Origin of the sequence: Pseudomonas sp. DTU12.1 (assembly GCF_009873475.1) — a bacterium.
Taxonomy (GTDB): Bacteria; Pseudomonadota; Gammaproteobacteria; order Pseudomonadales; family Pseudomonadaceae; genus Aquipseudomonas; species Aquipseudomonas proteolytica.
Window position 1 is genome coordinate 3,644,208 of sequence record NZ_CP045254.1, and the last position, 907,880, is coordinate 4,552,087.

General features: G+C 60.1%; 828 protein-coding genes, 17 tRNA genes, 1 other RNA gene and 20 pseudogenes (2 of these 866 cut by a window edge). 400 read left to right on the forward strand and 466 right to left on the reverse strand.

Translation table 11 applies throughout. From position 1 onward, the window contains the following. A protein-coding gene (locus GDV60_RS15735; protein WP_256679308.1) for a TauD/TfdA family dioxygenase crosses the window boundary here: on the reverse strand, positions 1-1,039 show its 5' portion. 170 nt of this gene lie to the left of the window's left edge; only the first 1,039 of its 1,209 coding nucleotides appear in the window; its start codon is at positions 1,037-1,039; its stop codon lies off the left edge, out of view. Between GDV60_RS15735 and GDV60_RS15740 the strand changes: the two genes are divergently transcribed. Then, complete coding sequence (locus tag GDV60_RS15740) at positions 1,026-1,958, forward strand: LysR family transcriptional regulator (protein ID WP_133714816.1); 933 nt, start codon at positions 1,026-1,028, stop codon at positions 1,956-1,958. The two genes, GDV60_RS15735 and GDV60_RS15740, sit on opposite strands and share 14 nt — an antisense overlap. Positions 1,959-2,059: 101 nt before the next feature. On the opposite strand, the pseudogene GDV60_RS15745 reads toward GDV60_RS15740, so the two are convergent. From GDV60_RS15745 to GDV60_RS15760, 4 genes and pseudogenes are all read right to left on the reverse strand, one after another. After that, positions 2,060-2,179 (reverse strand): annotated as a pseudogene (locus tag GDV60_RS15745) (DUF4113 domain-containing protein); the annotation flags it as partial. Between the two features lie 86 nt (positions 2,180-2,265). Beyond that, complete coding sequence (locus GDV60_RS27110) at positions 2,266-2,562, reverse strand: DUF1330 domain-containing protein (RefSeq protein ID WP_092239221.1); 297 nt, start codon at positions 2,560-2,562, stop codon at positions 2,266-2,268. Between the two features lie 146 nt (positions 2,563-2,708). Further along, positions 2,709-3,188: a cupin domain-containing protein gene (locus GDV60_RS27115; RefSeq protein ID WP_371923829.1), complete on the reverse strand. Its 480-nt coding sequence runs from the start codon at positions 3,186-3,188 to the stop codon at positions 2,709-2,711. A 270-nt stretch (positions 3,189-3,458) separates the two neighbouring features. Continuing rightward, entirely contained in the window at positions 3,459-4,802 is a 1,344-nt protein-coding gene (locus GDV60_RS15760) for an MFS transporter (RefSeq protein ID WP_159908061.1), read from the reverse strand. A 171-nt stretch (positions 4,803-4,973) separates the two neighbouring features. Here GDV60_RS15760 and GDV60_RS15765 point away from each other — a divergent pair, with 171 nt between their 5' ends. Beyond that, on the forward strand, positions 4,974-5,546 hold the full coding sequence (locus GDV60_RS15765) for a PAS and helix-turn-helix domain-containing protein (protein WP_092239215.1): 573 nt from the start codon (positions 4,974-4,976) through the stop codon (positions 5,544-5,546). Between the two features lie 210 nt (positions 5,547-5,756). On the opposite strand, the gene GDV60_RS15770 is transcribed toward GDV60_RS15765, so the two are convergent. Next, the gene (locus tag GDV60_RS15770) at positions 5,757-6,146 is read right to left on the reverse strand and encodes a hypothetical protein (protein WP_092239213.1); all 390 of its coding nucleotides are present in this window, start codon (positions 6,144-6,146) and stop codon (positions 5,757-5,759) included. Beyond that, positions 6,143-6,658 (reverse strand): hypothetical protein, encoded by a 516-nt coding sequence (locus GDV60_RS15775; RefSeq protein WP_092239211.1) that lies wholly within the window; start codon positions 6,656-6,658, stop codon positions 6,143-6,145. Before GDV60_RS15775 ends, GDV60_RS15770 begins: the two co-directional genes overlap by 4 nt. Before the next feature lie 327 nt (positions 6,659-6,985). Here GDV60_RS15775 and GDV60_RS26855 point away from each other — a divergent pair. Further along, positions 6,986-7,336: pseudogene (locus GDV60_RS26855) on the forward strand (hypothetical protein). A 536-nt stretch (positions 7,337-7,872) separates the two neighbouring features. Continuing rightward, positions 7,873-8,172: a hypothetical protein gene (locus GDV60_RS15780; protein ID WP_133714819.1), complete on the forward strand. Its 300-nt coding sequence runs from the start codon at positions 7,873-7,875 to the stop codon at positions 8,170-8,172. A gap of 260 nt (positions 8,173-8,432) precedes the next feature. On the opposite strand, the gene GDV60_RS15785 is transcribed toward GDV60_RS15780, so the two are convergent. Then, complete coding sequence (locus GDV60_RS15785) at positions 8,433-8,597, reverse strand: hypothetical protein (RefSeq protein ID WP_159908063.1); 165 nt, start codon at positions 8,595-8,597, stop codon at positions 8,433-8,435. A 287-nt stretch (positions 8,598-8,884) separates the two neighbouring features. Continuing rightward, a tRNA-Ser gene (locus GDV60_RS15790) sits at positions 8,885-8,988 on the reverse strand. A gap of 425 nt (positions 8,989-9,413) precedes the next feature. On the opposite strand from GDV60_RS15790, the gene GDV60_RS15795 reads away from it, so the two are divergent. Genes GDV60_RS15795 through GDV60_RS15815 form a run of 5 tightly spaced genes read left to right on the forward strand, consistent with a single transcriptional unit; the run spans position 9,414 to position 12,829 of the window. After that, entirely contained in the window at positions 9,414-9,761 is a 348-nt protein-coding gene (locus GDV60_RS15795; protein WP_070996066.1) for a metalloregulator ArsR/SmtB family transcription factor, read from the forward strand. Between the two features lie 22 nt (positions 9,762-9,783). After that, positions 9,784-11,067, forward strand: a complete 1,284-nt coding sequence (locus GDV60_RS15800; RefSeq protein WP_070996065.1) for an arsenic transporter — start codon at positions 9,784-9,786, stop codon at positions 11,065-11,067. Positions 11,068-11,095: 28 nt separating this feature from the next. Beyond that, a complete protein-coding gene (locus GDV60_RS15805) occupies positions 11,096-11,566 on the forward strand; it encodes an arsenate reductase ArsC (protein WP_070996064.1) in 471 nt (156 codons plus the stop codon). Positions 11,567-11,575: 9 nt separating this feature from the next. Beyond that, entirely contained in the window at positions 11,576-12,274 is a 699-nt protein-coding gene (gene arsH, locus GDV60_RS15810) for an arsenical resistance protein ArsH (protein WP_070996063.1), read from the forward strand. Between the two features lie 9 nt (positions 12,275-12,283). Beyond that, positions 12,284-12,829, forward strand: coding sequence for an arsinothricin resistance N-acetyltransferase ArsN1 family B (locus GDV60_RS15815; RefSeq protein ID WP_070996062.1), 546 nt, complete (start codon positions 12,284-12,286; stop codon positions 12,827-12,829). 386 nt (positions 12,830-13,215) lie between these two features. Here GDV60_RS15815 and GDV60_RS15820 read toward each other — a convergent pair whose 3' ends face one another. Continuing rightward, positions 13,216-14,331: an HD-GYP domain-containing protein gene (locus GDV60_RS15820; protein WP_070996061.1), complete on the reverse strand. Its 1,116-nt coding sequence runs from the start codon at positions 14,329-14,331 to the stop codon at positions 13,216-13,218. Next, a complete protein-coding gene (locus GDV60_RS15825) occupies positions 14,324-18,265 on the reverse strand; it encodes a response regulator (RefSeq protein WP_070996060.1) in 3,942 nt (1,313 codons plus the stop codon). The genes GDV60_RS15820 and GDV60_RS15825 overlap by 8 nt, the downstream gene beginning before the upstream one ends. 472 nt (positions 18,266-18,737) lie before the next feature. Between GDV60_RS15825 and GDV60_RS15830 the strand changes: the two genes are divergently transcribed. The 3 genes from GDV60_RS15830 (at position 18,738) to GDV60_RS15840 (ending at position 20,091) form a co-directional block, all read left to right on the forward strand. Next, the gene (locus GDV60_RS15830) at positions 18,738-18,944 is read left to right on the forward strand and encodes a hypothetical protein (protein ID WP_070996059.1); all 207 of its coding nucleotides are present in this window, start codon (positions 18,738-18,740) and stop codon (positions 18,942-18,944) included. Between the two features lie 96 nt (positions 18,945-19,040). Further along, positions 19,041-19,388, forward strand: a complete 348-nt coding sequence (locus tag GDV60_RS15835; RefSeq protein WP_070996058.1) for a hypothetical protein — start codon at positions 19,041-19,043, stop codon at positions 19,386-19,388. A 22-nt stretch (positions 19,389-19,410) separates the two neighbouring features. Then, positions 19,411-20,091, forward strand: coding sequence for an SOS response-associated peptidase family protein (locus GDV60_RS15840; RefSeq protein ID WP_070996057.1), 681 nt, complete (start codon positions 19,411-19,413; stop codon positions 20,089-20,091). Here the strand turns inward: GDV60_RS15840 and GDV60_RS15845 are convergent. The 22 genes from GDV60_RS15845 to GDV60_RS15950 all read right to left on the reverse strand — a co-directional run bounded on the left by GDV60_RS15845 (position 20,088) and on the right by GDV60_RS15950 (position 38,479). Further along, entirely contained in the window at positions 20,088-20,882 is a 795-nt protein-coding gene (locus GDV60_RS15845) for a DNA adenine methylase (RefSeq protein WP_070996056.1), read from the reverse strand. The genes GDV60_RS15840 and GDV60_RS15845 overlap by 4 nt on opposite strands. A 67-nt stretch (positions 20,883-20,949) precedes the next feature. Next, the gene (locus GDV60_RS15850; RefSeq protein ID WP_070996055.1) at positions 20,950-21,468 is read right to left on the reverse strand and encodes a lysis system i-spanin subunit Rz; all 519 of its coding nucleotides are present in this window, start codon (positions 21,466-21,468) and stop codon (positions 20,950-20,952) included. Next, complete coding sequence (locus GDV60_RS15855; protein WP_070996054.1) at positions 21,468-21,893, reverse strand: cell wall hydrolase; 426 nt, start codon at positions 21,891-21,893, stop codon at positions 21,468-21,470. Before GDV60_RS15855 ends, GDV60_RS15850 begins: the two co-directional genes overlap by 1 nt. 60 nt (positions 21,894-21,953) lie before the next feature. Continuing rightward, complete coding sequence (locus GDV60_RS15860; protein ID WP_070996053.1) at positions 21,954-22,169, reverse strand: hypothetical protein; 216 nt, start codon at positions 22,167-22,169, stop codon at positions 21,954-21,956. 68 nt (positions 22,170-22,237) lie between these two features. Then, positions 22,238-22,492, reverse strand: coding sequence for a hypothetical protein (locus GDV60_RS15865; RefSeq protein WP_070996052.1), 255 nt, complete (start codon positions 22,490-22,492; stop codon positions 22,238-22,240). After that, on the reverse strand, positions 22,489-22,788 hold the full coding sequence (locus tag GDV60_RS15870) for a hypothetical protein (RefSeq protein ID WP_070996051.1): 300 nt from the start codon (positions 22,786-22,788) through the stop codon (positions 22,489-22,491). Before GDV60_RS15870 ends, GDV60_RS15865 begins: the two co-directional genes overlap by 4 nt. Beyond that, the gene (locus GDV60_RS15875) at positions 22,788-23,225 is read right to left on the reverse strand and encodes a hypothetical protein (protein WP_159908066.1); all 438 of its coding nucleotides are present in this window, start codon (positions 23,223-23,225) and stop codon (positions 22,788-22,790) included. Before GDV60_RS15875 ends, GDV60_RS15870 begins: the two co-directional genes overlap by 1 nt. 22 nt (positions 23,226-23,247) lie before the next feature. Beyond that, positions 23,248-23,901, reverse strand: a complete 654-nt coding sequence (locus GDV60_RS15880) for a hypothetical protein (RefSeq protein WP_070996050.1) — start codon at positions 23,899-23,901, stop codon at positions 23,248-23,250. Positions 23,902-24,226: 325 nt separating this feature from the next. Then, complete coding sequence (locus GDV60_RS26860; protein WP_083335468.1) at positions 24,227-28,792, reverse strand: phage tail protein; 4,566 nt, start codon at positions 28,790-28,792, stop codon at positions 24,227-24,229. 57 nt (positions 28,793-28,849) lie between these two features. After that, the gene (locus tag GDV60_RS15890; RefSeq protein ID WP_070996048.1) at positions 28,850-29,428 is read right to left on the reverse strand and encodes a tail assembly protein; all 579 of its coding nucleotides are present in this window, start codon (positions 29,426-29,428) and stop codon (positions 28,850-28,852) included. After that, positions 29,425-30,180, reverse strand: a complete 756-nt coding sequence (locus GDV60_RS15895) for a C40 family peptidase (protein ID WP_070996047.1) — start codon at positions 30,178-30,180, stop codon at positions 29,425-29,427. Before GDV60_RS15895 ends, GDV60_RS15890 begins: the two co-directional genes overlap by 4 nt. 3 nt (positions 30,181-30,183) lie before the next feature. Beyond that, a complete protein-coding gene (locus GDV60_RS15900; protein ID WP_159908068.1) occupies positions 30,184-30,933 on the reverse strand; it encodes a phage minor tail protein L in 750 nt (249 codons plus the stop codon). Positions 30,934-30,943: 10 nt separating this feature from the next. Further along, positions 30,944-31,282, reverse strand: a complete 339-nt coding sequence (locus GDV60_RS15905; RefSeq protein WP_070996045.1) for a phage tail protein — start codon at positions 31,280-31,282, stop codon at positions 30,944-30,946. A gap of 2 nt (positions 31,283-31,284) precedes the next feature. After that, positions 31,285-34,578 carry a phage tail tape measure protein gene (locus GDV60_RS15910; RefSeq protein ID WP_070996044.1) on the reverse strand — a complete coding sequence of 1,098 codons (3,294 nt, stop codon included), beginning with the start codon at positions 34,576-34,578 and terminating at the stop codon, positions 31,285-31,287. Between the two features lie 52 nt (positions 34,579-34,630). After that, complete coding sequence (locus GDV60_RS15915; RefSeq protein ID WP_070996043.1) at positions 34,631-35,041, reverse strand: hypothetical protein; 411 nt, start codon at positions 35,039-35,041, stop codon at positions 34,631-34,633. Between the two features lie 20 nt (positions 35,042-35,061). After that, positions 35,062-35,484, reverse strand: coding sequence for a hypothetical protein (locus tag GDV60_RS15920; RefSeq protein WP_070996042.1), 423 nt, complete (start codon positions 35,482-35,484; stop codon positions 35,062-35,064). Positions 35,485-35,602: 118 nt separating this feature from the next. Continuing rightward, the gene (locus tag GDV60_RS15925) at positions 35,603-35,881 is read right to left on the reverse strand and encodes a DUF1799 domain-containing protein (RefSeq protein WP_070996041.1); all 279 of its coding nucleotides are present in this window, start codon (positions 35,879-35,881) and stop codon (positions 35,603-35,605) included. 47 nt (positions 35,882-35,928) lie between these two features. Beyond that, a complete protein-coding gene (locus tag GDV60_RS15930) occupies positions 35,929-36,309 on the reverse strand; it encodes a phage tail assembly chaperone (protein WP_032877397.1) in 381 nt (126 codons plus the stop codon). Between the two features lie 3 nt (positions 36,310-36,312). Then, positions 36,313-36,969, reverse strand: a complete 657-nt coding sequence (locus GDV60_RS15935; protein WP_070996040.1) for a phage tail protein — start codon at positions 36,967-36,969, stop codon at positions 36,313-36,315. Positions 36,970-37,041: 72 nt separating this feature from the next. Next, a complete protein-coding gene (locus GDV60_RS15940) occupies positions 37,042-37,461 on the reverse strand; it encodes a phage tail terminator-like protein (protein WP_070996039.1) in 420 nt (139 codons plus the stop codon). Further along, a complete protein-coding gene (locus GDV60_RS15945) occupies positions 37,458-38,114 on the reverse strand; it encodes a hypothetical protein (protein WP_070996038.1) in 657 nt (218 codons plus the stop codon). Before GDV60_RS15945 ends, GDV60_RS15940 begins: the two co-directional genes overlap by 4 nt. Next, a complete protein-coding gene (locus GDV60_RS15950) occupies positions 38,111-38,479 on the reverse strand; it encodes a hypothetical protein (protein WP_070996037.1) in 369 nt (122 codons plus the stop codon). The genes GDV60_RS15945 and GDV60_RS15950 overlap by 4 nt, the downstream gene beginning before the upstream one ends. Positions 38,480-38,503: 24 nt before the next feature. Here GDV60_RS15950 and GDV60_RS15955 point away from each other — a divergent pair, with 24 nt between their 5' ends. Beyond that, the gene (locus tag GDV60_RS15955; RefSeq protein WP_070996036.1) at positions 38,504-38,812 is read left to right on the forward strand and encodes a hypothetical protein; all 309 of its coding nucleotides are present in this window, start codon (positions 38,504-38,506) and stop codon (positions 38,810-38,812) included. Between the two features lies 1 nt (position 38,813). On the opposite strand, the gene GDV60_RS15960 is transcribed toward GDV60_RS15955, so the two are convergent. The 11 genes from GDV60_RS15960 to GDV60_RS16010 all read right to left on the reverse strand — a co-directional run bounded on the left by GDV60_RS15960 (position 38,814) and on the right by GDV60_RS16010 (position 47,609). Continuing rightward, positions 38,814-39,317: a DnaT-like ssDNA-binding protein gene (locus GDV60_RS15960; RefSeq protein WP_070996035.1), complete on the reverse strand. Its 504-nt coding sequence runs from the start codon at positions 39,315-39,317 to the stop codon at positions 38,814-38,816. Positions 39,318-39,376: 59 nt separating this feature from the next. Beyond that, positions 39,377-39,961 (reverse strand): hypothetical protein, encoded by a 585-nt coding sequence (locus GDV60_RS15965; RefSeq protein WP_070996034.1) that lies wholly within the window; start codon positions 39,959-39,961, stop codon positions 39,377-39,379. A gap of 47 nt (positions 39,962-40,008) precedes the next feature. Further along, complete coding sequence (locus GDV60_RS15970; protein ID WP_070996033.1) at positions 40,009-40,974, reverse strand: major capsid protein; 966 nt, start codon at positions 40,972-40,974, stop codon at positions 40,009-40,011. A 12-nt stretch (positions 40,975-40,986) separates the two neighbouring features. Continuing rightward, positions 40,987-41,715 (reverse strand): hypothetical protein, encoded by a 729-nt coding sequence (locus tag GDV60_RS15975; protein ID WP_029295015.1) that lies wholly within the window; start codon positions 41,713-41,715, stop codon positions 40,987-40,989. A gap of 80 nt (positions 41,716-41,795) precedes the next feature. Then, positions 41,796-42,164 (reverse strand): hypothetical protein, encoded by a 369-nt coding sequence (locus GDV60_RS15980; RefSeq protein ID WP_070996032.1) that lies wholly within the window; start codon positions 42,162-42,164, stop codon positions 41,796-41,798. A 32-nt stretch (positions 42,165-42,196) separates the two neighbouring features. After that, positions 42,197-43,288 (reverse strand): minor capsid protein, encoded by a 1,092-nt coding sequence (locus tag GDV60_RS15985; RefSeq protein ID WP_070996133.1) that lies wholly within the window; start codon positions 43,286-43,288, stop codon positions 42,197-42,199. Next, on the reverse strand, positions 43,263-44,681 hold the full coding sequence (locus GDV60_RS15990) for a DUF4055 domain-containing protein (RefSeq protein ID WP_070996031.1): 1,419 nt from the start codon (positions 44,679-44,681) through the stop codon (positions 43,263-43,265). The genes GDV60_RS15985 and GDV60_RS15990 overlap by 26 nt, the downstream gene beginning before the upstream one ends. Continuing rightward, a complete protein-coding gene (locus GDV60_RS15995; protein WP_070996030.1) occupies positions 44,678-46,000 on the reverse strand; it encodes a terminase in 1,323 nt (440 codons plus the stop codon). The genes GDV60_RS15990 and GDV60_RS15995 overlap by 4 nt, the downstream gene beginning before the upstream one ends. After that, positions 45,975-46,451 (reverse strand): DUF2280 domain-containing protein, encoded by a 477-nt coding sequence (locus GDV60_RS16000; protein WP_057959957.1) that lies wholly within the window; start codon positions 46,449-46,451, stop codon positions 45,975-45,977. The genes GDV60_RS15995 and GDV60_RS16000 overlap by 26 nt, the downstream gene beginning before the upstream one ends. 31 nt (positions 46,452-46,482) lie before the next feature. Then, positions 46,483-47,097: a putative metallopeptidase gene (locus GDV60_RS16005; RefSeq protein ID WP_154907500.1), complete on the reverse strand. Its 615-nt coding sequence runs from the start codon at positions 47,095-47,097 to the stop codon at positions 46,483-46,485. Between the two features lie 74 nt (positions 47,098-47,171). Continuing rightward, positions 47,172-47,609: a GNAT family N-acetyltransferase gene (locus GDV60_RS16010; protein WP_154907498.1), complete on the reverse strand. Its 438-nt coding sequence runs from the start codon at positions 47,607-47,609 to the stop codon at positions 47,172-47,174. Between the two features lie 331 nt (positions 47,610-47,940). Between GDV60_RS16010 and GDV60_RS16015 the strand changes: the two genes are divergently transcribed. Together GDV60_RS16015 and GDV60_RS16020 are read left to right on the forward strand one after the other, a co-directional pair. After that, positions 47,941-48,273 carry a hypothetical protein gene (locus GDV60_RS16015; protein WP_143007571.1) on the forward strand — a complete coding sequence of 111 codons (333 nt, stop codon included), beginning with the start codon at positions 47,941-47,943 and terminating at the stop codon, positions 48,271-48,273. 104 nt (positions 48,274-48,377) lie between these two features. After that, entirely contained in the window at positions 48,378-48,824 is a 447-nt protein-coding gene (locus GDV60_RS16020) for a lipoprotein (RefSeq protein WP_029294999.1), read from the forward strand. A 52-nt stretch (positions 48,825-48,876) separates the two neighbouring features. Here the strand turns inward: GDV60_RS16020 and GDV60_RS16025 are convergent, their stop codons facing one another. Then, the gene (locus GDV60_RS16025) at positions 48,877-49,212 is read right to left on the reverse strand and encodes a phage holin, lambda family (RefSeq protein ID WP_029294997.1); all 336 of its coding nucleotides are present in this window, start codon (positions 49,210-49,212) and stop codon (positions 48,877-48,879) included. 796 nt (positions 49,213-50,008) lie between these two features. Between GDV60_RS16025 and GDV60_RS16030 the strand changes: the two genes are divergently transcribed. Next, positions 50,009-51,778: a GGDEF and EAL domain-containing protein gene (locus GDV60_RS16030; protein ID WP_070996027.1), complete on the forward strand. Its 1,770-nt coding sequence runs from the start codon at positions 50,009-50,011 to the stop codon at positions 51,776-51,778. A 68-nt stretch (positions 51,779-51,846) separates the two neighbouring features. Here GDV60_RS16030 and GDV60_RS16035 read toward each other — a convergent pair whose 3' ends face one another. From GDV60_RS16035 to GDV60_RS16060, 6 genes are all read right to left on the reverse strand, one after another. Next, positions 51,847-52,392 carry a hypothetical protein gene (locus GDV60_RS16035; protein WP_070996026.1) on the reverse strand — a complete coding sequence of 182 codons (546 nt, stop codon included), beginning with the start codon at positions 52,390-52,392 and terminating at the stop codon, positions 51,847-51,849. Then, the gene (locus GDV60_RS16040; RefSeq protein WP_070996025.1) at positions 52,389-53,021 is read right to left on the reverse strand and encodes a recombination protein NinG; all 633 of its coding nucleotides are present in this window, start codon (positions 53,019-53,021) and stop codon (positions 52,389-52,391) included. Before GDV60_RS16040 ends, GDV60_RS16035 begins: the two co-directional genes overlap by 4 nt. Beyond that, the gene (locus GDV60_RS16045) at positions 53,018-53,533 is read right to left on the reverse strand and encodes a hypothetical protein (protein ID WP_070996024.1); all 516 of its coding nucleotides are present in this window, start codon (positions 53,531-53,533) and stop codon (positions 53,018-53,020) included. The genes GDV60_RS16040 and GDV60_RS16045 overlap by 4 nt, the downstream gene beginning before the upstream one ends. Next, on the reverse strand, positions 53,530-54,327 hold the full coding sequence (locus GDV60_RS16050; RefSeq protein ID WP_070996023.1) for a hypothetical protein: 798 nt from the start codon (positions 54,325-54,327) through the stop codon (positions 53,530-53,532). The genes GDV60_RS16045 and GDV60_RS16050 overlap by 4 nt, the downstream gene beginning before the upstream one ends. Then, positions 54,314-55,294 (reverse strand): phage replication protein, encoded by a 981-nt coding sequence (locus tag GDV60_RS16055; RefSeq protein WP_070996022.1) that lies wholly within the window; start codon positions 55,292-55,294, stop codon positions 54,314-54,316. Before GDV60_RS16055 ends, GDV60_RS16050 begins: the two co-directional genes overlap by 14 nt. 324 nt (positions 55,295-55,618) lie before the next feature. Continuing rightward, positions 55,619-55,819 carry a Cro/CI family transcriptional regulator gene (locus GDV60_RS16060; protein WP_070996021.1) on the reverse strand — a complete coding sequence of 67 codons (201 nt, stop codon included), beginning with the start codon at positions 55,817-55,819 and terminating at the stop codon, positions 55,619-55,621. Positions 55,820-55,923: 104 nt separating this feature from the next. Between GDV60_RS16060 and GDV60_RS16065 the strand changes: the two genes are divergently transcribed. The 11 genes from GDV60_RS16065 (at position 55,924) to GDV60_RS16110 (ending at position 61,564) form a co-directional block, all read left to right on the forward strand. Continuing rightward, positions 55,924-56,661 (forward strand): S24 family peptidase, encoded by a 738-nt coding sequence (locus GDV60_RS16065; protein ID WP_070996020.1) that lies wholly within the window; start codon positions 55,924-55,926, stop codon positions 56,659-56,661. A 55-nt stretch (positions 56,662-56,716) separates the two neighbouring features. Further along, entirely contained in the window at positions 56,717-57,016 is a 300-nt protein-coding gene (locus tag GDV60_RS16070) for a hypothetical protein (RefSeq protein ID WP_070996019.1), read from the forward strand. A 2-nt stretch (positions 57,017-57,018) separates the two neighbouring features. After that, positions 57,019-57,252 carry a hypothetical protein gene (locus tag GDV60_RS16075; RefSeq protein WP_070996018.1) on the forward strand — a complete coding sequence of 78 codons (234 nt, stop codon included), beginning with the start codon at positions 57,019-57,021 and terminating at the stop codon, positions 57,250-57,252. After that, the gene (locus GDV60_RS26865; RefSeq protein ID WP_071610056.1) at positions 57,249-57,467 is read left to right on the forward strand and encodes a hypothetical protein; all 219 of its coding nucleotides are present in this window, start codon (positions 57,249-57,251) and stop codon (positions 57,465-57,467) included. The genes GDV60_RS16075 and GDV60_RS26865 overlap by 4 nt, the downstream gene beginning before the upstream one ends. Positions 57,468-57,602: 135 nt before the next feature. Further along, positions 57,603-57,875, forward strand: a complete 273-nt coding sequence (locus GDV60_RS16080) for a hypothetical protein (protein ID WP_070996017.1) — start codon at positions 57,603-57,605, stop codon at positions 57,873-57,875. Beyond that, positions 57,868-58,251 (forward strand): hypothetical protein, encoded by a 384-nt coding sequence (locus GDV60_RS16085; RefSeq protein ID WP_070996016.1) that lies wholly within the window; start codon positions 57,868-57,870, stop codon positions 58,249-58,251. The genes GDV60_RS16080 and GDV60_RS16085 overlap by 8 nt, the downstream gene beginning before the upstream one ends. A 108-nt stretch (positions 58,252-58,359) precedes the next feature. Next, positions 58,360-58,686 carry a DUF2388 domain-containing protein gene (locus GDV60_RS16090; RefSeq protein ID WP_070996015.1) on the forward strand — a complete coding sequence of 109 codons (327 nt, stop codon included), beginning with the start codon at positions 58,360-58,362 and terminating at the stop codon, positions 58,684-58,686. A 456-nt stretch (positions 58,687-59,142) separates the two neighbouring features. Continuing rightward, on the forward strand, positions 59,143-59,574 hold the full coding sequence (locus GDV60_RS16095) for a hypothetical protein (protein ID WP_071610055.1): 432 nt from the start codon (positions 59,143-59,145) through the stop codon (positions 59,572-59,574). A gap of 99 nt (positions 59,575-59,673) precedes the next feature. After that, complete coding sequence (locus tag GDV60_RS16100; protein ID WP_070996014.1) at positions 59,674-59,907, forward strand: hypothetical protein; 234 nt, start codon at positions 59,674-59,676, stop codon at positions 59,905-59,907. 361 nt (positions 59,908-60,268) lie between these two features. Continuing rightward, positions 60,269-60,520, forward strand: a complete 252-nt coding sequence (locus GDV60_RS16105; protein WP_070996013.1) for a DUF1654 domain-containing protein — start codon at positions 60,269-60,271, stop codon at positions 60,518-60,520. A gap of 660 nt (positions 60,521-61,180) precedes the next feature. Then, positions 61,181-61,564 carry a response regulator transcription factor gene (locus tag GDV60_RS16110; RefSeq protein WP_070996012.1) on the forward strand — a complete coding sequence of 128 codons (384 nt, stop codon included), beginning with the start codon at positions 61,181-61,183 and terminating at the stop codon, positions 61,562-61,564. A gap of 75 nt (positions 61,565-61,639) precedes the next feature. On the opposite strand, the gene GDV60_RS16115 is transcribed toward GDV60_RS16110, so the two are convergent. Continuing rightward, on the reverse strand, positions 61,640-61,936 hold the full coding sequence (locus GDV60_RS16115; protein ID WP_070996011.1) for a cupin domain-containing protein: 297 nt from the start codon (positions 61,934-61,936) through the stop codon (positions 61,640-61,642). A 143-nt stretch (positions 61,937-62,079) separates the two neighbouring features. Between GDV60_RS16115 and GDV60_RS16120 the strand changes: the two genes are divergently transcribed. The 8 genes from GDV60_RS16120 to GDV60_RS16155 all read left to right on the forward strand — a co-directional run bounded on the left by GDV60_RS16120 (position 62,080) and on the right by GDV60_RS16155 (position 66,703). Next, complete coding sequence (locus tag GDV60_RS16120) at positions 62,080-62,502, forward strand: hypothetical protein (protein ID WP_070996010.1); 423 nt, start codon at positions 62,080-62,082, stop codon at positions 62,500-62,502. Then, positions 62,499-62,690, forward strand: coding sequence for a hypothetical protein (locus tag GDV60_RS16125; RefSeq protein ID WP_070996009.1), 192 nt, complete (start codon positions 62,499-62,501; stop codon positions 62,688-62,690). The genes GDV60_RS16120 and GDV60_RS16125 overlap by 4 nt, the downstream gene beginning before the upstream one ends. Continuing rightward, positions 62,687-62,878, forward strand: a complete 192-nt coding sequence (locus GDV60_RS16130) for a hypothetical protein (RefSeq protein ID WP_057959986.1) — start codon at positions 62,687-62,689, stop codon at positions 62,876-62,878. Before GDV60_RS16125 ends, GDV60_RS16130 begins: the two co-directional genes overlap by 4 nt. Before the next feature lie 81 nt (positions 62,879-62,959). Continuing rightward, on the forward strand, positions 62,960-63,817 hold the full coding sequence (locus tag GDV60_RS16135; RefSeq protein ID WP_070996008.1) for an ERF family protein: 858 nt from the start codon (positions 62,960-62,962) through the stop codon (positions 63,815-63,817). Next, complete coding sequence (locus tag GDV60_RS16140; RefSeq protein ID WP_070996007.1) at positions 63,814-65,442, forward strand: YqaJ viral recombinase family protein; 1,629 nt, start codon at positions 63,814-63,816, stop codon at positions 65,440-65,442. The genes GDV60_RS16135 and GDV60_RS16140 overlap by 4 nt, the downstream gene beginning before the upstream one ends. Continuing rightward, on the forward strand, positions 65,439-65,681 hold the full coding sequence (locus GDV60_RS16145; protein WP_070996006.1) for a hypothetical protein: 243 nt from the start codon (positions 65,439-65,441) through the stop codon (positions 65,679-65,681). Before GDV60_RS16140 ends, GDV60_RS16145 begins: the two co-directional genes overlap by 4 nt. Further along, positions 65,678-66,148, forward strand: coding sequence for a hypothetical protein (locus tag GDV60_RS16150; RefSeq protein ID WP_070996005.1), 471 nt, complete (start codon positions 65,678-65,680; stop codon positions 66,146-66,148). The genes GDV60_RS16145 and GDV60_RS16150 overlap by 4 nt, the downstream gene beginning before the upstream one ends. Before the next feature lie 69 nt (positions 66,149-66,217). Then, a complete protein-coding gene (locus tag GDV60_RS16155; protein ID WP_070996004.1) occupies positions 66,218-66,703 on the forward strand; it encodes a hypothetical protein in 486 nt (161 codons plus the stop codon). Positions 66,704-66,726: 23 nt separating this feature from the next. On the opposite strand, the gene GDV60_RS16160 is transcribed toward GDV60_RS16155, so the two are convergent. Further along, on the reverse strand, positions 66,727-66,948 hold the full coding sequence (locus tag GDV60_RS16160) for a hypothetical protein (protein ID WP_070996003.1): 222 nt from the start codon (positions 66,946-66,948) through the stop codon (positions 66,727-66,729). 105 nt (positions 66,949-67,053) lie between these two features. On the opposite strand from GDV60_RS16160, the gene GDV60_RS16165 reads away from it, so the two are divergent. Next, entirely contained in the window at positions 67,054-67,767 is a 714-nt protein-coding gene (locus tag GDV60_RS16165) for a hypothetical protein (protein WP_159908070.1), read from the forward strand. A 32-nt stretch (positions 67,768-67,799) separates the two neighbouring features. On the opposite strand, the gene GDV60_RS16170 is transcribed toward GDV60_RS16165, so the two are convergent. The 3 genes from GDV60_RS16170 to GDV60_RS16180 all read right to left on the reverse strand — a co-directional run bounded on the left by GDV60_RS16170 (position 67,800) and on the right by GDV60_RS16180 (position 69,628). Beyond that, positions 67,800-68,360 carry a hypothetical protein gene (locus tag GDV60_RS16170; protein ID WP_159908072.1) on the reverse strand — a complete coding sequence of 187 codons (561 nt, stop codon included), beginning with the start codon at positions 68,358-68,360 and terminating at the stop codon, positions 67,800-67,802. 123 nt (positions 68,361-68,483) lie between these two features. Next, entirely contained in the window at positions 68,484-69,038 is a 555-nt protein-coding gene (locus GDV60_RS16175; RefSeq protein WP_159908074.1) for a hypothetical protein, read from the reverse strand. A 68-nt stretch (positions 69,039-69,106) separates the two neighbouring features. Then, entirely contained in the window at positions 69,107-69,628 is a 522-nt protein-coding gene (locus GDV60_RS16180; RefSeq protein WP_159908076.1) for a hypothetical protein, read from the reverse strand. Between the two features lie 48 nt (positions 69,629-69,676). Here GDV60_RS16180 and GDV60_RS16185 point away from each other — a divergent pair. Next, positions 69,677-70,535, forward strand: a pseudogene (locus GDV60_RS16185) (phosphoadenosine phosphosulfate reductase family protein). Positions 70,536-70,538: 3 nt separating this feature from the next. Here the strand turns inward: GDV60_RS16185 and GDV60_RS16190 are convergent. Further along, positions 70,539-71,279, reverse strand: a complete 741-nt coding sequence (locus GDV60_RS16190; RefSeq protein WP_218585572.1) for a hypothetical protein — start codon at positions 71,277-71,279, stop codon at positions 70,539-70,541. Between GDV60_RS16190 and GDV60_RS16195 the strand changes: the two genes are divergently transcribed. The 9 genes from GDV60_RS16195 to GDV60_RS16235 all read left to right on the forward strand — a co-directional run bounded on the left by GDV60_RS16195 (position 71,278) and on the right by GDV60_RS16235 (position 76,296). After that, complete coding sequence (locus GDV60_RS16195; protein ID WP_159908080.1) at positions 71,278-71,430, forward strand: hypothetical protein; 153 nt, start codon at positions 71,278-71,280, stop codon at positions 71,428-71,430. The two genes, GDV60_RS16190 and GDV60_RS16195, sit on opposite strands and share 2 nt — an antisense overlap. Next, positions 71,430-72,560: an HNH endonuclease signature motif containing protein gene (locus GDV60_RS16200; RefSeq protein ID WP_256679309.1), complete on the forward strand. Its 1,131-nt coding sequence runs from the start codon at positions 71,430-71,432 to the stop codon at positions 72,558-72,560. The genes GDV60_RS16195 and GDV60_RS16200 overlap by 1 nt, the downstream gene beginning before the upstream one ends. An 82-nt stretch (positions 72,561-72,642) precedes the next feature. Then, positions 72,643-72,777, forward strand: a complete 135-nt coding sequence (locus tag GDV60_RS16205) for a DUF4406 domain-containing protein (RefSeq protein WP_256679387.1) — start codon at positions 72,643-72,645, stop codon at positions 72,775-72,777. 292 nt (positions 72,778-73,069) lie between these two features. Further along, entirely contained in the window at positions 73,070-73,384 is a 315-nt protein-coding gene (locus GDV60_RS16210) for a hypothetical protein (protein WP_159908084.1), read from the forward strand. After that, positions 73,381-74,091 carry a morphogenetic protein gene (locus GDV60_RS16215; protein ID WP_159908086.1) on the forward strand — a complete coding sequence of 237 codons (711 nt, stop codon included), beginning with the start codon at positions 73,381-73,383 and terminating at the stop codon, positions 74,089-74,091. The genes GDV60_RS16210 and GDV60_RS16215 overlap by 4 nt, the downstream gene beginning before the upstream one ends. Beyond that, complete coding sequence (locus GDV60_RS16220) at positions 74,088-74,354, forward strand: hypothetical protein (protein WP_143007568.1); 267 nt, start codon at positions 74,088-74,090, stop codon at positions 74,352-74,354. Before GDV60_RS16215 ends, GDV60_RS16220 begins: the two co-directional genes overlap by 4 nt. Before the next feature lie 394 nt (positions 74,355-74,748). Further along, entirely contained in the window at positions 74,749-74,979 is a 231-nt protein-coding gene (locus GDV60_RS16225) for a hypothetical protein (RefSeq protein ID WP_070995992.1), read from the forward strand. A gap of 11 nt (positions 74,980-74,990) precedes the next feature. Further along, the gene (locus GDV60_RS16230; RefSeq protein WP_159908088.1) at positions 74,991-75,227 is read left to right on the forward strand and encodes a DUF4224 domain-containing protein; all 237 of its coding nucleotides are present in this window, start codon (positions 74,991-74,993) and stop codon (positions 75,225-75,227) included. A gap of 4 nt (positions 75,228-75,231) precedes the next feature. Further along, on the forward strand, positions 75,232-76,296 hold the full coding sequence (locus GDV60_RS16235; protein ID WP_159908090.1) for a tyrosine-type recombinase/integrase: 1,065 nt from the start codon (positions 75,232-75,234) through the stop codon (positions 76,294-76,296). A 128-nt stretch (positions 76,297-76,424) separates the two neighbouring features. Here GDV60_RS16235 and GDV60_RS16240 read toward each other — a convergent pair. Continuing rightward, positions 76,425-76,515 (reverse strand) — tRNA-Ser (locus GDV60_RS16240). A gap of 152 nt (positions 76,516-76,667) precedes the next feature. Here GDV60_RS16240 and GDV60_RS16245 point away from each other — a divergent pair. The 7 genes from GDV60_RS16245 to GDV60_RS16275 all read left to right on the forward strand — a co-directional run bounded on the left by GDV60_RS16245 (position 76,668) and on the right by GDV60_RS16275 (position 80,878). Beyond that, entirely contained in the window at positions 76,668-77,339 is a 672-nt protein-coding gene (locus GDV60_RS16245) for a Bax inhibitor-1/YccA family protein (RefSeq protein WP_029293588.1), read from the forward strand. An 87-nt stretch (positions 77,340-77,426) separates the two neighbouring features. Further along, positions 77,427-77,819, forward strand: coding sequence for a sulfurtransferase complex subunit TusD (tusD, locus tag GDV60_RS16250; protein WP_133714899.1), 393 nt, complete (start codon positions 77,427-77,429; stop codon positions 77,817-77,819). Between the two features lies 1 nt (position 77,820). Further along, positions 77,821-78,171: a sulfurtransferase complex subunit TusC gene (gene tusC / locus GDV60_RS16255; protein ID WP_070995989.1), complete on the forward strand. Its 351-nt coding sequence runs from the start codon at positions 77,821-77,823 to the stop codon at positions 78,169-78,171. Further along, complete coding sequence (gene tusB, locus GDV60_RS16260) at positions 78,171-78,464, forward strand: sulfurtransferase complex subunit TusB (protein ID WP_092239110.1); 294 nt, start codon at positions 78,171-78,173, stop codon at positions 78,462-78,464. The genes tusC and tusB overlap by 1 nt, the downstream gene beginning before the upstream one ends. Then, positions 78,461-78,796: a TusE/DsrC/DsvC family sulfur relay protein gene (locus GDV60_RS16265; RefSeq protein WP_029293579.1), complete on the forward strand. Its 336-nt coding sequence runs from the start codon at positions 78,461-78,463 to the stop codon at positions 78,794-78,796. Before tusB ends, GDV60_RS16265 begins: the two co-directional genes overlap by 4 nt. Next, the gene (locus tag GDV60_RS16270; RefSeq protein ID WP_104910383.1) at positions 78,793-79,794 is read left to right on the forward strand and encodes a glycosyl transferase family protein; all 1,002 of its coding nucleotides are present in this window, start codon (positions 78,793-78,795) and stop codon (positions 79,792-79,794) included. The genes GDV60_RS16265 and GDV60_RS16270 overlap by 4 nt, the downstream gene beginning before the upstream one ends. Before the next feature lie 88 nt (positions 79,795-79,882). Further along, positions 79,883-80,878: a glutathione S-transferase family protein gene (locus GDV60_RS16275; protein ID WP_159908092.1), complete on the forward strand. Its 996-nt coding sequence runs from the start codon at positions 79,883-79,885 to the stop codon at positions 80,876-80,878. A 129-nt stretch (positions 80,879-81,007) separates the two neighbouring features. Here GDV60_RS16275 and cysG read toward each other — a convergent pair whose 3' ends face one another. The 6 genes from cysG to GDV60_RS16305 are packed head-to-tail and all read right to left on the reverse strand — an operon-like array spanning position 81,008 to position 88,496. After that, the gene (gene cysG / locus GDV60_RS16280; RefSeq protein ID WP_029293572.1) at positions 81,008-82,402 is read right to left on the reverse strand and encodes a siroheme synthase CysG; all 1,395 of its coding nucleotides are present in this window, start codon (positions 82,400-82,402) and stop codon (positions 81,008-81,010) included. Then, positions 82,403-83,683 carry a serine--tRNA ligase gene (serS, locus tag GDV60_RS16285; RefSeq protein ID WP_029293570.1) on the reverse strand — a complete coding sequence of 427 codons (1,281 nt, stop codon included), beginning with the start codon at positions 83,681-83,683 and terminating at the stop codon, positions 82,403-82,405. A gap of 16 nt (positions 83,684-83,699) precedes the next feature. Beyond that, the gene (gene crcB, locus GDV60_RS16290) at positions 83,700-84,074 is read right to left on the reverse strand and encodes a fluoride efflux transporter CrcB (RefSeq protein WP_029293568.1); all 375 of its coding nucleotides are present in this window, start codon (positions 84,072-84,074) and stop codon (positions 83,700-83,702) included. After that, complete coding sequence (locus GDV60_RS16295; protein WP_159908094.1) at positions 84,071-85,396, reverse strand: replication-associated recombination protein A; 1,326 nt, start codon at positions 85,394-85,396, stop codon at positions 84,071-84,073. Before GDV60_RS16295 ends, crcB begins: the two co-directional genes overlap by 4 nt. A 10-nt stretch (positions 85,397-85,406) precedes the next feature. Further along, positions 85,407-86,030: an outer membrane lipoprotein chaperone LolA gene (gene lolA / locus GDV60_RS16300; protein ID WP_159908096.1), complete on the reverse strand. Its 624-nt coding sequence runs from the start codon at positions 86,028-86,030 to the stop codon at positions 85,407-85,409. Between the two features lie 57 nt (positions 86,031-86,087). Continuing rightward, a complete protein-coding gene (locus GDV60_RS16305) occupies positions 86,088-88,496 on the reverse strand; it encodes a DNA translocase FtsK (RefSeq protein WP_029293562.1) in 2,409 nt (802 codons plus the stop codon). 521 nt (positions 88,497-89,017) lie between these two features. On the opposite strand from GDV60_RS16305, the gene aat reads away from it, so the two are divergent. From aat to infA, 3 genes are all read left to right on the forward strand, one after another. Further along, positions 89,018-89,698, forward strand: coding sequence for a leucyl/phenylalanyl-tRNA--protein transferase (gene aat / locus GDV60_RS16310; protein WP_029293560.1), 681 nt, complete (start codon positions 89,018-89,020; stop codon positions 89,696-89,698). Between the two features lie 55 nt (positions 89,699-89,753). Continuing rightward, on the forward strand, positions 89,754-90,461 hold the full coding sequence (locus tag GDV60_RS16315; RefSeq protein WP_029293558.1) for an arginyltransferase: 708 nt from the start codon (positions 89,754-89,756) through the stop codon (positions 90,459-90,461). Positions 90,462-90,561: 100 nt separating this feature from the next. Then, positions 90,562-90,780, forward strand: coding sequence for a translation initiation factor IF-1 (gene infA, locus GDV60_RS16320; RefSeq protein ID WP_002553999.1), 219 nt, complete (start codon positions 90,562-90,564; stop codon positions 90,778-90,780). 188 nt (positions 90,781-90,968) lie between these two features. On the opposite strand, the gene clpA is transcribed toward infA, so the two are convergent. Together clpA and clpS are read right to left on the reverse strand one after the other, a co-directional pair. Further along, the gene (gene clpA, locus GDV60_RS16325) at positions 90,969-93,239 is read right to left on the reverse strand and encodes an ATP-dependent Clp protease ATP-binding subunit ClpA (RefSeq protein ID WP_070995983.1); all 2,271 of its coding nucleotides are present in this window, start codon (positions 93,237-93,239) and stop codon (positions 90,969-90,971) included. Positions 93,240-93,268: 29 nt separating this feature from the next. Continuing rightward, on the reverse strand, positions 93,269-93,637 hold the full coding sequence (gene clpS, locus GDV60_RS16330) for an ATP-dependent Clp protease adapter ClpS (protein ID WP_029293391.1): 369 nt from the start codon (positions 93,635-93,637) through the stop codon (positions 93,269-93,271). A gap of 224 nt (positions 93,638-93,861) precedes the next feature. Here clpS and cspD point away from each other — a divergent pair, with 224 nt between their 5' ends. Next, positions 93,862-94,149 carry a cold shock domain-containing protein CspD gene (cspD, locus tag GDV60_RS16335; protein WP_032866679.1) on the forward strand — a complete coding sequence of 96 codons (288 nt, stop codon included), beginning with the start codon at positions 93,862-93,864 and terminating at the stop codon, positions 94,147-94,149. 82 nt (positions 94,150-94,231) lie between these two features. On the opposite strand, the gene icd is transcribed toward cspD, so the two are convergent. Further along, positions 94,232-95,488 carry an NADP-dependent isocitrate dehydrogenase gene (gene icd, locus GDV60_RS16340; RefSeq protein ID WP_029293387.1) on the reverse strand — a complete coding sequence of 419 codons (1,257 nt, stop codon included), beginning with the start codon at positions 95,486-95,488 and terminating at the stop codon, positions 94,232-94,234. 495 nt (positions 95,489-95,983) lie between these two features. On the opposite strand from icd, the gene GDV60_RS16345 reads away from it, so the two are divergent. Next, positions 95,984-98,209: an NADP-dependent isocitrate dehydrogenase gene (locus GDV60_RS16345; protein ID WP_092239097.1), complete on the forward strand. Its 2,226-nt coding sequence runs from the start codon at positions 95,984-95,986 to the stop codon at positions 98,207-98,209. 52 nt (positions 98,210-98,261) lie between these two features. Here GDV60_RS16345 and GDV60_RS16350 read toward each other — a convergent pair whose 3' ends face one another. Both GDV60_RS16350 and GDV60_RS16355 read right to left on the reverse strand, forming a co-directional pair. Then, positions 98,262-99,116: a LysR family transcriptional regulator gene (locus GDV60_RS16350; protein ID WP_158682844.1), complete on the reverse strand. Its 855-nt coding sequence runs from the start codon at positions 99,114-99,116 to the stop codon at positions 98,262-98,264. 89 nt (positions 99,117-99,205) lie between these two features. Continuing rightward, a complete protein-coding gene (locus tag GDV60_RS16355) occupies positions 99,206-100,120 on the reverse strand; it encodes a DMT family transporter (RefSeq protein ID WP_159908098.1) in 915 nt (304 codons plus the stop codon). Between the two features lie 213 nt (positions 100,121-100,333). Here GDV60_RS16355 and GDV60_RS16360 point away from each other — a divergent pair, with 213 nt between their 5' ends. The 23 genes from GDV60_RS16360 to GDV60_RS16470 all read left to right on the forward strand — a co-directional run bounded on the left by GDV60_RS16360 (position 100,334) and on the right by GDV60_RS16470 (position 125,189). Next, a complete protein-coding gene (locus GDV60_RS16360) occupies positions 100,334-100,780 on the forward strand; it encodes an NUDIX hydrolase (protein WP_159908100.1) in 447 nt (148 codons plus the stop codon). A gap of 59 nt (positions 100,781-100,839) precedes the next feature. Continuing rightward, on the forward strand, positions 100,840-101,964 hold the full coding sequence (mnmA, locus tag GDV60_RS16365; RefSeq protein ID WP_090291412.1) for a tRNA 2-thiouridine(34) synthase MnmA: 1,125 nt from the start codon (positions 100,840-100,842) through the stop codon (positions 101,962-101,964). Further along, complete coding sequence (gene hflD, locus GDV60_RS16370; protein ID WP_005789104.1) at positions 101,961-102,584, forward strand: high frequency lysogenization protein HflD; 624 nt, start codon at positions 101,961-101,963, stop codon at positions 102,582-102,584. The genes mnmA and hflD overlap by 4 nt, the downstream gene beginning before the upstream one ends. Before the next feature lie 125 nt (positions 102,585-102,709). Next, positions 102,710-104,080, forward strand: coding sequence for an adenylosuccinate lyase (gene purB, locus GDV60_RS16375; RefSeq protein WP_029293372.1), 1,371 nt, complete (start codon positions 102,710-102,712; stop codon positions 104,078-104,080). Between the two features lie 84 nt (positions 104,081-104,164). Further along, complete coding sequence (locus tag GDV60_RS16380) at positions 104,165-105,334, forward strand: cupin domain-containing protein (protein WP_029293370.1); 1,170 nt, start codon at positions 104,165-104,167, stop codon at positions 105,332-105,334. Next, positions 105,327-105,749: a GNAT family N-acetyltransferase gene (locus GDV60_RS16385; protein ID WP_029293368.1), complete on the forward strand. Its 423-nt coding sequence runs from the start codon at positions 105,327-105,329 to the stop codon at positions 105,747-105,749. The genes GDV60_RS16380 and GDV60_RS16385 overlap by 8 nt, the downstream gene beginning before the upstream one ends. A 391-nt stretch (positions 105,750-106,140) precedes the next feature. Continuing rightward, complete coding sequence (locus tag GDV60_RS16390) at positions 106,141-106,866, forward strand: secretin N-terminal domain-containing protein (RefSeq protein WP_092239091.1); 726 nt, start codon at positions 106,141-106,143, stop codon at positions 106,864-106,866. A 508-nt stretch (positions 106,867-107,374) separates the two neighbouring features. Then, entirely contained in the window at positions 107,375-108,700 is a 1,326-nt protein-coding gene (gene aceA, locus GDV60_RS16395) for an isocitrate lyase (RefSeq protein WP_003219577.1), read from the forward strand. Between the two features lie 658 nt (positions 108,701-109,358). Beyond that, positions 109,359-109,772, forward strand: a complete 414-nt coding sequence (locus GDV60_RS16400) for an NADH-quinone oxidoreductase subunit A (protein WP_003219575.1) — start codon at positions 109,359-109,361, stop codon at positions 109,770-109,772. A gap of 10 nt (positions 109,773-109,782) precedes the next feature. Beyond that, positions 109,783-110,457 carry an NADH-quinone oxidoreductase subunit B family protein gene (locus tag GDV60_RS16405; protein WP_012724951.1) on the forward strand — a complete coding sequence of 225 codons (675 nt, stop codon included), beginning with the start codon at positions 109,783-109,785 and terminating at the stop codon, positions 110,455-110,457. A gap of 72 nt (positions 110,458-110,529) precedes the next feature. Next, the gene (gene nuoC, locus GDV60_RS16410) at positions 110,530-112,314 is read left to right on the forward strand and encodes an NADH-quinone oxidoreductase subunit C/D (protein WP_029293360.1); all 1,785 of its coding nucleotides are present in this window, start codon (positions 110,530-110,532) and stop codon (positions 112,312-112,314) included. Between the two features lie 2 nt (positions 112,315-112,316). Then, a complete protein-coding gene (gene nuoE / locus GDV60_RS16415; protein ID WP_029293358.1) occupies positions 112,317-112,814 on the forward strand; it encodes an NADH-quinone oxidoreductase subunit NuoE in 498 nt (165 codons plus the stop codon). Further along, positions 112,811-114,166: an NADH-quinone oxidoreductase subunit NuoF gene (gene nuoF / locus GDV60_RS16420; protein WP_029293356.1), complete on the forward strand. Its 1,356-nt coding sequence runs from the start codon at positions 112,811-112,813 to the stop codon at positions 114,164-114,166. The genes nuoE and nuoF overlap by 4 nt, the downstream gene beginning before the upstream one ends. A gap of 135 nt (positions 114,167-114,301) precedes the next feature. Then, the gene (nuoG, locus tag GDV60_RS16425; RefSeq protein ID WP_159908102.1) at positions 114,302-117,016 is read left to right on the forward strand and encodes an NADH-quinone oxidoreductase subunit NuoG; all 2,715 of its coding nucleotides are present in this window, start codon (positions 114,302-114,304) and stop codon (positions 117,014-117,016) included. Next, positions 117,013-118,020, forward strand: a complete 1,008-nt coding sequence (nuoH, locus tag GDV60_RS16430) for an NADH-quinone oxidoreductase subunit NuoH (RefSeq protein WP_017737147.1) — start codon at positions 117,013-117,015, stop codon at positions 118,018-118,020. The genes nuoG and nuoH overlap by 4 nt, the downstream gene beginning before the upstream one ends. Positions 118,021-118,031: 11 nt before the next feature. Beyond that, entirely contained in the window at positions 118,032-118,580 is a 549-nt protein-coding gene (nuoI, locus tag GDV60_RS16435; protein WP_003174725.1) for an NADH-quinone oxidoreductase subunit NuoI, read from the forward strand. A 9-nt stretch (positions 118,581-118,589) separates the two neighbouring features. Continuing rightward, positions 118,590-119,093 (forward strand): NADH-quinone oxidoreductase subunit J, encoded by a 504-nt coding sequence (nuoJ, locus tag GDV60_RS16440; protein WP_017476146.1) that lies wholly within the window; start codon positions 118,590-118,592, stop codon positions 119,091-119,093. A gap of 2 nt (positions 119,094-119,095) precedes the next feature. Beyond that, positions 119,096-119,404: an NADH-quinone oxidoreductase subunit NuoK gene (gene nuoK, locus GDV60_RS16445; RefSeq protein WP_003174727.1), complete on the forward strand. Its 309-nt coding sequence runs from the start codon at positions 119,096-119,098 to the stop codon at positions 119,402-119,404. After that, on the forward strand, positions 119,401-121,254 hold the full coding sequence (gene nuoL / locus GDV60_RS16450; protein ID WP_029293339.1) for an NADH-quinone oxidoreductase subunit L: 1,854 nt from the start codon (positions 119,401-119,403) through the stop codon (positions 121,252-121,254). The genes nuoK and nuoL overlap by 4 nt, the downstream gene beginning before the upstream one ends. Before the next feature lie 39 nt (positions 121,255-121,293). Next, positions 121,294-122,826, forward strand: a complete 1,533-nt coding sequence (gene nuoM / locus GDV60_RS16455) for an NADH-quinone oxidoreductase subunit M (RefSeq protein WP_029293337.1) — start codon at positions 121,294-121,296, stop codon at positions 122,824-122,826. 7 nt (positions 122,827-122,833) lie between these two features. Beyond that, entirely contained in the window at positions 122,834-124,297 is a 1,464-nt protein-coding gene (nuoN, locus tag GDV60_RS16460) for an NADH-quinone oxidoreductase subunit NuoN (protein ID WP_029293335.1), read from the forward strand. A gap of 236 nt (positions 124,298-124,533) precedes the next feature. After that, positions 124,534-124,878: a toxin gene (locus GDV60_RS16465; RefSeq protein ID WP_070995472.1), complete on the forward strand. Its 345-nt coding sequence runs from the start codon at positions 124,534-124,536 to the stop codon at positions 124,876-124,878. Then, positions 124,875-125,189, forward strand: a complete 315-nt coding sequence (locus tag GDV60_RS16470; RefSeq protein ID WP_070995473.1) for a DNA-binding transcriptional regulator — start codon at positions 124,875-124,877, stop codon at positions 125,187-125,189. Before GDV60_RS16465 ends, GDV60_RS16470 begins: the two co-directional genes overlap by 4 nt. Before the next feature lie 73 nt (positions 125,190-125,262). Here GDV60_RS16470 and GDV60_RS16475 read toward each other — a convergent pair whose 3' ends face one another. The 6 genes from GDV60_RS16475 to GDV60_RS16500 all read right to left on the reverse strand — a co-directional run bounded on the left by GDV60_RS16475 (position 125,263) and on the right by GDV60_RS16500 (position 131,320). After that, positions 125,263-127,005: an ABC transporter substrate-binding protein gene (locus GDV60_RS16475; protein ID WP_092239087.1), complete on the reverse strand. Its 1,743-nt coding sequence runs from the start codon at positions 127,003-127,005 to the stop codon at positions 125,263-125,265. A gap of 166 nt (positions 127,006-127,171) precedes the next feature. Next, positions 127,172-127,444, reverse strand: coding sequence for a DUF2160 domain-containing protein (locus GDV60_RS16480; protein ID WP_029293327.1), 273 nt, complete (start codon positions 127,442-127,444; stop codon positions 127,172-127,174). A gap of 10 nt (positions 127,445-127,454) precedes the next feature. Then, positions 127,455-128,255 (reverse strand): carbohydrate ABC transporter permease, encoded by an 801-nt coding sequence (locus GDV60_RS16485; protein WP_017735079.1) that lies wholly within the window; start codon positions 128,253-128,255, stop codon positions 127,455-127,457. Between the two features lie 10 nt (positions 128,256-128,265). Further along, complete coding sequence (locus GDV60_RS16490; RefSeq protein WP_029293322.1) at positions 128,266-129,132, reverse strand: carbohydrate ABC transporter permease; 867 nt, start codon at positions 129,130-129,132, stop codon at positions 128,266-128,268. Then, positions 129,129-130,226, reverse strand: a complete 1,098-nt coding sequence (locus tag GDV60_RS16495; protein WP_133714906.1) for an ABC transporter ATP-binding protein — start codon at positions 130,224-130,226, stop codon at positions 129,129-129,131. Before GDV60_RS16495 ends, GDV60_RS16490 begins: the two co-directional genes overlap by 4 nt. Beyond that, complete coding sequence (locus tag GDV60_RS16500; RefSeq protein ID WP_029293318.1) at positions 130,226-131,320, reverse strand: ABC transporter ATP-binding protein; 1,095 nt, start codon at positions 131,318-131,320, stop codon at positions 130,226-130,228. The genes GDV60_RS16495 and GDV60_RS16500 overlap by 1 nt, the downstream gene beginning before the upstream one ends. 566 nt (positions 131,321-131,886) lie before the next feature. On the opposite strand from GDV60_RS16500, the pseudogene GDV60_RS16505 reads away from it, so the two are divergent. The 4 genes and pseudogenes from GDV60_RS16505 to GDV60_RS16545 all read left to right on the forward strand — a co-directional run bounded on the left by GDV60_RS16505 (position 131,887) and on the right by GDV60_RS16545 (position 140,213). Next, a pseudogene (locus GDV60_RS16505) lies at positions 131,887-133,705 on the forward strand (sigma-54-dependent Fis family transcriptional regulator). A gap of 176 nt (positions 133,706-133,881) precedes the next feature. Continuing rightward, positions 133,882-138,496 (forward strand): annotated as a pseudogene (locus tag GDV60_RS26585) (RHS repeat-associated core domain-containing protein). Then, positions 138,493-138,903: a hypothetical protein gene (locus GDV60_RS16540; protein WP_104910393.1), complete on the forward strand. Its 411-nt coding sequence runs from the start codon at positions 138,493-138,495 to the stop codon at positions 138,901-138,903. The pseudogene GDV60_RS26585 and the gene GDV60_RS16540 overlap by 4 nt, the downstream one beginning before the upstream one ends. 761 nt (positions 138,904-139,664) lie before the next feature. Further along, entirely contained in the window at positions 139,665-140,213 is a 549-nt protein-coding gene (locus GDV60_RS16545) for a dihydrofolate reductase family protein (RefSeq protein ID WP_159908112.1), read from the forward strand. A 74-nt stretch (positions 140,214-140,287) separates the two neighbouring features. Here GDV60_RS16545 and cysS read toward each other — a convergent pair whose 3' ends face one another. Continuing rightward, the gene (gene cysS, locus GDV60_RS16550; protein ID WP_029299468.1) at positions 140,288-141,670 is read right to left on the reverse strand and encodes a cysteine--tRNA ligase; all 1,383 of its coding nucleotides are present in this window, start codon (positions 141,668-141,670) and stop codon (positions 140,288-140,290) included. 21 nt (positions 141,671-141,691) lie between these two features. Next, positions 141,692-143,392 carry a glutamine--tRNA ligase/YqeY domain fusion protein gene (locus tag GDV60_RS16555; RefSeq protein ID WP_029299467.1) on the reverse strand — a complete coding sequence of 567 codons (1,701 nt, stop codon included), beginning with the start codon at positions 143,390-143,392 and terminating at the stop codon, positions 141,692-141,694. Between the two features lie 247 nt (positions 143,393-143,639). On the opposite strand from GDV60_RS16555, the gene GDV60_RS16560 reads away from it, so the two are divergent. Together GDV60_RS16560 and lpxH are read left to right on the forward strand one after the other, a co-directional pair. Next, complete coding sequence (locus GDV60_RS16560) at positions 143,640-144,143, forward strand: peptidylprolyl isomerase (protein ID WP_159908113.1); 504 nt, start codon at positions 143,640-143,642, stop codon at positions 144,141-144,143. Next, on the forward strand, positions 144,140-144,889 hold the full coding sequence (lpxH, locus tag GDV60_RS16565) for a UDP-2,3-diacylglucosamine diphosphatase (protein ID WP_159908115.1): 750 nt from the start codon (positions 144,140-144,142) through the stop codon (positions 144,887-144,889). Before GDV60_RS16560 ends, lpxH begins: the two co-directional genes overlap by 4 nt. Positions 144,890-145,025: 136 nt before the next feature. Here the strand turns inward: lpxH and GDV60_RS16570 are convergent, their stop codons facing one another. The 6 genes from GDV60_RS16570 to GDV60_RS16595 form a co-directional block, all read right to left on the reverse strand. Continuing rightward, positions 145,026-146,555 carry a DHA2 family efflux MFS transporter permease subunit gene (locus tag GDV60_RS16570; RefSeq protein ID WP_159908117.1) on the reverse strand — a complete coding sequence of 510 codons (1,530 nt, stop codon included), beginning with the start codon at positions 146,553-146,555 and terminating at the stop codon, positions 145,026-145,028. Further along, positions 146,555-147,757, reverse strand: coding sequence for an efflux RND transporter periplasmic adaptor subunit (locus tag GDV60_RS16575; protein ID WP_159908119.1), 1,203 nt, complete (start codon positions 147,755-147,757; stop codon positions 146,555-146,557). Before GDV60_RS16575 ends, GDV60_RS16570 begins: the two co-directional genes overlap by 1 nt. Positions 147,758-147,798: 41 nt before the next feature. Next, the gene (locus tag GDV60_RS16580; protein ID WP_029298330.1) at positions 147,799-148,272 is read right to left on the reverse strand and encodes a MarR family winged helix-turn-helix transcriptional regulator; all 474 of its coding nucleotides are present in this window, start codon (positions 148,270-148,272) and stop codon (positions 147,799-147,801) included. Between the two features lie 257 nt (positions 148,273-148,529). Next, the gene (locus tag GDV60_RS16585; protein ID WP_159908121.1) at positions 148,530-152,204 is read right to left on the reverse strand and encodes a translocation/assembly module TamB domain-containing protein; all 3,675 of its coding nucleotides are present in this window, start codon (positions 152,202-152,204) and stop codon (positions 148,530-148,532) included. Beyond that, positions 152,201-153,928 (reverse strand): autotransporter assembly complex family protein, encoded by a 1,728-nt coding sequence (locus GDV60_RS16590; protein ID WP_070995480.1) that lies wholly within the window; start codon positions 153,926-153,928, stop codon positions 152,201-152,203. The genes GDV60_RS16585 and GDV60_RS16590 overlap by 4 nt, the downstream gene beginning before the upstream one ends. A gap of 64 nt (positions 153,929-153,992) precedes the next feature. Continuing rightward, positions 153,993-154,643, reverse strand: a complete 651-nt coding sequence (locus GDV60_RS16595) for a GNAT family N-acetyltransferase (RefSeq protein ID WP_029298336.1) — start codon at positions 154,641-154,643, stop codon at positions 153,993-153,995. 187 nt (positions 154,644-154,830) lie between these two features. On the opposite strand from GDV60_RS16595, the gene xthA reads away from it, so the two are divergent. Both xthA and GDV60_RS16605 read left to right on the forward strand, forming a co-directional pair. After that, a complete protein-coding gene (gene xthA / locus GDV60_RS16600; protein WP_104910396.1) occupies positions 154,831-155,643 on the forward strand; it encodes an exodeoxyribonuclease III in 813 nt (270 codons plus the stop codon). Between the two features lie 217 nt (positions 155,644-155,860). Then, on the forward strand, positions 155,861-157,201 hold the full coding sequence (locus GDV60_RS16605; RefSeq protein WP_159908123.1) for a substrate-binding domain-containing protein: 1,341 nt from the start codon (positions 155,861-155,863) through the stop codon (positions 157,199-157,201). A 101-nt stretch (positions 157,202-157,302) separates the two neighbouring features. On the opposite strand, the gene GDV60_RS16610 is transcribed toward GDV60_RS16605, so the two are convergent. Next, positions 157,303-158,532 carry an acyl-CoA dehydrogenase gene (locus GDV60_RS16610; protein ID WP_029298342.1) on the reverse strand — a complete coding sequence of 410 codons (1,230 nt, stop codon included), beginning with the start codon at positions 158,530-158,532 and terminating at the stop codon, positions 157,303-157,305. A 151-nt stretch (positions 158,533-158,683) separates the two neighbouring features. Here GDV60_RS16610 and GDV60_RS16615 point away from each other — a divergent pair, with 151 nt between their 5' ends. The 3 genes from GDV60_RS16615 to GDV60_RS16625 all read left to right on the forward strand — a co-directional run bounded on the left by GDV60_RS16615 (position 158,684) and on the right by GDV60_RS16625 (position 161,024). Next, on the forward strand, positions 158,684-159,619 hold the full coding sequence (locus GDV60_RS16615; RefSeq protein WP_029298344.1) for a LysR family transcriptional regulator: 936 nt from the start codon (positions 158,684-158,686) through the stop codon (positions 159,617-159,619). A gap of 90 nt (positions 159,620-159,709) precedes the next feature. After that, positions 159,710-160,111: a MerR family DNA-binding transcriptional regulator gene (locus GDV60_RS16620; RefSeq protein ID WP_029298346.1), complete on the forward strand. Its 402-nt coding sequence runs from the start codon at positions 159,710-159,712 to the stop codon at positions 160,109-160,111. Positions 160,112-160,124: 13 nt separating this feature from the next. Next, a complete protein-coding gene (locus tag GDV60_RS16625) occupies positions 160,125-161,024 on the forward strand; it encodes a hydroxymethylglutaryl-CoA lyase (protein WP_070995483.1) in 900 nt (299 codons plus the stop codon). 699 nt (positions 161,025-161,723) lie between these two features. On the opposite strand, the gene GDV60_RS16630 is transcribed toward GDV60_RS16625, so the two are convergent. Continuing rightward, positions 161,724-163,406: an AMP-binding protein gene (locus GDV60_RS16630; RefSeq protein WP_159908125.1), complete on the reverse strand. Its 1,683-nt coding sequence runs from the start codon at positions 163,404-163,406 to the stop codon at positions 161,724-161,726. Between the two features lie 171 nt (positions 163,407-163,577). On the opposite strand from GDV60_RS16630, the gene GDV60_RS16635 reads away from it, so the two are divergent. The 4 genes from GDV60_RS16635 to GDV60_RS16650 are packed head-to-tail and all read left to right on the forward strand — an operon-like array spanning position 163,578 to position 169,130. Then, on the forward strand, positions 163,578-164,741 hold the full coding sequence (locus GDV60_RS16635; RefSeq protein ID WP_159908127.1) for an isovaleryl-CoA dehydrogenase: 1,164 nt from the start codon (positions 163,578-163,580) through the stop codon (positions 164,739-164,741). Between the two features lie 11 nt (positions 164,742-164,752). Continuing rightward, entirely contained in the window at positions 164,753-166,360 is a 1,608-nt protein-coding gene (locus tag GDV60_RS16640; RefSeq protein ID WP_092239058.1) for a carboxyl transferase domain-containing protein, read from the forward strand. A gap of 14 nt (positions 166,361-166,374) precedes the next feature. After that, positions 166,375-167,181, forward strand: coding sequence for a gamma-carboxygeranoyl-CoA hydratase (locus GDV60_RS16645; protein ID WP_092239056.1), 807 nt, complete (start codon positions 166,375-166,377; stop codon positions 167,179-167,181). Then, a complete protein-coding gene (locus GDV60_RS16650) occupies positions 167,178-169,130 on the forward strand; it encodes an acetyl/propionyl/methylcrotonyl-CoA carboxylase subunit alpha (RefSeq protein WP_159908129.1) in 1,953 nt (650 codons plus the stop codon). Before GDV60_RS16645 ends, GDV60_RS16650 begins: the two co-directional genes overlap by 4 nt. Here the strand turns inward: GDV60_RS16650 and GDV60_RS16655 are convergent. After that, the gene (locus GDV60_RS16655; RefSeq protein ID WP_154906152.1) at positions 169,127-169,774 is read right to left on the reverse strand and encodes a LexA family transcriptional regulator; all 648 of its coding nucleotides are present in this window, start codon (positions 169,772-169,774) and stop codon (positions 169,127-169,129) included. The genes GDV60_RS16650 and GDV60_RS16655 overlap by 4 nt on opposite strands. Before the next feature lie 129 nt (positions 169,775-169,903). Here GDV60_RS16655 and GDV60_RS16660 point away from each other — a divergent pair, with 129 nt between their 5' ends. Further along, positions 169,904-170,251 (forward strand): DUF6124 family protein, encoded by a 348-nt coding sequence (locus tag GDV60_RS16660; protein ID WP_029298363.1) that lies wholly within the window; start codon positions 169,904-169,906, stop codon positions 170,249-170,251. 166 nt (positions 170,252-170,417) lie between these two features. On the opposite strand, the gene GDV60_RS16665 is transcribed toward GDV60_RS16660, so the two are convergent. Next, complete coding sequence (locus GDV60_RS16665) at positions 170,418-170,630, reverse strand: hypothetical protein (protein ID WP_133714916.1); 213 nt, start codon at positions 170,628-170,630, stop codon at positions 170,418-170,420. A gap of 101 nt (positions 170,631-170,731) precedes the next feature. Between GDV60_RS16665 and GDV60_RS16670 the strand changes: the two genes are divergently transcribed. Beyond that, complete coding sequence (locus tag GDV60_RS16670; protein ID WP_092239052.1) at positions 170,732-171,883, forward strand: M14-type cytosolic carboxypeptidase; 1,152 nt, start codon at positions 170,732-170,734, stop codon at positions 171,881-171,883. A 23-nt stretch (positions 171,884-171,906) separates the two neighbouring features. Here the strand turns inward: GDV60_RS16670 and GDV60_RS16675 are convergent, their stop codons facing one another. Further along, the gene (locus tag GDV60_RS16675) at positions 171,907-172,362 is read right to left on the reverse strand and encodes a helix-turn-helix domain-containing protein (RefSeq protein WP_159908131.1); all 456 of its coding nucleotides are present in this window, start codon (positions 172,360-172,362) and stop codon (positions 171,907-171,909) included. Positions 172,363-172,459: 97 nt separating this feature from the next. On the opposite strand from GDV60_RS16675, the gene GDV60_RS16680 reads away from it, so the two are divergent. Beyond that, entirely contained in the window at positions 172,460-173,677 is a 1,218-nt protein-coding gene (locus GDV60_RS16680) for an MFS transporter (protein WP_159908133.1), read from the forward strand. On the opposite strand, the gene GDV60_RS16685 is transcribed toward GDV60_RS16680, so the two are convergent. The 4 genes from GDV60_RS16685 to GDV60_RS16700 form a co-directional block, all read right to left on the reverse strand. Then, complete coding sequence (locus tag GDV60_RS16685) at positions 173,623-174,159, reverse strand: cytochrome b (RefSeq protein ID WP_159908135.1); 537 nt, start codon at positions 174,157-174,159, stop codon at positions 173,623-173,625. The genes GDV60_RS16680 and GDV60_RS16685 overlap by 55 nt on opposite strands. Further along, positions 174,156-175,238, reverse strand: coding sequence for a catalase family peroxidase (locus GDV60_RS16690; RefSeq protein WP_159908137.1), 1,083 nt, complete (start codon positions 175,236-175,238; stop codon positions 174,156-174,158). Before GDV60_RS16690 ends, GDV60_RS16685 begins: the two co-directional genes overlap by 4 nt. Before the next feature lie 163 nt (positions 175,239-175,401). After that, entirely contained in the window at positions 175,402-176,694 is a 1,293-nt protein-coding gene (locus tag GDV60_RS16695) for a hypothetical protein (RefSeq protein WP_169872095.1), read from the reverse strand. Further along, complete coding sequence (locus tag GDV60_RS16700) at positions 176,691-178,295, reverse strand: amino acid adenylation domain-containing protein (RefSeq protein WP_159909255.1); 1,605 nt, start codon at positions 178,293-178,295, stop codon at positions 176,691-176,693. The genes GDV60_RS16695 and GDV60_RS16700 overlap by 4 nt, the downstream gene beginning before the upstream one ends. Before the next feature lie 218 nt (positions 178,296-178,513). Between GDV60_RS16700 and GDV60_RS16705 the strand changes: the two genes are divergently transcribed. Genes GDV60_RS16705 through GDV60_RS16720 form a run of 4 tightly spaced genes read left to right on the forward strand, consistent with a single transcriptional unit; the run spans position 178,514 to position 182,228 of the window. Then, positions 178,514-179,020 (forward strand): sigma-70 family RNA polymerase sigma factor, encoded by a 507-nt coding sequence (locus GDV60_RS16705; protein ID WP_029298379.1) that lies wholly within the window; start codon positions 178,514-178,516, stop codon positions 179,018-179,020. Continuing rightward, entirely contained in the window at positions 179,017-179,763 is a 747-nt protein-coding gene (locus GDV60_RS16710) for an anti-sigma factor (protein WP_104910410.1), read from the forward strand. Before GDV60_RS16705 ends, GDV60_RS16710 begins: the two co-directional genes overlap by 4 nt. Before the next feature lie 12 nt (positions 179,764-179,775). Further along, entirely contained in the window at positions 179,776-180,888 is a 1,113-nt protein-coding gene (zapE, locus tag GDV60_RS16715) for a cell division protein ZapE (protein ID WP_159908141.1), read from the forward strand. 35 nt (positions 180,889-180,923) lie between these two features. Continuing rightward, positions 180,924-182,228: a leucine-rich repeat-containing protein kinase family protein gene (locus GDV60_RS16720; protein WP_159908143.1), complete on the forward strand. Its 1,305-nt coding sequence runs from the start codon at positions 180,924-180,926 to the stop codon at positions 182,226-182,228. Positions 182,229-182,342: 114 nt separating this feature from the next. Here GDV60_RS16720 and GDV60_RS16725 read toward each other — a convergent pair whose 3' ends face one another. Together GDV60_RS16725 and GDV60_RS16730 are read right to left on the reverse strand one after the other, a co-directional pair. Next, positions 182,343-183,050, reverse strand: coding sequence for a YebC/PmpR family DNA-binding transcriptional regulator (locus tag GDV60_RS16725; RefSeq protein WP_092239038.1), 708 nt, complete (start codon positions 183,048-183,050; stop codon positions 182,343-182,345). Between the two features lie 118 nt (positions 183,051-183,168). Then, complete coding sequence (locus GDV60_RS16730) at positions 183,169-184,494, reverse strand: MFS transporter (RefSeq protein WP_029298389.1); 1,326 nt, start codon at positions 184,492-184,494, stop codon at positions 183,169-183,171. Positions 184,495-184,759: 265 nt separating this feature from the next. Here GDV60_RS16730 and GDV60_RS16735 point away from each other — a divergent pair, with 265 nt between their 5' ends. After that, a complete protein-coding gene (locus tag GDV60_RS16735) occupies positions 184,760-185,635 on the forward strand; it encodes a LysR substrate-binding domain-containing protein (RefSeq protein WP_070995494.1) in 876 nt (291 codons plus the stop codon). 115 nt (positions 185,636-185,750) lie between these two features. Beyond that, a pseudogene (locus GDV60_RS16740) lies at positions 185,751-186,898 on the forward strand (integrase core domain-containing protein). A gap of 205 nt (positions 186,899-187,103) precedes the next feature. On the opposite strand, the gene GDV60_RS16745 reads toward GDV60_RS16740, so the two are convergent. Beyond that, a complete protein-coding gene (locus tag GDV60_RS16745; protein WP_070995839.1) occupies positions 187,104-187,964 on the reverse strand; it encodes a LysR substrate-binding domain-containing protein in 861 nt (286 codons plus the stop codon). 112 nt (positions 187,965-188,076) lie between these two features. Here GDV60_RS16745 and GDV60_RS16750 point away from each other — a divergent pair, with 112 nt between their 5' ends. The 3 genes from GDV60_RS16750 (at position 188,077) to GDV60_RS16760 (ending at position 190,788) form a co-directional block, all read left to right on the forward strand. Further along, on the forward strand, positions 188,077-189,201 hold the full coding sequence (locus GDV60_RS16750) for a 2-aminoethylphosphonate--pyruvate transaminase (RefSeq protein ID WP_133714925.1): 1,125 nt from the start codon (positions 188,077-188,079) through the stop codon (positions 189,199-189,201). Positions 189,202-189,300: 99 nt separating this feature from the next. Continuing rightward, the gene (phnX, locus tag GDV60_RS16755; RefSeq protein WP_029298397.1) at positions 189,301-190,128 is read left to right on the forward strand and encodes a phosphonoacetaldehyde hydrolase; all 828 of its coding nucleotides are present in this window, start codon (positions 189,301-189,303) and stop codon (positions 190,126-190,128) included. A 114-nt stretch (positions 190,129-190,242) separates the two neighbouring features. Continuing rightward, positions 190,243-190,788: a cytochrome b gene (locus tag GDV60_RS16760; RefSeq protein WP_029298399.1), complete on the forward strand. Its 546-nt coding sequence runs from the start codon at positions 190,243-190,245 to the stop codon at positions 190,786-190,788. On the opposite strand, the gene GDV60_RS16765 is transcribed toward GDV60_RS16760, so the two are convergent. Together GDV60_RS16765 and GDV60_RS16770 are read right to left on the reverse strand one after the other, a co-directional pair. Continuing rightward, positions 190,785-191,675 (reverse strand): 1-aminocyclopropane-1-carboxylate deaminase/D-cysteine desulfhydrase, encoded by an 891-nt coding sequence (locus tag GDV60_RS16765; protein ID WP_159908147.1) that lies wholly within the window; start codon positions 191,673-191,675, stop codon positions 190,785-190,787. The genes GDV60_RS16760 and GDV60_RS16765 overlap by 4 nt on opposite strands. 57 nt (positions 191,676-191,732) lie before the next feature. Then, on the reverse strand, positions 191,733-193,772 hold the full coding sequence (locus GDV60_RS16770) for an NADPH-dependent 2,4-dienoyl-CoA reductase (protein WP_133714927.1): 2,040 nt from the start codon (positions 193,770-193,772) through the stop codon (positions 191,733-191,735). Positions 193,773-193,983: 211 nt separating this feature from the next. On the opposite strand from GDV60_RS16770, the gene GDV60_RS16775 reads away from it, so the two are divergent. Together GDV60_RS16775 and GDV60_RS16780 are read left to right on the forward strand one after the other, a co-directional pair. Beyond that, positions 193,984-195,114, forward strand: a complete 1,131-nt coding sequence (locus tag GDV60_RS16775; RefSeq protein WP_092239028.1) for a carbon-nitrogen hydrolase family protein — start codon at positions 193,984-193,986, stop codon at positions 195,112-195,114. A 4-nt stretch (positions 195,115-195,118) separates the two neighbouring features. Then, entirely contained in the window at positions 195,119-196,159 is a 1,041-nt protein-coding gene (locus tag GDV60_RS16780; protein ID WP_092239026.1) for an AraC family transcriptional regulator, read from the forward strand. A 257-nt stretch (positions 196,160-196,416) separates the two neighbouring features. Here the strand turns inward: GDV60_RS16780 and GDV60_RS16785 are convergent, their stop codons facing one another. Both GDV60_RS16785 and GDV60_RS16790 read right to left on the reverse strand, forming a co-directional pair. Next, on the reverse strand, positions 196,417-197,214 hold the full coding sequence (locus tag GDV60_RS16785) for a DUF2242 domain-containing protein (RefSeq protein ID WP_159908149.1): 798 nt from the start codon (positions 197,212-197,214) through the stop codon (positions 196,417-196,419). A 44-nt stretch (positions 197,215-197,258) separates the two neighbouring features. Further along, a complete protein-coding gene (locus tag GDV60_RS16790) occupies positions 197,259-198,203 on the reverse strand; it encodes a LysR family transcriptional regulator (protein ID WP_159908151.1) in 945 nt (314 codons plus the stop codon). Between the two features lie 126 nt (positions 198,204-198,329). Here GDV60_RS16790 and GDV60_RS16795 point away from each other — a divergent pair, with 126 nt between their 5' ends. Beyond that, the gene (locus GDV60_RS16795) at positions 198,330-199,514 is read left to right on the forward strand and encodes an MFS transporter (protein WP_159908153.1); all 1,185 of its coding nucleotides are present in this window, start codon (positions 198,330-198,332) and stop codon (positions 199,512-199,514) included. Between the two features lie 177 nt (positions 199,515-199,691). On the opposite strand, the gene GDV60_RS16800 is transcribed toward GDV60_RS16795, so the two are convergent. The 10 genes from GDV60_RS16800 to GDV60_RS16845 form a co-directional block, all read right to left on the reverse strand. Further along, the gene (locus GDV60_RS16800; RefSeq protein ID WP_159908155.1) at positions 199,692-201,563 is read right to left on the reverse strand and encodes a SurA N-terminal domain-containing protein; all 1,872 of its coding nucleotides are present in this window, start codon (positions 201,561-201,563) and stop codon (positions 199,692-199,694) included. A gap of 229 nt (positions 201,564-201,792) precedes the next feature. Beyond that, entirely contained in the window at positions 201,793-202,065 is a 273-nt protein-coding gene (locus GDV60_RS16805; RefSeq protein WP_003174819.1) for an HU family DNA-binding protein, read from the reverse strand. A 148-nt stretch (positions 202,066-202,213) separates the two neighbouring features. Then, a complete protein-coding gene (gene lon / locus GDV60_RS16810; RefSeq protein ID WP_029298416.1) occupies positions 202,214-204,610 on the reverse strand; it encodes an endopeptidase La in 2,397 nt (798 codons plus the stop codon). A gap of 160 nt (positions 204,611-204,770) precedes the next feature. After that, entirely contained in the window at positions 204,771-206,054 is a 1,284-nt protein-coding gene (clpX, locus tag GDV60_RS16815; protein WP_029298419.1) for an ATP-dependent Clp protease ATP-binding subunit ClpX, read from the reverse strand. A 112-nt stretch (positions 206,055-206,166) separates the two neighbouring features. Beyond that, positions 206,167-206,802, reverse strand: coding sequence for an ATP-dependent Clp endopeptidase proteolytic subunit ClpP (gene clpP / locus GDV60_RS16820; RefSeq protein WP_029298421.1), 636 nt, complete (start codon positions 206,800-206,802; stop codon positions 206,167-206,169). Positions 206,803-206,894: 92 nt separating this feature from the next. Further along, the gene (gene tig, locus GDV60_RS16825) at positions 206,895-208,205 is read right to left on the reverse strand and encodes a trigger factor (RefSeq protein WP_029298423.1); all 1,311 of its coding nucleotides are present in this window, start codon (positions 208,203-208,205) and stop codon (positions 206,895-206,897) included. A 402-nt stretch (positions 208,206-208,607) separates the two neighbouring features. After that, positions 208,608-208,683, reverse strand: a tRNA-His gene (locus GDV60_RS16830). Between the two features lie 77 nt (positions 208,684-208,760). Then, positions 208,761-208,845: transfer RNA gene (locus GDV60_RS16835), tRNA-Leu, on the reverse strand. Positions 208,846-208,904: 59 nt separating this feature from the next. After that, a tRNA-His gene (locus GDV60_RS16840) sits at positions 208,905-208,980 on the reverse strand. A 32-nt stretch (positions 208,981-209,012) separates the two neighbouring features. Beyond that, positions 209,013-209,089, reverse strand: a tRNA-Arg gene (locus GDV60_RS16845). A 280-nt stretch (positions 209,090-209,369) separates the two neighbouring features. On the opposite strand from GDV60_RS16845, the gene folD reads away from it, so the two are divergent. Then, on the forward strand, positions 209,370-210,224 hold the full coding sequence (gene folD / locus GDV60_RS16850; protein ID WP_159908157.1) for a bifunctional methylenetetrahydrofolate dehydrogenase/methenyltetrahydrofolate cyclohydrolase FolD: 855 nt from the start codon (positions 209,370-209,372) through the stop codon (positions 210,222-210,224). 207 nt (positions 210,225-210,431) lie between these two features. Next, positions 210,432-211,355, forward strand: coding sequence for a D-alanyl-D-alanine endopeptidase (pbpG, locus tag GDV60_RS16855; protein WP_159908159.1), 924 nt, complete (start codon positions 210,432-210,434; stop codon positions 211,353-211,355). Positions 211,356-211,401: 46 nt separating this feature from the next. Here the strand turns inward: pbpG and GDV60_RS16860 are convergent, their stop codons facing one another. Next, positions 211,402-212,088, reverse strand: a complete 687-nt coding sequence (locus GDV60_RS16860; RefSeq protein ID WP_159909257.1) for a peptidase C39 family protein — start codon at positions 212,086-212,088, stop codon at positions 211,402-211,404. Positions 212,089-212,300: 212 nt separating this feature from the next. Here GDV60_RS16860 and GDV60_RS26590 point away from each other — a divergent pair, with 212 nt between their 5' ends. Continuing rightward, positions 212,301-212,462, forward strand: a complete 162-nt coding sequence (locus GDV60_RS26590; protein ID WP_166647870.1) for a hypothetical protein — start codon at positions 212,301-212,303, stop codon at positions 212,460-212,462. 36 nt (positions 212,463-212,498) lie between these two features. On the opposite strand, the gene GDV60_RS16865 is transcribed toward GDV60_RS26590, so the two are convergent. Then, positions 212,499-213,779, reverse strand: coding sequence for a Zn-dependent hydrolase (locus GDV60_RS16865; RefSeq protein ID WP_104910421.1), 1,281 nt, complete (start codon positions 213,777-213,779; stop codon positions 212,499-212,501). Between the two features lie 127 nt (positions 213,780-213,906). After that, positions 213,907-215,394 (reverse strand): NCS1 family nucleobase:cation symporter-1, encoded by a 1,488-nt coding sequence (locus GDV60_RS16870; RefSeq protein WP_159908161.1) that lies wholly within the window; start codon positions 215,392-215,394, stop codon positions 213,907-213,909. Between the two features lie 599 nt (positions 215,395-215,993). On the opposite strand from GDV60_RS16870, the gene hydA reads away from it, so the two are divergent. The 3 genes from hydA (at position 215,994) to preA (ending at position 220,224) form a co-directional block, all read left to right on the forward strand. Beyond that, positions 215,994-217,433: a dihydropyrimidinase gene (hydA, locus tag GDV60_RS16875; protein WP_029298434.1), complete on the forward strand. Its 1,440-nt coding sequence runs from the start codon at positions 215,994-215,996 to the stop codon at positions 217,431-217,433. A gap of 148 nt (positions 217,434-217,581) precedes the next feature. After that, positions 217,582-218,949 (forward strand): NAD(P)-dependent oxidoreductase, encoded by a 1,368-nt coding sequence (locus GDV60_RS16880; RefSeq protein ID WP_159908163.1) that lies wholly within the window; start codon positions 217,582-217,584, stop codon positions 218,947-218,949. Continuing rightward, a complete protein-coding gene (gene preA / locus GDV60_RS16885) occupies positions 218,950-220,224 on the forward strand; it encodes an NAD-dependent dihydropyrimidine dehydrogenase subunit PreA (protein ID WP_029298438.1) in 1,275 nt (424 codons plus the stop codon). A gap of 256 nt (positions 220,225-220,480) precedes the next feature. On the opposite strand, the gene GDV60_RS16890 is transcribed toward preA, so the two are convergent. Beyond that, on the reverse strand, positions 220,481-221,101 hold the full coding sequence (locus tag GDV60_RS16890) for a TetR/AcrR family transcriptional regulator (protein WP_029298440.1): 621 nt from the start codon (positions 221,099-221,101) through the stop codon (positions 220,481-220,483). A 116-nt stretch (positions 221,102-221,217) separates the two neighbouring features. Here GDV60_RS16890 and copC point away from each other — a divergent pair, with 116 nt between their 5' ends. After that, positions 221,218-221,583, forward strand: coding sequence for a copper homeostasis periplasmic binding protein CopC (gene copC / locus GDV60_RS16895; RefSeq protein ID WP_159908165.1), 366 nt, complete (start codon positions 221,218-221,220; stop codon positions 221,581-221,583). Positions 221,584-221,586: 3 nt separating this feature from the next. Beyond that, positions 221,587-222,435 (forward strand): copper homeostasis membrane protein CopD, encoded by an 849-nt coding sequence (copD, locus tag GDV60_RS16900; RefSeq protein ID WP_159908166.1) that lies wholly within the window; start codon positions 221,587-221,589, stop codon positions 222,433-222,435. A 111-nt stretch (positions 222,436-222,546) separates the two neighbouring features. On the opposite strand, the gene GDV60_RS16905 is transcribed toward copD, so the two are convergent. The 10 genes from GDV60_RS16905 to pedF all read right to left on the reverse strand — a co-directional run bounded on the left by GDV60_RS16905 (position 222,547) and on the right by pedF (position 235,001). Next, on the reverse strand, positions 222,547-223,698 hold the full coding sequence (locus GDV60_RS16905; protein WP_029298446.1) for an HlyD family secretion protein: 1,152 nt from the start codon (positions 223,696-223,698) through the stop codon (positions 222,547-222,549). Beyond that, positions 223,695-225,356, reverse strand: coding sequence for an MFS transporter (locus GDV60_RS16910; protein WP_092239002.1), 1,662 nt, complete (start codon positions 225,354-225,356; stop codon positions 223,695-223,697). Before GDV60_RS16910 ends, GDV60_RS16905 begins: the two co-directional genes overlap by 4 nt. A gap of 629 nt (positions 225,357-225,985) precedes the next feature. Then, the gene (locus GDV60_RS16915; RefSeq protein ID WP_159908167.1) at positions 225,986-227,464 is read right to left on the reverse strand and encodes a DASS family sodium-coupled anion symporter; all 1,479 of its coding nucleotides are present in this window, start codon (positions 227,462-227,464) and stop codon (positions 225,986-225,988) included. A 209-nt stretch (positions 227,465-227,673) separates the two neighbouring features. After that, positions 227,674-229,065, reverse strand: a complete 1,392-nt coding sequence (locus GDV60_RS16920; RefSeq protein ID WP_070996384.1) for a hybrid sensor histidine kinase/response regulator — start codon at positions 229,063-229,065, stop codon at positions 227,674-227,676. Then, positions 229,049-230,212: an alcohol dehydrogenase-like regulatory protein ErcA gene (gene ercA, locus GDV60_RS16925; RefSeq protein WP_029298454.1), complete on the reverse strand. Its 1,164-nt coding sequence runs from the start codon at positions 230,210-230,212 to the stop codon at positions 229,049-229,051. Before ercA ends, GDV60_RS16920 begins: the two co-directional genes overlap by 17 nt. A gap of 172 nt (positions 230,213-230,384) precedes the next feature. Further along, positions 230,385-230,456 carry a pyrroloquinoline quinone precursor peptide PqqA gene (gene pqqA, locus GDV60_RS16930; protein ID WP_003243383.1) on the reverse strand — a complete coding sequence of 24 codons (72 nt, stop codon included), beginning with the start codon at positions 230,454-230,456 and terminating at the stop codon, positions 230,385-230,387. An 852-nt stretch (positions 230,457-231,308) separates the two neighbouring features. Next, on the reverse strand, positions 231,309-232,829 hold the full coding sequence (locus GDV60_RS16935) for an aldehyde dehydrogenase family protein (RefSeq protein WP_029298457.1): 1,521 nt from the start codon (positions 232,827-232,829) through the stop codon (positions 231,309-231,311). Between the two features lie 28 nt (positions 232,830-232,857). Continuing rightward, entirely contained in the window at positions 232,858-233,784 is a 927-nt protein-coding gene (locus GDV60_RS16940; protein WP_159908168.1) for a quinoprotein relay system zinc metallohydrolase 1, read from the reverse strand. Beyond that, the gene (locus GDV60_RS16945) at positions 233,781-234,536 is read right to left on the reverse strand and encodes a quinoprotein dehydrogenase-associated SoxYZ-like carrier (RefSeq protein WP_133714939.1); all 756 of its coding nucleotides are present in this window, start codon (positions 234,534-234,536) and stop codon (positions 233,781-233,783) included. Before GDV60_RS16945 ends, GDV60_RS16940 begins: the two co-directional genes overlap by 4 nt. Before the next feature lie 3 nt (positions 234,537-234,539). Beyond that, entirely contained in the window at positions 234,540-235,001 is a 462-nt protein-coding gene (gene pedF / locus GDV60_RS16950; RefSeq protein ID WP_029298463.1) for a cytochrome c-550 PedF, read from the reverse strand. Between the two features lie 254 nt (positions 235,002-235,255). On the opposite strand from pedF, the gene exaA reads away from it, so the two are divergent. Both exaA and GDV60_RS16960 read left to right on the forward strand, forming a co-directional pair. Then, positions 235,256-237,148, forward strand: a complete 1,893-nt coding sequence (gene exaA, locus GDV60_RS16955) for a quinoprotein ethanol dehydrogenase (RefSeq protein WP_029298465.1) — start codon at positions 235,256-235,258, stop codon at positions 237,146-237,148. Between the two features lie 104 nt (positions 237,149-237,252). Beyond that, positions 237,253-237,900: a pentapeptide repeat-containing protein gene (locus GDV60_RS16960; RefSeq protein WP_159908169.1), complete on the forward strand. Its 648-nt coding sequence runs from the start codon at positions 237,253-237,255 to the stop codon at positions 237,898-237,900. Between the two features lie 110 nt (positions 237,901-238,010). Here GDV60_RS16960 and GDV60_RS16965 read toward each other — a convergent pair whose 3' ends face one another. From GDV60_RS16965 to GDV60_RS16975, 3 genes are all read right to left on the reverse strand, one after another. After that, the gene (locus tag GDV60_RS16965; RefSeq protein ID WP_029298469.1) at positions 238,011-239,669 is read right to left on the reverse strand and encodes a ShlB/FhaC/HecB family hemolysin secretion/activation protein; all 1,659 of its coding nucleotides are present in this window, start codon (positions 239,667-239,669) and stop codon (positions 238,011-238,013) included. Between the two features lie 3 nt (positions 239,670-239,672). Then, positions 239,673-247,133, reverse strand: coding sequence for a YDG domain-containing protein (locus GDV60_RS16970; protein ID WP_159908170.1), 7,461 nt, complete (start codon positions 247,131-247,133; stop codon positions 239,673-239,675). A gap of 217 nt (positions 247,134-247,350) precedes the next feature. Next, positions 247,351-247,977, reverse strand: a complete 627-nt coding sequence (locus tag GDV60_RS16975; protein ID WP_029296507.1) for a response regulator transcription factor — start codon at positions 247,975-247,977, stop codon at positions 247,351-247,353. Between the two features lie 274 nt (positions 247,978-248,251). On the opposite strand from GDV60_RS16975, the gene GDV60_RS16980 reads away from it, so the two are divergent. Further along, positions 248,252-248,818, forward strand: a complete 567-nt coding sequence (locus GDV60_RS16980; protein ID WP_092238988.1) for a PQQ-dependent catabolism-associated CXXCW motif protein — start codon at positions 248,252-248,254, stop codon at positions 248,816-248,818. Positions 248,819-248,832: 14 nt separating this feature from the next. Next, entirely contained in the window at positions 248,833-249,498 is a 666-nt protein-coding gene (locus tag GDV60_RS16985) for a response regulator transcription factor (protein WP_029296512.1), read from the forward strand. 113 nt (positions 249,499-249,611) lie between these two features. Here GDV60_RS16985 and GDV60_RS16990 read toward each other — a convergent pair whose 3' ends face one another. From GDV60_RS16990 to GDV60_RS17010, 5 genes are all read right to left on the reverse strand, one after another. After that, entirely contained in the window at positions 249,612-251,873 is a 2,262-nt protein-coding gene (locus tag GDV60_RS16990) for a PAS domain-containing hybrid sensor histidine kinase/response regulator (protein ID WP_169871633.1), read from the reverse strand. Next, a complete protein-coding gene (nosP, locus tag GDV60_RS16995; protein ID WP_159908172.1) occupies positions 251,842-253,005 on the reverse strand; it encodes a nitric oxide-sensing protein NosP in 1,164 nt (387 codons plus the stop codon). Before nosP ends, GDV60_RS16990 begins: the two co-directional genes overlap by 32 nt. 240 nt (positions 253,006-253,245) lie before the next feature. After that, positions 253,246-254,421 (reverse strand): porin, encoded by a 1,176-nt coding sequence (locus GDV60_RS17000; RefSeq protein ID WP_029296517.1) that lies wholly within the window; start codon positions 254,419-254,421, stop codon positions 253,246-253,248. 684 nt (positions 254,422-255,105) lie between these two features. After that, positions 255,106-255,909, reverse strand: coding sequence for a sulfite exporter TauE/SafE family protein (locus GDV60_RS17005; RefSeq protein WP_159908173.1), 804 nt, complete (start codon positions 255,907-255,909; stop codon positions 255,106-255,108). Positions 255,910-255,918: 9 nt separating this feature from the next. Continuing rightward, positions 255,919-257,163 (reverse strand): FAD/NAD(P)-binding oxidoreductase, encoded by a 1,245-nt coding sequence (locus GDV60_RS17010; RefSeq protein ID WP_159908174.1) that lies wholly within the window; start codon positions 257,161-257,163, stop codon positions 255,919-255,921. Positions 257,164-257,333: 170 nt separating this feature from the next. Between GDV60_RS17010 and GDV60_RS17015 the strand changes: the two genes are divergently transcribed. Continuing rightward, positions 257,334-258,197, forward strand: coding sequence for an MBL fold metallo-hydrolase (locus GDV60_RS17015; protein ID WP_159908175.1), 864 nt, complete (start codon positions 257,334-257,336; stop codon positions 258,195-258,197). Between the two features lie 376 nt (positions 258,198-258,573). On the opposite strand, the gene bkdR is transcribed toward GDV60_RS17015, so the two are convergent. After that, positions 258,574-259,059 carry a Bkd operon transcriptional regulator BkdR gene (gene bkdR, locus GDV60_RS17020; protein ID WP_032860173.1) on the reverse strand — a complete coding sequence of 162 codons (486 nt, stop codon included), beginning with the start codon at positions 259,057-259,059 and terminating at the stop codon, positions 258,574-258,576. Positions 259,060-259,255: 196 nt separating this feature from the next. Between bkdR and GDV60_RS17025 the strand changes: the two genes are divergently transcribed. From GDV60_RS17025 to GDV60_RS17045, 5 genes are all read left to right on the forward strand, one after another. Further along, entirely contained in the window at positions 259,256-260,491 is a 1,236-nt protein-coding gene (locus GDV60_RS17025; protein WP_029296528.1) for a 3-methyl-2-oxobutanoate dehydrogenase (2-methylpropanoyl-transferring) subunit alpha, read from the forward strand. A 1-nt stretch (position 260,492) separates the two neighbouring features. Beyond that, a complete protein-coding gene (locus GDV60_RS17030) occupies positions 260,493-261,551 on the forward strand; it encodes an alpha-ketoacid dehydrogenase subunit beta (protein WP_029296529.1) in 1,059 nt (352 codons plus the stop codon). After that, positions 261,552-262,820 carry a dihydrolipoamide acetyltransferase family protein gene (locus GDV60_RS17035; RefSeq protein WP_092238976.1) on the forward strand — a complete coding sequence of 423 codons (1,269 nt, stop codon included), beginning with the start codon at positions 261,552-261,554 and terminating at the stop codon, positions 262,818-262,820. Positions 262,821-262,824: 4 nt separating this feature from the next. After that, complete coding sequence (gene lpdA, locus GDV60_RS17040; protein ID WP_029296533.1) at positions 262,825-264,204, forward strand: dihydrolipoyl dehydrogenase; 1,380 nt, start codon at positions 262,825-262,827, stop codon at positions 264,202-264,204. 196 nt (positions 264,205-264,400) lie between these two features. After that, the gene (locus GDV60_RS17045; protein WP_159908178.1) at positions 264,401-265,420 is read left to right on the forward strand and encodes a branched-chain amino acid aminotransferase; all 1,020 of its coding nucleotides are present in this window, start codon (positions 264,401-264,403) and stop codon (positions 265,418-265,420) included. A gap of 125 nt (positions 265,421-265,545) precedes the next feature. On the opposite strand, the gene GDV60_RS17050 is transcribed toward GDV60_RS17045, so the two are convergent. After that, a complete protein-coding gene (locus GDV60_RS17050) occupies positions 265,546-266,436 on the reverse strand; it encodes a GNAT family acetyltransferase (RefSeq protein ID WP_159908180.1) in 891 nt (296 codons plus the stop codon). Positions 266,437-266,721: 285 nt separating this feature from the next. Between GDV60_RS17050 and ctlX the strand changes: the two genes are divergently transcribed. The 7 genes from ctlX (at position 266,722) to GDV60_RS17085 (ending at position 272,684) form a co-directional block, all read left to right on the forward strand. Then, positions 266,722-267,648 carry a citrulline utilization hydrolase CtlX gene (gene ctlX / locus GDV60_RS17055; protein WP_159908182.1) on the forward strand — a complete coding sequence of 309 codons (927 nt, stop codon included), beginning with the start codon at positions 266,722-266,724 and terminating at the stop codon, positions 267,646-267,648. 11 nt (positions 267,649-267,659) lie between these two features. Then, on the forward strand, positions 267,660-268,706 hold the full coding sequence (locus GDV60_RS17060) for an ornithine cyclodeaminase (protein ID WP_159908184.1): 1,047 nt from the start codon (positions 267,660-267,662) through the stop codon (positions 268,704-268,706). Between the two features lie 257 nt (positions 268,707-268,963). Continuing rightward, positions 268,964-269,743, forward strand: a complete 780-nt coding sequence (locus GDV60_RS17065; protein WP_029296539.1) for an ABC transporter substrate-binding protein — start codon at positions 268,964-268,966, stop codon at positions 269,741-269,743. Positions 269,744-269,914: 171 nt separating this feature from the next. After that, entirely contained in the window at positions 269,915-270,616 is a 702-nt protein-coding gene (locus GDV60_RS17070; protein WP_159908186.1) for an ABC transporter permease, read from the forward strand. Then, complete coding sequence (locus GDV60_RS17075; RefSeq protein ID WP_029296541.1) at positions 270,613-271,326, forward strand: ABC transporter permease; 714 nt, start codon at positions 270,613-270,615, stop codon at positions 271,324-271,326. The genes GDV60_RS17070 and GDV60_RS17075 overlap by 4 nt, the downstream gene beginning before the upstream one ends. Before the next feature lie 3 nt (positions 271,327-271,329). Then, a complete protein-coding gene (locus tag GDV60_RS17080; protein WP_224791191.1) occupies positions 271,330-272,172 on the forward strand; it encodes an ABC transporter ATP-binding protein in 843 nt (280 codons plus the stop codon). 14 nt (positions 272,173-272,186) lie between these two features. After that, on the forward strand, positions 272,187-272,684 hold the full coding sequence (locus GDV60_RS17085; protein ID WP_029296543.1) for an Lrp/AsnC family transcriptional regulator: 498 nt from the start codon (positions 272,187-272,189) through the stop codon (positions 272,682-272,684). A gap of 234 nt (positions 272,685-272,918) precedes the next feature. On the opposite strand, the gene GDV60_RS17090 is transcribed toward GDV60_RS17085, so the two are convergent. From GDV60_RS17090 to GDV60_RS17100, 3 genes and pseudogenes are all read right to left on the reverse strand, one after another. After that, a complete protein-coding gene (locus GDV60_RS17090) occupies positions 272,919-273,752 on the reverse strand; it encodes a TIGR03915 family putative DNA repair protein (RefSeq protein ID WP_159908188.1) in 834 nt (277 codons plus the stop codon). Continuing rightward, positions 273,749-274,969 (reverse strand): putative DNA modification/repair radical SAM protein, encoded by a 1,221-nt coding sequence (locus tag GDV60_RS17095; RefSeq protein WP_159908190.1) that lies wholly within the window; start codon positions 274,967-274,969, stop codon positions 273,749-273,751. The genes GDV60_RS17090 and GDV60_RS17095 overlap by 4 nt, the downstream gene beginning before the upstream one ends. Positions 274,970-275,160: 191 nt before the next feature. Beyond that, positions 275,161-275,319 (reverse strand): annotated as a pseudogene (locus GDV60_RS17100) (FKBP-type peptidyl-prolyl cis-trans isomerase); the annotation flags it as partial. Between the two features lie 395 nt (positions 275,320-275,714). On the opposite strand from GDV60_RS17100, the gene GDV60_RS17105 reads away from it, so the two are divergent. The 6 genes from GDV60_RS17105 (at position 275,715) to GDV60_RS27120 (ending at position 280,173) form a co-directional block, all read left to right on the forward strand. After that, on the forward strand, positions 275,715-276,587 hold the full coding sequence (locus GDV60_RS17105; RefSeq protein ID WP_256679310.1) for a DUF2971 domain-containing protein: 873 nt from the start codon (positions 275,715-275,717) through the stop codon (positions 276,585-276,587). Continuing rightward, positions 276,559-276,939: a tyrosine-type recombinase/integrase gene (locus GDV60_RS17110; RefSeq protein ID WP_256679311.1), complete on the forward strand. Its 381-nt coding sequence runs from the start codon at positions 276,559-276,561 to the stop codon at positions 276,937-276,939. The genes GDV60_RS17105 and GDV60_RS17110 overlap by 29 nt, the downstream gene beginning before the upstream one ends. Before the next feature lie 216 nt (positions 276,940-277,155). Next, entirely contained in the window at positions 277,156-277,815 is a 660-nt protein-coding gene (locus tag GDV60_RS17115; protein ID WP_159908192.1) for a hypothetical protein, read from the forward strand. Positions 277,816-277,875: 60 nt separating this feature from the next. Continuing rightward, the gene (locus tag GDV60_RS17120) at positions 277,876-278,748 is read left to right on the forward strand and encodes a DUF2971 domain-containing protein (RefSeq protein ID WP_159908194.1); all 873 of its coding nucleotides are present in this window, start codon (positions 277,876-277,878) and stop codon (positions 278,746-278,748) included. A 211-nt stretch (positions 278,749-278,959) separates the two neighbouring features. Further along, positions 278,960-279,562, forward strand: a complete 603-nt coding sequence (locus GDV60_RS17125) for a hypothetical protein (protein ID WP_159908196.1) — start codon at positions 278,960-278,962, stop codon at positions 279,560-279,562. Continuing rightward, positions 279,484-280,173: a transglycosylase domain-containing protein gene (locus GDV60_RS27120; RefSeq protein ID WP_371923787.1), complete on the forward strand. Its 690-nt coding sequence runs from the start codon at positions 279,484-279,486 to the stop codon at positions 280,171-280,173. The genes GDV60_RS17125 and GDV60_RS27120 overlap by 79 nt, the downstream gene beginning before the upstream one ends. A 438-nt stretch (positions 280,174-280,611) precedes the next feature. On the opposite strand, the pseudogene GDV60_RS26880 reads toward GDV60_RS27120, so the two are convergent. Next, positions 280,612-280,824: pseudogene (locus GDV60_RS26880) on the reverse strand (helix-turn-helix domain-containing protein); the annotation flags it as partial. A 5-nt stretch (positions 280,825-280,829) separates the two neighbouring features. Here GDV60_RS26880 and GDV60_RS17135 point away from each other — a divergent pair. Beyond that, positions 280,830-281,117: pseudogene (locus tag GDV60_RS17135) on the forward strand (hypothetical protein); the annotation flags it as partial. Between the two features lie 40 nt (positions 281,118-281,157). On the opposite strand, the gene GDV60_RS17140 reads toward GDV60_RS17135, so the two are convergent. Continuing rightward, positions 281,158-281,784 carry a hypothetical protein gene (locus GDV60_RS17140; RefSeq protein ID WP_070995667.1) on the reverse strand — a complete coding sequence of 209 codons (627 nt, stop codon included), beginning with the start codon at positions 281,782-281,784 and terminating at the stop codon, positions 281,158-281,160. 80 nt (positions 281,785-281,864) lie between these two features. Continuing rightward, complete coding sequence (locus GDV60_RS17145; protein WP_159908200.1) at positions 281,865-282,833, reverse strand: hypothetical protein; 969 nt, start codon at positions 282,831-282,833, stop codon at positions 281,865-281,867. 312 nt (positions 282,834-283,145) lie between these two features. Here GDV60_RS17145 and GDV60_RS17150 point away from each other — a divergent pair, with 312 nt between their 5' ends. From GDV60_RS17150 to GDV60_RS17160, 3 genes are all read left to right on the forward strand, one after another. Beyond that, a complete protein-coding gene (locus GDV60_RS17150; RefSeq protein ID WP_159908202.1) occupies positions 283,146-284,639 on the forward strand; it encodes a PAS domain S-box protein in 1,494 nt (497 codons plus the stop codon). A gap of 134 nt (positions 284,640-284,773) precedes the next feature. Next, a complete protein-coding gene (locus tag GDV60_RS17155) occupies positions 284,774-285,025 on the forward strand; it encodes a CsbD family protein (RefSeq protein ID WP_029296551.1) in 252 nt (83 codons plus the stop codon). A gap of 11 nt (positions 285,026-285,036) precedes the next feature. Next, a complete protein-coding gene (locus GDV60_RS17160; protein ID WP_029296553.1) occupies positions 285,037-285,285 on the forward strand; it encodes a DUF1652 domain-containing protein in 249 nt (82 codons plus the stop codon). Between the two features lie 366 nt (positions 285,286-285,651). Here GDV60_RS17160 and GDV60_RS17165 read toward each other — a convergent pair whose 3' ends face one another. Together GDV60_RS17165 and GDV60_RS17170 are read right to left on the reverse strand one after the other, a co-directional pair. After that, complete coding sequence (locus tag GDV60_RS17165; RefSeq protein ID WP_159908204.1) at positions 285,652-286,857, reverse strand: MFS transporter; 1,206 nt, start codon at positions 286,855-286,857, stop codon at positions 285,652-285,654. A gap of 172 nt (positions 286,858-287,029) precedes the next feature. Then, complete coding sequence (locus GDV60_RS17170; protein WP_070995670.1) at positions 287,030-287,335, reverse strand: RcnB family protein; 306 nt, start codon at positions 287,333-287,335, stop codon at positions 287,030-287,032. A 130-nt stretch (positions 287,336-287,465) separates the two neighbouring features. Here GDV60_RS17170 and GDV60_RS17175 point away from each other — a divergent pair, with 130 nt between their 5' ends. From GDV60_RS17175 to GDV60_RS17195, 5 genes are all read left to right on the forward strand, one after another. Beyond that, positions 287,466-289,625 carry a WG repeat-containing protein gene (locus GDV60_RS17175; RefSeq protein WP_159908206.1) on the forward strand — a complete coding sequence of 720 codons (2,160 nt, stop codon included), beginning with the start codon at positions 287,466-287,468 and terminating at the stop codon, positions 289,623-289,625. 120 nt (positions 289,626-289,745) lie between these two features. Continuing rightward, a complete protein-coding gene (locus tag GDV60_RS17180; protein ID WP_029296561.1) occupies positions 289,746-290,303 on the forward strand; it encodes a helix-turn-helix domain-containing protein in 558 nt (185 codons plus the stop codon). Between the two features lie 22 nt (positions 290,304-290,325). Continuing rightward, positions 290,326-291,672 (forward strand): glutamine synthetase family protein, encoded by a 1,347-nt coding sequence (locus GDV60_RS17185; protein WP_159908208.1) that lies wholly within the window; start codon positions 290,326-290,328, stop codon positions 291,670-291,672. A 298-nt stretch (positions 291,673-291,970) separates the two neighbouring features. Further along, positions 291,971-293,068 carry a DNA alkylation repair protein gene (locus GDV60_RS17190; RefSeq protein WP_159908210.1) on the forward strand — a complete coding sequence of 366 codons (1,098 nt, stop codon included), beginning with the start codon at positions 291,971-291,973 and terminating at the stop codon, positions 293,066-293,068. 150 nt (positions 293,069-293,218) lie between these two features. Continuing rightward, on the forward strand, positions 293,219-295,078 hold the full coding sequence (locus GDV60_RS17195; protein WP_159908212.1) for a DUF3857 domain-containing transglutaminase family protein: 1,860 nt from the start codon (positions 293,219-293,221) through the stop codon (positions 295,076-295,078). Between the two features lie 141 nt (positions 295,079-295,219). Here the strand turns inward: GDV60_RS17195 and GDV60_RS17200 are convergent, their stop codons facing one another. Then, positions 295,220-296,107 carry a LysR family transcriptional regulator gene (locus tag GDV60_RS17200; protein ID WP_070995673.1) on the reverse strand — a complete coding sequence of 296 codons (888 nt, stop codon included), beginning with the start codon at positions 296,105-296,107 and terminating at the stop codon, positions 295,220-295,222. A gap of 130 nt (positions 296,108-296,237) precedes the next feature. Here GDV60_RS17200 and GDV60_RS17205 point away from each other — a divergent pair, with 130 nt between their 5' ends. The 5 genes from GDV60_RS17205 to GDV60_RS17225 all read left to right on the forward strand — a co-directional run bounded on the left by GDV60_RS17205 (position 296,238) and on the right by GDV60_RS17225 (position 303,320). Next, entirely contained in the window at positions 296,238-297,884 is a 1,647-nt protein-coding gene (locus GDV60_RS17205; protein ID WP_159908214.1) for a GMC family oxidoreductase, read from the forward strand. Between the two features lie 172 nt (positions 297,885-298,056). Continuing rightward, the gene (locus GDV60_RS17210) at positions 298,057-299,682 is read left to right on the forward strand and encodes an MFS transporter (protein ID WP_029296574.1); all 1,626 of its coding nucleotides are present in this window, start codon (positions 298,057-298,059) and stop codon (positions 299,680-299,682) included. Between the two features lie 210 nt (positions 299,683-299,892). Next, positions 299,893-301,842, forward strand: coding sequence for a DNA topoisomerase III (locus tag GDV60_RS17215; protein ID WP_159908216.1), 1,950 nt, complete (start codon positions 299,893-299,895; stop codon positions 301,840-301,842). Positions 301,843-301,965: 123 nt separating this feature from the next. After that, the gene (locus GDV60_RS17220; protein ID WP_159908218.1) at positions 301,966-302,406 is read left to right on the forward strand and encodes a CBS domain-containing protein; all 441 of its coding nucleotides are present in this window, start codon (positions 301,966-301,968) and stop codon (positions 302,404-302,406) included. 584 nt (positions 302,407-302,990) lie between these two features. Beyond that, positions 302,991-303,320, forward strand: coding sequence for a hypothetical protein (locus tag GDV60_RS17225; protein WP_029296579.1), 330 nt, complete (start codon positions 302,991-302,993; stop codon positions 303,318-303,320). A 117-nt stretch (positions 303,321-303,437) separates the two neighbouring features. On the opposite strand, the gene GDV60_RS17230 is transcribed toward GDV60_RS17225, so the two are convergent. Then, the gene (locus GDV60_RS17230) at positions 303,438-304,340 is read right to left on the reverse strand and encodes a LysR family transcriptional regulator (protein WP_029296581.1); all 903 of its coding nucleotides are present in this window, start codon (positions 304,338-304,340) and stop codon (positions 303,438-303,440) included. Between the two features lie 132 nt (positions 304,341-304,472). Between GDV60_RS17230 and GDV60_RS17235 the strand changes: the two genes are divergently transcribed. From GDV60_RS17235 to GDV60_RS17245, 3 genes are read left to right on the forward strand one after another with little or no spacing between them, the layout of a single operon-like run. Further along, a complete protein-coding gene (locus GDV60_RS17235) occupies positions 304,473-305,171 on the forward strand; it encodes a CoA transferase subunit A (protein WP_010211319.1) in 699 nt (232 codons plus the stop codon). 34 nt (positions 305,172-305,205) lie between these two features. Continuing rightward, a complete protein-coding gene (locus tag GDV60_RS17240) occupies positions 305,206-305,865 on the forward strand; it encodes a CoA transferase subunit B (RefSeq protein ID WP_027603173.1) in 660 nt (219 codons plus the stop codon). Between the two features lie 11 nt (positions 305,866-305,876). After that, positions 305,877-307,058: an acetyl-CoA C-acetyltransferase gene (locus GDV60_RS17245; protein WP_092238938.1), complete on the forward strand. Its 1,182-nt coding sequence runs from the start codon at positions 305,877-305,879 to the stop codon at positions 307,056-307,058. 267 nt (positions 307,059-307,325) lie between these two features. Here GDV60_RS17245 and GDV60_RS17250 read toward each other — a convergent pair whose 3' ends face one another. Further along, entirely contained in the window at positions 307,326-307,739 is a 414-nt protein-coding gene (locus GDV60_RS17250) for a PaaI family thioesterase (protein ID WP_133715882.1), read from the reverse strand. A 168-nt stretch (positions 307,740-307,907) separates the two neighbouring features. Between GDV60_RS17250 and GDV60_RS17255 the strand changes: the two genes are divergently transcribed. After that, entirely contained in the window at positions 307,908-308,687 is a 780-nt protein-coding gene (locus GDV60_RS17255; RefSeq protein WP_029296591.1) for a DUF4349 domain-containing protein, read from the forward strand. Between the two features lie 2 nt (positions 308,688-308,689). Here the strand turns inward: GDV60_RS17255 and GDV60_RS17260 are convergent, their stop codons facing one another. The 4 genes from GDV60_RS17260 to GDV60_RS17275 all read right to left on the reverse strand — a co-directional run bounded on the left by GDV60_RS17260 (position 308,690) and on the right by GDV60_RS17275 (position 312,546). Beyond that, complete coding sequence (locus GDV60_RS17260) at positions 308,690-309,775, reverse strand: DUF1615 domain-containing protein (protein ID WP_159908219.1); 1,086 nt, start codon at positions 309,773-309,775, stop codon at positions 308,690-308,692. A 73-nt stretch (positions 309,776-309,848) separates the two neighbouring features. Beyond that, positions 309,849-310,823, reverse strand: coding sequence for a porphobilinogen synthase (hemB, locus tag GDV60_RS17265; RefSeq protein WP_029296595.1), 975 nt, complete (start codon positions 310,821-310,823; stop codon positions 309,849-309,851). A gap of 178 nt (positions 310,824-311,001) precedes the next feature. Beyond that, entirely contained in the window at positions 311,002-311,844 is an 843-nt protein-coding gene (locus GDV60_RS17270) for a PhzF family phenazine biosynthesis protein (RefSeq protein ID WP_159908220.1), read from the reverse strand. 3 nt (positions 311,845-311,847) lie between these two features. Continuing rightward, positions 311,848-312,546 (reverse strand): glutathione S-transferase N-terminal domain-containing protein, encoded by a 699-nt coding sequence (locus GDV60_RS17275; protein ID WP_029296598.1) that lies wholly within the window; start codon positions 312,544-312,546, stop codon positions 311,848-311,850. 250 nt (positions 312,547-312,796) lie between these two features. On the opposite strand from GDV60_RS17275, the gene GDV60_RS17280 reads away from it, so the two are divergent. Further along, positions 312,797-313,498, forward strand: coding sequence for a hypothetical protein (locus GDV60_RS17280; protein WP_029296600.1), 702 nt, complete (start codon positions 312,797-312,799; stop codon positions 313,496-313,498). 114 nt (positions 313,499-313,612) lie between these two features. Continuing rightward, on the forward strand, positions 313,613-314,668 hold the full coding sequence (locus tag GDV60_RS17285) for a permease (RefSeq protein ID WP_029296602.1): 1,056 nt from the start codon (positions 313,613-313,615) through the stop codon (positions 314,666-314,668). A gap of 73 nt (positions 314,669-314,741) precedes the next feature. Here GDV60_RS17285 and mnmH read toward each other — a convergent pair whose 3' ends face one another. The 4 genes from mnmH to GDV60_RS17305 all read right to left on the reverse strand — a co-directional run bounded on the left by mnmH (position 314,742) and on the right by GDV60_RS17305 (position 318,002). Beyond that, on the reverse strand, positions 314,742-315,845 hold the full coding sequence (mnmH, locus tag GDV60_RS17290; RefSeq protein ID WP_159908221.1) for a tRNA 2-selenouridine(34) synthase MnmH: 1,104 nt from the start codon (positions 315,843-315,845) through the stop codon (positions 314,742-314,744). Then, positions 315,845-316,879 (reverse strand): selenide, water dikinase SelD, encoded by a 1,035-nt coding sequence (gene selD / locus GDV60_RS17295; protein WP_070995680.1) that lies wholly within the window; start codon positions 316,877-316,879, stop codon positions 315,845-315,847. The genes mnmH and selD overlap by 1 nt, the downstream gene beginning before the upstream one ends. A gap of 93 nt (positions 316,880-316,972) precedes the next feature. Then, a complete protein-coding gene (locus GDV60_RS17300; protein WP_029296609.1) occupies positions 316,973-317,722 on the reverse strand; it encodes a TerC family protein in 750 nt (249 codons plus the stop codon). A 28-nt stretch (positions 317,723-317,750) separates the two neighbouring features. Then, entirely contained in the window at positions 317,751-318,002 is a 252-nt protein-coding gene (locus tag GDV60_RS17305; protein ID WP_029296611.1) for a hypothetical protein, read from the reverse strand. Positions 318,003-318,136: 134 nt separating this feature from the next. Between GDV60_RS17305 and nhaR the strand changes: the two genes are divergently transcribed. Then, positions 318,137-319,042 carry a transcriptional activator NhaR gene (gene nhaR / locus GDV60_RS17310; protein WP_029296613.1) on the forward strand — a complete coding sequence of 302 codons (906 nt, stop codon included), beginning with the start codon at positions 318,137-318,139 and terminating at the stop codon, positions 319,040-319,042. Here nhaR and GDV60_RS17315 read toward each other — a convergent pair. Next, on the reverse strand, positions 319,039-320,193 hold the full coding sequence (locus tag GDV60_RS17315) for an MFS transporter (RefSeq protein WP_029296615.1): 1,155 nt from the start codon (positions 320,191-320,193) through the stop codon (positions 319,039-319,041). The genes nhaR and GDV60_RS17315 overlap by 4 nt on opposite strands. Positions 320,194-320,404: 211 nt before the next feature. Between GDV60_RS17315 and sstT the strand changes: the two genes are divergently transcribed. After that, positions 320,405-321,628 carry a serine/threonine transporter SstT gene (gene sstT, locus GDV60_RS17320; protein ID WP_104910460.1) on the forward strand — a complete coding sequence of 408 codons (1,224 nt, stop codon included), beginning with the start codon at positions 320,405-320,407 and terminating at the stop codon, positions 321,626-321,628. 922 nt (positions 321,629-322,550) lie between these two features. Here the strand turns inward: sstT and GDV60_RS17325 are convergent. Further along, positions 322,551-323,060 (reverse strand): DUF1993 family protein, encoded by a 510-nt coding sequence (locus GDV60_RS17325; protein ID WP_029296619.1) that lies wholly within the window; start codon positions 323,058-323,060, stop codon positions 322,551-322,553. A 115-nt stretch (positions 323,061-323,175) separates the two neighbouring features. Here GDV60_RS17325 and GDV60_RS17330 point away from each other — a divergent pair, with 115 nt between their 5' ends. Further along, a complete protein-coding gene (locus GDV60_RS17330) occupies positions 323,176-323,826 on the forward strand; it encodes a YceH family protein (RefSeq protein ID WP_029296621.1) in 651 nt (216 codons plus the stop codon). Between the two features lie 81 nt (positions 323,827-323,907). Here GDV60_RS17330 and GDV60_RS17335 read toward each other — a convergent pair whose 3' ends face one another. Beyond that, a complete protein-coding gene (locus tag GDV60_RS17335; protein ID WP_159908222.1) occupies positions 323,908-324,729 on the reverse strand; it encodes a shikimate 5-dehydrogenase in 822 nt (273 codons plus the stop codon). A gap of 156 nt (positions 324,730-324,885) precedes the next feature. Between GDV60_RS17335 and GDV60_RS17340 the strand changes: the two genes are divergently transcribed. The 3 genes from GDV60_RS17340 to GDV60_RS17350 all read left to right on the forward strand — a co-directional run bounded on the left by GDV60_RS17340 (position 324,886) and on the right by GDV60_RS17350 (position 325,946). Further along, entirely contained in the window at positions 324,886-325,233 is a 348-nt protein-coding gene (locus GDV60_RS17340) for a hypothetical protein (protein ID WP_029296625.1), read from the forward strand. Between the two features lie 230 nt (positions 325,234-325,463). Next, the gene (locus GDV60_RS17345) at positions 325,464-325,658 is read left to right on the forward strand and encodes a hypothetical protein (protein ID WP_029296627.1); all 195 of its coding nucleotides are present in this window, start codon (positions 325,464-325,466) and stop codon (positions 325,656-325,658) included. A 108-nt stretch (positions 325,659-325,766) separates the two neighbouring features. Beyond that, a complete protein-coding gene (locus GDV60_RS17350; protein WP_029296629.1) occupies positions 325,767-325,946 on the forward strand; it encodes a hypothetical protein in 180 nt (59 codons plus the stop codon). Here GDV60_RS17350 and GDV60_RS17355 read toward each other — a convergent pair. After that, positions 325,943-327,010, reverse strand: coding sequence for an AI-2E family transporter (locus GDV60_RS17355; RefSeq protein WP_133715037.1), 1,068 nt, complete (start codon positions 327,008-327,010; stop codon positions 325,943-325,945). The genes GDV60_RS17350 and GDV60_RS17355 overlap by 4 nt on opposite strands. Positions 327,011-327,172: 162 nt before the next feature. On the opposite strand from GDV60_RS17355, the gene yegQ reads away from it, so the two are divergent. Beyond that, entirely contained in the window at positions 327,173-328,492 is a 1,320-nt protein-coding gene (gene yegQ, locus GDV60_RS17360; RefSeq protein ID WP_029296634.1) for a tRNA 5-hydroxyuridine modification protein YegQ, read from the forward strand. Positions 328,493-328,604: 112 nt separating this feature from the next. Here yegQ and GDV60_RS27125 read toward each other — a convergent pair whose 3' ends face one another. The 3 genes and pseudogenes from GDV60_RS27125 to GDV60_RS17370 form a co-directional block, all read right to left on the reverse strand. Further along, positions 328,605-329,426: a methyl-accepting chemotaxis protein gene (locus GDV60_RS27125; RefSeq protein WP_371923830.1), complete on the reverse strand. Its 822-nt coding sequence runs from the start codon at positions 329,424-329,426 to the stop codon at positions 328,605-328,607. 36 nt (positions 329,427-329,462) lie between these two features. Next, a pseudogene (locus tag GDV60_RS27130) lies at positions 329,463-330,284 on the reverse strand (cache domain-containing protein); the annotation flags it as partial. Positions 330,285-330,447: 163 nt separating this feature from the next. Beyond that, on the reverse strand, positions 330,448-331,767 hold the full coding sequence (locus GDV60_RS17370; RefSeq protein ID WP_166647879.1) for a Na+/H+ antiporter family protein: 1,320 nt from the start codon (positions 331,765-331,767) through the stop codon (positions 330,448-330,450). A 238-nt stretch (positions 331,768-332,005) separates the two neighbouring features. On the opposite strand from GDV60_RS17370, the gene GDV60_RS17375 reads away from it, so the two are divergent. After that, the gene (locus tag GDV60_RS17375) at positions 332,006-334,153 is read left to right on the forward strand and encodes a methyl-accepting chemotaxis protein (protein WP_159908223.1); all 2,148 of its coding nucleotides are present in this window, start codon (positions 332,006-332,008) and stop codon (positions 334,151-334,153) included. 34 nt (positions 334,154-334,187) lie between these two features. Here GDV60_RS17375 and GDV60_RS17380 read toward each other — a convergent pair. From GDV60_RS17380 to GDV60_RS17410, 7 genes and pseudogenes are all read right to left on the reverse strand, one after another. Continuing rightward, positions 334,188-334,574 (reverse strand): annotated as a pseudogene (locus GDV60_RS17380) (DUF1850 domain-containing protein); the annotation flags it as partial. Further along, positions 334,571-336,598 (reverse strand): TRAP transporter permease, encoded by a 2,028-nt coding sequence (locus tag GDV60_RS17385; protein ID WP_159908225.1) that lies wholly within the window; start codon positions 336,596-336,598, stop codon positions 334,571-334,573. The gene GDV60_RS17385 and the pseudogene GDV60_RS17380, both read right to left, overlap by 4 nt. A 126-nt stretch (positions 336,599-336,724) precedes the next feature. Further along, a complete protein-coding gene (locus GDV60_RS17390) occupies positions 336,725-337,678 on the reverse strand; it encodes a TAXI family TRAP transporter solute-binding subunit (RefSeq protein WP_133715041.1) in 954 nt (317 codons plus the stop codon). A gap of 201 nt (positions 337,679-337,879) precedes the next feature. Further along, positions 337,880-339,199 carry a sensor histidine kinase gene (locus GDV60_RS17395; protein ID WP_070995558.1) on the reverse strand — a complete coding sequence of 440 codons (1,320 nt, stop codon included), beginning with the start codon at positions 339,197-339,199 and terminating at the stop codon, positions 337,880-337,882. After that, positions 339,196-339,864: a response regulator transcription factor gene (locus tag GDV60_RS17400; RefSeq protein WP_029296647.1), complete on the reverse strand. Its 669-nt coding sequence runs from the start codon at positions 339,862-339,864 to the stop codon at positions 339,196-339,198. The genes GDV60_RS17395 and GDV60_RS17400 overlap by 4 nt, the downstream gene beginning before the upstream one ends. Further along, entirely contained in the window at positions 339,864-340,178 is a 315-nt protein-coding gene (locus GDV60_RS17405) for a PepSY domain-containing protein (protein ID WP_029296649.1), read from the reverse strand. Before GDV60_RS17405 ends, GDV60_RS17400 begins: the two co-directional genes overlap by 1 nt. Continuing rightward, a complete protein-coding gene (locus GDV60_RS17410; protein ID WP_029296650.1) occupies positions 340,178-340,486 on the reverse strand; it encodes a PepSY domain-containing protein in 309 nt (102 codons plus the stop codon). The genes GDV60_RS17405 and GDV60_RS17410 overlap by 1 nt, the downstream gene beginning before the upstream one ends. Positions 340,487-340,645: 159 nt before the next feature. Between GDV60_RS17410 and GDV60_RS17415 the strand changes: the two genes are divergently transcribed. From GDV60_RS17415 to codA, 11 genes are all read left to right on the forward strand, one after another. Next, positions 340,646-341,725, forward strand: coding sequence for a patatin-like phospholipase family protein (locus GDV60_RS17415; protein ID WP_159908226.1), 1,080 nt, complete (start codon positions 340,646-340,648; stop codon positions 341,723-341,725). Positions 341,726-341,852: 127 nt separating this feature from the next. After that, a complete protein-coding gene (locus GDV60_RS17420) occupies positions 341,853-342,434 on the forward strand; it encodes a hypothetical protein (protein ID WP_133715042.1) in 582 nt (193 codons plus the stop codon). Between the two features lie 3 nt (positions 342,435-342,437). Further along, the gene (locus tag GDV60_RS17425) at positions 342,438-342,650 is read left to right on the forward strand and encodes a helix-turn-helix transcriptional regulator (RefSeq protein ID WP_029296656.1); all 213 of its coding nucleotides are present in this window, start codon (positions 342,438-342,440) and stop codon (positions 342,648-342,650) included. Between the two features lie 382 nt (positions 342,651-343,032). Next, positions 343,033-343,350, forward strand: a complete 318-nt coding sequence (locus GDV60_RS17430; RefSeq protein ID WP_159908227.1) for a hypothetical protein — start codon at positions 343,033-343,035, stop codon at positions 343,348-343,350. A gap of 141 nt (positions 343,351-343,491) precedes the next feature. Continuing rightward, positions 343,492-343,848: a 6-carboxytetrahydropterin synthase QueD gene (queD, locus tag GDV60_RS17435; protein WP_003190259.1), complete on the forward strand. Its 357-nt coding sequence runs from the start codon at positions 343,492-343,494 to the stop codon at positions 343,846-343,848. 105 nt (positions 343,849-343,953) lie between these two features. After that, positions 343,954-344,328, forward strand: coding sequence for a hypothetical protein (locus GDV60_RS17440; protein ID WP_133715043.1), 375 nt, complete (start codon positions 343,954-343,956; stop codon positions 344,326-344,328). Beyond that, positions 344,325-344,522 (forward strand): helix-turn-helix transcriptional regulator, encoded by a 198-nt coding sequence (locus GDV60_RS17445; RefSeq protein ID WP_092238715.1) that lies wholly within the window; start codon positions 344,325-344,327, stop codon positions 344,520-344,522. The genes GDV60_RS17440 and GDV60_RS17445 overlap by 4 nt, the downstream gene beginning before the upstream one ends. Positions 344,523-344,586: 64 nt before the next feature. After that, positions 344,587-345,210: an NUDIX hydrolase gene (locus GDV60_RS17450; protein WP_029296670.1), complete on the forward strand. Its 624-nt coding sequence runs from the start codon at positions 344,587-344,589 to the stop codon at positions 345,208-345,210. A 206-nt stretch (positions 345,211-345,416) separates the two neighbouring features. Further along, entirely contained in the window at positions 345,417-346,685 is a 1,269-nt protein-coding gene (codB, locus tag GDV60_RS17455) for a cytosine permease (RefSeq protein WP_104910542.1), read from the forward strand. Further along, complete coding sequence (locus GDV60_RS17460; RefSeq protein ID WP_159908229.1) at positions 346,682-347,884, forward strand: PucR family transcriptional regulator; 1,203 nt, start codon at positions 346,682-346,684, stop codon at positions 347,882-347,884. The genes codB and GDV60_RS17460 overlap by 4 nt, the downstream gene beginning before the upstream one ends. Before the next feature lie 28 nt (positions 347,885-347,912). Then, the gene (gene codA / locus GDV60_RS17465; protein ID WP_159908231.1) at positions 347,913-349,148 is read left to right on the forward strand and encodes a cytosine deaminase; all 1,236 of its coding nucleotides are present in this window, start codon (positions 347,913-347,915) and stop codon (positions 349,146-349,148) included. A 9-nt stretch (positions 349,149-349,157) separates the two neighbouring features. Here the strand turns inward: codA and GDV60_RS17470 are convergent, their stop codons facing one another. The 5 genes from GDV60_RS17470 to GDV60_RS17490 all read right to left on the reverse strand — a co-directional run bounded on the left by GDV60_RS17470 (position 349,158) and on the right by GDV60_RS17490 (position 356,228). Beyond that, positions 349,158-351,311, reverse strand: coding sequence for a lipase family protein (locus GDV60_RS17470; RefSeq protein WP_159908233.1), 2,154 nt, complete (start codon positions 351,309-351,311; stop codon positions 349,158-349,160). Positions 351,312-351,323: 12 nt separating this feature from the next. Next, positions 351,324-352,058 carry a hypothetical protein gene (locus GDV60_RS17475; protein WP_224791149.1) on the reverse strand — a complete coding sequence of 245 codons (735 nt, stop codon included), beginning with the start codon at positions 352,056-352,058 and terminating at the stop codon, positions 351,324-351,326. Between the two features lie 31 nt (positions 352,059-352,089). Then, positions 352,090-352,920: a DUF4123 domain-containing protein gene (locus tag GDV60_RS17480; protein ID WP_159908235.1), complete on the reverse strand. Its 831-nt coding sequence runs from the start codon at positions 352,918-352,920 to the stop codon at positions 352,090-352,092. Next, positions 352,920-354,959: a type VI secretion system tip protein VgrG gene (locus tag GDV60_RS17485; protein ID WP_159908237.1), complete on the reverse strand. Its 2,040-nt coding sequence runs from the start codon at positions 354,957-354,959 to the stop codon at positions 352,920-352,922. The genes GDV60_RS17480 and GDV60_RS17485 overlap by 1 nt, the downstream gene beginning before the upstream one ends. A gap of 297 nt (positions 354,960-355,256) precedes the next feature. Then, on the reverse strand, positions 355,257-356,228 hold the full coding sequence (locus tag GDV60_RS17490) for a diaminopimelate epimerase (protein WP_133715051.1): 972 nt from the start codon (positions 356,226-356,228) through the stop codon (positions 355,257-355,259). 320 nt (positions 356,229-356,548) lie between these two features. On the opposite strand from GDV60_RS17490, the gene GDV60_RS17495 reads away from it, so the two are divergent. After that, positions 356,549-357,703 (forward strand): MFS transporter, encoded by a 1,155-nt coding sequence (locus GDV60_RS17495; protein WP_029296682.1) that lies wholly within the window; start codon positions 356,549-356,551, stop codon positions 357,701-357,703. 10 nt (positions 357,704-357,713) lie between these two features. On the opposite strand, the gene GDV60_RS17500 is transcribed toward GDV60_RS17495, so the two are convergent. From GDV60_RS17500 to GDV60_RS17560, 13 genes are all read right to left on the reverse strand, one after another. Beyond that, complete coding sequence (locus GDV60_RS17500; RefSeq protein WP_070995545.1) at positions 357,714-358,328, reverse strand: type III secretion effector protein; 615 nt, start codon at positions 358,326-358,328, stop codon at positions 357,714-357,716. Next, positions 358,318-358,665, reverse strand: a complete 348-nt coding sequence (locus GDV60_RS17505; RefSeq protein WP_159908239.1) for a hypothetical protein — start codon at positions 358,663-358,665, stop codon at positions 358,318-358,320. Before GDV60_RS17505 ends, GDV60_RS17500 begins: the two co-directional genes overlap by 11 nt. A 203-nt stretch (positions 358,666-358,868) precedes the next feature. Next, a complete protein-coding gene (locus tag GDV60_RS17510; protein WP_159908241.1) occupies positions 358,869-359,186 on the reverse strand; it encodes a hypothetical protein in 318 nt (105 codons plus the stop codon). Between the two features lie 180 nt (positions 359,187-359,366). After that, positions 359,367-360,413 (reverse strand): type III secretion effector protein, encoded by a 1,047-nt coding sequence (locus GDV60_RS26885; protein WP_256679313.1) that lies wholly within the window; start codon positions 360,411-360,413, stop codon positions 359,367-359,369. Between the two features lie 319 nt (positions 360,414-360,732). Then, the gene (locus GDV60_RS17520; RefSeq protein ID WP_159908243.1) at positions 360,733-363,138 is read right to left on the reverse strand and encodes a TonB-dependent receptor; all 2,406 of its coding nucleotides are present in this window, start codon (positions 363,136-363,138) and stop codon (positions 360,733-360,735) included. Between the two features lie 96 nt (positions 363,139-363,234). Then, positions 363,235-364,203 (reverse strand): FecR family protein, encoded by a 969-nt coding sequence (locus tag GDV60_RS17525; protein ID WP_159909263.1) that lies wholly within the window; start codon positions 364,201-364,203, stop codon positions 363,235-363,237. 32 nt (positions 364,204-364,235) lie between these two features. After that, the gene (locus GDV60_RS17530) at positions 364,236-364,736 is read right to left on the reverse strand and encodes a sigma-70 family RNA polymerase sigma factor (protein WP_159908245.1); all 501 of its coding nucleotides are present in this window, start codon (positions 364,734-364,736) and stop codon (positions 364,236-364,238) included. A 330-nt stretch (positions 364,737-365,066) separates the two neighbouring features. Beyond that, positions 365,067-365,933, reverse strand: coding sequence for a hypothetical protein (locus GDV60_RS17535; RefSeq protein ID WP_159908247.1), 867 nt, complete (start codon positions 365,931-365,933; stop codon positions 365,067-365,069). After that, positions 365,930-367,612 (reverse strand): caspase family protein, encoded by a 1,683-nt coding sequence (locus GDV60_RS17540; protein WP_159908249.1) that lies wholly within the window; start codon positions 367,610-367,612, stop codon positions 365,930-365,932. Before GDV60_RS17540 ends, GDV60_RS17535 begins: the two co-directional genes overlap by 4 nt. Before the next feature lie 51 nt (positions 367,613-367,663). Then, positions 367,664-369,019 (reverse strand): MATE family efflux transporter, encoded by a 1,356-nt coding sequence (locus GDV60_RS17545; RefSeq protein WP_029296693.1) that lies wholly within the window; start codon positions 369,017-369,019, stop codon positions 367,664-367,666. A 93-nt stretch (positions 369,020-369,112) separates the two neighbouring features. Beyond that, positions 369,113-370,408, reverse strand: a complete 1,296-nt coding sequence (locus GDV60_RS17550; protein ID WP_159908251.1) for an FAD-binding oxidoreductase — start codon at positions 370,406-370,408, stop codon at positions 369,113-369,115. Then, positions 370,405-371,493: a polyamine ABC transporter substrate-binding protein gene (locus tag GDV60_RS17555; protein WP_159908253.1), complete on the reverse strand. Its 1,089-nt coding sequence runs from the start codon at positions 371,491-371,493 to the stop codon at positions 370,405-370,407. The genes GDV60_RS17550 and GDV60_RS17555 overlap by 4 nt, the downstream gene beginning before the upstream one ends. Positions 371,494-371,524: 31 nt before the next feature. Next, positions 371,525-372,883: a glutamine synthetase family protein gene (locus tag GDV60_RS17560; protein ID WP_159908255.1), complete on the reverse strand. Its 1,359-nt coding sequence runs from the start codon at positions 372,881-372,883 to the stop codon at positions 371,525-371,527. Between the two features lie 138 nt (positions 372,884-373,021). On the opposite strand from GDV60_RS17560, the gene GDV60_RS17565 reads away from it, so the two are divergent. Next, positions 373,022-373,918, forward strand: a complete 897-nt coding sequence (locus tag GDV60_RS17565) for a helix-turn-helix domain-containing protein (protein WP_159908257.1) — start codon at positions 373,022-373,024, stop codon at positions 373,916-373,918. A gap of 114 nt (positions 373,919-374,032) precedes the next feature. Here the strand turns inward: GDV60_RS17565 and GDV60_RS17570 are convergent, their stop codons facing one another. From GDV60_RS17570 to GDV60_RS17580, 3 genes are read right to left on the reverse strand one after another with little or no spacing between them, the layout of a single operon-like run. Beyond that, positions 374,033-375,136: an acetoin dehydrogenase dihydrolipoyllysine-residue acetyltransferase subunit gene (locus GDV60_RS17570; protein WP_159908259.1), complete on the reverse strand. Its 1,104-nt coding sequence runs from the start codon at positions 375,134-375,136 to the stop codon at positions 374,033-374,035. Then, on the reverse strand, positions 375,133-376,152 hold the full coding sequence (locus tag GDV60_RS17575; RefSeq protein ID WP_159908261.1) for an alpha-ketoacid dehydrogenase subunit beta: 1,020 nt from the start codon (positions 376,150-376,152) through the stop codon (positions 375,133-375,135). Before GDV60_RS17575 ends, GDV60_RS17570 begins: the two co-directional genes overlap by 4 nt. A gap of 26 nt (positions 376,153-376,178) precedes the next feature. Next, positions 376,179-377,156 carry a thiamine pyrophosphate-dependent dehydrogenase E1 component subunit alpha gene (locus GDV60_RS17580; protein WP_159908263.1) on the reverse strand — a complete coding sequence of 326 codons (978 nt, stop codon included), beginning with the start codon at positions 377,154-377,156 and terminating at the stop codon, positions 376,179-376,181. A gap of 309 nt (positions 377,157-377,465) precedes the next feature. Between GDV60_RS17580 and GDV60_RS17585 the strand changes: the two genes are divergently transcribed. After that, positions 377,466-379,325, forward strand: coding sequence for a sigma-54-dependent Fis family transcriptional regulator (locus GDV60_RS17585; protein ID WP_159908265.1), 1,860 nt, complete (start codon positions 377,466-377,468; stop codon positions 379,323-379,325). A 121-nt stretch (positions 379,326-379,446) separates the two neighbouring features. Here the strand turns inward: GDV60_RS17585 and GDV60_RS17590 are convergent, their stop codons facing one another. After that, on the reverse strand, positions 379,447-380,226 hold the full coding sequence (locus GDV60_RS17590) for an acetoin reductase (RefSeq protein WP_159908267.1): 780 nt from the start codon (positions 380,224-380,226) through the stop codon (positions 379,447-379,449). Between the two features lie 192 nt (positions 380,227-380,418). Here GDV60_RS17590 and GDV60_RS17595 point away from each other — a divergent pair, with 192 nt between their 5' ends. Then, positions 380,419-382,581 (forward strand): TonB-dependent siderophore receptor, encoded by a 2,163-nt coding sequence (locus GDV60_RS17595; RefSeq protein WP_159908269.1) that lies wholly within the window; start codon positions 380,419-380,421, stop codon positions 382,579-382,581. 180 nt (positions 382,582-382,761) lie between these two features. Here the strand turns inward: GDV60_RS17595 and GDV60_RS17600 are convergent, their stop codons facing one another. The 3 genes from GDV60_RS17600 to GDV60_RS17610 all read right to left on the reverse strand — a co-directional run bounded on the left by GDV60_RS17600 (position 382,762) and on the right by GDV60_RS17610 (position 385,692). Then, positions 382,762-383,199, reverse strand: coding sequence for a carboxymuconolactone decarboxylase family protein (locus tag GDV60_RS17600; protein ID WP_159908271.1), 438 nt, complete (start codon positions 383,197-383,199; stop codon positions 382,762-382,764). 104 nt (positions 383,200-383,303) lie between these two features. After that, the gene (locus GDV60_RS17605) at positions 383,304-384,746 is read right to left on the reverse strand and encodes a mechanosensitive ion channel domain-containing protein (RefSeq protein WP_092238657.1); all 1,443 of its coding nucleotides are present in this window, start codon (positions 384,744-384,746) and stop codon (positions 383,304-383,306) included. A 70-nt stretch (positions 384,747-384,816) separates the two neighbouring features. Then, positions 384,817-385,692 carry a pirin family protein gene (locus tag GDV60_RS17610; protein WP_133715066.1) on the reverse strand — a complete coding sequence of 292 codons (876 nt, stop codon included), beginning with the start codon at positions 385,690-385,692 and terminating at the stop codon, positions 384,817-384,819. Positions 385,693-385,870: 178 nt separating this feature from the next. Here GDV60_RS17610 and GDV60_RS17615 point away from each other — a divergent pair, with 178 nt between their 5' ends. After that, on the forward strand, positions 385,871-386,608 hold the full coding sequence (locus GDV60_RS17615) for a response regulator transcription factor (protein WP_092238651.1): 738 nt from the start codon (positions 385,871-385,873) through the stop codon (positions 386,606-386,608). A gap of 29 nt (positions 386,609-386,637) precedes the next feature. Next, a complete protein-coding gene (locus GDV60_RS17620) occupies positions 386,638-387,957 on the forward strand; it encodes a HAMP domain-containing sensor histidine kinase (RefSeq protein ID WP_133715157.1) in 1,320 nt (439 codons plus the stop codon). A 220-nt stretch (positions 387,958-388,177) separates the two neighbouring features. On the opposite strand, the gene GDV60_RS17625 is transcribed toward GDV60_RS17620, so the two are convergent. Beyond that, positions 388,178-390,118 carry a TonB-dependent receptor domain-containing protein gene (locus GDV60_RS17625; RefSeq protein ID WP_159908273.1) on the reverse strand — a complete coding sequence of 647 codons (1,941 nt, stop codon included), beginning with the start codon at positions 390,116-390,118 and terminating at the stop codon, positions 388,178-388,180. 578 nt (positions 390,119-390,696) lie between these two features. On the opposite strand from GDV60_RS17625, the gene GDV60_RS17630 reads away from it, so the two are divergent. The 8 genes from GDV60_RS17630 to GDV60_RS26890 all read left to right on the forward strand — a co-directional run bounded on the left by GDV60_RS17630 (position 390,697) and on the right by GDV60_RS26890 (position 402,922). Further along, entirely contained in the window at positions 390,697-391,809 is a 1,113-nt protein-coding gene (locus tag GDV60_RS17630) for an efflux RND transporter periplasmic adaptor subunit (protein ID WP_159908275.1), read from the forward strand. 2 nt (positions 391,810-391,811) lie between these two features. Further along, positions 391,812-394,910 (forward strand): efflux RND transporter permease subunit, encoded by a 3,099-nt coding sequence (locus GDV60_RS17635; RefSeq protein WP_159908277.1) that lies wholly within the window; start codon positions 391,812-391,814, stop codon positions 394,908-394,910. 290 nt (positions 394,911-395,200) lie between these two features. Beyond that, positions 395,201-399,928, forward strand: a complete 4,728-nt coding sequence (locus tag GDV60_RS17640; RefSeq protein ID WP_159909265.1) for an RHS repeat-associated core domain-containing protein — start codon at positions 395,201-395,203, stop codon at positions 399,926-399,928. 2 nt (positions 399,929-399,930) lie between these two features. Beyond that, positions 399,931-400,320: a hypothetical protein gene (locus GDV60_RS17645; RefSeq protein WP_029293314.1), complete on the forward strand. Its 390-nt coding sequence runs from the start codon at positions 399,931-399,933 to the stop codon at positions 400,318-400,320. Positions 400,321-400,699: 379 nt separating this feature from the next. Beyond that, positions 400,700-401,026 carry a contact-dependent growth inhibition system immunity protein gene (locus tag GDV60_RS17650; RefSeq protein WP_070996190.1) on the forward strand — a complete coding sequence of 109 codons (327 nt, stop codon included), beginning with the start codon at positions 400,700-400,702 and terminating at the stop codon, positions 401,024-401,026. A 308-nt stretch (positions 401,027-401,334) separates the two neighbouring features. After that, entirely contained in the window at positions 401,335-401,661 is a 327-nt protein-coding gene (locus GDV60_RS17655; RefSeq protein WP_159908279.1) for a hypothetical protein, read from the forward strand. A 7-nt stretch (positions 401,662-401,668) separates the two neighbouring features. Continuing rightward, positions 401,669-402,085: a hypothetical protein gene (locus GDV60_RS17660; RefSeq protein WP_159908281.1), complete on the forward strand. Its 417-nt coding sequence runs from the start codon at positions 401,669-401,671 to the stop codon at positions 402,083-402,085. Between the two features lie 27 nt (positions 402,086-402,112). Beyond that, on the forward strand, positions 402,113-402,922 hold the full coding sequence (locus GDV60_RS26890; protein WP_256679314.1) for a hypothetical protein: 810 nt from the start codon (positions 402,113-402,115) through the stop codon (positions 402,920-402,922). A 103-nt stretch (positions 402,923-403,025) separates the two neighbouring features. Here the strand turns inward: GDV60_RS26890 and GDV60_RS17675 are convergent, their stop codons facing one another. After that, on the reverse strand, positions 403,026-404,084 hold the full coding sequence (locus tag GDV60_RS17675; protein WP_159908283.1) for a diguanylate cyclase: 1,059 nt from the start codon (positions 404,082-404,084) through the stop codon (positions 403,026-403,028). Positions 404,085-404,191: 107 nt separating this feature from the next. Then, positions 404,192-404,827: a LysE family translocator gene (locus GDV60_RS17680; protein WP_070996187.1), complete on the reverse strand. Its 636-nt coding sequence runs from the start codon at positions 404,825-404,827 to the stop codon at positions 404,192-404,194. Between the two features lie 131 nt (positions 404,828-404,958). Between GDV60_RS17680 and GDV60_RS17685 the strand changes: the two genes are divergently transcribed. The 5 genes from GDV60_RS17685 (at position 404,959) to GDV60_RS17705 (ending at position 412,039) form a co-directional block, all read left to right on the forward strand. Then, on the forward strand, positions 404,959-406,353 hold the full coding sequence (locus tag GDV60_RS17685) for a PLP-dependent aminotransferase family protein (protein ID WP_159909267.1): 1,395 nt from the start codon (positions 404,959-404,961) through the stop codon (positions 406,351-406,353). A 465-nt stretch (positions 406,354-406,818) separates the two neighbouring features. Beyond that, positions 406,819-408,207, forward strand: a complete 1,389-nt coding sequence (locus GDV60_RS17690) for an amidase (RefSeq protein ID WP_159908285.1) — start codon at positions 406,819-406,821, stop codon at positions 408,205-408,207. A gap of 95 nt (positions 408,208-408,302) precedes the next feature. Then, positions 408,303-409,655, forward strand: a complete 1,353-nt coding sequence (locus GDV60_RS17695) for a citrate-proton symporter (protein ID WP_029293300.1) — start codon at positions 408,303-408,305, stop codon at positions 409,653-409,655. A 147-nt stretch (positions 409,656-409,802) separates the two neighbouring features. Continuing rightward, positions 409,803-411,149 (forward strand): OprD family outer membrane porin, encoded by a 1,347-nt coding sequence (locus GDV60_RS17700; RefSeq protein WP_092238642.1) that lies wholly within the window; start codon positions 409,803-409,805, stop codon positions 411,147-411,149. Between the two features lie 137 nt (positions 411,150-411,286). Then, complete coding sequence (locus tag GDV60_RS17705) at positions 411,287-412,039, forward strand: alpha/beta fold hydrolase (RefSeq protein WP_159908287.1); 753 nt, start codon at positions 411,287-411,289, stop codon at positions 412,037-412,039. 4 nt (positions 412,040-412,043) lie between these two features. On the opposite strand, the gene GDV60_RS17710 is transcribed toward GDV60_RS17705, so the two are convergent. Continuing rightward, complete coding sequence (locus tag GDV60_RS17710) at positions 412,044-412,949, reverse strand: LysR family transcriptional regulator (RefSeq protein ID WP_032863678.1); 906 nt, start codon at positions 412,947-412,949, stop codon at positions 412,044-412,046. Between the two features lie 309 nt (positions 412,950-413,258). On the opposite strand from GDV60_RS17710, the gene GDV60_RS17715 reads away from it, so the two are divergent. From GDV60_RS17715 to GDV60_RS17760, 10 genes are all read left to right on the forward strand, one after another. Beyond that, entirely contained in the window at positions 413,259-414,026 is a 768-nt protein-coding gene (locus GDV60_RS17715) for a FadR/GntR family transcriptional regulator (protein WP_029293293.1), read from the forward strand. Positions 414,027-414,235: 209 nt separating this feature from the next. Next, a complete protein-coding gene (locus GDV60_RS17720; protein ID WP_154906993.1) occupies positions 414,236-415,438 on the forward strand; it encodes an ABC transporter substrate-binding protein in 1,203 nt (400 codons plus the stop codon). A gap of 68 nt (positions 415,439-415,506) precedes the next feature. Then, positions 415,507-416,367 carry a branched-chain amino acid ABC transporter permease gene (locus GDV60_RS17725; protein WP_029293289.1) on the forward strand — a complete coding sequence of 287 codons (861 nt, stop codon included), beginning with the start codon at positions 415,507-415,509 and terminating at the stop codon, positions 416,365-416,367. Position 416,368: 1 nt separating this feature from the next. Then, positions 416,369-417,379, forward strand: coding sequence for a branched-chain amino acid ABC transporter permease (locus tag GDV60_RS17730; RefSeq protein ID WP_070996181.1), 1,011 nt, complete (start codon positions 416,369-416,371; stop codon positions 417,377-417,379). Beyond that, positions 417,376-418,125 (forward strand): ABC transporter ATP-binding protein, encoded by a 750-nt coding sequence (locus tag GDV60_RS17735; RefSeq protein ID WP_029293285.1) that lies wholly within the window; start codon positions 417,376-417,378, stop codon positions 418,123-418,125. The genes GDV60_RS17730 and GDV60_RS17735 overlap by 4 nt, the downstream gene beginning before the upstream one ends. Next, positions 418,125-418,820 carry an ABC transporter ATP-binding protein gene (locus tag GDV60_RS17740; RefSeq protein ID WP_029293283.1) on the forward strand — a complete coding sequence of 232 codons (696 nt, stop codon included), beginning with the start codon at positions 418,125-418,127 and terminating at the stop codon, positions 418,818-418,820. The genes GDV60_RS17735 and GDV60_RS17740 overlap by 1 nt, the downstream gene beginning before the upstream one ends. A gap of 13 nt (positions 418,821-418,833) precedes the next feature. Then, positions 418,834-420,105, forward strand: coding sequence for a Zn-dependent hydrolase (locus GDV60_RS17745; RefSeq protein WP_029293281.1), 1,272 nt, complete (start codon positions 418,834-418,836; stop codon positions 420,103-420,105). Continuing rightward, on the forward strand, positions 420,102-421,505 hold the full coding sequence (locus tag GDV60_RS17750; protein ID WP_104910570.1) for an amidase: 1,404 nt from the start codon (positions 420,102-420,104) through the stop codon (positions 421,503-421,505). Before GDV60_RS17745 ends, GDV60_RS17750 begins: the two co-directional genes overlap by 4 nt. 911 nt (positions 421,506-422,416) lie before the next feature. Then, positions 422,417-423,280, forward strand: coding sequence for a LysR family transcriptional regulator (locus GDV60_RS17755; RefSeq protein WP_029293277.1), 864 nt, complete (start codon positions 422,417-422,419; stop codon positions 423,278-423,280). A 50-nt stretch (positions 423,281-423,330) separates the two neighbouring features. Beyond that, positions 423,331-424,335: a LacI family DNA-binding transcriptional regulator gene (locus GDV60_RS17760; RefSeq protein WP_159908289.1), complete on the forward strand. Its 1,005-nt coding sequence runs from the start codon at positions 423,331-423,333 to the stop codon at positions 424,333-424,335. Here GDV60_RS17760 and GDV60_RS17765 read toward each other — a convergent pair. The 6 genes from GDV60_RS17765 to GDV60_RS17790 all read right to left on the reverse strand — a co-directional run bounded on the left by GDV60_RS17765 (position 424,332) and on the right by GDV60_RS17790 (position 431,328). Continuing rightward, complete coding sequence (locus GDV60_RS17765) at positions 424,332-425,057, reverse strand: SDR family oxidoreductase (protein WP_092238626.1); 726 nt, start codon at positions 425,055-425,057, stop codon at positions 424,332-424,334. The two genes, GDV60_RS17760 and GDV60_RS17765, sit on opposite strands and share 4 nt — an antisense overlap. 138 nt (positions 425,058-425,195) lie before the next feature. Beyond that, complete coding sequence (locus GDV60_RS17770; protein WP_159908291.1) at positions 425,196-426,728, reverse strand: FGGY-family carbohydrate kinase; 1,533 nt, start codon at positions 426,726-426,728, stop codon at positions 425,196-425,198. A 2-nt stretch (positions 426,729-426,730) separates the two neighbouring features. Continuing rightward, positions 426,731-427,810: an alcohol dehydrogenase catalytic domain-containing protein gene (locus GDV60_RS17775; RefSeq protein ID WP_070996393.1), complete on the reverse strand. Its 1,080-nt coding sequence runs from the start codon at positions 427,808-427,810 to the stop codon at positions 426,731-426,733. Positions 427,811-427,883: 73 nt separating this feature from the next. Next, positions 427,884-428,876, reverse strand: coding sequence for an ABC transporter permease (locus tag GDV60_RS17780; RefSeq protein ID WP_029293819.1), 993 nt, complete (start codon positions 428,874-428,876; stop codon positions 427,884-427,886). Beyond that, a complete protein-coding gene (locus tag GDV60_RS17785) occupies positions 428,842-430,350 on the reverse strand; it encodes a sugar ABC transporter ATP-binding protein (RefSeq protein ID WP_070996394.1) in 1,509 nt (502 codons plus the stop codon). Before GDV60_RS17785 ends, GDV60_RS17780 begins: the two co-directional genes overlap by 35 nt. A gap of 63 nt (positions 430,351-430,413) precedes the next feature. Then, positions 430,414-431,328 carry a substrate-binding domain-containing protein gene (locus GDV60_RS17790; RefSeq protein ID WP_029293268.1) on the reverse strand — a complete coding sequence of 305 codons (915 nt, stop codon included), beginning with the start codon at positions 431,326-431,328 and terminating at the stop codon, positions 430,414-430,416. Positions 431,329-431,509: 181 nt separating this feature from the next. On the opposite strand from GDV60_RS17790, the gene GDV60_RS17795 reads away from it, so the two are divergent. Both GDV60_RS17795 and GDV60_RS17800 read left to right on the forward strand, forming a co-directional pair. Beyond that, positions 431,510-432,196, forward strand: a complete 687-nt coding sequence (locus GDV60_RS17795; RefSeq protein WP_070996395.1) for a sterol desaturase family protein — start codon at positions 431,510-431,512, stop codon at positions 432,194-432,196. Continuing rightward, a complete protein-coding gene (locus GDV60_RS17800) occupies positions 432,193-433,281 on the forward strand; it encodes an SMP-30/gluconolactonase/LRE family protein (protein WP_159908293.1) in 1,089 nt (362 codons plus the stop codon). Before GDV60_RS17795 ends, GDV60_RS17800 begins: the two co-directional genes overlap by 4 nt. Positions 433,282-433,352: 71 nt before the next feature. Here GDV60_RS17800 and GDV60_RS17805 read toward each other — a convergent pair whose 3' ends face one another. The 3 genes from GDV60_RS17805 to GDV60_RS17815 form a co-directional block, all read right to left on the reverse strand. Then, positions 433,353-434,816 (reverse strand): hypothetical protein, encoded by a 1,464-nt coding sequence (locus tag GDV60_RS17805; protein ID WP_159908295.1) that lies wholly within the window; start codon positions 434,814-434,816, stop codon positions 433,353-433,355. A gap of 188 nt (positions 434,817-435,004) precedes the next feature. Continuing rightward, positions 435,005-435,367, reverse strand: coding sequence for a hypothetical protein (locus GDV60_RS17810; RefSeq protein ID WP_092238612.1), 363 nt, complete (start codon positions 435,365-435,367; stop codon positions 435,005-435,007). Positions 435,368-435,369: 2 nt separating this feature from the next. Then, positions 435,370-436,338 (reverse strand): hypothetical protein, encoded by a 969-nt coding sequence (locus GDV60_RS17815; protein ID WP_159908297.1) that lies wholly within the window; start codon positions 436,336-436,338, stop codon positions 435,370-435,372. 259 nt (positions 436,339-436,597) lie between these two features. On the opposite strand from GDV60_RS17815, the gene GDV60_RS17820 reads away from it, so the two are divergent. After that, positions 436,598-437,278 carry a histidine phosphatase family protein gene (locus GDV60_RS17820; RefSeq protein WP_256679315.1) on the forward strand — a complete coding sequence of 227 codons (681 nt, stop codon included), beginning with the start codon at positions 436,598-436,600 and terminating at the stop codon, positions 437,276-437,278. A gap of 12 nt (positions 437,279-437,290) precedes the next feature. Here GDV60_RS17820 and GDV60_RS17825 read toward each other — a convergent pair whose 3' ends face one another. Continuing rightward, on the reverse strand, positions 437,291-437,761 hold the full coding sequence (locus GDV60_RS17825; RefSeq protein ID WP_159908299.1) for an Lrp/AsnC family transcriptional regulator: 471 nt from the start codon (positions 437,759-437,761) through the stop codon (positions 437,291-437,293). Between the two features lie 123 nt (positions 437,762-437,884). Here GDV60_RS17825 and GDV60_RS17830 point away from each other — a divergent pair, with 123 nt between their 5' ends. Beyond that, positions 437,885-439,123, forward strand: coding sequence for a methionine gamma-lyase (locus GDV60_RS17830; protein ID WP_070995050.1), 1,239 nt, complete (start codon positions 437,885-437,887; stop codon positions 439,121-439,123). A 7-nt stretch (positions 439,124-439,130) separates the two neighbouring features. Here the strand turns inward: GDV60_RS17830 and GDV60_RS17835 are convergent, their stop codons facing one another. Both GDV60_RS17835 and hpaR (GDV60_RS17840) read right to left on the reverse strand, forming a co-directional pair. After that, positions 439,131-440,141 carry a GlxA family transcriptional regulator gene (locus GDV60_RS17835; RefSeq protein WP_032866764.1) on the reverse strand — a complete coding sequence of 337 codons (1,011 nt, stop codon included), beginning with the start codon at positions 440,139-440,141 and terminating at the stop codon, positions 439,131-439,133. 49 nt (positions 440,142-440,190) lie between these two features. After that, positions 440,191-440,613: a homoprotocatechuate degradation operon regulator HpaR gene (gene hpaR, locus GDV60_RS17840; RefSeq protein WP_029294359.1), complete on the reverse strand. Its 423-nt coding sequence runs from the start codon at positions 440,611-440,613 to the stop codon at positions 440,191-440,193. A 213-nt stretch (positions 440,614-440,826) separates the two neighbouring features. Here hpaR (GDV60_RS17840) and GDV60_RS17845 point away from each other — a divergent pair, with 213 nt between their 5' ends. Further along, positions 440,827-442,083 (forward strand): OprD family porin, encoded by a 1,257-nt coding sequence (locus GDV60_RS17845; protein WP_070995051.1) that lies wholly within the window; start codon positions 440,827-440,829, stop codon positions 442,081-442,083. Here the strand turns inward: GDV60_RS17845 and hpaA are convergent, their stop codons facing one another. Further along, on the reverse strand, positions 442,084-442,983 hold the full coding sequence (gene hpaA, locus GDV60_RS17850) for a 4-hydroxyphenylacetate catabolism regulatory protein HpaA (RefSeq protein WP_029294355.1): 900 nt from the start codon (positions 442,981-442,983) through the stop codon (positions 442,084-442,086). 121 nt (positions 442,984-443,104) lie between these two features. Here hpaA and GDV60_RS17855 point away from each other — a divergent pair, with 121 nt between their 5' ends. The 8 genes from GDV60_RS17855 to hpaI all read left to right on the forward strand — a co-directional run bounded on the left by GDV60_RS17855 (position 443,105) and on the right by hpaI (position 450,575). Next, positions 443,105-443,770: a fumarylacetoacetate hydrolase family protein gene (locus GDV60_RS17855; RefSeq protein WP_029294354.1), complete on the forward strand. Its 666-nt coding sequence runs from the start codon at positions 443,105-443,107 to the stop codon at positions 443,768-443,770. Next, positions 443,767-444,537: a fumarylacetoacetate hydrolase family protein gene (locus GDV60_RS17860; RefSeq protein ID WP_070995052.1), complete on the forward strand. Its 771-nt coding sequence runs from the start codon at positions 443,767-443,769 to the stop codon at positions 444,535-444,537. The genes GDV60_RS17855 and GDV60_RS17860 overlap by 4 nt, the downstream gene beginning before the upstream one ends. 5 nt (positions 444,538-444,542) lie before the next feature. Further along, positions 444,543-446,003 (forward strand): 5-carboxymethyl-2-hydroxymuconate semialdehyde dehydrogenase, encoded by a 1,461-nt coding sequence (gene hpaE, locus GDV60_RS17865; RefSeq protein ID WP_159908301.1) that lies wholly within the window; start codon positions 444,543-444,545, stop codon positions 446,001-446,003. 117 nt (positions 446,004-446,120) lie between these two features. Continuing rightward, positions 446,121-446,978, forward strand: coding sequence for a 3,4-dihydroxyphenylacetate 2,3-dioxygenase (gene hpaD, locus GDV60_RS17870; RefSeq protein WP_029294348.1), 858 nt, complete (start codon positions 446,121-446,123; stop codon positions 446,976-446,978). A 70-nt stretch (positions 446,979-447,048) separates the two neighbouring features. After that, complete coding sequence (locus tag GDV60_RS17875) at positions 447,049-447,441, forward strand: 5-carboxymethyl-2-hydroxymuconate Delta-isomerase (protein ID WP_070995053.1); 393 nt, start codon at positions 447,049-447,051, stop codon at positions 447,439-447,441. A 194-nt stretch (positions 447,442-447,635) separates the two neighbouring features. Then, the gene (locus GDV60_RS17880) at positions 447,636-448,940 is read left to right on the forward strand and encodes an MFS transporter (protein WP_159908303.1); all 1,305 of its coding nucleotides are present in this window, start codon (positions 447,636-447,638) and stop codon (positions 448,938-448,940) included. A 12-nt stretch (positions 448,941-448,952) separates the two neighbouring features. Then, the gene (gene hpaH / locus GDV60_RS17885) at positions 448,953-449,756 is read left to right on the forward strand and encodes a 2-oxo-hept-4-ene-1,7-dioate hydratase (protein ID WP_029294342.1); all 804 of its coding nucleotides are present in this window, start codon (positions 448,953-448,955) and stop codon (positions 449,754-449,756) included. 18 nt (positions 449,757-449,774) lie between these two features. Next, positions 449,775-450,575, forward strand: a complete 801-nt coding sequence (hpaI, locus tag GDV60_RS17890) for a 4-hydroxy-2-oxoheptanedioate aldolase (RefSeq protein WP_092238588.1) — start codon at positions 449,775-449,777, stop codon at positions 450,573-450,575. Between the two features lie 135 nt (positions 450,576-450,710). On the opposite strand, the gene hpaR (GDV60_RS17895) is transcribed toward hpaI, so the two are convergent. Further along, on the reverse strand, positions 450,711-451,133 hold the full coding sequence (gene hpaR / locus GDV60_RS17895; RefSeq protein ID WP_029294338.1) for a homoprotocatechuate degradation operon regulator HpaR: 423 nt from the start codon (positions 451,131-451,133) through the stop codon (positions 450,711-450,713). A 206-nt stretch (positions 451,134-451,339) separates the two neighbouring features. Here hpaR (GDV60_RS17895) and GDV60_RS17900 point away from each other — a divergent pair, with 206 nt between their 5' ends. Next, complete coding sequence (locus GDV60_RS17900) at positions 451,340-452,638, forward strand: FAD-binding oxidoreductase (RefSeq protein ID WP_029294335.1); 1,299 nt, start codon at positions 451,340-451,342, stop codon at positions 452,636-452,638. A 30-nt stretch (positions 452,639-452,668) separates the two neighbouring features. Beyond that, the gene (locus GDV60_RS17905; protein ID WP_029294333.1) at positions 452,669-453,034 is read left to right on the forward strand and encodes a cupin domain-containing protein; all 366 of its coding nucleotides are present in this window, start codon (positions 452,669-452,671) and stop codon (positions 453,032-453,034) included. A gap of 140 nt (positions 453,035-453,174) precedes the next feature. Here the strand turns inward: GDV60_RS17905 and feaR are convergent, their stop codons facing one another. From feaR to GDV60_RS17920, 3 genes are all read right to left on the reverse strand, one after another. After that, positions 453,175-454,110 carry a transcriptional regulator FeaR gene (gene feaR / locus GDV60_RS17910; protein WP_070995056.1) on the reverse strand — a complete coding sequence of 312 codons (936 nt, stop codon included), beginning with the start codon at positions 454,108-454,110 and terminating at the stop codon, positions 453,175-453,177. A 108-nt stretch (positions 454,111-454,218) separates the two neighbouring features. Continuing rightward, positions 454,219-454,839, reverse strand: coding sequence for a DUF3156 family protein (locus GDV60_RS17915; protein WP_178121310.1), 621 nt, complete (start codon positions 454,837-454,839; stop codon positions 454,219-454,221). Next, on the reverse strand, positions 454,784-456,283 hold the full coding sequence (locus GDV60_RS17920; RefSeq protein ID WP_159908305.1) for an APC family permease: 1,500 nt from the start codon (positions 456,281-456,283) through the stop codon (positions 454,784-454,786). Before GDV60_RS17920 ends, GDV60_RS17915 begins: the two co-directional genes overlap by 56 nt. Positions 456,284-456,314: 31 nt before the next feature. Between GDV60_RS17920 and GDV60_RS26635 the strand changes: the two genes are divergently transcribed. The 3 genes from GDV60_RS26635 to GDV60_RS17930 all read left to right on the forward strand — a co-directional run bounded on the left by GDV60_RS26635 (position 456,315) and on the right by GDV60_RS17930 (position 459,660). Continuing rightward, entirely contained in the window at positions 456,315-456,464 is a 150-nt protein-coding gene (locus GDV60_RS26635; RefSeq protein WP_235861125.1) for a hypothetical protein, read from the forward strand. A 36-nt stretch (positions 456,465-456,500) separates the two neighbouring features. Then, positions 456,501-457,829, forward strand: a complete 1,329-nt coding sequence (locus tag GDV60_RS17925; RefSeq protein WP_159908307.1) for a hypothetical protein — start codon at positions 456,501-456,503, stop codon at positions 457,827-457,829. Between the two features lie 343 nt (positions 457,830-458,172). Continuing rightward, the gene (locus GDV60_RS17930; RefSeq protein WP_159908309.1) at positions 458,173-459,660 is read left to right on the forward strand and encodes an aldehyde dehydrogenase family protein; all 1,488 of its coding nucleotides are present in this window, start codon (positions 458,173-458,175) and stop codon (positions 459,658-459,660) included. Here GDV60_RS17930 and GDV60_RS17935 read toward each other — a convergent pair whose 3' ends face one another. Further along, the gene (locus tag GDV60_RS17935; protein ID WP_159908311.1) at positions 459,661-460,062 is read right to left on the reverse strand and encodes a RidA family protein; all 402 of its coding nucleotides are present in this window, start codon (positions 460,060-460,062) and stop codon (positions 459,661-459,663) included. Between the two features lie 244 nt (positions 460,063-460,306). On the opposite strand from GDV60_RS17935, the gene GDV60_RS17940 reads away from it, so the two are divergent. Continuing rightward, a complete protein-coding gene (locus GDV60_RS17940; RefSeq protein ID WP_159908313.1) occupies positions 460,307-461,554 on the forward strand; it encodes a DUF1835 domain-containing protein in 1,248 nt (415 codons plus the stop codon). On the opposite strand, the gene GDV60_RS17945 is transcribed toward GDV60_RS17940, so the two are convergent. The 4 genes from GDV60_RS17945 to GDV60_RS17960 form a co-directional block, all read right to left on the reverse strand. Further along, positions 461,538-462,425 (reverse strand): alpha/beta hydrolase, encoded by an 888-nt coding sequence (locus tag GDV60_RS17945; RefSeq protein ID WP_159908315.1) that lies wholly within the window; start codon positions 462,423-462,425, stop codon positions 461,538-461,540. The two genes, GDV60_RS17940 and GDV60_RS17945, sit on opposite strands and share 17 nt — an antisense overlap. Continuing rightward, on the reverse strand, positions 462,425-464,656 hold the full coding sequence (locus GDV60_RS17950; protein WP_159908317.1) for a TonB-dependent siderophore receptor: 2,232 nt from the start codon (positions 464,654-464,656) through the stop codon (positions 462,425-462,427). The genes GDV60_RS17945 and GDV60_RS17950 overlap by 1 nt, the downstream gene beginning before the upstream one ends. A 98-nt stretch (positions 464,657-464,754) precedes the next feature. Then, positions 464,755-466,098, reverse strand: a complete 1,344-nt coding sequence (locus GDV60_RS17955) for a sensor histidine kinase (protein ID WP_092238564.1) — start codon at positions 466,096-466,098, stop codon at positions 464,755-464,757. Beyond that, positions 466,098-466,796: a response regulator transcription factor gene (locus GDV60_RS17960; protein WP_070995065.1), complete on the reverse strand. Its 699-nt coding sequence runs from the start codon at positions 466,794-466,796 to the stop codon at positions 466,098-466,100. The genes GDV60_RS17955 and GDV60_RS17960 overlap by 1 nt, the downstream gene beginning before the upstream one ends. A gap of 302 nt (positions 466,797-467,098) precedes the next feature. Here GDV60_RS17960 and GDV60_RS17965 point away from each other — a divergent pair, with 302 nt between their 5' ends. Next, positions 467,099-468,172 (forward strand): major royal jelly family protein, encoded by a 1,074-nt coding sequence (locus GDV60_RS17965; protein ID WP_256679316.1) that lies wholly within the window; start codon positions 467,099-467,101, stop codon positions 468,170-468,172. 332 nt (positions 468,173-468,504) lie between these two features. Then, positions 468,505-470,130 (forward strand): hypothetical protein, encoded by a 1,626-nt coding sequence (locus GDV60_RS17970; RefSeq protein ID WP_159908321.1) that lies wholly within the window; start codon positions 468,505-468,507, stop codon positions 470,128-470,130. 245 nt (positions 470,131-470,375) lie between these two features. Here GDV60_RS17970 and GDV60_RS17975 read toward each other — a convergent pair whose 3' ends face one another. The 4 genes from GDV60_RS17975 to GDV60_RS17985 all read right to left on the reverse strand — a co-directional run bounded on the left by GDV60_RS17975 (position 470,376) and on the right by GDV60_RS17985 (position 471,552). Next, on the reverse strand, positions 470,376-470,693 hold the full coding sequence (locus tag GDV60_RS17975; protein ID WP_167362660.1) for a hypothetical protein: 318 nt from the start codon (positions 470,691-470,693) through the stop codon (positions 470,376-470,378). Positions 470,694-470,698: 5 nt separating this feature from the next. Then, positions 470,699-470,860 (reverse strand): hypothetical protein, encoded by a 162-nt coding sequence (locus tag GDV60_RS26595; RefSeq protein ID WP_167362655.1) that lies wholly within the window; start codon positions 470,858-470,860, stop codon positions 470,699-470,701. A 67-nt stretch (positions 470,861-470,927) separates the two neighbouring features. Then, the gene (locus GDV60_RS17980) at positions 470,928-471,200 is read right to left on the reverse strand and encodes a hypothetical protein (protein ID WP_159908323.1); all 273 of its coding nucleotides are present in this window, start codon (positions 471,198-471,200) and stop codon (positions 470,928-470,930) included. Positions 471,201-471,225: 25 nt separating this feature from the next. Then, the gene (locus tag GDV60_RS17985) at positions 471,226-471,552 is read right to left on the reverse strand and encodes a DUF2388 domain-containing protein (RefSeq protein WP_092238552.1); all 327 of its coding nucleotides are present in this window, start codon (positions 471,550-471,552) and stop codon (positions 471,226-471,228) included. 514 nt (positions 471,553-472,066) lie between these two features. On the opposite strand from GDV60_RS17985, the gene GDV60_RS17990 reads away from it, so the two are divergent. The 3 genes from GDV60_RS17990 to GDV60_RS27135 all read left to right on the forward strand — a co-directional run bounded on the left by GDV60_RS17990 (position 472,067) and on the right by GDV60_RS27135 (position 473,184). Continuing rightward, positions 472,067-472,525, forward strand: coding sequence for a hypothetical protein (locus tag GDV60_RS17990; protein ID WP_092238543.1), 459 nt, complete (start codon positions 472,067-472,069; stop codon positions 472,523-472,525). Between the two features lie 152 nt (positions 472,526-472,677). Continuing rightward, a complete protein-coding gene (locus tag GDV60_RS17995; protein ID WP_092238540.1) occupies positions 472,678-472,974 on the forward strand; it encodes an antitoxin in 297 nt (98 codons plus the stop codon). A gap of 12 nt (positions 472,975-472,986) precedes the next feature. After that, entirely contained in the window at positions 472,987-473,184 is a 198-nt protein-coding gene (locus GDV60_RS27135; protein ID WP_371923366.1) for a type II toxin-antitoxin system RelE/ParE family toxin, read from the forward strand. A gap of 186 nt (positions 473,185-473,370) precedes the next feature. Here GDV60_RS27135 and GDV60_RS18005 read toward each other — a convergent pair. The 9 genes from GDV60_RS18005 to thrS all read right to left on the reverse strand — a co-directional run bounded on the left by GDV60_RS18005 (position 473,371) and on the right by thrS (position 480,825). After that, a tRNA-Pro gene (locus GDV60_RS18005) sits at positions 473,371-473,447 on the reverse strand. 90 nt (positions 473,448-473,537) lie between these two features. After that, on the reverse strand, positions 473,538-473,894 hold the full coding sequence (locus GDV60_RS18010; RefSeq protein ID WP_003174972.1) for a MerR family transcriptional regulator: 357 nt from the start codon (positions 473,892-473,894) through the stop codon (positions 473,538-473,540). Beyond that, positions 473,875-474,177 (reverse strand): integration host factor subunit alpha, encoded by a 303-nt coding sequence (gene ihfA, locus GDV60_RS18015; RefSeq protein WP_002553164.1) that lies wholly within the window; start codon positions 474,175-474,177, stop codon positions 473,875-473,877. The genes GDV60_RS18010 and ihfA overlap by 20 nt, the downstream gene beginning before the upstream one ends. A gap of 3 nt (positions 474,178-474,180) precedes the next feature. Then, positions 474,181-476,559, reverse strand: coding sequence for a phenylalanine--tRNA ligase subunit beta (pheT, locus tag GDV60_RS18020; protein ID WP_070995067.1), 2,379 nt, complete (start codon positions 476,557-476,559; stop codon positions 474,181-474,183). A 26-nt stretch (positions 476,560-476,585) separates the two neighbouring features. After that, positions 476,586-477,602, reverse strand: coding sequence for a phenylalanine--tRNA ligase subunit alpha (gene pheS / locus GDV60_RS18025; RefSeq protein ID WP_003203624.1), 1,017 nt, complete (start codon positions 477,600-477,602; stop codon positions 476,586-476,588). Positions 477,603-477,710: 108 nt separating this feature from the next. After that, on the reverse strand, positions 477,711-478,067 hold the full coding sequence (rplT, locus tag GDV60_RS18030; protein ID WP_003174975.1) for a 50S ribosomal protein L20: 357 nt from the start codon (positions 478,065-478,067) through the stop codon (positions 477,711-477,713). 29 nt (positions 478,068-478,096) lie between these two features. Then, a complete protein-coding gene (gene rpmI / locus GDV60_RS18035) occupies positions 478,097-478,291 on the reverse strand; it encodes a 50S ribosomal protein L35 (RefSeq protein ID WP_002553160.1) in 195 nt (64 codons plus the stop codon). A 60-nt stretch (positions 478,292-478,351) separates the two neighbouring features. After that, positions 478,352-478,903, reverse strand: coding sequence for a translation initiation factor IF-3 (gene infC, locus GDV60_RS18040; protein ID WP_169851780.1), 552 nt, complete (start codon positions 478,901-478,903; stop codon positions 478,352-478,354). Further along, positions 478,903-480,825, reverse strand: coding sequence for a threonine--tRNA ligase (gene thrS / locus GDV60_RS18045; RefSeq protein ID WP_092231360.1), 1,923 nt, complete (start codon positions 480,823-480,825; stop codon positions 478,903-478,905). Before thrS ends, infC begins: the two co-directional genes overlap by 1 nt. A gap of 351 nt (positions 480,826-481,176) precedes the next feature. On the opposite strand from thrS, the gene GDV60_RS18050 reads away from it, so the two are divergent. Both GDV60_RS18050 and GDV60_RS18055 read left to right on the forward strand, forming a co-directional pair. Then, complete coding sequence (locus GDV60_RS18050) at positions 481,177-481,488, forward strand: hypothetical protein (protein WP_092231363.1); 312 nt, start codon at positions 481,177-481,179, stop codon at positions 481,486-481,488. Positions 481,489-481,777: 289 nt separating this feature from the next. Next, positions 481,778-481,990, forward strand: a complete 213-nt coding sequence (locus GDV60_RS18055) for a cold-shock protein (RefSeq protein ID WP_007905882.1) — start codon at positions 481,778-481,780, stop codon at positions 481,988-481,990. Positions 481,991-482,057: 67 nt separating this feature from the next. Here the strand turns inward: GDV60_RS18055 and GDV60_RS18060 are convergent, their stop codons facing one another. Continuing rightward, entirely contained in the window at positions 482,058-482,378 is a 321-nt protein-coding gene (locus GDV60_RS18060; RefSeq protein WP_029294237.1) for an I78 family peptidase inhibitor, read from the reverse strand. Positions 482,379-482,526: 148 nt separating this feature from the next. Beyond that, positions 482,527-482,832 (reverse strand): hypothetical protein, encoded by a 306-nt coding sequence (locus GDV60_RS18065; protein ID WP_029294235.1) that lies wholly within the window; start codon positions 482,830-482,832, stop codon positions 482,527-482,529. Positions 482,833-482,967: 135 nt separating this feature from the next. Here GDV60_RS18065 and GDV60_RS18070 point away from each other — a divergent pair, with 135 nt between their 5' ends. Beyond that, on the forward strand, positions 482,968-483,180 hold the full coding sequence (locus GDV60_RS18070; RefSeq protein ID WP_029294233.1) for a hypothetical protein: 213 nt from the start codon (positions 482,968-482,970) through the stop codon (positions 483,178-483,180). A 19-nt stretch (positions 483,181-483,199) separates the two neighbouring features. Here the strand turns inward: GDV60_RS18070 and GDV60_RS18075 are convergent, their stop codons facing one another. The 7 genes from GDV60_RS18075 to GDV60_RS18105 are packed head-to-tail and all read right to left on the reverse strand — an operon-like array spanning position 483,200 to position 490,166. Continuing rightward, positions 483,200-484,228 carry a nucleoside hydrolase gene (locus GDV60_RS18075; protein WP_029294232.1) on the reverse strand — a complete coding sequence of 343 codons (1,029 nt, stop codon included), beginning with the start codon at positions 484,226-484,228 and terminating at the stop codon, positions 483,200-483,202. A 28-nt stretch (positions 484,229-484,256) separates the two neighbouring features. Beyond that, a complete protein-coding gene (gene rbsD, locus GDV60_RS18080; RefSeq protein ID WP_092231366.1) occupies positions 484,257-484,658 on the reverse strand; it encodes a D-ribose pyranase in 402 nt (133 codons plus the stop codon). After that, positions 484,655-485,572 (reverse strand): ribokinase, encoded by a 918-nt coding sequence (rbsK, locus tag GDV60_RS18085; RefSeq protein ID WP_029294229.1) that lies wholly within the window; start codon positions 485,570-485,572, stop codon positions 484,655-484,657. Before rbsK ends, rbsD begins: the two co-directional genes overlap by 4 nt. 22 nt (positions 485,573-485,594) lie before the next feature. Continuing rightward, positions 485,595-486,617 carry a LacI family DNA-binding transcriptional regulator gene (locus tag GDV60_RS18090; RefSeq protein ID WP_159908325.1) on the reverse strand — a complete coding sequence of 341 codons (1,023 nt, stop codon included), beginning with the start codon at positions 486,615-486,617 and terminating at the stop codon, positions 485,595-485,597. A 3-nt stretch (positions 486,618-486,620) separates the two neighbouring features. After that, positions 486,621-487,598: an ABC transporter permease gene (locus GDV60_RS18095; protein WP_070995071.1), complete on the reverse strand. Its 978-nt coding sequence runs from the start codon at positions 487,596-487,598 to the stop codon at positions 486,621-486,623. Beyond that, positions 487,595-489,148 carry a sugar ABC transporter ATP-binding protein gene (locus GDV60_RS18100; protein ID WP_029294223.1) on the reverse strand — a complete coding sequence of 518 codons (1,554 nt, stop codon included), beginning with the start codon at positions 489,146-489,148 and terminating at the stop codon, positions 487,595-487,597. Before GDV60_RS18100 ends, GDV60_RS18095 begins: the two co-directional genes overlap by 4 nt. Positions 489,149-489,206: 58 nt before the next feature. Continuing rightward, on the reverse strand, positions 489,207-490,166 hold the full coding sequence (locus GDV60_RS18105) for a sugar ABC transporter substrate-binding protein (RefSeq protein WP_092231376.1): 960 nt from the start codon (positions 490,164-490,166) through the stop codon (positions 489,207-489,209). A gap of 516 nt (positions 490,167-490,682) precedes the next feature. On the opposite strand from GDV60_RS18105, the gene GDV60_RS18110 reads away from it, so the two are divergent. The 3 genes from GDV60_RS18110 to GDV60_RS18120 all read left to right on the forward strand — a co-directional run bounded on the left by GDV60_RS18110 (position 490,683) and on the right by GDV60_RS18120 (position 492,955). Further along, positions 490,683-491,771, forward strand: coding sequence for an asparaginase (locus GDV60_RS18110; protein WP_029294218.1), 1,089 nt, complete (start codon positions 490,683-490,685; stop codon positions 491,769-491,771). 238 nt (positions 491,772-492,009) lie between these two features. Further along, entirely contained in the window at positions 492,010-492,261 is a 252-nt protein-coding gene (locus GDV60_RS18115; RefSeq protein WP_029294216.1) for a DUF1654 domain-containing protein, read from the forward strand. 4 nt (positions 492,262-492,265) lie between these two features. Then, complete coding sequence (locus tag GDV60_RS18120; RefSeq protein ID WP_092231378.1) at positions 492,266-492,955, forward strand: endonuclease; 690 nt, start codon at positions 492,266-492,268, stop codon at positions 492,953-492,955. Positions 492,956-492,992: 37 nt separating this feature from the next. Here GDV60_RS18120 and GDV60_RS18125 read toward each other — a convergent pair whose 3' ends face one another. Beyond that, the gene (locus GDV60_RS18125; protein WP_104910600.1) at positions 492,993-493,367 is read right to left on the reverse strand and encodes a penicillin-binding protein activator LpoB; all 375 of its coding nucleotides are present in this window, start codon (positions 493,365-493,367) and stop codon (positions 492,993-492,995) included. A 247-nt stretch (positions 493,368-493,614) separates the two neighbouring features. Here GDV60_RS18125 and csrA point away from each other — a divergent pair, with 247 nt between their 5' ends. The 3 genes from csrA (at position 493,615) to GDV60_RS18140 (ending at position 494,631) form a co-directional block, all read left to right on the forward strand. Then, positions 493,615-493,809 carry a carbon storage regulator CsrA gene (csrA, locus tag GDV60_RS18130; protein WP_007920550.1) on the forward strand — a complete coding sequence of 65 codons (195 nt, stop codon included), beginning with the start codon at positions 493,615-493,617 and terminating at the stop codon, positions 493,807-493,809. 213 nt (positions 493,810-494,022) lie between these two features. Continuing rightward, complete coding sequence (locus tag GDV60_RS18135) at positions 494,023-494,289, forward strand: hypothetical protein (RefSeq protein ID WP_029294203.1); 267 nt, start codon at positions 494,023-494,025, stop codon at positions 494,287-494,289. Between the two features lie 90 nt (positions 494,290-494,379). Further along, positions 494,380-494,631: a hypothetical protein gene (locus GDV60_RS18140; RefSeq protein ID WP_159908327.1), complete on the forward strand. Its 252-nt coding sequence runs from the start codon at positions 494,380-494,382 to the stop codon at positions 494,629-494,631. On the opposite strand, the gene GDV60_RS18145 is transcribed toward GDV60_RS18140, so the two are convergent. From GDV60_RS18145 to GDV60_RS18180, 8 genes and pseudogenes are all read right to left on the reverse strand, one after another. Continuing rightward, entirely contained in the window at positions 494,618-495,298 is a 681-nt protein-coding gene (locus tag GDV60_RS18145) for an HAD family hydrolase (protein ID WP_159908329.1), read from the reverse strand. The genes GDV60_RS18140 and GDV60_RS18145 overlap by 14 nt on opposite strands. A gap of 96 nt (positions 495,299-495,394) precedes the next feature. After that, on the reverse strand, positions 495,395-496,033 hold the full coding sequence (gene pcp / locus GDV60_RS18150) for a pyroglutamyl-peptidase I (protein ID WP_029294197.1): 639 nt from the start codon (positions 496,031-496,033) through the stop codon (positions 495,395-495,397). A 7-nt stretch (positions 496,034-496,040) separates the two neighbouring features. Beyond that, positions 496,041-496,991, reverse strand: coding sequence for a DUF979 domain-containing protein (locus GDV60_RS18155; RefSeq protein ID WP_092231387.1), 951 nt, complete (start codon positions 496,989-496,991; stop codon positions 496,041-496,043). Beyond that, positions 496,988-497,713 (reverse strand): DUF969 domain-containing protein, encoded by a 726-nt coding sequence (locus tag GDV60_RS18160; protein ID WP_029294194.1) that lies wholly within the window; start codon positions 497,711-497,713, stop codon positions 496,988-496,990. The genes GDV60_RS18155 and GDV60_RS18160 overlap by 4 nt, the downstream gene beginning before the upstream one ends. Before the next feature lie 262 nt (positions 497,714-497,975). Further along, the gene (locus tag GDV60_RS18165; RefSeq protein WP_092237214.1) at positions 497,976-498,812 is read right to left on the reverse strand and encodes a 5'-nucleotidase, lipoprotein e(P4) family; all 837 of its coding nucleotides are present in this window, start codon (positions 498,810-498,812) and stop codon (positions 497,976-497,978) included. A gap of 104 nt (positions 498,813-498,916) precedes the next feature. Next, positions 498,917-499,312 (reverse strand): annotated as a pseudogene (locus tag GDV60_RS18170) (TonB-dependent receptor domain-containing protein); the annotation flags it as partial. Positions 499,313-499,462: 150 nt separating this feature from the next. Further along, the gene (locus tag GDV60_RS18175; RefSeq protein ID WP_092231389.1) at positions 499,463-499,666 is read right to left on the reverse strand and encodes a hypothetical protein; all 204 of its coding nucleotides are present in this window, start codon (positions 499,664-499,666) and stop codon (positions 499,463-499,465) included. Positions 499,667-499,886: 220 nt separating this feature from the next. Further along, a tRNA-Val gene (locus GDV60_RS18180) sits at positions 499,887-499,963 on the reverse strand. 184 nt (positions 499,964-500,147) lie between these two features. Here GDV60_RS18180 and GDV60_RS18185 point away from each other — a divergent pair. Then, positions 500,148-501,431 carry an FAD-binding oxidoreductase gene (locus GDV60_RS18185; protein ID WP_092231401.1) on the forward strand — a complete coding sequence of 428 codons (1,284 nt, stop codon included), beginning with the start codon at positions 500,148-500,150 and terminating at the stop codon, positions 501,429-501,431. Positions 501,432-501,633: 202 nt separating this feature from the next. On the opposite strand, the gene GDV60_RS18190 is transcribed toward GDV60_RS18185, so the two are convergent. The 19 genes from GDV60_RS18190 to leuC all read right to left on the reverse strand — a co-directional run bounded on the left by GDV60_RS18190 (position 501,634) and on the right by leuC (position 520,658). Continuing rightward, a tRNA-Asp gene (locus GDV60_RS18190) sits at positions 501,634-501,710 on the reverse strand. 105 nt (positions 501,711-501,815) lie between these two features. After that, positions 501,816-501,892: transfer RNA gene (locus tag GDV60_RS18195), tRNA-Asp, on the reverse strand. A gap of 55 nt (positions 501,893-501,947) precedes the next feature. Continuing rightward, a tRNA-Val gene (locus GDV60_RS18200) sits at positions 501,948-502,023 on the reverse strand. A 107-nt stretch (positions 502,024-502,130) separates the two neighbouring features. Then, entirely contained in the window at positions 502,131-502,910 is a 780-nt protein-coding gene (locus GDV60_RS18205; RefSeq protein ID WP_070995078.1) for an SDR family oxidoreductase, read from the reverse strand. Continuing rightward, positions 502,907-504,118: an O-succinylhomoserine sulfhydrylase gene (locus GDV60_RS18210; protein WP_070995079.1), complete on the reverse strand. Its 1,212-nt coding sequence runs from the start codon at positions 504,116-504,118 to the stop codon at positions 502,907-502,909. The genes GDV60_RS18205 and GDV60_RS18210 overlap by 4 nt, the downstream gene beginning before the upstream one ends. A gap of 66 nt (positions 504,119-504,184) precedes the next feature. Then, the gene (purF, locus tag GDV60_RS18215; protein WP_029294156.1) at positions 504,185-505,690 is read right to left on the reverse strand and encodes an amidophosphoribosyltransferase; all 1,506 of its coding nucleotides are present in this window, start codon (positions 505,688-505,690) and stop codon (positions 504,185-504,187) included. Positions 505,691-505,731: 41 nt separating this feature from the next. Next, positions 505,732-506,289 (reverse strand): CvpA family protein, encoded by a 558-nt coding sequence (locus tag GDV60_RS18220; RefSeq protein WP_029294153.1) that lies wholly within the window; start codon positions 506,287-506,289, stop codon positions 505,732-505,734. Between the two features lie 251 nt (positions 506,290-506,540). Further along, the gene (locus GDV60_RS18225; RefSeq protein WP_159908331.1) at positions 506,541-507,194 is read right to left on the reverse strand and encodes an SPOR domain-containing protein; all 654 of its coding nucleotides are present in this window, start codon (positions 507,192-507,194) and stop codon (positions 506,541-506,543) included. After that, positions 507,178-508,485 (reverse strand): bifunctional tetrahydrofolate synthase/dihydrofolate synthase, encoded by a 1,308-nt coding sequence (gene folC / locus GDV60_RS18230; RefSeq protein ID WP_159908333.1) that lies wholly within the window; start codon positions 508,483-508,485, stop codon positions 507,178-507,180. The genes GDV60_RS18225 and folC overlap by 17 nt, the downstream gene beginning before the upstream one ends. After that, complete coding sequence (accD, locus tag GDV60_RS18235; RefSeq protein WP_029294146.1) at positions 508,482-509,402, reverse strand: acetyl-CoA carboxylase, carboxyltransferase subunit beta; 921 nt, start codon at positions 509,400-509,402, stop codon at positions 508,482-508,484. The genes folC and accD overlap by 4 nt, the downstream gene beginning before the upstream one ends. Positions 509,403-509,646: 244 nt before the next feature. After that, positions 509,647-510,279: a phosphoribosylanthranilate isomerase gene (locus tag GDV60_RS18240; protein WP_029294144.1), complete on the reverse strand. Its 633-nt coding sequence runs from the start codon at positions 510,277-510,279 to the stop codon at positions 509,647-509,649. A gap of 64 nt (positions 510,280-510,343) precedes the next feature. Then, positions 510,344-511,168, reverse strand: a complete 825-nt coding sequence (truA, locus tag GDV60_RS18245; RefSeq protein ID WP_029294142.1) for a tRNA pseudouridine(38-40) synthase TruA — start codon at positions 511,166-511,168, stop codon at positions 510,344-510,346. 205 nt (positions 511,169-511,373) lie between these two features. Beyond that, positions 511,374-513,950 (reverse strand): FimV/HubP family polar landmark protein, encoded by a 2,577-nt coding sequence (locus GDV60_RS18250; RefSeq protein WP_159908335.1) that lies wholly within the window; start codon positions 513,948-513,950, stop codon positions 511,374-511,376. A gap of 162 nt (positions 513,951-514,112) precedes the next feature. Continuing rightward, entirely contained in the window at positions 514,113-515,123 is a 1,011-nt protein-coding gene (locus GDV60_RS18255; protein WP_092231414.1) for an aspartate-semialdehyde dehydrogenase, read from the reverse strand. A gap of 239 nt (positions 515,124-515,362) precedes the next feature. Beyond that, positions 515,363-516,475, reverse strand: a complete 1,113-nt coding sequence (asd, locus tag GDV60_RS18260) for an aspartate-semialdehyde dehydrogenase (protein ID WP_029294136.1) — start codon at positions 516,473-516,475, stop codon at positions 515,363-515,365. Between the two features lie 64 nt (positions 516,476-516,539). Next, complete coding sequence (gene leuB / locus GDV60_RS18265; RefSeq protein WP_029294134.1) at positions 516,540-517,622, reverse strand: 3-isopropylmalate dehydrogenase; 1,083 nt, start codon at positions 517,620-517,622, stop codon at positions 516,540-516,542. A gap of 51 nt (positions 517,623-517,673) precedes the next feature. Next, positions 517,674-518,438: a class I SAM-dependent methyltransferase gene (locus GDV60_RS18270; protein ID WP_092231417.1), complete on the reverse strand. Its 765-nt coding sequence runs from the start codon at positions 518,436-518,438 to the stop codon at positions 517,674-517,676. A gap of 146 nt (positions 518,439-518,584) precedes the next feature. Next, on the reverse strand, positions 518,585-519,229 hold the full coding sequence (gene leuD, locus GDV60_RS18275; RefSeq protein WP_003192559.1) for a 3-isopropylmalate dehydratase small subunit: 645 nt from the start codon (positions 519,227-519,229) through the stop codon (positions 518,585-518,587). Positions 519,230-519,239: 10 nt separating this feature from the next. Continuing rightward, the gene (gene leuC, locus GDV60_RS18280) at positions 519,240-520,658 is read right to left on the reverse strand and encodes a 3-isopropylmalate dehydratase large subunit (protein WP_029294130.1); all 1,419 of its coding nucleotides are present in this window, start codon (positions 520,656-520,658) and stop codon (positions 519,240-519,242) included. A 146-nt stretch (positions 520,659-520,804) separates the two neighbouring features. Between leuC and GDV60_RS18285 the strand changes: the two genes are divergently transcribed. Both GDV60_RS18285 and GDV60_RS18290 read left to right on the forward strand, forming a co-directional pair. Then, positions 520,805-521,695, forward strand: coding sequence for a LysR family transcriptional regulator (locus GDV60_RS18285; RefSeq protein WP_029294128.1), 891 nt, complete (start codon positions 520,805-520,807; stop codon positions 521,693-521,695). A 63-nt stretch (positions 521,696-521,758) separates the two neighbouring features. Beyond that, entirely contained in the window at positions 521,759-525,052 is a 3,294-nt protein-coding gene (locus GDV60_RS18290) for an EAL domain-containing protein (protein WP_159908337.1), read from the forward strand. A 41-nt stretch (positions 525,053-525,093) separates the two neighbouring features. Here the strand turns inward: GDV60_RS18290 and GDV60_RS18295 are convergent, their stop codons facing one another. The 13 genes from GDV60_RS18295 to gltX form a co-directional block, all read right to left on the reverse strand. Then, a complete protein-coding gene (locus GDV60_RS18295) occupies positions 525,094-526,413 on the reverse strand; it encodes a hypothetical protein (protein WP_256679317.1) in 1,320 nt (439 codons plus the stop codon). A gap of 182 nt (positions 526,414-526,595) precedes the next feature. Then, positions 526,596-527,321 carry a hypothetical protein gene (locus GDV60_RS18300; RefSeq protein ID WP_256679318.1) on the reverse strand — a complete coding sequence of 242 codons (726 nt, stop codon included), beginning with the start codon at positions 527,319-527,321 and terminating at the stop codon, positions 526,596-526,598. Between the two features lie 301 nt (positions 527,322-527,622). Further along, positions 527,623-528,567: a hypothetical protein gene (locus tag GDV60_RS18305; protein ID WP_159908339.1), complete on the reverse strand. Its 945-nt coding sequence runs from the start codon at positions 528,565-528,567 to the stop codon at positions 527,623-527,625. 566 nt (positions 528,568-529,133) lie between these two features. Beyond that, positions 529,134-529,583, reverse strand: coding sequence for an Hsp20 family protein (locus tag GDV60_RS18310; RefSeq protein WP_029294118.1), 450 nt, complete (start codon positions 529,581-529,583; stop codon positions 529,134-529,136). A 117-nt stretch (positions 529,584-529,700) separates the two neighbouring features. After that, a complete protein-coding gene (locus GDV60_RS18315; protein WP_092231428.1) occupies positions 529,701-530,660 on the reverse strand; it encodes a tRNA-dihydrouridine synthase in 960 nt (319 codons plus the stop codon). A gap of 166 nt (positions 530,661-530,826) precedes the next feature. Next, positions 530,827-531,267: a thioesterase family protein gene (locus tag GDV60_RS18320; RefSeq protein ID WP_159908341.1), complete on the reverse strand. Its 441-nt coding sequence runs from the start codon at positions 531,265-531,267 to the stop codon at positions 530,827-530,829. A 55-nt stretch (positions 531,268-531,322) separates the two neighbouring features. Next, a complete protein-coding gene (locus tag GDV60_RS18325; RefSeq protein ID WP_029294112.1) occupies positions 531,323-532,156 on the reverse strand; it encodes an alpha/beta hydrolase in 834 nt (277 codons plus the stop codon). Positions 532,157-532,186: 30 nt separating this feature from the next. Further along, a complete protein-coding gene (locus GDV60_RS18330) occupies positions 532,187-532,726 on the reverse strand; it encodes a TetR/AcrR family transcriptional regulator (protein ID WP_092231432.1) in 540 nt (179 codons plus the stop codon). A 182-nt stretch (positions 532,727-532,908) separates the two neighbouring features. Next, positions 532,909-532,984: transfer RNA gene (locus GDV60_RS18335), tRNA-Glu, on the reverse strand. 79 nt (positions 532,985-533,063) lie between these two features. Further along, positions 533,064-533,139, reverse strand: a tRNA-Ala gene (locus GDV60_RS18340). A 50-nt stretch (positions 533,140-533,189) separates the two neighbouring features. After that, a tRNA-Glu gene (locus tag GDV60_RS18345) sits at positions 533,190-533,265 on the reverse strand. Positions 533,266-533,343: 78 nt separating this feature from the next. Next, positions 533,344-533,419 (reverse strand) — tRNA-Ala (locus GDV60_RS18350). A 147-nt stretch (positions 533,420-533,566) separates the two neighbouring features. After that, positions 533,567-535,048, reverse strand: coding sequence for a glutamate--tRNA ligase (gltX, locus tag GDV60_RS18355; RefSeq protein WP_133715111.1), 1,482 nt, complete (start codon positions 535,046-535,048; stop codon positions 533,567-533,569). A 198-nt stretch (positions 535,049-535,246) separates the two neighbouring features. Here gltX and GDV60_RS18360 point away from each other — a divergent pair, with 198 nt between their 5' ends. Further along, the gene (locus GDV60_RS18360; protein WP_092231437.1) at positions 535,247-536,293 is read left to right on the forward strand and encodes an HlyD family secretion protein; all 1,047 of its coding nucleotides are present in this window, start codon (positions 535,247-535,249) and stop codon (positions 536,291-536,293) included. 49 nt (positions 536,294-536,342) lie between these two features. Continuing rightward, positions 536,343-537,833: an MDR family MFS transporter gene (locus GDV60_RS18365; RefSeq protein ID WP_169851778.1), complete on the forward strand. Its 1,491-nt coding sequence runs from the start codon at positions 536,343-536,345 to the stop codon at positions 537,831-537,833. Positions 537,834-538,182: 349 nt separating this feature from the next. On the opposite strand, the gene uvrB is transcribed toward GDV60_RS18365, so the two are convergent. Then, positions 538,183-540,198, reverse strand: coding sequence for an excinuclease ABC subunit UvrB (uvrB, locus tag GDV60_RS18370; protein ID WP_029294101.1), 2,016 nt, complete (start codon positions 540,196-540,198; stop codon positions 538,183-538,185). Between the two features lie 343 nt (positions 540,199-540,541). Between uvrB and GDV60_RS18375 the strand changes: the two genes are divergently transcribed. Together GDV60_RS18375 and GDV60_RS18380 are read left to right on the forward strand one after the other, a co-directional pair. Next, positions 540,542-541,738, forward strand: a complete 1,197-nt coding sequence (locus GDV60_RS18375) for an amino acid aminotransferase (protein ID WP_029294100.1) — start codon at positions 540,542-540,544, stop codon at positions 541,736-541,738. Between the two features lie 242 nt (positions 541,739-541,980). Beyond that, a complete protein-coding gene (locus tag GDV60_RS18380; RefSeq protein ID WP_029294097.1) occupies positions 541,981-542,190 on the forward strand; it encodes a hypothetical protein in 210 nt (69 codons plus the stop codon). Positions 542,191-544,149: 1,959 nt separating this feature from the next. Here the strand turns inward: GDV60_RS18380 and GDV60_RS18385 are convergent. After that, positions 544,150-545,064, reverse strand: a complete 915-nt coding sequence (locus GDV60_RS18385; RefSeq protein ID WP_159908343.1) for a LysR family transcriptional regulator — start codon at positions 545,062-545,064, stop codon at positions 544,150-544,152. Positions 545,065-545,168: 104 nt separating this feature from the next. Between GDV60_RS18385 and GDV60_RS18390 the strand changes: the two genes are divergently transcribed. Then, a complete protein-coding gene (locus tag GDV60_RS18390) occupies positions 545,169-546,560 on the forward strand; it encodes an aldehyde dehydrogenase family protein (RefSeq protein ID WP_159908345.1) in 1,392 nt (463 codons plus the stop codon). Positions 546,561-546,642: 82 nt separating this feature from the next. Then, a complete protein-coding gene (locus GDV60_RS18395) occupies positions 546,643-547,506 on the forward strand; it encodes a sensor domain-containing diguanylate cyclase (protein WP_159908347.1) in 864 nt (287 codons plus the stop codon). A gap of 46 nt (positions 547,507-547,552) precedes the next feature. Here the strand turns inward: GDV60_RS18395 and GDV60_RS18400 are convergent, their stop codons facing one another. The 13 genes from GDV60_RS18400 to GDV60_RS18460 form a co-directional block, all read right to left on the reverse strand. Continuing rightward, the gene (locus GDV60_RS18400; protein ID WP_159908349.1) at positions 547,553-548,500 is read right to left on the reverse strand and encodes an alpha/beta hydrolase fold domain-containing protein; all 948 of its coding nucleotides are present in this window, start codon (positions 548,498-548,500) and stop codon (positions 547,553-547,555) included. Next, positions 548,500-548,940, reverse strand: coding sequence for a TspO/MBR family protein (locus GDV60_RS18405; protein ID WP_029294087.1), 441 nt, complete (start codon positions 548,938-548,940; stop codon positions 548,500-548,502). Before GDV60_RS18405 ends, GDV60_RS18400 begins: the two co-directional genes overlap by 1 nt. Before the next feature lie 262 nt (positions 548,941-549,202). Continuing rightward, complete coding sequence (locus GDV60_RS18410; RefSeq protein WP_029294085.1) at positions 549,203-549,436, reverse strand: hypothetical protein; 234 nt, start codon at positions 549,434-549,436, stop codon at positions 549,203-549,205. Between the two features lie 247 nt (positions 549,437-549,683). Then, on the reverse strand, positions 549,684-550,037 hold the full coding sequence (locus tag GDV60_RS18415; RefSeq protein ID WP_092231450.1) for a CPCC family cysteine-rich protein: 354 nt from the start codon (positions 550,035-550,037) through the stop codon (positions 549,684-549,686). Between the two features lie 223 nt (positions 550,038-550,260). Next, entirely contained in the window at positions 550,261-551,466 is a 1,206-nt protein-coding gene (locus GDV60_RS18420) for an EAL domain-containing protein (RefSeq protein WP_032866732.1), read from the reverse strand. 64 nt (positions 551,467-551,530) lie between these two features. After that, the gene (locus tag GDV60_RS18425; protein ID WP_159908351.1) at positions 551,531-552,217 is read right to left on the reverse strand and encodes a cysteine hydrolase family protein; all 687 of its coding nucleotides are present in this window, start codon (positions 552,215-552,217) and stop codon (positions 551,531-551,533) included. Positions 552,218-552,227: 10 nt separating this feature from the next. Continuing rightward, complete coding sequence (locus GDV60_RS18430; RefSeq protein WP_159908353.1) at positions 552,228-553,334, reverse strand: fimbrial protein; 1,107 nt, start codon at positions 553,332-553,334, stop codon at positions 552,228-552,230. Next, positions 553,331-555,829: a fimbria/pilus outer membrane usher protein gene (locus tag GDV60_RS18435; RefSeq protein ID WP_159908355.1), complete on the reverse strand. Its 2,499-nt coding sequence runs from the start codon at positions 555,827-555,829 to the stop codon at positions 553,331-553,333. Before GDV60_RS18435 ends, GDV60_RS18430 begins: the two co-directional genes overlap by 4 nt. Positions 555,830-555,892: 63 nt before the next feature. Beyond that, positions 555,893-556,621 (reverse strand): molecular chaperone, encoded by a 729-nt coding sequence (locus GDV60_RS18440; RefSeq protein ID WP_029294073.1) that lies wholly within the window; start codon positions 556,619-556,621, stop codon positions 555,893-555,895. Positions 556,622-556,696: 75 nt separating this feature from the next. Next, entirely contained in the window at positions 556,697-557,245 is a 549-nt protein-coding gene (locus GDV60_RS18445; RefSeq protein ID WP_029294072.1) for a fimbrial protein, read from the reverse strand. A 173-nt stretch (positions 557,246-557,418) separates the two neighbouring features. Continuing rightward, positions 557,419-561,012 (reverse strand): transporter substrate-binding domain-containing protein, encoded by a 3,594-nt coding sequence (locus GDV60_RS18450; protein ID WP_159908357.1) that lies wholly within the window; start codon positions 561,010-561,012, stop codon positions 557,419-557,421. Then, a complete protein-coding gene (locus GDV60_RS18455; RefSeq protein ID WP_029294068.1) occupies positions 561,013-561,639 on the reverse strand; it encodes a response regulator transcription factor in 627 nt (208 codons plus the stop codon). It lies immediately after the preceding gene. A 127-nt stretch (positions 561,640-561,766) separates the two neighbouring features. Next, positions 561,767-562,882, reverse strand: a complete 1,116-nt coding sequence (locus GDV60_RS18460) for an EAL domain-containing protein (RefSeq protein WP_256679319.1) — start codon at positions 562,880-562,882, stop codon at positions 561,767-561,769. A gap of 749 nt (positions 562,883-563,631) precedes the next feature. Here GDV60_RS18460 and GDV60_RS18465 point away from each other — a divergent pair. Continuing rightward, positions 563,632-564,156, forward strand: a complete 525-nt coding sequence (locus GDV60_RS18465; protein WP_104910623.1) for a GNAT family N-acetyltransferase — start codon at positions 563,632-563,634, stop codon at positions 564,154-564,156. Positions 564,157-564,382: 226 nt separating this feature from the next. Here the strand turns inward: GDV60_RS18465 and GDV60_RS18470 are convergent, their stop codons facing one another. From GDV60_RS18470 to argC, 3 genes are all read right to left on the reverse strand, one after another. Beyond that, entirely contained in the window at positions 564,383-565,159 is a 777-nt protein-coding gene (locus GDV60_RS18470; RefSeq protein ID WP_218585574.1) for a phytanoyl-CoA dioxygenase family protein, read from the reverse strand. 226 nt (positions 565,160-565,385) lie between these two features. Further along, on the reverse strand, positions 565,386-566,201 hold the full coding sequence (gene dapF, locus GDV60_RS18475) for a diaminopimelate epimerase (RefSeq protein ID WP_159908361.1): 816 nt from the start codon (positions 566,199-566,201) through the stop codon (positions 565,386-565,388). A gap of 114 nt (positions 566,202-566,315) precedes the next feature. Beyond that, on the reverse strand, positions 566,316-567,245 hold the full coding sequence (gene argC, locus GDV60_RS18480) for an N-acetyl-gamma-glutamyl-phosphate reductase (protein WP_159909277.1): 930 nt from the start codon (positions 567,243-567,245) through the stop codon (positions 566,316-566,318). Between the two features lie 114 nt (positions 567,246-567,359). On the opposite strand from argC, the gene GDV60_RS18485 reads away from it, so the two are divergent. Next, positions 567,360-568,244, forward strand: a complete 885-nt coding sequence (locus GDV60_RS18485) for a LysR family transcriptional regulator (RefSeq protein WP_159908363.1) — start codon at positions 567,360-567,362, stop codon at positions 568,242-568,244. Between the two features lie 114 nt (positions 568,245-568,358). On the opposite strand, the gene GDV60_RS18490 is transcribed toward GDV60_RS18485, so the two are convergent. Then, entirely contained in the window at positions 568,359-568,844 is a 486-nt protein-coding gene (locus tag GDV60_RS18490) for an ATP-binding protein (RefSeq protein ID WP_159908365.1), read from the reverse strand. A gap of 201 nt (positions 568,845-569,045) precedes the next feature. Here GDV60_RS18490 and GDV60_RS18495 point away from each other — a divergent pair, with 201 nt between their 5' ends. The 5 genes from GDV60_RS18495 (at position 569,046) to GDV60_RS18515 (ending at position 573,416) form a co-directional block, all read left to right on the forward strand. Then, on the forward strand, positions 569,046-570,101 hold the full coding sequence (locus GDV60_RS18495) for an FAD-binding oxidoreductase (protein ID WP_159908367.1): 1,056 nt from the start codon (positions 569,046-569,048) through the stop codon (positions 570,099-570,101). Between the two features lie 128 nt (positions 570,102-570,229). Then, entirely contained in the window at positions 570,230-570,916 is a 687-nt protein-coding gene (locus tag GDV60_RS18500) for an MOSC domain-containing protein (RefSeq protein ID WP_070994543.1), read from the forward strand. 90 nt (positions 570,917-571,006) lie between these two features. After that, positions 571,007-572,266 carry a hypothetical protein gene (locus GDV60_RS18505; RefSeq protein ID WP_159908369.1) on the forward strand — a complete coding sequence of 420 codons (1,260 nt, stop codon included), beginning with the start codon at positions 571,007-571,009 and terminating at the stop codon, positions 572,264-572,266. 286 nt (positions 572,267-572,552) lie between these two features. Next, the gene (locus GDV60_RS18510; protein WP_159908370.1) at positions 572,553-572,720 is read left to right on the forward strand and encodes a DUF2986 domain-containing protein; all 168 of its coding nucleotides are present in this window, start codon (positions 572,553-572,555) and stop codon (positions 572,718-572,720) included. 69 nt (positions 572,721-572,789) lie between these two features. Then, positions 572,790-573,416 (forward strand): glutathione S-transferase family protein, encoded by a 627-nt coding sequence (locus GDV60_RS18515; protein ID WP_159908372.1) that lies wholly within the window; start codon positions 572,790-572,792, stop codon positions 573,414-573,416. A gap of 40 nt (positions 573,417-573,456) precedes the next feature. On the opposite strand, the gene GDV60_RS18520 is transcribed toward GDV60_RS18515, so the two are convergent. Genes GDV60_RS18520 through GDV60_RS18540 form a run of 5 tightly spaced genes read right to left on the reverse strand, consistent with a single transcriptional unit; the run spans position 573,457 to position 580,146 of the window. Beyond that, on the reverse strand, positions 573,457-573,753 hold the full coding sequence (locus GDV60_RS18520; RefSeq protein WP_029294046.1) for a DUF3144 domain-containing protein: 297 nt from the start codon (positions 573,751-573,753) through the stop codon (positions 573,457-573,459). Between the two features lie 54 nt (positions 573,754-573,807). Continuing rightward, the gene (locus tag GDV60_RS18525; RefSeq protein WP_238353734.1) at positions 573,808-574,503 is read right to left on the reverse strand and encodes a tRNA (adenine(22)-N(1))-methyltransferase TrmK; all 696 of its coding nucleotides are present in this window, start codon (positions 574,501-574,503) and stop codon (positions 573,808-573,810) included. Next, positions 574,500-575,957, reverse strand: a complete 1,458-nt coding sequence (locus GDV60_RS18530; RefSeq protein ID WP_159908374.1) for an efflux transporter outer membrane subunit — start codon at positions 575,955-575,957, stop codon at positions 574,500-574,502. Before GDV60_RS18530 ends, GDV60_RS18525 begins: the two co-directional genes overlap by 4 nt. Then, complete coding sequence (locus GDV60_RS18535; RefSeq protein WP_159908376.1) at positions 575,954-579,055, reverse strand: MexW/MexI family multidrug efflux RND transporter permease subunit; 3,102 nt, start codon at positions 579,053-579,055, stop codon at positions 575,954-575,956. The genes GDV60_RS18530 and GDV60_RS18535 overlap by 4 nt, the downstream gene beginning before the upstream one ends. Continuing rightward, the gene (locus GDV60_RS18540) at positions 579,052-580,146 is read right to left on the reverse strand and encodes an efflux RND transporter periplasmic adaptor subunit (protein ID WP_159908378.1); all 1,095 of its coding nucleotides are present in this window, start codon (positions 580,144-580,146) and stop codon (positions 579,052-579,054) included. Before GDV60_RS18540 ends, GDV60_RS18535 begins: the two co-directional genes overlap by 4 nt. 122 nt (positions 580,147-580,268) lie before the next feature. Here GDV60_RS18540 and soxR point away from each other — a divergent pair, with 122 nt between their 5' ends. The 4 genes from soxR (at position 580,269) to GDV60_RS18560 (ending at position 585,455) form a co-directional block, all read left to right on the forward strand. After that, complete coding sequence (soxR, locus tag GDV60_RS18545) at positions 580,269-580,742, forward strand: redox-sensitive transcriptional activator SoxR (protein ID WP_029294036.1); 474 nt, start codon at positions 580,269-580,271, stop codon at positions 580,740-580,742. A 248-nt stretch (positions 580,743-580,990) separates the two neighbouring features. Next, positions 580,991-582,289 (forward strand): MFS transporter, encoded by a 1,299-nt coding sequence (locus GDV60_RS18550; RefSeq protein ID WP_159908380.1) that lies wholly within the window; start codon positions 580,991-580,993, stop codon positions 582,287-582,289. Positions 582,290-582,567: 278 nt separating this feature from the next. Beyond that, positions 582,568-583,458 carry a bestrophin family protein gene (locus GDV60_RS18555; RefSeq protein WP_029294032.1) on the forward strand — a complete coding sequence of 297 codons (891 nt, stop codon included), beginning with the start codon at positions 582,568-582,570 and terminating at the stop codon, positions 583,456-583,458. Between the two features lie 137 nt (positions 583,459-583,595). Next, positions 583,596-585,455 (forward strand): DUF3857 and transglutaminase domain-containing protein, encoded by a 1,860-nt coding sequence (locus tag GDV60_RS18560; RefSeq protein ID WP_159908382.1) that lies wholly within the window; start codon positions 583,596-583,598, stop codon positions 585,453-585,455. Here GDV60_RS18560 and GDV60_RS18565 read toward each other — a convergent pair. Continuing rightward, positions 585,436-585,936, reverse strand: coding sequence for a DUF2938 domain-containing protein (locus tag GDV60_RS18565; RefSeq protein WP_029294028.1), 501 nt, complete (start codon positions 585,934-585,936; stop codon positions 585,436-585,438). The two genes, GDV60_RS18560 and GDV60_RS18565, sit on opposite strands and share 20 nt — an antisense overlap. A 111-nt stretch (positions 585,937-586,047) precedes the next feature. On the opposite strand from GDV60_RS18565, the gene GDV60_RS18570 reads away from it, so the two are divergent. Together GDV60_RS18570 and GDV60_RS18575 are read left to right on the forward strand one after the other, a co-directional pair. After that, positions 586,048-586,710 carry a metalloregulator ArsR/SmtB family transcription factor gene (locus GDV60_RS18570; protein WP_133715133.1) on the forward strand — a complete coding sequence of 221 codons (663 nt, stop codon included), beginning with the start codon at positions 586,048-586,050 and terminating at the stop codon, positions 586,708-586,710. Positions 586,711-586,730: 20 nt separating this feature from the next. Then, positions 586,731-587,168: an N-acetyltransferase gene (locus GDV60_RS18575; RefSeq protein ID WP_159908384.1), complete on the forward strand. Its 438-nt coding sequence runs from the start codon at positions 586,731-586,733 to the stop codon at positions 587,166-587,168. On the opposite strand, the gene GDV60_RS18580 is transcribed toward GDV60_RS18575, so the two are convergent. Continuing rightward, positions 587,162-587,779, reverse strand: coding sequence for a helix-turn-helix domain-containing protein (locus GDV60_RS18580; RefSeq protein ID WP_029294022.1), 618 nt, complete (start codon positions 587,777-587,779; stop codon positions 587,162-587,164). The genes GDV60_RS18575 and GDV60_RS18580 overlap by 7 nt on opposite strands. A 159-nt stretch (positions 587,780-587,938) precedes the next feature. Between GDV60_RS18580 and GDV60_RS18585 the strand changes: the two genes are divergently transcribed. From GDV60_RS18585 to GDV60_RS18595, 3 genes are all read left to right on the forward strand, one after another. After that, complete coding sequence (locus GDV60_RS18585) at positions 587,939-589,075, forward strand: FAD-binding oxidoreductase (RefSeq protein WP_154906883.1); 1,137 nt, start codon at positions 587,939-587,941, stop codon at positions 589,073-589,075. A 27-nt stretch (positions 589,076-589,102) separates the two neighbouring features. After that, on the forward strand, positions 589,103-589,486 hold the full coding sequence (locus GDV60_RS18590) for a RidA family protein (RefSeq protein ID WP_104910636.1): 384 nt from the start codon (positions 589,103-589,105) through the stop codon (positions 589,484-589,486). Positions 589,487-589,574: 88 nt separating this feature from the next. Continuing rightward, positions 589,575-590,636 (forward strand): hypothetical protein, encoded by a 1,062-nt coding sequence (locus GDV60_RS18595; protein WP_092231512.1) that lies wholly within the window; start codon positions 589,575-589,577, stop codon positions 590,634-590,636. On the opposite strand, the gene GDV60_RS26905 is transcribed toward GDV60_RS18595, so the two are convergent. Then, positions 590,633-590,758 (reverse strand): hypothetical protein, encoded by a 126-nt coding sequence (locus GDV60_RS26905; protein ID WP_256679388.1) that lies wholly within the window; start codon positions 590,756-590,758, stop codon positions 590,633-590,635. The genes GDV60_RS18595 and GDV60_RS26905 overlap by 4 nt on opposite strands. Positions 590,759-590,847: 89 nt before the next feature. Here GDV60_RS26905 and GDV60_RS18600 point away from each other — a divergent pair, with 89 nt between their 5' ends. Next, on the forward strand, positions 590,848-591,306 hold the full coding sequence (locus tag GDV60_RS18600; protein ID WP_029294013.1) for a GNAT family N-acetyltransferase: 459 nt from the start codon (positions 590,848-590,850) through the stop codon (positions 591,304-591,306). Positions 591,307-591,398: 92 nt separating this feature from the next. Here the strand turns inward: GDV60_RS18600 and GDV60_RS27140 are convergent. Both GDV60_RS27140 and GDV60_RS27145 read right to left on the reverse strand, forming a co-directional pair. Further along, a pseudogene (locus tag GDV60_RS27140) lies at positions 591,399-591,482 on the reverse strand (integrase); the annotation flags it as partial. A 30-nt stretch (positions 591,483-591,512) separates the two neighbouring features. Further along, positions 591,513-591,629: pseudogene (locus tag GDV60_RS27145) on the reverse strand (integrase); the annotation flags it as partial. Positions 591,630-591,708: 79 nt separating this feature from the next. Between GDV60_RS27145 and GDV60_RS18610 the strand changes: the two are divergent. Then, complete coding sequence (locus GDV60_RS18610) at positions 591,709-592,341, forward strand: hypothetical protein (RefSeq protein WP_159908386.1); 633 nt, start codon at positions 591,709-591,711, stop codon at positions 592,339-592,341. 16 nt (positions 592,342-592,357) lie between these two features. Here GDV60_RS18610 and GDV60_RS18615 read toward each other — a convergent pair whose 3' ends face one another. Then, positions 592,358-592,936 carry a DJ-1/PfpI family protein gene (locus tag GDV60_RS18615; RefSeq protein ID WP_159908388.1) on the reverse strand — a complete coding sequence of 193 codons (579 nt, stop codon included), beginning with the start codon at positions 592,934-592,936 and terminating at the stop codon, positions 592,358-592,360. A 15-nt stretch (positions 592,937-592,951) separates the two neighbouring features. Here GDV60_RS18615 and GDV60_RS18620 point away from each other — a divergent pair, with 15 nt between their 5' ends. Then, positions 592,952-593,212, forward strand: a complete 261-nt coding sequence (locus tag GDV60_RS18620) for a hypothetical protein (protein ID WP_159908390.1) — start codon at positions 592,952-592,954, stop codon at positions 593,210-593,212. 73 nt (positions 593,213-593,285) lie between these two features. On the opposite strand, the gene GDV60_RS18625 is transcribed toward GDV60_RS18620, so the two are convergent. Beyond that, complete coding sequence (locus GDV60_RS18625; protein ID WP_154906879.1) at positions 593,286-593,771, reverse strand: Lrp/AsnC family transcriptional regulator; 486 nt, start codon at positions 593,769-593,771, stop codon at positions 593,286-593,288. A gap of 324 nt (positions 593,772-594,095) precedes the next feature. Here GDV60_RS18625 and GDV60_RS18630 point away from each other — a divergent pair, with 324 nt between their 5' ends. Beyond that, positions 594,096-594,518, forward strand: a complete 423-nt coding sequence (locus tag GDV60_RS18630) for a DUF2000 domain-containing protein (protein ID WP_159908392.1) — start codon at positions 594,096-594,098, stop codon at positions 594,516-594,518. Between the two features lie 197 nt (positions 594,519-594,715). Next, complete coding sequence (locus tag GDV60_RS18635) at positions 594,716-595,336, forward strand: LysE family translocator (protein ID WP_029294003.1); 621 nt, start codon at positions 594,716-594,718, stop codon at positions 595,334-595,336. Between the two features lie 32 nt (positions 595,337-595,368). Here GDV60_RS18635 and GDV60_RS18640 read toward each other — a convergent pair whose 3' ends face one another. Then, entirely contained in the window at positions 595,369-596,313 is a 945-nt protein-coding gene (locus tag GDV60_RS18640; protein ID WP_159908394.1) for a LysR family transcriptional regulator, read from the reverse strand. A gap of 97 nt (positions 596,314-596,410) precedes the next feature. On the opposite strand from GDV60_RS18640, the gene GDV60_RS18645 reads away from it, so the two are divergent. Continuing rightward, complete coding sequence (locus GDV60_RS18645) at positions 596,411-597,409, forward strand: cyclase family protein (RefSeq protein ID WP_159908396.1); 999 nt, start codon at positions 596,411-596,413, stop codon at positions 597,407-597,409. Between the two features lie 31 nt (positions 597,410-597,440). Beyond that, positions 597,441-597,860 (forward strand): RidA family protein, encoded by a 420-nt coding sequence (locus tag GDV60_RS18650; protein WP_159908398.1) that lies wholly within the window; start codon positions 597,441-597,443, stop codon positions 597,858-597,860. A 39-nt stretch (positions 597,861-597,899) separates the two neighbouring features. On the opposite strand, the gene GDV60_RS18655 is transcribed toward GDV60_RS18650, so the two are convergent. The 8 genes and pseudogenes from GDV60_RS18655 to GDV60_RS18690 all read right to left on the reverse strand — a co-directional run bounded on the left by GDV60_RS18655 (position 597,900) and on the right by GDV60_RS18690 (position 607,481). Continuing rightward, positions 597,900-600,035: a TonB-dependent siderophore receptor gene (locus GDV60_RS18655; RefSeq protein ID WP_159908400.1), complete on the reverse strand. Its 2,136-nt coding sequence runs from the start codon at positions 600,033-600,035 to the stop codon at positions 597,900-597,902. Between the two features lie 112 nt (positions 600,036-600,147). After that, a pseudogene (locus GDV60_RS26910) lies at positions 600,148-600,228 on the reverse strand (ParA family protein); the annotation flags it as partial. Positions 600,229-600,694: 466 nt separating this feature from the next. Beyond that, complete coding sequence (locus GDV60_RS18660) at positions 600,695-601,090, reverse strand: hypothetical protein (protein ID WP_123359945.1); 396 nt, start codon at positions 601,088-601,090, stop codon at positions 600,695-600,697. Between the two features lie 100 nt (positions 601,091-601,190). Then, positions 601,191-603,563, reverse strand: coding sequence for a DEAD/DEAH box helicase family protein (locus GDV60_RS18665; RefSeq protein ID WP_159908402.1), 2,373 nt, complete (start codon positions 603,561-603,563; stop codon positions 601,191-601,193). Between the two features lie 196 nt (positions 603,564-603,759). Further along, complete coding sequence (locus GDV60_RS18670) at positions 603,760-604,035, reverse strand: hypothetical protein (RefSeq protein ID WP_083235917.1); 276 nt, start codon at positions 604,033-604,035, stop codon at positions 603,760-603,762. Further along, positions 604,032-605,009 (reverse strand): integrase domain-containing protein, encoded by a 978-nt coding sequence (locus GDV60_RS18675; RefSeq protein WP_159908404.1) that lies wholly within the window; start codon positions 605,007-605,009, stop codon positions 604,032-604,034. Before GDV60_RS18675 ends, GDV60_RS18670 begins: the two co-directional genes overlap by 4 nt. 911 nt (positions 605,010-605,920) lie before the next feature. Beyond that, positions 605,921-607,243 (reverse strand): integrase arm-type DNA-binding domain-containing protein, encoded by a 1,323-nt coding sequence (locus GDV60_RS18685; RefSeq protein ID WP_159908406.1) that lies wholly within the window; start codon positions 607,241-607,243, stop codon positions 605,921-605,923. A gap of 162 nt (positions 607,244-607,405) precedes the next feature. Next, positions 607,406-607,481, reverse strand: a tRNA-Asn gene (locus GDV60_RS18690). A 174-nt stretch (positions 607,482-607,655) separates the two neighbouring features. Here GDV60_RS18690 and GDV60_RS18695 point away from each other — a divergent pair. Further along, complete coding sequence (locus GDV60_RS18695; protein WP_159908408.1) at positions 607,656-608,282, forward strand: hypothetical protein; 627 nt, start codon at positions 607,656-607,658, stop codon at positions 608,280-608,282. A gap of 15 nt (positions 608,283-608,297) precedes the next feature. Here GDV60_RS18695 and GDV60_RS18700 read toward each other — a convergent pair whose 3' ends face one another. Then, positions 608,298-609,530 carry a CaiB/BaiF CoA-transferase family protein gene (locus GDV60_RS18700; protein WP_133715141.1) on the reverse strand — a complete coding sequence of 411 codons (1,233 nt, stop codon included), beginning with the start codon at positions 609,528-609,530 and terminating at the stop codon, positions 608,298-608,300. Positions 609,531-609,810: 280 nt separating this feature from the next. Between GDV60_RS18700 and GDV60_RS18705 the strand changes: the two genes are divergently transcribed. From GDV60_RS18705 to GDV60_RS18720, 4 genes are all read left to right on the forward strand, one after another. Continuing rightward, on the forward strand, positions 609,811-610,668 hold the full coding sequence (locus GDV60_RS18705; RefSeq protein WP_092231542.1) for an IclR family transcriptional regulator: 858 nt from the start codon (positions 609,811-609,813) through the stop codon (positions 610,666-610,668). 68 nt (positions 610,669-610,736) lie between these two features. Further along, positions 610,737-611,891 (forward strand): acyl-CoA dehydrogenase family protein, encoded by a 1,155-nt coding sequence (locus tag GDV60_RS18710; RefSeq protein WP_159908410.1) that lies wholly within the window; start codon positions 610,737-610,739, stop codon positions 611,889-611,891. A 445-nt stretch (positions 611,892-612,336) separates the two neighbouring features. Continuing rightward, positions 612,337-613,611 carry an MFS transporter gene (locus GDV60_RS18715; protein ID WP_133715143.1) on the forward strand — a complete coding sequence of 425 codons (1,275 nt, stop codon included), beginning with the start codon at positions 612,337-612,339 and terminating at the stop codon, positions 613,609-613,611. Positions 613,612-613,753: 142 nt separating this feature from the next. Then, on the forward strand, positions 613,754-614,482 hold the full coding sequence (locus tag GDV60_RS18720; RefSeq protein ID WP_159908412.1) for an alpha/beta fold hydrolase: 729 nt from the start codon (positions 613,754-613,756) through the stop codon (positions 614,480-614,482). Positions 614,483-614,608: 126 nt separating this feature from the next. Here the strand turns inward: GDV60_RS18720 and GDV60_RS18725 are convergent, their stop codons facing one another. After that, positions 614,609-616,120, reverse strand: coding sequence for a nucleobase:cation symporter-2 family protein (locus GDV60_RS18725; RefSeq protein ID WP_029293981.1), 1,512 nt, complete (start codon positions 616,118-616,120; stop codon positions 614,609-614,611). Positions 616,121-616,292: 172 nt separating this feature from the next. On the opposite strand from GDV60_RS18725, the gene GDV60_RS18730 reads away from it, so the two are divergent. Both GDV60_RS18730 and GDV60_RS18735 read left to right on the forward strand, forming a co-directional pair. Next, positions 616,293-617,243 (forward strand): LysR family transcriptional regulator, encoded by a 951-nt coding sequence (locus GDV60_RS18730; protein ID WP_159908414.1) that lies wholly within the window; start codon positions 616,293-616,295, stop codon positions 617,241-617,243. Between the two features lie 142 nt (positions 617,244-617,385). Further along, the gene (locus tag GDV60_RS18735; protein WP_104910656.1) at positions 617,386-618,219 is read left to right on the forward strand and encodes a nucleoside-binding protein; all 834 of its coding nucleotides are present in this window, start codon (positions 617,386-617,388) and stop codon (positions 618,217-618,219) included. Here the strand turns inward: GDV60_RS18735 and punC are convergent. After that, positions 618,216-619,400 (reverse strand): purine nucleoside transporter PunC, encoded by a 1,185-nt coding sequence (gene punC, locus GDV60_RS18740; protein WP_029293975.1) that lies wholly within the window; start codon positions 619,398-619,400, stop codon positions 618,216-618,218. The genes GDV60_RS18735 and punC overlap by 4 nt on opposite strands. A 122-nt stretch (positions 619,401-619,522) precedes the next feature. Between punC and punR the strand changes: the two genes are divergently transcribed. After that, positions 619,523-620,440, forward strand: coding sequence for a DNA-binding transcriptional activator PunR (gene punR, locus GDV60_RS18745; RefSeq protein ID WP_029293973.1), 918 nt, complete (start codon positions 619,523-619,525; stop codon positions 620,438-620,440). Here the strand turns inward: punR and GDV60_RS18750 are convergent. After that, positions 620,432-621,598: an aspartate aminotransferase family protein gene (locus GDV60_RS18750; protein ID WP_159908416.1), complete on the reverse strand. Its 1,167-nt coding sequence runs from the start codon at positions 621,596-621,598 to the stop codon at positions 620,432-620,434. The two genes, punR and GDV60_RS18750, sit on opposite strands and share 9 nt — an antisense overlap. A 98-nt stretch (positions 621,599-621,696) precedes the next feature. Here GDV60_RS18750 and GDV60_RS18755 point away from each other — a divergent pair, with 98 nt between their 5' ends. Continuing rightward, positions 621,697-622,602, forward strand: coding sequence for a LysR family transcriptional regulator (locus GDV60_RS18755; RefSeq protein ID WP_029293968.1), 906 nt, complete (start codon positions 621,697-621,699; stop codon positions 622,600-622,602). Here the strand turns inward: GDV60_RS18755 and GDV60_RS18760 are convergent. Both GDV60_RS18760 and fabV read right to left on the reverse strand, forming a co-directional pair. Then, positions 622,599-623,222, reverse strand: coding sequence for an HAD family phosphatase (locus GDV60_RS18760; RefSeq protein ID WP_029293966.1), 624 nt, complete (start codon positions 623,220-623,222; stop codon positions 622,599-622,601). The two genes, GDV60_RS18755 and GDV60_RS18760, sit on opposite strands and share 4 nt — an antisense overlap. A gap of 209 nt (positions 623,223-623,431) precedes the next feature. Further along, complete coding sequence (gene fabV, locus GDV60_RS18765; protein WP_159908418.1) at positions 623,432-624,625, reverse strand: enoyl-ACP reductase FabV; 1,194 nt, start codon at positions 624,623-624,625, stop codon at positions 623,432-623,434. 328 nt (positions 624,626-624,953) lie between these two features. Between fabV and ppnN the strand changes: the two genes are divergently transcribed. From ppnN to GDV60_RS18785, 4 genes are all read left to right on the forward strand, one after another. Next, positions 624,954-626,327 carry a nucleotide 5'-monophosphate nucleosidase PpnN gene (gene ppnN / locus GDV60_RS18770; RefSeq protein ID WP_029293962.1) on the forward strand — a complete coding sequence of 458 codons (1,374 nt, stop codon included), beginning with the start codon at positions 624,954-624,956 and terminating at the stop codon, positions 626,325-626,327. A 174-nt stretch (positions 626,328-626,501) separates the two neighbouring features. Continuing rightward, complete coding sequence (locus tag GDV60_RS18775; RefSeq protein ID WP_029293960.1) at positions 626,502-626,759, forward strand: AbrB/MazE/SpoVT family DNA-binding domain-containing protein; 258 nt, start codon at positions 626,502-626,504, stop codon at positions 626,757-626,759. Continuing rightward, on the forward strand, positions 626,756-627,151 hold the full coding sequence (locus GDV60_RS18780; protein WP_070994575.1) for a PIN domain-containing protein: 396 nt from the start codon (positions 626,756-626,758) through the stop codon (positions 627,149-627,151). Before GDV60_RS18775 ends, GDV60_RS18780 begins: the two co-directional genes overlap by 4 nt. A 72-nt stretch (positions 627,152-627,223) precedes the next feature. After that, positions 627,224-627,598: a hypothetical protein gene (locus GDV60_RS18785; protein WP_159908420.1), complete on the forward strand. Its 375-nt coding sequence runs from the start codon at positions 627,224-627,226 to the stop codon at positions 627,596-627,598. Between the two features lie 23 nt (positions 627,599-627,621). Here the strand turns inward: GDV60_RS18785 and GDV60_RS18790 are convergent, their stop codons facing one another. The 3 genes from GDV60_RS18790 to GDV60_RS18800 are packed head-to-tail and all read right to left on the reverse strand — an operon-like array spanning position 627,622 to position 630,508. Then, complete coding sequence (locus GDV60_RS18790; RefSeq protein ID WP_159908422.1) at positions 627,622-628,527, reverse strand: DMT family transporter; 906 nt, start codon at positions 628,525-628,527, stop codon at positions 627,622-627,624. Between the two features lie 14 nt (positions 628,528-628,541). Next, a complete protein-coding gene (locus tag GDV60_RS18795) occupies positions 628,542-629,513 on the reverse strand; it encodes a hypothetical protein (RefSeq protein WP_159908424.1) in 972 nt (323 codons plus the stop codon). Positions 629,514-629,515: 2 nt separating this feature from the next. Further along, positions 629,516-630,508, reverse strand: a complete 993-nt coding sequence (locus GDV60_RS18800; RefSeq protein WP_159908426.1) for a hypothetical protein — start codon at positions 630,506-630,508, stop codon at positions 629,516-629,518. Between the two features lie 123 nt (positions 630,509-630,631). Between GDV60_RS18800 and GDV60_RS18805 the strand changes: the two genes are divergently transcribed. After that, the gene (locus GDV60_RS18805; protein WP_029293949.1) at positions 630,632-631,480 is read left to right on the forward strand and encodes a LysR family transcriptional regulator; all 849 of its coding nucleotides are present in this window, start codon (positions 630,632-630,634) and stop codon (positions 631,478-631,480) included. Positions 631,481-631,588: 108 nt separating this feature from the next. On the opposite strand, the gene mqo is transcribed toward GDV60_RS18805, so the two are convergent. Then, a complete protein-coding gene (mqo, locus tag GDV60_RS18810; RefSeq protein ID WP_154906866.1) occupies positions 631,589-633,235 on the reverse strand; it encodes a malate dehydrogenase (quinone) in 1,647 nt (548 codons plus the stop codon). Positions 633,236-633,725: 490 nt separating this feature from the next. Between mqo and GDV60_RS18815 the strand changes: the two genes are divergently transcribed. The 3 genes from GDV60_RS18815 to tal all read left to right on the forward strand — a co-directional run bounded on the left by GDV60_RS18815 (position 633,726) and on the right by tal (position 637,332). Beyond that, positions 633,726-634,913: an MFS transporter gene (locus tag GDV60_RS18815; protein ID WP_092231583.1), complete on the forward strand. Its 1,188-nt coding sequence runs from the start codon at positions 633,726-633,728 to the stop codon at positions 634,911-634,913. Positions 634,914-635,162: 249 nt separating this feature from the next. After that, entirely contained in the window at positions 635,163-636,149 is a 987-nt protein-coding gene (gene dusA / locus GDV60_RS18820; RefSeq protein ID WP_159908428.1) for a tRNA dihydrouridine(20/20a) synthase DusA, read from the forward strand. A gap of 256 nt (positions 636,150-636,405) precedes the next feature. Further along, entirely contained in the window at positions 636,406-637,332 is a 927-nt protein-coding gene (gene tal, locus GDV60_RS18825) for a transaldolase (protein WP_092231713.1), read from the forward strand. Between the two features lie 371 nt (positions 637,333-637,703). On the opposite strand, the gene rssC is transcribed toward tal, so the two are convergent. Together rssC and rssB are read right to left on the reverse strand one after the other, a co-directional pair. After that, positions 637,704-638,186, reverse strand: a complete 483-nt coding sequence (gene rssC / locus GDV60_RS18830) for an anti-sigma factor antagonist RssC (protein ID WP_029293846.1) — start codon at positions 638,184-638,186, stop codon at positions 637,704-637,706. After that, positions 638,186-639,367 carry a two-component system response regulator RssB gene (gene rssB / locus GDV60_RS18835; RefSeq protein WP_159908430.1) on the reverse strand — a complete coding sequence of 394 codons (1,182 nt, stop codon included), beginning with the start codon at positions 639,365-639,367 and terminating at the stop codon, positions 638,186-638,188. The genes rssC and rssB overlap by 1 nt, the downstream gene beginning before the upstream one ends. 277 nt (positions 639,368-639,644) lie before the next feature. Between rssB and GDV60_RS18840 the strand changes: the two genes are divergently transcribed. Then, entirely contained in the window at positions 639,645-639,941 is a 297-nt protein-coding gene (locus GDV60_RS18840; protein WP_159908432.1) for a PilZ domain-containing protein, read from the forward strand. 43 nt (positions 639,942-639,984) lie between these two features. Here GDV60_RS18840 and GDV60_RS18845 read toward each other — a convergent pair. Continuing rightward, positions 639,985-641,315 (reverse strand): annotated as a pseudogene (locus GDV60_RS18845) (IS4 family transposase). A 121-nt stretch (positions 641,316-641,436) separates the two neighbouring features. Then, positions 641,437-642,123: a VacJ family lipoprotein gene (locus GDV60_RS18850; protein WP_029293840.1), complete on the reverse strand. Its 687-nt coding sequence runs from the start codon at positions 642,121-642,123 to the stop codon at positions 641,437-641,439. 195 nt (positions 642,124-642,318) lie between these two features. Here GDV60_RS18850 and GDV60_RS18855 point away from each other — a divergent pair, with 195 nt between their 5' ends. Together GDV60_RS18855 and GDV60_RS18860 are read left to right on the forward strand one after the other, a co-directional pair. Continuing rightward, positions 642,319-642,930: a phosphatase gene (locus tag GDV60_RS18855; RefSeq protein WP_104910671.1), complete on the forward strand. Its 612-nt coding sequence runs from the start codon at positions 642,319-642,321 to the stop codon at positions 642,928-642,930. A 110-nt stretch (positions 642,931-643,040) separates the two neighbouring features. Next, the gene (locus GDV60_RS18860) at positions 643,041-643,307 is read left to right on the forward strand and encodes a DUF4404 family protein (RefSeq protein ID WP_029300769.1); all 267 of its coding nucleotides are present in this window, start codon (positions 643,041-643,043) and stop codon (positions 643,305-643,307) included. Between the two features lie 75 nt (positions 643,308-643,382). Here GDV60_RS18860 and queF read toward each other — a convergent pair whose 3' ends face one another. Next, the gene (queF, locus tag GDV60_RS18865) at positions 643,383-644,213 is read right to left on the reverse strand and encodes an NADPH-dependent 7-cyano-7-deazaguanine reductase QueF (protein WP_029300772.1); all 831 of its coding nucleotides are present in this window, start codon (positions 644,211-644,213) and stop codon (positions 643,383-643,385) included. Positions 644,214-644,280: 67 nt separating this feature from the next. Beyond that, positions 644,281-644,805 carry a plastocyanin/azurin family copper-binding protein gene (locus tag GDV60_RS18870; RefSeq protein ID WP_070994627.1) on the reverse strand — a complete coding sequence of 175 codons (525 nt, stop codon included), beginning with the start codon at positions 644,803-644,805 and terminating at the stop codon, positions 644,281-644,283. A 156-nt stretch (positions 644,806-644,961) separates the two neighbouring features. On the opposite strand from GDV60_RS18870, the gene GDV60_RS18875 reads away from it, so the two are divergent. The 3 genes from GDV60_RS18875 (at position 644,962) to GDV60_RS18885 (ending at position 648,530) form a co-directional block, all read left to right on the forward strand. Then, entirely contained in the window at positions 644,962-645,642 is a 681-nt protein-coding gene (locus tag GDV60_RS18875; protein WP_159908434.1) for a heavy metal response regulator transcription factor, read from the forward strand. Beyond that, complete coding sequence (locus GDV60_RS18880; RefSeq protein ID WP_159908436.1) at positions 645,642-647,003, forward strand: heavy metal sensor histidine kinase; 1,362 nt, start codon at positions 645,642-645,644, stop codon at positions 647,001-647,003. The genes GDV60_RS18875 and GDV60_RS18880 overlap by 1 nt, the downstream gene beginning before the upstream one ends. A gap of 246 nt (positions 647,004-647,249) precedes the next feature. After that, a complete protein-coding gene (locus tag GDV60_RS18885) occupies positions 647,250-648,530 on the forward strand; it encodes an IS4 family transposase (protein ID WP_159909281.1) in 1,281 nt (426 codons plus the stop codon). 249 nt (positions 648,531-648,779) lie between these two features. Here GDV60_RS18885 and GDV60_RS18890 read toward each other — a convergent pair whose 3' ends face one another. Genes GDV60_RS18890 through GDV60_RS18900 form a run of 3 tightly spaced genes read right to left on the reverse strand, consistent with a single transcriptional unit; the run spans position 648,780 to position 652,025 of the window. Beyond that, entirely contained in the window at positions 648,780-650,024 is a 1,245-nt protein-coding gene (locus tag GDV60_RS18890; RefSeq protein ID WP_029300111.1) for a lipoprotein-releasing ABC transporter permease subunit, read from the reverse strand. Between the two features lie 59 nt (positions 650,025-650,083). Next, the gene (gene lolD, locus GDV60_RS18895; RefSeq protein WP_166647875.1) at positions 650,084-650,767 is read right to left on the reverse strand and encodes a lipoprotein-releasing ABC transporter ATP-binding protein LolD; all 684 of its coding nucleotides are present in this window, start codon (positions 650,765-650,767) and stop codon (positions 650,084-650,086) included. Between the two features lie 7 nt (positions 650,768-650,774). Further along, positions 650,775-652,025: a lipoprotein-releasing ABC transporter permease subunit gene (locus tag GDV60_RS18900; protein ID WP_029300109.1), complete on the reverse strand. Its 1,251-nt coding sequence runs from the start codon at positions 652,023-652,025 to the stop codon at positions 650,775-650,777. Positions 652,026-652,119: 94 nt separating this feature from the next. Here GDV60_RS18900 and GDV60_RS18905 point away from each other — a divergent pair, with 94 nt between their 5' ends. Together GDV60_RS18905 and GDV60_RS18910 are read left to right on the forward strand one after the other, a co-directional pair. Then, on the forward strand, positions 652,120-652,704 hold the full coding sequence (locus GDV60_RS18905; RefSeq protein WP_029300107.1) for a PilZ domain-containing protein: 585 nt from the start codon (positions 652,120-652,122) through the stop codon (positions 652,702-652,704). Between the two features lie 42 nt (positions 652,705-652,746). Further along, positions 652,747-653,469: a glycerophosphodiester phosphodiesterase gene (locus tag GDV60_RS18910; RefSeq protein WP_029300106.1), complete on the forward strand. Its 723-nt coding sequence runs from the start codon at positions 652,747-652,749 to the stop codon at positions 653,467-653,469. Between the two features lie 42 nt (positions 653,470-653,511). On the opposite strand, the gene sthA is transcribed toward GDV60_RS18910, so the two are convergent. Both sthA and GDV60_RS18920 read right to left on the reverse strand, forming a co-directional pair. Continuing rightward, positions 653,512-654,906: a Si-specific NAD(P)(+) transhydrogenase gene (gene sthA / locus GDV60_RS18915; protein ID WP_024074093.1), complete on the reverse strand. Its 1,395-nt coding sequence runs from the start codon at positions 654,904-654,906 to the stop codon at positions 653,512-653,514. A gap of 190 nt (positions 654,907-655,096) precedes the next feature. Beyond that, positions 655,097-656,110: an FAD:protein FMN transferase gene (locus GDV60_RS18920; RefSeq protein WP_178121313.1), complete on the reverse strand. Its 1,014-nt coding sequence runs from the start codon at positions 656,108-656,110 to the stop codon at positions 655,097-655,099. Between the two features lie 262 nt (positions 656,111-656,372). Between GDV60_RS18920 and GDV60_RS18925 the strand changes: the two genes are divergently transcribed. Continuing rightward, a complete protein-coding gene (locus GDV60_RS18925) occupies positions 656,373-657,671 on the forward strand; it encodes an MFS transporter (protein WP_159908438.1) in 1,299 nt (432 codons plus the stop codon). Positions 657,672-658,051: 380 nt separating this feature from the next. Here GDV60_RS18925 and GDV60_RS18930 read toward each other — a convergent pair whose 3' ends face one another. Beyond that, entirely contained in the window at positions 658,052-659,515 is a 1,464-nt protein-coding gene (locus GDV60_RS18930) for a glyceraldehyde-3-phosphate dehydrogenase (RefSeq protein ID WP_029300102.1), read from the reverse strand. A 338-nt stretch (positions 659,516-659,853) separates the two neighbouring features. Here GDV60_RS18930 and mfd point away from each other — a divergent pair, with 338 nt between their 5' ends. Genes mfd through GDV60_RS18945 form a run of 3 tightly spaced genes read left to right on the forward strand, consistent with a single transcriptional unit; the run spans position 659,854 to position 666,586 of the window. After that, on the forward strand, positions 659,854-663,303 hold the full coding sequence (mfd, locus tag GDV60_RS18935; RefSeq protein WP_159908440.1) for a transcription-repair coupling factor: 3,450 nt from the start codon (positions 659,854-659,856) through the stop codon (positions 663,301-663,303). A gap of 10 nt (positions 663,304-663,313) precedes the next feature. Further along, positions 663,314-663,883 carry a CsiV family protein gene (locus tag GDV60_RS18940; RefSeq protein ID WP_029300100.1) on the forward strand — a complete coding sequence of 190 codons (570 nt, stop codon included), beginning with the start codon at positions 663,314-663,316 and terminating at the stop codon, positions 663,881-663,883. 9 nt (positions 663,884-663,892) lie between these two features. Then, entirely contained in the window at positions 663,893-666,586 is a 2,694-nt protein-coding gene (locus tag GDV60_RS18945; RefSeq protein WP_070994691.1) for a DEAD/DEAH box helicase, read from the forward strand. A gap of 95 nt (positions 666,587-666,681) precedes the next feature. Here the strand turns inward: GDV60_RS18945 and nagZ are convergent, their stop codons facing one another. After that, positions 666,682-667,680, reverse strand: coding sequence for a beta-N-acetylhexosaminidase (nagZ, locus tag GDV60_RS18950; RefSeq protein ID WP_169851773.1), 999 nt, complete (start codon positions 667,678-667,680; stop codon positions 666,682-666,684). A gap of 152 nt (positions 667,681-667,832) precedes the next feature. Next, entirely contained in the window at positions 667,833-668,540 is a 708-nt protein-coding gene (locus tag GDV60_RS18955; RefSeq protein ID WP_029300097.1) for a TetR/AcrR family transcriptional regulator, read from the reverse strand. A gap of 263 nt (positions 668,541-668,803) precedes the next feature. Here GDV60_RS18955 and lexA point away from each other — a divergent pair, with 263 nt between their 5' ends. Further along, positions 668,804-669,412: a transcriptional repressor LexA gene (lexA, locus tag GDV60_RS18960; protein WP_029300096.1), complete on the forward strand. Its 609-nt coding sequence runs from the start codon at positions 668,804-668,806 to the stop codon at positions 669,410-669,412. A 10-nt stretch (positions 669,413-669,422) separates the two neighbouring features. Then, on the forward strand, positions 669,423-669,902 hold the full coding sequence (gene sulA / locus GDV60_RS18965) for an SOS-induced cell division inhibitor SulA (protein WP_029300094.1): 480 nt from the start codon (positions 669,423-669,425) through the stop codon (positions 669,900-669,902). A gap of 149 nt (positions 669,903-670,051) precedes the next feature. Here sulA and GDV60_RS18970 read toward each other — a convergent pair whose 3' ends face one another. The 7 genes from GDV60_RS18970 to GDV60_RS19000 form a co-directional block, all read right to left on the reverse strand. Then, entirely contained in the window at positions 670,052-670,285 is a 234-nt protein-coding gene (locus GDV60_RS18970; RefSeq protein WP_029300092.1) for a hypothetical protein, read from the reverse strand. A gap of 468 nt (positions 670,286-670,753) precedes the next feature. Further along, positions 670,754-671,275, reverse strand: coding sequence for a DUF6586 family protein (locus GDV60_RS18975; protein ID WP_029300090.1), 522 nt, complete (start codon positions 671,273-671,275; stop codon positions 670,754-670,756). 142 nt (positions 671,276-671,417) lie between these two features. Next, positions 671,418-674,039: a type I DNA topoisomerase gene (topA, locus tag GDV60_RS18980; RefSeq protein WP_092231741.1), complete on the reverse strand. Its 2,622-nt coding sequence runs from the start codon at positions 674,037-674,039 to the stop codon at positions 671,418-671,420. 114 nt (positions 674,040-674,153) lie between these two features. Next, positions 674,154-674,390, reverse strand: a complete 237-nt coding sequence (locus GDV60_RS18985; protein WP_029300088.1) for a DUF1653 domain-containing protein — start codon at positions 674,388-674,390, stop codon at positions 674,154-674,156. A gap of 95 nt (positions 674,391-674,485) precedes the next feature. Then, on the reverse strand, positions 674,486-675,661 hold the full coding sequence (gene fadA / locus GDV60_RS18990) for an acetyl-CoA C-acyltransferase FadA (RefSeq protein WP_029300086.1): 1,176 nt from the start codon (positions 675,659-675,661) through the stop codon (positions 674,486-674,488). 29 nt (positions 675,662-675,690) lie between these two features. Beyond that, complete coding sequence (fadB, locus tag GDV60_RS18995) at positions 675,691-677,838, reverse strand: fatty acid oxidation complex subunit alpha FadB (protein WP_029300084.1); 2,148 nt, start codon at positions 677,836-677,838, stop codon at positions 675,691-675,693. Between the two features lie 570 nt (positions 677,839-678,408). Beyond that, positions 678,409-678,846, reverse strand: coding sequence for a hypothetical protein (locus tag GDV60_RS19000; RefSeq protein WP_070994694.1), 438 nt, complete (start codon positions 678,844-678,846; stop codon positions 678,409-678,411). 95 nt (positions 678,847-678,941) lie between these two features. Here GDV60_RS19000 and GDV60_RS19005 point away from each other — a divergent pair, with 95 nt between their 5' ends. Further along, positions 678,942-679,379: a universal stress protein gene (locus tag GDV60_RS19005; RefSeq protein WP_029300080.1), complete on the forward strand. Its 438-nt coding sequence runs from the start codon at positions 678,942-678,944 to the stop codon at positions 679,377-679,379. Positions 679,380-679,494: 115 nt separating this feature from the next. Here GDV60_RS19005 and GDV60_RS19010 read toward each other — a convergent pair whose 3' ends face one another. Beyond that, the gene (locus GDV60_RS19010) at positions 679,495-681,411 is read right to left on the reverse strand and encodes an ATP-binding cassette domain-containing protein (RefSeq protein WP_159908442.1); all 1,917 of its coding nucleotides are present in this window, start codon (positions 681,409-681,411) and stop codon (positions 679,495-679,497) included. A 212-nt stretch (positions 681,412-681,623) separates the two neighbouring features. On the opposite strand from GDV60_RS19010, the gene GDV60_RS19015 reads away from it, so the two are divergent. Next, complete coding sequence (locus tag GDV60_RS19015; protein ID WP_092231743.1) at positions 681,624-683,552, forward strand: transglycosylase SLT domain-containing protein; 1,929 nt, start codon at positions 681,624-681,626, stop codon at positions 683,550-683,552. 64 nt (positions 683,553-683,616) lie between these two features. Here the strand turns inward: GDV60_RS19015 and GDV60_RS19020 are convergent, their stop codons facing one another. Further along, complete coding sequence (locus GDV60_RS19020; protein WP_167362639.1) at positions 683,617-685,392, reverse strand: ABC transporter transmembrane domain-containing protein; 1,776 nt, start codon at positions 685,390-685,392, stop codon at positions 683,617-683,619. Between the two features lie 245 nt (positions 685,393-685,637). Here GDV60_RS19020 and GDV60_RS26600 point away from each other — a divergent pair, with 245 nt between their 5' ends. Further along, on the forward strand, positions 685,638-685,811 hold the full coding sequence (locus GDV60_RS26600) for a PA1571 family protein (protein ID WP_029300072.1): 174 nt from the start codon (positions 685,638-685,640) through the stop codon (positions 685,809-685,811). A gap of 55 nt (positions 685,812-685,866) precedes the next feature. Here GDV60_RS26600 and pdxB read toward each other — a convergent pair whose 3' ends face one another. Then, the gene (gene pdxB, locus GDV60_RS19025) at positions 685,867-687,000 is read right to left on the reverse strand and encodes a 4-phosphoerythronate dehydrogenase PdxB (RefSeq protein ID WP_159908444.1); all 1,134 of its coding nucleotides are present in this window, start codon (positions 686,998-687,000) and stop codon (positions 685,867-685,869) included. 142 nt (positions 687,001-687,142) lie between these two features. Between pdxB and GDV60_RS19030 the strand changes: the two genes are divergently transcribed. Continuing rightward, complete coding sequence (locus GDV60_RS19030) at positions 687,143-688,525, forward strand: MATE family efflux transporter (RefSeq protein ID WP_159908446.1); 1,383 nt, start codon at positions 687,143-687,145, stop codon at positions 688,523-688,525. Between the two features lie 28 nt (positions 688,526-688,553). Here the strand turns inward: GDV60_RS19030 and tusA are convergent, their stop codons facing one another. Continuing rightward, positions 688,554-688,805 carry a sulfurtransferase TusA gene (gene tusA, locus GDV60_RS19035; RefSeq protein ID WP_070994698.1) on the reverse strand — a complete coding sequence of 84 codons (252 nt, stop codon included), beginning with the start codon at positions 688,803-688,805 and terminating at the stop codon, positions 688,554-688,556. Between the two features lie 34 nt (positions 688,806-688,839). Further along, the gene (rlmM, locus tag GDV60_RS19040) at positions 688,840-689,913 is read right to left on the reverse strand and encodes a 23S rRNA (cytidine(2498)-2'-O)-methyltransferase RlmM (RefSeq protein WP_159908448.1); all 1,074 of its coding nucleotides are present in this window, start codon (positions 689,911-689,913) and stop codon (positions 688,840-688,842) included. Positions 689,914-690,103: 190 nt separating this feature from the next. Between rlmM and acnA the strand changes: the two genes are divergently transcribed. The 3 genes from acnA to GDV60_RS19055 all read left to right on the forward strand — a co-directional run bounded on the left by acnA (position 690,104) and on the right by GDV60_RS19055 (position 695,472). After that, positions 690,104-692,845: an aconitate hydratase AcnA gene (gene acnA, locus GDV60_RS19045; RefSeq protein WP_029300063.1), complete on the forward strand. Its 2,742-nt coding sequence runs from the start codon at positions 690,104-690,106 to the stop codon at positions 692,843-692,845. A gap of 153 nt (positions 692,846-692,998) precedes the next feature. Beyond that, positions 692,999-693,787 carry a CPBP family intramembrane glutamic endopeptidase gene (locus GDV60_RS19050; protein ID WP_029300061.1) on the forward strand — a complete coding sequence of 263 codons (789 nt, stop codon included), beginning with the start codon at positions 692,999-693,001 and terminating at the stop codon, positions 693,785-693,787. Positions 693,788-693,906: 119 nt separating this feature from the next. Next, entirely contained in the window at positions 693,907-695,472 is a 1,566-nt protein-coding gene (locus GDV60_RS19055) for a PAS domain-containing methyl-accepting chemotaxis protein (protein WP_070994707.1), read from the forward strand. Positions 695,473-695,797: 325 nt separating this feature from the next. Here the strand turns inward: GDV60_RS19055 and GDV60_RS19060 are convergent, their stop codons facing one another. After that, positions 695,798-696,490: an alpha/beta family hydrolase gene (locus GDV60_RS19060; RefSeq protein ID WP_159908450.1), complete on the reverse strand. Its 693-nt coding sequence runs from the start codon at positions 696,488-696,490 to the stop codon at positions 695,798-695,800. 79 nt (positions 696,491-696,569) lie between these two features. Here GDV60_RS19060 and ccoN (GDV60_RS19065) point away from each other — a divergent pair, with 79 nt between their 5' ends. The 16 genes from ccoN (GDV60_RS19065) (at position 696,570) to hemN (ending at position 711,489) form a co-directional block, all read left to right on the forward strand. Continuing rightward, on the forward strand, positions 696,570-697,994 hold the full coding sequence (gene ccoN / locus GDV60_RS19065) for a cytochrome-c oxidase, cbb3-type subunit I (protein ID WP_029300057.1): 1,425 nt from the start codon (positions 696,570-696,572) through the stop codon (positions 697,992-697,994). A gap of 10 nt (positions 697,995-698,004) precedes the next feature. Next, positions 698,005-698,613, forward strand: a complete 609-nt coding sequence (gene ccoO / locus GDV60_RS19070) for a cytochrome-c oxidase, cbb3-type subunit II (protein WP_029300055.1) — start codon at positions 698,005-698,007, stop codon at positions 698,611-698,613. Between the two features lie 3 nt (positions 698,614-698,616). Beyond that, positions 698,617-698,835, forward strand: a complete 219-nt coding sequence (locus GDV60_RS19075; RefSeq protein WP_029300053.1) for a cbb3-type cytochrome c oxidase subunit 3 — start codon at positions 698,617-698,619, stop codon at positions 698,833-698,835. Further along, entirely contained in the window at positions 698,832-699,755 is a 924-nt protein-coding gene (ccoP, locus tag GDV60_RS19080; RefSeq protein ID WP_029300050.1) for a cytochrome-c oxidase, cbb3-type subunit III, read from the forward strand. The genes GDV60_RS19075 and ccoP (GDV60_RS19080) overlap by 4 nt, the downstream gene beginning before the upstream one ends. 545 nt (positions 699,756-700,300) lie before the next feature. Next, positions 700,301-701,743: a cytochrome-c oxidase, cbb3-type subunit I gene (ccoN, locus tag GDV60_RS19085; protein WP_057439486.1), complete on the forward strand. Its 1,443-nt coding sequence runs from the start codon at positions 700,301-700,303 to the stop codon at positions 701,741-701,743. Further along, entirely contained in the window at positions 701,743-702,351 is a 609-nt protein-coding gene (gene ccoO, locus GDV60_RS19090) for a cytochrome-c oxidase, cbb3-type subunit II (RefSeq protein WP_029300047.1), read from the forward strand. Before ccoN (GDV60_RS19085) ends, ccoO (GDV60_RS19090) begins: the two co-directional genes overlap by 1 nt. 5 nt (positions 702,352-702,356) lie before the next feature. After that, on the forward strand, positions 702,357-702,542 hold the full coding sequence (locus GDV60_RS19095; RefSeq protein ID WP_003175465.1) for a CcoQ/FixQ family Cbb3-type cytochrome c oxidase assembly chaperone: 186 nt from the start codon (positions 702,357-702,359) through the stop codon (positions 702,540-702,542). Next, a complete protein-coding gene (gene ccoP / locus GDV60_RS19100; RefSeq protein ID WP_159908452.1) occupies positions 702,539-703,513 on the forward strand; it encodes a cytochrome-c oxidase, cbb3-type subunit III in 975 nt (324 codons plus the stop codon). Before GDV60_RS19095 ends, ccoP (GDV60_RS19100) begins: the two co-directional genes overlap by 4 nt. 157 nt (positions 703,514-703,670) lie before the next feature. Then, positions 703,671-703,925, forward strand: a complete 255-nt coding sequence (locus GDV60_RS19105) for a type II toxin-antitoxin system Phd/YefM family antitoxin (RefSeq protein WP_029300038.1) — start codon at positions 703,671-703,673, stop codon at positions 703,923-703,925. Then, positions 703,925-704,335 (forward strand): type II toxin-antitoxin system VapC family toxin, encoded by a 411-nt coding sequence (locus GDV60_RS19110; RefSeq protein ID WP_092231764.1) that lies wholly within the window; start codon positions 703,925-703,927, stop codon positions 704,333-704,335. Before GDV60_RS19105 ends, GDV60_RS19110 begins: the two co-directional genes overlap by 1 nt. Before the next feature lie 207 nt (positions 704,336-704,542). Further along, positions 704,543-705,958, forward strand: coding sequence for a cytochrome c oxidase accessory protein CcoG (gene ccoG / locus GDV60_RS19115; protein WP_029300034.1), 1,416 nt, complete (start codon positions 704,543-704,545; stop codon positions 705,956-705,958). Between the two features lie 14 nt (positions 705,959-705,972). Next, positions 705,973-706,512 carry a FixH family protein gene (locus GDV60_RS19120; protein ID WP_029300032.1) on the forward strand — a complete coding sequence of 180 codons (540 nt, stop codon included), beginning with the start codon at positions 705,973-705,975 and terminating at the stop codon, positions 706,510-706,512. A 115-nt stretch (positions 706,513-706,627) separates the two neighbouring features. Beyond that, positions 706,628-709,078 (forward strand): heavy metal translocating P-type ATPase, encoded by a 2,451-nt coding sequence (locus GDV60_RS19125; protein ID WP_092231770.1) that lies wholly within the window; start codon positions 706,628-706,630, stop codon positions 709,076-709,078. A 22-nt stretch (positions 709,079-709,100) separates the two neighbouring features. Next, positions 709,101-709,328 carry a cbb3-type cytochrome oxidase assembly protein CcoS gene (gene ccoS, locus GDV60_RS19130; protein WP_029298166.1) on the forward strand — a complete coding sequence of 76 codons (228 nt, stop codon included), beginning with the start codon at positions 709,101-709,103 and terminating at the stop codon, positions 709,326-709,328. Beyond that, positions 709,321-710,004, forward strand: coding sequence for a sulfite exporter TauE/SafE family protein (locus GDV60_RS19135; RefSeq protein WP_092231773.1), 684 nt, complete (start codon positions 709,321-709,323; stop codon positions 710,002-710,004). Before ccoS ends, GDV60_RS19135 begins: the two co-directional genes overlap by 8 nt. A 102-nt stretch (positions 710,005-710,106) precedes the next feature. Then, positions 710,107-711,489 carry an oxygen-independent coproporphyrinogen III oxidase gene (gene hemN, locus GDV60_RS19140; protein ID WP_133715025.1) on the forward strand — a complete coding sequence of 461 codons (1,383 nt, stop codon included), beginning with the start codon at positions 710,107-710,109 and terminating at the stop codon, positions 711,487-711,489. A gap of 6 nt (positions 711,490-711,495) precedes the next feature. On the opposite strand, the gene GDV60_RS19145 is transcribed toward hemN, so the two are convergent. Continuing rightward, positions 711,496-711,966, reverse strand: coding sequence for a hypothetical protein (locus tag GDV60_RS19145; protein ID WP_159908454.1), 471 nt, complete (start codon positions 711,964-711,966; stop codon positions 711,496-711,498). A 154-nt stretch (positions 711,967-712,120) separates the two neighbouring features. Between GDV60_RS19145 and fnr the strand changes: the two genes are divergently transcribed. Then, entirely contained in the window at positions 712,121-712,855 is a 735-nt protein-coding gene (gene fnr, locus GDV60_RS19150) for a fumarate/nitrate reduction transcriptional regulator Fnr (protein ID WP_029298173.1), read from the forward strand. A gap of 90 nt (positions 712,856-712,945) precedes the next feature. Further along, complete coding sequence (locus GDV60_RS19155; protein WP_133715024.1) at positions 712,946-713,494, forward strand: adenine phosphoribosyltransferase; 549 nt, start codon at positions 712,946-712,948, stop codon at positions 713,492-713,494. A 104-nt stretch (positions 713,495-713,598) separates the two neighbouring features. Here GDV60_RS19155 and GDV60_RS19160 read toward each other — a convergent pair whose 3' ends face one another. The 5 genes from GDV60_RS19160 to dnaX all read right to left on the reverse strand — a co-directional run bounded on the left by GDV60_RS19160 (position 713,599) and on the right by dnaX (position 719,217). Then, positions 713,599-714,747 carry an acyl-CoA dehydrogenase family protein gene (locus GDV60_RS19160; RefSeq protein ID WP_159908456.1) on the reverse strand — a complete coding sequence of 383 codons (1,149 nt, stop codon included), beginning with the start codon at positions 714,745-714,747 and terminating at the stop codon, positions 713,599-713,601. Between the two features lie 199 nt (positions 714,748-714,946). After that, the gene (gene recR / locus GDV60_RS19165) at positions 714,947-715,549 is read right to left on the reverse strand and encodes a recombination mediator RecR (protein ID WP_070994718.1); all 603 of its coding nucleotides are present in this window, start codon (positions 715,547-715,549) and stop codon (positions 714,947-714,949) included. A 58-nt stretch (positions 715,550-715,607) separates the two neighbouring features. Then, a complete protein-coding gene (locus GDV60_RS19170; protein ID WP_070994719.1) occupies positions 715,608-716,633 on the reverse strand; it encodes an NADP-dependent oxidoreductase in 1,026 nt (341 codons plus the stop codon). Positions 716,634-716,772: 139 nt separating this feature from the next. Continuing rightward, positions 716,773-717,111 carry a YbaB/EbfC family nucleoid-associated protein gene (locus tag GDV60_RS19175; RefSeq protein WP_003193199.1) on the reverse strand — a complete coding sequence of 113 codons (339 nt, stop codon included), beginning with the start codon at positions 717,109-717,111 and terminating at the stop codon, positions 716,773-716,775. Positions 717,112-717,177: 66 nt separating this feature from the next. Then, entirely contained in the window at positions 717,178-719,217 is a 2,040-nt protein-coding gene (gene dnaX / locus GDV60_RS19180; protein WP_070994720.1) for a DNA polymerase III subunit gamma/tau, read from the reverse strand. A 134-nt stretch (positions 719,218-719,351) separates the two neighbouring features. Here dnaX and GDV60_RS19185 point away from each other — a divergent pair, with 134 nt between their 5' ends. Continuing rightward, entirely contained in the window at positions 719,352-720,119 is a 768-nt protein-coding gene (locus GDV60_RS19185) for an ABC transporter substrate-binding protein (RefSeq protein ID WP_092231789.1), read from the forward strand. On the opposite strand, the gene GDV60_RS19190 is transcribed toward GDV60_RS19185, so the two are convergent. The 3 genes and pseudogenes from GDV60_RS19190 to GDV60_RS27155 form a co-directional block, all read right to left on the reverse strand. After that, positions 720,092-721,789, reverse strand: coding sequence for a bifunctional diguanylate cyclase/phosphodiesterase (locus GDV60_RS19190; protein ID WP_159908458.1), 1,698 nt, complete (start codon positions 721,787-721,789; stop codon positions 720,092-720,094). The two genes, GDV60_RS19185 and GDV60_RS19190, sit on opposite strands and share 28 nt — an antisense overlap. A gap of 18 nt (positions 721,790-721,807) precedes the next feature. Then, a pseudogene (locus tag GDV60_RS27150) lies at positions 721,808-722,299 on the reverse strand (methyl-accepting chemotaxis protein); the annotation flags it as partial. A 792-nt stretch (positions 722,300-723,091) separates the two neighbouring features. Further along, positions 723,092-723,373, reverse strand: a pseudogene (locus tag GDV60_RS27155) (PAS domain-containing protein); the annotation flags it as partial. 458 nt (positions 723,374-723,831) lie between these two features. On the opposite strand from GDV60_RS27155, the gene GDV60_RS19200 reads away from it, so the two are divergent. After that, the gene (locus GDV60_RS19200; RefSeq protein ID WP_029298195.1) at positions 723,832-724,146 is read left to right on the forward strand and encodes a helix-turn-helix domain-containing protein; all 315 of its coding nucleotides are present in this window, start codon (positions 723,832-723,834) and stop codon (positions 724,144-724,146) included. A 190-nt stretch (positions 724,147-724,336) separates the two neighbouring features. After that, on the forward strand, positions 724,337-725,239 hold the full coding sequence (locus GDV60_RS19205; protein WP_092231798.1) for a DUF2167 domain-containing protein: 903 nt from the start codon (positions 724,337-724,339) through the stop codon (positions 725,237-725,239). A 131-nt stretch (positions 725,240-725,370) separates the two neighbouring features. Here GDV60_RS19205 and ffs read toward each other — a convergent pair. The 6 genes from ffs to GDV60_RS19235 all read right to left on the reverse strand — a co-directional run bounded on the left by ffs (position 725,371) and on the right by GDV60_RS19235 (position 734,765). Next, positions 725,371-725,467, reverse strand: an RNA gene (ffs, locus tag GDV60_RS19210) — signal recognition particle sRNA small type. Between the two features lie 228 nt (positions 725,468-725,695). Then, positions 725,696-726,859 (reverse strand): putative zinc-binding metallopeptidase, encoded by a 1,164-nt coding sequence (locus GDV60_RS19215; protein ID WP_159908462.1) that lies wholly within the window; start codon positions 726,857-726,859, stop codon positions 725,696-725,698. Between the two features lie 192 nt (positions 726,860-727,051). Then, positions 727,052-729,409 carry an NAD-dependent DNA ligase LigA gene (ligA, locus tag GDV60_RS19220; RefSeq protein WP_159908464.1) on the reverse strand — a complete coding sequence of 786 codons (2,358 nt, stop codon included), beginning with the start codon at positions 729,407-729,409 and terminating at the stop codon, positions 727,052-727,054. An 88-nt stretch (positions 729,410-729,497) separates the two neighbouring features. Next, entirely contained in the window at positions 729,498-730,361 is an 864-nt protein-coding gene (zipA, locus tag GDV60_RS19225) for a cell division protein ZipA (protein WP_029298204.1), read from the reverse strand. A gap of 253 nt (positions 730,362-730,614) precedes the next feature. After that, positions 730,615-734,103: a chromosome segregation protein SMC gene (gene smc, locus GDV60_RS19230; RefSeq protein ID WP_133715017.1), complete on the reverse strand. Its 3,489-nt coding sequence runs from the start codon at positions 734,101-734,103 to the stop codon at positions 730,615-730,617. 2 nt (positions 734,104-734,105) lie between these two features. Continuing rightward, the gene (locus tag GDV60_RS19235) at positions 734,106-734,765 is read right to left on the reverse strand and encodes a GntR family transcriptional regulator (RefSeq protein ID WP_029298208.1); all 660 of its coding nucleotides are present in this window, start codon (positions 734,763-734,765) and stop codon (positions 734,106-734,108) included. 267 nt (positions 734,766-735,032) lie between these two features. On the opposite strand from GDV60_RS19235, the gene xdhA reads away from it, so the two are divergent. From xdhA to guaD, 4 genes are all read left to right on the forward strand, one after another. Then, positions 735,033-736,481: a xanthine dehydrogenase small subunit gene (gene xdhA / locus GDV60_RS19240; protein ID WP_159908466.1), complete on the forward strand. Its 1,449-nt coding sequence runs from the start codon at positions 735,033-735,035 to the stop codon at positions 736,479-736,481. Continuing rightward, a complete protein-coding gene (gene xdhB / locus GDV60_RS19245; RefSeq protein ID WP_070994726.1) occupies positions 736,474-738,873 on the forward strand; it encodes a xanthine dehydrogenase molybdopterin binding subunit in 2,400 nt (799 codons plus the stop codon). The genes xdhA and xdhB overlap by 8 nt, the downstream gene beginning before the upstream one ends. A gap of 115 nt (positions 738,874-738,988) precedes the next feature. Then, a complete protein-coding gene (gene xdhC / locus GDV60_RS19250) occupies positions 738,989-739,831 on the forward strand; it encodes a xanthine dehydrogenase accessory protein XdhC (protein ID WP_159908468.1) in 843 nt (280 codons plus the stop codon). 7 nt (positions 739,832-739,838) lie between these two features. Further along, the gene (gene guaD / locus GDV60_RS19255; protein WP_159908470.1) at positions 739,839-741,143 is read left to right on the forward strand and encodes a guanine deaminase; all 1,305 of its coding nucleotides are present in this window, start codon (positions 739,839-739,841) and stop codon (positions 741,141-741,143) included. Positions 741,144-741,230: 87 nt separating this feature from the next. Here the strand turns inward: guaD and GDV60_RS19260 are convergent, their stop codons facing one another. Continuing rightward, positions 741,231-741,995, reverse strand: coding sequence for a GntR family transcriptional regulator (locus GDV60_RS19260; protein ID WP_029298219.1), 765 nt, complete (start codon positions 741,993-741,995; stop codon positions 741,231-741,233). Positions 741,996-742,349: 354 nt separating this feature from the next. Between GDV60_RS19260 and GDV60_RS19265 the strand changes: the two genes are divergently transcribed. Further along, positions 742,350-743,540: a benzoate/H(+) symporter BenE family transporter gene (locus GDV60_RS19265; protein ID WP_029298221.1), complete on the forward strand. Its 1,191-nt coding sequence runs from the start codon at positions 742,350-742,352 to the stop codon at positions 743,538-743,540. A gap of 51 nt (positions 743,541-743,591) precedes the next feature. On the opposite strand, the gene GDV60_RS19270 is transcribed toward GDV60_RS19265, so the two are convergent. Next, positions 743,592-743,936 carry a YggL family protein gene (locus tag GDV60_RS19270; protein ID WP_003219101.1) on the reverse strand — a complete coding sequence of 115 codons (345 nt, stop codon included), beginning with the start codon at positions 743,934-743,936 and terminating at the stop codon, positions 743,592-743,594. A 237-nt stretch (positions 743,937-744,173) separates the two neighbouring features. Between GDV60_RS19270 and dacB the strand changes: the two genes are divergently transcribed. Continuing rightward, complete coding sequence (gene dacB, locus GDV60_RS19275; protein WP_159908472.1) at positions 744,174-745,634, forward strand: D-alanyl-D-alanine carboxypeptidase/D-alanyl-D-alanine-endopeptidase; 1,461 nt, start codon at positions 744,174-744,176, stop codon at positions 745,632-745,634. Positions 745,635-745,868: 234 nt separating this feature from the next. Here the strand turns inward: dacB and GDV60_RS19280 are convergent, their stop codons facing one another. Together GDV60_RS19280 and rlmKL are read right to left on the reverse strand one after the other, a co-directional pair. After that, positions 745,869-748,268 (reverse strand): GGDEF domain-containing protein, encoded by a 2,400-nt coding sequence (locus tag GDV60_RS19280; protein ID WP_092231823.1) that lies wholly within the window; start codon positions 748,266-748,268, stop codon positions 745,869-745,871. A gap of 135 nt (positions 748,269-748,403) precedes the next feature. Beyond that, positions 748,404-750,674: a bifunctional 23S rRNA (guanine(2069)-N(7))-methyltransferase RlmK/23S rRNA (guanine(2445)-N(2))-methyltransferase RlmL gene (rlmKL, locus tag GDV60_RS19285; protein WP_029298230.1), complete on the reverse strand. Its 2,271-nt coding sequence runs from the start codon at positions 750,672-750,674 to the stop codon at positions 748,404-748,406. A gap of 534 nt (positions 750,675-751,208) precedes the next feature. On the opposite strand from rlmKL, the gene rmf reads away from it, so the two are divergent. Further along, a complete protein-coding gene (gene rmf, locus GDV60_RS19290; protein WP_002553055.1) occupies positions 751,209-751,424 on the forward strand; it encodes a ribosome modulation factor in 216 nt (71 codons plus the stop codon). A 128-nt stretch (positions 751,425-751,552) separates the two neighbouring features. Here the strand turns inward: rmf and GDV60_RS19295 are convergent, their stop codons facing one another. The 4 genes from GDV60_RS19295 to GDV60_RS19310 all read right to left on the reverse strand — a co-directional run bounded on the left by GDV60_RS19295 (position 751,553) and on the right by GDV60_RS19310 (position 754,581). Then, on the reverse strand, positions 751,553-752,578 hold the full coding sequence (locus GDV60_RS19295; protein ID WP_159908473.1) for a quinone-dependent dihydroorotate dehydrogenase: 1,026 nt from the start codon (positions 752,576-752,578) through the stop codon (positions 751,553-751,555). Positions 752,579-752,668: 90 nt separating this feature from the next. Beyond that, positions 752,669-753,133 (reverse strand): transglycosylase SLT domain-containing protein, encoded by a 465-nt coding sequence (locus GDV60_RS19300; protein ID WP_159908475.1) that lies wholly within the window; start codon positions 753,131-753,133, stop codon positions 752,669-752,671. After that, complete coding sequence (locus tag GDV60_RS19305) at positions 753,130-753,537, reverse strand: winged helix-turn-helix domain-containing protein (protein ID WP_159908477.1); 408 nt, start codon at positions 753,535-753,537, stop codon at positions 753,130-753,132. The genes GDV60_RS19300 and GDV60_RS19305 overlap by 4 nt, the downstream gene beginning before the upstream one ends. A gap of 168 nt (positions 753,538-753,705) precedes the next feature. After that, a complete protein-coding gene (locus GDV60_RS19310; RefSeq protein WP_256679320.1) occupies positions 753,706-754,581 on the reverse strand; it encodes a secretin N-terminal domain-containing protein in 876 nt (291 codons plus the stop codon). A gap of 245 nt (positions 754,582-754,826) precedes the next feature. Between GDV60_RS19310 and GDV60_RS19315 the strand changes: the two genes are divergently transcribed. The 8 genes from GDV60_RS19315 (at position 754,827) to cobA (ending at position 766,455) form a co-directional block, all read left to right on the forward strand. Further along, on the forward strand, positions 754,827-756,053 hold the full coding sequence (locus tag GDV60_RS19315) for a CmpA/NrtA family ABC transporter substrate-binding protein (RefSeq protein WP_159908481.1): 1,227 nt from the start codon (positions 754,827-754,829) through the stop codon (positions 756,051-756,053). A gap of 13 nt (positions 756,054-756,066) precedes the next feature. Next, complete coding sequence (locus GDV60_RS19320) at positions 756,067-756,642, forward strand: ANTAR domain-containing response regulator (protein ID WP_029298254.1); 576 nt, start codon at positions 756,067-756,069, stop codon at positions 756,640-756,642. A gap of 437 nt (positions 756,643-757,079) precedes the next feature. Then, complete coding sequence (locus GDV60_RS19325; protein ID WP_070995172.1) at positions 757,080-758,291, forward strand: NarK/NasA family nitrate transporter; 1,212 nt, start codon at positions 757,080-757,082, stop codon at positions 758,289-758,291. Next, a complete protein-coding gene (locus GDV60_RS19330; protein ID WP_029298258.1) occupies positions 758,291-759,958 on the forward strand; it encodes a bifunctional protein-serine/threonine kinase/phosphatase in 1,668 nt (555 codons plus the stop codon). Before GDV60_RS19325 ends, GDV60_RS19330 begins: the two co-directional genes overlap by 1 nt. Positions 759,959-760,230: 272 nt before the next feature. Beyond that, positions 760,231-762,684, forward strand: a complete 2,454-nt coding sequence (gene nirB / locus GDV60_RS19335) for a nitrite reductase large subunit NirB (protein ID WP_070995170.1) — start codon at positions 760,231-760,233, stop codon at positions 762,682-762,684. After that, positions 762,681-762,998 carry a nitrite reductase small subunit NirD gene (gene nirD, locus GDV60_RS19340; RefSeq protein WP_029298262.1) on the forward strand — a complete coding sequence of 106 codons (318 nt, stop codon included), beginning with the start codon at positions 762,681-762,683 and terminating at the stop codon, positions 762,996-762,998. Before nirB ends, nirD begins: the two co-directional genes overlap by 4 nt. Next, complete coding sequence (locus tag GDV60_RS19345) at positions 762,998-765,706, forward strand: nitrate reductase (RefSeq protein WP_159908483.1); 2,709 nt, start codon at positions 762,998-763,000, stop codon at positions 765,704-765,706. Before nirD ends, GDV60_RS19345 begins: the two co-directional genes overlap by 1 nt. A gap of 11 nt (positions 765,707-765,717) precedes the next feature. After that, positions 765,718-766,455, forward strand: a complete 738-nt coding sequence (gene cobA, locus GDV60_RS19350; RefSeq protein ID WP_029298265.1) for a uroporphyrinogen-III C-methyltransferase — start codon at positions 765,718-765,720, stop codon at positions 766,453-766,455. A gap of 62 nt (positions 766,456-766,517) precedes the next feature. Here cobA and GDV60_RS19355 read toward each other — a convergent pair whose 3' ends face one another. The 8 genes from GDV60_RS19355 to ppsA form a co-directional block, all read right to left on the reverse strand. After that, the gene (locus GDV60_RS19355; RefSeq protein ID WP_029298268.1) at positions 766,518-767,498 is read right to left on the reverse strand and encodes an OmpA family protein; all 981 of its coding nucleotides are present in this window, start codon (positions 767,496-767,498) and stop codon (positions 766,518-766,520) included. 107 nt (positions 767,499-767,605) lie between these two features. Beyond that, positions 767,606-768,196 (reverse strand): RNA polymerase sigma factor SigX, encoded by a 591-nt coding sequence (gene sigX / locus GDV60_RS19360; protein WP_029298270.1) that lies wholly within the window; start codon positions 768,194-768,196, stop codon positions 767,606-767,608. Between the two features lie 87 nt (positions 768,197-768,283). Next, positions 768,284-769,108: a mechanosensitive ion channel domain-containing protein gene (locus GDV60_RS19365; protein ID WP_029298273.1), complete on the reverse strand. Its 825-nt coding sequence runs from the start codon at positions 769,106-769,108 to the stop codon at positions 768,284-768,286. Positions 769,109-769,110: 2 nt separating this feature from the next. Continuing rightward, a complete protein-coding gene (locus tag GDV60_RS19370) occupies positions 769,111-769,356 on the reverse strand; it encodes a hypothetical protein (RefSeq protein WP_038442312.1) in 246 nt (81 codons plus the stop codon). 85 nt (positions 769,357-769,441) lie between these two features. Continuing rightward, on the reverse strand, positions 769,442-770,437 hold the full coding sequence (locus GDV60_RS19375; protein ID WP_029298277.1) for a zinc transporter ZntB: 996 nt from the start codon (positions 770,435-770,437) through the stop codon (positions 769,442-769,444). A 24-nt stretch (positions 770,438-770,461) separates the two neighbouring features. Next, a complete protein-coding gene (gene rraA, locus GDV60_RS19380) occupies positions 770,462-770,953 on the reverse strand; it encodes a ribonuclease E activity regulator RraA (RefSeq protein ID WP_029298280.1) in 492 nt (163 codons plus the stop codon). A 229-nt stretch (positions 770,954-771,182) separates the two neighbouring features. Then, on the reverse strand, positions 771,183-772,172 hold the full coding sequence (locus tag GDV60_RS19385) for an alpha/beta fold hydrolase (RefSeq protein ID WP_092231846.1): 990 nt from the start codon (positions 772,170-772,172) through the stop codon (positions 771,183-771,185). 99 nt (positions 772,173-772,271) lie between these two features. After that, a complete protein-coding gene (gene ppsA / locus GDV60_RS19390) occupies positions 772,272-774,647 on the reverse strand; it encodes a phosphoenolpyruvate synthase (protein ID WP_029298284.1) in 2,376 nt (791 codons plus the stop codon). Between the two features lie 178 nt (positions 774,648-774,825). On the opposite strand from ppsA, the gene GDV60_RS19395 reads away from it, so the two are divergent. Continuing rightward, positions 774,826-775,644, forward strand: coding sequence for a pyruvate, water dikinase regulatory protein (locus tag GDV60_RS19395; RefSeq protein WP_029298286.1), 819 nt, complete (start codon positions 774,826-774,828; stop codon positions 775,642-775,644). A 1,117-nt stretch (positions 775,645-776,761) separates the two neighbouring features. Here the strand turns inward: GDV60_RS19395 and GDV60_RS19400 are convergent. After that, the gene (locus GDV60_RS19400) at positions 776,762-778,186 is read right to left on the reverse strand and encodes a PLP-dependent aminotransferase family protein (protein ID WP_029298288.1); all 1,425 of its coding nucleotides are present in this window, start codon (positions 778,184-778,186) and stop codon (positions 776,762-776,764) included. Positions 778,187-778,346: 160 nt separating this feature from the next. Here GDV60_RS19400 and GDV60_RS19405 point away from each other — a divergent pair, with 160 nt between their 5' ends. The 5 genes from GDV60_RS19405 to GDV60_RS19425 are packed head-to-tail and all read left to right on the forward strand — an operon-like array spanning position 778,347 to position 783,816. After that, positions 778,347-779,240, forward strand: coding sequence for a DMT family transporter (locus GDV60_RS19405; RefSeq protein ID WP_178121361.1), 894 nt, complete (start codon positions 778,347-778,349; stop codon positions 779,238-779,240). Between the two features lie 26 nt (positions 779,241-779,266). Beyond that, entirely contained in the window at positions 779,267-781,126 is a 1,860-nt protein-coding gene (moeB, locus tag GDV60_RS19410; RefSeq protein ID WP_159908487.1) for a molybdopterin-synthase adenylyltransferase MoeB, read from the forward strand. A 25-nt stretch (positions 781,127-781,151) separates the two neighbouring features. Further along, a complete protein-coding gene (locus tag GDV60_RS19415; RefSeq protein WP_029298292.1) occupies positions 781,152-782,066 on the forward strand; it encodes a PLP-dependent cysteine synthase family protein in 915 nt (304 codons plus the stop codon). Between the two features lie 23 nt (positions 782,067-782,089). Further along, the gene (locus GDV60_RS19420; protein WP_029298293.1) at positions 782,090-783,082 is read left to right on the forward strand and encodes a serine O-acetyltransferase; all 993 of its coding nucleotides are present in this window, start codon (positions 782,090-782,092) and stop codon (positions 783,080-783,082) included. A 2-nt stretch (positions 783,083-783,084) separates the two neighbouring features. Then, complete coding sequence (locus GDV60_RS19425; RefSeq protein WP_159908489.1) at positions 783,085-783,816, forward strand: alanyl-tRNA editing protein; 732 nt, start codon at positions 783,085-783,087, stop codon at positions 783,814-783,816. A 116-nt stretch (positions 783,817-783,932) separates the two neighbouring features. Here the strand turns inward: GDV60_RS19425 and prpD are convergent, their stop codons facing one another. From prpD to GDV60_RS19455, 6 genes are all read right to left on the reverse strand, one after another. Beyond that, complete coding sequence (gene prpD, locus GDV60_RS19430; RefSeq protein ID WP_159908491.1) at positions 783,933-785,417, reverse strand: 2-methylcitrate dehydratase; 1,485 nt, start codon at positions 785,415-785,417, stop codon at positions 783,933-783,935. 239 nt (positions 785,418-785,656) lie between these two features. Then, positions 785,657-786,847: a 2-methylaconitate cis-trans isomerase PrpF gene (prpF, locus tag GDV60_RS19435; protein ID WP_070995176.1), complete on the reverse strand. Its 1,191-nt coding sequence runs from the start codon at positions 786,845-786,847 to the stop codon at positions 785,657-785,659. Positions 786,848-786,858: 11 nt separating this feature from the next. Continuing rightward, on the reverse strand, positions 786,859-789,453 hold the full coding sequence (acnD, locus tag GDV60_RS19440; protein WP_070995164.1) for a Fe/S-dependent 2-methylisocitrate dehydratase AcnD: 2,595 nt from the start codon (positions 789,451-789,453) through the stop codon (positions 786,859-786,861). Between the two features lie 187 nt (positions 789,454-789,640). Further along, positions 789,641-790,768, reverse strand: a complete 1,128-nt coding sequence (gene prpC, locus GDV60_RS19445; RefSeq protein WP_029298298.1) for a 2-methylcitrate synthase — start codon at positions 790,766-790,768, stop codon at positions 789,641-789,643. Between the two features lie 41 nt (positions 790,769-790,809). Continuing rightward, a complete protein-coding gene (gene prpB / locus GDV60_RS19450) occupies positions 790,810-791,703 on the reverse strand; it encodes a methylisocitrate lyase (protein WP_029298299.1) in 894 nt (297 codons plus the stop codon). Next, entirely contained in the window at positions 791,700-792,410 is a 711-nt protein-coding gene (locus GDV60_RS19455; protein ID WP_029298300.1) for a GntR family transcriptional regulator, read from the reverse strand. Before GDV60_RS19455 ends, prpB begins: the two co-directional genes overlap by 4 nt. A 273-nt stretch (positions 792,411-792,683) precedes the next feature. Between GDV60_RS19455 and GDV60_RS19460 the strand changes: the two genes are divergently transcribed. The 6 genes from GDV60_RS19460 (at position 792,684) to GDV60_RS19485 (ending at position 798,108) form a co-directional block, all read left to right on the forward strand. After that, positions 792,684-793,220, forward strand: a complete 537-nt coding sequence (locus GDV60_RS19460) for an ATP-dependent zinc protease (protein WP_029298301.1) — start codon at positions 792,684-792,686, stop codon at positions 793,218-793,220. A 5-nt stretch (positions 793,221-793,225) separates the two neighbouring features. Beyond that, a complete protein-coding gene (locus tag GDV60_RS19465) occupies positions 793,226-794,758 on the forward strand; it encodes an inactive transglutaminase family protein (RefSeq protein WP_029298302.1) in 1,533 nt (510 codons plus the stop codon). Beyond that, complete coding sequence (locus GDV60_RS19470; protein WP_029298303.1) at positions 794,758-795,744, forward strand: alpha-L-glutamate ligase-like protein; 987 nt, start codon at positions 794,758-794,760, stop codon at positions 795,742-795,744. Before GDV60_RS19465 ends, GDV60_RS19470 begins: the two co-directional genes overlap by 1 nt. 112 nt (positions 795,745-795,856) lie before the next feature. Then, positions 795,857-797,200 (forward strand): aminodeoxychorismate synthase component I, encoded by a 1,344-nt coding sequence (gene pabB, locus GDV60_RS19475; protein ID WP_070995161.1) that lies wholly within the window; start codon positions 795,857-795,859, stop codon positions 797,198-797,200. A gap of 249 nt (positions 797,201-797,449) precedes the next feature. Next, the gene (locus tag GDV60_RS19480; RefSeq protein ID WP_159908493.1) at positions 797,450-797,752 is read left to right on the forward strand and encodes a type II toxin-antitoxin system HigB family toxin; all 303 of its coding nucleotides are present in this window, start codon (positions 797,450-797,452) and stop codon (positions 797,750-797,752) included. Beyond that, positions 797,752-798,108 carry a type II toxin-antitoxin system HigA family antitoxin gene (locus tag GDV60_RS19485; RefSeq protein ID WP_029298306.1) on the forward strand — a complete coding sequence of 119 codons (357 nt, stop codon included), beginning with the start codon at positions 797,752-797,754 and terminating at the stop codon, positions 798,106-798,108. The genes GDV60_RS19480 and GDV60_RS19485 overlap by 1 nt, the downstream gene beginning before the upstream one ends. 360 nt (positions 798,109-798,468) lie before the next feature. Here the strand turns inward: GDV60_RS19485 and thrH are convergent, their stop codons facing one another. Beyond that, positions 798,469-799,086, reverse strand: coding sequence for a bifunctional phosphoserine phosphatase/homoserine phosphotransferase ThrH (gene thrH / locus GDV60_RS19490; RefSeq protein ID WP_029298307.1), 618 nt, complete (start codon positions 799,084-799,086; stop codon positions 798,469-798,471). Positions 799,087-799,240: 154 nt separating this feature from the next. On the opposite strand from thrH, the gene GDV60_RS19495 reads away from it, so the two are divergent. From GDV60_RS19495 to GDV60_RS19505, 3 genes are all read left to right on the forward strand, one after another. After that, positions 799,241-799,975: a phosphoadenylyl-sulfate reductase gene (locus tag GDV60_RS19495; protein ID WP_070995159.1), complete on the forward strand. Its 735-nt coding sequence runs from the start codon at positions 799,241-799,243 to the stop codon at positions 799,973-799,975. 442 nt (positions 799,976-800,417) lie between these two features. Then, complete coding sequence (locus GDV60_RS19500; RefSeq protein WP_133715002.1) at positions 800,418-801,947, forward strand: NCS1 family nucleobase:cation symporter-1; 1,530 nt, start codon at positions 800,418-800,420, stop codon at positions 801,945-801,947. A 14-nt stretch (positions 801,948-801,961) separates the two neighbouring features. Next, positions 801,962-802,690 carry an aspartate/glutamate racemase family protein gene (locus GDV60_RS19505; RefSeq protein WP_104910719.1) on the forward strand — a complete coding sequence of 243 codons (729 nt, stop codon included), beginning with the start codon at positions 801,962-801,964 and terminating at the stop codon, positions 802,688-802,690. A gap of 14 nt (positions 802,691-802,704) precedes the next feature. On the opposite strand, the gene GDV60_RS19510 is transcribed toward GDV60_RS19505, so the two are convergent. Together GDV60_RS19510 and GDV60_RS19515 are read right to left on the reverse strand one after the other, a co-directional pair. Continuing rightward, positions 802,705-803,160 (reverse strand): anti-virulence regulator CigR family protein, encoded by a 456-nt coding sequence (locus tag GDV60_RS19510; protein ID WP_159908495.1) that lies wholly within the window; start codon positions 803,158-803,160, stop codon positions 802,705-802,707. Positions 803,161-803,239: 79 nt separating this feature from the next. Next, complete coding sequence (locus GDV60_RS19515; protein WP_159908497.1) at positions 803,240-804,163, reverse strand: LysR family transcriptional regulator; 924 nt, start codon at positions 804,161-804,163, stop codon at positions 803,240-803,242. A 127-nt stretch (positions 804,164-804,290) separates the two neighbouring features. On the opposite strand from GDV60_RS19515, the gene GDV60_RS19520 reads away from it, so the two are divergent. After that, complete coding sequence (locus GDV60_RS19520; protein WP_092231883.1) at positions 804,291-805,037, forward strand: 3-oxoacyl-ACP reductase family protein; 747 nt, start codon at positions 804,291-804,293, stop codon at positions 805,035-805,037. Positions 805,038-805,071: 34 nt separating this feature from the next. Here GDV60_RS19520 and GDV60_RS19525 read toward each other — a convergent pair whose 3' ends face one another. Then, the gene (locus GDV60_RS19525) at positions 805,072-805,761 is read right to left on the reverse strand and encodes an HAD-IA family hydrolase (protein WP_029298315.1); all 690 of its coding nucleotides are present in this window, start codon (positions 805,759-805,761) and stop codon (positions 805,072-805,074) included. Positions 805,762-805,876: 115 nt separating this feature from the next. Here GDV60_RS19525 and GDV60_RS19530 point away from each other — a divergent pair, with 115 nt between their 5' ends. Then, positions 805,877-806,233, forward strand: coding sequence for a DUF2784 domain-containing protein (locus GDV60_RS19530; protein WP_029298317.1), 357 nt, complete (start codon positions 805,877-805,879; stop codon positions 806,231-806,233). Between the two features lie 28 nt (positions 806,234-806,261). Here GDV60_RS19530 and GDV60_RS19535 read toward each other — a convergent pair whose 3' ends face one another. Continuing rightward, positions 806,262-807,308 carry an alpha/beta fold hydrolase gene (locus GDV60_RS19535; protein WP_159908499.1) on the reverse strand — a complete coding sequence of 349 codons (1,047 nt, stop codon included), beginning with the start codon at positions 807,306-807,308 and terminating at the stop codon, positions 806,262-806,264. Between the two features lie 235 nt (positions 807,309-807,543). On the opposite strand from GDV60_RS19535, the gene GDV60_RS19540 reads away from it, so the two are divergent. Then, positions 807,544-807,918: a cytochrome c gene (locus GDV60_RS19540; protein ID WP_154906785.1), complete on the forward strand. Its 375-nt coding sequence runs from the start codon at positions 807,544-807,546 to the stop codon at positions 807,916-807,918. A 99-nt stretch (positions 807,919-808,017) separates the two neighbouring features. Here GDV60_RS19540 and GDV60_RS19545 read toward each other — a convergent pair whose 3' ends face one another. Beyond that, positions 808,018-808,656 (reverse strand): hypothetical protein, encoded by a 639-nt coding sequence (locus GDV60_RS19545; protein ID WP_159908501.1) that lies wholly within the window; start codon positions 808,654-808,656, stop codon positions 808,018-808,020. 1,082 nt (positions 808,657-809,738) lie between these two features. On the opposite strand from GDV60_RS19545, the gene GDV60_RS19550 reads away from it, so the two are divergent. From GDV60_RS19550 to GDV60_RS19565, 6 genes and pseudogenes are all read left to right on the forward strand, one after another. Beyond that, complete coding sequence (locus tag GDV60_RS19550) at positions 809,739-812,711, forward strand: TrlF family AAA-like ATPase (protein WP_159908503.1); 2,973 nt, start codon at positions 809,739-809,741, stop codon at positions 812,709-812,711. Between the two features lie 221 nt (positions 812,712-812,932). Beyond that, a complete protein-coding gene (gene tnpB / locus GDV60_RS19555; protein WP_256679321.1) occupies positions 812,933-813,292 on the forward strand; it encodes an IS66 family insertion sequence element accessory protein TnpB in 360 nt (119 codons plus the stop codon). 17 nt (positions 813,293-813,309) lie between these two features. Then, a complete protein-coding gene (locus GDV60_RS26920; RefSeq protein WP_240160268.1) occupies positions 813,310-813,450 on the forward strand; it encodes a hypothetical protein in 141 nt (46 codons plus the stop codon). Positions 813,451-813,474: 24 nt separating this feature from the next. Next, positions 813,475-814,598: pseudogene (locus tag GDV60_RS19560) on the forward strand (IS66 family transposase); the annotation flags it as partial. Between the two features lie 9 nt (positions 814,599-814,607). Beyond that, entirely contained in the window at positions 814,608-814,820 is a 213-nt protein-coding gene (locus tag GDV60_RS27160; protein WP_371923831.1) for a transposase domain-containing protein, read from the forward strand. A gap of 68 nt (positions 814,821-814,888) precedes the next feature. Further along, the gene (locus tag GDV60_RS19565; protein ID WP_159908505.1) at positions 814,889-815,149 is read left to right on the forward strand and encodes a DUF6429 family protein; all 261 of its coding nucleotides are present in this window, start codon (positions 814,889-814,891) and stop codon (positions 815,147-815,149) included. A gap of 15 nt (positions 815,150-815,164) precedes the next feature. Here GDV60_RS19565 and GDV60_RS19570 read toward each other — a convergent pair. Further along, positions 815,165-815,641: pseudogene (locus tag GDV60_RS19570) on the reverse strand (terminase); the annotation flags it as partial. A 124-nt stretch (positions 815,642-815,765) separates the two neighbouring features. Next, positions 815,766-816,935: a hypothetical protein gene (locus GDV60_RS19575; RefSeq protein WP_146012694.1), complete on the reverse strand. Its 1,170-nt coding sequence runs from the start codon at positions 816,933-816,935 to the stop codon at positions 815,766-815,768. Positions 816,936-817,164: 229 nt separating this feature from the next. Between GDV60_RS19575 and GDV60_RS26605 the strand changes: the two genes are divergently transcribed. The 3 genes from GDV60_RS26605 to GDV60_RS19585 all read left to right on the forward strand — a co-directional run bounded on the left by GDV60_RS26605 (position 817,165) and on the right by GDV60_RS19585 (position 820,009). Further along, positions 817,165-817,338 (forward strand): hypothetical protein, encoded by a 174-nt coding sequence (locus GDV60_RS26605; protein WP_178121315.1) that lies wholly within the window; start codon positions 817,165-817,167, stop codon positions 817,336-817,338. Positions 817,339-817,444: 106 nt separating this feature from the next. After that, entirely contained in the window at positions 817,445-818,608 is a 1,164-nt protein-coding gene (locus GDV60_RS19580) for an Arm DNA-binding domain-containing protein (protein ID WP_159908507.1), read from the forward strand. A gap of 222 nt (positions 818,609-818,830) precedes the next feature. Next, on the forward strand, positions 818,831-820,009 hold the full coding sequence (locus GDV60_RS19585) for a hypothetical protein (protein WP_159908509.1): 1,179 nt from the start codon (positions 818,831-818,833) through the stop codon (positions 820,007-820,009). A 195-nt stretch (positions 820,010-820,204) separates the two neighbouring features. Here GDV60_RS19585 and GDV60_RS19590 read toward each other — a convergent pair. Continuing rightward, positions 820,205-820,294, reverse strand: a tRNA-Ser gene (locus tag GDV60_RS19590). A 333-nt stretch (positions 820,295-820,627) separates the two neighbouring features. Between GDV60_RS19590 and GDV60_RS19595 the strand changes: the two genes are divergently transcribed. From GDV60_RS19595 to GDV60_RS19605, 3 genes are all read left to right on the forward strand, one after another. Beyond that, positions 820,628-821,317 carry a crotonase/enoyl-CoA hydratase family protein gene (locus GDV60_RS19595; RefSeq protein ID WP_029299621.1) on the forward strand — a complete coding sequence of 230 codons (690 nt, stop codon included), beginning with the start codon at positions 820,628-820,630 and terminating at the stop codon, positions 821,315-821,317. A gap of 216 nt (positions 821,318-821,533) precedes the next feature. Continuing rightward, the gene (locus GDV60_RS19600) at positions 821,534-822,256 is read left to right on the forward strand and encodes a 1-acylglycerol-3-phosphate O-acyltransferase (RefSeq protein WP_029299623.1); all 723 of its coding nucleotides are present in this window, start codon (positions 821,534-821,536) and stop codon (positions 822,254-822,256) included. A 90-nt stretch (positions 822,257-822,346) separates the two neighbouring features. Further along, complete coding sequence (locus tag GDV60_RS19605; protein WP_029299625.1) at positions 822,347-823,318, forward strand: magnesium and cobalt transport protein CorA; 972 nt, start codon at positions 822,347-822,349, stop codon at positions 823,316-823,318. Positions 823,319-823,342: 24 nt separating this feature from the next. On the opposite strand, the gene GDV60_RS19610 is transcribed toward GDV60_RS19605, so the two are convergent. From GDV60_RS19610 to GDV60_RS19620, 3 genes are all read right to left on the reverse strand, one after another. Next, positions 823,343-824,065 carry an amidotransferase gene (locus GDV60_RS19610; RefSeq protein WP_029299627.1) on the reverse strand — a complete coding sequence of 241 codons (723 nt, stop codon included), beginning with the start codon at positions 824,063-824,065 and terminating at the stop codon, positions 823,343-823,345. Between the two features lie 186 nt (positions 824,066-824,251). After that, a complete protein-coding gene (locus GDV60_RS19615) occupies positions 824,252-826,396 on the reverse strand; it encodes a 3-hydroxyacyl-CoA dehydrogenase NAD-binding domain-containing protein (RefSeq protein ID WP_159908511.1) in 2,145 nt (714 codons plus the stop codon). Between the two features lie 16 nt (positions 826,397-826,412). Then, a complete protein-coding gene (locus GDV60_RS19620; protein WP_159908513.1) occupies positions 826,413-827,618 on the reverse strand; it encodes an acetyl-CoA C-acetyltransferase in 1,206 nt (401 codons plus the stop codon). A gap of 687 nt (positions 827,619-828,305) precedes the next feature. Between GDV60_RS19620 and GDV60_RS19625 the strand changes: the two genes are divergently transcribed. Then, entirely contained in the window at positions 828,306-829,115 is an 810-nt protein-coding gene (locus GDV60_RS19625; protein ID WP_159908515.1) for a cytochrome c, read from the forward strand. 212 nt (positions 829,116-829,327) lie between these two features. Here GDV60_RS19625 and GDV60_RS19630 read toward each other — a convergent pair whose 3' ends face one another. The 14 genes from GDV60_RS19630 to GDV60_RS19695 form a co-directional block, all read right to left on the reverse strand. After that, positions 829,328-830,131, reverse strand: a complete 804-nt coding sequence (locus GDV60_RS19630) for a transglutaminase family protein (RefSeq protein WP_029299635.1) — start codon at positions 830,129-830,131, stop codon at positions 829,328-829,330. Then, positions 830,128-831,078 carry an alpha-E domain-containing protein gene (locus GDV60_RS19635; RefSeq protein WP_029299637.1) on the reverse strand — a complete coding sequence of 317 codons (951 nt, stop codon included), beginning with the start codon at positions 831,076-831,078 and terminating at the stop codon, positions 830,128-830,130. The genes GDV60_RS19630 and GDV60_RS19635 overlap by 4 nt, the downstream gene beginning before the upstream one ends. Before the next feature lie 4 nt (positions 831,079-831,082). Then, positions 831,083-832,492 (reverse strand): circularly permuted type 2 ATP-grasp protein, encoded by a 1,410-nt coding sequence (locus GDV60_RS19640; RefSeq protein ID WP_159908517.1) that lies wholly within the window; start codon positions 832,490-832,492, stop codon positions 831,083-831,085. Between the two features lie 461 nt (positions 832,493-832,953). Further along, a complete protein-coding gene (locus GDV60_RS19645) occupies positions 832,954-833,295 on the reverse strand; it encodes a ribonuclease E inhibitor RraB (RefSeq protein ID WP_029299641.1) in 342 nt (113 codons plus the stop codon). A 211-nt stretch (positions 833,296-833,506) separates the two neighbouring features. Then, positions 833,507-833,743, reverse strand: coding sequence for a hypothetical protein (locus tag GDV60_RS19650; RefSeq protein ID WP_256588115.1), 237 nt, complete (start codon positions 833,741-833,743; stop codon positions 833,507-833,509). 102 nt (positions 833,744-833,845) lie between these two features. Continuing rightward, positions 833,846-834,454, reverse strand: a complete 609-nt coding sequence (locus GDV60_RS19655; RefSeq protein WP_092237549.1) for an START domain-containing protein — start codon at positions 834,452-834,454, stop codon at positions 833,846-833,848. Between the two features lie 41 nt (positions 834,455-834,495). Continuing rightward, positions 834,496-834,750, reverse strand: a complete 255-nt coding sequence (locus GDV60_RS19660; RefSeq protein ID WP_029299645.1) for a YkgJ family cysteine cluster protein — start codon at positions 834,748-834,750, stop codon at positions 834,496-834,498. A 161-nt stretch (positions 834,751-834,911) separates the two neighbouring features. Then, a complete protein-coding gene (locus tag GDV60_RS19665) occupies positions 834,912-835,400 on the reverse strand; it encodes a translation initiation factor 2 (protein ID WP_159908519.1) in 489 nt (162 codons plus the stop codon). A gap of 104 nt (positions 835,401-835,504) precedes the next feature. Beyond that, complete coding sequence (locus GDV60_RS19670) at positions 835,505-836,944, reverse strand: PLP-dependent aminotransferase family protein (RefSeq protein WP_029299649.1); 1,440 nt, start codon at positions 836,942-836,944, stop codon at positions 835,505-835,507. A 305-nt stretch (positions 836,945-837,249) separates the two neighbouring features. Next, positions 837,250-838,053 (reverse strand): OmpA family protein, encoded by an 804-nt coding sequence (locus GDV60_RS19675; RefSeq protein WP_159908521.1) that lies wholly within the window; start codon positions 838,051-838,053, stop codon positions 837,250-837,252. Continuing rightward, on the reverse strand, positions 838,050-838,406 hold the full coding sequence (locus GDV60_RS19680; protein ID WP_029299652.1) for a DUF4398 domain-containing protein: 357 nt from the start codon (positions 838,404-838,406) through the stop codon (positions 838,050-838,052). The genes GDV60_RS19675 and GDV60_RS19680 overlap by 4 nt, the downstream gene beginning before the upstream one ends. A 9-nt stretch (positions 838,407-838,415) precedes the next feature. After that, entirely contained in the window at positions 838,416-839,231 is an 816-nt protein-coding gene (locus GDV60_RS19685; protein ID WP_092237555.1) for an ABC transporter substrate-binding protein, read from the reverse strand. Between the two features lie 80 nt (positions 839,232-839,311). Then, on the reverse strand, positions 839,312-840,241 hold the full coding sequence (locus GDV60_RS19690; RefSeq protein WP_159908523.1) for an electron transfer flavoprotein subunit alpha/FixB family protein: 930 nt from the start codon (positions 840,239-840,241) through the stop codon (positions 839,312-839,314). 16 nt (positions 840,242-840,257) lie between these two features. Next, a complete protein-coding gene (locus tag GDV60_RS19695) occupies positions 840,258-841,007 on the reverse strand; it encodes an electron transfer flavoprotein subunit beta/FixA family protein (protein ID WP_159908525.1) in 750 nt (249 codons plus the stop codon). Positions 841,008-841,563: 556 nt separating this feature from the next. Here GDV60_RS19695 and GDV60_RS19700 point away from each other — a divergent pair. Next, complete coding sequence (locus GDV60_RS19700) at positions 841,564-843,228, forward strand: electron transfer flavoprotein-ubiquinone oxidoreductase (RefSeq protein ID WP_070994632.1); 1,665 nt, start codon at positions 841,564-841,566, stop codon at positions 843,226-843,228. Between the two features lie 115 nt (positions 843,229-843,343). Here the strand turns inward: GDV60_RS19700 and GDV60_RS19705 are convergent, their stop codons facing one another. Then, positions 843,344-844,237: an AraC family transcriptional regulator gene (locus GDV60_RS19705; protein WP_029299660.1), complete on the reverse strand. Its 894-nt coding sequence runs from the start codon at positions 844,235-844,237 to the stop codon at positions 843,344-843,346. Between the two features lie 181 nt (positions 844,238-844,418). Between GDV60_RS19705 and GDV60_RS19710 the strand changes: the two genes are divergently transcribed. Then, on the forward strand, positions 844,419-845,471 hold the full coding sequence (locus GDV60_RS19710) for an NAD(P)-dependent alcohol dehydrogenase (RefSeq protein ID WP_029299662.1): 1,053 nt from the start codon (positions 844,419-844,421) through the stop codon (positions 845,469-845,471). Here GDV60_RS19710 and GDV60_RS19715 read toward each other — a convergent pair whose 3' ends face one another. Then, entirely contained in the window at positions 845,472-846,275 is an 804-nt protein-coding gene (locus GDV60_RS19715; RefSeq protein ID WP_029299664.1) for an IclR family transcriptional regulator, read from the reverse strand. It lies immediately after the preceding gene. A 72-nt stretch (positions 846,276-846,347) separates the two neighbouring features. After that, positions 846,348-846,827: a GNAT family N-acetyltransferase gene (locus GDV60_RS19720; RefSeq protein WP_029299666.1), complete on the reverse strand. Its 480-nt coding sequence runs from the start codon at positions 846,825-846,827 to the stop codon at positions 846,348-846,350. Between the two features lie 184 nt (positions 846,828-847,011). Between GDV60_RS19720 and GDV60_RS19725 the strand changes: the two genes are divergently transcribed. The 3 genes from GDV60_RS19725 (at position 847,012) to GDV60_RS19735 (ending at position 848,958) form a co-directional block, all read left to right on the forward strand. After that, on the forward strand, positions 847,012-848,220 hold the full coding sequence (locus tag GDV60_RS19725) for an MFS transporter (protein ID WP_029299668.1): 1,209 nt from the start codon (positions 847,012-847,014) through the stop codon (positions 848,218-848,220). A gap of 85 nt (positions 848,221-848,305) precedes the next feature. After that, entirely contained in the window at positions 848,306-848,644 is a 339-nt protein-coding gene (locus GDV60_RS19730) for a hypothetical protein (protein ID WP_070994635.1), read from the forward strand. Positions 848,645-848,697: 53 nt separating this feature from the next. Next, positions 848,698-848,958, forward strand: coding sequence for a hypothetical protein (locus GDV60_RS19735; RefSeq protein ID WP_159908527.1), 261 nt, complete (start codon positions 848,698-848,700; stop codon positions 848,956-848,958). Between the two features lie 118 nt (positions 848,959-849,076). Here GDV60_RS19735 and GDV60_RS19740 read toward each other — a convergent pair whose 3' ends face one another. The 16 genes from GDV60_RS19740 to GDV60_RS19815 all read right to left on the reverse strand — a co-directional run bounded on the left by GDV60_RS19740 (position 849,077) and on the right by GDV60_RS19815 (position 862,280). Continuing rightward, positions 849,077-849,643, reverse strand: coding sequence for a DUF1285 domain-containing protein (locus tag GDV60_RS19740; RefSeq protein WP_159908529.1), 567 nt, complete (start codon positions 849,641-849,643; stop codon positions 849,077-849,079). Between the two features lie 16 nt (positions 849,644-849,659). After that, positions 849,660-850,265, reverse strand: a complete 606-nt coding sequence (locus GDV60_RS19745) for a DUF4823 domain-containing protein (protein ID WP_029299675.1) — start codon at positions 850,263-850,265, stop codon at positions 849,660-849,662. Positions 850,266-850,339: 74 nt separating this feature from the next. Next, entirely contained in the window at positions 850,340-851,308 is a 969-nt protein-coding gene (locus GDV60_RS19750; protein WP_104910730.1) for a GTP 3',8-cyclase MoaA, read from the reverse strand. 139 nt (positions 851,309-851,447) lie between these two features. Next, on the reverse strand, positions 851,448-852,101 hold the full coding sequence (locus GDV60_RS19755) for a TetR/AcrR family transcriptional regulator (protein ID WP_029299679.1): 654 nt from the start codon (positions 852,099-852,101) through the stop codon (positions 851,448-851,450). Positions 852,102-852,527: 426 nt separating this feature from the next. Next, the gene (locus GDV60_RS19760; RefSeq protein ID WP_092237570.1) at positions 852,528-853,310 is read right to left on the reverse strand and encodes a TatD family hydrolase; all 783 of its coding nucleotides are present in this window, start codon (positions 853,308-853,310) and stop codon (positions 852,528-852,530) included. Positions 853,311-853,375: 65 nt separating this feature from the next. Further along, positions 853,376-854,362, reverse strand: coding sequence for a DNA polymerase III subunit delta' (locus GDV60_RS19765; protein WP_133714976.1), 987 nt, complete (start codon positions 854,360-854,362; stop codon positions 853,376-853,378). Next, complete coding sequence (gene tmk, locus GDV60_RS19770) at positions 854,355-854,987, reverse strand: dTMP kinase (RefSeq protein ID WP_092237575.1); 633 nt, start codon at positions 854,985-854,987, stop codon at positions 854,355-854,357. Before tmk ends, GDV60_RS19765 begins: the two co-directional genes overlap by 8 nt. A gap of 19 nt (positions 854,988-855,006) precedes the next feature. Next, entirely contained in the window at positions 855,007-856,101 is a 1,095-nt protein-coding gene (mltG, locus tag GDV60_RS19775; RefSeq protein WP_029299684.1) for an endolytic transglycosylase MltG, read from the reverse strand. Position 856,102: 1 nt separating this feature from the next. After that, positions 856,103-856,918 (reverse strand): aminodeoxychorismate lyase, encoded by an 816-nt coding sequence (gene pabC, locus GDV60_RS19780; protein WP_159908531.1) that lies wholly within the window; start codon positions 856,916-856,918, stop codon positions 856,103-856,105. After that, complete coding sequence (gene fabF / locus GDV60_RS19785; protein WP_029299686.1) at positions 856,918-858,162, reverse strand: beta-ketoacyl-ACP synthase II; 1,245 nt, start codon at positions 858,160-858,162, stop codon at positions 856,918-856,920. The genes pabC and fabF overlap by 1 nt, the downstream gene beginning before the upstream one ends. Before the next feature lie 121 nt (positions 858,163-858,283). After that, positions 858,284-858,520 carry an acyl carrier protein gene (acpP, locus tag GDV60_RS19790; protein ID WP_010165887.1) on the reverse strand — a complete coding sequence of 79 codons (237 nt, stop codon included), beginning with the start codon at positions 858,518-858,520 and terminating at the stop codon, positions 858,284-858,286. A 191-nt stretch (positions 858,521-858,711) separates the two neighbouring features. Further along, positions 858,712-859,455, reverse strand: coding sequence for a 3-oxoacyl-ACP reductase FabG (gene fabG / locus GDV60_RS19795; protein WP_029299688.1), 744 nt, complete (start codon positions 859,453-859,455; stop codon positions 858,712-858,714). A 17-nt stretch (positions 859,456-859,472) separates the two neighbouring features. Then, positions 859,473-860,411, reverse strand: a complete 939-nt coding sequence (gene fabD, locus GDV60_RS19800) for an ACP S-malonyltransferase (protein WP_159908533.1) — start codon at positions 860,409-860,411, stop codon at positions 859,473-859,475. 127 nt (positions 860,412-860,538) lie between these two features. Beyond that, positions 860,539-861,549 carry a phosphate acyltransferase PlsX gene (gene plsX, locus GDV60_RS19805; RefSeq protein ID WP_071610008.1) on the reverse strand — a complete coding sequence of 337 codons (1,011 nt, stop codon included), beginning with the start codon at positions 861,547-861,549 and terminating at the stop codon, positions 860,539-860,541. A gap of 4 nt (positions 861,550-861,553) precedes the next feature. Next, the gene (rpmF, locus tag GDV60_RS19810) at positions 861,554-861,736 is read right to left on the reverse strand and encodes a 50S ribosomal protein L32 (RefSeq protein WP_008152339.1); all 183 of its coding nucleotides are present in this window, start codon (positions 861,734-861,736) and stop codon (positions 861,554-861,556) included. Positions 861,737-861,749: 13 nt separating this feature from the next. Continuing rightward, a complete protein-coding gene (locus GDV60_RS19815) occupies positions 861,750-862,280 on the reverse strand; it encodes a YceD family protein (RefSeq protein ID WP_029299696.1) in 531 nt (176 codons plus the stop codon). Between the two features lie 105 nt (positions 862,281-862,385). Between GDV60_RS19815 and GDV60_RS19820 the strand changes: the two genes are divergently transcribed. Beyond that, positions 862,386-862,964 carry a nucleoside triphosphate pyrophosphatase gene (locus GDV60_RS19820; RefSeq protein WP_092237586.1) on the forward strand — a complete coding sequence of 193 codons (579 nt, stop codon included), beginning with the start codon at positions 862,386-862,388 and terminating at the stop codon, positions 862,962-862,964. Positions 862,965-863,091: 127 nt separating this feature from the next. Here GDV60_RS19820 and GDV60_RS19825 read toward each other — a convergent pair whose 3' ends face one another. Genes GDV60_RS19825 through rluC form a run of 3 tightly spaced genes read right to left on the reverse strand, consistent with a single transcriptional unit; the run spans position 863,092 to position 865,711 of the window. Next, positions 863,092-864,081: a S49 family peptidase gene (locus GDV60_RS19825; RefSeq protein ID WP_092237589.1), complete on the reverse strand. Its 990-nt coding sequence runs from the start codon at positions 864,079-864,081 to the stop codon at positions 863,092-863,094. 21 nt (positions 864,082-864,102) lie between these two features. Then, entirely contained in the window at positions 864,103-864,765 is a 663-nt protein-coding gene (locus tag GDV60_RS19830) for an HAD-IIIA family hydrolase (RefSeq protein WP_092237592.1), read from the reverse strand. Next, the gene (gene rluC / locus GDV60_RS19835) at positions 864,752-865,711 is read right to left on the reverse strand and encodes a 23S rRNA pseudouridine(955/2504/2580) synthase RluC (protein ID WP_005790558.1); all 960 of its coding nucleotides are present in this window, start codon (positions 865,709-865,711) and stop codon (positions 864,752-864,754) included. Before rluC ends, GDV60_RS19830 begins: the two co-directional genes overlap by 14 nt. Before the next feature lie 701 nt (positions 865,712-866,412). On the opposite strand from rluC, the gene rne reads away from it, so the two are divergent. Continuing rightward, positions 866,413-869,643, forward strand: a complete 3,231-nt coding sequence (rne, locus tag GDV60_RS19840) for a ribonuclease E (protein ID WP_178121318.1) — start codon at positions 866,413-866,415, stop codon at positions 869,641-869,643. Positions 869,644-870,054: 411 nt separating this feature from the next. Here rne and GDV60_RS19845 read toward each other — a convergent pair whose 3' ends face one another. The 12 genes from GDV60_RS19845 to GDV60_RS19900 all read right to left on the reverse strand — a co-directional run bounded on the left by GDV60_RS19845 (position 870,055) and on the right by GDV60_RS19900 (position 881,650). Next, positions 870,055-870,633: an NTP transferase domain-containing protein gene (locus tag GDV60_RS19845; RefSeq protein WP_178121321.1), complete on the reverse strand. Its 579-nt coding sequence runs from the start codon at positions 870,631-870,633 to the stop codon at positions 870,055-870,057. Then, the gene (locus tag GDV60_RS19850; RefSeq protein WP_070994647.1) at positions 870,630-871,616 is read right to left on the reverse strand and encodes an XdhC family protein; all 987 of its coding nucleotides are present in this window, start codon (positions 871,614-871,616) and stop codon (positions 870,630-870,632) included. Before GDV60_RS19850 ends, GDV60_RS19845 begins: the two co-directional genes overlap by 4 nt. After that, complete coding sequence (locus tag GDV60_RS19855) at positions 871,616-873,937, reverse strand: xanthine dehydrogenase family protein molybdopterin-binding subunit (RefSeq protein ID WP_070994648.1); 2,322 nt, start codon at positions 873,935-873,937, stop codon at positions 871,616-871,618. Before GDV60_RS19855 ends, GDV60_RS19850 begins: the two co-directional genes overlap by 1 nt. Then, positions 873,934-874,404 carry a (2Fe-2S)-binding protein gene (locus GDV60_RS19860; protein WP_159908537.1) on the reverse strand — a complete coding sequence of 157 codons (471 nt, stop codon included), beginning with the start codon at positions 874,402-874,404 and terminating at the stop codon, positions 873,934-873,936. The genes GDV60_RS19855 and GDV60_RS19860 overlap by 4 nt, the downstream gene beginning before the upstream one ends. 393 nt (positions 874,405-874,797) lie before the next feature. Then, on the reverse strand, positions 874,798-875,817 hold the full coding sequence (murB, locus tag GDV60_RS19865; protein ID WP_159908539.1) for a UDP-N-acetylmuramate dehydrogenase: 1,020 nt from the start codon (positions 875,815-875,817) through the stop codon (positions 874,798-874,800). Further along, on the reverse strand, positions 875,814-876,278 hold the full coding sequence (locus tag GDV60_RS19870) for a low molecular weight protein-tyrosine-phosphatase (protein ID WP_029299713.1): 465 nt from the start codon (positions 876,276-876,278) through the stop codon (positions 875,814-875,816). Before GDV60_RS19870 ends, murB begins: the two co-directional genes overlap by 4 nt. Then, entirely contained in the window at positions 876,278-877,042 is a 765-nt protein-coding gene (kdsB, locus tag GDV60_RS19875; RefSeq protein WP_159908541.1) for a 3-deoxy-manno-octulosonate cytidylyltransferase, read from the reverse strand. The genes GDV60_RS19870 and kdsB overlap by 1 nt, the downstream gene beginning before the upstream one ends. Then, positions 877,039-877,224 carry a Trm112 family protein gene (locus GDV60_RS19880; protein WP_003174668.1) on the reverse strand — a complete coding sequence of 62 codons (186 nt, stop codon included), beginning with the start codon at positions 877,222-877,224 and terminating at the stop codon, positions 877,039-877,041. Before GDV60_RS19880 ends, kdsB begins: the two co-directional genes overlap by 4 nt. Before the next feature lie 24 nt (positions 877,225-877,248). Next, the gene (gene lpxK / locus GDV60_RS19885) at positions 877,249-878,259 is read right to left on the reverse strand and encodes a tetraacyldisaccharide 4'-kinase (protein ID WP_104910739.1); all 1,011 of its coding nucleotides are present in this window, start codon (positions 878,257-878,259) and stop codon (positions 877,249-877,251) included. Further along, positions 878,259-878,687: a biopolymer transporter ExbD gene (locus tag GDV60_RS19890; protein WP_029299722.1), complete on the reverse strand. Its 429-nt coding sequence runs from the start codon at positions 878,685-878,687 to the stop codon at positions 878,259-878,261. Before GDV60_RS19890 ends, lpxK begins: the two co-directional genes overlap by 1 nt. Continuing rightward, positions 878,684-879,319: a MotA/TolQ/ExbB proton channel family protein gene (locus tag GDV60_RS19895; RefSeq protein WP_029299724.1), complete on the reverse strand. Its 636-nt coding sequence runs from the start codon at positions 879,317-879,319 to the stop codon at positions 878,684-878,686. Before GDV60_RS19895 ends, GDV60_RS19890 begins: the two co-directional genes overlap by 4 nt. A 75-nt stretch (positions 879,320-879,394) precedes the next feature. Further along, positions 879,395-881,650 (reverse strand): DNA internalization-related competence protein ComEC/Rec2, encoded by a 2,256-nt coding sequence (locus tag GDV60_RS19900; RefSeq protein WP_256679322.1) that lies wholly within the window; start codon positions 881,648-881,650, stop codon positions 879,395-879,397. Positions 881,651-881,786: 136 nt separating this feature from the next. Between GDV60_RS19900 and GDV60_RS19905 the strand changes: the two genes are divergently transcribed. The 5 genes from GDV60_RS19905 (at position 881,787) to GDV60_RS19925 (ending at position 887,591) form a co-directional block, all read left to right on the forward strand. Further along, positions 881,787-882,302 (forward strand): DUF2062 domain-containing protein, encoded by a 516-nt coding sequence (locus tag GDV60_RS19905; RefSeq protein ID WP_029299728.1) that lies wholly within the window; start codon positions 881,787-881,789, stop codon positions 882,300-882,302. Positions 882,303-882,832: 530 nt separating this feature from the next. Continuing rightward, entirely contained in the window at positions 882,833-885,586 is a 2,754-nt protein-coding gene (locus GDV60_RS19910) for a response regulator (protein ID WP_029299730.1), read from the forward strand. 102 nt (positions 885,587-885,688) lie between these two features. After that, positions 885,689-886,678, forward strand: a complete 990-nt coding sequence (locus GDV60_RS19915; RefSeq protein WP_104910740.1) for a 2-hydroxyacid dehydrogenase — start codon at positions 885,689-885,691, stop codon at positions 886,676-886,678. A gap of 71 nt (positions 886,679-886,749) precedes the next feature. Further along, positions 886,750-887,190 (forward strand): hypothetical protein, encoded by a 441-nt coding sequence (locus GDV60_RS19920; RefSeq protein WP_029299734.1) that lies wholly within the window; start codon positions 886,750-886,752, stop codon positions 887,188-887,190. Then, entirely contained in the window at positions 887,187-887,591 is a 405-nt protein-coding gene (locus GDV60_RS19925) for an META domain-containing protein (protein WP_029299736.1), read from the forward strand. Before GDV60_RS19920 ends, GDV60_RS19925 begins: the two co-directional genes overlap by 4 nt. 123 nt (positions 887,592-887,714) lie before the next feature. Here GDV60_RS19925 and GDV60_RS19930 read toward each other — a convergent pair whose 3' ends face one another. Beyond that, complete coding sequence (locus GDV60_RS19930) at positions 887,715-888,176, reverse strand: TlpA disulfide reductase family protein (RefSeq protein WP_159908543.1); 462 nt, start codon at positions 888,174-888,176, stop codon at positions 887,715-887,717. Between the two features lie 115 nt (positions 888,177-888,291). Here GDV60_RS19930 and arsC point away from each other — a divergent pair, with 115 nt between their 5' ends. Genes arsC through GDV60_RS19945 form a run of 3 tightly spaced genes read left to right on the forward strand, consistent with a single transcriptional unit; the run spans position 888,292 to position 889,644 of the window. Next, positions 888,292-888,645 carry an arsenate reductase (glutaredoxin) gene (gene arsC, locus GDV60_RS19935; RefSeq protein ID WP_092237613.1) on the forward strand — a complete coding sequence of 118 codons (354 nt, stop codon included), beginning with the start codon at positions 888,292-888,294 and terminating at the stop codon, positions 888,643-888,645. Beyond that, positions 888,642-889,256 (forward strand): NAD(P)H:quinone oxidoreductase, encoded by a 615-nt coding sequence (gene wrbA / locus GDV60_RS19940; protein WP_029299742.1) that lies wholly within the window; start codon positions 888,642-888,644, stop codon positions 889,254-889,256. Before arsC ends, wrbA begins: the two co-directional genes overlap by 4 nt. Continuing rightward, positions 889,240-889,644 carry a DUF2069 domain-containing protein gene (locus GDV60_RS19945; RefSeq protein ID WP_029299744.1) on the forward strand — a complete coding sequence of 135 codons (405 nt, stop codon included), beginning with the start codon at positions 889,240-889,242 and terminating at the stop codon, positions 889,642-889,644. The genes wrbA and GDV60_RS19945 overlap by 17 nt, the downstream gene beginning before the upstream one ends. Positions 889,645-889,741: 97 nt before the next feature. Here GDV60_RS19945 and GDV60_RS19950 read toward each other — a convergent pair whose 3' ends face one another. Together GDV60_RS19950 and ttcA are read right to left on the reverse strand one after the other, a co-directional pair. Beyond that, positions 889,742-890,413, reverse strand: coding sequence for a DNA-3-methyladenine glycosylase I (locus tag GDV60_RS19950; RefSeq protein WP_159908545.1), 672 nt, complete (start codon positions 890,411-890,413; stop codon positions 889,742-889,744). Positions 890,414-890,480: 67 nt separating this feature from the next. Then, positions 890,481-891,305 carry a tRNA 2-thiocytidine(32) synthetase TtcA gene (gene ttcA / locus GDV60_RS19955; protein WP_029299748.1) on the reverse strand — a complete coding sequence of 275 codons (825 nt, stop codon included), beginning with the start codon at positions 891,303-891,305 and terminating at the stop codon, positions 890,481-890,483. 365 nt (positions 891,306-891,670) lie between these two features. Between ttcA and GDV60_RS19960 the strand changes: the two genes are divergently transcribed. Further along, positions 891,671-892,273, forward strand: coding sequence for a Yip1 family protein (locus GDV60_RS19960; RefSeq protein WP_029299750.1), 603 nt, complete (start codon positions 891,671-891,673; stop codon positions 892,271-892,273). 129 nt (positions 892,274-892,402) lie between these two features. Then, positions 892,403-892,897, forward strand: a complete 495-nt coding sequence (locus GDV60_RS19965) for a SprT family zinc-dependent metalloprotease (protein ID WP_029299752.1) — start codon at positions 892,403-892,405, stop codon at positions 892,895-892,897. Between the two features lie 115 nt (positions 892,898-893,012). Here GDV60_RS19965 and GDV60_RS19970 read toward each other — a convergent pair whose 3' ends face one another. After that, positions 893,013-894,194 carry a CaiB/BaiF CoA-transferase family protein gene (locus tag GDV60_RS19970; protein WP_092237619.1) on the reverse strand — a complete coding sequence of 394 codons (1,182 nt, stop codon included), beginning with the start codon at positions 894,192-894,194 and terminating at the stop codon, positions 893,013-893,015. Between the two features lie 150 nt (positions 894,195-894,344). Then, a complete protein-coding gene (locus tag GDV60_RS19975) occupies positions 894,345-895,676 on the reverse strand; it encodes a dicarboxylate/amino acid:cation symporter (RefSeq protein WP_092237622.1) in 1,332 nt (443 codons plus the stop codon). 334 nt (positions 895,677-896,010) lie between these two features. Here GDV60_RS19975 and GDV60_RS19980 point away from each other — a divergent pair, with 334 nt between their 5' ends. Next, complete coding sequence (locus GDV60_RS19980) at positions 896,011-897,009, forward strand: AraC family transcriptional regulator (RefSeq protein WP_159908547.1); 999 nt, start codon at positions 896,011-896,013, stop codon at positions 897,007-897,009. 304 nt (positions 897,010-897,313) lie between these two features. Here the strand turns inward: GDV60_RS19980 and GDV60_RS19985 are convergent, their stop codons facing one another. Together GDV60_RS19985 and GDV60_RS19990 are read right to left on the reverse strand one after the other, a co-directional pair. Next, positions 897,314-898,660 carry an ATP-binding protein gene (locus tag GDV60_RS19985; RefSeq protein WP_070994657.1) on the reverse strand — a complete coding sequence of 449 codons (1,347 nt, stop codon included), beginning with the start codon at positions 898,658-898,660 and terminating at the stop codon, positions 897,314-897,316. After that, positions 898,657-899,334, reverse strand: coding sequence for a response regulator transcription factor (locus tag GDV60_RS19990; RefSeq protein ID WP_029300720.1), 678 nt, complete (start codon positions 899,332-899,334; stop codon positions 898,657-898,659). The genes GDV60_RS19985 and GDV60_RS19990 overlap by 4 nt, the downstream gene beginning before the upstream one ends. A 148-nt stretch (positions 899,335-899,482) precedes the next feature. On the opposite strand from GDV60_RS19990, the gene GDV60_RS19995 reads away from it, so the two are divergent. Then, positions 899,483-900,199 carry a 4'-phosphopantetheinyl transferase gene (locus GDV60_RS19995; RefSeq protein WP_070994658.1) on the forward strand — a complete coding sequence of 239 codons (717 nt, stop codon included), beginning with the start codon at positions 899,483-899,485 and terminating at the stop codon, positions 900,197-900,199. Positions 900,200-900,285: 86 nt separating this feature from the next. Here the strand turns inward: GDV60_RS19995 and GDV60_RS20000 are convergent, their stop codons facing one another. Together GDV60_RS20000 and GDV60_RS20005 are read right to left on the reverse strand one after the other, a co-directional pair. Next, a complete protein-coding gene (locus GDV60_RS20000) occupies positions 900,286-901,896 on the reverse strand; it encodes an ATP-binding protein (protein ID WP_029300724.1) in 1,611 nt (536 codons plus the stop codon). After that, positions 901,893-902,618: a response regulator gene (locus GDV60_RS20005; RefSeq protein ID WP_029300726.1), complete on the reverse strand. Its 726-nt coding sequence runs from the start codon at positions 902,616-902,618 to the stop codon at positions 901,893-901,895. Before GDV60_RS20005 ends, GDV60_RS20000 begins: the two co-directional genes overlap by 4 nt. 847 nt (positions 902,619-903,465) lie before the next feature. Between GDV60_RS20005 and GDV60_RS20010 the strand changes: the two genes are divergently transcribed. Next, on the forward strand, positions 903,466-906,357 hold the full coding sequence (locus GDV60_RS20010) for a ribonucleoside-diphosphate reductase subunit alpha (RefSeq protein ID WP_029300728.1): 2,892 nt from the start codon (positions 903,466-903,468) through the stop codon (positions 906,355-906,357). 102 nt (positions 906,358-906,459) lie between these two features. On the opposite strand, the gene GDV60_RS20015 is transcribed toward GDV60_RS20010, so the two are convergent. Both GDV60_RS20015 and flgE read right to left on the reverse strand, forming a co-directional pair. Then, positions 906,460-907,464: a hypothetical protein gene (locus tag GDV60_RS20015; protein WP_256679323.1), complete on the reverse strand. Its 1,005-nt coding sequence runs from the start codon at positions 907,462-907,464 to the stop codon at positions 906,460-906,462. 216 nt (positions 907,465-907,680) lie between these two features. After that, positions 907,681-907,880, reverse strand: partial view of a flagellar hook protein FlgE gene (gene flgE / locus GDV60_RS20020; RefSeq protein ID WP_159908551.1) — the 3' portion only. It continues 1,120 nt past the right edge of the window; 200 of the gene's 1,320 nt are visible here — the last part of the coding sequence; its start codon lies off the right edge, out of view; its stop codon occupies positions 907,681-907,683.

Genomic DNA, 907,880 nt, shown 5'->3' on the forward strand with positions numbered 1-907,880 from the left:
GCAGCAATATGTGGTGCACGACATCGGGATGATTGGCGACGGCGGCGAACAATTGGAGGGCAAACTGCGCATTGGCGCAGGTCGCCTCGACACTTGCTTTGTTGTAGCGGCAATACAGGCCATCGGTTGCGTTTCTGTACAGCAAGGGGACGTTTTCCAGCACATTCCCCTGTTTGCCGAAGGAAGCCGGTCGGCGAACGGTGAAGTTCGGGCGTGACAATTCTTCTTCGACGTAGGCCGGCAGAATGGCCAGCACCTCGTCAATGGCGACGATGCGCGTCGGCACATCGAGCTCGCAGCGCAGGCCGGTCAGGGACAGGTACTCCGGACAGGCCGACAGCTGCGAGACGGGTTCGCAGGTCAAAGGCAGGTGGGGGTTGTCGACATGCATGCCCAGATCCGCGCGCGAGCCATAGGAGCTCTTTTCGGTCTCTCGCTTGTGCTTGGGCGATACGTGACGGAACACCGTGTCGTTGCTTTCACCCTCGTACGCCAGCGGACGGGTTTGCAGAGTTTGCAGCACCGACAAAATAGCCCCGGCCAGTGTCGACAAGTCCTCGATACCCGGCTCCCGGTCATAGGGCGTGGCGGGCAGTTGCGGGTCCAGCGGCAGCCCCCTGACGATCATCGCCACTTCACGGGCCTGTGGAAAATTGCGTAGCTGCTGGATTTTCTCGGTGCTCAGGACACTTTCCAGCAACAACCCCAGGTCCGGCATGTGGCGGATACCCGAGGCGCTATCGGTCACCTCCAGCGATGCCAGACCGGCCTGAAGTGCGCGTTGTTCTTCGAGCGACAGATGAATTTGCGGTATCTCCCGTCGGTTCGAACTCACTGACTTTTTTTCCAGCAACTCATGAATTACTTCATCAACACACGCTGCGGCCTTCCCGATTACTTCATCTAACTTCGACACGTCCTTGCGCTCCTGTTTACCCCATCCTTGTGGGTTGAGCAGGAAGATTAACGGAAGGGCCTTTTTTGTGTTGCAATGCCGCGTTGTGAAAAATGCAATGAGGTGGAGAGTGGCGTTGAACATGTTGGGTGAACTTGAAGCCTTCGCGACCGTGGCTCGCAAGCGCAGCTTCGTCGCCGCGGCACGAACTCTGGGGCGCTCCCCTAGCGCACTGACCCGTGCGGTTCAAGCCCTGGAGGAAAGTGTGGGGCTCAAGTTGTTCAATCGCTCCTCCAATGCCGTGAGCTTGACCGAAGCGGGTGAATGCTTATTGCCCCATGCATACAAAATGCTCGAACTGCAACGTGAGGTGGATGAAGACCTGGCCGGCCTCAGCGGCTTGGCCTCCGGCTGGATCCGGTTTTCCGCCCCAGAGTTTCTCGGACACGGGGTATTGCCCCGGTTGATCGCGCAATACTGCGAGCGTTATCCGGACGTTAACATCGATGTGGTTTTCACCGATGAGATCATCGACCCGGCCAAGAGCAAGCTGGATTTCTCGATTCGCGGCGCGTTTCCACAATCCAGCGACTTGATCGGCTTTGCGCTCTGGAGTTACTCGCGTTATCTGTATGCCAGCCCCGGCTACCTGGAGCGCAACGGCATGCCCGACTCCATCGAGGCACTGGAGTCGCATTCGCTGATCCTGCATACGGCGCCGCGGATTCTCAAGGAGTGGAATTTTCGCAGTGAGGAGCAGGCCATCAGCTTTCGGGTTCATCCTAAATTTCGTTTCAGCTCCGGTCTGGCGGTATTCCAGGCAGCCCTGGCGGGCGTCGGAATCGCCCGCTTGGCGGATTGGATGGCGGAGCCCGAAGTGCAAGCTGGGCGCCTGTGCCGGGTTTGTCCTGAGTACAAACTCACCTCCAGCAGCGGTGAGAGCCCACAGATGCACGCGGTGTACCCGGCCGGAAATTTGCCGCTGCGGGTGAAGGCTTTGATGGAGATGATCCGTGGCTTAGGTGAAAGCCTCGAATGTAAACGCGGCTCAGCACTGATATGAGGTTACGGGTCGTTCGGCCCTGGCCGCTCACATTGCGAATGAAGAGTTCATCAAGCTGACGCTGGCTGTCCTCATGACTCCTGCCTGATTACCAGACACCGCTACTTACAAGCAACCGACCACAGTTGATCAAGTCTCGTCGTATAACGACGGCTCATCATCTCCCGACGCATTCCCCCGTCTGGGTTCGTCGGAACACTGGCCGACCGCAGTGTTCCCCTCCATATTGAACGCTAGGTAGAGTGCTGAGCGCCGGGCGTCCACACATGGATATACTTCTTTGCGTCTTGGGCTACAGCACATAGCGCTAAAGACCATCCAAGATGTATAGATGGGCCGACGAAGATCGAAATCTATAATCAATGATGTTTTGGTAGTCAGAAGAATAATAAAAGTCGTGGGCCACATCGACCGAAGGAAACTCAAGCAGTATGACCCGCGGAACGATTCGACTACCTTCAATGACGTGTGGTTGGTTCGTGCCTACCAAGAAAGTGGCTCCGAATTTTTCAAGGACAGGCCTGACACTCACCATATACTCGTTGTAGAACACGTCGGGGTCTGTGATCGTCAGTTCTGCAAACAAATAGCCTTTCTTTTCCATATTTTCCTCGCGTTTTCAGTTTTCTCGGCGACGCTAATCAGTACCACCCTAGAAGATGGATATGAGGTGTACCCGTTCGCACCTTTCAGCATTAGCGGCTCAATGGAATCTACGAATACCATCATGCCGCCTAAGACTGGACGCTCTTATTTACTTCGGCGGGGGAGATGATCCGGAGGGTCACATGCTACCGTCCCCATCTTAGCCGGCACTGACATTTCAAAGAGCTCGAGATCAGGTGAAATTGCAGTCTCGTTATGCTTAAGCCCTGGAGGAATGAACAGAGACTCACCCTGCCCCACACGTATGACCCGACCGTCCTCGAATTCAAGTTCGATCCACCCTCGCAGGGTGTAAATAAAATGAACATCGCAGATATGATAATGCCAGCCGGTCTGTTCCATAATGTCCGTAGCACAAGTGACTTGCGCCCTCGCCACACCTTCAGTAGCGTCTGTAAGCCCCAAGTCGCGATACTTGAAAAATGAGCGCCGGCCTGGCACCAATGGCGCATTCTCCGGCGTAGCGTACGCCAGCCTCTTTAAAAGTTCTGCCACCGCACTTGGCATCTCCGGGTGCGGTAGAGTTTTATTATAAGTTTGCATGTCCACCCTCTTATTCTCCATGAATACCAAACAAAGCTTGTTCGTTTTTTTCAGCACAAACACTTAGACGACAACCCATCTTATGCCTAAAAACATAATTTTCCTTTACGACCCATACTGCCCATTCAAACAGCAATGCGCACAACGCCCATCACCCAATTAATTTGTGAGAGCATCAGTACTCTCTACCGAGAGGCAGTATGACGTCACCGCGACCATTACCGCGAGAACTAACTGACGAGAAACGACAGCCCACTATGGCATTACGGTAATAACGTATTCCTTGAAGACTCAAACGGGAATGGTGTCTTTCTTATTAGCGACTTTGTAATTGTCAGAATTTTGAATTGTGGCATCGCCTCCTACGAAATCTTCTTTGCGTAGCATTAGAAGCGCAATAAGTGAAACGACACCTGTACCTATGTAAAAATACCACGGCGAGGTGATATCCCCTGTTTGCTGGATTAGCCAAGTAGAAATAAATGGAGCGCTTCCGCCAAACACCGCCACCGGAATGTTATACGCTATAGCGATACCTGTTGAACGTACCCGGGTAGGCAACAACTCACTCATCGTAGCGTAGGTGGATGAAGCGTAAAGTCCGAATAGGATGGCGACGGCCATCAAAGGCAGAAAGAAGCTCGTGGGTGTGGCTCCGGGAGCGGATTTAAAGAACCAGAACATCGCTAGGGTTGCCAGACCTCCCACGACCAGTAGAAAGGGCTTACGGCCATAACGGTCGGTGAAAATACCTCCAAATGGCATTACAAACGCTGCGCTCACGCTGGCGATGAACACAAACAACAGCGTTACACCGCTATCGAATTTCAAGATGCGAGACATATAGGTGGAGGCAAACGTTAGTACCAGATAAAAGATCGAGCTATGTAGGGTAATGATGAAGAACACTAGCGTGATCGAGCGCTTCCACTGCCACACCTCTCGTAAAGGGGCCTTCGAAGTCTCGCCAGCTTTCTGCAAAGCCAGAAACTCCGGGCTGTCTTCGAGCTTCAAGCGGATGTACATGGAGACCAGCCCCATTGGTCCCGCAACCAGAAACGGAATTCGCCAACCCAATTCTTGCATCAGCTCAGCCCCCATTAACCAAGTCATACCATTGGCCACCACACCGCCAAGCACCAGTCCTAAGACCGCTGTCACCATAAGCCAGCACGTCGAAAACCCTCTGCGCCCCGGCCCTGCATATTCAGAGATGAAACTTGTGATCGTACCGATCTCGCCACCGGCGGAAAAACCCTGTACGCAACGGATAAGGATCAGAAGAATAGGTGCGGCGATACCAATCGTATGATAAGTGGGTAACAGACCTATGCAGAAAGTAGAACCCGACATGAGCATCAGGACAGTGATTAACGTCCGGCGCCGACCGATCTTATCCGCGAGGGGGCCAAAAAACAGACCTCCAAGTGGGCGAATAAAAAAGCTCAACGCGAATGCAGCGAAGCTGCTCAACAAGCTAGTGGTAGGATCTTCTGACACGAAGAAAGCTTGGCCAATGTATACCGCCAGGAATCCATAAACGCCGTAGTCGTACCACTCAATTAGGTGGCCCGAGGTGGCCCCTATGAAAGCACGCCGGCGTTGCTGGGCCGGATTTTTGTTGTGAGAAGGCATGACGAAAGCCCTGCCTTGTTTTTATAGTAATTACGCTGAGGAATACCCATCAGGTACGCCTAGACTGCCCCAGCATTTAGCCCTCCGCTATTCGTGTAACTACGTACATAGATGTGTAGCTTTGAGTATGTAATTATTCCGGTAGATACCGCTGGTTTAAGGTCGCTCGCCATGATGAATCCTGAGCAACAACTGCATGACCTCAAAAGTTTAGCCTTCCAAGTATCCCCGGCTCCCCAAGTGATAACTGGAAATCGCTGCATACTCGAACTCAACAAAGCGTTCGAAAGGCTATTCGGCTTTGACCGAGAAGTGTTGATAGGCGAGCGACTCCTCAAGCTTTATCCGTCACAGGCCGACTACCAAACAGTGGGCGAACGCAGCCTCAGCTGGCTGCGCCATGCCACCAACGGGGCTTACTCGGATGAGCGCTTCATGCAGCACCGCAGTGGAGAGGTGTTCTGGGCCAGGGCCAATGGCTATACGCTAACACCGGATGACCCCTTTCAACTGATGGTCTGGCACTTTGAACCTGTGGATCAAGTGTTTCGGCCGACCGTCAACCTGACACCTCGAGAGCGGGAAATTTCGGCCCACATCGTCAATGGCCTGACCTGCAAGGAAATCGGGCGCAAGATCGGTATCTCGCATCGTACGGTCGAAGTACACAGAGGGCGATTGATGAAAAAATTGAAGTCGAAGAACAGTGCCGAGCTGGTTTCAAAAATCATCGTGCTCAAATGAAATTCGATAGTTGCTCGCTCATGTTGCGCTCCCGGTACTTGGGTTTGCCGAATAGCTTTGGCCTGGTCGTCGGCGAGGATGCTGCTGACCACAACCTTCATGGGCATACACCGGGGCAGCAGGAAAAAAAGGTTCGCGGTGCCTGACCAGTCGGGGCACTGCAATCGCAGAACAAGCCCGCCCTCCACGAGCCTTTTTTCTCCAGGGCTGCTACGGCGCCAGGTTCACGCCGTTACAGCGGCCCTTGATAGAGAAGTCGCTGATCTGCCGCGCCTTGTCCACCGTCATGAGGATTGTGCAGCCGCCAGGATGGGTCACGTCATCCCAGTAATTGGTGTGGACCATCACATTGCCTTGCCTCTCGGCGGTGCTGCCGACCACCTCCTGGCGCACATAGGTGGTGTCGCGGTACCAGCCCAACTGCACCCCACCTCCGCTGGGCAACGGTTCCATGCGCCCGGGCGGGCCAAAGAAGTCGATGGCCTGCTTGGCGTCGCGCCCCTGCCATTGGTGGCTGGCGCGCAACTCCGGCAGGGTCGGGATACAGCCGACCAGGGTAGGTAGCAGCACACTGAGAAACAGCAAAGAACGTGTGTTCATCGGGCGCTGCTGTCTAGCATGTCATCCAACTCTTGCACCGCCTGGCTGTTGGCTTGAACACCGATCAACTGAATGAACATGGCCTGGATGGTGGCGACCATCCGCGTCGCCGGCATCTTGCCGATCGGCAACATCTGGTTGCGCACACGGTTGTCTGGGGCGCAGACGAAGGCAAAGGTACGCTGCAACCAGTAATCCTTCGGTGCGACCCAGCCTTGGATGTTGGTCTTCACATCCTTCACGGCACCGTCGAAGCGACGTATCGCCCGGGCGCTGTCCAGGCGGATCTGGCGCTGTTTGCATTTGACCTGCACCTCATAGGCGGCGAGGGTTGGGAAGGCCGGATCTTCGAACAGCTGCATGACCTGCACCGATTGCACGCCACCAGGCTTTTGCATGATGCCGGCGGCATCGGCGACGTAGACCTCGTTGTGCAGACGCTCCCCTTTACCGTAGATGATCCAGTAGTCGCCCGAGGCTTGTTCGGCCATGGCCGAGGTACTGCAGGCCATGACCAAGATAGCCAGCCATCGACAAGGGGGTGGAAGTCTGTAGCTCATGGAGGTCCTTTCCCGATTTCTGTAATTTAGGAGGATTAATATGAGCCGTGAGTGGGAAGGATCAAATAGCACGCTTGTGCTAATAGCCAAACGCCTTCATCCCTTAGTTTTTGTACGAAAAATGCCTGTGCGACGACCGTAGAGCGTTGAAAACAGGCTCGGATGTAACCAACCAACTCGTGCGTGACTCCGGCCGTTGTTCCTCGCCTGTTTTCGGGTGGTTCCACTGGAACTACACGCCGAATGTCTTACGGATCACCCCATTCTGTCCCTTGACCTATCAGGTATCGATCGCAGCTCGTCGCCTCAAATCTCAAAGCCCTAGAGGGCATCTACGGCCTGGCAAACTCAGTGGGTGAGGCGCTGCTTGAGCGGTACAACGTAGCCCCCACAACCCAAGCGCCCTGCTCCACCTTCAGGATGAAACCTTGAACGCAGACCTAGTGCGGCTGGCTACACCGGGCAATCACGCCCGTGGACAACTGGTTTGAATGGGTTGATGAAGGCCAGGGCGAGCAAATGGTGTTGCACCAGGGTGAGCCGGCCGAGGCTTTCGAGTGGTTCAAGGTCGACACGGCTAAGGGAAATTTGCAGAACAGAGGGCCTGAGCTGATCCATCGGATTCAATGATGAGTAGCGCCCTCGTCACTTATGGCTTTCTGTTGGCACTCCCGAACCGACTCGGCCAGGGACTCAGCCTCTATCTACAAACGCACCACCTGCTCTGTGGAGATTAGAGAGTTTCGCACTCCTGTTAGTTAGTCAAAGCAGTATAGGTCGCTACGCACAAAGTACCAGTCTTGCAAATTTTATCGACGGCCCGGAATAGGGAATCACGGAACTTTAGAGAAACTCAAAAGCGGTATTTTCACCCTTAAATTTAACGCAAAAAAACAGGAGCCCCCCACGGCGCACGACCTTATTAAAGTGCAAAGCGGAACTTCCTCACCTCATCTAACAGGAAACAAATTGAAACAAAGACCTATTGAAATATTCTAAACACCAAGATATCAACATTTACTGAGCAAAAATGAGAAGCCTTGCCTTTTATAGCTGGATGGAAACCCAGTTCAATAAAAAAACAACCAATGGTAACGTATGCTTTCGCATTGCTCAGAACAAGAAAAAACATGAGCAAACTTGTTGATTGAACAAAGGATTAACGAATGACTATCGAGCGAGAGATTTTCTCGGCCCTTATCGCGCAGAACGCATTTCAAGGTGAAAAGCCGAGCGTACAAAGCTACGCCAAGCTAGCCGTGGACAAGGGGTTTAGAGCGCTTTCGTCAAAGCAGCAGGCGGTGGTAAGCCCCTTCCTGAAAAAACAATGCGTGGGAATGAAAGAACCAAATGAAAAACATAACAACTGCCAAAATAGTATAGTCGGTCGTGATTTGCTTACAGCGCTTGAGAAATCCGAAAGTTATAAGGGATGGCGTTGCGAGAGCTGCCGAAGCGCGTCTTAAAAACAATAAGGCAACACTAGAGAGCAGTAACCTAAAAACCTAAAGGAACAAAAAAACTATTGCTCTCGCTACTCATGAATGTCACTGCAGCAGGCCGCCATGGCCTGCTCGCAGGTCTTGCTTTTCTTTAAGCCTTGATCAGCCCGCCACCAAATCGCCGCTTATTCATCACGCACCTGAGCGCTCCGGAAGAATATTGCACAATGCAACCTGATCCCTCTGCGCGTCTAATTTTTGCTGAGAGAAATAGTGCCCATATATCAGATAGCACTACTGGTTTTTTGGCATCGCCCTACTCCGGTTGGGCTACCAATTGAATAAGAAGAACCGTCAAAAAGTATCGGCACGACAACCTCCCGCAATGCGCAGCCGACGAGCAGAGTCGTCAGCAGCACGGCGCAGCCTTTCATTTTCAGCAAGATCATCCGCTTTCTCCTTGGCAGCCTTAGCGTCGAGGTCGGCCCTGGCCTGCTCGGCGGCCTGTTGCTTCTCCAGTGTCTGGCGGTCTGAGCACTTGCGGCATTGCTGATCGCGGCCAAGTCATCCTGATGCAGGCCGGCCAGCTCAGCGCCACTGCGAAGCCGTCGAAGTAGAAAAGCTCTGGAGCGATCCCATAATAGTTATGGAACGCTGAGCAAGTACAAGCCCGCGGCAGCCAAACCCCAGAAACACAAAAGCCCCGCATAAGCGGGGCTTTTGTTTGAATCTTGGCGGGAAACCAGGGATTCGAACCCTGGGAACGCTATTAACGTTCGCCGGTTTTCAAGACTGGCGATTTTTTCTTTAAATACAGCAAGTTAACCTTTTATCATTTCCGCATCACTCCATTTATCGACGAGCTGAAAGCCCCGTAACTCAAGGGGTGCGCTTCAGGTTGCGGAAATGATTTACTCCCTCCCCGGCGTCCTGCCGACCGCACACAAACTACCAAATTGCCCACGATTCGTGGCGCTTGTCGTATGGCCGCGTTCGGCCGATTGTGTTGAAAAAGTCGACCCGGCCTGGTGACTCATGCATTGAGCGGTGAAAGCGCCTTTTTTGCACGCGGCTACGTCAAATCTGAGTCCTGAACCTTCTGCATTCAACACAGATTTCAATCTCAGGCGCGCACTTTTCTGCCGTGGAAACCAAAGCCGACTTTCTCAACACAATCGGCCAAAAGCAGACAGTCGACATGAAGTTACTTGCTAGATATATATGGATATGCGTATATTCGATTCTTCATATATGCAGAGCGACCCATGATCACTCCTCCCGAAGTCTTTAAGAGACTCGCTGACGAAACCCGCGTCCGCGCCATGCTGCTCATCGCCGATCAAGGTGAACTCTGCGTCTGCGAACTGATGTGTGCGCTTGACGACAACCAGCCGAAAATCAGCCGCCACCTCGCGCAACTGCGCAGCAATGGTTTGCTGCTCGATCGCCGTCAGGGCCAGTGGGTCTATTACCGTCTCAACCCGGATCTGCCAGCGTGGGTGCGCGAAATCCTGCAAGTGACGTCCCTGGCCAATGCTGACTGGCTCAAGGATAACGTCGCCCGCCTGCAGAACATGGACGGACGTCCGGTGAGCGAAGCTGCCTGCTGCTGAATCCGGATTAGAGAGTTTTGAAATGTTGCAGGCTTTCGCTGTTTTCGTCTTCACCCTCGCACTGGTCATCTGGCAACCCAAAGGATTGGGCGTCGGTTGGAGCGCCACGCTCGGTGCCGTGATCGCCCTTGCTGTCGGTGCCGTTTCGCTGCAGGACATTCCCACAGTGTGGGCCATAGTCTGGAACGCCACCGCCACGTTTATCGCGGTGATCATCATCAGCCTTCTGCTGGATGAAGCCGGCTTCTTTGAATGGGCGGCACTCCACGTTGCACGATGGGCAAAGGGCAGTGGTTATCGATTGTTCGCGTTCTGCGTGTTGCTTGGCGCGGCGGTAGCGGCGGTATTTGCTAACGACGGTGCGGCGCTGATCCTTACGCCTATTGTGATGTCGATGTTGCTGGCGCTGCGCTTTTCACCGGCGGCGACGTTGGCATTCGTGATGGCAGCAGGGTTCATTGCCGACACGGCCAGCCTGCCGCTGGTGGTGTCCAATCTGGTCAACATCGTGTCCGCCGACTACTTTGGCTTGGGCTTTGCCGAATACGCATCGGTGATGGTGCCGGTGAGTCTGGTGAGTGTCGCGGCGACCTTACTGGTACTGTTTGTGTACTTCCGGCGCGATGTACCACTGCGCTACCCGGTTGAGGCGCTTCAGGAACCCAAAGCAGCGATTCGCGACCACGCCACCTTCGTGGTCGGTGGCTGGACACTGCTGATATTGCTGGTCGGGCTGTTCGCACTGGAACCACTGGGGATTCCTGTCAGTGCCGTCGCGGCAGTGTGTGCGGCGATCCTTTTTGCGGTCGCTGCCAAGGGCCACAAGATCGCTACCCGGCGGGTTATGCGTGATGCGCCGTGGCAGATTGTGGTGTTCTCGCTGGGCATGTACCTGGTGGTGTATGGCTTGAAGAACGCGGGGTTGACTGACCTACTCGCCGTTGTCCTCGACCGCTTGGCCGAGCAAGGTTTATGGAGTGCCACCCTTGGCACCGGCCTGCTGTCCGCGCTGTTGTCATCGGTGATGAACAACATGCCCAGCGTGCTGATCGGTGCACTGTCGATCCAGGCGAGCGACGCCCAAGGGCTCGTTCGCGAAGCGATGATCTACGCCAACATCATTGGCTGCGACCTCGGCCCGAAAATCACTCCCATCGGTAGCCTCGCCACGTTGCTCTGGCTGCATGTGCTGGAACGCAAAGGTCTGCGCGTCACCTGGGGCTACTACTTCAAGGTCGGCATTCTGCTAACCCTTCCTGTTCTGTTGATCACTCTTTCGGCACTGGCACTGCGCCTGAGCCTTTGATGCCCGCCAAAAGCAATAGGAGCAATCCATGCGAGTTCTGTTCATGTGCACGGCCAACAGTTGCCGCAGCATCCTCTCTGAAGCCATGTTCAATCATCTGGCGCCAGCGGGATTCGAATCGGTGAGTGCCGGCAGTTTTCCCAAAGGTCAGGTGTTGCCGCGCAGTCTGTCGACGCTGCAACAGGCCGGCATCGCCATTGATGGCTTGCACAGCAAAGACAACGATGCCTTCGAAAGTAACCCGCCGGACATCGTCATCACCGTGTGCGACAAAGCCGCTGGCGAGACTTGCCCGGTGTATTTCGGCCCGGCGCTAAAATCCCACTGGGGACTGGAAGATCCATCCGATGTAGATGGTGATGACGAGACGATTGACGCAGCTTTCCGAGCGACATTGGCACGCATCGGACTACGCTGCCAGGCCTTCCTGGATCTGCCCTTTGCAACCCTCAGCCGTGATGAGTTGAAAACCGCACTCGACCGAATCGGCACGCTTTAAGGAGAACCCATGTCCGCCCATCTACCCAACCTCGACCTGACTTTGTTCGATGACGGCAAACCAGCGAAACCGGGCGAGCACAAACCGCGCATCCTGCTGCTTTACGGCTCGACCCGCGAACGCTCGTTCAGCCGTCTGCTGGTAGAGGAAGCCGCGCGCCTGCTCGAACACTTCGGCGCCGAAACGCGAATCTTCAACCCGTCCGGACTGCCCCTGCCCGACGACGTTCCGGTCGACCATCCCAAGGTGCAAGAATTGCGTGACCTGGTGCTGTGGTCGGAAGGTCAGGTCTGGTGTTCACCAGAGCGGCATGGTGCGATGTCCGCCGTGTTTAAGGCGCAGATCGACTGGATCCCGCTGGAACTCGGCGCTGTGCGCCCGACCCAAGGCAAGACCCTGGCCGTGATGCAGGTCTGCGGCGGTTCGCAATCGTTCAACGTGGTCAACCAGTTGCGCGTGTTGGGCCGCTGGATGCGCATGTTCACCATCCCCAATCAATCCTCTGTGCCGAAGGCCTATATGGAATTCGACGACGCCGGGCGGATGAAAGCGTCGCCGTTCTACGATCGTGTGGTGGATGTGATGGAGGAGCTGGTGAAGTTCACCGTTCTGCTACGCGATCAACAGGCACATTTGGTCGACCGCTACTCCGAGCGCAAAGAAAGCTCCGAGCATCTGATGGCGCGTGTTAATCAGCGTTCAATTTGAGAGGGTGGCATGTCTATTGAGTTAAGAATTGCCCATACGGATGACGCAGAAGAAATTCAGGCCATTTACGCGCCAATCGTTCAAAACACTTCCATCTCTTTCGAAGAGGTTACGCCTACGGTCGAAGATATGCGGCAACGCATATTAACCACCCTGAAAACGTACCCTTTTTTGGTGGCTACTCGAGAAGGTCGAGTGATCGGCTATGCCTATGCGAGCCAGCATCGGGCTCGTGCTGCCTATCGCTGGGCAGTCGACGTTACAGTGTATATCGCTCAAAGTGATCGTCGCACTGGCGTTGGACGCAGCCTTTATGCCGCACTGCTTCCCATCCTCACACGACAGGGCTTTCGCTCTGCCTATGCCGGTATTTCGCTACCGAACGCCGAAAGTGTCGGCTTGCACGAGCGAGTTGGCTTCAAGCCCATCGGCATATTTTCCGAGGTTGGTTTCAAACTCGGAGAATGGCACGACGTGGGTTATTGGTGCTATGTATTGGCCGGGGCAACAACTCCGCCGAGTGAAATCCAGCCATTTACCGCTTTCAATGAATGATTAATCGTGAAGTATTGCATGGATTTTTTTATAAAGTTCGCGAAGGACGTGATCATTTATGAATGTCTGCTTTTGGCCGATTGTGTTGAAAAAGTCGGCTTTGGTTTCCACGGCAGAAAAGTGCGCGCCTGAGATTGAAATCTGTGTTGAATGCAGAAGGTTCAGGACTCAGATTTGACGTAGCCGCGTGCAAAAAAGGCGCTTTCACCGCTCAATGCATGGGTCACCAGGCCGGGTCGACTTTTTCAACACAATCGACCCATAACGGACGTTCAAGCAGATGATGCCAAATAATCGATGGAGTTCGCATTGCCTCTAAGGGGCATTTCAAAACCTCAAAAAAATGACCAAAAGCCCTTGACATTGATTTCACGGCGACGCTTTGATTAGCCATCCTGACCGCGATCAGCAAAACGCACCGCGATAGCCCGGAATTGCTCATGGTTGGCCAGGAAAACCTCGCAGATATCTGGATCGAAATGCGTAGCACATCCCTCTCGGATTATATCCAGCGCCTGATCGTGTGACATGCCTTTCTTGTATACGCGTCGGCTAATCAGCGCGTCATACACATCCGCCACCGCCATGAGCCTAGCGCTGATGGGGATGTCATCGGCACTCAGCCCGTCTGGATAACCGGTACCATCCCACTTCTCGTGGTGGCTGTAGGCGATCTCCTTGGCAAGGCGCAAAAAACCCACCGAGATGCCCAACTGCTCTTCGGCATGCCGGATGGCATCGCGTCCCAGTATCGTATGGGTCTTCATCGTCTCGAACTCTTCCGGCGTGAGGCGCCCCGGCTTGAGCAGTATGTCATCGGGTATGCCGATCTTGCCGATGTCATGCAACGGAGCTGACTTAAATAGCAGGCGGATACTTTCGTCATTGAGAAACTGCTGGAACCTCGGATGTTCGCGAAGCATCTCGGCCAGTAGTCTGACGTAGTGCTGAGTTCGTCGAATGTGGTTACCCGTCTCATTGTCGCGGGTTTCGGCCAGCGAGGTCATGGCCTGAATGGTCACATCCTGGATGGCGATGACCTCGGCGGTGCGGCGCTGGACTTCCTGCTCAAGGTAAGCCTTCTGATCACGCAAAAAGTCGGCGGCCGCCTTGATCTTCAATTGGGTTTCCACCCGTGCCAGCACGATGGGTGGGTTGATCGGCTTGGTGATGTAGTCCACGGCGCCCATCTGCAAACCCAGGATCTCGTCTTCCATTGTCGCCATGGCGGTGATGAAGATGATCGGGATATGAGCGGTGCGCGGATCGCGCTTGAGCTGCTCTGCTACCTCATACCCCGACAGATCAGGCATCATGATGTCGAGCAGAATCAGGTCCGGGCGAGGCTCTTGCACCGCTGCCTTCAGCGCGCGCTCACCGCTGATGGCCACCCGCATGCGGTAGATGTCCTTCAGCAGGCCATTGATCAGCGTAATGTTCTCCGGCGTATCATCGACAATGAGGATGATCGGGCGAAGTGAGTAGTTTTGCGTTTCACTCATGATGCTCCCTCCAGCACGTGGTATCGCGGGCCGTCGATGCACGTTTGAGTGTTAGCCGTGCGGCCTCGAAGTCAAAGTTGTTCACCTCATTCATCAACTGCTCGAAACTGTCCTGGCCGAGTGCTCCGCGCAACGAATCCGCATACTGTTCCATATAATCCGGCGCTGCTCCGTCATTGGCCTCCAGTAGGTGGATGAGCGCAATGGCATGCTGTGCCCAGTCGACGCTCGATACCACCGCCGGTGCTGCCTGGCCGCTACCCAGCGCTTGGCGGATTGCATGCACGGCCAGCGAGAGCGCCTCGATCAATTCATTCACCAATGCGTCCGACTCAGCGTGCGCCCTGATCGCGGTTTCCAACTTACCGGCCATGGCTTGCAGGCCGCTGAAGCCGAGGTTGCCTGCAACGCCTTTCACGGTGTGGGCCATTCGCTCGGCCGTCGCCCGATCACCCGCGCGTAGCGCGTTCCCCAGCGCTTGCCCTTCCAAAGCCCTGCGGTCGGCAAATTGACCCAGCAGCTTGATGTATAGCTGGCGATTGCCCGCCACTCGCCTCAGTCCGTCAGCGCTATCTAGCCCTGGAATGTCCGGTAGGCGCTCCTCGCCCGATGCGGCGCTGGACGGCTCCACTGCCGCCGACCGAGGTACGACCCAGCGCAGAACCGTGGCAATGAGTGCTTGCGGATCCACGGGCTTGGTCACATGGTCGACCATGCCCGCCTCGATGCAGCGCTCCCGGTCCTCGATCCTGGCATGTGCGGTCATAGCAATCACCGGGATCTGTGCGCAGTGAGGCCCGACGCGAATACGCCGGGTCGTCTCGAGACCATCCATCTGCGGCATCTGTACGTCCATCAGCACCGCGTCGTATTGCGCTGCAGCCAACATCGACAGCGCCTCGCAGCCGTTGCCGGCAACTTCCACCTGGGCACCGGCAGCCTCGAGAAGCTCCCTGGCAATCTGTTGGTTGATTTCGTTGTCCTCCGCGACGAGCAGGCGCACTCCGGCGAGCACCTTCGCCTGCGCAATGGGTACGGTTAGCGCCACCACGCCCGTTTGCGGCGCGAATAAGTTGACCAGGACCTCTACCAGCGAGGACTGGTTGACCGGCTTGACCAGGAACGCGCGAATGCCGGCCGCTTGCGCAGCGGCGTGCATTTCGTCATGCCCAAATGCACTGACCATGACAGCGTGCAGTGCAGGCTGCAGGCCAAGCGCCCGGCGCGTCGTCTCGATGCCGTCCATCTCTGGCATTTGCCAATCCACCAATAGCACCCGGAACGGGTCGTCGGCCGCAGCACCGCGAAGGCTCTCCAGAGCTGCCTCGCCTGACGCCACCGCGACCGGCGAAAGCCCCGCTACGCGAAGCATGTCGGAAAGGATCTGGCGCGCGTCAGCATTGTCATCGACGACCAGGACGCGCGCTCCGGCGAGCTCCGCAGGGACAATCTGGCGCTGCGTACGCATGTGCTGGTCAAGACCAAGCCAGACGCTGAAAGAGAACGTGCTGCCGTTGCCCGGTTCTGAGTCAACCGCGATCGTTCCGCCCATCAGCTCGACGATGCGCTTCGAGATGGCAAGGCCCAGGCCGGTACCGCCGAATTGTCGCGTGGTGGAGCTATCGGCTTGGGCAAAGGCCTCGAAGAGTCGCCCGGTTTGCTCGGGAGTCATGCCGATACCGGTATCGCGGATACGAACCTGCAGTTGAACTTTGTCGCCGGTGCGGTCCAGGTTGCGAACCACGACCGTAACCTGCCCCTGTTCGGTGAATTTCACTGCGTTGCCTACCAGGTTCAGGATGACCTGGCCCAGACGCAGCGGATCTCCAAGCAGCGTCTCGGGAACGTCCGACGCCCGGTCGAACAGCAGCTCAATGCCCTTGTCGTAGGCCTTTTGCGCAATCAGCGAGGACACGTTGTCGAGCACTGCGTCTATCTCAAATGGCACTGCCTCGACGCTAAGCTTGCCGGCCTCGATCTTGGAGAAGTCGAGGATGTCGTTGATAATGCCAAGCAGCGAAGTGCCCGCGTTGTGGATCTTCGAGACATAATCGCGCTGCCGCTGGTCCAGCGAAGTCTTCAGCGCAAGGTAAGACATGCCGATGATCGCATTCATGGGCGTGCGGATTTCGTGACTCATGTTTGCAAGGAAGTCGCTTTTTGCCCGCGTCGCCTCTTCAGCAATCTCCTTCGCCCGCTGCTGCGCGTGCTCTGCTGCCTTGCGCTCGGTGATATCCTGCAGCCAGCCGAGCAGCCCTTGCTCCCCCTGGATCTGGATTGGCAGGTAAGTGACAAGTATGGTGCGTTCGCGCCCCTGCCGGTCACGCATCGGTACTTCCTGGTCCTTTGCAATGCCGTCGTCCGTGAGGCGTTCGACGATGGCTTCGCGATCATGCTCATTCGCGTAAATCTGCGAAGCAGCGTCACCGACGCCTACGCCGAACGTTTCACAGAAGCGGGGGTTGGCGAAGCGGATCACGCCCTCGGTAGAAAAGGCTATGTTGATTGGACTCGTATCGAGGATTGCCTGCAGCCGCGCGCGTTCTTCGCTAAGCGCCGCTGCTGCCGCATGATGATCCGTGACATCGCGCACCCAGCTGGCGACCAGGGTCTCACCGTGGATTGTCACGAATGATGCACCAACCAGAACCCAGAGAATTGATCCATTTTTGTGCAACAGGCGGGTCTCGAAGTTTTCGACCTTGCCGTTTCGTGTCAGCAGTTCGAGGAAGCGTTCGCGCTCCTCAGGGTCGACATACAGGCTCGTGGCGTCGCGCCCTAGCAGGTCCTCGCTGACATAACCGGTCGCCTGTGAAAAGCGTTGACTTACTTCCCTGACGGCCCCGTTCCGATCTGCAAGCACCAGGCTGGCGGGGCTGGTATCCATGAGCGCGCGAGTGAAAGCCTCGCGCTCGGCTAGCTCTGCGGCAACGCGCTTGCGCTCGTCCACTTCTCGGTTGAGGCGTCGGTTCCAGGCCAGCATGGCGCCGAGCAACAGCAGGACCGCGACCAAGCTCGGGATCGCCCAGCTCATTACGGTTTTGATATCAAGGCTGTCCTCGTTGAGGGACTCCTCGAACAGCCGGTATTCCATGAGCGATACGCGATAGTACCGCCGCCAGCTCGCATCGAGCGGCGAATCAATACGATTGCTGGACTGGAAGAACTGTTCCAGTGCTCGCGCAAGATCCGGGGCGTTGCGCGCAACACCCCACCCAACGCTGGTCGCTTCGCTGACCGGAAACGCAATGGAGAGACGTTCGGGATCTTCACGGGCCCAGCGCAGCGCGCTTTCACTACCCAACACCGTGAAATCCACCTTCGCATCGGCTACCAGTTTCACCGCCTGTTCGGTTGTCGCATAGACCATTCTGACCGGCTTACTGGAGAGAGGACCGCGATTGGCTTCATCGATCCACTGCTCGTAGCCCGTGCCCTTCTGCACTGCCGCCGTCAGACCGAGCAGATCAGACACCTCATTGCCTAGGGACTGGTTGGAGCGATGGGCGATGACCAGGTTGCGTACCCGGTAATAGGGCACGAGCAGCATCTTCGTTTCGCGCCAAGGGACGATCTGCAAGTCATTTGGATAAAGATCACAGCGGCCTTCGGCGAGTAGCTTCGGGTCGTAGCTTGCCTCGCGTACGGTCTCGCCCCGATCGTCGTGAAACTGCGCATCGAAACTCGGCAGTTCCGTTACCTGTGGGCGTAAACCGAGTGACCGCGCGAACGCCTCCGCGTTAGTCCGGTAGAAAGAAGCGCTTGAGCCAGCCACGCATATGCGCAGGACGCCGCTTTCCCGAATCTGGGACAGCGTACGTGCTTCCACGCATGGCATGCCCAACACCAACAAGCTTACCAGTGCAAGCAACGCTCCCAAGCGCGGCTCTGTTTTCAAAATGCTCCTGCTGGTAGGTAATTGCTCACTATCCAACTCCACATATCCTTGTGAACGCCCTTGCACGAGCTTGTACGCCGTTCTGCACTGGTATTATAGGTTTTTGGAGTGTAGGCATACGGTGCAGCAAGCGCCAGCAACAAAAACAGGGCCAGCTAGCAACTTCCCACTGCTACTCACCGTCCGGAGAGTGAGTTTCCGGACGCTTACTTAATACTCGCACACCTAAGTTTCTCCACTATCCGCTATGGGTCAATTCTGTTGAAAAAGTCGGCTTCGAACTCTACGGCAGAAAAGAACGCGCCAGAGATTGAAATCTGAGTTATGGGCTGACGGTTCAAAGCTTTGAATTCACGTAGCAGCGCGCAAAAGAGGTCATTTCACCCATCAGTATTCGAGCGTTTTGGGCAAGCCGACTTTTTCAACACAATCGGTCGAAAGGAGCCCCCCCTAGAACATGCGTGGCGCACACCAACTGCTACGCTGTTCACTCCAAGGAGGAACAACGATGCCGAACTCAGACCTGCTCCCTTCCCTGCTGTCCAAAATCAACGAAAACCAACTCGCCCTTGAGGCGGCCATCATGGAGCTTACGAACTGGGTTGAGCAGCAAGGCGGCACCGAAATCGCCGACAACGTTCGCGGCGCGTTGGACGCCATCGACCGGAACGAAGAGTTCATCAAGCTGACCCTGGCCGTTCTCAATGCTCCCTAACTGATCGTCGGGAACACCTGCAGCTCGTCGCCTCGCAACCTCAGTCCGCACGAATCTCGATTACTGTATAAACATACAGCTTCGGATTACCCCACCATGAAAATCGATGAAGACACCTGCGAGTGGCTTGGATGCCCTACGCCTCTAGAAATGCACAAGCAACACGCCCTGCTCCTGGAAAACGAGATCCAGGAACTGCACCTGCAGCTTCGCAAAGCCCGAGAGGACATCTATGGCCTGGTGCGAATGCACGCTGAGTTATCTACCGAACGCGACAAACTTCGGGCAGAGCTCAAGACCTCCAATTGCGCCCTTGCTAGCTGCAAGACAGACCTGGGTTTTGTCAGAAGCAAACTCAACTCACTTGAATGGGGGCTTGCGCGAGCGACAAATGGGGCCTGGGGAAGCAAACCCTTAGAAATTTTGCCGCGTGATCTAAGCTGAAATTTCTACCGAGGGCTTGCCGATGTGCGGAAGACTTTCACAGTACAGCGGAATTCATGACTTCGTTGCAGCACTGAGCATGCCGAACGCCCTGGTGAATTCCGTGGGTGACGCGCCACTTGAGCGCTACAACGTGGCACCGACAACCCAAGTCGCCCTGCTCCACCTGCAAGATGAAACCTTGCACGCAGACTTGGTGCAGTGGGGTTGGCGGCCGCACTGGGCCAAGGACCGTGCCGCGGCGATAAACGCTCGAGTCGAGAAAGTGGCCTACGGCCCATTCTTCCGGGCGATCTGGCCACACCGAGCAATCACGCCCGTGGACAACTGGTTTGAGTGGATTGATGAAGGCGGGCCAAAGAAACAGCCCTACCTGATCCGCCGGCGGGATGGCGCGCCTGTGCTGTGCGCGGCCATAGGCCAGCTACCCGACGCAGATGAAGGCCAAGGCGAGCATGACGGCTTTGTGATCATCACCGCCGACAGCGCCGGCGGCATGGTGGACATTCACGACCGGCGGCCCGTGGTGCTAACGCCAGAGCTGGCCAGGGAATGGCTGGACCCAGCCACGCCCAAGGAGCGTGCCGAGCAGATGGTGTTGCACCAGGGCGAGCCGGCCGAGGCTTTCGAATGGTTCAAAGTCGATACGGCCGTGGGCAACGTACGGAACAAAGGCCTGGGACTGATAAAGCGACTGGCCTAGAAAAGCCCGCCGAGGTCAGAGGGTTTCCAATTCATTATCACCAACTCCCCGCTGACCTCAGCCTTCCCCTGCCGCTGGTTCGTCGTGGAATATCGAATATCTACAGTTTCAAAGTGAAACCCCTCAAATACCCGCCGTATGTCCGGATGGTCATTGATGCTGACCATCACCTTTCCTTTGCAGCGCCGCATGAAATCAGCCATCCGTTCATAGTTCTCAAACGGAAAGTCCACACCGTAACCAGCGGTCTGCCAGTAAGGCGGGTCCATGTAATGGAAGGTGTGAGGCCGGTCGTAACGTTCGGCACATTCAAGCCAGCCGAGGTTTTCAACATAGGTTCCGGAAAGACGCTGCCACGCTGCAGAAAGGTTTTCCTCGATCCGAAGCAGGTTGATTGCCGGACCAGTGGTCGCAGTACCAAACGTCTGCCCCGTCACCTTGCCGGCGAAGGCATGGTGCTGAAGGTAGAAAAATCGAGCAGCACGCTGAATGTCGGTAAGGGTTTCAGGGCGGGTCATCTTCTGCCACTCGAACACCTGCCGAGAACTGAGCGCCCATTTGAACTGGCGCACGAACTCTTCCAAGTGGTTCTGCACGACGCGGTACAGCGTCACCAGGTCGCCGTTGATGTCATTGAGGACTTCAACTGGCGCGGCCTGAGGGCGCATGAAATATAGCGCAGCACCACCAGCAAACACTTCAACGTAGCATTCGTGCGGTGGGAACAGTGGAATAAGGCGATCAGCCAGACGACGTTTGCCGCCCATCCATGGAACGATTGGGTTTGTCATTTTTGCAATCCTTTGCAAAGTGGGTGTGTATTGGTGTCATGTTAATTTTTGCGACCGGGAATGTAGGTCAGGGCGCGACGGCCCTGACATACGCCTGGCACGCCCGCAGAGCGATCAATCCTTGGTCGCCGGCATCGGTGATGGCGATAATTCGTTGAGCATGCGCTGGGTCAAGTTGGGCTCGACGGGCTCCATGAACCACGCCGACGGCGCCGGAGGTGGCAGACACTCCGCAGCCACTGGCTGAATCCGTGGCGTCGAGAAGGACTGACAGCCGCACATCAGCAGTAGCAAGGCGGTCAAGAAGGCGGGTCTGGTTGCGTTTAGCATCGGAAAGTTCTCGGGTGTGTTGTTGATCGGAGGTGGCCAGCGTCTTCTCCAGGCCCAGGCGCCTGTCCTGCTCGTCGCGCACTTGCTTGATGGCCACCGCGCTGATCCTGTCCAGCTCGTCCTGGTGCAGGCTGGCCTGCTCGGCAAGCGTCTTGCCCGTGCGCCACTCCTGAACCTGCCAGGTGACGCCGGCGGCGCTGGCCATCAGCGCCAGGATCAACACCACCAACCCGGCCAGCTTCTGTACGGGCGTCATCACGGCACATCCTTGAAGAAGACGTGGTGCCCGAGGCGCAGCGTTTGCTTGGCCTTCGCCGCCCAGGCCGGGGCCTTGGGCATCGTGGTTGCATAGTAGTGAGTGGCCCCGCCAGTCGGATCCGGTACAGCGCCGGTCATCACCTGGTCAGCAGCACGCTGGGCCTGGGCGAGCTGCGCGGCCGGTATCGGCTTCGCACCGCTGAGGTAGACGTAGTTCGGGTCGTTCTGGTTCCAGCAGCTGAACTGCCACGGCTTCAGGCACACCTCGGCGTAGCCCTCGCCCCACCAGGACTTGGCCTTGCCGTCGAACACGCGGTTGCGGATGGTCCAGGCCACGGCGATCTGGCCGGCCAAACCTTCACCGCGGGCTTCACCCCAGAGCGTGCGCGCCAGGATGTCCCGGTCTTTATCGGAAGTGGTCATGCTTTTCTCCAGGCAAAAATAAACCCGCACAGGGCGGGTGTCAGGCCGATCGGTACGTAGCTACTCGTCGGCGGCTGGGACGATCTCAGGCACGGCCTCAACCTTCACAGTTACCTTGGCGCTGTAGGTGTTCAGCAGCTGCGCTGTACGGACAACGGCCTGGGGCTGCGAGGCCAGCAGCTCGCGAGCCTTTGAATCCGCTTCATCCGCCGTGGCGAATTCCATAAGGTTGAGGGGATCGAAGGCGTTGCTGGAATTGATGACGATGTAAGGCACGGTGTGCTCCAGGTATTTTTGGCAAAAATAAACCCGCTCGATCGCGGGTGGCGGTGTTCGACAAAAACTCAGTCGCTCAAAGGTTCGGCGGCGGCTGGCAGCGGGAAGCGTTGCTTGATCGCCGCTACGGATGCCAGCCACTCGGTGTAGTCGGGCTCCAGCCCCTGACTCAAGGCATCGTAGTCAGCTTCCAGGCGCAGCGGATCCGACTCGGAGAGATACGCTGCTCGCCGCGAAGCCAGGGCGGCCTCCAGCGCTTCGCGCTCACGCTCTTGCTGCAGCTGTTCGGCAGTCTTCATCATGCTGTAATCGATATTGCTCACTGGGGAAGCCTCACATTGCCGCTGGGTGGATTGAAGATGTCGGCGGGGTAAAGCGCAGACGCAGATGCATCAGGGCCAACAGGTAGTCGAATGCAGATGATCAGCCTCCCGTCGACACGGCTGACAGGCTGAGCAATCCACTCGCTGAGGATCGCCTCCATTGGCAGCGTGGCGCCTTCTGGAACGGGCCCAAAGTCGAAACACTCACCATTAATTACTAACGCTTCACCGCGTCTTTCGAGGGTTATTTTCTGGGCGGGGTCGATGGGGGAAAACGGTGACAACTTGATGATCATTACTTCCACCTCCCAACTGCAATGTAGCCGACCATATAGTTATTATTTTCCGCAGTAGTCAGTTGAATTAAAGCCGCGCTCGGGCCAGTCGCTGTTCCGGTAAAGCGCTTAACCGCGACATTGTTGTTATCGACTACCGTGGGATATTGAAGGGTTGGAACCAAAGTCGGCGTCGCCAAAAACGCGGCAGGAAAATTCAAATTAGTATCCTTCCTTACATTGGCCGTCGCTTGAATCGAAACAAGAGCGGCATGACAAATCATCGTGCCATCGGCGAACCTAATAAATGTGCCGTTGGCATTACTTCCACCCGTAGTAGCGCCCAGCGCATCATAAAGCTCTTGCGTCATATCGTTGATCTTAGTGTTCGCAGAGCGCGGAGTATCGCCCCCTACACCGTTCGGCAATGCGCCGAGGTTAATTGCCTGTCTGGCCATAAGTAGGTTCTCTTTATCTAATTTAAGAAATCGGCTTCGCAAAGACTACCGAGAGATACTGTGCGGTCGGCAGGTCCACCCCAGTGGCCTGGATAACTAACCTGTTCCCGCCGTAATCCCATACCGCTTGGACTACGCCCTGCCTCGACACCGTGCCCGCCATGTCCATGGCAATATTGTTTAGCATCATGTAGTCGCCAGTGTTTATCGGTGAAAAAGCGGACCAGCTGTACCTGAAAACCCCCGGCTGAGTTTGCTCTGCCCCGAGATAGTTCCAGGCGGATATGGTGCGCGTAAATTGTGCACACGGAGTTCCGCTATCAAAAATAATCTTCGAGGTCGCATCCCACAGCCGCAGGCCGTAATCAGCTATTGGCGCGGATTTGAATGCGGCGATAAACCACTTTCCGCTGGAGTGACTTCCTTTCAGTGTGTTGAACCTAAAGGCGTGCCAGTTTCCAGCGCTCCCTTGGACGAGGCAAGCGGCGAAGTAGTCGTCCTGGTCTGGCCTAACAAACACAAGCGGGGGCTCGTCAGTTGTAATTACACTTGAAAAGGCAATGCCTATACCGCCGCTGCCCGCCCACGTTCCGCTATCGAGAATTACAAGTCTTGAAAATTCAGAGTCCAGAGTCACGACGTTGTCATTGTTTGTGAATGTCAGTCCGAACGACACTATCTATTCCTCATTACTATCAGTCTTTGAGTGGTTAACCCGGTCGGCCCAGTAGTGGCCGCCGGACTTCCAAAGAAGACCCGGACATAGCCCTCATAGACGTAGGGGATAAATGCTATCGCGTCGATGCTTTGCCCGTTCGTACTGTAGGGCACGATAGGGATACAGACGCAGGAGTCTGTTGCGGGCGTTACGCCCGCAATAGCTATGTCGATAAAGCGCCCGGCCGTTTTGGGTATAAGCGCCGAATATATAACCCTGACAGTAAAGGATGTTTCATCCAGCTGGAGGGCTCCGTCAGCCCCCCATATCCGCATACCGAAACTCATTCCGATAGGTCTCCTAGCTGCACCCTTTTTTGTCCAGCGGCGTCGTATACGCGCAAAGATCTGTTGGTCATGGTCATGCGCCCTTGCCCTGGAACAGATCCGTTTATTTCAAAAACCCCGGTCTTGCTCAGTCGCCATCCAACGGAACCCGCAACATAGTCATCGGACTGGATGTAAGCCCCGATTTTTGCATTGGTGATCGTGCCATCCTGGATAAACGCGGCTTTAATAAACGTCTGGCCGTCCGTTACGGCAAAAGGAATCGTGCCTCCCTGCCCAAGGGCGAACAAATCCGCATCAATAATGAACTTGGACTGCAAGCCGCCAGGGCCGTCTTCCAGGCCGAGCCCCACACCAGCATATTTATATTCACCTGTAGCCGAGGTGTACTGCAGGCGCACCGACCAGGTAGCCGAAACTTTGTCGCCGACCGTCTGAATAGCCTGGGCGTTCTGTGCGATCGATAGGTTGGCTCCGCTGAGATTGGTTTCTACGGTCGCAATTTGCTGACCCATTACCCCTTCAGCATTAACTCGCGCAGTGGTCTCAGCAGCAATGGCAACCGCGTTACCGTTGACCTTTGCCTCAACCAAGTCAGTTCGTTTACTTTGGGCTGAATCACCCTCGGCAATCGCTGACCACACGGACCACACGCCCGCGCTGACAGTGTTGTCGCCTGCACTGGTCGCGGTGTCGCCTGCATAGGCTGGATTGATCTGAGCGTAAACCCCATCAACCTTTTCAGATGTTGCAACCAGCTTGCCATCGATATCGCTAACCATGGCCGCCAAGCTTGAAGTAGCGGACGCATTTGCAGCGTCTGCTGCCGTAACTCGGCGAGCCGCGATGTTGCACCACAGAGCCCGCCCCGTACTGTTCGCGACCATGATTCGGGTGACGAACCTGGCAGAAACCGCATTCGCCGGCGCAGTGATACGGCCCGAGAACTTTTTGAAACCCGCGCCAGTGGTGGCCGCGAATGAAAAGGCCGTCACATAGCCCAAGTTCACATTGGCGCTGTTGTAGAACTGCATCTGGAAGTTGCCGGTCTGCCCCGGGGTCATCTCATCCCCAGAAATCTCCGCCGTCACATCGAACTGCTCACCCGCCACAGTCAGGATGTTGAAGTTGATCCCGCAAAAGCTGTTGGCATAGAAGGCGATCGCCTTGCTGAATGCCGTCGAACTGGATGCAGTGGCTACGACCGCTGTTGCTGGGGACCCAGTAGATGTGGTCCAAGGATCTGCCAGGCCATCCTCGAAGTTACCTCGAATAAGCAGGTTATCCAGTTGCTGGCCGATAGAAGCCCGGATGCCGGTGATCGCCGTACCCTGCGCCGTGATGGTGTTGCCTTGCTGCGTCACGGTGTTGCCCAGAGCTGTGACGGTCGATGCATCTGCCTTGGTTTGCGCGACCGACAATGCATTGGCAGCTGCCGTCGCTGCATCCGTGGCCACCTTGTCGCTAACAGCCGCCCAGGCGGAACCCGTCCAGCGTTTCGGCGTGTTTGCACCTCCAGTGATATCGATCCAAAGATTCTGCACAAGCTGATCAGCAGCCCCTGGAGCTGCCGCCTGCACCAGCACCTTGCCCTTACCGCCTGCCAGTGTATTGGCCGCGTTTGCAGCGTTTTGCGCCGCAGTGACGTTGCCGTTGGTGGTGGTGAGGCTGGTTTGCAGTCCAGTGATTGCCGTGGATTGAGCGGTGTTCACCCCCTCGATATTGGTGATCTTGGTTTCTGACGTAGTGACACGCGCGGCGACGCCGTTGGCAGTCGTTACAGCCTGCCCCACGTTGAGCCAGTAGTTTGCATCTGGCGGTGCTGCGCCAGCGGGAACACTACCCTTGGCCTGATACAGAATGCCGTCAGTGAACAGCACGCTTTGACCTGCCGTGTAAGGCTTTTCAGGATCGTAAGCCGCCGAGTCTGCAATATCCGCAATCGCATCAATTTGCGCCTGTAGCTGGGCGTCCAGCTCTTGCAAACGCGCATTCATCGAGCCAGGACCATCTCCCGAAATAAGCTCGATCTCTTCGCGCAACTCCTGGTACAGAGCCCCCTTGCCGATCTTGTCCGCGAAGTACTTCTCGTACTCGCTCTGGTCCGAACTGGCCTGGCCATTTACCGCACCTGGGATCGGATAGAACGGCCCGACGTTGCCGGTACGATCCACCAGGCGCGCCCAGAAAAACAGGCTCGCCCCCGCCAGCAGGCTGTGCATCTCATGCTTGGCCTGCGGGTAGCTGAAGTCGCTCAGCTTCTCAGCAGTCTCCAAATCGGGCGCCTCGCTATACCAGAGTTCCGTGCGCTGGGTGTCCTCTGCACCTGGTGGAAAGCCCCACTGGATGCCGATGCCGTAGACCAAGCTGGAGGTGGTCAGGAACGCTACCGCCGGCGGCAGACCCTCTTTACCCTTCAGGTTGGTCAGGTTTGAGCTCTTCCAAATCGAAGAGATCTCGAAGGCACTCACAGACCGTACCCGGGCCAGATAGGCGCCCGAATAGATGCCAGTAACGTCCACGCTCGTCGAGCCAGTGCGCTGCAGCTTGATCCAGTTGCCGCTGTCCTTGCGCCACTCCACGTCATAAGCGACCGCACCAGGTACGGATGGCCAGGAGATGTTCATGGTGCTGATTGCCAGGCCTTGGTCGATCGCGAGGTTCGACGTGATGTCGACGCTCGCAGGTGCCGGTACCACTGTGATCGGCACAACACTGATTGGGCGTTCTTCAAGGCGTGCGCCAGTGTCGATACTTGGAAACTTGCTCGGCTCGAACTGCAGCGCACTGATGTCGTAGTCGCCCTCTGGGGTCCGGGCGGTCCTCATAACCCTATACAGAGGAATAGCCAGATCATCAGCGTCGATTGCCCACTGAAGCTGCGCGGCCGGCGCCTCGCTGTAGGCGACAGTCACAGTTACCTTGCGGCCGTTCACGCTTTCCACTGTGCGCCCTTCCGCCCGCCCGCCGGGAAGGTTAATCACCAGCCGGTCACCGGCCTTGACCAGGGTATCGCGGTCCAAGGTGACGACCTTCCCCGCCGCGGCTGCAATGCGCCCGCCTATCTCCCGGCCCGCCAACAGCGAGTCGGCCACGGGGATAATGAACCCAGGCAGCGGAATACGGCCTTCCATGCCGGTCCTGAAGCTGATGGTGCGGTCCTGGTTGTTGCTCAGCACCAGCCACTTGGCACGGCGCTGGGCCTCAGATGCCCGAGTGCAGCCGATGGCACTGATCTCCGTCGGCTTGTCGCCCAGGCGGCGCTGCAGCGGCAAATCGGAATAGACTGTGACATCGGTATCGTAGTTGTTCAGCGGGTTATCGTAGCTGACAAGGCAGCGCGTGAAGCGAGTCTTCGCCGATGCGCTGCCATAGGAGATCTTGCCGTCGATGACATTCGACCGGGTGAAGACGTAGTCCATGTCCTGTGCCCGAGGCATGTCAGCCTGCATCACCAGTTGGCCCTGAGCCCAGTACGTCATGCCGCGATAGATGCCGGCGATGTCCCGCAGCAATGACCATGCATCGGCCTTTCCCTGCAGGTTCATGTCACACAAGAAGCGCGGCTCAACGCCGCCGGCACCATCGGACACCAACTGATCGCAATATTGTGAGATGCGGTATAGCTCCCACTTGTCCACCATCCACGGCTTGATTCGGCGACCCAGTCCGAAACGATCCTGGGTGCAGATGCCGTAGGTGACCCAAGCCGGGTTATTGGTCCACGCCTCTTTCATTGTGCCATCCCAGGCACCGGTATATGTCCGCGCCACCGGGTCATAGTTGCTCGGAACCTGCCAACGGCGCGCTTTGCATTTCACGGTGACGGCCGGGATGTTGGTGAACTGCTCGGCGTCGAACTCGACGAACAATAGCGCGGTGTTCGGGTAGCGCAGCTTTGCGTCGATCACCTGGGTGTAGCCGGCGATGAACAGGCTGTCGGCAACTTTGTCAGTGCTCTGCGAGTTGGGGGTGATTCGGCGAACACGAATCAGCCAGCCGCTGGCAGCCGGCGGCAGGTCGACGCGTAATGAGCGCTCGTAGCGCGTGGTCGTCTTACCGTCCATGGCACCTAACAGAACCTGCTGGTAGGCGCCGCCATCAGTTGCCACGTCGACCGCATACTCGACGCGATAGCCGTTGATGTTGTTTGCGCCATCCTGGCTCGCCAGTCGCGGTGTGGCCAGGCGAATACGCGCCGCAGAGAGCTGAAGGTTAGTAAACGACTGCACCCACGGCGTGCCACTGCGCAGCTCGATATTCAGGGAGGTCTCGTTGTCGACTGACGGAATACCTGGGATGTAAGTCTGCTCAACCGAGCCTGGTCGCCAGTCCCACTTCACATTGCTGAAGTTATAGTTTCCGCTGGCGTCCTGGATCGGGGTGTTATCGAGAAAAATGTCGCGTGCGGTGGGCACACCATCGAACTCACCCTCGCCCACTGCGATGAGGATCTTGGCCACGTTGGTGGAGCGCAGACTATCGGGTGCCTCTACCGGCGCCTTTGGCTTGCTCTCGCCACCTTTGGCACCGTGAATATCCAGATTCTGTGCTGCGCCCATGCTTTCCTCCAGGCAATAAAAAACCGCCTCTTGGGCGGCTTGCTCGACGTGTCGAGGTTATGTCTTGTCTTCGGCGTAGATAGAGGCCGAAATGATTGCGCCGCCCCACCGGCGCTCACCGATGCAGATGGGGACGGGGTTGCCACTGGCCGTGGTGTTTTTCGCGCTGCCGAATGCGTAGCTGGGCATGTTTTCAGGCGCTGCGCTCTGCTTAAGGCCTGATGCCTGCGGGCTGAGCATCTGAATCACCCCCCCGGCGAGCAACGCGATACCGGCGGGCGCCGTCGGCGCGCCGAAGTAGCTGGCCGCAATCAGCACGACGCCCAGCACAATCTGCAAAATGCCGCCCCGCTTGCGACCTTCTACGACTGGGACAATCCTTATCTCCCTGGCCCCGCCCATGCCGAACTCATCCGGCCCGACGTTTTTACGGTTGCGGAAGATGGCGAAGCGAAGACCCAGGCGGTCAAGGCGGCGAATCTCGGCCTCGAATCCCTCAATGGTGGCCTTAAGCGCCCGGAAAACTTCCCACGTATCACCCGGGCCAACCTGACGCCGGTGCAGCCTGCCGAACTTCTGAGCCAGCGAGCCGGACAGTTTGACGGTGGTCATTGGCGAATAAACGATGGCGCTCATCGTGCCTCCTTGTGTCGAAGAATTAAGCGTGTGCGCTGAAGCCATGGCCCGCCGTAGACAATCAACTCTGATGGCCGGCCATAGAGGTGGTGCAGGACGAAGGGCCCGGGACCAAAGACGCCGGATTCTTCATCGGGCAGCGCCGGGTCAGTTCCCAGGTAGATTCCCGCGTGGTTCGGATGCGCCGTGCGCCCGACCTCCATCACGATCATGTCGCCGCGCTGTGGTTTGTCGACTTGCTCGAAACCGGCAGCGGTATAATTCGCCTCGTACAGACTGGTGCTATCTGCACTCTCCCACCAGCCCTCTGTTCGCTGGAAGGCTTCGAACTCAAGGCTCCACTCACGTCGGTACCAATCGGCGCAGACCTGCCAGCAGTCCCAGGCACCATGCACGAATGGGCGCTTTAGCAGCGGCGTGTTGCCGCTCGGGGTGACAGTGCGCAGGTCGCCCTCGGGCCAGCTCAATATGTGCCAGGGCAAGGCCGTGGCCTCGCACATGGCCAGGTCGCGCGATGACGGGCGGCTGGTGGCGTCCGGATGAGAATGGACGATGCCGATCACCTGGCCCTGGTCTTCCGCCGCGGCGTAGTCCTCTGGATCAAGCCGGAACTCTTCGTTCGGCTCCGTGGCGATGTTCCGGCACGGGAAATACTTCTGTGCCCGGCCCACGGAAATCAAAAGCCCGCAGCACTCTTTCGGGTACTCGGCCGCCGCATGCACCTGGATGGCGGCGATAATGTGTTTGCGCATTTCTCAGCTCCGGGCAATGAGTGACACAGCGGGAAATCCACCGAATGGGTAAGGGTTTCCCTCGCCGAAGCGGGGAATGCAGCAGCGGCCCAGCGTTCCGTCAGGTATGTCATTCTCAGGGTTATCTGTCAGATTCCCATCCTTGTCCCGGTACGGCCCTGTGTAGCCACAGTCGGGCCCCCTGTACCCGCCGGTTAGCGCCCAGTGGCACAGGGTTGTCATCTGTCTGCCGATTGTTTCGCCGCCGACATCACCAGGGCTGGCCAAGTCCCACCTGACCGTCTCGCCGTCCTCGTTGGTCTTCTGGTCGACATACCAGACTTCGATCGATTCCTGGGTGGGATCGGCCGCGGGGTTGCCGTCTTCGAAGTTCACCGCGTCCAGGAACTCGGCCAGCGTGTTGCGAACTGTCACCTTGAACTCGAGCAGATCCTCGAAGGCCAGGCATAGAGCGGTGATTCGTCCATTGACGTTGCCCACCGACAGCTTTGGCCGTACTGCGGTGCCGTCGCCGTTCGCCTCGCTGCCCTCGTACTGCATTGGCCAGGCGCCATACTCTTCGCCCTTCCACCAGATCGACTTGGCCGGCAGCTGGTCAGCGTTGCTGCCGGCGGCCAGCAGTTCGGCAGGCGTATGCGGTATCGCATGGCCGTGGAAGCGCAGCACATCGGCGCCGTAATCGCTGCCATCCAGTTCAAACAGCATGATTTCGTTCCCAGGCTCAAGGGTCTGGATAGCATTGATCAGCGACATGGATTGACCTTTACGGGTGGAAGGCGCGCTCGAACGTCGCCGTCACTTTGAATACGCCCCCGCCCATGGGAGTGGGGGTCGGGTTCTTGCAGGTAAAAAGGCCAAGCTGGCCAAGCGGGGTTGTCCAGAGGAAGGCTTTGGCACCCTTGTGACGATCGAAGAACGCCATAATTTCCAGCGCTCTTGCTTGGCCGCCGGTGTGGGTGATTGGGTAGGCATCGACTTTGTTGTTGATCCCATCCCCGACCTCTTGCTTGTAGCCGTCCCCAAACTGCGAGGTGCGCACCCGATAGGTAATATCGGGTGCCTCCCCGTTCTGGGTGGCCCAGGTGAATGTCTCAATCGCCATCGTTACCTCCCGTTGATAGCTCGCCAGATAGCCCCGCCAGGCTGAACACCGCGTGCGATGGCAGCCTCGGCTTCGGTCTTGGCGACCTGCTGGATATTCCTTCCGGCCTGCGAGGTGTCTTCCTGAGTTGCATTACCGCCGTCGCCAGCCGTTTGCACGGATACCGACACGGGAAAGTTGTAGGTGTTGCCGCCTCCCCCACCCCCTCCGCTGCCAGCTGCAGCCATGATTGAGTTGCCGCCAGTCATCAGCGGAGTGACGCTGCCGCCCTGTGCGCCCGTCATGAGATAAGAGCGGCCGCCCTGACTGAACAGCTCAGGCCCCCTTTCGTTTACCTCATACAGGGTGTTCGGATCGACAGGACCACCTGACGCCCTACCCTCTACTAGAGCGCTGCCGATGCTGGAGCCGAAACTGCCAGCGCCTGCACCCGCCGCTGCACCGCCACCGAACCAGGCACCGATCGCAGTGCCCGCCAGCCCCGACAGCAAACCGGACGCAGCCTGACGAGTAGCGATACGCGCCATGTCAGCGATGATCGACTTGGTAAAGTCGGAAAACGAAAGTTTGCCGGTAATGGCAAAGTCAGCGACCGCGTCCTCCATGCTGGAAAAGGCATTGGTGAACAGGCTTTTGGTTTGCCCGGCAACGTCGTTGGCTGATTGCAGGTAGTTCTGGAAGGCAGAAGAAGCGCCGCTGCGCCAGTCGCCTTGGGCCTCCGACATCTTGTCGTAGTTGTCGACCACTGTGTCGCGGTACTTCCTTTCCGCATCTTCCAGGCTGGCCAGGTCGCGCATGTAGTCTTCCTGGCTGTACTTATCAGGCGCTGTCTTACGGCGATCCAGAAGTTTGGCGCGCTCGTCGTTGAACTTATCAGTGGTTGCGTCGAGGCTCGCCTGCAGTGCTGCTTGCCGGTCGCCCAGACCCAGCCCGTTTGCTGCACGGGAACCGGCCGCTTCCAGTGCGGCGCGCTGGCGCTCCAGCTGATTGACGTAGGCCTCCGAGGCGGCCGTCAGTTGCTCCAGGCGGCCCTTCTCGTTGGTAGCGATGACCGTCAGCTGACTATCGGCATCCTTTTGAGCCTTGACCATCCCTTGCCTTGCATCGGCGATCTTCTGGTCAAGCTGGATGCTCTGCGCCGCCGTTGTGTCTTTCTTGGCCTTGGCCGCTTCCAGGGCATCGATCTCAGCCTGGTACGCGGCCGTCACATCGTCCTTTTCCTGATTGATCAGGGCCGATCGCTGCTTTGCGTAGTCCGACAGCGACACCACGCCGGCCTTCTGCTGGGCCTCCAGTTCCTTTTGGGCGTTTCGGTAGTCCGTGACGATGTCGGACAGGTTGTTTTTAGCGTTATTGAAACTGGTCAGATCGACTTGAGCTGAGGCGGCCTTCGGGCCTTTGTTTTTATCGTTAAGCCCTTTAACCAAGGTATCGTAAGCCCCCCCTGAGAACTTTTTACCGTCAAAATCGACACCCTCCAGAAGCTTAGACTTTTGGCCGATCCTCTCAGCATTCTCGTAAAGCGTTCTGAATTTATCGTTGAGCTTGTCCAGCCCTGCTGTGCGCTTATTTAGAGGGTTAATCTCATCGAGCTGCGCATCCAATTCTTTTTGGATCTTAATAGCTTTCTGGTTTGCGTCGGTGTTCTCGCCAGTGATGATTGCCAGATTGGCGTTGGCTGCTTGCCTGGCTTTCAGGTTCGCGAGCTTCTTCTCCAGCGCCTCAGTAGAGTCGTCATGCTCGCCGGTACCCAAGCCTAACGCAGTATTGAGCGAGCTCAGCCCGCTGGAGACTGCGCCGGCGAATCCGCCACCCTTACGGGTATCCAGCACGCGCTGGGTAATCTCGATCTGCTTTGCGACGTCTGGGAAAGCTTCCGACCTAATATATGAGTAAGCGCGTTTCGTAGCTTCCCCGACGTCGTCCCAGTCTCGCTCAATATCGGATAGAGACCCGCGATAGGCCTTGAGTCGCTCTAACGCCGCCTCATTCAAATTGCCACTCAGGACATCAAGCGCGCGCTGATGATCGCCCTGGTCATCAATCCCCTTGATCACCTGGTACTGCTCGAGGGTCAGCAGCCCATACTGGCTGCTGATTTTGCCCGCAGCCTCCGTAGCTGTATCCCCAGCAGTGGCGAATGACTTTGCGAGCTCTCCGGCACCCTGCCCCGTGATCTCGCTGATCGCTGTCGCAGCCTCAGCCAGATTGCGCATCTGCGTGCCGCTTGTGGCGGCCCCCGACGCAAGCGACACAACCGCTTCGCGCGCGCCAGATAGATTTCCAGTGATGCGCCCGGCACCTTCGGCCATATCCTTCAGGCTGGCGATTGTCTGACCGGCGCCGTTGGTGCCGCCATTGATAGCAGCATTGAACTCGCGAGCCTGCTTCATTGCATCGAAATAGGCGTATCCAAGCGACCCAAGAACGGTCACCAGTAGGCCGGCTGGAATTATCATCCCCGCCAGACTTCGAGCTGATTCGCCGGCACCGGCACCCAATTGCGCAATGGCCCGCGCACCACTCCCCAGATCGCCAGATTGCAGGGCGTTGGCGAGCTGCATCACGTTCTCTTGTGCCTGGCGAGTGCCAAGCTTCAACTTGTCGAACGCGGTTTCCGTAGCTGTCAGCCCTGCACGATCCTTGCCGATTTTTGCCAAAGCTTCGTTGTAGCGGTTGGCGTCAGTCTCGCCTAGCTTATGAAGCTCGTTGAGTGCTCGCTCACGCTCTTCAAGCTTCGCCAGCTTGGAGGTTAAGGGGTCCATTCCATTCACGGTGCGCTTCAGCGCTTCGATCCGTCGGCCCTCAACCTCTATCAGGCGCTGCTTCTGCGCCAGTTCTTTGGCTTCAGCCTTTTCAAGCCTGTCGTGGGCCTTCCCCAACTGATCCTGATACTTGACCTGGTCCTCTATCGTTACCAGTCCACCTTTCTTGGCACGCTCGAGCAATCCCTCAGCCTGGATCAGCGACTCCATGCTGGTGATATTGCCGCTCATCGCCTTGTCTAGCTGGCTGATGACATTGATCTCAGCTACCGCACTGTCGGCGGCTTTGCGACTTGCACCGGACCTGCGATCTATCGCGGCAGTAGACTTGTCGACGCCCTGTGCCACCTCACTTTCAGCTTGAGTGATCTTATTTCCGGTGCTGGCCAGGCCATCGCCGGCTTTTCCCAGATCGACAATCGCCTTCTCCGCGCCTTCTGCCGAGTCGACCAACTTGTCCAAGTCGCCGGCAGCGTTCACCGCCTCCGATGAGTTTACGGCAATGCCCAAGGACGTGAAGTTGGTAGCCATGCTTTCTCCAGGCGTAAAAAAACCCGCTCTAGGCGGGCTTATGGAAATATATTTAGTGCTGGCTAAAGTAGCCGAAAACCGCAACAGCTATTCCTAGCAACAAAACTAGAATCGTTCGGTGGCTTCTCATGGGGCCGTACACAGCCTCGTGCGCAGAGCTTGCTTCAGCGTCAGTAATTGGCGTGATACCACTTCCGCAGTGCTTGCACTTAGACGCCTGCATTTTTACAAGTTCTGAGCAGCTAGGGCAGGCTCTCTCGCCGCTAGAGTTGACGAGAAGACCTTCTTTAATAGTTGAAGTTTTTTGTGGGTTTGGTTTGATTATTAGGTAAATGACCAGTCCGAGAACAGGAAAGAAAATCCCCACCAAAAAGCCTTCGAACGCAGATCTGTTCTTCGCGTTCGCCGCCACGGCTGTGAGTCCGACAACAATAAGCCAGCCCAAAACGACCACCTGTGACATATCAACTTCTCCTTAAATACTTAGAAGCTGCTCGGCTGTACGGCTATCGACCCACCACCCGCAGGAATAAAAACCCTGAATTTCTTTTGCTGGCCCTGCTTCAAAACTACTGACGTTTCCATTCGTTCGGGGTTAGCTGCGCAAAGCGCTGAACCGTCCAGCGCGGCACCTAGCAACCACTCGCCTGAAGGCACCTGGAAGACAGCCTTCTCGCCAGTGTCCAGCTTCGCCACGGGTGCACCATTTAGGAAAATCGTTGCAAAACATCCGCCACCTTGAAACCCAGTGTCTCTCGTCACAATCAGCGAGCTGCCACCAGGTACTGGCTTCTGGTAACCGCTCACCCTTTCAGATGGTGCTGAACGCGCCTTGTCAGAAGGTACTGGCGATGTAGCACAACCAGCCAGCAACGTTAACGCCAGAGCACCTACGAATAATTTCATGTCGTTCCCTCGTTGAGTTATCGCGGAACTTTATCATCAACGAGTGAGCAACACGAAAGCCCCGCATGGGGGGGCTCATCCCTAGGCTGCTAGTCTTCTATAGCAGTACACCGACGCTTTACCCGCCCCTGGCGCTCTCCCTCTGTTCCGCCATCACCTCCAGGGCTTCAGCCTCCATACGGCGGAAGTCGCTGAAAATGGTTTGTCGCTGGCCGATCGGCACGCCGCACATCCGAATCACACCCGGGAGAACGCTGTAGTCCATGCCTGTTGCGCCGCACGAGCCTGTACGCCACTGGGTACTCATGGCCTCAAAGACTTTGAAGACGTCCCAGTTGTCGGGCCAGATCCCAACTTCCTTGTCGGGAATGTCTTGGCGGGACAAGCCGAAGGCCATCAGGTCTGCATCTGATGGCCCAGGCTCATACAGGGCGCGGGAAGCGCTTAGGAGTTTCCCAGGCGGGCCTCGCTGAATGCCTCTGCGTAAGCATTCAGCACCGCCTTCGGGGCGGAGTTGATCGAGTTGACGAGGATGCGCACGTTTTCAGGCGTGAACTCCTCCTCAATATCCCAGCCCACCACCACATCCAATAGCTGGTCGGCTTGCAGGGCGATCTGGGCGGCAGTGAAAGCTTTGAGGTCCATGTCCCCGACCTGCTTTCCCAGCTCGTCGTGCCGCTCGTTCCAGCCGGTATACAGCTCGGCTAGCGCGGTTCGGTCCAGGTACTTGAATTCGAACTCAACCTTTTCAGCGTTGTAGCCCGCGCGCTGGATCATCACCGGAGCCTTGAAGGTTGGCTTTTGGATCAGCTTGAACTTGGCCATGGGTTACACCGTGGCCGCGTAGCGGGTAGGAAGACCAGTCAGGGCAACACTGATAACACGGGTCATCAGGTTGTTGCGCGACATGGTCGGCGTCGCAGTGATCGACACGTAGCCGTTGTAGAGGATGCTGCTACCACCTGGGAGGTTGAGGCGGAGCAAGCGAGGCTGCTTGTCATCGTCCGCCGCCTCGCAGACAGCCACATAGGGCTTGGACGGATCGTCAGCAACGGTGTAAGTCAGCGTGATCGGATTCTTGGTGGTCGGCATCTGGCGGTCGTTGTCGTCGGCCACGAAACCAAACGTAAGGAACTGCTGATCGCCACCGGCCGAGTTCATTTCAGTGACCTGCGAGATCTCAGTGAAGGCCGTCACCTCGCGGACAGAGCCGATACCGGAGCCCGCGGGGTACTGCTGAGCGTTGGTGGTGTTCACGCCAGCCAGGGCGAAGGTGCCGCTGGCAATTACCCCCACACGGACACCGCGGCCGTCGAGGCGAGTCCAGCCGGAACTGACGGCGACTACATCGCCCTCGGCCAAGCCATGGGCTGCAGCAGTTGCGATTGCCGGATTGGCATTGGTCAGCGCAGTGAATGGGATTGCAACGCCGTAAGTCGACGCAATCTCAAGGGTGGCGCCGTTGGGCATTTGGATGCCGGCCATGGGTGTTTCCTCTTATCAGAAATGACAAAACCCGCACAGAGGCGGGTTTCGGGGTTTGCCCAACGGGCGTATTCAGATGGCGATGTCAGCTCGATACTCGAACGACACCGGCACGGTGTATGTGAGCGGGTCAGGAATGCCAGGCCCAAGATCAACCGGCGACATCGTGATGACGGTGACGCCTGCCTTTGTGTCTCGAGCATAAAGCGGGAACAGCACTGCCAGCTCGGCTACAAGCGGATTTGTCTTGGTTTTGCCAGTATTGGCCGGGGCCACAATGCTGACCTGGTAGACGCCGATGAAAGCGCGGTGGTCGCCGGCAAGCGTGCTGCTTGCCGTGTCGCCTGGGAGCATGAACGCCCGCAGATAGGTCTCGGCGTCCGCCGGGTCGTACTGAACGTTCTCGAACACCACCTTGATCGGCTCCGTGCGCGCCTTGCTCCAGGCAATCAGCTTGGCCTCGTAAATGGACGCAATGATGGCGTGGCTCATACCTGGTTGTTCCTTGTGGCTTCGTCGACGATCTGCTGGAAGCGGGCCAGAGTGATTCGGACCATGCCGCCGGGCGCTTGGGTCGAGTGCCCGTACTCAAGCGGGATTGCGTAGGGCAAGTTGTTCACGATATAGGCAGTTTGTCCTGCCGTGAGCGACTCCACCTGCAGCTTAAGCTTGGCCAGCGTCACGCCACCGGCCGGGTCGACCTGATCAAGCGTGCCTTCTGCGGGTGTGCCGATGGAAAACTGCCAGTTCCCGCGGAACCGCCCACCGACGTAGTCCCTGCCGGCGACCAAGCCGTTCACATTGAAGTTCTGGTCGCGCTCGGTCTTTGTCAGGGGTTTGGCATATTTCACGCCGCGCCGCAGCTTGCCGGCCTTCGTGAAATTCGACTCGTTGAGGTTGATGATCGTATTGCGGACCGCGACCTTGAAGTCGTAGTCATCGGCGGCCCGCTTGTTCGCCTGTCGGTGAACGATGTTCGCAGCCCAAATCTCTGGATTGCCCACCGGTGACATGCGGATAACGCTGCTGCCGATCTCGATAACGATCTCTCGGATAGTTGCGTCAATACCAGCCTGGGCGCGCTCAGCGAAGTCGCGAATGTTCTCGGCGAAGCTGCCGTTCATGCTCGCGTATTTGTTTGTCATGACCGTACCTGCAATTCATACAGGATCGGCGTGCCGGCGGGGTTGACCTCTTTCAGCGGAGGGACAATTGACCAGATGCGGCCTTGGGCGATTACCTTGTCGAGCAGGCCGGGCACCCAGGCCAAACCCTGCGCGGCGATCTTGAGCTTCTTGTCGCCCTGCTTGATGAGGCTATTGTTCTGGAATTCTTGGCCGGTGAAGTCGAGCAGGATGCCCTGGGCGACCTGTTCGACGGTTACGCCAGGAGCTTCGCCTCCGATATCAGGGTCGTATTCGCCTGGCTGCGTCTTGCTGATAGTCACGGGCTGGCCGAACTCTGTGATCATCTCCAGAGCCATCACGGCCATTTCTTCGTAGAATGCCATTTAGTTACCCTATAAGGACCTGCGATGACTAACGGCGAAAAAGCATTGTTTTTGATCGACGCCGCTGGCCGTCTAAACAATGCATTGGCAGACTTCACTAGCATCGACAAATGCTCAGCGAGAAAGGATTTCAAAAAGGCAATACGCACCGTCTTAGCTGGAACGCGCGCAGAAGAATTTACCGACGAGCTGATCGCGGAGCATGCTCAACACCATGTCCCGTTCCACTCAAATGAATTTTCTACTTTTACTGAGCTCGTATCTGCTAGCAGCAACGAAGATTTATTCAGTGTTTTTGTCCACTATACAAACCTGAAAATGTTGGATATTTGATTTAGACCCGCACCGAAAACAATCCACGCTTCTGTAAGTAGTCAGCGAACTGAGTGGCACTCGGTCGATCCGGCGCTGCCGGCAACAACCGATTGCTGGTGTTGGGGATCGCCGCGTACTGCCGGGTCACCGCCCCTTCAACACGATCAAGCAGAACCGCGCCCTTGCGCTTCTCCACCGGGTCGATATCGTCCTGATGGATCTCAGCAGCCAGGGCCATCTGCCCGTACTGGATCCGCGCCGGTAGGTAGTTGTTTGGCTTGATCTCATAATCCAACCGCACCTCCCGGCGCGGCCAGGACAAGCCCTGCTCGCTATTCGTCTTGCGCCCTTTCCAGGTCATGCCATCCATCGCCAGTGCGGCCCGTCGCAGCAACGCTTCCTGCTCAGGAACACCTGCAGGAATGACCGTGCCGAATTTCACGGCATACCGGGCCAGATCCTCGGCGCTCGCGTAACTTTCGGCGTCAGGCTTGCCGGTGCCATCCTCGATGATCAGTGTCATGCGTTAACTCGCTGGAATGGTTTGAAGAGTGGCCGCCAGGTAACCGACAGCCAGCAGTATTACTCCTTGGTCAGCTCAGCGACGAGCTTTTCCAGGGATTCTTTCGAAGCATTGGCCCGGTACGGAACCTTGGCCTCATCGAGCTTTGCTTTCAGCGCGGCGATTTCATCGACCTCTCCAGCCGGCGGTGTGATGGCGGCTCTCTTCAGAGCTTCAACATCATCGCGCAGCTCGTCGACAGTAAGAAGCAGGCCGTCACGCTCGGCGGTCAGCTCACCAACTGAGGCATGGATGGTGCCCAGTACTTCATACAAACGCACCGCCAGCTCGCCCGACCCGGGACGGTGAATCTCGCCAGCTTCCAGGCCGTCAACCAGGACCTGGATAGATCCATGTTCAGCCCGTAAAGCTGCGATGAGTTTTTCCAGTTCGCCCTGATTGGCGGCGCCAACAATCTTTACCTGCTTGGCCTCCTTCACCGACACGTCAATGCCGGCCGCTTCGTACGCATCAACAACGCTCGGCCAATGGCCGACTACCAGCACACTGGTTACTCCCGCTTCTGGCTTGTCGAAGTGTTCCGGGTTGCGGTAACGCTTCTCCGGGTCGAAGCCGGAGAGTTGGTTGCTGTAAGTCAATTCCATGTATTTCTCCAAGGCGGCCATCGCTGACCGCGCGTTGAGTTTGAGACTTAGCCGCCAGAGGCAGGAGGCGTCGCAGTGAGCTTGATCATCACGCCGGCGGTGACCTTGTTGCTACCCGCGTGCTTGACCCAGTTGGCAGCGGAGCCGACAGCGGCCAGGGTTGGGTTGGAACCGCCAGTGGTGGCCTTCCAGCTGTAGCCCAGCACATCGATGTTCACGGTGCCCTCCGCACGGTAGCCAATGCTCAGGTTCTCTTCGTCGTTCACTTCGTACGAACGGAAGCCCGGGGCCTGCGACTCGGTGATTGTTACGGCATTCGGCAACAGGCCAAAGATGACATCCGCCGGCGCGGTGTCGGTTACCAGTACAGGCTTGCCCAGGGTGCCAGGCAGGCCGCCGTAGATCACGACGCCCGCTTCTTCGTAGATCTTGTTGGTGATGGCTTCGTCGACGATGTCGAAGTAAGCGCTGGAGTGCATGACCCACAAGGCGATCCGGCCGAACTTGTCGCCGAACTTGCGCATGCCGCGAGTCAGGGTTTTCTTGCCGTCGGTTTCGATGTTGGCCGAGACCACCATGTCAGCGTTGGAGCCAATAGCGGCACGCAGACCAGCCGTTGCGTACTGGATGAAGCCCTCCAGGGTCGCGTCAGCAACGTCGGCACCAACGATCTGGGAGAACTCCTCGACCGGACGACCGCGGCGCTTGAACGCCTCTTCGGTGGTCTGGTATGGGCCGTACTTCCAGGGAGCCTTGACGCCGACAGCTTCGCCGGCGCTGATCTTCTTGGCAGTTACCTTGCCTTCGGAGTTGACGTCACGGTGTTCCAGGGAGCCGTTCAGCTTGTAGAGGGCGCGCTTGCGGAAGTCGCCCTCGATCAGTTCGTTGTCTAGCACCATCGCGCCGTTGGACGATGCGTTGAACACGTCGAGGTTGTCCTGGACTCGCTCCAGGTATGCGGTTTGCGCCTCATCGTTATAGATGATCAGGTCGCTGTTAACGGTTGTAGCCATGGGTTAATCCCCTTACTTGGGCAATGCGAGATATGCGGTTTGGCCGTGCTTGCGCTGGAAGTCGCGCTTCTGCTCGGAGGTCATTTCGGAGCGCTTGAATGCAGCCTTGCCGCCACCCCCGCCCGGGGCAAATGTCCCTGAAGCCCTTGGCCACAGGTGAGGTGCGCTTTCGCGCAGAGATTCCGCCCATTCGAGCGGAGTCAGAGGGGTCTTGCCGTCTTTCCCGAGGATGACCTGGCCGGATTCATCAACGGCGACCGCATCGCCATCTTCGTTAAGGGTGAACACGCCTTTGGCGCGCAGGATGATGTCGTCGGTTGCTTCAGGTAGAGCGCCGGCTTTCAGTGCTGCGCCGCGCACCGAGTCGCCCAGGACTTTGCCCTGGAACTTGGCAGCGAAGGATTCGGCCTTCTCGGCGCGCTCGCTGATGGCCTTCAACTGCTTGTCGTAGTCGCCGCGAAGACGCTCAGTGCGGCGGTTGAAGACCTCGTCCACCTTGCCCTCGGTCAGCAGCTTGGTTTCTTCGTCCTGGCCGGCACGACTGAGCAGGCCTTTGACGGCGTCGATGTCGATGCCTTCAAACTGGGTTTCGAACTGGGTCAGCTTGCCGGAGGTTTCCTTCAGCTTACCCAGCAGTTCCGAGTTTTTAGTTTTCAGACCAGAAACGGATGCTTCAACGGCAGTCGCGATAGCGGCCTTGATTGCCGGGTTTTCCAGGTCAATTTCGTTTTCTTCTGCCACGTTGATGCACCCCTTGGGTATGTTTCGCCCGTTTTGCAGGCATAAAAAAACCCGCCGAAGCGGGTTATATTCATAATCGTTTATTCTAAATACATCTCTAATGTCTCAAGTGTTTCATCATCTTGAGCGAACTCGCATATAAGGTCTGTGATCGCAATTAATCTGCGTCGCGCCTCAACTTCCTCTTTGCTACCAGAGAGGGCAAAAATAAAAGTGTGGGCTTGTTCGCGTACGTGCAATCTTAACCATCTATTATTCCGAATACTTGCCAGCACCAGCAAAATATCATCCTTATACTGGTGGGAATGGGCAAACACTTTAATGCAGAAAATAGCATTGCGTTGATTCCACAGCCGATCACCAAAACTATGAAATCCTGCTAACCCAAAAGCTCGCACAAAATCATTGAGAAGGTCTCCTTGCTCTTGTCCTTGGAGTTTACCCAGCATCCTAAACCTTCCTTGATATAGCGCTAAAACAATCAGATTAGCAGACCAGCCCTTTCAAATGATAACGGTTCTAGAGCGCGCATCTGCACCAGAGTCAACGGGGCGAAGTTGCGATCAAGCTGCATCTCGGCGAAACGCTCCACGGTCAGCCCACCCTCCCGGAAAAGCTTGGCCCGGACTGGGCCGATAGCAACGTCCTGGAACGAAGCTGGCTGCTGCTGGAGCCAGTGGTAGTAATCCAGGCTTGCACTGACCTGCTGGCCGCCATTGGCACCCACTGAAGCTCGGGTAGCGCCCTTGGCGAACATCTCGCTAAGTTTGGTCAGCAGGATGAAGGTGGTGCGGCAGTTCGGGTGAAACGGCGGCCGTGGGCCTGAATCGACTGGAAACCGGCGTTTGTCCATCGAGCGACATAGCTGGCTGGTCTTGCTGTCGAGCGTAGCGACCATCTCGACTTCGGACACGATGTCCTTATTGGCCTTGGCCACCTCCATCCTTGCCTGGGATGACACATGCTGAATGGCGGTGTGCACGACGCTGCTGGCGTTACGGTTGGTGGTCGCCAGGATGCCGTCTTTGTACCCCGCCGCCTTGGTACCGCGAATGTTGCGGATGATCTGGAAATTCGTCTGTCCTTCGAAGAAGCCCTGGCGGATGGTGCCGGTGACGCGCTCATGTTCGGCGCTGGTCCAGCCCTTGATGAAAGCCCTCAGCAGCTTCCCGCCACCGGTACCGCGCACGCTGAGCGGGTTCGTCAGCACTGCGGTGCGGATTGCAGCGGCTGTCGGGGCGACCACATCCAGCGACACGCCAACCGGTGCCGATCGGGCCAAGCTCGTCGCTTCGAACTCAGCCTCGTAGTTGGCGATGTCCACCAGGTCAAGGTTCAATTGCGCGCTGTAGCGGTCGAAAATTCCCAGTAACAGGCTGTCGACCTCTTTCAGCAACGCTTCCAGGCGCTTCACGTTGTATTCGGTCAGGTCCGACTGGGTCAGCCGATCACGGATAGACCGGTCAATCTCCTTGAGGAAGGGAGCGAACTTGCCCACCTCCCCCGCCTTGAGCTTTTCGAGGAACACTGCGTGCCGGATGGTCGCATCAAGTATCGCCTGGTTCACCGCCATCTACTTTGCCCTCGTCGTCCAGTCCCAGGCCGTCGCCCTGCTCTTCCAGCTCGCCATCGATCTGTTGGTCGGTGCGCTCTGGCGCAATCAGCCCAAGCTTGCGCAGATATGCTCGAAGATCCGCTTTCGCAAAGCCTCCGTTCTGCCACAAGCCCACCAAGGCCGTGATCATCTGCGGATCAGCCGTCAGTTCGACGAACTCTTGATTGACCTGGTAGGCGACCTTCTTGTCGGTGATGCCCATGTAGGCGCAGCACCACATGATTGCCTGGGTGTAGGCCTCGCTCACGTTCGCCACGCACCCGGCCAGCACCGATGTTGAGGCTGACTGATCGCCGCGGGACTCCGTAGCGGTCTTGGTAGCAAGTGACGCAACCACCATCCGGGCGCCCAGCTCGATCATCATCTGGTTCTTGTCGGCCATGGCCTCTTTGACCAGGGTGTTCGGTAGCGGCTGCGCATAGGCGAAGGCACCGCCGGCAGGAAGCAGCATTGGCGCCCGGGAACCAACGTAAATGCCGTTTTTCTCCATGTGGTCACGCCATTGCTCATCGAGCCCAGAGATATAGGGCTGAGCCTGCCCACACCAGAAAACGCTATCTTCGTAGTCAGCACTGTTCCGGTAATGGCCTAGGTTGATCATCGCGATGTCGTAGAGCGGCGACTCGTCGATGCTTGGATCGTTGTTCTGTGCGCCGACGAAGGTGAACGGGATCTCCTTGAGACGCCCCGTGACTCCTTCCGGCCTAAATTCCTCGGTGACCGCCAGTGGCCCGCCACCTTTTGGCCCAGACCGGCGCCAAACGCGACAAACGAAACCGTCATCTTCCAGTGCCAGCTCCCGGTACTGCTCAACTGTCTTGAACCCGAAGCCCTCCGGAATCTCGGGAGACTCGTGCAGCACCACCAGGGTCAGCACACTGTGCCCGTTCACCATGCCCGTGCGCCAGTTGATGATGTCCTCGGCGCAGTAGGAAAGGATCACCGAGTGCCCGCCGACACCATTGTCCTGGTGATAGTCGACGTACAGGCCGTGGCGACCAGCCTCAAGCACCTTTTCAAGCGTGCCCTGCGAGTGCTGGTAGATGCTCACGCCCGAACCGTTGGCGTTGTCCTGCAGGTATTCCAGCTTCTTCGACACCGTCAACGTTGGGTCTTTGTGGAACGCCAGGCCGAGCAGCCCGTTACGGGTGTGCCCAGTGGCGTTCTTGAATACCGCACGTTCGCGATAGGCCTTGTTCCGGTCTACGTTCTCAGGCGACTTGTCGTGTGAGTTGATGTACGGCAGTCGGTCGACAACCCGGTGCTGGCCGGCACAAACGTCGCGAACGGTCGCCCAGCGATCCAGCACAGCTATGTATTCCGCCCGCTTGAAGGAGACGTCGTTGCTCATCGGGCGTATCCCATTTTGATGGAGGTGACGATTGCTTTGATCGGGTAACGCTTGGCGATGAAGTAGCCCGCCGCGTCGTTCATGTGGTCATGGCCCTTCTTCGGGTCTTTGTCAGGCTCGCCCTTGTCGGTGTAGGTCTGTCGCTCAAGGCACAAGGTGAGCTGAGGGCACTGGTCGATGTTGACTTTCAGTCGTCGCTCGCCGTAGCCGTTCAGGAACATGGCGTTTACCGAGTTCACGCGGTCTTTCACACCAGGGTTTGTGGAGTCGACGATCACCGTGAATTTTGCTTTCTTCAGCAGTGACAAGTCTGACTCGCTCGCGTTTTTGCTGCTGGTGTTCTGCCCACTGGCGTCGGGATAGACCGCCACCGAGTGACCCGGGAACCGTGACTGGATCTTCTCGATCATCTCAGGCGTGTCACGAACACCATGAAACTCATCCAGGGCCATCGGCAGATCGTTACGCACGACATAGACAACGGCCGCCATCTTCATGACGTTGAAGTCCATGCCGATGTGCAACGCCTCGCCCGGCTTGATTCGCTCGCTGGTTCGGCACTCATCTCGATTGAACGTGTAGTAGACGACGCCCGCGTAGTTCTCAAAGCCGGCTTCGTACTCTTGCCGGAAGGTGCGTGGGTCCATCTTCCGGCGTGCCGCCTCAAGCTCTTCAGGAGGAACGTTGCCGCCTTGTAACGAGGTGTACTGCCAGCTCTTGTGGTCCGGCTCGCCGCCTGGTTTACCGTCCAGATAAGTGTCGTAGCAGTGGTTGAAGCCCTTCGGAGTGCCAATGCGCAGCGCATGGCCTCCCTTTCGCATACCAACGTCTGGAATCTGGTACTGACAAGTCGATAGCATCGGCCGCAGCACTTCTTCCCACGCCGCCCACGGACAGTCTGCCCATTCATCCACCAGGACGAAGAACAGGCCAGAGCCCCGCAGGTTATCGTAGTTGTCGAGCCCCACCACGCGCATGACGTGGCCGGACTTAAGGGTGATCGAGCATTCGGTCTCGTTCGGGCGGTGTGCACGCCATGCTTCGGGGATCGCTTGCTTCAGGCGCCTCCAGAACACGCGCTTGGCCTGTTTGAACGTCGGCGCGCCATACCAGATCTCGTCCTCAACACTCACGCCCCACTCAGCAGCCAGGCGGGCAGCACGGCGCATTTCGGCCTTGCCCAGGAACGTCTTGCCGAACCGGCGGCCACACACCGCATCGCGGAAGCGGGCCTCAGGCTGGAAGCCCCAGCAGTAAATGTTCGCCTGCTTGGGCGTCAGCTTCACCGGCGGGTCAAAGGTACGGGGTAGCGGGGACATTCTCATCAGGCTCCAAGGTGTACTCAGCAACGGCGTGCTGCTGGTCCGCTTGGGAGCCCAGTGGTTTCTCAGGTTCGAGGCGACGATTCACGTAGACGTCGCCCACCTCCTTGGCGGCCTGCTCGTACAACTGAGCGGTCAGCGCCAGGTTGCGCATGCTCTCGGCCTTTTCAGCCATTCGCCCCAGGCCACGAAGCCGGTAGGCGCGGTTGGCGATGGGTATCTCTGCGGTCTCTTCGCGGAATCGCTTGCGAGTATCGTGAAACAGGGTCACCCACTTCACCGCCAGCCCCTTCCCTGCAGACTTGGTTGGGTCGTGCGTCTCCACCTGCTGGCGGCTCACCACAAGCCCGTATTCGTTCTTGACGGCTTCCACCACCTGGGAGGGGGTGTCAAAGCACGCCAGCGCCTGAACGATGAAGCTCTTCACCTCATTTTTCAGGGCTGCCATAAATTCTCATCCGTCTAGAGCCTGTCAAAAATCAGGCCGATCTCAGCAGACAGGTTCCGCAGGCCCTCGCAATGTTCAATTTCCCCACCTCAGCAGGACTGTTTGCAGCATCTACCAACGCTTGAACGTCAGGGCTTGCACCGTAGCGGCGGACCACACCGACGAACTCTTCCACGTCGTGGCCCTGCAGCTTGATCTTCGGTGCGCCATCTTGGGTGAATGCTGGTTGACCGTACTTGTCGGTCGCGTGAGCCAAGTGATACAGCTCGTGTTCGATCAGGGCGCAGAACTCAAGGTCGCTGCACTGGGCGCAGTAGTCAGCAGCCAGAGTGATGATGAAGGCCGGCACATCGCCGAACCAATCACGCATCTGTTGCTCCATCCGGGCTTTCTGCCAGCCGCCAGCGCGGAATGCTACCTGCTCGGCCTGGCCCAGGACTGTGCGGCCCTGCTTCTCGAAGCTCGACGACGCCCACATGATCCGGATGTCTGCATCCAGTAGATGGGCGTGGTCTTCGTTGTGAATGCTGCCGGTGTCGGCAAGGATCTCGGCTTGGAGCCACTCCCACACTTCGGGAGCTGGAGTGAGGCGGACGCCGAAGTCGGACAGTTCAAGCAAAGACGTCGGAGGGTACGGCCTGCACATGAGTCCTCCCCGAGATATGAACATGAATGGCAAGCCACTATCAGTGAAGATGAATCAGAGGAATACAGGGGCTTCTACTCGTCAAGAACCTTCATGAAAATTAACTCCGGATCACCAGGATCAAGATTCTCCACTACGCCGCTAGATTGGTATCCAAGCTGCGCGAGCAATTGCCGCATGGGTGTATTGGAGGTGTTGGTTGAAGTGAAGATCTTTTTGGCAGAGGAACAACGCTCTAAGTGAGCAATGATCTTCCTACCTATTCCGCATCTTCTGTGTGCATCCGAGACGATTACGAGCGGAACAAACCACTCACCGAAAAAACTTCTATCCAAGCATCCGTAACCGACCGGGACAGCGGGATCGTCTTCGTCACAAGCAACCCAGCAGTGGCCCTTGCTTATTGCACTTGCTATTTGCGCCCGACGGCCATCGTCTTTCTCCGCTACAGAATCCACGCACACCAACGATCTAAAGTCGCTGGGGACAGCCTCTCTGATTTGCCAGCTCATGATCGCAATCCTACGGTCAAATTCTGCAGAGTGTACTTCATCATAGTTGCCACAGATGCCATTACACCTGGCTGTGGATTTGATGGAAAGCGAACCAGCCCGGTAGGCGCGTTCGATTGCCTCCCATTCGGGTTGCTTGGCTACCACGAACTCACTGCAATACTTGAAATCGTGGCTGGCTGCCGGTATTGATGATGCAAATTCAAAAGTAAGGAAGCTCAGTTCAATGCCCCGTATTAAGTCAACTTCTCTTATCGCGTTGGCGCTTGCCGCCGCAACTCTCTCAGGATGCGTTACCCCTCCTACCTGGGTTAACAGGGGCCCAGTAGATATGAATGTCTGGAACGGCCTGATGAACTGCTACACCGATGCCAATATCATCGACGGAGAAAGGATGGAGGGTACGCTCTGCGCCACGCAGGAATCTGGTTTCTTCGGAGGCGGCGAACCTGAAGTCTATTTCGGACCATGGAATCGGAAATTCATGAAAGAGTACGCTAGCGCAGCCACTGCTGGGATAGCTCAGGACTGGAACGGTAAAAAAGTGTTTTTGCAATGCGAGCCTACGCTCGCGACTGATAACAAAACAGTTACGAAGCGTTTTTGCAAAGTCACGGTCAACGATCAGTTGCTAGTGAGTGCAACCGTAAAATACGTGAAGTAAAACACGGCGGTGTCCCTACATAAGCCACGGCAACCCTGTTCGCAAGCTCAAGAACCGTGGATTGGACTTGCTCACGACACCTCAGCCAAAGGATGCTGCCCTTTATGAAATCAATGATTCAAGCTGCCGTTCTGATATTTGCGGCTAGCCTTATCACAGCCTGCCAGAGCGGGCCGTACACACCGCCGGCAGTGAAGACAGAAATTCCCACTAATAAAATGAGCGTTGGCAACTTCATCTCACCGAAAGCGTGTACGAGTGGCACCAATACGCTGAATGGCAAATTGGTCGGGGCCAGCCTTTGTATCCGATCGCAGAAATATGAAGTCTTCGGTGGTCCCGATATCACACTGAGTTTCAATCGTGAGCTCGTTGCGGTGCTTACCCCTGAAGAAGCAGTCAAAGGGTTCACAGCTACAAAATACGGCATCACTGTTTCATTCAAATGTGAAGATGCCCCGAAAAAGAACACCGATGATGGGCGCTCGTATCATTGCTCCTACGATGCAAGCAACCTTCCCATGATCAGAGCTGATATCACTTTCCCATAGAAGAACATGCTATCCGCGCCACGATTTGGTGCATTCGAAAACGTGGCGCGGATTACTGCCCTGCACCGCTCCTGGGAAACTTGAATTCGGCGACCCGATCAGCAAAGTCGGCCAGCTTCTTCACGCCCAGGAACCCGATAAACACTCCGGCAGCCGTCGCAAGGTTCTGCGGCAGTCCGAAGTACTCAAGGACCGGAATCAGGCCAATGGTGATCAAGGTGCAGATCGCCGCCTCGAGCAGAGCCTGGCGCCGGGTACCGCCGCCATAGATGATTCTGATACCAGCCATCAAGGCAGATAGGCCTGCGGCATAAAGCGTCGGCGAATGCTGACTCAGCCATGCAAGCACGATGAGCCAGGTGTCTGGTTTGTCTGGCATGTTGGACATCTCGGTTCCTCCCCGTCAGGGAGTTGGGAATAAAAAAGCCCGCTCAGTGGCGGGCACCCGTACGGGCGATAAGTCTTTTGCAGTTACCGCACATGAATTCTTTCAACATTTGCAAATTCCTTTTGCATTGTCTTTTCTGCGAGCAATAAAAAGCCCCGCACTTGGCGAGGCTTAGAAAAATACGTAGCGATTATGTCGATCGAGCGAACGAGTTCCACTCTTCAATGGCGTCATCGGCCGCCGACTTATGCTTACGAATTGCGTCCTGCTGCTCCTCTACGAAGTCAGTTATGCACGTTTCGTATTCCTCAACATCAGCCTGAAATTGGTCACGCTCGTACTGGTCTTGAAACTCGTACGGCACGTCCGGCTGGTTGCAGTCATGCGAGGGCTCGGTTAGGTCGGCGAACGCCAATGGCGAGAGCAACATTCCGAGAAGTAAGAGAGTTCGCATCGTCCTGTGCCTCTCATGAAAAAGCCCGACTTCATGCCGGGCTTTACTGTGCAACCTCAACGCGCAAGATCGACAGGATGGGTAAATACTCTCTCACTTTCTCATTCGGTGCAACCACGCTTTGCAAAAAGATATGTTTTTTCGTCAACCTAACGAATTAGGCCTTCAAAACCCTGAGGTGGAATTTGGGCTACGTAGCGCAAAATACCGGGTGCATCACTTCGCACAGCACCAGTGGGCTCGAAACACTTAATGCTATAGCTTCCATAGATAAATGCAGTCGTAGCAGGCTAGGGCATCTGATACCTTTCGAGTATTTAGACGTTCCACGCGAGGGAGACCATGGACGCTAACGACTCAATCCCAGATTACGAAACGATGCGCCTGAAGCGCGTGACAGAATTTTGCTCGCGCGACGATCAACAAGATGAAGTATTCGAAAAAATGATCGCGATGACTTCGGAGTACTTCAATGCACCGATCGCGCTGATTTCAATCGTGGATGAGCATGAGCAATGGTTCAAGGCGCGGATTGGTATTGAAGATAATTCAACTCCGCGAGATGTTTCTTTCTGCGCTCATTCGCTGCATGACAAAGAACCATTGGAAATCTTAGACGCACGCAAGGATGAGCGCTTCAAAGATAACCCTATGGTGACCGGACCACCATATATCAACTATTACGCTAGCGCCCCGCTCCTTACAAAGGATGGTTTTTCATTAGGTAGCCTTTGTATAATCGATACTAAACCTAGAGATCCAATGAGTGAGCGAGATGCAGTAATGCTCGTTTACTTCTCGCAACTCGTGATAATGCGAATCATGGGGCTACGTTCCCGCAACTACATTGATCAACCTACAGGTCTATTCAATCGACTTCGGTTGGAGGAAGACATCCGACAAGTGAGTTCTAGCGGCAAACGACACAAACTTTACGCAGTAGATGTAATTTCTCCAAAGTTTCTAAACGATGTCGTGAAGGCCCTAGGATATAGCTTCTCGCAAGATTTAATGCTTAACGTAAAGGCTCGACTTCAATCAGTGCTGCCCAAAAATTGCACCTTATATAAAATTAGCCCCACACGATTTGGTTTCCTCCTGAGTGCAGACGAGCCCATCGAAGCTATTTGTTTGAAAATCCTATCAGATTTTAACGACCCAGTTGACTGTCAAGGAATTCCAATACTAATGCAGACAGGCATCGGAGTGTTGCCTATCATCGACTCAGAAGAGAAAGACTGGCTTCGTTTAGTAGTTGGCGCTGCCGATGACGCTAGAGTCCGCAATATCGGCTGGACAATGTATCAGCCCAAACTAGATGCTGCGCAGAAACGGGTATTCGCAGTGCTAAGCTCACTGTTAGATGCCGTCCGATCGACAGACCAACTAAATTTAGTGTTTCACCCAAAAATAAAACTACCAAGCTTTGAATGTGAAAGCGTCGAGGCATTAATACGCTGGAACCACCCCACTCTTGGCCCCATAAGTCCGGCCGAGTTCATACCCCTGGCCGAAAAAACAGCATTGATGCATAGTTTAACTATATGGGTACTTGAAGCCGTTACAGCTCAAGCTAACCAATGGAAGAACCAAGGAATAAAACTGCGCATCGCTATGAATGTGACTGTTAGCGATCTTGAAAACTCAAAATTTGTCGACGCAATTGTTGCCCTCATAGAAAAAGGCGAACTCGATCCAAAAGCTTTAGAGCTCGAATTTACCGAGAGCATGCTTATGACTGACCCCAATACAGTTATAGCCCAGCTAGAGCGAGCTCAAGGATTGGGAATTGAGGTTTCAGTAGATGACTTCGGTACCGGATATAGTAACTGGTCGTACCTGAGACAACTCCCAGTTAACACGGTTAAAATCGACCAATCACTGATCAGCAACCTCCACGCAAATGAAAAAGACAAACGCCTAGTTAGAACTTTAATTGAACTTGCCAAAGGATTGGGATATCGGGTGGTAGCAGAGGGCGTTGAAACGGAAAAGACCCTTTCTCTGATTAGCCGATGGGGCTGCACAGAAGCCCAGGGTTACTTGATCACTAAACCACTGAGCGCAGCGCTACTGACTCAGTGGTTGGAAAAGGGAGGGTTTCACCCTTAATTTTGGCACGGCAAGAGAACCGAATATTGGCAACGGCGAGACACGGGCTTGCGATTTCTAAACCTGCTCTACGCAGCAACGGTGTCAATTAAACCTTCTGCGTCGAGCAGCTCCTGGACGGCAGTCAACGCCTCGTTGACCTGGTCGTCCAGTGCCCTACGAATACATGAGCGCCACCGGTACCGTGTCGACTCCGGCTTACCGTCGTTGCCCCAATTGGTGATGTCATACCAGGCTGCAGGTAGGACGGCCGCGGAACGCTTACCCTCGGCCCCGACAACCTGAGGAATGGCCCAAGTCAACACAGCACATTCACGAAAACGTTTCGGCGCGGGCGTCTTCACCGAATTCAACAGTTCCAGTATGGCGCCGTGCTTGCGCTCTTCGTGGGTAGAGTACTTTGCCACCAGGGCGCGCCAATGCGCAGGGGTCAAAGCTTTGTGCAGCCGCCCAAACACCCAGCAATCCTGAAGAAACGCAGCCTCCTTGCCAACGATCTCCCCCTTCTGCTTCGCACACTGCACCTTGGGCTCAAAGTCGCAGCCGCCGGCGGAAGTGATGGTCTCGGCCGCGAGAGCTCGAACTACTGCTGAAACAACGTTGCGATAGGTCATGCGGCCTTCTCCTTTAGCTTTCTGGTCTTCGCTCGATATTCGGCCTTGATGGCCTTGATCTCATCCACGGTGTACTTGCAGGCCGGGTGCAGCCCCTCCAGCCAGGCGACCTTCTCGGCGCCGATGCGCTGCACCAGGCGGATGCGGTACTCCACAGCGTTGCCGGATAGGTTGCGATTGCACTTCACACACTGGCGGTGGATGTTCAGCGGCTCGAAGCGCAGCTCTGGGCAGGCACCCACGGATCGGTAATGCCCAGCGTCCCACCGGCTGCCGGTCATGAGGTCGTTGTCGTTCGGAGTGGAGTCACAGCTAATGCAGGGCAGGTGCGCGTCACGCAGGCGCACGTACTCATTCACCGCAGCCTGAGCTTCGCGCAGGTGGTCCGCCCTGCTCTTCAGCTTCTCCTTGCGCACCTTGATGTCCCGGCGACCAACATCAGCTAGGGCCTTCTTGGCGCTCGCCTGCCCCTTCTCCGACCTGCCGTAAGCGATAGCGCACTCGATCTCGCCGCACACCGCCTGCGAGCCGCGGGCAGGCGTGAACATCACTCGGCACTCTGGGCAGCGTTTGCGGCGTGGCCCACCGGACGTGAGCGGGGTTTTGCGTTGTAATGGGGTGCGCTTCATGCGGCCTCCTTGAATGCTTCGAACTCTGCCATTTCGGTCAGGCGCTCTTCCGTGAGCGTCGGCCAGTCATGCAGCACCAGGTACGCGCAGCACTGGCGCCAAAAATCTTGGAATGTCTCCTCCCCCATCGAATCGTAGGAAAGGCTGCGGGGTGTCTTACGGGTGAGTTGGCCCAGGCCAGGGATGTCGAACTGCTCCTCGTCGCAGTACACGCCCGACTCCAGTTGCAGGGCCTTAATTGCGTCGTGGGACTGCTTGCCAGAGAACCGATCGATGTTCTGGCTCAGTACCCGACCCAGGCCGTGGACCAAACCGTTGAACCTTGGATTGCGTGGCTGCTTGAGTTCGGCGCGGATCTTGGTATTGATCCGGAAATCACGCTCACGAAGGATCGATCGGTCAGCGTCGGAGGACGGCACGAACGCGGCCACCTCCCTGCCGGTGGCAGGATCAATCAGGCGGCGCAGCACCAGATACACGGGCATTGGGCGAGGCTTAGCTGGCTTGGTCATTGCGCCGCCCTCTTCTCTTCCAGTTCCTGGACCTGTTTGATCAGCAGCGCCCGGCGATCCGCCAACTCGTTGGCCGCTGCAATCCGTATCTCATCCTTTCGCTCTGCGCTGGCCTTGCGCATTTCAAGCATCGAGCTCTTAACGATCTCAAGCTTTGCGCGAATAGCGGGTTCCGGCCGGGTGACGGTACCGGTGAGCAAGCCAGCGATCGCGCGACCGTCTTCGGTGACCGGCTCGACGCTCAGGTCTGCCAGGTACTTTTGGCCGTGCTCGCGGGGAATACGCTTCAGCTCCATGGCCTTGGTTACGGCCTGGATTCGACGGTTGGCGTCGAAACCCACGGACACATGCCAGTTGACCGGCTTCGCATCCTCACGGGCCTGACTCACGAACCGCTGGTAGGCGTCGATGAACGCCATGCGAGCACCGATCTTGTCGCCACCATCCAAGATGGGTTTCGCGGCAGCCAGGGCCAGTTGGATCTCATCGGTCAGCACCACAGTTTCGAATTCATCGTTGGTGGTCATGGCGATTGCCCAGGCCTCGTCCTTGCCCGGGCGCCCGTCAGAGGACTGGACGCGTTGCAGGATGTCAGCCATAGCCAGCTTGCCCTTAACCTCGAAACGGCAGGCCTTCAAGGCGGCTTTGACGACGGGTACCGGGTACGCGCAGAGGTCTTCGGCCATCATCGCGGCAGTGCCTGGGTTCATTTCCTGGCCCATGGCCTCGGCTGTGGCGCAGATGGCGGCGGCCAGCCCGGCAACCTGCTGGTCATTCATTTCAGAGGTATTCATTGCGGTCACCTGCTTGGCGTTTGGCCAGAACCATCTGAGCGGCCTGCTCCGCTGCGGACAGGTTGGCCTCGGTTCGTTCCATCTGGCGGGCGGTAGTGCCGTTGACGCGCTGCCCGGTCACCCACTGGGTGTGGTAGCTCTCGGCGTTGGCCAGCAGCTCGTTGAGGCTGTGGCACTTGCGCAAAACGGCGGCATCGTTGGTTTTCAGGTAATGCGCGGCGACGTGGTGAGCGACATCGGCGCCGAGTCGGTCGACCAATTGGCCGAGCTGACCACCAACCTTGGCGTTCCAAACAGGCCATGCGCCGAGGTAGCGTTTGCGGTAGGCCATTGCGTAGTTCGCCCAGACCTTGAACGTTTTGCAGGTCTGGTCTTTGGGGCCCGGCATGTCGGCAGGGATCTCAACCCGTGGGGCGTCGATACGATCAACCACGAGAACCAAGCCGCGGGATTGAGCCGGCTTGCCGGTGGCGTCCTGCAAGGACTGACTGGTGTCCTGATCTGTATCCTGATGATTGGTATCCTGATTTGTCGGAGATTTTTCCGACCCTTGCCCGGATTTTTTTCCGACCTTGCTCGGAGATTTATCCGAGGTAGATCGGATATTTTTCCGACCCTTGTTATTTGGCGGGGTCGGATATTTTTCCGACCCGTCGAGCTTCTGGTTCCACTCGATGGCCTTCTCTGTCAGCCTGAAAAGCGTGATGTTCGAAGTACTGGAAAGCTCAATCAAACCGGCTTCTTCCAGGGCCTTCAGCATGCGGTAAGCGGTGTCGGGCTTATCAGTGAGTAGCGGCAGCTCCTCAGTGATCTTGGCCTTGCTCAGCGCGAAGAAGATCCCGTCATCGGTCTTGATTGGCTTGGTCCAGCTCGGACAGCCGTAGACGAAAGCGAACAGTAGGGCCTGCTGAGCATTCAGCCCCCACTCCAGCGCCTTCACCTGGTTAATCGTGACGGTGTATTGCATGTCAGGCCGCCAAGGGGTCTGAATGTGAGCTAATACGCGCCACGTTTTCAGATTGCGGAAAACGTGGCGCGAGATCTGTAGCGCTATTGATATTTGGTTGGATTTGCATATAATCGGCCTCACAAAGTGTTATCGAATTAGCCGACCTCGACCGTCGGCTTTTTTGTGCGTGTAATTCAGCGCCGAAGCACCAACCTCCCCACCCTGCTCCCCGCTTCGCCTCTCTTAAAACCCACTGGATAAAACTCCAGCGACTTCAGGTTTCTTACTTCGCAGGCCGTCTGAGCCGATACTGGCAACATGGATTGGCGAATACGGATCTCACTAGCTCGCGAGTCGCTGAACCTGGCCTGGAAATGGCTTGATCTCTTCAGCCTTGTATTTCCCATTCCCTTGCTCGATCACATAAACCTCGCGACCAGCTCGCAGTGCTTTGCTGATTCCGCCTTGGGTCATGCCGAGCTCTTCGGCAGCCTTGATCTGCCCGACCCTTGTCACAAACTCTTTAAGTGGTGTGCGCTGCATACGTTTTCTCCTGCGCGATGCACACGCAAGTATTACTTGCGGTCTTTATTAAGTCAATATCGGCGGTCTTAGAATGTTAATACCTGAAGTCATACAGTTGCTCGATGAAAACAACTGACAAAAAGCCAGGCAAAAAGCGCCCCCTCACAGAAGTAGAGGCGGCGGAGTGCGCGGCGCTGAACGCTATTTACAAGGCAAAGAAGAAGGCCCTTGGCATCAGCCAAGAAAAAATCGCAATGGAAGGATTGAAGGCAAACAGCCAAAGCGCTGCGAGCCACTACCTAACCGGCAGAAACGCATTAAATATCGAGGCAGCAGCAGTCTTCGCCCGCTATTTACAAGTTCCAGTTTCTGATTTCAGTGAGCGCCTGGCGGCGGAAATAAAGGGGATCAGCAGTTCGTCTGACTCCAATGTCCGCGATGCACAACAGCCGACAAAATCATTCCGCTACCCAGTAATCAGCTGGGTTGCCGCCGGCGCCTGGGCGGAGGCCGTTGAGCCCTACCCGGCCGGCTTTTCTGATAGCTATGAGTTCTCGGAGTACGACTCAAAGGGGATGGCGTTCTGGTTGAAGGTGAAAGGCGACTCAATGACGGCGCCCGCCGGCCAGAGCATCACCGAGGGCACGCTGATCCTGGTGGACACAGAGGCTGAGGTTGCACCAGGTAAGCTGGTGGTGGCCAAGCTGCCGGATAGCAATGAGGCGACGTTCAAGAAGCTGGTCAGCGATGGCGGCCGGCTGTTCCTGAAGCCACTGAACCCGAGCTACCCAATTGAGGCGGTAGACGAGAATTGCCGGATCGTGGGCGTGGTTGTGCAGGCGCTGCAGAAGTTTTACTGATCAACGAAGTGTCTTGACTATGCCTCTTGGTATAGCGAGCTGACAGGAGGTCAGCATGGAACAGTTCACGAATACTGTAACAAAGCGCATAGGTATTGTTCTTTTGCTCGTTGGCCTGATTACCCTGTCAGTTGGTCTTTACGATATGGGTGGGCGCTATTTGAGCTCATCGCGTTTTTTCGATCGCTGGTTAGATGTGATCGCTTGGAATAAATATCGCATCAGGGAGTACCCTGCGGTCTTTTACGGTAGCTACCTTGTGATCATTGGACTCTTCTTGTCCGCCCTGTATGACAAGGTCACCGGACGACTAGTAAATTGGATTTTGACTGGCCGAGCTGAACGAGATAATTGATCATGCCTCTCAATAGGCCCAACCAGCATCTGCGCCGCGACCTCAAAGCTATCGCTTCAAACCTTGAGCAGTCCTGCGTAAGCCTGGGTAAGCTGGCGGAAAAGCTCAGCGACGCCGATGCCATAGCACTAATAGGCTTGGTCGGCACGCTCCATGAGGAAGCTGACAGGCTTGTGGGCTACGCAGATGAGGTGAAGGCCGGCCGGATAAGCCGGGCTTCGAAACAGACAAAATGACTGCATGGCGAGAGCAGAGCTTCTGGAGCAAGTTTTGGGTCTGGGCTTGGTTGGCGTTGCTCATGGTGCTTCCTTTTATTTCCGACGCGGGTCCTAGTTGTTGGGGTTCATCAGGTCGAAAGCGAGTCTTCAGCCCTGGCTTCGTTGTGCTCTGCACCATCGTGGCGGTGGTTGAGCTGATAGCGCTGAACCACTTCTATGGCGCGGGCGGATGAGGTGAAGGCGGGACAGATAAATCGCAGCAAGCCCGAGTAAGCGCATGGTTTGGCGCGGAGGGATGCATTGATGCGTAAATTCTCGAACTTTGGATAGCGGCGCCAAGAGGCATTCCTGACTCAAACGGAGTAACGATGAAACAGCTACCACCCGAAATCGCCAGTAAGAATGTCACCCATGGCGAACTGTTCGAGCTTTTCAGCCCATTGGAGGATGCAATCGTTAAGCTAACGAGCGCCGCGTTAGACCTTGCGGTTGTCCATAGGAACCACTCTGATGACGAGCAAATACAAGCCCTGGGCGAGTCCGCGTTTGAGGAGCTTAAGGGTGTCATTGAGTTGCTGAAAACGTACGGGGATACCAAAGGTCGTATACTCTTGAATGCTGGAGCGCAAAAAAATGAGTGACAATATTCACTACCTTGAAGAGCGCTTCAAAAATGCCGAAAAATTTCTTCCCCATCCAGACAGGCATGGCGGGAGCGGCGGCGGAGGCGGCGGTACTGGTGGCGGTGATTTTATGGAAAAGAGAATTGAGTCTATTGAGAAGTCACTCCCTGAAATAAAGGAGCGGTTGGCGCGCGTCGAGACAAAAATTGATTCGATTGAAAAGCATATGGTTACCAAGGCCGACCTTCTGGAAGAGACTGGCGGGCTGAACCAAGCCATAGCCAATTTCAGAACAGACATTCAATCGCTTGAAACCAGGCTTCTTAAGTGGTTTGTAGGCACTGCGGCCGCGCTTTCTGCGGTCGCCTTTGGAGTGGCGCGGCTGATCCACTGATCATTAAGACGCCATAGTAGGCCCGGCCCAGCGCCGGGCTTCTTGTATCTGGCGATCGCCCAGTTCTGCTACGGTGTCGCCCTCTGATAGCAATGGAAGCATCGAAGAATGAATTCATGGAAGGCTCTGGGGATTGCCCTGCTAGCATCGGTCAGCACGCAGGCCGTGTCAGGTGATGGCGCCAACCCTATCGCCGCTGCGATATTTCTCACAATCTCCGCGCCAACCATTTTAATTGGGGCGACGACATCTCTCACGACCGAGCCGCCTAAAATTTTCAAGTCAGCCAAGACTGACGCCCTGGCGTTCATAGGTTCGGACGGCGAAATTCGCGGCGCCCAGTTTGAGCAAGCCTCCAGGTACTACCGCTCGACCAGCCCGCCGCCGCTGATGTCAGACACCCAACTCGCCCGGGCGATCGCAACTTCGTTCTGATACCGACCGCGTCACCAAACCTTTCGTTTCTGCGACATCCTTTTCACCTGGCATTTACAGGGCCTGGGCAAAACTCCCCCTACTCCTTTGAAGAATTCCCTTTAGGTCCGCACACAAGCGGGCCTTTTTTTGCCCGCTGCTACGCTTTCCACGTCATCGAGTGGAGCGAACGCCATGCACTCCCACGAATACTGACTAGCCTGAGTAAACAGATAATCAGGCCCAGCGCCGGGCTTCTTGTTTCTGCCTTTTCACGCTCGGCTCCTCTGGTCATCTCAATTCCTAGTGAAACCGCTTAAGCCCGCCTTCAGCAGCCTGATCCATTACGGCATACCTTGTTACAACCATTCGCCCGTAGGCAGCCCCCGTAGAGAACTTCAAACTTTCACCCTAGTCCTAATGCTAGGCGTGCTTTAAACCGTGAGCGCCTGCTGACAACCCATAGAGGTTCACAAAATGAAAATGACACTACCCGCCCTAGCTTTGGGTGTCCTCATTTCGCAAGGAGCGATCGCAGCCGGAGATGGCACAGCCGCTCTTGGAGGCGGCGTTGGTGGTGCGCTAGGCAACATCGTAGGCCAACAGCTCGGAGGCTCGACAGGCGCAGCGGTAGGCGCAGGCGTAGGTGGTGCTGCCGGTAGTGCTGTTGGTGCTCAAAAAGGCAATAGAGCTGAAGCTGCATTAGGTGGCGGTATCGGCTCGGCTGGTGGCTCACTCATTGGTAATCGCCTGGGCGGCACAACTGGCTCGACTATCGGTGCAGGGCTCGGCGGCGCTGCGGGTGGTGCTCTAGGAAACAACCTGGCGGACGATGAGAGCAATCATCGATCGGATGGTAAGAAGCACAAAGGCAACAACAAGCATAAACACAAGAACAAACATCGTTAGTTTCTGACGCATTACATCGAAGCCCGGCCCAGCGCCGGGCTTCTTGTTTCTGTCCTTACCAGTTAGGATCGGTGATCGCATCCGTATGGAGGGGGCTGCATGAAACCCATCGCAACCAAGCTCGTCAAAATCACCGCACTCATGAGTGTGTGCGTCAGCGTGAGCTATGTGGCCCATGTCGTGAGCCGAGAAGTGGCTTACGTCCATGCGAAGGTGAACAGATCGACTAGCACTGACACGCCACGGCAAGAGCTTCGATGGCCGGAAGCCGTTGCTCTGCCAGAGTTGCGTGTCCCTCCATTGAAAGCTGACCAACTGGGCGCTGATGATTAATTAATCTCGCAGAGTTTGACGTCCGACATTTCACAAACCTTTCACAGCTGAACGCATATGGTTACCCCAGCTCCTAAAGAAAATCCCTTTAAGCCCGCTAATCCCCATCGCGGGCTTTTCTTTGCCTGCGATTTGGATCTAGATTGCGCTCGCCGATCGGGCTAGATCGCCTTCCACCTTTTTGCTTTGAGAAAGCTCAGGCAATTCCTCGCGTGCAGCAATACATGCCCAGCTTTTCCTAGCTCCGGATTTCCTTAGCAAATGGCTTATGCATTTATGCATAAAATCTGTTGCCGTCCTATTGCCAATGCATGCCAGCAGGAATACTGTTTATTTATACAGTTTTCGCAAGGAGCGAAGCATGAGCCAGGCACCCTACCCCGCATCGAAACCACGAAATTCCTACGAGCTTGTTGGCCGCCGCCTGCAAGGCTTGATCGCCTCTCCCCGGGTACAGCGGATTCAATTGGTCGAGGTATCCAGGCGCGACGATGAAAGCCCTGAAGCCTGGCGCCAGGTCATCCAGGATATCGGCGACACAGCCGGTATCAGGATCGATCATTTGGATGACGGTGCCGTCAGAATCGGCTGGCGTGAGTACTGCGATTCATAAATTAGCCCGCCAGTGAGCGGGATTTTTATTACCTGTGAATATTTTTATTACCTGCGGTCTTGACTGATAATATTATCGCTAGTAATGTTTATCTCAAGCCAGCAACGAACATTGCCGGCCAGCAGCGAGAGCTGCGCCGCTCTTTAACAGTCAGCGCAATACAGAAATACCAACAGACCGCATTGCCTCTACCGGCGACCGGCGATCAGACGGGTCAGATAGCCCGCCCACGACAGGAGAACCCTGTACGGCTGATCGAGAGCGAAACGCTCGAACCGTGCGAATGACCTGGCAAGCAATGCGCCCCGCGAATCCCAGCGGAAGAAGGGAGATTCAACTGAACAGAATTAGCGGTCCCGATAGCCTCGGCTGGGAACGCCGGACCTCATGCACCCTGCCCCACTCAACCAGGGCATTCAGAGCTGTAGCGTACATGTTGTAAGGACCTGTGATCCACGGCGAACAGATGCTGTTTGACGCCGTGAGTAGGAAGCTCGAAGCCCACCCACAGATAGCCAGCCCTGCAATCAGCAGCGGGCAACCGGCGCACATCACCGCTGACGCAACAACCCCGGCCTGTCGCCAGTAGCGAGGCCGGGGGTTTCACCGATAGGCCTTGGCAACAGGGCCTAACGGGAAACCAACCCGGGAGTCACGACGATGGAAGCAACAATCATCAACGGTTCATGGAAGGGTCACCTCGGACGTGGCCTGGCGCCGCGAGAACTTCAGTTCCTGCTTTGGATTGCCCAGGGCTTCACCTCGAAAGAGATCGCCCGCGAAGCAGGGATTGAGGCAGGCACCGTCAAGAAGCGCCTGACCAATGCGATGTTCAAGCTGGGCGTGACGAAGCGTACGGCGTTAGTGGCTGAGGCCATGAAGCGCCAGATCATCACGCCGGTTTGCTTTGTACTGGCGGCGCTGCTTGCCATGCACTCAATGATCAGTGACGACTCAATGCGTCGTGATCGCAGGGCACCGGAGAGGCGAATGGCTCAGGTTCGGATGGTGCGCCGGACGGAATGTCCTAGGTTGACCGCTTAACAGAGGCCACCAGGACAGCCTGTCGTTAACTGTCTGGTCAGCTGCGTGCGGGCCAGTTCCGGCACCTGCGGCCTTTCAAACATCAATGATGACAAGTGTCCCGTAGCTCCCAGACAAAACTGCATGCGGAACACCAGCTTCAGCCAGATAGATTTGTCCTTCTCCCACTCGCACGGATTCACCATCGACTCCCAGCAATAACTGCCCGGAGATGACTAACAATCCCTCAGTGTAGTCATGCACCTCTGCTTCAACGGACATTTCATCCATGCGCAGAACTTTGATATTGGAGCCGCCTACCCGTCCTAGAACGGTGGACTTCCAAGCTTGAGGCAAGGCCTTCGAGATCAAATCAAGATCCACCAGGGACATAGAAAACTCCTTATTTCGAACTTCCCTACTTATACCCCTCCCCACCTCTACCCGTCAGCACTTACCCCGCGCCCATCGGCAACCAGCGGAAGGCATGAGTGTTGACGAATACAGGTGAACAACCCGCCACTTTGGAGGCGACCATGTCAGCACTACGCAAGGCTCAGTTTGAGCACGACGAACAACTGCCGCCTCCGGTGAGCGAAACCTCTCAGCAATTGGCTCGCAGCGAATGGCTATACAACGCAGCCGAAGAGCTGGCCAGAGGTGGCAGCGTGGTGTTCAAGCGCCACCTGCACCCGCAGCAAGGCGTCACGGCCTACCAGTTCGCACTGGCTGTCGATGAGTACGCCAACAACCTTCTGGCCGACTGCGGCGTCGACGCTCCAGCCCTGGGCTACTTGCTGATCGCTGGGATGGCGGGCTCAAGGGTGAAGTCGGAAGCACTGGAGCTACTCGGCCGAAGCGACCACCCACTTGGGAAGCTCGGCGAGATTGCCGAACGCCTCCTTCAACCTCTGGCTGATGACGCTCTGATCGCCCAGGCCGAGGACAACGAACTGTGAGCCCCTACGTTGAGATCGATAAAGCGCTGTTTGCGCTTAAAGATCCAGATAAGCCCGCCCTCGACGAGATCTTGGCCGAGGGTTTGATCGTGCGTCACTTCACCTCGGGCGCCATCAACGCAGAAGAATTTCATTGGTATAGCGCACGCCTCCTGGATGTAAGCCGGCGGCGTAAGGAGAAGGCATGACTACCGCACCGGTTAAATCACTGGTCGACGAGCAGCTCGAAGATATCAGCGCTCATAACCTTCGCGAGGCCTACAGCCTGGCCGAACGCCGCGGCTTCTTCGGTGCGCCAGTTGAGCAGTACGCAGAGCCTGGTTATGGCGGTCGAGTGCTTCAGGTGCTCCGCTATAGAGTTCAACAGCAGAGCTAAACCTACGTCCGGCCCGCCCTTCAATATCCCCCAAGCACCCAATAATTTTGAACGCTGCGAACATCGCGGCAAGGAATCCCCATGTCCGCAGAGAGAAAGCCCAGCCCTATTGTGGAAGATGCTGAGTCGAGTGTGGTTACCACTATCGATCCCCGTCGCTCGCAAAGTGTGTCGACTGATATTTCAGCTCAAAGCAGTGATGCCGCCAGCATCATGTCCGTGATCATCCAGGTCGCCACCAATCCAAATGTCGATGTCGGAAACATGGAGCGGCTGATGCAAATGCACGAGCGTCACGTCGATCGACAGGCGTCAGTTGCATTCAGTATTGCGATGGTCAGCGCCCAGAAACGAATCAAGCCGGTGACACGTAATGCTCTCAACAAGCACACGGCCAGCACCTACGCCAGACTTGAAGATATCGACCGAGAGATCAGCCCGATTTTCACGGAGGAAGGCTTTTCGCTTTCCTTCGGAACTGCTGACTCTCGCCTGCCAGGCCATCTTCGCGTCACCTGTGAATGCATGCACGCAGGCGGCCATACGAAGCTATATCAGCTCGACCTTCCAATTGACGCTGCTGGATCAGGCGGAAAGACAAACAAGACCGGAGTGCAGGCGAACGGCTCAACTATCAGCTATGGCCGGCGATACCTGACCCAGATGATTTTCAACGTCACCACAACAGATGACGACGATGACGGGAACTCGGGAGCCCCCCTTCCCAAGGATTCGCCACCAGAGCCTGAGGCCCTTCCACCGTATCCAGCTGAAAAGTTCGCTGAAAACTTCCCTAAGTGGGTTGCCATGATTCTGGGCGGGCAAAAGACAGCGGAGCACATCGTCGTGATGCTTGGACTGAAAGCAACCCTGACCGAACACCAGAAAAAAACCATTCTCGCAATCATCGCCCCATCACAAGAAGGAGACGCGACATGAAAATTCATAACGTAGTTCAAGGCTCTGCCGAGTGGCACGCTCTGCGCGCGCAGCATTTCACAGCCTCTGAAGCTCCCGCCATGATGGGCGCATCGAAGTATCAAACGCGGACCGATCTGCTGGCGATTAAGAAGACCGGGATCACGCCCGACGTCACGCATTCCCAGCAGTTCATCTTCGACAAAGGCCACGCTACTGAAGCCCTGGCCCGCCCACTGACTGAGGCGTTGATCGGCGAAGAGCTGTATCCGATCGTTGCGACCGAGGGCAACCTGCTGGCCTCCATGGATGGCGCCACGATGCTCGGCGAGACACTGTTCGAGCACAAACTGTGGAATGAGTCAGTCGTGGCCCAGTTGAAAGCCGGCGACCTGGCTCCGCACTACTACTGGCAGCTTGAGCAGCAACTGCTGGTAAGCGGCGCTGAACGAGTGATCTTTGTTTGCTCGGACGGCACCCCGGAGAACTTCGTGCACATGGAATACCGGCCCGTCGCCGGGCGCGCGGCCCAGTTGATCGAAGGCTGGAAACAGTTCGAGGCAGACCTGTCCAACTTCGAAATGGCCGACGCTCCTTCAATCGTAGTCGGCAAGGCACCTGATGAACTGCCAGCCCTGCGCATCGAGCTGACCGGCATGGTCACCGCCAGCAACCTGAAGGTGTTTGAAGATTCGGCACTGGCCGTCATCGACTCGGTGAAAACCACGCTCTCCACCGACCAAGACTTCGCCGACGCCAAGAAGGCGGTCAAGTGGTGTGGCGATGTCGAGGAGGCTGTCGCTGTCGCCAAGAAACAGGCTCTGTCGCAGACCCAAAGCATCGACGAGCTGTTTTCGTCGTTGGATCGCATCAGTGCCCATGCTCGCGAGACTCGCCTGAAGGTCGACAAGCTGGTGAAGGCTCAAGAGCTGTTGGTGAAGACCAACATCAAGCAAAAAGCCGAGCTGGCACTGGCGGATCACATTGCCGCAATCAACAAGACCCTTGGCAAAGTCACGCTGCCTCCTGTCGTTTCGGACTTCGCCGGCGCCATGAAGAACAAACGCACAATTGCCAGCCTCCAGGACGCAGTTGATACCGAGCTGGCCCGGGCGAAGATCGATGCAAGTCAGGCAGCGGAAAGTATTCGCTTGAATCTGACCAGCCTGGCGGAGCTCGCCGTTGATTACGCCTTCCTGTTCAGCGACGTGCAGCAACTGGTGACCAAGGCCAATGATGACCTGGTGACGCTGATCAAATTCCGTATCTCGGAACACCAGAAGGCGGAACAGGATAAGGCCGACGCGAAGCGAATCGCCGACGAACAAGAGGCCCAGCGCCTGGCAGCCTTCAAGTCAGATCCGGTCGTGGAGAAAGTTTCGACATCAGAGCCCGTCCGCACCGCTCCTGTCCAGACGGCGGCCCCCGTAGCCCAGGCCACAACGTCAGTAACGAGCCATGCGGTCGAGCAGGTAGCGCTGCAGGCCAACGTGACGGACTTCGAGGTTCTGGTGAAAGCCGTGGCATATGGTCAGGCGCCAATCACCGTCCTCCTGGTCAACTGGGAAGCGCTCGACACGATGGTCGCAGAGCAGGGATCAAGCTTCAGCATGGCCGGGGTGACGCTGGCCAAGGCGGCAGCATGATTAGCAACCACCTCAGCCTGGTTAAGCAGCAGCGTCAGCACGCAGAATCAATATCGGTGCGCACGGCGCAGTTCCTGGCAGCCGGCGGAACGATCTACCTGGGCGAAAGCCCGGCGATCAACCCTCCACCGCCGAAGCGCTCCACCAAGATCGATCCCGAAACCATCCTCAAGCGCCGCAAGCCGCCTATCACAGCGGCAGAACGTAAGGCGCTGCGCAAACTCGCGGAGGCATTGTGAGCAAACGCAAGGCGCATAATCTGCAGGCCCGCATTGCCCGGTCGTGCCGGTCGTTGCTGGCATCCAACCGCGTCGCCGTCGTGAACATCGACCCCTGCGGCCGCCAGGGCATGATCAATTACAAGTCGCTGAAGAACATTGCGCCGGGGAAGATTGGCCAGGCCGTCTGCAGCATTCCCCACCGGTGGACGATCTACCTCAGCGCGCTTTGCATCGACGCCCGCGGCGACCGCTACAGCAAATCGGTGGAGGTGGCGCCCGATGGCGTTTATCTCTCCGACCACCTGGAAGACGTGATCGAGCACTGCTACAAGAAGCTGCGCGACGAGGCGAATCAAAGCCAGATGGTGGCTTCAGGTTGGATTGCCATTCCCGAGGCTTTATCACTGGAAGAGGCGCACGCCGCGCGGATCTTCGAAGCGGTCGGCGCGTGGAATCAGCAGAAGGTCGCTACATGCGCCGAATAGCCTGCACCCAGCAACGCAAACATCAAACCTGGCTCGCACTGCCGGCCAGCGGAATAGAAGAGGCAGGCCATGGCAGCCGAACAGAAGGAGCGCACGGCAAAGCTTGCCGAGAAGCGGCAGGAACTGGGCGAGCAGGAGTTGCGGCACACGGTACCGCACGGCACCCGGCAGATGCTCGACGAGTTGATGCTCTGGCATAAGGTCGAGGAAGTCAGCGAGGCGGTGCAACTGCTGGTGCTGAATGGCCGGGCCGAGGATCTGCCGCCGGCGCCGCCGAAGGTCAAAGGCACCTCCGACATCATTCGCCATTACTTCCGTCAGGGGATGCGCGACCGCCTTGCAGCACTCACCGCAGACCTGGGCGAAAAGAAGGACCGCGCGACGATCTGGCGACTGATCGTGCATGCACACTCACTGGGCGCCGAGAGGTCCGCATCAATGTTCGAGATTAAGCGCCACGGAATCGACATAACTCAAAACGTGGCGCGTAAATTACGGCAGGCTGGCTTTGCCGAATCACTCCAAATGAACGCCGAAGAAGAAGGCGACGAATAGTCCAGCCCGCTCACCGCACAAGGTCATGCATCCTCGGCAAACAAACGATCTTTAATCAGCTGAACGGCCTTGTGAAAGCCCCGTTCCTCTTTGGCCTCATGAAGAGGCACGGTTCGCTCGCTGTGATCGCCCTTACGGGTTATGTATTCGATCACGTAGCTGAACTGATGAGTCTCTTCATCGAACTCCAAATAAAAGAACTGCTCATCACCCATTTTATCCAGATAACCGACCTGCTTTCGCATGTTCACTCCTTGATCCGACCCAGTGCCAGACATCTGTCATACCCCAACCAAAACCAAATTGCCACCACCGGAAGCCGGAGGGCGGCGCCTGACTGGAGATAATCCATGAAAGAGCATGAACGCAACGCAATGACCGCCCGAGTCGCCGAAGATCTAGCCCAACACCAATACACCCAACTGGTTAACGAAAACGGCGTTGAGGTATGGCGTTGCGCACGGCCAGGCAGCAGCTGCTACGGGTTCGACGTCTGCGTTACCCGCTTCGGCATGAGCATGATGGGCGACATCGGCGCGCTCGTGTTCCACGTCGGCGCCAGCTATGGCATCAACTTCTTGCGTCATCAGAGCGATGGCTACCTGCATGAGAAGCTGGACGGCGACATTAAGCAAGTGGTGATCGACTTCGACGCGATCCGTGACACGGTGTGCGAATGCATCGCCGGAAGAATCGATTATGAATTGCCTGGGGATGAGGTCCCAGAATGGATCGCGGACATCCCGAACAAGGGCGCCACCCTGGAGCAGGCTGAACAACTCGTTGAATGGCTGCGCGAGCGTGATGAGGCCGAAGACGAGCGCCTTCCTTTTGCTGACCTGGCTGACGTAGTTGAGGAGGTCGAGACCTTCGCCGATGGGCGCGAAAGCGATGTGGTGCTGGCCTATGACTTCCTGCGCGAACACGAAGAATTGATTGGTGGCAGCGACCTCTGGGAGTCGACGACCAGCAAGCCATGCCCAAACCTGATGGCTCGCCTGTACTACGTGCGCCACGCCGCAAACGCAATCATGGCGATCAAAGAAGCGACCTGCGCAGCATGAATAATCCTTACCAATATCGAGGGGAAAAGTATCTAAGCATGAGAAAGGCCGTTACCCATCATTGTATTTCCGACATGGAAGAAGCCGCTTCCATCATCGATTGAAAACATGATGGTGGTTTCAGCGAGCAGATCACGAAGCACTTGTAGTTCCGATGGATCTGTCGGCATTTTGATCAGGATTGACGTGACCATGTCATCGGCTGCAGGTTTTGACATTTGCAAATACTCATAACCCGAAAGAGATTCGCGAAGAGTTCTATGCCCGCCAATCTCTGTTCCTGAACGAGCTAGCCTCGCGCGAACGGTAAAAGCAAATGCATAACCTAAAATAACCGGATCAGGAAACGGAGTGTCTTTCCATTCGTGACCCTCCTTGCTTTCAATCATGTAAGGGCCTTGGCCTAAGTACTGACCATAGTTCTCGACGAGATACGCCATCTCATAAGTTGATTTAACCGTCGAGGCTATCTCCATTACCGGCGAACTCATGCTCACAACGAGCATAGAGGCAGCAGCTAGGCCTTTCAGGTAACCCGGTAGCTCATGTTTCTGAACAAGCCGTTTCAAAGCGGTCTCCTTGATCCGGCTCAATGCCGGTCACACCTAGTACCCCATGCCACCGGAAATTTCTATGAGACACATAATAATCACTGTGCTGCTTGCATCGGTTTAGCGGTGACGATCAGAAAAACGATCTGTCGTTAGCTTAACGAATCACACGATCCTCAGGTACTCGATCAGTTTTTCGTCAAGCTGACCTCCGAGAGTATTTGCCCTCATCACGCACTCGGACAGATTCTTGCGAGCGCTCTCTAATCTCAATTTGGCTTCATTGCGCTGCTGGTCGGTAGCCCTTTCTCCCGCCGGAACTCCCAAAGGTTGCGAATCAATAATGCTCAGTTCCTCTCGACAAAATCCCATTTGAGAGTGTAGCTCCTGAATTCCATAACATTCTTCATAAAACTCTGCTACCTGCCGGGCTAAACGCCGAGGTAGATATAGTCGAGCGGTCTTAACATGAGAGGAAAATTCATAAATCCCTGCCTGTGTAGTACTCATGCCTTTGGCTTCCAAATGCATGCGAGCAACCACAAACGCTCGATACAGGTCTTTCTGGAGCGTGTGCACGCTGATTTTATTTGCCAGTTTCGCTTCCTTAGCAGACTTCCAAGAGAAAGCAGCGGCTACGACTGAAACAACAAGTGCAAAACAAGCCAAACTATTTGTCCAAAATACTGGACTCGTAGGTATTTCCCAGTTCACCGCCATCTGCACGCCTCCATACGATCCCGTATAAATTAACAACTCAAGCCGACGAAGCGACACTGCAAGCAATGTCACTTGCCTTTGATAAGCCTTAGGTTTTTTCTTAAATCTCTGCCTGAACGATTTAATCGCTCAATAGCGGTGAAGCCAGCATCTCTCTTAGAGCTATCTGAGTCATGAACCCCATGCCAGCCAAGAACAGCAATTTGAAAATCTTTAATTCCATTGCACACACATGCCAGCTCAGTCTTCAGTTCTGCACAAGGCGCGCGCCGCTCCATCTCTCGAATGGCTTCTAGATGTGCACCGGCCCTACCTGCAAGATCTTGTCGCTCATCTCTTCCGGCGCTGTTGGCAGCGTGGGCAATTTCCGATAGTTCCGATGCTGCTAATTCTACCGCGACGGCGCCGTTCAAAACCGCCTCTTTAACTGCGACAAGGTGAGCACGAACAACCTTTCGCTGCTTTGTTCCGAGGCGATACGCTCGAAAGAGCCAACCTAGCGCGGCTACAACTACGCCTCCTCCTAGGGCTAGCCACGCTGCTAGACCTTGGTGCGCTTCAAACCAAGCCAGCAAGACATCCATAGGCATTCTCTTCCCTCCTTGAAATCCGAGACTATATACCGACAAGGCCATCTTATGCGTACCTACAAATTGCTCGGCACAACGGTCGTCAGCTTTTCCGGCGGACGCACCAGCGCCTACATGTTGCGCCAGGTGCTGGACAACAATGAGGACCTGAGCGATCTGGTTGTCACCTTCGCCAATACCGGGAAGGAACACCCTGCCACGCTAGAGTTCGTTAGGGAATGCGCCGAGCGCTGGAAGGTGCCGATTGTCTGGCTTGAGTTTCGCGACAATGACTCAGGGTTTGCGGTCGTGGATTACGCCAACGCGAGCCGCCAGGGCGAACCGTTCGAAGCACTGATCCGCAAACGCAAGTATCTGCCCAACCCGGTGACCAGATTCTGCACCATCGACCTCAAGATCCGAATCATCCACAAGTATCTGCGTAGTCTGGGCCTATCTACCGAGGAGGTGCCGGTCGACATGATGACCGGCATCCGTGCCGACGAACCGCGCCGAGTCGTGAAGATCCGGCACCGCAAAAGCACCAGCGAAAGCAAGTGGGCAACCATGGTAATGCCGTTGGCTGACGCCGGTGTCGGGGTGCAGGACGTGACCGACTTCTGGGGGGGGCCAACCTTTCGACCTGATGCTACCGACGATCAACGGCAGGACGCTGGAAGGCAACTGCGACCTTTGCTTCCTGAAAGGTGCCAAGCAGGTCTATTCAATCATCGCCAGCGACCGGCCCAAGCCCGAGTGGTGGGCTCGCATGGAAAGCTCAGTGGTATCCGGCGGCAAGTTCACCGGCGACGGCGCACGCTTCCGCAGTGACCGCCCCAGCTACCAGCAGATGCTTGATTACTCCGACACCCAACTCGACATGTTCGCCGATCACGACGAGGCAATTGAATGCTTCTGCGGTGATTGATCTTTATAGTAATTGTTTTTGTGTTCCCGGGTATGCCTTATCTAGCGTCAAGTACACATCAAGAATTTTTTCTTTAAGACTTTCTCGAACCTCAGCAACGCTAGAAAAATCTGCAATTGACATATCAAGTGCAACTTTAGATAAAAGATCCACTGACTCTCTAGCACGATCACGATGGTCAATCATACTCTGCAGTTTATCATGACGCTCCTCATTCATATTGTTGAAAAACTCTTCTCGAAACCTGAAAGACATGTCATGTTGCCGATCAAAATCGCGCTCATGCATATTCATTCGCATCTCAACCAAACGTACAGCAGACTCCTGAGCCGAAGCGATTTGGAGGGTTAGAGAGTCTTGATCAGAGCGTGCGATCTGCGCCCGCTGAGTCTCGAACACCTCCAACTGCAGAGAGTTCATCCGATCAAATTCTTCCCGTTGAGAGTCGAGAAGTTCCCGCTGTAAATACACAGTCTTCAATACAGCCAACAATGTCAAAAACGAAACTAACGGGCCAAATACCCCTCCTACATAAGATCCAAAATCGGACCACTCAGATGAACTGGAAGATAGCTCACCTCCAAATTTCACGCGATATAGATAAAGAGTGATAATTAGAGTTAACGCTGCCGCCGCTACTGTGAGAAACCAAAAGCTAAAGAGGCCTCTTCTGAGTCGGCAGAATAAATTCCACATATAAAGCTCTCCTAAAATTTCGCAATCATACCGGCGAGGAGCCAGCATGCCCATTGCTTATGGAAGCGTTTTCAGCGGCATCGAAGCCGCTACACAGGCCTGGCACCCGCTGGGCATGCGCGCCGCCTGGTTCGCTGAGATTGAGCCAGCATTTCGCTATTGCGTCATCCGCCGGGGCGAGCGAGCATTGACCATCTGATGAATGCTGCTGCACACAAGGACGTTTCGTTGAAAATCCCCGCGGTAAAAAAAGAGAAGCTCGACCAAGCTTTGAAGCAGTTTGATGAAAAGTTTCGCCATGCTCCCGAGTGGAAAGGCTGGACTGAAAACCAAGCACATCGTTACGCAATCAGCGCGAACAGCACTTTGTACCCTGCAAAAAAAATAGTATCTCTGGCCACTGGAGTTCCGGTCGGCCTGTTCTCTGGTGGCAAGCCCACAAATGGATATTTGGAGCGGCACGGATTCACAATCGTTGACCTCCCCCGATCAACCATCCCTGAGCTTAGGTTTGTAGTTGGTCAGGTCTACGATCGAAAAACCGAGATTCACGATCTGTTCGGTGGAAGCAGACAAAGCGGGATTTCACCGTCCGCGCAGTCACCAACGATATTCATTTTTACGGGCGAATCTGGCGAGCAATTTGGGTATACGGACAGACGTGAGGCAGATGGTGTTTTCACCTATACCGGTGAAGGTCAGTCTAGCCATATGACCATGACAAAAGGAAATCTCGCCATCCTTCAACACGCGGAGATGGGAAGGTCTCTTCACCTTTTCAAGGCCCTGGGAAAGAGTCAGGGGCAGGAATACCTAGGAGAGTTCACCTGTGCGAGCCACGAGTGGCGCACCGGCCTAGATAAGCACCTTAACGATCGGAAAACATTGATTTTCAAGCTTGTCCCTGTAGGACTTGAGTTGAACTGGCAGTTATTTTCGGATGAAGGTGAAGTAACGAATCCCGAGCTTTCGCTTTCCGAGGCCAGACAAGTAGCCTTGGCTGCCGCAGCAGCGGGCTTGACGAGCGGAGAAAGTTCAGCTCTCAGAACTGTATATCGGCGCAGCAAACGAATTGCCGAATATGTTTTGAGAAGGGCTGCCGGAAATTGTGAAAGCTGCAAAAATCCAGCCCCGTTCATGAAGACCAATGGCTCCCCCTACCTTGAGCCACACCATATCAATCGACTATCAGATGGTGGCCTCGACCATCCACGCTACGTAGGTGCCATTTGCCCGGCATGCCACCGCGAAATACACCACGGACTGCACGGAAAGGCAAAGAACGAAGCGTTGAAAACATACGTCGCCAATATTGAGCCGAAGTCATAAGAATCCCTTGTCGGCAGCCATACCATCACCAACCCCTCCCGGCACCTATAACGACTGTATGCGCCGCGACATTGCCGCCCTGATGGACTGCGACACCGTGGCCACTCTGCCCGGCTGGAAAGAATCGAAGGGTGCTCTGCTCGAAGTCCTGATTACGCTGCACCTCGGCATGAGGATTGTGAATGCACATGAGCTGTTAACTAGGGAGGCGGTATGAGCAACAGGGCGAGGATGTGACCAGCGGACCAAGGCGTTGAGTTACTAGCCCAGAGGAAGGGAGTTGTTTAACTCTCAGCTAACTACTTCGGTCCACTGATTCACTGCCCACTGCTTGAAGAGCGCGCTCCAATGACTTGATAGAGCGCCAGTCGGATAAGCACGTCAACAACACATATCTGAAATACCTGAGCGACAGGTAATTTCTAGCAACGATCCATGGTTTCGTCCAGGGTCGTTTTCAAATATTCCTCACCATCACAGTCAGCCGCTATAGCGGCAAGGACGAAGTCATGCCTGAAGAAAAGTTGATTGGCCCCGTCGAAGTCGTGCGTGAAGAAGGCGGGTATTGGTACCACCCAGATGTACCGGAATTCGATGAGGACGCCGAAGCCTGGAAAGCGTGGCTCAGCGCCCAAGGCCTGAAGGTGATCGGCTGGCACATGGACTCCGATATGGAAACCCACCCTTACTGGGAACATGGCGAGGCTCACTGCCTCGGGTGGGAGCCAGTAACTCCGCCTGCGTACGATTGGTTCCTGCTCGGCATTTTCGATACGGACGACGGCCCTTACGTCCAGTGGGCACGCCGGGAGGTGACACCGTGAGCCAGATCAAAGAACGCCCCATCCTGTTCACGGCGCTGATGGTGCGCGCCATCCTGGAAGGCCGGAAGACGGTGACGCGGCGGGCAATCAAGGTTCAGCCGCATATCGATGCCAGTGGCAATTTCTGCGTAGGCAGCTCCAACTACGGCCAGGACGGTTACGGCAAACCTGTGACCAAGCACTTCGTCAACGGCTGCTGCCCCTATGGCAAGCCCGGCGACCGGCTGTGGGTGCGCGAGACCTTCGCCTTGCTCGGCAACGAAGACGGCTGCTGTATCGACTGGCAAGACAACTTGGTCAAAGGCGACGAGCGCGGCGCGGCACGGATCTACCGGGCAAGCTGTCCGACGGGCGACTACGGGCTTAATCAGATCCCAGCGAAGGCGGAATGGAAGCCAGATACTGAAGCCATGGAGTATGACGGCGCATGGCGCCCCAGCATCCACATGCCCCGCTGGGCCAGCCGCATCCTGCTGGAGATCACCGACGTGCGCGTCGAGCGGTTGCAGGACATCAGTGGGGACCAGGCTGAGGCCGAAGGCGTAGATGCCGCCATGTGTCAGCAGTTCCTCGAGACTTCGCCGAGTCGATACCTATGCAAAGAAGCTGTGATCCATGGCTTCGCAGGGTTATGGAACTCCATCGGCGGCAACTGGGACGCCAACCCGTGGGTCTGGGTGGTCGAGTTCAAGCGGGTGACGCCATGAGCGATTCCCCGAAGAGTCTCGGCTGGATGGACCACGGAAAGACAGATTGCGGCCTCTTGGTAATGAGTCGATGGGATAGCCCGGATCGCGATGACAACGCCAAAGACCTGCAGCGCTTTGTGAAAGATGTGAAGCGAAGCGGGCTCAACCACTCCCGCATTGAGCGCTGCGAAGGCGATCAATTCCCGGAATGGGTTGGCGAGCTCCATTGCGACGATACGCAATGCCAGTGCCGACGTTTCCTTCGCATCAAACAAGCCTAACCCCAATCCCCCTACATGCCTGCCGGTGAGCGAACTCACGGTAACTGGCTGTCGATCCATCGCTCCGCAGCTGCCATCGCATCACCCAGTGCCGACGGATAGTCAGGCCATGGACCCGTCAACTCGGCGGCAACTTCGCCCAATCCTTCAACGGCTGCCGGCTCGATGATTCTCGCAAATGCGGGTACGTCATCGTTTGGTCGCCTCCATTCGAACTTGAGAAACAACGTATGCCCCCGATAGGCGTGAACGACTGGAACATCAAGATTGTGTGGCACGCGCCCTCCCTGACACAGAAACCAAATTGAGCCGTGTTTGTAGCCCTTATCCGTCCCCATTTCCATCGAGGCAATTTGCTATCAACTTCTGCTGCCCAGCGTGGCGAGGACACCCCATGTACGCAACGAAACTCACCCTGCTCATCACGGCCATCGTGTTGTACGTGGCGGGGTCCATCTTCTGGTTTTTCTGGCAGGTGCCGGAGCTGCTCTCCACCGGTACCGACCAACACCTGATCGCAGCATTCGCCGGCACCGTCGCCTGGATGCTACTCACCTTCGGTTTCATCATCCACATCATCAAGACAGCGCGGCCTACTGGCCCGCATGACAGTCCCCGGGCATAGAGGTGCACACCATGGAAATGCAAAGCGAAACGCTTGCCGAGGAAGAGATCGCGGCAATAACGGGCTACATGATCCCGTCCAGGCAGATCGAGTGGCTCAACAAAAACGGCTGGAAATACGTACTGACTCGCTCGCGCCGACCAGTGGTGGGCCGCGTTTACGCCCGGATGAAGTTGGCCGGAGTGAAGCCATCAGCAGAGAACGTTGCGGCCGAAGCCTGGTCGCTAGACTTGTCAAAGGTAGGATAAAAAGATGCGAGCAAAAAAGGCGGCAAACAGGGACCTGCCGCCGCGGATGATACGGCGTGTGCGCACGCTGAAAGGCGGTAAAGAGTGGGTTGGGTACTACTACGACGGGAGGAGTGAAGACGGGAAGCGGGTGGAGATTCCGCTCGGGGGTGACCTGGAAATTGCAAAGGCTGAATGGGCAAAGCTCGACTGCAAGCCGGTACCGAAGAAAGGAGCCCTGCTGGGCCAGGTGTTTGACCGTTACGAGCGCGAGATCATCCCAGGCAAGGCACCCAAGACGCAGAGCGATAATCTCCTGAGCCTGAAGCAACTGCGCAAAGCGTTCAGCGACGCCCCTATTGATGCGGTTACACCACAGATCATCGCGCAGTACAGGGATAGCCGGACCGCCAAGGTAAGAGCCAACCGGGAAATATCACTGTTGTCGCACATCTACAACATTGCGCGGGAGTGGGGGCTCACCGAGAACAACCCTGCCGCCGGCGTGCGCAAGAACAAGGAGGCGCCTCGAGACTTCTACGCAACTGAGGAGATCTGGAGCGCCGTTTACGCAGTCGCAGCCTCGGAGCTTCGCGATGCTATGGACTTGGCCTACCTGACCGGACAGCGCCCCGCAGATGTGCTTTCGATGCGCGAGGCTGATGCGGTAAATGAATTCCTGCAGGTGTCGCAAGGCAAGACGGCCAAGAAGCTCCGGATCCGCCTTACCGCTGCCGGAAACCTTAATGACCTGGGCACACTGGTCGAGCGACTGATAGAGCAGCGGCGCTCGCGTGGAGTACGGACTCCATACCTAATAATCACTGAAGATGGCCGGCAGGTGACCAAGCCGATGCTACGCCTACGCTTTGACGATGCCAGGAACAAGGCAATTGCCATTGCTAACGAGGCGGGAGACGGCGTGCTTGCGGCGAGCATCCGGCAGTTCCAGTTCCGCGACATCCGACCAAAAGCAGCCAGTGAGATATTGGACCTTGGCGATGCCAGTCGCCTGCTTGGGCACACGGATAAGCGGATAACCGAGACGGTTTATAGGCGCGTTGGCGAGATCGTGAAACCGACACGTTGATAGAGCATCTGACAGTAGTTGCGGAAAGCGTCGTAAACGATGCGGAAACTGTTAGTTTAAAACCCAGTCCAATTATCGAACGCCAGAAACACAAAAGCCCCGCATAAGCGGGGCTTTCGTATGAATCTTGGCGGGAAACCAGGGATTCGAACCCTGGGAACGCTATTAACGTTCGCCGGTTTTCAAGACCGGTGCATTCAACCACTCTGCCAATTTCCCTTGTGCAACACAGGATTATAGTAGCCCATCCTGTCTCAGCGGGCGCCATAATACCCGAATGAAACACACTGTCAAACTCTCTGCATAGCTTGTTACAGAGCGTCTGTTATGATCTTTGCGACTGAACGTTTCAAAACTGAAGGAGTGTCGCCATGCGCGAACAGGATTACGCAGTTAATAGCAACGTGCAGGCTGAGCAGCTAGAGGTTAGCCGCGTCCTGCGCAATACATACGGCTTGCTCGCCCTCACCCTCGCATTTAGCGGCGTGATGGCGTATGTGGCGCAGCAGATGCGTGTTGGCTACCCGAATATCTTCGTGGTGTTGATCGGCTTCTACGGCCTGTTTTTCCTCACCAACAAGCTGCGCGACTCGGCCTGGGGCCTGGTGTCGGCGTTTGCCCTGACCGGTTTCATGGGGTTCCTGCTGGGCCCGATCCTTAACCGTTACCTGGGCATGCAGGGCGGCGCGGAAGTGGTCAGCTCGGCGTTTGCCATGACGGCATTGGTGTTTGGTGGCCTGTCGGCCTATGTACTGATCACCCGTAAGGACATGAGCTTCCTCGGCGGTTTCATCACGGCTGGCTTCTTCGTGTTGCTGGCGGCGGTGTTGGCAAGCATGTTCTTCCAGATCAGCGGCCTGCAGTTGGCGATCAGCGCCGGTTTTGTGCTGTTTTCCTCGGTCTGCATCCTGTTCCAGACCAGCGCCATCATCCATGGCGGCGAGCGTAACTACATCATGGCGACCATCAGCCTGTATGTATCGATCTACAACCTGTTTGTCAGCCTGTTGCAGATCTTCGGCATCATGAGCCGCGACGACTGATCCCAGCCCCATCAAAAAGCCCGCTTCGGCGGGCTTTTTGTTGCCTGCGGCTTTATCATTGGCACAGGTTTACCTACAGAGTGTTCCATGAAGTTCGCAATTGCGCTGTTTTCCGCCGCCCATGCGCCCTCCTCGCGCCGTGCCCTGCTGTTTGCCCAGGCTGCACTGGCCGGCGGGCATGAGATTGTGCGGCTGTTTTTCTACCAGGATGGCGTCTACAGCGCCGCCAATTCGGTGGTCACGCCGCAGGATGAGCAGGACATCGCCCAACAATGGCGCGCCCTGGTCGGCGAGCACCAACTCGATGGCGTGGTATGCATCGCTGCCGCGTTACGGCGCGGCGTGCTCAATGCCGAGGAGGCTGCGCGCTACCAGCGCAGTGCGGTGAACCTCGATGCGCCCTGGGCGTTGTCGGGCCTTGGGCAATTGCACGATGCAATCCAGGACGCCGACCGCCTGATTTGCTTTGGAGGGCCATGAAATGTCCAGATCCTTGCTGGTAATCAGTCGCCAGGCGCCGTGGTCCGGGCCCAGTGCGCGGGAAGCGCTGGATGTGGTACTGGCCGGTGGCGCATTCGACTTGCCGATTGGGCTGCTGTTTCTCGATGACGGGGTGTTTCAACTGGCACCTGCACAGAATGCCAAAGCCGTGCAGCAGAAGGATGTGACAGCCAACCTGCAGGCGCTCTCGCTGTTCGGCATCGATGAGGTGTTTGCGTGCAGCCACAGCTTGGCCGAGCGTGGATTGAGCGCCCCTGATAGCGCGCAGCCACTGAGCAGCGAACAGATTTCCCAGATGATTGACCGTTACGATCAGGTGATGACCCTCTGATGTCGACTTTGCATGTATTGTCCCACTCTCCCTTTTCCGACAGCCGACTGGACAGTTGCCTACGGCTGTGTGGTGCACAAGATGCGATCCTACTGTGCGGCGATGCAACCTATGCCCTGCAAGCCGGTAGCGCGCCCTTCAAGGCCCTGGAGGTCAGTGCCGTGGTCATCTTCGTGCTTGCCGAAGACGCCCAGGCCCGGGGCCTGTCATTGCCGGAGTGGGCCAAGAGTGTTGACTACCCAGGTTTTGTGCAGTTGTCGATCGACCATGACAAGGTCAACAGTTGGTTATGAATACGCTGACCGTAGGCGCGCGCGCACTAGAACTGGACAAAGACGGTTACCTGGCTGACCTCAATGACTGGTCAACCGAGGTGGCCAACGCTTTGGCAAGCGCTGAAGAACTGGAATTGACCGACGAACACTGGGAAATCCTCGAGCTGCTCAGGGGCTTTTACCAGGAGTTCCAGTTATCACCGGCCACCCGCCCGCTGATCAAGTACACCGCCTTGAAGCTGGGCCCGGAAAAGGGCAACAGCCTGCACCTCAACCGACTGTTCAAAGGCACTCCCGCCAAACTTGCCGCCAAGCTGGCGGGCCTGCCCAGACCGACGAATTGTTTATGACCGACTTCGCCCCGTTGATCACCGAAACTCCCGCCGAACATCCCTTTGCGCCGTTTGTGCGCATCCTCGGCAAAGGCAAGCGCGGTGCCCGCAGCCTGACGCGCGAAGAAGCGCGGGAAGCCATGGGCATGCTGCTCGACGAGAAGGTCGAGGAGTCCCAGCTCGGCGCGTTCCTGATGCTGCTGCGCCACAAAGAAGAGAGCCCAGAGGAACTCGCCGGCTTCACCGAGGCCCTGCGCGAACGCCTGAACCCGCCGGCACTGCAGGTGGATGTAGATTGGCCTACCTACGCCGGGAAAAAACGCCACCTGCCGTGGTACCTGCTGGCCGCCAAGTGCCTGGCGCAGAACGGCGTGCGAATTTTCATGCATGGCGGCGGCGCCCACACAGCCGGCCGGCTGTACACCGAACAGTTGCTGGGTGAGCTGCAGATTCCACTGTGCCGCAACTGGCAACAGGTCGAGACCGCCCTTGCGCAAGGCAACCTGGCGTTTATGCCGCTGGGCGACTGGGCCCCGCAACTGCAACGCATGATTGACCTGCGCAACATCCTTGGCCTGCGCTCACCTATCCATTCCCTGGCGCGCATCCTCAACCCACTGGGCGCACGCTGCGGCCTGCAAAGCATCTTCCATCCCGGTTACCAGGGTGTACATCGCGATGCCAGTGGCCTGCTGGGTGACAACAGCATTGTGATCAAGGGTGATGGCGGCGAGATCGAGATCAATCCCGACTCCGCCAGCCACTTATATGGCACCACCGGTGGCGCAAGCTGGGATGAGGAGTGGCCTGCCCTCTCCGCCCAGCGCCACGTCAAGCCGGCCAGCCTCGATCCCGAGCATTTGAAGGCCCTGTGGCGCGGCGAAGTGCAGGATAGCTACCCGCAGTTGGCGCTGATTGCCACCATGGCCCTGGCCCTGCGCGGCCTTGGGCACCCACGGGAGCAGGCTTTTGAACTGGCCCAGCAGTACTGGGATGCGCGGGACAAATCGATTTAATCGATCATTAACCCCGAGCCTTTGCGCTATTTGTTCGAACCCAGACGATTAGACTGCACTCCAACGCTTAATAGCCAAGGAGTCAGTCATGGGTTTGCTGATTGAAGGACACTGGCATGACCAGTGGTACGAAAGTAGCGCAGATGGCGCATTCCAACGGGAACAGGCGCAACGCCGGCACTGGGTCACCGCAGATGGCCAAGCTGGCCCAAGCGGCGACAGCGGCTTCAAAGCCGAAGCCGGCCGCTACCACCTCTATGTCTCCCTCGCCTGCCCCTGGGCGCACCGCACCCTGATCCTGCGCAAACTCAAGGGTCTGGAGAGACTGATCGACGTTTCAGTGGTCAGTTGGCTGATGCTGGAAAATGGCTGGACCTTCGACAAGGCCCATGGCTCTACCGGCGACAGGCTCGACGACTTTGCCTTCATGCACCAGCGCTACACCGCCGATACCGCCGACTACACCGGGCGCGTCACGGTGCCGGTGCTGTGGGACAAGAAGCTCAATCGCATCGTCAGCAATGAGTCGGCGGAGATCATCCGCATGTTCAACAGCGCGTTCAACGAGCTGACGGGCAACACCCTGGACTTCTACCCCGAGCCATTGCGCCCGACCATCGACGCGTGGAACGAGCGGATCTATCCCGCCGTGAACAATGGCGTGTATCGCGCAGGCTTTGCCACTTCGCAGCAGGCGTACGAAAGTGCCTTTGATGATGTATTTGCCGAGTTGGATCACCTGGAGCAGCACTTGGGTGGTCACCGCTACCTCGCAGGTGAATACCTGACCGAGGCTGATGTACGCCTGTTTACGACGCTGATCCGGTTTGATGCGGTTTATTACAGCCACTTCAAATGCAACCTACGGCGGATTGCGGATTATCCGAACCTGTCGAATTGGTTGCGCGAGCTGTATCAATGGCCGGGGGTGGCCGAGACGGTGGATTTTGCCCATATCAAGGGGCATTACTACGCCAGCCACCGCACGATCAATCCGACAGGGATTGTGCCGAAGGGACCGTCGCAGGCGTTTGACAGCAAACATGACCGGCAGAAGATGAGCAGCAAGGGCGTCTGGAGCTGAAGCAAAAACTGTAGGAGCGAGCTTGCCCGCGAAGTTCGTCAACGATAACGCGGGCATTCTGGAGGCACGCGGCGCAGTTGAATTTTTCGCGAGCAAGCTCGCTTCTACAATTGATATGAGTGCCGGTGATCACACCTGGGACTGAGCACCTTCGAACCACTTCAGCTTCTCACGCAACACCACTACTTCTCCTACGATCACCAGTGTCGGCGCATGCACTTCATGCTCCGCTACCAGACGTGGCAGGTCAGCCAGGGTGCCCGTAAACACACGCTGGTTGGACGTGGTGCCTTGTTGGATCAGCGCTGCCGGGGTGTCTGCCGACCGACCATGGCGGATCAGTTGCTCGCAGATGATCGGCAAGCCGATCAAGCCCATGTAGAACACCAGGGTCTGCGACGGCCCGACCAAGTCATTCCAAGGCAAATCCGAAGTCCCGTCTTTCAAGTGCCCGGTGATGAAACGCACGGATTGCGCATAATCACGATGGGTCAAGGGAATACCGGCGTAAGCCGCACAACCGCTGGCCGCGGTAATCCCCGGCACCACCTGGAACGGGATGCCATTGGCCGCCAGTTCCTCGATCTCTTCACCGCCACGCCCAAAAATAAACGGGTCGCCGCCTTTGAGGCGCAGCACGCGCTTGCCCTGCTTGGCCAGTTTCACCAATTGCTGGTTGATCTGGTCCTGCGGCACCGCATGATCGGCGCGGCGCTTGCCGACATATACCCGCTCGGCGTCGCGACGGCACAACTCAAGAATCGCTGGCGCCACCAGGCGGTCATATAGCACTACGTCGGCTTGCTGCATCAAGCGCAGGGCGCGAAAGGTCAGGAGGTCCGGATCACCGGGGCCCGCACCGACCAAATACACTTCACCCGGCGCATGGGGCGGCTTGCCATTGACCTTCTCTACCAGCAAACGCTCAGCTTCATCGCCTTGCCCAGCCAGTTGCCGATCGGCAATCGGCCCTTGGAAAACCTCTTCCCAGAAAGCCCGGCGCTGTTGCACATCGGGATACAAACCTTTGACCTGCGCCCGAAAGCGCGCGGCCAGCCCGGCCAATTGGCCGTAGGTGGACGGGATCCAGGTTTCCAGCTTGGCACGGATCAAGCGCGCCAGCACCGGCGCGTCGCCGCCACTGGACACTGCAATCACCAAGGGCGAGCGGTCGACAATCGCCGGGAAGATCACGCTGCACAAGGCCGGCGCATCCACCACATTGACCGGCACACACCGGCGTCGGGCATCGCTGGACACTTGCGCGTTCAGCGGCTCGTCGTCGGTCGCCGCGATGATCAGGGTGCAACCATCAAGGTCCGCCTCCTGATAACCACGCACAATCAGTTCACCGCCACTGCCCTGCACCAATTCCCGTAACTGATCTTCGATCAGGGGAGCAACCACCCGCAACAACGCGCCGGCATCGGCCAGCAGCCGGGATTTGCGCAAGGCAATCTCCCCGCCACCGACGACCAACACACGACTGCCGCGCAGGTTATGAAACAGCGGCAGAAATTCCATTTAGCCGATGACCTCAACGCCCGCCATGTACGGCTTGAGCACTTCAGGCACGCGGATCGAACCGTCAGCCTGTTGGTAGTTTTCCAGCACCGCGACCAGGGTGCGGCCTACGGCCAGACCCGAACCGTTGAGGGTATGGACCAATTCCGGCTTGCCGGTCTCCGGGTTGCGGAAACGCGCCTGCATGCGCCGGGCCTGGAAATCACCGCAGTTGGAGCACGAAGAAATCTCGCGGTATTTGTCCTGGCTCGGCACCCATACTTCCAGGTCGTAGGTCTTCACCGCGCTGAACCCCATATCGCCAGTGCACAGCGCCAATACGCGGTACGGCAGCTCCAGCAGTTGCAGGACGCGCTCGGCGTTGGCGGTCAGGCCTTCCAGGGCTTCCATGGAGGTCGACGGCTCGACCACTTGCACCATCTCGACCTTGTCGAACTGGTGCTGGCGGATCATGCCGCGGGTGTCACGGCCCGATGCGCCGGCTTCACTACGGAAGCACGGGCTGTGGGCGACGAACTTGATCGGCAGTTGCTTGGCGTCGAGGATCTCGCCGGCCACGATATTGGTCAGCGACACTTCGGCGGTCGGGATCAGGTACAGATCGGCTTCGCCATCGCGGCTGATCTTGAACAGGTCTTCCTCGAATTTCGGCAGCTGGCTGGTGCCCATCAGTGCCGGCGCCTGCACCAGGTAAGGGGTGTAAGCCTCTTCGTAACCGTGTTCGCCGGTGTGCAGGTTGATCATGAACTGCGCCAGGGCACGGTGCATGCGCGCAATCGGGCCGCGCAGCAAGGCAAAGCGCGCGCCGGACATTTTGGCGGCGGTTTCAAAATCCAGGCCACCGGTCAATTCGCCCAGGGCGACGTGGTCCTTGATCTCGAAATCAAAGGCTTTTGGCGTACCCCAGCGGCGTACTTCGACGTTACCGTCTTCGTCTTCGCCAACCGGCACCGACTCGTGCGGCAGGTTGGGAATGCCCAGAAGGATCGAATCCAACTCGGACTGAATCTTGTCCAGCTCGACTTTGCCGTCGGACAGCTCGCTGCCCATGCGCTCGACGTCCGCCATCAGCGGCGCGATGTCTTCACCACGCTGCTTGGCCTGACCGATGGATTTGGAACGTGCATTGCGTTCAGCCTGCAGTGCTTCGGTGCGGGTCTGGACGGTCTTGCGCTGTTCTTCCAGCGCTTCGATGCGCGCAACATCCAAGGCAAAGCCGCGGGATGCCAGGCGGTCCGCTACGTCCTGAAGGTTGCTACGTAACAGTTTGGAATCGAGCATGTCGGTCTCTCGTTTATCAAAGTTTGGTCAAGGACAGGCCAGCCCAGGTGGCAAGCAGCCCGCCGAATACACTGATGGCCACATAGCTTAATGCCAGCGGCACTTGCCCGCTTTCCAGCAGGCGCACGGTATCCAGTGAAAAGGATGAAAAGGTAGTCAGGCCGCCAAGGAAGCCCACCATCAACCCGGCGCGCACTTCAACAGGCACCTCCGGGCGTAACAGAAACAGGCCGTATAACACGCCGATCAGCAGGCAGCCCACGATATTAACGGCCAGCGTCGCGCTATAGAAGTGTTTCGGCCAATTGGCGTTGATCCAATTGCCCGTGGCAAAGCGCAACAAGGTCCCGGCTACACCGCCAACGGAGACTGCGACGACCAAGGGAATCATGATTTTCTCCGCTGTTTCGGGCTCAGGCGGTCAAGTTGCGCCAAGTGGTTGAGCTTTTCCCCGATCTTCAGCTCCAGACCACGAGGTACCGGCTGATAGAAGGACTGAGGGTCCAGATCGTCGGGAAAGTAGTCTTCCCCGGCGGCATAGGCATCCGGCTCATCGTGGGCATAGCGATATTCGTCGCCATAACCCAATTGCTTCATCAGCTTGGTGGGCGCGTTGCGCAGATGCAGCGGGACCTCCAGCGAGCCGTGCTCGGCCGCTGCACGCAATGCCGATTTGAAGCCCATGTACACCGCATTGCTTTTCGGCGCACAGGCCAGGTAAGTGATGGCCTGCGCTACCGCCAACTCGCCTTCCGGGCTGCCCAGGCGCTCCTGGACCTCCCATGCCGCCAGGCACAGGCTCAGGGCGCGGGGATCGGCGTTGCCGATGTCCTCGCTGGCCATGCGCACCACGCGCCGGGCCAGGTACAGTGGATCGCAACCGCCGTCGATCATGCGTGCAAACCAATACAACGCGCCGTCCGGGTTGGAGCCGCGTACAGATTTGTGCAAGGCGGAAATCTGGTCGTAAAAGGCTTCGCCGCCCTTGTCGAAGCGCCGCCGGGTATCACCCAACAGGCTTTGCAGCAGGTCGACGCCAATCTCACTGTTGTCTTCGGCCAGGTCAGAGGCGTTCTCCAGCAGGTTGAGGAAACGTCGACCGTCACCGTCAGCCGCCGCCAGCAGAATCTTGAAACCCTCCTCCCCCAGGCTCAAATGGCGTTTGCCCAGCCCCTTGTCCTCGCCCAGCGCCCGCTGCAACAGCTTCTGCATTGCGGCTTCATCGAGGCTCTTGAGCACATACACTCGCGCCCGCGAGAGCAAGGCGTTGTTCAGTTCAAACGAGGGGTTTTCCGTGGTGGCGCCGATGAAAATCAGCGTGCCGTCTTCCACGTAAGGCAGGAATGCATCCTGCTGGGATTTGTTGAAACGATGCACTTCGTCGACAAACAGGATGGTGCGCCGACCGTACTGCCCGGCCTGCTGCTTGGCGACCTCCACTGCCTGGCGGATCTCCTTGACCCCGGCCAACACTGCCGAGACCGTTTCAAAGTGTGCATCCGAGACTTTCGCCAACAGCCGCGCCAGGGTGGTCTTGCCCACGCCCGGCGGCCCCCAGAAAATCATCGAGTGCAGGGCACCCTGCTCCAGGGCCTCGCGCAGGGGCTTGCCGCGGGCCAGCAGGTGCTCTTGCCCGACATACTCATCCAGGTTGGTCGAGCGCAAACGCGCGGCCAAAGGCTGGGCAATCGGGTCACTTCGAAACAGGTCCATGGGCAGCGATTTACTCCTGGATCACATCGGCACCCTTGGGGATGTCGAACTTGAACGTGGAGGCTGGGACCGGTTCATTGGCCTTGACCCCGGTGAACAGGATATTGGTGCGCTGGCCGACACTGTCGACCAACTGCATATCGTTGATCACGCCGTTGCGGAACGACAGGCGCAGGCTGTCGAACAGCGTGTCCCTGGACTTGGGCTTGAGGGTGAAGTCGATCACATTGCTCTGTTGCTTGGAGGTGATCTCGAAACTCTCGCTGATCTGCGACACATCACCGGACAGCAGCAAGGCCGGGGTCTGGCTCAGGCGCGGGTCGAGGGTCTTGATGGTCGCCTGCTCCAGGTCCGGGTCCCACAGCGTGACTTTCTTGCCATCAGAAACGATGGTCTGCTCGTTGGGCGCGTCGGTTTTCCAGAAGAACAGGCCTGGGCGCTGCACCGCCATTTCACCGGCCGTTTCCTGCAACTGCGTGCCGCCGCCGTCCAGGGTCAACTGGGAGAAGCGCGCGGTCAGGGTCTTGGATTTGTCCAGCAGGTTGGTCAGGCTCGCGACGGAGGCCTGGTCAGCGTGGGCCGAAAACGCGGTCAAGGCCAATGCCGGCAACAACAGCATGCGGATAAGACGCATGGGAGTCCTCATAGAATGATGTGAAAGGCGCGCCGCGTGCTGCCACGCGGCACGAGGTCAGTCGCGCATCGGCCCTGGCGCGATCACTTCGCGCGAGCCGTTGGTGTTCATTGCCGTGACGACGCCGGCCATTTCCATGGATTCGATCATACGCGCGGCGCGGTTGTAGCCGATCTTCAGTTTACGTTGCACCGCAGAGATCGAGGCGCGACGGCTTTCCAGCACGAACGCTACCGCTTCGTCATACAGCGCGTCGGTCTCGGCATCATCGTCGCCGCCACCGCTGCCACCGTCGAAGCCGCTGCCGGCCTCCTCGACACCCGCCAGGATATCGTCGTTGTATTCCGGCGCACCGCGCAGTTTCCAGGCCTCGACCACGCGGTGCACCTCGTCATCGGAAACGAAGGCGCCGTGAACGCGGATCGGCAGGCTGGTGCCGGGCGGCATGTAGAGCATGTCACCATGGCCCAGCAGTTGCTCAGCGCCGCCCTGGTCGATGATGGTCCGCGAGTCGATCTTGCTCGACACCTGGAACGCCATACGCGTCGGGATGTTGGCCTTGATCAGACCGGTGATCACATCCACCGATGGCCGCTGGGTAGCAAGGATCAAGTGGATCCCGGCGGCACGGGCCTTCTGCGCGATACGGGCGATCAGTTCTTCGACCTTCTTGCCGACGATCATCATCATGTCGGCAAATTCGTCGACCACGACGACGATGGTCGGCAGCTTGGTCAGCAACGGCGCTTCATCGTGAATGCTTTCACGCTTGTACAGCGGGTCGGTCAGCGGCGTACCGGCGTCTTGGGCTTCCTTGACCTTGGCGTTGAAGCCTGACAGGTTACGCACCCCCATCTTCGCCATCAGCTTGTAGCGTCGCTCCATCTCGGCAACGCTCCAGCGCAAGGCGTTGGCGGCGTCCTTCATGTCGGTCACCACCGGGCACAGCAGGTGCGGAATGCCTTCGTAGATCGACAGCTCCAGCATCTTCGGGTCGATCATGATCAGCTTGGCGTCTTCCGGGCCGGACTTGAACAGGATCGACAGGATCATCGCGTTGACCCCCACCGACTTACCGGAGCCGGTGGTACCGGCCACCAGCAGGTGAGGCATTTTCGCAAGGTCTGTGATCACCGGCTTGCCGCCAATGTCGTGACCCAGGGCCAGGGTGACCGGCGACTTGAAGTTGTCGTATTCCGGGGTCGACAGCACTTCGGAGAAACGCACGATCTGACGATCTTCGTTGGGAATCTCAATGCCCACGGTGGTCTTGCCGGGGATCACTTCCACCACGCGCACGCTGGTCACGGCCAGGGAGCGCGCAAGGTCTTTGGCCAGGTTGGCGATACGGCTGACCTTGACCCCAGCGGCCGGCTGGATCTCGTAACGGGTAATCACCGGGCCTGGGTGAATCGAATCCACCGACACTTCGACACCAAACTCCTTGAGCTTGATTTCCAGCAGATGGCCAACGGCCGCCAGGGATTCCGGGGAATAGTTGAGTTGTTTCTTTTCCGCCGGATCAAGGATCGAGATCGGCGGCAAGGTGCCTTCGACGGCGCTGTCGATAAACAGCGGCGCCTGCTTTTCCTTCTGCACACGATGACTTGGCTCGGGCGCCTTGACCGGTGCGGGAGCGATGACCGGCGGCACTTGTTTCTCGCGATCAGACATGTGCTTGGTCAGCGCCTGCTCACGCTCGATCAAGCGCTCCTTGACCTTGGCCTGCTCACGGCGGTCAGGCGTACTCGGAGCCACCACTTCGTTGACCCGTGTATCGACTTCACGCAGTTGCGCAACCATGCGTTTGCGGTCCACGCGGGCTGCCCACCAGCGGTTGGCAGCGCCTTGGAACAGCTCGAACAGATCGAGGGTGATCTTGCCGGTCACATCCATGACCTTGAACCAGGACAAGTCGGTAAACACCGTCAAGCCAAACAGGAACAGGGCAATGAACATCAGCGTGCTGCCCTGGATATTCAGGGTCTTGCGGGCCAGGTCACCCAGGCTTTCGCCCAGGGCGCCGCCCGCACCCGCCGGCAGGCCGGTCGGTGCATGGAAATGGATATGTGCCAGCGCCGCGCCCGACAACACCAAAAACACCAGGCCGATCAGGCGCCAGGAAAACAGCCAGCCGCTCCACTGCCACGGCTCGTGGCGCTGGCGGAAGATCTGCCATGTCTTGATCGCCAGCAACAGCGGGAAGATATAGGCGAAATAACCGAGGATCATGAACAGGATATCGGCGCTGTAGGAGCCCACAGGCCCGCCGAAGTTCTGCACATCATCGATCTTGCTGTTATGGCTCCAGCCCGGATCGTCCTTGCCATAGGTCAGCAAAGCCATCATCAGGAACAGGCATAAAGCACCGATGGCAATCAGCGCGCCTTCCTTGAGCCGATAGTGCAGGTGCTGGCGCCAGGCCGGTACCACTGCTGTTTTGGGTGCTGCGGCGGATTTCTTCAAAACGGGTCTTTTCCTGCGCCTTAAGCGCGTCCAACAGTTGAATGACTATAAAAATACTGCCCAACCCGGGCAGGTGAAAAGTGAACGAGCGTCGTCAAGCGTCCTATAACACTCCGTGACTGCGTCATGAACAGGCGTTAACACCGGCCCACAAGGACATAGTGCCGCCATTGTACGGGTTTGTGTGCCCGTTGCCACGCTGCCGGCCTCGCTCCTGAAGCATACACAAGCGCATTGCCCATACGTTTCAATTTGAGCATGCATTGTCTTTACTGACAAAGGCTTATGAGCTGTTTTTATCAGACTGGACAAGCTTTACCCTGCATTCCCGCCCAACGGATGGCGGCATGACGCGATTACGACCGCATCACCGCTATAGAGTTGCAGAAACACTCGCTCATGCATCTGGGCACTGATTGCGCGATCGCGCTGGCCGAGTGGCGCCGGGTCGACAATAATCACTGCCTACGCGGCGGGCCTTGGCCTGTCACCGCCCTCCCCTTCCGTAAGCCTGACTACCCATGCTCACCTGGTTGCAACGCAATACCCTGACTTTCCCACCGCTGGCAAAAGCCATGCGTGAACCCAACGGCCTACTCGCCGCCGGTGGCGACCTGTCCGCCGACCGCCTGGTCCAGGCCTATCGCCATGGCTGCTTCCCCTGGTTCTCGGAAGGCCAGCCCATCCTGTGGTGGTCGCCCGACCCGCGCACGGTATTGTTCCCCGCAGAGCTGCACGTATCCCGCAGCCTCGCCAAGCTGCTGCGCCAGCAACGCTACGAGGTGACCTTCGACCAGGACTTCGCCGCCGTCATACAGGCCTGTGCTGCACCTCGCAGCTATGCAGACGGCACCTGGATCACCGACGCCATGCAGAACGCCTACCTGCAACTGCACCAACGGGGCTATGCCCATTCTGTCGAGGTGTGGGACCAGGGCACGCTGGTTGGCGGCCTGTACGGCCTGGCCATGGGCCAGTTGTTCTTTGGCGAATCGATGTTCAGCCGCGCAGACAACGCCTCGAAATTCGGCTTTGCCACGCTCGTCAGGCAATTGCAGGCTTGGGGGTTTGTCCTGATCGACTGCCAGATGCCCACCGATCACCTGCACAGCCTCGGCGCCCGCGCCATCCCCCGCAGCGACTTTGCCGGTTACCTGCGCGACCATCTTGATCAAGCCAGCAGTGGGCCGTGGGTTTCTTAGGCGACATGCGCACACCTGGCTTACACTTATTTCAAAGCTTATCCGAGGGTTGATCATGACCGAGTTGGCGCGCTTGAAGTTTTATGCCACTCAACCCCACTCTTGCAGCTACCTGCCCGAAGAACAGGCGACGACGCTGTTCCTCGACCCCAGCCAGCCGATGGACGTGCACGTGTATGCGGACCTGTCAGAGATGGGCTTTCGGCGCAGTGGCGACCACCTGTATCGGCCGCACTGCCAGAACTGCAACGCGTGTGTGCCGGCGCGCATACCTGTGGCGCAATTTTTGGCGGACCGTAATCAAAAACGCATCCTCAAACGTAATGCCGACCTGATCGTGACCGCAGCCAAGCCCGGTTTCAGCGAGGAATATTTCGATCTTTACCAGCGCTACATCGAACAGCGCCACGCAGACGGCGACATGTTCCCACCCAGTCGCGACCAGTTTTCCACGTTTCTGGTGCGCGACCTGCCGTTCTCGCGCTTCTACGAATTCCGGCTTGAAGGAAGGCTGCTGGCGGTCGCGGTCACCGACCTGCTGCCCAATGGCTTGTCGGCGGTCTACACCTTTTACGAGCCCGCTGAAGAGCGCCGTAGCCTGGGGCGCTTCGCCATCCTGTGGCAGATCAGTGAAGCATCCAGGCAAAATCTGGAAGCGGTGTACCTCGGATACTGGATAAAAAACTGCAAAAAGATGAACTACAAGACCCAATACCGGCCCATAGAGCTGCTAATTAATCAAAGATGGGTCACGCTTAACTAGAACCCCTTGGCTTAAACACCCTTTTTCGGGCACAATGCACGCCGCTTTTGCCTGGCGCAGTTGCACCGGGCCATTCACTGGATACCGAGGGCTTTACTGCATGTCGAAAGAAGACAGCTTCGAAATGGAAGGCACTGTCGTCGACACCCTGCCCAACACCATGTTTCGTGTGGAGTTGGAAAATGGGCACGTCGTAACCGCGCATATCTCCGGCAAGATGCGCAAGAACTACATTCGTATTCTTACCGGTGACAAAGTGCGCGTCGAGCTGACGCCCTATGACTTGAGCAAAGGGCGCATCACTTACCGCGCTCGCTAAACAAGTCAATACAAGACGCCCGGTTATGCCGGGCGTTTTTGTGTGTGTGTGGGATTTATAGAGGTCGCAAAACAACTGTAGGAGCGAGCTTGCTCGCGAAGAACCCCAGGACAACGCACCGAATCAGGAAGCATGCGTTATCGTTGGCGATCTTCGCGAGCAAGCTCGCTCCTACAGGTTTACAGCGGTCAGGCCATTTCGGCCGTGGTCTCGAACTCGAAGGTCAGCTCGCCATCCTTCAGGTCGATATGCACCACGCCACCATGGTCGGACAGCTCGCCAAACAGGATCTCTTCGGCCAGTGGCCGCTTGATCTTGTCCTGGATCAGACGCGCCATTGGGCGAGCACCCATTGCCGCGTCGTAGCCACCCTCGGCGATCCAACTGCGTGCCGCTTCCGTCACTTCCAGCTGCACGCGCTTGTCTTCCAACTGCGCCTGAAGCTCGGTAAGGAACTTGTCCACCACGCTCTTGATAACCTCATGACTGAGGCGACCAAACTGGATAATGGTGTCCAGGCGGTTACGGAATTCCGGCGTGAAGCTCTTCTTGATCACTTCCATGGCGTCGGAAGAGTGATCCTGATGAGTAAAGCCAATGGAAGCCCGCGCGGCCGTCTCGGCACCGGCGTTGGTGGTCATGATCACGATCACGTTGCGGAAGTCCGCCTTGCGCCCGTTGTTGTCGGTCAGGGTCCCGTGGTCCATGACCTGCAGCAGCAGGTTGAAGACTTCCGGGTGGGCCTTTTCGATTTCATCGAGCAACAGTACGCAGTGAGGCTGCTTGGTGATCGCCTCCGTCAACAGGCCGCCCTGGTCGAAGCCGACATAGCCCGGAGGCGCACCGATCAGGCGCGACACGGTGTGCCGTTCCATGTATTCGGACATGTCGAACCGCACCAGCTCAATGCCCATGGCCTTGGCCAACTGCCGTGCTGCTTCGGTCTTGCCGACGCCGGTAGGCCCGGCGAACAGGAACGAACCCACCGGTTTGTCCGGCGACTTGAGACCGGCACGGGACAGCTTGATCGCCGTCGACAGCGAATCAATCGCCGCATCCTGGCCAAACACCGTCAGCTTGAGGTCGCGCTCCAGGTTACGCAGCAGCTCCTTGTCGGAACTGGTGACGTGTTTTGGCGGAATACGCGCGATTTTCGCCACGATATCCTCGACCTGGGCCACTTCGATGCGCTTCACACGTTTCTCTACCGGCTGCAAGCGCTGGTAGGCCCCCGCTTCGTCGATCACATCGATGGCCTTGTCCGGCATGTGCCGGTCATTGATGTAGCGCGACGCCAGCTCAGCGGCCGCACGCAGTGCCTCATCACTGTATTCGATGCCGTGGTGCGCTTCGAAACGGCCTTTGAGCCCACGCAGGATACCAATGGTGTCCTCGACCGAAGGCTCGGACACGTCGACTTTCTGGAAGCGACGCGCCAGGGCACGATCTTTTTCGAAGATCCCGCGAAACTCCTGGAACGTAGTCGAGCCGATGCAGCGGATATCACCCGAAGACAGCAGCGGCTTGAGCAGGTTGGAAGCGTCCATCACCCCACCGGACGCCGCACCGGCGCCAATGATGGTGTGGATTTCATCGATAAACAGGATCGCCTGCGGACGCTTTTTCAGCTCGCCAAGCAACGCCTTGAAACGCTTTTCAAAGTCGCCACGGTACTTGGTCCCGGCGAGCAACGCCCCCAGGTCAAGGGAGTAGACGACACTGTTGGCCAGCAGGTCAGGCACCTGATTGTCCACAATACGCTTGGCCAGGCCTTCGGCAATCGCGGTCTTGCCCACGCCCGCCTCGCCCACCAGCAGCGGGTTGTTCTTGCGACGACGAGCCAGGATCTGCGCAACACGCTCGACTTCCATCTCGCGCCCAACCAGCGGATCGATCCGCCCCTGGCGCGCCAACTCGTTGAGATTGCTGGCATAGGCATCCAGCGGGTTGCTTGAAGAAGAAGACTCGCCGCCCTCGTCGTCCTGCATATCCTGCTCACCCTCGGAGTGATCGCCATGCCCTGGCACTTTCGAGATGCCATGGGCGATGTAGTTGACGACATCAATACGAGCAACGCTCTGCTGCTTGAGCAGGAACACCGCCTGGCTTTCCTGCTCACTGAAGATGGCAACCAATACATTGGCGCCCGTCACTTCACGCTTGCCGGAGCTCTGCACGTGGAAGACAGCACGCTGCAACACCCGCTGGAAGCCCAGGGTTGGCTGGGTCTCACGGTCCTCGTCATGCACGGGGATCAGTGGCGTGGTGGAGTCAATAAACTCTTGCAGGTCATGCTTGAGTTTGTCGAGGTTGGCGCCGCACGCACGCAGAACGGTGGCGGCAGCTTCGTTATCCAAAAGTGCCAGCAGCAGGTGTTCGACGGTCATGAATTCATGACGCTTCGAACGGGCCTCCTTGAAGGCAAGATTGAGGGTGACTTCGAGCTCGCGGTTTAACATAGCTTCACCTCATACCCAAGTGGTCGGAGTTAACCGTCCTTCTCGATTTCACAGAGTAGCGGATGCTGGCTTTCCCTGGCGTACTGGTTGACCTGCATGGCCTTGGTCTCGGCGATGTCGCGGGTAAACACTCCACATACTGCCCGTCCTTCTGTGTGAACGGCCAGCATTACCTTGGTCGCCAACTCGCGGTTCAGATTAAAAAACACCTCGAGTACTTCGACGACGAAATCCATCGGCGTGTAGTCATCATTGAACAAAACCACCTTGTACATCGGCGGCGCCTGTAAAGCAGGCTTGGCCTCCTGAACAGCGATGCCTGCAGAACCGTCATCGTCTTCTAGATGATCCGGGCGATCCTGATTGAATGTTAGTCGAATCTGGCTGAATGCATGCATGGAAAGAAAGGTTCGTCTGTTGTGCATTTACAGTGATGGGGGCGACCTGTCAGAAATTCAACTCCGACCGACTGGTCACCTTGACTATCGGCAAAACGGTGTTACAACCAATAGAACCCACAGTGGGTAAAAAAGGTCCGCGCAGTCAACCTTATTTATTCGGGTTAGGACGGATAAACTGGATGATACTCCAGTGATGGAGTCTGGTGCAGAGGGATATGGGTATGTCTGGCAGCAAGATCAGTGGCAAGGTCAAATGGTTCAACAATGCCAAGGGGTACGGCTTCATTAATGAAGACGGTAAGGATGAAGACCTCTTTGCGCATTACTCGGCGATTACCATGGAGGGTTACAAAACGTTGAAAGCCGGTCAATTGGTGTCCTTTAAGATCATCCAGGGACCTAAAGGCCTGCACGCTGTCGAAATCTGCGCAGCTGCAACTGGCACTCCCCACGAAGACCACGACAACGCAGATAGATCCGCTCAGTCGAAAAAGAAACAAACGGCCTAATCAGCCACTGAGTAGATACCCTGCATAAAAAACGGCCACCCTGATCAGTCAGGATGGCCGTTTTTTTATCGCCTTCGACTTATTACATATGCGAAATCAACGCATCGCCAAAGCCCGACGACGACACCAGCTTGGCGCCATCCATCAAGCGCTCGAAGTCATACGTCACGGTCTTGGCCGAGATTGCCCCATTCGTGCCCTTGATGATCAAGTCGGCAGCCTCGGTCCAGCCCATATGGCGCAACATCATTTCCGCCGACAGAATCAATGAACCCGGGTTGACCTGGTCTTTGCCGGCGTATTTGGGTGCAGTACCGTGAGTGGCTTCGAACATCGCCACGGTATCAGACAGGTTGGCGCCCGGTGCAATACCGATACCGCCCACTTCTGCCGCCAGGGCGTCAGAGAGATAGTCACCGTTGAGGTTCAGGGTGGCGATCACATCATATTCGGCCGGACGCAGCAGGATCTGCTGGAGCATGGCGTCGGCAATCGCATCCTTGACCACCACATTGCGGCCGGTGCGCGGGTTCTTCAATTGCATCCACGGCCCACCGTCGAGCAGGGTCGCGCCGAATTCTTCGGCTGCCACTTCATAGGCCCATTCCTTGAAGGCACCCTCGGTGAACTTCATGATGTTGCCTTTATGCACGATGGTCAGCGACTCACGGTCGTTATCCACTACATATTGCAGGGCCTTGCGCGCCAGGCGCTTGGTGCCCTCCTTGGAAACCGGCTTGACGCCAATCCCGCAATCCTGGTCAAAACGGATCTTGGTGACGCCCATTTCTTCCTTGAGGAACTTGATGACCTTGATGGCTTCCGGCGAACCGGCCTTCCATTCGATGCCGGCGTAAATATCCTCGGAGTTCTCACGGAAGATGGTCATGTCCACATCGCCAGGCTTCTTGACCGGGCTTGGCACACCTTCGAACCAACGCACCGGGCGCAGGCAGACATACAGGTCCAGTTGCTGGCGCAGGGCCACGTTCAGCGAACGGATGCCGCCACCGACCGGCGTGGTCAGCGGGCCCTTGATGGAGACCACGTAGTCTTTGACCGCGTCCAGGGTTTCCTGGGGCAGCCAGGTGTCCTGGTCGTAAACTTGAGTGGCCTTCTCGCCGGCATACACCTCCATCCAGGAGATTTTGCGCTTGCCGCCGTAAGCCTTGTTAACAGCTGCATCGACCACCTTGATCATCACCGGGCTGATGTCGACGCCAATACCGTCACCTTCGATGAAGGGAATGATCGGGTTGTCAGGAACATTGAGAGAATGGTCTGCGTTGACGGTGATTTTGTCGCCGACTGCCGGAACCTGAATCTTCTTGTATCCCATGCTGAACTCCGTTTGTGGATTGAACATCTGGCTGTGCCCGAGCCTACTCCAGTTGAATGTGGACTGGAACCTTGCGCCCGGTACATTTGCTGCGAAAACCGTAGATTCGGTCGCCTACAACCTTGAAACAAAAGGGAAAAACGCCAAACTTGAGCATTACGTGCGACTTTAGGCGCAATCCGGTACCTGCGACCTTTAGACCAATGGACGACCCACCTTTTGTATGAAGGCTCGGCGTAAGCATAGCGACCTATGTATAATGCCGCCGCTGACCAAAGAGTCACGACGGCCGACCGCTCTATATCGAGCACCTGCGCCCGAAAAAGCCGGGTTGCCACAGCAGCCCACCCGCTTGACGCTCGACTGATGCAACCCAACATCACCGCGAAGAAACATCGACATTCGGCTCATGGATGACTTTGAACGAACGCGCTTTACCCGGCGCATCTCGAGTTTCCGCGCACGCTTTTAGCAAAGAAGAGAGTTAATCCGAATATGCCCACCCGCTCGAAGATCATCTATACCTTCACCGACGAAGCTCCAGCCCTCGCCACCTATTCACTGCTGCCTATCGTAGAGGCCTTCACCGCTTCCGCTGATATTGAAGTGGAAACCCGCGACATCTCCCTCGCAGGGCGCATCCTCGCAAGCTTCCCCGAGCAACTGGGCACCAAGGCTGTTGCGGACCACCTCGCCGAACTGGGCGCCCTGGCCGTAACCCCCGAAGCCAATATCATCAAGCTGCCGAACATCAGCGCCTCGACCCCGCAGTTGCAAGCCGCGATCAAGGAACTGCAGGCCCAGGGCTACGCCCTGCCGGACTATCCGGAAACCGTAACCACCGACGCGGAAAAAGAAACCCGTGCACGTTACGACAAGGTCAAGGGCAGCGCCGTGAACCCGGTCCTGCGCGAAGGCAACTCTGACCGCCGCGCCCCACTGTCGGTCAAGAACTACGCCCGCAAGCACCCGCACAAAATGGGCGCCTGGGCCGCTGACTCCAAGTCCCACGTGGCTCACATGAGCAACGGTGACTTCTACGGCAGCGAAAAGGCCGTGCAGATCGAAGCCGCCGATGCTGTCAAAATCGAGCTGGTCGGCAAGGATGGCAGCACCACCGTCCTGAAAGAAAAGACCTCCGCACTGGCTGGCGAGATCCTCGACAGCGCCGTGCTGAGCAAGAACGCACTGCGTGCGTTCATTGCCGCCGAAATCGAAGACGCCAAGAAACAAGGCGTGTTGCTGTCGGTCCACCTAAAAGCCACCATGATGAAGGTCTCCGACCCGATCATGTTCGGCCAGATCGTTGCCGAGTTCTATAAAGATGCCCTGGCCAAGCACGCCACCGTGCTCGAACAGATCGGCTTCAACCTGAACAACGGCATCGGCGACCTGTACGCTCGCATCAAGGCCCTGCCTGGCGACCAGCAAGCGCAGATCGAAGCTGACATCCAGGCGGTCTACGCCGCTCGCCCATCGCTTGCGATGGTCAACTCCGACAAAGGCATCACCAACCTGCACGTGCCGAGCGACGTGATCGTCGACGCCTCGATGCCAGCCATGATCCGTGACTCCGGCAAGATGTGGGGCACCGACGGTCAATTGCACGACACCAAGGCCGTGATTCCGGATCGCTGCTACGCCACCATCTACCAGGCGGTCATTGAAGACTGCAAGGCCAATGGTGCCTTCGACCCAACCACCATGGGCAGCGTGCCAAACGTTGGCCTGATGGCGAAGAAAGCCGAAGAGTACGGCTCCCACGACAAGACTTTCCAGATCAAGGCTGACGGCGTAGTTCGCGTCACCGACAGCAAGGGCAACCTGCTGATGGAACAGTCGGTCGAAGCCGGCGATATCTTCCGCATGTGCCAGACCAAAGACGCGCCGATCCAGGACTGGGTCAAACTGGCCGTCAACCGCGCCCGCGCCAGCAACACCCCAGCCATTTTCTGGCTGGACCCGCTGCGCGCCCACGACGGCGTAGTGGTCGAGAAAGTTCAGGCTTACCTGAAAGACCACAACACCGAAGGCCTGGACATCCGCATCATGTCGCCAGTCGACGCGATGAAGTTCACCCTGGAACGCACCCGCAAGGGCCTGGACACCATCTCGGTGACCGGCAACGTACTGCGCGACTACCTGACTGACTTGTTCCCGATCATGGAACTGGGCACCAGCGCCAAGATGCTGTCGATCGTACCGCTGATGAACGGCGGCGGCCTGTTCGAAACCGGCGCCGGCGGCTCGGCGCCAAAGCACGTGCAGCAACTGCTGGAAGAAAACTTCCTGCGTTGGGACTCCCTGGGCGAGTTCCTGGCCCTGGCCGCCTCCCTTGAGCATTTGGGTGTGAACTACAACAACCCGAAAGCCCTGGTACTGTCCAAGACCCTGGACCAGGCCACCGGCCAGTTCCTCGACAACAACAAGTCGCCATCGCGCAAAGTCGGCAACATCGACAACCGCGGCAGCCACTTCTACCTGGCGCTGTACTGGGCACAAGCCCTGGCCGCCCAGACTGAAGATACCGCGCTGCAGGCGCAGTTCGCTCAACTGGCAAAAACCCTGGCCGAGAACGAAGCAACCATCGTTGCCGAACTCAACGCCGTACAGGGCAAGCCAGTGGACATCGGCGGCTACTACGCGCCGAACCCAGAGCTGACCAGCAAGGCTATGCGTCCGAGCGCTACCCTCAATGCCGCGATTGCTGCATTGAAGTAAGGCTGTAGAGGCAACACCACAAACCCCGGCCATGCGCCGGGGTTTGTGTTTTTCAGCCTTTTAATGGCACACCGTACTCCGCACGCCATGCGTTCTCGATAATCGTCAGCAACTGCGATCGGTACCACGGCTGCCAACCCACCCTCTGCCTGAGTTCGACGCCAAACCTGGGCAGTTCCGGCAAAAAACCGATCGGCTCGAGTTTTTTTAGGCCCTGCCCCTGGGCAAACCAGGGCAACAGCGTTACGCCAACCCCAGCCTGGACCGCAGAACGCAACGACACCAAGTCCTCGGACTCATACACACAACGCCATCTGATACCGCTCTCCTCCAGGCGCCGGATCGCCAGACTGCGGAATAGGCAAGGCGCCTTGAACAAGGCCAGCAAAACCTCCTGGCCCTGCGCAGGCATAACCCCATGCTCACCACCCAGCCATTTCAGCGAAAGCGTATGCAAAGGTTCCCCGGCAACTTTTGGCAGTTCATCAATCATCAGGCCAATATCAATCCCACCCTCATTGAACGCTTGCGCGAGCACCAGAGAGCGCGCCACTTTGACCCCGATCCGCACCGACGGCAATTCAACGGCCAGCGCCGCAATCACGCGCTGCAAGATCTCCTCGGAGAAGTACTCGGGGATGCCGAGCATCACAGATTCCTGGGTGCGACTGACATCAAACAGCCCGCCGACCTTGTCGTTGACCTCCAGGATCTGCTGGGCATAACCAATCAGCCGCTCCCCCTCCAGGGTCAGCAGTACCTGACGGTTATCGCGAACAAAAAGCCCGACACCCAACAACTCCTCCAACCGCCGGACCTGTTGGCTGATCGCAGGCTGCGTCAGGGCTAGCGCCTCCGCGGCCCGGGTAAAACTGCCCAACTGCGCAACCTTGAGGAAGCTGCGCAAGGACTGAATATCAAGATTGACTCTCATGGCACACCGAAGCGAGTGAGTAAATACGCCCGAGCATTAGTGCAAGGCTGCGCCCCTATCTGTCAAGAACGCCAGGCCCCTACGAGGTACGCGCATGATTCATCAGGTAAACGCCAACCCCCCGACACCACAAAACCTGCAACTGCCAGCGCACCTGGAGCCTCACCCAGGGTCACGGAGGCCATGATTTGCGTCACCGCCGGAATGACATGGAACAGATTGGTCGCCTTACTCGCCTCCCCTCGCCGAATCATCAGGTACAGCAGGGTCAGCGCGCCGACTGAGTTCATTACAGTGATCCACGCCACCGAAGCGGCGAAGGGCACCCATTGCGTCACCTGCATGGTCTCGGTGGTATAGGCCAGCAGCAACATGACCAGCGATGCGGTGACCATCTGAATGAAACAGCCCACCCACAGGTTGACGCCGCCGAGGAAACGTTTCTGATACAGCGTGCCAAGGGTGATGCCTATCAGCGCCAGCCCCACCGCGCCATAACCGCCGATTGACGCTTCTGAACCATAAAAACTGCTGCCGACCACAATGGCCACGCCGCCCACGCCCAGGATCGAGCCTGGCAGGTCGCGCCAGCTCAATTGCTCGCCTAAACAGAAGTAGGCACCGATCACCACGAATACCGGCATCAACCCGACAATCAGCGCAGCTTGTCCAGCCGGCACACCCTGGCTTATCCCGGTGTAGAGGCCGCCAAATTGCAGGGCCTGCAAGAGCAAACCCACCGCAGCCGCATGAAGGTAAGGTGTGAGCCGCCTAGGCCACTCGGCCTTGATGGCGAGTGCTACTCCCAGGAACACCAGGGCAGCCAAGGCAAACCGATAGAACGTCATGGTAAAGGGCTCGCCATAACGCACACCGAACGCACCGCCGATATAACCGGAGCTCCACAACAGGATGAAGGCAATAGGCAAGGGCGATGTAAGGCGTACTTCGTAGCTTTTGTGGGCAATCGGCTTCATGACACTCTCCAATAACGACTGTTCTGGAGAGGTAAACTGCGCCCCGGCTTGCAAGCGGTAAAATCATATAATGTGCGGCGCAGCATGCATTTTGCTTATGCACCACATGTTCACTGCAGAAACCGAATCAGAATGTGGGAGCTGGCTTGCCTGCTCCCACATTGATAGCAATCCTGTCCAAAAACAGCACCATCCTTTGAATCGAGGCTTTCCATGACCTGGCAACCCCACATCACCGTCGCCACCATCGTCGAAGACAGCGGTCGCTTCCTGATGGTCGAAGAGCTCAAGGGCGGCCGCGCCGTGCTCAACCAGCCCGCCGGGCACCTCGACCCGCACGAAACCCTGACCGAAGCCGCCGTGCGCGAAACCCTTGAAGAAACCGGCTGGGACGTCGAAGCCACCGGCATCGTCGGTATCTACCTGTACACCGCCCCCAGTAATGGCGTGACTTACCAACGGGTCTGCTTCATTGCCAAAGCCCTGCAACACCACCCGGACTATCAGCTCGACGAAGGCATCGTGCGCGCCCGCTGGCTGACCCGTGACGAGCTGATGGCGGTACGCGACGACTGGCGCAGCGAGCTGATCATCCGCTGTATCGATGACTATTTGGCCGGCCAGTGCCACAGTCTCGACCTGATCCGCCCTTCTCTTTAGCCTTGAGGGCGCGAGCCTGCTAGAATCGCGTCCTTTTTCAAGACACCCGTTGAAATCCTATGCGTGATCCAGCCCCTTCTGACACACAAAAGAAGCGCGTCATCGTCGGCATGTCCGGCGGCGTGGATTCTTCCGTTTCCGCCGTTCTGCTCATGGAGCAGGGTTATGAGGTGGAAGGCCTGTTCATGAAGAACTGGGAAGAAGACGATGGAACGGAATACTGCACTGCCATGGACGACCTGGCCGATGCCCAGGCCGTGTGCGACAAGATTGGCATCAAGCTGCACACCGCCAACTTCGCCGCCGAGTACTGGGACAATGTGTTCGAGCACTTCCTGGCCGAATACAAGGCCGGCCGCACGCCGAACCCGGACATCCTGTGTAACCGTGAAATCAAGTTCAAGGCGTTCCTCGACTACGCCATGATCCTCGGCGCCGACCTGATTGCCACAGGCCACTACGTGCGCCGTCGCGATATCGATGGCCGTACCGAGCTGCTCAAGGGCCTGGACCCGAACAAGGACCAGAGCTACTTCCTGCACGCCGTCGGTGGTGAACAGATCGCCAAGACCCTGTTCCCGGTGGGCGAACTGGAAAAGCCCGAAGTGCGCAAGATCGCCGAGAAACACGGCCTGGCTACCGCGAAGAAGAAGGACTCTACGGGGATCTGCTTTATCGGCGAACGCCGCTTCAGCGACTTCCTCAAGCAGTACCTGCCGGCCCAGCCGGGCGAGATCAAGACAACCGAAGGCGAAGTCATCGGCCGTCACCACGGCCTGATGTACCACACCATCGGCCAGCGCCAGGGCCTGGGCATCGGCGGCCTGAAGGACGCCGGTGAAGAGCCGTGGTACGTGCTGGTCAAGGACCTGGAAAACAACGTGCTGATCGTCGGCCAGGGCAACGAGCATCCGTTGTTGTTCTCCGGTGCACTGCTGGCCTCGGAGATCTATTGGGTCAACCCGATCGACCTGAGCACCCCGCGCCGCCTGACTGCCAAGGTGCGCTATCGCCAGAGCGACCAGCCCTGCACCCTGGAAAAGACCGCCAGCGGCTACCGCGCCACGTTCGATGACCCGCAGCGCGCGGTCACGCCTGGCCAATCCGTGGTGTTCTACGACGGTGAAATCTGCCTGGGGGGCGGCGTGATTGAAGTCGCCGAACCCTGGAGCAACCCGGCATGAGCCCGACCCAGGAGCAATTGACGGCACTGGGCGGGGTCTTCCTCGCGGCCGTGCTGGTGGACAAGATCGCCAAGACCGGCCAGGTGACCGAAGCAGGCCTGACGTGCATGCTCGGCAGCCTGTTGGTGGTGGATCCAAAGGACACCCTGGACGTGTACGGCGGCGACGACTTGAGCCTGCGCGAAGGTTATCGTGCCCTGATCGGCGCCCTCGAACGCGACCCCAGCACCTTGCAGCGCGAGCCATTGCGCTACGCCCTGTCGATGCTCGGCCTGGAGCGGCAGTTGGCCAAACGCGACGACTTGCTGGAAACCATTGGCAAGCGCCTGCCGCAGATCCAGTCCCAGGTCGAGCACTTCGGCCCGGCCCACGAAAACGTGATCGCCGCCTGTGGCGCCTTGTACCAGGACACCTTGAGCACCTTGCGCCAGCGGATCCAGGTCCATGGCGACATGCGCAACCTGCAACAACCCAACAACGCCTCGAAAATCCGCGCTCTGCTTCTGGCCGGCATTCGTTCGGCGCGCTTGTGGCGCCAGTTGGGCGGTCATCGTTGGCAGTTGGTCATCAGCCGTCGCAAATTGCTCAAAGAGCTTTACCCGTTGATGCGCAACGAATAAGTCGCAGCCACGGGCTATTTTCAAGCCGTTACGCGTAATACGCCGGTCAGTTGGCGACGGACCGGCGGATTTTTTCATGTATGATACGCGCCCCATTTCGTTGCCCGACTGTCCGAGAACACCCCATGCAGCTCTCTTCGCTCACTGCGGTTTCCCCTGTTGACGGCCGCTACGCCGGCAAAACCCAGGCCCTGCGCCCTATTTTCAGCGAATACGGCCTGATCCGTGCTCGTGTACTGGTTGAAGTGCGCTGGCTCCAGCGCCTGGCCGCTCACCCTGCCATCAGCGAAGTGCCGGCGTTCTCCGCCGAGGCTAACGCTGTACTGAACACCCTGGCGGAAAACTTCTCCCTGGAGCACGCCGAGCGTGTGAAAGAGATCGAGCGCACCACCAACCACGACGTCAAAGCCATCGAATACCTGCTCAAAGAGCAAGCGGCCAAACTGCCGGAACTGGCCCAGGTCAGCGAATTCATCCACTTTGCCTGCACCAGCGAGGACATCAACAACCTGTCCCACGCCCTGATGCTGCGCGAAGGCCGTGATGACGTGATGCTGCCGTTGATGCGCCAGACCGCCAATGCCATCCGCGAACTGGCCATCCGCTTCGCCGACGTGCCGATGCTGTCGCGCACCCACGGCCAACCGGCTTCGCCGACCACCCTGGGCAAAGAACTGGCCAACGTGGTGTACCGCCTGGAGCGTCAGATCGCTCAAGTGGCCGCCGTGCCTTTGCTGGGCAAGATCAACGGCGCCGTGGGCAACTACAACGCCCACCTGTCGGCCTACCCCGAGATCGACTGGGAAGCCAATGCCCGCGCCTTCATCGAAGACGAACTGGGCCTGGGCTTCAACCCGTACACCACGCAGATCGAACCCCACGACTACATCGCCGAGCTGTTCGACGCCATTGCGCGCTTCAACACCATCCTGATCGACTTCGATCGCGATATCTGGGGCTACATCTCCCTGGGCTACTTCAAGCAGCGCACCATCGCTGGCGAAATCGGCTCCTCGACCATGCCGCACAAGGTCAACCCGATCGACTTCGAAAACTCCGAAGGCAACCTGGGCATCGCCAACGCCTTGTTCCAGCACCTGGCCAGCAAGTTGCCGATCTCCCGCTGGCAGCGCGACCTGACCGACTCCACCGTATTGCGCAACCTCGGCGTGGGCTTTGCCCATAGCGTGATCGCGTACGAAGCCAGCCTCAAAGGCATCAGCAAACTGGAACTCAACGCGCAGAAAATCGCCGCTGACCTGGACGCTTGCTGGGAAGTCCTGGCCGAGCCGATCCAGACCGTAATGCGCCGCTACAACATCGAAAACCCGTACGAAAAGCTGAAAGAGTTGACACGCGGCAAGGGCATCAGCCCCGAGGCGCTGCAAACTTTCATCGACGGCCTGGACATGCCAGCCGCGGCCAAGGCCGAGCTGAAACTGCTGACCCCGGCCAACTACATCGGCAACGCTGTAGACCAAGCCAAACGCATCTGATTGCAGCTTGACCCCTTGAGACGCCCGGCAGCGCCGGGCGTTTTTATTCCCGTCTGAAAAGTGCTTTTTTTCAATAGGTTACACATGAATCCTGATATTCCTCTTCAACTTCTAGGCGGCATCACTGCACGGGAATTCCTGCGCGACTACTGGCAGAAAAAACCGCTGCTGATCCGCCAGGCCATTCCTGATTTCGAAAGCCCGATCGATGCCGACGAACTGGCCGGCCTGGCGCTGGAAGAAGAAGTCGAGTCGCGCCTGGTGATCGAGCACGGCGAGCGCCCTTGGGAGCTGCGTCGCGGCCCGTTTGCCGAAGACGCCTTCAGCACCCTGCCCGAGCGCGAGTGGACCCTGCTGGTGCAGGCGGTCGACCAGTTTGTACCGGAAGTGGCCGAGTTGCTGGAGCAGTTCCGCTTCCTGCCAAGCTGGCGCATCGACGACGTGATGATCAGCTTTGCCGCCCCCGGTGGCAGCGTCGGTCCACATTTCGATAACTACGACGTGTTCCTGCTGCAAGCCCAGGGCAAGCGCAACTGGAAAATTGGCCAGATGTGCAGCTCGGAAAGCCCGCTGCTGCAGCACGCCGACCTGCGCATCCTCGCCGAATTCGAAGAGAGCGCCGAATGGGTGCTGGAACCGGGCGACATGCTTTACCTGCCGCCGCGCCTGGCGCACTTCGGCATCGCTGAAGATGACTGCATGACCTACTCGGTAGGTTTCCGCGCGCCAAGCGCCGCCGAAGTGCTGACCCACTTCACCGACTTCCTCAGCCAGTACCTGACCGATGAAGAGCGCTACACCGACGCTGACGCCCAGCCCGTCAGCGATCCGCACCAGATCCAGAGCGACGCCCTCGACCGCCTGAAAAGCCTGCTGGCCGAGCACATGAGCGACGAGCGTATGCTGCTGACCTGGTTCGGCCAATTCATGACCGAGCCACGCTACCCGGAACTGGTCGCAGGCCCCGAAGAACTGGCGCAGGATGAAGTGATCAGCAGCCTGGAAGACGGCGCAGTACTGATCCGCAACCCAAGCGCGCGCCTGGCCTGGTCGGAAGTGGACGACGACGTATTGCTGTTCGCCAGCGGCCAGAGCCGTTACCTGCCAGGCAAACTGCGCGAACTGCTGAAGTTGATCTGCGCGGCCGACGCCCTGCATGTCGACAACCTGGGTCCATGGCTGGCTGATGAAGACGGCCGCGACCTGCTGTGCGAACTGGTCAAGCAAGGAAGCCTGGGGTTTGCCGATGAATAAAATTCACGTAAGTGTCGCAGACTGGCAAAAGGATATCGCCGAGATCCGGCGCATTCGTGAAGCGGTATTTATCGCTGAGCAATCGGTTCCACCTGAGCTGGAGTGGGACGCAGACGACGCTGGGGCCATGCACTTCCTCGCGTTCGAAGGCGACTTTCCCATTGGTACTGCACGCCTGCTGCCCAGCGGCGAGATCGGTCGCGTGTCGGTCCTCAAGGACTGGCGCGGGCTGAAGGTTGGCGACAAGCTGATGGAAGCGGTGATTGGCGAGGCCGAGAAACGCGGCCAGACCCGGCAGTTCCTCAGCGCGCAGGTGTATGCCGCACCGTTCTATGAGCGGCTAGGGTTCAAGATCGTCAGCGGGGAATTCCTGGAAGTCGGGATTCCTCATGTTGATATGGAGCGCGAGGGCTGATCCGAGTCCGAGTCGCTCCCATCGCAGGCAAGCCAGCTCCAACACTTGGAATGTAGGCTCCTGTGGGAGCTGGCGAGCGAGCCTGGTATTGCAAGCGGGCTTGCCGTGGCGAGCGGGCTTGTCGGAACGCCGCATCGCCCGCGCTGGGCTGCGTAGCAGCCCCCCCCTAACCAAACGCCGAGTTCTTCCTGAAAGAACTCGGCGTTTTTATTGGGGCCGCTACGCAGCCCAGCGCGGGCGATGCGGCGTTCCGACAAGCCCGCTCGCCACAACAAGCCAGCTCCCTACTACATGCCGGCCCACTCCATGCTCGCTCACCACAACAATCTACTGCCAGCCAGGACGATAAACTGGCACCATCAAGCCCAAATGACTCGCAGAGATAACGGACATGTCCCTACGCACCCTGCTCACCGCCCTACTGCTATCTGCCAGTTTCACGGCGATGGCAGCCACTGAAGTCTTGCCCTTGAGCAACCGCACCAGCGCCGACCTGCTGCCGGTCGCACAGAGTTTCATTGGCAAGGATGGCACGGTCAGCGCCTATGGCAATCAACTGATCGTCAATGCCGAGCCGGACAAGATCCAGGGCCTGCGCGCCCTGCTCGCACAACTGGACACGCCGTCCAAGCGCTTGCTGATCACCGTCGACACCAACGAAAACAATCAGCAGAGCAACGGCCAGGTCATCACCTACAGCACCGAAAGCCGAGAGGGTGGAATCCAGCAGATCCAGGCCAGCGAAGGCGTGCCCGCGCTGATCCAGGTCGGTCAGAGCGTGCCACTGACCACCACCCAGCCCGATACCTATGGCCGCCCGCAAAACCAGACTCAATACCGCAACGTCACCCAAGGCTTCTACGTCACCGCCAGCGTCACCGGCGAGACCGTACACCTGAGCATCAGCACCAATCGTGACCGTATGAGCCAGGAGCGTCCCGATGTAGTGAATGTGCAAAGTACCGACACAACTGTCAGCGGGCGCCTGGGCGAATGGATCACCCTGGCCGGTATCAATCGCCAGACCCAGGCCGACAAACAGGGCGCGACCCGCACCTACTCGACCCAGGGCCGGGATGACCTGACACTGCGGGTCAAAGTGGACACCTTGAACTGAAGCACCAAAAACTGACTGATTAGTCGTATTAGACCAAAGATGTAGTGCTATAAAAAAAGCACTACAAAACATTTGACGATCCAAAAAAGCATGGGCATGATGGCCTCGCTCCCGCTAATCAGGGGCCCTGGCAAGGGCCTTCGGATCGTCGCTCTAAGCTACCCACCTGAGCCGATTCGTGTCTGTACCGCCCACAAGGTGTGTTTGACGAGGTTGCGACTGGAACGAAGTTGTCCCGAGGGACGGAAGCTAACCAGGTAACCCGGCAACACACTGATGGATCGTACCAAGGCCCACGACGCCCGAAGACTGTTCTCGGTTCGCCTCTACCTGCTCACTTTCTCCCTTGAGCCTATCGTTCATCCCGTCGCCTTCCCCGCCAAGCCCACTTTGACCGCCTAAGCTTCTGGTCAGCGAGCAGCCAATCCCACGCACTGAATACGTGGCTGGCAAACGGAATTTTCAACCCAGTAGTTTTTCCACAAAAGACGCGACGAGGTTTTTCCCCATGGCACTGACACGCGAACAGCAAATTGCAGCCCTTGAAAAAGACTGGGCTGAAAACCCACGCTGGAAAGGCGTGACTCGCGCTTACTCCGCTGCTGACGTCGTCCGCCTGCGCGGCTCGGTTCAACCTGAGCACACTTTCGCAAAACTGGGCGCCGAGAAGCTGTGGAAGCTGGTTACCCAGGGCGCCAAGCCGTCCTTCCGTCCCGAGAAAGATTTCGTCAACTGCATGGGCGCCCTGACCGGCGGCCAGGCTGTGCAACAAGTCAAGGCCGGCATCCAGGCGATCTACCTGTCCGGCTGGCAAGTGGCCGCGGACAACAACTCCGCCGAGTCCATGTACCCTGACCAATCGCTGTACCCGGTGGATTCCGTGCCAACCGTGGTCAAGCGCATCAACAACTCGTTCCGCCGCGCCGACCAGATCCAATGGAAAGCCGGTAAAGGTCCGGGCGACGAAGGCTACATCGACTACTTCGCGCCAATCGTGGCTGACGCCGAAGCCGGTTTCGGTGGCGTACTGAACGCCTACGAGCTGATGAAGAGCATGATCGAGGCAGGCGCCGCCGGCGTGCACTTCGAAGACCAACTGGCTTCCGTGAAAAAATGCGGCCACATGGGCGGCAAGGTACTGGTTCCGACCCAGGAAGCCGTACAGAAGCTGACCGCTGCTCGCCTGGCTGCTGACGTTGCCGGCACCCCGACCATCATCCTGGCACGTACCGACGCTAACGCGGCAGACCTGCTGACGTCGGACTGCGACCCGTACGACCAGCCGTTCGTGACTGGCGAGCGCACCCAGGAAGGCTTCTACAAGGTTCGTGCAGGCCTGGATCAAGCAATTGCCCGCGGCCTGGCCTACGCGCCGTACGCCGACCTGATCTGGTGCGAAACCGCCAAGCCAGACCTGGACGAAGCCCGTCGCTTCGCCGAGGCGATCAAGAAGGAATACCCGGACCAACTGCTGTCCTACAACTGCTCGCCTTCCTTCAACTGGAAGAAAAACCTGGACGACGCGACCATCGCCAAGTTCCAGCGCGAACTGTCCGCCATGGGCTACAAGCACCAGTTCATCACCCTGGCCGGCATTCACAACATGTGGCACAGCATGTTCAACCTGGCGCACGACTACGCCCGCAACGACATGACTGCCTACGTGAAGCTGCAGGAGCAGGAATTCGCTGACGCCGCCAAAGGCTACACCTTCGTGGCGCACCAGCAGGAAGTGGGCACTGGCTACTTCGACGACATGACCACCGTGATCCAGGGCGGCACCTCGTCCGTAACCGCGCTGACCGGTTCGACCGAAGAAGAACAGTTTCACTAAGTGACCTGAGTACACGGCCATTGCGGGCCCGATAGAAAGCTAACCGCAGTGCCGCACGATCTGACGCCCCGACTGGTTCGGGGCGTTTTTTTTGCCCCGAGAAAACCCTCCCACCCCTGCGAAGATCAAAATGTGGGAGCGGGCTTGCTCGCGAAAGCGGTGTGTCAGTCAAAAAACTGCTGGCTGATGCACCGCTTTCGCGAGCAAGCCCGCTCCCACAATAAAAATGCGGCCAGCCTGATGTTTTTGCGCAAAACCTTGATCCAGAGCGGTATTCGCCCAGGAAAATTCAGTTAAAAGTTGTGCGCTGACAACTTGCGCCTAACGGGCAAGTAACAACAACTTTTCCCGCGACGCACTCAACACCCGCTTAAAACTCCCGCAAACAATATTCATTATCATTTAGAGCATTAAAACTTCGTTACACCCTAAACAAAACACAATTGATTAAAATCAAGCTAATGCCCGCAGCGTCTGGGCTACAGCCCCATAAAGGTGCACTATGTCCTTAATTCAGCGAATAAATTAGCTACAGGAATTTTACTTGCTAGGTGTTTAGCCATAAAATCACCGCGATTGATTGCGCTGCGACATATCGTCACTGCGTCGTTACTTTTTCGAGCTCAGAGACCTTTGCTCTCTGTTAAGGATTTCCAGCATGACCGAAGCGACAGGACTCATGGCCCACAACTGGGGCTTTGCCATTTTCCTCCTCGGTGTTGTCGGCCTTTGCGCCTTCATGCTCGGTGTTTCCAGCCTCCTCGGGTCAAAAGCCTGGGGCCGCAGCAAAAACGAACCGTTCGAGTCCGGCATGCTACCTACAGGTGGCGCCCGCTTGCGGCTCTCAGCCAAATTCTATCTGGTCGCGATGCTGTTCGTGATCTTCGATATCGAAGCCCTCTTTCTCTTTGCCTGGTCTGTGTCCGTCCGCGAAAGCGGCTGGACCGGATTCGTCGAAGCTCTCGTTTTCATAGCAATTCTGTTGGCAGGTCTTGTCTACCTGTTCCGAGTGGGCGCCCTTGACTGGGCTCCGGAAGCTCGTCGCAAGCGGCAAGCGAAGCTGAAACAATGAGGCTTTGGCGATGCAATACAATCTCACCAGGATCGACCCGGATGCTCCTAACGATCAGTACCCCATCGGCGAACGGGAAACCGTCTCCGATCCGTTAGAAGATCAAGTCCACAAAAACATCTACATGGGCAAGCTGGAAGACGTGCTGAGTGGCGCGGTCAACTGGGGGCGCAAGAATTCCCTGTGGCCGTACAACTTCGGCCTTTCGTGCTGCTACGTGGAAATGACCACCGCCTTCACGGCGCCCCATGACATCGCGCGCTTTGGCGCCGAAGTTATCCGGGCATCGCCGCGCCAGGCGGATTTCATGGTTATCGCCGGTACCTGCTTTATCAAGATGGCGCCGATCATCCAGCGTCTCTACGAGCAAATGCTCGAGCCAAAGTGGGTTATCTCCATGGGTTCGTGCGCCAACTCCGGTGGCATGTACGACATCTACTCCGTGGTTCAGGGGGTGGACAAGTTCCTGCCCGTGGACGTCTACGTGCCTGGCTGCCCGCCCCGTCCTGAAGCGTTCCTGCAAGGCTTGATGTTGCTGCAGGAATCGATTGGCAAGGAGCGTCGCCCACTTTCCTGGGTCGTCGGAGATCAAGGCGTGTACCGCGCCGAGATGCCGTCACAAAAGGAACAGCGCCGCGAACAGCGAATCGCAGTCACCAACCTGCGCAGCCCCGACGAAGTCTGATCCAGCACCGCTTCTTTTATAGAACGAAAACCTGGCTTCATTCTTTACGTTGACCGAAAGCGATAAAAAACCATGACTACAGGCAGTGCTCTGTACATCCCGCCTTATAAGGCAGACGACCAGGATGTGGTCGTCGAACTCAACAACCGTTTTGGCCCTGACGCCTTCACCGCCCAGGCCACACGCACCGGTATGCCAGTGCTGTGGGTGGCGCGCGCCAAACTCGTCGAAGTCCTGACCTTCCTGCGCAACCTGCCCAAGCCGTACGTCATGCTCTATGACCTGCATGGCGTGGACGAGCGCCTGCGCACCAAGCGCCAGGGGCTGCCGAGCGGCGCGGACTTCACCGTGTTCTATCACCTGATGTCGCTGGAACGTAACAGCGACGTGATGATCAAGGTCGCACTAAACGAAAGCGACTTGAGCATCCCGACCGTGACCGGTATCTGGCCGAACGCCAGCTGGTACGAGCGTGAAGTCTGGGACATGTTCGGTATCGACTTCCCGGGCCACCCGCACCTGACCCGCATCATGATGCCGCCGACCTGGGAAGGTCACCCGCTGCGCAAGGACTTCCCGGCCCGCGCCACTGAATTCGATCCGTTCAGCCTCAACCTCGCCAAGCAGCAGCTTGAAGAGGAAGCCGCACGTTTCCGCCCGGAAGACTGGGGCATGAAGCGCTCCGGCACCAACGAGGACTACATGTTCCTCAACCTGGGCCCGAACCACCCTTCGGCCCACGGCGCATTCCGTATCATCCTGCAGCTGGACGGCGAAGAAATCGTCGACTGCGTGCCCGACATCGGCTACCACCACCGTGGTGCCGAGAAGATGGCCGAGCGCCAGTCGTGGCACAGCTTCATCCCGTACACCGACCGTATCGACTACCTCGGCGGCGTGATGAACAACCTGCCGTACGTGCTCTCGGTCGAGAAGCTGGCCGGCATCAAGGTCCCGGACCGGGTCGACACCATCCGCATCATGATGGCCGAGTTCTTCCGGATCACCAGCCACCTGCTGTTCCTGGGTACCTATATCCAGGACGTTGGCGCCATGACCCCGGTGTTCTTCACCTTCACCGACCGTCAGCGCGCCTACAAGGTCATCGAAGCCATCACGGGCTTCCGCCTGCACCCGGCCTGGTACCGCATCGGCGGTGTGGCCCACGACCTGCCGAATGGCTGGGAGCGCCTGGTCAAGGAATTCATCGACTGGATGCCCAAGCGTCTGGACGAATACCAGAAAGCCGCCCTGGACAACAGCATCCTCAAGGGTCGGACCATCGGCGTCGCGCAGTACAACACCAAGGAAGCCCTGGAATGGGGCGTCACCGGTGCGGGCTTGCGTTCGACCGGTTGCGATTTCGACCTGCGCAAGGCGCGCCCGTACTCCGGCTACGAGAACTTCGAGTTCGAAGTCCCGCTGGCGGCCAATGGCGATGCCTACGACCGCTGCATCGTGCGCGTCGAAGAAATGCGCCAGAGCCTGAAGATCATCGAGCAGTGCATGCGCAACATGCCGGCAGGCCCGTACAAGGCGGATCACCCGCTGACCACGCCGCCGCCTAAAGAGCGCACCCTGCAACACATCGAAACCCTGATCACGCACTTTCTGCAAGTCTCGTGGGGCCCGGTGATGCCGGCCAACGAGTCCTTCCAGATGATCGAAGCGACCAAGGGTATCAACAGTTATTACCTGACGAGCGATGGCGGCACCATGAGCTACCGCACCCGGATTCGTACCCCAAGCTTCGCGCACTTGCAGCAGATCCCTTCGGTGATCAAAGGCGAGATGGTCGCGGACTTGATTGCGTACCTGGGTAGTATCGATTTCGTTATGGCCGACGTGGACCGCTAAGCATGAACAGCACGCTTATCCAGACAGACCGTTTCACCTTGAGTGAAACCGAGCGCTCGGCCATCGAGCACGAGCTGCATCACTACGAAGATCCGCGCGCAGCGTCGATCGAAGCCTTGAAGATCGTCCAGAAGGAACGTGGCTGGGTGCCCGACGGCGCCCTCTACGCCATCGGCGAGATCCTCGGCATCCCGGCCAGCGACGTTGAAGGCGTGGCCACGTTCTACAGCCAGATCTTCCGCCAGCCGGTTGGCCGCCACATCATCCGCGTGTGCGACAGCATGGTCTGCTACATCGGCGGCCACGAGTCGGTGGTTGACGCGATCCAGAGCAAGCTGGGCATCGGCCTCGGCCAGACCACTGCAGACGGGCGTTTCACCCTGCTGCCGGTGTGCTGCCTGGGTAACTGCGACAAGGCGCCGGCGTTGATGATCGACGACGACACATTCGGCGACGTCCAGGCCTCTGGCGTCACCCAATTGCTCGAGGGCTACCCATGACCCTGACTTCCTTTGGCCCGGCCAACCTGATCAAGCGTTCGGCCGAAACCCACCCGCTGACCTGGCGCCTGCGTGACGACGGCGAGCCTGTATGGCTTGACGAGTATCAGGCCAAGAACGGCTATGCCGCAGCGCGCAAGGCTTTTGCCGACATGGCCCAGGACGATATCGTCCAGACCGTGAAGGACGCTGGCCTTAAAGGTCGCGGCGGTGCTGGCTTCCCCACGGGTGTGAAGTGGGGCCTGATGCCCAAAGACGAATCCATCAACATCCGCTACTTGCTGTGCAACGCGGATGAAATGGAGCCCAACACCTGGAAGGACCGCATGCTGATGGAGCAACTGCCCCATCTGCTGATCGAAGGCATGCTGATCAGCGCCCGTGCGCTGAAAACCTACCGTGGCTACATCTTCCTGCGTGGCGAATACACCACTGCCGCCAAGCACTTGAACCGTGCCGTGGAAGAAGCCAAGGCCGCAGGCCTGTTGGGCAAGAACATCCTCGGTTCGGGGTTCGACTTCGAACTGTTCGTGCACACCGGCGCCGGGCGTTATATCTGCGGTGAAGAAACAGCCCTGATCAACTCCCTCGAAGGCCGCCGCGCCAACCCGCGCTCCAAGCCGCCCTTCCCCGCTGCTGTTGGCGTGTGGGGCAAGCCGACGTGCGTTAACAACGTCGAGACCCTGTGCAACGTGCCGGCGATCATCGCCGACGGCGTGGACTGGTATAAATCCCTGGCCCGCGAAGGCAGCGAAGACATGGGCACCAAGCTCATGGGCTTCTCCGGCAAGGTCAAGAACCCGGGCCTGTGGGAACTGCCATTCGGCGTGACCGCCCGCGAGCTGTTCGAGGACTACGCCGGCGGCATGCGCGACGGCTACACCCTGAAAGCCTGGCAGCCAGGCGGCGCCGGTACCGGCTTCCTGCTCCCTGAGCACCTCGACGCACAGATGTATGCCGGCGGCATCGGCAAGGTGGGCACCCGGATGGGTACCGGCCTGGCGATGGCGGTGGACAACACCGTGAACATGGTCTCGCTGCTGCGCAACATGGAGCAGTTCTTCGCCCGTGAATCCTGTGGTTTCTGCACTCCGTGCCGCGATGGCCTGCCATGGAGCGTCAAGCTCCTGATGGCCATCGAGAAAGGCGAAGGCCAGCCGGGGGATATCGAAACCCTGCTGGGCCTGGTCGGTTTCCTCGGCCCTGGCAAGACCTTCTGTGCTCACGCACCGGGCGCCGTGGAGCCACTGGGCAGCGCAATCAAGTACTTCCGCTCGGAGTTCGAAGCCGGCATCGCGCCCAAAAGCGCCGCCGTCCCGCCTCTGGCAAAGCCGATCGTAGTCGGCGCGTAACGCTTCAATAAGCGAAGGGTCCGTGCCCTTCGCTTTGTCATGTGCTGACGCCTTGATGGCTGTGTTGATGCACATGAATAACAAGATTCCATTAGCCACGCCCGCTGACAACGGGCCAACGAAGAACTTTGAACCATGGCCACTATCCACGTAGACGGCAAAGCGCTCGAAGTCGATGGGGCAGACAACCTGTTACAGGCGTGTCTGTCACTAGGCCTCGACATCCCTTATTTCTGCTGGCACCCCGCGCTCGGTAGCGTCGGTGCCTGTCGCCAGTGTGCGGTCAAGCAGTACACCGACGAAAACGACACCCGTGGTCGTATCGTCATGTCCTGCATGACCCCAGCCACCGACAACACCTGGATCTCCATCGAAGATGAAGAATCCAAGGCGTTCCGCGCCAGCGTTGTCGAATGGCTGATGACCAACCACCCCCACGACTGCCCGGTCTGTGAGGAAGGCGGTCACTGCCACCTGCAAGACATGACGGTGATGACCGGCCACAACGAGCGCCGTTACCGCTTCACCAAGCGTACCCACCAGAACCAGGAACTGGGCCCGTTCATTTCCCATGAAATGAACCGCTGCATCGCCTGCTACCGCTGCGTACGCTTCTATAAAGACTACGCCGGCGGCACCGACCTGGGCGTCTTTGGTGCCCACGACAACGTGTACTTCGGTCGCGTTGAAGACGGCGTGCTCGAAAGCGAGTTCTCCGGCAACCTCACCGAGGTCTGCCCGACCGGTGTGTTCACCGACAAGACTCACTCCGAGCGCTACAACCGCAAGTGGGACATGCAGTTCGCCCCGAGCATCTGCCATGGCTGCTCCAGCGGTTGCAACATTTCCCCGGGCGAGCGCTACGGTGAACTGCGTCGCATCGAAAACCGCTTCAACGGTTCGGTCAACCAGTACTTCCTGTGCGACCGTGGCCGTTTCGGCTATGGCTACGTCAACCGCGAAGACCGTCCGCGCCAGCCGTTGCTGGCCGATGGCGCCAAGCTGAGCCTGGACGACGCACTGGATAAAGCCGCCGACCTGCTGCGCGGCCGTAACATCGTCGGTATCGGTTCGCCACGCGCCAGCCTCGAAAGCAACTACGCGTTGCGCGAGCTGGTCGGTGCCGAGCACTTCTACAGTGGTATCGAAGCCGCTGAGCTGGAGCGCATCCGCCTGGTCCTCCAGGTGCTGAACGACAGCCCGCTGCCAGTGCCAAACATGCGCGACATCGAAGACCACGACGCAATCTTCGTACTCGGTGAAGACCTGACCCAGACCGCTGCGCGTATCGCGCTGTCCCTGCGCCAGTCGGTCAAAGGCAAGGCCGAAGAAATGGCCGACGCCATGCGCGTGCAGCCTTGGCTCGACGCTGCGGTGAAAAACATCGGCCAGCACGCGCTGAACCCGCTGTTTATCGCCAGCATCGCTGAAACCAAGCTCGACGATATCGCCGAAGAGTGCGTGCACGCAGCACCCGACGACCTAGCACGCATCGGTTTCGCCGTGGCCCACGCCCTCGACGCCAGCGCCCCTGCCGTCGAAGGCCTGGACGCAGAAGCCGTGGCCCTGGCCCAGCGCATCGCCGACGCCCTGCTGGCTGCCAAGCGCCCATTGATCATTGCCGGTACCTCCCTGGGTTCCAAAGCATTGATCGAAGCCGCTGCCAACATCGCCAAGGCCCTGAAGCTGCGGGACAAGAACGGCTCCATCAGCCTGGTTGTACCGGAAGCCAACAGCCTTGGCCTGGCCATGCTCGGCGGCGAGTCCGTGGACGCAGCCCTGCAAGCGGTGATCGACGGCAATGCCGACGCCATCGTGGTGCTGGAAAACGACCTGTACACCCGCACCGATGCCGCCAAGGTTGACGCTGCGCTGAATGCCGCCAAAGTCCTGATCGTCGCCGACCACCAGAAGACCGCTACCAGCGACCGTGCCCACCTGGTGCTGCCAGCCGCTACCTTCGCTGAAGGCGACGGTACCCTGGTCAGCCAGGAAGGCCGCGCCCAGCGCTTCTTCCAGGTGTTCGATCCGAAGTACATGGACGCCAGCATCCTGGTTCACGAAGGCTGGCGCTGGCTGCATGCCCTGCGCGCAACCCTGCTGAACCAGCCGATCGACTGGACCCAGCTCGACCACGTCACCGCTGCCGTCGCCTCCAGCGCACCGCAACTGGCGCGTATCGTCGATGCCGCACCGTCCGCCGCGTTCCGCATCAAGGGCATGAAACTGGCCCGTGAGCCGCTGCGTTACTCCGGGCGTACCGCTATGCGCGCTGACATCAGCGTGCACGAACCGCGTACCCCGCAAGACAACGACACCGCGTTTGCCTTCTCCATGGAAGGTTACTCGGGTTCGGTCGAGCCACGTCAACAGGTGCCTTTCGCCTGGTCGCCGGGCTGGAACTCGCCGCAGGCCTGGAACAAGTTCCAGGACGAAGTCGGTGGTCATATCCGCGCTGGCGACCCGGGCACCCGCCTGATCGAAAGCACCGGCGACTCGCTGAACTGGTTCGCGGCCGTACCGCGTCCGTTCAACCCGGCCCAGGGCACCTGGCAGGTTGTGCCGTTTTTCCACCTGTTCGGCAGCGAAGAGAACTCTTCCAAGGCCGCGCCGGTGCAAGAGCGCATCCCGGCTGCCTACGTGGCGCTGGCCAAGTCCGAAGCCGACCGCCTGGGCGTCAACGACGGTGCCCTGCTCAGCTTGAACGTAGGCGGCCAGACCCTGCGCCTGCCGCTGCGCATCAACGATGAGTTGGGTGCTGGCCTGGTTGGCCTGCCAAAAGGTATCGCTGGCATTCCGCCTGCGATCTTCGGCCACACCGTTGACGGTCTGCAGGAGGCAGCGCAATGACTTGGTTCACTCCTGAAGTGATCGACGTGATCATCTCGGTGGTCAAGGCCATCGTGATCCTGCTGGCCGTGGTCGTCGCGGGCGCCCTGCTCAGCTTCGTCGAACGTCGCTTGCTGGGCTGGTGGCAGGACCGTTACGGTCCGAACCGCGTTGGCCCGTTCGGCATGTTCCAGATCGCTGCCGACATGCTGAAAATGTTCTTCAAGGAAGACTGGACCCCGCCGTTTGCCGACAAGGTGATCTTCACCCTGGCACCGGTCGTGGCCATGAGCGCCTTGCTGATTGCCTTCGCGATCATCCCGATCACCCCGACCTGGGGCGTGGCGGACCTGAACATCGGCTTGCTGTTCTTCTTCGCCATGGCCGGCCTGTCGGTCTACGCGGTGCTGTTCGCCGGTTGGGCCAGTAACAACAAGTTCGCCCTGTTGGGCAGCTTGCGGGCCTCGGCCCAGACTGTGTCCTACGAAGTGTTCATGGGCCTGGCGCTGATGGGCATCGTGGTGCAGGTTGGCTCGTTCAACATGCGCGACATCGTTGAGTACCAGGCGCAGAACCTGTGGTTCATCATTCCGCAGTTCTTTGGCTTCTGTACCTTCTTCATCGCTGGCGTGGCCGTGACTCACCGTCACCCCTTCGACCAGCCGGAAGCAGAACAGGAACTGGCCGACGGTTACCACATTGAATACGCCGGCATGAAATGGGGCATGTTCTTCGTCGGTGAGTACATCGGCATCATCTTGATCTCGGCCCTGCTGGTCACGCTGTTCTTTGGCGGCTGGCACGGTCCGTTCGGCATCCTGCCGCAGTTGGCGTTCTTCTGGTTCTTCCTCAAGACCGCGTTCTTCATCATGTTGTTTATCCTGCTGCGCGCTTCCATTCCGCGTCCACGATACGACCAGGTGATGGATTTCAGCTGGCGCTTCTGCCTGCCGCTGACCCTGATCAATTTGCTGGTGACTGCTGCCGTTGTGTTGTTGAACACGCCAGCGGGCGCGGTTCAGTGAGGATTTGACCCATGTTCAAATATATTGGCGACATCGTTAAGGGTACCGGTACCCAGTTGCGAAGCCTGGTGATGGTTTTCGGCCATGGCTTTCGCAAACGCGACACCCTGCAATACCCGGAAGAAGCGGTGTACCTGCCGCCGCGCTATCGCGGCCGCATCGTACTGACCCGCGACCCCGACGGCGAAGAGCGTTGCGTAGCCTGCAACCTGTGCGCCGTGGCGTGCCCGGTGGGCTGTATCTCCCTGCAGAAAGCTGAAACCGAAGACGGTCGCTGGTACCCGGACTTCTTCCGCATCAACTTCTCGCGCTGCATTTTCTGCGGCCTGTGCGAGGAAGCTTGCCCGACCACCGCGATCCAGCTGACACCGGATTTCGAGATGGCCGAGTTCAAACGTCAGGACCTGGTGTACGAGAAAGAAGATCTGCTGATCTCCGGTCCCGGTAAAAACCCTGATTACAACTTCTATCGTGTTGCAGGTATGGCCGTTGCCGGTAAGCCCAAGGGCGCCGCACAAAACGAAGCCGAGCCGATCAACGTGAAGAGCTTGCTGCCTTAAGGAAGAAAGATGGAATTCGCTTTCTATTTCGCATCGGGTATTGCAGTGGTGTCCACGCTTCGCGTGATCACCAACACCAACCCCGTGCACGCCCTGCTCTACCTGATCATTTCGCTGATCGCCGTGGCCATGACCTTTTTCAGCCTCGGCGCACCGTTTGCCGGTGTCCTGGAAGTGATCGCCTACGCTGGCGCCATCATGGTGCTGTTCGTGTTTGTGGTGATGATGCTCAACCTGGGGCCGGCTTCGGTCGCCCAGGAGCGCGTCTGGCTCAAGCCCGGCATCTGGCTTGGCCCGGTGATCCTGGCAGCCCTGCTGCTGGCTGAACTGCTGTATGTGCTGTTCGCTCACCAGAGCGGCCAGGCCATCGGCCACACCACCGTAGACGCCAAGGCCGTGGGCATCAGCCTGTTCGGCCCGTACCTGCTGGTGGTCGAACTGGCTTCGATGCTGCTGCTCGCTGCAGCCATCACTGCCTTCCACTTGGGCCGCAACGAAGCCAAGGAGCAATGACGATGCCTGCTATCCCTTTGGAGCATGGTCTGGCGGTCGCCGGCATCCTGTTCTGCCTTGGCCTGGTCGGCCTGATGGTTCGCCGTAACATCCTGTTCGTGTTGATGAGCCTGGAAATCATGATGAACGCTGCAGCACTGGCCTTCATCGTGGCGGGTGCGCGTTGGGGCCAGCCGGATGGACAAGTCATGTTCATCCTGGTGATCAGCCTGGCAGCCGCCGAGGCCAGTATTGGCCTGGCGATCCTGCTGCAACTGTATCGTCGCTTCCACACGCTTGATATCGACGCTGCCAGTGAGATGCGCGGATGAACATGATCTTTCTGACTTTCGTATTCCCCCTGATCGGTTTCCTGCTGCTGTCGTTCTCCCGTGGACGCTGGTCGGAAAACCTCTCGGCCCTGGTCGGCGTGGGTTCCATTGGCTTGTCGGCGATTGTCGCCGCCTACGTCATCTGGCAATTCAACGTTGCACCACCCGAAGCCGGTCACTACACCCTGGTGCTGTGGCAATGGATGGCGGTCGAGGGCTTCAAGCCTGACTTCGCCCTGTACGTCGACGGCCTGTCGATCACCATGCTCGGCGTGGTGGTAGGCGTGGGTTTCCTGATCCACCTGTTCGCGTCCTGGTACATGCGCGGTGAGGCCGGTTACTCGCGCTTCTTCGCCTACACCAACCTGTTTATCGCCAGCATGCTGTTCCTGGTACTGGGCGATAACCTGTTGTTCCTGTACTTCGGCTGGGAAGGCGTGGGCCTGTGCTCGTACCTGTTGATCGGTTTCTACTACAGCAACCGCAACAACGGTAATGCAGCACTCAAAGCCTTTGTCGTGACCCGGATCGGCGACGTGTTCATGGCCATCGGCCTGTTCATCCTGTTCCAACAGGTAGGCACGCTGAATATCCAGGAACTGCTGGTGCTGGCACCACAGAAATTCCAGGTCGGCGACTTCTGGATCACCCTGGCGACCCTGATGCTGCTGGGTGGCGCTGTCGGTAAATCGGCACAACTGCCACTGCAAACCTGGCTGGCAGACGCCATGGCCGGTCCTACCCCGGTGTCGGCACTGATCCACGCCGCCACCATGGTGACCGCCGGTGTCTACCTGATCGCCCGTACCCACGGCCTGTTCACCCTGGCGCCAGAAATCCTGCACCTGGTGGGCCTGGTAGGTGGCGTGACCCTGGTACTGGCCGGCTTCGCCGCGCTGGTGCAGACCGACATCAAGCGCATCCTCGCCTACTCGACCATGAGCCAGATCGGCTACATGTTCCTGGCCCTGGGCGTCGGCGCCTGGGACGGCGCGATCTTCCACCTGATGACCCACGCCTTCTTCAAGGCCCTGCTGTTCCTGGCTTCCGGTGCGGTGATCGTTGCCTGCCACCACGAGCAGAACATCTTCAAGATGGGTGGCCTGTGGAAGAAACTGCCGTTGGCCTACGCCAGCTTCATCGTCGGTGGTGCCGCACTCGCAGCCCTGCCACTGGTGACCGCAGGTTTCTACTCCAAAGACGAAATCCTCTGGGAAGCCTTTGCCAGCGGTAACCAAGGCCTGCTGTACGCCGGTCTGGTGGGTGCGTTCATGACCTCGCTGTACACCTTCCGCCTGATCTTCATCACCTTCCACGGTGAAGCCAAGACTGAAGCCCACGCAGGCCACGGCATCTCCCACTGGCTGCCGCTGTCGGTGCTGATCATCCTGTCGACCTTCGTCGGCGCCATGATCACCCCGCCACTGGCTGGCGTACTGCCACAAAGTGTTGGACATGCTGGCGGTGACGCCAAGCACAGCCTGGAAATCGCCTCGGGCGCCATCGCCATCGCCGGTATCCTGCTGGCGGCCATGCTGTTCCTCGGCAAGCGTCGCTTCGTCACTGCCGTGGCCAACAGTGGCATTGGCCGCTTCCTTTCGGCCTGGTGGTTCGCCGCCTGGGGCTTCGACTGGATCTACGACAAACTGTTCGTCAAGCCTTACCTTGCGATCAGCCATGTACTGCGCAAAGACCCGCTCGACCAGACCATTGGTTTGATCCCGCGTGCTGCCAAGGCCGGTCACACCGCCCTGAGCCGCACCGAGACCGGCCAATTGCGTTGGTATGCAGCTTCCATGGCGGCTGGTGCCGTGCTGGTGATCGGCGCCATCGTAGTGGTAGCGGTCTGATATGAACTTTGCGAACTTGCGAAAGGAAACGAGCCCGTCATGATTCTGCCCTGGCTAATCCTGATCCCCTTTATCGGCGGCCTGCTCTGCTGGATGGGTGAACGCTTCGGCGCCACCCTGCCCCGCTGGATTGCGTTGCTGACCATGTCCCTGGAACTCGCACTCGGCCTCTGGCTGTGGGCCCATGGCGACTATTCATTTGCTCCGGCACCGGGTGTCGATCCAACCTTCGCGCTTGAGTTCAAGCACGTCTGGATCGAACGCTTCGGCATCAACGTGCACCTGGCCCTCGACGGCCTGTCGCTGTTGATGATCCTGCTGACCGGCCTGCTGGGTATCCTCTCGGTACTCTGCTCCTGGAAAGAAATCGAGCGTCACGTGGGCTTCTTCCACCTGAACCTGATGTGGATCCTGGGCGGCGTGGTCGGCGTGTTCCTCGCCCTCGACCTGTTCATGTTCTTCTTCTTCTGGGAAATGATGCTGGTGCCGATGTACTTCCTCATCGCGCTCTGGGGTCACAGTTCTTCGGACGGCAAGAAAACCCGGATCTACGCGGCGACCAAGTTCTTCATCTTCACCCAGGCTTCCGGCCTGATCATGTTGGTGGCGATCCTGGGCCTGGTACTGGTCAACTTCAACAACACCGGCGTGATTACCTTCAACTACGCCGACCTGTTGAAAACCAAGATGTCGATGACCACCGAGTACATCCTCATGCTCGGGTTCTTCATCGCCTTCGCGGTGAAGCTGCCGGTGGTGCCGTTCCACTCCTGGCTGCCTGACGCTCACGCCCAGGCGCCAACCGCAGGTTCCGTGGACCTGGCCGGTATCCTGTTGAAGACGGCGGCCTACGGCCTGCTGCGTTTCGCCCTGCCGCTGTTCCCGAATGCTTCGGCCGAGTTTGCGCCGATCGCCATGACCCTGGGTCTGATCGGGATCTTCTACGGTGCATTCCTGGCCTTCGCGCAAACCGACATCAAGCGTCTGATTGCCTTCTCGTCCGTTTCCCACATGGGTTTCGTACTGATCGGCATCTACTCCGGCAGCCAGCTGGCGTTGCAAGGCGCAGTGATCCAGATGTTGGCCCACGGTGTTTCAGCCGCCGCACTGTTTATCCTCAGTGGCCAGTTGTACGAGCGCCTGCACACCCGTGACATGCGTGAGATGGGCGGCATCTGGTCGCGTATCGCGTACCTGCCGGCGATCAGCCTGTTCTTTGCCGCCGCGTCCCTGGGCTTGCCGGGTACGGGTAACTTTGTCGGTGAGTTCCTGATCCTGATGGGCAGCTTCGTCAGTGCGCCATGGATCACCGCGATTGCCACTTCCGGCCTGGTGTTCGGTTCGGTCTACTCGCTGATCATGATCCACCGCGCCTACTTCGGCCCGACCAAGTCGGACGCCGTCCTCAAAGGGATGGATGCTCGCGAACTGATCATGGTGCTCGGCCTTGCGGTACTGCTGGTGTACATCGGCGTGTATCCGCAACCGTTCCTCGACACCTCTGCCGCCACGATGCATGGCGTGCAGCAGTGGTTGAGCACCGCCTTCACTCAACTCGCTTCGGCCCGGTAAGAGCGCTATGGAATTCACGATCCAACACTTTATCGCGCTTGCGCCGCTGCTGATTACCAGCCTCACCATTGTGGTGGTGATGCTGGCAATCGCCTGGCGCCGCAATCACTCGCAGACGTTCCTGCTGTCCACCGCAGGCCTGAACCTGGCCTTGCTGTCGATTATCCCGGCACTCAAGGTCGCCCCGCTGGCGGTCACCCCGCTGGTCATGATCGATGACTTCGCGCTGCTGTACACCGCGTTGATCCTCGTTGCGACACTGGCCTGCGTCACCCTCGCCCACGCTTACCTCGGCGAAGGCGGCACCGGCTATCCGGGCAACCGCGAAGAGCTGTACCTGCTGATCCTGCTGGCTGCGGCCGGCGGTATCGTGCTGGTCAGCGCGCAGCACCTGGCCGGTTTGTTCATCGGCCTGGAACTGCTGTCGATCCCGACCTACGGCCTGGTGGCGTACGCCTTCTTCAACAAGCGCTCCCTGGAAGCCGGCATCAAGTACATGGTGCTGTCGGCCGCCGGTTCCGCGTTCCTGTTGTTCGGTATGGCCCTGCTCTACGCCGAAGCCGGCAGCCTGAGCTTCAGCGGTATCGGCCACGCCCTGGCCACCACCAGCATGCCTGCGCCCATCGCCCAACTGGGCCTGGCCATGATGCTGATCGGCCTGGCGTTCAAGCTGTCGCTGGTACCGTTCCACCTCTGGACCCCAGACGTGTACGAAGGCGCCCCGGCGCCGGTAGCCGCGTTCCTGGCAACCGCCTCTAAGGTTGCAGTGTTTGCGGTGATGGTGCGTCTGTTCCAGATCTCCCCTGCCGCCAACACCGGCGTGCTGAGCGACGTGCTGACCGTGATCGCCATTGCGTCGATCCTGTTCGGTAACCTGCTGGCCCTGACTCAGAACAACCTCAAGCGTCTGCTGGGTTACTCGTCCATCGCCCACTTCGGCTACCTGCTGATCGCCCTGGTGGCGAGCAAAGGCCTGGCCGTGGAAGCCATCGGCGTGTACCTGGTCACCTACGTGATCACCAGCCTCGGCGCGTTTGGCGTGATTACCCTGATGTCCTCGCCTTACAAAGGCCGTGACGCCGACGCCCTGTACGAATACCGCGGCCTGTTCTGGCGTCGTCCGTACCTGACCGCCGTGCTGACCGTGATGATGCTGTCCCTGGCCGGCATCCCGCTGACCGCAGGTTTTATCGGCAAGTTCTACATCGTCGCAACCGGTGTCGAAGCGCACGAATGGTGGCTGGTTGCCTCCCTGGTGCTGGGCAGTGCCATCGGCGTGTTCTACTACCTGCGCGTGATGGTCACCCTGTACCTGATCGAGCCAAACCTGCGCCGTGTGGATGCCGAGTTGCACTGGGAACAGAAAGCAGGCGGCGTGATGCTGCTGGCTATCGCCCTGCTGGCATTCTTCCTGGGCGTGTACCCACAACCGTTGCTCACCCTGGTGCAGCATGCGGTGATGGCGGGTTGATCGCTTAAGCTCAAGCAGTAAACAGAACGGCACCTCAGGGTGCCGTTTTGCGTTTCTGGGAAAGGTTCAAGCTCCCTGCCCCTCAAGGAATATTCCTTACTGAAATGCCTCCGTGTCTGGCATATACCTGCCAGAGCCGCTCGTATGGTGTATGCGCTTTAGGAAGAATCCCACGTCAGGCTCACTTGACCCCTGGCAGATGGGCCACCAAACTATACGCAGGCTACGTACAGAACATGGATGCTCTATTTATCGAATTGCCGCCCTTTGAGCGGTACCGCAAGGACTACCTGACTGACGAACTGTTTCACGGCTTTCAACAAGAGCTAATGAAGAACCCCGAAGCGGGAGCCGTGATGGAAGGCACCGGTGGGTTACGCAAGCTGCGCTTCGTCGATGAACGACGAAACAAAGGCAAACGGGGTGGATTACGCGTCATCTACTACTGGTGGTCAGGCGGCACTCAATTTTGGTTGTTCACGCTGTACGGCAAGCACGAGCAAAGCGACTTGAGCCCACAACACAAAAAAGCCCTCAAGCAACTGCTGGACAGGGAAATCAACGCGAGAGGATTCACATGAAACGTGACATTTATTCCGAACTGGTCGAAGGCTTCGATGCCTTGGCCAACGAGCGCCAAGGCAAGGTCACCCTACGCACTCATACCGTGCAGCAAAACAAACTGGCCCCTCTTACCGCTGAAGACGTGATTGCAGTACGACAACAACTCAATCTTTCCCGTGCTGTATTTGCCATGTACCTACGCACCAATACACGCACCCTGGAAAACTGGGAGCAAGGTCGCGCGCGACCCAATGCCCAGGCAGCCACGCTGATTCGTCTGGTATCAAAATTTCCGGATACGGTGGAGCGCCTGGCGTTGCTTAGCTGATCGTAGGTGAAGCGATCTTTCCCACATCAGCAAAAACGGCACCTCACGGTGCCGTTTTGCTATCCGCCCTACCTCACTTGCGCGCCGCCTCCCACGACTTGAGCAAATCGGCATAGTTCACGGTTTCACCCTTGGGTTTCTCGTTCGCCAGTTTCGGCTTCGGTGCGCCCGGCTGGTCGAACCAGTACTGGGCATCGCGCTCGGGGTTCATTTTCGGTCCGCAGATCGGCTGCACCTTGGAGCGCTCCAGGCGCGTCATGATCGCGTCCTGATCCTTGGCCAGGCCATCCAGCGCCTGTTGCGGGGTTTTCTCGCCGCTGGCGGCTTCCGAAATGTGGCTCCACCACAGTTGGGCCAGGCGCGGATAATCCGGCACGTTGGTGCCCGTCGGTGTCCACTGCACCCGCGCCGGGCTGCGGTAGAACTCCACCAGGCCGCCGAGTTTGGGGGCTAGGTCGGTCATGGCCTGGGAGTTGATGTCGGATTCGCGGATGGGCGTCAGGCCGACGATGGTTTTTTTCAGGGAAACGGTTTTCGACGTCACGAACTGCGCGTAGAGCCAAGCCGCGAGTTTTTGTTTCTCAGGCGTGGACTTGAGGAACGTCCAGGAACCCACGTCCTGATACCCCAGCTTCATCCCCTCCTCCCAATACGGCCCGCGTGGCGACGGTGCCATGCGCCACTTCGGCGTGCCGTCGGCGTTCATCACCGGCAAGCCGGGCTTGGTCATGTCAGCGGTAAAGGCGGTATACCAGAAGATCTGCTGCGCGATGTTGCCCTGGGACGGCACCGGCCCGGACTCGGAGAAGGTCATGCCTGCCGCTTCCGGTGGCGCATAGGCACGCATCCAGTCGACATACTTCTGCGTGGCAAATACCGCAGCCGGGCCGTTGGTGTCGCCGCCACGGGTCACGCTAGACCCCACCGGGTGGCAATCCTCGACCCGGATCCCCCACTCGTCCACCGGCAAGCCGTTGGGCAGGCCCTTGTCGCCACCACCGGCCATGGAGAACCAGGCATCGGTAAAGCGCCAACCCAGGGAAGGATCTTTCTTGCCGTAGTCCATATGGCCATACACGCGCTTGCCGTCGATTTCCTTGACGTCTTCACTGAAGAACTTGGCGATGTCCTCATAGGCCGACCAGTTCACTGGCACGCCTAGTTCATAGCCGTACTTTTCCTTGAACTTGGCCTTGAGGTCGGCGCGCTCGAACCAGTCGGCACGGAACCAGTAGAGGTTAGCGAACTGCTGGTCGGGCAACTGATAGATCTTGCCGTCCGGCGCGGTGGTAAACGAGATGCCGATAAAGTCCTTGAGGTCCAGGGTCGGCGAGGTGAAGTCCTTGCCTTCGTTGGCCATCAGGTCGGTGATGGACTCGGTCTTGCCATAGCGAAAGTGCGTGCCAATCAGGTCGGAATCGTTGACCCAACCGTCATAGATATTCTTGTCCGACTGCATCTGGGTTTGCAGTTTCTCCACCACGTCGCCTTCCTGCAGCAGGTCGTGGGTCAGCTTGATCCCGGTGATTTCACTGAAGGCCTTGGCCAGCACCTTGGATTCGTACTCGTGGGTGGTGAGGGTTTCCGACACCACATTGATCTTCATCCCACGAAACGGCTCGGCGGCCTTGATAAACCACTTCAGTTCTTCAAGCTGCTGGGCCTCCGTCAGGGTGGACGGTTTGAACTCGCTGCCGATCCACTTCTTCGCGGCATCTTCGTACGCATCGGCCCAGGCCACAGCACTCAAACCGCTGAGGGCCAAGACGGCGGCCAATGAAATGCTATGTCGCAGCTTATTGTTTTTATCGAACATAGAGACCTCCTGGTTGATTTCAGACGGGTCCGACAGAAGCCCCGCCCCGTGTAGGAGCGAGCTTGCTCGCGAAAAACCCCAAGACACCGCGTTAATCCAGACAACCTGCGTTATCGTTGACGACTTTCGCGAGCAAGCTCGCTCCTACAGGGGTATGGGGACCACCTCAGCCCCAACGCATCACAGACAACAGCCACACCACAGACAGCGCGGACGCCACCCAGATGCTCCAGCCGGTAACGCCGATCACCAGCAGATGCAGGTAGGCGCTCCCGAGAAGACCGATAAACAAGCGATCACCACGTGTCGTGCTGATCGGTAACAAACCGCGCCGGGGAATGCTCGGCGAGCGCAGTTCCCACGTGGTCATGCCTGCCAGCAACAAGGCAATTGCCGCAAAAAACAGCGCAGTCGGGGTGGTCCAGGCCATCCATTCCATCATCGTTTCCTCAGACCCGGCCCAGGGCAAAGCCCTTGGCCACATGGTTGCGAACAAACCAGATCACCAGCATGCCCGGCAGGATGGTCAGCACTCCGGCAGCCGCCAGCACGCCCCAGTCAATGCCCGACGCGGACACGGTGCGGGTCATCACGGCGGCAATCGGCTTGGCATTGACGGACGTCAGGGTGCGCGCCAGCAGCAGTTCGACCCAGGAAAACATAAAGCAGAAAAACGCCGTGACACCGATCCCCGAGCCAATCAGCGGGATAAAGATCTTCACGAAAAACTTCGGAAAGCTATAACCATCAATGTAGGCCGTTTCGTCGATCTCCTTGGGCACCCCTGACATAAAGCCTTCCAGGATCCACACCGCCAGCGGTACGTTGAACAGGCAGTGGGCCAGGGCCACGGCGATATGGGTATCGAACAGGCCAATGGACGAATACAGCTGGAAAAACGGCAACAGGAACACCGCCGGCGGCGCCATGCGATTGGTCAGCAGCCAGAAGAACAGGTGCTTGTCGCCAAGGAAGCGATAGCGCGAAAACGCGTAGGCCGCCGGTAGCGCCACGGTCAGGGAAATAACCGTGTTCAGGCTCACGTAGTACAGCGAGTTGAGATACCCGGTGTACCAACTGGGGTCGGTGAAGATCACCTTGTAGTTGGCCAAGGTGAAATCCTGCGGAAACAGCGTCAGGCCGCCGAGGATTTCGGTGTTGCTCTTGAAGGACATGTTCAGCAGCCAGTAGATCGGCACCAGCAGGAACAGGATGTAGATCAGCAGCGGAATGACCTTGCGCTTGCTCATGTTGGCGGCCTCAGCGGTTGGCGTCGGAGTGGGTCATGGCGGTGTAGAACAGCCAGGACACCAACAGGATGATCAGGAAATACACCAGGGAAAACGCGGCAGCCGGGCCCAGGTCGAATTGACCGACAGCCATCTGGGTCAGGGTCTGACTGAGAAAGGTCGTCGCATTTCCCGGCCCACCGCCGGTCAGTACAAAAGGCTCGGTATAGATCATGAAACTGTCCATAAAACGCAGCATCACCGCGATCAGCAGCACGCTCTTCATCTTCGGCAGTTGGATATGTCGGAATACGGCCCAGGCCGATGCCCGATCAATCCGCGCCGCCTGGTAGTACACATCCGGTATAGCCCGCAGCCCCGAGTAACAGAGCAGCGCCACCAGGGATGTCCAGTGCCATACATCCATCACCAGTACTGTGACCCAGGCATCCATGGTGTTGGCGGCGTAGTTGTAGTTGATGCCCATGGCATTCAGGCTCGAGCCCAGCAGGCCGATATCGGCACGGCCGAAGATCTGCCAGATGGTGCCGACGACGTTCCACGGGATCAGTAGCGGGATGGCCATCACAATCAGCACCAGGGACGACCAGCGGCCTTTGGTGGGCATGGTCAGGGCAATGGCAATGCCCAGGGGGATCTCGATCAGCAACACACATGCCGAATAGATGAACTGGCGCAACAGCGAGTCATGCAGACGTGGGTCCAGCAGCACTTGTTTGTACCAGTCGGCCCCGACGAAATAGCGGCTGGACTGATCGAAAATGTCCTGCACCGAGTAGTTGACCACGGTCATCATCGGGATCACCGCACTGAACGCCACCAGCAGGAACACCGGCAACACCAGCCACCAGGCCTTGTTGTTCTGCACCTTGTTCATGGCCGCGCCTCCAGCAGGTAATCGTCGGCATACACCATCAGCCATTGCGCCGGAAAACTGATCGAGGCCCGGCCCTCGGGCACCGGTTTGTCTTCGGCCAGACGCACTTTCAACGGCGCGCCGTCGAGGTTGAGGGTCAGGATCTTGTAGGTGCCCAGGTCTTCGACATGTATGACGTCGGCTTGCAACGCGTCGGTATTGGGCTCATCCCAGACATGGATAAACTCGGGACGAATACCGACCTGGAGTTTTTTGTAGTCCTTTTCCGCGAGTTGCCGCTGCTGCACCTCGGACAACGCCAGATGTGTTCCGCCAAACCGTACCCCACCTGCATCGGCCTGCACCTCAATCAGATTCATCCCCGGGCTACCGATGAAATAGCCGACAAAGGTATGACTGGGACGCTCGAACAACTCCCGCGGTGTGCCGAACTGCACAATCTGCCCGCCGTACATCACCGCTATCTTGTCGGCAAAGGTCGAGGCCTCCAATTGGTCGTGGGTGACGTAGACCATGGTGATGTTGAACTGCTCGTGGATCTGCTTGAGCTTGCGCCGCAGTTTCCACTTCAGGTGCGGATCGATCACCGTCAGCGGCTCGTCGAACAGAATCGCGGAGACGTCATCGCGCACCAGGCCACGGCCCATTGAGACCTTTTGCTTTTCATCGGCACTGAGGTTGCGGGCTTTTTTGCCCAGCAGGTTCTGCAGGTCGAGCACTTCGGCAATTTCCTGCACCTTGCTGTGCACTTTCGCCTCGGCCATCCCCTGGTTACGCAGGGGGAATGCCAGGTTATCGAACACCGTCATGGTGTCGTAGACCACCGGGAACTGGAACACCTGAGCGATATTGCGCTTTTCCGGGGTGAGGTCATTCACCACCGTGCTGTCGAACAGCACCTGGCCTTCCGAAGGGCTGAGCAAGCCGGAGATGATGTTGAGTAAGGTTGACTTGCCACAGCCCGAAGGACCGAGCAAGGCGTAGGCGCCGCCCTGCTCCCAGATGTGGTTCATTTCGCGAATGGCGTAATCTTCAGGCCCTGCAGGTGTAGGGCTGTAGCTATGCGCCAGGTTCTGCAAATGGATCTCGGCCATCAGGCAACCCTCGCGACACGACGCCCGGGGGCCTGGACCAACCGGCCCTGGCCATCGAACACAAACAGTTTATGGGTCGGAATATAGATCCGGATCGGCGCATCCACGTCGTACTCGTGGACTCCCGGCAGGTGCAGCACCAGCAAGAAATGCTCGCTGCGCACATGCAGGAAGGTTTCCGAGCCGCTGATCTCCGCCACTTCCACGGTTACCGCCAGTTCCAGGTCATCGTCGTTGCTGGGCACCAGGCTGATATGGCTGGGGCGCACGCCGAACCGGAACTCGCCCTCACCAATCGGGCGCAGGTCCACGTTCAACGGAAAGTGCACATCGTTGGCGAAACTCACTTCATTACCGCTGATACGCCCCGGCATCAGGTTGATGGGCGGTTCGGAAAACAGCTCGGCCGCCAATACCGTCTGCGGTTGGTGATAGACCTCGGCGGCCTTGCCGCTCTGGATCACCCGACCTTCGTGGAGGATGGTCGTGGTGCCGCCCAGCGCCAAGGCCTCGTTGGGCTCCGTGGTGGCATAGATGGCAATGGTGTTGCGAGCCTTGAACAGCTCGCGCATTTCCTGACGCAGCTCTTCACGCAGTTTGTAGTCCAGGTTCACCAGCGGCTCGTCGAACAGAATCAATTCGGCGTCCTTCACCAGCGCCCGGGCCATGGCCGTGCGTTGCTGCTGGCCACCGGACAGCTCCAGGGGATGACGTTGCAGGAACTTGTCGATGCGCAGCATCTTCGCGGTTTCCAGCACCTTGCTGCGAATCAGTTCGTTGGACACCCCGGCCTGGCGCAAAGGCGAGGCGATGTTCTCGAACACGGTCATGGTCGGGTAGTTGATGAACTGCTGGTACACCATTGAAACATTGCGCAAGCGCACTGGCTTGTGGGTGACATCGACGCCGTTCATCAGGATGCGCCCGTTGTCAGGCTTGTCCAGGCCGGCCATCAGGCGCATCAGGCTGGTTTTGCCAGACAGCGTACGGCCCAGCAACACATTGAAGGAGCCGGCTTCAAAGCGCAGGTTGGCGTCGTCGATCCAGGTCTGGCCTTCGACAACGCGGGTCACATGTTCCAGGGTCAATGACATGACACGCCCTTTTTCTTATTGGAATTGTTCTTCCAAGGTCAGAGCGAGTTTCGTGCCAATAACAAAAAGCATTTATTTAATAGGGTCTTAGGCATAACTGCTGCTCAGTGCTGAACAGAAATGAACATTCACAACTGAACAATTGAACAACCGCCGGGTTGACAATGAACAGTTCTGAACAACACTGAATAAGCTCAGCAAAACCGTTCAACCTGGGGGAGCTGGCTTGCCTGCGATGGCCATAAGTATCTACACAACTTTCAGAAACTGACGAACTCCCCTGTGGCGAGCGGGCTTGCCCGCGCTGGGCTGCGAAGCAGCCCCAAAACCAGCCGCTGCGGTGTATCTGGTACAACGCATTCGGCTTATTGGGGCTGCTTCGCAGCCCAGCGCGGGCAAGCCCGCTCGCCACAACTGCGCTATCTGCCTGGATCTAGGCGTTGCGGCAAAGTTGTGTAGATACCTATGCTGCGATGGCGTCTGTGAAATCGCCATCGCAGGCAAGCCAGCTCCCACAAGGTGAGCGGTGCACGGTTCATAACAACAATAAAAAGAAGGTCACCGCCATGGCCGCACCTGCCCCGCTTTTGCCCCACGACACCATCATCCAGGACTCCTGGCGCCGCTGCCGTGCCTTTGGCCTGGATCACCAGAGCGCGCCCAGCTTCGACCAACTGCCCGCCGAGGGCATCAGCCAGCTGTTGGAGAGCCAGCACGCACTGGTCCAGACCACCCATCAGGAAGTGCTGCCCTACTACGAGAACATCCTCAGCAATTCCAACTGCCTGATCATGCTTGCCGACAACCAGGGCCAGGTGCTGACCTCCTGGGGCACCCAGCGCTTTATCGAACCCAAGCTGGCCCGTGGTTTCAGCGCAGGGGCCAGTTGGCGGGAGCGCTCTACCGGCACCAACGCCATCGGTACCGCACTGGCCTGCGCCCAGGCGGTGCACATCGAGCATGACGAACACTTCCTCAAGGCCAACCGTTTCATGACCGGTTCAGCGGCGCCGATCTTTGACGCCAACCGCGAAATCATCGCGGTGCTGGATGTGTCCAGCGACAGCTACCTGCCGCCCTCCCACACCCTGGGCATGGTCAAGATGATGAGCCAGACCGTGGAAAACCGGCTGATCCTCAACCTGTTTGGCGGCGAGCACTTCCAGCTGACCTTCAACACCGGCCTGAACAACCTCGACAGCCAATGGGCCGGCCTGCTGATCTTTGATGAAAGCGGCCAGGTGCTGTCAGCCAACCGCCGCGCCGACAACCTGCTGGGCATCAGCCTGTCGCGGGTGATGATCGACAGCCTGTTCAAGGTCTCGCTGCTGGAGCTGCTCAACCAACCCGAAGGCCTGCCCTTCGCCCTACAAGCTGCGGGGCGCAACCGTTTCCAGTGCCTGCTCAAACGCCCCAAGCAGGTGCCGGTGCAAGCCAGGGTCTTCAGCGAGCCGGCCGCCGTGCCCATCGGTCTCAAGACCCTGCACTTTGGCGACAGCCGCTTGGAAAAAAGCCGTGCGCCAGGCCGAACGCCTGCTGGAAAAAGACATCCCGTTGCTGATCCATGGCGAAACAGGCGTGGGCAAGGAAGTCTTCGTCAAAGCCCTGCACCAGGCCAGTTCCCGCAGCCAGCAGGCTTTTATCGCGGTCAACTGTGCGGCAATTCCGGCCGAGTTAGTGGAATCGGAGCTGTTTGGCTACGAAAAAGGCGCGTTCACCGGCGCCAATCAAAAGGGCAGCATCGGCCTGATCCGCAAGGCTGACAAAGGCACGCTGTTTCTCGATGAGATCGGTGACATGCCCCTCCCGACCCAGGCCCGGCTGCTGCGGGTATTGCAGGAGCGCTGCGTGCAACCGGTGGGCAGCAGCGAATTGTTCCCGGTGGACCTACGCATCATCTCGGCCACCAACCGTTCACTGCGCGAACAGGTGCAGATCGGCAGGTTTCGTGAGGATTTGTACTACCGCATCGGCGGCCTGACCTTGAACTGCCGCCCCTGCGCGAACGCAGTGACAAGCAGGCGCTGTTCAAGCAACTGTGGCAACAGCACCGCGAGCCCACGCAGTGGGCCGGGCTCAGTACTGAAGTGCTGGCGTTATTCGAGCGACACCCTTGGCCAGGCAACTTGCGCCAGGTCAGCAGCGTGATGCAGGTGGCGCTGGCCATGGCCGAAGACCAACCGATCCGCCCGGAGCATCTGCCCGATGATTTTTGTCGACCTGGGCCAAGCCTCGCCCAGCACACCGCCGGTTATGGGCGATCTGGACGATAGCCAAAACCTTCAGCAGCGACTGGCAGCGGTCGGCGGCAATATCTCCCACTTGGCGCGCGAGTTGGGGGTCAGCCGCAATACCTTGTACAAGCGATTACGCGACGCGCCATAGCCGTAAATCCTGCGTCTTTCTTTAAGACTGATCGTTAGTTGATGTGAGCTCAAGCGGTGATTCCACCCAGTAAATTCTCCCTGCACGTAAGCCCATTCTGATTTAACAGACCACACCTCCAACCGCCCTTTTCCTGCGGCATTCTCCGACGCCTTTCTTTTGCAGAGACGTCATGGATGCCAGCCCCTGCCCCTGATTCATCGCCCATCGACCTGATCGAATACGAGCTGAATGGCTTTCACCAGAGCCTGGCGGTATATCGCCAGCAAGTCACCAGCTGGTACGCGCAGGCCCTGGACAAGGCCAGCCATGCCGCGGACTTGCCGGCGTTACTGGGCATGGAGCGGGTGCTGCGGGTCGGGGATTCCCAAATGTCGGTGAGCATGACCGACAGCGACTTTGCTTCCAGTGTTGCCGTGTGCCCGGCAGGCGGTGAGCTGAAGATCGAGAGCAAGTTCGAGTCGGTGTATGACGTGCCGCTGGGCAATCTCCAGGTGCAGGTGATTGGCCTGGATGACGGCAGCTCCACGTTTATCCAACTGGATGAACAGGGTCAGGCCTCCCATCACTGCGTGGCCGGCGGGCGCTATCAGGTGCGTGTGCAGGGCGGGGTGTCGCCGGCGCAGGTCGAGGCGCTGTTTGCGTCCTACGACGGTTTGACCGCTGAGCTGGAAGCCTGGCTGCGCAAGGAGTGGAGGGGTTCAAACCGCACTGGCAGGCCTCCAGCGCGAGCGCCATTGGCAGTGGGATATTGGCCGGGACCTGGTCAGCCATTTCCGGGGTGTGGGACAGCGTGTCGTTGGTGCAGGACATCCTCAAGGACCCGGCCAAGCACATCGAACGCCTCGGCACCCAGGCCGCCGAGTTGGCGGCCCTGGCGCGTGAGGCGCCCCAGGTGATGGAACAGGCGATGTTGCTGGCCAGCGACGAGGCGGCGCTGTACCTGATGCTGCGCACGGCGATGATCTGGCTGTCGGCGTTGCCGCCCAGCCAGGTGGCGGGGAAAACCGCCGAGGTGATTGCCGGCTTTGCCGTGTCGCTGCTCATTGATTTGCTGATTGCGCTGGTGCTGACCATTGCCCTGCAAGGTGCCGGGATCGCGTATCTGGGGCTGCGGCTGGCGAAGTATGGAGCGCAGGTGGTTGAGCTTGCGGTGGGCTTCGTCAAAGGCGTGTTCGACATCCTCAAGCGTTTTACGGCGGCGGTGGATCGCTACAAGGCGGTGGCCGTGCGCGGCGTCGTCGGCGGCTTACAAAAAGGTGGCCTGCAGATGCACTGGGGGCGCGGCGCAATACCACACTCAAGCAACTTGAGGCGGTGGACGACGCGCCCTCCTCCGCGAAAAACCCCAACGGCGCAGCCAGCGCCAGCGCCGATAAAACCGCGACCCATGGCTGCCCGGTGTCCATGGTCACCGGCGAAGAACTGCTGACCCTGACCGATGGCGAGTTGCAGGGCGTATTGCCATTTGCCTGGACGCGGTTGTATCGCACCAGTGCCGTGGAGGTGGATAGCGGCTTGGGGCTTGGCTGGAGCCATTCCCTGGCGCAGCGCCTGGAAGTGGCCGGCGAGTCGGTGGTGTGGACTGATCACGAGAACCGCAGCACCACCTTTCCCCTGCCCACGGCTGCCCGACCAGCCATCAGCAATAGCCTGGCTGAAGCAGCGATTTATCTGGGTGCAGCGTCGGATGAGTTGGTGCTGGCTCAAGGGGCAACGTTCTACCACTTTCAAGGCGGTGTGCTGACGGCGATCAGCGATGGGTATGACAACCGCCTGCGTATTTCCCGCGATGTATCGGGGCGGATTCTGCGCCTGGATAACGATGCCGGACGGGCGCTGCTGTTGCGCTACGAGCGCGGGCACATCGTGGCGGTGGACTACCAGGTGTTTCGCGTGGAAAGCGAAGCGGATGACGCCTGGGTGACTGAGCAGAACGTCGTTTCCTACCGCTACGACGAACAGTGGCGACTGGTTGAGGCGACCAATGCTGTAGGCGAAAGCGAGCGCTATCAGTACGACAGCCTTGCGGTAATCACTGAGCGGCAACTGGCCGGTGGGGCGAGTTTCTTCTGGGCGTGGGAACGCTCTGGCAAGGCGGCGCGCTGTGTGCGGCATTGGGCCAGTTTTGCGCAGATGGATACGCGCTACGTCTGGGATGACGACGGCCGCGTCACCCTGCTTAACGCCGATGGCAGCCAGGAAGTCTATGTGCATGACCCGCGCGCACGGCTGGTGCAGCGGGTTGACCCGGACGGCGGCGAGCATTTCAAGTCTTACGACGCACAGGGCCGGCTGACGGTTGAGCAGGATCCCCTCGGCGCGATTACGGCCTATCAGTACGACGAGGCTGGGCGCTTGGTGGCGCTGTTTCCGGGGATGACGAGCCTACCGCCTACGAGTATGAGCATGGTTTCGTACGGGTCATGCGCCGGGGTGCGGCGGTCTGGAAGTACCAGCGTAATGATCAGGGCGATATCACACGCCAGACTGATCCTGATGGCAATGTCACCGAGTACAGCTATGACAAGCGGGGGCAGTTGCTGGCTGTCTGGTATCCGGACCACAGCTGTCAGCGCCTGATCTGGAATGACCTTGGGCAGTTGGTTGGGGAGCAACTGCCCAATGGCGGCGTGCGGCGTTATCGCTATGACGACCTGGGCCGGCAGATTGCCCGTGAAGATGAACATGGCGCCCTGACCCAGTATCAGTGGGACGCGGTAGGCCGACTGCTCAAGGTGGTATTGCCGGACGGCGCCACCCGCGCATTGAGCTACAACCCCTACGGAAAAATCACCGCCGAGCGCGATGAACTGGGGCGTGTGACCCGGTATGAATATGCCGATGGCTTGCACCTGATCAGTCGCCGGATCAACCCCGACGGTTCTCAACTCAAGTACCGCTACGACAACACCCGCCTGCTGCTGACCGAAATCGAAAACGAGTCAGGCGAGCGCTATCAACTGGCGTACCACCCCAACGGCCTGATCCAGCAGGAAACCGGCTTCGACGGCAAACGCACCGCCTACGTCTACGACCTCAACGGCCACCTGCAGGAAAAACCGAGTTCGGCGACGATGACCGTCAGCTGATTACTGCCTACCAGCGCGATAACGCCGGCCGCCTCATCCGAAAAACCCTGCCCGATGGCAGTACGGTGGATTACACCTACGACCGCCTCGGCAATCTCCTAAGCGTCGACGACGGCCACTGGCCGCTGCACTACGAATACGACCGCCAAAACCGCCTGACCGCCGAACACCAGGGCTGGGGCACCTTGCGTTACGGCTACGACAACTGCGGCCAACTCGACCACCTGCGCCTGCCCGACAACAACCACCTGACCTTCAACCACGACAAGGGCGGCCACCTCGCCACCGTTGAGCTCAATGGCCGCACACTCACCTCGCACCTGTTCAAGGCCGGGCGCGAGCAGCAGCGCCAGCAGGGCCAACTGCTCAGCCACTACCACTACAACGACCAGGGCCGCCTGACCCAACACCAACACCGCCACTACACCTACGACAAAAGCGGCAACCTCACCCGCCTGCTCGACACCCGCAAGGGCCAGCACGACTACCACTACGACCCCTCGACCGCCTGACCCGCGCCGACCACTCCCAGGCCCCCACCGAACGCTTCGCCCACGACCCGGCGGGCAACCTACTGATGCAAGACCGCCCAGGCCCCGGCATCGTCGTCGGCAACCGCCTGTTACTACAAGGCGACCGACATTACGACTACGACGCCTTCGGAAACCTCATACGCGAACGCCGTGGCCGCGCGCAGCAACTGGTCACCGAATACCGCTACGACTGCCAGCACCGCCTGATCGGCATCACCCAACCGGACGGCAGCCAGGCCAGCTATCGCTACGACCCGTTTGGCCGGCGCATCAGCAAAACCGTGGCGGGTAAGACCACCGAGTTTTTCTGGCAAGGCGACAAGCTCATCGCCGAACACACCCATGGCCAGCACCGCAGCTACCTCTACGAGCCTGACAGCTTCAGGCCACTAGCCTTGCTGGAGGGATTTGGTCCGGCCAATACACAAGCATTCCACTACCAACTCGACCACCTGGGTACACCGCAGGAACTGACCAGCGCAGACGGCAAAATCGTTTGGTCTGCCCATTACCAGGCCTACGGGAAAATCACCCGGTTGGACGTAAGCGCGGTGGACAATCCACTGCGCTTTCAGGGGCAGTATTTCGACCGGGAAAGCGGGCTGCATTACAACCGGCATCGCTACTACAATCCGGATAACGGACGCTACCTGACCCCCGACCCGGTGAAGTTGGCGGGTGGGGTGAACGGATATTTGTATGTGCCCAACCCTACGGGATGGGTGGATCCGTTGGGGTTGAATGCGTGTCCGGGTGGGGATGGGTGCAAGCCGAAGGGAAGTAGCGCCGACTCCCCCCACAATGCAGCAACAGATGAGGGTTTACCCTCACTGCCTCTAATTCACGAAGTTGATGCCCGAACTCTGAATCGTACGCACAGTATTGAGGGAAAACGGTCAACCAAACGAGTTGAGGAGATTTCTAGTAACATGCGAAGCAATGGGTACAACAAAAACACCCCTATTGACGTAATCGAATATAACGAGCAGCGTTATATTATTGATGGGCACCATCGGGCGTCTGCAGCAAGGCGAACACATACACTTGTCACCATAAGACTGATTGACAATATAGAAAACCACCATACCTCATTTAGCAGCATCAAAGACGTAGTGAGCTCTTCAAAAACCGCTGGACCAGATAGGCTAGAAAGGTCAAGAAAATGAAAACTCAGACGCTAGAAGATCTAATCAGCGAATACTTAGAGGAAGTTGAAAAGGCAACCAACTTACTTGAATTATCGTTTGGTACAAAAAATATCTTAGGACTGTGGCGTTCAAAACAAATCCCGCAGCGCGGAAAGCTCAGCGATGACGCAACGTACGAACTACATGGAATCGGCTGCAGGGTTTATATATCCGAGAAATGTATTGACTTCGATTACGGCCCCGACGGTCGAATTGATGGCTTCGACTCATGGAGACTTTACATTTACGCATGCGAAGTTCAAAAAAAATACAAAAAATACACTAACAAGACGACGATCGAGCGAGAGTTCAGCGAGTACGTAGAAAAAGGAAAAGCAAAGAAAATTCAGGGTTCAATTTCCAACTTATTTTTCCAGAAACCTTGATAAAAAAATCGGAACAAAAGGAACGAACCTATTTAATCGCAAGTAAATTTAGTAATAGGCCCACTATTGCCCACTATGAATCAACACCAAAAACGCGTTGAGCGGCGGCAAACACTTGCGGCCATTGCTCGCGCAGGGTGCTAAATAGATCCGTTCCTTTAACCAACTACTGGAAGGTTTATACATCAATCCCCTCTCAGATATTTCCGACAGCGTTTTAGGGTTACCACTCGGAAGACGCCCCAATAATCTTCGGCAGTCGCTGCAAATTCGGCGACCGGGTTTCGCAGCCCGGTTAAACTCTAGACGCACAGCGTCCCCCACAAGATAGCGGGCGCTTTTTTATGCCTGATGTTATGGCGGCTGTGCGCGGGATACCTTCGGGTATGCCGGGTTCCTAGAGTCCCGGTCTGCGAACCTGCGTACAACTGCCACCCGGTATCGTTTCGCAGCGATGGGTAGTAGCTCCATAACTCTAGGAGCTTTGCCATGATCAAACACAGTCCAAACCCGCCATTAGACTCAACCTCGCTTCACGCAACTGCTCACCGCTGAACCCTCCTACTGAAACAAAGTGGTCTGCTGAAGACCATGGCATCTTCATCGTGCGCAAAGGAACAGATGCAAAGACGTTGTTGATCAACGCTTCGGAGGATCTTGCGTCGGCTCAACCGCCACGTCGTTCCCATTCGCCGCCAACGTGCAGGCGCTAAAGTGATACCTTCTCGATCCCACTTGATAAAAAAGGAGTTTTACCGCCGGTGAGGATCAAATGTTCCGTCTTTATCGCAACAAGCATTGACGGTTTTATTGCCCGGCCAGATGGGGATATTGAGTGGTTGCACCGACCGGAATATGACAGCTCGGGCTTGAACGGCATCACGTATGAACGCTTCATCGCAACGGTTGACGGGTTGGTCATGGGGCGTAAGACCCTGGAAAAAGTACTGTCCTTTCCAGAGTGGCCCTATGAGGGCACACCGGTCATAGCGCTGTCTCACCAGACCTTGCAGATTCCTGCGCATCTACAGGGCAAGGTGGAGGTCTTGGCAGCCGAGGTGAGCACACTTGTCGAGCAACTGGCCGAGCGCGGCATGAAACATCTTTATATCGACGGCGGCCAGACCATCCAGGCATTTCTTGAAGCAGGCCTGCTCAATGAGTTGATCATCACCCGTATTCCGATTCTGCTAGGTCAGGGGATTCCGTTGTTCGGTCAAATCGGGCACGAATGTGAGCTTCGCCACATCGATACCTGGGCCTCGGACAATGGGTTTGTCCAAAGCCGGTATGCGATCGAGCAACGTTGAATCGCAAAACCGCCACACACAAAAACGCCCCGAACCAGTCGGGGCGTTTTTATTCAGCTTGAAGCAATCAGCCGTCAGTCAGCCAAGCGCCAGGTCGTCCCGCCCTTCCCGTCTTCCAACACCACGCCCATGGCGGTGAGTTGGTCGCGGATGCGGTCGGATTCTGCCCAGTCCTTGTTGGCACGGGCATTCAAGCGGGCCTGGATCAGTGCGTCGACTTCGGCTGCGTCCACACGCCCTTCGGCGCCGGCTTGCAGGAAGTCGTCGGCTTCCATTTGCAGCACGCCCAGCACACTGGCCAGCTCTTTCAAACGTGCCGCCAAACCAGCCGCTGCATCCAGATCGCTCTCGCGCAGGCGGTTGATCTCGCGGACCATTTCGAACAGCACGGCGCAGGCTTCGGGGGTGCCGAAGTCGTCGTTCATCACGCTGGTGAAGCGCTCGACAAATGCTTCGCCACCGGCCGGCGCAACAACTGGCAGGCCTTTTAACGCATGGTAGAAACGTTCCAGGGCGCCCTTGGCGTCCTTGAGGTTGTCTTCCGAGTAGTTGATGGCGCTGCGGTAGTGGCTGGACACCAGCAGGTAACGCACAACTTCCGGGTGGTACTTTTCCAGCACGTCACGGATGGTGAAGAAGTTGTTCAAGGACTTGGACATCTTCTCGCCGTTGATGCGAATCATGCCGCAATGCATCCACGCGTTGGCGTAGGTCTTGCCGGTGGCCGCTTCGCTTTGGGCGATTTCGTTTTCGTGGTGCGGGAACTCAAGGTCGCTGCCGCCGCCATGAATGTCGAAGGTCTCGCCCAGGCAGCAGGTGGACATCACCGAGCATTCGATGTGCCAGCCCGGACGCCCGGCGCCCCACGGCGACTCCCAGCTCGGCTCGCCCGGCTTGGTGCCTTTCCACAGCACGAAGTCCAGCGGATCCTGCTTGGCTTCGTCGACTTCGATGCGCGCGCCGATGCGCAGGTCTTCGATTTTCTTGCGCGACAGCTTGCCGTAGCCCATGAACTTGGCGACGCGGTAGTACACGTCGCCATTGCCCGGGGCGTAGGCGTAGCCCTTGTCGATCAAGGTCTGGATCATCGCGTGCATGCCAGGGATGTGGTCCGTGGCACGCGGCTCCATGTCCGGCTTGAGGATGTTGAGGCGCGCCTCGTCCTCGTGCATGGCCGCAATCATGCGCTCGGTCAGCGCGTCGAACGACTCGCCGTTTTCATTGGCGCGATTGATGATCTTGTCGTCGATGTCGGTGATGTTGCGCACGTACGTCAAGTCGTAGCCGCTAAAACGCAACCAGCGGGTCACCAGGTCGAAGGCGACCATGCTGCGGCCATGGCCGATGTGGCAGTAGTCGTACACGGTCATGCCGCACACGTACATGCGCACCTTGTTGCCATCCAGCGGCTTGAAGACTTCTTTGGTCTTGCTGAGCGTGTTGTAGATCGTTAGCACGATGTTTCCCTTAAGACTTGATCACTGGCCCCACGAATCACGCAAGGTCACGGTACGGTTGAATACCGGAGCGCCTGGTTTCGAGTCCTTGATATCTGCGCAGAAGTAGCCTTCGCGCTCGAACTGGAAACGGTCTTCCGGCTGTGCGTCGCCAAGCGATGGCTCGGCACGACAACCCGTAAGTACTTGCAGGGAGTCAGGGTTGATGTTGTCCAGGAAGCTGGCGCTGTCTTCGGCCTTCTCAGGGTTGGCCGAACGGAACAGACGATCGTACAGGCGCACTTCGCACTCGACGCTGGCGGCTGCCGGCACCCAGTGCACCACGCCCTTGACCTTACGGCCTTCAGGGTTCTTGCCCAGGGTGTCGGGATCGTACGAGCAACGCAGTTCGACGATGTTGCCATCGGCGTCCTTGATCGCCTCAAGGGCACGGATCACGTAGCTGCCACGCAGGCGCACTTCGCCGTTGGGCTCCAGGCGCTTGTAGCCTTTTGGCGGCTCTTCCATGAAGTCATCGCGGTCGATGTAGATTTCACGGGCAAACGGCAGCTTGCGCACGCCCAGTTCTTCTTTTTGCGGATGACGCGGCAGTTCGAGGTTCTCGACCTGGCCTTCCGGGTAGTTGGTGATCACGACTTTCAACGGACGCAGCACACACATGGCGCGCGGGGCATTGTGGTCCAGGTCCTGGCGAATGCTGAATTCCAGCATGCCGAAGTCGACCACGCCGTCGGAGCGGTTGGTGCCGACCATCTCGCAGAAGTTGCGGATCGATGCCGGGGTATAGCCGCGACGGCGGAAGCCCGACAGGGTCGACATGCGTGGGTCATCCCAACCGAACACGTGTTTTTCATCGACCAGTTGCTTGAGCTTGCGCTTGCTGGTGATGGTGTAGTTGAGGTTCAGGCGGCTGAATTCATACTGACGCGGATGCGCCGGTACTGGCAGGCTGTCGAGGAACCATTCGTACAGTGGACGGTGGCTTTCGAACTCCAGGGTGCAAATGGAGTGGGTGATGCCTTCGATGGCGTCCGACTGACCGTGGGTGAAGTCGTAGTTGGGGTAGATGCACCACTTGTCACCGGTCTGGTGGTGATGGGCGTGGCGGATGCGGTACATGATCGGGTCGCGCAGGTTCATGTTCGGCGAGGCCATGTCGATCTTGGCGCGCAGTACGCGGGCACCGTCCGGGAACTCACCGTCGCGCATGCGGGTGAACCAGTCCAGGTTCTCTTCTACCGAACGGTCGCGGAACGGGCTGTTCTTGCCCGGCTCGGTCAGGGTGCCACGGTATTGCTTGGCCTGTTCCGGGCTCAGATCGTCAACATAGGCCTTGCCGGCCTTGATCAGTTCCACGGCCCAGTCGAACAACTGGTCGAAATACTTGGAGGCATAGCGCACTTCACCGGACCATTCGAAGCCCAGCCACTTGATGTCGCTTTCGATGGCGTCGATGTATTCCTGGTCTTCCTTGGCCGGGTTGGTGTCGTCGAAACGCAGGTGCGTGACGCCACCGAACTCCTGGGCCAGGCCGAAGTTCACACAGATCGACTTGGCGTGGCCGATGTGCAGGTAACCGTTGGGCTCAGGCGGGAAACGGGTGACGATCTGCGTGTGCTTGCCCGAATCCAGGTCCGCCTGGATGATCGGGCGCAGGAAATTGACCGGGACGGCAGGTCCGGCCTTGGAATTCGAGGTAGGGTCGACAGTGGGCTTGCTCATAGGATCCTTGAACAGACAGGTACGTGGCCGGGTCAGGCCAGACAAACAAAGGGCTTATCATAGCCGATGCTGTCAAGCACCTGACAGGGCATGCTCAAAAACTGCTGCATTTATTGCATGGGCGGTAAAAAACCACCTCGAAATTCCTGCAGGGCACGCTAAACTGCGCGCCTTGGCAATGTCTTGCCAGACAGGTGCTGGCGTGTGACACGCCAGAACCCACGAATTCCTTGAAAGAGTAGTGAACATGACTCAAGTCAAACTGAGCACCAACCACGGTGACATCGTCATCGAACTGAACGCCGAGAAAGCGCCGCTCACCGTCGCCAACTTCATCGAATACGTTAAAGCCGGCCACTACGAAAACACTGTTTTCCACCGTGTCATCGGCAACTTCATGGTCCAGGGCGGCGGTTTCGAGCCTGGCATGAAAGAAAAGAAAGACAAGCGCCCAAGCATCCAGAACGAAGCGGACAACGGTCTTTCCAACGACAAGCACACCGTCGCCATGGCCCGTACCATGGAGCCGCATTCGGCCTCCGCGCAGTTCTTTATCAACGTGGCCGACAACGGCTTCCTGAACCACAGCGCCAAGACCGTACAGGGTTGGGGCTACGCGGTATTCGGTAAAGTCATCGAAGGCACCGAAGTCGTGGACAAGATCAAGGGTGTCTCCACCACCATGAAGTCCGGCCACCAGGACGTACCAGCAGAAGACGTGATCATCGAGAAAGCCGAGATCATTGCGTGATATTGCTGATTTCAGATTTGCATCTGGAAGAGGAGCGCCCGGATATTACCCGGGCGTTTCTGGATTTACTCCACGGCCGCGCCCGTGGCGCGCAAGCGTTGTACATCCTGGGGGACTTTTTCGAAGCCTGGATTGGCGACGATGGCATGACCCCTTTCCAGCGTTCGATTTGCACCGCTCTACGTGAGTTGAGCGACAGTGGCACCCAAGTATTCCTGATGCATGGCAACCGGGATTTCCTGATCGGCAAGGCGTTCTGCAAAGCAGCAGGCGCGACCTTGCTCAAGGACCCCAGCGTAGTGCAGATGTATGGCGAGCCCGTGCTGTTGATGCACGGCGACAGCCTGTGTACCCGCGACCTCGGCTATATGAAGCTGCGGCGCATCCTGCGTAACCCCATTGTGTTGTTTACCCTGCGCCACCTGCCCTTGCGCACTCGCCATAAACTGGCGCGCAAGCTGCGCAGTGAAAGCCGTGCGCAGACGCGCATGAAGGCCAACGATATTGTCGATGTGACGCCCGAGGAAGTGCCACGGGTGATGCAGCAGTTCGGCGTGCGCACCCTGGTCCACGGCCACACCCACCGCCCGGCCATTCACAAATTGCAGATTGGCGAGCAGGCGGCCAAGCGCATTGTGCTGGGGGATTGGGACAAGCAAGGCTGGGCGTTGCAGGTGGATGAGCAAGGGTTTCAATTGGCGGCGTTTGACTTCGTCAACCCGCAGTTGGCGTTGCCTGGCGCCTGACTTACAAACAACACGAATCAAATGTGGGAGCGGGCTTGCTCGCGAATGCGCTGTGTCAGTCGACACCTTAGGTGACTGACACAGTGCATTCGCGAGCAAGCCCGCTCCCACATTTTTGACCGCGTGCGCTGCAAGATCAGTGACCCGACGCCGCCGGCCCTGCCTTCGCGGTAAACGGCGGCTTGGCCAGCCACACCAGCAGGATCAAGCCCATGAACATCCACCCCAGCAACGTGAAATAGTCCACGGTGGACATCATGTATGCCTGGCTGGTGAGCACCTGGTCCAGTTGCGCATAGGCCTTGTGGCCCGCACCGCCCAGGGTGTTCAGCGCCTCGCGGGTGGCCGAGTCGTACACACTCATGCTCTCGCTCATGTAGGCATGATGCTGGTCAGCCCGGCGAATCCAGATCCAGGTAGTCAACGATGCCGCAAAGCTGCCGCCCAGGGTTCGCAGGAAGGTCGCCAGGCCCGCACCGTCGGCGATCTGGTGCGGCGGCAGGTCGGACATCAGGATGCTCAAGGTCGGCATAAAGAACAGCGCCACACCGATGCCCATGAACAGTTGCACCAGAGCGATGTGCTGGAAGTCCACTTCATTGGTGAAACCGGCGCGCATAAAGCAGCTCAGGCCAATCGCCAGGAACGCCAGGCCGGCCAGCAGCCGCAAATCGAACTTGTGTGCGTACTTGCCGACAAAAGGCGACATGAGCACCGGCAGGATGCCGATCGGCGCCACGGCCAAACCGGCCCAAGTGGCGGTGTAGCCCATCTGCGTCTGCAGCCATTGCGGCAGGATCAGGTTGATCCCGAAGAACCCGGCATAGCCCAGCACCAGCACAATGGTGCCGATGCGGAAGTTACGGTGGGCAAACAGGCGTAGGTTGACCACCGGATGTTTGTCGGTCATTTCCCAGATCACGAACACCGCCAGGGCGATCACCGAGATGGCCGCGCCGATGATGATGAAATTGGATTCGAACCAGTCCAGGTCGTTGCCCTTGTCGAGGATGATCTGCAAGGCACCGACCCCGACGATCAGGCTCAATAGGCCGACATAATCCATCGGCTGATGGCTGGTGACCACAGGCCGCTTCCTGAGCTGCGAACGTACCACCATCACCGCAAAAATCCCGATGGGCACGTTGATGAAGAAGATCCACGGCCAGCTGTAGCTGTCGGTGATCCAGCCGCCAAGAATGGGACCTGCAATCGGCGCGACCACCGTGACCATCGCCAGCAGTGCCAGGGCCATGCCGCGCCTGGCAGGTGGATAGACGGCGATCAGCAAGGTCTGGGTCATCGGGTACAGCGGCCCCGCCACCAGGCCTTGCAGCACCCGGAAGCCGATCAGCTCGGGCATCGAAGTGGAGATACCACACAGGAACGAGGCCAGCACAAACAGAAGCGTGGCCCACAAAAACAGCTTCACTTCGCCAAAGCGCCGGCTCAACCAGCCGGTCAAAGGCAGCGCAATGGCATTGCTCACGGCAAATGAGGTGATGACCCAGGTGCCCTGCTCCGAACTCACCCCCAGGTTGCCAGAGATGGTCGGCAGCGCCACGTTGGCGATGGTGGTGTCGAGCACCTGCATAAAGGTCGCCAGGGACAGGCCAATGGTGGCCATCAGCAAGCTGGGCGGCGTGAAGGAGGCGTTATTGCTCATCAGCGTTGTGCTGCCTTGGGCGCGGCCACGCTGTTGTCATGGATCAACTGGGTGATCATCGCGTCGGCCTCGGCCAACTGGCGGTCGTACACATTGGTACTGAACGAGGCCTTTTGCGGCGGTTGTTGCGCGAGCACCGGGCCGCTCTGGTCGTGCAGGTTGACTTCCACCTGGGTCGACAACCCCACCCGCAACGGGTGCTGGGCCAACTCCTGGGCATTGATATGGATGCGCACCGGCACCCGTTGCACAATCTTGATCCAGTTACCCGTGGCGTTCTGTGCCGGCAGCAGGGCAAACGCACTGCCGGTGCCGGCGCCGAGGCTGTCGACGGTGCCGCTGTATTTCACATCACTGCCGTAGATATCGGCCTCGATGTCCACCGGCTGGCCAATGCGCATCTGGCGCAGTTGGGTTTCCTTGAAGTTGGCGTCGATCCACAGTTGGTCCAGGGGAATCACCGCCATCAACGCCGTGCCCGGCTCGACCCGCTGGCCCAGCTGTACGGTGCGCTTGGCCACATAGCCGGTGACCGGGGCGATCAAGGTACTGCGCGCATTGGTCAGGTAGGCCTGGCGCAACTGCGCGGCAGCGGCCTGCACATCCGGGTGGGACGAGATCACCGTGTCATCCACCAGCGCGGTGGAGGTATTGAGTTGCTGTTGCAGGTTGGCCAGTGAGTTGCTCGCCGCGCTCAGGGCATCACGGGCATGGGACAGTTCTTCCAGGGAAATCGCGCCACCCTGGGCGAGGATCCTGCGGCGGTTGAAGTTGTCCTGGGCAGTTTGCACTTGGGCTTTTTGTGCCTGAACCTGGGCTTTCATGCCATCCACATTGCTGTACAGGCCGCGCACCTGGCGTACGGTGCGTGCCAGGTTGGCCTGGGCACTTTGCAAGCCGACGGCCGCGTCGTTGGGGTCGAAGTTGATCAGCACCTGACCTTCGTGGACCAGGTCGCCATCATCGGCGCCAATGCTGACCACGGTGCCGGTGACCAGCGGGGTGATTTCCACCACGTTGCCGTTCACGTAGGCGTCGTCGGTGCTTTCGCTCCAACGGCCATAGAGCTCGTGCCAGCCCCAGACGCCCACGACGCAGAGCACGACGATCAGCGCCAGGCCCAGCAACATGATCTTGCGTTTGCGCGGGTTGCTGTCGTCGGGTTGGGAGGGTGCGGTGTTGTTTGCTTGGGCAGTAGCCATGACAAATACCTTGCGTTATTCAGCGCGCGTGACTGGCGTGTTCATTGAGTCCCGACCCGTTGCAGGGTGATGGGGTCACCCGCAGCGATCAGGATTTTCTTGAGGATGTATTCCAGGGTCTGCAATTCCCCCGGTTCGAGTACGCCAGCCAGCTGGTTCAGGGCCTGGGCGCCGATCTGCGGCAACATGTCCGCCAGGCGCTGGCCGTCGGCGGTCAACACAAGCTGCACCTGGCGCCGGTCCTGCTCGGAACGCTTGCGTGCCAGCAGGTGTTTTTGCTCCAGGCGGTCGAGCATGCGGGTCATCGAGCCACTGTCCAGGGACAGGTTACGGCACAGCTCCGCCGGGGTATCGACACCGAACTGGGCCATGATGATCAACACCTTGAACTGCGCGGCGGTGATGCCGTGGGGTTCCATATGGGTGTCGATGATGCGGTCTTTGAGAATCGCGGCACGCCCCAGCAACAGGCCGAGGTGGCAGTTGTGGAAGTTTTCCGGGGTGAAGTGTTTCATCGAAAGTCACCTTATTACTGCCTAGGCAGTGAATATGTGACCAAATATTACTGCCTAGGCAGCGAATGTCAAATAAATAGTTAGGTTGCTTGGTAATCAGGCGATGACTGGAGCCATGGGAAGGTTCTGAATCCACGACAAAACAAATGTGGGAGCTGGCTTGCCTGCGATAGCGGTGTGTCAGCCACTAGAGATAGTGACTGACACACCGCTATCGCAGGCAAGCCAGCTCCCACAATTTGATTGACGTTTAAGCGTCAGAAATCCCGTTTGTAGAAGATATCCAGGGAGCTTGCCACGCCGCTGGCCACTTCCAGATACACCCGCTTGCTCAGCAGGTAGCGCAAGGCGATGGTGCTGGCCGGTTCAAACACCCCCACGCCGTAACGCAAGCTGAGCTTTTCGGTGATCTTGCCGCTGGCCACCACCGCCGTATTGTTGCCGCTGCCCTGGGTGTCCAGTTCGAAGTCCTGGATTCCCAGGTTCTTGGCAATGTCCGACGTCACCCCGGCACTGCCCATCAACCCCAGGCCCAGCGCCGCTTGCGCCAGCATGTTGTTGTCTTCACCGGTGGTGCTCAACGGACGGCCCAGCACCAGGTAGGACAGCGCCTGCTCCTGGCTCATGGCCGGTTCCGAGAAGATTTGCGTGGTGGGTTGCTCGGCACTGCCGCTCAGGCGGATACCCGCGATCACGTCGTCGGTCTTGCGGATGGCTTCGATATCCAGATACGGCTGGTCGAGCGGCCCGGCGAACAGCAGGCGCGCACGGCGCACATCGAGTCTCTGGCCGTAGGCACGGTAACGGCCGTCGTTGAGCCAGAGTTCGCCACGGGTGTCCATGTTATCGCCGATATGCACCCGGCCCTGGACCTTGGCCGTGAGGCCGAAGCCCGCGAAGTTGAGCTGATCCTCGCCCACCACCACGTTGATATCCATGGCCATGGCCATCGGCGGCTTGCCTTCTTCGGTCTGGCTGCCAACGATCACCGTGTCATCCGAGACCTTGACCGTCGAAGGCGGCAATTCGCGCACGGTGATATCACCGCGCGGGATGTGGACATTACCGGCGATCGCCAACTTGTCGTCCTTGAGGCTGATCTTCAAGTCGGGCGCCACTTCCAGCTTGGCGTAGGGTTCGACCGTAACCGGTAATTGCGAACCCTGCAGGCTGAGGTCAACGATCAGGGCCCGGCCCCAGTCGATCTGGCCCTTGAGGCTGCCCTGCCCGGCCTTGCCGCTGCGCCAGCCGCCGTTGAGCTGTACGCTTTCACCGGCAATCAGTGCCTGCACGTTCAGGCCCTCAAGGCTGATCGGCAGTTCGGGCCCGGAAATCTCGCCCGCGATCAGGTTGATATTGCCGTTGACCTGCGGCGCCAGCAGCCCGCCGGAAATACGCCCGCTGCCGTTGAGTTTGCCGCTGAGTTTTTCCACCATCGGCACAAACGGTCGCGCTACCGCCAGGTCCAGGCCGGTGAGGCTGAAGTTGCCAGAGATCGGCTTGTTTTTCGCCAAGGGGTTGAGCTGTGCCTGCAACAGCAACTCACCGAGTTTGCCACCGCGGAAATTCAGCTGGGTATCGATGCGCGTAGGGTTGAGCGTGGTTTCCAGCTTGAGGGTGTCGTAGGGGAAATCCAGCCACTGGTCCTTGTCTTTGACCCGCAGGGTGCCGCCACTGGCATCCACCGCGATCAGGCCTTTGGGGCCACTGGCCGGCAGGTCGAGCTGGATATCGGCGTTGAGCTTGCCCTGCCAGGCAAAATCCTTGGGCAGCCATTGCGCCAGGCTGTCGATGGGGAATTGCTTGAGGTGGTAGCGCAGCTTGGGATCGGGCATCAGCCGCTGGTCTTCGCCACACAGGCTGGCGGGCCCGGAGACCCAGCAATGGGCAGCGAAGCTCAGCTTGCCGTCGGCCATACGCTCGATTTTTGCCGGGGCCTGCAGTTTCCAGTCCTGGCCACCGGCCTGTACATCACCACTGGCCAGGCGCCCGCGCCAGTTGCCTTTGTCGAGCGTGCCGTCCAGGGCCAGGGCCAGCTTGACCAGGGGGCCCATCAGGTCCAGTTGGACTTTCTGGCTTTTGATATCGCCCTGGGCGCTGGCGGTCAGGGTGCCGAGCTGGGTGTCACCGGCCTGGATGCCGCTGCCCTTGAGGTCGATCTTCGCCCGTTGCGCGCTATCAAGTGTCGCGTCCAGGCTGAGGGCTTGCAGGCGATTGTCTTCAAACACCAGTTGCTGGCCCTTGAGGTCGAGCTTGCCCTGGGGGGCCTTTAAAGTGCCGGCCACATCGAGCCGCCCATTGACCTGCCCACGCAACTGCGGCCAGAGCTGGGCCAGGCGTGCGAGCTTGATGTCGATCTGCCCGGCCAGGCGCTGTTGCAGGCTGCCACTGCCATTGATACGGTTGTCACCCAGGCGGATATCCAGGTTGGCCAGGGTCCATTGCTCACCCGCGCCTTCGGCCTTGGCCGCCAGCACGGCGGGCTGGCCGCGCAAACGCCCCTTCAGATCAAGGTCAGCGGTGAGCTTGAGTTGTTCGTTTTTCATTTCACCCTGGCTGCGCAGCGGCCCGGCGAGCGTGCCCGGCAGTTCCGCGACCCAGTACGCCGGGTTGATCGCCGACAGGTCAAGCGCCGTATCCCAGGCGATGCCATCGGCAAATTGCAGGTTCAGGTGGCCTTCGGCCTTGCCTTGGCCGGCAACCAGTTTCAGTTCTGGCAGGAACACTTGGGTCAGGTCGCCACTGAATGGCGTAACCAGACTGAACTTGCCGGCCGGCCCATCGAGGTCGGCCTTGAGATTGCCCAGGTAATTGCCGTCCTTGTAGGAGACTTCGCCGTTGAAGGTACGCAACACCACTTGCGGCTCGTCAATCAGCGGGTACAGGCGGTGCCAGGGGAAATCCAGCCAGTCGATTTTTGCATCTGCGCTGAAGCCCTGCTGCCAATCCAGTTGGGCACTGAGCTTGAGGCTCTGCTTATCCCCGGCATTCAGGTCAAGGCCGGCGATCTGTGCGCCCTTGGCGTCGACCCGGCCTTGCAGCAACAGGTCAACCGGGCCCTTTTCTGCGGGTAATACGGCCTTGCCCAACAGTTGATAGCCCTTGCCCAGGTCGCCCTTGGCCGTCAGGTCCAGTTGGTTGAGCTGCAGGGTGTCCGGCAAGTCGGCGGCGGGCTTGAAGCCATCGGCGGTGATCTGCAGTTGCGCCGGCAGGTTCTCGACCAGAGGTTGCAGTTCGCCCTTGAGCTTGGCGGGCAGGTAGCCCGTGCTGTCGGCGTCGAGCTTGAGGGTCTTGAGCAAATCACCCGTGACGTTCAGCGCCACGGCCCATGGCGCGCCACCCGGAGCGTAGGGCAGGCTCAGGTTACCGGTCGCCGTCAGCGGCCAGTCACCGGTTGGTTGCAGCATACCGCTGAGGTCCAGCACCAGGCCGTCGCGCTGCAGGTGCACCGCGTCGATCTGCATTCCTTCGGCGGTCCAATGGGCCGCCAGTTGCAGGCCCTGGAGTTCTTCGCTGCCGTTGAACAGCAGGCTGCCTACACGCACGTCGCCCAGTTCGATGGCCAGGGGCAGGTTCAAGTCTGGCAGGGTAATCGGACCGCTGCTTTCTTCGGTGCTGGGTGGGAACTGCAGGCTCACCTGCTCCACGTCCAGTTGCCGGATGCACAAGGTCATGCGCAGCAGGCACGCCGGCGACCAGTCGAATTTCGGCGCATTGAGTTCCACGCGGCTGCTGTCCTGCTGCCACAGCAGATGGTCGGCGCTCCATTGCCCGCCCAGGTGGCCCTGGAAGTTGTCCACGCTCAACCCCGGAACCTGGCCGAGTGCCCAGCGACTGCCGACTTGCGTACCCAGTACGCTCCACACGGCCAGGGGCACCAAGGCGACAAGCGCCACCACACTCAGACCCGCTATTTTCAAACCACGCTTCACAGCTCAGGCCCCATGGAAAAGTGCAAACGAACGCCGCCCGGATCTTCCAGGGCATGGGCCAGGTCAAGGCGAATCGGGCCGACTGGCGACACCCAGCGCACGCCGATGCCGACCCCGGTTTTCAGGCTCGGCAACTCAAGGCTGTTAAAGGAATTGCCCTGGTCGACAAAGGTCGCGATCCGCCATTTTTCGGCGATGGAATATTGATACTCGGCGCTCAAGGCCACCATATAGCGGCCACCGATACGGTCGCCTTTGTTGTTTTCCGGGGACAGGGTCTGGTACTCGTAGCCACGCACGCTCTGGTCGCCACCGGCAAAAAAGCGCAGGGACGGCGGCACCGACTTGTAGCCGTTGGTGGCGCTGCCGCCAAACTGTGCACGGCCGAGGAAGCGGTGCTTGTCCCACACCGTGGTCAAGCCCTTGATCATCGCGGTGCCGTACAGCAGGTTGGTGTCCGAGCCCAGCCCCTCTTTAGCCACCTTGGTATCGAACTGCAGGCGATAGCCGTTATGGGGGTCGATGCGGTTGTCGCTGCGCAGGTAGGAATAGCTGATTCCCGGCATCAGCAAATTGCTCAAGCCGGAGTCATCCCCCAGGCGATATTCTTCGCGCTGCCATTTGAGCGAGATCACCCGTGTCCAGCCGCTGGGCAACTTGCTGTGCCATTCCGGGCCGAGGGTGAGCAGTTTGCTGAGGGTGTCGGTGTTGGCCAGTTCTTCGTTCTGGTAGCCACCGGCAAAGCGCAGCTTGTCGGTCAGTGGCGGGTCGAGGGGGATGTCGTACCACAGGCCGACGTTCTGCCGGGGCGCCGACAGTTCCGCCTCCCAGCCATAGCTATGCCCCTGGGGGTTGACCCAGTGCCGCGTCCAGTTGGCCTTGCCGCGCGGGCCGACGTCGGTGGAAAAACCCAGGCCCAGGCCCATGGTCCGGGGTTTGCGGGTTTCCAGCTGGACTGCCACCGGGATCACATCATTGGCCGCTGCGGCCGGGGCCGCGTCCACCCGCACGCCCTCGAAATAACCGCTCGACTGCAGGGCCTGGTTCAGCTCGGCAATCAGCTCGGAATCGTAAGGGGTGCCACTCTGGAACGGCACCATGCGTTGCAACAGTTCTTCATCAAAGGGGGTATCGCCGGCAAAGTTGACCTTGCCGAGGGTGTAGCGCGGGCCGCTGTCGTAGACCAGCTCGATATCGGCCACGCCCGCCTGGGGATCGACAGACAGTTTCTGCTGGGTAAAACGGCCACTGAAATAGCCGAAGCGCGAGGCCTGGTTCTGGATCAGGCGCTTGGCGTCTTCGTAATGACCATGGTTGAGTACGGCGCCGGACTTGAGGTCTTGGCTATCGGGCACGCGAAAGGATTTGAGCTCTGCCGCCGGGCCGTCCACCCGAATCGTGACATTACGCAAATGCACGGGCTCGCCAGGGTCGATGCTGAGGATCAGGCGCGGGTTCTTGCCGGCCTTTACCTCACTGGCAATCTGCGGCTGATAAAAGCCCAGTGCCTGGGCGGCCTTGCGCGCCTGCTCCTCGGCACCGCGACTGAAGCGCAGCAAGGCCTCCTCATCACGCTCGCCAACCCCGCCGATATAGCCTTCGATATTGGCCTTCAGCGCATCGTTTGAAGGTTTGACCCGCACGTCCAACTCGCTTTGCGCCAAGGCGCCGCAGCTTGTGAACAGCAGAATCAAGCCGCTGGTAAATCTATTGGAAAACTTCATAGGCGCGGATGCTACACGAGCTGGGGAGCACCTTAGAACCGGGAATTGTCTGAATAATTCTGCGTTAAGGCGTTGCAGGTTGTAACACTTGGGGGTTTGGGTGAAAAAACACATGTTCCAGGATAGGTCCTACAGCCACCTCGCCCACTTCGTCATAGCCCTGGCGTTTATAGAATTCCAGGTAGAGCGGATTGCCGGTGTCCAGCACCACCCCTTGAGAATGCGGGTCTTCGGCGCACCAGTTATGCACGGCTTCGAGCAGTTGCTCGCCGTAATGCTTGCCCTGGAATTGCGGGTGAATCCCCAATAGCGGCAACACGTGTACCGACTCGGACGGCAGGCACGCCAACACCGCCTGATGGTATTCGAGGTAACGCCGGGTACACCTCAAGCCAGTGCTCAACCACATGCGTAATTGCCAGGCCCAACTTTCAGTGATGCCCAGGCGCCGTTGCGGAGGGGCAATCAGGGCGATGCCGATCAGGCGGTCATTGACCAGCAGGCCGATCGCCGGCAGCTCCTGGAGAAAATGTTGCTTGACCAGTTCGCGCACCGTAGCCCTGACCCGCTGCTCGTACCCGGAGCGTTCGGCTTCAAACAGGTAGGCGAAGGTCGGCTCATGGCGATAGGCGTGGTACAGCAACGAGCGCGCTTCGCGGGAATAGCCGCTATCGAGCATGTGGACCTGGGCAATGGCGGTGCTAGTGTCAGGCATCAGTTGTATCTCCCCTGGGCGCAACTCAAAAGGCCGCGCTCTTATTGTTACGAGCCCGGGGCAACTGAGTCGTTCCGTGCCATTGGCTCCTTGAGAGACATTAGCAGTGCATCTGTCCTACCGCCACGCTGGCCCCCGTCCGACTTGTCGGCTAGCATCGCCCTTTTGCCAGACTGGACTGCCGACCATGAAAATCGTCTCCTTCAATATCAACGGGCTGCGTGCCCGGCCTCATCAGCTGGCGGCCCTGATCGACAAACATCAACCGGACGTGATCGGCCTGCAGGAAACCAAGGTCCACGACGACCAGTTCCCGCTGGCTGAAGTCCAAGCCCTGGGGTACCACGTGTACTACCACGGGCAGAAAGGCCACTACGGTGTCGCCCTGCTCTCGCGCCAAGAGCCGCTGGCCCTGCACAAGGGTTTTGCCAGCGACGATGAGGATGCCCAGCGCCGTTTTATCTGGGGCACCTTTGCCGATGAACACGGCAACCCGATCACCATCATGAACGGCTATTTCCCACAGGGCGAAAGCCGCGATCACCCCACCAAGTTCCCGGCCAAGCAGCGCTTCTACGAAGACCTGCAACAGTTGCTGGAAACCCAGTTCAGCAATGACCAGGCGTTGGTGGTGATGGGTGATGTGAACATTTCCCCTGAGGATTGCGATATCGGCATCGGTGCCGACAACGCCAAGCGCTGGCTGAAGACCGGCAAATGCAGCTTCCTGCCGGAAGAACGCGAATGGATGGCGCGCCTGAAAAACTGGGGCCTGACCGACAGCTTCCGGCACCTGAACCCGGATGTGGCGGATCGCTTCAGTTGGTTCGATTACCGCAGCCGTGGCTTTGAAGATGAACCCAAGCGTGGCCTGCGCATCGACCTGATCATGGCCTCCAATGGCCTGCTGCCACGGATCAAGGATGCGGGCGTGGACTACGAACTGCGCGGCCTGGAAAAACCGTCGGACCATGCGCCGATCTGGCTGGAACTGAGCTGATTTTTGCGGCAACACCATCAAGAAATGTGGGAGCGGGCTTGCTCGCGAATACGGTATGTCATTCAACACATCCAGCGACTGACCCACCGATTTCGCGAGCAAGCCCGCTCCCACACAAGCCAGCTCCCACATTGGGTTCAATTGGCCGTCAGTCATATTCTGGCAACCTTACTGACTTAATCTGCCCGCACGTCCTTTGGCTTGAGAAGGTGGCGGCATGATGCTGCGCGTTCTGTACCTGCTGGTTCTGTGTAGCACCTTCCCTCTTTCGGTCGTTGCAACGCCCCTGCCCTTTCCCGAACAGGGTCCGGCCCTGCGCCTGCAGGGCTCCAACACCATTGGCGCGGCGCTGGGCCCGGCGCTGATCAAGGGTTTGATGGTGCAACAGGGCCTGAAGGCCGTGCACAGTGAACCGACGAACCACCCCAATGAGCAGCGCCTCGTCGGCACGAGCCCCCAAGGCAAACGGGTCCTGGTAGAAATCGCCGCCCATGGTTCCAGCACCGGCTTTGCCGCGCTGAAAAATGCCGAAGCCGACCTGGCCGCCGCGTCGCGCCCGATCAAGGACCGCGAGTTGGTGGAGCTTGAACCCCTGGGCGACCTGAAAAGCCCCGGCGCCGAACAGGTAATTGCCATCGACGGCCTGGCGATCATCCTGCATCCACGTAACCCCTTGCAGACCTTGACGACCGAACAACTGGCGAAGATTTTCAGTGGTGAAACCAGCACCTGGGAAGCCTTGGGCGGCACCGGCGGGAAGATCCGGCTGTATGCCCGTGATGATCAATCCGGAACCTACGACACCTTCAAGGAGTTGGTGCTCAACCCTCGCGGTAAAACCCTCGACAGCGCGGCCAAACGTTTTGAGTCCAGCGAGCAACTGTCCGATGCGGTGAGCCGCGACCCGCAGGGCATCGGCTTCATCGGCCTGCCCTACGTGCGGCAGGCCAAGGCCGCAGCCATCAGTGATGGTGACTCCCAAGCCATGTTGCCGGCGAACAGCCTGATCGCCACCGAGGACTACCCCCTGTCGCGCCGCTTGTTTTTCTACCTGCCGCCCAGCAACAGCAATGCCTGGGCGCAGGCGCTGGTGGACTTTGCCCAGAGCGCCCAGGGCCAGGCCATCGTTGCCGCCAACGGGTTTATCGCCCAACAGGTCCAGGCTATCAGCGTGCAGCCACGGCCACCGATGCCGGACGCCTACCAGGCCATCGCTCGCGAGGCACAACGCCTGAACGTGAATTTTCGCTTCGAAGAAGGCAGTGCGAGCCTGGACAACAAGGCACGCCAGGACCTGGCACGGGTGGTGGCTTATATAAGCAGCCACGACAAACGGGACAAGCGGGTCACACTGGTGGGGTTTGGTGACGCCAAGGATGACCCGCAGCGCGCCGACCTATTGTCGAAGTTGCGGGCGATGGCGGTGCGTCGCGAGCTGGTCAAGAGTGGCGTGGTGTTGCGCGACATCCGCGGCTTTGGCGCCGAGATGCCGGTGGCAGCGAATACCGTGGATGAGGGGCGGATCAAGAATCGCCGGGTGGAGGTCTGGGTTTACTGACGCCTGAAGACTGGGGTTGACTGGCCCACCGCTATGGCGGGCAAGCCCGCTCCTACACAGAATGTGGGAGCGGGCTTGCCCGCGATAAGGCCGGCGTGGTGTTACTGACCGCTGCGCATCAGCTCTTTAGGCACATATTTGCCAATCTCGAACTTGCCGATCGCCGCCCGATGCACTTCGTCCGGGCCGTCGGCCAGGCGCAGGGTACGCTGCATGGCGTACATGTAGGCCAGCGGGAAGTCATTGGACACCCCGGCACCACCATGGATCTGGATCGCCCGGTCAATCACCTTGAGTGCCACATTCGGTGCCACGACCTTGATCTGGGCGATTTCACTTTTCGCCACTTTGTTGCCCACCGTGTCCATCATGTACGCCGCTTTCAAGGTCAGCAGGCGTGCCATGTCGATTTCCATCCGCGAGTCGGCGATTTTGTCGATATTGCCACCCAGGCGCGCCAGCGGCTTGCCAAAGGCGGTGCGGCTGACAGAACGCTTGCACATCAATTCCAGGGCGCGTTCAGCCATGCCAATGGAGCGCATGCAGTGGTGAATACGTCCTGGGCCAAGGCGCCCCTGGGCAATTTCAAAGCCGCGGCCTTCACCCAGCAGCACGTTTTCGTACGGCACGCGCACGTTGTCGAACAGTACTTCGGCATGCCCATGGGGCGCGTCGTCGTAGCCGAACACCGGCAGCGGCCGGACGATTTTCACCCCGGGCGCATCTACCGGTACCAGGATCATCGAGTGTTGCTGGTGACGCGGCGCATCCGGGTTGCTCAGGCCCATGAAGATGAGGATTTTGCAACGCGGGTCGCACGCGCCGGAGGTCCACCACTTCTTGCCGTTGATGACCCATTCGTCACCCTGGCGTTCGGCGCGGGCGGCCATATTGGTGGCGTCGGAGGACGCCACATCCGGTTCGGTCATGGCAAACGCCGAGCGGATCTCACCGCGCAGCAGCGGCTCCAGCCAGCGCTGTTTCTGCTCTTCGTTGGCGTAGCGCACCAGCACTTCCATATTGCCGGTGTCGGGTGCCGAGCAATTGAACGGCTCCGGGCCGAGCAAGGAGCGGCCCATGATTTCTGCGAGCGGCGCGTATTCCAGGTTGGTCAGGCCCGCGCCCAGCTCGGACTCCGGCAGGAACAGGTTCCACAAGCCTTCGGCCTTAGCCTTGGCTTTGAGCTCTTCCATGATGGCGGTGGGCTGCCAGCGATCACCTTCGCTGACCTGGCGCTCAAACACCGGTTCGGCTGGGTAAACGTAAGCATCCATAAACGCGGTGACGCGTTCACGCAGTTCCTGAACCTTGGGTGAATAGGCAAAATCCATGAGCAGCTCCCTTCTTTGAGAGGTTGTTTAGGTCATGCAATCGATGCTAGAACAGCGCTGATAATTTACCTAGCCTATTCTCGGCGTGTATTAACATTCATCACCGATATATGATCGGCGTATGAAAACCTAACAAGAAGAGCGCAACGAAATGAATCTGAGCAAGGTCGACCTCAATCTTTTCATCGTGTTTGACGCGATCTACACCGAAGCCAACCTGACCCGCGCCGGGCAGATCGTCGGCATTACCCAGCCGGCGGTATCAAACGCCCTGGCGCGCCTGCGCGAGACCTTCAACGACCCGCTGTTCGTGCGGACTGCCCAAGGCATGGTGCCGACACCCATGGCCCAGAACATCATTGGCCCGGTGCGCAATGCGCTGTCGCTGTTGCGGGTGTCGGTGCAAGAGAGTCGGATCTTCAACCCCTTGCAGGCAGCCAAGACCTACCGCATCAGCATGACCGACCTCACTGAAGCGGTGATCCTGCCGTCGCTGTTCCAGCGCCTGCGCCGCCTGGCGCCCACGGTGATCATCGAAAGCTTCCTGTCCAAGCGCCGTGAAACCACCAAGGAACTGGCCGCCGGCCGCCTGGATTTTGCGGTGGACGCGCCCCTGAACACCGACCCGCAAGTGCGCCACGTCAAGCTCATGGAAGACCGCTACGTGTGTGCCATGCGCAAGGGCCACCCGATGGCGGGCAAAGAAAAATTCAGCCTGGATGACTACCTCTCGCTGACCCATATTCATATTTCCAGCCGACGCAATGGCCTGGGCCACGTCGACCTGGCCCTGGGCAAGATGGGGATCCAGCGCAAGATCGCCCTGCGTTCGCAGCATTACCTGATGGCCTCCCAGGTATTGCAGCAGACCGATATGGTGATGACCGTGCCCGAGCGCTTTGCAAGGCGTAACGAGCTGCACTCGTTCAACCTGCCGGTCAATGATGTGCCACCGGTGGAAACCCACCTGTACTGGCATGAAAGCACCGACCAGGACCCGGCCAACCGCTGGATGCGCGAACAGATGATCGAACTGTGCCAGCAGGTCACGGCGCGTGAGAAGAAGCTGGACCAGCAATCGACCTGACCTTGCCGGCTCCTGCAATGGGCTTGATTCGCTTGACGTTTACGTCAAGCAGCCATTAGCGTAGCGCCGAGACCCTCCTTGAGCGCCACCATGAGCACGACCTACAGCATCTCCGACCTGGCCCGCGAGTTGGACATCACCACCCGGGCCATTCGCTTCTATGAAGAACAAGGCCTTTTGAGCCCCGAACGCCGTGGCCAGGAGCGTATCTATTCGCCTCGGGACAAAGTCAGCCTGAAGCTGATCCTGCGTGGCAAGCGCATCGGTTTTTCCCTGGCCGAGTGCCGCGAGCTGATCGAACTCTACGACCCCACCAGCGGCAATCAAAAGCAATTGCACAGCATGCTGGCGAAGATCAGCGAACGCCGTGAGCAGTTGGAACAACAGTTACTGGACATCGAACAGATGAAGCTGGAACTGGACACCGCTGAAGAACGTTGCACCCAGGCCCTGGAACAGACGATCCAGAGCCAGGTCGGCCAACCCCAATAAAAAGGTAGATCCCATGTCTCTCCCCTCCCATGTGCGCCTGGTCGAAGTCGGCCCGCGCGACGGCCTGCAAAACGAAGCACAGCCCATCAGCGTGGCCGACAAGGTGCAACTGGTCGACGCCCTCAGTGCGGCGGGCCTGGGTTACATCGAAGTCGGCAGTTTTGTCTCGCCCAAGTGGGTGCCGCAAATGGCCGGCTCAGCCGAGGTGTTTGCGCAGATCCAGCGCAAGCCGGGCGTGATCTACGGCGCGCTGGCGCCGAACCTGCGCGGGTTCGAGGACGCGCTGGCGGCCGGGGTCAAGGAGGTCGCGGTGTTTGCCGCGGCGTCGGAGGCGTTTTCCCAGCGCAATATCAATTGCTCCATCAGCGAGAGCCTGGAGCGCTTTGCGCCGATCATGGCGGCGGCGCAGCAACAGGGGGTGAGCGTGCGCGGCTATGTGTCCTGCGTGCTGGGTTGCCCTTACGAGGGCCAGGTGGCGCCGGAACAAGTCGCCGCCGTGGCCCGAGAGTTGTATGCCATGGGCTGTTACGAGGTGTCTCTGGGCGACACGATCGGCACCGGCACCGCCGGCGCCACGCGCCGTATGTTTGAGGTGGTGGGCAAGGACGTGCCACGGGCAAAGCTTGCCGGGCATTTCCATGACACCTACGGGCAGGCCATCGCCAACCTGTATGCCAGCCTGCTGGAAGGTATCAACGTGTTCGACAGCTCTATCGCCGGCCTCGGCGGCTGCCCCTATGCCAAGGGCGCCAGCGGTAACGTGGCCACCGAGGACGTGCTGTACCTGCTCAACGGCCTGGGCATCGAGACCGGTATCGACATGGACAAGCTCCTGGTGGCGGGCCAGCAGATCTGTTCGGTACTCGGCCGCCCCACCGGCTCACGCGTGGCCAGGGCCCGTAGCGCCAGTTGAGTAGCGTGCCCGTGGCGATGTGTTACCTCGCGGCTACACATCGGGTAACACGGGAACATATTTTGTCGCATTCTCTGAAGTAAATTTCCTACTAAAAAATTAAATCATTGATTTTAAAGGCTTTTTAAAAGTTGGCACGGCTTCTGCTATCTCTATGGCATAACAAGAATAAAAAGCACCAAACCTAATAAAAATAAGACGTACCGACTCTGACATAACAAAAACAACACGGCAGAGACGCAGCTAACAGATTTTTTTGGAGAAGATGTGCTTCGCAGGGTACGGCGCAAGCCGCCACTCGCAACCGGGCAGAGAACAATAAAACTACCTCAAGGTAGCTACCCACTGGTTGGATCGCGTGCGAAGAAGCAGATCAGCGCTCAAAAAAATACGTTTGCTCTTGACCCCGGATGGGGGTCGCCAAAAACAGCGGTAAAGGGCCACGGTTGCCAAAAACAACAATAGACCGCCCCTCAATAATAAAAAAAGAGCACGTGACAACAAATTAAAGGGGAGCTTCGGCTCCCCTTTGTGCTGCCTGGGTGAAATGAATTTTGTGAGCCACCCTCTACCCCCTGTGGGAGCGGGCTTGCTCGCGAAAGCGGTGGGTCAATTGATAAATACTTGACTGATACTCCGCTATCGCGAGCAAGCCCGCTCCCACACAAGCCGAGCCCCACATCAGGTTTGGGCCAGGCCTCAGGTTTCGCTACGCAGTTGCTCGATCGTAATCTCGCGCATACGAAACTTCTGGATCTTGCCGGTCACCGTCATCGGGAACTCTTCGACAAACCGGAAATGCTTCGGCGTCTTGAAGTGCGCAATGCGCCCCTTGCACCAGGTTTGCAGCTCCAGTTCGTTGGTGACCTGCCCCGGGTGAAACTTGATCCAGGCCACGATCTCTTCGCCGTAGCGCTCATCGGGAATGCCGATGATCTGCACATCGGCCACCGCCGGGTGGGTGAAGAAGAACTCCTCCAGCTCCCGCGGGTACACGTTCTCGCCACCGCGGATGATCATGTCCTTGTTGCGCCCGGCGATGCACACGTAACCCTGCTCATCCATGCTCGCCAGGTCGCCCGTATGCATCCAGCCCGCCTCGTCGATGGCTTCGCGGGTGCCCTCGGGGTTGTTCCAGTAGCCGAGCATCACGCTGTAGCCACGGGTGCACAGCTCGCCGATCTGCCCGCGCGGCACGGTGTTGCCGGCTTCGTCGATGATCTTGCTTTCCAACTGGGGTTGCGTGCGCCCGACCGTGGTCACGCGCCGCTCCAGGTCGTCATCGGCCCCGGTCTGCAGCGACACCGGGCTGGTCTCGGTCATGCCGTAGGCGATTTGTACCTCACTCATATGCAGGTCGCTGATCACCCGGCGCATCACCTCGATCGGGCAGGTGGAGCCGGCCATGATCCCGGTGCGCAGGGTCGACAGGTCGAACGTGCCGCGTTGCGGATGATCGAGCATCGCGATAAACATCGTGGGTACGCCGTAGAGGCCGGTGGCGCGTTCTTCGGCCACGGCGGCCAGGGTCAGCAGCGGGTCGAAGCCGTCATTGGGATAGATCATGGTCGTGCCATGGGTGATGCAGCCCAGGTTGCCCATGACCATCCCGAAGCAATGGTAGAGCGGCACGGGGATCACCAGGCGGTCCTGGGCGCTCAGGCCCAGGCTTTCGCCGACCATGTAGCCGTTGTTGAGGATGTTGTGGTGGCTGAGGGTGGCGCCCTTGGGGAAGCCCGTGGTGCCGGAGGTGTACTGGATGTTGACGGGTTGATCGAAGTGCAGGCTGGCCTCGCGGTGATGCAGCTGTTGCGGGGGGATGCCCGTACCCAGGGCCGACAATTGCGACCAGGGCAGGAACCCCGAGGGCGGTCGCGCATCCAGGCTGATCACCCCGCGCAGTTCAGGTAACAGCTCGCAGCGCAATTGGCCGATGCCCTGCTCCGCCAGTTCCGGTACCAGCGCCTGCAGCATCCCGTGGTAGTCGGAGGATTTGAACGAACCGGCACAGATCAACCACTGGCAGCCCGATTGCTTGAGCACGTATTCCAACTCGCTACTGCGGTAGGCCGGGTTGATGTTGACCAGGATCACCCCGAGCTTGGCACTGGCCACCTGGCTGATGCACCACTGCGCGCAGTTCGGCGCCCAGATGCCAAGACGATCCCCGGCTTGCAACCCCAGGGCCAGCAGAGCGCGGGCGTGCAGGTCCACAGCTTCGGCCAATTGCTGCCAGGTGTAGCGCAACTGCTGATGGCGCACCACCAGGGCCTCGCCCTGCGGGTACTGCGCCACCGTGCGGTCGAATGCCTGGCCAATGGTCATGGCCAGCAGGGCCTTGTCCTGTGGGCCACGGCTGTAGCTCTGATTCGGTTGATCCATGACGACCCCTATTGTCTTTTTTGTAGGTGGACGGTGCGCCGGTCAGGCGCGAGCTTGACGTTAACGTAAGCTACGATTGACAGTCATGCAACGCAAGTTTACGTTAACGTAAAGGTGATCGCCCAATGGCGTCGCCAGCCCCACAACAATAATGTTTATAGGTGCCCTCCCATGAGTTACCCGACCCTGAACTTCGCCCTCGGTGAAACCATCGACATGCTGCGCGACCAGGTGCAGGCCTTCGTGGCCAAGGAGCTGGCGCCCCGGGCAGCACAGATCGATCTCGACAACCTGTTCCCCGTGGATATGTGGCGCAAGTTCGGTGACATGGGCCTGTTGGGCATCACCGTGCCGGAAGAATACGGCGGTGCCGGCCTGGGTTACCTGGCCCACGTGGTGGCCATGGAAGAAATCAGCCGTGGCTCGGCCTCGGTGGCATTGTCCTACGGCGCGCACTCGAACCTGTGCGTCAACCAGATCAACCGCAACGGCAGCCACGAGCAAAAGCTCAAGTACCTGCCCAAACTGATCAGCGGCGAGCACATTGGCGCCCTGGCCATGAGCGAGCCCAATGCCGGTTCTGATGTGGTCTCGATGAAGCTGCGCGCCGATAAGCGCGGCAGCGTGTATGTGCTCAACGGCAGCAAGACCTGGATCACCAACGGTCCCGATGCCCACACCTACGTGATCTATGCCAAGACCGACCTGGAAAAAGGCGCCCATGGCATCACCGCGTTTATCGTTGAGCGCGACTCGAAAGGCTTCAGCCGCAGCAACAAGTTCGACAAGCTGGGCATGCGCGGCTCCAACACCTGCGAGCTGTTTTTCGACGACGTTGAAGTGCCCGAAGAAAACATCCTCGGCGCGCTCAATGGCGGCGTCAAAGTGCTGATGAGCGGCCTGGACTACGAACGCGTGGTGCTCTCCGGCGGCCCTACCGGGATCATGCAGGCCTGCATGGACCTGATCGTGCCGTACATCCACGACCGCAAACAGTTCGGCCAGAGCATCGGCGAGTTCCAACTGATCCAGGGCAAGGTCGCCGACATGTACACCCAGCTCAACGCCAGCCGCGCCTACCTGTATGCCGTCGCCCAAGCCTGCGAACGCGGCGAAACCACACGCAAGGACGCGGCCGGGGTGATTCTGTACAGCGCCGAACGCGCCACGCAGATGGCCCTCGATGCAATCCAGATTCTCGGCGGCAACGGCTATATCAATGAATTCCCGGCCGGCCGCCTGCTGCGCGATGCCAAGCTGTATGAAATCGGCGCGGGCACCAGTGAGATCCGGCGCATGTTGATTGGCCGCGAACTGTTCAACGAAACCCGCTGAGGGAGTGCACCATGGCCACCCTGCACACCCAACTCAACCCACGCTCGGCAGAATTCGCCACCAACAGCGCGGCAATGCTCAAACAGGTCGACGCCCTGCACACCCTGCTCGCCCAGGTCCAGCAAGGCGGCGGCAGCAAGGCCCAGGAGCGCCACACTTCCCGGGGCAAGCTGTTGCCGCGCGAACGCATCAACCGCCTGCTCGACCCGGGCTCGGCATTCCTTGAGCTCAGCCAACTGGCGGCGTATCAGGTCTACGGTGAAGAGGTGCCGGCTGCTGGCGTGATCGCCGGGATCGGCCGGGTCGAAGGCGTGGAATGCATGATCGTCGCCAACGACGCCACGGTAAAAGGTGGCTCCTACTACCCGCTGACCGTGAAAAAACACCTGCGCGCGCAAACCATTGCCGAGCAGAACCGCCTGCCCTGCATCTACCTGGTGGATTCCGGCGGCGCCAACCTGCCGCGCCAGGATGAAGTGTTTCCCGACCGCGAGCACTTTGGGCGGATCTTCTTCAACCAGGCCAACATGAGTGCCCAAGGCATCCCGCAGATTGCCGTGGTCATGGGCTCCTGCACCGCCGGTGGTGCCTATGTGCCAGCGATGGCCGACGAAGCGATCATGGTGCGCCAGCAGGCGACCATCTTCCTCGCCGGCCCGCCGCTGGTGAAGGCTGCCACTGGCGAAGTGGTCAGCGCCGAAGACCTTGGCGGTGCCGATGTGCACTGCAAGATCTCCGGGGTGGCCGACCATTACGCCGACAGCGACGAACACGCCCTGGCCCTGGCCCGCCGTAGCATCGCCAACCTCAACTGGCGCAAACAGGGGCAGTTGCAGCAGCGCACGCCAGTCGCGCCGCTGTATGCCAGCGACGAGTTGTACGGGGTTATCCCGGCCGACGCCAAGCAACCGTTCGATGTGCGCGAAGTGATTGCGCGGCTGGTGGACGGTTCGGTTTTCGATGAGTTCAAGGCGCTGTTCGGCACCACGCTGGTCTGCGGTTTTGCCCATTTGCATGGCTATCCCGTCGCGATCCTCGCCAACAACGGCATCCTCTTTGCCGAAGCGGCGCAAAAAGGCGCGCACTTTATCGAACTGGCCTGCCAGCGCGGGATTCCCCTGCTGTTCTTGCAGAACATCACCGGCTTTATGGTCGGCCAGAAGTACGAAGCCGGTGGCATCGCCAAGCACGGCGCCAAGCTGGTGACGGCGGTGGCCTGCGCCAAGGTGCCGAAATTCACGGTGATCATCGGTGGCAGCTTTGGTGCCGGAAACTACGGGATGTGCGGGCGCGCCTATGACCCGCGCTTTTTGTGGATGTGGCCTAACGCCCGTATTGGCGTAATGGGCGCCGAACAGGCAGCCGGCGTGCTGGTGCAGGTCAAGCGCGAGCAGGCCGAACGCAGTGGCCAGGGGTTCAGCGCCGAGGACGAAGCGCAGATCAAACAGCCGATCCTCGACCAGTACGAGACCCAGGGCCACCCCTATTACTCCAGCGCCCGCCTGTGGGATGACGGTGTCATCGACCCTTTGCAAACCCGTGACGTGCTGGCCCTGGCCCTGTCCGCTGCGCTGAATGCCCCCATCGAGCCGAGCCGCTTCGGCGTGTTCCGCATGTAATTGGAGCTGCACCCATGAGCGATTTCAACACCGTTGAACTGGTGAACGACCCCCGTGGCTTTGCCACGCTGTGGTTGAGCCGGCAAGAGAAGAACAACGCGTTCAACGCCGAAATGATCCGCGAGCTGATCATTGCCCTGGATCAGGTGCAAGCCGACGCAACCCTGCGCTTTTTGCTGATACGCGGGCGCGGCAAGCACTTCAGCGCCGGCGCGGACCTGGCCTGGATGCAACAGTCGGCCGAACTGGATTACCACACCAACCTTGACGACGCCCGCGAGCTGGCGGAGTTGATGTACAACCTGGCCAAGCTGAAAATCCCGACCCTGGCCGTGGTCCAGGGCGCGGCGTATGGCGGCGCCCTGGGCCTGATCAGTTGCTGCGACATGGCCATTGGTGCCGATGATGCGCAGTTCTGCCTGTCGGAAGTACGCATCGGCCTCGCACCGGCGGTCATCAGCCCGTTTGTGGTGCAGGCGATTGGCGAGCGCGCGGCCCGGCGTTATGCCCTCACCGCAGAACGCTTCGACGGCCAGCAGGCACAGGCGATCGGGCTATTGGCGCAAAGCTATCCCTTCGATGAGCTGAATCAGCAGGTCGAACAGTGGACTGCCAACCTGCTACTCAACAGCCCGGCCGCCATGCGCGCCAGCAAGGACTTGCTGCGTGAAGTCGGCAACGGCGCGCTCACCCCGGCGTTGCGCCGTTACTGCGAAAACGCCATCTCACGCATCCGCGTCAGCACCGAGGGCCAGGAAGGCTTGCGCGCGTTTTTGCAAAAGCGTGCACCCAGCTGGCAGTCCCAGGAGCCTCGTTCATGAGTTCACCGTTGATTACCTGCGTGCTGGTGGCCAACCGTGGCGAAATCGCCTGCCGCGTCATGCGCACGGCCAAGGCGATGGGCATGACCACCGTTGCCGTGCATAGCGCCACGGACCGCAATGCGCGCCACAGCCGCGAAGCTGATATCCGCGTGGACCTGGGCGGCAGCAAGGCCGCCGACAGCTACCTGCAGATCGACAAATTGATTGCCGCCGCCAAGGCCAGCGGCGCCCAGGCGATTCATCCTGGCTATGGCTTTCTTTCCGAAAACCCAGGCTTTGCGCGGGCAATTGAAGAGGCGGGGCTGATTTTTCTCGGCCCGCCGGCTTCGGCCATTGATGCCATGGGCAGCAAGTCCGCCGCCAAGGCGCTGATGGAAACCGCCGGTGTGCCGCTGGTGCCGGGTTACCACGGTGCCGGGCAGGACCTGGAAACCTTCCGCCAGGCCGCCGAGCGCATTGGCTACCCGGTGCTGCTCAAGGCCACCGCTGGCGGCGGCGGCAAGGGCATGAAAGTGGTCGAGGACGAAAGCCAACTGGGCGAAGCCCTGGCCTCGGCCCAGCGTGAAGCGCTGTCGTCGTTTGGCAATGGGCAGATGCTGGTGGAGAAGTACCTGCTCAAGCCACGCCACGTGGAGATCCAGGTGTTTGCCGACCAGCATGGCAATTGCCTGTACCTCAATGAGCGCGACTGCTCGATCCAGCGTCGCCACCAAAAGGTCGTCGAGGAAGCACCCGCCCCCGGCCTCAGCCCTGCCCTGCGCCAGGCCATGGGGGAAGCGGCGGTACGTGCGGCCCAGGCGATTGGCTATGTGGGCGCCGGCACTGTGGAGTTCCTGCTGGATGCGCGCGGTGAGTTCTTCTTCATGGAGATGAACACCCGCTTGCAGGTGGAACACCCGGTGACCGAGGCCATCACCGGCCTGGACCTGGTGGCCTGGCAGATTCGCGTGGCTCAAGGCGAGCCGCTGCCAATGACCCAGGAGCAGGTGCCGTTGCGCGGCCACGCCATCGAAGTGCGACTGTATGCCGAAGACCCGACCCATGACTTTTTACCGGCCACCGGGCATCTGGCGCTGTACCGCGAATCGGCGCCAGGCCCGGGGCGCCGGGTAGACAGCGGCGTGGAGCAAGGTGACGACGTGTCGCCCTTCTACGACCCGATGCTCGGCAAGCTGATCGCTTGGGGCGAGGACCGCGAACAGGCGCGCCTGCGCCTTTTGAGCATGCTGGACGAGTTTGCGGTCGGCGGTTTGAAGACCAACCTGGGTTTTCTACGGCGCATCATCGGCCATCCGGCGTTCGCCGCAGCGCAGTTGGATACCGGGTTTATCCCGCGTTATCAGGAACAACTGCTGCCTGTTGCAAGCGCGTTGAGCGATGAGTTCTGGCAGGCGGCTGGCCACGCCTTCATACAAAGCCAACTGCCTCGACTGCGGGACGACGATCCCGCCTCACCGTGGGCTGCGACACAGGGGTTTCGTGCAGGCCTGCCTGCCGAGACATCACTGCACCTGAGCTGCGACGGCCAGGACCGCCTGGTGACGCTGCAAACCACCACTGCGCCGCAACTGCGGGACGAACACCTGCTGATCGAAGACGCAGGGCTTCGCCGCTCGCACCTGGCGGTGCGCCAGGGGCAGACGCTGTTCCTGCGCTGGCAAGGTGAGATGCGCAGTGTGACGCTGTTTGATCCGATCGCCCCGGTCGATGCCGGGCAGGCGCATCAGGGCGGCCTGACTGCGCCAATGAACGGCAGTATCGTGCGGGTGCTGGTGGAGGTCGGCCAAACGGTTGAGACCGGTACGCAATTGGTGGTGCTCGAGGCGATGAAGATGGAGCACAGCATCCGCGCGCCCCATGCAGGTGTGGTCAAGGCGCTGTATTGCCAGGAAGGCGAAATGGTCGGCGAAGGCAGCGCCTTGGTGGAGCTGGAGGCCCAGCCCTAGAACTTCACCGTGGCTTGTACCACCACGCCGATGATCCGGCAGTCATCGGTGAGCAACGCCTTTGGGTAGGTCGGGTTGAGTGGCACCAGGTAACGCTGGCCGCTTTCTTCCAGCAGCTTGCGAAACGTCGCCTGACTGCTGCCTGCCCATTGGGCCACCACCAGTTTGCCAGGCTCGGCGTCGAGGGCCGGATCCACCAGGATCATCATCCCATCGGCGATGCTCGGCCCGCTGGGCGCGGTCATTGCATCGCCGCTCACCTGGAGCCAGAACGCCTCGCCGTCGGCGTCGTAGTCGCTTGCCTGAAATCGCGCGGGTCCGTAGGCCAGACGCTGTTCGTGGACCTGGCAGGGCTGTTTCCAGTCTTTTACCGGGTAGCGAAAGTACGGGTTGTATTGAACGACCGGCGCGACTTTATCGTCTGCCGGGGCGTGGCCCTTCTCGCGAATCACCAGCGCCGCTTCGAGATACCCCAGGCCCAGTTCTTCGAGCACCCGGTTCATGTCGGCGAGGCTCGGTACACGGCGCTTGCCCAGCCAATGGCCAATGCCGCCCTGGGACATGCCCATGCGTGCAGCCAGTTGATTCTGCGTGACCTTGCGGGCCTTCATGTTGGCTTTGACCAACGCTATCCATTTATCCATGGGGCAGACAATACCGGGTGTATTCGCGGCGACAATAAACAGTTTGTAGTAATCAATCAAATGACATAAATACAGATCGTATTATTATCAGTCGTACCTGTTCACCTTCCCACCCAGAGCACCCACCCCATGACCACAACCCCGGATCACCTGGACGGTACACCTGATACCGACGAAATAAAGTTCTTGCAGGGCAGCGACGCAGCTCGACGCGCACTGGATTACTACTTGAAAGAAGATACAGACCCTGCATCGGACGATATGGCCTGGTTCGAGGCCAACCCCACCGTCAGCAGTGAAGAAGCCCTGATCCACGCGTCGGACTTGCTGCGCAGCGCCGCCGCCATCGCGTATGAGCTGGCGAACAACAAGCTGGGAGGCACCCGGGACCTGGCGTTTTCGGTGGTGTATCTAATTGATATGGCCAAGGCCATGCTGGAGCGTCCACTGCAACTGGCAGGCGGGAAAACCTCGTAACCAGATAGGCGTGCAGGAACAGAAGGAAAAATATTTCTATCTGGCAGATAAAAACATTTGACTTGCAAATGATAATGATTATTATTGCAAGCAGCTGGTCGCGAGATCAGTCGATAGACCAAGAGACCTTAGGTCGGACTCTTGGAATATCTCCTCATCAGGCTAATCACGGTTTTTGACCCGGCTCTTTGGCCGGGTCTTTTTTTTGCCAGTTATTCTGGCGTGGCTTCAGGCTAATGAAGACTGTGTGTTGCTTGATGGCGCGCATGGTAGCAAAAGACCATCGCCGAAAGAAAGCCGAGAAAGCGCTCTGGTCCGGTTCTTTCCAAATTAGCACTTGAGAATCAATCTCATAGACTCTAAGCTGCTGCTGCGTCACGGACGACGCCCCCTCCTTTTTCGCAACAATTTGCGTCCCAAACTTTACCCCGCCCCTGTGTAAACTGCCTGTCACATCTCTCATATTCAGGCAACCAGACTATGACCGTGGCCTTGACCTCCCTTAAAATCAGCAGCGATTTCGACAGCGGCAATATCCAGGTGCTCGACACCCGCGATGCCCATCAACCGCTGCTGGCGATCAAACCCGATACCCGCAGCCAGCACTTCCAATGGTTCCACTTCAAGGCCGAAGGTATGCACATCGGTCATACCCATACCTTTCGCCTGAGCAACGCCGGCCAGTCCTCCTACAAACATGCCTGGAGCGGCTACAACGCAGTGGCATCCTACGACCATATCAACTGGTTCCGCGTGCCAACACGCTTTGATGGCGAAACCTTGCACATCGAATTCAAGACCGAGCAAAAACACGCCTGGCTCGCCTACTTCGAACCCTACAGCCGCGAGCGTCACGCCTGGTTGATCGACCGAGCGCTGAACCGCGCTGGCACCCAATTGCTGGCAACGGGCAAAAGCATCGAGGGCCGCGATATCCCCCTGCTGCGCCGTGGCAAGGGCGGTGCGGGGCAACGCAAAGTGTGGATCATCGCCCAGCAGCACCCCGGCGAGCACATGGCTGAATGGTTTATGGAAGGCATCATCGAACGCCTGCAACAGGACGGTGATGATGAGCTGAAAAAACTGCTGGCCGCCGCCGACCTCTACCTGGTGCCGAACATGAACCCGGATGGCGCGTTCCACGGCCATCTGCGCACCAACGCCATGGGCCAGGACCTCAATCGGGCCTGGCAAAGCGCAAGCCAGGAGCAGAGCCCGGAAGTGTTGTTCGTCCAACAGCAAATGGAGAAATACGGCGTCGACCTGTTCCTGGATATCCACGGCGACGAGGAAATCCCCTACGTGTTCACCGCAGGTTGTGAAGGCAACCCCGGCTATACGCCACGTATCGAGGCCCTGGAAAAACACTTTCGCAGCCACTTGAGCGAACTGACCCGCGACTTCCAGACCACCCATGGCTACACCCGCGACTTGCCAGGCCAGGCCAACATGACCCTGGCGTGCAACAGTGTGGGCGAGCGGTTCGATTGCCTGTCCCTGACCCTGGAAATGCCGTTCAAGGACAACGACGATGCACCCGACCCTCACACCGGTTGGTCCGGCAAACGCTCGCTGCAACTGGGCAAGGACGTGCTAAGCAGCGTGGCGGATATCGTCGACGTACTGCGCTGACCCTGGCCAACCCGGGGGGCCATTCAGCCCCCGGATTGCGCCGCCACCCGCAGACATTCCTGCGGCCCGAGGACCCGGCCATCCGCCGCACGCACTTGCAAGGGCTGCAGGGCCTGCCCGTGCTCTCGGTCCAGCATCAACGAATGCGCCTCGCCCTCAGCGTAAAAAAAGCCCTCGCCCCACTGCCGTAACCCAATGATCACGGCAAACAACCCCCTGCCCTTTTCGGTCAACACATACTCCTGATAAGCACTGCCATCGGAGGCTGGGACGATCTCGAAAATCCCATGGGCCACCAGATTGCGCAGGCGCGCCGAGAGAATGTTCTTGGCCATCCCCAGGCTGCGCTGGAACTCGCCAAAACGGCGGATGCCATCGAAGGCATCACGAATGATCAACAGCGCCCACCCATCGCCAATGGCCTCCAGTGAGCGCGCGACCGGGCATTCGGCCCCTTCAAAGCGGGTGAGTTTGACCATGGATGATGCCTGCCTGATAAAAAATGTAGTTGCAATATAAAACCGGAATACCTACCGTACAACTGGTTTCATTTCAAAACCATAACGAGCATCCAACATGCCAAAATCCCCCTTGAGCGGCGCGGTCGTGCTGCTGTTCGCCATTGCCTGTGGGTTATCGGTGGCGAATGTCTATTACGCCCAACCCCTGCTCGATGCCATGGCCAGCACGTTCGCCATGGACCCGGCCACCGTCGGCATCGTCATCAGCCTGACCCAGGTCGGTTATGGCATCGGCCTGTTATTGCTGGTGCCGCTGGGAGACCTGCTCAATCGCCGCCACTTGATTGTCAGCCAGTTGTTGCTCTCGACCTGTGCGGTTCTGCTGGTCGCGTTGTCCAGCAGCGGCCCGTGGTTCCTGGCGGGCCTGCTGCTGACGGGCCTGCTCGCCGTGGTGGCCCAGGTGTTGGTGGCCTATGCCGCCCACCTGGCACAGCCCGAGCAACGGGGGCACGTGGTCGGCCTGGTGACCAGTGGCATCGTGGTCGGCCTGCTGCTGGCGCGCACGGTATCCGGGATCATGGCGGACCTGGCCGGCTGGCGTTCGGTGTACCTGTTGTCGGCCGGCCTGACGCTGCTGATGGCGCTGTTGCTGTGGCGTGTGTTGCCCGCCGCCGAACAGCCTCCTACGCAGGATTCCTACGGACAATTGCTGCGCTCGGTGTTCAGCCTGTTGCGCGAGGAAAAAGTCCTGCGGGATCGTGCAGTGCTGGCGTTGCTGACGTTTGCCGCTGGCACCGTGCTCTGGACGCCTTTGGTGTTGCCGCTGAGCACCCCGCCATTGTCGTTGTCCCACACCCAGATCGGCCTATTCGGCCTTGCCGGTGCCGCCGGCGCGCTGGGTGCGGCCCATGCCGGGCGCCTGGCCGACCGAGGCCGCGCCCAGTGGACCAGCGGTGCAGCCTTGATGCTGATGCTGGCGTCGTGGCTGGCCATCGCCTTCACCCAGTCCTCGTTATGGGCGTTATTGCTCGGTGTGATTACCTTCGACCTCGGCCTGCAAGCTGTGCATGTCACCAGCCAAAGCCTGATCTACAGCGTGCGCCCCGATGCCCAGAGCAGGCTGGTGGCCGCCTACATGCTGTTCTACTCGGCAGGCAGCGCCCTGGGCTCGGTCATGGCCACGATGATGTACGCCTGGGCCGGTTGGCTCGGTGTGTGCGCCCTGGGCGCTGCCATCAACCTGTTGGCCCTGGTTTACTGGCGGTTTACCCTCGGTGCTCAGTCCTTGCCCAGCATGCTTTGCAACACGCCATCACGACGCACCCAGCCATGAAACAACGCCGCCGCCAAATGCAGCAGCACCGTCAGAAACAGTAAATAGGCGAGGTACCCGTGAGCCTTGCGCAACACCGCAAACACCTGGGCATTGGCCGGCACCCACGCCGGCAACTGCACGGTGCTGGAGAGCATCACCGGGTCGCCCGCCGCCGAAATCATCGCCCAACCCAGCAGCGGCAACAACAGCATCAAGCCATACAGCAGCAGATGAGACGCCTTGGCCGCCAGCACCTGCCACAGTGGCAAATCAGAAGGCAGCGGCGGCTGGCGCGTCGAAAAACGCACCACCAGGCGCACGATCACCAACGCCAGAATCGCAATACCCAAAGGCTTGTGCAGGTGCAGCAGCCACTCATGCCGTTGAGAAACCGACGCCACCATGCCGGCACCGATAAACAGCATGGCGATGACCATCAATGCCATCAGCCAGTGCAGCAAGCGCGCCAGCGGGGTAAAAAACCGGGATGGGGCATTCATGGCTTCGACTCCTGAACCGCGTTGTGCAGTTGGCTGACTTCACCGGTACGCCGCAGATACGAACTGGCATAGGCGGCAGAACGCGCCGCCAGCAGCGGATCGTTGGACGCTTCAATGCCACTCGGCAGGATCAGCGGATCAAAATTGATATCACGACAATCGCCGCTCAGTTGCGGCTGGCTGCTGTCGAGCACCAGCGTGCCGGCATTGAGCACCGTATGCTCGCCAGCCCACACTTTGCTGGCGTCATCCACGGGGTCGGCGGGGTTGGCCAGGGTGATCTGCAATTGCCAGCGCACAGGGCCGGCGAGCAAGCGTTGTTCCAGGTCCTGTTGCAAGAAATCCGCCCCCGCAGGCGCCGCCGCCTCCTTTGTGTCCTGGCTAATTGGCACCACGCCCCAGCGCACGGCCTGGCGCTGGCCATTGGCGTTGATCAGGTAAAACCCATTGATGCCGTTGTAGGACTCGGTGGCATAACTGGCCGAAGGCTTGGCGGTCTTGACCCATGCCAGAAACGGCGCAGCCTCGGGATGGCTGGCAAAAAATGCCGGCATGCTGGCCGGGTTCGGCTTGCCGGTCGCCGGGTCCGGAGCGCCCGCCTTGAGCATCTGGTAGAACGCCTCGGGCGTGCCCACCGGGAACACCGGCATGCTGTTCATCCCGGTGCGCCACTGCTGGCCGTTGGCCTGACTGAACTGCAAGGCCAGGCTACGGATCGGCACACTGCTGTCGGGGGCATACGGGTTGCCGCTGGGCAAAGCAAAACGCCCGATCACCGGAGTGCGTGCCTCGTGGAACACTTGCGCACTTGAATACGCACGCGCCGCAGGACCGCTCTCAAAATAGCCCGCGACACACACGCCCTTGGAATGGTTGCGTCGGTACCCGGGGTGAACGCCGTTGTTGGTTTCCAGCGCATTGACCAGAGTCTTGGGCCGCAAACGTTGTGGGTCGAGTGTGCCATTGACGTAGGCAAAGGCTCCCGCCACTGCGCCGACAACCACACCGATAGCGGCCAGGCGCAGCAGCAGGCTTGCACGCCCCAACGGCCGACGTGACGGTGATGAGTGATCTACCATGAAATGCTCCGAGGCCCACGGCCACAGGGGAAGGTGCAATAAGACGCTGCTGACGCAGACTTATTCCCCTGAAGCTGTAGGTATTTTCAGAACAAGTGCCAAGTAGCCCTATTTCTCGGACTCATCCCGCCCCTGTTGGCGGGGCGGCGTGCCAAACCGTTGCTCAGGAATCCCAGATCGCGCCGTAGGCCGGTATGCCCCGGGCTTCCATCTCTTCAACCACCCGGCGGGTCAAGACCTGGTTGGCAATGCAGATCACCGCTTCGGCCCCTGCGGCTTGCACGGCAGCGTAGGCCAACTGCACCAGATCCGGCTTGCCCCGCACATCGGTGTCCCAGATCACCGCATCGGGTTGTGCCCGCATAATTTCCGCGACTAATTGCGCGCCAAAGGTCTTGGCGGGGCTGCGGGTGGACCACACCAGTTGGATCGGTACCTGCGCCGCCAGCAAATGCGGCATCACCGGGCCGATGCCACTCCCTGTGGCGATGTACACCACCGACTTGAATAAGGTCTCGACGTTGGCCACGCCCGCGGTAGTAATCCCCTTGACCCACACATGCGATGGCAAGCGGTCGATATAGCGCCCCGTCCAATCCCCGGCCCGGGAAATAATCAGGCGAAAGCCCGGCTGGCCCGGAGCTGGGATATTGGCAAACGAATGCCACTCCAGCAGCGGCTGGAGACTGATTGCAGTGGACGAGCCGGCAAACGGCGTGGTGTGGCACAGGCGGGTCACTATTGCATGGTCGGACGGTCGGTGATGACTGACCGCCACCCTGCGCAGGCGCAACCAAGGCAGGGCAATACTCAGGCTCAGCAGGAGCAACACCCAGAACTCCATGGCATGCAGCAGCCTGCTCTGGGGTACCGCCATCAGCGTCTGCGCCCAGAACAGCAACAAGGCTGCCCACCCTGCAAACCGATGCACGCGCTCGAATCCGTTATGGAAGCGACCGCGAATCCACGGCTGCGCCATCACCACCATCAGCACCAACATCCCGAACAATGCCCCACTGACCAGCAACCACGCCGCCGAAACGCTGTGGGGCTGTTGCAGGTAACGCCATCCCTGGCTGCCGACCAGCAACGCGAACCACAACGTCGCCGCCACCGCGCCACCGCTGTGCAGCCCCCCCAGGTGATAGACCTTGGCCGCATGGCGACGGATGCACAGCGGCCACGTCACGGGGATCCGCGTCGCCAGCCAGAACAACCCGTTGATCACGTACTGCTGGCGCACCAGAATCGCCAGGGCCAGGTTGAACATCACCAGTTGCGACACCACCTGCACATCCACAACAGGCAGCTGCAGGCAGGCCAGCGCAAACCAACCGTTGGCCACCAGCACCAGCGCTACCAGCCGGTTGTAATGAGAAAACAGCGGCGCACCAGACCAACGTCGCCACCCACCAGGCCGTGCAGGCAATGGTGTTTCCATCAACCTGTCAATCATGGGCGGCCACCTGCTTGCAGGGCGAGTTGCTGCCCCTCGACGCTGTCGCGCGCCCATTGCAGCAGCAAGGTCTTGTCGATCTTGCCGCGCGCCGTCAGCGGCAGATTCTCCACAGCAAAGATCAACGCGGGAACGCAGTAGTAGGCCAACCGCTGCGCGCAGTACTGCCTGGCAGCCGGAACATTCGCACTGGCCGGCGTCACAAACGCCACAAGGTGCTGACTGTCGAACTTCAGCGTCACCGCCCGGCTACACGCCCCACACGCCTCCAAAGTGCTTGAAACCGCATCCAACTCCACGCGAAAACCACGCACCTTGACCTGATCGTCCACTCGCCCCAGATGTTCCAGGGCCCCGCTGTCGGTCCAGCGTCCCAGGTCCCGTGTGCGAAACATCATGCGGCCCGCCCCCAGGAACGGATCTGGGCAATAACGTTGCGCAGTCAATAATGGGTTGTTCAGATAACCCGCCGTCACCCCGTCGCCCCCGGCCCACATCTCACCGACCGCCCCTGGCGCGCAGGCCCGCCCGTGTTCATCCAGCACATACACGGTGTTGTTGGGCGTAGGCGTGCCGATGGTCAAGGGTGCCCCCGGCGTGTGCCGATGCAGGGTGTTGACGATGGTGGTTTCGGTAGGCCCGCAGCCGTTGTAGAACACACAATGGGCCGCCCATCGGTCCGCCAGCGCCTGTGGGCACGGCTCACCCGCCACGGCTACCGTCTCAAGGTCGGGACACTGTCGGGGGTCCAGGGTGCCAAGGATTGACGGCGTTGCGATCAGCACCTGGCAAAGGTGCGCCGTCTGCCCGATATCCTGGGTGCGGATATGCAATGTTGCGCCGTGGGCCAGGCAGCCGAGAATTTCCCAGGCGGCCATGTCGAATGCAATGTTGAGAATCTGCCCGACGATCATGCCCGGCTTCATGCCCAGGTTTCCCGGCGCCGTCAGCAGCACGTTGCACACATTGCGATGGGTCACCTGCACCCCGTTGGGCCGACCCGTGGTACCAGAGGTAAACAATACAAAACACAAGTCGCCGGGACGGGGCACAACGACGTTCTGGTCTGCGTCCTCTGCCGGCCACGGCGCCTGCGCGAGAAATTCATCCAGGCACACGCACGGCTGATCCGCTGCCAGCGGCAGGCGATCCTTGAACCCCGACAATGTCAGCACCACCTGGCTCGACAACGACTCAAGGATCATCGCCAACTGGGCCGGTGGGGTAATTCGGGCGTCCTGGGGCACATACGCAGCGCCGACTTTCAGCACCGCGAGCATCCCCACCAGCATGGGGATCGAGCGTTCGACAAACAGTGCCACACTGTCGCCCGGCACAACCCCCTGTTCGATCAGGTACGCCGCCAGCCGATTGGCTTGGCGATTCAACTGCCGATAGCTGATGCTCTGGTCCAGCCAGCGGGCGGCTATCGCCTCGGGCGCTGCCGCCGCGTGCGCCTCAAAGGCCTGGTGTATAGAGGTGTACGGCAGTGGGCTGACCGCACCGCATCCCCAGGCCTGGAGGGTATCGCGTTGCTGGGCCGGCAAATGGCCTAGCGCGCTGGTACTGACAAACCCACTACTCGTTGCTGTTGCCGACATCATAGGCTTACTCCTCATCTGGCTCCTGCCCCACAGTGACCGGGCAGTCAGGGCGCTTGATTGAGGAACTGACACGACATTACAGACTTGCGAGAGGCTACAAACGATAGGGAACGAGGCCATTCACTGGATTTATCTTTCCTACAAATGGAATATCCATTGCTGGCTGGCGTCTCCCTGAGCACAGCCCATTGCCACACACGCGCCGCAGGCCATCCATGCATGAACTCGACGAACAGTTGCGTGAGCTACTCCCCAGGCTGCGGCGCTTCGCCGTCTCCCTGACACGCAACGCCAGCAGCGCTGACGACCTGGTGCAGGCCAGCCTTGAGCGGGCCATCGTCCATTGGCGCGACAAACGCGTAGACGGTGACTTGCGCGCCTGGCTGTTCTCGATCCTCTACCGGCAATTCCTCGATGCACACCGCCGCTCCCGGCGCTACGCGCGAATGCTGGAGTTCTTTACCGGCCGCGATGACGCGCAGCCGTCCGCCGAACGCACAGTGATCGCCCAGACGACCCTGCAAGCCTTTGACCAATTGACGAGCGAGCAACGCGCCCTGCTGCTGTGGGTTTCGGTGGAAGGCTTGAGCTACAAGGAAGTCGCCCACATTCTTGAGGTGCCCATCGGCACCGTGATGTCTCGCCTGTCCCGTGCGCGCCAGGCCTTGCGCCAACTCAGCGACGGCGACATCACCAGCCCTTCCCTGCGGAGACTCAAATGATCAGCCTGCCCCCCAGCGAGCGCGACCTGCACGCTTACGTCGATCACCAGCTTACGGAGCCTGATCGACGCCAACTGGACATCTGGCTCGCCGCGCACCCCGAGGTCGCGGCCCAGGTCCACGCCTGGCAGCAGGATGCCCAGCACCTGCGCGCGGCCCTTGGCGCCCAGCCTGCGGCCAACGCCGATCTGGACCCGGCGCTGATTCGCCAGCGCCTCAAGCGCCACGCACGCCGTCGATTCGCCAGTGCCGCCGTGCTGTTGCTCGCGGTCGGGCTAGGTGGCCTGGGGGGCTGGCAAGCGCGGCAGGCCACGCTTGTCACCACGGCACTGCCAATGACCGATGCCCTGCAGGCCTATCGCCTGTTCGCCCAGGACCAGATCATGCCCGCCGACTATCAGGTCCACGACAACGGCGATATGCAAGCCTGGCTCGACCGCTACTTCGCCCAGGCCCATCGCCTGCCAGACTTGAGCCGGGCCGGCTTCAACCCAGTCAGCGGGCGCCTGCTCACCACGGACCAGGGCGCAGCGGCGATGGTGCTCTACGAGAACCCACAAGGCCGGCGCATCAGTTTCTATATTCGCCCACCGGGCCCGCAGAACACCTTGCTGCCACGGGGCAGCCGCAGTGCCGACGGGCTCCAGGCCCAATACTGGTCCAGCCCCGGCTACAACTACGCGATGGTCAGCCCAGAGGACGAACCGACCACGCGCTTGCTCAAGCAAACCACACGGTTCTAGGACGCCAACGCCATGCCCTTTCACGATAACCGCCCCCGTCGCCTGACCTTGCTCAAACGGTTGCTGGGCAAAAAGACCGCCACCGATAGCGCGCCAGCCATTCACCGGTTCTTCGCGGACAAGGCGCGGCAGCAGGGCTACACCCTCAGCCCCAGCCAGTTGCGGGTGATCGATGCCATGGCCCGGCAAACCGCACAATTGTTAGTCAACCGCCCGGCCCGCAGCCTGTACCTGCATGGCGCCGTCGGCCGCGGCAAAAGTTGGTTACTCGACGGTTTTTTCCAGGCCTTGGCGCTGCCCGGCAAACAGCGCGTGCATTTCCATGACTTTTTCGCCCGCCTGCACCGGGGCATGTTTGCCCACCGCCAGCAGGCCGATGCCCTGGGCGCGACCTTGGACCAGCTGCTAGACGGCTGCCGGGTGCTGTGTTTCGACGAGTTCCATGTGCATGACATCGGCGATGCGATGTTGATCACCCGGCTGTTCAAGGCGCTGTTCCAACGCGGCATCCTGGTGCTGGTCACCTCCAACTACCCGCCACAAGGCTTGCTGCCCAACCCGCTGTACCACCAGCGCTTCAAGCCGGCGATCGACCTGATCAGCGCGCGCATGGACGTCATGGAAGTCAGCGCGCCCCAGGACTACCGCGGCTTGGCGCAAAACCACCGGCAGCAGCGTTTCACCCACGGCCAATACGTGTGGCCCGGCGCCCCGGCCCAGCGCCGTGAACTGGGGCTGCCCGCGACCGATGGCCCGCCGCTGGCGCTGACGGTCGGCTCGCGGCAACTGCGGGTGCGCTGGCAACAGGCACGCAGCCTGGCCGTGGCCTTCGAGGACCTGTGTGAACAGCCCACCGCCGTAATGGATTACCTGCTGCTGTGCGAGGACTTCGACCACTGGATCATCGACGGCCTGCCCCGGTTGGACGACTGCCCGATTGCCGTGCAACAGCGGTTTATCAACCTGATCGACGTGCTGTACGACCAGGACAAGCACCTCACGCTGCTGGGCCAACAGCCACTGGATACGGCCCTGCAAGGTCAGGCGATTGACCTGGCCCGCACCCGCAGCCGCCTGGGCCAGCTGCAACAAGTCAGCTCGCCGGCGCTCAAGTCGCTATCATGAGCGCCTTTGCCCTTGTCGAGTGACCGAAGCTGTTCATGGATACCCTTGCCCAACTCAAGGCTGGCCAACTGGCCGGCATCAAGCGCCTGGACCTGTCCTGCGGCCTGACGCAGTTCCCCCGGGAAATCTTCGACCTGGCCGACTCCCTGGAAATCCTCAACCTGAGCGGCAACGCCCTGAGCAGCCTGCCGGACGACTTGCACCGCCTGCCCCACCTGCGTGTGCTGTTTTGCTCGGACAACGCCTTCACCGAACTGCCAGGGTGCCTGGGCCAATGCCAGCAATTGAGCATGGTCGGTTTCAAGGCCAACCAGATCGAGCATGTGCCCGCCGCCGCGCTGCCGTCGCAGTTGCGCTGGTTGATCCTCACAGATAACCGCATCAGCCACTTGCCGGACGCACTCGGTGAGCGGCCCCTGCTACAGAAGCTCATGCTGGCGGGCAACCGCCTGGAACAACTGCCGGCGAGCTTGGCCCAGTGCCACAACCTCGAGCTACTGCGCATCGCCTCCAACCGCTTGACGCAATTGCCGCAATGGCTGCTGACGCTGCCGCGCCTGACCTGGCTGGCCTATGCCGGCAACCCGGTGGAAAGCGCGGTGGACCTGGTAAATGATGAGGCGACGCCGAATATTCCCTGGGCTGAACTGCAACTGGGCGAAATATTGGGCGAAGGCGCGTCAGGGGTGATTCGCAAGGCGCTCAGGGGAACATCGGGTGCACCTGTGGCCGTCAAGCTCTATAAGGGCACCATCACCAGCGACGGTTCGCCGCTGCACGAAATGCAGGCCTGCATTGCCGCCGGGCTGCATCCCAACCTGATCAAGGTGCAAGGCCGCGTGATCGGCCACCCCACTGAACAGGCCGCCCTGGTGATGGACCTGATCGACCCGAGCTACCGCAACCTCGCCGACCTGCCCAGCCTGGCGTCCTGCACCCGGGACGTCTACGACCCTGCCACCCGTTTCAGCCTGGAAGTGGCATTGCGCATGGCGCGCGGCATCGCCTGCGTAGCGGCGCATCTGCACCGGCACGGCATTACCCATGGCGACCTGTATGGCCACAATATCCTGTGCAATGCCGAGGGTGATTGCTTGCTCGGGGACTTTGGCGCGGCATCGTTCCACGCCACGGCAGACACCCTGGAAACCAGGGCGTTGCAGCGCATTGAAGTGCGCGCGTTCGGGGTATTGCTGGGGGAGTTGCTGGAGCGCATTAACGAAGGCTTGAGCGATGAACAGCGCCAAGTGCTGAAGGCGCTGCGTGACAGTTGCTGCCAGCCGCAGGTGCTCACGCGTCCGGCGTTCCAAGAGATCGAGACACTGCTGTCCTCCCTCTGAAACGCCATGCACATGTGGGAGCGGACTTGCCCGCGATAGCGGTGTAACTGACCGACCGCTATCGCGGGCAAGCCCGCTCCCACACTAGCCCCCGTCCATGATTAAAGGCCGGTGTCAGCCCGCCAGGCCGACGAACATATCTTGCACGTCGTCATGGTTGTCGAGGCCTTCGAGGAACGCTTCGACTTCCGCCATCTGCTCGTCGCTCAAGCCGCTGACCGGGTTTTTCGACAGGTAGCCCAACTTGGCCGACAACACGGTAAACCCCTGCTCCGGCAAAGCTTTCTGTACCGCATCCAGGTCCGTGGTCTCGGTAATGAACAGGGTCGTACCCTCTTCTTCACCTTCTTCAAAGTCCTGGGCGCCGGCTTCGATGGCGGCCATTTCCGGGTCGGCATCCGGGGTATCCGGCGAGGCCTCGATCAACCCCACATGGTTGAAGTCCCAGGCCACGGAGCCCGAAGCCCCCAGTTGCCCCTTGCGAAATGCCACGCGGATTTCCGCCACGGTGCGGTTGATGTTGTCGGTCACGCATTCGACGATCAACGGTACCTGGTGCGGGGCAAACCCTTCGTAGGTCACGCGATGGTACTGCACGGTCTCGCCCAGCAGGCCCGCGCCTTTCTTGATCGCGCGTTCCAGGGTTTCCTTGGGCATCGAGGCCTTTTTGGCCTGTTCGACCACCAGACGCAGGTGGGCGTTGGTCGCGGTGTCCGCACCATTACGGGCGGCAATGGTGATCTCTTTCACCAGCTTGCCGAAGATCTTGCCCTTGGCATTGGATGCCGCTTCTTTATGTTTAACCTTCCACTGTGCGCCCATGACTCACTCTCTTGATATCCGTGGCGCCGAGACGTCTACTGGCCGGCGCTTTGGCCGCAGAGTTTATAGGGCAAGACCCCATCGTTCCACCAAAAAACCGGCCAGCGTTGCAGGTGCCTCAGGTGCGCAGGGGTTTGATCGCCACTGAGCGATCCGGCACAAAGTCGCCCACTTGCGCCAAAACCGCAGGCCGGGCGTTCCAATAGGGCATCAGCACCAACGCCGAAAACAACGCGGCGCCGGCGAACACGATAAACACCGTCACCGTATCGAAGTAGCCCGGCAACAGGCCTCCGAGAATCGCCCCCACCGAACCGCAACCGTTGACGAAGCCCGCCGCCGTCGCACCTGCCTTGGCCGTGCCGAAGTCGATCGCCGCCGTACTGCTGATCATCGAGTCCGGCCCGTACAGGGTCAGGCCCATGACAAACAGCAGGGCCATCACCAACAGCACGCTACCGGTATGCAATGCCCCCATGAACAGCGCCAGCGACACCGTCAGCGCCAACAGGCTGAGGACACAGGCCGGCATGCGCCGGGCGCCGAACAGTTTGTCGGACGCCAGGCCAATCATGATCGGCCCCAACAGGCCCGCCAGTTCGAACGCCGTGGGCACAATAGCGGCACCGACCTTGCCCACCGAGGGCATCTGCTCGTAGACGATGACCGGGCCCCACAACAGAATCGCGTAGCGCGCCGGTTTCAACAGGAAGTACGCCAGGCCCAAGGTCAGCACCGTGCGGTTGCGCAAGATCTCGCGCAGCGGCTCAAGGATGCTGATTTTCTTGGCCGCCGCCTGCTCGTCGGCGCTCATTGCCGGCTCAGGCTCCACTTCCGGCAGGCCGACGTCCTGGGGCGTATTGCGCTGGAAAATGAAGAACAGCACCGCCACCAACGCCACCACCGCGGCACTGGAGATAAATGCCGCGTGCCAGCTGCCGATCAGGGTATAGGCCCACCAACCGGCAAACGGCGATGCCACCAACCCGCCAAACGCATAGCACGAGCTCCACAAGCCCAACACCCGCCCGCGCTGTTGCGCCGGAAAGAAACTGCCAAGGTTCTTGCACAGCCCCGACCAGCCAGTGGACTGCGCCAGGCCCTGGATCAACATGCACGTGACGAAGATCGGCAACGTGGCGAACGTGCCCATGACCAAAGCGGCGGCCGCAGAAATCACCAACCCTCCCAACACCACCACCCTGGGGCCGAAGCGGTCGGCGAGCATGCCCCAGGTGAACTGGCCAACGGCATACGCCGCCAGGTACAGGCCATCCAGGTTGGCCATCATCATCTTGTCCAGCGGGAAACTCGGGTCGTCGACGATCCCCAACTTGGCCACGGAAAACGCTTTGCGGGTGAAATAGAAGGCGGCATAGGCCAGCCAGGTGATGGCGAAAATCTGCACGCGCCAACGCTTGATACTACCCATAGGGATATTCATGGTGGTTCTGACCTCAGGTGTGAGTGTGCCGGCAGAATCGAAAAGCAATTGCCTGTGTTTTTATTGTTTTGCACTGCAGTACCGGGTCGCTGGGCGCCGGTACTGGTCAGATGAGTCCTGCAAGGTTGCACGCAACGACCCATGATCGCCGAAGTTGTAGGACTCAACCTACGGCGACTGAGGGCTATCAAAGCAATGGCTGACTAATAGGTAAAATCGATTTATCGTATTTCAAATATAAGCCCAGCTTGTAATAGGTCGTGCCATGTCGGTTTCCCACGCGCAACTCAAAGCCTTCCATGCGGTAGCGGTCCACGGCAGCTTTACCCTGGCCGGCGAGCGGCTGTTCCTCACCCAGCCGGCCATTTCCGACCAGGTGCGCAAGCTCGAAGAGCGCTTCGGCGTGCTGTTGTTTCATCGCAACAAGCGCTCCGTGCGCCTGACCGACCTGGGCGAACGCCTGCTGAGTATCACCCAGCGCCTGTTTGTGGTCGCCGCCGAGGCCGAGGAGCTGCTGCAAGACTCCAAGGCCTTGCAGACCGGCAGCCTGACCCTGGCCGTGGATGCGCCGGTGCATGTACTGCCGCAGATCGCGCAGTTTTGCGAACGTTATCCGGGGATCACGGTAAAGATCGAGACAGGTAACACCGATGATGCGCTGTATCGCCTGCACAACTATCAGGCTGACCTGGCGCTGGTGGGGCGCGACGTCGACGATGAACGCCTGCTCTCAATCCCGCTGCGCGATGACCCGATGCTGGCCTTTGTTGCACGCAACCACCCGTGGGCCGGGCGGGAATTCATCGACCTGGCGGACCTGGACGACACGCCCCTGGTTCTGCGGGAAACCGGCTCGGTGACCCGTCAGACCCTGGAACGGGAGATGCACCAGGCCGGGTTGCGCATTCGCCCGGCGATCCAGGTGGAAGGCCGCGAGGCCGCCCGTGAAGCGGTGGTAGTAGGGATTGGCGTGGGCGTAGTCTCGGCCTCGGAATTCGGTGCAGACTCCCGGGTGTATGCCATGCCAATCCGCGACTGCACCCAGCGCATGAAGGAAACACTGGTGTGCCTGAAAGAACAAAGCTCGCGACGGGTGGTGGCGACCTTTCTGGAAATTGTCCGCGAGAGCCTGGATACCTGATCACCGACCTGTGTGGCGAGGGGGCTCGTCCCGGTACAAACCGGGGACATCGTTTACATTTCTAACCGGGGACATGGTTTACAGGTTAATACGCATGGTCAGGAGGTATCTGATCATGCCCTGGAACCAAGAGTCCCCATGAATCAACGAATCAAACTGGTCGCTGACTGGCTTTCTGGCAACTACACGAAAACCCAGTTGGCACACCGATTCAATGTGAGTCGGCCTACGGTCGATAAATGGATTGCCCGGCATGACGGCGATTTGAAGTCGTTGTCCGAGCTCTCCCGACGACCTCATAACAGTCCAAACAAAACCGACGATGAGATCTTGGCCCGCGTGGTGGCCATGAAGGAAGCCCACGATAAATGGGGGCCTAAGAAGCTTCTCGAGCTATTGCGAATCGAGGATCCAACCATCGCCTGGCCTGCCCCCAGCACGGCAGGGCAATGGCTTGATCGGCTTGGATTGGTCAGCAAACGGCGCTTCAAGCGTCGACACGGCACTTCCCACGCCCCAATGCGAGAAGCCAACGAGCCCAACAAGACGTGGTGTGCTGACTACAAAGGGCAATTCAAGATGCTTAACGGGCAGATGTGCTTTCCTTTGACCGTGACTGACCACGCACCGCGCCTGATTCTGGCGTGCAGGGCCCACCCCAAGATCATGACACAGCCTGTAAAACAGGCATTTGAGAGGCTTTTTCAGGAATACGGCATGCCGCAAGTCATTCGTTCTGACAACGGTGTTCCATTCGCCTCTCCTGGTCTGGCAAGAATGTCTACATTGGCGGTTTGGTGGATCCGTCTGGGCATCTACCCCGAGCGAATCATGCCTGGAAGACCCGCGCAGAACGGTCGCCACGAGCGAATGCACCGCAGCTTGAAATTCGAGTTGCCTTTAGGACGCGATTTGCTTGAGCAACAGCTGCTGCTGGAGCATTTCAGGAATGAATTCAATTACATACGACCACACGAAGCGCTCGGTATGAAACGTCCGGGAGAGTTGTATGTGCCATCCACTCGGCCTTACCCCGGATGCTTACCCGCAGTGGAATATCCGGCAGACATGCAGGTTCGAAGTGTCAGGCAGGACGGTTCTATCTTGTGGAAGAACAAGCTGATATTTGTCAGCGAGGCTTTATCTGGAGAACGGATAGGGCTTAAAGAGGCTGAAGAGGATGTTTGGGATCTGTACCTATGTGACTATCCCTTGGGCAGACTTGGACGCGGCAAGAGCCGCATCCAAGCTTCAAATGTGTAAACGATGTCCCCGGTTTCAGATGTAAAGGATGTCTACGGTTCTACACCCCCGCTGGGGTGCGCAGCAGCCCCAATAAGACCGCCGCGTTTTATCAGATAGACCGCAGCGCCAGGGTTTGGGGCTGCTGCGCAGCCCAGCGGGGGACGAGCCCCCTCGCCACAAAAAGCCCCATTGCCACAACACGCGTACCTGACCCATCGTCAGGTCAATGGGAAGCCAGCTCAAAAAACGCCTGAATCAAACGCAACTCCCGGCGCCGCTCCATGCACCCGAGCATATGGTGGTTCAGCAGTCCCTCGCCATGGATGGGAATCGCATGCACACGCGGGTCCCGACTGACTTCCACCGAGGACACCACCCCCACTCCCAGTTCGGCGGCCACCGCTTCTGTCACCGCTTCGCGGCTGTCCAGCTCCAGCAACACCTTGGGCTGTATGCCGGCCTTGGCACAGGCCTCGTCGAAGGTACGGCGGGTGATGGAGCTGGGCTCGCGCAGCACCATGATCACCTGGTCCAACTGCTCCAGGCGGATACCCGCTGGATCCGCCAGCCACGGGTGGCCAGCCGGTACCAAGGCGCAGATACGTGACTCGTTCAAGGGCTGCAGGTGCACGCCCTTGCGTGGCTCCACTTGCGTCAACACCGCCACATCCGCGTGCTCGGACAACAGCGCCGCCAGGGTTTCCTGGGCATTGCCCAGGCGCAGGTTGACGGTAATCCCCGGGTACCGCGCACGCAGCTTTGCCAGCATGGGCATGACCATATGCGGCCCATCCGCCGCCACTTCCAGGCGCCCGGTGAGCAATTGGCGGTTGGCCTCCAGCAGGGCCTGCGCTTCATCCACCTGGCCGAAGATGCTGCGGGTGATGGCCGCCAGCTTGATCCCTTCTTCGGTTAACTCGACCCGCCGTGCGGTACGTCGCAGCAGGGTGATCTGGTAGTGCTCTTCCAGCGCCTTGATATGCCCGGTCACGGCCGGCTGGCTGATAAACAGGCGCGCGGCGGCACGGGTAAAGCTGCCGTCCCGGGCCACGGCGTCAAATGCGCGGAGTTGAAAAAGATTCATAGCTATCGGCCTCACTGATGGCTGGCATAACAACAAACAATTTGATTGATGACAAGCCAAACTGCAATTTATGTCCCGTAGCTTCATCCCACTGCTTTGCGAGGACATGAGAATGAGTACTGCCGCGCCGATCCTGCTCACACCGGGGCCCCTGACCACCTCCGCCCGCACCCGTCAGGCCATGATGGTTGACTGGGGTTCGTGGGATGACCGCTTCAACCAATTGACCGCCAGCCTCTGCGAGCAACTGCTGGCGATCATCAACGGTGGCGACAGCCATCACTGCGTGCCCTTGCAGGGCAGCGGCACCTTCGCCGTCGAAGCCGCCATCGGCACCCTGGTGCCACGGGATGGCAAGGTGCTGGTGCTGATCAACGGAGCCTACGGCAAGCGGCTGGCGAAGATCTGCGAAGTGCTCGGCCGCCCGTTCAGCACCTTCGAGACCGCCGAAGACCAGCCCACCACCGCCGCTGATGTGGATCGGCTGTTGCAGGCTGACAGCACCATCACCCATGTCGCGTTGATCCACTGCGAAACCAGCACCGGCATCCTCAACCCGCTGCCGGAGATCGCCCAGGTCATCCAGCGCCATGGCAAACGCCTGATCATCGACGCCATGAGCTCCTTTGGCGCGCTGCCCATCGACGCGGCCCAGGTGCCGTTTGACGCCCTGATTGCCGCTTCCGGTAAATGCCTGGAAGGCGTGCCGGGCATGGGTTTTGTCTTTGCCAAAAAACAAGCGCTGGCCGCCGCCCAAGGCAACAGCCATTCCCTGGCCATGGACCTGTTCGACCAGCACGCCTACATGGCCAAGACCGGCCAATGGCGCTTTACCCCGCCGACCCACGTAGTGGCCGCCTTGCATGAAGCGCTGCTGCAATACAACGAGGAAGGTGGCTTGCCGGCCCGTCATCAGCGCTATGCCGCCAACTGCCAGACGCTACTGGACGGCATGGCCGAACTGGGCCTGCGCAGCTTCCTGCCCGCCGCGATCCAGGCGCCGATCATCGTCACCTTCCACGCGCCGAGCGATCCGCGCTACCAGTTCAAGGACTTCTACGAGCGGGTCAAGGCCAAGGGTTTCATTCTGTATCCGGGCAAATTGACCCAGGTCGAAACCTTCCGCGTCGGCTGCATCGGCCATGTCAACCAGGCAGAGATGCAAGCGGCAGTGGCGGCGATTGCCCAGGCGCTGCAAGAGATGTGTGGGAGCGAGCTTGCTCGCGAAGTGGGTTAACGATAACGCGGGCGGCCTGGTTCACAGCGGCGCCCTCAGGTTTTTCGCGAGCAAGCTCGCGCCTACAAAAAACGCCCCATTAGCCATAGGATTTTTACCATGAACTATCAGAACCCCAACACCCTGCAGGCCGCCATCCTTGACTGGGCCGGCACCGTGGTCGACTTCGGCTCATTCGCCCCCACGCAGATTTTTGTCGAGGCGTTTGCCGAGTTCGACGTCCAGGTGTCCATCGAAGAAGCCCGTGGCCCGATGGGCATGGGCAAGTGGGACCACATCCGCACCCTGTGTGATCAGCCGCAAGTGGCCGAGCGCTATCGCAAAGCCTTCGGCCGCACGCCGACCGACGCTGACGTGACCGCCATCTACGAGCGCTTCATGCCGCTGCAGATCGAGAAGATCGCCGAGCACTCGGCGCTGATTCCCGGCGCCCTGGAGACCATCGCCGCACTGCGTGCGCAAGGCATCAAGATCGGTTCCTGCTCCGGCTACCCCAAGCAAGTGATGGACAAGGTGGTCGAGCTGGCTGCCACCAACGGCTACATCGCCGACCACGTCGTCGCCACCGACGAAGTACCCAATGGCCGCCCATGGCCCGCCCAGGCCCTGGCCAACGTGATTGCCCTGGGCATCGATGATGTGGCGGCCTGCGTGAAGATCGACGACACCGTGCCGGGCATCCTCGAAGGCCGTCGCGCCGGGATGTGGACGGTGGCGCTGACCTGCTCGGGCAACGCCCTGGGCCTGACCTACGAGCAGTTCCGTGCGCTGGACCCGGCGACACTGGCCAGCGAGCGCAAGCGCATCGAAACGCTGTTCGCCGGCTCGCGCCCGCACTACCTGATCGACACCATCACCGACCTGCCCGGCGTGATCGCCGACATCAATCAGCGCCTGGCCCGCGGTGAAATGCCGCAAGCTGCCTGATCGAGATCAATACATCGCCCCTCACTCGGGCAAACCTTGCACAACAGGGTTAGGCTGAAGGGACTCCGTCGCCAAAGAACGGAGGTTTGCCCCTGATGAGTGAGGAACGACGCAATGCCGTGGAAAAACAGCGAGTCCCGTTACAGTACGATGTCCATCGCCCTGCACTGGCTGATGTTGGTGCTGCTGGTGGTGGTCTACGCCACCATTGAATTTCGCGGGATTTTCCCCAAAGGCAGTGGCGGGCGCACGTTAATCAAAGAACTGCACTTCATGTTCGGCCTGACCATCTTTGTACTGGTCTGGCTGCGCCTGTTTGCCCGCAGCCTGGGCGTGGCGCCGAAAATCCTGCCGGCCCCGCCGCAATGGCAAGCCTTGCTGGCGACGCTGATGCACGTGGCGTTGTATGTGTTCATGATCGGCATGCCGATCTTCGGCTGGCTGATCGTCAGTGCCGCAGGGCATTCAGTGTCGTTCTACGGCCTTGAGTTGCCGCCCCTGATCGGCGAAAACAAAGACTTGGCCAAGCAGATCGAAGGCTGGCACGTGCTGGGTGGCACTATCGGCTACTGGCTGATCGGCCTGCATGCGGCGGCGGGTCTGTACCACCACTATTTCATGCGCGATAACACCGTGTTGCGCATGTTACCCAAGCGTTAATCCGCAAAACCCCGGCGGCCTTGCAGGCCGCCGGTGTGCACAAAGATCAAGCGAGTGCCGGGAGCGAAGCGCCCGGCCTCGATCTGCTGCTTGAGCGCCAGCAGCGCCTTGCCGGTGTACAGCGGCTCCAACGCAAGGCCGCAGGCCTGTTCGGTAGTGGCGATAAATTCAAGCAATGGCTGATCGACCTTGGCAAAACCGCCACGGCTGGCATCCAACAGTTCATACCCGCCCTGCACAATGGCCTGCACGCTCTGCGCGACGCCATGATCATCCGGGACCGCCATTGCCCCAAACACAGGATGGCCGCCCGCCTCCGCCAGGACCAACCCCGCCAGGGTGGTACCGGTGCCGGCCGCCAGCCACCAGGCGTCGTAATCGGCCCAACCCAGAGTGTGCAACTGCGTCCGTACCTGCTCCAGCAACACCCCACAACCCATCGCCCCGGTCATTGCGCCGCCGCCTTCGGGCACAGGATGCAGGTGCGGGTAGCGCTCGCGCCAAGGCAACCAGAAGCCCGGCTCATGGCGCGCGCGGTAGCCGCCATAGCCCAACCAGTGCAGGTGCATGCCGAACGCTTGCAGGTCGAAAACAGTCGGGGTGTCTTGCGGGTGCCCACGCAACAGGCCGACGGTGGCAAAACCGAAGCGTTTGCCGGCCGCCGCCAGGGCATGCAGGTGATTGGAGTAGGCGCCGCCCAGGCTGATGATGCCGCTGGCACCCGCCTGTTGCGCCTGGGCCAGGTGCCCGGTGAGCTTGAACCACTTGTTGCCGCTGATCAGCGGGTCGATGCGGTCCAAGCGCAACACGGCCACCTCGACGCCGTGCAGCCAATCCAGCTGCAAGGGTTCAAGGGGAGCCTGGGGAAGCCAATCGAAAGGACCCATCAGGGCACGTCTGCATGAAAAAAGGGGCGGTAGTCTAACACCGCCCCTTCCCGGGTCTTACAGCTCGGCGGCGAGGCGCGAGCCCTGGTTGATCGCACGCTTGGCATCCAGCTCGGCGGCCACATCGGCACCGCCGATCAGGTGCACGTTCTGGCCAGCGGCGACCAGGCCGTCCTGCAGTTCGCGCAGCGGGTCCTGGCCGGCGCAGATGACGATGTTGTCCACCGCCAGCACTTGGGGCTCGCCCTCGGCGCCAATACGAATGTGCAGGCCTGCGTCGTCGATCTTCAGGTACTCGACGCTATTGAGCATCTGCACCTGCTTGTTCTTCAGGCCGGTACGGTGGATCCAGCCGGTGGTCTTGCCCAGGCCGTCGCCGACCTTGGAAGCCTTGCGCTGCAGCAGGAACACTTCACGGGCCGGCGCATGGCGCTCGGGCTTGATCCCGGCCACGCCGCCACGGGCTTGCAGTTGGGTGTCGATGCCCCATTCTTTCCAGAACGCCTCGCGATCCAGGCTGGTGGACACGCCTTGGTGCACCAGGAATTCCGACACGTCGAAACCGATGCCGCCGGCGCCAATCACCGCTACACGCTTGCCCACCGGCTTGCGTTCGAGGATCACGTCCAGGTAACTCAACACCTTGGGGTTCTCGACGCCCGGGATCGCCGGGGTACGTGGCGCGATACCGGTGGCGAGGATGATCTCGTCATAACCGCCCGCCACCAGTTGCTCGACGTCCACGCGGGTGTTGAGGCACAGCTCGACATGGGTGGTCTGCAACTTGCGTTTGAAATAACGCAGGGTTTCGAAGAACTCTTCCTTGCCCGGCACACGCTTGGCGATATTGAACTGGCCGCCGATCTCGCTGGCAGAATCGAACAAGGTCACCTGATGCCCGCGTTCGGCGGCCACGGTGGCAGCCGCCAGGCCTGCAGGGCCGGCACCGACTACCGCGATCTTCTTGATCTGCTTGACCGGCAAATAATTGAGTTCGGTCTCGTAGCAGGCGCGCGGGTTGACCAGGCAGGTGGTCAACTTGCCACCGAAGGTATGGTCCAGGCACGCCTGGTTGCAGCCGATGCAGGTGTTGATTTCGTCGGCACGGCCAGCGGCGGCCTTGTTGACGAACTCCGGGTCGGCCAGGAACGGCCGGGCCATGGACACCATATCGGCATCGCCCTCGGCAAGGATCTGTTCGGCCACTTCCGGGGTGTTGATACGGTTGGTGGTGATCAACGGAATCTGCACCGCGCCGCGCAGCTTGGCCGTGACCTTACTGAATGCGCCTCGCGGCACTTTGGTGGCGATGGTCGGGATGCGCGCTTCGTGCCAGCCGATGCCGGTATTGATAATCGTCGCGCCCGCCTGCTCGATGGCTTTGGCCAACTGGACAATTTCTTCCCAGGTGCTGCCGCCTTCCACCAGGTCGAGCATCGACAGGCGGAAGATAATGATGAAGTTGGGCCCCACGGCTTCGCGCACCCGACGCACGATTTCCACCGGCAGGCGCATGCGGTTTTCGTAGGCGCCGCCCCAGCGGTCGGTGCGATGGTTGGTGTGGGCGGCGAGGAACTGGTTAATGAAATAACCTTCCGAGCCCATGATTTCCACACCGTCGTACTCGGCGACCTGGGCCAGTACCGAGCACGTCACAAAGTCGCTGATCTGCTTTTCGATGCCTTCCTCGTCCAGCTCCTTGGGCTTGAACGGGTTGATCGGCGCCTGGATCGCGCTCGGCGCGACCTGCTTGGGGCTGTAGGCATAACGGCCGGCATGGAGGATCTGCATGCAGATTTTGCCGCCCGCCTCGTGCACCGCCTGGGTCACGATCTTGTGCTTGAGCGCTTCGGCTTCGGTGGTCAGCTTGGCGGCCCCGGAATACACCCCGCCTTCATCGTTGGGGCCAATGCCGCCGGTTACCATCAGGCCTACGCCGCCACGGGCACGCTCGGCGAAATACGCGGCCATGCGCTCGAAGCCACCTGGCTTCTCTTCAAGACCGGTGTGCATCGACCCCATCAGGGTGCGATTGCGCAAGGTGGTAAAACCCAGGTCCAACGGGGCCAGCAGGTGCGGGTAGGCAGCAGCGGTCATGGTACAGCTCCACAACGGATCATCACGGGACGTGGCAGGCTCGAATGGCCGGCCATCGGTTTATGTCCCACAGACTAAGAGCCATGCCCCCACCGCTCAATGACTGAAACTGACAAGTTATTGATCCAAATGCGCAACGCCCCTTGGCAAGCGTGGCGACGCGCCCTACCCTAGAGGCGAACCCTGCTTACGGCCTGTTGTCTGTTCCCCCATGCGTAAATTATTTGCTTTGACCTTCACCATGGCCTTGGTCGCCGCCGTTTCCGCCTATCTGGTCTGGACCCAGGAGCGCCCCGTGGGGCATTACCTGTCGGACCTGAGAATCAACCTGGCCGTGAACGAGGGCGTTCCCGCCGATCACGGCAATCTGCTGGGCATCCAGCCCGAGTTGTTCCCCGCCGATTACCAGAGCCTGGAGCGCTTGCACCTCAAGCTCTCGGCCTATCTGCGCAATGCCCGGGACATGGGGCTGATCAATGACAAAACCATTGTGGTGCTGCCGGAACATGTCGGCACCTGGTTGATGGTCAGTGGCGAGAAAAACGAGCTGTATCAGGCCACCAGCCTCAAGGAGGCAATGAACTGGTTGTCGGCCAGCAATCCATTGCTGTTTATGCGCGCGCTGATCAGTGCCCAGGGCGATAACCGTATCGACGATGCCTACCTGCGCATGAAGGCACCGGCCATGGCCCGCGATTACCAGGTGTTGTTTGGTGGTCTGGCCAAGGAATTCGGGGTGACGCTGGTGGCCGGTTCCATCGCCCTGCCCAACCCCAGCATCAGCCAGGGTCAACTGCAGGTCGGCCATGGTGCGCTGTACAACACCAGCCTGGTGTTCGACCGCGACGGCCTGCCGCTGGGCCAACCCCAGCGCCAGCTCTACCCGATCTTCGATGAGCGCGGTTTTATCGCCCCGGGCGACGAAAACGCGATCAGCGTGATCGACACCCCGGCCGGGCGCCTGGGCATCCTGATCGGCAGTGACAGCTGGTATCCGGACAATTACCGCAAACTCAACGAATTAGGCGCGCAACTGGTGGCGGTACCGGCCCTGGTGATTGGCCGGGATACCTGGGACAAGCCGTGGCGCGGCTTCAAGAGCGTCTCCACGCCACCGGAAGTCAGCCTCAAGCCTGAAGAACTCAGCGAAGGTGAAGCCTGGCATCGCCTGAGCCTGATCAGCCAGGCCCCCATCAGCCTGGCCGGTGCAGGTATGAGCGTGTTCATGCGCGGACAGTTCTGGGACCAGGGCACCAGCGGCCAGAGTTTTCTCAGTACCCAGGGACAAGTCTTCGCCGACGGCAACGCGCGTGGTGCGCGTTTGCTGAACGTGTGGCTGTAAACCCATGAAACCGGCACCGATGCGCCTCGGTGACTTATCGGTGGGCATCGTGCACACCCTGGCCGACGCGATCCTCAGCCATGGCCTGGACCCGCAGCCACTGCTGTTGCAATACGGCCTGGACCCAGCACGCTTGAGTGAACCCGGTGCACGCCTGTCAATCCCGCGCTATATGCGCCTGGGCCACGCAGCCATCCAGTTGACCGGCGATCCCGGTCTGGGCCTGCGCATGGGCCAACTGAGCCGCATGAATCAACTTGGCCTGGCCGGCGTCACTGCGGCCCAGGCGCCCAACGTGCGCGAAGCCGCGCGTACCTTGACCCGCTTCGAGGCGCTGTACGGTGCCAATTACCGTGGCCAGTCCAGCTTTCATGAAGACGCCGGGGGCGCCTGGCTGCGGTTCTATTCCATCAGCCCCTATAACGCCTATAACCGCTTTGTCGTGGACTCGATTCTCGCCGGTTGGCTACAGCAGATGGCAACCTTGTGCCAGCAGCCGGTCGTGGCCGAACGGATCGAGATCGAATTCGCCACCCCCGACTACAGTGCAAGCTACAGCGTGCTGGGCGATTGCCCAATCCAGTTCGGCGCTGAGCTCAATCAACTGCGCTTGAGCCAACACAGCCTGGCCCAGCGCAACCCGCAGCATTGCCCCAGTACCTGGAACCTGCTGTTACAACTGTGTGAAAGGGAATTGGAGCAACTGACCCGCACCCGCAGCCTGCGCGAGCGCATCACCCGCTTGCTGGGGCCGATGCTCAATGGCGGCCGGGAACCCGACCTGGAAGAAGTGGCGGCGCGCCTGAAACTGCCGACCTGGACCTTACGCCGCAAACTCGCCGAGGAAGGCACGCAGTTTCGCGCCATTCTCAACGACACCCGCCGCGACCTGGCCATGACCTACATTCGCGACACGGAACTGGCGTTTGGGGAAATCGCCTATCTACTGGGTTTTGCCTCAGCGGAAGCCTTTCAACGGGCCTTCAAGCGCTGGAACAGCCAGACCCCAGGGGAATTTCGCCGCAGTCAGCGGCATTCCGCCTGACGCCTGACTACAGCTCGGTGGCGTCGTCGGACGGATCCAGCGGATCAAGTTCGAATGCCTGATACTCCAACAGCTCTTCTTGATAATCGTCCATCGTCGACTCCTTGTGTAATCAAAGCAGGTGGCTTAAGTGACCCGCATCACCAGCCTAAAGTGCCGTCGTGACGAAAAAAAGACAGGGTCATGACGTTCCTGAGCTTGAAGATTAAACGTAGCAGCCATCAATGGATTTAACGCCTCGAGCTAAACGACCTGGGTTATTGGCCGGTGGTCGGCAACGCTGGAATCACCTCTGTTGGCGCGGGCAGCACAGGCGTGGTCGGCGCTGGAGCTTCTTGCGCAGCGGGCTGTGGCGTAATCGGCACCGCCTCCACTGGTGGCGCAAGCGGTTCCGAGACCGCTGGCGCAACAGGCGTAGTCGGCACATCTTGCGGCGCGTCAACCTTGTCCACTGCAGGGGCGGGCTTGGGCTCCGGCACACCGAGGTCAGCCTTGGGCGCTTCTGGAATGTGCTCGGCGGCCTTCACTTCCTGGGGCAGGAACACATCCACCAAGGCAAAGTAGCGCTCATAGAACTTCGGCGAGCTGACCGTCTCGCTGGCCACCTTGACCATCGAGTCGTCGGTGGAGCCGATCGGCATCGATACCGAACCGAGTACACCCACCCCCAGGCTGGCGGAGTTGTTGACCTTCTTCAGCGCATAGCGATCCTGCAGGGCGTTGGCAAACATGGTCGCATGATGCTCGCCGCTGCCGTCTTCGGCACATACCACGTTGAAACTGATCTGCAGATGGGTCTCACCGGTCTGCTGGAAACTTTTGTTACCGCTCACCAGCTTCGGGTCGCTGCTGGTGATGATGTAGCCCTGGCTGAGCAACGCCCGGCGTGCCGCTTCGCAGGCCGCGACATCGCTGACCGGGTAGTTGCGCGAAAACGTACCGGAGTCGTCGAAGTTCTCATGTTCGTAGATAGCGGTCTTGGGCGACGAGCAGCCCGTGGCGCCTGCCAGCACCAGCGCGAGCGCAAGGCCACGCAAGTGAAATGAAGTCGACATTGATGATCCTGAGGAAAACGGTCAGGGCGGTATTGTGCAACAGATCACGGGGTGCGCGCGCGGATTCCTGTCGGTAAAACGCCAGCGACCGGCTCGACGTGCGATACGGGAAAAAGCCTGGCGCTCATATGGTCGATAAACACCCGCAGTTTGGCCGAAGCATGCCGGCTCGACGGCCAGAGCATCCAGAAACTGCCGCTGTGTTCCAGATACTCGTCCAGCACCCGCTGCAAGCGGCCCTGCGCGACGGATTCGCGAACCATGAAGTCCGGCATGCAGGCGATCCCCAGGCCTTCATGGACCACATGGCTAAGGGACTCGATAGTGGTACTGACCAAGGGAGTGCGCAACACCGGTTCGGGTTCACCCGGTAGATAACGCAGTGGCCAGGCTTCCAGCTTACCGGTGGCGCAGAACTTGTGGCGCAGACAGGCGTGGTGGTTCAGATCCGCAGGACAAACCGGCGTGCCGTGCAGGGCGAAGTACTGCGGCGAACCCACCAGCACCAACCGATAATGCCCCAGCAACCGGGCCGTGAGCCGCGAATCCTCAGGCTTGCCGGTGCGCACCACGGCATCGAAGCCTTCCTCGATCACGTCCACCATGCGGTCAGAGAAGTCCACATCCAGCTCAATCTCTGGATAGGCCCGCATGAACTCGCTCAGCACAGGCATCAACAGGCCTCGGACTTGCGGCAAGCTGACGCGCAATTTTCCACGCGGTGTGGCCGCCGCCTCCGTCAACTCCTGCTCCGCCGCTTCAACTTCGGCCAGGATGCGCCGCGAACGCTCGAGAAACAGCGCGCCTTCGGCCGTCAGCGTAATACTGCGGGTGCTGCGGTGAAACAGCCGTACACCCAGGCGCTGCTCCATGCGCGCAATGCTTTTGCCCACGGCCGAGGAAGACACCCCCAGTACGCGACCAGCCTGAGTAAAGCTGCGGGTTTCCGCGACCTGCACAAACACCGAAATACTGCCCAGGCTGTCCATTATCCCTTCCCGCTGATTACGGACATGAACGTCCGATAAGTTCGGAACCTTAGCCTATTTTTCCGAGGGGTTCAGCCCCCTACTCTGCCCCGATGTCCTGATGCCTTGAATACGGAGCCGAGCCACATGAATGATTGCAGTACACCGCAATGCCTGCCCAGCCGACGCGAACGATTACCCCTGGCGGGCTTGCTCGCGCTGGCGACCGCCGGTTTCATCACCATCCTCACCGAGGCGATGCCTGCCGGCCTGCTGCCACAGATGAGCGCCGACCTGGGCGTCAGCGAGGCGCTGGTCGGTCAGCTCGTCACGGTATACGCCCTTGGCTCGTTGCTGGCGGCCATTCCCCTGACCATCGCCACCCGTGGCTGGCGCCGCCGCCCCTTGCTGCTGATAGCGATCGGCGGTTTTGCGCTGGTCAACAGTGTCACGGCGCTATCAGACCTGTATTGGCTGACCCTGGTCGCGCGGCTGCTGGCTGGCATCTTCGCCGGCTTGCTCTGGGCACTGCTGGCCGGATATGCCAGCCGCATGGTCGCGCCGCACCTGCAAGGCCGGGCGATTGCCGTGGCAATGCTGGGCGCGCCGCTGGCGCTGTCCCTTGGCGTACCTGCCGGGACATTTCTGGGCACGGCGGTAGGCTGGCGGTTGAGCTTTGCAATCATGACCGCACTGACCGTGCTGCTACTGGTGTGGGTGCGCTGGCAGGTGCCGGACTTTGCCGGACAAAGGGCGCAACAGCGCCTGGGCTTGCGTCAGGTCCTGCACTTGCGTGGGGTGCGTCCGACGTTGTGGGTGACGTTTACCTATGTGCTGGCACATAACATTCTGTACACCTATATCTCGCCGTTTCTGCTGCCTGCCGGGCTTGCCGCTGACATTGACCAGGTGTTGCTGGTATTTGGCCTGGCTGCGCTGATGGGTATCTGGATCGTCGGCCTGTTGATAGACCGCCTGCTGCCGGCCTTGCTGGTGATCAGTTGCGCGCTGTTTGCGGCTGCGGCGTTGGCCTTGGGCCTCTGGACCGCGTCTACCGAAGTCGTCTACCTGTCAGTGGCCATCTGGGGCCTGGCATTTGGCGGCTTGCCTGCCTTGCTGCAAACCGCCCTGGCCAAGTCGGCAGGTGACTCGGCGGACGCTGCACAGTCGATGCTGGTAACGGTGTGGAACCTGGCGATTGCCGGCGGAGGGCTGCTAGGCGGCGTACTGCTTCAGGGATGGGGCGTGATGTCGTTTCCCTGGGTGGTCGCGGGCTTGGCCATGTTGGCATTGATCGCAACCTTACAGACCCGAAGCGCCCAGCTTATGTAGGAGCGAGCTTGCTCGCGAAAGACGTTAACGATAAAGGGGGCTTGCTGGGTATGCGCGGCGCTCTCAGGTTCTTCGCGAGCAAGCTCGCTCCTACATCAGCTTGGCGGGGCTGATGAGCAGGCAAAAAAAGACCCCGGCTTTCAGGCCGGGGTCTTTTTTTGAAGCGGTATCACACCATCAGAAACGCTTGATGTCAGCCTTGGCTTCCAGTTCCTTGCGGAACGCAGCGAAGTCCTGCTGACCAACCCGCGAAGCGAGGAAGCGACGGTATTGCTCCTTCTCTTCATCGGTCGGCGCAGCCCCTTCGTTGACGCTGTTCAAGCGCACGATCATCAAGCTGCCATCTGGCAGGGTCACGTCGGCAAAGGTCGGCTTGTCTTTCGCCGCGGGCTTGGGCATGCGGAACAGTGCCTGCAACACAGCCGGCTCAACGCCGTCCTGACCGCGGGTAGCGGCTTCGGTGACTTTCCAGGCCTGGCCATCAACCGCCTGGTCCAACGCCAGCTTGCCATCGCGCAGGTTGGCGATCAGCTCATCGGCATGGGTCTTGGCCGCAGCGCTTGCGCGCTCCTTGGTCAGTTGGGCACGGATGGCAGTCGCCACGCTTTCCAGCGGCAGTTGCTCCGGCTTGCGGTGCTCCTTGGCGCGCAGGACGACGATGGTTTCCGGATCCAGCTCGATGGCGGTGCTGTTGGCACCCTCATCCAGCACTTCAGGGCTGAAAGCGGCCTGGATCACAGCACGGTTGGCCGCGATGCCTTCGCCACCTTCACGGCCAAACGGCGCGGAGGTGTGTACGGTCAGCTTCAGGTCCGACGCCGGCTGGGCCAGGTCGGAGGCTTCGAAAGCCGCATCTTCCAATTGCTTGGTCGCCTCGACAAAACGCTGCTCCACTTGCTGGGTCTTCAGCTCACGGGTCAGCTTGTCTTTCAGGCTGGCGAACGAAGGCACTTCTGGCGCTTCAACACCCAGCAGCTTGATCAGGTGCCAGCCGAAGCTGGAACGTACCGGTGCCGAGACCTGGTCCTTGTTCAAGGCATACAGGGCGCTTTCAAACTCAGGATCGTAGACGCCAGGGCCCGCGAAACCCAGATCGCCGCCATTGTTGGCCGAACCTGGATCCTGGGAGAACTCCTTGGCCAGGGCCTCGAAGCTCTCGCCCTTGGCCAGACGCGCCTGGACTTCTTCGATCTTGGCCTTGGCTTGCGCCTCGGTGACCTTGTCGTTGACTTCGATCAGGATGTGCGCGGCACGACGCTGTTCAGCGAGGTTGGCGGTTTCTTTCTCGTACAGGGCCTGCAGTTCATCGTCCTTGACCGTTACCTGGTCAAAGAACGAAGCCTTCTTCAGCTCCAGGTAGTCGATGACGACCTGGTCCGGGGTCATGAACTCCTTGGCGTGCTGGTCGTAGTAAGCCTTGACCTCGTCGTCAGTGAGCTTCACGGCAGCCGGGTCGGCGTTGATACTAACGGTGGCGAAATCACGGGTCTGTTTTTCCAGACGCGCGAAGTTCAGCACTTCCTGGTCGGTAACAAAACCGCTGCCGGCAATGCCTGCGCGCAGTTGGCCGATCAGCATTTCCTGGGTCAGCATCTGACGGAATTGCATACGGCTGTAGCCCAGCTGACGGATCACCTGGTCGAAGCGTTCAGCGCTGAACTTGCCGTCTTCCTGGAACTCCGGGGTCTGCAGGATCACTTGGTCCAGTGCAGCTTCCGAGAAGGAGAACTTCGAATCGGCCGCGCCTTGCAGCAGCAGCTTGCGGTCGATCAGGCCCTTGAGGGCCGCTTCGCGCAGCATTTTTTCATCCAGCAAGGACGCGTCGAAGTCCTTGCCCAGTTGTTGCATCAGCTGCCGACGTTGCATGTCGACGGCCTGGCTCAGCTCGTTTTGACTGATTTCTTCACCATTGACCTTGGCCGCGTCCTGGCTGTTGGTCGTAGCCTGGAAAATGGCCTCGATACCGGTGAAGGCCATCAATACAACGATGAGCCCGATAATGGTCTTGGCAATCCAGCCTTGTGAATTGTCCCTGATATTCTGCAGCATGCGTCCCCCAGAAACGGTTGAACTTCAAAATTAGGCAACCGTGGAGCGTGGGTAGAATCCGGATAGAAGAAAGGCGCATCCGAGGATGCGCCTTCTCGTAACTGGCGGAACGGACGGGTATTGAACCCGCCCCCCGGCTTAGCGACCCAATGGATATTCAGGTCTGTTGCCGCTCCGCTGCCAGGCCAGACCTGCGTCCAGCCCGGATAGGCAAAGGCTTGAGCGAAGCTTAGTTGACGGCTTCTTTCAGGGCTTTACCGGCTTTGAAACCGGGTTTCTTGGCAGCAGCGATTTGCAGTGCTTTGCCAGTCTGTGGGTTACGGCCAGTGCGAGCTGGACGATCGGTCACAGAGAAAGTACCAAAACCTACCAGTACCACGGAGTCGCCGGCCTTGAGAGCGCCAGTGACGGATTCGATTACTGCGTCCAGCGCACGGCCAGCAGCAGCTTTCGGGATATCAGCAGATGCAGCGATAGCATCAATCAGTTCCGACTTGTTCACTCTAAGTCCCCTTATATCTATTGAGTATGATTCTAAGTTTTTTGGTGAAAGCAAAAACCAGTGCTGAATGGCCTACAGGCACTTATAAGAGCCGCTTTATAACAAGGGCTCTAAAAAGCTGTCAAGGAAGCCACCAGGCTTAAACGTATTAATGCGTGCTAATTCTTTCCTTAGAGTCAGTCTCGCGTTTTTCGTCCTTCGCGACTATCTCGGGAGCCACATCCGGCAAGGGCTCCGGCGCGTATTGCAGCGCAATTTGCAGGACCTCGTCAATCCATTTAACCGGTTTAATCTGCAGATCCTGCTTAATATTGTCAGGAATTTCCTTCAAGTCGCGAACATTCTCTTCCGGAATGATCACCGTCTTGATACCACCACGGTGTGCAGCCAGCAGTTTTTCCTTCAGGCCGCCAATGGCCAATACTTGGCCGCGCAGGGTAATTTCCCCGGTCATGGCCACATCGGCACGCACCGGGATGCCGGTCAGCGCTGATACCAGGGCCGTGCACATGCCTACGCCAGCGCTGGGGCCGTCTTTGGGGGTGGCCCCTTCCGGCATGTGGATGTGGGTGTCGTGCTTCTCGTGGAAGTCCAGGGGGATCCCCAGGCTCCGCGCGCGGCTGCGCACCACGGTCTGCGCGGCGGTGATGGATTCGACCATCACGTCACCCAAAGAACCGGTCTTGATCAGTTGCCCCTTGCCCGGGATCACCGCAGCTTCGATAGTCAGCAACTCGCCGCCGACCTGAGTCCACGCCAGGCCAGTCACCTGCCCTACCTGGTCCTGCTGCTCGGCCAGGCCGTAGCGGAATTTACGCACGCCCAGGAAGTGCTCCAAGGCATCGGCCGTGACTTTCACGGAGAAGCGTTTTTCCAGGGCATGTTCCTTGACCGCCTTGCGGCAGATCTTCGCCAACTGGCGCTCCAGGCCCCGTACACCAGCCTCGCGGGTGTAGTAACGAATGATGTCGCGGATCGACTCGACGTCGAATTCGATCTCGCCCTTTTTCAGGCCGTTGGCCGAAATCTGCTTGGGCGCGAGGTACTTGACGGCGATATTGATCTTCTCGTCTTCGGTGTAACCCGGCAGACGAATCACCTCCATCCGGTCCAGCAGGGCTGGAGGGATATTCATGGAGTTGGAGGTGCACAGGAACATTACGTCGGACAGGTCGTAGTCGACTTCCAGGTAATGGTCGTTGAAATTGTGGTTTTGCTCGGGATCGAGCACTTCCAGCAAGGCCGACGCCGGATCGCCACGCATATCGCTGCCCATTTTGTCGATTTCATCGAGCAGGAACAGCGGGTTGCGCACCCCAACCTTTGTCATTTTTTGAATCAATCTTCCCGGCATCGAACCGATGTAAGTCCGGCGATGACCGCGGATTTCCGCTTCATCACGCACACCACCAAGGGCCATGCGCACGAATTTACGGTTTGTGGCATTGGCGATCGACTCAGCCAGCGAGGTTTTACCCACGCCAGGAGGACCTACCAGGCACAACACCGGGCCACGAATCTTCTTCACGCGCTTCTGCACGGCGAGGTATTCGAGGATGCGTTCCTTGACCTCCTCCAGGCCGTAGTGATCGGCGTCGAGGATATCTTCGGCACGCGCCAGGTCCAGGCGCACCTTGGTCTGGGCTTTCCACGGCACCTGCACCAGCCAGTCGATGTAGGAACGAACCACGGTGGCTTCGGCCGACATTGGCGACATCTGCTTGAGCTTGTTCAGCTCGGCGGTGGCTTTGGTCAACGCGTCTTTTGGCAGGCCGGCGGCATCGATGCGCTTTTTCAGCTCTTCGATTTCGTTATGGCCTTCTTCGCTGTCGCCGAGTTCTTTCTGAATGGCCTTCATCTGCTCATTCAGGTAGTACTCGCGCTGGCTGCGCTCCATCTGCTTTTTGACGCGACCGCGAATGCGTTTCTCGACCTGCAACAGATCGATCTCGGCATCCAGCAACGCCAGGACGTGCTCGACCCGGGTAGACAGGTCAATAATTTCGAGGATGTCCTGCTTCTGCTCGATCTTCAGCGCCATGTGCGCGGCCATGGTGTCGACCAGGCGGCTTGGCTCATCAATGCTGTTGAGGGAGGACAGGACTTCTGCCGGGACTTTCTTGCCCAGTTGCACGTATTGCTCGAACTGGGACAGCAGGCTACGCACAAAGACTTCGGATTCGCGCTCAGGCGCTTCGACTTCGTCGATCAACGCCACTTCTGCACGCAGGTGGCCATCCACCTCCATGAAGCGCTCGACCGCACCGCGCTGCTCACCTTCGACCAGCACCTTGACGGTGCCATCCGGCAGCTTGAGCAATTGCAGAACAGTGGCAATGGTGCCGACACGATACAGGGCGTCTTCGCCTGGATCGTCATCAGCCGGATTTCTCTGGGCCAACAGCAGGATCTGCTTGTCGCCCGTCATCGCGGCCTCGAGGGCTTCGATAGACTTCTCGCGCCCCACGAACAGCGGGATAACCATGTGCGGATACACAACCACATCACGCAATGGCAGGAGAGGCAATTCAATGGTTGTCTTCATGATTTCGCCTCTATGACAGATGAAAGTAAGCTTGAAACCAAGATGGGGGCTGCGTGTAAAAAAAACAAGCTCAATGCTGGCAGTTACACACAGTAAAAATTCTTATGAAAAACAAAGGGGCCCCTAGAGGCCCCTTGTTTGTACCGAAACTGCGAAACGCTTACGCGTCTGGCGCAGCCTTGGCAGCCGGCTCACTGTTTTCGTAGATATACAGTGGCTTGGACTTACCTTCTATAACGCTTTCGTCGATCACCACTTTACTCACCTCGGACTGCGAGGGGATTTCGTACATGGTGTCGAGCAACACGCCTTCAAGGATCGAACGCAGACCGCGTGCGCCAGTCTTGCGCTCCAGTGCCCGCTTGGCCACCGATTTAAGCGCGTCGGCACGGAACTCGAGGTCTACACCTTCCATTTCGAAGAGCTTGGCGTATTGCTTGGTCAGGGCGTTCTTCGGCTCGGTGAGGATCTGAATCAGAGCAGCCTCATCCAACTCGTCCAACGTGGCCAGGACCGGCAGACGACCAACGAATTCCGGGATCAGACCGAACTTGACCAGATCGTCAGGCTCGACTTCACGCAGGGACTCGCCCACCTTCTTGCCTTCTTCCTTGCTGCGCACTTCTGCACTGAAACCGATGCCGCCACGGGTGGAACGGTTTTGAATAACCTTTTCCAGGCCGGAGAACGCACCGCCACAGATAAACAGGATGTTACGCGTATCAACCTGCAGGAATTCCTGCTGCGGATGCTTGCGACCACCTTGGGGCGGTACGGAGGCGACCGTGCCTTCAATCAGCTTCAGCAGGGCTTGCTGCACGCCTTCACCGGAAACGTCCCGGGTGATCGACGGGTTGTCGGACTTGCGCGAAATCTTGTCGATTTCATCGATATAGACAATACCCATCTGGGCCTTCTCTACGTCGTAGTCGCACTTCTGCAGCAGTTTCTGAATGATGTTCTCGACATCTTCACCCACGTAGCCAGCCTCGGTGAGGGTGGTGGCGTCGGCGATGGTGAACGGAACGTTCAGCAGGCGAGCGAGGGTTTCTGCAAGCAGGGTTTTACCCGAGCCTGTAGGACCGATCAGCAAGATGTTGCTCTTGCCGAGTTCGACCTCGTCACCTTTCTTGTCACGCTGGTTCAAGCGCTTGTAGTGGTTGTACACCGCTACGGCCAGAACCTTCTTTGCACGCTCTTGACCAATCACGTACTGGTCAAGGATGCCGCTGATTTCTTTAGGCGAAGGCAATTTATGCGCGCTGCTTTCGGCCTGTGCTTCCTGCACCTCCTCACGGATGATGTCATTGCACAGGTCGACGCACTCGTCGCAGATAAAGACCGAGGGGCCGGCAATCAATTTGCGCACTTCATGCTGGCTTTTGCCACAGAAGGAGCAATAGAGCAGCTTGCCGTTGTCCTCGCCGTTGCGGGTGTCAGTCATTCGTTCGATCCAAATCCGATAGGCTTGCAACACAAGATGAAGGCTTATGCGGGCTTTTTCAAGCCCGCCAGTGGTCGGACATGCCGACCAGCCCTATTTTGAGCGGCTTATATTAAGCGGGGCGCTTGTCGATCACGGCGTCGATCAGCCCGTATTCACGCGCGGCCTCGGCACTCATGAAGTTGTCGCGGTTGGTATCACGCTCGATTTCTTCCAGGGTGTGCCCGCTGTGCTTGGCCATCAGCGTGTTGAGACGCTCACGGATAAACAGGATTTCCTTGGCGTGGATTTCGATGTCCGACGCCTGGCCCTGGAAACCGCCCAATGGCTGGTGAATCATCACACGCGAGTTAGGCAGGCAGAAACGCTTGCCTTCGGCACCCGCTGTCAGCAGGAATGCACCCATGCTGCAGGCCTGGCCGATGCAAGTGGTGGATACGTTCGGCTTGATGAACTGCATGGTGTCGTAGATCGACATGCCCGCTGTCACCGAACCGCCTGGGGAGTTGATGTAGAGATGGATGTCCTTGTCCGGGTTTTCCGCTTCAAGGAACAGCAGTTGCGCACAGATCAGGTTGGCCATGTAGTCCTCTACCGGACCAACCAGAAAGATCACTCGCTCCTTGAGCAGGCGCGAGTAGATGTCGTAGGCGCGTTCGCCACGAGCAGATTGCTCGACAACCATCGGGACCAGGCCGCCTGCGGCCTGGATATCAGAGTTCTGCTGAATATACGAATTACGGAACATGCTCTGCAGTTACTCCCAAATAGTCATGTCTTGAATACGCATAAGCCAGCGCGAGGCTGGCTTATGGGTGTATTTTCAAACGAGTTGGACAATCAGTCGGCTTGTGCTGCTTCAGCCGGCTTGACTGCTTCTTCGTAAGAGACCGCTTTGTCGGTCACCTTAGCCTTCTGCAGAACAGTATCCACAACTTGTTCTTCCAGCACAACCGAACGGACTTCGTTCAGTTGCTGGTCATTCTTGTAGTACCAAGCCACGACCTGCTCAGGCTCCTGGTAGGCCGAAGCCATTTCCTGGATCATTTCGCGAACGCGGTCTTCGTCAGGCTTGAGGTCGAATTGCTTGACCACTTCAGCCACGATCAGGCCCAGCACGACGCGGCGCTTGGCTTGCTCTTCGAACAGCTCGGCCGGCAGTTGGTCAGGCTTGATGTTGCCACCAAACTGCTGAACAGCTTGTACGCGCAGGCGATCCACTTCGTTGGACAGCAGAGCCTTAGGCACTTCGATCGGGTTGGCAGCCAGCAGACCGTCCATGACCTGGTTCTTGACCTTGGACTTGATGGCCTGGCGCAGCTCACGCTCCATGTTCTTGCGAACTTCGGCGCGGAAACCTTCGATACCGGTTTCCTTGATACCGAACTGGGCGAAGAACTCTTCGTTCAGCTCTGGCAGCTTAGGCTCGGAAACGCTGTTGACCGTCACGGTGAACTCGGCGGCTTTGCCAGCCAGGTCCAGGTTCTGGTAGTCAGCAGGGAAAGTCAGGTTCAGAACGCGCTCTTCGCCAGCTTTAGCGCCAACCAGACCGTCTTCGAAGCCCGGGATCATGCGGTTGGAGCCCAGAACCAGCTGGGTACCCTTGGCCGAGCCGCCAGCGAAGACTTCGCCGTCAACCTTGCCCACGAAATCGATGTTCAACTGGTCTTCGTTCTGGGCAGCGCGATCGGCCACTTCAAAACGAGTGTTCTGCTTGCGCAGGATTTCCAGCATGTTGTCCAGGTCGGCATCAGCCACTTCGGCGCTCAGGCGCTCGATTTCGATACCTTCGAAACCAGCGACGGTGAACTCTGGGAACACTTCGAATACGGCAACGTATTCCAGGTCCTTGCCAGCTTCCAGGGACTTAGGCTCGATGGAAGGCGAACCAGCCGGGTTCAGCTTTTGCTCGACAACAGCTTCGTAGAAGGAAGCCTGGATCACGTCGCCTACGGCATCTTGACGCGCATCAGCACCAAAACGGCGCTTGATTTCGCTCATTGGCACTTTGCCTGGACGGAAACCAGCGATCTTGGCCTTCTGGGCAGTCTGCTGCAGACGCTTGTTGACCGCAGTCTCGATGCGCTCTGCCGGCACGGTGATGCTCATGCGGCGCTCGATAGCAGTAGTATTTTCAACAGAAACTTGCATGGATATTCCTCGTTGCACAGACGTTAGCCGGCCGTTTCCGACCCAAGAATCAAGGGCATGCATTCTAGTGGGTCAAACTCAAGAAGTCACCCTACTGAAAACGGGTAAAAAAACAGCAGGCATTTTACAGGTACGAATGCACGAATGCTCCTCGCCCCAGTGACAAATACAGCCAATCACGCCAGGGCTCTGTGCCAACCCTTCTATATATAGAAGAAGTCACCAACCATCTCCCTGGCTGCCGACCTTGCACACAAGGCCGACGGGTAGTACGGCATCATCGAGAAACAAAAATACGACGAAACGCCCCACCCCTGCGACCCAAAACCTGCAGTCGCCGAATACGCAAACCGCTAAAACAAAAAAGGCGCCAGACTGTTAAATCTGGCGCCTTTCGGAATATGGGGTGGACGAAGGGGATCGAACCCTCGACAACGGGAGTCACAATCCCGTGCTCTACCAACTGAGCTACGCCCACCATATTGCGTGACAAAGAAGCCAATTGTCTTCTCTGTTAAGCACCAACCCGGCCCATGGCAAGGGTGACGCTGTATTTGGTGCGGATGAAGAGACTCGAACTCTTACGCCTCGCGGCGCTGGAACCTAAATCCAGTGTGTCTACCAATTCCACCACATCCGCGGCTTGAAGCTTTTCAAAACAAAGGCGCCAGACCGTTAAATCTGGCGCCTTTTCAAATATGGGGTGGACGAAGGGGATCGAACCCTCGACAACGGGAGTCACAATCCCGTGCTCTACCAACTGAGCTACGCCCACCATCTTGCGCTACTTGTGCCAAAGCTGCCTAATGGCGCACCCGGCAGGACTCGAACCTGCGACCATCCGCTTAGAAGGCGGATGCTCTATCCAGCTGAGCTACGGGCGCCTGATTAATCTGTACTCTTGGAGGACTACAAACTAAATGCTTCCAGCCTTACACAATAAAACGACTATTGCGCTCGACCTTCTTAACCAGTGCTAGGCTGTGCCCGACAAGTGCGACGAATAGTATAGACGCCCCCAGGGGCCGTCAAATCTTTTTTGAAAAAAATTCATTTTATTTAAGGGGTTAGGGGAATTTGCAGACCAAGCGCCTTTGCCCTCACGTCCTGGCGTGCGAGAATGCGCGCACTTTTCCTCCCCCTCTCGATGGTTAATCACGCGTAATGACTGCACAACTTATCGACGGCAAATCAATCGCCGCCAGCCTGCGCCAGCAGATCGCCAAACGTGTCGCCGAGCGTCGCCAGCAAGGGCTGCGCACGCCGGGGCTCGCGGTGATCCTGGTCGGCAGCGATCCTGCCTCCCAGGTTTATGTCTCGCACAAGCGTAAAGACTGTGAAGAGGTCGGCTTTATTTCCAAGGCCTACGACTTGCCTTGCGATACCACCCAACAGGCCCTCACCGACCTGATCGATGGCCTCAACGACGATCCGAACATCGACGGCATCCTCTTGCAATTGCCGCTGCCGGAGCATCTGGACGCCTCGCTGTTGCTGGAGCGCATCCGCCCCGACAAGGACGTCGATGGCTTCCACCCTTATAACGTTGGCCGCCTGGCCCAGCGCATCCCCCTGCTGCGCCCCTGCACGCCAAAGGGCATCATGACCCTGCTGGAAAGCACCGGCGTCGACCTTTATGGCCTCGATGCAGTGGTCGTGGGTGCGTCCAACATTGTCGGGCGCCCAATGGCCATGGAATTGCTGCTGGCCGGCTGCACCGTGACCGTCACCCACCGCTTCACCAAGGACCTGGCAGGCCACGTCGGGCGTGCGGACCTGGTCGTGGTCGCCGCGGGCAAGCCGGGCCTGGTCAAGGGCGAGTGGATCAAGGAAGGCGCCATCGTGATTGACGTCGGCATCAACCGCCAGGATGACGGCAAACTGGTGGGCGACGTGGTGTATGAAACGGCCCTGCCCCGTGCCGGCTGGATTACCCCGGTGCCAGGTGGTGTGGGCCCGATGACTCGTGCCTGCCTGCTGGAAAACACCCTGTACGCAGCCGAAACCCTGCACAGCTAATAACCCGCCGCACTAAAAAAGCCCTGCCTTATGGCGGGGCTTTTTATTGCCCGCAAAAAAATCGGTTTTTTCTTTGTTTTTAAGAGCTTTCGTCTGGTTTCAGAAGAACATTCGACAGTTTCTGGCCCATACTAATAATATGTAACGTCTTTTTTCATATAGCCGGTCACACCCGGTATTTTTCTACCTTTTAGCGAGTTCATCCGCGTGAATATTCGTCTTTCTCTTATCAGCCTGTTCTTCGCACTCGCAGGCACTGTCGCCAACGCCAGTGAAACCACCCTGGCCCCTCGAGACACCTCGCAGCTGCACATCGCCTCGGGCAGCGCGATGCTGGTGGACTTGCAGACCAACAAGGTGATCTACGCCAGCAACCCCGACGTAGTAGTACCGATCGCGTCCGTCACCAAATTGATGACGGGCATGGTGGTGCTGGACGCCAAGCAGAATATGGACGAGTACATCTCCATCAACATCAGCGACACCCCGGAAATGAAAGGCGTGTTCTCACGGGTCAAGCTCAACAGCGAGATGCCGCGCAAGGAGATGTTGCTGATCACCCTGATGTCCTCGGAAAACCGTGCTGCCGCCAGCCTGGCCCACCACTATCCGGGTGGCTATGCAGCTTTTATTGCCGCGATGAACGCCAAAGCCAAGGCCCTGGGCATGAACAGCACCCGTTACGTCGAGCCCACCGGCCTGTCGATCCATAACGTGTCCACCGCCCGCGACTTGAGCAAGCTGGTGCAGGCCGCGCATAAATACCCGCTGCTCACGCAATTGAGCACCACCAAGGAAAAAACCGTGTCGTTCCGCAAGCCCAGCTACACCCTGGGTTTTTCCAACACCGATCACCTGGTCAACCGCGCCAACTGGGATATCAAGCTGACCAAGACCGGCTTCACCAACCAGGCCGGTCATTGCCTGGTGCTGGTGACGAGCATGGGCAACCGCCCCGTGTCGCTGGTGATCCTCGATGCCTTCGGCAAACTCACGCACTTTGCCGATGCCAGCCGTATTCGCAAGTGGGTCGAAACCGGCAAGAGTGGCTCGGTGCCGGATGTAGCCCTGCAATACAAGGCCGACAAGAACCTCAAGGCCCGCCAGACCGGGGTTGCCCAGTCCCATTGATACGACTGGCAGGCATAAAAAACGGCGCCCTCGGGCGCCGTTTGCTTTATGGCTGCTTCTGCCTTTGGGCCATGACCTTCAGGGCCTGGGCTGCCGCCTGCTCCTGGCCGGCCTGGGCGGTTGCGTTGGCGGCCTGCTGCCAGCGCGCCGCATCCAGATTGGCCGGCAACTGGCTCGGGCGCTGGACCAACACGGCCCACTGCCCGGCGCTCTTCCAGGCGGACTCGAAGTCGCTGAACGCCACTGGGCGTCGCCGGTCCCTTGCGACTCGCAGCAACACCGTACTGTTCTGCTGGTTAAAGCCCACCAGCACCGCATAACGCGGCTCGGCCCATAGCGTCGAGCCCTCGGTAATCCGCACCATCACCGGGTACCCCGCCGCCACCTGCGCCAACAGCGCCGTCAGCTTGGCATCCAGCGGGTACACCAGCATCCCGTACTCACGCGCCAGTACCTGCATGTTGCGCTCAAGGTCGGCTTCCCCACCCGGCAGGTGCAAGGGTTTATCCAGCAAGCCCGGTGTAATCACAATGCCTTGTTGCGACAGCATGCTGGCCAAGGCCGCCGGGCCACCCTGGTAGGTGTCACCACGAAACGCCGGCACACCGTTGAGCTCTACACGCTCGGGCAGGCCCTGGATTTTCGAGGGCGTGGGTTGCACCGCACAGGCGGCCATCCCGAGGAAGCAGGCAGCCAGCAGCAAGGTTTTTTTGAGATTCGACCGTAAACGCAACTTCTTCACTCTCTTGATCATCTGCGGGCTGGGGCGTTGATCATAGGGTGCTCTTGGACGCCGGTATAGCCTTGGACAGCAGTAAAAAGCCCGGGATAGAGCAAACAAGTTGGACGCACACGACCATTGGTCAATAGCACGCAACCGGGAGGCAGCTAGACTGTCCATTGCAAAGACAGTGTGTGCCCTGCACAGGGCAAAAGGAGGCACTCATGAGCCTGACAACGACGATTTTCCTGCTGGTACTTGGCTGGCTGGCCGTAGCCGGCGCCATGTTGTGGGGGGTGTTGCGCGTGACGCGCCGGCATCATCACCCGCAGCCAAAGACTGCTACACGGGCCAAAGCCCACAAGCCTGTCGCGCATCACGCCTGAGCACATGCAGGAGCCGGCTAACCGGCTCCCACCGTTTTACGCCACCTGCTTGCGGGCCACCGCAGCCGAGGCCGCCAGCATCGCCCGCAGCAACACCGCGCATCCTGCCGCCAGGTCATCGGGTGCCGCATTTTCGATTTCGTTATGGCTGATCCCGCCCTCACACGGCACGAATATCATCCCCGCCGGCCCCAACTCAGCGACGAAGATTGCGTCGTGCCCGGCGCCGCTGACGATATCCATATTCGACAGGCCCAGACCCGTGGCCGCCTCACGCACGGCATCGACACAGCCCTTGTCGAAATACAGCGGCGGAAAGTCTGCAGTAGGCACCATCTCGAAGGTCAGGCCGTGCTTGGCGCAGGTGTCGTCAATCACCTTGCGCACCTGGGCAATCATCGAGTCCAGGCGCGCCGGTTCCAGATGCCGGAAGTCCAGGGTCATGCGCACTTCGCCAGGGATCACATTGCGCGAGCCAGGGTAGGCCTGCAGGCAACCCACCGTGCCACAGGCATGGGGCTGATGGCCGAGGGCGGCAGCGTTGACTGCGGCAACCACCGCCGAGGCACCGACCAAGGCGTCCTTGCGCAGGTGCATCGGTGTCGGCCCGGCATGGGCCTCGACGCCGCGCAGGGTCAGGTCGAACCATTTCTGGCCGAGGGCCCCCAGCACCACGCCGATGGTCTTGCGTTCGTCTTCAAGGATCGGGCCTTGTTCGATATGGGCTTCGAAGTAAGCCCCCACCTTATGCCCGCTGACCGGCCGAGTGCCCGCATAGCCAATCGCATTTAACGCCTCGCCCACGCTGACGCCCTCGGCGTCGGTCTTGGCCAGGGTATCTGCCAGGCTGAATTTCTCGGCAAACACCCCGGAGCCCATCATGCATGGCGGGAAGCGCGAGCCTTCTTCGTTGGTCCACACCACCACCTCCAGCGGCGCCTCGGTTTCGATCTTGAGGTCGTTGAGCGTGCGCAACACCTCGACGCCCGCCAATACGCCGAAGCAGCCATCGAACTTGCCACCCGTCGGCTGGGTGTCGATATGGCTGCCCGTCATCACCGGCGGCAATGCCGGATTGCGCCCCGGGCGACGGGCAAAGATATTGCCCACCCCATCCACCGTCACGGTGCAACCCGCCGCCTCGCACCACTGCACAAACAGATCGCGAGCCTGGCGGTCGAGGTCGGTCAGGGCCAGGCGACACACACCGCCCTTGGGCGTGGCGCCAAGCTTTGCGAGGTCCATCAACGACTGCCACAGGCGGTCGCGGTTGATGTGCTGATGGGTGGATTGCAGAACGTCGATGGCAGCGTTCATGGTGATCTCCTCAGGCAATATAGTTATTGGTGTAGGCGCGGTATCTGTGGGAGCTGGCTTGCCTGCGATGGCAGTGGGTCAGCTACCACCGCTATCGCAGGCAAGCCAGCTCCCACATTGAGCGCATTTACAACGGGGATTTCGCGGCGACCGGGCTGGTTTTGCGCTTGCTGCACAGGCCGTAATACAACACCCCGCCCAGCGCCGATCCGGTGAACCAGCCATAGCTGTAGAACCAACTGAACGCATCGCTACCCAGCGACAACAGGGTCAGCACCACCGGCACGCCAAACGCGATAAATCCCGCCACATTCCACGCCGGATACACGTCATCGCGGTACAACCCCGCCAGGTTCAGTTGCTGGCGGCGGATCAGGAAATAATCCACCACCATGATCCCGGCAATCGGCCCCAACAGGCTCGAATAGCCGAGCAACCAGTTGGAATAGACCGTTTCCAGGCTGACATCGGAAACAATCAAGCCAAGCTTTTTCAGCAGTTCATGGGCCATCAGCGCCAGCCCCACCAAGCCAGTCAGAATCACCGCCGTGGTGCGGTTGATCAGCTTGGGCGCGATGTTCTGGAAGTCGTTGGTGGGCGAGACAATATTCGCCGCGGTGTTGGTCGACAGCGTGGCAATGATGATCAGCGCCATCGCCACCGCCACCCACACCGGGCTCTGGATATGCCCGATCAGGGTCACCGGGTCGGAGACGCTGACGCCTACCAGTTTCACCGACGCGGCGGTCATGATCACGCCCAGGGCTGCGAACAGGAACATGGTCAGCGGCAGGCCGAAAATCTGCCCCAGGATCTGGTCCTTCTGGCTTTTGGCATAGCGGCTGAAGTCGGGAATATTCAACGACAAGGTGGCCCAGAAACCGACCATCGCCGTCAGCCCGGCCATAAAGTAACCCGTCAGGTTCGCGCCTTCGGGACGCTTGGGCGGGATCGCCATCAATTCGCTGAGCGACACATTGGGCAACGCCCACACCAGCAAGCCGATGCCCACGGCCACCAGCAGCGGCGCCGACAGGGTTTCCAGCCATTTGATCGACTCGGCACCACGCAGCACCACCCAGAGGTTCAGCACCCAGAAGATCATGAAGCCGATCACCTCACCGGTGCCGCCCAGGCTCTTCCAGCCCTCGAAAATCGAGCCGAGGAACAAATGGATCGCCAGCCCGCCGAACATGGTCTGGATACCGAACCAGCCGCAGGCCACCAGGGCGCGGATCAGGCACGGCACATTGGAGCCCAGAATGCCGAAGGACGAGCGCAACAGCACCGGGAACGGAATGCCGTACTTGGTGCCGGGAAAGGCGTTAAGCGTCAGGGGGATGAGCACCACGATATTGGCCAGCAGGATCGCCATCAGCGCCTCGCCCACCGACAACCCGAAGTACGCGGTGAGCACCCCGCCCAGGGTGTAGGTCGGCACGCAGATCGACATGCCGACCCACAGCGCGGTGATGTGCCACTTGTTCCAGGTTCGCTCGTGCACCTTGGTCGGTGCCATATCGTGGTTGTAACGGGGGCTGTCGAGGACGTCGCTGCCGGCGTCGAGTTCATACAGGCCGTCGCGCTCTATGACTTGCGATCTGTTCTGTTGCATGGCCGCTCCACGGTTTTTTTTAAAATTATTGTTGCTCATCCAGCGCTTGACGCTGGATGGCCGTAGTCCCGCATGAACATGACATCACGGACCCGGCCAACCGGCAGCGCACTCAATTACCGTGCCGCACGCCGTCACCCCGTCCGTACCGCTTATATAACTAGCTGATGTTTCTCAGCTTTATTTTTTCTACCGAAAAGTCCCACGGTACTTTCAACGCTACTCAGGCCAAATAACGCAGAAGTTGCCCGAACAATCAGGACTCAATCTGGTGCAACACAATTATTTTTATTACTGCCCGCCGTCAAGAGGCAACTCTCAAGCGTCTGATTTGCAATAGGAAATGTTGCTCATATTGGGAACCTGTCAAGTGCGTCAAAACGGTGAGAGGGTGCTACATTTTGGTGATTTCCATTTTTTATCGTTATAAATCAACAAGATATAAAATATATAAGCTTATAAAAAATAATCTTGATCAATCCAAAAACTCGGGCTAGTTTCTATTCCTGTCACCCGTGACAAGAATAGATCTTGCACCGTGAGCTGCACTACAACACTTAGAACTGGCATAAGCCGGTCAAGCCTCTGAGGAACTCGGCATGTCTCTGTTGATCCGTGGCGCTACCGTTGTTACCCATGACGAAAGTTATAAAGCCGATGTCTTGTGCGCAGACGCTCTAATCCGCGCCATTGGCACTAACCTGGATGTTCCCGCCGGCACCGAGATACTTGATGGCAGCGGCCAATACTTGATGCCCGGCGGGATCGATCCCCATACCCACATGCAATTGCCCTTCATGGGTACGGTGGCCAGCGAGGACTTCTTCAGCGGCACGGCAGCGGGCCTGGCGGGCGGGACCACATCGATCATCGACTTCGTGATTCCCAACCCGCAGCAGTCGTTGATGGAGGCCTTTCACCAGTGGCGCGGCTGGGCCGAGAAGTCGGCGGCCGACTACGGGTTTCATGTGGCGATTACCTGGTGGAGCGAACAGGTCCGCGAGGAAATGGCCGAGTTGGTGACCCATCACGGCATCAACAGCTTCAAGCACTTCATGGCCTACAAGAACGCGATCATGGCCGCCGACGACACCCTGGTCGCCAGCTTCGAGCGCTGCCTGGAACTGGGCGCGGTGCCCACCGTGCACGCAGAGAACGGCGAACTGGTCTATCACCTGCAACGCAAGCTGCTGGCCCAGGGCATCACCGGCCCCGAGGCCCACCCGCTGTCGCGCCCTTCGCAAGTGGAAGGCGAAGCCGCCAGCCGCGCGATCCGCATTGCCGAAACCATCGGCACGCCGCTGTACCTGGTGCACGTGTCCACCCAGGAAGCCCTCGACGAAATCACCTACGCCCGCGCCAAGGGCCAGGCGGTCTATGGCGAAGTCCTGGCCGGGCACCTGCTGCTGGACGACAGCGTGTACCAACACCCCGACTGGCAAACCGCCGCAGGCTACGTGATGAGCCCGCCCTTCCGCCCGCGCGGGCATCAAGAGGCTCTGTGGCGTGGCCTGCAATCAGGCAACCTGCACACCACCGCCACCGATCACTGCTGCTTCTGCGCCGAACAAAAGGCCGCCGGGCGTGACGACTTCAGCAAGATCCCCAATGGCACCGCCGGCATCGAAGACCGCATGGCGCTGCTGTGGGACGAAGGGGTCAACACCGGGCGCCTGTCGATGCAGGAGTTTGTCGCGCTGACCTCCACCAACACCGCAAAGATCTTCAACCTCTACCCGCGCAAGGGCGCGATCCGTGTCGGTGCCGATGCCGACCTGGTGCTGTGGGATCCCCAGGGCACACGGACCATCTCGGCCAAGACCCACCATCAGCAGGTGGACTTCAACATCTTCGAAGGCAAGACCGTACGTGGCGTACCCAGCCACACCATCAGCCAGGGCAAGCTGGTGTGGGTCGACGGCGATCTGCGCGCCGAGCGTGGTGCCGGGCGCTATGTCGAGCGGCCTGCGTATCCGGCGGTGTTCGAGCAGTTGCGCAAGCGTGCGGAGCATTCCAAGCCAGCCGCGGTGAAACGCTGACATCGCCGATCGCAGGCAAGCCAGCTCCCACACTTGATCGGGTTCACACAGTCAAATGTGGGAGCGGGCTTGCCCGCGATGAGGCCAGTGCAAACCACAAAAAAACCAATGCCCGCCAGAGGCAAAAAAAAACCGTGAGGCCACTACCGTGATCCAGACCCTGACCCACCTTCCCCACCCCCATGAAGACGGCGCAACCCTCGCCCGCCATTTCACCGACCTGGCACCGCCGCTCAACGCCCGCCAGGCGCACCTGGAGGCCTCGCGCTGCCTGTATTGCTACGACGCACCCTGCGTCAATGCATGCCCCAGCGAGATCGATATCCCATCGTTCATCCGCAATATCCACACCGACAACGTGCAGGGCGCGGCGCAGAAGATTCTCTCGGCCAACATCCTGGGCGGCAGTTGTGCCCGGGTCTGCCCGACCGAAATCCTCTGCCAGCAAGCCTGTGTGCGCAACAACAGCGAAGAATGCGCGCCGGTACTGATCGGCCTGCTGCAGCGCTACGCCGTAGACAACGCGCACTTTGAGCAACACCCCTTCCAGCGCGCCGCCCCTACTGGCAAACGCATCGCGGTGGTGGGCGCCGGGCCAGCGGGTTTGTCCTGCGCCCATCGCAGTGCCTTGCACGGGCATGACGTGGTGATTTTCGAAGCCCGGGACAAGGCCGGTGGCCTCAATGAATATGGGATCGCCAAATACAAACTGGTGGGCGACTTCGCCCAGAAGGAGCTGGATTTCCTCCTGCAGATCGGCGGCATCGAAATCCGCCACGGCCAACGCCTGGGCGACAACCTGAGCCTGAGCGACCTGCACCAGCAATTTGATGCGGTATTCCTCGGCCTGGGCCTGGCCGCCAGCAAACACCTGGGCCTGCCCCACGAGGATGCCCCCGGCCTGCTCGCTGCCACTGACTACATCCGCGAACTGCGCCAGGCCGATGACCTCAGCCAACTGCCCCTGGCCGACCGTTGCATCGTGCTGGGTGCCGGCAACACCGCCATCGACATGGCCGTGCAAATGGCCCGCCTGGGCGCGCGCGACGTCAACCTGGTCTACCGCCGTGGCCTCGCCGATATGGGCGCCACCGATCACGAGCAGGATATCGCCAAGGCCAACCAGGTACGCCTGCTGACCTGGGCCCAACCCGAAGCCGTGCTGTTGGACGACCAAGGCCAAGTGCGCGGTATGCGCTTTGCCCGCACGCATCTGGAAAACGGCCGCCTGCACACCACCGGCGAAACCTTCGAGCTGGCGGCAGATGCAATCTTCAAGGCCATCGGCCAAGGCTTCGACGAGCAGGCCTTGCATGACCCACTGGCCCAGCAACTGCAACGCCAGGGCGAGCGGATCTTTGTCGATGCGCAGCTGCAAACCAGTGTCCCCGGGGTGTATGCCGGTGGCGATTGCGTCAGCCTCGGGCAAGACCTCACCGTCCAGGCCGTGCAACACGGCAAGCTGGCCGCCGAGGCCATGCACGCTCAACTCATGCTCAATGTGGAGGCTGCGTAAATGGCCGATCTATCGATTGTGTTCGCCGGCATCAAAGCCCCCAACCCGTTCTGGCTGGCCTCCGCGCCCCCTACCGACAAGGCCTACAACGTGGTGCGCGCCTTCGAGGCCGGCTGGGGTGGCGTGGTCTGGAAAACCCTTGGCGAGGACCCGGCAGCCGTCAACGTCTCGTCCCGTTATTCGGCACACTTTGGCGCCAACCGTGAAGTCTTGGGTATCAACAATATCGAGCTGATCACCGACCGTTCCCTGGAGATCAACCTGCGGGAAATCACCCAGGTGAAGAAGGACTGGCCGGACCGCGCCCTGATCGTGTCGTTGATGGTGCCGTGCGTCGAAGAATCCTGGAAAAACATCCTGCCGTTAGTCGAAGCCACCGGTTGCGATGGCATCGAGCTGAACTTCGGCTGCCCCCACGGCATGCCCGAACGCGGCATGGGCGCAGCAGTGGGCCAGGTACCGGAATATGTGGAACAGGTCACGCGCTGGTGCAAGACCTATTGTTCGCTGCCGGTGATCGTCAAGCTCACGCCCAATATCACCGATATCCGTGTGGCCGCCCGGGCCGCCTATCGCGGCGGCGCCGATGCGGTATCACTGATCAACACCATCAACTCCATCACCAGCGTGGACCTGGAGCGCATGGTCGCCCTGCCGATCGTCGGCACCCAAAGCACCCACGGCGGCTACTGCGGTTCGGCGGTCAAGCCGATTGCGTTGAACATGGTCGCTGAGATCGCCCGCGATCCCCAGACCCAGGGCCTGCCGATCTGCGGGATTGGCGGCATCGGCAACTGGCGCGATGCCGCAGAATTCGTGGCCCTGGGCTGTGGCGCGGTGCAGGTGTGCACGGCGGCGATGCTGCATGGTTTTCGGATTGTCGACGAGATGAAGGATGGCCTGTCGCGATGGATGGACAGCCAGGGCTACAGCAGCTTGCAGGAGTTCTCGGGGCGCGCCGTGGGCAATACCACGGACTGGAAATACCTGGACATCAACTACCAAGTGATCGCCAAGATCGACCAGGCCGCCTGCATTGGCTGCGGACGCTGCCATATTGCCTGCGAGGACACGTCGCACCAGGCGATTGCCAGCCTCAAGCAGGCGGACGGTACCCATGTGTACCAAGTGATCGACGACGAATGCGTGGGCTGCAACCTGTGCCAGATCACCTGCCCGGTGGCGGACTGCATCGAGATGGTGCCGATGGACACGGGCAAACCGTTCTTGAATTGGACGCAGGATCCACGCAACCCCTACCGAGAGGCGGTGTAAACCATCTGTTGCCAGGGGGCTCGTTGTGGCGAGGGGGCTTGTCCCCCGTTGGGCTGCGCAGCAGCCCCAGTCAGTCTCACCTCGGCCTTTCAGACACACCGAGGTGACCGGTTTTGGGGCTGCTGCGCAGCCCAACGGGGGACAAGCCCCCTCGCCACAACAAGCCCCTGACCACAGCGAGCCCTTTCACGGCTACAGCCCACGCAACCGGTTTAGCCTTTTAAATCGCGATGAGGCCCTCAACCACACCCCAAACTCATGGTTCCAACCCGATCCCCCGCAAAATCACACTGGTCACCGTTTGCACCGCCCGTTCGAACTGCATGTCCGACAACGCCTGATGATCGTTGAGGATCATCACCTGGTGATCAAAGTCGGCATAGTGCTGGGTCGAGGCCCAGATCATATACAGCAGGCTCGACGGTTCCACCGCGAGGATGCGTTTGTCTTCCACCCACTGGCGGATTTTCGCTTCCTTCATTTTGGCCCAGTCGTACAGGCTCGCATCCAGCGCTTCGCCGAGGGTCGGCGCGCCGTGGATGATTTCGTTGGCCCAGACCTTCGAGCCATACGGGCGGCTGCGCGAATGCTGCATCTTCGCCCGGATGTAGCTGCTGAGGACCACGCGCGGGTCATCGAACATCTCGAAGCACAGGGCGTCCTGCTTCCACACCTCCAGCAGGTCGAACAACACCGCGCTGTACAACTCGCTTTTGGTGCTGAAGTAGTAATGCAGGTTGGAGCGCGGCAGTTGCGCCTGTTCGGCAATGTCGGCCATGGCGGTGCTGCCATAGCCCTTCTCGGCGAAGACCTTTTCAGCCGCCAGCAGAATCTTTTCGACGTTGACCCGACGGATACCGATCTTGTGATTGCCCATAGGGGCTCCCTGACAACGACATGCCTGGAAGACTACCATCCGCTCTAGATCGGGGCGACAGCCTGAGTGGAAACTTCGTACACTGCCCCCCCTCTCCCATTGATAGGTAGTGCACGATGTTGATCAAGAAAACCCTGACTACGGTGACCTTGCTGGCCTCGCTGCTGGGGGCTTCGGCTGCCTTTGCCCATGCCCACCTGAAAACCACTGCGCCGGCCGCCGACAGCACCGTCGCCGCGGCCGCCGACCTGCGCCTGGTGTTCTCCGAAGGTGTCGAGGCCACGTTCACCAAGGTCTCCCTGAGCAAGGACGGCACCGAAGTGGCGATCAAGGGCCTGGAAACTCCAGACGCCGACAAGAAAACCCTGGTTGTGACCCCTGCCGCACCGTTGGCCGCTGGCACCTATAAGGTCGAGTGGCAAGCCGTCTCGGTCGACACCCACAAAAGCGCAGGCAATTACAGCTTCAAGGTCGGCCAATAACCCATGGCAACCCTGCTGGTGCTGTGCCGTTTCCTGCACTTCGTGGTGGTTTTGCTGATGTTCGGGGCCTGTGTATTCAGGCCCTGGTTATTAGGCACAAGCCCGCGGCCGGCCCTGGATCGGCAGTTGTCACGCATCACCACGCTGCTGGCCTGGCTGGCCCTGGGGTCGGGTGTGAGCTGGTTGCTGTTGATCAGTGCCAGCATGGCCGGCAGTGAACTGGCGGCGCTGGATCTGGCGACGGTGCAGTTGGTGCTGGGCAAGACGTTCTTCGGCAAGGTCTGGAGCCTGCATCTGTTGCTCAATGGCTTGCTGGTGCTGAGCCTGCTGACACCCTGGCATCACGTGCGCCTGCTCCTCAGTGCGCTGCTGCTGGCTACCTTGGCCCCCGTGGGGCACGGCGCGATGCTCAGTGGCCTCAGCGGGCAATTGCTGACTCTCAACCAGATGGTGCACCTGCTATGCGTCGGTGCCTGGCTTGGCGGGTTGCTGCTGCTGGTGTTGATCCTGCGCCAAGCGGCCCTGTACCCGCTGGAGAAAATCCTGCAGCGCTTCAGCGGTGTCGGTTATCTGTTGGTGGCCGGTTTGCTGGTCACCGGGCTGATCAATATCCGTGTGCTCACTGGGCAGTTCTGGCCGACTCCACTGTTCAGCGGGTTTGCCTTGATCCTGTTGATCAAGGTGCTGCTGGTGGCGGGCATGCTGGGCCTGGCATTGCTCAATCGGCTGCGGATCAACAATTGCCAGCAGCGCGTGGGGCAACTGCAGGCCAGTGTGAAGCTCGAATGGTTGTTAGGCGTGGCCGCTGTGGCGGCGGTGTCCCTGCTGGGCACCCTGCCACCGATGCTGTAGGAGCGAGCGTGCTCGCGAAAAACTTACCGACAACGCGTTTACCCAGGCAACCCGCGTTATCGTTGACGACTTTCGCGAGCAAGCTCGCGCCTACACGGGGTGTGTGGAATGTCAGGGCGGGCTGTTTTTCAGGCGGCCTGCCGTGTCGATGCTGACCACCACCGACAACCCCGGTCGCAGGCGTTCGCTCTGCTCCTGATCCGGGTCCACGGTAATCCGCACCGGCACCCGCTGGGCGATTTTGACGAAGTTGCCGGTGGCGTTATCGGCCTGCAACAGGCTGAACTCGGCGCCCGTAGCCGGCGAGATACGCTGTACCGTGCCATGGAATCTACGGTGGTTCAGGGCATCGACGGTGAACGTCACCGGCTGGCCCACCTGCACGTGGTCCATCTGGGTTTCCTTCATATTGGCGATCACCCACAGCTGGTTCGGCACCAGCGCCATCAACTGCGCGCCGGAGTTGACGTAGGCCCCCAAACGCACGCCGATCTGCCCCAACTGGCCGTCCCGGGGCGCCAGCACGCGGGTGTTGGACAGGTCGATGCGCGCCAGCTCCACCGCGGCCTCGGCGCTGGCGACGGCGGCTTCCAGTGAACCGCGATTGACGATCACCGTCTGCAAGTCCTGGCGGGCGATTTCCAGGCTGGCCTGGGCCTGGGCCACGGCGGCGATGGTCTGCGCGTTGGCGGCGCGGGTCACGTCCAGTTCACGGCGCGACACCGAGCCATCGCTGATCAGTTCTTCGTTGCGCCGCAGGTCGGCCGTGCTTTTGCGCGCCTGGGCCTGGCTGTCGGCCAGGGCGGCCTGGCGCAGCTTGATGGTCGCCTCGGCGCTGTTGCGCTGTTGCACCACATTGGCCAGGGACGCCTGCTGCACCGCCAATTGCGCTTGGGCCTGGTCCAGGCGCTGCTTGTAGATGCGGTCGTCGAGCCGCACCAACAGATCCCCGGCCTTGACGTGCTGGAAGTCCTGCACCGGCACCTCGAACACATAACCGCTCAGTTGCGGGCCGATGATCGTCACCTGGCCGCGCACCAGGGCGTTTTCGGTGGTTTCCACGGCGCTGCTGAAGGGCGGCAATTGCCAGGCGTACAACACAATCAATACGCCGACGATAGCAATCGCGGCAAAGCCCAAAGACGAGATGATGCGCACGCGCAGCGAGCGCTGTTCGGTGACCGTGGCTCCGGGCGGCGTGGTGCCCTCCGGGGTGGAAGCAATGGCATTGGTGGTCGTGGTGGTAGCCGTAGGTTCGCTCATGAAGAAAGTGCGCCGCTAGGTTGAACGGAAGGCGCTGCACTGGCGGCAGCTTTTTTGGTGGTGCTCATCAGCCACAGGCTGCGGGTAAAGATCCACAACATGGTCAGTATCGCGATGATCGCGATCAGCATGAACACGTCGTTATAGGCCATCACATTGGCTTCACGGGTGGCCGCCGTAGCCAGGCTGCGGATGCCCAGCAGGTTGCGCAGCTCCGGGTCGGCGATCACCGAGCCATAAGCCGAGCCGCCGCTCTGCACGCGGGCGGCCACGCGCGGGTCCAGCAACGTCAGGTGTTCGACAATCATGCTGGAGTGAAACTTCTCGCGCACGATCTGGAACGTGCCAAGCAACGCCGCGCCCAGCAGCCCGCCAAGGTTCTGGCAGATACCAAACAGCACCGAAAAACTCACCAGGTTGCGCGGGTTGCTCAGCACATTGCGCATGCCCAGCACCATGGTCGGGCCGAGGAAGAAAGTACCGCCAAACCCCAGCAGAAACTGGCTAACGTACATGTTCTGTGGCCGGGTCAGGTTGCTGGAGAAGCTGTCCATCACCGAGCCTGTGGCCATCAGGGCCAGGGAAATCACCAGGGGCATCAGCAAGTGCGCCGGGTTGATGGTCAATGCGCTGATCACCAGGCCACTGATCGCTCCCAGCAGCATCACCAGATACAAGGTGCGCATCTGCTCGCTGCTCATATTCAGCGCCTGCAAAAAGCCCACGGCGCCGGTGGACTGCTCGGACAGCACCATGCGGATCAGGATCACTGCCAGGGCCAGGCGAATCATCACCCCGCCGCCCAGCCAACGGGTCATCAGCAGCGGGTTGGCGCGGTTATGCTCGATGGCCAATCCGGCCATGATCAGCACCAGCGAACAGGCGGAGGCGACGCCGATCCACGGTGCTTCCAGCCACCAGTCGATACGCCCCAGGGACAGCACCGCACACAGCAATGCCACGCCCGAGGCGAGCAAGGCGAAGGTCAGGAAGTCGAGTTTTTCAAAGGTCTTGAAGCGATCACCCGGCGGCAGCTTGAGCAGGAACACACAGCCCAGGCACGTCAGCGCCATGCCCAGCTCAAACAGGTACAGGCCGCGCCACTCGGCAATCTGCAGCAAGTCTTCGGAAAACAGCCGCGCCATTGGCAGGGCCAGTTGTGCGGTACCCAGGCCCAGCACCAGGGCCTTGAGCCGCCACTTTGCGGGGAACGCCTGCACCATGTAATACAGGCCCAGGGAACTGAGGGCCGCGCCAACCATGCCGTGGGCCGCACGCACGGCAATCGCCGAACTGAGGTCGTTGACGAACAAGTGGCCGAAGGTCACCAGCGCGTACAGCACCAGGAACACTTCGGTAAACGCCCGCAGGCCGAACTGCTGGCGAAATTTCACCAGCAGCAGGTTCATCGACACGTTGGTCATGACATAGGCCGCAGGCAACCAGGCCATTTCGGCGGTGGTCGCGCCCAATGCGCCTTGCAGGTACGGCAGGTTGGCGATCACCAGGGCGTTGCCGAGGCCGCCGGTGATTGCTACCAGCACGCCAACCAGGGCAAAGGCCCAGCGCTTGAGCGTGGGGTGATGGGGCGTCGATGGCGACCCCGGCAAGCTTGGACGCTCGTGGGGTTGCCAGGTGTGAGGGGTGTATTTATCCATTCGTGACCTTGATGACCGACGCACGAGGCCGGTAAAACCCTGACTCAGAGCGTAGTAGACCTGAGCGGGGTTGATCTTGTCATCTTTGTAGGGGCTGGCTTTTGTGGGAGCTGGTTTTTGTGGGAGCTGGCTTGCCTGCGATGCAGGCGCCGCGGATTGGGGGGAGGTGTACATATCCGTTGCTGCGGTCACGGCGGCTAATGGTTCCGCCCTGACGGCGGGTCACTTTCGAAGAGCGCGAAAGTAACCAAAGCGCTCTTGCCCCACCACTCGGTGCCTCGCCTAGGCTCGGCATGCCCGCAGTCAGGCATTGCTCCGTGGGCCCGCCGCGATCGGCCATCCATGGCCGTGTCGCGGCTACCCCGGCATCCTGCCGGGGTGCCCACTGCGCAATACCTGCCTGCGGCCATCGTGGTTTGACGGGGCGCCTAAGATCAAAAGCCGGATCAAAAGCCAGATCAAAAGCAGAGCAACAGCATCGCCAGAGCGCGCAGCTGCATTCCCCTGTGGGAGCTGGCTTGCCTGCGATGGCGGCAGGTCAGCCAATAGATTTATCGACTGACACACCGCTATCGCGGCGGTGCAGCGATCCAACAAGCCATCTCCCACAGCGAGTCGGATTCAGATTTTCAGATCCAGCCCAGCCAGCTCCAGTAGGTCGCGGCGAAGACCAGCATCAACAGGTAGCCAATCAAGGTCACCAGCAAGCCCACCTTGGCAAACTGCCGCGCGGTGAAGGTGCCGGTGCCCAGGCACACCATGTTCTGCGGGGCGTTGATCGGCAGGATAAAGCCATAACTGACCACAAACCCCAGCAACATGGTCATGCCCAGCCGGCTGAAATCACCGGGCAGGGTTTGCAGTACGGCAATCAGGATCGGCAGCAACGCCGAGGTCAGCGCGGTGGCGCTGGCAAAGCCCAGGTGGATCACAATCAGGAACGCGCCGAGGATTGCAAACACCCCCAGCGGCCCCAGTAGATCCAGGCCGGTGTGCCCCACCACCTGCGCGCCCAGCCACTGCCCGGCCTGGGTGGTCAGCAGTGCCGTGCCGAGGCTGATGCCCACGCCGAATACAATCACCGTGCCCCAGGGGATGCGCGATTGCACGTCCTTCCAGGTCATCACGCCGATGCCCGGCAGCAGCAGGAACACCAGGCCAGCGTAGGTAGTGGAGGTGGTATCGAAGCTGTGCAGACGCCCTTCGGTGGCCCAGGCCAGCAGCAGCAGGACCGAGACCGTCAGCAAGCGCTTCTGCGGCCCAGTCATGGGGCCGATATCCACCAGGGACTGCGCCACGGCCTCCTTGCCGCCAGGAATGCTGTTGCTTTCCGGTGGCAGCAATTTGAGCACCAGGAACAGCAGCACTGCCGACATGATCAGCGCCCACGGCGCCCCGGCGATCAGCCAGTCGATCCACGACACGCGCTGGCCGAGCATCTTGTCCATAAAGCCCACGGTCAACAGGTTCTGCGCCGCGGCGGTCTGGATCCCAACGTTCCAGATGCTGGTGCCCTGGGCCACGACAATCATGATCCCGGCGGCGATATTCGAGCGTTTGTCCACGCCGAACGCGGCAATCACCCCCATCATGATCGGCACCACGCAAGCGCTGCGGGCCGTGGCGCTGGGCACCACCAGGCTGAGCAGGATGGTCACGGCAATCGCGCCCACCAGGATCCCGCGGGTGCTGGTGCCGACCCGGGTCAGGGTGACCAGGGCGATACGCCGGTCCAGGCCGGTGTGGGTCATGGCCGCAGCAATAAACAACGCACCGGCCACCAGGGCCAGGGCCGGGTTGGCAAACCCGGTGAGCGCCATGCTGATCGCCGGGCTGGAACCGATCAGGTGCGTAGGGTCCTGCAAGGACGGCGCGGTGCCCAGCAGGAACGCCATCAACGAAGTAATCATGATCGCACTGGCTTCGTAGGACACCGCTTCGGTAATCCACACCACCACGGCAAAGGCCAGGATCGCCAGCATCCGATGCCCGGCAACCGGCAAGTCGGCGGGCAGCGGCAAGAGCAGCACGCCGATCATCACCAGCACGGCGATCACCAGGCCCATGGGCAGCTTGAAAGAAACAGCAGGTGTTGCGGGGGCACTCATGGAAATCTCCGTCGGCCATGACAATCAAGGCCTGCAGCATGAGGCAAAGCGTCGCGGCGGGTCTTGACAGGTATCAAGGCACGGGCAGTTTTGAGCCACCCTCATCGCAACATCGGTATCTACACAACTTTGCTGCATCGCATAAATCCAGGCAGATAGCGCAGTTGTGTAGATACCTATGCTCATCGCAGGCAAGCCAGCTCCCAGATTTAGGCTGTCGTGTCGGGCGCGGCGCCTAGTAGTTGGCTCAACACCGCCCGCAGCTTGCCCGGCTTGACCGGTTTGTTGAGCAACGGCGCTTCCAGGCGCTGCAACGAGCGTCGGCACTGGTCGGTGCGGTCGGCCGTGATGATCACTGCAGGGATTTTCCTGCCGAAATGCTCGCGCAATTGCCTGACCACCTCGCAGCCGACCACGCCATGATCAAGGTGGTAATCCGCCAGGATCAGCTCCGGCGCCCTGCCCTGCAGCGCCACCAATGCAGCGGCCTGATCGGTGGCGGTGACCACTTCGCAGCCCCATTGCCCGAGCAGGGCGCGCATGCTCTCCAGGATGCTGGTTTCGTTATCCAGCACCAACAGGCGCCGCCCCGGCAAAGGGTTGCCCGCCCCGGCCTGGGGGGGGGCGAGGCTGATGGGCAGCGGAACTTCCTCCGACAGCGGCACCTCGATGCTGAACATCGAGCCGCGCCCCGGCCACGAGCGCACGACTACCTGGCAGCCGAGAATCTTCGCGATACGTTCGACAATCGCCAGCCCCAGCCCCACGCCCTTGCGGTCTGCCGCACGGCCGACGTCCAGTTGGTTGAACTCCAGAAAGATCGATTGCAGGCTGTCGGCGGCAATCCCCCGCCCGGTGTCCCAGACCTCCAGGCGCAAGCGATCCCCGCGACGCCGCGCGCCCAGGAGGATGCAACCCTGGTCGGTGTAGCGGCAGGCATTGCTGAGGAAGTTACGCAGAATACGCGTCAGCAGGCGCAGGTCGGTGCGCAGCGCATAGCGGCCCATATGCACCCGCAGGTTCAACCCGGCCGCCGCCGCCACCGACTGGAACTCCGAGACCAGCGGCGCCAGCAATTCGTCGAGGCGATACAGGGCAATATCGGGCTTGACCGCCGCCTGGTCGAGCCGGGAAATATCCAGCAAGTCCGCCAGCAGATCTTCTGCCCCTTCCAGGGCCTGGTGGGTGCGCTCCACCAGAACCTTCTCCACACTGGGCAGCTCCCGCTCGCGCAGGGTAGAGATCAGCAGGCGTGCGGCGTTCAGCGGTTGCAGCAGGTCGTGGCTGGCGGCGGCGAGGTATTTATCCTTGCTGCGGTTGGCGGCCTGGGCCGCGTCGCGGGCGTCGCGCAGGTCCTGTTCGATACGCTCGCGCCGGGCGATCTGCTGTTGCAGGTTGTGGTTGGCTTCAAGCAGTTCATCGGTGCGCGCGGCGACCCTTTGCTCCAGTTCGTCGTTGAGGCGGATGTAGCGCTTGCGCTCGGCCTCCAACTCATCCAGCCGCGCCGTCAGCTCGGGGTAGTGACTCTTGCGCGCCGAGTGATCGCCCAATCCCAGCAGCCCGGCCAGGGCCCGTTGTTGATCGTCAGAGAGCTTCGCCATAGACGACCTCGACGTCACGCTGGCTCGACTCCCGGGGGTTGGTCAGGATGCACGGGTCATGCATGGCGTGTTGCGACAGGAACGGAATATCCGCCACGCGCACCCCGTGCAGGCCGAGGGTTTCATGGAAGCCAATGGCATGCTTGAGCGCAATCAGGTGTTCCACCAGCCGCCCGCAGATCTGCCGGTGATTGAGGCCCCGACAGTCGATGCCGAAGGTCTCGGCAATCACCTTGAAGCGCTCCGGCGCCGAGTTGTAGTTGAACGCCACCACATGCTCCACCAGCACCGCGTTGCACAGGCCATGGGGCAGATCGAGAAAGCCACCCAGGCTATGGGACATGGCATGCACCGCACCGAGGATCGCATTGGAGAACGCCAGGCCGGCCTGCATGCTGCCCAGCATGATTTTCTCGCGCAGGGCGATATCACTCGGGTTGGCAATCATCTGCACCAGGTTGCCATTGATCAGGCGCATGGCCTCCAGCGCATGGGGGTCGGTCAGCGGGCCATGCCCGGTGGACACAAAGGCCTCGATGGCATGCACCAGCGCGTCGATACCGGTACAGGCCGAGAGGAACGGGTCCATGCTGGCAGTGGTTTCCGGGTCGATCAACGACACATCCGGCACCACCGCCTTGCTGACGATGGAAAACTTCATGCGTTCCTGCTGATTGGAAATGATCACGAACTGCGACACATCGGCCGAGGTGCCGGCGGTGGTCGGGATCAGGATCAACGGCGGGCTGGGCACGCGGATGGTGTCCACCCCTTCGAACTCGAGGATGCTGCGACCATGGGCAACCACGATGCCGATGGCCTTGCCGCAGTCCATGGGGCTACCGCCGCCGACGGCGACGATCACATCGCAATGGTTCTCGCGGTACACCTCGGCGCCCTGCATCACTTCTTCGACACGCGGGTTGGGTGAGACGGCGGTGTACAGGCAGTACTCGATACCCAGGGCCTGCAGGCTGGCCTCGACATCCGCGACCCAACCGGCAGCGACCACGCCAGGGTCGCTGACCACCAGGACCTTGCGTGCACCAAAGGTCTTGGCGTAATTGCCGACATTGTGCCGGGAGCCGGCGCCGAAGATGATTTCTGGGGAAACGAATTTACGCAGTTGGCTGAGACTCTGGCTCATTGGTAAGCCTGTTTTTATTGTTTTTGGAAGATACGGGCCACACTAACGCATCCGCTGGCGAATGCAATCAGACCAATGGGCTAACCCTTATCCCTTGTGGGCGCTGGTTTGCCGGCGATAGCGCCGAGCCAATCCGGCCGCCATCGCCGGCAAGCCGGCTCCTGCAACGCTTTCAGCGGTTGGCGAAATACATGGTCACTTCAAAGCCGATACGCAGGTCGGTGTAGGCGGGTTTGGTCCACATGGGGGTGATCCTCTTGTTATGCCGGGAGAGTCCGGTGGGTTCATTAATGCATGGGGGGGCTGGCGGGCGAATGCTACTTTCGAACGACTCGGCGGCAGACGTTAGTCTTGGATGTATGTGGAGCAAACGGTGGGGCTTGCTTGCGATGGGCAGGCGTCTTTAGGCAACTCGCGCTTTTGGGTGTGTACATATCCGTTGCTGCGGTCACGGCCACTTAGGGTTCCGCCCTGACGGCGGCTCACTTTGGAAAAGCCCCAAAGTAAGCAAAGGGCTCTTGCCCCACCACTCGGTGCCTCGCCTAGGCTCGGCATGCCCGCAGTCAGGCATTGCTCCGTGGGCCCGCCGCGATCGGCCATCCATGGCCGTGTCGCGGCTACCCCGGCATCCTGCCGGGGTGCCCACTGCGCAATACCTGCCTGCGGCCATCGTGGTTTAACGGGGCGCCCAAGATCAAAAGCCAGATCAAAAGCAGAGCAACAGCAACGCCAGAGCGCGGAGCTGCATTCCCCTGTGGGAGCTGGCTTGCCTGCGATAGCGGTGTATCAGCCGATAAATATATTGACTGATCGACCGCTATCGCAGGCAAGCCAGCTCCCACAGGTATACGCGTAAGCCTCACCGATCAGGCCGGCTGTCAGGCCGCCTCGCTCTGCTTGTGATTTTGATCTTAGGCGCCCCGTTAAAACACGCTGGCCGTAAGGACGGAACCCTAAGCCGCCATGACCAAAGCAACGGATATGTACCCAACCCCAAGAACCATCGCAGGCAAGCCAGCTCCCACACCTGACTGCATTTCAACCAGTCAGGCTGTCTACCCATCAAACGGTGGAAGCTGGCATTTCAATCAGAAGATCAGAAGAAGCCCAACGGATTAATGTCGTAGCTCACCAGCAGGTTCTTGGTCTGCTGGTAATGATCAAGCATCATCTTGTGGTTCTCACGCCCCACGCCGGACTTCTTGTAACCGCCAAACGCAGCATGCGCCGGGTACAGGTGATAACAGTTGGTCCACACACGCCCGGCCTTGATCGCCCGGCCCATACGGTAGGCACGGTTGATATCGCGAGTCCACAGGCCAGCACCCAGGCCGAACTCGCTGTCGTTGGCAATCGCCAGGGCTTCGGCTTCGTCCTTGAAGGTGGTCACGCCCACCACCGGGCCGAAGATTTCTTCCTGGAACACGCGCATTTTGTTGTGGCCCTTGAGCAGGGTCGGCTGGATGTAATAGCCGCTGGACAGGTCGCCCTCCAGATGTTCGGCGGCACCGCCGGCCAGCAGTTCGGCGCCCTCCTCCTGGGCGATGGTCAGGTACGAGAGGATCTTGTCGTACTGCTGCTCGGACGCCTGGGCGCCGACCATGGTCTCGGTGTCCAGCGGGTTGCCACGCTTGATCTTGACGATCTTCTTCATCACTTCGGCCATGAACGGCTCGTAGATCGACTCTTGCACCAGCGCCCGCGATGGGCAGGTGCACACTTCACCCTGGTTGAAGAACGCCAACACCAGGCCCTCGGCGGCTTTCTCGATAAAGGCTGGTTCCGCCTGCATGATGTCTTCAAAGAAGATATTCGGTGACTTGCCGCCCAGTTCGACGGTGGACGGAATAATGTTCTCGGCCGCCGCGTGCATGATGTGCGCGCCCACCGGGGTGGAGCCGGTAAAGGCGATCTTGGCGATGCGCTTGCTGGTAGCCAGGGCCTCACCGGCTTCACGGCCAAAGCCCTGGACGATGTTCAGCACGCCCGCTGGCAGCAGGTCGGCGATCAGCTCGGCAAACACCATGATCGACAGCGGCGTCTGCTCGGCTGGCTTGAGCACGATGCAGTTGCCGGCGGCCAGGGCCGGGGCGAGTTTCCAGGCGGCCATCAGCAGCGGGAAGTTCCACGGGATGATCTGCCCGACCACGCCCAGGGGCTCGTGGAAGTGATAGGCAGTGGTCAGCTCGTTGATCTCGGCGGCGCCGCCTTCCTGGGCGCGGATGCAGCCGGCGAAGTAGCGGAAGTGGTCGGCGGCCAAGGGCACGTCGGCATTCAAGGTCTCGCGTACGGCCTTGCCGTTGTCCCAGGTCTCGGTCACGGCCAGCACTTCCAGGTGCTGCTCGATGCGGTCGGCAATTTTCAACAGCACCAGGGAGCGATCCTGGGGCGAGGTCTTGCCCCAGGCGTCGGCAGCGGCATGTGCAGCGTCCAGGGCTTTGTCGATATCGGCGGCGCTGGAGCGCGGGAATTCAGCGATCACTTCCCCAGTGACGGGCGAGGTGTTGGTGAAGTACTCACCGTTGACCGGGGCCACAAACTCGCCACCGATAAAGTTACCGTAGCGCGGTTTGAAGCTGACGATGGCGCCGGGGGTGCCAGGTTGTGCGTAGATCATGATGAGGCCTCTTTCGGGGGGGATGTTGTTATTGATCTATCCGTTGCATCTGCCCGCGTTCGTAGCGGGGATACAGGTGGCTGACACTGCGGATCAGTTCGTAGCGGCTCAGGCTGATGGCCGCAAAACGTTCGGGGATGGGGCTACGGATCATCTCGCCCATGGCGCTGCCGTTGGCGGCACCGGTGGCCATGAGCTGGTCGAGCCAGCCCAGGTAGTCACGCATTTGCGCGAAGGGTTGGGTGTCGATTGCCACTGGGCCATGACCGGGCACGATCACCTTCCAGGGCAGGCCTTGCAGGGTGGCGATATCCGCCAGCCATACCGACAGGCCCGGGGTGTTGGGGGTGGTCAGGGCGCGCTGGTAAAACACCAGGTCACCGGCAAACAGCACACCGGTTGTTTCATCGAGAATCGCCAGATCGGCCCCCGTGTGCCCACTCAAGGCCAACAGGCGCAAACGATGACTGCCGAAGGTCTGCACGCCGGGCGTGACGGTTTGGCTCGGCAGCAGCACTTCGGTGCCACGCATCCAGTCGCCAACCATGCGGTACATGTTTTGCGCCATGGCGTCACCCTGCTCGCGCAGCAGCGTGGTAGTGCCTTGCAGGGCGCCGATGGGCACGTCCTTGAATGCCTGATTGCCCAACACATGGTCGGGATGGTGATGGGTCAACAGGACCTGGACCACCGGTTTGTCAGTGACCGTGGCAATCGCCTGGCGCAAGGCTTCGCCGTAGCGCCGGGACGGGCCGGTGTCGATCACCACTACCCCGGCCTGGGTGACGATAAACCCGGCATTGACGATATTGCCGCCGTTGTCCCTGGCGAAATTATCGGTACTGCCTTCCAGCAACCAGGTGTCACTGGCGATCTGCCGGGGCTTGAGGGCGTAGTCCAGATCAGCCAGCGCCGGCAGGCTCAGGCCGAGCAATAGCCACAGCAGCAGTTTCATGGGAGCGCCCCTTCGAATTGGCTGCCGCTGGTGTCGCGCAGCACCAGGCGCACTGGCCCTGGGCTTTGCAGGTCAAACGCCAGGTCGGGGTTCTCGCTGACCGCCGCAAACAACTCCAGGCGTGCCAGCACCCGGTCCTGGGCGTCGCGCAATTCGGCATGGTTGATATAGAACTCAGGGATGCCGCTGACCATGCCATTGTCCATCGGGTGCGCTACTTGCAGGCGCAACCGGCTGAAATCGCTGCGTGGGTAACGACCGCCCAACACTTCGCCCAAATGCTCTTCCCAACCCGGCTGGCTGCGCACCACGCTGGGTGCCGTGCAGCCACCGCCGGCGGCGTCGATCAGGGTCGAACCGACGTGCCACAGGCCATCCCTGGTCAATACGGCGGCGCGCAACGGCGTGGCCTGTTCGATACGAATGCGGATCGCCAGCCACGGCAATACACCCTCGCCCGGCTGGAAATCGACGATCTTCGGCAATGGATTGAGTTCGGCCCAGGCGATGATTTTCACCACCTCGTCCTTGAAGGCGCGGGCGTCGATTTCCAGCGGTACCTGGCGTGCATCCTCGGCAAATGGCGGCGCCAGCAACTTGACCCGCTCATCAAAGACGAACGGGGCATTGTCCAGATACTGCTTGTGGTAGTAGCTCCACATCACCGACGGCACCGGGTCTTTGCCGGGGTCCATCCCGTAGGCGGCCAGTGGCAACCAGCAGGCCAACAGCCAATGTGCGCGCCAGCCCATGGCTTACTCCTCGACGTGCACGCTATCAAGATAAGTGCGCACCGCCCACAAGGCTTCCTGGCTCAGGTAGTCGGCCATCTTCGGCATATACACCCGGCCATCGCGCACTGCGCCATGGCGCACCCGCTCCACAAACCATTCGTCCCCGGCATCGCCCTCATCAAGCATGCGCAGGTCAGGCGCGATCCCACCGGACTTGGCTTCCAGGCCGTGGCACGCGGCGCAGTTCTGGTTGTAGGCCGAAGCGCCGACTTCCACGGCCTTGTCGCGCTGCGGCGACTGGCGATACGGGTTCACCGCCGCCCAACCATCGGCATCCAGTGTCACGCCGGCATCCTTGACCGGCGTCAGTCCCTTGGTTTCCACGGCAGTGGGTGTCACGTTGCCATGGGCCCAGACGGAGCCTGTACCGATCACGCCGGCCAAGAGGCCAGCCAGCAGCAAGGCGTTGCGTTTTGTTGTCATTGTTTTTCCCTCAGGATTGCACGCAAAACCCCTTTGCAGAGGCTATGGCAACCATCTTAGGAACGCCTCGCCAAGGGCCGTATGCTGCTTTGGTGGCCGGGGTCTACTCCCTTGGTAGTAAGGCTTGCGAGGCACTGCTAAATCAGATGCGGTTCGGGAAATTGTCCCGGCCACACCGGGACATTTTCCGTATCCGGGCGCCCCGTCCACGCAGCAACCTGTGCAGGCCAAAACCTCCACTGGGAACTGCAACCATGACAATAAGATCGCTACCCGCCCTCTCGCCGCTGAGCCTTGCCGTGCAGGCTTTCCTGCTGGTCGGCAGCCTGTCCTTGAGTGCGGCGAGCTTCGCTGCGACCGAACCTTCGAAGCAGACTCGCAACATCACCTGGGAAGACATTGCCAACGACCACCTGACCACCAAGGACGTGCTGCAATACGGCATGGGCACCAATGCCCAGCGCTGGAGCCCGCTGGCCCAGGTCAACGACAAAAACGTATTCAAGCTGACGCCGGCCTGGTCCTACTCGTTCGGCGATGAGAAGCAGCGCGGCCAGGAATCCCAGGCTATCGTCAGCGACGGCGTGGTCTACGTCACCGGTTCCTACTCCCGGGTCTTCGCCCTCGACGCCAAGACCGGCAAGCGCCTGTGGACCTACAACCACCGCCTGCCCGACAACATTCGCCCGTGCTGTGACGTGGTTAACCGTGGTGCGGCGATCTTTGGCGACAAGATCTACTTCGGCACCCTCGATGCGCGCCTGATCGCCCTCGACAAAAACACCGGCAAAGTGGTGTGGAACAAAAAATTCGGTGACCACGCCGCCGGCTACACCATGACCGGCGCCCCGGTGCTGATCAAAGACAAGGTCACCGGCAAGGTCCTGCTGATCCACGGCAGCTCCGGTGATGAATTCGGCGTGGTCGGCCAGCTGTTTGCCCGCGACCCGGACACCGGCGAAGAGGTGTGGATGCGTCCGTTTGTCGAGGGTCACATGGGCCGTCTCAATGGCAAGGACAGCACCACCACCGGCGACGTGAAAGCGCCTTCGTGGCCGGATGATCCGACCACCGAAACCGGCAAGGTCGAGGCCTGGAGCCACGGCGGCGGTGCCCCTTGGCAGAGCGCCAGTTTCGATGCCGAGACCAACACCATCATCGTCGGCGCCGGCAACCCCGGCCCTTGGAATACCTGGGCGCGGACCTCCAAGGACGGCAATCCCCACGACTTCGATAGCCTCTACACCTCAGGCCAGGTCGGCGTCGACCCAAGCACCGGCGAAGTGAAATGGTTCTACCAGCACACGCCAAACGATGCCTGGGACTTCTCCGGCAACAACGAGCTGGTGCTGTTCGACTACAAGGACAAGGACGGCAAAGTGGTCAAGGCTACCGGCCACGCCGACCGCAACGGGTTCTTCTACGTGGTGGACCGCAACAACGGCAAGCTGCAGAACGCCTTCCCGTTTGTCGACAACATCACCTGGGCCAGCCATATCGACCTGAAGACCGGGCGCCCGGTAGAAAACGAAGGCCAGCGTCCGGCCAAGCCATTGCCTGGTGAAACCAAGGGCAAGTCGGTGGAAGTCTCGCCGCCGTTCCTCGGTGGCAAGAACTGGAACCCCATGGCCTACAGCCAGGACACAGGCCTGTTCTACATCCCGGGCAACCAGTGGAAAGAGGAATACTGGACCGAGGAGGTCAACTACAAAAAAGGCTCGGCGTACCTGGGCATGGGCTTCCGCATCAAGCGCATGTATGACGACCACGTCGGCACCCTGCGGGCGATGAACCCCACCACCGGCAAGGTGGTGTGGGAGCACAAGGAAGCCCTGCCGCTGTGGGCTGGCGTACTGGCGACCAAGGGCAACCTGGTGTTCACCGGCACGGGTGATGGGTTCTTCAAGGCCTTCGACGCGAAAACCGGCAAGGAGCTGTGGAAGTTCCAGACCGGCAGCGGCATCGTCTCCCCGCCGATCACCTGGGAACAGGATGGCGAGCAGTACATCGGCGTGACCGTAGGCTACGGCGGCGCGGTGCCGTTGTGGGGCGGCGACATGGCCGAGCTGACCAAGCCGGTGGCGCAAGGCGGATCGTTCTGGGTGTTCAAGATCCCAAGCTGGGATAACAAGACCGCCCAAAAATAATCCACTCCAGGGCGAGGGGTCGCTGTCCGTGGCGAGGGGGCTGGTCCTCCGTTGGGCCGCGCAGCGGCCCCTCCACCCAAAGCCCCCTCCCTCAAGGTCTTGCCATGAACTACCTACCCCTCGTGCTACTCCTGGCTTTACCCATCGCCCACGCCGACGACCGCGACGACCAACCCCTGGTCATCAACGGCTGCACCATCGCCCCCCACAGCCAATGCCCCGGCGCCAGCCTCAAGGGCGCCAACCTGCGTAACCAGGACTTGAGCAAAATGAACCTGGCCGGCGCCGACCTGCGCGAGGCCGACCTGCGCCACGCCAACCTCGACCTGGCCAACCTGGAAAAAGCCCAACTGCAAGGCGCCAACCTGACCCGCGCCAGCCTGCAACAAGCCAACCTGCGCCTGGCCGACTTCACCGGCGCGACGCTGATGGCCGTACAAGGCTGGGGCATGTTTGCCCAGGGCGCGCAATTTGAAAACGCCAACCTCAGCGCCGCCTATCTGCAATTTGCGCGATTGTCCGGGGCCAAACTGCACAAAGCCAACCTGCGTGCGGCGGACCTGGAAATGACCTGGCTGAGCAAGGCTGACCTGCAAGGTGCCGACCTCAGCGATGCCAACCTGCAAGAAGCCAAGTTCGGTGAAAGCAACCTGGAACAGGCCACCCTCACCGGCACCCGTCAGCACTATGCCAATTTCCAGGATGCCAATATGGAAGGCTGCAAGGACTGCCCCACCACCTGGGACCGCTAACTCCTGCCGGCGATGAGGGCCTTGAGCCCTGCGCAGCCAATTCGGCCGCCATCGCCGGCAAGCCGGCTCCTGCAGGGGGCGATTTATCCTGTGTTCGCCGAGGCTTTGGCCTAGAAGGCTTTACTCACCTGTGCCCACACCCGTGGCGTGCGCGATACGTCACTTTGCGGGTCCGCATTGCCGACCCGCCAGGCCGCAACAGTACTCAGGCGCCAGCCCGAAGCACTCCAGTTGGCGCCCACGCCGGTCGCCGAGAGGCTGCGGTGGTTTTCCCCGTCCGACCATGTGTCTTTGTTCAAGCGCACCGAACCGTGATCGACAAAGGTCAGCAGGTTCCACTGTTCAGTCAACGCATAGCGCAGTTCCAGATTGGCCACATACCCCTGGTCACCCGATGCCTCGCCCTGGGGATAGGCCCGCACGCCATAGGCGCCGCCCAGGCTGATCTTCTCCGATGAGTCGAGGTTGCCGTCCGCCCACTGGCCCTGCACCTGCCCATACAGGCTAAAACGCTCACTCAAGCGTTGCAGGCGCACCACGCTGGGGTTGATCTTCTGGAAGCGCCCGGCGGTCTTGGCGGTCAAGCCATCGAACAGTTTGTCGAAGGCGCCGTCCAGGTTCAGGCTGCCTTCGCTCCAGGCCAGGGAGAACGCACTGACGCCACCGCCCAGCAGGTTGTCGCGCAGATTCCCGTCCACGCTGGCAGTCACTACCCGCGCCTGTTTCTTGCTGCTTGAATCGTAGAGGTCGATGTCGTCGCGCAGGTGTTTGTGGTCGTATTGCAGCTGCGCATTCAGGCTGAAGGCGCGGCTGCGAATCAGCGGCTGCTGGACGAACACGCTGGCAATCCGCGCATTGCCCTTGGCATCCAGTTCGTCGAAGTCCTTGGCCAGTTGGTAGTCCATGTCCGAATAGGCCACGCCCACCTGGGTCGACCACGGGCCGACCGGCAGTTGATAAGCCGCGCGGTAGTAGTGCTGGTCCTCGTCGCTGCCCATCACCCGCACGCTGGCCTGATCGCCCAGGCCCAAGGGGCTGGCCAGGTTCAATGTCCCGCCCAGGCGATACTCGCCGGTGAACCGGTTGCCGTAGTTGTCCAGGTCCACCTGGCCAGAGACCAGCGGCGCATCCTTGACATCCACCACCAGGTCCGTGGCGCCCACCACCGCGCCGGGTTGCAGGGTGGATTGGACGGCCACGCCAGGGGTCTGCTGCAGCAACAGCAAACCGCGCTCCAGCGGCGCAGCACGTACGGCGTCCCCCGGGTCCAGTGCCGACAGCGGCGCCTGCAGCACGCCATCGCGCACACGGGATTGGTTGTTGATCCTGACCTGGCCGTACTGCCCTTCCAGCACGCTGATGCTCACCACGCCCTTGTCGATTTCCTGCGCCGGTAAGTAAGCACGGGCCAGCGGGTAGCCCTGCTGGCGATACAACGCAGTGATACGCGCTGCACCGGCCTGCAATTCACCGAGGCTGACCACACGGTTTTGCAGGTCGACCAGCAGCGCCAGCAATTGATCGTCGGCAATCACCGTGTTGCCGGTAATCGTAAAGCCATTGACCTGCAACGTCGGCCCGGTGACTTTCGCTGTGGTGTCCGGCGCCGCAGGCAGGTTCAATTCCAGGGTCTGTTTGGGCGGCAGGCTCAGTGGCTGGCTCTGGATTTCACGCATCGACTGCCCGGCATCCGGGGCGATTTCAGCGTGGGCCATCCCACCTGTCGCGGTGAGCAAGGCAAGCGCAATCGGGTTTAAACGCAGACGCATGAATCAGAGTCCTTCTGGAAGGCGCAAGCCTTGGTCAACGAGGGTATAGAGGTCATTGGGCAGGTGCAGCCCGCTGGGTACCGGGGCCTGTGTCGGCTTGGGCAGATTGCGCAATGGCTCGACGACTTCGACCACGGTTTGCAGCGGCGCCAACGGCGGTGCATCCACCGTCAGCAGGCCATCGATGTAAGCGATCTGGTAGTTGGTGGCAGACAGGCCCGAAGCACTGACCTGATACTCACCGGCGCTGGCACTCGAAGGTGCGCTGAACAGCAGGCTGCCGCTCAGGTCTGAAGCCACGCTGTCAGTGCCGAGCAGCCCGTCATAGGCCACATCGAACACGGGGGTTTGGCCTTGCGCGACCCTCGTATCGCCCACGGTGACGTTCAGCACCGCCTTGGTGATATCGGCCGTAGTGGCTGCCGTGCGGCTGACCTGATAGTTGCCCAGGTCCACACCGGCCAGGGTGATATCGCTGATATTCACGGTTTTGCCGGTGGCCGCATTTTTGTCGCTGAAATTACCGGTGGCCGAGAGCACAGACACATCGTCACCGCTCACCAAGCCGTTGAAACCGGCACCCGCCAGGTTCAGCACCGCGCCAGTGGCGGCGTCGTAGACCTTGTTGCCCGCGGTGATGCCGGTGACGTTCAGGGTTTTGGCGCTGATATCGGCGCTCAGGCCCATAGGGTTGCTGATGCTGTAGTTGCTGGCCAGGCCGCCGTTGCCGCCATTGACCAGGGTGGCGCCGCTGGCGGTCACGGTCTTGCCGGTGCCGGCGTTTTTATCGCTGAACGTAGCGCTAAGGCCGGTGACGCCAAGGGTTTCGCTGCCCACCAGACCATCCAACGCGCCACCGCTGAGGCTGGCGAGGTTGTTGCCGTCATATACCTTACCGTTGGCCTGCATGCCGCTGATGGTCAGGGCCTTGGCGCTGATATCGGCGCTCAGGCCCATGGGATTGCTGATGCTGTAGTTGCTCGCCAGGCCGCCGTTGCTGCCATTGACCAGGGTGGCGCCGCTGGCGGTTACGGTCTTGCCGATCCCCGCGTTTTTATCGTCGAACGTTGCACCAAGACCTGTCACGCCAAGGCTCTCGGAGCCCACCAGGCCATTCAGGACACCACCGCTGAGGGTCGCCGCGTTAGTGCCGTCATAGACCTTGCCGCCCGCTGTCACGCCAGTGAGCGTCAGGGCCTTGGCGCTGATGTCGGCGCTCAGGCCAGTAGGGTTGCTAAGGCTGTAGTTGCTCGCCAGGCCACCGTTGCTGCCATTGACCAGGGTGGCGCCACTGGCTGTTACGGTCTTGCCGGCGCCGGCGTTTTTATCACTGAATGTCGCGCTAAGGCCGGTGACGCCGAGGGTTTCGCTGCCCACCAGACCATCCAACGCACCACCGCTGAGGCTGGCGAGGTTGTTGCCGTCATACACCTTGCCGTTGGCCTGCATGCCGCTAATGGTCAGGGCCTTGGCGCTGATATCGGCGCTCAGGCCCATGGGGTTGCTAATGCTGTAGTTGCTCGCCAGGCCACCGTTGCTGCCATTGACCAGGGTGGCGCCACTGGCTGTTACGGTCTTGCCGGTGCCGGCGTTTTTATCACTGAATGTCGCGCTAAGGCCGGTGACGCCGAGGGTTTCATTGCCCACCAAACCATCCAACGCACCACCGCTGAGGCTGGCGAGGTTGTTGCCGTCATATACCTTGCCGTTGGCAGTCAGGCCGGTGATGGTCAGGGCCTTGGCGCTGATATCGGCGCTCAGGCCCATGGGGTTGCTAATGCTGTAGTTGCTCGCCAGGCCACCGTTGCTGCCATTGACCAGGGTGGCGCCACTGGCTGTTACGGTCTTGCCGGTGCCGGCGTTTTTATCACTGAATGTCGCGCTAAGGCCGGTGACGCCGAGGGTTTCATTGCCCACCAAACCATCCAACGCACCACCGCTGAGGCTGGCGAGGTTGTTGCCGTCATATACCTTGCCGTTGGCAGTCAGGCCGGTGATGGTCAGGGCCTTGGCGCGGATATCAGCGCTCAAACCCGTGGGGCTGCGCAGGATGTAGTTACTGGCCAGGCCGGTACCATCGGCCAAGCCGCCACCGCTGACGGTGACCGTTTTGGCATTACCGACGTTGGCGTCCAGGAACACCCCGGCCAATGTGCTGAGGCTCAAGGTTTCACCGCTGACCAAACCGCTGAGCACGCCACCGGATAAAGTGGCCGCCGTGGTGCCGTCGTAAATCTTGCTATTGGCGGTGATCCCGGAAACGGTCAGGGTCTTGGCGGTGATATCGGCAGTCCATCCCGTTGGATTGGCAAGGCTGTAGTTACTGGCCAGGCCGCCGTTGCCACCATTGACCAGGGTTGTACCGCTGGCCGTCACGACCTTGTCGGTGCCGACGTTTTTGTCCGCAAAGGTGGCGGTAAGACCTGTCACCCCGAGGGTTTCATTCCCAACCAAACCACTCAGCGAACCGCCGCTCAGCGTGGCCGAGAGGCGACCGTCATAGACTTTGTCGACAACGCTCATGCCGATGATGGCCAGGGCCTTGGGCGTAATACTGGCCGTGGCCGTGGCCGTGTTGTTGACGAAGGTGTAGTTGCCCAGGTCGCTGCCTGACAGGGTGATATTGCTGATCAGGACCGTCTTGTCATTGCCGGCATTCTTGTTGGTGAACTGGCCGGCGGCGCTGGCCAATACCACGTCATCCCCGCTGACTTTTCCGTTGATCGTCGCACCTAGGGAGCTGAGGGCTGCGTCGGTATTACCGTTGTAGACCTTGCTGACGGCAGTCAGGCCGCTGATGCCGCTGATGACGGCCTTGGAAATGTCACCGCTCAGGCCGGCCGGCTGGCTGACCGTGTAGTTTTGCGCAAGCCCCGAGCCGTTACTCAAGGTCACACCGGCAACCGTCACGGCCTTGCCGACACCCGCATGTTTGTCCACAAAGTTGCCGATAGCGTCAAACCCCAGGGTCTGCGTGCCCACCAGGCCATTGAGGGTGCCACCACTCAAGGCCACCGAAGCGCTGCCATCGTAGACCTTGTTCGCCGTCAGGCCACTGATGGTCAGGACCTTTTGGGTGATGTTGGCAAGCACCGGACTGATGTCCAAAGGGTTTATGTTGTAGTTGCGGGCAAGGCCGCCGGCGTCGCCCAGGGCCACGTTGATCTGCACGTTTTTCCCGTTGGCGGCATTGGCGTCGGCGAACTGACCGCTCAAGGTCATGCTCACTGATTCGCCAACCACCAGGCCACTGAGATGAGCAAACGGCTGGAGACTGACGGAGGTCGTGCCGTCATAGACCTTGCTGTCTGCCGTCAGGCCAGTGATGCTCAAGGCTCTGGGGGTAATATTGGCGCTCAGCGGGCTGCTGGTATCGAGGCTGTAGTTACCCGCACCGAGGCCGCCCAGGCCCAGGTCGACCTGGATGCCAGTGCCGGCGTCCTTGCTGGCGAACGCGCCGGTCAATGTGACCCTGCCGATATCTGCGGCCAGGAGCCCGGACAGCGTACTACCGCCCAGGATGGCGAGAGTGGTGCCGTCATACGCTTTGTTGTTCACCGTGGTACCGGCCGTGCTCAGGGTGGCCTTGTTCACCGACAAGGTGCCGTCGATGTAGTTGATCGAATAGCCGAACTGCCCACCTGTCGAGGCAAGTCCGCTCAATTTCAGGCTGTAGTCGCCAGCATTGATCGCACCGACGCCAGTGCCGCCCAACACCAGTGAGCCGGTCAGTCGACTGTCGGCGTCAAGGTTTGGCGTATAGGCGCCGCCGAAGGCAGTGCCGTCGTAGGTTTTCGTGACGTCGCCAGCCACCACGTTCAACTGGGTCATGAAGCTGCGCAGCAGCGGGCCAGAACTACCGTTGTAAACCACCCAGGTCTTGTCCAGGTCCCAGCCGGCGTTGGAAAAGGTGGATAGGGTCTGGATTTGTGTTGTGGTCAGTCCACCGGATTGCGTCGGCAAAACCATCCACTCGCCCTCGGCATAAAGCTGCCCCGTCGCGTTGGTGTCCCAGAAATTGCCGGAAGACACGGTATTACCGAAATTGGAACCCATGATCCCACCAGCGAACCCATTTCCCGAGCTAGCCGTCACCCGGCCACTGACGAAGTTGTTCGATAAGCTGCCGCCGTCCAGTTGCCCAACCAAACCGCCAGCCAAGTCAGCCGTTGCCGTCACAGAGCCGCTGAAATAGGAGTTGGAAATACTGCCCCCTCCTTGCTGCCCAACCAAGCCACCGGCATAGACCTCAGCTGTCACCGTCGCACTGGAGAAAGTGCCCGTCAGCGTCCCGAGGCTGTAGCCGACAATGGAACCGGTGTAAGCCGCGCCGCTGATACTGCCACCGTCAAGCCCCAGGTTACTGACGCGTCCCGTCTCGGAGATCGCACCAAACAGCCCGTTATATTGCTGATTGCCGCGATCAATCTTCAGGTTTTTGATCACGTGCCCTTGGCCGTCAAGGCTGCCCGTGAAATTTATCCCTCGATTGGCCTCGCCCAGTTGCACAAAAGTGCCATTCCACACATCAGTCGTTCCCGCCGTGGCCCCGGCGACGATATCGCGACCCAGGGTGTATGTGGCGTTGCGGTCCATGGCCACCAACTGCAGTTGGTGGGCGTTGGTGATGGTCGTGGAATACTCGCTGGCCAGCATCGGCAGCGTGCCACTGCTGCCGTTGTTGATGCCGCTGCTATCAGCATTGACCATCACCCAGGCATTGCCTGTTGCGCCGGGTGAAGCGCTGAAGTTAAAGCCCTGGAAGCTGGAGGTCTGCTTCATTTGCGCGGAACTCAAGCCCACTGCGGCACCGGTACCTACATCACCGGTACTGACGTCGTTACCCCAGCCTGAAAGCCCTGGGTTGACAGTCATGTTGTAGTAGCCGCTGGTGACCGAACCACCGCTGTGCCGGCCAATCAGGCCACCCGAAGCGGAACCGGTGACCTTGCCCACCGAATAGGCATTGACGATGGTGCCTCCGGCATTCAGACCCACCAGCCCACCATTGTTGGCCGTATTGGTGAGGGCGCCGGTCACCGAGCCGGTACTGTAGACGTTGCTCAAACTGCCCCGATTGGCGCCAACCAAGCCACCGTTGTACGCGCCGCTGCCGACCCCGTTGATACCCACATTGCCGGTGGCGTAGCTGTTGGTGATCTGCCCGCCCAAGAAGTTGTTACCCACCAGCCCACCCGCCGTGCCGCCACCGGTAACGTTACCCGTGGCGTAACTGTTGGTGATGACCCCCGTCGCCCGGTTGGCCGAAACCAGCCCCCCGTTGTACTGCGCGTTGGTCGTACTGGTGACATTCCCCGTCGCACTGCTGTTTTCGATCCGCCCCTCGTTGCGCACCACCAGGCCGCCAAGCCCCGCCCCGCGCAAACCGATCACATTCGCCGTGGAATAGCTGTTGCGCACAATACCTGTGTCGGTGTTCAACGAGACCAGCCCCGCCGCGCCGGCGTAGTTGGTCGACGTCACGGTGCCTGCGGTATGGCTGTTGCTGACGATACCGGTGTTGGTGCCCACCAGGCCGCCCAGTTGTACATAGTCGGTGCCGGTGACCGCACCGCTGGCGTAGCTGTTGTCGACCCACCCACGGTTGTAACCCACCAAGGCGCCAACGGCGTAGATCGACGGGAAGACATCGACCAGCGTGCCCGTCAACGCGATCGACACATTGGTCAACCCCACGTTACGCACCGCGCCGGTGGTACTCACAGCGCCGAACAGGCCGGCATCGGTGGTGCTGCGATTCATGCTCAGGTTGCTGATGCTATGGCCCAGGCCATCAAACGTGCCGGTAAACTCGCCGCCTGCGACCGTGCCCAGGGAATCGAAGCCCTTACCGCCGTTCCAGGTAGCCGTGGCTGCGGCGTTGATATTGCTACCCAGCACAAAGTTGCCGCTCAACGCACCATTGATCCCTTGCAGGTCCAGGCCAGTGACGCTGCCCATCGCGCCGAGGCTGGTGATCACGGTGTAGTCCACACGCGTGCCGTCGCTGCCTTGCCTGGTGCTGAAATTCTGCCCTGCCGCCAGGTTGACCGGAGCCTTGATATTGATGCTGCTGGTACTGCCCGCTGCGACTGCACCCTGGCCATATTCCACGGCCAGTTTGGCGCTGCCGGAGCCGAACATTTCCTTGTTGATATTGACGTTGTTGTGGGCGGTCAGGGTCAGGGTGTTGGCGTTCCAGACCACCGTGTCGTTGACGTTGATATTGCCCGCGCCGGAACCGGTGGCGACGGTCGCAACGGTCATGTTGGTGGTTTTCAACCGGTCGCTGACAGCGGCCCCGGTGATGTCGCCACCGGTCGCGGCGATGGTGTAGTCAGTCGGGTCGATCAGCCAGTTGCCGGTCTTGCCCTTGGCCGCTGCCGTGGTAATTTTTGCGCTGTCGGCCACCTTGACGTGGGCACCGGAGGTCTCGATAAACCCACCATTGCCGCCGCTCGGTGCCGAGGCATCCAGGGTACCGGCCACTTGCACCGTGCCACCGTCAAAACCGCCGAGCAGGACGATCTTGCCGCCCTTCTCGCCCAGGGTATGGGCTTCGATCACCCCGGTGTTGTTGACCACGGTTTGCAGCAAGGCGTCGCTGGCCTTGGCGGTCATGATCACCTGGCCGCCGTCGGCCTGGATCAATTGGCGGTTTTCCACCAGGGCATTCTTGGTGGCTTCATCCACCTGTACGTTGAGCAGGCCGTCGCCGGCAAAGTCCAATGTCACCTTATTGCCGGCGGCCAGAGCCACGCTGCCCAGCTTGGCGGCGATCACCCCCTGGTTGCTCACGGTCCCGCCCAGCAGCGCCACCGCGCCGCCGTCGCCGGCCTTGAGCGTGCCCTGGTTGACCACACTGGCATTGTCGGCACTGCCTTTGCCCTGGAACTTATAGTTGCCGGCGGCAAAGTCGCTGTTGGTTATATCCAGGGTCGAGGCCACCAGGCCACCGACATCCACCGACGAGCCTTTGCCGAATAGCACGCCATTGGGGTTGACCAGGAACACCTGCCCATTGGCGTTCAGTTGGCCCATGATCTTCGAGCCATCACTGCCGACCACGCGGTTCAGGGCCACGGAGTCCTTGCCGGGCTGGACGAAGGTGACTTTCTTGTCGGCACCTATGTTGAAGCTCTGCCAGTCGATGGCGAGTTTTTGCGTGGTTTGGTTGATGACCATCTGCTGCTGGTCGGGCGTAAGAATTTGCCCATTGCCCAACACCACCTGACCACCGGTAGGCAAGCCAGATGCCAGCGCGGAGGCCGGCACCAGGATGGCACCGCCGAGTATCAGCGCAATCGCAAACTGCAGGGTGCGCAACGGGGCGCACAGCTCGCTATCTTCCACGTTATGAACCGCACCAACGCTACCGCGCTTGCCCTGTCGGCTGGCGTTTTCGCTGGCAACCACCCACGCGTTAAGGCTGTGATTCCAGATCACACTGAAAATGCGGTTCATGACTGAGGTCGTCCCTGAGCACTAAATGGCACGGTGCCATTACTTGTAGGACAATTCTGCATAGATACGCTGAATTTGTAAGCGCCTTGGGATGATAAAACTTATTTAATCGAAGTTTTTTTCATATTTTGGATCCATTTTGGCCCGTTCAATTGAGCGCCAACATCAAAAGCATTAAGGCCATAATCTAACGCTATCAACCGCGATCAAATATTGATCATCCCGCGGCCCTGACCAGCCCCATATCAATCCCCACGTGCACCAGTTCGGCATGGGAGGTCACCTGTAATTTGCTCTTGAGCAACGTCAAGTGATTGGACACGGTCTTGCTGCTGATACTCAGCTGATCAGCGATCGAACGGGTGGGTGTGCCCTTGGCCAGCATCAGGAAAATCTCCAGCTCACGCGCTGTCATGCCCTGCAACCGATGATCGCCCGGATGGTAGGCCAGCTCGGTGGCCAGGGCCTGTTCGATATAGGTGTGGCCGTCGAGGATGCGTTGCACCGCTTCAGTCATCACCGCAGGCGTCGCGCCCTTGGTGATATAGCCCGACGCCCCGGTCTCCAGGGCCTGGCGTACCAGGGGCAGCTCATCGTGCTGGCTGAAAAACAACACGCGCAATTGCGGCAAGCGCTGGCGCAGGCGGCGGGTGGTTTCCAGGCCGCTGATGCCTGGCAGGCCGACACCGCTGATCACCAGGTTGGGCACGGCTTCCTGCACCCGCAGCAGCGCCTCTTCACCGCTGCCCGCCTCACGGACTTCGACGCCCGGCAACAGCGGGCGCAATAGGCTGGCGTACCCCAGGCGCACCACCGCATGCTTGTCCACCAGCAGGATATTCATGAGGCATGCACTTGCATCATAGGAATGGGCGACGGTCGCGGGCCGTGGAGCTTGTCGACCCCGATCAGGCTGAGGATCAGCAAAAACGGCAAGAGCAGCGCCTTGAGAATTCGCATGATCGTACAACTCCTGGGATGAGCGTTGCGTTCATGCTAGAGCCCCCAAGCGGCGGGTGATTTACTACTTTGGTACTGGTTTTGCTGTCTATCGTCGCATTCCCAAGGCAGCGCGACTGGCATGTAATGGGCGCATAACTATAAGGATCGTACCTGCCATGCTGCCCGCCCGACTGACCCTGGTTGCCGTGCTGTCACTGACCCCGCTGTTGGCGGCTGCCGAGGCGCCAAGCGCGTTGTTTTCCCGCGACGGCTACCGCATCAACCTCTACCGCAGCCCTACCCCAGACCACTTGCCGGGCGCGACCATCGTCGATACCCAGGCCTTGCAGGCGCTGCTGACACAACAGCCGCGCCCGGTGCTGATTGACGTTTACCGCCGGCAATGGCTGCACGGCCAGTTCATCGAAGACCAGCCCCACGCCAACCTGCCCGGCAGCCATTGGCTGGCCAATACCGGCGACGGCGAGCTGACGCCCGAATGGCAAAGCTACTTCGCCCGCCACCTGTACACCTACAGCGACGGTAACCTGGCGCAACCGTTGGTGTTCTACTGCCGCTCCGATTGCTGGCTGAGTTGGAACGCGGTAAAACGGGCCAAAGCCTTGGGTTATAGCGCTGTGTATTGGTATCGCGATGGCCTGGACGCGTGGGAGGCAGCGAAGCTGCCCGTCGCTGCGGCGCACCCTGAGCCCTTTGAGCTTGCCCCTGAACAACCACAATAAAAAGGTGAACGGCCATGTACAAAATTCTGATTGCCGACGATCACCCGCTGTTTCGCGAAGCGATCCATAACGTCATCAGCGACGGTTTTGCCGGTAGCGAAGTGATGGAAACCGCCGACCTGGACAGCGCCCTGGCCCTGACCCAGGAGCACGACGACCTCGACCTGATCCTGCTGGACCTGAACATGCCCGGCATGCACGGCCTCAATGGCCTGATCAACTTGCGCAACGAAGCGCCGACGATTCCGGTGGTGATTGTCTCGGCCGAGCAGGACAAGCAGATCGTGCTGCAGGCCATTACCTACGGTGCTGTAGGGTTTATCACCAAGTCCTCGCCACGGGCGCAGATGACCGAGGCGATCCAGCAGATCCTCAATGGCAACGTGTACCTGCCGCCGGATATCATCCGCACCCAGAAAAACCCCGGCCAGCGGCGCATGCACGATAACCCGGCCTTCGCCCCGGAACTGCTCCAGGCCCTGACCCGCAAGCAGTTGCTGGTACTCGAGCGCATGACCAAGGGCGAGTCGAACAAACAGATTGCCTACACCCTGGAAATTGCCGAGACGACAGTGAAGGCCCACGTGTCGGCGATCCTGCGCAAGTTGAATGTGCATAACCGGGTGCAGGCGATCCTCAGTGCCGGGGATATCGACTTTGGGTCCTACCTGCGGCGCTAAAGGTCTATGTGGGAGCGGGCTTGCTCGCGAAAGCGGTGTGTCATTCAGCATTTATTTGACTGATCCACCGCTTTCGCGAGCAAGCCCGCTCCCACATTTTGATCGAGGCTGTGTCAGGGGCGGCCCAAGAGGTGGCTCATGGCGGTCTTGAGTTTCATCGGCCGTACCGGCTTGTGCATCAAGGTGTGCCCCAGTTCGCGGATCTGCTGTTTCAACTCGTTGCTGTAGTTGGCGGTGATCATCATCGCCGGGATCGCGCTGGCCCGCCGCGCATTGATCCTGGCCACCGCGTCCACGCCATTGCGCTCGTCGTCCAGGTGATAGTCGGCAATCAGCAGATCCGCCTGGGCATGGTAGTTGTCCACCTGGCGCGCCAGGTCCTGCTCGGACAACGCCGTCACCACCTGGCAGCCCCAGCCTTCAAGCAAGGTGCGCATGCCGGCGCAGATCGCCGCGTCGTTATCCAGCACCCACACCCGTGCGCCCTGCAAGCGCTCCAGCATCGGCTCGCTCATCACCGGCATCGGCAAGGCCTTGGGCGCGCTGCTACTCAACGGCACCTCCACACTGAACATCGAGCCCTTGCCCGGCCACGAGCGCACGCTGATCCGGTGCCCGAGGATCCTGGCGATTTTCTCCACTATCGCAAGGCCCAGGCCCAACCCGCGATCCTGGTCAGGGCGCTGCACATCGCCGCGCTTGAACTCCTGGAAAATCTCCTCCAATCGCTCCTTGGCGATGCCCATGCCGGTGTCCCAGACCTGGATCGACAAGCGCTGATGCTCACGCCGACAGCCCAGCACCACGCGCCCTTCGTAGGTGTAGCGGATGGCGTTGCTCAACAGGTTGCGCAGGATCCGCGCCAGCAACTGGATATCGCTGCGCACCAGAGCCGAGCAGCCAATGAAATGCAGCTGCAAGCCTTCGCTGCGCGCCACTTGGGTGTATTCGGCGGCGAGGTTGTCCAGCAGTTCGCTCAAGGCAAACGGCGCGATATCGGCCTTGATCACCCCCGCATCGAGCTTGGAAATATCCACCAGGGTGCCCAGCAGGTTTTCCACATCCTCCAGGGAGTTGCTGACGTTGCGCACCAGGGTCTCGTTGGCCACCGGGTCGCGCCGTTCCAGCAAGGCGCCGGTAAACAAGCGCGCGGCGTTGAGCGGTTGCAACAGGTCATGGCTGACCGCCGCGAGAAACTTGGTTTTCGACAGGTTGGCCTGCTCGGCTTCCAGCTTGGCTTCACGCAGGCGCGATTCCACGCGACGGCGCTCGTCGATTTCCTGCAGCAGTTGGTCGTTGAGCGAAGTCAGTTCCGCCGTGCGCTCGCGCACCCGCAATTCCAGGTTCTGATAGGCCTGATGCAGGGCCTCGGCGGTGCGCCGGCGCTCGGTGATGTCGCGGATCAGCACAAAGATCCCCACCACCTCGCCACTGGCCAGGCGGTTGGGCACATAGGAGCGCAGCATGTAGCGCTCCTGATGATTGATGTTGGTTTCGGCGAACTCAAACGTCACGCTCTCCCCCGCCAACGCCTGCGCCACGTAGGCCTCCAGGCGTTGGTAATGCTGCTCGCTGTGGGCCTGGCGCAGGCTTTTGCCGAGCATCGCGCCCTGGGCCCAGCAATACCATTGCTCGTACACCTTATTAGTGAACTCGTAGACCAGATCGGCATTGAGGTAGGCAATCAACGCTGGCACATGGTCGGTGATCAACCGGATCCAGCGTTCACTCTCCTGGGACTTCTGCGCGACGGCTTGTTCTCGGCGCAGGGTCTCTGCCAGTTTGACGTCGGTGATATCGGTAAACAGAATCACCCGCCCGCCGTCCTGGGTCGGCCGTTCGCTGACTTGCAGCCAGCGCCCGTTATCCAGGCGATAAAACAGCGTCTCATCGGCGTGCCCGTGGGCTTCTTCGGTGAACAGGCCGTTGACCGTCATCAGCCGCTTGACCTCGCGCAGGCCCATGCCCGCGACAATCTGCACCGGGCTGTTGCTCCAGAATCCCTGGAAACGGCTGTTGAACAACACGATATGTTGGTGCTGGTCGAACAGCACGAAGGCATCGGAAATGCTCTCGATGGCATCGATCAAATGCTGGTGCGCGGTTTCTGCCCGCAGTCGTGCATCACTCAGTAGATGGTTGCTGGCCTTGAGTTCGGCCATGGCCTGGTTCAACGCATCGGTACGTTCGCGCACCTGCTCGGCCAGCACCACTGAATGCTGGAACGCCGCATAGGGGTCGTTGCCACGGGTCGCGCCCGATTCGACACGCTCGATCAGCGCGGCGTTGATCCGCGCCAGCTTGCGATTGTCCTGCTGCAGCGCGCTGATCTGCGCGCGCAGTTCAGCGCTGTCCAGGGGTTCGACCACGGGCAATGGCGACCCCGGTAAAGGTCTGGTTGATGTGCATGCCATTGAACTGCTCTCCGTAGGTGTTGAACCCAATCACCCGCTGCTCGCGCAAAAAGGTGCCGATCGGCTCCAGGGTGCCGTGGTCTTCCAGTTCCAGGCGCCGCAGGAAACAGTCGCAGCCGATGGTCAGCAACAGGTTGCCAAGACGCGCCTGCAGGCCGTCGAACAGGGTCTGCAGGTTGGGCAGGATCGGGCCTGGGGTCATGGCGGTAAGGACGATGCCGTTTTCCACTGCGCAGTAGAAACTCAGGCTCAAGTCATCGTGGACCTGCTGGATTGCGCGTACGTAGTACTGATCGTTGATGCGCACCGCCAACGGGTGGGCGGCGAAGATCCGGTGGTCAAGTTGCGCCACCGCCACGCCGATATGCCGCGCGTATTCTTCGGCGGCAGGTTCGGCATTGAGCTCAAACACCCGCCGCGAGGTGCTGTCGGCCCCCGTCACCACCAGTTTCTGCGCGCGGGGCAGGATGTGGTGGGTGGTAAACACCTCGAAATCCAGCCAGGTATTGACCAGCACCACGACGGCAGCGCCGCTGTGGAAGGCGCCGTCGAAATACACGTGGGTGTGGGTCAAGTGGTTGTCATCACCGGCCGAGCCACCAAAATGCGGGATATCGCCGAGCGCCGCGCTCAAGGCGGCGAGGACCATTTCTTCACGACTGGAAAGGCCATCGAGCAGGGTCAAGGCAAAGCTGTTGCCCTTGATCGGCGCCAGGGTGTTGCTGCGACAACCGCCCACCAGGCGCTCGACCATTTGCTGGGCGTCGATCAGGCTGAAGTGTTCAACCTGGTCGATCAATTCGGTGGCGATGGAAAAGTGCGCATGATCAAACCCCACCGCCGTCACGCAATTGCGCCCGTAGCCCTGGGGCGTGATCTCGCCGGCGCTGGTGCAACCCACCACGCGCACGCCACCAAAGCGCTGTTGCAGGGCCTGGCCGAGGGCCTGCAGATCGTAGGTAGCCGAGCAGAAGAACAGCACAAACCCCAGGTACGGGTGCAACAACTGGCTGGCCAGCTCATCGGCCACCTGCCACGCCTCGCTGGCCTGGGACATGGCTGTGACTACGCCTTCGCTGTGCACCTGTTGCATGGTCACCTCCGCCGTTTAAGCTCAAGTGTACGAACGCGCGGGATGGCGACCTATGCTACTTGGGTACTGGGTCGGGGCTTCGATGGGATGAGAGTCTCCGGGCTGGCTTGTTTGGGAGATGGCTTTTGTGGGAGCTGGCTTGCCTGCGATCGCATCACCGCGGTGTAACTGATCCACCGAGGCGCCTACATCGCAGGCAAGCCAGCTCCCACACAAACCAGCGCCTATCTTTTGCTGGGTTTACCAGGTGAGCACCGCGCCTACGGCAAAGGTATCGGTGTCTTCGTTCTGCGCACTGGTGTCGTGGCCGCTGATCTCGAACTGGTTGTACTCGGCCACCAGCTTCAGGTTGTCGTTGATGTCATGGAACAGGGCAATGCCACGGGTTTCATAATCCGCGCCGCTGCCGACCACGCCGTTGCCGTCGTCCTTGGTCTTGCCGTAGGACAGCGCCAGACGGTTCTTGCCCAGTTTGTAGGAGCCCTGCAACAGGTAGCCGTTGCTGTCGACATTACGCAGCGTGGCCTCACCCGCGTTGTTGGTGAAGAACGGGTTGATGCCCTTGGCCTGGAAGCCGGAACCGGTGAGCGACAAGCCGCCCATCTTCGCCTGCACGCCGTAGCCCAGGCCTTTGGAGGTCACCGATTCGACGGTGGAGTCGGTGTTGTCCGACGTCTGGTAGCTGCCATTGAGCCAGCTGTAGATCTTCGCCCCGCCCACGTCGAACTGGTAGGTGATCTCGCTCTCGGTGCGCGGGTTCTTCTGGTAGGCCTTGCCCAGGGCGCTGCTGTCGTTGGTGTCGACCGGGTCCATGATGCCCACGGCCACCCGCAGGCCTTCCATCACCGGGGTGCGGTAGGTGATTTGCGAGGTGGGGAACGGGTACGGGTAGCCGCTGCCGATATTGCCAAACGACACACCACCGCCGTCCACCAAGCCCAGGCTGTCGCTGACCTGGCCGTAACCGGCGAGGAGTTCATCGAGCAGGATGTTGGAGCGGGCGAACAGGCCGAAGTCCTTGCCGATCAGCACTTCGCCCCACTCGGGGTTGGCCACGGTGCCGTAGAACTGACGGACGTCGATGGCGGTGTCGGTGCCGTTGGTTTCGCTGTCGTTGATGGTCACCCAGAACGAAGCACGGGCGCCGAGCTTGAGGTCATCGACCTGCTTGCCCATGTTGAAGCCCAGGTAGTTGGGCAAAAAGCCCATCTTCACCCGCGACTGGCGCCGGTCGTATTGCTCACCGGCCCGATCCACATCGCTGTTGACGTAGAAGGCGTTGATATAGCCATCGGTGGAGAATGTGGTCTGGTCCTTGTCGTACAGCACGATCTCGGCCTGGGCCAGCGAGCTCAAGCCGAGGCTGGCGATAAAGGCTGGCAACAGACGACGGGGGAAGTTCTTATTGTTATGCATGGCGCGCTCCGCGACGGGGGGTCTGGGTGTCGGAGGCGATTATCGAAAGGCCGGCTGCGCGGTTAAACGCTGCCTTGGAGGGGGATGCGCGGTGCTTTGGACGGCAGCGAGGGCCCGCCACTTAAGGCTTACACCGGTAGGAGCGAGCTTGCTGGCGAAGGTCGTTAACGATGACGTTGGGTATCTGAGACCCCGAGGTGTTCTTGCTGGCGTAATCGCAGGCAAGCCAGCTCCCACAGGGGAATGCAGCTGCGCGCTCTGGCGGTGCTGTTGCTCTGCTTTTGATCTGGCTTTTGATCTCAGGCGCCCCGTCAAACCACGATGGCCGCAGGCAGGTATTGCGCAGTGGGCACCCCGGCAGGATGCCGGGGTAGCCGCGACACGGCCATGGATGGCCGATCGCGGCGGGCCCACGGAGCAATGCCTGACTGCGGGCATGCCGAGCCTAGGCGAGGCACCGAGTGGTGGGGCAAGAGCGCTTTGGTTACTTTCGCGCTCTTCGAAAGTGACCCGCCGTCAGGGCGGAACCCTAAGTGGCCGTGACCGCAGCAACGGATATGTACACAACCCCAAAAACCATCAAAGAGTTGTGTAGATACTCATGCACGCGAGGGCTTGAAAGAACGGGGCGTCCTTGGGTTTTTCGCGAGCAAGCTCGCTCCTACAGGTTGGGCGGTGTGCAGGTTAGAGGGCGTTGAACAGCATCCCGCCGGCTACCACCACACACAGGCTGGCAAAGCCGATCTGCAAGGCCCGCGCCGGGACCCGCGAACCCAGGCGCCGGCCAGCGAGCATGCCGACGATGCTGGCAGCAATAAACACCCAGCCCATGGTGTCGATCACTACCCCGGCATGGAACGCGCCGACCACGCCGATCAGCGAGATCAGGCTGATCACCATCAACGACGTAGCAACGATCCCGCGCATCTGCACATCGGTCAGTTGCTTGAACGCCGGCACAATCAGAAAGCCGCCACCCACGCCGAGCAGGCCCGATACCGCCCCCGTCACCGCACCCAATGCTGCCAGGGTCGCGGTGCATTTGGCGGTCCAGGAAAAGCGCCCGGTCTGTTGATCAAGCATGCAGTTCTTTTGCCCCCAGGAGGCTGCGCCATGGTCGCTGGGGCCGGCCTCGTCCTTCTCGCGCCGCAGCATGCGCCAGGCCACCAGCACCATCAGCGCGCTGAACAGGCCCATCAGGATCTTGTCCGGCAGCTGATGGGCGAAGAACACCCCCAGCGGCGAGAACAGCGCGCCCAGCAATGCGATCAACAGCGCCGCGCGGTAACGCACCAGGCCATGGCGCAGGCCATCAAGCGCACCGACTGCCGCTGCCGCACCGACTGCAAACAACGACACCGGCGCCGCTTCGGTCATGGTCAAGCCCAGCCCCAGCACCAACGCCGGCACCCCGAGAATCCCGCCCCCGGCGCCGGTCAGCCCCATCACCAAACCCATCATCACGCCAAAAAAACTTGCCAGCAGCATAGGGTTCTCTCACTCCACCTTGGCCAGGCGGGTCAGCCATTCGCGACCCTTGAGCATGCCGTTCCAGTAGAACCACGGCAGCACTGTGGCCTTCAAGAACCACGCCGAACGCCGCGCCACGGTAGGGTCGAGGGCAAAGGTCGGCAACAGGCGGCCGCCATAACCAAACTCGGCCAGCACCACCTTGCCCTTCTCCACCGTCAGCGGGCAGGAGCCGTAACCGTCGTACTTGAGCGGCAACGGCGCCTGTTTGCGCAAGGCCAGCAGGTTCTCGGCCACCACCACGATTTGCTTGCGTACGGCGGCGGCCGTCTTGGCATTGCTGGTGGAGCACACATCGCCCAGGGCGAAGATGTGCGGGTAACGCACCTGTTGCAGGCTGTGGGGGTCGACTTCGCACCAGCCGGCGGCGTCGGCCAGTGGGCTGTGGCGGATAAAGTCCGGCGCCACCTGTGGCGGCACGACGTGCAGCATGTCGAAGGACTTTTCTTCGATGCTGAGATTGCCCTCGGCATCCTTGACCTCGAACCAGGCCTTGCGCGCCGGGCCATCAACCTTGATCAAGTTGGAATTGAAGGCCAACCGTGCGCCATATTTCTCGACGTAGTTCATCAACGGCGGGACAAAGGTCGCCACGCCGAACAACGCGGCACCGGCCAGGTTGAATTCAACATCAATAGTGTTCAGGTCACCTTGTTTGAGCCAGTGGTCGCAAGACAGGTACATGGCCTTCTGCGGCGCACCGGCGCATTTGATCGGCATGGCCGGCTGGGTGAAGATCGCCTTGCCGCCCTTGAGCTGCTGCACCAGTCGCCAGGTGTAGGGCGCGTGCTGGTAGCTGTAGTTGGAGGTGACGCCGTTGTGGCCCAGGGTCTGTTCCAGGCCTTCGATTTTCTCCCAGGCCAGGCGCAGGCCGGGGCAGACGATCAAGTTGTTCCAGGTCACACGCTGGCCACTGTCGAGCACCAGGGCCTGTTCGTCGGGCAGCAACTGGCTGACCGCCGCCTGCACCCAGGTCACACCATCGGGCAACACCCGGGCCATGGGGCGCATGGTTTTGCGAATGTCATGGGCGCCGCCGCCCACCAGGGTCCAGGCCGGTTGGTAGTAATGGTCGGCGCTGGGTTCGATCAGGATGAGGTTCAACTGCGGGTCGCGCTTGAGCAGGCTGGCCAGCAGGCCGATGCCCGCCGAGCCGCCGCCGATGACCACGATATCGCCACTGATGGTCGGTCCCCAGTGTTGGTCGTTCATAGTCTTGGCCTTTGTTCTTCGACAATGCACACAAGGGTCGCTGCCGCATGGCGTCACGTCCCACTCACAATCGATCCTTTGCCTCGGATCGTTTGTTTCACTTAAGCTCGCAAGCCTATGTGGAAATCACCTTGAATGTAAGCTGCTATCAGCTACCCAGGACAACCGTCATGCCCGCGTTGATTCAATCCTTTCTGGACGAGGCGTCGTCGACCTACACCTACGTCGTCTATGAAACGGACGCCAGCCCCTGCGCCATCGTCGATTCAGTGCTCAACTACGACCCGGCCTCGGGGCGTACCGACACGGCCCAGGCCGACAAAGTGATTGCCTTCGTCCGTGAACGAGGCCTGCAGGTGCAATGGCTGCTGGAAACCCACGCCCACGCCGATCACCTGTCCGCCGCGCCCTACCTGCGCCGGCAATTGGGCGGCAAGATTGCAATTGGCCAGTCCATCAGCAAAGTCCAGGATGTGTTCAAGAATCTGTTCAACCTGGAGCCGGAGTTCCGGGCCGACGGGTCGCAGTTCGACCATCTGTTTGCTCCCGACGAGATCTTCCACATCGGCAACCTCGAGGCCCAGGCCCTGCACGTGCCTGGGCACACCCCGGCGGACATGGCCTACCTGATCGACGACCAGATGATCCTGGTGGGCGACACCCTGTTCATGCCCGACGTCGGCACCGCCCGCTGCGACTTCCCCGGCGGCGATGCACGCCAGTTATATGCCTCGATGCGCACGTTGCTGGCCTTTCCCGGCGAGACGCGCCTGTATGTGTGCCACGACTATCCGCCTGAAGGCCGCGCGGCCAAATGCCTGACCACCGTGGCCGAACAGCGCGCGGGCAATATTCATGTGCATGACGGGGTGGACGAGGCGGCGTTTGTGCAGATGCGCACCCAGCGCGACGCCGGGCTTGGGATGCCGACGCTGTTGCTGCCGGCGATCCAGGTCAACGTGCGGGCGGGCAATATGCCGCCGGCGGAAGACAATGGCGTGACCTACCTGAAGATCCCCCTCAACCAGCTTTGAAATACCGCCCCCTGTAGGAGCTGGCTTGCCTGCGATAGCGGTGGGCCAGTTAACACAGCTTTGCCTGATCTACCGCTATCGCAGCATAGGTATCTACACAACTTTCAGAAACTGACGAACTTCCCTGTGGCGAGCGGGCTTGTCGGAACGCCGCATCGCCCGCGCTGGGGTGCGAAGCAGCCCAAAAAGCCCTCCACGTTTCTTCAGATAAACCGCGATGGCCGGGTTTAGGGCTGCTTCGCACCCCAGCGCGGGGCAAGCCCGCTCGCCACAACAGCCCTATCCGCTTGGCTTTATGCGATGCGACAAAATTGTGTAGATACCTATGGCTATCGCAGGCAAGCCAGCGCCTACATTTCCAAACGCATTCCAATCATCAACCCAGGTTGATGCCATTGGCCGGCAGCGGCAGCGCCGTCTTGTAACGCACCTGCTTGAGCGCAAAGCTGGAGCGGATGTTCGCCACCCCCGGCACCTTGGTCAGGAAATCCATCATAAAGCGCTCCAGTGACTGGATGGTCGGCACCAGCACCCGGATCAGGTAGTCCGGGTCGCCGGCCATCAGGTAGCACTCCATCACCTCCGGCCGGTCGGAAATCGCCCCCTCGAATTGTTGCAACGCCAGTTCGTTCTGTTTTTCCAGGCTGACGTGGATAAACACGTTGACGTGCAGCCCCAGCAAATCGGCATCCAGCAGCGTGACCTGGTCACGGATCAGACCCAGTTCCTCCATCGCCTTGACCCGGTTGAAACACGGCGTGGGCGACAGGTTGACCGAGCGTGCGAGGTCGGCGTTGGTGATGCGGGCGTTCTCCTGGAGGCTGTTGAGAATCCCGATATCGATACGGTCCAGCTTGCGCATGAGACAAAACCACCTGTTTATTATGTTTATGCAGATTTTTTATCCTCAAATGATCTTATGCGCAACTAAACAGAGATAAATATTCTCCCCGGCCCGGCCTATGATTGTTGTAGGACAAGATTTCCCCTACCCGGGGACTGACTGTCAGCTAAGCGCGCCCACTATAAGAAATCCACAAGATCGAGCGTAGAAAGCCATGACCCAGCAATACGAACCGCTGCGCCTGCACGTTCCCGAGCCTTCTGGCCGTCCAGGTTGCAAGACCGACTTTACCTACCTGCGTCTGACCGACGCCGGTACGGTGCGCAAACCCGCCGTAGACGTAGAACCCGCCGACACCGCCGACCTGGCCAAGGGCCTGATCCGCGTGCTCGACGACCAGGGCCAGGCCCTGGGCCCGTGGGCTGAAGGCGTGCCGGTAGAGATCCTGCGCCGTGGCATGCGTGCCATGCTCAAGACACGGATCTTCGACAACCGCATGGTGGTTGCCCAGCGCCAGAAAAAAATGTCGTTCTACATGCAAAGCCTTGGCGAAGAAGCCATCGGCAGCGCCCAGGCCCTGGCCTTGAACGTTGATGACATGTGCTTCCCCACCTACCGCCAGCAAAGCATCCTGATGGCCCGCGAAGTGCCGCTGGTAGACCTGATCTGCCAACTGCTGTCCAACGAGCGCGACCCGCTCAAGGGCCGTCAGTTGCCGATCATGTACTCGGTCAAGGACTTTGGCTTCTTCACCATTTCCGGCAACCTCGCCACCCAGTTCGTACAGGGCGTGGGCTGGGGCATGGCCTCGGCGATCAAGGGCGATACCAAGATCGCCTCGGCGTGGATCGGCGATGGCGCCACCGCCGAATCGGACTTCCACACCGCCCTGACCTTCGCCCACGTGTACCGCGCGCCGGTGATTCTCAACGTGGTCAACAACCAGTGGGCAATTTCCACCTTCCAGGCAATTGCCGGCGGTGAAGCCACGACCTTTGCCGGACGCGGCGTGGGTTGCGGGATCGCCTCCCTGCGGGTGGACGGCAACGACTTCATTGCCGTGTACGCCGCCTCTGCCTGGGCCGCCGAACGGGCGCGGCGCAACCTCGGCCCGACCCTGATCGAATGGGTCACTTACCGCGCCGGCCCGCACTCCACCTCCGATGACCCGTCCAAATACCGGCCTGCCGACGACTGGAGCCACTTCCCGCTGGGCGACCCGATCGCCCGCCTCAAGCAGCACCTGATCAAGATTGGCCAGTGGTCCGAAGAGGAACACGCCACGGTCACTGCCGAGCTCGAAGCCGAAATACTCAGCGCGCAGAAAGAAGCCGAACAGTACGGCACCCTGGCCGGTGGCCAGATCCCGAGCGCCGCGAGCATGTTCGAAGACGTCTACAAAGAGATGCCGGAGCACTTGAAGCGCCAGCGTCAAGAGTTGGGGATCTGACATGAACGATCACAACAATAAAATCGAGTTGGAAACCGCCATGACCACTACCACCATGACCATGATCCAGGCCCTGCGCTCGGCCATGGATGTGATGCTTGAGCGTGACGATAACGTGGTGGTATTCGGCCAGGACGTCGGTTACTTCGGCGGCGTGTTCCGTTGCACCGAAGGCTTGCAGACCAAGTACGGCACCTCGCGGGTGTTTGACGCACCGATCTCCGAAAGCGGCATCGTCGGCGTGGCCGTGGGCATGGGCGCCTATGGCCTGCGCCCGGTGGCCGAAATCCAGTTCGCCGACTACGTGTACCCGGCCACCGACCAGATCATCTCCGAAGCGGCGCGCCTGCGTTACCGCTCGGCCGGCCAGTTCACCGCGCCCTTGACCATGCGCATGCCCTGCGGCGGCGGCATCTACGGCGGCCAGACCCACAGCCAGAGTATCGAAGCGGTGTTCACCCAGGTCTGCGGCCTGCGCACGGTGATGCCGTCCAACCCTTATGACGCCAAGGGCCTGCTGATCGCCTCCATCGAAAACGATGACCCGGTGATCTTCCTCGAGCCCAAGCGCCTGTACAACGGCCCGTTCGACGGCCACCACGACCGCCCGGTAACGCCATGGTCCAAGCACCCGCAAGCGCAGGTGCCGGACGGTTACTACACCGTACCGCTGGATGTGGCCGCCATCGTGCGCCCAGGTTCGGCCGTCACCGTGCTGACTTACGGCACCACCGTGTATGTGTCGCAAGTGGCCGCCGAAGAAACCGGGATCGACGCTGAAGTCATCGACCTGCGCAGCCTGTGGCCGCTGGACCTGGAAACCATCGTCAAGTCGGTGAAAAAGACCGGCCGTTGCGTGGTGGTGCATGAAGCCACGCGTACCTGCGGTTTTGGCGCCGAACTGGTGTCGTTGGTGCAAGAGCATTGCTTCCACTACCTGGAAGCGCCGATCGAACGCGTGACCGGTTGGGACACCCCCTACCCGCACGCGCAAGAGTGGGCGTATTTCCCTGGCCCGACCCGTGTGGGCGCGGCTTTGCAACGGGTCATGGAGGTCTGAATGGGCACGCACGTTATCAAGATGCCGGACATTGGCGAAGGCATCGCAGAAGTTGAGCTGTCGGTATGGCACGTCAAGGTCGGCGATATGGTCGTGGAAGACCAGGTGCTGGCGGACGTCATGACCGACAAGGCGATGGTGGATATTCCCTCGCCAGTCCACGGCAAGGTGATATCACTGGGCGGTGAGCCGGGTGAGGTCATGGCCGTGGGCAGTATCCTGATCAGCATTGAAGTCGAAGGCGCCGGCAATACCAAGGAGTCGGCGCTGTCGGCAGTGGTTGAGCAAGCCGCGCCGGCGCCCAAGGCCGACATCAAGGCACCGGTGGTTGAAAGCAAGCCGGCCGCCAAGCCGCTGGTGGCTGCGGCGCAAGCCCCGGTGGCCCGCGACGCCGATGAGCGTCCGCTGGCGTCCCCCGCCGTGCGCAAGCATGCGCTGGATGCCGGGATCCAGTTACGCCTGGTTCAGGGCTCGGGCCCGGCCGGGCGCATTCTGCATGACGACCTCGAGGCCTATCTGCAACAGGGCACCACGCGGGCCGCGACGGGCGCCAACCCGTATGCCGAACGCAACGACGAAGAGCAGATCCCGGTGATCGGCATGCGCCGCAAGATCGCCCAGCGCATGCAGGACGCGACCCGTCGCGCTGCGCATTTCAGCTACGTCGAAGAGATCGACGTGACGGCCCTCGACGACTTGCGCGTACACCTCAATGAAAAACACGGCGCCAGCCGCGGCAAGCTGACGTTGTTGCCATTCCTGGTGCGGGCGATGGTCGTGGCGCTGCGCGATTTCCCGCAGATCAACGCGCGTTATGACGACGAAGCCCAGGTCATCACCCGCCTCGGCGCGGTGCATGTGGGCGTCGCCACCCAGAGCGATGTCGGCCTGATGGTGCCGGTGGTGCGGCATGCCGAAGCGCGCAGCCTATGGGGTACCGCCGAGGAAATCACCCGCCTGGCCACCGCCGCCCGCACTGGCAAGGCCAGCCGCGACGAGCTGTCGGGCTCGACCATCACCCTGACCAGCCTCGGCGCGTTGGGCGGGATTGTCAGCACTCCGGTGCTGAACCTGCCGGAAGTGGCGATTGTCGGGGTCAACCGCATCGTTGAGCGGCCGATGGTGATCAAGGGGCAGATCGTGATCCGCAAGATGATGAACCTCTCCAGCTCCTTCGATCACCGGGTGGTCGATGGCATGGACGCGGCGCAATTCATCCAGGCCATCCGTGGCCTGCTCGAACAACCCGCCAGCCTGTTCCTGGAGTAAGGGCATGACTCAGACACTGCATACCACGCTGCTGATTATCGGCGGCGGCCCAGGCGGTTACGTGGCGGCAATCCGCGCCGGCCAACTGGGCATCCCGACCATCCTGGTGGAAGGCCAGGCGCTGGGCGGCACCTGCCTGAACATCGGCTGCATTCCGTCCAAGGCGCTGATTCACGTGGCCGAACAGTTCCAGCAAACCGTGCACCTGAGCCAGGGTTCGGCCCTGGGCATCGACGTGGACGTGCCGACCCTGGATATCCGCAAGAGCGTGGAGTGGAAGGACGGCATCGTCGATCGCCTGACCACCGGGGTTGCCGCGCTGCTGAAAAAACACAAAGTCCAGGTCATCCATGGCTGGGCCAAGATCGTCGACGGCAAGACCGTGGACGTGGGCGACCAACGCATCCAGTGCGAGCACCTGCTGCTGGCCACTGGCTCGAAAAGCGTCAACCTGCCGATGCTGCCGATTGGCGGGCCGATCATCTCGTCCACCGAAGCCCTGGCGCCGACCCGGGTGCCAAAGCGCTTGATCGTGGTCGGTGGCGGTTATATCGGCCTGGAACTGGGGATTGCCTACCGCAAGCTCGGGGCTGAGGTCAGCGTGGTCGAGGCCCAGGACCGCATCCTGCCAGCCTACGACGCCGAACTGACGCAACCGGTGGCCGAATCCCTCAAGCAACTGGGGGTCAAGCTGTACCTCAAGCACAGCGTCACCGGGTTTGAAGGTGGCAGCCTGCAAGTGCGCGATCCGGAGGGCGGCACCCTGGCCCTGGACACCGACCAAGTGCTGGTCGCCGTTGGTCGCAAACCCAACACCCAGGGCTGGAACCTGGAAGCCCTGGACCTGGCGATGAACGGTGCGGCGATCAAGATCGACAACCGCTGCCAGACCAGCATGCGCAACGTGTGGGCCATCGGCGACCTGAGCGGCGAGCCAATGCTGGCGCACCGGGCCATGGCCCAGGGCGAGATGGTGGCCGAGCTGATCAGCGGCAAGTCCCGGGAATTCAACCCGGCGGCGATCCCGGCGGTGTGTTTTACCGACCCGGAACTGGTGGTGGTCGGCAAGACCCCGGACGAAGCCAAGGCCGCGGGCCTGGACTGCATCGTCTCGAGCTTCCCGTTCGCGGCCAATGGCCGGGCCATGACCCTGGAGTCCAAGACTGGCTTCGTGCGGGTGGTGGCGCGGCGTGACAATCACCTGATTGTCGGCTGGCAGGCAGTGGGGGCTGGCGTGTCCGAGCTGTCCACGGCCTTTGGCCTGAGCCTGGAAATGGGCGCGCGCCTGGAAGATGTGGCGGGCACCATCCATGCCCACCCGACCCTGGGTGAAGCGGTGCAGGAAGCAGCCCTGCGGGCGTTGGGGCATGCGTTGCACCTGTAAAGTCAATGCGATCCAAATGTGGGAGCGGGCTTGCTCGCGAATGCGGTGTATCAGTCAACATATCCACCACTGACCCACCGTATTCGCGAGCAAGCCCGCTCCCACACAAGCCAAGAATGAAGTATTGTTGCGCCCATCCAGAAATAAACCGAAAGCCTGCCTTCGACCAGGCGGTTGCGAAGAGATAGAGGGTGTCATGAGTAACGAAAGCATCAATTGGGACAAATTGGGTTTTGACTACATCAAGACCGACAAGCGCTTCCTCCAGACCTGGAAAGACGGCGTCTGGCAAGAAGGCACCCTGACCGACGACAACGTGCTGCACATCAGCGAGGGCTCCACTGCCCTGCACTACGGCCAGCAATGCTTTGAAGGCCTCAAGGCCTATCGCTGCAAGGACGGCTCGATCAACCTGTTCCGCCCGGACCAGAACGCCGCCCGCATGCAACGCAGCTGCGCGCGCCTGCTGATGCCGCAAGTGCCGACCGAAGCCTTTATCCAAGCCTGTAAGGAAGTGGTCCGCGCCAACGAGCGTTTCATCCCGCCGTACGGCACTGGCGGCGCGCTGTACCTGCGCCCGTTCGTGATCGGCACCGGTGACAACATCGGCGTGCGCACCGCGCCCGAGTTCATCTTCTCGATCTTCTGCATCCCGGTTGGCGCTTACTTCAAGGGCGGCCTGACCCCGCACAACTTCCTGATCTCCGGCTACGACCGCGCCGCGCCAAACGGCACCGGCGCCGCCAAGGTCGGTGGCAACTACGCGGCCAGCCTGATGCCCGGCTCCCTGGCGAAAAAAGCCAACTTTGCCGACTGCATCTACCTGGACCCGGCCACCCACTCGAAAATCGAAGAAGTCGGCTCGGCCAACTTCTTCGGGATCACCCACGACAACAAGTTCGTCACCCCGAACTCGCCGTCGGTACTGCCAGGCATCACCCGCCTGTCGCTGATCGAACTGGCCAAGACCCGCCTGGGCCTGGAAGTGGTCGAAGGCGACGTGCTGATCGACAAACTGGCAGACTTCAAGGAAGCCGGCGCCTGCGGTACGGCGGCCGTGATCACGCCTATCGGCGGGATCGAGTACAAAGACAAACTGCACGTGTTCTACAGCGAAAAAGAAGTCGGCCCGGTCACCCAGAAGCTCTACAAAGAGCTGACCGGTGTGCAGTCCGGCGACGTTGAAGCGCCGGCTGGCTGGATCGTCAAGGTCTAAGCCGAGCGCAGAACAAAATGTGGGAGCGGGCTTGCTCGCGAAAGCGGTGTGTCAGTCACTGATGACGTTGACTGACCCACCGCTTTCGCGAGCAAGCCCGCTCCCACATTTGCTTACGGGTGGTTTCAGGATTTGGGCAGGTTCTGCGCAATCTTCTTGCCCATGCTGATCCTCGGTTCCACGCCATACCCCAGCGCTTCATAGAACCCCACGACCGCCTCATTGCCCGAGGTGATCTGCAGGTTGATCTTCAGGCAACCCAAGGCAATCAATGCCTGCTCCCCATGCCGCACCAACGACGCGCCCAGGCCTTGCCGGCGATAGTCGGGATGCACGGCCACCGAATACAACCAGCCACGATGCCCGTCGTAACCTGCCATCAAGGTACCGATCACGGCCGTCTTATCGGTAGCGACAAAGAACAGCCCATCGTCGACCGCCAGCTTTTTATCAATCGCCAACTCCGGCCGGTTATGGGCCGTGTCGTAGCCGAACGCCGCCTGCCATAACGTCGCGACCTGGGCACGATGCAAGCGGTCGCGGTAAGGCCCGATGGGGTGGCGGGACGACAATGCCTTCTCCATCACCAGGGTGCGCTCGTTGCCGTGGTACACGTCGCGCACGGTGTGGAACCCCAGCTTGGTATAGAACGGCTCGGCGGTCAGCGACGACGGTACGCTCAATACCGTAACCCCAGCCTCACGGGCCCGCTGTTCGATATCGACCATCAGTTGGCGGCCGATGCCCTGCCCTTGCAGCGCCGGGTTGACGAACACCGAACGCACGACATTGGCGTCCAGGGCGGCGGTCGCGACGATTTGCTGATCCTGGAGTGCAACCAGCACGGTGCGCCGCGTCAGCAATTGCAGCACCGCCTGCGGTGTGAAGTTGCTCGCCACCCGGGCAATCACGTCCGCCGGGTAGTCGCCGGCGTTACTACTGTGCAGGGCGGCAAGGATGACCTGGCTGATGCCTTCGGCATCCGAGGCTTGTGCGAGGCGAACGGCGGTAGGCATGACTCCTCCTGACGGACAGCGTTATGACGGCACCCACGATAACAATGTGGGAGCGGGCTTGCTCGCGAATGCGGTGTATCAGTCAACATATCCACCACTGACCCACCGTATTCGCGAGCAAGCCCGCTCCCACATTTTGAGCCGCGCTCGACACTACAGCCGATTCGGCTACCATACCCCTCTTTTCAGCTTTCCCGGCTGGGCCACTCCCCTGTTTCAGCCGGGATTCTGCCGCCAGAGCGCACAAAATAGCCTCCATGCCCAACCCCATGGACCCGTGCCCCCATGCAAACCACCAATACTGTCCTGATGATCCGCCCGGCGCACTTTGCCTTTAACCCGGACACCGCGATCAACAACCGTTTCCAGCGCGCGCCCGCAGATCCAGTGGCCGCACAGCACAAAGCGCTGGAAGAGTTCGACGGATACGTCCAGACCCTGCGCCAGCATGGCGTGGAAGTGTTGGTGGTGCAGGACACGCCCGCGCCCCATACCCCGGATTCGATCTTCCCCAATAACTGGTGGAGCAGCCATGCCGACGGCAGCCTGGTGCTGTACCCGATGGAAGGCCAGAACCGCCGCCTGGAGCGCAACAAAGGCGTGTTGCAAGTGCTGGAGCAACGCTTCGCGATCAAACACACCATCGACTTCAGCCACCTGGAACAACAGAACATGTTCCTCGAAGGCACCGGCAGCATGGTCCTCGACCGCCAGCACCGCATCAGCTACGCCTGTCACTCCGGGCGCACCCACCACGATGCCCTGCGCCAGTTCGCCGAGCGCCTGGACTATCAGGTCTGCGCCTTCCACGCCGTCGACCGCCATCACGCACCGATCTACCACAGCAACGTGATGATGAGCGTCGGCCGCGACCTGTCGGTGGTGTGCCTGGACGCGCTACCCCAAGCCCACGAACGCCAGGGCCTGGAACGTTCCCTGCGCGACACCGGCAAAGACATCCTGGCCCTGGACTTCGACCAGTTGGAAGCCTTCGCCGGCAACATGCTGGAGGTCCACGACCGCGACGGCCAGCCGCTGCTGGTGATGTCCGCCAGCGCCTGGCGCTCGCTCAAGCCGGCGCAGCGCCAGCATGTGGAGCGCCACACCCACCCGGTGGTGGTGAATATCGACAATATCGAACGCATCGGCGGCGGCAGTGCCCGCTGCATGTTGGCCGAAGTGCATCTGCCGGCCCGCGCCTCATTCCAATAAGGAGTTTTTCCATGACCCGTTATATCGACGTCAACGACCTCAGCTACCTGGTATCGCAAAAAGGCCTGCAAACCTGCATCACCGAGATGGCCGAGTACATCCGCGCCGACTACCTGCGCTGGAACGACTTTGAGAAATGCGCACGCCTGGCCAACCACTCGCCCGAGGGCGTGATCGAGCTGATGCCGGTCTCGGATGCTTCGCTGTATGCCTTCAAATACGTCAACGGCCACCCGAAAAACACCCAGAGCGGCATGCTCACCGTCATGGCGTTCGGCGCCCTGGGGGATGTGGACACCGGCAAGCCGGTGCTGCTCAGCGAGATGACCCTGACCACCGCGATCCGCACTGCCGCGACTTCGGCCCTGGTCGCCCACTACCTGGCCCGCGACAACAGCCGCAGCATGGCGCTGATCGGCAACGGTTCGCAAAGTGAATTCCAGGCCCTGGCCTTCCATGCGCTGCTGGGCATCAACGAAATCCGCCTGTTCGATATCGATACCCAGGCCATGCACAAGCTGGCGAACAACCTCAAGGCCTTCCCGGCCATCAAGGTGACCCTGGCCGGTAGCGTTGCTGAAGCGGTCAAAGGCGCCGATATCGTCACCACCGTAACCGCCGACAAGGCCTACGCCACGATCCTTACCGACGAGATGATCGAGCCCGGCATGCACCTCAACGCCGTGGGCGGCGACTGCCCTGGCAAGACCGAACTGGACCGCCGTATCGTCGAGCGCGCCCGGGTGATCGTGGAGTACGAACCACAAAGCCGTATCGAGGGCGAAATCCAGCATATGCCCGAGGACTCGCCAGTCACCGAGCTGTGGCAGGTGATCAACGGTCAGAAGCCGGGCCGGGAAAACCCGCGCCAGGTCACCCTGTTCGACTCCGTGGGTTTTGCCCTCGAAGACTATTCGGCCCTGCGCTATGTACTGGATGTGGCCAAGGCCCTGGACGTGGGCAGCGAGTTGGAGTTGGTACCGGACCTGGCCGACCCCAAGGATCTGTTCGCCCGCCTGGCCCAACAACCGGCCGCACAGCACAAAAAGCGCGCCTGAAACCGCTCTGGCCTGCTGCTTTGCGCGAGCGGCGGGCCCCGGAGCCGGGTTTGAAAAGCCGATATGCAGGGTGTTGCAGCCGATTCTGCTGCAACCGGTGTTTTAACAGCGTATTCCGCGTGCCAACGCCTAGGTAAACGACACAAAAAACGCACCACCATGAAGCATTCTGAGCGCGACCAAAGAGTCAGCAAATGAATGCATGCCGCACCCTTTCTACTGCCCTGACATCAATTACAAAATATAGGGAAAACACCATGACTCCGCTCCGATCACTCATCGCCGCGCTGCTCCTGCCTTTGTGCGCCACCGCCGTCCAGGCCCAGGAATGGAAAGAAATCCGTTTCGGCGTGTTCCCCGAGTACCCACCCTTTGAATCCGTGGCCGCCGATGGCAGCCTGCAAGGTTTCGACATTGAGTTGGGCAACGCCATCTGTGCCAAGCTCGAAGTCAAATGCACCTGGGTCAACAACGAGTTCGACGGCATGATCCCGGCGCTGCGTGCGCGCAAGTTCGACGCCATCATGTCCTCCATGGCCGTGACCCCGGCCCGGCAAAAACAGATCGACTTCAGCGACCGCCTGTTCCTCAGCCCCACCTCGGTGATCACCCGCAAGGGCGCCGGCTTCGGTGACACCCCGGAATCGCTCAAAGGCAAGCAGGTCGGTGTACTCCAGGGTTCGCTGCAGGAAGCCTACGCCCGTGCGCACCTGGCCAAGCTCGGCGCGCAGGTCAAGGCGTATCAGTCCCAGGACCAGAACTACGCCGACCTGCAAAACGGCCGCCTCGACGCGACGTTGACCGACAAGCTCGAAGCCCAGCTCAACTTCCTGTCCAAGCCTGAAGGTGCCGACTACCAGTCTGGCCCAGCCTTCAAGGACCCGACCTTGCCCCTGGACATTGCCATGGGCCTGCGCAAGAACGACCAGGAGTTGCGGGCGCTGATCAACAAGGGTATCGCGGCCATCCAGGCTGATGGCACTTACGCGCAGATTCAGAAGAAGTACTTCGGTGACGAAGACATCTATCACGAATAACGTCAGCAGATAGCCTCTCCCCCTGTAGGAGCGAGCTTGTCTCCGGGCGGCGCTCCGACGAAAAACGTCAACGATAACGCGTAAAGCCAGATTAAACGCGGTGCCCTTGAGTTCTTCGCGAGCAAGCTCGCTCCTACAAAAGGGGCACCGTGCCCATCGAGATCTCCCCCCATGAATGAACTTCTCAACCTGCAAGGCTTCGGCCCGCTGTTGGCCCAGGGTGCCTGGATGACCATCAAGCTGGCGCTCCTCGCGCTGGTCCTGAGCCTGACCCTGGGCCTGGTCGCCGCCGGTGCCAAGCTGTCCAGCCATAAGCTGTTGCGCATCCCGGCCACGCTCTACACCACTTTGATCCGCAGTGTGCCGGACCTGGTGCTGATCCTGCTGATCTTCTACAGCCTGCAACTGTGGCTCAATGACCTGACCGAGATGCTCGGCTGGAATTACTTCGAAATCGATCCATTCACCGCAGGCGTCATCACCCTGGGCTTTATCTACGGCGCGTATTTCACCGAAAACTTTCGCGGCGCGATGCTCAGTGTACCCGTGGGCCAACTGGAAGCGGCGACCGCCTACGGCTTGAGTCGCTGGCAGCGCTTTCGGCTGGTGATGTTCCCGCAATTGATGCGCTTTGCGCTGCCGGGGTTGGGCAATAACTGGCTGGTGCTGCTCAAGTCCACGGCGCTGGTGTCGATCATCGGCCTGGCAGACCTGGTCAAGGCCGCGCAGAACGCCGGCAAGACCACCAATGACCCGCTGTATTTTCTGATCCTCGCGGGCCTGGTGTACCTGTTGATCACCACCCTCTCCAACCGCATCTTCAAACGCCTGGAACGGCGCTACAACGTCGGCATCAAGGGGGTCGCGCGATGATTGAACTGATCCAGCAATATGGCCTGGCGTACCTGTGGACCGATGGCTCGGGCTTTTCCGGAGTGGCCATGACCTTGTGGCTGTTTATCGTGTCAGTGATCCTCGGGTTTGTCCTGTCGATCCCGCTGGCAATTGCCCGCGTCAGCGAGCACTTCTGGCTACGCTGGCCGGTGGAGGTGTACACCTACCTGTTTCGTGGCACGCCGCTGTATATCCAGTTGCTGATTTGCTACACCGGCCTGTACAGCCTGCAAGTGGTGCAAGACACCGCCCTGCTCAATCAGTTTTTCCGCGATGCGTTGAACTGCACCCTGCTGGCCTTTGTGCTCAACACCTGTGCCTACACCGTGGAAATCTTCGCCGGGGCCATTCGCAATATTCCCCACGGTGAAATTGAAGCAGCGCGGGCCTATGGTTTGCACGGCTGGCGGATGAACCTGTTCGTGGTGATCCCCGCCGCGCTGCGCCGCGCGTTGCCGGCCTACAGCAACGAAATGATCCTGATGCTGCACGCCACGTCCCTGGCGTTTACCGCAACCATCGCCGACATCCTCAAGGTGGCCCGCGACGCCAACGCCGAAACGTTCCTTACGTTCCAGGCCTTCGGCATTGCCGCGCTGCTGTACATGCTGCTGTCCTTTGCATTGGTGGGCCTGTTCCGACTGGCCGAACGACGCTGGATGCGCTTTCTTGTCCCGACCCGAGGCTAACCCATGAACCAGTCCGCACAGGCCCTGGCCGCCCATCCTGCTGATCTTGCCACCTCCCGCCCGACTGCTGTTGCTGCCAGTGCCAGCGTCAAGCTCAAGGTCGAAGACCTGCACAAAAGCTACGGCGAGCATGAAGTGCTCAAGGGCGTTTCCCTTAACGCCAGCAAGGGCGACGTGATCAGCCTGATCGGCGCCAGCGGCTCCGGCAAGAGCACTATGCTGCGCTGCATCAACTTCCTGGAACAACCCGACGCCGGGGTGATTACCCTGGACGGCATCAGCATTGAAATGCGCCAGGGCCGTGCCGGCGTGCAGGCGCCGCACCAGGCGCAACTGCAGAACCTGCGCACACGCCTGGCCATGGTGTTCCAGCATTTCAACCTGTGGAGCCACATGACGGTGCTGGAGAACATCTGCATGGCACCGCGCCGGGTGTTGGGCGTGAGCGCCGCCGAAGCGGAAAAACGCGCGCGGATGTACCTGGATAAAGTTGGGCTGCCAAGCCGGGTCGCGGATCAATACCCGGCGTTTCTCTCCGGTGGCCAGCAACAGCGGGTGGCCATCGCCCGGGCGCTGGCCATGGAGCCGGAGATTATCCTGTTCGACGAACCGACCTCGGCGCTGGATCCAGAGCTTGTAGGGGAAGTCCTCAAAGTCATACAGACGTTGGCCGAGGAAGGTCGTACCATGCTCATGGTCACCCACGAAATGGGCTTTGCCCGGCAGGTGTCCAGCCAGGTGCTGTTCCTGCACCAGGGCCGTGTCGAAGAACAAGGCAGCGCCGAGATCCTCGACCATCCCAAGAGCGAACGCTTGCAGCAATTTCTCTCCAACCGCTTGAAGTGAATACAGAATCGACCATGGATACCAAGGCCAACGGACCCCATTCCTCCCCTGCGCTGGATCGCATTGATGAAGCCATCATCGATGTATTGCGCCATCAGGGGCGCATCACCTACGAGAAGCTGTCTTCGCTGGTGCACCTGACCCCCCGGCCCTGCCTGGAACGGGTGCGCAAGCTGGAGCGGCGCGGGGTGATACGCGGCTATGGCGCGATCATCGATGTGCAGATGGTCTCGCCGGGGTTGTCGTTGCTGGTGCTGGTGGCCCTGTCCAACCAGAGCGGGCGCTCGGCGCAAAAGGCCTTCGAAGCCTGCGTCAAGGCCTGCCCGCAAGTGTTCGAATGCCAACTGATCAGCGGCCCCTTCGACTACAGCCTGCGCATGCGCTGCCGGGACATGGAGCACTACCGCGTGCTGACGGAAACCTGGTTAAACAATGATGAGCTGCACATTGATAAATTGGTGGCCCATCCGGAGTTGGCGGTGGTGAAAAACACTGCGACTGAGTTGGCCTGACGCCATCCCCTATCGCGATGAAGATCCAATGTGCAAGCTGGCTTGTGTGGGGAGCTGGCTTGTGTGGGAGCTGGCTTGTGTGGGAGCTGGCTTGTGTGGGAGCTGGCTTGTGTGGGAGCTGGCTTGTGTGGGAGCTGGCTTGCCTGCGATAGCATCACCTCGGTACAACTGGATAGACCGAGGCGTCTGCATCGCAGGCAAGCCAGCTCCCACACAAGCCAGCGCCTACAGGTTCTAACCAGGCCCGCTTGAAATCCGCTTGCCGGGGCGCTCACCGATCAGCTTCGCCTGCCCATCCCGCTGCTTCCCCGTTCGCGCCTCGCTGATCAACCCCGGTATCAACTTGCCCTCCGGCAGATTCTTCCAGAACCGGCTCGGCAGGTGCCCTTCCATGACTTTGGGATTCAACCGTGCCGGGTTGAAGATATGGCTGTAGTAGGTCAGCCACATGGCACTGTGTGGATCCTCGACATTCTGCGCCAGTTGCTGCCATTGCTCCGGGCACTGGCGTTGATGGATCAACTGCTCACCGTCGTAATACACCCCATCCAGGGGCGTGGCGATCATCCAGCGATGGCGGCCCATACGCCCGACAAAGTGCTGGCTGGCACTGTGCAAAATGTCGTGGGCCGGCTCGTGCCACGCCACGTACTCCGGCAGCTCCGGGCCCGCCGCTGCCGGCAGGGCGATAAAACGTACAAACGCGTGCAGATGATGCGCTTCGCGCCGCACCTGCTTGATCCGCCGCTGCAGCTCGCTGCCCAGTTGATCCCCTGCCATCATTGCCGTGCGGTCACCATGGCTGACACGCCACAGCACTTCATACAGCAGGCTCCAGCGTTGCTCGCCGTGGTAACAGGCGGCACTTTCCAGCAACTCCAGCAGGGCCTTGGGTATACGCGCCTGGAACGGACCATTGTGCGTGGGGTAATGCTCATCGGTAGCGAACAGGTCCGCCACTTCCACTTCACCCCAACTGACATGGCTGGGGTCGATCTGATGGCTGAGCAGCCAGCGCGCCTGCTCGCGCCAGGTGCTGAACAGGTTGTCGCATTCCAGGCTGATCATCCCCACAACCCCATCTGTTGCGGTTGCGGGCGGTCGCGCAGTTGCTCGCGCAGCAGCACACTGGTGCTTTCCGCCTGCTGGGGGTGGTAGTCGCTGGTGATGAAAAACGGTTTGGCCTTGGTCAATACACAGCGCATTCGCGCCAGGTCCTCAAAGCGGATCTTGCGCTGCCGGCGCAGTTCCACCAGGCGCTCGGTGGTGCGCAGGCCAATCCCCGGGATCCGTGCGATCAACGTCGCCTCGGCACGGTTAAGGTCCAGCGGGAACACCTCGCGATGCTCCAGGGCCCAGGCCAGCTTGGGATCAATATCCAGCGCCAGATCCCCCGGCCCGGCGAACAGTTCATTGGCGCGAAAACCATAACTGCGCAGCAGGAAATCCGCTTGATACAACCGGTGCTCGCGCATCAACGGCGGTGCCGCCAGGGGAACGCTTTTCGGACTATTGGGGATCGGGCTGAACGCCGAGTAATAGACCCGGCGCAACTTGAAGTTGCCATACAACGCTTCGGCACCGTGGAGGATAGTGCTGTCATCCGTGTCATCGGCACCGACAATCATCTGCGTGCTCTGCCCCGCCGGCACAAAACGCGGTGAACGGGGCTCGTTGAGCACGGTTTGCTCGCCGGTGAAAATCGTCTGCATCGCCTGCTTGATCGAACCGATCTGCTTCTCTGGCGCGAGGATCTGCAGGCTCTTATCGGTGGGCAGTTCAATGTTCACACTCAAGCGATCAGCATAACGCCCGGCCTCGGCGATCAATGCAGGATCGGCTTCGGGAATGGTCTTGAGGTGGATGTAACCGCGAAAGTCATGCTCCTCGCGCAACAGCTTGGCGACCCGTACCAACTGCTCCATGGTGTAGTCCGCCGAACGGATGATCCCCGAACTGAGAAACAAGCCACTGACGCAATTGCGCCGGTAGAAGTCCAGGGTCAGGCTCACCACCTCCTCCGGGTTGAAGCGTGCACGGGGCACATCGCTGGAGCGGCGGTTGACGCAGTATTGGCAGTCGTAAAGGCAGAAATTGGTCAGCAACACCTTGAGCAACGACACACAGCGCCCATCGGGCGTGTAGCTGTGGCAAATGCCCATGCCATCGCTCGACCCCAGCCCGGCCTTGCCCTCGGAACTGCGCTTGGGCGCCCCGCTGCTGGCGCAGGACGCGTCATACTTGGCGGCATCGGCGAGGATGCTGAGTTTTTCGATCAACTGCATGGCGGGCTACCAGATACTGTATTTTTGTACAGTATCAGCAGCGACGCGTGCTATTCAAGGACAGATAGGCGAACGGTAGAACAAATCACTGTAGGAGCCAGCTTGTCGGCGCCAAGGCCCGCAGACATGCGGCGTGCCTTGGAACGCCATCGCCGGCAAGCCGGCTCCTGCAGGGGCTCGGTGTCAGGTCTTCAATCGTCGCGTGTCAGCACTTCCAGCAACTCAATCTCGAAATGCAGGTTGCTATGGGGTTGGATATGCTTGCCCATCGTTCGCTCGCCATAGGCCAGATGCGCCGGCACAAACAGCTTGCGCAGCCCGCCGACCTTCATCCCGATCAGGCCCTGGTCACAACTATTTCATTTGTTACACCCTAACTTTCCCTCCAAAAATCCAACCCCCCGTATTGGGAATCTCGATTTCAGAGTCGAATCCGTATATTCAGATGATCGAATCCCTATTCATCTGAATATTGCGGGAGTGGGTTTAACCGGAACCGGTTCTGGCAGACCACCCCCGTCCAGCATTATAAAAATCCGTGAAGGCTGGTGCGCGAATACCGGTGAGAGCTCCTGTGAGCTCGTATTGGCCTGTTTGGGTTAGTGCTATTGAAGTCCCTGGTCGCTTATCAAGGGATACTCCCGACCCAATCAACGGAACTCACGGCTCACGGGATTTCCACTCGTGACACTGCGATTGGTTGCTTATTTGAATGGAGTCTCGGGCTGAGTCCGCAGTACCATCCTTGGCTATCACCATCTCACGCAGCGCCGCCAAGGATGAAAACGTGATTATCAATGTCACCGACCACAACAAGTACCTTTACCACTACACCAGCGCCGCGACCGCGATCAATTGCATCCTCAAATTTCGTACTCTCCGACTTGGCGAGTACAGACGTACCAACGACCCCAAAGAAAGCAAGCAATGGCTATTCGATTTCGTATCGTTCGAGCGGAAAACCGACCGTATAGATTACGACCGCAATGCCATGTCGGCTTGGCTTTCAGATGAGTTGAAGCGAGATACGCGCCTAGTCTGCTTTTCGCGTGATACAGGACCGTTGACCGGTAACCACCTCGCAGACATTTTCAATCGCGGTTTTTGTAAACCTCGGATGTGGGCGCAGTACGCTGCAAACCACACCGGCGTTTGTCTGGTGTTCAACCGCGAGAGTCTGGAAAAAGAAATCACTACTCAACTTGATGCGCACACACCTTTACTCGGTGGCGCGGTGCAGTACAAAGATTGTGGGATCGCCCGCGACCTATTTGAAGAGGTTCTCTTCAGTATCAACACTGACGATCTTGAAAGGTACGGGCGAGAAAGGTATCCGTCGATCCACTTAAGAAAACATTATCGCGAGCTTTTCTTCGAAAAAATGAGCGATTGGAAAGCTGAGAATGAATTTCGCTGGGTGGCGTTTTCGAAAACGACGGAACCTCTGGATGTAAAATACGGAAGTGCTTTGGTGGGTATGATATTTGGTGAGGACACCAGTGAGGAAAACAAAAGGGAAATGTCCTTGCTCACCAGCGGAGCGGGAGTCGAAATGCGAGGGTTAAAATGGAAGAACCACAGCCCTTGGTATGACTTCGAGCGGCAAGGCTACCGTTGACCGACTGAGTATAGACAGCACCGATACCTTTCTCATCCCCACCAGCTCACACGACCATTACGGAAAACGCTCACACGCGATATCCAAAGCGGTTGGCAGATTGCGCACAGCAGCAGGCTTCAGCAAGCTCCACGTCTTCCATAGCTTCCGCCATACCGTAATCACTGAATTGATCAGGGCAGACGTGCCAGATGCGTTGGCAAAAGAGCTGGTAGGACACGAGACAGGTTCTGTCACCCACGATGCGTATTCGAAGGGTGCGAGTTCGGCACAAAAACTGGCAGCAGTCTCGAAAATCCCTTCCCTGAAAACAGCCATGCCAAATGAAGACAAAACCCTAAATGTATGGTGATGAAAATCTGACGATGTTCAGCTAGCTGACTTAACAGGGTAAAGATCTGTAGAACCCCATCGGCGCTATTTCCCTCAAATTCTTTGCGAGGACACACAAACTGTACGCACACACAGCGCTGGGCGTGCTAAGCAGCCAACTCAGATTGTCCGACCGTGAGATACTGATAGCGCTATGCTCAACACCCACCAATTGGAAGAGTCAAGAACGGACGCTATGAATACTGAAGATTTTAGGAAAGCAATAGATGCTGATGAAGGTTTGAAAAGCAAAAGAAGAAACCTATTCTTACTCTCCTTGCTACTCCTTGCTATTGTAGTGAGCGGTGCAAACATCAAAGAAGCCAGCAGTTTAGTTTTTAAAATTGAGTTTACGAATCATGAGAACCTACAGTGGCTTTTGATTGCGGGTATTTTTTACAGCGTCTTACGCTACTATGCATACTCCGAAATTTACCGCGACGAGCTTTTCAACCAGTGGTCCAAGAAACTTATTAATGACCCAACTATATATCACTATGATCAGCAAGAAGAGGAAGTCAAGGGTTTATTGGAAAAGGCTGTGGACGTTTGGGGTGGCGATGAGCCGGGGCTAGTAGAGCCGGAGTATAGGAGAATTGGCTTATTAAAACGAGTCATTGCCTACCCAGCAACACAAGAAGACCCGGACCATGGACTTATGTACTTCAAGAGATATATAAACCTCAACAAGTACGACAGCAAATGGAAACGCAAAGACTTTCTGTTTCTTCTTTGGATTGAACTGAAGTACAGAGCAAATGCCTGGGTGGCACAAAGAGAAACCCTGGATCTCGTGGCCCCGTACCTATTGGCCGTTGCTGCATTAGCTGCCTTCTTCTACAAGAAATTTTCCTAAGAAGAAAAACGCGCCAATAAGGCTAATCGTAATACCTCGAATCGCCTCAGGAGTATTAGCATGGCTAAAGTCAATCTCCAGCAAACACTGACCTGTTTCAAATACCGTAGCGGTATGAACGCCCTCAGGTGCCTTGTAGATGGGACGCTTTACTTCGCTAAACCTAGCGAGCTGAACGACACTCTTGAAGCCAAGTTTGACTACGCTGAACATGATGCTAATAGCGAGGTTTTCTGCGACACCCTGTCTGAAATAAGTCGAAGTCGGGGTGATCCAGATTACTCGTTTGAGAGTTCGTGCCCTCCTGAAGTAGCTCGTGCTATCAACTGCGAAAATGAGCGGCTACGAAAGTTTAGTGAGGGTGTTGGTATCTTTTCCGCTGCTCACCGTCCTAATCATCAGGCTATGTGGGCGTACTACGCGGAAAATAGCCAGGGAGTGTGTTTTGAGCTGGAGTGGTCGCCTTCGGTCTTGCAGGACCATCAGCTGTTTCCTGTGGACGTGACTTATTTCGGTGGCGCCCGATCACACAATTATGCCGATGATTGGCGGCAACTTTTCATCGCCCTAGCGGAAGAGCACCCCGGTGCAACTCTCGCCCAGCTTCAGGAGTTGTCGCTTGGAGAGGACTTTCTTCGTCGAAGAGGCATTCTTTCAGCTGCTCGCGTAACCTCAGTCAAGCACACTGACTGGAGTCACGAAAACGAAATTAGATTGCTCGCACCTAGGGCGGGCGGGCGATTATTGCTATCTAAAGTGTTGAAGAGGATACATTTCATCAGAACTGATGGTCTGCATTGGGGTGACATCATGTTGCATGCTCATCTCCATTATCCTGAGGTACAGTTGGTGCAATGGACCATGCTTCACGGTGTGGTCACTGCCTCTGCACAACGTAAAGCTCTTCGTACGATTCCGATTGAAAGCGCCTGATCTATTGGTGCTTCCTCGTTAATGCTCCCATTACCTTGCCATCTATCAGGCTTAGATCGCAAGGTATCCCCGGTCCAGCGCTGTGCACGCGTGTCTGCAAGCCTGGTTTCGTCAGTGAGGGTTGGTCGATTTGCGTAGAGGCAAAGTAATGCTAAGATAACAGCAGCTTTTAAACTGCTGCTTCAAACTCGGCCGAGTTCAGTGAGGTTTCATGTCTTTCTGCGATACTGTGGTGGCTATTGCTTCTTCGATTCATAGCTTCGGAAGCGTCTCATCTAATTATGGATCATTAGTCGCTGCAATTATTGTGGCGGGCATGCTTTTCATTATTCGGGAATTATCCATAAGGTCAAAAAATTACTCTGGCGTATTTTACACAATGAGTACAGTTGAAAGCTCATCTTACAACCCTTATAAGGGGATGCAGCTTTTTCACACACTCGTTCTTTACTCGGATGGTTATGTCATCTGCGGCACCTCTGAGAAAACTGGCGACATAGATAGTAAGCGTGGATGTGAGTATGAGGGGGCTCAGAAAATCCGGGGAGAGGTAACTGGTAGAGTAGAACGGAATTACCTCTGGAGCACAGTGATGAATCTCCATATTGTGGAACAAGGGGAAAAGCGGGAAAGCACGTCTTTTATGACCGTAAAAGTTAGTCGGTTCAACTTCCGAAAAGCACAGAACGCTGGTGGATTTTATTCAACTGCTGCGAATACCAAGGGTCGTGTACTATGTGGCAGAGAGTTATTCAGCGAGCATCCTACAGGTTGTTCACCGTTCCAATCTACTGCGGGATCGCAGCTGTTATAATATTAAAACACAAGTCGATTCTCGATGACTTTGTGAAGTGCTCGACTATTGTAACGGAGCATGAAGGACAGCGTGCGTGCGCGATAACTGATTCGCTCATTCGTACATTGGTTGTAGGAGAGGATCACCGGAATAGCATGCATTTCGGCGTGGACCCTATCGCTATATTACGATCAGTTAAGGTCAGAATATTTGAGGGAAAGAGACAAGGCGCAAGCACCATCGAACAACAGCTAGTGCGGACTATAACGGGCCGTTATGAAAAAACTTCGAAACGAAAATTCCGAGAGCAGATTCTAGCTGTAATGTTAAGTTCGAAATTTTCCAAGGATGACCTAGCGGCTTGTTATTTAATGGTTGCATATTATGGCGCTTCATTAGTGGGGGCTTCGGGCCTAAAGAAACTTAGCATTGGCAGTACTAGTTGCATCAATGAATTAATTGTCGCGCACTTGAAATACCCCCGCTCGTCAACCCCCACCGAAGCACTAATCCGGAAGCAGCTTTTGCGGGTGGCTCATTTAAAAGGATTGCTGGCAGAAACTAATACTGGTCTGTTTTTAAAGAAACCATCTAAGACTCTATCTGGTTCGCCCTTAAGATTTGATTAGCGTATTTGAGTATGGCTGCTTTCGGCCTTCCATTTGACTGAGTGGAGCTTCTGGTCACTGCTTTATATGGGGATTTGTTATTACTAACGCAGCTGAAAGATGAAAGTGGTGATCTGCTTAGCGTTGTTGATGGCATCACTGCCTCCATGCGCAGAAAGCCATTTCGTCACCCCTCCAGATCAGCGGCTAACTCGTGTTGGTTTTGCATTAACAGGGTAAGGCATCGGCTGTTGCGATCTGTACTTCTTGGTTATGTGTCACGGTTTTCGTCATCTGTTATACGTAGCCGCGCCATGAACACCACAATCAACCAGCCTTGCAATCTGGTCAGCTGACATAGTTGGACGCTTCGACATCAGCGACTTCACCTGCTCCTATTACGTGGCATTCCGCCCCCGGCCGATGGCTCCCAATCCGGCTCAGCAAGCTTTTTATTCTCTAGCCTTTGCTTGATTCGTTCCACACGCTCGCCGAACTGTTATCCGCCGACAGAGATTTTTCAAACTCTGCAATTAGTTCTTGAAGTCCAGCGCCCAGCAAGGTGCATAAGTCACGCAGTTGCACGATGTCCAAACGGCGCGTCCCGCTCTCCACACCGCTCATAAAGGACTGAGGTCGGCCTAGTGCCTTCGAGCACTCAACCTGAGTCAGGTCAGACATCGGCATTGGGCGTGCTGATCTGGCGCAGTCAGTGGATCAAGCGCGGTTGGTATCCCACCTATGTGCCGTTGGTATCGGTGGTGCCGGCGGCGGTGTTGACCCATGGCGGGAGCTGGATGGTGGTCGGTTCAAGTGCGTTGCTTGGCGCATTGGTTGCGCCGCCCCTGGCCTGTGCCATTGCGGGACGACTTGCGCCCCACTTTCATCCGTACATTGGCAATGTGCTTTCGATGGCACTGAGCACCTTGCTGATCGTGCCCCTGGTGGGAAGACTGGTCGCGTAAACGAGCGGGTACGGCTCCCGGGCCTTACCCACTCCACACTTTACAACCACCGCCAAAACCGCCCCCAGAACCCCCGCTCCAGATCCGCCTTGCACCCCGCATACTGGCGCGCATACAGATCGGAACGGGCCTTGACCTTGCCGGCAACCGGCAACAACCAGGCCTTGCTGGCATAGGTGCGGTTGCGGTAGCCGCCCCAGCCTTCGTGGTAGTTCAGGTACTGGCCGTAGGCGTCGTATTTGTATACGCCGTTGATGGTGGCGGTCTTGTCCATGTACCAGCCGACAAAGTCGATGGCATCGTCGAAGTCCTGGCGGCTGGCCCAGTTGCGGCCGGTGCTTTTCTGGTAGTCGCCCCACACTTCATCCTTGGCCTGGGCATAGCCGGCGGCGGTGCTCACGCGGCCCCAGGGGATGATCCACAACAGGTATTTGCGCGGGGTCTTGGCGTTCTGCCGGAAGCCCGATTCCTGGTACATGATGGCGAACGGTATCTGGATCGGCACACCCCAGCGTTTCTGGGTGACTTTGGCCGCGTCGTACCAGTCGTCCTTCTCGCGGAAGATGGCGCAGAGGTCATCGGGGGAGCGCGGCGGTGAGGTACCGCACGCCGCCAATAAGGTGGTGAAGAGCAGGAGGGCTGTGGTTTTTACCGGGGTCAAAAGCATACCTTTGCGTGAGCGCGAAAAAAGCCGACAGTTTACGCGCTCACGCAAGGTGTTGTGGTCATGACATCAATTGGCCTTGATCAAGCCAATGGCACTTTGCGGGTCGAAATGGCCAGGCGACCAATGCCAAAGCTCAATGCCGCGCCCAGTACCAGCATCAACAAGGTGCTCCACGCCGCGCGGGACAGTTGCTTGGCCGCCACTTCACCCGCTTCACGGGCCTGTTGTTCAGCCTGGGCCTTCAGCTCTTGGACTTTCTGCACAGCCTGTTGGTAGGCCTGGGCATAGTTCTCGACAATCTGGCTGGCCTCGACCTGGCTCTTGCCGGTGCGGGCGGCGACGATGTTGACCAGCGCCTCTTTGTCTGCCGCGTTCAACGCAGGTTCACCGGAGGCTTTGACGCGTTCGAACCACTGCTTGAGTTCAGCCGCCGCCTGGGCTGGATGGGTGGCTGCATCAGTGGCTGCTTGCTGGCCGTCTGCCGCTGCCTGGTCGGCTTTTTGCTCGACATTGGCGGGGTCCAGTTCTGCCTTGCCGCTTTGCTTGAGCAAGGTGTCGAGCTCGCCCTGCAGGCTGTCCCAATCCAGGCTGATGCCCTTCTCGTTCAACTGCTGCTTGACGCTATCGCTGATGCCGGGGGCTACCGCAGCAATCCCGCTGCCGGCCGCCGACAGGCCTTTGCCCACCACATTGCCTGCGGCGCCCACCACGCTGGTGGCCAATGCCGCCAGCAGCCAGGTGGTGAGCAAGGTGGTGATGGTCCAGCTCAGGACACCATGCAGGCCTCCACGATCCGGAGCGGTACGGCCGGCGACAAAAGCGCCTACGCCAATCGCCAGCAAGGTAGAGACAAACAGCCAGATCCCGGCGCCCGTGCCAAAACCGCTCAGCGGGTTGCCGGCCGCCATTGGGTCGACCGCACTGGCGCCGATGGCAGTGCCCAGTACGCTCAGCACCAGGTAGGTCACCAGGGCAATTGCACTACCGGCCAGGACTGAGCCCCAGGACACGCGAAACGGCGAGCGGTTGGTTTCATAAAGAGTGGTCATGATCGATCCTTGGACAAATGAGTAGACCTTCAGTGTGTCCAGACCGGTGGCTACGGTCTCGGCACAATTGCACTAGGTACACTGGTGCATTCGCACCCCGCCAGAGTGATTGGCTCTGCACTATGCTCAGGCTCTGTTGTCGTACTCCACATGTGCCAGACACGCCCTGTTTTGTAAGAGCGAGCTTGCTCGCGAAGAACCTTAGGGCGCCGCGTTCTTCCAGGGCGCGCGCGTTACCGTTGGAGACCTTCGCGAGCAAGCTCGCTCCTACAAGAGACACGGTTGTCCTTATCTACCCATTTTGGAGAAAGCATGAGCCAGGCCGTCCTCGCCCAAGAAACCAATCGCCGCCAATTGCAGCAGATCATTTCCGGCCTGTCCGACGGGGTGATTCTCGCCGAACTCGACCAGAGCATTCTGTGGGCCAACGATGCTGCACTGACCATGCATGGCCTGGACGATATTGCCGGGCTTGGCGCCAATACCGCCGAATACGCCGAGCGTTTTGCCCTGCGCTACCGCAACAACCACCCGCTGCCCTTGGAAGCCTATCCACTGAGCCGGGTGGCCAACGGCGAAGCGTTCAGCGATGTGGTAGTGGAAGTCACGCCCACTGCCGACCCCGACCGCACCTGGGTCCATCGCCTGCGCAGCCTGGCGCTCACCGACAGCGCCGGCAAGCCGGAACTGCTGGTGCTGATCCTCAGCGATGCCACCGAATGGGCCAGCGCCGAGCAGCGTTTTGAAAAGACCTTCAACGCCAACCCGGCGCCGGCGGTGATCTGCCGCTTGAGTGATTTGCGCTATATCAAGGTCAACCAGGGCTTCCTCGAAATGACCGGCTACAACCGCGACCAGGTCATCGGCCGTTCGGTGTACGAACTGGACGTGCTGGAACAGGCCGAGCGCAAGGAGTTGGCGATCCAGCGCCTGGGCGAAGGCGCGACCATCCCGCAGATGCAAGCCGAGCTGAAGCTGCCCGAAGGCGGCAGCAAGCTGGTGATTGTCGCCGGCCAGCCGCTGGATATGAACGATGAGGAATGCATGCTGTTTTCCTTCACCGACCTGGAGCCCCGGCGCAAGGCCGAAACCGCCCTGCGCCAGAGCGAGGAGCGGTTTGCCAAGTCGTTCCGCCTGACGCCGGTGCCAACCCTGGTGTGCGATGCGGGCAATCAGCAGGTGGTGGACGTCAACGATGCGTTCATGACCATCACCGGCTACACCAGCGAAGAGTTGATCGGCAAATCCATCAGCGATATCAACTTTATCGACAGCAGCGAGGCCTGCACGCAGTTGTTCGCCACCCTGGAAAAGGCCGGCAGCCTCGAAGGCCAAGACCTGAAGATCCGCAAGAAAGGCCATGAGGTGATTGACTGCGTGGTGTCGGCCGACACCGTGACCATCCAGGACACCGCCTGTTACCTGCTGGTAATGATGAACATCACCGAGCGCAAACGCTCGGAGTTGGAGTTGGTGTCGGCCATCGAGGAAGTGATGAAGGACGCGTCCTGGTTCAGCCAGACGCTGATCGAAAAACTGGCCAACGCCAAGAGCGTCAACAGCCCCAACCAGCCGAACATCGCCTTCACCGACCTGACCGCCCGTGAGCGGGATGTCCTGGGGTTGATCTGTGAAGGCCTGGCCGACAAGGAAATCGCCTCGCGCCTGAAGCTGGCGCCCAATACCGTGCGCAATCATGTGGCCACGGTGTACTCCAAGCTCAACGTACACAGCCGCAGCGCCGCGATTGTATGGGCGCGGGAACGAGGGCTGTTTGCCGGCGAGCGACGGGTAAAAAAACCATGAACCCAGTGCAAATGCACTAGCCCTACCAGTGCAAATTCGCCTTATTGCGAGGGGATGGGCTGCTTAACCTTGAAGGGTAGCCACAGGGTTTGACGCTCTGTGCCATGGCGATTGTTGCCCTTGAAGGAGACATCATGAAAAGTGAACAAATCAAAGGCCGCGTGGAAAAGGCCGTCGGCAAGGCCCAGGACTTTCTTGGCGACATGACCGATGACGAACAACTCCAGGCCCAGGGCGTAGCGCGCCAGGCGGCCGGCCAACTGCAACAGACCTATGGCGATGTGCTGGACAATGTCGGTGACTTTGCCCAACGCAAGCCGCTGGCCACCGTGGCAATCGTCGCGGGCGTGGGTCTGGTCCTGGGCCTGTTGCTGCGTCGTCGTTAATGGGGGCCGGCATGTTTACCTTGTCCCAACTGCGTAACTGCATCGAAGAAGCCTTGTTGCCGCTGACTTGCGAGTTCACCCTGTGCCGCGATTCGTCACTGACGTTGAAGGTATTTGATGCCGAGAGTGGGCGCGTGGACCTGGTGGTCACCGGGATCAGCGTGAACAAGCTCAAGACCCCGCAGGACGTCGCGACGATGGTCGAAGAATTGCGCTACGAATTGCACAGCAACACCGTGGGCGGTGCCATCTCCATCTGACCCCGCCCCTTTGTAGGCACTATCCCCTGTGGGAGCGGACTTGCCCGCGATAGCTTTGCCGCAACGCCTAAATCCAGGCAGGTAGCGCAGTTGTGGCGAGCGGGCTTGCCCCGCGCTGGGCTGCGAAGCAGCCCCAATAAGCCGAATGCGTTGTACCAGATACACCGCAGCGGCTGGTTTTGGGGCTGCTTCGCAGCCCAGCGCGGGCGATGCGGCGTTCCGACAAGCCCGCTCGCCACAGGAGAGTTCGTCAGTTTCTGAAAGTTGTGTAGATGCCTATGCCGCGACAGCGGCGGATCAGTCAAAGATGCATTTACTGACAGGCCGCAATCGCGGGCAAGCCCGCTCCCACAGGGACGCAGTCGTTTACACAGAGGGTGGGATGTCAGGGCGCGGCTTCAACGACGCACCGATAAAGTAGAACAGCCCCCCGGCCACGATAAACCCGGCCAGCATGTAGAACATGTAGTGCGCCGGCAGGCTGGCCAGCACCAACCCGCACAACACCGGCCCCAGCGCGGCGCCGAGGTTGGAGAGGTTTTGCGCGCCGTAGTACATGCCCCGCAGGTGGTCCGGGGCGATGCGGTCGATAAACATGTACTCGGCGGGGAACACGATGATTTCGCCCACGGTAAAGATCGCCATCGACACCACCCACCACCACACGCTGGTGGACAGCGCAAAGCCGATCACCCCTACCATGAACATCGCCAGCCCCAGGAGCAGCCAGCGGCTCAGGTGACGGTGGCTGATCTGCCGGCCAATCACGTATTGCAGGGCGATCACCAGCAGTGCGTTGGTGGTCAGGATGGCGCTGATTACGGTGTAGGTGTATTCGGCGTCCGAGGTGGTCACCAGGTACTGCGACAGGTAGGCGGTAAACTGCCCGAACACCACCGCGCTGAGCAGGCCGCCGAGGGTAAAGCACACCAGGCGATGATCGCGCAGCAATACCCGGCCCACCGCAAGGAAAGGCACCGGTTTTTGCGCGGTGTCGATCGTCGCCAGGCGGCGATCGCCCCAGCGCCAGTAGAGCAGGAAGAACCCCATCCCCAGCAGCACCGACAAGACAAACGGCAGGCTCATGTCGACCTTGGCCACCATCGCGCCCAAGAACGGCCCTACCGCATAGCCGATATTGGTCAGGGTGTATTTGATGGAAAACACTTCGCTGCGGGCGTCGACGGGCAACAGGCTGGCAAAGCCAGCCTTGACCGCGACATCGATCACCGCATACGCCAGGTTGATCAGGATCAGGCAACTGTAGAAAAGCCACAGCTCGCGGGCCAGCAGCGTGCCGACAAACCCCAGGACGAACAGCAGGCTCAGCCCCAGCAACAGCCGGTAGCTATTGATCCGGTCCACAAGGAACCCGCCATACACACTCAGCAGGGATCCGACGATCAGCGAACTGCCGATCACCAGGCCCACCTCGCTGATACCCAGGGCGAAATGGCTGGACAGGTAGATCACCATGTACGGAAAGGTGATCGCCTTGGCCAGGGTCAGTACCAGCGTGGCCGACAGCAGCAGGTTTACGCTGCGGGGGTAGTTTTTTATTGTTTTCAGCATCCTGCTCTCGTTCCCTGAAAGTCGTCGTTGCACAGGCTACGACAGGCGCAACGCGCAGCTACCTTAACTCAGGACGAGCGGCAAAAAATGCCGTTTTTATGCAGTCGTGCATGATTTTTTAAATACCTCGACCCCAAGGGAGGAAGGCATTGGCCCGCCCCCCCACAACAGCTTATTTGGCAGGCGTGATATCGAGGATGGTGCCATTGGTGATTTTCACCAGCACATAACGGTCGTTGACCCGCGCCCACTGGCTGTCGTCATGGGGCGCTTTGAGCCCGCGCTTTTTCCAGTCCGCAAGGGCCGATTCCTTGCGCACCAGGATATCCGGCGCACGGTCTCCCACTTTCAAGTCTCGGGTATTGATGTTTGAAGGCTCCACGGTTTTTTGCGGATTGTCCTCGGCCTGCACGGTAAGGCTGGTGGCGGACAGGCTGGCGGCAACCAGCAGGCTGGCAATCAGGGACGTTGCTTTCATGGGCATTCCTTCAATAAATGATGTGTACCCAGGTTCCGACAGCAGGGCCCTGCAATCATTCAGCGGCAATACAGCCACGGGTATCGGTGCCTGCTAATCTTGCGCCAGCCCTCCATCGAGTCCGAGAACAATGAAAACAGCCCTGACCCGAACCAAACTGCTGGCCAGCGCCCTGATCGTGATCGCCGTGATTGGCGGTGCCACTTATTACTTGCTGGACCGCCGTGCCACCCACGGCCTGCTTGACGGTCCCCAATACAGCGAAGCGCAACTCAATGAGGGCGGTGTGGATGGCATCCGGGATCTGCCGTTGCCAGAAGCAAAAAAACGCCTGAATTACCTGATCCTCGATATGCGCGACGGCATCAACCGCATCGCCATGCTCGAAAGCATGCGCCTGGAAATCGGCCCGGCCACCACCACGCCAGGCGAACAGAAAGAGCTGAACTATGAGGAGCCGTTCGTGCCCTTCCCCGCCGCCGAACTGAAGGCGGCATTGACCGACCTCAAGCGCACACCAGGGCAGTTCCAGCAGTTGTTCTTCGACAATGCGTCCGGGCTGAAGCTGGAAGTCGAGGCGATTCGCGAGGTGCTCAAGCGCGGGGCCCTGCCCGATCAGCAGACCGAAACCAGCTATCGCATCCAGACCCTGTACTTTCGCGACGGCTCGCAGCAGCCGTTCGCCGAAGTGGCGATCAAGGATGAAGACAGTGAGGAGCAAGACCAGGACACCACCCAGGCCGAACTCAAGCTCAACAAGCCCCTGGAACGTATCGGCCTGACCCTGACTTATCAGGCCTACCCCGGCTTCAATAAAATCGTCCTGGACCGGGCCCACCCGAAAGCCACCGCCGAGGGTGGCGAGGTGTACCAACTGACCCACCTGGGCGACGCCAGCGCCTCCTTGCAACTGGCAACGCCGAAGAATAAATCCTATGTAATCCAGGGCCTGACCGCCGATGGCAAGACGCTGTACAGCGCTGGCAACAGCTCCAACACTTCGCCCACCGCCGAACAAAAAGCCAACCTGCGGGCCTACTACAACGAACTGCTGCGCATGGAAGACAACTTCGCCGACTTCAAGACGGCCGCTGCGGTGCAGGATCACCTGGAACAGTTCGCCAGCAACCTGCCCAGCTCCGACAGCGAGCTGAGTAACGTGCAGGCTACCTACCAATTCGAAGACACCCCCGCCAGCATCGTGATTTACGTGCTGGACCCGCTCCAACCCCAAACCCTTGATTGGGACATGCACAACAGCACCGCCCCTCGCGAGCGCTACATCGCCTACGACAGCGCCAGCGAAAGCAGCGGCTTTATCGACAGCAAGGGGCAGTGGGTGGTCAAGCCGCGCTTCAAGCGCATTGATACCACCGAGATGCCCGGCGTGTACCACATCATGGTCGGCGAAAAATCTTCCGGCGAGGGCTGGAGCGAATTGCAGTTCAAGTACTTTGCCTTTGTACCCGGTACGCAGACGTTGAAAGAACTGCCCTTCGAAATCATCGACAGCGCGATCAACGACGACCTGATGATTGTCGAGCGTGAAACCAACGGCCCCTATGGGGTCTACGACGTGAAGAAGCTACAGGTCGTGGTGCCGATGAAGTACGTCAACCCCAGTGTGATCGGCAACGTGTTCATCGCCCGCCCTGGCGAGACCACCTATGGCTCAAACTCGTTGTACGGCGCCTGGAGCCTGAGCGGCAAGGAGCTGTTGGCACCGCGCTACTGCGCAATCAACGGCAGCGGCGAGTTTATCTACGCCACCTCCGCCGACCAGAAACAGACCGACGTCTACAACCTGCAGATGAAGAAACTCAACCCACCCGGCGCGACCGTCTTCGGCCAGTTTGTCCAGGGCCAACCTCTGCTGATCCAGGACCGTGGCAGCCGCAAATACAGCTTTATCAACGAACAGGGCAAGGTGCTGCCTTTTAGCCTGCCCTTTGATGACGTCAACCCGTTTTCCAACGGCATGGCGGTGGTGCAAAAGGGTAGCCGCTATGGCGCCATCGACGTACACGGCAAACTGCGCGTGCCCATGACCTACAGCAAACTCAACCCCTTCCAGAAGAACCTCGCCTCGGCAGAAATGGATAATTTTGAAGGGTTGGTATTGATCGACAAAAACAATCGCGTGGTGAAAAAACTTGGGTCATATACCAGCTACAGCTACCCGTACAACAGCAACGACGCGACCTATAGCATCTGGGATGCGCAGGTGCCAAACCGCGTGAATGTGTTCGACGCCGATGGCAACCAGACCGATAGCTTCGAGCGCGAGTGAATGATGGCATCGTTGTAGGAGCCGGTTTGCCGGCTCTTACAACAGGACCGCTATTGCATCCGTGAAATTAATCCTGTAATTTTTCATGAAATTTTTAGACAAGAATTTCACGAACCTCCCATGGACAAACAAGAAGAACTGGACGCCCTGGCGATCCTGATTCACGACCTGCGCAAATACAAAAAGCTCACCCTGGCCCAACTGGCACAGAAGATCGAGCGTTCCGTGGGGTTCCTGTCCCAGGTCGAGCGTGGGTTGTCGCGCCCCACCGTGGCGGACCTGACCGCCATCAGCCATGCACTCGACGTGCCCACCACCTATTTCTACAGCCTGTCCAAACCCAAGGCAGTGGCCTGGGTCACGCGCCCCAACGAGCGGCGCACGGTGTATTACGCCAATGGCATCACCGACATCCTTGTTTCGCCCAGCATGCAAGGGGCGTTTTCGATCCTCGACAGTCTGCTCGAACCCGGCGCCAACAGTGGCGAACAGACCATGAGCGACCGCGCCGAGCAGGCCGGTTTCGTGCTTGAAGGCCACCTGACCCTGTGGGTCGAGGGCGAAGCCGATGCGGTCACTCTCGGCCCCGGCGACAGCTTTCACCTCGCCAGTTTTGCCCACTGCCGCTACGGCAACCTGACCGACCTGCCGGCCCGCGTGCTGTGGGTCTACAACTAAGGCACACCAAGGAGCGTCACCCGTGAAAAGCCATTCCTCCACGTTACTGGCCGAAGTACGGATCTTTCGCCAGAACCATCCGGATGTACGTTACGTCGACCTGATTTGCCTGGACATCCCAGGGCGTTTCTACGGCAAGCGCTACCCGGTTGAAATGTTGGAAAAAGTCGCCGCCGGCAGCCCCCTGAAGCTGCCGCAGAACGCGGTGCTGCTGGGCGCCCAGGGCGGTTTGTTCAAGATCGGCGACTATTGCTTCCATGACGGCGACCCCGACGCCAACCGCCGCCTGGTACCCGGCACGCTCAAGCCTGTGAGCTGGGAGGCGCAGCCCCTGGGGCAGATGCTGATCACCTCCGACGGCACCGAGGCGCCCATCGAATTCGAGCCCCGGGAAGTACTGGCCAAAGTCCTGGAACGCCTGCACCGCAAGGGCATTCACCCGGTGGTGGCGTTTGAGCTGGAGTTCTACCTGTTCGACAGAAAACTCGCCGACGGCCTGCCGCAATTTGCCCGCGACCCATTGAGCGACGACCCCGACGACCAACCGACCCTGCATATCGAGCGGCTGTCGCGTTTCGCCCCGGTACTCGATGACATGGTGCAGACCGCCCAGGCGCAGGGGATCGACATTACGGTGATCACTGCCGAGTTGGGCCCTGGCCAGTTCGAAATCAATTTCGGTCACCTCGACGACGGCCTGCGCGCCGCGGACTGGGCCGCGCTGTTCTGCCGCAGCACCCGTGGCGTGGCGCTCAAGCATGGCTATCGCGCCAGTTTCATGGCCAAGCCCTACCTGCAACATCCCGGCAGTGGCATGCATGTGCATGTCAGCCTGTACGATGCCGCCGGCAACAACCTACTGGCAGCGCACCAGCAGCAACCACTGCGTCACGCAGTGGCGGGTTGCCTGGAACTGCTGCCCCATTGCATGCCGATTTTCTCGCCCAACCACAACGCCTTCCGCCGCCTGGGCGGTACCGTCAATGCGGCCACCAAGGCCTGCTGGGGCTATGAAGACCGGGATGCCTGCGTACGCATTCCCGAGTCCGACCCGCGCAACCTGCGGATCGAACACCGTCTGGCCAGTGCCGATGCCAATCCGTACCTGGTGCTGGCGGCGATCCTGGTCGGGCTTGAACATGGCCTGGATGCAGCGCGTGAACCCATCGCACCGCTGAACGAGGACCGCGACAGCGGCCACGACTTCCCCCTGGAAATGCTCGAAGCCGTACGCGCCATGCAGCAACAACCGGCCCTGCGCGAAGGCTTGGGCGCGGAGTTTGTCGACGTCTATTGCGAAAACAAACGCCAGGATCACCTGGCTTTCCAGCAGGAAATCAATGCGCGGGAATATCGCTGGTATCTCTAGCGACCGCCCCTTTGTAGGCGCTGGCTTGCCAGCGATGGCCATAGGTATCGACACAACGCTCAGAAACTCACGAACTCCCCTGTGGCGAGCGGGCTTGCCCCGCGCTGGGCTGCGAAGCAGCCCCAAAAAGCCCGCCGTGTTTCTTCAGATAAACTGCGATGGACGGGTTTAGGGCTGCTTCGCAGCCCAGCGCGGGGCAAGCCCGCTCGCCACAGGGGAGTTCTATCGCTTCAAGCCGGCTCCTGCAAAGCTGTTACCTTGCAAAGGTCTTATGACCACCCTCTCCTGCGGACTCCCCATGACCGACCAAAGCCCCCCTGCCCTCAAGGAAATCTTCAACCTCCAGCGCCTGCAGCACATCGCCGATGAGATGAGCGCGGTGTACCCGCCGTTCGATGCCAAGGGGTTTCTCCAGCACGCCAGCCAGGACCTTGCCGGGTTGTCGGTGATGCCGCGCATGGCCCGCGTCAGTGAAAGCCTGCACGCGGTGATCCCCCTGGACTATGCACAGACCCTCAAGCTTCTGTATGCCTTGGCCCCGCGCCTGAACAGTGGTTTTGTCAGCTTGTTCCTCGGGCACTATGTGGCCAGCTACGGCCTGGATGATTTCAAGCGCTCGATGGCGGCGCTCAAGTACTTCACCACCTTTGGCTCTGCCGAGTTTGCCGTGCGGGCTTTTCTGCTCCAGGATTTGCAGCGCACGCTGGCGGTGATGCAACAGTGGTCGCTGGACGATAACGAACACGTGCGCCGCCTCGCCAGCGAAGGCTCGCGGCCCAGGTTGCCGTGGTCATTTCGCCTGGCGCAGGTGCAGGCCGACCCACGCCTGTGCGCATTAATCCTGGACAACCTCAAGGCCGACAGCAGCCTGTATGTGCGCAAGTCCGTGGCCAACCACCTCAACGACATCACCAAGGACCATCCCGACTGGGTGCTGGATGTGATCGAGAGCTGGTCCCTGGACACCCCCCACACCGCCTGGATCGCCCGCCACGCCCTGCGCAGCCTGATCAAGCAAGGCAATACCCGCGCACTGACAATCATGGGCGCAGGCGCCCGGGCCGAGGTGAAGATCCATCAGTTCAAGGTCGAGCCAGCGGCGATTCGCCTGGGCGAGCGGATCAATCTGTCGTTTACCCTCGAATCCACGACCAGCGCCCCACAAAAACTGGTGGTGGACTACGCCATCGAGTACGTAAAAAGCGCCGGCCATAGCGCCGCCAAGGTGTTCAAGCTCAAGGCGTTCACCCTCGGCGCGGGTGAACGACACACCGTGCTGCGTGGCCAACACATCCGCGACATGACCACGCGCAAGCATTACCCCGGCCAGCATACGGTGCACGTACTGGTGAACGGCGAGCGCCTGGCGAGCAGCGGATTTGAGCTGATCGGCTGACCCCTCCTACCGAACAAAAGGCTCTATCTCGGGCCTTTCAGCGATATTTATTGTCCTACAATGCTGGTTTTTGAAGTTGCGATCCATTATCATCTGGCGCCTCTTGGTACCCGCACGGGTATCTGTGTCAACGTTCCACCTGAGGCGCCCATGCACCGTTTCTCGTTTTACCGCCCTTTGATTTGCGCCAGTCTGGGGCTTGTTTCGCACACTGCTCATGCCGCGTTGCAACCCATGGCCGAAGCTGCACTTGCCAACGAATCCGAGCTGCACTGCCACTTCAACCGTGACGCCAGCACCGATTGCACGACCACCTACCGCTACACCATCCTCCAGCCCAGCGGCCGGGAAATACTGTCGCGCATCGACTTCAACTACGCCGAAGGCGATGGGTTTGAAGTGCTGCACGCCGAGTCCACCCAGCCCGGCGGCAAGCCGCAGGCGCTGGCCGAGTCGCAGATCGATACGCGCACCGCGCCCAACCCCGACCAGGGCTTTGCCCGCCTGAAGCAAACCTCCCTGGCCTTCCCCAACCTGCGGGTCGGCACACAGATCCGCTACACCGTGCGCGAACATCACCCAGCCAAGCCGCTGATGACCGAGTTCCACTACGCCCTGCAGTTTGGCCCCAGCAACGCCCGTCGCGACCGGCTCAAGGCGCGCTTTACCGCTGAACGGCCAATCGAGTGGCGCGCGGAGTTGATGGACGGCTTCACCATCACCCCCTCGGTCAATCGCAAGACCCTGGATATCGAGCAAAAAGCGCCGAGCTACCTCAACTACATCAACGAATCGGGTCATGCCTATATGCGGCTGATCCCGCGTATCGAAGTGGGCAGCAGCCTTGATGTGCAAAAGCACTTCGGTGGCTTTGCCCAGCGCTACAACCAGATCCTCGCGGCCAAACTGCCGGCGGGCAGTGCCGCCGCCGTGGCCGCGGTGAAGGGCCTGGCCCCCGCGCAACAAGTGGCGGGGCTGATGCAGCACATCAACGATCACTACCGTTACCTGGGTGACTGGCGTGCCACGGATCGCGGCTATGTACCGTTTAACCTGGCAGAGATCGAGCAGCATGGTTATGGCGACTGCAAGGACCTGGCGATCCTCCTGACCGCCATGCTCAAGGCCAGCGGGATCAAGGCCGAGACCGCCTGGGTCAGCCGGGGGGATGTGGTGGACTCATTGCTGGTTCCGGGCACTGGCGCGCCCAACCATGCCATCGTGCGTGCCGAGGTGGCCGGCCAGGTGTGGTGGCTGGACCCGACCAACCCGGTGTTCGCCCCGGGCCAGACCATGCCCGATATCCAGGATCGCTGGGTACTCGTCAACGATGCGCAGGGCCAGGTGCGCGAGGAACATATCCCCCGGGCGCGCCCTGACACCAGCATCCGCCTGGACAAGCAGGTGCATTACGACAAACAGGGCAACGGCACGACCCGCGCCAGCGTCACCTTCAGCCGCCTGACGCTGATGCAGTTGAGCATGGCTGACCGTGAACAGGGGGCCACTGCCACTGACCAGAACATCTGCGACAACTTCGGCCGCGAGATCAGCGATTGCCAGGTGACCCGCCAACCCACTGGGTTCGTGCAGCCCGATAGCTACACGGTCAAGGCCAGCATGACCGACCTGCGCGCCCTGGAAAAACTCGATGAAGGCTACGTCTACACCGACCAGTCGCTCAAGGAGAAATGGGACGGCCTGCTCAACTACCGCCGCAATGGGCAACGGGGCGACCTGTACCTGGGCAACCCGGACACCGTCGACTACACCTTTACCTTGACCGGCGGGAAGATGGACAAGCCGGTCCAGAGCTGCAAGATCCACTCGCCCTGGTATGACCTGGAGCTCGATGGCGAACAGCTCAAGGATGGCTTGCGCTACCACTACCGGTTGACCCAGAAAGTGCGCTGGTTGGGCCATGACGAAATCGTCAGTGCACCGTTTGAAAAGATGATCAACGATGCTCGTGCATGTGGTGAACAAGTGCACCAGACGGTAAAACTCTAAACCCACGCACAGTCCCATGTGGGAGCTGTCTCGCCCTGCGAGGCAGCTCCCACATTTGATCTCTGTACACCCTCACACCTGATTGGCTCCCCCCGGCTTGAGCGTTGTACATCCTCCTCATTTTGATCATCGCGCCCTTCGCTACTCGCCCAACAGCAGCCCCTGCTCCTTGGCGCACAACTCCACCACGTAATCCCACAACACCCGCAACCGCACCGACTTGTGCAACTCGCGCCGGGAGCTGATCCAGTAGCTGCGCTGGATGCTTTCCTCCGGCAATAACGGCACCAGGTCCGGGTCGCCTGCGGCCATGAAGCACGGCAACACCGCAATTCCCAAGCCCGAACGCGCGGCCTGTTGCTGGGCAATCACGCTGGTGCTGTGGAACACCACCCTGGGGTTGCGACAAAAACTGCTGAGCAGCTTCAACTCCTGACTGAACAGCAGGTCGTCGACGTAGTCGATCCAGGCATGGGCAGCCAGGTCTTCGCGCTTCTCGATGGCGGGCGTGCGCGCCAGGTAGCTGCGGCTGGCATACAGGGCCAGGCGGTAGTCGGTGAGTTTGCGCGTGACCAATTGATCGACGCTGGGCCGCTCCAGGTGGATGCTGATCTCGGCCTCGCGGTTGAGGATGCTGACAAAGCGCGGCACCGCCACCAACTCCACTTCCAGCCCCGGATAACGCTCGAACAGGCCGCCCATGCGGCTGGCCAGGAACATCACCCCCAGCCCTTCGGCCACTCCCAGGCGGATCTTGCCCAGGGGCGCGGCGGAGTGGGTCAGTTCTTCTTCGGCCAGCAGCGCAACGTTCTCCATGGCTTCGGCATGTTTGAGCAGTGCCTCGCCCGACGGCGTCAGTTCATAACCCTGGGCGTGCTGCACAAACAACGCGGTGCCGAGGCTTTTCTCGATGGCCTCGATATGCCGGGCCACGGTCGCATGGGTGGTCTTCAGGCGCTGGGCAGCGGTGAGCAGGCGCCCGCTGCGCTGCAACTCCAGAAAATACCGCAGGTCATTCCAGTCGAACATGTCGCCTCCCCTCCCGGCCATGAGAACAGCGCTGTTTAAAAACGCACAGCAGCTGGGTAAAAACTAACATTTTTAAGACGAAAACTAACAACTAGGATGGAGCCAATAAGAAAAACAAGCGAGACCCCAGATGACTATTGCACCTGCGCAATACGATTACGTGGTAGTAGGCGCCGGCCCTGCGGGCTGCCTGCTGGCCAATCGACTGTCTGCCAACCCCGCCCATCGCGTGCTGCTGCTGGAAGCCGGCGGCCGCGACAATTACCCCTGGATCCACATTCCCGTCGGCTACCTGTTCTGCATCGGCAACCCGCGCACCGACTGGTGCTTCAAGACCGAAGCCCAGGAAGGCCTGCAAGGCCGCGCCTTGAGCTATCCACGGGGCAAGGTGCTGGGCGGCTGCTCGTCGATCAACGGCATGATCTACATGCGTGGCCAGGCCAACGACTACGACGGCTGGGCCGCCGAAGGCAACCCGGGCTGGGCCTGGGACGATGTGCTGCCACTGTTCAAACAAAGCGAAAACCATTTTGCCGGCGCCTCGCCCCTGCATGGCGACAGCGGCGAGTGGCGCGTGGAGCAACAGCGCCTGCACTGGCCGATCCTCGACGCCTTCCGCGAAGCCGCCAAGCAGAGCGGGATTGCCAGCATCGATGACTTCAACCAGGGTGATAACGAAGGGTGTGGCTACTTCCAGGTCAACCAGAAAGGTGGCGTGCGCTGGAATGCGGCCAAGGCGTTTCTCAAGCCCATCCGCCAGCGTGCCAACCTCACCGTGCTGACCGGGGTCGAAGTCGACCGCGTCCTCCTTGAAAACGGCCGTGCCAGTGCAGTAGTGGGCCGCCAACTGGGGCAAGCGGTGACGTGGAAAGCGCACAAGGAAATCATCCTGTGTGCCGGCGCCGTGGGTTCGCCGGGCATTCTGCAACGCTCCGGTATCGGCCCTTCCAGCGTCCTTGGGCCACTGGGCATCGAAGTGCTGCACGAACTGCCCGGGGTCGGTGGCAACTTGCAGGATCACCTGCAACTGCGGCTGATCTACAAGCTGGAAAACGCCCGCACCCTGAACCAGATCGCCGGCTCCGTATGGGGCAAGATGGGCATGGGCCTGCAGTACCTGTATGACCGCAGCGGCCCGCTGTCCATGGCGCCCAGCCAACTCGGCGCCTTCGCCCGCTCGGGGCCGGAACAGACCTCGGCCAACCTCGAATACCACGTGCAGCCGCTATCGCTGGAGCGCTTTGGCGAGCCGCTGCACGCGTTCCCGGCGTTTACCGCATCGGTCTGTGACTTGCGCCCGCAGAGTCGCGGGCGCATCGATATCCGCTCGGCCGATCCGTCTGCGCCGCCGCTGATCCAGCCCAACTACCTGAGTCATCCAGAAGATTTACGCGTGGCCGCCGACGCCATCCGCCTGACCCGGAGGATTGTCGGCGCCCAGGCCCTGCGCCCGTTCAACCCGGTGGAGTACCTGCCTGGCGAAGCGTTGCAGAGCGACGAACAATTGCAGGAAGCCGCGGCGCGGATCGGCACCACGATCTTTCATCCGGTCGGCACCTGCCGCATGGGCCAGGACAAGGACGCCGTGGTCGATGCCCAGTTGCGCGTGCACGGGGTTGCCGGCCTGCGCATCGCCGACGCCTCGATCATGCCGCGCATCACCTCCGGCAACACCTGCTCACCCACGCTGATGATCGCGGAAAAAGCCGCGCAACTGATCCTGTCCCCTTCAACGAGGAACCTCACCCCCCAACGAGAACAGACAACACCGGCATGACCTGTAGGAGCGAGCTTGCTCGCGAGAATCGCCAACGATAACGCGGGCATTCTGGATAAACGCGTTGCTCTCAGGCTTTTCGCGAGCAAGCTCGCTCCAACAGGGTAAGAGCGGCGCTGAAGTTGGCGCCGACAGTGGAACAACAATAAATAATCACTGTGAGGGCTACCCCATGTCAGAACGTGCTCAACCCCTGGACGCCACACCTGGCGCCACTGTTACCAGCAAGGAGTCGCAAAAGGTCATCTTCGCCTCGTCCCTGGGGACGGTGTTCGAGTGGTATGACTTTTTCCTCTATGGCGCCCTCGCGGCGGTGATCAGCAAGCAATTCTTTGCCGGGGTCAACGACACCACGGCCTTTATCTTCGCCTTGATGGCCTTTGCCGCCGGCTTTGTGGTGCGGCCGTTCGGCGCGCTGGTATTCGGGCGCCTGGGCGACATGATCGGGCGCAAATACACCTTCCTCGCCACCATCGTCCTGATGGGCGTGGCGACCTTCTGCGTGGGCCTGTTGCCCACCTACGCCAGCATCGGCATCGCCGCACCAATCATCCTGGTAGTGCTGCGCATGCTCCAGGGCCTGGCCCTGGGCGGTGAATACGGGGGGGCCGCAACCTATGTCGCCGAGCACGCGCCGGCCGGCAAGCGCGGCTTCCATACCAGCTGGATTCAATCCACCGCCACCCTCGGCCTGCTGCTGTCGTTGCTAGTGGTGCTGGCCTGCCGTTACTTCACCGGCGATCAGTTTGAAGTCTGGGGCTGGCGCCTGCCGTTCCTGCTGTCCATCGTGCTGCTGGGGATTTCCACCTGGATCCGCATGAGCCTGCATGAATCCCCCGCGTTCCTGAAAATGAAAGAGGAAGGCAAGGCCAGCAAGGCGCCGATCCGCGAGTCGTTCGGCAACTGGGAAAACCTCAAGGTGGTGTTGATCGCGCTGTTCAGTATCAACGCCGGCCAGGCCGTGACTTTCTATGCGGCGCAGTTCTACGTGCTGTTCTTCCTTACCCAGTTCCTGAAGATGGACCCGGCCCTGGCCAATATGCTGCTGATCATCAGCGTGGTGATTGGCGCGCCGTTCTTCATCTTCTTCGGCTGGCTCTCGGACAAATGGGGGCGCAAGCCCGTACTGATGGTGGGCCTGTTGCTGGCCACTGCACTGTACTTCCCGATCTTCAAGGGCCTGGCCCACTACACCAACCCGGCAATGGACCAGGCCAGCCGCCAGGCTCCGATCACCGTACTGGCAGACCCGGCCACCTGCACTTTCCAGTTCGACCCGGTGGGCAAGGCGCGGTTTGACAGCCCCTGCGACAAGGTCAAGACCTTCCTGGTCAAACAGGGCCTGCCTTACAGCAGCGAAGCCGCACCGGCCGGCAGCGCGGTACAAGTGAGCATCGGCGATGTGCGCATCGACGGCTACGACGAAGACGCCTTGCGCGGCGCCGTGACCCTGGCCGGCTACCCGAAATCGGCGGACGTGGCCCAGGTCAACAAAACCATGGTGGTGGTGCTGATCGTCGCCCTGATCCTGATCGCTGCAATGTGCTACGGCCCCCTGGCCGCGCTGATGGTCGAACTGTTCCCGACGCGCATCCGCTACACCTCCATGTCCCTGCCCTACCACATCGGTAACGGCTGGTTTGGCGGATTCCTGCCGACCGTGTCGTTTGCGTTGGTGGTGTATACCGGCGATATCTTCTACGGGCTGTGGTACCCGGTGGTGATTACCGGGGTGAGCCTGATTGTCGGGCTGGTATGCCTGAAGGAAACCAAGAACGTGGACCTGGATAACAACTGATATCCCCTTGTGGGAGCGGGCTTGCCCGCGATGACGCTGTGTCAGTCACTAGATGTATTGACTGATCCACCGTTATCGCGGGCAAGCCCGCTCCCACATTGGTTTGCGGCGCCCACACAAATTGCTGTATATCCATCCAGATAAAGGTTGCTCAATTCCCTTCTTTTGCCCATCCTTCTCCCATTCAACTGCGTAACGAATGGGCTGACCATGCGGCTGTTCCTCTGTGAAAAACCCTCCCAGGCCAAGGATATCGCGGCCGTGCTCGGTGCCAGGCGCCGGGGCGATGGGTGCTGGCTGGGAACCGACGTCACAGTCACCTGGTGCATCGGCCACCTGCTGGAAACCGCCCCGCCCGATGCCTACGACGCCAAGTACAAGCGCTGGGTGCTGGCCGACCTGCCCATCGTCCCGGAAAAATGGAAGATGACGGTAAAACCCAAGACGGCCAGCCAGTACAAGGCGGTCAAGCGCCTGCTGGGCGAAGCCCGGGAACTGGTGATTGCCACCGACGCCGACCGCGAGGGCGAGATGATCGCCCGGGAGCTGGTGGAGCATTGCCGCTATCGCGGGCCGATCCAGCGTTTGTGGCTGTCTGCACTGGATGACGCCTCGATCCGCAAGGCCCTGGCTTCGTTGAAGCCGGGTGCGGACACCTTCAGCCTCTATCATTCGGCCCTGGGCCGTTCCCGTGCCGATTGGCTGATCGGCATGAACATGAGCCGCCTGTTTACGTTGCTCGGCCGCCAGTCCGGCTATCAAGGCGTGTTGCCGGTGGGCCGCGTACAAACCCCGACCCTGCGCCTGGTGGTGGATCGTGACCGCAGCATTGCCGACTTCGTCCCGGTGGCGTACTGGGCAATCGATGTGCAATTGCTGCATTCGCAGATGAGCTTTATCGCGCAATGGCGCGCCGCCGACGATATCTGTGACGACCAGGGCCGCTGCCTCAACCATGAACGGGCACGGCAGGCGGCGAGCGCCATGGGTAACGCGGCCAGCGCACGCCTGGTGAAGCTGCGCACCGAACGCATGCGCGAAGTGGCGCCCCTGCCCTTTGACCTGGGCACCCTGCAGGAAATCTGCTCGAAGAAACTCGGCCTCGGCGCCCAGGAAACCCTGGACATTGCCCAGTCCCTCTACGAAACCCACAAGGTCATCACCTACCCACGCAGTGACTGCGGCTACCTGCCCGTAAGCCAGCATGGCGACGCGGCAACGATTCTTGCGGCGTTGGGGCGCGCCGATCCAGCAGTGAGCGCGCTGCTGCCGCACCTCGATGCGCAACGCCGCTCCCGGGCCTGGAACGACGCCAAGGTCAGCGCCCACCACGGCATCATCCCCACCGGCGCCGGCAAGGATCTGGCGCAGTTGACCGGCAAGCACCGCGCCGTCTTCACCTTGATCCGCGCCCGGTACCTGGCGCAGTTCCTGCCCAACCACGAATACGATCGCACCCAGGCGGATTTCGACTGTGCCGGAGAAGCCCTGCGCGCGGTGGGCAAGGTCGTGGTGGAAGCCGGTTGGAAGCGCGCCTTGCCCGAAGCCCTGGCTCCGAGCAAAGGCCGCGAAGCACCTGCACCACAGCCTTTGCCAACCCTGGTACAGGGTGAGGATTACGGGGTGGCGCAGGTCAACCTCAAGGACCTGTGGACCCAGCCGCCCAAGCCCTTTACCGAAGGCGACCTGATCAAGGCGATGAAGAACGTCGCCAAACTGGTGCAAGACCCGCTGCTCAAGCAAAAGCTCAAGGACACCACCGGCATCGGCACCGAGGCGACACGGGCCGGGATTATCCAGGGCCTGCTGGACCGTGGTTACCTGGTAAAAAATGGCAAGGCGTTGTCCGCCACACCGGCAGCCTTCAGCCTGATCGACGCGGTGCCCAGGGCGATTGCCGACCCGGGCACCACTGCGATTTGGGAGCAGGCCCTGGACATGGTGCAAAGCGGTGAGATGAGCCTGGAGGAGTTTGTCGCAAAACAGGCCGCGTGGATGAGCAAACAAGTGGCCCGCTGCAATGGCATGCAAATGACCATCAGCGGCCCTGCCAGCCCGGCAGGCCGTGGTGCTACCCCTTGGAAAAACAAACGCAAGCCGGCCAAGCGCAAGACCGGCGCCGGCCCGAAACGGGCGGCAACACCGGCAAACAAGGGCTGAAATACCGAAAAAAGGCGCTAATGACGTTTTTCGAGCGGATATACGCCGCTTTGGCTCTTGCTCTGGCGCCAACGGTCTAGGATTCTGTAGGAACTGCCTAATAACAAAACCGGGGTGGCCACCATGAAGACCGTCGCACAGTTGCTCAAGTCCAAGGACCAGAAGAATCAGGAAGTGCATACCATCCAGTGGAATCACACCGTGTTTGAAGCGCTGGTGGTGATGGCAGCGAAGAACGTCGGCGCTTTGCCGGTGGTCAAGGACAATAAAGTTGTCGGCATCATCAGTGAGCGCGACTACGCGCGCAAACTGATTCTCCATGGACTGTCCTCGACGAGCACACAGGTACACCAAGTTATGAGCTCACCGGCGATCACCGTGGACACCCACAAAAGCGTCGAAGACTGCATGGGCATCATGACTGACGGCCACCTGCGCCACCTACCAGTGGTGGAAGACGGAAAACTCCTGGGCCTGCTGTCCATCGGCGACCTGGTCAAGGAAGCCATTGCTGAACAGGCGGCCCTTATCCAGCAGTTGGAGCAGTACATCCGCGGCGAATGACACTCCCAAGCCCCACAAATCCAATGTAGGAGCCGGCTTGCCGGCGATGGCATCCCCTCGGTTTCAATCACACACCGTAGTCATGCCATCGCTGGCAAGCCAGCGCCTACAGAAGGGCAAACATCCGACCTGCCAGCACAAAAAATGACGCCCAAGTCACTTTTCCCCGCCCCACCCCCCGCACCGGAATATTTATGTAGTGAGCAAAAATAATCACTACATAACCGTTGACGTAACCATTTTGACCTTGCATGATTCAGACGTCTCCCGGATCGGGAGCGTTGGTAACAAGCGTTTTGAACAAGCTCGTCTGACCGCCGAGCTGTTTTTCCGGATGTGCACTGCCCACAAGGCAGATTGATGAAGCTGACCGAACCGAAAGGCACGGTACAAGAAGCTCAAATGCTACTTGTCTTCGTTATGAAACCATTGCGTAGCAGTTCATCAGAAACACTACATGCATCAGGTTCAAGACCCTGCCCGTATTTGGCAGACCGTTTCTGACGCCCGGTTTTTGCAACCGGAGACAACTAACGTGGATTAACGAATCAACTGAAGATCGCCAACTGGTCAAGGGGCTTACAATGAATCTGAACAACCAACCAACTATCGATGAATTGGCTGAGATGTTCGCAGCGCAGAAAGACACACTCGACGACCATATCCTGTGGATTGGCAAATCGGGCGAAGTGCAAATTGACTGCCTGGCGCCCCATACCGAAGAAGCCGAGTTCGACCGCAATAACCGTGAACTGGCGGCGCGTCTGAAGATGTACCGCCGTGGCCAGGGTTATGTCGGCAAAAAAGCTGCTGCCGATCGCAACTTTATCGAGCAAGTGTTCGACACACTTAACAATGCCTGGGAGTCCTTCAAGGACAACTCGCAAGTTAAAGTAATCGACCGCTACTACTAAGAACTACTCACCCTCTGTAGGAGCTGGCTTGCCAGCGATGACGGTTTAACGATCAACACGGTTGATTGTTAAATAGCTATCGCCGGCAAGCCAGCTCCTACAGTTGTTTGTGCAGACTTAAATACCGGGAAACCGTCCCTTCGCCGCTTCGTCCCGGAAGATATCGAACAGGGCCTGCGCCGCCGCCGACAGTTCATGCCCAGGCTTGGTCAGCACGCCAATCGGTCGCTCGATCACCGGGTCACGCAAGGTGATGCAATGGGCGCCCGCCTCTTCCATCTGCGGGGCGCACAACGCGGGCACGGCGCTGACGCCCAGGCCACTGGCTACCATCTTGCCCACCGTTGCCAATTGATGGCTCTCCAACGCCACCGGCAGCTTCATCTGCAATGCACCCAAGTGCTCTTCCAGCATCACCCGTACCGTAGAAGGCCGCTGCAAGGTGATGAAAGGTTGCGCCAGCAGGGTTTTCCAGTCGATTTCGCTCATGTGCGCCAACGCTGAATCACCGGGCACTACCGCAACAAAGCGGTCCAGATACAGCGGGGTAAAGGCCAGCGACGAGCCCGGCGAGGGCTCGAATGCCACGCCCAGTTCAACCTGGCGATCGCGGACCATCTCCAGCACCTGTTCATTGATCAGGTCGTGCACCGTGACATTGACCTGGGGAAACCGTGCCCGAAAAATCTTCAGGATCGGCGGCAGCAGGTTGCCAGCAAACGACGGCATCGCCGCCACCGTCACGCGCCCGCGCTGCAATGTAAAACGCTGGCGCAATTCATCCTCGGCATTGTCCCAGTCGGCAATCAACCGGCGGGCCAGGGGCAACAGGGATTCGCCTTCCGGGGTCAATGCGACGTTGCGCGTATTGCGGCTGAAAAGCCGCCCGCCCAGGCCCTCCTCCAGACCTTTGATCGTCAGGCTCAGGGCCGACTGGGACAAATGCAGGCGCTCACAGGCGGCGGCAAAACTCAGGGTCTGGGCCACGGCCAGAAAGGCCCGCATCTGTTTAACTGTCATGGCTGTGCTCCGCTACCCACTCTATTGTCCCGTTTTTTAAATCAATCAACCTTAAAAAACAACTTAACAAATCAATCCACCGGCGCAACACTCGGTTCACTGGCTGGACCACAAACAATAAAAGAGGTGCATATGGCAGGTTTCGATAAACGCGTGGCGTCCTATGAAGAAGCGCTGGCAGGCCTGGAAGACGGCATGACCGTACTCTCCGGCGGCTTTGGCCTGTGCGGCATCCCGGAAAACCTCATCGCCGAAATCAAGCGCAAAGGCACCCGCGACCTGACGGTCGTCTCCAACAACTGCGGCGTGGATGGCTTTGGCCTGGGCGTACTGCTCGAAGAAAAGCAGATCAGCAAGGTCATCGCCTCCTACGTCGGGGAGAACGCCCTGTTCGAGAAGCAACTGCTCAGCGGCGAAATCGAAGTGGTGTTGACCCCCCAAGGCACCCTCGCAGAAAAAATGCGCGCAGGCGGCGCCGGCATTCCCGCGTTCTTTACCGCCACCGGTGTGGGCACGCCCGTCGCCGAAGGCAAGGAAACCCGCGAGTTCAACGGTCGCCCCTACCTGATGGAAGAGTCCATCACCGGCGACTTCGCCATCGTCAAAGGCTGGAAAGCCGACCATTTCGGCAACGTGATCTACCGCCACACCGCCCAGAACTTCAACCCGCTGGCCGCCACCGCCGGCAAGATCACCGTGGTCGAAGTCGAGGAAATCGTCGAACCGGGCGAGCTGGACCCGGCGCAGATCCACACCCCTGGCATCTACGTCGACCGGATTATCTGCGGCACCTTCGAGAAGCGCATCGAACAGCGCACTGTCCGCAAATAATCTGCCTCCAGCCCGAACAATAAGGACTCATAAAATGGCTCTTACCCGCGAACAAATGGCTCAACGCGTCGCCCGCGAAATGCAGGACGGCTTCTACGTCAACCTCGGCATCGGCATCCCGACTCTGGTGGCCAACTACATTCCCGAAGGCATGGAAGTGATGCTGCAGTCGGAAAACGGCCTGCTGGGCATGGGACCGTTTCCTACCGAAGACACCATTGATGCCGACATGATCAACGCCGGCAAGCAGACCGTCACCGCACGCATCGGTGCGTCGATCTTCTCTTCGGCCGAATCCTTCGCGATGATTCGTGGCGGCCACGTAGACCTCACCGTCCTCGGCGCCTTTGAAGTGGACGTGCACGGCAATATCGCCTCGTGGATGATCCCCGGCAAGCTGGTCAAGGGCATGGGCGGTGCCATGGACCTGGTGGCCGGCGCAGAAAACATCATCGTGATCATGACCCACGCCTCCAAGGACGGTGAGTCCAAGTTGCTCAGCCAGTGCAGCCTGCCACTGACCGGTGCCAACTGCATCAAGCGCGTGCTCACGGACCTGGCCTACCTGGAAATCGAAAATGGCGCTTTTGTCCTCAAGGAACGCGCACCTGGCGTCAGCGTTGAAGAGATTGTGAGCAAGACCGCCGGTAAACTGATCGTCCCGGACCACGTTCCAGAAATGCACTTCCAGTGAGGACAGATTCCATGCAAGACGTCGTGATTGTTGCTGCCACCCGCACCGCCGTGGGCAGCTTTCAAGGGGCCCTGGCCGCCATCCCGGCACCGGAACTGGGAGCCGCGGTAATCCGCCGCCTGCTGGAGCAGACGGGCCTGGACCCAGCGCTTGTAGACGAAGTGATCCTTGGCCAAGTGCTGACCGCAGGCTCAGGCCAGAACCCGGCGCGCCAGGCATCGATCCTCGCCGGCCTGCCGCACGCGGTGCCGAGCCTGACCTTGAACAAAGTCTGTGGCTCGGGCCTCAAGGCCTTGCACCTGGGCGCACAGGCCATCCGCTGCGGTGACGCCGAAGTGATCATCGCCGGCGGCATGGAAAACATGAGCCTGGCGCCCTATGTGTTGCCCGCCGCCCGCACCGGCCTGCGCATGGGCCATGCGAAGATGGTCGACAGCATGATCAGCGACGGCCTGTGGGACGCGTTCAACGACTACCACATGGGCATCACCGCCGAGAACCTGGTGGACAAGTACGGCATCAGCCGTGAAGCCCAGGACGCCTTTGCCGCCGCTTCCCAGCAGAAAGCGGCTGCCGCCATTGAAGCCGGGCGCTTTGCCGACGAAATCACGCCGATCCTGATCCCCCAGCGCAAAGGCGACCCGATTGCCTTTGCCGTGGACGAGCAACCTCGCGCCGGCACCACCGCCCAATCCCTGGGCAAGCTCAAGCCAGCCTTCAAGAAGGACGGCAGCGTCACCGCCGGCAACGCGTCGAGCCTCAACGACGGTGCCGCTGCGGTGCTGCTGATGAGCGCCGATAAGGCCAAGGAACTGGGCCTGCCAGTGCTGGCACGGATCGCCAGCTACGCCAACGCGGGGGTCGATCCGGCGATCATGGGCATCGGCCCGGTGTCCGCGACCCGGCGCTGCCTGGACAAGGCCGGCTGGCAGTTGGCCGAGCTGGACCTGATCGAGGCCAACGAAGCCTTCGCCGCACAGGCGCTGGCAGTGGGCAAGGAACTGGAGTGGGACGCGGCCAAGGTCAACGTCAACGGTGGCGCCATTGCCATCGGCCACCCGATTGGCGCATCAGGCTGCCGCGTACTGGTGACCTTGCTGCATGAAATGATCAAGCGCGATGCAAAAAAAGGCCTGGCCACCTTGTGCATCGGCGGCGGCCAGGGCGTGGCATTGGCCCTTGAGCGCGACTGATTCAACGAGCAACATGGAAAAGGCCCGGCTCCACGAAAAGCCGGGCCTTTTTTTGCCTATCTGATTTGCGCTGTCGCGCAGCAAACTGGCCCCCTTGTGGCGAGCGGGCTTGCCCCGCGCTGGGGTGCGTAGCGGCCCCAATGAAGGACGAATGACCGGTTTGGGGCTGCTGCGCACCCCAGCGCGGGGCAAGCCCGCTCGCCACAAGGGGGACGCGCACGACTCGACAATGTACATAAAACGGCGCTGTAACAGCTTTGCGGGTAGCTACGCAGCGGCCTGGGGCACGGCGAATACCGCATTGGCTCGCACTACGACCTTTTCCCCCACCTGCAGGCTGACCGTGGCAAACGCCATCTGCCGTCCGCGTTTGTGATGTTCCAACCGTACTTCGATCCAATCGCCAACCTGCACCGCCCCCAGATAATCGAGGGTCATGCTCGCGGTGATCAGCGGCAACGGCGGATCGCTGGAGAACGCCATGGCATAGCCCATACCGACATCCGCCAGGGTTGCCAATACGCCACCGTGCACTGTGCCGCGCCCGTTGGCATGGCGGTGGTCGGCACGCAGGCCCAGTTGCAACTGCAGGCCCTCGCCGCGGCAATACACCGGGCCCAGCAAGTCCAGGAGCGGGCTGCTGCGAGATAAGGGGGCAAAACCTTCAGGGGTATCCGTCATGGTGGATGTTCCTTGTGACCAGGCATGAGGTTTAACCCGCGCCGGTCGATGCAGCCAGCATGATCAACCGGGCAAATCTGTGCCGATAAGCCCACGCCCACTTTGCGTTCGCCGGGCAAACCGGCTTTAATCGCCGCGCACTTTATCCCGCACACTGAAGGAGACGTAATGCGCCATCTGGAAGGCAGATCTACTGCGTTGATGTTTTTGGCCGCTTTGCTGCTTGGTGGCTGTTCGCCCAAGGAGTATTCCGAAGCCACACAGATCAATGGCGAACAGGGCCGGGCCGGCGCGCAATTGGCCTATGAACACGAGCTGAGCCTGGCGATGCCGGTTGCCCTGCTGGCACCGCGCATGCAGGCCACGCGCCAAGCCTGTGAGTCGGCGCAGTTCGGCGCCTGCAACATCCTGCGTATCGAAGAAAACAGCGACGGCGGCATGATTGTGTTGCGCATCGCCCCCAGCGGAGTCGAGCCGTTGGTGAGCATGGCGGCCGAGGGCGGGCAGCTGGGCCAGCGCATCACCAGCGCCGAGGACCTGGCCGACGCAGTGGCCGATGTACGCCGCCGCCAGGAGCGTTTGCAGGCCCAGCAGAAACGCTTGGATGAGCTGGCCGCGCGCAAGGACATCACCGTGGGCGACTTGATCACCCTCACCAAGGAACAAGCCGCCATCGAAAACGAGCTGCAGGAACTGGCGCAGATCGCCGCCGGCCAGCAGCGACGCTTGGACACCAACCGCGTGACCCTGAACTTCCGCCCATCCGACGGCGAGCATCAGCAATCACGTTTCGCGCGCATGTTCGGCAACCTGGGCGACAACCTGGTCGACGGCACTGCCGACGCCCTGGAGCGCTCAAGCTACGTGCTGCCGTTCGTGATCCTCGCGTTCCCGGTGTTGTGGCTGTGGGTCTGGCTGTGGCGCAAGCTGGTCAAGCGCCGCCCTTGACCTTAGCGCTTCATGCAGCGCTGGTACCGCTCATCCACGCGCTGGGCGAACCAGGCTGTGGTGAGGTTGCGGGTGATCTTCGGGCTCTTGAGCACAATCCCTGGCAGGATCGCCCGTGGCAAGGGCTTGCCTTCGGCTTTCTCGGCCAGGGCAAAGACCCGCTGGTACAGGGTGGTCTCTTCAAAGTCCAGGCAATCGCCCTGCTCCAACTGGCTGCGAATGCTCGGGTTGCGCATGTCCAGCTTCTTGCCCAGTGAGCGCACCGCCAGTTCGGTGGTGCCGGGCATGATCGAACCGTAGCGGATCAAATCGCCATCCAGCGCCAGGCGGGCCCCGGAAGCACGGCTGACAGCGGCCTGGAACGCCGCATTGCGGCTGGCGTACCAACCAGCATTGAAGTCGGCAAAGCGGTACAGCGGCTGCTCGTAGCTCACCGGATAACCGAGCAAATGGGCAATACCGAAGTACATCCCACCACGCCGGGTGAACACTTCCCGACGAATACTTCCATCTACGGTGTAGGGATAATCCCGGGCCTGTTTCTCGGCGAAGGCAATGCTCACCTGCATCGGGCCTGCGGTATGCACCGGGTTGAAACTGCCAAACAAGGTGCGGCCCAACGGCACGGTGCCGATAAAGTCGTCAAAGATCCCACTCAGGTCCTTCTCGGTACGCGCAGCACTCAGCCGGTCGGCGTAGGACTTGCCCGTGGGCGAACGCAGTTGCAGCGCGGTGCGCACCAGCACGGCCGGCACATGCACCTTGGCCGCACGCTTGAGGATTTCATCCTGGGCGATCTTGCCCATGTTCGGCACTGGCGGATCGACCTGATAGGTGGACTCTTGCTCAGTCACCGCCAGTACCGCACAGATATTCTCGGTGCTGGGGTAGATCTTCTGGCTGTCGAACGCCGTGTAGATATCCTGGGCCCAGCCGGCGCGATCCGCCACCTTGGCCGGCATCAGCCGCACGATCTGCGCCTTGACCTCGGTTTCACTGCGTTCTGGAAGTGGCTGGCTGCGTTGGGTTGAGCAGCCGGCCAGCACCAGCAAGGTGGTCAGGCAGAGAGTCAGCCGGGATGAAAGCATGCGGGGGGGTGTCCTGTGAGTCGGTGGATCTGACCACTATCTCACAACCCCCCACCCCATGTAGGAGCCGGGATCAGATGCCGGCGAGCGCCAGGTCCATCGCAAAGTAGGTGAAGATCAGGTCCGCACCGGCGCGCTTGATCGAACCCAGGGTCTCGCGCACCACACGGGCTTCGTCGATGGCACCGGCTTGGGCGCCGAACTTGATCATCGCGTACTCGCCACTGACCTGGTACGCCGCCACGGGCAAGCGCGAGGCTTCGCGGATGTCGCGAATGATGTCCAGGTACGCACCGGCCGGCTTGACCATCAGCGAGTCGGCACCTTCCTGCTCATCGAGCAGGGATTCGCGTACGGCTTCGCGGCGATTCATCGGGTTCATCTGGTAGCTTTTGCGGTCGCCCTTCAGCGCGCTGCCGCCCGCCTCGCGGAACGGGCCATACAGGGCCGAGGCGAATTTGGTGGAGTACGCCATGATCGGGATATGGGTGAAGCCCGCCGCATCGAGTGCCCGGCGAATGGCCTGGACCTGGCCGTCCATCGCTGCCGAAGGCGCGATCACATCGGCGCCGGCGCGGGCTGCCGCTACGGCTTGCTTGCCCAGGTTGGCGAGGGTGCGGTCGTTGTCCACTTCATTGCCGTGCATCACGCCGCAATGGCCATGGTCGGTGTATTCGCAGAAGCAGGTGTCGGACATCACGATCATCTCCGGCACTGCATCCTTGCAGATCGCCGACATGCGCGAGACCAGACCGCGCTCGTTCCAGGTGTCGCTGCCGCTGGCGTCCAGGTGATGGGACACGCCAAACGTCATCACCGACTTGATCCCGGCGCGGGCGAAGCGCTCGATTTCACTGGCCAGTTTCGATTCGGGGATACGCATCACACCGGGCATGCTGGTAATGGGCACGAAATCGTCGATTTCTTCTTCGACGAAGATCGGCAATACCAGGTCGTTGAGGGTGAATTCGGTTTCCTGGAACAGGCTGCGCAACTCGGGGGAACGGCGCAGGCGGCGGGAGCGGGCTTCGGGGAACTGGCTGGACATGGGTTTTCCTACAATTTCCTACAAAAAGGGCCATGGCACGTGGCAAGGCCGCTAGCTTAAGGGCGAAAGCTTATGCCTGGATTGACCGAGAGCACAAATACCGTGGTCATAACGGTGTTTTGCCATTCCCGTAACAATATGCCTTCGGCTTTGGGATCAAGCTGGCGGCCCATAACCGTTAAAGGCTCAGGCTGCCTTCGATACACACCGAGACGGCGCCGCCAATCCAGATCTCATCCCCTTGCTGCTGCACCCGAATACGCCCGGCGCGGCCCATGGCCGTGCCCTGGCTGACCACGTACTGGCTGGGGGCCAGGCCTTCACCCAACAGCCATTGGGCCACGCCGGCATTCAGGCTGCCGGTGGCCGGGTCCTCAGGCGCCCCGTCGCCGGCAATAAACCCGCGCACTTCAAACTGCGCATCCACATCGTCGCGGCTCGGATCGCACGGGGCAACCACGCCCACTGCCAACCCGAGCAGCTTCGAATAGTCCGGCTGCAGGTCCAGCACCGCCTGCCGGTCCGCCAACATCAGCGCCAACCAGCCGGCACCGTTATCGACCCATTGGCTGCGTACAATCGCCTCGGGTTCAAGGTTGAGGGCCACGCGCACACGCTCCAACAGCTCGGCATCCAGCGACCCTGAGCGCAGCAAGGGTGGTGCGATGAACGCCAGTTCCTGACCCTGGCGGCGGATGCGCACCAGGCCGATCTCGCACTCCTGGACAATCTCGCTGCCCCGGGGCACGCCACCGGCTTGCAGCCACGCATGGCAACTGCCCAGGGTCGGATGGCCGGCGAAGGGCAATTCCTGCGTGGTCGTGAAAATACGCACCCGGTAGTCAGCGCGCGGGTCGCGCGGTTGCAGCAGGAACGTGGTCTCGCTGAGGTTGGTCCACTGGGCGAAGTCCGCCATCTGCTGGTCGCTCAGGCAATCGGCGCCCAGCACCACGGCCAGTGGGTTGCCCTTGAGGGCCACGCTGCTGAATACATCAAGTTGCTTGAAATCGAAGGTCGGCATGGGTCAGCTCGGAATATTCAGGCCACGAATCACCGCCGGTCGGGCAACAAAGCCGTCCAGCGCGCGCAGTACATTGGGGAAATCGCTGATGCCCACCAGATCGCCTGACTCATAAAAACCGATCAGGTTGCGGATCCAGGGGAAGGTCGCGATATCGGCGATGGTGTACTCATCGCCCATGATCCAACTACGGCCCAGCAGGCGTTTTTCCAAAACCTCCAACAGGCGCCGGGCTTCAGCGGCATAGCGGTCGCGAGGGCGCTTGTCTTCGTAGGCCTTGCCGGCAAATTTATTAAAGAACCCCACCTGGCCGAACATCGGCCCGATCCCGGCCATCTGGAACATCAGCCATTGCAGGGTTTCGTAGCGCGCGGCGGGCGCCTGGGGCAGCAGTTGCGCGGTTTTCTCCGCCAGGTAGATCAGGATCGCCCCCGACTCGAACAACGCCAGCGGTTCACCGCCCGGGCCGTTGGGGTCGATGATCGCCGGGATCTTGTTGTTGGGGTTCAACGACAGGAACTCGGGCGAGAACTGGTCCTGGGTGTCAAAGCTGACTTTATGCGCCTCATACGCCAGGCCCAGCTCTTCGAGCATGATCGAGACCTTGACGCCATTGGGGGTGGGCAGCGAGTACAACTGCAGGCGCTCGGGATGCTGGGCTGGCCATTTGGTAATAATCGGAAACGCCGCGAGTGAAATCATCGATATACCCCAAGCTGAGAAAAACCCATGATAGCCATCTGGCAGCCACGCTGCATTGGTCTTCAATCCGCAACATCGGCTCGCTAATCTCGGGTCCCAGCGAACCAAAACGCTATAGCGCACTCTTAGAAACGCTTGAACGGTTGAATGGAGGCACACCGCCACACTCATGGAAACCGCACGATGCTTGGAGCGTCGCTGTGGCTGGGCCTTGCGGTCTTGATCCGAAGCACTGAAGACTCGAAAACTAATGAAAATCAAGCCTTTGTGCCTTGGCAAACGTTTTAAACAATATGCTTATTACGTGTTACCGATGTTCTTCGTAGGCGGCGCCTTGATGCTGGCCTTCGAAGCCCGCGAAAGCAGTGCCGAACCGAAGAACGGCGTACAGACCCTGGTGTTCCTGCGCCATGGCGAAAAACCCGCTGGCGGCCTGGGCCAACTCAATTGCCAGGGCCTCAACCGCGCGATGAACCTGGCCACCGTCCTGCCGGAAAAATTCGGCGCCGCCGATTTTGTATTCGCGGCCAACCCGACGCGTAATGTCGAGGAAGGCGAATTCGATAATTCCTACAGCTACATCCGACCATTGATGACCATCAGCCCCAGCGCGATCAAACTTGGGTTGCCGGTGAACATCGAGTTTTCGGCCAACGATACCAGCGACCTGGCGGACGAGCTGATGGAGGACAAGTACCACAACTCCACCATCTACACGGCCTGGTCCCACGGCTACCTGCCGGAGCTGATCAACAAGGTGGCGAGCGAAGCGGTCGGCGAGAAGTACACCATCACCGAAGACTGGTCCGGCGGCGACTTCGACACCCTGTACGTGTTGACCCTGACCTGGCAGAACGGCAAGGCCAGCCTGCTCAGCCGCAACTACAAGCAAGGGCTGGATAACGGCTTGCAGACCTGCCCGGATGCGACGCACGTAAACGCTGACAGCTGACCTTACCGGCGACTGCGTCCCGCGTGACACACCGCTATCGCCGGCAAGCCGGCTCCTACTGGGGGCGGGACCGCGTATGATGCGTCGCTATCGACTTATCTGCGGATCCTGACCATGTCTAACCTCACCTCTGCCAGCCCTGTACGCGGCTGGTCCTTCTGGTGGAAGCCGGCGCTGTTCCTGTTGGTCGCCTGCGTCGGCCTGTATTACGTGAAGTGGTCGCCCTACTACTTCAAGGCGTTCGTTGCGGCAGACAGCCACAGCATCGGCAACTCGATCCTCAACGATCAGCAAGGCTCGCCATTGGCGGCGGCCCTGGCCTATGCCCAGGTGTATTTCCTGGCAATCTGGAAAGCCGCCGTGCTGGCGGTGATTCTCGGATCGTTGCTGCAAGTGTTGATTCCACGGGACTGGCTGTTACGCCTGTTCGGGCGCGCCGGGCTCGGTTCCACGGTACGCGGCGGGTTGTTCGCCCTGCCGGGCATGATGTGCAGTTGCTGCGCCGCCCCCGTGGCGGCGGGGATGCGTCGTCAGCAAGTGTCGGTGGGCGCCGCCCTGGCGTTCTGGATGGGCAACCCGGTACTCAACCCGGCGACCCTGGTGTTCATGGGCTTTGTCCTGGGCTGGGACTTTGCCGCACTGCGGCTGGTGGCCGGGATCGTGTTGGTGATCGGTGTGGCGCTGATCGCCCAACGCATCGCACGCCCGGAGCAGGTGCCGGAAGTGGCGCTGGAGGCCGTGGCCAACGTCAGCGGCGCCGACAGCCAGCCCTTCCTCACGCGCTGGCTGCGCACCTTGTGGCAGTTGTTCTGGAGCACCATCCCGGTGTACATCCTGGCGGTGTTGCTGCTGGGCGCGGCACGGGTATGGCTGTTCCCCCATGTGGACGGGGCGATGGCCGACAGCCTGGTTTGGCTGGTGCCCCTGGCGATTGTCGGCACCCTGTTTGTGATTCCCACCGCGGCGGAAATCCCGATTGTGCAGACCATGATGGCCTTGGGCCTGGGGACCGGGCCAGCGGTGGCCCTGTTGATGACCCTGCCGAGCGTGAGCCTGCCGTCGCTGTTGATGCTGCGCAAGGATTTCGATACACGGGTGCTGGTGACAGTGGCCGGGCTGACCATGTTGATGGGTGTGGTGTGTGGGTTGGTGGCGGTGGTCGTGCTGTAGGGTTGGGCATCGCCGCATAGGTATGCTGCTGAAAGGGCTACTGTGGCGAGCGGGCTCGCCACGGGGACAGTCGTCAGCACCCGCGCCGGGCACCGCGCTCGCGCAAATACTCCAGCACTGCCGCCTGCTCCCCGGCGAATTCGATGCGGGCGCCCTTCTTCTCACGCTGGAAGGCATACATCGGGTCGTAATATTCGCGCAGTAACCCTTCGATCCACTCACGATGCAGATCCACCGAACCGCTGCGGGCCTGTTCTTCCAGGGCCTGTTGCAGGATGCCCTGCAACCGCTGGAACCGTTCGCCCCCAAGGCGCTTGTGGATATTGCCCAGGCTCTCGGTCAGGCGCTGCGCAAACACCTCCTGGCCCGACTCACCAAACACGCTGACAAACTCGGCGCACAGGTCCACCACATAATCGCGCAGGATTCGCTCGACCCGCCCCGCAAGGCTATCTTCCAACCACACCATCGGGAATGCCTGCATGCCTTTGTGCAAGGCCAGGGGCAGCGCACAACTGCCAATCATGCGGCTTTCATCCTCGACCACGAATTGCTCGATACCCTGGTCGCGCTTTTTCAGCAGATCAACCCCCAGGCGGTTCTCGAAATCGATGTTGGAGGGCTGTGCGGTAGCGCGCTTGCCGAAGCTGGAACCCCGGTGATTGGCGTGTCCTTCCAGATCCAGCGCATTGCGCAACTGGCCGAGGACTTCGGTTTTCCCAGTGCCGGTCATGCCGCCCAACAGGACGAAGTCGCACTCGCGGGTAGCGCGCTCGACCGTATCGAGCAAAAAGCTGCGCATAGCCTTGTAGCCACCACCGACCCGCGGATAGTCGATACCCGCCTCGCGTAGCCATTGCTGGACAATCTGCGAGCGCAAGCCGCCGCGAAAGCAATACAGGTAGCCCTCAGGATGGGCCCGCGCGAACTGTGCCCACTGCTCGACACGTTCAGCCTTTGTCGCCCCGGACACCAACTGATGGCCCATTACAATCGCCGCCTGTTGCCCCTGCTGCTTATAGCAAGTGCCCACCCGCTGGCGTTCGTCATCGTTCATCAACGGTAGATTGACCACCCCGGGGAACGCACCCTTGACGAATTCGACCGGCGCGCGGGTATCCATCATCGGACGGTCGTTGAGAAAGATCTCGCGGTAATCGGTGATGTCGCTGGGCATCAAGACACCTCTACCGCGTTGCTCTGTCGCTCGACCAACTGGCCAATGGGCGCCAGGTTCAAGCCCAGTTCGGCCGCTGCCGCAAGAAACTCGGCTTCGCCCTCTGGCGTGACGGCCACCAGCAGCCCGCCACTGGTCTGCGGGTCGCACAACACACGCTTATGCAACTCATTGATACGGCCCAACTGGCCCGAATAGCTGTCGAAGTTGCGCAACGTACCGCCCGGCACGCAGCCCTGGTCCAGGTAGTACTCGACCCCCGGCAGGCGTGGGACTTTTTCGTAGTCGATCAGGGCAGTCAAACCGCTGCCGTCGGCCATTTCCACCAGGTGCCCGAGCAGGCCGAAACCGGTCACGTCAGTCATGGCGCTGACCCCAGCCAGTTTGCCAAAGCGGCTGCCGGGTTTGTTGAGGGTGCACATCCAGTCCCGCGCCAGCCCGATATCGGCTTCGCGCAATTTGCCCTTCTTCTCGGCGGTGGTGAGGATGCCGATACCCAGGGGTTTGGTCAGGTACAAGCGGCAGCCAGCGGTGGCGGTGTCGTTGCGCTTCATATGGCGCTTGTGCACCAGCCCGGTGACGGCCAGGCCGAAGATCGGCTCCGGGGCGTCGATGGAGTGGCCACCGGCCAGGGGAATGCCGGCCGCGTCGCACACCGAGCGGCCACCGCGGATCACTTCCCGGGCGATTTCCGGGGCCAGTACATTGACCGGCCAACCAAGAATGGCAATGGCCATCAACGGGTCGCCACCCATGGCGTAGATATCGCTGATGGCGTTGGTGGCAGCAATGCGCCCGAAATCGAAGGGATCGTCGACGATAGGCATGAAAAAGTCAGTGGTGGAAACCACGCCGCGCTCGTCGTCGATCGCGTACACCGCGGCGTCGTCACGCGAGGCATTGCCCACCCAAAGGTTGGGGTCGAGGTTCTGCGCGCCGCTGCCGGCGAGGATCACTTCCAGCACCTGCGGCGAAATCTTGCAGCCGCAACCGGCACCGTGGCTGTACTGGGTCAGGCGAATCGGCTCGTTCATGGTGGACCTCAAACTATCAAGTGCGCGAAGTCTAACAGACAGCAAAAAGCCGGCTGGGCTCTTGGAGCACAGCCGGCTTCTGGGTTTGAGCGGTTACTGGCGGGCAGCGAGCAAACGCTTGTGGCGATTGCGCCGCGCGATGTTCAAGCACTCGATGGCAGCCGAGAACGCCATGGCCGCGTACACGTAGCCTTTAGGCACATGGGCACCGAAACCTTCGGCGATCAAGGTCATGCCGATCATGATCAAGAAGCCCAGGGCCAGCATCACCACGGTCGGGTTGTCGTTGATGAACTTGGCCAGGGGTTCAGCCGCAACCAGCATCACGATCACCGAGGTCACCACGGCAATGATCATGATCGGCAAATGCTCGGTCATGCCGACGGCGGTGATGATGCTGTCGATGGAGAACACCAGGTCGAGCAAAAGGATCTGCCCGATAGCCGCAGCAAAGCCGATAGCCACAGTATTGCCCACGCTTGCCTTCTCTTCGGGCTCCGGGTCCATGCTGTGGTGGATCTCGGTCGTCGCCTTCCACACCAGGAACAGGCCACCGGCGATCAGGATCATGTCCTTCCACGAAAACGCCTGGCCGAACACTTCAAACACCGGCGCCGTCAGTTGCACGATAAACGCGATGGTGCTCAACAGGCCCAGGCGCAGGATCAGCGCCATGCTGATGCCGATGCGTCGTGCCTTGGCCCGGTGTTGTTCCGGCAGTTTGTTGGTGAGGATCGAGATGAAGATCAGGTTGTCGATGCCCAGCACGATTTCCATGACGATCAGGGTCGCCAGGGCTACCCAGGCGGTGGGGCTGGCGGCCAGTTGTAAAAGGTATTCCATAGGTCAGTCCTGACGTTGTGCTGGGAAATTAGGTTTCTTTGGTGTTCGATTCAGACTCTTGCTCGGGCTGATCGTCCTTTTTTTCTGGACTGATCAGGCCTTGCGTCGCTTCACTCAATGCCTGCTCGGCGGCCTTGTGGGTGTCATCGATCGCTTGCTTGGCCGATTCGGTGGCTTTGCCCAGGACCTGCTGCGCGCTTTTCTCGACCTGATCGCAGCCGCTGATCATCACCAATGAAAGCGCAAGCAACGAAGCTGCGCCGAGAGAATTGAGTTTCATGATGTATTCCTCGTTAGAACCATTGGGTCCAAGTAGTGGCCCCGCGATAGCGACGCATTCTATGCAGGTGAACACTTCAGTAAAATTCGTATTTTTCTCGTATATACTTCGGTTTTTACGAACTGACGACCACCATGCTCAATTACCGACAACTGCATTACTTCTGGGTGGTGGCCAAGACAGGCAGCATCGTGCGCGCCTGTGAGCAACTGAACCTCACCCCGCAAACCATCAGTGGGCAAATCAGCCTGCTCGAACAGACATTCGGCATTGCCCTGTTTCAACGGGTGGGGCGCCAGTTGGAACTGACCGAGGCCGGGCGCCAGGCCCTGCCCTATGCCGAGCAGATGTTCCAGACCGGCAATGAACTGGAAGCGATGTTGCGCGCCCAGCCCAATGAACAGCAGATCGTGTTTCGCGTCGGCGTGGCGGATGTGGTGCCCAAGTCCATTGTCTACCGGCTGATCGCGCCGACCATGGAGTTGAACGAGCCGCTGCGTATTACCTGCCGTGAAGACAAACTGGAGCGGCTGTTGGCCGACCTGGCGATCCAGCGCCTGGACCTGGTAATTTCCGACAGCCCCATGCCCAGCCACCTCGACATCAAGGGCTACAGCCAGAAACTGGGGGAATGCGGCATCAGTTTTTTCGCCACCCAGGCATTGGCTGACCAGCACCCCGGTGATTTCCCACAGTGCCTGCACGGCGCGCCGCTGTTGATTCCCGGCGCGGAAACCGTAGTGCGCAGCCGTTTGCAGCGCTGGTTTGCCGAGCAAAAGATCCAGCCGAAGATCATCGGCGAGTTCGACGACAGTGCCTTGATGCAGGCGTTTGGCCAATCCGGCAGCGGGATTTTCATCGCCCCCAGCGTGATTGCCGAGGAAGTGCTACGCCAGTACGGCGTGGCACTGGTGGGCCAGACAGATGCAGTCACCGAGTCGTTCTATGCGATTTCGGTGGAGCGCAAGGTCAAGCACCCCGGTATCGTTGCGATTACCGAAGGCGCCCGCCGCGAACTGTTTACCGCGTTGCCGACCTAGGCGCAGGCGACCCGGGTCTTGGCGGTCATCAGCCACAGGGCCAGGAGAATCGACAGCAGGATAAAGCCCGACGCCGCGAACCCCAGGCTGCCCAGGCCGAGGGTGTCGATCACATGCCCGCCGACCATCGCCCCCAGGCCAATGCCCAGGTTGGCCCCGGCAATGTTCAGCGACGCCGCGAATGCCGGCGCATGGGGCGCGGCCTTCATCAGCCGCACATGGCTGACCAAAAACAGCGCCGCCTGGGTCACGCCCCAGATGCCCATGGCCGCGGCCAGGCCGAGGGTGGAGTGGATCGCCGGCACCAGCGCCACCATGCCCGCGATCATAAAGCCACAGAACACCATCGAGGCGATCAGCGGGTGCTTGTCGACCATGCGCCCGCCCAACGAATTGCCGATCAGGCCCACGGCACCAAAGCCCATCAGGCACCAGCCCACCAGCGTGCCATCGAAGCCGGCCAGGCGCTCAAGAATGTCTGCCAGGTAGGTATAGGCGGTGAACATGCCGCTAAATACCAGAATCGACAGCAACACGTGGCCCTGCATCAAGGGGTTGCGCAGGATCTTGAACTGCGAGCGCAACGTCACGGTTTCCTTTTTCACCGTGGTCGCCGGCAGGTAAATCAACAGCAGCAGTGCCTTGAGTAGCGCCACCCCGGCCAGGATGCCAAAGGCAGTGCGCCAGCCGAACATGTCAGAGATCAAGGTGCCCACCGGAATCCCGAAGACCGTCGCGCAGACGATGCCAAAGCCGATCTTGGCAATCGCCCGGCCGGCGTAGTCCGGCCCGACAATATCCACGGCGGTTTCACTGGCCAGGGCCCAGAACACCGGCAACCCGAGGGCCGGAATCAGCCTTGCCACGGCCATCACCCAGATATTCGGCGCCAGGGCCGCCAGGGTATTGGCCGCGCCGAACATCAACAGGATGCTGATAAACAGGCGCTTGCGCTCGAAGCGTGCGAAATACGCGGTAAGGAACGGCCCGAACGCCGCCACGGTGAAGGCAAACAGCGTCACCAGCAAGCCAGCCTGGGACACGCTCACATCCAGGTCACGGGCGATGGAGGGCAACAGGCCCACGATGACAAATTCGGTGGTCAACACCGTAAAACCGGCTGCGGACAGCAGCAGGATGGGCAACAACATGCATAACTCCAGAAACGGCGACGCCAGCGTCGGCCCAAGGGCCCGCTGACAGAGAGGTAAGAAGAGGATGGCCAAGGTTAACAGAATGTAACCGGGGCACGCACGGCTTTGGCGACTGAATGCCGCAGCAAATGGGATGTGTCCTACGGCATGTTAGACTTCGCGCCTTGCACAGTGCTGCACACATTAAAAAAACTAGAGACAACTCTTTATGACTGCTGCCCCTTCGCTGTTTCAACGCCTGCTGCGCGTCAGCCTGGTGACCCAAATTGTCATTGGCCTGGTCGCAGGCATCCTGCTGGCCCTGCTGTCGCCCAGTGCAGCCCTGTCCACCGCGTTTATCGGCAAGGTATTTGTCTCGGCGCTCAAGGCCGTCGCGCCGATCCTGGTGTTTGTGCTGGTGATGGCCTCGATTGCCAACCACAAGCATGGCCAGGAAACCCATATCCGGCCGATCCTGTTCCTGTATCTGCTGGGCACCTTTTCTGCGGCGGTTGTGGCAGTGATTGCCAGCACCCTGTTCCCCTCGAACCTGGTCCTCGCGACCCATGATGTCGCCATCAGCGCCCCGGGCGGGATCGGCGAAGTGATGCAGAGCCTGCTGCTCAGTGTGGTGGACAACCCCGTCAGCGCCCTGATGAATGCGAACTTCATCGGCATCCTGGCCTGGGCCATCGGTATGGGCATCGCAATCCGCCATGCTGGTGAAACCACGCGTACCGTCCTGGACGACCTGTCCAACGGCGTCACGCTGATCGTGCGTGTGGTGATTCGTTTCGCGCCGCTGGGTATTTTCGGCCTGGTGGCCTCGACCCTGGCTGCCTCTGGTTTCGATGCGCTGTTGGGCTATGCGCACCTGTTGCTGGTGCTGATTGGCTGCATGTTGTTCGTGGCGCTGGTGATCAACCCGGCGATCGTGTTCTGGAAACTGCGCCGCAACCCCTACCCGCTGGTGCTGCTGTGCCTGCGTGAGAGCGGGATCACCGCCTTTTTTACCCGCAGTTCGGCGGCCAACATCCCGGTCAACCTGGCATTGAGCGAGCGTCTGGGCCTGCACGAAGACACCTATTCGGTTTCGATCCCACTGGGGGCGACCATCAACATGGCCGGCGCCGCCATCACCATCACCGTGCTGACCCTGGCTGCCGTGCATACCCTGGGCATCGCCGTCGACCTGCCGACCGCGGTGTTGTTGAGTGTGGTTGCCGCGATCTGCGCCTGTGGCGCGTCGGGTGTGGCTGGGGGGTCGTTGTTGCTGATTCCGCTGGCGTGCAGCCTGTTCGGTATTCCGAGTGAAATCGCCATGCAAGTGGTGGCCGTGGGCTTCATTATCGGGGTGCTGCAGGATTCGGCGGAAACCGCGCTCAACTCGTCTACCGACGTGTTGTTCACTGCCGCGGCGTGCCTGGGCCAAGAAGACAAGAACCCGGCCTGATACAACAGTGGGAGCTGGCTTGTGTGGGAGCTGGCTTGCCTGCGATAGCCATGAGTATCTACACAACTCGCTCTTCTGAGTATGTGTACATATCCGTTGCCGCGGTCGCGGCGGGTATGGGTTCCGCCCTTACGGCGGCTCACTTTTGAACAGCGCAAAAGTAAGCAAAACGCTCTTGCCCCACCACTCGGCACCTCGCCTAGGCTCGGTGTGCCCGTAATCCGACATTGATTTGGGGGGCCGCCGCGATGGGCCATCCATGGCCCAGCGCGGCTAAACCGGCGTCCTGCCGGTTTACCCCCCAAATCAATATCGGATGACGGCCAGCGTGGTTCAACGGGGCGCTAAGATCAAAATCACAAGCAAAGCGAGGCGGCCTGACAGCCGACCTGATCGTCGAATCGTGCGCGTACCCCTGTGGGAGCGGGCTTGCTCGCGAATGCGGTGTATCAGTCAATATATCCATCACTGACCCACCGCATTCGCGAGCAAGTCGAATCGTCGCACCGCCGCTCCCACAGGGGAATGCAGCTTCGCGCTCTGGCGTTGCTGTTGATCTGGCTTTTGATCTTAGGCGCCCCGTTAAACCACGATGGCCGCAGGCAGGTATTGCGCAGTGGGCACCCCGGCAGGATGCCGGGGTAGCCGCGACACGGCCATGGATGGCCGATCGCGGCGGGCCCACGGAGCAATGCCTGACTGCGGGCATGCCGAGCCTAGGCGAGGCACCGAGTGGTGGGGCAAGAGCGTTTTGCTTACTTTTGCGCTGTTCAAAAGTGAGCCGCCGTAAGGGCGGAACCCATACCCGCCGCGACCGCGGCAACGGATATGTACACATACCCGGAAGAGCGAGTTGTGTAGATACTCATGGCCATCGCAGGCAAGCCAGCTCCCACATTTGTTTTGCGGTGTTACTCAGTAATTAGAACGCGCCCATATAGTCGCGCTTGCCCACTTCCACACCGTTGTGACGCAGCAAGGCGTAGGCGGTGGTGACGTGGAAGAAGAACTGCGGCAGGCCATAGGTCAGCAGGTAGGACTGGCCGCTGAAGCGCTTCTCTTTAGGGGTGCCCGGACGGGTGACGATCTCGATGCCTTCTTTGCCATCGATCTGCGCCGGGGTTATGGTGTCGATGAACGCCAGCACCTTGGCGATCAGCGCTTGCAGGTCAGCGAAGGTGACTTCATTGTCTTCGTATTTCGGCACTTCAATCTCGGCCAGACGCGCGGAAACGCCCTTGGCAAAATCCACGGCGATCTGCACCTGGCGCACCAGCGGGAACATGTCCGGGAACAGGCGCGCTTGCAGCAAGGCGTTTGGGTCGATGTTCTTGGCGGTGGCGTGGGCCTCGGCCTTGTTCAGCACATCGCTCAAAGCATTGAGCATTTGCTTGAAGACCGGAAGGGAAGCGGCGTACAGGGAAATAGTCATGACAGTCTCGACAGTGGTGGCAGGGTTTTAACAGCCGCGATTATAGACATGAGCGCTGCTTGTCTTTTATTTTTTCGGGATTAGGCTAGTGGGTTCACTGCATAGGGAAAGCGCGATGACCGCCGAGCACGACACCACCTCCTCCGAGCCGCGCCTCAACAGCACGGAAATCCGTGTTCTGGGCTGCCTGATCGAAAAGCAGGCCACCAACCCGGAAACCTACCCGCTGACCCTCAATGCCCTGGTCCTGGCCTGCAACCAGAAAACCAGCCGGGAACCTGTGATGAACCTCAGCCAGGGCCAGGTTGGCCAGAGCCTGCGGGCCCTGGAAGGCCAGGGGTTTACCAAACTGGTGATGGGCAGCCGTGCCGACCGCTGGGAACACCGGGTGGACAAGGCCCTGGAACTGGTGCCGGCGCAGGTGATTCTTACTGGCCTGTTGTTCCTGCGTGGCCCGCAGACGGTCAATGAATTGCTGACCCGCAGCGGGCGCATGCATGACTTTGAAGATGCCGAGCAGGTGGTACACCAACTCGAACGCCTGATCGCCCGCGACCTTGCCGTGCTGGTCCCCAAGCAAGCCGGCCAGCGTGAGGACCGCTACACCCACTCCCTGGGTGACCCGGCGGATATCGAGGCGATCCTGGCCGCCCGTGGCAGCCCGGTGGAGCGCAGCAGCGCTGGCAGCGGGGTTTCTCTGGAGCGCATCGAGGAGCTGGAGGCGCGGATTGCGGCGCTGGAAGAACGCCTCTCACGCCTCGAATAACCGCCCCTTTGTAGGAGCCGGCTTGCCGGCGATGAGGCCCTTGCCGCCATCGCCGGCAAGCCGGCTCCTACAAGGCCTCCCTTAGCCCTGTCGGGCAAACGCTACGGCTTTCTGGAACTGCTCATCCGTCGGGCGGATGCCGGTGTACAGCACGAACTGCTCCAGTGCCTGGATCGCGATCACTTCCAGGCCGGTAATCACCCGCTTGCCCTGGGCCCGACCACGCACGATCAGCGGCGTTTCGGCGGGGATCGCCACCACATCGAATACAGTCTCTGCCGCATCAATGGCGTCGGCCTCGAATGCCAGGTCCTCGGCCTGGGCGCCGCCGGTCATGCCGATGGGCGTTACGTTGACCAGCATCTGCGGCCGCGCGTTACCCAATGTCGCCTGCCACTCATACCCCAGGTTCTGCGCCAGGGCCCGGCCTGCTCCTTCGTTACGAGCAACGATCAGGCCATTGGCGTAGCCACCATCACGCAAGGCACTGGCCACGGCCTTGGCCATGCCGCCACTGCCGTGCAGGGCAAAGGTCGAGTCCTTGGGCACCGCGTGCTTTTGCAGCAGTTGCTCGATGGCGATGTAATCAGTGTTGTAGGCCTTGAGGTGGCCGGCGGTATTGACGATGGTGTTGATTGAGGCGATGGCGCGGGCCGAGTCGTCGAGTTCATCCACCAGTTCGATACAGGCTTCCTTGAACGGCATCGACACCCCACAGCCACGAATGCCCAAGGCGCGGATCCCGGCTACAGCGCCGTTCAAGTCCTGGCTGCTGAAAGCCTTGTAGTAAAAATTCAGCCCCAACTGCTCATACAAATGGTTATGAAAGCGCAGGCCGAAATTACCCGGGCGGGCCGACAACGACATGCACAACTGGGTGTCCTTGTTGGGGTTCATCAGCATCGGTAACTCCTCTTCAAGTAAGCAAATCGGTACAGACCTTACACAACCTTTACCTAGCTGCAGTGCTGTTTTGCTGAAATACGTTGTCTTAAAAGTATCCCCGCGACAATCCTTGAGTCTCAGACCACAAGCGCAGGGGCCAACCGAGGAAAGACCATGATGCGTAAAATCCCCAGGATCGCCTTGCTGATCGGTGCACTTGCTGTAGCCGGCCAAGCCTCCGCCCATGGTGGTGGTTGGGGTGGCCCGGCCGTTTTGGGTGCAGTTGTCGGCGCAGCCGTGGTGGGTTCAGTGATCGCCAGCCATGATCGGCCGGTGTATGTGCAGCAACAACCTGTGTACTACCAGCCGCAGCCGGTGTATGCCGCACCGCCACCGGTCTATTACCAGCCACCACCGGTGTACGTGCAGCAGCCGGTTTATTACCGCCCGGCGCCGGTGTATTACGGGCCACCACGTGGCTACTACGGCCCGCCCCGAGGCTATTACGGGCGCGGCTGGTAAGCCCGGTATATAAAGCCCCGCATTCCAGGCGGGGCTTTTTTGTGGGTGCAGGGTCTGAATAAATCTCGCCGGGGTCGTTATGGAGACATCGCCGACGGTTAAATCCGACATTATTAAGGCCAAAGTGTACTTGCCCAACCGGGGGGCGCGCTGTCATGTTTGTGTCACGCGGCACTCTCACTATCGAAACGGTCCCCCATAACAGGTCATAACAACAAGGACGCCCCAGCATGCCCACACAAAACCCGCACCGCACCGCCGGCCTCTGCACTTCCAGCAAGGTCTACAGCGCCTTGACTGAACTCAAGCACCTTGAAGGCCACCGCAGTGCCAAGTTTCTCTCGTTGCTCGCAGAAAACCTGGTCCACAAGGGCCTGCTCAATGAACAAGAAGTGCTGCACATGCTGGACCAGGTGGTGGACTGAGCCCTGTCGGCGCAGCCTCGATGGCAGTGATGTTGACTATCGAGCAGGGTGATTTTCCCTCGCCGCTCGGCCGCCGTAAGGTGAACTCCATCAGCAATGGAGGTACATATGCCCACTATCCAGATCATGTCCGTCGTTGGCAGTGCCGTCCCCGGCCCCCTGCGCAAACTGGGTTTGCTCGCCTGTTGGTACCTGGTACGCGACGGTGAAGCCATCAGCGGGCCCCTGGCCTCGTTGCCCGACGCCCAGGCCCTGTCCCGCAAGATGGCCCACTGCTTCTCAGCCTAGGGCAATGGCAGCCGCACCCGGGGTTTGGTCTCGACAAACAGCGCCCAGCTGGAGATAAACAGTGCGGCGATCAATGGGCCGATGACAAAGCCATTGAGGCCGAACACCGACAGCCCGCCCAGGGTCGAGATCAGGATCAGGTAATCCGGCATCTTGGTGTCCTTGCCCACCAGGATCGGGCGCAGCACATTGTCCACCAGGCCAATCACAAATACCCCGAACAAGGCCAGCACCACCCCTTGCCAGATTGAACCGCTGAGCAGGAAGTACGCAGCCACCGGCCCCCACACAATCCCCGCCCCCACCGCAGGCAGCAACGACAGGAACGCCATCAATACCGCCCAGAGCAACGCGCTGGGAATGTCCAGGAACCAGAAGATCAGGCCACCCAGTGCGCCCTGAGTCACCGCCACCAGCACATTGCCTTTGACGGTTGCGCGCACCACGCGGTTGAATTTCAGTTGCAGGCGACGCTTCTGCGGCTCGGCCAGCGGCACTGCCGTGCGCACTTTGCGCACCAGTTCGGGACCGTCGCGCAGCAGGAAGAACAGCAAGTACAGCATGATGAAAAAGCTCACCAGGAAATCAAAGGTGCCCTGGCCGAAGCTGAACGCCTGGCTGGCGAAGAACTGGCTGCCCTGCATCGCGCCCTTGACGATTTTCTCGCGCAGGCCCTCCAGGTTGCCCATGCCGAAGCGGTCCAGCAGGTGCTGGAAGTACGGCGGCAGGAAGTTCTTGAATTGTTCGATGTAGCCCGCCACATCCAGCTTGCCGCTCTCGACGTTCTTGTACAGCGTCGCCCCCTCCTGCACCAGCAAGGCGCTGGTGATGATCACCGGTAAAATCGCGATCACCAGGCACACCATCAAGGTGCACAGCGACGTGAGGTTGCGGTTCCAGCCAAACTTGAGCTGCAGGCGCCGCTGCATGGGCGCAAAAATGATCCCGAGGATGATCGCCCAGAACACCGCGCCATAGAACGGCAACAGGATCCAGAAGAAGCCGATAGTCACCACGACCAGCAGCAACAGCAGGGTTTTGAATTGCAGATTCGTTTGGTTCATGTCCGATCCGTACCAGAAAAACGCCGGGCGCCCAGCGCGCCCTGTTGCTTAGTCCACCGCGCATCCGGCGAGTGCCATCTTTATTTCTACAGCGTAGACCCAGATCAATAAGCGCCCGGCCCGGCTCGGCTACCCTGCCGCCCTTTTGCGACCTGAATCCCCATGCCCCCTGTCCTCGCTCCCGAATTGCTCGCCCCCGCTGGCACCCTGAAAAACATGCGCTACGCCTTTGCGTACGGCGCCGATGCGGTCTACGCCGGCCAGCCGCGCTACAGCTTGCGGGTGCGCAACAACGAGTTCGACCACGCCAACCTGGCCCTGGGTATCGCCGAGGCCCAGGCCCAGGGCAAGCGCTTTTATGTCGTGGTCAACATCGCGCCGCACAACGCCAAGCTGAAGACCTTTCTCAAGGACCTGGAACCGGTGATCGCCATGGGCCCGGACGCGCTGATCATGTCTGACCCCGGCTTGATCATGCTGGTGCGCCGGCACTTCCCGCAGATGCCGATCCACCTGTCAGTACAGGCCAACACGGTGAACTGGGCCAGCGTCGAGTTCTGGCAACAGCAAGGCATCTGCCGGATCATCCTGTCGCGGGAACTGTCCCTGGAAGAAATCGCCGAAATCCGCCAACAAGTGCCGGCCATGGAGTTGGAAGTGTTTGTGCATGGAGCACTGTGCATGGCCTATTCCGGGCGCTGCCTGTTGTCGGGGTATATGAACAAGCGCGATGCCAACCAGGGCACCTGCACCAACGCCTGCCGCTGGAAGTACCAGGCCAGCCCCGCCGTCGAAAACAGCGTGGGCGATATCGTCCAGCAGTATCAGCCCGAACCGACCCTGGGCCTTGGCGCGCCCACCGACCAGGTGTTCCTGCTCCAGGAGGCCAACCGCCCCGATGAGCAGATGCCGGCCTTCGAGGACGAGCACGGCACCTACATCATGAACGCCAAGGACCTGCGGGCGGTACAGCACGTCGAGCGCCTGACGCAGATGGGCGTGCACTCGCTGAAGATCGAGGGCCGCACCAAATCCCACTTCTATGTGGCACGCACCACCCAGGTGTACCGCCAGGCCATTGATGACGCCGTGGCCGGGCGCGCGTTCGACCGTGGCTTGATGACCAATCTCGAATCCCTGGCCCAGCGCGGCTACACCGAAGGCTTCCTGCGCCGCCATGTGCATGACGAGTACCAGAACTACCAGAACGGTAGCTCGGTTTCCGAGCGCCAGCAGTTTGTCGGCGAGTTGACCGGCGAGCGGCGCGGGGAACTGGCCGAGGTCAAGGTGAAGAACCGCTTTGCGCTGGGCAACCACCTGGAGTTGATGACCCCGGCGGGGAATTTCCATTTTGACTTGGGGAGGATGCATAACGCCAAGGGCGAGGCGATCGAGGTGGCGCCGGGGGATGGGCACACGGTGTATGTGCCGGTGCCGTTGGAGATGGATATCGGGTTTGGGTTGTTGATGCGGGATGTATAGGTATCTGTGAGGGTCTCATCGCGAGGCCCGCCCCCACACTTGGTCTGTGAACAGGGTCAAATGTGGGAGCGGGCCTCGCGATGAGGCCAGAACAAGCACCGCAATTGCCAGGTCAGATCCTGAACTGCCCCACCAACTGCCCCAATCGCTGCCCCAGATCCGCCAGGCTGCGTGAAGTCTGCGCGCCCTGCTGGGTCTCGTCCGCCACACTGTCCACTGCCACCGCAATCTGATGCACGCTGCGGTTGATCTCTTCCGCCACGGCGGTTTGCTCTTCCGCGGCGCTGGCGATCTGCGCGTTCATCGTGTTGATGGTGCCGATCAACTGCGCCATGGTATCGAGGGACGCCCCGGCCTCATTGGCCTGGGCCGAGGTGCCGTCGCCGGCATCGCTGGAGCGGCGCATGGATTCCACAGCCGCCTCGGTGCCCTTTTGCAGGCGGTCGATCATGCCCTGGATTTCCTGGGTGCTTTGTTGGGTGCGGCTGGCCAGTGCGCGCACTTCATCGGCCACCACCGCAAAGCCACGCCCGGCTTCACCGGCGCGGGCCGCTTCGATGGCGGCGTTGAGGGCCAGCAGGTTGGTCTGCTCGGCAATCGAGCGGATCACCCCGAGCACGCTGACAATCGACGATACGTCCTGTTGCAGGCTGTCCAGGGACACGCCGCTGCTGCGGATGTCATTCACCAGTGCATGAATCTGCGCGATGCTGCCATCCACCACGCGTTTGGCGGCCTGGCCTTCGGCGTCGGTCTGCTGCGCCGCCACCGCGGCGCCCTGGGCACTGCGGGCCACTTCATGGGCGGCAGACGACATTTCGTTGATCGCCGTGGCCACCTGGTCAGTCTCCTGGCGCTGGCGCTCCATGGCCTGTTCCGAACGGTGGGCCTGCTCGGATACCTGGCTGACCAGGCCGGTCAGTTGCGAAGTCATGTCGGTGATCTGGCGCACCAAGCCATGGATCTTGTCGACAAACCGGTTGAACGAACCCGCCAGTTCACCCAACTCGTCCTGGCTGGTGATTGCCAGGCGGCGGGTCAAATCACCCTCGCCGGCAGCGATGTCGTCGAGGTTGGCCTTCATCAGGTGCAAGGGGCGCAGGATGGTATTGGCCAGCACCATGCCCACTGCCGCAATCAGCAACAGCAGGACCACAGCGATACCGACGATGCTCAACAACACCCCTTCCATACGTTCGTTGACCTTGGCTTCCACCTCACTGACCAGCGCATCGATACCGTCGAGGTTGACCGACGTACCGATCACCATGTCCCACTTGGGCAAGTATTCGGTGTAGCCAAGCTTGGGCACCAGTTCGGTTTGCCCCGGCTGGGTCGAGCTGTATTGCAGGTAGTGGGTGCCGTCCTTGCCGACCTTCACCAGGTCGCGGTTGACGTAGACGCCGTTGGGGTCACGGTTGTCCTTGAAGCTTTTGCCCACGCCATCGGGGCTATTGCCCTTGAACAGGCGGATGGTCTCGGAGTCGTAGCCAAAGAAATATCCGTCCTTGCCGTAGGTGGTGTTGGACAACAGCTTGACCACCTGCGCCCGCGCCTGCGTATCGCCAGGAGCGGCGGCGTCGTACAGCGGCTTGATGGTGGTCATCGCCACTTCCACGTAACTCTGCAGGGTGGCCTTGGCATTGTTGAGCAGCCGCTCGCGGGTTTCAGCCACCTCGCTGCGCGCCTGTTCCTTGAGGATCCATACCGTGGTCAGGCTGATGACCACGGCAAACAACAACACCGGCAGTACGGCGAGGGACAGGACTTTGGCCTTCAGACTCAGACGCATGGATCTTCTCTCTTATAGGGCAGCGTTAACAGGTTAACGGCCCTGAGAGAAAAAACTGTAGGAGCGAGCTTGCTCGCGAAAATCGTCGGCAATAACACCGGCATCCTGGATGGACGCGGTGCCCTTGAATCCTTCGCGAGCAAGCTCGCTCCTACAGGAGAGGTCAGAGGGTCATCGCGGCAAACCAGCCGAACACCAGCAGCGGCAGGTTGTAGTGCAGGAAGGTCGGGACCACGGTGTCCCAGATATGGTGGTGCTGGCCGTCGATGTTCAAACCCGAGGTCGGTCCCAGGGTGGAGTCCGACGCTGGCGAACCGGCATCGCCCAGGGCGCCAGCGGTGCCGACGATGCAGACAATGGCCAGGGGGCTGAAGCCCAGTTGCACACACAGCGGCACGAAAATCGCCGCCAGGATCGGTACCGTGGAAAACGACGAGCCGATCCCCATGGTCACCAGCAACCCCACCAGCAACATCAACAGCGCGCCCACGCCACGGCTATGGCCGATAAACGCCGCAGAGGCCTGCACCAGCGTCTGCACCTGGCCGGTGGCCTTGAGCACTTCGGCAAACCCGGAGGACGCGATCATGATGAAGCCGATCATCGCCATCATCTTCATGCCTTCGGTGAACAGGTCATCGGTGTCGCGCCAGCGCACGATGCCCGACACCGAGAAGATCAGGAAACCCGCCAGGGCACCAATGATCATTGAGTCCAGCCACAGTTGGATGATAAACGCCGAGGCAATGGCCAGCCCGGCTACCAGCAGGGTCAGCGGGTTGTATTGCACCGCCACTTGCTCGACCCGCTCGATTTTCTCCAGGTCGTAGACGCGCTTCTTGCGGTAGCTGATAAACACCGCCACCAACAGGCCGAACACCATGCCCAGCGCCGGGATGCCCATGGCGTGGGTCACATTGACCTGGCTGATATCCACCCCACTCTTGGCGACGTTGGCCAGCAGGATCTGGTTGAGGAAGATGTTGCCGAAGCCCACCGGCAGGAACATGTACGGGGTGATCAGGCCAAAGGTCATGACACAGGCGATCAGGCGCCGGTCAATCTGCAACTTGGTCAGCACATACAGAAGAGGCGGCACCAGCAGCGGGATAAAGGCGATATGGATCGGCAGGATGTTCTGCGAGGCAATCGCCACCGCACCCAGCAGGCAGATCAGCAGCCATTTGACATGACTGCCGCCCGTCGCTTCCTGGCGATCCACCAGCAGCAGCGCCTTGTCCGCCAGGGCGTGGGCCAGGCCGGACTTGGCGATCGCCACGGCGAAAGCACCGAGCAATGCGTAAGACAGCGCCACCGTGGCGCCGCCGCCCAGGCCGCTGTTGAATGCGCTGAGCGTCGCGTCGATGCCAAGACCTCCGGTCAAGCCGCCGACCAGGGCGCCGACGATGATCGCGATGACCACATGCACGCGGGACAGGCTCAGCACGAGCATGGTGCCGACCGCGGCGATTACTGCGTTAATCATGGTTACCTCAGGACAGAAACATAAAAACAACACGCGCCGGCACCCTGGCCAAATGGCGACCACGGCACACGCAGAAAAGGAGTTTTATTAGAGGGCGCGCACTTTGCAGCAGCCGACACGCCATGTCAAAGCGCGACGTCGTAAACAGAATTCAATTGATCGTATGAATAAAGAAAAAAACCGGGCGGCCGATACAACGGATCATCTCTGTCGTAACGAAGGTTAAAAGATCTCCATGTCGCTCAGGCAGCTGTCCATTCAATGGAAAATCACCCTCCTCGCCGGCCTTTGTCTGTTGGGGATCGTGACCCTGCTAGTGGGTCTTTCGCTGTATCGCATGGATCAGAGCTCACATAGGGTCCAGACCTCCAGCACGCAGATGCTCAATGTCGCGGCCCAATCGCGCATCGAAGCCCAGGGGGAAGTCCAGGCGCTGGGCATCCGCCAACAGTTTATGGACGCTTACCAGTACGGCCATGGTTTTTCGCGCCAGGTGCTGTTTTTGCGGGAACAGGCCGAGAAGCGCTTCCTTGATGCCTTTGACTTGCGTGAAGACCTGACGCGCCAAGTCAAGGCCGCGCTGCAGGCCAATCCGGACCTGCTGGGCCTTTCCCTGGTGTTCGAAGCCAATGCCCTGGATGGCAAGGATGAGTTGTTTACCGGCCAGGACGAGCTGGGCAGTAACGAGAAGGGCCGCTTCGCCCTGTACTGGTCGCAGCCGACACCCGGCAAGCTGACCTCGATGGCACTGCCGGAAAGCGACATGTCCGACACCAGCGTCGGCCCCAGCGGCGAAAAGGCCAACACCTGGTTCACCTGCCCGCGCACTACCCTCAAACCGTGCGTGATCGAACCGTACTTTTATGTGATCGACGGGCAAAACGTGTTGCTCACCAGCATCGTGTTCCCCCTCACGGTCAATGGCAAAGTCATCGCCTCGCTGTCGGTGGACATCAACCTCAACAGCCTGCAGGCGGTCAGCCAGAATGCCAGCCGCAAGCTGTATGACGGCCAGACCAAGGTCAGCATCATCAGCCCGGTAGGTTTGCTCGCCGGCTACAGCCCGGATGCAAGCAAGCTCAGCCAGCGCCTGGACAGCGTCGACACCACCAGCGGCGCACAACTGATCAGTGCCATGGCCAACAGTACCCAAACCTACAGCCTGCGCACCGGCCAGCAACTCAAGGTGCTGGCGCCGTTCCAGCCAATTCCCGATGGCAAGTCCTGGGGCGTGTTACTGGACGTGCCGGAACAAGTCCTGATCGGCCCCGCCCAAGCCCTCAAGGCCGAACTGGATGCCGACAACACCAAAGGCACCTTGCTGGAACTGGGCCTGGGCTTGCTCGCCGCGATTGTCGGTTTGCTGTTGGTGTGGCTGATGGCCCGTAGCGTCACCCGGCCAATCCTCGGCGTGGCCCGTATGCTGGAGGATATCGCCAGCGGCGAAGGCGACCTGACCAGGCGCCTGGCCTACGACAAGCGCGACGAACTCGGTGAACTGGCCAGTTGGTTCAACCGTTTCCTCGACAAGCTGCAACCGATCATTGCCGAGGTCAAACGCTCGGTGCAGGACGCGCGCAGCACCGCCGACCAATCGGCGGCGATTGCCAGCCAGACCAGTGCCGGCATGGACCAGCAATACCGCCAGGTCGACCAGGTGGCCACCGCCTCCCACGAAATGAGCGCCACCGCCCAGGACGTCGCACGCAGCGCTGCCCAGGCCGCACACGCCGCCCGCGATGCCGATCAGGCCACCCGTGAAGGCCTGACCGTGATCGACCGCACCACCACCAGCATCGGCCACCTTGCCGCCGATATGAGTACGGCGATGGCCCAGGTCGAAGGCCTGGCGGCCAATAGCGAGCAGATCGGCTCTGTGCTGGAAGTGATCCGCGCGATTGCCGAACAGACCAACCTGCTGGCCCTCAACGCCGCCATCGAAGCTGCCCGCGCCGGTGAGGCCGGGCGTGGTTTTGCGGTGGTCGCCGATGAAGTGCGCAACCTCGCGCGGCGCACCCAGGAGTCGGTGGAAGAAACCCGCCAGGTGATCGAACAGTTGCAAAACGGCACCCAGGATGTGGTGAGCTCCATGAGTAACAGCCATCGCCAGGCCCAAGGCAGTGTGGAACAGGTCGGCCAGGCAGTGACGGCATTGCGCCAGATCGGCGATGCGGTGACGGTGATCAGCGACATGAACCTGCAAATCGCCAGCGCTGCCGAACAACAAAGCGCGGTGGCCGAGGAGATCAACAGCAATGTGGCGACGATTCGCGACGTGACCGAGTCGCTGTCGGGTCAGGCCAATGAGTCGGCCCGGGTCAGCCAGACACTCAATAGCCTGGCCAATCAGCAACAAGGCTTGATGGATCAGTTCCGGGTTTGATGGCAATTTGAAATGCACTGGGTTGGGCGCCGTACGTCGCGAGCTCACAACTCCAGAGCTCCAACGCCGGCTGGCTCGCCTGTGGCGGGCCAAGCCAGGTACTCATCCACTGGCAGTGTTGGTTGAAACACAGTTGATAATCCCCGGCCTCAGGGGTTCGCCCCAAGCGCAGGGGTTGCAACGGGGGCAACTGACGCTGGTAATGCCAGCTGCCCTCGCGCAGTTGGGCGCCGTCCGGAATCTCCATACCGGCCCCCGAGCCCTTGACCCGTGCCTCCCCCAGCACCAACCCCGCAGGCGTTACGCGGTAATCCTCTTCCCAGCGCACTTTCTCGATCGTATGCGTCCAGGCCAGGGTGAAGGCCGGCGTGGGAACCTGCGCCCACACCGTCCCCGCCAAGCCCAGGCACAAACCGATCACACCGCGGCCACCTGGGCGCGATGGGCACGCCAGCAGTGCTGCGCAATCAACAGCGCTGCCAGGACGAAGCCGATTTCATCGCTTAACGGCGTTGCCAGAATCAAACTGGCACCGGCGGCAAAGCCCACCACCCGCTCCCACCCACTGAGCCTGGTCAGCAGGTAGCCAGTGAACACCGCGCCCCAGATACCGATGGCCAGCAGCGCCTTGGCCACCACATACAGGGTCGCCAGCAGGCTGTCGCCCTGCAGCATCAATGCCGGCTCGTACACCGCCATGAACGGCACGACAAACCCGGCCACGGCGATGCGGATCGCCCACAGACTGATTTTCAGGCCGCTTGCCCGGGCAATCGGCGCCGCCGCGAAACAGGCCAGCGCTACCGGCGGCGTGAGGTCGGCCATGATGCCGAAATAGAACACGAACATATGCGACACAATCAGCGGCACGCCCAGGTCCAACAGGGCCGGTGCGGCAATCGAGCTGGTGATGATGTAGTTGGGAATGGTCGGTATGCCCATGCCCAGCACCAGGCAGGTAAGCATGGTGAGTACCAGCGAAAGGAACAGATTGTCCTGGCCGATAGCGAGGATGTAGCCGGCAAAGGTCGAGGCCACCCCGGTCAGCGACACCACCCCGATGATCACCCCCACCAGCGCGCAGGCGATGCCCACCGGCACGGCATGGCGTGCGCCTTCAACCAGGGCATGCAGGCAGATTGTCAGGGTGTCGCGGCCGCCCTTGATGAACCAGCACACCGCCACCAACAGCGCCACGACTCCAAACACCATGCCGATACCGAGCCGGAAGAAGCCCGCACACAGCACGCCCAGGACGATCCAGAAAACCAAACGCAGGGCCGTGGACGACACCCGCAGTATGATCGCCGAGCCCAGGATGACGATGGAGGTCAGTGCCAGGCCGACCATGCCGGAGAACAACGGAGTGCGTCCGGAGAACAGCAGGTAGATCAGCACGAATAACGGGATCAGCAGATACCAGCGCTGCTTCACCGCGGCCCAGGGGTTCGGGCATTCGCTCTTGGGCAAGCCGCACAGGTTGGAACGTTTGGCTTCCAGGTGAACCATCCAGAACACCGAGCCAAAGTACAACATGGCCGGAATCAACGCGGCCTTGGCCACTTCGAAGAACGGCACGTTGATCGTCTCGGCCATGATAAAAGCCACCGCGCCCATGATCGGCGGCATGATCTGGCTGCCCATCGACGAGGTCGCTTCCACGCCCCCGGCAAACGCCGATTTGTAGCCAAAGCGCTTCATCAACGGGATGGTGAATTGGCCGGTGGTGACTACGTTGGCCACCCCCGAACCGGTGATGGTACCCATCAGCGCCGACGACACCACCGACACCTTCGCCGGGCCACCGAGCTTATGGCCGAACAGGCCCATGGCGAAGTCGGTGAACAGTTTGATCATCCCAGCTTGCTCGAGGAACGCGCCGAACAGGATAAACAGGAAGATATACGTGGCCGAGACATAGGTCGGCGTGCCGTACAGCCCCTCGGTGCCAAAGGCCAGTTGGTTGACGATCTGGTCAATGGCATAGCCGCGGTGCATCAGGTCGCCCGGCAGGTACTGGCCAAACAGGCCGTAGGCCAGGAACAGCGCACAGATCAGCGGCAAGGCAATCCCCATCACCCGCCGCGCGGCTTCGAACACCAGCACGATCAGCACCAGGCCGACGACCATGTCGCTGCCGGTCAGGTCGCCGGAGCGTTGAATCAGCGCGGCTTCGAAATACCACTGGTAGAACGCCGTAGCCATCCCGGCCAGCCCCAACAGCCAGGCCAGCGGTTGCCAGGGCTGGGCCTTGCCCCGCGCCGGAAAGCACAGAAATACCACCAGCAGCAGAAAGCCCACGTGCACGGCCCGCAGAATCTGGCTGGAGACCGGGTGGAAGGCTGCGGTGATGATTTGGAACACGGAAAACAACAGCGCGACATAAAACAGTGCTCGGGGCCAATCCCTGGGATTGGCGGCGAGGCTTTGGTCTTGCTCACTCATGCGGGTACTCCCACGTTACAACGTCGATAGACCAACAAAACCCGATGCGCGATGTACGAAGGTTTTATTCGCAGCCCAGGCAAATGCGCGCAGCGGTGGGTGCTGCACACAGCACCCACCTGCCGCCTACAGGACGCCTGCCTCCGTATAGAAGCGCTCGGCGCCCGGATGCAGCGGGATCGGCAGGCCCTTCGCTGCGCCTTCCAACTGGATATCCTTGGCGGCCGAGTGGGCATTGCCCAGGCGATCGAGGTTGTCGAACATGAGTTTGGTCATCTGGTAGGCCACGTCATCGGGCACGCCGTCATGGCTGACCAGGAGGTTGGTGATGGCCACTGTGGGTACATCGCTGGCCTGACCGTCGTAGGTGCCTGCCGGGATCGTGCCGGCCTGGTAGGCCGCGTTGTCGATCTTGGCGATGACCTCTGGGGGAATGGCAACGAAGGTGACCGGCATCGTTGCGGCCAGGTCACGGATCGCCGCCATGCCCAGGCCCGAAGACTGCAAGGTAGCGTCCAACTGGCGGTTCTTGATCAATTCGACCGACTCGGCGTAAGGCAGGAACTCGACCTTGCCCAGGTCTTCATAGTTCAGGCCAGCCGCCTTGAAGATCGCGCGGGCGTTGAGCTCGGTGCCGGATTTCGGCGCACCGACGGAGATGCGCTTGTTTTTCAGGTCGGCCAGGGTGGTGATGCCGGACTCCTGGCTGGCAACGATCTGGATGTAGTTCGGATAGGTGCCGGCAATCGCCCGCAGTTTTTGCAACGGGGCCCTGAAGCCCGCCTCTTCGACTCCATTCCACGCATCGGCTACCGAGTCACCCAGGGCAAAGGCCAGCTCGCCGCGACCGGCTTGTAGCAGGTTGAGGTTTTCTACCGACGCCTTGGTGGCCTGCACCGAGGTCTTCGACCCTTCGATGCCATTGCTGTAGAGCTGCGACAGGCCCACGCCGATCGGGTAATACACGCCGCTGGTACCCCCCGTCAGCACGTTGATAAATGTGGGGGCGGCGAGTGCTGCAGTACTTGTGGCAAAGGCTGCGGCAGCAGCAAACACACTGAAACGCTTGGTCATTCGCATGGGAGTCACCTTTTATCTTTCTTATTAGGTACCGAGCAAGCGAGTGCCCGGCTGGCAAGTGCTCTGACAGACACCATGCCTTGAGCGAAAAAAACACTCGGCATGGTCAGCCAGGTGGCTGTTATAAGCGAAATGGTTGTGGCCAGGCGTTACAAGGAAAAGCCTTGTTGCAAATCCCTACAAATCGAAAACAAAGTGCCATCAGCCCTGGCGTCGGGGTAACTCGATCAGCACCTTGAGGCCGCCGAACTCACTCTCATGCAACTGCAAAGTGCCACCCCACACCTCGACGATATCCCGCACGATCCCTAACCCCAGGCCATGGCCATCGGTCTGCTCATCCAGGCGAGTGCCTCGGCTGAACACCTGGCTACGCTGAGCCTCGGGAATCCCCGGCCCGTCATCCTCGACCCGCAGCTGAAAACTATGGGGCGCCTCGTCAATGCTCACGCGCACCTCGGCATCCGCCCATTTGCAGGCGTTGTCCAGCAGGTTGCCCAGCAGCTCCAGCAGGTCTTCACGGTCCCAAGGCAGCTGCAGGCCGGGGCGTACGTGGTAGCTCAGGTCCAGGTGCTCGCCGTGGATCATGTTCAAGGTCGCCAGCAGGCCTGGCAGTTCGCTGTCGCAGTCGAACAGTGCGCCGGGCAGGGTTTCACCGGCCAGGCGCGCGCGGTTGAGTTCGCGGTTGAGCCGTTGCTGCACCTGCTGCAACTGCTCGCGCAACAACTTGGCCAATTGCGGCTGGTCCTTGAGCTGCTCGCTGGACGCCACACTCAACAGCACTGCCAGGGGCGTCTTCAAGGCGTGGCCGAGGTTGCCCAGGGCGTTGCGCGAGCGTTTGAGGCTGTCTTCGGTATGGGCCAGCAGGTGATTGATCTGTGCCACCAGCGGCTCGAGTTCCACCGGCACCTGGGTGTCCAGTTGCGAGCGCTGGCCTTGCTGCAACTGCGCGATCTGCTCGCGGGCGGTCTCCAGCGGGCGCAGGGCCCGACGCACAGTGACCCGTTGCAGCAGCAGGATCAGCAGCAACGCCGCCATCCCCAGGACCAGGCCGACCTGGCGCATCAGGCGAAAACTCTCGCGCACCGGTGTGTAGTCCTGGGCCACGCTGATGGAAATCGCCTGGCCAAACCGTTTGTAGTCCGAGCGCAGTATCAGCAATTGCTGGCCTTCCGGGCCCAACTGCAGATTGCCCTGCAGGCCGGCCTGGGGCAGCTGCGGCAGTTCCTGGTCCCACAGGGAGCGGGAGCGCCAGTGGTTGTCGCTGAAGTCGATACGAAAATAATGCCCGGAGAACGGCCGCTGATAGGCCGGCGACAAGCGCTGTTCATCCAGTTGCACGCCACCGGGGCCACGCACCAGGGCCACCAGCAGGTTTTCACTGTCGTTGCGCAGGCCCGACTCCAGGTAGCGCTGCAAACCCATTTCGAACAGCCACAGGCTGGTTTGCGCCAGCACCAGGCCGACGATCACCATCACGCTGATCAGCCCCAGGCTCAAACGCCGCTGGATCGACCTCACGTGGGGCTGGCGCCAAAGCGATAACCCTGGCCGCGCCGGGTTTCAATCACGCTACGCCCCAGCTTGCGGCGCAGATGATTGACGTGCACTTCGAGGACGTTGGAGTCGCGCTCGGTTTCACCATCGTACAAGTGCTCGGCCAGGTGGCTTTTGGACAGGATCTGCTCGGGATGCAGCATGAAGTAGCGCAGCAGACGGAACTCGGCAGCGGTCAGTTGCACCTCGGCACCGTCGCGCATCACACATTGGCGGCCTTCATCCAGATGCAGGCCGGCGGCCTGCAGCGTCGGCTGGTTGGCCTGGCCATGGGAGCGGCGCAACAACGCCTGGATGCGCAGGTACAACTCTTCGGGGTGAAACGGTTTGCTCAGGTAATCGTCGGCTCCGGCCTTGAGCCCTTCGATGCGTTCGGCCCAGGAGTCACGGGCGGTGAGGATCAACACCGGGGTCGCCAGGGCGGCGGCGCGCCATTGGCTCAACACCTCAAGCCCCGGCAACCCGGGCAAGCCCAGATCGAGGATGATCAGGTCATACGGCTCGCTACGCCCCTGATACACCGCGTCACGACCGTCCGCCAGCCAATCCACGGCGTACCCCTGGGCTTTGAGCCCGGCCAGCAATTCATCGGCCAGGGGCACGTGGTCTTCCACCAGAAGCAGGCGCATCAGTCATCTTCCTCGTCTTTAAGCAGCGCGCCCGTGGTCGCGTCCAGTTTAATTTCCCGAACCACGCCATCGGTGGTCACCAGCTCTACTTCATAGACGTAGCGGTCGTGCTTGCTCTCAAGCTCGGCCTCCAGCAACCGGGACCCGGGATGCCGCGCCATGGCCTGCTGCAGCAGTTGCTCAAGGGACAGGATCACCCCTTGCTGGCGCAGCGCCAGGGCTTCGTCCTGATTGAGGTCTCGGGCAGCCACCACCGAGCAAAAGGCCAGGAGCACCAGCGCCAGTCGACTGCCGGTGCGTAGATTTACCTTCATTACGTATCCTGATGATCCTTGAGAACTTGCCCGGTGACAGCGTCCAATTCCACGTCCCACTCGACGCCCTGGGCATCGCGCAGGTCAACCTGGTAAATGTATTTGCCGTACTCCTGCTCCAACTCGGTCTCATGCACAGTGCCACCGGGATGTTTGGCCAGGGCGGCAGCGTTGAGCTTCTCGAACGACAGGATGGTACCAGCGTCACGCAGTTTCAGCGCTTCATCCGGTCCCAGGTCCCGGGCCTGGGCCAGGCCGGTGGTGAGGGCGATGATACTGGCGGCGATAACGGCTGTGAGGTATTTCATGATGATTCTCCATTTCAGGATGTTTTGCCTACGCTCCCTACAGTACGGATCGCAACTTAACTGAAACTGAATTGCCACCATGGCAATTGTCCCACAACACCTTGCCAGGCCCCCGGGAAGATTTCCTATACTGCCCTGCTCGCCTGCACAGAGATCGGTATGACCGCCATCCACATCAAGTTTCCAGCCCTGACGCTCAAGGCTGGCCAGCGCGCCTTTGCACGCATTCGCGAACAAGGCCTGCAGCCTGCCGACGTAGGAATTTTGCCCGGCGCAGCCGGGGGCCCCAAGGCCTTGGGCATACAGGGCCTGGACCTGGCGTTGTTCGGTGACTGGCTGGCACGCGCGCCCCGCGAGCGCTCGCTGATCGGTGCCTGCATCGGTTCCTGGCGCTTTGCCAGCGCCTGCCTGCCAGACCCTGTACAAGGCCTGCTCGACCTTGGTCGCTTGTACAACGAGCAACGCTTTGCCAAGGGTGTGACCATGGCCGAAGTCAGCCAGAGCTGCCAGCGCATGCTCGATGACCTGTTGGCCGGGCGCGATGCGACGCTGCTGGATAACCCGCACTATCGCCTGAATATCGTGGTCGTCAAAAGCCATGGCCTGCTGGCCGACGATCACCGTGGCCGCCTGGGCCTGGGCCTGTCCTCGGTAATCGCCGACAACCTGCGTGGCCGTGCGCGGCTGTCCCGGCATTTTGAGCGACTGATCATCCACGACCCGCGCCAGGCGCCGCCGCTGCACCCGCTCAAGGATTTCCCTTCGCGCTTCCTCGACCTGGAACTGGGCAACCTGCGCCAGGCACTGCTGGCGTCCGGCTCGATCCCCATGGTCATGCAAGGCGTGCGCGACCTGCCGGGCGCCGGTGCCGGCACCTATCGCGATGGCGGCCTGCTGGACTACCACCTCGACCTGCCCTACCACGGCGATGACATCGTGCTGTACCCGCACTTCACCGACCGGGTCATCCCCGGCTGGTTCGATAAGGGCCTGCCGTGGCGGCGCAGCAATCCCCAGGGTTTGCAGGATGTGTTGCTATTGGCGCCCTCACGGGAGTACCTGGCTCGCCTGCCCTACGGCAAATTGCCAGATCGCAGCGACTTCAAGCGCTTTGTGGGGGATGACGCCCGACGCAATCAGTACTGGCAAACCGCAATGAGTGAAAGCCAGCGGCTGGGTGATGAGTTCCTCGAACTGGCCGATAACGGCCGATTGGGTGAGCGCCTGATTGCCCTGTGACTCGATTTGATTCCTACCCCGAACGTTTAAGGATGCAGAGGGCGCCATTAATTTTTTGGAAAAAATTATTGTAATTCGATAATTATTCATGGATTATTCGCCCCATCAACTGCGCTTGGAACGACACATGGACAACAATCTGGATTCCGTCTCCACCAACAGCCGCCTGCGCTCCATCGGAGCCTTTGCCGCGTTGCTGGCGTGGGCCGTGGCACTTGTCGAGTTCGGCTGTACCCCATTGCTCTGGATCTTCGACTATTCGAATATCCTGGCCAGTCACCTGAGCACCTATGGCAGCCAGATGCCTTTGCTGTTGGCCCCGGACTATCAGCCATCGTCCCTGGCAACCGGCCTGCTTCTGGTATTGGATATGCTGCCTGCCGACCTGATGGTGGTTGCGCTGTTACTGACCGGCATTTTTTTCATGCGTCTTTCCAAAGGACAGATCTGGATCGAATCAAATATAAAGATGCTGTGGTGGATGGGACTTCTTTTTATTATCAGCCCACTGTTGGCACCTGTGATTTACACCCTCCAGGGTTTGGCCCTGGCGATTGATATGCCTTCCGGAGAGCGCGCCATCAGCATCGACATTGGTATTTCATCCACCGCTGTCTATGAAATCATCCAAGGCATATTTCTGTGTGCGTTCTCATTAATAGTGGCTGAGTCCAAGGCTATTAACGATGAAAACAAAAGCATCATATAAACCATGACGATCATTATTCGTTTGGACGTCATGATGGCGAAGAAAAAGATCCGCTCCAATCAGCTTGCAGAAGCCATTGGGATTACGGAAGCCAATCTGTCGCTATTGAAAAACGGAAAAATCAAAGGCTTTAAACTCGAAACCCTGAACAAGCTATGTATCGCTCTGGATTGCCAGCCCGGCGACTTGCTGGAATTCGAGAGTGAAGAGGCCTAGGCCTTGGAACATGCTGCCCGGCTCTTGGGCAGCGCTGTAGAACACTGATCAACTTAAAACGGATTACCCCCTATGACCCCCATAAAGCTCCTGGGCCTCTTTGCTGTTGCCCTGATTACCAGCGGCTGCAGCACCGGTAGTTTCAACCCGTCCTCGTTCAAGGTTTATGAACCAGGCACGCAGTTCGGCAACCGCTACGGCTCTTCATTCTGGTTGGACACTCCATGCCCTAAACGCGGTTGCGATAACAACAAGTTGTTCTTCAATCCAGCCCATCAAGAATCAACCATGGAAAGATACAATCATGGGTTCTGAGCGCCGAATAATGTATGGCCTTGGTTTGTTCCTGCTCCTGGCAGTGGGCCCAACAAGCGCACAAGACTTGCCCAATCTCTCGCTGCTCAAGCGGTATGGTGTTCCCGAAGATCAATTGCCCGCCGCCCCTGCCGACCTGGCACTGAACATCGAGCCGACGAAAAGCCGGTTTGAAATCAAGCCCGAGCGGCCATTGATCCGGGTCGAGAAAAACGGCGACCTTGTGTCTGAAACCACCGGCAACATCAGCATTGATAACGCGGCGGCCCAAGGCCAGGTGCAGTGTGCCCGTGCACTCGCAGAGTTGCAGCGGCGAGGGTCGCAGCACTCACTGCCGTGTGGGGACGGGGTCAAGGTCAGCACAACGTTGTGGTCCCAGGAATAACCGCGCTTGATACACGCCACTAGGTCGGCCCTTAAAACAGGTTAGAATGCGCGCCAAGTCGGTCGCCTGGGCCCATCAAGCGCCCACCCGACACTGACAACCGCACACCGCCCTAGAAACTCCTGCCTTACAGGTCATACCGTGGAAATTTTCAAAGAGTTCACATTCGAGTCCGCCCACCGCTTGCCTCACGTCCCCGAAGGCCATAAGTGCGGGCGCCTGCATGGTCACTCCTTCAAGGTGGCCATCCACCTGAGCGGCGACCTTGACCCGCATACCGGCTGGATCCGTGACTTTTCGGAGATCAAGGCGATTTTCAAGCCGCTCTATGAGCGCCTCGACCACAACTACCTCAACGACATCCCCGGCCTGGAGAACCCGACCAGCGAAGTGCTGGCCAAGTGGATCTGGAACGAGTTGAAGCCCTTGCTGCCGGAACTCAGCGCCATTCGTATCCATGAGACCTGCACCAGTGGCTGTATTTATCGCGGTGAGTAAATCCTGGAATTGATTGCAGGATCGAGCCTGCAAAATGTAAAGCGAGCTTGACACTCGACATTTGCCCTCCTAATGTAAAGCTCCCTTTACTTGCGGAACGCGCGCATGCCAATCAAACGCTATTTGGTGGAATTCTTCATCGCCCTGGCCGCCTATGTGGTTGCCGTGCTTGTCAGTACCCACTTTCTGGCCGACGCCCCCGAGGGCGCAGGGAAAATCTCCCTCGCCCTGGTCCCGGTCATTCCCCTCGTCGCCATGGCCTTGGTGGCGATCCGCCAATTGGGGCGAATGGATGAGATGGGCCGCAAGATTCAATTGGAAGCCCTGGGCATTGCATTTATCTGCACGGCGCTGATCACCTTCAGCTATGGCTTCCTGGAAACCGCCGGCCTGCCCCGCCTGTCGATGTTTTTTGTATGGCCCGTCATGGGCGGTATCTGGGCAATAGCCACGGTGATCGGCGCAAGGCGTTATCGATGAACAACCTGATGCGCCAATTGCGCACTGAGCGAGGCTGGTCCCAGGCGGATCTGGCGGCACAACTTGAAGTGTCGCGCCAGACCGTCAACGCCATCGAAACGGGCCGCTACGACCCCAGCCTGCCGTTGGCCTTCAAAATAGCCAGGCTGTTTGAACGGCCGATCGAGGCGATTTTTGAGGCCCCCTCGGCGTAAGGGTTTGCGTTCGAGGATCACAGCGATTAAAACCAGACTTCGCCGCAACTCAAGGAACCAAACCATGGAATCCACCTGGCTGGCCCAGGCCAAGCGCCTGCAGGCATTGGCATCCACCGGGCTGCACTTTTGCACTGATGACTTCGAGCGCGAACGCCTGGAAGAGATCGCCCATATTGCCCACAGTATGCTTGCGCAGTTGGGACAAGTGCCTCTGGAGCGCATTACCGGCCTGGTCTCGGACTTCGCGCAGCGCTATTCAACACCGATGATCGATGTGCGTGGCGCGCTGATTGAAGACGAGCGGATCCTGCTGGTACGCGAAGCAACGGATGGCTGTTGGGCATTACCGGGGGGTTATGCGGATATCGGATTGTCGGCTGCAGAAAACATCGTCAAGGAACTTCGCGAAGAAGCTGGCTTAAGCGTCACCGCACGCACGTTGTACAGCGTGACCCACAAAGCCAAGGGCCTGTACCGGCCCGACGTGCGTGACTTCTATAAGTTGTACTTTCTCTGCGAGCGCACCGACCAGGCCGCCCCCACCGCGGGGTTTGAAACCACCGACGTCGGCTTCTTCCGCCTCGACGAACTGCCGCCCCTGTCACGCGGCCGCACCATCGAGAGTGACCTTGAAGCAGCCTTCGCCTTTCACCGCGGCGAAATCACCCAGACCCTGTTCGACTGACACCCCGGCACGGTGATCCAATTTGTATCACCGCTGCACCGCTTTCGCGCCTGACTGGGCATAACCAACAAGCAATCCCCTCTATCTTCCCCGCCCGCCCCCTGAATAGTGTGCAACCTGCACAGCGTCCACCGTGCAGCCGTCACTGCCCGGCAGTTGGCACGCCGGCTGCAACGGGCCCTGGGTCACTCACAGGGGAACGGCACATGACGCAGCACGAACCGGGCAACGATTACCCTCTCAGCGAAGTACCCATGCATGCACGCAAGGGCCTTGGCTCCACGGCCATGGTGTTGCTGGGCTTCACCTTTTTTACCGCGACCATGTTCGCCGGCGGCAAGCTTGGGGTGGCCTTCAGTTTTACCCAGATGCTCGGTGTCGTGGCCCTGGGTAACCTGCTGCTGGGTATCTACGCCGCAGGCCTGGGTTACATCGCCTTCAAGAGCGGCTTGAACTCGGTGCTGATGGGGCGGTTCTGCTTTGGCGAAGTGGGTAGCAAGTTGAGTGACCTGATCCTGGGTTTCACCCAGATTGGCTGGTACGCCTGGGGCACCGCCACGGCGGCCGTGGTACTGGGCAAATATTTCGAGCTGGGCCAGGGCAGCGTGCTGGCACTGATGGTGCTGTTCGGCCTGGTGTTCTGCGCCACGGCCTACGTGGGCTATCGCGGCCTGGAAATCCTCTCTTACATCGCAGTCCCGGCCATGGGCCTGCTGCTGTTGCTGTCGATGTGGGTGGCCACGGTGCACATCGGAGGGCTGGAAGGCTTGCTTGCCGTGGTACCCAGCGGTGAGTTGGATTTGTCCACGGCCATTACTCTGGTATTCGGCACCTTTGTCAGTGGCGCAACCCAGGCTACCAACTGGACGCGCTTTTCCCGGTCGGCCAAGGTGGCAGTCATGGCCAGCCTGATCGGCTTTTTTATCGGCAACGGCCTGATGGTGCTGATAGGGGCCTACGGCGCTATCGTCTATCAACAGCCGGATGTGGTGGAGGTGTTGCTGCTGCAAGGTTTCGCCATGGCTGCAATGGCCATGTTGCTGCTCAATATCTGGAGCACCCAGGACAACACCATCTATAACTTCGCCGTCGCCGGCTGCAACCTGCTGCGCACCAAACGCCGCAAGACTGTGACCCTGGTCGGCGCCGTGATCGGCACCCTGCTCGCCTTGCTGGGGATGTACGACATGCTGGTGCCCTATCTGATTTTGCTGGGCACCGTGATTCCACCGATTGGCGGGGTGATCATGGCCGATTTCTTCTATCGCTATCGCGGTCAGTACCCTCGGCTGGCGGAGGTGCGTTTGCCCGCGTTCAATTGGCCGGGGCTGATTGCCTATGGGGTGGGTACGGTGCTGGCGTTCAGTTCGCCATGGGTCGCGCCGCTGGTGGGAATTATCGCCGCGGCCGCCACCTACATCTTGCTCACCGCGGTCCTGCGGGTGCGGGTGCCCTTGGCTGACGCCCAGGCATGAGCCTGACCGTGGCGGATGTGCTGGCCCTGCCCGGGCTGGAGTCCATGACCCTGCGAGCCGGTAGCGCAGGCCTGGACAATGGCGTGCGCTGGCCTTATGTGGCCGAGAACAGCGGCATTGCAGACTGGGTGCTGGGCGGCGAACTGGTGTTCATCACCGGTATCAACCACCCGCGTGATGAGGCCAATCTCCTGCGCCTGCTGGATGAAGCCTGCTCGCGGCGTGTCGCCGGCCTGGTGATCCTGACCGGTGCGGATTACATCCAGGGGATTGCCCCTGGGTTGCTGCAAGCCGCCGACGCCGCCGGGATGCCGCTGATCGAACAACCGTACTCGCTGAAAATGGTCCTGGTGACCCAGGCCATCGGCTCGGCGCTGATCGAGTCCGAGCAGTTGGGGCGTTCACGGCATGAGGTGCTGGAACGCCTATTGGCGGGGGACTACCAATCCCTCGACCTGCTGTTGCATCGCGCCAGCCAACTGGGCATGCCATTGGCCGGACACTGGCAAGTGGCGCAGTTACAACTGGAGGGTAGCGACGCGTTATTTGCGCAAACCGTGGCTGGGGAGGCCGAAGCCCAACTCGCTCGCCAACACGAAGGCATTACCCGCCGATTGCGCCAGTTCGCCGCCGAGCATCCCTCACCCCTGCCCGTACTTGGCAGGGCTGGGCAATGGACCTTGCTGCTGCCGGCCACCGAAGATCACCGGCAACGCCTGGCAAATTGGCTGAGGCCGTTGAACCTGCGCCTGGCCCCGCTGAAGCTATGCATCGGCTTGAGCGCGGCAAAACATCCGCCCGCCGGCCTCGCCCAGGGCCTGGACGAAGCTCGCCAGGCGCTGGTGGTTGCCCGGCGCTTTGGCGAGCATGCCGGCGTCTGTGTCTACGATGAGCTAGGGCTGCTGAAGCTACTGAGCGCGGTACGCGATCGCGGGCTGCTCGAGCAGTTCCTCCATGAACGCCTGGGGCCGCTGCTGCGCCATGACCAGCGCCACGGCCCCAGCCTGATGCCGACCCTGCAAGCCTGGTTCCTGGACAATGGTAACCTTGTGGCTGCGTCCCAGCGGTTGGCGGTCCACCGCAACACCTTGACCCACCGCGTCCAACGTATCGAGGCCCTGTGCGGGCTGTCGCTGGACAATCCCAATGACCGTCTGGACATCGGCGTCGCGCTGATGATCTGGCGGCTGTCTGCCTGATTGCTTTTTGCCCAAGAGGAACTTGCCCATGCATATCATCAATGCCCGCCTGCGCAACCGTGAAGGCCTGCATGATCTGCAGCTGGAACATGGCCGGATCGCCAGTATTACGCCTCAAACTGCCACGCCGCCCATGGGCCCGGACGACCTGGATGCCGCGGGCAACCTGGTGGTACCACCTTTTGTCGAGCCGCATATCCACCTTGATGCCACCCTCACTGCCGGCGAGCCGCGCTGGAATATGAGCGGGACGCTGTTTGAAGGGATCGAGTGCTGGGGCGAACGCAAGGCCACCATCACCCATGAAGACACCAAGACCCGCGCCAAACAGACCATCCAGGCCCTGGCGGCCCATGGTATCCAGCATGTACGCACCCACGTGGACGTCACCGACCCGCAGTTGACGGCGCTCAAGGCCATGCTCGAAGTGCGCCAGGAGAGCGCACACCTGATCGACCTGCAGATCGTGGCATTTCCCCAGGAAGGCATCGAGTCCTACCGCAATGGCCGTGAATTGATGGAAGAAGCCATTCGCCTCGGCGCCGATGTGGTGGGCGGCATTCCCCATTTCGAATACACCCGCGACCAAGGGGTCAGCTCGGTCAAGTTCCTCATGGACCTGGCCGAACGCACGGGCTGCCTGGTCGACGTGCATTGCGATGAAACCGACGACCCGCACTCGCGCTTTCTCGAAGTGCTGGCCGAAGAGGCCCGCAGTCGCGACATGGGCAGCCGGGTCACCGCCAGCCACACCACGGCCATGGGCTCCTACGACAATGCCTACTGCGCAAAACTGTTCCGGCTGTTGGGGCACTCTGGCATCAGCTTTGTTTCCTGCCCCACCGAAAGCATTCACTTGCAGGGCCGCTTCGACAACTTCCCGAAACGCCGGGGCGTAACCCGGGTCAACGAACTGTTGGAGGCCGGCATGAACGTGTGCTTCGGCCAGGACTCCATCGTCGATCCCTGGTACCCACTGGGCAACGGCAATATTCTGCGGGTGCTCGAAGCCGGGCTGCATATCTGCCATATGCTCGGCTACAGCAACCTGCAAAGGGCCCTGGACCTTGTCACCGACAACAGCGCCAAAGCCATGGCCCTGGGCGATCGCTACGGCCTGGAACCGGGGCGGCCGGCCAACCTGCTGATTCTCTCGGCCGACAGCGACTACGAGGTCATTCGCAGCCAGGGCCTGGCGCTGTATTCGATCCGCAACGGCAAGGTGTTGATGAAGCGCCAGCTGGCGCAGGTGGCTTTTTTGTAAAACCCTGGGCTAAACGATCGAGTCGAGGTCCAACGGCTGGCCTTTGCCATGCTCGTCATGCAAGGCCGGCGGGATGCTTGCCACTTGCGATAGCTCACGGTTTTCCCGGTGGCTGAACCAGCGTTTGAGGCTGGCTGGCAAGTTTGCACCCTGAGCATGGCTGCCATAGACATCACGGGCTTGCAGGCGGCGCCAGCGCAAACTTTCCAGGCGCTGGCGACTGATTTGCAAGCGGTCGATTTCAGCGGCCAAGCCGTCGTAGTGCTCATGGCTACGCCCGTTCGCTGGTCGGCGACGGTGCAGTTCCAACTGTTTATCCTGCAATTGGCGGCCCATGGTGCCCAAGGCGTCGTCGATCAGTGCGTACTCCCGCGACGTCACGAGGGCGCCGCGGTTATCCAGGGTTTGTTGCCAACGACGCAAGGTCGCCCAGGCTGCCGGCACGTAGCTGCTGACCATAAAATGCTGGCTGGCCTGGAACAGTTGCTTGAGCAGGTTATCGCGCTCGGGCATATCGCCGCTCAGGTACAAGGCGCGATTGCATCCCGCCTCCTCCAGAGACTCACACCCGGGCTTCCACAGCACCGATGAATGCGCGCCGTCCGGGAGCAGGATCGGCATGAAGTGTTGTTGCTCGCCGTGGTGCCAGTAAGGATTGCCACCGACGCGTACCAGGCCCGCCGCAAACAGCAGGCCTCCGGGCGCGGGGGCGCTGAACAACGTCACCGCGCCGGGAACCCAGAGTTTGGCCGTGGTGTTCATCCAGGGTGCCGGCACGCTGGGAACCGGGTCATTGTGGTTGACGATACGGTGATGGACCAGGTCTGCCGCGCCTCTGATAAATTCCGCGTCAGCGGCACGCGGCGCACCGTAGGTGTAGAGGAGCACGTTGTAGTCGGCATCTTTGACCCGGCGCAGTCCCTCTGCCAGCAGCAGGGCGATTGCCCCTCCCAGGCTATGGCCGCAGATCACGATACGTTGGCCGCTGTAGAACTGATCGAGGTAGCGCAGCACGAAGTCGCGCATGGCTCGATAGGCCTGATAAAAACCTTCGTGGGCCTTGCCGATGCCATCCGCGAACGGCACCTGGTGGGCGTTTGCATCACGCAGGCCATCAGCGGCACTGGCCGTACCCCGTACAGAAATCAGCACGATCTCATCGTGATGACTGATAAAGGCCTGGGTATCAGTACCCAGCTCTTCATCATCGAAAAAATGCAGGTTCGCCGGATGCTCCTGCTCGCCCGCGAGCTTCGGGCTGTTTTGCAGATACAACTGGGGATCGAAGGGCAGGATCTCGAAACGCTGGGAATAGGCGACCTCTTCATACAGCGGGTAAAACCGTTGTACTTGCCCAGCGTCGACCCTCCAGGCTTGCTCATACCCCGAGAGTTTTTCAGCAAACAGATGGCCAATGCTTGGGTCCACGGGAAAACGGACCTCATCTTGCGGTTGGGTGGCCGGCTCCTGGCCAAATGGGCAGTAGCTCAAGGTCGCCATCAATGCCAGTTGGTACAGGTTCAAGGCGCAGAACCCATCCTCGGTGGACAGCATCGGGCGCAACGCCCGCAAGGGCCGGACCTCCAGTACGCTGTGCTGGTTGGGGAATAGCACCACACCCGACAATGCAGGCTGCGGTGGGCCGAATCCAAGGTCGGCCATCATTTTCAGGGCATGCCGTCGGGGGGCGAAAGGCCGGGGCGCAGCAGGCGGCAAATGGGCGGCATGGCGGACGAGGTCGCGGACTTCGACTTGGTAGAAACGATTCGCTTGCTCCTGGGCCGGATTTTGCTCGACCCGCAGGCCGTCATTGCGCACAAATCGAGTATGTTCAGCTCGAAATTGAAGCTCGCTGATAGGTAAGGGGTAGTGATCTCGCGCTTGCAATACTCCGTGATAATCAGCTCCAGATGACTCATGAACCGCCTCGAAAGTCAGAACCAATGGGCCTCTGTATTGGTTGGCCAGCTTCACATAGCCATCACCGTCCAAGCGCCCAATGTGCCGCTGTCCGTTACTATCCAGGACCGAATAAGTAAGCCCTCCATAGGCTTTCCCATTGCCGGTTTCATCAACCAGGGAAAAACTCAGCCAACATCCACGTAACGGGCAAGCCGGCATTTTTTCGCTGAAAAACGGTGCCTTCCATTCTTCGATAGCCATAGCTGAATATCCTTATTCAGTGCAGGTTGGGTAAACATTGCATTCACGCCCGTCAGGCATCTTGAAAGACCTGAAAGGGGGAGCATCCTTCGCGCAAAAACCGTATTGATCGTCCATGTTTTTCCCCAGACAACGCTTCCACCCGTGAGGGAAACGGATCCAGGTATTCCCCATATAAGGCCTCTCTTCGTCCGAAACTTCCATCACCAAGTTAAGTGTATTTCCGGGGAGTTGATCGTGTAGTACTACGCCACCTGCCCGTGTCTTCTGTAGTTGCCCTTCGTTGTCCAGTGAATTGCATTTAAGAATTTTCCTGATGGCATGCTGTGTTCCGAGGGTACGAAACAACCACTGACATCGCCCTTTCAACTCCAAAGTCTCCAACCCAGGCGTTTCCCCTCCTGCCCGGTCCTGAATGTAGATCGCCGCAATATCCCCCCCGATATCCGTGTCCCGCGTTCCCCACCGTGCGTAAAAATCAAACTCCACACTGCGCAACACCAACGGGCAACCTTCTACCGTTTCAGTCAGCGGCAGGTCCTGGGTCACGCGGCTGGCTGCGGTGTTATACGCAACGCTGAAGACCTTGCGCTCTGGCCTCTTGCCTCGGCGCACTGGCAAGGTGCAGCTTTCGCCTGCGGCGGGGCTGTAGTTGGCCGCGCTTTTGAATCGAAAATTGGCCGGCAGGTCTACCTGCAAGGTAAAACGCTCTGCGGGCACGCTTGCACATCCCGCCAACCACGCCATGCCCACGACCAGTAACGCACCGCATGCCCGCCTACTCATGTTTTTCCCTCAAGGTGTGCCACTGCGCAAACACCCGTGCAAAGTGATCTCCCGGCGCCTCACCCGCCAACGGCTGCCACCGGATCACGCTGGCCCCCGTCGCTTCCTCCAACCGGCGCACCACCAAAAACTCCAGTTGTTGCGCCCCGCGCCATTGCCAGGTGCGGGCCTGTTCCAGTACCTGGGCCAGCCATACCTTCGGGTCCTGGAATTCAGCCAATGCCGCGAGGTCTTCACTGTGTTCAGCCAGCAGGTAGCGCAGGATATTGGCGTGCAGAATGGCCGAGGCCTGGGGGTTGGGAATGCTGAGCCATGGGGCGGGATCAGGTACCGGGTAATGGCCGGGCGCAGGGTTGCTGGCGCTGCACCATTGGTCTTCATACCAGTAGCACACACTGATCAGCGGCCCGAGATAGGCTGGCCGTTGCGCTACCGGCAAGCAGGCAAGCGCTCGCGCCAAGGTGCGGTTGTCGTGGAACCGGTACAGGGCCTGCTTGCCCGGCGGCCCCACCAGCATCCGCGCGTGCCAATGCTCGATAACGCCACCCAGGTCTGTGTCGGGCAAGCTGCCCAGCCAGCCCCAGTTCGCCTGCGGGTGCTCCAGCAAGCTCACCAGCGCGGGTTCACCGAATTGCTCCACCAGCAGGATCACCGGCCCTGTAGCCGCTAGCGCCGCCACTGCGCTGCCACCGTACACGCTAAGACATTGCGCCAGGTTGCGGGACGCTATCAACGGCAAGCGCGCATCGCTGCTTCCCTCGAGGACCAGACACAAGCGGCGCCCTGCCTGCTGCTGTTGGGCCATCCATTGGCCGGGCGACATCACGCAACCCTCCCGCGAATGTCACACACACCTTCGCGGCAGCGCTCGCACACTGGGCAAAAATCCGCATCCAGTTGCCTCGCCCTGTGCATGATTGCGCCCTGGATAACTGAAATGGAGGGAACACCCGCGGCGCGCGGAGGCGATGATGGGTTATCGCCCGGGCCCACGGGGTTGGCCGAGCGTGCGACCCCTGGCAAGCCACCCAGGGTGATGGGGCGACTGCTGAAAATTCCGCCAGACTGGATCAGCAGGTGTTCGCCTCCCGCCTTGAAACTCAACTGCGCACCCGCGTCGATCACCAGGCTGGCGCCCGCCTTGAGATGGATCTGTTGCCCCGCCTCGATCACCAGAGCCTGGCCGATGTAGGCCTGGCTGTCGCCCTTTACCTGCAGGTGATCGCCGGCCCCGATCAGGACTTTGCGATTGCCGCGAACGTCGCGGTGTTCCTCGCTTTCCAGGTACGCCGTGCTCAGGCCGCGAATGGTTTCACGTCGATCGCCCCCGACGTCCAGGTGGCAGTCATGCCCCACCTGTTGCTGCAGGTCCCGTTGGGCCCGCAGGTAAATGAGCTCCTTGCCCAGGTGGTCCTCCAGGTGCAGTTCGTTGGCGCCCGCGCCACCGGGGGAACTGCGGCTGCGCAATACACTGCGGGTCTTGTGTTGCGGTAACGGATAAGGGGGCAGATGCCGCGCATTGGGCAGGCAGCCATTGATCAAAGGCCGATCAGGATCGCCGTCCAGGAACGTCACCAGCACCTCCATGCCGACCCGGGGCGTCATGATCGCGCCAAAGCCGTCACCAGCCCACCCGGAGGCCACTCGCACCCAGCAACTGCTTTTATCACTCGTCTTGTCCAACCGATCCCAGTGAAACCGCACCTTCACCCGACCATAGGCATCACAGTGCACCTCCTCGCCCACCGGCCCCGTCACGGTGGCCGTCTGGCTACCAGTGATTGTCGGTTTGGGGTGCTTGAGCGCCGGGCGGTGGACCGCGCGCCAGGGTGTGGCGTTGAAGCGGTTGCGATATCCCTGGAACACTTCACTGCCCGGCATCGCCTCTTCCAGCACCTGTGGTTGATACCCCTCGTGACGCACTGAAGTCAGTAGCCACAAGTCATTGCAGGAGGGCTGCGGGTGATCGCTCAACGGCAGGAAATGGCCACTGCATAACGCCGGTTGATCACTCTTGCCCAAGGCCCGGTGGTGGTCACGCTGATGGCGCTCCAGGCTGCGACGCGCCAGTTGCACGCCGCGTGCCTGCCCCGTAAAACCTGCGGGGTAGTGATAGTCCTCAAGCGGCAGCACCAATGGCGCCCCGGCTTGCACTTGCAGGCACCGCGCAGGGTGCTCGAAGTCATGATCACGACGCACGACCTGGCGGCTGCGGGTGGCCAGGCGCACATCGAAGCGCTGGATGCCCGGCGCCTCGGTGCTGGCCGGGCGATAACGCTGTACAGGCAAGCGGCGAAACACTGTCTGGTCATCACCGAACACCAGCACATGGGCGTGCGGGCTGTGGCGAAAGTGGTAGTGAATCCCCTCTTCTTCACACAGTCGCTGGATAAAGTGCAGGTCGGTTTCTGCGTATTGCACACAGAATGTACGTGGCGGATAGACCACCGGGCCCAATTCGAAGGCATACGCGTCGGCCAGGATACCGTGGCGTTCGAGCACGGCCGCAATGATCTGCGGCACGCTGCGTTGTTGAAAGATGCACAGGTCACGGCGGTGTTCCAGCCACGCCAGGCGCGGTGCCAGGGTCAGACGATAACGGGTGAGCCGGGCCCCGGGGTCATCACGGCCGACTGCATACACCTGCCCATGCAGACCTTCGCCCTCCTCGCCGAAGCCCAGGTAGGCCGGCTGGTGCAGCAATGCTTCCAGATCAAGGCCAGGGTTTTCGCTGACCAACTGCACCTCGATGAAGTAGGGCTGATCAAGGGCTTCGCGGCCTTTGAATGCCAGGACTTGAAAGTCATTTTCCACACTTTGCAGGATAAATTTGAAACGTGACGAAACAAGCGCATTAACCATCCGTTGTTACCCGCCGTCCGCTATCTGATTGAAATACTCTCCCCCGCCAAGCTCAATCGCGCGGCCAAAGAAAGTGCCTGAACGCTCTAAAGATTAGCGAGATCCGCGAACATTCGGCACTTTGAAAATAAAAAAGAAGTTTCGTACGAACAAGGTGGAAGTCTCTTTTACAAAATGAGAAATCCGCAAAACAGATCATGCATTAATAACAAGAAATCACTTACGTAATACACCAGGCGATAACTAAACAATAAGGAAACAACTGACACTTATTTAAGCTACCGAATACTTGCGTCCTCAGCCTTGAAGCGTTGCGGCCCCGAACAGACTGACACTGAGCAACGTCCCGGCCTGAGCATGCAAACGTACCGGCGCCGTGCCACCCGGCATCACCACCGCAACCTCCCCCGCCTCGACCCACCCCGCGCGCCATGCTGCACAGGCCACCGCGCTGGCACTGGTCCCGGAGGATGCCGTGGGGCCTTCGCCGCGCTCAAATACCCGGGCGATCACCCGATTGGCAGAATCGCGCGCGGCCCACTGCAGGTTGATCCCGGCAGCACAAGGCCGGCCATCACCTGCCGGCGGGGCAAAGGCAATCGCTTTCAAGGGCGCGAACACCCCCGGCTGATGCATTTGCCGATTGTCCGGCAAGGCCGATGCGTGCTCGACCAAGGTCACACAATGGGGGTTGCCGATACGCACAAACTCACTGCGTGCCCATTGCGGGTTGATCGCAGCCAGCGCACTCACACGGGCAGGCTCGTTGCTCGCCAACCCCACGGCCCCCACTGCCTGGGGCCCGAATGCTGGCTGGCCCAACGTCAACCAGAACCCCGCAACCTGCTGGTGGACCGCCGGCTCAACCCACGTCGCCACCGTTGAGGGGGCATCCGGTTTGTCATGGTGCACCCGCAGCTCACAGGCCCCAGTCATCAGCCCCGCGTCCGTCAGGGCCTGGGCAAAAATCGTCAAGCCATTGCCGCTGCGCTCGGCCAGGGAGCCATCGGTGTTGATGATCAGCAGGTCATACGGTGGCAATGCCTGAAACGGCCCGACCAGCAAACCATCGCAGCGATAGGCCTTGGCCTGGGCTGGACGCGGCGACGTGCCCCAGCCGCATTCGGACGCTATCGCCGACGCCGCCCACGCCTGGCGAGTGCTGGCGGCCAGGGCGGCGCTATCGGGCACGGCAATGCCCCGGCTGCGTAACAGGGCCGGGCTGGCCACACCGTAGATATTGCCGCGAGCGTCGTAGAACAGGGTCATGGGGTCATCCACCTCGGCATGGGAAAAGCGCCGGGTGATTGTGGGGAATATCGGCCCCGGATACCACCCGCCAAAGTGGCCTGGAAGGTGGTAATCCTCTGCAAGCAGCCTGGGGTTCACCGCCACTCCCAGGGATTACGCACCATCCAGGCCACCTCAAGCGAGCCCGGTAGCCTCTATGTGGCGCTCACCGGCAAAGTGTTCCATGTTGTAAAAAAAAAGTTCGCAGGGGCCACGGGAACCTGGCTCGCTCGATACGGCCTGATGTGCAAGGATGTCGCGCCGGACATCGTTCGCTGAACGCAAAATCAAGGACTTTCATGACTGCCATCCCCACTCCAGCGCCTGTGATTCCGGGACGCCTGGAACAAATGTCGACCCGCATCGCGTTTTTCATTGCCGGCTTTGGCATCGCGGCCTGGGCACCGCTGGTGCCCTACGCCAAGGCCCGTGCCCAACTCAACGAAGGTACGCTGGGCCTGTTGCTGCTGTGCCTGGGGGTGGGGTCCATCATCGCCATGCCGGTAGCGGGCGCGCTCGCGTCACGCTTTGGCTGCCGACGCGTGCTCAGCGCCGGGACCATTCTCCTCTGCGTGGCTTTGCCGATGCTGGCTACCGTCAGCTCGATACCGTTGCTGATGGCCGGGTTGTTTCTGTTTGGTGCCGGCCTTGGCACGGTAGACTCCACCGTCAACCTGCAAGCCGTGATCGTAGAACGGGCCAGTGGCAAGACGATGATGTCGGGCTTCCATGGGCTGTTCAGCCTGGGAGGCATCGTGGGGGCGGCGGGCGTCAGCGCCTTGCTCGGCCTGGGCCTGTCACCGCTGTCGGCGACCCTGGTGGTGATCGTGATTACGCTGGCCGCACTGCTCAAGGCGGCCCCCCATTTGCTGCCCTACGGCAGTGAAAGTTCCGGCCCCGCCTTCGCCATCCCCCACGGCGTGGTGCTGTTTATCGGTTGCCTGTGTTTTATCGTGTTCCTGGCTGAAGGTGCCGTGCTCGACTGGAGCGCCGTGTTCCTCAGTGACGAACGCGGCCTCGACGAGGCCTATGCGGGCCTGGGCTATGCGGCGTTTGCCTTGACCATGACCATCGGCCGCCTGACCGGCGATGCAATTGTTCGTCGCCTGGGGGCCAAACGGGTGATCGTGATCGGTGGCTTGCTGGCCACCGCCGGCATGCTCCTGGCCACGCTGCTCCCGGCGTGGGAAACCGCACTGCTGGGGTATGCGCTGGTAGGCGCCGGCTGTTCGAATATCGTGCCGGTGCTGTACACCGCTGTCGGTAAGCAAACGGTCATGCCGGAGCACATTGCGGTGCCTGCCATCACCACCCTGGGTTATGCGGGCATTCTCGCGGGCCCGGCGCTGATCGGCTTTATCGCCCATGGCAGCAGCTTGAGCGTCGCCTTTGTGTTGATCGCCGTGCTCCTGCTGGGCGTGGCGATCAGCGGGAAAATCCTGCGGGTGTCATGAGTCCGGGGGGCTACTGGCTCTTGTTGTTTTCCAGCCAGCCGTCGAGGTCTTTGCTGCTCAACCACTCCTTCTGGTAGCGACTGCCATAAATGCGTCGCCAGCCTGAATGGATGCGCGCCAGTGAGTTCAATAGCCTGGGACGGTCCACCAGGTTTTTTGACATGTATACCAGCTGTTCGCTGTACATCTTTTTCGGCAGACCCGTGGCGGGGTCCCGGATAACCGTGCCTTGGGTGTCCGTTTCGTCCGGGTCCTTGCTGATTGAGACAAGCCTCTCGATCTGGACGAAGCCGACCTGCTCAAAAAAGTTCATGCGGTCCCGGGACCTGTCCCGAAGTTCATCAAATGCATCCCGGAATGCCTGCACCAGCTCGACATTGGTCTTGGCGTGAAAAGGGTCCGAGCTGAAGGCATTGGGGTCGCTGTTGCCGAACACTGCCTGCACGGCCTTTGACAGGCTTTGCCGCGTGATGACCCCTCGCTCATCGACAATCGCGTCGATCAATCGCGGGCGCTGGACAAGTGCCCTGGCCAGCAGGATGGCGTTGTTGCGTGCGGGTGTGTCAGTCATTTTTTCACTGGCGATTTGCCGCAGCGCCGACAGTTTCAATCCTTCATTTTTCATGAAATCTTTCCAGCACGGAAAAATGCTCACCCAGCGCCGTCACTAGCTGGCTATCGGGCAGTTGGGTAAAGGGGTTTACATCGGTTGCGCGCACCAACGGCGTGTTTCTCAGCTCCTGATGATGCAGCGTGATCTCGTCCGGCGTGGCCCAGCGCAGGGGACGCCGGAAACCCGAAGAACGAATCGTACTGGGCAACGGCTGATTATCATCCTGCCAGCCACGGGGTGTGGTTTCGCTTGAAGCAGCATGAGCTTTTTGTTGTGCGTCATCCGGTATCGCATCATGGCGGCTCGTACTACCGGGCCGCAGGAGAGTTACCCCACCGTCAATTGCCATGTTTCATATCCACCTTTTATAGACACCTACTCAGACCGGCTACCACCCTTGTCACTGCAATAGTGGCGCTCCAACAAACGCAAAGTATGTGGCCTGGCATCCACAATGGTTCCGGGGCGGCCGATCAATTTCGATGACTGCATGTAAACAACTGGCAGGACCTGGGGCAGCCTCAGTCCGTCTTTCGACACCCCCAACGCGACCTATCTGGAAACACCCAGCAAGACCTTCAATGCACTGATCAATCCGGTTGTCGTGCCCGCCGTTTCCGGCATCGGGGCACCAGAGGTGTGGGGGACACGATGAGGAAGCAGGCCTTTGGCGAAATCATCCGCCGCCGGTGCCTTGAACGTGTACTGCCCGGGAAAGAACGTTTCTCGCAGGGCTTCAGCCCCCTCTTCGACAGGCTTGTGCTGAGCCTGGGCACCGAAGCGTCGACCCTGCTCGCCATTGTCACGGGTGGGTGCAAGAAGGGATTGCGGCAGACCGGGAGTTTGAGTTCCAAGTGACGTTGAAGTCATGTCAACACCCTCTCTTTGAGTGAAACCGTCGGCGTCATAAAGGCCGTCGAATACACGTTATGTGGCAAACAGCACAAAACAGTTCCTGCCGATTGATACGGCACAGGCGCACCGGTAAAAGCCGCGCAGAGCCTGCGACCTTTCCCGCTGCTGGAACACCTGCGCAGTACCGATGGTTGACTAGGACATCAGTTGACGTAGCGTTTGTCGGCTAATCCGGCCGTCGTAGTGATGGCCTGCGATGTTGTCCATTTTTTGCAAGAGGCTCGACCGGCTGACGACTTCTTTCGCCAGGAGGACGAGTTGATCCCTTTGCGGGTTACCTGTCAGAGGACGCTGGGCCAGGGCACGCAGATCAGCGATTTGGATGGTCTGGCTCCAGAACCCGCCCTTCAACTTGTTGAAGTTCTCCAGCATCGTGCTGGCCAGTTGCTTGTCATCCTGGAACTTCAACGGATTGCTGGAACGTACAACATCGTTGATGTTCTGCCAGCTGAACCGGTTGTCTTGCACGCCCGTGCGCCCGTCGCGGTCCAGGGCGCCCATGAGCTCCGGCCGCTTCAGGATTTCCCTGGCCAGCCTGATGTTCTGATCCATGCCCGGATTGCCCGTCAACGGTCTTTCCGCCATGTTGCTCAGACTTTGCCGCGTCACGTAGCCCGGGTTTCTCGGGTCCGTGAATGCCTGGAATTTATCCAGCAGCTGTTGGGCCAACTGCTCATGGCTGCGCTTTGAATAGTGCGGATCGGGCTGCTGGGGAAACGGCCTTGGCGGCGGGCCTCCATGGATCGGATGAGGCCTTTGCGGCGGATGCCCGTGGCCCGGATGGGGCCTGTGCGGCGGATGCCCGTGACCCGGATGGGCCATGTGCGGTGGATGCCCATGGCCCGGCTGAGGCCTGTGCGGCATGTGCCCGTAATGGGGCGGCCTGGCGGGGAAGAAAAACCCTTTCAAGCGGCCGAACACTCCCCGAGAGGAGTCGTTCTGCCATGTGGAAGCCTGGCTGGCCCCCTGGTCGCGGGCCCCCGCAGCGGCAGGCGCCAACGGTGGTGCCCCGGCGAACACCGGGCCCGACTTAGCCGCAGGCGCGCTGAAACTCGGGCCACTGGAAGGCGACCCGATAACCGGAGCCTTTGCCTCTTTGGCGCTGGCCCCTTGAGGGGCCCCTTGACGTGTGTCGTCAGTGGGTAGATTGACAACCGGCTGATTGAACGCAGGTACCGACATAAATGTTCTCCAGTACGACTTGTTGACACGGTCCACCTCACGCACCCAAGCACCTCGACAACGCAGTTATCACAAGGCACCCGTGCACGGTGGGTTGATGGTGTGTGGCAGGCCTACGGAGTTCGGTTCCTGAAAGCGATGAAAGCCGCATAAAAAAGGTAGGAAATGCAACCCTCACCTCTTCAAGCTGCACAGAAGAATCGTCAGGTTTATACGCGGCGGTACAAGGAAAAACGCTGAAGTGCGTCAGCAGCCGTCTTGGATCAGCAGGCACATCGCCGCGGCTCGTTCGAGCCGCGGCGACGCAGCCGTCACCTGATCAGAAGCCCACGCTCGCCTGCACAAAGAACGTACGCGGCTCGCCCAGGTAAATCCCGGCGTTGTTGTCGCTGGAACGGGTGTAGTGCTGCTGGTCGAACAGGTTTTTTACCCCCACGCCCAGTTTCAGGTTCGACAGTTGGGCGCCAAAGTCATAGCCACTGCGCACGTTGACCGACACATATCCCGGAATATCACCGTACTGGCCGTCAGCGGTCGGCTGGGTGATATAGGTGCTGGTGGTGCCGGGTGCGCGCTGGCCGGACTGAGCGTAGGCGTCCAGGTTGTGGGTCCAGTGATTGACCGCGTATCGCAGCCCCAGGGTCGCCACCTGGCGCGAATACAACGGCAGGTCACGGCCCTTGAACGCCACATCGCCCTCGGCAGTCGCCCTGGTGTAGGTGAAGCCGGCGTTGGCGCTCAAGCCCTCCAGGCGTGGGTCGAGGTTGGACAGATCGTAGTGGGCCGAGGTTTCGATACCCGTGTGTTTGGTGGCGCCGAGGTTGGTCCAACCCACGTCATTGCTGACGTACTGCAGCTCATCGGAGAAGTCGATATAGAACAGCGTGACTTCGCCACCCCAGACCTCATCGTTGTAGCGGGTGCCGACCTCGTAGGTCTTGGCCTTTTCCGGTTGCAGGCCATTGGCTGTCTGGTCGCCGTTACCGCCCTGGCCCAATTGGAAATACTGCAGGCTGCCGAAGGACGTTTCGTAGTTGGCAAACAGTTTCCAGGCATCGGAGACGTGGTACATCACGCTCAGGGCCGGCAGCGGTTCGTTGTTCTTGATCTCGCGGTGCTTCTCCTGGGTACGCGTGCCGTTCAAGCCCACTACCGGGCGGTCGTGCCATTCGGTGCGGATGCTCTCAAAGCGGATACCTGGGGTGATCGTCCATTTGCCGACATCGATTTTGTCATCAATGTAGAACGCGTTGGCCTCGGTGCCACCGGTACGGTCCTGATAAACGTGGCCGTCATTTTGACCGACCGGGGTGGGGACGTTGTTGACCAGTCTCAGAGTGCTGGCCTGCTCGTGCATGCCTTCTTTCAGGTAGCGGTAGCCGACGCTGACTTCCTGGCTGGTCGGGCCCAGGTCAAACACATGGGACACCCGTGGCTCGATGCCAAAGGTGTAGTAGGTGCGAGGAAACGAACCGAGGGTCTGCTGGTCACGGCTGGCGATGTTGCTGCCACGAAAGCTGTCGGAGTAGTACGTCAGCACTTGCGCCTGGGTACGGTCGTCAACCTGGCGGATGTACTTGAACGACACATCCTTGCGCCGGCCGCTGAAATTGTCCCAGTCGCGCACCGACTGATAAGGGTTGGCGTCGAACTGCTGCTGGGTCAGGCCTCCCGGCATATCGGCACGGGCGTCGTAGTAATGGAAGTTGAGCGTGAAGTCATCCTGATCGGTCGGTGCCCAGTGGGTCTTGAGGATCACATCGTCGATGTCGTTACCGTTGTTGCTGTCGCGATAACCGTTGCCATTGACCCCGGAATACAAGAGCGCCATGCCGATGCCGTTGTCTGCGGTCCCCCCGATAAAGGCATTGTCGACATGTTTCCAGCCGCCATGGGAAGACGTTTGCAGGGTGGTGCCGACTTCGCCGGAAAAGGTCTCGGGGATCGCGCGGGTCACGAAGTTGATCACACCGCCGACGTTCTGCGGTCCATAACGCACGGAACCGGCGCCGCGTACCACATCGATGCTCTCCAGGTTGCCAGCGGAAATCGGCGCCATCGACAACTGCGGCTGGCCGTAGGGGGCGAACGCCGCGGGAATCCCGTCAATCAGCACGGTGGAACGCGGCGACAGGCGGGACGTCAGGCCGCGTACGCCGACGTTGAGGGAAATATCGCTGCCGCCGGTGCCGTTGGCTTCCTGCACCTGCACCCCGGGAACCCGGCGCAGCACGTCGCCGACGTTCATCGCGCCCTGCTCCACCATAGCTTCGCGGCGGATTACGGTACGCGCGCCGGGATGGTTCTGCACCACTTCGGCATTGGCGTCGCCCAGCCAATCACCCACGACCTTGATCGCGGTGGCGCCCAGCTCCAGGGGTGAACCGGCTTCACCGGTGCCCGTGGAGGCTGGATGCAACGTCACCGAGCCCGAGTCGATCTGATAGTCCAGGCCACTGCCTTGCAGCAGCTGGCGCAGGGCCTGTTCCGGCGACAGGTTGCCGTCGACGGCCTGGGCGTGTTTGCCGGCCACCATCTGCGGGCTGAAAAACACTTGCAGCGACGTTTGCTGGCCCAATTGGCTCAGCGCCGCGCCCAGGGCCTGGGCCTTGATATGAATGGCCTCGTCGGCGTAGGCCGCAGGCATGGCGGCAGTGACCGCCAAGGCCAGGGCAAGGGGGGCCCAACGGGAGGTTTTATTGTTGTTCGCAGCGAGTGTTTTCACGTCGTACCTAGTCCAGTGATGCCAAGAGAGCGCGTCGGTTAATGCAAACCAGTTGCAGTTGGACAAGAAGACGAAGAACTCGAAAAAAACCTGAACCTAGCGTGAAATTATTTCCTGGCTACCGTCAGGCAAGGTGCGCAGGGCCACCGGCAGGATGTGCGGCAACGCCTTGAGCAAGGCATCGGTGTCGTTGGACTTGAACACGCTGGTCAGGCGCAACTCGCTGGCCGCAGTGCTGACCCGCAAGGGTTTTTCGCGGTAGCGCGAGACTTCCCGCGCCACCTCGGCCAGGCTGGCGTCGTTGAACACCAGCTTGCCGGTCTGCCAAGCCAGCAGGGCCTGGGCGTTGACCGGGCGGGCCGCCGCGACCGCGCCCTGGTTGTCGATCGATGTACCCAGGCCCGCCGTCAGTGTGACCACCGGCTGCGCGGCATGCCCTTGCACCTTGACCGTTCCGGCCTCGACCACCACGCGGGTCTGGTCATCGTCGCGGCGCACATCAAACCGGGTACCGGTGACCGTCACCTGCCCTGCCCCAGCCTGCACCACGAACGGTCGGCTGCTGTCGTGCTCGACGCTGAACAGCGCTTCGCCTTGCTTGAGCTCAATCCCACGCTGGCCCTTTTCGTAGTGCACCGCCACCACGCTGCGGCTATTGAGGTCCATCAGCGAGCCGTCGGGCAACGCCACCTGGCGACGCTCACCCAACACCGTGCTGAACTGCGCGTCGTACACTGCCGGATGGTCCAGGCCGCTGAACAGCCCCAGGCCCACCGCCACCGCCAGCACACTCGCTGCCATGGCACAGCGCACCAGCGCACGGCGCTTGCGCGGTACAGGTGTCTCGACCAGAGCCTGCAAACGGTGCCTGGGCAGCAGGTCGGCGACGCTCCACAGCCCTTGCAGCACCTCGAATTCATACTGGTGCGCAGGATGCGCCCCACGCCAGGCGTCAAAAAGATGCTGGTCCTCGATGCTCAAGGGTGGGTCCTGCAAACGCACGAACCACTGCGCCGCCTCGTCACGCACCGTTGCGCTGCCACAGGCACACTCACGGGTATCCATCATGGAAGATCCTGTTTCAAAGCGGGCATTGGTCATGGGGCCAGCGCGTCCAGGCGGTCACGCAGATGCCGCAGGGTGCGGATCATATACTTTTCCACCATGTTTTTAGAAAGCCCCAGGCGCTCGGCGATTTCCTGCTGGGTCAGGCCCTCGATCTTTTGCCAGATGAAAATCTTGCGGCAATTGAGGGGCAATTCAGCCAGGGCCCGCTCGATGGAGTCCGCCAACTGCACGGCGTGCATGTAATGCTCCGGGTCGCCACTGTGCGACGCACTCGGTTCAAAGGCCTGCAACGCCACCGCGTCGTGCCGGTCCGCACGGCGATAGGCATCCACCGCAATATTGCGCGCCGTCTGGTGCAAATAGGCACGCGGCTGCTCGACCAGCGCCGACTTGGACTCCAAGACCCGCACAAACGTGTCATGGGCCAGATCCTCGGCCTGTTGGCGATTGCGCAGGCGACGCGTCCAGGTCCCGACCAACTCTTCGTAGTACGCGAAAAAGCCTGATCTGCGGGGCGGCTGGGGAGTCATCGGGGGTGCACTGGATAGGCGGGGCGTGAATAGTAATGCTTCCTATTAAGCAGAGCAATTGCTGTGGCGAGCGGGCTTGCCCCGCGCTGGGCTGCAAAGCAGCCCCAATAAGCCCTCCGTGTTTCTCCAGATAAACCGCGATTGCCGGGTTTAGGGCTGCTTCGCAGCCCAGCGCGGGGCAAGCCCGCTCGCCACAGCAGATCCAGTTTGCTGTGCGCCAGCGCTATGTCGAAAGGGCCTCCACGACGCAATTTTCTGCCCGTATGAAATCCCCTGTAGGAACCGGTAAACCAGCTCTCACCTTTGATTTTCACGAACGTTGAATCGCGTTCACTTAACTAACAGTTGATGCACCCACGTTGCGACGGCGACATCATCCAGATAGCCCGCAATGCCATGCCGATTCGCCATATGGTTACTCACTTTCTTGCAGTTCTCGATGCCTGGTGTGATGTTCCAGCGTGTAGCGTCCAATGGATACAACGCCACCGCGTCGCCTGGATCATAGGCATTGAACCACTGCTGCACGCCCCCAGGCATCGACAATGCAGGGGGCGTGAGCATTTCGCGTACCGTATTCAGGCCTAGGGGCGAGCCAACCGTCACCAACCCCACCACGTTGGCGCGCCCCCCGAGCTGTTGCAACGCGCGGTACGCAACAATCGATCCCAAGGAGTGGGCCACTACCACGCAGGGCTCATCGCCAATGGCCGCCTCTACGATGGCGGTAATGCGGTCCGAGACTACGGGGTAAGCCAGATAGAGATACACATCACGAGTGAAGCGATCAAGAGCGGCTTCACCCAGGGCGGTGCGCTGATCCACTGCACGTAAAAGCGCCTGGATCCAGGGTGAACTGCCAAGGCCTTTCTCGGTGCTGTCCTCATCGAGAAAAGCCTGGATCTGCGCATCGGTCACGCCATTGGCGGTCGCGATGTCCTGCAAAAATTTTCCACGAAAATCATCCTGCGCCTGTTCATCGCCACGCAGGCGCACCCCACGCGCCAGCGGGGTGCTGAGGGCACGCGTCAACTCATCCAGTACATCGGCGTAAAACGCCATCGTCACAGACAGCCCTTCGGGGAGTGGAAGACCGGCCTCCCCCCAGCCGATATACAGCGAGTCCAGCCATAACTTTTCCAGGGTTTCCTGGGTGCTTTCCTGTTGGTCACGCCCGTGGATGAATACCAGCTTCATGGGAAACCCCTACTGAAATATCGTTCTAGAATCGCCGACCCCTTACCGGAGAATGTCGTCCATAGTGACGGCTCCAGATAACGCCCAGCCTCCAGCAACTGCTTGGGCATGGTCTCGGTCAGATTCCCCAGCAACGACCACCCCTGCGCCAGCATGGGCACACCGGGCATGCACTTATGCACGGACTGCTCCTGATCGGTGCCCGCCCACGCGAGCATCGCCACATCAAAAGGAATGGGCAGCAGGTCATCTTTCATATGCTGATAAACACCCCTGACACTCTGCTGATCGCCTGCCTGGTGATAGGCATACGCGGCATAAATGCCCAGCGTTGGGTCCATGCGCCTGAGGAAACGCAGATAACTGGGCAACACAGCTGTTGTATCAGGCAAGTGGAAGCTGCCTTGACGCGCAGCCACCGCGACAAAAGAACGGCGCATATCCATATAGCGATAGTTACGCACGGGGATACCGGCGGCCGACGGCGTGTAATTGACCGTAGCAATACGCCCATCCTCAATAATCACGGTGCCGATAAATCCGGGAATAACCGACAGCAAACTACTGGTGCCGTTTTTGAAACGCAGGTAAAGCGCCCCTGGCTCCAAACCGCTGATCAGGATGCTCGGCCCATTGCCGCGAAAGGTGATCTGGTTCTGTTTGATTACGTAAATAGCTTCGACTTCGTCGCCCTTGATGTGAAACCCCGTGCGCATGTCCGTCTGATGATCATCCATCGCCGCCATCAGTCGCTCCATCTCGGCATCCAAAGCCTCGCGGGGCAGCGGTCGACCAGATTTGGGGATCAGCAGCACCTTCCGATACCACTGCATGCTCCCTCGATCAGGCTCGGGCTCAGTCAGGGCTGTCTTAGCGACATCAATCGCTCGCTCGGCACCGGCATCAATCGTTGCCAGAAACTTGGGCAACGCCGACTCCACCCGCGAGTCCGGGCGCTGGAACAGCGCAACCGACACCGCCTCCGCCGCTCGGGGAATGGCGTCCTCAAGGTGCAACTTGAGCGGACGCGATGCAACCACATGCTTTTGCACGCCGTCGGCGCTTTTCACGGTTTCGATCACAGTTTCAATATCGCCCCGCAAAGCGGTCAGCATGCAATCGGTCAGCAGCCCATAGTGACGCTTGTCCGCATCGTCAGCCGAGACCTCCAATGCCGGATCTCCCGGCAGCGCTGCATAAAACACATCCACTTCGGGTGCTTTGCCGCTCGAGCGATGAGCAGGGAATATCCGATAGCCGTCGACCATGCTCACCTGGAGGGTTCCCGCAAGCGACCGGCATGCATCCGAAATGATCACAACATGTTCGATACCGCACTGACGCGCCAGGCTGATCGAGCCATTGACGTTGATCGCATGATTGGGGTTCTTGCCCACCTTGGACAATAACCACAGCTCACAATCCGGGGCTCTCAACACACCATGACCAGAAAAGAACACCACCAGTTGAGAGTACGTCCGGCTCTCCACGATCTCACTGATCGCGTCGAATATCTCCTCAGGCCCCACGACCTTGCCGCCGGCATCGGAAAAAACCGTGGTTTCAAAACCTTGTGCCCTGCCCCATTCCCCCACCTGCTCAGCGCCAGAGGCCGCCCCACGCAGCGCAGGGAAGTGGCCGGCGCGGTCGACACCGATTGCGATTAATGCTTTTTTCATAGGTCTCTCTCCATGATGACACTATGCCATCCAGCTCCTAACCGTCTCAACTCACACCAACCGCTTAATCTGCTTATGCCGCCACACCAACCGGTAATACGCGGTCTGCAAACCGAGCATCACCAGATAGGTCACCGGGAACGCCATCCACACCCCTTCCAGGCCGAAGCGTGCATTGAGCAGATACGCCACCGGCAGCTCCACGCCCAACACACAGAAGATCGAGATCGCCACCGGCATCAGGACCACGCCGCTGGCGCGCATGATCCCGCCTATTACCGCCTGGAAGCCAAACACCAGAATGCTCCAGAGCATGATGTGCAGCAGGTGTTCGGCCTGGACCCGCGCCTGGTCATCGGTGATGAACAGGCCCAGGAGCCAGTGGGACAAGGCGTAGCCGAGCAGGATCAGGCCACCGGTCAGGCACAGGTTGATCGCAAGCCCGGTGCGCAGGATCGGCCCGATGCGTTCCAGGCGCCCGGCGCCGATGGCCTGGGCGCCGAGGATCGAGGCGGTGATGGCAATCGACAGCGCCGGAAATTGCACGTAGTTGACGATCTGCGTGACCGCGCCATACGCCGCTGTGGCCTGGGAGCCGTGGCCGTTGACCAGTGCCAGGATCACCAGCTCCGACAACGACAGCACCACCATCTGCAAGCCCGTGGGCAGGCCGATGCGCAGGACCTTGCCGAGGATCGCCCGGTCCAGGCGCAAGGCCGCCAACAATAGGCGGTCCGGCGCCATCACGTGGTTTTTGTGGCGCAGGCGCAGCACCAGAAACAACATGGCCACGGCATTCGCCGCCAGGCCGGCATAGGCCGCGCTCTGGATCCCCATGGGCGGCAGCCCGAGCCAGCCGCGGATCAGGGCCGGGGTCAGCAACAGGCCAACCACCGTCGAAACGATCAGCGCCAGCAGCGGTGACACCGTATCGCTCACGCCCCGCAGCAGTTGGGTGTAGAGGATGAACACCAGCAACAACGGCATGATCAGCATCATCACCTGGGCATAGCCGACCGCGTCGTCCAGTACATCCAACGGCGTGCCCAAAGCTTGCATCGCCGGACGCGCGAACAGGCTGCCGAGCACAGCAGCGATCAGCCCGATCAACGCGCCCAGGGTCAGGGTCGCGCCGGTGATGACCTTGACCAACGCCGTTTCCCCCGCGCCCCAGGCCTGGCCGATCAGCACCGAAGCGCCGGCCCCGAGGCCGATCACCAGGGCGATAAAAAAGAACACGATGGGAAACATCCCCGACACCGCCGCCAGCGCCTGGGTGCCGAGCATCTGCCCAACATAGATACCGTTGAGGGTGCCGGAAAAACTCTGCAGGAAGTTGGACAGCACCATCGGCGCAAGAAAGAACAGGTAGACCTGCCACAGCGGGCGTTGCAAAGGGTTCTGCATGAAAAGCGGGGCCTCGGGTTTACACAGCGACCGAGGGTTTATAGCGTATTGGATCCGATCATGCTGTGTTTTAAACCGCCCCCCCGCTAAGCCCTAGCCCAGCATTTCCCGCAGCCGGTACCACAACATGCCCAGCGCCAGTAAAGGCGAGCGCAAGGCCTTGCCGCCCGGGAACGTCATATGTGGCACCCGGCTGAAGGTCTCCAGGCCCTGGCTGTGGCCGGCATGGATCGCTTCGGCCAGCAGCCGCGCGCACCAGTGGGTGACATTAAGCCCATGCCCCGAATAGCCCTGGGCGTAAAACACGTTGGGGTACTGTTGCAACCGACCGACCTGGGGAAAGCGATTGGCGGTAATACCAATCTTGCCGCCCCATTGGAACTCGATGGCGGTAGTGGCCAACTGTGGAAACACCTTGAGCATTTTCGGGCGCATATAAGCGGCGATATCCAGCGGGTCGCGCCCTGAGTAATGACAGGCACCTCCGAACAGCAACCGACGGTCTGCCGACAGCCGGTAATAGTCCAGGCCGACTTTCTGGTCGCACAGCGCCAGGTTCTGCGGGATCAGTTCATCGGCAAGCGCGGCCGGTAATGGCTCGGTAGCGATGATATAGCTGCCGGCCGGCAGTACCTTGCCGCTCAGGCGTGGCTCCAGTTCCTCGAGGTGTGCATTGCACGCCAATACCAGGCTGGCAGCCCGCACAGTGCCGCTGGCGCAGCGCACCCGCACGGTGTCGCCATGGCTCAGTTGCAGCGCCGGGCTCTGCTCGAAAATCCGCACGCCCAGCGCCTCGGCCACGCGGGCCTCGCCCAACACCAGGTTGAGCGGATGCAAGTGGCCCGAGCCCATGTCCACCAAACCACCGGCGTACCGCTCAGAGCCGACCACCAGCGCCATATCCTGCGCCGCCACCAGCCGGGTTTCAGGCTTATAACCCAGAGCGCCCAGGCTTTGCTGCTCGCCCTTGAACGCGGCAAATTGCGCCGGCGTATTGGCCAACTCACAAAAGCCCCAGCGCAGGTCGCAGTCGATCGAATGCTCACGGATACGCTCACCCACCAACGCCACCGAATCGATCCCGGCCCGTTGCAGGTATCGCACGCCTTCCTCGCCCACATGCCGGGCAAAGCCCGAGACATCATGGCCGATCCCCCGGATCAACTGCCCACCATTGCGCCCACTGGCGCCCCAGCCAATACGCCGGGCTTCCAGGAGGATCACCGAAAGGCCGCGCTGGGCCAGTTCGATGGCGGTGTTGACGCCGGTAAAGCCGCCGCCGATCACACACACATCGGCACTCAAGTCCTCGGCCAGCGCTGGGCGTTCGGGCATGGCATTGGCCGAAGCCAGGTAATAGGAGCGGGCGTGGTCGTGGGACTGGTTCATCGGTTGGACTTCACTTTGCTCCAGGCGCGGGTCATCACACGCATGATGGCCGGGCTGGGGGTGGTGGAAATGTACAGTTTGTCGAGCACCTCCTGGGGCGGGTACACCTCGGGGTTATTCACCAGTTCCGGTGCCATGAAGGCCTTCGCCGCCAGGTTGGGATTGGCGTAGCCGACATAGGTGCTGACCTTGGCAATGACCTCGGGGTCCAGCAGATAGTTGATAAACGCATGGGCCTCTTTCGGGTTGGTGGCGTCTGCGGGAATCGCCAGCAGGTCGAACCACAGGTTGCTGCCCTCCTTGGGAATCGAATAGGCGATGTTCACCCCGTTCTTGGCTTCCTTGGCGCGGTTGGCCGCCTGGAACACATCGCCGGAGTAGCCGAAGGCCACGCAGATATCACCATTGGCCAGGTCCGAGATGTACTTGGATGAATGGAAATAGGTGATGTACGGGCGCAGGGTCAGCAACTTGGCTTCGGCCTTTTCATAGTCGCCGACCTTCTCGCTGCGCGGGTCCATGCCCAGGTAGTTGAGGATCGCCGGGAACGCTTCATCCGCCGAATCCAGGAACGCCACGCCGCATTGCTGCAGCTTCTTCAGGTTCTCGGGCTCGAACATCACTGCCCAAGAGTCGATGTGGTCGATGCCCAGCACCTGCTTGACCTTGTCGACGTTGTAGCCGATGCCATTGGTGCCCCACAGGTACGGCACCGCATGCGCATTGCCGGGGTCGTTCTGCTCCAGCAGCTTGAGTAGCTTGGGGTCCAGGTTCGGGTAGTCGGGCAATTGCGCGCGGTCCAGCTTGAGGAACGCCCCGGCCTTTACCTGGCGGCCCAAAAAGTGATTGGACGGCACCACCACGTCATACCCGGTTCGCCCCGCCAGCAGCTTGCCCTCCAGGGTTTCATTGGAGTCGAACACGTCGTAGACCACCTTGATCCCGGTCTTGGCCTGGAAGTCGGCCAGGGTGGTCTCGCCGATGTAATCGGTCCAGTTGTAGACACTGACCGTCGGTGCGGCGTGGCTGGCGCTGCTGAAGACTGCGGCCAGGGCCAACGGGAGAAGCTGTTTGACGAGATGCATATCGACACCTTTTTTATGGTTGGTGGTGGAGTCAGACACTCAGCAGCAGGAACTCACGCTCCCAGGAGCTGATCACCCGTTTGAAATTCTCATGCTCGGCACGTTTCACCGCGACGTAACCCCGCACAAACTTGTCCCCCAGGTACTGCTTGACCGTGTCGCAGGCTTCCATGCGCGCCTGGGCATCTTCGATGGTGATCGGCAGGCGCAGGTTGCGGCGTTCATAGGCACGGCCTTCCACCGGGGCGCTCGGCTGGATCTTCTCGATCATTCCCAGGTAGCCGCACAACAGGCTGGCGGCGATGGCCAGGTAGGGGTTGGCATCGGCCCCCGGCAGGCGGTTTTCGACGCGCATCGCGTCGGGGCTGGAGGTCGGAACACGCAGGCCGACGGTGCGGTTTTCTTCGCCCCACTCCACGTTGACCGGCGCCGAGGTGTCGGGCAGGAAGCGGCGGAACGAGTTGACGTTGGGCGCGAACATCGGCAGCAGCATCGGGATGTATTTCTGCAGCCCGCCAATGTGCTGCAAGAACAGCTGGCTCATCTGCCCGCAAGCGTCGACAAACACCGGTTGGCCGGTGGCGATATCCACCACGCTCTGGTGCAGGTGCATGGCGCTGCCCGGCTCGTCGGCCACAGGCTTGGCCATAAAGGTCGCGGCCACGTTGTGCTTGAGCGCGGCTTCGCGCAGGGTGCGCTTGAACACGGTGATCTGGTCGGCCAGGTCGAGGGCGTCGCCGTGGCGGAAGTTGATTTCCATCTGCGCCGGGCCGTCTTCGTGGATCAGCGTATCGAGGTCCAGGCCCTGGGCTTCGCACCAGTCATAGACATCTTCAAACAGCGGGTCGAACTCGTTGGCCGCGTCGATGGAGAACGACTGGCGCCCGGTCTCGGCACGCCCGGAACGGCCCACCGGGGTTTTCAGCGGCAGGTCCGGGTCTTCGCAGCGCTGGGTCAGGTAAAACTCCATTTCCGGCGCGACAATGGGCTGCCAGCCCTGGTCCGTATACAGCTGCAGGACCTTTTTCAGCACGTTGCGCGGCGACAGTTCGATGGGGTTGCCCTGTTTATCGAAGGTGTCGTGGATCACGATGGCGGTGGGTTCGATGGCCCACGGCACCACATAAGTGGCGTTGGCCACCGGGCGGCAGATCATGTCGATATCGGCCGGGTCCAGCAGGTCGTAATAGATATCGTCGTCGACAAAGTCCCCGGTTACCGTTTGCAGCAACACACTTTCCGGCAGGCGCATGCCGCGCTCATGCAGGAACTTGTTGGTGGGCGCGATCTTGCCGCGGGCAATGCCCGTCAGGTCGCTGATCACGCATTCGACTTCGGTAATCTTGTGTTCTTTCAGCCAGGTGGACAGCTGATCGAAAGGGGCATTCATAAAGACCTCGGCATGGGTTGGATGCGGCGCCCAGTTGTACTCCCGGCGCATTGAGGTCTATCTTGGGCCAGCCTTCGAAGGGCATCTATCCACTTTGCACGAACCACAACGCACCAATAGAGTGCGCACGGATCACCCATGACACAGGCAACAGCTTTGCGCGTACAGGCCTTCACCACCGGTGATGTGGCCGCTCAATGCAGTGCGACACCCGGTTGGGTACAGCAGTACCAGCAGATGTCTCCGGGGCATTTTGCCGGGCAGGTGCGCTACCTCGACCTGCAGGGTGTGCAGGTGTACGAGGAGTGCATGAATACCCGCGTCGAGCAGCACTTCAACGCGCCGCCGGGCTCACTCGCCTTCTGTTTCGACGGCAGCGACAACGCGCTGTATCTGCTCAATGGCGAAAGCCGCAATACCTGGATCACCCCGGAAAACTACCGTGAAGTGGCGGTGGTGTTCGGCCCGCAATTTGTGCAGCGCCATGGCCTGGATGTGGCCAGCCTCGAAAGTTTGTTCATGGCCCCGTTGACCTGCCAGCAAAACGCGCTGTTCAGTCGCTGGCTCAGTGGCACCCTGACGCGCCTGGCCTGTGCGGTCGACCCGATCAGCCGCGACGCCCTCACCCGGCAACTGCTGGACGATTGCCTGTTTATTCTCGACAACGCCTGTGTCTGCCTGGACCGCCACTCATTGCAGCGACGCGGCGCAGAACGCCAGTTGATGGCACGCATTGGCGAGTGGGCGGCTGATGCGCCGGATGAAACGGTCAACCTGCTGCAACTGGCGCAGATTGCCGGTGTGCCGCTGCGGCAGTTGCAGCAGGGCTTCAAGACCTACACCGGGATGAGCCCGGCACAATGGCTGCGCCTACGCCGATTGAACGGCGCGCGGCGCGAGTTGTTGAACTCAGCCACCACCACGGTGGCCGAGGTGGCGATGAATTGGTCGTTCTGGCACCTGGGGCGGTTTTCCAATAGCTACCGGGCGCTGTTCAAGGAACTGCCCAGCGAAACCCTCAAGCGTCATGGTTGATACGCGGTCAACCCTGTGGGAGCGGGCTTGCTCGCGAAAGCGGTGTGTCAGGCAATGAATGTCTGACTGACCCACCGTATTCGCGAGCAAGCCCGCTCCCACATTTGATTGCTATCAGGCTTGAGATTTGAGGAAGAGACTCAGCAACTGATTCACTTGCTCCGCCGCCTCCAACTGCACCATATGCCCCTGCCCCGGCAAGACCTCCACCTGGGCCTGCAACCCCTGGGCATGCCGCACCGGGATGATGGCATCGTCACTGCCCCAGATCACCAGGCTCGGCTGTTGCCCTACCACCGCGCGTAAATCCAGCATCTGCCGCCCGCCGTCGAACAACTTGGCATTGAGTTGACGCAACGCCTGATCAACCCCTTCCAACCGTTTGAACTTGAGCATGTCTTCAAGCATCTGCCGCGTGACCAATGCCGGGTCACTGAACAGTTGCACCAACTGCGGCTTGAGCGCGTTGCGGTTATTGGCCTCGGTGAATCCCTGCAGGTAGTCGCCGTTGATATCCGCGCCCAGGCCGGCGCTGGCGACCAGCACCAACGACGCTACGCGCTCCGGCGCCTGGCTCGCCACCGTCAGCGAAACCAGCCCGCCCATGGAGTGCCCAGCCAGGTGCACGCGTTCGAGGTTGAGGTGATCGAGCAACACCAGCACCGCCTGGCTCAATTCCTCGGCATCGCCATTGTGCAAGTGCTTGCCCGACTCGCCATGCCCCGGCAGGTCCAGGGCGATCACCCGGCGCTCGGCGGCCAGGGCCGGATGGTTGAACAGCCAGTTGTTTAAGTCGCCACCAAAACCATGGATCAGCACCAGCGGCGTGCCGCCCTCGCCGAGGTCGAGATAACGCAGCAGGCGCCCATCCAGCTCGACCTTCTGCGCACTCGGCCCCGACGCCTGTGCCTCGGCGCTGCTGGAGACAAAGCCGGCATTGAAGCTGTCGATCACTGCATCGATCTCTGCCTCCGTGGCTTCGCCTTCCACCACAATGCCCAGCAATGCGCCGACCGCCAATGTCTCATCGCTCTGCGCCAGCACCCGGCGCAACACGCCACTGAACGGCGCCTCGACGCTGCTGGAGATTTTGTCGGTCTCCACGTCGAGCACTTCCTCGCCCTTCTCCACCCGGTCGCCCGGCTGCTTGAGCCAGACATCGACCCGGCCTTCGGTCATCGACAAGCCCCACTTGGGCATGGTCAAGGTATGGATCATGCCGCAGTCCTCTTGTCAGCGATCTTGCGCACAGCGGCCTCGATCTTCGCCGCATTGGGGATGTACAGGTCTTCCAGGGCATCGGAAAACGGCACCGGGGTATGCGGCGCGGTGACCATCTCGATCGGCGCGCGCAGAAACGAAAAACCACGCTGGGCCACCAGGGCGCTGATGTCCGTGGCGATGGAGCAGCGCGGGTTGGACTCGTCGATCACCACCAGGCGCCCGGTTTTCTCCACGCTTTCAAGGATGCTGTCTTCATCCAGTGGGCTGGTGGTGCGCAGGTCCAGCACCTCGCAGTCGATACCCTGGCGGGCCAGGTTGACCGCGGCTTCCAGGGCGATATGCAGCATGCGCCCGTAGGTCACCAGGGTCACGTCGTTGCCTTCGCGTACAAAGTTGGCCTCGCCAAATGGCACGGTGTACAGCTCCTCCGGCACTTCGCCTTGCAAGCTGTAGAGCATCTTGTGTTCGAGGAAGATCACCGGGTCGTTGTCGCGGATCGCCTGGATCAGCATGCCCTTGGCGTCATAGGGCGTGGCCGGGCACACCACCTTCAGGCCAGGGATGTGCGTCCACATCGAGGTGAGCATCTGCGAATGCTGGGCCGCGGCACGCAGGCCGGCGCCGTACATGGCGCGCACCACCAGCGGCGTGGTGGTCTTGCCGCCGAACATGTAGCGGAACTTAGCGGCCTGGTTGAGCAACTGGTCGAGGCAGCAGCCGATAAAGTCGACGAACATCAACTCGCACACCGGGCGCATGCCCCGGGTGGCGGCGCCCACGGCCATGCCCACGTAACCGACTTCAGACAGCGGCGCATCCAGCACGCGCTCGGGGAACTCCGGGTACAGGCCCTTGGTCACCCCCAGCACACCGCCCCAGGCATCCTGCTCACCCGGGGCGCCGGTGCCGCCGGACACGTCCTGGCCGATGATAAAAACGCTCTGGTCGCGGCGCATTTCCTGGGCCAGGGCTTCGTTGATTGCCTGCTGATAACTGATTTTGCGAGCCATAAAATTCTCTCCGGGTCTTGTTGTTATTAGCGGTAGGCGACGTAGACATCGCTGAGCAGGTCGGCGGCCTGGGGCTTGGGATCGGACTTGGCCAGGCGCACGGCGTCGTCGATCAACTGCGCGACTTCCCCGTCGATACGCTCGAACTGCGCCGCGTCCAGCCAGCCTTCGGCGCTGCAGCGCTGGCGAAACAGCGCCAGGCAGTCCTGGGTTTCGCGCAGGTTTTTCACTTCATCGCGGCCGCGATAGGTTTGCGCGTCGCCTTCAAAGTGGCCGTAGAAGCGGTGCAGCTTGACCTCGACCAGGGTCGGCCCCTCGCCCTGGCGCGCCCGCTCCACCGCTACGCCCAGCGCTGCGTGGACGGCAAAGAAGTCATTGCCATCGACGATCACCCCCGGCATGCCAAAACCCACGGCGCGCTCGGCAATGTCCTTGCACGCCACCGACCAGCCGGAGCCGGTCGCTTCCGCGTAGCCGTTGTTCTCGGCGACAAACAGGCACGGCAATTTCATGATCGCGGCCAGGTTCATCGCCTCGAGTACCGCGCCTTCGTTGGAACCGCCGTCGCCAAAAAACGCCACGGCCACGCCCTGGCTGCCCTTGAGCTTGGACGCCAACGCCGCGCCGGCCGCCAGCGGTGCGCCGGCACCGACAATGCCGTTGGCGCCGAGCATGCCCTTCTCCTGGTCGGCGATGTGCATGGAGCCACCCTTGCCGCCACAGACCCCAGTTTTCTTGCCGTAGATCTCGGCCATCATGCCGAACACATCCACGCCCTTGGCGATGCAGTGGCCGTGGCCACGGTGGTTGGAGGCGATGCAATCTTCATCGTTGAGATGGGCCATGACCCCGGCGGCGCAAGCCTCCTGGCCGGCATACAGGTGCACGAAGCCGGGGATCTCGCCGGTGGCGAATTCCACGTGCAGGCGTTCTTCAAAATCACGGATGGTGCGCATCACGGTATAGGCATGCAGCAGTTGATCAGTGGACAGGTGAGTGGACATCTTGTTGTTCTCCAGGTTGTCTCGACACACAAAAGGCTGGCTGCGGCCAGCTGCAACCTGTTCAGCACAGCCTGTGCCAAGGCGCGGTAAAACCTGGCAAAGCCTTGATCCAGAGCAGTGCCGTGCGGTTGTGCCGCTGCGGCATGCCACCGCACAATGAGACGACGCATTGCAGCGTGCAGGCTGCGTCTCAGGCAGGATGAGACGTTGCGTCTCACGGCGGGCAGTTGGTCAGGCCGCCCTTGTCCCCTTGCGCCCCCGGGCGCTTAATGGCGGGCATAACAACAAAGATCGAGAACCGGAGGCCTTATGCTCGCCGCGAACTCCAGGGAGCATGTCGACTGTGTCAGTCGCGTGGTCCGCAATGCCGAGCGCCTGCCCCAGGCGCCAGTGCCGTCGCTGATTTTCGATTCATGGCGCCGTTCCATGGAGCAACACCACCTGGACCCCGGCTCGCTGCAGGGCCCACGGATCCTCACCGAACCGTTGCTCAAGGAATGCCGCGAGCGCGCCGAGCTGTTCATGCGCATTGCCAGCGAGCAAGTCAGCCAACTGCACCACCGCGTGCGCCATGCCGACTACTGCGTGATGCTCACCGACGCCCAGGGCCAGACCATCGACCACCGGGTAGATGCAGCGATCCGCAGCGACTGCCGCAAGGCCGGCCTGTACCTGGGCACCTGCTGGTCGGAAGCCGAAGAAGGCACCTGCGGCGTGGCCACGGTGTTGACCAGCCAAGCGGCGGTGACGGTGCACAAGCGCGATCACTTCCGCGCCGCCTTTATCAACCTGACCTGCTCCGCCGCGCCGATCTTCGACCCCCAGGGCAACCTGCTGGGGGTGATGGACGCTTCGGCGCTGCAATCGCCGGATGACCGACGCAGCCAGCACCTGGTGCGCCAGATGGTGGCGCAGAGCGCCCAGGCCATCGAAAACGCCTTCTTCATGCACAGCGCCGCCCGCCACTGGGTGCTCCAGGCCCACAGCACACCGGGTTATGTGGACAGCCAACCCGATCTGCTGCTGGCCTGGGACCAGGACGGTCGCCTGCAAGCCTTGAACAGCAAGGCACGCCAGGCGTTGCGCCGGCGTTTTGGTCAGGTGCCGGTGCATATCGGCGAGGTGTTCGACCTCGATGCGTTGCGCGCGGTGACCGATCAATCGGTCCAGCAACTGCAGTGGCTGGGAGAAACCGGCGTGCTGCATGTGCGCGTCAACACCCCGCGGCGCCAACCTGCGCGGGCGCTGCCCCATGCCCAGGTCGACCCACGGGTGGAAGAACACCTGCGCCTGGCCGTGCGGGTCAAGGACCGCAACCTGCCGGTGCTGGTGCAAGGCGAAACCGGGGCCGGCAAGGAAGTCTTCGCCCGCCAACTGCACGCCCGCAGTGCGCGCCGCGACGGACCATTCGTGGCGGTGAACTGTGCGGCGATCCCGGAAAACCTGATTGAAAGCGAGCTGTTCGGCTACGTCGCCGGGGCCTTTACCGGGGCCTCCAGCAAGGGCATGACCGGGCTGTTGCAACAGGCCCACGGCGGCACGTTGTTCCTCGATGAAATCGGCGATATGCCCCTGGCCCTGCAGACGCGCTTGCTGCGGGTGATGGCCGAAGGTGAAGTAGCCCCGCTGGGCGCGGCGAAAACCCGCGCGGTGGATATCCAGGTGATCTGCGCCAGCCACCGCGACCTCGCGGCCCTGGTCAATGACGGGCGTTTTCGTGAAGACCTGTACTTTCGCCTGGGCTGCGCCCGCGTCACCCTGCCGCCGCTGCGCGAGCGCACCGACAAACTGGGCTTGATCAACCGGCTGTTGGAGCAGGAAGCACGCAACAGCGGGATCACGGTGGGAATCGGCCAGGCGGCGCTTGAAGCACTGCTGGGCTATGCATGGCCAGGCAACGTGCGGCAACTGCACCATGTGCTGGCGTATGCCTGTGCGGTGTGCGAAGGCGGGACGATCCAACTGGCGGATTTGCCGGTCGAAGTGCGCGGCGAGCGGGTGGAGGCCGAGGTCGAGCACAGTGCGAGCCCAGAGCGGCAGGTGCTGCTCGATGCGCTGGTGCGCCATCGCTGGAAGCCGTTGCCGGCGGCGCAGGCGCTGGGGATTTCCCGCGCGACCCTGTACCGCCGGGTCAAGCAACTGGGCATCGATATGCCCGGTAAACACTAACCCTGTGGGAGCTGGCTTGCCTGCGATAGCGGCGGATCAGCTAGCAAATTTGCTACTGGCACACCGCTATCGCAGGCAAGCCAGCTCCCACATTTGACCGAGTTGAACCAGAGAACGGGGTTTAGCGGTATACAAGGCCGCCGTCGATCAACGGTGCCTGGCCGGTCATGTAGTCCGAATCCGGGCCGGCCAGGTAGGCCACCAGGCCTGCCACGTCCTCCGGCGTTTCTGCACGGCCCAGCGCAATGCCATCCACGTACTTCTTGTAGGTTTCTCCCACTGGCGCACCGGTAATCTCGGCCATGCGCTTGTCGATCTCGACCCACATATCGGTACCCACCACACCCGGGCAATAGGCATTGACCGTCACCCCGGCGCTGGCCAGTTCCTTGGCCGCCGCCTGGGTCAGGGCGCGCACGGCAAACTTGGTCGCCGAATACACGCCCAGCAGTGCAAAGCCTTCATGCCCGGCAATCGAGCAGGCATTGATGATCTTGCCCTTCTGTTTGAGCGCCTTGAACTTGTTGCCGGCGGCCTGGATGCCCCACAACACGCCCTGCACGTTGATGCCCAGGGTGCGTTCGACCTGTTCCGGGGTCACATCCAGCAGCGAATCGATCTGCGCCACTCCAGCGTTGTTGACGATGATGTCGAAGCCACCGAGGGTCTGGTGCGCATGGTCGACCGCCGCGACGACCTGTTCACGCTTGGACACGTCGGCGGTAAACACCGAGGCTTTGCGTCCAAGTGCCACGACCTCGGCTGCCACGGCTTCGAGCTTGGCGCTATTGATGTCGACCAGGGCGATATTCGCCCCGTCCCGCGCCAGGCGCAGGGCGATGGCCCGGCCAATGCCCTGCCCGGCGCCGGTCACCAGTGCAACTTTTCCAGCGATACCCATGACGATCTCCTGCAACGATAAGCGAAGCCTTGTCTATCGCAGGTGCGGGGTCGCGCTGTCGAGGCCCGGATGAACTGGCGTGGGGCTTGAGACGCAACGTCTCAAGCCGACGCGCCACGGCCAGTACTTGTAAAGGCGCGCAGTTATGCCTAGCTTATGCGCCCCCGCCCCGCGCTTTAAGGCCTTGCCCCCATGGTTTTGCGTTTTCGCCCCGAAGTCACTTCACATTTGGCCCTCGGCCTGCTGCTCAGCGGCGGTATCGGCAACAGCCTGGCGGCTGAGCTTGAACTGCCAGCGCTGAACATTCAGGGCCAGGATGAGTCCGGTTATCGCGCACAAAGCGCGTCGGTCGGCGGCTTCGATGAAGCGCCGCTGCTCGACACCCCGGCCTCGATCACCGTGATCAATGCCGCGTTGATCAAGGACCAGCAGGCACGCCTGCTCAGTGAAGTGCTGCGCAACGACGCCTCGGTGGGCGAAAGCTACGCGCCGATCGGCTACTACGAAAACTTCGTGGTCCGGGGTTTTTCCCTGAATGCCGCCAGCAGCTACAAGATCAACGGCCGCACCGTCACCGGCGAGCAGAACGTCGCCCTGGAAAACAAACAGCGGGTGGAATTGCTCAAAGGCCTGGCGGGCCTGCAAAGCGGGATTGCCGAACCCAGCGGCGTGATCAACTACGTGACCAAGCGCCCGGAAGATGTGCGTTCGGTCACGGTGTCCACCGACGATCGCGGCAGCGGCTACATCGCTACCGATGTCGGCGGCTGGTTTGGCAGCGAGCAGCAATTTGGCTTGCGCGCCAACGTCGCCCATGAAGACCTCAACTCTTATGTCGAACACGCCAATGGCCAGCGGGATTTTGTGTCCCTGGCCTTCGACTGGAACATCAGCCCCGACGCCGTGCTGCAACTGGATGCCGAATACCAGGACAAGCAGCAGCGCTCGGTGCCCGGCTACCAACTGCTTGGCGGCACCGAAGTGCCCCATGACGCCTCGCCGAAAAAACTGCTCGGCCATCAGAGCGGCTCCAAACAGGTGGGCATCGACTCGCTGAACCTTAACGGCAAGTTCGAGTACCGCTTCAGTGACCAGTGGAAAGGTAGCGTCAGCGCGGCCCGCAGCAAGGTGGTGATTGATGACTACAGTTCGTTTGCGTGGGGTTGCTACGGCTCCCCGAGTTGCGCCGGCGTCAAAGTGCCGAACTACTTCAGCCCGGAAGGCAACTACGATATTGCTGACTATCGCAGCCCCGACGACACCCGGCGCAATGATGAAATCCAGGCGGCAATGACCGGACTGTTCGACACTGCTGGGATAGGCCATGAACTGACCTTCGGCACCAGCGCGTTCCGCCGGGTGATCGACAAGCGCAAGTCAGTCAACGAGTACATCGGCAGCGGCAATATCGATCAGGACCCGGAAACCTTCCTGCCCACCGACAAGCCCCTGAACGACAGTCACCGGCGCCTCGACAGCCGCCAATACGGGCTGTTCGTCACCGACCGCATCAGTTTCAACGAGCAATGGCAAACCGTGCTCGGTGGCCGTGAAGTGCGCCTGGATGAAAAGTCTTTCGATCAATATGGCGTGCAGGAACGTCACACCCAGCAGTACGAGTTCCTGCCCAACGCTGCGCTGATCTACAAGCCGATGGCCAATCTGTCGCTGTACACCAGCTACAGCAAAGGCTTGTCGCTGGGCGGCGAGGCACCGTGGTACGCGAGCAATGATGGGGAAATCCTCGCGCCGACGGTCTCCCGGCAGATCGAAGCCGGGGTGAAATACGACTGGCGCCGCATCAGCTTCGCCGCCGCCGTGTTCCAGACACGCCAGGCCTACCAGTACGCCAAACCTGATAGCGCCGGTGATTTCACCTACGTGCAACAGGGCCAGCAGAAAAACACCGGCCTGGAGCTGTCGGCCAATGGCTGGGCCACCGAGCGTCTGCAGATCGCCACCAGCGTGGCGGCGATTCGCGCACGGGTGAACGGCAGCGGCACGCCACAGTATGAAGGTCACCAGACGATCAACGTGCCCAAGCTGCGCGCCAGCGTATACGCCGACTACGCCCTGCCTTGGGTCAACGGCCTGGCGGTACTCGGCGGCGTGCAATACAGCGCCAGTAAAAACGCCAATCGCACCGGCAATGTAGAGGTGGGGGATTATGCGCTGGTCAACATTGGCAGCCGCTACACCACCAAGGTCGACGGCTATGAAACGGTGTTTCGCCTGAGCGTCGACAACCTGTTCGACAAGCGCTACTGGCGTGACGCGGGCGAATACATGGGCGATGACTATCTGTTCCAGGGCGCGCCATTGACGGCGCGCTTGAGTGCCTCCGTCAACTTCTGATCCCGCCCCAAGTAACGGGCTGTCGTGGCGAGCGGGCTTGCCCCGCGTTGGGCTGCGAAGCAGCCCCAGTAAGCCGAATGCGGTGTATCAGATACTCCGTAACCGCTGGTTTTGGGGCTGCTTCGCAGCCCAGCGCGGGGCAAGCCCGCTCGCCACAATGGCAAGTCCCGCGATAGGGCGTTACTTGGGCATCTTGCGAAAGCCCACCGCCAGCCGGTTCCAGCTGTTGATGGTGGCGATGGCCACGCTCAGGTCAACCTGTTCGGCGGGGCTGAATTGGTCATTGAGCAACGCGTAGTCTTCGTCCGCGGCGTGGGTCTGGCTGATCAGTGTCAGGCTTTCGGCCCAGGCCAGGGCGGCACGTTCCCGTGGGGTGAAGAACGGTGTTTCACGCCAGGCCGAAAGGGTGCACAGGCGGCGTTCGGTCTCGCCGCCCTTGCGTGCATCGGCGGTGTGCATGTCCAGGCAGAAGGCGCAGCCGTTGATCTGGGACACGCGCAGGCGCACCAGTTCCAGCAGGGGCAGTTCGATGGACAATTTGCCGACGGCCGCTTCCAGGGCAAGCATGGCTTTCATTGCGTCAGGGGAAGCGGTGTAGAAATCGATACGGGCAGACATGTTGTAACTCCAGGGCAGAGGGGATTGGTGCCCAGCTTAAACACCCCACTGCCCTGCACAAATAGCCAATCCGGGCGAAGAACAGGTAGCCAATGCCAGGCGAATCAGGCCCGGCTGCGCAGCCAATGCAGGAAACCCTTTTTCACCGGCACGATGGGCGCATCCTGGGTCAGGTGCTGGGCGGCGTGCAGGCGGAAATCCAGGAGGTTTTGCATGGCTTCGCTGATATCGTGGCGCGCATCCAGGCACGGTTTGAGGTATTCCTTTTCGATGCGGTAGAGGGTGCAGTAGGTCTTCGCCACAAAGTCCGCCGGCACGCCTTGCTCACCGAGGATCCCGGCTTCGCCAATCACTTCTCCCGGCCCCATGCGCCCGCCTTCGAACGTGTGCCCGGCCTTGGCCAGCATCACCGAAACCACCCCGGACTCGATGATAAACAGATGATCGCTGACCTCCCCCGTCGGCAGGATCATCTCGCCGGCGCGGAAGGTGTGCAGGGTCATGTTCTGGCTGAACGTTTCCTTCTCTTCCTGGCGCAGGGTCGAGAAGATATTGGAGCTTTCCAGCAGCGCCCGCGCCGGCGAGGTGGTCGGCGAGGTGGGGCTCTCGGCGCTCGACAGCAGGCTGACGCCAGCCGCCTGCAAATGCCGGTAGGCCAGGTCATAAAGCTGATTGCGCACCTCGCGTTTAAGGCCCATGGCGGGCACAAAGCCGCTGATTTCATATTCCACACCGCCGCCCGTGGAGGTCTTGAACGCCACGCTTGGCGCCGGCTTGGCCAGCAATTGCCGGCAGCCCTGCATGGCACGTTCCAAGGCTTCGAGCACTGTTTGTGGGCGCGCATGGGGGCTGACTTGCAGGCTCACCGCCAGGCCGAACATATCGGCCGGGCGCGAGAAGTTGATGATCTTGGCCTTGGCCGCCAACGAATTGGGGATCACTGCCATGCTGCCCTGGGAGGTTTGCAGGCGCGTGGCACGCCAGTCGATGTCCGTCACCCGGCCTTCGGTACCGTCGATGGAGATCCAGTCATCCAGTTGGTAGGGCTTGGTGGTATTGAGCACGATCCCGGAGAACACGTCGCTCAAGGTGCTTTGCAAGGCCAGGCCGACGATGATCGCCACCGCGCCGGACGTCGCCAGCACGCCCTTGACTGGCAGGTCGAGCACGTAGGCCATGGCCGCGATGATCGCGATCAGGAAGATCACCGCGCCCATCAGGTCTTGCAGCAACCGCCCGGTATGGCCGACCCGTTGCATCATCAAGGCCCCGAGCAAGACCGTCAGGGTGCGCGCGGCGAACAACCACCAGCCGATCTGCAACGCCGTGGCGGCCAGGTGCAGCGGGGTGTTGTCGGCATAGGGTGCCAGTTGCATGGGGTTCATGCCGTCGTTGAACAGCACGGCGCTGAACACGGCGAAAATCCCCAGGCGCGCGATCAGTTTCCAGTTGCCGGGGCTGGCCGAAAACAGACGCCAGACGAAGATATCGATAATGATCAGCGCCAGGGCGCACAGCATCGGGTGATCGGAGATAAAAGACAGCATCCAGGCGACTCCAGGGCGAATGCCCTGAAGATCGCACGAAATGCAGTTGGCGGGTATAGGGCGCCGCCAATCAGCTGGCGGCGCCGTGCAGTTGGCCGAATTGGCCGGACTGGAAGTCGGCAAAGGCCTGGTGGATCTCTTGCTCGGTGTTCATCACGAACGGACCGTGACCGACGATGGGCTCGTCGATGGGTTCACCACTGAGCAACAGCACCATGGCGTCAGCATTGGACTCCAGGCTGATCTGCTCGCCATCACGCTCGAACAGCACCAGTTGCCCTTCGCGTGCCAGTTCACCGCCGTTGACTTGCACGGTGCCTTTGAGCACCACCAGCGCGGTATTGCGCCCGGCGTGCAGGTCAAAGGTCACGGCCTTGCCGCCATTGAGGCGCAGATCCCACACATCAATGGGCGTAAAGGTGCGCGCCGGGCCTGTGTGGCCGGCGAACTCACCGGCGATCAGGCGCAGGCTGCCGGCGCCGTTGGCCAGGGGCAACGCGGGGATATCGCCGTCGAGGATGGTCTGGTAGCCGGCGTCGCTCATTTTGTCCTTGGCCGGCAGGTTGACCCACAGCTGCACCATTTCCAGGGCCCCACCTCGTTTGGCGAAGGCTTGGGAATGGAACTCCTCATGCAGGATGCCCTTGGCTGCCGTCATCCACTGCACGTCGCCGGGGCCGATGGTGCCGCCTGCACCGGTTGAATCGCGGTGCTCGACTTCACCTTCGTAAACGATCGTCACGGTTTCAAAGCCGCGATGGGGATGCTGGCCCACGCCACGTCGCTGCGTGGTGGGGGTGAAATCCGCCGGGCCGGCGTGGTCCAGCAGCAGGAACGGGCTGATGTGCTTGCCCATGGTGTCGTAGGAAAACAGCGTGCGAACCGGGAAACCGTCGCCAACCCAATGGCCACGTGGGCTGGTGTAGATACCGATGATGTTTTTCATGATGGTCCTCCAATGTGCATACACCTTAAATCCAATACCAATAAGGCGGTAGACGGCGGATTTGGCTCGCATCGTTCCATACATGGGACGACCCTGGAACGGTGGCGCATAAAGCGAGTGAATGATAATGACTCGTAGTAATATCCCCACTCTCCCGTTCAACTCCCCGAGGGCCACCATGCCATTTGCTCCTGCGCCGGCAGCGCCGCGCGTCCTGGTGGTGGACGACCACCGCAAGATCCGCGAGCCGCTGGCCATCTATTTGCGTCGCCACAGCTTCGAAGTGCGCACCGCTGAAGATGCAGCGGGCATGTGGCAATTGCTCAAGACCCAGGCCTTCGACGTGATCGTGCTGGATGTGCTGCTGCCCGATGGCGACGGTTTCGAGTTGTGCAACCAATTGCATCGGCGCAGCAACACCCCGGTGATCCTGTTGACCGCCCGCGATGCCGCCGCCGACCGCATCCGGGGCCTGGACCTGGGTGCCGATGACTACATCACCAAGCCCTTCGAACCCCGGGAACTGGTGGCACGCCTCAACAGCGTGCTGCGTCGCCAGGGCCGCACCCATGCCCCCCTGGCACCGACCAGCCGCACCTATGGCTTCGCCGGCTGGCACTTCAGCACCATCAGCGCAGTGCTGACCCGCGAAGGCTGCCCCCCCGTTCAACTGAGCACCGCCGAAAGTCGGTTGCTGCAAGTGTTCCTCAACCACCCCAATACCCTGTTGCCCCGCGAGCGCCTGATCGACCTGACCGCCGCCGCCGACAGCGATGTCAGCGACCGCGCCATCGACCGCCAGGTCAGCCGCCTGCGCCGCAAGCTGGCCCACGACACCGAAGCCGTGGACCTGTTGCGCACCATCTGGGGTGGCGGCTACCTGCTGGCGGCTGATGTGACCCCATGCGTCTCTTGAACCGTTTGCGCCGCCTATGGCCGCGCACGCTGGTGCAGCAATTGAGCCTGTTGCTGCTGTTGGCGCTGCTGGCCTCCAACGCCATCGCCATGCTGTTCCTGCAACGCACCGGCAGCCTGATCCACCCGCTATCGCGCAGTTTCAGCCTGGAACGCCTGGTGATCGCGCACCACGCGGCCGTCGACCTGCACGGCGAAGAACCCGCGCACTTGATGGCCGCCATGAGCAACGAAGGCGCCCGTTTCTGGATCGCCCCCACCGCCGAAGTCGAGCCGTTTGAACTGCGCCCCGAAGAGCGCCGCCTGGCCAACGAATTGCGCCAGCAACTGCAACTGCCACCAGACGTGAGCATCGGCATGCAGTTGGAGCGGGTCAGCGGCGCCAATGCCCGCACCCATGTGTTCAGCCCCGCCGGTTGGGCGCCGTTGCGTTTGCGCAGCAGCATCGCCCTGCCGGACGGCCAGTACCTGAACGCGCTGCAGCATCCCGCGGGGGCGTATGAATGGGGCCGCGTCCTGGCCTACAGCCTGCCGGTGACCACGGTGCCAGTGCTGCTGATCGTGATGTTTTTCATCGCGCGGGTGGTGCGCCCGGTCAAGACCCTGGCCCAGGCCACCGAACGGGTCAGCCGGGGCGAATGGATCGCGCCGCTGCCCTTGAGCGGCCCCCAGGAAGCCCGCGACCTGACCACCGCCTTCAACACCATGCAGGCCAACCTGGCGCGGCATGTCGAAGGGCGCACGCGGATGTTGGCGGCGGTCAGTCACGACCTCAACACCCCGATCACCGAACTGCGCTTGCAGGTGGAGTTGCTGGAACCTGGCCCTGAACGCGACGACATGCTCGACAGCCTCGGCGAACTGAGCGCCATGGTGCGCGAAACCCTGAATTTCGTGCGCGACGATGCCGTGCAGGAAGCCACCCGCCGCACCTCGCTGAGCGCTTTGCTGGATGACTTGGCCAAACGCTACCGGCGCATGCAGCAACCGGTCACCTGGCAAGGCGCCCCACCGCTGCTGCTCGATTGCCGCCCGCTGGCCCTCAAGCGCGCCCTGACCAACCTGATCGACAACGCCGTCAAACACGGTGGCGATGCCTGTATCAGCCTCAAGCGCGAGGACAGCGGTGTGCTGTGCGTGGAGATTCTCGATCATGGCAGCGGCCTGCCCCAGGACTGGCTGAACAAGGTCTTCGAGCCGTTTGTGCAGTTGGGCGCCAGCGACGGTGGCCTGGGGTTGGGCCTGGCGATTGCACGCTCGTGCATCCAGGCCCATGGCGGCGAACTGCTCCTGGAAAACCGCCCACCGGCCGGGCTGTGTGCGGTGGTGCGCCTGCCCCAGGCGGCTTAGATTGATGTGGCTGTAGGGCTTGCTGTGGCGAGGGGGCTTGTCCCCCGCTGGGCTGCGCAGCAGCCCCAAAACATGCCACTTCGGTGTATCTGATAAAGCGCAGTGGATCTTAGGGATTGGGGCTGCTTCGCAGCCCAGCGGGGTGCAAGCCCCCTCGCCACAGCAAGCCCTTTTTCCACAGCAAGCCTCCTAGCCATCACAAAGGCCGTCTGCAACTGACCTAGAAGTTGAGCGTTGCGCCCATCCACAAGGTGCGGCCGTAGTTCACCGTGCCGTAGGTCTCGTCATCCAGGCGCTTGTTGGCCAGGTTGTTGAGTGAGGCATTCAGTACCAGCGAGTCGGTCACATCGAACGAGCCGCCCAGGTCGGCCGTGGTGTAGCCCGGCGCCGGTTTTTCGCTGGTGAGGGTGTTGCCGGTTTCCTCGCCGTAGTAGCTCAGCGACGCCCAGGCCTGGGCGCGGTCGTTGATGCTCCATTCGGTGCGCACATTGGCCTTTTGCTTGGGGGTCAGGGCCAGGGGCGCGCCAGCGTTGGCGCCGGTTTTCTGTTCGGAATCGGTGTAGGTGTAGTTGGCCTTGAGCAGCACGCTGGGGTTGATATCCCATTGGCCGTTAAGCTCCACGCCCTGAATGATTGCCTTGTCGACGTTGACCCGCTCCATGATGGTGTAGCCATTCCAGCGCTGGTCGGTGGTCACGGTGGACAGCTTGTCCTGGAAGTCGTTGTAGAACAGGGTCACGCCCGCCGACAGATCATCACGGTTGCTCCACAGCGCCGAGACTTCATAGTTGGTGCTGGTCTCTGGCTTGAGGTCCGGGTTGCCGAACATCACAAAGCGGTTGCGCCGCAGGTAGGCGTAGTCCGCCACGACTGCACGGATCTCCGGGGCCTTGAAGCCACGGGCGATCCCCCCCTTGAACGTCCACTGCTCGGTGGCGCGCCACACCCCATAGAGCCGTGGGCTGACGTGGGCACCGTACTCTTCGTGATGATCCAGGCGCAGGCCGGTGGTCAGGGCGAAGCTGTCGGTGACCGACCATTCGTTCTCGGCAAACAGGGCTTTTTGCACCACCGAGAACTCGTAGTCCACACGGTCGCCCAGGCCCTGGTTCCAGTCGGTCAGCTGGCTTTCGTTCCACTGCATGCCCACGGTGCTGACGTTATGGGTGGTGGGCACTACCAACTTGGCGTCGAACACGCTGTTCTTGACCTCGGGCTTGCGTCCGAAAATATCGGTTTGGGCTGGCGTGGCACGGCCTTCACGGGTGGAGGTTTCCTGGGAAAAGGCGATGTCCGAGGTGGCCCAGCCCCAGCGGCCCTGGTGCGACAGCGACCAGTGATCGCGGTTGTTCTCCTGCTCGCGGGTGGCCCAGTTGGCGCTGATCCCATCACCGTTTTTCAGGCGCGTGGCCCCGGCTTCGAGGAGGATGTCGTGGTCGATGCTCGGGGTGAAGGCCAGTCGTGCAGTGAGATCGCGGTGATCCGCCTTGCTGAAGCCATTGGTCTGCTCGATATCGTCATCGGCCTGGCGATCGAGGTAACGGCCCCACACCTGCAGGCCGAGCAGGTCTTCCTTGAGCGGGCCGCTGAGGTAGAACTGGGTCTGGCGCGCATTGCCCTGGTCGCTGTGCTGGCGGGCCGAGTAGTCATAGCCAATCGAACCGCCCCATTGTGGCGAGACCTTGCGCGTGATCACGTTGATCACGCCGCCGATGGCGTCGGAACCGTACAGCGACGACATTGGCCCGCGCACCACTTCGATGCGCTCGATGGCGGCGGCTGGCGGTACAAAACTCTGCTCATAACCACTATTGCCATTGACCCGCGATTCACGGGCGCTCTGGCGTTTGCCATCCACCATGATCAGCGTGTAGTCGGCGGGCATGCCACGGATCGAGATGTCGGTTTCATTGGTCCCGCCATTGACCGTAACGCCCTCCACATCCCGCACGGCATCGCCCAGGTCGCGGTACGACTTGCGGCGCAAGGCCTCGCCGTCGATCACGGTGACCGAAGCGGGTGCGTCTTCGACGTTCTGTTCAAAGCCGGAAGCGGTGACCACCACTTCATTGAGTTCCAGTGACGCAGGCTCGTTGGCGTGAGCGTTGAGACTGCCGGCCACCAGCAGGGCCAGCGGCGCAAGACGAAAAGCAGGAAGCATGGCGTAGACCTTCAGGATTATTCTCAAAAGAGAATCGTAATCATCTACACCCCAATAACTTGGACAAAGTGTGACAACTCCACCCACGTCCCTGGCCGCTTGCTTTTGTAGGAGCTGGCTTGCCAGCGATGACCATAAGTATCTACACAACTTTCAGAAACTGACGAACTCCCCTGTGGCGAGCGGGCTTGTCGGAACGCCGCATCGCCCGCGCTGGGCTGCGAAGCAGCCCAAAAAGCCCTCCACGTTTCTTCAGATAAACCGCGATGGCCGGGTTTAGGGCTGCTTCGCAGCCCAGCGCGGGCGATGCGGCGTTCCGACAAGCCCGCTCGCCACAACTGCGCTATCTGCCTGGATTTAGGCGTTGCGGCAAAGTTGTGTAGATACCGATGCAGCGATGACGCCAGCAAGAACACCCCGGAGCGCCAGGTATCTGACCTCATCCTGAACGACCATCGCCGGCGAGCCGACGCCTACAAAACCTGAACAAGGGCTGGCTTAAATTATATTTCGGCCGTAATATTCGGCAAAATATTACGCTTGTAATTTCACCAACCCAGCGCCGCCAGGAGCCTGAAATGAGCCCACGCCCTCCCCTTCACAGCCTTTTCCCGCCCCTGGTGCTGTTGCTCCTGCTCAGCGGCTGCAACAGCCAGGCCGACCCCAGCGCCAACGCTGCCCCGCCGCGCCCGGTGCTGGCGGCCAAGGTCGAAGCCGCCGCCAGCCAGCAGAACGCCTATACCGGCGTGGTGGCGGCCCGTACTGAAAGTGACCTGGGCTTCCGGGTCAGCGGCAAGGTGATCGAACGCAAGGTCGATCCCGGCCAGCATGTGTCCCGGGGCGATACCTTGTTGGTGCTGGATATCGGCGACTTCGAACTGGCGCTGCGTTCGGCGAAAAACCGCGTCAACGCCGCCCAGGCCCAGTTACGCCAGCGCCGCGATGACGCAAACCGCTACCAGCGCCTGGCCAGTACCGGCGCGGTGTCACGGCAGATTTTCGAACAGTCCGCGACTAACCTGCGGGTCGCCGAAGCGGAGCTTGCCGCCGCCCAGTCGGATGCCAGCCAGATCGAAAACCGTCGTACCTACTCGGTGCTCAGGGCCGATGGCGACGGAGTGATCACCGACGTGCGGGTAGAGCGCGGGCAGGTGGTGGCCGAAGGGCAGATCGTCGCGCGCCTGGCCCACGACGGAGCGCGGGAAGCGGTCATCAACCTGCCGGAAAACCAGCGCGACCGCGCCTCGCAAAAAGCCCTGGCCTTACCCTTCGGTGCACCGGACCAAGCCGTCAACGCGACCTTGCGTGAACTGTCCGCCAGCGCCGATCCCGTCACCCGCACCTATCGCGCGCGCTATGTGTTGCACGGTGCGGGTGAGCGTTTCGCCCTCGGCTCCACCATCACCTTGCGCCTGCAAGGCAACGGCCAGCCGCCACAGACCCGCGTGCCGATCGGCGCCCTGCAGGATGCCGGCAGCGGCACCGGGGTGTGGCTGATTGGAACAGATGACAAGGTCAGCTTCGCCCCGGTCACCGTGGCCAGCCTGGGCCAGGAAGAAGCCTTGCTTTCTGGCGGCGTCAGCCCCGGCCAACTGATCGTCGCCCTCGGCGCGCATCTGCTGCACCAGGGTGACAGCGTGCACCTGTTGCCCGCCCAGGCACTGTCCCTCAATCGCCGGCAGGAACCTTGAGCATGCATGGCCTGAACCTCTCCGCACTGGCGGTCAAACACCGCGCCGTCACGCTGTTCCTGATTCTCGCGATACTCGCCGCCGGGATTTTTTCCTTTGGCAAACTGGGGCGCGCCGAAGACCCGTTGTTCACGGTCAAGGTCATGACCATCACCGCCGCCTGGCCCGGCGCCACGGCCCAGGAGATGCAGGAGCAAGTGGCCGACCGCCTGGAAAAGCGCCTGCAGGAACTGGACTACTACGATCGTGTGGAAACCATCGCCCAACCGGGGTTTGTGTCGATGCGCATGACCTTTCTCGAGTCCACGCGCCCCAATGAAATCCAGGACCTGTTCTACCAGACCCGCAAAAAACTCAGCGACGAAGCGGCCAGGCTGCCCAAGGGCGTGATCGGGCCCTTCTTCAACGATGAATATTCCGATGTGTACTTCGCCCTGTACGCCCTGGAAGCCGAACACCTGCCCCATCGCCAACAGGTGCAGATGGCCGAAGCCATGCGCCAGGACTTTCTCAGGCTACCGGGGGTGAAGAAGGTCAATATCCTCGGCGAACAAGCGCAGCGGGTGTTTGTCGAGTTCTCCTACGAGCGCCTGGCCACCCTCGGGATCAAACCCGAACAGATCTTCGCCGCCCTCGCTGCGCAAAACGCCGTGGCCCCGTCGGGGTTTGTCGAAACCGCCGGTGCCCGCGCCTATATCCGTATCGACGGCGCCTTCGACAGCCTGGCGCTGATCGAAAACGTGCCGCTGCCGGTGGACGGCAAAGTGCTGCGCATCGCCGACGTCGCCACCGTCAGCCGTGGCTATGAAGACCCGCCCAGCTACCGCATCCGCCACCAGGGCGACCCCGCGTTGATGCTCGGCATCATCATGGAAAAACACTGGAACGGCCTGGACCTGGACAAGAGCCTCAAGGCCGAGGAAGCCAGGATCCAGGCAGACCTGCCCCTGGGCGTCAACTTCGCGAAAGTCTCCGACCAGGCGAAAAACATCAGCCTGGCAGTCAATGAATTCATGCTCAAATTCTTCGTCGCCCTGGCGGTGGTGATGCTCATCAGCCTGTTGGCCCTGGGCTTTCGCGTCGGTTTGGTGGTGGCGGCCGCGGTGCCGCTGACCCTGTCCATCGTGTTTGTGATCATGCTGCTGACCGGCCGCGAATTTGACCGCATCACCCTCGGCGCGCTGATTATTTCCCTGGGGCTTTTGGTGGACGACGCGATCATCGCCATTGAAATGATGGTGGTGAAGCTCGAAGAAGGTTTCGACCGCATCCACGCCGCCACCTTTGCCTGGAGTTCCACCGCCGCCCCCATGCTGACCGGCACCCTGGTGACGATCATCGGCTTTCTGCCGGTGGGTTTTGCCCGTTCGGGTGCGGGCGAGTATGCCGGCAATATTTTCTGGATCGTTGGCTTTGCCCTGATCGCCTCCTGGTTGGTGGCGGTGGTATTTACCCCGTACCTGGGGGTCAAGCTGCTGCCGCACATCCAGCCGGTGCCCGGCGGCCACGACGCAATCTATGCCGGCCGCTGGTACCAGAAACTGCGCGACCTGGTGCAAACCTGCATGCGCCGACGCTGGCTGGTGACCGGCCTGGTCGTGTCGGCGTTTGTGCTGTGCGGCTTGGGCATGGCTGTGGTGAAGAAGCAGTTCTTCCCTAACTCCGACCGCTCCGAACTGATCCTGGAGGTGTATATGCCGCCGGGCAGTGCCTTCAAAAGCACCGAGGCGGTGGCGGCGCAACTGGAAAAGGCCCTGCTGCAGGAACCGCAGACCCGCATGGTCGACACCTACGTGGGCGGCGGCGCGCCACGCTTTTTCCTGTCGCTCAACCCCGAATTGCCCGACCCGGCGTTCGCCAAACTGATCGTGCAAACCGCCGATGCCCATGCCCGGGACGCCTTGAAACTGCGCATGCGCGAACGTATCGCCGACGGTGAATTCCCCGCAGCGCGGGTACGGGTGACGCAATTGCTGTTCGGCCCGCCGGTGCCCTTCCCGGTGGTGTTTCGCGTGTCCGGCCCGGACGTGAATGTGCTGCGCAGCCTGTCTGAGGAAGTGCGCCAGGTGGTCGCCGCCAACCGCCTGACCAAGGATGCGTTCCTCGATTGGGGCGAGCGCAGCAGCGGTTATCGCCTGGTGCTGGACCAGGATCGCCTGCGCCTGCTGGGCTTCACCCCCGACGAGGTGAAATCCCAACTCAACGCCCTGCTCAGCGGCAACCCCATCACCGAAGTGCGCGAAGGCAACCGTACGGTATCGGTGGTAGCCCGTGCCCAGGGCAGCCAGCGCGAGGACCTCGGCAACCTCGCCAATATGACCCTGACCAACAGCGCCGGGGTATCGGTGCCCCTGGCTCAGGTAGGGCATTTTCAGGCGGTGATGGAAGAACCGATCCTCAAGCGCCGCAACCGCGCGAGCACCGTCGAAGTACGCGCCGATATCGTCGACGGCGTGCAGCCGCCCGATGTGGAAATGGCCGTCTACAAAGACCTGCAACCGCTGATCGCACGATTGCCGACCGGCTATCACCTGGAGATCGGCGGCCCCGTCGAAGAAAGCGCCAAGGCCAACGTGGCCCTCGCGGCACTATTCCCCATCATGATCCTGCTGACCCTGACGGTGATCATGTTCCAGGTGCGCTCGTTCGGCGTGATGTTCATGGTCTTCGCCACCGCGCCGCTGGGCTTGATCGGCGCGGTGCCGACCCTGCTGCTGTTCAACCAGCCGTTCGGCTTCAATGCGATCCTGGGGCTGATCGGGATTGGCGGGATCCTGATGCGTAACACGCTGATCTTCACCGATCAGATCCGCCAGAACCAGGAACACGGCATGGCGACCAGCGAAGCGATTGTCGAAGCCACCGTACGCCGCGCACGGCCGGTGATATTGACCGCACTGGCCGCGGCGTTGGCGTTTATTCCGCTGACCTTGTCAGTGTTCTGGTCGTCGCTGGCCTATGTGCTGATTGGTGGGGTTTTGGTGGGGACGGTGTTGACGCTGCTGTTCTTGCCGGCGTTGTGCAGCTTGGTGCTGGGCCGGGACAAGCAGCAGGCAGCAATCCCCCAAACCCGCCCCCTAAAAACCACCATCCCCCTGTAGGAGCGGGCTTGCCCGCGATAGCGGTGGATCAGTCAATATCTACAGTGACTGACACGCCGCCATCGCGGGCAAGCCCACTCCTACAACGAGGTCAACGCTTGGCCAACGCCATCCACCGAAATATCCCACCCTGCGGCCAGATAAACTCTACTTATACCCGCTGAAAACCTCTGCAAAGTCCCTCGCCTGATCACACAGCGCAAGGGACCGCCGATGTACTTTCCAATTGATGCCCCCGTCCTGGGGGCCACCTCTTGAATGCCGCCATTGGCTTTATGGTCCTGGCGGCCATGGACTTCAAAACACGGGACGTCGAAGCGGTCCTCAGCGACTTCCGGCAATGCCTGAATACCTATGAACAGTGGGCCGAGAGTTTCTGGAGCTTCTCGGCGCTGGAGGTCGAGCAGGTCTTCAAGGTGGGCGATGAGGTGGCGCTGGTGGCGCCCATTTCGTCCAAAGCCCCCAGCAGCACGGTCGCGATGTGCAAGGCCAGTGGCTCGTTGACCCTGGTGCACCTGTTCCAAAGCACACGCTTTGTGCCCATCGGCAACACCCCGGTGATGCTGCAAGCCGTCCCCAAGGACGGTGGCCCGCTGGGCGAACCCATTTACAAAACCATCGGCCCCAGCGGCATTCTCGAAGTCACCGACTGTACCCGCGACCAGTCGTATCGGATCACCTTCTACCCCAATGTTTGCGCGGACCACGTCAAGGCGTTGTATGCCTCTTATCAGTCGCTCATTGCACCGCTGGAAAGCCAGTTGCGCAACGACTGGATCAGCACATTTGAGCCGCTGTGGCAGGACTACTCCGAAGCCAACTTTGTGCAGCGCTACCGCCTGCTGGACCACGCCTATGCCCGTGGATTTGGCGACGCACTGCATGAGCTCTGGGACAACATCGAGCAATTGTATGAATGGCTGGCGGACCTTGGGCCCAACAGCGAGAAACTCCTGCAATACCTCACCCAGGCCGAACTGGATGCCCTGCTGGAACTGAGCCAGGAGGCCATCGCCAATGGCCTGCTGGTGCTCAGCGACGAGCCGCTGCTGTTCATCTACCTGTCGGCGATGGTCAGTTGGCTGCGCATGCTGCCGCCGCCGTACTTGAACGAACTGCTGGGGCAAATCAGCGCCGAAGTGCTGATCAACCTGTTGCTGGTGTGGGTCACTGCCGGCATGGGCGTGACAGTGCGCCTGGGCGCGCAGGTGCTGGGCAAGGTCAAGTCGGGTCGCGTCCGCCAGTGGCTGGAGCAACTGGCCCGACCGTTTGCACAAACCGGGTTGGGGCCCCATGCCGAGGCGCTCAAGCCGTTATTGCTAGGCAGCCCCGCAACACAGATCAAAACGGTGCCCAGCGTGCCACTCAAGGCCGGCGCGATTGAAGTCGCCAATCCGGTGCCACTGGTACGGGAAAAATCCGCGCCCAAGACGGCCTTGATCAAACATGAGGCGGTGGACGACGCGCCCTCCTCCGCGAAAAACCCCAACGGCGCAGCCAGCGCCAGCGCCGATAAAACCGCGACCCATGGCTGCCCGGTGTCCATGGTCACCGGCGAAGAACTGCTGACCCTGACCGATGGCGAGTTGCAGGGCGTATTGCCATTTGCCTGGACGCGGCTGTATCGCACCAGTGCCGTGGAGGTGGATAGCGGCTTGGGCTTTGGCTGGAGCCATTCCCTGGCGCAGCGGCTGGAGGTAACCGGCGAGTCAGTGGTGTGGACCGATCACGAGAACCGCAGCACCACCTTTCCCCTGCCCTCCGTAGAGCGACCAGCCATCAGCAATAGCCTGGCTGAAGCAGCGATTTATCTGGGGGCAGCGTCGGATGAGTTGGTGCTGGCTCAAGGAGCACGGTTCTACCACTTCCAGGGCGGTGTGCTGACGGCGATCAGCGATGGGTATGACAACCGCCTGCGCATTTCCCGCGATGGGTTGGGGCGGATTCTGCGCCTGGATAACGATGCCGGGCGGGCGCTGCTGTTTCGCTACCAGCGCGGGCACATCGTGGCGGTGGACTACCAGGTGTTTCGCGTGGAAAGCGAAGCGGATGACGCCTGGGTGACTGAGCAGAACGTCGTTTCCTACCGCTACGACGAACAGTGGCGACTGGTTGAGGCGACCAATGCTGTAGGCGAAAGCGAGCGTTATCAGTACGACAGCCTTGCGGTGATCACTGAGCGGCAGTTGGCCGGTGGGGCGAGTTTCTTCTGGGCGTGGGAACGGTCTGGCAAGGCAGCGCGCTGTGTGCGGCATTGGGCCAGTTTTGCGCAGATGGATACGCGCTATGTCTGGGATGACGACGGCCGCGTCACCCTGCTCAACGCCGATGGCAGCCAGGAAGTCTATGTGCATGACCCGCGCGCACGGCTGGTGCAGCGGGTTGATCCGGACGGCGGCGAGCATTTTAAGTCTTACGACGCTCAGGGCCGGCTGACGGTTGAGCAGGATCCCCTCGGCGCGATTACGGCCTATCAGTACGACGAGGCTGGGCGCTTGGTGGCGCTGTTTCCGGGGGATGACGAGCCTACCGCCTACGAGTATGAGCACGGCTTCGTACGGGTCATGCGCCGGGGTGCGGCGGTCTGGAAGTACCAGCGTAATGATCAGGGCGATATCACCCGCCAGACTGATCCTGATGGCAACGTTACTGAGTACAGCTATGACAAGCGCGGGCAGCTTTTAGCGGTTTGGCATCCGGACCACAGCTGTCAGCGCCTGACCTGGAATGACCTTGGGCAGTTGGTTGCGGAGCAACTGCCCAATGGCGGCGTGCGGCGTTATCGCTACGACGCTTTGGGCCGGCAAATTGCCCGTGAAGATGAACACGGCGCGCTGACCCACTATCACTGGGACGCGGTAGGCCGCCTGCTCAAGGTGGTATTGCCGGGCGGCGCCACCCGCGAATTGAGCTACAACCCCTACGGAAAAGTCACCGCCGAGCGCGATGAACTGGGGCGTGTGACCCGGTATGAATATGCCGACGGACTGCACCTGATCAGTCGTCGGATCAACCCCGACGGTTCTCAACTCAAGTACCGCTACGACAACACCCGCCTGCTGCTGACCGAAATCGAAAACGAGTCAGGCGAGCGCTATCAACTGGCGTACCACCCCAACGGCCTGATCCAGCAGGAAACCGGCTTCGACGGCAAACGCACCGCCTACGTCTACGACCTCAACGGCCACCTGCAGGAAAAAACCGAGTTCGGCGACGATGACCGTCAGCTGATTACCGCCTACCAGCGCAATAACGCCGGCCGCCTCATCCGAAAAACCCTACCCGATGGCAGCACGGTGGATTACACCTACGACCGCCTCGGCAATCTCCTAAGCGTCGACGACGGCCACTGGCCGCTGCACTACGAATACGACAGCCAGAATCGCCTGACCGCCGAACATCAAGGCTGGGGCACCTTGCGTTACGGCTACGACAGCTGCGGCCAACTCGACCACCTGCGCCTGCCCGACAACAACCACCTGACCTTCAACCACGACAAGGGCGGCCACCTCGCCACCGTTGAGCTCAATGGCCGCACACTCACCTCGCACCTGTTCAAGGCCGGCCGCGAACAGCAGCGCCAGCAGGGCCACCTGCTGAGCCACTACCACTACGACGACCAGGGCCGCCTGGCCCAACACGAACACCGCCACGGCCTTCGCCGCTACACCTACGACCCAGCCGGCAACCTCACCCGCCTGCTCGACACCCGCAAGGGCCAGCACGACTACCACTACGACCCCCTCGACCGCCTGACCTGCGCCGACCACTCGCAAGACGTGCAAGAACGCTTCGCCCACGACCCGGCGGGCAACCTGCTGATGCAAGACCGCCCAGGCCCCGGCATCGTCGTCGGCAACCGCCTGTTACTACAAGGCGACCGGCATTACGACTACGACGCCTTCGGAAACCTCATACGCGAACGCCGCGGCCGCGCGCAGCAACTGGTTACCGAATACCGCTACGACTGCCAGCACCGCCTGATCGGCATCACCCAACCGGACGGCAGCCAGGCCAGCTATCGCTACGACCCGTTTGGCCGGCGCATCAGCAAAACCGTGGCGGGCAAGACCACCGAGTTTTTCTGGCAAGGCGACAAGCTCATCGCCGAACACACCCATGGCCAGCACCGCAGCTACCTCTACGAGCCTGACAGCTTCAGGCCACTGGCCTTGCTCGAAGGTTTCGGGCCGGCCAATACACAGGTCTTCCACTACCAACTCGACCACCTGGGCACGCCGCAAGAGCTAACGAATGCAGACGGCAAAATCGTCTGGTCAGCCCATTACCAGGCCTACGGGAAAATCACCCGGCTGGATGTAGGCGAGGTCGCTAATCCACTGCGTTTTCAGGGGCAGTATTACGACCGGGAAAGCGGGCTGCATTACAACCGGCATCGCTACTACAATCCGGACAACGCACGCTACCTGACCCCCGACCCGGTGAAGTTGGCGGGTGGGGTGAACGGGTATTTGTATGTGCCCAACCCTACGGGGTGGGTGGATCCGTTGGGGTTGAGTAGATGCCCTGGTACGGATGGGTGTAATCCAGAACCAGAGGCAAAAAAGCCAAACGAACACCCGAAAAGCGTTGAGGAGAACGCGCCGAAACTCCCCCAACCCATTGAGGAGAAAAAATATCTTTATAGAGGAGACTCTAGAGAACCCGATGAAATCTTCGAGACGGGTTTCAATAGCAGAGGAAAAAGCACAGATCTGTACTTACACTCCCAAAACAATATGAACCCTCCCAGCAACTTTGTAAGCACATCGACATCTAGAGAGCAAGGAGTGATGTTTGCAACGACCTTTGGATTGGAGGAGGGGTTTCTATATACTTTAAAAATGATACCCGGGCGAGACGTCAACAAAGAACTTGGCAAACGCTCCGACTTTAAAAGGGAGGTTGAAATTGCGATTCCAAACCGTATTGACACCAAAGATATTATAGGTGCAACACCATTGAATGATGACGGCTCCCACAAAGGCTACTCTTTATTAAACCCCAACAGGAGATAAAAATGTCAACACAGGAAATATCAATCATCAATAATGGCCTATGTGAAAAAGCCATAATCACTTACGACAGAAACAAATGCACCCTCGCTATATTATTCTCTTCTGGAGTTGAAAAAAACTACACCGACCTAGACATTTACAGATGTTTTGGCTTGTTGAGAAAAGAATTTAGCCATATCCGATTTTTATGTAAAGGCTCCAAAATAAATGTCTACCCCTCTGCCATGGCATCACAAATGTCATGTGGGGTTGTTGCCTATGAGCTAACACTTGGCGAATCTGACGGGGAGCTCGTACGTATCTTCGACCACGAAGAAAATGACCTAACCAACGATATTGAAGATCAGATAAATTTTCGTAAGCACTGGGCAGCCTCACTGCAACATGGATAACCGAGACTATAAACGGGGCGAATCTATTTGGTCGCGAGTCGACACTGTGATAAATCCGCCACTACTACCCCAGATTCCTTAACTTTTACGTCTCGGTGAATCCATACGCTAACGTTTGATGAACGGCGGCCAACATTTGTATCCATTGCCCGTCCACGATGTGAAATAGATCCGGCCCTTTAGCCAACCAAGAAATAATGAGATTTTTAAATGGACACACGAGCAAGCTTCCGATTAGAGACAGTTCAACCCAACCCGCAGGACGAAATTTGTTAAGGGAAGCTAAAAACTCTGTGCTGCGTATAAGTTTTTTGTTAGTTCCAAAACGATTACCTAACATGCCAGACGGCTATCTATTGCTAACAGGATATCCAGAAAAATGAATCTGCCACTGACAGAACTCCAACAATTCTTTGGAGCCTACTTCAACCAAGACTGGATGGAAGACTACTCTTCGGCCGACGACGTCATTGATGGCTTTCTAAAAGACTCATCTAAAGACATAATTATAACTGTAAAGCAGGAAATCCTAGAGATGATCAATTCATACACAAATGAATTAGACTTCCAAGAAAACCTATTCCAGGAACAATACTGCTATTACTATTATCCACACCAGTGGAAATCAGGATTGTTGTGGCTAACCCATATAGTTAGCAAATTCAATGAGTATCTACTCGCAGAACAGAACACCATAACGAAATAAACGTAGCGAATCTATTTTAAACAATTCCAAAAGGCCAGCCTGGTATGTGCCTAACCCTACGGGGTGGGTGGATCCGTTGGGGTTGAATGCGTGTCCCGGTGGGGATGGGTAAACCGGCGGGCGACGCCAGCCTTACGACGAATGTTAATCACGCAGAGCCTGCCCTTCCCCGGCCGACGCGCTCTGAACGACAAGCAAAGATTGATGAGCAAACAGAGGCAAACGCTAAACGACGGGTCCTCGAATGGGAAAATAAGTACAGAATGCATACGGTAGCGAAACATGGACCCGAGATTCCGGATATAGCGATGAGGCAACGCGCTATTGATGGAACCAACCCCACAACTGGAAGAGGAGGAGTGATTAGTTCAAGTTCAAAATTCACAAGCTGGAAATTACAGATGCATACAATAAATAAAGCCTTATACAAAATGCGAGGAAAACAACCATCACCAACAGGCTTTGACAGTGAAGGAAACCCCGTTGTAAAAATGGAAGTCTCCGGAGCAGGACATGGGTATAAACCTAATAAAAATGACAGACAGAACCCTAGACGAGTTGAAAACCTAAACAATGCGGAAGTGAGATTCGACAAAAATAACCCTACCCGCCCATTCACCGCTTTTCCATATTGAACAGACCATGCTGAAATCACCTTTTGCGGATAAACCTTTTGAGCCAACCCTTTCATACATATTGGCCGCACTTTCCATATACGACAGGGAAGAAACTAAAGGCGAGAAACTTTGGAAATACAACCCTAACAATATAAACGATAGAGAAACGATCATTAAATCATTCATTTTAAAAGATCTCATGTACCTATCCTACCGCCATCGCTACGTGTTAATGATCATACTTAAAGATGCCCTTTCAACCCCTAACTTCGATTTTTCCAAGGAATTTGAAAGTGACCATGATGCGTACATAACCATGGCTTGGGATGAGACGGAAATAGAGAACCCACGAGGATTTTTCATGGAGATTTATCGAATCGCGAATGAAGAATGGAAAGATGAATTCCAAAAGGCCAGCCTTGAAGACCAGAACACTTGGTAAACTCCAAAAGCGACTTTGAAGCCAAATATGAAAAGCCTAGAAATAAAAATAATTAAAAAACACACCCTCGAAACAGCGATTATCGAATACGAAAAAAATACAGGCACCTTACATATAACATTCGCCGACCAAACCAAGAAAAAATATTCCAACCCTAGTATCTTTCACAGTTTTGGATTACTGCGCAAAGACTTTAATGACATTAAATTTTTATGCAAAGGTTCAAAAGTCAACGTATTCCACTCCTCCTACACAGGACTAAGCGGAATCGCGCTCCATGAGTCAACACTAGGCGACCCGAACGAAAGACTGGTACGAATATTCGATTATGAAGAAGACAATCTGACCAACGATATTCAAGAACAGTTTGATTTCCATGCCAAGTGGAATAACTCGCTTCAACCTGACCAACCAACCTCCAATCCCTTTCATCCCCTAGGAAATGTGCGTACAAAAACCATTAAAGCAATCATTTTTGGCCAAGAAACAGACGTAGAAGTAAAATACGACTCTACACGCATGATGTTAGGCTTTTCAGAAGCCGACCATTTCAAAAAAATCTATCGGGACGAAGACATATATAGATGTTTCGCAAAAATGAGAGCCGACTTTCCCCACATAATATTCTGTTGTAAAGGTGCAAAAATAAATGTCAGGCCTTCCAGCATGGCCTCGCAGATGGCCGCCGGCTTGGTTGCATATGAATTGACCTTAGGTAAACGTGCCACCCGCGAAGATATAGTTCATATATTCGACTACGAAGAGCACAACCTGACAAATGATCCACAAGAACAAACAAACTTTTATAAGGAATGGCTCACTTCAATTGGTGCCTGAAACTATAAAAAACTCAACAAATCCCAACCCCAATGGTGATTATCAAATCGCCATCGCGCGTCAAGCCGGCTCCTACAGGTCGCGAGTCGTTTGTGAGGGTCTTTCAGAGCGACCGCACCCACCCCGCCTCCACCGACCGCACCCGATTGCGCCCGCCGCTCTTGGCCTCGTACAACGCCTGGTCGGCGTCGTTCAGCCAGCTGGTTGCATCGCCGTGGGAGGCTTGGTATGGCGCTAGGCCGATGCTCAGGCTGGCGCGCAGTGTCGGGTCTTGGGCGTAGCCCAGGGCGCTGAAGCGGTCGCGCAGGGCGTCCATCACTTCGGTGGCGTGGCCCAGGGGCATGTCCGGCAGGATCACGCAGAATTCGTCGCCGCCGTAACGCCCGGCCAGGTCGGTGGCGCGCAGGTTCTGACGCAGGATCTTGCTCAGTTGGCGCAGCACGATGTCGCCGGTGACGTGGCCGTAGGTGTCGTTGATGATCTTGAAATGGTCGATATCGATCAGTGCAATCGCAGCGCCTTGCTGGCCGCCTCGGCAGCGGGCGAATTCGATTTCCAGGTGGTCTTTCCAGGCGCCGTGGTTGAGCAGCCCGGACAGGCTGTCGGTTCGGCTTAAAGCAAGCAGCTCGCGCTTATGTCGGGCCAGGGTGATGGCCTGGCGATAACAGATCCAGCCCAGCGCCAGCGGATAGAGCATCAGGATCGGCAAGCAGGCGTAGAGTTGGGCAGGCGTGGTCACGGCGATATAGGCCGGGGCGAATAGCAGCACTGCCGCGCCGACCCCCAGCGCTTGGGCCACCCAGCCCATCAGCATGAAGCGGAACCCGCCGATGGCGACGTTGTTCATGGTCATCATCGACAACGTGGTGACGCTGGGCAGCGGGTTGAAGTGCATGGCACCGACCCAGAAGCCACCGCAGAACGAGTCCACCAGGAGATGGCGACGTTCGGCACGCAGGGAGTTTTCGGCGCGGCGCGAGAGTTGGTAAGCCAGGTGCGGCCAGGCGAAGGCGTTGATCAGCATCCAGGCCCAGACCCAGCCTGGTGGGTCCAGTGGGTACATGCCGGCCAATACACAGACGAAGCCGAGCGTCAGCCCCAGGGTCCGCGATTTGTACAGGCGTTTGGCGAGCGGAAGTCCGTTTCCTCCTGCGGCTGGCATGATCTGGCTGATCCTGGATGAATGCTGGAAGTCTATCAGGGCAACGGCAAATAGCCACTACCGCTCAGAGGCTTATCCCCCGCGCCAATCCCCTTGCCACCAGGGGCTTAGCTGGAAAATCCACGGGCCAGTAACATCGCCACCGCCAGTAGCAAGACGGCCGTGACCTTCTGCAACAGCACGCGCTTGCGCGGCGACTCGAGCACATGCTTGATCCGCTGGCCGAAGTAGCAATAAAGGCAGCCGCTGGCGAACTGCAAAACCAGGAAAGTCAGGCCAAGAATCGCGATGTCACCGGCGGCGCTGTCCTGCCCAACAGCGGCGAACTGCGGGAACACCGCACTGAACAGGATGATCGCCTTGGGGTTGGACAGGCCGGTCAGCAACCCCTTGCCGAATAAGCCACGGGGCGTCTCCGGCCCTTGCCCGGTGGTGTTGATCTGCACGCCACTGCTGGTCCACTGTTTGTAGGCCAGGTACAGGATATAGGCCACGCCCACCAGTTGGATGCCTTGGGTAATCAGCGGGTAGCCCTTGATCAGCTCGGAAAAGCCCACGGCAAAGATCAGGATCGAAATCAGGTACGACACGCTGGCGCCAAACTGCGCCGGCAAGGAGTGGCGCAAACCGTCCTTCAAGCCCAGGCTCAGCAGCAGCAGGGTCATGGGGCCGGGGCTGAAAGCCAGGGTGCTGCACAGCACCAGGAAATACAGGAAGGACGACAGCGTAAGGGCAGTGACCATGGTAGGTAATTTCACGGCAGCGAGGAATGTTGCGCAGTCTAGGGCGCGGATTGCGTGTCGGGCAGGTAAACTCGGCGGATATTCACGCAGGCTTTACCGGTAAAGTGACCGGCAAACTTCAGGACGTCGCGATGGCCATTCCGCAGATCCACTTTGATGACCATACCCCCAAGGTCCAACAGATCGTCGAGGCCTTCGCCCGCGCCATCGAGCAAGGCCAATTGGCCGCAGGCAGCAAACTGCCCTCGGTGCGTGAGCTGGGGGCGCAGTTGGGCGTCGGAAAGTTCACCGTCAATGAAGCCCTGGACCGCCTGCGCGGCCAGCATCTGCTGACCTCGCGCCAGGGCCGTGGGCACTTTGTCGCCCAACGCCAGACGCAGCCGTCGTCGAGCAACTGGGTCGACCTGCTGCCCCAGGATTTGCTCAGTGTGCTGCGCCGACCGATGCTCACCGGCCAGGGCGAGTTGCGCCCCGGTGGCGGCCATCTGCCCGAAGACTGGCTGGACTCCGAAGCCTTGCGCCAGGCCATGCGCAGTGTGGTGCGGGCCCCTTCCCTGCGCGTTGCCGGCATGGGCACGCCGGCGGGTTTCCTGCCGCTGCGCCAGGCTCTGCAACAAAAACTGCAGGGCGATGGCCTGGTGGTCTCGGTGGAACAGATCATCACCACGCCCAGCACCCTGCAAGGCCTAGACATGTTGATGCGCCTGCTGGCCCGCCCCGGTGACACGGTGCTGCTGGATGCACCGTGCTATTTCAACTTCCACGCCAACCTGGCGTTGCACGGGGTCAGGGTGCTGACACTGCCACGGGGCCCGGACGGTCTCGACTTCGCGGCTCTGGAGCGCTTGCTCGCCGAGGAGCGGCCCAGCCTGTATGTGACCACCAGCATCCTGCACAACCCCACCGGCCATTCCTTCAGCGCAGCCCAGGCCTTCGGGCTGCTGCAACTGATGCGTCAATACCACTGCCATATCATCGAGGACGACCTCTACGGCGACCTGCACCCCAACCCACCGCCCCGCCTGGCGGCACTCGCCGGCCTGGAGCAAGTGACCTACCTGTCGGGCTTCTCGAAAACCCTCAGCGCCAATACCCGGGTCAGTTATGTGGTGGCCGCGCCGCAACTGGCGGCCAACCTGACCAATATGAAGCTGATGAGCGGCGGCGTGACGTCGGAATTGTTCGAGCATCTGGTCTACCGCCTGCTCAGCGAAGGCAGCTATGCGCGGCACCGCAAGCGCATGGTCCAGCGCTTGCTGGAAGCCGGCGCCCGGGTGGAACAGTGGCTGCGCCGCTGCGGCTGTGAGCTGCCCATGGGGTATGAGGCCGGGATGTTTATCTGGGCGCGCCTGCCAGCCGGGGTCAACGGCGAACAGCTGGCCGAAGCCGGGCTCAAGCGCGGCATGGTGTTGGCGCCGGGGGCGCTGTTTGGGTATGAGCCGGGGATGGGCGAATTTATGCGCTTCAATGTGGCCCATTGTGATGACCCACGGGTGTGGGCCGCGATCGAGCAATTGTTGCGCTGAGCCATTGTGAGAGCGGGCTTGTCTGCGATAGCCATCGGCCCGCAACACCTAAATCCAGGCAGTTAGCGCAGTTGTGGCGAGCGGGCTTGCCCCGCGTTGGGCTGCGAAGCAGCCCCAAAAAGCCCGCCGCATTTCTTCAGATAAACTGCGATGGCCGGGTTTAGGGCTGCTTCGCAGCCCAACGCGGGGCAAGCGCGCTCGCCACGGGAAAGTTCGTCAGTTTCTGAAAGTTGTGTAGATACCTATGCTGCGATAGCAGTAGACCTGCCACCACAGGCAGTGACTGAGCCACCACTATCGCGGCGATCCGACAAGCCCGCTCCCACAGTCACGACCATTGAGTGCACACAAAAACGCAACACTGTAGCGCTTCGAATGTGATGGTCGCTGCTGCCCAGGGTTTATATAGTCCAGAGCAACAGCCACCCGCCATGAGCCCCAAGGCCCATCACCAGGAAGCGCTCAATGACCGATCTTCATGACCTCACGGCCGCCCAGTTGCTGGAGCAATTCTCCAGCCGCCAGCTCTCCCCCCTCGACTACTACGACCACCTGCTGGCCCACATCGACCGCTGGGAGCCGAAGATCCGCGCCCTGTACGCCTTCGATCCTGAGCAGGTGCGCCAGCAAGCCCAGGCCTCCACCGAGCGCTGGAACAAAGGCCAGCCCAATGGCGTGCTCGATGGCGTGCCCGTGACCATCAAGGAACTGGTGGCCACCGAAGGGACGCCGATTCCCCTCGGCAGCGCCGCCACCCGCCTGACCCCTGCCCTCAAGGACGCCCCGCCCGCCGCGCGGATGCGTGAAGCCGGGGCGATTGTGCTGGCCAAGACCACTGTCCCGGATTTCGGCATGCTCTCCTCTGGCCTGTCGAGTTTCCATGGCATCACCCGCAACCCGTGGAACACCGCCAATAACACCGGCGGCTCCAGTTCGGGGGCTGCTGCGGCGGCGGCTGCCGGTTACGGGCCGCTGCATATCGGCACCGATATCGGCGGCTCGGTGCGCTTGCCCGCCGCCTGGTGTGGCCTGGTGGGTTTCAAGCCGACTCTGGGGCGCATCCCGATCGACCCGTACTACACCGGTCGCACCGCCGGGCCCATGACCCGCACGGTCGAAGACTGCGTGCTGATGATGCAACACCTGGCCCGCCCCGACGCCCGCGACGCCACCAGCCTGCCGCCGCTCACCCGCGAGTGGAGCAACCAGCCGCTGTCGGTCAAGGGCCTGCGCATCGGCCTGATGCTCGAGCCCGGCGCCGGCCTGCAACCGGAAGGTTTCGTGTGTGAAGCAGTGGAACAGGCTGCACGCCTGTTCGAAGCCCATGGCGCCAAAGTCACGCTGATCCCGCCGATCATGGACCGCGCCCAACTCGACGGCCTCGACCAGTTCTGGCGCGCCCGGCAATGGGGCGACTTGTCGGCCTTGAGCAGCGAGCAGTTCGATAAAGTCTTGCCGTACATCCGCGACTGGGCCGCGCCCGGTGCCGATATCAGCGGCGTGCAGGCGGTGCAGGGGTTCAACCAGACCTTCGAGATGCGCCGCCGCGCCGCCCAGGCCTTCAGCGACCTCGACCTGATCCTGTCGCCCACCAACCAGGTCAACGCGTTCCCCGCCCAATGGCCGTCACCGAGCAATGATCCGCAGCTGCCGTTCGAACACATCGTGTTCACCGTGCCGTGGAACATGGGCGAACAACCGGCGCTGTCGATCAACTGTGGTTTCGCCGCCGATGGCATGCCCATCGGCCTGCAGATGATCGCGCCCCGTTTTGCCGATATCTGGCTGCTGCAAATCGCAAAAACCTATGAGAGCTGGCGTGGCGCAATCCACCAATGGCCGAACCCGAACTGACCTTGACGCTGTAACTGAACTGCCCACCCACACGCCCGCTCCCCGGCCCCAAGGCCGGGGCCTGGACGACCTATAACTAAAACCGAGGGGCTGGTATGCACACTGAACAATTGACTCGCGAGGGTCCCGAGCACACACCTGAAACGCCATCGCCGGACGCCGGCAGGAAGAGCATCTTCGCCGTGGTGCTGGGCAATGCCGTGGAGTTTTTCGACTTTGGGGTCTATGCGACCTTTGCGGTGATGATCGGCCATACGTTTTTCCCGTCCGACAGCGCCTTCGTCAGCCTGATGCTGTCGGTCACGGCCTTCGGCATCGGCTTTATCGTGCGGCCCCTGGGCGCGGTGCTGATTGGCGCCTACGCCGACCGCGTCGGGCGCAAGCCGGCGATGTTGCTGACCCTGGTGATGATGGCGGTGGGCACCGGCAGTATTGCGATATTGCCCGGCTACGAAACCATCGGGATCGCCGCGCCGATCCTGCTGGTGGTGACGCGCATGATCCAGGGCCTGGCCTGGGGCGGTGAAGCCGGCCCCGCCACCACTTACATCCTCGAAGCCGCGCCGCCGCACAAACGCGGCACCTATGCTTGCTGGCAAGTGGTGGCCCAGGGCGTCGCCGCCATGGCCGCGGGGCTGGTGGGTTATACCCTGACCAAAGTGATGTCCCCCGAAGACCTCAACAGCTGGGGCTGGCGCGTGCCGTTCGTGTTCGGCCTGCTGGTATTGCCGATTGGCATCTATATCCGCCGCAACCTGGCCGAGACCTTCCACGGCCAGGGCGAAACCACCAGCACCGGCGATCTGGTGCGCGAAGTCTGCGGCAAGCATCGGCGTGCCCTGGTCCTGGGTTTGCTGATTCTCTCGGGCAGCACCATCACCCAGTACTTCCTCAACTACATGACCACCTTTGCCCTGACCGAGCTGAAACTGCCCACCAGTATCTCCATGCTCTCGACCCTGGTGGCCGGTGCGGCCATGGCGGTGTGCGCGGTGGCCGGCGGCATGTTGTGCGACCGCTTCGGCCGCCGGGTGATCCTGATGACGCCACGGGTAGTGCTGTTGCTGATCCTGTTCCCGGCGCTGCAGTTGATGACCGAACACCCCAGCCCCTCGACGTTCCTCCTGACCCTGGCGGTGCTGTCCGGCCTGCATGGCATGAGCGGCGCGGCGTTGATCGTGTTGCTGGTGGAGAGCTTCCCCAAATCGGTGCGCTCCACCGGGTTCTCCATCGTCTACGCCTTTGGCGTGGCGGCGTTTGGCGGCACCGCGCAGATCATCATCACCTGGCTGATCGGTACCACAGGCGACCCGATGTCACCGGTGTGGTACCTGCTGATCGCCAACCTGGTGTGCCTCACCGCCGCCTGGTTCGCCAAGGAAACCCGGCCCGTGCTCCCCGGCACGCCGGCCCGCGAAACCCGGCTCAGAGAAGCCTCGGTTCGCTGAACAGCGCGTATGCACCCTTCATGTAGGAGCGAGCTTGCTCGCGAAGACCGTCAACGATAACGCGCGCATTCTGGATGCACGCGGCGGTCTCCGGCTTTTCGCGAGCAAGCTCGCTCCTACAGTTTCTTCTCTGTGTGGGGATTAACCATGTATCCACGTCTTTTCCTGGCCGCCACCCTGGCGGCCGGCACCCAGGCTTATGCGCAAGAAAACGCCCAGGCCAGCGCTCCGGGCTTTATCGAAGGCAGCAGCCTGGACCTGAACCTGCGTCACTACTATTCCAACCAGCACACCCAACGCAGCACCTACCTGAGCATCAAGAAACCCGGCGGCATCCAACCCACCCGCGTGCGCGAAACCTGGGTGCAGACCGCCATGCTCAAGTACAGCTCTGGCTACACCCAGGGTGTGATTGGCGTGGGGGTGGATGTAGGGGTGTTCAGTGCGGTCAACCTGCAGCGCGGGCATGGCAAGGTGGCCAATGGCGGCGACCGCGTGCTGGTGGACAGCGACGGCGATGCGATCCCGACCTGGAGCCGCCTGGGGGTGGGTGATGTGCGGTTTCGCCTGTCCAACACCGAGCTCAAGGCCGGACGCCTGATGACCGAAAACCCGATCCTACGCTACAAGGACAACCGCGCCCTGCCCTCCAGCTTCCAGGGCGTGGGCCTGTACAGCAACGAACTGGACTGGCTGTCGGTCCAGGGCGGCAGCTTCGACCGGGCCATCCCGCGCACCGGTACCGGCGCCGAGCGCCTGACCACCACCTTCGGCAACCGCGCCTACAGCGGCGCACGCATCAGTTACCTGGGGGCCACGCTCAAGCCGGGCTATGGCCTGGAAGCCAGCCTCTACGGCTCACGCTTCGAGGACATGTGGGACCAGTACTACCTGGGGTTGACCCATCGCGTCGGCGACAAAAATGCAGTCGCCCTCAAGACCGCCCTGCACTACTACCGCACCCAGGATTCCGGCCAGCAACGCCTGGGCTACATCGACAACGACGCCGCCAGCCTGGCCGTGACCGCCAACCACCAGGCCCACAGCCTGACCCTGGCCTGGCAACAGGTGTTCGGCAACGAGTACTTCGACTATGTGTGGGAGTCCACCGGCAACTACATGGCCAACTCGCTGTACTCGGACTACAACGGCCCCAACGAAAAATCCTGGCAACTGCGCTACGACCTCGACCTCGCGGCCTACGGCGTGCCCGGCCTGACTGCGAGCCTGTGGCACGCCAAGGGCTGGGGCATCGACGGCACGCACTACGAGGGGGATCGCAACGGCCACAACACCGGCTACAACGTGCGCGGCCTGGACAACGCCAAGCACAATGAAAACGGCTTGATGCTGGCCTATGTGGTGCAATCCGGGAAGCTGAAAAACTCGGTCCTGCGCACCATCGTCTACAACCACCGCGCCAGCGGCGGGCAGATCGATGGCAGCTACGACGAATTCAGGATCGTCGGTAACTTCCCCATCAACCTGTTCTGATCCCGCCCGTCGGCACAAGGCAATGCCGACGGGCAATATTCAGAATTCTTACACCTTGTATGCGACTGCTCCGGCATTGGCTCGCCGCCGCCCTTGGTAAAAAGCCTGTCCCTACGGACGGTTACCCAGGAATGCGGATGAAACCTTTGAAAGCAGCAGCGCTTTGCGTCATCAGTGGATGGATGATGCTCTTGAGTTCACCCGGCCATGCAGCACCGCCGGGTATCGAATGGCTGGTCGATTGCCCGCGCCTGCCCGGGCAGGCCCTTGATCATGAGGTGGTTGCCCGCACCCAATGCGGTATCGTCACCGTGCCACAGGACCATCAGGCAGCGGACGCACGTACATTGCGCCTGACCATCACCCGGGTCGGGGCGCTGCAGCCACTGGAGCGCCGGGGGGTGATCTTCGCCCGCCCGGCCGCTGCCCAGGCGAATTTGCGCGGGGTGTTCGCCGTGCATCTGGCGACAGTCTGGAAGTACGACAACACCGAGGCATACCGCACGCTGACCCGGTTCTACGATGTCATCGAGTTGAGCCCGCGCAACAGCCGTAATGCGCTGGCCAGCGAGCAAGCGGCCTGGGACATGGAGTTCGTGCGCCAGCAATTGGGTGAGCAACGCATCAACTTCGTGGGCATCGCCCAGGGCAACCTGCTCGGTGCGGGATACGCCCAATTGTTTGCCGATCGAGTCGAGCGCATGGTGCTGATCGAGCCCGCCGGGAGCGCCGCCCAGGCCTTCGCGACACAGCCCGCCACCCTGCGGCTCAAGGGGCCGTATCTACAGAGCCCAACCACCGATGCCAGCCAGTGCGTAAGCCGCTGGGTCGGCACCTACCTGGCCCACGGCAGGCAGCCACCCGCGTCGAGCAGTTGCCTGGTCGACTGAAGCCTCAGTCCACCAGCGCGCAACGCTGCATCGCGCTGGCCAGCATCTCCTGGCACTTGAGCACCGCCACTGAGCGCGGTCGATTGCGGTAGCCGCACAGGTCGATGCGAATCCGCCCCAGATGTTCATCGGCAATCGGCACGGCTACCAGGCCATCGCCCAGGTCGCGGGCGTCGGCATCCACCTGGGGCAGGATCAACACCGCCGCCCGTTGTCGGGCCAGGCTTTTTTGTACCTCCAGAGAGCTGGTGGTGAACACCGGCTGGATCGTCACCCCTCGCTTTTTCGCCGCAGCTTCCAGGGCCTGGCGCACGCCGTACGCCGAGTCGGGGATAGCCAGGGGCTGGCCTTCAAGCTCGCGCAGTTCAATGCTGTCGCGCTGGGCAAAGGGGTGTTCGGCACTGACCAGCACCCGGTGCCACAGCTCGCATTGCGCGGTGACTTCAACATCGGCCCGCTCCTGCAGATAGAACGCCAGGCCCAGGTCGGCCTCGCCGCTGCACAGTGCATCGAGGGTGGCTGAAGCGCTGGCGATCACAATATTGAAGGTGACCTTGGGATGGGCGCGGTAGAACGCCGCGAGCACCGGCGCCAACACCGTGGAAACGATACTTTCTGACACATGGATACTGATGTTACCCGCCACCTGGCTTTGCCGGCTGGCGATCACATCGCGCACCTGATCAAGGCCGCGCAGGGTGCTGGTGACCTGCTCGGCCAGGCATTCGCCCTCTACCGTCAGGCGGATGCCACGCGGGCCGCGCTCAATCAGGGCGGCGCCAAAGAAGTGTTCCAGGTGCTCGATCTGCCGGCTGACGGCAGTGGGCGTGACGTACAAACGCTCGGCCGCCTTACGCAACGAGGCGCAACGCGCCACCTCGTGAAAATACCGCAAGGCTCGTAATTGCATGGTCGGTTGCTCCTGCACAAAGACTGGAGCGCTAAGGCACGCAATTACTGCGCCAGGCTCAAAATTTGTGAGCACGACACATCCCCTGTGGGAGCGGCGGTGCGACGATTCGACTTGCTCGCGAATGCAGTGGGTCAGTAATGGATATGTCGGCTGATACACCGCATTCGCGAGCAAGCCCGCTCCCACATGGCGCCCATGGCCGTGGTTTACGACCTGTTTTACCTGAAAACGACCCCTGCCGTTGACGCCTCTGCTCAACCCCTATTAAGTGCTATTTATCCGCATTAATACGATAAATAGAAAACCATGCTCAGCCGACCCCTGCGACGCAAACGCCAGAAGCTTTCCGATGTGATTGTCGAGTCGGTCAAGCGCTCGATCGTCACCGATGCGCTGAAGCCCGGCGACCGCTTGCCCACCGAGCGCGAGCTGATGGAGAGCTTCCAGTGCTCCAAGGGCTCGGCCCGCGAAGCGCTCAAGGCCCTGGAAGTCGAAGGCCTGGTCAGCACCCGCACCGGCCCCACTGGCGGGGCCTACCTGAACCAGGCCGGCACCGAACCGGCCAGCCGCGCCTTGCGCAACTACCTGCACTTCCAGCACCTGGATGGCGAGCAGGTGTATCAACTGCGCAAGGTGATCGAGGTGGAACTGGCGGTGTCGGTGCTGGGGCGCTTGAGCGAAGACGACTATCGCGCCCTGCAAGACAACGTGGATTTTTGCAGCGCCCCGGAAGACAGCGAGGCCGGCCAGCGTGAGCAGCGCCTGGCGGAGCTGGAATTCCACAACCTGCTGGCCAGGGCCTGCCCCAACCCGCTGCTGAGTTTCATGGCGCAGTTCCTCAACGACCTGCTGCGCGACCTGGTGGTGCTGAAAAAGGCCTACAAGCCCAAGCGCAAGCAGTTCGACGCGGCCAACCTGGACTATCACAAGCAACTGCTGAGCGCCTTTCGCGCCGGCGACGAAGCGGCCGTGCGCAGTCTGATGCATGAGCACATGTGCGACGCCGAACACCACATGACCGCGCTGGAAGGCCAGGTCAGCCCACACTTTCTGCTGGAGTTCGATCACTCCTGAACACACCAAACATCCAATGTGGGAGCGGGCTTGCTCGCGAATGCAGTGGGTCAGCGATGGATGTGTCAACTGATACGCCGCATTCGCGAGCAAGCCCGCTCCCACATTTGGACCGCGTTTCACTTCAATAAAAAAGGCCTGCCCACAGGCCGTGCTCCACCGTATCGCCATTGCCACTCCTGCCAATAACTAAACCAGGGAGTCACCCCATGCAGCGTCGTACGTTGTTGAAAGCCAGCCTCACCGCCGCCGCCGCGCTCAGCCTTCCGCTGGGCGTGCGCAGTGCATTCGCCGCCGAACCGTTTACCTTTTACGGCCTCAAGTCCATGTCTGGTGCGTTTGCCAGTTATGGCAAATTTGCCGACATGGGTTCACGCCTGGCCGTGGCGCAGTACCCAGACTTGTTGGGGCGCCCGTTGAACTACAAGGTGATCGACACCGAAGGCAACGCCGGCAAGGCGGTGCGCAAGGTCCAGGAGGCGATTGGCCAGGATGGCGCGCGGTTCTTCCAGGGCTGCACCCTGTCGTCCTCGGCGCTGGCGGTGGCCAAGGAAGTGTCCAAGGTCGGCGGTGTATTCATGACCCCGGTGGGCGCCGATGAAGTCACCGGCAAGGACTGCAACAGTGCGACTTTCCGCTGGTCGGTGCCCACCTATGGCGCGATCCGCGAAACCGTGGTGCCGCTGATCAAGCTGCTGCCGGACGCCAAGCGCTGGTACACCATCACCCCGCAATACGTGTTCGGTGAAGCCCTGCTTGAAGGCGCCAAGGCGGTGCTGGCCGAGAACGGCCTGGAACATGTGGGCAACAGCTATCACTCGTTGCAGGAGCAAGAGTTCTCCGGCTACCTGACCAACGCCATCGCCGCCAAGCCTGACGTGCTGGTATTGCTCAACTTCGGCAGCCAGTCGTCCAACACCCTGCGCCAGGCGGTGAACTTCGGTATCAAGGAGCGCATGAAAGTGCTGCTGGTGTGGTCCGCCGGCCTCGACCAGTTCCAGGAACTGGGCAGCGATGTGCTCGAAGGTGTGTACCTCGGCGCGCAGTATTGGCACCAGGTCGACACCCCGCTCAACCGCGAGCTGGTCAAGCTGACCCAGGCCAAGTACGGGATCAACCCCACCTACCCGCTGGCCGCCGATTACATCAGCACCAAGGTCATGCTCGACACCATCAAGGCCACCGGCAGCTTCGACGGCCCCACGGTGGCCAAGGCCATGCAGGGCCTGAGCTACGACGGCCCGACCGGCAAGGAAACGATCCGCGCCGGCGACCACCAGGTGATCAAGGATTACTACCTGCTGGTGGGCAAGGCCGCAGGCGACATGGCCGACAAGGACGACCTGGCCAAGGTGCTCAGCGCCGGCCAGTCGTTCCCACCGGTAGAAGCCACGGGCTGCACGCTCGGCTGATCCGCCCACTTTCACCGGTAATACACGACAGGGCCGTTGACCACGGCCGCCTGTTGGAGGGTTCCTGCATGCTCAATCTTTATCTGTTCCAGATTCTCAACGGCCTGGGCCTGGGGATGATCTACTTCCTGATCGCGGTCGGGTTGACCATCATTTTCGGCCTGCTGAACTTCGTCAACTTCGCCCACGGCGCGTTTTTTTTGCTGGGGGCGTACATCTGCTACACCGCCGTCAGCCTCACCGGCAGCTTCTGGCTGGCCCTGCTGATCGCGCCCCTGGTGGTGGCCGCACTGGCGTGGCTGATCGAGCGATTATTGATCCAGCGGATCTACCACCTGCCGCATATGTTCCAGATCCTCGTGACCCTGGGTATCGCGCTGATCATCCAGGAAGCCAGCGTGATGATCTGGGGCCCGGTGGGCAAAAGCGTCGCCGTCCCGGAATTGCTGCGCGGGGTGTTGGTGGTCGGCGACTTTGTGTACCCCTACTACCGCCTGTTTTTGATTGTGTTCTCGGGGCTGGTGGGCCTGGGCCTGTGGCTGCTGCTGGAGCGCACACGCTTTGGCGCCCTGGTACGGGCCGGCAGTGAGAGCACCGAGACCGTATCGCTGCTGGGCACCAATATTTTCCGCCTGTTTTCCATGACCTTCGCCCTCGGCGTGGCCTTGGCCGGCATCGCCGGCGTGTTGTTTGCGCCCTTGCGCGGTGCCCAGCCTTTTGTCGGCCCGGAAATCCTCGGCATCGCCTTCGTCGTCGTGGTGATCGGCGGCATGGGCTCGTTCGGCGGCGCACTGGTGGGCGGCCTGCTGGTAGGCGTGGTGCAGAGCCTGATGACCACACTCTGGCCGCAAGGCGCGAGCCTGATGATCTATGGCGCCATGGCCGTGGTGATTCTGGTGCGCCCTTACGGCCTGTTCGGGAGAGTCTGACATGAGCGAGAAAAATCCCCTGCCGTTTGCCAAGACCCAATCCAAGGCTATGTTGCTGTGGGTGTTGGCGGTGCTGATCGGCCTGCCATTGATATTGCCCTCGGCGACCCTGGCCACCGAGATCCTGATCTTTGCCCTCGCCGCCCTGGCCTGCAACCTGTTGCTGGGCTACACCGGGCTGCTGTCGTTCGGTCAGGGCATCTTCTTCGGCGCCGGTGCCTATTGCGCGGCGCTGTTGATGATCCACCTGCAACTGGGCCTGTTCAGCGCGCTGCTCGGCGCGGCGCTGGCCGGTGGGTTCCTGGCGTTCCTGGTGGGCGCCCTGGCGATCCGCCGCACCGGTATCTACTTCGTGATGCTGACCCTGGCCTTCAGCCAGATGGCCTACTTCCTCGCCTACACCCTGAGCGACTGGACCGGTGGCGACAACGGCCTGCTCAGCGTGCCGCGCCCGGAAATCCGTATCGGTGACACGGTACTGCTGTCCCTGGCCGATGCCCGGGTGTTCTACGGTTTTGTCGCGGTGCTGTTCCTGCTGATCTTTATCGGCGCACGCCGGGTGATCGCCTCGCCGTTCGGCAGCACGCTGATGGCGATCCGCGAAAACGAAACCCGCGCCTCGGCCATCGGCTACGACACACGCCACTTCAAGATCCTGGTGTTTGTGCTGTCGGGCGCGGTCACCGGGATTGCCGGGGCGCTGTACGCCATGCTCCTGCACTTTGTGCCGCTGTCCAATATCGACCTGGTGATGTCGGAGAACATCCTGATCATGACCATCGTCGGCGGTACCGGCTCGCTGTTCGGCTCGTTGCTGGGTGCCGGTTCCATCGTGCTGCTGGGGGATTTCCTGTCCGACCTGTGGCCGCGCTGGCTGATGCTGCTGGGGGTGATCCTGATCCTGGTGGTGATCTTTATGCGCGGTGGTTTGTGGGGCGGCCTGTCGTCGCTGTTCGACCGTGTGCGGGGTAGCCGCAAGGCCGCCGTCGTGACCAAGGAGGAGCTGCTATGAGCATCCTGTTGGAAACCAAAGACCTGGAACTGGCCTACGGCGCCTTCCATGCCGTCAACGGCGTCAACCTCAAGGTCGAAGCCGGCACCATCCACACCATTATCGGCCCCAACGGCGCCGGCAAGACCAGCCTGTTTCACTGCCTGACCGGCGAGCGTCAGGCTACGGCCGGCGCGATTCATTTCGACGGCCAGAACCTGATGCGCAAACCGGCCCACGGCCGCGTGGGCCTGGGCATGGCCCGTTCGTTCCAGCTCACCAGCCTGTTCCAGAACCTCAGCGTGCGCGAGAACCTGCGCCTGGCCGCCCAGGGCCGCGACGGCGTGCGCGCCCTGAACTTCTGGCGCCGCGTCGACAGCCAGCGCGAGCACCTGGAAATGGCCGACCAGGTCCTGGAACGCCTGCAACTGACCGCCCGCGCCGAAACCCTGGCCGGTGAGTTGTCCCACGGCCAGCAACGGGTGCTGGAAGTGGGAATGTCGATCTGCTCGCGGCCCAAGCTGTTGATGCTCGACGAACCCACCTCGGGCATGGGCATCGACGATATTCCGATCATGACCCAACTGATCAGCGACCTGGGCCGCGACCACACCGTGCTGTTGATCGAGCACAACATGAGCATCGTCATGTCCATCAGCCAGCGCATCACCGTGATGAGCCACGGGCAGATCCTGGTGGAAGGCACGCCGCAATTCGTACGCGCCGACGAGCGCGTGCGCACTGCTTACCTGGGAGAGGCCGCCTGATGCTGACCGTCGACAATATTCATTCCTACTACGACAAGAGCCACGTCCTCGAGGGCGTGTCCCTGACCGTCAACCCCGGCGAACTGGTGACCCTGCTCGGCCGTAACGGCGCGGGCAAGACCACCACCCTGCGCAGCATCCTGGGGATTATCTGCCCGCGCCAGGGGCAGATTCATTTCAACGGCAAACCGCTGGTGGGGCAGAAGATCTTTGAAATCGCCCGCCAGGGGTTGGCGCTGGTCCCCGAAAACCGCGGGATTTTCCGTTTGCTCACCGTGGAAGAAAACCTGCGCATCGCCGTACGCAAGACCAGCCGCTGGCAGATGGAAGACGTGTACGCGATGTTCCCGCGCCTCAAGGAGCGGCGCAAAAACGCCGGCCATGCATTGTCCGGTGGTGAGCAGCAGATGCTCGCCATCGCCCGCGCACTGCTCAACGACCCCAAGCTGCTGATCCTCGACGAACCCACCGAAGGCCTGGCCCCGGTGATCGTCGATGAACTGGTAAAAATCCTGCGCAAGATCAAGGACGACGGCCTGCCGGTGCTGCTGGTGGAGCAGAACCTGTTGGTCTGCGACAAGCTTGCCGACCGCCACTACGTGCTCGAACAGGGCCGCGTGGTCTACGAAGGCAGCGCCGAGGCCTTTCGCGCCGACCCGACGATCAAGAACCGCTACCTGGCCCTGAGTGCCTGACCGGAGACTGCTGATGAATAGTTTTGCGCAACCGCTCAAGAGCAACGCCCCGCTGATCAACCGCGACCGCCTGTGGCAATCCTTGATGGACCTGGCCCAGCTCGGCGCCACGGCCAAGGGCGGCGTGTGCCGCCTGGCCCTGACCGACCTGGATCGCCAGGCCCGCGACCTGTTTGTGCAGTGGTGCGAGGCCGCCGGGTGCAGCGTCAGCGTGGATGCCATCGGCAATATCTTTGCCCGTCGAGCCGGACGTAACCCTGACCTGCCACCCGTGATGACGGGCAGCCATATCGACACCCAGCCCACGGGCGGCAAGTTCGATGGCTGCTACGGGGTGATGGCCGGCCTGGAAGTGATCCGCACCTTGAATGACTTGGGCGTGCAAACCCAAGCGCCGATTGAAGTGGTGGTGTGGACCAACGAGGAAGGCTCGCGCTTCCCGCCGTGCATGATGGGTTCCGGGGTGTTTGCCGGCAAATTCGACTTGCAGGAGACCCTCGACAAGCAGGACGAGCAAGGCCTGTCGGTGGGCGCCGAGTTGCAGCGCATTGGCTACGCCGGCCCGCGTGCGGTACTTGGGCACCCGGTGGGCGCCTATTTCGAGGCGCATATCGAACAGGGTCCGGTGCTTGAAGATCAGGCCATCACCCTTGGCGTGGTCATGGGCTGCCTGGGGCAGAAGTGGTTCGACCTGACGCTCACCGGCGTCGAGGCCCACGCCGGCCCGACGCCCATGCGCCTGCGCAAGGACGCCCTGGTGGGCGCCGCGCAGGTGGTCAGCGCGGTCAACCGGATTGCCCATGAACAACAACCCCACGCCTGCGGTACCGTCGGCTGCCTGAGCCTGCATCCGGGCTCGCGCAACGTGATTCCCGGCCAGGTGCAGATGACCATCGACCTGCGCCATCTGCACGCCGACAAGCTGCAAGCGATGGTGGATGAAGTACGTGAGGTGATCGAGGCCACGGCCAAGCAGCATGGCCTGAGCTATGAACTGACGCCCACCGCGGACTTCCCGCCGCTGGACTTTCATCCTTCTTGCGTCAACGCCGTGCGCGATGCGGCCAGTGTGCTGGGCTTGAGCCATATGGATATCGTCAGCGGCGCCGGGCACGACGCGATTTTTGTCGCCGAACTGGGCCCGGCCGGGATGATTTTTGTACCGTGCGAAGGCGGCATCAGCCACAACGAAATCGAAAACGCCGCGCCGGATGACCTGGCCGCCGGCTGCGCGGTGTTGCTGCGGGCCATGGTCAATGCAGCCCAGGGAGGTGATGCGGCATGACTGATATCGCCAACCTGACGGCCGTGGAACTGCTGGCGCGCTACCGGGATAAAAGCCTGTCGCCGGTGGACGTGACCGAAGACACCTTGCTGCGCATCGAACGCTACAACCCGGTGGTCAACGCCTACTGCCATGTCGACCCCGAAGGCGCCTTGAACGCCGCGCGGGCCTCGGAACAACGCTGGTTCAAGGGCCAGCCTTGCGGCGCATTGGACGGCGTGCCGGCGTCGATCAAGGACTTGACCCTGACGGCGGGCATGCCCACGCGCAAGGGCTCACGCACCTCATCCGCCAGCGGGCCGTGGGACGTCGACGCACCATTCTCGGGGTTTATGCGCAAGGCCGGCGCGGTGCTGCTGGGCAAGACCACCACCCCGGAATTCGGCTGGAAAGGCGTCACCGACAACCCGCTGTACGGCATCACCCGCAACCCCTGGGACACCCGCACCACAGCGGGCGGTTCATCCGGCGGCGCGGGCGCGGCGGCAGCACTGAACCTCGGCGTGCTGCACCAGGGCAGCGATGCCGGGGGCTCGATCCGCATTCCCTGTGCCTTTACCGGCACCTTCGGCATCAAGCCGACCTTTGGCTACGTGCCGCAATGGCCGGCCAGTTCGATGACGATCCTCTCGCACCTGGGACCGATGACCCGCACCGTGGAAGATGCCGTGCTGATGCTGCAAACCGTGGCGCAACCGGACGCCCGGGACGGCCTGATTGGCGCCCCGCGCAGCACGCCGTGGCTCACACCCGGGACGGACCTGAAGGGACTGCGCATCGCCTACAGCCCTGATTTTGGCTACGTGAACGTCGATCCGCAGGTGGCCAAGGTGGTCGCGCAGGCAGTCGCGGGCCTGGTGCAACTCGGGGCGCATGTGGAACAGATCGACCCGGGGTTCAGCGACCCGCTGGAGGTGTTCAACACCCTGTGGTTCGCCGGCGCGGCGCGCCTGACCGGGCAACTGACCGGCGCCCAGTGCGACCTGCTCGACCCCGGCCTGCTGCGCATTGCGCAACAGGGCGAACGCCTCAGCCTGGACGACTACACCGCCGCCCTGGAAGCACGGGCGGCATTGGTGGCGCGCATGGCGGCGTTCCATGAGCACTACGACATACTGGTCTCGCCGATGCTACCGATCACTGCCTTTGACGCGGGGCACAACGTACCACCGGGCTCGGGGCTGGGCGAATGGATGGAGTGGACGCCGTTCAGCTACCCCTTCAACCTCACCCAACAACCGGCGGCCTCGGTACCGTGCGGGTTGGCGGCCAATGGCTTGCCGGTGGGCTTGCATGTGGTGGGGGCGCGGTTTGCCGATGAGCAGGTGCTGCGGGTGTGCCAGGTATACGCTCGGGCATTTCCGACCCAGCATTTGCAGGTGCCGAAAGACTTGGGGTGAGACCCGGTCTGATGGGGGGGCTGGATTGCCTGCGATGGGCATGGTGGTGTACATATCCGTTGCTGCGGTTACGGCGGCTAATGGTTCCGCCCTGACGGCGGGTCACTTTCGAAGAGCGCGAAAGTAACCAAAGCGCTCTTGCCCCACCACTCGGTGCCTCGCCTAGGCTCGGCATGCCCGCAGTCAGGCATTGCTCCGTGGGCCCGCCGCGATCGGCCATCCATGGCCGTGTCGCGGCTACCCCGGCATCCATGCCGGGGTGCCCACTGCGCAATACCTGCCTGCGGCCATCGTGGTTTAACGGGGCGCCTTAGATCAAAAGCCAGATCAAAAGCAGAGCAATAGCAACGCCAGAGCGCGGAGCTGCATTCCCCTGTGGGAGCGGGCTTGCTCGCGAATGCGGTGGGTCAGTGATGGATATATTGACTGATACACCGCATTCGCGAGCAAGCCCGCTCCCACAAGGGGGACGCGCACGCTTCGACGATCAGGTCGGCTGTCAGGCCGCCTCGCTCTGCTTGTGATTTTGACCTTAGGCGCCCCGTTAAACCACGCTGGCCGTAATCCGATATTGATTTGGGGGGGTAAACCGGCAGGACGCCGGTTTAGCCGCGCTGGGCCATGGATGGCCCATCGCGGCGGCCCCCCAAATCAATGTCGGATTACGGGCACACCGAGCCTAGGCGAGGTGCCGAGTGGTGGGGCAAGAGCGTTTTGCTTACTTTTGCGCTCTTCAAAAGTGAGCCGCCGTAAGGGCGGAACCTTAAGTGGCCATGACCACAGCAAAGGATATGTACACAACCCCAGCCCGCAGCACCAACATCGCAGGCCAGCTCCCACACTCATCGCATTTCACACACCGATTTTCGATTGTCACACTACAATGCCCCTCCCCCCTCTCCGGAGCCGACATGGACATCGAACTGGCACGCACTTTCCTGGAAATCACCCGCTGCGGCAGCCTGGCCGCAGCCGCCGAGAAGTTGCACGTCACCCAGACCGCCATTACCGCACGTGTGCAAAAGCTCGAAAGCCAGCTCGACAGTACGCTGTTTGTGCGCAACCGCGCCGGGGCGCGCTTGACTGCCGATGGCGAGGCGTTCGTGGTGTATGCCAATCAACTGGTGCAAACCTGGGAAGCCGCACGCCGTGACCTGCCGTTGCCCGAGGGCTATCGCAATGTGTTGCATATCGGCGGCGAAGTCAGCCTGTGCAACCCGTTGATGCTCGGCTGGGCCAAGGCCCTGCGCGAGCATATCCCCAGCCATGCACTGCGCACCGAAGTGCGTGACGGTGAATACCTGTTGCGCCAGCTGGAACTGGGCGTGCTGGATGCGGCGCTGGTGTTCCAGCCGCAGTACTGGCCGGGGTTGCAGGTGGAGCAGGTGCTGGAAGAAAAACTGATCCTGGTGCGCCTGGCCGCCCGTCCCGATCCCTATGTGTATATCGATTGGGGCCCGGGCTTTCGCCAGCAACACGACGCCGCCCTGCCCGACAAGGCCCGCGCCGCGGTGAGTTTCAACTTGGGGCCACTGGCCCTGCAATACATTCTGGAGAACGGCGGCAGCGGCTATTTCCGCACGCGGGTGGTGCAGAGTTACCTCGAAAGCGGAGTGATGGAGCGTGTACCCAAGGCTCCGGAGTTCAGTTTCCCGACTTACCTGGTGTACTCGCGCGAGCGCGATTCGGCGATCCTGCAACAGGCCCTGGTGCTGCTGCGCGGGGTGGTGAAGGCCGAAAGCGATTGGTCGCAACGCTGGGATCCGGTGCTTTGAACCCCTGCCCATGTTAGCCTCCTGATGTTTTCTCCTGGTCTGCCCTGTCGATGAACAAGAAAAAATCCGTCACCATCAGCGACATCGCCAAGCGGGTCAATATGACCACCATCACGGTGTCGCGGGCGTTGAGTAAACCCGACCTGGTCAAGCCCGCCACCCTGGCACGCATCCTTGAGGTGGCACGCGAGCTGGACTACGTGCCCAACGCCTTCGCCCGTGGGCTCAAGCGCAGCGAAAGCCTGATCATCGGGGTGATCACCGCATCGGTCGACAACCCGTTCTACAGCGAGATGATCAAGGCGATTTCCCGCGAGGCGAAAAAGCACGGCTACACCATCATGCTGGTGGACACCGACGAGCTGGAAGAACTGGAAAGCAAGGCCGTGGACACCCTGCTGGGTTATCGCGTGGCGGGGATCATCCTGTCGCCGGTCTCCGACGAGCCCGACTACCAACCCGATTACCTGGAGCGCCTGGGCAACGGCAAGACGCCGGTGGTGCTGCTCGACCGCACGATCCACGACAGCCCGTTCAGCCGCGTGGTGCTGGACAACTACCACAGCGGGATCGAAGCCGCGCAATACCTGTTGCGCCACAACCCGGCGCTCAAGCGCCTGCTGGTGCTGACCGGGCCTGAGCATTCGCGCATCACCGTAGAGCGCCTCAAGGGCCTGCGCGAAGTACTGGCCGAGCATCCCCAGGTGCAGGTCCAAGTGTGCGCCGGCGACTACACCTTGATGCCCTCCTACCTGCACACCCTCGACTACCTGGCCACGCACGCTGCGCCGGACGCGATCATGGGGTTCAACCAGTTGATCACCCTCGGCGCCTTGCGCGCCCTGCGCATGCACAACATCCCCCACGACAGCCTGACCATCTGTGGCATCGACCGCTTGCCTTTTGCCGATATCTTCGGCGTACCGATTGCCTGCGTGGCCCACGATGCGTCGCTGGCCGGCAGCAGTGCGGTGCGCCTGTTGCTCGACCGCCTGCAAGACCCGTACAAGCCACGGGACAAGGTGGTGATTGCCGGCACCCTGGAAAACGGCTAGCGGCTGGTGTAGCCGCCATCGATCGGCAGGCTGACCCCGCTGATCATGCTCGCCGCCTCGCTCAACAGGAACAACACCGGTAATGCCACTTCGTGCGGTTGGGCGAAGCGTCCCAAGGGTATCGCCGCCAAGGCCGGGTCGCGCTTGGCCGGATCGGACCAGGCCTGTTGCGCCATCGGCGTCAGGGTCACGGTGGGGTTGACGCTGTTGACCCGGATCCCGAAACGCCCCCATTCAGCACATTGCACGCGGGTGATCGCATCCAGGGCGGCCTTGGACGCGCAATAACCGAGGTGGTCGTCCAGTGCCACCAGTGAAGCCTGGCTGGAGACGTTGACGATGCTGCCAGCAATACCTGCGGCGATCATCGCTGCCGCCACTCGGCTGGCGACTTGCGCGGCGGCGCGGGCGTTTACGTTCATCACCAGGTCAAAGGCTGCGCTGCTGATCGCCGCTGCCGGCTCCAGGCGCGAGATACCGGCGCAATTGACCAGGCCATGCATCGGCGGCAGGTCCTTGAGGGCCGCGTCCAGGGCCGCGCTGTTGGCAATGTCCAGGCACAGGGTTTCGCAACCCAATTGCGCGAGCGCGTTGGCGTCACGGCCGATGGCAAAAACCTGGGCGCCGCTGGCGAGCAGTTGCAGGGCGATTTCCCGGCCGATGCCGCTGCTGGCACCGGTGACGAGGATGCGTTGGTGGGTGAAGTCGAAGGTGGTGGTCATCAATTTCGGTCTCTAATGCAATGGAGAACCCCTGTGGGAGCGGGCTTGCTCGCGATGGCGGTGGGTCAGGTAGCTTATTTGTTACTGACACACCGCTTTCGCGAGCAAGCCCGCTCCCACATTTGGATAGGTGTGCACTTAGTGGCTTTGCAAGCTGTGCATGACGGGTTTGAGCGCGGGATAGAGCTGCAAGTAGTCGGCAAAAGCGCGGTCGTATGCCTGCACATTCTCAGCCCCAGGCTCAGCCCGCAGCTCCAACTGCACCCAGCCTTTTTCCATCTGCGCGGTGTCCACCAGCCCCACCGTATGCGCCGCCAACAACGCCGCACCCAATGCCGCCTCCACTTCCTGGACGATGGTGTACACCGGGTAGCGGGTCACATCCGCAATGATCTGCATCCACAAATCCGAATGGCTCGCCCCGCCCACCACGATCAACCGTGGGTCCAGTGAATGGGCACCACGCATGCCTGCCTCGATGTTGTGCCGCAGGGCAAAACTCACGCCTTCGAGCACCGCGCGGTACAGGTGGATGCGGCTGTGATACAGGTTCAGGCCGACAAAACTGCCGCTGGCCTGGTCATCCCATACCGGGCTGCGCTCACCCATCAGGTACGGCAAAAACAACAGCCCCTCACTGCCCGCCGGGATCTTGCGCGCGCTCTGTTCCAGCAGCCACAGGCTGTCCTGGCCGGTGTCTTTGGCCTGTTGTTCCTCGGCCTGGCAGAACTGCTCGCGAAACCAGCTCACCGAGGCGCCGCCGGTAATCGCGCCGCCGAAGATGTACAGGTCCTGCTGACCGTTGTAGACATGGGGCATGCTCACCAGGCCATGCCGTGCATCCACCTGTTGGTTGAGGTAGCCCCAGCACATGCTGGTGCCGATCATCGCCACGTGGTTGCCCGGCCGGGTGACGCCGGCCGCCAGGGTCGCCATGGCCGCGTCGACGCCACCGGCCAGCACCGGCATGCCCGCCGCCAGTCCCAGGCGTTGCGCCCATTCCGGCAGCAGGCCGCCCACCGCTTCGCCCGAATACAGCAAGCGCTCGGGCATCATCGCCAACGGGATATCCAGCGCCGCCAGCATCTCGGCAGACCAGCCGCGCGCGGCCACATCGTAGATACCGCCGATATTACCGGCGCAGCTGTGATCCACCGCCACCTCACCGGTCAGGCAGTAGTTGATATAGCTGTTGGGCGGCAGCAGGTAGCGGGTGTTGGCCCAGACCTGGGGTTGGTGCTGCTTGAGCCAGAGCATCTTGGTGAAACCGTAGTAGCTGTCCACCGAGTTGCCGGTAATCGCGAACAGGCGCTCCAGGTCGACATGTTCGCGCACCCAGGCCACCTGCTCGCCGGCGCGGCGGTCCATCCAGATCAGGCACGGATGCAGCGGCTTGATAGCGGCATCCACGGCAATTCCCGAGCCGCCGTAAAGGCTGCTGATACACAGCGCCTTGACCGCCTCCTTGTGTACACCGGACTTGGCCATGCAGTGGTTGACGCAACTTTCGACCGCATCCAGCCAGACCTGCGGCCACTGCTCGGCCCAGCGTACTTTCGGGGTATCCACGCGATAGCCCTGGCTGTGCTGGGCGATGATCCGACCCTCGCCATCCACCAACAGCGCCTTGGTGCTTTGGGTGCCTATGTCTACGCCAATCACATAATGCATAGTCATTGTCCTGGCTTGAGCAGCACCTTGATCGACTTCACCGAGTTGGCCAGGTCGAACGCTTCAGCCCAGTTATCCAGCGGGAAGTCATGGGTGACGATGCCCTTGGACGTCACCAGGCCACGTTCGAACAGGTCGATGGCCACCGGGTAGCAATACGGCCCCAGGTGCGCGCCGCGTACGTCCAGCTCCTTGCGGTCACCGATGATCGACCAGTCGGCGCTGGTCTCGGCACCGAATACGCTGAACTCGACAAAGCGCCCCAGCTTGCGGATCAGCTCCAGGCCCTGGGTCACGCCGGCCGGCACGCCGGTGGTCTCGATGTACACGTCGCAGCCGTAGTTGTCGGTCAGGCTATTGATGATCTCGCGGGCGTTGTCCCGGGCGGGGTTGATCACGACATCGGCGCCGTATTTTTTCGCCAGTGCCAGGCGCTCGTCGACCATGTCGATGACCACCAGTTTTTTCGGGGTTTTCAAGGCGGCCACCTGCACCATGCACAGGCCCAGGGTGCCCGCGCCGGCAATCACCACCACGTCGTCGAGCTGCAGGTCGCCACGGTTGACCGTATGAATCGCGCAGGCCATCGGCTCGATCAAGGCCGAATCTTCAAGGGACACCGACTCGGGAATCTTGTGCACGATGGCCGTCTTGGGGATACGCATGTACTGGGCCATGCCGCCTTCGGCCACTTCGCGCTGGAAGCCGAAGATGTTGTGCACCTCGCACATCCAGTACTTGCCGGACTTGCAGAAACGGCACTTGCCACAAGGCACGATCTGCTCGGCGATCACCTTGTCGCCCACCTTGACCTCGAAGTGCTCCTCGGCGCCCTCGCCCACTTGCTCCACATAGCCAAAAAACTCATGCCCCGGCACCACCGGCGCCTTGACCCAGGGGTTGTCGCCGCCCCAGAACATCGCCGCGCCCGAGTGGCATTTGCAGTCACTGGCGCAGATGCCGCAGGCGGCAATGCGGATCACCAATTCATTGGGCCGCGCCTGGGGTTTGCTAATGCGCTCCAGGCGGTAGTCTTTCGGGCCGTGGCAGACGACGGCTTGCATTTGGGTGTGCTTATCCATGGTGTACTGACCTTTATTGAAGATGAGAGAGCCCGTCGCGGCCACGGCGGCCGCGTTGCGGTGATGCGTTTTTTTACTTGTGGCGCTGACGGCTGATAAAGATCGCCAGCAAAATAATTGCGCCCTTGATCACGCTCTGCACATAGGGCGAGACCCCGAGCATGTTCAGGCCGTTGTTCAAGACCCCGAGCAGCATGGCGCCAAGCAACGTGCCGACAATCACCCCGCGCCCACCGGCAATCGAGGCGCCGCCCAGGACCACAGCAGCAATCGCATCCAGTTCAAAACCGATGCCCGCATTGGGCTGGCCACTCATCAGGCGCGAGGTCAGCACCAGCCCCGCAATCGCCGCGGTCAGGCCACTGAGGCCGTATACCAGCAACTTGAAACGCGCCGCCCGCACCCCGGACAAGCGCACCGCTTCTTCATTGCCGCCAATGGCGTAGATATAGCGACCGATGCGCGTGTGTTGCAGCAGCACATAGGCCACCAGATAGGTGACCAGCATGATCAGGATCGGTACCTGGATGCCCAGCAGGCTTTCACGGCCAAAGAACGCGAACCACTCCGGCAGCCCGGAAATCGGATAGCCGTCGGTGTACATCAAGCCAAAGCCACGGGCGATGCCCATGGTCGCCAGGGTGACGATGATCGGTGGCATATGCAGGTAGGCCACGAACAGACCGTTGCCGATACCAAACGCCACGCCGATCAACAACCCGGCGCCAATCGCCAGGCCCGGCGGCAGGCCCGCGACCATCAGGCCGGCGGTCAGGGTGCCGGACAAGGCCATCACCGGCCCCACTGACAAATCGATGCCACCGGTCAGGATCACGCAGGTCATGCCCACCGCGATGATCGCGTTGATCGACACTTGGCGGGCGATATTGGACAGGTTGCTGGCGGTGAGGAAAGTGTCACTGGCGACGATCATCACGGCCGTGACCACCAATAGCCCGATAAATGGATAAAACGCCGGCGAGCGCACCAGCCGCGCCAGGTTCAGGCGCAGCCAGCCGGTCTCGGCGCGGTTAATGGACGTATTCACTTGAGCCCCCTGTTGCATGGCGCATAACCTCTTGTGGGTTGACGGCGGACGCTTCCAGTACCTTGACGATCGCGCCTTTGTGGAACACGGCGACGCGGTCGCACATGCCGATGATTTCCGGCAGCTCCGAAGAAATCATGATGATTGCGTAGCCTTGCTCGGTGAGCTTGCGCATCAGCGCGTAGATCTGTGCCTTGGCGCCGACGTCGATGCCACGGGTGGGTTCGTCGAACACCAGCACGTCGCAGTGATGGTTGATCCAGCGTGCAATCACTACTTTCTGCTGGTTGCCGCCACTGAGGTTGAACACCCGGCTTTCGCCGCTCGGGGCCTTGATCGACAGCTGGCGCATCAGCTCATCGACACTGGCGCACTCCTTGGTCTTATCGATCAGGCCGCAGGCACCCTGGTATTTGCGCAGGTTGTTGATGGAGATGTTTTCGCGAATGCTGAAATCGGTGATCAGGCCTTCGCTCTTGCGGCTTTCCGGCAGCAGGCCGATACCCTGGGCCAAGGCCTGGGCCGGGTCGTCGAGGCTGACTTTTACCCCGCGCAGCCACACATCCTTGGTCACCGACGCCAGCGCGCCCATCATGCCCAGGGCCAGTTCGGTGCGGCCCGAGCCGACCAGCCCGGCAAACCCGAGTATTTCGCCCTGGTGCAGCTGGAACTGGTTGTGCGGGCCGTTGCGCTTGAGCTGGATGTCCTTGACCTCCAGCAGCAACGGCCCGCGCGCGGCGGTGGGTTTGGGGGGGAAGCTGCATTCCAGTTTCCGGCCCACCATCATCTCGACCAGGCGGTCGATATCGCTGTCCGCCACATCCGTCACGCCGGCGTTGCCGCCGTCGCGCAATACGCTGATGCGGTCGCACACCTGGAAAATTTCTTCGAGGTGATGGGAGATAAAAATCACGGCCACGCCCTGGCGCTTGAGCTCACGCATGATCTCGAACAGCAGCTCGGCCTCGCTTGGCGTAAGGGTCGCGGTGGGTTCGTCGAGCACCAACAGCCGCGCATCCAGGGCCAGGGCCTTGGCGATCTCGACAAACTGTTGCTCGGCCACGCTCAGGTGCTTGACCGGGCATTGCAGGTCGATGCTCACGCCCAGGCGTTGGAACAACGCCTGGGACGCTTGATGCATATCGCGCTTGCGCAGCAGGCCGAAGCGGTTGTTCAGCTCGTGGCCGAGGAAAATGTTTTCCACTGCCGTGAGGTAAGGAATCAGGCTGAACTCCTGGAACACAATGCCGATGCCAGCGGCAATCGCGTCACGATAGGTCGCGAACTGCTGCGCCTGGCCGTCGATCAGGATGCGCCCTTCATCCTGGTGCTCGACCCCGCCGAGGATTTTCATCAGGGTCGATTTACCCGCGCCATTTTCCCCGAGCAAGGCATGGATTTCGCCGCGCTCCACCTGCAGGTTGATGGACTTGAGGGCTTGCACCCCCGGGTAGCGTTTACAGATGTTTTCCAGTTGCAAAAGACTGCTCATGCCGCCGACCTCTCGTTCAGAAGGGTGCCCAGGGCCCCACGCTTGACGTGGGGCGCGGACGGTTTACCAGCTGAAGTCCTTGGCCTTGGCCTGATCGATCAGAGTGATATCCACCGGGAGGGTGGCGGGCACTTGCGAGCCCCACTTCTTGGCCAGGGCGATGCCCAGGGCCAGGCGGATCTGGTCGCGCGGGTATTGCGCCGAGGTGGCGATGAACTTGCTGCCAGGCTTGAGGATGGCCTTGATCGCTTCCGGCGCACCGTCGACGCTGACCAGTTTGACGTCCATGCCGCTGGCCTCGATGGCCGACAGTGCGCCAAGGGAGCCGTTGTCATTGACGCTGAAAATGCCCTTGAGGGTGGGTTGGGCCTGGAGCATGTTTTCGGTCACGGTCAGTGCCTGGTCACGCTCTTGCTTGCCGTTCTGGATGCTGACGATCTTGATCTGCGGATGCTTGGCAACAGCCTCCTTGCAACCGCGCACGCGCTCGAGGATCGGCACCACGGCGATGCCGTCGAGGATTGCGATATTGCCGGCGTCACCGATGTTTTTCGCCAGGTATTCACAGGCCTGGAAGCCGGCGTCGAAGTTCTTTGAGCCGACGAAGGAGTCCAGCGGGCCATCGGCCTGGGCGTCTACCGCGACCACCACGACACCGGCGGCATGGGCCGATTTGACGGCGGACTGTACGCCCACCGAATCCGTGGGGTTGATCAGCAGGATATCGATGCCCTTTTGCAGCATGTCTTCGACGTCACTGACCTGCTTGGACACGTCGTGGCGGGCATCGGTGATGATCAATTGCGCGCCGATGGTCGCCGCTGCGTCTTGCAGGGCATCTTTCATGGTGACGAAGTACGGGTTGTTGATTTCCTGGAAGGAAGCGCCAATACGCAGAGGCGCAGGCCGGGTGTCGGCCAGGGCGACGGTGGAGATGCTTAGAGCCAACAAACACAGGGTTTTGCGAAGCATTTTCATGGCATGGGTCTCTGTTTTGTTTTTATTTTTAGAGCAAATGTTATCGTTAACATTTTGGCAGAAGCTAGCAAGTAAATGAGGCAGGTGCAAGCCCCTTGCGCCTGTCGGGGCGAGCTCAGTTCGCAAAATTGGCAGGCCGGACTAAGCTTGGTCCCCAACAAAAAATATAACGAGCGCCGCCATGACCCATCCCACCGAGGCTTTTCGCGAACGCTACCGCGCCGCTGTCCACCCGCGCTATAACCCGTGGCTGCATGCCGGCTTTGTGCTCAGCTACGGTTTGCTCTGCATCATGCTGGCCTGGGGCAGCACCCAACGGATTCAAGCCTGGGAATGGCTGACCGTGCCCCTGACACTGGTGTTCTTCAACCTGTGCATTTACCTCGTCCATCGCCACCTGGGCCATCACAAACATGGGTTTGCCAAGCTGTTTTATGCACGCCACACCGGTGATCACCACAGCTTCTTCACCCCCGGCCACATGACCTATGACAGCCCCAGGGACTGGCGGGTGATTCTGTTTCCGGCCTGGCTGATCGTGCTCCACAGCCTGGCCATCACCCTCCCCGCCTGGTGGCTGCTCAAGCAACTCAACCCGAACGTCGCCGGGCTGTTCGCCGGGTGCATGATCCTCGGTTACCTGCTCTACGAAACCTTCCATGCCTGCGAACACCTGCCTGCCGGGCACCCCTTGGCCCGCTTGCCATGGATCCGCCATATGCACCAACTCCATGCGTTGCACCACCGCCGCGAATTGATGCAAGGACGCAACTTCAACATCGTGCTGCCATTGATGGACTATCTGTTCGGCACGCTGCACTGGGAGCCCGTCTCAACCCCCTCCAAAGACTCTCGGGAAGCACCATGAGCCAAAAAATCCGTCATCTGCTGTTGCTGGTATTGATCGCCATCGTCGCCTTTTTGCTGCTGATGCCCACCGAGGTCCAGCCGGTCAACTGGGCCCCGCCCAAGGCTCCGTCCCTGCAAACGGGGCCCTATAGCGAGAACCAGCGCCTGAAGGATGTCCAGCGCATTGGCGCCCAGGACATCGCCGGGCCCGAGGCATTGCTAGTGGATGCTCAGGGTTTGCTGGTCACCGGCCTGCATGACGGGCGGATCATCCGCACCGCGCCAGACAGCAAGACCCTGGAAGTGCTGGCCAACACCGGTGGCCGCCCACTGGGCCTGGCACTGCACCCCGACGGGCGCCTGATCATTGCCGATGGGATCAAGGGCTTGCTGGCCTTGGACGCCCAGCGCACGTTGAGCACCCTGAGCACCAGCGCCAACGGCGTACCCTTCGGGTTTACCGATGATGTGACGGTGGACGCCGCCGGACGCTTTGGCTATTTCAGCGATGCCTCCAGCCGCTGGGGCTATGGCCAGGATGGTGAAGCGGTGATCGAGCATGGTGGCGACGGTCGGTTGTTGCGTTATGACTTCAGCAACGGCCAGACCGACGTCTTGCTCGATCATCTGCAATTCGCCAACGGCGTGGCCCTGGGGCCAGATGAAAGCTATGTGTTGGTCAATGAAACCGGGGCCTATCGCATCAGTCGCTATTGGCTCAAGGGCGACAAGGCGGGTACCCATGACCTGTTTATCGACAACCTGCCGGGGCTGCCGGACAACCTCACCTTCAATGGCCGGGATCGGTTCTGGGTGGCGCTGTATTCGCCGCGTAACCCACTGCTCGATGGCTTGGCCGGCTACCCCGCGATACGCAAGATGATGGTGCGGGCGCTGATGGTGGTGCCCAAGCCCATCGAGCGCAAAGCCTTTGTGCTGGGGCTGGATGTGAATGGTCAGGTGGTGGCCAACCTGCAGGATGGCAGCGCGGGCAACTATTCACCCATCACCAGCGCCCGCGAAGAGGGTGAGTGGCTGTACCTGGGTTCGCTGAAGAACACCAGCATGGCGCGCTTGCCGCTGAAACTGGCATTGGCTTTGTAGGAAACGACGAAGCCCTCAAGGTCAATGCAACACTTGAGGGCTTCGTCGCCGGCAAGCCGGCGTCTACAGGATCAACGTACGATGGTCTGGCTACAGATATGCCCCAGGCTGACGTACTGCGAAATATTGCCGCCTACGCCAACACCCGGGAACTCCTTGAGCTCAATGCGCCAGCCGCCCATGTTGAACCAGGTGCGCCAGTTGTAAGTCTGGCCGGACGAGCTGTCCGGGTAGACCACATTGAGATCGCCGGAGCAGGTGCCCAGGTCGACGTTGCCGGACGCCGCGCCGGTGACACCGGTCTTGGCCTCGTAGTCGACCCAGTGGTAGTTGATGGTGTTGTCGAAGCGTTTGTCGACCCGCAGCACCGGGGTCACGCCACGCAGCGGCTCACCGGTGCTGTCCGACCACTGGGTGCTCCAGCTCAGGCTGCGAGCAGCCTGGGTGGCCAGTTGCATGATCGAACTGGGGATACGCACCACGTTGTCGCCATTCACATTGCTCTGGTTCAGGCGCGGCGCCGAGCCAAAGGACAAGATGTATCGCGCCTGTGGGTTGAGCGCCACTGCCGGGTTGGCCCGCACCCGCACCTTGACGACGTAGCCCGGGGTAAGGCTTGGGTAGGTGGAGGTGTTGTTGGGCTGGATCACGACCCAGTTGTTGCCATCGAAGCGCTCGAAAATCCACTGCTCGCGTGTGCCCGCGCCGTCATCGCCGAGGAACATGCCCACGCCCTGGCCACGCAGCGAAGTGAAGTCGAAGTAATCGACATCGTTGACGCTGTCGAGGTTACCGGCCACCTGGTTCAGCGCATCCGGCAACGCAAACGCGGTTTGCGCGGTGTCATTGGGCTCGAAGGCGTCGATATTGCTGTCCACCGCCACGCCAAAACTGAACTGCGAGTTGCTCGCGGTGTTGGCCACCATGTACCAGTAATAATCGCCGGCGGGCATTACGCCGTTGAGGTATTCGTCGGCGCTGCCTGCGTTATCAGAAGTGCCCAGCAGCGTCAGGTTGCCTTGGCCGTCGTCATGGAACAGGCTCAACGACATATCGGTGCCGGCGCTCTGGTTCAGCAACTGGACCTGGATGCGCGCGTTTTGCGCTAGGTTGAAGTGATAGGCCACCTCCGCCCCGGTCTCCACGCCGGTCACGTTGTACAGGGTGTTGATATCCAGGGTCGGGAACAGGGGGGCAAAGGCTGCAATCGCTGCGCCTTGCAGTTGTTTCTCGCCAGGTTTTTGCAGCGCATCAACCACCGTATCCACCGGCGCGCTGCTGGCTGCGGCCTTGCTTGCCACCGCCTTGGCCTTGCCGGCCTTGGCCGCCTGGAGTTTTTGCTTGAGTTCGCCCGCAAGCTTGGACGACTCAACCTTGCCCCCCACTTTCAGCGCCTGGTCGACCGCATGCTTGACCGCCTGGGCGGACAGCTTGGCCGGGGCTTGGGAAGGGTACTGCTCGGCCAGGGCAAAGGCCGAAACGAAGCAGGAGGCCGCCATGGCCGCGCCCAGCATAAAGGCTTTTTTCGATTTCATTTTTTATCCATCCATAGTTAAAAAATTTGTGGCTTAGGTGCGCGGTGAAATCCGTTCACCTGGGATGGACTGTAGGATATGACTGTATGGATGTACAGTATTTTTTCAGATAAATGCGGGAAGGAGCCGATGAGCGCAGTAGGAAGAAACGACAAAGCCCAGGCGCTGCTGGGCTTTGGTTTGCTCGGCTACCACTTGCGCCAAACGACCCAGGTCGTCAACGCCATGAAATAGATGACCGAGAAGTAAAAGGGCCACGTTGCCCAGCGCTTGAGTGCCAAAGGGACTGAGTCCAGCTCTTCCCTGGTCGTCTCACCACTTTTCACAAAGTGACCGGGCCACGTGAAGAACTGCACGAACACGCCCATGCGCATGGTTCTATCAATCAGCTTGTTTCTCCCCCAAAACCGCTTGTAGTACTGGACTGTTTCGTTTTCGCTGAAATAGCTTTCCAACTCATCCAGTTTCTTGTACTGACCGTACAAAGTCAGGCCCAGGGAAACATACATTCCAAGTGCCAGCACTATCAGGATCAATGTGTATAACGACATATCTATATTCCTGCTGGCTTGTACAGAAAATCCCCCATCTCTTCTCCCACAACCCCACCCAAAGCCCCCCCGCTATTCCCACCAACAGCACCAGCAACAATCGCGCACATCAATTGCCCCTGCCCTTTCAACGCGACACCTAAAACTATCTTGCAAGCACTCCCACTGATCCGCCCCGCAATCATCCCCCCCATCACAGCCCCCGAAACCCCGCCCACCAACGTCCCCCCCTGTACATACCTCGCCCTGCTACACAACTCCCCCCGATCCTTCGTACACGCCTCCTTGATCTCCAACCCCGCCACCCCCACATCCAGCGCCAGCCCAACATACGTGCCATTGCCCAAAAACTTCGACGTCTGGGCAATGCTCTTGATGCGCTGGGTGTAACCCACAATTTCACTTTTATGCAGATAGCTCTTGGTCGAAATCCCCAGCACCTTTTTCAACGATTGATGGCTCTGCAAACTGGTACCAAACCGCGCCGCGCCTTGCAGTTGCACCTCCAGCTTGTTGAACAACACCTGGCGGTGGCGCACGAAGTTGTTACGGTCCAGCACGCCGTCCTTAAGCTGGCGATGCAACCGTTCGACCTCCTCCAGCGTGTGCCTGACCTCATCCAGGTGCCGGCCCCATGCCGAGGTGGCGCTGCCTACGCCCAGTGAGCTGTAGCCAAGCAGGCTTTGCAGCAAATCATATTGGCCGACCACTGCTGTCCCGAGCGCCGCGTCCTGTTCCAGGCCGCGGCGGATTTGCTCGGCGTGGCGCATCAACCAGGCATCGTTGGCGCTGCAGGCCACGCCGTAGTCGTCGGGAATAATCACCATCTGCCCTGGCGTGACCAGGCCATGGCGCAAGTGCAGGTTCAACGCATCGAACTGCGCCGACAACGGGTGGTGGGAGCCCTTGAGCAAACTGGATTTCAAGCTGTGAAAATCTATGGTCCGGTCATTGATATACGCCTGCGCCATCGCCCGCATCCCTGATGCAATGAATAGGGCGTAGGAATATATGTAAGCAGAACGGGCCTGGCACAAGCCCGGGGATGAAAAACGGCTAGGCGATGAAGTTTGGGAAGTTGCCTACTTTTCAAGCACCGCAGACCTACAGAAACGACCGCGAACATCGCCTTGCGACAACCGCGTTTTTTTCACATTGATTTCACTGCCCGGCCACGCGCCGAACGCTAGATTGCCTGCCGACGTAATCAGCAATGTAGAACTCCCCAGGGTGAACAGTGTGGTTGACATGATCCAGGCCAAACTCCTCGCCGATCGGCGCCTGGCAAAACCCCTCAAACAACTGTGGCTGCGTTTTATCGCACTCATCGCCCTGTGCCTGGCGGTGATGGGCGCGATGCTCTGGCCTGCGTCACCGCAGAACCTTGGCATCGACAATCGCCTGGTCACTTCGGGGGCCCTGGAAGCTTGGCGCAATGGCAACCTGATCGTGCTGGTGCGTCATGCAGAACGCTGCGATCGTTCCAGCAATCCCTGCCTGGGCCCTCCAGATGGCTTGACCCGATCCGGTGGTATGGCGGCGACCGCAGTGGGTGCCGCATTCCAGACCCTGGGCATGTCCCACAGTGATGTGTTGAGCAGCCCTGCCACGCGCACCCTGCAAACGTCGCAGTTCATGTTTGACCACGCCCGCGTGTTACCTGACCGCTTGACCTTGTGTGGCCCCGCCCTCGCCCACGATCTGCCGGCGCGCAAGGCCGCTGGGCGTAACCTGCTGCTGGTCACCCACAGCGAATGCATCGCCGACCTGGAGCGGGTGTTGGGTTATCCCCACGCCGATGGCGCCGAATACAGCAGTTCGCTGTTTGTCCAAGTCGGCAACCACGGCAAGCTCAAGGTGCTCGGGGTACTCAACAGCCAGGACTGGGCATCAGCCTTTGGGCATCTTTAGGAGGTAGCGCGCTCACCCCGGCAGTGGGATCACCCGCAACGGCCTGACGGACTTGTAGGAAAAACTCGAGTAGATTTCCTTCACGCATGGCAACGTCTGCAACACCTCGCGGGCAAATTCGCCAAACGACTCCAGGTCCTTGGCCACCACTTCCAGCAAAAAGTCATAGCGCCCCGACACGTTATGGCAGGCGACGATTTCCGGGATGTCCAGCAGCCGCTGCTCAAACGCCCGGGCGATTTCCTTGGAGTGGGTGTCCATCATGATGCTGACAAACGCCGTGACCCCGTAGCCCAGGGCCTTGGGCGAGAGGATCGCCTGGTAGCCGCTGATCACGCCGCTGTCTTCCAGGTTCTTGACCCGACGCCAGCACGGCGAGGTGGTCAGGGAGACACGTTCGGCCAGTTCGGCAACGGTCAGGCGGGCGTTGCCTTGCAGGGCGTTGAGCAGGGCTTTGTCGGTACGGTCGAGTCCTACAGGCATGTCTTGCCTCGAATAGTTATTTTTATGGGTTTTCATCCTTTGCCGCCGGTTTTTCCCAGCAAAGTAGGCAACGTTCAGCCTCGGTTATGAGCATAGCATTGTAGGAAATAAGGAGAGTCCTACATGAACAACAAACACAGCGGATTCGGCTTTTCTACCCGTGCGATCCACTACGGCTACGATGCGCAAGACCATCATGGTGCCCTGGTGCCGCCGATTTATCTGTCGGCAACGTTTGCCTTTCCTACGGCCGAATACGGCGCGGGCTGTTTTGCCGGCGAAGAAAGCGGGCACTTTTACACGCGTATCTCCAACCCGACCCTGGCCTTGCTCGAATCACGCATGGCCACCCTGGAAGGCGGCGAAGCGGCGGTGGCGTTCAGCTCCGGGATGGGCGCAATTGCAGCAACGTTCTGGACCCTGTTGCGGCCCGGCGATGAGGTGATCGTCAGCCAGACGTTATACGGCTGCACCTTCGCCCTGCTGCACCACGGTATCGGCGAGTTCGGCATCAAGGTGCGTCATGTCGACCTGTCGGACCTCGACGCCCTGCGCGCCGCCCTCTCCCCCGCGACCCGCATGATCTACTGCGAAACCCCGGCCAACCCCAACCTGCAATTGATCGACATTGGCGCGGTGGCCAAGATCGCCCATCAGCAGCCCAACATTACCGTGGTCATTGATAACACCTACTGCACCCCCTACCTGCAACGCCCGCTGGAACTGGGCGCCGATGTGGTGGTGCACTCGGCCACCAAATACCTCAGCGGCCACGGCGATATCACCGCCGGCATCGCCGTCAGTCGCCAGGACCTGGCGCAGCGCATTCGCCTGCAAGGCTTGAAGGATCTGACCGGGGCCGTGCTGTCGCCCCAGGACGCCTTTTTATTGATGCGTGGCCTCAAGACCCTGGCCCTGCGCATGGATCGCCATTGCAGCAATGCCCAGGCCGTGGCCGAGGCGTTGCAGGCCCATCCGGCGGTAGAGTCGGTGACCTACCCCGGCCTGCGCTCCTTCCCACAATACGAGTTGGCGGCACGTCAGATGAAGCTGTCAGGGGGCATGATTGCCTTTGAACTCAAGGGCGGCATCGCCACGGGCAGGCGCTTCATGAACGCGCTCAAACTGTTCAGCCGCGCGGTCAGCCTGGGCGACGCGGAGTCCCTGGCCCAGCACCCGGCGAGCATGACCCACTCCACCTACACCCCAGAGGAGCGGGCCCAGCACGGGATTGCCGAAGGGCTGGTGCGCTTGTCGGTGGGGCTGGAGGACATCGCGGACCTGCTGGCCGATATCGAGCAGGCACTGGCGCATTGCGTCAAGCGCGCGCCGGCAAGCAAACCGGCGACGCACGCTGTGTAGCGGCCCGCTATTTGACCAGCCGGGTTTCCTTCGACGGGCGGTAGCCGAAATAGGCGCTGTAGCATTTGCTGAAGTGGCTGGGGGACACAAACCCGCAGGCCACCAGCACATCGACCTGGGACAGCTCGGTGTGCTGCAGCAGGCGCCGGGCCTCGGTGATCCGCAGCTCCATGTAATAACGCTGCGGCGTGGTCCCCAATTGCTCGCGGAACAGGCGCTCCAACTGGCGCCGCGAGCGCCCGGCATACACCGCCAGTTGTTCCAGGGCCAGGGGCTCTTCGAGGTTGGCATCCATCAGGCGCACCACTTCGCGTAGCGGCGCACTCACGCAGATGTTTTCTGCGGGCTTGATCCGCCGGTAGCGCGACTCCTCAAAGGCCAGGATATCTTCGATCCCTTCCACCAACGCCTTGTCGTGCAGGCTCTTGATCCAGTCCAGGGCCATATGGAACGCACCTGATGGGCTCGATGCACTGAGGCGGTCACGATCGATCACGTACGGCTCGCTACTGACTTGGGTGGCCTTGGCGATTTCCGTCAGGGCCGGGCGGTGTTCCGGGTGGATGGCACAGCGATAGCCATCGAGCACCCCGGCCTTGCCCAGGAACCACGCCCCGTTCCATAAGCCGGCAAGGATCACGCCCTGTTGCGCCGCGGCCTTGAGCAGTTCGATAAAGCTTTCGCTGGCTTTGAGCTGGGTGCGGTAGCCGCCGCAAATCACCAGCAGGTCGAGGTCGGCCAGCGCGCTGTGGTCCAGGCGTGCGTCCGGGCGAATCACCAAGCCCAGGTCGCTGATCACCTCCTGCTCGTCCAGGCCGAAGGTGCGCGAGGTGAACAACCCCGGGCGCAGCAGGTTGGCGGTGATGAGGGTGTCCAGCGCCTGAGTGAATGCGGGCAGGGAAAAATGCTCCAACAACACAAACCCTGCGAGGACCAGGCGCGGTGCCTGGCCCGGGGTTTCATTCAGGTAGCGCAGGTTCTTGCCTTTCATGCCGCCACTGAATTGCCGTCTTTCCATTATTGTTCGACCTGTCTGCGGGCGCCGGCAAGCCGGCTGCTACAAGGGCTTAGGGCTTGATGTTTTTCAGCTGGTTGAGCAGCTCGAGCAGTTGCTGCAACTGCTCTTCGCCGAACTGCTCCTGGATCTTCTGGTAGTTGCTTTCCATCCCCGCGCTCATCTCGACGAAGCACTGTTGCCCCTGCTCGGTGAGGTTCACGAACACGCGGCGCTGGTCTTCGCTGGACTTGCGCCGGCGCACGATGCCATCGCGCTCCAGGCGCGCCAACACCCCGGTCATGCTCGGCTTGAGGATGCAGGCCAGGTGCGCCAGTTGATGGCTTTCCAGTTCACCTTGCTGGCGCAGGATACGAATCACCCGCCACTGCTGTTCGGTCAGTTGGTGTTCGTTGAGCAACGGGCGGAAAAACGCCATGGCGGCTTCGCGGGCCTGCAGCAGCGTCAGCGTCAGGGAAGGTCTGGGAGTGGACATGGTTCACGCGCAAAAGAGATCGAAGCGTCGAAGCTTAGGGTCGCCTCCCCGGGCATGCAAGCCGGCCGCCGCACAAACTCGTTAACCTCGACACGAATTATTTTTCAGGCGCATAAATTACCTACCCATAATAAATATAACATGTTAACAATATGCCACTCCCTTGAGTGATCCGAAGGGCGATACCTACAAAAACAACAAAAGGAATCTGTCATGCATTTGCGCCTCCTTCCCCTGGCGGCCAGCGCCGGCCTGTGCGCTACGTTCAGCCCCTTGAGCGCCTACGCCGAGTTTATCCAGGACAGCAAGGCCAGCCTCGACCTGCGCAACTTCTATATGAACCGCGACTTTCGCCAGACCAACGCCCCACAGAACAAGGCCGATGAATGGGCCCAGGGCTTTGTGCTGCGCCTGGAGTCGGGCTACACCGAAGGTTTGGTGGGCTTTGGCGTGGATGCCTTGGGCGAATTGGGCGTCAAGCTCGACTCCAGCCGCGACCGGCGTGGCACCGGCCTGCTGGCGTATGGCGCCAGCCAGCAGCCTGTCGACAACTACAGCGAACTGGGCTTGACGGCCAAGGTGCGGGTAGCGAAAACCGTGCTCAAGGCCGGCACTCTGCAGCCGCAGTTGCCCGTGGCCGCCTACAACGACACTCGGCTCCTGCCCTCGACCTACACCGGTGAACTGGTCACGTCCCAGGACATTGCCGGCCTGACCCTGAACCTCGGCCGCCTGGAAAAACAGAACCTGCGCGACTCCTCCAGCAACGACCAAATGAGCTACGCCGGCGTCGACAGCAGCCACCTGGACCTGGCCGGTGGCACCTACGCCATCACCCCACAGTTGGCGACCACCTACTACTACGCGCAGATGCAGGATATCTACCGCCAGCACTTTATCGGCCTGGTGCACGACCTGCCGCTGGCCAACGGCATGAGCCTGCGCAGCGACCTGCGTTACTTCGACACCCGCGAGCAAGGCAGCCAAGCACTGCGTAGCGCCTCACGGGTGGACGGTGGGCGGATCGACAACCGTTTCTTCAACGGCATGCTGAGCCTGTCGACGGGGGCCCATAAATTCGGCCTGGGCTACCAGAACCTCTCAGGCGACGGCGATTTCGCCTACCCGGGCCTGGACCCCTACTCCGTCAACCTGGTGACCATCAACGTGTTCACCAAGGCCCAGACCGATGCCTGGCAGGCACGCTACGACTACAACTTCGCGGCCCTCGGCCTGCCGGGCCTGACCTTCATGACCCGCTATGTGGATGGCAGCCATGTGCGGACCGCCAGCGTGCGCAATGGCCGCGAATGGGAGCGCGATACCGACCTGACCTACACCGTGCAGAGCGGGCCGTTGAAAAACGTCAATGTCAGGCTGCGTAACGCGACCCTGCGTTCGAGCAACGGCCTGACCAGCGATATCGACGAAAGCCGCATCATCATCGGCTACAGCCTGGCGTTGTGGTGATCAGCGCAGGCCCGCTTGGCGCAGGCGGTACTCCCCCGGCGTCATCTGTGCATAGCGCTGGAAAAACCGGCTGAAATAGGCCGGGTCCTTGAAGCCCAGTTGATAGCAGATTTCATTCGCGGAACTGCCGGTAAACAGCAGCAGGCGCTTGGCTTCCTGCATCAGCCGTTCAAGCACCAGGCGCTTGGACGGCAGGTCGGCTATGCGCCGGCACACGTCGTTGAGCCGCGCTTCGGTGACGCCGATGGCTTCGGCATAGGCCGACAGCGGCCAGTGCAGCAGATAGTGGTCTTCGATCAGCTCATTGAAGCGATGGAAGATGCGCAGGTCTTCATGGCGCGCCGGGCGTGCTTCCAGGGAATTGGCGCTGAGCCTGAGCAAGCTGATCATGATCAACCGGGTCAGGCTTTCCAGGGCCACTGCGCGACCGGCGCCGGCGCTGTTGATTTCGTTGCACAGCTCGTCAAACAGCCACTCCAGCCGCTTGATTTCGGGCTGGAACTGCGGCGCCAGGCGGGCCAGCGCGACGCAGGCCGGTGGCACGTGCGGGCCGGGGGCAAGGCTTGGGTCGGCATCGATCAGCGCCCGCACCAGTTGCTGGCGTACGGTCAATACGTGGCCGTCGGCATCGGCTTCGGTGACAAACGCATGGGCCACCGTCGGTGGCGTAAGGAAGAACATCGGCCCGGATTCCAGGTACTGCTGGTCGTCGAGGTAGACCCGCACCGCGCCGCTCTTGACGTAATGCACCTGGAAAAACCGGTCATGGCGATGCACGGGCATATTGCGCCCGAAAAAACCCGCCAGGTTGCCGAGCCGGTCGTAATGCACGTCGGCATCGCTGTAGCGCTGGTCGTAGACCTGGCCGATGTTGATGTTGGGGATCGGTTTCACGGGCATCTCTTTATTGTTTTTTGCACCCGATGATTTTGCCATGCTTGACGGTAGTTAACATATTAATTATAACGTTAACACATTAACGAACTGCCTCCAGAGCAGTCGCCATCGCCAGGAGAAATCCATGAGCCGTACCCTGCATGATGTTGCCAGCGGCACCCTGTTCGGCGTCGCGCTGAACTACCAGGGCTTGCTGAACCAGCGTCTCGCTGAATTCGAACAGCCGCCGTACCAGAAGCCGCCGGTCAAGCCGGTGCTGTTTATCAAGACGCCCAATACGCGCAACGGTCATGACGGCGTAGTGCTTCATCCGGCTGGCCAGCGCCTGCAACCTGGCCCGGCGCTGGGCGTGGTGATCGGCAAAAATGCCAGCCGCGTCAGCGTGGAAAACGCTCTGGATTATGTGGCGGGCTACACCATCGTCAATGAATTCAGCCTGCCGGAAGACAGCTACTACCGCCCCGCCGTCAAAGCCAAGTGCCGCGACGGGTTCTGCGCCCTTGGCCCGGAACTGGTGGCCCGCGAGCAGATCGCCAACCCTCATCAGTTGAGCCTCAAGCTGTTCGTCAACGGCGAGCTGCGCCAGCAGAACACCACCGCCAACTTTGTGCGTGATATTCCCCGGTTGATCGCCGAGATCAGCGAATTCATGACCCTGCATGCAGGCGATGTGCTGATCACCGGTACGCCTGAAGGCCGGGTGGATGTGCAACCCGGCGACACCGTCGAAGTCGAGATCAGTGGCCTGGGCCGCCTGGTCAACCACATCCAGGCCGAGGAACAGCCATGAAACACGCGCGCATCCGTTTTGAAGGCCAGGTCCATCAGGCCCACGTCGAAGATTTCAATGCTGTGCGCCTGGCTGACGGCCGGTTGCTGGCCGAAGACCAGGTCGAGTGGCTGCCACCGGCCACCGGTAATATGTTCGCCCTGGGCCTGAACTACGCCGACCATGCCGCCGAACTGGCCTTCGCCCCACCGACCGAGCCGCTGGCGTTCGTCAAGTCGCCGGGCACCTACACCGGGCATAACCAGGTCACCTGGCGCCCCGACAACATCGTCTACATGCACTACGAGTGCGAGTTGGTGGCGGTGATCGGCAAGCCGGCGCGCAACGTCAAGCGCGAAGACGCCCTGGAGTACCTGGCCGGCTACACCGTGTGCAACGACTACGCGATCCGCGACTACCTGGAAAACTACTACCGCCCCAACCTGCGGGTGAAAAACCGCGACGCCACCACCCCGGTCGGCCCGTGGATCGTCGATGTGGCCGATGTGCCAGATCCGAGCAACCTGACCCTGCGCACCTGGATCAACGGTGAACTGCGCCAGGAAGGCAGCACCCGCGACATGATTTTCGATATCCCCTACCTGATCGAATACCTGTCCAGCTTCATGACCCTGCAACCCGGCGACATGATCGCCACCGGCACCCCAGAAGGCCTGGCCGATGTGGTGCCCGGCGATGAAGTGGTGGTGGAAGTCGAAGGCGTCGGCCGCCTGGTCAACCGAATTGTCAGCGAGGCGGACTTTTTTGCCGCCGCCAAAGAGGCTTGAGCACCATGATCAAACATTGGATCAACGGCCGTGAGGTCGAAAGCAAAGACACCTTCATCAACTACAACCCGGCCACCGGCGAGGCGATTGGTGAAGTGGCCAGCGGCGGCGCCGAAGAAGTCGCCCAGGCCGTGGCCGCCGCCAAGGAAGCCTTCCCCAAGTGGGCCAATACCCCCGCCAAGGAGCGTGCGCGCCTGATGCGCAAGCTTGGTGAATTGATCGAACAGAACGTGCCCCACCTGGCCGAACTGGAAACCCTGGACACCGGCCTGCCGATCCACCAGACCAAGAACGTGCTGATCCCACGGGCTTCGCACAACTTTGATTTCTTCGCCGAGGTCTGCACGCGCATGGACGGCCACAGCTACCCGGTGGACGACCAGATGCTCAACTACACCCTGTACCAACCGGTGGGTGTGTGCGCGCTGGTGTCGCCGTGGAACGTGCCGTTCATGACCGCCACCTGGAAGACCGCACCGTGCCTGGCCCTGGGCAACACAGCGGTCCTGAAGATGTCCGAACTGTCGCCGCTGACGGCCAACGAACTGGGACGCCTGGCCCTCGAAGCGGGAATCCCCAAGGGCGTGCTCAACGTGATCCAGGGCTACGGCGCCACCGCCGGCGATGCCCTGGTGCGCCACCCGGATGTGCGGGCGATTTCCTTTACCGGCGGCACCGCCACCGGCAAGAAAATCATGCAGACCGCCGGCCTGAAAAAATACTCCATGGAGTTGGGCGGTAAATCGCCGGTGCTGATTTTTGAAGACGCCGACCTCGAACGCGCCCTGGATGCGGCGCTGTTCACCATCTTCTCGCTCAATGGCGAGCGCTGCACCGCCGGCAGCCGGGTGTTTATCCAGGAAAGCGTGTACCCGCAGTTCGTCGCCGAGTTCGCCGCCCGCGCCAAGCGCCTGATTGTCGGTGACCCGCAAGACCCGAACACCCAGGTGGGCTCGATGATCACGCAAGCCCACTATGACAAAGTCGCCGGCTACATCAAGATTGGCATCGAAGAAGGCGCAAACCTGGTGGCAGGCGGCCTGGAACGGCCGGCCAACCTGCCGGCACACCTGGCACGCGGGCAGTTTATCCAGCCCACCGTATTCGCCGATGTAAGCAACAACATGCGCATCGCCCAGGAAGAAATCTTCGGCCCGGTGGTGTGCCTGATTCCCTTCAAGGACGAAGCCCAGGCCCTGCAACTGGCCAACGACACCGAATATGGCCTGGCGTCGTATATCTGGACCCAGGACATCGGCAAGGCCCATCGCCTGGCCCGTGGCATCGAGGCCGGCATGGTGTTTATCAACAGCCAGAACGTGCGCGACCTGCGTCAGCCGTTCGGCGGGGTCAAGGGTTCGGGTACCGGCCGTGAAGGCGGCCAGTACAGCTTCGAAGTTTTCGCAGAGATCAAGAACGTGTGCATCTCCATGGGCAGCCATCACATCCCGCGCTGGGGCGTGTAACTGCATGAACGCTGTCTGTAGGAGCCAGCTTGCTGGCGATGCAAGCGACGTGTGCATTCGTCGCCGGCAAGCCGGCTCCTACAACCCAACAAGAATAATGAAATCAGGAGAACGATCATGGGTGAAGTAGTCCTGGCGGCGAAAATCTGCCACGTGCCTTCCATGTACCTGTCGGAACTGCCGGGCAAGCATCACGGCTGCCGCGCCGCGGCGATTGCCGGGCACAAGGAAATCGGGCGCCGCGCCCGTGAACTGGGGGCTGACACCGCCGTGGTTTTCGATGTGCACTGGCTGGTCAACAGCGGCTATCACATCAACGGTGGCGAGCGTTTCCAGGGCACTTACACCAGCAATGAGCTGCCGCACTTCATCAAGAACATGGAGTACGCCTACCCCGGCTGCCCGGAGTTGGGCGAGCTGATCGCCGCCGAGGCCAACCTGGCCGGGGTGCGCAGCATGAACCACAACATCCCGAGCCTGGAGCTGGAATACGGCACCCTGGTGCCCATGCGCTACATGCACATGGATGTGCCCGAAGAACAGAAATTCAACGTGGTCTCCATCGCCGCCTGGTGCGCCTGGCATCGCCTGGAAGACAGCTTTGCCTTTGGTGCCGCCGTGCGCCGGGCCATCGAGAAGAGTGATCGCAAGGTACTGGTGCTGGCGTCCGGCTCTCTGTCGCACCGTTTCTCCGACGACCGCGAGGCCGAAGCCAACATCCACAACTGGACTCGCGAGTTCGACAAGCAAGTGGACATGCACGTGGTGCAGATGTGGCGCGAAGGCCGCTTCAAGGAGTTCTGCGCGATGCTCCCGGACTACGCCGAACACTGCTTTGGCGAAGGCAAGATGCACGACACCGCGATGCTCCTGGGTTTGCTCGGCGGGCCTGAGTACAACCGCCCTGCAGAGATTATCACCGAGCCGTTCGGCAGCTCCGGCACCGGCCAGATCAACGCCATTTTCCCGCTCTGAATACATGTGGGAGCGGTCTCGCCCGGCGAGACAGCTCCCACATTGAATCGCGCACAGAAGGAGGCTTTGCATGCCGCATTTCATCGCCGAATACACCGACAACCTCGAATCCCAGGCCGACCTGCCGGGGCTGTTTGCAAAGGTCCACCAGGTGCTGGGAGACAGTGGCGTGTTCCCCCTGGGCGGCATCCGTAGCCGCGCCGTACGCCTGGACACCTGGCGCATGGCCGACGGCAAGCACGACTACGCCTTCGTCCACATGACCCTCAAGGTCGGCCACGGACGTGACCTGGCCACCCGCCAGACCGTGGCCGAGGCGCTGTTCGCGGTGATCACCGAACACTTCGCCGCCCTGCAGGCTCAGCGGCTGCTGGCCCTGTCGTTCGAGATGATCGAGCTGCACCCGCAATTGAACTTCAAACAAAACAACATCCACGCGTTTTTAAGCAACCAGGCGGGCTGACATCCATCGACTGAACGAGATCACCTGTAGGAGCGAGCTTGCTCGCGAAGATCGTCAACGATAACGCGTGCCTGCTGGATAACCGCAATGGCCTCGAGGCCTTGGCAAGCAAGCTCGCGCCTACAGTGGGTTCCATTCGCTTGACGGGGCAGTCTCGCCTCCACAACGGCCTCTCAGACAAAAAGTACAACATCATGAGCACAGCCAATACCACCCACAGCGTCACCCTTGCCGAGCATGATCGCACCCACAGCACCGTCACCTGGCGACTGATGCCGTTGTTGCTGATCTGTTACCTGTTTGCCCACCTGGACCGGATCAACATCGGGTTCGCCAAGATGCAGATGAGCAGCGACCTGCACTTCAGCGACACGGTGTATGGCTTCGGTGCCGGCTTGTTCTTTATCGCCTACGCCCTGTTCGGCGTGCCCAGCAACATCGCCCTGGACCGCGTCGGGCCACGGCGCTGGATCGCCTGCCTGATGGTGGTGTGGGGCATCCTGTCCACCAGCATGCTGTGGATCGAAAGCTCCACCGGCTTCTACGTCCTGCGTTTTTTGCTGGGGGTGGCCGAAGCGGGTTTCTTCCCGGGGATCCTGGTGTTTCTCAACCGCTGGTACCCGGCGCGCCGCCGGGCGCAGATCACCGCCCTGTTCGCCATCGCCGTGCCCATGGCCGGGGTGATTGGCGGGCCGCTCTCGGGGGCGATCCTGGAAAACTTCCACGACTTTGGCGGGATGCGCGGCTGGCAGTGGATGTTCCTGATCGAAGGCGCGCCCGTGGTGCTGCTGGGCCTGGTGGTGCTCAAGTACCTGCCGGACAGCTTTGAAACGGTGAAATGGCTGGAGCCCGCGCAAAAGCAACAATTGCGCGAACAGCTGAGCACCGAAGAAAAGCGCAAGTCCATCACCTCCTTCGGCGGCATCCTTCGCGACCCGCAAGTGTGGTTGCTGGTGGCGATCTATTTTGCCGTGATGCTGGCGGTCAACACCCTGGCGTTCTGGATGCCCACCCTGATCCACGGCGCCGGCATCGGCCGCGACAGCCAGGTCGGCCTGCTGAGCGCCGTGCCGTACCTGGCCGGCTGCTTTTTCATGATCGGCTGCGGACGCTCCTCGGACCGCAACCGCGAACGCCGCTGGCACTTGTGTGTGCCGCTGCTGATGGCCGCCGTCGGGATTGCCGTGGCCGGCCTGGCACCGGGCAATTCGCTGGTGGTGATGGGTGGCCTGATCGTCGCCGGTATGGGCGCCAGCGCCGCGCTGCCGATGTTCTGGCAACTGCCACCGGCCTTCCTGTCCAACTGCACCCAGGCCGCCGGCATCGCCATGATCAGCTCGTTTGGCAGCATCGCCTCGTTCCTCGCGCCGTACCTGATCGGCTGGATGCGCGACACCACCCAAAGCGCCAGCCTCGCCCTGTACGTGCTGGCACTGTTTATCGCCCTTGGCGGCCTGCTGGTGTTGCGCACCAACGCTGCCATCGTCAACCCTCAGTAAGAGACCCTCGTCATGCTCGATCCACAGCTCATCCTCCAAGCCGCCGCCCAGCTGGACCATGCCGAACGCAGCCGCGAACAGGTACGCCAGTTTTCCCTCGATCATCCGGACATCACGATCGAGGACGCCTACGCCATCCAGCGCGCCTGGGTCGCCCAGAAGATCAAGGGCGGGCGCAAGCTGGTCGGGCACAAGATCGGCCTGACCTCGCGGGCCATGCAGGTGTCGTCCAACATCACCGAACCGGACTACGGTGCGCTGCTCGACGACATGCTGTTTGAGGAAGGTACCGACATCCCGTTCGAGCGCTTTATCGTGCCGCGGGTCGAAGTGGAGCTGGCCTTCATCCTCGGCAAGCCGCTCAAGGGCCCCAACTGCACGATTTTCGATGTGCTCGACGCCACCGAGTGGGTGATCCCGGCCCTGGAGATCATCGACGCGCGCATCCAGCAGATCGACCCGCACACCAAGGCCACGCGCAAGGTGTTCGACACCATCTCCGACAACGCGGCGAACGCTGGCGTGGTCATGGGTGGCCGCGCGGTGCGGCCGACCGAGATCGACCTGCGCAAAGTTCCGGCGGTGCTGTACCGCAACGGCGTGATCGAAGAGTCCGGGGTCTCGGCCGCCGTGCTCAACCATCCGGCCAAGGGCGTGGCCTGGCTGGCCAACAAACTGGCGCCCTACGACGTCACGTTGCTGCCGGGGCAGATCATCCTCGGCGGCTCGTTTACCCGGCCGGTGGCGGCAAGCCCAGGCGATACCTTCCATGTCGACTACGACATGCTCGGCTCGATTTCCTGCCGTTTCGTCTGACCCCAGGAGGACTGTTTCATGGACATGCCTATCAACCGCTTCAAGCAGCGGCTCAATAGCGGTGAAGCGCAAATCGGCCTGTGGCTCGGGCTGGCTGACGCGTACTGCGCGGAACTGGCGGCCAATGCCGGTTTCGATTGGCTGTTGATCGACGGCGAGCACGCCCCCAATGACCTGCGCGGCATGCTCGGCCAATTGCAGGCGGTGGCGCCCTACGCCAGCGAAGCGGTGATTCGCCCGGTGATCGGCGATACCGCGCTGATCAAACAGGTGCTGGATATCGGCGCACAGACCTTATTGGTGCCGATGGTCGAAAGCGCCGCCCAGGCCCGGGAGCTGGTGCGCGCCATGCGCTATCCGCCCCAGGGCATACGCGGGGTGGGCAGCGCCCTGGCGCGGGCTTCGCGCTGGAACAGCATCGACGGCTACCTGGACCAGGCCGACGCGCAGATGTGCCTGCTGGTGCAGATCGAAAGCCTGCAAGGCCTGACCAACCTCGATGCGATTGCCGCCGTCGAGGGCGTCGATGGAGTGTTTATCGGCCCGGCGGACTTGAGTGCGTCCATGGGGCACCGAGGCAATCCGGGACACCCTGACGTGCAAGCGGCCATCGAGGACGCCATTGCGCGGATTCGCCAGGCGGGCAAGGCGGCGGGCATTCTCAGTGCCGATGAAAAACTGGCCCGGCGTTATATCGAGCTGGGCGCAGGGTTTGTCGCGGTGGGCGTGGATACCACGGTGCTGATGCGCGGGTTGCAGGGGTTGGTGGAGAAATTCAAAGGTACAGCGTCACCAGTCGGTACTGGTGGCGTGTACTGATCCCTTCCAAACACCCCAGGTGCAAAATGTGGGAGCGGGCTTGCCCGCGAAAGCGGTGGTTCAGCCGGCGAATATATCGACTGACACTACGCATTCGCGAGCAAGCCCGCTCCCACCTTTTGGATGTGTGGTGTTTCAGCGCTTGATGTTTTTCAGTTCATCGAGCAGCCCCAGCAAGGTCTGCAATTTCTGCGCCCCCAACTGCTCCTGCAAGCGCTGGTAGTTGGCCTCCATGCACTGACTCATGGACGCAAAACTCGCCCGGCCCTTGTCCGCCAGGGTCACCAGTACCCGCCGCTGATCCTGCTCGGCCTTGCGCCGATGGATCATCCCCGCCGCTTCCATGCGCACCAGCACGCCAGTCATGCTCGGCTTGAGGATGCAGGCCAGTTCCGCCAGTTGGTAAATCTCCAGTTCGTCGTGTTGATTGAGGATGCGGATCACCCGCCATTGCTGCTCGGTCAGGCCATGTTCGTTCAGCGAGGGGCGGAAAAAACTCATGGCCGCTTCGCGGGCCTGCAACAGGGTGAGGGTCAGGGACTGCCGGGGTTTGAGCATAGAGTCAGGATCACGTGATATTTAGTTAATGTTTTAACGAAACTCTAACATCCCCGCCCCGCGCTCGCGCTATAACTTAGTGGTCGCGCACGTCCATGGCGCGCTGAATCAAAAGCCCCGGCACGCAGGATCAAGACATTGATCCCGCCAAGGCCCCTAATGAAGACATCTGCTTTAGAGCCTCCCTTCACTTTTCAGGCTGCGCCATGATCAATATTGAAACCCCCACGTATTACACCGCTACCAAGAAGTACAACCTGAGCTTTCCCACCCTGGAACAAGACATCGAGGCCGACGTCGTGGTGATTGGCGGCGGGTTTTCCGGGATCAATACCGCCCTGGAGCTGGCGGAAAAGGGCATCACCAATATCGTCGTGCTGGAAGCGCGCTACCTGGGCTTTGGCGGCACCGGGCGCAATGGCGGGCAGATCATGGCCGGCATTGGCCATGACCTGGAGAAGATCAAGAACGACGTCGGCGAGGACGGCCTGCGCCAGGTCTTCGAGATCAGCGACCTGGGCGCCGACATCATCAAGGACCGTATTGCCAAGTACAACATCGACGCCGACTTCTGCCACGGCTACGGCTATATGGGCTTCAACGCCCGCCAGGAAAAGACCCTGCGGGCCTGGGAAAAAGACTTCAAGTCGATCAACAGCAAGCATGAGATCCGCTTCCTCGGCGGCTCCGATGTCCAGCAGATCATCGGCTCCGACGCCTACAGCAGCGCCCTGTTGCACATGGGCGGCGGGCATGTGCATTCGTTGAACCTGCTGCTGGGCGAGGCCACTGCCCTGGCCGGGCATGGCGTGCGGATCTTCGAGAACAGCCCGGCGCTGGAAGTCAGCTACGGCGAGCGCATCACCGTGCGTACCGGGCGCGGCTCGGTCAAGGCCAGCAAACTGCTATGGGCGTGTGACAGCTTCCTCAACAAACTGGAGCCGGAACTGCATCGCTCGACCATCAATACCTACGCGTTCCAGATGATGACCGAGCCGTTGAGCGAAGAGCTGATCCAGCGCATAAGCCCGATTCGCGGGGCCTACAGCGATATCCGCCCGGTGATCGACTACTACCGGGTGACCAATGAAAACCGCCTGTTGTTCGGCGCCGCCACGCCGTTGGTGGAGCACATTCCCGGCGATTTGAAGGCCTGGAACCGCAAGCTGATGCTGAAGATTTTCCCCTACCTCAAGGACGTGAAAATCGACCTGGCCTGGGGCGGCCCGATGGCCTGCAGCCCCAATCTGTTCCCGCAGATCGGCACCCTGCCGGGGCGCAGCAATGCGTTCTTCGTCCAGGGTTATTCCGGTTTCGGCGTCACCCCCAGCCACATCATCTGCAAGGTCCTGGCCGAAGGCATGAGCGAAGGCTCGGCGCGCTATGACCTGGTCAGCTCGATCCACCGCCCGACGATTATCGGCAAGGACGCAATCCGCCCGCTGCTGCTGACGGCTGGCAAATCCTGGCACCAACTGTCCGGTTACTGGAATGGTCGCCGCTAACCCCTTTTTTATCCCTCTGGAGCAACTGCCATGACCCTCGTTACCCTCAAGAAAGATATCCAGCTGTCTGAACTCGACGCCTGGGGCACCGTTGCCGACCTCGGCTCCGAAATCCTCGCCGGCGAACTCAAGGCCTTCGGCAAAATGACCTTCGGTGCGCCGACCGACCCGGTCAGCAGCGCCTATTTCGGCACCACCCAAGGCAAGTTCCGCATGGTCTACCCGTTCAACGAACAGGCCACGGTAGTCACCGGCGAAGTGCGCCTGACCGACGAGGCCAGCGGCCAAACCACCACCTACAAAGCGGGCGACAGCTGGTTCGTGACCCAGGGCACGCCCGTGCTGTGGGAAGTGCTGAGCGAGAGTTTCGTCAAACACTACTTCGCGGTCGTATAACTGCTTTGCTCTAAGTGGGAGCGGGCTTGCTCGCGAATACGGTGGTTCAGTCAGAACATATATTGACTGACCCACCGCATTCACGAGCAAGTCGAATCGTCGCACCGCCACTCCCACATTCGGTGGTTGATGAATGGGGTTCAGGCCATCCGGCTGGAACGGAACGCCTTGGGCGACAGGTCAAACTGCTTCTTGAATGAACGGCTGAAGTGCGCCGAATCGGTAAAGCCCCACTTGTAGGCAATCGAAGTGATCGATTCGCTACGCAGGAACGGGTTGGTCAAGTCATCAGCACTGCGCTTGAGGCGCGCACGTTGGATGTAGCGGCAGACGCTATCGTCCTGCTCCTCGAACAGCCGGTATAAATGACGCACCGAGATGTTCAGCCGGCTGGCCAGGCCAACGGGGCTCAAGCCGGGTTGGCTCAGGGACTCATCAATGATTTTCTGCACGTAGCTGCGCAGGTTGTTGCCTTGCAACGCGCTGGTATCGTCGCGCGCGTCGTCGTCCTGCTCCAGGGCTGAGCCCAGCAGCGACACAAACGCACACTGCAACGCCTCGACCTCATCCTCGGCGCCTTCGCTGCCCTTGCACAGTTGGTCCATCAATACATGCAACATGCGCCCACAGGCTTTGCTGGAGGAAATCTTGCCAAAGGTCTTCGATTGGCTGCCCATCTGCTTGCACACCTGAGCGCGCGGCAACGACAGCGAGGTATGTTCGATCAAGCCGAACGGGGTGATTTCAATGGAGCCCACCGAGTCCATCAGCAGCAGTTCGCCAGGGGCCAGTTGCACCCGCTGGCCGTTCTGCACGATCTGCGAATAGCCGCTGCGCTGGCTGACCAAAAAACAATCCTGGTCATTATCATGGTCGGGATTGGAAACCTGGCGCTTGATCAGGCCGGCATTGGTACGCAGGCTGGCCAAGGGCAACCCGCCGTTTGAAAGCATGGAAAACTCGCCGATAAACAACGAACGGTTGAAAGCCAGTTCGGTGTCGAAGTGGCCGCACATCGCACGCAAGTCGCGGTTCCAGGTGTCGAGCCCCTGTTGTGCACTCTGTTGGATACCCATGGGTGTCTCCACAATGGCTTATTGTTTTTGTCGGGCAATAGTTAACATGTTATCTATATGCGCGCAACAAGTACCTGTCCGCCATTGTGTTTGCACTAATGATGCCAATCAGAGCGTGCGCAATACGCGCTGCAAGCCCACCAGCGCAGCCAGCAAGGCATCGCGCTGCACGCGGCTCAAGGCGATGTAGCGCCGAAAGGCCGGCATGCGGTTGACCACCTCGCTGCCGCCCATATGCTCCAGGCGCACATGCCATTGATGGTCGCGCAGCTCGATGTGCAAGCGTTTGAAATCCAGGGGCATCAATGCCTGGTGCAAGGCGCTGTCGTGTTGCAGACGCGCCTGCAGTTGCCCCAACAAAGCACGTTCGCCCATGCGTTGCCGACAGTGGATCCCGGTCCGTCGAACAGCCCCGCCATGGTGCAGGGCAAAACTCGCCGCGCCCTCTGTCGAGGCAGGCAGGCGCACGCTGAACTCCGTCATGACCAGGTGCATCAACAACTGCGATTCGGTGCGCTCGCGGACTTCCAGGTGCAGGCTGTCGTCGTCCAGGGCAACCCGCGCCAAGGTCGGCGAGACTTGCTCGAAACGCGCCAGCCCAAGGTTGCGCCGCAGTTGCCCAAGGGTGCGCCCCGGCTGATAGCCCGCTGGCGCCCGTTGTGCGCTGAACAGTTCAGACAGCTTTTGCCGCAGCACTGACATAGCCGCTGTGAGCGTGACCCGGTTCATTGGCAAACTCCTTGGCCAGCACGTCTTCCACCGACGCCGGCTTGAATGGATTGACCTTCTGCACCACCAGGGTCCAGAACAGCGCATACACCGCCGTACCGCCCAGCATCACGCCGAACGGGACGTAGATATCCGCCGGGTTCATCCCCGGAGGCGTGATAAACCACATGCCCAAAAGAATGCCGGCGCTGGACAGCAACTGCGGCAGCGGGAACCACGGCGAGCGATAGGCCCGTGGCAAGTCGGGACGACGAATGCGCAGGATCACCACCGACACCGTCACCAGCAGGTAGGCAAAACTCCACGCACACACCGCCGCCAGCACCAGGTGCATGATGTTGTCGGTGTTGCCACCCAGGTACAGCGCGTGCAGGCAGGGAATCAGCATCGCCACCAGGATGCACAGCACCGGAGTCTTGAAGCGTGGGTGCAGGTAGGTGAACACCTTCGGCAGCGCGCCATCCACCGCCATGCCGTAGAGAATCCGTGGCACACCGGCCATCAAGGTATTGATGGTGGCGGCGCCGGCAAACAGAAAACCGACGCCCAGCCACAGCGGCCCGATCTGCCCCATGACCTGTTCGGCAAAGCGTGGGATCGCCATGGGCGTGTCCAGCAGATGCACGCCGCTGGCCGCGTCCAGCACCACGTTTTCGACCTGGCGCTTCATGGCCGCGCCATAGATGAACATGCACGTCGCCACGCCCATCAGGCCGAGCATCATCGCCCGTGGCATGACCTTGGCCGACTGGCGCAAGTCCGGCGCCAGCGGGGTGACGAATTCGCAGCCGACAAACATGAACATCGCCATGCCCACCAGGGACAACACCGTCACCAGGTCGCTGCCCACCAGGGACTCGCCAAACCAGCCGTCCAGTTGCACTGCCGGCGCGGCGATCAAGCCCAGCACGCCAAACACCATCAAGGTGGTCCACATACCGAAGGTCAGGATGATTTCGGCGCGGCCAAAGGCGCTGACGCCAAACACATTGAGCACGCCGAACACCAGCACAAAACCGACGCCAAGCAGCCAGGAGCCCCCGGCGGATTCGGCCAGGGTATTGAGGTGTTCGAAGTTCACCAGGGCCATGACCCCGGCGAGGATGGTCTCGGCGGTGCCGGCAAACACATGCACGATCAAATAGGCCGACAAGGTACCGGTGATCGCAAAAAAACGGCCCATGCCGCAGTTGATGTAGTCGTACACCGAGCCGGTAGTGGGCAGGATCGAGGCGGCCTCGGCGAAGGTTGTCGCCTGGGCCAGCATCATCACCACGGCGATCAGCATGGCCAACGCAAACGCGCTGCCGCCGATGCCAAAACCCATGGTCGCGGTGAGAATCACCGGGCTGGCCATGATCAGGCCAATGGTGCTGGCCAACGCGGTGGGAAAGCCCACCGTGCCCCGGTTCAGGTGCGCGGTAAGTCTGTCATTGATCGACATGGTGCAGATCCTCGAAAGGGATTTTTTAGAAGTGTTTGCACTGTGCGCCCCGCCCAACCTGATCGTCTTGCCCCTGGCTGCCGCCGGTTTTGTTGCTCCCTGCCAGGGCTTGCGGCGTGGCGGCCAGGATCAATTGCCTGGCACGCAGGTGAAAGACTTGTGCCGCCGACGCTCGTCCTAATGCGCCCTCAACTTCATCTTGCTGGGGACTATAACAATGGAGCACACACTCAAAACCCGCCACCTGCACCCGGCCGTCGGCCTGGGGCTGGCGCTGTTGATCGGCCAACCTGCGGCCCAGGCAATCGAACTGTATGCCGACGACGACACCACCGTCACCGGCAACTTCCTGGCCGTGTACGGCATGTTCAACAGCCGCAAGAACTACGAGGGCAGCCCGGGTGGCTCGACGTGGCGGGAAGGCTTTATCAAGTATGGCTTGAGCGTCGACCAGACCCTGGGCGGCCTGGGCAGTGTGTATGGCACCGCCAACCTGGTGAGTTCTGGCACCTGGGGCGATGGCGATGCCTCCCGTGTGACCGACGGCAGCGAGCGCACCACCAAGTTCGACGAAGCCTTTGCTGGCTGGCGCTCGGGGGACCTGTTGCCGGCGTTGGGCAAGGATGGCCTGGACCTGTCGTACGGGCGCCAGATCATCACCGTGGGCGATGGTTTTATCATCAATGACGACGGCCCGAACCTGGGCAATGGCGTGGCCGATGGCGAGTTCGACCGTGGCGGCGCCTATTACATCGCGGCCCGGCATGCTTTCGACAAGGCTGCGGTGGTGCGCCTGGGCGGCAAGGACGGCTTGCACGGCAGCCTGATGTGGATCGAGTCCGACAACCGCGCCCAGGCCCTGACCGAGATGGCCATCGGCACCCTGGAATACAGCGCCGCACCGGGCACCCTGGGCCTGACGTACCTGCATGGCATTGATGTGGACGAACGCTATGCCAGTGACGTGCAAAAGCAGCGCAAGGGCATGAACCTCTACAGCCTGCGCGGCAGCGGGAATGCCGGGATCGACAACGCGCACTTCTCGTTTGAATACGCCTGGCAGGACAAGGACCCCGGCCCGGAAAAAGCCTGGTACACCGAAGCCGGCTATACCTTTGCCGACCTGCCCTGGTCACCGGACCTGACCTACCGTTATGCGCGCTATTCGAAGAATTGGGATGCACTGTTCGCCGGCTTCAACCGCGGTTATGGCACCTGGGTCCAGGGCGAAGTGGCGGGCAACTACTCCGGGCCCTACAACACCAACACTGCGGTGCAGCATGTAGCACTCAAGGTCAAGCCGCTGGACAACCTGACCCTCGGCGCGCTGTTCTTCGACTACACGACCGTGAGCAAACGCAACATGCTCGACCTCGATGGCCGCGAGCTGGACCTGTATGCCGAATGGGCGGTGAATGACCACCTGATCATCACGCCGTTGATTGGCCTGTACCAACCGAACAAGGACCAGGACAACGGCGGCAACCAGGTCGGCGGTAACGGCACCAACGTGTACAGCCAGTTGGTGGTGGCTGTGCCGTTCTGAGGTTTGGTTGTGGTGTGACCGGCCTGTGATGGCGCCTCCTGTGGCGAGCGGGCTTGCCCCGCGCTGGGCTGCGCAGCAGCCCCAAAACCTGCCGCCGCAGTTTGTCTGAAGAACCGCAGCGGGTTTATGGGGGGCTGCTGCGCAGCCCAGCGCGGGCGATGCGGCGTTCCGACAAGCCCGCTCGCCACAAGGAAATCTGCTCCCCTAAAAAAGCCTGCTCAATACAACAACCCTCCCCCCGGCAGATGGCAGCCACAGGCATGCGCCCCGGCAGGCACAGTCAAGCTGTAGCCGCCGGCGTTGGTTAGCCTCGGGTTTTCCTTTTTGATCAGGAACACCCCCCATGAGCGATATCGCGCTGCTGCCCCAGGTCGAAGCCTTCTTGCGTCGAGACCACGGCCTGTTTATCGACGGTGGCTACGTCCCCAGCCAATCCAGCCAGACCCTGGAGGTGATCAACCCCGCCACCGGCCAGGTCATTGCCACGGTCGCCGATGCGCAAGCCAGTGATATTGAACGGGCGGTGACGTCTGCCCGGCACGGTTTCAAACAATGGTCCCAGGCCGCGCCCGCGGTCCGTGGCAACGTCCTGCTCAAACTCGCCGACCTGCTGGAACGCAACCGCGAGGAACTGGCGCAGATCGAGACCTGTCAGTCGGGCAAGATCATCCAGATTTCCCGCGCCTTTGAAGTGGACCAGGCCGCGCATTTCCTGCGTTATTACGCGGGCTGGGCAACCAAGATCAGCGGCCAGACCCTCACCCCATCGCTGCCCTCGTTTGCCGGCGAGCGCTACACCGCCTTCACCCTGCGCGAACCAGTGGGTGTGGTGGTCGGCATCGTCCCGTGGAACTTCTCCACCATGATCGCCATCTGGAAACTCGCCTCGGCCCTGGTGACCGGTTGTAGCATCATCATCAAACCCAGCGAGTTCACCCCGCTGACTCTGCTGCGCATTGCCGAACTGGCCGTGGAAGCCGGCCTGCCCGCGGGCGTGCTGAACGTGCTGACTGGCGGTGGCCAGGTGGGCAAGGGGCTGATCGAACACCCAGGCACTGACAAGGTGTCGTTCACCGGCTCGGTGCCCACCGGCATTGCGGTCGGCCGCGCGGCCATGGGCGCCGGCCTGACGCGGGCGACCCTGGAGCTGGGTGGCAAAAACGCGGCGGCGTTCCTGCGCGATGTGCCGCTGGAAACCGCCGTCAACGGCATTATCGAGGCCGGGTTCCTGCACTCGGGGCAGATCTGTGCGGCGGCCGAGCGCTTCTTCGTCCATCGTTCACAGGTCAACCCCGTCATGGAGGCCCTGGCCCAGCGTTTGAGCGCATTGAACATCGGCTCGCCGCTGGATGAGCGCACCGAATTCGGCCCGGTCACCCATCGCCAACACCAAGCGAAGCTGGAAAGTTTTTTTGCCACCGCCCGCGCCGAAAACAACACGATTATCTACGGCGGCCAACCCATGGATCGCCCCGGTTGCTACGTCGAGCCCACGGTGATCCTCGCCAACAGCATCAACGACACGCTACTCACCGAAGAAACCTTCGGCCCCATCGCCACCTTCCTGCCCTACGACGACGAGGAGGAGTTGCTGGCACTGATGAACCACACTGCCGGCGGCCTCAGCGCCAGCCTGTGGACCAACGATCTGGGCAAGGCCCTGCGTATGGTCCCGGCCATCAACGCCGGCACGGTGTGGGTCAACATGCACACCCTGCTCGACCCGGCCGTGCCATTCGGTGGCAACAAATCCTCGGGGATTGGCCGGGAGTTTGGCAGTGCGTTTATCGAGGACTACACCGAACTCAAGTCGGTGATGATGCGTTATTGATCACCCTGGGATCAGCGCCTCCGCCTCGATCTCGATCAACCATTCGGGCAGCGACAGGCCGCTGACGATGATCCACGACGACGGCGGCGGGTTGCTCGGGAAACGCTCGCGCAAGGCGGCGGCGATAGGCTCCTGCTGATCGCGGGCGGACTCGACGATGTACAGGCGCAGCATGATCACATGGGTCAGATCCCCCGCGGCCGCGGCCAGGACCTTTTCGATATTGTCCAGAGCGGTGGCGGTCTGCTCGGCGATGCCCGGGCCGACGGTGCGTTCGTCAGCGTCCACGCCTACCTGGCCGGACAGTAGAATGCGTCGGCCATCGCGCACTTCCATGGCCTGGCTGAAACCGTATTGCAGGGAGTTGAAGACTGTCGGGGGATTGATGGTTCTTCGTTGCATGACGACTCCTTGTTGTCTGTAGGAAACAAGGCTACCTCAACGGTTTTTCTGGCTCTTGGAGAAGTTGCATATTTCAACATCTGGAAACAGAACGCCTTGCAAACAACCTCTCCCCTGCCTATATTCGCGCCAGGCGCCATCTACGCCACCCTCCGCGGAAAGGGCTGCGCCCAGGACATGACTGCCTATCACATCACTACGACTCCCAACCTTAAAGCGGACAAGGTTTGTGCAAGGAGATCGTATGTCGCAACGCCCCGTCTCACCGTCCACTGACGGCCGTATCAACCTTGAGCAGCAGCGCAAGCGCGCCAAGGAGCTTTTACAGCGTATGAAACAAGGCACGGCGCCCGATGAACTGGCGCAGGTTGCCCACCCGCCGCCGACCCTGTCCGATGCTCAATGGCTGATTGCCCGACAGTTGGGTTTCAGCAGTTGGCCAAAACTCAAGGCCCATGTGGATGCGGTGGACTTCGCCGCCAGCCACCCAGGCTTCGAGGCCAGTGATGAAGCGCGCACCACCCATTGGCGTTGCGGCAATGATATTGCCCACAGCCTTGGCGTGGCCGGGTTCAAGGGGCGCTTCCGGATGCTCAGCGATCCGCTGTGCATGGGCCCGGTCCAAGCCTTGCCCGCCGAGGCCTACCGGGCGACGCGGGCGCGTTTCATCAGCCAGGCGTTTACCCTGGACGTGGCAGATGCCGCGCGCCGCCTGGACGATGAATACACCCATCTCAAGGAACTGGGCAGCGCCGATCACTGCGTGTTGTGGTGCGAAGCCGATGGCTATGACCAGTTGTTTTTGATCCGTGCCCTGGCAGGTCTTGACCATACGCCCGCCAGGCTGGAGCTGATCGAAGTCGACCACATACCCGGCGTACAACGCTTTATCGGTATCGGCCAATTGGCGCCGCAGGTATTGGCGTGGCTGTGGCCCCAACGTCGGCCGGTCGACGAGCCGATGCGCCAGTTGGCGCGGCAGGCGTGGGCGGCCTATTGCGACAACTCGCCCGTGGCCCTCGCGCAACTGGCCCGCGCGCCCCACCCCGCCTTGCCCTTGCTGGCCCCGGCACTGCGTCGGCAGTTGCAGGAGCTGCCCGGCGCGCGTGACGGTTTGTCGCTGACCGAGCGCCTGGCCCTGGAGTATCTGGCCGAAGTCGGCCCCACGGCGTTTGCCCGGGTGTTCGCCGAGCTGATGGCCAAGCGAGACCCCCTGCCCTTTCTTGGCGACATGATGTTCCACGCCCTGATGCGGCCGCTGATCGACGGCGCCGCTCCTTTGCTGACGGAGTCCGACGCCGACCGGCCATGGCCTGAACGTACATTGGCGCTGACACCGCTGGGCGTCAGGGTGCTGAATGGCCGCGCGTACTGGCCCGATCACGCAAGCCACCCGCGTTGGGTCGGTGGCGTGCAGATCGTACCCGGCCAGCCACACTGGACGATTGACGCCGAGGGCGTGCCAGCCTGGCGGGCTAACGCCCCTGGCTGAGCATCTGCAGGGTGTAGCGCAAGGACGCCGGCAACATCGGGCCATGCCCCAGCCCGGTAAAGGTCAGGTGACGCACGTGTAGCCCATCCACCTGATGGAGTGTGCCCAGCAACGCCTTGAACGCCGTGTCACTGGCCTCTTTGGCCGGCGACACGGCTCCCGGGCTGGCCGGTTCCTGGTCGCCACGCATCAGCAGCAAGCGGGGCTGGCTGCCCCGCAGGCGTTGCGCCAGGCCGTTGGCCTCTGCCGTGATCAGCCCCTGGTTCCACCATAACGAAGGACTCGCGGCCGCGTAGTCATCGAAGGCTTGTGGGCGTGTCAGCAAGGCATGCAGCACCAGCAGACCACCGTAGGAGTGCCCCCATAGCAATTGCCGCTGTGGGGTGATGCTCAGGCGCTGATTGATCAGCGGGCGAACGGTCCCGGTCAGCAGGTCAAGAAACACATCCGCACCGCCACTGGGCACGGCAGTCAAAGGGTCCCGCTGTTGCGTGGCGCTGCCGACTTTCGGCGTGTAGTCAAAAGTACGTGCAGTACGCTCGATGCGCAGCGGCGTGGCATAGCCCACGGCGACCAGCACCGGAGGCGCCACACTGTGTGCCAGTCGGTCCAGGCTCTGGCTATCCAGCGCAGCCATCGCGGCGTTGCCATCGAGCAAGTACGCCACTGGGGTGGCGTCACTCACCGTCGACGGCTGCCCCAGCCAGATCCGGTAATGGCGGGCGCCATCGGCCGAATCCAGCTCCAGGCTGCTGAAGCTATAGGCACTGGCTTGGCGCAACACCGACGCATCCATCAACTGATCCGGCGCGGGCCGGGCAACCGCGAGCGGGGTGATCAGCAGCAGCGCCAGGCTGATCCAGCGCCCCATCAAAAGGACGCCGTCAGGCTGGTGTACAAGGTGCGGCCGGACTGGTTATAGGTCGCGGCACCCGCCCCTTCGATATTGGCCACGCCCTGGGCATTGCCTTCGCGCCACAGGCGTTTGTCGAACAGGTTGTCGACGCCGGCTGTCAGGCTCAGGTTCTTGCTCAAAGCGTACGTGCCGCTGACGCCGGCAATGGCATAGGGCGATAATTGGTTGTTGCCCGAACCCGTCACGCGATCGCCGTGGTAATCGTATTTTTTCGGGGTTTGCTTGCCGTACCAGGCCACGCTCATTTGCAGGGACAGGGCATCGCTGGCCTGCCAGTCGAGCATCGAGTTCAAGGTGTACTTGGGCGCGACAGACAGCACATCGCCGGTCTGCTTGTTTTTCGATTGCAGCATGTAGGTGAAGTTGTTGGTCCAGTTCAACTGCTCGGTCAACGGCAGGGCCAGGGTGCCTTCCAGCCCTTCGACCAAGGCCTTGGGCACGTTTTCCCACTGGAAAATGCTTGCGTTGGCCGTGGTGCCGGTACCACCGCTGGCGTTGCCGACCGGGGTCAGGCCCGACTCGATTTTGTTTTTGTAGTCGTTACGGAAGTACGTCAGGCCGGCGACCACCCCCTCGTTGCGGTACTCGATCCCCAGTTCCTTGTTGACGCTGGTTTCGGCGTCCAGTTCGGCATTGCCTTGCAGGTAGCAACTGGTGGTCTGCCCGTAACAACCCTGGCCATTGCTGTACAGCAAATAGTTGGGGTTGAGCTGGTAGAGGTTGGGCGCCTTGTAGGAGCGGGCGATCCCGGCTTTCAGGGTCAGGGTGTCGGTGAGCACCTGGGACAGGTTCAGTGACGGGCTCCAGTTGTCGCCCACGATGTCGTGGTGGTCCATGCGCAGGCCGGGAGTCAGGCGCGTGCCGGGGCGCAGTTCAATGTTGTCTTCAACGAACACCGAGAAAATCCGCGCCGAGGACGAACTGCTGCGGTTGCTCCCGGCCAGCCCCGGCACGCTGCCGCCGGCGGTGGTGGTTTGCACGTTGGAGCTGGGGTCATCCAGTTGCTGCTCGACCCACTCGGTGCCCACGGTCAGTACCTGGTCCACCCCGGCATGCAAGGGCAGGCTGAGTTCACCGTGGGCGGTCAGGTCGCGCAAGACGCTGGTATTGAAGTTGCTGCTGGAGAAGATCCCTTCGGTGCCGCCCGCCAAGCCCTCGCTGATCCGGCTGTTGCGGGTCTTTTCGTATTGCAGGTAGGCCAGGCTGGTGCCCAGGTCCCAGTCGCCGCGATGGGTCACGGCGTAGGTCTCGCGGTACATCACGTTGGTCTCGTGGCCGAGCAGTTTTTTCACATTGGCGTTGCTGTTGGTGTTCTGGGTGTCACCGGTGTAGATGTTGCCCTGGCGGCTGAAGCCGGCTTCCAGGTCCAGGGTTTGCTCAGGCGTCATCTGCCAGCTCAACAGGCCGTTGACGTCCTTGTTGCGCACCCCTTCGCGCCCCGCCGGCAAGGTGCCGACCTGGTTACCGGTACGTTTGGATTCATGGCCGCTGTTGATGTCGGCGTCGTCGGCATTGGTTTTCGCCACGTTGCCGTATACCCGGTAGCTGAGGGTGTCGGTCAGCGGGCCGTTCAGGCCGAAGTTCATGCGCTGGGTCTCGCCTTCGGCGCTGTGCTGGGCGAAGTTGTGGTAAATGGTCGCCGAACCGTGGGTCTCGGTACCGGGTTGTTTGGTGATGATGTTTACCACGCCACCGGCGGCACCGTTGCCGTAACGGGCGGCAGCCGGGCCACGGATGACCTCGATGCGCTCGACCTGGTCGGCCGGCACCCAGTTGCTGTCGCCACGGCTGTCCCGCTCGCCGCGCCAGCCATAGCGCACGGAGTTGCGGCTGCCCACCGGCTTGCCATCGACCAGGATCAGGGTGTTTTCCGGGCCCATGCCACGGATATCGATCTGCCGGTTGTTGCCGCGTTGGCCACTGCTGGAATTGCCTGTGAGGTTGACGCCGGGCATGGTGCGGATGATGTCCGACAGGTCATTGGCCGGTGGGCGCTTCTTGATGTCTTCGGCGGTGATGATCGACACACCGGGCGCCTGCTTGATCTCTTCCTGCGCCGTGCCCAGTACGGTCTGGGTTTGCAGTTCAAGACGCGCGGGCGTCTCGGGCTCGGCGGCAAAGCTGCTGGCGGGCAGCAGGCTGCACATACTCAGGGCTAGCAGGGACAGGGGCGGCAGACGGTGCATGGGAAGATCTCCGGAACGTCAAGCCCACCGATAGCGGTAGGCCAGCAAAGATCGCAGATGATAATCAGATGCAATTGCGAGTAAAGAACATTAACTTTCTAAACATTTGCCGCCGCCACCCGCAGGTGCATGCGCAAACCTTGCGTGCCATGGCTGGCCCACAACTGGCCGCCCTGCAGTTCGATAGCCCGCCGGGCAATGCTCAAGCCCAGGCCAAAGCCGGTACCGGGCGCACCGTCCAGGCGCAGGTAGGGTTCAAAAATCCGCTCCAGGTCGGCTTCGGCAACACCGGGGCCGTGGTCTTCGACGGTCAGCAGCCACGTATCGCCTTCACGCACGCCGCTCAAGCGGATCACTCCGCCTGGGGGTGAATGGCGGATTGCATTGCGCAGGATGTTTTCCAGGGCCTGGGCGAAGCTGTTGAGGTGGACCCTGACTTCGCACGCACCGTCCACCTCGCACACCAGCGCCTGCAATGGCCAGTCGGTCTCGAAATGCGCGTCCTGCACCAGCGCTTCCCACACCGAGGCCACCCGCACATCCTCGGCCCCCAGGCGCGGCTTTTCGGTGTCCAGCCAGGCCAGGTTGAGGGAGTCATCCACCAGGCGCCGCATCTCCTCGACTTCCCGCGTCAGCCGTTGCTCCAACTGTTGGCGCGCCAGGCCGCTTTCGCTGGCGATTTTCAAGCGGGCCAAGGGCGTGCGGATTTCATGGGACAAGGTGCGCAACAGTTGGCGCTGCTGCTGCAGGCTCTGGCGCAGGCGCTCGGCCATATGCTCGTAGGCGCGCGCCAACTCACCCAGTTCATCACCGCGCCGGGTCACGGAACTGCTGGCCAGTGGCGCCAGGTCACCGGCACTCAGGGCGTTCGCGCGCTCGCGCAACTCGTTCAACGGCACCACCAAGTGGCGATACAGCAACAGGCCCAGGCCCAAGGCCAACACGACCGGTACCACACCGTGGGTAAACAGGTGCGTCCATGGCGTGAGCCCCGGTGGCAGCAGGCGCTCGGGCAGTTGCATGACCAGGCGACCACGCTCCGGGTGTTGCGCGAAGGCGATGCTGACATAGGGCAGTTCATCCTCCAGGCGCTTGCTCATGGGCCAACTGGGCTTGCGCATAAAGGTCAGGTGGCTGACCTCGGCCGCCGTCAGCGCTTGTGTGCCGAGGCTTTGCAGAAACGGGTCGAGCACGCCCACCCAAGTGTGCTCACGCTGTTGCAGGGCCTGGCGCCACCGCTCCACGGCCTTGGCGTCGCCGGTGGCCACCACCTCTTCGGCCTGGGCGGCATAGGCGGTCAGGGCCGCGCGGTCGGGCTCTTCAAGAAAGTATGTGCTGCGCTCCACCTGCAAGCCCCAGCCCCAGACCAACCAGACCAGCAGCAAGCAGAAACACACTTGCAACAGTGCCATTTTCCATAGCAGTGGATGCCGGCGCCGCATCAGCCCAAGCCTTCGCACAGCAGCACATAGCCCTGGTGACGCACCGCCTCGATGCGCACGCCCTGCAGGTTGATCGCCGCCAGCTTGCGCCGCACATTGCACACATGCACATCCAGGCCACGATCGAGCCGCGTATAGGCGCGGTGCAATACATGCTGGTACAGGAACGCTTTGGACAGGGGTTCGCCGGCATGCTCATGCAGCGTGCACAGCAAGCGGAATTCCGAACCCGTCAGCCCGGCTGGGCAGCCGTTGAACATTACATCCCGGGCGTCTATATCCAGATCCAGCAATGCTGGCCTGAAGGCTCGAGTGCCGCGATCAAGGGCCACCCGCCGCAGCAGGGCGTCGATCCGCACATCCAGCTCGGCGAGGCTGAAAGGCTTGGGCAGATAGTCGTCCGCGCCCTGGCTGAATCCGGTAATGCGATCCTGCTCGGCGCCCAGGGCCGACATCAGAATCACCGGCGTGCCCCGCTCGCTGCGCAAGCGCGCCAGCACCTTCAGACCGTTTTCGTTGGGCAGCATGATATCCAGCAGGATCAGTTCGACCGCGGGGTCCAGGGCCATGCTCAAGCCCTGATCACCGCAATGCGCACTGCTCATGGCAAATCCACGGCGGCTCAGGTGGGTACAAAGATGGGTGCACAGCTCGACGTCATCCTCAATGACCAGGATGCGCGCGGAAGAAGATGTCATAGGCAGTGGATGATAACTGTTCACAATTAGGCCAGTTTCTCACCCGGAGAAACATTGCGCAACGAATGGTGCGTGTTGTGCTGTTCGAGCGCCGATTATCAATATTTTGAAGAAACTGAATGCATCGAACCTGGGCTTTTTCAGTTAAACACCAGCAATCAAGCTATCTCCTCGTCAGGTCACCTCACCGGATACAGGAGAATCATCATGTCCAAAACCACCGTCAGCCAGTTCATGCAAACCCTCCATCAACGTCTCACTGAGTTATGGGATACCTGCGCCCGCGCAGGGGGCACACGGTCATGACGCGCTTGCTGCTGGGCGCTGCCATGCTGGCACTGCTGGTTGGGTGCAGCGCCGCCAAACAGCCCGAACTGGACGTCGCCGTCCAAAGCTCCGGGCAGATCTGGAATGCCGTGGCGCACTACAGCGGCCGCACATTTCTCTCCGGCCCCCGTTGGACCGGCACCCAGGGGCCGCAACTGACGGCGGTTGACAGCAATGGCCAGCACAGCGCCTATCCAAACGACGCCTGGAACAACTGGGCGCCTGGGTTGGATGCTGCCAACGCCTTTGTGAACATCAATGCCTTGCGCCTGGAAGGCAACAAACTGTGGGTGGTGGATACCGGCTCACCCGAGTTCGGCGGCAACCCCGTCCATCAGGGCGCGAAGCTGGTGTGTATCGATCTGCTTACCAATCAGGTGGTTCGGACCTACTTCTTCGCAGCGGATATCGCCACCGCCGGCAGCTACGTGGATGACGTGCGCTTCAGCGCCGGCATGGCCTTCCTCACCGATGCGGGAAATGCGGGAATTATTGTCGTGGATCTGCAAACCGGCGCTGCCCGCCGCGTGCTGAACCAGCACGCCTCCGTCGTCGCCCGGCCTGACCGGGACTTGATCCTCGACAACCAGGTGGTCAAAGCCCCTGATGGCGACCCCTTGCGCGTCAACGCCGACCCGCTGGAAGTCAGCGTTGACGGCGTCTGGCTGTATTACGGCCCGCTGCAAGGCCCGTGGTCCAAGGTACGTATCCAAGACCTGGCAAACCTGGCCCTGACCCCGGAGCAACTGGCCGCGCGGGTGGAGTTTTTTGCCGATATCCCGGCAACCGGCGGGTCGGTCATGGATGCACAGGGCAACCTGTACTTTTCCGACCTGGCGCACGACGCCATTCGTGTGCGCCGCACTGACGGACAAATCGAGACCCTGATCGAAGACAAGCGCCTGCATTGGGTTGACGCCCCCTTTCTGGACCAGGATGGAACACTGTGGCTACCCACACCACAGATGGACCGGGTCGCGCTGTTCAACAAGGGCCAATCCCTGGTGCAGTGGCCGGTGGGGGTTTATCGCTTGTCGACACGTCACTGATCAGCGCCCATGCAAATTGCTTAGCGCTTTCACATCCCTTTCACAGTCGGGCGCATAGGGTGGTCCCAGCTCCTAGTGAAAACCTTTAAGCCCGCACTCCCCATCGCGGGCTTTTCTTTGTCTGGGGTTTGACCCCGACACCTCTGCGGCCTGCCCTTGCACAGCCCTGGCAGACTTTTCCCCAAAAAGTCCCTGAACTCGGTGCCCGACTGAACAAAACCACCGTATACACCCTGACTTGTACCCGCATTCGCTAGTAGAATCTCGCGCGATGTCATTTCGGCACCACCTTCAAATGAACATAGGGAAACTGTTACTACATGGAGCCACAAATGCACGTCCGCTACAGAGAGTTCTTTTCCAAGACTCGGGCGGGGTCGGTCCTTGGCGTAATTGCCATGCTCGTTTTCGCGGGAGCGATTCTAGCATTCAGAAATCTCGAGCCCCTGACCAACTACTTTACCTTCGCCGAAGATGGGGTTTGGTTAGGTTACGCTATGAGCAAAGGCTGGTGGTACGCGATAGTTGATGCCAAAACAGATTACTTCGTATGGGGAAATCTACTGTTCGTTTATTTGGCGACACTTGTCTCTGATATTTTCTGCGGCGACAAGCTAATTTGTTACCCTCAGGCACTTTCTTTCTGGTCGTATTTTTTTTACTCATCAGTAAGCGTTCTCTGCTATTACGTAACGAAGGATTTACTTCCACAAGCCATTCGATGGATTGTTTTTCTAGCCACCCTCATGATTCCTTTGGGTGACTCTTCGGGCGAGATATTCGGAAGAATAGCCAATATCGGCTACTATTTGGTATTCGTTACCGCCCTTCTAATTTTCGTAAAAAGTAGAAAAACCGCTGCAACCCCATTCACAGATATGATACTGCTAGTATGCGCCGCAACAAATCCAGTCTGTTTAGTACTGACTCTCGTGCTCTCCACTTTCACGTTACTTGAGCAGGACTCCAAGAAGTGGATTAAAAAAAATGGCGCGATCATAATTGGCTGCCTCGTCATTGGCGCACTGATTTTTTTCAGGATAAACGCCTCCCCAGACAAAGGAATGACTGGTAGTTTTAGACTCGAAAGCCTAATCGAAGTAAGCCTTGCAAGAGCCTTTATTTATCCATTTGTCTTTCCTTTTTACAACCAACTCTCCGACACCATAGTCGTAATCCTCTCGCTGGCCCTCCTAACCTTACTAGGAACACTACTGACAAAGGAAAAATCGAAAGAAGTCAAAACACTTATATCAATGTGCGCAATAGCCTATTTTATATACTTACTCCTTACAGTATATATGCGCAAAAGCTTGACAGAGAATCTAGGTGGGTACACCGGTACATTCCCCGACCGCTACTTTATGGGGCTGAACATTATTGTTATTTTCTCGTTCTTGGTGCTTGCTGGCTCAGCTCTGCGTGCAAGCGGGGCAGCTCGTATTGTAGGCGCAGCAACAGTGGCCTCTTTCACAGTACTCTATATCGCCAATGTCGCCTGGCTGATTGAAGGTGAAACAACAAGAATGCAATTTGGCGGAAATTTAACTTTTCAAGACCAGCTCTGCTCGACCACACTACAGCCAGCAGATGCCGAGGGTAATGTCTCTGTTGTCATATACCCAACCGACAGATACGCAACACTCCCTAAGAATGAGGTATCCGCAGCAATCAACAAGATTGAATGTGCACCGGAAGACATCTCATTTTATGTCACCGACTCTAACTGGATAAAAGGCATCGCAATAAAGTGGCCAGGTTTTTATCTGCACAATACTCCAGAAAACTTAGCAGCATTCAAGATCGGAAACACTGTTCAGTTCTCAGATAAAACAACACGAAAAATTGTCGACATCTCCACCAGCAATGAAACAATAAATGTATTTGTGGATGGCGACATACTGATAGCAAAAAAAGTAGGCCTCCCATTTAAATTTATCGTAATAGATCAGCTATAAAACCACGAATAACCCCGGGCATCGCGGCCCCCGTCACCAGGTACGGCTGGGGCGCCTAACCGTTGATGAACACTACCAAGCGCAAGGGTCGAGGCGTAAGCGGTAACGAAAATCAACGGTAGGAGCTTTCGAGCCCCTGTGAGGCTGCGATAGCGGTGAGTCAGCCAACCTCAATGCTGGCAGTACCGCCACCATCGCAGCCTCACTGGGGCTCGATAGCTCCTACAGGGGGATCGGCTCACGCCTTACAGCAATACCGTGGCCAGCATCCCCAGTGCGCCCAGGCAAAAGCCGATCAATGCGCCGCGCCCAGGGGCCTCATGGAACAGGGCCCAGACCACCACAGGCTCCAGCAGTAGCAAGGAGGTGACGGAGACCACGGTGACGACCCAGATATCACCGACCGCCACATACCCCAGCCAATAGGCGCCCAGCAGACAAAACCCGGCAAAGCACATCAGCAGCACCGGCATAACGAATGCCTGCCATGAACCATCGCCAACATGGGCCAGCCGAGCGGTGACTACCTCGCTGTAGATTGCACAAAATTCACCGATCACCATCAACCCTAGAGCAAAAACTCCGAGTAGTTCTTTGGACATATCAAAAACTCCTTCGTATTCAGCGCAATGTTTTTCAGCTCCCAGCGCGCGATGCCGCTCACCAGGGAGTTGTTGCAGTGATACGAAGCAGCTTTGAACAGGCCTGAATTACCGAAGTGCTTTTCCATGCTCATGTCCTCAAACGGGTGTGAGTCGGCGTGGCCCAAAAGGGCGCGAGCCTGATCATACGTGCCGTCAACCGCGCTGGACAACCAACAGTTCGTAGGTCGCCAGCAATGCCTCATGCATGGTTTCAGACAGGGTCGGGGGCGGCGGGATGCTGTCAATCAGTTCGGCATCTGTAGTCTCCAGACCCCGAGCGATGGTGTAGCCCTGGATCATCTCGGTGACTGACTCACCAACCCTATGCGCGCCCAGTAACTCGCCGCTTTGCCCATGGCAATCGCCTCGGTGATCGCACTCCTGCGAAGCAACGGCGCGAGCTGCATCACCGGGGAAGTGCTGCATGTGAATGGAGGATTAAATAACACCGTCAGCCTGCGGCTGCGATTGCCAGGGCCAGTTGCGCGTCAGACATCAGCGCAGGCTTGTAGGTCGAGCGGTAATACCTGCACGCCTGCTCGAACTGCGCACCACGGATCTCGCCATCGGAACCAATGAACGCCAACGCATCACTTTTGGATGATTTGAAAAGCTCTGGAATGTAGGACGTTCCTGCGGTGGCTCCCGAGGTGATTACGAAAGGCGCTACCGAGGTGAGCATGAGCGCCCCCTGGAACGGGTTATTGTTCTCGGCGGCCGAAGCCAGATTGCCAATCGACGCCAGTAAGGCGATTGCCAGGAGTTTGCACAAATCCATTAGTGATTGCTTCCTTGTGTTCAGATGGGTGCCACGATAACAGAGCTGGGTGGTCGTGCTACCCCACTCCTTATACGCGCCTGTTATAAAAATGGTTTAGCACTATCAGCTCGAGTACCGCTACGAAAACACAGAGCATGACGAAGCCAGGACCGCAGACCCGCTTGCGCTTGGATGGGCCATCCCCTGACAAGATCGCACCGGTGTAGCAGGTAAATACTAAGAGAAGCCCCAGCAGGATATAGAATCCTTGTGTTCGCCATTGGGTCATGTGTCCATGCCTGCGGTTATGGCGCGGGTTTTGCGCAGGCACAAAAAAGCCGATCTGGCTGATCGGCTTAAGCCTCTGATTTTAATTGGTAAATATGGTCATAAGGCCAAAATCAACGCCGTTTACGGGGTCGGTAGTACGGGACAGTTCACCGATCAACCTCTACAAATGCCCAAGCGTGTTGTGAGCATTGGCTAGCGATGCCATGGCAGAATGCTCGGCATTAATTTAAGGGAGTCAGGGATGAAAGCTATCGCCATCGCAGCGCTGCTGTTACTCACAGGATGCGCGTCCAAGGCCGTCGAGTACCAACCGGCTACGATCACTGCAGAACAAGCCAGATCGGTGATTGAGCAGGTGTTGATGGAACAACCTGAGAAGACCAGGCCCGAGCAAGTTTTCTTCACCAATGAGTACATCGCCTATGGGGGCGGTGTCGTTTCCTCCAGTAGCGGCTTTGCGAGCGCTGTACCTATCGGAAATGGTGCGATTGCCGCCGGCAACTCGGTAACCTCATCCAAAGCCGTTCAGACCAGGATCTACTTCAACTCGATCGGCTCAGCGACTCTATACACCAAGCGCAACCGCTGGGTCGTGATCACCCGAAACCAAGCTGGGGGCACACTGAACCAATCCCGGGTCGACACCCAGCAAAAGGCACAGCGTTTCATCGATGCGATGATGTACTTCAAGGCCAAATGACAGCTCTGCCAACTGGCTGGTGATACGAAAGTATGGTCTCACACAGGACGTGCAATCACTGAAAGTAGCGGACCAAGAAGCTCGCGCAGATTTGCTAGACACCTGTCACACACAAAAAGACCAGATTAAAGACCTATATAGGAATCTTATCTATACAAAATCTTCTGGCTGATGTGGTTGTCAGCGTTTCCGAACTCAAGAGCAACCCCTCCTCCGTCTTGAGTGGCGCCAACGGTATGCCTAGGGCTGTGAGGGCTGTGCTTAACCACAACCGAGTTATGGGCTACATGGTCCCAGCAAACGTCTACGAGGCAATGGTTGAGCGCCTGGACGAACTGGAACTGGTACAGATCGTTAAAGCTCGGCTCGATGCCAGCGAAACACCTGTTCGAGCATCTCTCGAAGACCTGATTAGCGAGGCCGAGGTAAATATCGCCAATGGCCGCTGACTACGAGGTTGAGTGGGATCCGAAGGCGCAAAGCTCGACGGTACAATCCGCCTACAGTTTCTGAGAAAGCTTCAGGAGCGGCAGTCGGGACCGCTGGTGGCAGGTGATGTGCATCATGGTATGAAGGACTACTACAAGATCAAATTGCCCGGCGCCGGCTACAGGCTTGTATACCGCGTCGAGGAGGAGCGAATTGTCATCCGTCGGTAAGCGCGAGCGAAGCTCAATGTATGAGCATACAGGAAAACGGCAGACCCTCAACGAAAAGCCCGCACATCGGCAGGCTGCCTGGATCGCCGCGCATTAATCTCGGCGTAGCGCCCACCACTCCCCGCAAAAGTCCCTACGCATGAAAAAGCCCAACCTTTTCAGATTGGGCTAAGTCATTGAAAAATATGGTCGGGACGGAGTGATTCGAACACTCGACCCCTAGCACCCCATGCTAGTGCGCTACCGGACTGCGCTACGCCCCGACTAGGCGTGAAACTGGGTTCGCTTCGTAACGAAGCGATCAGGAATATACCGCAAGCATTTGAAATGTGGAAGTATTTTAAAGGCTTGTTTCACTTCTTCAAAACAACCAGTACATCTTCCAGTTCGGAGATCATCTGGCGGATCAGTTGCTTGTATTGGGTGGTGTCGTCTTTGGCTTCATCACCGGACATACGCTGGCGTGCGCCGCTGATGGTGAACCCCTGGTCGTACAGCAACGCACGGATCTGTCGGATCATCAGCACATCCTGGCGCTGATAATACCGACGGTTCCCTGTGCGTTTGACGGGGTTGAGTTGAGGAAACTCCTGCTCCCAATAGCGCAGTACGTGCGGTTTTACCGCACATAGCTCGCTGACTTCACCGATGGTGAAGTAGCGTTTGCCTGGGATGACGGGTAGCTCGTCGTTATGACTTGGTTCCAGCATAAGCCTCAACTCGGGCCTTCAACTTCTGCCCTGGACGAAAGGTGACCACACGGCGAGCCGTGATCGGGATTTCTTCTCCCGTTTTTGGATTGCGGCCAGGCCGCTGGCGTTTGTCCCGCAGGTCAAAATTGCCGAAACCGGACAATTTGACCTGTTCGTTGTCTTCCAGAGCGTGCCTGATTTCTTCAAAAAACAGCTCGACCAATTCCTTGGCCTCGCGCTTGTTCAGACCCAACTCTTCGTACAGACGTTCCGCCATCTCAGCTTTCGTCAAAGCCCCCATACGTCACTTCCTTAACGTGGCGTTCAACCTTTGTTCGAGCGAGGTGAGGATATTTTGCGTCGTGGTATTCACCTCATCGTCATTAAGAGTGCGCGATGGATGCTGCCAGGTCAAGCCAACTGCAAGGCTTTTTCTATGCGGATCAATGCCTTTACCCTGATAAACGTCAAATAGCCTGAGGTCCGTCAGCCATTCGCCTGCATTTTCTCGGATTACTTCCAGCACAGCGCTGGCCGCTACATCACGATCTGCCACTAGGGCCAGGTCACGACGCACTTCCGGGAAACGCGACAGCTCGCTGAATTTAGGCATCTTGCCTGCAGCGACTTCAGCCAATACCAACTCGAAGACGAAGACCGGACGGTCGAGACCGAGGGTTTTCGACAGCTCAGGGTGGATAGCACCAACGAAACCAACCAGGCGACCTTCGCGTTCGATACGCGCAGTCTGGCCCGGATGCAACGCTGGGTGGCTGCCGGGAACAAACGCGAAGGCATCCAGCGCGCCAGCGAAGCCCAGCACCGCTTCCACGTCGGCCTTGACGTCAAAGAAGTCCACTGGGTCGCGACCCTGCGCCCAACCTTCCGGCAGACGGCTGCCGCAGACTACACCGGCCAGCATTGGCTCTTGCTTCAGGCCGTCCAATTGGCCGACAAAGCGCAGGCCGCTTTCAAACATACGTACGCGGTCCTGCTGGCGGTTCAGGTTGTGGGAAAGTGCTTTCACCAGGCCCGGCCACAGGGACGAGCGCATGGCCGCCATGTCGTTGGAGATCGGGTTGGCCAGCAACAATGGCTCGACGCCCGGGTTGAACAGTTCGAATTGCTTGGGATCGATGAAGCTGTAGGTCACGGCTTCCTGATAACCACGGGCGACCAGCAGACGGCGTAGCTCTGGCAGATGCGCACGAGCTTCAGCCTTGGGTTGCGGGGCCAGCCGCGCTTGCGGATAACGAACCGGCAGGCGGTTGTAGCCGTATAGACGGGCCAGCTCTTCGATCAGGTCGACTTCAAGGCTGATATCGAAGCGATGGCTTGGCACTGCTACACGCCACTGCCCTGCCCCATCAGCGCTGATGCCCAGGCCAAGGCCGGTCAGCAGGCGGACGATTTCCGCGTCTTCAATCACCAGGCCGAGCATTTGCTCAACGCGCTGGGCGCGCAGCGTCACGGGTGCAATCGACGGCAAGTGCTGCTCGCTGACGGTCTCAGTGATCGGGCCGGCTTCACCACCAGTGATTTCCAGCAGCAGGCCAGTGGCGCGCTCCATGGCTTCACGGGCCAGTTGCCAGTCCACGCCACGCTCATAGCGGTGCGAGGCATCGGTGTGCAGGCCGTAGGAACGAGCCTTGCCTGCCACGGCGATCTGGTCAAAGAAAGCGCTTTCCAGGAACACATCACGGGTCGTCGCGGATACGCCACTGTGCTCACCACCCATCACACCGGCAATGGCCAGGGCGCGTGAGTGATCAGCGATCACCAGGGTATCGCTGCGCAGGGTGACTTCCTGACCATCGAGCAAGACCAGCTTTTCGCCTTCCTCGGCCATACGCACACGAATCCCACCGTTGATTTCGGCAAGGTCGAAGGCGTGCAGCGGCTGACCCAGCTCCAGCATCACGTAGTTGGTGATGTCGACGGCAGCATCGATGCTGCGTACATCGGCCCGACGCAGGCGCTCGACCATCCACAGGGGGGTCGGCTTGGACAGGTCGACATTGCGGATCACACGCCCCAAGTAGCGCGGGCACGCGCTTGGCGCCAGCACTTCGATCGAGCGCACTTCATCGTGCACCGCAGGCACAGCAGCAACCACTGGACGGGTGACCGGCGCGTTGTACAACGCGCCCACTTCACGGGCCAGGCCTGCCAGGGACAGGCAGTCGCCACGGTTCGGGGTCAGGTCGACTTCGATGCTGGCGTCTTCCAGGTCCAGGTAGACACGAATGTCCTGGCCTACTGGCGCATCGGTCGGCAGCTCCATCAAGCCATCATTGCCTTCGCCAACCTGCAACTCCGCCTGGGAGCACAGCATGCCGTTGGACTCGACACCACGCAGCTTGGCTTTCTTGATCTTGAAATCACCGGGCAGTTCGGCACCGATCATCGCGAACGGAATCTTCAGGCCCGGGCGCACATTTGGCGCTCCGCATACGACCTGGAAGGTTTGCGCGCCATTGCTGACCTGGCACACACGCAGCTTGTCGGCGTCCGGGTGCTGCTCGGTGCTCAGCACCTCGCCCACTACCACACCACTGAAAACACCGGCGGCCGGCGTAACGCTATCGACCTCAAGACCGGCCATCGACAGACGAGCAACCAGCTCATCGCGATTTACCTGCGGGCTTACCCAGCCACGCAGCCATTGTTCACTGAATTTCATCCTGCTCTCCTAAAGGTTCGTTACGACTAGCGAAATTGCGCGAGAAACCGCAAGTCGTTGTCGAAGAACAGGCGCAAGTCGTTCACGCCGTAACGCAGCATGGCCAGACGCTCGACGCCCATACCGAAGGCAAAGCCCGAGAATTCTTCCGGGTCGATCCCGGACATGCGCAGCACGTTGGGGTGAACCATGCCGCAGCCCATGACTTCCAGCCAGCCGGTCTGCTTGCAGACGCGGCAGCCTTTACCGCTGCACATCACGCACTCCATGTCGACTTCAGCGGAAGGCTCGGTGAACGGGAAGTACGACGGGCGGAAACGTACCGCCAGCTCTTTTTCGAAGAACACCCGTAGGAATTCTTCGATGGTGCCTTTGAGGTCGGCGAAATTGATATCGCGATCAACCAGCAGGCCTTCGACCTGGTGGAACATCGGCGAGTGGGTGATATCGGAGTCGCTACGGTACACACGGCCTGGGCAGACGATGCGGATCGGCGGCTGCTGCGATTCCATGGTGCGGACCTGTACCGGCGAGGTATGGGTGCGCAACAACATGTTCGCATTGAAATAGAAGGTGTCGTGCATCGACCGGGCCGGGTGATGGCCTGGGATGTTGAGCGCCTCGAAGTTGTGATAGTCGTCTTCGACCTCAGGGCCTTCGGCAATGCCGTAGCCGATGTGGGTAAAAAACTGCTCGATACGTTCCAGAGTCCGGGTAACCGGATGCAGACCGCCAGAGGTCTGGCCGCGGCCAGGCAGGGTCACGTCAATGGACTCGGCGGCGAGCTTGGCCGCAAGATCGGCCTCCTCGAACAACGCCTTGCGCGCATTGAGAACCTCTGTGACACGCTCCTTGGCAACGTTGATCAGCGCGCCGACTTGCGGGCGCTCTTCTGCCGGCAGATTGCCCAGGGTCTTCATCACCTGAGTCAATTCACCCTTTTTGCCAAGGTAGTGAACCCGGATTTGCTCCAGGGCATTGATATCTTCAGCGCTTTGCACAGCTTCAAGAGCTTGAGCAACCAGCGCGTCCAGGTTTTCCATGTACAGACTCCAGATACAAAATAGGGGAAGAGCTTGAAGGCTCTTCCCCTATTTATGACGTTTACCACCTTGGACTACGGAGTAGCCCAGGGTGACTGTCGGGGGTACTTAAGCCAAGGTGGCTTTAGCTTTCTCGACAATCGCAGCAAACACCGCTTTTTCGTTCACGGCCAGTTCAGCCAGAACCTTACGGTCGATTTCGATGGACGCTTTTTTCAGGCCAGCGATGAAACGGCTGTAGGACAGACCGTTAACACGAGCACCAGCGTTGATACGAGCGATCCACAGAGCGCGGAACTGACGTTTTTTCTGACGACGGTCACGGTAGGCGTATTGGCCTGCCTTGATTACCGCTTGCTTGGCAACACGGAATACGCGTGAACGCGCGCCGTAGTAGCCTTTAGCGAGTTTCAGAATTTTTTTGTGACGCTTACGGGCAATGACGCCACGCTTTACACGAGCCATGAGTTACTTCCTCTATTCTTGATCCAAAATTAACGAAGGCGCAGCATGCGCTCGACTTTTGCCACGTCAGACGGATGCAGCAAGCTGCTACCGCGCAGTTGACGCTTACGCTTGGTCGACATTTTGGTCAGGATGTGGCTCTTGAAAGCGTGCTTGTGCTTGATACCGTTAGCAGTTTTCAGAAACCGCTTAGCAGCACCACTTTTAGTCTTCATCTTTGGCATGTTCGGATACTCCGCATTCAGTTGATAAACATAATCAGAAGGCCTGCCGTGCCCTATTGATTACTTCTTCTTTTTCGGGGCGATGACCATGATCAGCTGGCGTCCTTCCATCTTAGGATGCTGTTCGACGGAACCGTACTCCAGCAGGTCAGCTTCAACCCGCTTGAGGAGTTCCATACCCAGCTCCTGGTGGGCCATCTCACGGCCGCGGAATCGCAAGGATACCTTGGCCCTGTCCCCATCACTCAGGAAACGTACCAGGTTGCGCAGTTTTACCTGGTAATCCCCTTCCTCCGTCCCTGGACGAAACTTGATTTCTTTAACCTGGATCTGCTTCTGGTTTTTCTTGGCTGCGGCAATCTGCTTCTTCTTTTCGAAGATCGATTTGCCGTAGTCCATCAGCTTGCAGACAGGCGGTACAGCATCGGCGGAAATTTCCACCAAATCGAGCTTGGCTTCTTCAGCCTTAAGAAGCGCGTCTTCAATTGACACAATCCCAAGCTGCTCACCCTCAGCCCCAATTAAACGAACCTCGCGTGCCGAGATATTCTCGTTGATCGGGGCTTTCGGTGCAGCTCGTTTATCTTGTCTCATTTCACGCTTAATAATAATTACTCCGAATCTGGGCGACCACGCCGGGAAACCGCTTGCGCGAGGAACTCAGCGAACTGGGCGACGGGCATCGAGCCCAGGTCAGCACCTTCACGAGTACGCACAGCGACAGTCTGCATCTCGACTTCCCGATCTCCGATAACCAAAAGATAGGGAACCTTGAGCAAAGTATGCTCGCGGATTTTAAAGCCGATCTTTTCATTTCTCAAGTCGGACTTGGCACGAAATCCGCTTTCGTTGAGTGTTTTTTCCACTTCAGCGGCAAAATCGGCCTGTTTATCAGTGATATTCATGATCACTGCCTGAGTCGGAGCCAGCCACGCAGGGAACGCGCCCTCGTAGTGCTCGATCAGGATCCCGACGAACCGCTCGAACGAGCCGAGGATCGCCCGGTGCAGCATAACCGGGTGTTTACGGCTGTTGTCTTCGGAGACGTATTCGGCTCCCAGACGGATCGGCAGGTTAAAATCGAGCTGCAAGGTACCACATTGCCAGACACGGCCAAGGCAATCTTTCAGCGAGAACTCGATCTTAGGCCCGTAGAAGGCGCCTTCGCCCGGCTGCAGATCGTACGCAAGCCCCGCACTGTCTAGCGCTGCGGCCAGTGCAGCTTCGGCGCGATCCCACAATTCGTCGGAGCCAACGCGTTTTTCCGGACGAGTGGACAGCTTCATTTCCACTTCGGTAAAGCCGAAATCGCGATAAACGTCCATGGTCAGCTTGATGAAAGCGGCGGATTCGGCCTGCATCTGCTCTTCGGTGCAGAAGATGTGGGCGTCATCCTGGGTGAAGCCGCGCACGCGCATGATGCCGTGCAGCGCACCCGATGGCTCGTTACGGTGGCAGGCACCGAACTCGGCCAGGCGCATCGGCAACTCGCGGTAACTCTTCAGGCCCTGGTTGAACACCTGTACGTGGCACGGGCAGTTCATCGGCTTGATGGCGTAGTCGCGGTTTTCCGACTGGGTGGTGAACATGTTGTCGGCATAGTTGGCCCAGTGCCCGGATTTCTCCCACAGGCTGCGATCGACGACCTGGGGAGTCTTGATCTCCAGGTAGCCGTTTTCGCGCTGAACCTTGCGCATGTACTGCTCAAGCACTTGGTACAGGGTCCAGCCGTTCGGGTGCCAGAACACCATGCCCGGCGCTTCTTCCTGGAGGTGAAACAGGTTCAGGCGCTTACCGATTTTGCGGTGGTCGCGTTTTTCGGCTTCTTCGATGCGCTGGATGTAGGCGGCCAACTGCTTCTTGTCAGCCCAGGCGGTGCCGTAGATGCGCTGCAATTGCTCGTTCTTCGCGTCACCGCGCCAGTAGGCACCGGACAGCTTGGTCAACTTGAACGACTTGAGGAAGCGCGTGTTCGGCACGTGCGGGCCACGGCACATGTCGACATATTCTTCGTGGTAATACAGGCCCATGGCCTGCTCGTCCGGCATGTCTTCCACCAGACGCAACTTGTAGTCCTCGCCACGGGCGGTGAACACGTCGATCACTTCGGCGCGCGGCGTGACTTTCTTGATGACGTCGTAATCTTTCTCGATCAGTGCATGCATGCGCTGTTCGATGGCCGCCAGGTCGTCCGGAGTGAAAGGACGCTCGTAGGCGATGTCGTAATAGAAGCCTTCGTCGATGACCGGGCCGATCACCATCTTCGCGGTTGGATACAGCTGCTTGACCGCATGGCCAATCAAGTGCGCGCAAGAGTGGCGAATGATCTCCAGCCCCTCTTGATCCTTGGGCGTGATGATTTGCAGGCTGGCATCGGTGGAGATCAGGTCGCTGGCGTCAACCAGCTTGCCGTCGACCTTGCCGGCTACGGTGGCCTTGGCCAGGCCTGCACCGATGGATGCGGCGACCTCGGCTACGGAAACCGAATGATCGAATGAACGTTGACTGCCGTCGGGAAGAGTAATAGTTGGCATGGCGCCTCCTCTCCTAGTGGTGACCCCTACCAAAGGTCACGTGGGTTGGGATGAGCCAGTACAAGATCCAACACCAGGCCGCTCATTGCTGAACGCCTGCCTTACAGCGGCAGGAGCCTTTCGGCCAACCGATAATCGAACCAGAGTGACTGGAGTTAAACAAAAAGGAATCTGGCAAGAAAAAAGCCAGGCTGTGGATGCTAGCACAGATGAACGGTCATGGCGCGCCCCTGCAGCCTGGTAGCGACAAACCCCAGGCTTTTGCAGCCAAAAGTGAACTTGGGCTGTACGACAGGCCTCAAACACACTGAAAATCGCCGTCCGTCCTATCGACTCAAGGAGCATCTCACCATGCGCAGCACCTCGATCTTCGCCCTTGCCGCTTCCCTGGCCCTGTTCTCCATTGGCGCTCAGGCCGCCGCCCCCTCCAACTGGCCCGCTGGTGCCCGCGATAGCTTTGTAAAGGACTGCAGCGACGCCGCCAGCCAGAACGTTGATGCCAAAATCGCCAAAGCCCATTGCGAATGCGGCGCGGACAAAATCAACGCGGAATTGAGCACGGCGGAAATCAAGGAACTGATGACTAACCAGAACGCCAGCGAGGAGCTAAAAAACAAAGCAGTCGCGGCTATTTCGTCCTGCAAGGTCGTGAAGAAAAAGTAAGCGTGGCGAGAAATCAGCCCACCAAAATGACCTGAAAACCCTCTGAAAACTGCTATTTCGCACAATTTACACAGCTTTTACGGCTTTTTTTACTAGCTGATATTTCGTGCTAAAGCCCCGTAAACCGGGGCTTACAGCCAGCCATGGCACTGAAGAAGACGCGATTGATTAGCAAACAGTGCCTTGGGGGGGCTCCCAAGCCGAACATTTCGACTATGATAGCCCAGTGTGCCCAGTTGGCCTGAGCAGCACAGCACTACTGAAAATATATGTTTCTTGGAGATACACCATGTCTAATCGCCAAACCGGCACCGTTAAATGGTTCAACGATGAAAAAGGCTTCGGCTTCATCACTCCTCAAGGTGGCGGTGACGACCTGTTCGTACACTTCAAAGCTATCGAAAGCGACGGTTTCAAAAGCCTGAAAGAAGGCCAAACCGTTTCCTTCGTGGCTGAGAAAGGCCAAAAGGGTATGCAAGCTGCACAGGTTCGCGCAGAGTAATCTCTACGCCAATCAAAAAAACCCCGTCCATGTGACGGGGTTTTTTATGGGTGATGCAAAAGCGTTATTAGCCGCAATTGACGCGGGTGATCACCAGGTTGTCATCGGTATTGAGGTTCAGGCGATCGGAGCGGTATTCGAGGGTGATCATATCGTTGGGCTTGAGAATGCGTGCATTCTGCGCACCCGCACGGGTACGGGCCTGCTCCAGCAATTGCGGCGAAGCTTTCTGGCCGACCGCAAACTCTGCAGCCTTCGATTCGCAGCGTGTATGAACAGGCTCAGCCGCAGCCGTGTCTTTGGCCGGCTCAGAGGTACCCGCAGTGCTGCAGCCCGCCAGGACGGCTGCCGCCAACAAGGTACCGAATGATGCGAGCTTCCAAGGCATGAAGCCTCCTTTGATAAAAAATGGACAGAGATCGTGCGACCGTGATTTGGCCAATTGGTTTCAGAATTGTCACAATTGGCCGTAAGCGAGTCTGCCTGACTCAGCGCCACGGCCTGATGAATCAATCGTCACCAGATATGAACAAGTGTCAGTAGATGTCGATGTAGTCAAAGGGCGGGTTTGGCCAGTTCTGTTTCAGCGCGTTATAAATCTGCGTCACCCACACCTCATCACTGGCCGCCACCCTGCCCACGTAGCCAGACCCTGCCGCCCATGTTTCCAGGCGGAACAACAGCCCGTTGACCTCCATCCCTCCCACCACGCAGGAGGAGATATAGGCAATACCGGCCTTGGTCACACGCAATTGGGTGTGCTGGTCGTCGCTGGCACTGGCAATCATTTGGCGAACGGCTTCCAATGTAAGGCTCTTGGGGTTGGTCAAATCGATGTGCACGTGGCTTGTCCTGACAATTAAACAGGGCACCAGTGTCGCACAGCGCTCACTTCATGCCTAAGTAGCAGTGCCAAACGCGGCGCAAAATGGTTAACTCTGCGCGCCAGTCCAGCCTTTGCGAACCGCGAGAACCCGATGACCATCGTTACCATCAATGCCGATATCAAAGCCAAATGGCCTCAAGGGCAAAGCTCCTACAGCCCAGGCAGCCCGGAAGAATTGGCAATCATCGGCATAGACCTGCTGGTCAAGGAACTGGGCACCCAGGCCGCACAGGCCTTCATCGGCCAGATATTCGAGAAATACCCGGCCGACCATATGGGGGTCGAAGACCCGCTACGCGAATAGCAACCAACCGGCAGGCGCCTTACTCAAGGCGCGCCAGGCGTTCGGTGAGCAGGTCGAAAAAGCCCTGGGCATCACCGTTTTCAACCCAGAACACATTCTTGTCGTGCTTGAGGCCGTCGTACCAGTCGACGATGGTCTGGCCAAACGTCGGGCCTTCGCGGCTATCGATCACCATATTGGCCTGGCGTCCGGTGAACAGTTCGGGCTTGAGTAGGTAGCCGATCACGGTCGCGTCGTGCACCGGGCCGCCCGTCATACCGTAGTGCTCCATATCGCCCTTGACGTATTCATTGAGAATATCGCCTACCACCTTGCTGGCGTTGTTGTTCAGGTCGGCGATCTTCTTCAGGCGCGCCTCGCTGGTCAGTATCTTGTGGGTCACGTCCAGCGGCAGATAGGTCAGTTTGACGCCACTTTTAAGGACAATTTCAGCCGCCAGCGGATCGGCAAACAGATTGAATTCGGCCACAGGGGTAATGTTGCCGCCATTGAAGTGCGCGCCGCCCATGACCACCACTTCCTTGATGCCCTGGGTGATTTCCGGCGCCTGGGTCAGCGCCAGAGCCAGGTTAGTCTGCGGGCCGAGCATGGCGATGGTGATGCTATGGGGCTTGGCGGTGCTCAGGGTGCTGATCAAGTAGTCGACCGCATTGCCGTCGGCCAGGCCTTTTTTCGGCTCGTGCACGGTCACACCAGAAATGCCTTCCTTGCCGTGAATATTCTCGGCATAGATCGGCGTGCGCAGCAGCGGCTGCGGCGCGCCGGCATACACAGGGATCTCCTCGCGCCCTGCCCACTCACGGGCGAGTCGCGCATTGCGCGAGGTCTTGTCCAGGCGCACATTGCCGGCCACCGTGGTCAATGCACGAATGTTCAGCTCCTGTGGCGAGGCCATCGCAAACAGCAATGCCACTACATCGTCGGCGCCCGGATCGGTATCAATGATCAGGTCGATTTTTTCCGCCGCCTGGGCGCTTGCAGCAGTTAGCACGGACAAAAGCAGCACACTCCGAAACAGGTGTCGCAGGGTTGGGATTCTATGTTGCATGACGCACTCCTTGTCATTGTGGGAAATGCTAGAAAGTCACGCCAGACACCAGCGCGATATTACAGTAGGGCTGGCACTCGCCAGTACGCACCACCGCGCGCGCCTTGTGGCTGAGCTGCTTGAACGCCTCATGACTGAGCAGGCGGCGCTCACCCAGGTCGCGCGGGTCCAGCGCGTTGAGATCCGCCAGCGCCGGCGGCTGCTTGTGCAGGATTTCCTCAGCCAACACGTGGCTTTCAACCTGCATCTCCGTGAGCACAATGCGCAGGGTGCTGATGAAATCAGGAATGCCCTGGGTCAGCGCCAGATCGATCAACTCCACCCCCGGCGGCACCGGCAGGCCGGCATCGCCGATCACCAGGATGTCGCCATGGCCGAGGGAGGCAATCAACCGCGACAGGGCAATGTTGAGCAATGGAGTCTTCTTCATGGGCGAACAAAGCCTTGAACATCATGCAATGTGGGAATAGAGGGTTGCGCCCCGGCACGGGTGACCGACAGAGCCGCCGCGACCTGGCCAAAACGTATGGCCTCGGCCTCGCCCTGCCCGTTGGCCAGTGCTGCGGCAAAGCCGCCGACAAAGGTATCGCCCGCCGCCGTGGTATCCACCGCCTGGACCTTGGGCGCCGGCAGATGCTCGAAACCCTGGCCATCGGCGAACAGCGCGCCTTGCGAGCCCAGGGTCACAATCACCTTGCCCGCACCGGCATTTAGCAGATGCGTAGCCGCGACCTTGGCCGCGTCCAGCGAATCCACCGGCACACCGCTCAAGGCCGAGGCTTCGCTTTCGTTGGGGATCAGGTAGTCGATCGCCGCGTACCAGTCTGCCGGCAACGGCCCGCTGGCGGGCGCGGGGTTGAGGATCACCGTCTTGCCCAGTGCGCGAGCGCGCTTGAGGGCATACCCCACAGTGTCCATGGGCACTTCGAGCTGGCAGACAATCACCTCGGCCGCCTGCAGCACAGCGTCGAACGCCAGCAGCGACGCGGGTGTCAGTTGGCCGTTGCTGCCAGCCACAATCACGATCGCATTCTGACTGCTGTCATCCACCACAATCAGCGCAACACCGCTGGAGCCCTCTACCTCGTTGACGGCCTGGCAGTCGATCCCCTCCACCAACAACGCGTCACGCAACTGGGCGCCATAGGCATCGCTGCCCACGCAGCCGATCATCGCAACGTCAGCCCCCAGACGCGCCGCAGCGACCGCCTGATTGGCGCCCTTACCGCCCGGCACGGTGGCAAACGACTGGCCGACCAGGGTTTCACCGCCGCGAGGCAGCCGGCTGGCGCGGGTCACCAGGTCCATGTTCAGGCTGCCTACTACCACTACTTTTGCTGGCATACATCAATACTCATCAATTCGTTCAGCGGTTTGAGGCAAACACGCCAGCCAACGGCGCCGTTGACTCACGCAAGACAATGCTCGGCGTGACAATGCGTTGGTCAGCCGGCAATTGCGGTGTCGCAATCCGTCGCAATAACAACTCCGCCGCCATCTCCCCCAATTGCAGGATCGACTGGCCCACGGTGGTCAACGCGGGGTAGACATAGCGGCTCATTTGAATGTCATCAAAACCAATCACCGACAGCTCGGCGGGCACCCGCAGGTTGCGTTCGGCGGCCGCACGCAGCACACCGAAGCCGATCATATCGTTGCCGGCGAATATCGCGCTGGGCGGATTATCCGCCAGCAACTGCACCGCCGCCGCATAGCCACCGGTACTGGTGAAATCACTTTCCAATACGCGGCTGGCAGGAGCCGCCACACCGGCCTCCTGCAACGCCCGCTGGTAGCCGGCCAGGCGCATCTGCGCGACACGCGTGTGCGCCGGTCCGCCGATACAGGCGATATCCCGGTGCCCCAGCTCCAGCAAATGCCGGGTTGCCAGATAAGCGCCCTGCTCATGATCGATGCGCACCAGATCCACATCAACGCCCTCCAGGCCCCGGTCGACAATGACCATGGGCGTGCGCACCGCCTTGAGGCCAGTAGCCAGGCCACGGTCATCGCCACCAACCGAGGTAACGATCAGGCCATCGACGCGCTTCTCCAGCAACACCCGCAAATAGTTGCGCTGTTTATCGGCGTTATCATCGGAATTGCACAGGATCACGCAGTAGCCATTGCGCTCGCAGTAATCCTCGATGCCCCTGGCCAGCTCCGCGAAATACGGGTTCAGGCTGTTGGGCACCAACAGGCCGATGGTCGCGGTGGTCTTGGCCTTCAGCGAACGGGCGACTGCGCTGGGTACATAGTCCAGCTGCTTGATCGCTGCTTCGACCTTGAGCCGCACGGGCTCGCTGACCGGGCGCGTCCTGTTCACCACATGGGAAACCGTGGTGTAGGAAATGCCCGCAAGCGCCGCCACATCCTTGATGGTTGCCATGTCTCAACCCCGCCGGCTTGCGCGTTGACTGCGGTAGGTGTCCAGCACCACTGCAATCACGATAACGGCGCCGGTAATGATGCGCTTGGTCGGCTCGGTCGCGCCGATCTGCGCCAGGCCGGCTGCCAATACAGAAATGATCAGCACCCCGAAGAACGTGCTGATCACCGAACCACGCCCGCCCATCAGGCTGGTGCCACCGATCACCACTGCGGCAATCACCTGCAGCTCCAGGCCGGAGCCGGCATTCGGGTCGGCCGCTTCCAGGCGGGAAATCTGGAACAGTGCCGCCACACCGGCCAACAGTCCCATCAGGCTGAACACCAGGATCTTGTAGGGTTTTGGATTGATCCCCGCCAGACGCACCGCTTCTTCATTGGTGCCGATACCAATCAGGTAGCGACCGAACACAGTGCGCGTCAGCACCGCCTGGGCAACGATAATCACCAGCAAGGCAATGATGAATGATGGCGAGATACCAAATGCCACCGGGTTGGACAGCCAGGCGAAGGAGTCGCCGATATAGGCGGTGCGCGAGCCTGTCATCTGGTAGGCCGCGCCACGGGCCATTTCCAGCACACCGAGGGACACGATGAACGACGGAATACGCCAGGCCACGGTGATGGAACCGGTGATGGTCCCGGCCAGGGCCGCACAGCCCATGCCGAGCAACGCCGCCGGGACTACGCTCCAGCCCCAGCCGAGGATCGCCACGCTGACCGCAGATGCTGCCAGGGCCAGCACCGAACCCACGGACAGGTCGATGCCGCCGATGATCAGGATGAACGTCATGCCGACCGCCAGCACCATCAGGTCGGGAATCTGGTTGGCGATGGTGCTGAAGGTGTCATAGGACCAAAAGTGGCTGCTCAGGGCCGAGAACAGCGCAATCATCGCCATCAAGGCACCTGCCAGGCCCAGGTAAGTGCCCAGGCCGTAGAAATTGCCGCCGGCTTTTGCGGTTGGAGTTGCTGTTTTCATGGGGTTGTCCTGGGCGCTGCTTCGTTGAGCAACGCATCACGTTTCTGATAGCCGGCAAACGCGGCGGCAAGCAATTCGTCCTGGGTCCAGCTGTCACGCGCGAAGGTTTCGATCAAGCGTCCGGCAGACAGCACGCCGATGCGGTCGCAGATCAGCATCAGCTCGCGCAAGTCGCTGGACACCACCACCAGCGCCTTGCCCTGGCGGGTCAAGTCGCCAAGCAGCGCATAGATATCAAATTTGGCGCCGACGTCGATGCCACGGGTCGGTTCGTCGAACAGCATCACCGCGCAATCGCGCTCAAGCCAGCGGCCGATCACCACCTTTTGCTGATTGCCTCCCGACAGCTCGGACACCAATTGCGCGGGGCTGGAGCTGCGGATGCGCATGGCGTCGATCTGCCGCTTGGCCAGCGCCGCTTCATCACGCCCATTGACCAGGCCGGCGCTGGACACCTTGGCCATATTGCCCAGGGCCGTGTTGGCGCTGATGGACTGGCTGAGCAACAGGCCCTCGCCCTTGCGATCCTCGGTGATCAGCGCGATGCCGTGCCCTACCGCATCCACCGGCGAGCGAATGCTCACCACCCGGGCCGGCGAGCCGAGGGCCACCGTGCCACTGTCGGCCAGGTCGGCACCAAAGATCAGGCGCAGCAACTCCGTACGACCGGCACCGATCAGTCCGGAGATGCCGTAGATCTCACCGGCGCGCACCTCAAAGGACACATCCCGGACCTTGTCCGAGCGGGTCAGGCCTGTGACCGTCAAGGCAGGCGCGCCAATGGTGCGCGGGCCGAGGTCGATGTGCTCGCCCAACTCGCGACCGACCATCAGCGTGACCAGTTGCTCGCTGTTGTAGTTGGCCATTGGCTCGACACACACCAGTTGGCCGTCACGCAGCACCGCAATGCGCTGGGCCACGCGGGCCAGCTCTTCCAGGCGATGGGAAATGTAGATAATTGCCACGCCCCGTGCCTGCAGGCGGCTGATTTGCTCAAACAGCATCTCGACTTCACGGGCGGTAAGCATTGCCGTCGGTTCGTCGAGGATCAGCACATGGCAGTCGCCGATCAGGTTGCGGGCGATCTCGACCATCTGCTGATGACCGATGCCCAGGCTGCCGACCAGGGTGTCCGGGTCGATGGCATCCAGCCCCACGTGTGCCATGGCCTCGATCGCGGCCTTGCGCAGTTGCTTGCGGCTGATCCAGCCACCACGACTGGGCAGGTTATCGAGGAACAGGTTTTCGGCGACGGTCAGGGTCGGCAGCAGGTTGAGCTCCTGCATCACCATGCGGATCCCCTGCTTTTCCGCCTGGGTGCGGCTGGCCGGGGCATAGTCCTGGCCGTTGAACTGCATCTGCCCGGTGGTGGGTGTAACCAGGCCACCGATGATCTTCGACAGGGTGCTTTTGCCCGCGCCATTCTCACCGGTCAGTGCCAACACCTCGCCGCGATTGAGCGTCAGGGTGATGTCAGACAAGACGGGCTGGGCATAGGTCTTACCGATACCGCTGACCGAGAGGACAGTGGTCGGTGCGGAAGATGACATAGGAAAATCTCCAGGCGCCCGCTCGACGTGAACGGGCGCTGTAGTGCGCAGCCAGGGATTATTGCTTGAGGACGAGTTCTACCGGCGTTTCGATCACGCCATCCACGGACTCGACCTTTTCACCCTTGACCAGCTTCAGCGCGTTCTGGATACCAAACACTGCTTGCTGCGCAGCCGCCTGGTCGGCGGTGGCCAGGATGCGGCCGTCCTTGAGCATCGGTTTGATCGCGGCGATATTGTCGTAGCCAACCACCTGGACCTTGCCGGCCTTGCCTGCCGCACGTACCGCAGAAACGGCACCCAAGGCCATATTGTCATTACCGGCCAGCAGCGCCTTGAGGTCTGGGTATTCGCTCAACATGGCAGCCGCGACCTTGTTGCCCTGGTCGATCTCCCAGTTACCGGACTGCACGGAGACAATCTTCATACCCGCCCCATCCATCGCATCCTTGAAGCCGGCGGTGCGTTGCTGGGCGTTGGTGGTGGTCGGCACACCTTCGATAATCCCGACCTTGTCGCCGCTCGCCAACTGCTTGGCCAGGTACTCGCCGACCAGGCGCGAACCCTTGCGGTTATCCGGGCCTACGAAGGGAACCTCGAGGTTTTTGCTTTTCAGCACTTCTGGGTCGAGGCGGTTATCGATGTTGACCACCTTGATCCCGGCATCGGAGGCTTTCTTCAGTACGTTGACCAGGGCCTTGGAGTCGGCGGGCGCGATGACGATTGCGTTGACTTTCGCGAGGATCATCTGGTTGACGATATCAATCTGGGCCGAGGTGTCGGTTTCGTTCTTGATCCCGTTGGTGATCATGTCGAAATCGGCGGCATGGGCTTTCTGATAGTCCTTGGCACCGTCTTGCATGGTGACGAAAAACTCATTGGCCAGGGACTTCATCACCAGGCCGACCTTGGGTTTGGCGGCGCTGTCATCAGCGAATGCAGAGGAAAGAGGCAGGGCAGCGGATGCAGCAGCCAGGACAGCGGCAGCAAGCAAACGTCCAGCGAATGGCAGCTTCATGGGTTCACTCCGATCTTATGATTATTTTGAGCAACGCCTGCAGCTTCACCTCACTCACGGAGTGCTCGTGAAACATCTCGCAAACGTTTGCGCTAAACAAACTATGCGAATAAGGCTGAATTTTGTCAACGAAAGAAACGGGCTTTTTCCGTGCACGCTCTACTTCCTGCCCTACAGCCCACCCCCCTCGTGCCTAAACATCCGGGCTAGGCGATCGTTCTCTAAAACGACAGACCTGCGGCCGCATTTCAGAAGCGTCTTGTTGATTTTTCCGGAATGATTTTCGGACAACCGAACGCCGAAGCCGCCAGCGTTCGGAAATTCGGACACGAGCTAAAGCCAAAAACTCACACACCGTTAAAAATTTGTTTTAAATCAGCAGGTTAAAAACAATCCTCAAACAAAATCTCGCTGGTACAAATCCTGCTCTTAATCAGCACCTTGTGGTGCTCAGCGCAGCCCGGGGTGTTCTGGATGAACCTGCACATGCACTCATCAAAACTAGAGAGAAAAATAATGAAATCTGCACTCAAGAACTTTGTTCCGGGCGCCTTAGCCCTGCTGCTGCTCTTCCCGGTTGCCGCCCAGGCCAAGGAAGTTGAATCCAAGACCAAGCTGTCCAACGTGGTGGTACTGGCCACTGGCGGCACCATCGCCGGCGCTGGCGCCAGCGCGGCCAACAGCGCCACCTACCAGGCGGCCAAGGTCGGTATCGAACAATTGATCGCCGGCATTCCCGAGCTCAGCCAGATCGCCAACGTGCGTGGCGAGCAAGTGATGCAGATTGCTTCCGAGAGCATCACCAACGAAAACCTGCTGCAACTGGGTCGTCGTGTCGCCGAACTTGCCGACAGCAAGGACGTGGACGGCATCGTGATCACCCACGGCACCGACACCCTCGAAGAAACCGCCTACTTCCTCAACCTGGTGGAAAAGACCGACAAGCCAATCGTCGTCGTGGGCTCCATGCGCCCGGGCACTGCCATGTCCGCCGACGGCATGCTGAACCTGTACAACGCCGTGGCCGTAGCCGGCAGCAAGGACGCACGCGGCAAAGGCGTACTGGTGACCATGAACGACGAGATCCAGTCGGGTCGCGACGTGAGCAAGATGATCAACATCAAGACTGAGGCCTTCAAAAGCGCCTGGGGCCCACTGGGCATGGTTGTAGAGGGCAAGTCCTACTGGTTCCGCCAGCCAGCCAAGCGTCACACCATGGGCTCGGAGTTCGATATCAAGAACATCAAGAGCCTGCCGGATGTTGAAATTGCCTACGGCTATGGCAACGTCAGCGACACCGCCTACAAAGCCCTGGCCCAGGCTGGCGCCAAAGCCATCATCCATGCCGGCACCGGCAATGGCTCGGTACCGGCCAAGGTAGTGCCTGCCCTGCAGGAACTGCGTAAGGAAGGCGTACAGATCATTCGCTCTTCCCACGTCAATGCCGGCGGTTTCGTTCTGCGCAACGCCGAACAGCCTGACGACAAGTACGACTGGGTCGTGGCCCATGACCTGAACCCGCAGAAAGCCCGCATCCTGGCCATGGTCGCCTTGACCAAGACCCAGGACAGCAAGGAACTGCAGCGCATCTTCTGGGAATACTGAGTTCACTCGGTAACCGATACGCCGCTATCGCTGTAGGCGCAGGCTTACCAGCGATAGCGGTCTACCTGATGTTGCATCATTGACTGACATCCCCCTATCGCCGGTAAGCCGGCCCCTATAAAAAACATTCCTGCCTTTCATAAATTTGCCGCCACACAGACTTCTTGGATTTTAAGCAGTTGCGAATTTTCTCACAGTTAAATACTGTATGTTCGTACAGCTAACTAAGGACTCCTCCGTGGCCAAGCCCTCCGCTGCAACACCTACACCTCCCGACGCCTACCAACGCCTGGCGATCCGCGTGCAAAAAATCATCAATTCCACCAACGCCCAAAAAAACAAAGCCGCGTTGATTTTTCGCCTGCCCGAGGAACCAGAGGACGAATGGGCACGACTACTGGAGGAAATCGCAGAAAACGACAACGTCACCCTCGCCTATCGCGATGATGGTGGGGTGCAGATTTTCTGGGTCGTGCCGAAGGAAGATTGAGTCAATGAGTGTCCGTTTTATCGCCCTGTTCTGTGTTTTTTTTGCCACCGCCGCCCACGCCCAAGCCCCACGCACCTTCAGTGAAGCCAAGAAAATCGCCTGGAAACTCTACGCTCCGCAATCCACGGAGTTTTATTGCGGCTGCAAATACACGGGTAACCGGGTAGACCTGAAAGCCTGCGGCTACATCCCACGTAAGAACGCGAACCGGGCCGCACGCATCGAGTGGGAGCATATTGTCCCGGCTTGGCAGATCGGGCATCAACGCCAGTGCTGGCAAGACGGCGGACGCAAAAACTGCACGCGTACCGATACTGTCTTCAAGCGCGCGGAAGCCGACCTGCACAACCTGGTACCGAGCATCGGCGAGGTCAATGGCGATCGCAACAACTTCAGCTTTGGCTGGTTGCCAGTGCAGAGCGGGCAATACGGTTCATGCCTGACTCAAGTGGACTTCAAGGCCAAGAAGGTCATGCCCAGGCCATCTATCCGCGGCATGATTGCCCGGACTTACTTTTACATGAGTAAACAATACGGTCTGCGCCTGTCGAAACAGGACCGCCAGTTGTATGAAGCCTGGAACCGGACCTATCCCGTGCAGCCTTGGGAGCGCCAGCGCAATCAAACCGTGGCATGCGTGATGGGGCGCGGCAACGAATTCGTCGGCCCGGTGAACCTCAAGGCCTGCGGATAAATGCGAGCGGGATCCGCGGATCCCGCCAACCACCTTGTTACTGGCGGGCCTTGTGCTCGATCACCAGCGACTCGGCATCGGTCTTCTTCTTTTTCACCAGCCTTTCCTGCAACTGGACCTGGCGAGCCTCGGCCTCGGCCTTGCTGGCGAATGGTCCCAACAGCACCAGGTCCTTGCCGTCTTCCTTGGCCAGATAGAAAGTAAAGCCGTTTTCCAGCAACCAGGCGGTCAGGTCGGTCAGCGCCTGCAGTTTGTTGTCGGGCGAGCGCACCAGGATATCCCACTGCACAGCGGCAACCGCAGGCGCCTGGGCTTTGGCGGCTTCAGCTTTGTCTCGGGGGGTGTCGAGATTGGGCCCTTCACCGCATCCGGCCAACGCCAATACCACAATTGCCATCGCTACTTTACGCACTGCCCTGCCCCTTTAATGATCAAAGAGGCAACTTTATCATTCGCTGCCTATTCTGGCCGTCATAAACGTTGGCTTAAACATTGCGAAGGATGTTTCCCAGACCTGTATGATGGCGCCATGGGAATTAATGCCGCCTCCATGCGTCCTAAAAGAGGCAGCCACAGGGAAGCGCTTCACAGTAAGCTACACGCAACCGACATCCGCCCTGTTAGAACATGCGTCCTTCAAAGCAATCAAGGAGAAGTCCATGCTGATACTCACCCGCAAAGTCGGTGAAAGCATAAATATCGGTGATGACATTACGATCACCATTCTGGGCGTTAGCGGCCAGCAAGTAAGAATCGGCATCAATGCTCCCAAAGATGTTGCCGTGCATCGCGAAGAGATTTACCAGCGCATCCAGGCAGGCCTGACTGCACCGGACAAACGCGAAACACCTTGAAGCCCTCCCAGTAGCCAGCCCGCTCGTCCCCTGTAACGGCTGGCGAAAGCCTCTTGGCCTGTCTACGGTATTCCGTGATCAGCGCAGCATTCGCGCCAGGCCCAGCCACTTGCCATCCCCTCCCCCGGCTCACCCGCGGAACTTGCGGGCCGTTTAACAGACAAACCCCTCCAGGAACGTTACAAAACCTTACAGTGCCCTCGGAGCGCGTTAATGAGGCGATCCCGCAAAGAGCCCTATACCCGTAAATCCTGGATAATCGCCCTGGTGATTGCCCTGGCTTTCGTAGCGATCGGGTATGGCCTCAGGTTTTATATGGAAGGCACTACCACCGTCCAGGATGCCAATTCATGGCCAGACCTGGCGTTGTTTCTCGGTGGCTATCTGTTCTGCTTCTGCCTCAAGCCCATCCAGGCTGCGATCCAGCGAAAACTCAGTCGTCGAGCGTTTCGCCAGGCCCGCCAGAAAACCCCCTCTTGAAACAGCGATTGGATCCCATGCTTAAATCAGGAGGAACTATCCACTTCGGTAGCACCCATACCCATACATCCCATAAAAAACGTTATCGATATGGACATAGAACATAACGCCAAGAACCTATTGTTCTTGATCGCACAACTCTCAGCAGATCATCCAAAGTCTTCCGCGCAATTGCACGGCAAGCCCGATGACGTCCTCGCGGGCCTGCGTCAACTTCATCTGCTGCACCTGATCACGGGCACCATTACCCACGGGAGCATCAAAGATCCATTGGGCTACCAGTGGGTTAGCGCTGAAAACATCCTGCTGACCAAGCGTGGCGAGGCGTTCAAGCCGGTGTAGAAGGCCGCAAGCGCAGTGAACCGGCCGCGTCGCACTGGACATGTACGCGGTCATAACTCGCAATCGTCGGATGATCCGTCACCATTGGCTCCCCATGCGCCGAGGTCACCACTAGGACGTCCGCACCCGCCGCCTCACCGGCGCGGATCCCCACCGGGGCATCCTCGAACACCAGGCACTCACCTATCGGCACCCCCAGACGCTGGGCGCCCAACAGGTAACAGGCCGGATCCGGCTTGCCGCTGGTCACATCCTCAGCCGTGATCATGACAGCCGGCGGCACCAGGCCTGCCGCGTGCATACGGCGCAGGGCAAGGGCCTTGGGCGCAGACGTGACCACGACCCAGCGGTGGGCAGGCAAACTCTGCAAAAATGCCACAGCGCCTGGGATTGCCAGCACGCCCTCCACATCCTCGATCTCTGCCTCGGTAATCCCTCGCGCCTCAGCCTGCGCGTCCACCCCCGGCAACGCCTGGCGGTTGATCGTATCGATGGCCCGAACACCGTGGATGGTCCCCAGAAACGCCTCGACATCCAGCCCGTGGCGTCGCGCCCAGGCAGCCCAGACCCGCTCTGCGGCAGCAATGGAGTTGAGTAGGGTACCGTCCATATCAAACAGAAATGCACGGTACGGACGATCAAATACAGCCGATTCTTTGACGGACACTGCTGGGCTCCCTCTTATGCTCGCTGCCCATTATCGGGCCCTGATGCAATCTACGGATCGGCCCAGGCCTTGTAAACGAAGGATGACCCCAGGCCGTCAGCAAACCTGACCGCCGCTCTCCGGGATATCTTGCGGCGTATTCCACGCGGCCAGAACCGCGACCCTAAGCCCTTCGACTGTAGCCCCCAATGCCATTGAGGGCTGAGGCCCGGCCCCCTGCCCTGGCAGAAAAGGAACATGGATAAACCCACTGCGCACGCCAGAACCCGCCAAGGCATGCTGCAAGCTGTAGAACACTTGGTTACACACAAAGGTGCCCGCCGTGTGCGAGACCGAAGCGGCGATGCCAGCGTCGCGCACCGCCTTGACCATGGCCTTGACCGGCAAGGTACTGAAATAGGCCGCTGGCCCTTCAGGGATCACCGCCGTATCGACAGGCTGAGCCCCCAGGTTGTCCGGGATCCGCGCATCGTTGAGGTTGATCGCCACTCGCTCGATAGAAATATCACTGCGCCCTGGCCCCAGGCCGGTGGCAATTACCAGTTGCGGTTGATGCTCGGCCAGTAACTGGTTCAAACAGATAACCGCAGTGGCAAAGGCACAGGGCAATTGGCGGGCGATGATGGTGACGCCTTCCTGCAATTGCACCCCGTCCAGTTGACGCACAGCTTCCCAGGACGGGTTGATCAGGTCTTGATCGAACGGCTCAAACCCCGTCAGTAGCACAGTCCCCATCACCACCTCACATCAACACATAAAGAAGGACGATGTTGACCAGCAACATCATCAACGCCGTGGGCATCTGCGCCTTGATCACCGCGTTTTTGTCAGGCAATTCCAGTAGCGCCGCGGGCACAATATTGAAGTTCGCCGCCATCGGCGTCATCAACGTGCCGCAGTACCCAGAAAACATGCCGATGGCCGCCATTACCGCCGGGTTGCCGCCATAAATCCCCACCAGTACCGGCACACCAACACCGCCGGTCATCACCGGGAAGGCGGCAAAACCGTTGCCCATGATCACCGTGAACAGCGCCATGCCCAACACATAGACCATCACCGCCACCAGCTTGTAATCCAGGTTGATATAGGTGGTGGTGACGTGAGCCACGGCCGTCCCTACGCCAGCCTCGTTAAACAGCAAGCCGAGCATCGCCAGCATCTGCGGCAAGACCATGGCCCAGCCCAGGGCTTCGGTCAGGCGTCGCGACTCCCGCAAGGCCTGCACCGGCGTGTCGCGGGTCAGCCAGCAGGCCAGGCCCAGGGCGATCAGGCAACCGAGGCCGAGGGATACGAACGTGGTGTTTTTCGGGTCCAGCAGTGGCACGCCGCCAATCTCGACGTTCTTGAGCAGCACAGAGCCGATTACGGTGGTCAACGGAATGGCCAGGGCCGGAATAAACAGTTTATGACCCAGCCGGCCGGCGCTGGCACGGGAGGCTTTGTCATGCAGCTCGACATGGGCACCACGCCCCACCCCGCCGAGCCCGGCGATCAACGCCATCAGCACCACGCCGACGCCCACGACCACCGACGGCAAGTGCTCGCCCACCAGGAACGGGATGGCGAACAGTAGCCAGAACAACGCACTTGACCAGCGTTTGGGGTGGGTGCGGTCAGCCAGGATCATGCCCGCGGTAATCAGCAACAAAACCCCGGCGAGCCAATACAGATATTGGATAGAAATGATCATTGCGCGGCCTCCGGCTGAACGCTGGCGGGCGCGGTGGCTGTCAGTTCGCGGGTCAATCTTCGGTCAAAGCGGTGCAAACGTATCGCGTGCACAATGAACGCACAAATCGCCGTGGGGATGCCCCAGACCGCAATATGCAGCGGTTCGACATCAATGCCAGAGCCCAGCAGGAAGGTGTGCATCAAGGCAATCGCACCAAAGGCCACGAAGATGTCTTCACCAAAAAACAGCCCCACGTTGTCCGTGGCGGCGCACATCGCCAGGACCTTGTGGCGCACCTTGTCCGGCAGTTTGCCAAAGCGTTTCTCGGCCGCGCCTTCCGCCATGGGCGCCAGCAATGGGCGCACCATTTGCGGATGCCCGCCAAGACTGGTCAGGCCCATGGCCGCTGTGGATTCGCGAACAAACAGATAAATGATCAACAGACGCCCGACGGTGGCGCGCTCGAAGCGCGCAATCCAGTTCTGCGCGTGCAGGCGCAGGCCATGGCGCTCCAGCAGGCCGATAACGGCCAGGGGCAGCAACAGGATCAGTTGCAAGGCGCGGGTCTGCAGGAAGCCATCGCCCATGGTGGCGAGGATTTTTTCCAAGGGGAAGTGCGCGGCAAATCCGGTGGCAATCGCTGCCGCCGTCACCACCAGCAACGGATTGAAGCGCAACACGAAGCCGACCACGATGACGAGCACGCCAATCAGCGGCCAAAGGTTCACAACAGTTTGCATGGCGTTGAGTCCTTGATTGCGTGCTGCGACGCCTGCCTCGCTGATAAGCAATGGCGGGGAGCCCGACGCGGATTTTTATTATTGACCGGGTAGGTCGAGGGTCATTGGCGGGCATCTTTGCTGCTTGGAGCGGAGGGTGTCCAACAAGAAAAATTGTTGCTGCAAACCAATAAAGTTTGTGAGGGGATGGCAGGCAATTACAGGCATGCCACGATTTGCGTGGTTCAAATCGTGGCATGCCCTGCCGGGTGAACCTGCTTGATCAGGGCTGCCAAGCTCTGGACGCAGCTGCGGCCTTGAATTTGGCGCTGTTTTGCGGTGTGGCTGGTGGCTCGGAATCACCAAAAATAGCTTTAAGCCAGTGCCCATCGGTAGGGTTGGGGAAGAGAACAAACTTGCGACCGAACTGTTGCTTGTCTTCGGTCATCAGCGCCATGCGCTGCTGCACATCGGACACGTAGTACTTGCGCTTGAAGTCATTGAGGTTGTCGCCCAACATCACGACCACTTCATAATCCTTGGCAATTTCCAGTTGCCTGGGCTCTTTATTGGATGTGTCGCGGTAAACCGTCAGGTGCTTTTCATCCGCAAAGGGAAGCTTGCTATTGCGCAGGTTTGCCAAGGCGTATTCATAGGTTTTGTCGCCCTGGTCACGGCTCGTGACGTAGAAAACCTCTACCCCTTTTGATTGCGCATAATTCAAAAACTCCACTGCGCCGGGCGTGGCCACCGGGCCGTTTTCAGCCACCCATTTATCCCAGGCGGCATCATCGAAGAACTCCTTGCCCGAATTGATCATGTAGCCCCAGTAGCTGTTGCTGCTCAAGACGGTGTCGTCGATGTCGCTGATAATCGCCAACGGCCGATCGCCGGCTTTGTGCGCTTGCAGGGCACTGTCCAGGCGCATCTTGGCAATATTGAAACCTTGATAGTAAAGCGCCTCGAACTCGGCAGCCGTCTGCCTCCAGGCGACGGCTGAAGTCAGATCATTGGAAACAACACTTGTGACTTGCCCTGACCATACCGGCGCACACTGAAGCATCAATAACGAGAAGAGAATGGGAGCGGCGAAGATCTTGTTGTTTTTCTCTACTTTCATTTTCAAACCCATAATTAAGGTCCAGACAGCCTCAGAAGGCACTGCAAGGGTGTTGTTCTATAACACCCTGCAGGTCAGCTCAATATGAGTGTCGCGATCGTGGATCAATCAGGCGCAACTCCCGCATTTACCAGCGGTGTGTAACTTGCGGTCAACACCGTGCCTGGCGCCGGCAGGTGGATGGTATTGTTGACTGTAGAGCAGGTAGTACTGCGATTGAACAGGTTCTGAATGCCCGTGCTGACCTGATCATTTTCACTGAGTTGGTATTGGCTGATCATATCGACGGTGGTGTAGCGGTCGACCTTGCGTCGTCCAAAGCTGGCAACGCCATCCAGGCGATAATCAGCGCGTCGAAATAAGTGGCCTGCACGCGGTTGCTCCAGGCTTCACTCGACTTGAACTCAAGGTAGGCGGTCAGTTTGAGCGGTGGGATGCGGTAGCCAGTCACGACCTTCAGGCTGCTCCCGGACCTTCATCCAGGTAAAGCTACCGCCGGCGCAGGAGCGCTCATTGAGCTTATGTTGCAGTTGCGCAAAGCCACCGAGGCTGCGCGCTGTCAGGTCGGGGTTGAAGTAGCGCCCCACAACAGTCCTGTATTGCCTTGATTCCCCAGCGGCGTGCGAAGCGTGACCCCGCTGCCGAACACTTCACTGTTGCTTATCGTGAGCTTGGGGATTCCATGTACTGCCGAGAAGTATGGCGCCGGGACCAATCAAGCAACCCCAATAACCATTTAGGCCTGGATAGAAAAGCGGCCCGAATGCCGCAGTGGCAAGAAAAGTGACCCCAGCCCATAACCGCTTACGCGGGGTGAACCACTCGCGGAACGCTTCAAGCTTTTTACCGGCCATTACCACCTCCTTGTTTGATAAGCAGCAAAGCATATCACCCACTTTAACGAATCACGCCAGCCGGCGAGGCAGGCGCACGCAGGGAGGTAAGCCATGAGCGCTTTCGCAGTGTTTGGTATGAACTTCGCGGTCGCCAAGGCAGAGGCCGGCAAGAAAGCAACAAAAAAGGGCCCACCTTTCGGTGAGCCCTTCTAGACCGCCCAGCAGAGCGGATTTTGTTTGGTAGGCGCGATTGGACTCGAACCAACGACCCCCACCATGTCAAGGTGGTGCTCTAACCAACTGAGCTACGTGCCTGCTGTGAGGCGGCATTCTACGGAATTCCCGAGGGGTGTCAACACCTTTTTTGAAGCTAAGCCTATGAATATGCGAATTTTTTATTTTTCATTAGCCGCGCGGCTTTTTCCGGGTGGCTGGCAGGGTATTTTCAACTGAGGTAGGATCGGCGCACTCGTAAAAAATATAAAACAGAGGTTCCAGTATGGCGAACACCCCCTACCCCCAGTCGTATTACGCAGCGTCCGCCAATGCGGTTCCTCCCCGGCCAGCGCTGCAAGGTGAAGTCGAAACCGATGTGTGCGTGATCGGCGCCGGCTATACCGGGTTGTCGAGCGCGCTGTTCCTGCTGGAGAACGGCTTTCGCGTGACGGTACTGGAAGCCGCCAAGGTAGGTTTCGGTGCATCTGGGCGCAACGGTGGCCAGATCGTCAACAGCTACAGCCGTGATATCGATGTGATCGAACGCAGCGTCGGCCCCCAACAGGCACAGCTATTGGGACAAATGGCATTTGAGGGCGGCAGGATCATTCGTGAGCGGGTAGCCAAATACCAGATTCAGTGCGACTTGAAGGACGGCGGGGTCTTCGCTGCGCTCAATAGCAAGCACATGGGCCACCTGGAATCGCAGAAGCGTTTGTGGGAGCGCTACGGCCATACGCAGCTGGAGTTGCTCGACGAGCGGCGCATCCGCGAGGTAGTGGCCTGTGAGAACTACGTGGGCGGCCTGCTGGACATGAGTGGCGGGCATATCCATCCGCTGAACCTGGCATTGGGTGAAGCGGCGGCAGTGGAGTCCCTGGGCGGCACTATCTACGAACAGTCCGCCGCCGTGCGTATCGAGCGTGGCGCCACCCCTGTGGTCCACACGGCGCAAGGCAAGGTAAAGGCTAAATTCATCATCGTCGCCGGCAACGCGTACCTGGGCAACCTCGTGCCCGAACTGGCAGCCAAGTCGATGCCATGCGGCACACAAGTGATCACCACCGCACCTCTGGGGGATGAACTGGCTAAAACCCTGCTACCCCAGGACTTCTGCGTCGAAGACTGCAACTACTTGCTCGACTACTACCGACTGACCAGCGACAAGCGCCTGATCTTCGGTGGTGGCGTGGTGTATGGCGCGCGGGATCCGGCGAATATCGAAGCAATCATCCGACCGAAGATGCTCAAGGCCTTCCCGCAATTGAAGGATGTAAAAATCGACTACGCCTGGACCGGCAACTTCCTGCTGACCTTGTCTCGCCTGCCCCAGGTTGGCCGCATCGGCGATAACATCTACTACTCCCAGGGCTGTAGTGGGCATGGCGTGACGTATACGCACCTGGCGGGCAAGGTACTGGCCGAAGCCCTCAGAGGCCAAGCGGAGCGTTTTGACGCGTTTGCCGACCTGCCGCACTACCCGTTCCCGGGCGGCCAACTGCTGCGCACTCCATTTGCAGCGATGGGCGCGTGGTATTACGGGCTGCGGGACAAGCTGGGCTTCTGATCGACACCCTGCAGGAACCGGCTTGCCGGCGATGGCGATCTTGACGACGCTATCGCTGGCAAGCCCTCCCCTACAGGTCGCATCATCAAATCGCAGACACAAAAAACCCCGGTCTTTCGACCAGGGTCTTTGCTATCGATCCAATCAAGCATGAAGCTTGCTTTGGCGCTCTCGGGGTGTTCAGTGGACCCCGGAACAGATATGGCGCAGCGGACGGGACTCGAACCCGCGACCCCCGGCGTGACAGGCCGGTATTCTAACCGACTGAACTACCGCTGCGTATCGCTCAGACTGCTGAAGTGTCACCTTCAACCGCCTTCAAACATCTGATTGAGCAGCCTTGGCTGTTCAATCTCAAACCCGACATGTCGGACCTGGAAAATATGGCGCAGCGGACGGGACTCGAACCCGCGACCCCCGGCGTGACAGGCCGGTATTCTAACCGACTGAACTACCGCTGCGCGTCGGTGCAACTTTTAACGTTGCGTCTTACCCGAAGGCAAAACTCTCAAGAAGTGGTGGGTGATGACGGGATCGAACCGCCGACCCTCTGCTTGTAAGGCAGATGCTCTCCCAGCTGAGCTAATCACCCTTTGCTTCGTTGAGGCCGCGAAATTTACGCAGATAGCGGACCTAAGTCAATAGCCTGCTTGAAGTTTTTCTGAAAAAGACAAAATCACGTCAAGACAGCTACCCGCCCTACTCGCTGTAAATCATCTTCTTGCTCATGCCGCCATCCACCACGAACTCTTGCCCCGTCACAAACCCAGCGCTGCGCGACAGCAGCCACGCCACCATGGCGGCCACATCCTCAACCGTCCCAACCCGGCCCGCAGGATGCTGCGCATGATCGGCGTCACTCAACGGCTCTGCGCGGCGCGCGGCGGGATCACGGGCATCGATCCAGCCAGGGCTGACAGCATTGACCCGAACCTCCGGCCCCAGGCTGATGGCCAGCGCATGGGTCAGGGCCAGCAGGCCACCCTTGCTCGCCGCATAGGCCTCGGTGTCCGGCTCCGACTGCCTGGCCCGGGTAGAAGCCAGATTGACGATAGAACCGCCGTGGGCACGCAGATACGGTGCACAGTGCTTGGCCAGCAGCATCGGCCCACTGAGGTTCACCGCCAGCACCCGATTCCAGTAAGCCAGGTCCAGGCTATCCAACGTGATATTGCGCGGGTCGGCCACCGCGGCATTGCACACCAGGGCATCCAGGCGCCCGAACTGGCCCAGCACTTCAGCAACCCCAAGGGCCACCTGCTGCTCATCGGCCACGTCCATGGTGATAAACCAGGCGTTATCGCCCAGCACCTTGGACACTTTGGCGCCCCGCTCGCGATCAAGATCGGCCAACACCACTTGCCAGCCTTCGCTGATCAGCCAGGCAGCGATCCCCAGGCCGATACCCCGTGCAGCGCCCGTTACCAACGCGACCCGGCCATTACTGGCGCCAGCCGCCTCCTGGGACCACTCGATCACAAGGCAGCCAGCCCGCGGGCCAGATCGGCCTGCAAGTCAGCCACGTCTTCCAGCCCCACTGCAACCCGGATCAGGCTGTCGCGGATACCGGCCGCTTCACGCTCCTGCGGGGCCAGGCGCCCATGGGAGGTGGTGCTTGGATGGGTAATGGTGGTTTTGCTGTCACCCAGGTTGGCGGTGATGGAAATCAGGCGCGTGGCGTCGATAAAGCGCCATGCGCCCTCTTTACCGCCCTTGACCTCAAAACTCACCACCGCCCCAAACCCGCGCTGCTGACGCTGGGCCAACTCATGTTGCGGGTGGCTCTTCAAGCCGGCGTAGTGAACTTTTTCGATGCCGTCCTGCTGTTCCAGCCACTCGGCCAGGGCCTGGGCGTTGGCGCAATGGGCTTTCATCCGCAGGCTGAGGGTTTCCAGGCCCTTGAGGAAAATCCAGGCGTTGAACGGGCTCAGGGTCGGGCCTGCGGTGCGCAAGAAACCTACTACTTCTTTCATCTGCTCGCCACGACCAGCCACTACACCGCCCATGCAACGGCCCTGGCCATCGATGAACTTGGTAGCCGAATGCACCACGATATCTGCGCCCAGCTTCAGCGGTTGCTGCAGGGCGGGCGTGCAGAAGCAGTTATCCACTACCAGCATCGCACCTTTGGCGTGCGCTACTTCGGCGAGGGCGGTGATGTCTACGAGCTCTGCCAGCGGGTTGGACGGTGACTCGACGAACAGCAATTTGGTATTGGCCTTGATGGCCCCATCCCAGCCAGAAAGGTCTGCCAGCGGCACGTAGTCGACTTCAATGCCGAAACGCTTGAAGTACTTCTCGAACAGGCTGATGGTCGAACCAAACACGCTACGCGAGACCAATACATGGTCCCCGGCGCTGCACAGGCTCATGACCACCGCGAGGATGGCCGCCATGCCCGTTGCCGTAGCGACGGCCTGCTCTGCACCTTCCAGAGCCGCGATACGCTCTTCGAAGGCACGTACGGTCGGGTTGGTATAACGGGAGTAGACGTTACCCGGCACTTCGCCAGCAAAGCGAGCCGCCGCGTCCGCCGCAGTGCGGAACACGTAGCTGGAGGTGAAGAACATCGGGTCACCGTGTTCACCTTCCGGCGTGCGGTGCTGGCCGGCGCGCACAGCCAGGGTATCGAAAGCCACGCCATCGAGGTCGCTGTCCAACCGACCGGCATCCCATTCCTGACTCATGCTGCCACTCCTTCACTCAATTCTTTATTTAAGATACAAAACCGGCCCCTCAGGGCCGGTAGTCAATCAGTTGTTGTACAGATCGATGATCGCGCTGACCGCCTGGGTCTTGATCTTCGAGGAGTCGTTGCGCGCCTGCTCGATCTTGTTCAGGTAAGCCTCATCGACATCACCGGTCACGTACTTGCCATCGAAGACCGCACAATCAAACTGCTCGATCTTGATCTTGCCGCCGCCAACCGCCTCGATCAAGTCAGGAAGATCCTGATAGATCAGCCAATCAGCGCCAATCAGATCAGCCACATCCTGGGTCGAACGATTGTGCGCAATCAGTTCGTGGGCGCTCGGCATGTCGATACCGTACACGTTCGGGTAACGCACGGCAGGCGCAGCGGAACAGAAGTACACGTTCTTCGCCCCGGCTTCACGGGCCATCTGGATGATCTGCTTGCAGGTGGTGCCACGCACGATGGAGTCATCCACCAACATCACGTTCTTGCCGCGGAACTCCAGCTCGATGGCGTTGAGCTTCTGGCGTACCGACTTCTTGCGAGCCGCCTGGCCCGGCATGATGAAGGTGCGGCCGATGTAGCGGTTCTTGACGAAACCTTCGCGGAACTTGACGCCCAGGCGGGTGGCCAATTCCAGCGCAGCGGTGCGGCTGGTGTCCGGGATCGGGATCACCACGTCGATGTCGTGCTCTGGACGCTCGCGCAGGATCTTCTCGGCAAGCTTCTCGCCCATGCGCAGGCGCGCCTTGTACACCGAGACGCCATCGATGATCGAATCCGGGCGCGCCAGGTACACGTGCTCGAAGATGCACGGGGTGAGCTTGGGGTTGATCGCGCACTGGCGGGTGTGCAGTTTGCCATCTTCAGTGATGTACACCGCTTCGCCCGGGGCCAGGTCGCGCACCAAGGTAAAGCCCAGTACATCCAGGGATACGCTTTCGGAGGCGATCATGTACTCGACGCCTTCGTCGGTGTGACGCTGGCCGAACACGATAGGACGGATGCCATGCGGGTCGCGGAAACCAACGATCCCGTAGCCGGTGATCATTGCCACGACCGCGTAGCCACCCACGCAACGGTTATGCACGTCGGTCACAGCGGCGAACACGTCTTCTTCGGTTGGCTGCAACTTGCCGCGCTGGGCCAGTTCGTGGGCAAACACGTTGAGCAGCACTTCCGAATCGGAACTGGTGTTGACGTGGCGCAGGTCAGATTCGTAAATCTCCTTGGCCAACTGTTCAACATTGGTCAGGTTACCGTTGTGCGCCAAGGTAATGCCGTAGGGCGAGTTGACGTAAAACGGTTGAGCTTCGGCCGAAGTCGAGCTACCGGCAGTCGGATAACGCACATGGCCAATACCCATATGCCCGACCAGGCGCTGCATGTGACGCTGATGAAACACGTCACGTACCAGGCCATTGTCCTTGCGCAGGAATAACCGGCCGTCGTGGCTGGTCACAATACCGGCAGCGTCCTGGCCGCGGTGCTGGAGGACGGTTAGCGCGTCATACAGCGCCTGATTGACGTTCGACTTACCGACGATACCGACGATGCCACACATGCGACGCAACCCCTACTTAATGAATCTTGACTGAACACTACTTACTGCGGCGTGTTGCCCGGCAAGAGGTGCTCCTTGAACGGAATATCAGCGGGTACGCTGATACCGCTGGCCAGCCACTGACTACTCCACCCCAATATGAGGTTCTTGGACCAGTCTGCAACCAATAGAAATTTTGGCACGAGACTCGACTCCTGCCACCAAGCATCCTGCTGTACCGGGCCCAGGCTCAACAGCCCGACCGCAACGACCACCAGCAACGCGCCACGCGCGGCACCGAAGGCCATGCCGAGAAATCGATCGGTCCCGGAGAGGCCGGTGACACGTATCAATTCGCCGATAAGATAATTGACCATTGCTCCCACCAGCAGCGTGGCGATGAACATGATGGCGCAGCCCGCGATGACACGAGCCGAAGGTGTTTCGATGTAGCCGGCCAAGTAAACGGCCAGGGATCCGCCGAACATCCAGGCGACGACTCCTGCAACGATCCAGGTCAGCAGCGATAATGCTTCTTTGACGAAGCCGCGGCTTAGACTGATCAATGCGGAGATGGCGATGATGGCTACGATCGCCCAATCAACCCAGGTAAATGGCACAGTGCAGCCTACAGACGGATAAGGCGGCGCATTTTAGCAGAGCGCTGGGCTATCGGTAAGCGGTGATTGGCGGTCCATTGCAAATCAATGGGTTGTGGCAAGCTGCGGCCATCTCAGACGGGCATAAACCAATGTGGGAGCGGGCTTGCCCGCGATAGCGGCGTGTCAGTCAACTTTAATATCGACTGATGCACCGTCATCGCTGGCAAGCCCGCTCCCACACAAGCCCGCACACACATTTGGAGCCGGAATCAGCCGCGTTCTGGCTGGAAGCGCACCACAAAACCCTTCAGATTCTGCTGACGCCCCAGCAAGTCACGCAGGCGGTCAGCCTCGGCACGCTCAATCAGCGGCCCGACAAACACCCGGTTCTTGCCATCGGCAGTACGGATATAAGCGTTATAGCCCTGGCTGCGCAGGGTCTTCTGCAAGGCTTCGGCACTTTCGCGGTTGGACAGGCTGGCGAGCTGCACCGACCAACTGATCGGCAGGCCATTGGGATCAATACGGCTTTGACCGACATCCGGCTTGCCTGGCGCAGCAGGCTGCGGCGCGACAGGTTTTGGCGCTGGAGCAGGCGCCGCAGGCTTGGCTGCCACGACTGGCGCTGGCTTGACTACGGGAACGCTGGGTTGAATTGGCGCCGTGGGTGCCTGCTGCTGGGCAATTTCTGCATCCGTCGGCACTGGCTCTTCCTCGGGCAGCGCCTGCGGCTCAGGCACCACCACCGGCTCGACCTGAACCTGCGGCATTACCGGGACCTGGGGCGCCGCCGGCGCCTCAACCGTGACCTGGCGCTGCTCGTCCTGACGGGAAAACAGCATCGGCAAGAAAATCACCGCCAATGCCACCAGCACCAGGGCTCCGACCATTCGCTGCTTGTATGCGCTATCCAGTAATGCCATGTGCAGCTTCCTCCGTGGAGCGCCGGGCCAACCACTCAAGCGCCTCGGCAACACAATAAAATGATCCGAACAACAGAATCTCGTCCTCGGCCGTTGCTACCGCGCATTGAGCCTCCAATGCAGCGGTCACGCTTGCATGGGACGTCACCGTCGCACCAAGGTTCTGCAGCAGCACCTGTACATCATCGGCCGAACGGCTGCGAGGTGTATCCAGCGGCGCAACCGCCCACGCCTGCACACTGCTCAGCAAGGGTGCGACCACACCTTCCAGGTCTTTGTCCGACAGCAAGCCGAACACCGCCAGGCGTCGACCCTTCGGCACATGGCTGGCCAAACGGCGCGCCAAGTACTGCGCAGCATGCGGGTTATGACCAACGTCCAGCAACAGGTCAAGGCGCTTGCCTTGCCACTCGAACGCGCGGCGATCCAGACGCCCGACCACCCGTGTACGTTGCAAAGTATCGGCAATCTGCCCGGCATTCCATGGCAGGTCCAGCAACAGGTAGGCTTGCAGGGCGAGTGCGGCGTTTTCCATGGGTAGGTTCAGCAGCGGCAAGCCGTGCAACTCGACGCCCAGACCCCGCGCATCGACACCACGCCACGACCAATGATCGTCTGCCACGTCCAGGGAAAAATCCCGGCCCCGCAGGAAGAAGGGGCAATCCAGTTCGCGCACCTTGTCCAGCAAGGTATGCGGCGGATCCAGGTCACCACACAGTGCCGGCTTGCCTGGGCGCAGGATCCCGGCCTTTTCATAGGCCACCGATTCGCGGGTATCACCCAGATAATCGGTATGATCCACGCCAATGCTTGTGATCAACGCCAGGTCGGCGTCCACCACATTGACAGTATCCAGGCGACCACCCAGGCCCACTTCCAGTACCACGGCATCCAGCTGTTCGCGCTCGAACAACCAGAACGCAGCCAGGGTGCCCATCTCGAAATAGGTCAGGGAGGTATCGCCGCGCCCGGCATCCAGCGCCGCAAAGGCTTCGCACAATTGCTCGTCGGTGGCTTCAACACCGTTGAGTTGCACGCGCTCGTTGTAACGCAGCAAGTGCGGCGAGCTATAAACACCCACCTTCAAGCCCTGGGCCTGCAGCAACGCAGCGACAAAGGCGCAGGTAGAACCCTTGCCGTTGGTGCCCGTGACCGTGATCACTCGCGGCGCGGGCCGACCCAACCCGAGGCGGGCCGCTACCTGTTGCGAGCGCTCCAGGCCCATGTCGATGGCTGACGGATGCAACTGCTCAAGGTAGGCGAGCCACTCGCCCAGGGTTCGTTGGGTCATAGGTTTGCAGGCACCGGCGGAACGACGATAGGTTCGACTTTAGGCGCGACGTATTCTGGTGTCGGCAAGCCCATCATCTGTGCCAGCAGGCTACCCAGGCGTGGACGCAGTTCGGAGCGGGCGATGATCATGTCAATCGCCCCGTGCTCCAGCAGGAACTCGCTGCGCTGGAAGCCTTCCGGCAGCTTTTCGCGCACGGTCTGCTCGATCACACGTGGGCCGGCAAAGCCGATCAGTGCCTTGGGCTCGCCAACGATTACGTCGCCGAGCATCGCCAGGCTGGCGGAAACGCCGCCGTAGACCGGGTCGGTCAGCACGGAGATGAACGGGATGCCTTCCTCGCGCAGACGCGCCAGTACCGCAGAGGTCTTGGCCATTTGCATCAGCGAGATCAACGCTTCCTGCATCCGCGCACCACCCGAGGCGGCGAAGCAGATCATTGGGCAACGGTTTTCCAGGGCGTAGTTGGCGGCACGTACAAAGCGCTCACCGACAATGGCGCCCATCGAGCCACCCATGAAGGAGAATTCAAAGGCCGACACCACCACCGGCATGCCCAGCAGCTTGCCGCTGATCGAGATCAGCGCGTCTTTTTCACCGGTCTGCTTCTGCGCAGCGGTCAGGCGGTCCTTGTACTTCTTGCCGTCGCGGAACTTGAGACGGTCCACCGGCTCCAGGTCAGCGCCCAGCTCGGCACGGCCATCGGCGTCGAGGAAGATGTCGATACGGGCGCGGGCGCCGATACGCATGTGGTGGTTGCACTTGGGGCAAACGTCCAGGGTCTTTTCCAGCTCTGGGCGGTACAACACCGCGTCGCAGGATGGGCACTTGTGCCACAGACCTTCAGGGACCGAGCTTTTCTTCACCTCGGAACGCATGATCGAGGGGATCAGTTTGTCTACTAACCAGTTGCTCATGCTTTCTTTCTCCAGTACCGGTGGCTTGAACACAGCCCCGCGTATGCCCTTGAGCTAAATTCATTGATGTGGCGATAACAGCTGCAGGACGGGGTCAGACGTTCGACCAGCCATTTCCTGCACCTGCCCTCAGCCTTCCAGACAACCCGCCAACGCGTGGCTGCCACTTCATTGGCGCCGCCCGAGGGCAACGCCGGCCTGTTTCACACAGTGGTAGTTACTGACGGCGGCAGACTGCCAGCCGTCACATCGCGCCACTGCTGCTGCGCACTGCCTGCATGAATGCGCGAATCTTGGCAGAATCCTTGATGCCCTTGCCCTGCTCCACCCCGCCGCTGACGTCCACCGCATACGGGCGAACCTGGGCGATGGCCTGCGCCACGTTTTCGGCACACAGGCCGCCGGCCAGGATGATCGGCTTGCTCAAGCCCTGGGGAATCAGCGACCAGTCAAAGGCCTCGCCCGTACCACCAGGAATGCCCTCGACATAGGCATCGAGCAAAATCCCGCTGGCCCCGGCGTAGGCGGCGCAACTGGCGGCGATATCGTCCCCGGCCTTGACCCGCAAGGCCTTGATATAAGGGCGATGGTAGCCGGCGCACTCATCCGGGGTTTCGTCGCCATGGAACTGCAGCAGGTCCAGGGGGACGGCATCCAGGGTTTCGTTGAGCTCACAGGCGCTGGCGTTGACGAACAGCCCCACGGTGGTCACGAACGGCGGCAAGCCGGCAATGATCGCCCGCGCCTGCTGCACCGTCACCGCACGCGGGCTCTTGGCATAAAACACAAAACCAATGGCGTCAGCCCCCGCCTCGACTGCCGCCAGCGCGTCTTCCATGCGGGTAATCCCGCAAATCTTGCTGCGAACGCCTGACATATCGTCGGAACCTCAGGGGGCTGTCCAGGAAAGTCCCGGATGGTAACAAATGCTTTTCCAGGCGTCAGCCGTCAAGTTCAGTGAAACCTGTGAGGAAGTGTGGCCCGATGAAACGCTGCGGCAACTCGAACTCATCGCGGTATTCCACATCCACCAGATACAGGCCGAACGGGTGCGCCGTCACCCCACCGGTACGACGCACCCGACTCTCCAGCACTTCCTTGGCCCATTCCACCGGGCGCTCGCCGGTGCCAATGGTCATCAGTACGCCGGCGATATTGCGCACCATATGGTGCAGGAACGCACCGGCACGGATATCCAGGACAATCATCTTGCCGTGGCGCGTGACGCGCAGGTGGTGGACTTCCTTGATCGGCGACTTGGCCTGGCACTGGCCAGCCCGGAATGCGCTGAAATCATGGATCCCCACCAGGTGCTGGGCCGCCTCCGCCATACGCTCGGCGTCCAACGGGCGGTGGTTCCAGGTGATTTCTTCGTTCAAGTGTGCCGGACGGATCTGATCGTTATAGATCACGTAGCGGTAGCGCCGGGCAATCGCCTTGAACCGCGCATGGAAGTGCGCCGGCATGACCTTGGCCCAACTGACGCTAACATCGTGGGGCAGATTGATATTGGCGCCCATGACCCAGGCTTTCATCGAACGCTCGGCCTGGGTGTCAAAATGCACCACTTGCCCGCAGGCATGCACGCCGGCGTCGGTACGCCCGGCGCACATCAATGAAACCGGCGAGTCGGCGACCTTCGACAGGGCCTTCTCCAGGGTTTCCTGTACGGTCGGCACGCCCGAGGCCTGGCGCTGCCAGCCGCGATAGCGCGAGCCTTTGTATTCAACGCCCAGGGCGATTCTGAAAAAGCCAGCGGCCGCCATTTCGGCGGCCGCGTTATCTATATTTGCCAAGAGCTGAGGGCCTGATGAGTTGCGCAAAGGCAGCCATTATATATGGCTTGAGGATTTTTGTAGGAGCGAGCTTGCTCGCGAAGATCGTCAACGATAACGCGTCCATCCTGGAAGAACGCGGTGCCCTTGAGTTTTTCGCGAGCAAGCTCGCTCCTACAGGAATTGCGTAATGGCTTTAGGCCAGGTTGCTGAGCATTTCCTTGGCTTCATCCCGTTGCTTTTCATCGCCTTCGGTAAGGACTTCGGCGAGGATGTCGCGCGCACCGCCCTCATCCCCCATATCGATATAAGCCTGGGCCAAGTCCAGCTTGGTGGCGACTTCGTCGGTGCCCGACAGGAAGTCGAACTCCGGCTCATCGTCGCCCTTGGCGGCGTCTTCGGCAGTGAAGCTCGGCTCGATCGACGGGCTTTCCAGGCTCTGGGACAGACGCTCCAGTTCGGCGTTGACATCGTCAAGCTCCGAAGCGAATGCGTCCGGCTTGGCTGACGCCGGGGGTTCGTCCGCCAGGGACAGATCAAAGTCTTCCGGCAGGTCAAAATCTTCCAGCGCGGCCGGTGTCAGGGTGGGCGGCTCTACCGGCGGCAGGTCCTTCATCTGTTCTTCCAGACCGGAGAGGAAGTCGTCATCGGACGCAGAGGCTGGCGCATCCAATTGCAAGTCGAGGTCAAAATCCGATAGATCGTCCTCGCTGGCCTTGGCTTCATTCTGCTGCTGCAATACCGACTCGAAGCTCAGATCACCGATCTCGGGCTCTGGTGCAACCACGGCCGGCGAAGCGGCTTCCAGGTCATCCAGGCTCAGGTCGAAGTCGGTGTCGAACCCATCGGCCTCAGGCGTGGCGGCGGGCGCCGGATCTTCCTGGAGCAGATCCTTGACGTACTGTGCATCCAGCGCAGCGGCGGCGACGGCAGCACTGACACCCGCTGCCAGCACGGCCATGGCCGGGTAGCGGTTTTTCAACAGTTCGACCTGGGCGTGATTTTCGCCATTGGCGACCAGTTGGCGCTCCTGGGTTACGAAGCCATCTTTGTCGCCCTGCTGACCATAGACTTCCAGGAGCTTGAGACGCAGATCGCTGCGCTTGGGCTCCAGCTTGATCGCTTCTTCCAGCACGGCGGCCGCCTGGTTCAGGTGACCACGATCCAGGTGGGACTGGGCCAGCGCCAGGGCGTCGGAGGAGCCGGGTTCGATGATCGGCTTGCTCGGCGGCGCCATGCTGGTCACCGGTGCAGGCACAGGCGCCACGGCAACTGGAGCTGGAGCTGGAGCTGGAGCTGGAGCTGGAGCTGGAGCTGGAGCCAGCTTGACGTTTGCCGCAGGGACTTCAAGGCCTTCGAAACTGTCCGACGGCATGTCCTGGTCAAGGCTCGAGGAGAACTCCGGTTCCTCGGCCAGCGCCCGCGCCATGCGCAGGTGTTTTTCCTCTTCCAGGCGCGCATTGCGATGACGCGCCCATAGCAGCAGGAGCAGCAATACCAGCAGGCCAGCGGCACCGCCAATCACCCCGAGAACGATGGGATTGGTCAGCAGGTCATTGAACTTGCCTTCGGTGCTGGCCACGGGCGCGGGCTCAGCCGGGCTTTCCACAGGCGCAACCACGGGCGCTTCGGCGGCTGGCGCCGGGGTAGCAGGTGCTGGTGCAACGGGCGCCGCCGCCAACTCCGCAGGCATGGCCGCCGGCTGCGCCGGTGCGCCACCCTCGGCCTGCAACTTGGCCAATTGGTTGTTCTTCAGTTCAATCAGCCGCTGCAACTTGTCCAACTGACTTTGCAGGTCAGTCATGCGGCTTTTCAGTTCTTCATTTTCGCGGCGGGTCGAATCCAGGCTTTCCTGGGTCACCGCCAGCTTGTTGTTCAAAGCCTTGCTATCCCCTGCGGCGCCTTTGACTCCAGCCTTGGCAGCCTCGGCCGAGACCAGGCTGAGGTTGTCCTTGGCAGCCGTTTGCGACGGCGCGGCACCGGCCTGGGTGCGCTTGGTGGCGTCCAGTTGCTGCCGCCCCGCTGCCTGATTGGTGGCACCGCGACGCCCCTGACGCCAGGCCGCGTTCTGCGCAGTCACTTCGGCAATCGCCTGAGGTTGCGGCAGGCTGGTGCTTTGTACCGGGTCCGGCAGGCGCAGTACCTGGCCGGTTTTCATGCGGTTGATATTGCCGTCGACAAAAGCCCCAGGGTTCAGCGCCTGGATCGCCAGCATCGTCTGCTGGATCGAGCCGCCATTGCGATTTTTAGCGGCGATTTCCCACAGGGTGTCGCGGGAAGTCGTAGTGTGTTCAGCCGCCTTGCTGACGCTGCTGGCCGCAGGCGGGGCAAGGCGCGGTGCCGGGGCAATGGCCTCCGGGGCCTTTTGCTCGAACTTGGCCGGGTCCAGCAAGACGCTGTAGTCGCGCATCAATCGCCCATTGGGCCATTGCACCTGCAACAGGAAGCGCACATAGGAGTCGGGCAAGGGCTTGCTGGAGGTAACGCGAACCACGCTGCGACCGCTGGGGTTGAGCACCGGGGTAAAGCTCAGTTCATCAAGGAACGCCTGGCGATCCACGCCCGCATCCACAAAGGCCTGGGAAGACGCGAGGCTGGGTACGATGTCGGAGGCGCTCAGCCCGCCTACATCGAGCAGCTCGATCTCCACCGACAACGGCTGGTTCAACTTCGACTTGAGTGTCATCTCCCCAAGTTGCAGCGCTTGCGCCATACCGGAGGACAGCGCCGAGGCGGCCGCTATTGCTAACACCAGTTTGCGAACTTGAACCATAGCCTCATCCTTTGTTTGAACACTCCTCGGCCCGCGAGAAGGTTGGGTACCGCTGCCATTCGGCATGGCGAGCCGATAGGTCACCGACGCGCAACTTTTCGTGCATGGGGCCAAGCATAGCGCTTAGCTAGAATCAATCTACAAATTGCCGCCAAGTATCTTTTACGCAAGGTCTTTTATCAACAACTGCGCCAGTTGCACCGCGTTAAGCGCAGCACCTTTGCGTACGTTATCTGACGTCAGCCACAAGTTTAGTTCCGCTGGGTCGTCAATGCCCGCTCGCACCCGGCCCACGTAGACCACATCCTGACCGACCGCATCCCCAACAGCGGTAGGGTAATCGCCCTCTTCCACCAGTTCGATGCCCGGCGCCGACTCCAGCACGCGATTGACTGCGCCAAGGTCCACAGGGCCCGCCAGTTGCAGGGACACGCTCAGGCTATCGCCAAAAAACACCGGAGCTTGAACGCAGGTTGCGGAAATCTTCAGCAACGGTAAATCAAGCAAGACGCGCAGTTCGTGGACCAGGCGTTTTTCCAGGGCCGTGTGGCCCTGGGCGTCCGGCGTACCGACCTGGGCCAGCAGGTTGAAGGCCATTTGCCGATCGAAGAACTTTGGCTCCAGGGGGCGCACATTCAACAATTCGGCGGTTTGCCGGGCCAGCTCACTCACGGCTTCACGGCCCTGGGCAGACACGGCCAGGCTGGCGGTGACACTGACGCGCTGGATGCCCAGCAAGCCTCGCAAAGGCGCCAGGACCACCGCCAGATGAGTGGCGCACGGGCTCGGGCTGCCGACCTGGAAGGGCTTTCTCAAGCCGTCCAGAACGTGGGCATTGGCTTCCGGCACCACCTGAGGTGCCTGCTCGGCCGGCAAGGCCCCAGACAAGTCGATCAGCGAGCACCCCGCCGCAGTGGCGCGCGGGGCAAAACTCAAGGTGACCGCCGGGCCAGCCGCGAAAAAGGCCAGTTGCACCTTGCTGAAATCAAACTCGTCGACTTCCCGCACCCGCACGTTTTTGCCGCGAAATGGCACCGAAGCGCCGGCCGACTCACTGCTGGCCAGCAGGTGCAGGGTGCCGACCGGGAAATCCAGCTCTTCGAGGATCTGTACCAGGGTTTCGCCAACGGTGCCGGTGGCGCCGATCACGGCGATATCAAAGGTCTGGGTCATGGAGGCTGCCTCGGGCATTGCGGGGGGAGCGGCACTTTACCGGGTGGTGGGGGGTGAGGCAATTAACCCAGGCTTTGTGGTGTGATGGGGGCCGTTATCGCGGGCAAGCCCGCTCCTACATTTTGATTTGTGAACACATTCAAGTGTAGGAGCGGGCTTGCCCGCGATGACGGCCCCAGGCGCAATAAAAAACCCGCGCCTGTCACCAGAACGCGGGTTTGTTCAACACCAAAAAGCGATCAACGCTCCAGCAGGATCCGCAACATCCGGCGCAACGGCTCGGCCGCGCCCCACAGCAGTTGGTCACCCACGGTGAAGGCGCCCAGGTACTGGGTGCCCATGTTCAGCTTGCGCAGACGCCCCACCGGAACATTCAGGGTGCCAGTGACCTTGGTCGGGCTCAGCTCCTGCATGCTGATATCGCGGTTGTTCGGCACCAGTTTGACCCATGGGTTGTGCTGGCTGATCAGCCCTTCGATATCGGCGATCGGTACGTCTTTGTTCAGCTTGATGGTCAGCGCCTGGCTGTGGCAGCGCATGGCGCCGATGCGCACGCAGATACCGTCCACCGGGATCGGGTTCTTGAAGCGCCCCAGGATCTTGTTGGTCTCGGCCTGGGCCTTCCACTCTTCGCGGCTCTGGCCGTTCGGCAGTTCTTTGTCGATCCACGGGATCAGGCTACCGGCCAATGGCACACCGAAGTTCTCGGTCGGATAGGCGTCGCTGCGCATGGCCTCGGCCACACGACGGTCGATGTCGAGGATCGCGCTGGCCGGGTCGGCCAGTTGATCGGCGACGGCCGCGTGGGTCGCGCCCATCTGCTTGATCAGCTCACGCATGTTCTGCGCACCGGCACCGGAGGCCGCCTGATAGGTCATGGCGCTCATCCACTCCACCAGCCCGGCTTCGAACAGGCCACCCAGGCCCATCAGCATCAGGCTGACGGTGCAGTTGCCGCCGACATAGTTCTTGGTGCCGGCGTCGAGCTGCTGGTCGATGACCTTGCGGTTGACCGGGTCGAGGATGATCACGGCGTCGTCCTGCATGCGCAGGCTCGAGGCGGCGTCGATCCAGTAACCCTGCCAGCCGGCTTCACGCAGCTTGGGGAAGACTTCGCTGGTGTAGTCGCCGCCCTGGCAGGTCAGAATGACGTCGAGGGTCTTGAGCTCTTCAATGTTGTAGGCGTCCTTGAGCGGGGCGATATCCTTGCCCACGGACGGCCCTTGGCCACCGACATTCGAAGTGGTGAAAAACACCGGCTCAATAAGATCGAAATCCTGCTCTTCCAGCATCCGCTGCATGAGCACGGAACCGACCATACCGCGCCAACCGATCAGACCTACACGTTTCATCGCAACTACACCTTGTTAAAAAGTGGGCCGCCTTGCAGCAACAACTGCAAGCGGGCCCGAGAGATTACAGATTCCGCAGCGCGGCGACTACTGCGTCGCCCATTTCCTGCGTCCCGACCTTGGTGCAACCCTGCGACCAGATGTCGCCGGTACGCAGGCCCTGGTCCAGCACCAGGCTCACCGCCTTCTCGATCGCGTCCGCCGCTTCGCTCAGGTTGAAGCTGTAACGCAGCATCATCGAGACCGACAGGATGGTCGCCAGCGGGTTGGCAATGCCCTGCCCCGCGATATCCGGCGCCGAACCGTGGCACGGCTCGTACATGCCCTTGTTGTGGGTGTCCAGGGACGCCGACGGCAGCATGCCGATGGAACCGGTGAGCATCGAGGCCTGGTCGGACAGGATGTCGCCAAACAGGTTGTCGGTGACGATCACGTCGAACTGCTTGGGTGCACGCACCAGTTGCATGGCGGCGTTATCGACGTACATGTGGCTCAACTCGACGTCCGGGTAGTCCTTGGCCACTTCTTCGACGATCTCGCGCCACAGCTGGCTGGAGGCCAGTACGTTGGCTTTATCGACCGAGCAGACCTTTTTGCCACGCACGCGGGCCATGTCGAAACCGACACGGGCGATACGGCGGATTTCGCTCTCGCTGTACGGCAGGGTGTCATAGGCCTGGCGCTCGCCATTTTCCAGCTCGCGCACACCCCGTGGCGAGCCGAAATAGATACCGCCGGTCAGCTCGCGCACGATCAGGATATCCAGGCCCGCCACCACTTCCGGCTTGAGGCTCGACGCGTCGGCCAGTTGCGGATAGAGGATCGCCGGGCGCAGGTTGCCGAACAGGCCCAGTTGCGCACGGATTTTCAGCAGGCCGCGCTCCGGGCGGATGTCACGTTCGATCTTGTCCCATTTCGGCCCACCCACGGCGCCGAGCAGCACGGCGTCGGCAGCACGGGCACGGTCCAGGGTCTCGTCGGCCAGGGGCACGCCATGCTTGTCGATGGCCGCGCCGCCGATCACGTCGTGGCTCAATTCAAAGCCCAGGCTGTACTTGCTGTTGGCCAATTCCAGGACCTTGACCGCTTCGGCCATGATTTCCGGACCAATGCCGTCGCCAGGGAGAATCAGAATCTGCTTGCTCATGCGTTCCTCATTTCATCAAGCGACCCGCCCTCGGGCAGGTCGGGAAAATTATTAGCGTTCGGCCCAGACCACCAGCACGTCGGTGCTGAAGGTGCCATCGGCTTGAATCTCAAAATAATCGCGCACTTCCTGGCCCATCGCCTTTTGCAGTGCCAGGATCGCTGCGCGCAATACCTCTGGCGTTCGCATGCGCTCGACCCACGAGGTGTATTCCAGGCGCAGGCGCTGGCGACTGCTATTGCGTACATGCAAGCCGGCTTCGCTGAGCTGGCGCATCCACTCGCCAGCGGAGTAGTCGCGCACATGGCTGGTGTCGCGCAGCACTTCGACGGTTTGCAGGTAAGTGTCCAACAGCGGGCTGCCCGGTGACAAGACGTCGACAAATGCCGCCACGCCGCCCGGCTTGAGCACCCGGCGCACTTCGCGCAGCGCCAGGCCCAGGTCGCTCCAGTGATGGGCCGAGTAGCGGCTGAACACGAAGTCGAACTCGCCATCGGCAAACGGCAGGCGCTCGGCGGCCCCGTGCAGGGTGCGGATATTGTCCAGCCCACGGTCGGCGGCAGCGGCGGCGACCACGTCGAGCATTTGCTGCGACAGGTCGTAGGCCACCACTTCCTTGACCAGCGGTGCTACGTGGAAACTCACGTGACCGGCGCCACAACCCAGGTCCAGCAGGCGCGCCGCGCCCTGCCCGGCCAGTTCGGCCTGCAGCAGTGCGAATTCAGTGCCTTGGGCGTGCACGGCACTGCTCAGGTAGGCCGAGGCCTGTTCACCGAATTGTTTTTGCACGACTTGGGTGTGGGCGGTGCTGGTCATGGTGATGCTCCTGGCTTTTGTGTTGTTCATACAGGCCCTTTCGCGAGCAAGCCCGCTCCCACATTCGACCGAGTTCCTTCAGTTGAAATGCGATCGAATGTGGGAGCGGGCTTGCTCGCGAAGGGGCCAGTCCAGCCTACATAGAATCAGGCATCACGAAACAACCAAGGCTGGCTGGCCCGGTGCTTGGCTTCAAACGCCGCAATGGCATCGCCGTCCTGCAAGGTCAGGCCGATATCGTCCAGGCCGTTGATCAGGCAGTGCTTACGGAACGCATCCACTTCAAAGTGGTACACCTTGCCGTCCGGACGGGTCACGGTTTGCGCCGCGAGGTCGACGGTCAATTGGTAGCCGACATTGGCTTCCACTTGCTGGAACAACTCGTCCACTTCGGCATCGCTCAAGATGATCGGCAACAAACCGTTCTTGAAGCTGTTGTTGAAGAAGATATCGGCGTAGCTCGGCGCGATGATGCTGCGAAAGCCATATTCTTCCAGGGCCCAAGGCGCGTGTTCACGGCTGGAACCGCAACCGAAGTTCTCCCGGGCCAGCAACACACTGGCGCCCTGGTAACGCTCGGCATTGAGCACGAAGTCTTTGTTCAGCGGGCGCTTGGAGTTGTCCTGGTAGGCGTAGCCCACGTCCAGGTAGCGCCACTCGTCGAACAGGTTCGGGCCGAAACCGGTGCGTTTGATCGACTTCAAGAACTGCTTGGGGATGATCTGGTCGGTGTCCACGTTGGCACGGTCCAACGGTGCGACAAGACCTGTGTGTTGGGTAAAAGCTCTCATCGGGTATTCCTCAGATCAATTCGCGAACGTCGATGAAACGACCGTTGACGGCAGCCGCAGCGGCCATGGCCGGGCTCACCAGGTGGGTGCGGCCACCGGCGCCCTGACGCCCTTCGAAGTTACGGTTGGAGGTGGACGCGCAATGCTCGCCGGACTCCAAACGGTCCGGGTTCATCGCCAGGCACATGGAGCAACCCGGCTCGCGCCATTCAAAACCGGCTTCGAGGAAGATCTTGTCCAGGCCTTCGGCTTCGGCCTGGGCCTTCACCAGGCCCGAACCTGGCACCACAATGGCTTGCTTGATGGTCGCGGCCACTTTGCGGCCCTTGGCGATCACCGCCGCGGCGCGCAGGTCTTCGATCCGCGAGTTGGTGCAGGAACCGATAAACACCCGGTCCAACTGGATGTCGGTGATCGCCTGGTTGGCTTTCAAGCCCATGTACTTCAAGGCCCGCTCGATGGAACCGCGCTTGACCAGGTCGGCTTCCTTGGCCGGGTCCGGCACGTTCTGGTCGACGGCCAGGACCATTTCCGGCGAAGTGCCCCAGCTGACTTGTGGCTTGATCTGGGCGGCGTCGAGTTCGACCACGGTGTCGAACACTGCATCTTTGTCAGAAACCAGGTCTTTCCAGGCCTCCACGGCGGCATCCCAATCGGCGCCTTGCGGAGCGAATGGACGGCCCTTGACGTACTCCACGGTTTTTTCATCCGCCGCCACCATGCCCACACGGGCACCGGCTTCGATGGACATGTTGCAGATGGTCATGCGGCCTTCGATGGACAAATCACGAATCGCGCTACCGGCGAACTCGATGGCATGGCCGTTACCGCCAGCGGTGCCAATTTTGCCGATCACGGCCAGCACGATGTCCTTGGCGGTGACGCCAAAGGGCAAGGTGCCTTCGACCAGCACCAGCATGTTCTTCATTTTCTTGGCGACCAGGCACTGGGTGGCGAACACATGCTCCACCTCGGAGGTGCCGATACCGTGGGCCAGGGCGCCAAACGCACCATGGGTGGAGGTATGGGAGTCGCCGCAGACCACGGTCATGCCCGGCAAGGTTGCGCCCTGCTCCGGGCCGATAACGTGGACGATGCCCTGGCGCACGTCATTCATCTTGAATTCGGTGATGCCGTACTCGTCGCAATAGTCGTCGAGGGTCTGGACCTGTAAGCGCGAGACCTGGTCGGCAATGGCTTCGATGCCGCCCTTGCGCTCCGGGGTGGTCGGCACGTTGTGGTCCGGGGTCGCGATGATCGAGTCGACGCGCCAAGGCTTGCGCCCGGCCAGTCGCAGGCCTTCGAACGCTTGGGGCGAGGTCACTTCATGGATGATGTGACGGTCGATGTAGATCAGCGATGACCCATCATCGCGCCGTTTCACTTCATGGGAATCCCAGAGTTTGTCGTAAAGCGTTTTGCCGGCCATCAGTCGGTCCTCATCAGCGTCTTTCTATGCCCTGGGCGTTGAACGATTCAATAACCCTTTGGCTTGTGAGGCTGATGCTATGGCGTTACATTAAATAACTCAAATTCATATTTTTCATGCTTTGGATAACTCACTGGAATACCACCATGGACCTGGCCAACCTCAATGCCTTTATTGCTATCGCCGAAACCGGCAGCTTCTCCGGAGCCGGGGAACGCCTGCACCTGACGCAACCGGCAATCAGCAAGCGTATCGCCGGCCTTGAGCAGCAGCTGAAGGTGCGCCTGTTTGATCGACTGGGCCGTGAAGTGGGCCTGACAGAAGCCGGGCGCGCCCTGCTGCCCCGCGCCTATCAGATCCTTAATGTGCTGGATGACACTCGTCGCGCCCTGACCAACCTGACCGGCGAAGTCAGCGGGCGCCTGACCCTGGCCACCAGCCATCACATCGGTCTGCACCGCCTGCCGCCGGTATTGCGCACGTTTACCCGGGAATACCCGAACGTGGCCCTGGATATTCAGTTCCTGGATTCGGAAGTCGCCTACGAGGAAATCCTCCATGGCCGCGCCGAAGTCGCCGTCATCACCCTGGCGCCGGAGCCCCACAGCCTGGTGCGGGCCACCCCGGTATGGGATGACCCCCTGGATTTCGTGGTGGCGCCCGAACACAGCCTGGCCAATAACGGCACTATCAGCCTTGCCGACATTGCCCGCCATCCGGCGGTTTTCCCTGGCGGCAATACCTTTACCCACCATATCGTGCACCGGCTGTTCGAGGCCCAGGGCCTGACGCCGAACATCGCCATGAGCACCAACTACCTGGAAACCATCAAGATGATGGTTTCGATCGGCCTGGCCTGGAGCGTGTTGCCGCGCACTATGCTTGATGATCAAGTGGCCAGCATCGCTTTACCGGGCATACAGCTCAGTCGCCAGCTAGGCTATATCGTGCACACCGAAAGGACGTTGTCGAACGCTGCGCGGGCTTTCATGAGCCTATTGGATGCACAGGTTGATCCGGCGGGGATGCCGGCATGAGGCCGTGCGGCCTGTAGACCCTGCTCCCGCGCCGAATGCCCATCGAGCCAAGGCCCCTTGATAATGCCCAACCCTGTCGATCCCGTGCCGCCGCTGCCTCGCATTCACGCCCTGGACCCCCAGCAGGCGGAACAAAGCTGGGAGAACGCCCCGCAGCTGCTGGCGGCGCTCAATGCCGCACGGCTCGGCGCCTGGAGCTGGGATATCGACAGCGGGCGGATCAGTTGGTCGCGCGGCACCCAGGCGCTGTTTGGTTTCGACCCCCGCCAGCCACTGCCCAAGGACCTGGATTACCTCGACCTGCTGCCCGCCGAGGACCGCGGCCGCGTGATCCGGGCCTTTCACGCCGTCCTGGCGGGCGCGCCCTTCGAACACGCCATGCACCACCGCATCCAGTGGCCGGACGGCACCCTGCACTGGCTGGAAATCAACGGTAGCCTGCTGCCGGACGCGTCCGGGCGGCGGCGCATGATTGGGGTGATTCGCGAAACCACCCAGCAACGCGAGCGCGAACATGCCCTGGGCCACTCGGAAAAACGCTTCGCCACCCTGTTTCACCTGTGCCCGAATATGGTCCTGCTGACGCGCCAGGAAGATGGCCTGATCAGTGAGGCCAACCAGTACTTTGAGAGCCTGTTCGGTTGGCCGGTGGCCGATGCCATTGGCCGCACCACGCTGGACCTGGGGCTGTGGGTGCATCCTGAACAACGGGCCTTGCTGGTCAAGGCGACCCAGCGCAAGGGCGAACCCATCACCATGGAAGTACAGTTTCGCGCCAGCAACGGGCAAATCCATGACGGCACCCTCAGCGCACAAAAGGTCGAACTCGACGGCCAGGCCTACCTGATCAGCACATTCCTCGACACCACCGAGCGCAAGAACGCCGAACAGGCCCTCAAGGACAGCCAGGAACGCCTGGACCTGGCCCTGGATTCGGCCCAACTGGGCACCTGGGACTGGCATATCCCCAGCGGCATGCTCTACGGCTCAGCCCGGGCGGCACAGCTGCACGGCCTGGAGCCGCATCCGTTCCATGAGTCCTTCGATGCGTTTTTTGAAGGTATGCCCGATGAGGAGCGCGCCAGCATGCGCGACGCCTATCGCACCCTGCGTGAAGGCCCGGCAGGCAATTACCAGTTGACCTACCGCGTGCAACTGGAAGATGGCCGCTCGCGCTACCTGGAAAGCCGCGCCCGCCTTTACCGTGACGCCCAGGGCGCGCCCCTGCGCATGGCCGGCACGCTGCTGGATATCACCGACCAGGTGGAACGTGAACAGCGCCTGAGCGCCTCTGAAGAGAAGTTCGCCAGCCTGTTCCTCGCCAGCCCCGACCCGATCTGCGTCACCCGCCTGTCGAGCGGCGAATTCATCGAAATCAATCCCAGCTTCTGCCAGACCTTTGGCTGGACCGCCGCCGAAGTCATCAATCACACCGCCGAGCAGATCGGCTTGTGGGATGAGCCGACCCAACGCCTGCAGCGCATCGAGCAGGTGATCCGCGAGCAAGCGCTGAACAACGTGGCGATCATCGTCCACCACAAGAATGGCCAGCGTCTGACCTGCATGATTTCCAGCCGGCTGATCACGGTCGGCAACCAGCCCTGCGTGGTCACCACCCTGCGCGATATCACCCAGCAACAGCGCTCGGAAGCGGCGCTCAAGGCCAGCGAGGAAAAATTCGCCAAGGCCTTTCACTCTAGCCCCGACGCGGTGTCCATTACCGAGCGTGACACCGGGCGCTACGTGGAGGTCAACGACGGCTTCTGCCGCCTGACCGGCTACCGCGCCGAGGAAGCCATTGGCCTGACCCTGTACCAGATCGGCATCTGGGCCGATGAGAACCAACGCTCGGCATTGCTCGCCGAGCTGCAGATCAAGGGCCGCATCCACCACCTGGACATGCTCTGGCACAACAAGCGCGGCGAGTTGCTGGCAGTGGAAGTGTCGGTCGAGCCCATTACCCTCAATGAAACGCCATGCCTGCTGCTGACCGCACGGGATGTAAGCCTGCTGAAAAGCGCGCAGGCGCAGATCCGCCACCTGGCCTATCACGACCCGCTGACCAACCTGCCAAACCGCGCCTTGCTGATGGACCGCCTGAGCCAGCAGATTGCCCTGCTCAAGCGGCATAACCTGCGAGGCGCGCTGCTGTTTCTGGACCTGGATCATTTCAAGCACATCAACGATTCCCTCGGGCACCCGGTGGGCGATACCGTGCTGAAAATCGTCACCGCGCGCCTGGAAGCCAGCGTGCGCATGGAGGACACCGTGGCGCGCCTGGGTGGCGATGAGTTTGTCGTGCTGCTCAGCGGCCTGGAAGGTTCGCGAATGGAGGTCAGCAAGCAGGTGCAGCTGCTGTCCGACACCCTGCGCGAGCTGCTGTCGGAACCGATGTTCCTCGACGGCCAGCGCTTGCAGGTCACCCCCAGTATTGGTGTTGCGCTGATTCCCGATCACGGCTCGACCCCGGCGGACCTGCTCAAGCGCGCGGATATTGCCCTGTACCGGGCCAAGGACTCCGGGCGCAACACCACGCAGATGTTCCATAACAGCATGCAACGCACCGCCAGCGAGCGCTTGCGCATGGAGACCGACCTGCGCCTGGCGTTGTCGCGGGGCGAGTTCAGCGTGCATTACCAACCCCAGGTCGATGCCCGGGGCAATCGCATTGTCGGCGCCGAAGCCCTGGTGCGCTGGCAGCATCCGCAACTGGGCGCACAATCACCGACAGAGTTCATCAAGGTCCTGGAGGACAGCGGTCTGATCCTCGAGGTGGGCACCTGGATCCTCGATGAAGCGTGCGCCACCTTTGCCAGGCTGATTGCCGAAGGCCTGATTGAGCCCAAAGGTTTCAGCCTGTGCGTGAACATCAGCCCCCGGCAGTTTCGCCAGAACGACTTTGTCGAACGGGTGGAACGCAGCCTCAAGCAGCACCAACTGCCATTTAGCCTGCTGAAGCTGGAAATCACCGAAGGCATCGTGATCCAGAACCTGGACGACACCATCGGCAAAATGCGCCGCCTGAAAAAACTCGGGGTCAGCTTTGCCATGGACGACTTCGGTACCGGGTATTCGTCATTGACCTATCTCAAGCGCCTGCCGGTCGATGCCTTGAAAATCGATCAGTCATTCGTGCGCGATGCCACCCACGACCCCAACGATGCAGAGATCATCCGCGCGATCGTAGCCATGGCGCGCAGCCTCAACCTGGAAGTGATTGCCGAAGGCGTGGAAACCTGCGAGCAACTGGCGTTCCTGCAAGGCTTGGGGTGCCATCTGTATCAGGGCTATTTGCATAGCCGGCCACTGCCGGTGGACGCGTTCACGCAACTTTTGAGGGGCGCTGCCGGAGGCTGAAAACAATCCGCCAGATAAACCGCCAGGCCCAGCACGGGGCATCAGACCAATTTCAACGCTCGCACGAAGTAGCCCTTCCAGTTAGAGGGCGCCAGGCTGCGCTTTTCTCCATACATGTCGAGCATCCCATCAACGACCGTCACTGAATGGTGGGTGTCCGCCAGCGTTCCAATGGCCCCGTCAGCCAGTTCTTGCACCGTGCTTTCCCGGATGTAGGCATACAGCCCCAGCCTGCGCAGCGCCGATCCGGGATACTCACCGTCGTTCAAGGTATCCATGGCGACCTCATAGCTCTGGTTTCCCCGGCCGTCGTTGTTCTCCAATTGCGCCCGTTTGGCACTTACGGCGTACAAAAAATTGGCATCGTCCAAAAGGGATTGATTGCTGCCCTGCAAACCGGAGTGCACCTTGGCCTTGTTCAATTCGTCGCGGGTCAACGTCAGTTTGTAGCCATCGCGCATGACCACTTCATATCCGTCAGCGGTGGCGGAGATTTTTTTATAGATGCCTTGCGGATTCTGCCCAAACTTCATCATGGCGGCCTTGATCGCTGACACGGTGACACAGTTACCTTCTACGCCCTGGTAAAAACCACTCCAGATATTAGCGGGGCGGATACCCACTGGCACACTGGAAAGAGGCGGGGCCTTTTCATCAACTATTTCGGGCGACACATCAGGCGTTTTTTTATCATTGAACAACATGAACCCATAACTTTTATCTACCTTGCGCTGCTCCGAATAAAGATGTTGGGTGTTGTCCATCACAAAAGCCGAGCCGAAGTTATGGGTCTCCACGACACCCAATGCGCCACGCGCCGCCATATAGGTTGCAGGCACAAACTGGGCAAAACCCATCAGGCCCATACCACGCAAGAAGTTTTGGGTAGTTTCACCTTCTAGACTCTTGAGCAGGACGTCTTCGAAACGCTCATGATTGCCGGTCAGTTGCTTGCGCTTGATAAATGCCGCAAGCACTACGTTGGCGTCCGAAACCGCCATGCCATCGTTCCCGGCAAACCGTGATGCCTGCGCGGTCATCCTTAGTTCCTCGGCAGACACATGAACCCTGAACTCATCTTTCATCGTGATCTCATAACCGTCGCCCACCGCCTTGACCTTTTCAAACATATCATGTGGACTTTGACCAAAGGTCATCATCATCAATTTAATGACTGCGGCATGGGTACTATTATCAAAAGACTCACCAAAGTTACGTCGCGTGGCGGCAAACGCATTCAAAATATCGCGGGGTTTGTTCCCCACGGCCGCCGACAATGTAACTGTCGATAAACGCCGGACAGATTCATGAGCCGCATTCAAACCATCAAACAACACCCGACCGAACATACCGATACTCATAGAAGTCTCCTACCTAAAAACATTATTAAAGACACGACAAACAACACAGAGCCGATAAGTGACGAATTCAAACTTAAAAACACAATGACGAATAAAAACCTGCGCAGGATAAAAACAACCACTTTTATTCTTGAATCAACACCCACTGTAAAAACCGCTATTTACCTACCAACCACCCCCCATCAGTCGACTAACGCGACTGCGTGCCCCTGGCTGGGCGTCCTTCCTTTCCGGCCCCACAACTCTTCCTTGCCACCAATCACCGCAACCGAATGCCCGGTGCGGTTGACCATGCCGACTTGCCCCCTGGCCAGCACACTTACCGCCACACGCTTCATGTGCTTCTTCAAGCCCAACCGCAGGAAACCCTCTCCCGCCCCTCTCTCATCCTCACCATCATTCAGGCTGCGGATTGCCGCGCTAAAACTTCTAGCCGCTCGGCCATCGTTGTTTTCCATTTGGGCGCGCTTGGCGCTGACGGCAAACAGAAACTGAGCATCCTTGAGCATTCCCTTGTCTTTTCCAACAAAACGCGCGCCCTGCGCCGCTTGCTTCAACTCCTCATGAGTCAGCGTCAAGCGAAAGCCATCTCGCATCACAACGTGATAACCGCGCTCGGTTTTACTGACTTCTTTATAAATATCAGTAGGGCTCTGTCCGAATTTATGCATCGCCGCCTTGATTGCCGATACCGTTACGCAGTTACCATCCGGGCCCTGACGAAAGCCGCTCCAGATATCATCGGCCTTGGCCCCGTTGCGCTTTTCCGAAAGCCCCTCAATCCTGACCGGGTGTGAATCGGGCGTTGGCACTGCCGGTGTAGGCTTGTCAGGAATCACATCGGTTTGGACGCGTTTCTCTTTATCCCGTCCTGACAACAACGCTGATAGCTGACTCAGCAGATTCATGAACGCTGAAACAAGATTTTTTAGTTCCGCCTCCTTAGTTGCAACGTCACCCCTGAAATCCGTGAAACTGTTAGATAGGTCAACGAAGCCCGCGGTCTGCCTAAGACGCTGTGGCTGCAACGAGTTAAAGTCCCCCTCTACCCTACCCAAACAATCACATGGCACGTTTGTAGCTCTGTTAATAGTTAAGTTAGACATTAGTTTTCCTGCCACAAAGTGCCCCTCCGGCCTAAACTTTGCCGAAGAGGTCACTGATTGAAATCAAGAACTTTAGTGGGTGTTTACTGATGTAGCGGACGCACTAGAACCGGCGAGACAAGCCCCGCGCCCAGCTTCTTTCACCCGGGTGGCAATCAGGGCCAGGCGACGTCAGGTCTGGCTCAGGCTTGGGGTCGTGCGACGGCATCACTGGGGTTGGCCGGGGACGAACAGCAGGCGGCACCTGCGCGTCGGTTTCCGGTACTGCCAAATCAGGCACCCGATCAGGTGTTACCTGGCGGTCGGTCAAGGACACTATTGGCCTGTGAACCAAGTCGGGCCGGGCTTGCGGGTCGATCGTCGGGAGCGGCCTCGGATGCGGCCGCACACGAGTGTCGACCTTTGGCACAGCAGGATGAGAGTCCTCCGGGCAGTGGCAATTGTTCACATTGAGATCGACGTTTACCCGCACAACCGTGTCAGACGATGCCTTGGAATCGGTACCAGGAACCCTCGGTGTAATTGTGATATTGGGTAGCACCACGGGGTGCCTGCCCACATCCGAATTCACTTTCGTATCTGGCATCACGGGCTTGCCATCGGCCTGCGTCTTCTTCTCCTGTGATTTTTCAGCCTCGACCTGCACCTTGGCGTCATTGCCGAGTATCTGGGGCTTGCTGTCGATCTGTGCCTTCTTCTCCGGTTGTTTGCCAGCGTCAACCTGCACTTTGCCGTCCAGGCCGGTAGTTACCGTTTTATCCCCCGGTGTTGGTTCGGGTAAGGGCTTTTTGCCAGACAACAGATCTCGCATTGCCTTGAAAACAAGCTCAAACATGTCGAACAGTTTTGCAAGAGAATCAACACTCACAACAATGTTGTCGCGTCCGGCGCCTGTAGCCCGGTTATATTCCGGCAACACATTCAACTTATTACCCAGCAACTTGCTCGCATCGCTCCCTCCAGGTGGCGTGGGTACCGGTGTCGGCAAATCAAACTGGCGATTAGCGACATTCGCGCTTGGAGGATTGTTTATAGATAGATAAGACATGCGTCATTCCTCTTCTCAAGACAGCACAGGGCGCTCAGGCCCCCATAACGAACAGTGTTTACTTATGACTTGAAACGGCAGCCACCGATTCGAAGTCCCTAGTTTCGTGGAGTAAAAAACATTCGAGTTCCAGAAATCGCGGAAAACATAAGGACATCAAAAGACAATTTCGGACTTTTACCTATAGACTTCTGCAAAGGCCTGCCTTACAAGGCCGTCCTTTGAAAAAAACAGGTCATACTCGCTAATAAACTGCGCCATGGAAAAAGAACGTCACGATTGCTTGAACTGTCTTTGCATCACCCATGATATTTCCCGCGCGTTTAATACTGCTGCCACGCCAAGCAAAATCAAAAAACAAAAAACCGCTGCAACACTCACAGTTGACTAGAACCACAAAAAAGTTACACACACCTACTCTCAAAATGCTCAAAATATACAATCAAACCAAACATGAATTTAACTGACGGCGTCTGAATTACTTGCCCGGCCAACAGAGCCTTAAACAAAAAAAGGGCGCCAGAGGCGCCCTTTTCAGAGGAGGTGAAAAACTTAAATACATGGACTCAATGTTGCAAAGCTGGCTTCTGCGCGCCATTGATGGGAATGCGCTTGGCCTTGGCTTCTTCCGGCACCACCCGCAACAGATCGATACTCAACAAGCCGTTGCTCAGGTCCGCCGCCTTGATTTCAATGTGGTCCGCCAAGCGGAACGACAGTTTGAAGGCGCGCTGGGCAATACCTTGGTGCAGATAGGTAACGCTCTCAGCCTTGGTGTCGCGCTTGCCGCCACTGACGGTCAATACGCCTTTCTCCACCTGTAGCTCCAGATCGTCTTCCTGGAAGCCGGCAGCCGCGATGACAATGCGGTACTCGTCTTCACCATGCTTCTCGACGTTGTAGGGTGGGTAGCTGCTGCCCGGCTCATTGCGCAGTGCGGTCTCGAACAGATCGTTGAAACGATCAAAACCGACGGAGGAGCGGAACAGCGGCGCCAGCGAAAATGCAGTACTCATGGTCAAATCTCCTGAAATATCAGCAAGGTTCTTTATCTCCACGACCCGAATTCGGCATCGTGTAATCCCTAGATAAGGACCGCCAATTACATTTCAAGAGAGGCTGCAGGAAAAATTTCAGGCCCCTTGCGGATGGGGCATTCCGAGTAGCCGGCTAACCTGCTGAAGATCGGTTTCCCTGCGCAACGCGGTGAACAGCTCCACGGCTTGCGGGTAATTTCGCGTCAGCATGGCCAGCCACTGCTTCAGTCGGCCCGGCGCCTGGCGTTCGGTCAATTGCGCCACGGACTGCCTCCAGAATTCCTGGAGCATGGGCTGCATGTCCTCCCAGGTCATCTCCACCACGTCCTGACCAGCGCGCGCGGCGGCGATTTGCCGGGCCAGGTCGGGACGCGCTACCAGGCCGCGACCGAGCATGATGTCTTCGACCCCGCTGATCTCACGGCAGCGCCGCCAATCCTCGACACACCAGATATCACCATTGGCAAATACCGGCACCTTGACCACGTCCTGCACCCGCGGGATCCACTCCCAGTGTGCAGGCGGCTTGTAGCCATCGGCCTTGGTCCGCGCATGCACCACAATATGCGCCGCGCCACCTTCAGCCAGGGCCGTGGCGCACACCAGAGCGCCGTCCGGGCTGTCAAAGCCCAGGCGCATCTTGGCGGTCACTGGGATATGCGCAGGCACGGCACGGCGCACGTGTTCGACGATCTGGTTGAGCAGCTCCGGCTCCTTGAGCAGCACCGCGCCACCGCGGGACTTGTTGACGGTCTTGGCCGGGCAGCCGAAGTTCAGGTCGATAACCTCAGAGCCCAACTCACAGGCCAGTGCGGCGTTTTCCGCCAGGCACACCGGGTCGGAACCGAGCAACTGCACGCGCAACGGCACGCCCGCAGCGGTCTTGGCACCGTGCAGCAGTTCAGGGGCAAGCTTGTGGAAATAGGCCGGGGTCAGCAGGCGGTCGTTGACCCGAATAAATTCGGTCACGCACCAATCGATACCACCCACCTGGGTCAGCACGTCCCGCAGGATGTTGTCGACCAACCCCTCCATGGGCGCCAAAGCAATTTGCATGGAAAACACTCAACGAAAAACGTGGCGCAGTTTACTGGGTTTCCCACAGCAACCGTTAACCCTACCGCCCCCTGTAGGAGCGAGCTTGCTCGCGATGAACGTCAACGATAACGCGGGGAACCTGATACCCGTGGCGTACTCACGTTCTTCGCGAGCAAGCTCGCTCCTACATGGACAATGCCGTAAGCGCGACGCCATAGCCCTCGATAAACTCCGCTGGCATGCGCTTGGGCTTGCCACTGGAGAGCTCGATGCAGACAAAGGTGGTTTGCGCACGCAACAAGGTGGTGCCATCGCAGGGGCGCATCAGTTGGAAACGCCGGGTCATTTTCAGGCGCTGGTCCCAATCGACGATCCAGGTTGCCAGCTGCAGCTCATCGCCTTCGTAGCCGGCCGCCAGGTAATCGATTTCGTGGCGCACCACCGCCATGGCCCGGTCCAGGCGCCGGTACTCGGTGAGGTCCAGGCCCAGGCGCTGGGAATGGCGCCAGGCGCAACGCTCCAGCCAAGACACGTAGACGGCATTGTTGGCATGCCCCAGGCCGTCGATGTCCTCAGGGGCCACCTGCAGATCGATGATAAACGGCTTTGCCAAGTCCCAGCCCATGCCCTGCTCCCGGTCGATTAATGTCGGCGGGGAGCAGTGTAACCTATCGCCTGGCTCAAGCGGTTTGCCGGGCCGGCTCACGGCAGCCGGCGAGCAGCGCCAGCACACCTTCGACCACCCTTGGGTCGGCCAGGACTTTTTGATGGCCGCCCTGCTCCAGGCGTAAAAGGCGGCTGTCGAACCAGGCCTCGTGGATCATCTGCGAAGCTTTGACCGGGACGAAGGTATCATCCTCGGCATGCACGATCAGCCCGGGGATATTCATTTGATAGTGGGCCACATCCAGGTGCTTGAGCGGAATGCCCAGGGAGTACTCGACCTCCTGGATAAACGCCGCACGCGCCCGCGCCGGCATGCCGACTACGCCAGCAAAGCCGCGCAATACATCAAGCAAGCGTGAAGGGGCAGCAATGCTCACCAGCGCATTGGTGCGCAGGCCCAACTGGATGGCCAGCATCGCACTGGCGCCACCCATGGAATGGCCAACCACCGCGTGCAAGGGCGGCAATTCAGCGGCAGCCTCCAGCATCGCTCGGGCAAACAGCACCACATGGGCTTCGCGGCCCGGCGAACGACCATGGGCCGGGCCATCGAGGGCAATCACCGAGTAACCCGCGCCCACCAGTGCGTCGATCAGGCTGGCGAATTGGGTCGGGCGCCCTTCCCAGCCATGCATCATCAGCACCGCCGGGCCCTGGCCCCAGCGCAGGGCCGACAGGCCAAAGCGCAAGGTGACGCGCTCGGCCTGCGCCAGCAATGGCAACTCCCAATCACGCGGCGGCAAGTCTCGTGGCGTCATGAAGGCACGCCGCATCTGGTTGGCGATGGTTTGCGGCGCCAGCCTGCCCACGGTGCCGTTGACTCGACGAATCCAGCTCAAGGTGCTCATCCATTCACTCCCCAGGCTCGCAAGCCTTGTTCAGCGCACAGCCGACTTGGAGGCGCGTAATACACGATCCGATAACTCGCCCGGCCCCAGAGCCCTGGCCAATGCCAGGCCACCAATCATCAAGGCCATGTCGGCCAGGGCCTTGTCGGTGTCTTCCGGGCTGGCGGCCAGTTGTGCGGCCATCAACTCGACATGCTGGTTCAATACATCGCGAAACTCATCCGGCAGCCGGCTCATCTCGCCGACCGTGGCCGGGATCGGGCAGGCCTGGGCGGTAGAATCGCGGTGTTTGCGCGAGAGGTAGAACGCGGCTACCAGGGCTCGGCGCTCTTCGCCTGTCAGGCTGGGGTCCATATCGTCGATAGATGCCCGACGCCGCGCCAAGAGCTGCTCGAACGCCTCCAGCATCAGAGCGTCCTTGCTTTCAAAGTGGGCGTAGAAGCCACCCACGGTCAGCCCCGCGGCGCCCATGACTTCACCCACACTCGGTTCGGCCGGGCCACGCTGGATCAGCGCGGAACTGGCGGCTTGCAGAATACGTTCACGGGTTTGCGCTTTTTTATCGCTCATGACGGCCTCCGAATATTACGGTTAAAATATTATCTGCATAATACTTTTTAGCAAGCGGTGAATTCGACCGCTGGTCAGAAGAGTTTTTTTGAAGAGGGAGGGAGAAAACCCAAACGCCAGACAAACAAAAGGGCCATTCAATAATTGAATGACCCTTAAAAATCCCGCAGAGCGGGTAATCGTGGCGTCCCCTAGGGGACTCGAACCCCTGTTACCGCCGTGAAAGGGCGGTGTCCTAGGCCACTAGACGAAGGGGACACAAACCTTCTATACAACTGATCAGCGCTGAGAACTGATCGATTCAAGGACGGTGTGGCCAGACCTTGAACCTGTAAATTGGTGGAGCTAAACGGGATCGAACCGTTGACCTCTTGCATGCCATGCAAGCGCTCTCCCAGCTGAGCTATAGCCCCGGATTTTTCGTCTCGCGACGCAGCAGACCTTGCGAGCTGCTTGTTGAAACTGGCGTCCCCTAGGGGACTCGAACCCCTGTTACCGCCGTGAAAGGGCGGTGTCCTAGGCCACTAGACGAAGGGGACAAAACCTTCTGTACAACTGATCAGAGCTGAGTTCTGATCGATTCAAGGACGGTGTGGCCAGACCTTGAACCTGTAAATTGGTGGAGCTAAACGGGATCGAACCGTTGACCTCTTGCATGCCATGCAAGCGCTCTCCCAGCTGAGCTATAGCCCCTCATCGGTGAGGACGGGGCGAATCTTAATGGCGCTTTGAAAGGCTGTCAAATTTATTTTCAACAATTTCCAAAGTTTTTTGCCGGGATAACAATCACTTACCATCAAAACCCCGCAAAGCCGGGGTTTTGACCTCACCAACACCTGACTAGGCGATCGCGCCCAGCAGCTTTTCCCATTCCTTGTTTTCTTTCTTCGACACACCACCAAGCAAATCAAGGGCTTGGCGCAGACGGAAACGGGTCAGGTCCGGACCAAGGATTTCCATCGCATCTAGCACCGACACCGAACTGGCTTGCCCGGTAATCGCGGCAAACATCAGTGGCATCGCGTCGCGCAGCTTCAATTCCAGGGATTCGACCACGGCCTGGATAGTCGCGGTGATCGCATCCTTCTCCCACTGGCGCAGGCTTTCGAGCTTCCACAGGATCAACTGCATCAACTGGCGGACCTGGTCCCCCGAGAGTTTCTTGGACTCGAACAGCTTGGCATCCGGGCTCACGCCACCGGCAAAGAAGAAGCTGGCCAGAGGGGCGACCTGGCTGAACGTCTCCACCCTGCCCTGCACCAGCGGCGCGATCTTCATCATGTACTCGGGGTTCAACGCCCACTGCTGCACACGGCTGGCGAACTCTTCTACCGGCAGGTCACGCAACCATTGGCCGTTGAGCCACGACAGCTTCTCGATATCGAAGATCGGCCCGCCCAGCGACACGCGGGACAGGTCGAAGTTATCGACCATTTCCTGCAACGAGAACTTCTCGCGCTCGTCCGGCATCGACCAGCCCATGCGGCCCAAGTAGTTGAGCATCGCTTCAGGCATAAAGCCCATGCGCTCGTAGAACGTCACCGAAGTCGGGTTCTTGCGCTTGGACAGCTTGCTCTTGTCCGGGTTACGCAGCAGCGGCATGTAGCACAACTGCGGTTGTTCCCAGCCGAAGTATTCGTAGAGCAGGATCAGTTTCGGTGCCGACGGCAGCCACTCTTCGCCACGCAGCACGTGGGTGATGCCCATCAGGTGGTCATCGACCACGTTGGCCAGGAAGTACGTCGGCAGGCCGTCGGTCTTCATCAGCACTTGCATGTCCATGCGATCCCACGGGATCTCCACGTCGCCACGCAGCATGTCCGGTACCACGCAAACGCCTTCGCTCGGCACCTTCATGCGGATCACATGAGGCTCGCCAGCGGCCAGGCGCGCGGCCACTTCTTCCTTCGACAGCAGCAGCGCGCGGCCGTCGTAGCGCGGGGTTTCGCCACGGGCCTGTTGCTCGGCGCGCATCTGGTCCAGCTCTTCAGCGGTGCAGAAGCACGGGAAGGCGTGGCCCATGTCGACCAGTTGCTGGGTGTACTTCTTGTAGATGTCGCTGCGTTCGCTCTGGCGATAAGGGCCGTGTGGGCCGCCCACATCCGGGCCTTCTGCCCAGGTAATGCCCAGCCAGCGCAGGGCATCGAAAATCTGCTGTTCCGACTCACGGGTCGAACGCACTTGGTCCGTGTCTTCGATCCGCAGGATGAATTCACCGCCATGCTGCTTGGCAAAGCAGTAGTTGAACAAGGCGATGTAGGCAGTGCCGACGTGGGGATCCCCAGTAGGCGATGGCGCGATGCGCGTGCGGACGGTGGTCATGGCGGGTCTCGAATGGGCAATAAAGCTGAAAATAAAACAAGGGGCGAATGGTAACAGCCCCAAGCCCCCCTGCTCCAGCGTGGGCCGATCAACAAAGGGCATATAAGCCAAGGTTGGGTCTGCAACTACGACATAGCTATTTGCCAGATCGTTAGCTGGCTATATTCCATTACCTTTTGTAACTGACACTGCGCCGCCATGCCTGCCCAACTCAAACGCCGCCTGTTTATCTTCCTGTTTATCGTCGCCCTGATCGCCGCGGGCTTCTTTGCCCATTGGTTCTTCAAGGGGCGCTTTTATGAAAGCACCGACAACGCCTACGTGCAGGGCGAAATCACCCGGGTCTCCAGCCAGCTCGGCGCGCGCATCGCCGAGGTCAAGGTGGGCGATAACGAGCACGTGGAAAAAGGCCAGTTGCTGGTCATTCTGGAACAGGACGACTTCCTGCTGGCCATCGACCGCGCCAACGCGACCCTCGCCACCCGCGAGGCCGAACGCCTGCAGGCCACGAGCAAGCTGACCCAGCAGGCCAGCCTGATCGCCGCCGCCGATGCCCAGGTGTCGTCCAGCCAGGCGACCCTGGGCCGCGCGCAGATCGACTTGTCCCGCGCGCAAACCCTGCGCAAGCCCGGCTATGTCTCGGAAGAACGCGTCACTACCCTGTCTGCCGACAACCACATCGCCCGCTCCCAGGTCGCCAAGGCCCAGGCCGACCTGCAAGGCCAGCGCCAACAGGTCAGCGCCCTGAACGCCGAGATCAAGCGCCTCGACGCGCAGATCGCCAATGCCCGCGCCGACCTGGCCCAAGCCGAGTTGAACCTGACCCGCAGCGAAATCCACGCCCCCATCAGTGGCCTGGTCGGCCAGCGCGCCGCGCGCAACGGCCAATATGTGCAGACCGGCGCGTATCTGCTGTCCATCGTTCCAGACCAAGACATCTGGATCCAGGCCAACTTCAAGGAAACCCAGATCGGCCATATGGCCCCAGGGCAAAAAGCCGAACTGATCTTCGATGCCTATGGCGACACCCCTATCGAAGCCCGCGTCGACAGTTTGTTCGCGGCTTCCGGCGCGCAGTTCAGCCTATTGCCGCCAGACAATGCCACCGGCAACTTCACCAAAGTCGTACAACGGATCCCGGTAAAACTTACGTTTGCCGCCGACAACCCGTTGCAGGGCAAGATCCGCCCCGGCATGTCGGTAACCGTCAAAGTGCAGATCCAAGACCCTGACCATGGCCGGTGATCAACTGCTGCGCCCGGTCGGCGAACCGACCCGGCGCGACTGGATCGCGGTGATGAGCGTGATGCTCGGCGCCTTTATGGCGGTGCTCGACATCCAGATCACCAACTCCTCGCTCAAGGATATCCAGGGCGCGCTGTCGGCCACCCTGGAAGAAGGCTCGTGGATTTCCACCTCCTACCTTGTCGCCGAAATCATCATGATCCCCCTCACCGCCTGGCTGGTGCAGTTGCTGTCGGCACGGCGCCTGGCGGTGTGGGTCTCGGTGGGTTTCCTGATCGCCTCGCTGATGTGCTCCATGGCCTGGAGCCTGGAAAGCATGATTGTATTCCGTGCCCTGCAAGGCTTTACCGGCGGCGCGCTGATCCCCCTGGCCTTCACCCTGACCCTGATCAAACTGCCCGAACACCATCGCGCCAAGGGCATGGCGATGTTCGCCATGACCGCCACCTTTGCGCCGTCCATCGGCCCGACCATCGGCGGCTGGCTCACGGAAAACTGGGGCTGGGAATACATCTTCTATATCAACGTACCGCCAGGGCTGTTGATGATCGCCGGCCTGCTCTACGGCCTGGAGAAAAAGGCCGCGCACTGGGAGTTACTCAAAAGCACCGACTACATGGGCATCCTGACCCTAGCCGTGGGCCTCGGTTGTTTGCAGGTGTTTCTTGAAGAGGGGCATCGCAAGGACTGGCTGGAGTCGAGCCTGATCGTCAGCCTGGGCAGCATCGCGCTGTTGAGCTTGATCACTTTCGTCATCGTGCAACTGTCCAAGCCCAACCCGCTGATCAACCTGGGTATCCTGGCCAACCGCAACTTCGGCCTGTCGAGTATTTCCAGCCTGGGCATGGGCGTGGGGCTGTACGGCTCGATCTACCTGCTGCCGTTGTACCTGGCGCAGATCCAGAACTACAACGCCCTGCAAATCGGCGAAGTGATCATGTGGATGGGCGTGCCGCAGCTGTTCCTGATCCCGCTGGTGCCGAAATTGATGAAATACGTGTCACCGAAATGGCTTTGCGCGGTGGGATTCGGCCTGTTTGGCTTCGCGAGTTTTTCCTCGGGCGTGCTCAATCCAGACTTTGCCGGCAGCCAGTTCAACCAGATCCAGATCATCCGTGCCCTTGGCCAGCCGCTGATCATGGTCACCATTTCGTTGATCGCCACGGCGTACATCCTGCCTCAGGACGCGGGCTCGGCGTCGAGCCTGTTCAACATCCTGCGCAACCTGGGCGGGGCCATCGGCATTGCGCTGCTGGCAACCCTGCTGGATGCGCGAACCAAGACCTACTTTGATTACTTGCGCGAGGCGATTGTCCCGACCAACCCGCAAGTGGCCGAGCGCATGGCGACGCTGACGCAGACGTTTGGCAATGAAACGGCGGCGCTGGCCAAGCTCAGTGAAATCGCCCATCAACAGGCACAGATCATGGCCTATAACGATGCGTTTCACTTTGTCGGGCTGGCGTTGGCGGTGAGTATGCTGGCGATCTTTTTGACCAAGGCGTTGCCGGCGGGGCTCAAGGCTGGGGAAGCCCATTAGACCGAGGCGCCGCCATCGCAGGCAAGCCAGCCCCCACATTTGAATGTATTCACACATCCCAATGTGGGAGCTGGCTTGCCTGCGATGAGCATAAGTATCTACACAACTTTGCCGCAACGCCTAAATCCAGGCAGATAGCGCAGTTGTGGCGAGCGGGCTTGCCCCGCGCTGGGCTGCGAAGCAGCCCCAGTAAGCCGTATGCGGTGTATCAGATACTCCGTAGCGGCTGGTTTTAGGGCTGCTTCGCAGCCCAGCGCGGGGCAAGCCCGCTCGCCACGGGGGAGTTCGTCAGTTTCTGAAAGTTGTGTAGATACCTATGCTGCGATGAGGGCCCAACAGTCAGCGCAAATCAGACCGCCAGCAACCGCTCACGCAACTTGCCAATCTCGTCACGCATCTGCGCTGCCGCTTCAAACTCCAAGTCCCGCGCCAGCTGGTACATTTTCTCTTCCAACTGGCGGATCCGCTTGGTGATTTCACTCGGCGAACGCAGTTCGTTTTCGTACTTGGCGCTTTCTTCGGCAGCCTTGGCCATGCCTTTGCGCTTCTTGCTGCGCGAACCGGGCACGGTGGCGCCTTCCATGATGTCGGCCACGTCCTTGAACACACCTTTAGGGGTGATGCCATTGGCCAGGTTGAAGGCAATCTGCTTTTCGCGACGGCGCTCGGTCTCACCAATGGCGCGCTCCATGGAGCCGGTGATGCGGTCGGCATACAGGATGGCGCGGCCATTGAGGTTACGCGCGGCACGGCCGATGGTCTGGATCAGCGAGCGCTCGGAGCGCAGGAAACCTTCCTTGTCGGCATCGAGAATCGCCACCAGCGACACCTCGGGCATGTCCAGGCCTTCACGCAGCAGGTTGATCCCCACCAGCACATCGAAGGTACCCAGACGCAGGTCGCGGATGATCTCTACACGTTCCACGGTATCGATGTCCGAGTGCAGGTAACGCACACGCACACCGTGGTCGGCCAGGTAATCGGTAAGGTCTTCGGACATGCGCTTGGTCAGCGTGGTGACCAGCACCCGTTCTTCCAGGGCCACGCGCTTGGTGATTTCCGACAGCAGGTCGTCGACCTGGGTCAGGGCCGGGCGGATTTCGATTTGCGGGTCGACCAGGCCGGTGGGGCGCACCAGTTGCTCGATCACCCGCCCAGCATGCTCGGCCTCGTAGTTGCCCGGCGTGGCAGAAACAAAGATGGTCTGCGGGCTGATGCTTTCCCATTCGTCAAAGCGCATCGGCCGGTTATCCAGTGCCGAAGGCAGGCGGAAGCCGTACTCCACCAGGGTTTCCTTGCGCGAGCGGTCGCCTTTATACATGGCGCCGACTTGCGGCACGCTGACGTGGGATTCGTCGATCACCAGCAACGCATCTGCCGGTAGGTAGTCGTAGAGGGTCGGCGGCGGCGCGCCGGACTCACGACCCGACAGGTAGCGCGAGTAGTTTTCGATGCCGTTGCAGTAACCCAGCTCCAGGATCATCTCCAGGTCAAAACGCGTGCGCTGCTCCAACCGCTGGGCTTCCACCAGTTTATTGTTGGCGCGCAGGTATTCGAGGCGCTCGGCAAGCTCGGCCTTGATCCCTTCCATGGCATCCAAAAGGGTTTCACGCGGAGTCACGTAGTGGCTTTTTGGATAGAAGGTGAAGCGCGGCAGTTTGCGGATCACTTCGCCGGTCAACGGGTCGAAGGCCGACAGGCTCTCGACTTCATCATCGAACAACTCGATACGGATCGCTTCCAGGTCCGATTCGGCCGGGTAGATATCGATCACATCACCCCGCACCCGGAAGGTCGCGCGGGCGAAGTCCATGTCGTTGCGGGTGTACTGCAAATCCGCCAGGCGCCGCAGCAAGGCACGCTGGTCGAGTTTGTCGCCGCGATCGACGTGCAGCACCATCTTCAGATAGGTTTCCGGGCTGCCCAGGCCGTAGATGCACGACACCGTGGTGACGATGATCGCATCCTTGCGCTCCAGCAGGGCCTTGGTCGCCGACAGTCGCATCTGCTCGATATGGTCGTTGATCGACGCATCCTTCTCGATAAAGGTATCGGAAGACGGCACATAGGCTTCGGGCTGGTAGTAGTCGTAATAGGAAACGAAATACTCCACCGCGTTGTTCGGGAAGAACGCCTTGAACTCACCGTACAGCTGCGCGGCCAGGGTCTTGTTCGGCGCCAGCACCAGGGTCGGGCGGTTGATCTGTGCAATCACGTTGGCGATGCTGAAGGTCTTGCCCGAACCGGTCACCCCGAGCAGCGTCTGGTGCGCCAGGCCGGCCTCGATGCCTTCGACCATCAGGCGAATAGCTTCGGGCTGGTCGCCAGCAGGTTCAAAGCGGGTGACTAGTTGGAAATCCGACATAACGTACCTCTTGAAGTCACCCCAGACTGTAAACCCGTCGGGGACGACAAAGACCACAGCCCGCAAAACTTCAGAGCAGGCAGTAGGAAAAAACCATGATAGCTGTAGAAGTGGAGGCGAATGTGACGGGTTTCAAGGCAACCGCCCTACATGCCTGAGGCCATCAATGTTGCAATAAGACTAACGGTCGATAAATAAACCGAAAAACTTGGCCGAAAAGCCGTTTCGGCTGTCGCCGCGAGCGGTGTTGGCCTCTATACTAGCTCCCCGTTTGTGCACCGCTCTAGTGCATTCGGCTGGAGCGCGACACGTCCCTCCATTCCCCCATAGAGCTGCCGCAAAAATGAGCCTGTTCTCCGCTGTCGAAATGGCACCACGCGATCCTATCCTGGGCCTCAACGAAGCATTCAACGCCGATACCCGTACTACCAAGGTCAACCTTGGCGTAGGCGTTTACTGCAACGAGGAGGGGAAGATTCCACTCCTGCGTGCCGTTGCCGAAGCGGAAGCCATTCGCGTGGCGCAACACGCCGCCCGTGGCTACTTGCCGATCGATGGCATTGCCGCCTACGACCTGGCCGTGCAAAAGCTGCTGTTCGGCGAGCAATCACCGCTGTTGAGCGCTGGCCGTGTGATCACCGCCCAAGCCGTTGGCGGTACCGGCGCACTGAAAATCGGCGCCGACTTCCTCAAGCAACTGCTGCCCAACGCCGTCGTCGCCATCAGCGACCCAAGCTGGGAAAACCACCAGGCGCTGTTTGAAAAAGCCGGCTTCCCGGTGCAGACCTACCGCTACTACGACGCTGCTACCCACGACGTAAACCGTGCCGGCCTGCTGGAAGACCTCAACGCCCTGCCCGCCCAGTCCATCGTCGTGCTGCACGCCTGCTGCCACAACCCGACCGGCGTCGACCTGAGCCCGGCCGACTGGAAAGACGTACTGGAAGTGGTCAAGGCCAAGAACCTGGTGCCATTCCTCGACATGGCCTACCAGGGCTTTGGCGACGGTATCGACGAAGACGCCGCGGCGGTGCGCTTGTTCGCCGAGTCCGGCCTGACCTTCTTTGTGTCCAGCTCGTTCTCCAAATCGTTCTCGCTGTACGGCGAGCGCGTGGGTGCACTGTCTATCGTCAGCGAATCAAAAGAAGAAAGCGCGCGCATCCTGTCCCAGGTCAAGCGCGTGATCCGCACCAACTACTCCAACCCGCCGACCCACGGCGCGGCGATCGTGGCGGCGGTGCTCAACAACCCGCAACTGCGCGCCCAGTGGGAAGCCGAACTGGCCGAAATGCGCCTGCGCATCCGTGGCATGCGCGAGCAGATGGTCAGCGAACTGGCCAAGGCTGCTCCGGGCCACGACTTCAGCTTCGTCGGTCGCCAGCGCGGGATGTTCTCCTACTCGGGCCTGACCGTAGAGCAAGTCACCCGCCTGCGCAGCGAATTCGGCATCTACGCCCTCGACACCGGCCGCATCTGCGTGGCCGCGTTGAACCAGGCGAACATCGATGCCGTGACCAAGGCGATTGTGCAGGTGCTGTAAGCCTGATCGCGAGGTACAAAGGGGAAGCCAGCGGCTTCCCCTTTTTTGTGCCTTGCCGCTGTAGGAGCGAGCTTGTCTCCGGGCGGCGTTCCGACGAAAAACCTCAACGATAACGCGAGCCCGTTGAAGGAGCCGACGCCCTCGGATCCTTCGCGAGCAAGCTCGCTCCTACAAAAAGCTCAGCGCTGGCAAGGCAAGCCACTTAGACTGAAGCACGACTGCCCTTTGCGATGAGACTTTCTATGAGAAACGACGACCTGGACCTGCGTGCCGACCGCGACGAACTGGACCACTTCACCCCGCGCACGCCTCAAGCCAAGCGGCAAAAAAGCCTGGTCCTGCAAGTAGCCCTGGGCGTCTTCCTCGGCGGCCTGGCCTTGTGGCTCGTGCAATTGGGCGCCACAGCGCTGATGGCCAAATTGGCGATGGGCACCCTGCAGTTCGGTGGCTGACCCCCCCCTGTGGCGAGCGGGCTTGCCCCGCGCTGGGCTGCGCAGCAGCCCCACTACTTAATTCAGGCAAAAACACCCCGCTAGGGATTTAGGGCCGCTTCGCAGCCCAACGCGGGGCAAGCCCGCTCGCCACATGAGGCACCGAGTATTCATCCTCCAACGGCCACACGCCTTTGTCTGGCGCAGTTGGGCGCCACGCCACTGATGGCGAAATTGACGATTCGCTAGCTGACAAAAACCCACCGTGGCGAGCGGGCTTGCCCCGCGTTGGGCTGCGCAGCAGCCCCACTACTTATTCAGGCAAAAACACCGCGCTAGGGGTTTAGGGCCGCTTCGCAGCCCAACGCGGGACAAGCCCGCTCGCCACATGAGGCACCGAGTATTCATCCTCCAACGGCCACACGCCTTTGTCTGGCGCAGTTGGGCGCCACGCCACTGATGGCGAAATTGACGATTCGCTAGCTGACAAAAACCCACCGTGGCGAGCGGGCTTGCCCCGCGTTGGGCTGCGCAGCAGCCCCACTACTTAATTCAGGCAAAAACACCGCGCTAGGGGTTTAGGGCCGCTTCGCAGCCCAGCGCGGGGCAAGCCCGCTCGCCACATGAGGCACCGAGTATTCATCCTCCAACGGCCACACGCCTTTGTCTGGCGCAGTTGGGCGCCACGCCACTGATGGCGAAATTGACGATTCGCTAGCTGACAAAAACCCACCGTGGCGAGCGGGCTTGCCCCGCGCGCTGGGCTGCGCAGCAGCCCCACTACTTATTCAGGCAAAAACACCGCGCTAGGGGTTTAGGGCTGCTTCGCAGCCCAGCGCGGGGCAAGCCCGCTCGCCACATGAGGCACCGAGTATTCATCCTCCAACGGCCACACGCCTTTGTCTGGCGCAGTTGGGCGCCACGCCACTGATGGCGAAATTGACGATTCGCTAGCTGACAAAAACCCACCGTGGCGAGCGGGCTTGCCCCGCGTTGGGCTGCGCAGCAGCCCCACTACTTATTCAGGCAAAAACACAGTGCTAGGGGTTTAGGGCCGCTTCGCAGCCCAACGCGGGGCAAGCCCGCTCGCCACATGAGGCACCGAGTATTCATCCTCCAACGGCCACACGCCTTTGTCTGGCGCAGTTGGGCGCCACGCCACTGATGGCGAAATTGACGATTCGCTAGCTGACAAAAACCCACCGTGGCGAGCGGGCTTGCCCCGCGTTGGGCTGCGCAGCAGCCCCACTACTTAATTCAGGCAAAAACACCGCGCTAGGGGTTTAGGGCCGCTTCGCAGCCCAACGCGGGACAAGCCCGCTCGCCACATGAGGCACCGAGTATTCATCCTCCAACGGCCACACGCCTTTGTCTGGCGCAGTTGGGCGCCACGCCACTGATGGCGAAATTGACGATTCGCTAGCTGACAAAAACCCACCGTGGCGAGCGGGCTTGCCCCGCGCTGGGCTGCGCAGCAGCCCCACTACTTATTCAGGCAAAAACACCGCGCTAGGGGTTTAGGGCCGCTTCGCAGCCCAGCGCGGGGCAAGCCCGCTCGCCACATGAGGCACCGAGTATTCATCCTCCAACGGCCACACACGCCTTTGTCTGACGCAGTTGGGCGCCACGCCACTGATGGCGAAATTGACGATTCGCTAGCTGACAAAACCCACCGTGGCGAGCGGGCTTGCCCCGCGTTGGGCTGCGCAGCAGCCCCACTACTTATTCAGGCAAAAACACCGCGCTAGGGGTTTAGGGCCCGCTTCGCAGCCCAACGCGGGACAAGCCCGCTCGCCACATGAGGCACCGAGTATTCATCCTCCAACGGCCACACGCCTTTGTCTGGCGCAGTTGGGCGCCACGCCACTGATGGCGAAATTGACGATTCGCTAGCTGACAAAAACCCACCGTGGCGAGCGGGCTTGCCCCGCGTTGGGCTGCGCAGCAGCCCCACTACTTAATTCAGGCAAAAACACCGCGCTAGGGGTTTAGGGCCGCTTCGCAGCCCAACGCGGGACAAGCCCGCTCGCCACAATGGGTCCGCTCTTGGAGCAGTTGCACAAAACTGTCCAGGCTCTGTGACACCGTGCCCCGACGCCAGATCAACCAAGTGTTCAGCAGGCGGAACTCGTCCGCCAACGGCCACACGCTCACCGTGGTAAACCCCGGCATGCTCTCCAGCATGCTGCGTGGCATCAGCGCCAAACCCGCGCCGGCGCTGACGCAGGCGAGCATGCCGTGGTACGACTCCATCTCGAAAATCTTCCCCGGCACCGCGCCATCCTGGGAAAACCAGCGCTCAAAGTGGTGCCGATATGAGCAGTTGGAACGGAAGGTGTAGATGCTCTCCCCGTTCACATCCTGCCCACGGGTGATCGGCCCATGATGCAACGGCGCAATCACCACCATCTCCTCTTCAAACACCGCCACTCCCTCCAGGGTCGGATGCAGCACCGGGCCATCGACAAACGCGGCCGCCAGTCGGCCCGATAGCACGCCGTCGATCATCGTCCCCGAGGGCCCGGTGCTCAGGTCCAGTTCGACCTTGGCGTGTTTCTGGTTATAGGCTGCAAGCAACGCCGGGATACGCACGGCGGCGGTGCTCTCCAGCGAACCCAGGGCAAATGGCCCCTGGGGCTCCTCACCCGCCACAGTGGCGCGGGCCTCTTGCACCAGGTCGAGAATGCGCCGCGCGTAGCCCAAAAAATTCCAGCCGGCAGGCGACAGGCGCAGTCGACTTTTCTCACGGATAAACAGCTCGACTCCCAGGTCCTGCTCCAGTTGCTTGATGCGCGTGGTCAGGTTCGACGGCACACGGTGAATCAACTGCGCGGCGGCACTGATGCTGCCTTGCTCGGCTACGGCCTTGAAAATCTCCAGTTGCACCAGATCCAATTCATTCTCCAATCGTGAACGTATTGCTTAATATTATTCAGTTCCCGGAAAAGATACAGCCCCGTACGCTGGGCACCTTCCCCAATGTTGCGCAGGACGGTGCCATGAACGCTATTTCTCACCAGACCCATGCCTTGTCGATCAACCCCGCCAATGGCCAAACCGTGGGCAGTTACCCGTACGAGTCCGCCGCGCAACTGGACGCCGCCCTCACCCGCGCCAGCACCGCCTTTGCCAATGGTCGCAACACGCCCGTGGCGCAACGCGCCCAATTGCTGCTGGCCCTGGCCGGCGCCCTGCGCGAGCAAGCCGAGCAGATGGCGCAAATGATCACCCTGGAAATGGGCAAGCCCATCGCCCAGGCCCGTGGCGAAATCGAGAAATGCGCCTTGCTGGCCGAGTGGTACGCCGCCCATGGCCCCGCCATGCTTGCGCCGGAGCCGACGCTGGTGGACAACGGCAGCGCCCAGATTGAGTACCGCCCACTGGGCCCGATCCTCGCCGTGATGCCGTGGAACTTCCCGGTCTGGCAGGTACTGCGCGGCGCGGTGCCGACCATGCTCAGCGGCAATACCTACGTGCTCAAGCATGCGCCCAACGTGATGGGCAGCGCCTACCTGATGAAACAAGCCTTCCATAAAGCCGGTTTTGCCGAGGGGTTGTTCGAAGTGATCAACGTCACCCCGGACGGCGTATCCAAGGCCATCGCCGACCCACGCATCGCCGCCGTAACCCTTACCGGCAGCGTGCGCGCCGGTATCGCCATTGGTTCCCAGGCCGGCGCCGCGTTGAAAAAGTGTGTGTTGGAACTGGGCGGCTCCGACCCGTTCATCGTCCTCGACGACGCCGACCTCGACGCCGCCGTGCAAGCCGCGGTGATCGGCCGCTTCCAGAACTCCGGCCAGGTCTGCGCCGCCGCCAAGCGCCTGATCATCGAGCAAGGCGTGGTCGAAGCCTTCACCGCCAAGTTCCTCGAAGCTAGCCGCCAACTGGTGATGGGCGACCCGACATCGAGCGACACCTACATCGGCCCCATGGCCCGTTTCGACCTGCGTGACGAACTGCACGACCAGGTCCAGGCCACCCTGGAAGAAGGCGCCACCCTGTTGCTCGGCGGCCATCCCGTCGAAGGAACGGGTAACTACTACGCCCCCACCGTACTGGCCAATGTCACCGACCAAATGACCTCGTTCAAACAGGAACTGTTTGGCCCCGTCGCCTCGATCATCACTGCCCGCGACGCCGACCACGCGGTCGCCCTGGCCAACGACAGCGAGTTCGGCCTGACCGCGAGCATCTTCAGCAAGGATCCGGCCAAAGCGCAGAAAATCGCCAACCAGCTGGAAACCGGCGGCATCTTTATCAACGCGTACAGCGTGTCCGATCCTCGAGTGGCGTTTGGCGGGGTGAAAAAGAGTGGGTTTGGCCGCGAACTGTCACATTTTGGCGTGCGGGAATTCTGCAATGCGCAGACGGTTTGGGTAGATCGGCGGTAGGCCGATCGTCAAGATTCCTCATTGTCAGCTTGCGGGTTCAGGATATGATCAGGCCGGTATTTGAACCGGATTGCACTGACCTATGCCCGTGGACCTGCAAGCGCTCTATCCCAAACTGATCCATCTGATGCTGGATACGGTTTTCGTGGTCGACAGGGACAGCCAGATTGCATTTGTCAGTGACGCCTGCGAGGCGCTGCTCGGCTACCGTGCCGACGAGCTGACCGGGACTGTGATCACCGACTATATGCACCCTGAAGACCTGGCGGCCACCCGAGCCTCGATTATCCGGGTGATGAACGGCCAGCCCCATGTCGACTTCCGCAACCGCTATATCCGCAAGGATGGCGGCATCGTCCATATTCTGTGGGCAGCATTCTGGTCCGAGGACGTCGGCGCGCGAATCGGCGTGGCACGGGATATAACGGCCCTCACCCAGGCCGAGGAGGAACTGCGCTTCCTCGCCCATCACGACCCGCTGACCGCCCTGACCAACCGCTCGCTGTTCAATGATCGGCTGGACTCGGCCTTGCGCAATGCACGCCGACAGAACAGCACCCTGGCCTTGCTGTTCCTGGATATCAATGACTTCAAGGGCATCAACGATGTACACGGGCACGCCGCGGGCGACCGCGTGCTGTGCACCATTGCGCGGCGCCTGGAAAGCTGCGTGCGTGAGACCGACACGGTGGCGCGAATGGGTGGCGATGAGTTCACCGTACTGTTGACCGACCTTCATTCAGAAGACGCCGTGGCCGAGAAGGTGCAGCAGATTCTCGCCATCATGGCCGCCCCCCTTGGCCCTGAATTCGGCCCGGTGAAGATGCCATCCTGCAGTATCGGCGTGGCGCGCTACCCGGCTGATGGGGAAGATGCCGACACCCTGCTCAGCTATGCCGATGGCGATATGTACCGGGTGAAAAAACTCCACCGCGCAGCAGGCTGAAGCCAAACCGGCCCGCCCTGCCAGGTCTCAGGACCGGCGTACATGCTTAACGATCCGACGCCTGGATCCTGGCGGTTATCCACGCACGACCATGCACAAGCACGCGCTCGGCCAAGGCCACCGGAAAATGAATAAAGCCATGTGCCGACTCCGGCAAGAGATACGCCTGCACCTGCGCGGCCGCCCCCCAGCGCTCGGCGATGTCCAGGGTGTCATCCTTGAGCGGGTCCAACTCGCCGACAAACATCAACGCAGCCGGCAAGCCGGTAAAGTCGCCATACAGCGGCGACAACGGCGGCTGCCGACGCGCCTCATCGCTCAAGCCCGGGGTCAGCAGGCGCAGTGCGTCGACCATCCCCGGACCATCGAGTAACAGCGTCTGCGGCCCGGCTGCGTGTACGCTCGGCGTGCCGGCCAAATCGTAGACGCCGTAATACAACAGCGCCCCGCTGACCCGCGCGAGCAGTTGCGGCCACTGCTTCAACGCCAGCAACGTCGCCGCGGCCAAGTGAGCACCGGCCGATTCGCCCACAACAATCACCGGCAGGCCGGCAAACTCGTGCTCAGTGAGCAACCAGCGCGCGGCGCTCAGGCAGTCGTCCATCAGCCCTTCAATCGGCGTGTCCACGGCGAGCCGATAATCCACCGAAACCACCGCCACCTCGCACGCCCGCAGCATGCCCAGGTTCAACTCATCATCCATCTGCGCATTGCCAATTACCCAGCCGCCGCCGTGGATATCCAGGACCACGCCTTTGATTCTGCCGCTGGGCCGCAGAATGCGCACGGGCACTTGAACGCCATCCACACCCACCAACCGAGCCTCAGCCGCGGGCCCCTTCTTGATGTGTTGACTGACGCGCAATAACGCCTGGATTAATCGAGGGGTGACCCGATTGCGGATTTTAAAGCGCGGCAGCCAGGCAAGCTTTTTATTGAAGCGGCGCATTTGTGCCAGTTCAGGCGCACTGGCGGGCCAAGGCTCGTAGGCCATCAACGGTTACTGCGCAGGATCGAGAAATTCAACGCCGCGGCCACACACAGCCACGCCAGGTACGGGAACAGGATCAATCCAGTGATCAGGTCCAGGCGCACCGCCAACACCACCATGGTTGCCACGGTGAGCCAAAGCAGGGTGATAACCACCATCGCGGCGAAGATCCGATGCGCGCCGAAAAACACCGGGGTCCACAGCGTGTTCAATGCAATCTGCGCCGCCCACAAGGCCAGTACCGTTTGACTGCCAGGGATCAGGCTCAAGCGATAGCCGGCCCAGGCCAGCAGCAGGTAGATCAGTGTCCAGGCCACCGGGAACAACCAGTTGGGCGGGGTAAAACGCGGCTTGACCAGGGATTCATACCAGGCACCAGGCTTGAACATGATGCCGGTGCTGGCGGCGGTGGCGCAGGCGAGCAGGAAGATAAAGAAGGTCATTGGCGGTCCCTATGTAGATGGCGCTCGCAAGTGATGCCGAGCCTTTACCAATGACTCAAACCCGCCACCAAAAATTCAATGAACTGTAGAAACTCGTCCACCGTGCGCTCCCGGTTCCCGCTCGTAGGAGCTGACTTGCCAGCGATAACGCAGGACATCAGGTGTTCTGCGTCGCTCTCCGGTTTTTCGCTGGCAAGCCAGCTCCTACAAAAAGCGTCTGCCCACACAGGCGAGTGCGGGGGCTACGCATGCCCTGTAGTGGCTAGCCCTTCAGTTCGCTGGCCCGATGACTCGCGGCGTCGTCATATGCCACATACAACGACTCGGCGATCTGGCTCTTGATGGCTTTGCTGGCCTCCAGCCCCAACACAAAGCCTTCGGCCTTGCCGCCAGCGCGGTTAAGGTCGTCGAGGGTGCTGGCGCCGGTAATCGCGTCCAACAACTTGCTAGCGTGCGGGCCTACGCCCTTGGGCAGGCTGATCTGGTCGATGCTCATTGCGCCGCCTTCGATGAGGTTGAGGATGGGCTGTTACGGGTAAACGAGGTCATTGGCGATACCTTGAGGGCTTGGGGCCGATAGCGCGTTTGGCCACTGTCGGGGTGGCATGGTAGACCGGTATGGGGATGAGGGGGCAGCTTTTGGCCGTTTTCAGTCGGTTGTCACCGGCAGAAATCGGCCAAAAGCAGCCGTTTGGAATAGACTGCTTCCGATCAATTTGGACTTAGTACGCCAATTTGCGCTGCTAGGTCCGCAGCCAATAGTAGAGGTCGTACTTCGACTTCATGTGTTGAGGATGCTGGTTGTCGGAGTCGGGATCTGGAATGGCGACTCGGCGAGTCCAGAGTGGGAACCACTCACCATCCCGCATATCGCTATCGCTAACCATTCGCACATTCTTCAACATGCTTCGCTCGCAGGCACCGAACTGGACGAAATTGACCTGCGCCTCGATCAAGCTACATCTATTCGGTCCACCCACCTGGTGAGGGTAATAGAGTTGGAACACGTCATCCTCCCAGAAGCAAATTGGGCAAATGTCGTATGACCCTGGGTGTTGCTCGAAGACTGCATATCCGCAGCATGGGCAGGTAAACATCAGTTTTCACTTATGGGTGGCAGTCTATTCTTGGTCGATTTTAGCCAAATGCTGAACGGTGGCAATGGGTCGGTGGCTGCCCTTCATGACAGGCCGCAACCAGCCAAAAGCAGACATTCGCATGTGGTCCGCTCCTGGGCTGAGACAACGGCATGACGCTTCAACGAAAACAGGATGGTTCAGTGCGCGGATTTTAGTTCGTACATAGTGGCCGGAGGGAAGATCATAATTGTCCATCAACTCTCGATGCGGCCGGTAGCCATCGCAGCAGATCCACATCATTCATGGGCCGGGCGAACAGGTAGCCCTGTCCTTGAGTGCATCCCATCGCGAGCAACGTCTCGCGCTGTTCCTCAGTCTCGATGCCCTCCACTACCACGGACATCCCCAGGGTCTCCCCCAATGCCAGGGTGCTGCTGACGATTGCCCGACAGCGCGGTTCGTGTAGCAAGGTGCGTATAAACTCACCGTCGAGTTTGATCTCGTTGAACGGCAGCTGGCACAAGCGCTGCAACGACGAGAAGCCGGCGCCGAAGTCGTCGATGGACAATTTGCAGCCCATCATGCGCAGGCGTACCAGGGTTTCCAGGCTGGTGGCCGGGGCTTCCAGCAAGCCGCTTTCGGTGAGTTCGAAGGTCAGGCTGGCGGGCACTGCTTCGTGCAGGGACAGAATGCCTTTGATCACCGCGGTCAGGTTGCTGTTGGTCAGTTGGCTGGTGTGCAGGTTGAACGACAGGTCGAGCTTCAGGCCGGTGTTTTTTGCCAGTCGCTGCAGGCTCAGGGCTTGGTTCATCTGCATGAACAGCAGCGTATCGAGCAAGCCGCAGCGTTCCAGCACGGGCATGAACACCGCCGGTGACAGGATGCCGCGCAACGGGTGCACCCAGCGGGTCAGCACCTCCACGCCGCAGACGTCATCGGTATTCATGTCGACCTTGGGCTGGTACCAGGCTTGCAATTGCTGTTCGTTGAGGGCCCAACGCACTTCTTCATCGCTGGCCAGGCGTACCGGCGCAGCGTCGGGCGGCGCGACACCAGGGCCACTGGAGCGCTTTTTTAGCAAGTTCTCCAGGGTGTGCGCCTGCAACGGCTTTCCGACATCCCCGAGCATTTCCAGGCCCAGCAACGAAACAATCTGCTGCACCGTGCGGCGTACATCGGCCGACAGGGAGCTGCTGATAATCACTGAGCCGACCAGTCCGGAACTTCCCACCTGCTGAAGAAACTCCAGGCCATCCATGCCTTCCATGCACAAGTCGCACAGGGCAATGTCCACTGCGCCCACTTGATCCAACACAGCCAGGGCGTGTAAGCCGTCCACTGCCTCGAAGACCTCGCGGCAACCCAACTGGCGCAACATGCTCACGGCGACCGCACGTTGAAAAGGATGATCCTCGAGAACCAGCACGCGTATGGGAAAACTCGTCATTGAAGTCGGCTCATCTGAAAGGAATAAGGTCGCCCGGGTGTGACGCCGGGCGGGTTGCAGCGACTTAGCGCACGGGCAGCTTGATGATCTGCTCGGTGGTCATCACGTCGCCGAAGGTGTCTTCGACTTCGGCCAGTGCCGATTGATGCAAGGCGTCCTTGTCGACGCTCTGGCCATTGAGGCGGGTGATCGCACGGGTGGCGGACGCATCGGACGCCACGATTACGTTGAAGCCCAGTGGCGCTGCATCACGGGCTGCACCGGCGACACAGGCGTGGGTCATCAGACCGCTGATGATCAGCGTATTGATCCCGGCCTTGCTCAGCTGTGCGGCCAGGTCAGTGCTGGCGAACACGCTGACGGTGTTCTTTTGCACGACGTGATCCTGAGGACGCGGCTGCATATCCTTGTGGAATTTCACGGTCTCGCCATCAATGGCAAATACCGCAGCGCCAGCCGGCGACACGTGTTGCACGTGGTAGACCGGAATCTTGTGGTTATCGGCATACTTGATCAGCTCAAGGGCTTTCGCCAGTGCGCTGGCGCCGTCCGGGATCGGCATGCGCCCAGTGAAGTATTCGTTCTGGAAGTCGATCACGATCAGCGCGGTCTTGGCGGCCGGCAATTGTGTGATTTGCTCGGCACCGGACATGGCGCGGATGGTCGGGTGATCGTTGGCGATTGCTGCACCGCTGGCAACCACGGTGGACAGTACGCATGCAGCCATGAAGCGACGGGTAAAACGTTGCATGGGGTCGTTCCTATTTGTAGGTAATGGTGAAATTGGCAGTGGCGTTGGCGATGCCAGGCTGCGGCCCGGTGGAGTCGCCTGCGGTCTGGATGTAGCGCGCACCAAACTGCAAAGTGGTATTGCCGTCCTGGACCGGCATGATCGGTACGTCGACGCCCAGTGGCAGCGGGGTTCCATCCTGCTTCAGCACTTGCACGGCGACGCCTGTAGCGGTGGCTTCGCTGTTCAGGCCCAGCACACCTTGGCTGGCGTCGACAATCGTCGAGCCCTTGGCGCCGTCCAGACGGATGTTCGCGTTGTTGCCGCGGAAATAGTTCCAGGTAGGATTCCCGGCATAGGTCCCGGCCACGCAGTTGTTGAGCGCGATGTTGAACCCTTCGGTGGGCGTGACGGTGCCCGGGCCGTTGAAGACGCGCTTCTCCCAGTTTTTCATGGGCACGTCGATGATATTGCCCACGGCTGCGGGCATGCTGCAGCCGGCAACGGTCACTGTTCCGGTCAGGCGACCATCAATCCAGTTGAACTGGGTGCCGTTGTTGTTGATATCGACGGTGTACACCTGCAAGTTGCCGAAATCGTTGATTCCCGCCGGGATAGGTCCGGTTTTGATCAGGATCAGGCTATTGTTGGTGTTCGCGCTAAACCCACCGGTATTGCAGCCGTTGAATGCGAGCGGAAAGTACCAGCTACCGGAGGTCAAACACAGATAGCTGGGGCGTGTCTCGTTGACGACCCCTACCCCGATGCCAGGAACGTTAGTCGCATAGAGCTGGCTGCCTTGAGCCGAGCCAATGGCTGCGGTGACCGTAGGTGCCTTGGCAGTCAGCATGGTGGACTGGATTGAAAACGGGGTAGTAGTTGTACAGTTGATGATAGGAAACCGGGTGTACTTGACCAAGCCAATGGTCGATCCCACCGGGGCGTCCTGAGGGATGAACAGGTCGCCCACCGCATGAATGCTCTGGGTCGCATCGGTGGAAGTACAGTCAGCTGCAGCCATCTGCGAAATAGCCACTGGCAGCACTGCCAGCGCACTCAGCATCAAGCGTTTCTTCCAGACATGACGAGTGGGCAAAACCAAGGCTGGGGCCGAGGACGCAACACTAAAAGTTTTCATGGACGAGATTCTCTGCAAATAGCATCCATCAGCCGGTAACCGTCGGTGGCTGGCGTGCTGTTGATATCCAAATTGATTTCACATTGCTGGGCAGCCTTGCCGCCCCACTTCATCGTGTAGGTCGTGCCCTTGCTGGCCGACAGCAGCACTTGCCCGGCCTGGCCGACCACGCCGACGCTGGCGCCCTGGTCGTCCTGCACGGTGGTGCCGAAAGGTAAAAGCGAGCCGTCCTGCAGCCGTACGTTGAGCAGTATTTTTTCCGAACGGCTGGCGGCGAATACCGCCTTGACCACCGCACCGCGACGCGGCACCACGTTGGTCACGCCTTCGGCGATATCGACGTTGGTTTCCAGCTCGCTGGTGTCCACGGCCACGCGGTTCTTGCGATACGGCGTGACGTACGGCACCAGGGCGTAACCCTTGTCGTTGGTCAGGGCGCCCGGGGCATTCAGCAGGCCGACCTTCGGCGTGTCCTTGACCTCCACCAGCGCCACGGTCTCGCCCAGGGTCTGGCCGAACTCGACGCCGTCGGCATGGGCCAGCACCGAGCCCGCCGCGCTGACCGACGTCTGCCGGTAGCCCGAGCCGACGCTCACACCAGCGCCCAACTGGGCAAACGGTGCGCGGTAGCCGAGCAGCGCCGAACCGTTGTTGCCGGTGTTTTCCACGCGGTTGGCGTTGACGTTGTAGTTCAGGTTGCCATCGCGGCCGCTGAGGCCGGCCCGTTGATCCAGGCTGCCGTCGTTGTTGCGGGTAACGCTGAACGTGCCGGTACTGCGGGTTTGTCCCAGGGGCATGGACACGGTAAACACCACCTGGTTGTTCTCGCCGAAGTTGTCAGTGAGGGTCTTGCTGGCGTACACACCATAAGTCACGCCCTTGTACTGGGTGTTGAAACCCAGCTGCATCTGCTTGTCTTCCCGGGAGGAGCCCCAGTAGTTCTGCTTGCTCAGGTTCAAGTACAGCGAGCCGTAGTTGTCCAGGGCCTGGTTGACGCTGGCCTCGACCTTGCTGCGCTTGGAGAACTGGCTGTAGTCGTTGGGTTGCTGCAAATCCACGGCTTCGCTGAAGTCGCGATAGCCTTCGGTGGAATAGCGGTAACCGGCGAAGCGCACCGAGGTACCGCTTTCAAATGCCTTGCCGTAGCGCAGGCCGATGCTCTGGCCTTTTTTGCTTTCGCCTTTGGTTGTGACGGCCTTGGGCACGTCAGTCTGGGCCTGTGTGACGTCGATCGACACGGCGCCGATGCTGCCCAGGCTCTTGCCCACGCCCACCACACCGGCACGGTAAAAATCTGCCCCCAAAAAGCCACCGTACAGCGTCAGGTCGAACGGCAAGCCATAGGCCAGCGACGCCTGGGTAAACATCGGCCGCTCGCCACCGTTGGCCGAGTTGTACTCGCCCACCGTCGCACTGTAGCGCCAGGTATTTTCCCGCAGCATGTTGGCCAGGGTCGCGTATGGCTGGGTGAAGCGGCGTTCGCGGCCATCGGCTTCGGTGATGATCACTTCCAGGTCGCCGCTGCCCGAGGCGGCGTTGAGGTCGTTGATCTCAAAGGCACCCGGCGCCACGTAGGTGGTGTACAGCGAGTAGCCGTTCTGGCGTACTTCCACCTTGGCCTGGGTTTCGGCGATGCCGCGGATCACTGGGGCGTAGCCCTGCATCGAGTCTGGCAACATGCCCATGTCCGACGCCAGTTGCACGCCGCGAAACGGCACGCTGTCGAACACGTCACCGGGTGTGAAGCTCTCGCCCATCGTCAGCGTGGCCTTCAGTGGCGTGATGTCCCTCTGCGCATAGGTATTGCTGCGCTGCCACTTGCGGCCACCTTCATCGTCCTGGCGAAACGATGAGCTGGAGCGAAAACGCCAGTCGCCGAGGTTAAAACCACCCGTTGCATACAGGTTGTATTGGTTGCCGGTGCCGCGGGCGTCGCTGTTGGTTTGCGCGGCGGAAAACTGGTAGTTGAGCATCGCGGCATTGATGCCACGGTCCCATTGCGAGGGCGCCACGTAGCCGGCCGCATCCCGGGTCAGGGCGATCTGCGGCACGCTGATATCCAGGGCCAGATAGTTGGCGTTGAAGGTCACCGAGGCGCCTTCGATCAGCGCCGTCAGGTCGATGCACGCGGGCAGCGTTTCGCCGGGCACTTTAAATGCATCCAGCTTCACACCCAGCTCCCTGAGAAAGGCTTCGGACAGGCATACACGCACATCGCTGCCCTGCTCATCCTTGATGAAGGTCATGTCACGGCGGTCGAAAAAGCTCTGGTTCAAGCGAATCAGTACCGGGTAAGTCCCGGGGCCAATGCTGCCGCTGTTCGCCACCGCATCCAGGTCGAGGTTGGGACCGGCACCGGTGCCGCCAAACGAATGCATGAAGCTGGCATCGAACTTGGCGGGCTCACCGGCCAGGGCCAGCTCACCGGCACAGGCGGCCGCCACGGCGACCCACAAGGGCAAACGACTAAAGCTGAAGGAGTTATCGATTCGCATGGCAATACCCGGCCGCCGCGCCACAGCCGTGGCACGCGCAAACATCTACAGAAAGAAAAGGAATCAGCGGTTCAGTGGCACGGTCTGCGGCTCGCTGTAGCCGCCGTAATCGTTGATGGCCGAGAACACCACCTCACCCGTGGTGCCTTTGAAACCCGGCAGCGGATAACGCTGGCTGCTCATCGGCGCGACCATCGTCGGCTCGTTGACCTCGACGCTCTGCCCTGCGGACTTTGCGGTCACACCAATAAACGAGATGTGGAACGGCGACGGATTGCTGACCACCAGCACTGCCTTACCCTGTTCCTGCGTAAGGCTCCAGGTCAGTTTCGACGGTGCTTGCATCGCATTGCCCTTGAGTCCGGCTGGGCGATAGAACAATTTGACGCGGGTGCGCATGGCGATCTTCAGCGTATTGGCATTGCCTTCGCTGGCGACCGGAATTTCCTGGGCGTTGAAATAGAACACCGATTCACGGTCGGTCGGCAGGTTGCCGGCGACTTTCTGGATACGCACCATTTGCTCTTTGCGCGGGTCCAGGCGGAACAGCGGTGGCGTGGACACAAAGGGCGTGGCGGTGGTCATGTCATCGGCTTCGGTGTTGACCCAGGTCTGCACCATGTACGGCTGCGCCGTGGTGTTGCTGACGGTGATCGCTGCGTCACGCTTGTTGCCGTCAAACACGATCCGCGTGCCGCCGAGCATCACGCCGGCCTGGCTGGCCGTGCTGAGCAGTGCCGCACTGAGCAACAGTGCCAAGGCCGATGCTTTCTTGAAGGGGGAAACGTTCATTTCGATCATCCTCTTGCCGTGAGCGAGGGGATGGCCGCTGCGCGCATCAACGCTGCAGCGGCGCATCAACAGGGCTTACTGGTACTCGACGGTGAACGCAGCCTTGGCGTTGGCCGGGCCGGAAGTCGCAGTGCCGGTGGCGATGTAGTTGGCGGTGAAGCGCAACGGTTGGGTCAGGTCCAGGTACGGAGCCGATTCCAGGCCCAGTTGCACGTCCTTGTCGGTGGCGTCCTTGATCTGTACCGCAACGTTGGTGGCGTGACCGGCGTCCGGGCTGATGCCGATCCACTGGCCGCTGGCACCGGCAGTGCCGCTCAGGGACAGGAACTTGACCACGGCGCTCTTGCCGGTAACGCTGCAACCAGGAGCAGTGGTGTCGATGGTCAGGGTGAACGCGCCGCCACCGGCAATAGCACCGACGGTCGCCAGGGAGGTGGCAGGCACATCGCCCAGGCCCACATCGCCGGCACCGGCCGAACCGTTCAGGTCAGTCACGACCACTGGGCAGGTGTTGTCGGTCACGCTGCCGACGAAGTTGATTTCACCGTCAGCGGCCATGGCAGCTTGGGAAGCAGCAGCGAGGACGACAGCGGCAAACAGACCTTTGAGCGCAAACTTGTTCATAACGTAATCCAGATATTGAGGAAAGTCTGAAGCCCGGTTGGGCTTCAATCAGGTTGCAGGGCCCGGTCCGCTTGGTCGGTAGGGCCGTTCAACGAGGCTCAGTATCGGTGTTGGGGGGAGTGGACTACGTACGAACGGTGCCGCGTTCTTGTAGGAAATTTCCTACCGATAGCTCAGGCCAGATAGCGCTCCAATCGCTCGCCGAGGTGTTCCATCTGTTGATGCAGCGCATCCACCGCCTCGGTCAATTGCGCAGAGTCCAGCCCGTTGCAGGCGGTCTCGAGGTCTTCACAGCAGCGAATCAGCCCCTGGGCCTTGATGATTCGTGCGCCGCCCTTGACCCGGTGAGCCAGGTCGGCAAGGCCTTGCAAGTCGTGTCGAGTAAACAACTGCATCAGGCGCGCCATGTCCTGTTCATTGCTGGCGGCCAGGTCACCCAACAGGCTTTTGATCGAAGCAATGTTGCCGCCGGCCAGATGCTCAACGCTGGTCAGGTCGATATCGTCATCTGTGGAACATCCGGGGGGAGCACTCCCCTGCTCCGTCGCCAGGCCGGCCAAGCGTGCGCTCAAGTCCTTGAGGCTGATGGGCTTGAACAGGCAGTCATCCATGCCGGCGGCCAGGCACCGGCCCTTCTCTTCCGGCTGTGCATTGGCGGTAAACCCCAGAATCAGACTCGGCGGTACGCCGCGGGCAGTTTCTTCGGCCCGGATAGCCCTCGCCAATTCGTAGCCGTTCATCAGCGGCATATTGCAGTCGGTGATCACCACATCGAACTGCCCGTTACGCCAGGCCCGCAGTCCGTGGGCACCATCTTCGGCGTCCTCGACCCGGTGCCCCAGGTAATTGAGTTGCTGGGTGAGCAACTGGCGGTTGGCCGGGTAGTCATCAATAACCAGAATGCTCAAAGCGGGGCTCGTTACTGCCGGCTCATCCTCGACCGGGGTAACGTCGGCCAACGGCTCAAGCGTGGTCAGGTCAAGCCTGACGTCGATGCGAGTGCCTTCCCCCAATGCGCTGTCGAGGGTCAGGTGCCCTCCCATCATTTCGCAGAGAGTGCGGCTGATGACTAAGCCCAGGCCCGAGCCGCTGCGCGCCGACTGGTCATTGTTGCTGGCTTGCGTAAAGGGGCTGAACAGGCGCTTCTGGTCCTCTTCGCCTATGCCGATACCGGAGTCCTCCACCCGTAACCTCAACGCCAACTGTTCCTTGCCTGCCTGGGCTCGAACACTCAAGCGCACGTGGCCCTGGGCGGTGAACTTGATGGCGTTGCTCAGCAGGTTGGACACGATCTGCTTGAAGCGCAGCGGATCGATCAGCACATCGCAATTGACGCCGGCCTCCAGGTCCAGCTGCAGTTGCAGCTGTTTCTGCCGCGCCAGGCCTTCAAAAATGCGCACCACCGATTCCAGCAACTCCCGCAGGTTGGCGCGCTCCGGGTTCAGGGACAAACGCCCGGACTCGATTCGGGCGATGTCAAGAATGTCGCCGATCAGGTCTAGCAAACCACGCGCCGCGCCTGAAGCGACATCAATCGCAAAACGATCCATCACGCCCTGGTCGGCCTTTTTTGTCGCCAGTTCGAGCATGCCGATCACCGCGTTCATCGGCGTACGGATTTCATGGCTCATTGTCGCAAGGAAGGTCGTCTTGGCGCGGTTGGCGGCGTGGACGTCCTCCAGCAGACGCTGGCGCTCGCTGATGTCGATCCAGCCAGCGATCATGCCGCTGACTTCGCCCGTGCTGCTGCGGTACGGCAGCATCCAGTGGTAGATGGTCAGTACTCGGCCATCGGGCATGATCAAGCTGCGATCCTGCAACTGCGCCTCGCCGCTTTCCATCACCTGCAGGTAGTCACGGTGATACGCCGCGGCCTCATCCGGATCGCCCAGTACACCGTCCAATACGGTCTTGCCGATCACCTGCTCGCGCTCGACGTTGAACACTTCCAGGTAACCGCTGTTACAGATCAGCAGCTTGCCCTGGCGGTCGCGCACATAGATCGGGTGCGGTGTGCCGTTGATCAATACCCGCATGAACTCAACCTGGTCGCTCAACGCCTGCTCGGCCTGCTTGCGCTTGCGCATCAGCATCCGCAGGTAAGCGATCCAGCCCAGGGCAATCAACAGCAACACGGCGGCAATCACGAAACCCTGAATGATTGCGCTGCGGTTGCGCAGCCAATAGCTGTCGCCCACCACCACCTCGCTGCGCCAGCGATTAGTCAGTTCGTCCATTTCCTCGGGGGCGATGCTGAGCAGCGCTTTGTCCAGGATAGAGAACAGTTCCAGCGAGCCGCGGGCCGTAGCAAAGGCCATGCGCGAGTTGGTAACGCCCACGGTGCTGGTGATACGCAAGCGATCGCGGTATTGCCGTGAAATCATATAGCGTGCGGTGATCAGCGAGTTGACCGCTGCATCAGCCTCGCCATTGGCGACTTTCTCCATCGCGTCATGGGCGCTGTCGGCATCCACCAGGCGGATGCCCGGGTATTGCTCGGTTAGCATGTCGCGGCTGGAGTCGCCGCTGATGACCGCCAGTCGCTTGCCATGCATATCGTCCAGGGTACTGGGGCTGCCGGCCGTGGTACGACTGACCAGTACAAACGGCGTGGCCAGGTACGGGCGGGTAAAGCGCAGGACCGCTTCGCGCTGTTCGCTTGGGGTAATGGTGATCAGCAGGTCAGCCTCGTTGCTGGTGAGGGAGTCGATCATCTCGCGCACCGAACTCACCCGCTGGATATCAAACTTCAAGCCGGTGCGCAGGGCCACCTTGGCCAGGACGTCGGCGCTGATACCACGAAATTCGCCGTCGGCGCCGTAGAACGACATTGGCAGGAAGCCTTCATCAATCGCCACCCGCAACCGTGGGTTCTTGTCCAACCACCGCTGCTCACTGACGCTGAAATGCAACGGATGCTGACCAGGCATGCTTGCTCCGCCTGCGCTCCAGCGGCGCAGGATGGTCTGGCGCTCGGTAACCGGGACCGCCGCCAGTGCCGCATTGATTATCCGCAGCAGGCGCGTGTTATCACGCTTTACCGAAAACGAAAAGTTGCTGACTTCCAGGCGAGAGAAGTCCGCCAGTTGCACGTTGTTCAGGTAGTTGCGGTTGATCAGATAATTGGCACTGATCGCGTCCCCCAGGTACACATCGGCTTGGCCGAACGCCACGGCGCCTATGGCGCTGAGGGTGGACGGGTACAGCTGCAAGGCGGCCTTGGGATAAAAGTCTTCCACGGTTTTGGGTGGCAGGTAGTGGTAAAGCATTGCCACGCGCTTGCCGGCCAGTTCGGGGTCGAGGCCCTGGCTGTCGCCGACCCGGCTGACCAGGGTCGGCTGGTCCTCTGCATAGGCGTCAGACAGCTGAAGCTCCGGGTCCGCCGCCTCAAAACCGTTGGAACTGCCCAGCATATCGACGTCGCCAGACTTGAGCGCCGCCAGCACCTCATTGCGCGAGGCATACCGCTGCACGCGCACGTTGACGTGCAGCAGCTGCGCCATTAACTGCGCGTAGTCGGCTGTGAAACCTTCATAATCGTGGCGGTTACTGGTGATGCTGAACGGCGAGTAGTCCGGCGCCGAAGACCCCAACACCAGCGTGCCCTTGCTCCGTAGCCAGCCCCAGTCGGCCTCGTCCAGGCCCACGCTGTAGTCGCTGACGTCGGAGCGACCGTGCAGCTTGAGCATTTGCGGCGCCGCCAGGGCATGGCCCAGGGAACCGAGCCACAGGAGGCCCAGCAAGCCGTGTCGAAGAAAAATGTTCATTCAGATGAGGTTATTACGCTTGGCAAAATCGGCCAGGTACACCACCGATTTGACGTTGAGCTTTTCGATCAGGCGAGTCTTGTATGTGCTTACTGTCTTGTTGCTGATCAGCATGGCGTCGCCGATTTCCTTGTTGGTCAGCCCTTGGGACAGTTGTTGCAAAATCGTCAGTTCACGGTCAGAGAGATTCTGGATCAACTCGTGGTCCGTGGCCTCGAGATCACTGCGCCGTACCGAGCTGTGTGCCAGGTTGGGAAAGAAAGTGTAGCCGTCCATCACCGCCTTGATCGCCTTGGTCACTTCCTCCATGTCATTGGTCTTGGAAATAAACCCTGCCGCACCGGCTTTCATGCAGCGCATTGAATAGAACAGCGCCGACTGCGAGGTGAACACCAGGATTTTACTCGGCAGGCGCAGGGACGCGATTCGGTTAAGCACCTCAAGGCCGTCGAGCTTGGGCATGCCGATGTCGAGAATGATCAGGTCGGGCACATGCTCGCGTGCCAATTGCACGGCATCTGCGCCGTTATCCGCTTCGGCCACGACTTCGAACTGAACCTGGCTGAGCAGCATCTTGACGGACGAGCGAATGAAGGGATGGTCATCCACAACCAAAGCGGTATACATGTAACCTCCTGTAAGGCGCGCCGGAAGGCTTCGGTCGACGCAAAACGATGGATAAACGACCAGCCGACGCGTCGCTCAAGTTACACGAACACGACTGAATTGTAGGAAAATTCTGAGGTTTTGCCGCCTAACTCGCCGGCGAAGTTACCGGCTGTACGTCCTCACGCGCCAGCCAATGCAGGAGGTCGTGGCCGGTCATTGGCCGGGCCAGGAAAAACCCCTGGCCCACTTCACAACCGAGGCTGATCAGAGCATCACGAATATGCCGGCTGCTGACGCCTTCAATCACCAGGCTCATGTCCAGCGAACGGGCCAGGGCCAGAGTGCTGCCGACCATGGCTTGGCTACGCGGCTCATTCAAGGTGCGGATAAGGTCGCCATCGAGCTTGATCTGGTTGAACGGCAATTGGCACAGCAACTTGAGTGACGAGAAACCCACGCCGAAATCATCGATCGACAAGCCGCAGCCCATCAAGCGCAGGCGCAGCAGGTTTTCCTGGGTGGGAGATTGCAAGTCCAGCAAGCCGTTTTCAGCCAGCTCGAACACCAACACCGAAGCGCACAGGCCGTAGCGTTGCAGTGCGCCCTGGATATGCTCGATCAGACCATGGCGGGCCAGTTGCGAAGCATGCAGGTTAAACGACATTTCCAGCTCGGAGCCCTGCCGATGCAGCACGGCGAGCAATTTCAGGCCTTGTTCGAGCAACTGCTTGAACATTTCATCGATCAGGTCATAGGCCAGCACCGCTGCGAGGAAATCCTTGGGCAACAATAAACCACGGGCAGGGTGTTCCCAGCGCGCCAAAGCCTCCACGCCAGCGAGACTGCCATCGTTCATCATCCGCTTGGGCTGGAACCAACCGCGGAACTCGCCCAGGGCCAGGCCCAGGCGTATCTCTTCTTCGCTGGGCAGCGGTGCCCCCGCCGGAGGCTTGAGTGGTGCCGGCGGTACCGACCGATAGCGCTTAAGCAAGTGATCCAGCGCTTGTGGCTGCAACGGGGTACTCAGGATGCCAAGTAGTTGTACACCCGAAAAAAAATCCATGTGGCTCAAGGCCCGACATAGCTCCGGACGCATCTCATTGGACAATCCAACGGCCTGCACCAGACCGATTTGGCTGGCATAACGCAGGAACTCCACTTGCTCAGAGCTCTTGCTCCCCAGGTTGCACAGCACAATATCCACGCCGCCGGTGCGCTGCATAAGGATCATCGCCTGTTCGCTGGTGCTGGCTTGCAACACCTGCCTTACTCCGAGCCGACGTAACATATTGACCAGAGCGCTGCGCCGGGGACTGTGGTTTTCCATTACCAGAACACGTGGTGAGACCATCTTCATCAACCGCTTTGCAGACTCGAAGATGGCTATAGTGGCGGGCCAAGCTAACCCTACCCGAAGGAAATAGCCGTTCCGACTGTAGGAAATTTCTCACTGCAATTAATAGCTGATTACAGATGACATTACGCTTTGAGACTTTGTCTGAACGGTATCTCTGTCGGGACACGCACACTCTTCTGCGAAGAAAGAAACTCGGCTCAATGCCCTTTGGTCACTCAACCCGCGAGCAATAAGGCAGTGCTGTCGCGGAGCGTTAAACGGCATAGCGCTGGTGCATTCGAAGCTTGTAACGTAGTCCGTGATCGAACGTGCGCTTATGGCCGTTAGCACGCCATCATGAAAGGCAGCTTAGGGTCGATTACTGCCGGTCAAGCGCAAGGTCAACGGCTTTATCGGTGATGGATTGGAACTACTAATTCTGTAGACCACAAAACACAAGGCATACAGACAACTCCAAAACTTCCCGTACCACTTCCGTACCAACACCAATCCCATACCCTGAAGCCATTCCCCCTTAACCCTGACTGAAAAAACTCAAGCATTGCCACCGCTATGCTTGAGTTTTTCGAGAAGAGTTGCCCACAGATGATCGCTGGCAAGGGCACAGGATCGAGCTAAAATGCTCGCCCCGATTGTTCAGGAAAGGAAATTATATGCGAGCTGGACACAAGCGCGATTGCTCAATAGACGGCACTGAGTTTCTACTTCGCATGGCATTAATTGAGGATGTCGAGTCATTGGCACACCTGCGATGGAACCTCTGCACAGACGACGCCCCCGATGCGGATCCATTCGAAAAGCTGAAATTCATTGAAGCATTCAAAGATGCCTTGCCTAAAATTTCGGAACCCGGCCACATCGTTCAATTTGTCGCTGAAATCGAAAAATCAATTGTCTCCGCCCTGTCGGTTGTTAAAGTCCCAAAGATCCCAAGCCCTGATGATCTAAAAGGGTGCTGGGGATACTTGACCAATGTCTACACACTGCCCGAATTCCGTAACAAAAGAATCGGAACCGCCTTATTGGCTCATGCTCGTCACTGGGCAGAATCTCAACAGATGGAATTGTTAGTCGTCTGGCCAAGTGACCGAAGCTATCCGTTTTACGAGCGCGCCGGGTTTTGCCGTGAACAACGAGAGCAAGACCCACTGGTTCTGATTCTCGGGACACAGGGCTGAATTTCACTATCCGCTTTGGGTCGGTTACTGCCAGGCAGGCGCAATACCAACGGTTTTATCGGCGATGGATTGGAACGACTAAACCAAAGAGCCTTTAAAACAAAGGCCTACAGCTAACCCAGCTTTAGCTCGTACCACTTATGAACCATCGGACTCCTTTCGATCCATACCTCCGCCCTGACTAGCCGCCTTAGGCATCAGGCAGATAACGACCCAAAGCTGACGCTCAGGAATTCACGATCCGTTTCTCTACAGTGCCCCGGTAGAAAGCTAGAAGATCTTCTCTAGTCGATAGGGACAATGTTTCGTCCGCCTGGCAACGAAGAGTCGATGAACACAAACCAAATTGGATGACGATGACGTCCCGTTCCTGCTCACTACGATTGGGTGAGCCGCCGTGCAGAGTTGCGGAGTGCAGTGCCAGACAAGCACCAGGCGCCACATCAGGATAAAGCGCGGTTTCGACAGGTGTGTCGGTTTGAATGTGGGAGCCCGGAACTACCGCTGTGCCGCCATTGCGAGCAGACATGAACTGAAGCGGGATCAATAACCGCAAAGTGCGTCCGTCATGGCTGGCGAAGTATTTATTGTCAGCATCCCGGTGCCACCCGATGGCAGGGCCAACCTCGCTGGGTTTGCGTGTGAGATTGCAGAAATGAAATAGCAGATCGCTAGAAGCGCATTCGAGTAGTTCGGCGACGCAGGTCCAGATGGACTTCAGGGAGAGTAGCCGCGCAAAGCGTGGCTCCAGGGCGATGAGGTCGCCGATAATGAAAGGTTCGTGCATCCACCGATCTGGTTCAATGTCTGGATTGCGCTGTGGGTGTTGCCGGCTAACGTCACCAATGGTGATCCCAGCAGATAACGCAGTCGGATCACCGCCCCGATAGCGATTAACCAATTCGGTGACCAGTTCTCGTGCGAACGCCAGGTCTTGTTCACAAATGAGTCCGGGTATTACTGAATAGCCATGGGAGGCAAATTTCACAGTCCTTGTGTTCAAAGCAGACTCCGGTCGCCAGCTAGTCGATGTTTCAGGTGAGGCGAGCCTACGACCGCACAGGCGGGGAGTCCATCTTTGTCCGCTTCTGGCCGACTGTAGCCGGTCGAAAAAGACCGAAACCAACCAATAACGAACATTTAGAGCAGGGCGCAATAAATCTGTCCCGTCCCGTCTGTGCCTTGGCTTTCCCTCGGTCCCGTTCCCTCAGATAGCGGCCCACCTAAACTCAGATTTTCAACAGCGTATCCGTGATTATTCCTGAAAAGGTCGTCTCCACCGGCCCGGTGAGAAAGACTGGTCCCACGCCATCCCATTGAACCGTTACAGCTCCCCCGTCACATTCAACCTCAACGCAATTGTCTAAAAAGCCACGACGAATTCCATTGACCGCGGCGCCACAACAGCAGGAACCTGACCCCAGCGCAATGCCCCCTCCGCGCTCCCAAATACGCAACCGGATGTGCTTTCGGTCAATGATCTGGACGAAATGCACGTTCGTCCTGAGGGGAAACAAAGGGTTGGTTTCAATTACTGGCCCAATCGTCGCTATCTCAACGGCTGACAGGTCATCCACAAAATAGGTGCAGTGCGGATTTCCCATGCTACAAGCTGCTGGGTCACCGGCAAGTGGCAACACCGAAGTATCCATTTCAAGAGCCAGAGGAATATCCGACCAGTTGAAAAGCGGCTTTCCCATATTGACGGAAATGGCGCCGGTTGAAGTGCGTTCACAAGTCAGCAGGCCACGGTTGGTTCGCAGGGCTACCGACGTAATATCGGATTCGCGCATCAATATATCCGCCGCCCCCCGCGTTGCGCTGCCGCAAGCGTCCAGCGATGAGCCATCCGCATTCCAGAACATCAAGCGCGCATCTGCATCATCGCAATCGAGCATCACCGCGATTTGATTGAAGCCGATTCCTCGATTGCGATCTCCCAATAGCCCAGCCAAATTGCTTGCGATTGGATTGGGGGAAGCTCGCGAGTCTACGACAACGAAATCATCGCCATTGGCGTGCATTTTATGAAAACCCAGCGGCATAAATAGACCTGGCAGCGAGACATGATGCATTGAGGTTTTAGAGCGATCTATCCCTGGAGGAACATCCGCTCGAACATTCCAGCCATAGACTCGAGAGCCCGTGGGTAGTCGCAGTCATGTTGCGGCAAGCATCAGATCCAGATTCTGCACCGCCGCTCCAGCGGCTCCCTTCCCCAGATTGTCAAACACTGCAGCCAACACAACCTGCCCCGTTTCATCATTTGCACACACCACCAATCGCAAACTATCAGTCCCGTTGAGCGCCTGAGGATCAAGGTGGGTCAACCCTTTGGCCTCCTGCATCGACATCACCTGTACATGGTCTGCATCGATGTAGTGCTGCGTAAGGCACGCATGCAACCGCAGCGCATCCACGCCCGGCGCCAATAACCGAAGTTGCAACGGTATGGTCAGCACGATCCCCTGCCGAAAAGCCCCGTAGGCCGGCACAAACATCGGCCGTTCCATCAGACCGCTTTGCTGCTCAATCTCCGGAATATGTTTGTGTGCCAGCCCCAGGCCATAAACCTGAAACGCCGGCGCCTGCGATGCGCCCTCTCCCTCATGCTCTTGCACTCCGGCGCGCCCTTTTCCGGAATAGCCCGACACCGCATGAATGTTCGTCGGGAAGTCCCTGGGCAGTAGCCCGGCCTGCAGCAATGGGCGCAGCAGCCCTATCGCCCCCGTGGGATAGCAACCGGGATTGCTGACCCGCCGCGCCGTGGCGATGCGTTGGGCCTGCTGCGCGTCCATCTCGGCAAAACCATAGGTCCAGTCTGGATGAGTGCGGTGCGCCGAACTCGCATCGATCACCCGAACGGCGGGGTTTTCGATGCTCGCTACAGCGTCGCGGGCGGCTTCGTCGGGCAAGCAGAGAATCGCGATGTCGCAGGCGTTGATGATTTCGGCACGACGTTGCGGATCCTTGCGGTGTTCGGGGCTGAGGCTGATGAGCCGCAGATCGGTCCTGCCGCTTAAACGTTGGTGGATTTGCAACCCGGTGGTGCCTTGGTCGCCGTCGATGAATACAAGGGGGCTTGCCATGGAATGCTCTCGCACATAGGAAATCAGGAGCTGCAATCTTCAATCCGGGGCTAAGATAGGAAAAGTTGAATTTCCAAACGATGAAATTCAGTTTTTCTGAACAAGGAATGACTCATGCGCGAAATCAGCCTGGACCGTCTGCGCACGTTGGTGGCCATTGCCGACCTGGGTTCGTTTGCCGAGGCGGCCCGTGTGCTAAACCTCGCGCCACCCACGGTCAGTTTGCATATCGCCGACCTGGAGTCGCGGGTTGGCGGCAAGCTGTTGTCGCGCACGCGTGGGCGCATTCAGCCGTCGGCGATTGGAGAAACACTGGTGGAGCGCGCGCGGCGCCTGTTGGCGGATGCAGAGCAAGCGCTTGAGGACGTGCAGCGTCAGGTGCAGGGCTTGGCCGGACGTGTGCGACTGGGTGCCTCCACCGGGGCGATCGCACAGTTGATGCCGCAAGCGTTGGAGACATTGAGCCAACGCCATCCCGCTATCGATGTGCAGGTCGCGGTGCTCACGTCGCAGGAAACATTGAAGAAGCTTGCCGAGGGCTCTTTGGAGATCGGTCTGGTCGCGCTGCCACAGACCCCGGTGAAGGGATTGCGCATCGAGCCCTGGCGGCGGGACCCGGTCATGGCTTTCTTGCCGGCACGCTGGGATTGCCCGGATGTGGTGAACCCTGGTTGGCTGGCCGCTCAGCCATTGATTCTGAATGACAACACCACTCGGCTTTCGCGCTTGACCTCGGAGTGGTTCGCCAATGATGGACGACAGCCCACGCCGCGCATTCAACTGAACTACAACGATGCGATCAAAAGCCTGGTAGCGGCCGGTTATGGCGCGACGCTGTTGCCCCATGAAGCCTCAACGCCATTGCCCGATACCAGGATCGTCATGCGGCCATTACAGCCCTTGTTGTGGCGTGAACTCGGTATTGCCCACCGTGGTGGGGACGTCGAGCGGCCGACGCAACATGTGCTGGATGTGTTGTGGGGGTTGAGCGCGGGCTAAAGCAATGTTGTCGCTCTCGAACATTGCAGCCCTGAGATGTCCACGAAAGCCCGGTCGATTCACCCTGGGGCAGAAGCGGACACTTCGGCTGTCATCTCCAGGCGCTGCTGCCCGTCAAAGCCGGTGGGTTTTAATCTGGAGTCCTTCATCCTCGTCCGGCGCCCGAAAGTAGCGAGTGATCAGATCGAACTGCGCATCTGTCGCAGAAAACTCATGTTCGGCGCGGCGGTTGCGCCTATGCAACCGGCCTCGACATATGTCCTCGTCCACCTCAAGGTAGTGGACACAATGGGGAACCTCGGCTGAATCAGCGAGGCTGCGCAACCATCGTCGATCTTCAGGTGTGTTGGCGGGAAAATCCAAGACCACCGTCACGCCCGTATTGAGCATATCGACGACGAGCGGGCCCAGCACCTCTCTAATCTGACGTGAAAGACGCACGTAATCGGTGACTGACTTGATCTGATCAGGGTAAAGCCGCGACAGCCAATTATCCTCACTCAGCAGGATCGCCGACTGTTCGGCTGCCAAGTTTTTGGCGAGCGTTGATTTACCGGATGCAATCTTGCCTGACATCAGATGAAGCACGGGTTTTGGCATAGGGGCGTCTCCTTGTCGAAGCCTGATGATGCTCATACAAAAGCGTCGAAGCAACCGCAGATACCTCACCTTGCGCTCCGGGTCGTTTTCAGCCGGTCGCGCTCGGCATTGCAGGCGCCCTGTGCCCATTGTCAGTCAGTAAGCGTATTCCTCAACCGCCCACTGTCGTACCCTTCCCATGTCGACAAACCCGAGGTTGCCATGGAAAACAGCCCAGCCCACACAATCATCGTCATCGGTGCCGGTATCGTCGGCGCGTCCCTGGCCTATCACCTGGCCACCAAGGGCGCAAAGGTCACCCTGATCGAGGCCCAGGATATCGCCTGCGGCGTAACCAAGACTTCATTCGCCTGGATCAACACCACCCATCCAGCCCCCGACCCGATTGGGCAATTACGCGATGCAGCCATCCAGGAATATCATCGCCTCCAAGCCCAGCTCCCAGGGCTGGAGATCCGTTGGACTGGCGCCCTGACTTACGGCGCAGCACCTGTGCCTTCAGCCGTTCGCGTATGCCGTTCGCAGATTCTCGACCTTGAGCCCAACCTCAAGCATCCACCCGAACAAGCAACCTATGCCGCTGAAGAGGGTGCCCTGGATGCCGTGGCCGCCACCCACGCGTTGGTCAATGGTGCCCAGGCCCATGGGGCCACGGTGCTCACCCAGACTCAGGTGCTGGGCTTTGCCACTCAAGGTGATCAGGTAACAGGGGTCGAGACGCCAAGGGGGTTTATTGCGGCCGATGTGGTCGTGCTGGCCGCGGGCACAGGCACTGCGAAGCTGGCTGAGATGCTCGGCGCCGAGCTCCCAATCAACGCCTCCCCGGCGATTTTCATCCGCTACAAGACCCACACCAGCCTGGTAAAAACCTTGATCTCCAGCCCTGAAATGGAAGTTCGGCACGCTGCGGACGGTACGTTGCTGGCGGCAGAGGATTACCTGGACGACACCCTGGACAACCCGCCAATGGCGATTGCACGACGCACGGCGCAAGCGATCCAGAATGAACTCCAAGGCGTGGTCAGCATTGAGCCTGAACTGGCCTGCGTCGGGCTCAGGCCAATGCCGGCCGACGGTATTCCCATCATCGGTTACCTGCCACAGGTCGGCGGTGTGTACGTGTGCGCCATGCACCCTGGGGTGATGTTGGCGGCGGTGGTGGGACGTCTTGCCAGTGAAGAGATCATCGACGGCAAGGTATCCTCTGCGCTTGCTCCATGCCGTCCTGATCGATTTGTCCGTTGCCCTGCCACCTAGGGCAACACGGCATTCTTGAAGATCGGTTCGCTGTGCAGCACGCGAACGCCTTCCGGACCGCTTTCAAGCAGCCGGCGCTCGCCACCCGCGTTGATCTGTCGTGAACATCAAATACCGGAGGTCCCTGCATGAGTCTGCCAACTATCCGCCTCGACACCTTGCTCACCGGCCGCGTGCAGCCATTCACCCGCCCAGGCACCCAGAGCGCCATCGATAAACAGCCGCAACAGGGCCAACTGAAGGTCTCCACCCTGGGCCTTCACGGCGACGAACAGGGCGACCTGCGCGTGCATGGCGGGGTGGAAAAAGCCATTCACCACTACCCGCTCGAGCACTACGCCCGTTGGGCCGACGAATTGGGCGCTCATCCCTTGCTGACGCAGCCGGGGGCCTTTGGCGAGAACTTCAGTACCACCGGCTGGAGCGAGCATGACGTCTGCCTGGGCGATCGGATTCGGGTCGGGACGGCATTGCTCGAGGTGTCCCAGGGACGCATGCCGTGCTGGAAGCTCAGCGACCGCTTCGCCGTCGCCAACCTGGCCCTGCGCGTGCAGCAGTCGGGCCGCACCGGCTGGTACTACCGGGTGCTGGAGGAAGGCGTGGTGAGCGCGGGCGATAGCCTGCAACGGGTCGAACGGCCCTTTGCCGAGTGGTCACTGGCTCGCTTGTCCGCCGTGCTGTTCGACAAGCAAGTAGAGACCGAGTTGTTGCGCGAATGCCTGGCGCTGCCGCTGGTGCCGTCATGGCGGCGTACCCTGGAACGGCGCCTGGAAAAAGGCATGACCGAGGACTGGGGCCCGCGCCTGCAAGGTTGAAACGCAGCGCAAACACTGAGCTGCGTTGCCCCAGGCCAATAAATGTCTGGATAATGCCCAGCTCCCACGCCGATAAGGACATCCCCGCCAATGAAGTTGCCCACGCCTACGCTGCTGCTCGCCTCTGCCCTGCTGCTGCCGTCCCTGGCCCATGCCAACGACGCCGCCTTGACCGACACGCTCAAGGCGTTCACCCAGTGTGACGCCCGTTTCTTCAACAGCCTGCACGCCCACGGCGATGCCTGGCAGGCCTATGCGCCGCTGGTGCGGGAGAAGAACACCACGTGGATCGCGGTTAAAAATCGCGCCAGCGGCGAGGAAAATTCAGTGCTGGTCAGCGCCCCGCCGATTGCCGGCTTGAAGCTGTTGTCCTACTTCGACGAGAGCACCGACCTCGGCAAATTGGGGCTCTACTATTACTGGGGCTTTGTGGTTGAAGGCGGTGTCGAGGAGGTGGCCAAGCACATCGCGCCGCTGCTGGAACAACCTGGGGCGTTGCAAAAAAACAGCCCAGTGTATGTTCGCAGCGAGCTCAAGGTCGGCGACCAGTGGCAGGCCATGCCGCCCCAGCCCGGCTCAGCGCCTGGCACGCGTCGGGTAGAGCGGGTGCTGCTGGTCGAGCCGGAAGGCAAACAGGGCACGCAGTCGCGGGTCAGTTGTTCGCTGCAGGGTGGCGTGGACGGTGCGTTGCTCGCCCGCTTGCGTCCAGACATTGCGCCGGCTGACTATCCTCGAACCGTGGCCGAAACTCATATCGACGATGTCCAGGTGCCGACCAGCGTGCTCCAGCGCCTTGATTCGCCGCTGCTGCAACCGAAGTTCAAGACGCTGACCTACACGTCCCAGTCCACCAAGGATGACGGCAGCAAGGATAGCCCGGTTTCCGAGACGTTCACCGCCCAGGGTGGCTTGCTGAAGAAGAAGGAGATCTACAGCGAGCGCTTCAACGTCGACCGCCTCACCCAGGCCGACCTGATCCAGTTGAAGTCGAAGATGAATGGCATAGGCGATGGGCGCGTACTGCTGACCCACGAAATCACGCTGGATATTCCGCCAACCTGGACCCCTGGCCAAACGCTGAGCGCACGCATGACCATGGCTGATGTGCCGGCCAAGCCGACCGACACATCCCGCATCACGCCCTTGACCTGCGTGGTGGGCCAACGCTTTCCAGCGCGGCAGGTGTTTGCCAGCTTGACGGGCGACGCGATCAAACTGGAATGCGACCAGGGCGAGTATAAAACCACGCGCGCGTTTATCGAGGACTTGGGGCTCGCCATGACCTTGGAGTCAACGTCGGACAAAATCCATTACGTGTATGAATACACCGCGCTGGATGTAGTGCGTTAACCCAAAGCCCAACCGACCTGTGGCTAGGGTGATGACCTGTGGCGAGCGGGCTTGTCGGAACGCCGCATCGCCCGCGCTGGGCTGCGCAGCAGCCCCAAAATCAGCTACCTCGGATTATCTGGTAAAACTCGGAGTGTTTATTGGGGCTGCTGCGCAGCCCAGCGCGGGCGATGCGGCGTTCCGACAAGCCCGCTCGCCACAGGGGTTGTTCGCGCCTGATAAATGGCAGCGCGAGCCCGCTCGCCATACTGATATCATCCAGGCATTAACGCGCTGAGTAGAAAGCATGAACCGTCGTAAGAAACTCAACCAGATTTTGAAAGCCAACGCCAAGAAGGCCAATGCCAAATTGGCCCCCAAGAGCAAAGACAAGTACATCAGCAAGGCCGACCGGTTGAAACTGGAAGCCGAAGCTGCCCTGGACACGCCAATTGCCTCTGACACGCCCAGCTGATTCAGGGCACTCTAGGCCCGCACAGCAGTCTGTTCCCAGACACCCCACTCTCGCCCGGCGGAGCCTCCCATGATGATTGTTCACCACCTCAACAACTCACGCTCGCAGCGCATTCTCTGGCTGCTCGAAGAACTCGGCCTGCCCTACGCGCTCAAGTGCTATCAGCGCGACCCAAAAACCAACCTCGCGCCACCAGAGCTCAAGGCGATCAATGCGCTGGGCAAATCGCCGGTGCTTGAAGATGGCTCACGTGTGGTGATCGAGTCCGGCGCCATTGTCGACTACCTGATCCGCCGCCATGGCCAGGGCCGCCTGCAACCGGACCCCGCCACAGACGCCTACGACACCTACGTGCAATGGCTGCACTTCGCCGAAGGCTCGGCGATGCTGCCACTGATGCTCAACCTGTATGTCGGCCGCCTGGGTGAAGCCGGCGCGCCATTGCATCCGCGGATCGAGTCGGAACTGGCCAATTACCTGGGTTACCTGAACAACGCCCTGGCGCAGTCAACGTACCTGCTGGGTGAGGAGCTGAGTGGCGCGGATATCCAGATGAGTTTTATTGGCGAAATCGCCAAGGCCCAGGGCAAGTTGCAGGCCTACCCGAACCTCGCCGCGTGGGTCCAGCGGTTCCAGGCCCGGCCGGCCTATCGCAAGGCGCTGGAACAGGGTGGGGAATATGCGTTTGCCAAGTAAACAGCCGGGTATTGAGTAAACGCCCGCCCTTAAATGACGGTCAGTTGCCTGGGGCCGTCATGTACTGGCTGAAATTGTTGATGTGATCATCCAGATTGTCTTCCAGCATCATCCGGTACTGGTCGCAGAAATACTTCAGCATCGCTTCCCGCGACTCGGCCATTTGTGCGCCGGACTTGAAGTTGCGCGCACTCGCCCAGGCATTGAAACGGGTCGTGCCGAACATCATCGAGGCGCTGACCTGGCCAAGGTTCTCGAGGGTTTTCAGTTGCTCGTTCGACAGCTCGATATGCGCATCGGCACGGTCGTAGAAGGCTTGGTCTGTAGCGTCTGGCATGCGGGTCACCTGGGTCGGAGGATGGCGTATTGGAGCATTTCTGAGGGTGGCGATCTACACCAGCAACTCGGTGATCCAGCGCACCTCCTGCGTCAGCTCCGCAACCTTCTGCTCAGGTAGCGCCTGTCGCGCCTCGGCCAATTGGTCCAGGGTCCGTTGCTTGTAGCGCAACAGGCGCTGCCACTTGCCCAGGAACGCCTCGCTGCGGGCCTGCATCTGCAGCGGGCCGAAGTACAGTTGCTCGGCGCTGTAGCTCACCGGCCCGCTGCGCTCGGCGACGATGATTTCATAGTCGAAGCGATTTTCCCGCAGCAGCTCCTCGCAGAGGATGCGGTAACCGTTGTCCATCAGCCACAGGCGCAGCGGTTGTTCGCCGCCGTTGGGTTGCAGGATCAGACGCTCCTGGCCGCTGAGGTACAGCTTGCCGCGCTCAAGAATGTCGCGGATGGTCTCGCCGCCCATGCCGCAGAGGCTGACCGTGTCGATCCGATCTGCCGGCTCGATGGCCGCCAGGCCATCTGCCAGGCGCACGTGGATGTGCGATTCCTGGCCGTTGTCGCACACGGTCCGCTGGGCCGCGCGGAACGGGGTCAGCGCCACCTCGCCGGCCACTGCCGCGACGATGGCGCCCCGGTTCATCAACGCCACCGGCAGGTAGCCGTGATCCGAGCCGATATCAGCCAGGCGCGCACCGGCGGGTACCTGCGCCGCCACGCGTTCCAGGCGCATGGACAATGTGTTTTGGTTCAACTGCTGTTCCTTTTCAAGGCACCGTTGGCCTCGTTGAGGGCCGCAGGGTAAAGCCTCGGCGCCCGCCAGGCCAGCGCCTTGTACAAGTCCACCGCATTGCCATAGGACGCGGCCTGCGCCTGGGCAATGGCCTGGCGCAGGCTGAGCAGGTCGCGCTGGCTCTGCTGCACCGACAAGTAACTGCCGGAACCTGCACTGTAACGCCGCTGCGCGATATCCAGCGCCGTCTCCACATGCCGGGCCGATTGCACCAGGTTGAGCAGGTGCCGCTGGTGTTCGGCCAGTTGGGTAATGGCGCCCTCCACTTCTTCCACGGCCACCAACAGCACCTGTTCGAAGTGTGCGGTCTCCCGTTGCGATAGGGCCTGGGCGCCGCGCAGGCGTGCACGCACGGTGCCCAGGTTGAGTGCCGGCCAGGTCAAGCCCGGGGTCAATTCGAATGCCCGGGACGCGCTGCCCAGATCCCCATCGCGCAAGGCGAAGAAGCCGATAAACCCACCCAGGTTCAAGCGCGGATACAGGTCGCCGGTGGCGGCGCCCACGTCCTCGACGCGCGCCGCCAGCAGCCGTTCGGCCTGCAGCACATCCGGTCGATTGCGGATCAACCGGTCGACATCCCCCAGCGGCAATTGCCGCGCCAGTGGCCCCGGCGCCAAGGGGTCGAGGTCGACGCTGAAACTGCCCGGGCGCTGCCCCGACAACACTTGCAGCCGGTAAAGGCTACGTTGCAGCTGACTCTGCAACGGCGCAATCGTCGCCTGGGCGCGCAGCGCATTGCCCCGGGCACTCTCCAACTCTTCTGGCAGGCCACTCCCGGCCTGGCTTTGCGCCTCGGTCAGGCCGACGGTCACTTGCCAACTGCGCACGGCATCGTGTGCCAGCTGCAGTTGCTGGCGCTGGCCCTGCGCCGCGTAATAGGCATGGGCCACTTGTGCGGCGATGCTCAGTTGCACCTGTTCAAGGTCGGCCTGCGAGGCCTCGGCCCGTGATTGCGCGGCGCGGTTCAAGTGGTCGAGGCGACCGAACAGGTCCAGCTCCCATTGCAGGTCCAGGCCGGCACGCCACGACTCGGACAAGCTGCGGCTCGGCCGCGCGCCCGTCACCGGCTGCTGCTCCAGGCTGCGCTGGTACGCCGCCGTGCTGGTGACGGTCGGCAGGCGCTGCAACGCTTGCTCGTCGACATACGCACGAGCCAACAGCAGGTTTGCCCGCGCCTGGCGCACATCATGGTTGTGCGCCACCGCACTCTCGATCAAGCGCGCCAGTTGGGCGTCGTCGAAGAAGGTCCACCAGGCGGCCAGCGGCTGCGCGGTTCCCTGGGCGAAGTCCTCGGCCTGCGGGCTGGCCAGCTGAATCGGCGCGATCTCGGGGGCGCGGTATTGCGGCCCCACCGAGCAGGCACTCAGGCAGGCCAGCGCCCCCAGCAACAACGGGTAATGGATAAATGTGTTCATGGGCGCACCTCGACATGCCCGGGCGCCAGGTGGCGTTCGGCATCCGCCAGTTGCCGCTGGCGCAGGCCCTGCACCCGATGATCGCGCGCCAACCAGGCATAGATAGTGGGAAGGACAAACAGCGTAAACAGCGTGCCAACCAGCATCCCGCAGACGATCACCACGCCCAGGCCAAAGCGACTATTGGCCCCGGCACCGTCGGCGAACAGCAGCGGCAATACGCCGAAGGTCATCGCCGCCGTGGTCATCAGCACCGGCCGCAAGCGGATCTGCGCGGCACGGATGATTGCGTCGGCGCGGCAGAGGTGCTCGCGCACCTGGATCTCATTGGCGAACTCCACCATCAGGATCCCGTGTTTGCTGATCAGGCCAATCAAGGTCACGAGCCCGATCTGCGTGTAGATATTCAGCGTGGCCCAGCCCAGTGCCAGCGGGATCAGCGCGCCGCAAATGGATAACGGCACGGTGACCAGAATGATCAACGGATCGACCAGGCTTTCGTACTGCGCCGCGAGCACCAGATAGATCACCACCATCGCGGCGAGAAACGCCCATACCAGCGCACTGCCCTCCTGCACGTATTGGCGTGACTCGGACTGCCAGTCATGACTGAACCCCGGCGGCAGTTCGCCGGCCAGTTGCTCCAGCAGAGCCACCGCCTGCCCCTGGGAAACGCCGGGCGCCGGGATGGCCTGCAGGGTGCTGGCGTTCTGCTGATCGAACTGCAACAGGCGGTTCGGCGCCACCGTGATATCCAGATGCACCAGGGCCGACAGCGGGATCAACTGGCCGCCTTCGGTCCGCACATACTGGCGGGCCAGGGCCTGGGGGGTCAGGCGCTGTTCTTCGGTGCTTTGCGTAATCACATCATACGAGCGCCCATACAAGGCGAAGCGGTTGATGTACTGCTCGCCCACCAGCACCGCCAGCGAGTCGCCGATATCGCGCATGCCAATGCCCAGGCTCGCCGCCTTGGCCCGATCGACGCTGACTTTGACTACCGGGTTGTTGTAGTCCAGGTCGCTGTCGACCACGGCAAACAGGCCGCTGTCACGGGCCCGCTGCTTGAGGGTTTCCATGGTCTGGTACAGCACCGGGTAGTCCAGGGCGCTGCGCAGCACCATCTGCACCGGCAGGCCACCGCTGGAGCCGGGCAGCGAGGCGACCTGGAAGGCAAAGATGCTGCTGCCTTCGACCTCGCCCACGGCCTGCTGCAACTGGGCCTGGACCTGCTCGGCCGAACGCTCGCGGGCCTGCCAGGCGCTGAGGTTGATCCCGCCGAAACTGGCCGCGGGCCCGTCGGTGCCATTGATGATCCAGGTGTCGGTGGTTTCCGGCAGGCTCTCCATGATCCGGTTGAGCTTGCTCGCAAAGCGTTCCGCGTAGTCGAGGCTGGCGTATTGCGGGGCCTTGATGGCGGTCAATATCGCCGCCTGGTCCTCGGGAGGCGCCAGCTCGCGCAGGGGCAAGGTGTACAACCACGGCAGGCTCAGGCACACCAGCAAGGCAACGCCGCCGCTGATCCAGCGCCGCGCCAGGGAGTAACCCAGCACCCGGCCATAGGTCGCGGCCAGCCCGCCAAACACCCGTTCGGCCCACTTGGCCATGCGCCCTTCTTGCTGCCCAGGCTTGAGCAGCAGCGAGCTCATCACCGGCGACAAGGTCAAGGCGACCACGCCCGAGACCATCACCGCCCCCGCCAGGGTCAGGGCAAATTCGCGGAACAACGTGCCGGTCAGGCCGCCGATCAGGCCGATGGGCGCGTACACCGCCGCCAGCGTCAGGGTCATGGCAACCACCGGCCCGGCGATTTCGCGGGCGCCAACCAACGCCGCGGCCACCGGGGTCAGGCCTTCTTCGATATGCCGGTGGACGTTTTCCACCACCACAATGGCGTCGTCCACCACCAGGCCGATGGCCAATACCATCGCCAGCAGGGTCAGCAGGTTGAGGCTGAAGCCGAAGAACAGCATCAAGGCCGCCGCCCCGAGCATCGACAACGGAATCGCCAGCACCGGGATCGCCACGCTGCGCAGCGAACCCAGGCACAGCCAGATCACCAGCACCACGATCAGCATGGCCTCCAGCAAGGTGTGCAGCACCTCCTCGATGGACGCCTCGATAAAGCGTGCGGTCTCGTAGGCCAGGGCGACGTTGACCCCAGGTGGCAGCGTCTGCTGGATTTGCGGCAGTAGTTGACGAATTCCATCGACGATCACCAGGGGGTTGCCCGACGGTGTGGGAAACAGCCCCAGATGCACCGCCGGACGGCCATTCATGGTGGCGCTGGTCTGGGTCGCCGCTGCGCCCAATTCCACGGTGCCCACATCGCGCAAGCGGACCAGGGCCGTGCCGTCATTGCGGATCACCAGGTCACGGAAGGCCTCGACACTGGTCAGGTCCGTGTCGATATGGATATCGGCCAGCACGAATTGGCCACGGATCTGCCCCGGCGTGGCCTGGTAGTTGTTGCTGCGCACCGCTTGTGCCACATCGGCGGCGGTCACCCCGCGCCCGGCCATGCGATCGCTGTCCAGCCACAGGCGCATCGCCAGGTTCTGGCCGCCGAAGGTTTGCACCTTGGCGACCCCGTCGATCCCGGACAACTGCGGCTCGACCACCCGCGACAGGTAGTCGCTGAGCTCGGGAATCGACAGCGTGTCACTGGCAAACCCCACGTAAGCCACGGCGGTGGAGTCGCCGGCCGAGAGTTCGACCACCGGGTCGTAGGCATCATCGGGCAAGCGGTAACGCACTTGATTGACCTTGGCCATGGTCTCGGCCAACGCCAGGGTCGAGTCGCGGTTGAGGGTCATGCGCAGGGTGATCACACTACGCCCCTGGACCGACGACGACGCCAGGTAATCGATACCCTCCACCGACGACACGGCCTGGGTCAGCGGTTGGGTGACAAAGCCTTGCATCAATTCGGCCGAGGCACCGGGGTATTCGGTGCTGACGGTGATGGTCGAGCTTTCCAGCAACGGGTACTGGCGCACCGGCAATTTGCCGAGGGCAAACAGGCCGGCGAGGACGATCAGGCTACTGACGACCAGGGCCAATACCGGGCGCCGTACAAAACTGTCGGTGAAGCTCATGAGCTGCGATTCCCTTCAACGTCCAACGTGTTTTGCTCGACCGCTTCGACGGGCATGCCGTCGCTGAGCTTGAGCTGCCCGGAAACCACCACCTGGTCGCCCAGTGCCAGGCCCGAGGTGATTTCCACCAGGCCCTGCCAGCGCTCCCCGGTGGTCACCTGCACGCGGCGCACACTCAAGGCGCCGGCCGGATCGGCGCTGGCGATAAACACGGTCTGCCCGTAGGCGGTGTAGGTGATGGCGGTTTCCGGCACCACCAGCACCGTGGGTGATTGCACCGCCGACAGACGCACGCTGGCGTACATCCCAGCCTGCAACTGCCCGCCCGGATTGGCCAGGGTGGCTTGCACCCGCACCGAGCGCGACTGGCCGATCAGCGGGTCGATGGCATTGATCTGCGCCAGGAAATGCTCGCCCGGCAAGGCATCCACCGTGAGCTGGGCGCTCTGGCCGACGCGCAAGCCAGGGGCCGCCTGTTCAGCCAGGGCAAAATTCACATGCAGGCGCTGGGCATCCACCAGGCTGGCGATGGCTTCCCCGGTCTGCAGGTACTGGCCTTGGTGCACGCGGCGGATCCCCACCTGCCCGGCGAATGGCGCACGGATAGCTTTTTGCGCAATCAGCGCATCGACCTGTTGCAGCTCACCCTTGGCCATGTCGAGGGCGGCGGTGGCGTTGTCCAGTTGTTCCTGGGTCGCAACATTCACGGCCGCAAGCTTTTTAATGCGCAGGAACAGCGTCTGGGCATTGCGCAGTTGGGCGTGCAGGCGCAAACGGTCGGCCTGTTCGGGGGCGTCATTGAGCTGGACCAACAACTGCCCGGCCTTGACCGCTTGCCCGGATTCGAAGGCGATCCGCGTGATACGCCCGGCGGTTTCCGCCGCCACCTCTACCTGGTTGGCCGCCTCCAGTTCCCCGGCGGCAAAGGCCTGGCGAGGGGCCTCACCCTGGCGCACCGTAGCCAGCGCCACCTTGGCCACCGGCCACGCCGCCGCGGCCTGGGTTGAGGGTTGATTACCCCATAACGTGATAACCAGGGCCAGCACCGCTACCGCTGCCACGCCCCCGCCCACTAGCATCCTTCTGCCCATGCCCTGCTCCGCTCATTTGTGGTGTGTTCGCTGCCGCCCCACCCCGCACTGGCGATGGAAAGCGGTTGCAGCAAAGATCGGGCAGGACTATAAAACCTCAACTTAACTTGAGGGCAACACCCATGGCAGCAGAAAAGAACCCCGACGGTGTGCGCTCCCTCACCATCGGCGAGGTTGCCAGGCGCAGCGGCGTACCGATCTCCACCCTGCACTTCTACGAATCCAAGGGCTTGATCGCCAGCACGCGCAACGCTGGCAACCAACGACGCTTCCCGTCGCTGGTGCTGCGCAGCATCGCGATCATCAAGGTGGCGCAGCGCACCGGCATCCCCCTGGAAGAGATCAAGCGCGCCATGGGCCGCTACCCACCGAACAGCAAACTGACGGCCGCGCAATGGGGAGAAATGTCCTCGGCCTGGCGCGACAACCTCAACGAACGCATCCGCACCCTGGAAGCCCTGCGTGACAGCCTGGACAACTGCATCGGTTGCGGCTGCCTGTCACTCAACGACTGCCCCTTGCGCAACCCCGGCGACACCTTGGCCCAGGAAGGCCCGGGCCCAAGGATCCTCGAACGCGCCAGCCAGCGGATCTGAAATGCAATCTTCCAATCCCTGAAGATCAAGCTGGGAGCTGTCTCGCCCTGCGAGGCTGCGATGGCGGCGGCATTGCTGGGATTGATGTTGGCTGACCTGTCGCTATCGCCGGCCAGCCAGCTCCCACATTTGATCTTCATTGCCTTGGCAGGTCGGTGCTGACTACGCCGATGACACTTTTGAAGTAAGTCGCTGCGGGCTCTTTCCTGATAATCGAGCGATCACTGACGAAATGCCGAGGCCCCGCCATGACGCGCGCATCTACTGAACAGGTCCCGCCGCAAACCCTGAGAAAAGTCATCGTCGCCGCCGGTATCGGCAATTTTGTCGAGTGGTTCGACTTTGCCGTGTATGGCTTTCTCGCCACCACCATCGCCCAGCAGTTTTTCCCCAGTGGCGATGCCAGCGCGGCGTTGCTCAAGACGTTCGCGGTATTTGCCGTGGCCTTTGCATTCAGGCCCCTGGGCGGGATCTTTTTCGGCATGCTGGGCGATCGCATCGGCCGCAAGCGCACCCTGGCAATGACGATTTTGCTGATGGCGGGTGCGACTACGTTGATCGGCTTGTTGCCCACCTATGCTGCGATTGGCGTTACGGCGCCGATCCTGTTGTCGCTGATCCGCTGCGCCCAGGGCTTTTCCGCCGGGGGTGAATACGCCGGGGCCTGTGCCTATCTGATGGAGCACGCGCCCAGCGACAAACGGGCGTGGTATGGCAACTTTATCCCGGTGTCGACCTTTGCCGCCTTCGCCTCGGCGGCGGTGGTGGCCTATGCGCTGGAAGCCTCGCTGTCAGCCGAGGCCATGGGCAGTTGGGGCTGGCGCCTGCCGTTCCTGATCGCCGCGCCGCTGGGCCTGGTGGGGCTGTACCTGCGCTGGCGGCTGGATGAAACACCGGCGTTCCAGGCGGTGAAACAAGAGCATGCCGTGGCCCACTCGCCGCTCAAGGAAACCCTGCGCAACCATGGCGCGGCGATCTGCTGCCTGGGCGCGTTTGTGTCGCTGACGGCGCTGTCGTTTTATATGTTCACCACCTACTTTGCGACGTACCTGCAAGTGGCCGGTGGCCTGAGCCGGGCGACGGCGCTGCTGGTGTCGCTGATTGCGCTGATCTTCGCCGCGGCGATGTGCCCGGCGGCGGGCTGGTACTCCGACCGCGTCGGGCGACGCGTCACGGTGATGACCGCCTGCGGGCTGTTGATGGTGGTGGTGTATCCGTCGTTTTTGATGGCCAGCTCCGGCTCGTTCGTTGCGTCGATCGTCGGCGTGATGCTGCTGGCGGTGGGTGCAGTGTTATGCGGTGTGGTCACGGCCGCCCTGCTCTCGGAAACCTTCCCGACCCGCACGCGCTACACCGCTTCGGCGATTACCTACAACATGGCCTACACGATCTTTGGCGGCACTGCGCCACTGGTGGCCACGTGGTTGATCAGCACAACCGGCAGCAACCTGTCGCCAGCGTTTTACTTGATTGCCGTGGCCTTGCTAGCCCTGGCCGGTGGCCTGGCCCTGCCGGAAACCTCGCGTATTTCCCTGCACGACGCCTGAGTTTGGCTGTAGAGAGCAGCGGATAAAGAAGCTGTTAGTGGCGAGGGGGCTTGTCCCGTTGGGCTGCGCAGCAGCCCCATTTCAATAAGACCATTGAGTTTCTTCAGGTGGGCTGAGGGGGTGGTTTTGGGGCTGCTGCGCAGCCCAACGGGGGACAAGCCCCCTCGCCACGGCAACCCTCAGTCTGCTCACTGAGGTAGGCCACCAGCGAACCTTTCTTGCACATATACCGTCCGAGCTAGGGCATTGATGCTTTTCGCCCGCTCGGAGGTTTGTGTTTGAAAGCTGCCATCGTCAAAAAGTACCGCCTGATTATCAAGACCATGGGTTATGTAGGCTGGGCATTGTTCTGGCTGCTGCTTTGGGATATTGCGGTCACCGTGGACTTCATGCTGTTCCTCAACGCCAAGATCAACCTGCCGCTGATGCCCCTGACGCTGCTCGGTTCGGCGCTGGTGGTGCTGATCAGTTTTCGCAACACCAGCGCCTATAACCGCTGGTGGGAAGCACGCACGCTGTGGGGCGCGATGGTGAATAATTCGCGTAGCTTTGCGCGCCAGGTGCTGACGTTGCTGGATGACCCCGACAACGAGGTCAACCCGATCAAGTCGACCCTGCTGCGCCGCCATGTGGCGTATGTGAATTGCCTGGCGGCGCACCTGCGGGGCGAGCCGTGCCCCGAGGAAGTGCGGGCGTTTATTCCCATGGACGAGTTCGCGCGCAACGGTGCCACCAACAACTTTGCCAACGACATCCTCACCGGCTCCGCCGCCCTGCTGGCCCGGGAATACAAGGCCGGGCGCCTGGACAGCATTCGCCTGGCGCGGATCGAATCCACCATGGTCGACCTGTCCAACAGCCAGGGCGGTATGGAACGCATCGCCAATACGCCGTTGCCCTACCCTTATGTGTATTTTCCACGGCTGTTTATTTCGCTGTTCTGCCTGATTGTGCCGGTGGGGTTGGTGGAGTCCCTGGGCTGGTTCACCCCGCTGGCATCGACGGTGGTGGGGTTTATGCTGCTGGCGATCGAACGGATCGGCACCGACCTGCAAAGCCCGTTTCGCTCCAGTGAACACCAGATCCAGACCGAAGCCATCTGCGAAACCATCGAAAAAAACCTGCAGTCGATGCAGCGTGATTCGTTGGGGGATGTGCACAACCGCTGACCCGCTGCCACGTGGTTGCCATTAAAAAGCCTGCATTGTCCGAGCATCTATATAATAATGCGTCGCATTAAACACTTTGTTTATCGCAATGCGCTCGCCCTCGCCGGGTGAGCGTCGCATTAGTCAGAAGGATCTCTATGCAAGGCTTTTACCTGCCCTCCCTGCGCCTGCTGGGCGTACTGTTTTTGGCGGCTTGTTCACTGACGGCCCAGGCCGCCACCGATGAAACCGACCACTCGGCCACCTTCGAAAAAAATCAACAGTCCTACGTGATCAATGCCGATGGCAGTTTCGTCCAGACCATTGAACTGGTTACGCGGATCAATGAAGAGCGGGCGATCAAGAGCAACGCGCAACGTTCATTGAGCTACAACCGCTCTCTGGAAACCCTCGACGTACTTGAAGCCTTCACCCAGAAACCCGATGGCCGCAAGGTCAAGGTGGGCACCGAGCAGATCAAGGAGCAGCAGGAGACAGCCTCTTCAGAGGCGCCAATGTTCCAGGACTCGCGGGTCAAGGTAGTGATTTTCCCGGAGGTGGCGACCGGTGACCGACTGGTCCTGCGTTACCAGCGCCAGCGCACCACGGCGCTGTTCCCCGAGCAATTCGAAGACTTCTTCGTGCCGGACTTCTATGACGCCGAGCAGTTGAGCCTGAGCTACGACTTGCCGGCCGACAAGCCGCTGTTTGTCGACGCCCGGGGCTTCAAGGCCAGTACCCCGGCCGCCGCCGCTGGGCGCAAGGTGTACCGTTGGGACTACGTACCGCAGGCCAAGGCACGCATTGAAAACGGCGCCGTGTCCTATGTCGATTACGGTCAATTCCTCGCGGTCTCGACCTTCGCCAGCTACAAGGACTTTGCCCAGGCCTATGAGGCCAGGGCCCAGGTAGAAGTGACACCGGCCATTGCCGCCCTGGCCAAGCAACTCACGGCCAACCTGACCACCCCGCGCAGCAAAGCCCTGGCCCTGAGCGACTGGGTGCGCAAGAACATTCGTTATGTGGCGGTATATGTTGGCGCGGGCGGCGTAGTGCCGCATCCGGCCCAGGCCGTGCTGGATAACCGCTATGGCGACTGCAAGGACCACGTGGCCCTGCTTGAAGCCATGCTGCGCGCGGTGGCGATCGAAAGCTCACCGGTGCTGGTCAACCAGGGAAACAGCTACACCCTGGCCAAAGTGCCTACCCTGGGTGTGCTCAACCATGCGATCACCTACGTGCCGGCCCTGGATCTGTACCTGGACTCGACTGCCGCGGCCATCGCCGCGGGCTACCTGCCGATTCCGGTGCTGGGCAAACCGGTGCTGTTGACGCAGTCCGGCGAACTGGCCAAGACCCCGGCCGGGCAAACCGGCAAGGTCAGCAACGACCTGCTGTTCAAGGTCGACAGCAACGGTGCGGCGGACTTTGTGCACGCCACCACCGTGGAAGGCTGGGGCTCGGAGTTCAATCGCTACCTGCTCAATGCCATGAAACCAGCAGACCGCGACTCGATGATCCGCAATGTCCTCGGCTGGTACGGGCAAACGGGCCAGGGCACGTTCAAAAGCGACTCGCTGCAAGATGAAGTCAACCCGTTCAAGAACACCCTTGAAGGGCGCACCGACAACCTGGTCAACCTGCCAGGCCCGACCGGTGTACCAGCACTCAGCAGCCTGGTGGGCGGTATTGCGCAGAACGTGTTTGCCTTCGCCTCGGAAAAAGACCGCACCCAAGGCTTCGGTTGCCTCTCGGGAGAAACCCAGGAGCAGGCCCGCTTCGAGTTTCCCAAGGAAGTCACGGTCCTCGCCGTGCCCAAGCCGCAGTCCCTGCAACAGGCCGGCTTTGACTACCAGGCCACCTACGCCAAGGAAGGCAATACGGTCCTGATCACCCGCTACTTCAAGTTTGCCCATGCCAACACGGTGTGCAGCCCCGAGGACTTCAAGGCGATGAAGCCGGTGATCGAAAGCATGGTCAACGACCTCAAGGGCCAGATCATCGTGCAGACCCTGTAAGCAGGACCAGCGCCCAGGCGGCCAGGTACAGACCCACCCCAAACACCCCATGGGCCAGCGTGCTGCGCAACCGCGCAGTATTGGGCCTGGGGGTTCTGGACGCGGCGATGCCGGCGCCCATCGCCGGTTGCAAGACGAAGAACGGCGCGACCACCGATAGCACACCAAAGGCCAGGGCCGGCAGCAACGTCGGCTGTCGTGCCCATTCAAGCCCCACCATCAAAAGCAGCAACGCCGCAAAGAACACCCCGATCAGGTAATGGGTGACCCAACCCAGCAGCCCCTCCCCCGGCACCGGTGATGATTGGGCGATACCGGCATGCATCCAGCGCCCACGGGGCAGGTGGCCGACCCAGCGACCGACCATGGAAAAATCCAGGGACGGCACGCCCAGGCAGCGCTTGAGCAACAACGCCCAAAGATCCATGACCAGGGTCGCACCAGCCCCGATAACCACCGAATACCCAAGAAACTCAAGCACGTCCCTACTCCTTTTGATCGTTGGCGGTGAAAGCAACAGACAGACTTAGATGCCTCCAGACAAACATTCAATTAATTGATTGAATGTTTGGCCGATGCTAGGATCTTTGCCATGAAACCGTCAACCCCCCTATTCCCCGCTGATCACTTCACCGCCCTAGCCGACATCGCCCGGACCTTGGGCCACGCCCATCGTTTGGCGCTGCTGGAACACATTGCCCAGGAAGAGCGCTCTGTCGAACAACTGGCGCAACTGTCCGGCGTGTCTGTTGCCAATGCTTCGCAGCATTTGCAGCAACTCAAGCGCGCGGGCATCGTGCAGACGCGCCGCGATGGCAAACGGGTGCTCTACAGCCTGGGAGCCGGTCCGGTGGCGCCCTTGCTGGAAGCATTGCGTGGCTACCTGGCGTTCCAGCATGCCGAGATACGCGAGGTCGCCCTCGACAGCCTGTCGCGACGTGAGCGCCTGGAGGGTATCTCCATCGAGGAGTTACTGTTGCAGATGCAAAGCCAGAGCGTAGTGCTGCTGGATGTGCGCCCCGAAGATGAGTTCGCATCAGGACACTTGCCCGGCGCGCTGAACATCCCGGCGCAGGCCCTGCAACAGCGTTTGGCAGAGCTGCCAAAAGGCAAGCACGTGGTCGCCTACTGCCGCGGGCCTTATTGCGTGCTGTCCACCGATGCCATCAACACCTTGCACGCCCATGGCTTGCCCGCGCGTCGGCTGCGCGCCGGGTTTGACGAGTGGAAAGCGGCCGGCCTGAGTGTCGAATAACCCATCGCAAGACTGGAAAAATGATCAGACTCCTGCAACCCAAAGACCTCGATAGCGTCCTGCAAATCTGGCTGGATGCCTCGCTCATCGCCCACGACTTTATCGACGCCGCCTTCTGGCAGTCGCAGGTCGAGAACATGCGCAACCTGTATATCCCGGCCTCGGAAACCTACGTCATGGAACGCGACTCAAGGGTCGTGGGGTTCTACTCGCTGCTCGATAACCAGATGGCCGCGCTGTTTGTCGCCCCCGACTGCCAGGGCCAGGGCATCGGTAAACGCTTGATGGCGCACGCCAGGACGCAGCGGCCCGTGCTGACCCTGGCGGTGTATAAAAACAACACCGCCAGTTGCCAGTTCTATCTGTCGCAAGGGTTTGTGGTGACCCATGAACAGGTCGATGAACACAGCGGCCAGGCGGAGTACTGGATGAGCAGTGGCGCCAACGCGCCTCAGTAATCCGTCATCACCACCATCACTTCAGCGTCTGCCTCGCTTTCCGCCAGGTAGATATGGCCGATGCCGCTGTTGAAATAGGCGGTTTCGCGGCAGCCAATGCTGATGGACTCGCCCGTTTCGAATTGAATCCGCACCCGCCCGGACAGCACCACCGCAAACTCCTGGCCGGGGTGGCGGATGTAGTCGTCAAACTGGGTCAGCTCCCGGGCGAAAATGCGCGCGTACATCGGTGTCATGCGCCGCCCGGGGAAATCCCCTGCCATCGGGTGGTAATCGTAATTACCCGTGCTGTAGCCCGCCGCGCTATCAATGGCGGTGCTGACCACCGTGGGCTGGACCAGGTTCAGCGCAGTCTTCACCGGGCTGAATAACTGCGCAATGTCCACGCCCAGCGCCCGCGCCGCCGCCGCCAGCTTTTCGTAGCTGACCGAGACCTGCGCCAACTCCATCTTCGACAGGGTCGAGAGCGCCACGCCCGAACGCTCGGACAACTGCTTGAGCGTCAGCTTCTGGTCTTTGCGAATCCCCCGCAAACGGGCACCTACCTGGCTGCGATCTATCAGCGGATGGGCCGTGGAACACGAAGCGGGCGCTGTCTGATCGGAACTCATACGGACTCTCTGTCGCACAAAAAACGGGGTAAGGACTAGGGCCGGAATATTAACCCACGACGAAGGCTTGACTGGAAAATTCTCATATCCTACATTTCTCTTATGTGAGAATTATCAAAAACGAGAAAAACCTCATTCGCACACAGAAGGGACTTCGGCATGCAGGACAGTGACTGTTTCGATTTCGCCATCATTGGCGGCGGCATTGCGGGGGCGTCCCTGGCCTATCGCCTGGCCGGCGAAGCCAGTGTGGTGGTGCTCGAACGTGAGAGCCAGCCGGGCTACCACGCTACCGGACGCTCTGCCGCCATGTTCATGGAAGCCTACGGCACTGCGCAGATTCAAGCGCTGACCCGCGCCAGTCGGGCCTTCTACGAGCAACCACCGGCAGGTTTTACCGAGCACGCGCTGCTCGAGCCACGCGGCTGCCTGTATGTGGCCAGTCACGAGCAGCAAGCGTTGCTACACAAAACCTTCGACAGCCATCAGGCCAGCGCGGCCAATGTCGCGCTGATTGATCGCGAACAGGCGTTGGCATTGGTGCCTTGCCTGCGCCCGGAAGTCATCGCCGGCGCCATGCTAGAAACCGAGGCCCGCGACCTCGATGTGCATGCGCTGCACCAGGGTTTCCTGCGGGCCATGCGTCGTGCCGGAGGGGTATTGCAGTGTGACGCGCAGTTGAGCAGCGCCACCCGCCAGGGCCGGCATTGGCTGCTGACACTGGCCGACGGCCGACAACTGCGCGCGCGCAACCTGGTCAACGCCGCTGGCGCCTGGGCCGATGAGGTGGCACAGCAATGCGGCGTAGCACCGATCGGCCTGCAACCCTGTCGGCGTACCGCCTTCACCTTCGACGGCCCCGAAGGCCTGGACTTTGCAAACTGGCCCGCCGTTATCGGCATCGACGAAAGTTTTTACTTCAAACCCGACGCCGGCCAACTGCTGGGCTCACCGGCCAACGCCGATCCGGTTCCGCCCCAGGACGTGATGCCCGAAGAACTGGACATCGCCACGGGGATTTATCACATCGAAGCCGCCACCTCCCTGAGCATTCGGCGGCCCCGTCACAGCTGGGCCGGCCTGCGTTCTTTCGTCCCCGATGGCGACCTGGTAGTCGGTTGGGACGAGCGCTGTGAAGGCTTCTTCTGGCTCGCCGCCCAGGGCGGTTATGGCATCCAGTCGGCGGCCGGAGTCTCGCAACTGGCCTGCTCCCTATTGCTCGATCAACCCTTGCCCGAAGCGCTGCGGCGCCAGGGCGTCGAACCACAGCGCATGGCTCCCGCCCGCTTGCGCTGATCATTCACTCTGCAGAGGTTCCCTGTCATGTCAGAAAGTCTCCAGCGTTATCCCAGCCACCTGCCCTACCCATTTTCCAAAGCCATTCGGGTGGGCGATTTGCTGTACCTCTCCGGGCAGGTGCCCATGGACCCGAAAGGCGAAGTGGTACGCGGTGATATCCAGCAGCAAACCGAAGCCGTCATGAGCCGCATCGGCGAAACCCTGGCCGAATGCGGCGTGGGGTTTGATCAAGTGGTCAAGGCCACGGTGTGGCTGTCGGATATGCAGCACTTCGCCGGTTTCAACGAGGTGTATGCGCGCTACTTCAAACAAGGTTTCCCGGTGCGCTCCACCGTCGGGGCGCAACTGGCGCTGGGGGTCGATGTAGAAATCGAAGTCCAGGCCTGGGTCGGCCCGCCAACCCGCTGATACCTGGCGAGGACAGCCCGTTGTCGTCACGGTGTTTCACAAGCACGCTCGCACGCCCCTTAACAACAACAATTCAAGGGAAGTCGTCATGAAAGAAAGTCTGAAGATTGCCGGTGCATTTGTCGGTGTGATCGTTGGTGCGGGGTTCGCCTCGGGCCGGGAACTGTTGCTGATGTTCGTCGATTTCGGCGTATGGGGGTTGCTCGGTGCGGTGCTCAGCGCCGCACTGTTCACCTTCCTCGGCATGGCGCTGGCGGGCATGGGCAACCGCCTGCGTGCCACCTCCCATAAAGACGTGGTGTATGCGTTGTGCGGGCGCCACCTGGGGGTACTGGTCGACCTGATGATCACCTTTTTCATGTTTGCGGTCACCGTGGTCATGCTGGCGGGCGGCGGCGCGTTGCTGGAGCAGCAGTTCGGCATCCCCGCCACATTGGGCAGCGTGGCGGTCACCCTGGTGGTAATCGCTATCGTGTGCCTGGACGTGCATAAAGTCATCGGCCTGATCAGTTCGGTCACGCCGTTTCTGATCCTCACCGCCGTCGGCGTAGCGCTCTACGGCGCGGCGACCCGGGGCCTGAGCTTCGCCGAGCTGGATCAGGTGGCCAGCCGCCAGAGCGCCGGCGCCAGCCATTGGCTGCTGGGGGCATTGTTGTACGTGTCCTACAACATCGTGGCCGGCGTGCCGATCCTGGCGATCATGGGCGGCGCGGCGAAAAGCGAAAAACAGGCGGTGTGGGGCGGGATTCTCGGCGGCGCCATCTTGGGCCTGCTGATGCTGGTGATGAGCCTGGGACTGTTGTCGCGCCTGGACAGCGTGGCAGACCTGCCGATGCCCATGCTGTCCATCGCCAGCGAAGCCTCGCCAGCCCTCGGGCTGCTGATGGCGGTGATTATCTTCCTGATGATCCTCAACACCGCAGTCGGCACCTTGTACTCCTTCTCGGCGCGCCTGCTGCCACCCGGCACCCGTAAATTCCGTGTCGGGTCGGCGGCCTTTGCCGCGCTGGCTTTTGCCGGCAGCCTGATCGGCTTTATCAGCCTCGTCGGCCAGGTGTATCCGCTGTTTGGCTACCTGGGGTTCTTGCTGATCGCCGCCGTATTGATTGGCTGGCTGCGGCTCGGGCGCCTTGCCGGCGCAACGGGCTAAACCCAAGGCGGGTGGCTGGTCACGCAGTGGCCGCCACCGCCGCCGGCGGCGATGGCGTCGATATCCAGTTGCTGCAACTTGCGCCCCTTATGCCTGGCAACCAGATGGTCTTGCAGTACCACTGCGGCCTGACAACAGTTGTGGAACGGCAGACGGCTGTATGATTGTCCCGAACCCTAACGGCGTGACAAATACATAAGGAGCGTTTCAGATGCTGCGAGTGGATTGGCTCGATAAACAAATGGACAAGTGCGGCGTTATGGCCGAATGGCTTTACCGGGAATTCAGTTATGAGTTTACGCAGCAATCTCTTTCGAGCTGGAAACACGAGTTCTCTGAGGGACAGCGTGATGGCAGTTGGAAGTGTCTGATCGCAACGGAACGAGACCAGTTGCTAGGTGGCGCGACGCTTGCCAACAACGACCTATCTGACCGACCGGATCTAGGCCCGTGGCTTGCGTGCGTGTTCATCGCACCTGAAGCTCGCAGGAGAGGGCTCGCGGCGCAGTTAATCGAAGGCATCTGTGTCCATGCAAGAGACGCTGGGTTCACTACCTTGTACTTGCACACCCATAACCAGAGCAACTATTACACCCAGCTTGGCTGGAAAGTGTTGGAGCGCTTTGAGGCTTGGGGGAAGGAGCAATACCTCATGTCACGGAGTTTATAGTCAACGCCGACTTCAAATTTCCGGCGCTTTTTTATAAGTGGCAAAGCTCTGATCTGACGTCTGCGTTTTCACACAGCCTGGGCCGGTTAGCGACGGTCTGACTTCGTCCTGCGATAGATCAGTGATGCCTTCGTACGTCTCATTGTGTGTGTGCCATACATGGCTGGATCAAGACCCCGAGAGCAGATCGTGTTTGCTCAGGCCAGATCGAAGAGAGCCAGATCCCGGGTTCTTTCCGCCATTTGAAACCTTACTCGGCTGGCCCAGGTATCTCTCAGTCGGAGTGGGGTTTTCTGCCCGACTAGTTTTCCTTTGTTCCACGGCTATTAGATAAATTTACAACTCTATCGTGCACTGATTAAAATAAAGTAAAATTTAAAAAACCATGCTTCAGGTGAGCTCATGAAAAATATTAATATTGCATATATCTTGTTCGGTTCCGCGCTTTCTTTAAAGGTGATGGCGAGCGGGCTAGACGTCGAGCACACACTAATTGAGCATCGCTGGTATACTTTCGAAGACGTGATAGAAAAGAGAACAAAATACAACAGGGTGGATATTTCGCGAGGGTACATCGAATACTATTTCGAGGGTGATGAATATACACCCAAGCAGCCAGAAGAGAAATTGTCGCCGCGACAAAAATTCTATTCCAACCATGGTAGCGTTGGAACATACGCGGCTGCTGATTATGAGACCGCGCTAGACAGGGAGTGCATAGATGTTGTCTCTGGTTCTTTAGGATCATTTATGGGCGACTATGAAAACTCCAAAAGACCTGACAGACAAAAATATAAGCGCACCGTTATTGGCATAAAGTCTTTAACGTACAAAGGCCCTGAGTATAACTTCAAGAGCCCTTCATCTTGGTCGCCTGTAGTGTTACCCAAGAACAACAAAAGTCTTCTTTGTGAAATCTATGAAGTCAAGAGTAAAGAAAGTGATGTGAAATACATTGTTTATGCTGCTTCAGTGGCAACCGCTATGTTTGACGAAATTCATACGGCCCCATTGCCAGATAACAAGGTCGAGTAATTAAAAGTCTTCGCACTCATAGGGGGCACCGATGTTCCGCTGCCAACATTGACCGGAACTGAGAAATGATCTCTGAAGATAGCCCGGCACCCTTGAACACTTCGCAGGTGAAGCTAACGGGTGCAGGGCCCGGTGCCGTTATGATGCGGTCTGCAACCACAGCTACTGGGCTGTTTCGATAAAGCCTGCACCCTTCATAACCTACGGCATTTTGCGTTAAGAAGTCAGCGCTGTTCGAGGTATGAGCAACCGTGTCGAGAAGCCCGGCCCTAGCAAGTGCCAGCGTTCCCCCACAAATACCGGCAATTGTCGCTCCACTTGCACGACTGGCATGAAGAAAGTCGCGAATATCCGGTGCATCTGCACTTTCCCAGATCATTCCTCCAATGACGACAACGACGTCCGGTTTCCAGTCCAGACATTGTTGCAAACTGCTATCGACCGTTACAGCCAATCCACCCTGCGAGCAGAACTGCCCCGTAGTAGAAGCGAAAAACCTGGCATCGATCCCGTAAAACGGGGACGCAGTTCCAGCAATCAATGCATATTCCCAATCCGCAAAACCGGGGGTCAGTATCAATCCCACACGTGCCATCAGTCAGAATCCTCCATGAATGCCAATAACGTTTGGCGGCGACAAACATACATCAAAAGTACCCAGGGCTGCGCAGAGCCAGTTGATACCGTGGTATTACCTGGTCCGCCCTTGGTCGACACGATTGCTGCGATTTTCTTACTGCTTGGCTCTGAATCGAAGGGTTGGAGACAGCTTCATAAAAGTCAGGCTAATAAGATGGCGCTCAGGAAAACCGCCCTGAACGAAAAAAGCCTGCATCTCTGCAGGCTTTTCTCAATATTTCTTGGTCTGTAGGAAAAGTGGACAGCAGCAGCCAGCCACCGCGCCTCCTACAGCGCATAACCAACCGAAACCTGGATAGTTGTCCTCAGGCTTCTGGGGAGCGCTTGACCGGGAACGACACAAAGGGCTTGATCTCCTTGAGCACAAACATACTCTGCATCTCTTTGATACCAGGCAACTGTCGGACTACCGACATCGCGAAATCAGAAAAAGAGTCAAGATCGCGCGCCACTACTTGTATTAGGAAGTCAGCGTCGCCACCGATGCTGTAGCACGCCACCACATCCTCAAGCTGCATCACTTCCTGCTCGAACTTCTTGGCCTCGGCCGCGCTGTGATGGTCGATTCTGACCCTTACAAACACCATCACCCCCAACCCGATCTTGCGTCGGTCCAACACCGCCCGGTAGCCCTGAATATAACGATGCTCTTCCAACTGGCGAACTCTGCGCCAGCATGGCGAGGCCGACATGCCGATCTGGTCGGCCAGGGTCTGGTTGGTGATCCTACCGTCCTGCTGCAAGGCTGTAAGGATTTTAACATCTGTCAGACTGAGCATCTGATCGGTCATAACTTCCCACCAATTGTAATAAACTGGTAAATCCTACCAGAACCAATCCTCCCACGGATCAAAGTAGAAAAAAAATACCGCTCTAAAGGGGATAGTATTTCTTCAGTACCTGACATCGGGTTTACAGGGCCTCAGCCTCTCAGGCACAAATCGATAGATAAATCCAAGGCGGACTGAGGTTTAAGCATGAATGCAAGCAACTTAAAGTGCCTTAAGAATGCAATTAATCGGAAAAATGACTGTGGGTAAGTGATCGCGACCTTGGTCTGAAGTCATTGATAAAGTCAACACAACCAAAGCTTTATAGATGGAATCGAGGTGTATATGAATTTCGATGCTGCCGTTCACAAATGTGTAATTGTTGTCGACAACGCGCTGGGGTTGGGACATGCAGTAAATGCCGTAAGCGTCATAGGTGTCAGTCTAGGACGTTCGGTAGAGGGTCTGGTTGGACCTGCCCTGCAAAGCAGTGACGAGGTTGATTACCCCGGAGTTATATACGCACCTTTGCCAGTTTTGCGATCCAACAGTGATTACTTGCGGGAACTTCATAAGAAAGCGCTGCTGGATAATGAAATTCACACCATGCCCTTCAGCGCCCTGGCGCAATCCTGCAAGACGTATCAGGAATATGAGGCACGAATTTCCGAAGCCGATAGTTCAGGCATAGAGTTGGTTGCCATTGGTTTGGTCGGACCACAGAAAAGCATCAGCAAATTGACGGGCAATCTTTCGCTATTTAAATGAACTGCTGATCGTCGTGCGACCTTTATTGAAGTTCGATTTTGCGCTGAGGCAACATTCAGCTTATTGAACTCACGATGCCGTGTTTGTAGAACACTGCCATGGCGTAGATTAAAGACTCAGGCGAACTCGTTTCAATCTTGACTTCCGAGCATGCAAGAAACCAGCAACCGAATAATAAATAATCCGAGAAAAGCCATATGCTCAACTTATCACAAGCACTTACCTATACGGCAGCGCTGGGCATCGCGGCGGCCATTCCCGGTCCCGGCATGGCCGCGCTGGTAGCGCGGAGCGTCAGCGGTGGCACACTGTCGGGCTTTTGCCTGCTATTTGGGTTGATACTCGGCGATCTGACTTACTTGTCATTTGCCATCTTTGGACTGGCGATGGTCGCCGCGCACTTCGATGCATTGTTCCATTTGGTGCGCTGGGCGGCTGCGCTGTACTTGTGCTATCTGGCTTGGCAATTCTGGTTCGCCAACCATCAGGCTATCGAAATGGGGCACCCAGCGAAGAAAAAAGAACTGCTGTCGGCGGCGATATCTGGCCTGACCATTACCTTGGGCAACCCGAAGACCATAGGCTTCTATCTGGCGTTGTTACCGCTCGTGATCAACCTTGAAACAGTCTCGCTACAGACTTGGGGGCTGGTGCTGGTGCCATTGACCATTCTCGTTCTGTTGGGCGTTGGTGCAGTGTTCATTGTCGGCGCGGTGCGCATCCGGCACCTGCTGTCGAGCCTCAGAGCCCAACAGTGGCTGTTCCGCGGCGCGGCGGCGATTATGGTGGCCGCCGCCGCGGCCATGCTGATCACTTGAAACACTCAGAGGTATCCGGTCTCGCCACAGCTTCATTCGCGCCCAAGTCCAGCAGTGCCCGCGGCAACTGTGGGCGCGCTCATCAGCGGTAGCGTTTCCAGTGCATGGGCGAGGAAGTCGACAAACACCCGCACTTTCTGCGGCACATGCCTATGGCTCGTGTAAAGCGCGTAGATCGAGCGCCGAGGCATCGACTGCCCGGGGAGCACCTGCACCAGCTGGCCGCTGTCGAGCAAAGGCTGGGCGATGAACGATGGCAGAGCGCCAATACCCAGGCCAGCCTGCAACATGTCGCTCAGCATTAAGCTATTGTCCACCGCAAGGCGCACCGGCAGTTCCAGGCGGCTACTGCCTTGCGGGCCTTGACGGTGCCAACTGTCGGGGTATTCGGCCAGGCGATAAGCCAGGCAACTGTGTTCACGCAGATCATCAACGTTATGGGGAGTGCCTTTGGCTTGCAGATAAGCCGGAGCGGCGCAGATCATCTGCTGAACTTCGCCCAAGCGTCGGGCGATCAGCGAGGAGTCGGGTAGACGGCTGCGGATCCTCAGCGACACATCGAAGCCCTCGCTGATGACGTCTAGCAGGCGATCGTTGAGGGTGAGTTCGACCTTGAGTTCTGGGTAGCGCTGCATGAACGCCACCAAGATCGGCGACAGCACCTTGAGGCCGAACGACAGCGGCGCGTTGACCCGTAGACGGCCGCTGGGCTCGCTGGCGCCGACCTGGGTCGCACGCTCCAGGGCGTCCAGTTCATCGAGCAGGTGGCAGCATTCACTGAAATACGCCTGGCCAGCCTCCGACAGGCTCATGCGGCGGGTTGTGCGCAGCAGTAGCAGGCTGCCCAGACGCGCCTCCAACTGCCTTACCTGCTTGCTCACTGCGGCTGTAGATTGCCCCAGGTCAACGGCGGCAAGGCTGAAGCTATCGCGCTCAACCACGCGGCGAAAGGTACGCATGGCCACCAACACATCCATATTGTTTCTCCTGGGTTGAATATCAATCAATTAAAGGCCTGATTATCTATGAATTTACAACCCATAACATGGCCGTTCCCCTTACAGGAGTCATGGCATGTTGTTGAGTTCGTGGATCAAAAACCTTAGCGGGCTGGCCGTCTTGTCGGTGCTCAGCTCACTGTGCAGCGCTGGCGCGCCGGTCAAGCCCGAAGTGGGTATCAGCCCCTGGGGCGAGAAGGATGAGATCGGGCGCCTGAATCTGATGACCCCGCAGTCGCAGGCGGCGATCATGGCTCGGGTAAATGGGGCCCAGGCCTACGATCTAGCAGTGGAGTACTTTGTCGGCATGCCCAGTTGGCAAGCGGCGGGTGATCCGCCTTACCAGATGTGGATGACCCACACCCCACACGGCAATGTCATCGCCGACCCGATGCAGGTCGGCGATCCTATGAACAAGCACGTCAGCTACAGCGGCTCGGCGGTGTCGATGTATGCCCATATGGGTACTCATATCGACGCCCTCAATCACTTTGGCCTCGATGGCAAGATCTGGAACGGCTTTCGTGCCGACCAGCACTTGGGCGACCGAGGCTGGAATGTCACGGGAGCAGAAAAGCTGCCACCGATCATCGCCCGCGGAGTCATGATCGATGTCGCCGCAGCCAAGGGCCTGGATCAACTGGCTGATAACTACCGCATCACCCGCAGTGATCTACAGCAAGCGCTGGCCAAGCAGCGAGTGGCGCTGGAACAGGGCGATGTGGTGCTGATTCGCACCGGGCGCATGCGTGACTATGAGCACGCCCAGATCTACATGGCCAACCCGCCGGGCCTGAGCCTGGATGCGGCAAAGTTTCTGGTGGAGGTCAGCGGCGCCATGGTGGTCGGTGCCGACAATCTGAGTTTTGAGACCTTCCCTTCCGAGGTCGAGGGTAATTATCTGCCGCTGCACACCTATCTGTTGGCCATGCAGGGCGCGCCGATCATTGAGTTGGTGGACTTGGAAGGTTTGTCCAAGGATCAAGTTTATCAATTCGCCTTTGTGGGAGCGTCTTTGAAGCTGCGCGGAGCGGATGCGGCGCCGATGCGTCCGATAGCCTTGCCCGTCCACTGAGGATGCGGCACTACTTTTTCAGGAGATCACTATGTCAATACCTTCCCGAACGCTGACCTTGTCCAACCCGCCAGGTTTATATGACCCCAGCGCCAATGGCTACTCCCATGTTGCCGCGGTGGCTGCCGGTGCCCGGCTAATCTTTATCGCCGGCCAAGGCGGTGAGACTGCCGACGGCGAGCTCTCGGCCGACTTCACCGATCAGGTTCGCCAAGCCTTGGCCAACTTGCAGGTGGCCTTGCGTTCAGTCGGCGCCGAGGTCAGCCATGTGGCCAAACTCACGGTATTAATCGTCGATCACAGCCAGGCGCGCCTTGAGATTTTCGGCGCGCAATTGCAGCAACTTTGGAGCGCCTCGCCGACACCGGCCTGTACCTTGATACCTGTGCCGCGTCTGGCGCTGGATGGCATGTTGTTCGAAATCGAGGCAGTGGTTGTGCTGCCCGACTGATATTTCGAGCAAGACACAGCGAGCCGTACTCTGATCAGGCTACAGGGTATAAGAAATGCCCACTTGCACCGTACGCGGCTCACCGGGGTAAGCGTAGAAGTTCAGGAACGAGCCTTCTTCGTACTCGCGATTGAACAGGTTCTTCACGTCGAGGTTGAGCCTGAGCTTTTCGTTGACCTTGTAATAGCTGAGCACGTCGACGACGGTGTAGGCCTCCATCGAGAACGTGTTATTGGCGGTCTGCCCGGCACGCTCGGCTACGTATTTTCCACCTGCGCCGAGGCCCAATCCTTTGAACGCGCCATCCTGAAACTCATACATGTTGAGCAGGCTGAAGCTGTTGCGCGGAATATTCGCCAGACGCGTTCCGGTGCGCACTGAAGTGTCCTTGGTCACAGCGGCATCCACATAGCCATAGCCGCCGATTATCCGCCACTCGGGCGTCAGGTTGCCGGCCACATTCAGATCGAAGCCGCGGCTGCGTACCTGCCCCGTGGCGACACTGAAGGCCGAGTCAACGGGGTCAACCCCCTGAACATTTTTCTTCTCGATCTGATATATCGCCGCGTCAACGCTCAACTGCCGGTCAAGCGCTTCCCACTTCACGCCCACCTCGTAAGACTTGCCCTTCTCCGGATCGAACCCGCCGCCTTGACGACTGGCACCCGTGTTGGGCTTGAAAGAGCGCGCGGCATCCGCGTAGATCGCGACAGTGTCAGTGAGGTCATACATCACACCGACTCGCGGAGTGACGGCGTTGTCGGCGGCGTTCCAGGGTTTCACGCCGGGCACGTAGGATTCGTACTCGTGCTCGAAACGCTCAAAGCGCGCACCGGCGAGCACCTTTAAACGCTCGGTCAGCGCCACTTGATCCTGGACGAAGGCCGCGTAAGTCTTGAGGTTTTCTTTGTCGTGGGTAGGCGTACGAGTCAGCGCCGGACGTGGCTGGCCATACACCGGGTTGAAGATATCAATTGGAAAAACCCCCTCCGTTGCGCTGGAGCGTTGGATGATGGACTTGTAGTCATAGTCTTCGTACTCGACGCCAGTCAACAACGTGTGATCAAAGCCTCCCGTGGAAAAGTGCCCGGTCAGGTTCAGTTGATAGTCTTTGTCGGTCCAGTCCAACTTGCGGTAGTTGAAGTTGCGCTGGAGTGTTCGCCCATCGGCATTCATGCTGGCAGCACCGTTGGCCTCAACAGCATTACCCTTCATCGTACCGTCCAGCCACTGGAAACCACCGCCCAGGCTCCAGTTGTCGTTGAGCATATGCTCGAACCGCAACTGAGCCATGTTGTTATCGTTGTGCAGATTACCGGCGTATTTTTCACCCCAGAAGGTGTCGCGGGATGCCGTACCGCGTTGGTTGGCAAAGCGAGTCAGGCCTCGATCAAGTGGATGATTGTTACGCATGAAGTCGCCTTCGAAAGTCACCTTGGTGTCGTCACTGACCTGCCAGCTCAGTACAGGCGTTACCCCATAGCGCTCGGTTGATACATGGTCGCGGAAGGTGTCGCCGCCCTCTCCTACCACGTTGAGACGATAGGCCAGGCGCCCTTGCTCATCCAGTGGGCCGGAAGCATCAAGGGTGCCACGCTTCATCCACTGATCATCCAGTTGGCTACCCAATATGACCGTCCGCTCAGGCAAAGGCTGCTTGGAAACTATGTTGAAGGTACCGCCGGGATCGCCACGTCCGTAGAGCATCGTCGCTGGTCCGCGAAGCACTTCAAGCCGCTCAATGCTGTTGGCATCCGGCATGTTTGGGTAGCCCCGGTTAATCGGAAAACCGTTGCGGTAGAACTCGGCGGTTGTAAAGCCTCGAACAGTGAAGTTGGTAAGCCCTTGGCCGCCGAAGTTGTTCGCGCGGCCAACACCGCCGGCATAGTCCAGGGCCTCCTGCAAGCGAGTGGCACCAATATCCTCAACCACGTCTTTGGGCACTACGCTGATGGACTGCGGCGTCTCATGAATTGCTGTGTCAGTGCGCGTCGCGCTGGCCGAACGTGTGGCGCGATACCCCCTGACCGGCCCTTGGGCCGTCTCAGTGTCTGATTCGCCCGTGACATTGATGGCTTGCAGTTCAAGGCTGGCATTTTCGGTGCCGGCAACCTGCGCCCAAGCAAAAGGGGAAAACGCCTGAAGCACGCAGAGAGAAAGCAGGGTACGACGCATGGATGTTTGACCTGATGGATGAGCGGACGGGAAGGTGAACCTGCCTGGAAATCGCGAGGCATGATATACCAGTACTTCCCATTTGCCACTCATTCTCATTTGCGTTTTTTTAGGCGCAGAACGCGCCTAGATTGGCGCCCACCGTGGTTTTACCCGGTCCGCCCTTGGTTGAAACGATTGCTGCGATTTTCATACTGCTTGCCTCTGAATCGAAGGATTAGAGACAGCTTCATAAAAGTCGGGCTATAAGATGGCGCTCAGGAAAACCGCCCTGAACGAAAAAAGCCTGCATTTCTGCAGGCTTTTTTCAATGTCTGGCTCCACGACCTGGACTCGAATAAAAAAATAAGTATTTGTTTTACAATGAAATTATGCTGATTTTTAGTATTCATATCCCTACGATTATCCTAATCAAGCCCGTATTTTTATTGGAGTTCTTTCGATACCCCATGAGCACGGCGGCAGCAAGCTTCTGAAGGTGGCGTACGCAGGCCATACTGTGATGGATGAGGAAAACACATCCGAGTGACTGCTTTGGCTGTGGATTCAACCGGTCGATGTGACTTCTGTATAAGTACGCTGTGTCGTCAGTCTGGTCTGAATGCGTGTATGTGCCTCGACAAACAAACAAAGCCACCTGGCCAAAGCTCAGCGGCTACTCAGTCAGAGATCGGATCAAACGAAACTAGCGTGAACGAGGATACGCCGCCTCGTTTCATATTGGCCCTCCACCGAGCTACCAGCGCTGCGGTTGTAGGTACATTTCCTCCGCCATTGACACTGTTTTTACATGTGACCAAACCCTTAGCGGTGAGTCGAAGAAGCTGAATCCTCCCGACATCACGGGCTTTCTCCAGCCATTTCTGAGCGATCCAATAGCTCACGGCAGAAGGGCTCATGAGACGATTAAGTACGTCGCGACGCATTTCAGTAACTTTGGTCAAAAACTCAACGTCACCCTGCGCAAGATGAAACGCTGCGATAGTGCGACCTCGACCGCTGGCTGTTAAAGGGCTGTCATAATCACCAGGCACATAAAACTCAATTGAGGACATAGCTACCTCCAAGTTAGCAATTCTTCGAGCGGCACGGCGGGAACAGGCCTACGAACCACGTCTCACTTAATAGGATGATCAACTGTCAACCACGTTAGAGTTAGAGTAGGTCCATGGTGGCCATGGAATCAGCCATACGGTAGCCCATCGCTTTGTAACCCGCCTGGCGCTTATCCCACATCCTCAGCAGCGCGACATTACCCTCGTCAACGAAGTCAATCACTCGCACGTCGGCCTTATCGGCATGCGATCGATGCAACCGCCCCGCATATTGCTGAAGGATTCCCTTCCATGAGATGGGCATTGCCAGCACCAGCGTGTCCAACGGCGGGTGATCGAAGCCTTCACCTACTAGTTTTCCTGTTGCCAACAGCACCCGTGGAGCATCAGGGGGAAGGGACTCAAGCTCATGCATACGGGAAAGGCGCTGTTTCTTAGGCACTCGCCCATGAAGCGTGAAAAGGTTATGCACACGCTGCTTCAATTCTAATTCAAGGGCATCCACATGTTCCGTCCGCTCCGTTAGCACTAGAATTTTTCTACCCTCGCTGTACGCCAGCTCAATCTCCGAGACGATTTTGGCTGTCCGCTCAGAGTCGTCGGCTAGATGCCGAAAAACGTCCTGAATCCCAAAGCCGTCGGGGACCACTATTGGTTTGGACAGCAATCGAGGCACGACAGATAGGTCATGAGGCGCATTCGCTGGCCGAGCAGCAGAATGTCGGATCGGTCCGCACTGCATGAAAATAATAGGCTGCTGCCCATCTCGGCGCACTGGGGTTGCCGTGAGTCCCAGCACGTACCGCGCGGTCGCGCTCCTCAGTAGTGCCTCGAATGACACTGCTGATAGGTGATGACACTCATCAACGATGATCTGGCCGTAGTTTTTTACCTGATCGCTGATCTCGCCTTTTCGCGATAACGACTGCATTACGGCAATGTCGATGATGCCGGTAAGCTTCGCTTTTCCGCCTCCAAGAGTTCCAACGACACCATTCCCGACTCCCAAGAACACCTGCAAGCGCTCTTGCCACTGCCTTAACAGTTCCGTCCGATGCACAAGCACCAACGTGTTAATGCCACGTGCGGCAATCAACGCAGCAGCACTCACTGTTTTACCGAAAGCAGTCGGTGCGCAGAGGATACCGGTGTCATGACTTAGCATTGCGCTGACAGCAGCCTCTTGGTCAGAACGCAGGGTCCCGAGAAAACTCACGTCGATGGGGTCGCCCGCGAAGCGTTCGTCTTTAAGAATAGCGGTAACCCCGTTTTCCCCTAAAAGCTCCAGCGCAGCATCCAAACAGCCACGTGGTAACGCAACATGTTTGGGGAAGTTCTGGGCACAGCCGATAATCCTTGGCTTGTTCCACACTGACATGCGCATGGCCTGAGCTTTGTAGAACTCAGGATTTTGAAAGGCAGCGAGCCGGACAAGCTGGTTTGCCAATGGCTGTGGCAATTCCGACTTTTCAAAGTAAATTAAGTTAGCCAGCGTGATGTTGACAGCAGCAGGCAACGGGCATGTCAATTTACGTGATCTCGATTCACGATCTTTCCAAGGTTCTGCATCACCTTCGTCATCGACATAGGCGACCCCTAGAGGGTCCCGATTACCCATCGCCTGGATAATAACGGGCTGGATATCTTCTGGACTCATGCGCTGAATCGATGCCAGGAAGGCCCATTGATCAGGATGAGGCTCAAGCGAGTCGTCTACAAAAACGCTATTGTTTTGGGCCCTGGCCCGCTTTTGCAAAGGGAGCGCGATGAGATTTCCAAAGCCGCCTTTGGGCATATAGTCCTGGTTTGGAAACAGTCGATCATAGGAGCTGAGCGCCAACTGGCGGGTGCGCTCACAGGCATGACTGATGATTGCGGCACCGAGGCGGCGCGCATCGCAGGCAGGAACATTACGCTCAAAGAAAATCCAGCCATGAGCCCCTTGGCCTGAGCGCGATATTTCCAGCGCCACCGGGACGTTCAGCTCATGGCATGACTGCACAAAAGCTTTGGAATCATCACGCCATTCGGCCTCATCGAAGTCGACCGCCAAAAAATAACAAGTGTCATCAGAGAGTAGGGGGTAGATACCAACGACCACTTCGCCCGCCAGATGGCGATAGACCACCTCATCGGTCAGCGGAAGCAGCTGGCGGTTACCGCAGTCGCCACATTTAATTCGGGGCTTCTCACAAACGCCAGGCCTCCATTCGTTTGCGCAAGCGGGTGCGTATCCTGATTTGCCTGCCTTGCTTTCCCAGCGGATGGGATAAACGTCCGTCCTACCACGAAACAAGCTTCGGAATAGGGCAAGCTTTCCATCAGTATCGAGTTGCTGTGATTGTTCTGCTTGGACAATCGCTATCTTGACTGGCTCAGCAGGCGGGCGCCATTCGATGCCATGAGCATCCAGCAAGGCAACCAATCTTGCATTCTCAGCCCTTAGCTTCGCCACCAGACTACTGTTTATCACCGCCTTCAGCCTCTACGTCTCAGGTGAAGCCTGTAGCCTCGAGCTACAACCCTCAGTCCATCAGTAATACATAGAGGTTATCAAACAACAGAGGTTAGGTTCAGGGGCTCAAGAGGTCCGCCCTAATCCCCGTCAAGTCGTTGGCTGGCTCAATCTGCCGGTGAGGGATACAGAGCGCGCAGTTGCTGGCATTCGGCTAACGTGGAAAATTCCAGGATTTTCCTAGGCGCAGAGTGATCAGGCTTGTGGTCAGCAGGTAGTAGTAGCGCGTCGATTTCGAGTTTGAGCTCATGTGATGGTTCAAAAACCAAACGAGATGCTTTCTTTGCCATGTCCATGGATTATCTCGGCTCCAGCGTTCAGAAATGGCTGCTTGAATAGTCTTGGCCTGGCGGATGTGACGTTCGCGTGTGGCATGTGCGCCAGTCAGTGCCCCAGCCAAGAAGATCTCCATATCGAATGGTTTATTCATACCCGACCACCGATGTACGCCGATACCACGTCGATTCGACCGTGTCCCAGCTCATAGCTGATTTGTAAGCGGGCCTCTCGATCAAGGCGTGGATCGAGGCGCCTGCACCTGCCACCGTTGATGGGCGCTAGGTGATGGGTGATCTGCTCATAGCGTTCGCACGCATAAGCCGCGCGCAGTTCGTGGAAGCCTTTGAGGTTGTGCGTATGGAGGATATCTCGGGCGGGGCGGACGATTTCCCGTTGGAAATCAAGGTAGCTCTCGTTCGGTGCCAGGAGGTTGCGGCTACCGTCGGGAGAGACCTGTTCGGCGTACATGAGCGCTTCGCGAATATGGTCATCCACCGTGATCCAACGAGGCGCGGTTGCGCCGCCGCGGCCACCTTTGGTGCCGTCCTGGATGTTGATCTTGTCGTAGTGTTCGGCTTCACGCTTGAGTCGCGGTAGGTCGGCCAGAATCGCTTCTCGCAGACGCATGCCAGTGGCACGTGCCAATTGAGCGATGGCGGCGGCACGCGGATGCTGTTCGCGGAGCGCTTCGACGATGCGCATCACGTGTTCGTGATCTTGGCCTTGTGGAGCTGTCGTGCGCACGGTGATGCGCTGTGTTCCCAAAGCCTTGCTCGGACTTGGCACTTTCACATATTGATCACCGCGAAGCGCAGCCATGGTCCGATTCACGCTGGACAGCCGATTTTGTGCGGTAGCGATGGCGAGATCGCTGCGCTCAACCAGGTGACGCAGATGCGCCGCGTAATCCAGCAAGGTCTGCCGATCAATCTGCCGAGCATCGTTAAACCCCGGGCCATCCTCCGACCGACACCAGCGCACAAACGCCTGCCAGCGATCACCGTGCGCCTTCACCGTGCCGTAATGCCCGCCGCCAAACAGATCTTTTAGCGCTTGCGGCCCGGCATAGCTCAGCTGCCGACCATAGCCAAAATTGCGCCCATCCCGTCTACCGACCAACGCCATGATCACATTCCTCTCGAAGCCAAACTCTTAAAACCTTCCCCCACGTCATCCCGCCAAGAATGTTGAGTGTTATCAGGGATCAAGGCCCCTGCGACCTGTGAGGGTTGTCCACTAACGCGGGACTGACGGCTCTTTACGACCGGGAGCTTGGGCATCTCATGATCTGGCCTCCTGAGCACTTCCGAAGAAGTGGGCGGGTGGAGGCTGCACTGGCTGACGAGACCAGCGCCGCGAGATCCTGAGTCAGGTGAAGGCAGTGAAGCGATGACCGGGGCATGCCTGACTGTCAGTCAGGTGCAGTCCATTCCGTGGGCTGCGGCACCATCATCGGCATCGCTGTTGCTGGTGACTTCGGTGTTTGTCACGCCGATTGTCACGAGGGAGAATGCCGCAAAGCCTGGTACGAGGTGGGCTGCAGCAGTGGTAGGTGCGCCCGTCTCTTTCCGGGAGAAAGAGACGGGCGCAGGTTGGCGCAATGAAATGGCCACGCGGATAAGTTGCTGCAGGGCAGATATGAAGGGGTATGAGTTGCCGCAGTGGGCACACTAGTAAAAGTAGGCATCCATCACATCGCTGTGACCGTGCGAGCCGCCGGACGCTAATCGCACTTTGGGAGAACCACCACGGTGTGGCGTAGCCTTAAAGGTTCGGGCTACCTGGGTTGCTGTCAACGACAGCGCTTTGCCCGACCTTTTCTACGCCTGTGGAGAATTAGGGTCAAGGCTCGAATTTTCGGGAGTTCTGCGGCTGTGGATGAAATTATCCACTAATGGAAATCAGTGGTTTTCCACAGACAATTGCGTGGGCTTTAGATTTTTTAAGTGAGGTCCATCCAAACAGGGCGGCTTTGCAGCCCTGTTTGGATGGACCCGCGTGGACAAACGGATCACTGAGATATGAGGACCGAGCGCTTACTCAGTTGCGCCACGTTTTGCTTTTAGGCGAGTGACATTCGCACCCGTCTGATTGGCGAATTCGCGTGGGCTGACATGCTTCTGCTGATTAGCCTCAAGGTAGCGACTCCACCAGTTCATGATCAGCCTGCGCTCCTCGATGAACTCGGCCTTGTGGATGTAGGCGGCGCGGACGTTGTTGCGTTCCTTGTGGCTCATCTGCCGCTCGATGGCTGTGTCCGTCCACAAACTTGACTCGATCAGTGCGCTGCAGGCCATCGAACGAAACCCATGCCCACAGATCTCGGATTTGGTGTCGTACCCCATCTTCCTAAGCGCGCTGTTCACCGTGTTTTCGGACATGGGTTTCCAAGACTTGGTATCGCCTGCGAACACCAAGTCAAATTTGCCTGTGATTGCGTGGATCTGCTCGAGCAGGGCGATCGCTTGCGGCGATAAGGGTACAAGATGGATATCGCCTGCCATCTTCGTACCCCTTGTGGAAAAGGGTACTCCTTCCAACGCTGGTCGCGTGTCGGGTATTTCCCAGACACCACGTTTGAGGTCGAACTCGCTCCAGCGGGCGAAGCGCAGCTCGCTGGAGCGTACAAACACGTGCAGCGACAGCAAGACCGTCAGCCGGGTAAGTGCGCGGCCTTTATAGGTGTCGATCCGTTCCTGCAATTCAGGCAAGCGCGATAAGGATAAGGCGGGGCGGTGGACGACCCGCGAGGCTTTGATCGAGCCTACGAGGTCGTAAGCAGGGTTTACGGTGATAAGCCGGAGGCGCTTTGCCTCGCGCATGATGCTCTGCAGGTAGTTTTGTACCCTTAAAGCAATGTCTATCGTTCCGCGCTTCTTAATCGCGTCCAGGGGCCGCATAAGGTCGTGGGTATCAAGGTCGACAATGGCGCGGGCGCCGATCAGCGGGAAGAGGTGAGTTTTGAGGCGACTCATCACTGTCTTGGAATAGTCCGGTGCCCACTTGGCTGACATTTCCGTGTGCCAGCCGAGGGCAACGCTTTCAAAGGTGCGGCCTTTGATCAGAGCGTCCGTCTTGGCTTGGTGCTTGGTCTCTATAGGGTCAATGCCATCCGCCAGCATTCGCTTGACCTCCAAGCGCTTGCGGCGCGCATCCGCGAGGCCAACGATGGGGTAGTTGCCGAATGAGGTCAGTCCTTCCCGGCCATCAGGTTTGACGTATCTGAGACGCCAGCCTTTGCGGCCATTGGGTTGGACTAGAAGGTAAAGGCCGTCGCCGTCGTAAAGCTTGTAGGCGCGGTCTGTGGGCTTGGCCGAACGGCAAGCGGCGTCGGAGAGTGGAGCAGTAGTGCGCGACATAAGGGTACTCCCTTTTATCGAACTGACCTTTATCCCAAACTCTACCCTTAAAATGGCTGGTATCCACCGGAATCCGACAGAACGCCAAAACGAAAAAACCCGCCAGAAGGCGGGTTTTTCGGGGGGTTCAGAGATTTTGAAAGCCTTCTCTGGAACCTTGTCTGGCTCCACGACCTGGACTCGAACCAGGGACCCAATGATTAACAGTCATTTGCTCTACCAACTGAGCTATCGCGGAATGCGGCGTATCTTACTGATTGAAAAGGATAAGTCAACCATTTAATGCGCTTTTACGTGTGTACAAGGCGCTGTTTGGGTGCGCTATCATCGCTCGGCTGTCTACAGCAAGCCGAAACGTTCTACAGCATGAACCCAAGAAAAGTGGCAAACCAAACCGACAGGAAGTCGCTCCGTGAAAAAAATGCATCACCACCCTTTTTTCAAGCCCCGCAGCGCCGCCGCCGCCACACCGACACCGAAAAAGCCCAGGTTTTACTCCGGTACGCTCCTGTCACTGGCAGCGGTGGTGATTTCCATTGCCGCCGCGTCGATTTCCTTCTGGCAACTGGACTTGATGCGCGAGCACAACCGCCTCTCCGTAAGGCCCTACCTGGGGATTACACCGCATTTGACGGCGGAAAAAAGCGGGCTGTATTTGTCCAACGAAGGGATCGGGCCGGGCATCATCACCTCGTTCACTGTTCGCGTCGGCGACGAGCAGTTCAACGGGCTTGGGGACAGTCGCTGGCCCGCCGTGCTGGAGAAGGCGCGATTGAATCCCGAGTGCTTCGCCAAAGGTTGGCCCACCGAAGGCGCAGCGGTCAGGCCGGGAAATGACATCGCGATTCTGGAGCCGACTAAAAGCACACAGTTCGGCCCCTTGTGCCTGCTGCAAATGAGCTTTTTCCTGCAAAGGAATGACGTATTTGTAGAGATGCACTATGAATCGCTCTACAAGGAACCCTTCACCTTTTCCGGCCCGTTGAGCATGAATGAGGCCATGGACATGGGCGCGTTGGGCAAAATATTGCAGCGCTGACCCAGAGGCCCCTCGTTACGGCAACTGCTCAATCACCCCACTACGCTTCAACTGCCCCAACTGCTCACTGGACAACCCCAACCGCCCAGCCAACACCTCATCCGTATGCTGGCCCAACATCGGCGCTGGCCGTACGTACTCCACCGGGGTGCCGGACATCTTGATCGGGCTGCCGACCATGGCGAAATCCGGGTTTTGCGGGTGGGGAATCTTCACCATCAGTTCGCGGGCGATTACCTGCGGTTCTTCCAGCGATTGCGCGATGTTGTTGATCGCGCCCACCGGCACTTTCGAGGCGTGGATGCAGCTGACCCACTCGTCTGCCGTGCGGCCGAGGAAATGCGCCGACAGCAACTCGACGATTTCGCCCCGATGGGCAACACGATCGGCATTGCGCCGAAAGCGCGGATCATCCGGCAGATGTGGCAAGCCGATGCTCTGGCACAAGGCGATAAATTGGCTGTCGTTGCCGCAGGCGATGATGAAGTCGCGGTCTGCCGCACGGAACACCTGGTACGGCACGATATTGGCGTGGGCGTTGCCAAAGCGCTGAGGCACTTTGCCGGAGGCCAGGTAGTTCATGCTCTGGTTGGCCAGGGTCGCGACTTGCACGTCCAGCAGGGCCATATCGATATGCTGGCCGACGCCCGTGCGTTCACGGCTGAGCAGCGCGGCCTGGATCGCCACGGTGGAATACAGCCCGGTCATCAGGTCGGAAAAGGCCACACCGACTTTCTGCGGGCCGCCCCCCGGCAAGTCATCGCGCTCGCCGGTGATGCTCATCAGGCCGCCAATGCCTTGGATGATGAAGTCGTAGCCAGGCTCTTCCGCACGCGGGCCGGTCTGGCCGAAGCCGGTGATGGAGCAATACACCAGGCGCGGGTTGAGCGCGGCCAGGGTCGCGTAGTCCAGGCCATATCGGGCCAAGGAGCCGGCCTTGTAGTTCTCGATCAGCACATCGGAACTGGCCGCCAGCGCCCGCACCAGTTCCTGGCCCTCGGCGCTGGCCAGATCGATGGCCACCGACAACTTGCCGCGGTTGGTGGACTGGTAATACGAAGCCTGCCCGGATGACTCGCCAGCGGCAGTCTGCATCCACGGCGGCCCCCAGCCGCGTGTGTCATCGCCACTGTGCGGGCGCTCGATCTTGATCACTTCCGCGCCCAGGTCAGCCAACACCTGACCACACCATGGGCCGGCCAAGACCCGGCTCAAATCCAGTACGCGCAAACCTGTTAATGCACCCATTGTTGTTATTCCTGAAGGTCTGTGTCGCCGACTGCCGGATTGTCTGGCGCAGCCGGCTATTGTTTTGCTGTGCGAAATAGTATTTCGTAATTACACAAAATAGTATGTGCCGATATGGCTGATGTAAATGCAAAAGCACGATCACCCATCAAATCAAAATATAAGTCATTGTTTTAAATAGATTAATTAAAGATCAGCGATAAAAATCAACACAACCTACAATTCCGCACAGCGAAATCATATTTTGTTTTGTTGATTTTGCAAAAAAAGGATGATTACCATGCACCGTCGCAACCCGGACCCAAGTCCATCCCAGACACCTGCAGGCCCCCATGGTTTTGAACACGTGAGGCTGGATCCGATGAGCAACGAAGAGGAGGAAGACAAGGATCGGCAGTTCATCACCGCGCTGGCCCGAGGCCTGGAACTGCTGCGCTGTTTTACCCCCAGCGAAAGCGTATTGGGCAACCAGGAACTGGCGCGCAAGACCGGCCTGCCGAAACCGACGGTGACGCGCATGACCCACACCCTGACCCGCCTGGGCTACCTCAAGCACCTGCCGCAGTCTGGCCGGTACCAGTTGAATGTGGGAGTGATGGCATTTGGTTACGCGATGCTATCCAACCTGTCGGTGCGGGCCGCCGCCCACCCGCTGATGGAGACCATGGCCAAGTACGCCCAGGCTGCCGTCGCGATGGCCTCCCGCGATCGCCTGGACATGGTGTACCTGGACGTGGTCCAGGGCGAAGCGAACATGACCATGCGCCGCCAGATCGGCACACGCCTGCCGCTGCACCTGAGTTCGGCGGGCCGCGCCTGCCTGGCGGCGATGCCGGAGAGTGAGCGGGAGTTCATGCTCGAACATATCCGCCAGCGCCATCTGGAGGATTGGCCGACGATTCGCAAAGGGCTGGAGCGCGCATTCAGGGATTACACCGACTTCGGCTATTGCATGTCGATCGGTGAGTGGCACCGCGATGTCAACGCCATCGCCGTGCCCATGCTGCACACACAACATGGGCTGTTGACGTTCAACTGTGGCGGGCCGAGTTTTCACCTTTCCCGGGAAAAACTCGAAGACGACATCGGGCCGCGTCTCAAGCACATGGTCAATAACATCGAGGCCGCCGCCCGCTAGACAGATCGGTGTGCGGCCCGGCAGATCCAATACAAACGGCCCGCCGAACGGGCCGCCTAGGAATGTACATGATCCGAGATTCGCAAACGCTTCATATCCTGCTGGACTCCATTCGCCAGTTCGTCAACGAAGCGCTGATCCCACGGGAAAACGAAGTCGCCGAGACGGATGAAATCCCGGCGGACATCGTCCAGCAATTCCAGGACATGGGCCTGTTCGGCCTGACCCTGCCCGAAGCCTACGGTGGCCTGGGCGTGACCATGGAAGAAGAAGTGCATATCGCCTTCGAGCTGGGCCGCACCTCGCCAGCATTCCGCTCCTACTTCGGCACCAACAACGGCATCGGCTCCCTCGGCATCCTGCTGGACGGTACCGAGGCGCAGAAACAACACTACTTGCCCAAGCTTGCCAGCGGCGAGCTGCTCAGTTCGTTCTGCCTGACCGAACCGGATTCCGGCTCCGATGCCGCCTCGCTGAAAACCACCGCCGTGCGCGATGGCGAGCATTACGTGATCAATGGCACCAAGCGCTTTATCACCAATGCGCCCCACGCCGGGATTTTCACAGTGATGGCCCGTACCAACCCGCACATCAAGGGCTCCGGTGGCATCAGCGCCTTTATCATCGAGCGCAATACACCGGGCGTGTCCCTGGGCAAGCGCGACCATAAGATGGGCCAGCAAGGCGCCCATACCAGCGACGTGATATTCGACAATGTGCGGGTGCCCGCCGAGCAACTGATCGGCGGCGTCGAAGGCGTGGGTTTCAAGACGGCGATGAAAGTACTCGACAAGGGCCGCCTGCACATCGCCGCCGTCAGCGTGGGCGCCGCCGAACGCATGCTCGACGATACCCTGCGCTACGCCATCGACCGCAAGCAATTCGGCCAGCCGATTGCCGAATTCCAGTTGATCCAAGCCATGCTCGCCGACAGCAAGGCCGAGATCTATGCGGCCCACTGCATGGTGCTGGACGCGGCGCGCAAGCGTGACGAGGGCCTGAATATCGGCACCCAAGCCTCCTGCGCGAAGATGTTCGCCACGGAAATGTGCGGCCGGGTGGCTGACCGTTGCGTGCAGATCCACGGCGGCGCGGGTTATGTGAGCGAATACGCGATCGAGCGGTTCTACCGTGATGTGCGCCTGTTCCGGTTGTATGAAGGCACCACGCAGATCCAGCAGTTGGTGATCGCACGCAACATGATTCGCGAGGCCCAGCGCTAAACCCCACACAACCCTTTGGGGGGAACCGGGCTTGTGTGGGAGCGGGCTTGCTCGCGATGACCATAGGTATCTACACAACTTTGCCGCAACGCCTAAATCCAGGCAGATAGCGCCGTTGTGGCGAGCGGGCTTGCCCGCGCTGGGCTGCGAAGCAGCCCTAAACCCGGCCATCGAGATTTATCTGAAGAAACGCGGGGGGCTTTTTGGGGCTGCTTCGCAGCCCAGCGCGGGGCAAGCCCGCTCGCCACAGGAGAGTTCGTCAGTTTCTGAAAGTTGTGTAGATACCTATGCCGCGATGACGGTGCATCATTCGATATTAAAGTTGACTGACACGCCGCTATCGCGGGCAAGCCCGCTCCCACAGTAGATCTTCATTGTTCATGCAACAGCGTTCCAACCTGCAACACCCATAACCTGTGCCCTACAACTACAACAAGGTATCGCTATGGAAGTCGCCACATCGGCGGGTGCGTTGTCGCCCGCAAAAAACAACCTGTGGATCATTGTCTTCATCTTCTGCTTCCTCGGTCTTCTGATCGATGGCGCAGACTTGATGCTCCTGTCCTACAGCCTCAGCAGCCTGAAGGCCGAGTTCGGCCTGACCAGTGTCGAGGCCGGCAGCCTGGGCAGTTTCACCCTGGCCGGGATGGCGGTCGGCGGGATTTATGGAGGCTGGGCCTGCGACCGCTTTGGTCGGGTCAAGACCGTGGTGTGGAGCATCATGCTGTTCTCGGTAGGCACTGCGATTCTCGGTCTGACCCACAGCTACTGGCAGTTTGCAGCCACCCGCTTCTTCGCCTCCCTCGGGCTGGGCGCGCTGTATGTCGCCTGCAACACCCTGATGGCCGAATACGTACCGACCCGCTACCGCACCACCGTGCTCGGCACCCTGCAGGCCGGCTGGTCGGTGGGCTATATCGTCGCCACCTTGTTGGCCGGCTGGATCCTGCCGGACCACGGCTGGCGCTGGCTGTTCTACGTGGCGATCATCCCGGTGATCCTCGCCGTGCTGATGCAGCGCCTGGTGCCGGAACCCCAGGCCTGGCTCAACGCCCAGGCCGCCCGCGCGCGGGAAAAAGCCGAAGGCATCCAGCACGTCTCGGCGAAAAAGCCCGATGGCATGTTCAAGCTGATCTTCAGCGACCCCAAGGCCAGCCGCATGTTCCTGCTCTGGGCGCTGACCGCAGGCTTCCTGCAGTTCGGCTACTACGGGGTCAACAACTGGATGCCGTCCTACCTGGAAGGCGAACTGGGGATGAACTTCAAGTCGATGACCAGCTACATGGTCGGTACCTACGCGGCGATGATTTTCGGCAAGATCCTCGCCGGCCTCGCGGCTGATCGCTTGGGTCGGCGCGTGGTGTTTGCCTTCGGCGCCTTGGGCACGGCGGTGTTCCTGCCGGTGATCGTGCTGTATCAGAGCCCGGACAACATCCTCTGGCTGCTGATTACCTTCGGCTTTTTGTATGGCATTCCCTACGGCGTGAATGCGACCTACATGACCGAGAGCTTCGAAGCAAAATTGCGCGGCTCGGCGGTGGGCGGGGCCTACAACATCGGCCGCATTGGCGCGGCAGTAGCACCGGCGGCCATTGGCTTCCTGGCGTCCCATGGCTCGATTGGCGTGGGCTTTTTGGTGATGGGCGCGGCGTACTTTATCTGCGGGGTGATCCCGGCGCTGTTCATCCGTGACAAGCAGTTTGATCCGCAAAAGCAATAACCCCCTGTAGGAGCCGGCAAGCCGGCTCCTACAAAGGGCGCTAGTGCAGGTCCCGCTGAAAAACCTAGCCGTTTTGCCAGTTACTTAAACGCTTTGTTCAAACTATCGTGTACCTGACCAATTGTTGATGGCAGGGCCGGAAATGGAATTCATCGAACAGACCCGCCAGGGCTACGCAGCCTTTCGCGGCTATCAGACCTGGTATCGCGTGACCGGGAACCTCGACAGCGGCAAGACCCCATTGGTCATCCTCCACGGTGGCCCCGGCGGTACCCATGACTATCTGGACGCCTTCAAGGACGTGGCTGCCAGTGGCCATGCGGTGATTCACTACGATCAGCTGGGCAATGGCCACTCCACCCACCTGCCCCACCAGCCCGGCGAGTTCTGGACGGTTGAGCTGTTTCTCGACGAACTGGACAACCTGCTCGACCACCTGCACATCAGCGGGCATTACGCGATCCTCGGGCATGCCTGGGGCGCCAGGCTCGGCAGTGAACACGCGACTCGCCAACCCAAGGGCCTGCGCGCGTTTATCGCCGCCAACCTGGCTGCCGGCTTCGATGATCAGCCCCTGTGCCGAATCAACCCGTGGCCCGCAGAAGTGGCACGCACCTACGCCCAGATGGCGGCCGATCCTACGGTGTACAACGCCTTGCACGGGCCGATCAGCATTGGCCGGTTAACGCAGATCCAAGTACCGACCCTGATGATTTACGGGCGGCACGACCAAGCCACACCGCTGGAGATCAAGGGTGCGCGCCGGGCGCTGTTCGAAGACTCCAACCATATGCCCCATGTCGAAGAACGCCAGGCCTGCATGGGCACCGTGGTGAAGTTTTTGGATGAAGCCTGTCGCCCGCGATTTTGAAACCACACACATCAAATGTGGGAGCGGGCTTGCTCGCGAAAGCAGTTTTTCAGTCGCCGGATGTACCGACTGACCCACTGCTTTCGCGAGCAAGCCCGCTCCCACATTTAGTGCGTGGTATTCGGGCTAAACCTCGCTGGTTTCAGCCCTGCCCGGCGCCGTCGCTTTGTGCTGCGAGTCCGCTACCACCGGTATCTCCTTACCCTCGGCATCAAACAATTTGCCTTTGCTGAAGTAATCCCCATCCCGCAGTGCCGCCACATCCTGGAAGCACAGGCTGCGCTCGGTGCCGGCGACGAACACCGACTGCTGGTCTGAGTTACCGGCGGTGAAGTGGTTGAACGCCAGGTTCAGCAGGATCGCCATGATCGCCGAGGAACTGATCCCCGAGTGGAAGATGGTGGCGAACCAGCTGGGGAACTGATCGTAGAAGCTCGGCGCGGCAATGGGGATCATGCCAAAGCCGATGGAGGTGGCGACAATGATCAGGTTCATGTTGTTGCGGTAATCGACCTTGGACAGTGTGCGGATCCCGCTGGCCGCCACGGTGCCGAACAACACGATGCCGGCGCCGCCCAGTACCGAGGTTGGTACTGCTGCAATCACCCTGCCCATAAAGGGCAACAGGCCAAGGATCACCAAGAACAGGCCACCCGTGGCCACCACGTAACGGCTCTTGACCCCGGTCACCGCCACCAGGCCGACGTTCTGGGCGAAGGCGCTTTGGGTGAACGAACCGAAGATCGGCGCGAACATGCTCGACAACATGTCTGCACGCAGGCCGTTGCCCAGGCGCTTGGAGTCAACCTTGGTGTCGATGATCTCGCCCACCGCGAGGATATCCGCCGAGGTTTCCACCAATGTCACCATGACCACGATGCACATGGAAAGGATCGCGGCCACATGGAAAGTCGGCATGCCGAAGTGGAACGGCGTGGGGAAGCCGATCATCGGGCCTTGGGTCACGGTGGAGAAGTCCGCCATGCCCAGAAATACCGCGATCAACGTACCAAACACCATCGCCAGCAGGATCGACAGGCGCGAGATAGTGGCGCTGCCCACCTTGCTCAACAACAGCACCAGCACCAGGGTGATGGCCGCCAGGCCAATGTTCGGCATGCTGCCAAAATCGGCGGCGCGGCTGTTACCGCCCATGGCCCAACGGGCGGCGACCGGCATCAGCGTAAGGCCAATGGTGGTAATCACGATCCCGGTGACCAGGGGCGGGAAGAACTTGGTAATTCGCGAAAAGATCGGGGTGATCAGCAACCCGATCAGCGACGCGGCCATCACCGCGCCAAGGATCGCCGGCACACCGCCCGCACCGTCGCTGCCGACAATCGCCACCATGGTTGCCACACCGGCAAACGACACCCCTTGCACCAAGGGCAGCTGGCAGCCAAAAAACGGTAGGCCCAGGGTTTGCAGCAACGTGGCCAGGCCACCGGCAAACAGTGACGCGGCGATCAACAGGCCAATATCGGCCGGGGACAACCCGGCCGCCTGACCGACGATCAACGGCACGGCCACGATACCGCCGTACATGGTCAGTACATGCTGCAGGCCGTAAGCCATGTTGGCAGCGACGCCAAGATTCTCATCTTCTGGCCGTTGCGGTGACGCCTTCGGGATAGTCATGGTGAGGGGATCTCTGTTTTTGTTGTGCGCTCACTGTATGCAATAGAAAGATTGGATGTCCATAGAGTTGTATACAATCATTTCCACAAGATGCCTGGCATCGACGTTACAAAAATCCATTCAGCCGCCCTGCCCCAAGGCTTGAAGCCGTGCCCACAAGGATCAGAAAAAAATGCTCAACCGCACGCTGCGCATCCACTCTGCGGCCATTGGCTACTTCGATATGGTCCGCCGCTGCCATTCGATCCGTGAAGCCGCACGCCGATTGAACGTCGCCTCGTCGGCGGTGAACCGGCAGATTCTCAAACTCGAAGACGAAGTGGGCGCGACCCTGTTCGAGCGCCTGCCCGGCGGGCTGCGCCTGACCGCTGCCGGGGAAATCCTGACCCGCCATGTGACCCTGGTGCTGCAGGATGTGGAGCGGGTACGCGGCGAACTGGAAGGCCTGAACCAGGTACAGACCGGGCATGTGGAGATCGCCACGGTGGAAGGCGCGACGGTAGAGTTGCTGCCCGCCGTGCTCAGGCGCATGCGCCAGCGCTATCCGGCGGTGACCATCGGTGTGACCGTGCAGGGTTCACAATCGATTCCAGCAGCGGTGATCAACGGCCAGGCAGACCTGGGGTTGGCTTTTGCCCTGCCGCGCAGTGCGGAAACCACGCAACTGTGTGTCGGCCATTTCCGCCTTGGTGCGTTGGTGGCACCGGGACATCCACTGGCCGCCCATGCCAGCGTCAGCTACACCCTGTGCGCTGAACACGGGGTGATCCAGGCCAACAGTGAACTGTCGATCCATCACTTGATCGCCCCACTGCACAAGCGTTCGCCGGCCGCGTACAAACCGCTGCTGCAAAGCAATTCCATGGAACTGGCACGGCAGTTGGCGCGCCAGCAGCTAGGGGTGGCATTCCAGACACGGATCGGGATCGAGGCCGACTTGGCCAGGGGTGAACTGCTGCATATCCCCTTGAGCGATCAAGGCGGGATGTTCAGCGACCTGGGCCTGTATGCGCGCAAGGGCCGGGATTTGCCTACGGCGGTCGAGTCGATGGCCCACCTGATCAGCGAGGAAATCGCTTTGCGCGAATGCGAAGAATCCGCCTGTACCCCCCGTATTTCCTGACCTTCGGGCCAACTTGCGCGCTGCCGATTCGGCAGCAGGCCAGTCGATATTCTGTTCTTTGAGCATCACGGCGATTGTGCCGATACTGCGCCCGGCGGCCCGGCACGGCTGCCATGAGCCAAACGCCAAAGGAACTAAAACAATGAAAAAGGCACTGCACGGCGCAACCGTTTTACTCACACTCCTCGGCGGCGGGGAGGCTGTCGCGGTGGAATGGATGAACAACAGCGTAGGATTTCGCTATGGGCAACAGTTCACCAATCCGAACAACCCCAACGAATTCAGCAAACGCATCTACAGCTTCACCCACGCCAGTGGCTATCAGTACGGCAGCAACTTTCTCCATCTCGACGTATTCCTGTCCGACAGCCGCGACCCGCGCAAAGGCACCGACCACGGTGGCAGCGAAGTGTATGCGGTCTATCGGCACCAACTGTATGCATCACGGGTATTCGACAGGCCACTGGGCACCGGGCTGATCAAGGATTACGCGCTGACCCTGGGCTTCGATGCCAACCGCAACAACAACCTGGCCTCGGCCAAAAAACGCGCCCTGGTGCTCGGGCCGACCCTGAAGTTCAATACCGTCGGGGTGCTGGACCTGAGCCTGATGTACTACAAGGAAAACAACCATTCCGGTATCCCTGGCGCGAAGGATCCGAACCACACCTTCGACGACACCTACATGCTCAACCTGACGTGGATGCGCCCGTTCGAAATCGGCAACCATGGCGCGAAGTTCCAGGGGTTCATCAACCATGTCGGTGACAAGGGCCACGACTACAACAGTCGCGACACCGCCGCCGAGACCCTGGTGCGCACCGCGCTGATGGTTGCGGTACGACCGGGTAAAAGCGTCAAGCCCAACCTGTACCTGGGGGTGGGCTACGAATACTGGCATAACAAGTTCGGTGTGGATGGCGGCCGAGGCAGCCGCACCTCGACGCCAACCGTGAACATGGAAGTGACGTTTTAAGCGGCCGCCAACTGCGACTCATCCGACTTGGGCCGCGCCAGCCAGTAACCCAACACCGCCAGCGGCGCGGTCGCCAGCATCACGATTGCGGTGATCTGCAAGGGCTCTTCGATCAGCGACGACACCAGCAGGCTGGCGACGAAGCACAAACCCAATTGCAGAGTGTTTTGCAGCGCGGCAGCCTTGCCGGAGTTTTCCGAAAAAGGCATCAGCGCATTCGCCACCACAATCGGGTAGCTGGCGCCGTTGACCAGGGCCATCAGGCAGAACGGAATCAGCAAGGTGGTCAGTGTCGGCACCGTCAGGGTCGCCACCAGATACAGCGCCACCATGCTGATGCAGTACGCCACCAGCAACCAGGGCAACAGGACTTTGCCCTGGAATCGTTGCAAGGCACTGCGGCAACTGTAGCCACCCACCAGAAACGCCAGGGTCGGCAGGACATAGCTCAGGCCGATGTCATTGGGGCTGTAGCCCATGCCACCGAGAATAAATGGCGATGCGGTCAGCCAGGCGAAGAAACTGGCGGAGCACGCGGCAAAGATCATCACATTGCCGGTGAACACCCGCGACTTGAACAGTTGCCCGTAGCCCAGCCGGGCTTTTTCGCCATCGGCGGCCAGGCGCTTGGGCATAGGTTTGAGTAACAGCGTGGGTACCAGCAATAACAGCGAGACGCCCAGCAACACGGCGAAGATCGCCTGCCAGCCCCAGTGATTCAACACCACCGCGCCCAACAGCGGCGCCAGCGCCGGAGACAGGGACATCAGCGGCATGATGCTGGCGAAGACCCGATGCGCCTTGTCGGCCGGGTAACGGTCAATCACCAGCGCCTGCCAACTGACGGCAGCACTGCACACTCCAATCGACTGCACAAAGCGCAAGGCCAGCAGTTGCGGCGCGGTCTCGACCCAGAACATCCCCAGGCAGCCGAGCACAAACAGGCTCAGGCCGGCCAGCAGGATTGGCTTGCGCCCCAGGCGATCAGACAGTGGCCCCCAGAGCAGTTGCCCCACGGCAAAACCGGCGAGGAAAATGCTCAGACTGGCGCCCACCGCACCGGGCGAAATCTGCAGGTGCTCGCCCATGGCGCCGAACGCGGGCAAGTACATATCCATGGCCAGGTAGCCGAGCATGCTCAGCCCCGCCAGGTACCAGGTGAAACCAAAAGAATTTTTCATTGAAGCCTTGTAGGTACTGCCATCAAACAATTTGCTGACTGGCGCCTATTATGAAGCTGACAGTTGCGCTGTGAAGCGATAATAATTGAACACTCTTATCAATATTTTTGAAGGCAACGCCCATGTGGTCCGAATACTCCCTGGATGTGGTGGATGCGGTAGCCCGCCATGGCAGCTTCAGCGCCGCCGCCCAGGAACTGCACCGCGTACCCTCGGCCATCAGCTACACCGTACGGCAAATCGAGGAATGGCTGGCGGTGCCGTTGTTTGTCCGCCGCCACCGTGATGTGGAACTGACACCTGCCGGCCGCCTGTTCATCGACGAAGCCCGTGGCGTGATGAAAACCATGCTCGGCACCCGCCGCCTGTGCCAGCAGGTGGCCAATGGCTGGAGCGGCCAGTTGAAAGTGGCGGTGGACTCCATCGTCAAACAACAGCGCTGCCGGCAGTTGGTCCTGGACTTCTATCGCCAGTTCCCCGACGTGGAACTGCTGCTGGAGTACGAGGTGTACAACGGGGTGTGGGACGCCCTGGCAGACGAACGCACCGATATCGTGATCGGCGCCACCAGCGCGGTGCCGGTGGCCAGCCACTTCACCTTTCGTGACATGGGGCTGTTGAACTGGTTATGCGTGGTCAGCGCCCGGCATCCGCTGGCGCAGGTCGAGGGTTTGCTCAGTGACGATCAACTGCGGCCCTTTGCGTCGCTGTGCATGACCGACACCTCACGCAACCTGCCCAAGCGCGACACCTGGACCCTGGACAACCAACGGCGCCTGGTGGTCCCCAACTGGGCATCGGCCATGGATTGCCTACAGGATGGGCTCTGCGTCGGCATGGTTCCGGCGCATCTGGTGCAACCGTTGATCGACAGTGGCGAGTTGGCGGCGCTGCAACTGTCACGGCCCTTTCCGGCCAGCCCGTCCTGCGTGGCCTGGGCGCAGAACAAATTGTCCCCGGCCATGACCTGGCTGCTGGAGTACCTGGGGGACAGCCAGACGATGAACCAGGAGTGGCTGAACGGGCCAGATTTACAGTAATCGAGCGATGGCCCGCACAATCATCTCCACCTCCTTGCTATCCAGGGTCAGGGGCGGCAGCAGGCGAATGACCTTGCCCCGTGTGACATTGAGCAGCAACCCCTGCTCCCGTGCGGCCCGCTCGGCCAGGTCGCGCTGCGGCGTGGCCAGTTCAATGCCGATCATCAAGCCGCGCCCACGGATCGCCAGCACTTGCGGGTGCTCGCTCAATTCCACCCGGAGCCGCGCCAGCAACCGCTCGCCTTGATGCGCGGCGTTCTCCAGCAGGCCTTGTTCCTCGATGATATCCAGCACCGTACAGCCCACGCGACACGCCAGCGGGTTACCGCCAAAGGTGCTGCCATGGCTGCCGGGGGTGAAGAGCTTGGCCACCGCGGCGCGCGCCAGGCAGGCACCGATCGGGATACCGTTGCCCAGGCCCTTGGCCAGGGTCATGACGTCCGGGACGATTCCCTCCTGCTGGAAAGCAAACCAGGTGCCGGTACGCCCGATGCCGGTCTGGATCTCATCGAGCATCAATAGCCAACCATGCTGGTTGCAGTGGGCGCGCAAGGCTTTCAAATAACCCGGCGCAGCCAGTTGCACACCACCTTCGCCCTGGATCGGCTCCAGCAATACGGCAACTATCCTGGGGCCGAACTCACGGGTCACCGCCTCCAATGCCAGCAAATCACCAAAGCCCACCTTGATGAAATCCCCCGGCAAACGCTGGAACCCCAGGCGCACCGACGGCCCATCGCTGGCGGCCATGGTGCCCAGGGTGCGGCCGTGGAAGGCGTTCTCCATGACCACCACCAGCGGCTGCTCGATGCCTTTTTTCCAGCCATGCAGGCGCGCCAGTTTCAACGCGGTTTCATTGGCTTCGGCGCCGGAATTGTTGAAGAACGCCTGATCCAGGCCAGACAACTGGGCTAACCGTTGGGCCAGGCGCTGCTGCCAGTCGATGCCGTACAAATTGGAGGTATGCAACAGCAACCCGGCTTGCTCGCTGATTGCCGTCACCAGCCGCGGGTGGGAGTGACCGACATTGGTCACAGCGACTCCGGCCACGGCGTCCAGGTACTCACGGCCCTGCTGGTCCCACAGGCGCGTGCCCAAACCACGGGTAAAACTCAGGGCCAGGGGTTGATAGGTGGTCATCAGGCAAGCGGCGGTCATGGCATCGGGCTCCATAGGGGTCAGGGCCTTAGTATCGTTAGCCACTCAAGCTGGATAAACTGCGCACATCTGCAATGACTTTGAATCAAGGGTTGATAATGGATTTGTTCCAGGCAATGACCGTCTACGTCAAAGTGGTAGAGGCCGGCAGCATGACTGCAGCGGCCCAGGCTTGCGGCCTGTCGACCACCATGGTCGGCAACCACCTGCGCGCCCTGGAGCAACGCCTGGGCGTCAGCCTGCTTAAACGCACCACCCGCAAGCAAAGCCTGACCGAGTTCGGCGGCCTCTATTACCAGCGCTGCCTGGAGGTACTGGGGTTAGTGGCCAACTCCGAGCAGTTGGCTGAGCAAATCCACAGCGAGGCGCCACAAGGCTTGCTGCGCATCACCGCCCCGCCCGCGTTCGGTGCCGAGCGCCTGGCACCGGCGCTCAGTGAATTTTCCCGACGCTACCCAAAGATCCAGCTGTACGTGGTCCTGAGCAATCAAGCCATGGACCTGATCGATAGCGGCTTCGACGTGGCGATCCGCCTGGGTGAGCTGCAACCTTCCAGCCTGATCGCCCGGCCGTTGCAGGACTACACCATGACCCTGTGCGCGTCGCCGGACTACCTGGCGCGCCGAGGTACGCCCCAGCAGCCCATGGATTTGCAGGCCCATGACTGCCTGGCGTTCGCCTACCCGTCGACCGATGACTGGCGCAACGCCGACAAACTCTGGCGCCTGCGCGCAGCCGAGGGTGAAGTGGAAGTCGCCGTGTCCGGGCCCATGACCATCAACAGCTCCCAGGCGCTGCACCGTGCCGCTGTCGAAGGCATGGGCATCGTGATGCTGCCCGACGCCCTGGTCGGCGCCGATCTACTGGCGGGGCGGCTGGTGGCGCTACTGCCAAGCTACCAGTCACCCTCGCGCTCGATGCACCTTTTATATGCGCAGGACCGCTATCGCCTGCCCAAGCTACGGGCGTTTGTCGACTTCGTGATCGAACAATGGGCGCGCTAGACGCTCACCCCCAAGGCCTGCAACTGGCGCCGGGTCTGCTCGGGTGATACGTGGTGAATACCCTGCCAGCCCAGGGCACTGGCGGCATTGGCGTTTTCGGCCACATCGTCGATAAACACCAGTTCTTCGGCCCGGATATCCGGCAGATGGGCACGCACCTGATCGAGGCTGGCGCGGTAGATCGCCGGGTCAGGCTTGATCAGCTTCACCTCGCCGGACACCACGATGTTGCGAAAGTATTTGAGAAACGGGTAGTTGGCGCGGGCGTAGGGGAAGGTTTCTGCGGACCAGTTGGTCAAGCCGAACAACGGTACTTTGGCTTCATGCAGGTCTTCAAGAATCGCCACGCCATCGGCGAGCGGGCCGCGCAGCATTTCATGCCAGCGGTCGTAGTAGGCCCGGATCAAGGCCTCATGTTGCGGGTGTTCGGCGATCAGGCTGTGGGTAGCCTCAGCCAGGGTGCGCCCAGCGTCTTGTTCAGTGTTCCAGGCCTGGGTACAGATGTTCTCGAGGAACCATTGGCGCTCCTCGTCACCGGTAATCAGCTTGCGGTACAGATGCTGCGGGCTCCAGTCAAACAGGACACCGCCGAAATCAAAAACTACTGCACGAATCGTCATGAAGATCCTCCGTTAGCCTAGTGTGATAACGGACGCAGTCTGGCACACCGAGGTCAAGAAGGGGCAAGCAAGGAAAGGTAGGACGGTTCCCAAATGTGAGCTTTTGTAGGAGCCGGCTTGCCGGCGAAAAACCCGAGAACGCCACGGGGCGCCAGGCACCCCGCGTAATCGTTGACGATTTTCGCCGGCAAGCCGGCTCCTACGAGGGGTTAAGCCTGGACCAGGCCTTCGATCTTCACGGTCGGATTGACGTCAGCGTCGTAATCCACGCCATCAATCTCAAAACCGAACAGACGCAGGAACTCGGCCTTGTAGCCGGCGAAATCGCTGATCTCGTTGACGTTGTCGTCGGTGACCTGGTTCCACAGCGCCGCGACGGCGTCCTGGACCTTCGGCTCCAGCTCAGCCAGGTCGGCACGCAGGCGGCCATCGGCGTCAAGCTTCGGCTCGCTGCCGTACAGACTGTCCTTGAACAGGCCGTAGACCTGCTCGATGCAGCCTTCGTGGGTGCCCTGCTCTTTCATCACTTTGAACAGCAGCGACAGGTACAGCGGCATGATCGGGATTGCCGAGCTGGCCTGAGTGACCACGGCCTTGAGCACCGATACACGGGCATCGCCCTTGAGTGCGGCAAGGTTGTCGCGCAGGGTCAGGACTTTCTTGTCGAGGTCTTTCTTGGCCTCGCCGATGGAGCCGTTCCAGTAGATATCCTGGGTCAGCTTTTCGCCCAGGTAAGTGAACGCGGTAGTCTTGGCGCCTTCGGCCAACACGTCGGAGTCACGCAGGGCGTCGATCCACAGCTGCCAGTCTTCGCCGCCCATCACTTTGACGGTACCGTCGATTTCTTCCTGGGTCGCCGGCTCCAGCGTGGTGTCGACCACAACGCCCTTGTCGGTGTTGATCCCGCGCAGGGTCACAGCCTTGCCAATCGGCTTGAGGGTAGAGTTATGCACGACGCCTTGCGGGTCGGTGCGGCGTGGCGCGGCCAGGCTGTAGACCACCAGGTCGATCTTGCCCAGGTCTTTCTTGATGGTTTCGATGGTCAGGCGCTTGATCTCGTCAGAGAACGCATCGCCATTGATGCTCTTGGCGTACAGGCCTTTTTCGGCGGCAAACTTGTGGAAAGCGGCGCTGTTGTACCAGCCGGCAGAACTGAGCTTGCCTTCTTCGCCTTCTTTTTCAAAAAACACGCCAAGGGTGTCGGCGCCACAACCAAAAGCGGCACTGATACGTGCTGCCAGGCCGTAGCCGGTGGACGCACCGAGCACCAGGACTTTCTTCGGGCCGCCTTCGATGGCACCGTGCTCGGTCACGTAGTCGATCTGCTCTTTGACGTTCGCTTCGCAGCCAACAGGGTGGGCGGTCACACAGATAAAGCCACGAACCCGCGGTTTGATGATCATAAAATTTCTGCCTCTTCCAAGGTGCCGATGGCCAATGGTGGCCATTACGGCGTCAATCGTACTGGTCTATGACGTCCGAAAAACCGAAGCGTCACGATAGTCGCAATTCTTCTGTTCTCAAAATCCAATCCACAGCGGGGAAAGGCACTATATTTTTCCAACAAGGACGCGAATTGCGCAAATTGTGCGGCATGATGAAGCTGTACGGAGTTTGCGTCCTGCCTGTAGGGCAGGGAAAATGCCCGTCCTGTGCGACCGTATTCGGCGCTCGTCATCCTCATGCCACTGGCTGTTCATCGCCCGGTGGCTGCGCTTTCAGGGAATAAGAATGCCTCAACGCCAAGTCATCAATGCCTCCGTCAGCCCCAAGGGCAGTCTCGAAACGCTGTCGCAACGTGAAGTCCAGCAACTGAGCGAAGCCGGTTCCGGCAGCATCTATACGCTTTTCCGCCAATGCGCCCTGGCAATCCTCAACACCGGCGCCCATATCGACAATGCCAAGACCATCCTCGACGCCTACAAGGATTTTGAAGTCCGCATCCATCAACAGGATCGCGGCGTACGCCTGGAACTGTTGAACGCGCCCGCCGACGCATTCGTCGATGGTGAAATGATCGCCAGCACCCGCGAAATGCTGTTCAGCGCCCTGCGCGATATCGTCTACACCGAAAACGAACTCGATAGCCAACGCATCGACCTGAGCACCTCCCAGGGCATCACCGACTACGTGTTTCACCTGCTGCGCAACGCGCGCACGTTGCGGCCCGGGGTCGAGCCAAAGATCGTGGTGTGCTGGGGTGGGCACTCGATCAATACCGAAGAATACAAATACACCAAGAAAGTCGGGCACGAACTGGGCCTGCGCAGCCTCGACGTATGCACCGGTTGCGGCCCGGGCGTGATGAAAGGCCCGATGAAGGGCGCGACCATTTCCCACGCCAAGCAACGCATCACCGGCGGGCGCTACCTGGGCCTCACCGAGCCGGGCATCATCGCCGCCGAGGCACCGAACCCGATCGTCAACGAGCTGGTGATCCTGCCGGATATCGAAAAACGCCTGGAAGCCTTCGTGCGCGTCGGCCACGGCATCATCATCTTCCCAGGGGGCGCTGGCACGGCCGAAGAGTTCCTGTACCTGCTGGGCATCCTGATGCACCCGGACAACCGTGATGTGCCGTTCCCGGTCATCCTCACCGGGCCCAAACAAGCGGCGCCGTACCTGCAACAGCTGCATGCGTTTGTCGGTGCGACCCTCGGTGAAGCGGCCCAGGCCCACTACCAGATCATCATTGATGACCCCGCGGAAGTCGCCCGGCAGATGACCGCAGGCCTGAAGTCGGTCAAACAGTTCCGCCGCGAGCGCAACGACGCCTTCCACTTCAACTGGCTGCTGAAGATCGACGAAGGCTTCCAGCGCCCGTTCGACCCGACCCACGCCAACATGGCCAGCCTGCAACTGAGCCACGCCCTGCCCCCCCATGAACTGGCGGCCAACCTGCGCCGGGCGTTCTCAGGGATCGTAGCGGGTAACGTCAAGGACAAGGGCATCCGCCTGATCGAACAGAACGGGCCCTATGAGATCCACGGCGACCCGACCATCATGAAGCCGCTGGATGAGTTGTTGAAAGCGTTCGTGGAGCAGCACCGGATGAAGCTGCCCGGCGGCGCGGCGTATGTGCCGTGCTATCGAGTCGTGCAATAAGGCAAATTGCCAGGTCATAGGTTGTATTGCTTTAGGGCTGTCTGTGGGGTGTCGAGGGAACGAAAGCGGACTAGGGTTTTAACTATTCCGATCACTGACCCCACAGAAGAGCAACCTATGGACCAACGGATCTTGCCCTCCATTATTCCTTACCCTAAGGTAAGGAATATCCCGATGGAGACCTTCATTATGGCCACCGCCACACTCACCTCAAAAGGGCAAATCACCATCCCCGTTCAAGTCCGGACCGCATTGGGCCTGGACACCGGAGACCGAGTGGAGTTTGTCGAAATGGAAGACGGCAAGTTCGCCATCATCGCCGCCAACCACAGCATCCAGGACCTCAAGGGGCTGATCCGCAAACCCGCCAAGGCCGTCAGCATTGAACACATGAACCAGGCAATCGCCGCGCAGGGAGCGAAGGCTGGATGATTGGCCTGGATACCAATGTGCTGGTGCGCTACGTCACCCAGGATGATCCGGCGCAATCGGCCAAAGCCTCGCACCTGATCGAATCCCTGACCGTTGCTGCGCCCGGTTTCGTCAGCCTGGTTTCGGTGGTGGAACTGGTCTGGGTACTACAGAGCTGCTACCCCTGCACCAAGACGCAAGTGGTAGCCGTTCTGGAAACCCTGTTGCGTACCCGCGAACTGATCATCGAACATGCCGAAGTCATCTGGCAGGCCGTGCGCCGATTTACCACAACCAAGGCGGATTTCGCCGACTGCCTGATCGAACGCTGTGCCCACGCCGCCGGGTGTGAATACACCGCCACCTTTGATCTAGACGCCGCGAAAGCCGCTGGTATGCGGCGCCTGGGCTGAACCCTGGCGTTGCTGCAACGGGCCTGCTTTGGTAAAACCTGTGTTCCATTGCCCCTTGAGAGACTGCCCAACGTGCGTACGCTTCTGCTCGCTGCCCTGTTCCTGACACCCGCCCTGGCCTTGGGGCAAACCATCGCCTGGCCCGACCTGCCGGAGACCTGCTTTGTCAGCGGGCGGTCCGCCACCAACGAGGATGTAGACCGTGGTTGCGCGGCGTTTCTGATCAATGTGAAGGGCAAGGCAGCCGGTACACCGATCAAAATGGACATTCCCCAATACGCCATGCACATCGAGGCAGGTACGCTTAAGGAGACCCCGGTGGTCATCATCCAGGCGGAACAGAATGGCAAGATCAAGGCTGTGGGGTACAAGGAGGTGGGCACCGAACAACTGGGGGCAGCGTTGCTCAAGGAACTGCGGTTGCTGGGAACGAAAAAGCCGACCTAGTGGGGCAAAAAAGCGCTCACGGCTTATGGCGTACACACCATGGTTTGTCGTTTCAAACGCACCAGAATCAGCCCCGCCACCACCACCACGATGCCCACATAAGTCGACGTATAAATCACATCGCCAAACATAAGTGCTGCCCAGACCAACGTCACGGGTGGCTCCAGATAAACCAGGACCGCCACATGGGTGGCCGTCATTACCCTTAGCAGCATCCAAAGGCTCAGATACGCGATAAACGTTGAAAAAACCGTCAACCAAACGATCGAGATCAACACGCCAGCCCCCTGCGGAACACTCAACGTATCGGTGTAGAGCACTGCAGCGGTAAAGCCGATCAAGGTAACCAGCGACTGAATGAACAGCGACAGGCTCAGCGTACTGCGATGAGTTTGCGTCAGTGCTGCGCGGCGCTCATACAGCGTTGCCATCGTCAGCCCCAATGCCGAAACAAGCGGCAGTAGATACATGACCAGCCCGACCTCGGCACCGCTATTGCGGTATTGCCCAGCGATCACAATCGACACGCCACAAAAACCGATCATCAACCCCAACCACTGCCAGCCCCCGCTGCGCTCCCCGGTACTGCCTGACGAAAGGGCCGCTGTCATCAGCGGCTGTAGGGCAGCAATGATTGCCGCAATGCCTGGAGGCAAACCATTTTGAATGGCCACATAGACGCAACTCAAATAGAGAAACTGCGACAAGAAACCAATCACCGCATGATGGCGGATTTGCGCCCAGGAAATCTTCAGCAGTGCGACATTCAAAAACAGCGCCAGGCACACTGACACCAGCAAGAAACGCCAGAACAGCAAGTTGAACGCGCCGGCATCCTGGGCGCCCATCTTGGCCCCAATGAAACCGGAACTCCAAGACAGGACAAATACAACCTGCAATAGCAGTAGCTTCAGCGCATCCAGGCGCATGAGTTTGAGAAACCTCATAGGCGAACCGCAAGGTCGGCAAAGGTAATAGGCTCAATATCGAGCCGCCGGTATTGCTCATCGGCAGGTAAGGCCAAGTCGCGCTTAAGTTGAAGCCATGGCCTGATCGTCCTCAACACACCGTCATCGGAAGCAAGGTGCCAGAACTTGTTCACATCGGCTGCGCTGTAAGGACAATGGAATGAAAGCACCAGCGACATGCGCCTACCGGAGATGAGTGGGCGAACCCCATGAAACACACGACTGCCGTAGATATAAACAGCATCACCGCAGGCCTTGGCCACACTGGTGCAAAGACGTTCACCCAAGTCATTCACATCAAAGAGCTCGTTTGGCCCCTCAAAAAAGACAAACTCCCCACCCTCATACTCGTCAGGGCCCGATAGCAGGATATTCAAGACGAAACTCGTACCATCGGTATGCCACATCCCGACTTGGGCCTTGGCCTCGGGGGCCTGGGGCGGGTAAAAATAGTTAACCTGCGAACGCGCCCGCAAAAATGGATGTGGCACCAAGGGAACGCCTGCAATCCGTGACACCGCTAACAAGAAGGCGCGACTGCCCATCATTTCCCGCAGCAGGGTCGAAGATTCGGTAGCCGCCCGGGTACGATTGGAAATAATCCAATCACTGGTGCTAGAGCCTGCTTCCAATTGATAACAGGCCCGGCGTAATTGCACGACGCCTTCTTCACTGAACAACCCCGAAACCTGTGCCACTGCTGTCAACTGTTCAGCCGCGGCAATATCCACCGACGAACTGGCATAGCCCAGTTCGGCTAGGCTTCGCTGGTACCCAAGCACAGGCGCCGTCTTGTTCAAGTAGCCATCATTCCAATGCTGCAAGGTATCCAGCAATGCACCAGGATGCTTGCAGCGCAACGATGATGGCGAAAGCGATGCCTGCAATGCCAACTTCAGCCGTCCGGCCCCCTGTGCAAAGACGGGTAGGTCACTGTCTCGCCTCATCGTTACAAACCTCCCTCGTGGTCCAGGCAGTACTCAGCCAACTGATACATGACACTGCCATCGCCACTGCAATACTCGCCAATGACCCGGCAACTGCCGTATTCCTGCCGCACACGGATGAATTGTTCACGGGTGTATTTCAGGCAGACATTCGTCAACAGATAGCCGTCATTGTGACCATCATTGACCGGGAGCAACGTTGCGGCGACGCGGTAGCAGTGGTCGTGGTGCTCAATCTGGGAAATGACGACTCGATGGTCATCCGTTTTCTTCAAGCCCAGTTTCAAACCGATCAGGTCAGAAAACCGGCTCATGCAATCGTGCCCATAAAAACGATGGATATGAGCGTCCCCCTCAGCGGTGGACAGCTGCATTTCTGATAAGACGTACGTTCGCGTACCGCCCACCCGGCGGATGATCTCGCCAATGGTATCGGGCAACTCGTTGCCCTCTTGAAACCCCAGCATTGTGATCAGCGTTACATCCTGACCCCGTTCGAGCTGATGCCTGTGCAGGTCACGAAAGTCAGTGGCCAGGTAGGAAAACCCTTGGGGAGTTGGCAGCAGCGGTTCTACCACTCGACGCATGACCGCCTGCGAAGCGCTGTTGATATCCACTGCTGTGTAGTGTTGCGGTTCGCTGCCGCAGTCAAGCAAATAGCCCATCAGCGCAGACGTTTTCACCGGTTCCGGACCCAGCTCAACGTAATGCAAGCTCCCCGGTCCCAGAAGATCAACCAAGTCAGAGGCAACCGAATACAGGATTTCGCCCAAGGAGCCCGACCCACAAGGCGCGGCACACAAGCCTGCATCGCTTATGCCCTCAGTGTTCAACGTTGTCATCAGTGCCAGTATTTCTTCACTGACCTGTTGATTCAGGGCCGAGGTGTACCCAGGCAATGTCGAATATTTCTCAGCGTTTTCAATCGTCCAAATGTGCCCGCCAAACTCATGATGTTTCTGCAAAGATGCGACAACCAGCGTGTTGATATCCATATGTACGCTCCGACTCTTTTTATTCGATATGCAGGCGCGCTCCTGTTTGACCCAAAGACTAGGATGAAGGCATGATTTTGTATATTTGAATAATCCGCATAACTAATCCCGAAAAGAGGGATCATGAACAAGCAACTGAACATTGACCTCTTGCGTACCTTTCATGCTGTTGCCCGCTTCAGGCGTTTCAACGAAGCCGCCAACCATGTGCATCGCAGTGCCTCGACCGTCACGACACAAATTCACAAGCTGGAGAACCTGGTAGGCCAGAGGCTCTTCAGTCGCAACAACCAGGGTGTGGAGCTGACGATGTATGGCAAGAAATTGCTGAGTGAGACCACTGATTTCCTGAAAAGCCATGACCGTTTACTCGCCTCCCTAACCCCACAGCGCATGCAGGGCAAAATCCGCCTGGGTTTACCTGACTCCTATGCGCCGGCGTTTATGCGTGACTTTCTTCCGCAACTGATTGCAGACAACCCTCTGCTCGAACTGGAAGTGGAGGCAAGGTCCAGCGGCGAACTGTCCATGATGTTCAGTCGTGAGCAAGTTGACCTGGCATTGATCGTCAGCGCGCAACCGCTGGAACAAGGCGAGCGGCTGGGTGCAATACAGCCGGTGTGGGTCGTGGCCGAGCACTTCCAGAGACCTGAACAGGCACCGCTTCCCATCGCTGTCCAGTTGAGCGGGTGCCCATACCGGGAGTCGGCCCTGCGTGTGCTGAAAGAGCACGGGGTGTATTACCGAATCCTGCTTGAGAGCGCCAGCTCAACAGCCGTAGAAGCCGCCATCATGTGTGGGTTGGCGGTGGGGCTGATCGAGGAGGAACGTATGGTCGCAGGGCTGACCCAGGTCATTCCTGGCGTTCAGTTACCGGGGTTGTCGCCGCATCAGGTTTATCTACTGTCTGATAGCGGCAATCACCTGGCGCTTCATCTGCATGAACAGGTCAAAAAAGGTTTCCGTATTTGACCGGTGTAGATACATCGAAACGCCACAACCAAAAAACCCGCTGACCGTTTCCGGTTCAGCGGGTTTTCAAGTATCGATGCAGCCCTGGATCAGGACTGCCTCAACCGCTTACAGCGCGATATCAGCCGCCGGCTTGCTCGGCTCGGCCGCAGGCTTGGCAGCCTCGGTCGCTTGAGGCGCTGCCATTTCAGGAATGGCTGGCGGAGGCGTCAGTTGCAGAACCTTGGCGGTGTAGGCCCATTCTTGCGCAACGCGCTCAGGGCTGCCGTTCAGCTTGGTGCCATAGCTTGGCACGATCTGCTTCAGCTTTTCCTGCCAGGCCGGGGTAGCGACCTTGTCCTTGAACACTTTTTCCATCACGGTCAGCATGATCGGCGCTGCGGTGGACGCACCTGGCGATGCACCCAACAGGCCTGCGATGGTGTTGTCGGCAGAGCTGACCACTTCGGTACCGAGTTTCAGGACGCCGCCCTGCTCTTCGTCACGCTTGATGATCTGCACACGCTGACCGGCCTGCCACAGGCGCCAGTCTTCTTTCTTGGCGTTCGGGAAGTACTCTTGCAGCGCCTTGAAGCGGTCGTCATCCGACTGCATCAGTTGGCCGGCAAGGTACTCGACCAGCGGGTATTCACGAATACCGACTTTGGTCATTGGCCAGATGTTGTGGGTCGTGGTGCTGGTCAGCAGGTCCAGGTACGAGCCTTCTTTCAGGAACTTGGTGGAGAAGGTCGCGAATGGGCCAAACAGGATCACGCGCTTGCCATCCAGCACACGGGTGTCCAGGTGCGGCACCGACATCGGCGGCGAACCCACCGAAGCCTTGCCGTAGGCCTTGGCCAGATGCTGCTCGGCAATCGTTGGGTTCTCGGTTACCAGGAACGAGCCGCCAACCGGGAAGCCGGCGTATTCCTTGCCTTCTGGAATGCCCGACTTTTGCAGCAGGTGCAGGGCACCGCCGCCCGCGCCGATGAACACGAACTTGGCGTCGGTCTCGGTCTTGGTGCCGTCTTTCAGGTTTTTGTAGCTGACGCGCCACGAACCGTCGGCGTTCTTGGTGATGTCCTGCACTTCGCTCGACAGTTTCAGGTCGAACTTGGGCGTGGTCTGCAGGTGAGCGACGAACTGGCGGGTGATCTCGCCGAAGTTCACATCGGTACCGATCGGAGACCAGGTAGCGGCGATTTTCTGGTTAGGGTCACGCCCTTCCATCATCAGCGGAACCCACTTCTTGATCTGTACCGGATCTTCGGAGTATTCCATGCCGGCAAACAGCGGGCTCGCCTGCAGCGCTTCGTAACGTTTCTTCAGGAACTTGATGTTGTCATCGCCCCACACAAAGCTCATGTGCGGCGTGGAGTTGATGAACGAGCGAGGGTTCTTCAGAACGCCTTGCTGAACCTGCCACGACCAGAACTGGCGGGAGATCTGGAACGCTTCGTTGATCTCGACCGCTTTCGGGATCTCAACGGTGCCGTCCTTGTTTTCCGGGGTGTAGTTCAGCTCAGCCAACGCGGAGTGACCGGTACCGGCGTTGTTCCAACCGTTGGAGCTTTCTTCGGCGACGCCGTCCAGGCGCTCGACCATCTCCATCGACCATTGCGGCTCCAGCTCATTGAGCCAGACACCCAGGGTCGCGCTCATGATGCCGCCGCCGATCAGCAGCACATCAACTTTCTTTGCCTCTTCCGCCTGAACGGAAGTAATCCCCATCGACAAAGCCAACCCCAGCAGGGCGGTGTTCACTTTTTTAAACATCGTAGCACCTATGATAAAACGCCTTCCGCCCTACCGCCCTCGACCTTCCGGCAACCGTGGTGCGCAAAACATCAGGCAATGTTTTGCTGGTTCCCGTACTCGCAAGAACTGCAGGGTGGGCACACAAGGCCGACGTATCGACCTCACTTTTATGTCCCTTCTGCGCTGACTTCTTATCATTATTGGCTTCAGCTACCTCGGCGACAGCCAATCGCTGGGACGTATGCGGATGTACGCACCAGAGAAAGACTAGACCAAGACGGCGCGCAGAATATCACGGCAAAAGGCGTTTATGCGCCGTTTGGCCAATTGACAGCTCTAAATCGAGGGTTTTAACGCGCCAGTGTCAAGCGCGGGAGACGCGACGTGGGGTCACAGGGCCGCCATCCACATGGAACTCTGTGAAAAAAGCCTGTTCTAGACACTTTCGCCGCTGCTTACGTAGGATCGGCGGCGTTCCTTCGTGCAATCCACTCAAACAGAGCGATCCATGTCTATCCACCAAACACCCGGGCACGTACTGCCCGCGCGCAGCGCCGCCAAAATGGAAGCTGCCATGGCCGTGGGCGCTTTCGCGATCGGCACCGGCGAATTCGCCATCATGGGCCTGATGCCCGACATCGCCGGCAATCTGGGTTTAAGCGAACCTCAGGTTGGCCACGCCATTAGCGCTTACGCCCTGGGCGTAATGGTCGGTGCTCCGCTACTGGCCATCCTCGGCGCCAAGCTGCTGCGCAAACATATGTTGCTGTTGCTGATGGGGCTGTATGCCCTGGGCAACCTGGCCACCGCGTTCACCCCGACCTTTGGCTCGCTGGTGGCATTCCGCTTTATCAGCGGCCTGCCCCACGGCGCCTACTTCGGCATTGCCGCCGTAGTGGCATCGAGTATGGTGCCTAACGACAAACGCGCCGGTGCCGTCGCCCGCGTGATGATGGGCCTGACCCTGGCGATGCTGCTCGGCAACCCCATCGCCACCTTCCTCGGCCAGCATCTGGGCTGGCGTTCAGCGTTTGCCCTGGTTAGCGTGATCGCCCTCTTCACCATCGCCCTGGTCTGGCAGTTCGTCCCCCACCGCCATGATGAACAACGTAGCGACCCGCGCAAGGAACTGCGCGCCTTCACCAAGCCGCAGGTGTGGATGGCGCTGTCCATTGGCGCTATTGGCTTTGCGGGAATGTTCTGCGTATTCAGCTACCTTGCCCCGACCATGCTGGAAGTGACCAAAGTGTCGCCGCAGTGGATCCCATTCGGCCTCGCCGCGTTTGGTGTGGGCGGCATTATCGGCAACATCGCGGGCGGCAAATTGTTTGATCGCATGCAGTTTCGCGCAGTCGGCTTGATTCTGGTGTGGTCGATGGCGGTGTTGCTGTTTTTCCCCTTCGCGGCGTCCTCGCTATGGGGCGTGCTGCTGAGCATGGGTCTGGTCGGCACCATGGTGGCCTTGGCCGCACCGTTGCAGATCCGCCTGATGGACATCGCCCATGAAGCACCGAGCTTGGCCGCGGCTTCCAACCATGCCGCGTTCAACCTGGCGAATGCCCTGGGACCGTGGTTTGGCGGAATGGCAATTACCGCAGGGTATGGCTGGACCAGCACCGGCTACATAGGCGCAGCGACAGCACTGGTCGGTTTAGGCCTCTACCTGATCGCCCGCCGCATGAAGGGCGGGCACTAACGCCCACGCCACTGAACCCACCGGCGCGCCAATATGGGAACGCCGGTCCTCACCACGCTCTGCAGCTGATGGCGCGCCTATCACGCAGGGTTTTCTCCCACACTTCCAGGGACTCTCGACCAGCGAAATCCGTACAACCGCATTAATACTCCAGACCTGCGTGCGCCATGAAAGCACTCGCCTCTCCCGACACCCAAGATCCATCCCTGATAAACTGCGCGCCACTCGCCTTGTTGACTCAGATTTCCAATGTCCTTACAAACTGCTGCACTCTCACGCCGTTTCTCTGTCGCGCCGATGATGGACTGGACCGACCACCACTGCCGCTACTTCCTGCGCCTGCTCTCCAAGCACGCTCTGCTCTACACCGAGATGGTCACCACCGGCGCCATCCTCCATGGCGATCACGAACGTTTCCTGCGGCACAATGAAGCCGAGCACCCGTTGGCGTTGCAGTTGGGCGGCAGTGTTCCGGCGGATTTGGCGGCTTGTGCCCGCATGGCCCAGGACGCGGGTTATGACGAGGTGAATCTGAACGTCGGCTGCCCCAGCGACCGGGTGCAGAACAATATGATCGGCGCATGCCTGATGGGGCACCCCGCTCTTGTGGCGGACTGTGTAAAGGCAATGCGCGATGCGGTGTCGATTCCGGTGACGGTCAAGCATCGTATCGGGATTAACGGGCGGGACAGTTATGCCCAACTGTGTGATTTCGTCGGGCAGGTGAAGGACGCCGGTTGCACCAGTTTTACCGTGCATGCGCGGATTGCGATTCTGGAGGGGCTCTCGCCCAAGGAGAATCGGGACATTCCGCCGTTGCGTTATGACGTGGCGGCGCAGTTGAAGCGCGATTTTCCCGAGCTGGAGATTGTTCTCAATGGCGGGATCAAGACGCTGGAGCAGTGCGCGGAGCATTTGCAGGTGTTTGATGGGGTGATGCTGGGGCGCGAGGCCTATCACAACCCGTATTTGCTGGCAGAAGTGGATCAGCAATTGTTTGGCAGCACGGCGCCGGTGATCAGTCGGGCCGAGGCGTTGGCGCAGTTGCGGCCGTATATCGCCGCGCACCTGGCTACGGGTGGGGCGATGCATCACATTACGCGGCACGTGCTGGGGTTGGGCACCGGGTTTCCTGGGGCGCGCAGGTTTCGGCAGTTGTTGTCGGTGGATATTCATAAGGCCGCGGACCCGCTGGCTTTGCTGGATCAGGCTGGGGCGCTGCTGGAGGGTCGCTGACGGAGGGTGCCAGTCGATTTATTCGGCGACGGGCCTATCGCTATCGCGGGCAAGCCCGCTCCCACCTTTGATCTCGGCGTTTATTGCATCGGGTTGAACCCGATTACGATTTTGCCCTCCTATTTACCTGCAAGGTCGGTCATTCAAACGCCTGTTTTCAGGTTGTTGCCCTCGCAAACGATCGAACGCATTTGCGCCCTTGAGCGGCTAGCAGCCCTCGGGTAATGTCATCAGACCCATAGGACAGAGCACGCCCATGACTTCCAAGCTGGAACAACTCAAGCAATTCACCACTGTAGTTGCCGACACTGGCGATTTTGAAGCTATCGCTCGCGTCAAGCCGCAGGATGCCACCACTAACCCTTCCCTCTTGCTCAAGGCTGCGTCAATTCCAGCCTACGCCAAGCTGCTGGATGCCTGCGTGCAGGATTGCAACGGTGATGTGGGCCTGGCCAGTGACCGTTTTGCGGTGGCTGTCGGTCAAGAGATCCTCAAAGTGGTGCCGGGGCGTATTTCCACCGAAGTGGATGCGCGCCTGTCGTTCGACACTGACGCGGTACTCAAGCGTGCGCATCGCCTGATCGACCTGTACGAAAAGGCAGGTATTGGCCGCGACCGCGTGCTGATCAAGATTGCATCCACCTGGGAAGGCATTCGCGCCGCCGAGCAATTGGAAAAGGAAGGCATCCAGACCAACCTGACCCTGCTGTTCTCCTTCGCCCAGGCCGTGGCCTGCGCTGAAGCCGGGGTGTTCCTGATTTCGCCGTTTGTCGGTCGTATCTACGACTGGTACAAAAAGGCCAATGGCAACGACTACACCGGCACCGATGATCCAGGCGTGCAGTCGGTAACGCGCATCTACAACTACTACAAGGCCAATGGCTACAAGACGGTGGTGATGGGCGCGAGCTTCCGCAACCTGAGCCAGATCGAAGAGTTGGCTGGCTGCGACCGCCTGACCATCAGCCCGGACTTGCTGGAGAAACTGGCGGCCGACAATGGCAAGCTGGAACGCAAGCTGGCGCCAGGCCATGCCGGTGAACCTCGTGTGCACATGACAGAAGCGCAGTTCCGCTGGGAGTCCAACGAGGATGCGATGGCCACGGAGAAGCTGGCTGAGGGCATTCGCCAGTTTGCTCGTGACCAGGAGAAGCTGGAGGCATTGTTGAGCGCCAAGCTGTAAAAAGCGGGCGCGGTAAAAAGGGCGGCATCCGTTAGGGTGCCGCCCTTTTTTGTAACGTTAAGTATGTGTTGGTTGGGCTGGCGCTATCGCAGCATAGGTATCTACACAACTTTCAGAAACTGACACCCCCCGTGGCGAGCGGGCTTGCCCCGCGCTGGGCTGCGAAGCAGCCCCGAAAAGCCCGCCGCGTTTCTTCAGGTAAACCGCGATGGCAGGGTTTAGGGCTGCTTCGCAGCCCAGCGCGGGGCAAGCCCGCTCGCCACAACTGCGCTATCTGCCTGGATTTAGGCGTTGCGGCAAAGTTGTGTAGATACCTATAGCTATCGCAAGCAAGCCAGCTCCCACATTTTGACCGTGCTCCAACCGTGAGGTCAGTGCCGCTCGAGGGCGTTGACCAAGTCGTGGAAGGCTTCGCGGTTGGATTCGTTCAGGCCCATGAGGATCTTATGCGCCTCCAGCACCTTGAGCCGCACCACTTCCTCGGATTGATCCTGGGACGGTAAGTCGGTCAGGCACTCCGGGCACGGGATCGGGCGGTCAACGATGTTGAACACCTGGTCGAAACCCATCGACTGCAACAGCCGGGTGATGTCTTCGTGGGTGGTGACGACGGTCGGCAGCAGCCCAACCTTCTGCCGAGACAGAATGGACAACTTGGCCAACAGCCCAAGGGTGGTGCTATCGATGCTGCGGGTTTCGGTCAGATCGATCACGATCGCCGAGAAATTCAAGGCAGTGAAAATCCGCTCAATCGTTGCATCCAGCGCCGAACACAAGGTCAGGCGCACTTCACCGACAAACTTCAGGACGAAGGTCCCGTCTTGCTCGGCGAATTGGATTCTTCCGGTACTCATCAAAGATTCCTGCTCAACACCAATAGGGCGATATCATCCGGCATCTCCCCTAGCGTGGCCAATCCAAAAACCTGCCGCAGGCCATCCAGGCTGCCGCCCGCCGACCTGACCCGTTGGGGCAAGGCGGCTTCTTTCTCCTTGAGTGTAGGCTCTGGAAGAAGGTCCAGGATGCCATCGGACATCAGCGTCAGGCTGAAGGCCGGTGGCAATTCCAGGATGTGGTCTTCATAGGTGGCTTCATTGAACAAGCCAACCGGCAGACCACGCCCTTCCAGATAACGCACACTGTCCGGAGTGTATAAAACCGGCAATGGCAGGTGACCGCCAATGCTATAGGTCAAAAGACCGGTTTCTTCGTCAATCACGCCGCCGACCATCGTCACGTGCTTGCCCAGCTTGCAGCTGATCAGGCCTCGGTTGATGTGGCCCAGCACTTGCGAGGGAGTGAACTCCGGCAAGGTGCCGTTGCGCTTGGATTCGAACAACAGCCGTGTGGTCATGAACTTCAACAACACGGTCACGAATGCAGAAGATGCGCCGTGTCCGGAGACATCGGCCAGATAGAACGCGACACGGCGCTCATCCACGCGAAAATAGTCGACAAAATCACCCGACAGGTACAACGACGGGATGATCTGGTGGGCGAACTGGAACTCGTCGATAGTCCAGGGACTGACCGGCAGCATGTTCATCTGTACCTGGCGACCGGCGTTCTGGTCTTCCTGGAGCAGGTTGAGGCTGGCTTCGAGTTCACGGTTGGCGGTTTCGAGCTTCTCGCGATAACGCTGGTTTTCCAGCAGCAGGCGGGCACGATCCAGCGCTCGGCGCACTGAGTGCTCCAATACGGCCAGGTCTTCCAGGGGTTTGATCAGGTAATCGGTGGCGCCCAGGCGCAAGGCTTCCACGGCGTCGTTCATCACCCCGGCACCGGACACGACAATCACCGGCGTCTGCGGGGCAAGCTCGGTCACCTGGCGGATCAGCTCAAGGCCGCCCATCTGGGGCATGCGCAGGTCGCAGATCACCAGGTCGGGCTGGTCGCGCTCAAACACCTGGAGACCCTGAAGACCATTGCCGGCCTGCAGGACGCTGAAGCCACTGTCTTCCAAATAGGCCGCGAGACTCGCGCGCACTACTTCGTCGTCATCGATTATCAGCAGCGTGGCACTGGTTTTTTGCATGTGGGCAAACGGCGCCAGAATTAGGTTGGCGTAGGCAGCTTGGCAATGGCCGGGCTCGCACTACTGGATTCGCTTTCTAGCCTCTCTGTCCTACAAAACATGAGCTTTTGGCTCACGCACAAAGGTAAAGCAGAGGTGCCCTTCTAAGGCGCAGACGGTACTCCCATCCGCCAGGGGTTTCAAGCTCATGCCGATGGTCGCTGGGCGTCTTTACATCGCAAATCACCGGGAGTTATAAGAACAGGCAAAACCACAACGCAATGGAAGGATGAAACCTATGAGCGCAAATGAACGTGACTACGCGGAAAAGCGCGATTTCATCCGCATGCGGGTGGAGGCCAACGTGTCGCTGATCCACGCCGGCCAGGAGATTGCCGGGGTCTGCCTGGACCTCTCCAGCTCTGGAATGCAGGTTCAGGCGCAGCACCCATTCAACGTGGGCGACCAACTGAAGGTGCGTATCGACTCAGAACATGCCGCACTCAAAGGCCTGAAAGCGGACACCGAGGTGGTATGGGCCAGGAAAGAAGGCGACGACCAACACCTGGGCCTGAAAATTCTCAAGATGTACTGAAATCAATGCACACAAAAAAGGCGGCCTCGAGGGCTAATGCCAGTCAGTTAAGCTGACTGGCATTTTTATTTTTGATCGGATACTTCGGTGATTTCAGCCGAATCGCCCGAGGATAAACGCGCTCCTCACGTCGATGCGGTAGAACGTAGTGCGGCGCTGAAGCATGAAGCTCGGCCAAATACTTGGGGATGTTCCCGGAACGGTCGGCCGAGACGCTGTTGATAAACCCAAGAATCGCCCAGGTACACGCGGTAAAGCTCATTTCGCACGGGTAAATGCCAGGACAGTGGCGACTCATTTCCACCATCTGATAGCGCAACAAGTTGTAGCCCAACAACACGCCCCACAACTCTTGCTCGATCATCTCGGGTGTCTTGCTGCGCAGCGTATAGTTGCTGTTGAGCAGCGTCTGCTTCATTTCCCGAAAGCCTAATTCGATTTCCCAGCGCTGGCTGTACAGATCAACGATCTCGTCGGAAGGAAAACGCAGTGGGTCAGCCATTGAGGTCAGAATCTGACACACCTTGCCCTGGCGGTTTTGCTCAGCAGTCGCGCGGTCAGCTGCTCCGGCAACCCAGGCCATTGCTTGCGGGCCTGCGGCGAAGTGCTCAGCAAAACAATCGCATCCTGGCGCCCCAAACGCTGGATCACCTCGTACTGCGAGCCTTTTTTCAGCGGCATCAGCCAGTGGCGTTCGACACCTGCCTGCTGCCACCGATGCAGTAAACCTAACGAGTAAAAACCACGATCAAACAGCGTCAGCGAGTGATCGGGGGTGGTTTCGATCAGTTGCTCGGCCAGTTTCATTTCGTTGCTGCGGTAGCCCTCAAACGCACTGCCAATCAGCAAATGGCTGGTCAACTCCATTTGGCAGACCATGCGCACCTGAGGAAAACCGGTGTCGCCATGCTGGTTGCTGGCGGAGTCATAGCGCGCCCGATTTTCCGGCGTATCGGGCGTGCGCCAGACAACGCCATCGACACCCAACAAACGCAGACCGGCCCAAGTCGGGTGACCGGCTGCCTCATGCCAACTTTTCTGGGTCAAATCGAAGACTTGTCGTACAGCTTCGCTGCCCAATCTCTGACGGGCCTGGGCTACGGCACTGGCCGCTACCAACGGGCGCTGACCCGGCAACATGATATTCATGCGACTGACCACATCCCAGGCCGACATGCGCCGGAAGAACGCCATGGAGATCACGCACCAGAGCATCATTTCCAGAGGCAAACGACGCTTGCGCAGCGTCGCCACACCAGCTTGTTCAAGCGCCTGTTCGACCAGAGAAGGATCGAGCAAAGCACCCAATCCCTCGATGGCGTTGGGGGTAGAGGCGATGTTGTGGGTCAGTTCCAGTGCCCGAGCGAGACTCATAAAAAAATCCGATGCCAGTACAGGCATCGGATTTTGATTTCTTGCGGCCAAAGGTCAAGCGAGAAGGCTTAACTGATCGGCATTAGCCTCGATGGCCGCCTTTTTCATTCAAGGTTTAACCTTAAAAATCATCCACTACATTGCCGTCCTTGACCTTGAACTCACGGTTTTGCAGGTAGGCATTGCGGATAAAAGTGTATTTGTCGCCGTTGATCAGCTTTTCAGCCGACAGCAGGCTGGCGCGGGTATCGATGATATCCAGGCCCATGGCGCTGTTACGCGTAGGAATGTCGTTCATGTAGCGGTACGGTTCGGTGTAGCTGTCGACATACTTGGACGGAGCATCACGCAGGGTGCTTGGGCCCAGCAATGGCAGCATCACGTAAGGACCGCTGCCCACGCCCCAGTAACCGAGGGTCTGGCCGAAGTCTTCATCACTGCGTTGCAGCCCCATTTTGGTGCCGACATCAACCAAGCCCAACACGCCAAACGTGGTGTTGACCAGCAAGCGCGCGGTATCGACACCCGCCTGATGAGGCTTGAGCTGCAGCACGTTGTTGGCCAGGTTGCCCACGTCACCGATATTGCGGAAGAAGTTATGGATACCGTCTTCGACAAATTGCGGAGTAATGAACTGATAGCCCTGTGCCAATGGCTTGAGTGCGTAGGTATCAACGGTGTCGTTGAAGGTGAAGATCGGGCGGTTGATGCTTTCCCATGGGTCGTCTTCCGCAGCCTGGGCGGCGAAAGGTACCAGCAGGACACTGGCACACACGGATAGTTGAGCAAGACACTGGCTCCAGCGCATAGCTTGAACTCCTTGAATAATCTGTCATGGGCGCTATGCCCTGAATAAGGCGGCAGTATATGACGGAAGTGTAAGATTAGGCAGCTTGACGGAAATGTCATTCAGAAAATGTACAATTTTCCCACAATCTAATCAGGTGTCATCTACCTGTCACGGACCTTCGATAGCGTCACAGCTATTTTCAGGGACGTCCCAATGCCCCACCCCCAGATCGTTGCAGAGAACGCCCCCGCCCTCACCGCCGTATTGTTTGGGCTCAGTGGCTGCCTGGTGGACTTCGGTTCCATGGCCCACGCCGACACCATCCCCGCTGGCGAAACCCTGGCCACCCCTGGCGCCCTGAATATCCTGCAATCGCTCAGTCGACAAGGCACCCCCTGCGCCTGGCTGGATGAGTTGCCCTCCACCGTCACCACGGCACTGGCCGCAGCCCTACCCGGTTGGGTCCAGGGCACCCGTCCCGCGGCCACCCCTTGGCCTGCGCCCCATGCCTGCTGGCAAGCCTTGATGGACCTGAACATTGAGCGCCTGGACGGCTGCGTGCTGGTCAGTGGAGAACCCCGACTGCTGCAATCCGGGCTCAATGCCGGGCTCTGGACAATTGGCCTGGCGTCCTGCGGATCGCTATGCGGGCTCTCCCCGACCCAATGGCAAGCGTTGGACGAACAGGCGCGCGAACACAAGCGTGCCAAGGCTACCGTCGCACTGTACGGGCTTGGCGTGCACTCGGTGATCGACCACCTGGGTGAATTGGACACGTGCCTGGCAGACATCAGCCTGCGCCGGCTCAAAGGCGAAAAGCCCTGATCAAGATCATGCACAGTCGGCGCCAGTGGATTAATCTACAGGTCATCCCGTAGACCTTTCTCGGCGTGCCGTGGTCTATGCCAGTGCCTATCGATAAAAGGAAGAACGCCATGCCTGCCCGCGAAAAACTGCAAGAACAGGTTTCCATCCTGCGCGAGCAATTGAATCAGGACCCGCCTCTGCCACTGGAAAAACGCGAAGCGCTGGAAGCCTTGATTGCCAAGTTTGAAGTGCAACTGGAACTGGAACCTGCCACTCAACCGCCCAGCATTGCCGATGATGTAAACCTGGCAGTCGAACGTTTCGAATTGGACCATCCAGGCATTGCCGGGACATTGCGCAATATTGTGGTGGCCTTGGGCAATATGGGCATCTGATCCAAACCCCAAACCAAGCCCAGAACCCAATGTGGGAGCAGGCAAGCCAGCTCCCACATTTGTTTGGTGTAAAGCTTACTGCCGGGCCAGGCGCAGGTTCTGGAACGGCACGTCCTCGGTACTGCGGTAAGGATTGATATCCAACCCGCCCCGACGCACATACCGCGCATACACCGTCAACTTCTCAGGCTTGAGCAAGCGTTGCAAGTCGAGAAAGATCCGCTCCACGCACTGCTCATGAAAGTCCGAGTGCTGGCGGAAACTCACCAAGTACTCCAACAGGCTGGCGTGATCCAGCGCCGCGCCGCGGTACTCCACCGCCACGCTGCCCCAATCCGGTTGGCTGGTCACCGGGCAGTTGGACTTGAGCAGATGGCTGTGCACGCTCTCTTCGACCACACGGGAATCGTCGCAACGCAGCAGTTCCGGGCGCGGGTGCTCGTAGTTGCTGACACTGATATCCAGGTCATCAATGCACACCCCCGGCAGGCGTACCAGGCCTTCGTCTTCCACCTCGGCCAGGCTGCGGATGCGCACGCCCACCGGCTTGCCGGCCGCCGCGCTCAAGTCGGCACGCAGGGTCGCCTCAAGGTTGGACACCTGGGCAAACGGCGTCTGGTTCAACGAGTTGAGGTAGAGCTTGAAGGACTTCGACTCGATGATGTTCGGCGAGTCAGCCGGGATGCTGAACTCACCGATCGCCACCACCGGCTTGCCGGACGGCAACAGCCAGGACAGTTCAAAGCAGTTCCAGAAATCCACGCCGTTGTAGGGCAGCGTTTCGGCGGTGAGGCCCAACTCGGCCCATTTGGCGGCACGAGGGATAGGGAATAGCAATGAGGGTGTGTAAGTGGAAATGTATTCACTGGACTTGCCCAGCGGCGAATGTTCGGCTGCGGGATGCATGGCGGAAACCTGGCTAAATAAACCCCGCCAGTCTACCAGCCTTTGCGCCCGCCTTTGAGCATCGCCTTTATGGACTGACGTGCAGCTTGCCAACCATTCCCGCCTGATAGTGCCCTGGGAGGTTGCAGGCAAACTCCAGCGCACCGGCCTTGCTGAAGGTCCAAGTCAGTTCGGCGGTCTTGCCCGGCTCCACCAGCACGCTGTTGGGATCATCATGTTTCATCCCGCCCATGTCGCCATGGCCCATCGCCGCGTGGTCCATCTGGCCCATACCGGTGGCGGTCAGCATGCCGCTGGCCTGCATCTTGAGCATTTCTTTCTGGTGATCGGCATGCATGCTCGCATCCCCCAGGTTGAATTCGTGCAGTAACTGGCCCTTGTTGACCAGCACAAAGCGCACCGTCTCACCGGCTTTTACGTCAAGTGAGGTGGGGGCAAAGGAAATATCCTGCAGCACCACCTCCACCGTACGAGTGGCCTTGGTCGCCGGCGCCGCCTGGCCAAAGGCAAAAGTGTGGGCGCCATCGGCCAGCGCCGGAACACTCAACACCATCAGGCAACCTGCCAGCCACCAAGATTTACGCAAAAACATGTTTATCCTCCAAAGGTATAAAGCCAGCCTGTGGGACACTCTAATAATGCGCCGCTGCCAGCTACCTGACTGCTAGATTACAACTTTGTCAGGTTGCGCCAGCCCCCTGGCGCACACGGTATAAAGCCCGCTGCTACCCGTTGCCATGAGTTGCCTATGAAACTGCTGATCGTCGAAGACCAACCCAAAACCGGCCAATACCTGCGCCAGGGCCTGACTGAAGCCGGGTTCAATACCGAACTGGTGGCCGACGGCACCACCGGCCAGCATCTGGCGCTGACGGGCGACTACGACTTGCTGATTCTGGATGTGATGCTTCCCGGGCGCACCGGCTGGCAAATCCTCCAGGCCGTGCGCAGTGCCTGCCTGGAAATGCCGGTGCTGTTCCTCACCGCGCGGGATGCGGTCGAGGATCGGGTCCATGGCCTGGAGTTGGGGGCCGACGACTACCTGGTCAAGCCTTTCGCCTTTTCCGAACTGCTGGCCCGGGTGCGCAGCCTGTTGCGCCGGGGCAGCAGCACGCCCCAAGAGACCAGTCTGCACCTGGCCGACCTGCGCCTGGACCTGATCCGCCGTCGCGTGGAACGCAGCAACCAGCGCATCGACCTCACCGCCAAGGAGTTCGCCCTGCTGGAAATGCTCCTGCGCCGCCAGGGTGAAGTGCTGCCCAAGTCGCTGATTGCCTCCCAGGTCTGGGACATGAATTTCGACAGTGACACCAATATCATCGAAGTCGCCATCCGCCGCCTGCGCTTGAAAATCGATGACGGGTTTCCCAATAAACTGATCCACACCGTGCGCGGCATGGGCTATGTGCTGGAAGAGCGGTTCAGTTGATGAAGCGTATCTCCCTGGCCAGCCGTCTGGCGTTGTTGTTTGCCGGCTGCACTGCCGTGGTCTCGCTGTTGGCGGGCGTACTGTTCAGCCAGGCCAGCGAAAAGCACTTCATCGAGTTGGACCAACAACTGCTCGACAGCAAACTGATGGCCCTGCGCAGCGCCCTGCAAGATGCCAATACCCCGGCGCTGTTCGCCCAACGCGTGGCCGCACTGACAGACGAACTGAGCCATCAACCCGACCTGTCGGTGCGCATCAACGCCGTCGATGGCCAGCGCTGGTTTGACAGTTCCCCGTCCATTCCCGCCCAATTGCCCGCCACCCCTGGCCTGCACAGCCTGCAAAACGCCGGCACCAATTACCGGGTGTACAACGCCCCCTTGAATCCCGGCAAGCCAGGTTCGGCGCAGCTTGTGCTAATGCTGGACATCACCCACCACCAACACTTCCTGCAACGCATGCAGCACCTGATCTGGCTGACGGTCGGCCTGTCCGCCGTGGCGACCGCACTCCTCGGCGCCTGGGCCGCACGTAGCGGCCTGCGGCCCCTGCGACGGATGACCGAAGTGGCCAGCCGCGTGCGTGCCCACTCCCTGACCCAGCGCCTGCCCCAGGAACAGATGCCGGCCGAACTGGCGGAACTGGCCCAGGCCTTCAACGCCATGTTCAGCCGCCTGGACGACGCGTTCCAGCGACTTTCGGCGTTCTCTGCCGATATCGCCCACGAACTGCGCACGCCGTTATCGAACCTGCTGACCCAGACCCAGGTGATCCTCACCCATCCCCGCCCTCTGGAGGACTACCGCGAAGCGCTGCACAGCAATCTTGAAGAGCTGCAATGGATGGCCCAACTGGTCAATGACATGCTTTACCTGGCCAAGGCCGACCACGGGTTGCTGAACCCCAGACGCGAACCGCTGGCCCTGGCCAACGAGGTGGACGCACTGTTGGAGTTTTTCGCGCCATTGGCCGAAGACGCCCAGGTCAACCTGCTGCGTGACGGCAGCGCCAGTACCGCCGGTGACCGCAGCATGCTGCGCCGGGCGTTTTCCAATCTACTGGACAATGCCGTGCGCTTTACGCCGCCGGGGGGTGAAGTACGGGTGCGGATCAGCGAAAACACCCAGGGCGTAACGCTGAGTGTGGAAAACACCGGGACCGGGATTCCCCAAGGGTTGCTGCCCAAGCTGTTTGACCGGTTCTACCGCGTAGATCCGGCGCGGCACGAGGGTAGCAGTGAGCATGCGGGGCTTGGGTTGGCGATCACCCAGTCGATTGTGCGGGCGCACGGGGGGAGGATTTTCTGTGAGTCACAGCCGGGGTGGACGCGGTTTGTGATTGAGTTGCCCAAGGGGGGTTGATGCAAGCCGGGCGGGCCTCATCGCGGCATGATTATCGACACAACTCTCTGATACTTCTGGGCTCTGGGTTTTGGGCTGATGTAGGGGGCATATCCATTGCCGCGGTAACGGCGGCCATGGGTTCCGCTTTTACAGCCAGCCCTTTCAAGGTCTTTGATAAAATCCCCCAAAACGCCAGTCAGGGGAACGAAATCGATGTGGGCAGAAGTTCTAGCGCGGTTTGAGAAAAAAGCACCGGCCAGTGTCATGACCAAAGTGATATTGGAACAGGCTGTTCCTGCTGAATGGGTCGATCAGGTATTCGAAAAACATCGTCAGCGGCAGTACCCACGCGAGCTTTTGTTTTCAACCATTGTTGAACTGATGTCCCTTGTTTCATTGGGCTTGCGACCTTCTCTGCATGCCGCCGCGCGGCAGATGGAAGACCTTCCTGTTAGCTTGGCGGCGCTGTATGACAAGGTCAGCCGCACAGAGCCTGCGCTGCTGCGCGCCCTGGTCACCGGGAGCGCAGAGCGCTTGGCCCCGACGATAAAAGAGCTGGGGCACTCAGCCATTTTGCCTGGCTGGCAATTAAGGGTCGTTGACGGTAACCACCTGCCTTCCAGCGAAAAGCGCCTGGGCGCTTTGCGCAGGGAACGGGGCGCCGCCCGGCCTGGTTTTTCCGTTGTGGTTTACGACCCCGATCTGGACCAGGTCGTCGATCTTCAGCCTTGTGAAGATGCCTATGCCAGCGAACGCGTCAGCGTGCTGCCATTGCTGGAAAAAGCCAGTGCGGGACAACTGTGGATGGCTGATCGACTCTACTGCACACTCCCGGTCATGGGGGCCTGTGAAGATACCGGGGCCTCGTTCATCATCCGCGAACAGAGCAAACATCCACGTCTGCTTAAGGAAGGCGATTGGCAGGAGCCTATCGCGGTTGCGGCAGGCAGCGTGCGCGAGCAAATCATCGAAGTAAAAGGTGGTTGCCAGTGGCGGCGAGTCGAACTGAAGCTGCAAAAACCCACCGAATCCGGCGACACCACGCTGCTGTTCTGGAGCAACTTGCCTGACTCTATCAGTGCCGAGCAAATCGCCGATTTGTACCGCCGTCGCTGGAGTATCGAAGGGATGTTCCAGCGCCTGGAAGCGGTGTTGGACAGTGAAATCGAAACCTTGGGCAACCCCAAAGCAGCCCTGTTGGGGTTTGCGTCGGCCGTGTTGGCTTACAACGTTTTGGCGGTGCTCAAACGCAGCGTTGAGCAGGCTCATCGCCAGATCCTGCCCGACGATTGGGAAGCATCGATTTTCCACCTGACGGTACAGGTACGCAGCGGATATGAAGGCATGCAGATTGCCTTGCCGCCAGAGCCCTTATCGATCCCAATTCCTGAAGCAGGATTGGCTCCGTACTTACTGACGCTGGCGAAAAACGTCCTACCTAAAGCGGTCGCCAAGAGCAAACGGGGGCCAAAGGTGCCTAAACCCAAAGAGTGGCTGGAAGGCAAAGCCGCGAATACTCACGTGTCGACGGATCGGGTACTCTAGGCAGCTAAGCTCAAAAGACCTTGAAAGGGCTGGCTTTTACAGCGGCTCACTTTTGAACAGCGCAAAAGTAAGCCGCCGTAAGGGCGGAACCCATACCCGCCGCGACCGCGGCAACGGATATATACACATACCCAAAAGAGCGAGTTGTGTCGATACTCATGCTCACCGCGGGCAAGCCCCACACACATTTTGATTTGTGAATACAGTCAAATGTGGGAGCTGGCTTGCCTGCGATAGCGATCTCAAGACCTACGAGTATCTCAGGGCATGCGCCGGCTCAATCTTCGCCGCGCGATACGCCGGGTAGATCGTCGCCAAAAAGCTCAATACAAACCCGGCGCTGCAAATCAACAACACATCGCCGCCTTGCAGTTCCGAAGGCAGGTTGCTGACAAAATATACGTCCGAACTGAAGATATGCTGCCCGGTCACGCGCTCCATCCAGCCCACCAGTTCGCTGACGTTGAGCGCGGCAATCACCCCCAGCACACCACCGATCAACGTGCCGACAATACCGATTACCGTGCCCTGGACCATGAAGATCGCCATGATCTGCCGCGGCGTGGCGCCAATGGTGCGCAGGATCGCGATGTCCGCGCCTTTGTCGTTCACCACCATGATCAGCGTGGCAATGATATTGAAGGCCGCGACGGCGACGATCATCAGCAACAGCAGGCCGATCATGGTCTTTTCCATCTTCATCGCGCTGAACAGGCTGCCCTGGGTATGGGTCCAGTCGTCCGCCTTATAGGCTGCGCCGAGGCCGGTGGCGATATCCGCCGAAACCTTGGGCGCCGCATACAAATCCTTGACCGCCAGGCGCACGCTTTGCACCTGGTTGGGCTGCCAACGCAGCATTTGTGCGGCATCGGCGACGTGGATCAGGGCCATCGAACCATCCAACTCGGCACCGACCTTGAACACGCCCACCACGTTCAAACGCTGCATGCGCGGGGTGATGCCGCCGGGTGCAGTGCTGATTTCGGGGACGATCAGCGTCAGCTTGTCGCCCACGTTCAGGCGGAAACGGCGCGCGGTGATTTCCCCGATCACCACGCCGAATTCACCCGGTTGCAGGTTCTCCAGATTGCCCTGGACGATATGCTGGGTGACGATGGACACCTTGCCTTCCTGGGCCGGGTCGATCCCGCTGATCTGGATCGGCTGCATCGAGCCTTTGTACGACAGCATGCCCTCCATCTCGGTAAACGGCACGGCCGCCGTGACTTCCGGGTTCTTCAGGGCCGCAGCAGCCACCGGTTGCCAGTCGCTGATCGGGTTGACGCCCACAATGGTCGCGTGCGGCACCATGCCGAGAATGCGTGAACTCATTTCCCGCTGGAACCCGTTCATCACCGACAACACCACGATCATCGCCAGCACGCCCAGGGCGAGGCCGATCATCGAGGTCATCGAGATAAACGAAACAAAACGGTTGCGGCGCTTGGCGCGGGTATAGCGCGTGCCGATGAAAATCGATAACGGTCTGAACATTCGCTTGCACCGCCTGGAAAAATAGAAAACCCGGCGTCAGGCACCGGGCTTGAAACAGGTCAGATGGCGACCAGATGACCTTCCTGCAGGTGCAGCACACGGTCCATCTGCCGGGCCATGCTCATGTCATGGGTCACCACCAGGAACGCGGTGCGCATCTGGGTGCTCAGCTCCAGCATCAAGTCCTTGATGCCCTGGGCGGTGTGGGAGTCGAGGTTGCCGGTCGGCTCGTCGAGCATCACCAGGCCCGGGTTGTTAACCAGGGCACGGGCAATCGCCACACGCTGGCGCTCGCCACCGGACAACTCTGCCGGCTTGTGCTCCAGGCGATGGCCGAGGCCGACGCGCTCGAGCAACGCCGTGGCACGCTGGCGAGCCTCCGGGATCGCGGTCTTGCCGATCAAGAGCGGCATGCACACGTTTTCCAGGGCGGTGAACTCTGGCAGCAAGTGGTGGAACTGGTACACAAAGCCCAGGGAGCGATTGCGCAACTGGCCACGAGCCTTCTCGTTCAGCGCCGAGAGCTCTTCACCGGCCAGCCACACACTGCCTTGGGACGGCGTATCAAGGCCGCCCAACAGGTTGAGCAAAGTACTTTTGCCGGAGCCGGAACTGCCGACGATCGCCACGCGCTCGCCGGGATGCAGTTCCAGTTGCAGGTTGGACAAGACCACCACCGATTCCGGGCCTTCCTCGTAGGATTTGCCCAGGTCGCGGCAGCTCAGGATTGCTTTTTCACTCATGCCCGATTCACTCATAACGTAAAGCCTGCGCCGGCTGGGTACGTGCCGCGCGCCAGGCTGGATACAGGGTGGCAAGGAAACTCAGGACCAACGCGGCGCCGCCCACCATCAACACATCCTGGCTCTGCACCTGGGATGGCAAGTAGTCGATGAAATAGACGTCTGCGTTGAGAAACTTGTGGCCGATCAGGGTTTCGACACCGGCGATGGCGGCGCTGACGTTCAGCGCGGCGAAAATGCCCACCACCGTGCCGATCAAGGTGCCGACCACGCCAATCACCGTGCCCTGGACCATGAAGATCGCCATGATCTGCCCCGGCGTGGCGCCGAGGGTACGCAGGATGGCGATATCGCCCTTCTTGTCGTTCACCACCATCACCAGGGTGGAGATGATGTTGAAGGCGGCCACGGCGACAATCAGCAGCAGCAGCAGACCGATCATGGCCTTTTCCATGCGGATCGCCTGGTACAGGTTGCCGTGGGTACGGGTCCAGTCGCGGGCGTAGTACTGGCTTTCACCCAGGTGCTGGGCGATTTCCCAGGCACCGCGCGGGGCCTCGAACAAGTCGTTGAATTTCAGGCGCAGGCCCTGCACCTGGTCCGGCTTCCAGCGATGCAGGCGGGCCAGGTCAGTGAGGTTGGTCAAGCCGAGGAAGCCGTCGATCTCGCCGGCACCCACATGAAAGATGCCGACCACGGTAAAGCGCTTCATGCGCGGGAACATACCCGCCGGAGTCACCGTGACTTCCGGGGCGACGAAGGTCAGCTTGTCGCCGATGGCTACGCCCAGCTTGGCTGCTGCGCGGTCGCCAATGACGATGCCGAAGCTGCCAGGCGCCAGATCGTCAAGTTTGCCCTGCTGCATGAACTGGTCAATGATCGAGACCTTGCGCTCCTGCGCCGGGTCGATGGCATTGAGCAGGACTTTCTGCACCTTGCCATCGTTGGTCAGCAGCCCCTGCATCTGGGTAAATGGCGCGACGGCCAGCACCTTGGGGTTCTGCTTGACCTTGTCGGCCAGGCTTTGCCAGTCGCCCAGAGGCTCACCGGACTCGATGGTCGCGTGGGGCACCATGCCCAGCACGCGGGTGCGCATCTCATGATCGAAGCCATTCATCACCGATAGCACCACGATCATCACGACCACGCCCAGGGCGAGTCCGATCATGGAAGTAAGAGAAATGAACGACACAAAATGATTGCGACGCTTTGCACGGGTATAACGCGTGCCGATAAATACGAAGAGAGGTCTGAACATGTCGGGGCTTGTTCGGAGGAAAAGAAGACGTCCCGGTGGCGGGGTCTGGTAAGCAGCTTTACACTCAGACCATTACCGTTACCTGGGGTTCGCCATGACGACATTAGATGAAGAAGATCGCCGCGAATACTACCGTATCGACGACATGATCGCACTCCAAATCAAAAGCCTGTCTGCCCCCCAAGCGGCGAGCAAGGAAGTGTTGCTGGATGATTCCCCGCTGTTCAACCTGCTCAGTGAACTGCACCTGAGCGAATTCGAGTCCCAGCACCTGCTGCGCCAGCTCGGCGAGCGCGACCGCACCCTCGCCGCCTTCCTCAAGGTGCAGAACAAACGCATGGATTTGCTCAGCCAGGTCATGGCGCAAAGCCTGCTGGGCGAGATCGGCGCACCGCAGCCGGTGATCATCTCCGAAGGCGGCATCGACTTCCAGCACCCCACGGTACTCGCACCGGGCAGCCACCTGGCGGTCAAGCTGGTGCTGATGCCCCAGGCCCTTGGCCTGCTGCTAAGAGCCAAAGTCACCCATTGCGACCCAAAAGGCAGCGGCTTCGATGTGGGCACCGAGTTCGAATCCATGACCGACGCCCAGCGTCAGTTGCTGGCCCGCTACATACTGCAAAAGCAGGCCCAGGAACGGCGCCTGGCCCGGGAACAAAGCGACGGCCAAGACACCTGATCTCGTATCTATCCAGCCATTATCTGGCGAAAAGGAGCAACTGTGACCCTGATTTATGGCCATCGCGGCGCCAAAGGCGAAGCACCGGAAAACACCCTGACCAGCTTCCAGCAATGCCTCAAGCACGGCGTGCGCCGCTGCGAACTGGACTTGCACCTGTCCATGGACGGCGAGTTGATGGTGATCCACGACCCGACCCTCAAGCGCACTGCCGACCGCCGCGGCAAGGTGGTGGAATACTCCGCCGCCGACCTGGTGAAGATGGACGCGCGCAAAGGCGGCCCGGGCTGGGTCACCCCCTGCCCGATCCCGCGCCTGGAAGAGCTGTTCGAAAAGTGCGATTTCGACCACTGGCAACTGGAAGTCAAAAGCGCCTCACGCACCCGCGCCGCGACCACCGTGCTGGCGATTCGGGAAATGGCCCAGCGGTTTGGCCTGCTGGACAAGGTCACCGTGACCTCAAGCTCGCGGGAAGTATTGAAGGCCGCATTGGACCTGACGCCGGATCTGTCCCGTGGACTGGTGGCCGAATATGCCTGGCTCGACCCGCTGAAGGTCGCGCAGAACTATGGCTGTGAGATTCTGGCGTTGAACTGGACGCTGTGCACCCCCGAGCGACTGGAAAAAGCCCAGCGCCAGGGCTTGCACGTGTCCGTGTGGACAGTCAACGAACCCGCGCTGATGCGCAGGCTCGCCGACTTCGGCGTAGATAGCCTGATTACAGACTTTCCCGGTTTGGCCACTGCCACTCTCGGGAATTACTGAAATCGGTCTCCCCGGCCGGCTCAGGCCACCGGCCGGAGCCGCTCAAAAAAGCCGGTTGAGGCCGTCGTACGCGGCGACCCGATAGGCTTCGGCCATGGTCGGGTAGTTGAACGTGGTGTTCACAAAATACTTCAAGGTATTTTGCTCACCCGGCTGGTTCATGATGGCCTGGCCGATGTGCACGATCTCCGAGGCCTGGTAGCCGAAGCAATGCACGCCGAGCACTTCCAGGGTCTCGCGGTGGAACAGGATCTTCAGCATGCCTTGCGGCTCGCCGGCGATCTGCGCACGCGCCATGCTCTTGAAGAACGCCTTGCCCACTTCGTAAGGCACCTTGGCCTTGGTCAGTTCGTGTTCATTCTTGCCGATGGAGCTGATCTCGGGAATCGTGTAGATCCCGGTCGGCACATCATTCACGTAGCGCCAGCTGCCATTGTCGACAATGCTGCCAGCGGCCGAACGGCCCTGGTCGTGGGCGGCACTGGCCAGGCTCGGCCAGCCGATCACGTCACCCGCACCGTAGATGTTGGTGACGCAGGTGCGATAGTTCTCATCCACCTCGATCTGGCCACGGCTGTTGACCTTGACCCCGATGTTTTCCATGCCCAGCTTGTCGGTGTTGCCGGTACGGCCGTTGCACCAGAGCAAGGCGTCGGCCTTGATCTTCTTGCCGGACTTGAGGTGCAGGATCACCCCGTTGTCCAGGCCTTCAACGCGGTCGTATTCCTCATTGTGGCGCACGGTGATGTTGTTGTTGCTGAAGTGGTAGCTCAACGCCTGGGAAATTTCCGAGTCGAGGAAGCTCAGCAACTGGTCACGGTTATCCACCAGCTCCACCAGTACACCCAGGCCACTGAAGATCGAGGCGTATTCACAGCCAATCACGCCGGCGCCATAGATGATCAGTTTGCGCGGGGTGTGGCCCAGGCTGAGGATGGTGTCGCTATCGTAGATACGCGGGTGGTGGAAATCGATATCCGCCGGGCGATACGGGCGCGAACCGGTGGCGATGATGATGTGCTTGGCCACCAGCTTCTCGACCACGCCGTTGGCGCAGACCACTTCGACGGTTTGCTCGTCGGCGAAGCTGCCGGTGCCGAAGAACAGGTCGACACGGTTACGGGCGTAGTAGCCGGTACGCGAGGCGACTTGCTTGGAAATGACTTTCTCGGCGCTTTTCAGTACGTCCGGGAACGAGAACCAGCGCGGCTCACCAATGGCCCGGAACATCGGGTTGGTGTTGAACTGCATGATCTGGCGCACCGAGTGACGCAAGGCCTTGGACGGGATGGTGCCCAGGTGGGTGCAGTTACCGCCGACCTGACGACGGCTATCGACCATCGCCACCTTGCGTCCTGCTTTGGCGGCATTCATCGCCGCACCTTCTCCAGCTGGGCCGGAACCCAGTACCACCACGTCGTAGTTGTAGACAGCCATGCGTACTCCTCAGAACAGGCCAGGGCGCACGGTTGGGCGCCTGGCTAAATCATGCCGCGGCCAGCGGTCATGAAGGATCAAATAGGCTCAGGTGTGTGAGCCGGGGCACAGTCTATATAAGGCTCAACGCCGCGCACATTAACCCTTGGTCGCGTCGTAGGCCAGTTTTGCCTTTACTACACAGTATTGATTACGGCTTGACCGCCGTCAGTTGTTCGAACGCTTTGTTGCTGCGTGTGACGAAAGCATCCCCCTCACGCATCACAAAAAATGCCGCGATTTGCTGTTTTTCTGCATAGTCCCAACCCTCTTCCGGCCCCAGCACCAACAGCAAGGTCGACAAACCATCGGCCATCAGCGCCGAAGGCTCCAGTACCGTGACCGACGCCAGGTGGTGGGTGATAGGTGCGCCGGTCCGGGCATCGAGGGTGTGGGAATAGCGGCGACCATCCTGCTGGAAATAATTGCGATAGTCACCTGAAGTAGACACGCCGAAACCGTCCACCGCGATAATCCGCTGCGCGACCTGCTGGTCATCACGAGGCTCCTCCAGGGCCACGCGCCAGGGCGTACCGTCGGGTTTTCGCCCGGCAGCCTTGAGCTCGCCGGTCACTTCGACCAGGTAGCGCTGAATACCCAACTGCCCCAGCCGCTCGGCAATCCGGTCCACCGTGTAGCCGGCGGCGATGCTGTTGAAATCCACCTGCACTGCCGCGTCCTTGCACAACTGGCCAGCGTCGACACGCAGGTGCTGATGGCCGACATGCTGGCGTGCCTGGGCCAATGCCATGGGGTCCGGGATCTTGACTTGCCGCGCCTGGGGACCGAAGCCCCACAGGTTCAGCAGTGGCTCGACCGTCAGGTCAAACGCCCCGCCACTGGCCTGGGACAACTGCTCGCCGGTGCGCACCAAGTGCAGGATCGGCTCGGGCATCGGTTGGCACGTGTTGGCCGGCAGGTCATTGAAGCGCTCGATGTCGGAGTCGCTGCGATAGGTCGACATCTGCCGGTCAACCTCGGCAAGGATGCTCTCGACCTGCGGCTGGACAACCCCGGCCGCCGGCGTCCCGGAGGTGCGCACGTATTTGATCGAATACGTGCTGCCCATGGTCGGGCCGCCAAAAGCCTCCAGCACCTCACCGTTGCCGCAGCCCGCCAAGATCGCCAGCAAAGCCACCACCACCGCGTATCGCAAACCGCCCATAAGCCACACAACCTTATCGCTACTGAAACTGAATGAAGCCGCACTCAAACATATTTCCGGGGCGGGCCATTATGCGGCATGTGGTCGCCTGATGAGGCCTGGCCCGAGGCAAATAGCCAGCTTGCTAACGGTTTTTGTTGCTCGCCAACACGGATACACATATGGTTACAAAACTCTTTGGCGCCACCGCGCGCCCGGATCCAGCAGCACGGACGAACAACGACCAGGGATTTCCAACAAGATAGCCAGTTGAGTAAATGACATGTCCAGCACCACGGGCAAAGGCAAGGCGATCTTTCGCGTTGTCAGCGGTAACTTCCTTGAAATGTTCGATTTCATGGTCTACGGCTTCTACGCCACGGCCATCGCCAAAACCTTCTTCCCTGCCGACAGCGCCTTTGCGTCCCTGATGTTATCCCTGGCGACCTTCGGTGCCGGGTTCTTGATGCGCCCGCTGGGGGCGATCTTCCTTGGCGCCTACATCGACCGCCACGGCCGTAAAAAGGGCCTGGTGATCACCCTGGCCATGATGGCCGCCGGTACCGTGCTGATCGCCTGCGTGCCCGGCTACGCCACCCTCGGGGTGGCTGCCCCGCTGATCGTGCTGTTTGGCCGGTTGCTGCAGGGATTCTCCGCCGGCGTGGAACTGGGCGGGGTCTCGGTGTACCTGGCGGAAATCGCCACGCCGGGGCGCAAGGGCTTCTTCGTCAGTTGGCAGTCCGCCAGCCAACAAGCTGCGGTGGTATTCGCCGGCCTGTTGGGCGTGGGCCTGAATCACTGGCTGAGCCCAGAGGAAATGGGGGAATGGGGCTGGCGCGTACCGTTCCTGATCGGCTGTCTGATCGTGCCGGTGATCTTCGTGATTCGCCGCTCCCTGGAAGAAACCCCGGAATTCCAGGCACGTAAACACCGCCCTACCCTGCAGGAAATCATCCACTCGATTGGCCAGAACTTCGGCATCGTTGTGGCAGGCATGGCGCTGGTGGTGATGACCACCGTGTCGTTCTACCTGATCACCGCCTATACACCGACCTTCGGCAAGGCCGAGTTGCACCTGTCAGACCTGGATGCGTTGCTGGTCACCGTGTGCGTAGGTATTTCCAACTTTATCTGGCTGCCGGTGATGGGCGCGGTGTCCGACAAGATCGGCCGTAAGCCGCTGCTGCTCGGTGCGACGATCCTGGCGATTCTTACGGCCTACCCGGCGCTGTCGTGGCTGGTGGTCAACCCGAGTTTCAGTCACCTGCTGATCGTGCTGTTGTGGCTGTCGTTCCTGTATGGCTCATACAACGGCGCCATGGTGGTGGCGCTGACCGAGATCATGCCGGTGCAGGTCCGCACCACCGGTTTCTCCCTGGCCTACAGCCTGGCGACCGCGACCTTTGGCGGCTTTACTCCAGCGGCCTGTACCTACCTGATCCATGTGCTGGATAACAAGGCCGCGCCGGGGATCTGGCTCAGCGGGGCAGCGGTGCTGGGGTTGATTGCGACCTTGGTGCTGTTCAAGGGTAACCGGCATGAACTGCGTACGGCGCAGGCTTCGGTGGTCGGTGGGGCCTGACAGATCGCTATCGCGGGCAAGCCCGCGATGAGCAGAGGTATCTACACAACTTTGCCGCAACGCCTAAATCTAGGCAGATAGCGCAGTTGTGGCGAGCGGGCTTGTCGGAACGCCGCATCGCCCGCGCTGGGCTGCGAAGCAGCCCCAATAAGCCGAATGCGTTGTACCAGATACACCGCAGCGGCTGGTTTTAGGGCTGCTTCGCACCCCAGCACGGGCGATGCGGCGTTCCGACAAGCCCGCTCGCCACAGCGAAGTTCGTCAGTTTCTGAAAGTTGTGTAGATACCTATGCCGCGATGAGGCCTTAAACCCCAACACAAAACCCCCAGGCATAAAAAAGCCCCGAACCAGTCGGGGCTTTTTCATTTAGCGCTGATGCTTAGCGTGGGAACGCAGGCGGGTTGACCCCGGCCATGTCTTCCATCACACGAACCACCTGGCAGCTGTAACCGAACTCGTTGTCGTACCAAACGTACAGTACAACGCGGTTATCCTGGGTGATGGTCGCTTCAGCATCCACCACACCGGCGTGGCGCGAGCCAACGAAGTCGGTGGACACCACTTCCTGGGAATTGACGAAGTCGATTTGCTTATGCAGATCGGAGTGCAGCGCCATGTAGCGCAGGTACTCGTTCATCTCTTCACGGGTGGCGGCTTTCTCAAGGTTGAGGTTGAGAATGGCCATCGACACGTTCGGCGTGGGTACACGGATCGCGTTACCGGTCAGCTTGCCGGCCAGCTCAGGCAGGGCCTTGGCAGCAGCGGTGGCAGCACCGGTCTCGGTGATGACCATGTTCAGCGCGGCGCTACGGCCACGGCGATCGCCCTTGTGGAAGTTGTCGATCAGGTTCTGGTCGTTGGTGTACGAGTGAACGGTTTCGACGTGACCGTTGATGATGCCGAACTTGTCATTCACAGCCTTGAGCACCGGCACGATGGCGTTGGTGGTGCAGGAAGCGGCGGACACGATCTTGTCGTCAGCGGTGATTTCGTTGTGGTTGATACCGTGAACGATGTTCTTCAGCTTGCCCTTGCCAGGCGCGGTCAACACAACGCGATCGACACCCGGGCAGGCCAGGTGCTGGCCCAGGCCGTCGGCATCACGCCATACACCGGTGTTGTCCACCAGCAATGCGTTCTGGATCCCGTACTGGGTGTAATCCACCTCGGTCGGGTTCTTCGCGTAGATCACCTGGATCAGGTTACCGTTGGCGGTGATGGTGTTGTTTTCTTCGTCGATGGTGATGGTGCCATTGAACGAACCGTGTACCGAGTCGCGGCGCAAGAGGCTGGCGCGCTTGGTCAGGTCATTCTCGGCGCCTTTGCGCACGACAATGGCCCGCAGGCGCAGGCCGTCGCCACCGCCGGTTTTTTCGATGAGGATGCGTGCCAGCAGGCGGCCGATACGACCGAAGCCGTAGAGCACAACGTCAGTGCCTTTACGGGCGGCGGCGTTCTGCTGGCCAACGACTTCGGCCAGCTCTTCACGCACGAACTGCTCGGCGCTGCGGCCATTGCCTTGGGCGCGGAATTTGAACGCCAACTTGCCCAGGTCTACGGAGGCCGCGCCGAGCTTGAGCTCGCTCATGGCTTTAAGCAGAGGGAATGTTTCGTGGACGGAGAGTTCGCTATCGTCGGCAGAACGATGGCGAGCAAAGCGATGAGCCTTGAGAATCGCGATGACTGATTGGTTGATCAGGCTGCGGCCATAGATCGAGCTCACCACATTGTTATTGCGGTACAGCTGACCGATAAGCGGGATCATCGCTTCTGCGAGTGCTTCACGGTCGATCCATTCACCAAGACACTGGTCGGGCTTCTGAGTCACGGGAACCTTCCACATGTAGGGGCTGAAAAAAGGGGCTACATTATGCCGCCCGACCGCCCCTGGAGCAATGCGCGCCACGCAACAAAAGCCCTTGCAAATAATTTTCACCGCGCTACAAGCCAGTAAATACGCGGCTTCCAGCGCACCCCCCGGAGAAAGACCAGGGCGTGTTGTCCGTAACCCTCCGAAACATACGTGCATTTTGGCACTACATATTGAGTCAAAACCGCACATTGTTTGTCTTAGCCACTACATTTCCTACAAACCGTAATAGGCACAGTCAGCAACTGACAGGCGGCACTCCAGGCCGTTACAATTACCGACTTTGTCGCAACGCTGGAGCTCAACCTTCCGTGCCCGTCCTGCGTCTACCGCTACTCCCTGCCGAGGCAGGTAAACAGCATTGGGGCAATTTGCCCGGTGCCGCCCTGAGCCTGGCCATTGCCGAGGCTGCCAGTGCAGCCAAACGCTTTACCCTGCTGCTGACCGCCGACAGCCAAAGTGCCGAACGGCTAGAGCAGGAGCTGAGCTTCTTCGCCCCCGATTTGCCGGTGCTGCATTTCCCGGACTGGGAGACCCTGCCCTACGACTTGTTCTCCCCGCACCAGGACATCATTTCCCAGCGCATCGCCAGCCTGTACCGCTTGCCGGAACTGGCCCACGGTGTGCTGGTGGTGCCGATCACCACGGCCCTGCACCGCCTGGCGCCGACCAAGTTTCTGCTGGGCAGCAGCCTGGTGTTGGATATCGGCCAGAAGCTCGATGTAGAGCAGATGCGCACCCGTCTTGAAGCCAGCGGCTATCGCTGCGTCGATACGGTGTACGAGCATGGTGAGTTCGCCGTGCGCGGCGCGCTGATCGACCTGTTCCCGATGGGCAGCAAACTGCCCTACCGCATCGACCTGTTCGACGACGAAATCGAGACCCTGCGTACCTTCGACCCGGAAAACCAGCGGTCCATCGACAAAGTGCAATCGATCAAGCTGCTGCCGGCCCGGGAATTCCCCCTGCAAAAAGACGCGGTCACACGCTTCAAGGCGCGCTTTCGCGAACGCTTCGACGTGGACTTCCGCCGCTGCCCGATCTTCCAGGACCTGAGCAGCGGGATTACCCCCGCCGGTATCGAGTACTACCTGCCGCTGTTCTTCGATGAAACCTCGACCCTGTTCGATTACCTGCCCCAGGACACCCAGGTGTTCTCGCTGCCCGGCATCGAACAGGCCGCGGAAAATTTCTGGAACGACGTACGCAACCGTTACGAAGAGCGCCGCGTCGATCCCTCCCGGCCTTTATTGCCGCCTGCCGAGCTGTTCCTGCCGGTGGAAGACTGCTTTGCCCGCCTGAAGAACTGGCCGCGCGTGGTCGCCAGCCAGCAGGATGTAGAAGCCGGTGTCGGTCGCGAACGCTTCCCGGCCCAAACCCTGCCGAACCTGGCCATCGAAGCCAAGGCCACCCAGCCGCTGCAAGCATTGTCCGACTTCCTTGGCGATTTCCCGGGCCGCGTGCTGTTTACCGCCGAATCCGCCGGGCGCCGCGAAGTGCTGCTGGAGTTGCTGGAACGCCTGAAGCTGCGGCCAAAAACCGTCGACAGCTGGCCGGACTTCGTGGCCGGCAAGGACCGCATGGCGATCACCATTGCCCCGCTCAACGAAGGCTTGCAACTGGATGATCCGGCCCTGGCGCTGATTGCCGAGAGCCCGCTGTTCGGCCAACGCGTGATGCAGCGCCGGCGCCGGGAAAAACGCGCCGACGCCAACAACGATGCGGTCATCAAGAACCTCACCGAACTGCGCGAAGGCGCACCGGTGGTGCATATCGACCACGGCGTGGGGCGCTACCTGGGCCTGCAGACCCTGGAGATCGACAACCAGGCCGCCGAATTCCTCACTATGGAATACGCCGAGGGCGCCAAGCTCTACGTCCCGGTGGCCAACCTGCACCTGATCGCGCGCTACACCGGCAGTGACGACGCCCTCGCGCCGTTGCACCGCCTGGGCTCCGAGACCTGGCAGAAAGCCAAGCGCAAGGCCGCCGAACAGGTGCGCGACGTGGCCGCCGAACTGCTGGACATCTATGCCCGCCGCGCGGCCCGCGAAGGTTATGCGTTCGCCGACCCGAAGGCCGACTACGCCACCTTCAGCGCCGGCTTCGCCTTCGAAGAAACCCCGGACCAGCAAACCACCATCGACGCCGTGCGCGCCGACATGCTCGCGCCCAAGCCCATGGACCGCCTGGTCTGCGGCGATGTGGGCTTCGGCAAGACTGAAGTGGCGATGCGTGCCGCGTTTATCGCAGTGCATGGTGGCCGCCAGGTGGCGATCCTGGTACCGACCACCCTGCTCGCCCAGCAGCACTACAACAGCTTCCGCGACCGCTTTGCCGATTGGCCGGTGACTGTGGAAGTAATGAGCCGCTTCAAGTCGGCCAAGGAAGTGAATGCCGCTGTCGCCGATCTGGCCGAAGGCAAGATCGATATCGTCATCGGCACCCACAAACTGCTGTCGGACGACGTAAAAATCAAGAACCTGGGCCTGGTGATCATCGACGAGGAGCACCGCTTTGGCGTGCGCCAGAAGGAGCAGCTCAAGGCCCTGCGCAGCGAGGTCGATATCCTCACCCTGACTGCCACACCAATCCCGCGCACGCTGAACATGGCGGTGTCGGGCATGCGCGACCTGTCGATCATCGCCACGCCGCCAGCGCGGCGCTTGTCGGTGCGCACGTTCGTCATGGAGCAGAACAACAGCACGATCAAGGAAGCCCTGCTGCGCGAATTGCTGCGCGGCGGCCAGGTCTACTACCTGCACAACGACGTAAAAACCATCGAGAAATGCGCCGCCGACCTCGCCGAACTGGTGCCGGAAGCGCGGATCGGCATCGGCCACGGGCAGATGCGCGAACGCGAACTCGAACAGGTGATGAGCGACTTCTACCACAAGCGCTTCAACGTGCTGATCGCCTCGACCATTATCGAGACCGGTATCGACGTGCCAAGCGCCAACACCATCATTATCGAGCGTGCGGACAAGTTCGGCCTGGCACAACTGCACCAGTTGCGTGGTCGGGTCGGCCGCAGTCACCACCAGGCCTATGCCTACCTGCTGACGCCACCGCGCCAGCAAATCACTGGCGACGCGGAAAAACGCCTGGAGGCCATCGCCAACACCCAGGACCTGGGCGCAGGCTTTGTGCTGGCCACCAACGACCTGGAAATCCGTGGTGCCGGCGAACTGCTGGGCGACGGCCAGAGCGGGCAGATCCAGGCGGTGGGCTTCACCCTCTATATGGAGATGCTCGAGCGCGCGGTGAAGGCCATCCGCAAAGGCGAGCAACCGAACCTCGACCAGCCACTGGGCGGCGGCCCGGAAATCAACCTGCGCCTGCCGGCGTTGATCCCCGAGGACTACCTGCCGGATGTGCATGCGCGGCTGATCCTGTACAAGCGCATCGCCTCGGCCACCGACGAAGAAGGCCTCAAGGACCTGCAAGTGGAGATGATCGACCGCTTCGGCCTGCTGCCGGAACCGACCAAGAACCTGGTGCGCCTGACCCTGCTCAAATTGCAGGCCGAGCAACTGGGGATCAAGAAGGTCGATGCGGGTCCTCAGGGTGGGCGTATCGAATTCGAAGCGCAGACGCCGGTGGACCCGTTGGTGTTGATCAAGTTGATCCAGGGCCAGCCTAACCGCTACAAATTCGAAGGCGCCACGTTATTCAAGTTCATGGTACCGATGGAACGTGCCGAAGAGCGCTTTAATACATTGGAGGCGCTGTTTGAGCGCCTCATCCCCAAATCTGCTTGAAGGACGCCCCATGCGCCTGCTTCGTATCCTGAGCCTGTTGTTGGTGGTAGTCGCACCTTCGGCGTTTGCCGACAGCCTCTACCAGGTGGAAATGATCCTGATCCGCCAGAATGCGGAACCGGTCATCAACAGCCGGCCGGCCCCAGAAAACTGGGATGCCGGCGCTCCACGCCAGGGGATCGAGAAAATCAGCCCGCCGCGCCTGACCAACATCGTCGAAAAACTCCAGGCCAACGGCGATTACACCGTGCTGCTGCACAAGGCCTGGGAGCAGAACCTGGGCGAACAGCCCGTGAAGGTGAAAATCACCGACGGCCAGGAACAGTTCGGCCAGTTCCCCATCCAGGGCACCCTGGACCTGCAGTTGGGGCGCTTTACCCGGATTGATGCGAGCTTCTGGCTCAACCAGTTCGACAACCACGGCAGCGTGATTGCCAGTGAGCACCTGAGCCAGCCGGACGTGCGCACCAAGAACAACCAGCTCAACTACCTGGACGGCGGCCACCTGGCCCTGCTGATCAAGATCACCTCCCTCACGGCCAAGCCACCGAGCGCACCACCGCCCGGCCTGGCGGACTGATCCAGCGCCATGCCCCTGCCGTCGTCGCTGACCAAACCCCTGGCGCCTTCCTGGGCTAACCGCTTCAAGGAGCAAAGCCTGGAGCGCGGCCGGCGCTACGCCCTGGAAAACCGCGTGCGCATCGTCGAGTCGGGCGACAGCACCATCATCGCCAGTTGCGAAGGCTCAGGCGGTAATGTCTACCGCCAGACCATCGCCCTGCGCGAGTCGGCCAAGGGCACCTTGATCCTGGTGGACAGCCGCTGCACCTGCCCCGTGCATACCAACTGCAAACACATTGCCGCAGTGCTGCTGCAGGTCCAGGAAACCCTGGCCTATCCGGCAGCGGCCAAGGATGCCGAGCTGCTGGAAAAGCTCCAGGCCGTGCTCGACAACCGCGTGGTGCTGCCTCAAGTGGTGCTCGAGGATGTGCAGCCCATTCCGCGGCTGTGGCTGGCCAGCATCGAGTTCAGCGCCTTTGAGCCGCGCAACGGCAAGATGCAGCGCTACATCCAGCACCGGGCGGCGCTGTCGTTCAATTATCAGGGCAACTACGTCAGCGGCCAGAAAAACGCCGATATCATTGTGCGCCAGGAAACCCAGAGCCTGCGGATCAAGCGCCACCCCGAGGTCGAGCAAGGTTTTCGCGAACACCTGCGCTTGCTGGGTTTCAAGATCGCCACGCGCCAGAGCAAGGCCTTGCCGGAGAGCGCCGGCGAGCTGTTTGAGATGGTCAACGACAGTGCCTGGCTGAACTTCACTCTCAACGCCTCGCCGAGCCTGCGTGCGGAGGGCTGGGAGCTGCAGATCGATGAAGATTTCGGCTTCGACCTGAGCCCCGTCGATGACTGGTACGCCAGCGTCGATGAAGTGCCGGAGCGCGACTGGTTCGACCTGGAGCTGGGGATCATCGTCAATGGCGAACGCCTGAGCCTGTTGCCGATCCTGTTGAACCTGATGCGCTCCCACACCGAAATCCTCAACCCGGAAAAACTCGCGCGCCGCCGCGACGACGAACTGATCCTGGTGAACATCCCCGGCCTGCCCAATGGCGGCCACGGCCCGCTGCAAGTGGCGCTGCCCTATGGCCGGCTCAAACCGGTGCTGGCCACCCTCGGCGAGTTCTACCTGCAAGAGCCCGGCAGCACCGCCTTGCGCCTGGCCAAGGCCGACGCCATTCGCCTCAACCCGCTGGAAGACCTGCCCCTGCAATGGGAAGGCGGCGAACAGATCCGCAACTTTGCCCAGCGCCTGCGCGATATCAAGGACTTCACCTGCACAGCACCCGAGGGCCTGAATGCGACCTTGCGCCCCTACCAGCTCGAAGGCCTGAGCTGGATGCAGTCCCTGCGCCAACTGGAAGTGGGCGGGATTCTTGCGGACGACATGGGCCTGGGCAAAACCCTACAGACCCTGGCGCATATTCTCAGCGAAAAAATCGCCGGGCGCCTGGACCGGCCGTGCATGGTCGTGATGCCCACCAGCCTGATCCCCAACTGGCTCGACGAAGCGGCGCACTTCACCCCGCAACTCAAGGTGCTGGCGCTGTATGGAGCCGCACGCAAGAAGCACTTCGCACAACTGCAGGATTATGACCTGCTGCTGACCACCTATGCCCTGCTGCCCAAGGACATCGAGCAACTGGCCGCGCAGCCGCTGCATGTGCTGATCCTCGATGAAGCCCAATACATCAAGAACCCCACCAGCAAGGCCGCCCAGGCCGCCCGCGAGCTGAATGCCCGGCAGCGCCTGTGCCTGAGCGGCACACCGCTGGAAAATCACCTGGGCGAGCTGTGGTCGCTGTTCCACTTCCTGCTGCCGGGTTGGCTGGGGGATGTTAAGAGCTTCAACCGCGATTACCGCGTGCCCATCGAAAAACGCGGCAGCGACGTGCGATTGCAGCACCTCAACGGTCGGATCAAACCGTTCTTGCTGCGCCGCACCAAGGAACAGGTGGCCACTGAGTTGCCACCCAAGACCGAGATCATCCATTGGGTCGATCTCAATGAAGCGCAGCGCGACGTGTACGAAACCATGCGCCTGGCCATGGACAAGAAGGTGCGCGACGAAATCACCCGCAAGGGCGTGGCCCGCAGCCAGATCATCATCCTTGAAGCGCTGCTCAAGCTGCGCCAGGTCTGTTGCGACCTGCGCCTGGTCAACGATGCAACGCTGCCAGCGCGCGGCAGCAGCTCCGGCAAGCTCGACAGCCTGATGGAGATGCTCGACGAGCTATTTGCCGAAGGGCGCAGGATCCTGCTGTTTTCCCAGTTCACCTCAATGCTCAGCCTGATTGAGATCGAGCTGAAAAAACGCGGTGTCGCCTATGCCTTGCTGACCGGCCAGACCCGCGATCGGCGCACGCCGGTGAAGGATTTCCAGAGCGGCAAGTTGCAGATCTTCCTCATCAGCCTCAAGGCTGGTGGCGTCGGGCTTAACCTGACCGAAGCCGACACCGTGATCCACTACGACCCGTGGTGGAACCCGGCCACGGAAAACCAGGCCACCGACCGTGCGTATCGCATCGGCCAGGAGAAGCCGGTGTTTGTGTACAAGATGATTGCGCGCGGCACTGTGGAAGAGAAGATCCAGGCGTTGCAGCAAGAGAAGTCAGACCTGGCGGCGGGCGTGCTGGATGGTCGCACCACTGGCGACTGGAAGTTGGGCAACGAAGATATCGAGGCGCTGTTTGCGCCGTTGCCCAATAAGCAAGAGAAGCGTTGACTGCCAGGTCGCTATCGCAGGCAAGCCACACATTTTGATCTGTGAATAGATTCAAGTGTGGGAGCTGGCTTGCCTGCGATAGGCGCACCTCAATCTCATTCGATCAACTGAGCATCCCGAAGCGCACCGAGCGCCGCCAACCAACGCGGGTCCTGCTTATAGTCAGTCGAGGCAATCGCCTGCCCACGCATCCGGGCAATCCGCGCCGACGGCGTGACCTTCATGCGCTGGGCGGCACTCAGGGCCAACTCGGCGGCCGCACGGTCATTGCACACCAGCCCCATATCGCAACCCGCGCTCAAGGCCGCCTCGATACGGCTCGCCGCATCCCCCACCACATGGGCACCGGCCATGGACAGGTCATCACTGAAAATCACCCCATCGAACTGCAACTCACCGCGCAGGATGTCTTGCAACCAACGGCGCGAAAAGCCGGCCGGCTGGTTATCCACCTGGGGGTAAATGACATGGGCCGGCATGACGGCGGCCAATTGCTTGCTCAAGCGCGCGAACGGCACCAGGTCATGGCTGCGAAGCTGCTCCAGGCTGCGTTCATCCACGGGAATGGCGACGTGGGAATCAGCCTCGGCCCAACCATGACCCGGAAAGTGCTTGCCGGTGGCGGCCATACCGGCGCTGTTCATGCCTCGGATAAAGGCGCCGGCCAACAACGCGGCACGCTCGGGATCACCTTCGAACGCACGTGTACCTACGACGGCGCTGCGCTGGTAATCGAGGTCCAGCACCGGGGCGAAGCTCAGGTCCAGGCCAACGGCCAACACTTCTGTGGCCATGACCCAGCCACACTGCTCGGCCAGGTATTCGGCATTGGGATTATCTGCCAGGGCACGCATGGCCGGCAGGCGGACAAACCCCTGGCGCAGGCGCTGGACACGGCCGCCTTCCTGGTCGACAGCCAGCAACAGGTCCGGGCGCACCGCGCGAATGGCAGCGCTCAATTCCCGCACCTGGCGCGGATGTTCGATGTTGCGCGCAAAAATGATCAGGCCGCCCACTTCAGGCTGGCGCAACAAGTGGCGATCCTCAGCCGTCAGCCAGGTGCCGGCGACGTCCACCATCAAAGAGCCTTGCAGGGCAGCAGTCATAAATTTTCCTTGAATGACGCGCGCACTCCACCGCCTCGCCAGGTCAAGCCTGGCAAGGCGGTGGAGTGCGGGTAAATATTTGAAATCGGCATGGGCGGCTAGCTTAGCGGATGCAAGCGGTGGCGCCCAGACGCCAGTGGTTAAACCTTGGCAGCCACCGGGGCGGACTTGCTGCGCGGGCGCAACTGGGCGGCCGCCATGGCCGGGTCGGTGACACCGCTTTCGGCGCGCATGCCGGCGGCCAGGAATGGCACCATCAAGCGCATGACCTGTTCGATGGAGGTGTTGACCCCGAAATCCGTCTCGGCGATGGCGCGCAAGGCCTTGATCCCGGACATGCTGAACGCTGCGGCGCCGAGCATGAAGTGCACGCGCCAGAACAATTCGATAGGAGGAATGCGCGGGGCCGCCTCATTCACCAACAACATGTAGCGACGGAATACCTTGCCATACATGTCTTCGAGATAACGCCGCAAGTGGCCTTGGCTCTGACTGAAAGCCAGGCCCAGCAGGCGCATGAAGATCGACAGGTCGTTGCCACTGCGTGGTTGTACCACCAGCGCCTGCTCGACGAGGATTTCCAGCAGCTCTTCCAGGCTCGGCTTGTTGTCGGGCTTGGTCTGGCGCCGCTCCAGCTCACGGTCGAGACTGACGCAGAACGGTCCCAGGAAACGTGAGAATACTGCCTGGATCAGGGCTTTCTTCGAGCCGAAATGATAGTTCACTGCCGCCAGGTTGACCCCAGCCTTGCTGGTGATCAGCCGCAATGAAGTTTCAGCAAATCCTTTTTCCGCGAACAACTGCTCGGCAGCATCGAGAATGCGTTCAACGGTTTCCGACTGGGCCATGGCTACTCCGCCTGACAAACACTTGTTTGAAACATACGTTTCACCTTGTGCAATGTCAAGCCTGCAGGTCCGTTTTCCGGCCGGGCAGTCACCCGATTCGCACCTATTTAATCACATCTTCAACAGCCTGTAGGCAGCGCTATCTCCAGGCTTGGCAAGGACCGACGGATGACCGTCCGGCGGAGTCGGCAAAAACGATGATTGCCAAGCGCAGTTCACTGTATATAATCCCAGTCACTGTATAAAAAGACAGAGCGATCAACATGCTAAAACTGACGCCACGCCAAGCTGAGATTCTCGCTTTTATCAAGCGCTGCCTCGACGACAACGGCTATCCGCCGACCCGGGCGGAAATCGCCCTGGAGCTGGGGTTCAAATCCCCCAACGCTGCTGAAGAACACCTGAAGGCCCTTGCCCGCAAGGGTGCGATCGAAATGACCCCAGGTGCATCCCGTGGCATTCGTATCCCTGGCTTCGAAGCCAAGGCTGACGAATCGACGCTGCCGATCATCGGCCGGGTCGCTGCCGGTGCGCCGATTCTTGCACAGCAGCACGTCGAAGAGTCTTGCAATATCAACCCGACTTTCTTCCATCCTCGCGCCGACTACCTGCTGCGGGTCCATGGCATGAGCATGAAGGACGTGGGCATCTTCGACGGCGACCTGCTTGCCGTCCATACCACCCGTGAAGCACGCAACGGTCAGATCGTCGTGGCGCGTATTGGCGACGAAGTGACGGTCAAGCGCTTCAAACGCGAGGGCAGCAAAGTCTGGCTGCTGGCGGAAAACCCTGAGTTTTCACCGATTGAAGTCAACCTGAAGGATCAGGACCTGGTGATCGAAGGCTTGAGTGTCGGCGTTATTCGCCGCTAACGGAGGCATCATGCAGTTCCCACACGCGCAACAACATACACAACTGCCGCTGTTTGAGGCCTTCTTGGCCCAGCCACTTGCACCGATCCTCAACGAGGTGGTGGAGTCCCCATGGACCGCCCCCGCCGAACCAGAGGTATTCAGTGAATTGTCGTTGCGCGGCGCTGCCGGGAACTGCCTGAGCCTGCTGGCCCCCATTCTTCGCAACCTGAGCGAAGAACAGGATGCCCGCTGGCTGACCCTGATCGCCCCGCCCTCCAGCCTGACCCAGGCCTGGTTGCGGGATGCGGGCCTGAACCGCGAGCGTATCCTGCTGCTGCAACCACGCGGCACCCAGAGTGCCCAGCAACTGACCTGCGAAGCGTTGCGCCTGGGGCGTAGCCATACGGTCGTCAGTTGGCTGAATCCGCTGGGCGCTTCGGCCAAGCAGCAGTTGATCAGCGCGGCGCGCACAGGCGATGCACAAAGCTTGAATATTCGTTTGGGATAAGCCCGAGCCTGACGCGCAACGCGTTATCGGGAATGCTACAGGTCGTCCGATTGCAGCCTGACGTCAAGTCAGTGCCTGCGATGGACGCAAGGCCTCTACAGAACTGAGAAGCCGATTGTTAGTTTGAATCTTGAAATCGACAAACGGACTCAGTGAAGAATTCGCGGACCGTCGTCTTTCTCTGGTTCGCCTTCAGCCAGGCGCCCCGCCATCTGCACGCCCACGCTCAACATGGCTTTTGCCACTTCCACGTGCTGGCCTTGCAGGAATGCCTTGGCATCCTCGGAAAAGTCCAAAGTCACCAGAGAACCCTCGTCCTCGGCCCTACGCAGCTCAATTCGGCCGTCGGGCAATTCAACAATTTCCAGAAAGGACGTTGGCATAAAAATCTGTTCTCCACGAAAGGCCGGCATTATATCAGTCATCAACGCGGCCTCGCTCAGGATCTGAACAGCTTTCGTTGCTGCTTGATGAATGGTCTGTAGGAGCGGGCTTGCCAGCGATAGCCATAGGTATCTACATAACTTCGCCGCACCGCCTAAATCCAGGCAAATAGCGCAGTTGTGGCGAGCGGGCTTGTCGGAACGCCGCATCGCCCGCGCTGGGCTGCGAAGCAGCCCTAAACCCGGCCATCGCGGTTTATCTGAAGAAACGCGGCGGGCTTTTTGGGGCTGCTTCGCAGCCCAGCGCGGGCGATGCGGCGTTCCGACAAGCCCGCTCGCCACGGGGGAGTTCGTCAGTTTCTGAAAGTTGTGTAGATACCTATGCAGCGATAGCGGTCTGCCGGCCAACTTTGCATTGCTTGATCAATTGTTATCGCCGGCAAGCCGGCTCCTACATTGCCCCGCCACTCAGCACTCGTTCAAGCCATCCCGAAAGCGGATAGCCAGCTTCTTCAACTCCTGACGCCAGCTCTCCAACTCCGCCCGGCTCAGCGGCTCGGGACCTTCGTCTTCCAGACTGACCGCAACAATCAACGGCTGGGTCACATCGCCCTTGGGCTTGTGCGGCACACGCGGCGGCTGGAACATCGCCGAATGGGCAGCCAGCAAACGTGCCAGCCAGCTGTCAGGGCTGCGGGCCATTTCCACCAACTCGGCCAACTCAGGGATGGCCAAGGACTCCAGCACCTCGCGGGTCAAAATATCCTCGGCCCGTGGCGCATGCGCCTGGGGCAAGCGATAGAAGCCGGCAATTTCATGACACAGCCCCAACAAGGCGCCATACAGATGGAACAACGCCGACTCCCGCCCCGCCTGCACCAGCGCGATAGCGTTCATCTCCTTCCCTTCCTCGGCACGGCCAAGGGCTTCCAGGGACAAACCCGCGAAGTAAATTTTCTGGTTGGTACGGGTATAGAGTTCGTTAGCCATGACGGCAGTCTCCACAACGACATAAACGTGATGCTGGCTTTGCAGGAGCAAGTTTACTCGCGAAAAACCCGAGAACAACGCAGTGCATCGGGTTTATCGCGTTATCGTTAACGACCTTCGCGAGCAAGCTCGCTCCTACAGATCAAGCGCCCTGGCGCTTGTCCTCGACCTTCCACTTGCCGCCGTCGTAGAACGCCTTCCAGCCCGTAGGCTTGCCGTCCACTTCGGTCTGCACGTACTGCTCCTTGGTCTTGCGGCTATAGCGGATCACGGCCGGACGACCGTCGGGATCCTTCTTCGGCGCTTCACACAGGAAGTGGTACTTCGGATCGATCTCATCCTTGTGCGGCACGATCTCCATCACCAGTGGCGCACGGGTCTCGCGGTTTTTCGGGAACTGGCTGGCGGCCAGGAACAGGCCCGAAGCGCCGTCACGCAGGATGTAGGTGTCGTTGACCTTCTCGCACTTGAGCTCAGGCATCTTCACCGGGTCCATCTTCGGCGGCGCCGCGTCACCGCTTTTCAGCAGTTTGCGGGTGTTCTTGCAGGTCGGGTTGGTGCAACCGAAGAACTTGCCGAAGCGGCCGGTCTTGAGTTGCATCTCACTGCCGCACTTGTCGCACTCCAGGCTCGGGCCTTCATAGCCCTTGATGCGGTAGGTGCCTTCTTCGATTTCGTAGCCGTTGCAATCCGGGTTGTTACCGCAGATGTGCAGCTTGTGCTTTTCGTCGAGCAGATAGGCATCCATCGCCGTGCTGCAGATCGGGCAACGGTGCTTGCCACGCAACACCAGCGACTCGGATTCACCCTCGTCGTCGGCCGCAATTTCATCACCCGGTACCAGGTTGACGGTGGCCTTGCAGCGCTCTTTGGGCGGCAGGCTGTAGCCCGAGCAACCCAGGAACACACCGGTAGACGCGGTGCGGATCTGCATCGGCCGCCCGCAGGTGGTGCACGGAATATCCGTCATCACCGGCTGGTTGGCGCGCATACCGTTTTCCGGGCTTTCGGCTACTTCGAGTTTTTTCTTGAAGTCGCCATAGAACTCGTCGAGTACGTTTTTCCAGTCCCGCTCGCCCTGGGCCACGTCATCGAGGTTCTCTTCCATGCCGGCGGTAAAGCCGTAGTCCATCAGGTTGGAGAAACTCTCGGACAGACGCTCGGTGACGATATCGCCCATCTTTTCCGAATAGAAACGACGGTTATGCAGCGCCACGTAGCCGCGGTCCTGGATGGTGGAAATGATCGCCGCGTAGGTCGAAGGACGACCAATGCCCCGCTTTTCCATCTCTTTGACCAGGCTCGCTTCCGAATAACGCGCAGGCGGCTTGGTGAAGTGCTGGGACGGATCAAGCTTGACCAGCTTCATCACATCGCCCTGGGCCATGTCTGGCAGCACGTCGTCATCGCCGGGCTTGGCGATTTGCGGCATCACACGGGTGTAACCGTCGAACTTGAGGATACGGCCCTTGGCACGCAGCTCGAAGTCCCCGGCACCCACGGTGACGGTGGTGGACAAGTATTGCGCCGGCAGCATCTGGCAGGCCAGGAACTGGCGCCAGATCAGCTCGTAGAGGCGCTCAGCGTCGCGCTCCATGCCTGTGAGCTTGCTTGGCTCGGTATTGGCGTCAGACGGCCGAATCGCTTCGTGAGCCTCTTGTGCGCCTTCCTTGCTGCTGTAGACGTTCGGGTTCTCCGGCAGGTACTTCTTGCCGAATTCGCTTTCAATATAAGTGCGCGCCATCGCCACCGCGTCTTGCGACAGGTTGGTGGAGTCGGTACGCATATACGTGATGTAGCCCGCTTCGTACAAACGCTGGGCCATCATCATCGTCTTCTTCACCCCAAAGCCCAGGCGGTTGCTCGCGGCCTGTTGCAGGGTGGAGGTGATGAACGGCGCCGACGGCTTGCTGCTGGTGGGCTTGTCTTCGCGCTTGACGATGCTGTAGCTGGAAGCCTTGAGCTTCTCCAGCGCGGCCATGGCCTGGGCTTCGTTGAGCGGCTTGAAAGCCTCGCCTTTCTCACGGGCCACGTCAAAGCGTACGGTCGCGCCCTTGGCGGTGCCGAGGTCGGCGTGGACTTCCCAGTATTCTTCAGGGATGAACGCGCGGATCTCGCGCTCACGCTCCACCACCAGCTTGACCGCTACCGATTGCACACGGCCAGCGGACAGGCCACGGGCAATTTTGGCCCACAACAATGGCGAGACCATGTAGCCGACGACGCGGTCGAGGAAGCGTCGAGCCTGCTGGGCATTGACGCGGTCAATATCCAGCTCGCCCGGCTTGGAGAAGGCTTCCTGGATCGCCTTCTTGGTAATTTCGTTGAACACCACGCGTTTATAGCGGCTGTCATCCCCACCGATGGCTTCGCGCAGGTGCCAGGCAATGGCTTCCCCTTCGCGGTCCAAGTCCGTCGCGAGATAGATGGTGTCAGCATCCTTGGCGAGCCGGCGCAGCTCCTCGATCACCTTTTCCTTGCCCGGAAGGATTTCGTACTTGGCCTTCCAGCCATGATCAGGGTCCACCCCCATGCGCGAAACCAGCTGCTTGCGCGCTTTTTCTTTGGGCGAGAGCACCGGACCTTCGCCCGCAGCCGCCTTGCCGCGCTTGGCAGCAGGCTCCTTGCTGGCGCTAGCCGAACCGCTGGTGGGCAGGTCTCGGATATGGCCGATACTCGACTTCACCACGTACTCGTTACCCAAGTACTTGTTGATGGTCTTGGCCTTAGCCGGGGATTCCACAATGACCAGCGATTTGCCCATGGATCGGAAAATTCCTGAATTCGAGAAGAGAAAGGCGGTTGGCGCCTGACGCGGCAACGCTATATATAGTGGCAACACAGTGAGGTCAAGCGCAGCATTGTGCGCTACCAGCCGTTATTGCCCTGAAAAAAGACTGGGTTCGACCTGCACCAAAGCAAAGCGCGGGACCTGCTTGCCGTCAACTTCGACAGTCTCCAGGAACATGCTCAAGGGGCGCACCCAAAAGCCGTAATCGCCATACAGTGCTTGGTAGAACACCACTTCTTCTTCGGTCTCGGAGTGCCGCGCCACATTAAAAACGCGGTACTTGGGACCTTTATAATGCTGGTAGAGCCCTGGTTCGACTTTCATGCTCTGGCCCTCTTACAAAATTTATTAAAAAAAAATTAAAAATTCCAAAAAACAAAAACCGGGGCACTGGGCCCCGGCTTCCGTCAACTCAACGCTTAGACGCGTTCGAAGACGGTAGAAATGCCTTGGCCGAGACCAATGCACATGGTTGCAACCCCAAGGTTGCCGCCATTTTGCTTCATCACGTTAAGCAAAGTGCCGGAAATACGTGCACCGGAGCAACCGAATGGGTGGCCCAAGGCAATCGCACCGCCGTGCAGGTTAACCTTCTCGTTCATCTTGTCGAGTACTTTCAGATCTTTCAGCACGGGCAGAGCCTGTGCGGCGAAAGCTTCGTTGAGCTCGAAGAAGTCGATGTCGGAGATGCTCAGACCTGCGCGCTTCAAGGCTTTTTGTGTGGCCGGTACTGGACCATAGCCCATGATCGCCGGGTCCACACCCGCCACGGCCATGGAACGGATCACTGCCAGAGGCTGGATCCCCAGGTCCTGGGCGCGCTGGGCCGACATCACGATCATGCACGAGGCACCATCGGTGATCTGCGACGAAGTACCGGCAGTCACGGTGCCGCCCTTGGGATTGAATGCCGGCTTCAAGGCCGCCAGGCTTTCCAGGGTGGTATCCGGACGAATGGTTTCGTCGTAGTCGAACAGCTTCAGGAAACCGTTCTCGTCGTAGCCGTTCATCGGGATGATTTCATCCTTGAACTTGCCTTCCAGGGTTGCCTTGTGGGCGAGCTGGTGCGAGCGCAGGCCAAAAGCGTCCTGGGCTTCACGGGTGATGCCGTGCATCTTGCCGAGCATTTCTGCGGTCAGGCCCATCATGCCCGAGGCTTTTGCCGCGTACAGCGACATATGCGGGTTTGGATCGACGCCGTGCATCATGCTGACGTGGCCCATGTGCTCCACGCCGCCGACCACGAACACATCACCGTTGCCGGTCATGATCGCCTGGGCGGCAGTGTGCAGTGCGCTCATGGAAGAACCACACAGGCGGCTGACGGTCTGGCCGGCAGCAGTATGCGGGATCTGCGTCATCAGGGACGCCATGCGGGCGATGTTCCAGCCCTGCTCCAGGGTCTGGTTGACGCAGCCCCAGATCACGTCCTCGACTTCGTTCGGGTCGACCTTGACGTTGCGCTCCAGCAGTTTGCTGATCAGGTGCGCCGACATGTCTTCGGCACGGGTGTTGCGGTGCATGCCGCCCTTGGAGCGGCCCATCGGAGTACGACCGAAGTCGACAATCACGACGTCTCTTGGATTCAAGCTCATAAATATTCTCGCTCTAGTCGTCTGGGCACTTAACCGAAGAAGCTCTGGCCGTTCTTGGCCATCTCGCGCAGCTTCGCAGTCGGGTGGTACAGCGGGCCCAGATCAGCGTATTGATCAGCCAGGGCAACGAATTCGGCTACACCGATCGAGTCGATGTAACGCAGCGCACCACCACGGAATGGAGGGAAACCAATACCGTACACCAGGCCCATATCGGCTTCGGCGGCGGTTTCAACGATGCCGTCTTCCAGGCAACGCACGGTTTCCAGGCACAGGGCGATCATCATCCAGTTGATGATGTCCTCGTCGGACACTTCACGCTGCTCGTAGACGATAGGCGCCAGCACTTCGTGAACCGATGGATCGGCAACTTTCTTCTGCTTGCCTTTCTTGTCGGTCTCGTAGGCGTAGAAGCCCTTGCCATTCTTCTGGCCAAGGCGCTTGGCCTCGTAAAGCGCATCGACAGCCGAGCGACGGTCGTCTTTCATGCGATCCGGGAAGCCTTCAGCCATAACGTCGCGACCGTGGTGGCCGGTGTCGATACCGACCACGTCCATCAGGTACGCCGGGCCCATTGGCCAGCCGAATTTTTCCATGACCTTGTCGATACGCACAAAGTCCACGCCAGCGCTGACCAGCTTGGCGAAACCGCCAAAGTACGGGAACAGCACGCGGTTGACCAAAAAGCCCGGGCAGTCGTTGACCACGATCGGGTTCTTGCCCATTTTCTTGGCGTAGGCAACGGTGGTGGCAACGGCCAGCTCGCTGGACTTCTCGCCACGGATCACTTCCACCAGCGGCATCATGTGCACCGGGTTGAAGAAGTGCATGCCGACGAAGTTTTCCGGACGCTTGAGGGCCTTGGCCAGCAAGGTGATGGAAATGGTCGAGGTGTTGGACGCCAGGATCGTGTCTTCTTTGACCTGGGCTTCAACTTCAGCCAGTACCGCTTGCTTGACCTTCGGGTTCTCGACAACCGCTTCGACCACCAGGTCGACGTGGCCGAAATCGCCGTAGGACAGCGTAGGACGAATGCCGTTGAGCACTTCAGCCATCTTCGCAGCCGTCATGCGACCTTTATCAACGCGGCCCACCAGCAGCTTGGCGGCTTCTGCCAGGCCTTGCTCGATACCGTGCTCGTTGATGTCTTTCATCAGGATCGGCGTGCCTTTGGACGCCGACTGATAAGCGATACCGCCACCCATGATACCGGCGCCGAGCACGGCAGCCTGTTTCACGTCTTTGGCGATTTCGTCGTAGGCCTTGGCCTTTTTCTTCAGTTCCTGATCGTTCAGGAACAGGCCGATCAGGCTCTGGGCAGCAGACGTCTTGGCCAGTTTGACGAAGCCGGCGGCTTCGATTTCCAAGGCCTTGTCGCGACCGAAGTTCGCGGCTTTCTGGATGGTCTTGATCGCTTCGACCGGAGCCGGGTAGTTAGGACCCGCTTGACCGGCGACGAAACCCTTGGCGGTTTCGAACGACATCATTTGTTCGATGGCGTTGAGCTTGAGTTTTTCCAGCTTCGGCTGACGCTTGGCCTTGTAGTCAAATTCGCCGCTGATGGCGCCCTTGATCAGGTTCAGGGCAGCTTCTGCGAGTTTGTCCGGCGCAACCACGGCATCGACTGCGCCCACTTTCAGCGCGTCTTCAGCACGGTTTTCCTTGCCGGCGGCAATCCACTCGATGGCGTTGTCGGCACCGATGATGCGCGGCAGGCGCACGGTACCGCCGAAGCCTGGGTAGATGCCCAGCTTGACTTCCGGCAGGCCGATTTTCGCGCTGGAGGCCATGACGCGGAAGTCCGCGGCCAGGCACATTTCCAGACCGCCACCCAGAGCGATGCCATTGATCGCGGCAACGGTCGGCACGTTGAGGTCTTCGAAATCGCTGAAAATCTTGTTGGCTTCGAGGTTGCCAGCCACAAGCTCGGCATCGGGCAGCTTGAAGTTGTCGACGAATTCGGTGATGTCAGCGCCGACGATGAACACGTCCTTGCCGCTGGAGACGATCACACCTTTGATCGATGCATCAGCCTTGATGGTGTCTACGGCCTGACGCAGTTCGTTCAGGGTTAGACGGTTGAACTTGTTGACGGACTCACCCTTGAGGTCGAATTTCAATTCGACGATGCCACTTTCAAGAGCCTTAACCGTGATGGCTTTACCTTCGTAAATCATCAACTGATCTCCACGATATGGAAGCTGAACAGTACACGTCGGACGCTGGCCGAAGCGTAAACACAAACGTTACCGTCGATGCTAACGCCTATTTGCCAGGCACACCCGCCAACGCGATAGTCGGGATTCTGTACGAACGGTCTGAAAGACAAACGCTCAATTCATACGCCCGTTTGATTTGGGTACGCCACCTTCAGCCAATTTCCGACAATTGTCAATCGCTCGAAAGGGCCGCTAAAACGCGACTTTTCAGTCATTTCAGAACCGCCAAGGCGAATCAATGCGCAGGTATTCACCCGATCAATAATGAAAAAGGGCCAGCAAAGGCCTGTACAGCGACGGATATCCGGCTAGGCTAGCCGCAGGTGTGAACGCCTGTGCGAATGCGCGGCGTGTTGAATCGACGAATTACCGGCCTGCCTGGCCAACTCCAGCCCGATGATGATGTCGGACTTTTTATTGCCTGCGATTCCATCACTGTAGGAGCGAGCTTGCTCGCGAAAAACCTGAGCGCACCGCGTTAAACCAGGTTTGCCACGTTATCGTTGACGCTCTCGGGCGCAGACGATGTCAGGCCAGGGCCTTGAGCAAGGCATTGATGTTCTGCAAGACGCTCAATTCGCCCTTCTCACCCCAATACAAAGCGATCATCTGCCCATCGGCTTCGATTTTGTAGACGTTATCCGGCAGCGTTGCAAAATGCGGCAACAACTTCTCGTCGACACAGGTTTCCCGCCATTGATTGACCCATACCCCCGGCTCCAACTGCCAGTAACACCAGAGGGCCGGCTTACTGCCCCGCCGCGGCCGACAGTACTGCGCACACGGGCTGGGCGGCTCTTGCTTGAGCCAGTGCGGCCACTCCTGGGGCGACAACTGCATCGCCAGGCCAATGCGGCGGGCCTCCATGCGCAGGGCCATGCGCCCGCTCTGGTGGCGCGAAGGTCGCAGCCATGCCAGGGGGCTCAACACCACTAGAAGGATTGACACCACTATCCAGACCGTCATATGTGTACTCCCGAATTTCTAGATGAGCGGATCCAACCCCATCCGCTTGAAAGCAGCCATACTGAACTTATTGCAGTCCCCTGGAGGAACGCCTCATGACTTACGAACATATTCTGGTCGCCGTGGACCTGACCGAAGAGTGCGATCCGGTGATCAAGCGCGCCGTGGCCATTGCCGGCGATACCGTGAAGCTGTCCCTGGTGCATATCGTCGAACCCATGGCCATGGCCTTTGGCGGCGACGTACCGATGGACCTTTCGCAACTGCAACAGCAGCAGTTCGACCAGGCCAAGGAGCGCCTGGACCGCCTGATTGCCAAGTATCCTGCGCTGAAAAAGGACCAAAGCCACCTGACCTATGGTCAGCCACGCCAGGAAATCCACCACCTGGCCAAAGAGCAGAACTGCGACCTGATCGTGGTCGGCAGCCATGGTCGTCATGGCCTGGCGTTGCTGCTGGGCTCCACGGCCAACGACGTCCTGCACGGCGCGCCGTGCGACGTACTGGCGGTAAAACTGGTAAAAAGTTCGTAAGAACACCAGAGATCAAATGTAGGAGCTGGCTTGCCAGCGCCTACCTTTGGATTGAATTTCATATAAAAAAACCGGTGCTCGTAAGAGCGCCGGTTTTTTATTGCCGCCGAATCAATCAGGCATCCAGCTCGGCCCAACGCTCAACCAGCACTTCCAGTTCCTGGTTCAGCTTCTCCAGGGACTCGATGACCTTGGCAGTTTCCGCCGCAGGACGCAGGTAGAAACCCGCGTCAGCCATTTCAGCTTCCACGGCTGCGATCTGCTGCTCCTTGGCGTCGATATCACCCGGCAAGGCTTCCAACTCACGCTGCAGCTTGTAGCTGAGCTTTTTCTTGGCCGCCGGCGCAGCGTCCTGAACAGGTTCAGCAGCGGCAGGTGCAACCACCGCAGAGTTCAAGTCGGCCTTACCAGACTTGCTCTCGGTCACGCCCAGCAGGCGCGGCGAACCGCCCTGGCGCAGCCAGTCCTGGTAACCACCGACGTATTCGCGCACATTGCCTTCACCTTCGAAGACCAGGGTACTGGTGACCACATTGTCGAGGAATGCCCGGTCGTGGCTGACCATCAGTACAGTGCCGTTGAAGGTCAGCAGGACCTCTTCCAGCAGCTCGAGGGTTTCCACGTCGAGGTCGTTGGTCGGTTCGTCGAGCACCAGCAGGTTGGCCGGTTTACTGAACAGCTTGGCCAGCAGCAGGCGCGCACGCTCACCGCCAGACAGGGCCTTGACCGGCGTGCGGGCACGTTGTGGACTGAACAGGAAGTCGCCCAGGTAGCTCAGGACGTGGCGGCTCTGACCATCGATATCGATAAAATCGCGGCCTTCGGCGACGTTGTCGATCACGGTCTTTTCCAGGTCCAACTGGTGGCGCAACTGGTCGAAGTAGGCCACGTCGATGCGCGTGCCCTCTTCCACGGTGCCGCTGGTCGGTTGCAGGCCGTTGAGCATCAGCTTGAGCAAAGTGGTCTTGCCGGTACCGTTGGCGCCCAGCAGACCAATACGGTCGCCGCGCTGCAGGACCATGGAGAAGTCCTTGATCAGGAACGGGCCATCCGGGTGATGGAAGCTGACGTTCTCCAGGACCATGACCTGCTTGCCCGACTTGTCGGCGGTATCCAGCTGGATATTGGCCTTGCCGGTGCGCTCGCGACGTTCGCTACGCTCGACACGCAAGGCTTTCAGGGCGCGTACACGACCTTCGTTACGGGTGCGGCGTGCCTTGATCCCCTGGCGGATCCAGACTTCTTCCTGGGCCAGCTTTTTATCGAACAGCGCGTTGGCGGTCTCTTCAGCGGCCAGGGTGGCTTCCTTGTGCACCAGGAAGCTGGCGTAGTCGCCGTTCCAGTCGATCAGGCCGCCGCGATCCAGTTCGAGGATGCGCGTGGCGAGGTTCTGCAGGAAAGAACGGTCGTGCGTGATAAACAGCACGGCGCCCTGGAAGTCCTTGAGGGCTTCTTCCAGCCAGGCAATCGCGCCGATATCCAGGTGGTTGGTCGGTTCGTCGAGCAGCAGCAGGTCCGGCTCGGAAACCAGGGCCTGGGCCAGCAGCACGCGGCGACGCCAGCCGCCGGACAGTTCGGCAAGGGTCTTGTCGGCCGGCAATTGCAGGCGGCTCAAGGTGCTGTCGACCAGCTGCTGCAAGCGCCAGCCATCACGGGCTTCGAGGTCTTGCTGGACGTGCATCAGCTTGTCCAGGTCAGCGTCGGTGACGCAGTTCTGCGCCAGGTGATGGTACTGGGCAAGCAATTCGCCGACGCCATCGAGGCCTTCGGCAACCACGTCGAACACGGTCCGTTCGTCGGCCACCGGCAATTCTTGCGGCAATTCGCCAATCTTCAGGCCCGGCGCGCGCCATACGGAGCCGTCATCGGGCTTCTGGTCGCCCTTGACCAACTTCATCATGCTGGACTTGCCGGTGCCGTTGCGGCCGATGATGCACACCCGCTCACCACGGGCGATCTGCCAGGACACCTTGTCCAACAACGGCATAGCGCCGAAAGCAAGGGACACATCGCTGAATTTGAGCAGGGTCATACGCTTCTCCAAAAACTGGGCGCGCATTCTACCTGAGTTGGGGGGTGAAGCGGCCGGCATTTTCATGCCCGACACGTTCTGTAGGACATTTCTTGAGAACTTCAGTGAAGCGGCCTGCAAAGCTTTCACCGGCTGCGGGCAAAAGGCTAAGCTAGGGGCAATCAGTGTCGACAGCGTCGGCACTAGTCCTGATTTCTTTGCACGGACGTCTCATGCGCAGTCGCCTTTTCAGCTTTTTATCTTGCCTGCTTCTTTCCTCCACAGCCGTCCAAACCGCCCAGGCAGTGGACCTGACCACCCAACGCCAATATTACGACCAAGCCAAGCGTGCCCTGGCCAAAGGCGACACCGGCCCCTACATGCAATACAGCCAGGCCCTGGCCGATTACCCGCTCACGCCGTACCTGGCCTACGACGAACTGACGGCACGCCTCAAGTCCGCCAGCAACCAGGAAATCGAACAGTTCCTGGCCAAGCATGGCGACCTGCCCCAGGCCAACTGGATGAAGCTGCGCTGGTTGCGCTGGCTCGCCGAGCGTGGCGACTGGAAGACCTTTGAAAAGTACTACGACGCCAAGCTCAATTTCACCGAACTGGACTGCCTGCACGGCCAATACCAGTTGAGCAACAACCTCAAAGCCGAAGGCTACAAGACCGCCGAAGCCCTGTGGATGACCGGCAAATCCCAACCGGCTGCCTGTGATGCGACCTTCGGCCAGTGGGCTGCCGCCGGGCAATTGACCGAGCAGAAGATCTGGGACCGCGCCAAGCTCGCCGCCGAAGCCCGCAACTATCCGCTGGCCAACAGCCTGGTGAAAACCCTGCCCACCCTGGGTGCCCAGGGCCGCCTGATGGTGGACGTGGCGCAAAAGCCCGCCATGCTCAGTGACCCCTCGCGCTTCCTGCCTGCCACTGAAGCCATGTCCGACGCCGTCGGCCTGGGCCTGCGCCGCCTGGCGCGCCAGGACCCGGAACAAGCCATGGCCCTGTTGGATGGATATGCCAGCAGCATGCACTTCTCCCGCGATGAAAAAGTGTCCATCGCCCGGGAAATCGGCCTGACCCTGGCGCGACGCTACGACCCGCGCGCCCTGGACGTGATGACCAAATACGACCCGGAGCTGCGTGACAACACCGTCTCCGAATGGCGCCTGCGCCTGCTGCTACGCCTGGCCCGTTGGGAAGATGCCTACCAGTTGACCCGCAAACTGCCCCAGGACCTGGCCACCACCAACCGCTGGCGCTATTGGCAGGCCCGCGCGCTGGAACTGGCCGAGCCGAAGAACCCACAAGCACTGGTGCTGTACAAAGGCTTGGCCAAGGAGCGGGATTTTTATGGCTTCCTTGCCGCAGATCGCTCCCAGGCCCCGTATCAACTGAACAACCAGCCGCTGGTCATGAGCCAGGCGCTGATCAACAAGGTGCGCAACACCCCGGGTGTGCGCCGCGCCCTGGAATTTTATGCCCGTGGCCAGATCGTCGACGGTCGCCGCGAGTGGTATCACGTCAGCCGCCACTTCAACCGTGACGAAATGGTCGCCCAGGCCAAGCTCGCCTACGACATGAAATGGTACTTCCCGGCGATCCGCACCATCAGCCAGGCCAAGTACTGGGACGACCTGGATATCCGCTTCCCGATGGCCCACCGCGACACCCTGGTGCGTGAAGCCAAGGTCCGTGGCCTGCATTCGAGCTGGGTGTTTGCTATCACCCGCCAGGAAAGCGCCTTTATGGATGACGCCCGTTCCGGCGTCGGCGCCAGCGGCCTGATGCAACTGATGCCCGCCACCGCCAAGGAAACCGCGCGCAAATTCAGCATCCCACTGGCGTCACCGCAGCAGGTGCTGGACCCGGACAAGAACATCCAGCTCGGCGCCGCTTACCTGAGCCAGGTGCACAGCCAGTTCAACGGCAATCGCGTACTCGCCTCCGCCGCCTACAACGCCGGCCCAGGGCGCGTACGCCAATGGCTGCGCGGCGCCGATCACCTGAGTTTCGATGTGTGGGTGGAAAGCATTCCGTTCGACGAAACCCGTCAGTATGTGCAGAACGTGCTGTCTTATTCGGTGATCTACGGGCAGAAGCTCAACTCGCCACAGCCATTGGTGGATTGGCACGAGCGTTATTTTGATGACCAGTAAAAGCAGGTAAAAGCTGCCCGTTTGAAGCTGCAAGTGCCCGCGTTGTGAGACGCGGGCATTTTTTTTAGGGTTCGTCGTGACCATCGCTAAATTGCAGGGCCGCCAGCCGCGCATACAGCGGGTTGGTGGCGATCAGTTGCTGATGGGTGCCCACCGCGACCAATTTGCCTTGATCCATCACCGCAATCCGATCGGCGTTTTTCACCGTGGCGAGGCGGTGGGCGATCACCAGGGTGGTACGTCCCTGCATCAGTTGCGGCAATGCCTGTTGGATCAGATGCTCGCTCTGGGCGTCGAGGGCGCTGGTGGCTTCGTCCAGCAGCAGGATCGGTGCATCCACCAACAAGGCCCGGGCGATAGCCAGGCGCTGGCGCTGCCCACCAGAAAGGCCCATGCCGCCATCCCCCAGGTGGGTCTGGTAGCCGTCGGGCATTTGCAGGATGAAATCATGGGCATGGGCAATGCGCGCCGCTTCTTCGACCTGGGCTAGTGTGGCCTTGGGGTTGCCGTAGCGGATGTTTTCTTCAACGCTGCCAAAAAACAGCGCCGGGCTCTGGGATACCAGGGCAAAACAGCGGCGCAGGTCCAACGGGTCCAATGCGCTCAGAGGCTGGCCTTCCAGCAGCACTTGCCCCTGTTGCGGGTCGTAGAAGCGCAGCAACAGATCAAAAATCGTTGATTTACCCGCACCGGACGGCCCCACCAAGGCCAGGGTTTCACCGGCATTGATGCTCAGGCTCAGCCCATCGATAGCGTAGCGATCGGGACGCGATGGGTAGGAAAAATGCAGGTCTTGTAGCTCCAGGCGACCACTGACCCGTTCTGGCAGTTTGACCACACCATAGGACGGAGCCTGGATTTCATTAGGCGACTGCAACAACTCGGCAATCCGCTCCGCAGCCCCGGCAGCGCGCTGCAACTCGCCAATCACTTCGCTCAAGGTACCAAACGCGCTGCCCACGATCAGGCTGTAGAACACAAAGGCCGCCAGTTCGCCACCGGAGATGCGCCCGGCGATCACATCCATGCCGCCCACCCACAGCATCACGCCCACGGCGCCCAGCACCAGCACAATCACCAAAGTGATCAGCCAGGCGCGCTGGACGATACGCTTGCGCGCCGTGGTGAATGCGTCCTCGACCGTCACGGCGAAGCGCTGCTCATCCTGCATCTGATGGTTATAGGCCTGTACGGTCTTGATCTGGCCCAGGGTCTCGGAGACGTAGCTGCCGACGTCGGCAATCCGGTCCTGGCTCTGGCGCGAGAGGCTGCGCACGCGCCGGCCGAAGATCAGGATCGGGGCCAACACCAGCGGCAACGCCACCACCACGATGCTGGTGAGTTTTGGGTTGGTGATAAACAGCAACACAATCCCGCCGATCACCATCAAAGCGTTGCGCAGGAACAGCGACAGGGATGAACCGATCACCGATTGCAGCAAAGTGGTATCGGCGGTCAAGCGTGACTGGATTTCCGAGCTGCGATTGTTTTCATAAAAACCCGGATGCAGGTAGATCAGATGGTTGAACACCAGCCGGCGAATGTCCGCGACCACCCGCTCACCGATCCACGACACCAAATAAAACCGCGCAAACGTGCCCACCGCCAGGCCCAGCACGAGGATCATGAACAGGCCGATGGACTGGTTGAGCAAGTGTGGCGATTGGGTCATGAAGCCCTGGTCCACCAACAGGCGGATGCCCTGGCCCATGGACAAGGTGATGCCTGCCGTGACGATCAGTGCGAGCAACGCACCGACGGCCTGCCAGCGATACGGAGCGATAAAGCGCAGGGCCAGGCGGATGGCGCGGCGTTGACGGGCTGAAAGCATGGAGAGCATCACCTGAGGAAGACAATGCCAAGCCTACACCGCAATCGGATTGAACTTGGGTAAATCACAATGAGTCAGGTTAATTATGCCCGGCAAGACTAGGCCCTAGAGGCTATCGGTCTAAAGTCCGGCTGGAAATCCGGCGCGATTTCTGCTGGACTGGGCATTCGATCCGCCGACGGGCTAAGGAGTTGTAACAGCTCGGTCACGCGGGGGAATTAGAGTAGGTACACAACCTGATGAGGAGACAGGCCATGTCCTTGCAAAACAGCAGCACTGACAAAGTTGAAGTAATCCGCCAGCCACAGCAGTTGCCTTGCTCGTACATCGATGCCCAGGGCCGCGAAGTGCAGATTACCGAAGAGATGATCCAGGGCGCCTGCGCCGAACTGGAGCAGAAACTGGTCAAGCCTGCCCAGCAAGGCTGATACGCCCCAGCTCTTTCAGAACCGGCCCCAGTGGCCGGTTTTTTTATGCGTTTTTTTATGCTCCCAGTGCGGCGACGATGCTCGACAAAGCTGGCGACTCACCATTGATCCGCACCTTCAAGCCGTCAATCTCGCGGCGATCCGGGTAGTGCTTGCGCAGCAGGTCGAATGCCTTGCGCTGTTCTTCGACTGTTCCTACCAGGCTACGGCGAAAGTCCGCATCGTCACGGCGCGGGTCGTAGACGCTGCGGCACAACGTCGCCAGGGCCCAGGCCGGGTCGGTGTTGGCATTGAGAGTGACCTCGGCCAGCCATGGCTCGGGCAGCAGGTCACTCAACTGAATGCTCGCCGGTTGCCCAAGGTGCGCGCACAACGCCTGGTAGATCTGCGCCGTGCCGCGCTGCTTGCCGTCGAGGCTGTAGCCGGCGATGTGCGGAGTCGCCAGCACGCACAACTCGGCCAGCTCCACATCCACTTCAGGCTCGCCTTCCCACACATCCAGCACTGCCTGTAAATCCTCGCGCTCCAGCAACACCTCGCGCAGCGCCGTGTTATCCACCACCGGGCCACGGCTGGCGTTGATCAGCCAGGTGCCCGGCTTGAGCTGCTCCAGACGCTGGCGATCCAGCAGGTGCCAGGTCGAGCCATTGCCGGATTTTTTCAGCGGGGTGTGCAGGCTGATCACATCGCACTGCTCGATGATCTGTTCCAGGCTCACGTAATCGCCCTCTTCGGCGACCTGGCGGGGCGGATCGCAGATCAGCACTTTCCAGCCCAGGCCCTTGAGCACCTTGACCAGGCGCCCGCCCACCTCACCGGCACCAACGATGCCATAGGTACGCTGGGTCAGGTCAGCACCTTCGATTTCAGCCAGGGTCAGCAGGCTGCCCAGCACATAGTCCACCACACCACGAGCGTTGCAGCCCGGCGCGCTGGACCATTGGATCCCGGCCCTTTGAAAGTAATCGAGGTCCAGGTGATCGGTGCCGATGGTGCAGGTGCCGACAAACCGTACCGCCGTGCCCTCCAGCAACGCACGGTTGACGTTGGTCACCGAACGCACCAGCAGCACATCGGCCTGTTCAATGGCGGCGCGGTCGATGGCGCGGCCCGGCACCCGGCAGATCTCGCCGAAACCTTCAAAGAACGCATCGAGCAGCGGGATATTTTCGTCGGCAACAATCAGCATGGCAGGCTCCTTTGGCGGACCAGCAGTGTACAGGCACCGGCCCCTGGAACGTTTACAAATCCACTACACAGGTAATTTCCTGACCTATCCGTCAAGGCGTAGAATGCGCCGTCCTGCGCTCCCCCTTATCGGACATCTGCACGTGAACACTGCCACTTTGCCCCTCTCCCGCCCTGCCCGCGTTCGCCGGGAAGTCTATAGCCTGCTGGCGCTGGCCTTGCCCATCATGATCGGGCAACTGGCAACCACCGCCATGGGCTTTGTCGATGCGGTGATGGCCGGGCGTGTCAGTTCGCGGGACCTGGCGGCAGTGGCCCTGGGCAACTCCATCTGGATCCCGGTGTATCTATTGATGACCGGAACCTTGCTGGCCACCACCCCCAAAGTCGCCCAGCGCTTTGGCGCTGGCCATTACCGCGAGATTGGCCCGCTGGTTCGCCAGTCGCTTTGGCTGGCGCTGGTAGTGGGGTGCACCGCGTCCTTGCTGTTGATCAGTGCCGAGCCGATCTTGCACGCGATGAACGTCGACCCCGAACTGATCGCCCCCTGCATGGGCTACCTGCACGGCATTGCCTTCGGCATGCCGGCGGTGGCGCTGTATTACGTGCTGCGCTGTTTCAGTGACGGGCTGGGCCGCACGCGCCCGAGCATGATCCTCGGGCTGGGCGGGCTGGCATTGAACATCCCGCTGAACTACGTGTTCATCTACGGCCATTTCGGTGTGCCGGCCATGGGCGGCGTAGGCTGCGGCTGGGCCACCGGGATTGTGATGTGGGCGATGATGCTGGGCTTCGCCGCCTGGACCCGCTGGGCACCGGCCTATCAGGCCAGCGAGTTGTTCAAGCGCTTCGACTGGCCAAAGTGGTCGGTGATCAAGCGCATCCTGGGCATCGGCCTGCCGATTGGCATCGCGGTGTTTGCCGAGTCGAGCATCTTTGCGGTGATCGCCCTGCTGATCGGCAGCCTGGGCGCAACCGTGGTGGCCGGGCACCAGATCGCCCTGAACTTCAGCTCCCTGGTGTTCATGATCCCCTACTCCCTGAGCATGGCCGTGACCGTGCGGGTGGGCCAGGCCCTGGGCCGTGGCGAACCCCGTGAAGCACGCTTCGCCGCAGGCGTGGGGATGGGCACCGCCCTAGCCTATGCCTGCCTGTCATGCAGCCTGATGCTGTTGTTCCGCGAGCAGATCGCCACGATCTACACCGCCGACCCGCTGGTGGTCCAGGTGGCGGCGATGCTGATTGTGTTCGCGGCGCTGTTCCAGTTTTCCGATGCGATCCAGGTCACGGCGGCTGGCGCCCTGCGCGGTTATCAGGACACCCGGGTGACCATGATCCTGACCCTGTTCGCCTACTGGGGCGTGGGCTTGCCGGTAGGTTACTTGCTGGGGCTGACCGACTGGCTGGGCCAGGCCAACGGCCCGAGCGGCTTGTGGCAGGGGCTGATCGTCGGCCTCAGTTGCGCAGCGGCAATGCTGGTGGTGCGCCTGGCACGCAGTGCGCGCAAGCGCATTCGCCAGGTTTAAGCGCGACTGCCCACTGTAGGTATCAGTCTCAGGTGGCCTTCTTGCGGATCCAGTACAAGTAAGTACCTGCCTCTTCGCGCTGCTCCACCAGTTCATGGTCCAGGAACACGCAGAACTTGGGGATGTCGCGGCGGGTCGAGGGATCGGTCGCGATGACCTTGAGCAGGCCACCCGGCGCCAGGTCGCGGATGTGCTGGTGCAGCATCATCACCGGTTCCGGGCAGTTGAGGCCGGTGGCGTCGAGGGTGCCGTCAACGGCAGGGTCAAAAATGTCACTCATCGTTCACTCCTAAACAGCCGGCTCCTAGGTGCATTTACCGGGCCTTGGGTTTCTTTACGTCGAGGCGGCGCAGGTGGCAGGTGACTTCCTCGCGGTCGTGGTACAGCTGCTTGCAGCCGATTTCCACGCGAATGCCCCGCGCCTTGAAGCCTTCTTCGATGCGTTCCAGCAGGCGCTTCACCTCGGCGTAGCGCTGTTTCATCGGCAACTTGAGGTTGACCACCGCTTCGCGGCAATGCCCTTCGCCGATCCAGGTTTCCAGCAGGGCCGCGTTGCGCGCCGGTTTCTCGACGATATCGCAGACCATCCAGTCCACCGGCTGCTTGGGGGTGAAGGTAAAACCATCCGCCATCAAGTGTTGCACCAGGCCGGTGTCCATCAGGCTTTCGGCCATCGGCCCGTTATCAATCGCCGTCACCAGCATGCCCCGGTTGACCAGTTGCCAGGTCCAGCCGCCCGGCGCCGCGCCGAGGTCGACGCCGGTCATGTCACCGTTCAGGCGCTCGTCCCACTGGTCCCGGGGGATAAAGTGGTGCCAGGCCTCTTCCAGCTTCAAGGTCGAGCGGCTTGGCGCGTCGCGGGGGAATTTCAGGCGCGGGATGCCCATCGGCCACATGGCCGAGTTATTTGACTCGGCCAGGCCCATAAACACTTCGCGCCCGCTCTTGAAGGTCAGCAGCAGGCGCGGCTTGCTCGGGTCTTCGACCAGCTTGCCGGCGGCCAGCAGGGCCTTGCGCAGGTGCACTTCGAATTTCTTGCAGAAGTTCGACAGTTCCTTGCCATCGTTGGTATCGACCATTTCCAGCCACAGGCTGCCGCATACCGGGAAATCCCGCAGGTGCGCGAGGATCACGCTGATGCGGTCGGTTTCCGGCAGATCGATGAAAACCCCACGCGCCCACTGCCTCGGGAAGATCAGTTCGGCAAAGCGTTGGCCGCGCATCAGGCGCTGGGCGCCGTCTTCTTCAGTGCAGACAAATTCGGCGCAGGCGCTGCCGGTCTTGGCCTTGGCATAGCCGGAAACGTTCAGGCGCGCGGCGTGTTCCGCGATCTCGGAACAGACTTCGCCTTCAAAACCCGGGCGGCAATGCATAAAAAGGGTGTTCATCAACTCTCCTGGTAACACGCTTGCTGTAGCGCAAGGCCTGTCATGAAAACGCGCGCATGATAGCTGAGTTCGGAACCTTGGACTTGTCCATAGAGTCCAGTTATTAGCCTGCTACTGAAAACAGGGCTAGCTTGTAAGCTCTGTTCGTCCCGTCAGGTCCGTAGCCGTGCGGACCATAAGGAGTCATGTAATGTCATCCGTTGATAGCCTGAGAACCCTTAAGACCCTGCAAGTCGACAGCAAGACTTACCACTACTTCAGCTTGCCCGAAGCCGCCAAGAGCCTGGGTGACCTGGACAAGTTGCCGATGTCCCTCAAAGTGCTGCTGGAAAACCTGCTGCGCTGGGAGGACGAAAAAACCGTGACCGGCGCCGACCTCAAGGCGCTTGCTGCCTGGCTCAAGGAGCGGCGCTCCGACCGCGAGATCCAGTACCGCCCGGCCCGGGTGCTGATGCAGGACTTTACCGGCGTGCCCGCCGTGGTCGACCTGGCCGCCATGCGCGCCGCCGTGGCCAAGGCTGGTGGCGATCCGCAGCGCATCAACCCGCTGTCGCCGGTGGACCTGGTGATTGACCACTCGGTGATGGTCGACAAGTTCGGCAACGCCGACGCCTTCGAGCAAAACGTCGATATCGAAATGCAGCGCAACGGCGAACGTTATGCGTTCCTGCGCTGGGGCCAGAGCGCCTTTGACAATTTCAGCGTGGTACCGCCAGGCACCGGCATCTGCCACCAGGTCAACCTGGAATACCTGGGTCGCACGGTGTGGACCAAAGACGAAGACGGCCGTACCTATGCCTTCCCCGATACCCTGGTGGGCACCGACTCCCACACCACCATGATCAACGGCCTCGGCGTTTTGGGCTGGGGCGTGGGTGGCATCGAGGCGGAAGCGGCGATGCTTGGCCAACCGGTATCGATGCTGATCCCCGAAGTGATCGGCTTCAAGCTCACCGGCAAACTCAAAGAAGGCATCACCGCCACCGACCTGGTGCTGACGGTCACGCAGATGCTGCGTAAAAAAGGCGTGGTGGGCAAATTCGTCGAGTTCTATGGCGACGGCCTGGCTGACCTGCCCCTGGCCGACCGCGCCACCATTGCCAACATGGCACCGGAGTACGGCGCCACCTGCGGCTTTTTCCCCGTGGACGAAGTGACCCTGGACTACTTGCGCCTCTCCGGCCGGCCTGACGCCACCGTCAAGCTGGTCGAGGCCTATACCAAGGCCCAGGGCCTGTGGCGCAATGCCGGTGAAGAACCGGTGTTCACTGACAGCCTGGCGCTGGACATGGCCAGCGTCGAAGCCAGCCTGGCCGGGCCGAAACGCCCGCAGGACCGAGTCTCGCTGCCAGATGTGGGTCAAGCGTTCAGTGACTTCCTCGACTTGCAGTTCAAACCTGCGAGCAAGGAAGAAGGCCGCCTGGAAAGCGAAGGCGGCGGCGGTGTCGCCGTGGGCAATGCCGACCTGGTGGGCGAAGCCGACTACGACTTCGAAGGCCAGACCTATCGCCTGAAAAACGGCGCGGTGGTGATCGCCGCGATTACCTCCTGCACCAACACCTCCAACCCCAGCGTGATGATGGCCGCCGGCCTGGTCGCGAAAAAAGCCGTGGAAAAGGGCCTGACCCGCAAGCCGTGGGTAAAAAGCTCCCTGGCGCCTGGCTCCAAGGTGGTTACCGACTACTACAACGCCGCCGGCCTGACGCCGTACCTCGACCAACTGGGCTTCGACCTGGTGGGTTACGGCTGCACCACCTGTATCGGCAACTCCGGGCCATTGCCGGAGCCTATCGAGAAAGCCATCCAGAAAGCCGACCTGACCGTGGCGTCGGTGCTGTCCGGCAACCGTAACTTCGAAGGCCGCGTGCACCCCCTGGTGAAAACCAACTGGCTGGCCTCGCCGCCCCTGGTGGTGGCCTACGCCCTCGCCGGGACCGTGCGCATTGATATCAGCAGCGAGCCCTTGGGCACCGGCAAGGATGGTGCGCCGGTATACCTGCGCGATATCTGGCCCAGCAGCCAGGAGATCGCCGACGCGGTGGCCCAGGTCAGCACCAGCATGTTCCATAAGGAATACGCCGAGGTGTTTGCCGGTGACGAACAGTGGCAAGCCATTGAAGTGCCGCAGGCCGCGACTTATGTATGGCAAAAAGACTCCACCTATATCCAGCATCCGCCCTTCTTCGACGACATCGCCGGCCCCTTGCCGGTGATCAAGGATGTGCAAGGCGCCAACATCCTGGCCCTGCTTGGTGATTCGGTGACCACCGACCACATCTCTCCGGCCGGCAACATCAAGGCTGACAGCCCGGCCGGCCGCTACCTGCGCGAACAGGGCGTGGAACCACGGGACTTCAACTCCTATGGCTCGCGCCGCGGCAACCATGAAGTGATGATGCGCGGCACCTTCGCCAACATCCGGATCCGCAACGAAATGCTCGGCGGCGAAGAAGGCGGCAACACCCTCTACATTCCCACCGGCGAGAAGATGCCGATCTACGACGCCGCTATGAAATACCAGGCGTCCGGCACGCCGCTGGTGGTGATCGCCGGCCAGGAGTACGGCACCGGTTCCAGCCGCGACTGGGCCGCCAAGGGCACCAACCTGCTGGGCGTCAAGGCGGTGATTGCCGAGAGCTTCGAGCGTATCCACCGTTCCAACCTGGTGGGCATGGGCGTGCTGCCATTGCAGTTCAAACTGGACCAGAACCGCAAGGCGCTGCAACTGACCGGCAAGGAGAAGATCGATATTCTCGGCCTGACCGATGCCGATATCGAACCACGCATGAACCTGACGCTGGTGATTACCCGCGAAGACGGCCGCAGCGAAAAAGTCGAGGTCCTGTGCCGGATCGATACCCTCAATGAAGTTGAATACTTCAAGGCGGGGGGGATTCTGCATTACGTACTGCGCCAGTTGATTGCTTCATAACGCCACAAGCCAGACCCAACACCGCCTTCGGGCGGTGTTTTCATTTTTACCGCCTGCAACTGTCGCTATAATCCGCGCCCTCATTTGTAGGCGCCGGCTTACCGGCAGCTACATCAAGCAATTGCGTCACGTTGACCGTCACAAGGATTTTTTATGCCCGCTTTGCCCTGGCTGTACCTGGCCCTTCTTTCCATTGGCTATGGATTGGCCCTGACCTACGGGCAACTGGGTTTGCTGGCAGGGGCCTCCATCGGGCTACTGCTGGTCGCAGGTTATGCCGTACGCCAACAGCACGTCCCATGGGCGCGCTACCTTGGCCATGGCCTGTTCATCGTATTGGCCCTGGGCCTGGCGATGCACTGGCTACCCGGCTTCCAAAACGGTCGCGCCATCGACCCCCAGCGTTTCACCGCCGACGCCGTGCCCTTCTCGTTGTACCTGAACCAGGACAAACCACTGATTGGCTTCTGGCTGCTACTCGCCTGCCCGTGGATCGTCGCCCGCCGCCCGTTGCGCCTGTCGATCTATGCCACCGCGCTGGCCTTGACCCTGACCACCATCGCCGCCCTGGGTGGCGCGGTACTGCTGGGCATCATCAGTTGGGCCCCCAAATGGCCAGACCAGGCCTGGCTCTGGGTGTTGAATAACCTGTTGCTGGTGACCCTGGTTGAGGAAGCGTTGTTTCGCGGCTATATCCAGGGCGGCCTGAGCCGGCGCTTCAAGCAGATGCCCTACGGCGAAAACCTCGCCTTGCTATTGGCTTCGCTGCTGTTTGGCCTGGTGCATGTGGGCGCGGGCTGGCAATGGGTGCTGCTGGCCAGTATTGCCGGCGCGGGTTATGGCCTGGCCTACCGCTTCGGCGGCCTGGGCGCGGCGATTGCTACGCACTTTGGTTTGAATCTGCTGCATTTCGGGTTGTTTACCTACCCAATGCTGGCCTGATCGCCAGCGCTGAGGCTGCGCCGGCAGGAGCTTTCGCTGGCGCGGATTATTGCAAAAATAAGTTAAATAAACCCCCGCACTGGCCGACAACCTGTCAAAGCCTTGCGGATTGATCAATCATGCGTAATAACCAACCCGTTACCCAGCGCGAACGTACCTTCCCCGCTCAACAACGGTTGATCTCCACGACCGATGCCAAAGGCGTGATCACTTACTGCAACGATGCGTTTGTCGAGATCAGTGGGTTTTCCCGGGATGAACTGATGCGCGCCCCGCACAACCTGGTTCGTCACCCGGATGTGCCGGCGGCCGTGTTCGCGCATATGTGGGCCACGCTCAAACAAGGCTTGCCATGGATGGGCATCGTCAAGAACCGCTGCAAGACCGGCGATCACTACTGGGTCAACGCCTATGTGACCCCGGTATTCGACGGCGAGCAGGTGATCGGCTACGAATCGGTACGGGTCAAGCCGACCGCCGAGCAGATCCGCCGTGCCGAAGCGCTGTACCAGCGTATCAACCAAGGCAAGTCGGCCATCCCGCGCAGTGATAAATGGCTGCCGGTGTTGCAGGACTGGCTGCCGTTTATCATGGTCAGCCAACTGAGTTTCCTGATTGGCATCTGGCTCAATTCCCATTGGGGCTTTGCCTTGGCCGCTGCCTTGTCGGTGCCGCTGGGCCTGCTCGGCCTGAGCTGGCAACAGCGGGGCCTCAAGCGCCTGCTGCGCCTGGCCGAACAGACCACCTCCGACCCGCTGATCGCACAGATGTACACCGACAGCCGTGGCGCGCAAGCACGCCTGGAGATGTCGATCCTCAGCCAGGAAGCCCGCCTAAAGACCTGCCTGACCCGTCTGCAGGACACCGCCGAGCACCTTAACGAGCAGGCGCGTCAATCCAACACCCTGGCCCACAACAGTTCGACCGGCCTGGAACGCCAGCGCGTGGAGACCGAGCAGGTCGCCACTGCCGTCAACCAGATGGCCGCCACCACCCAGGAAGTCGCCAGCCATGTACAGCGCACGGCCGATGCGACCCAGGAAGCCAATCGCCTGACCGGGCGCGGGCGTGATATCGCCGGCGAAACCCGTGAAGCCATCCAGCGCCTGTCGGTGGTGGTCGGGGAAACCGGCGTGACCGTGACCCAACTGGCCAAGGACAGCGACGAGATCGGCGGCGTGGTGGATGTGATTAAGGGTATTGCCGACCAGACCAACCTGCTGGCCCTGAACGCAGCCATCGAAGCGGCCCGTGCCGGTGAAATGGGTCGCGGGTTTGCGGTGGTGGCCGATGAAGTGCGGCAACTGGCGCAACGCACCAGCGAGTCCACCGGGCAGATCCATGCCCTGATCGCCAAGCTACAACAAACCGCCAGCACCGCCGTGCAGACCATGGACGCCGGGCATCGCCAGGCTGAAGAAGGTGTGGCGCGGGTAATGGAAGCGGACGCTGCGCTGGTGGGAATCAGCGAGGCGGTGGCGCATATCACTGACATGACCACCCAGATCGCCGCCGCGACCGAGGAGCAAAGCTCGGTGGCCGAGGAGATCAGCCGCAATATCAGCACTATTGCGCTGTTGGCGGACCAGACGTCGGAGCAGGCGTTGAATTCGGCGCAGTTGAGTGAAGAGCTGACCCATACGGCCAATACCCAGTATTCGCTGGTGGAGCGGTTTAACCGTTAGATCGCTATCGCAGGCAAGCCAGCTCCCACATTTTGAATGTATTCACACATCAAAAGGTGGGAGCTGGCTTGCCTGCGATGGGCATCGGTATCTACACAACTTTCAGAAACTGACGATCTCTCCTGTGGCGAGCGGGCTTGCCCCGCGCCGGGGTGCGAAGCAGCCCCAAAACCAGCCACTACGGAGTATCTGATACACCGCATACAGCTTACTGGGGCTGCTTCGCACCCCGGCGCGGGGCAAGCCCGCTCGCCACAACAGCCCTATCTGCTTGGCCTTATGCGATGCAGCAAAATTGTGTAGATACCTATGCTGCGATGAGGCCCTAACAGGCGCCGAGAAACCCAGCCACCTTCACCGCCGCAGCCTCCAGATGTTGCTCATGGGTAAACCCTGAAGCCTTCAACGGCTTCAAATCATGATCCCCTGCCACCAGCCACATCACCTCGATGCTCGGCGACAGCACATAACCCTCCACCGCCGCCCGATTGCCCAGCGCATCACGCTCGCCCTGCACAATCAACGTCGGCGTCTTCAGCCCGGCCAGGTGCTCGACCCGGGGTTTTTCCGGCTTGCCCACCGCATAGAACGGGTAACCCAGGCATACCAGGGCATCAGCGGCCAATTCATCGGCCAATAGGCTGGCCATGCGCCCGCCCATGGACTTGCCGCCCACCGCCAGGGGCCCAGCGACATGACGTCGCACCTGGGCATATACCTCGCGCCAGCATTGCAGCAGTTTCGGCGCCGGATTCGGCGGGCGTTTGCCGCCGTCCACACGGCGCTGGGCCATGTACGGGAACTCGAAGCGCAACACGTTCACGCCATGCCCGGCAAGGCGTGCAGCCATGTCGCCCATAAAGCCCGAGTCCATCGGCGCGCCGGCTCCGTGGGCGAGGATCAGCGTCGGTGAGGGGCCTGCGCCAACGCGCGTGGCCGCATTCCATAACCAACCCTGTTCACGCACACACTGCGCCCATTGATCCCCGTCAATACTGGCCTTGTGCTCTTTGCCCATGCTTGCCTCGCTTTTTAGTCTGCCTATAACTCCAGCCCAAGTGCCGCATCTGCTTGGGTTGAACCGTGGATGGGGAACCATGAACACTACTTTAAGTACCGCCTATAACTACAAGGTGGTCCGCCAATTCGCCATTATGACGGTGGTGTGGGGCATCGTCGGCATGGGGCTCGGGGTTTTTCTCGCTGCCCAGTTGGTATGGCCCGAACTCAACTTCAACCTGCCTTGGACCAGTTTCGGTCGATTGCGCCCACTGCACACCAACGCGGTGATTTTCGCGTTTGGTGGCTGTGCGCTGTTTGCCAGCTCCTTCTACGCGGTGCAACGCACCTGCCAGACCCAGCTGTTCGCGCCGAAAGTCGCGGCGTTCTGCTTCTGGGGCTGGCAATTGGTGATCCTGCTGGCGGCAATCAGCTTGCCATTGGGCTACACCAGTTCCAAGGAATACGCCGAGCTGGAATGGCCGATCGACATCCTGATCACCATCGTCTGGGTCGCCTACGCCATCGTGTTCTTCGGCACCGTGGCCAAGCGCAACACCAAGCACATCTACGTCGGTAACTGGTTCTTCGGTGCGTTCATCATCACCGTGGCGATCCTGCATATCGTCAACAACCTGGAAATCCCGGTCAGCCTGACCAAGTCCTACTCCCTCTACGGTGGTGCGACGGATGCCATGGTGCAGTGGTGGTATGGCCATAACGCCGTAGGTTTCTTCCTCACCGCGGGCTTCCTGGGGATGATGTACTACTTCGTGCCGAAACAAGCCGAGCGTCCGGTCTACTCCTATCGCTTGTCCATCGTGCACTTCTGGGCATTGATCACCCTGTACATCTGGGCCGGTCCTCACCACTTGCACTACACCGCGCTGCCGGACTGGGCACAGTCGCTGGGCATGGTGATGTCGCTGGTACTGCTGGCGCCAAGCTGGGGCGGCATGATCAACGGCATGATGACCCTCTCGGGTGCCTGGCATAAGCTGCGCAGCGACCCGATCCTGCGCTTTCTGGTGGTATCGCTGGCGTTCTACGGCATGTCGACCTTTGAAGGTCCGATGATGGCGATCAAGACGGTCAACGCCCTGTCCCACTACACCGACTGGACCATCGGCCACGTACACGCCGGCGCTCTGGGTTGGGTGGCGATGATTTCCATCGGCGCGCTGTACCACATGATCCCGAAAGTCTTCGGTCGCGAGCAGATGTACAGCCTCGGCCTGATCAACGCGCACTTCTGGCTGGCTACCATCGGCACCGTGCTCTACATCGCTTCGATGTGGGTCAACGGCATTGCCCAGGGCCTGATGTGGCGTGCGGTCAACGAAGACGGCACCTTGACCTACTCCTTCGTCGAAACCCTGGTGGCCAGCCACCCAGGCTTCATCGTGCGGTTGGTGGGCGGTGCGATCTTCCTCAGCGGCATGTTCCTGATGGCTTACAACACTTGGCGCACCGTGCGTTCGGCACAACCTGCCGAAGTAGCCGCTGCGGCGCAGATGGCCTGAGGAGTCGATGATGAAACACGAAACGATTGAAAAGAACGTCGGCCTGCTGATGCTGCTGATGGTGCTGGCCGTGAGTATCGGCGGCCTGACACAGATCGTCCCGCTGTTCTTCCAGGACGTGACCAACAAGCCGGTGGAAGGCATGAAGCCCTATACCGCGCTGCAACTGGAAGGCCGTGACATCTACATCCGCGAAGGCTGCGTACAGTGCCACTCGCAAATGATCCGGCCGTTCCGCGCCGAGACCGAACGCTATGGCCACTACTCGGTCGCCGGCGAAAGCGTTTGGGACCACCCGTTCCTGTGGGGTTCCAAGCGTACCGGCCCGGACCTGGCCCGGGTTGGCGCCCGCTACTCCGACGACTGGCACCGCGCGCACTTGTACAACCCGCGCAACGTAGTGCCTGAGTCGAAGATGCCGGCCTACCCTTGGCTGGTCACCGCGCAGGTCGACAGCAGCCACACCGAAACCAAGCTCAAGGTCATGCGTACCCTCGGCGTGCCGTACACCGACGCGGACATCACCGCGGCCGTGGACAGCCTCAAGGGCAAGACCGAAATGGACGCCCTGGTCTCCTATCTGCAAGTGCTCGGCACTGCAATCAAGAGCAAGAGGTGAACCATGGGTTTTGAACTGGATACCGGAATGATCCGCGGCCTCGGCACGCTGGTGGTGGCAATTGCCTTCATCGGCCTGTCGCTGTGGGTGTTCAACTCCAAGCGCAACCCGGAGTTCGCCGAGGCCTGCCTGCTGCCATTTGCCGATGAGCCTAAGCCTGACGCCATTGGCACCCCATCCGACGCTCAAGAAGAGCCTGTAACAAGGAGCATTCGGCCATGACTACCTTTTGGAGTACATGGATCTGTGTACTGACCCTGGGCAGCCTGATCGGCCTGACCTGGCTGTTGTTCGGCACCCGCAAGGGCGAGACCAAGGGCAGCGTCGACCAGACCATGGGCCACGCGTTCGACGGGATTGAGGAGTACGACAACCCCCTGCCCCAATGGTGGTTCATGTTGTTCGCCGGCACCCTGGTGTTTGCCGTCGGCTACCTGATCCTCTATCCGGGCCTGGGCAACTGGAAAGGCGTATTGCCGGGCTATGAAGACGGCTGGACCCAGACCAAGGAATGGGACAAGGAAATGGCCAAGGCCGACGCCAAGTTTGGGCCGATCTTCGCCAAATTCGCCGCCATGCCCGTGGAAGAAGTGGCCAAGGACCCGCAAGCGTTGAAAATGGGCGGCCGCCTGTTTGCCTCCAACTGCGCGGTGTGCCACGGCTCCGACGCCAAGGGCGCCTACGGCTTCCCGAACCTGGCGGACGACAACTGGCGCTGGGGTGGTTCGGCTGATGCAATCAAGCTGACCATCATGAACGGTCGCCATGCCGCGATGCCGGCCTGGGGTGAAGTGCTGGGTGAAGACGGGGTGAAAAACGTCGCCGCTTACGTGCGTCACGACCTGGCCAAGTTGCCGCTGCCGGCTGACAGCAAAGTCGACCTGGCTGCTGGCAAGCAAGCGTTCGACACTACCTGCGTGGCATGCCACGGCCCAGAAGGCCACGGTGTTGAAGCCATGGGCGCGCCGAACCTGACGCAGCCTGCCGGTTTCATCTACGGCACCAGCCTTGCGCAGTTGCAACAGACTATCCGCCATGGCCGCCAAGGCCAGATGCCAGCGCAGGAAGCGCTGCAAGGCAACGACAAGGTCCACCTGCTGGCGGCCTACGTCTACAGCCTGTCGCAGAAAGATCAGAAGTAGGCTTCACGCAATAAGCTGCAAGAGAAGAGTTCTCAACTCGGCTCTTGCAGCCTTTTCAACCCTCTCCCTCCCCGCTTCAAACTTGCCGCTTGCAGCTCGCTATTAACCGCTGCGCCCTGCGCCAGATTGTCACACCCTTCTAAAGCACACCTTTCCCCTCTCGCCAATCGGGTCTACGCTTGTTTCGACAGTGGGCCGGCGTTGATCGGCCGCAGCTCGACTTGCACTCGATGAGTCAGACATTCCAGCAGGGTGACAGGCGCAAGGGCTGACAGTTACCGGCTGTCGCGCCACCGACCATTCGTCACCTTGGCAACGTGTCCCTACGCATCGCGTTGCAAGTACCTGCGCCCCCTCAAAATTCCTGTCCAACCCGTCAGCTTTTCATTTTTGATTTTGTCCTTACGCCAAATAGGGAAAGGGCGCAGAATCTGGCTTGAAACGCATTGACGCAGGTCAGCGTTACGTTGCAATGGCACTTCGCATTGTCCATACTTGCGGCCGATTTTTATCCTAATAAAACACCTAAACCGTGGAACCTTAGAATGAGCACAGCAATCAGTCCGACTGCTTATAACTATAAGGTAGTCCGCCAGTTCGCCATCATGACGGTGGTCTGGGGGATCCTTGGCATGGGGCTCGGTGTCTTCATCGCCTCGCAACTGGTCTGGCCGGAGTTGAACTTCGACTTGCCATGGACGACGTTTGGACGCCTACGCCCACTGCACACCAACCTGGTGATCTTCGCCTTCGGCGGATGTGCACTGTTTGCCACTTCCTACTATGTCGTGCAGCGAACCTGCCAGACGCGACTGATTTCCGACGGCCTCGCCGCCTTCACCTTCTGGGGCTGGCAAGCAGTAATCGTCGGCGCCATCATCACCCTGCCAATGGGCTTCACCACCACCAAGGAATACGCGGAATTGGAATGGCCCCTTGCCATCCTTCTGGCGATCGTCTGGGTGACCTACGGCATCGTGTTCTTTGGCACCATCGTCAAGCGCAAGACCAAGCACATCTACGTCGGCAACTGGTTCTACGGTGCCTTCATCGTCGTGACGGCGATGCTGCACATCGTCAACCACGCGTCCCTGCCGGTGAGTTTCTTCAAGTCCTACTCGGCCTACGCCGGTGCGACCGATGCGATGATCCAGTGGTGGTACGGCCACAACGCCGTAGGGTTCTTCCTGACCACCGGCTTCCTGGGGATGATGTACTACTTCGTGCCGAAACAGGCCGAGCGTCCGATCTACTCCTATCGCCTGTCCATCGTGCACTTCTGGGCGCTGATCACCCTGTATATCTGGGCCGGTCCCCACCACCTGCACTACACCGCACTGCCGGATTGGGCACAGTCCCTGGGCATGGCCATGTCGATCATCCTGCTGGCTCCGAGCTGGGGCGGCATGATCAACGGCATGATGACCCTCTCGGGCGCCTGGCATAAGCTGCGCACCGACCCGATCCTGCGCTTTTTGGTGGTATCGCTGGCGTTCTACGGCATGTCGACCTTTGAAGGGCCGATGATGGCGATCAAGACCGTCAACTCGCTGTCCCACTACACCGACTGGACCATCGGCCACGTACACGCCGGCGCTCTGGGTTGGGTCGCGATGATCTCCATCGGCGCGCTGTACCACATGATTCCCAAGCTCTATGGCCGGGCGCAGATGCACAGCACCAGCCTGATCAACACCCACTTCTGGCTGGCCACTATCGGCACCGTGCTCTACATCGCTTCGATGTGGGTCAACGGCATCACCCAGGGCCTGATGTGGCGTGCAATCAACGATGACGGCACCCTCACCTACTCCTTCGTTGAAGCGCTGCAAGCCAGCCATCCTGGCTTCATCGTACGTGCCCTCGGTGGTGCGTTCTTCGCCAGCGGCATGCTGTTCATGGCCTACAACGTGTGGCGCACCGTGCGTGCCTCCAACCCTGTAGAGGCTGAAGCCGCCACCAAGATCGCCGTCGTGGGAGCTCACTGATGAAGCATGAAGTAGTCGAGAAGAATATCGGCCTGCTGGCCTTCTTCATGGTCATCGCCGTGAGTATCGGCGGCCTGACCCAGATCGTTCCGCTGTTTTTCCAGGACGTGACCAACAAGCCGGTCGAAGGCATGAAGCCGCGCACCGCCCTTGAACTGGAAGGCCGCGACGTGTACATCGCCAACGGCTGTGTCGGCTGCCACTCGCAGATGATCCGCCCGTTCCGTGCTGAAACCGAACGCTATGGCCACTACTCGGTCGCCGGTGAAAGCGTGTGGGACCACCCGTTCCTGTGGGGTTCCAAGCGTACCGGTCCGGACCTGGCCCGCGTGGGTGGTCGTTACTCCGATGACTGGCAGCGTGCGCACTTGTACAACCCGCGCAACGTGGTGCCCGAGTCGAAAATGCCGGCGTACCCGTTCCTCGTGGAAAACAAGCTCGACGGCAAAGACACTGCCAAGAAAATGGAAGTCTTGCGCACCTTAGGCGTGCCTTACACCGACGAAGACATCGCCGGTGCCCAGGCAGCCGTCAAGGGCAAGACCGAAATGGACGCGCTGGTGGCCTATCTGCAAGGCCTGGGCACCATCATCAAAAGCAAACGGTGATCTGAATGGATATCGGGATGATTCGAGGCCTGGGCACCGTTGTCGTGATGGTGGCCTTTATCGGCCTGGCGTTGTGGGTGTTCAGCCCCAAGCGCAAGTCAGAGTTTGAAGACGCGACCTTGCTGCCTTTTGCGGATGATCCCGAAGCCATCAAGCACGTCGAGCAAGCTTCTAGGAGTAACAAAGAATGACTACGTTCTGGAGTCTGTACGTCACAGTCCTCAGTCTGGGTACCATTTTTGCCCTGACCTGGCTGTTGCTGTCGACCCGCAAGGGCCAGCGCGCCGAGCAAACGGACGAGACGGTTGGCCACTCGTTCGATGGCATCGAGGAATACGACAACCCACTGCCTAAGTGGTGGTTCATGCTGTTCGTCGGCACCATCATCTTCGCCCTGGGCTACCTGGTGCTGTACCCGGGCCTGGGTAACTGGAAGGGCCTGCTGCCGGGTTATGCCTACCTCGACAACGAGAAGCAAACCCCGTTCGCCAATGGCCAGAGCGGCTGGACCGGTGTGCACGAGTGGGAAAAGGAAATGGCCCGCTCCGACGCTAAGTTCGGACCGATCTTCGCCAAGTTTGCCGCCATGCCCATTGAGGAAGTGGCCAAGGATCCGCAAGCCCTGAAGATGGGTGGCCGCCTGTTCGCTTCCAACTGTTCGGTATGCCACGGTTCCGACGCCAAGGGTGCCTATGGTTTCCCCAACCTGACCGACGCCGACTGGCGCTGGGGCGGCGAGCCGGAAACCATCAAGGCCACCATCATGGCGGGCCGTCACGCGGTGATGCCGGGCTGGGCTGAAGTGATCGGTGAACAAGGCGTGGCTGACGTCGCCGGTTTCGTGCTGACCAACCTCGATGGCCGCAAGCTGCCGGAAGGCGCCAAGGCCGACGTAGCCAACGGCGAGAAGCTGTTCGCCGCCAACTGCGTGGCCTGCCACGGCCCGGCCGGCAAAGGTACGCCAGTGATGGGCGCACCTGACCTGACCCACCCGGGCGCGTTCATCTACGGCTCCAGCTTCGCCCAACTGCAGCAGACCATCCGTTACGGCCGCCAGGGCCAGATGCCTGCGCAGGAGCAACTGCAGGGTAATGACAAGGTGCACTTGCTGGCGGCGTATGTTTACAGCCTGTCGCACAAAGAGCAGCAAGAGCAGAAGTAAGCGGCAGGCCGCAAGAAAAAGCCCCTGTCACCCTAGCGGTGACAGGGGCTTTTTATTGCCGGTGAAACACATCGACCGCTTGTAGCTTGAAGCTTGTAGCGTTTCAGTGCGACGTAGTAACGTAACTACATTCACCCACCCTACTGGGAGGCGCCCCATGACAATTACGACCATCTCCAGCCGCGAATTCAACCAAGACACAAGCGGTGCCAAAAAAGCCGCGCGCCAAGGACCGGTTTTTATCACCGACCGAGGCAAGCCTGCCCATGTACTGCTAAGTATTGAGGACTACCAAAAATTGACAGGCATCAACGCCGATATCGTTGACCTGTTGGTGATGCCCGAAGCGGCGGACATCGAGTTTGAAACCGAGCGTGCCGTGATTATCCATCGACCCGTGGACCTCTCTTGATGTATCTGCTCGATACCAATGTCATTTCCGAGTTACGCAAACCCCAGGCTGACAAAAATGTGGTGGCCTGGGCCAAAACCGTCGCCGCACCGCGTATGTATATTTCGGCGATTACCTTGAAAGAACTGGAGACTGGGGTGCTGCAAATGGAGCGCCGTGACCCCGCGCAGGGCAAGGTCTTGCGCACCTGGCTCAAACGCCATGTCATGCCGGCCTTCGATGCCAGAATCCTGCCAATTGACGCTGCCGTGGCATTACGCTGCGCCAGCCTGCATGTGCCGGATCGTGCTAACGAAGGTGACGCGTTGATCGCCGCAACCGCTCTGGTTCACGGCCTGACCGTGGTCACCCGCAATGTCACCGACTTCCAAAGCAGCGGTGTGACATTGATCAACCCATGGGACGAATGACCTACAGGCCCTGAAAAACTGTCCATACTCACGCTGTCAATTGATTCAAGTCACGTACACCATCAATTGATTTCCCCCAACGCGACCAAAGGTCGCACCCGTTCACCGGTGCTACAGGCGTATCATTACGCCACTGCAAGACCCCTATTTTGACCCCGGCTGGCACGTACTGGCCGAGGCAAATCTCCACTGCCGTGGGATGCAATGATGAGCAACCAGATTCCGGTACATGACGTTACCCCGCCTGCCAAAAAAACCAGCGACACCGTCGATCTCTACGCCTCGCGGGAGAAAATCTACACCCGCGCCTTCACCGGGATGTTCCGCAACCTGCGTATGCTCGGCGGTGCCGGCTTGTTCCTGCTGTACTTCGGTACGGTATGGCTGAACTGGGGCGGGCACCAGGCCGTCTGGTGGAACCTGCCAGAGCGCAAATTCTTCATTTTCGGTGCGACATTCTGGCCCCAGGATTTCATCCTGCTGTCGGGGATCCTGATCATTTCGGCCTTTGGCCTGTTCTTTATCACGGTGTACGCCGGGCGTATCTGGTGCGGCTACACCTGCCCGCAAAGCGTGTGGACCTGGATCTACATGTGGTGCGAGAAGGTCACCGAAGGCGACCGCAACCAGCGGATCAAGCTGGACAAGGCGCCGATGAGCGCCAACAAGTTCCTGCGTAAACTCAGCAAGCACACGCTGTGGCTGCTGATCGGCTTTGTCACCGGCATGACCTTTGTCGGCTACTTCTCGCCGATCCGCGAACTGGTGTTCGAGTTCTTCACCGGCCAGGCCGATGGCTGGTCGTACTTCTGGGTCGGCTTCTTCACCCTCGCCACCTATGGCAACGCCGGCTGGCTGCGTGAGCAGGTGTGCATCTACATGTGTCCGTATGCGCGCTTCCAGAGCGTGATGTTCGACAAAGACACCCTGATCGTGTCCTACGACCCGCGCCGCGGCGAAGTGCGTGGCCCGCGCAAGAAAGGTGTCGACTACAAGGCCCAGGGCCTGGGGGATTGCATCGACTGCACGATGTGCGTGCAGGTCTGCCCTACCGGCATCGATATCCGCGACGGCCTGCAAATCGAGTGCATTGGCTGCGCCGCCTGCATCGACGCCTGCGACACCATCATGGACAAGATGGATTACCCTCGCGGGTTGATCAGCTACACCACCGAACATAACCTATCGGGGCAAAAGACCCACAAGCTGCGCCCGCGCCTGATCGGCTACGCGCTGGTGCTGCTGGCGATGATCAGCCTGCTGGCCGCGGCGTTCTTCATGCGCTCGCTGGTGGGTTTCGACGTCAGCAAGGACCGCGTGCTGTACCGCGAAAACGCCGAAGGGCGGATCGAGAACGTCTACAGCCTGAAGATCATGAACAAGGACCAGCACGACCACACCTACGTGCTGGACGCCACGGGCCTGCCGGACCTCAAGCTGCAAGGCAAGCGCGAGATCAAGGTCGCCGCCGGGGAAATCTTCACCATGCCGGTGGAACTGTCGAGCGCGCCGGAACAAATGCCATCGACCACCAACGAGGTGAAATTCATCCTCAAGGATGCTGATGATGACAGCGTCCACGTTGAAGCCAAGAGCCGGTTCATCGGCCCACAAATTCGTTAAAAGAGAGCAGAACAATGCCCGTAGCAACTGCCGCAAGCCCCTGGTACAAGCACCTCTGGCCCTGGATCATCATTGCCATCCTGGCCTGCTCGGTGACGCTGACCTTGTCCATGGTGACCATCGCGGTCAACAACCCGGACAACCTGGTCAACGACAACTACTACGAGGCGGGCAAGGGCATCAACCGCTCCCTGGACCGCGAACTGCTGGCCCAGACCCTGCAAATGCGCGCCACGATGCACCTGGATGAGTTGACCGGCGAAGTCGAGTTGCACCTCACCGGCAACAGCGGGCCGACCACACTGGAACTGAACCTGATTTCGCCGACCCAGCCGGAGAAAGACCGCAAGGTCATGCTCACCCGCAGCGAGAGCGAGCCGGGTCGCTATATCGGCCAGGTCACTGACAAGGTCGAAGGCCGGCGCTTCGTCGAGCTGCTGGGGGTGGAAGGCGACAGGACCTGGCGCATGTTTGAAGAGGAAGAAGTCAGCCATGGCACCGACCTGAAGTTGGGTGACGAGCCGTTGCAGGGTGCTGAAGACCTGAAAAACTGAAAGCCTGCGCTTCGCGCATCGCCGGCAAGCCGGCTCCTACAGGGAGTGTGCGATAACCTTGTAGGAGCGGGCTTGCCCGCGATGAGGCCCTCCCCGCCCACACAGATCCAAAACCATGACCACCCCAATCCCCTGCTACCACTGCGCCCTCCCCGTCCCGCCCGGCAGCCGCTTCACTGCGGTGATCCTCGGCGAGCCCCGCGAGCTCTGCTGCCCGGGCTGTCAGGCGGTGGCCGAAGCAATTGTCGCAGGTGGGCTGGAAAGCTATTACCAACACCGCAGCGAGGCCTCAGCCAACCCAGAGGCGTTGCCCGTGCAGTTGGTCGACGAGCTGGCGCTGTACGACCGCGCCGACGTGCAAAAGCCTTTCGTACGCCACGACGGCGACCTGGCCGAAGCCACGTTGCTGATGGAAGGCATCAGTTGCGCCGCCTGTGGCTGGTTGATCGAGAAACACCTGCGCAGCCTGCCGGCCGTGGCCGAGGCGCGGCTGAACCTGTCCAACCACCGCCTGCATGTGCGCTGGGCCGATGGGCAATTGCCGTTGAGCCAGGTACTCAGCGAGCTACGCCATATCGGCTACGCTGCCCACCCTTATCAAGCCGACCGTGCCGCTGAACAGTTGGCCAGTGAAAACCGCCTGGCTCTGCGCCAACTGGGCGTGGCCGGCCTGCTGTGGTTCCAGGCGATGATGGCGACGATGGCCACCTGGCCGGAGTTCAATATCGACCTGAGCCCAGAGCTACACGAGATCCTGCGCTGGGTTGCGCTGTTTCTGACCACCCCCATCGTGTTCTACAGTTGTGCACCGTTTTTCAAGGGCGCCATGCGTGACCTGCGCACCCGCCACCTGACCATGGATGTGTCGGTCTCGCTGGCCATTGGCGGCGCCTACCTGGCGGGGATCTGGACCGCGATCACCGGGGTGGGCGAGCTGTATTTCGATGCCGTGGGCATGTTCGCGCTGTTCCTGCTGGCCGGGCGCTACCTGGAGCGTCGCGCCCGGGAACGCACGGCTGCCGCCACCGCCCAACTGGTCAACCTGCTGCCGGCCTCGTGCCTGCGCCTCAAAGCCGATGGCCAGAGCGATCGTATCCTGCTCACCGAGCTGGCCCTGGGCGACCGAGTTCTGGTGCACCCGGGCGCGATTCTGCCCGCAGACGGGGTGATCCTCGATGGCCAATCGAGTATCGATGAGTCGCTGCTTACCGGCGAATATCTGCCACAACCACGACAGGCCGGCGACACCGTCACCGCGGGCACCCTCAACGTCGAGGGTGCGCTGACCGTTGAAGTACGCGCCCTGGGCCATGACACCCGCTTGTCGGCCATCGTGCGCCTGCTGGAGCGGGCCCAGGCAGAAAAACCGCGCCTGGCGCAAATCGCCGACCGCGCCGCCCAATGGTTCCTGCTCTGCTCGCTGATCGCCGCCGCGCTGATTGGCCTGCTGTGGTGGGAGCTGGATTCTTCTCGGGCGTTCTGGATTGTCCTGGCGATGCTGGTTGCCACCTGCCCCTGCGCCTTGTCGCTGGCAACCCCCACCGCCTTGACTGCCGCCACCGGCACCCTGCACAAACTCGGCCTGCTGCTGACCCGCGGCCATGTGCTCGAAGGCCTCAATCAGATCGACACGGTGATTTTCGACAAGACCGGCACCCTCACCGAAGGCCGCCTGGCTCTGCGTGCCATCCGGCCGTTGGGCAGCATGAGCAGCGATCTGGCCCTGGCCCTGGCCGCCGCCCTCGAAAACCGCTCTGAACACCCGATTGCCCGGGCCTTTGGCCGCGCTCCGCTCGCGGCTGACGAAGTGCTCAGCACCCCGGGCCTGGGGCTCGAGGGCCGGGTCGGCGAACGCCTGCTGCGCATCGGCCAGCCCGGCTTTGTCTGTGAATTGAGTGGCTGCGCGATTCCTCAATCGCCGCAAGACGCTGGCCAATGGTTGCTGCTGGGCGATACCAGCGGCGCCCTGGCCTGGTTTGTCCTGGATGATCGCCTGCGCAGCGATGCACCGGCGCTGCTGGCCGCGTGCAAGGCGCGGGGTTGGCGTACCTTGCTACTATCGGGTGATAGCTCGCCGATGGTCGCCAGCGTCGCCGCCGAACTGGGCATCGACGAAGCCCATGGCGGCCTGCGCCCCGATGACAAGCTGCTGGTGCTGCAACAGTTGCACAAGGAAGGCCGCAAGGTGTTGATGCTCGGTGACGGTGTGAATGACGTGCCGGTACTGGCCGCCGCTGATATCAGCGTGGCCATGGGTTCGGCCACTGACCTGGCGAAAACCAGCGCCGATGCGGTGCTGTTGTCCAACCGCCTCGACGCCCTGGTACAAGCTTTCAGCCTGGCGCGGCGCACGCGCCGCGTAATCATTGAAAACCTGCTGTGGGCCGGGCTATACAATGGCCTGATGTTGCCGTTCGCCGCCCTCGGTTGGATCACGCCGATCTGGGCCGCGATCGGCATGTCCCTCAGCTCGTTGACCGTGGTGCTCAATGCCCTGCGCCTGACTCGCCTGCCGCGCACCAGCGCTGCGAGCGCCACCCCACAGTCCCGTCCGCTGCCGGCTTGAGCCGCACGGGCATGGAGTAGCGATGCCAGCTCTTTACGTAATGATTCCAGCGGCGCTACTGATCGTCGCCATCGCCATCTACATCTTCTTCTGGGCGGTGGACAGCGGCCAGTATGACGACCTCGACGGGCCGGCCCACAGCGTGCTGTTCGACGACCAGGACCCCAAGCACCTGGCCGCTGTCGACGAGGCCAGCAGCCATGCGCAGCCACCGAGCAAGCCTGACGAGCCGGCACCGCCCCATGCTTGACCTCGCGCCGCTGCTGGTTTCCGCGCTGATCCTCGGCCTGTTGGGCGGCGGCCATTGCCTGGGCATGTGTGGTGGCCTGATGGGCGCACTGACCCTGGCGATCCCCCCGGAGCAGCGCAGCCGGCGTTTTCGCCTGCTGCTGGCCTACAACCTGGGACGCATCCTTAGCTATGCCTGCGCCGGCGTATTGATCGGCCTGGCCGGCTGGGCGGTGGCCAACAGCCCGGCGGCGATGTTCATGCGCATCCTTGCCGGCCTACTGTTGATCAGCATGGGCCTGTACCTGGCCGGCTGGTGGAGCGGCCTGACCCGTATCGAAAGCCTCGGGCGCGGCCTGTGGCGCCATATCCAGCCGTTTGCCAACCGTTTGCTGCCGGTGTCCAGCCTGCCCCGCGCATTGCTGCTGGGCGCGCTGTGGGGCTGGCTGCCGTGCGGCCTGGTCTACAGCACATTGCTGTGGGCTGCCAGCCAGGGCAACGCCTTGGATAGCGGGCTGTTGATGCTGGCCTTCGGGCTCGGCACCTGGCCGGTATTGCTCGCCACCGGGCTGGCGGCAGAACGCGTCACCGCGCTGTTGCGCAAGCGCAGTGTGCGCATGGCCGGTGGCCTGTTGGTGATTGTGTTCGGTATCTGGACCCTACCCGGCCCTCATCAGCACTGGCTTATGGGCCACTAAAAGGCCATGTGGCATAGCGCCGCTCCCCGTTGATACAAATCAAGATGACCGTCCAGCCATGCCCCTAGACTCGGCCCACTAGCCAATCCGGGGAATGCCCGCATGCTCGACGCCATTCGTTGGGACACAGATCTGATTCATCGCTACGACCTCGCGGGGCCGCGCTACACCTCCTACCCCACCGCCGTACAATTCACCAGCCAGGTCGGCACCTTCGACCTGCTGCACGCCCTGCGCGACAGCCGCAAGGCCGTGCGCCCGCTGTCGCTGTATGTGCACGTGCCGTTCTGCGCGAACATTTGCTACTACTGCGCCTGCAACAAAGTCATCACCAAGGACCGCGGTCGCGCCCAGGCCTACCTGCAGCGCCTGGAGCAAGAGATTCAACTGGTCGCCTGCCACCTGGACCCCAACCAGCGAGTACAGCAGCTGCATTTTGGCGGCGGCACGCCGACCTTCCTCAGCCACGACGAGTTGCGCCAGTTGATGGCGCAACTGCGCCAGCACTTCAACTTGCTGGATGACGACTCCGGCGACTACGGCATCGAGATAGACCCACGGGAAGCCGATTGGGCCACCATGGGTCTGCTGCGTGAACTGGGTTTCAACCGTGTGAGCATCGGCGTGCAAGACCTGGACCCCGAGGTGCAACGGGCGGTCAATCGCCTGCAAAGCCTGGAAGAAACCCGCGCGGTGATCGATGCCGCGCGCACCCTGCAATTTCGCTCGATCAATATCGACTTGATCTACGGCCTGCCCAAGCAGACACCGGAGCATTTCGCCAGCACCGTGGCCGAGGTCATCAGCCTGCAACCCGACCGGCTCTCCGTGTTCAACTACGCCCACCTGCCGGAACGTTTCCTGCCCCAGCGGCGGATCAACAGCGACGACCTGCCGGCCCCCTCCGTCAAGTTGCAGATGCTGCAGGAAACCATCGAACAGTTGACGGCGGCCGGCTACAACTACATCGGCATGGACCACTTCGCCCTGCCCGATGACGAACTGGCCATTGCCCAGGAAGAGGCCACCCTACAGCGCAATTTCCAGGGCTACACCACCCATGGGCACTGTGATTTGATCGGGCTTGGGGTATCGGCCATCAGTCAGATTGGTGACTTGTACTGCCAGAACAGCAGCGACCTGAGTCATTACCAGAACGCCCTGGCTGGGGCGCAATTGGCCACCAGTCGCGGCCTGCTCTGCACGGCCGACGATCGTTTGCGGCGCGCGGTGATCCAGCAGTTGATCTGTCACTTCAGCCTGGATTTCGAAAGCATCGAACAGGCATTTACCGTGGATTTTCGCGGCTATTTCGCCGAACTCTGGCCGCAACTGGAAGCGATGGCCAATGACGGCCTGATCGAACTGGACGCCGAGGGCATTCGCGTACTGCCGGCCGGACGCCTGCTGGTGCGCTCGGTGTGCATGGTGTTCGATGCCTATCTGGAGCAACAGAATAGGCAACGATTTTCCCGGGTGATCTGAGCCGGGTTACTTGGCCATCAACGAGGCGGCCTTCATCGCATCCTCGGCACTCAGGTTCTTCATCGCTTCGCTCAAGGACGCATAGGCGGAGGTCAGCGCGGCTTGCAGGCCGCCCAATGCCGCTTGCACGCCACCCAGTTTCGCCTGGGCCTGATCCGGGCTCAGGCGCTTGTCGGCCATGATCGACGACATCTCTGCCATCTTTTCTGCGATCTGCTGTTTCAACTGGCGAATCATCTTCAGCAGCTTCTGCACGTTCTCGTCCAGCCCGCTTTCTTCGATATCGCTGTTGGCCGCTTTCTCGGCGTTGGCGGCTTTGAGCGACGCACCGGAAAAGGTCACGCTTACGCCTTCGGCAGGCTTGGTTTCACCGAGCGCTGGCGTTTGGGCCTCAGCGCCAACAGCGCTGGCTTTTTTCGGCTCAAGCAAAGTCGGCACCATGGTGCGGGACGGAAGATTGCCGTCAATGGAAAGCATATCGGGAGCCTCCAAGCTCTTGGTCGTTAGCAGTCCATCGGCCGCTGTGCAAAATTCTTTATACCCCTGCCGGTTTTTTGTACAGGCTGGCCTGATAGTCCCTCAGTGCGGTACCCTTACGTCTTATGTGTGTTTTCCCACAAGGATTTAAGAAATGTCCGAGCCAGTTAAACTGCGCGCTCACAGCCAGGCTCACTGCAAGGATTGCAGCCTGGCGCCCCTCTGCTTGCCACTTTCGCTGAATCTGGAAGACATGGATGCGCTGGACGAAATCGTTAAACGTGGTCGCCCACTGAAGAAAGGCGAGTTTTTGTTTCGCCAGGGTGACCAGTTCGATTCCGTCTATGCAGTACGCTCGGGCGCCTTGAAGACGTTCAGCTTGAGCGATAGCGGCGAAGAGCAGATCACCGGTTTCCACCTGCCCAGCGAACTGGTAGGCCTGTCGGGCATGGACACCGAGATCCACCCGGTGTCGGCCCAGGCCTTGGAAACCACGTCGGTGTGCGAGATTCCGTTCGAACGCCTGGATGAACTGGCCCTGCAACTGCCACAGTTGCGCCGCCAGTTGATGCGCGTGATGAGCCGGGAAATCCGGGATGACCAGCAAATGATGCTGCTGTTGTCGAAAAAAACCGCCGACGAACGGATTGCCACCTTCCTGGTCAACCTGTCGGCACGTTTCCGCGCCCGTGGTTTCTCGGCCAACCAGTTCCGTCTGAGCATGTCGCGCAACGAAATCGGCAATTACCTGGGCCTGGCGGTGGAAACCGTCTCCCGGGTGTTCACCCGCTTCCAGCAAAACGAACTGATTGCCGCCGAGGGCAAGGAAGTTCATATCCTCGACCCGATCCAGCTCTGCGCACTGGCCGGCGGCTCCCTCGACGGCTGACCGCCGCACGCGGGATGCGACACTTGCGGCCAAGCCAACCGGCCAGGCCGCAGGTATAATGGTGAGTCTTTGCCCCCAGGACTCCCGACGATGGCTTTCGACTCCTTCGACATCAAATCCCTGATCCGCCCCGTCATCGACTTCCCCAAGCCTGGGGTGATCTTTCGCGATATCACGCCGCTGTTCCAGTCGCCCAAGGCCATGCGCCTGGTGGCTGACACCTTTATCCACCGTTATGTAGAAGCCGAGTTCAGCCATATCGGCGCGATGGATGCCCGGGGCTTTTTGATCGGTTCGGTGATTGCCTATCAACTGAACAAACCACTGATCCTGTTCCGCAAGCAGGGCAAGCTGCCAGCGGACGTGCTGTCCGAGGGCTATCAGACCGAATACGGTGAAGCCTTCCTCGAAGTGCACGCCGACAGCCTGTGTGAAGGGGATTCGGTGCTGATGTTCGATGACCTGATCGCCACAGGTGGCACCTTGATTGCTGCGGCCAACCTGGCACGGCGTATGGGTGCACGGATTTTTGAAGCGGCGGCGATCATTGACTTGCCGGAACTGGGTGGCTCGCAGCGGTTGGAGGATATGGGGGTTCCGACGTTCTGTTTGACCCAGTTCGGGTTGACTGAGCGCTGATTTGCTGTGTCTGGGCGGGCCTCATCGCGGGCAAGCCCGCTCCCACATTGGACCGAGTTCCAACTTTTGAATGCCCGCGATGAGGCCCCTGAGAACCCTATCAATCACAACCCCATCTGCTTACTGATGATCTCGTTCATCACCTCCCGAGTGCCGCCACCAATCGACAGAATCCGATTGTCCCGGTACAGCCGCTCCACCAGGCTGCCGCGCATATAACCCAGCCCGCCAAGAATCTGCACTGCGTCATACGTCACCCGGTCAGCCGTGTCGGTGGCAAGATTCTTGGCCATGGAAATCTCCTTGATCACACTCTTGCCCGCGGCCATCTTCGCCGCCTGGCGGTAAGTGAACTCCCGGGAAACCTCGACCGCCGTGGCCATCTCCGCCAGGCGGTGCTTGAGCACCTGGAACTTGCCGATCGGTTTGCCAAAGGCCTCCCGCTGGGCGGCCCACTTCAAGCTCTCTTCCAGCGCCATCTGCGCCGTCATGTTGGCCATCAACGCCAGGGCCAGGCGTTCGCTCTGGAAATTGCCCATGATGCAGGCAAAGCCCATGTTCTCGCTGCCGATCAGGTTGCCTACCGGCACCTGGCAATCGTCGAAGAACAATTCGGCAGTATCCGACGCCCACCAGCCCATTTTCTTCAACGGTTGGCCGACGGTGAAGCCTGGCGTGCCCTTCTCGATCAGCAACAGGCTGATGCCGTCAAAGCCCGGCCCGCCGGTACGTACAGCCACGGTGTAATAGTCGGCGCGCACGCCGCTGGTGATAAAGGTTTTGCTGCCACTGACCCGATAACAGTCGCCCTCACGCACGGCTCGGGTTTGCAGGCTGGCCACGTCAGAACCACCCCCCGGCTCAGTGACGGCCAAGGCCATGATCTTCTCGCCAGACAAGACCTGGGGAGCCACGCGCGCGCGGATCTCGGGGCGGGCCCATTTGACGATGGGCGGCAGGCCGATATCCAGCGAGCCCAGCCCCGCCACCACGCCTGCGGAACCACAACGCATCAACTCTTCGCTGGCGGCGACCTTGGCGAACAGGTCGCCCTCGTGGCTACCGCCCAGGGCTTCGGCGTAACCGATGCCCAGAATCCCCGCCGCACCGGCCTTGAGGTACAACTCGCGCGGGAAGTGCTCGGCCTCCTCCCATTGCTCGATGCCCGGCAGAATCTCGCGCTCGACAAAACGGCGCACGCTGTCGCGGACCAGTTGGTGGCTGGGATCGAAGTATTCCTGATAGGCAGGCATCGGCAAGCTCCACGGAGAGGTGGAGCGAACTTACCAAGCGCTTGCTTGGTTATCAAGCCAAACGGAAATTTCGACCACAGCACAAATCCCCTGTGGGAGCGGGCTTGCTCGCGAAAGCGGGGCATCAGTCGCTACATGTATTGACTGATCCACCGCTTTCGCGAGCAAGCCCGCTCCCACAGGGGATTTGTGGTGGGTGTTAGAGGGCGATAGGTTTGCGACCGGCAAACGAGTGCGCCAGGGTGCCGCCGTCCACCAACTCCAACTCGCCACCCAGCGGAACGCCGTGGGCGATGCGCGAAGTGATCAAGCCTTTGTTGGTCAGCAGTTGCGCGATGTAATGCGCAGTGGCTTCGCCTTCCACCGTCGGGTTGGTAGCCAGGATCACTTCGGTGAAGGTGCCCTGCTCTTCAATGCGCGCCACCAGTTGCGGGATGCCAATCGCCTCCGGCCCCAGGCCGTCGAGGGGCGAAAGGTGGCCCTTGAGCACAAAGTAGCGCCCGCGATAGCCGGTCTGTTCCACGGCGTACACGTCCATCGGGCCTTCGACCACACACAGCAGCGTGTCATCACGACGAGGATCGGCGCATTGCGGGCACAGTTCTTCTTCGGTCAGGGTGCGGCACTGGCGGCAATGGCCCACGCCTTCCATGGCCTGGCTCAAGGCCTGGGCCAGCCGCGAGCCACCGCTGCGGTCACGCTCCAGCAGTTGCAGCGCCATGCGCTGGGCGGTTTTCTGGCCCACGCCCGGCAAGGTGCGCAGGGCGTCGATCAGTTGGCGAATCAGGGGGCTGAAGCTCATGGGGCAGAGGTCCGACAAAACAACGAGACGCGGTTTATACCCGCGCCTCGGATAAGCGTCAAATACGCACGACCAACTTGCCGAAGTTACGTCCTTCCAACAGCCCGATAAAGGCCTCGGGTGCCTGCTCCAGGCCATCGACCACGTCTTCGCGGAACTTGACCTTGCCGTCACGCACCCAGGGCGCCATGGCGCTGATAAATTCCGGATGGCGGTCGCCATAGTCGTCGAACACGATAAAGCCCTGGATGCGCACGCGCTTGGTCAGCAAGGTCCGTTGCAACGCCGGCAGCCGATCGGGCCCGGTGGGGGCTTCGTGGGCGTTGTAACCGGCAATCAGGCCGCACAGCGGGATCCGCGCCTTGGGGTTGAGCAAAGGCAGTACGGCGTCGAATACCTTGCCGCCGACGTTCTCGTAATAGATGTCCACCCCGTTGAAACAGGCCTGGGCCAGCTCATCGGCGAAATCTGCGCTCTTGTGATCGATGCACGCGTCAAAACCCAGCTCCTCCACCACATAGCGGCACTTGTCGGCGCCGCCCGCAATGCCCACCACGCGCAGCCCCTTGAGCTTGGCCACCTGGCCGACCACCGAACCCACCGCGCCCGAGGCTGCCGCTACCACCAGGGTTTCCCCGGCCTTCGGTTGGCCGATATCCATCAGGCCCATGTAGGCGGTCATGCCAGGCATGCCCAGTACGCCAAGGGCCATGGACGGGCTTGGCAAGCCCTTGGGCACGGGGATCAGGTTGCGGCCGTCACTGATGCTGTGACTTTGCCAACCCGTCGCGCCGACCACCAGGTCGCCCACCTCGAACTTGGGGTTGCGCGACTGTTCGATGCGACTGACAGCACCGCCGGTCATTACCTCGCCGATTTCTACCGGTGCGGCGTAGGACGGTGCGTCGCTCATACGCCCACGCATGTAGGGGTCCAGGGACAGGAACAGGGTCTTGAGCAGGACCTGGCCGTCTGCCAGGTCAGGCAGCGCCACGCGCTCCAGGCGGAAGTTCTCTGGCACGGGTGCACCCTGCGGGCGGGATACCAGGACGATGCGCTGGTTAAGGGTCATGGCTTGAGTCATCAGCAAGGCTCCTTTTATCGGTGATTGAATTCAGCGGTATAGGGTGCAGACAGCTGTTGCAATACTGACGTTCGATTTTGACCGACACAAACAAAAATGCCAGGCACGAGGCCTGGCATTTTTTGTTGCATGTCACCGATCAGAACGGCAGCTTCATGCCCGGCGGCAGTTGCATGCCCGCGGTCACACCGGACATTTTGTCCTGGCTGTTGGCTTCGATCTTACGCACGGCGTCGTTGACGGCCGCGGCGAACAGGGCCTCGAGCATTTCCAGGTCGTCTTCGCCAACGCCCGGCAATACGCTTGGGTCGATGCTCACGCGCTTGATGTCGTGACGACCGGTCATCACCACGCTGACCATATCGCCACCGGCTTTACCGGTGACTTCGGCGTTGGCCAGTTCTTCCTGCATCTTGGCCATTTTTTCCTGCATCTGCTGCGCCTGCTTCATCAGGCCGGCCATGCCACCTTTCATCATGGGAATCACCTCAAAAGTACGTGGATCAATACGGCGCCGTGCCTTGGGGCACGACGCCTTCAATTATCAGCCCGCTGCGGCCTGGGCTTCGACGGGCTCAATAGTATCGTGTCGCACCACCGCGCCAAACTGCTCCATCATCTGTTGGATGAGCGGATCGGCCTGGATCGACTCCTCGGCCTCGCGCTGGCGGTTGAGCCGGCGACGGGTGGCGGCCTGGGCCGGGGTTTCCTGCTCGGGCTTGATCAGCTCGATGGTCACCGTCAGGGTGCGTTCGTGGAACTGGTTCAGGGCATCGTTGAGCCGGCGCTGCTGGGTCGCGTTAAACAGGGCACTGTGGGCGGGGTCCAGGTGCAACAGCCAGTGATCGCCATCGACGGCAATCAGCGTGCAGTTGGCGGCGATGCTCCCGGTCATCCCGGAAATCGGCAATTTCGGGAACAGCTCCAACCATTGCAGGGCCAGGCCGGTGGCCGGCATGGCGGCAGGTTCCGCCTCGGGCTCGGGCGCAGGCTCGGCGGTGTGCTCGCTGGCCAGGTCGTCCAGGTAGCTGTAGGCCGAATCCACGTCCGGCTCGATGTAATCTTCGTCCAGCGGCGGTTCGTCATCCAGGTCGATGCCCGGGGTGGCGGCGTCCACGTCGGCAATGGTTGGCTCGGGTACGGGTGCCGAGACCCACTCCGGCGCGTCCGGCACCACGCTGTCGGGGGTTGGCGTGGGCATCGGCGTCAGTTCGGGCTGCTCGGCGATGGTTTCCAGGACAGGCTCTTCGGCAGGTGCCTGCTCGACCACGGTCTCTACCGGCTCATTCCAGGGCAGGTCGACCACCGGCGCGGGCGCAGGCTCGGCAACCGGCGCAGGCGCCACTACAGGCGCCACAGGCTCGACCGCGACCGGGGCTGGGGCGACTGCCACAGGTTCTGGCGCGACAACCGCCGCGCCAGCCACTGATTTGGCGGAATCAACTGTGGCCTGGCTGATCCCCACTGGCTTTAGCGGCTGTCTCGGCGCGTCGGCGGTGTCTGCGGGGCGAAACGCCAACATGCGCAGCATGACCATTTCAAACCCGCCGCGCGGATCGGGTGCCAACGGCAGGTCACGGCGCCCGATCAGGCCCATCTGGTAGTAGAACTGCACATCTTCGGCTGGCAATGCCTGAGCCAGGGCCAGCACGCGGTCGCGGTCACCGTGGCCGTTATCGACCCCTTCAGGCAGCGCCTGGGCAATCGCGACCCGGTGCAGCACGTTGAGAATTTCCGAAAGCACCCCATTCCAGTCCGGGCCCTGCTCCGACAAATGGCGCACGGCTTCAAGCAATGCCTTGGCATCGCCTTCGATCAACGCATGGAGCACGTCAAACACTTGCCCGTGGTCGAGGGTGCCGAGCATGGCGCGCACGTCGGCGGCCATTACCTTGCCTTCACCGAAGGCAATGGCCTGGTCGGTCAGGCTCATGGCGTCACGCATCGAGCCATCGGCGGCGCGGCCCAGCAGCCACAGCGCGTCGTCTTCGAACGGCACGTTCTCCACACCGAGCACGTGGGTCAAATGCTCGACCACACGCTCGGGGGTCATGTTCTTGAGAGAGAACTGCAGGCACCGCGACAAGATCGTTGCAGGAAGTTTCTGCGGGTCGGTGGTGGCCAGGATGAACTTAACGTAGGGCGGCGGCTCCTCCAGAGTCTTCAACAGGGCGTTGAAGGAATGGCTGGAGAGCATGTGCACTTCGTCGATCAGGTAGACCTTGAAGCGCCCGCGACTAGGGGCGTACTGCACGTTGTCCAGCAGTTCGCGGGTGTCCTCGACCTTGGTGCGGCTTGCGGCGTCGATCTCGATCAGGTCGACAAAGCGCCCTTCGTCAATCTCCCGGCATACCGAGCAGGTACCGCAGGGGGTCGAAGTGATGCCCGTTTCACAGTTCAGGCATTTGGCAATGATCCGCGCAATGGTGGTCTTGCCCACCCCGCGCGTGCCGGTGAACAGGTAGGCGTGGTGCAGCCGTTGGCTGTCCAAGGCATTGATCAGAGCCTTGAGCACATGGGTCTGGCCGACCATTTCGCGGAACGAGCGCGGACGCCATTTACGTGCAAGAACCTGATAACTCATCGAAAACCGTCGCAACTGGGAAGCGGGAGCCGGTAATGCTAGCGGAGCAGGGGGGAAATTGCATCCGGCACGCTCGCCTAATCTGACTAAGCTGGTAGTGGCATGCCCTGCAAAGGGCTGATCCCGGAGAGTTTATGCGCGTAGTCCTGGGCGCTTTATGGATGATCACCTCACTGAGCCTGGCGGCGCCCGCCCCGTTGCGCTTTGCCATTTCCGACAGTTGGGCCATGCCCATGGTGCAGATCGACGGGGGCCAGCCGACCCAAGGCATTTTGCATGACCTGATGTTGAGCCTGGCAAACCAGGTGGGCCACCCGGCCCAATTCCAGGTATTGGCCCGGGCCCGCATCGCCCCGGCCATGGAACGCGGTGAGGTCGATGTGCGCTGCTACGTCGCACAGGCGTGGCTCAACAACCTGTCGGGCGATTATGTCTGGAGCATTCCGTTATGGGTCCAGCGCAATGTGATGGTCAGCGCCCATGTCCCGCCGCTGTCGGTGAATGTGACGAAGCTGGCAACACAGAATATCGGCACAGTGCTCAACTACACCTACCCAACCCTTGAACCGCTGTTCGCCAAGGGCCAACTCAAGCGCGACGACGCCCGCAGCGAGGAGCAAGTGCTGCACAAGCTGGTGGCGGGCCGCTTCAAGTACGCGGTGACCAACGAATGGACCCTGGAGCGCTTTAATCAGCAGTTGCCGCCAGGCCGGGGGCTGCACGTGGTGGCGGTGGTCGAGGAGCAAAGCCTGGGTTGCTACGTGCGTAACGACCCAGCCCTGCCCGTGCAACGGATTTTGCGCACGCTGCTGCGCATGAAGATGTCAGGGGAAATTGACGAAATCATCAAGCTCTATACCGGCGACGGTGGACGTCAGCTTTCACCTGCGCCGGCGCCATAGTTGAGCAGATCAAACCCCGCCGCCCAAGCTGGCACCTCGGCAGCCGGCATCGGCTGGGCGAAGTAGTAACCCTGGGCCACTTCACAGCCCATGCGCAGCAGCAGTTGGCCGTGCTCCAGGGTTTCCAGGCCTTCGGCGATCACCTCGCGACCAAATGCCCGGGCCAGGCCGATCACAGCCTGGGTCAGGGCCAAATCGTCCTTGTCGTGGAGGATGTCGCGTACAAACGACTTGTCGATCTTGATGGTCTGCGTCGGCAGGCGCTTGAGGTAGCTGAGGGACGAATAGCCGGTGCCGAAATCATCCAGGGAAAACCGCACCCCCAGCGCCTGGCAGGCCGCAAGGTGCTCGGTGACCCGCTGGATGTGATCGATGGCCACCGATTCGGCAATCTCCAGGTCCAGCATGTGTGGCGCCACGTCGGGGTGCTGGGCCAGCAGTTGTTGCAGGCGCTCGACAAAATCCGCGCGCTGGAAATGCCGCGCCGAGATATTCACGCTGACCGGCCAGCGATGTCCGGCTTCCTGCCACTGGCGCATTTGGGCAAGCACCTGGTCCATGACCCATTCGCCGACATCGACGATCAGGTCGGTCTGCTCGATCAACGACAGGAAATCCTTGGGCGATACCAGCCCGCGTATCGGGTGCTGCCAGCGCAGCAATGCCTCGAACCCCACGACCTGGCCGTGGCGCAAGTTGATCTTGGGATGGAAGTGCAGGCACAACTCCCCCGCCGCCAGGGCCTGGCGAATCTGCTGCACGGTCTGGTGGGTGGCCTTGACCTCCTGCTCCAGGGACACGTCAAACAACTGGTAGCGGTTACGGCCACTTTGCTTGGCCACATACATGGCCTGGTCGGCGTGGCGCAGCAGCGTATCGGCATCCTCGTCATCCAACGGGAACAGCGTGACGCCGATGCTGGCAAACACGTTGATCTGCGCGCCCAGGATCGAGTACGGCTCGGAAATGGCCGTGAGGATGCGCCGCAATGCGCGGTTCAACTCTTCGGTGTCGCGCACGTAGCGCAAAATCAATACGAATTCGTCACCGGCAAGCCTGGCGACCACATCTTCACCACGAATGATGTCACGCAGGCGGCTGGCGACCTCCACCAGCAACAGGTCGCCAGAGGCATGGCCATAGCCATCGTTGACCGCCTTGAAGCCGTCCAGGTCGAGCATGCACACCGCCAGGGGAATGTGCTCGCTGCGGGAGAACTCCAAAGACTGCACGAGTAATTCGGAAAGATAGGCGCGGTTGGGCAGGCCGGTCAGCACATCGTGACCGACCCGCCATTGCAGAGTCTGCAACAGCTGGCGCTTTTCGCTGACATCAAAACGAATCGACACGAACTTCTGCACCTTGCCAGTGCGTTCGTCGACCAACGGCACCATGGTGCTGTCGACCCAATACAGCGAACCATCCTTGGCGCGGTTGCAGATTTCCCCGCGCCAGACCTTGCCCTCGGTGATGGTGCGCCACATACCCTGGAAAAACCCGGCAGGGTGCAACCCGGAACTGAGGATCCGGTGGTTGCGCCCCAGCAACTCGTCGCGGCTGTAACCGGACATGCCGCAGAATTGGTCGTTGACGTAGGTGATGCGGCCGGTGAGGTCTGTCTCGGAGAAAATGGCGGCGGCATCCACGGCCCTGCGGTATTTCTCATCCATGAATGAGGCTCTAGGTGGCTAGCGGTTGAACCGCTCGACCAGGGCACGCAACCCGGAAGAGATGCTTTCAAGTTCGCGGCCACGGGTGACTGCAGCGTTGGCATTGCCCGCTGTCTTTTGTACCGTGGCCGCGACGTTATTGATCTGTTGTGAAACATCCTCTGCGACGTGGGATTGTTCCTGTGAGGCTGCAGCCATTTGCTGGCTCATGCCGCTAATGCGCTCCACCGCCTGGCGAATACCCAGCAGTGCCTGTTGCGCTTGCAACACTTGTTGCACGCCCTGCTCGGCTTCGTGAATGCCGGTGCTGGCAATTTCCACTGCTTCTTCGGCGCCAGCGCGCAGATTCTGGATGATGCCCTGAATCTGCTCGGTCGACTCCCGCGTCTTGCCCGCCAGTGCCCGCACTTCATCGGCCACCACGGCAAAGCCACGCCCCTGCTCACCGGCCCGCGCCGCTTCGATGGCGGCATTCAGCGCCAGCAGGTTGGTCTGGTCGGCAATGGCCTGGATCATGCTCGCCGCCACGCGGATTTCCTGGGTCTGGCCGGCCAGATGGCCCACCGCCTGGTTGATCTGGGTGACGGTGGCCGCCAACAGCTGGATCGCCTCGCGTGTGGTACCGACGACATGGCTGCCCTGCCCGGCCAGGTCATTGGCGGTGCGGGCTTCGCTGGCAGTCTGCTGTACATGCGTCGCCACTTCGGCGATGGACGCGGCCATTTCAGTCATGGCGGCGGCAGTCATATCGGTCTCGGCGCGCTGTTCCAGGAGCGCCGACTCGGTATTGCCCGACAACACACTGGAATCGGTCGCCGCCTCGGCCATCTGGGTGGCAAGGTCACTGAGGCGCGTGAGGGCGGTTTTCAAACGCGCCTCTTCGCTGATCAGGATCATCTCCAATTGCGCGGCCGGACCCAGCGCATCGCTGTAAGTCATGGCGCTGATGGGGTCGGAAAAGGTGTTGGGGGTATGCTCGACGATCTGGCTGAGCTGTCGCCCCAGACGCAGGTGAGCCCAAGCGCCCAGGCCGAGAAACAGCAGTGCGGTGGATGCCTGTGCCCAACCAGCGGGCAGCCATTGCACCGCACCGCCAGCAAGCACCGCTGCCAGGGCGGGGATGGCCAGGGCATTGCCGACCTGGCCCAGGCGTTGCTGCAGCGAAACCGCCGAACGCCCGGCACGCAAGCGGGCGTAGAGCGCTTCGGCCCGCTTGACCTGCTCACGCGTTGGCTTGACCCGTACCGACTCGTAGCCCACCAACCGGCCATCTTCGAGGATCGGCGTCACATAGGCGCTGACCCAATAGAAGTTGCCGTTCTTGCAGCGATTCTTGACCACGCCCATCCAGCTCTGGCCGGCCTTGAGGTAGCGCCACATCAGTTCGAAGACCGCAGGCGGCATGTCTGGGTGGCGTACCAGGTTGTGGGTGCTGCCGATCAGTTCAGCCTGGGTGAAGCCGCTCATGGCAGCAAACTCGGCGTTGCAGTAGGTAATGTGGCTATTGATATCAGTAGCGGAAATGAGCCGTTGCTGCTCCCCGAAAGTCTGTTCAACTGTGGTGACCGGCAAATTGACGCGCACTTTAAAGCTCCATGGACAGCATTCGATCTACCGGCCCGGGATCGGGTAGATCCGGCAGGTAGAGGGGTATTTCCAGACGGGTAAACCGTCAATCGGCTGGCTGGCCCCATTCGGCGGCCAAACCAGGTTTTGCCCAGCTCCTGACCTTCGACTTGACGAAGATCAACTAGGCTTTAATTCGAGCGTCTGGTGTGAGAGGCGGGGGCTGCATGGGCGCGCAAAAGGGAGCCTGGCGCTGGGGCCAAGCCACTGTTTTGCAACTACCTTTATGAAAGTGAGGAGAAAGCAATGATTTCCTGTTTCATAAAGATGCCCTGTGAAACGACACCGCCAAATACTTGTCCTAAACGCCGATTCTACGAATTACATCACATTTTGCAAGAAAAGGTGATGGTGCGTGCCGTTGTCTAATGCCAATATTTATCGTTAAGTTCTTGATTCTAAATGGGAATTGAGCGATGCAAATTTCAAGTTTGGGTCCAGCCATCAGACGCTATCGAAAGGTAGCGGGGCTTACTCAGGCTGAACTAGGTGAGAAAACCGGTTTTGACCCTAAAACCATTAGCCGCTTCGAAACCGGCACCTATACACCCAGCGTTGACGCTCTCTTCTTGTTTGCAGAGGCTCTGGGAGTGAAGCTGAAAGTCTTTTTTGCCGATCTGGGCGATGAGGAAGAACAGCGCGCTTATCTGTTCGGTGTCATTCATAAGGCCACCCCGAAGGATCTGGGAAAGCTGATAGCGGCGGTAGACCAGGCCTTGTCCAAGCCTTAGAGCTCGTACGACATAAAAGAGAGCAGGTCGCTGATGCAACCTGTTCTTTGCTCTTTGCCTACTGACATGATCCGACCGGACAGCCCCTCTCCTGGCAGGCGCTGGGCCACGCCTTTTGCCAGCCTGCTCGCGCGGCACAGGCGGATTCGGTATCCTTCCGCGCAATTATTTCAAAATGTAAGGGACTACCATGAACTACCTCCGCCTACTGGTGGTGGCTGCCGCCTTGAGCCTGCCTGGCGCGCCGATCTATGCCACCACAGCGCCAGCGCCGGTCGAAGCCAGCGCACCTGCCGAAACCGCCGAACACTTCCTCGCCTCCCTCAAGCAGCAGACCGGCACCGTCACCCTGCCCGGCGGCATCGCCACGCTCAAGCTCAACGACGAGTTCTACTACCTCGACCCCAAGGACACCGAACGCCTGCTCACCGATGGTTGGGGCAACCCTCCAGGCTTCAACACCTTGGGCATGATCATACCCAAGGCCGTCAGCCCGCTGTCCGCACGCGGCTGGGGCGTCATCGTCAGCTACAAGGACGACGGGCATATTTCCGACGAAGACGCGGCAAAAATCGACTACGCCGAACTGCTCAAGCAAATGCAGGAAGACGATGCCCAAGACAATCAGGAACGCCAGAAACAGGGCTACGCCGGCCTGCACCTGCTGGGCTGGGCCGAACCGCCGCACTACGACCAACAGTCCCACAAAATGTACTGGGCCCGCGAACTGAAAGCCGACGACGCCGACCAGAACACCCTCAACTACAGCATCCGCGTGCTGGGCCGCGAGGGCGTGCTGGAACTCAACGCCGTCGCCGCCATGGCCGACCTGCCCACCATCAAACAGGAACTGCCCAAAGTCCTGGCTTTCACCAACTTCACCGACGGCAATCTTTACACCGACTACAACCCCAGCACTGACAAACTGGCCTCTTACGGCCTGGCAGCGCTGGTCGCAGGCGGCATAGCCGGCAAAGCCGGGCTGTTTGCCAAGATCGGCATCTTCCTGCTGGCGGCGAAGAAATTTCTGGTGATTGGTGTGGTGGCGTTGCTGGCTGGCGCGCGCAAGTTCTTCAATCGCAACAAGGGCTGATTGCCAGATACGAAAACGCCGCGAGAAATCGCGGCGTACGGCTACCTTGCCCCTGGCAGAACAGGCTGGGACAGGCGAAAAATTCTATCGGATTGAAAATGGATGCAAACAGGAGAGCGTTATGGAGGCAACCCCACCAGCCACACCCCGGCACACAATGTTCCCGCTGTGGCTGCTTCCTTCCGGATCTGACCAGGTTCACGGGTAATCGTTGCGGGGGGACCGATGGGGTCACCATAACGACGCTGGCCTCTCGGCAAGCGGGGCCATTGTACCGATCTCATCGGAAGTTACAACCGTCAGTTCAGGATTAAAAATCTTATGAGGTTCAAGTACTTGCCCACTGGTTTCGCAGAAGCCCTGTAGCAGCGAGCTTGCTCGCGAAGAATCCGGGTGCTCCACATTCATCCAGAATGCCCGCGTTATCGTTAACGATCTTCGCGAGCAAGCTCGCGCCTACAGATGAACGGCTTCGTCGGCCCGGCCGCCCTCTTCCTGGATCACCAGGTGAATGAAGTGCAGCTTGGCGATCACCGCCGGCGGCAGTACGAACGGGTAGAAATCCGGCTGCCCCATGCTGCGGGACAGTTCGTTGAGCATGCCAGCCAGCTCGATCCAGGCGTTGACGAATGACAGGAACGCCGCCCCGCCAGGATGCTCAGGGTCATAGAGGGTCGTGAGCGGAAACGGCTGATAGTCCAGGTCCATCTCCCGCGCACTCATGCCAAACCCCAGGGCCGTGTCGACCGCGTCCATCATGTGCAGGTAGTGGGCCCAGGTTTCCGCCCAGTCCTCCCATGGGTGCATGGTGGCATAGGCGCTGACGCAGGTTTGCTGCCAGTCTGGGCGCGGGCCGTTCTGGTAGTGCTGGTCGAGGGCGTCGGCATAGCTGGCGCGCTCATCGCCGAACAGGTTGCGAAAGGGCTCAAGCCAGTGGCTGCCGGCGATCAGGCGATCCCAGTAATAATGGCCCACCTCATGCCGGAAATGGCCGAGCAAGGTGCGGTACGGCTCCCGCATCTGCACCCGGATTTTTTCACGATGCTCGTCGTCGGCTTCCTTGATATCCAGGGTGATCAGGCCATTGGCATGCCCTGTTGTGGGAGCCTTGCCTTCCAGGTCGATGCCCACGAAGTCAAATGCCAGGCCGCTGTCTTCATCAACGGTTTTGGGGATGACTTGCAACCCCAGGCTGATCAGTTGCGCCACCAGCCGGCGCTTGGCGGTTTCGACTTTGCGCCAGCGCTCGTGGTTTTCCGGGATCGACAGGTCGGGGATGGTGCGATTGAGGCTGCACGCCACACACAGCGGCGCGGTGCTGTACGCCGGGATCAACCAGTTACAGGCGGCCGGGGTGTCGAGGTTGGCGCAGCGGCGAAAGGCACCGGCGTCGAGGTTGTCGTCCTGGAGCCAAGTATCGACGACGGGCCCTGGCTGCAGGGACGACAGCCGGCTTTGCTGGGGCAAGTAGCCCAACAGCGCCGAGCAGGCCAGGCACTGGCTGTTGCGAAAGAACAGCGACTGCCCGCAACGGCACTGCCACACCTTGCTGTTGCGCGACGGGCCCGCCGTGAACCGCGCAGCAATGCGCGAACTGAGTTGCTCGAAGTAGCGGAACATGACGATCTCTCCAGGGGCGTGCCCAAGACTAGATCATTCCCCACGCAAGATCGTTCAAAGTGGATGCAATCAGCCCCTTGCAGGAGCGAGCTGGCTCGCGAAGAACCTGAGACCGCCACGGGGAACCAGATACCCCGCGTTATCGTTGAGGTTTTTCGCGAGCAAGCTCGCTCCTACAAGATCGGGCCGGTATCAGACAGTGATGTGGTGCTTGGCCAGGAAGGCGACGAAAGCCTCCTCGTCCAAGACCTTCAACCCCAGCTCACTGGCCTTGGCCAGCTTCGACCCGGCGCCCGGCCCTGCGACCACGCAATGGGTTTTCGCCGAGACCGAACCCGCCACTTTGGCGCCCAGGCTTTCGAGCTTTTCCTTGGCCACGTCGCGGCTCATCAACTCCAGCGAGCCCGTCAGCACCCAGGTATGACCCGCCTCAGGCAAGCCCTCGACCACCCTCTTCTCGCTCTGCCAGTGCATGCCGAAGTCCTTGAGCTGCTGCTCGATGGCCAACGCACGGCGGGCATTCTCCGGATTATCAAAGAATTCCCGCACCGCCTTGGCCTGCTTCTCCGGCAGCGCCTGGCGCATGTCCAGCCAGTCGGCCTGGATAACGCCCTCCAGGGAGCCGAACTTGTCCGCCAGCTTCTGCGCAGCCCCCGGCCCCACGGAAGGCACATGCAATTTGTCAAGAAAGCCGCCCAAGGTGGTGCTGGCGGCAAACTCGGCGCTCAGTTCGCCCTGATCCTGCAACACCAGCGCGCATTCGTCCGGCGACAGCAGCGCGCCAATCACCTGCTGGTTGTGACTGTCTTCAAAGAAGCTGTGGATCTCGTGAGCCACTTCCAGGCCCACATCCGGCAAGTACGTCAGCACTTCCGGCAAGGCTTGCTGCACGCGCTCAAGGGACGCCAGGGAGCGCGCCAGTACCTTGGCGGTTTCCTCACCCACATCGGGAATGCCCAAGGCGTAGATAAACCGGGCCAGGGTCGGGGTCTTGCTGTTTTCAATGGCGGCGATCAGCTTCTTGCTGGAAACATCGGCAAAGCCTTCCAGGTCGATGATCTGCTCGTACTTGAGCTTGTATAGGTCAGCCGGCGAGCCAATAAGCTTTTCATCGACCAACTGCTCGATGGTCTTGTCGCCCAAGCCATCGATATCCATCGCCCGTCGCGAAACGAAATGGATAATCGCCTGCTTGAGCTGCGCACCACAGGCCAGGCGCCCGACACAGCGATACACCGCGCCTTCGCTGACGGTTTCCTTGCCCTTGCTGCGCTTGACCAGTTGCGTGCGCTCCACGTGGGATCCACACACCGGGCAATTGTGTGGGATCTGCACGGCGCGGGCGTTTTCCGGGCGACGCTCGGCAACCACCGATACGACTTGTGGGATCACATCCCCCGCACGGCGGATGATCACGGTGTCACCGATCATCAGGCCCAGGCGCGCCACTTCGTCCATGTTGTGCAACGTCGCATTGGACACGGTGACGCCAGCCACCTTGACCGGTTTCAAGCGCGCTACCGGCGTCACGGCGCCGGTGCGGCCGACCTGGAATTCCACGTCCAGCAGCTCGGTCAGTTCTTCCATTGCCGGAAACTTATGGGCAATGGCCCAGCGCGGCTCGCGGGCGCGAAAGCCCAATTCACGCTGATAGGCAATGCTGTTGACCTTGAACACCACCCCATCGATTTCATAGGGCAGGCTGTTACGCCGCTCACCGATATCGCGGTAGTACTCCAGGCAATCCTCGATGCCCTTGGCCAGCTTCAGCTCATGGCTGATAGGCATGCCCCACTTCTGCAACTGCTGCAGGTTGCCGATATGGGTGTCGCTGATATCCGTGGTCACGCCGTAGCAGCAGAACTCCAACGGCCGGCTGGCGGTAATCTTCGAATCGAGTTGGCGCAGGCTGCCCGCCGCCGCGTTACGCGGGTTGGCGAAGGTCTTGCCGCCGACTTCCAGTTGCGTGGCATTCAAGCGCTCGAAACCGGCCTTGGACATGAATACTTCACCGCGCACTTCCAGGATCGCCGGCCAACCTGTGCCGTGTAGCTTCAACGGGATATTGCGCACGGTGCGCACATTCACGCTGATGTCTTCGCCGGTGGTGCCATCGCCGCGGGTCGCGCCGCGCACCAGTTCGCCGTCCTGATACAGCAGGCTGACCGCCAGGCCATCAAGCTTGGGCTCACAACTGTATTCCACCGCCGCCCCACCGCCAAACAGATCGCCCACCGGCAGGTCGAGGCCCTCGGTGACCCGGCGATCAAACTCCAGCATGGTGGTTTCATCAAAGGCGTTGCCCAGGCTGAGCATCGGGATCTCGTGGCGCACCTGGGTAAACGCAGACAACGCCGCGCTACCGACCCGCTGCGTGGGCGAGTCGCGGGTCACCAGGTCCGGATGCTCGGCTTCCAGCGCCTTGAGTTCGTGGAACAACCGATCGTACTCGGCGTCCGGGATGCTCGGTTCGTCGAGTACGTGGTAACGGTAGTTGTGCTGATCCAGTTCAGCGCGCAGTTCGAGGATGCGGGTATGGGCGGCGGTCATGGGTGTTCTCTCAGAAAGCAAAAGAGCAGCCGAAGCTGCTCAATATGTTAGTGCGCTTAATTCTACTGACAACGCTGAAGACCAATCCTCAGCGTTTCTGTGTCAGGGCACGACGCTCGAACTCTACGATGCGCTGACGGTAGTGCTCGATGGTCTGGGCGGTCAGCACGCTGCGCTGGTCGTCCTTGAGCTCGCCGTTGAGCTCCTGGGACAGCTTGCGGGCTGCGGCCACCATGACGTCGAACGCCTGTTTCGGATGACGCGGGCCTGGCAGGCCAAGGAAGAAGCTCACCGCCGGGGTGCTGAACAGGTCGATATCGTCCAGGTCGAAGGTGCCCGGCTTGACCGCATTGGCCATGGAGAACAGCACTTCGCCATTGCCCGCCATGCTTTCATGACGGTGGAAAATATCCATCTCGCCAAAACGCAGGCCGCTTTCCAGGATGTTCTGCAACAGCGCCGGGCCCTTGAAGCCGGCCGAGTCGCGGCAGATCACGCTGATTACCAGCACTTCTTCAGCTGCCGGCTGATCCTTGGTGGACTCACGCGGCGCGCTCTTGGCCGGGCTTTCATCCGGGAAGTCGCCGTCACGGCTGCTGAAGCTCGGGCCTTCGTCGACGTCGAGGTTCAGGTCACCCTGATGGGGCTCGGCCACGGCAGCGCTGCCACGCTTGCCGCGCTTGGACGACGGCTCGCGGGCTTCACGCACCGGCGCGCTCATCGACGGCAAGTCATGCTCGTCAAGCTGTGGCTCTTTATGGGTATCCAGGACACGGGGCGGCCCTAGCAGCTCGGCAGCGCCGTCGTCGTCGGGCAAATTCGACAGGTTACGGTCCAGGCGAAATTTCAGCTTGCCCTTGCCGCCGCGCATACGGCGCCAGCCATCAAAAAGAATACCGGCTATTACAATAATGCCGATGACGATCAGCCACTCGCGCAGACCGATTTCCATGTAATCCCTTGCCTCTATAAAAAATGCTGAAAAATAAGGGGTTTAGCACCGTGCAAACCGCTTTAAAACGTGGCGCCAACTCTATGTTCTGACTGACGTTTTGCCCACGCATACGAAAAATTGACATTAAACTAGCACGACCAAAGATAACTTTACACAGTTGGCGCAAAATGTGTCGGCTGACGCAGGAATTAAGCTACAAACCATAAGCTTCAAGCCGACGCTATTGCCGCTCGAAGCTAGCAACTTGCGGCTAACTTTCCACCATCGCCATCGCCTCTTCGACATCCACTGCCACCAGTCTCGAACAGCCCGGCTCATGCATGGTCACCCCCATCAATTGATCGGCCATTTCCATGGCGATCTTGTTATGGGTGATATAGATGAACTGCACCGTCTGGGACATCTCTTTAACCAAGCGGGCATACCGTCCAACGTTAGCGTCATCCAGCGGCGCGTCAACTTCATCGAGCATGCAGAACGGCGCCGGGTTCAACTTGAAGATGGCAAATACCAACGCCAATGCAGTCAGGGCCTTCTCGCCGCCGGACAACAAATGGATGGTGCTGTTCTTCTTGCCCGGAGGCCGCGCCATGATCGTTACCCCTGTATCGAGTAGATCTTCGCCCGTCAGTTCCAAGTAAGCGCTGCCACCACCGAAAACTTTTGGGAATAAGGCCTGTAAACCGCTATTAATCTGATCAAAGGTATCTTTGAAGCGGTTACGGGTTTCCTTGTCGATCTTGCGAATGACGTTTTCCAAAGTGTCCAGGGCTTCCACCAGATCGGCGTCCTGGGCATCCAGATAACGTTTACGCTCGGACTGCTGCTGGTATTCATCGATGGCCGCGAGGTTGATCGCGCCGAGTCGTTGGATACGTGCAGCAATGCGCTCAAGTTCTTCTTCGGCTTCTTTCTCGTTGGCCTGGGCGGTCAAGGTATTGAGTACGCCGTGCAGGTCATAGCCATCTTCCAGCAATTGGTCCTGCAAGGTTTTGCGGCGCACCGTGAGGGCTTGCCATTCCATGCGCTGCTGTTCGAGTTGGCCGCGGATCAATTGCGATTGCTGCTCGGCCTGGGTCCGGCGCTTTTCTGCATCGCGCAGTTCGCGGTCGGCGTCTTCCATGGCGATTTGTGCAGTCTTGAGTTCTTCGTCGACGCTCATGCGTTTGTCGAGCAACTCTTCGAGCTTCAAGCGCAGCTCTTCCAGCGGCGCTTCGCCCTCCTCCAGGTTGAGGCTCAGTTGCTCGCGCTTTTCCGTCAGCCGTTCGGATTGCATCTCCAGGCGTTCCAGAGCCTGGCGCGTGGAGTCGTGCTGGGCGCGCAACGAGCCGAGGCGCACGGCCAACTGATGGGCGTGGTCCTTGTGCTGGCGCGCTTCCTGGCGTACCCGGTCGAGGCGCTCGCGCAGGCTGTCACGCTGGGCCAGCAACAGCTCGCGCTGCTCGGTGTCGAGGGCCATACTGTCGAGGGCCTCCTGCAACTGCAGGCGCGCTTCACCGACTTGCTCGTGTTCAAGGGCGCGCTGCTCGCCCATCTCGGCCACTTCTTCATCGAGCCGGGTACGACGCAGGGTCAATTGTTCGGCCTTGGCCTTGCTGGCGGAAAGCTGGGCTTTCAATTCGCCCTGCTGGCGCGCTTCGTCCTGCAACAGGCGACGCAAATGTTCGCGGCCGGTCTCTTGTTGGCGCTGGGTGGCGCGCAGGGTTTGCAGTTGGGTTTCCAAGGCCTCAAGAGTGGCCTCGCGCTCTTCGCGCTCGGCACTCAGGTTGACGATTTCCTGGCCACGGGCCAATACGCCACTTTCGGCTTCACTGGCGCGACGCACCCGCAAAAAGTGCCGGCCAACCCAGTAGCCGTCGCGGCTGATCAGGCTCTCGCCAGAGGCCAACTGGCCTCGCAACGCCAAGGCCTGCTCCAGGGAATCCACCGGTTTTACCAGGCCCAGCCATGGCGACAGATCAATCTGCGCCTCGACTTTATCCAACAGGCTGCCCGGCACGCGGGTGCCATCGGCTGCGGGGCTGAGCAGGCGCAAATCGCCTTGAGCAAAGCCCGCCAGATCAAAACCGCCGAAATCGTCCACCAACACGGCCTGCAAGTCCGCACCCAGCACGGTTTCCACGGCCAGTTCCCAACCGGCTTCAACCTTCAAGCCTTCAGCCAGGCGCGGGCGCTCGGCCAAGTGCTGGTCGCGCAGCCATTCGGCGGTGCCGGTGCCTGGGTCCAATGCGGCTTGCTGCAAGGCCTCGAGGGAGGCCAGGCGCCCATTGAGGCGCTGCAAATCACCTTGGGCCTGCTGCTGCGCCTGGGTCGCCTGTTGCAGCTCCTGGCGCAATTGTTCCAGGCGCTCAACTTGCTGTTCTTCGCTGGCCTCCAGCTCTTCCAGGGTCATTTCGCTTTCGGCCAACTGCTCGCTCAGCGCCATGATCGCCGCGTCTTCCGGAGCAGAGGCGAGCAACGCGCGCTCCTCCAGGACCCGGCGCTGGCGCTCGGCCAAGCGCTCCATGCTGGTTTCCAGTTGCTGGATGCGTGATTGCTGCACCTCAGCCTGGCGACGCGGTTCGGCGGAGCGCAGGTTGAAAGCGTCCCACTGCTCCTGCCAGCCGTGCATGGTAGTTTCGGATTCTTCCAGGGCGGCGGCGGCTTCTTCGGCGGCGGCGCTGGTGATTTCCTGCTCGGGGGTGAGCATGTCCAGCTCCTCCCCGAGGGTCAGCAGCAAGGTGCGGTCATGGCCCAGGTGGGATTCGGTTTCCAGCCGCGCCCGCTCCGCTTCCTTGAGGTCATCCTGCAACTGGCGCAAGCGCTGCTGACCGTGCTGGATGCTCTGCTCGACCCGCGCAATGTCGCCGCCCACCGAATAGAAGCGGCCCTGCACCAGGTTGAAGCGCTCGGACAGGTCATGGTGACCGTCGCGCAGGCGTTCGATGCTCGCATCGGCGTTGCGTTGTTCGGCCACCAGGGCTTCGAAGCTGATTTCCTGGGTGCCGATGATCGCTTCGCGCTGGCCCACCTGGTCATTCAAGGCCTGCCAGCGCAGCGCCGAGAGTTGCGCCTTGAGCTGGCGTTCTTCGCCTTTGTATTCCTGGTATTTCTCGGCGGCCTGGGCCTGGCGGTGCAGGCGCTCCAACTGGCGCTCCAGCTCTTCACGCAGGTCAGTCAGGCGTGCCAGGTTTTCGTGGGTGCGGCGGATACGGTTTTCGGTCTCGCGACGGCGCTCCTTGTACTTGGAGATGCCGGCCGCTTCCTCGATAAAGTTGCGCAGGTCCTCGGGCTTGGCTTCGATCAGCTTGGAGATCATGCCCTGCTCGATGATCGAGTAGCTGCGCGGGCCCAGGCCGGTGCCGAGGAAAATATCGGTAATGTCCCGGCGCCGGCACTTGGTGCCGTTGAGGAAGTAACTGTTCTGGCTGTCGCGCGTGACTTTGCGGCGGATGGAAATTTCCGCATACGCCGCGTACTCGCCAATCAGCGTGCCGTCGGAGTTGTCGAACACCAGTTCGATGCTGGCCTGGCTCACCGGCTTGCGGCTGGTGGAACCGTTGAAGATGACATCGGTCATCGACTCGCCACGCAGGTTCTTTGCCGAGCTCTCGCCCATCACCCAACGGACGGCGTCGATGATGTTCGACTTGCCGCAACCATTGGGCCCGACCACTGCCGCCATATTACTGGGGAAGTTCACCGTGGTCGGGTCGACGAAGGATTTGAACCCCGCCAGTTTGATGCACTTGAGCCGCACGCTTAGGCGTCCGCCAGGGCTGCGATAACCAACGAGCTGCTGCGCTGGCAGTAGGCCGACAGCACCTGGCGAATCTGCGGCAGGTCACGGGCCAGTACGGCGGCGAGCAGTTGCTCGAACAGCGCCAGGTACTCGCTCATGGAGGCCTTGCGCTGATCCAGGGCCAGGTAATAGGCGCGATTCATCGCCGGCTGCAGGTTCTCGACGGTTTCCTGCAGGTACGGGTTATTGGCGAAGGGGTACGCGGCGCGCATCACGTTGAAGCATTCTTCGACGAAGGCGCGGATGTCCTCGCGCTCGAAATTGCTCACCAGCCGTTGCTGGATCTGCACGAAGGGCGCCATGTCGGCCTGGGTCTGCCAGCCTTCGGCGACCGCGTTGCCCAGCAGGATGTACAGCTCGCTCATCAGCGTGCACAGGCTCTGCACCTTGTGTGCGGTGAGCTCGGTGACGTGTGCCCCACGGCGCGGCAAGATGGCGATAAGGTGCCGGCGCTCGAGGATCAGCAAGGCTTCGCGCACTGAGCCACGACTGACATTGAGTGCCAGCGTGACTTTCTGTTCCTGGATCCGCTCCCCAGGCTTGAGATCGCCGCGAATAATGCGCTCGGCAAGGTGGTGAGCGATTTGCTCGGCGAGACTGTCCGGCGCCTTGAACGTCATGTTTTCCCTTCAAAATCTTCTATCGGTACAAGGGCGGCAGTGTAGCGCAATCGCTGGGCCGACAACGCCGAATTTGGCATGAAATAAGCAGACGATAAAGCCCAGGCACCGCTTGAAACGGCGGTTACAAGGATCTGAACCATAATCAAAGGTGTTGCAATCGCACTTTCTTGACCTTTCGGTCAGAAAATCGTTGACCGAAAAGTCAGACATGACTAGATTCGGCGCAAAGCGGTTAACAACAATAATGAGTCTGCGAGGCCTTCCGTGATCCAGTTTTTACTAAACCAGGAGCTCCGTAGCGAGCATGCCCTGGACCCAAACCTGACTGTGCTCAACTATCTGCGTGAGCATCTGGGCAAATCCGGAACCAAGGAAGGCTGCGCCAGCGGCGACTGTGGCGCCTGCACTGTGGTGGTGGGTGAGTTGCAGACCGACGAGCAAGGCGCCGAACAGATTCGCTATCGCAGCCTCAATTCGTGCCTGACCTTTGTCTCGTCCCTGCACGGCAAGCAACTGATCACTGTCGAAGACCTCAAGCACCAGGGCCAACTGCACAGCGTGCAACAGGCCATGGTCGATTGCCATGGCTCGCAATGCGGTTTTTGCACCCCAGGTTTTGTGATGTCGCTGTTTGCCCTGCAAAAAAACAGCGACGCCCCGGACAGCGCCAAGGCCCACGAAGCCCTGGCCGGCAACCTGTGCCGCTGCACCGGCTACCGCCCGATCCTGGCCGCCGCCGAACAAGCCTGTTGCAACAAGCCCCAGGACCAGTTCGACAGCCGCGAGGCGCAGACCATTGCCCGCCTCAAGTCCATCGCACCGACGCAAACCGGCGAGCTGAACAGCGGCGACAAGCGCTGCCTGGTGCCCTTGACCGTCGCCGACCTGGCCGACCTCTACGACGCCTATCCCCAAGCCCGGCTGCTGGCCGGCGGCACCGACCTGGCGCTGGAAGTCACCCAGTTCCACCGCACGCTGCCGGTGATGATTTACGTCGGCAACATCGAAGCCATGAAACGCATCGAGACCTTTGACGACCGCCTGGAAATCGGCGCCGCCACCGCCCTCTCCGACTGCTACAGCGCGTTGCACCACGAATACCCCGATTTCGGCGACCTGCTGCACCGCTTCGCGTCTCTGCAAATCCGCAACCAGGGCACCCTCGGTGGCAATATCGGCAACGCCTCGCCCATCGGTGACTCGCCGCCGCTGCTGATCGCCCTTGGCGCGCAGATCGTACTGTGCAAGGGCAACGTGCGCCGTACCCTGGCCCTGGAAGACTATTTCATCGACTACCGCGTCACCGCCCGCCAGGACAGCGAGTTCATCGAGAAAATCATCGTGCCCAAGGGCCATGCACTGTTCCGCGCCTACAAGGTTTCCAAGCGCCTGGACGATGACATTTCCGCGGTATGCGCGGCCTTCAACCTGAAGCTCGACAACGGCGTGATCAGCGATGCCCGCGTGGCGTTCGGCGGTATGGCCGCCACGCCCAAACGTGCGCAACACTGCGAAGCGGTACTGATCGGCGCCACCTGGAACAGCGCCACGGTGGAGAAAGCCTGCGCCGCCCTGGCCGAAGATTTCACCCCGCTGTCGGACTTCCGTGCGAGCAAGGAATACCGCCTGCTCAGCGCGCAGAACCTGCTGCGTAAATATTTCATCGAGCTGCAAACTCCGCACATCGAGACTCGGGTGACCGCTTATGTCTAATCATCACGCCGTGGTAAAAACCCAAGCCGAAATGGCCACCCTGTTTGCCCAGGACCTGACGTCCGGGGTCGGGCGCAGCGTCAAGCATGACAGCGCCGCCAAGCATGTGTCGGGCGAAGCGCAGTACATCGATGACCGCCTGGAATTCCCCAACCAGTTGCACCTGTATGCGCGCATGTCCGACCGCGCCCACGCCCGTATTCTCAGTATCGACACCGCGCCGTGCTACGCCTTCGAGGGTGTGCGGATCGTCATCACCCACGAAGACGTGCCGGGCCTGAAAGACATCGGCCCGCTGATGCCCGGCGACCCGTTGCTGGCCATCGATACCGTGCAGTTTGTCGGCCAGGTGGTGCTGGCCGTCGCCGCCCGCGACCTGGAGACCGCGCGCAAGGCCGCCATGGCGGCGGTGATCGAATACGAAGACCTGGAGCCGGTGCTGGATGTGGTCGAGGCCTTTCGCAAAAAACACTTCGTGCTGGACAGCCACACCCACCAGCGTGGTGATTCGGCAGGCGCCCTGGCGAGCGCGAAAAACCGTATCCAGGGCACCCTGCATATCGGTGGTCAGGAACACTTCTACCTGGAAACCCAGATCTCCTCGGTGATGCCCACCGAAGACGGCGGCATGATCGTCTACTGCTCCACCCAGAACCCCACCGAAGTGCAGAAGCTGGTGGCCGAAGTGCTGGACGTGTCGATGAACAAGATCGTCGTCGATATGCGCCGCATGGGCGGTGGTTTCGGCGGCAAGGAAACCCAGGCCGCCAGCCCGGCATGCCTGTGTGCGGTGGTTGCGCGCCTGACCGGCCAGCCGACCAAGATGCGCCTGCCGCGTGTCGAAGACATGCTGATGACCGGCAAGCGCCACCCCTTCTATATCGAATATGACGTGGGCTTCGACGACACCGGGCGCCTGCACGGGATCAACCTGGACCTGGCCGGTAACTGCGGTTGCTCACCGGACCTGTCCAACTCGATTGTCGACCGTGCGATGTTCCACTCCGACAACTCGTATTACCTGGGCGACGCCACGGTCAACGGCCATCGCTGCAAGACCAACACCGCGTCCAATACCGCGTACCGTGGCTTCGGTGGCCCCCAAGGCATGGTAGCGATCGAGGAAGTGATGGACGCCATCGCCCGCCATCTGGCGCTGGACCCGCTGGCCGTGCGCAAGGCCAACTACTATGGCAAGACCGAGCGCAACGTCACCCATTACTACCAGACCGTCGAGCACAACATGCTCGAAGAGATGACCGCCGAACTGGAAGCCAGCAGCCAATACGCCGAGCGCCGCGAGGCCATTCGCCGCTATAACGCCAACAGCCCGATCCTGAAAAAAGGCCTGGCGCTGACCCCGGTCAAATTCGGCATTTCGTTCACCGCCAGCTTCCTCAACCAGGCCGGCGCGTTGATCCATATCTACACCGACGGCAGCATCCACCTGAACCACGGCGGCACCGAAATGGGCCAGGGCTTGAACATCAAGGTCGCGCAGGTGGTGGCCGAGATTTTCCAGGTGGAAATCGACCGGGTGCAGATCACCGCGACCAACACCGACAAGGTGCCCAACACCTCGCCGACCGCTGCTTCCAGCGGTGCCGACCTTAACGGCAAGGCCGCGCAGAACGCCGCCGAGACCATCAAGCAACGCCTGGTGGAATTTGCCGCGCGCAAATACGACGTCAGCGAGGCCGACGTTGAGTTCCATAACGGCCATGTGCGGGTGCGCGAGCAGATCCTGACCTTTGAGGAGCTGATCCAGCAGGCGTATTTCGCCCAGGTCTCGCTGTCGAGTACCGGGTTCTACAAGACCCCGAAAATCTTCTACGACCGCAGCCAGGCACGGGGCCGACCGTTCTACTACTTCGCCTTCGGCGCGGCTTGCTGCGAAGTGATCGTCGATACCCTGACCGGCGAATACAAGATGCTGCGCACCGACATCCTCCACGATGTGGGCGCCTCGCTGAACCCGGCCATCGATATCGGCCAGGTCGAGGGCGGTTTTATCCAGGGCATGGGCTGGCTGACCATGGAAGAGCTGGTGTGGAACAACAAGGGCAAGCTGATGACCAATGGCCCGGCCAGCTACAAGATCCCAGCGGTGGCGGACATGCCCCTGGATTTGCGGGTGAAGTTGGTGGAAAACCGCAAGAATCCGGAAGACACGGTGTTCCACTCCAAGGCCGTGGGTGAACCGCCGTTCATGCTCGGGATTGCCTCGTGGTGCGCGATCAAGGATGCCGTTGCGAGCCTGGGTGACTATCGCCATCAACCCAAGATCGATGCACCGGCCACGCCGGAGCGGGTGTTGTGGGGCTGTGAGCAGATGCGCCAGTTGCAGGCGGCGAAGGCGGTTGAGGCACAGGCCGAGATGGCTTCGCTCTAGACCGAGGTGCTGCCATCGCAGGCAAGCCAGCTCCCACATTTGGAATGCAATCCCCTGTGGGAGCGGGCTTGCCCGCGATGACGGCCGAACTGACAACAGAAATGTTGAGGTAGACATGAACAACTGGATCAGTGCCCTCGCCAACCTGCAAACCCAGGGCGAGCCCTGCGTGCTGGTGACCATCATCGAAGAGCTGGGCTCCACGCCGCGCAATTCAGGCTCCAAGATGGTCGTCAGCGCCACCCATACCTTCGACACCATCGGCGGCGGCCACCTGGAATACAAGGCCATGCAGATCGCCCGCGACATGCTCGTGCGTGGGCAGCACAACACCCACCTGGAGCGCTTCAGCCTGGGCGCCAGCCTGGGCCAGTGCTGTGGCGGCGTGACCGTGCTGCTGTTCGAACCCATGGGCCAGGTGCAGGCGCAGATTGCCGTATTCGGCGCCGGCCATGTCGGCCGCGCGCTGGTGCCGTTACTGGCCAGCCTACCGTGCCGGGTGCGCTGGATCGATTCACGGGAGCAGGAATTCCCGGAGCATATCCCCCTGGGCGTGCGTAAAATCGTCAGCGAAGAGCCGGTGGATGAAATTGCCGACCTGCCCGCCGGCAGTTATTGCATCGTCATGACCCACAATCATCAGCTAGACCTGGAACTGACCGCCGCCCTGCTCAAGCGCAGTGACTTTGCGTACTTTGGCCTGATCGGCTCGCAGACCAAGCGCGTCAAGTTCGAACACCGCCTGCGTGAGCGCGGCTTCGAGGCCGCGCAGTTGCAACGCATGCGCTGCCCCATGGGCCTCACCGAGGTGAAGGGCAAACTGCCGGTGGAAATCGCCATCTCCATCGCCGGCGAGATCATCGCCACCTATAACGCCAACTTCGGCCAGCACACCGCGAGTGCCGAACCCATTGCCAAACTGCTGCCGGTTTCGCGCCGCAGCCAAGCTATCAATTGAGACGACCATGCCTTTGACTCGCAAAGCCTACCGTGCCGCCATCCTGCACAGCCTCGCCGACCCGGCCATCGTCGGGATCGAAGCCTCCTATGAGTATTTCGAAGACGGCCTGCTGGTGATCGACAACGGCCAGATCAGTGCCCTCGGGCACGCCAGCGACCTGCTGCCGACGCTGCCCGCCGACATCGAAATCACCCATTACCAGGATGCGCTGATCACTCCCGGCCTGATCGACACCCACATCCACCTGCCGCAAACCGGCATGGTCGGTGCCTACGGCGAACAACTGCTGGATTGGCTGAACACCTACACCTTCCCTTGCGAAAGCCAGTTCGCCGACAAGGCCCACGCCGAAGAAGTCGCGGATATCTTTATCAAGGAACTGCTGCGCAACGGCACCACCACTGCCCTGGTGTTCGGCAGCGTGCATCCGCAATCGGTGAACTCATTCTTTGAAGCCGCCGAGAAGCTCGACCTGCGCATGATCGCCGGCAAGGTGATGATGGACCGCAATGCACCGGACTACCTGACCGACACCGCCGAGTCCGGCTACCAGGAAAGCAAGGCGCTGATCGAGCGCTGGCACGGCAAGGGCCGCTTGCACTACGCCATAACACCGCGCTTCGCCCCCACCAGCACACCGGAACAACTGACCCTCGCCGGCCAATTGCTGGGGGAATACCCGGACCTGTACATGCAGACTCACATCAGTGAAAACCTGCAGGAAGTGCAATGGGTCAAGGAGTTGTTCCCAGAGCGCAGTGGCTACCTGGATGTGTACGACCACTACAAGCTGCTGGGGGAGCGCTCGGTATTCGCCCACGGCGTACACCTGTGCGACGACGAGTGCGCGCGGCTGGCCGAAGCCGGTTCAGCCGTGGCGTTCTGCCCGACGTCGAACTTCTTCCTGGGCAGCGGTTTGTTCAACCTGCCGATGGCCGAGAAGCACAAACTCAACGTAGGCCTGGGCACCGATGTGGGGGGCGGTACCAGCTTCTCGCTGCTGCAGACGCTGAACGAAGCCTACAAGGTCATGCAATTGCAGGGCGCACGGCTGAGCCCGTTCAAATCGCTGTACCTGGCGACCTTGGGCGGTGCAAAAGCGCTGCGCCTGGAAGACAAGATCGGCACCTTGCAGCCGGGCACCGATGCAGATTTCCTGGTACTGGACTACAACGCCACGCCCCTGCTCAGCTATCGCTTGAAGCAGGCCAATAACATTGCCGAGACGTTGTTTGTACTGATGACGCTGGGGGATGATCGGGCGGTGATGCAGACGTATGCAGCGGGCAATCTGGTACACCAACGCTGATCCCCTGTAGGGGCTTCACCGCGGTGAACAGATACACCGCGGTGCCTGCATCGCTGGCAAGCCAGCCCCTACACAGCTTGATCGGGTTTACAGCTTGATTGAGGAGCGGCCCGGCTTCTTGGTTTGCAGCAGATGCGAGAACACCGCATGCAAATCATCCGACGCACTTTCCTCATCGAGGTTGAGCTTGCTGTCGATGTGATCCATGTGATGCATCATCAGGTTCACCGCCAACGCCGAATCCCGGGCCTCGATCGCGTCGATCAACTGGGTGTGTTCGTCATAGGAACAGTGCGAGCGGTTACCGCTTTCATACTGGGCGATGATCAGCGAGGTCTGGGACACCAGGCTGCGCTGGAAGCTGATCAGCGGGGCATTCTTTGCCGCCTCGGCCAGTTTCAGGTGGAACTCGCCGGATAACCGGATACCCGCGCCGCGGTCGCCGCGGGAGAAGCTGTCGCGCTCGTCGTTGACCATCTGGCGCAGTTCGGCCAGCTCTTCGGTCGATGCATGCTGCACCGCCAGTTCGGTGATCGCCCGCTCCACCAGACGCCGGGCCAGGAACACCTGGCGGGCTTCCTCGACACTAGGGCTTGCCACGACCGCACCACGATTGGGGCGCAGCAACACCACGCCTTCATGGGCCAGGCGCGACAAGGCGCGACGGATGATGGTGCGGCTGACGCCAAAGATCTCGCCCAGTGCTTCTTCACTCAATTTGGTACCGGGCGCCAGGCGTTGTTCGAGGATGGCCTCGAAGATATGCGCGTAAACGATATCGTCCTGGGTTCCACTGCGACCGGCCTTACCGGCTCGCGGCTGTTTCTTGAGGGGCTGCAACTGTTCGTTCATGGGCACTCGGGTCGGGAGAACGGCGGCGAATTGACGTTGACTGTAATAAAGGTACAGCGGGTCGCTGGCAAGTATCGCGTAAAAACAGCGCACATTGTACACAACCCGTTGCGCCAACACACTGTACGGCTGTTTGCGCGGCCGGCTGTATTGCAACAGTCAGTTACGTTTGAGTTTAGGCTTGATTCCACGATTTCCCCACCCATCAATGCTGCCCCGATGCCCCTGTAGGAACGAGCTTGCTCGCGAAGAACCTGAGAGCGCCGCCTTCCACCAGAATGCCCGCGCCATCGCTGAAGATCTTCGCCCGCAAGCCGGCGCCTACAAGTTGCCGGGTACAAGGAAGACTTTTCCATGACCGACGCGACCCAGGCGCCCCTGCGCCCACTGGCCGACACTTCGCCCTCGGCCATCGTTGCCGGCTTTATCGCCATGATGACTGGCTACACCAGCTCGCTGGTGCTGATGTTCCAGGCCGGCCAGGCTGCCGGCCTGACCACCGGGCAAATCTCCTCATGGATCTGGGCAATTTCCATCGGCATGGCGGTGTGCAGCATCGGCTTGTCCCTGCGTTACCGCACGCCCATCACCATCGCCTGGTCGACCCCCGGCGCGGCACTGTTGATTACCAGCCTGGGCGGGGTCAGCTACGGCGAGGCTATCGGCGCCTACATCACCTGTGCGGTGCTGGTGACGATCTGTGGCCTCACCGGCAGCTTTGAAAAGCTGGTCAAGAAGATTCCCGCTTCACTGGCCGCCGCACTGCTGGCCGGGATTCTGTTCAAGATCGGCAGCGAAATTTTCGTCGCCGCGCAGCACCGCACCGCCCTGGTGCTGGGCATGTTCTTTACCTACCTGATCATCAAGCGCCTGTCGCCCCGTTATGCGGTGCTGGCCGCGCTGCTGATCGGCACTGCCTTGTCCGGGCTGATGGGGCTGCTGGACTTCAGCGGGTTCAGCCTGGAAGTGGCGACGCCGGTATGGACCACGCCGCACTTCTCTCTGGCGGCGACCATCAGCATCGGTATTCCGCTGTTCGTGGTGGCGATGACCTCGCAGAACATGCCGGGGGTCGCGGTCCTGCGTGCCGATGGCTACGACGTGCCGGCCTCACCGCTGATCACCACCACCGGCCTGGCCTCGCTGGTGCTGGCCCCGTTTGGCTCCCACGGTATCAACCTGGCCGCCATCAGTGCGGCCATCTGCACCGGGCCCCACGCCCATGAGGATCGCAACAAGCGCTACACCGCCGCCGTGTGGTGCGGGATTTTCTACGGGGTCGCCGGGGTATTTGGCGCCACGTTGGCGGCCTTGTTCGCCGCACTGCCAAAGGAGCTGGTGCTGTCGATCGCGGCATTGGCGCTGTTTGGCTCGATCATCAATGGCCTGAGCGTTGCCATGAATGAGCCCAAGGAACGGGAAGCAGCGCTGATCACCTTTATGGTCACGGCGTCGGGGCTGACGCTGTTCTCCATCGGTTCGGCATTCTGGGGGATTGTGGCGGGGGTGTTGACGCTGGTGATTCTGAACTGGCGCAAGGCCTGATAAATACCCTGAAACGAAAAAGCGACCCGGGCGGGTCGCTTTTTCATGCCATCAGACAGCCGGGTTGATCGGCTTTTCTGGGTGCCAGGCGTCCAGCAGTGCGCTGACTTCAACGCGGGTCAGCTCTGGACGAGCCTTCAACCACGCTTCAACAGCGGCACGCTGTTCTTCGTTGACCGAACCACGGGTGGCTTTGCAGACCAGACCGAAGTCATCACCGCCAACGTAGTCCAGGCCATTGCCGTCCATCGCTTCAGTCAGGAATGCTTCGAGGAAAGCGTCAACCGCTTCATCGTCCAAACCTTCTTTGAAGTCCAGGTTCAGTTCGAAACCCAGCTCTTGAAATTCATCAACGCACAGTTTTTTGCGCAGACGCCGGGAACGGTTAGTCGCCATTGGAACAATCCTCTTAAGTATTAACGGCCGGCACTCTACCAGTTTAAGGCGCTGAATGCCCGGCAATCCAAGACGGGTGGCACGTCAGGGCTAAAAAAAACCGCCATTTGCAGCTATCGTTGAGGCACAAGTAGCCCCACCTTGGGGCATAATGCCGACACTTTCATGACCACTGGGGGATTTTCTTACATAGCCCCCGCTACATTCACCCTCCTATGCAGTAGGGTCTTACTTCTTATGATCAAATCCTTGCGTCCATTGTTACTCGCCAGTTTCCTCTTGCCCCTGGCCCTCTCCGTCACCGCCGCACCGATCAATACCACCTTGCCACCTAAAGTCCAGGAAGCCCTGCAGAAAGCCAAGCTGCAGAACAATGCGCTGTCCCTGGTGATGATTCCGCTCAATGGCCCCGGCACCGCCACTGTGTTCAACGCTGACGTTTCGGTCAACCCGGCATCCACCATGAAGCTGGTCACCACCTACGCCGCCCTGGAAATGCTCGGCCCCAACCATCAGTGGAAGACCGAGTTCTACACCGACGGCACCCTGAGCGGCGGCGTCCTGCGGGGCAACCTGTACCTCAAGGGCGGTGGCGATCCCAAGTTGAACATGGAGAAACTCTGGCTGCTGATGCGCGACCTGCGCGCCAATGGCGTACAGCAAGTGACCGGCGACCTGGTACTGGATCGTGGTTTCTTCATCCAGCCGCAATTGCCGGAATTCAACGACGACGGCAACGATGCCAACAAACCGTTCCTGGTCAAGCCGGACGCCCTGCTGGTCAACCTCAAGGCCCTGCGTTTCGTCACCCGCAATGACTCGGGCCGGGTGCTGGTTTCGGTCGAACCGCCGATTGCCAGCATCCAGATCGACAATCAGGTCAAGGCCACCAACGCCAAGCAGTGCACCGGTGACGTGCGCTACAACCCGATCACCGCCGCCGATGGCAGCGTCACCGTGACGGTCAGCGGCCAGTTGGGCGACGGCTGCAGCTCGCAGACGTATCTGTCGCTGCTCGACCATGCCACCTACACCGCCGGTGCCGTGCGGGCGATCTGGAAAGAGCTGGGCGGCACTATCCAGGGCCGCGACGTACTGGCCCCGGTGCCGAAAACCGCCAAGGTCCTGGCCCGTGCGTTCTCCCCGGACCTGGCAGAGATCATTCGCGACATCAATAAATACAGTAACAACACCATGGCCCAGCAACTGTTCCTCAGCCTCGGCGCGCAATACCGCAACGATGCCGACGGCGACGATGCCAAGGCGGCGCAACGCGTGGTCCGCCAGTGGCTGGCGAAAAAAGGCATAACGGCACCGCACCTGGTGATGGAAAACGGCTCCGGCCTGTCCCGTGCCGAACGCGTGAGCGCCCGGGAAATGGCGACCATGCTGCAGGCCGCCTGGAGAAGCCCGTACGCGGCAGAATTCATCAGCTCGATGCCGATTGCCGGCAGTGACGGCACCATGCGCAAGCGCCTGAAAACCACGGCTCTGCGCGGCGAAGCCCACGTCAAGACCGGCACCCTGAACACCGTGCGCGCCATTGCCGGCTTCAGCCGCGACAACAATGGCAATACCTGGGCAGTGGTGGCGATCCTCAACGATCCGAAGCCGTGGGGTGCATCATCGGTGCTGGACCAGGTATTGCTGGACCTGTATCGCCAGCCGAAGCTGGCGGCTGCCGCGCCAGGCCTATAAACAGCCTGTTGTGATTGTGGCTTTGCCAGCGGGCTTACTGTGGCAAGCAGGCTTGTTGTGGCGAGCGGGCTTGCCCCGCGCTGGGCTGCAAAGCAGCCCCCATTGCGTCACTGAGCTAGGTCAGATAGACCGCGAAGGCAGGTTTTGGGGCTGCTTCGCAGCCCAGCGCGGGGCAAGCCCGCTCGCCACAACAAGCCTGCTTGCCACAACAACCTGCTTGTCACAACCAACCCGTCAAGCAGGCAACCGCTGCGACTCAACCCGATCCCGGCCCGCTTGCTTGGCGGCGTACACCGCCGAATCCGCGCGCAACAACAAGCCATCCACACCGTCATCGACCCGCCAACTGGCCACGCCAAAACTGGCGGTCACGGTGCCGACGCCTTCCATCGGTGTACTGCGCAGCACTTCCCATAATTCAACTGCCAGGCTGTAGGCCTGAACGCCATCGGTGTTCGGACACAGCACCATGAACTCCTCGCCGCCCAGGCGACAGAACACATCGCTGCGGCGCAAACGCTGGCTGATCCGCCGACACAGCTCCTGTAGCACCCCATCCCCGGCAGCGTGCCCGTGCTGGTCATTGATGCGCTTGAAATGGTCGATATCCAGCATGATCACGGCCAGCGTACCCGCTGTGCGCCGCACCCGGCTCATCTCGGCCTTCAGCCGGTCCTGGAAGTAGCGGCGATTATGGATACCCGTCAATGAGTCGGTGATCGACAGCGCCCGCAGCTCCTCCTCCACCCGCTTTAGATCGGAGATATCCGACACGTAGCCATGCCATAACGTACCGCCGCCAGGTAACTCTTCCGGTGTCGCCTCGCCACGGATCCATCGCAGGCCGCGGCCTGGCAGTTGCACCCGATATTCTTCGCGCCAATGGCTCAATTGCAGCGCTGACAAGCGGATAGAAGCGCGGATGCGTTCAGCATCGAGGGGGTGAATACGTTCGAAAACTTGCTTGGCATCCTGTTGCAACAGCCCCGGATCGATTTCATAGATATCGCGCATACCGTCGCTGGCGTAGATAAACCGCCAATTGTCGTTGGGCTCCAGGGTGAACTGGAAAATCCCACCCGGCACATGGGCACTGAGTTTTTTCAGCAAGCGATCCCGCGCAGCCAAGGCCTCATAGGCGCGTTTCTGCTCGGTGACATCCAGGCAGATCGCCAGGTGTCCGATCCATAAGCCATGGTCATCAAGCAATGCCGTGGCCAGCATATTCACGGTCAACTGGCTGCCGTCCTGGCGGACCAGTGTCCACTCCCGAGCCTCATGCAGGCTGTCGGCTCCCTCCACCAGCATCGCCTGGCCCGGCATGATCCGTTTGCCCAGCGCTTGGCTCAGCTGCATGGCACGGGTTTCCAGTTCCGACGCCAGGTGCAGGCTTTCGAGGGTCATGTGACCGAGCACCTGCTGCGCCGGATAACCCAGCATCTGCTCGGCACCGGCATTGAAGGTGTTGATCACCCCCCGCAGATCCGTGGCAATGATTGCCACCTGGGTCGCGGCGTTGAGCACACTGCGCAACTGGCCGTGGGCGCCGCGCAACTCATACTCACGCTGGTGCAATTGCCCGGTGCGCTGTTGTACCAGCCTCACCGCCCGCTGGCGCTGGCTGACCAGCACGTAGAGCAAGGCACTGAGCAACAGGCTGAGCAAGCCACCCATGACCAGGATACTGGTGACCGCAGAGTGATTGGCCTGGGCAAATACCTGACTGGGGCGCAGGCTCAGGGCATAGACATGATCACCTAGGGTAAGCCGGCGGATCGCCTCCAGGCCGCTATCGGCCACGGCGTTATCCGACTCGTACAACACTCGCTGCTGGGTGTCGGAAGTATCGACAATCTGCATGACCAGGTTGTCCCGGGCGGGCTTGGGCAAGCCGTCGGCCACCAACTGGCGCATGCTGATCACCGCCATGACGAAACCATAGGGTTCGTTGTAGGTCATTTGCGCGGTGTGCGGCCGGGTGACGGGCGCTACCAGCAACACCCCCATGGCATACGCCGGCTCCACACCCACCAGCAACATGGGTTGGGACACGGCGATGCTCCCGGACCGGTACGCCCGCTCGACGGTTGAGCGGCGCAGTGGTTGGGCCAGCAAGTCAAACCCCAGGGGCGAGCCGATCAGGCTTTGGGTCTGGCTATACAACACCGGCACATATTCGTCGCGCTCGCCTGCCGGCAGCAGGGTCCCGTTGTCGTTCAGTTCGCGAATGGAGAAAGGCGCGCCACGCTGGAGTGACACTTGTTGTTCGAAAGCCTGGCGCTGATCGCGAAATATCCGTGGCGCCCAGGCATAGGCCCGCGCGCGCATGAGCAACGGCTGGGCGAACCCATCGAACTCTTCGCGGGAAACTGTATTGGAATTGACGAAAAAACGCCGCAGGCTGCCCAGACGCTGTTCCTGGTCTTCAAAACGCTCTTCCAGGCGGCTATAGCGTTCGTTGACCAACAACTGAAAACGCTGGCGGACTTCCTGCTGATGCAAATCGGCCGTGGCCAGCGCCAGCACGACGGTGAGCACCACACCCACCAGCAATACTACCGACGCTACCAGCCAAGCCGACGCCTGTTCGCTGATAAATCCCAGTATTTTCGGGCGGACGTCTTGCAACGGCATAGGCAAAACTCGAAACACCAGCGTGCAGGGGCGCCACTTTGGCTAAGAGATTAGTTATAGCCATCGAGCCCACTTTTGACCAGCGTAAAAAAGCCGCGAACCCGGAAAAATCCGGGCCCGCGGCTTCAAGGTCGATCAGCGTGCGGTGATTTTCCAGGCCCGGTGGATTTTCGGGTTACGGGCAAAATCCGGATCGATGGTTTTATCGCTGATTTCCTCGACGGCATAGCGCTCGCCCAGGTTGTCCTCCAACTGGAACTTGCGGAAGTTGTTGGAGAAATACAGCACCCCGCCCGGTGCCAGACGGGCCATGGCCAGGTCGAGCAACTGCACGTGGTCGCGCTGGACGTCGAACACGCCTTCCATGCGCTTGGAGTTGGAGAAGGTCGGCGGGTCGATGAAGATCATGTCGAATTCATCACGGCTGGCTTCGAGCCAGGCCATCACATCACCCTGCTCCAGGCGGTTCTTGTCGGAAAAACCATTGAGGGACAGGTTGCGGCGCGCCCAGTCCAGGTAGGTTTTCGACAAGTCGACACTGGTGGTGCTGCGCGCACCGCCCTTGGCCGCATGCACACTGGCCGTGGCGGTGTAGCAATACAGGTTGAGGAAGCGTTTGCCGGCCGCTTCTTTCTGGATGCGCATGCGCATCGGGCGATGGTCGAGGAACAGCCCGGTATCCAGGTAGTCGGTCAGGTTGACCAACAGCTTCACCCCGCCTTCGCTGACTTCAGTGAACTTGCCCTGGGCGCTCTGGCGCTCGTACTGCTTGGTACCGCTCTGGCGCTCGCGGCGCTTGACCACTACGCGGCTCTTGTCGATGTTCAGCGCCTGGGGAATCGCAGCCAGGGCATCGAACATGCGTGCCGAAGCCTTTTCCGGATCGATGGACTTGGGCGCCACGTATTCCTGGACGTGCACCCAGTCGTGGTACAGGTCGATAGCCATGGAGTATTCCGGCATATCGGCGTCGTACACGCGGTAGCAATCGACACCCTCGCGCTTGGCCCACTTGCCCAGCAACTTGAGGTTCTTTTGCAGGCGGTTGGCAAACATCTGCCCGCCTTCGCTCAAGCGCGCCTGCTCGACCACCGGAGCCGGTGCCGGCGCGGGTTTGATCGGGTTACCGTTCTTGTTGTACTGGCGCTCTTGCGGCTCGGTCGGGGCCTGATCGTAAGCGGCTTGCTCACGTTCGGCCTGGCGCTGTTCCGGGGTACGGCGCTCGCCGGTCACGAACTGGTCCGGGTTGACCTTGATCAGCAGCAGCTTGCACGGCAACGCGCCGTTCCAGAACGAATACTGCTTGTGGCTGCGGATCCCCATGCGCTTGCCCAGGTCAGGTGCGCCAGTGAATACCGCCGCTTCCCAGCCCATGCACGCCTGGCGCAGACGCTCACCGAGGTTCTGGTAGAGATACAACAGGCTGGCTTCGTCACCCAGGCGCTCGCCGTACGGCGGGTTGCAGATGACCAGGCCTTTCTGGTTCTGGTCCGGGCGCGGCTCGAAGGTACCGACTTCGCCCTGGTAGATCTTGATCCAGTGGCTCAGGCCGGCACGCTCGATGTTGTTGCGCGCGGGCTGGATCAAGCGCGGGTCAGCTTCGTAGCCACGGATCCACAGCGGCGGTTTGTTCATGCCGATGGCCGCACGTTCGCTGGCCTCGGTGTGGAGTTTTTTCCACAGCGCCGGCACGTGGCCGAGCCAGGCGGTGAAGCCCCACTGCTCGCGATTGAGGTTGGGCGCCATGTCCGCAGCAATCATCGCACCTTCTACCAGGAAGGTACCGACGCCGCACATCGGGTCCGTCAGCGCGCCGTTTTCTGCGGCAATGCGCGGCCAACCGGCACGAATCAGAATCGCCGCCGCGAGGTTTTCCTTCAACGGTGCGGCGCCCTGCTGCAGGCGGTAACCGCGCTGGTGCAGGCTATGGCCGGACAGGTCGAGGGAGAGGATCGCTTCGCCACGGTCCAGGCGCAGGTGAATGCGCAGGTCGGGGTTGATCTTGTCGATGGACGGGCGTTCGCCGGTCGGGGTGCGCAGTTTGTCGACAATCGCATCCTTGACCTTCAGCGCGCCGAAGTGGGTGTTGTCGATGCCCGAGCCATGGCCGCTGAATTCCACCGCGAGGGTGCCATCGGGGACCATATGGTCTTGCCATTCGATATCCAGTACGCCGTGGTACAGGTCTTCGGCGTCCTTCATCGGGAAGCGCTTGAGCACCAGCAACACACGGTTGGCCAGGCGCGACCAGAGGCACAGGCGGTAGGCGGTTTCCATGTCGGCCATGCCGCGCACGGCCGAGGTGTGCTCGCGGGCGTCTTCAAGGCCAAGCCCGACGGCTTCCTCGATCAGCAGGCCTTCGAGGCCCTTGGGGCAAGTGAGGAAGAGTTCGTAACGGTCCGACATGGGCATTCCAGGCTTTTCAGCAATAAGTGAACGGGCGACGCATCGCGCGTTCGATTTTCAATCAAGCGCTTTTCTTGAAGAGCGCTCGCGTGGCACGAATGTGTGCCGTTCCACCCCGGCGTCCAGGCTTTGTGGGCCTTGATTGCCGGGGCAGAGAGATAATTTTTGCAACAAAAGGAAATATTCCGACCCTTCGTCGAATAATAACCGACTGCAGGCGGCGGGTATTCTCACTAAAGGATTAAACCCATCCTCTATACAGGGCACATCATAGCTGGCTTTGGCCAAAAAAAGGGGCGAAAAGCCATCCCAGCTTATGGCTATAGCATCGTTATCGTTACGTGCTTATGACAAAACGATCATTGAATCCATGTGACCTATTGGTTAGAACTCAACACAGGTTAGCGCCGCAACGACGCTGACACATTGGCTCGCCACGCCGGCAGCGAGCCGCACCAACGGCAGAAAAACTCTGCCCGGCCTCGGATGAGGTCGAAGGATATCAAGACAGTCAACAAGTGAGGGAAACACCCTATGAGAAGACTTAAGCGTGATCCGTTGGAAAGAGCATTTTTACGCGGATATCAGTATGGCGTTCATGGCAAATCCCGTGAGCTTTGCCCATTTACTCTACCGTCGGTACGCCAGGCCTGGATTAACGGGTGGCGCGAAGGACGCGGCGACAACTGGGACGGTATGACCGGCACTGCGGGGATCCACAGACTCAACGAACTTCACGCCGTCGGCTAATCAGGGCACTTAATTCCGACAACCACCTTGAAGAATGTAACGACTTAACCACGCACGCCCCATCCGGGCGGCGGGCTTCGGCCCAGGGGCTCCTTCGAGGAGCCCTTTTTTATGGCCGGACGTTCGCATCAGGGTTTTGGCAAGGCCGCGATGGCGTCCACCGACTGGCGAATCAACGCCGGCCCCTTGTAGATAAACCCGGAGTACAACTGCACCAGGCTGGCGCCCGCGGCGATTTTCTCGGCGGCGTGCTTGCCCTCGGTGATCCCGCCCACGGCGATGATCGGCAAACGCCCGGCCAACTCGGCAGCCAGCACCTTGACGATATGGGTGCTCTGGTCACGCACCGGTGCACCGGAAAGCCCACCGGCCTCGTCACCGTAGGCCAGGCCTTCAACGCCAGCACGGCTGAGGGTGGTGTTGGTGGCAATCACCGCGTCCATCCCCGAATCCACCAGGGCCTGGGCTACCAGCACGGTTTCTTCGTCGCTCATGTCCGGCGCGATCTTGATCGCCAACGGCACACGCTTGCCATGGCGTACCGCCAAGTCTTCCTGGCGCTGGCGCAGGGCCTCGAGCAGCTGCTTGAGGGAGTCGCCAAACTGCAGGCTGCGCAGGCCCGGGGTATTGGGCGAGCTGACGTTGACGGTCACATAGCTGGCATGGGCGTAAACCTTGTCCAGGCAGGTCAGGTAGTCATCCACCGCACGTTCCACCGGGGTATCGAAGTTCTTGCCGATATTGATCCCCAGGATGCCCTTGTACTTGGCGGCCTGCACCCGCGACAGCAAATGGTCAACACCCAGGTTGTTGAAGCCCATGCGATTGATGATCGCCTCCGCTTCCGGCAGGCGGAAAATGCGCGGCTTGGGATTACCCGGCTGTGGGCGCGGTGTGACCGTTCCGATCTCGACAAAACCGAACCCCAGTTGCGCAAAGCCGTCGATGGCCGCGCCGTTCTTGTCCAGGCCAGCGGCCAGGCCAACCGGGTTGGGGAAGTCGAGCCCCATCACCGAGACCGGCATTTTCGCCGGCGCCTTGCACACCAGGCCATTGAGCCCCAGGCGGCCGCCCGCACCGATCAGGTCCAGGGACAGATCGTGGGAAGTTTCCGGGGAAAGTTTGAACAACAGCTGGCGGGCCAGGGTATACATGGGCGGGCTTGACTCGGATGGCGGCGAAAGGTGGCGGCGATTATAGCCGGGGTGGCGGGTGCGCGCGAGGCATGGCACACCGCCGGTCGATCATCCCTTGCCAGCGGCCATCAACTCTTCGTAGCGCGCCCATATCTTGCGCGCATAGCGCAGGCGTAACTCATCACGCTCGGGCCCGGCCCCAGGCCCGGCGTTATAGGCGCCCACGGCGGTCCAGTTGTAGCCAAACTGCTTGATAAAGGCGGCGAGGATCGATGCCCCCACCTCCACCGACAGGCAAGGCTCATCCAACAACCGCTGCTCGGTGATCCCCTGTTTAAGCAGGCGCGGCAGATGAATGCTGTTGATTTGCATCAGGCCAATATCGCGAGTGCCATTGTTGTTGCTGTGGTTCATGGCTTCGGCGCGGTAGCCGGACTCTACTGCGGCAATCGCCTGCAACAGCTCTGGCTCGATATCGTACTGGCGGGCGGCCTCGGCCCAACAATACGCCTGGGCCTGACCGACTCCACCCAGGCTCAATAACATCAGTCCCAGCCGGCAAGCACGCCTCATACCCGCTCACCACACCATCCACAGGCCGGGCACGCAGCGGTGTGTGCCCCCACCGCCTGCACCAGCCCAGGGCGCGCGACCACCCGCACCCGGCCATTGAAGCGATAACCGCGGCCATACACCGTTGCGATCAACCCACGATCGCCCTCCAGTTGCTTGCGCAATGAGTAGATGCAGCGGGTCAGGGATTCTTCGGCAACGTCGATATCCGGCCAGACATGCTCCAGCAGGCAATCCTTGGTGACCAGCACCCCAGGCGTGGTCAACAACAGGCGCAACACGTGACTCTCTTTGGGCGGTAGCTGAATGTCGCGACCTTCGGTGGTCAGCCTGCCATCCTCCTGCAACGTCCATTGACCAAAGGCGAGGGACGCCGCCATCAAGCCCTCAACTGCAACAACCATTCAAACCTCTGTACCTGTCTGCGGGCATTCACGGCGCCTGAGGATTGCGTCACGCACCGTCTGGGAAAGGCGCGACTATAGAAACCCGTCATCAATTTCACGTTAGGAAAAAGCCCGATGCGTCGAAGTTTTGCAGGAGTTTTGCGTAGGAACTTTCGAAGCCTGGCGCTACTGCTCACCGACCCGGGCAAACGCGCGCCGTACACGTTCGTACTGATCGGCGCTCAGGGATGTCGAAGCGCCCTGCCCCTGGGCAAAAGAACGCGGGGGCACATCCAGTTCCGCCACCCGCTCCCTGATCATCCTTAGTTGCTGCTCACTGCCACTGATCAACAGGCTGTTGACCTGCGGATAAGCAATCACCGTGATGCCGGTGCGCGCCTTGCCACCCAGTTCGGCGAGCTGCTTCTCGAGGAGCGTGGCGAGACCAGGTACGGTGATGGTCTGCGCGCCCCTGTCGTACTGGCGGTCTGCTACATCGGCGTTGAGCACCTGGATGACCCCGACTCTTTGCATGTCCTCGCGCCGCGCCGGGCGCGGGCGGTCCATCAACTGGGCCAGGCGCATGACGTGATCGACATAGTTGGCGGGCCCCGACACGTAAAACAGACGGGGGCCGGCCTTGCGCAGGGGGTAGCGCGCCTCGTCGAGCCCCGAACGCCCCATGACGTCGCGCAGGCGGTCGACCGTCATGTGTCGCAGGGCTACCCCGGAACTCTTGGCCTCGCCAGCGTCGTAGAGATGCAGCACCTGGCCGTCGCTGTACCAGATCAATTCATGCTGCAACGCCACGGCCTCGAGGACGGCTTGCGCGTTGGCAAAATCAAACTGCCCGCTGATACGTTTGCCCGCCGCCAACTTGCTGACCACGATGGGCTGGCCGAGGGGCACCGCAAGCCGACCGAAGAAGCCTTGCAGGCTTTCGTCCCACGCCAGATAGGACTCGCCCATCGCCGGCAAGGCATTGAGCATCAGCAGAGCGGCCAGCAGCCAGCGCTGCAAAAGGCCCTGGACGGTCGCTGTGGTAAATCGAGCAAGGAGCACGCTGGGTTTCCTGGACGGTGTTGCCTGAAGGGGCGCCATAGTGAAAGGCCCCCACGGCGCAATCTTGATGAAAGCCTGACGGCCTACCCCATGCCACACGCCGTGGCATGTGCCTTGCTTTACCTTGCCCAGGGCAGCCCGCGCCAATGACGGAACGGGCTCAAGGACAAAGGCGTCGTTACCGCAGGTGGCTTGTAAGACACCCTACGGAGCGACGCCTTTTTTCACACAGAAGGTAGGTATTGATGAGTGATCAGGTCGGCTACAGCCAGGCAACCAATCCCCTGGCCTGGGTCAACGGCAGCGATGCCCCGGAAAAGAGCAGCCTCGACCTGGGCTTCATGGCCTTGAGCGATTGCGCCTCGCTGGTGGTCGCGGCGACGCAGGGGTTTGCCCAACCCTATGGCCTGACCTTGAACCTCAAGCGCCAAGCGTCGTGGGCCGGGCTGCGGGACAAGCTGGTCAGCGGCGAACTGGACGCCGCCCACAGCCTGTATGGCCTGATCTATGCGGTCCACCTGGGCATCGGCGGCGTCGCTGCAACCGACATGGCGGTGCTGATGGGCCTGAACCAGAATGGCCAAGGCATCAACCTGTCCCAGGGCCTGCAACAACAAGGTGTGACCAGTCCTGAGGCACTGGAGCGCAAGGTGCACCAAAGTCGGACAAAACTCACCTTCGCCCAGACGTTTCCTACCGGTACCCATGCCATGTGGTTGTATTACTGGCTGGCCAGCCAGGGCATTCACCCGCTGCGGGATGTCGAGAGTGTGGTGGTCCCGCCGCCGCAAATGGTCGCGCACCTGCAAGCCGGACGGATCGACGGCCTGTGCGTCGGCGAACCCTGGTGTGCCAGCGCAGTGCAGCAGAACCAGGGCTTCACCCTTGCCACCAGCCAGGCGATCTGGCCGGACCACCCGGAAAAAGTCCTGGGCTGCACCCAGGCGTTTGTCGAGCAATACCCCAACACCGCACGCGTGCTGGTAATGGCGGTTCTGGAAGCCAGCCGTTTTATCGATGACAGCCTCGAGAACCGGCGCTCCACCGCGCAACTGCTCAGCGCCAGGGATTACCTCGACGCGCCACTCGACTGCATCGAACCGCGGCTGCTGGGCATCTATGACGACGGCCTGGGTCACCACTGGCAAGACGTACACGCGCTGCGCTTTCATGGCGGGGGCGAGGTCAACCTGCCGTACCTGTCCGATGGCATGTGGTTCATGACCCAATTCCGCCGCTGGGGCCTGTTGCGTGAAGACCCCGATTACCACGCCGTTGCCCGTCAGGTGCAGCAACTGGATCTGTATCGCCAAGCCGCAAGCGCCGTGGGCGTGGCGACCAAGGCCGAAGAAATGCGCAGCAGCCAGTTGATCGACGGCAAGGTCTGGGATGGCTCGGACCCGGCCGGCTACGCCCGCAGTTTCCGCCTGCACGCCCTGGCCGACGATGTCGTCCGCCACGCCTTGCGCTGACGGGAGGCCACCCATGTTGCGAATCCTGCTGATCAATGACACCCCGCGCAAAGTCGGGCGCCTCAAGAGCGCGCTGACCGAGGCCGGTTTTGAAGTGATCGATGAATCGGGCCTGACCATCGACCTGCCGGCGCGCGTCGAAACGGTGCGCCCGGATGTGATTCTGATCGATACCGAATCACCCGGCCGCGATGTGATGGAGCAGGTGGTGCTGGTCAGCCGCGACCAGCCCCGGCCCATCGTGATGTTTACCGACGAACATGACCCCGGCGTGATGCGCCAGGCAATCAAGTCCGGGGTCAGTGCTTATATCGTCGAAGGCATCCAGGCCCAGCGCCTGCAACCGATCCTCGATGTCGCCATGGCGCGCTTCGAGAGCGACCAGGCCTTGCGCGCGCAACTCATAGCCCGCGACCAGCAACTGGCAGAACGCAAGCGCATCGAGCTGGCCAAGGGCCTACTGATGAAAATGAAAGACTGCAACGAGGAACAGGCCTACACCCTGATGCGCCGCCAGGCCATGAGCCGCCAGCAAAAGCTGATCCAGGTAGCGGAGCAGATTATTGCCATGAGTGAGTTGTTGGGCTGAGATAGCGGCACCGACACACCTTTCAGACACTGACGCCCCCCTGTGGCGAGCGGGCTTGCCCGCGCTGGGCTGCGAAGCAGCCCCAACAAGATCACAATGTTTTATCAGATAGTCCGAGGTGACTGATTTTGGGGCTGCTGCGCAGCCCAGCGCGGGGCAAGCCCGCTCGCCACGACAGCCGTGTCTGCCTGGTTTTATGCGCTGCGGCAAAATTGCGTAGAGACCGATGCCGCGATGGCGGTCTCACGATTGGCGCAAGACTTGCTATGTAAACATCACAGGTAGCCAACGGCGGTTGCCCCTCCACGACAAAGACGTCGCACATCCGGTTTGCATACGCGAACCCGGTGGCGGCGTTTTTTCGTTTTGGTGGGGCGGCCTTCGCGGGTCGTTCCATCACCAGGCCTTCTACAAGACCCCCAATCGTGAGGTGCGTGATGAAATCAAGCTTCTGGAAATCCGGGCACACCCCGACCTTGTTTGCCGCGTTCTTGTATTTCGACCTGAGTTTCATGGTCTGGTACCTATTGGGCCCGCTGGCGGTGCAGATCGCTGCCGACCTGCAACTGACCACTCAGCAACGCGGGCTGATGGTCGCCACGCCGATCCTGGCGGGGGCGATCCTGCGCTTTTTGATGGGCATGCTGGCGGACAAATTGTCGCCCAAGACCGCCGGGCTGATTGGTCAGGTGATCGTGATTGTGGCGCTGTTCTTCGCCTGGAAACTGGGGATCCACAGTTATGAACAGGCGCTGCTCCTGGGGCTTTTCCTCGGTATGGCCGGGGCCTCGTTTGCCGTTGCCCTGCCGCTGGCGTCCCAGTGGTACCCCGCCGAACACCAGGGCAAGGCCATGGGCATCGCCGGCGCCGGCAACTCCGGCACCGTGTTTGCCGCGCTGCTGGCGCCGTTGATTGCCGCCGCATTTGGCTGGAGCAATGTGTTCGGCTTTGCCCTGATCCCGTTGATCCTGACCCTGATCGTCTTTGCCTGGCTGGCGCGCAACGCCCCCGAACGGCCAAAAGCCAAATCCATGGCCGACTATTTCAAGGCCTTGGGCGATCGCGACAGTTGGTGGTTCATGTTCTTCTACAGCGTGACCTTCGGTGGCTTTATCGGCCTGGCCAGCGCCCTGCCCGGCTACTTCAACGATCAATATGGCTTGAGCCCGGTCACCGCCGGCTACTACACCGCCGCCTGCGTATTCGGCGGTAGCCTGATGCGCCCTCTGGGCGGCGCCCTGGCCGACCGTTTCGGCGGGATCCGCACACTACTGGGCATGTACGCCGTGGCAGCCGTCTGTATCGCCGCCGTGGGTTTCAACCTGCCCAGTTCCTACGCGGCACTGGCCCTGTTCGTCTGCACCATGCTGGGCTTGGGCGCCGGTAACGGTGCGGTCTTCCAACTGGTACCGCAGCGCTTTCGCCGGGAGATCGGCGTGATGACCGGGTTGATCGGCATGGCCGGCGGCATCGGCGGCTTCGCCCTGGCAGCGGGCATGGGCGCGATCAAGCAAAGCACCGGCAGCTACCAGTTGGCGCTGTGGCTGTTCGCCAGCCTGGGTGTGCTGGCGTGGTTCGGTCTGTATGGTGTGAAACGGCGCTGGAGGACCACCTGGGGTTCGGCTGCCGTCACCGCAGCGCGGGTCTGATGAGCCTGCAACTGAGTGTTGCCCAGGCCAGCGCCATCGGGCCGCGTGAGGAAAACCAGGACGCCATGCGCCTGGTTACCCCGGCCCCGGACCTGGCCGCCAGCAAAGGCTACCTGTGTGCCATCGCCGACGGCGTCAGCCAGTGTGCCGATGGCGGCCTGGCCGCGCGTTCGACCTTGCAGGCCCTGGCCCTGGACTACTATGCCACGCCACAAACCTGGGGCGTGGCCCAGGCCCTGGACCGGCTGTTGCTGGCGCAGAATCGCTGGCTGCAGGCCAATGGCGGCGGCCAGCCGTTGTTGACCACCCTCAGCGCCGTGGTGTTTCGCGGCCAGCGCTTTACCCTGGCCCATGTCGGCGACTGCCGGGTGTATCGCTGGTTCGACGGCGAGTTGCAGCGCATCAGCCAAGAACATGTCTGGGAACAACCGGGCATGCAGCACGTGCTCAAGCGCGCCCTGGGCCTGGATCAGCATCTGGTGGTGGACTTTCTCGACGGTGAACTGCGCCAGGGTGAATGTTTCCTACTGCTCAGCGATGGTGTGTGGTCGACCCTGGCGGATCACAGCATCCGTGCGATCCTGCGCGAACAGGCCGACCTGGACCTGGCCGTGAATACGCTGGTCAACGCCGCACACCTGGCGGGTAGCCAGGACAATGCCAGCGCCCTGCTGGTGCGCATCGACCAGCTCGGCGCCGCCACCCTGGGCGATGCACTGGTGCAGTTGCAGCAGTGGCCATTGCCGCCGCCGTTGAAGGCCGGGCAATCCTTTGAAGGCTGGCAGGTGGAGAGCGTGCTGGCACAAAGTCGGCAGTCGTTGCTGTACCGGGTACGCGATACCCAGCAGCAACCCTGGCTGCTGAAAACCCTGCCCCCTGGCCATGACGATGACCACGACGCCGCCCAGGCCCTGCTCTCAGAAGAATGGTTTCTGCGCCGGGTGGCCGGACGGGCATTTCCTGAAGTCCATCCGGCCGGCGGGCGTCAGCATTTGTACTATGTGATGCGTGAATACAGCGGGCAGACCCTGGCCGCCCTGTTCCAGCAGCAAGGCCCCTTGCCGCTGGCACAATGGCAATCCATCGCCGAGCGCTTGCTGCGCGCGGTGGGCATGTTGCATCGCCGGCAGATCCTGCACCGCGACATCAAGCCGGAAAACCTGCTGCTGGGGGACGACGGTGAATTGCGGGTACTGGACTTTGGCCTGGCCTATTGCCCGGGGTTATCCGAGGACCGCGCTCACCTGCTGCCGGGCACCCCCAGCTTTATCGCGCCTGAAGCCTTCAGTGGTGAACGTCCGACCCCTCGGCAGGATTTGTACAGCGTCGGCGTGAGCCTGTATTACCTGCTGACCGGGCACTATCCCTACGGTGAAATCGAAGCTTTCCAGCGCCCCCGCTTCAACACGCCGGTCAGCGCCAGCCGCTATCGACCGGATCTGCCCGACTGGTTGCAGCAAAGCCTGGAACGCGCGGTGGCGGCACAACCAGATCAACGCTACGAAACCGCCGAGGAATGGCTGTTGGTACTGGAACAGGCCGACCGCCGCGAGCTGAGCCTGCGCCCTCGGCCGCTGCTGGAGCGCGAGCCTCTCAAGGTCTGGCAAACCCTGGCGCTGGTGTCGCTGCTGCTCAATCTGCTGTTGCTATATCTGTTATCCCTGTAGGAGGCAGGCGCGCCAGTTGTGGGCGTCGCGCCTTTAAATGGTGCGAAACAACCTGGTGGCAGCCGCCAGAACCTCAGTAAATCCGGCGTTTCACGACTTGGCACAACCACTGCATTAGCTCTTGCAACACCCCACATACAGCCCACCCTTCAACGACGAAGGTGGGGCTTTCCCGAGAGAACGGGACCAGGACAAAGGCGTCCTCGCTAGGCAACTAGCGGGACGCCTTTTTTTGTTTGCGCGTGATTTGTCGAGCCATTGCGGAGAACGACATGAAAAAACTCAAACTGGTGATGATCGGCAACGGCATGGCCGGGGTTCGCACCCTTGAAGAACTGCTGAAACTGAGCACCGAGCTGTACGACATCACGGTCTTTGGCGCCGAGCCCCACACCAACTACAACCGCATCCTGCTATCGCCGGTGCTGGCCGGTGAGCAGACGTTCGAAGAGATCGTGCTCAACGACCTCGACTGGTACCTGCAAAACAACATTAAGTTGCTGCTCAACCGCAAGGTGGTGCAGATCGACCGGGTCAAACGCAAAGTCATCGCCGAAGACGGCACCGAGGCCGAATACGATCGCCTGCTGATTGCCACCGGTTCGACTCCGTTCATCCTGCCGATCCCCGGCAATACCTTGCAGGGCGTGATCGGCTACCGCGACATTGCCGACACCCAAGCCATGATCGACACCGCCAAGACCCACAAGCATGCCGTGGTCATCGGTGGCGGCCTGCTCGGCCTGGAAGCGGCCAATGGCCTGATGCTGCGCGGCATGCACGTCACCGTGGTGCATATCGGCGAATGGCTGCTGGAGCGGCAACTGGACAAGACCAGCGGCCAGTTGCTGCAAACCGAACTGGAAAGCCGTGGCCTGGTGTTTCGCCTGTGCGAACAGACCCAGGCCCTGCATGACGCCGGCAATGGCCGCGTGGGTTCGGTGCAATTTAAAAACGGCGACGTGATTCCCGCCGACCTGGTGGTGATGGCCGCCGGGATCCGCCCCAATACCGAACTGGCGGAAAAGTCCGGCATCCCGTGCAACCGTGGGATCCTGGTCAACGACACGATGCAAACCTACGACCCGCGCATCTATGCCATCGGCGAATGCGCCAGCCATCGCGGGATTGCCTACGGCCTGGTGGCGCCGCTGTTCGAGCAGGCCAAGGTCTGCGCCAACCACCTGGCCCAGTTGGGGTTCGCCACCTACAAAGGCTCGGTGACCTCGACCAAACTGAAAGTCACCGGTATCGACCTGTTTTCCGCTGGCGACTTCATGGGCGGCGAAGGCACCGAAACCATCACCCTTTCCGACCCCATCGGCGGCGTCTACAAGAAGCTGGTGATCAAGGACGACATCTTGGTCGGCGCCTGCCTGTACGGCGACACCGCCGATGGCGGTTGGTATTTCCGGCAGATCCGTGAGAACCATGGCATTGGCGAAATCCGCGACCACCTGATGTTCGGCGAAAACGCCTTGGGCGACGTCGGCCACCAAGGCCAGGACAAAGCCATGAGCATGGCCGACAGCGCCGAAGTCTGCGGCTGCAACGGCGTGTGCAAGGGCACCATCGTCAAGGCGATCCAGGAGCAGGGCCTGTTCAGCGTCGATGAGGTGAAGAAACACACCAAGGCCGCCAGTTCCTGCGGCTCCTGCGCCGGGTTGGTGGAGCAGATCCTGATCAACACCGTGGGCGGTGCGGCTGACGTCAAGCCAAAGAGCGAAAAAGCCATCTGTGGTTGCAGCGACCTGAACCACGGGCAAATCCGCCAGGCGATCCGCGACCAGCACCTGCTGACCATCGCCGACACCATGAGCTACTTGAACTGGCGCACTCCCAACGGCTGCGCCACTTGCCGCCCGGCGTTGAACTACTACCTGATCTCCACCTGGCCGGGGGAAGCCAAGGACGATCCGCAATCGCGCCTGATCAACGAACGGGCCCACGCCAACATTCAGAAAGACGGCACTTACTCGGTAGTCCCGCGGATGTGGGGCGGTGTGACCAATCCTTCCGAACTGCGGCGGATTGCCGATGTGGCCGACAAGTACAACGTGCCGATGGTCAAGGTCACCGGCGGCCAGCGCATCGACTTGCTGGGCATCAAGAAACAGGACCTGCCCGGTGTCTGGAAAGACCTGGATATGCCGTCCGGGCACGCCTACGGCAAATCCATCCGTACCGTGAAGACCTGCGTAGGCAGCGAGTTCTGCCGCTTCGGCACGCAGAACTCCACACAACTGGGCATCGAGTTGGAGCATGACCTGTTCAATATGTGGTCGCCCCACAAGGTCAAGCTGGCGGTCTCCGGTTGCCCGCGCAACTGCTCGGAAGCCGGGATCAAGGACGTGGGAATTATCGGCGTCGACTCGGGCTGGGAGATGTATATCGGCGGCAACGGCGGGATCAAGACCGAGGTCGCAGAGTTCTTCGTCAAGCTCAAGACCGCCGAGGAGGTACGCGAATACAACGGCGCCTTCCTGCAGCTGTACCGCGAAGAAGCCTTCTACCTGGAGCGCACCGTGCATTACATGCAGCGGGTCGGCATGGACCATATCAAGAAGGCCGTGCTGGAAGACCCAGCGCGGCGCCAGGCCCTGAACGAGCGCCTGCAGTTCTCCCTGTCGTTTGAACAAGACCCATGGAAAGAACGCCTGGAGCAGCCGTTGCTGAAGAAGGAATTCGACACCATCGCCGTCAAACAGCTGGAGGTAGTGGTATGAACTGGCTGGATATCTGTGCCCTCGACGAAATCAACGCACTGGGCTCGCGCATCGTCAGCGGCCCGAAAGGTGAAATTGCGATTTTTCGTACCAGTGACGACGAAGTCTTCGCCCTTGACGACCGCTGCCCGCACAAGGGTGGGCCATTGTCCCAGGGGTTGATTTACGGCAAACGCGTAGCGTGCCCATTGCACAACTGGCAGATCGACCTGGCGTCCGGCGAAGCCCAGGCCCCGGATATCGGTTGCGCCCACCACCACCACGCCCGGGTTGAAAACGGCCGGGTGATGCTGGCCCTGCGGGACGCCGGTTGATGAACCGCCAGGTCACCGCATCGACCTGCTGCTACTGCGGGGTCGGCTGCGGCGTGCTGATCGAGCATGATGGCGCGCAGATCCTCGGGGTCAGCGGCGACCCGTCGCACCCGGCCAATTTCGGCAAGTTGTGCAGCAAGGGTTCCAGCCTGCACCTGACTGGCGACCTGGCAGCGCGGGCGTTGTACCCCGAATTGCGCCTGGGCAAAGGCCTGGCCCGTGGCCGTACCGATTGGGACAGTGCCCTGGACCACGCGGCCCATGTGTTCGCCGACACCATCGCCGAGCACGGCCCCGACAGTGTGGCGTTCTATATCTCCGGGCAACTGCTGACCGAGGATTACTACAGTTTCAACAAACTCGCCCGGGCGCTGGTGGGCACCAACAATATCGACAGCAATTCCCGGCTGTGTATGTCCTCGGCGGTGGTCGGCTACAAGCGCAGCCTGGGGGCCGACGCGCCACCGTGCAGCTATGAGGACCTGGAGGCCAGCGATTGCGTGATGATCGTCGGCAGTAATATGGCCTACGCCCACCCGGTACTGTTTCGCCGGCTGGAAGAGGCCAAGGCGCGCCGTCCGGATATGAAAGTGCTGGTCGTTGATCCACGGCGCACCGATACCTGTGACTTGGCGGATATGCACCTGGCAATCCTGCCGGGTACCGATGTCGCGTTGTTCCATGGGATTTTGCATCTGCTGCTGTGGGAAGACTGGATCGATCGTGACTTTATCCAGGCTCATACCGATGGTTTGGTCGAACTCAAACGCCTGGTCCACGACTACACGCCGCAGATGGTCACGCAATTGTGCGGGATCACTGTCGAGCAACTGCGCCAGTGTGCGCAGTGGGTCGGTACCTCCACGAGCTTTCTGTCGCTGTGGTGCATGGGGCTCAACCAGTCCACCGCCGGCAGTGCGAAAAACAGCGCCCTGATCAACCTGCACCTGGCCACCGGCACCATTGGCCGCCCAGGTTGCGGGCCGTTTTCCCTGACCGGTCAGCCCAACGCCATGGGCGGCCGGGAAACCGGTAGCCTGTCAAACCTGCTGCCGGGCCATCGCGATGCCAACAACCCCGAGCACCGCGCACAAGTGGCCGCCTACTGGGGGGTTGAGCAACTGCCATCCAGTACCGGCTTGACCGCCATCGAATTGTTCGAGCAGGTACAGGCCGGCAAGATCAAAGCGCTGTGGATCGCCTGCACCAACCCCGCGCAATCGTTGCCGGACCAGAGCAGCGTGCGCCAGGCCCTGGCCGCGTGCCCATTCGTGGTGTTGCAGGAAGCCTTCCGCACCACAGAAACCGCAGCCTTTGCCGACCTGTTGTTGCCAGCCGCCAGTTGGGGTGAGAAAGAAGGCACCGTGACCAATTCCGAGCGGCGCATTTCCCACGTACGCCAGGCCATTGCCCCACCGGGTGAGGCGCGGTCGGACTGGGCGATTACCGTGGATTTCGCACAGCGCCTGGAGCAACGTTTGCGACCGGGCCTACCGAGCCTGTTTGCGTTTGCGCAACCTTCGCAGATTTTTGATGAGTTCAAACTGCTGACACGCGGTCGGGACTTGGACCTGTCAGGTATCAGCCATGCCCTGCTCGACCGGATCGGCCCGCAACAATGGCCGTTTCCCGCCGAGGCTCAGAGCGGCACGCCACGGCTGTACACCGACGGCATCTTCCCGACCGACAGTGGTCGTGCGCACTTTATCGCCGAGCCTTATCGCGCGGCCAAGGAACAACGTGATGCGCGCTTTCCCCTGACCCTGATCACCGGCCGCCTGCGTGACCAATGGCATGGCATGAGCCGCACCGGTACGGCTGCGCAACTGTTCGGCCACGTCAGCGAAGCATTGCTCAGCCTGCACCCGGACGAACTACGCCGGCACCGCTTCAAAGAGGGCGATCTGGTGAGCCTGAAAAGCCGCCGTGGCCAGGTGATTGTGGCGGTGACCAGTGATGACAGCGTGCGGCCCGGCCAGGCGTTCCTGCCCATGCATTGGGGCGATCGCTTCCTCAAGGGCGGCGTCAACATGCTGACTCAGCCGGCATTCGATCCCTTGTCGAAACAACCCGAGCTCAAGCACAGCGGTGTACGCCTGGAAGCCGTGCAATTGCCTTGGCAGCTGTTTGCGTTGATCGAAGGTGACGTGCAGCAACACTTCGAGGCGTTGCGTCCGCTTTGCGAGCGCTTTGCCTACGTCAGCCTCAGCTTGACCGGGCGTGAGCGGCCGGCGCTACTGCTGCGTGCTGCCCACACCGAGGCGCCGGACCTGCAGTTGCTCAAGAACATCGACCAATTGCTGGGCCTCAATGACGGCCCGGTCATGGCCTATGACGACCCACGGCGCTCCATCGGCAAGCGGGTAAAAATCGAGAAAGGCCGAATTACCGCGATCCGTCTGGCCGGCGAAACCCTGGCCCGTCATTGGCTGCAAAGCCTTTGGCTGGAGGGCCGGACCGATGAACAACTGCGCCGCTGGTTGCTGGCCCCGCTAAGCGCGCCACCCGGCGCGGGTACGAGCAGCAACAAAATTCTCTGCAACTGCAAGAACGTCAGCGAAAACGCGATATGTGCAGGCATCAATCGCGGCCTGGACCTCGCGGGGCTGAAGCAAGAACTAGGCTGCGGCACGCAATGTGGCTCCTGCGTCCCCGAAATCAAACGGCTTTTGGCGAGCACCTCGCAGCCAATCGCTATCAGTGTGTGAGGGCAATGAATATGAGTGCAAAAGTCTGGCTGGTGGGCGCAGGCCCGGGTGATCCGGAGTTGTTGACCCTCAAGGCGGTGCGGGCCCTGCACGAGGCCGATGTGGTGTTGATTGATGACTTGGTCAACCCGGCGGTGCTCGAGCACTGCCCAGGTGCGCGGGTGATTACCGTCGGCAAACGTGGCGGCTGCCGTTCCACGCCCCAGGATTTCATTCACCGTTTGATGCTGCGTTACGCGCGTCAGGGTAAATGTGTGGTGCGCCTCAAAGGCGGTGATCCGTGCATTTTTGGCCGTGGCGGCGAAGAAGCGACCTGGCTCAGGGAGCGAGGCGTGAGTGTGGAGCTGGTCAATGGCATCACCGCCGGGCTGGCAGGTGCGACCAATTGCGATATACCGCTGACACTGCGCGGGATCAGTCGCGGCGTAACGCTGGTCACTGCTCATACCCAGGACGACAGCAGCCTGAATTGGCGGGCACTGGCCGAAGGGGGCACAACACTGGTGATCTACATGGGCGTGGCGAAGCTTTCAGAGATTGCCCGGCAACTGCTGGAAGGTGGCATGGCCGCTGATATGCCAGTGGCGATGATCGAGAACGCCTCGCTGCCCCAACAGCGTGAGTGCCGCAGCTCCCTGGCACGCATGCACGATGATGCCCAGGCATTCGCCTTGAAGAGCCCGGCTATCCTGGTGATCGGTGCGGTGGCGGCAGCGGCGGTTGAAGCAGCATTGGCCGCCAGCGCTTGAGGCAAATCGCAGGCGAAAAAAAGCCCGGCTCAAGAGCCGGGCTTTTTTCTACCACTCAGTAATTACTGAGCTTGAGCTTCAACCGATGCTTCTACGCGACGGTTAACAGCACGACCAGCTTCAGTTGCGTTGTCAGCAACTGGGCGGGATTCGCCGTAACCTACGGAGGTGATACGGCCAGCGTCAACGCCGTCTTTAACCAGGACTTGCTTAACAGCGTCAGCACGACGCTGGGACAGCTTCTGGTTGTAAGCGTCTGGACCGACGGAGTCAGTGTGACCAGCAACTTCTACGTTGGTAGCTGGGTACTGAGCCATGAAGTCGGCCAGGTTTTTGACGTCGCCGTAGCTGTTAGGCTTAACAACGGCCTTGTCGAAGTCGAACTTAACGTCCAGCTCAACACGAACAACCTGAGCAACCGGAGCTTCTGGCTCTGGAACTGGCTCTGGAGCTGGTGCTGGGGTAGGAGCTGGAGCGGCTGCGCCAGCGTTACCGCCGAAGTTTACGCCCAGGCCGACCAGTGCGGAGTAATCCCACTTGCCGTTGTCCAGACCGTAGTCAGCTTCAACACCGGCACGAGCGTACAGGTTGTTGGTGAAGTAGTACTTAACGCCAGTACCAACGGTAGCGAAGGTAGTCTGGTCGCGACCGGTGTGGCCATCAGCACGTACGTTGCCACGGCTCTGGTGACCGAAACCACCTTCTACGTATGGACGCAGGGAGTCGACGCCAGCTTGACCGAAGTGGTATTGGGCAACGAGGCTGCCGGTATCACCTTTGATCTTCTGGTTGCCAGTACCGTCAGTCGAACGGGTGTGGTTGGTCTTGTCGTAGGACAAGTTCAAGGACAGGTCGTCGGTCAGGAAGTAACCGATGCGAGCGCCAGGATTGAAGCCGTCTTCGATGTGCTTGACGCTATCGTTGTACTGCTTCTTGTAGAACAGCTCGCCTTCAACTGCGCCTTGGCCTTGTGCCAGAACGCCGAAAGAAGTAGCGGCAATAAGAGAACCAATGGCCAAGCCCAAGGTGTTTTTCAGTTTCATCCGTTAAATCCCCATCTGGTGATTGTAAAGCAGTCCCACATACCGGGGGACAACTCGGCGACAAGTCTAACAGAACTTGCCTACACGTAAGAGATATTTGCACCGAACTAAGTTTCAGTACTGTCCGCAAATTTCTCACGTAATTTATCAAGAGCACGTTTGTAACGCATTTTTGTAGCACTCAAACCCATATGCATAATGTCAGCGATTTCCTGAAATTCCAGTTCTGCGACAAATCGTAGCACCAGAATTTCCCGGTCAATCGGGTTCACATGCACCAGCCAGCGATCAAGTCCGCCCTTCTCCTCGGGTGCCGGCGCCTTTTCTTCAGACGCTTCCTCAAGGGGGTCCAGACTCAATGCGTCCATCAAGCGACGCTTTCGCCGTTCCTTACGATACTGCGTGATGCACTCGTTGTACGTGATGCTGTAGAGCCAGGTTTTGAACTTCGATTTACCCTCGAAGTTCTTCAGGCCATACAACACCTTGAGCATCACTTCCTGACAGACATCATCCGCATCACGATCGTTCCCTAAATATCTTGAACAAACGTTGAACAGAGTGCGTTGATACCTGCGCATCAATTCTTCGTACGCGCGTGTTACGTGAAACAGCTCCGTGTGCGAGCGCGCGACCAACTCCTCATCAGAGAGCTCACGGGGGTCATAGCGCGTGGACAGCGTTTGGGCTTTATTCAAAACAAGTCGTGCCGACAGTCAGGTCAATGTCCGCCACATCCTGGATAGCCAGGATCGCGGCGGCGTACATTAGCAGGGTTTGCCGGGTTAGCGGCTACTGACCTGCTGTTCCAGCAGAACCCGATTGGACAGCGACACTAATTCGCCATCATCGGTCAGCAGGGTGGTTTTCACCGTGCCGATCTCTTCAATCTGCCCTTCGACCTCGCCAACACGCACGCTTTGCCCCACCTGATACAACTCACGCACATAGATTCCCGCAAGAATCTGCCCGGCAATTCCCCGGCTTCCCAAACCCATGGCCAGCGCAACGGCCAGACCAACGGTAATCAAAACGATCACAATCACATGGTTGAGCAGGTCAGTCTTGACCTCCAACTGGCTGATCGCCACCGAAATACTGATGATGATCACCAGCCCTTGGGCAATTCGCCCCAGGCCACCTGCATAGTCCAGGCCTACGCCTTCAGCGGCGCCGCGCACCAGGCCATTGGCCAGTTGCGCCAGCAGAACGCCGACCAGCAACACCAGCGCGCCGCCGAATACTTTCGGCAAATACAGCGCCAGCATGTCGAGCGTAGCTGAAACTCGCTCAAGTCCAAGGGATTGCGCCGCAGAAACCAGAAAAATCAGCAAAACAAACCAGTAGACGATCTTGCCGATCAGTGTCGAGATCGGCACTTGCAGCCCGGCGCGCCCCAGCAACTTGGTCAATCCGGTGCCGGCCATCAAACGATCGAGGCCCAGCTTGGCGAGCAATTTGGAGAGCAGGGTGTCGAGCAGCTTGGCCACGACAAAACCCAGCAGCACCAGCACCAGCGCACCAAACAGGTTGGGAATGAAATTCGCCACCTTGGTCCACAACGCAGTCATTGCAGTGACCAGACTCTGCGTCCAGAGATCAAGTTCCATATTCAATCAGCCTTATCAGCAGTGCGAGCAATAGGTTTACGACGAGAAACAGGCGATACGTGGGCCGAACCATTGTTCAGCGCCATCATCAGTGCCGGCACCCAGCGGCCGAGCAGACCAAACAGGTCGCCCGCGCCCACCTGGCGGTTGGCGGTTTTCAGTACGCGCCCCAGGCAAGCATCGTCGTCACGGTTGGACGGCGAAGCGTTAAGCATGTCACGCAAAGACTGTTCAAACGGATCGTGCATAGGGACCTCTCGCAAGTGATTTAAAAGACGAGGGCAAAATTCGTCTGGTCACATGACCTCTCCTGCCGTTCAGGTCACGTTCAGGTCAAACCCAGCGTAAACGTCGAAACAGCCACCACTGCCCAAGGGCCACCGAGACCATCAACAAGCAGGCAATCGCGAAGCCATAGGGGCTCTCGGAAAACGGAATCCCCCCTACGTTGATCCCCAGCAAGCCGGTCAGGAAACTCATCGGCAAAAAGATCCCGGTGATGATCCCGAAGCGGTACATCGTGCGGTTCATGCGCACGCTCAAACGCCGATCCTCGGCCTCCAGCACCAGCCCCACGCGCTCCCGGCTCAATTCCAGCTCTTCCAGGTAACGGGTCAGGCTGTTATTCAATTCATTCCAATAGTCAGCATCGTCATCGACGAACCAGGGCAGTTTTATGCGTGTCAGTTGCGCGAAAATATCGCGCTGGGGTGCCAGGAAGCGCTTGAGCGCGGCGGCCCGCCGACGGATCTGCAGGACGCTGCCATGCTCCGGGGTATACCGTTCGTCGGTATCCAGTTTTTCTTCTTCGATATCGACGATTTCAGACAAGTCGCTGACCAAATCCTGCACTTTATTGGTCAGGTACTGCGCCATGTACAGGATCAGCTCGGAAGCAGTCCTGGGGCCTTTTCCATCCGCCAACTGCACCAGCAACTCATCGGTAGCGCGCAAGGGCCGCAGACGCAGGGAAATGACCCGGTCAGCCGCAGCAAAGATACGCACCGACACCATGTCTTCCGGCTCCGCCCCCGGATTGAGGTTGATTCCACGCAGAAACAGCAGCAACTCGTCGTCCGGTAGCGGCAGCAAACGTGGCCGGGTGTTCTCCTCCAGCAGCAGGTCACAGGCGAACTCGCTCAGGCCACTGGATTTGCGCAACCACGTCTGGGTCTGGGGATGACTGCGATCCCAATGCAGCCACAGGCTTTCCTGGGGCTGCATTTGCAGGTCGTCAAGCTCAGTCCGGGCAATCGAACGCGCACCGCCTTTACCGTCCAGCACGAGGGCGTGTACCAGCCCCCACTGCGCGTTTTCTTCCTCGAACATCCTCACCCCTGTCGGCTATTGCAGTTATTCAGGCATTTTCAACGGGCTGGGCGAAACAATCACGCCATTGTTATCGGCATAGACATATTCACCGGGACGGAATGTCACGCCCGCAAATGTCACGGCCCCGCCCAGGTCGCCCACGCCTTGGCGATGGCTCTTTTTCGGGTGGCTGGCCAAGGCCTGCACGCCCAGGTCGGTCTGGGCGAGCACGTCCACATCACGCACACAGCCGTAGATCACCAAGCCTTCCCAGCCGTTCTTTGCGGCTCGATCGGCGATCATGTCGCCCAGCAAGGCGCAGCGCAATGAACCACCACCGTCGACCACCAGCACTTTGCCGGTGCCATCGAGTTCGGCCTGCTCCTTGACCCTGGAGTTGTCCTCAAAGCACTTGACGGTCACGATCTGGCCACCGAAGGAGTCCCGCCCCCCAAAGTTGGCGAACATCGGCTCCAGCACCTGTACCAGGTCCGGGTAGGCGTCACACAGGTCGGGGGTAACGTAATGGTTCATCGAAAAACTCCTGTCGGTGAAAGAAGGTGTCGAACATCCACAGCTACATCAAGAAAACGCATCGCAACCGGCATTCTTTAAGACTTGCCGCTGCAAGGGCGACAATGATCAGACCCGCCAGGCTGTAACGCAATAGCCACTGCGCGACTGAATATGACCAGAATAGCCCGGTGCGTCATATCTTAGCCGCAAGCCACCTCAAGCGAAACGCCCTCTTTAGAGCCTTTCTTCAGACAGCCGCCGGCACCTGCACCTGTGCACCCGCCAAAGGTGTCAGGGGATCTTTCAGCCAACGCTGCACCAACGGCCATACTTCGGCCTGCGCCGCTTTACTCACCAGCATCTCGACATGCCCGAAATCACCGCTGAACCCTTGCTTGCGCCCCAGGCACAGGTATTGGCGGTGCTCGCTGCCCACTTGGTCAAAAAGCTTGCGGCAGGCCCAGTCCGGGTCTTGATGATCGCCAGCGGCACTCACTGCCAGCAGCGGCACATCGACCTCGGCCAGGCCTTTCCACCAGTCGCGCTCGGCATCGCCAAAACGCCCGAACAAGCCGTGCCAGCGCATGCTTTCCAGGGCCAGGCCGATGGGCTCGTCTTCCGGGCCACGCTTGAGTCGCGAACCGGAAAGCTGGGCAAAGCGCTTCAAGATCAAGCGCCCACCCCACTCCACCGGCGGAATTTTCAACGGCCAGTAAGTGCGACTGACCTGGCAGCCAAACAGCGCCACCGACGCCACGGCCGGCGCCCCCAGATACTGGCCACCCAGCGCTGCCGCCAGGGTCGTGCCGCCCAACGAGTGACCGATCCAGTGCGGGATCTGCGCACTTTGCTCACGCACAAAAGCAGCGATGGCCGGTAAATCGTAACGAGCATAGTCGGCGACGCGATTCTTGGCGTAGTCCTGGTTACGTCGGGAAAGCCCGTGACCACGCATTTCCGGGATCCATACATCAAAGCCCTGGCGCGCCAGATACGCCCCCAGGCCAATCCCTTTGGGCGAATACCAGAAACGGCGATTGGAAAAGCTGCCATGTACCAACACCACCGGTACGCCACGACTTTGCGCGACATCGGCCAGCCCCAGGCGTGTCACCGCCAGTTCTACGGTGCTGTCGGGGCTGTTGCCAGGCTTGAGACGGTAGACATCTTCACTCAGATCGCCACGACGCTCAGCGCTGATCAAGGCGACGGGAAACAGGTTGCTGCTGCTTTGCATAATGTTCTTGCACAAAAAAGGGCGGCGTCCGGAAGGAGTTCCGCCCTGTACAGAATGAGAAATGCCGGCCAGCCATATAGGCCGACCGGCAGATGGCAATTACGCCGAGGCTTGGCCTTCAGCCAGGAAGAACCAGGTTTCCAGCACGGAGTCGGGGTTCAGCGAAACACTTTCGATGCCCTGTTCCATCAGCCATTTGGCCAGGTCCGGGTGATCGGAAGGGCCTTGGCCACAGATACCGATGTACTTGCCAGCCTTGTTGCAGGCCTGGATGGCGTTGGCCAACAGTTTCTTGACCGCAGGGTTACGCTCGTCAAACAGGTGGGCGATGATCCCGGAGTCGCGATCCAGGCCCAGGGTCAGTTGGGTCAGGTCATTGGAACCGATGGAGAAGCCATCGAAGAACTCCAGGAACTCCTCGGCGAGGATGGCGTTGGACGGCAGCTCGCACATCATGATCACGCGCAGGCCGTTTTCGCCACGGGTCAGACCGTTCTCAGCCAGCAGGTCGACCACCTGGCTCGCTTCGCCCAAGGTGCGCACGAAGGGCACCATGATCTCGACGTTGGTCAGGCCCATCTCGTTGCGCACACGCTTGAGGGCGCGGCATTCGAGCTCGAAGCAGTCACGGAACGCTTCGCTGATGTAGCGCGAGGCGCCACGGAAACCCAGCATCGGGTTTTCTTCTTCCGGCTCGTAAAGCTTGCCGCCGATCAGGTTCGCGTACTCGTTGGACTTGAAGTCCGACAGGCGCACGATGACTTTCTTCGGCCAGAAGGCCGCCGCCAGGGTGCTGATGCCTTCCACCAGTTTCTCGACGTAGAAGCCAACCGGGTCGTTGTAGCCGGCGATGCGCTTGTCGACGCTGTCCTTGATTTCCACCGGCAGGCCGTCGTAGTTCAACAGGGCCTTGGGGTGCACGCCGATCATGCGGTTGATGATGAACTCCAGGCGGGCCAGACCCACCCCGGCGTTCGGCAACTGCGCGAAGTCGAAGGCGCGGTCAGGGTTGCCGACGTTCATCATGATCTTGAACGGCAGGTCGGGCATGGCATCGATGGAGTTTTGCTTGATGTCGAAGCCCAGTTCACCTTCAAAGATGAAGCCGGTATCGCCTTCGGCGCAGGATACGGTAACGCCCTGGCCATCCTTGAGCAGTTGGGTCGCGTTGCCGCAACCGACTACTGCCGGGATCCCCAGTTCACGGGCAATGATCGCCGCGTGGCAGGTACGCCCGCCACGGTTGGTGACGATGGCGCTGGCGCGCTTCATCACGGGTTCCCAATCCGGGTCGGTCATGTCGGAGACCAGCACGTCACCCGGCTGGACCTTGTCCATCTCGGACACGTCCTTGATGATCCGCACCTTGCCAGCGCCGATGCGCTGGCCGATGGCACGCCCTTCCACCAGCACGGTGCCGGTTTCTTTCAACAGGTAGCGTTCCATGACATTGGCCGAGGTGCGGCTTTTCACGGTTTCCGGACGTGCCTGGACGATGTACAGCTTGCCGTCATCGCCGTCCTTGGCCCACTCGATGTCCATCGGGCACTTGTAGTGCTTCTCGATGATCATCGCCTGCTTGGCCAATTCACTGACTTCGGCATCGCTGAGGCAGAAGCGCGCACGCTCGGCCTTGTCGACATCAACGGTTTTCACCGAGCGACCGGCCTTGGCCTCGTCGCCGTAGATCATCTTGATAGCCTTGCTGCCCAGGTTGCGGCGCAGGATCGCCGGGCGACCGGCCTCAAGGGTGTGCTTGTGCACGTAGAACTCGTCCGGGTTGACCGCGCCTTGTACGACGGTTTCGCCCAGGCCGTAGGCGCCGGTGATAAACACCACGTCACGGAAGCCCGATTCGGTATCCAGGGTGAACATCACGCCGGCGGTACCGGTTTCCGAACGCACCATGCGCTGCACACCGGCAGACAGGGCAACCAGCTTGTGGTCAAAACCCTGGTGCACGCGGTAGGAAATGGCGCGGTCGTTGAACAGCGAGGCGAACACTTCCTTCGCTGCGCGGATGACGTTTTCTACGCCACGGATGTTCAGGAAGGTTTCCTGCTGGCCGGCGAAGGAGGCGTCGGGCAAATCTTCGGCGGTGGCCGAGGAACGCACGGCGACAGCCATGTCCGGGTTGCCCGCCGACAGGGTGGCGAAGGCGGTGCGGATTTCTGCGTTGAGCTTCTCGGGGAACTCGGCTTCCATGATCCACTGGCGGATCTGCGCGCCAGTCTTGGCCAGAGCGTTGACATCATCGACGTCCAACGCGTCCAGGGCAGCGTGGATCTGGTCGTTGAGACCACTCAGTTCGAGGAAGTCGCGATATGCCTGGGCCGTGGTGGCGAAACCACCGGGCACTGAGACACCGGCGCCCGCAAGATTACTGATCATCTCGCCGAGGGATGCGTTCTTGCCCCCCACATGCTCTACATCATGGACGCCGAGCTTATCGAGGGAAACTACGTACTCTACCAAGGTGATCTCTCCACTAACTGTGTTGGAAAAGCTCAGGGCGCCGGGGGCTCAATAGGAGCATTTACCGGCGTTTGTGGCCTGGACCTGGAAAATAAGTGAGAATGCGGCCCACTGTGGGACGGCAAAATCGCGCCTATCATATCCAAGATTCGTCATCAGCTTAAGGCCCAAGGCTCAAATGAAACGATCTGCTTTCTTTATCTCCGATGGCACCGGCATTACCGCCGAAACCCTGGGTCAGAGCCTGCTGGCGCAGTTCGAAAGCATTACCTTCGCCAAATTCACCCGGCCTTATATCGATAACGTGGATAAAGCGCGGGCCATGGTACAACAAATCAATCTGGCCGCTGAAAAAGACGGTGTACGCCCGATCATTTTCGACACCATCGTCAACCAGGACATCCGTGAGATCCTCGCGACTTCCAATGGTTTCATGATCGACATCTTCTCGACCTTTCTTGCGCCCCTGGAACAGGAGCTCAGTGAGCATTCCTCATACTCCGTGGGCAAGTCCCATTCCATTGGCCACAATTCCAACTATATGGAGCGGATCGAGGCGGTGAACTTCGCCCTGGACAACGACGACGGCGCCCGCACCCACTACTACGACAAGGCCGACCTGATCCTGGTCGGCGTGTCGCGCTGCGGCAAGACCCCGACCTGCCTGTACATGGCCATGCAGTTTGGCATCCGCGCGGCCAACTACCCGCTGACCGAGGACGACATGGAACGCCTGCAACTGCCGGCGGTGCTGCGCAAACATCAACACAAGCTCTTCGGCCTGACCATCGACCCGGACCGACTCACGGCCATCCGTAACGAACGCAAGCCCAACAGCCGCTATTCGAGCTATGCCCAGTGCGAATTCGAAGTGCGGGAAGTGGAAAACCTGTTCCGCCGGGAAAACATTGCGCACATCAACTCCACGCATTTTTCGGTGGAAGAGATTTCGGCGAAAATCCTTGTAGAAAAGGGTGTTGAGCGGCGCTTCAAATAACCCGTAGCCGCTTGTGTGGCGAGCGGGCTTGCCCGCGCTGGGCTGCGCAGCAGCCCCAACAAGGATGACTCGGCGTGTCAGGCACTGCTGCGATAGCTTGGTATTTTGGGGCGGCTTCGCCACCCAGCGCGGGCGATGCGGCGTTCCGACAAGCCCGCTCGCCACAAGGGTTTAGCCATACCCAGCCAGGAGGTTTTGGGGCGGCTGCAGCCCAGCAGGTTTTTTTGGACAGCATACTAATTGTGGCGAGCGGGCTTGCCCGCGCTGGGCTGCGCAGCAGCCCCAACAAGGATGACTCGGTGTGTCAGGCACTGCTGCGATAGCTTGGTATTTTGGGGCGGCTTCGCCACCCAGCGCGGGCGATGCGGCGTTCCGACAAGCCCGCTCGCCACAAGGGTTTAGCCATACCCAGCCAGGAGGTTTTGGGGCGGCTGCAGCCCAGCAGGTTTTTTTGGACAGCATACTAATTGTGGCGAGCGGGCTTGCCCGCGCTGGGCTGCGCAGCAGCCCCAACAAGGATGACTCGGTGTGTCAGGCACTGCTGCGATAGCTTGGTATTTTGGGGCGGCTTCGCCACCCAGCGCGGGCGATGCGGCGTTCCGACAAGCCCGCTCGCCACAAGGGTTTAGCCATACCCAGCCAGGAGGTTTTGGGGCGGCTGCAGCCCAGCAGGTTTTTTTGGACAGCATACTAATTGTGGCGAGCGGGCTTGCCCGCGCTGGGCTGCGCAGCAGCCCCAACAAGGATGACTCGGTGTGTCAGGCACTGCTGCGATAGCTTGGTATTTTGGGGCGGCTTCGCCACCCAGCGCGGGCGATGCGGCGTTCCGACAAGCCCGCTCGCCACAAGGGTTTAGCCATACCCAGCCAGGAGGTTTTGGGGCGGCTGCAGCCCAGCAGGTTTTTTTGGACAGCATACTAATTGTGGCGAGCGGGCTTGCCCGCGCTGGGCTGCGCAGCAGCCCCAACAAGGATGACTCGGTGTGTCAGGCACTGCTGCGATAGCTTGGTATTTTGGGGCGGCTTCGCCACCCAGCGCGGGCGATGCGGCGTTCCGACAAGCCCGCTCGCCACAACAAGCCCATTTGCCACAACAAGCCCGTGTGCCACAACTGGGTTCACAGGTGAAACCGGTCCCCACCCTGCCCCAGCGCCGTGGCCAGCGCGTCAAATCCCGCCTTCAGCAATTGATCATCCCCCGACGTATTGCAAATGCTAGCCCGGATAAACTGCGGTACCGCCGTCTGCCCCACGGCAAAGGCTTCGGCCGTGGCGATCAGGTAATTATTCTGCTTGAGTTCCGCCTCTATTTCCGACGCTCGCCAAGGCTCAGGGACTTCAATCCAGAAGTGCGGGCTGTTGGGGTGCGTCCGGTATTCCAGGCCGGCCAGCAGGCCTGCGACCAACGCCTTGCGCCGGCTGATTTCATTGATCTGCTGATGCAACAGGTACTCTGCCGTACCGTTTTCAATCCACTGCGTGGCCAGTTCCAGGGTCACTGGCGTGGCCATCCAGCAGGTTGAGCGCAGAGCCGCAGAAATACGGCTGACCAGCGCGGGCGGTGCATGCACATACCCCACCCGCAAGCCCGCCGACACGGCCTTGCTCAGGCTGCTGATCAGAATCGTGCGCTCCGGGGCAAAATGGCTCAGGGGCGGCGGGCGATCTGCCACCAACACCCCATGCGCCTCGTCCTCCAAGATCAGCAGATTGTGCTCACGACAGACCTTCACCAGCGCCTCACGGCGGGCCACCGACAACACCGCGGTCGTCGGATTCTGGATGGTCGGCGTGCAATACAAGGCCGATACCCGATGATTGCGACAGACCTCCTCCAGAGCTCCCGGCAACACGCCTTCCTCATCCATTTCCAGACCGATCAGGCGGATGCCGAGCATCCGCGCGGCGGTAATCAAGCCCGGATAGGTCAATTGCTCGGTGACTACCGTGTCGCCCGCACGCACCAACGCCATCAATGCGCACAGCAGCCCGTGCTGGCCGCCGTTGACACAGATGACCTGCTCTGGAATCGGATGAAAGTCACGCTGCACCAACCATTGCGCCCCGGCCGCGCGGTAGCGTGGCAGGCCGGCGTCCGGGGTGTAGGCGCTGATGTCCTGCAGGAACTTGGCATTCTTGGCCAGGGTTTCAAAGCCCTGGGCCAGGAACATGGTCTCCTGCCCAGGGATATGCATATTGCGGCTCATATCGAAGTACTGGCGCGGCTCCTCGCTGACATTGCGAAAGCCTTCGTCACGCTGGCGCTCCATCCCACGCTTGCGTACGAACGTTCCGTCACCCACTCGCGCCACCACTAGGCCCAGGCGTTCCAGTTCGCCGTAGGCGCGGCTGATAGTACCGATGGTCACCCCAAGATTGTCAGAAAGCACCCGGTGAGGCGGCAGTTTGCGCCCAGGCTCAATCAGACCTTCGAGGATGCCCCGTTCCATGACGTCGGACAGGCGTTTGTACTTCACGCCCTGCCCGCTGGACAGCCCCTCTCGCATAATTGACACCATGTCAATATTTGTTTTGACAGCCATCATTCGCCCTAATAGTGTGATTTTACGGGTTCAATCACCGGGTGAAACCTCTAATTACAAGTTCAATATAGAGTTCAATTCCGGCTCAGGGAAGCAATAAACGATGCCAATGTCCGCCGTTCTCGAAAATACCGAAAAAACCAAATCCCCCAAACAATGGCTGGCTGGCCTGATCACCAGTGTGATGTTCCTGATTGTCTGCCTGAGCTGGGGCACCACCTGGCTAGGGATCAAAATCGCGGTGGAAAGCGTGCCGCCGCTGACGTCGGCGGGCTTGCGCTTTTTGATCGCATTCCCACTGTTCCTGTGCTTTGCCTTCCTGCGTCGCGAGCCGATCCTGTTCCCCCGGGAAAGCCGCTGGTTCTTTGTGTTCGTGACCCTTTGCTACTTCAGCGTGCCCTACTACCTGCTCAACTACGGCGAGATGCACGTCTCATCCGGGCTCACTGCGCTGCTGTTCAGCTGCATGCCGGTGTTCATCCTGATCTTCTCGGCATTGTTCCTGCGCGAGCGCATCTACTTTTCCCAGGTCGTCGGCATCGGCATCGGCTTCGGCAGCCTGTACATGATCATCCGCAGCCAGGGACTGCACCTTGACCACGCCGAATTCTTCGGCGTACTGGCAATTCTGACCGCCGCAATCCTGCATGCCTTGTGCTATGTCATTACCAAGCAAAAAGGCAGCGCCATCAGCGTGATCACCTACAACACCCTGCCCATCGGGATTGCCGGGCTGATGCTGTTTGTCGCCGGGCTGTGGTTTGAATCACCGACCTTCGAGGCCATCACCCTGCGGTCCTGGAGCGCCCTGTTCTACCTGGGCCTGGTGGCCTCGGTCGGCGGGTTTATCGTGTATTTCATGCTGCTCAAGCGCCTGAGCCCGATCATCCTGTCGTTCGTCTTCATTATTTTCCCGGTGTTCGCCGTAATCATCGGCGCCTGCTACGAAGGCCTGGAGTTGTCCCGGGACCTGATGCTGTACTCGGCGATCCTGCTGGCCGGCTTTGCCATCACCAAGTTGCCGATCGAAAAGTTGCTGGCAAAAGCCAATTGACCCTTTCCCCATCACGCGAGAGAAACATGGACGTCCTCCGCCAAACCGCCCTGGAACAGATCTACGCCCACGCCAGCAGCACCTACCCCGAAGAGTGCTGCGGCTTTGTCTTTGCAGACGGCAGCGTCTACCTGGGCAGCAATATCCAGAACGAGCTGCATCGCAAGAACCCCGAGGCCTACCCCCGCAGCGCGGCCAACGGCTACACCTTCTCGGTGACCGACACGCTGCTGATGAACAAGGCCTTTCGCACGGATAACCCGGTGGTGGTGATCTACCACTCCCACCCGGATGTCGGTGCGTACTTCAGTGACGAGGATCAGGACAAGGCCCTGTACATGGGCGAACCGATCTACCCCGTCAGCTACCTGGTGGTGGATGTCCGCCAGGGCAAGGCCCTTGGGTCGAAGCTGTTTGCCTGGGATGGCACGCACTTCGCCCTCAACCCCTTCAACGACCTGCAAACGGAGTTGTACATGAACGCTGTCTCTTTCCCCGACATCCTGGTCCGCGTGGCCAAGTTGCCAGAATCGACCCTCGAGGGTGCCGGATCGACATTGCGCGAAGTCATTGAAGACACCTGCACCCGCCACCCCCAACTGCGGGCGCACCTGTTCCACGAAAACAACGGCCAGCTCAAGGAGCATTTCCTGTTCACCGCAGGGGAAGAACTGATCGGCCCCGACGAGCCACTGCCCGCAAAGGCCAGAATCGAAGTGCTACTGGCCACCTCCGGCGGCATGGACATCGAGTCGTTGAGCAATGAGGAAGTGCAGCGCTATGTACGCCATATCACCCTGCCCGGCGTTGGCCGCGAAGGGCAACTGAACCTGAAGAAGGCCAAGGTGCTGATCATCGGCACTGGTGGCCTGGGCTCGCCCATCAGCCTGTACCTGGCCGCCGCCGGCATTGGCACCCTGGGGCTGGTGGACTTCGACGTGGTGGAAAGCAGCAACCTGCAACGCCAGGTCGTGCACGGCAACAGCACCCTGGGCCTGCCCAAGGTCGAGTCCGCCAAGCGCCGGCTGCAGGACCTCAACGCGCATATCCAAATCAACACCTACGACACCGCACTGAACGCCGACAATGCCCTGGAACTGGTCGGTGCCTACGACCTGGTGATCGACGGCACCGACAACTTCGAGACCCGCTACCTGGTCAATGATGCCTGCGTACAGCTGGGCAAGCCGCTGGTGTATGGCGCGATCTACCGTTTCGACGGCCAGATCAGCGTGTTCAATTATCAAGGCGGGCCCTGCTACCGCTGCCTGTACCCCCACGCGCCACCTGCGGAACTGGCGCCCAATTGCAGCGCCGGCGGGGTCATCGGCGTACTGCCCGGCGTGGTCGGGATGATCCAGGCCACCGAAGCAATCAAGTTGTTGATCGGCCTGGGTGACTCCTTGTCCGGACGGTTGATGCGCTTTGATGCCCTGGCCATGAAGTTCAGCGAAATCCGTTTCAAGCGCCGCGCCGACTGCCCGTGCTGCTCCGAACTGCGTGAAGAACACCAACCCGCAGCAGCCGTGTGTGCCGATACCCTCCGCGCGCCCAGCCTGGCCGCAGAGCACTACATCAAGCCCCAGGTGCTCAAGCAGTTGCTGGAGCAGCGCAGCAGCGCCGATATCCTGCTGGATGTGCGCGACGCCAGCGAGCTGGAGGTATGCCAACTACCGGGCGTGCTGCACATCCCCCTGGCCCAGCTCGACGCGCAACTCGACAGCCTGAGCCGTGCAAACACCCATTACCTGATCTGCTATGCCGGCAGCCGCGCCGAGCAAGCCGCCAGCACCCTGCTGGCTGCGGGCTTTGCCAACACCCGGGTGCTGCAAGGCGGTATGAAACACTGGGTGCGCGACGTCGAACCCGACATGCCTTTGTACTGATCACAGGCCTTGGGGGACTTATCTGATGCTGCATAACTCCATACTCGACGCCATTGGCCAAACGCCCATCGTGCGCCTGGAACAATTCTCCGAAGACCTCGGCATCGAGGTCTTCGCCAAACTTGAATCCCTGAATCCGGGCGGCAGCCACAAGGCGCGGATCGCCCTGGGGATGATCCTCGACGCCGAGCGCCGGGGCGTCCTGATTCGCGACTCGGGGCAGACCATCATCGAACCCAGCGGCGGCAACACCGGCATCGGCCTGGTCATGGCCGGCAATGTGCTGGGCTACAAGGTGGTGCTGGTGATTCCCGATAACTACAGCCCCGAAAAGCAAAAACTGCTGCGCCTGTATGGGGCCAAGGTGGTGCTCTCGGACAGCCGCCTGGGCAACAACTCCCATGGCGAAAAGTGCATGGAACTGCAGTTGGAAAACCCCAGCTTCGTCATGCTCAACCAGCAGCGCAACGGCGCCAACCCCCAGACCCATCGCGACACCACCGCCCCGGAAATCATCCGCGCCTTTGGCCAGCGCCAGGTCGACTACTTCGTCAGCGGCATCGGCACCGGGGGCCATATCACCGGTATCGGTGAAACCCTCAAGGCCACCTGGCCGCAGATCCGCGTGATGGGTGTCGAGCCCGAGGAGTGCGACCTGCTCAGCGACCGTCATGCGCCGCACCATATCCAGGGCCTGTCCATCGGCCTGATCCCGAGCATTCTCAACCTGAATGTACTGGACGGCATGCTCAAGGTTTCGCGCCTCGATTGCCTGGAAATGATGAAGCGCATCATGCGTACCGATGCCATCAGCCTGGGGCTGTCGTCCGCCGCCAACATGGTGGCCATCGCCAGGCTTGCCCCGGAACTGCCCACCGACACCGTCGTCCTGACCATGGTGTACGACAGCGCCGACAGCTATCTGCCCTGTTTCGAATAACGACAATTGCGGGGGTGCCTTCCATGGGAGGCTTTATCGACATGCAACAGTTGCACGATGAGTTGCTGACGCACCTCATCAAGACCCTCTCGCCGGCACAGATCTCACAACTGCAGCCACACTTGGCGGCATTGATCCAGCCAGCGGCGCAGGAAGTGGCCGAGGACCTGATCGCCTATGCCTGGCGCGACCCGGCGTCCAGGGGCCGGGGCGAATTGATCCTGGAGTCCTACGCCTCGTTCAAGGCCGTGCTGTACTACCGCTTGGCGCATCGGGTATGGAACCTTCCCGACCAGCCCCACGGCCAGTTCTGCGCCATTGCGCTGACTTTGAGCAACCAGGGCAAGATCCTGTCCGGGGCCGAAATCCACCCGGCAGCCCGCATTGGCCGGCGCTTTGTGCTGGATCATGGCTTTGGCACGGTGATCGGCGAAACCTGCGAGATCGGCAATGACTGCTACATCCTGTGCGGCGTGACCCTGGGCGCCCGGGGCATCGCCAACAACCCCGACGGCAAGCGCCACCCACGCCTGGGCAACAACGTCGAAGTCGGCTCGGGCGCGAGGGTGCTCGGGTATGTGCTGATCGGCGACGACGTGTTTATCAGCCCTTCCTGCGTCATCACCCAGGACGTGCCTGCAGGCACCAAGGTCAAGGTGGTCAACCAGATCCAACTGCAAAAGAACGACGAATCAGACGCCAGCAATTACCTCGGGGCGTTTGCCCTCGACGAGCGCCTGCACGTGGTGGGCGAAGTCAGCACCAGCCACCGGGTCACGGTGCTGGATGCCGACTTCCATCCGCTGTCCAGCCTGGTGCTGGAGCCAACGGTCAAGGAACGTCATCACCTGCAATTTCGCCTGCGCACCCTGCAGGCACCCACTTGCTCACCGCGCCTGCCCCTGAACCTGAAAGTGTGTGGGCCGAAGTTCGAGGTCACCCTGCTTTCCCCACCCGGGCTAAGCGCAATGGTGCGGCGCCTGCTGCAAACCAGCCCACTGATCGTTGGAGGTTGAACATGTCCGTACACACCATGGAAACCCTGGCGCTGTTCGACAGCGCGCCTTACCAGAATGCCTTCAGCGCCCGCGTGATCGCCGTCAGCGAACAGGGCGTCGCCCTGGAACACACCCTGTTCTATCCCACCGGAGGCGGCCAGCCGGGCGACACCGGCTACTTCACCCTGCCCGACGCAAGCCAGGTCAACGTGACCGGGACGGTGCGCGACCCCGTGCTGCGCTCGATCATCTGGCATCAAGTGGAGCATTGCCCCGAATCATTGCGAGCAGGCGTGCAGGTAGACGCCGGCCTGGACTGGGAGCGGCGCTACCAGCACATGAAGATGCACACCTGCCTGCATCTGCTGTGCTCGATCATCGACGCACCGGTGACCGGTTGCAGCATCAGCGCCGACAAAGGCCGCCTGGACTTCGACCTGCCGGAAATGACCCTGGACAAGGAGCACATCACCCGCGACCTGAATGCCCTGATCGAACAGGCCCATGCGGTCAAGTCGCTGTCGATGCCGGCCTCCGAGTATTCCACCCTGCTGCAGATCACCCGCACCCAGGCCGTCGCGCCACCGGTGATCCAGGGCGCGGTGCGGGTCATCGAGATTGCCGGCATCGATATCCAGCCGTGTGGCGGCACCCACGTGGTCAACACCGAGGAAATCGGCCGGGTGTTCTGCGAGAAAATCGAGAAGAAGAGCAAGCACAACCGTCGGGTGATCCTGCGCTTTGAAACCTGAACCGGCCACCTGTAGGCGCTGGCTTGCCTGCGATATGAGCACCTCGGTATCGCAATCGCATCGCGGTGATGCTATCGCAGGCAAGCCAGCTCCTACATGGATTGGGGCCTCGTGTGTCAGATGACGAACAGATCTACAAACCGGTTAACCGGCGTTGCTTCAAGCTGCGCCTGATCCTTGCACAGGGCAAAAATCTCGGCGCTGCGCTGCGCAGTCAAGCGTGTCGCCAGGTTGGCCTTGAACTTGTCTTCCAGCAAAGGAATGCCATCCGCCCGGCGCCGACGATGGCCAATCGGGTATTCCACCGCAACCTGCTCGGTGCTTGAGCCATCTGTGAAGAACACCTGCACCGCGTTGGCAATGGAACGCTTGTCGGCCTCCAGGTATTCGCGGCTGTAGCGCGGGTCTTCGACGATGACCATCTTCTCGCGCAATTGATCGATGATCGGGTGCGCGGCATGGAACTCATCTTCGTACTGCTCGGCCACCAGGTTGCCAAACGCCAGTGGCACGGCCGTCATGTATTGCAGGCAATGGTCGCGGTCAGCCGCATTGGCCAGTTGGCCGACCTTGGAGATGATACGAATGGCCGACTCGTGGGTGGTGATCACGATCCGCTCGATTTCATGCAGGCGCTGCTTGACCTGCGGGTGCAAGGTGACGGCCGCTTCACACGCGGTCTGGGCGTGGAACTCCGCAGGGAAGCTGATCTTGAACAGCACGTTTTCCATCACATAAGTGCCATAGGGCTGGGGCAGGCTGAATGCGCGCTTGTCCTCAGGCTTGAGGGCCAGATCCTTGTTGGTATGGCTGAACAGTACGTCGTAGAACCCCCACTGCGGCGCGCTCAGCACACCCGGGATGCCCATTTCGCCACGCATGGCGATATCCGCCAGACGCACGCCACGGCTCGACGCATCCCCCGCCGCCCACGACTTGCGCGAACCGGCATTCGGCGCGTGACGGTAAGTGCGCAGGGCCTGCCCATCGACAAATGCCTGGGACAGTGCCGCCAGCAGTTGCTCGCGATTGGCGCCCATCAACTTGGCACAGACCGCTGTGGACGCAATCTTGACCAACAGCACATGGTCAAGGCCGACGCGGTTGAAGGAGTTTTCCAGGGCAATCACCCCCTGGATTTCGTGGGCCATGATCATCGCTTCCAGCACAGCCCGCACCGTCAACGGCGCCTCGCCCTGCGCCACGCGCTTTTGCGACAGGTGATCGGCAACGGCCAGGATGCCACCGAGGTTGTCCGAAGGGTGGCCCCACTCAGCGGCGAGCCAGGTGTCGTTGTAATCGAGCCAACGCACGATACAGCCGATGTCCCACGCCGCCTTGACCGGATCCAGGCGATAGGACGTGCCCGGCACCCGCGCACCAAAGGGCACCACCGTGCCTTCGACAATCGGCCCCAGATGCTTGGCGCACTCTGGGAAACGCAGGGCCAGCAGGCCACAGCCGAGGGTGTCCATCAGGCAGTTGCGGGCGGTGTCCAGGGCGTCCCGGGAATCAACGCGGTAGTTGAGGACGTAATCGGCGATGTCCTGCAAAACCTGGTCGTAGTCGGGGCGGTTGTTCTGGTCGACGTTGGCGCTCATGGCAGTACTCCAAAATAGGTTGGGTGTGTTCCTTCCTCAGGCTCAGGGTTGGTTGTTTGTGGCAGGTCTGAGTGCCTGCTCTCGTACATAAATTCAGAAGCTACCGATAATCCCCAGTGGAAGCGGGTTTGTGTGGGAGCGGGCTTGCCCGCGAAAGCGGTGGATCAGTCAGTACAGATGCTGACTGAAATACCGCAATCGCGGGCAAGCCCGCTCCCACATTGGGGCCGGTGCAAGGTTTAGAACGCGTCGCCGGGAACGCGCACGAAGCCTTCCATCAATACGCGCGCACTGCGGCTCATGATGGCTTTCTTCACCACCCATTCGCCGTTGACCTGGCTGGCTTCGGCGCCCACACGCAGGGTGCCGGACGGATGCCCGAACCGCACCGCATTACGCTCCACGCCGCCGGCCGCCAGGTTGACCAGGGTTCCGGAAATCGCCGCAGCCGTGCCAATCGCCACCGCCGCCGTGCCCATCATGGCGTGATGCAGCTTGCCCATGGACAACGCCCGCACCAGCAGGTCCACATCCCCTGCCTTGATCGCCTTGCCGCTGGAGGCCAGGTAATCCGCAGGCTTGGCCACGAACGCCACCTTCGGCGTGTGCTGGCGCTGGGCGGCTTCGTCCAGGTGTTTGATCAGGCCCATGCGCAACGCGCCATGGGCACGCACGGTCTCGAACATGGCCAGGGCTTTGGGATCGCCATTGATCGCGCCTTGCAGCTCGGTGCCGGTGTAGCCGAGATCTTCGGCGTTGATAAAAATCGTCGGGATCCCTGCGTTGATCAGCGTCGCCTTGAACGTGCCGACGCCCGGCACTTCCAGGTCGTCGATCAGGTTGCCGGTGGGGAACATCGAACCACCGCCGCCCTCTTCTTCCGCTGCCGGGTCGAGGAATTCCAGTTGCACTTCGGCCGCCGGGAAGGTCACGCCATCCAGCTCGAAGTCGCCGGTTTCCTGCACCGCACCGTCGGTGATGGGCACATGGGCGATGATGGTCTTGCCGATATTCGCCTGCCAGACCCGCACCACGGCTACGCCGTTATGGGGCACGCGGCTGGGGTCAACCAGCCCGGCGCTGATGGCGAACGAACCGACCGCCGCCGACAGGTTGCCGCAGTTGCCGCTCCAATCGACAAAGGGCTTGTCGATAGACACCTGGCCAAACAAGTAGTCCACGTCATGATCGGCGCGGGTGCTTTTGGCGAGGATCACGGTCTTGCTAGTGCTCGACGTGGCACCGCCCATGCCGTCGATCTGCTTGTCATAGGGGTCGGGGCTGCCGATCACCCGCAACAGCAAGGCATCGCGGGCCGCGCCCGGGACCTGAGCCGATTCGGGCAGGTCCTTGAGGTTGAAAAACACGCCCTTGCTGGTGCCGCCACGCATGTAGGTGGCGGCGATCTTGATTTGCGCTACGTGTGTCATGGTCATCCTCTTCAGGCCGTCGCCGCCGATTCCAGGAAGTCCTGGGCAAAGCGTTGCAATACGCCGCCCGCCTCGTAGATCGACACTTCTTCGGCGGTGTCCAGGCGGCAGGTCACCGGCACTTCGACACGCTCGCCATTCTTGCGGTTGATCACCAGGGTCAACTGCGCGCGCGGGGTGCGCTCACCGATCACGTCATAGGTTTCGCTGCCATCGATCTGCAGGGTCTTGCGATCCGTGCCCGCCAGGAACTCCAGGGGCAACACGCCCATGCCCACCAGGTTGGTGCGGTGGATGCGCTCGAAGCCTTCGGCGGCAATCGCCTCCACTCCGGCCAGGCGTACGCCCTTGGCCGCCCAGTCGCGGGACGAACCCTGGCCGTAGTCGGCCCCGGCAATGATGATCAGCGGCTGCTTGCGTTCCATGTAGGTTTCGATGGCTTCCCACATGCGCGTGACCTTGCCTTCCGGCTCGATCCGCGCCAGGGAACCCTGCTTGACCTTGCCGTTTTCCACGACCATTTCATTGAACAGCTTGGGGTTGGCAAAGGTCGCGCGCTGGGCGGTCAAGTGGTCGCCGCGGTGCGTTGCATAGGAGTTGAAGTCGACTTCCGGCAGGCCCATTTTCGCCAGGTATTCGCCGGCGGCGCTGTCGAGCATGATCGCGTTGGATGGCGACAGGTGATCGGTGGTGATGTTGTCCGGCAGCACCGCCAGCGGGCGCATGCCCTTGAGCGGACGCGCGCCGGCCAGGGCACCTTCCCAATAGGGAGGGCGGCGGATGTAGGTACTCTGCGCACGCCAGTCGTACAGCGGCGTGACTTTCGGGCCGGTGTCCTCGTGGATGGCAAACATCGGGATATAAACCTGGCGGAACTGCTCCGGCTTGACCGAAGCCTTGACCACCGCGTCGATTTCTTCGTCGCTCGGCCAGATGTCCTTCAGGCGGATTTCCTTGCCGGTCGCATCCAAGCCCAGCACGTCTTTCTCGATATCGAAACGGATGGTGCCCGCAATCGCGTAGGCCACCACCAGCGGCGGCGACGCCAGGAACGCTTGCTTGGCGTACGGATGGATGCGCCCGTCGAAGTTGCGGTTGCCCGACAACACGGCGGTGGCATACAGGTCGCGGTCGATGATTTCTTGCTGGATCACCGGGTCGAGCGCACCGGACATGCCGTTGCAGGTCGTGCAGGCAAAGGCTACGACGCCAAAACCCAACTGCTCCAGCTCGCTGGTCAGCCCGGCTTCGTCGAGGTACATGGCCACGGTTTTCGAACCCGGCGCCAGGGACGACTTGACCCACGGTTTACGGGCCAGCCCTAGCTTGTTGGCATTGCGCGCCAGCAGGCCGGCGGCGATCACGTTGCGCGGGTTGCTGGTGTTGGTGCAACTGGTGATGGCAGCGATGATCACCGCGCCATCGGGCATTTGCCCCGGTACGTCGTCCCATTGCCCGGAAATGCCCTTGGCCGCCAGGTCGCTGGTGGCCACGCGAGCGTGCGGGTTGCTTGGGCCGGCCATGTTGCGCACGACGCTGGACAAATCGAAGCTCAAGCCACGCTCGTACTGCGCGCCCTTGAGGTCATCGGCCCACAGGCCTGTGTGCCGGGCGTACTGCTCGACCAGGGCAACTTGCTCGTCTTCACGCCCGGTGAGCTTGAGGTAGGCAATGGTTTGCGCGTCGATGTAGAACATCGCCGCCGTGGCGCCATATTCCGGGGCCATGTTGGAGATGGTCGCGCGGTCGCCCAGGGTCAGGGCCGAGGCGCCTTCGCCGAAGAACTCCAGCCAGGCACCGACGACTTTCTGCTGGCGCAGGAACTCGGTCAGCGCCAGCACCATATCGGTGGCGGTGATGCCCGGTTGCAGCTTGCCCGTCAGTTCGACGCCAACGCTTTCCGGCAAGCGCATCCACGACGCGCGGCCGAGCATCACGCTTTCGGCTTCCAGGCCGCCAACGCCGATGGCGATCACGCCCAGGGCGTCCACGTGGGGGGTATGGCTGTCGGTGCCGACGCAGGTATCCGGGAAGGCCACGCCGTCACGCACCTGGATCACCGGGGACATTTTCTCCAGGTTGATCTGGTGCATGATGCCGTTGCCGGGCGGGATCACGTCGACATTTTTGAAGGCCTTCTTGGTCCACTCGATAAAGTGGAAACGGTCTTCGTTGCGGCGGTCTTCGATGGCGCGGTTTTTCTCGAAGGCGTCCGGGTCGAAACCACCGGCCTCGACGGCCAGGGAGTGGTCGACGATCAGTTGGGTCGGCACCACTGGGTTGACCTGGGCCGGGTCGCCGCCTTGCAGGGCAATGGCGTCACGCAGGCCGGCGAGGTCCACCAGGGCGGTCTGGCCGAGGATGTCATGGCACACCACACGCGCCGGAAACCAAGGGAAGTCAAGGTCGCGCTTGCGCTCGATCAGTTGGCTCAGGGAAGCGTTGAGGGTCGCCGGGTCGCAACGGCGCACCAGGTTCTCGGCGAGCACGCGGGAGGTGTAGGGCAAGGTGGCGTAGGCACCAGGCGTGATTGCCTCGACTGCCGCACGGGCGTCGAAGTAATCCAGGCGGCTGCCGGGGAGCGATTTGCGAAATTCAGTGTTCATCGTCAGGACTCGGTCACGGTAGGTTCACAGGGCGAACTGTCGACACTGGCTTGGCTTTTTTGTGGGAGCGGGCTTGCCCGCGATAGCGGTGTGTCAGCCCACAGTGATGTTGGCTGACAGTCAGTCATCGCGGGCAAGCCCGCTCCCACAGAGAAGCACAATCGCCAATGTGCTCGGCTCATCCCATTCAGCGACGTTCGATTGGCACGAACTTGCGCTGCTCGACGCCGGTGTATTCGGCGCTTGGACGGATGATGCGGTTGTTGGCACGCTGCTCGAACACATGCGCGGCCCAGCCGGTAAGGCGCGAGCACACGAAGATCGGGGTGAACAGCTTGGTCGGGATGCCCATGAAGTGGTACGCCGAGGCATGGTAGAAGTCGGCGTTAGGGAACAGTTTCTTCTGTTCCCACATGGTCTTGTCGATGGCTTCGGAGACCGGGAACAGCACCTTGTCGCCCACTTCATCAGCGAGTTTTTTCGACCAGCCCTTGATCACTTCATTACGCGGGTCGTTGTCTTTATAGATCGCGTGGCCAAAGCCCATGATCTTGTCCTTGCGCTCCAGCATGCCGAGAGTGCCCTTCACAGCCTCTTCTGCCGAGGAGAAACGCTCGATCATTTCCATCGCCGCTTCGTTGGCGCCGCCATGCAGCGGGCCGCGCAGCGAGCCGATGGCGGCGGTGACGCAGGAATACAGGTCCGAGAGGGTCGAGGCGCAGACACGCGCGGTAAAGGTGGAAGCGTTGAATTCGTGCTCGGCGTAGAGGATCAGCGACACGTTCATGACCTTGACGTGCAACTCGCTCGGCTTTTTGCCGTGCAGCAGGTGCAGGAAGTGGCCGCCAATCGACGGCTCGTCGGTCACACAGTCGATGCGCTTGCCGTCATGGCTGAAGCGGTACCAGTAGCACATGATCGCCGGGAAGGCTGCCAGCAGGCGGTCGGTGACATCGCGCTGCACGCTGAAGTCTTTTTCTGGCTCGATATTGCCCAGGAACGAGCAACCGGTGCGCATCACGTCCATCGGGTGGGCGTCGGCGGGAATGCGCTCCAGCACTTCTTTAAGCGCTTGGGGCAGGTCGCGCAGCTTGGCCAGCTTGGCGGTGTAGGCCGCGAGTTCGGCTTTGCTTGGCAACTCGCCGTACAGCAGCAGATAGGCAACTTCTTCGAACTGCGCATCGGCGGCCAGTTCACGCACATCGTAGCCGCGATAGGTCAAGCCGGCACCGGCCTGGCCCACGGTGGACAGTGCGGTCTGCCCGGCCACCTGGCCACGCAGGCCGGCGCCACTCAGTACTTTTGCTTCAGCCATGGTTCTTCTCCAATTTTGTAGTTATCTGGGAGGCGCTGCGCTTATTTCTTGGCGGCGAACAGCGCGTCAAGCTTTTGCTCGAAGGTGTGGTAGTCGATGCGATCGTAAAGCTCCATGCGCGTTTGCATGGTGTCGATCACATTCTGTTGGGTACCGTCGCGACGGATCGCGGTGTAGACGTTTTCGGCAGCCTTGTTCATGGCGCGGAATGCCGACAACGGGTACAGCACGATGGAAACATCGGCAGATTTCAACTGTTCGGTGGTGTACAGCGGCGTCGCGCCGAATTCCGTGATGTTGGCCAGGATCGGCGCCTTCACACGGGAGGCGAACAGCTTGTACATCTCCAGTTCTGTGATGGCTTCGGGGAAGACCATGTCGGCGCCGGCCTCGATGCACGCGGCGGCACGCTCCAGGGCAGACTCCAGGCCTTCCACGGCCAGGGCGTCGGTGCGCGCCATGATCACGAAGCTGTCATCGGTGCGGGCATCCACGGCCGCCTTGATGCGGTCGACCATTTCCTGCTGCGAGACGATTTCTTTGTTAGGGCGATGACCGCAGCGCTTGGCGCCCACCTGGTCCTCGATATGAATCGCAGCAGCGCCGAACTTGATCATCGACTTGACGGTGCGCGCCACGTTGAACGCGGAGGAACCGAAACCGGTGTCCACGTCCACCAGCAGCGGCAGGTCGCATACATCGGTGATACGGCGCACATCGGTCAGTACATCATCCAGGCCGGTGATGCCCAGGTCCGGCACGCCCAGGGAGCCCGCGGCCACACCGCCACCGGACAGGTAGATGGCCTTGAAACCGGCGCGCTTGGCCAGCAGGGCGTGGTTGGCGTTGATCGCGCCGACGACTTGCAGGGGGTGTTCGCTGGCGACTGCGTCACGGAAACGCTGGCCTGGGGTGCTGTTTTTATAGGAACTCATGACTCACCTCTCGAGGGGGCGCCGTCGGGGAAGTGACGGGCGATATTGCGTTTGGAAGCGCCGATATGGCGGCGCATCAACAACTCGGCCAGTTCACCGTCGCGATCGGCAATCGCGTCAAGAATGCGGTGATGCTCGGCAAATGCCTGGCGTGGACGATTGGGGGTGGCGGAGAACTGGATGCGGTACATGCGCACCAACTGATACAACTCGCCGCACAGCATTTGGGTCAAGGTGCGGTTACGCGCGCCCTGGATGATGCGGTAGTGAAAGTCGAAATCGCCTTCCTGCTGGTAGTAACCGACCCCGGCCTGGAACGCGGCATCACGCTCGTGGGTGTGCAGGACCTGGCGCAGTTCCTCGATTTCTTCGTCGGTCATGCGCTCGGCGGCCAGGCGGCAGGCCATGCCTTCGAGGGACTCGCGGATTTCATAGAGTTCCACCAACTCGGCCTGGCTCAGGGAAACCACCCGCGCGCCGACATGGGGCACGCGCACCAGCAGGCGCTGGCCCTCCAGGCGGTGGATCGCCTCGCGCAGCGGGCCACGGCTGATGCCGTAGGTGCGCGCCAGCTCCGGTTCCGAGATCTTGCTGCCGGGGGCTATCTCGCCCTTGACGATGGCGGCCTGGATACGGCGGAAGACGTTCTCGGACATCGTCTGGGAATCGTCCTGCCCTGCTACCGGAATTTCCAGCTGATCCAGCATGATTGTCGACACCTTTAAAAGCAATGCCGCAAAAACTAGCCAATCAGCCCCTGATAGTCAAAGAATAAATACACATTGTCGACAATCGTCTAATAACCCCTGTTGCACTCTATGGGGGCATGGCCGCCTGCCAGCGCTGGCGCCAGAAAACCTTCATGTTAGAATGCCCGCCGCATTTGCCTGACATCTCCGGATGAAAAGGCGCACGAGGGAGCTTGCGCAGCAATGCCAGTCGCCTTGAATCAAACATCGCACTGCACCGCCTCAGGATCTATGAGACTCAAGCCCTTCCCCCTATTGTTCTGCCTACTGATGTTCCCGGGCCTTGGCTTCGCCGCCGAGAAGACCGTTTATGGCCTCAATGAATACGCCAAGCTGGCGGGCATTGACCTGGAAGTCGCCGCCAAGCTCGACACCGGCGCCAAGACTGCGTCCTTGAGTGCCCGGGATATCAAGCGCTTCAAGCGCAACGGTGAATCCTGGGTACGCTTCTACCTGGCCATCGATACCGCCCACTCGCACCCCATCGAACGCCCACTGGCCCGCGTCAGCAAGATCAAGCGGCGCGCCGGTGACTACGACCCCGATGAGGACAAGAACTACACCGCCCGTCCGGTGATTGCCCTGGACATCTGCATGGGCACCGCTTTACGCAGCATCGAAGTGAACTTGACTGACCGCAGCGCCTTCCAATATCCGCTGCTGATCGGCTCCGAAGCCTTGAAACGCTTTGATGCGCTGGTCGACCCCAGTCTTAAATACGCAGCGGGCAAACCTGCCTGCGCCACCGACGCTCATACCGCCGAGTAATTCCAATGCGCTCTCTTACTATGCACCTGAAGATTCTGATCGCCGTCCTGGTGGTACTGGGCATTTCGGTCACGGCCTATCAGATCTTCGTCCTCGGCATCCCAGTGACCGAAGACGCCACCGATGACCTGTGGAACATCGACGCCAAGGTCGAGTTCGTCGCCAACGCCAAGGACCCGGTAAAGGTCCAGATGTTCGTGCCGCCCCTGAGCCGCGACTTCGTCAGCCTCAATGAGAGCTTCATCTCCAATAACTACGGGGTGAGCGTCAACCGCATCGACGGCAACCGCAAGGTCACCTGGTCGGCACGGCGCGCGAAGGGCAACCAGACCCTCTACTACCGCCTGGTGCTGACCAAGCGCTACAGCGGTGAAAAGGTCAAGGTCAAGGGCCCGACCTTCCGCGACAGCATCGCCGTGGAAGGCCCAGAAAAAATCGCCGCCGAGGCCCTGCTGGCGCCGATCCGCCAACACTCGGCCGACGTCGAGACGTTTATCAGCGAAGCCATCAAGCGCACCAACAACCTCAACGACGACAACGTCAAGCTGCTGCTGGCGGGCGATCCATCGACGCCGCACAAGGCCAAGATCGTCGAGTTGCTGCTATCCATCGCCCACGTACCGGTGGAAAAGGTCCACACCCTCCGCCTGGTAGCCGACCAGCCGCAGACCCCGGAGTTGTGGCTGCGCAGCTTCAATGGCAACGACTGGCTGTACTTCAACCCGGAAACCGGCGAACAGGGCCTGCCCTCCGACCGCCTGCTGTGGTGGACCGGCGATGAAAACCTGATCACCGTCGATGGTGGCAAGAAAGCCGCCGTGACCTTCAGCCTGAACAACAGCGAGATGAACGCGATCCGCCTGGCCAAGCTGACCGACGAGAACACCGACGCCAACTTCCTCGAATACTCGCTGTATGGCTTGCCGCTGCAAACCCAGCAGACCTTCATGATCATGGTGATGATCCCGATTGGCGTGCTGGTGATCCTGATCCTGCGCAACTTGATCGGCTTGCAGACCCTGGGTACGTTCACACCGGTGCTGATCGCCCTGGCGTTCCGCGAGACGCAGTTGGGCTTCGGTATCGTGCTGTTTACCGTGATTACTGCGCTTGGGCTGTCGCTGCGTTCATACCTGGAGCACTTGAAATTGCAGATGCTGCCGCGCTTGTCGGTGGTGTTGACCTTCGTGGTAGTGCTGATCGCGGCCATCAGCCTGTTCAGCCATAAGCTGGGCCTGGAGCGCGGCCTGTCGGTGGCGCTGTTCCCGATGGTGATCCTGACCATGACCATCGAACGCCTGTCCATTACCTGGGAAGAACGCGGCGGTGGCCATGCGATGAAAGTCGCGATCGGCACCCTGTTCGCCGCGTCCCTGGCACACATCATCATGAGCGTGCCGGAGCTGATCTACTTCGTGTTCACCTTCCCGGCGATCCTGTTGATCCTCGTGGGCTTCATGCTGGCCATGGGTCGCTATCGTGGCTACCGCCTGACCGAGCTGGTGCGTTTCAAGGCCTTCCTCAAGGCTGATTCGTAATGTTCGGGTTCTGGAAGACCTGGAAGGCCCTGGAAGCGCGGGGCATCATGGGCATCAACCGGCGTAACGCCGACTACGTGCTCAAGTACAACAAGCGCAGCCTGTACCCGATTGTCGATGACAAGATCATCACCAAGGAACGGGCGATCCAGGCCGGCATCCACGTGCCGCAGATGTACGGGATCATTTCCACCGAGAAAGAAATCGACAAGCTCGACGAAATCATCGGTGGCCGTAGCGACTTCGTGATCAAGCCGGCCCAGGGCGCCGGCGGCGACGGCATCCTGGTGATCGCCGACCGCTTTGAAGGTCGCTATCGCACAGTGTCCGGCAAGATCATCAGCCATGAGGAAATCGAGCACCAGATTTCCAGCATCCTTACCGGCCTGTATTCCCTGGGCGGTCACCGTGACCGCGCATTGATCGAATACCGCGTGGTGCCTGACCAGATCTTCAAGAGCATCAGCTACGAAGGCGTGCCGGATATCCGCATCATCGTGCTGATGGGCTACCCGGTGATGGCCATGCTGCGCTTGCCGACCCGTCAATCCGGCGGCAAGGCCAACCTGCACCAGGGCGCGATTGGCGTCGGTGTGGACCTGGCGACCGGCCTGACCCTGCGCGGTACCTGGTTGAACAACATCATCACCAAGCACCCCGACACCACCAACGCGGTGGACGGTGTGCAACTGCCCAACTGGGACGGTTTCATGAAACTCGCCGCCGGCTGCTATGAGCTGTGCGGGCTGGGTTACATCGGCGTGGACATGGTGCTGGACCAGGAAAAAGGCCCGCTGATCCTCGAACTCAATGCCCGGCCTGGGCTGAATATCCAGATCGCCAACGACTGCGGCCTGACCTTGCGCACCCACGCCGTGGAAGCGCGCCTCGAAGAGCTGAAAGCGGCCGGAGTGACAGAGACGGCGGAAGAACGTGTGAAATTTGCCCAGCAAATGTTTGGGCATATTCCGCCCGTGGAAGGCTGAACCCAAACCCGGCTCCGCCCTCCACCCAACAATCCCCGACATCCCCTCTAGGAGCAAATCCTACAGGGGACTACAATGCCATCCCCACGCCCATGGCTGATCCACCCCCCGCATGTCGACTTGCTCCGTACACCCACTGCCCTACCACGCCAACCCCGCCGAGTATTTTGCGGCGATCCGCCATGCACCCGGCGCCGTGCTGCTGGACAGCGGCCGACCGGCCGCCGAGCGTGGTCGTTATGACCTGCTCAGCGCCTGGCCAGAAGTAACACTGGCGGTGTGGCCGGACGAAAGCGGTAGCGATTTTTTACAACGGCTGCGGGAAAATCTGACGCTGCTGGGCAAGGCCAGTCTGCCGGCCCCCTATGAACTGCCGTTTGCCGGCGGGTTGATCGGCTACCTGAGCTACGACTTTGGCCGCCACCTGGAACGACTGCCGCATCAGGCTATCGACGACATCGGCTTGCCCGATGCCCGTTTTGGCCTGTACGCCTGGGCGTTGGTCAGCGACCACCAGGCGCGCACCAGTCAACTGGTGTTCCACCCCAAACTGCTGGAAAGCGAACGGCAGCGGCTGCTGACCCTGTTCAGCCAACCTGCCGTGCACACCCCTGCCAGTTTCAAGCTGCACACCCGGATGGCTCCGGACCTCAGCGCCGTAGCCTATGAACAGGCCCTGGCCCGTATCCAGGCCTATATCCAGGCCGGTGACTGCTATCAGGTCAACTTCGCCCAACGCTTTCGCGCAGCGTGCAACGGTGATCCGTGGGTCGCCTATTGCGCCCTGCGCGCAGCGTGCCCAACGCCGTTCTCCGGCTTCCAGAGCCTGCCGGACGACGGCGCGGTGGTGAGCCTTTCACCGGAGCGTTTCGTGCGGGTCAGCCAGCGCCAGGTGGAAACCCGCCCGATCAAGGGCACCCGCCCCCGGGGGCTGACGCCTCAAGAAGATGCCGCCAATGCGGCCGAACTCCTGGCCAGCCCCAAGGACCGCGCAGAGAACCTGATGATCGTCGATCTGCTGCGCAATGACCTGGGCCGCACCTGCCGCACCGGATCGGTCAAGGTGCCGGAGCTGTTCAGCCTGGAAAGCTACCCGAATGTGCATCACTTGGTCAGCAGCGTCACCGGTGAACTGGCCGACGACAAAGACGCCCTGGACCTGATCGCCGGCAGTTTCCCGGGCGGCTCGATCACCGGCGCACCGAAGATCCGCGCGATGCAGATCATCGACGAACTGGAACCGACCCGGCGCGGGCTGTACTGCGGCTCGTTGCTCTACCTGGATGTGCGCGGCGAGATGGACAGCTCCATCGCCATTCGTAGCCTGCTGGTCAAGGATGGCCAGGTCTGTTGCTGGGGCGGCGGCGGGATCGTCGCGGACTCCGAGTGGCAGGCGGAATATCAGGAATCGATGACCAAGGTGCGGGTGTTGCTGGAGACGCTGGAAGGACTGTAAGCGCACCTCCCAGGGAAAAAACCTGAATCAGAACGGCCGTGGACAGCATCGGGGCGCAGGGATAGCGTCTCGCTTCGATATTACTTGGCCGTCTGTGAGGGATCACATGGATCGACTGCTTGTTGCCTTTGTCGTTGTATCGCTTGCCGCGTTGAAACAAAGCCCATTTCCTACACATCGCGCTCCCTACCAGGACTTGAAAACCCCGGAAGTGACGCCTAACATCTCCCAAATTGGGAGGTTCGATAGATGCGAATAATCGCAAGAGCCGCCTTAAGGGAGTTCTGGGAAAGCAGCCCGGCTTATACCGACTCAAAAACACCACTGGTTGAATGGTATCGCCATCTAGAGAAATCCACTTATCACACGCCACAGGACCTGAAGAGGGTGCTTCGAACCGCAAGCACGCTCAAAGGAGCAAGGGTCGTGTTCAATATCGGTGGCACTAAGTATCGGGTGGTTGTGGCGATCGACTATTTGCGGCAGCTGGGTTTCATACGGTTTGTCGGCACCCATGCCCAGTACGACCAGATCAACGCGGAGACTGTGTGATGAACATCAAACCTATTCGTACCCCAGAAGACCTGGCCGCTGCGCTGGCGCGGGTGGATCAGCTGTGGGGGGCAGAGATCGGCTCGCCGGCAGGCGATGAGCTGGAAATTCTCGCGCTGCTGATCGAAAAATACGAAGACGAACACTTCCCCATGCCGCCTTCCGATCCGGTGGAGGCGATCAAGTTTCGCATGGACCAGATGGGCCTGACGGCGCGCGACCTGGAGCCCTTTATCGGCTCCAGCGGTCGCGTCTCCGAAGTGCTGAACCACAAGCGCAAGCTGAGCCTGGCCATGATCAAGCGCCTGCATGAAGGTTTGCGCATTCCTTATGAGCGGTTGTTTGAAGGGGCTTGAGGGCCTTATCGCGGCATAGGTATCTACACAACTTTCAGAAACTGGCGATCTTCCCTGTGGCGAGCGGGCTTGCCCGCGCTGGGCTGCGAAGCAGCCCCAATAAGCCGAATGCGTTGTACCAGATACACCGCAGCGGCTGGTTTTGGGGCTGCTTCGCAGCCCAGCGCGGCGATGCGGCGTTCCGACAAGCCCGCTCGCCACAACTGCGCTATCTGCCTGGATCTAGGTGTTGCGGCAAAGTTGTGTAGATACCTATGCTTATCGCGGGCAAGCCCGCTCGCACATTTTTGCCCTGCAAACACAGTCGAAAATGTGGGAGCGAGCTTGCTCGCGATGAGGCAGTGAGCCTCGCTAAATCACTTACAGGCTCAACGACCGATTCGACGCCTTGATGAACTCCCGCTTCAAGTCCTCAAAGGTATGCACCGCCGGGAATTGCGGGAACTCGCGAATCACATTCTCCGGCGCATGGAACAGAATCCCACGATCGGCCTCACCCAGCATGGTGGTGTCGTTGTACGAATCACCCGCAGCAATGACCCGATAGTACAGGGTCTTGAAGGCCAGCACCGACTGGCGCTTGGGGTCTTTCTGGCGCAGTTGATAGCTCACCACCCGATCGTTTTCATCGGTAATCAAGCGATGGCAAAGCAGGGTCGGGAAGCCCAGTTGACGCATCAGCGGCTGGGAGAACTCATAGAAGGTGTCCGACAGGATCACCACCTGGAAGCGCTCGCGCAGCCAATCGACGAACTCGATGGCACCTTCCAGCGGCTTGAGGGTGGCGATCACTTCCTGGATATCCGACAGTTTCAAGCCGTGCTCGTCGAGAATCCGCAGGCGCTGCTTCATCAATACGTCGTAGTCAGGAATGTCCCGGGTGGTAGCCCGCAAGGATTCAATACCGGTTTTTTCAGCGAAGGCGATCCAGATTTCCGGAACCAGCACCCCTTCCAGGTCGAGACAGGCAATTTCCACAAGACACTCCCATTTTGATTTTTTTTCAGTTGAGCGAGTAAAAGGACTGCCGAACTCTAGCGATTCGCGCTGGCCGCCGCAACGCAGAGCGGATTTTGTTAACATCCCACTCCTATAGAGCGCTCAGCGCCACTGACCTGTAGGAACCGTCCTGATGAACCAAGCCTTCGACGTCGCTGAACTCGCCGCGACCTATGCCAACAAGTCCGCCCAGGACATCCTCAAGCTGGCGTTCAGCCAGTTCGGCGATGACCTGTGGATTTCCTTCAGCGGTGCCGAGGACGTGGTGCTGGTGGATATGGCCTGGAAGCTGAATAAAAACGTCAAGGTCTTCAGCCTCGACACCGGCCGCCTGCATCCGGAGACCTACCGGTTTATCGAGCAGGTGCGCGACTTCTACAAGATCGATATCGAGTTGATCTCGCCGGACCAGAGCAAGCTGGAACCCTTCGTCAAGGAGAAGGGCCTGTTCAGCTTCTACAAGGACGGCCATGGCGAATGCTGCGGCGTGCGCAAGATCGAACCGCTGCGCCGCAAACTCTCCGGTGTCAGCGCCTGGGCCACCGGCCAGCGCCGCGACCAGAGCCCCGGCACCCGCAGCCAGGTGGCGGCCCTGGAAGTCGACACGGCGTTCTCCACGCCGGAACGCACCCTCTACAAGTTCAACCCGCTGGCACAAATGACCAGTGAAGAGATCTGGGGTTATATCCGCATGCTGGAGCTGCCCTACAACAGCCTGCACGAGCGCGGCTTTATCAGCATCGGCTGCGAGCCGTGCACCCGCCCGGTGTTGCCGAACCAGCATGAGCGCGAAGGCCGTTGGTGGTGGGAAGAAGCAACCCAGAAAGAATGCGGGCTGCATGCGGGGAATATCATCAGCAAGGCCTGAAACCGCCCCCCTCCGATATAGCGCTGTGTGGCGAGCCCGCTCGCCACAACAAGCCCGCACACTTCATTCACCCCGCCGAAAAATCCCGTACACAATATTGTCACCAACAGTGCCATTTTTGTGTGCACTTCAATTATTTCGCACCGAAAAGTTACACCCCACTTCGGCCAACTTCCTACATCCTCCACACCTACATTCCCGCAACAAAATAAATACCTGTTCAAACGGTCAATTTATAGTTGTTTAAATTCAGCTATTTATTAATAGAACCTGCAAAAAAGAAATTAGCCCAGCTTTTGATAGATAAAAACCTGGCACACAAGTGGCTAAGGGAGTTGAAGTCTTTGTATACAACTTCAACAACAACCTTCATACACTTTGTGTCCGCATGCCAGGCGCCCTGCAACCCAGCGCCTGCTGCAGATGCCAGGAGCCTGCCGGAATGCGCACCACTCTCTCCAATAATCTCGCACTGGATCTGCCCTCCTCCACAGCCAGCCCCACGGCCGCAAACCCCGGCCCGCTGGTGCTCAGCCCACGCCTGCACAACAAGGACCTGGCGCCCACCAAGGTCGAAGGCCGGCGCTGGGGTGGCTATAGCATCTTTGCCTTGTGGACCAACGATGTGCACAACATCGCCAACTATTCCTTCGCCATCGGCTTGTACGCCCTGGGCCTGGGTGGCTGGCAGATTCTGCTGTCACTGGGGATCGGCGCGGCGCTGGTGTATTTCTTCATGAACTTGTCGGGTTACATGGGCCAGAAAACCGGTGTGCCGTTTCCGGTGATCAGCCGTATCAGTTTCGGTATTCATGGCGCACAGATTCCCGCGTTGATCCGCGCAGTCATTGCCATCGCCTGGTTTGGTATCCAGACCTACCTGGCCTCGGTGGTATTCCGGGTACTGTTGGTGGCGATTCATCCAGGATTCGCCGACTACGACCACAACGCGATCCTCGGCCTCTCAACCCTGGGCTGGGCGTGTTTTGTGATTATCTGGTTCGTGCAACTGGTGATCCTGGCCTACGGCATGGAAATGGTCCGCCGCTACGAAGGCTTTGCCGGCCCGGTAATCCTGCTGACTGTTGCGGCGCTTGCCGGTTGGATGTACTTCCAGGCTGGCGGCAATATCGCCTGGTCCATCCGCGAGCCCCTGAGCGGTGGCGAGATGTGGCGCAATATCTTTGCCGGTGGCGCCTTGTGGTTGGCGATCTACGGCACCCTGATCCTCAACTTCTGCGACTTCGCCCGTTCATCGCCCTGCCGCAAGACCATCCAGGTCGGCAACTTCTGGGGCCTGCCGGTGAACATCCTGGTGTTCGCGATCATCACCGTGCTGTTGTGCGGCGGGCAGTTCCAACTCAATGGCCAGGTGATCGAAAGCCCGACCCAGATCATCGCGGCCATTCCCAATACCTTCTTCTTGGTGCTGGGATGCCTGGCATTCCTGATCGTCACCGTGGCGGTGAACATCATGGCCAACTTCGTTGCCCCGGCCTTTGTATTGAGCAACCTGGCGCCCAAATACCTGAACTTCCGCCGCGCCGGGCTGATCAGCGCGTTTCTCGCGGTGCTCATCCTGCCGTGGAACCTCTACAACAGCCCGCTGGTGATTGTGTACTTCCTCTCCGGCCTGGGCGCCCTGCTGGGCCCGCTGTATGGGGTGATCATGGTGGATTACTGGTTGGTCCGTAAGGGCCGGATCGACGTGCCGCAGTTGTACAGCGAAGATCCCAACGGCGCGTATTACTACAGCCGCGGGGTCAACCTGCGGGCGGTGGCCGCGTTTGTCCCGGCCGCGGTGATTGCCATTGTGCTGGCCCTGCTACCGGGTTTTGCCAGCGTCTCACCGTTCTCGTGGCTGTTTGGCGCCGGCATTGCCGGGATGCTGTATTGGCTGATCGCCAAGCGCCAGCCGTTCTATGCCGATATCAGCGGCGAGAGCATCGCTGTCGACAACGTCAGCCATTGATCAAGGAGCATTCCATGCGCATTCTCGTCGTCAACGTCAACACCACCGAATCCATCACCGAAGCCATCGCCCAGCAGGCCCGCAGCGTGGCGGCGGCGGGCACCGAAATTGTCGGGCTGACCCCGTTTTTCGGCGCCGAATCGGTAGAAGGCAATTTCGAAAGCTACCTGGCGGCCATCGCGGTGATGGATCGGGTGATGGCCTACGATCAGCCATTCGATGCGGTCATCCAGGCCGGTTATGGCGAACATGGCCGCGAAGGCCTGCAAGAATTGTTGAACGTGCCGGTAGTGGATATCACCGATGCCGCCGCCAGCACCGCCATGTTTCTCGGCCATGCTTACTCAGTGGTTACCACCCTGGACCGCACGGTGCCGTTGATCGAAGACCGGCTCAAGCTTTCTGGGCTGTATGAGCGCTGCGCCTCGGTGCGGGCCAGCGGTATGGCGGTGCTGGAACTGGAGGAACACCCGTTGCGAGCCATGGAAGCCATCGTGCGCCAGGCCGAGTTGGCCATCAGCGAAGACAAGGCCGAAGTGATCTGCCTGGGTTGCGGCGGCATGGCCGGGCTGGATGAACAGATCCGCCAGCGCACCGGGGTACCAGTGGTGGATGGCGTGACCGCCGCCGTAACCCTGGCCGAAGCACTGGTGAGGCTGGGGTTGTCGACTTCGAAGGTGCGCACCTATGCGACCCCCCGGCCAAAGAACATCATCGGTTGGCCGGGCAGGTTCGCACGCTGAATCGCCGATTTCGGTCAGTTCAATACGTCATTGAGCACTTCATAAATGATCCTGGTGGCAATCGTCACCAGGATCAGGTCGGTGCCCGCCTGCTGCCATTCGTAGCCGTCGTAATGGGGCAACCGCCCCAACAGGCGTCCATCGAGCTTCTTGGCAATCCCCGGTGGCAGGGGTTTGCCCCGGGCAAGGTTTTTCTGGATGCCCGGCGGCAGGGACGAACCACCGCGCCAGTAGTCGCGGTTGTCACCGAGAATTACCCGCACGCCCCCGATGTCAATTTGCGGGCCATTGTAATGGGCTACCGCGCCCTTCTTGCCTCCACCCTGGCCCTGATTACCCTGGCCACCCTTATTGCCATGGGCACTGCCTTTGTCCTTACCGTTGCCGTTGCCGGGATCGGCCAACAGCGCCGGGGAGCCTGCAATCATCGCCAAGCTGGTAAATACGAGTAAAGCGCGTGATATGGACATGATCCGTCTCGACAGTCGCAAGCCCCATTGGCTCGTATCAGCTTAGAACAGTAGTGGGTAACACGTTCAGTGGTGAGCGCTAAACCACACTGAAGCGCTGCGCCAACTGCTGCTGGGCAAACTGCTCGAGGATGAAATCAACAAACACTCGGGTCTTGCCAGGCAGCAGTTTGTGCTCGGCGTAATACAGGGAGATGTTGCCGTCATCGACGTACCAGTCGGGCAACACCCGTACCACGGCGCCACTGTCCAGAAACGGCACGGCCATCGGCATGCTGACCAGGGCAATGCCCAGGCCTTGGGTGCAGGCACAGCACGCGGCTTCGGAGTCGCCCATGGTCATGCGTGGCTTGAGCATCAACGGCCGCTGTTCGCGGGCGCGGTTGCTCAATTGCCAGGTCCGCACGCGGCCGGTTTGCGGCGATCGGATCAGGATGCCGTTGCACAGCGCCAGGTCTTCGGGAGCACGCACGGGCAGGCGTTGCGCCAGGTAATCGGGCGAGGCCACCAGAATCCGGTGAGCGGGGGTCAACTTGCGCGCGACCACGCCCTGAGGCAGCTCGAACCCGCCGCCGATGGCCGCGTCAAAGCCCTGGCCGATCAGGTCGACCTGGCGATTATCAAAATGCCAGTCAGGGCTGATATCGGGAAACCGCCGCAGGAACTCTGCCAGCAGCGGTACCACATAGCGGTTGCCGAATACCGTACCCATACTGACTTTGAGCGTGCCCACGGGCCGGCCTTCAGCGCTGGCCAGGTTGGCCACGGCATTCTGGATAGTGGTGAGACTGGCGCTGACCTCTTGCAGGAACAACTTGCCGGCTTCGGTCAATGTCAGGCGCCGGGTGCTGCGCTGGAACAGCCGCACGCCCAGGCGTGCCTCCAGCTTGGCGACGCTCTTGCCGACAGCCGCCGGCGTCAGGCTCAGGTGCCGGGCCGCTTCGGCAAAGCTACCGCCTTCGGCGCTGCGCACGAAGCATTCGATACTGCCGAAGCTCTCCATACCACCTCACTCTAAACTTTTGGTTTACACAGACTATAGCAATCACGGCCTACCGGGACCGGCCAGTGCGGTCGATACTCGCCTCCAACAACGCGGCAACCCTGCCTCGAATGATCTGGAGATCGACATGACCACACAAAACCTCAGCGGCAAAGTTGCCTTGATCCAGGGCGGCTCCCGCGGCATCGGTGCCGCCATCGTCCAGCGCCTGGCGGCCCAGGGCGCAGCTGTGGCCTTTACCTATGTCAGCTCTGCCGCCAAGGCCGAAGACTTGCAAAACAGCGTTATCCGCGCTGGCGGCAAGGCCCTGGCGATTCACGCCGACAGTGCCGATGCGAGCGCCATCCGCAATGCAGTCAGTGCCACTGTCGAAGCGTTCGGGCGCCTGGATATCCTGGTGAACAACGCCGGTGTGCTGGCGGTCGGCCCACTGGAGGATTTCACACTGGAAGACTTTGACCAGACCCTGGCCATCAACGTGCGCAGCGTGTTTATCGCCACCCAGGAAGCGGCCCGGCACATGGGCGAAGGGGGTCGCATCATCAACATCGGCAGCACCAACGCCGAACGCATGCCCTTCGCCGGTGGCGGGCCATATGCCATGAGCAAAGCCGCGCTGGTGGGCCTGACCAAAGGCCTGGCGCGCGACCTGGGGCCACGGGGGATTACCATTAACAACGTGCAGCCAGGCCCGGTGGACACCGATATGAACCCGGCCAACAGTGAGTTTGCCGAGAGCTTGATCGGGTTTATGGCGGTCGGCCGTTATGGCCAGGTGGAAGAGATCGCCAGCTTTGTGGCTTACCTGGCGGGGCCAGAGGCCGGATACATCACCGGTGCCAGCTTGACCATCGATGGTGGCTTCAGCGCCTGACCCTTGTAGGAGCCGGCAAGCCGGCTCCTGCACTTCAGCGCAGCGGCGGCAGGCCGTAGGCAGCCAGATCGAAGTCCGCGAGTTTGCGGATAATCTGGTCGGCGTGAGCGTACTTGCTGTCGGCCATGGCTTCATCAGGCACCGCGATGGCAGTCATGTTCGCGGCCTTGGCAGCGGTCACGCCAAACGGTGAGTCTTCAAACACAAGGCAATCCTCGGGCGCAACGCCCAGGCGGCGGGCGGCGGTGAGGAAGATGTCCGGCGCAGGCTTGGCAGCGCCAACTTCCGGATCGTCAGCGGTGACGATGGTGCCGAACAGGCCAAACCACTCCCGGTGCAGCGTGGTCTTGTGGCCAAACGAATTGCGCGACGAACTGGTGCCCACGGCGATGGGGATGTTATGCGCCTTCAAATGCCGCACCAACGCCTCGGCGCCCGGCATGCCCAACGCCTTGGGAAAACGCTCGCTCATCAACGGCTCGCGGATGCGCAGGAATTCTGCAGGCGTGATCGGCAAGTCCAGGGCCTCGACCACATATTCGGCCAGGTCCTGGGCGCCACGGCCGATGATGTGCTGCTTGATGCCCCAGTCGTAGGTGCGGCCATAGCGCTCGGCGATAATCTGCGTGACTTCGGTGTAGATGCCTTCGGTGTCCAGCAACAACCCGTCCATATCGAAAATCACGGCCTTGATCGGGCCGACAGCAGTACGCGATGCGCTCATCACAAAAGATCCGTGGCAAAGGACTAAAAGGATTCAGCACAATAACGGCCCTGCCAGCCTGCAAGCAACTCATTATCCCTTAGACTGGCGGCCTACCCGTTCAAGCGAACCCGATATGCTTTTGCGCATTGCTGCCGACAGCTTGGTGCTGTTTCACCTGTGTTTTATCCTGTTTGTGCTGTTCGGAGGCCTGCTCGCCCTGCGCTGGCGCCGGGTCATCTGGCTGCATTTGCCCGCCGCAGCCTGGGGCATGGCCGTCGAGTTCTTCCACCTGCCCTGCCCCCTGACCCGCTGGGAAAACCTACTGCGCCACCTCGCCGGGCAGGAGGGGTACGGCGCAGGTTTTATCGAGCATTACATCATTGCCCTGATCTACCCCGCGGGGCTGACACCACAGATCCAACTGGGCCTCGGCGCGCTGGTACTGGTGATTAACATTGCGGTGTACACGCGCCTGGTCAGGCGCTGGTAGCGACTCAACGCAGGCATGGGTAGCCCGATCACAACTCTTCGCCTGACCATCGCGCCAGAAATTCAACGATCAATGAGGTGGTCTGCTGCTGGATCACCTCACGCGGTCGGGCCCCCGCGCCATCCCGGCAGATCATGCCATCGCCCGGCGAACTCTCTTCGATCAACGCCTCCCCGCCCGCCTTGCACACCGCCATAAAGCTGAAGTGAGTGGCGTCGCTGATTTTGACATAACGGGTCGCTGCCGACGGCAGGCGCTTGGCCAGATCAGCGGACTCCAGCTCGGCGGGAAGCTCGGTCGAGGGCACGCCCGCCGCAATCACCAACGTCGGCACCGACACCGCCGCCAGGCTTTGATCGGTAAACCCACGGGACAGGCCCAGGTCCAGCGACACAATGGCGCTGACCCGCTTGTCGCTCAAATCCGCCGCCAACTGCGCCTGGGCTGCCGGGGTACTGGCGGGGTTCATCTGCTGGTAGACCGCGCAAGGGGCCAACTGCGAGTGAACCTTGCAGTCCTGGGCAAACCGCGCGGGGTCGAATCGTGCGCCGGCGACTTCCAGCGCCGTCCAACCGCCGAGTGAATGACCCACTACCGCTATGCGGCTCGGCTGCACGTTGCCGAATTGATCTGGCTGCGCCAGTACCGCGTCGATAGCGCGGCGGATATCCACCGGCCGCTGCCATAACTGCGCAGCGGCTGGAGCACTGCGGTCCTTGCTGGTCGTACCAGGATGGTTGACCGCCGCCACGATAAACCCCTGATGCGCCAAGGCACTGGCCAACCACGCCTGGTTGCCCCAATTGCCACCAAAGCCATGGGAAAGCACCACCAGTGGATGCTTGCCGATAGACGGTGGCGCATCGCGCACGGCTGGGGCGCCAATGAATACGGCGTTATCGGCGATCAACTCGGGCGTGGTGGTGGTGGCGCTGGGGTACCAGACGACCATCTCCAATGGGCGGTCGTTGCTTGGGTCTGCCAGCGTGGAGGCCTGGAAGCCGATGGAGTTATTGCTGGCAAGTGCAGAGGTGGTTGCACAGATCAGAAGCAGAGCCCCGAGGGATGCTTTCAATGGATCTTCCTTGATTGGGCCAACTGCGAGAGCGTTGGAATATAACGGAACAGATTCGCTGCGTATGCCCATATCACCCGCTTACAGGCGCCGAAAAATCAAAAAACACCGACTTTATCTAGCCGAATCATGGGGTTGTGTTGTAGAAATTCCACGGTAATAACGTGCGCGAGCGCATTTCCAATGCGCTGTGCCCTCGACTCAGATCCGGCTCAAACAACAAGACCCTATAAAAATGAAAATACTGCTCATCGCTTCGCTGGGATTGCTATCGCTCATTCAAACTTCACTATCCATTGCAGATAATGCCAATGGAAAAAACCTCTATTTGCAACGATGTGCCATGTGCCACGGAACAGATATCAAGGGAACAGGGCCCTTGGCGAATAAAAGCAATCCCCCTACGCCGAACCTCACAACAACCGCCTTCAAGAAACGGCTGCATGATTATCCGGGCGTTATTGTCTCCTCGATAATACTTAGGCCAAATGGAGACTTGATTCCAAGAACCCTAAAAGAGAATGGTGTGAAGTTGTCGCCACACGCTTGGAGCATTCAGGACCTACGCGATTTAAATCAATACATGAGCCGGGTGATTTCAAAAAGCTGATAACGCTTAGAAAAGAGCAGCCTCTAAAAGGCTGCGCACCGGGCTTCAAGGCTTACCTAAGCGGCGATCAACACTGCACCTGCGTCCTGTTCTGGCACTTCAAGGCAAAGGCGCAGCATTGACGGTATACCAACCCGACGGGGTCTTGGCACATACCTGCGGTCTTAGCGGCGTCTCCACTGTGGTATTGGCCTGAGTGGAGAGTTGGCGAACGGCAATCACGCAGCCGGCCTTGAACGTGCTGAGCTTTATAACTTGAAGTTCCATCTCATAGTCCTTGCCAGGCTTGGGGATAAGCGTGACAGGCGCTGGAAAACAGGAGATTTGCGATCCGCCCATGGCAAACCCCGCAATAAAGGGTTTACCGGCCGCAATAACATGCTCATCAAACACCTTGGGCGACTGATTGATGGCTTTGCTCGCCTTGCTGGCAGGCATGCCAATCACACTGTTCTGGCTGTCGGTCGCCCGAAAAGGGTACAGACCCGGCGAGTCGACATGCGCAGGTTGCCACCCAGCTTCTTCAGGTGTTTTGGTCAGCAGAGACTCGTTGTAAAACATCTCGCAGGTCTGACCACTGATAAAGCCCGCGTTGGTGGTATCACCCGTGATCAGGCGAATACGAGCAGTGTTGGCCGGGTTATATTGGCTGATCTGTACTTCGTTGCGAACATCGGTTTTAGTCGTGGCGCAGCCAATAAGAGCCAAGCTGATAGCCAGCGGGAAGAGTAAACGCATGGGTAACCTTCATATCCTGTGAGGGTTGGTGGCCGCGACGATACTATAAGGACACGCAGTTGCCCACTTGCCACCCGGCCACGCAGAAATGCTGCTTCGCTCAAAAAGACCGGCTGGCCAATGGGGTGGGGAACCGTTCGCAGACATGGAAAACCAGTCATCTGCCCCGTATCGCCTTTTTCCAGATGCCAGAAACCACAAACCCCCGGCTTTCTTGAAGAAAACCGGGGGTTCGTGTTTGTAAAATGTGGCGGTGAAGGAGAGATTCGAAAGTACCCGCACCTGCAATCTCGCAGCCGAGGCCCCGGAATACAAGGGCTCTAGCGGTGCCAGTGGCGCAAAAGCATTCCCACGCCATTCCCATGAGCATCAGCATGCATCTCTGTACGCGTGCGCATCACACGTATAGGGGCCTGACGTCTGGGGTCTGGAGGGGGGCAAAAAAAAGAGTAACATAAGTAATCTTGACCGTTTTTTACGCTCAAACCATTGAAATTAAAGGGTTTTATGTTTCCAGTAAAAGGTAATCTTTAAGTAATATTGAAGTAATCTGATTACTCTTTATAAATGTAATTCTCTACTTTTTATAAACCTATTTAAAATCAATAACTTGGTAAAAAATTACCTTTTCAATTACTTCTCTGTTACTCCTTTTTGTAATCTCAAAACCCACGGGATACGTGGCCTCCAGACCGTTTCTGTGGGGAGATTACTGAAGTTACTCTTTTTGAGACTCCCCCCCCTCCCCCTCAACAGCAGAGCCTTTAGACGCCGTCAGCAAAATACCCCCTCGGTGCAGGGTTCCGCAGGCTTTTGAGCCCCCACAACGCCGAGCAGCCCCCCCAGCCAGTGCCGCGTTGGGCTGTCCGCAGGGCCGCAGAAAAAACGACCCATTTAGCCCGCAGGCGAGGTGGGGGGACGACGGCGCGCGCCGAGTGCCACTCGAATAACACAATCGTGATGGCTATGAAAAATCAAAGCGTCCACAAGCGAGCGGTGAGTGCTTTGAATGGGATTTCAGTTTCAGTTGCACACCTGCTAGTGGCACATCAGAATCAGTTTTTTTCAACAAGGATGTCAAAATGCAGGACATACCAGCAGCACCTCTGAGCTCCGGATCCCGATGGCTACGCTGGGATCCACACGTGCATGCTCCTGGCACCTTGTTCAATGATCAATTCAAAGGTGACTGGGGGGCTTATCTAACGGCTCTCGAAACAGCTACTCCGACCATTAGTAGCATCGCTGTTACTGATTACTACCTACTCGATACCTACCGCACGGTTCAAGAGCACAAATCGAAAGGAAGACTGCCAAATTGCCATCTAATTTTCCCAAACGTTGAACTAAGGCTCAGCGTTGGAACGGCGAAATCTTGGGTAAATGTTCACTTACTTGTAAGCCCCGAAGAAGCGAATCATGTAAGCGAAATCGAACGATTCCTTTCCGGGCTAACATTTAAGGCCCATCAGGATGAGTTCAGGTGTAATCCAGCAGATCTCACCCGTCTCGGATACAGAGCCAATGCAGAGATAGTGGACGATCGCACCGCACTGAAACACGGAGCGGAACAATTTAAAGTTTCGTTTGATGAGCTAAAGTCCAAGTACGAAGCCAGCGCTTGGGCGCAAAAAAATGTTCTTGTCGCAATCGCTGCTAAGCAAAATGATGGTACATCCGCATTGCGTGACAGTGCGGATGAGACTCTTCGGCAGGAATTGGAGCGTTTCGCTCACATAATGTTCGCAGCCAACCCCAATCAACGAGAGTTCTGGTTGGGTCGAAAAGGTCTTTCTCAAGAAGTCATAAAAGAGCGTTATAACGGCCTGAAACCTTGCCTGCATGGCTGCGACGCGCATAGCGTTCCCAAGACAGGTATACCTGATGGCGACCGCTTTAGCTGGGTCAAGGGTGCCCCAACGTTTGATACGTTACGTCAAGCATGTATAGATCCTGAGGGACGTGCATTTGTGGGTGAAGAACCGCCACCGTCAGCAATGTCTTCTGAAACCCTCTCTCGAATTTCTATCAACAATGCACCATGGTTGACTACACCTTATATCAATCTAAACCCAGGGCTGATCGCGATTATTGGTGCGAGAGGATCAGGAAAAACAGCCTTAGCTGACATGATTGCTGCCGCATGTGATGCGCATGCAGGACATGTCACGAAACAATCATTTCTTGTGAGAGCACGAGAACATCTTGAAGGTGGTTCCGCTGATATAACATGGCAAAACGGCGATGTAGAAAGTAGGAACTTCACGGAAGCACTTCAGCTCAAAAGTGAATCTTACCCGCGAGCCCGATACCTATCTCAACAATTTGTGGAACAACTTTGCTCATCTGACGGTGTGACAGATGGTCTTCTATCTGAAGTTGAACGTGTTATTTTCGACTCCCACACTGTCACTGAAAGAGAAGGAGCTGTGAATTTTGCAGACCTTCGCGAAATAAAATCTTCTCGACATGTCCAAGCCAGAAAGCACGGCGAAGAATCACTTTCCATTCTTTCCGAGCGTATCAACATAGAGCTTGAAAAACGTAGTCTTGTTGAGACACTCAAAACCCAAACCCAAGAAAAAGAGCAGCTTTTAAATCGTTTGATAGAGGACAGATCCAAACTAGTTGCCAAGGGCTCACAACATCGCGCATTAAGATTAGAGGAATTAAGCAAAGCGGCCGAAACAGTCGGAGGCTATGTTCGTTATTACACGAACCAAGAAAACCAAATATTGCTCATGCAGGATGAAGTTTCAAACGTACGCAACATCATTGCCCCTGAAGATTTACGAAAAATCAAAGAGCGACATGCGGCGAGCAAAATGGGAGAGGAAGAATGGAAAATCTTCTTTAGAGACTACAAAGGAAACGTCGATGAAGTATTAGAAAAAATGCTCACGACTGCGCAATATAATAAAACCTGGTGGATAGGAACGCCTCCTCCGCCGAGCGACGATCCCTCAGTGCAGTTCGTTGTCGATAATGCAGAATTATTGAAGTTACCACTCGCACAAATTCAAGCTGAAATCCGACGCCTACAACAACAAATCAGCATTGACAAGGAAACATCTACACGCTTTACAGCAGCCTCAACGAAGATTACGGCAGAAACCGAACTTCTGCGCGCAATTAAGGAGAAGCTAGCCGACTATGAAGGAGCGGCCCTTCGTCTCGAAAGTTTAGTACGAGATAGGGAAACTGCCTACCAGCAGGTGTTTGCTGCAATTCTTTCTGGACAGCAGGTATTAGCTGAACTGTACGCCCCGATTAGAGCAAAGCTTGAAATGGCGTCTGGCACATTGAAAAAGCTTTCATTTTCTATCACCCGCACGGTGGATATAGACTCTTGGGCAACTGACGGCGAGGCACTTTTAAATCTGACAAAAAAGGGTCCTTTCCGAGGGAAAGGTACCCTCAGAGAAATTGTTGGTGCTTATTTTCAAAAGCCATGGATGGAAGGCAATGAGCTAGAAGTATTAGAAGCGATGCGGGCATTTAAGGACGCTTTTCAAAAAGATTTTCAAGCTCATTCTCCTGTAGTTTCAACGGACCCTGCTGAATACCGACGCTGGACAAAGAAACTTGCTCAATGGTTATATGGAACAGACCATATAAGTATTCAATATGCAGTCAATTACGACGGAATAGATATCCAGAAGCTCTCTCCTGGAACACGTGGAATCGTATTACTACTTCTTTATCTATCTCTTGATAATTCAGACACCAGACCTCTAATAATTGACCAACCCGAAGAAAACTTGGATCCCAAGTCAATTTACGATGATTTAGTATCACTATTCTTAGCAGCTAAGACGTCACGCCAAGTAATAATGGTAACGCACAATGCGAATCTCGTAATAAATACCGATGCTGATCAAATCATCGTGGCGAGCTCCGGCCCGCACGCATCGGGTGGCTTACCTCCCATCACCTATGTGTCAGGGGGGTTAGAAGACAAGAAAATTAGAGAGATGGTGTGCGAAATACTTGAAGGGGGAGAAACGGCATTTAAAGAGAGAGCTCGCAGGCTCCGAGTGCGTCTATCGCGCTGACTGTGACTCATTGGATTTCAATGACGCTACCTGTACGAGCAACAAGCTGGTGTCGAAAGCACCAGCTTATTATTTTTATTACACGGCAAAACGTTTTATGACTCCCCTGTAATTTCATAGGGTTTGAAGCGTACAACGTAAGCGCTCCATGAACCCCACATTCACAGCACTAAGCTAACCCCGGATGCTGTGCTCCAGATTCTCTCAGGAGCCAGCCCGCCATGATGCGACCCGACGCCAAAGTCGAAAAAGTCTATCTCTACCCCAAGCCCGTAGACTTCCGAAAACCCATCGACGGCCTCGCCGCGTTGGTTGAACTGGATATCAAAGTGGCGGTATTCGATCCGGTGCTTTTCGTCTTTCTCAACAAATCCCGTAATCGGGTGAAGATTTTGTACTGGGAACGCAACGGCTTCTGCCTTTGGCTCAAGCGCCTCGAATCCGAGCGATTCAAAACATCGCCCGATGCCACGGACGAGGCGATTATCCTGACCGTCCAGGAACTCAACTGGTTACTGGACGGTTTCGACCTCTGGCGCAATCGTCCTCATCAGGTTTTGACGCCTCGATACGTGGCCTGATTCGGTATAATCCGGGCATGATTTCCGTGCCCGAAAACCTCCCCGACGATCCTGAATTGCTCAAGCAGCTGCTTGCGAAGATGCAGTCCAGAGTCGGTTTCCTCGAAGAAGAAAATGCGCTGCTGCGTCAGCGCCTGTTCGGACGCAAGTCCGAGTAAACGGCTGATCCGGCAACGCCGCAGTTGGCCCTGTTCAATGAGGCGGAAAGCCTCGTCGAGCCCATTGATGAAGCCGCTGAAGAAGAGGTTGTTGCGCCAGCCCAGCGGCGCGACAAGCGCAAGCCGCTGCCCGCTGATCTCCCTTGCATCGAAGTCATCCATGAACTGCCCGAACACGAACTGACCTGTGCCTGTGGTTGCCACAAACATGCCATCGGCGAAGAGGTCAGTGAACAGCTTGAAATCGTGCCGATGCAGATCCACGTGATCAAACATGTTCGCAAGGTCTACGGTTGCCGCGACTGTGAAAGCGCACCGGTCACCGCCGACAAACCGGCTCAGTTGATCGAGAAGAGCATGGCCAGCCCCAGTGTGCTGGTGATGCTGCTGACCACCAAATACGTGGATGGCTTGCCGCTTCATCGATTTGAAAAAGTGTTAGGTCGCCACGGCATCGATATCCCGCGCCAGACATTGGCTCGCTGGGTTATCCAGTGCGGCGAACACTTGCAGCCACTGCTGAATTTAATGCGCGACCGGTTACTGGAAAGCCGTGTCATCCACTGCGATGAAACCCGCGTGCAGGTGTTGAAAGAGCCTGACCGCGAGCCAAGTCGTCAGTCCTGGATGTGGGTGCAAACTGGCGGCCCGCCAGATAAACCGGTGATCCTGTTCGACTACTCCACCAGCCGCGCGCAGGAAGTGCCGACACGCCTGCTCGATGGCTATCGCGGCTATGTCATGACCGATGATTATGCCGGTTACAACGCGCTAGGCGCTCAGGTCGGAGTGGAGCGTTTAGGCTGCTGGGCACATGCGCGGCGCAAATTCATCGATACTCAAAAAGTACAGCCCAAAGGCAAGACGGGGCGCGCCGATATCGCGCTGGACCTGATCAACAAGCTTTACGGTATCGAACGCGACTTCAAGACCAGCGGCGATGCGGAACGCAAAGTTGGCCGGCACGAACACAGCCTGCCGGTGCTGGCTCAGTTGAAAAGCCGGATCGAAAAGACGCAGCCTCAGGTCACCGCTCAGAACGCGCTGGGAAAAGCCATCACCTACCTGGCCATAACTGGAGCAAACTTGAGCGGTATGTCGAGGAGGGCTACTTGCCGATCGACAACAACTCAGCCGAACGAGCCATCAGGCCCTTCGTGATCGGAAGGAAGAACTGGTTGTTCAGTGACACGCCCAAAGGCGCGACGGCCAGTGCTCAACTGTACAGCTTGGTCGAGACTGCCAAAGCCAACGATCAAGAGCCCTATGCGTGGCTACGCCACGCACTTGAATGTCTGCCGATGGCTTCGTCGGTTGAGGATTACGAAGCCTTGCTGCCATGGAACTGTTCGCCGGTATCGCGTAGTTAAATACGCTATCCATCTTGATGACTGACAGGGCTTACGGGAAGTTAAAGAGTACGAGTGGAGCAACGATCATGAAATACGACGAAACCTTGATTGAAGAAGCCGTTCTTGCCCTGTTGGTAACCTTCAGTGCGGATAATGGCAATACTTGGAAAGGGTACGATTTCGAGATCACGAACCGATTGCATGAGCATGGATTCATCCGTGATCCGGTAAACAAGAGCAAATCCATCTGGTTGACGCCGGAAGGGATGGAACGAGGCCGACAAATAGCCGATCGGCTATTTGAGGCGAGAACTCAAGCGGAGCATGTCTCCAACTCGGGTACCTGATTCCATATCCTAGGGCATGCGGTAGGTGGGGTTTATGGAGCGCATACAGTCTTTCTGGTAGTCGAAACACCCATCGATAAACGCTTCGCGCAGCAGCTCGATCTGGTCTTCGCTGATGTCGTTTTTCGGCGTCTTCTTCTTCGGTCCTTCGTTGCGCTTGGCGAGGTTGGGGTTGAGTTCGGTTTCGGTACCGCCACCCTGAAAGCGCTGAATGCGGGCCTGTCGCTCCAACTGCCGGTGCAGCAGGTCGATCTCTTTGAAGTCCCCGCCGCTCTTGCCTTCCTTGAGGATCAACTGCACCAGACGCGCTTCCAGCGCCCCGCCGATGCGCTCGACATTATCCGCCCGGTCCCACTCGTCGCGAGCCTTCCAGCTGTGTAGCGTTTTTTCCTTTTCGCCCGTAGCCTCGGCAATCTCGCAGATGCGCCAACCCATCCAATACAGGAACTTGGATTGGCGTCGGGGATCAATGGGAAGTAATTCGGTTGTCATAAAGAAAATGCTGCCGAACACAAAGGCTATAAGGTAGGGTTACCACCTGTAGCCTTTGCTTACACAACCTCACTTCCGTGAATAACGATTAGTTCCAAGCTAACTAGAGGGTACGATAACTTCCCTATTCACCCTCATCTAAATCGATGATACCGACGTTCGCTGTGTACTCTCCCGTTCTACCACTAACCCGACTCATAACTCTCTCAGGCGTATCATCGCGGAAATTTACTATATGACCTACTAAAACACCATCATCGGTAATTTCTTGCTCTTCATCGAGCATCCACTCTTCAATCTCCTCTAGTGTGAGGCCTGTCGCATCGGCTAGAAGTTCTTCTAGAGTTTCCTGATAAGGTTCAGCATTTTCAGGGAAGAGTACCTGATCATATTTAGCAGGAAGCAGGGCAAACTCCCCCCACCCAAGATCACTTATAGCTAAACCGCTTCCATTTTTTGAAATAGGACCGTACATCATCACGATACGACCAATGGATGCATCCGTTATGCCGTGCTCCTTGGAGTCACGAATAGACATCTTCAAAGTGAAATCTTGATAATCACCATCGTTTTCATATTGAAGGCGAGTCATTTGTATATTCCAAGGATTACCATCCCCCATTTTAAATATGCGCTTTATACGACCGAAATACAGTTTAGACTTTTCGTTTAACTCCCGAACGTTCGACACATCCATCAAGGCATCACTTAAAAGTTGAGGATACTGGGCGTCAGGCAAAAAATAATATTTATAATAATTCTTATCAAAACTTCTACACAGTCCTCGAACTGTAGTTATCCTGCTAGGGAGCTTAATTTGCTCCCCATTATGCCTCTTAATAGGAACATCTGTAGGTTCACCATCTATATCTTCAACGACAGGACCATCGTAAACTTGTCCTGGCAATACCGGCGCGACAGGTTTTTCTTTCATAAAGCTTTTAACAACAACGAGCAGTTCATCATCAATGGCTTGTTTAGCTTCTTCTTCGGTCGTAAATCTTTGCCCGTCGCGCTTCTTCACTCGTAGTCCGCAGGGTGGTCGGTGTGTCCTACTGTGGGCGAAGTACGCAGCTCGCCCATTTGCGTCTTTATCTCCATCCTCTGGGGATCTGAATAAACCAACGCAACACTCCGGGCAAAATATATTGCCTTTCATTTCTTTTTGATATTCAGATGTGAGTACAGACTTCGCAGCAGCACGGAGCGCCACTTTATCGCCTCCGTATGCCCACCCTGCGAGATAGTAAGCAAACTTAATTCGGTTTGATTCTGGTTTTCCTGGAGCTGCCATTTCAAAAATCCTTTTCAGTGTGAGATCTGCGTAAAAATCAATTTCACCACGAATAATGGCACAGTGATACTGACTATACGAATCGCCTGATAACCCTCGCGTTAGCCTTGTAGATTTGCTCCTTACAACCACAACTCATTGCTGCGACTCGCGCGCGTCACGACCATGCCCTCATTGCAACGCATCGCTTACGTCAGAGCATGCGCCCAACGCATTGAGGATTCCCGGCATGAAGAAATTCCGCAGTAATTGGTTCCGCGTCGCCGTCGAGGGCGCTACCTCTGACAAGCGCAGCGTTTGCGACAAATGCGGTAAGTGGCGCGCCCACGGCAACCATCTGAAATGCAGCCGGCGACGCCAGCTGCAGAATGCTCATTTACGTAACCACAAGCCGAAACGGTAAGCCGCGTCCACCAGAAGATGCGCTTCCAGATACTTGGCCCGGAAACGGGCCTTTTTGTTTCCGATCGTCAGACTGTCGATATACGAGCACAGCGTTAGGGGTTTACATGAGTGGGGTCGAAGCTCGCGGGAAATCCGTGAGAATCTATTTTCAATACAACGGGGAAAAATGCCGGGAAGCCATCCCGGGGGGCAACACACCGGCCAACGTGGCCCAAGCTAAACGCATGGTCGAAATCATCGAATACGAAATTCAGGCCGGTACATTCGACTACGCACGACACTTTCCCAACTCGGTCAAGTTGGTGGAAAACACATTCGGCCATTACCTGGACCTGTGGTTAAAGATCAAAGCCAACAGCGTCGCGGCCTCCAGCTATCGGGGCTATGCCAACAAAGCGGAGGTTCACGTACGGCCGCGCTGGGGAAAGGTACAGATCCACAATATCGACCACCTAGACCTGCAGGAGTGGATTCAGGGAACACTGTCTAAAACACTCAAGAACAAGACCATTCGCGACATCATCAGCAACGTGCGCCAGGTGTTTAGGCTGTATCGCACTAGGATGAAAGTCGCGCACGACCCAACCGAAGGTTTGATGGTGCGCCTAACTGATCCCGAAGCACCCGACCCGTTCACAAGGGCCGAAATCAAACAGATCCTGGAAACCCACACCAGTCGTACACAAGAACTATTAATGGTTGAATTCATGATATGGGCTGGACCTCGGCTATCCGAAACCATCGCCTTGGCTTGGGAGGATGTCGATCTGGAACAGGGCACAGTGACGTTCCGCCGGTCCAAGGTGCGCGGGGCTTACCGGGTCACGAAAACTCGGCGTTCGACGCGCAAAGTTCGACTACTCGCTCCCGCCTGGTATGCACTGCAGAAGATCGATGCGCTCAACAGGAACCGAAAAGCGGAAACGGTCGATATCGTTGAGCGCGACAACAAGACGGTGCGGAAACACAAGCTGCATTTTGTCTTCCTGAATACGAAAAGCGGCCTGCCGCACGCCAACGATTTCGTGGTTCGCGACAGATTCTTCAAAGCTCATTTACTCACGGCCGGCGTACGCTATCGCGGGCCCGGTCAGTGCAGGCACACATATGCTAGTCAATTGCTGACCACCGGTGTAGCCTCGATCGACTGGATAGCCGAGCAGATGGGACATACTAACGGGAATATGATTCGTCAGCATTATGGGACATGGATAAACGAGGATGGCCCGGATGTAGTAGGAATGCTGCAGTTAGCCCTTAAACTATAAAATTGAACACGCTGCGTTGGGCGAACGAAAATTTATCAAAAAAAAAAAACATACACACCACGACTATAACCCTATGCAAGTATGATCATGCAACGTTTTAAATAACTGCTTCGCCACCAGCCAGAAAAAGACAACTGGACACAACAGAAATACTCGCCAAGATCGACAAATCAACTAAAACGAACGTAACGCCATGTTAAATCACAAGGAACTAATTTAGACATGCAATCTTCAAAAACCGACATAGAAATATACATGCTGGCTGGCGAAGTATTCAGCACCCTGACAAGTGATATACAAAGAACTCATTATAACAACTTGAAAGGCTCCATCACACTTTGCTGGTCAGAGGAAAAAAAATTTAACGCGTGGGCAATTTCTGAAACCACTCTCGGTGGAGCACCTATTCATAAAATCGTAATCACATATGAGATGGCCCGTCAAATATACCGCGACGTTGAGGCTTTCTACGAATTTGCTCGAGATATTAGATTTTTGAATCTCTTGAAAAAAATGCCGAATGGCACAATGCCGCACCCATTAATCCCAAAAATCTTCAATAAGGATGATTGCATTAACAATATGTTTTTTGCCGCAATCACGTGGGTCTACTTCCATGAACTAGGTCATTTGACTCAAGAGCACGGGTTTGTCAGGGAGGAAAGAAATACGAGCGTGGCAGAAAGTTTAATTCAAGAACTTGAATCAAGCACTGAAAAACCACTGTCGGGTCAAGCTTCAAAAATCTCACATGCGACTGAACTTGCTGCTGACTGTGAGGCGACAGTGATGTGTCTAGTTGAGCTAGCAAGACATTTTACAGATGAAAAGCTAGTAGGGAAAAATGATGATCGTCAAGCATTAATTGGATGCTATTATTTAATCATTTGCAGTCTCGCATGTATTTTTTACCGATTCAATGGTGGGCGTGTGTCGCTAGCCAATTCTACTCCCATCGGCACTCACCCGGACGCAATTTTTCGACTTGAGTGCGCCGCTACTCAATTTTACGAATTCTTCGACATGACTAAGAAAGTTTTAGGGGTTACGATAAGCAGGGTTGATATAATCTCTCTTACAAAGCAAGCAGCAGATATGGGTGCGATGTTTTGGCACTTTGTACACACTGACGCAAGCACCTCAATTACTGACATAGTGATAAGAGGTTTATTAGAAAGACGAGAATATAAAGAATATGCCAAAGAAATCATAACAACATGGGACGAAATTTCACCTAAGATCTTAAAGCTTCGACACTTCGGAGCAAGTTTTGGGATTTTACAATTCGGGGAGAGATACCGTCAGTATGTATTTGAAACATCAGAAATCATGAAATTAGTAAAATTTCAAAAACTGCAGACGTCTCGGACGCATAGTAACGTCCTACAGCAGAGTGAGTAATATTTTAAACAAACCGGCGAGGGTCCTCCACCCGCCGGCGCGCCTAAATAGCGACCGACTTGTCTTTATAAAAAAGCACGACCAAAACCCACCCTCCAGATTCTAGATCTGTCCCATAAGGCCGGTTTTCAGACGCCAAAAACCACAAACCCCCGATCTTCTCTAAGAAAATCAGGGGCTTGCGTTTTCAGAATGTGGCGGTGAAGGAGAGATTCGAACTCTCGATACAGTTTCCTGTATACACACTTTCCAGGCGTGCTCCTTAAGCCACTCGGACACTTCACCGTATCTCGTCAAACTGATTCAGTCTGTCGAGGCGCGCTAATGTAGTCGAAAGCTTTTCCGATGGCAAAGGTTTTTTTCAGAATTTTCATGCGCTTAGACGGTTATCTCGGCCCACGCGCCTCTGGTAGGGGGTGAAGGGTGACGATTGTGCCATTCTCAAGGCCTGTCGACAGGCATGCAGAGTGGCTGGCGAGCGCTGTCGTGGCCTGCTCCAGGCCGGCGGGTGGGGAAAAGGCTGACTGGCCAGTCAGTCACGGCGCTTTACCGGGGCGGTCATGCTGGGTAACGTCTGCGGCCTGCCCTTCTATTAAACGTATTACAAGGAATCGCGTCATGAGTGAGTTGATTGCCTACCACCTCGAAGACGGTATCGCGACCCTGACCTTGAGCAACGGTAAGGTCAATGCCATTTCCCCTGCCGTGGTCAGTGCGTTTAATGAAGCGCTGGACCAGGCCGAGAAGGATCGCGCGGTGGTGATCATCACCGGTACGCCGGGGATTCTGTCCGGTGGTTATGATTTGAAGGTGATGACGGCCGGCCCTAAAGAAGCGGTCAGCCTGGTGACGTCGGGCTCGACCCTGGCGCGCCGTCTGTTGTCGCACCCCTTCCCGGTGATTGTGGCGTGCCCAGGGCATGCGGTGGCCAAGGGGGCGTTCCTGTTGTTGTCGGCCGATTACCGGATTGGTGTCGAGGGGCCATTTAGCATTGGCCTGAATGAAGTCATGATCGGCATGACCATGCACCACGCTGGCATTGAATTGGCACGTGATCGCCTGCGTAAGTCGGCGTTTAATCGTTCGGTGATCAATGCCGAGATGTTCACCCCGCAGGAGGCATTGAATGCCGGTTTCCTCGACAAGGTGGTAGCGCCAGAGGAGTTGCACGCGGCGGCCCTGGAAGCAGCGCGGCAGTTGAAGAAGATCAATATGAACGCTCACAAGCACACCAAGCTGAAGGTGCGTAAAGGCCTGTTGGACCTGCTGGATAACGCGATCATCCAGGACCAGGAACATCTGGGCTGAGTCACCCACGGCTGTATCAAATAAAGCCCGACCACGTGTCGGGCTTTTTCTTACGTGCCATTCAGAATTGCCTTGCAACCGCTCTAGATGGCATCTGTCTCAATCTGTTGAAACATGTACTTAAACATCGCCCATCTCCTACCTCTACAGGGGTAATTGCCGAATACAGTGCACGTCCGTACACTGCGCCACCTTTTGTCCCGATGGTCCGTGTCGATGCTCTATTTTTTACGCATGTTATTGATGGGCCTGCATTTTCTGATCGCTGGTGTTCTTGGGGTGTTGCTGGGTGTGTGCCGGCCGTTCAACCCGGATAACAGCCGCTTGTGCGCGCGCCTCTATGCACTGCCGGCCATGTGGATCCTGCGGCTGCGGGTCAAGGCGCAAGTGGACTCGCTGCGCAACAAGCCCAGCAGTTGCGTGATTATTGCCAACCACCAGTCCAACTACGATTTGTTCGTGTTCGGCAACGTAGTGCCCTACCGCACCGTGTGTATCGGCAAAAAAAGCCTGAAGTGGGTGCCGCTGTTCGGGCAACTGTTCTGGCTGGCGGGCAATGTGTTGATTGACCGTGGCAATGCCCAGAAGGCGCGAAGGTCGATGTTGTCCACCACTCATACCCTGCAACACGAGGACACGTCGATCTGGGTGTTTCCGGAGGGCACCCGCAACCTGGGTGAATCTTTGTTGCCGTTCAAGAAGGGCGCGTTCCAGATGGCGATTGCCGCCGGGGTGCCGATTGTGCCGGTGTGCGTCAGTACCTATGTGAAGCAGATGAAGCTCAATCGCTGGAACAGTGGCGATATTTTGATCCGGTCATTGGCGCCAATTCCTACGACTGGTTTGACGATGGATGACATGCCCGGGCTGATGGAGAAGTGCCGGGGGCAGATGGTCGAGTGTATTGAAGCCATGGATCGAGAATTGCAAAACCGCTGAATCGTAGGAGCTGGCAAGCCGGCTCCTACAATGTGGTGTTTCAGGCTAAGCTGGCCGGTTACTGCCACTTGTAAAGAAGCGATCAGCATTATGGGTAGAGTTGTTGCGGCGGCCGTCTATAGCGCCGGGAAAAAAGTCAGGGATATCACCCTCGATGAAGGCGCCGCCTGGGCGGCCAAGCCCGGCCACTTTGTGTGGATCGGCCTGGAAGAGCCCGACGCCCAGGAGCTGGCCAACCTGCAACGCCAGTTCAACCTGCATGAACTGGCCATCGAAGACGCCCTGGAAAAACACAGCCGGCCGAAGCTGGAGACCTTTGGCGACGCGCTGTTTATCGTGACCTACTCGCCGGTGCGCCACGAGGGCAAGCTGGAGTTTATCGAGACCCATATCTTCGCCGGCAACGGCTATATCATCACCGCCCGCAACGGCCACTCGGCGTCCTATGGCTATGTGCGCCAGCGCTGTGAGGCACGGCCGCTCTTGCTGGAGCATGGGGAAGATTTCGTACTCTATGCGCTGTTGGATTTTGTCACCGAAAACTACCAGCCCGTGAGCGAGGCGATTCACGCCGAGATCGATGCGCTGGAGCACAACGTGTTGTGCAACTCCCTCAATGAGCGCGATATCCAGAACCTGCATGGCCTGCGCCGCGATGTATTGCGGCTGCGCCGGCACGTGGCGCCGATGGTAGAGATCAGCGAGGAACTGCAGAAGCTGAGCTTCCCGTTCATCGACAAGAACATGCGCCCGTACTTCCGCGATGTAGAGATCCACGTCACACGGCAGATGGAAGACCTTTCGACCCTGCGTGACATCGCCAGCCAGACCATCGAGATCGGCGTGCTGCTCGAAGCCTCGCGCCAGAGCGTGGTGCAGCGCAAGTTTGCGGCCTGGGCGGCGATCCTCGCGTTCCCCACGGCAGTGGCCGGGATCTATGGGATGAACTTCCAGAACATGCCGGAGCTGCAATGGCACTACGGCTATTTTGCGGTATTGGGATTTATCGCGGTGGGGTGCACAGGGTTGTGGGCCAGCTTCAAGCGTTCGGGGTGGCTGTAGCCTGCCCACCCCGGCCGGGCAGGGTCAGGCAACCTGCGGCTTGTGGGCCACAAAGCGCATCATCCATTCCGCCACGGTGACGCCGTGGTGGTCGCGGGCAAGGCTGGCGACGCCTTGCTGATAGATCTGCTCGCCGAGGTTGAGCTGGCGAATATCGAGCAAGGCCCGGGAGTAGTCGTGGATAAACTCCGGATGCCCCTGGAAGCACAGCACCTGGTCATTGATGTGATAAGCGGCAAACGGGCAGAAATCGCTGGAGGCAATCACCGTGGCGTTTTCCGGCAAGGCCGTAACCTGGTCCTGATGGCTGATCAACAGGGTCAGTTCTTCCACCACCGGGCTCATCCACGGGGCCTTGGCGGCCAGTTGATAGTTGTGGGTGCCCACGCCCCAGCCCTGGCTCGCGCGCTCGCTCTTGCCGCCCAGCAGCAGCGCCAGCAGTTGATGGCCGAAGCAGATGCCGAGCAGCTTGTCGCCCCGCTCGTAGCGGTTCAGCAGGTAGGCCTTGAGGGTTTCAATCCACGGGTCGGTGGCGAAGGAGTCCGCCTTGCTGCCCGTCACCAGGTAGGCGTCGAACACTTCGCTGTCAGCCGGGTAGTCACCTTGCATCACGTTGTAGACGATGAACTCGGCGGCAATCGGCTGCTGTGAAAACAGGCGCTGGAACATCTGCCCGTAACCTTGATATTGATCGACCAGTTCCGGACGCAGGATATCGGTTTCCAGAATGCAGACGCGTAGCGACATAAAAAATACCTGACACGGTGATGGGAATAACGCACACCCACCAGCCTGCCCTGAAATACCCTTTCAAGGCAAGCCCCAACCACGCCCTGTAGGAACCGGCTTGCCGGCGATGAGGCCCTTGAGTTCAACGTGGAATTCAAGGTCGCCATCGCCGGCAAGCCGGCTCCTACGGGGATCAGTGTGTGGCTAGAACGTGGTGCCTTGGGCGGCCTTTTCCAGCAGCAAGGCCGGCGGGTTGAACCGCTCGCCGTATTGCTCGGCCAGGTAACGCGCCCGCGCCACGAAGTCGTTCAGCCCGTACTGGTTGATAAACTGCAACGCCCCGCCGGTCCAGGCGGCAAAGCCGATGCCGAAGATCGAACCGATGTTGGCATCGGCGGTGGACATCAATACGCCCTCCTCCACACACCGCACCGTTTCGATAGCCTGGATAAACAGCAGGCGGTCGCGCACGTCCTGCGCCGAAATCTGCTGGCCGGGTTTTTCAAAGCGCACCTTGAGCTCCGGCCACAGGTATTTCTGGCCACCACTGGGGTACTCGTAGAAGCCACCACCCGCCGCCTTGCCTGGGCGCTTGTACTCATTGAGCAACAGGTCGATCACCGCAAAGGCCGGATGCTCGGGCAGTGCCTTGCCTTCGGCCTGCAGATCCTTGGCTGTCTGCTGGCGGATATGGCTCATCAGGCTGAGGGAAACTTCGTCAGAGATTGCCAGCGGGCCAATCGGCATCCCGGCCTTGCGCGCTTCAGTCTCGATCATCGGCGCAGCCACGCCTTCGCCAAGCAAGGTGATGCCTTCGTTGGTGAAGGTACCGAAAACCCGCGAGGTGAAGAAGCCACGGCTGTCATTCACTACAATCGGGGTTTTCTTGATTTGCAGTACGAAATCAAAACCGCGGGCCAGGGTTTCATCGCTGGTATTGGCGCCCTTGATGATTTCCACCAGGGGCATTTTTTCCACCGGGCTGAAGAAGTGCAGGCCAATAAACTTGCCTTGATCAGGCACCGCGCTCGCCAGGCCGCTGATGGGCAAGGTGGAGGTATTGGAAGCAATCACCGCCTCGCCCCCTACCACACGCTGGGCCGCCGCCGAGACCTTGGCCTTGAGGTCGCGGTCTTCGAATACCGCTTCGATGATCAGGTCGCAACCGGCCAGGTCAGCGTCGCTGTCTGTCGGATGGATCCGCGCCAGGGTGCTGTCGCGCTGCTCAGCCGTCAGTTGCCCACGGCTGACTTTCTTGTCCAGTAGCGCCGCCGAATGGGCCTTGCCCTTCTCTGCCGCCGCCAGCGTCACATCCTTGAGCACCACGTCCACCCCCGCCGATGCGCTGGTGTAGGCAATCCCTGCGCCCATCATGCCGGCACCGAGGATGCCGACCTTGCGCGTGACATACGGCGCAAACCCCGCAGGCCGTGAGCCACCGGCGTTGATCTGGTTAAGCTGGAACCAGAAGGTGCCGATCATGTTCTTCGCCACCTGGCCGGTGGTGAGTTCGGTGAAGTAGCGGCTCTCGATCAGGTGCGCGGTGTCGAAGTCCACTTGGGCGCCTTCCACGGCGGCACAGAGGATTTTCTCCGGCGCTGGGAAGCAACCATTGGTTTTGCTGCGCAGGATCGACGGTGCAATGGCAAGCATCTGCGCAACTTTTGGGTTGGACGGCGTGCCGCCGGGGATCTGGTGGCCCTTGATATCCCAAGGTTGCCTGGCCGCAGGATTGGCCAGGATCCAGGCCCGGGATTTGGCCAGCAGCTCATCACGGTCTGCCGCCAACTCGTCGATCAAGCCCGCTTGCAAGGCCTTTTGCGCGCTGACCTTCTTGCCTTCGAGCAAATACGGCAAGGCCTTCTCCAGGCCCAGCATGCGCACCATGCGCACTACTCCGCCGCCGCCCGGCAGCAGACCGAGGGTCACTTCCGGCAAGCCGATCTGTACGCCAGGATGATCCAGCGCCACCCGATGCTGGCACGCCAGGCACAGCTCCCAGCCACCGCCGAGGGCTGCGCCGTTGATCGCGGCCACCACCGGTTTGCCGAGGGTTTCCAGGCTGCGCAATTGCGCCTTCAGGCCCAGGACCATGTCGTAGAACGCCTTGGCGTGCGGCTTGTCGACTTTGATCAGTTCATTGAGGTCGCCGCCGGCAAAGAAGGTTTTTTTCGCCGAGGTGATGATGACCCCGGCGATCTCATCCTTATCAGCCTCCAGCCGCGCAACAGTGGCGGCCATGGCCTCGCGGTAGGCCGCGTTCATGGTGTTGGCACTCTGGCCAGGCATGTCGAGGGTCAGCACCACGATCTGGTCCTGGCCTTTTTCGTAACGAATGGCATCGGTCATGACAGATTCCTTAGGCTCAGAGGCGTTCGATAATGGTCGCGATACCCATGCCGCCGCCCACACAGAGCGTGGCCAGGCCGTAGCGCTGCTGGCGCACCTCCAGTTCATCGAGCAAGGTGCCGAGGATCGCGCAGCCCGTGGCCCCCAGCGGGTGGCCCATGGCAATCGAACCGCCATTGACGTTGACGCAGGCGGCGTCGATGCCCATGTCCTTGATGAACTTGAGCACCACCGAGGCAAAGGCCTCATTGACTTCAAATAGGTCAATGTCCTCGACTCGCAGGCCGGCCTTGGCCAGGGCCTTGCGGGTGGCGGGCGCTGGGCCGGTGAGCATGATGGTCGGGTCGGTGCTGGTCACCGCCGTGGCGACAATGCGCGCCCGCGGTTGCAGGCCCAGTTCGCGGCCCCGGGCTTCGGAGCCGATCAACATCAAGGCCGCGCCATCGACAATTCCGGAGCTGTTACCCGGTGTGTGCACATGGTGGATGCGCTCGACATGGCTGTAGACCCGCAGGGCAGTGGCATCGAAGCCCATCTGGCCCATCATTTCGAAGCTGGGCTTGAGCTTGCCCAACCCTTCGAGGGTCGAATCGCCACGGATGAATTCGTCGTGCTCCAGCAGCACGATACCGTTCTGGTCCTGCACTGGAACCAGGGATTTCTTGAAGGAACCGTCTGATCTGGCCCGTGCCGCTTTCTGCTGGGAGTGCAAGGCGAAAGCATCGACATCTTCGCGGGTGAAACCCTCCAGGGTGGCGATCAGGTCGGCGCCGATCCCCTGGGGTGTGAAGTGGCTGTGCATATTGGTCTGCGGGTCCAACACCCAGGCCCCGCCGTCGCTGCCCATGGGCACGCGCGACATGGACTCGACACCGCCCACCACCACCAAGTCCTCGAAGCCGGAGCGCACCTTCATCGCGCCGAGGTTGACCGCCTCCAGGCCCGACGCGCAGAAGCGGTTGACCTGCACACCGGCGACGCTCACATCCCAATCAGCCACCAGCGCAGCGGTCTTGGCGATATCCGCGCCCTGGTCCCCAACGGGCGTAACGCAGCCAAGCACGATGTCATCCACTTGGCGGGTATCCAGGTCGCTGCGCTGCTGCAGAGCGGTGAGCAAGCCGGCCACCAGGTTCACCGGCTTGACGCTATGCAACGCGCCATCGGCCTTGCCTTTGCCCCGGGGCGTGCGTATCGCATCAAAGATCAAAGCTTGGGTCATGACGTCCTCGAACCACTGTGCAATGGAGCTCTCAAGGCGAGAGCCGACCGTGCCCTTACCTTAAGCGCCACGAGGGCAGATTCAATGACCAATGCGCTCATTGACCTTGACGACCGCGCTCAGACGAACGGTAGCGGACTGTCGGAAACACCGGGTTAATCGTTTTAGCTGTCTAGCCAAGGGCCTGGCGCGAAGATGGCTATATGCCTCATACCTTTTTAAAAGGATTTAAATATAACTTGATATGAAAGCGATCTAAGCCACGCCGCACATGGGCTCTAAGGTTGAATCAGTAAGAAGTGTATGAAGCTGCTGCCGGGTCTTGCTGGAGCAGCTGTAAGAAAAATGCCATCTAGTCGGCTTAACGTAACGAATGGATGGTGCTTGCATCGGCGCATTTGACGCTCAGGAATAACAACAAAAGGCAGTCAGCCATGTTCAAACAATCGAAAGTTCGCCAGGCGGGGCTAATTCTCTTCGCCACTACTCTGATTCTGATTTTGCCCAATCTCACCAAGATCATTGGCTGAGCAGGCAGGTCACACCTCGACATTGCAGCCTTTGGCAGCACCGCCCGGGCAACCGCGTAAAGCGCTCCCGTGGCTGGGGCTGTCTTTTTTTGCATACAGTTGAGCGGCGGTTTTCCGCTATCGTAGCCCGTATCGCCATTGCCACATGGGCTGCGCCTTGAAACAAATCATTGTGCTACTACTGGTCCTGGTCGGCCCCGCCAGCGCCGCCGAGTTAACCATCGAGCTGGATCACAGCCGCACCACCTGGCACACCGCCGAGCTGCTCAAGCATCCGGCTGCGCAGACCGTGCAGATCGTCGATGACGTTTCCTACAAGCGCAATATGACCTATCGCGCCGTACCGATGGCCGCACTCTTACCGGGCCTGACCGTGCAGAACCATGTGCAGGCGGTGGCGCTCGATGGTTTTGCCGCCGAACTGGCCGCCGCGCCGCTGCTTGCGCAAAGCGGCGCGCAGGCGTGGCTGGCGGTTGAAGATCCAGCCCGGCCCTGGCCACCCTTGGCCAATGGCAAGCCCAGCGCCGGCCCGTTCTATCTGGTGTGGACCCAGCCCCAGGCGAGCGGGATCAGCCCGGAACAATGGCCCTTCCAGATCTCGACGATCAAACAACTGAAAACCGTTGCCGAACGCTTCCCGGCGCTGCTGCCCGACCCGGCTTTAGCGGCGGATGATCCGATCAACCAGGGGTTCGCCCTGTTTCAGAAAAACTGCCTGGCCTGCCATCGTCTAAATGGCGCGGGGGACGCGCAGGTAGGACCGGACCTGAATGTGCCCTACAGCCCGACCGAGTACTTCGGCAGCGACTTCCTCAAGCGTTATATCCGCGATCCCCAGAGCCTGAGGCATTGGCCGCAGGCGAAGATGCCGGCGTTTGCCGCCAGCGTGTTGCCTGATGCCGAACTGGACCTGCTGGTGGGGTATTTGAAGCATATGGCCGCTCGCAAAACCGACACGTCCCTGTAGGCATCGGCATCTACACAATTTTGCCGCAGCGCATAAATCCTGGCAGAGAGGGCTGTTGTGGCGGGCGGGAGATGCGGTGTATCAGATACTCCGTAGCGGCTGGTTTTGGGGCTGCTTCGCAGCCCAGCGCGGGGCGAGCCCGCTCGCCACAGGGGAGTTCGTCAGTGTCTGAAAGTTGTGTAAATACCGATGTCCTGTAGGAGGCGGCGGGATTATTGCTGCTGCACCAGGATCACCGGGGTCGGCGCCACGAATACCCGTGCGTGCATCTGCTCATGCCCGCCGCCACGCCGCATGCCGCGCACCGGGCACGCGTCGAGGTAATCCAGGCCCACGGCCAGTTTCAAATGGCGCTCGGGGCGGGCCAGTTGGTTGGTCACATCGAAGCTGTACCAGGCGTCATCCAGCCAGGCTTCAGCCCAGGCATGGCTGGCCAGGTGCTCGCTGTCCTCACTGTACAAATATCCCGACACATACCGCGTAGCGATCCCCAGGCTGCGCGCGCAGGCCAGGAAGGCGTGGGCGTGGTCCTGGCAAACACCCGCACGCCCGGCGAACGCCTCGGCCGCACAGGTCTCCACTTGCGTGGCTCCCGGCACATAGACGATGTGCTGGTTGAGGGCGTGCATCAGGTCGATCAGTGCATTGCGATCCCGACGTTTGCCGCAGTGCTGTTGGGCAAAGGCGCGCAGGGCCTCGTCCGGTTCGGTCAGGCGCGTGGCACGCTGGTAGGGAAATGGCGATTGGCTGTCATGTTCGGCCTCGCGCCACTCGTCAATATCCACCTGGCCGCGAGCACCGATGATGATCGATTCATGGGGCTCATCCATGGTCAGCACATGCAGGATATTGCCGAACGGGTCCAACTGGGCCCGCACCGGACGCGGCAAATCGAGCTGCCAACTGAGTACATGCTGGCGCTCGCTGTCGTGAGGCGTCAGGCGCAAATATTGGATGCTGGCGCGCACCTGGTCTTCGTAGCGGTAGGTGGTTTCGTGGCTGATGGAAAGTCTCATGCCGCCTCCAGGTAGGAATGATGAATGGCGTTACCCAACTGGCGTACCAGTGGGATGAAATCGGTCAGCCAGGCGTGCAGGCCTTCCTCGAGGATTTCGTCAATGGCCGTAAAGCGCAGGCGTGCGTCCATCTCGGCAGCCAGGCGCTGGGCCGGGCGGCCATTGATGCCAGGCAGGCTGGCAAGAATCTGGTCGATTTCTTCACTGCACGCGCGCAAAGAACGCGGCACGTCGGCGCGCAGCAGTAACAGTTCGGCCACCTGGCGAGCACCGGGCGCATCACGGTAGATCTCGGTGTAGGCCTCGAATGACGACAAGGCGCGCAGCAGCGCACTCCATTGGTAATAGGCATGGGCGGTGCCATCAATCACCACTTCGGCCTGGTCCCCGGCCATCTCGTAGCGGGCGTCCAACAGGCGCAGGGTGTTGTCGGCCCTTTCGATAAAGGTGCCAAGACGAATAAAACGAAAGGCGTCATTGCGCATGATGGTGCCGTAGGTCGCGCCGCGAAACAGGTGGGAACGTTCCTTGACCCACTCGCAGAAACGGCTCATGCCATAACGGCTCAGGCCTTCCTGGGCGATGACGCGAATATCCAGCCAGGTGGCGTTGATGTTTTCCCACATGTCCGCGGTAATCCGCCCACGCACGGCATGGGCGCTGGCGCGGGCCGCCCCCAGGCAACTGTAGATACTCGCCGGGTTGGCGGCGTCCAGGGCGAAGAAATGCAGCAGGCGCTCGGCGTGTAACTCGCCGTGACGCTCGCGGTAGTCGTCCAGGGTGCCGGTGATCAGCAGGGGCATGGCCAGTTCGTGCAAGCCATCGCCGCGCCCATCCTGGGGCATCAGTGACAGCGAATAGCTGACATCCAGCATGCGCGCGAGGTTTTCCGCGCGCTCCAGATAGCGTGACATCCAATACAAATCCGAGGCAGTTCTGCTCAACATGGTTTTATTCCTCGACCACCCAGGTGTCTTTGGTGCCACCGCCCTGGGACGAGTTGACCACCAGCGAGCCTTCGCGCAGCGCCACACGGGTCAGCCCCCCCGGCACTACGCGGGTTTCCTTGCCAGACAGGACGAACGGCCGCAGGTCGATATGCCGGGGCGCAATGCCGTTTTCGACAAAGGTCGGGCACGTCGACAGGCACAGGGTCGGTTGGGCGATGTAGGCATGGGGCTTGGCTTTGATCCGCGTACGGAAGGCTTCGATCTCGGCGGCCGTGGCGGCCGGGCCGACCAGCATGCCGTAGCCACCGGAACCTTGGGTTTCCTTGACCACCAACTCCGGCAGATTCGCCAGGACGTGGGAAAGCTCGTCAGGCTTGCGGCATTGGAACGTCGGAACGTTCTTGAGGATCGGCTCTTCATCCAGGTAAAAACGGATCATGTCGGTGACGAAGGGATACACCGACTTGTCATCCGCTACCCCGGTGCCAATGGCATTGGCCAGCACCACGTTGCCCGAACGGTAGGCGGCCAACAGCCCCGGCACGCCGAGCATCGACTCCGGGTTGAAGGCCAGCGGGTCGAGGTAGGCATCGTCGAGGCGACGGTAGATCACGTCCACCGCCTTGGGACCGTCAGTGGTACGCATGAACACGCAGTCGTCACGCACGAACAGATCGGCGCCTTCCACCAGTTCCACGCCCATTTCCCGGGCGAGGAAGGCATGTTCAAAAAACGCGCTGTTGAATCGCCCGGGCGTCAGCACGACCACGCTGGGGTTCTCCAGCGGGCTGGCGCTTTTCAGGGTGTCGAGCAACAGATTGGGGTAATGATCGATCGGGGCGATGCGCTGGGCCGCGAACAGTTCGGGGAACAGGCGCATCATCATCTTGCGGTCTTCGAGCATGTAACTCACACCGCTGGGGGTGCGCAGGTTGTCTTCCAGCACGTAGTAGCTGCCGTCGCCATCCCGTACGAGATCGACACCCGAGACGTGGGAATAGATATCACGGTGCAAATCCAGGCCCTGCATCGCCAGTTGGTATTGCTCGTTGGCCAGCACTTGCTCGGCCGGAATGATCCCGGCCTTGATAATCCGTTGGTCGTGATACAGGTCGGCAAGGAACAGGTTCAATGCCTTGACCCGCTGAATGCAGCCGCGTTCGACCACTCTCCATTCGCTGGCGGGAATGCTGCGCGGGATGGTATCAAAGGGAATCAGGCGCTCGGTGCCCTGCTCATCGCCGTACAGGGTGAAGGTGATACCGGCGCGGTGAAACAGCAAATCGGCTTCACGCCGGCGCTGGGCCAGCAGTTCGGGCGGGGTTTCAGCCAGCCAACGGGCGAACTCGCGATAGTGAGGCCGGACCTGGCCGGCCTCATCGTACATTTCATCGTAATAAGTGCGGATCATGCCGAACTCCTTGTCACCCGGACGCAACGGACTGTCGCAAGGCCCGTGCCAGCGGCATAAACACTTAAGTATCAATCAGTTGGATATAGTCAAAAGCAGCGCCGCACCGTCCTGGTGCAGCAAATGCCCGGGCCTCGCCCCGCACGCTTCATAGAGACGCAGGCATTGCCTATCACCAGCATAGTCAGAGTTGATTTCACTGCCGGGGAATGCCTGCGGATAATCACCCACATTCGCTGAACAGGATTCGTCCTACAGCATCTCCACAGCACCGTCGGTAATTTGCCTGTGCAAATACTGATCGGTTCCCCTTCTCACCGATCTTCCCTTTTGGCCACCCTGCTCCGGTGGCCTTTTTTTGTGCCGGTTTTTTCATATTTAGTTCCCGGCACTTTGCACCGCCACAAACAAAATCGGCCGACCCAAGGGTCAGCCGATACGCTGCGTTATTGATCATGTGTCTACATGGGTAACCCACGAACCTCGTGCTTGACGCCCCACCCTTCGATAATCCCGCCCAAGGGCTCGACTACCGCCTCAAAGTCCTGCTCGAAATCACCGATACCGTCATAGGTGGCGAACATGACCTTGCTCAATTCCAGGAACCAGGCACCGTCATCCCGTGCGCTGACCTGGGCATTGATGGACTCCCCACGAAACCGACCCGCAGCCCGGCGCGCACGTTCCTCATCCGGGAAAATGGCGTAGAACTCGATGGGGTGGAAACGCGAGAAGTCAAAGCCGCCCTCTTTCATGCGGCGTAACACGTGGGTGCTGATGTCTTCTTGATAGGCTGTGCTCATGAAACGTCCTCCTCAACCGATGGATAGACTTTCCGTGCTTCCCAGGGCCTGCGCGTGAACGGCGCAGGTGGACGGCAATGACATCACCGCAGGAAAACAAGCATGTAGCTGACAAGACCAGACCTTAGCGATTCATTCGCTGATCTCTCTTGCAGAGTAGCGCGAAGCTATCAGCTCCACCAGCAGCGCTTTAACGACGTACAGGGAATGTTCAGGGGGCGGGAGAAATGTCGAGGATCTGGATACTGTTCTGGTCCTTCAGGCTTTTGACCGTCGGCTCGGCGATCCGGCCGTCCAGATCGTTGAGGTCCAGTTGAGCGGGGATGGGCAGCAATTTGGCGCGAATCATCTGTGCGGCGTCTTCGAGGCTGGGCTTCTGCGCGCAGCTGAACAGCTCTACGGACTGCACACCGTGATCATCAACGAAGGTAACTTGCCAGTTTTGCATCAGTGCCTCCTCGATAAAGCCCATGGATGGGCTCACATCTATCTGGACCTTGAGGGCGCGATGATCGTTCCACTCAAGGCTGGAGGCACTGCTCGGCTGCGCTTAAGGCTTCTCGGCGCGTTCCTTGAGGGCTTTCAAGGTATTGAAGGGCGCGTCAACCACGAACTTGTTGGCCAACCAGGACGGCACGCTGCCACCAGGCTCGGTGTGGACCTGGTAGGTCACTTCAGTCTGGTCGGCGCCTTTAGGCACCAGTTTCCAGAAGCCCTCGACCTGGGCCACACGCACATAGCCTTTCTCTTCCGGCAGATAGGTGGGCACTTCCAGCAACTTGCGGGTCACGCTGCCGTCGGCGGCCTGGGTCGTGGTGATTTCCAGGATCGAGTCACGATCGGTGACTGGGAACGGGGCTTTGAATTGGGTGTAGGTCCAGCTCTTGTCGCCTTCCTTCTTGAGCAGCTTCTGCGACTTGCATTCGTGAATCCACTTACAGGCACCGACTACATCGTCCTGCAGGGCCTTGATCTTGGCCAATGGCGCCTTGATCACAGTAACGCCGCGATAAGCCTTGTATTTGGACCCGGCCACTTCACTCAAGGCAACCTTGATACCTTCCTCGTCCTTGGCAACCTGCCATTCTTCTGCCTGTGCGGCAGCCGCAAACAACACTGTAAAACCGCACAACACAGCCATTCGTTTCAGCGAACCCATTGTTGTATTCCTTATTGTTGAAGTTCTGACATTAAAGCCCACTACGCCGCCGTCATCTGCTCCCACCAGCCGATCAACCTGATCGCTTCTTCCTGGCTAGTACCACAGACCTCAAGATCCGCCGCGAAGGCACCGCACACCGCGGGCCGTTCAGGCAGGCCAAACAATTGGCACAGCTGTTCGACCGACAGATGCAGGCAGCGTTCGCCCGCGGGTTTGCCATTGGGCATACCGGGCAACGGCGAACTGATGGAAGGGGCTATACAGCAGGCGCCACAGCCTTCACGGCATTTCATGACCAGCAGGTCCTCGACGACAAAGTGTTGATGGCCGGGCTAGAGTACGCCCTAAAACATCCGTTTTAAAATGGTCTAACAGGGGTTTTTCGCAGAAAACAAAAGTGACTGACCAGTCTGCGACAGAAGGTCAGGGGATCAGGTCACTTTGGCAGGCAAGATTAATTCTTGAACTCAAAATCCAGGGCCGCGCCTTCTACATCGCGTCGCTCTTCATTGCGCATTTGCAGTTGCATTTCGTTGCTCAGCAAGCGCCCGTTGATCTGGAATGCGCTGTTATCCACCGGTTTCTCATCGAACATGGGCGGTAACAAAGGGACGTTCTTGGGTTGCGGCATGGTGCCGAGGGGTTGCAAATGCCGCACCATTTCCTGGGGTAGGCTGAGGTCCAAACGCGCTGGTGGCAGTTGGGTCTGCGCTACTTCACGCGCCGACTTGGACTTGCTCGCGATGGGTGCGCGCTTCTTCACCTTCGCCGCTTTTTTGGCCGCGGCGGTTTGTTTTGCCTGGACCGTTTTTTTAGCCGGCGTCGGCTTTTGTTCGGCGGCTGCCAGCACCACTGGCGCACTGGCAGGCGCTGCCAGTACAGACGTGGTGTTGCACAGGCTCGCCAGACAGATCAACAGCGCGGCAGGAAAAATAGAGGTCATATCGCCAACAGCATTAACGGCAGAAGGCCATATGCTCGCTTGTTGAGCGCGGCATGACAAGCGCGGTGATTAGCCAGCTACCGTTCATGCCCCGTTTTGGCGCTTCAAAAACCACCCGCTGCCTCTTGGCATAACTGGTTGGCCAGCATGCCCAGGGTCATCAGGGCGCGCTCCGCCTCGCGATTCCACGGCGTGCCGCAATTGAGCCGAATACAGTGGTTGAACTGTTCGGTATTGCTGAAGATCAGCCCCGGCGCAATGCTGATGCCCTGCTGCAAGGCGCGCACGTGTAGCTCCTGGGTATTGACCCTGCCCGGCAGGCTGACCCACAGGATAAAGCCGCCCGTCGGCCGGCTCATCTGCGTGCCTTCCGGGAAATACTGCTGCACCGCCAACTGGAAGGCACTGAGATTCTTGCGGTACTCCTGGCGAATGTAACGCAGGTGGCGGTCGTAACCGCCGTTCTCCAGGTACGCCGCCACCCCCATCTGCGTGACGCTGCACGCCGAATGCGTGCTGAACATCTGCAGGCGCTGGATCTCCTGCTGGTATTTGCCGGCAATCATCCAGCCGATACGCACGCCCGGGGACAGGGTCTTGGAGAAACTGGAGCAGTAGATCACCCGATCCAGGCGGTCATAGGCCTTGAGGGCTTTGGTGCGGCCCAGTTCGAACATCAACTCGCCGTAGATATCGTCTTCGACGATCTGGATATCGAAGTCAGAGGCCAGGCGCAGCAGTTGTTTCTGCCGCTCTTCGGGCATGGTACCGCCCAGGGGATTACTCAGGCGGGTGGTCAACACCAGGGCCTTGATCGACCACTGGTTGGCCGCCAACTGCAGGGCTTCCAGGCTCATGCCGGTGGCCGGGTCGCTGGGAATCTCGATGACTTTGAGGCCAAGCAGGTCGGCCAGTTGCAGCAGCCCGTAGTAGGTCGGTGATTCAGCGGCGATCAGGTCACCGGGGCGGGTCAGCACCCGCAAGGACATCTGCAATGCATCGACACACCCGTGGGTGATCACCACTTCGGACGGATCGACCACCACCCCGGCATCGCGCATACGGATAGCGACCTGGCGCCGCAGCGGCTCGAAACCCGGGCTGAACATATAGCTGAACGCCCGTGGGCTCTGGAAGCGCGTGACCTTCGCCAGTTGCTGGTGCAGCGCCCGCACCGGCAAGTAATCGACACTGGGCACGGCGGCACCCAACGGGAACACCCCTTCGCGACGTGATTCCACCAGGACCTGCTGGATGATACTGCTGCGAGTGACCAGGCCGGGGCGCTCGACCCGGGCGATATCCGGCGTCGGGGCGGTCAGGGCCGGCGTCTGGTGCACGTAATACCCGGACTGCGGCCGCGCACGGATCAACCCCTGGTCTTCAAGGTTGGCGTAGGCCTGTAACACTGTGGCATGACTGACATTGAGCTGGGAGCTCATCTTGCGCACCGATGGCACGCGCTCACCCGGTTGATAGACACCGCGCCGGATATCCTCAGCCAACTGCTGGGCGATACGTTGGTAAAGCAAGAGATTGGTCATGACGCAGCACTCGATTTCACGGGTATTTTATTTTTGTGTGAAACATACCGGCACAGTTTAGAAGTGTACGGGGACAGTTGCCACAATAGTCGACGACGAGCGGCAGTGATAGAAAAAACTGTATGGGTTGAGAACTGAATTGCGGGCATGAAAAACCCGATCAAGGATCGGGTTCTATAGCGGGCGCGCCACATACCCTGTAGGCGCTGGCTTGCCTGCGATGCTGGCGATGCGAGTGTTCAGATGGACCGCGCCGATGCTATCGCAGGCAAGCCAGCTCCCACATCCACCGCACGCGCCCTGGCTCAGCGCGCAGCGCCGAGTTGGCCCTTGTCATCGGAGAAGACGATTTCCACACGCCGGTTCTGCGCACGACCTCGCTCGGAGGCATTCGCTTCCACCGGGTACTGATCGCCATAGCCTTCCACCTGGATGCGTTTTTCATCAATCCCCAGGTCGACCAGTACGTCCGCCACGGCCTGTGCACGGTCACGGGACAGTTTGAGGTTTTCCTGCTCGCCGCCGGTACTGTCGGTATAGCCCTCGATCCGCACCACCCGCTTGGGGTTCAGTTGCAGGAATTGCACGATCTTCAGCACTGTACGGTTGGCGGAGTTTTTCAGCTCCGCCTGGCCGGTGTCGAACAGTACGTCGCCCAAGGTCATTACCAGGCCACGATCGGTCTGGGTGGTGGTCAGGCTGGCGATCTGCTCCTCCAGCCACTTGCCCTGCTGCTGCACGCTCAACAACTTGGCCTCGCGCAGCGCCAGTTGCAGGCGTTGACGTTCCAGCTCGAGCTTGGCCGCACGTTCTGCGTTGAGCACCAGCTCGGTGTGCTCCCGGGCGATGGCGCTGTAGCGCTGGCTCAGGTAGGCGTAATGCACGACGTCGCCACCGCTGCCCCAGTAGCTGGACAGACGGTCGGCGCGGGCCAGGGACTCACCGGCGCGGATCACGTCCTTGGGCGCAATGCGCAATACATTGGAGTCTTCCTTGACCTTCTGGAAATCACTGCCCGCCTGCTGCAACACGGTGTCGCTATTGGGATGGCTGGCACAGCCTGCCAGCACCAAACTGCTCAATAGCAGCCCATATGTCAGGCGGTTCATTGGGCATCTCCCAGTTGCTTGCGCAGGCGGGTGATACGGGTGTTGAGGACATTCAACTGTTCCTGACTCTTTTGCGTCAGCACCCGCGCCTCGGCCAGGCGGGCGTCGAGTTCGGCCTGTTCAGCCTGCATGCGGGCGTCCTTGTAGGATTCGTCAGCCATGTCGGCCTTGGCCTGGGCCAGCTTCGTCTCGGCGAGTTTCAACTCAGGCACGTCGTCAGCGACGGCCCCCACGGCGGCGGCTTGCTCCAGGGCTTGCTGGGTCAGGCGCATTTGCTCATTCGGCGCAGGATCTGCGGCACAGCCCGCCAGCGTTACTACGGCGAGGGCGGCGAAAAGAGGTCGAATAGTCACTAAAAATCCCTACTTTGTTGGGGTACCGACGGGTTGCTGCAACTGCGTCTTCCAGCGTTCGATATTGCGCTGCAACGCGGCTTCCGTCAGACCGGACGCGGCCAATTCTGTCATCTTTTTGGCGAGCTGTCCGCGCAACCACGGATCATTGCAGGCCGAGTTGTGGGAAATCGCCAGGAACAACCCCGGCTGATCAATCGGCAGTTCACGGGCCAGCAGGTCTTTGCTCATGCCCAAGGTCTGGGCCATGGCCATGCCGGAGTATCGTCCGGCCAGCACGTAGTCCACTTCACCAAGCAGCAGCTTCTGCAAGGCCGGGGTCACGGTTGGCAGGCGTTCCAGGGTCAGGTGTTCACTGGCAAAGGCTTCAAATTCCGGGGACAGGCGCGCCCGCTCCGAGACCGCGCCCTTGTGGCCATGCAGGTCTGCTGCACTGCTATAGACCAGGGGCGAGTCGATGCGGGTCCACACCCGATAATCGGCCTGTATCAGTGCCGGATGGATGTAGTCCAGGGTCTCCAGTTCGCTGACACTCAACGGCGCATCGACCAGCATGTCCATGCGCCCGCTGCGTACTTCCTCAAGGGCCAGGGAGCGCTTGCCGCCATACAGCAGGTCGATTTTCAGCCCCAATTCCTTGGCCACTTGTTGCAACACATCAGCATTGGCGCCGATCAGGTGGGTGGGGTCTTGCGGATCACGCCACAGATAGGGCGGTGCATCCGGGCTGCCGGTCACCACCAGGCGCTCGCATTTGCCGGCTGCGATAGACAAGGTCGGCAGCAGTGACAGGCCCAGCAGTACAGTCCAGCGACGCAGTTCCATGGCGTGGTTCCCGATCAAAAGTGGCATGCAAAAAAAAGCCCGGTCATAAGACCGGGCTCTTTATAAGTGAAGCGGCTGGTTTAGACCAGCTTCTCCAACTCAGGTACGGCTTCGAACAAGTCCGCCACCAGGCCGTAATCAGCCACCTGGAAGATCGGTGCTTCTTCGTCCTTGTTGATCGCAACGATCACTTTGGAATCCTTCATACCGGCCAAATGCTGGATCGCGCCGGAGATGCCGACGGCGATGTAAAGCTGTGGCGCCACGATCTTGCCGGTCTGGCCGACCTGCATATCGTTGGGTACGAAGCCTGCGTCGACCGCCGCGCGCGAAGCGCCGACTGCCGCGCCCAGCTTGTCGGCCAGGGCGTACAGGTGCTTGAAGTTGTCACCGTTCTGCATGCCACGCCCGCCGGAAACGACGATCTTGGCAGCGGTCAGCTCAGGACGGTCCGACTTGGCCAGTTCTTCGCCAACAAAGCTGGAAGTGCCAGCATCGTGGGCAGCAGCAACTGCTTCAACGGCAGCCGAACCACCTTCGGCGGCAACCGGGTCGAAACCGGTGGCACGCACGGTGATGACTTTGACGCCAGCCGTCGATTGCACTGTGGCAATGGCGTTACCGGCGTAGATCGGGCGCTTGAAAGTGTCGGCGCTTTCGACCGAAACGATCTCGGAGATCTGGTCAACGTCCAGCTGCGCAGCAACCCGTGGCAGGATGTTTTTGCCGTTGGAGGTGGCGGCAGCCAGAATGTGGCTGTAGCCAGCGCCAAGCTCTGCAACCAGAGGGGCAACGTTTTCCGGCAGTTGGTGCGCGTAGGCAGCGTTATCAGCCAGCAGTACTTTGCTCACGCCAGCGACTTTTGCTGCGGCTTCAGCCACGGCGCCAGCGCCTTGACCAGCGACCAGTACGTGGATGTCGCCACCGATTTTGGCGGCAGCAGCAACGGTGTTCAGGGTGGCCGGGGCCAGCACCTTGTTGTCGTGTTCGGCGATTACCAAGATAGTCATGATCAGGCTCTCCAATTCAAAGCACCTTCGCTTCGTTTTTCAGTTTCTCGACCAGTTCAGCCACCGACTTGACCTTGATACCCGCGCTGCGTGCAGCTGGCGCTTGGACTTTGACGGTCTTGTTGGTGGAGGCAGTGGAAACGCCCAAAGCATCCGGAGTCAGCACTTCGAGAGGCTTTTTCTTGGCTTTCATGATGTTTGGCAGGGACGCATAACGCGGCTCGTTCAAACGCAGGTCGGTGGTGACGATGGCCGGCAGTTTCAGGGAAACCGTCTGCGCGCCGCCGTCGATTTCGCGGGTCACGGCAACGCTGTCGCCGCTGACTTCGACTTTGGAAGCGAAGGTGCCCTGGCCGTAACCGGTCAGTGCAGCCAGCATCTGGCCAGTCTGGTTGTTGTCGCTGTCGATGGCCTGTTTGCCAAGGATCACCAGTTGCGGCTGTTCCTTGTCGACAACGGCCTTGAGCAGCTTGGCAACGGCCAGCGAGGTCAGTTCTTCAGCGGATTCGACGAGTACGGCACGATCGGCACCCAGCGCCAGAGCAGTACGCAACTGTTCTTGAGCAGTGGATGGCCCTACCGAAACGACGACGATTTCAGTCACAACGCCTTTTTCTTTCAGGCGTACGGCTTCTTCCACGGCGATTTCGCAGAAAGGGTTCATCGACATTTTGACGTTAGCCAGATCGACGCCGGAATTGTCCGCCTTGACGCGAACTTTCACGTTGTAATCGACAACGCGTTTGACAGCTACAAGAACCTTCATGGATTCCTCGTTACTCTCCGGTGAAAAGGAAGCCGCCCGGATAAACCTGGCGGTAGATGCTCAACGGCGCACAAGGGCACCTCTAAAAACGCAGGCCGTCATGACAGGTAACGTTGCGCGTACTCAATAATAAAGACCGTTCGTCAGCGGTGACTGACAAGTCATTCATCGTCGCAACGTGTAAACTGCGCGCCTGCATTACGTGCGCGTCAACCTGTCGAAGCAGTGCCTTGTCTTTGGACGTGGCCTTGAAACCGGCAGTCCGCCTACGAGAAGCGCAAAACCGACCGTATATTGACCGGAACACCTTTTCCGGTCAATACAGCAAAATGGTCAGATATAAGCCGCGTTGCTTTGATTTACCTAGCTCGCGGGCAATTCAAACAAACGTTTGTATTGGACGCTGAGAGTGGTGTAGATATAATGCGCCACCTAGAGAGAAAGGTGGGTCGTCCCATGCCCTTTTGTAAGAAATTGGCGCAGAAGACGACAGATAAAACACCGAACCTCCACCCATTAGAAAAAAAACTGTTGAGCCTTGAGTAGGAGATAGCCTGTGGAACGCGAATACATGGAATTCGACGTGGTCATCGTCGGCGCAGGGCCGTCGGGCCTGTCTGCCGCCTGCCGACTGAAGCAGAAGGCCGCCGAAGCCGGTAAGGAAATCAGCGTCTGCGTGGTCGAAAAAGGCTCCGAAGTCGGCGCACACATCCTGTCCGGTGCCGTGTTTGAGCCACGCGCCCTGAATGAATTGTTCCCAGACTGGAAAGAGCTGGGCGCCCCGCTCAATACCCCAGTCGTGCGCGACGACATCTATGTACTGCGCAGCAGCGACAGCTCCACCAAGGTTCCAGATTTCTTTGTGCCCAAGACCATGCACAACGAAGGCAACTACATCATCTCCCTGGGCAACCTGTGCCGCTGGCTGGCCCAGCAGGCCGAGAACCTGGGCGTGGAAATCTACCCAGGCTTCGCCGCCCAGGAAGTGTTGTTCGACGAAAACGGCGTAGTGCGCGGGATCATCACCGGCGACCTCGGCGTGGACCGTGAAGGCCAGCCAAAAGACGGCCTGTACACCCCCGGCATGGAACTGCGCGGCAAGTACACGCTGTTCGCCGAAGGCTGCCGTGGGCACCTGGGCAAGCAACTGATCCAGCGCTTCAACCTGGACAGCGACGCCGACGTGCAGCACTACGGCATCGGCCTCAAGGAAATCTGGGAAATCGACCCGGCCAAGCACCAACCTGGCCTGGTGGTCCACACCGCCGGCTGGCCGCTGGACATCATGAGCAACGAGAACACCGGTGGCTCTTTCCTCTATCACCTGGAAAACAACCAGGTGGTCGTAGGCCTGATCGTCGACCTGTCCTACAGCAACACCTTCCTGTCGCCGTTCGATGAGTTCCAGCGCCTCAAGCATCACCCGGTGCTGGCCCAGTACCTGGAAGGCGGCAAGCGCATCAGCTACGGCGCGCGCGCCCTGGCCAAGGGCGGCATCAACTCGCTGCCTAAGATGATATTCAAGGGCGGCGCCTTGATCGGTTGTGACCTGGGCACCATGAACGTGGCCAAGATCAAGGGCAGCCATACCGCAATGAAGTCCGGCATGCTCGCCGCCGACGCCGTGGCTGATCGCCTGTTCGCCGAGTCCGAAGGCGGCGATGAGCTGACCGCCTACGTCGACAGCTTCAAAGCCAGCTGGCTCTACGAAGAACTGTTCGCCACCCGCAACTTCGGCCCGGCGATGCACAAGTTCGGCCCGATCATCGGTGCTGGCTTCAACTGGTTCGACCAGAACATCCTCGGCGGCAAAATGCCGTTCACCCTGCATGACACCAAGCCGGACTACGCCTGCCTCAAGCTGGCCAAGGACAGCCAAAAGATCGACTACCCAAAACCCGACGGCAAGTTGAGCTTCGACAAGCTGAGCTCGGTGTTCCTCTCCAGCACCAACCATGAAGAAGAACAGCCGTGCCACTTGAAACTCAAGGACCCGAGCATCCCGATCGGCACCAACCTGCCGCTTTACGATGAACCGGCGCAGCGTTACTGCCCGGCCGGCGTGTACGAAGTCATCACCAAGGAAGACGGCGAGAAGCGCTTCCAGATCAACGCCCAGAACTGCGTGCACTGCAAGACTTGTGATATCAAGGACCCTTCGCAGAACATCACCTGGGTGACACCGGAAGGCGCGGGCGGGCCGACTTACCCGAATATGTAAGCCATCTGCTTGAACATGAGGCTCTCCACTGGAGAGCCTTTTTTATGGCCGACACAAATCTAATGTGGCAGCGAGCAAGCCCGCTCCCACATTTAGATAGAGGCATCTCTGGGATTTATGCGGCGCGTTCTTCACCCGGGTTACGCTCGAAATAGCGTTTATATTCCCGACTGAACTGCGACGTACTCTGATACCCCACGTTATGCGCCGCCTGCGCCACGCCCATGCCTTCCACCAGCAACAGCTGTTGGGCCTTGAGCAAGCGCAGACGCTTGAGGTACTGCACCGGCGACAACAAGGTGCAACGTTTGAAGTGCTCATGGAACGTCGACGCACTCATATGCGCATAACCGGCCAAGGTCTCGATGTTCAGGGGTTCGGCGTAATGGGCATGCAGGTGGTTCAAGGACGTGGCAATCCGCGAGAACTGCCCCTGCTGCTCCACCAGGGCGCGCAGTACGTCGGCCTGAGGCCCACGCAGCGCAGTGAACAACAATTCCCGCACCCGCGCCGGCCCCATGATCCGGGCCTCCAATGGATCGTGCAGGCACTGCAACAGGCGCTCGACGCAACCGCGCATCGCGTCATCCAGTACCACCGAGCTCATCGACTCCAACGTCTGCGCCGTCGGCGGTGGCCCGGCCTGCATGCCCATGGCCATCACCAACTCGCCCAACACCACCCGATCAATACCCACAGTCACCCCATACAGCGGGGCATCGGCGGCCATGGCAAACGTCTCGCACTCGAACGGCACCGGCATTGCCTGGATCAGGTAATGCCCGGCGCCGTACTCCAGCGTCCTGGGGCCCAGGTAGGCGACCTTGCTGCCCTGGGCCACGAACATCAGGCTCGGTTCGTAGATCTGCGGGCCGCGTGCTACGTCGCAACTGGCGCGCAACACCTTCACACCCGCCAGGTGAGTCGGGGAAAAACCATCGCGGGGCGTCAGCCCCTCAATCAAGGAAACCAGCGTGGCGTTGGCATCAAGATGGCGAGTCAACAACATGGCAAAAACTTCGCGAAAAAGGGATGAGAACATCATCGCAGGTCTGGCGGCCAATGAATCCAATCCAGGGGCACTCCCGGACGAATAGGCATGAGACTCGGAGCATTTGCCATGTTCGCCCACCGGGTCCACGCGCAGAATTCGCCACCTTTCCCGTCCAAGCTTTTGCGAGGTTTTCAACATGTACACCGCCATCGGTTACGCCGCCCAGTCGGCCACCACTCCCCTCGCCCCCATGTCTTTCGAACGCCGCAGCCCGCGGGCCGATGACGTGGCAATCGAGATTCTGTACTGCGGCGTCTGCCACTCCGACATCCACCAGGCTCGCAACGAATGGGGCATCGCCGTCTACCCGCTGATGCCGGGCCATGAGATTGTCGGCAAGGTCACGGCCGTCGGCGCCAGCGTCAGCGCGCATAAAGTCGGCGACCTGGTCGGCGTGGGCTGCATGGTGGACTCGTGCCGCCACTGCGAAGCCTGCAAATCGGACCTGGAGCAATACTGCCTCGAAGGCCCGACCATGACCTATGCCACCCCGGATCGCGTGGACGGCAGCAACACCATGGGCGGCTACTCCGATAGCATCGTGGTCAGCGAGCACTTCGTGGTGAAGATTCCGGCCAAGCTCGACCTGGCCAGCGCTGCGCCAATCCTCTGCGCAGGCATCACTACCTACTCGCCGCTCAAGCACTATGGCGTCAAGGCCGGCGACAAGGTCGGGATTCTCGGCATGGGCGGCCTGGGCCATATGGGCATCAAGTTCGCCAAGGCCATGGGCGCTGAAGTGACGCTGTTCACCCGCTCCGCGAGCAAGGCAGAAGAAGGCCGGCGCCAGGGCGCCGATCACGTGATCGTGTCCACCGATGCCGAGCAGATGAAAGCCGCCGCCGGGCATTTTGATTTCCTGCTGGACACCATTCCGGTGCAGCACGACCTCAACCCCTACCTCGATACCCTGCGCTTTGACGGCGTGCATATCCTGGTGGGTTTGATCGAGCCGGTAGACCCTCCGGTCAACGCCGCCAAGCTGGTGCTGGGCCGTAAAGTGCTGGCCGGCTCACTGATCGGCGGCATTGCCGAAACCCAGGAAGTCCTGGATTTCTGCGCCGAGCATGGCATTACCTGCGACATCGAAATGCTCGATATCCGCCAGATCAACGAAGCCTATACACGCATGATTGCTGGCGACGTGAAGTACCGCTTCGTGATCGACATGACCACCCTGAAGGCTTGATCAGGCCTTCGCCCCCAACTCCGCTGACAGCCGTGCTGCAACCTGTTTGACCACAGGAATCAACTCGGCCATTTTTTCCAGCGGCATGTAGGGCACCGTACTGGCGATGCTGATGCCGGCGACAATCCGCCGGCTGGCATCGCGCACGGGCGCGGCCACACAGCGGATCGACGGCTCGTTGTCTTCCAGGTCGAACGCATAGCCGCCCGCGACATATTCGCGCATGCGTTGCTCGAATTGCTCCCAGGATTGTTCCGGGTGCTGCGGCCAGTGCAGGTTTTTCCCGCCTACCGGCAAGCTGGCCTGATACAGGCGCTGCCATTCCTCTTGCGAATCATCGAGCAACAAGGCCTTGCCGATCCCGGTACGTGCCAGGGGCATGCGGTGGCCGACCCGCGAGCGCATTTCCGGGCCGTTGCGCCCAGGATTCTTGTGCAGGTACAGCACATCGTCGTATTCACGGATCGCCAGGTGGATGGTGTCGCCGGTCAGCGCCGACAGCTCATCCAGATAAGGCATCGCCAGCGTCACCAGCGGCAGTTCTTCCCGGGCCTGGAAGCCCAACTCGATCAGCTTGGGGCCCAGCAGGTAGCCGACTTGCGGCACTACCCGCAGGTAGCGCTCGTCCACCAGGCAACTGGCCAGGCGATGCGTGGTGCTGCGAGTGGTGCCGATGCGCCGGGCAATCTCCTTGAGATCCCGCGCCCCGGACGCCACCGCCTGCACCACGCCCAGGCCGCGCAACAGGGTCTGGGTGCCCGTGGGCGCGGAGTCTTTGGCGGGCGTCGGTGGGTTTTCCTGCATGTCGGAGCCTATCTGGAAATGCGAAAGCGGCGGCCATTATGGCAAATGCCGGGCCTCATAACAGGGCCGATCTCAGCCTTGGGCAAACTCACGCAACGCATCGCCTTCCATGCGGTAGCGCACCCACTCTTCCTGGGGTTGGGCGCCGATGGATTTGTAGAACGCAATGGCCGGTTCGTTCCAGTCCAGCACGCTCCACTCAAAGCGCCCACAGCCATTGTCGTAGGCGATCTTCGCCAGGTGGCGCAGCAACTTCTTGCCCGCCCCGCCGCCGCGCTGCTCCGGGTTGATGTACAGGTCTTCCAGATACAGGCAGTTGCTGCCAAGCCAAGTGGAATAGCTGAAGAAGAACACCGCAAAACCAATCGGCAAGCCGTCGCGCAGGCAGATCAGGCCATGGGCGGTGGCACCTTCGCTGAACAGGCTGCGCTCGATATCCACCACGCTGGCGATCACTTCGTGGCGGGCTTTTTCGTACTCGGCCAGTTCAGTAATAAAGGTCAGGATCTGCGCAGCATCGCTGGGTACGGCGGGACGGATCTCGATGGTCATGAACAGGCCTGCGGCTAAAAAAGAAAGGACACATACTAAGGCGCTTTGATGACCGCTTGCAGGGATTTATGCACGCGATTACTCCGCTGCGCAGCAATGCTGACGCCAGTAACCACAGAACAAAGCACGGGGTGGCCCGTGGTAAAAAGTCCGCCATAAATCCAACAAACCCCAAGGCTTGCCCATGCGCCCCTCTGCTCCAGTTGGCGGAACGCTCTTCGCCCTGTTCTGCCTTGCCAGCTACCTGCTGTCACTGTCGTATGGCTCGACGTTTTTGTTGTCGCTGCTGATCGATTCCAGAGGCGGCAATGAACACGACGCCGGCAGCGTGATTTCCATGGCGATGCTCAGTACGTTTATCGCGGTGATTGCATCCGGGCACCTGGCCGATGCCCTGGGTGCCGCGCGCTCAATTGCCTGCCTGGGGATCCTGCTGGTGGTGGCCTGCCTGGGCTTTGCCCTGACGCCGGGTTTTGGCCAGGGCCTGATGCTGTTCGGCCTGACCCTCGGGCTGGGCTGGGGCGTGTTCTACACCCTGGGCCCGATCATCGTGGCGATGCTGGTGGCGCCCAGCCACAGGGCCAAGTATTTCGCCTGGCTGTCGGGGAGCATGATGACCGGCATCGGTTCGGGCCCCCTGTTGGGGCGGGCGGCCAGCGCCATGGGCCTGCCTCTGGAAAGCGCATTTTATATTGCAGCTCTCGCCAGCCTGGTGGGCGTGCTGATGTTCTGGCGCCTGGGCAGCTATCTCAAGCAGCAACCCAACTTGCTGGGGACTGGCACCGTGTCGAAAATCTCCTGGGCCAGCACCCGGCGCGTACTGGGGTCGAAGGCGGCATTCGCGATCATCATGGTTGGCCTGGGCGGCTGTGTGTTTGGCGGGCTGTCGAGTTTCCAGACCAGCTACGCGGCAAGTCAGGGGCTGGATTACTCGCTGTTTTTCCTGGGCTTCATGGGCGCGGCGATCACCAGTCGATTGTTGATTGCCAGCGTGGTGGTCAAGCGGGATGCGTACTGGTCGGCCTGTGTGTTATCCGGATTGATGCTGGTGTCGATCCTGATGTTCAGCTTCGGCGTGCATGACAGCTTCAGCTACTTGCTGGCGGCTATCACCTTGGGAGTGGGTTACGGCCTGACCTATTCAGTGATCAACGGCCTGGCCGCCAACGAGGCGCCAACTGCCAGCACGCCCCAAGCCTTGCTGCTGTTCAGCCTGTCGTACTTTATCGGGGTGTTCGGGTTTCCGCTGCTGGCGGGCAAGCTGATTGTCGAGCATGGCGTGCCAACCCTGCTCGCCAGTGTATTGGGCATCGCCTTGCTCAACTGGCTGATCACAGTGCTGCGCCTGATTTGGCGTCGGGTGTCGAAACACAAAATCTTACAGGTGACCTAGCACCGTTCGTCGTGATCCAGGCACCAACAATAAGAGTGGGCTGACCAACCTAAGGTAAGGACTTTATTCCTATGGAGGCTCCACCATGAATACTTCCAAAGTGACTGCCCTCGCCTTCGCTGGCTTGCTGTCTGCGGTGTCCCTGGCCAGTGTTGCGGCAACCGACCCTTCCACCGGCAAGACCGACCCTATTGGTAGCCCGCCCAACCCCGCCACCCAAGAAACCGAGAACTCCATGGGCACCGGGCTCGATACCAATGGCGGAGCCATCATCCAGGACGGCGCCGACCCACGCACCCGAGGCAATGACGGCAACCGCCAGGGCCTGGGCACCGATGTCGAGAACGGCAAGATCGGCCCCGGCAAGAATGCCACCCCCAGCGGCAACGATGACAACCTGCCCGGCGCGCCAAAACAGCCTTGAGCCACTGGCCGACAGACGAACACTACCCCACCACTGACCCTGAAGAGGTATGCATGAACGTCGATAAAAACCTTGAGAAAGAAGTCCTCACCCGCTTGCTGCACGCGCACCCGAATGGCTTGGGCAAGGAGGTGCTGGATAACTACCGGGGCGAAAAAGTCGTGGCCAGTACCCTGGCGATCCTTCAGGACCGCGGGCTGATCAAGGAAGGCCATGTGACCTGTAACGAGGCCGGCGAACACGCATTGCACCTGCCGATCAAACTGACAGCATCCGGCGTGGACGCGGCGCGCAAGCTCGAAGACGCGCAATAGACGGTTTGCCGGCGATAGCGGTGTGCCTGGTGATGATAGAGCGCTAGGCAGGCCGTCATCGCTGGTAAGCCAGTTCCTACAAACATTCCAAACCTATGCAGGAGCCGGCTTGCCGGTATCAGTCCCTGGGCTCCAGGCCTATCGGGAAGAACACCCCGCCACTCCAGACGCCCAGCCAACTCTCGCCGTCGATCCGGCGTGTTACTGCCAGTTCCACCAACTGGTAGAACACGTTGCGGTGGACCAGCGCCTCAAGGTTGTTGCGCACCAGCACGTAGGGCGAAGGCTCCTGGGTGTCTGGATCAATCACCACCCGCAACGGATGCGCCGGGCCGGCTTCGATCAGGTCTTCGACATTGGAGGTAAACCTCAGGAGCTGGTTCTCGCCATCGCCCTCGACCTCCAGTGACACGGCCACAAAGGGCGCGTCATCCACCTTGATCCCGACCTTTTCCACCGGCGTGATCAAGAAGTAATCATCGCCATCGCGACGGATGATGTTGGAGAACAGCTTGACCATCGGTTTGCGCCCGATAGGCGTGCCCAAGTAATACCAGGTGCCATCACGGGCGATACGCATGTCGATATCGCCACAGAAATCCGGGTTCCACAGATGAACCGGAGCCGGTCCCTTGCCCTTGGGCAACTGCGCCAACAAATCATTGGCCTTGGCCGAATCCGTCATGCTGTTCTCCTTTGAATTACTGGTCGCTCATGCCCAACAGGCTGCGGGCGTACTGGCGCAGCGGTGGGCCAAGCAGATCTTCGGGTTTGTTGTCGTGGAACGTCAGTAAACCGCCACGACTGCGAATCCGTGCAGTATCGATCAAATATTGGGTGCTGGTCTCGATCAACATGATCTGGATGACCCCGCTGTCGACGCCCAGTCGGTCCAGGGCTTCCTGATCGGCCCACTCGTCTGCATTGCCGATACGATCATCGGCCTTGGCGAACCGCGTATACAACAGGTAATGGGCGCCTACCTCACGGGCTTCGGCCATGGCCTGCTCCAGCCCTTGCGGGGCGCGGGCACGGCGGACCATGGGGAAGTATTCGATAAAGCCATTGAAGGCTTCCTCGGCCACCACATTGGGACGCGGATAGGCGCTGCCCGGCGGCGTGAACGCGCCCTGGGCGATAAATACAAACGAATCGGGCTGTATGCGAACCGAGTTGGAACGACGGGTGTCGCTGTGATCCAGCAAACCGGCATCGCTCATCTGATAGCGAGTGCCTTCGGCCATATCGCTGACTGTCATGCAGCCACCCAGCGCGAACGACGCCAGCAACAAAACCAGACTACGCATCCTATCCTCCAGGAGCCGGTGACGGAAAACCGGCGAATGGGCACCAGATGCAGATTTTGCGCCAGCTTGCCTGGCTACCCGCCAATGATCTTCATCACGGTAGCCCCGCCGGAAAACGCCACTTCCTGCTTGTCGCCCAAGGCCTTGACCAGCAGACGCTGTAACGCCGGAAGGGCCTGGTGGCGCGGCTTGTCCAACAGGTCGCCGACATAGTGGCGGTTGCTCGACGACAGGCAGCCGTGCAACCAGCCGGTCGAAGAAAGGCGCAGACGCGAACAGGTCCGGCAAAACGGCACACTTTCATTGGCGATCACGCCGAAGAAGCCCTGACCGGGAATTTCATAGCGCACGGCCGTGGCATCTACCGGGGCGTCAGCCTGCAGGTATTCGTGATGCTCGCCAATCAGGCTCAACAGCTGTTGCAGGCTGACGAACTGTTGCAGGAATGCGTTGGAGTCGCTCGCAAGGTGGCCCATGCGCATCAACTCGATAAAACGCAGTTCATAGCCGCGCTCCAGGCAATACTCCAGCAGGGGCATGACTTGGTCGAGGTTCTGCCCGCGCAACGGCACCATATTGACCTTGATCTTGATACCCGCCGCACGCGCCTGCTCCATGCCATCGAGGACCGTGGCCAGGTCGCCCCCCCTGGCGATCCCGCGAAAGGCAGCGGCATCGAGGGTATCGAGGGAAACATTGATACGGCGAATACCGGCATCGACCAGTAATGGCAACTTGCGTGCTAGTAACTGGCCATTGGTGGTCAAACTGATATCGCTCAAGCCCATCTGCCCGACGGCCTGCATAAAGGTTTCGAGCTTGGGACTGACCAGCGGCTCGCCGCCGGTGATGCGCAGACGATCGATGCCCGCAGCCTCGATCAGGTAGGCCACCCCACGGGCCATGGCCTCGGCCGAGAGCTCGTCCTGCGCAGCCACCAACCGCTTGCCGTTGGGCACACAGTAGGTACAGGCGTAATTGCAGGCTGAGGTCAGGCTGATCCGCAAATTGCGAAAACGCCTGCCTTGACGATCAACGATCATGGATCACTCCGGCAGCGGATAATTCGGGCGTGCTAAAACCTGACTCATAAATCAGATTTTAGCAAGGTCCTTGCCTGAGTATATTCCTGGGTTACTACATACGGCAGTAAATCAACCGGCCATTGTCCGGATGAATGCCTTATGTGGCAGGCGTCTCGGGGTTCGGCAGGTCGGTGCTGTGCTTGCGCTTGTTGCCCATGCGTACGCCGATGTCCATCAGGAACTGGAAGAAGCCTTCCTGATCTTCCAGCACGTTGCTCCAGAATGGCGAGTGGTACAGCGCCACGGCACCATGCACCAACGCCCAGGCGGCGCAGTAGTGGAAGTAAGGCGGCACATCTTCCAGCTTGCCTTCACTGATCCGACCCTTGATCAGCAGGGTCAGGCGCTCGAAGTTCGAAGCACGGATCTTGTGCAACTCCTCGACCATTTCCGGCACTTGATGGCCCTTGACCACCTTTTCTTCGAGGCGGTCGAACAGGCGGTAGCGCTGCGGGTCACGCATGCGGAACTCAAAGTAAGCCCGGGACAGCGCTTCCTTGTCTTTGTCGACATCGGCCGAGTGCAGCAGCTCGTTCAAATCGCGCTCGTAATCGAGCATCAGGCGCAAGTAGATCTCGGCCTTGGACTTGAAGTGCTTGTAGATCGTGCCTTTGCCGATACCCACGGCATCCGCAATCATCTCGACGGTGACGCTGTCTTCACCCTGTTCGAGGAACAATTTGAGCGCGGTGTCGAGAATTTCCTGCTCACGGCGGCGAAACTCACGGACCTTACGGGGTTCTTTGTGCATAGAAAGAGGTCTGCAGAGGTCAGTATTGGGAGGGTTGAATGCCCCGATGACGGAACGTTTTACCCGGTGCGAGGGATTATCCCGACTGGGCGGTCGTTGGGCAACGTCTATATGAACAACCCATACACTAAACTTACAGCCCGCCAACGAATCAAGCGATATGGGTCAGAAATAAAACACAGGTTCGCGCAATGTATTGCCGCTCAATGAGAACTCAAGCGAAGCGCACGTATTCCAAATCTGTTTAAAAAACGATCAGATGCGGCTGGACTGCACGGGATACTGATCAATACTTCATCTGTCGGTGTGACATCTCCCCCAAGTGAAACACCGATAGGGGTACCAATGGACCGCGTACCTTTATTTACTCCTAATGGTCTTAACCCGGATTCACCCCCCAGAACCCGGGTTTTTTTTGCCTTGGATTCAGCGAACGTGCGCCAACGGGAACAGGCGCTTGAAGTTCTCGGTGGTCTGCTCGGCAAAACGCTCGACAGACTCGCCGCGCAACATCGCCAGGTAATCCGCCACATCCCGCACATATTCCGGGAGGTTCGGTTTACCGCGATGGGGGATTGGCGCGAGGTAAGGTGAGTCGGTTTCCACCAGCAAACGATCCGCCGGCACCTGGCGCGCCACATCCCGCAGGGCATCAGCATTGCGGAAGGTGACAATCCCCGACAGGGAAATATAGAACCCCAGGTCGAGCGCCGCCTTGGCCATCTCCCAGTCTTCGGTAAAACAATGCAACACGCCCGCCTGGGGCAGCGCCGCCTCGCGCAGCAAGGCCAGGGTGTCGGCACGGGCGCCACGGGTATGGACGATCACTGGTTTACCGGTCTGCTGCGCCGCTTGCAGGTGCAGGCGGAACGAGGCCTGCTGCAAAGCGGCGGCTTGCGGCTCGTAGTGGTAATCCAGGCCGGTCTCGCCAATGGCCACCACTCGCGGGTGATTGAGTTCGCCCAGCAGCCAGTCAAGGGCCGGGGCTTCGCCAGGCTTGAGGTCCAGGGGATGGATGCCTACCGAGCAATCCACGTCGGCATAGCGCTCAGCCAGGGCCTTGACGTCGGCGGCGTTCTCGGCGCTGACGCCGATGCACAGGAAATGCCCGACGCCACGCTGGCGTGCGGCGTCGAGGGCGGCATCCAGGGAGCCGCCGTGGGCGGCGAGGTCGAGGCGATCAAGGTGGCAATGGGAATCTACGAGCATAAGAAGTTACAACTTGCGTCACAGGAAGTGTCTGGCCAACGAGACATCCGTCGGCCCCGAGAATATCAACGTCGGCCGAGTAACCCGACCCACTGCACCAACAGTGCCTCAAGCAACAGCACCCGGTTCAGGTTGGCCTTGCCCAGGACCTTCTGGCGCTGGGCGAGGATCCAGTCCTGAATGTTCAAAACCTTGTCCTGGGCGCTCTTCTGAGCCAGGTACTGCACGACCTTGCGCATGTCCATCAAGCCCAGGCCGCTCTCGTCTTGGGTCAGTTGATAGCGCAAGATCAAGCTGGACCAATCACAGAACCAGTCAAACAGCAGCAACAGCGGCACGTCTTTCCAGCCCTCGGCCAGTTGCGTGGCAGACTGCTCTTGCTTGAGCAGCTTCTTCACCCCGTCGACCACCTGCGCACGCTGCTCGCGTACGCCCTGGGCCTGCAGGCTGACCGCCGCCAGGGGTGAGCCGGCCGCCAGGGTCAGCAATTCAACCCGCTCCTGCTCACTGCACTCTGGCAAGGCCTGGCCCAGCCATTGCAAACTCATGGCCTCGCTCGGCAGCGGGCAGGCCTGTTGCACGCAACGACTGCGAATCGTCGGCAGCAAACGGCTGGACTGATGACTGACCAGCAGCAGCACGGTGTCGCCCGAGGGCTCCTCAAGGCTCTTGAGCAAGGCGTTGGCGGCGTTGATGTTCATCGACTCCACCGGCTCGATCAGCACCACCTTGCGCCCGCCCATCTGCGCGGTCTGCACCACGAAGCTCACCAGGTCACGTACCTGGTCAACCTTGATCGCCTTGTCGGCCTCTTCAGGCTCCAGCACGTAGTTGTCCGGATGGCTGCCGGCCTTGAGCAGCAGGCACGATTTGCATTGCCCGCACGCCTCAAGCCCTGCTGGCTGCTGACACAGCAGGCGAGCCATCAAGCGCTCGGCCAAGGCGCGCTTGCCGATGCCTGCCGGCCCATGGAGCAGATAGGCATGGGCATGCTGGGCACGTCCGGCCAATTGCTGCCATAGGCTGTCCTGCCACGGATAGGCTTCAGCCACGGTAAAGCTCCAACAGTTTCGGGAGCAGCGCATCGATGGCCTGTTGCACTTGCTCCAGCGGTTGCGCGGCATCCAGCAAGCAATAGCGCGACGGTGCAGCTTCGGCACGCTGGAGGTACGCCGCGCGCACCGCTTCAAAAAATGCCCGGCCTTCCAGCTCGAAGCGGTCCAGGCGACCACGGGCGCTGGCCCGCGCCAGGCCGACGTCCACCGGCAGGTCGAAGACCAGGGTCAGGTGCGGGCGCAGATCGCCCTGGACAAAGGTCTCCAGGGTCGCGATGCGCTCCAGGGACAAGCCACGGCCGGCGCCTTGGTAGGCGTAGGTGGAATCGGTAAAGCGGTCGCAGATCACCACCGCACCACGGGCCAGCGCCGGCCGGATCACTTCGCCCAGGTGCTGGGCACGCGCGGCAAACACCAGCAACAACTCGGTGTCCGGGTTCATGACCTCGTCGCCAGTCGCCAGCAACACCTCGCGGATCTTCTCCGCCAGGGGCGTGCCGCCGGGCTCGCGGGTCAGCAGCACCTCGATCCCTGCGGCCCGCAAGCGCTCGGCCAGGTATTCACGGTTGGTACTCTTGCCGGCGCCTTCCGGGCCTTCCAGGGTAATAAACAAGCCAGTCACAGGCAGTCCTTAATCAGAGTCATTGCGGGCTTTGCGCGGGCGCAGCTTCAGGCGCGACAGGCTCAACGGTCGCAGGTGTGGCCGGCGCAGGGCTGGAGCGATAATCGGCGCGACGCTTGAGTTGGTACTCGCGCACCGCGGCATTATGGGCATCCAGGCTATCGGAGAAAATATGGCTGCCATCGCCCCGTGCCACGAAATACAGGCTGCTGCCCGGTACCGGATTCAACGCGGCATGGATCGCTTCGCGGCCGACCATGGCAATCGGCGTCGGTGGCAAGCCGCTGATCATGTAGGTGTTATAGGGCGTGGCTTCTTTCAGGTGCGCGCGCGTCAACTTGCCGTTGTAGCGCTCGCCCATGCCGTAGATCACGGTGGGGTCGGTCTGCAGCAGCATGCCGATCTTCAGACGCCGCACAAACACCCCGGCAATCTGCCCACGCTCTTCAGGCACGCCGGTTTCCTTCTCGACCAGCGATGCCATGATCAGCGCCTGGTAGGGGTCGGTATAGGGCGCATCCGGGGCACGTCGGCTCCATTCCTGCTCAAGTACATCGTCCAGGCGGTTGTAGGCTTTCTTCAGGAACTCGACATCGGTCATGCCGCGCACGAAACGGTAGGTATCAGGGAAGAACCGCCCTTCCGGGAAGACGTCGGGATGGCCGATTTTTGCCATCACCTCGCGGTCACTCAAGCCCGTCAGGGTCTGCTCGATCTTTTCGTGCTTGGCCAGCGCACTGCGCACCTGGCGGAAGTTCCAGCCCTCCACCAGCGTCAGGCTGTACTGCACCACTTCACCGCGTTGCCACAGGCCGATCAGGCCCTGGGCCGTCAGGCCTGGCGTCATGCGGTACTCGCCACTGTGCAGTGGCTGACCCTCAAGATTGAAGCGCCAGTAAAGGCGCAGCCAGAAGGCATCCTCAAGTACACCGTCGTTTTCCAGACGATTGAAAGTACCGGTAGGGGTCGCACCAGCCGCTACATCCAGCAATTGCTCCTGGGACAGATTCAGCGGCTGCTTCAAGGCCGAGTCCAGCTTCCAGGCCGAAAAGCCCAGCAGCAAACCCGCCAGGACCAGACCGATCTCCAGCAGCAATACAATTTTACGTCTCAAATCAAACACCCAATAGCGCGCGAACAATGCCCTGCAGTTTACGGGTGAGCGGCCCAGCCGACCAGCTCATTGGCCCACATCCAAGCACCGGCCAAATGCCATATACGCTGTTGCAGACGAACACTTCATCAGCCTGCTGCAACTGCGCAAGGCTGATATCGGCAACGGTGGTGACAATGCCCAACCCCTCGGCCCTGGCCAACAGCTCGCCCCGCATGACGCCGGCCACGCCGCAGCGGCTCAGGTCGGCCGTCAGCAACTGGCCGTCATGCATCAGGAACAGGTTGCTGAACACGCCTTCGATGACGCGCCCGGACATATCCAGCATCAATCCTTCCGCGTGATCGGCATCTTGCCACTCGGCGCGGGCCATGACCTGTTCGAGGCGGTTTAGGTGCTTGAGACCTGCGAGCAAAGGTTGCTCGGACAAACGGGTAGCGCATGGGAACAGGCGAACGCCTGAAGAACCATGAGTCTGGGGATAGGTGGCAGGCGGGCTGCCTTGCAGAATACGGCGCACCGAGGCGCCAGCGTTGATGCCATAACCCCGCTGGCTATCGCCACGGGTGAGGATCAACTTGAGTACGCCATCGCCCAGGGCTGCGGCAAAGGCCAGCACTTCGCTGCGGACCAGTTCCTGGTCTGCGGCAAGCGCAAGGCGCCTGCAACCCTCGTCGAGGCGTTGCAGGTGACGATCAAGCAGCACGGGCTGCCCGGCCTTGACTGCGATGGTTTCAAACAGACCATCGCCGTAGGCCAGGCCGCGATCTTTCAGCGGCACGGCGTCCGCTGGCTGACCGTCGACCCAGCTGTGCATCACTCGGCGAACCGGCGGAACACCAGGGAACCGTTGGTACCGCCAAAGCCGAACGAGTTGGACAACACCACATCGATCGGCATTTTCTGCGGCTCGTGAGGCACGAAGTTCAGGTCGCAGCCCTCATCTGGTTCATCAAGGTTGATGGTCGGCGGCGCGACCTGATCCTTGATTGCCAGCACGCTGAAAATCGCTTCGACCGCACCTGCCGCACCCAACAGGTGACCGGTCATGGACTTGGTGGAGCTGACCGCCAGCTTGTAGGCGTGCTCGCCGAATACCGACTTGATGGCCTGGGCTTCCGCCAGGTCGCCCGTCGGCGTCGAGGTGCCGTGGGCGTTGATGTACTGCACTTGATCGACGTTGATCTTCGCGTCGCGCAGGGCATTGCTGATGCAACGCGCGGCGCCCGCACCGTCGGCAGGTGGCGAGGTCATGTGGTACGCATCGCCACTCATGCCAAAACCGATCAGTTCGGCATAGATCGTCGCGCCACGGGCCTTGGCGTGCTCCAGCTCTTCGAGGACCAGGGCACCGGCACCGTCGGACAGTACAAAGCCATCACGGCCCTTGTCCCACGGACGACTGGCGCGGGTCGGCTCGTCATTGCGCGTCGACAGCGCACGGGACGCGCCGAAGCCACCCATGCCCAGGCCGCAGGCAGCCATTTCGGCGCCACCGGCGATCATCACGTCAGCCTCGTCATAGGCGATATTGCGCGCCGCCATGCCGATGCAGTGAGTGCCCGTGGTGCACGCCGTGGAAATGGCGTAGTTAGGCCCCTGGGCACCCAGATGGATGGACAGGAAACCGGAAATCATATTGATGATCGAGCCCGGGACGAAGAACGGTGAAATTCGACGAGGGCCGGATTCGTGCAAGGTACGGCTGGTTTCTTCGATATTGGTCAAACCGCCAATACCCGAACCCATGGCCACGCCAATGCGCTCACGGTTGGCATCGGTCACTTCCAGGCCGGCGTTACGCACCGCCTGAAAACCGGCTGCCAGGCCGTATTGAATGAACAGGTCGAGTTTGCGGGATTCTTTGATCGAGAGATATTCCTCGACATTGAAGCCCTTTACCGAGCCGCCAAAACGGGTGGAATAGGCAGAAAGGTCCGTATGTTCAATCAGACCAATACCACTGTGGCCAGCCAGAATGCCCTGCCAACTGCTCGGCACATCCGTACCCAGTGGCGACAACATACCCATACCGGTGACTACGACGCGTCTACGCGACACAGCACTCTCCTTTTTCTTGATGACGACACTTGAGCTGACTTTTCATCAGAGCTAATGAAAAAACCGCACGCCGTTATAGCAGTGCGGTTTTTCCATAACAGCAAGCGACGATTACAAACTATTACGCCTGGTGGCTAGTAACGTAGTCGATAGCAGCTTGAACAGTAGTGATTTTTTCAGCTTCTTCGTCCGGGATTTCGGTCTCGAATTCCTCTTCCAGAGCCATCACCAGCTCAACGGTGTCAAGGGAATCGGCACCCAGGTCTTCTACGAAGGAAGCAGTGTTGGTCACTTCTTCTTCTTTAACGCCCAGTTGCTCGGCGACGATTTTCTTGACGCGCTCTTCGATGGTGCTCATACCTTGTTTAACTCCTAATGGACAAATTCAGGCAGCTGGCCAGTGGGTAAGTGTATAGAAAGGCTTTTCAGCTTTTCAACTGAAAGCTTCACCCTCGTACCCTACCGACCACCTGTCTATAAATAGATTGCAGCTTTATAACGGATTTTAGACAGCTCGTATGACATTTTTTTGAAGCGATCCGTCACAATTTAACTCATGTACATCCCGCCGTTCACCGGGATTGTAGCCCCAGTCACGTATGCCGCACCGTCAGACGCCAGGAAAGAGACCACATTGGCGATCTCTTGGGCCTGGCCCAGACGGCCCAGCGGAATTTGCGTCAGCAACGCTTCACGCTGCGCTTCAGGCAATTCGCGGGTCATATCGGTATCGATAAACCCTGGAGCCACCGAGTTGACCGTAATCGACCGCGAGCCGACTTCACGCGCCAGGGCACGGCTGAAACCTTCCAGGCCGGCCTTGGCAGAGGCGTAGTTTACTTGGCCTGCGTTGCCCATGGCACCCACTACGGAGCCAATATTGATAATTCGACCCCAACGCGCCTTGGTCATGCCGCGCAAAACACCCTTGGACAGGCGAAACAGACTGTTCAAGTTGGTATCGACCACGTCGTACCACTCGTCGTCTTTCATGCGCATCATCAGGTTGTCGCGGGTAATACCGGCGTTGTTCACCAGAATGGCCGGCGTCCCGAACTGTGCAGTGATCTGCGCCAGCACGGCAGCCACGGACTCATCGCTAGTCACGTTGAGTTCCAGGCCAGTGCCCTGCACGCCGTTTTCCTTGAGGGTCGCCGCGATACGCTCGGCGCCGGAGGCGGAGGTCGCAGTACCGATCACTACCGCGCCCTGACGGCCCAGTTCCAGGGCAATCGCCTGGCCAATGCCACGGCTTGCGCCGGTAACCAGTGCAACTTTACCTTGCAGACTCATGCAGGCTTCTCCTTAGTTCAGGCCAGTGCGGCGCGGGTGGCTGCGAAGCCATCCGGGGTATTGAGATTGGAAGTCGACACGCCTTCGGCGCAGCGCTTGTTGAGACCGGCCAGGACTTTGCCCGGACCACACTCAACCAGTTGAGTAGCGCCCTTGGCAGCCAGGGTCTGGACCGACTCAACCCAGCGCACCGGCTTGTACAGTTGCTCCAGCAGGTCGCGCTTGAGGGTTTCGAGGTCGGGTGCCACGTCGGCGCTGACGTTTTGTACCAACGGGATCTGCGGCGCCTGCCAGTTGATGGCTGCGATGGACTCGGCGAAACGCTCGGCCGCCGGGCGCATCAACTCGCAATGGGATGGCACGCTGACCGGCAGTGGCAATGCACGTTTGGCACCGCGGGCCTTGCAACCTTCGATGGCACGCTCGACCGCAGCCTTGGCACCGGCGATCACCACCTGACCAGGGGAGTTGAAGTTCACCGCGCTGACCACGTCGCCCTGGGCCGCTTCGGCACAGGCTTCGGCCACCACGGTGTCGTCCAGGCCCAAAATAGCGGCCATGCCGCCCTGCCCGGCCGGAACAGCCTCTTGCATCAGTTGACCACGGCGCTCTACCAGCTTGACCGCCTCAGCGAGGGTCAGGCTGCCTGCGGCGACCAAGGCGCTGTACTCGCCCAGGCTGTGGCCGGCGACAAAAGCCGGGCGTGCGCCGCCTTCAGCCAGCCAGACGCGCCACAGCGCGACGGAAGCCGTCAGGATCGCCGGCTGGGTTTTATCGGTTTGGTTGAGCAGTTCTTCCGGCCCGTCCTGGGTCAATGCCCAAAGGTCGTAGCCCAAGGCAGCGGAAGCTTCCTTGAATGTTTCCAGGACCAGCGGGTATTGCGCGCCCAGCTCGGCCAACATGCCGAGGGACTGCGAACCCTGCCCTGGAAAGACGAATGCGAGGGATGTAGACATGTAACAAGCCCCTAATGATCTGGTCGTCGGTGAATTGACGCCCCACAGCTGGGAGCGCAAGAAACTGACAGATTGGATGGTCAATTGAACTGGCCGGTCACATTTAAGCATTCCCGGCCCGATTCGCCTAAGGCAACAGATCCTCAAGACGGCCATGCAAGCGTTGCGGCAGGTTCTCCTGGATCTCGATCAGCGCGCGCGCAATGGCACTCTGAAAGCCCTGGACCCCTGCCGAACCGTGGCTTTTTACCACAATGCCCTGCAAACCGAGGAAGCTTGCGCCATTATGCCGCGCCGGGGCCAGGTCCGCCTGCAGGCGCCGCATCAAGGGTAGCGCCAGGGCACCCACCAGCCGGGAAGCCAGGTTGCGCTTGAACAACGCCTCGATCCGCGCGGCAATCATCGTTGCCAGGCCTTCGCTGGACTTGAGCAGAATATTTCCGACAAAACCGTCACAAACCACCACATCGGCCTCGCCGCGATACAACCCATCGCCCTCGACAAACCCGATGTAGTTCAAGCCCCGCGCCTGTTGCAACAGGCTGGCGGCCAACTTGACCTGCTGGTTGCCCTTGATGTCCTCGGTACCGATGTTCAGCAACGCCACGCGCGGACGCACCACACCCAGCGCTTCGGCCGCAACCGACCCCATCAGGGCAAAGTGCAACAGGTGCTCGGCGCTGCAATCGACATTCGCTCCCAGGTCCAGCAACTGACAGTAGCCACGCTGTGTCGGGATCGCCGCGACCATCGCCGGCCGATCAATGCCCGGCAGGGTTTTCAGCACATGACGGGACAAGGCCATCAAGGCCCCGGTGTTGCCGGCACTGACACAGGCCTGGACCTTGCCATCACGCAGCAACTCAAGGGCTACGCGCATGGAGGAATCGGGCTTGCCACGCAGGGCCTGGGCTGGCTTTTCATCCATGCCGATGGTTTCGCTGGCTGGCGTTATCGTCAGGCGCGCGCGATCCACAGCCGGATGGCTGGCAATCAGTTCTTCAAGTAGGGAAGGTTGACCGACAAGGGTCAGGTGCAGCGAGGGCGTAGCGGACAGGCTGGCAATGCACGCCTGAACAATGCTGCGGGGACCGAAGTCCCCGCCCATTGCGTCAATCGCGATGACTTGAGCAGACAAGTGATTACTCGTCAGCGCCCTTGTCGATCACTTTACGGCCACGGTATACGCCTTCTGGCGATACGTGGTGACGCAGGTGAATTTCACCGGTGGTTTTTTCTACAGACAGAGTGCTTGCCGTCAGGGCATCGTGGGAACGACGCATGTCACGGGCAGAGCGGGATTTTTTGTTCTGCTGAACAGCCATAATTGATTAACTCCTAAACGTTTGGGTCACGCTTTAACTGCGCCAATACACTGAACGGGTTGGACCGCGTTACCTCGTCCTCGCTCGGTTCGGACTCGTCATCGAGCCCCGCCGGCTGCTGGCATTCTTCCGGATGATGAGCAGGCACAATGGGCAAGGCGAGCAGAAGCTCCTCCTCGATCAGTGCATGCAGATCCAAAGGATCTTCGCCCAGTTCCAGCACGTCATAACCTTTCGGCAACGACTGGGTATTCGCACCCTCTTTCACCACAGCATAACTGCATTCGCTGTGGATCGGCAGGGTGACCAGCTCAAGACAACGCTGGCAAACCATTTTGACCTCGGTGTCGATAAAGCTGTGAATTACCACAGATTTACGTTCATCTCGTTCAAAAACGAATTTAGCCTGCACCGTACCGACATTGTCGGAAAGCGGGTCGCAGAGTCTCTCCAAATCGGCCAGCAACACTTCACCTTGAAGGGTGGTGCCACGATCAGCCAATTTGCGCGGGTCAACGTGAGGTGGAATCGGGTCATTCAACATAGGCGCAGCATTATAGGGATGCACCCGCCCATGTCAAAGGAAATTCAGCCCTGTGCGCCAGACTGCCCACTCGCTAGAATCCGCGACTGCCTTGAGGAGAGCCACATGTTGCCTTTATTACTCGCTTCCAGCTCGGTTTATCGCCGGGAACTGTTGAATCGCCTGCAGCTGCCGTTCATCTGCAGCTCTCCGGATATCGACGAAAACCATCGTGCAAATGAGTCCGCGGTCGACCTGGTCAAGCGCCTGGCCGAAGAGAAAGCCCGCGCCCTCGCCAACAGCCACCCAGGGCACCTGATCATCGGCTCGGACCAGGTCGCGGCGCTGGATGGCCAGATCATCGGCAAGCCCCACACCTTTGAAAAGGCCCGTGAACAATTGCTGGCGGCCAGCGGCCGACAGGTCAGCTTCCTCACCGGCCTGGCACTGCTCAATAGCGAGACCGGGCACTGCCAGGTGGACTGCGTCCCCTTCACCGTCACAATGCGCCAACTGGAGCCGGCGCAGATCGAGCGCTACCTGCGGACTGAACAGCCCTACGATTGCGCTGGCAGCTTCAAGGCTGAAGGGCTGGGGGTGAGCCTATTTCAAAGCACCGAAGGCCCGGACGCCACCAGCCTCATCGGCCTACCGCTGATTCGCCTGGTAGATATGCTGCTGGCCGAAGGCGTGCAAGTACCGTAGACCACCACAAACCCCATGCGGGAGAGGGCTTGCTCGCGAATGCGGCGTGTCAGATACACAGCCAGTGACTGACACTGCGCATTCGCGAGCAAGCCCGCACCACATTTTGAGCTATGCCAACCTGAGATCAGCGCAGGGTCGGGCCCTGGAAGCCCATATACAGCGCCAGCTTCTCCGCCACACTGGCACCCAGACGCTTGGAGAAGCGATCGAACGGCGATTCCTGGACGGTGAAGTCCACCAACTCCTTCTCGCCAATCACATCCCGCGCCACCGAACTGGCACTGCCCAGGCCATCGATCAAGCCCAACGGCAAGGCCTGTTCGCCAGACCAGATCAGCCCGGAGAACAACTCCGGATGTTCTTTATCCTTGAGCCGCTCACCGCGCCCCTGCTTGACGCTCGCAATGAACTGGCGATGGGTGGTGTCGAGCACGCTCTGCCAGAACTGGGTTTCGTCAGCCTTTTGTGGCTGGAACGGGTCGAGAAACGACTTATGCTCGCCCGAGGTGTAGGTACGCCGCTCAACCCCCAGCTTCTCCATGGCCCCGACAAACCCGTAGCCGGCCGCCGTCACGCCAATGGAACCCACCAGGCTCGCCTTGTCGGCGTAAATCTGGTCGGCAGCACTGGCAATGTAATAGGCGCCCGAAGCCCCCAGATCAGAGATCACCGCGTACAGCTTGATCTCAGGATGCAACGCGCGCAGGCGGCGGATTTCGTCATAGACATAGCCCGACTGCACCGGACTGCCACCCGGGCTATTGATGCGCAGCACCACACCCTTGACCTTGGGATCCTCGAAGGCGGTGCGCAGGCTGCTGACGATATTGTCGGCGCTGGCAGACTCCTTGTCGGCAATCACCCCGCGCACTTCGATCAGCGCGGTGTAGCTGCCGCTGCGGGCGGCGCTTTTTTCCATATCCACCAAGGGACTGAACAGCACCAACATGCCGATCAGGTAGGTAAAGGTCAGGAGCTTGAAGAAGATCCCCCAGCGCCGCGCCCGACGCTGCTCCTGGACACCCGCCAGCAGGGTTTTTTCCAGCAGTTTCCAGCTTTTATCATCGCCATTGTCGGCAGCGGCCTTGGTCGGCGCCTTCCACTCATCGGTCATGCCATCTACCCCAGCAAAAACTTAACGGGCCTGGTTGAGCCAGGCGTGCAATTGCGAAAACCTGTCGATCGTCAGGCGCGGCTCGTAAGCCTGCAGCGCTTCCGGGGACTGGGCGCCATAACTGACGGCAACACTGTCCATGCCGGCATTGCGCGCCATCAGCAGGTCAAACGAGGCATCGCCGACCATCAACGACTCACGGGCAGAAACGCCGCAATGGGCCATGATCTGCTCCAGCATCAACGGATGAGGCTTGCTCGCGGTTTCATCGGCGGCCCGTGTGACGTCGAAGTAATCTTCCCAGCCATTGGCCTTGAGCACCCGATCCAGCCCGCGCCGGGCCTTGCCGGTGGCCACTGCCAGGTGATAGCCCTGCTCACGCAATGCCGCCAGGGACTGCACCACCCCATCGAACAAAGGCGAAGGTTCGGACTCAAGGGCAATGTAGTGATCGGCGTAGTGCTCGCGGAACGCTACCAGTTCACTGTCGGATATCTGCGGGTACAAGGTACGAATGGCTTCGGGCAAACCCAGGCCAATGATGCCCTTGACCGCCAGGTCACTGCACAACTCAAAGCCGGAGCGGGTCGAGGCCATATGCATGGACTCGACAATCCGGCCAATGGAATCGCACAGGGTGCCATCCCAGTCAAAAATCAGCAGTTTATAGTCAGGGCGCGACACTCAGGCGCTCCACGGTCTTGGCCCACATCTCATCGACGGGCGCCTGTAACTTCAATTCACCACCATCTGGCAACGGCACCGTCAGCATGTAGGCGTGCAGGAACAGGCGCTTGCCGCCCAGATCACGGATTTCCTTGGAGAACCCCTCGTCGCCATACTTGGTATCGCCAGCAATACAGTGGCCGGCGTGCAAGGTATGTACGCGAATCTGGTGGGTACGCCCGGTCACCGGCTTGGCCTCGACCATGGTTGCAAAGTCGCCGAAACGCCGTAGCACCTTGAACAGGGTCAGCGCCTCCTTGCCCTCCTCGTCCACCTCGACCATACGCTCGCCGGAGCGCAGGTTGCTCTTCTGCAACGGCGCACGCACGCTCTTGATCGACGATGCCCAATTGCCACGCACCAAGGCCATATACCGCTTGTCCACGCCATCGCCGCGCAAGGCGGTATGCAGGTGGCGCAACATGCTGCGCTTCTTGGCGATCATCAGCAGGCCGGAGGTATCGCGATCCAGGCGATGGACCAACTCCAACTCCTTGGCATCCGGACGCAACTGACGAAAGGCTTCGATCACCCCGAAATTCAGGCCGCTGCCGCCATGAACCGCAATGCCACACGGCTTGTTGATCACGATCAGCTTGTTGTCTTCGAAGACAATCGAGGCTTCGAGGCGTTGCAACAGGCCCTGGGCCAGCGGCACGGGCTCGTCACGCTCAGGCACCCGCACAGGCGGCACGCGGACGATATCGCCCGCCTGCAGCTTGTACTCGGGCTTGATCCGACCCTTGTTCACCCGCACTTCGCCTTTACGCAAAATGCGATAAATCAAGGTCTTGGGCACGCCTTTGAGCCTGGCCAGAAGAAAATTGTCGATGCGTTGGCCGGCATATTCCGGCGAGACCTCAAGCAGCTGGACGCTGGGGGTCGGGGGGGTGGTAGTCGTCATGGCGGGAATGATAACAATTTTTTATGGAATTGAAGCACTTAATCATTGCTGCTATAGTCGCGAACGCCGCCAAAAGCGGCCTGGACAGAGGACTCGCGGCAAACTGCCGCCCCTGACCATCGCAATTCATCAGGACGCGAGGCCGTCCTACGGGGCTCTTGCCACACTGGAAGGCTCAAGATTGTAACAAGCGCAGGTGACATGAGGCCTGAAGCGAGTGCGATAAGCAGAGTGATTACTCGCCTATTGCGCCGATATTTACGGCCAGTTCACAAAGTGCAGTCAGTCTTGTACCAGACCACGGCGAATGCTTCGGAAACAACGCCTGTTATTAGCCATGAGCGTGAACTCCCCATTGGAGAACACGGTAAATGCCAACCCGCTGCGGATTCTGCGCGCGGCAGCACCCGAATTATCAGGGATACGTGTAGGGTGGAGATGCACAACCGTCGGACTGTGTAGCACTAGGCTTATATTTAGACGCTTCATCTCGTCCACAGTCGCCGGTTGATTCCTCCTCCTGACTGAGTGCTTATTAAGTCACCACAGCAAGCAGGACGCGTAAGTCGCGATACCAGCCCAATTGGCCGGTATTGCTGGACACTGGAGTGGCCAACCACTCTTGACGCACCTGACACCGACCGTGAGAAGTCGTGTGTGCCGAACGCCGTTTCCGGCAGCCCGGAAACCGACGGTACAACATGAAAAGAATGCTGATTAACGCAACTCAACCCGAAGAGTTGCGTGTTGCACTGGTAGATGGCCAACGCCTCTACGACCTGGACATCGAGTCCGGTGCACGCGAGCAGAAGAAGGCCAACATCTATAAAGGCCGGATTACTCGCATCGAGCCAAGCCTTGAGGCTGCCTTTGTCGATTTTGGCTCTGAGCGCCATGGCTTCCTGCCCCTCAAGGAAATCTCCCGCGAATACTTCAAGAAAGCCCCTGAAGGCCGCGTGAACATCAAGGACGTCCTGAGCGAAGGCCAGGAAGTCATCGTCCAGGTCGAAAAAGAAGAACGTGGCAACAAGGGCGCAGCCCTGACCACTTTCATCAGCCTGGCTGGCCGTTACCTGGTCCTGATGCCGAACAACCCGCGTGCCGGCGGCATCTCCCGTCGCATCGAAGGCGAAGAGCGCAACGAACTGCGTGAAGCGCTGAACGGCCTGATCGCCCCGGCCGACATGGGCCTGATCGTGCGCACTGCCGGCCTTGGCCGCAGCAGCGAAGAAATGCAGTGGGACCTCGATTACCTGCTGCAACTGTGGACTGCTATTAAAGAAGCGTCCCTGGACCGCTCCGCGCCATTCCTGATCTATCAGGAAAGCAACGTGATCATCCGCGCCATCCGCGACTACCTGCGCCAGGACATCGGCGAAGTGCTGATTGACAGCGTTGAAGCCCAGGACGAAGCCCTGACCTTCATCCGCCAGGTGATGCCGCAGTACGCCAGCAAGATCAAGCTGTACGAAGACAGCGTACCGCTGTTCAACCGTTTCCAGATCGAAAGCCAGATCGAAACCGCCTTCCAGCGCGTAGTCGAACTGCCTTCCGGTGGCTCCATCGTCATCGATCCGACCGAAGCCCTGGTGTCCATCGACATCAACTCGGCGCGCGCCACCAAAGGCAGCGACATCGAAGAAACCGCCCTGCAGACCAACCTGGAAGCAGCCGAAGAGATCGCTCGCCAACTGCGCCTGCGTGATATCGGCGGCCTGATCGTGATCGACTTCATCGACATGACCCCAGCCAAGAACCAGCGCGCCGTGGAAGAAAAAGTCCGCGAATGCCTGGAAGCCGACCGTGCCCGCGTGCAAGTTGGCCGCATCTCGCGCTTCGGCCTGCTGGAAATGTCCCGTCAGCGCCTGCGTCCATCCCTGGGCGAGAGCAGCGGCATCGTCTGCCCGCGTTGCAACGGCACCGGCATCATCCGTGACGTTGAATCGCTGTCCCTGGCGATCCTGCGCCTGATCGAAGAAGAAGCCCTGAAAGACCGCACCGCCGAAGTCCGCGCGCAAGTGCCGATCCCGGTCGCCGCCTTCCTGCTCAACGAAAAACGCAACTCGATCACCAAGATCGAACTGCGCACCCGTGCCCGCATCGTGATCCTGCCGAACGATCACCTCGAGACGCCGCACTTCGAAGTCCAGCGCCTGCGTGACGACAGCCCGGAAGCCCACAGCGGCCAGTCCAGCTACGAAATCGCCGCGGCTGCTGCCGAAGTCGAAGAAGTCCAGCCAGCCGCCGCGACCCGCACCCTGGTTCGCCAGGAAGCTGCCGTCAAGACCGCGCCGGCCCGTGCCAATGCACCCGTGCCGGCTGAAGCCGCTGCCCCGGTTGCCGCGCCTGCTTCCCTGCCGGAACCAAGCCTGTTCAAGGGCCTGGTGAAGTCGCTGGTCAGCCTGTTCGCCACCAAGGAAGAGCCTGCTGCTCCAGCCGTGGTCGAGAAGCCTGCCGCTGAACGCCCTGCACGCAACGAAGAGCGTCGCAACGGTCGCCAGCAGAGCCGTAACCGCAACGGTCGCCGTGACGAAGAACGCAAGCCTCGCGAAGAGCGTGCACCGCGTGAAGAACGCGCACCACGTGAAGAGCGTCAACCGCGCGAAGCCCGTGAAGAAACCCCGGCCGTAGCCCGTGAAGAACGTGCTCCGCGTGAAGAGCGTGCGCCACGTGAAGAACGCGCACCGCGCGCGCCTCGCGCCCCACGTGAAGATCGCAAGCCGCGTGGCGAGCGTGAAGAACGTGTACGTGAACTTCGCGAGCCACTGGACGCCGCTCCAGCCGTGGCCGCCGCTGGCGCTGTTGCAGTGGATACCGCGACCGAAGAACGTCCGGCCCGCCAGCCCCGTGAAGAACGCGCCCCACGCCCACCGCGTGAAGAGCGTCAACCACGTGCCGAGCAAGCTGCCGCCGCCAGTGAAGAAGAACTGCTGAGCAACGACGAACAGCCACAGGAAGATGGCCAGGACAACGCCGAAGGCGATCGTCCACGCCGCCGCTCCCGTGGCCAGCGTCGTCGCAGCAACCGTCGTGAGCGTCAACGTGATGCCAACGGCAACGTGATCGAAGGCTCGGAAGAGACCGGCGAAGCCACTGAAGAAGCAGCCAACAACGAGCCGACCAGCACCGAACTGGCTGCCGGCCTGGCCGTTACCGCAGCGGTTGCCAGCTCGGTCATCAGCGCCCCTGCCGAAGCCGAAGCCAACCAGCAGGCCGAACGTGCCACCGCTGCCGTGCAGGAAACTGCCGTCGTCGAAGCACCGGTTGTCGAAGCGACCACCGTGGTCGAAGCACCTGCCGCTCCAGAAGTGGAAGTTGCACCGGTTCACGAAGCCCAGCCTGAAGCTGAAACCGAAGTCGTGGCCGCACCTGCGGTCGTGGTTGAGCCACAGCCTGCGGTTGAAGCGGTTGTCGAAGCGCCAGTTGCCGAGCCAACCCCAGAAGTGCGTGAAGTTCGCGAAGAACAGACCGCCTTCCAGTGGACTGCCGAGCCAGCCGTCGTCGCCGAAGCACCAGCCCCGGCTCCGGTAGAGGAAGCTCCAGCACCTGTCGCCGAACCTGCGGTGGTTGCAGAACCAGTCGTGGTTGCCGAGCCGGCTCCGGTGGTGGTGGAAACCCCAGTGGTAGCCGAAGTGGCCGCCCCAGTGGTCGAAGCCCCTGCCAGCGCCCTCACCGAAAACGGCCGTGCGCCTAACGACCCGCGTGAAGTGCGTCGTCGCAAGCGTGAAGCCGAGCGCCTGCAGAAAGAAGCCGAAGAAGCAGCGGCAGCGGCCCCGGCCGTAGTCGAGGCCGTTGCTCAAGCACCGGCCATCGAAGCTGAAGTTGAGCACACTGCCCCGGTCATCGACGAGAACCTGCGTTCCGTTGAAGAAGTGGTAGAGCACAACCCCAAAGCCCTGGAAGAAGAGCACGAGCCTAAACCCCTCGCCTGATTCCAACGGCAACTAAAAAGCCCCGCCTGAGCAATCAGGCGGGGCTTTTTTACGCGCTCCATTCAACGACAGAGATCATGTGTGCGGGCTTGCCCGCGATGGCCATCGGTATCTACACAACTTTGCCGCAACACCTAAATCCAGGCAGATAGCGCAGTTGTGGCGAGCGGGCTTGTCCCGCGCTGGGCTGCGAAGCAGCCCCAATAAGCCGAATGCGTTGTACCAGATACACCGTATCGGCTGGTTTTGGGGCTGCTTCGCAGCCCAGCGCGGGCGATGCGGCGTTCCGACAAGCCCGCTCGCCACGGGGGAGTTGGTCAGTTTCTGAAAGTTGTGTAGATACCTATGCCGCGATGGCGGTAGAGAGAAGGCGCGGTGAGCTTGAGGCCGCCATCGCCGCCAAGCCAACCCCTACCTGAATTCCAGTGCTTGCGGCACATCCACATCCCATAACACCCCGGGATCATCCACCGGCACCTGCCGAACATCAGCCTGGGCAAACAGGGCCTTGGCACCACGATCCCCCGTCAGTTCCATCAAGGCGAGCCCCAATGCCTGGCCAAATGCAACGGGATGGCCCTGCCGGCCGGCGTGCACCGGCACACTGATCCCATCCACCCGCTCTATCACCCGCTCAATGCTCGACGCCTGAATAAACGGCATATCCCCCAACACCACCAGCCAACCCGCTGCCGGACCACTGGCCGCCACCCCTGCCGCGAGGCTGTCCCCCATGCCTGCCGACTCCAGCAGCAACACTTCACAGCCATGATCCGTGGCCAGACGGATGACCTCGCTGCACGCAGGCGATGTAACGACCCACCGCCGAGTGATGCTGGCCGGCAGATTGAGCAGCACATGCTCGAAGACCGGCCGTGTCACTCCATCACGCCCCACACAATGAGCCAGCAGTTTGTCCTGCCCGCTTTGCGCACGGAACCGGCTGCCCTGCCCCGCCGCCAGGACGATTGCGGTGATCGCACTCGTCAACTGACCGCCTCCCGTACGGGTTTGGCTTGCAACACTTCCACACCGTTCTTGATCGCGACGATGTGCGCCATCAGGGACAAGGCGATCTCTGCCGGCGTATGACTGCCAATATGAAGACCGATCGGGCCGTGCAGCCGCGCAATTGCCTCGGCCCCCAGGCCCAGTAACGCGAGGTTTTCCCGACGCTTGCGGCTATTGAGCTGTGAGCCCAGGGCCCCGATGTAGAAGGCGCGAGAGTTCAACGCGGTCAGTAGCGCCATATCGTCCAGGCGCGGATCGTGGGTCAGGGCAACAATAGCCGTGCGCTCGTCCGTCTGGATATTGAGCACCGCCTCATCGGGCATTCCCGGCACAAAGCGCCCGTGCTGTTCTTCCCAGCCATGCACAAACTCCGCGCGGGGATCACAGATCAGTACTTCAAAATCCAACAGGCGCGCTATTTCTGCCACATAACGCGACAACTGGCCCGCACCGATCAGCAGCAGGCGCCAGCGCGGACCGTAGATGGCCCGCAAACGCTCACCGTCAAAACTGACGATGTCGGACTTGCTCGCCACGCTCAAGCGCACACTGCCCGTCGCCAAGTCCAGTTCCCGCGCCACAATTTCATGGGCCTCACAACGCGCCAGCAACTCCGCCACCCAGGCATATTCCTCCACCCGCTCCTCCGTCAGGCGCAAGGTACCGCCGCATGGCAGACCAAAACGCGCCGCTTCGTCGCGGGTGACGCCATAGGTCACCAACTGCACCGGCGGCCCATTGTCTGGCAGGCGGCCATCGTGCAGACGGGCGATCAGGTCATCTTCGATGCAGCCACCGGATACCGAGCCGATCACCACCCCGTCGCCACGCAGGGCCAGCATCGCCCCCGGCGGCCGTGGTGCGCTGCCCCAGGTCTGGACCACGCTGTACAGCACCACCTGTTGCCCTGCGCGGCGCCACTCCAGCACGCTGCGCAGGACATTCAGATCCACGCTGTCCATCAGGCCTGCGCCTCCTGCTGCCAACCCTGCAACTGATAACGCACCGGCAGGTTACGGATACGCTTGCCGGTGGCGGCAAATATCGCATTGCACAGCGCCGGCGCAATCGGCGGCACGCCCGGCTCACCCACACCGCCGAGGGGGACCTCGCCTGCCGGTGTGACCAAATGTATGGCTATTTCCCGGGGAGCCAGGGACATGCGCGCCACTTCGTACATATGGAAGTTGTCCTGCTGGACCTTGCCATCCTTGAAGCTGATTTCTCCCAGGACCGCATTCCCCAAGCCCATGACGCAAGCGCCCTCGAACTGCGAGCGGATGCGTTCCGGGTTGATTTGCGGGCCGCAATCCACGGCGATATCCGCCTTGTGCACGATCAACGTGCCATCGCCCTTGACCTCCACCTCGATCACCGCCGCCACATACGTCACAAAGCTGTAGTGCACCGCCAGCCCCAGGCCACGCCCCTTGGGCAGCGTGCGGCCCCAGCCGGCAGCCTTGGCCGCAGTCTCGAGCACGCCACGCATGCGCGCCGTATCAATCGGGTAACGCTCGGGTGACTCGCCGTAGTTCCACTCTTCACTCAAAGTGCGTGGATCGATCTGACGATCCGGGCCCAGCAGCTTGAGCTGATATTTCAGCGGATCCTGGCCGGCCTTGTGCGCCAGTTCATCCACAAAGCTCTGGATGGCAAAACCGTGGGGGATGTTCGACACCGAACGGTACCAACCCACACGGGTGTGGGCGGCGGCCTCGGGGTTTTCCAGGCGCACATTGGGAATGGCGTAGGCCATGTTGGTAAAGCCCATGCCCAATTCAAACGCGGCCTCATGGTTCATACCCGGCGCAAACAGCGCAGTGATGCTCGGCGCCACGGTGCGGTGCAGCCAGGCGGAGGGCATGCCGTCCTTGTTCAGGCCGGCCTTGAGGTACTCGGCAGACACGGTGTGAAAGTAGGAGTTATGGATATCGTCTTCACGGGTCCACTGCACGCGCACGGCCTTGCCGGGAAACTCCTTGGCCAGCACCGCAGCTTCAATGATGAAGTCCGGCTTGGACTTGCGCCCAAAGCCGCCGCCCAACAGGGTGACGTGGATCGTGACGTTATCGAATGGCAAACCAAGGCGCTCGGCGACCCGCTCCCGTGTGACCTGCGGCGCCTGACTCGGCGCCCAGGCCTCGCATTGCCCGTCTTGATAACGGGCCACGGCAACCATCGGCTCCATGGGCGACTGCGCTAAGTGTGGCAAGTAATACGCGGCTTCCAGGGTGCTGTCGGCATCGCTCAGGGCCTGGTCGATGCTGCCGGTATTGCGCACCACTTTGCCGGGCTCAAGGGCCGCGGCTTCCAGGGTCTTGCGGTAGTCGATGGAGTTGTAGCCGGCATTGACGCCGTCCTCCCAGACAATCTGCAGCGCTTCACGCCCCTTGATCGCCGCCCAGGTATTGCTGGCGACCACCGCTACGCCGCCCAAGGGCTGGAACTCCGAGGGCACGGGCCGACTTTCGATTTGCAGGACCTTGATCACCCCGGGGACTTTCAACGCCGCGCTGGCATCGAACGACTTGACCTTGCCGCCATACACCTTGGGCCGCGCAATGGTCGCAAACAACATGCCGTCAAAATGCACATCGGCGCCGTACACCGCCCGGCCGTTGACGATATCGGCACCGTCGATGGCCTTGGTGGCCTCCTTGCCGATATAGCGAAACTCCGACGGCTGCTTGAGCCGCAGGCTGTCCCGCGCCGGCACCGCCAGCGCACCGGCGGCTGCAGCCAGGGCGCCATAGCCCAGCTCACGACCGCTGGGCTGGTGAATCACTTTATGCAACTGCGCACGGCACTCGCCCAGCGGCACTTTCCACTGCTCGGCGGCGGCCTGTTCCAGCATGCTGCGCACGGCTGCGCCGCAACGGCGCATCGGCTCGTACCAATGGCGCATGCTGCGCGAACCGTCGGTATCCTGGTTGCCAAAACGCACTTCGTCGCCCGGTGCCTGCGCAACCTTCACCAGCGCCCAATCGGCCTCCAACTCGTCGGCCACCACCATGGTCAGGCTGGTGCGCACGCCTTGGCCCATTTCCGAGCGGTTGCAGATAACGGTGACAGTGCCATCGGTGGCGATGCTGACATACACCTTGGGGTCATCGATCACGCCGTTGGGCATGGCTGCCCCGCCGTATTGCTTCACCTCCTCGGCAAAGGCCTGGGGCAAGCCCCAACTGGCGGCCACCACCAGCGCACCGGTCGCACCAACGCCTTTAAGGAACCCCCGGCGGCTCAGGTTGTTCAGGGCAAAATTGCTTGGCAACTGGCTCATGCCTTGCCCCCCTGCAGATGCGTCGCGGCCTGGCGGATCGCTGTCTTGATGCGGTTGTACGTGCCGCAGCGGCAGATGTTGCCGACCATGGCTTCTTCAATCTGCGCATCGCTGGGATTGGGGTTGGTTTTCAGCAGTGCCGTAGCCGACATGATCTGCCCACCCTGGCAGTAACCGCACTGGGCTACTGCCGTGTCTAGCCACGCTTGCTGCACAACCTGGCCAACCGGGTCATTGTGCAGGTTATCGATGGTGCTGACGTTCTGCCCTTTGACCGAGCCAATAGGCGTGATGCAACTGCGGGCCGGCGAGCCGTCGATATGGATAGTGCAGGCGCCGCACAGGCCCATGCCGCAACCGAACTTGGTGCCGTTGTAACCCGCCACATCGCGGATCGCCCACAACAGGGGCATGTCCTCGGTGACATCCAGCGGATGATCTTGACCGTTGAGTTTGAGAGTAATCATGGGCACGCCCGCATAGTGATTGGATTATGGGGTCGAGCTATCTGCCGCTTTCAGGGGAGCGGAGTTGGTTCACGCAGATGGCTCAGGCTAATCGGGCTCTCTTGTGAAGACAGGTGTTGCGTCAGGGAATGTGCATCACTGCAGGAGCGAGCCTGCTCGCGAAAAACGCCAGGACACCACGTTGATTCAGAACGCCCACGTCATCGTTGACGATCTTCGCGAGCAAGCTCGCTCCTACCATTCCCTGCACAAACAACACCGATCTTTCACCGGGCCTTTGATAAACAGTATCTATAGAACGATAAACAGGCATCGTTAGCCTGCTAAGTTAACCCAGCATTAACAAAAAAGCCCTGCAATGCAGGGCTTTGTTCAACACGCTAGAAGCGTAGCTCAATAACGATTGGGCTCCATTTCCAGATCGACCTTGAAGCGCTCGGCGATATCGCGCTGGATGCGTTGGGCCAGGCTGGAAATCTCCAGGCCCGTGGCCGCGCCGTAGTTGACCAGCACCAGCGCCTGCAAGCGATGCACACCAGCATCTCCGTCGCGAAAGCCTTTCCAGCCGGCCTTTTCAATCAACCAGCCGGCCGCCAGTTTCACTTGGCCATCGGCCTGGGGGTAAGCCACCAGATCGGGATACTGCAGCTTCAATTGCGCCGCCAGCACCTGGGACACCAGCGGGTTCTTGAAGAAACTGCCGGCGTTGCCCAAGACCGCAGGGTCGGGCAGTTTCTCACTGCGGATGCTGCAAATGGCCCGGCTGACATCGCTCGGCGTCGCCTGGGTAATGCCCTGTTCAGCCAGGCGTTGTTGCACCGGGCCATAACCGAGTTGCAAGTGCGCCACGCGGCTCAAGGTAAAGCGTACGCGCAGGATCAGCCAGCGCCCCACCTCGTGCTTGAACAGGCTGTCGCGGTAGGCGAAGTTGCATTCTGCCAGGCTGAAATCCCGCAACTCGCCGGTCTGGCGGTCGAGGGCGGTCAGGCCAGCGAACACATCCTTGATCTCGACCCCGTAGGCGCCAATGTTCTGCATCGGTGCCGCACCGACCGTACCGGGAATAAGGCTGAGGTTTTCCAGGCCAGAGAACCCTTGCGCAAGGGTCCACAGCACAAAGGGATGCCAGGCCTCCCCCGCCTCGGCTTCCACCACAACCTGCTGGCCGTCGTCGTGCAGCACCCGGATACCCTGGGTCGCCATGCGCAATACCAACGCCGGGATGTCCTGGGTCAGCAGCAGGTTGCTGCCGCCCCCGATCACCAGCAACGGCAGCTGTTGCGCCGCCGCATAGGCCAGGGCCTCGCGCACATCGGCGTCCTTATGGGCCTGGGCGAACAACTGCGCACGCACATCAATGCCAAAACTGTTGAAGGCCTTCAGGGAAACCTGGGGCTGTACATCCAGGCTCATAAACGCCCCTTCAATTCGATCACCAGCAAATCACAGGCGGCCTCGATCAGGTCCAGGACCTGCTCAAAACCTTGCTCGCCGTCGTAATACGGATCCGGCACTTCATCCACCGCCGAGTCGTAGCGGCGCAGGAACAGGTCCAACTCTGCCTTGCCCTGGGCCGGTTGCATGGCCTTGAGGTTACGCAGGTTGCTCTGGTCCATGGCCAGGATCAGGTCGTAGCGCGCAAAGTCGGCGCGCGATACCTGCTGGGCACGCTGGGCCGACAAGTCGTAGCCACGGCGCAGCGCCGCTTGCTGGCTGCGCTTGTCCGGCGCCTTGCCGATATGCCATTCGCCAGTGCCGGCGGAGGCCACCTCGACCTGGTCGGCCAACCCAGCGGCCCGCAACTTATGGCGCAGGACGCCTTCGGCGGTGGGCGAGCGGCAGATATTGCCCAGGCAAACAAACAGGACTTCCATCAAGCCCCCAGCAACCGACGCACGCGCTCAAGGTCTTCCGGCGTATCGACGCCGGCCGGCGGGGCCTCCATGGCATCGTCGACATGAATGCGCACGCCGTGCCACAGGGCACGCAACTGCTCCAGGGCCTCAGTGTTTTCCAACCAGCACGGGCCCCAACTGACGAAGTCATGCAGGAAACCGGCGCGGTAGGCGTAGATGCCGATATGGCGGCGGTACGGCACGCCGGCTGGCAAGACGTCACGTTGCCTAGCGAATTCATCGCGCGCCCAGGGCAGGGTCGAACGGCTGAAGGTCAAGGCCAGGCCATTGATGTCGCTGACCACCTTGACCACATTGGGGTTGAACAAGGTCTCAATGTCTTCGATCGGTTCGGCCAGGGTCGCCATGCGCGCTTCGGCATGGGCGGCCAGGTTGGCGGCGACCTGGTCGATGACACACGGCGGGATCAGAGGCTCGTCACCTTGCACGTTGACCACGATGGCGTCCGGCGCCAGGCCCAGGTGCGTGGCGACTTCCGCCAGGCGGTCGGTACCGGAATTGTGATCTTCACGGGTCAGCACTGCTTCGGCGCCAAAGCTCTTGCAGGCCTCGATGATCCGCAGGTCGTCAGTGGCCACCACCACGCGCTGGGCGCTGCTTTTACAGGCCTGTTCCCAGACCAGTTGGATCATCGGCTTGCCGCCGATCATCTGCAAAGGTTTGCCGGGCAGGCGGGTGGAGGCGTAGCGCGATGGGATGACAACAGTGAAGGCAGTGGTCATTTATCCAGGCGCTCGTCGGTCGTCAGGGTACGGGCTTCGCTTTCCAGCATCACCGGGATGCCGTCGCGGATCGGGTACGCAAGGCCAGCGCCTTTGCTGATCAGCTCGGTCTTGTCGGCGCTGAGCTTGAGCGGGCCTTTGCAGATCGGGCAAGCGAGGATATCGAGCAGTTTGGTGTCCATGGGGGTTTCCTGGATAAAAGCGTTTCAAGGCAAAAGTCGAGCCGGCAGCAGGCGCATCAGTTGCGTGTCAAACCAGGCGATAAACGCCGGTGACGGTGCCGCATCGACTGCAAGGTACCACCAGTGTGCCTGGGCAAAGGCGCGGCACTTCACCGCGTCCTTTTCGGTCATGACCAGCGGCAGTGATGGCGAAAAATTCAGGACCTCGGCGCTGTAGGGTGCATGGTCGGCAAACGCATGGGGTATCGGCAGCCAGTGTAGCGTTTCAAGGGTATTGAAGAAACGTTGCGGGTTGCCGATGCCGGCGACCGCATGCACCCGCTGGCCCAGCGGAAAATGATCCAGTGGCTGGCGCTCGCCGGTCAGCAGGTTGACCAGGGTAGTGGGCAGCAGGCGGAAGGCAAAGCCATCCTCGCGATCAGCCCCGGCGCCGTTGTAGAGCAGCGCATCGACGCTACGCAGACGCTCGACCGGCTCGCGCAGCGGCCCGGCAGGCAGGCAGCGGCGATTGCCCAGGCCGCGGGCGTTGTCGATCAGCACCAGTTCAAGGTCACGGGCCAGGCGGTAATGCTGCAGGCCATCGTCAGACAGAATCAGGTCCAGGGTGTCGCTGGCGAGCAGGGCCTGCACCGCACGGCTGCGATCAGGGTCGATCACCAGGGGGACGCCACTGCGCTGCACGATCAGCAAGGGCTCGTCACCGGCCACTTGCGCGCTATCGCTGGCTTGCACCCGCCAGGGCAACTGCGGCGGTTTGGCCCCATAGCCACGGCTGACCACGCCAACCCGCAGGCCACTGCGCTGGCAATGGTCGATCAACCACAGGATCAACGGCGTCTTGCCCGTGCCGCCCACGGTGATATTGCCGACCACGACGATGGGCACCGGTGATTGGTAGATAGTCCCCTCGCCCGCCAGGAACCTGTCGCGCTTGCGCTTGACCACCCGGCGATAGAGCGCTTCCAACGGTTGCAGGAGCTTGAGCGCCGGATGGCCCTCGTACCAGGCCTTGAGCAAACGATCGGACAAGGCCATCAAGGCTGCCCCGCCGCCTCGACGGTGGTCATGCGCAAATGGCTGAAACCGAGCTTGCCGGCAGCATCCATCGCGGTGATCACGGCCTGATGCGGGGTCTTGCCATCGGCGCTGATGGACAGCGGCATTTGCGTATCACCGCCGGACTCCTTCTGCAGCGCGTCCATTACGCTGGCCACGTCGTTCTTCTCAAGCAACTGGTTGTTCACCGAAAACACCCCTTCGGCGCTGATGGTGATCTCCAACTGCTTGAGCTGCTGGTCTTCGGCCGGCGAACCGCTGACGGCTTCCGGCAGTTCGACCCGCAGTTGGGTTTCCCGGGTAAAGGTGGTGGTGACGACAAAAAACAACAACAGGATAAACACCACATCGATCAACGACGCCAGGTTGATATCGACGGTTTCCCGAGGCTTGCGGCGAAATTTCACGCTTTGCCCTCGACCAGGTCGACGTCACGGTCGCCCTGGACCACTTCCACCAGCTTGATCGCCTCCTGCTCCATACCCACCACCAGTTCATCGATGCGGCGCTGCAGGAAGCGGTGGAAGAATACCGCCGGGATACCCACCATCAAGCCCGCAGCCGTGGTGATCAAGGCCTTGGAAATCCCCCCGGCCAATACCGAGGCGTTGGTGGTCATGCCCGAGCCGGTAAAGGCGCTGAAGATATCGATCATGCCCAGCACCGTGCCAAGCAAGCCAAGCAACGGTGCCATCGCGGCGATGGTGCCCAGGGCATTGATATAGCGCTCCAGCTCGTGGATAACCCGGGCGGCGGCTTCTTCAATGCATTCCTTCATGATCTCGCGACCGTGCTTGGAGTTGGCAAGGCCGGCGGCGAGGATCTCGCCCAGGGGGGAATTGGCCCGCAATTCCTTGAGCTTTTCCTTGTCCAGTTGCTTGTCCTTGATCCAGCGCCAGACCTGCCCCAGCAGATGATCAGGGGTCACGCGGCTAGCGCGCAGGGTCCACAGGCGTTCGGCAACGATGCCGAGTGCGGCGATGGAGCTCAGAATGATCGGCAACATCATCCAGCCGCCGGATTTGACCAATTCCCACACAGTGAATGTCCCCTCGAAAAAGTGCGCCACTTTAGCATATAGGCTGGCGAGGAAGGGCCTGCCCGCCGACAGCCATCATGTCGCAGGCACCGGCCTTTGGTAACTGTCAATGACAGGCGCGCGCCAGAAACGACGCTGGCTGCGTGCCATGACCGGCGCCTGGAAAGCCCCCAGGCGCAGGCGGATGGCGCCCTGCTCGGCGCTGTCATAAATGGCGCTGCGCAAATACCGGTAACGCGCCAGTACTTGCGGGTGCGGATGGCCAAAGGAGTTGCCACGCCCACGGGAGATCAACACGGCCTTGGGGGCGACTCGCTGGACGAACGGCCATGACGAGGAACTGCGACTGCCATGATGGGGCGCTTGCAGCCAATCGGTGGCGACCGCCAGGGGCGTGGCGAGCAAGGCCCGCTCGGCCTCGCGGTCTATATCGCCGGTCAGCAGCAGGCGCTCACCATTGGCCTGGACTTGCAGCACGCAGGACTTCGCATTGCCGTTGCTGGCATCCGCCCATTGCCACAGTTGGAACGCCACACCGTCCCATTCCCATTGCTCACCGCTGACACAGGCCTGGGTCTGGAGGAACGCTGGCAGGCCCTGGGTTTCCCCGCCCACCACCCGCTTGACCGGCACCCCCCGCGCAACCGCCGCAGCGCCCCCGGCATGGTCGGCGTCGGCGTGACTGAGCAGCATCAAGTCCACTTGGCCAACCCCCAGCTTGCGCAGCGCCGGCAGTACCACGCGCTCACCGAGGTCGAACTCCCCAAGTCGCGGACCGGCGTCATACAACAGCACATGGTTGCGGGTGCGCAGCACTATCGACAGGCCCTGGCCGACATCCAGTTGCTCCACCGCTACCTGCCCCAACGGGATCGATTCGCGGGGCGGGAACACCGCCAGCAGCAACAGGGGCCAACCCAGCAGGCGAAAGGGAATGCCCTTGGGCATCAATAACAGCAGTGCCCCCAGCAGGCTCAGCAACCAGTAGCCAACGGGCACCTCGGCAGGCATCCAGGCCGGTACGCGTTCGGCCAGCATGGCCAGGGCCATGAACAGCCAATCCAGTGCGCCACCCGCCAGCCACAGCAGGCCGCCGCCCAGCCACGGCAGCGCCAGCAACAGCGTGCCCGCCAGCGCCAACGGCAGCACCAGCAGGCTGATCCACGGCACGGCAAACAGATTGGCCAGCGGCGCACTCAAGCTGATGGGCAAGCCGAGGATCAGCAGCAGCGGGAACAGACCAATAGCGATCAGCCATTGGGCACGGGTCCAGGCAAGCCAGGCGCGCCATGGCCCCAGGCGGCCGCCGAAGGCCAGCACCAACACGGCCACGGCGGCAAACGACAGCCAAAACCCCGGTTGCAGGCTGGCCAGCGGTTCGATGATCAACACCGCATTCAGGGCCAGCAGTAGTGGCCACCAGATCCCCAGATGGCGAAACCGCAAGCGCCACAGCAGCACCAGCCCCACCATTACACAGGCCCGCTGCACCGGCACTTCAAAACCGGCCAGCACGCCATAGGCCAGCGCGCCGGCAAATGCCAGGCCGCAGGCCCAAGGCAGCCAGGGCAAGCGCCTGGGCCAGCCGCCGTAGCGGGCCAGCCCGGCCACCAGGGCGTAGATCAAGCCCGATAACAGGCCGATATGTTGGCCGGAGATGACCAATAGATGCACGGTGCCGGTGGCCTGCAAAATGCGCCAGTCCTCGGCGGCCAGACCGGAGCCGTCGCCCAGCACCAGTGCAGCCAGCCCGGCTTCGCGGCCCTGGGCATCGACCGCCAACAACTGCTGGCGGATCCCATCGCGCCAGGCATGCCGGGCCGGCGCCAGGCGCTGGCCATCCTTGACCGACCCGATCGCCCCCACACGCTGGGCCAACAGCCAGGCCTCCTGGTCGAAGCCATGGAAATTCAGTAGGCCGGCGGGACGCTTGAGGGTCACCGCCAAACGCCAGCGCTCACCGCTGCGCACTGCGGGGCCGCCCTGCCAGCTCACGCGGATACGCTGGGGCAGCCGGTCCTGACGTGACCGGCTGTCGCTCAACTCGAAGCGCACCACCCCATTGGCCTGCTGCGCCAGCCCGCTGACGCGCCCTTCCAGCCAGCGAGTCTGGCCGTCCAATGCGGGGCTGAGCCGGTCGTCGAGGACCCGTTGCGCGCTGAAACAGGCCCACCCCAGGCCCAACAGGAAAAATGCCAGCGGATAAGTTCGAAATGGCAGCAGCATCAACGCCACCACCGGCAACACCAGCAACCAACCGACCGGCGGCAAGGCAGGCAGCAGGCGCAACGCCAGCAGCCCCAACGCCAGCGCAAACATCCCTGTACGCATGGATCATTCCTTGAAAGTGACCCATTGAGTGTTAGCCGAGTGGTTCCGGGAGGACTATGATTTTTTGTCACAAAGTCTGAATTTCCCGTTCGTAGAATACGGGCATACTTGCCCCTCGAACTGACCTGGACCCCCTATGCCACGGCGCTTATTCAAACGGTACATGCCCGATCCGACCAGCATTCGGGAACACAAGTCCTTACGCTTTCTCGGGACGCTGCTCCATGACCCCAACCTTTGGCACCTCAACCGGCACTCGGTTGCCCGGGCCATGGCTGTCGGCCTGTTTGCCGCCTTCATTCCCATCCCCTTGCAGATGCTGCTGGCGGCCGTCCTCGCCATCTGCGTGCGCGGCAATATGCCCATCGCCGTGAGCCTGGTATGGCTGACCAACCCAATCACCATGCCGGTGGTGTTCTTCTGCACCTACATGACCGGCACCTGGCTGATGAACATCCCACCGCGCACCCTGCCCGACGAACTGACCTGGGAATGGATCAGTGGGCAACTGTCGACCATGTGGCAGCCGTTCCTGCTGGGCTCGGTGGTGATGGGGCTGGTATTGGGCGCGCTGGCGTACTGCCTGACGATGGTGTATTGGCGGTGGTGGGTGGGTCATCAATGGAAAAAGCGCCAGCAGCGCAATCGATAGAAGGCGGCCCCTCTGTTCAGGAGCAGAGGTGTCCCGGCGGGCGCCATCGCGGCATAGGTATCTACACAACTTTGCCGCAACGCCTAAATCCAGGCAGATAGCGCAGTTGTGGCGAGCGGGCTTGTCGGAACGCCGCATCGCCCGCGCTGGGCTGCGAAGCAGCCCCAATAAGCCGTATGCGGTGTATCAGATACTCCGTAGCGGCTGGTTTTTGGGCTGCTTCGCAGCCCAGCGCGGGCGATGCGGCGTTCCGACAAGCCCGCTCGCCACAGGAGAGTTCGTCAGTTTCTGAAAGTTGTGTAGATACCTATGGCCATCGCGGGCAGGCCAGCGCCTACCGAAGTACGCGCACGCTTTGACGATCAGGGAGGCAGCGATACCCGCCGCAACTGCCGCTCAATAATCCCGCCATCGCCCTCTCAAGCATTTTTTGCAAGATTCCAAGCCCCTCATATGGCTACACTGCGCAGGTAGCGCGGGCCGGATGCCTGCGTAGAATGTCGACATCAGTGTGGTAGCGGGAGAGTGGCGTGCTAAGAAGAATGGGGATAAAAGGCCGCGTACTGTTGCTGACCTTGTTGCCTACCAGCCTGATGGCATTGCTGCTGGGCGGTTATTTCACCTGGATGCAGCTCTCGGACCTGCAAACCCAGCTGCTCAATCGCGGCGAGATGATCGCCGAACAATTGGCGCCGCTGGTGGCGCCGGCACTGGGCAGCAAGAACATCGATCTGCTGGAGCGCATCGCGACCCAGTCCCTGGAACAAGTCGATGTGCGGGCCGTGTCCTTCCTGGCGCCCGACCGCTCGTCCCTGGCCCATGCCGGCCCGACCATGCTCAACCCACCGCCCATCGGCAACAGCTCCCACCTGTTGCAACGCACCGACAATGACGCCACCCGCTACCTGCTGCCCGTGTTCGGCCGCCATCGCAACCTCGCCGGCGAGCTGATTCCCGACGAAGCCGACCGCCTGCTGGGCTGGGTCGAGCTGGAACTGTCCCACAACGGCATGTTGCTACGCGGCTATCGCAGCCTGTTCGCCAGCCTCCTGTTGATCGCCGTCGGCCTGATCTGCACCGCGGCCCTGGCATTGCGCATCAGCCGCACGATCAACTCGCCCATCGGGCAGATCAAGCAAGCGGTGGCGCAGCTCAAGGATGGCAACCTGGAAACCCGTTTGCCGCCCTTGGGCAGCCAGGAGCTGGATCAACTGGCGTCCGGTATCAACCGCATGGCCGAAACCCTGCAAAACGCCCAGGAAGAACTGCAACACAGTATCGACCAGGCCACCGAAGATGTGCGCCAGAACCTGGAAACCATCGAGATCCAGAACATCGAGCTGGACCTGGCCCGCAAGGAGGCCCTCGAGGCCAGCCGCATCAAGTCGGAGTTCCTGGCCAATATGAGCCATGAAATCCGCACGCCGCTCAACGGCATCCTCGGTTTTACCCACCTGCTGCAGAAAAGCGAGCTGTCGCCCCGTCAGTTGGATTACCTGGGCACCATCGAAAAATCCGCCGATAACCTGCTGGGTATCATCAACGAAATTCTCGACTTCTCGAAAATCGAAGCCGGCAAGCTGGTACTCGACAATATTCCGTTCAACCTGCGCGACCTGCTGCAAGACACCCTGACCATTCTCGCCCCGGCCGCCCACGCCAAACAGCTGGAGCTGGTGAGCCTGGTCTACCGCGATACGCCCCTGTCCCTGGTGGGCGACCCGTTGCGTCTCAAGCAGATCCTCACCAACCTGGTGAGCAATGCCATCAAGTTCACCCGCGAGGGCACTATCGTGGCCCGGGCCATGCTTGAAGACGAGCAGGAAGACAGCGTACAACTGCGCATCAGCGTGCAGGACACCGGCATCGGCCTGTCCAACCAGGATGTACGCGCCTTGTTCCAGGCCTTCAGCCAGGCCGATAACTCACTGTCCCGCCAGCCCGGCGGCACGGGCTTGGGCCTGGTGATCTCCAAGCGCCTGATCGAGCAGATGGGCGGTGAAATCGGCGTCGACAGCACGCCGGGCCAGGGTTCGGAGTTCTGGATCAGCCTCAACCTGCCCAAGACCCGCGACGATATCGAAGACCTGCCCTCCCCGCCGCTGCTGGGCCGGCGCGTGGCGGTGCTGGAGAATCACGAACTGGCGCGCCAGGCCCTGCAACACCAGTTGGAAGACTGTGGCCTGGAGGTCACGCCGTTCAACAGCCTGGAGAACCTCACCAACGGCATCACCAGCGCGCACCAGACCGAACATGCCATCGATCTGGCGGTGTTGGGCATCACCGCCAATGACATTCCGCCAGAACGCCTCAACCAACACCTGTGGGACCTCGAACACCTGGGCTGCAAAGTCCTGGTGCTGTGCCCGACCACCGAGCAATTGCTGTTCAACCTGTCGGTGCCCAACCCCAACAGCCAGCTGCAGGCCAAACCGGCCTGTACCCGCAAATTGCGCCGGGCACTGTCCGACCTGATCAGCCCGCGGCCGTTGCGCAGCGAGCCCGGTGAACCGTTGTCCAGCCGCGCGCCACGGGTGCTGTGTGTCGATGACAACCCGGCCAACCTGCTGCTGGTGCAGACCCTGCTCGAAGACATGGGCGCCAAGGTCCAGGCCGTGGAAAGCGGCTATACCGCCATTGAAGCGGTGAAAAAAGAAGCCTTCGACCTGGTGCTGATGGATGTGCAGATGCCCGGTATGGACGGGCGCCAGAGCACCGAGGCGATTCGCCAGTGGGAAAGCGAGCGCCATGGCACACCGCTGCCTATCGTCGCGCTGACGGCCCATGCCATGGCCAATGAAAAGCGCGCCCTGCTGCAAAGCGGCATGGATGACTACCTGACCAAACCCATCAGCGAGCGGCAACTGGCCCAAGTGGTGCTGAAATGGACCGGCCTGGCCTTGCGCAATCAAGGCCCGGAGCGCGCCGTCGAAGGCCACGGCCCCGCCGCCCAACTGCCAGTGCTGGACCATGAGGAAGGCCTGCGCCTGGCGGCCGGCAAGGCAGACTTGGCCGCCGACATGCTGGCCATGCTGCTGGCGTCCCTGGAAGCCGACCGCGAGGCGGTGTGCATCGCCCGCGAAGCCAACGACAATAACGCGCTGATCGAACGGGTCCACCGCCTGCACGGCGCCACCCGCTACTGCGGCGTGCCGCAATTACGCGCCGCCTGCCAGCGCGCCGAAACCTTGCTCAAGCAAGATGACGCCAAGGCCATCGCCGCCCTCGATGAGTTGGACATGGCGATTGCCCGCCTTGCCAGCGAAGCCCGGGTCAACGCCTGACACAGAACAACACGCCAAACCCCCATGACGGGCAACATACCTGTAGGAGCCGGCTTGCCGGCGCCTACAGGTACCACACGCTATCTTGCAGGGAGCCCTTTGATGCGCATCATTCTATTCAGCAGCCAGACCTATGACCGCGACAGCTTTCTCGCCGAACCGCTGCCCGCAGGCATGGAGCTGCAATTCCAACCGGCACGCCTGAACCTCGATACCGTGGCCCTGGCCGACAAGCACGAAGTGGTCTGTGCCTTTATCAACGACGACCTCAGCACAGCGGTGCTCGAACACCTCGCCGCCGGTGGCACGCGCCTGATCGCCCTGCGCTCGGCCGGCTACAACCATGTGGACCTGGCCGCCGCCAAACGCCTGGGCCTGACCATCGTGCGGGTGCCTGCCTACTCGCCCCACGCGGTGGCCGAACATGCCGTGGCCCTGGTGCTGGCCCTCAATCGTCGCCTGCACCGCGCCTACAACCGCACCCGCGACGGCGATTTCAGCCTGCACGGCCTGACCGGCTTCGACCTGGTAGGCAAGACCGTTGGCGTAGTGGGCACCGGGCAGATCGGCGCGACCTTCGCCAAGATCATGGCCGGTTTTGGCTGCACCTTGCTGGCCTACGACCCCTATCCCAACCCGCAGGTCGAAGCCCTTGGCGCGCGCTATGTCGACCTGCCCCAGTTATTGGCCCAGGCGCAGATCATCAGCCTGCACTGCCCGCTGACCGCCGACAGCAAGCACCTGATCAATGCCCAATCCCTGGCCCATATGCAGCCGGGGGCGATGCTGATCAATACCGGCCGCGGCGGCCTGGTGGATACCCCGGCGCTGATCGAAGCGCTCAAGGACGGGCAATTGGGCTACCTGGGCCTGGATGTGTACGAGGAAGAAGCCCAACTGTTTTTTGAGGACCGCTCGGACCTGCCGTTGCAGGACGACGTGCTGGCGCGCCTGCTGACCTTCCCCAATGTAATCATCACCGCGCACCAGGCATTCCTGACACGCGAAGCGCTGGCGGCGATTGCCGGGACCACCCTGGCCAATATCCAGGCCTGGGCCAGCGGTCAACCGCAAAACCTGGTGCACGGATGATCAACGGTCACATACCGCGCGCATGGTAAACAGGCGAGCGTGATAGGATGCCGCGCCTATTTGGAGGATCCATGGCCGAACACGATTTCCGCTTCAGTTTGCTGAGCCCACAACACACCCTGATCGAATGCCGCGCCCTGGTGCCGGGTCGTTACCAAGTCACCGGCAATGGTGGCTCGATCAAGCATGGCGACGTGCTGATCGTCACCTTGCGCGGCAGCAAGACCCTGTCGATGCGCCTGACCGTCGAAGGCGATGCGCGCTACTCCATCCGCCCGGCCGGGCAATGGGTCGCCATGGCGCAAGGGCCGAAGTTCGGCGAGCTGGAAATTCACACCTGGAAGGTCAACTGCGACAGCTGCGACGCGGTGCTGGAGTTTGAGTTCTCGGTGGAGACCAAGCTGACCAAGGAGCCACTGCAACCGGCGGCCACCGCGCGCATCGCCGAGCTGGGCTGGGCCACTGTCGGTGATAAACACCGTTGCCCGAAATGCCAGAAGGCCGCGCAATGAAGCGCCTGCTGGTGCTCGCCGCGCTGGGCGTCGGCCTCGCCGGCTGCGCCAGCGATGAGGTCAAGCTCAAGCAGGATCACAGCTACATCGTCGAATGGATCGGCGAACGGCCGCTGATGGATTACGCTCACCTGACCGTGACCCTCGGCGCCGATGGCCGGGCCTATGGCAATGGCGGCTGCAACCACTGGTTCGCGCCCTACAGCCTGGACGGTGACAAGCTCAGCTTCGGCAAGATCGGCAGTACCCGCAAGCTGTGTGCCGAAGCCCTGATGGAGCAAGAGCAGCGCTTCTTCAAGGCCCTGGAAACCGTGCAGCGCTGGGATATCTCGCCCATCGAGCAGACCCGTTTCTGGCCTGCCGAGGGCAAGCCACTGCGCCTGTGGCTGGAAGAAGGCTGACCCAACGCCTGTAGGAGCGAGCTTGCTCGCGAAGAACGTCAACAAAAACCCGTGCATCCCGGATGAACGCGGTGCCTGTGAGTGCTTCGCGAGCGAGCTCGCTCCTACAGAGATCGCGAAGCTTCAGCCGCGCAACTCTTTGAGCTTGGCCAGTACACCTTCCGCCGTCTGCTCACCCAACATCTGCGCCCGCACCTTGCCCTTGTCATCGATGATGTAGGTCACCGGCAACGCTTCGCTGCGCGGGATATCAAAAATCGCCTCGGGGTTCTGTGCCAACACGGTGAACTTGATGCCCAGCTTCTCGCTCGCGCTCTTGAGTTCTTCACCCTGCACGTTGTCGAAGTTGACGCCGAACAGACTCACCGGCTGGCCCTTGAGCTGCTCGGCCAGGGCGTTGAGCTCAGGGATTTCGATGCGGCACGGGCCACACCACTCGGCCCAGTAATTGACCACCAGCCATTGCTTGTCGACGCGTTCGGACGCGACTTTCTGACCGTATTGGTCGACGCCATAATCATTGCCGCAGCCACTGAGCAGGAGGGTGGTGATAACTGCCAGTGCGCCTATCAGTCGCCGTGTCATGGGGTAATCCTTAGCAAAAATGAACGTGGGCTGCGGCCGATCGCCTCTTACGGTTTAAGCACAAGCCGCAGCGCAGGTAGAATACCCGCCACCTTACGCAAGATGCGACCCGCACATGACCGATCTGACGCTTTATCACAACCCGCGCTGCTCGAAATCCCGCGGTGCGCTCGAACTGCTGCAAGCCCGTGGCCTGGCGCCCACCGTCGTGCGTTATCTGGAAACCCCGCTGGACGCCGCGCAGCTTGAAGCCCTGCTCGGCAAACTGGGAATCAGCGCCCGGCAACTGCTGCGCACCGGCGAAGACGAATACAAGACCCTCAACCTGGCCGACGCCAGCCTCAGCGAGGCGCAATTGATTGCTGCCATCGCCGCCCACCCCAAGTTGATGGAACGGCCGATCCTGGCCACCGCCGACAAGGCCGTGATTGGCCGCCCGCCGGAAAATATCCTGGAGATCCTGCCGTGAGCGCGCCCTACGTCCTGGTGTTGTATTACAGCCGCAACGGCTCGGTCAGCGAAATGGCCCGGCAGATTGCCCGGGGCATCGAGCAAGGCGGCCTGGAGGCGCGCCTGCGCACGGTGCCGGCAATCTCCAGCGAGTGTGAGGCCGTAGCGCCGAGCATCCCGGCCGAAGGTGCGTTGTACGCCAGCCTCGACGACCTGAAGAACTGCGCAGGCCTGGCCCTGGGCAGCCCGACGCGCTTTGGCAACATGGCCGCGCCGTTGAAGTACTTTCTCGACGGCACCAGCAACCTGTGGCTGACCGGCGCCCTAGTCGGCAAGCCGGCCGGGGTGTTCACCTCGACCGCCAGCCTGCACGGCGGCCAGGAAACCACCTTGATGTCGATGCTGCTGCCACTGCTGCACCACGGCATGCTGATCACCGGCCTGCCCTACAGCGAACAGGCGTTGCTCGACACCCAGGGCGGCGGTACGCCCTACGGCGCCAGCCACCATTCCGGCGCTGACGGCAAGCGTGCCCTGGACCCCCATGAAATCGCCCTGTGCCGCGCCCTCGGCCTGCGCCTGGCGAAGACGGCAGCGAAACTGGAGAGTGGCCGTGGCCAAGAAGCCTAAAGTCCTGCCGCCCCAGGCCTGGCTCGAACCCCGGGTCAAGGTGGCTCGGGCCTTGAGCCTGCTGGCGTTTTTTGGCCTGGTAGGCCTGCTCTGCGTTTACTACCTGCTGGTCGCCGACCTGCATGGCGCCCGGCCCTGGGTGATCCTGCTGATCGAACTGGTGCCGCTGCTGATCCTCGCGCCAGGCATGCTCATGGGCAGTGCGCGCGGGCATTCGTGGATGTGTTTTGTGGTGAACCTGTATTTCATCAAGGGCGCCCTGGCGGCCTATGACCCCAACCGCCAGTGGTTTGGCGTGCTGGAGATGCTGGCGAGCGTGGCAGTGTTCTGCACGGCGCTGCTGTATGTGCGTTGGCGGTTCCAGCTCAATCGGCGGTTGGCCATGTAGGAGCGAGCTTGCTCGCGAAAAACGTTAACGATGACGCGGGCATTCAGAATGCACGCGGCGCCCTCAGGTTTTTCGCGAGCAAGCTCGCTCCTACAGGTCAATGGTTGACGGTATAGGCCAGCATCATCGACAACTGGCACATCGGCCGCCCGCTCTCGGCGTGCCACTGGTTGAACGCCGCCTGCACCGTCGCCAGGTCCCGCAGGCTGGTGGGGGCCTTGTCGACAATCTTCTGCGCATTGAGCGCCGCGACCACGTCATAGCTCGGCACAAAAGTGTCCTTGCCTACCATGCGCAAGAAGCGCGGCGCGGACAACCCGCCCATCTGGTGGCCGTGTTTGCTCAGGTATTTCCACAGTCCAACGATATCGGTCACCGGCCAATCGGCGATCAGTGCGCCGAAGCTGCCCTTTTCCTGCGCGACGTCGAGAATCATCTGCGCATTGCGTGGCACGCTCTTGAGTTTGCCCAGGTGGCGGATGATCCGCGTGTCCTGCATCAGGCGCTCAAGGTGCTCGGCGCCCATCAACACGACTTTTTCTGGATCAAAACCAAAGAACACCTGCTCGAACGCCGGCCACTTGGCGTCCACCACACTGTGCTTGAGCCCGGCGCGGAATACCCGCAGCGACAGGGTCGACAGGTAGCGGTCATCGCTGATCTGGCGCAATTGCGCCGGCGTCTTGGGCACCGGCAGGTGGGCTTCCAGCTCGGCCGCCGAACCAAAGCGGTTCAGACAGTATTCGTGCAGCCATTTGTAGTCGCGCATGCCCTCTCCTACGGGTTGAAATGAAAACGGCGCCCATGAGCGCCGTCTGTCAGAGCCTGGAAAAGGCTCAGAGGTTCACAATGTTGACGAAGCGCGAAGCGGCGGTTTCATCGATGCGCAGGCTGGTGAAGTCGAACAGGTTGCGGTCGGCCAACTGCGACGGAATCACATTCTGCAGGCTGCGGAAGATGCTTTCGGTGCGCCCCGGCGTCTTGCGCTCCCACTCCTGGAGCATGTCCTTGACCACCTGGCGCTGCAGGTTCTCTTGGGAGCCGCAGAGGTTGCAGGGGATGATCGGGAATTGCTTGAAGTCGGAGTAGGCCTGGATGTCCTTCTCGTTGCAATACGCCAGCGGGCGGATCACCACGTTGCGCCCGTCATCGGCACGCAGCTTGGGCGGCATGGCCTTGAGGGAGCCGTTGAAGAACATATTGAGGAAGAAGGTCTCGACGATGTCATCACGATGATGACCCAAGGCCATCTTGGTCGCGCCGATTTCATCGGCAAAGGTGTACAGGGTGCCACGACGCAGGCGCGAGCACAGCGAGCAGGTGGTCTTGCCTTCCGGGATCAGTTCCTTGACCACCGAATAGGTGTCTTTCTCGACGATGTGGTATTCGATGCCGAGAGTCTTGAGGTAGGCCGGCAGCACATCCTCGGGGAACCCGGGTTGTTTCTGGTCCATGTTCACGGCAACGATGTCGAACTTGATCGGCGCGACCTTCTGCAGGTGCATCAGCACGTCCAGCATGGTGTAGCTGTCTTTGCCGCCAGACAGGCAGACCATGACCTTGTCGCCCTCCTCGATCATGTTGAAGTCAGCGACAGCCTCACCGGCCAGGCGCCGCAGGCGTTTTTGCAGTTTGTTCTGATTGACGGTAAGGGTGCCCATGGCGCTTGGATCCGCGAAAAGGTGTGTGACGAAAAGCCGGGTATTTTAGCGGTATGGAGCACCGAGTTCCAATGTGGGAGGGGGCTTGCTCCCGATGGCGGTGGATCGATCAATAAATCCGCTGCCTGACCTACCGCTATCGCGGGCAAGCCCGCTCCCACAGGGGACTGCATTCCACGTCACAGACCCAGGCGCGATTAAGCCCAGTGTTTACAGTGCAATTTGCTCTAAAGCCACACACTTTTTCCGGTCATCACTTCCTATACTGCGACTTGAGGTCGCACATATATCCAGACCTTTCAGGCCACTTGGCCGGCGGGCGCTCCGCTTGGGGGGCGATGGTAATAACGACAGGAGTGACTGGCATGATCCATCACGTCGTGGGGCTTTTCACCCATCCCGACCAGGAATGGCGGGAAATTCGTGGCGATAAAGAAGAAAGCATCGGCCACATGTACCTCACTCACACGCTGATTCTCGCGGCGATCCCCGCCATATCGGCTTTTATCGGCACCACCCAGGTTGGCTGGGTCATCGGCAATCGCTCCCCGGTCATGCTGACCCAGGACAGTGCGTTGTGGATGACCATCATGTCGTACCTGGCGATGCTCGGCGGCGTCGCGGTGATGGGCGCCTTCATTCACTGGATGGCGCGCACCTATGACGCCAATCCAAGCATGGCGCGCTGCGTCGCGTTCGCCACCTACACCGCCACGCCGCTATTTATCGGCGGGCTGGCGGCGTTGTATCCACATATGTGGCTGGGCATGGTGGTGGGCACGGCGGCGATTTGCTACACCGTCTACCTGCTGTACGTGGGGTTACCGACCTTCATGAGCATCGACCCGGACGAAGGCTTCCTGTTTTCCAGCTCGGTGCTGGCGGTAGGCCTGGTGGTACTGGTGGCGATCATGGCCTTTACCGTGATTGTCTGGGGCCTGGGCGTGGGGCCGATCTACACCAACTGACGCGCTTTCAACCGCAGGAAAAGCCACCGCAAGGTGGCTTTGCGCGTTATGCATGACCATTCGGCGCCTGACAGATTCGGAAATACCCTTGGATGCGGCATACTGGACGTCTCTGGAGATATGTACAGCATGCCCGAGCAACTCAATACCCGCGTCGAAGATTGTTTCCTGCAAGCCGAATCCTTTTTCAAACGAAGTTTCAAACGCCCCCAGGTCAGCCTCAAGCTGCGTGGGCAGAAAGCCGGTGTCGCGCATTTGCACGAGAACCTGCTGCGCTTCAACCCCCAGTTGTATCGAGAAAACAGCCAACACTTCCTCAAACAGACGGTGGCCCACGAAGTGGCGCACCTGATCGCCCACCAATTGTTCGGCGAGCGCATCCAGCCCCATGGCGAGGAATGGCAACTGATCATGCGCGGGGTCTACGAACTGCCGCCTGATCGGTGCCACACCTATGAGATCCAGCGACGGCGCGTGACCCGTTATATCTACCGGTGCCCGTGTGCCGACAGTGACTTTGCGTTCTCGGCCCAGCGCCATGGGTTGGTGAACCAGGGGCGGCGGTATTTGTGCCGGCGCTGTCGGGAGACGTTGGTGTTTACTGGGGAGACGCGGGTGGAGTGAGGTTTTGGGGTGCCTGTTCCGGCCCCTTCGCGGGCAAGCCCGCTCCCACATTCTGAATGTATTCACAAATCAAAATGTGGGAGCGGGCTTGCCCGCGAAGGGGCCAGAACAGCCACTACCCCACCACCTTGGCCCCCCGCAGTTCGGCAATCCGCTGAAGACTGAAACCCAACTCCCCCAACACTTCATCACTGTGCGCCCCCACCGCCCCCCCAATATGCCTCGGCGCCGGCAACCCCTCGGAAAACTTCAGCGGGCACGCCATCTGCGCCTGGAACGAACCATCCCCGCGGGGCACCTGGCTCACCAGCTCCCGGGCCTGTAACTGCGGGTGTTCAAGGGCTTCGCCCAAACTGAGGACCGGTTCCACGCAGGCATCCACCCCAGCGAACAACGCACACAGCTCCTCAAAACTGTGCCGCTCAAACTCGACCTGCAATGCCTGCTTGAGTGCCTTCTGCTGCTCGGGCTTGGGCGACAACCCCAGGGCCGCCAGTTCCGGGCGCCCCAGCGCGCCACACAGTTGCTGCATAAACCCTGGTTCCAGGCTGCCCACCGACAGCCAGCGCCCGTCCCGCGAGCGGTAGTAATCGTAGAAGCTGCCGCCATTGAGCACCTGGTCTTCGCGCCCGGGCTCCACGCCACAGGCCAGGTAGGCCGCGCCGGCCATGGCGTTGAGGCTGAAGGCGCAGTCGGTCATGCTCACATCCAGGTACTGGCCCACCCCGCTGTGCTGCCGGGCAATCACCGCCGCGAGCAGGCCAACCACGGCGTGCAACGAGCCACCGCCCACATCGGCCAATTGCACGCCGAGGGGCAGCGGGCCGCTGTCCTCACGCCCGGTGTAGCTGGCGACGCCAGACAGTGCCAGGTAATTGATGTCATGCCCGGCGCGATCCTTGTAGGGGCCCGTCTGGCCGTAGCCGGTGATGGACACATAGATCAGCTTCGGGTTGATCGCCTTCAGCGCTTCATAACCCAAGCCCAGGCGCTCCATGACCCCGGGGCGGAACTGCTCCAGCACGATGTCGTAGTCGGCCACCAGTTGCCGCACGATCTCCAGCGCCTCGGGCTGCTTGAGGTCCAGGGCCAGGCTGCGCTTGTTGCGGTTGAGGTAGGCATGGCTGGCCGAAACGCCACGGTCGTGGGGCGGCAACACGCGCAACAGGTCCATGCGCGTCGGGGATTCGATGCGCAGTACCTCGGCGCCCATGTCCGCCAACAGCAACGAGGCAAAAGGCCCCGGCAACAAGGTCGAGAAATCCAGCACTTTGAGGGACGCCAAGGGGCCTGACATGGGAGCTCCGATTCCAGTTCGATGGGGCACAGAGTAGTCAGCCTTGGGCGCTAGCGGCAATTACCGTAACCATCATCGACAGTGACCGTTGTGCTCGTGCGCACACTAAAAAACCCATCCGAAGATGGGTTTTTTAGTGTGCGTCAGCGTTTACTTGATCGCTGGCGCCGGGCCTTCGGCTACGCCCAGGTCATCCAGTTCGCGGGTTTCGGAGATACCGGTACCGCCGGAAGCCAGCTCGCTTTGCAGCTTGTCGGTGTCCAGTTCCTTGACCCACTTGGCAACGACGATGGTCGCTACGGCGTTACCCACCAGGTTGGTCAGGGCGCGGGCTTCGGACATGAAGCGGTCGATGCCGAGGATCAGCGCCAGGCCGGCAACCGGCAGGTGGCCAACAGCCGACAAGGTTGCGGCCAGTACGATGAAACCACTGCCGGTCACACCTGCAGCGCCTTTGGAGGACAGCAACAGCACCAGCAACAGGGTGATCTGGTGGGTGATGTCCATGTGGGTGTCAGTCGCCTGGGCGATGAACACGGCAGCCATGGTCAGGTAGATCGAAGTACCGTCGAGGTTGAAGGAGTAGCCAGTCGGGATAACCAGGCCAACCACCGACTTCTTCGCGCCCAGGCGTTCCATCTTGATCAGCATGCGCGGCAGTGCGGATTCAGAGGAGGAAGTACCCAGTACGATCAGCAGTTCTTCACGGATGTAGCGCACCAGTTTCAGGACGCTGAAGCCGTGGGCGCGGCAGATGCCACCCAGTACTACCAGCACGAACAGGATGCAGGTGATGTAGAAGCAGATCATCAACTGGCCCAGTTGCACCAGCGAGCCAACACCGTAGGCTCCGATGGTGAACGCCATGGCGCCCAGGGCACCGATTGGCGCGAGCTTCATGATCATGTTGATGATGTTGAACATCACGTGGGCGAAGCGATCGATGAAGTCCAGCACCGGCTTGCCATAGGCACCCAGGCGGTGCAGGGCGAAACCGAAGATCACCGAGAACATCAGCACTTGCAGGATATCGCCGTTGGCGAAGGCGCCGACGATGGTGTTCGGGATCACGTTGAGGATAAAGCCGACGATGCTCTGGTCTTTACCGGCGGTGACATAAGCAGCCACTTTCGAAGCGTCCAAGGTGGCGACGTCGATGTGCATGCCAGCACCTGGCTGTACCACGTTGACCACGATCAGGCCGATCAACAGGGCGATGGTGGAGACGATTTCGAAGTACAGCAGCGCGTAGCCGCCGGTCTTGCCCACCGACTTCATGCTCTGCATGCCGGCGATGCCGCTGACAACGGTACAGAAGATGATCGGGGCGATGACCATTTTGATCAGCTTGATAAAGCCGTCACCCAGTGGCTTGAGGGCCACACCCGTCTGCGGGTAGAAGTGACCGAGCAGGATACCGATAACGATGGCAACGATTACCTGGAAGTACAGGGTTTTGTAGAACGGCTGACGAGTCGTCATTGCAAAGTTTCCTCAAGAGTCCCGTGTGGCAAATATCCGCCATTGCCCACGACACTTGAATTGCGAACCCTCCTGCACTGGAGGGATTTGTTTTGGCGATCTGCTGGCTGGCAGGTCTGTACTCCTTATCGCAAACTGCGTGCCACTTTCCTGAAAAACCCTGTAACCCTTGGCTCATGGGGGCTGACGAAAATTCATGGCTGTTTCAGGGGGGGCCGCAGGTGGCGGATATCCGCCCACCCGCCTAATCTCGTCCTACAATTTGGCGGATATCCGCCTTGTCCAGCCCAGACATGATGGCTACCATCGGCCACTCAATGGACGAGGCCCCTGCATGCGCGAACGCACCATCGCCAGTCATTACGCCCGCGCGGCCTTGGGCGGTGCGCACCGGGCCGGCTACGACTGCTCGACGCTGCTGCAGCAACTGGGCATTACCCCGCAATTGCTGGCAGAGCCCCGCGCACGCATCGCGCCGGAGCAGTTCACGCAGCTGTTGCAGAAGCTGTGGCTGGCCCTGGATGACGAATACCTGGGTTTCGCCGATGGGCCGAGCAAGCGTGGGACCTTCGCCATGATGTGCCACGCGCTGATTCACTGCCGCACCCTGGAGAAGGCGCTGGAGCGCGGCCTGTTGTTCTATAGCCTGTTCCCCCAGGGGCCACGCTGGCGCCTGAGCCGCGAAGGCGATATGGCCTGCCTGAGCCTGGATGACTCGCAACTGTGGGACCCGGATCACTTTTTGAGCGAGTCCCTGCTGGTGATCTGGCATCGCCTCGGCAGTTGGTTGATTGGCCAGCGTATCCGCCTGGAGCAAGCGACGTTCAGCTACCCGGCGCCGGCCCATGCCAGTGAGTACGACCTGCTGTTCCCTTGCCCCCTGGTGTTCAGCGCAGCCCGCAGCAGCCTGGTGTTCCATAGCCGGTACCTGAGCCTGCCGCTGCTGCAGGACGAGCGCACCCTCAAGCATTTCCTCGAACGCTCCCCCGCCGACCTGCTGTCGCGACCGGACGAAGGCGACAGCCTGAGCAGCCAGTTGCGGCGTCTGTTAAGCCGCGACCGCACACCCTGGCCCGACCTGGAAGCCGTGGCGCAGCACCTGCACATCAGCCCACAGACCCTGCGCCGGCATTTGCGTGAGGAAGGCACCAGCTTCCAGGCACTCAAGGATGAGCTGCGGCGGGATATTGCGATTTTTCATCTGGGGCGGGCGGATCTGTCGTTGCAGGAGATCGCCGAGCAGTTGGGGTTTTCCGAGCCGTCGGCGTTTCACCGGGCGTTCAAGAAGTGGACGGGGGTGACGCCGGGGGCTTATCGGGCGCAGGAAAGTTGAGGATGTATTGTTTGGACGGGCGCCATCGCAGGCAAGCCAGCGATGCGCATAGGTATCTACACGATTTTCAGAAACTGACGCCCCCCGTGGCGAGCGGGCTTGCCCCGCGCTGGGCTGCGAAGCAGCCCCAAAACCAGCCGCTGCGGTGTATCTGGTACAACGCATTCGGCTTATTGGGGCTGCTTCGCAGCCCAGCGCGGGACAAGCCCGCTCGCCACAACTGCGCTATCTGCCTGGATTTAGGCGTTGCGGCAAAGTTGTGTAGATACCGATGCTGCGATGCGGCCGGTCAATCCAATAAAGATCAAACAGCCGGAAAATGAATCCTGAACGCCGCGCCCCCTAGAGGCGAATCCCCCAGGGTCAACCGTGCGCCGTAGCTTTCAATAATGTCCTTGACCACCGCCAACCCGATCCCCTGCCCCGGATGCTGGCGGTCTAACCGCTCACCGCGCTGCAGGATCCGCGCACGTTGGTCGGGTGGCACACCGGGGCCGTCGTCTTCGATGCACAAGCGCACGCCATCGGCACTTTCATCCAGGGTCACGCGCACCTCACTCAGGCACAGGCGGTAGGCGTTTTCCAGCAGGTTGCCGAGCAACTCCAGCAAGGCGCCTTGCTCGATGGGCACGTCGCACTGCTCTGGTAGCGCGAAAGACACGCGCACGCGCTTGTCGCGGTAGACCTTGTCGAGGGTGTCGCACAGGCTTTGCAGCACCGGGCGCAGGCGCACCTGGTGGCGCACCAGGCCGCTTTTACGCAGGCTGGCGCGCTGCAATTGATAGCTGATCTGCTGGCTCATGCGTTCGATCTGCGACTGCAGGACCCGCGCCTGTTCAAGGTCCTGGGGGCGCTGGGCCATGTCTTCACTCACCCCCTGCAACACCGCCAGCGGGGTTTTCAGGCTGTGGGCCAGGTCGTCCAGGGAGTCGCGGTAACGGGTGCGCTGCTCGCGCTCGCTATGGAGCAAGCGGTTGAGGGAACCGGTCAGGCGCAACAGCTCCCGCGGGTGTTGCTCGCTGAGGCTCTCCCGGGTGCCGCCTTCGATTTCATCCAGCTCCTGGCTCAGCCGGCGCAAGGCCTGCAAGCCCCAGGTCAGGCCGATCCACAGCAGGCTCAGCAGCACCAGCAAGGCAGCGCCAAACCCCAGGTAGAGGTTCTCCCGCAGGCCTTCAAGGGTCACTTGGTATTCGCGCACCGGTTGCAGGGCGACAATACTGAACGCCGCGCTCTTGCCGCCCAGCAGCTTGACCTCGACGTCATAGACGAAAAATTCCTGGCCGTTGGCTTCGCGGATCTTCGCAAACTCGTTGCCGCGCCCGTCGTAGCGCGGCCGGTAGTTGATGTTTTCTTCCCTGGTCGCCCGCGAACGCCAGACCAGATGGCCTTCACGGTCGTAGATATAGCCCAGCAGGCGACTATCGGTCAGGTTGAAGCGCTCGTCCGGCAACTGCGCCGGCATCAGCAAGCGGTTGTTATCGACCCGCGCGGCAGAGATCAGGGTGGTCACATCGGACGCCAGGCGCTGCTCGATGGAATCCTGCAACGCCAGGCTGAACGCGCCCTGCATCGCCGGTAACAGCCCGAGCATGAACAATACGGCCAAGGTGGTGGCCGCCAGCATCAGGCGCACACGCAGCGAACGAATCAACGGCAGCGCTCGTTAAACATGTAGCCCAGGCCACGCACGGTGTCGATGGGCTTGAACCCGGCCGGGCCTTCGAGCTTGCGACGCAGGCGGCCGACCAGCACTTCGATCACGTTCGGATCACGCTCGTCATCATCGGGATAGAGTTGTTCCATCAACCGATCCTTGGCCACCACTTGCTGGTGATGACGCATCAGGTATTCGAGGATCCGGTACTCATAGGCCGTCAGCGCCAGGGGCTGCTCGTCCAGGGACGCCTGCTTGCGGTTGAGGTCCAGCAGCAAGGGGCCGGCGACGATGGTCGATTGGGTAAAACCGCTGGAGCGGCGCAACAGGGCGTTCATCCGCGCCTCCAGCTCTTCGAACTGGAACGGCTTGACCACGTAGTCATCGGCCCCGGCGGCCAGGCCTTCGACCTTGTCCTGCCAGTTGCCGCGCGCGGTGAGGATCAGGATCGGGAAGGTCTTGGCCTGGGCCCGCAGTTGGCGGATCAGGTCCAGGCCGCCCATGCCTGGCAGGCCCAGGTCGATGATCGCCAGGTCATGATTGAATTGCCCGGTCTGGTACAGCGCTTCTTCGGCGTTAGCCACGGCTTCGACCACGTGGCCGCTGTCGCCAAGACGGGTCAGCAGGTGATGGCGCAACAACGCCTCATCTTCGACAACCAGCAATTTCATAACACTCTCCAAGGCCAATCCACCGTCCCGCAGGGAACCATCATAGCGGCCCTGAAGGTATGCTTGCGCAGTTTACGGCGGTTGAACTGAACACAGTCTGAACCGGCGGGCTACCCAGGCAGGTCCCGCCCCGTGCAGAATAGCCGGCATGAACCCGATACCCGCCTGCTGCACCCCACTTGATGACCATTGGCCGCTGCCCGCCACCTTGCCCGGCACGGTGTTCCTGAGCACCCGTTTCGAGCCCAAATTGCTCGAACCCGGCGACTTCCAGCGCTGCGCCGTGCCGCCGCCGGCCAGTATCCAACGCTCGGTGGCCAAGCGGCAGGCGGAGTTTCTGGCGGGCCGGCTGTGCGCCCGCAGCGCCTTGCAACAGCTAGAAGGCCTGGACTTTATCCCCGCCATCGGTGAGGACCGCGCCCCGGTGTGGCCCTCGCATATCAGCGGCTCGATCACCCATAGCACCGGGCATGCCGCCGCCATCGTCGGCCACAAGGCCCAGTGGCGCGGGCTGGGCATGGACCTGGAAAACCTATTGCCCCTTGAGCGGGCCGAGCGCCTGGCCGGGGAAATCCTTACTCCGGATGAGATGCAGCGCATGGCCACAGGGCCAAGGGAGCAGGTTGCGCAGCTGGTGACCCTGACGTTTTCGGCCAAGGAGAGTCTGTTCAAGGCGCTCTACCCGATTGTGCAGAAGCGTTTCTACTTTGAGCATGCCGAGGTGGTGGAGTGGTCCGATTCAGGATTTTTGCGCTTGCGATTGCTGACGGATTTGTCCAGTGAGTGGTGTTATGGCAAGGAGCTGGAGGGGCAGTTTGCGGTGGATGACGGGCAGTTGTTGAGCCTCGTGGCCATCGGTGCCTGATATAGCGCTATCGCAGGCAAGCCAGCTCCCACAGTTGACCGAGTACATCCTTTGGAATGCAAGCTGGCTTGCCTGCGATGACGCTCTCAAGTCTTGTCCTGATCCCGCGGCCAGCTCAGGCTGAAACACGCCCCGCCCAGGTTGTTGCTCTTGCTGATCAATGCCCGGCCGCCGTGCCAGTAGATAATCCGCCGCACAATCGACAAACCCAAGCCATGCCCACCCGAGGCGCGTGTACGGCTGTCGTCCAGTCGCAGGAATGGGGTAAAGATCCGCTCCCAGGCGCTTTCCGGCACGCCTGGGCCATCGTCTTCGACGTCGATACGGCAACGCACCTGCCCCACCTGGTAACTGATCAGCACCCGCGACTGCGCATGGCGCATGGCATTGCTCACCAGGTTTTGCAGGGCGCGGTGCAGGTAGCGCGGCTCGGCGTCGACCCAGGCCGCATCCAGGTGCGCCGATGACAGACACACGCCCCGCGCCACCTCGATCCCTGGCCGCAAGGGTGCCAGCTCGCCGATCACCTGGTCGAGCAAGGCACTGAGGTCGACCCGCTGGAAACTCAGGGCCGGCGAACCCTGCTCCAGGCGCGCATAGGTGAGCATTTCATCCACCAGGCCGTCGAGGTCCTGGATATCACTGTCCATGCCTTCCATGTATTTGCGCCGGGCTTCGGGCGTCGCGGCGTCGCCGATCATCTCCAGGCCAAAACGCAGGCGGGCCACCGGGGTGCGTAACTCATGGGACACCGCGCGCACCAATTCACGCTGAATCGCCAACAGGCGCTGCAAGTGCTCGGCCATGCCGTTGAAGGCCGCCGCCAGGCGCCCTACCGAGTCGGCACCGCGCGCCGGCACCCGCGCTTCCAGGTTGCCCTTGGCGATGCGCGTGGCGGCCGCTTCGAGCCCGCGTAGGCGGCGCTCCAGTTGGCGTACCAGCAAATACACGATCAAGCCGATCAGGGTCAGACCAATCAATGCAATCAGCACCAGCCATTGCGCCGGGTAAGGATTCATCTGGTACAGCGGGCCGATTTCCAGGACCCACGGCGTGCCGACCATGCCGGCAAACACACGGATCGAGTCGCCGCCCTTGCCCAGGGCCATCACCGTGTCGCCTTCGGCCACGCGACGCCGCTGGTCCTCGTCCATGTCCGCTTCGTCGAGCTTGAGCAGGTGCATTTCAAAGCCGAAGCCCTTGGCGTCTTTCAGGTCGGCCAACCGCTGCGGCTGCTCGGCCACTGGAAAACGCACCAGTTCGTCGGCCAGCAAATAAATAGTGGCCCGGGCCAACTGCTCGCTGATCTGCTGCACTTCGCCGGTGAGCAGCAGTTGCTCCTTCTCACTGACCAGGCGCAATACCCGGGCCGCATGGGGCCCGGTCTGCTCCACCAGGACCTGGCCACGCTGCAGGCGATTGCGCTGGCTCAGGTCCAGGCGGGCATCCGCCACCGTCTGCAATTGCAAGGGAATCCCCAGCAATCGCTCCCACACCGCCAGGGCGCGCTGGCGCTCGATGCTGCTCATCGGCTGCAGGTTGTCGCCCATCAGGGCAAAGGTGCCGTGGGCCAGCCGCTCGCGGTACTGGCCGCTGCGCACCTCATTGAGCAGGTGCAGCGCCAATACGCCAAGCAGGGCCACGAGGATCAGCGCCGCGCACATGCCGCCATAGATACGCAGGAAGATCGAGTTCACGACAGCATATCGGCGGCGGCTTCGGGGACGAACAGGTAACCTTTGCTGCGAATGGTCTTGATCAGGCGCGGGTGGATGGGGTCGTCGCCGATTTTCGGGCGGATCCGCGAGATGCGTACGTCAATGGAGCGGTCCTGGCCGTCGTAGCCGATACCGCGCAAGGCGGTGAAGATCTCTTCCCGAGACAGGATGCGACCGGCATTGGCCACCAAGAGCCACAACAGATCGAATTCGGCGCTGGTCAGTTCGATGCCGCCATCGTGCAGCCAGGCTTCGCGCAAGGCGTTGTCGACCACCAGGGGGCCGAATTGCAGGCGCCGCTGTTTTTCCGGGGCGGCAGGCTCGGCGCTTTCGCTGCGCCGCAACAGCGCCTGGATCCGCGCCAGCAGCAGGCGCGGGCGCACCGGCTTGCACACATAGTCATCGGCCCCCATGTCCAGGCCCAGGACCTGGTCCATGTCGTCGGTACGCGCGGTGAGCATCAGGATCACCCCGTCGTAGCGCTCGCGCACCTTGCGGCAAATGCTCAGGCCGTCTTCGCCGGGCAGCATCAGGTCGAGGATTACCAGGTCCGGCTGCTCGGCAATGATCCGCGCCACCGCCAGGGCTCCGTCGCCCTCGATGGAGACCCGCAGGCCGTTGCTTTCCAGGTAGTCACGGGTCAACTCAGCCAGCCGCTGGTCGTCCTCGACAATCAGTACCTGCCAGGCTTCTTGCTCCACGGGTGGTCCTCGTTTTTATAAGGGATTTGTCAGGACTGCGCAGGTTCAAATGTAGGAGCGGGCTTGCCCGCGATAGCAGTGTGTCAGGCAACATACCTACTGCTGATCCACCGTTATCGCGGGCAAGCCCGCTCCCACATTTTGATCTTCGCCAGCCGTACCAAATTTGTCATGCATAAAGGGCATAACAGTGTAGGAATAAAGGCCGATTGTAGCCATGGCCTGACCCTGCAACACAAGCCAGGAAATGCATTCGGTGATCGCGATTTTTTGTGATAGGGTTCGCGCCCGCAAAAATCCAACCGGGTGTTTTCAGCTTGGAATATTCGGTGACAAACGGTGCGATGCAGCAGTACTGCGGCCTACACGGCGGTTCCACCTTTCATACACATTTTACCCACAGCGTTATCCACAGGTAGTGCGTTGCTAAGCCCCCCAAAACGCATTATCTTGTACCTCGTCGCAAAAAAAACCCTACATGTAGGGTTTCAAGCGACAAGACCAAACACAAATCAGACAAGAAACTCAAGAGCTTTCTTGCTCCTGTTTGGTGGAACTTAAACCTTTTTCGAAAGCCCAAACCGCGCACGCGGATGGCTGCTGTTTTCAAGCCCCAACGGGAGAAAACGGTACGGGTGTTGCAATACAAACGACACCCACACAGGAATACGGTAAAGAGCCCAGGGCTTGGAACCGAAGACTTCGGCATGGAAGCGGCGCGAACAGCTCCCTTCCTCCTGTCCCGAGGTTGTTATGCCAGGCCAAGGCCTGTTGTAAGTGCTTCAGGACGGAACGGTGGGCACCGTGATGGTGCCCAAATAAATATAGAATGTGGAGACAACCCCCCATGCAAACCGACACAACTCGCGAGAACCCGCAAGGCTCCGTGCCGCAGGGCGCTGATTCGAATATGGATCTGTCCGCCACCGCGCCCGGCCAATTGCGCGTGATCAAGCGTAACGGCACTGTCGTTCCTTACACCGATGACAAAATCACCGTCGCCATCACCAAAGCGTTTCTTGCAGTTGAAGGCGGCACCGCTGCCGCTTCGTCGCGTATCCACGACACCGTTGCCCGCTTGACCGAACAAGTCACCGCGACCTTCAAGCGTCGCATGCCGTCGGGCGGCACCATCCACATCGAAGAAATCCAGGACCAGGTCGAACTGGCCCTGATGCGCGCCGGCGAGCAGAAAGTCGCCCGCGACTACGTGATCTACCGCGACTCGCGCGCCAAGGAACGTGCCGTACACGCGCCGTCCGCCGAAGCCGTGCAAGCCCACCCGTCGATCCGTATCACCTTGGCTGATGGTTCGTTCGCGCCGCTGGACCTGGGCCGCCTGAACACCATCATCACAGAAGCCTGCGAAGGCCTGGAAGAAGTCGACGGCGACCTGATCCAGCGTGAAACCCTGAAGAACCTGTACGACGGCGTGGCCCTGACCGACGTCAACACCGCCCTGGTGATGACCGCCCGTACCCTGGTTGAGCGTGAGCCGAACTACTCGTTCGTGACCGCGCGCCTGCTGATGGACACCCTGCGTGCCGAAGGCCTGGGGTTCCTGGGCGTGGCCGATAGCGCCACCCACCACGAAATGGCCGACCTGTACGCCAAGGCCCTGCCTGCGTACATCGCCAAGGGTATCGAATTCGAATTGCTGAACCCGATCCTGGCCACCTTCGACCTGGAAAAACTCGGCAAGGCGATCAACCACGAGCGTGACCAGCAGTTCACCTACCTGGGCCTGCAGACCCTGTACGACCGTTACTTCATCCACAAGGACGGGATCCGTTTCGAACTGCCGCAGGTGTTCTTCATGCGCGTGGCCATGGGCCTGGCGATCGAAGAGAAGCACAAAGAAGACCGTGCCATCGAGTTCTACAACCTGCTTTCGTCCTTCGACTACATGTCGTCGACTCCGACCCTGTTCAACGCCGGCACCCTGCGTCCACAGCTGTCGAGCTGCTACCTGACCACCGTGCCGGATGACCTGTCGGGCATCTACCACGCGATCCACGACAACGCCATGCTGTCCAAATTCGCTGGCGGCCTGGGCAACGACTGGACGCCGGTCCGTGCACTGGGTTCGTACATCAAGGGCACCAACGGCAAGTCCCAGGGCGTCGTGCCGTTCCTCAAGGTGGTGAACGACACCGCTGTCGCGGTCAACCAGGGTGGCAAGCGCAAAGGCGCTGTGTGTGCCTACCTGGAAACCTGGCACATGGACATTGAAGAGTTCATCGAGCTGCGCAAGAACACCGGTGATGACCGTCGTCGTACCCACGACATGAACACCGCCAACTGGATCCCTGACCTGTTCATGAAGCGCGTCTTCGATGACGGCCCGTGGACCCTGTTCTCGCCATCGGAAGTGCCAGACCTGCACGATCTGACCGGCAAGGCCTTCGAAGAGCGCTACGAGTACTACGAAGCCCTGTCCCAGTACCCAGGCAAGATCAAGCTGTTCAAGACCATCCAGGCCAAAGACCTGTGGCGCAAAATGCTGTCCATGCTGTTTGAAACCGGCCACCCATGGCTGACCTTCAAGGACCCGTGCAACCTGCGCAGCCCGCAGCAGCACGTGGGCGTGGTCCACAGCTCGAACCTGTGCACCGAGATCACCTTGAACACCAACAAGGACGAGATCGCCGTTTGCAACCTGGGCTCGATCAACCTGCCGAACCACATCGTCAACGGCAAGCTGGACACCGCCAAGCTGGAACGCACTGTCAACACCGCCGTTCGCATGCTCGATAACGTGATCGACATCAACTACTACTCGGTGCCACAGGCGCAGAACTCCAACTTCAAGCACCGTCCGGTCGGCCTGGGCATCATGGGCTTCCAGGACGCTTTGTACCTGCAGCACATTCCCTACGGTTCGGATGCTGCGGTCGAGTTCGCCGACAAGTCCATGGAAGCGGTCAGCTACTATGCGATCCAGGCTTCCTGCGACCTGGCCGACGAGCGCGGCGCCTACGAGACGTTCCAGGGTTCGCTGTGGTCCAAGGGCATCCTGCCGCTGGACTCGCAACAGATCCTGATCGAAGCCCGTGGCCAGAAGTACATCGATGTTGACCTCAACGAATCCCTGGACTGGGCGCCGGTACGTGCCCGTGTGCAGAAAGGCATTCGTAACTCCAACATCATGGCCATCGCACCGACCGCGACCATCGCCAACATCACTGGCGTGTCGCAGTCGATCGAACCGACCTACCAGAACCTGTATGTGAAATCGAACCTGTCGGGCGAATTCACCGTGATCAACCCGTACCTGGTCCGCGACCTGAAAGCCCGCGGCCTGTGGGACTCGGTGATGATCAACGACCTTAAGTACTACGACGGTTCGGTACAGCAGATCGAGCGCATCCCGCAAGAACTCAAAGAGCTCTACGCGACCGCGTTCGAAGTGGACACCAAGTGGATCGTTGACGCCGCCAGCCGTCGTCAGAAGTGGATCGACCAGGCACAGTCCCTGAACCTGTACATCGCCGGCGCATCGGGCAAGAAGCTTGACGTGACCTACCGCATGGCTTGGTACCGTGGCCTGAAAACCACTTACTACCTCCGTGCCCTGGCCGCGACCAGCACCGAGAAGTCCACCATCAACACCGGCAAGCTGAACGCTGTATCCAGCGGTAACCACGGTGATGATTCGGTTCTCGCAGCGCCGGCCGGCCCAGCGCCAGTGCCTAAAGCCTGCGCGATCGACGAGCCGGATTGCGAAGCCTGCCAGTAAGCTGACAGCACCTTGGGTTTAACCCCCCAAGGATGAAAAGCCCCCGATAGGCCTATGGTGTATCGGGGGTTTTCTTTTGCCTGGCAAAAGCTGCAGCGCAACCTAGAACAATACGGTGGCGATACCCGACTCTGGCCGCCCGCCTCGCGCGCCCCACAACTCAATACGGCCATTGATCACCGCCATTGAATGACCTTTGTATTCCACCGTCCCCGCCTTGCTGTTTCGCAAGTCAGCGTCCGTGGCCGGCCTGTAATGCCCTTTCAGGCCCAGGCGGTCCAGGCCTTCACGCGCAGCCTCACCATCGTTGAGGCTGTTCATCGCCGCCATAAAACTGCGTCCGGCAACGCCATCATTGTTTTCCATCTGTGCACGCTTGGCACTGGCGGCAAACAGGAAGTTGGCATCGGTCATCATCGCCGGGTCATCCCCCTGGAAACGCGCGTGGGTAGCCGCCTGACGCAACTCGTCCCTGGACAAGGACAGCTTGAAGCCGTCGCGCATGGTCACGTCATAGCCCGTACTCGTCTCCTTCACATCCCTGAAAATGTCCGTGGGTTTCTGGCCGAAATGCATCATTGCGGCCTTTATGGCAGAAACCGTTACACAATTGCTGCTAGGCCCCTGGCTGAAGCCACTCCAGATATTGTCCGGCTTCTTACCGGGGTTGCTCTTATCAGGTTTGTAGTTGAAATGCTGCGCACCGTTGGTGATCGGCTTGTTGCTCATGCTCTCGGTAGGGCCGAAATTAGCGGGATTTACATTGCCGCCGCGACCTCCACCCCCACCTCCACCGCCACCGCCACCTTTGGGCGACGGAGGGGCCACATCGTCGCTGGGAAACCACTCGTCCAGCATCCGCTTGAGAAACTGTAGAAACTTGTCATCCGCTTCCTCGATCAGCTTGTTAAGCGCTTCCTTGAATTTCTCATCACCCAACTTCTGACGCAGTTCATTCAACTTGTCGCGCAAGTCCTGAGCCGTCTGGGTCTTGGAGGTTTGCTCGGCCTCGAACAACTGGTTGAACAACGTCTTGACCGCCGACACGTCACTGACGGGTTCGATGGGAGCAGGCTCCCGACGCGTAACAGTCGGCACAAAAGCCATGCGCCCATTACCTGGCGCGGACACCCCGGAGTTCCACATTTTCAGCCCCCATTGATCGATGAGCCCCCTGGGCTCTTGCCCCGATCAGTGGTGCGGGCCGATTGAAGCGTTCCTTTCCCAAGCATTTCAGTGCGTAACCCAATGCGGCACCGGTGCTTTTCCCACGCCCACAAAAAAGCCCCTCTGACGAGGGGCTTCTTGTGCAGCGCTAACCCATCAGGTCATCTGAATGATGGTCTGCATGATGGTGCTCTGGGTGGAGATGGTCTTGGCGTTCGCCTGGTAGTTGCTCTGGGCCTTGATCAAGTCCACCAGCTCGTTGGTCAGGTTGACGTTGGAGTTCTCCAGGGAGTTGGCCACGATCGAGCCCAGGGTCCCGGCTTCTGGTGCATCGTAGCCAGGCTGGCCCGAAGCGA

What these genes read in the sequence shown, in the direction of transcription:
- GDV60_RS17050 (WP_159908180.1), bottom strand. Translation starts at nt 266,436, where the DNA reads ATGCCTACCGCCGTTCGCCTCGCACAAGCCTCGGATGCCGAAGGCATC.
- accD (WP_029294146.1), bottom strand. Translation starts at nt 509,402, where the DNA reads ATGAGCAACTGGTTAGTAGACAAACTGATCCCCTCGATCATGCGTTCC.
- feaR (WP_070995056.1), bottom strand. Translation starts at nt 454,110, where the DNA reads ATGGGTATCCAACAGAGTGCACAACAGGGGCTCGACACCTGGAACCGC.
- GDV60_RS18285 (WP_029294128.1), top strand. Translation starts at nt 520,805, where the DNA reads ATGGACCTGGCCAACCTCAATGCCTTTATTGCTATCGCCGAAACCGGC.
- GDV60_RS15795 (WP_070996066.1), top strand. Translation starts at nt 9,414, where the DNA reads ATGATCACTCCTCCCGAAGTCTTTAAGAGACTCGCTGACGAAACCCGC.
- GDV60_RS16935 (WP_029298457.1), bottom strand. Translation starts at nt 232,829, where the DNA reads ATGATCTACGCACAACCTGGCACCCCCGGCGCCATCGTCAGCTTCAAA.
- acnD (WP_070995164.1), bottom strand. Translation starts at nt 789,453, where the DNA reads ATGAACACTGAATTTCGCAAATCGCTCCCCGGCAGCCGCCTGGATTAC.
- GDV60_RS16360 (WP_159908100.1), top strand. Translation starts at nt 100,334, where the DNA reads ATGACCTGGCAACCCCACATCACCGTCGCCACCATCGTCGAAGACAGC.
- GDV60_RS17110 (WP_256679311.1), top strand. Translation starts at nt 276,559, where the DNA reads ATGACTTCGAGCGGCAAGGCTACCGTTGACCGACTGAGTATAGACAGC.
- GDV60_RS18255 (WP_092231414.1), bottom strand. Translation starts at nt 515,123, where the DNA reads ATGACCCAGACCTTTGATATCGCCGTGATCGGCGCCACCGGCACCGTT.
- GDV60_RS16945 (WP_133714939.1), bottom strand. Translation starts at nt 234,536, where the DNA reads ATGGGCTGGCGCGCACATTGGCTGTTGGCCTGCTGGTTGCCACTGGCC.
- GDV60_RS16870 (WP_159908161.1), bottom strand. Translation starts at nt 215,394, where the DNA reads ATGCAACAGAACAGATCGCAAGTCATAGAGCGCGACGGCCTGTATGAA.
- GDV60_RS19020 (WP_167362639.1), bottom strand. Translation starts at nt 685,392, where the DNA reads ATGCTCTCCATGCTTTCAGCCCGTCAACGCCGCGCCATCCGCCTGGCC.
- GDV60_RS19190 (WP_159908458.1), bottom strand. Translation starts at nt 721,789, where the DNA reads ATGGATGAGAAATACCGCAGGGCCGTGGATGCCGCCGCCATTTTCTCC.
- GDV60_RS16980 (WP_092238988.1), top strand. Translation starts at nt 248,252, where the DNA reads ATGCTGCCCGCCCGACTGACCCTGGTTGCCGTGCTGTCACTGACCCCG.
- GDV60_RS18390 (WP_159908345.1), top strand. Translation starts at nt 545,169, where the DNA reads ATGAACGCTATTTCTCACCAGACCCATGCCTTGTCGATCAACCCCGCC.
- nuoI (WP_003174725.1), top strand. Translation starts at nt 118,032, where the DNA reads ATGTTCAAATATATTGGCGACATCGTTAAGGGTACCGGTACCCAGTTG.
- folC (WP_159908333.1), bottom strand. Translation starts at nt 508,485, where the DNA reads ATGACCCAACGAACCCTGGGCGAGTGGCTCGCCTACCTTGAGCAGTTG.
- GDV60_RS16105 (WP_070996013.1), top strand. Translation starts at nt 60,269, where the DNA reads ATGAGCCAGGCACCCTACCCCGCATCGAAACCACGAAATTCCTACGAG.
- GDV60_RS16405 (WP_012724951.1), top strand. Translation starts at nt 109,783, where the DNA reads ATGCAATACAATCTCACCAGGATCGACCCGGATGCTCCTAACGATCAG.
- GDV60_RS19155 (WP_133715024.1), top strand. Translation starts at nt 712,946, where the DNA reads ATGGCTTTCGACTCCTTCGACATCAAATCCCTGATCCGCCCCGTCATC.
- GDV60_RS19755 (WP_029299679.1), bottom strand. Translation starts at nt 852,101, where the DNA reads ATGCACAAAGAACCCCGTAAGGTCCGTGAGTTTCGCCGCCGTGAGCAG.
- GDV60_RS19815 (WP_029299696.1), bottom strand. Translation starts at nt 862,280, where the DNA reads ATGTTGAATGACCCGATTCCACCTCACGTTGACCCGCGCAAATTGGCT.
- GDV60_RS17405 (WP_029296649.1), bottom strand. Translation starts at nt 340,178, where the DNA reads ATGAAGGTAAATCTACGCACCGGCAGTCGACTGGCGCTGGTGCTCCTG.
- GDV60_RS19265 (WP_029298221.1), top strand. Translation starts at nt 742,350, where the DNA reads ATGACCGACGCGACCCAGGCGCCCCTGCGCCCACTGGCCGACACTTCG.
- GDV60_RS17945 (WP_159908315.1), bottom strand. Translation starts at nt 462,425, where the DNA reads ATGGGGCGCTGGATCAGCCTGGCGCTGCTGCTGATCACCCCGCTCGCG.
- lolD (WP_166647875.1), bottom strand. Translation starts at nt 650,767, where the DNA reads ATGAGTGAAAAAGCAATCCTGAGCTGCCGCGACCTGGGCAAATCCTAC.
- GDV60_RS17350 (WP_029296629.1), top strand. Translation starts at nt 325,767, where the DNA reads ATGCCCACTATCCAGATCATGTCCGTCGTTGGCAGTGCCGTCCCCGGC.
- GDV60_RS17735 (WP_029293285.1), top strand. Translation starts at nt 417,376, where the DNA reads ATGAGCATCCTGTTGGAAACCAAAGACCTGGAACTGGCCTACGGCGCC.
- GDV60_RS18975 (WP_029300090.1), bottom strand. Translation starts at nt 671,275, where the DNA reads ATGGCTAACGAACTCTATACCCGTACCAACCAGAAAATTTACTTCGCG.
- GDV60_RS17615 (WP_092238651.1), top strand. Translation starts at nt 385,871, where the DNA reads ATGCCATTTGCTCCTGCGCCGGCAGCGCCGCGCGTCCTGGTGGTGGAC.
- GDV60_RS16575 (WP_159908119.1), bottom strand. Translation starts at nt 147,757, where the DNA reads ATGGCTACTGCCCAAGCAAACAACACCGCACCCTCCCAACCCGACGAC.
- GDV60_RS19820 (WP_092237586.1), top strand. Translation starts at nt 862,386, where the DNA reads ATGTTGCCTTTATTACTCGCTTCCAGCTCGGTTTATCGCCGGGAACTG.
- GDV60_RS17645 (WP_029293314.1), top strand. Translation starts at nt 399,931, where the DNA reads ATGTCAACACAGGAAATATCAATCATCAATAATGGCCTATGTGAAAAA.
- GDV60_RS17230 (WP_029296581.1), bottom strand. Translation starts at nt 304,340, where the DNA reads ATGACAGTTAAACAGATGCGGGCCTTTCTGGCCGTGGCCCAGACCCTG.
- GDV60_RS16035 (WP_070996026.1), bottom strand. Translation starts at nt 52,392, where the DNA reads ATGACCTATCGCAACGTTGTTTCAGCAGTAGTTCGAGCTCTCGCGGCC.
- GDV60_RS17245 (WP_092238938.1), top strand. Translation starts at nt 305,877, where the DNA reads ATGCAAGACGTCGTGATTGTTGCTGCCACCCGCACCGCCGTGGGCAGC.
- copC (WP_159908165.1), top strand. Translation starts at nt 221,218, where the DNA reads ATGTTGATCAAGAAAACCCTGACTACGGTGACCTTGCTGGCCTCGCTG.
- GDV60_RS16480 (WP_029293327.1), bottom strand. Translation starts at nt 127,444, where the DNA reads ATGGAATGGATGGCCTGGACCACCCCGACTGCGCTGTTTTTTGCGGCA.
- GDV60_RS17085 (WP_029296543.1), top strand. Translation starts at nt 272,187, where the DNA reads ATGGATACCAAGGCCAACGGACCCCATTCCTCCCCTGCGCTGGATCGC.
- GDV60_RS18610 (WP_159908386.1), top strand. Translation starts at nt 591,709, where the DNA reads ATGAAAAATATTAATATTGCATATATCTTGTTCGGTTCCGCGCTTTCT.
- dnaX (WP_070994720.1), bottom strand. Translation starts at nt 719,217, where the DNA reads ATGAGTTATCAGGTTCTTGCACGTAAATGGCGTCCGCGCTCGTTCCGC.
- GDV60_RS16380 (WP_029293370.1), top strand. Translation starts at nt 104,165, where the DNA reads ATGAATCCTGATATTCCTCTTCAACTTCTAGGCGGCATCACTGCACGG.
- prpB (WP_029298299.1), bottom strand. Translation starts at nt 791,703, where the DNA reads ATGAGTTCCTATAAAAACAGCACCCCAGGCCAGCGTTTCCGTGACGCA.
- GDV60_RS16030 (WP_070996027.1), top strand. Translation starts at nt 50,009, where the DNA reads ATGGACGCTAACGACTCAATCCCAGATTACGAAACGATGCGCCTGAAG.
- GDV60_RS16865 (WP_104910421.1), bottom strand. Translation starts at nt 213,779, where the DNA reads ATGAACGCTGCCATCGACGTTCTGCAATCCACCCATCAGCACATCAAC.
- nuoM (WP_029293337.1), top strand. Translation starts at nt 121,294, where the DNA reads ATGATTCTGCCCTGGCTAATCCTGATCCCCTTTATCGGCGGCCTGCTC.
- GDV60_RS16345 (WP_092239097.1), top strand. Translation starts at nt 95,984, where the DNA reads ATGCCCACCCGCTCGAAGATCATCTATACCTTCACCGACGAAGCTCCA.
- GDV60_RS16960 (WP_159908169.1), top strand. Translation starts at nt 237,253, where the DNA reads ATGAACTACCTACCCCTCGTGCTACTCCTGGCTTTACCCATCGCCCAC.
- prpF (WP_070995176.1), bottom strand. Translation starts at nt 786,847, where the DNA reads ATGACACACGTAGCGCAAATCAAGATCGCCGCCACCTACATGCGTGGC.
- GDV60_RS17935 (WP_159908311.1), bottom strand. Translation starts at nt 460,062, where the DNA reads ATGCAACGAAGAACCATCAATCCCCCGACAGTCTTCAACTCCCTGCAA.
- GDV60_RS18650 (WP_159908398.1), top strand. Translation starts at nt 597,441, where the DNA reads ATGTCAATACCTTCCCGAACGCTGACCTTGTCCAACCCGCCAGGTTTA.
- GDV60_RS17210 (WP_029296574.1), top strand. Translation starts at nt 298,057, where the DNA reads ATGTCAGAACGTGCTCAACCCCTGGACGCCACACCTGGCGCCACTGTT.
- ccoN (WP_029300057.1), top strand. Translation starts at nt 696,570, where the DNA reads ATGAACACTACTTTAAGTACCGCCTATAACTACAAGGTGGTCCGCCAA.
- GDV60_RS18670 (WP_083235917.1), bottom strand. Translation starts at nt 604,035, where the DNA reads ATGAATAAACCATTCGATATGGAGATCTTCTTGGCTGGGGCACTGACT.
- rlmKL (WP_029298230.1), bottom strand. Translation starts at nt 750,674, where the DNA reads ATGTCGGACCGTTACGAACTCTTCCTCACTTGCCCCAAGGGCCTCGAA.
- GDV60_RS18445 (WP_029294072.1), bottom strand. Translation starts at nt 557,245, where the DNA reads ATGAACAAGTTTGCGCTCAAAGGTCTGTTTGCCGCTGTCGTCCTCGCT.
- GDV60_RS16620 (WP_029298346.1), top strand. Translation starts at nt 159,710, where the DNA reads ATGAGCACGACCTACAGCATCTCCGACCTGGCCCGCGAGTTGGACATC.
- GDV60_RS17525 (WP_159909263.1), bottom strand. Translation starts at nt 364,203, where the DNA reads ATGGATACCCGTGAGTGTGCCTGTGGCAGCGCAACGGTGCGTGACGAG.
- GDV60_RS16570 (WP_159908117.1), bottom strand. Translation starts at nt 146,555, where the DNA reads ATGAGCAATAACGCCTCCTTCACGCCGCCCAGCTTGCTGATGGCCACC.
- GDV60_RS18730 (WP_159908414.1), top strand. Translation starts at nt 616,293, where the DNA reads ATGCTCAACCGCACGCTGCGCATCCACTCTGCGGCCATTGGCTACTTC.
- GDV60_RS18840 (WP_159908432.1), top strand. Translation starts at nt 639,645, where the DNA reads ATGAGCGCAAATGAACGTGACTACGCGGAAAAGCGCGATTTCATCCGC.
- GDV60_RS16695 (WP_169872095.1), bottom strand. Translation starts at nt 176,694, where the DNA reads ATGATTGACAGGTTGATGGAAACACCATTGCCTGCACGGCCTGGTGGG.
- punC (WP_029293975.1), bottom strand. Translation starts at nt 619,400, where the DNA reads ATGAAAAATTCTTTTGGTTTCACCTGGTACCTGGCGGGGCTGAGCATG.
- GDV60_RS17920 (WP_159908305.1), bottom strand. Translation starts at nt 456,283, where the DNA reads ATGTCGATCAATGACAGACTTACCGCGCACCTGAACCGGGGCACGGTG.
- clpA (WP_070995983.1), bottom strand. Translation starts at nt 93,239, where the DNA reads ATGTTAAACCGCGAGCTCGAAGTCACCCTCAATCTTGCCTTCAAGGAG.
- GDV60_RS16315 (WP_029293558.1), top strand. Translation starts at nt 89,754, where the DNA reads ATGACCGAGTTGGCGCGCTTGAAGTTTTATGCCACTCAACCCCACTCT.
- GDV60_RS17345 (WP_029296627.1), top strand. Translation starts at nt 325,464, where the DNA reads ATGCCCACACAAAACCCGCACCGCACCGCCGGCCTCTGCACTTCCAGC.
- GDV60_RS15800 (WP_070996065.1), top strand. Translation starts at nt 9,784, where the DNA reads ATGTTGCAGGCTTTCGCTGTTTTCGTCTTCACCCTCGCACTGGTCATC.
- serS (WP_029293570.1), bottom strand. Translation starts at nt 83,683, where the DNA reads ATGCTCGATTCCAAACTGTTACGTAGCAACCTTCAGGACGTAGCGGAC.
- GDV60_RS19920 (WP_029299734.1), top strand. Translation starts at nt 886,750, where the DNA reads ATGGCCGAACACGATTTCCGCTTCAGTTTGCTGAGCCCACAACACACC.
- GDV60_RS16195 (WP_159908080.1), top strand. Translation starts at nt 71,278, where the DNA reads ATGCCCATTGCTTATGGAAGCGTTTTCAGCGGCATCGAAGCCGCTACA.
- GDV60_RS18175 (WP_092231389.1), bottom strand. Translation starts at nt 499,666, where the DNA reads ATGGCCGGTAAAAAGCTTGAAGCGTTCCGCGAGTGGTTCACCCCGCGT.
- GDV60_RS19455 (WP_029298300.1), bottom strand. Translation starts at nt 792,410, where the DNA reads ATGCTGGATCAGCTGGAAATTCCGGTAGCAGGGCAGGACGATTCCCAG.
- rssC (WP_029293846.1), bottom strand. Translation starts at nt 638,186, where the DNA reads ATGAGTACCGGAAGAATCCAATTCGCCGAGCAAGACGGGACCTTCGTC.
- GDV60_RS16640 (WP_092239058.1), top strand. Translation starts at nt 164,753, where the DNA reads ATGGCCACCCTGCACACCCAACTCAACCCACGCTCGGCAGAATTCGCC.
- GDV60_RS15845 (WP_070996056.1), bottom strand. Translation starts at nt 20,882, where the DNA reads ATGACAAACCCAATCGTTCCATGGATGGGCGGCAAACGTCGTCTGGCT.
- GDV60_RS26590 (WP_166647870.1), top strand. Translation starts at nt 212,301, where the DNA reads ATGAGCCTGACAACGACGATTTTCCTGCTGGTACTTGGCTGGCTGGCC.
- GDV60_RS17695 (WP_029293300.1), top strand. Translation starts at nt 408,303, where the DNA reads ATGCACACTGAACAATTGACTCGCGAGGGTCCCGAGCACACACCTGAA.
- kdsB (WP_159908541.1), bottom strand. Translation starts at nt 877,042, where the DNA reads ATGACCACTGCCTTCACTGTTGTCATCCCATCGCGCTACGCCTCCACC.
- GDV60_RS18655 (WP_159908400.1), bottom strand. Translation starts at nt 600,035, where the DNA reads ATGCGTCGTACCCTGCTTTCTCTCTGCGTGCTTCAGGCGTTTTCCCCT.
- pabC (WP_159908531.1), bottom strand. Translation starts at nt 856,918, where the DNA reads ATGCACAGCTGGGTCGACGGTCAGCCAGCGGACGCCGTGCCGCTGAAA.
- GDV60_RS16745 (WP_070995839.1), bottom strand. Translation starts at nt 187,964, where the DNA reads ATGAATCTTTTTCAACTCCGCGCATTTGACGCCGTGGCCCGGGACGGC.
- GDV60_RS17625 (WP_159908273.1), bottom strand. Translation starts at nt 390,118, where the DNA reads ATGCTTCCTGCTTTTCGTCTTGCGCCGCTGGCCCTGCTGGTGGCCGGC.
- GDV60_RS16800 (WP_159908155.1), bottom strand. Translation starts at nt 201,563, where the DNA reads ATGCTGCAGAATATCAGGGACAATTCACAAGGCTGGATTGCCAAGACC.
- GDV60_RS16230 (WP_159908088.1), top strand. Translation starts at nt 74,991, where the DNA reads ATGGAAATGCAAAGCGAAACGCTTGCCGAGGAAGAGATCGCGGCAATA.
- GDV60_RS17300 (WP_029296609.1), bottom strand. Translation starts at nt 317,722, where the DNA reads ATGGAATACCTTTTACAACTGGCCGCCAGCCCCACCGCCTGGGTAGCC.
- GDV60_RS19925 (WP_029299736.1), top strand. Translation starts at nt 887,187, where the DNA reads ATGAAGCGCCTGCTGGTGCTCGCCGCGCTGGGCGTCGGCCTCGCCGGC.
- acpP (WP_010165887.1), bottom strand. Translation starts at nt 858,520, where the DNA reads ATGAGCACCATCGAAGAGCGCGTCAAGAAAATCGTCGCCGAGCAACTG.
- yegQ (WP_029296634.1), top strand. Translation starts at nt 327,173, where the DNA reads ATGCCCCCTGTCCTCGCTCCCGAATTGCTCGCCCCCGCTGGCACCCTG.
- GDV60_RS19745 (WP_029299675.1), bottom strand. Translation starts at nt 850,265, where the DNA reads ATGCGTAGTCTGGTTTTGTTGCTGGCGTCGTTCGCGCTGGGTGGCTGC.
- GDV60_RS17975 (WP_167362660.1), bottom strand. Translation starts at nt 470,693, where the DNA reads ATGGTGATCGGTGAATTTTGTGCAATCTACAGCGAGGTAGTCACCGCT.
- GDV60_RS18750 (WP_159908416.1), bottom strand. Translation starts at nt 621,598, where the DNA reads ATGACCGCCGCTTGCCTGATGACCACCTATCAACCCCTGGCCCTGAGT.
- GDV60_RS18570 (WP_133715133.1), top strand. Translation starts at nt 586,048, where the DNA reads ATGAAACCGTCAACCCCCCTATTCCCCGCTGATCACTTCACCGCCCTA.
- GDV60_RS19010 (WP_159908442.1), bottom strand. Translation starts at nt 681,411, where the DNA reads ATGACCCTGCTCAAATTCAGCGATGTGTCCCTTGCTTTCGGCGCTATG.
- GDV60_RS15950 (WP_070996037.1), bottom strand. Translation starts at nt 38,479, where the DNA reads ATGGCATTCTACGAAGAAATGGCCGTGATGGCTCTGGAGATGATCACA.
- GDV60_RS16680 (WP_159908133.1), top strand. Translation starts at nt 172,460, where the DNA reads ATGCCAAAATCCCCCTTGAGCGGCGCGGTCGTGCTGCTGTTCGCCATT.
- GDV60_RS15965 (WP_070996034.1), bottom strand. Translation starts at nt 39,961, where the DNA reads ATGGAATTGACTTACAGCAACCAACTCTCCGGCTTCGACCCGGAGAAG.
- GDV60_RS17960 (WP_070995065.1), bottom strand. Translation starts at nt 466,796, where the DNA reads ATGACATCTTCTTCCGCGCGCATCCTGGTCATTGAGGATGACGTCGAG.
- GDV60_RS18985 (WP_029300088.1), bottom strand. Translation starts at nt 674,390, where the DNA reads ATGAAAGTCGAACCAGGGCTCTACCAGCATTATAAAGGTCCCAAGTAC.
- GDV60_RS18465 (WP_104910623.1), top strand. Translation starts at nt 563,632, where the DNA reads ATGCGAGCTGGACACAAGCGCGATTGCTCAATAGACGGCACTGAGTTT.
- GDV60_RS19880 (WP_003174668.1), bottom strand. Translation starts at nt 877,224, where the DNA reads ATGGACACCAAACTGCTCGATATCCTCGCTTGCCCGATCTGCAAAGGC.
- GDV60_RS18380 (WP_029294097.1), top strand. Translation starts at nt 541,981, where the DNA reads ATGAGAAACGACGACCTGGACCTGCGTGCCGACCGCGACGAACTGGAC.
- GDV60_RS19995 (WP_070994658.1), top strand. Translation starts at nt 899,483, where the DNA reads ATGAACCCGATACCCGCCTGCTGCACCCCACTTGATGACCATTGGCCG.
- GDV60_RS17630 (WP_159908275.1), top strand. Translation starts at nt 390,697, where the DNA reads ATGAGCCCACGCCCTCCCCTTCACAGCCTTTTCCCGCCCCTGGTGCTG.
- GDV60_RS19280 (WP_092231823.1), bottom strand. Translation starts at nt 748,268, where the DNA reads ATGCCGTTGCAAGACGTCCGCCCGAAAATACTGGGATTTATCAGCGAA.
- GDV60_RS18455 (WP_029294068.1), bottom strand. Translation starts at nt 561,639, where the DNA reads ATGTATACCGCTTTGGTTGTGGATGACCATCCCTTCATTCGCTCGTCC.
- GDV60_RS18315 (WP_092231428.1), bottom strand. Translation starts at nt 530,660, where the DNA reads ATGCAAATTGCTTTGGCGCCCATGGAGGGGTTGGTCGACAACATCCTG.
- moeB (WP_159908487.1), top strand. Translation starts at nt 779,267, where the DNA reads ATGGACGTCCTCCGCCAAACCGCCCTGGAACAGATCTACGCCCACGCC.
- GDV60_RS17010 (WP_159908174.1), bottom strand. Translation starts at nt 257,163, where the DNA reads ATGAACGACCAACACTGGGGACCGACCATCAGTGGCGATATCGTGGTC.
- GDV60_RS17805 (WP_159908295.1), bottom strand. Translation starts at nt 434,816, where the DNA reads ATGAAATCGAAAAAAGCCTTTATGCTGGGCGCGGCCATGGCGGCCTCC.
- GDV60_RS16140 (WP_070996007.1), top strand. Translation starts at nt 63,814, where the DNA reads ATGAAAATTCATAACGTAGTTCAAGGCTCTGCCGAGTGGCACGCTCTG.
- GDV60_RS18885 (WP_159909281.1), top strand. Translation starts at nt 647,250, where the DNA reads ATGACCAAAGTGATATTGGAACAGGCTGTTCCTGCTGAATGGGTCGAT.
- leuD (WP_003192559.1), bottom strand. Translation starts at nt 519,229, where the DNA reads ATGAGAGCTTTTACCCAACACACAGGTCTTGTCGCACCGTTGGACCGT.
- GDV60_RS18290 (WP_159908337.1), top strand. Translation starts at nt 521,759, where the DNA reads ATGCCCAACCCTGTCGATCCCGTGCCGCCGCTGCCTCGCATTCACGCC.
- GDV60_RS19870 (WP_029299713.1), bottom strand. Translation starts at nt 876,278, where the DNA reads ATGGAAGTCCTGTTTGTTTGCCTGGGCAATATCTGCCGCTCGCCCACC.
- GDV60_RS16615 (WP_029298344.1), top strand. Translation starts at nt 158,684, where the DNA reads ATGAATCTGAGCAAGGTCGACCTCAATCTTTTCATCGTGTTTGACGCG.
- GDV60_RS19950 (WP_159908545.1), bottom strand. Translation starts at nt 890,413, where the DNA reads ATGCGCGACTACAAATGGCTGCACGAATACTGTCTGAACCGCTTTGGT.
- GDV60_RS16400 (WP_003219575.1), top strand. Translation starts at nt 109,359, where the DNA reads ATGACCGAAGCGACAGGACTCATGGCCCACAACTGGGGCTTTGCCATT.
- GDV60_RS17330 (WP_029296621.1), top strand. Translation starts at nt 323,176, where the DNA reads ATGACCGCCGAGCACGACACCACCTCCTCCGAGCCGCGCCTCAACAGC.
- GDV60_RS18325 (WP_029294112.1), bottom strand. Translation starts at nt 532,156, where the DNA reads ATGAGCACCTTGAGCTGGATTCGTCGAGTCAACGGCACCGTGGGCAGG.
- GDV60_RS17080 (WP_224791191.1), top strand. Translation starts at nt 271,330, where the DNA reads ATGAACCAGTCCGCACAGGCCCTGGCCGCCCATCCTGCTGATCTTGCC.
- GDV60_RS18675 (WP_159908404.1), bottom strand. Translation starts at nt 605,009, where the DNA reads ATGGCGTTGGTCGGTAGACGGGATGGGCGCAATTTTGGCTATGGTCGG.
- GDV60_RS16010 (WP_154907498.1), bottom strand. Translation starts at nt 47,609, where the DNA reads ATGAGCTGGCAAATCAGAGAGGCTGTCCCCAGCGACTTTAGATCGTTG.
- GDV60_RS15980 (WP_070996032.1), bottom strand. Translation starts at nt 42,164, where the DNA reads ATGCTGGGTAAACTCCAAGGACAAGAGCAAGGAGACCTTCTCAATGAT.
- GDV60_RS19720 (WP_029299666.1), bottom strand. Translation starts at nt 846,827, where the DNA reads ATGACCATCGAGATCCGTCCCGCCGTACCCAGCGATGCTGCGCAGATC.
- GDV60_RS18490 (WP_159908365.1), bottom strand. Translation starts at nt 568,844, where the DNA reads ATGCCAAAACCCGTGCTTCATCTGATGTCAGGCAAGATTGCATCCGGT.
- murB (WP_159908539.1), bottom strand. Translation starts at nt 875,817, where the DNA reads ATGAGCCTGGATGTACAGCCCCAGGTTTCCCTGAAGGCCTTCAACAGT.
- GDV60_RS16110 (WP_070996012.1), top strand. Translation starts at nt 61,181, where the DNA reads ATGGAAGCAACAATCATCAACGGTTCATGGAAGGGTCACCTCGGACGT.
- rbsD (WP_092231366.1), bottom strand. Translation starts at nt 484,658, where the DNA reads ATGAAGAAGACTCCATTGCTCAACATTGCCCTGTCGCGGTTGATTGCC.
- GDV60_RS16470 (WP_070995473.1), top strand. Translation starts at nt 124,875, where the DNA reads ATGAAACGTGACATTTATTCCGAACTGGTCGAAGGCTTCGATGCCTTG.
- GDV60_RS16025 (WP_029294997.1), bottom strand. Translation starts at nt 49,212, where the DNA reads ATGTCCAACATGCCAGACAAACCAGACACCTGGCTCATCGTGCTTGCA.
- GDV60_RS15850 (WP_070996055.1), bottom strand. Translation starts at nt 21,468, where the DNA reads ATGACGCCCGTACAGAAGCTGGCCGGGTTGGTGGTGTTGATCCTGGCG.
- acnA (WP_029300063.1), top strand. Translation starts at nt 690,104, where the DNA reads ATGTCATCCGTTGATAGCCTGAGAACCCTTAAGACCCTGCAAGTCGAC.
- GDV60_RS18090 (WP_159908325.1), bottom strand. Translation starts at nt 486,617, where the DNA reads ATGGCAACCATCAAGGATGTGGCGGCGCTTGCGGGCATTTCCTACACC.
- GDV60_RS16985 (WP_029296512.1), top strand. Translation starts at nt 248,833, where the DNA reads ATGTACAAAATTCTGATTGCCGACGATCACCCGCTGTTTCGCGAAGCG.
- lon (WP_029298416.1), bottom strand. Translation starts at nt 204,610, where the DNA reads ATGAAGACAACCATTGAATTGCCTCTCCTGCCATTGCGTGATGTGGTT.
- pheT (WP_070995067.1), bottom strand. Translation starts at nt 476,559, where the DNA reads ATGAAATTCAGTGAACAATGGCTGCGTGGCTGGGTAAGCCCGCAGGTA.
- dacB (WP_159908472.1), top strand. Translation starts at nt 744,174, where the DNA reads ATGATCAAATCCTTGCGTCCATTGTTACTCGCCAGTTTCCTCTTGCCC.
- GDV60_RS17015 (WP_159908175.1), top strand. Translation starts at nt 257,334, where the DNA reads ATGCCCGCGTTGATTCAATCCTTTCTGGACGAGGCGTCGTCGACCTAC.
- GDV60_RS19575 (WP_146012694.1), bottom strand. Translation starts at nt 816,935, where the DNA reads ATGGCAGCTCCAGGAAAACCAGAATCAAACCGAATTAAGTTTGCTTAC.
- GDV60_RS17235 (WP_010211319.1), top strand. Translation starts at nt 304,473, where the DNA reads ATGGCAGGTTTCGATAAACGCGTGGCGTCCTATGAAGAAGCGCTGGCA.
- codB (WP_104910542.1), top strand. Translation starts at nt 345,417, where the DNA reads ATGACGCAGCACGAACCGGGCAACGATTACCCTCTCAGCGAAGTACCC.
- GDV60_RS26890 (WP_256679314.1), top strand. Translation starts at nt 402,113, where the DNA reads ATGAAAAGCCTAGAAATAAAAATAATTAAAAAACACACCCTCGAAACA.
- GDV60_RS19980 (WP_159908547.1), top strand. Translation starts at nt 896,011, where the DNA reads ATGCGCGAACGCACCATCGCCAGTCATTACGCCCGCGCGGCCTTGGGC.
- GDV60_RS16725 (WP_092239038.1), bottom strand. Translation starts at nt 183,050, where the DNA reads ATGGGCGCACAGTGGAAGGTTAAACATAAAGAAGCGGCATCCAATGCC.
- ligA (WP_159908464.1), bottom strand. Translation starts at nt 729,409, where the DNA reads ATGACCGCCGCCCATACCCGCATCCTCGAACTGCGCGCTGAACTGGAT.
- GDV60_RS18870 (WP_070994627.1), bottom strand. Translation starts at nt 644,805, where the DNA reads ATGTTTTTGCGTAAATCTTGGTGGCTGGCAGGTTGCCTGATGGTGTTG.
- GDV60_RS16500 (WP_029293318.1), bottom strand. Translation starts at nt 131,320, where the DNA reads ATGTCATTGACCCTGGAACATGTGACCCGCGTTGTCGAAGGCCAGACC.
- GDV60_RS18395 (WP_159908347.1), top strand. Translation starts at nt 546,643, where the DNA reads ATGCCCGTGGACCTGCAAGCGCTCTATCCCAAACTGATCCATCTGATG.
- GDV60_RS17580 (WP_159908263.1), bottom strand. Translation starts at nt 377,156, where the DNA reads ATGTCCACTCACCTGTCCACTGATCAACTGCTGCATGCCTATACCGTG.
- GDV60_RS16580 (WP_029298330.1), bottom strand. Translation starts at nt 148,272, where the DNA reads ATGAAACACTTCACCCCGGAAAACTTCCACAACTGCCACCTCGGCCTG.
- GDV60_RS19860 (WP_159908537.1), bottom strand. Translation starts at nt 874,404, where the DNA reads ATGATTACTCTCAAACTCAACGGTCAAGATCATCCGCTGGATGTCACC.
- csrA (WP_007920550.1), top strand. Translation starts at nt 493,615, where the DNA reads ATGCTGATACTCACCCGCAAAGTCGGTGAAAGCATAAATATCGGTGAT.
- GDV60_RS19585 (WP_159908509.1), top strand. Translation starts at nt 818,831, where the DNA reads ATGCAATCTTCAAAAACCGACATAGAAATATACATGCTGGCTGGCGAA.
- ccoP (WP_029300050.1), top strand. Translation starts at nt 698,832, where the DNA reads ATGACTACCTTTTGGAGTACATGGATCTGTGTACTGACCCTGGGCAGC.
- GDV60_RS15940 (WP_070996039.1), bottom strand. Translation starts at nt 37,461, where the DNA reads ATGAGCCACGCCATCATTGCGTCCATTTACGAGGCCAAGCTGATTGCC.
- leuB (WP_029294134.1), bottom strand. Translation starts at nt 517,622, where the DNA reads ATGAGCAAGCAGATTCTGATTCTCCCTGGCGACGGCATTGGTCCGGAA.
- rluC (WP_005790558.1), bottom strand. Translation starts at nt 865,711, where the DNA reads ATGACGACTACCACCCCCCCGACCCCCAGCGTCCAGCTGCTTGAGGTC.
- GDV60_RS16705 (WP_029298379.1), top strand. Translation starts at nt 178,514, where the DNA reads ATGCATGAACTCGACGAACAGTTGCGTGAGCTACTCCCCAGGCTGCGG.
- GDV60_RS18635 (WP_029294003.1), top strand. Translation starts at nt 594,716, where the DNA reads ATGCTCAACTTATCACAAGCACTTACCTATACGGCAGCGCTGGGCATC.
- GDV60_RS18515 (WP_159908372.1), top strand. Translation starts at nt 572,790, where the DNA reads ATGATGATTGTTCACCACCTCAACAACTCACGCTCGCAGCGCATTCTC.
- GDV60_RS19125 (WP_092231770.1), top strand. Translation starts at nt 706,628, where the DNA reads ATGACCACCCCAATCCCCTGCTACCACTGCGCCCTCCCCGTCCCGCCC.
- GDV60_RS17605 (WP_092238657.1), bottom strand. Translation starts at nt 384,746, where the DNA reads ATGCTGTCTTTTATCTCCGATCACCCGATGCTGTGCGCCCTGGCGCTG.
- GDV60_RS16785 (WP_159908149.1), bottom strand. Translation starts at nt 197,214, where the DNA reads ATGTCGACTTCATTTCACTTGCGTGGCCTTGCGCTCGCGCTGGTGCTG.
- GDV60_RS26605 (WP_178121315.1), top strand. Translation starts at nt 817,165, where the DNA reads ATGAAGAAATTCCGCAGTAATTGGTTCCGCGTCGCCGTCGAGGGCGCT.
- GDV60_RS15970 (WP_070996033.1), bottom strand. Translation starts at nt 40,974, where the DNA reads ATGGCTACAACCGTTAACAGCGACCTGATCATCTATAACGATGAGGCG.
- GDV60_RS16560 (WP_159908113.1), top strand. Translation starts at nt 143,640, where the DNA reads ATGACTCAAGTCAAACTGAGCACCAACCACGGTGACATCGTCATCGAA.
- GDV60_RS18185 (WP_092231401.1), top strand. Translation starts at nt 500,148, where the DNA reads ATGGCGAACACCCCCTACCCCCAGTCGTATTACGCAGCGTCCGCCAAT.
- GDV60_RS17845 (WP_070995051.1), top strand. Translation starts at nt 440,827, where the DNA reads ATGCATTTGCGCCTCCTTCCCCTGGCGGCCAGCGCCGGCCTGTGCGCT.
- lpxK (WP_104910739.1), bottom strand. Translation starts at nt 878,259, where the DNA reads ATGGCCTTGTCCGATCGTTTGCTCAAGGCCTGGTACGAGGGCCATCCG.
- GDV60_RS17555 (WP_159908253.1), bottom strand. Translation starts at nt 371,493, where the DNA reads ATGCATCTCGTCAAACAGCTTCTCCCGTTGGCCCTGGCCGCAGTCTTC.
- GDV60_RS16710 (WP_104910410.1), top strand. Translation starts at nt 179,017, where the DNA reads ATGATCAGCCTGCCCCCCAGCGAGCGCGACCTGCACGCTTACGTCGAT.
- GDV60_RS16750 (WP_133714925.1), top strand. Translation starts at nt 188,077, where the DNA reads ATGAGTACTGCCGCGCCGATCCTGCTCACACCGGGGCCCCTGACCACC.
- GDV60_RS17460 (WP_159908229.1), top strand. Translation starts at nt 346,682, where the DNA reads ATGAGCCTGACCGTGGCGGATGTGCTGGCCCTGCCCGGGCTGGAGTCC.
- GDV60_RS16120 (WP_070996010.1), top strand. Translation starts at nt 62,080, where the DNA reads ATGTCAGCACTACGCAAGGCTCAGTTTGAGCACGACGAACAACTGCCG.
- GDV60_RS19315 (WP_159908481.1), top strand. Translation starts at nt 754,827, where the DNA reads ATGAGTGATCAGGTCGGCTACAGCCAGGCAACCAATCCCCTGGCCTGG.
- GDV60_RS17690 (WP_159908285.1), top strand. Translation starts at nt 406,819, where the DNA reads ATGACCGATCTTCATGACCTCACGGCCGCCCAGTTGCTGGAGCAATTC.
- GDV60_RS19690 (WP_159908523.1), bottom strand. Translation starts at nt 840,241, where the DNA reads ATGACTATCTTGGTAATCGCCGAACACGACAACAAGGTGCTGGCCCCG.
- fabV (WP_159908418.1), bottom strand. Translation starts at nt 624,625, where the DNA reads ATGATCATCAAACCGCGGGTTCGTGGCTTTATCTGTGTGACCGCCCAC.
- GDV60_RS15765 (WP_092239215.1), top strand. Translation starts at nt 4,974, where the DNA reads ATGATGAATCCTGAGCAACAACTGCATGACCTCAAAAGTTTAGCCTTC.
- GDV60_RS16160 (WP_070996003.1), bottom strand. Translation starts at nt 66,948, where the DNA reads ATGCGAAAGCAGGTCGGTTATCTGGATAAAATGGGTGATGAGCAGTTC.
- hpaH (WP_029294342.1), top strand. Translation starts at nt 448,953, where the DNA reads ATGCTCGATCCACAGCTCATCCTCCAAGCCGCCGCCCAGCTGGACCAT.
- GDV60_RS16795 (WP_159908153.1), top strand. Translation starts at nt 198,330, where the DNA reads ATGAATGATTGCAGTACACCGCAATGCCTGCCCAGCCGACGCGAACGA.
- cysG (WP_029293572.1), bottom strand. Translation starts at nt 82,402, where the DNA reads ATGGAATTTCTGCCGCTGTTTCATAACCTGCGCGGCAGTCGTGTGTTG.
- GDV60_RS16770 (WP_133714927.1), bottom strand. Translation starts at nt 193,772, where the DNA reads ATGACCGCTGCTGCCTACCCGCACCTGCTGGCCCCGTTGGACCTGGGT.
- GDV60_RS18495 (WP_159908367.1), top strand. Translation starts at nt 569,046, where the DNA reads ATGGAAAACAGCCCAGCCCACACAATCATCGTCATCGGTGCCGGTATC.
- GDV60_RS19330 (WP_029298258.1), top strand. Translation starts at nt 758,291, where the DNA reads ATGAGCCTGCAACTGAGTGTTGCCCAGGCCAGCGCCATCGGGCCGCGT.
- GDV60_RS18320 (WP_159908341.1), bottom strand. Translation starts at nt 531,267, where the DNA reads ATGGGCTGGGACTTGGCAAAGCCGTTTATCATCGATCTGCAGGTGGCC.
- GDV60_RS16765 (WP_159908147.1), bottom strand. Translation starts at nt 191,675, where the DNA reads ATGGGTCCTTTCGATTGGCTTCCCCAGGCTCCCCTTGAACCCTTGCAG.
- GDV60_RS17725 (WP_029293289.1), top strand. Translation starts at nt 415,507, where the DNA reads ATGCTCAATCTTTATCTGTTCCAGATTCTCAACGGCCTGGGCCTGGGG.
- GDV60_RS17140 (WP_070995667.1), bottom strand. Translation starts at nt 281,784, where the DNA reads ATGCTTTTGACCCCGGTAAAAACCACAGCCCTCCTGCTCTTCACCACC.
- GDV60_RS19320 (WP_029298254.1), top strand. Translation starts at nt 756,067, where the DNA reads ATGTTGCGAATCCTGCTGATCAATGACACCCCGCGCAAAGTCGGGCGC.
- GDV60_RS17125 (WP_159908196.1), top strand. Translation starts at nt 278,960, where the DNA reads ATGTCTTTCTGCGATACTGTGGTGGCTATTGCTTCTTCGATTCATAGC.
- GDV60_RS16660 (WP_029298363.1), top strand. Translation starts at nt 169,904, where the DNA reads ATGACCACAACCCCGGATCACCTGGACGGTACACCTGATACCGACGAA.
- GDV60_RS18660 (WP_123359945.1), bottom strand. Translation starts at nt 601,090, where the DNA reads ATGTCCTCAATTGAGTTTTATGTGCCTGGTGATTATGACAGCCCTTTA.
- GDV60_RS18410 (WP_029294085.1), bottom strand. Translation starts at nt 549,436, where the DNA reads ATGAGCATCGACCAGATCAGCCTGCCCAAGGGCGTAGGCCCGCACGCT.
- GDV60_RS16095 (WP_071610055.1), top strand. Translation starts at nt 59,143, where the DNA reads ATGAAAATGACACTACCCGCCCTAGCTTTGGGTGTCCTCATTTCGCAA.
- GDV60_RS19580 (WP_159908507.1), top strand. Translation starts at nt 817,445, where the DNA reads ATGAGTGGGGTCGAAGCTCGCGGGAAATCCGTGAGAATCTATTTTCAA.
- GDV60_RS17560 (WP_159908255.1), bottom strand. Translation starts at nt 372,883, where the DNA reads ATGAATGCCCCTTTCGATCAGCTGTCCACCTGGCTGAAAGAACACAAG.
- GDV60_RS19500 (WP_133715002.1), top strand. Translation starts at nt 800,418, where the DNA reads ATGCGCACCACTCTCTCCAATAATCTCGCACTGGATCTGCCCTCCTCC.
- GDV60_RS16270 (WP_104910383.1), top strand. Translation starts at nt 78,793, where the DNA reads ATGACCGACTTCGCCCCGTTGATCACCGAAACTCCCGCCGAACATCCC.
- mnmH (WP_159908221.1), bottom strand. Translation starts at nt 315,845, where the DNA reads ATGCCCAGCGACATCACCGATTACCGCGAGATCTTTCTCAACGACCGT.
- tusB (WP_092239110.1), top strand. Translation starts at nt 78,171, where the DNA reads ATGTCGACTTTGCATGTATTGTCCCACTCTCCCTTTTCCGACAGCCGA.
- GDV60_RS18715 (WP_133715143.1), top strand. Translation starts at nt 612,337, where the DNA reads ATGGAAGTCGCCACATCGGCGGGTGCGTTGTCGCCCGCAAAAAACAAC.
- GDV60_RS19095 (WP_003175465.1), top strand. Translation starts at nt 702,357, where the DNA reads ATGGATATCGGGATGATTCGAGGCCTGGGCACCGTTGTCGTGATGGTG.
- GDV60_RS16135 (WP_070996008.1), top strand. Translation starts at nt 62,960, where the DNA reads ATGTCCGCAGAGAGAAAGCCCAGCCCTATTGTGGAAGATGCTGAGTCG.
- xdhC (WP_159908468.1), top strand. Translation starts at nt 738,989, where the DNA reads ATGAACAACTGGATCAGTGCCCTCGCCAACCTGCAAACCCAGGGCGAG.
- GDV60_RS18625 (WP_154906879.1), bottom strand. Translation starts at nt 593,771, where the DNA reads ATGACCGATCAGATGCTCAGTCTGACAGATGTTAAAATCCTTACAGCC.
- GDV60_RS19600 (WP_029299623.1), top strand. Translation starts at nt 821,534, where the DNA reads ATGCTCTATTTTTTACGCATGTTATTGATGGGCCTGCATTTTCTGATC.
- GDV60_RS15935 (WP_070996040.1), bottom strand. Translation starts at nt 36,969, where the DNA reads ATGGCCGGCATCCAAATGCCCAACGGCGCCACCCTTGAGATTGCGTCG.
- GDV60_RS18510 (WP_159908370.1), top strand. Translation starts at nt 572,553, where the DNA reads ATGAACCGTCGTAAGAAACTCAACCAGATTTTGAAAGCCAACGCCAAG.
- infA (WP_002553999.1), top strand. Translation starts at nt 90,562, where the DNA reads ATGTCGAAAGAAGACAGCTTCGAAATGGAAGGCACTGTCGTCGACACC.
- GDV60_RS18575 (WP_159908384.1), top strand. Translation starts at nt 586,731, where the DNA reads ATGATCAGACTCCTGCAACCCAAAGACCTCGATAGCGTCCTGCAAATC.
- zipA (WP_029298204.1), bottom strand. Translation starts at nt 730,361, where the DNA reads ATGGAAATCGGTCTGCGCGAGTGGCTGATCGTCATCGGCATTATTGTA.
- nuoJ (WP_017476146.1), top strand. Translation starts at nt 118,590, where the DNA reads ATGGAATTCGCTTTCTATTTCGCATCGGGTATTGCAGTGGTGTCCACG.
- GDV60_RS18485 (WP_159908363.1), top strand. Translation starts at nt 567,360, where the DNA reads ATGCGCGAAATCAGCCTGGACCGTCTGCGCACGTTGGTGGCCATTGCC.
- nuoL (WP_029293339.1), top strand. Translation starts at nt 119,401, where the DNA reads ATGAACATGATCTTTCTGACTTTCGTATTCCCCCTGATCGGTTTCCTG.
- GDV60_RS18805 (WP_029293949.1), top strand. Translation starts at nt 630,632, where the DNA reads ATGAACAAGCAACTGAACATTGACCTCTTGCGTACCTTTCATGCTGTT.
- pabB (WP_070995161.1), top strand. Translation starts at nt 795,857, where the DNA reads ATGTCGACTTGCTCCGTACACCCACTGCCCTACCACGCCAACCCCGCC.
- hpaR (WP_029294338.1), bottom strand. Translation starts at nt 451,133, where the DNA reads ATGCTCAAACCCCGGCAGTCCCTGACCCTCACCCTGTTGCAGGCCCGC.
- GDV60_RS17710 (WP_032863678.1), bottom strand. Translation starts at nt 412,949, where the DNA reads ATGCAATTACGAGCCTTGCGGTATTTTCACGAGGTGGCGCGTTGCGCC.
- GDV60_RS17305 (WP_029296611.1), bottom strand. Translation starts at nt 318,002, where the DNA reads ATGAAACTCAATTCTCTCGGCGCAGCTTCGTTGCTTGCGCTTTCATTG.
- GDV60_RS18700 (WP_133715141.1), bottom strand. Translation starts at nt 609,530, where the DNA reads ATGGGTGCATTAACAGGTTTGCGCGTACTGGATTTGAGCCGGGTCTTG.
- GDV60_RS17415 (WP_159908226.1), top strand. Translation starts at nt 340,646, where the DNA reads ATGACCGCCATCCACATCAAGTTTCCAGCCCTGACGCTCAAGGCTGGC.
- GDV60_RS17780 (WP_029293819.1), bottom strand. Translation starts at nt 428,876, where the DNA reads ATGCAACAGGGGGCTCAAGTGAATACGTCCATTAACCGCGCCGAGACC.
- GDV60_RS18800 (WP_159908426.1), bottom strand. Translation starts at nt 630,508, where the DNA reads ATGGATATCAACACGCTGGTTGTCGCATCTTTGCAGAAACATCATGAG.
- GDV60_RS18550 (WP_159908380.1), top strand. Translation starts at nt 580,991, where the DNA reads ATGACGCGCGCATCTACTGAACAGGTCCCGCCGCAAACCCTGAGAAAA.
- GDV60_RS17785 (WP_070996394.1), bottom strand. Translation starts at nt 430,350, where the DNA reads ATGAGCAGTCTTTTGCAACTGGAAAACATCTGTAAACGCTACCCGGGG.
- GDV60_RS17640 (WP_159909265.1), top strand. Translation starts at nt 395,201, where the DNA reads ATGGACTTCAAAACACGGGACGTCGAAGCGGTCCTCAGCGACTTCCGG.
- GDV60_RS18435 (WP_159908355.1), bottom strand. Translation starts at nt 555,829, where the DNA reads ATGCGAATCGATAACTCCTTCAGCTTTAGTCGTTTGCCCTTGTGGGTC.
- GDV60_RS16775 (WP_092239028.1), top strand. Translation starts at nt 193,984, where the DNA reads ATGCGTAAATTATTTGCTTTGACCTTCACCATGGCCTTGGTCGCCGCC.
- tusA (WP_070994698.1), bottom strand. Translation starts at nt 688,805, where the DNA reads ATGAGTGACATTTTTGACCCTGCCGTTGACGGCACCCTCGACGCCACC.
- GDV60_RS19760 (WP_092237570.1), bottom strand. Translation starts at nt 853,310, where the DNA reads ATGCTCGTAGATTCCCATTGCCACCTTGATCGCCTCGACCTCGCCGCC.
- xthA (WP_104910396.1), top strand. Translation starts at nt 154,831, where the DNA reads ATGAAAATCGTCTCCTTCAATATCAACGGGCTGCGTGCCCGGCCTCAT.
- GDV60_RS17095 (WP_159908190.1), bottom strand. Translation starts at nt 274,969, where the DNA reads ATGCAGTTGATCGAAAAACTCAGCATCCTCGCCGATGCCGCCAAGTAT.
- GDV60_RS18795 (WP_159908424.1), bottom strand. Translation starts at nt 629,513, where the DNA reads ATGAGGCGAGACAGTGACCTACCCGTCTTTGCACAGGGGGCCGGACGG.
- phnX (WP_029298397.1), top strand. Translation starts at nt 189,301, where the DNA reads ATGAACTATCAGAACCCCAACACCCTGCAGGCCGCCATCCTTGACTGG.
- GDV60_RS16205 (WP_256679387.1), top strand. Translation starts at nt 72,643, where the DNA reads ATGGACTGCGACACCGTGGCCACTCTGCCCGGCTGGAAAGAATCGAAG.
- GDV60_RS16245 (WP_029293588.1), top strand. Translation starts at nt 76,668, where the DNA reads ATGCGCGAACAGGATTACGCAGTTAATAGCAACGTGCAGGCTGAGCAG.
- GDV60_RS19295 (WP_159908473.1), bottom strand. Translation starts at nt 752,578, where the DNA reads ATGTATACCCTGGCCCGCCAGCTGTTGTTCAAACTTTCCCCGGAAACT.
- GDV60_RS19635 (WP_029299637.1), bottom strand. Translation starts at nt 831,078, where the DNA reads ATGTTGAGCAGAACTGCCTCGGATTTGTATTGGATGTCACGCTATCTG.
- purF (WP_029294156.1), bottom strand. Translation starts at nt 505,690, where the DNA reads ATGTGTGGCATCGTCGGTATCGTCGGTAAGTCGAACGTCAATCAGGCG.
- GDV60_RS17215 (WP_159908216.1), top strand. Translation starts at nt 299,893, where the DNA reads ATGCGGCTGTTCCTCTGTGAAAAACCCTCCCAGGCCAAGGATATCGCG.
- GDV60_RS18430 (WP_159908353.1), bottom strand. Translation starts at nt 553,334, where the DNA reads ATGAAAACTTTTAGTGTTGCGTCCTCGGCCCCAGCCTTGGTTTTGCCC.
- GDV60_RS19260 (WP_029298219.1), bottom strand. Translation starts at nt 741,995, where the DNA reads ATGAACGAACAGTTGCAGCCCCTCAAGAAACAGCCGCGAGCCGGTAAG.
- GDV60_RS17440 (WP_133715043.1), top strand. Translation starts at nt 343,954, where the DNA reads ATGCCAATCAAACGCTATTTGGTGGAATTCTTCATCGCCCTGGCCGCC.
- GDV60_RS19705 (WP_029299660.1), bottom strand. Translation starts at nt 844,237, where the DNA reads ATGTTGTTGACTCGCCATCTTGATGCCAACGCCACGCTGGTTTCCTTG.
- GDV60_RS19120 (WP_029300032.1), top strand. Translation starts at nt 705,973, where the DNA reads ATGCCCGTAGCAACTGCCGCAAGCCCCTGGTACAAGCACCTCTGGCCC.
- GDV60_RS16890 (WP_029298440.1), bottom strand. Translation starts at nt 221,101, where the DNA reads ATGGGCAATCACAAGATCGGTATCCGTCGGGTCAACGTCGAAAAGATT.
- GDV60_RS18330 (WP_092231432.1), bottom strand. Translation starts at nt 532,726, where the DNA reads ATGAGCGATAAAAAAGCGCAAACCCGTGAACGTATTCTGCAAGCCGCC.
- prpC (WP_029298298.1), bottom strand. Translation starts at nt 790,768, where the DNA reads ATGGCTGAAGCAAAAGTACTGAGTGGCGCCGGCCTGCGTGGCCAGGTG.
- GDV60_RS17025 (WP_029296528.1), top strand. Translation starts at nt 259,256, where the DNA reads ATGACCCAGCAATACGAACCGCTGCGCCTGCACGTTCCCGAGCCTTCT.
- GDV60_RS18685 (WP_159908406.1), bottom strand. Translation starts at nt 607,243, where the DNA reads ATGTCGCGCACTACTGCTCCACTCTCCGACGCCGCTTGCCGTTCGGCC.
- GDV60_RS17770 (WP_159908291.1), bottom strand. Translation starts at nt 426,728, where the DNA reads ATGCATTATGTGATTGGCGTAGACATAGGCACCCAAAGCACCAAGGCG.
- GDV60_RS17315 (WP_029296615.1), bottom strand. Translation starts at nt 320,193, where the DNA reads ATGTTGTTGCCCATCCTGCTGCTGTCCGCAGCCGGTTTTACGGTGTTG.
- GDV60_RS19470 (WP_029298303.1), top strand. Translation starts at nt 794,758, where the DNA reads ATGTTCGGGTTCTGGAAGACCTGGAAGGCCCTGGAAGCGCGGGGCATC.
- GDV60_RS18270 (WP_092231417.1), bottom strand. Translation starts at nt 518,438, where the DNA reads ATGACCAGCACCGCCCACACCCAAGTCGTGCAAAAACAATTCGGTGAA.
- GDV60_RS18970 (WP_029300092.1), bottom strand. Translation starts at nt 670,285, where the DNA reads ATGCCAACGTCCTTTCTGGAAATTGTTGAATTGCCCGACGGCCGAATT.
- GDV60_RS17260 (WP_159908219.1), bottom strand. Translation starts at nt 309,775, where the DNA reads ATGCTTTCATCCCGGCTGACTCTCTGCCTGACCACCTTGCTGGTGCTG.
- GDV60_RS16275 (WP_159908092.1), top strand. Translation starts at nt 79,883, where the DNA reads ATGGGTTTGCTGATTGAAGGACACTGGCATGACCAGTGGTACGAAAGT.
- ercA (WP_029298454.1), bottom strand. Translation starts at nt 230,212, where the DNA reads ATGAGCCAGAGTCTCAGCCAACTGCGTAAATTCGTTTCCCCAGAAATC.
- GDV60_RS15930 (WP_032877397.1), bottom strand. Translation starts at nt 36,309, where the DNA reads ATGGCCAAGTTCAAGCTGATCCAAAAGCCAACCTTCAAGGCTCCGGTG.
- GDV60_RS18140 (WP_159908327.1), top strand. Translation starts at nt 494,380, where the DNA reads ATGGACATAGAACATAACGCCAAGAACCTATTGTTCTTGATCGCACAA.
- GDV60_RS16610 (WP_029298342.1), bottom strand. Translation starts at nt 158,532, where the DNA reads ATGGATTTTGCCTATTCACCCAAGGTTCAGGAACTGCGTGAACGCGTC.
- GDV60_RS18070 (WP_029294233.1), top strand. Translation starts at nt 482,968, where the DNA reads ATGACCATCGTTACCATCAATGCCGATATCAAAGCCAAATGGCCTCAA.
- GDV60_RS19825 (WP_092237589.1), bottom strand. Translation starts at nt 864,081, where the DNA reads ATGACCGATGAGTGGAAGGCGCCGACCAAGGCCGCTGCCGACAATGGC.
- GDV60_RS17420 (WP_133715042.1), top strand. Translation starts at nt 341,853, where the DNA reads ATGGACAACAATCTGGATTCCGTCTCCACCAACAGCCGCCTGCGCTCC.
- GDV60_RS15895 (WP_070996047.1), bottom strand. Translation starts at nt 30,180, where the DNA reads ATGCGCAAACACATTATCGCCGCCATCCAGGTGCATGCGGCGGCCGAG.
- GDV60_RS17875 (WP_070995053.1), top strand. Translation starts at nt 447,049, where the DNA reads ATGCCGCATTTCATCGCCGAATACACCGACAACCTCGAATCCCAGGCC.
- GDV60_RS18310 (WP_029294118.1), bottom strand. Translation starts at nt 529,583, where the DNA reads ATGAGTACTGCATTTTCGCTGGCGCCGCTGTTCCGCTCCTCCGTCGGT.
- GDV60_RS15830 (WP_070996059.1), top strand. Translation starts at nt 18,738, where the DNA reads ATGCCGAACTCAGACCTGCTCCCTTCCCTGCTGTCCAAAATCAACGAA.
- GDV60_RS17880 (WP_159908303.1), top strand. Translation starts at nt 447,636, where the DNA reads ATGAGCACAGCCAATACCACCCACAGCGTCACCCTTGCCGAGCATGAT.
- preA (WP_029298438.1), top strand. Translation starts at nt 218,950, where the DNA reads ATGGCCGATCTATCGATTGTGTTCGCCGGCATCAAAGCCCCCAACCCG.
- fadA (WP_029300086.1), bottom strand. Translation starts at nt 675,661, where the DNA reads ATGAGCTTGAATCCAAGAGACGTCGTGATTGTCGACTTCGGTCGTACT.
- GDV60_RS17145 (WP_159908200.1), bottom strand. Translation starts at nt 282,833, where the DNA reads ATGACCACTCTTTATGAAACCAACCGCTCGCCGTTTCGCGTGTCCTGG.
- GDV60_RS17035 (WP_092238976.1), top strand. Translation starts at nt 261,552, where the DNA reads ATGGGCACGCACGTTATCAAGATGCCGGACATTGGCGAAGGCATCGCA.
- GDV60_RS17905 (WP_029294333.1), top strand. Translation starts at nt 452,669, where the DNA reads ATGACCCTCGTTACCCTCAAGAAAGATATCCAGCTGTCTGAACTCGAC.
- GDV60_RS18710 (WP_159908410.1), top strand. Translation starts at nt 610,737, where the DNA reads ATGATCCGAGATTCGCAAACGCTTCATATCCTGCTGGACTCCATTCGC.
- GDV60_RS17970 (WP_159908321.1), top strand. Translation starts at nt 468,505, where the DNA reads ATGCACGTCCGCTACAGAGAGTTCTTTTCCAAGACTCGGGCGGGGTCG.
- GDV60_RS17385 (WP_159908225.1), bottom strand. Translation starts at nt 336,598, where the DNA reads ATGAGTGAGCAAGACCAAAGCCTCGCCGCCAATCCCAGGGATTGGCCC.
- GDV60_RS19900 (WP_256679322.1), bottom strand. Translation starts at nt 881,650, where the DNA reads ATGCGTACAGGGATGTTTGCGCTGGCGTTGGGGCTGCTGGCGTTGCGC.
- GDV60_RS16780 (WP_092239026.1), top strand. Translation starts at nt 195,119, where the DNA reads ATGAAACCGGCACCGATGCGCCTCGGTGACTTATCGGTGGGCATCGTG.
- GDV60_RS17530 (WP_159908245.1), bottom strand. Translation starts at nt 364,736, where the DNA reads ATGACTCCCCAGCCGCCCCGCAGATCAGGCTTTTTCGCGTACTACGAA.
- hemN (WP_133715025.1), top strand. Translation starts at nt 710,107, where the DNA reads ATGCTCGACGCCATTCGTTGGGACACAGATCTGATTCATCGCTACGAC.
- GDV60_RS17355 (WP_133715037.1), bottom strand. Translation starts at nt 327,010, where the DNA reads ATGAACCAAACGAATCTGCAATTCAAAACCCTGCTGTTGCTGCTGGTC.
- nuoK (WP_003174727.1), top strand. Translation starts at nt 119,096, where the DNA reads ATGCCTGCTATCCCTTTGGAGCATGGTCTGGCGGTCGCCGGCATCCTG.
- guaD (WP_159908470.1), top strand. Translation starts at nt 739,839, where the DNA reads ATGCCTTTGACTCGCAAAGCCTACCGTGCCGCCATCCTGCACAGCCTC.
- GDV60_RS17445 (WP_092238715.1), top strand. Translation starts at nt 344,325, where the DNA reads ATGAACAACCTGATGCGCCAATTGCGCACTGAGCGAGGCTGGTCCCAG.
- GDV60_RS16605 (WP_159908123.1), top strand. Translation starts at nt 155,861, where the DNA reads ATGATGCTGCGCGTTCTGTACCTGCTGGTTCTGTGTAGCACCTTCCCT.
- hemB (WP_029296595.1), bottom strand. Translation starts at nt 310,823, where the DNA reads ATGTCCAGCCAGTTCCCCGAAGCCCGCTCCCGCCGCCTGCGCCGTTCC.
- GDV60_RS17815 (WP_159908297.1), bottom strand. Translation starts at nt 436,338, where the DNA reads ATGGCGCAGGCGTATATCAATGACCGGACCATAGATTTTCACAGCTTG.
- GDV60_RS18720 (WP_159908412.1), top strand. Translation starts at nt 613,754, where the DNA reads ATGGAATTCATCGAACAGACCCGCCAGGGCTACGCAGCCTTTCGCGGC.
- GDV60_RS19355 (WP_029298268.1), bottom strand. Translation starts at nt 767,498, where the DNA reads ATGAAACTGAAAAACACCTTGGGCTTGGCCATTGGTTCTCTTATTGCC.
- GDV60_RS17000 (WP_029296517.1), bottom strand. Translation starts at nt 254,421, where the DNA reads ATGCATAACAATAAGAACTTCCCCCGTCGTCTGTTGCCAGCCTTTATC.
- GDV60_RS17825 (WP_159908299.1), bottom strand. Translation starts at nt 437,761, where the DNA reads ATGCCTGTAGGACTCGACCGTACCGACAAAGCCCTGCTCAACGCCCTG.
- GDV60_RS16265 (WP_029293579.1), top strand. Translation starts at nt 78,461, where the DNA reads ATGAATACGCTGACCGTAGGCGCGCGCGCACTAGAACTGGACAAAGAC.
- nuoH (WP_017737147.1), top strand. Translation starts at nt 117,013, where the DNA reads ATGACTTGGTTCACTCCTGAAGTGATCGACGTGATCATCTCGGTGGTC.
- GDV60_RS17860 (WP_070995052.1), top strand. Translation starts at nt 443,767, where the DNA reads ATGAAACACGCGCGCATCCGTTTTGAAGGCCAGGTCCATCAGGCCCAC.
- nuoF (WP_029293356.1), top strand. Translation starts at nt 112,811, where the DNA reads ATGACCCTGACTTCCTTTGGCCCGGCCAACCTGATCAAGCGTTCGGCC.
- GDV60_RS18940 (WP_029300100.1), top strand. Translation starts at nt 663,314, where the DNA reads ATGCGCCTGCTTCGTATCCTGAGCCTGTTGTTGGTGGTAGTCGCACCT.
- GDV60_RS18075 (WP_029294232.1), bottom strand. Translation starts at nt 484,228, where the DNA reads ATGCAACATAGAATCCCAACCCTGCGACACCTGTTTCGGAGTGTGCTG.
- GDV60_RS17930 (WP_159908309.1), top strand. Translation starts at nt 458,173, where the DNA reads ATGAGCGATATCGCGCTGCTGCCCCAGGTCGAAGCCTTCTTGCGTCGA.
- GDV60_RS15990 (WP_070996031.1), bottom strand. Translation starts at nt 44,681, where the DNA reads ATGAGCAACGACGTCTCCTTCAAGCGGGCGGAATACATAGCTGTGCTG.
- GDV60_RS16630 (WP_159908125.1), bottom strand. Translation starts at nt 163,406, where the DNA reads ATGGATCAACCGAATCAGAGCTACAGCCGTGGCCCACAGGACAAGGCC.
- GDV60_RS18780 (WP_070994575.1), top strand. Translation starts at nt 626,756, where the DNA reads ATGATTGGCCTGGATACCAATGTGCTGGTGCGCTACGTCACCCAGGAT.
- sthA (WP_024074093.1), bottom strand. Translation starts at nt 654,906, where the DNA reads ATGGCTGTCTACAACTACGACGTGGTGGTACTGGGTTCCGGCCCAGCT.
- GDV60_RS17495 (WP_029296682.1), top strand. Translation starts at nt 356,549, where the DNA reads ATGACTGCCATCCCCACTCCAGCGCCTGTGATTCCGGGACGCCTGGAA.
- GDV60_RS17775 (WP_070996393.1), bottom strand. Translation starts at nt 427,810, where the DNA reads ATGGATAAGCACACCCAAATGCAAGCCGTCGTCTGCCACGGCCCGAAA.
- GDV60_RS16540 (WP_104910393.1), top strand. Translation starts at nt 138,493, where the DNA reads ATGAAAACTCAGACGCTAGAAGATCTAATCAGCGAATACTTAGAGGAA.
- GDV60_RS19970 (WP_092237619.1), bottom strand. Translation starts at nt 894,194, where the DNA reads ATGTCAGGCCCCTTGGCGTCCCTCAAAGTGCTGGATTTCTCGACCTTG.
- GDV60_RS16200 (WP_256679309.1), top strand. Translation starts at nt 71,430, where the DNA reads ATGAATGCTGCTGCACACAAGGACGTTTCGTTGAAAATCCCCGCGGTA.
- GDV60_RS19480 (WP_159908493.1), top strand. Translation starts at nt 797,450, where the DNA reads ATGCGAATAATCGCAAGAGCCGCCTTAAGGGAGTTCTGGGAAAGCAGC.
- GDV60_RS17965 (WP_256679316.1), top strand. Translation starts at nt 467,099, where the DNA reads ATGACGCGCTTGCTGCTGGGCGCTGCCATGCTGGCACTGCTGGTTGGG.
- GDV60_RS18580 (WP_029294022.1), bottom strand. Translation starts at nt 587,779, where the DNA reads ATGAGTTCCGATCAGACAGCGCCCGCTTCGTGTTCCACGGCCCATCCG.
- GDV60_RS19200 (WP_029298195.1), top strand. Translation starts at nt 723,832, where the DNA reads ATGCAAATTTCAAGTTTGGGTCCAGCCATCAGACGCTATCGAAAGGTA.
- GDV60_RS19515 (WP_159908497.1), bottom strand. Translation starts at nt 804,163, where the DNA reads ATGGAGAGCTTCGGCAGTATCGAATGCTTCGTGCGCAGCGCCGAAGGC.
- GDV60_RS18100 (WP_029294223.1), bottom strand. Translation starts at nt 489,148, where the DNA reads ATGTCATCTTCCGCACCGACCACTGTCCTCTCGGTCAGCGGTATCGGT.
- GDV60_RS17540 (WP_159908249.1), bottom strand. Translation starts at nt 367,612, where the DNA reads ATGAAAAAAGCATTAATCGCAATCGGTGTCGACCGCGCCGGCCACTTC.
- GDV60_RS17225 (WP_029296579.1), top strand. Translation starts at nt 302,991, where the DNA reads ATGAATCTGAACAACCAACCAACTATCGATGAATTGGCTGAGATGTTC.
- GDV60_RS15890 (WP_070996048.1), bottom strand. Translation starts at nt 29,428, where the DNA reads ATGAGCGCCATCGTTTATTCGCCAATGACCACCGTCAAACTGTCCGGC.
- tusC (WP_070995989.1), top strand. Translation starts at nt 77,821, where the DNA reads ATGTCCAGATCCTTGCTGGTAATCAGTCGCCAGGCGCCGTGGTCCGGG.
- GDV60_RS18595 (WP_092231512.1), top strand. Translation starts at nt 589,575, where the DNA reads ATGAAAGAAAGTCTGAAGATTGCCGGTGCATTTGTCGGTGTGATCGTT.
- GDV60_RS19965 (WP_029299752.1), top strand. Translation starts at nt 892,403, where the DNA reads ATGCCCGAGCAACTCAATACCCGCGTCGAAGATTGTTTCCTGCAAGCC.
- nirB (WP_070995170.1), top strand. Translation starts at nt 760,231, where the DNA reads ATGAAAAAACTCAAACTGGTGATGATCGGCAACGGCATGGCCGGGGTT.
- GDV60_RS19060 (WP_159908450.1), bottom strand. Translation starts at nt 696,490, where the DNA reads ATGGGCAAAGAGCACAAGGCCAGTATTGACGGGGATCAATGGGCGCAG.
- GDV60_RS17340 (WP_029296625.1), top strand. Translation starts at nt 324,886, where the DNA reads ATGATGCGTAAAATCCCCAGGATCGCCTTGCTGATCGGTGCACTTGCT.
- GDV60_RS17480 (WP_159908235.1), bottom strand. Translation starts at nt 352,920, where the DNA reads ATGTCGCCCGGCCAATGGATGGCCCAACAGCAGCAGGCAGGGCGCCGC.
- GDV60_RS15820 (WP_070996061.1), bottom strand. Translation starts at nt 14,331, where the DNA reads ATGAGTGAAACGCAAAACTACTCACTTCGCCCGATCATCCTCATTGTC.
- GDV60_RS15770 (WP_092239213.1), bottom strand. Translation starts at nt 6,146, where the DNA reads ATGAACACACGTTCTTTGCTGTTTCTCAGTGTGCTGCTACCTACCCTG.
- GDV60_RS16970 (WP_159908170.1), bottom strand. Translation starts at nt 247,133, where the DNA reads ATGAACCGCATTTTCAGTGTGATCTGGAATCACAGCCTTAACGCGTGG.
- GDV60_RS15960 (WP_070996035.1), bottom strand. Translation starts at nt 39,317, where the DNA reads ATGACACTGATCATCGAGGATGGCACCGGCAAGCCTGACGCCGAAAGT.
- GDV60_RS16690 (WP_159908137.1), bottom strand. Translation starts at nt 175,238, where the DNA reads ATGGTAGATCACTCATCACCGTCACGTCGGCCGTTGGGGCGTGCAAGC.
- GDV60_RS19215 (WP_159908462.1), bottom strand. Translation starts at nt 726,859, where the DNA reads ATGTTCCGCTACTTCGAGCAACTCAGTTCGCGCATTGCTGCGCGGTTC.
- GDV60_RS19525 (WP_029298315.1), bottom strand. Translation starts at nt 805,761, where the DNA reads ATGAGCGCATCGCGTACTGCTGTCGGCCCGATCAAGGCCGTGATTTTC.
- ccoO (WP_029300055.1), top strand. Translation starts at nt 698,005, where the DNA reads ATGAAACACGAAACGATTGAAAAGAACGTCGGCCTGCTGATGCTGCTG.
- GDV60_RS18540 (WP_159908378.1), bottom strand. Translation starts at nt 580,146, where the DNA reads ATGGGCAGAAGGATGCTAGTGGGCGGGGGCGTGGCAGCGGTAGCGGTG.
- aceA (WP_003219577.1), top strand. Translation starts at nt 107,375, where the DNA reads ATGGCACTGACACGCGAACAGCAAATTGCAGCCCTTGAAAAAGACTGG.
- GDV60_RS17280 (WP_029296600.1), top strand. Translation starts at nt 312,797, where the DNA reads ATGAAAATCAAGCCTTTGTGCCTTGGCAAACGTTTTAAACAATATGCT.
- GDV60_RS19270 (WP_003219101.1), bottom strand. Translation starts at nt 743,936, where the DNA reads ATGGCGACTAACCGTTCCCGGCGTCTGCGCAAAAAACTGTGCGTTGAT.
- nirD (WP_029298262.1), top strand. Translation starts at nt 762,681, where the DNA reads ATGAACTGGCTGGATATCTGTGCCCTCGACGAAATCAACGCACTGGGC.
- GDV60_RS18165 (WP_092237214.1), bottom strand. Translation starts at nt 498,812, where the DNA reads ATGAAAGTAGAGAAAAACAACAAGATCTTCGCCGCTCCCATTCTCTTC.
- rpmF (WP_008152339.1), bottom strand. Translation starts at nt 861,736, where the DNA reads ATGGCTGTTCAGCAGAACAAAAAATCCCGCTCTGCCCGTGACATGCGT.
- GDV60_RS19990 (WP_029300720.1), bottom strand. Translation starts at nt 899,334, where the DNA reads ATGAAATTGCTGGTTGTCGAAGATGAGGCGTTGTTGCGCCATCACCTG.
- GDV60_RS16210 (WP_159908084.1), top strand. Translation starts at nt 73,070, where the DNA reads ATGCCTGAAGAAAAGTTGATTGGCCCCGTCGAAGTCGTGCGTGAAGAA.
- GDV60_RS16070 (WP_070996019.1), top strand. Translation starts at nt 56,717, where the DNA reads ATGGAACAGTTCACGAATACTGTAACAAAGCGCATAGGTATTGTTCTT.
- ctlX (WP_159908182.1), top strand. Translation starts at nt 266,722, where the DNA reads ATGCAAACCACCAATACTGTCCTGATGATCCGCCCGGCGCACTTTGCC.
- GDV60_RS18415 (WP_092231450.1), bottom strand. Translation starts at nt 550,037, where the DNA reads ATGTTTACCTGCCCATGCTGCGGATATGCAGTCTTCGAGCAACACCCA.
- GDV60_RS17550 (WP_159908251.1), bottom strand. Translation starts at nt 370,408, where the DNA reads ATGAACCAGTCCCACGACCACGCCCGCTCCTATTACCTGGCTTCGGCC.
- GDV60_RS16065 (WP_070996020.1), top strand. Translation starts at nt 55,924, where the DNA reads ATGAAAACAACTGACAAAAAGCCAGGCAAAAAGCGCCCCCTCACAGAA.
- GDV60_RS18500 (WP_070994543.1), top strand. Translation starts at nt 570,230, where the DNA reads ATGAGTCTGCCAACTATCCGCCTCGACACCTTGCTCACCGGCCGCGTG.
- GDV60_RS15925 (WP_070996041.1), bottom strand. Translation starts at nt 35,881, where the DNA reads ATGGCCTTCGGCTTGTCCCGCCAAGACATTCCCGACAAGGAAGTTGGG.
- GDV60_RS17090 (WP_159908188.1), bottom strand. Translation starts at nt 273,752, where the DNA reads ATGATCAGCCTGGAATGCGACAACCTGTTCAGCACCTGGCGCGAGCAG.
- GDV60_RS17060 (WP_159908184.1), top strand. Translation starts at nt 267,660, where the DNA reads ATGACCCGTTATATCGACGTCAACGACCTCAGCTACCTGGTATCGCAA.
- fabD (WP_159908533.1), bottom strand. Translation starts at nt 860,411, where the DNA reads ATGTCTACATCCCTCGCATTCGTCTTTCCAGGGCAGGGTTCGCAGTCC.
- ppnN (WP_029293962.1), top strand. Translation starts at nt 624,954, where the DNA reads ATGCCTCAACGCCAAGTCATCAATGCCTCCGTCAGCCCCAAGGGCAGT.
- GDV60_RS17810 (WP_092238612.1), bottom strand. Translation starts at nt 435,367, where the DNA reads ATGTCGTTATACACATTGATCCTGATAGTGCTGGCACTTGGAATGTAT.
- GDV60_RS18520 (WP_029294046.1), bottom strand. Translation starts at nt 573,753, where the DNA reads ATGCCAGACGCTACAGACCAAGCCTTCTACGACCGTGCCGATGCGCAT.
- GDV60_RS17115 (WP_159908192.1), top strand. Translation starts at nt 277,156, where the DNA reads ATGAATACTGAAGATTTTAGGAAAGCAATAGATGCTGATGAAGGTTTG.
- GDV60_RS18725 (WP_029293981.1), bottom strand. Translation starts at nt 616,120, where the DNA reads ATGACTATCCCGAAGGCGTCACCGCAACGGCCAGAAGATGAGAATCTT.
- GDV60_RS17570 (WP_159908259.1), bottom strand. Translation starts at nt 375,136, where the DNA reads ATGATCCATACCTTGACCATGCCCAAGTGGGGCTTGTCGATGACCGAA.
- icd (WP_029293387.1), bottom strand. Translation starts at nt 95,488, where the DNA reads ATGGGATACAAGAAGATTCAGGTTCCGGCAGTCGGCGACAAAATCACC.
- GDV60_RS17610 (WP_133715066.1), bottom strand. Translation starts at nt 385,692, where the DNA reads ATGAAAAACATCATCGGTATCTACACCAGCCCACGTGGCCATTGGGTT.
- GDV60_RS17715 (WP_029293293.1), top strand. Translation starts at nt 413,259, where the DNA reads ATGCTCAGCCGACCCCTGCGACGCAAACGCCAGAAGCTTTCCGATGTG.
- GDV60_RS19540 (WP_154906785.1), top strand. Translation starts at nt 807,544, where the DNA reads ATGAAAATACTGCTCATCGCTTCGCTGGGATTGCTATCGCTCATTCAA.
- GDV60_RS16555 (WP_029299467.1), bottom strand. Translation starts at nt 143,392, where the DNA reads ATGAGCAAGCCCACTGTCGACCCTACCTCGAATTCCAAGGCCGGACCT.
- GDV60_RS19205 (WP_092231798.1), top strand. Translation starts at nt 724,337, where the DNA reads ATGAACTACCTCCGCCTACTGGTGGTGGCTGCCGCCTTGAGCCTGCCT.
- mqo (WP_154906866.1), bottom strand. Translation starts at nt 633,235, where the DNA reads ATGTTTAAAAAAGTGAACACCGCCCTGCTGGGGTTGGCTTTGTCGATG.
- GDV60_RS18640 (WP_159908394.1), bottom strand. Translation starts at nt 596,313, where the DNA reads ATGGATGTGTTGGTGGCCATGCGTACCTTTCGCCGCGTGGTTGAGCGC.
- GDV60_RS19135 (WP_092231773.1), top strand. Translation starts at nt 709,321, where the DNA reads ATGCTTGACCTCGCGCCGCTGCTGGTTTCCGCGCTGATCCTCGGCCTG.
- GDV60_RS19530 (WP_029298317.1), top strand. Translation starts at nt 805,877, where the DNA reads ATGCTTTTGCGCATTGCTGCCGACAGCTTGGTGCTGTTTCACCTGTGT.
- GDV60_RS16905 (WP_029298446.1), bottom strand. Translation starts at nt 223,698, where the DNA reads ATGAGCGAACCTACGGCTACCACCACGACCACCAATGCCATTGCTTCC.
- GDV60_RS17120 (WP_159908194.1), top strand. Translation starts at nt 277,876, where the DNA reads ATGGCTAAAGTCAATCTCCAGCAAACACTGACCTGTTTCAAATACCGT.
- GDV60_RS17270 (WP_159908220.1), bottom strand. Translation starts at nt 311,844, where the DNA reads ATGCCGACCTTCGATTTCAAGCAACTTGATGTATTCAGCAGCGTGGCC.
- GDV60_RS17985 (WP_092238552.1), bottom strand. Translation starts at nt 471,552, where the DNA reads ATGGATTTGTGCAAACTCCTGGCAATCGCCTTACTGGCGTCGATTGGC.
- GDV60_RS16635 (WP_159908127.1), top strand. Translation starts at nt 163,578, where the DNA reads ATGAGTTACCCGACCCTGAACTTCGCCCTCGGTGAAACCATCGACATG.
- GDV60_RS18905 (WP_029300107.1), top strand. Translation starts at nt 652,120, where the DNA reads ATGACGACATTAGATGAAGAAGATCGCCGCGAATACTACCGTATCGAC.
- GDV60_RS19385 (WP_092231846.1), bottom strand. Translation starts at nt 772,172, where the DNA reads ATGCAAAGCAGCAGCAACCTGTTTCCCGTCGCCTTGATCAGCGCTGAG.
- GDV60_RS17505 (WP_159908239.1), bottom strand. Translation starts at nt 358,665, where the DNA reads ATGGCAATTGACGGTGGGGTAACTCTCCTGCGGCCCGGTAGTACGAGC.
- GDV60_RS19415 (WP_029298292.1), top strand. Translation starts at nt 781,152, where the DNA reads ATGCTGCATAACTCCATACTCGACGCCATTGGCCAAACGCCCATCGTG.
- GDV60_RS18590 (WP_104910636.1), top strand. Translation starts at nt 589,103, where the DNA reads ATGTCAGAAAGTCTCCAGCGTTATCCCAGCCACCTGCCCTACCCATTT.
- GDV60_RS18120 (WP_092231378.1), top strand. Translation starts at nt 492,266, where the DNA reads ATGAGTGTCCGTTTTATCGCCCTGTTCTGTGTTTTTTTTGCCACCGCC.
- rssB (WP_159908430.1), bottom strand. Translation starts at nt 639,367, where the DNA reads ATGCAAAAAACCAGTGCCACGCTGCTGATAATCGATGACGACGAAGTA.
- leuC (WP_029294130.1), bottom strand. Translation starts at nt 520,658, where the DNA reads ATGGCCGGCAAAACGCTTTACGACAAACTCTGGGATTCCCATGAAGTG.
- GDV60_RS16015 (WP_143007571.1), top strand. Translation starts at nt 47,941, where the DNA reads ATGAATGTCTGGAACGGCCTGATGAACTGCTACACCGATGCCAATATC.
- GDV60_RS18160 (WP_029294194.1), bottom strand. Translation starts at nt 497,713, where the DNA reads ATGCAAACTGTTGTGAACCTTTGGCCGCTGATTGGCGTGCTCGTCATC.
- GDV60_RS16790 (WP_159908151.1), bottom strand. Translation starts at nt 198,203, where the DNA reads ATGGACAGCCTGGGCAGTATTTCGGTGTTTGTGCAGGTCGCGGAAACC.
- exaA (WP_029298465.1), top strand. Translation starts at nt 235,256, where the DNA reads ATGACAATAAGATCGCTACCCGCCCTCTCGCCGCTGAGCCTTGCCGTG.
- GDV60_RS17685 (WP_159909267.1), top strand. Translation starts at nt 404,959, where the DNA reads ATGGCCATTCCGCAGATCCACTTTGATGACCATACCCCCAAGGTCCAA.
- GDV60_RS17190 (WP_159908210.1), top strand. Translation starts at nt 291,971, where the DNA reads ATGACCGACCAAAGCCCCCCTGCCCTCAAGGAAATCTTCAACCTCCAG.
- GDV60_RS17800 (WP_159908293.1), top strand. Translation starts at nt 432,193, where the DNA reads ATGAGCCAAAAAATCCGTCATCTGCTGTTGCTGGTATTGATCGCCATC.
- ccoP (WP_159908452.1), top strand. Translation starts at nt 702,539, where the DNA reads ATGACTACGTTCTGGAGTCTGTACGTCACAGTCCTCAGTCTGGGTACC.
- GDV60_RS19325 (WP_070995172.1), top strand. Translation starts at nt 757,080, where the DNA reads ATGAAATCAAGCTTCTGGAAATCCGGGCACACCCCGACCTTGTTTGCC.
- GDV60_RS17915 (WP_178121310.1), bottom strand. Translation starts at nt 454,839, where the DNA reads ATGAACCGGGTCACGCTCACAGCGGCTATGTCAGTGCTGCGGCAAAAG.
- nuoE (WP_029293358.1), top strand. Translation starts at nt 112,317, where the DNA reads ATGAACAGCACGCTTATCCAGACAGACCGTTTCACCTTGAGTGAAACC.
- GDV60_RS27120 (WP_371923787.1), top strand. Translation starts at nt 279,484, where the DNA reads ATGTGGCAGAGAGTTATTCAGCGAGCATCCTACAGGTTGTTCACCGTT.
- GDV60_RS17470 (WP_159908233.1), bottom strand. Translation starts at nt 351,311, where the DNA reads ATGGCTATCGAAGAATGGAAGGCACCGTTTTTCAGCGAAAAAATGCCG.
- GDV60_RS19005 (WP_029300080.1), top strand. Translation starts at nt 678,942, where the DNA reads ATGACTTACGAACATATTCTGGTCGCCGTGGACCTGACCGAAGAGTGC.
- GDV60_RS16495 (WP_133714906.1), bottom strand. Translation starts at nt 130,226, where the DNA reads ATGGCCGAGATCCATTTGCAGAACCTGGCGCATAGCTACAGCCCTACA.
- GDV60_RS15780 (WP_133714819.1), top strand. Translation starts at nt 7,873, where the DNA reads ATGACTATCGAGCGAGAGATTTTCTCGGCCCTTATCGCGCAGAACGCA.
- xdhB (WP_070994726.1), top strand. Translation starts at nt 736,474, where the DNA reads ATGTCTAATCATCACGCCGTGGTAAAAACCCAAGCCGAAATGGCCACC.
- GDV60_RS17565 (WP_159908257.1), top strand. Translation starts at nt 373,022, where the DNA reads ATGACACAGGCAACAGCTTTGCGCGTACAGGCCTTCACCACCGGTGAT.
- GDV60_RS19675 (WP_159908521.1), bottom strand. Translation starts at nt 838,053, where the DNA reads ATGAACCGCCTGACATATGGGCTGCTATTGAGCAGTTTGGTGCTGGCA.
- GDV60_RS19400 (WP_029298288.1), bottom strand. Translation starts at nt 778,186, where the DNA reads ATGGCTGTCAAAACAAATATTGACATGGTGTCAATTATGCGAGAGGGG.
- GDV60_RS17045 (WP_159908178.1), top strand. Translation starts at nt 264,401, where the DNA reads ATGAGTAACGAAAGCATCAATTGGGACAAATTGGGTTTTGACTACATC.
- GDV60_RS17200 (WP_070995673.1), bottom strand. Translation starts at nt 296,107, where the DNA reads ATGTTCGACTGGAATGACCTGCGGTATTTTCTGGAGTTGCAGCGCAGC.
- GDV60_RS19375 (WP_029298277.1), bottom strand. Translation starts at nt 770,437, where the DNA reads ATGTTCGAGGAAGAAAACGCGCAGTGGGGGCTGGTACACGCCCTCGTG.
- arsC (WP_092237613.1), top strand. Translation starts at nt 888,292, where the DNA reads ATGACCGATCTGACGCTTTATCACAACCCGCGCTGCTCGAAATCCCGC.
- GDV60_RS15920 (WP_070996042.1), bottom strand. Translation starts at nt 35,484, where the DNA reads ATGAAATTATTCGTAGGTGCTCTGGCGTTAACGTTGCTGGCTGGTTGT.
- GDV60_RS19740 (WP_159908529.1), bottom strand. Translation starts at nt 849,643, where the DNA reads ATGACGGATTCGGCCAAGGCCAATGATTTGTTGGCGCAGTTGCCCAAG.
- GDV60_RS16655 (WP_154906152.1), bottom strand. Translation starts at nt 169,774, where the DNA reads ATGGATAAATGGATAGCGTTGGTCAAAGCCAACATGAAGGCCCGCAAG.
- GDV60_RS16685 (WP_159908135.1), bottom strand. Translation starts at nt 174,159, where the DNA reads ATGAATGCCCCATCCCGGTTTTTTACCCCGCTGGCGCGCTTGCTGCAC.
- GDV60_RS16730 (WP_029298389.1), bottom strand. Translation starts at nt 184,494, where the DNA reads ATGAATATCCCTATGGGTAGTATCAAGCGTTGGCGCGTGCAGATTTTC.
- GDV60_RS18600 (WP_029294013.1), top strand. Translation starts at nt 590,848, where the DNA reads ATGCTGCGAGTGGATTGGCTCGATAAACAAATGGACAAGTGCGGCGTT.
- GDV60_RS17155 (WP_029296551.1), top strand. Translation starts at nt 284,774, where the DNA reads ATGAAAAGTGAACAAATCAAAGGCCGCGTGGAAAAGGCCGTCGGCAAG.
- ccoS (WP_029298166.1), top strand. Translation starts at nt 709,101, where the DNA reads ATGCCAGCTCTTTACGTAATGATTCCAGCGGCGCTACTGATCGTCGCC.
- GDV60_RS15835 (WP_070996058.1), top strand. Translation starts at nt 19,041, where the DNA reads ATGAAAATCGATGAAGACACCTGCGAGTGGCTTGGATGCCCTACGCCT.
- rraA (WP_029298280.1), bottom strand. Translation starts at nt 770,953, where the DNA reads ATGAACCATTACGTTACCCCCGACCTGTGTGACGCCTACCCGGACCTG.
- GDV60_RS17760 (WP_159908289.1), top strand. Translation starts at nt 423,331, where the DNA reads ATGAACAAGAAAAAATCCGTCACCATCAGCGACATCGCCAAGCGGGTC.
- nhaR (WP_029296613.1), top strand. Translation starts at nt 318,137, where the DNA reads ATGCTCAATTACCGACAACTGCATTACTTCTGGGTGGTGGCCAAGACA.
- GDV60_RS18875 (WP_159908434.1), top strand. Translation starts at nt 644,962, where the DNA reads ATGAAACTGCTGATCGTCGAAGACCAACCCAAAACCGGCCAATACCTG.
- GDV60_RS16670 (WP_092239052.1), top strand. Translation starts at nt 170,732, where the DNA reads ATGACCGTGGCCTTGACCTCCCTTAAAATCAGCAGCGATTTCGACAGC.
- GDV60_RS27110 (WP_092239221.1), bottom strand. Translation starts at nt 2,562, where the DNA reads ATGGAAAAGAAAGGCTATTTGTTTGCAGAACTGACGATCACAGACCCC.
- rplT (WP_003174975.1), bottom strand. Translation starts at nt 478,067, where the DNA reads ATGGCTCGTGTAAAGCGTGGCGTCATTGCCCGTAAGCGTCACAAAAAA.
- GDV60_RS19695 (WP_159908525.1), bottom strand. Translation starts at nt 841,007, where the DNA reads ATGAAGGTTCTTGTAGCTGTCAAACGCGTTGTCGATTACAACGTGAAA.
- GDV60_RS16115 (WP_070996011.1), bottom strand. Translation starts at nt 61,936, where the DNA reads ATGTCCCTGGTGGATCTTGATTTGATCTCGAAGGCCTTGCCTCAAGCT.
- hpaD (WP_029294348.1), top strand. Translation starts at nt 446,121, where the DNA reads ATGGGTGAAGTAGTCCTGGCGGCGAAAATCTGCCACGTGCCTTCCATG.
- GDV60_RS19460 (WP_029298301.1), top strand. Translation starts at nt 792,684, where the DNA reads ATGAGACTCAAGCCCTTCCCCCTATTGTTCTGCCTACTGATGTTCCCG.
- GDV60_RS17285 (WP_029296602.1), top strand. Translation starts at nt 313,613, where the DNA reads ATGTCTAACCTCACCTCTGCCAGCCCTGTACGCGGCTGGTCCTTCTGG.
- GDV60_RS19975 (WP_092237622.1), bottom strand. Translation starts at nt 895,676, where the DNA reads ATGACGACTCGTCAGCCGTTCTACAAAACCCTGTACTTCCAGGTAATC.
- GDV60_RS18850 (WP_029293840.1), bottom strand. Translation starts at nt 642,123, where the DNA reads ATGCGCTGGAGCCAGTGTCTTGCTCAACTATCCGTGTGTGCCAGTGTC.
- GDV60_RS18530 (WP_159908374.1), bottom strand. Translation starts at nt 575,957, where the DNA reads ATGAACACATTTATCCATTACCCGTTGTTGCTGGGGGCGCTGGCCTGC.
- GDV60_RS16225 (WP_070995992.1), top strand. Translation starts at nt 74,749, where the DNA reads ATGTACGCAACGAAACTCACCCTGCTCATCACGGCCATCGTGTTGTAC.
- GDV60_RS18375 (WP_029294100.1), top strand. Translation starts at nt 540,542, where the DNA reads ATGAGCCTGTTCTCCGCTGTCGAAATGGCACCACGCGATCCTATCCTG.
- GDV60_RS16165 (WP_159908070.1), top strand. Translation starts at nt 67,054, where the DNA reads ATGAAAGAGCATGAACGCAACGCAATGACCGCCCGAGTCGCCGAAGAT.
- GDV60_RS16145 (WP_070996006.1), top strand. Translation starts at nt 65,439, where the DNA reads ATGATTAGCAACCACCTCAGCCTGGTTAAGCAGCAGCGTCAGCACGCA.
- GDV60_RS19735 (WP_159908527.1), top strand. Translation starts at nt 848,698, where the DNA reads ATGAACGTCGATAAAAACCTTGAGAAAGAAGTCCTCACCCGCTTGCTG.
- GDV60_RS16190 (WP_218585572.1), bottom strand. Translation starts at nt 71,279, where the DNA reads ATGCTGGCTCCTCGCCGGTATGATTGCGAAATTTTAGGAGAGCTTTAT.
- argC (WP_159909277.1), bottom strand. Translation starts at nt 567,245, where the DNA reads ATGGCAAGCCCCCTTGTATTCATCGACGGCGACCAAGGCACCACCGGG.
- recR (WP_070994718.1), bottom strand. Translation starts at nt 715,549, where the DNA reads ATGAGCTTCAGCCCCCTGATTCGCCAACTGATCGACGCCCTGCGCACC.
- GDV60_RS19615 (WP_159908511.1), bottom strand. Translation starts at nt 826,396, where the DNA reads ATGACCGATGCCATTCGTTACGAAAAAGGCCAGGACCAGATCGTGGTG.
- GDV60_RS16465 (WP_070995472.1), top strand. Translation starts at nt 124,534, where the DNA reads ATGGATGCTCTATTTATCGAATTGCCGCCCTTTGAGCGGTACCGCAAG.
- GDV60_RS18560 (WP_159908382.1), top strand. Translation starts at nt 583,596, where the DNA reads ATGCAAGGCTTTTACCTGCCCTCCCTGCGCCTGCTGGGCGTACTGTTT.
- GDV60_RS26600 (WP_029300072.1), top strand. Translation starts at nt 685,638, where the DNA reads ATGTCCTTGCAAAACAGCAGCACTGACAAAGTTGAAGTAATCCGCCAG.
- GDV60_RS16735 (WP_070995494.1), top strand. Translation starts at nt 184,760, where the DNA reads ATGTCGGTTTCCCACGCGCAACTCAAAGCCTTCCATGCGGTAGCGGTC.
- GDV60_RS19915 (WP_104910740.1), top strand. Translation starts at nt 885,689, where the DNA reads ATGCGCATCATTCTATTCAGCAGCCAGACCTATGACCGCGACAGCTTT.
- soxR (WP_029294036.1), top strand. Translation starts at nt 580,269, where the DNA reads ATGGCAGCAGAAAAGAACCCCGACGGTGTGCGCTCCCTCACCATCGGC.
- GDV60_RS17835 (WP_032866764.1), bottom strand. Translation starts at nt 440,141, where the DNA reads ATGGAAAGACGGCAATTCAGTGGCGGCATGAAAGGCAAGAACCTGCGC.
- GDV60_RS18630 (WP_159908392.1), top strand. Translation starts at nt 594,096, where the DNA reads ATGAATTTCGATGCTGCCGTTCACAAATGTGTAATTGTTGTCGACAAC.
- GDV60_RS17795 (WP_070996395.1), top strand. Translation starts at nt 431,510, where the DNA reads ATGACCCATCCCACCGAGGCTTTTCGCGAACGCTACCGCGCCGCTGTC.
- GDV60_RS16675 (WP_159908131.1), bottom strand. Translation starts at nt 172,362, where the DNA reads ATGGTCAAACTCACCCGCTTTGAAGGGGCCGAATGCCCGGTCGCGCGC.
- GDV60_RS17955 (WP_092238564.1), bottom strand. Translation starts at nt 466,098, where the DNA reads ATGCGGCGCCGGCATCCACTGCTATGGAAAATGGCACTGTTGCAAGTG.
- GDV60_RS18860 (WP_029300769.1), top strand. Translation starts at nt 643,041, where the DNA reads ATGCCTGCCCGCGAAAAACTGCAAGAACAGGTTTCCATCCTGCGCGAG.
- GDV60_RS27115 (WP_371923829.1), bottom strand. Translation starts at nt 3,188, where the DNA reads ATGGAGAATAAGAGGGTGGACATGCAAACTTATAATAAAACTCTACCG.
- GDV60_RS15785 (WP_159908063.1), bottom strand. Translation starts at nt 8,597, where the DNA reads ATGATCTTGCTGAAAATGAAAGGCTGCGCCGTGCTGCTGACGACTCTG.
- GDV60_RS18920 (WP_178121313.1), bottom strand. Translation starts at nt 656,110, where the DNA reads ATGGGCGGTTTGCGATACGCGGTGGTGGTGGCTTTGCTGGCGATCTTG.
- GDV60_RS16910 (WP_092239002.1), bottom strand. Translation starts at nt 225,356, where the DNA reads ATGGATAAATACACCCCTCACACCTGGCAACCCCACGAGCGTCCAAGC.
- GDV60_RS16220 (WP_143007568.1), top strand. Translation starts at nt 74,088, where the DNA reads ATGAGCGATTCCCCGAAGAGTCTCGGCTGGATGGACCACGGAAAGACA.
- GDV60_RS17475 (WP_224791149.1), bottom strand. Translation starts at nt 352,058, where the DNA reads ATGGCGTGGTTGGCGGGATGTGCAAGCGTGCCCGCAGAGCGTTTTACC.
- GDV60_RS19715 (WP_029299664.1), bottom strand. Translation starts at nt 846,275, where the DNA reads ATGCAGGAAAACCCACCGACGCCCGCCAAAGACTCCGCGCCCACGGGC.
- tnpB (WP_256679321.1), top strand. Translation starts at nt 812,933, where the DNA reads ATGATGCGACCCGACGCCAAAGTCGAAAAAGTCTATCTCTACCCCAAG.
- dapF (WP_159908361.1), bottom strand. Translation starts at nt 566,201, where the DNA reads ATGCCGCTGGGTTTTCATAAAATGCACGCCAATGGCGATGATTTCGTT.
- GDV60_RS18250 (WP_159908335.1), bottom strand. Translation starts at nt 513,950, where the DNA reads ATGGTTCAAGTTCGCAAACTGGTGTTAGCAATAGCGGCCGCCTCGGCG.
- GDV60_RS26920 (WP_240160268.1), top strand. Translation starts at nt 813,310, where the DNA reads ATGATTTCCGTGCCCGAAAACCTCCCCGACGATCCTGAATTGCTCAAG.
- fabG (WP_029299688.1), bottom strand. Translation starts at nt 859,455, where the DNA reads ATGAGTCTGCAAGGTAAAGTTGCACTGGTTACCGGCGCAAGCCGTGGC.
- GDV60_RS17375 (WP_159908223.1), top strand. Translation starts at nt 332,006, where the DNA reads ATGTCGCTCAGGCAGCTGTCCATTCAATGGAAAATCACCCTCCTCGCC.
- GDV60_RS15815 (WP_070996062.1), top strand. Translation starts at nt 12,284, where the DNA reads ATGTCTATTGAGTTAAGAATTGCCCATACGGATGACGCAGAAGAAATT.
- GDV60_RS18615 (WP_159908388.1), bottom strand. Translation starts at nt 592,936, where the DNA reads ATGGCACGTGTGGGATTGATACTGACCCCCGGTTTTGCGGATTGGGAA.
- rlmM (WP_159908448.1), bottom strand. Translation starts at nt 689,913, where the DNA reads ATGAACACCCTTTTTATGCATTGCCGCCCGGGTTTTGAAGGCGAAGTC.
- GDV60_RS17545 (WP_029296693.1), bottom strand. Translation starts at nt 369,019, where the DNA reads ATGCAGAACCCTTTGCAACGCCCGCTGTGGCAGGTCTACCTGTTCTTT.
- GDV60_RS16700 (WP_159909255.1), bottom strand. Translation starts at nt 178,295, where the DNA reads ATGTCGGCAACAGCAACGAGTAGTGGGTTTGTCAGTACCAGCGCGCTA.
- GDV60_RS19345 (WP_159908483.1), top strand. Translation starts at nt 762,998, where the DNA reads ATGAACCGCCAGGTCACCGCATCGACCTGCTGCTACTGCGGGGTCGGC.
- GDV60_RS18815 (WP_092231583.1), top strand. Translation starts at nt 633,726, where the DNA reads ATGTCTATCCACCAAACACCCGGGCACGTACTGCCCGCGCGCAGCGCC.
- hpaA (WP_029294355.1), bottom strand. Translation starts at nt 442,983, where the DNA reads ATGCCCGTGAAACCGATCCCCAACATCAACATCGGCCAGGTCTACGAC.
- GDV60_RS19670 (WP_029299649.1), bottom strand. Translation starts at nt 836,944, where the DNA reads ATGACCAATCTCTTGCTTTACCAACGTATCGCCCAGCAGTTGGCTGAG.
- GDV60_RS19565 (WP_159908505.1), top strand. Translation starts at nt 814,889, where the DNA reads ATGAAATACGACGAAACCTTGATTGAAGAAGCCGTTCTTGCCCTGTTG.
- GDV60_RS19855 (WP_070994648.1), bottom strand. Translation starts at nt 873,937, where the DNA reads ATGAGCCAGTTGCCAAGCAATTTTGCCCTGAACAACCTGAGCCGCCGG.
- GDV60_RS17830 (WP_070995050.1), top strand. Translation starts at nt 437,885, where the DNA reads ATGAACAACAAACACAGCGGATTCGGCTTTTCTACCCGTGCGATCCAC.
- GDV60_RS17410 (WP_029296650.1), bottom strand. Translation starts at nt 340,486, where the DNA reads ATGAAATACCTCACAGCCGTTATCGCCGCCAGTATCATCGCCCTCACC.
- hydA (WP_029298434.1), top strand. Translation starts at nt 215,994, where the DNA reads ATGTCTCTGTTGATCCGTGGCGCTACCGTTGTTACCCATGACGAAAGT.
- GDV60_RS17065 (WP_029296539.1), top strand. Translation starts at nt 268,964, where the DNA reads ATGACTCCGCTCCGATCACTCATCGCCGCGCTGCTCCTGCCTTTGTGC.
- GDV60_RS26865 (WP_071610056.1), top strand. Translation starts at nt 57,249, where the DNA reads ATGACTGCATGGCGAGAGCAGAGCTTCTGGAGCAAGTTTTGGGTCTGG.
- GDV60_RS17650 (WP_070996190.1), top strand. Translation starts at nt 400,700, where the DNA reads ATGAATCTGCCACTGACAGAACTCCAACAATTCTTTGGAGCCTACTTC.
- GDV60_RS17535 (WP_159908247.1), bottom strand. Translation starts at nt 365,933, where the DNA reads ATGAAGCTGGTATTCATCCACGGGCGTGACCAACAGGAAAGCACCCAG.
- GDV60_RS19145 (WP_159908454.1), bottom strand. Translation starts at nt 711,966, where the DNA reads ATGCTTTCCATTGACGGCAATCTTCCGTCCCGCACCATGGTGCCGACT.
- GDV60_RS18855 (WP_104910671.1), top strand. Translation starts at nt 642,319, where the DNA reads ATGCCCCACCCCCAGATCGTTGCAGAGAACGCCCCCGCCCTCACCGCC.
- rne (WP_178121318.1), top strand. Translation starts at nt 866,413, where the DNA reads ATGAAAAGAATGCTGATTAACGCAACTCAACCCGAAGAGTTGCGTGTT.
- queF (WP_029300772.1), bottom strand. Translation starts at nt 644,213, where the DNA reads ATGCATCCCGCAGCCGAACATTCGCCGCTGGGCAAGTCCAGTGAATAC.
- tal (WP_092231713.1), top strand. Translation starts at nt 636,406, where the DNA reads ATGACTTCCAAGCTGGAACAACTCAAGCAATTCACCACTGTAGTTGCC.
- GDV60_RS17175 (WP_159908206.1), top strand. Translation starts at nt 287,466, where the DNA reads ATGAAAACAGCCCTGACCCGAACCAAACTGCTGGCCAGCGCCCTGATC.
- GDV60_RS18050 (WP_092231363.1), top strand. Translation starts at nt 481,177, where the DNA reads ATGCGCAGCACCTCGATCTTCGCCCTTGCCGCTTCCCTGGCCCTGTTC.
- GDV60_RS17925 (WP_159908307.1), top strand. Translation starts at nt 456,501, where the DNA reads ATGGAGCACACACTCAAAACCCGCCACCTGCACCCGGCCGTCGGCCTG.
- GDV60_RS17325 (WP_029296619.1), bottom strand. Translation starts at nt 323,060, where the DNA reads ATGACTATTTCCCTGTACGCCGCTTCCCTTCCGGTCTTCAAGCAAATG.
- GDV60_RS19370 (WP_038442312.1), bottom strand. Translation starts at nt 769,356, where the DNA reads ATGCACGATCCGTTTGAACAGTCTTTGCGTGACATGCTTAACGCTTCG.
- GDV60_RS18790 (WP_159908422.1), bottom strand. Translation starts at nt 628,527, where the DNA reads ATGCGCCTGGATGCGCTGAAGCTACTGCTATTGCAGGTTGTATTTGTC.
- GDV60_RS19105 (WP_029300038.1), top strand. Translation starts at nt 703,671, where the DNA reads ATGACAATTACGACCATCTCCAGCCGCGAATTCAACCAAGACACAAGC.
- GDV60_RS16625 (WP_070995483.1), top strand. Translation starts at nt 160,125, where the DNA reads ATGTCTCTCCCCTCCCATGTGCGCCTGGTCGAAGTCGGCCCGCGCGAC.
- GDV60_RS16060 (WP_070996021.1), bottom strand. Translation starts at nt 55,819, where the DNA reads ATGCAGCGCACACCACTTAAAGAGTTTGTGACAAGGGTCGGGCAGATC.
- GDV60_RS15910 (WP_070996044.1), bottom strand. Translation starts at nt 34,578, where the DNA reads ATGGCTACCAACTTCACGTCCTTGGGCATTGCCGTAAACTCATCGGAG.
- GDV60_RS19235 (WP_029298208.1), bottom strand. Translation starts at nt 734,765, where the DNA reads ATGACGTTCAAGGCGCCGGACAGTCTCGCCGAGCAAATCGCTCACCAC.
- GDV60_RS16235 (WP_159908090.1), top strand. Translation starts at nt 75,232, where the DNA reads ATGCGAGCAAAAAAGGCGGCAAACAGGGACCTGCCGCCGCGGATGATA.
- GDV60_RS17635 (WP_159908277.1), top strand. Translation starts at nt 391,812, where the DNA reads ATGCATGGCCTGAACCTCTCCGCACTGGCGGTCAAACACCGCGCCGTC.
- GDV60_RS19185 (WP_092231789.1), top strand. Translation starts at nt 719,352, where the DNA reads ATGCGCGTAGTCCTGGGCGCTTTATGGATGATCACCTCACTGAGCCTG.
- GDV60_RS19055 (WP_070994707.1), top strand. Translation starts at nt 693,907, where the DNA reads ATGCGTAATAACCAACCCGTTACCCAGCGCGAACGTACCTTCCCCGCT.
- GDV60_RS17745 (WP_029293281.1), top strand. Translation starts at nt 418,834, where the DNA reads ATGAATAGTTTTGCGCAACCGCTCAAGAGCAACGCCCCGCTGATCAAC.
- uvrB (WP_029294101.1), bottom strand. Translation starts at nt 540,198, where the DNA reads ATGTCGGATTTCCAACTAGTCACCCGCTTTGAACCTGCTGGCGACCAG.
- ccoO (WP_029300047.1), top strand. Translation starts at nt 701,743, where the DNA reads ATGAAGCATGAAGTAGTCGAGAAGAATATCGGCCTGCTGGCCTTCTTC.
- GDV60_RS19640 (WP_159908517.1), bottom strand. Translation starts at nt 832,492, where the DNA reads ATGATCCGCACTTATTACGATGAAATGTACGATGAGGCCGGCCAGGTC.
- GDV60_RS18890 (WP_029300111.1), bottom strand. Translation starts at nt 650,024, where the DNA reads ATGTTCAGACCGTTATCGATTTTCATCGGCACGCGCTATACCCGCGCC.
- GDV60_RS16965 (WP_029298469.1), bottom strand. Translation starts at nt 239,669, where the DNA reads ATGCGTCTGCGTTTAAACCCGATTGCGCTTGCCTTGCTCACCGCGACA.
- GDV60_RS17070 (WP_159908186.1), top strand. Translation starts at nt 269,915, where the DNA reads ATGAATGAACTTCTCAACCTGCAAGGCTTCGGCCCGCTGTTGGCCCAG.
- GDV60_RS26860 (WP_083335468.1), bottom strand. Translation starts at nt 28,792, where the DNA reads ATGGGCGCAGCACAGAATCTGGATATTCACGGTGCCAAAGGTGGCGAG.
- GDV60_RS16295 (WP_159908094.1), bottom strand. Translation starts at nt 85,396, where the DNA reads ATGGACCTGTTTCGAAGTGACCCGATTGCCCAGCCTTTGGCCGCGCGT.
- GDV60_RS17150 (WP_159908202.1), top strand. Translation starts at nt 283,146, where the DNA reads ATGAGCCAGGCCGTCCTCGCCCAAGAAACCAATCGCCGCCAATTGCAG.
- GDV60_RS18945 (WP_070994691.1), top strand. Translation starts at nt 663,893, where the DNA reads ATGCCCCTGCCGTCGTCGCTGACCAAACCCCTGGCGCCTTCCTGGGCT.
- GDV60_RS19000 (WP_070994694.1), bottom strand. Translation starts at nt 678,846, where the DNA reads ATGACGGTCTGGATAGTGGTGTCAATCCTTCTAGTGGTGTTGAGCCCC.
- hpaR (WP_029294359.1), bottom strand. Translation starts at nt 440,613, where the DNA reads ATGTCCACTCCCAGACCTTCCCTGACGCTGACGCTGCTGCAGGCCCGC.
- GDV60_RS19850 (WP_070994647.1), bottom strand. Translation starts at nt 871,616, where the DNA reads ATGGACAGCGTGGATCTGAATGTCCTGCGCAGCGTGCTGGAGTGGCGC.
- truA (WP_029294142.1), bottom strand. Translation starts at nt 511,168, where the DNA reads ATGGCGGCCGCTGGCTTTTTCAGAATCGCCCTGGGCGTTGAATACAAA.
- GDV60_RS17165 (WP_159908204.1), bottom strand. Translation starts at nt 286,857, where the DNA reads ATGCTGAAAACAATAAAAAACTACCCCCGCAGCGTAAACCTGCTGCTG.
- GDV60_RS19175 (WP_003193199.1), bottom strand. Translation starts at nt 717,111, where the DNA reads ATGATGAAAGGTGGCATGGCCGGCCTGATGAAGCAGGCGCAGCAGATG.
- GDV60_RS16595 (WP_029298336.1), bottom strand. Translation starts at nt 154,643, where the DNA reads ATGCCTGACACTAGCACCGCCATTGCCCAGGTCCACATGCTCGATAGC.
- GDV60_RS17855 (WP_029294354.1), top strand. Translation starts at nt 443,105, where the DNA reads ATGAGCCGTACCCTGCATGATGTTGCCAGCGGCACCCTGTTCGGCGTC.
- GDV60_RS17680 (WP_070996187.1), bottom strand. Translation starts at nt 404,827, where the DNA reads ATGGTCACTGCCCTTACGCTGTCGTCCTTCCTGTATTTCCTGGTGCTG.
- GDV60_RS17335 (WP_159908222.1), bottom strand. Translation starts at nt 324,729, where the DNA reads ATGCTGATGAACCCCAACAAGGACACCCAGTTGTGCATGTCGTTGTCG.
- GDV60_RS17750 (WP_104910570.1), top strand. Translation starts at nt 420,102, where the DNA reads ATGACTGATATCGCCAACCTGACGGCCGTGGAACTGCTGGCGCGCTAC.
- hflD (WP_005789104.1), top strand. Translation starts at nt 101,961, where the DNA reads ATGAGCCCGACCCAGGAGCAATTGACGGCACTGGGCGGGGTCTTCCTC.
- GDV60_RS15870 (WP_070996051.1), bottom strand. Translation starts at nt 22,788, where the DNA reads ATGATCATCAAGTTGTCACCGTTTTCCCCCATCGACCCCGCCCAGAAA.
- GDV60_RS18420 (WP_032866732.1), bottom strand. Translation starts at nt 551,466, where the DNA reads ATGACGAGTTTTCCCATACGCGTGCTGGTTCTCGAGGATCATCCTTTT.
- bkdR (WP_032860173.1), bottom strand. Translation starts at nt 259,059, where the DNA reads ATGCGCAAGCTGGACCGTATCGATATCGGGATTCTCAACAGCCTCCAG.
- GDV60_RS19655 (WP_092237549.1), bottom strand. Translation starts at nt 834,454, where the DNA reads ATGGGTTCGCTGAAACGAATGGCTGTGTTGTGCGGTTTTACAGTGTTG.
- gltX (WP_133715111.1), bottom strand. Translation starts at nt 535,048, where the DNA reads ATGACCACCGTCCGCACGCGCATCGCGCCATCGCCTACTGGGGATCCC.
- GDV60_RS16645 (WP_092239056.1), top strand. Translation starts at nt 166,375, where the DNA reads ATGAGCGATTTCAACACCGTTGAACTGGTGAACGACCCCCGTGGCTTT.
- GDV60_RS18010 (WP_003174972.1), bottom strand. Translation starts at nt 473,894, where the DNA reads ATGCTGGAACCAAGTCATAACGACGAGCTACCCGTCATCCCAGGCAAA.
- GDV60_RS15840 (WP_070996057.1), top strand. Translation starts at nt 19,411, where the DNA reads ATGTGCGGAAGACTTTCACAGTACAGCGGAATTCATGACTTCGTTGCA.
- aat (WP_029293560.1), top strand. Translation starts at nt 89,018, where the DNA reads ATGCTCACCTGGTTGCAACGCAATACCCTGACTTTCCCACCGCTGGCA.
- GDV60_RS18300 (WP_256679318.1), bottom strand. Translation starts at nt 527,321, where the DNA reads ATGAATCTGCTGAGTCAGCTATCAGCGTTGTTGTCAGGACGGGATAAA.
- hpaI (WP_092238588.1), top strand. Translation starts at nt 449,775, where the DNA reads ATGGACATGCCTATCAACCGCTTCAAGCAGCGGCTCAATAGCGGTGAA.
- GDV60_RS19665 (WP_159908519.1), bottom strand. Translation starts at nt 835,400, where the DNA reads ATGACCTCTATTTTTCCTGCCGCGCTGTTGATCTGTCTGGCGAGCCTG.
- GDV60_RS17790 (WP_029293268.1), bottom strand. Translation starts at nt 431,328, where the DNA reads ATGAAAATGCTTCGCAAAACCCTGTGTTTGTTGGCTCTAAGCATCTCC.
- rbsK (WP_029294229.1), bottom strand. Translation starts at nt 485,572, where the DNA reads ATGCCAGCAAAAGTAGTGGTAGTAGGCAGCCTGAACATGGACCTGGTG.
- GDV60_RS17590 (WP_159908267.1), bottom strand. Translation starts at nt 380,226, where the DNA reads ATGGGTATCGCTGGAAAAGTTGCACTGGTGACCGGCGCCGGGCAGGGC.
- mnmA (WP_090291412.1), top strand. Translation starts at nt 100,840, where the DNA reads ATGCGTGATCCAGCCCCTTCTGACACACAAAAGAAGCGCGTCATCGTC.
- GDV60_RS18955 (WP_029300097.1), bottom strand. Translation starts at nt 668,540, where the DNA reads ATGGCCCAGTCGGAAACCGTTGAACGCATTCTCGATGCTGCCGAGCAG.
- GDV60_RS19465 (WP_029298302.1), top strand. Translation starts at nt 793,226, where the DNA reads ATGCGCTCTCTTACTATGCACCTGAAGATTCTGATCGCCGTCCTGGTG.
- cspD (WP_032866679.1), top strand. Translation starts at nt 93,862, where the DNA reads ATGTCTGGCAGCAAGATCAGTGGCAAGGTCAAATGGTTCAACAATGCC.
- clpX (WP_029298419.1), bottom strand. Translation starts at nt 206,054, where the DNA reads ATGACTGACACCCGCAACGGCGAGGACAACGGCAAGCTGCTCTATTGC.
- GDV60_RS17740 (WP_029293283.1), top strand. Translation starts at nt 418,125, where the DNA reads ATGCTGACCGTCGACAATATTCATTCCTACTACGACAAGAGCCACGTC.
- GDV60_RS18135 (WP_029294203.1), top strand. Translation starts at nt 494,023, where the DNA reads ATGAGGCGATCCCGCAAAGAGCCCTATACCCGTAAATCCTGGATAATC.
- GDV60_RS17500 (WP_070995545.1), bottom strand. Translation starts at nt 358,328, where the DNA reads ATGAAAAATGAAGGATTGAAACTGTCGGCGCTGCGGCAAATCGCCAGT.
- GDV60_RS16590 (WP_070995480.1), bottom strand. Translation starts at nt 153,928, where the DNA reads ATGAAGTTTTCCAATAGATTTACCAGCGGCTTGATTCTGCTGTTCACA.
- GDV60_RS17425 (WP_029296656.1), top strand. Translation starts at nt 342,438, where the DNA reads ATGACGATCATTATTCGTTTGGACGTCATGATGGCGAAGAAAAAGATC.
- GDV60_RS27125 (WP_371923830.1), bottom strand. Translation starts at nt 329,426, where the DNA reads ATGACTTCGCAACTGACCGGCCTGGTCAGCCAGGTATCCGAGCAGGCC.
- GDV60_RS17510 (WP_159908241.1), bottom strand. Translation starts at nt 359,186, where the DNA reads ATGACTTCAACGTCACTTGGAACTCAAACTCCCGGTCTGCCGCAATCC.
- GDV60_RS16130 (WP_057959986.1), top strand. Translation starts at nt 62,687, where the DNA reads ATGACTACCGCACCGGTTAAATCACTGGTCGACGAGCAGCTCGAAGAT.
- GDV60_RS19505 (WP_104910719.1), top strand. Translation starts at nt 801,962, where the DNA reads ATGCGCATTCTCGTCGTCAACGTCAACACCACCGAATCCATCACCGAA.
- GDV60_RS18535 (WP_159908376.1), bottom strand. Translation starts at nt 579,055, where the DNA reads ATGAGCTTCACCGACAGTTTTGTACGGCGCCCGGTATTGGCCCTGGTC.
- GDV60_RS17755 (WP_029293277.1), top strand. Translation starts at nt 422,417, where the DNA reads ATGGACATCGAACTGGCACGCACTTTCCTGGAAATCACCCGCTGCGGC.
- GDV60_RS18295 (WP_256679317.1), bottom strand. Translation starts at nt 526,413, where the DNA reads ATGAGTATCGGTATGTTCGGTCGGGTGTTGTTTGATGGTTTGAATGCG.
- GDV60_RS17655 (WP_159908279.1), top strand. Translation starts at nt 401,335, where the DNA reads ATGAGGCAACGCGCTATTGATGGAACCAACCCCACAACTGGAAGAGGA.
- GDV60_RS16920 (WP_070996384.1), bottom strand. Translation starts at nt 229,065, where the DNA reads ATGGCGAAGCTCTCTGACGATCAACAACGGGCCCTGGCCGGGCTGCTG.
- GDV60_RS17005 (WP_159908173.1), bottom strand. Translation starts at nt 255,909, where the DNA reads ATGCTGCTGGCAAGTTTTTTTGGCGTGATGATGGGTTTGGTGATGGGG.
- codA (WP_159908231.1), top strand. Translation starts at nt 347,913, where the DNA reads ATGCATATCATCAATGCCCGCCTGCGCAACCGTGAAGGCCTGCATGAT.
- GDV60_RS19730 (WP_070994635.1), top strand. Translation starts at nt 848,306, where the DNA reads ATGAATACTTCCAAAGTGACTGCCCTCGCCTTCGCTGGCTTGCTGTCT.
- GDV60_RS19520 (WP_092231883.1), top strand. Translation starts at nt 804,291, where the DNA reads ATGACCACACAAAACCTCAGCGGCAAAGTTGCCTTGATCCAGGGCGGC.
- ccoG (WP_029300034.1), top strand. Translation starts at nt 704,543, where the DNA reads ATGAGCAACCAGATTCCGGTACATGACGTTACCCCGCCTGCCAAAAAA.
- cobA (WP_029298265.1), top strand. Translation starts at nt 765,718, where the DNA reads ATGAGTGCAAAAGTCTGGCTGGTGGGCGCAGGCCCGGGTGATCCGGAG.
- hpaE (WP_159908301.1), top strand. Translation starts at nt 444,543, where the DNA reads ATGATCAAACATTGGATCAACGGCCGTGAGGTCGAAAGCAAAGACACC.
- GDV60_RS19300 (WP_159908475.1), bottom strand. Translation starts at nt 753,133, where the DNA reads ATGAGGCGTGCTTGCCGGCTGGGACTGATGTTATTGAGCCTGGGTGGA.
- rpmI (WP_002553160.1), bottom strand. Translation starts at nt 478,291, where the DNA reads ATGCCAAAGATGAAGACTAAAAGTGGTGCTGCTAAGCGGTTTCTGAAA.
- GDV60_RS16000 (WP_057959957.1), bottom strand. Translation starts at nt 46,451, where the DNA reads ATGGCAGCCCTGAAAAATGAGGTGAAGAGCTTCATCGTTCAGGCGCTG.
- GDV60_RS18450 (WP_159908357.1), bottom strand. Translation starts at nt 561,012, where the DNA reads ATGAACATTTTTCTTCGACACGGCTTGCTGGGCCTCCTGTGGCTCGGT.
- GDV60_RS17660 (WP_159908281.1), top strand. Translation starts at nt 401,669, where the DNA reads ATGCTGAAATCACCTTTTGCGGATAAACCTTTTGAGCCAACCCTTTCA.
- GDV60_RS16385 (WP_029293368.1), top strand. Translation starts at nt 105,327, where the DNA reads ATGAATAAAATTCACGTAAGTGTCGCAGACTGGCAAAAGGATATCGCC.
- sstT (WP_104910460.1), top strand. Translation starts at nt 320,405, where the DNA reads ATGACTGCTGCCCCTTCGCTGTTTCAACGCCTGCTGCGCGTCAGCCTG.
- GDV60_RS17195 (WP_159908212.1), top strand. Translation starts at nt 293,219, where the DNA reads ATGCACCGTTTCTCGTTTTACCGCCCTTTGATTTGCGCCAGTCTGGGG.
- GDV60_RS18620 (WP_159908390.1), top strand. Translation starts at nt 592,952, where the DNA reads ATGAATGCCAATAACGTTTGGCGGCGACAAACATACATCAAAAGTACC.
- GDV60_RS17170 (WP_070995670.1), bottom strand. Translation starts at nt 287,335, where the DNA reads ATGAAAGCAACGTCCCTGATTGCCAGCCTGCTGGTTGCCGCCAGCCTG.
- GDV60_RS19710 (WP_029299662.1), top strand. Translation starts at nt 844,419, where the DNA reads ATGTACACCGCCATCGGTTACGCCGCCCAGTCGGCCACCACTCCCCTC.
- GDV60_RS18900 (WP_029300109.1), bottom strand. Translation starts at nt 652,025, where the DNA reads ATGTTCAGACCTCTCTTCGTATTTATCGGCACGCGTTATACCCGTGCA.
- GDV60_RS16940 (WP_159908168.1), bottom strand. Translation starts at nt 233,784, where the DNA reads ATGAAACTGCTGCTGTGGCTATTGCTCGGCCTGAGCCTGCCGGCGCTG.
- GDV60_RS15995 (WP_070996030.1), bottom strand. Translation starts at nt 46,000, where the DNA reads ATGTCCCCGCTACCCCGTACCTTTGACCCGCCGGTGAAGCTGACGCCC.
- folD (WP_159908157.1), top strand. Translation starts at nt 209,370, where the DNA reads ATGACTGCACAACTTATCGACGGCAAATCAATCGCCGCCAGCCTGCGC.
- GDV60_RS19620 (WP_159908513.1), bottom strand. Translation starts at nt 827,618, where the DNA reads ATGACCCAAGCTTTGATCTTTGATGCGATACGCACGCCCCGGGGCAAA.
- GDV60_RS18755 (WP_029293968.1), top strand. Translation starts at nt 621,697, where the DNA reads ATGGATTTGTTCCAGGCAATGACCGTCTACGTCAAAGTGGTAGAGGCC.
- GDV60_RS18440 (WP_029294073.1), bottom strand. Translation starts at nt 556,621, where the DNA reads ATGAACGTTTCCCCCTTCAAGAAAGCATCGGCCTTGGCACTGTTGCTC.
- rmf (WP_002553055.1), top strand. Translation starts at nt 751,209, where the DNA reads ATGAGAAGACTTAAGCGTGATCCGTTGGAAAGAGCATTTTTACGCGGA.
- ihfA (WP_002553164.1), bottom strand. Translation starts at nt 474,177, where the DNA reads ATGGGGGCTTTGACGAAAGCTGAGATGGCGGAACGTCTGTACGAAGAG.
- GDV60_RS17950 (WP_159908317.1), bottom strand. Translation starts at nt 464,656, where the DNA reads ATGCACCGTCTGCCGCCCCTGTCCCTGCTAGCCCTGAGTATGTGCAGC.
- GDV60_RS19495 (WP_070995159.1), top strand. Translation starts at nt 799,241, where the DNA reads ATGAACCAAGCCTTCGACGTCGCTGAACTCGCCGCGACCTATGCCAAC.
- GDV60_RS19750 (WP_104910730.1), bottom strand. Translation starts at nt 851,308, where the DNA reads ATGATCGTTGATCGTCAAGGCAGGCGTTTTCGCAATTTGCGGATCAGC.
- GDV60_RS19305 (WP_159908477.1), bottom strand. Translation starts at nt 753,537, where the DNA reads ATGGTTGTTGCAGTTGAGGGCTTGATGGCGGCGTCCCTCGCCTTTGGT.
- GDV60_RS16005 (WP_154907500.1), bottom strand. Translation starts at nt 47,097, where the DNA reads ATGTGCAGGCCGTACCCTCCGACGTCTTTGCTTGAACTGTCCGACTTC.
- GDV60_RS17990 (WP_092238543.1), top strand. Translation starts at nt 472,067, where the DNA reads ATGAAAGCTATCGCCATCGCAGCGCTGCTGTTACTCACAGGATGCGCG.
- prpD (WP_159908491.1), bottom strand. Translation starts at nt 785,417, where the DNA reads ATGAGCGCCAACGTCGACCAGAACAACCGCCCCGACTACGACCAGGTT.
- pdxB (WP_159908444.1), bottom strand. Translation starts at nt 687,000, where the DNA reads ATGCTGATTGTTGCCGACGAAAATATCCCGCTGCTCGATGCGTTCTTT.
- GDV60_RS16650 (WP_159908129.1), top strand. Translation starts at nt 167,178, where the DNA reads ATGAGTTCACCGTTGATTACCTGCGTGCTGGTGGCCAACCGTGGCGAA.
- GDV60_RS16020 (WP_029294999.1), top strand. Translation starts at nt 48,378, where the DNA reads ATGAAATCAATGATTCAAGCTGCCGTTCTGATATTTGCGGCTAGCCTT.
- GDV60_RS18305 (WP_159908339.1), bottom strand. Translation starts at nt 528,567, where the DNA reads ATGTCTTATCTATCTATAAACAATCCTCCAAGCGCGAATGTCGCTAAT.
- asd (WP_029294136.1), bottom strand. Translation starts at nt 516,475, where the DNA reads ATGAAACGTGTAGGTCTGATCGGTTGGCGCGGTATGGTCGGTTCCGTG.
- GDV60_RS18735 (WP_104910656.1), top strand. Translation starts at nt 617,386, where the DNA reads ATGAAAAAGGCACTGCACGGCGCAACCGTTTTACTCACACTCCTCGGC.
- nuoN (WP_029293335.1), top strand. Translation starts at nt 122,834, where the DNA reads ATGGAATTCACGATCCAACACTTTATCGCGCTTGCGCCGCTGCTGATT.
- clpP (WP_029298421.1), bottom strand. Translation starts at nt 206,802, where the DNA reads ATGTTCCGTAATTCGTATATTCAGCAGAACTCTGATATCCAGGCCGCA.
- GDV60_RS15900 (WP_159908068.1), bottom strand. Translation starts at nt 30,933, where the DNA reads ATGTCGCTGATCAATGCTATCCAGACCCTTGAGCCTGGGAACGAAATC.
- GDV60_RS17600 (WP_159908271.1), bottom strand. Translation starts at nt 383,199, where the DNA reads ATGTCTGCCCGTATCGATTTCTACACCGCTTCCCCTGACGCAATGAAA.
- GDV60_RS16040 (WP_070996025.1), bottom strand. Translation starts at nt 53,021, where the DNA reads ATGAAGCGCACCCCATTACAACGCAAAACCCCGCTCACGTCCGGTGGG.
- GDV60_RS16490 (WP_029293322.1), bottom strand. Translation starts at nt 129,132, where the DNA reads ATGAACAAGGTGCAGAACAACAAGGCCTGGTGGCTGGTGTTGCCGGTG.
- GDV60_RS18705 (WP_092231542.1), top strand. Translation starts at nt 609,811, where the DNA reads ATGCACCGTCGCAACCCGGACCCAAGTCCATCCCAGACACCTGCAGGC.
- GDV60_RS17575 (WP_159908261.1), bottom strand. Translation starts at nt 376,152, where the DNA reads ATGGCTCGCAAAATCAGTTATCAGCAGGCAATCAACGAAGCCCTGGCC.
- GDV60_RS17700 (WP_092238642.1), top strand. Translation starts at nt 409,803, where the DNA reads ATGTATCCACGTCTTTTCCTGGCCGCCACCCTGGCGGCCGGCACCCAG.
- GDV60_RS16180 (WP_159908076.1), bottom strand. Translation starts at nt 69,628, where the DNA reads ATGCCTATGGATGTCTTGCTGGCTTGGTTTGAAGCGCACCAAGGTCTA.
- GDV60_RS19510 (WP_159908495.1), bottom strand. Translation starts at nt 803,160, where the DNA reads ATGTCCATATCACGCGCTTTACTCGTATTTACCAGCTTGGCGATGATT.
- GDV60_RS15875 (WP_159908066.1), bottom strand. Translation starts at nt 23,225, where the DNA reads ATGGCCAGACAGGCAATTAACCTCGGCGCATTGCCGAACGGTGTAGGG.
- GDV60_RS16760 (WP_029298399.1), top strand. Translation starts at nt 190,243, where the DNA reads ATGCCGTGGAAAAACAGCGAGTCCCGTTACAGTACGATGTCCATCGCC.
- GDV60_RS17030 (WP_029296529.1), top strand. Translation starts at nt 260,493, where the DNA reads ATGAACGATCACAACAATAAAATCGAGTTGGAAACCGCCATGACCACT.
- GDV60_RS17900 (WP_029294335.1), top strand. Translation starts at nt 451,340, where the DNA reads ATGATCAATATTGAAACCCCCACGTATTACACCGCTACCAAGAAGTAC.
- GDV60_RS19545 (WP_159908501.1), bottom strand. Translation starts at nt 808,656, where the DNA reads ATGCGTTTACTCTTCCCGCTGGCTATCAGCTTGGCTCTTATTGGCTGC.
- GDV60_RS19660 (WP_029299645.1), bottom strand. Translation starts at nt 834,750, where the DNA reads ATGAAATGCCGTGAAGGCTGTGGCGCCTGCTGTATAGCCCCTTCCATC.
- GDV60_RS18055 (WP_007905882.1), top strand. Translation starts at nt 481,778, where the DNA reads ATGTCTAATCGCCAAACCGGCACCGTTAAATGGTTCAACGATGAAAAA.
- GDV60_RS19485 (WP_029298306.1), top strand. Translation starts at nt 797,752, where the DNA reads ATGAACATCAAACCTATTCGTACCCCAGAAGACCTGGCCGCTGCGCTG.
- lpdA (WP_029296533.1), top strand. Translation starts at nt 262,825, where the DNA reads ATGACTCAGACACTGCATACCACGCTGCTGATTATCGGCGGCGGCCCA.
- crcB (WP_029293568.1), bottom strand. Translation starts at nt 84,074, where the DNA reads ATGATTCCCTTGGTCGTCGCAGTCTCCGTTGGCGGTGTAGCCGGGACC.
- GDV60_RS18930 (WP_029300102.1), bottom strand. Translation starts at nt 659,515, where the DNA reads ATGTGGAAGGTTCCCGTGACTCAGAAGCCCGACCAGTGTCTTGGTGAA.
- GDV60_RS17485 (WP_159908237.1), bottom strand. Translation starts at nt 354,959, where the DNA reads ATGGTTAATGCGCTTGTTTCGTCACGTTTCAAATTTATCCTGCAAAGT.
- nosP (WP_159908172.1), bottom strand. Translation starts at nt 253,005, where the DNA reads ATGCAACAGGTGCACAGCGAAGGCGTAGTCACAGCCATGTCCCAGGCC.
- lolA (WP_159908096.1), bottom strand. Translation starts at nt 86,030, where the DNA reads ATGCGTCTTATCCGCATGCTGTTGTTGCCGGCATTGGCCTTGACCGCG.
- GDV60_RS19905 (WP_029299728.1), top strand. Translation starts at nt 881,787, where the DNA reads ATGCCACGGCGCTTATTCAAACGGTACATGCCCGATCCGACCAGCATT.
- GDV60_RS18110 (WP_029294218.1), top strand. Translation starts at nt 490,683, where the DNA reads ATGAAATCTGCACTCAAGAACTTTGTTCCGGGCGCCTTAGCCCTGCTG.
- GDV60_RS17490 (WP_133715051.1), bottom strand. Translation starts at nt 356,228, where the DNA reads ATGACCCTGTTCTACGACGCTCGCGGCAATATCTACGGTGTGGCCAGC.
- GDV60_RS16075 (WP_070996018.1), top strand. Translation starts at nt 57,019, where the DNA reads ATGCCTCTCAATAGGCCCAACCAGCATCTGCGCCGCGACCTCAAAGCT.
- GDV60_RS16155 (WP_070996004.1), top strand. Translation starts at nt 66,218, where the DNA reads ATGGCAGCCGAACAGAAGGAGCGCACGGCAAAGCTTGCCGAGAAGCGG.
- GDV60_RS18400 (WP_159908349.1), bottom strand. Translation starts at nt 548,500, where the DNA reads ATGGCCTACGAGCCTTGGCCCGCCAGTGCGCCTGAACTGGCACAAATG.
- GDV60_RS17765 (WP_092238626.1), bottom strand. Translation starts at nt 425,057, where the DNA reads ATGACCACCACCTTCGACTTCACCCACCAACGCATCCTCGTCACCGGT.
- GDV60_RS19425 (WP_159908489.1), top strand. Translation starts at nt 783,085, where the DNA reads ATGTCCGTACACACCATGGAAACCCTGGCGCTGTTCGACAGCGCGCCT.
- GDV60_RS15760 (WP_159908061.1), bottom strand. Translation starts at nt 4,802, where the DNA reads ATGCCTTCTCACAACAAAAATCCGGCCCAGCAACGCCGGCGTGCTTTC.
- GDV60_RS20010 (WP_029300728.1), top strand. Translation starts at nt 903,466, where the DNA reads ATGCAAACCGACACAACTCGCGAGAACCCGCAAGGCTCCGTGCCGCAG.
- GDV60_RS19160 (WP_159908456.1), bottom strand. Translation starts at nt 714,747, where the DNA reads ATGCCTGCCTATCAGGAATACTTCGATCCCAGCCACCAACTGGTCCGC.
- GDV60_RS15805 (WP_070996064.1), top strand. Translation starts at nt 11,096, where the DNA reads ATGCGAGTTCTGTTCATGTGCACGGCCAACAGTTGCCGCAGCATCCTC.
- GDV60_RS15905 (WP_070996045.1), bottom strand. Translation starts at nt 31,282, where the DNA reads ATGGCGATTGAGACATTCACCTGGGCCACCCAGAACGGGGAGGCACCC.
- GDV60_RS18425 (WP_159908351.1), bottom strand. Translation starts at nt 552,217, where the DNA reads ATGCAACGTTTTACCCGTCGCTTCATGGCTGCATGCGTACTGTCCACC.
- ccoN (WP_057439486.1), top strand. Translation starts at nt 700,301, where the DNA reads ATGAGCACAGCAATCAGTCCGACTGCTTATAACTATAAGGTAGTCCGC.
- GDV60_RS16050 (WP_070996023.1), bottom strand. Translation starts at nt 54,327, where the DNA reads ATGAATACCTCTGAAATGAATGACCAGCAGGTTGCCGGGCTGGCCGCC.
- ttcA (WP_029299748.1), bottom strand. Translation starts at nt 891,305, where the DNA reads ATGGGCACCCTTACCGTCAATCAGAACAAACTGCAAAAACGCCTGCGG.
- GDV60_RS16720 (WP_159908143.1), top strand. Translation starts at nt 180,924, where the DNA reads ATGGATACCCTTGCCCAACTCAAGGCTGGCCAACTGGCCGGCATCAAG.
- GDV60_RS15915 (WP_070996043.1), bottom strand. Translation starts at nt 35,041, where the DNA reads ATGTCACAGGTGGTCGTTTTGGGCTGGCTTATTGTTGTCGGACTCACA.
- GDV60_RS19595 (WP_029299621.1), top strand. Translation starts at nt 820,628, where the DNA reads ATGAGTGAGTTGATTGCCTACCACCTCGAAGACGGTATCGCGACCCTG.
- GDV60_RS17250 (WP_133715882.1), bottom strand. Translation starts at nt 307,739, where the DNA reads ATGACGGATACCCCTGAAGGTTTTGCCCCCTTATCTCGCAGCAGCCCG.
- GDV60_RS16045 (WP_070996024.1), bottom strand. Translation starts at nt 53,533, where the DNA reads ATGACCAAGCCAGCTAAGCCTCGCCCAATGCCCGTGTATCTGGTGCTG.
- GDV60_RS16055 (WP_070996022.1), bottom strand. Translation starts at nt 55,294, where the DNA reads ATGCAATACACCGTCACGATTAACCAGGTGAAGGCGCTGGAGTGGGGG.
- copD (WP_159908166.1), top strand. Translation starts at nt 221,587, where the DNA reads ATGGCAACCCTGCTGGTGCTGTGCCGTTTCCTGCACTTCGTGGTGGTT.
- sulA (WP_029300094.1), top strand. Translation starts at nt 669,423, where the DNA reads ATGCAGTTCCCACACGCGCAACAACATACACAACTGCCGCTGTTTGAG.
- GDV60_RS17390 (WP_133715041.1), bottom strand. Translation starts at nt 337,678, where the DNA reads ATGCGAATGACCAAGCGTTTCAGTGTGTTTGCTGCTGCCGCAGCCTTT.
- GDV60_RS17980 (WP_159908323.1), bottom strand. Translation starts at nt 471,200, where the DNA reads ATGCAGCACTTCCCCGGTGATGCAGCTCGCGCCGTTGCTTCGCAGGAG.
- GDV60_RS16090 (WP_070996015.1), top strand. Translation starts at nt 58,360, where the DNA reads ATGAATTCATGGAAGGCTCTGGGGATTGCCCTGCTAGCATCGGTCAGC.
- GDV60_RS15945 (WP_070996038.1), bottom strand. Translation starts at nt 38,114, where the DNA reads ATGACAAACAAATACGCGAGCATGAACGGCAGCTTCGCCGAGAACATT.
- tusD (WP_133714899.1), top strand. Translation starts at nt 77,427, where the DNA reads ATGAAGTTCGCAATTGCGCTGTTTTCCGCCGCCCATGCGCCCTCCTCG.
- GDV60_RS19420 (WP_029298293.1), top strand. Translation starts at nt 782,090, where the DNA reads ATGGGAGGCTTTATCGACATGCAACAGTTGCACGATGAGTTGCTGACG.
- GDV60_RS19170 (WP_070994719.1), bottom strand. Translation starts at nt 716,633, where the DNA reads ATGACTCAAGCCATGACCCTTAACCAGCGCATCGTCCTGGTATCCCGC.
- GDV60_RS18225 (WP_159908331.1), bottom strand. Translation starts at nt 507,194, where the DNA reads ATGGCATTACTGGATAGCGCATACAAGCAGCGAATGGTCGGAGCCCTG.
- GDV60_RS17720 (WP_154906993.1), top strand. Translation starts at nt 414,236, where the DNA reads ATGCAGCGTCGTACGTTGTTGAAAGCCAGCCTCACCGCCGCCGCCGCG.
- GDV60_RS19610 (WP_029299627.1), bottom strand. Translation starts at nt 824,065, where the DNA reads ATGTCGCTACGCGTCTGCATTCTGGAAACCGATATCCTGCGTCCGGAA.
- GDV60_RS17220 (WP_159908218.1), top strand. Translation starts at nt 301,966, where the DNA reads ATGAAGACCGTCGCACAGTTGCTCAAGTCCAAGGACCAGAAGAATCAG.
- GDV60_RS18505 (WP_159908369.1), top strand. Translation starts at nt 571,007, where the DNA reads ATGAAGTTGCCCACGCCTACGCTGCTGCTCGCCTCTGCCCTGCTGCTG.
- GDV60_RS19605 (WP_029299625.1), top strand. Translation starts at nt 822,347, where the DNA reads ATGGGTAGAGTTGTTGCGGCGGCCGTCTATAGCGCCGGGAAAAAAGTC.
- GDV60_RS16355 (WP_159908098.1), bottom strand. Translation starts at nt 100,120, where the DNA reads ATGAAGCCGATTGCCCACAAAAGCTACGAAGTACGCCTTACATCGCCC.
- GDV60_RS18880 (WP_159908436.1), top strand. Translation starts at nt 645,642, where the DNA reads ATGAAGCGTATCTCCCTGGCCAGCCGTCTGGCGTTGTTGTTTGCCGGC.
- GDV60_RS17275 (WP_029296598.1), bottom strand. Translation starts at nt 312,546, where the DNA reads ATGATTTCACTCGCGGCGTTTCCGATTATTACCAAATGGCCAGCCCAG.
- GDV60_RS17240 (WP_027603173.1), top strand. Translation starts at nt 305,206, where the DNA reads ATGGCTCTTACCCGCGAACAAATGGCTCAACGCGTCGCCCGCGAAATG.
- GDV60_RS17675 (WP_159908283.1), bottom strand. Translation starts at nt 404,084, where the DNA reads ATGCCAGCCGCAGGAGGAAACGGACTTCCGCTCGCCAAACGCCTGTAC.
- GDV60_RS16390 (WP_092239091.1), top strand. Translation starts at nt 106,141, where the DNA reads ATGTCCCTACGCACCCTGCTCACCGCCCTACTGCTATCTGCCAGTTTC.
- GDV60_RS26595 (WP_167362655.1), bottom strand. Translation starts at nt 470,860, where the DNA reads ATGGAAAAGCACTTCGGTAATTCAGGCCTGTTCAAAGCTGCTTCGTAT.
- GDV60_RS18405 (WP_029294087.1), bottom strand. Translation starts at nt 548,940, where the DNA reads ATGACCTTCTTTATCTTCCTGCTCGCCTGCGCCACCGCCGCCAGCACC.
- punR (WP_029293973.1), top strand. Translation starts at nt 619,523, where the DNA reads ATGTGGTCCGAATACTCCCTGGATGTGGTGGATGCGGTAGCCCGCCAT.
- GDV60_RS19050 (WP_029300061.1), top strand. Translation starts at nt 692,999, where the DNA reads ATGCCCGCTTTGCCCTGGCTGTACCTGGCCCTTCTTTCCATTGGCTAT.
- GDV60_RS18925 (WP_159908438.1), top strand. Translation starts at nt 656,373, where the DNA reads ATGTCCAGCACCACGGGCAAAGGCAAGGCGATCTTTCGCGTTGTCAGC.
- tig (WP_029298423.1), bottom strand. Translation starts at nt 208,205, where the DNA reads ATGCAAGTTTCTGTTGAAAATACTACTGCTATCGAGCGCCGCATGAGC.
- GDV60_RS15775 (WP_092239211.1), bottom strand. Translation starts at nt 6,658, where the DNA reads ATGGCCTGCAGTACCTCGGCCATGGCCGAACAAGCCTCGGGCGACTAC.
- GDV60_RS17400 (WP_029296647.1), bottom strand. Translation starts at nt 339,864, where the DNA reads ATGCGCCTGCTTCTGGTGGAAGACCACGTGCCCCTGGCCGATGAATTG.
- GDV60_RS16085 (WP_070996016.1), top strand. Translation starts at nt 57,868, where the DNA reads ATGAGTGACAATATTCACTACCTTGAAGAGCGCTTCAAAAATGCCGAA.
- arsH (WP_070996063.1), top strand. Translation starts at nt 11,576, where the DNA reads ATGTCCGCCCATCTACCCAACCTCGACCTGACTTTGTTCGATGACGGC.
- GDV60_RS19015 (WP_092231743.1), top strand. Translation starts at nt 681,624, where the DNA reads ATGCGCAGTCGCCTTTTCAGCTTTTTATCTTGCCTGCTTCTTTCCTCC.
- GDV60_RS18585 (WP_154906883.1), top strand. Translation starts at nt 587,939, where the DNA reads ATGCAGGACAGTGACTGTTTCGATTTCGCCATCATTGGCGGCGGCATT.
- GDV60_RS19960 (WP_029299750.1), top strand. Translation starts at nt 891,671, where the DNA reads ATGATCCATCACGTCGTGGGGCTTTTCACCCATCCCGACCAGGAATGG.
- GDV60_RS18210 (WP_070995079.1), bottom strand. Translation starts at nt 504,118, where the DNA reads ATGAGTCAGGAATGGGATGCCGGTCGGTTGGACAGCGACCTCGATGGC.
- purB (WP_029293372.1), top strand. Translation starts at nt 102,710, where the DNA reads ATGCAGCTCTCTTCGCTCACTGCGGTTTCCCCTGTTGACGGCCGCTAC.
- GDV60_RS18645 (WP_159908396.1), top strand. Translation starts at nt 596,411, where the DNA reads ATGTTGTTGAGTTCGTGGATCAAAAACCTTAGCGGGCTGGCCGTCTTG.
- GDV60_RS16100 (WP_070996014.1), top strand. Translation starts at nt 59,674, where the DNA reads ATGAAACCCATCGCAACCAAGCTCGTCAAAATCACCGCACTCATGAGT.
- GDV60_RS18760 (WP_029293966.1), bottom strand. Translation starts at nt 623,222, where the DNA reads ATGACGATTCGTGCAGTAGTTTTTGATTTCGGCGGTGTCCTGTTTGAC.
- GDV60_RS18105 (WP_092231376.1), bottom strand. Translation starts at nt 490,166, where the DNA reads ATGAAGCTGCCATTCGCTGGACGTTTGCTTGCTGCCGCTGTCCTGGCT.
- GDV60_RS17730 (WP_070996181.1), top strand. Translation starts at nt 416,369, where the DNA reads ATGAGCGAGAAAAATCCCCTGCCGTTTGCCAAGACCCAATCCAAGGCT.
- GDV60_RS18360 (WP_092231437.1), top strand. Translation starts at nt 535,247, where the DNA reads ATGCCTGCCCAACTCAAACGCCGCCTGTTTATCTTCCTGTTTATCGTC.
- clpS (WP_029293391.1), bottom strand. Translation starts at nt 93,637, where the DNA reads ATGCATGCATTCAGCCAGATTCGACTAACATTCAATCAGGATCGCCCG.
- lexA (WP_029300096.1), top strand. Translation starts at nt 668,804, where the DNA reads ATGCTAAAACTGACGCCACGCCAAGCTGAGATTCTCGCTTTTATCAAG.
- GDV60_RS19365 (WP_029298273.1), bottom strand. Translation starts at nt 769,108, where the DNA reads ATGGAACTTGATCTCTGGACGCAGAGTCTGGTCACTGCAATGACTGCG.
- pcp (WP_029294197.1), bottom strand. Translation starts at nt 496,033, where the DNA reads ATGGGGACTGTGCTACTGACGGGGTTTGAGCCGTTCGATCAAGACCTG.
- pheS (WP_003203624.1), bottom strand. Translation starts at nt 477,602, where the DNA reads ATGGAAAACCTGGACGCGCTGGTTGCTCAAGCTCTTGAAGCTGTGCAA.
- GDV60_RS18095 (WP_070995071.1), bottom strand. Translation starts at nt 487,598, where the DNA reads ATGAAAACAGCAACTCCAACCGCAAAAGCCGGCGGCAATTTCTACGGC.
- GDV60_RS19630 (WP_029299635.1), bottom strand. Translation starts at nt 830,131, where the DNA reads ATGAGACTTTCCATCAGCCACGAAACCACCTACCGCTACGAAGACCAG.
- GDV60_RS19075 (WP_029300053.1), top strand. Translation starts at nt 698,617, where the DNA reads ATGGGTTTTGAACTGGATACCGGAATGATCCGCGGCCTCGGCACGCTG.
- GDV60_RS18775 (WP_029293960.1), top strand. Translation starts at nt 626,502, where the DNA reads ATGGAGACCTTCATTATGGCCACCGCCACACTCACCTCAAAAGGGCAA.
- GDV60_RS16915 (WP_159908167.1), bottom strand. Translation starts at nt 227,464, where the DNA reads ATGAGTGCCCCCGCAACACCTGCTGTTTCTTTCAAGCTGCCCATGGGC.
- GDV60_RS16175 (WP_159908074.1), bottom strand. Translation starts at nt 69,038, where the DNA reads ATGGCGGTGAACTGGGAAATACCTACGAGTCCAGTATTTTGGACAAAT.
- GDV60_RS17585 (WP_159908265.1), top strand. Translation starts at nt 377,466, where the DNA reads ATGCTCGCCGCGAACTCCAGGGAGCATGTCGACTGTGTCAGTCGCGTG.
- GDV60_RS15985 (WP_070996133.1), bottom strand. Translation starts at nt 43,288, where the DNA reads ATGGCGGTGAACCAGGCGATACTTGATGCGACCATCCGGCACGCAGTG.
- fnr (WP_029298173.1), top strand. Translation starts at nt 712,121, where the DNA reads ATGTCCGAGCCAGTTAAACTGCGCGCTCACAGCCAGGCTCACTGCAAG.
- nuoG (WP_159908102.1), top strand. Translation starts at nt 114,302, where the DNA reads ATGGCCACTATCCACGTAGACGGCAAAGCGCTCGAAGTCGATGGGGCA.
- dusA (WP_159908428.1), top strand. Translation starts at nt 635,163, where the DNA reads ATGTCCTTACAAACTGCTGCACTCTCACGCCGTTTCTCTGTCGCGCCG.
- GDV60_RS19645 (WP_029299641.1), bottom strand. Translation starts at nt 833,295, where the DNA reads ATGAGCACAGCCTATCAAGAAGACATCAGCACCCACGTGTTACGCCGC.
- GDV60_RS19110 (WP_092231764.1), top strand. Translation starts at nt 703,925, where the DNA reads ATGTATCTGCTCGATACCAATGTCATTTCCGAGTTACGCAAACCCCAG.
- topA (WP_092231741.1), bottom strand. Translation starts at nt 674,039, where the DNA reads ATGGGCAAATCGCTGGTCATTGTGGAATCCCCGGCTAAGGCCAAGACC.
- thrS (WP_092231360.1), bottom strand. Translation starts at nt 480,825, where the DNA reads ATGCCAACTATTACTCTTCCCGACGGCAGTCAACGTTCATTCGATCAT.
- GDV60_RS17205 (WP_159908214.1), top strand. Translation starts at nt 296,238, where the DNA reads ATGACTATTGCACCTGCGCAATACGATTACGTGGTAGTAGGCGCCGGC.
- GDV60_RS19725 (WP_029299668.1), top strand. Translation starts at nt 847,012, where the DNA reads ATGCGCCCCTCTGCTCCAGTTGGCGGAACGCTCTTCGCCCTGTTCTGC.
- zapE (WP_159908141.1), top strand. Translation starts at nt 179,776, where the DNA reads ATGCCCTTTCACGATAACCGCCCCCGTCGCCTGACCTTGCTCAAACGG.
- GDV60_RS15955 (WP_070996036.1), top strand. Translation starts at nt 38,504, where the DNA reads ATGACTAACGGCGAAAAAGCATTGTTTTTGATCGACGCCGCTGGCCGT.
- GDV60_RS16080 (WP_070996017.1), top strand. Translation starts at nt 57,603, where the DNA reads ATGAAACAGCTACCACCCGAAATCGCCAGTAAGAATGTCACCCATGGC.
- GDV60_RS19395 (WP_029298286.1), top strand. Translation starts at nt 774,826, where the DNA reads ATGAAACGATCTGCTTTCTTTATCTCCGATGGCACCGGCATTACCGCC.
- GDV60_RS19650 (WP_256588115.1), bottom strand. Translation starts at nt 833,743, where the DNA reads ATGCAAAACTGGCAAGTTACCTTCGTTGATGATCACGGTGTGCAGTCC.
- GDV60_RS19685 (WP_092237555.1), bottom strand. Translation starts at nt 839,231, where the DNA reads ATGGAACTGCGTCGCTGGACTGTACTGCTGGGCCTGTCACTGCTGCCG.
- GDV60_RS19550 (WP_159908503.1), top strand. Translation starts at nt 809,739, where the DNA reads ATGCAGGACATACCAGCAGCACCTCTGAGCTCCGGATCCCGATGGCTA.
- GDV60_RS26885 (WP_256679313.1), bottom strand. Translation starts at nt 360,413, where the DNA reads ATGTCGGTACCTGCGTTCAATCAGCCGGTTGTCAATCTACCCACTGAC.
- pedF (WP_029298463.1), bottom strand. Translation starts at nt 235,001, where the DNA reads ATGACAACAAAACGCAACGCCTTGCTGCTGGCTGGCCTCTTGGCCGGC.
- GDV60_RS18155 (WP_092231387.1), bottom strand. Translation starts at nt 496,991, where the DNA reads ATGATCATTTCTATCCAATATCTGTATTGGCTCGCCGGGGTTTTGTTG.
- GDV60_RS20015 (WP_256679323.1), bottom strand. Translation starts at nt 907,464, where the DNA reads ATGGCTTTTGTGCCGACTGTTACGCGTCGGGAGCCTGCTCCCATCGAA.
- GDV60_RS18060 (WP_029294237.1), bottom strand. Translation starts at nt 482,378, where the DNA reads ATGCCTTGGAAGCTCGCATCATTCGGTACCTTGTTGGCGGCAGCCGTC.
- selD (WP_070995680.1), bottom strand. Translation starts at nt 316,879, where the DNA reads ATGAACGAGCCGATTCGCCTGACCCAGTACAGCCACGGTGCCGGTTGC.
- fadB (WP_029300084.1), bottom strand. Translation starts at nt 677,838, where the DNA reads ATGATTTACGAAGGTAAAGCCATCACGGTTAAGGCTCTTGAAAGTGGC.
- GDV60_RS17160 (WP_029296553.1), top strand. Translation starts at nt 285,037, where the DNA reads ATGTTTACCTTGTCCCAACTGCGTAACTGCATCGAAGAAGCCTTGTTG.
- GDV60_RS16485 (WP_017735079.1), bottom strand. Translation starts at nt 128,255, where the DNA reads ATGAGCAAGCGCAAGGTCATTCCGCTGCTGATCTACATCCTGTTCCTG.
- GDV60_RS17450 (WP_029296670.1), top strand. Translation starts at nt 344,587, where the DNA reads ATGGAATCCACCTGGCTGGCCCAGGCCAAGCGCCTGCAGGCATTGGCA.
- GDV60_RS17705 (WP_159908287.1), top strand. Translation starts at nt 411,287, where the DNA reads ATGAAACCTTTGAAAGCAGCAGCGCTTTGCGTCATCAGTGGATGGATG.
- GDV60_RS15855 (WP_070996054.1), bottom strand. Translation starts at nt 21,893, where the DNA reads ATGACCACTTCCGATAAAGACCGGGACATCCTGGCGCGCACGCTCTGG.
- GDV60_RS17940 (WP_159908313.1), top strand. Translation starts at nt 460,307, where the DNA reads ATGTCGCAACGCCCCGTCTCACCGTCCACTGACGGCCGTATCAACCTT.
- GDV60_RS17075 (WP_029296541.1), top strand. Translation starts at nt 270,613, where the DNA reads ATGATTGAACTGATCCAGCAATATGGCCTGGCGTACCTGTGGACCGAT.
- GDV60_RS17595 (WP_159908269.1), top strand. Translation starts at nt 380,419, where the DNA reads ATGGTTTTGCGTTTTCGCCCCGAAGTCACTTCACATTTGGCCCTCGGC.
- nuoC (WP_029293360.1), top strand. Translation starts at nt 110,530, where the DNA reads ATGACTACAGGCAGTGCTCTGTACATCCCGCCTTATAAGGCAGACGAC.
- GDV60_RS17255 (WP_029296591.1), top strand. Translation starts at nt 307,908, where the DNA reads ATGCGCCATCTGGAAGGCAGATCTACTGCGTTGATGTTTTTGGCCGCT.
- GDV60_RS17180 (WP_029296561.1), top strand. Translation starts at nt 289,746, where the DNA reads ATGGACAAACAAGAAGAACTGGACGCCCTGGCGATCCTGATTCACGAC.
- GDV60_RS16475 (WP_092239087.1), bottom strand. Translation starts at nt 127,005, where the DNA reads ATGTTCGATAAAAACAATAAGCTGCGACATAGCATTTCATTGGCCGCC.
- GDV60_RS19930 (WP_159908543.1), bottom strand. Translation starts at nt 888,176, where the DNA reads ATGACACGGCGACTGATAGGCGCACTGGCAGTTATCACCACCCTCCTG.
- GDV60_RS16975 (WP_029296507.1), bottom strand. Translation starts at nt 247,977, where the DNA reads ATGAATATCCTGCTGGTGGACAAGCATGCGGTGGTGCGCCTGGGGTAC.
- GDV60_RS18240 (WP_029294144.1), bottom strand. Translation starts at nt 510,279, where the DNA reads ATGTCAGGCGTTCGCAGCAAGATTTGCGGGATTACCCGCATGGAAGAC.